This is a genomic window from Aliiroseovarius sp. (assembly GCF_965228805.1).
Lineage (GTDB): Bacteria > Pseudomonadota > Alphaproteobacteria > Rhodobacterales > Rhodobacteraceae > JASBTN01.
This window is the reverse complement of record NZ_CBDDIE010000003.1, coordinates 2,642,130-3,536,459: the sequence shown is the minus strand read 5'-3', so window position 1 is coordinate 3,536,459 and position 894,330 is coordinate 2,642,130. Positions and strand designations below refer to the sequence as shown.

Here is an 894,330-nt window from a genome sequence, read left to right as displayed (position 1 = left end):
GGCCACGTAGGGTTCGATGCCCATCCAGTGGTTTTCCACCCGCCAGCCGGGGGCGGGCAGGCGGCCCAGGCTCTGGTGGTTGGCGTCGCGCCGGGGCATCGCCCCGATGGTCTTCATCGCGATGTTTTCCGCATCCACCATGACCAGGTTCTGGCTGGGCGCGGTATACATGCTGCCGGCGGCGATGCCCTCGCGGATCGAATGGGCGCGCATCAGGGCAAGCCCGGCGCTCATCGACCGGTCCTCGCCGGTCAGAAGCGTCCAGCCCACCGCCGCGACATGGCCCCGCGGGGTCACCATGTCGAGGTCATAGAGGTGGCCGGGCAGGACCGGGCCGTTGGGGCTCCATTCCAGGGTAATGGTCACCGGCTGGGCGTCCTTGACCTGGATGATCGTGGGTCGACGAGTCAGTGGGGCCCAGCCGTCGGCGGTGCGGATCTTGGACGGGTCCGCCGGGTTCAGCTCTTCGATGAAGATGTCCTGATCATCTAGGTAGGAGCTGGTAATGCCCCAGCCGAAATCGGCGCTGCGCCCGGCCAGCACCAGCGGCATGCCCGGGATGGTGCCGCCGATCACCCCACCGGAGGACAGCTCAAGTCGGGCCAGATACCAGAACGAGGGAGCCGAGAGGCCCAGGTGCGGGTCATTGGCCAGAAGGGTGCCGCCAGCGGCGGAACGCACGGGCGCGGCGGCCCAGGCGTTTGAGGCGCCCGCCAGCCCGCGCGGCGCGACGGGGGACAGGAAGGGGCGGTCCCGGGGTGGCGTGTAGGCCGCGAAATCGCGGCTTGGGTCCACGCCCGGGAAGAGGCCGGCGAAATCTGGCAGGGCGGCCACGCCATTGCCGGGCGTGTCGGGCAGGATGTCCTGAAGGCGATCCGGCGACAGGGCCAGGCCCACGCGGGCGCGCAGCACCTCCTCCTGTAGATGGCCCGCCATCTGCACCCCCATCAGCTTCTGGATCGCGATACTGTCGGCGGGCTGCCAGGGGGCGATTTCCGGCGCGAACAGGAAGAACTCGGGCGCGCCGCGCCCCAGCGCCTCGTCATTCACGCGTTGCAGCCAGGCGTTCACGCCACGGGCATAGGCGCGCAGGGCGGCTTTGGTGTCCTCGTCCTGTACGCTGACGGACTGCTGCGCCAAGCGGTAGATGTCGAGGCGGCGCATCAGCTCGTCCACCTCCAGCGTGCGGGGGCCGAAGACTTCGGACAGGCGGCCTTGGGCGGTGCGGCGCATCATGGTCATCTGCCACAGCCGGTCCTGGGCATGGGCATAACCGAGGCCGAAGAAGACATCCTCGTCATTGGTGCCGAAGATATGGGGCACATTGGCGTTGTTGCGCACGATCTCGATCCGGTCGTGCAGCCCGCGTGCGGTGCGGGTGGTGTCATAGTCGGGCAGGGATTGCGCGGCGAGGTAATAGACCATGCCGATGCCCACCACCGACAGTGCGATGAGGGTCACGATGATCCTGACAAGCCAGCGAAACAGAAGCGCCATGAGTTCTATGTCCATCCCGGGAAAACGCCTCTTTCCATAGCCGCCTTCGCGGGGCGTTTCAATCGGTTGGACGCGAGGGCGGTGACTAGCGGCGAGGGGTTGCTGTGTGGTGGGAAAGGCTTTTCAGGACCGGCTCCCACCCTGGCTGGTGTCGCGCGGGCAGTGGGGCCTGTGGCTGCCCACCCCCCCGGTCCTGAAAAGCCTTGCTTGACCTTTGCGGCGGGCAGGCTAGGTAGGTCGGAAAGGTTTCACATGCTAAGGAGGGCATGATGGCGAAATGCGCGTTTCTGGGGCTGGGGGTCATGGGCTACCCGATGGCCGGGCACCTGGTGAAGGCGGGCCACGAGGTGGCGGTCTATAACCGCAGCTTTGCCAAGGCCGAGGCCTGGGCCAACGAGCATGGCGGCAGCGCGCATGCGACCCCGCGCGAGGCGGTCGAGGGCGCCGAGCTGATCATGATCTGCGTGGGCAATGCCGATGATCTGCGCTCGGTCTGCCAGGGGCAGGACGGCGCCTTTGCCGGTATGGGCCAGGGCGCGATCGTGGTCGACCATACTACGGTTTCCGCCGAGGTAACCAAGGAGCTGGCCGCCGAGGCCGCCGCCCTGGGAGGGCAGTTCGTGGATGCGCCCATTTCGGGCGGCCAGGCTGGGGCCGAAAATGGTGTTCTGGCGATCATGTGTGGCGGCGATCAGGCCGCCTATGACACGGCCGAGCCGGTGATGCAGGCCTATGGCCGGGTGATCAAGCGGCTGGGTGACAGTGGCGCCGGGCAGCTGACCAAGATGGTCAACCAGATCTGTATCGCGGGCATCGTTCAGGGCCTCTCCGAGGGGCTGAACTTTGCCGAGAAGGCGGGGCTGGACATCCGCGATGTGGTCGAGGTGATCCATGGCGGTGCAGCTGGCAGCTGGCAGATGGTGAACCGGCACGAGACCATGGCGGATGACCATTTCGACTACGGTTTCGCGGTGGACTGGATGCGCAAGGACCTGCGTATCTGCCTGGATGAGGCAGAACGCAATGGCGCGGCCCTGCCGCTGACCGCGCTGGTCGATCAGTTCTACAAGGACGTGCAGAAACTGGGCGGCGGGCGTTGGGACACCTCGTCCCTGATCAAGCGCCTGCGGGCTCTGGACTGAGGGGGTGGCCATGCGCGCAGATGGAGTCATTTTCGACAAGGACGGCACGCTGTTTCACTTCGGCGCCACATGGGCCAGCTGGGCCGAGGCGGTGTTGGTGCGGCTCTGTGGCGATGACGCAGCCTATGCGGATCGGGTGGCGAAGGTCATGGGGTATGACCGCGACACGGGCACATTCGCGCCGGACAGCCTGGTCATCGCCTATACGCCCGAGGAAATCGTCGTGGCGATGGGCGAACATATCGACATGCCACTGGACGAGCTGGAGGCCGCGTTGAACGACGAGGCCTCGAAAACGCCTCAGGCAGAGGCGGTGCCGCTGGGCCCCTTCCTTGACGGTCTCAAGGCGATGGGGCTGAAGCTGGGCGTCGCGACCAATGACGCCGAGGCCCCGGCACTGGCCCATCTGGGCGGGGCGGGCGTGCTAGAGAAGTTCGACTTCGTGGCAGGCTATGACAGCGGCCATGGGTTCAAGCCCGAACCCGGCCAGTGCCTGGGGTTTGCGACCGAGACAGGGCTGGACCCTGCGCGGGTGGTCATGGTGGGGGACAGCCTGCACGACCTGCACGCTGGTCGCGCGGCGGGGATGCAGACCGTGGGCGTGCTGACCGGGATCGCCGGGGAGGCGGAGCTCGCCCCGCATGCAGATGTGGTGCTGCCGAATATCGGCCATCTGGAGGCCTGGCTGCGCGGATGAGGCTGGTGGGCACGGTTCGTCAGAACCGTGCCATCGCCGCGCCACCGAAAATTATTTAATAATTTTGCTTTCACCTCTCGCGGTCCATTCGGACCGCTGCCGACCGATGGGGGGCCTCTCTGCGCTTGGTTTTTGCAAGCCCTGCACGGGCTTTCAGGCACCCTGATTTGTGGGATCGTCAAATCGACCAGCCCGCGCGCAGCCCTTCCAGCACCGCTTCCTCCGCCGTGCGGGGAGCCATGCAGTCGCCGATGCCAGTGACCGGCAGGCCCGCCGCTTCGCATTCTGCCAGCAGGCTGTCCTCGGAGCGGTGCCCCTGGGCCAGGATCAGCGTGTCCATCTCTTCGAGGATCATCGCCTCGCCGGTGGCGATGTTCTGGAAATAGCCGGTGGTGCCATCGGCGCCGTAGAGCCGCGCATAGGGAATGATCTCCACCCCGAGCGTGAGCGCCCGTTTCAGCATCGTGTCGCGCACGTAGCTCTGCAACAGCTCCCCCGCCGCGATCCCGTTGACGCAGAGCCGCACCCGGCGGCCCGCCGCCGCCATTGCCTCGGCCAGGCCAAGCCCGATCCAATCCGCGCGCCAGTCGGCGATCACCACGGATCCGCCCGGGTTGGCTTCGCCGCGCAGCACGTCCCAGGCAGTGACGACATGGGCCTCATCCGCCTCGAACCCATCCGGAATGCGCGGGGTAGCGCCGGTGGCCAGGATCACCGCCTCGGCCCCTTGCAGCATCTCGACCGAGGCCGGGCTGTTCAGGCGCACCTCCACCCCGGCCAGCTCCATCTCCCGTGCGAGGTTGGTGACGATCCCGCCGAACTCGGCCCGGCCGGGCAGGGCCTGGGCCAGAAGTGCCTGACCGCCCAGCTGCGCCGCGGCCTCGTGCAGCACCACCCGGTGCCCGCGCGCGGCGGCGACGGCAGCGGCTTTCATACCGGCGGGGCCTCCGCCCACCACGACAACATCCTTCACCGGCTCCGCCGGGGGCAGGGCGGCGTAAGACAGCTCTCGCCCTGTCTCCGGGTGTTGGATGCAGGAGATCGGCACGCCCTTGTGGAAATGCCCGATACAGGCCTGGTTGCAACCGATACAGGCGCGGATGTCGTCAAACCGATCCTCGGCGGCTTTCACCGGCATCCTCGGATCGCAGATCAGCGCGCGGGTCATGCCGCAGGCATCCGCCTGCCCGGCGGAGAGCACCGCCTCGGCCTCCTGTGGCTGGTTGATGCGTCCGGTAACGATCACCGGCACTTCCACGGCCTGTTTCACCCGTGCCGCAAAGGGCGCGGTATAGCCCGGGTCGAAGAACATCGGCGGGGCGATATGCACCGAGGCGCCCAGGGTGGCGGAGCTGCCTTCGGCGATTGAGACATAGTCCAGGAGGGGAGCAGCCCATTGTATTGCCTGAAGGACGTCCGAGCCTTCAACACCGAAATCGTCATGTTCCTCGCCGGTAATCCGCAACCCGACGGCGAAGCCCGGCCCGGTGGCGGCGCGGATGGTCGCCAGGGCTGAGAGTAGGAAGAGCGCGCGGTTCTCCAGCGTGCCGCCCCACTTATCCTCGCGCAGGTTCACATTCGGGTTCAGGAACTGCGCAGGAAGGTAGCCGTGCGAGGCGACCAGCTCGACCCCATCCACACCAGCGCGCTCCATCCGAGCGGCGGCCGCGCCGTAGCCTGCGATGATCTCGGCAATCATACCCGTGCTCAGGGCACGGGGGATGGTGTGGAACCGTTCCGAGGGCACGGCGGAGGGCGCATAGGCCACCGGCAGGGTGCCGTCCGACGTCTCCATGATTTCGCGACCGGGGTGAAACAGCTGCACCACCAGCTTGGCTCCTTCCGCCTGAACCGCCTTTGCCAACCGCGTGAAACCGGGGATGCAGCCGTCATCCACTCCCATCAGGACATGCGACGTATAGCGCGCAGTTTCATGCACCCCGGTGACCTGGGAAACGATCAGCCCCACGCCACCTGCCGCCCGCGCCCGGTGATAGGCGATCAGCGCGTCGTTCACGCGATCATCCACCGGCAGGGTTGTATCATGGCCGGTCGACACGATGCGGTTGCGGATCTCCATCGGCCCCAGGCGCAGGGGCGTGAAAAGGGTGGCTGTCATGGCTGTCCTCCTTCCCGCATATCTGGGGAGTTGAATGTGGCCGAGGCAAGAAGTTTTCCCGAAATCGACGCCCCCATGCGGCAGCCCTTCAGCTAAAAACGACATCCTTTGTCGGAAATCGAATTGGCGCATGCCTCCTAGCCCGCCATCGTGGGTGAAACGAACAGGAGAGCCGACCATGTGTGCAGACCGACCCAAACGCCGCCGCTCCGGTGGCCGCGCAGGCCACGCCCGCCCTGCAGGCGCGATCCAGCAGATGGATTGGCGCATCCCCGTCAACATGGACGCGCCCACCGAACCGCTGACGGATGAGGGCATCCAGGCGATCCACGAGGGGGCGATGACCATCCTCGAAGAGATCGGGATCGAGTTCTACAACCCCGAGGCCAAGGAGCTTCTGCGCGAGGCGGGTTGCATCGTGAACGGCGACAACGTGCGCATGGGGCGCGACTGGATCATGGAGATGGTCGCCAAGGCCCCCAGCCAGTTCGACATCACACCGCGCAACCCCGATCGCAAGATCACCATCGGTGGCCGGAACATGGTCTTCGGCAACGTGTCTTCTCCGCCCAACTACTGGGACATGGAGCTGGGTAAGAAGGTGCCCGGCAACCGCGAACAATGCGCCAACCTGCTGAAACTCACACAGTATTTCAACTGCATCCATTTCGCCGGTGGCTATCCGGTGGAACCCGTGGACGTTCATGCCAGTGTGCGCCACCTGGATGTGCTCTATGACAAGCTGACCCTGACCGACAAGGTGCCCCATGCCTATAGCCTGGGCAAGGAACGGGTCGAGGATGCGATGGAGATGGTGCGCATCGCCGGGGGCTGGAGCCACGAGGAGTTCGAGGCCTCGCCCAAGATGTACACGAACATCAACTCCACCTCGCCCTTGAAGCACGACTTCCCGATGATGGATGGTTGGCTGCGGCTGGCGCGGCGCGGGCAGGCCCTGGTGGTCACGCCCTTCACGCTGGCCGGTGCCATGGCCCCGGTGACCATGGCAGGTGCCGTCGCGCAATCTCTGGCCGAAGGGCTTTGCGCCATTGCGCTTGCGCAATATGTAAACCCCGGCGTGTCCTGCGTGATTGGCACCTTTACCTCCAACGTCGATATGAAGACCGGCGCGCCCGCCTTCGGTACGCCGGAATACATGCGGTCGACCCAGATGACCGGGCAGATGGCGCGGTTCTATGGCTTGCCGATGCGCTCGTCCGGGGTCTGTGCCGCGAATGTGCCGGATGGGCAGAGCGTGTGGGAGACCTCGAACAGTCTCTGGGCCTCGGTGCAGTCGGGCACCAACATGGTCTATCACGCCGCCGGGTGGCTCGAAGGCGGGCTGATCGCCAGCCCCGAGAAATTCGTCATGGATTGCGAGATCCTGCAACAGATCCAGCGCTATATGGAGCCGGTGACCTGGTCTACGTCGCCTGACGATATCGCGCTGGATGCAATCCGTGAGGTCGGGAACGACGGCCACTTCTTCGGCACACAGCATACGCAGGAGCGCTATACGACCGCCTTCTACCAGCCCTTCCTGTCGGACTGGGCCAACTATGAAGCTTGGGAGGTCAACGGCGGTACATGGACGGCCGAGCGGGCGCATCGCAAGTTCAAGGAAATCATCGCCGAGTTCGAGGCCCCGCCGATGGACGAGGCGAACCGCGAGGAGCTGGAAGCTTTCGTCGAACGGCGCAAGGTCGAAGGTGGCGCGCCCACGGATTTCTGACGCCATACCGGCAGTTGGATCCGCGCAAGGCCTTTCGTCATCGGAAGGTCTTGTTTTCTTTTTAGTCTGGCCCGGGCGTGGTTCGCTCACATATCCGTGATCGCGTATATCTCCTTTCGAATAGGAACGAACCGTTTCTTAACTCCTGCCACGTAACCTGCCTGAAACTAGCAGAGGGTGAGTTACATGCACGGTCTGATCAACAGGTCGTTGGAAAACTTCCTCCGCCGCACCTATGGCGACGGGCACTGGGCTGCGGTGATGGAGGAGATCGATTGCGGGTTCGACAGTTTCGAGCCCATGTATGTTTATGCGGATGAGCTGACCGACCGTGTGCTCGCCGTGGCCTCCGCGCGGCTGGAAAAGCCGCGCGAGGATTTGCTGGAAGACTTGGGCACCTTCATGGTGACCCACGAAAGCTCGGAACGGGTGCGGCGCCTGTTGCGGTTCGGCGGTGTGGATTACGAGGATTTCCTGCATTCGCTCGATGACCTGCCGGGCCGGGCTCGCCTTGCGGTGCAGGAACTGGAGCTGCCGGAGCTTGAACTGAACGAAGAAGGCAGTGGCGAATACACCCTGGCGGTGACCAGTAAGATGGCCGGTTTCGCCCATGTGTTCCTGGGCATGCTGCGCGCGCTGGCGGATGACTACGGTGCGCTGGCGCTGCTCGACTACGTGGGACGCACCGGGCAGGAGGAGACGATCTCGATCAGCCTTCTGGACACAGGGTTTCAGGAAGGGCGCGCCTTCGATCTGGCGGTGGGAGCAGGCGGATGAACAAACAGGTGACACGGGGACGCATGCAGGGTCTGACACCTGGTACGAGCATTGCCCTGAAGATGGCCAATCTGGATCAGATGATGCCGATGAATCTGCTGGTGGATGCCCGCGGCGTGATCCGCCACGTGGGGCCAACCCTGGCCAAGGTGCTGCCCTATCCGGACATGGAGGGGCAGAGCTTTCTGCGGGCCTTCGAGCTGCGCCGTCCGCGCCGCATCCAGTCGATTGCGGATGTCTGCGCCAATGAAGGGGTCAAGATCTACGTGCGCCTGCGGGATGCCCACGCGACGCAGTTGATCGGCACGGCGGTCTGCCTGCCGGGCAAGAACCAGGTGCTACTGAACCTCAGCTTCGGTGTCTCGGTGATCGATGCCGTGGCGCGTTACGGCCTGGCGGGTTCCGATTTTGCACCCACCGATCTGACCCTGGACATGCTCTATATCATGGAGTCGAAATCTCTGGCCCAGGCCGCCAGTGGACAACTGTCGACCAAGCTGCAAGGCGAAAAGGACGAGGCGATGGCCCGGGCTGGCTCCGACATGCTGACCGGCCTGTCCAACCGCCTGTCACTCAATGAGGTGTTGCACCGGCTGATCAGCCGTCGCATGCCCTTTACCCTGATGCATCTGGATCTGGATCACTTCAAGGCGGTCAATGACACGTTGGGCCATGCGGCGGGCGACCATGTGTTGCAAGAGGTGGCACGCATCCTGCTGGAAGAAACCCGCGAGGATGACACGGTCGCGCGGGTTGGTGGCGATGAGTTCGTGCTGATCTTCCCTGGCCTCACCGATCGTGATCGGTTGCAATCCGTTGCCGAGCGCATGATCACACGGCTTGAGGAACCGGTCGACTTTCGCGGCGACGTCTGTCGCATCTCGGCCAGCATCGGCATGGTGGAGTCGACCCTCTATGCAACGCCCGTGGCAGACCAGATGCTGGAGGATGCCGACATCGCCCTCTATGCCTCCAAGGACGGTGGGCGCGCCCAAGCCACTTTCTTTGAACAGGCCATGGCGGGGGGGGAAGGACATGCAGCCGGGCAGGAGAATGTGATTCTTTCCGATCTGCAGGACGGGGTCGAAGCCGCAGAATAGCAATTCCAATGATGGGGCGTCAGAGGATACATCCGGGGGTTGCCGGTCTTGTGTCCGGGGTCAGGCACCGGCCTGCCAGGAGAACTATCTGAAAAATAAGCGCAAAGCACGGCGACCCCTGGTACGGCACTTGCAGGTGTTGATGCTTTCCCTATTTTGCCCGTCTTTCACGCTGTGCTAGAACCTCATTGGAGCGGTAGGCCACAGGTATGACACCGGCAAGCCGCCCTATGCTGTGAAGAGCGATTGGTCCCGGGAGTATGTCTGGCCGGGACGGGGGAACAGGGTTCGACCCGTAAGAGGAGTAGGCGGCGCATGACCGTCAGGCCCGCAGCAGCTGCCGCAACGGGCTGGCCCTTTCGGCAGGACAAGAACGCAACCGGGACGCGAAGGGTGCTCGGCGCCTTTGGCGTGCCTGCGCAGATGCGGTGTGGGTTTTTGGCGCCGACCGCTCTTCAGGTTTTGACGGGTTTCCCCAACCAGACAGGGAGGCAGCTTGGCTCCACGCTCATGTCCTCGTGCCTGCTGTCCAGCGCGCTGGGCCTGGCATTGGGCTGCGTGGGACTGGGGGCCGGACCTGCATTGGCGGGCAGTTGCGCCGATCAGGGCAACGGGCAATGGCTGTGTAGCGGTGCTGCGCTGGGCGGTGAACCCGGGGCGTTTCTGGGTGGGGTGGCGGGTCATCCGGTCGTGGTGGATCTGGCGCCCGGTTTCGGCCTGACCACGTCGGACAGTACCGGGCTGGGAGCGATCGCGCTTTACCAGCGGCTGGGCGTGGTGGTGAACGGGTCGGGACTTGCCCTGCTCAGCGCCGAGGGCACAGCGCTTGGTGTCACCAACACGACCCCGGAGAGTGCGGTGGACGTGACCCTGGGCGGTACGGTGATTGGCGCGGGCGTCGGCGGGGTGGGGGTCGACCTGTCGAACTCGGCGGGTGGAGCGATCGTTCTGGACGGAACTGCGAACATTTCGGGCACCACAGGCGGTGGGGTGCTGCGCGGCGGCAGCCCTGGCCTGGGAGCTACGGGCGGTATCCTCGTGGATCTGACCGGCTCCATCGGTGCGATCAGCGGTACGGGGATCGAGGCCACAGGCCATGGTGGTGACATCAACCTGACCCTTACGGGTGCCGTGACCTCGGATCAGGCAGGCGCCATTGCCGTGGATCAGCAGGGCACCGGCCTGCTCAGCGTCACGACCGGCGCGGGAGGCGTCAGCGGCGGGTTGAGCGGAGGTGCTCTGGACGTAGCGGCAATCACCGTTGGCAATACCGCCGGGGCCACCGGAACGGTGTCGGTCACAACGGGCACCGGCGCGGTCATTGGCCAGGGCACGGGGATCGCGGCGGTGAATGCGGGACACGCCGGGGTTACGGTTGCGGTTGGCGGCGACGTGTCCGGGCTGAATGCCTATGGGCTCGACCTGTCGAATGGGGTGTTCGGTGCGGGCGGGTTGGAGCTGACATCGGTCTCCGGCAGTGTGATTGCCGGTGCCCTGGGCGGCGTCCTGGCCGAAAGCGCGGCGGGGCTGTTGCGCCTCGATCTCGATGGGGCGGTGGCCTCCAGCGGTGGCGTGGGCATAGAAGCCGTCGCCAGACCAGGCAGCACCGGGTTGGACGTTGCGGTCACGGATGTGTCCGGCGCCACCGGCGGGATCGACACGCGGCTCGAAGGCGTGGGCACGGCACGGATCACGTCCGGTGGCCAGGTTGCGGGCGGCTCAGGGTCGGGGATCGACCTGACCGTGCTGGGCTCTGGCGGGGCCGGAGGTGCCGAGATCACCGCCACTGGCGCGGTGACCGGCCAGCCATATGGCATTCGCCTGACCCAAGGGGGCTTGGGCAGCACGCGGGTCGAAACCGGCGCCGGTGCCATTCGCGCAACCGACCTGGTGAACGGGACCGGCATCCTGGTGGATGTGTCTGCGGGCAATGCCGCTGGCGTCACGGTGGTCACCGGATCGAGTGCGGTCAGCGGCGGCGAAGGGCTGGTGGTTTCGGCCCCCGATGGGTCTGTGGATGCGACAATCGGGGGCGCGGTGACCGGTCACGCCGATGATGCCGTTCGGGTGGAGGGAGGTAGCAGCGGCGCGACGCTTGATGTCGCCGTCGGAGTGGCCCTGACCGGTGCGCAGGACGGGCTGGATGTCGCGGTTGACGACGGCGGTGTAACGCTGATCGGCGCGGGTAACATGACCGGAACAACGGGGGTGGGCCTTCGGGTCGTGCAGAGCGGTGGTAGTGGGGATCTGGTCCTCTCGACCGGTGCGGTCACTGGTGGCATGCAAGGGGTTTTGCTGGAAAATCAGGGGGCTGGAGGCATCTCGGTGGTCTCTGCCGGGTTGGTGCAGGGGGGTAGCGGTTCGGCCGTTGAGGCAGCCACCCTTGGCGATGCTGGTTTGAGTGTCGATCTGCAGGGCGGCGCGCTCTCGTCGGCGGATGCCGGGGTCGTACTGACGGATTTCGGAACCGGCACATTGCGGTTGGTGACCGGCGTCGGCAGCCTGTTGCGGGGAGCCACGGATGGTGCGCATCTGGTCAATCACGGCGGCACGCTGGAGGTCGCGGCCGCCGGGACGATCGAGGGGATCACGGGGGCTGGGCTGATTGCCGAAAGCCGCAGCGGTGGCGGAGGGATGGATGTCCAGGTCACTTCGGTTTCGGGCGCAACCCATGGTGTTGTCCTGACCCAGGATGGTACGGGCGAGATGCGGCTGACTGCAACCGGCGCGATCTCGGGTAGCGCTGGTGACAGTATCTCGGCCCGGGTCGGCAACACGGGCAGTGGCGAGATGATCCTGGCCGTGGATGAGGTCACCGGCGCGCAGGGCGGCATTCGCGCCATACATGACGGCATGGCAGGCGGCCTCGACATCACCGCCGCGGGCGCCGTGGCGGGCCAGGCAGACGCCGGGATTACGGCAATCAATGCGGTCATGTTCCCGGGCACCCTAGGCGGTGTCTCTATCACAACGCAGGACACGGTCGACGGAGCAACGCGCGGGATCTATGCGGTGAACGGAGGCTCAGGCGATTTGGTCCTCGATGCGCATGGCACGATCACTGGCGCCGGGGGCGAAGGGGTTCGGGTCGAGAACGGTGCGACGGGTGGCCGGATGGACCTTTCCGTGGCCGGGGTCAGTGGTCAGGGAGATGCGATCTACGCCGAAAATCTGGGCAGTGGCGAGTCGCGCCTGACCGTCACATCTGGCGCGTTGGTCCAGGGGGCTGGCGGCAATGGCGTCGCGCTGTCCCATCAGGGGGCGGGAAACGTGACCTTGGCTGTGCATTCCAGCGCAACGGTGCGCGGGACCGGCGGACATGGCATGACCCTTGTGTCGACCGGCGGCAGCGTGGCCAGCACGCGAACGGCAACCGTCGGGCTGGGTGCTCTGGTCGAGGGCAGCGGCCACGGTATCGGGGCCAGCGTGAGCGGCGGGCGCCTGTCAGTGATCGGCACCGGCGCGGTACGCGGCTTGTCAGGCGACGGGCTGCGGGCCGAGATCTCGGGCACGGGCGGGGATGTCGGGATCAGCCTGCGGTCTGCCGAAGGCGCTGTGAATGGTATTTCCATTTTGAACCAGGGGCTTGGTGCAGTTCAGGTGTTATCGGACGGCACCCTGACCGGCGCGACGGGGCATGGGCTGTGGGTTGAACAGGGGGTGACCACGCAGGGTGGTGTGACCGTGGATGTTGCAGCGGTCAGCGGCCAGGCGGGGGGCATTCTGGTCGACCACAAGGGCCAGGCCGGGGTGATTCAGGTTACAACGCAGGGGCTGGTCGAGGCCACGGGAAGCACTGCGATCGGCCTCGTGGCGCGCAATTCCGATGGCGGGCCGGGGCTGGGTGGTATCCTGGTCGAAACCCGGGCGGTTTCCGGTGGGGCGGGCGGCATTGCGGTGGACAATATCGGCGCCGATGTGACCTCGGTCATTGCGCATGGGCTGATCGACGGTGGGTCGGGTGATGCTGTCGTGGTGCAGACCGGGGCGGTGGGCACGGACCTATCGGTGACGACACAGGGGCTGACAGGCGCTGGCGCCGGGTTGATGGCCCGTAATCTGGGCACCGGTGGCAGCACGCTTTCGGTTTTCGGCGACGTGGCGGCTGGCACGTTCGGCGTTGATGCAGCGCACGACGGGGCAGGGGCATTGAACCTGAGCGTTGGGGGCAATGTCACGGTGGGCGCGGCTGACGGGATCGGGGTGCGCGCTGTGGCAACCCGGGCGGTCAGCGGCGGGCTGACCGCGACCCTTCACAGCGGCACGGCGGTCGAGGGTGGTCAGCATGGCGTCGTGGTTGGTGCCCAGGGCGGCACTGTGCGCCTGACCGCTTCGGGTGTGATCCAGGGCGTGACGGGCACCGGGCTGGCCGTCGAACTGGGGGCCGGAGTGCATGGCGCGGTTCTGCAGGTGGGCGAGGTGTCCGGCGGCACCACCGGCATTGATCTTTCGGCCAGCGCGCAGGGGCTGGTGACCTTGACACTCGCAGGGCCAGTCAGTGGAGGTTCCGGCGCAGGGCTGGTGGTCGGCGGCACGGCGGATCAGCAGGGCGCGATATCGGTCGAGGCGGCTGGGGTGATCACCGGCGGTCTGGTCGGGGTGCAGGCGACACAGGCTGGCAGCGGCAGTCTGACGGTGGTGGCGCAGGAGATGGTGCGGGCCAGTACCGGCGCGGGCGTTGTGGCCGGATTGTCCGGTGCTGCGTCCGAACTGGAGGTTCGTCTGACCGGGGTCGAGGCGGCGACATCGGCCGTCAGCCTTTCAAACCTCGGTGCGGGGGAAACGGTTCTGGCGGCCAGCGGCCTCCTGCGCGGCGACGCGGGGCATGGTGCCTATGTCGAGGCGGGCGCGAACAGTGCAGGGGTTACGGTTGATCTGGCCGGGGTGCAGGCCAATGGCGACGGGGTCGTGCTGAACTCTGCCGGGGGTGGGGTGGTTCGCCTTGATCAGAGCGGGACGGTAACGGCGGGCACAAGCGGTGTCCGCGTCAACTCCACCGGCGCGGCGCAGGTGGATGTCGCCCTGGCTCAGGACATCACCGGGCAGGACGGTTATGGCGTGCAACTTGCCGGAGCCGGTGCGATTACCCTGACCCAAACCGGCGGGACGATTTCAGGCACTCTGGCGGGGCTGCACGTGACCGGTGAAGGCGGCCCGATCATCCTGTCGCTGGCGGGCAATGTCTCGGCCAGTGCTGGCACCGGGGTGAGTGTATTGAACAGCGGCGCGGGAGGTGTGCGCCTCACCGCCACTGGGTTGATTTCTGGACAGGGCGGCCACGGCGTCGTGGTGGAAACAACGGCTCCGGGTAGTGCTCCCGCCACGGTTTTGCCCGGGCTGGCCGTGGACCTTGCCCTGGCGGAGGTGACGGGCGACCAGACCGGGATCGGCGTCATTCACCGGGGCGCTGGGGACATGCGCCTGACCGCCAGCGGGGCGATCCAGGCGGGCAGTGGCGCAGGGGTGCAGGTCACGACCGGCGTTTCCTCTGGCGCGGTGACACTGGACCTGGATGGCACTGTCTCGGGCGGCAGCGCGGGGGTGTCGCTCCTGGCCGAGGGCACGGGCTCGGTCGACGTGGACCTGTCCGGCGCGGTCGACGTCAGCGCGGGGACTGGCGTGATGATCCAGACCGGGGGCGGGGCAGGCGATCTGACCCTGACAACGGCGGCGGTTTCCGCAAGCGACAATGGCGTGGTCGCGGTGCATGGCGGGACCGGGGACTTGATCTTCACCCCGACCGGGGACATTGCCGTCGATACGGGCGTGGGGCTGGATCTGATGCGCGAACAGGCGGGTCGGATTGACCTGACTCTGGGCGCGGGGCGTGAGGTTGTCGGCGGTGCAATCGGGTTGCGAACGGGAAATGTGACCGGCGGCGAGACGGTGTTGGATCTGTCCGGAACCGTGGCCGGCGACGTCGCCTTGGCGGTTCTTGGCGAAACGGGCAGCCTGTCGCGTGTCACCCTGCGCGACGGGGCCACCCTGCGCGGGCCGGTGGCGCTGACCTCGGATGCGGGCAACAGCGTGACAACGGTGGCCGCAGGCGCGGTGATCGACGGTGCGGTGATCCTGGGCGAAGGCGACGACAGCCTGTCGATCGCGGGTGCGGACCTGTCCCTGGTCACCCTTCTGGACGGGGGCGGCGACGCCTTCGGCGCGGATGGCTGGGATGTGCTGCTGTTGGCGGATGTGAGCCAGGGCTTCCTGGCCGAAGCCCTGATCGGTTGGGAGGAGATCACCCTGACCGGCGAAACCGTGCTGGGCATTGGCGCGGGGGCCTGGCAGGCGGGTCATGTCGATATCGGGGCCGAGGCGGCTCTGGTCCTGCTGGGCGGGCGGGTCGATCTGGCGGGCGGGCTGACCCTGTCCGGGCAGCTCGGGATGCAGAACGGCGTGGTCGGCGACGCCTTGACCGTGGGCGGGGATTTCAGCGGTGGCGGGGTCGTTTTCGTTGACGTGGATTTCTCTACCGCCACAGCGGACCGATTGACCATCGGCGGCGACGTGCTGCCGGGCGATACGCCCACAGTTCTGGCGGTCGAGGATGTCTCGGTGGGCGATGCCACTGGCGCGGCGGTCGTGCTGGTCGACGTGGACGGTGCCACAGGGGATGGCGATTTCGTCCTGGCGGGTGGACCGATCTACAAGGGGGCCTTCGGCTACGACCTGCGATTGACCAGCGCGGGCGAATGGGTGCTGGCCGAAGGGTTCTCGATCATGTCGTCCTCCGTCGAGGCCACGCCCTCGGTCCTGCGCGGCTTTGGCCTCATGCCGACCCTGGCCATGCGCCAGGATGCGCGGTTGCGCCTGTCGCCGGATGGGCGTTTCGCCGGTTGGCTTCGGTTCAGCGGCGATGTGCAGGACACCAGCCTGGTGACCCAGTCGGGCGCCGATGTCACCTCGCGCGAGGCGGCCGGGCTCGAGGCGGGGATCGAGCTGCGCTCCGAGGTTACAAGCGGTGCCGGGCACTGGGTTCTGGGTGGCTCGATCCATTCGGGCATTGTGCGGGGCACGGTGGCGTCCGAAACTGGCCAGGCAGCGATTGATGCCGAGGGCTGGGGGCTGGGCGCGTCGCTGAGTTGGCTGGGTGACGGCGGCAGCTGGGTGGACCTGCAGGGCCGCGTGAGCTGGCAGAAGACCGATCTGACCAGCAGCGCGACCGGCCCGTTGCTGACGGCACATGACAGCACGGTCTGGGCCCTGGGAGTTGACGCGGGGCAGCGCATTGTGCTGGGAGACCATGGTGCGCTGGTGCCCCAAGTGCAACTGAGCTTTGCCCGGGTTGAGGCCGGCGAAGGTGAGGACAGCCTCGGAAATGATATCGTCCTGGGTCGCAATGACAGCCTGACCGGGCGCGTGGCCTTGACCTATGAGTTCGGCCCGGCGGGCGAAACAGGTCGGCACGACGTCACCGGCAACGGCACGCGGCGACATCCGTTCCACGTGATGCTGGGGGTTAGCCATGACCTGTCCGGTGAGGATCAGGTTGAGGTCGCCGGAGCGGAACTGACCGCCGCCGCCCCGCGCACTTGGGGCGAGGTCGGGCTGGGCGGCCGTTGGACCTTTGCCAAGGGGCACGAATTCTATGCCGAGGGCAGCTACCGGCAGCCGCTTGGCGGTGGGGCGCCGGGGGATCGCGGCCTGGGCGTCTCATTGGGGCTGCGCCTGGCCTGGTAGGGTGGAAAGGGCTGGCCATGTGTCGGGAAATGCGGCAAGTCTTGTGGCGACGGATCAATATGTTGGCCGATGCTGTTTGAATGGGGCCCGTTGCGGGCAAGATAGGAGTTATGACTATGAACAATCGTATGACGCGGGTAGCGTCTCTTCTTGCCGCTCTTACTTTGGGATTTGCGCCTGCAGCTCAGGCCCAGCAGGCGGCGCCGAGCTCGTTGTCAGTGACCTACCAGGACTGGACCGTACGCTGCGCGTCGGTCGAAGGACAGGCGGGGCAGGTCTGTGAAATGGTGCAGGACCTCAACCAGGCGGATACCGGTCGGCGCGTTCTGTCGGTGCTGATCCGTCAGGCCGAAGGAGAGACCGGGCTGACCCTGGTCACACCCTTCGGGCTCAAGCTGAGTGAAGGTGTCAAACTGGGTGTCGACGGGACCGAACTGACGACATTGGACTACGAAACTTGCCTGCCGTCGGGCTGTATCGCGGCGCTTGTCCTGTCCGAGCCGCAGATCGAGAGCCTGCAGGCCGGGGCCGAGGCCCAGGTCACCCTGGTGGACACCGCGGGGCAGGACCTGTCGCTTACCTTGTCGCTTGCCGGTTTCAGCGGCGCGCTGACGCGGTTGGGGCAGGAATGCTGCGGCAGCTGACCCGCAGCTCTTGATTTCCGAACCCGGACGGGCCACGCATGATACCCATGCGTCGGCTGTCCCTGATCCTGATCCTGCTGGCGGCCCTCGCGGCCGCCTTTGGTCTGTTCCGCCTGTCCCATGGCTATTTCCGCTCCGAGGAACTCAGCCGCGCCGAGGGGCGGCTATCACTATACCGCTCGACGTTGACAGCGGAGCTTGAGCGGTTCTCGCACCTGACCCACGTTCTGGCCCGCGATCCCTTCGTGATTGCCACCGCCGAGGGCGGGGATACCGATGCGCTTAATCGTCGTCTGGCCGATTTCGCCCGCCGCGCGGGGCTTGATGCGATTTATCTCATGCGGCCGGACGGGTTGACCGTCGCGGCCTCGAACGCCGGGGAGGATGTCAGCTTCATCGGCCACAACTATGCGTTCCGCCCCTATTTTCAGCAGGCGTTGGCCGGGCAGAGTGGGCGGTTCTACGCCATCGGCGCGACCACCGGCCTGCCGGGCTATTTCATCGCCGACCCGGTGCGTGGCAGCGGTGACCAACTGGTTGGGGTGATCGCGATCAAGGTCGCTTTGGCGGGGTTGGAAGACAGCTGGCGGCGATCTGGTGAGCAGGTTTTGCTGGCCAATGAGGATGGTGTAGTGCTGATGAGTTCGGTGCCCGGCTGGCGCTACCGTGTGTTGAACCCACTGGCGCCAGAGACCCGCGCGCGGATCGAACAGGCGCGGCAGTTTCCTGACCAGCCCCTCGCGCCACTGGACTGGATCCCGCGTGACGGGCGGCGGGCCGAGATCGGTGGCGAGGCGCTGCTGCATCTGACCGGCGCGGCCCCGCCCCACGGTTGGGGGCTACACTATTTCGTGGCTGACGACCGCGCTGTCGTGCGCGCCTGGCTGGTGACCGGCGCGGCGCTGGCCCTGGCGGCGCTGTGGCTGATCCTGTGGCAGGTGCAGCGCGCGCGGCGCATGGGACGGGCGCTGGAACGGTCGGAACGGGAAGAGGCTGCGCTGCGTGCCGCCAACCAGCAGCTGGCTGTGGAAATCGGCGAGCGTCGCACCGCCGAACGTCGCCTGACCCGCACTCAGGGCGAGCTGGAACGCGCCTCGCGCCTGGCCGCCCTTGGACAGCTCGCCGCCTCGGTCACCCATGAGTTGGGCCAGCCGATTGCCGCCATGCGCAACCATCTGGTGGCGGCCGAGCTGTCGGGCAAGGCACCAGAGACCGTGACCAGCAAGTTGGGCGGGTTGGTCGACCGGATGGAGGGCATTACCCGCGAGCTGAAGTTCTTTGCCAGTCCTCGGCAGGAACCGTTCGAAACGCTGGATCTGCGGGAAGTGACTGGCGCGGCGGTTGGCCTGCTCGCGCCGAATATCGAGGCTGCCGAGGCCAAGATCGACGCTCCCGATCCCGGCTGCCCAATCCTGGTGCGTGGCAGCCGTTTTCGGTTGGAACAGGTGGTCACGAACCTGCTGCGTAATGCGGTGGATGCGGTCGAAGGGTCCGAAATCCGTCAGGTCACCCTGACTTTGGGAGGCGATGAGGCCACCCGTTGGATCGAAATCCGGGACACCGGTCACGGGCTGGGCAAATTGACCCTGGCTGAGCTGCAGGAACCTTTCACAACAACGCGCGAAAGCGGTCGGGGCATGGGGCTGGGCCTGGCAATCTCGGCCGGAATTCTACGCGACCACGGGGGCGAAATGGTGGCGCGCAACGGGAAGGGTGGCGGTGCGGTGTTTCGCGTGACCCTACCGGCCCCGGAGCAGAGCGAGGAACAGGAAACATGACTGACCACCCGCCGTTTTCGGCCCTGATCGTGGATGATGATGCCTCGATGCGGGCTTCTCTTCTGGAGCTTCTGGAGGCAGCGGGTTGGCAGGCCCGTGCCCTGTCGCGTGCCACCCAGGTGGGAGATGCGCTGACCCGTTGGCAGCCCGACGTGATCCTGTCCGACCTGCGTATGCCGGGCATGACCGGGTTGGACCTGCTGGCCAATCTGGACGCGGTCACGGCCCCGCCCTTGGTGCTTATCTCGGCCCACGGGGATATCCCGCTGGCGGTGCAGGCGATGCAGGACGGGGCCTATTCCTTCCTCGAAAAGCCTTACGAGCCGCGCCGGTTGCTGACGGTCCTGCGCAATGCAGCCGCCCAGGCGCGTATGCGGCGATCGAACGCCCGGCTGACCGCACGGCTGCGCCAGCTTTCGGGGCTCGACCGAGTGTTGCTGGGCCAAAGTGCCGAGGTCACCGCCTTGCGCGCCGATATCCTGGACCTGGCCAACACCGCTGTGCCGGTGATGATCCTGGGAGAGACCGGCACGGGCAAGGAACTTGTCGCCCGTGCGCTGCATGATCTGGGCGCCGCGCCGGATGGGCCTTTCCTGGCGCTGAACTGCGCTGCCCTTTCACCGGAAACCTTCGAAGCCGAGATGTTCGGCGTGGCGGGCGGGGCAGAGGGACGGCTGGTCGCGGCCTCGGGGGGCACGCTGTTCCTGGACGAGGTCTGCGCCTGTCCGCCCGCGGTGCAAGCAAAGCTCCTGCGCGTTCTTGAAGACAATCAGGTCCTGCCGGTCGGCGCCTCGACGCCGGTCTCTGTCGACCTGCGCGTCGTTTCGGCCACCAATGAGGACATCGACCAGGCCGTGGCAAATGATCGGCTGCGCCAGGATCTGCTGTTCCGCCTGAACACCATCGTGCTGACCCTGCCGCCCCTGCGCGCGCGTCCGGACGATATCAGCCTTTTGGCGGCGCATTTTCTGGGCGACATGGCGCGGGTCTACGAGGTCGCCTCGCCCGAACTGAGCGCTGAGGACTTGACCGTGCTGCTGGCCCATGACTGGCCCGGCAATGTGCGCGAGCTGCGCCATGTCTGCGAACGCCGGGTTTTGGCGGCGCGGCGGGGCGGGGGCACAATGGCGCAGGCGCTGGCCCGCGACGCCGGTGGTGAAGACTTGCCCGCCACGCTGCGTGAGGCCGTCGCCGCCTTTGAACGCGAGCTCATCGCCAAGGCGATCCAGACCCACGAGGGCCGCATGGACGCCGCCGCCGAGGCACTGGGGATCGGGCGGCGCACCTTGAACGAGAAGATCGTCAAACTGGGGCTGGACAAGGAGGCGCTGCTCTAACCCTTGCTTGGCATAAACCGCAACACACCGGCATTTCCCGATGCCCCGTCGGACGGATGATTGACCCCGTCATTGACCACGATCTCGGGGAAGTCGAAGGGGCTCACCCCCTCAAGGCAGGCCACGTTTACCCCGAACTCATTGGGGTTCGACCGCCGCTGGTGATGGGTATAGATGCCGCAATGCGAACAGAAGTAATGTTTCGCGACTCCGGTGTTGAACTGATAAAGCGTCAGCTGGTCCTTGCCGTCCAGAAACTCGATCCCGTCCAGATTGGCCGAGACCGCCACGCCGCCCCGCATCCTGCAGAAGGAACAGTCGCAGCGCCGGGCGGAGTTCAGCCCGTCGGGCAGCGTCACGCGGAACTTCACTGCGCCGCAATGACAGGCGGCATCGTGGGTGCTGGGGGCAGGGTGGTTGCTCATGGCGCGCTCCTCATACGATCTGCGCCGAGGGTGCACCGGCCCACGCGCCCTGTCCATCCCGCAGAAATACGCCCCTGCGGATATCCGCAGGGACGCTCGGGTATTGCGCGCGAATTCCCTCATTGCCACAGGGGCGGGGCTGGGTCCAACATGGGGCCATAACATCCGCATGAAATCGGGAGGAAAACCATGCGACGCATTCTGAACCGGACGGCTCTTGCCGCCCTGTCCCTTGCCTTTGCCACCGAAGCCATGGCCACCGAATGGAACGTGTCCCTGTGGGGCAAGCGCCGGGCCTTTACCGAGCATGTCGAGAAACTGGCCGAGCTGGTCTCGGAGAAGACCGGTGGCGAGTTCACCCTGAACATCTCCTACGGCGGGCTGTCGAAGAACCGCGAGAACCTGGACGGGATCTCGATCGGGGCCTTCGAGATGGCGCAGTTCTGTGCGGGCTATCACCGCGACAAGAACCCGTCGATCACCGTGCTGGAACTGCCATTCCTGGGCGTCGAAAGCCTGGAGCAGGAGATCGAACTGTCGATGGCCGTCTACAACCATCCGGCCACGCAAGCGGACCTGGCGCGGTGGAACGCGACGCTGCTGATGCCCTCGCCGCTGCCGCAATACAACCTGGTCGGCGTGGGCGACGCGCCCGCGACGCTCGCCGATTTTGAAGGTCTGTCGGTGCGTGCCACCGGCGGCATTGGCGCGGCGATGGAGACCGTCGGCGCCGTGCCGACCTCCATGTCCGCCACCGAAGTGCGCCAAGCAATGGACTCGGGCGTCGTCAAGGCGGTGAGCTTTGCGCCGCATGCGCACATGTCCTTCGGCACCATCGAAAACGCCGCATGGTGGACGACCAACCTGAACCCGGGCACGGTGAACTGCCCGGTGGTGGTGAACACCGATGCGCTGGCCGATCTGTCCGATGACCATCGCGCGGCGCTGCTGGAGTCGGTCGACGAGGCGCTGGACCATTACGTGGCCAATTACAACGGCAAGACCATGGATGCCTGGGGCCCGGCCCTGGACGAGCGCGGCATCACCCGCGTGACCTTCTCGGACGCCGAGATTGCCGCCTTCAAGGAGGCCGCCGCCGCCCCGGCTGCCGCCACTTGGATCGAGGAGAACACCGCGCGCGGCCTGCCGGCGCAGGAGCTTTACGACCTCGTGACCGGCATGATCGCCAAGGGCATGTAAACGCCGACACCCCCGCACCCGAATGGGCGCGGGGGTTCTTCGTTTCTCAACGATAACAACATCTTGCAGGAGGTTCGCCATGGCCGGATCCTCTCTTGTTCTGTCCGATGGCAGCCGCTTGTCGCGGCTCGACGGGCATCTTTATCGCGTGGAAAGCGTGCTGGCGTTGATCAGCGGGTTGGCGGTGTTTTCGCTGATGGTGCTGGCGGTTGTCTCGGTCTCGGGCCGCAATTTCTTCAGCCAGCCCCTGCCGGGTTATGTCGACTGGATTGAACAGGCCATGCCGCTCATTGCCTTCATGGGCATCGCCTTTGCCCAACGTGACGGCGGGCATATTCGCATGGACATGATCGTCGGCGCCCTGCGCGGGCGGGTGCTCTATCTGGTCGAGTTCATCTCCACCTTGGCGATCCTCGCGCTTATGGTGCTGCTGGTCTGGGGCACCTGGGCGCATTTCGCGCGCAGTTTCGATTTTGCCGCACCGATGTGGAGCCGCGACAGCTCGATGGACATCGCCCTGCCGCTCTGGCCCGCGAAACTTCTGGCGCCGGTGGCGTTCTCGGTGCTCTGCGCGCGGCTGGTGCTGCAGCTCTGGGCCTTCGCGCGGGCCTTCATTCGCAATGACGACACACCCGTCGCCGTGCCGCTGGTGGCCGATGCCGCCACCCAGGCCGCGATGGAGGCCGAGCATGTCTCGGGCCACGACAGGTAAGGGGCGGGCATATGGAACCGATTGAAATTGGCCTTGTCGTCTCGGGCGGGCTCTTGGTCCTGGTGCTTCTGGGCATGCGCGTGGCCTTTGCTGCCGGGCTTGCGGGGCTCATTGGGCTGATCTGGATCTTCTGGGCGAAATTCGGCTATGATCCTGGGCGGTTCGGCAAGGCGGTGACCGTAGCGGTCAAGACCGCCGGGCAGGTGCCGCATTCCAAGATCTCAAGCCAGGCGCTGAGCCTCATTCCGACCTTCATCCTGATCGGGTATCTCGCCTATTACGCCGGGTTGACAAAGGCCCTGTTCGAGGCGGCAAAACGCTGGCTTGCCTGGGTGCCGGGCGGGTTGGCGGTGTCCACGGTCTTCGCCACAGCAGGCTTTGCCGCGGTGTCGGGGGCCTCTGTCGCGACCTCGGCGGTGTTTGCCCGCATCGCCATCCCCGAGATGTTAAAAATCGGCTATGACAAGCGTTTCGCGGCAGGGGTCGTGGCGGCAGGCGGCACGCTCGCCAGCCTTATCCCGCCCTCGGCCATCCTGGTGATCTACGCCATCATCGTCGAACAGGACGTGGGCAAGCTGCTGCTGGCAGGTTTCATCCCCGGCGCGTTCTCTGCCGTGATCTACGGGCTGCTGATCATCGGCATGGCGGTCACGATCAAGGGGTTCGGCCCGGCCGTGTCCGGGTTCACCTGGAAGGAGCGGTTCGTCTCGCTTCCCCCGGCGCTGCCCATCGTCTTTGTCGTCGTGACGATCATCTTCTTCGTCTACAACCCCTTCGGTGGCGATGCTTGGGGGACCCCGACCGAGGGTGGGGCCATCGGCGCCTTCGTGGTCTTTCTCATGGCGCTCTTTCGTGGCATGCGGTGGGCGGAGTTGAAGGATGCTCTACTGGAGACCGCGAAGCTGTCGGTGATGATCTTCACCATCATCTGGGGCGTGCTGATCTATGTGCGTTTCCTGGGCTTTGCCGACCTGCCCGGCGCCTTCTCGGACTGGCTGACGTCGCTTCAGATGTCGCCGATGCTGATCCTGGTGATGATCCTTTTGGCCTATGCGGTCCTGGGCATGTTCATGGATGCGATCGGCATGTTGCTCCTGACCCTGCCGGTGGTCTATCCGGCGGTGATGGCGCTGAACGGGGGCGAGTTCGTCTCGGCCGCCGACAGCACCTTCGGCATGTCCGGACCCATGTGTGCAATCTGGTTCGGCATCCTGGTGGTGAAAATGGCCGAGTTCTGCCTGATCACCCCGCCGATTGGCCTCAACTGCTTCGTCGTCGCCGGGGTGCGTGAGGACCTTTCGGTGCAGGACGTGTTCAAGGGTGTTACCCCGTTCTTCATCGCCGATGCGATCACCATTGCGCTGCTGGTGAGCTTCCCCTGGATCGTGCTCTGGCTACCCAGTCAGGTGTGAGGAGCATGAAGCACAGCAGGGCCGTGGCACAAGCTGCGGCCCTTTTTATTTACAAACAAAGGGATAGTCACAGCAGAACACACCAGTTCCGTCTGGTTCAACACGTTTCGACCGGGGGGGGAGTGGCAGCCCGTAGGGGAATCGAACCCCTCTTTCCAGGTTGAAAACCTGGCGTCCTAACCGATAGACGAACGGGCCACGCTGTGGTGAAGCGGGTTCTAGGGAAAAGGCGCGAGGGGTGCAAGAGGGATTTTGCGCCTTCGCACGTTTTTTTCCGCATCGGAGGAAGGGGCGGGTTTTTGCCGTTCCACAGGTGTGGCGCCGACGATGTGCCGGTGGATTCGGGCAAGACGTCAGTGCGGCGCGTCATTTCCTTGCGCTGTGTCCTGGGATGCGAAACAAATCCCCAAAACGGATTTGAACGACCGGATTCTTTCTGGAAATTCGGCGGTTCGGGAGGATGTGATGGATCACTGGACGCGCGCGCTTGAGGCGCATTGGGGCATTGTGGCCAAGCTGCGTCGGCTGGACGGCGAATATGACCTGAATTTCATGGCGGAAACGCCGGATGGTGCGGGCTATGTGCTCAAGGCCATGCGGCCGGGATGCGCGCCCTGGCTGGTTGAGATGCAGGTTGCGGCGCTGGACCATATCGCCACCCGCGCGCCCGATCTGCCCAGCCCCGGGGTGGTTGCCAGCAAGGGAGGCGAGAAGTTCCTGCGCCTGGCCGATGAGGACGGTGCCGAGCGCCTGGTCTGGCTGATCGAACGCCTGCCTGGTCGCTGTTACGCCGACAGCGCGCCCAAATCCCTGGCGTTGATCGGTGAGGTTGGCGCGGTGCTGGCGGGCACGGCCAAGGCGCTGGAGGATTTCACCCATCCGCAGTTGGAACGTGATTTCAAATGGGACCTGATGCGCGCAGGGTGGATCGCTGAGGAGCTGGGCTGCATCACCGATCCGTTCCGTCGTGCGCTCCTGTTGGATATTCATGATGCCTTTGAGGCGATCCGCCCGGCGCTTTCCGAATTGCCCGTGCAGGCGATTCACAACGATGCAAACGATTACAACATCCTGGTCGACGGCGCGCCTTACGCGCCGCGCGTCTCGGGCCTGATCGACCTGGGCGACATGTGCGCCGCCCCGCGCATCTGTGACCTGGCCATCGCCGCGGCTTACCTGGTGCTGGGCCATGATGATCCCGAGGCCGCCTTGGCCACCCTGGTTTCGGGCTATCACGCGGTGTCGCCGCTGACACCGGCGGAGCTCGACATGCTCTGGCCGCTCTTGCGGGCGCGTTTGGCGGTGAGCGTGGTGAACTCCACCCTGATGGCGGCGGACAACCCGGATGATCCCTATGTGACGATCTCGCAGGCCCCGGCCTGGCGATTCCTGGAGGCCCATGACTTGAACCCCGGCCTGCTGTCTGCCCGGCTTCGCGCCGCCTGTGGTCTGCCGGCGGTCGAGGGGGCAGATCGCGTGCTGGCCTGGCTCGATGCCGAGCGCGGAAATTTCGCATTGCTGATGGGGGAAGATCTGTCGCAGGCGCCCATGGGGTCCCTGTCGGTCGAGCACTCCACCTGGCCGCAGAACCCGTTCCACATGCCTCTGGAAGAAGCCGCCCAGGTGGGCGAGGAGTTCGAGGATGGTGGCCGCATCTGGCTGGGCTACTACCACGAACCGCGCCTGATCTACGCCGAACCGGCCTTTCGCAAGGGCCCATGGAAAGCCAGCGACCGGCGCACGGTGCATTTGGCGGTCGATGCCTTTGCCACAGCCGGAACGCCGATGTATGCGCCCCTGCGCGGTGAGGTCGTGGTGGCCGAATATCGTGAGGGTCACCTGGACTACGGCGGTGTGATCATCCTGCGCCATGAAACGCCCGAGGGTGATCCCTTCTATACGCTTTATGGCCACCTGAACCCGGAGTTCCTGGAGCGTCTTACCCCCGGCGATGTGATTGAAAAGGGGCAGGAATTCTGCCGTCTGGGCGACCCCGGCCAAAACGGTGGATGGGCGCCGCATGTGCATTTCCAGCTGGCCCTGACCACCGAAGGGATCGAGGCCGACTGGCCCGGCGTCGGCGACCCGGATGAGATGTATCTGTGGCGCGCGATCTGCCCGAACCCGGCGGCTCTGCTGAACCTGCCCGATGGCAAGGTGCTCTATCAGCCCACGGACAAGGGCGCAGTGCTACAAGGCCGCCGCGACCATTTCGGCGGCAATCTGAGCCTCACCTACACCGATCCGGTCATGCTGGTGCGTGGCTGGAAACATCACCTGTTCGACGAATGGGGGCGGCCCTATCTGGACGCTTATAACAACGTGCCGCACGTCGGTCATGCCCATCCACGCATCCAGGCGGTGGCGGCGGATCAGCTGAAACGCATGAACTCCAACACCCGCTACCTGCACCCGGCGCAGACCGCCTTCGCCGACAAGGTTCTGTCGAAACTGCCCGAGAAGTTCGAGGTCTGTTTCTTCGTCAATTCCGGCACCGAGGCGAACGAGCTCGCCCTGCGCCTCGCGCGCGCCCATACGGGGGCGAAGGGCATGGTGACGCCGGATCATGGCTACCACGGGAATACCAATGCTGCTGTCGCGATCTCGGCCTACAAGTTCAACAAACCTGGCGGGGCGGGGCAGGCAGATTGGGTCGAGCTGGTCGAGGTGGCGGATGACTATCGGGGCAGGTTCAAACGCGATGACCCGGACCGCGCGCAGAATTTCGCGGACCTGGTGGATCCGGCCATTGCGGCGCTGCAGGCGCGCGGGCAGGGGGTGGCCGGTTTCATCGCCGAAACCTTCCCCTCGGTCGGAGGACAAATCATTCCGCCCAAGGGCTATCTGGCTGCGGTCTATGAGAAAATCCGCGCGGCGGGCGGCGTTTGCGTTGCTGACGAGGTGCAAACCGGGCTGGGGCGTCTGGGCGACTATTACTTCGGTTTTGAACACCAGGGCGCCGCGCCGGATATCGTCGTCATGGGCAAGCCCATCGGCAATGGTCATCCGCTGGGCGTGTTGGCGACGACGAAAGAAATCGCCGAAAGCTTCGACAATGGGATCGAGTTCTTTTCCACCTTCGGCGGCTCGACGCTGTCCTGTCGCATTGGCAAGGAGGTCCTGGACATCGTCGATGACGAGGGGCTGCAGGAGAATGCCCGTGCCATGGGCGACCGCCTGATCGCGGGCCTGCGCGACTTGGAAGGCAGATACGCCTGCGTCGGGGACGTGCGCGGCATGGGGTTGTTCCTGGGGTTGGAGCTGATCCGGTCGGATGGCTCGGAAGCCACGGAAATCTGTTCCCACGTCAAGAACCGCATGCGCGACCACCGCATCCTGATCGGCAGCGAGGGGCCAAAGGACAATATCCTGAAGATCCGCCCGCCCCTGACCATCGAGGCCGAGGATGTGGACATGATCGTCACCGTACTGGATCGTATCCTGGCCGAGGTGGAACCGCGCTGAGCTTACTCACGGCCCCGCATCGCCGTCGGGGTCGTGTCGAACCAGCGGTGGAAGGCGCGAAAAAACGCGCTGGGTTCGGCATAGCCCACGCGCACGGCGATTTCGGCCACCGGCAGGTCGGTCTTTTTCAGAAGCGAGACGGCGAGGTTGCGGCGGCGTTCCTCCTTGATTTCGCCGAAGCTCTGCCCTTCCTCTTTCAGCCTCCGGTGCAGGGTGGAAGGCGACAGGCCCAGTTTCGCGGCGATCTCGTCGAGGCTCGCCCAGGCTTCCGCGTCTCCGGTCGACAGCTCCGCCGCCACCCGCGCCTTGATCCCGTCATCATGGCGATAGCCGGACAGGAAGGCGGTGGGGGCGGTGCGCAGGAAGCTTTTCAACGCGCGTTCCGTGCGGTTCACCGGTTTGCGCAGGTATTTGCGTTCGAAACTCATGCGCCCGACCTTGGCGCCGAACTGAACGGGCACACCGAAAAAGTCGCCATAGTCATTGGTGCCCAGCGGTTCGGTGCAGCGAAACTGCATGCTTCGGATCGGAATGCGCTCGCCAATGAGCCAGCAATTCAGGCTGTGCAGGATGATGAAATAGACCCGGTAGGCGAAGGCCGATCGGGGCGGGCCGCTTTCCGTCAGCGTCACGTGGGCGAGCCGCCCGTCGATGGTCAGCCGACCCGAGGGTTCATCCAGCAGGATCGTCAAAAAGCGCAGGGCGCGGGCCAGGGCGACCTCCAGGTTGGCGGCCTGGCGGGTGGCGTGTCCCAGCAGGGTAAAGCTGCCTGGCCGCATGGGCCGCGCGCCGAGGCCGAAGAACTCGTCCTCCATGCGAAAGGACAGCTCCAGCCAGATGCGGCCGAACCCGTCCGCGTCCAGCTGCGCAAGCGCCGCGTCATCCAGGTCCAGATCGGCCAGCAGCGCCCTCATGTCCACGCCCGCCACGCGGCCACATTCGATGGCTTCGGCGATGAAGGCCGGCGGGATCAGGATGGGCGTGGCGGTTATATCAGGCATGGCATTTTCTGTCAGAATTCTGAAAGATACTGGCATCGTCTGCGATACAGTTCAATTCTATCATGACGCCAAAGCACATCCGCGCCGGATCACCGAAGGAGACCTCCATGCTGGACGAAACCCAAGCCGCCATTCGCGACATGGCCCGCCAATTTGCTCGTGACCGGCTGTGGCCGGGCGCCGAGGAGCGTGACCGCACCGGTGAGTTCCCCCGCGAAGTGCTGAACGAGATGGGCGAGCTGGGCTTTCTGGGCATGGTCGTGCCCGAAGACTACGACGGCATCGCGCTGGACACCGTGACCTACGCCAGCGTGATCGAGGAAATCGCGGCCGGCGACGGCGCCTGTTCGACCATCCTGTCGGTGCACAGCTCGGTCGGCTGCGGGCCGATCGTGAAATACGGCACCGAGGAACAGAAGAAGAAATACCTGCCGAAACTGGCTTCTGGCGAATGGATCGGCGGTTTTGCCCTGACCGAACCGCAGGCGGGTTCGGACGCCTCGCAGCTGCGCACTACGGCGGTACGCGATGGCGAATACTACGTGCTGAACGGGTCGAAACAGTTCATCACCTCGGGCAGCCAGGGCGGCATGATCATCGTCTTCGCCGTGACTGATAAGGCCGCCGGGTCCAAGGGCATCAGCGCCTTCATCGTCGAGACCGACACGCCCGGCTACGAGGTCGTGCGGGTCGAGGAGAAGCTGGGCATTCACTGCTCAGACACATGCCAGCTGTCGTTTGAGAACATGCGCGTACCGGCTGAGAACTTGCTGGGCGCGGAAGGCGAGGGCTACCGCATCGCGCTGGCGAACCTCGAAGCGGGGCGGATCGGCATCGCCTCCCAGGCCGTCGGCATGGCGCGCCGGGCGCTGGAATTGGCGATCGAATATGCGCAGGAGCGCAAGGCCTTCGGCGTCGAGATTTCCAAGCACCAGGCCGTCAGCTTCCGCCTGGCCGATATGGCGACCAAGGTCGAAGCGGCGCGCCAGATGGTGCTGCATGCGGCGCGGGTGAAGGATGCGGGCCAGCCCGCACTGCGCGCGGCGTCGATGGCCAAGTTGTTCGCGTCGGAAATCGCCGAGGAAGTGTGTTCGGCGGCGATCCAGACCTATGGCGGTTATGGCTACCTGCGTGACCACCCGGTCGAGCGCATCTACCGTGACGCGCGCATTACCCAGATCTATGAAGGCACCAGCGACATCCAGCGCCTGGTGATTGCGCGGGATATTCTGGCGAATCCGGACAGTCTCTGACCGATTTTTCAGGGGAATTACAGGGCCTTGTGGGGGAAACCTTGCAAGGCCCTTTTCACATCGGCATGCAGGAAAGCGCATCGCGTCTGTCTGCTGCACAAAGTCTCGACTTGGGGGGAAGTGGCAGCCCGTAGGGGAATCGAACCCCTCTTTCCAGGTTGAAAACCTGGCGTCCTAACCGATAGACGAACGGGCCACGCTGTGGTGAGCGGGTTCTAGGCAAAAGGCGCGAGGGGTGCAAGAGGGATTTTGCGCTTGGGCGCGAAAAACTCACGCCTCGGCGCGTGCGGCGTCCTCAAGGCGCAATTGCGGGCTGACGCGGCCTTGCCAGACGTTCAGCTCAAGGCGGCCTGCCAGGTGGAAACGGGCGCCGTCATGACCCACCAGCGCCGGGCCGAGGTCGGTGTCGAAGGCGCCGAAGGCGATGGCATCCAGGCGCGCGGACAGCCCGTCGCCGAAGGTGACTTTCAGGTGCCCGGTGCCGACCCTTTTGGTGAAATGGATCTTCACGTCCGGGAAGGCAAACCGCGGCCCGGGCGCGCCTGCGCCGAAGGGGCCGGCTGCCTCGATCTGTTCAATGAGTTCCGGCGTGACCGCGCCGGGCATGAGCAGGCTGTCGAGTTTCAGGTCGGCAGGTCCCGCGTCACCCGATCCCTGCTTTGCCAGCAGTTCCGACAGGCGCTCCATCGCCGGTTCCAACTGGTCGCGCGACAGGGATAGGCCCGCGGCCATCTTGTGCCCGCCGCCTTTCTGGATCAGCCCCTCGGCAGCCAGGCGCTGAATCGAGGCGCCCAGATCGACGCCGGAGATCGAGCGGCCCGAGCCCTTGCCGTCTTCGCCATCAAAGCCGATCACCACGGCCGGGCGGTTGGTGGCTTCCTTTAGGCGCGAGGCGACGATGCCGACCACGCCCGGGTGCCAGCCGTCGTCGGCGGCCCAAACCAGGGGGGCTTCGAGCCCGCGCGCTTCGGCCTGGGCCAGAGCGTTCTGGCGCACGGCGTCTTCGATCTCGCGCCGTTCCGTGTTCAGCTGGTCCAGTCGTTCGGCCAGCGCGGCGGCCTCGTGCGGGTCCTGTGTCACCAGCAGCCGCGCGCCCAGGTCCGCCTGGCCGATCCGTCCGCCTGCATTGATGCGTGGCCCCAGCAGGAAGCCCAGGTGATAGGGTTTCGGCGCCTCGTTCATGCGGCTGACATCCGCCAGCGCGACCAGCCCCACGCGCGCGCGGCGTGCCATGATCTTCAGCCCCTGGCGCACGAAGGCGCGGTTGGCCTCCACCAGCGGGGCCACATCCGCGACGGTGCCAAGCGCCACAAGGTCCAGCATGGACATGAGGTCTGGACCGGGTTTGCCCGCCTCGCGCAGCTGACGGCCCATTTCGACCAGCATCAGGAAGACCACCCCGGCGGCGCAGAGGTAGCCGGGCGCGTCCGCCTCGTCCTGGCGGTTGGGGTTCACGACCGCCAGCGCATCGGGCAGGGTCTCGCCGCCCAGGTGGTGGTCCAGCACGACCACATCTGCGCCCTTGGCGCGGGCGGCGGCAATGGGCTCGTGGCTGAGCGTGCCGCAGTCGACACAGATGATCAGGCTGTGGTTCGCTGCCAGTTCCTCCATCGCGGGCACATTGGGGCCGTAGCCCTCGTCGATCCGGTCGGGGATATAGAGCGTGACGCGCTGGCCTGCCTGGCGGAACCAGTCGATCAGCAGCGTAGCCGAGGTCGCGCCGTCCACGTCGTAATCGGCGAAAATGGCGATGCGCTCGCCTTTATCGAGGGCGGTCAGGGTGCGGGTGGCGGCTGCTTCCATGTCCTTCATCCCGCGCGGATCAGGCAGCAGATCGCGCAGGGTGGGTTCCAGGAAGCTCTGCGCTTCTTCGGCAGGCACGCCGCGCCGGGCCAGCACGGTGCAGACCGGGGCGGGCAGGGCGGTGGCCTGGGCCATCGCCTCGGCGGCGCGTTGGGTTTCGATGTCCAACCCGACCCAGCGGCGACCGGTCAGCGAGCTGGAAACGTTCAGGAAATCACTCATGGTGCGGTCCCGGGGTCAGCGCCTCTTCGGTGGAGATCACGCAGGCGAACTCGCCATGCAGCTGGTCAAGCGCGGCCTGGTGGATCAGCTCCGGGTCCAGATCCCCGCCGCTGCGCCAGGAGGCGTCGCCATTGGCGGCCACCGCCGCGCAGGCGTCATGCACAAGCTCGACCCGGAAACCCAGGTTGGCGGCCATGCGGGTGGTGGTGGAGACGCAATGCGGTGTGGTCAGGCCGCAAATCACCAGGTGGCTCACGCCCAGGCTGTGCAGGCGGGCTTCGAGCCCGGTGCCAATGAAGGCGGAGTTCACCTGTTTGCGCAGCACCAGCTCGCCGTCCAACGGCGCGACTTCGGGTTTGAAATCAACCGCCCCGCCGTCAGGGTTCAGCGGGCTGCCCGGCGTGGTCGAATGGTGCTGGATGTGAAAGACGGGCCACCCATGGGCCCGCCAATGGTTCAGAAGCCGCGCGGCGTTTGCCTCGGCCCCCGGGTTGTTGCGCGCGCCCCAGGCGGGGGCGTCGAACCCCTCTTGGATGTCCACCAGGATCAGCGCGCGCGGTTTCGCCATTACTGCGCGTTCACCGGGTTCTTGTAGATCATGCGGCGCACCGAGCCGGTTTTCGAGCGCATCAGCAGCGTCTCGGTGGTCAGCCAGCCGGGCTCGCGCTTGATGCCTTGAACGACCGAGCCGTCGGTCACGCCGGTGGCCGAGAAGATCACGTCGGCGGTGACCATTTCATCGCGGGCATAGATGCGGTCCAGATCGGTGATGCCAGCCTTGTGCGCGCGGCCACGTTCGTCATCGTTGCGGAAGGTCAGCTGGCCCCACATCTGCCCGCCCATGCATTTCAGGGCCGAGGCCGCCAGCACGCCTTCCGGCGCGCCGCCACGGCCCATGTACATGTCGATGCCGGTGATGTCGGCCTCGGCACAGTGGATGACACCGGCGACGTCGCCATCGGTGATCAGGCGGATCGCCGCGCCGGTCGAGCGGATGTCGGCGATCATTTCCTCATGGCGCGGACGTTCCAGCACGCAGACGGTGATGTCATTGGTCTTGCAGCCCTTGGCGGCGGCCAGCGCCTTGACGCGTTCGGCCGGCGACATGTCCAGGCTGACCACATCCTTCGGGTAGCCCGGGCCGATCGCCAGTTTCTCCATGTACACATCCGGGGCGTGCAGCAGGGTGCCGCGCGGGGCCATTGCAATGACGGTCAGCGCGTTGGGCATGTCCTTGGCGGTGAGGGTGGTGCCCTCCAGCGGATCGAGCGCGATGTCCACCTCGGGGCCTTCGCCGGTGCCGACCTCTTCACCGATATAGAGCATCGGCGCCTCGTCGCGTTCGCCTTCACCGATCACGACGGTGCCCTTGATGTCCAAGAGGTTCAGCTGGTCGCGCATGGCGTTGACGGCGGCCTGGTCGGCGGCTTTCTCGTCCCCATGGCCCACCAGGGTGGCCGAGGCGGTCGCGGCGGCTTCGGAAACACGGGCAAGACCGAGCGAGAGCATGCGGTCGGCAAAGACGACTTTGTCAGCCATGGGAGGACGTCCTTTCAAATAAGCGTTAAAGGCCGGTTTAGTGCGCGCGTGGCGCCGGGGCAAGCGGGAAGGGGCGTTTCGGGTGGTCGAATGCAGCCAAAGCGGCCTCGCCTGCGGCTCGGGCCCCAGCAAGGCGGGGCGCTCTGTCCCTGCGGGACCATCGCGGGGACGGCCTGGTGGGCGTTGCGACCTGCGTCATACCGGTGCGCCCGCAGCTGTAGCGTCATCAGGCTCATGCGTCAGCATGAGCCATGCCCAACGACCGCGGACGACGCGAGGCGGTCCAGGTGGGCGGGAGGGGTTGCGATGTGGAAGAGCCCGGTGAGCCACGCGGGGCGCCCGTTTCATTGGATTGTCGCTTTGACAGAGAGATGTCTGCAGAAGGCGCGGACCGGCTTTCGCAACCTCGGATCGCCTGGAAATAGCAATGGGTTGATCGAGGCGGTTTGGGTCGGCATTGTCCACAGGACCTTTTGGTGTTCGATGAGGGAAAGGAAGTTCTTTTGGTCCGTTTTGATGTCTCGTTATGGAAGTGGCTTCGAATGTCCGTCTTGGCCGTGGGGGGGCTGGCTTTCGGGCTTCAGGTTGCGTCTGCCGAAACAACGACAGGATGCGCACCGCTGGAGAGCCCTGTTCCTGTCCTGGAAATGCACAAGGCCGATTTTCTCAACGCACGCTACCGCGAGTTCTTTGACTTTGCGGAACGTCATGTTGCCCCATCGGTCGGCACGGATGAACCGATGCAAAACTCTGTGGAGAGGCTTGAGGATGCCATTCCAGAGGGGTTTTCTCATTGCGCAACGATCATGAGTCAGAGGATATCCGAGCGGTTCGTCTCGGAAATCATTACCTTTATCGGTGCGGAGGGGCAGTCCCTTTACCTCGCATGGGACGCAACCAGACCCGACGGGGATTGGCGGATCGACAGGTTCCTGATTTCGGACAGGTTCGACAAGATCAGGCAAGCCTGGGACTGAAGGGAAACCGTCGATCAATCCAGGAGTGTTCGGGGAAGGTCGAACGACAACACCCGCGCAACTCCTTGCGCGGGCGATTGTTTCTTTGGAATTGCGCTAAAGCGCGCGTTGCGCCCTCAGACCTCTTCGATCCGGATTGCCACCGGATGGCCTTCGACCACACCGGTCTCCTCGAGCCCCGTCAGTGCCACGTCCAGGCTGTCGCGGGTGGTCTTGTGGGTGACGATCAGCACAGGCGCTGTCTTGTCCTCGTGCCCGTATTGGCGCATGCGGTCGATGGACACGCCCGCGTCGCCCAGGACCGAGGCCACCTTGGCCATGGCACCCGGCTTGTCCAGAAGCGTCATGCGCAGGTAATAGGGCGCGGATTTGGTGGCCTTCACGCCGCGCACGGGGCGCAGGGTGTCGGCGGGCTGGCCGAAGGTCGACACGGCAAAGCCGCGCGCCAGGTCCATCACGTCGCCCATGACGGCCGAGGCGGTCGGTCCTTCGCCCGCACCGGGGCCGCGCAACACCACCTGTCCGATGCTGTCGCCTTCGATCACCACCATGTTGGTGCCGCCTTCCAGCTGGCCCAGGGGTGAGCTTGCCGGCACCAGGCAGGGCGACATGCGCTGTTCCAGCCCGCGGCCGGTCATCTGCGCCACGCCCAGGAGCTTGATGCGGTAGCCCATGTCGGCAGCGTGTTCGATATCGGCGATCTGGATGCGCTGGATGCCTTCCAGCTCCATCGCGTCGAAATTCACCTGGGTTCCGAAGGCGATCGAGGCCAGCAGGGCGAGCTTGTGGCCCGCGTCGATCCCGCCTACGTCCAGGTTCGGATCGGCCTCGAGATAGCCCAACTGGTTGGCCTCTTCGAACACCACGTCATAGGGCAGGTCGGCATCATACATCCGGGTCAGTATGTAGTTGCAGGTGCCGTTCATCACGCCCATGACGCGGTCGATTTCATTGCCCGCCAACCCTTCGGTCAGGGCCTTGATCACCGGGATGCCGCCCGCGACGGCGGCCTCAAACCGCAGGATCACGCCCTTGGCTTCGGCGGCGGCGGCCAGTTCCTGGCCGTGATGAGCAAGCAGGGCCTTGTTGGCGGTGACCACATGTTTGCCAGCGGCAATGGCGGCCTCGACCGAGGCCTTGGCAGGGCCGTCATGGCCGCCCATCAGCTCGACAAAGACGTCGACGTCCTCGCGGGTAGCAAGGGCTACCGGGTCGGCCTCCCATGCAAAGCCCGAGATGTCGATGTCGCGGTTCTTGTTCTTGGTGCGCGCAGATACCGCGCTGATCGTGACCGGACGCCCGGAACGCGCCTCCAGAAGGGCCGCGTGTTTCTTGACGATCTTGACCACGCCGATACCGACGGTGCCCAGTCCGGCAATGCCAAGGCGAAGGGGTTGGGTCATGTCGCTCTCCCGTGGGTTTGGCTGATTTGTTCGGAGGTCTGTTACCCAAAGCGGGCAGGGGGTGCAATGTATAGAGCGCCCTATCGGGCGTGCCGGGCGACGGCTGCGCGCATTCGGTCACGGGCAGGGGCGTCCACGACGTCGCCACGTAGGCGGGCGGCGCGGGCCCGCAGGGCGGCCGCGCGGGCGGTGAGCGTGCCGGTTCCGAAGTCGTCCTGTGCCGCCGAAAGCCCCGCAAGCAGCGGGCCCAGCGGCACCAGATCCGGATAAGCCGCATCGCGGGCGCGTGCGGACAGGGTTGGATCCAGCCGCGGCGCGTCCGAACAACCGACGGCCAGTCCCAGGCAGGCTATCACAATGATCTGGCGCACTGATTTCCGGCCTTCTGTCGAGGGTTGCATGTCGCCCGGACCATAACGCTGCGGCGCGGGCAGGGGCAAGCGGGATTCCGGCGATGTTCGGTTGGTGGCGGAGAAGGGCTTGGCCTCGCCTGCGGCTCGGGCCCCAGCTAGGCGGGGCGCTCGTCCTGCGGACGTCGCGGTGCACGGCATGGCAGGCCCGATGCTGCCGAATGTTCTGCCGCGCCCGCCGCCATGGTGCGCCCAGGCTCATGCGATAGCATGAGCCATGCCCAACGGCCGCGGATGCCGTCAGGCGGCCTCGGCGGGCGGGAGCGCCACCGGAAAAATACGCAACGGGTTGATTTGAACGGTCGTTCAGTTACCATGATCCCATGGCCAGAAAGACCGGATCCCACAGCGAAATCACCGGACCCAGGGTGCGCGACGCCGCCCTGCGCCTGTTCGCGCGCCACGGCTTCGCTGCCGTTTCCATGCGCCAGATCGCGAGCGAAGTGGGGGTGCAGGCCGGCGCCTTGTACCTCTACACCAAGGACAAGCAAAGCCTGCTCTTCGATTTGATGAAGAGTCATATGGAGGAGCTGCTGGAGGCCTGGGTCGCCGAACCCAAGGGCGGCAGCGCCACCGAACGGCTCGAAGCCTTTACCCGTTTCCACATCCGCTTCCATCTTGATCGCCCCGATGCGGTATTCATCGCCTACATGGAGCTGCGCAACCTGGAGCCGGACAATTTTGCTAAGATCGAACAGCTGCGCCGCCGCTACGAGGATGGGCTCGAAGACATCCTGCGTGCAGGAGCGGAGGCGGGCGCATTCACCGTGCCCGATACGAAGCTCGCCACCTGGGCGGTCATTGCCATGCTGACCGGGGTGAACACCTGGTACCGTGAAGGTGGCCGCCTGTCGCCCGACCGGATCGAGGCGATCTACTGGGACATGGTACGCCGCTCCGTCGGGGCATGAGGGGCTTGGTGCGGTTCGCAAAAATCGGAGCCTGAAGGTGACGGACCCATTGAAGCGCAGCGCTTAAAACCGACACATTTCGTCGCGAACCGGCATTCTCTGCACGAAGCCCCCGCTTGATAATCCGCTCAAGGCACGGTTCACTCGACCGTGACACGGGGCGCGACTCGGAGGGACGTGACATGCGATATTCTGCCTGGGCCGTGTTCAAACAGGGGCTCACCGGCAACAAAGGATGGGAGAAGGCCTGGCGCAGTCCGGAGCCGAGATCCGAGTACGATGTCATCATCATCGGTGGCGGCGGTCACGGGCTGGCGACGGCCTATTACCTGGCTGCCAAACACGGCATCACCAATGTCGCGGTGCTGGAGCGCGGCTATCTGGGCGGCGGCAATGTCGGGCGCAATACCACCATCGTGCGCGCCAATTACAACCTGCCGGGCAACTCCGAATTCTACTCGCACTCGCTGAGCCTCTGGGAAGGGCTCGAGCAGGAACTGAACTACAACGTCATGCACTCGCAGCGCGGGATCATCAACCTGTTCCACTCGGACGGGCAGCGCGACTATGCGGCGCGGCGCGGGAACTCCATGGTCAACCAGGGCGATGACGCGATCCTTCTGGACCGCGAAGGCGTGCGCAGGCATGTGCCCTTCCTGGATTTCGACAATGTGCGCTTTCCGGTCTATGGCGGGCTCTATCACAAACGTGGCGGCACCGCGCGCCACGACGCGGTGGCCTGGGGCTATGCGCGCGGCGCCGACCAGCGCGGCGTCGACCTGATCCAGCAATGCGAAGTGACCGGGATCGACGTGGAAAATGGCCGCGTCACCGGCGTGCAGACCACCCGCGGCCCGATCCGCGCGGGGAAGGTCGCGATGGTCGCGGCGGGCCGGTCGAGCCAGGTCGCGGCCATGGCGGGCATGCGCCTGCCGATTGAAAGCCACGTTTTGCAGGCCTTTGTCACCGAGGGGCTGAAACCCGCGCTCGACACGGTGGTCACCTTCGGCATGGGGCATTTCTATATCAGCCAGTCCGACAAGGGCGGGTTGGTCTTCGGCGGGGACCTCGATTTCTACCCCTCCTACGCGGCGCGCGGAAACCTTCCCATGGCCGAACATGTGATGGAGGCCGCCATGACCCTGATGCCCGCGATCGGAAAATCTCGTGTCTTGCGCTCCTGGGGTGGTATCATGGACATGTCGCCGGACGGATCCCCCATCATCGACACCTGTCACATCGAGGGGCTGATCGTGAACACCGGTTGGTGTTACGGCGGCTTCAAGGCGGTGCCTGGCTCTGGCTGGGCCACGGCCCATCTTCTTGCCACGGGCCAGCCGCATGACAGCGCCGCGAAACTCCGTCTCGACCGGTTCGATACCGGTCGTGGCCTCATGGACGAGGAGGGAACCGGTGCGCAACATAACCTACATTAAGGCGGCCCTGACTGGGGTTCTGATGGGGGCGCCTGCGTTTGCGGCGGACCTCGACGGCTGCTGGACCCGCGCCTATGACAAGGACCACCTGATGGGCCAACCGGGCCAGGTGGTGGAAAAGATCATGTTCGGGGCCTTCCCCGGTGCTGACGGAACCTCGGCCACGGCCGATATGGTGGTGGTGGCGGCCAACCAGGGCCACGCGGCCAGCCAAGGACTCGGCGGGCAGAAACTGGTGCAGTTCCTGCTCTGCTACGCCGACAAGACCGCCAAGGCGGGCTGGCGTTGCGCGGTGGAATGCGATGGCGGAAGTCTAGAAATCACCCGGCTCGACGAAGACATGCTGGAATTCCGCACTGACTATCTGTTGATCGGCAACACCGATGGCTGTGGTGGGGCGCTGGACATTGCCGAGGCGCCCGGTCAGTTCGTGACATATCGTCTTTACCGGCCTTCGGGGCCGCATTGCGGTTGGGAGTAGACCATGCGCCTGCATTGCCCCCTTTGCGGGGAACGTGATCATCGCGAGTTCACCTATAAGAGCGTCGCGCTCGACCGCCCCACGGATGAAGGGTGGAGCGACGCCTGGAACGATTACATCCACCTGCGCGAAAACCCTGCGGGCCCGCAGGAGGAACTCTGGTGGCATGGCGCCGGTTGTGGCGCATGGCTGGTGGTGACGCGGGACAACCGCGATCATGCGGTGCTGGGCAGCCGGTTGGCAAGCGAGCGGGGCGGGGAGAGCTGAGAATGCGCGTACAGGGCAAGGGCCTCATTGACCGCAGCAAACCGGTGCGGTTCAGCTTCGACGGACGCGGCATCGTCGGGTTCAAGGGCGACACGGTGGCCTCAGCGCTGCTGGCCAATGGCGTGCGCCTGATGGGGCGGTCGTTCAAGTACCACCGCCCGCGCGGCGTTATGACCACGGGCTCGGAAGAACCCAATGCGCTGGTGACCACCGGGCACGGTGCGGCACAGACCCCGAATGTGCGCGCCACGGTGCAAGAGATCCATGACGGGCTGGAGATACGCAGCCAGAACGCGTGGCCCTCGCTGGAATCCGATCTGCTGGGACTGAATGACCTGATGTCTCCGTTCTTTTCGGCTGGGTTCTACTACAAGACCTTCATGTGGCCCGCGAAGTTCTGGGAGCGGCTCTATGAGCCGATGATCCGCCGTGCCGCCGGTCTGGGCGCGCTGTCGATGGAACATGACACGGCGCCGATGGAAAAGGCCTTTGCCCATTGCGATCTGCTGGTCATCGGTTCCGGTCCGGCCGGGCTAATGGCGGCGCTGACCGCGGGGCGTGCGGGCGTGGACGTGATTCTCTGCGAAGAAGAAAAGCACTTCGGTGGCCGTCTGCAATCGGAGGCCGAGGAGGTGGGCGGCAAGCCTGGCCCGGTCTGGGTCGACGAGGTGATGACCGAGCTCAGTATGATGGACAATGTGCGCCTTATGAACCGGACCACGGTGACCGGCGCCTATGACGGTGGCACCTATGGGGCGTTGGAACGGGTGGGGCTGCATCTGGAAAACCCCGACCTTCTGCCTCTGGAATGCTTCTGGCGCATCACCGCGCGCCGCGCAATCCTGGCGGCGGGCGCCCTGGAGCGCCCCGTGGCGTTCGCCAATAACGACCGGCCGGGGGTGATGATGGCCAGCGCTGTGCGTGGGTATCTGCATCGTTACGGCGTGCTGGCGGGCAGTCGCGTCGCGGTCTTCGGCAACAATGACGACGCCCACCGAACCGCGCGCGATCTGGTGGCCGCCGGGGTCGAAGTGGCCGCGCTGGTGGACAGCCGCCCTGACGCGCAGGTCTCCGGATGGAATATGGGGGATTTCCCGGTCTACACCGGCGCGCAGGTCATCGACACCAAGGGACGCAAGGCGCTCTCTGGCGTGACCGTGCAAACGCAATCTGGTCGACAGAATCTGGAGGCGGATTGCCTTGCGATCTCAGGCGGTTGGAACCCGACCTTGCACCTGGCTTGCCACATGAATGGTCGCCCTGTCTGGGACGACGAGAAGCAGGCCTTCGTGCCGAAATCCAACATGGTCCCAGGGCTGGAGGCCGTTGGCGCGGCCTCGGGTGTCTTTACCACCTTCGGTGCGCTTGCCAGCGGTATAGAAGCTGCGAACGATGCGCTCTATGTGCTTGGGAAGAAGGAGGTTTCCGTCGAAATGCCGTCGGCGGAAGACAAGCCTTACGAGGTTGCGCCGCTCTGGCATTGCGCGGGCGGCAAGGGCCGCGCCTGGCTGGATTTCCAGAACGACGTGACCGTAAAGGACGTGAAGCTGGCCGCGATGGAAAACTTCTCCAGCGTCGAGCATATGAAACGCTACACCACCCAGGGCATGGCGCCGGACCAGGGCAAGAACTCGAACGTGAACGCGCTGGCGGTGCTGGCGGATGCGACCGGACGAGGTATTTCGGAAACAGGAACAACGACTTACAGGCCGCCCTTCACGCCGGTCTCCATTGCTGCCATGGGCGCGGGAGCACGCGGCAAGGGCTTTGCGCCAGAGCGGTTCATGACCTCGCACAAGGCCACGGTCGATGCCAAGGCGCCAATGATCGAGGCCGGGCTGTGGTATCGCCCCAGCTATTTCCCGGTGGAGGGCGAAAAGACCTGGCGCGAGAGCTGTGATCGCGAAGTGAACATGGTGCGCCATTTGGTCGGGATCTGCGATGTTTCCACCCTTGGCAAGATCGATATCCAGGGCAAGAACGCCGCGGAATTCCTTGATTTCGTTTATACAAACATGTTCTCGACCCTCAAGGTCGGGCGCGTGCGCTATGGGCTCATGCTGCGCGAGGATGGTCATGTCATGGATGATGGCACCACCGCGCGGTTCGGGGAAAACCACTTCGTCATGACCACCACCACGGCTGCGGCGGGCCAGGTCATGGCGCATCTGGAGTTCGTGGCGCAGGTGTTGAAGCCCGATTGGGACGTGCACCTGGTGTCGACCACCGAACAATGGGCGCAATTCGCCGTGGCCGGGCCGAAGTCCCGCGATCTGCTGGACGCGGTGCTGGATCAGCCGCTGGACCCGGAGGCCTGGCCCTTCATGGCCTGTGGCGAGGTCTCGGTCGCGGGCGTCAAAGGACGGCTCTTCCGCATCAGCTTCTCGGGCGAACATGCCTATGAGATTGCCGTGCCTGCGCGCTATGGCGAGGGGCTTTGGCGGCTCCTGCTGTCTCAGGCCGCAGCCTTTGGTGGTGGGCCTTACGGGATGGAGGCGCTGAACGTGCTGCGCATCGAAAAGGGATTCATCACCCACTCGGAAATCCACGGGCGGGTGACGGCGGATGATATCGGCATGGGCCGCATGGTGTCCGCCAAGAAGGACTGTATCGGCAAGGCGGCGGCCTCGCGACCGGGCCTGTCGGGGCCGGAGCGCGAACAGCTTGTCGGTCTGAAACCCGTGGGGGCGGTGAAACAGCTGACCGCCGGGGCGCATCTGTTCAATGAAGGCGACGAGGCTGTGCGGGTGAATGATCAGGGCTATGTGACCTCGGTGGGGTTCTCGCCGACCTTGGGCACCACCCTGGGGCTCGGGTTCCTGAAGAACGGGCGGGCACGCCACGGGGAGCGCCTGCGCCTGGTCGATCATGTCAGAAATGTCGAAGCGATCTGTGAGGTCTGCGACCCGGTCTTCTTCGACCCGGAGGGAGGGCGCGTGCGTGGCTAGCCTGGTGGAAATGACCCCTTGCCGGGGGATGGCGCCGAAGACGATCGGCGCGGTGACCCTGTCGGAGGTGCTGCCGGGGGCGATTACATCTCTTTCGCCGTTGAAGGGCGCGTCGCTGGAGGTGTTGAAACAGACCCACGGGATGGCGTTCCCCGCTCCGAACCGCGCAACTGGAAAGGCCACCGCACGGGCGGTTTGGACCGGGCGCGGACAGGCGATGCTGATCGGGCCCGACCCCGATGCGAAGCTGGCGCAGGCCTTCGCCATGACCGATCAGTCGGACGCCTGGGCGGTGCTCAGGCTCGACGGGGCAGGCTGGCGCGAGATTCTGGCGCGGTTGACGCCCTTGGACCTGCGCGAAGGTGTCTTCAAACGCGGCCATACGGCGCGCAGTCAGTTGGGGCATATGAACATGTCGCTGACCCGTACCGGTGCGGAAGTGGTTGAAATCATGGTGTTTCGTTCGATGGCGGAAACGGCGGTGCATGAGCTGACCCAGGCCATGACCGGCGTGGCCGCGCGCGGCTGACAAAATTCTTCGAAGAATTTTGCCAAGAAAATTCGAATTTTCTTGTCGGCGCTGGACTTCACCGGAGCGCTTGACGATATAGTGCCTTATGTCCCTGCCGCCCGGTTTCCTTGATGAGCTTCGCACCCGCACGAGCCTGTCTCAGGTCGTGGGGCGCAAGGTCATGTGGGATCAGCGCAAGTCGAACCAGGGCAAGGGCGACATGTGGGCACCATGCCCGTTCCACCAGGAAAAGACCGCCAGCTTCCACGTCGATGATCGCAAGGGATTTTACTACTGCTTCGGCTGCCACGCGAAGGGCGATGCGATCTCCTTCGTGAAGGAGACCGAGAATGTGTCCTTCATGGAAGCGATCGAAATCCTGGCGGGTGAGGCCGGGATGCAGATGCCCGCCCGCGATCCACAAGCCCAGCAGAAGGCCGACCGGCGCACCCAACTGGCGGATGTCATGGAACAGGCGGTTCAGTTCTTCCGCCTGCAGTTGAAGACCGGGGCGGGCGCTGCAGCGCGCGACTACCTTGCCGGGCGGGGCCTGTCGGAAGCCGCGCAGGAGCGGTGGGAGATCGGTTTCGCCCCTGACGCCTGGCAGGGGCTGTGGGATCACCTCAAAGGCAAATCCGTGCCCGAGGACCTGATCCTGGGTGCGGGGCTAGCGAAACCCAGTCGCAAGGGCGGCAACCCCTATGACACGTTCCGCGGCCGCATCATGTTCCCGATCCGCGACGCGCGCGGGCGCTGCATTGCCTTCGGTGGCCGGGCGATGGACCCGAATGACAACGCCAAGTATCTGAACTCGCCCGAGACCGAGCTGTTCGACAAGGGGCGCAGCCTCTACAACCACGGTCCCGCGCGCGAAGCGGCCGGCAAGGGGCAGCCCCTGCTGGTGGCGGAAGGCTACATGGACGTCATAGCCCTGTCCGAGGCCGGGTTCGGCGCCACCGTCGCGCCTCTGGGGACCGCGATCACCGAAGACCAGCTGCGCCTGATGTGGCGCTTTGCCGATGAGCCGATCATTGCTCTGGACGGCGATACGGCCGGTTTGCGCGCTGCGATGCGGGTAATCGACTTGGCGCTGCCCCTGCTGGAAGCGGGCAAGAGCGTGCGCTTTGCCATCATGCCCGAAGGCCTAGACCCTGACGACCTGATCAAGGCGCAGGGGGCGGGGGCCATGCAGGCGCTGATCGACGCGGCGATGCCGATGGTCAAGCTGCTCTGGCAGCGCGAGACCGAGGGCAAGGTGTTCGACAGCCCGGAACGCCGCGCGGCGCTGGACAAGCAGCTGAGACAGGTGATTTCGCGCATTCAGGACCCGTCGATTCGCGAACATTACGGGCTGGCCATCAAGGACCTGCGCTGGGAGCTGTTTCGCGGCAATCGGGGCGGTGGCTCCGGGCAGGGCGGACGCCCGGATGGGGGGCAGCGTCGACCCTGGCGCAAGGGGCCCGCACCGGTGCAGCAATCGACCAAGGGCTCGGCCCTGGCAGCGGGGGACAATGCGGACCTGCTGCGCGAGGGGGTGATCCTGGCGGTGCTGGTCACGCGGCCCGACATGTTGGGCGAGGTCGAAAGCGCCTTCGAACGCACCCATATGTCTACGCCCGACCACCAGGTCTTGCAGAACCTGATCCTGCGCCACGCCCAGGAAGGGGCAGAGGCGCTGCGCGAAAAAATCGATGAAATCGCCCCCGGAGCCCTTGAAAAACTCTTTGCGCCCAGCCACGTACGCATTGCACCCGCGATCCGACACCCGGACGATGCCGAAATGGTCCTGACCTGCCTGACCGAAGAGCTCGCCAAACTCGAAGCGATCCGGGGCGCCCGCGCCGAGACAGACGACGCGATGCACGATATCGAAGCGATGGCCGACGAGGGCCTGACCTGGCGCCTGACCCAGGCCGCCGAGGCACGCAATCGCGCGATCCGCTCGGAGGGCGAGGACAAGTCCGTCTTCGACGTGGGGGACAATGGCGCGCTGATGGATCGTGAGGAACGCCGCGAGCTCGACGCGCTGCTCAGCAAGCTCGATTTTTCCAAGCCCAAGCACCGGGGATAGGGCGCTTTGGTCACAGGAAAACAAGGGCTAAATCGAAATGGGGATTATCGACTTGGCGAATCAGTGAAAGACGGAAATGATTCGTCAATTCGAATCACTGATTCGTGCAGCCGACCGCACCCGCGACCGACATCTAGCCAAGGAGAGCCGCATGGCCGCCAAGGACACCGCCAACGACCGCAAGGACGACGACCAGGAAAACGAACCGATGGTCGACATGAGCCAGGCCGCGGTCAAGAAGATGATCGCGGAGGCCCGGGAAAAAGGCTACATCACCTACGACCAGCTGAACCAGGTTCTGCCGCCCGATCAGGTCTCGACCGACCAGATCGAGGATGTGATGTCGATGCTCAGCGAAATGGGCATCAACATCATCGAGGATGAAGAGGCCGAAGAGGCCGAAGAAGACCAGAAGACCACCGCCGTTGCCACCACCGCCCAGGGCGGGCGTGATGTGACGCTGGCGGGCGCCGAGACCGAGAAACTCGACCGCACCGATGACCCGGTGCGCATGTACCTGCGCGAGATGGGCTCGGTTGAACTGCTGTCCCGCGAGGGCGAGATTGCGATCGCCAAGCGCATCGAGGCCGGCCGCAACACGATGATCTCGGGCCTTTGCGAAAGCCCGCTGACCTTCCAGGCCATTACCATCTGGCGCGACGAACTTCTGTCCGAGGACATTCTTCTGCGCGACGTCATCGATCTGGACGCCACTTTCGGCAACCAGATGGAGGATGACGACGAGGAAGAGGAAAGCGTGCTGGACGGCGCCGCCAACACCAACGCCGCCGCTGGCAAGACCGAGAAGAAGGATGAGAGCCCTGAGCTCGACGCCGATGGCAACCCGATTGCCAAGGATGACGACGAGGATGACGAGGACGAACAGGCCAACATGTCGCTGGCCGCGATGGAAGCGGCGCTGAAGCCCAAGGTCCTGGAGACCCTGGAGTTGATCGCGCGCGACTATACCAAGCTGTCCGAAATGCAGGACCTGCGCATGTCCGCCACGCTGAACGAGGACGACAGTTTCTCGAAGCGCGAGGAAGACGAGTACCAGAAACTGCGGGCCGAGATCGTGCTGCTGGTCAACGAACTGCATCTGCACAACAACCGGATCGAAGCGCTGGTCGACCAGCTCTACGGTATCAACCGCCGCATCATGTCGATCGACAGCTCGATGGTGAAACTGGCCGACCAGGCCCGCATCAACCGTCGCGAATTCATCGAGGCCTATCGCGGCTACGAACTGGACCCGACCTGGCTGGACCGCATGTCCGAGAAACCGGGTCGTGGCTGGCAGGCGCTGATCGAACGTTCGACCGACAAGATCGAAGGTCTGCGCGGCGACATGGCCCAGGTCGGCCAATATGTCGGCGTCGACATCCCCGAATTCCGCCGCATCGTGCAGCAGGTCCAGAAGGGCGAGAAGGAAGCACGCCAGGCCAAGAAGGAAATGGTCGAGGCGAACCTGCGCCTGGTGATCTCGATCGCCAAGAAATACACCAACCGGGGCCTGCAATTCCTTGATCTTATTCAAGAAGGTAACATCGGCCTGATGAAGGCGGTCGACAAGTTCGAATACCGCCGCGGTTACAAGTTCTCGACCTACGCGACCTGGTGGATCCGCCAGGCGATCACCCGCTCGATCGCCGACCAGGCCCGCACGATCCGTATCCCGGTCCACATGATCGAGACGATCAACAAGCTGGTGCGCACCGGTCGCCAGATGCTGCACGAAATTGGCCGCGAGCCGACGCCGGAGGAACTGGCCGAAAAGCTGCAAATGCCGCTCGAGAAGGTGCGCAAGGTGATGAAGATCGCCAAGGAGCCGATCTCACTCGAAACGCCGATCGGCGACGAGGAAGACAGCCAGCTCGGCGATTTCATCGAGGACAAGAACGCGGTCCTGCCGCTGGACTCGGCCATTCAGGAGAACCTGAAGGAAACGACAACCCGCGTGCTGGCCTCCCTGACCCCGCGCGAAGAACGCGTGCTGCGCATGCGCTTCGGCATCGGCATGAACACCGACCACACGCTGGAAGAGGTGGGCCAACAGTTCTCGGTCACCCGCGAACGCATCCGTCAGATCGAGGCGAAGGCTCTGCGGAAGTTGAAACATCCGAGCCGCTCGCGCAAGCTGCGGAGTTTCCTGGATCAGTGATCAAAGCGCCCCCGCAAGGGGGCGTTTTTGTTTGAGGTATTTGTTAACTTGACTCTGGGTTGAGTGACCCCATCTCTGACTCGCATTAGCTGAGAGGAGATTGAGATGGCTTTTTCTTATAGAGAAACGCAAATCGTCAAAGGGATGCTGGCGCGAGGCGACAAGCAACATGACATCGCGTCTTTCTTTGGTGTCAATGGAGGCCGCGTGGCGGAGGTATCGACTGGAAACTGCGACTACCCGAGTGCCACCCCATTGGCAGAAGATAAACTTCCCCCTCCGGGCCCTTATGTTGGTGCAAAGACGGTATTCGAGGTCAAAGAGATACTGGAGGGCGCAAAGGCCCTAGTGAAAGAGGCAGGGGACGACTCGGAGGAGGCTGCCGTATGTATTGACGCAATCTCCGAAGCCATTTCAAAGCTCTAGTATGGGTACGTGAGTTAGGTCACTGGGGGCATGATTGTAGCCTGATGATCGTCCCGCCCGGCGGCACCGCCGGGCAGCGCCCGACCGCCCCGTTTTGCCGGAGGCAAACCTCCGGTTTGACGGGCGGGCGCTTCTCGCCCACCCGCGGTCGGGCGTTGCCCTCATTGGCTTATGCAACCGCAGTCCTTACCCCCTCAAATGCTCCTCGAAAAACGCCACCGTCCTTGACCAGGCGAGCTCCGCCGAGGCCTCGTCATAGCGCGGGGTGCTGTCGTTGTGGAACCCGTGGTTCACGCCCGGGTAGATATGGGCGGTGTAGGTCTTGCCGTGTTCGATCAGTGCGGCCTCATAGTCTGGCCAGCCCGCGTTGATACGCTCGTCCAGCTCGGCGAAGTGCAAAAGCAACGGCGCCTGGATGCGGGGGACATCTCCGGCAGAGGCCTGGCGGCCGTAGAAAGGCACGGAGGCCGCCAGTTCCGGATAGGCCACCGCCAGCGCGTTGCAGACCCCGCCGCCGTAGCAGAAGCCGACGCAGCCGACGCGGCCGGTGCTGTCGGGCCGGGTCATCAGGTGCTCGGCTGCGGCGAAGAAATCGTTCATCAGCATGTTGCGGTCCACGGTGCGTTGCAGATCGCGGCCCTCGGCGTCATTGCCCGGGTAGCCGCCGACCGATGTCAGCCCGTCCGGCGCCAGCGCCAGAAACCCGGCCTTGGCGACCCGCCGCGCCACGTCCTCGATATAGGGGTTCAGTCCGCGGTTCTCATGTACCACCAGCACGGCGGGCAGGGGGCCGGTGGCCTCGGCGGGCTTCACCTGATAGGCGCGCACGTCGCCATGGCCGTTGGGCGAGGGGTAGGTCACATATTCCGGCAGGATGTCGGGGTCGTTGAACGAGACCTGCTCGGCCAGCGCGTAATCCGGGCTGAGCATGTTCAGAAGCATCGCGGCGGTCACGCTCCCCACGGCAAAGCGCCCGGCCTTGTCGAGGAACTCGCGTTTCGTGATGATCCCGTGCGCGTAGTAGTCGTAAAGGTCCAGAAGTTCCTGGTCGAAATCCTTGGCTGTCATACGTGTCATGTCGATCCTCCCAATTGGGCGTGATTTTACCACGCGGGCGGGTGCGCCTTCGGTGACGATCCCGTGAGCATACCTCCACAGGCCGGGTTTCGCCGCTTGCGCCCCCGGGCCACGCCCGGCACATTGAAGAGGTCCAACAGATTGGGGAAAGACATGTCACTCTTTGGCAAACTCTTCGGGGGCAAGGGCGCGGGCGCCGGGAAAGAGGTCAAGCCGGAGCTCTACGAGGGGTTCCGCATCTACCCTGAACCGGTGCGCGAGGCTGGTGGTTACCGTGTGAATGCGCGAATCGAAAAGGATGTGGGTGGGATGCTGCGCAGCCATCAGATGGTGCGCGCCGATGTGGTCAGTTCCGAGGATGAGGCGCGCGAGATCACCCTGCGCAAGGCGCAGAGCTTCATCGACCAGATGGGCGAGCGGATCTTTTCGTGAAGGACAGCACCACAGAGGTTGCACGGCTCTGTCAGCATAACGCGGCCCCTGTTGTCGTCTTTGACGGCGATTGTGTGCTCTGTTCACGGTTCTTCCGTTTCGTGCTGCACCGGGACCGGGCGCAGCGGTTTCGTTTCGTCATTGCGCAGTCGCCGCTGGGACAGGCGCTCTATGACGAGTTGGGTTTGCCGCGCGATGATTTCGAAACCAATCTGGTGTTCGCCCGGGGGCGGCTGTTCACCCATGCGGATGCCTTCGCCGCCGCGATGCGGGAAATTGGCTGGCCCTGGCGGCTCTGCGCGGTGATCCTGTGGATGCGGCGCTGGCCGAAAACGCCACTTTACCTAACCATTGCACGCAACCGCTATCGCCTGTTCGGTCGGCACGACAGCTGTCTGGTGCCGGACGCAGCGCTGCGCGCGCGGTTCCTTGAGGGAGGGTATTGATGGACCCCTATCTGCGTGTGGTACGCGCCTGTGATCTGGATGTGGCCCCCGAAGTTGAGGCCTTTCATGATCTCACCGGTCCGTGCCGTTATATCGGACAGGCGCAGATTGATCGGGGGCGGCACCCGCTGGCCCGGCTGATCTGCATGCTGGCAGGCTACCCCAATGCCGGGGGTGCGGTGCCGGTCACGGTGACCCTGACGCCCACCGAACAGGGGGCGATCTGGACGCGGGAGTTCGGCAGCCATGTGACGCGATCAACCCTCTGGACGTCTCTGGACGAGCGCGTGCTGGTCGAGCGGCTGGGCCTTTTCACCCTGCGCATGACCCTTTCGGCTGAAGACGAGCAACTGTATGTCACGGTGGTGGGCATGTCCGTTCTGGGCCTGCCGGTGCCAAGTTTTCTGCTGCCACGAGGCGAGACCTATGAGTTTGCCAAGGACGGGCGGTTTCATTTCGATGTCTCGGGCGTGCTGCCCGGGATCGGGTTGATGATCCGCTATCGCGGTGCGCTGGAGCCGGAGGGCTAAATGACCACCTTCACGATCCAGACCCGGGGGCAGGGGCTTTATGAGTTCACCCGCGAGGTGAGCAGTTGGATAGAGGGGCAGGGATTGCGTGACGGTCTGCTGACGCTCTTCGTGCGCCACACGTCCTGCTCGCTGCTGATTCAGGAAAACGCCGACCCCGAGGTGCAGACCGACCTGCGTAACTTCTTTCACCGGCTGGTGCCGCCGACCACCGATCCGTCGATGTCCTATCTAACCCATACCTATGAGGGCCCCGATGACATGCCCGCCCATATCAAGGCGGCGATGATGCCGGTGTCTCTGAGCGTTCCGGTGCTGGACGGACGGCTGGCGCTGGGGACCTGGCAGGGGGTTTATCTGTTCGAACACCGTGACCGCCCGCACAGTCGCCAGGTGGCTGCCGTTCTGACCACTGTATGACCTTAGGGGACCGAATGCGCCCCTTTCCCACTGGACAGTCGGAAAATCTTCATCTGGGGGAGAGGATTACCCCCTACACAAGACCTAGGTTCCCTCCTATAGTGCCTGTGGATAACTCGGGCATCAGACCCGATATGAAGAGGCAATCGGTACAGAAAAGAGAGGGGGACGCCCATGCGCTGCCCGTTTTGCGGTAATATCGACACCCAGGTGAAGGATTCGCGTCCCGCCGAGGATCACGTGGCCATTCGCAGGCGGCGTTTCTGTCCGGCCTGTGGCGGGCGCTTCACCACCTATGAACGGGTGCAGCTGCGCGACCTGGTGGTGATCAAGTCGAATGGTCGGCGCGAGGATTTCGACCGCGAGAAGCTGGAACGCTCAATTCGCATTTCGTTGCAGAAACGGCCGGTGGAGCCGGAGCGCATTGACCAGATGATCTCGGGCATCGTGCGCAGGCTGGAAAGCATGGGCGAGACCGATATTCCCTCCAAGACCATTGGCGAGATCACGATGGAAAGCCTGGCTCGGATCGACACCGTGGCATATGTGCGCTTTGCAAGCGTCTACAAGAATTTCCAGGCGGCGGATGACTTCGACAAGTTCGTGTCGGAGCTGCGCCCGAACGTGAGCCACGAAGACGAGTGAGCCTTTCTGACACCCGCTACATGCGCCTCGCGCTGTCCCTTGGACGGCGCGGGCAGGGCAATTGCTGGCCCAACCCGGCGGTGGGCTGCGTTCTGGTACGTGATGGGCGCGTCATCGGGCGCGGCTGGACCCAGCCGGGCGGGCGGCCTCATGGTGAGGTCGTGGCGCTGACCCAGGCGCGTGAACGGGCGGGCGGCGCGCGTGGTGCGACGGCCTATGTCACGCTTGAGCCCTGCGCGCATTTCGGCAAGACCCCGCCCTGCGCCCAGGCGCTGATCGACGCCGGTGTGACCCGGGTCGTCGTGGCGCTGGAGGATCCCGATCCGCGGGTCAATGGCGGCGGGTTAACCATGCTGCGCGATGCCGACATCACGGTGGAAACGGGCATCTTGCGAGACGAGGCCGCATGCGATCATGCGGGGTTTCTCAGCCGCATCACCGAAGGGCGGCCCTTTGTCACCCTGAAACTCGCCAACTCCTTCGATGGGCGTATTGCCACCGCCACCGGCGAAAGCCAGTGGATTACGGGTCCGGAAGCGCGCCGGTATGTGCATGCCCTGCGCGCGCGCCATGACGCGGTCATGGTGGGCGGCGGCACGGCGCGCGACGACGATCCCTCGCTGACCGTGCGGGGGCTGGGGGTAGGCCGCCAACCGGTACGCGTGGTGCTCTCGCGTCATCTCGACCTGCCGCTGGACAGCCAGCTGGCGCGCACGGCGAAAGAGGTGCCCGTTTGGCTCTGCCACTCCGGCCGCGCCGATCCCGGGCTGGTGTCGGCCTGGCAGGGCATGGGGGCCGAAACGCTGGAAGTCGGCGTAGCCCAGGGGCAACTCGACCCCGTGTCGGTGCTGCAAGCGCTTGGCGCCAAGGGCCTGACGCGCGTTTTCTGCGAAGGGGGTGGAGCGCTGGCAGCCTCGCTCCTGAACGCCGGGCTTGTGGATGAGCTGATCGGCTTTACCGCCGGTGTGGCGCTGGGGGCCGAGGGGCGGCCCTCGCTCGCGGCGATGGGTGTGGACCGCCTGGCTGAGGCGCCACGGTTCACCCTGGTGGAAACGCGCGACTTGGGTGGAGATGTGCTGCACCGCTGGCGGCGGGCACCAAATTCCTTCTGAAGGAATTTGCCAAGAATTTTCTGAAAATTCTTATTCCTATCGCCATCGATGCGCCTGGCTGGCAAAGAGCCCCTGCAGTTTCGACAGCACACGGTTGAACCGCCCCGGATGCGGCAGGTCGCCCGCGGCCAGCCGCTCAACTATGACTTCGACCGGACAGGCTGTTCCCGTCACCGGATCGAAATAGCGCGGGTAGTCAACCAGGACAGCATGGGTCAGCTGCTCCAAGGTGACCCGTGCCTCGCGTCTGTCGGGAATGTCAGCCAAGTCCGTTGTCAGCCCCCAGCCTGCATAGAATGGCGTGCCAAGGCAGGTCACCGGTTTACCGCGCAGGAGCGCCTCGAACCCCATCAGCGAGGTCAGCGTCCAGACTTCGTCACAGGCTTCCACCAGCGCCATGGCGTCGGCCTCATCCGCCACCACATCCGCCAGTTCGGCAGCGCGTACCGGGTCCACGCGACCCGCGCGCAGGCCGGCTTCCACATCCGGATGGGGCTTGTAGATGATCACCGCATTAGGGTTCTCTGCGCGTGCGCGTTCCAGCAGCCCAAGGTTGGTCGCGACCTCCGAACAGCCCTGCCGGATCGAGGCGTCATCCTCCACTTGGCCGGGCACCAGAATGCGATGCCCCTCAGGCAGGTCGGGCATGGGGCGATCCAGATTGTATTTCGACAGGCCCGTTTCGGTGACCTTTCGGATCAAGTGCTCGGCCCGGCGGATCGCGGGGTCGGGCAGGGTGGGGGCAGCATTGATCAGCCGCTCCAAGCGGCTTTCGCGGGCGGGGTCGTAGTAAATCCCCAGGTCATCGCGCACGAGGCTGAGCGGCGGCACCAGTTCCGCCCCCAGCCCGCGTGAGCGTAGGAAGCCGTCCTCGACCCGGATCATGTTGCCTTCAGCCTTGCCCGCCCAGGCGATCTTCTGACGCCCGGTTTCCTGCGCCTTGGCAGCGGCGCGCGCCGGGTCATCTTCGAATACCAGCGGTTTTACCGAGCCGAAGACCCCATTGAGCGGCTTTCGTTTCCACAGCCGCATGCCGGAAGCGACATAGCCCTGCCGATCCTCCCGCCAGGCCCGTGCGCGTGCGTCCAGCGTGTCCAGCACCTCTTCGATCCGACAGAGCAGGTCACGGTAGGGATCGTACCAGCTCGGATAAAGCATCATGGCGCCCGCAAACAGTTGCGCGCGGGTCAATTTCCGTTCGCGCCGCGCCACCGGGTTCTCGTCCTGGGTGAGCCCCCAGCCGGCATAGAAGGGCTGGCCGAAGACGCGCGGCCGATGGCCCGCCAGGATTGCCTCGAACCCCATGCCGGAACTGACGGTATACACCGCCTGGGCACCGGCAAAGAGGTTCCAGGGGCTGACGGGATCAGTCAGCAGGTGCACATTCGAGGTCTCATCCTCCGGGCCATAGTGCCCTGCGCGATGGCCTGCCTCTGTCTCGGGGTGGGTCTTGATCAGTACATTCGCGCCGGGGTTTTCCTCCTGCGCAAAGACCAGCATCTCGCGAAAGGTGCTGGCCCGGGCGCCCGCGTGTTCGATCGAGGCATCGCCCCTAGTTTGGTCGATCACCACCACGTGGGGCACGTCCTGATGCGGGATCGGCAGGGTAGGGTCGAAGGCGTTGTACTTGGACAGGTGCGCGGATTGCATGCGGGCAATCGCATCGCGCGCGCGGTTCAACAGCGCGCCATCATCCAGTGGGTCCGTGGCCAGGATGCGTTCCAGCCGCGAGGGTGTGGAGCTATCGAAATGCACGCCCATATCATCAAGCAGAAGCCCCAGGGGCGGCTCGCCCCCACGGCCGGGCAGGACAGAGCGCAGCAGGGCGTCTTCCACCCGCAGCACCGGCGCATCGCGTTTTGCGGCCACCGCCTCACCACGGCCGGAGGTTGGGCTCTTGCCCCATGTGCCGACCCAGTCGTCTTCGCCTGGCAGGCCCAGAGAGATGTCCCAACAGGACAACTCCAGAATGCGCCGCACCCGGCCCTGGCTCAGAAAGCCGCCGTTGTAAACGCAAAGCCGCCGAGGGGTTTCCCCCCCGGCGGCCGGGTTGTTCGTATCGGGCGTCATGCCGTCAGTTCTGGCCCAGGCTGGACAGCGTGTCGGCCCCGCTGATGGTCGAGGTCACGGCGGTCAGCACCTTGGTCCACTGCACATAGGGCGCCTCGGTCACATAGACGGTGTCGCCGTCGCGAATGACGAAATCGCGGGCATTGAACATGCCGTTGGGCTCGGTCAGGTTCAGCACATAGACCATGCGCTGCGCGCCGATCAGGTCGCTGCGGCCCAGAACCTCGTTGGCGATTTCAGCCGGTTCGTTGCGGAAGACGAAGACACCAGTCGGGTCGGCGGTCTGGCTCTGCAGGCCGCCCACGGTGGCGATGGCTTCGATGGCCGAAAGGGTCTGGGTCTCGAACCCAACGCGGCTTTGCGAGCCGGTGGCGCCGAGCGCGGTAAAGGCGCGGGTGTCTTCCTCGACCAGGATGCGGTCGCCGCCGCGCAGGGCGATGTCGAATTCAGGATGTTCGAACAGGTCCTCGAACCAGATTTCGCCGGTCTGGTTGCCGCGGATGATCTTCACGCGGGCAATTTCAGGCTCGATCGACACACCGCCCGCGCGGGCCAGCATCGCGTTCAGCGTGCGGGTCGGGCGTTCGATGGCATAGACGCCCTGGCCGCCCACGGCCCCGGTGATTGACACGGTCGAACCATCGCCCGCCATGCGGCGCACCTGCACCTGCGGGTCAGGGGTCTGGCTTTCCAGTTTCTCGGTAATGATGCGGCGGATCGCTTCGGGGCTGTTGCCTGCGGCGCGGATGCGGCCGGCATAGGGGATGAAGATGTAACCGGCGCCGTCCACCTGTACTTCTTCCAGTCCGGCGGGGGCGCCTGCGGTGGCCAGGATGCCGTCCTCGACGTTCTCCCAGACCGTCACGCCCAACACGTCGCCCGCATGGATCGTGTCCGATCCCACCGAGCCTGCGTTCTTGAAGGCGTCCGAGAAGCCAAGCGCCGGGACCACGGCGGTGGCGCGCGCCACCCGGTCGTCAACCGACACAATGAAAGCGTCGCCTTGCTTCTGCACCGACCCTGCGAAGATTTCGGCTTTGTTCGGGCCGACCCGGGGCAGGCCACAGGCCGCCACACCGGCGACAAGCGCCGAAAGGACCACACCACGAGCCAGGTTGTGGGCCCAGATTTTGCCAGTACTGTTCACTGCTCGCTCCTTTGCTGGAGATCTGCCTGCTTTTGTTTTTTGTTAACCTACGCAGGTTTGCAGGGGAAATCCAGCACCGATTCGACCGCTCAGGTGACCACGCGCAACTGTTGCCGCGGCGCCGCGGTACCGCGCGCCAGAGCGTCATAGGGATCATCGGCGGCCAGCATCATGTCGACAACCTGTCTCAACAACTGGCGCCGTCCGCGGGAGGAGTAATAACCGCCCGCCACCTGGCTGGTTTCCAGCAGATAATGCCGATAGTCGCGATAGGCGCGGCTGTCGGGCCGGGTCGGATGCGCGAAGAATTCCGCAAGTGGTTGGGTCGAGACGAAGTCGGGCTTGGCATAGACCGCATCGCCGAAAACCTTGATCGGCTGGCCACGCCACAACACCTGCTGGCCTGCGGTGGAGTTCACGGTGACCGAGCTGCGTGCGTGATCCAGAAGCTGGGCGAGCTTGCCCCCACGTACGTAATGCACCCGACCGGAAACTTGAAATTCCTCCGCCAAGCGTATGATTTCATGCCGCAAATTTACCCGTCCATCCTCCAGTGGGTGGGCCTTGAACACCAAGTGATGATGCGGAGGAGCACCGTCACGAAACCCCTCCATCACCAGCGAGAGAAACTCGGTCATGGTGGAAAACGGGCTGTGTTCCTGAAAACTGGAATCATGTTCCAGCTGCAATAGCGCCAAGTGATAGGGAAAGCCGCCATGCTTGATACGCTGGGTCGCGGCGATGCGGTTGGCGGCCAGGGCGGGCATCAGCATCAGGCGTTTCAGGTACAGCAGGAACTCCTTTCCCACCGACAGGTCGCGGTGGGGGCGGAAGCCCGCGTAACGCTGGTTTCGGAACATGACAAACCAGTGGTAGAGCGCGCCGTAGAATACGTGCTGACGCATGTCGCCCCAATGGGCGGGCGCTTCGGGCACATCCAGCTCGGCATCGGCAAGAACATGCTGCATGTGCTCGACCGAGAACTCCATCAGGCGCGAATTGCCATTCGATCCGCCGCGCTCGTAGGTCACCCAGTAGGGGCGAAGATATCCTTCTTCGAACACGTGAATGCGGATGTCGTTTTTTTGCGCGATTTCAATGGCCTGGGCGTGGATCTTGCGTACGTCACCATAGAGCGCGATATCAGTGATGTTGTTGGTGTCCAGCAGGGCCCGGAAGCGGTCTGGCCAGACCTCCTGCGCTTCAGTGAAAGGGAGATAGCTTGCGTCATCAAACCAGAAAGCTTCATCGCCGCGATTGAAGCCGACGCGCCAAACCTCGGCACCTGCCGCGCGCAGAATCTTACCGAGCCGCCAGAAGAACGGCCCATGCGGCCCCTGCAGAAAAAGGAACCGCCGGTTCTGACCCGTAATCTGCTGCATCCCGATCGTCCCAAACTCCGCCAGTTCTACCCTCATCGTCTCCCTGTGGCGCGCGCCTTCTTTTGCGCGTAAATACACCTCATGTCACGTCAAACGTGGTTAAAACATGGGCAGAAGGCCATTTTGTGGCTCTTTGATGCCGGTTTGAGGTCTGTTCCGCCGACAGTCTGACGTCCGGGCCGTTAAGGAAGGGTTGCACGTGGGGCCGGGCAGGGGCATTTTCACCCGGATATCTGCCCGACCCTTGAAGGAGAGACCATGTTCACCGGGATCATCACCGACGTGGGCCGCATTGCGGCGCTGGAAAAGGCGGGCGACCTGCGCGCGCGTATCGAAACTGCTTATGACGTGGCGGGGATCGACCTGGGGGCGTCGATCGCCTCGGACGGGGTGTGCCTGACGGTCGTGACCCTGGGCGATGGCTGGTACGAGGTTGATATCTCGGCAGAAACCGTGTCCAAGACCAATCTGGGCGACTGGGAGGTCGGCCACGCGGTGAACCTGGAACGCGCGCTGAAAGTGGGCGACGAGTTGGGCGGTCACATCGTGTCCGGCCACGTGGATGGCGTGGCCGAGATCGTCGAGATGCACGGCGAGGGGGATTCGACCCGTGTGACTTTCAAGGCGCCCTCGGAACTGGCGAAGTTCATTGCGCCCAAGGGCTCGGTCGCGCTGAACGGCACTTCGCTGACGGTGAACGAAGTGAATGGCGACACGTTCGGGGTGAACCTGATCTCGCACACCAAAGACGTGACCAACTGGGGCGCGGCCAAGGTCGGTGACCGGATCAACCTGGAAATCGATACGCTCGCGCGCTACGTCGCGCGGCTGGCGGAGTATTCGTGAGCGGGATCGGCCATAACAACGGGCCGACCCTTGAGGGCGGCTCGGGCTGGCGGCGCTATGCCTGGCGCCGGGCGCGGCGTGAGCTACTGCCGCAGCTACCCATCGAAGTGGTGCGCCTGCGCATTCGCCGCGCCAAGGAGCTGGGGATCGATTACAAATCCTATGCCTCGATCCGGGCGGCGAATGGGCGCGATATCGTGGCGCTGCTGTTTTCCTCGAATGCGCTGAGGGTCGGGCCGCGGGTCGTGACCATCCCAGAGGGGCGGGCGCAAACGCTTGCCGAGATCAAGCGTTGCGGGCGTTTGGCGATGCTGCATGCGCCAGTGAATGTATCTGAATTCAATCGCTTGAATGGCGTTATTGATGCGGCTGAGCGTGCGCCGGACCTGCGTGACAGCTGGGGGAAGGTTCGCGCGAAAGTGCATGCTCTGACCGCGTCGCGGGGCCTGCCCGGGGACGGTGTCGTGGTGATCGGCGACACGGCGTTGGAGGCGGAGTGGGCCGAGGCCGGGCGGCTGGGCGGCTTCCTGCCCTCGGAGGCAATTTTCGGCCCATAGTCTGCGCGCTCTTGTCGCATTCTCGAATTCGCATATGATTGGCTCAACCGGATGAGGAGACCCCGATGAGCCTGCTGAAACCCACCCGCCGCGACCTCTTGCGCCTGGCCGCCGCCGCACCCGCCTTTGCCATGCCCGCCGCTGCGCGTGCCGCGGTGCTGACCCCGCCCGGCGGCGGCAATGCAACCCAGTTCCGTTTCACTCTGGGTGAGGCGCAGGTGACGATCGTGTCGGACGGCTATTTCTCGATCCCCATGTCGGGGCAGGCGATCAATGCGAGCGAGGAAGACCGCCTGGCCTTCCTGGCCGAGCATTATCTGGACCCGGAGGCGGGCTACAGCCACACCAACCACCTCTATGTCGAGTTGGGCGAGGCGAAGGTGCTGGTGGATGTTGGCTCGGGCACGCGCTGGATCGACACGGCGGGGCGGTTGATGGAGAATCTGGAGGCCGCCGGGATCGACCCGATGGGCATTACCCATGTGGTCATTACCCATGCGCACCCGGATCACATCTGGGGCATTCGCGACGACTTTGATGAGCCGATCTTCCCGGATGCCGAATACATCATCGGCACCCATGAATATGACTGGTGGATGCAGGACGGGTTGGTCGACCGGGTTGGACCCGCCGAGCAGCAGTTCGTGGTGGGGGCGGTGAACTCCCTGCAGGCGGATGGCCTGGAATGGACCCTGGCCCAGGACGGGCACGAGGTCGCGCCGGGGCTGCGGCTGGTGGCCACGCCCGGCCATACGCCGGGGCACATGTCCCTGGTCGTGGAGAGCGGCGGGCAGCAGCTGATGGCGCTGGGGGATGCGATGTCGAACCCCTGGATGAACTTCGCAAAGCCCGACTGGTACAACAGTTTCGACCATGACGGCGAGCGCACGGCGGCAACACGGCGCAAAATCTTGGACATGGCGTCAGCCGATCGGATTGCGGTGCTGGGCTATCACTTCCCCTTCCCGGGGGTGGGGCACGTGAAACCGCGCGGTGATGTGTTCGAGTTCATCCCCGCGACCTGGCAGTTCTAATTATTACCTAGAGGAGGGCGCGTTCCGCGCCCGCTTGATCTCTCGCGGGGCCATCCGGCCCCGCTCGGGCGCATTGATCCCCAGTGACCGTGCGTATCTGCACGCCAGCCTGTCGTTTTGGGCACTGGTATCAGGCGCGCGCCTGCGGTATCTGACAGTCTGCACCACCGCGCACCCCTCGTCTGGGGCCACAAGGGACAAATCATGGCTGACAGCACCACTTATGAAACGCCGGGTCCGGTCGAAGCCGGGCTTTCCGCCGCCATCGCCTCGGCGGAGGAAATCATCGAGGAGGCCCGCCAGGGCCGCATGTATATCCTGGTCGACCACGAGGACCGCGAGAACGAAGGCGATCTGGTCATCCCCGCCGATGCCGCGACGCCCGAGGTGATCAACTTCATGGCCACCCATGGCCGTGGCCTGATCTGCCTGCCGCTGACCGCCGACCGGGTGGCCGAGCTGGGTCTGCCGATGATGGCCGTGCACAACTCGTCCCGGCATGAGACTGCCTTTACCGTGTCGATCGAGGCGCGCGAGGGCGTGTCCACCGGCATCTCTGCCGCCGACCGTGCCCTGACCGTGGCCACTGCCATCGGCGACAACACCGGCCCCGCCGAGATCGCAACCCCAGGCCATGTCTTCCCGCTGCGCGCGCGCAACGGCGGCGTGCTGGTGCGTGCCGGCCATACCGAGGCTGCGGTGGACATTAGCCGACTGGCGGGCCGTCACCCCTCCGGCGTGATCTGCGAGATCATGAAGGACGACGGCACCATGGCGCGTCTGCCCGACCTGGTGGAGTTCGCCAAGACTCACGACATGAAGATCGGCACGATTTCCGATCTGATCGCCTACCGCCGTCGCCACGACAACCTGGTGCGCGAGACCTCGCGCGAGACGGTGACCAGCGAATTCGGCGGCGATTGGGAAATGCGCCTCTTTACCGATCAGATCCACGGCATCGAACATGTGGTGATGATCAAGGGCGACATCACCACGCCGGAACCGGTGCTGGTGCGCACCCACGCGCTGACCGCCGCCTCGGACCTGCTCGGCCTGGGCCCGAAACCGGCCGGTGAACTGTCCCACGCGATGGAGCTCATTGCCCGCGAAGGTCGCGGCGTGGTCTGCCTGTTCCGCGAGCCGCGCAAGACCCTGCATGACGACGAGGAAGAGGGACCCCGCACCATTCGCCACACCGGCCTGGGCGCGCAGATCCTGAGCTCGATGGGGCTGCATGACATGGTGCTGCTGACCGACAGCCCGGACACGCAATACGTGGGCCTTGACGCCTATGGGCTGAACATCACGGGCACCCGTCCGATTTACGGAGAATAACCATGGCCACCGCTGAACAGCATTACATTCTGGACCGCCCGAGCTTTGACAAGCCGGTCAAGATCCTGATCGTCGTCGCCCCTTACTACAAGGACATTGCCGACAACCTGGTCGCCGGTGCCAAGGCCGAAATCGAGGCCGTTGGCGGCACTTGGGACATTGTCGAAGTGCCCGGCGCGCTGGAAGTGCCTACTGCCATCGCCATGGCCGACCGCCTGTCGAACTTCGACGGCTATGTCGCCCTGGGCTGTGTCATCCGTGGCGAGACCACGCATTATGACACCGTCTGTAACGACAGCTCCCGCGCGATCCAGCTGATGGGGCTGCAGGGGCTGTGTATCGGCAACGGCATCCTGACCGTCGAAAATCGCCCCCAGGCCGAGGTCCGCGCCGACGTGAACGACCAGAACAAAGGGGGCGGCGCGGCCGCTGCGGCCTTGCATCTGGTCGCGCTTTCGCGCAAATGGGCCGGCGCCAGCAAGGGGATCGGTTTCAAGACCCTGCCCGAGACCTACAAGCTGGCGGGCGAGATGAAGGATACACCCAGCGCATGACCCTGTCCGGCAACCAGAAACGTCAGATGAAATCGGCCGCGCGGCTCTTTGCCGTGCAGGCGCTCTATCAGATGGAGCAGACCGGCCAGACCGTGGACCGGGTGCGGGTGGAGTTCGAAGATCACCGCTTTGGCGAGGAATTCGACACCCACACCATGGCCGAAGGCGACACGCCGCTGTTTCGCAAGCTGATCGAGGACGCGGTGAACCACCAGGCGGCCATCGACCAGGCGACCGACCGCGCGCTGGTGGCGAAATGGCCGATCGCCCGCATCGACCCGACCCTGCGCGCGCTCTTCCGCGCCGCCGGTGCCGAGCTGATGCAGAGCGCGACCCCGCCCAAGGTGGTGATCGTCGAGTTCGTCGACGTGGCCAAGGCCTTCTTCCCGGAAGGGGACGAGGCCAAGTTTGCCAATGCCGTTCTGGACCACATGGCGCGCGAAGCGAAGCCCGAGGCGTTCTGAGGCAAGTCACGGTGGGAGCTGCCACGAGCAACGCGTGCACAGTTCTTTCTGATTGCGCGTTGAAAACTCACTTCACGCTCCCATATTCTTCCCAAGAACCTGAAATCCTACACGTTTCGGAGTTCACCGGAATAGTCGGGGCTGGCCGCGAGCATCAGATGACTTGAAAACGACATCGCGGCAAGCTGGCCTGTTGCGTGGTGCCGCCTACTGTAAGGGACCCCCACGCAGGTGAGATAGGAGGACTGCGATGTCTGCATCCCTGCTTCTCGAAGCCAGTGGTCTTAAAGGCGGAAGCATCCGTATCAAGGTCTCGATCAACCTGTCCTGGTTGAGCTGGCTTTGGGGCAACTGATAGAAGCTTTGACCAGTAAAGGGGCGTCAATTGACGCCCCTTTTTCCTATGTGTTTATGGGCTAGCGCAGCCTCTAGTCCGAGGGCCTACTTGAACGTAAACTCATACGTCCGCCCCTCACCACGCTCCCGCACCATGCGCATGGTTTCCTCGTCGACCTTCTGCACCACCATGCAGTCCTCGGGCGTGACTTCGCCGCCCATGTCCAGCACGCGGCAGTAGAAGCCTTCGCGCCATGCCCAGGTGCCGGTGAACTTGCCGGGGCCGTAGACCTCGCCGGTGACGGTGCCGTCGGCGTGGATCACCTGGTCGCCGATGCCGAAGCCCATCGGGCGGTCGACGGCATAGGCGCGGAAGGCAGCTTCGTCGGTCAGGACCACGGGTTCGGCCAGGGCGGGGGCGGCGATCAGGGCAATCAGGGCGGTGAGGCGGGGCAGGGTCATGTCGGGCTCCGGGATCTGTGAGTCGCGCGCATCATGCGGCGGGCAGAGTGGGTCTTCCACGACATAGGTCAAGTCTGGGTCAAGTCGGTGGCATGTCCGCCCGCATACGCAGATGTGACATGGTGCCCCTTTCCTTCACCCGCATATGCGCTAGGCTGAATAGAGTGATTCCAAACCGGGAGTGTCCCATGCCCAAGCTTGTGCGCCTCTACATCCGTCAGGTTCTGATCGGCTTCGCCCTGTCGGCGGTCTTCGTGGCGCTGCTGCTCTGGGCCAATGTGGGCAACCTGTGGCACCTGATCTCGACCTCGGACATGGGAGTGGTGGCAGTGATCATGCTGTTCATGTTCAACGGCATCATCTTCTCGGGCGTGCAATTCGCGATCTCGATCATGCGGATGGAGGCGAAGGACGATACGCCCACGCGGGGTACGCGCGCGCCAGTAGCGACCGACATTCCGGTGCGGGTCGAGGCCACGGCCAAGGGGCATCCGCGTCAGGGTCCGGTGAGTCGGGGTCATCTGCACCGCCGCTGAGCCCGGTCCCATCCAACGAAAAACGCCCCGCCGGATCGGTGGGGCGTTTTCGGTTTAGCGGCTCACTCCAACACGGTCAGGATGTCGTCCAGCGGTTTCTTCAGCTTGGCAACGGCGGGCACCTTGGCATCTTCGGCGGGATGGCCCACGGCCAGGATCATTACCGGTTTCTCGGAGGCAGGCCGCCCCAGCGCCTCGTTCAGGAACTTCATCGGGTTCGGCGTATGGGTCAGGCTGACCAGCCCGGCCTGGTGCAGGGCGGCGATCAGAAACCCGGTCGCGATACCCACGCTTTCGGGCACATAGTAGTTCTTGAACCGCGTGCCATCGTCGAACTCACCCCAGCGTTGGGCGAAGATCACGATCAGCCAGGGGGCGATTTCCAGGTGCGGCTTGTCCTCGTTGGTGCCGATGGGTTCCAATGCCTTCAGCCATTCGTCGCCCGCGCCACCGGCGTAGAAGCGGCGCTCTTCCTCCTCGGCCTCTGCGCGGATGCGCGATTTCAAGGCCGGGTTGGCGATGGCAACAAAGCTCCAGGGCTGGTGATTGGCCCCCGAAGGCGCGGTGCCCGCAGTGCGAATGGCCGCCTCGATCACCTTGCGCGCCACTGGGCGGGACGAGAAATCGCGCACCGTATGGCGCCGCCGCATCTGGTCATAGAAACCCTGCACGGCTTCCAGCATCTCGGCATCCGTCAGATCGGCCCGGTCGGGCAGCGGCAGCGCCTCATAGCTCAACTGATCACGTGAAAACATCCGTCCCCTCCCAAAGACATGTGTGGATGTAAAAGTGGCGGAACCGCACGCAGCCGTCGAGGTCTGAATTCCCGAGGACCTGTATATACAGGTGGGTGCCGGGTAACGTGGCCACGGCCATGACAGAGCCAGCTCCCTCGGAATTGCTTAAGGCCACCGGAATTTTACCTCATGGTGACGAGAAGGGCAGAACCGCCAGAGCCGTAGATAGGCGGTCGGGGGGCTGGCTGCAAGGGGTAGCGGTTCGGGGCTCAATCCAGGATCGGCGTGCCGCCGCGTGCCTCGATCCGTGCGATATCCTCGGCAATGCGCGCGACCCGGGCCTCGGCCCCGTCGGGCGGCGCGGCCTCAGCGACGATCTGCTGCCACAGGGCGGTGGCGCGGGTTTCCGTGTCCAACCCGCCTGCCGCCGACCAGGTGCCGTGGTTGGACAGATCCGCCACCAGGGGCGGGTGGAAGGCGTCGCGAAAGCGCGCCATCGTGTGCTCGGTAGCAAAGAAATGCCCGCCGGGGGGCACATCCGCCAGGGCCTCCCAGGCCAGCACGTCGGTGCCGTCTTCGGGCGGCATGGCGAGAGATTGCAGGATCTGCAGGGCCTCCACGTCGATCAGGAATTTCTCGAACCCGAAGGTCAGCCCGCCTTCCAGCCACCCGGCGGCGTGGAAGGTCATGGTCGCGCCTGCCAAAAGCGTGGCCCAGAGCGCCATGTGAGTCTCGCCAGCGCCCTGGGCGTCGGCCAGGTTCGCTGCCGTGCCCGCGGCCGAGCGCCAGGGCAGTCCGATGTGGCGCGCGAGCTGGCCGGAGGCCAGGGTCATGCGGATCTGCTCCGGTGTGCCGAAGGCAGGCGCGCCGGACCTCATGTCCACATTCGACCCGAAGGCGCCGTAGATCACCGGCGCGCCGGGGCGGGCGAGCTGGGCGAGCGTAATGCCCATCAGCGCTTCGGCATGTTGCAGGACCAGCGCGCCTTCGATGGTGATCGGCGCCATCGCACCCGCCAGGCAGAAGGGGGTGATGATCGACAGCTGCCCCATGCGAGCGAAATCCAGGATGCCTTGCCCCATGGGCCGGTCCAGCAGGCGCGGCGAATTGGTGTTGATCACCGTCATGCAATGGGGCGTGGCGCGGAAGGTGGCGTCATCCAGCCCCAGCGCCTTGGCCTGCAGCTCCAGCGCCTCCATTACCTGTGCGCGTCCGCGCGCAAATAGGAACGGCGCCTTGTCTGAATGCTGAAGCTGCGCGCGCAGGAAGGCGAGGTGGCGTGTGGCGGCGGGCACATCCTGTGGCTCGCAACAGGGGCCGAGGAATTGGATCGCGTCGAAATGCTGACACAGGCGCAGGGCGTTTTCGAAATCCTTGAGCGTGCCGGGGCGGCGCCCACCCACCCGGTCGGTCACATTCGGGCAGCCCGCGCCGGGACCGTAGCCCAGGCGGCCAAGCTCAAGCGGCACGGAGCGGTCGGGGTTTGGCGCCGCCAGGGTGATCTTCTTCGGCGCGGTGGTCAGCGCTTCCGCCACGATGTCGCGACCCAGGAAGACCATGTCGCCCTCGACCCGGGCACCCGCCGCCTGGAACACGCCCCGCGCTTCATCATCCAATACGCTGATACCCAGCTCTTCCAGCACGCGCAGGGCGGTGTCGTGGATCTCGGCAATGCGGGCCTCGGACAGGGACGGCTGCGGCGCGAAGGGGGCACGGATCGGGCCAGTATGCGCGGTGGGGGCAGGGGGCGAAGGCAGTTTTCGGGCGGAGCGTCGGGTCATAGAGGCAGGCTCGCGCGATTCCCCGTGTCGCACTGTCTCGTTTGCGACATGATTTTCGGCAGGCCGCTTGACATTATGTTCACGTCTTGTTCATGTTTTCTCATGAGTGAAATCCCCCTCCAACCCGGCCAACTTCTGGCCCGTGGCGTCGCCCGCCACCTGCCAGCCCATGGCTTTGTCTCGATCGAGGAGTTCGTGCCCTCCCGCGGCCTGCGCGTCGATGTGATGGGGCTGGGGCCGAAGGGCGAGATCTGGGTGATCGAATGCAAATCCTCGCGGGCGGATTTTACCTCGGACAACAAGTGGCAGGGCTATCTGGAATGGTGCGACCGTTACTTCTGGGCGGTGGATGCGGAGTTTCCCACCGAATTGCTACCGGACGGCACCGGGCTGATCATCGCCGATGCCTATGATGCCGAGATCATTCGCATGGGGGCGGAGGACAAGCTGGCCCCCGCCCGGCGCAAGGTGCTGATCCAGAAATTCGCCCAACATGCGGCGCGACGGTTGCACGCCTTGCGCGACCCCGGCGTGGCGGCGCTGAGCGGGCCAACGTCCTAGAGGAGGGGCGGACGATGATGATCAAATACTACTATCCTGACGGCGACTGGTGCTACCGCGCGCTGCACACGGCCCACGCGGTATTTCACCTTGACGGCAAGCTGATTGCCCGGGCCGAGACATCGGACGGGTCGGAACTCTATGAATTCGAGATCACCGGATTCGAGCTGATCGGCCCCGGCGAGGTGCATCGCTGATCAGGCGCGGGGTTACTTCTTGCCCTTGGCCTGAAGGGCTTCCGCCTGCTGGGCGGCGGCGCGAATCTCTTCGGCGATTTCGATCGCTTCCTCGGGGTCGAAATCCATCGGCAGCTCGACCCCGCCACCGGCGACATAGATGCGCACCATGCCCTGGTCGGTCGGTCCGATCTGCAGGTCTGCGGCGATTTCGCTTTGCGAGTTGATGCCCATGATGGCCTCCTTCTGGGGTATGCGCAGGGCTTACGCGCGGGGTGAGATTTTTTCAACCCCACCCCTTGCAAACCCCGTTCGGGCCGGGTACATCCCCCGAGCGTGCCGACATAGCTCAGTAGGTTAGAGCGCTTGATTGTGGATCAAGAGGTCCCCCGTTCGAGCCGGGGTGTCGGTACCATCCCCCAAAATTGGAAGATAGGTGCGCAGGGGGTGCTCGAGCTATGTCCGATGATCAACCGGTCATGTTCCAGGCTCCGGCGCACAGCAGCGTGTCGCCATCGGTCAGGAAACGGCAGGTGAAATAGGCCTCGCCCGGCTCCGATGTGCCCGGATGAGGGAAATCCATCACGCCGCCACCGCCGTTCGGCCCGGCTTCGGCCCAATCCACCAGCCAGGTGGTGATCGGCCGCCCATCCGGCATGAGGAATTCGGACAGGTCCATGCCGCTGTCGGTCTGGCCGGAATGGTCGAAGACGATGATGTGGTTGCGGGTGACGGCGAAGGTGTGCAGCCCGGCACCCGCCAGGTCCAGCATGCCGTTTGATGGGTCGCCCATATGGGCCATCGCGGCCTCCATTCCCATGCTTTCGACCGCCGCGAAAGCCGCGTCGCGCACCCCGTCCACATCTGCCTTACTGGCAACGCTGGCGGCCTGAGCGGTCGTCGCGACAAGGCTGGCAAGCAGGCCGCCGGTCAGGATCGATTTGAATGTCATGTGTAACCTCCGTGAGTTCTGGGTGCGGGAAGGTTGCACGGCCTCTCCTAAAGGAGAATGAATCAGGTCCGGTCAATGCCGGGTTAGCGCATGGTGTCGACGGTGATTTCCTGGCGCAGCGCGCCGGTTTCGCTGTCATAGATCAGGATGCGGTCATCATCGGTCACCACCGCGTGCCAGTCGCGCCCTTTGGTGTAGCCGATGGCGGCGGCTCCGTTGGGCAGGGTCAGGTCTTCGAAGGTGACGGCCCCCGTTTGCGCATCCATCGCCTGAACCCGCATGACAATCACCGAAATCAGCACTATGAGACCCACAATGGTCGTCACGGTCAGCGTGGTGACAAGGATCTTCAGGAACCGAACCGTGCCGTCCAGACCGGGCGGCGGCGTGCCGGGATCCTCAATCGGAGTATCGTTCATGTCCAGAGAGCCCTCTGCCGTGGTTCAGATCGTGATCGGGGAAAACCCGCCCAAGCGCCTTGATAAGGCGATTGCCCGCGATGTGCCAGAGGAAGCGGCCCTGTCGCGCTCGCGCCTGGCCAAGCTCATCGCCGACGGGGCGGTGACACGGGGCGACGAGGTGATGGACGACCCACGCGGCCGCGTGACCGAGGGCGATGTGCTGGAGGTCACCGTGCCCCAGGCCGAGGAAAGCCATATCGGCCCCGAGGACATTCCGCTGGAGATCCTGTTCGAGGACGACGACCTGATCGTGGTGAACAAGCCTGCGGGCATGGTGGTGCACCCGGCACCCGGATCGCCCGGGGGCACGTTGGTGAATGCTCTGCTGCATCATTTCGGCGGCAATCTGTCGGGGGTAGGTGGCGTTGCGCGACCGGGCATCGTGCACCGGATCGACAAGGACACTTCGGGACTGTTGGTGGTGGCAAAGACCGATGCCGCGCATCAGGGCCTGGCAAGCCAATTCGAGAAACATACGGTCGAGCGCCATTACCATGCGGTGGTGCATGGTGTGCCCGACCACGCCGACCCGCGTTTGGCCGGGGTCAAGGGCGTGAGTTTTGAGCCGGGCAATATCCTCAAGATCACCACGCAGCTCGCGCGTCACAAGACCGACCGCCAGCGTCAGGCGGTGCTGTTCACCGGCGGGCGTCACGCGGTCACCCGCGCGCGGGTGGTGGATCGGTTCGGCAACCCGACCCAGGCCACCCTGGTCGAATGCTGGCTGGAAACCGGCCGCACCCACCAGATTCGTGTGCACATGGCCCACGCCGGCCACGGGCTCATTGGCGATCAGACCTATGGTGGACGGCGCAAGCTGAACGTGAAGGCGGTGGGCGAGGGCGGCGTGGAGGCTGCGCGCACCTTCCCCCGTCAGGCGCTGCATGCCGCCACGCTGGGCTTTATCCACCCGGTTACGGGCGAAGATCTGCGTTTCGCCGCCCCAATGCCCAATGACATGGCTGTGCTGATTGAAACCTTGCGCACAACGCCGTGAGGTCAGGCTTTCCGCCCTTTCGGCGCACCGAAGGAAGGTTCATAATGTGAAGGACTTTCGGCCCCGACCCCTTGAACACGGGAGTTGGGCCCCCATATGAATGTTAAGCCTCGAAACATTCGAGCGCACGACAGTGAGACCCTTGGAGAGTTCATGAGCAATTACAAGAACCTGCCGGCCCCAACACCCGAAGGCGGTCTGAACCGCTACCTTCAGGACATTCGGAAGTTCCCGATGCTGGAGCCGGAAGAGGAATACATGCTGGCCAAGCGCTGGGTTGACCATCAGGACCGCGACGCGGCGCATCAGATGGTGAATTCGCACCTGCGCCTGGCCGCCAAGATCGCGATGGGCTACCGCGGCTACGGCCTGCCCCAGGCCGAGGTGATATCCGAGGCCAATGTGGGCCTGATGCAGGCGGTGAAACGCTTCGACCCGGAAAAGGGCTTCCGCCTGGCGACCTATGCCATGTGGTGGATCCGCGCCTCGATCCAGGAGTATATTCTGCGGTCCTGGTCGCTGGTGAAACTGGGCACGACGAGCGCCCAGAAGAAGCTGTTCTTCAACCTGCGCAAGGCCAAGGCGCGTATCGGCGCGCTGGAGGATGGCGACCTGCGCCCCGAGAACGTCAAGCGCATTGCCAACGACCTCAATGTGACCGAGGACGAAGTCATTTCGATGAACCGCCGCATGTCGGGCGGGGACGCGTCGCTGAACGCGACCATCTCGGCCGATGGTGAGGGCGCGATGCAGTGGCAGGACTGGTTGGAGGATGAAGACGCCGACCAGGCCGGCGACTATGCCGAAAAGAACGAGTTGGACGTGCGCCGCGAGATGCTGGCAGCTGCCATGGATGTGCTGAACGAACGCGAGGCCGACATCCTGACCCGCCGCCGGTTGGAGGACAAGCCGGTCACGCTGGAGGACCTGTCCGAGGTCTATGGCGTGAGCCGCGAACGCATCCGTCAGATCGAGGTGCGCGCATTTGAGAAACTGCAGAAACGCATGCAGCAATTGGCCGCCGAACGGGGGCTGCTGGAAAGCGCCTGATCGGGTGCGCCGTTTGATTTGACCCCGCCCGTGGCTATGCTGCGGGCGGGTTTTCTGTCGGGAGGGGACAATGGCACATCTGACACGCTGGGGCATTCTGGGGGCGGGGAAGTTCGCGCTCCAGCACATGGGGCCCGCGATCCACGCAGCCCAAGGCGCGAAGCTGGTGGCGCTGGGAACATCGACCGAAGAGAAGGCCGACCCGTTCAAGGCGTTCTGTCCGGATCTTGAGGTCGAAACCGACTATGATGCGCTGCTCGCGCGCCCGGATATCGACGCGGTCTACATCCCGCTCCCGAACACCCTGCATGTCGAATGGACGCGCCGGGCGCTGAGGGCGGGGAAACATGTGCTCTGCGAGAAGCCGATCGCCATGCGCACGGCCGAGATCGACAGCCTGATTGCCCTGCGCGACGAGACCGGGCTGCTGGCGGCCGAAGCCTACATGATCCTGCATCACCCGCAATGGCGGAGGGCGCGAGAGATCTACCAGGCGGGTACTCTGGGCGATCTGGTGCATGTGCAGGGCCATTTCGCCTATAACAATGCCGCCGACCCGGGCAACATTCGTAACCGTCCGGAAACCGGCGGCGGTGCCATTCGTGATATCGGCGTCTATCCCTATGGTGCCACACGGTTCGTCACCGGGCAGGAGCCCTGGGCCGTGCGCGCGAAGATCGGGTGGGAAAACCGCGTCGATACCTACAGCCGTGTCAGCGCCGATTTCGACGGGTTCGGGGCCGAGTTCACCGTGTCCATGCGCATGTCGCTGTTCCAGGAAATGGTGTTTCACGGCAGCGATGCGGTCATGCGTCTGTCCGCGCCCTTCAACGCGGGCAGTTACGGTGAGGCCGAGGTGGAGCTGCGCACCAAGGAGGGTCGTTTCACCCGGGAGCGGTTCACCACCGCGCAGCAGTACGAGCTGCAGGTCGAGGCCTTCGGGCGAGCGATCCATGAGGGTGAGGCCTATCCATGTCCGCTGGAGTTCTCGCGCGGTACGCAGGAGATGATCGATCGGATTTTTGCGTCGGAAGTCGCAGGCGAGGTGGGGTAGGGCCTACCTCAATCGTTGTTGCGCGAAGGTGAAGATGACACCCCGCACCGCGCAGCGGGGCGGCGCCCGTTCGAAAGGGCTTTCACCGCCCCACTGGGGCGACGGTCCCTTTCTCATCCCCACGGGAGGGCGCTCTTGCAACAGATCAACCAGAACCATGGTGTCGGTTGAGGCGGTCCGTTCGCCCCACTTCGATCTTTGCGGGCGCCCACCCAGGTCGGGCGCCGCCCCGTCGCTTAACCTCGGCTCAAGTTGGCAGAGATGCTAGTTGGGCAGCCGCTCCCGCAACACCCGCATCATGTTGCCGCCCATGACCTTGGCGATCTGCGCCTCGGTCAGCCCTACCGCGATCAGCTCGTGGGTCAGGGCGGCCAGTTCGGAGGTGTCGAACCCGGTGGTGACCGACCCGTCATAATCCGACCCCAGGGACACCGCGTCCTCGCCCACAGCGGCAATCCCCGCCTTGATCGTCGCGGCCACGCCCGCCGGGCTGTCGTCGCAGGTCACATCGGCCCAGTATCCGATGCCGATCACCCCGCCCGAGGCCACCACCTCGCGCATCAAGGCGTCCGGCAGGTTGCGCTTGGTCTCGCAATGGCTGTGCACGCCGGTGTGGCTGACCACCAGCGGCACGTTGGTCATGTCGATCACATCGCGCACCACCTGCGGGCTGGAATGGGCCAGGTCGATGATCCAGCCCTCCGCCTCCAGCCGGGCGACAACGGTGCGGCCAAACTCGGTCAGCCCCAGGTTGCCCTGCCCATGCAGCGAGCCGCCGAGCTCGTTGTCGAAGAAATGTTGTAGGCCCATCAGGCGGTAGCCCTCGTCCCAGAGCCGGTCGAGGTTCGCCAAGTCACCTTCCAGCGGGTGACCGCCCTCCATGCCCAGGATGCCGCCGGTGATCCGGCTGCCCTCGGCCCGGGCGGCCAGCACCGCGTCCAGGTCGGTGACGGTTCGGATGATCTTCAGCTGGTCGGGCGCCTCGGCCTCGATCGCCTGAAGTTTTTGCGCCTGATAGGCCGCGCGTTCATAGATCGATTGCCAGGTGCGCATCGGCCAGAGCTGTCCGATGGCGAGCAGGGTGATATTGTCGCGCGCGTCCGTCGCGTTCGCTTCGTAATTCTGCCCCGCCGGGCTTTTGGTCACCGCCGTGAACACCTGCACCGCCACATTGCCCTCGCGCAGGCGCGGCAGGTCCACATGGCCACGATCCGCCCGGTCCAGGATCGAGCGTTTCCACAGCAGGCTGTCGGCATGCCAGTCGCCGATCACCAGCGCTGCGTGAACTGCGCGGGCCTCGTCCGAGACCTCAAACGGCGGATGCTCTGTCACCCCGTTGCGCCCATGTTCCACGATCCCCGGGGCGAAGATGAAAAAGCCCGCCAGGGCAAGAGCCATCAACAGTAGAAACCGTCCCAACCATTTTCCGAATGTGCGCATGAGATCCTCCCGTATCACGGGAAATTGATAACGGGTCTACACTTGTTTCCAACAGTCACGTCGCGTAATTAGGTCGGGTTTTCGACGATATGTTTGCGCATGACATGAGGTCTATGTGGTGAAGGGCGTTCTCAACTTCAGGGTCCTGCCGGTCCTGCGCTGGTTCCTGTTGCTGCTCACATTGCTGGGCGGGGGCTGGTTGATAGACCGGGCCGGGCGGGCGACGCCGGGCGATCATGTGGTGGTCGGCAGCCTGGCCTTGACCTGTTTCGTGCTGGCCCTGCTGGTGGGGCTCCATCCAGGCCTGCGGGCCCATCACGACCGGCGGCGTGACGTGTCGCGCCGGGTTCGTGTGTTCTTCTGGACCGCCGGCATACTGCTTTTGCCCTGGGCCACCCTGCAACAGCTGTTCGGGTCCTACAACTTCAGCGCCGTGCTGTTCACGGTGCAAGAGGGGATGGGCAGCCAGCTGGACACCTGGTTGATCCTGCCGGGCGTGGTCAGCTTCTTCCTGGTCATCGTGTTCCTGCATCTGGGGCAGAGCGGCCTGCGCAGGCTGCCGCAGCCCGCCTTGTCCCTTGTTGCGGCGGGGATCGGCATGTTGGCGATCAACCCCCTGCATGTCTTCCTGTTCCAGATTTCGGTCTGGGACCGGTTCTTTCCGGTCGATCCGATTCACCCGGCATTTTCCCCGGTCGAAATCACGGCGGAACCCGAACGCCCACTGAACCTGGTTCTGGTGTTCCTTGAGGGCACCGAGGCCACCTATGGCGCGCGTGGTCTGTTCGGTGACGCCTATGAACCGCTGCGCCGGATGGGCGAGGGGGGGCGTGTGTTTGAAGGGGTGGAGCAGATCGAGTCTATCGGTCATTCCATAGCCGGCATGGTGGCCGCGCAATGCGGTTTGCCGTTGGTGCCGCGTGGGCTGATGCCGACCAAGCGGGCGGCGCGGCGGGGCGGTGATTTCCTGCCTGGTCATTTTTGCCTGGGCGATGTGCTGTCCGACCGCGGCTACACGGCCGAATTCCTGGTGGGCGCCGCCGTGGATTACGGCGGGATCGAGCGGTTCTACGGATTGCACGGGTTCGACAGGATCATCGGGTTGCGCGACCTGCGTCCCCCGCCGCCGGGCGCCGGGCATCGACCTCCACCGCCTTCGCCGCCGCCGCCGCCGCCGGGTGCCGGACATCGACCTCCTCCGCCTCCGCCGCCGCCTGGTCCGGGCCGCAGGCATGCGGGGCCGCCCCATGAACTCATGCGCTGGGGGGTGCATGACAGCGTGGTCTACGAGGCCGCGCTGGATCGTGCTGCTGCGCTCAGCGCAGCGGGTGCCCCGTGGGCGCTGGTGATCGAGACGATCGGCCCGCATGGGCCGGATGCCTTCCTGTCGCCGCCCTGTCGCGGGCCGGGAGAGGGGCCGACCCACAAGGACATCCTGCGCGGCGTGCGCTGCCTGGCCGAGTTGACCGAGGATTTCGTCGCCCGCTTGTTCGCCATTTCACCGCCCGAAGATACGCTTGTGGTGCTGGTCAGCGACCACCTTGCCCACAAGATGGTTTCGGCCACGCCGCAGTTGAGCAAGCTGGAACGTCACAACACGGCGATCTTCCTGGGGGCCGGTCAGGCGCCGGGGCGGACCGGCACGCCGGGCAGCATGCTGGATATCTATCCGACGATCCTGGAAAGCCTGGGCTATGGTCTGGCGGGCAGCCAGGCCGGGATGGGTGTTTCCCTGCTCCAGCCCGGGCATGAGACATTGGTAGGCCAGCTTGGCACCGCCGAGATCGACCGGCGCTTGGCCCGGGATGCCGATCTGTCTGCCATCATCTGGCAGGGGCCGGATGCCCTTGCGACCGAATGATATCCCGGCGCAGTTCGGCTGTCTGGACAGCTTGACCGCGCGGGCCTAAGCTGATCTGCCACGCACCCCACGCGCAAGGAGGATCCCATGGCTGGCGGATGGAGCCGCGACGGCGCGGTTGGTGAACAGATCGAAGCCTCGATCAATGAAGAGCTGGAGCGCATGCGTGCCAAGGCCAGGCCCGTGGGCGAAAGTCTGACCCATTGCGCGGAATGTGAGGAACCAATCCCCGAAGCGCGACGTCAGGCCCTGCCCGGGGTCAAACTCTGCATCGACTGTGTGCGTGACCGCGACGCTGCTTTCAAGACGCGGCCGGGGATAAACCGGCGCGGCTCGAAGGATAGTCAATTGAAATGAGCCGCCGAGAGGGCGACGGCTCAGGTTTTTTCCGTCTGACGTGATCTCAGGTTACAAGGCGTGACCCGTAAATGGCGGGGGCAGATGACACGGTCGGCGCGTCAATGAACTTGCGGAGGTTCTTTGTGGCGCTTCTTCGTTCACTGAGATGGCTGTGTTTCGACGGTCAGATTCGATAAGCGCGGCGCGACCAAGAGATGCCCTTTTCGCCAATTGCTGCATTGGCGGGAACGCCGGTGCTCTTGCAATTGGCCACGGCACCGCCCAGCTCGCTGAGCTTTACGCGGTTCCAGTATTTCAACCCCTTCACGACCCGCTTGCCGTTGATTTTGTAGGCACTGTCGCGCAGAAACTGGTTGAAAGACGAACTTGGACCATGTTCAACCGCGTAGGCGCCACAGACTTCGATCATGCCATCCACATTGATCAGCTTGTAGACATAGGTCATGCGCGGCGCGGTTGCGGTCCAGCCGATCACCCCGTCGTGGAAACTGTCATCAACCTTGATCTGACGGGTCACGCCTTTGGGCAGGGCCAGGGCGGGCAGCGCTGCGACCAGGGTGGCGGCAAGGATGGTGGTGGAAATCGCTTTGGTGAATTTCATGAGGGGCTCCAATTACCTCGAATAGCATTGCTCATGGGCTACTCAACTCAAAGGGCGTTCAATGTCAAGTTGAAGGAATGACGCAGTGTGCCGAAGTCACAAAGCTGGACGCGGGCAGGTCACAGGCGGTTGTCAGACGCTTGGGTGAACCGCCCGCATGACGTGCAAATGAGCTTTCCCACGGGGGTGGTCGGTGCTAAGACACGGCGAGGGCTTGTCGGCGATGGCGTCGCCGCAGGGCATCCGCTCTTGCCCCATTCACGCTCCTGTACGCCGGGACTTTCAATCGGGAGATTGAAGGCCCCGCCTTGTCTCCCCTCAAAGGGAGGCACCCATGGCCTGGTCGCCGGACAAAACCGAAGTCAAAAGCTGGAATGAATGGGACACGCTGCGCCATGTGATCGTGGGCCGTGCCGATGATTGTCATATCCCGCCGGAAGAACCCGCGCTGGACGCCAAGGTGCCCGAGGACAGCGACATGCGCGGCCAGTGGGGCCGCCGCCCGCAGGAGACGATTGATCGCGCCAACGAGCTTCTGGACAACTTTGCCGACCAACTGCGTGGCCGTGGCATTCGCGTCGACCGCCCCGTGTCCATCGACCATTCGCAGCCGGTGACGACGCCCGACTTCCACACTGACAGCCAGTTCGGTTGCATGCCGCCCCGCGATGTGCTCCTGACCGTGGGGCACGAGATGCTGGAAGCGACCATGTCCTATCGCTGCCGCTGGTTCGAATATCTGAACTACCGGCCGCTATTGCAGAAGTATTGGGAAGAAGATCCGCGGTTCCGCCACGAAGCCGCGCCGAAGCCGCGCCTGACCGACGCGGACTATCACCCGGATTACCTGTCCGAGAAGATCGGTGTGGCAAAACGCCTGGAATGGGCCGCCGAGAAGTTCTTTGTCACCACCGAGGAGGAGCCGCTGTTCGACGCCGCAGACGTCTTGCGTTTCGGCCGTGACCTGGTGGTGCAGCACGGGTTTACCACCAACCTCAAGGGCATCGAATGGCTGCGTCGCCACTTCCCTGATCACCGCGTGCACACGGTGAACTTCCCGGGCGATCCGTACCCGATCCACATCGACGCCACCTTTACCCCGCTGCGCCCAGGCCTGATCGTCAACAATCCGCAACGTCGCCTGCCGGAGGAACAGCGCGAGATGTTCAGCAAAAACGGCTGGGAGATTGTCGACGCCGCCCAGCCCGCGCACAACACCCCGCCGCCCCTGTGCTATTCCTCGACCTGGCTCAGCATGAACGTGCTGGTGCTGGACCCGAAAACCGTCTGTGTCGAGAAATCCGAAGTCTACCAGGCCGAACAGATGGACAAGCTCGGCATGGAAGTGGTCGAGGTCGAGCTGCGCGACGCCTATGCCTTTGGCGGGGGCCTGCACTGCTGCACGGCGGATGTCTATCGCGACGGCGAGTGTGAGGATTACTTCCCGAACCTGTGAAAGCCCGGCCTTTGAAAACAGAAACCCCGCGTCAGGAACGGCGCGGGGTTTTCCGTTGGGGCAGGGGGCAGGGTTCGAGGCAGATCGACCCGCTTGCCCGGACCGCAGTTGCAGGTGGCAGGTGCGAAGTCCCATCCCTCGTGGGCCGGATACCTTCCAGATTGTCACTCCACCGCGCCATGGGCTAGCCTGAGCGCATGCGTGGTCGCGGTTTGTGTCTTGTCTTGGCGCTTCTGCTGGTCTGCCTCGGGTCCGGGCAGGGCCATGCGCAGGTGGTCGGACAGGTTGATGCCAATTGGCAGGGCGGGCTCAGATCCTGGCAGGTTGTCACGATCGAGCGGCAATCCGGGCCGGTTCACTCGGGCGAGTTCGATCCGGTGCGACTGGGCTATGAAATCGCCATTCAAGCGGTTGCCGATGCGGCACAGCCCAACCAGGATTCGATCAGTTTCGAGCTCCTATTGGTGCAACAGGAGGGTCAAGGCAGCTTCCTTCGGGCCGGGGACATGCTCTTTCTTCCGCAAGGGATGAGCGGCCCGTTTTGGAGCAGTCGTGGAAACCCGTTCACGCTAGAGGTCCTGTATTTCGATGTCTGGGGTGATGTTGGCAATCTTGAAGCTGTGTTTGACGGGACGCTCTGCCACCGCGCACGGCTCTCGGCCCCCGTTGACCGCGACAATTGCCGCGCAATCAACGGGTTCATCTCAACCAAATTGTACAGGCGGTAGGTTTACCCCCCATTGCCTTCAGCTCGTCAATGATACCGGAATCATCCTGCTTGTCCCGGAGACACCAGATCGAACCGCTTGCCCACCGCGCCCGGTTCCAGCCGGTAGGTGCGGAACCCCATGGCCTCGTAATAGCCGATGCCTTCCAGGTTGCCTGCCCCGATCAGCGCCTCGATGGAGGCCAAGCCGGCCTCCCCGGCGACCCTCAGGCTTTCCGTCCAAAGCGCCTTGCCCACCCCGCGCCGGGCGGCACCCGGGTGGATATGGGTGCCGATGATGCCCCAGCCCACGGGCGTGCCATAGACATTGCCTGGCGTGGCGCATTTCAGCGATTGAAAGCCCAGGACGGTGCCATCTGCCTCCACCGCGACGGTGCATTGCAGGCGCTCGGGGTCTTCGACGTAATGGGTCAGCACAAAGGCCTCATCCGCCGCTTTCGTGCGTTTGCCCGCTGCCACAATTGCCATCAGGACGCCGCTGATCCCGGCGGCGTCCTCTGGTGTTGCTGAGCGTAGGGTGTAGGTGCTCACCCCTCCATCGCCTCCAGCTCGTCAATGAAGCCCGAAATCATGCTGAGCCCCTTGTCCCAGAACGCGGGATCCGAGGCGTCCAGCCCGAAGGGGGCCAGCAGGTCTGAGTGGTGTTTCGAGCCACCGGCGCGCAGCATCTCGAAATACTTGGCCTGGAAGTCCGGGTCGCCCTCCGCATAGACCGCGTAGAGCGCGTTCACCAGCCCGTCGCCGAAGGCATAGGCGTAGACGTAGAAGGGCGAGTGCACGAAGTGGGGGATATAGGCCCAGAAGGTCTCGTACCCAGGCATGAATTCAAAGGCTTCGCCCAGGCTTTCCGCCTGCACCGACATCCACAGGGCGTTGATGTCGTCGGGGGTCAGTTCACCCTCGGCGCGGGCGGCGTGCAGTTTGCATTCGAAGTCATAGAAGGCGATCTGGCGCACGACCGTGTTGATCATGTCCTCGACCTTGCCGGCCAGAAGAACCTTCTTCTGTTCTGGTGTCTCGGCCGCGTCCAGCAGTTTGCGGAAGGTCAGCATCTCGCCAAACACGGACGCGGTTTCGGCCAGGGTCAGCGGGGTGGAGGACAAAAGCTCGCCCTGATCCGCCGCCAGCACCTGGTGCACGCCGTGGCCCAGCTCATGGGCCAGCGTCATGACGTCGCGCGGTTTGCCCAGGTAGTTCAGCATCACGTAAGGGTGCACGTTGGTGACGGTCGGGTGGGCGAAGGCACCGGGGGCCTTGCCCGGTTTCACGCCCGCGTCGATCCAGCCCTTGTCGAAGAAGGGCTCGGCCAGCTCGGCCATTTTCGGATCGAAGGCGCCATAGGCCTCCATAACGGTCGCACGCGCCTGGTCCCAGTTGACTACCGCGTCGTCCTCCATCGGCAGGGGCGCATTTCGGTCCCAGACCTGCATGACATCCAGCCCCAGCCACTTGCGTTTCAGCTCGTAATAGCGGTGCGAGAGTTTCGGATAGGCCGCGACCACGGCGTTGCGCAGCGCCTCGACCACCTCGGCCTCGACATGGTTCGACAGGTGGCGCCCGGTCTGCGGGGTCGGCATCTGGCGCCAGCGGTCCTCGATTTCTTTCTCCTTGGCCAGGGTATTGTGCACACGGGCGAAGGTCTTGACGTTCTCGCCGAAGACGCGGGCCAGTTCATGCGCGGCGGCCTCGCGTTTGGCGCGGTCCTGTTCGGTCAGCTGGTTCAGGCAGGCCTCAAGGTTGACCTCCTCGCCGTCGATTTCGAACAGAAGCCCTGCGATGGTCTCGTCAAACAGCTTGTTCCAGGCAGCGGCGCCAACGGTGGACTGGTCGTGCAGGAACTGTTCCAGCTCATCAGACAGCTGGTGCGGGCGCATGGCGCGCAGCCGGTCGAAGATCGGTTTGTAGCGGGCCAATGCGGCGTCGGCAGCGAACAGCGCATCCAGCGCCTCATCCTCGATCCGGTTGATCTCCAGCGTGAAGAAGACCAGCGCGGCGGAAGCATCGGTGATGCGCTCCTGGCAGTTCTGCAGGAACTGCGCGCGTTCGGCATCCGTGGTGTTCTGGTAATAGCGCAGCCCGGCATAGGACATGATCCGGCCGGAGGTCATGTCGATCTTTTCGTAAGCCGCGATACAGGCCAGCATGCCCGCCGCGTCCAGCTCGGCCAGCTTGCTCTGGTAGGTGGCGGCAAACTCGGGGCAGGCCTGGTCCAGCCAGTCCAGATCGCGCGCCAGTTCCGGCGCATCCGGCGCGGCGTAGAGGTCCGTCAGGTCCCATTCGGGCAGATCGCCCAGGGGCTGGCCCCCGGCAGTGGCATTTGCATCGTAAAGCGGCGAGGGAATGGCGCGGGTCATGTCGGCTCCGAAATTGTCTGTTCGCCAAGACATAGGATGGGGGCGGAGCGGTTGCAATCGCCCCGCACGCGGCTAGGGTCGGCGCAAAGAAGGAGACTGGTATGCGTTTTGTAAGATTTGGGGCAGAGGGGGCGGAAAAGCCCGGCGTGCTGGACGGGCAGGGGCGGCTGCGCGACCTGTCGGGCCTGGTGACGGACCTGTCGGGGTCGGTGCTTGCTGATCTGCCGGACGTGGACCCCGAAAGCCTGCCTCTGGTCGAGGGAACACCTCGTTTGGGCCCACCGGTGACCGGTGTGGGCAAGTTCCTCTGCATTGGTCTGAATTACTCGGACCACGCCGAAGAGGCGGGCATGGACGCGCCACCCGAGCCGATCCTGTTCCTGAAGGCGACATCGGCCATTTGCGGGCCGAACGATCCCATCCGCCTGCCGCGCGGCTCACAGAAAACCGATTGGGAGGTCGAGCTGGGCGTGGTGATCGGCAAGCCCGCGAAATATGTACCCGAAGCCGAGGCGCTGGACCATGTGGCGGGCTATGTGCTGGTCAATGACGTTTCGGAACGCGAATACCAGATCGAGCGTGCGGGGCAGTGGACCAAGGGCAAGAGCTGCGACACGTTCGGCCCGATTGGTCCGTGGCTGGTCACGCCGGATGAGGTTGGCGACCCGCAGGACCTGGACATGGCGCTGGAGGTGAACGGTCAGCGCATGCAGACGGGCAATACGTCGAAGATGATCTTTGGCGTGGCGCAGGTGATTTCCTATCTCAGCCAGCTGATGACCCTGCACCCGGGCGACGTGATCGCCACCGGCACCCCGCCGGGTGTGGGCATGGGCAGGACCCCGCCGACCTATCTGCGTGATGGGGATGAGATTAGCCTGACCATCGACGGGCTGGGTCGGCAGGCGGCCAGGGTGGTTGCGGACTGAGATCCTGGACAACGAGGAAATCACCGATAGGTCGAGGACACCGAGGCGGCGCTCACCCCATGTATCGCGCTAGCCAGATAGAATGCCCATGACACTCCGGATCTTCCGGGGTGAAGGAGATCGGCGCAAACCCGTTGTCCACCAACAGCTTGCGGTATTCTTCCGGGGCCAGTGACGCGTGATAGACCGGCTGGCCCTCGACCTCGCCGATCGCCTCGCCGGCGCTGGGGCCCGAAGTGAACATCAGAACCGCGCGGGGCGCGGCGTGGGCCGCGAAGGTCGCGAACATGCCGCGCTGATCGTCGGCCGACAGATGAAAGAACGAGTTCCAGGCCAGCACGACCTCGAACTTCTCGCCCAGATCCAGCCCGCGCATGTCATCCTCCACCCCCGTGGCACGCGGAAGGTTTCGGCGAAACAGCGCCACCATCGAGGCCGCACCATCCACGCCGGTCACCGCGCAGCCGCGATCCGACAGGTAGGCGGCAATCGGCAGGCCCGGGCCGCAGCCCAGGTCCAGCACACGGCGCGCGGGCAGGCGGGCCGGGGCGTGATTGAGCAGCCGGTCGAGCCACTTACGCTCGAACAGGCTGCGGTTGCGGGCGCGGGCGAACCCTTCGGCCACCGACTCATAGGTTTCCAGGATCATTTCGGGACTGCTCATGCCCCCTCGTGACAGGCAGCCCCGGCGTGGGCAAGAGGACCCTGAAAAGACGACACAAACCGGCGTGTCCCCGCCGAAAATTCACCTCAGGGGTTTTGACCCCCGTGCCGCCACCCGATATAGGGGGCAGACGTGGCACAAAAGGGGGCGCGCGTGGTCCGCTTCATTCTTGGTTTCTTCGGGTCCATTTTCACCTGGATCACCATGTCCATCTTCATGGGCGCGCTGCTGATCGGCGGCGTGTTCTATGCCTATTCGCTGGACCTGCCCAGCCACGAGCAGCTGTCCAACTACACGCCTGCCACGATCAGCCGGATCTATGACCGCGAAGGCCGCCTGATGGATGAGTTCGCCCGCGAGCGGCGCCTCTACACCCCGCCGGAACAGATCCCGGACCTGGTGAAATGGGCCTTCATTTCGGCCGAGGACAAGAATTTCTACAAGCACCAGGGCTTCGACATTCGCGGCATCGCCGCCGCCGCGCTGGAGGCTGCTCAGGGCGGCCGCATCCGCGGTGCGTCCACGATTGGCCAGCAGGTGGTGAAGAACTTCCTTCTGTCTTCCGACCGCCGCGCCGAGCGCAAGATCAAGGAGCTGATCCTGTCCGTGCGCCTGGAAAGCGTGTTGTCGAAGGACGAGATCCTGGCGCTCTACCTGAATGAGATCGACTTGGGCGTGCGCAGCTTCGGTGTCGCCGCCGCCGCGCAGAGCTATTTCAACAAGCTTCTGGAAGACCTGACGCCCGAAGAGGCCGCTTTCCTCGCCATCCACCCCAAGGCGCCCTACAGCTACAATCCGGCCAAGAACTATGACGAGGCGCTGAAGCGCCGCGACTACGTGCTCGAGGAAATGAAGGAAAACGGGTATCTGACCCAGGCGGAATACGAGACCGCCGTTGCGACCCCGATCCGCACGGTGCAGACCGGTGATATCCCGTCCTTCCGTTCGACCATGCCTGCGCGCGACTATTTCACCGATGAGATCCGCCGCCAGCTCAGCCGCAACTTCGGCGAGGACGAGTTCTTCAACGGCGGGCTGTCGATCCGCGCCACGGTCGATCCCGAGCTACAGCTGGAAGCCGCGGCCGCCCTGCGCGCCGGACTTGAGAAGTACGATCGCGACCGCGGCATCTGGCGTCCGACCGGCGTGACGCTGACGCCCGAGCAGATGGCGGATGAGGCCACTTGGCGCGCGGCTCTGGCCGAGACCGAGATGCCCCGCGACATTCCCGGCTGGCATGTCGCCGTCGTTTTGCGTGTTGGCAACAATGATGCGCGTATCGGCATCGAGGGTGTGGAAGAGGATGAGGATGGTCACTGGATCCCGGCCAAGGACGTGCAATGGGCGCGCCGCTGGGATGACGAGACCGAGAGTGCCGGATCACGCGCCCGGGTTGCCGGTGACCTGTTGCGCGAGGGCGAAGTGGTACTGGTACGTGCCATGACCAAGGACGCGGATGGCAGCTTCATCCGCTGGACCCTGCGCCAGGTGCCGCTGGTGCAAGGCGCTTTCATGGCGATGGACGTGAATACAGGGCGTGTGATCGCGATGCAGGGCGGGTTCAGCTACCAGCATTCGGTGTTCAACCGCGCCACCCAGGCCACGCGCCAGCCGGGGTCAAGCTTCAAGCCCTTCGTCTATGCCGCCGCGCTGGATAGCGGGTTTTCCCCGGCGACGGTGCTGATCGACGCACCGATCGAGGTGGATACCGGCGCAGGCATCTGGCGCCCGCAGAACGCCTCGCGCGAATTCTATGGCCCGACGCCCCTGCGCACGGGCATCGAACAGTCGCGCAACCTGATGACCGTGCGTCTGGCGCAGGAGATCGGCATGGACCTGGTCGCTGGCTATGCCGAGCGTTTCGGCGTCTATGACCGCATGAACCCGTTCCTGGCGAACTCGCTGGGGGCCGAGGAAACCACCCTGTTCCGCATGGTCGCGGCCTACGCGATGTTCGCCAACGGCGGCGAGCGGGTGGAGCCGACCCTGGTCGACCGGGTGCAGGACCGCTGGGGCCGCACGGTCTATCGTCATGATCAGCGCGCCTGCGTGGACTGCCGCACGGCGGCGCTGGATGTGGGGTATGGCCCGCGCATTACTTCGGACCGCGAACGGGTGATGGATGCGATCACCGCCTATCAGCTCACCTCGATGATGCGTGGCGTGGTGCAGCGCGGCACGGCCGCCGGGCGGGTCACCCTGCCGGTGCCCGTCGCGGGCAAGACCGGTACCACCAATGACGCCAAGGACGCGTGGTTCGTCGGCTTTACCTCGAACATCGTGGCGGGCTGCTACATCGGCTACGACCGCCCGCGCACCATGCCCGGTGCCTCCGGTGGCGGCATGTGTGGCCCGGTTTTCGACCAGTTCATGGACGAAGCGGTGGCAAAGTACGGCGGCGGACCCTTCGACGTGCCAGAGGGCGGCCATTTCATCAAGATCGACCGGTTCACAGGCGCGCGCCTACCCGATGAGGCCGGTGGCGACCACGTTGTGGCGGAGTATTTCCGCGATGGCGAAGAGCCGCTGTTCGGCGTCATGTTCGATGGTGGTTTCGCGATGGGGTCGAACCTGCCACTGTTCCTCAATACCGACGGGCAGGGCACCGGGGGAACCGTGCAGACCGACAGCGGCGAAGAGGTCGTGACCTCGGATGGCGAAGTGGTGGTGATCCCGGACAAGGCGGATTTTGGGTCGCTGTCCTCGGGCGGGCTTTACTGACCGTTGAGGCCGGGATGCTGACCGACCCGTATGGGCAGGTGAAAAATCGGCGTGGCAACAGGAAGTTATGCAATTGGCGCATTTTCGCCATTGTCTTTCCCGTGCCCCAGACCTTATGTTCAATCCAAGCGGTCTTGCACGTGTGAACGTGCCCGCTTGACAGTTTCGCTGGCCTTCCCGGTCGCAGGCGCAGATCGCCGCGCGGGGCAGGGCAGACCGAGAGGGTCGGAGACTACGGGCGAAAGAGGTCCGAGGGTCCGGCCAGAGGGTCGAAAGACCGAATGATTTGCTTGATCCGTGGCGCGGTGACGCGCGGCATGTATCAGGCTCCGAATGGGCGCACGGGCCGGGTTCGGGGGCAAGACCCCACGAAGACCGACCGGAACGCCGGAGAAGAAACGCGATGACGCGCGAGAGGTACGAGCACAACGAAGGAGCGGCCCCGGGGCCGGTCAACTTCGTCCCGTACGCCGCGCCGTCTCTCGCCCTGACAAGTCACCCCAAGTCCCCCGCCGCTCCTCCAGGAGGGGCAGGCCGATCTTCGGGTGCGATTGGACAACATGGCAAAGAAGATGCTTATCGATGCCACCCACGCGGAAGAAACCCGCGTTGTGGTGGTCGACGGGAACAAAGTCGAAGAGTTTGATTTTGAGTCCGAAAACAAACGCCAGCTGGCTGGCAACATCTACCTGGCAAAAGTAACCCGCGTCGAACCCTCGCTGCAGGCCGCTTTTGTCGATTACGGCGGGAACCGTCACGGCTTCCTGGCATTCTCGGAAATCCACCCGGATTATTACCAGATCCCAGTCGCGGACCGCGAAGCTCTGCTGGCCGAGGAACAGGCCTATGCGGAAGCCATGGCTGCCGAGGACGACAAGCCCAAGGCGCGTCGCACCCGCTCTCGCCGCTCGCGGTCGAAATCCAAGGCCGAGGAAAGCAAGAACACCGATGCGGTGGCGACCAAGGAATTGGACGCCGCACCCGCCGGCATGGACGTGATCGACCTCGACGAGGGCGGCGCGGATCCGGCCGAGGGTCATTCGCCGATGGACTTGGTCGAAGAGACCCCGGTGGCCGATCCCGATGAGGTGAAGGCCGAATCCAAGACGGATGCGCCTGCCGAGGCTGAGGTGGAACCCGCAACCGAGGCCGCCGCTGAGACCGACGCGCCTGCCGCCCCCGAAGGGGATGCGGCGGCCGAGGCCGATGCACCGGCGGAGAGCACAGAGGCGTCTGCTGAGGCCGAAGAGGCCAAGGAAGAAGCAGCCGAGGACAAGGCCGATGACAAGGCCGCCGAAAAGGCCGAAGCCTCTGGCGATGACAGCGACGACGACAGCGATGATGATGACGACGAGGATGACAGCCCCCTCGACGCCACCGAAAAGGACGACCAGATTGAATCGGTCGCCGAAGAAGACGTCGCCGAGGAAATCCGCACCCGTCGCAAGCCGCGTCCGAAGAAGTACAAGATCCAGGAAGTGATCAAGGTGCGCCAGATCCTTCTGGTGCAGGTCGTCAAGGAAGAGCGCGGCAATAAGGGCGCCGCCTTGACCACCTACCTGTCGCTGGCCGGCCGCTATTGCGTCCTGATGCCCAACACCGCACGTGGTGGCGGCATCTCGCGCAAGATCACCAATGCCTCGGACCGCAAGAAGCTCAAGGAGATCGCGACCGAGATCGACGTGCCCAAGGGCGCGGGCCTGATCATCCGCACCGCCGGTGCCAAGCGCACCAAGTCCGAGATCAAGCGCGACTATGAGTACCTGCAGCGCCTGTGGGAACAGATCCGCGAGCTGACGCTGAAATCCATCGCGCCCGCCAAGATCTATGAAGAAGGCAACCTGATCAAACGCTCGATCCGCGACCTCTATAATCGCGAGATCGACGAGGTTCTGGTCGAAGGCGAGGTGGGCTATCGCACCGCCAAGGACTTTATGAAGATGATCATGCCGTCCCACGCCAAGAACGTGAAGAACTACCAGGAGCCGATGCCGCTGTTCGCGCGCTACCAGGTGGAAAGCTACCTGTCGGGCATGTTCAACCCGACCGTGCAGCTGAAATCCGGCGGCTATATCGTGATCGGCGTGACCGAGGCCCTGGTGGCCATCGACGTGAACTCCGGCCGGGCCACCAAGGAAGGTTCGATCGAGGAAACCGCGCTGAAGACCAACCTTGAGGCGGCCGAGGAAGTCGCCCGCCAGCTGCGCCTGCGTGACCTTGCCGGTCTCATCGTGATCGATTTCATCGACATGGAAGAGCGCAAGAACAACAACGCCGTCGAAAAGCGCATGAAGGACAAGCTGAAGACGGATCGCGCGCGCATCCAGGTGGGCCGGATCTCCGGCTTCGGGTTGATGGAAATGTCCCGTCAGCGTCTGCGTCCCGGCATGATCGAGGCAACGACCCAGCCCTGCAACCATTGCCATGGCACTGGCCTGATCCGCTCGGACGACAACCTGGCCCTGAACATCCTGCGTCAGCTGGAAGAAGAGGGCGTGCGCCGTCGCTCGCGCGAGGTTCTGCTGAAGGCGCCGATCGGCATCATCAACTTCTTGATGAACAACAAGCGCGAGCATATCGCGCAGATCGAGGCGCGCTATGGCCTGTCCGTGCGTATCGAGGCCGATCCCTTCCTGATCTCGCCCGATTTCTCGATCGAGAAGTTCAAGACCGCCACGCGTATCGTGGCCGAGGCTCCGGTCGTGTCGGTCGATGCTTCGCTGATGAGCGATATCGACGCCGAGGTCGAAGAGGCCGAGGTGGTGAGCGTCGAGGAAGAGGGTGGCGAAGAGGCGCCCAAGCCCAAGAAGCGTCGCCGCCGTCGTCGTCGCCGCAAGTCCGGTGGGGCCGAGGGTGAAGCCCAGGCTGGTGCCGAGGATGCGACCGAAGAGGGCGCTGACGAGGCACAGGACGGTGCCGCGGAAGCCGAGGCTCCGGCTGAAGAGGCCGCTGAGGCCGCGCCGGAAGCGGAAGAAAAGCCCAAGCGTCGTCGCACCCGCCGCAAGAAGGCGGACGAGGCGCCTGCTGAGGTAGCGGAAGCTGCTGAAGGTGAAGCTTCCGAGGCGGAGGCCGACGCCCCCACCGAGGAAGAAAAGCCCAAGAAGCGTACGCGCAAGCGGACCACCAAGGCCAAGAAGGCCGAGGAGGCCGAGGCCACGGAAGAAGTCCCCGCCGAGGCTGCCGAAACGGACGCTGAAGCGCCTGCGGAGGAAGAAAAGCCCAAGCGCAAGCCGCGGACACGTCGCAAGAAGGCCGAACCCAAGGAGGAGGCGCCCGCAGCGGAAGCTCCTGCCGAGGAAGCGCCGGTTGAAGCGGTCGCTGAGGCTCCGGCCGAAGAAGCTTCTGAGGCGTTGGCTGAGCCGGTGAGCGAAGAAGCTCCGGCCGAGGTCGAAGCGGCCCCCGAGGCGGCCGAAGCGCCCGCCGAAGAGGCTGCCGAGGCGCCCGCGGAAGAGATCGTGGTGGACGCCACGCCCGAACCTGCTGCGGCCGAGGCCGAAGTTCCGGCTGAGGAAAGCAACGAACCGCCCAAGCCCAAGAAGAAGGGCTGGTGGTCGCTGGGCCGCTAAGCTGCTCTGAACCAAAAGAAAACGCCGGGCCCGAGGGTCCGGCGTTTTTCGTTTCTGGCGAAGCGTCGGGTGTTACTTGCGGCGGATGAAATAGAAGGTCGTCCCGTCGCCCTCCGCCAAGCCCAGGAACTCGTGCCCCTGTTCGGCGCAGAAATGCGGCACGTCGATCACCGCCGCGGGGTCGGTGGCCTGTAGGCGCAGGACCTGGCCGCTTTCCATCCCCTTCAACCGCTTGCGCGCCTTGAGCACGGGCAGGGGGCACAACAGGCCGATCGCGTCGAGGTCTTCGTCGTATTGCTTCGTCGGGGGTGTCAGGTCGGTCATGGCTCTGACATAGGTCAGCCGCCGCCTTCTGTCCATGGCGCAAGACCGGTCACGCTTTCGCGATGTCGCAGCTCTGTGACAGCTTGCCCCGTGACCTTGCCCCGCGAAGTCGCTATGTGAGGAACATGTTCGGAATCGACCTCTTTGACGCGAGCCTTATGCCCGCCATGTTCGTCGCCCTCGTCGCGGGCGGGATCTCTTTCCTCAGCCCCTGCGTGCTGCCGATCGTGCCACCCTATCTGGCCTATATGTCCGGCGTGTCGATGAGCGAGATGACCGAAGATCGCGGGGCTGCGCGCAAGGCCACGGTAACGGCGCTGTTCTTTGTCATGGGCCTATCGACCGTGTTCCTGTTCCTGGGTTTCACCGCCTCGGCCATGGGGCAGATATTTCTGCAAAATCAGAGCTATTTCAACATCTTCGCCGGTGCGCTGGTGATGATTTTCGGCGCGCATTTCGTCGGCGCCATCCGCATTCCCTTCCTCTTGCGCGAAGCACGCATCGACGCGGGTGACCGGGGCGGCAGCGCCTTTGGCGCCTACCTGCTGGGTCTGGCCTTCGCCTTTGGCTGGACGCCCTGTATCGGCCCGATCCTGGGTGCGGTCCTGTCCATGGCCGCCAGCGAGGGTGACGTTGCGCGCGGCACCATCCTTCTGGGCACCTATGCCATTGGCCTGGGGGTGCCCTTCCTGCTGGTCGCCGCCTTCATGTCGCGTCTGACGGGGCTGATGGGCTGGATGAAACGCCACATGGAGCAGATTGAACGCATCATGGGCCTGCTTCTGTGGACCATTGGTCTGCTGATGCTGACTGGCGGATTCTCGGCCTTCTCCTACTGGCTCTTGGAAACCTTCCCGGCGCTCGCCGCCATCGGTTGAGCCGCGTAAAGTCTTAATCCCGCCCGATTTTTCTGCTATGGCTGCACTCAGGCAAGGCAGGGTCTGCGGATGACAGGCAAACCACAGCAGGAAGTCACGCGCCGCCGGGTGTTCTACATCCCCGGCTATGACCCGATTCACCCACGCCGCTACCGGGAGCTCTACCGCAAGGAGGGGGCCGCCCAGGGCGCGATCTCCGGCTATACGCTCGATCTGATTGGCCGTCAGGGGACCGACAGCTACGGCTGGCTGGTCAACTCCACCCAGGACGGGGCCGAGGTCGAGGCGGAGTTTGACGTGCTGGTCTGGTCCGATATCGTGCGAGACAGTATGGAGCTGTCGATCCCCGCCACCTACCTGATGATGGCCCGCACCGCCTGGACCTATATCGGTTCCGGCGCGCTGCGGCGGCTCATGCGGCTCAGGAAAGGGCCGGTCATTGCCGCGCTTTACCCGGTGGGCATGTTGATCCTGCAGTTGATCCTGGCGCTGGTTGTCGGCGTGGTTCTAGCGGGGCTTGCCCGCTGGGGGGCGGGGACGCTGCACCCGTTGGCCGGATTGGCCGCCGGGTGGGCCGTCTTCCTGGCTGTGGTCGTCGCGCTGATGCGCTGGTTTCGCAAGATCGACAACAAGCTCTACGTCTACTACCTGATGCATGACTACAGCTATTCGGCGGCTACCAGGGGGGCGAATCCGCCCGAGTTGGAGGCCCGCATGGGTGAGTTTGCTGACCAAATTGCCCGTGCGTTGACCACGGATGTGGATGAGGTTCTGGTGGTCGGCCACAGCTCCGGCGCGCATCTGGGCGTGTCGATCCTGGCCGATTTGGTGCGCGACGGACGGCTGCCGGACAATGGGCCGACACTGGGGTTTCTGACCTTGGGTCAGGTGGTGCCGATGGTCAGTTTCCTGCCCGAGGCGCGACGCCTGCGCCGCGACCTGCATGACCTCAGCCGGGCAGGTGGGATCACCTGGGTCGACGTGACCGCGCCCGGGGACGGCTGCGCCTTTGCCCTCTGTGATCCGGTCACCGTGTCGGGGGCCGCGCCCCCCTCAGGTAAACGCTGGCCACTGGTGATATCCGCCGCCTTTACCCAGACGCTCAGCTCCGAACGTTGGGCTGAGCTGCGCTGGCGCTTCTTCCGTCTGCATTTCCAGTATCTCTGCGCTTTCGACCGGCCCGGGGACTATGATTATTTCCGCATCACCGCCGGACCCCAGACACTGGCCAACCGCTTCGCCGGTCGACGCCCGTCGAAAAGTCGCATTGACAGAACGGTGTCGAAATACACCGATATGGCCTCATGACGGACGCCCCCTTGTTGCCCCCCAAACCGCCCGCGCGCCCGGGCAAGGTCTCGCTCTGGCGCTACATGAAACTGTTTCGCCGCGATATCCTGTCGGCGCAGCCCGCGCATCTTTATCGCGCCTGGATGGCCGAGTTCCGCACGCCCTTCTTTCGCAGCTTCATGTGCAATGACCCGGAACTCGTCGACTTGGTTTTGAAGGGACGCCCCGACGATTTTCCCAAGTCCGACCGCGTGCGCGAGGGGCTGGCGCCCCTGCTGGGCAACTCGGTCTTCATCACCAATGGCGAGACCTGGAAGCGCCAGCGCCGCATTATCGACCCGGCCTTCGAGGGTGGGCGCGTGCGCGAGGTCTTTCCGGCAATGTGGGACGCGGGCGTGGCCTGTGTGAACCGCTTGGCGCCGCTGGCCGACGGGCAACCGGTCGAGATCGAAGCCCAGACCAGCCACGCCGCCGCCGATGTGATCTTTCGCACGCTGTTTTCGATCCCGATTGAGCATGAGGTTGCGGGCGCTGTCTTTGACCGGTTTAAGGACCACCAGCGCACCGCTCCGGTGGTGAACCTGGGAGCAATTCTTCCGCTGCCGCGCTGGTTTCCGCGCTTTCACCGGCGCGAGACGAAGGACACCGCCCGCGACATCCGCACCCTGATCACCCAGCTGACCGCCGAGCGGATGGAGGCGATCCGCGCAGGCACCGCGCCCGATGATCTGGCGACCAAGATCATGACCACGCCGGACCCGGAGACGGGGGCGTGTTTCGACACCGAAGAAATGGTCGACCAAGTCGCGATCTTCTTCCTGGCGGGGCATGAGACCAGCGCTTCGGCCCTGGCATGGGCGCTGTACCTGTTGGCGATGTATCCCAACTGGCAGGACCGCGTGGCCGAAGAGGCGCTGCAGTTCGATCCCGAGAAGATTTATTTCTCGACCATGTCCAAGCTGAAGCTGTCGCGCGACGTGTTTCGCGAGTCGATGCGGCTCTACCCGCCGGTGCCGATGATGGTGCGCGAGGCGGCCTGTCCCGAGGAGTTCCGCAAACGCGATGTGCCCAAGGGCAGCCAGGTGGTGCTGAGCCCCTGGCACCTGCATCGCCATGAACGGATCTGGGATCGGCCAGACGAATTCGACCCTGGGCGGTTCCAGACGCCCGAGGGCAAGCAGTGCATGCGGGACGCCTATATGCCGTTTTCTGCCGGGCAGAGGGTCTGTCCGGGGTCTGCCTTCGCGATGATCGAGGGGCCGTTGATCCTGTCGCTTCTGGTGCGGGAATATCGGTTCGAGTTGGTGGAGGACCGGCCTGCCATGCCGGTGGCCCATCTGACGGTGCGGGGCAAGGACGGGATCTGGTTGAAGATCACGCGGCGCGAGTGAGGCAGCAAGACTTTTCAGAAAAGTCTTGCCAAAAGTTTTCTGAAAACTTTTGGTCCGGCGGAGAGGTCAGACAACCTGTCTGATCGGAGCATTGTTGCAGAAGATGACAATCTGGCCGGAATTTTCGACGGCATGAAAGCCGCGTCGCCTCAGCTCAAACTCGAACCGTTCCCAACCAACGGTGCGTTCGATGTCACGCCGCTTGCGGCGCACAATTCCGCCTTCACGCGCGGCTTTGGCATCGAAGACCTGCTGCAGCCAGACATCGGCGGGGAGAAGGGCATGAAGTTCCGTCATCCCCCAATCCTGCCCCAGCATGGTTAATCAGCGGTTAACCCGCGATAGTGGCGCAGCACGTGCAATCGGATCGCCGAGGCCAGCCCCATGTCCACCCCGCGGGCCGCGTCGATCTCGGCGGCGAGCGCATTGATCGGCATACCGCGCTCGGCGGCAATCTCGCGAAACGCATCCCAGAACTCGCGTTCCAGCGAGACCGAGGTGCGGTGGCCATGCAGAGTCAGGGAGTGTTTTTCAGGTCTCATTGGGTCTCGTGCCCGTCCAGATCCCGGGCCGATTTCTCGGCCCGGGTCTTGTTCAGATTCTTCTCGGCTTTCGTCAGCCCGAACTTCACCGCGTTTTCATCGGCTTGCGCACGCTTCTTAACGCGATCCCGCGCCTTGCGGGCCTTGTTCAGGTTGACGACCTTAGCCATCTCAGTCCTTCGGACCAATCATCTGCTCGGGGCGCACAACTGCATCAAAGGTGGCCTCGTCCACGAAGCCGAGTGCAATCGCCTCTTCCTTCAGAGTGGTGCCGTTCTTGTGCGCGGTCTTGGCGACCTTGGTGGCATTGTCGTAACCGATGGTGGGCGCCAGGGCGGTGACCAACATCAGGCTTTCCTTCATCAGCTTGTCGATGCGCGGCTCGTTCGCCTGGATGCCGTTCAGCATACGCTCGGTAAAGCTGTCCGCGGCGTCGCCCAGCAGCTGGATCGATTGCAGCAGATTGTAGCTCATCATCGGGTTGTAGACGTTGAGCTCGAAGTGACCCTGCGAGCCCGCAAACTTCATCGCCGCGTCATTGCCCATCACATGGGCGGCCACCTGGGTCAGCGCTTCGGCCTGGGTCGGGTTGACCTTGCCCGGCATGATCGAGCTGCCCGGTTCGTTTTCCGGCAGGATCAGCTCGCCCAGACCCGAGCGCGGGCCGGAGCCCAGGAAGCGGATGTCGTTGGCGATCTTGTAGCAGCTGCCCGCGACGGTCGCGATGGCGCCAGACATGAAGACCATGGCGTCATGGGCCGACAGGGCCTCGAACTTGTTGGGGGCGGTGACGAAGGGCAGGTCGGTGATGCGCGCCATGTTGGCGGCGACTTCCTCGCCCCAGCCCTTGTTGGTGTTCAGCCCGGTGCCGACGGCGGTGCCGCCTTGGGCCAGTTCATAGATGCCGGGCAGGGCGGCCTTCACGCGCGCGATCCCCTGACGGATCATGTGGGCATAGCCCGAGAATTCCTGACCCAGGGTCAGCGGCGTGGCGTCCTGGGTGTGGGTGCGGCCGATCTTGATGATGTCCTTGAACTCTTCCTGCTTGGCCTCGAGGCCCGTCAGCAGTTTTTCCAGACCGGGCAGTAGCACGTCACGCACCGACATGGCGGTGGCGATATGCATGGCGGTCGGGAAGGTGTCGTTCGACGACTGGCCCATGTTGCAGTGATCGTTCGGGTGCACCGGGTCTTTCGAGCCGATCACGCCGCCCAGGATCTCAATCGCGCGGTTGGCGATGACCTCGTTGGCATTCATGTTCGACTGGGTGCCGGAACCGGTCTGCCAGACAACCAGCGGGAAGTTGTCGTCGAACTTGCCGGCCACCACTTCGGAGGCCGCCTGAACGACCGCGTCGCCGATGGTCTTGTCCATCGCGCCGGAGGCGGTGTTGGCCTCGGCGCAGGCTTGTTTGATCACGCCCAACGCGCGCACGATGGCAACGGGCTGCTTTTCCCAGCCGATCGGGAAGTTCATCAACGAGCGCTGCGTCTGCGCGCCCCAATATTTGTCGGTGGGAACTTCGAGCGGGCCAAAGCTGTCGGTTTCGGTGCGGGTCTGGGTCATGTATCAGCGCCTTTGCTAAAGTCTCGCTGACTTCATAGCCGATCCGGCACAAAGTTCAATCCTGTATACCGTTGGATACCGCTAACGCCTGCGCCCGGTCTTTCCCTAGTGGCGCGCGCGGCGAAACTCGAAGACATGGGCGGGCGGAAGGTTTCCCCAGATCATGCCGCGATGATGTGTGGACAGCCCCAGCTCGGCGCGCATGTCCGGTGCAATGGGCGCGCGGGGTGAATAGGTGATCTGGGTGAAGAACCCATCAGGGGCCATGACGTCGAAGGCACGCCCCACGACCTCGCGTTGGATCTGCGGTCGGGCCAGCACCGGCACGCCGGAGATTACCGCGCTGATGCCTTCGAGCCCGATCTCCTGGATCTCCTGTGCCGGGCGGTTGAGTACGGTTACACCCGGAAAGCGTGTGCGCAGGGCATCACAGAAATTCGCGTTCATTTCGAGCAACGTCAGCCGCTCCGGCGCAACGCCCCGATCCAGGATCGCTTTGGTGAATACCCCTGTGCCCGGACCGATTTCAACGATCGGGCCATCCACATCCTCGACCCCCGCCGTCATCTTGCGCGCGGTGGCCGCCGAGGAGGGGGCGATCGCCACGACCTCTTTCGGGCGGCGCAGGGTTTCCTTCAGAAAGAGCGTGATCGGGGCGGGCATCGGGGCCTCCTGCAAGATGCGTTTTCGTGCAGAATGCAGAGGTTACGAGCCCGGGCAAGAGCCACGCCGAAATCTTCACCGAAGCTTCATGAAGCCGCGACAGAGCCGTTACAGGGCGGGCGCGACGGGCAAAAAAACGGGCCTACCCCGCCTCGCATGCACGCATGGCGGTGGACATGATGCTGTCGATATCGTCGGCAAAGGTGGGGCTTGTCGGTTCCAGACGAAAGATCTGTTCGCTTGCCTGATCCGCACCCGTGCAGAAGAATGTGTCAAAGCCGTCAAACAGGCGCGCTTCTATCTCCGCCGCCGTTCCGCCACCCGCGGCGTGGGCCAGCGCGGTGATCAGATCGCGCTCTTCCTCGGTCGGGACCAGACACATGGCCAGTTCGAACCGAGCCCGGGCCTGGGCAATATGGGCGGCGGTTTGGTACTGGCTGTCGGTGAGGCCCGTGAACTGGCCGAAATACTCGGCCAGCGCCACCACGGCGGTGACGTATTTGTTGAAGGCAGTGGTGGTGGCGGGATCCAGGGTGGGGTCAACCTCGATCGGTGGGAGATCCGACCAAGCGTTCGGGGTGACCTCGACGAGTTTCGCCCATTGCGCCGTGCAGTGCCGTGCCGCGACTTCGGATCTGCTGACCGTCTCCGGTCCACCCGCCCAGGCGATCCCGCAGGCGGCAAGACACAGGGCGGAGGATGTGATCGAGCTACGGCCGAGTTTCATGGCTGATATCATTATGAAAAAAGTAGTTTTGGGATGGTTTGCCCTTCGCCAACAGAAAACCCCGGCGCGGGCCGGGGGGGCGGGGCATTCAGATCACTTGCGGAAGCTGTCCAGGCTGACGATCTCGGCGTCCTTGTGCTCTTCCTCTTCCGCGTCCTCCTCCTCGGAGGCCGCCGGGCTGTCTTCGGCAGGGGGCGCGAATTCCTCGAAATCGACCGGCGCTTCCTCTGCAGCGGCCAATTCGGCTTCTTCTTCGTCTTCCTGGGTTTCGAACCGCAGGCCGAACTCCACCGAAGGGTCCACGAAGGTGCGGATCGCGTCATAAGGGATCGACATGCGTTCGGGTTGGTCGCCGAAGTTCAGCGTGACGGAAAATCCGTTCTCGGTCACTTCAAGGTCGGCGAACCAGTGCTGCATGACGATGGTCATGTCCTCCGGAAATCGTTCGCGCAGCCAATCGGCCAGCTCGACCTCCGGGTGGGTGGTGTCGAAGCTGATGAAGAAATGATGCGCGCCGGGCAAGCCGCGGTCGGCGACCTCGTCCAGGACGGTACGGATCAGGCTCCGCATCGCGTCATGCATCAGGTTTCCATAATCGATCCGGTCGGACATGGGTGGGCCTTCCTGTTCACTATGCGTCCAGCATACGAGATTCGGGGGGGAAGGGAAGTCAGATGGTAAGGACCCCGGCGAGCCAACCGGCCCCACCCATCAGGGCGAGGGTCAGGAGCAGCGGGCGTTTGAACGGCACCAGAAGCACCGCGGCCAGGGCAGCCAGCACTAGGGCGGTCAGGTCTAGGCTGGCGGGTATGGGGAAGGCTGCGGCAAGGGGTGCGCGGGCCTTTGTGACCTCGGCAAAGAAGACGTGCAGCGCGAACCAGAGCGACAGGTTGGCGATCACCCCGACCACGGCGGCTGTGATGGCCGATAGTGCGCCTTTCAGACGCGGGCGGGTGGTCAGCCATTCCACGTGTGGCGCGGCGGCGAAGATCCATAGGAAACAGGGCACGAAGGTAACCCAGAGCGTCATTGCCGTGGCCGCAAGGGCCAGGCCGACGCCGCCCGCGCCGAAACCCGCCAGGAAGCCCACGAACTCGGTCACCAGGATCAGGGGGCCGGGCGTGGTTTCGGCCAGGCCCAGCCCGTCCATCATCTGTGCGGTGGTGAGCCAGCCGTGGCGGGTCACCACCTCCTGTGTCATATAGGCCAGCACCGCATAGGCGCCGCCGAAGGTGACCACGGCCAGCTTGGAAAAGAACAGGCCGATCTGGGTCAGGGTCTGTGCACCCGTGGCCCAGGCAGCAGCGATCGGCGCAGCCCAGAGTACGCCCCAGGTCAGCGTGGCGCGCAGGGTGGCGGCGGCCTTGGGGCGCGGCGCGGGCTCGGTGGTGCCGGAAGCGGTCAGTGCGCCATAGGCGGCGGCCAGACCGATCACTGCGGGGAAGGGGGCCGCAAAGCCGTAGAGCGCGATGAACGACAGGGTTGCAATGACCCAGCGATCCCTTTGATGTAGCGTCTTTTTCGCCAACTTGGCCAGGGCCTGCAATACCACGATCACTACCGTGGCCTTGATGCCCAGGAAGATGGCCTCGATCGTGGGCAGGGTGCCCCAGGTGGCATAGGCCAAGGCCAGGGCAAGCATCACGGCGGCGCCGGGCAGCACGAACAGCAGCCCGGCGATCAGCCCACCGGTCACGCCTTTCAGGCGCCAACCTGCATAGGTGCAGAGCTGCATCGCCTCAGGCCCCGGCAGCAGCATGCAGAAGGACAGGGCGCGCAGGAACTGGTCTTCGGTCAGCCAGGGGCGGTCCTCGACCAGCTCACGGTGCATGACGGCGATCTGTGCCGCCGGACCACCGAAGGACATCAGGCCAATGCGGGCGAAGATGCGGGTGATTTCGGCCAGCGTTGGGGCGTTCATGCCTTGCGCTCCGCGCCATGTTCATGGGTCTCGCCCACCCCGTCGCGCGCCCAACGGTAGAGCGCGTCATAGAGCGGCATGGCTGCCTTCAGTTGGGCCATATCGTCCTTGAACTGGCGCGACAGGCCGACGGACAGGGCCAGCAGACCGGCGGCCTCGGGGGCGAGGTCGTGGCGGTTCGTATCGGCGGCGCGCACCACCCGGGCGAGGCGTTCAAGCGCGGGGGTGGTCAGGCCGAATTCGGCGACCATTGTATCAAAGCTGCATCCGTCTCCGCGATGGGTCCAGAAAACGCCATTCACGTCGAACGGGGTGGCGCCGAAACGCTCGGCCACATCGGCGACCTGGGCGGGCGGGACGAAGAGGAACCGGGCGTCGGGGTCGACAAAACGGCGGATCAGCCAGGGGCAGGCAATGCGGTCGATCTTGGGCCGGTGCCGGGTGACCCAGAGCGTGGCGTCGTCGGCCTTCTCTGGCAGGACCCTTGCTGGCACGCGCGGCAGGCCTGCGGTCTTCCAGCCCAGGTTGCCGCCTTCAAGCGCTTCGGCATGGACGCCTTCGGCGCGCAGCCGCGCGGCGGCGCCATGGCTGAGTTTCAGACCTTTCTGGCAGACCACCACGACGCAACAGCCCTGCAAACCCAGCGCCAGGGTGATGATCTGGTCATGCGGGCAGCGCCGAGCTGTGGGGATGAGGTGCGGATCGGCGTCAAAGTCCGCGTCGAGGGTGACATCAATCACCACGGGGCCCTCAGGGGTGCCGATCAGGCGCATCAATTGCTGCGGAGAGATTTCGCTAAAGGCGGGCATGGGGGCATCCTTCATGTCAGTCGTGATGGATGCGCTCCTTCGACCTTGGTCTCACGGGGTGGATGCGCAACCCCATGAGCGCTAGGTGCCAGACCGGGCAGGGGGTGGTCAAGCCCCCGGCAGTCCCAGCCCCTCGCCGGACAGGCACAGGGCCAGCGTGTCGGGCGGCAGATATCCCAGCTGTTCAAAGAGGGCCAGAAAGTCGAACTGGTTATAGGCCTCGACGATGCGCCCTTCCTGCACCCGCACCATGATCTGGCCGGTGACGCGCACCGGTGCCTCGGTCGCGCGTGAGGTGGCGTGGGCCGACATCGAGGCCCAGACCCAGTCTCCCATCTCGACCACCTTGTCATAACGGATGTCCTGCAACGCCACATGGGCCAGGAAGGCGGGCACCAGCGCCTTGAAATCCTCGGGCCCGACGGCGAAATCCATCATGCCGCGGGCTTCGGTGTCCGGGGTGAAAAGTTCGTCGATCGCGTCCAGGTCGCCTTGCAACCAGACCCGATCATACCAGGTCTTGAGTGTGTCCAGAGCCGTCATCGGTTGCTCCATCTCGTATCTTGTCTGCTCGGAGGACAGCTTAGGCCCAAATGGTTAACGGCTTGTGACACGCGGCCGGGAAATCCGCATGACGCAGGGGAAATCGACCGTGACTGATGGGGGAGATAAGTGCAGGTTTCTGTTGCCAGGTACCTGCGAACCCCGCCTCACGCGGCTAGGCGAAAGGGCTTAAGTTTCGATCTTTCGGACTGCTTACGCAGCCAGAGCGACCGGAGCACGATTGTCGTTGGCAATTGTACTTTAGCGGGCCGATACGGTGGCACCCAGCCGAGACAAAGCTAACCCCTTTAGACGTCCGTCGATCCTGTTTCGGCCCCATGATCCCCAACGATGGGATGTTTGGTGGAGCCGCCGGGTACCGCCCCCGGGTCCGATCCGCTTATTACGAGCGCGTTTATGTCCATAGTCCCGAAGGACAGACCAGATATAAGCCCCCCGGGGCCGCAGCTCAACCCGCCTTGGTTGCGAAAAAGGCAAAAAGCGTCTTACCCTGTGCGTGGTTCTTTTCAGCCAGCATGTTTCAAGGGAGAGATAGAAGATGAAGAAGTTGAAAGCCTTGGTCCTGGGCGGGACCGCGTTGATGGCAGTGGGCGGAGGCGCGCAGGCGGCCGAGACCTGTGGGCGCTATCCGGTGGATCAGGACACCTATACCTGTGTCTGCACGGCGGATCAGAGCCGCGGCACGGTCTGGGGCAGCGGTCCCTATACGGCCGACAGCGATCTGTGCCAGGCGGCGCGCCATGCGGGCGCGATTGGTGTGAACGGTGGCAAGATCCTGGTCGCCCGCGCAGCAGGGCAGGCGCAGTATTCGGGATCTTCGCAAAACGGGGTAACGACACAGAGCTGGGGAAGCTATGACACTTCGGTCGAGATCCTGCGCGGCAAGGCCAGCGCGCCTGCCAATGTGGCAGCCTGCGGGGCCTTTGATGCGGCACGGTCGCCGATGACCTGTTCCTGCGCGCCGGGCGCGGGCAGCGGCACGGTCTGGGGCAGCGGACCCTTTACCGCTGACAGCGATATCTGCGCGGCGGCGATCTTCGAAGGGGTGATCGACGCACAGGGGGGCAATGTCACCGTTCTGGCGGTTGAGGGGTTGGACAGCTATTTCGGGCAGAGCCACAACGGGATCACCACGCAAAGCTGGGGCCAGTATCAGCAGAGCTTTACCTTCAACTGGAACTGACCCCGAAGGGTGGGTCAGTAGCCCGACGGCCCCTCGCGGGTGGGATCGTGGCTTTCCTGGCCCGTCAGCGGCGGGTTGAACACGCTGACCAGCACGAGGTCCGCTCCTGCATCGGCACGCAGAATGTGGTCGTCGTGCTGGTCCAGCGCATACATCACGCCGGGCCGCAGGGCGTGGGTGGGGCCGCCCACCTCTTCGACCTTGCCGGTGCCCGCGATGCAGTAACAGGCCTCCAGGTGGTTGTCGTACTTCAACCGCGTCTCGGTGCCCGCGCGTACGATGGTGTGGCACATCGTGAACCCCATACCATCCTCGGCCACCAGAAGGCGGTGGCTGGTGCCATTGCCCCAGTCGACGAAACGGCCGGTGGCTTCGATTGCGGTCAGTTCACGGACGATCATGGGGCGCTGATCCGTGCCGCGCGGGCGGCGCGTACCTGTTCGGCGAGTGTCAGCGTGTAGGCGGTCAGATCTGCCAACGCCTGATCGGCGGCCTCGCCATCGCCAGCCTCGATCGCGTCGGCAATGCGGGTGTGCAGCGCGACGATCTCCTCTCGTGACCGCGCGGTAAAGGTAATCATGTTCATCAGCGGTTGAGTCGCCTCGACCGCACCCGCCAGCTGGTAGGACAACACCGGGTTGCCCGCCCCATCTACCAGCGCCCGGTGAAAGGCCACGTCCGAGGCGCAGAAGCTTTCATCCGACAGGCCGGGTTGCGACTGGCGGTGGATCTCGGCGCGCATGGTGGCCAGTTGGTCGGGGGTGCGTCGTGCGGCTGACAGGGTGACACAGGCGCGTTCCATTGCGTAACGCGCCTCGCAGGCGGTTTCGAAATCGACCTTGTTCATCGACAGAAGCAGCGTCGAGGTGGTGATCTGCTGCCCGTAGGCTTCCTCGAAACTGATCCGGTTCACGAAGGCGCCACCGGAGGCGCCGCGCTGGGTGCGGATCAGGTTCTGCGCCGCCAGCCGTTTCAGCGCCTCGCGCACGGTGGGGCGCGAGACGCCGAACTTCTCGCACAGCTCCGCCTCGGACGGCAGGCGCTCATCCACCAACAATCCGCCCGACATGATCGCATCGCGAATGGCCTCGGCGATCTGGACGGACAGGTCGCGGTTCTGCTCAAGTTCGGTTTTCACGCGGCGTCACTCCGAATGTTATCAATTGTCAGACATTCAATTGTCAGACATTATATACACCGACTCAGGGATGGAGGAAAAATGCCCCTTTCGTCAAGGATTCGCGCCATGGCGGCGCCGCATTGGCTGACGCTGTTCGGCCTGATCCTTGCGGGGTGGGTGGCGCTCTATGCCATGGCCCTGCCGCCCGAGATGGTGGCGGCGGCCAACCTTTACGGTGTCGAATTCTGGCAATCGCTCTGCATCGTGACGCCGGACCAGGCGGGATACTGGGGCGTGGCGGCCATGTGGGCAGTGATGGCGGCGGCGATGATGGCGCCGACCTTCTTGCCGGCGCTGGCCACCTATGATGACCTGATCCATTCGGGCGCGGCCACGCGGCAGGGGTTCATGTTGTTGCTGACGGGCTATCTGCTGATCTGGCTGGGCTTTTCCACTGTCGCCGCCGGGCTGCAGATCGCGCTCTTCCGTGCGGGGCTGGTGTCACCCGTCGGCCAAAGCCTGACGCCGTGGCTGTCGGGGAGCTTGCTGATCGGGGCAGGGTCCTACCAGTTCTCGGCGCTCAAGGACAGCTGCCTGACCCAATGCCGCGAGCCCTTGACCTTCTTCATGCAATACTGGCGCCCCGGTCTGCGAAACCCGCTGGAGCTGGGCCTGCGCCTCGGCGCGCTCTGCCTTGGTTGCTGCTGGGCGCTGATGCTTCTGGGGTTTGTCGGCGGGGTCATGAACCTGGCCTTTATGGGCCTCGCCACGCTGGTGATGATTTTCGAAAAACTTCCCGACATTGGGCGGCTGCTGACGAGGCCGCTCGGGTGGGGGCTGATTGCCGCGGGTCTCGCGGTGATCACAAACGCGCTGATCTGAGGAGGACGCAATGGACGGTGCACAAGTTGGAACGGTCAACTGGACCATCAAGGGGGAGCTGATCCTCAACTGCAACTGCACGGTGTTCTGCCCCTGCGTGGTCAGCCTGGGCAACCACCCGCCGACCGAGGGCTACTGCATGGGCTGGGCCGGCATTCGCATTGACGAGGGCCAATATGGGGACGAGGACCTGTCGGGCCTGAACATCGGCCTGCTGCTGGAAATTCCCGGCAACATGGCGCGCGGGAACTGGAAGGCGGCGGCCTATATCGACGACCGTGCCTCGGATGCGGCGTTTGAGGGGCTTCTGAACATCTTTACCGGCAAGGCCAAGGGCACCACCGGGCTGTTTTCCATGCTGGTCAGCGATTTCCTGGGCGCCGAACGCGCGCCGATCACGTTTGAGACCGAGGGCAAGAAGCGCCGCCTGATGGTGGGCCGCGCCATCAAGGGCGAGATCGAGCCGGTGCCGGGCAAGAACGGCGAGGACCAGGTCATCACCAACACCGAATACTGGATGGGGCCGGACATCACCGTCGCCACCGCCAACCAGGGCCGCGTGCGTGCTTTTGGCCGGGTGTGGGATTTCGACGGCAAATCCGCCGAGATCTGCCAGATCGACTGGAAAGGGCCCGGGCGCTAAGCCCGGACCACCTGCTAGGGAGCGCGACCCATGGCAAAATCATCAGGGGCATCAATCTTCCCCTCCCGCCGCGTGCGCCGCACCCCGTTTTACGAGGGTGTGACCGCCGCTGGCATGTCCGTCTGCACGGTCTACAACCGCATGATCCTGCCCTCGGTCTTCGAGGGCGAGGTCTATGACTATCACCACCTGAAGAAACATGTTCAGGTCTGGGATGTCTCCTGCGAACGCCAGGTGGCGGTGCAGGGCCCGGATGCGCGGCGGCTGATGGACATGCTGTCCCCGCGTGACCTGGACCGCATGGCGGATGATCAGTGTTACTACATGCCCGCGATTGACCGGGATGGCGGGCTGCTGAATGACCCCGTGCTGGTGAAACTGGCCGAGGATCACTTCTGGATCTCGCTCGCCGACAGCGATTACCTGCAATATGTCCTGGGCATCCGGGACGCGTTGGGTCTGGACGTGCGGGTTTGGGAGCCGGATGTGTCTCCGCTCGCCGTGCAGGGGCCGAAATCCGACGACCTGATGGCGCGGGTTTTTGGCGATGCCGCACGCGACATTCGTTTCTTCCGCTACAAGAAACTGGCGTTCGAAGGGCAGGAGTTCGTCGTGGCGCGTTCCGGCTATTCGAAACAGGGCGGGTTTGAGATCTATGTCGAGGGCACGGAAAACGGCATGCCGCTGTGGGACGCGCTCTTTGCTGCCGGCGAGGACCTTGAGGTGCGCGCCGGGTGCCCATCCACCCGCGAACGCGTCGAGGGCGGGCTGCTGTCCTATGGCAACGACATGGACCGCAGCAATACGCCCTATGAGATCGGGCTGGGCAAGTTCGTGAACTCGCCCCGGGACTATATCGGCAAGGCCGGGTTGGCTTCGCGCTCCGAACCGGAGCGGCAAATCCGCGCGGTCGAGATTGCCGGCGACGAGCTGACCCCGATCGCCGGTATCTGGCCGCTGCTGGCAGACGGTCGCAAGGTCGGTCAGGTTACATCGGCCGGTTGGTCACCGGACTTCAACACCACCGTCTCCATCGCCATGGTCGACCGCTCCCACTGGGACGCGGGCACCCGGCTGGAGGTCGAAACCACGGACGGGATGCGCCCCGCGACCGTGCATGAGAAATTCTGGATCTGAGGAGAACCCCCATGAAAGCCCTGATCGTACGCAAGGAAGGCGACGAAAAACCCGTCGCCGCCGTCGAGGACATCAGCGAGGACATGCTGCCCGAGGCCGAGGTCACGGTGGCGGTCGATTATTCCACCGTGAACTACAAGGACGGGCTCTGCGTCGGGCCGGGTGGTGGGCTGGTGCGCAAGTATCCGCATATCCCTGGGATTGATTTCGCCGGGACCGTCGAGGCCTCGTCGGATGACCGCTACAAGCCTGGCGACAAGGTCGTGCTGACCGGTTGGCGCGTGGGCGAGGCGCATTGGGGCGGCTACGCCCAGAAGGCCCGCGTGCGCGCCGACTGGCTGGTGCCGCTGCCCGACGGGCTGGACACGCGCCAGGCGATGGCGGTGGGCACGGCGGGTCTGACCGCGATGCTGGCGGTCATGGCGCTGGAGGATCAGGGGATGGAGAAGGACCACGGTCCGGTTCTGGTCACCGGGGCTGCCGGCGGTGTGGGCTCAGTTGCGACGGCGATCCTGGCCAACCTGGGTTACGAGGTGGCGGCCGTGACCGGGCGTCCGGATCAGGCGGACTACCTCAAGTCGCTCGGCGCCAGCCGCATCGTGGCGCGCGAGGAACTGACCGAGGTCACCCGCAAGCCGCTGGAAAGCGAGGAATGGGCGGGCTGTGTCGATGCCGTTGCCGGCGCCATGCTGGGCCGGGTTCTGAAACAGATGAAATACGGCACCTCCGTCGCGGCCATCGGGCTTGCGGGCGGCGCCGCCATCGACGGTGCGCTGATCACCCCCTTCATCCTGCGCGGCGTGAACCTGTTGGGTATCGACTCGGTCATGCAGCCCTATGAGAACCGCCTGCGCGCCTGGCAGCGCATTGCCAGCGACCTGCCGATGGACAAGCTCGACGCCATGGTGCAGCCCGCGACGCTGGCCGACCTGCCGGGCTTGGGCAAGGATATCCTGAAGGGCCAGGTCAAGGGGCGTGTCGTGGTGGACGTGAACGCCTGATGATTTGCGCGGCGGGGCTTGACCGGCCCCGCCTCCGGGTTCGAAGTTGGAAAGGTTAGCATCGCCGCAACCAACGGTGTGGGAGAACACGCAGGATGCGAGGATTGAACTGACGTTTTGGGAAGCCTTTGACAGCCGCGATTGATTTCTCCTAAAGGTTGACCTGCATTCATTGAAATGCAGTTGAATCTCCTTCGTTCAGGAATCTGGAATCCATGCACAAAACAGTTTTCACATTCGTCGTCTCAGTGGGCCTCATGAGCTCATCTATTGCAACGGCACAGGGGTTGACCGGCCCGCAAAAGAACGCGGTCAGATCTGCAAAAAGCTACCTGAGCTTTTCGGGTTTCTCCAGAAAAGGACTGATTGAACAGCTCTCGTCCCCCTATGGTGATGCCTATGATCGGCACGATGCAACGGTCGCGGTGGATAGTCTGTCGGTTGATTGGAACATGCAGGCGGTGGCGTCCGCTGAACAATACTTGAGCATCATGGGGTTTTCGTGTCGTGGGCTGATCGAGCAACTGTCATCTGATGCAGGTGACGGGTATACGGTCGAACAGGCCACGTTCGGTGCGCACCAAGCGGGCGCGTGCTAAATCTCAGGAGCGCGGACTGCGTCCCCTGTTTGAGAATGTGCAGCGGGGCTTGACCGGCCCCGCCGCCTGCGCCACAAGGTGCCCATGATCAAACTGCCGCACAGCATCGCCTATTATCCCCTGTTCTCATAGAACGGGTGGCAAGCATGTGCAGATGAAAGACCGCCCCGAGGGCGGTCTTTTCTTTCTCAGAACCGGGTCTCGGGGCCTGAGAAAGGACAAGAACGATGGACAATCTGACAATCAGGCCGGTGGCCGCGCGGGATCTGCGGGCGCTGGCAGATTTGGTGAACAGCCTGGCACGTCACCATGGCGACACCGCGCGGGTGACCCAGGCGGGGCTGGCGCGGGACTGTCTGGGGCAGGCGCCCTGGCTGCAAGTGCTGGTGGCCGAACATCACGGCGGGCTGGTCGGCTATGCCGCGCTTTGCCCGCGCGCCCGCATGCAGTTCGGGCAAAGGGGCATGGAGCTGCACCACCTCTTTGTACACCGCCCGCTGCGCGGGCAGGGGGTGGGGCGGGCGCTGCTGGCGGAAGCTGTGGCCCTGTCGCGGCGGCTGGAGGCGGATTTCCTGACCGTGGTGGCCGAGGTCGACAATGCACAGGCGCAGGCCTTCTACGAAGGGGCGGGGTTCGTCGGGGCAGAGAGCAGCGCGGCGCGATTTCAGATGGCGCTCTGACCCTCAACCAGGCGGCGTGCCCGCCCTGCGGGCGGCCACCCATGATATCTCGCGGGCGGTACGCCCGCTCGGGTGGGCGCCCTGCGCATCCGCGTTCCCTGGCGGCAGGCCGTGACGCAAAAACCGACCTTCATTGTCGCTTTCGGTTGGCGTCTGGTCCAATTCAACGGGCCAGCCCCCGGATATCGCGTTCAGATACTGGCCCCACACAACAAGTGGGGAGACAGTCATGTCAGATACAGAACCGACCGAATACGAGGTCGGTCAGGACAACATCCAGGTCATGGGCCTGGATATTCACAACCCGGTCTTCGGCATCTCAGGCCTGACGATCGTGGCGTTTGTTTTCTTTGCGCTCGTGTTCCGCGAACAGGCGGGTGAGTTCTTTGGCTGGCTGCGCCCCGCACTGACCAGCCGGTTCGACTGGGTGTTCATGCTGTCGGGCAATATCTTCGTGCTGTTCAGCCTGGCCCTGATCGTCTCGCCCTATGGCAAGATCCGCCTGGGTGGGGACGATGCGAAACCCGATTACAGCTACATGGGTTGGTTCGCGATGCTCTTTGCCGCGGGCATGGGCATTGGCCTGGTGTTCTGGGGCGTGGCCGAGCCGATCTCGCATTATGGCGCCTCGCTGGGCGGCACCGCCGCTGAAGGTGGCGCGCGCACCGACTGGGCGCCGCTGGGTGCGGCCGCGGGCGACCCGGAAGCGGCCCGCAGCCTGGCCATGGCCGCGACCATCTTCCACTGGGGCCTGCACCCCTGGGCGGTCTATGCAGTCGTGGCGCTTGCGCTGGCCTTCTTCAGCTTCAACCGGGGGCTGCCCTTGACCATGCGCTCGGTGTTCCAGCCTCTGTTCGGCAAATACACTTGGGGTTTCCTGGGTCATGTGATCGACGTGCTCGCGGTGTTTGCGACCATTTTCGGCCTGGCGACCTCGCTGGGTCTGGGCGCAAGCCAGGCGCTGGCCGGTCTGAACTACCTGTTCGGCATTCCCGTCTCCGACGGCATGAAGGTTTTCCTGATCATTGCGATCACCGCATTCGCGCTGATCTCGGTCGTCGCGGGGCTGGAAAAGGGCGTGAAACGCCTGTCCGAGATCAACATGATCCTCGCCGCGATCCTGGTCGTGCTGGTGGTCATTGTTGGTCCGACCCTGGCGATCCTGACCGGTTTCTTCGACAACCTCTGGGCCTATGCGGTGAACCTGCCGGCTCTGTCCGGGGTGATCGGCCGCGAAGACACCAACTTCATGCAGGGCTGGACTGCCTTCTACTGGGCCTGGTGGATCAGCTGGTCGCCCTTCGTCGGCATGTTCATCGCGCGCATCTCGCGCGGGCGCACGGTGCGTGAATTCATCACCTGCGTCTTGATCATCCCCACCGTCGTCGGTGCGATCTGGATGAGCGTCTTTGGCGGCGCGGCCCTGGATCAGGTCATGACCGGCGAGGGCGCGGCCCTGTCCGAGGCGGCGCTGGAGCTGAAGATGTTCACCATGTTCGAGGCCTTCCCGATGACCGGCATCCTGTCCTTCATCGGCATCATCCTGGTGATCGTGTTCTTCGTGACCTCGTCGGACTCGGGTTCGCTGGTGATCGACCAGATCACCGCGGGCGGCAAGACCAACGCACCGACCGCACAGCGTGTGTTCTGGTGCTTGCTGGAAGGCGCCATCGCCATTGCGCTGCTTCTGGGCGGTGGGCTTGGCGCGCTGCAGGCGGCCTCGATCGCGACGGGCTTCCCGTTCGCCATCGTGCTGGTCCTGATGTGCGTGTCGATCTTCCTGGGTCTGCGCCAGGAGAAGCGGGGCAAGTAAGCTCTTGCGAAGAAGAGATTGAAAGGGGCCCTTCGGGGCCCCTTTTTTGTGGACCCCTCGCACCGCGCAGCGGGGCGGCGCCTGCATTGACCTGGCAGGCGAATTCGGAACGAACTCTGCCGGGAGGGGGCCCTCCCCACAGGAGGGCGCATAACGCCGTTTCATCCCTCACGTCGGTTCCGGTTGCGCGGACGGGTTGCCTTACACTCTCGTTGCGAAAGCGGCCACCCAGGGTCGGCCGCCGCCCCGCTGCTTTCACCAAGTTCAATCCCATTTCCCCCTTGACCCTTGCCTCCCCGATGCTACCCATAACCCGTCCCGCATTCACGGGGCTGCGGGCCGGGGAGACACCGGGCCTTGCTGGCTGGAAGACCTGCCGGACTGGTGTGCCAGATCCGACAGGGATTGGGCGGGCGCACCCCGAACATGAAAGGACGACGGATGTCGCAACTGGATATCGACTGGGTGCGGGCGCAGTTCCCCGCGTTTGCCGAACCGACCCTGCAGGGCCAAGCCTTTTTTGAGAATGCCGGCGGGTCCTATACCTGCCGCCAGGTGATCGACCGGCTGACCCGCTATTACACTCAGCGCAAGGTGCAGCCCTATGCGCCCTATGACGCCTCGCGCCTGGCGGGCGAGGAGATGGACGAGGCCCGCACGCGTTTGGCCGCGATGCTGGGCGTCGACACGGATGAGGTCAGCTTCGGCCCCTCGACCACGCAAAACACCTATGTGCTGGCCCAGGCCTTTCGCCAGTGGATGAACCCGGGTGACGCGATCATCGTCACCAACCAGGACCACGAGGCCAATACCGGCCCCTGGCGCCGTCTGGCTGACGAGGGCATCGAGGTGCGGGAATGGCGGCTGAACCCTGAGAAGGGCAGCCTTGATCCCGCCGACCTCGACAACCTGCTTGACGACAAGGTGCGCCTGGTCTGCTTCCCGCATTGCTCGAATGTTGTGGGCGAAGTGAACGACGTGGTCGCGATCACCGCGCGCGCCCATGCGGCTGGGGCTTTCGTCTGTGTGGACGGTGTCAGCTACGCCCCGCATGGTTTTGTGAACGTTGGGGAAATCGGCGCGGATATCTACCTGTTCTCGGCCTACAAGACCTATGGACCGCACCAGGGCGTCATGGTGATCCGACGCGATCTGGGCATGACGCTGCCCAACCAGGCACATTATTTCAATGCGGACAGCCTCTACAAGCGCTTTACCCCGGCCGGGCCGGATCATGCCCAAATCGCGGCCTCGGCGGGCATGGCGGATTACATCGATGCGCTGACGGCGCATCACGGGATCGAGGGCGACGCCGCCACGCGCTGCGCGGGCGCCCATGACCTGATGCGCGCCCACGAGGTCGCTCTGCTGCAACCTCTGCTGGATCACGTGTCGGCCAAGAACTCGGTACGTCTGCTGGGCCCGGACCGGGCCGAAAACCGTGCGCCTACCGTGGCGCTGGACCTGGGCCGCGCCGCCGATCCGGTGGCCGCCGAATTGGCAAGCCACGGTATCATGGCCGGGGGCGGCGATTTCTATGCGGTGCGTGCACTGGAGGCCCATGGCATCGACCCCGAGAAGGGCGTGCTGCGTCTGAGCTTTACCCACTACACCCATGCGGATGAGGTGGCGAAGCTCATGGATGCGCTCGACACGGTGTTGTGAGCGGGCCGACGCTCCTCTGGCTGCGCCGCGACCTCAGGCTCGGCGATCACCCCGCGCTGACCCATGCGGCGGCGCGGGGACCGGTGATTCCGGTCTTCATTCGTGACGACGAGGTGCGGGGCTTGCCCGCCGCGCCTGCGCTGCGGTTGGAGGCGGCGCTGGGGGCACTGTCCAAGCGGCTCGAAGGGCTTGGCAGCCGGTTGATCCTGCGCTCTGGCGAGCCGGTCGAGGTGCTGCGTGGGTTGATGGCCGAGACCGGCGCGGATCTGGTGGTCTGGACCCGGCGCTATGACCCTCAGGGCAAAGAGAGCGGTGCGGCGGTGAAGGCCGCCCATCCGGCGGAAAGCTATCCCGGCGCCCTGCTGGCCGAACCCTGGGAGGTCAAAACCAAGACAGGCGGTGACTTCAAGGTCTTTACCCCCTTCTGGCGTGCCCTTTCAGCGCGCGGCATTGCCCCGCCGCGTCCCGCCGTGTCGCCCCCGGCGCCGTCCCAGTGGCCCGCCTCCGAGGCATTGGCCGACTGGCACCTCTCTGCGCCAATGAACCGGGGCAGGGCGGTCATTTCCGCGCACATTCGAGCCGGAGAAGAGGCCGCTCTGGCCCAGCTCGACACATTCGCCGGGCAGCATCTGGCGGATTACGGCGACGCCCGCGACCAGCTGGGGCAGGCGGCATGCTCCGGCCTCTCTGCCGCCCTGGCCTGCGGGGAGGTCAGCCCGCGCCAGGTCTGGTGGGCGGCCTCCGGCCAATCCGGGGCGGAGGCGTTTCAGCGCCAATTGGCCTGGCGCGACTTCGCCTGGCACCTGACCTGGCACAGCCCGCATATGCTGAGCGACAACTGGCGCGAGGGCTGGGAGCATTTCCCTTGGAACCAGGACGCCACCCGCCCCGAGGTGCAGGCCTGGATGCAGGGGCGCACCGGGGTGGAGATCGTCGATGCCGCCATGCGCGAGCTGCATTTGACCGGCACCATGCACAACCGCGCGCGCATGTTGGTGGCGTCGTATCTGACCAAACACCTGATGACCCATTGGCGCATAGGCGCCGAGTTCTTTGCCGAGCACCTGGTCGATTGGGACCCGGCCAACAACGCCATGGGCTGGCAATGGGTGGCGGGCTGCGGCCCTGACGCCGCGCCCTTCTTTCGCATCTTCAACCCGGAGACACAGGCGCAGAAGTTCGACCCCACCGGCGCCTATCGTGCCCGCTGGCTGGCACCCGACAGCGGCTTCTTCGACGCGGTGCCCCGGCGCTGGGGCCTTACCCCGGACATGCCTGCCCCGACACCCGTGATCACCCTCAAACAGGGCCGCGAGCGCGCGCTTTCCGCCTATCACGACATGCGAAACGGGCGGCAAGTTTACTAGGAAATGGGGTTGTGGTTTACGAATTTGGTCAGTGGCGTTCGAAGGTTGGGGAGAAACCTTCGACTTTCCAAAAAAGTGTCTCTGGCGCGTTGACCACGACGTCAGCGATTGGAATGCCGCCGAACACGAAACGCTCTTCCGGGATCGCCCAACAGCTTTCCCAAGTGTCTCCACTGTTCACAATCTTTCCTGACCGAATTTTTCCGGTTGCAAGGGGATCACTGTAACCTGGATGTGTCGCAACGAGGCGGAACGACCAACTCTCGATGGTTTTCCCCGAGTGATTGGTTAAGGTTATCAGAACCGGGTGAGAGGGCTTGCATCTCTGAGGGTTGTATTCTGCTGAGAGAACAAAGGGTTGAGTGCTTCGAGTTGTGGAAAGCGTGTTTCCCGCCAAGTCCGCGAAAGTGAACAGTAGCGCGAGAAGCAAGGTTCCCATTCCCCATATCACCAGAGCAGCTTTGGGGTTGTTCTTGAGAGCCTGGTAGATACCCGCAAACACGCCGGAAATTAAAAGCCAGAGGCCTCCTTGAGCAACGACTGTGCCAGCACGGAATGACGGTTGTACCTCTTCAGGAATGTCTACAAGGCTTTTTAGATACGCATAAACGAAAGTGCCGAGGACAATCACAAGTATCCAAACTCGGTGGTTCATAGCAATCTCCTACAACTCTGAGGGTATCACTTCAGGGCTTTATGTCCAAAACTTGCCTGAAACGCCCGTTTTCGCTTAGCATTTCCCCATAAAGGGGGGAAATGGCATGATCCTGACCAAGACCGAAGGCCAGGAGGATCTGCCGCGCTATTTTGCGCAGGTGTTCGACCTGGCCGGTCGCCTTAAGAACGGACGACTTGATTTCGTACTGCCCGACGGGCGGCGCTTTCGCGCCCATGGGCAGAACCCGGGCTTCGTGGCGGAACTCCACGCCCATGACGACGATGTCTTCGCGCGCCTTGTGCGCGAGGGCGAACTGGGCTTTTGCGACAGCTATATCGAAGGTGGCTGGACCACGCCTGACCTGCAGGCCTTTCTGGACCTGATCCAGGACGACAATGAAGAGCTCTACAATGGCTTTCCCGGCATGGCACTGGTGCGCGCCTATGAACGGCTGCGCTTCTGGCTGCAGCGCAACACCAAGAAACAGGCGAAAAAGAACATCTCGGCCCATTACGACCTGGGCAATGATTTCTATGCGCTCTGGCTGGATGAAAGCATGACCTACAGCTCGGCCCGTTTCCGCACCGGGCAGGAAAGCACGGAAAAGGCGCAGGAACAGAAATACGCATCCATGGTGGATCAGATGGGGGTCAAACCCGGCGATCACGTGCTGGAGATCGGCTGCGGCTGGGGTGGCTTTGCCGAATATGCCGCGGGCAAACGCGGGCTGCGCGTGACTGCGCTGACGATCAGCCAGGAGCAGCATGACTATGCGGTCGACCGCATCGCCCGCGCGGGCCTGTCCGACCGGGTCGAGATCCGCATGCAGGATTACCGAGACGAGAAAGGGCATTATGACGGCGTCGCCTCGATCGAGATGTTCGAGGCAGTGGGCGAGAAATACTGGCCGGTCTATTTCGACACGGTGCGCCGGGTTCTGCGGCCCGGAAAACTTGCCACGCTGCAGATCATTACCCTGGCTGAGCATCGCTTTGAAAGCTACCGAAAGGGTGTTGATTTCATTCAGAAATACATCTTCCCGGGTGGCATGCTGCCGTCAAAGACCGCGCTGAGGCACGAGATCGACCGCGCGGGGCTTGCCCTGCGCAACCAGATCGCTTTCGGTGAAAGCTACTCGATCACGCTCAGGCGCTGGCATGATACGTTCAACACCCGCTGGGACCGGGTGCAGGCCATGGGGTTCGATGACCGGTTCCGGCGTATGTGGAATTTCTATCTGACCTCTTGCGCCGCGGCCTTTCACAGCGGAAACTGTGACGTGGTACAGGTAACCATGGAGAACCCGGCCTGAGACGTCACGCGGATCGGCGCCGGGCCGATGAGAGGGAGCAGTGACATGCCGACAGCGGCGAAACTCGTGGGGGCCATCTGCCTGGCAGTCCTTGGCTGGGTCGTGGCCGACCTGATCAAACCGCTTTTGCCCGAAGGCACACAGGTGGGGTTGTTTTCACCGATCTCGGCCGCCTGGGGGTTCATCGTTGGCTGGCGGTTCACCGGCAAGCGGCTGGGCGATGGCACCGGCAGTTCGGTGGGCATCGGCATGGGCAGCATCTTTCTGTTGGGCTTCTGGGTGCTTTTGAGCTTCTCCGGCTATGAAATGATCCGCCTGTCGATGCGCCTACGCTATGACGGGCCGGTTGAGGCGTTGCAGGACATGTTCCAGATCGGTGTCGACTACCTGTGGACGGCGGCGACGCCTGAAGTGATCGGCACACTGCTTGCAGGCGGGCTGATCACTGGCGTAGTTACCGGACTTGCCGCGCGGCGCTGGAACTGACTCTGGATATTGAGAGGCCCTGATGGATCTGTTCTTTTACGGAACTCTGCGGCATGCGCCGCTGTTGAAACTTGTCCTGGGCGGGGAAAGCCGGGCGCAGATGCAGCCCGCGTCGCTGGCCGGTCACAAGGTGTCCTGGGCCGACGGGCAGTGCTTTCCGATGATGCATGCCATGCCTGGAGCCACGGCGCATGGTGTTCTGGTCACCGGACTGAGCGATGAGGACATCGCGCGGCTGGATTATTACGAGGGCGGCTTTGCCTATGAGCTGCGCGATGTGGAGCTGTCCACCGATGCAGGCCCGGCCAGGGCCCAGGCTTGGTTCCCCGAGGAAGGTCATTGGACGCCGGGCGATCCCTGGCTGCTGGAAGACTGGGCCAAGATTTGGGGCGAAATGACCGTGCACGCGGCGCGTGAGGTCATGTCCTATTACCCCGAGGTGCCCGCCACCGAGGTGCAGAAACGTTTCACCATGATCCGCATGCGCGCCGACAGTCGCGTGCGCGCGGCGACCTCGGTGCCCAGCACCGTGCGCGGCCGTTTCGGGGCAGGGGACATCGACACGAAACGCGCCAGCCGCCCCTATTCCAACTTCTTTACGCTGGAAGAACATGACCTGTCCTTCCGTCGCTTTGATGGCTCGATGAGCGAGGTGGTGAACCGCGCGGGCTTCGTCGGCGGTGACGCGGTGACCGTGCTGCCCTATGACCCCGTGCGCGATGTGGTGATGGTGATCGAACAGTTCCGTTTCGGCCCGCATCTGCGCGGCGACGCGAACCCTTGGGTGTTGGAGCCCATTGCGGGCCGCATCGACCCGGGTGAAACGGCAGAGGCAACCGCGATCCGCGAGGCGCAGGAGGAAGCCGGGCTGGAGATCGGCACGTTGCACCACGTCGCTGACTATTACCCCAGCCCCGGTGCCGTCAGCGAGTTCCTGATGTCCTATATCGCCATTGCGGATCTGCCCGACACCGCGGCCGGTTTGGGCGGGGTGGACCACGAGGCCGAGGATATCCGGTCCCATGTCATCTCCTTTGACCAGCTGATGGAACTTGTACCCACGGGCGAGGCCGGATGCGGACCCTTGGTCCTTTCTGCGCTCTGGCTTGCGCAAAACCGTGATCGGCTGCGCGGCGGTGCTTGAAACCCCGATGGCGCGGCCTTATCCCTGTGGGGAAGGAATGAACACGCGCGGAAGGGTGAAAAGATGGACGTGAAACAGGACCTTGCGGCCTCGGTGGGCAATACGCCGCTGATCCGGCTGAATGCCGCCTCGGAAGCGACCGGCTGCGCGATCTACGGCAAGGCCGAATTCATGAACCCGGGCCAGTCCGTGAAGGACCGAGCGGCGCTCTATATCATTCGCGACGCATTGGCCCGTGGTGAGCTGCACCCGGGCGGCACCATTGTTGAGGGCACCGCAGGCAACACCGGCATTGGCCTGGCGCTGGTCGGCGCCTCGATGGGCTTCAAGACGGTGATCGTGATCCCGGAAACCCAGTCCGAGGAAAAGAAGGACATGATCCGCCTCGCGGGCGCTGAGCTGGTCCAGGTTCCCGCCGCGCCCTACAAGAACCCCAACAACTACGTGCGTTACTCCGAACGTCTGGCGAAAAAGTTGGCGGAAACCGAGCCGAACGGTGCCGTTTGGGCGAACCAGTTCGACAATATCGCCAACCGGCAGGCCCATGTGGAAACCACCGGGCCGGAGATCTGGGAACAGACCGGCGGGCGTGTGGATGGCTTTACCTGCGCGGTGGGCTCGGGCGGCACCCTGGCCGGTGTGGCCGAGGCCCTGCAGCCCAAGGGCGTGAAGGTCGCGCTGACCGATCCGATGGGCTCGGGCCTGTTCACCCTCTACCGTGACGGCGAAGCCAATGCAGAGGGCACTTCAATCACCGAAGGGATCGGTCAGGGCCGCATCACCAGGAACCTCGACGGGTTCAAGCCGGACATGCTTTATCAGGTCACCGATGAAGAGGCTTTGCCGATCGTCTTTGACCTTCTGGAACACGAAGGCCTGTGCCTGGGGGGCTCGTCCGCCATCAACATCGCCGGTGCCATGCGCATGGCGCGCGAGATGGGGCCGGGTCACACCATTGTCACCATGCTCTGCGATTATGGTTCGCGTTATCAGTCGAAATTGTTCAACCCGACATTCCTAAAAGAGAAAAATCTTCCGGTTCCGGCCTGGCTCGACAAGGCCCCGGCACTGTTGCCGGAAGTCTACGAGGATTGATGCCCCGCATTCTGCGCTTTCTGCTTCTCACCCTGTGCCTCTGGCTGCCCTTGGCGGCCGCCGCACAGGACACGGTCGCCCCGGCGGTCATTCCCAGCGACCCGGACCCGGTTGTCGTTGCCCTGAACGACGGCACCCCGGATTATGAGACCTGGGACAAGCTGGCCGGGCGGGTCGAGGATGCGTTGCAGGTCGGCCGGGCCTCGGATGTGGTCATGCAGGAACTGCGCAGCGACCTTACTGCCTGGCGTCAGGCCTTTTCCGAGGCGCAGGCGGCCAATGCGGTCAGGATCAATACGCTCAAGACACAGATTTCCACGCTGGGCCCGCCGCCGGCCGAAGGGCAGACGGAACCCGCCATCCTGACCCAGCGCCGCGATGAGCTGACCGCGATGCTGAACCAGGCGCGTGTGCCGGTGCAGAAGGCCGAAGAGGCCCACGGCCGTGCCGATGCCCTGGTGGGCGAGATCGATAGCCTGTTGCGCAGCCGCCAGACCGACCTGCTGTTCGAACTGGGACCAACCCCGGTGAACCCGGCGCTCTGGCCCGGGGCGATCGAGGATGTGGTCGATACGGTGCGTGCTGCAGGCAGCGAGGTGCGAAATGCCTGGGGGTCCGAAACCCAGCGCGCCGAGCTCAAACGCATCCTGCCGGTGGTGATCGGACTTGGCGTGATTGGCGCGCTTCTGGTTATGCGCGGCCGGGCCTGGGTCATGCGTGCGGGGCAACGGGTGCTCCGACGCTCAAAAGGGGCCACACAGGGCGTCTTGATATTCCTGACCTCGCTGGGGCAGGTGGTGGCGCCGTTCCTGGGGTTGGTCGCGCTGCTGGCGGCGCTGGAGGCCTCCGGGGTGATCGGCCTGCGCGGGCAGTATCTGGCGGATATGCTGGCGAACACCCTGCTGTTGTTCTTTGCGGCCCTTTGGCTGGGCACCCGCGTTTTTGGGTCGCCTAACGCTCCTTGGGCGGTGCTGAACCTGTCCAGCGGCGCCGAACGCGCCGAAGGCCGGTTCGATGCGGCCGTGCTGGGGGTGCTTTACGGGTTGTCGCGCGGGCTGGGCGAGCTGGCCGCCTATGAGGATTATTCCGCCGACACCATGGCGGTGTTGAGCTTCCCACTCCTCTTGGGCGCGGGCCTGTTGCTGGTGCGCATGGGGCGCCTGATCCGCCACAGCGCCGAACTGGAAGGGGAGGCGGACGAGGGGGCGCTGGGTTTCCGGGCGGGCACGATGAAGATGCTGGGCAGGCTGGTGGTCGCTGTCGGGTATCTGGGACCGGTTGCGGCTGCCATTGGCTATGTGCAGATGGCGCAGACCATCCTGTTCCCGACCGCACTGACGCTCTGGGTGCTGGGGCTGCTGCTGGTGCTGAACCAGTTCTACACGAACCTCTATGGCGTGGTGACCGGGTCCGACGAGGAGGCGGCAAACCAGGCGCTGACGCCGACACTGGCAAGCTTCGTGACCGGCCTTGCCGCGCTTCCGGTGCTGAGCCTTGTCTGGGGCGCCCGTTGGACCGACCTGACCGAGCTCTGGACCACGATCGGGCAGGGGGTCCGCCTGGGCGAGACGGTGCTGACTCCGCGCGCCCTTCTGACCTTCGTGATCGTCTTCGTCATCGGATATGCGTTGACGCGCGTGGTGCAGGGCATGCTGAAAAGCTCGATCCTGCCGCGCACCAAGCTCGACAAGGGCGGGCAGAATGCGATCACCTCGGGGCTTGGCTATGTCGGGATCTTTCTGGCGGCCCTGGTGGCGATCACCGCCGCCGGGATCAACCTGTCCTCGTTGGCAATTGTCGCCGGGGCCCTGTCCGTGGGCATCGGTTTCGGTCTGCAGAACATCGTGTCGAACTTCGTCTCGGGCATCATCCTGCTGATCGAACGACCGATTACCGAAGGGGACTGGATCGAGGTCGGCGGGCAAATGGGCTACGTGCGTGACATTTCAGTGCGTTCCACCCGGATCGAGACCTTCGACCGCCAGGACGTGATCCTGCCCAACAGCGACCTGATTTCCGGCGTGGTGACGAACTATACGCGCGGCAATTCCGTGGGTCGGGTGATCGTGCCCGTGGGTGTGGCCTATGGCACCGATACCCGGCTGGTCGAGAAGATCCTGATGGAGGTGGCCGAGGCGCATCCGATGGTCACCGTGAACCCGGCGCCCTCGGTGGTGTTCCAGGGCTTCGGCGCCGATGCGCTGGAGTTCGAGATCCGCGCGATCCTGCGCGACGTGAACTACGTGCTGTCGGTGAAAAGCGACATGAACCACGAAATCGCCCGCCGCTTTACAGAAGAAGGACTGGAGATCCCGTTTGCCCAGCGCGACATCTGGCTGCGCAATCCCGAAGTTCTGACCGGCGCGCGTACCGAAGAGGTGTCCGAGCCGTCAGACAAGCCGCCCTATTCGGAACCCGCCACCGTGCCCTCTCCCAACCTGGCTGCGTTGGACCCCTCTGACATTCACGGCAGCACCGACCCAGAAGGAGAAGCTGATGAGTGACCCGTTGTTTCGCGATGATGCCTACCTGACCGAGGCCGAGGGTGTTGTGCTCTCCCACACGGATCAGGGCGGCGTGGTGCTGGACGGATCGCTGTTCTACCCGACCGGCGGCGGGCAGCCCGGTGACCAGGGATCCCTGCGCTGGGACGGGGGCGAAATGGTGGTGGCGACCACGGTGAAGGGCGAGGGCGATGAGATCGTTCTGGTGCCCACCGAGGGTGCCACCCTGCCGCCTGCGGGCACCCAGGTCACGCAGGTCCTGGACTGGGACACCCGCAACCGCCATATGCGCGTGCACACGGCGCTGCACCTCTTGTCCGTCGTGGTGCCTCTGCCGGTGACCGGCGGGTCGATCGGCACGGAGAAGGGCCGACTGGACTTCGTCATGGAAGAGCCGCCCGAGGACAAACAGGCGCTGGAAGATGCGCTGAATGCGCTCATCACCCGCGACCTGGAGGTGACCGAGGACTGGATCACCGAGGCCGAGCTGGAAGCCAATCCAGGCCTGGTCAAGACCATGTCCGTGAAACCCCCGATGGGCGCCGGCCGCGTGCGACTGGTGCGTATCGGTACCGCGGATGAACAGGTCGATCTGCAACCCTGCGGCGGCACCCATGTGGCCCGCACTGGCGAGATCGGTCGCATCCGCTTGGGCAAGGTCGAAAAAAAGGGCCGCATGAACCGGCGCTTCAACGTGCATCTGGACGGCTGACCCGCGAGCCGGGGGGCTCCCGCCCCGGATCTGCGCATCCAAGATGCTTGTTCCGGGTTGGGCCTAGCACTTTTGGCGAAGCCAAAAGCGCGCGGGGGCTTTGCTCCCGTGACCTCCCCTGGATACTTTCGGGAAGATAAAGAGGTGGGTACTTCCGGGGCTTCCCTGGCCGTGTTTTTTCGAGCCCTTGAGCAGCGTGTTTAGGGCGTCGTGAAAACCACGTCGATTTTCATTTCAACCCTCTTGCGCTTCCCCCCCGGCTTGGCCTACATAGCGCGTTACGGAGAGGTGGCCGAGTGGTCGAAGGCGCACGCCTGGAAAGTGTGTAGGCGGGAAACCGTCTCCAGGGTTCGAATCCCTGTCTCTCCGCCACATTCCCTTCAGCATTGAAAGTCGGATCGCACCTGTTCTGCGGCATGTTGAGGTCGCGACCATGATGCGGCACATGGGTACCGTGGGGCTTTGCGGATGGGGCAGGGCGTCTTTGCGATGCGCTCGATATCTACCCCAATTTCGACCGCTGCAAATGCGGTGTGACCCCGAAAGCCGTGCGATACACCCGCGAGAAATGACCGGGGCTTTCGAAGCCGCAGGCAAGCGCCACATCGGTGATCGAGGCTTCGGTCTGCACCAGCAGGTTGCGGGCGCGTTCCAGGCGCATTTCCATGTAGTATTTCTTGGGTGAGCTGTTCAGGTACTTGCCGAAGAGCCGTTCGAGCTGCCGGGTGGAGATGCCGATCTCGCCCGCGATCAGGGCAGGGGAGACGGGGTGTTCCAGCGTGTCCTGCATCATCTGGATCGCCTTGGCCATATGCGGGTTGCGCATGCCGTTGCGCGATTGCAGCGACACGCGCTGTTCGGCGGTGGCATTGCGCACGGCGTTATAGACCATCTGATCGGCCACCGCGATGGCCAGGTCCGAGCCCTGCCAGCGGTCGATCAGGCTCAGCATCAGGTCGGCGGTTGCGGTGCCGCCCGAGGCGGTCATGTGTTTTTCATCCGCAACGAAGACCGAACGCACCAGGTTCACCTCGGGAAACTGCTCGGTAAAGGCGTCGTGGTATTCCCAGTGGATTGCCGCCTGCATGCCGTCCAGAAAACCGGCCTCTGCGAGCAGCCAGGCGCCGGAGCAAAGCGCCCCCACAGCTGTCCCGCGTGCCTTCTCCCGGCGCAGGGTTGCCAGCAGTGGCTTGGTCACGTGGTTGCGCATGTGGATGCCCGAGAGCGCAAAAAGCTGGTCGGATTTCGGCAGGGTGTCGAAGCCGTGATGCACCAGTGTGACGGAGCCGTTGGAACAGGTCGCCGTCTCGCCATTCTCGGATGCGAAGGACCAGCTGTACAGATCCTCGCCACTGACAAGATTGGCAATGCGCAGGGGCTCGACCGCGCAGGAAAAGGCGAGGTGCGAGAACTCTTCGATCAACAGGAAGGTGAAGTGGCGCGGGCGGTCCATGGCGGTGTCCTGTCAGAAAGCAAAAGGGGCTGCGCGAAGGGTGACCCCCGCGCAGCCCCGCTCCGGGAGGAGGAGATCAGTTTGCGGCCGCCGCGCGGGCCGCGTCAAGCCAGCCGTCATAGGTGGCGCGGTTGGCATCGATCCAGTCGGCGACGTGGCGGTCGATGTCTTCCGAGCTGTCCTCGCCATCGGCGACCAGCTTGTTCTGTGCCGAGACCGAGTTGATGTCGATCGAGGCAACTTCGAACAGTTTCGCGGCGGCCGGGTTGGCACCCAAGAACTCGTCGGTGGCGATGATGCGGATGCTGTCCACCGCAAAACCCAGGTCCTTGCCGTTGAAGGTGGTTTCGGCGGTCGCACCATCGGGCAGCGAGCTGTAGGGCACGGCCAGGAACTCCACGTCCTCGCCCGGGGCCAGCACGCCCGAGACCCAGTAGGGGGTCCAGGTGTAGTAGAGCACGTTTTCTCCGGCCGCGTTGCGGGCAATCGTGTCGGCGATGATGGCGTTGTATTCCCCTTGGTTGTGAGTGACCGTATCACGCAGGCCGAACTCATCCAGTTGGTGCTCGATCACGCGTTCGCAGCCCCAGCCGGGCACGCAGCCGGCCAGATCGGCCAGACCGTCGCCGTCGCTGTCGAACATGGCGGCCTTTTCGGGGTCGGCCAGGTCGCCCAGGTTCTGCACACCCGCGTCATAGGCGGCCTTGTTGACCAGGTAGCCCTGCAACGCGCCGTCGATCAGCGTGCCGACCTTTTCCAGCACCGCGTCGCCGCCGCTTTCCTCGAAGAAGTTGTGGTGCAGCTTGTTCCAAGAGGCAGTGGTGAAGTCCGCGTCGCCTGTGCCCAGGGCCAGGTGCATGGTTTGGGCCAGCACCTCTTCGGGTTCGGCCACATCATAGCCCAGGTCCTCAAGCGCCTGGAAAACGATGCGGGCTTGGAAGAATTCCTCGACCGTGGGCTGGATCACAGGGCGCACGGTCACGCCCTTGCCGGGCATGGCGTGATCGTCGGCAAAGGCGGCGCCCGCGAGGGTGGTGGAGGCCGCGAGCGCGGCGATGAGGGTCTTTCTGAACATGTGGTTTCCTCCCTTGGTGTTCAGTGCAGTGTTGGGTGAGCAGTGTTGGGTGAGTTCGGATGGATCAGGCCTTGCCGACCAGGCGCAGCACGGCGCCCACGGGGCCGCCCTGCCACCAGTGGCGATGGCCGCGATCCCGGCCCGATTGGCCCATGCCCTGGGTGATGCGGTCCAGCACGATGGCCAGGATGACGATACCCAGCCCGCCGACCAGCGCCTTGCCCGCGTCCAGACGACCCATGGCGCGCAGGACCTCGTTGCCCAGCCCCTTGACCGAGATCATCGAGGCGATGACGACCATCGACAGCGACAGCATGATGGTCTGGTTGACGCCCGCCAGGATCGTCGGCGTGGCCAGCGGCAGTTCGACCTTGAACAGGATCTGGCGCGGGTTGGCACCGAAGGCGCGGGCGGCCTCGACCACCGATGGGTTCACGCCGCGAATGCCCAGGCTGGTCAGGCGGATCAGCGGCGGCAGGGCGAAGATGATCGTTACGATCACGCCCGAGACATTGCCGATCCCGATCAGCATCACCACCGGCACCAGGTAGACGAAGGCGGGGATGGTCTGCATCGTGTCCAGGATGGGGCGAATGGCGGTCTCGAACCGGTCGTTCTTGCCCGCGAGGATGCCCAGCGGCAGGCCGATCACGAAACTCAGCAGCACCGCGGAGACCACGATGGCCAGCGTGGTCATGGCGAGGCCCCAGGCATTGGGCGCCAGAAACCCCAGACAGGTCATCGATACCGCGACCAGGATGGCGACCCGCCGCCCGGCCGCTTGCCATGCAACCAGGGTCAGGATCATCAGCATGACCAGCGGTGGCACCGCGTTCAGGGCAGTGTCGATGCCCACGATCATCTCGTTGAAGAATTTCTTGACCGGCTGGATCAGGGCGCGGTTGGCAATCGCCCAGCCCTTGACCCCATCCGCCATGTCCGCAATGCCCAGATCGACCGCGGAAAACGGGTCCAGGATGCTGAATTCTGTATCTGCCATGGTCTGTCCCCCTCAGTGCTTCACGGCGGTTTCGTCGTCGACGTCACCCTGGATCCCACGCAGCAGCGCGTTCTTGGTGACCACACCGATGGGCTTGCCATCGACCTTGACCATCACCGGGTGCTGAGTGGCGATCGACAGGTTCACCAGGTCATCCAGCGAGTGATCCGGATGCGCCTCGGGCCAGTGGTCGTGTTCGATCGGGCCGCGACGGGCTTCGAAGCTTTCGACCGGCTCCATGATCTTGCCCGCCGAGATCAGTTCGAGCTTGGAAATCCCCGCGACGAAATCCGCCACATAGTCATCGACCGGGTTGGTGACGATATCCTCGGGCGTGCCGACCTGGACCAGCGCGCCGTCCTTCATGATCGCGATGCGGTCGCCGATGCGGATCGCTTCATCGAGGTCATGGGTGATGAACAGGGTGGTCTTCTTCATCTCGGCCGAGAGCGACATGAACTTGTCCTGCAACTGGCGGCGAATGAGTGGGTCGAGCGCCGAGAAGGGCTCGTCCATCAACAGGATCGAGGGGTCGGCGGCGATGGCGCGGGCGAGGCCCACGCGCTGCTGCATGCCGCCCGACAGTTCATCGGGGTATTTCTGGTCCCAACCGTTCAGGTCCACGGCGTCGATCGCGCGCATGGCGTTTTCGTGCCGCTCGCGGGCGTCATGGCCGCGCACCTCCTGGCTGAAGGCGACATTGTCCAGCACCGTGCGATGCGGCATCAGTGCCATGTTCTGAAACACCATGCCGATCTTTTCCGCGCGCATCTCGCGCAGGTCGCGGGCATTCAGCCCGTTCACGTCCTGGCCTTCGATGAACAGCTGGCCCGAAGTGGGCTCGATCAACCGGTTCACGTGACGAATCAAGGTCGATTTGCCCGAGCCCGACAGGCCCATGATGCAGAAGATCTCGCCCCGTCCCACGGTAAAGGAGGCATCCTGCACGCCCACGACACAGTCGAACTGGTCGCGCACCTCCAGCTTGCCAAGCCCCTGTTCCTGAACGGCTTTCATGGCCTCATCTGCGCGTTTGCCAAAAATCTTCCAAAGATTTCGGCAATCGATAACTGCGTCTTCGCCGGTATTGGTCACGTACCCCTCCTGTCCGCAAACTTTCAGTGAATACTGCATGTTTTGATATTGTACACAACATGTATTTCTTGATAACACAGTTTGAGCAACCTGGTTGCGCTTGGAGGCGCAGGGCGGGCAAACTGCCCCGAAGGCACCCGAGGCAACCAATGGAGACAGGGATGAAAGACAGCTCTAAACACCGCAAAGCCGAGCTTTATGATCACCTCAAGACGGCGATCATGACTCTGGGGCTGCGCCCGGGGGAGGACCTGGACGAATCGACCCTGTCCGAGGAGTTCACCCTGTCGCGCACGCCGCTGCGCGAGGTGCTGCGCCAGCTGGCGGGCGAGGGCTATGTCGAGCTGCGCGAGAACCGTGGCGCGCGGGTCAGCGAGATGTCGCACACAACCCTGCGCGATTTCTTCCTGGCCGCGCCGATGATGTATGGCGCGGTGCTGCAACTGGCGGCCAAGAACGCCCGGCCGAAACAGATCGAGGCCCTCAAGGATGCGCAGATGAAGTTCAGGGCGGCGCTGCGATCCGGTTCCGGTGAAGACCGGGCCATGGCCAACAACCTGTTTCACGAGATCACCGGCGACATGGCGGACAATATCTATCTTCGGCCCAGCTTTCACCGGCTGCTGATTGATCACGCCCGCATCGGCATGACCTTCTACCGGCCGCGCGATCCGAAAATGGCCGAGAACCTGTCCGAGGCCAGCCAGCAACACGACGCCATCATCGCCGCGATCGAGGAGGGTGACGAGCCCGCCGCCGCGCAGTTGGCGATCGACCATTGGAACCTGTCACGCGACCAGATCGAGATGTTCGTCATGCCCACCGGGCTGGACATGCCGCTGGGCAGCGTGGCGCGCAAAACCCCAGCATGAGGACCAGATGACCCCCATATTCCGTTTCGAAGGGATCTATACCCCGGTGGTGACACCGTTCCACGCGGACGGTTCCGTCAATCGTGACGCCATGGCCGATGTGATCGAGAACCTGATCGACAAGGGCGTGCATGGCCTGATCTCGGGTGGCTCGACCGGCGAGAACTATGCCCAGGGCGTGGACGAACGCCTGGAGCTGGCGCGCTTCACCCACGAGGTCGCGAACGGGCGCCTGCCGGTGATCGTCGGAACGGGGGCGATGATGACGCCCGACAGCATCGCGCTTGCGACAGGCGCGCGTGAGATCGGCGCGGATGCAATCCTGCTGGCCACGCCGCCCTATTCGGTGCCCACGGAACGGGAAAACGCGCTAAATGCGCTGGCCATCGACAAGGCGGCCGACCTGCCGGTCATGCTCTACAACTACCCGGGCCGCATGGGCGTGCATATGGGCGAGGAGTTTCTGGACCGCGTTGGCCGGAGCCGCAATATCTGCGCGATCAAGGAAAGCTCGGGCGATATCAACCGGGTGCACCTGCTGGCCCGCGACTACCCGCATATCCAGATGTCCTGCGGCATGGATGACCAGGCGCTGGAATTCTTCGCCTGGGGCGCGCGCAGCTGGGTCTGTGCAGGCTCCAACTTCCTGCCGGAAGAGCATGTGGCGCTCTACCAGGCCTGTGCGGTCGAGGGCAATTTCGACAAGGGCCGCCGCATCATGTCCGCGATGATGCCGCTGATGCGCATCCTTGAACAGGGCGGCAAGTTCATTCAGTGCGTCAAGCACGGGGTCACGCTGAACGGCATCGACACCGGTGGCATGCGCCCGCCGCTCAAGGGGCTCAATAAAGACGACAAACGGGCGCTGGAGCAGGTTATCCGCGTGCTCAAACGCACCATCGCAGACATTCAGGCAGAGGGGTAATTGGACATGGACCTGCTGACACGGGAAGAATACGAAGCCATCGCCAAGGGCCTGACCCTGCCGACCAATGCCTTCATCGACGGTGCCTTTCGCCCGGCCGCGTCCGGCAACACGTTTGAAAGCGTGAACCCGGCCACTGGCGAGAAACTGGCGGACATTGCCGACTGTGGCTTGGAAGATGTTGATTTCGCCGTCGAAAAGGCGCGCGAGGCCTTCGAGGATGGGCGCTGGTCGCGCATCCATCCGTCCGAGCGCAAGGAGGTGCTGATCCGCCTCGCCAAGTTGATCAAACGCAATGCGCGGGAACTGGCGGTGATGGAGTCGATTGACTCAGGCAAGACCATCCTGGATTGCGAAACCGTCGATGTGCCCGAAACCATCCACTGCCTGACCTGGCACGCGGAGGCCATCGACAAGATCTATGACCAGGTGGCCCCGGCCTCGGACGATCACATCGCCATGGTCCTGCGCGAACCCATCGGCGTGGTCGGGTTGGTGCTGCCCTGGAACTTCCCGCTGCTGATGCTCGCGTGGAAGATTGGCCCGGCCCTGGCTGCGGGCTGTTCGCTGGTGGTGAAACCGGCGGCCGAAACCACCCTGACCGCCCTGCGTATCGCCGAACTGGCGATGGAGGCGGGTGTGCCGCGCGGTGTCTTCAACGTGCTGCCCGGCGGCGGCGCGGATGTGGGTGAACCCATCGGCCGTCACATGGATATCGACATGGTGTCCTTCACCGGCTCGACCGTGACCGGCAAGCGTTTCCTGTCCTATGCCGCTGAATCCAATGCAAAAGAAGTCGTTCTGGAGATGGGCGGCAAGAACCCCTGCGTGGTTCTGGACGATGCCGAGAACCTGGACCGTGTAGCCCAGCACGTCGTGAACGGTGCCTTTTGGAACATGGGCGAAAACTGCTCGGCCTCTTCGCGGCTGATCGTGCACAAGGACGTCAAGGCCGAGCTGCTGGAACGCATCGCGCATCACGCCCGGGAATGGAATGTCGGTGCCCCGCTGGACCCGGAGGTGCGCATGGGCGCGCTGGTCTCGAAGGCGCATTTCGACAAGGTGTGCAGCTACCTCGACAAGGCCGAGACCGTGGTGCTGGGCGGCAAGGCCCATGACGGCACCCATGTCGAAGCGACCGTTGTCGAAGTCGACGGCAACGACCACACCCTGGCCCGAGAAGAGATCTTCGGCCCGGTCCTGTCCGTCGTGACTGTCGCCAGTTTCGACGAGGCCATCGCGGTCGCGAACGATACCGACTATGGCCTGGCCGCCTCGATCTTTACCTCCAACGTCAAACGCGCCATTCGCGGCGCGCGTGCCATTCGCGCGGGTACGGTGACCGTGAACAGCTTTGGCGAGGGCGATATCTCGACCCCCTTCGGCGGTTACAAGCAATCCGGTTTCGGCGGGCGCGACAACTCGGTGCACGCACATGACCAATACACCCAGCTGAAAACGCTGTGGATCGACCTGGCCGATGACGAAGACGAGGCCGTCGCGTGAGCGCATACAAGGCCAAATACAGCGCCAAACGACTGCCTACCCATCTCGGCCCTGCCGCCTGGGCCGAGATCCTGGGCAAGGGGTCCGCGCCCCAACCCCTGGACGGGGACACCACCGCAGATGTGGTGGTGATCGGCGGTGGATTCGCCGGGCTGTCGGCGGCCCGGCGCCTGCGCCAGTTGGATGGCTCCCTGCGGGTGGTCCTGCTGGAGGCCGGGCGTCTTGCCGAAGGTGCGGCCGGGCGTAACTCAGGCTTCATGATCGACCTGCCGCATGAGCTGGCTTCGGACGATTATGCCGGCGCGGGCGATGACCGGGCGCTGATCGCGCTCAACCGTCAGGCTATCAACTTCGCCGGGAAAACGATTGAAGACTATGGCATTTCGCCTGATTTCTTTGACCGTGCGGGCAAGGTGAATGGCGCGGCGAGCGAGGCCGCGCACGCCCACAACCTCAGCTACGCCCAGCACCTGGAAAGCCTTGGCGAAGGCTCCGAGATGCTGGACGGCCCCGCGATGGAGGCGCTGACCGGGTCGAAACACTATGTCTCCGGCCTCTACACACCGGGTACGGTGATGTTGCAGCCGGCGGGTTATGTCCGGGGTCTGGGCGCGGGGCTCATGCGCGACGGGGTGCGGATCTGCGAAGACAGCGCGGTGACCGGGTTTGCCCGCGCGGGGGGTGACTGGAAGGTGCAGACACGCTGTGGCTCGGTAACCACGCCCAAGGTGATCCTGGCCAACAATGGTCACTTGGAGAGCTTCGGTGTGGCGCGCGGGAGGCTGATGCAGCTGTTTCTATTCGCGACAATGACACCGGAGTTGGGGGCGGATGCGCTGGCCCGACTGGGTGGGGCGCCGCGTTGGGGCATTACGCCCTCCGACCCGATGGGCACCACCATGCGGCGCATTGATACGGGGCAGGGCGGCAACCGCATCGTCACCCGCACCTGCGCGGTGCTGAAGCAGGACATGCGGCCGCGTGTGGGGCAGCTTGACCGCGCCGCGCGGGTCATGCAGCGCAAGTTCGACCAGCGCTTCCCGCAGCTTGCGGGGATGCGTATGCAATATGCTTGGGCCGGTCACCTTTGCTTGTCGCTGAACAGTGTGGCGGTGACCGGAGAGATCGACCGGGGCGTCTACGGGGCCTGCGTGCAGAACGGGCTGGGCACGGCACGGGGGACTTTGACGGGCATCTGCGCCGCCGAAGTGGCCCTTGGGGTGAGCTCCGATATCACCGCGCATTTTGGTGCCGAAGCACAGCCCAAACGCCTGCCGCCGCCGCCCTTTGCAGAAATCGGCGCCAATGTGGTGTTGCGTTGGAAGGAGTGGAAGGCCAAGGAAGATTAACGGGGGAAATGCAGCGAAAGGCCCGCCTTGTGGCGGGCGGAAAACATCGCTATTGCTCCTTTTCGTAAGGAGTATCGTGATGAAATTTATCGCTTTTCTGTGCTTTTCCTGCGTCCTGTCCGGACCCGCCTTGGCCTTGACAGACGAATACGCGCAAGCGGGTAGTGACCTGGGGTTGGCGGGAACCTGTGTGCAGTATTATGGGGACATGGCGCTTTATGATTACTACGAACGCCAGCTGCGTGAGCGCAATCGTCTAGAAGTGGCGCAAGGGATTGCAGGCGCGCCGGACCCTGCCGAGGTCAATGCCGTGCTGGCGGCGATGCGTCCCGCGCCCCCGGCACCCGGAGATCTTCCCGAAACGGTGCCAGAGGTGATCGCCGAATGGTGTGACGGGCTTCGGTCCAAAATGCGCCAATAGGCCTGCAGGGGTAAATCTGCTCAACCATTTTTGAACGGGCACGCGCGATCCCGCGTGGCGCTGGCCGGTCGTGTCACGGCAGGCTCAGCTGTGCCATGCGCCCGCCGTCCACGGTGTAGACCTGCCCGGTGATGAACCCCGCGTCCGGCGAGGCGAGGAAGGCGACCAGGGCGGCGACTTCGTCGGGCCTGCCGGTGCGCGCGACCGGGTGGATCTTGCCAATGTCGCGACGAAAGGCAGCCGGGTCGGGGGAGGCGTCGATAAAGGCCTCGTTCAGTTCGGTGTCGATCCAGCCCGGTGCTACGGCGTTCACGCGAATGTCCTCGGCCCCATGGTCCACCGCCACCGCGCGGGTCAGCCCGTGCAGCCCCGCTTTTGACGCGCAATAGGCGGCGTGGCCGGGGTTTGCCCCCAGCCCTTCGATGGAGCCCACGTTGACGATATTGCCCTGTGTTTCACGCAGATGGGGCAGGGCGGCCCGGATCATCAGGAAGGGTGCGGTCAGGTTGACCGTCAGATTGCGCTGCCAGTCCGCCAGTGACATATCTTCAACGCGTGCCTCCTGCATCATGCCGGCATTGTTGACCAGCAGATCCAGCCGACCGGCCCGCGCGATGACCTCACCCACCACCTGGGCGGGGCTGGAGGGATTGGTGAAATCCGCGGCGATCCCCTCGAAGTGCTTATCCGCACCGCGTTGCGCGGTAAAGACCCGTGCGCCTTCTGCCTCCAGCCGCGCGGCAATCGCCGCGCCAATGCCCGAGCGCCCGCCGGTGACCAGCGCGACCTTGCCCTCGAACCGGCTCATGCGACCGGTTTCCCGCCGTTCACCTCGACCAGCGCGCCGCACATGTAGCGCGCGGCGTCCGAGGCCAGGAACAGCACCACGTCGGCGATGTCTTCGGGTTCGGCGATCCGGCCGATGGGCACGGTTCTGCCCAGCTCTTCCACCGCTTTGTCCGGGTCGAAGCCCCGCTTGGCGAAGCCCGAGCGCAGCATCGGCGTATTGACCTCGTTCGGGCAGACGGCGTTCACGCGAATGCCCTGGTGGGCGTGGTCGAGCCCCATGCATTCGGTCAGCTGGGCAATCGCCGCCTTGGTCATGCAATATAGCGCGTGGTTTGGTCCCGGCGCCTTGCCGCCCCAGCAGGAGGCGGTGTTGACGATGGCCCCGCCGCCATTGGCTGCCATCAACGGTATCGCAGCGCGGCAGATGCGGAAGGGGGCCTCGACATTCACGCCCATGGACAGGGCCCAGTCGGCGTCGGAGGTTTCCGTGACCGAGCCGCGGGTAATGACGCCCGCGTTGTTGATGACGATATCGAGCCCGCCCAGAGCCTCGATGGTTGCTGTCGCCAGGCCATCGCAATAGGCCCCATCCAGCAGGTCGCCGGGCAGGTGTGCCTCGGCGTCTATCCCGTCGGTGATGCGGTCGGCCACCGCCACGCGGGCGCCTTGGGCGCGCAGTTTCGTCACGATGCAGGCGCCGATGCCCCCGGCCGCGCCGGTCACCAGCGCGCGTTTTCCTTCGAACATGTTAGTCCTCCCAGCTGGCGACAGGGGCGCCCAGCACGTCTTGGTTCACGGTGACGCCCAGCCCGGGCGCGTCTGGCGGGACAACGCCGCCATCCTGGATCGGCGCGTCGAAGGCACCGGTTTGAATGGTCACCATGTCACGCGGGTCGAGCACGCAGCGCAGCAGGCGTTCGGGCACGGTGGCGCCCATGTGAAAGATCGACGCCGCCGACAGGGTCGAGCCGACGGTGTCCTGCACGCTAATCGTGAGCCCCGCCGCGCGGCAGATGTCGCGGTGACGGCGCGCATGGGTCAGCCCGCCCGCCTTGGAGATCTTCAGCCCGATCCCGTCCGCCACGTCCAGTGCGACGAGCTTGGCAATGTCGCCATCCTCCTGCGCCAGTTCATCGAGGATGATCGGCACGTCGCAGCGTCGCCGTAGGGACATGGTCTCGCGCCAGGTGGCACAGGGGGCCTCCAGCACGAAATCCAGCCCATCCGGCAGGGCGCGCAGCATACGCAGGGCGGTTTCCGGGATCAGCCCGCCATTGGCGTCGACGATGAAGTATTCTCCTGGCTTCCGGTCGGCCAGCGAGGCCGCGATACGTTCCGCGTCCAGCTGCGGCCCGCCCTCGCTGTCCAGCGCGCCGACCTTGATCGAATGGCCCATGTAGCCCATCTCGCGATGGCGCGCGACGCGGGCGCGCATGTCCTCGGGCGTGCCTGCGTAGATCGAGCTGATCGCGGCCAGTCGCTTGCCGGTGGCGCCACCCAGCAGCTTGTAGACCGGCAGGCCCACGGATTTGCCAAACAGGTCCCAACAGGCCAGGTCGATGGCGGATTTGGCATGGTTGTGGCCCAGCAGGGCCTCGTCCATCGCGTCATTGATCCGGTCCACGTCGCGCGGATCGCGGCCGATCAGATAGGGGGCGATTTCCTCGATCCCGGCGCGCGCGCCCCGGGCGTGGGCCGCGATGTAGTTCGGCCCGAACGGCGTGCTTTCGCCCCAACCTTCGGTGCCATCATCGGCGGTCAGGCGCACCATGACACTGTCGAAACCGGTATAGATCCGCCCGCCCGACAGCTCGTATTCCCCGCCCGAATAGGGCAGGTGCAGTTCGAAAAGCTCGATCTTTGTGATTTTCATCGCGGGACCTCCGGCGGCAGAAGGACGATCTGTCCGGTGTGGGTCTTGGCCAGGAAATCCTCCTGCGCCTTCCCGATCTCGGCCAACGGGTAGGTGCCTGCGATCACCGGGCGGATCTCGCCTGCCTCGATGTATTTCACTAGGTTTTCGAAAACGATGTCCTCCTGGAAGGTGCAACCATAGAGCGTCAGGTCTTTCAGGTAGAGCGTGCGAATGTCGATCTGGCAGATCGGCCCGGCAATGGCGCCTGCGGTGGCATAACGCCCGCCCCGACGCAGCACGTCCAGCAGGGCGGGCCAGCCGTCTCCGGCCACCAGGTCCACGACCACGTCGATGGAGCCTTCGCCCAGCGCGGCGACGATATCGGCGCCTCGGTCCAGCACCTGATCGGCCCCCAGGGCGCGCACGGCCTCCGCCTTGGACGGCGAACAGAGCGCGATCACATGGGCGCCGCGTCGTTTTGCCAGTTGCACGGCGGCCGAGCCGACTCCGCCGGAAGCGCCGGTGATCAGCACCTTCTCGGTGCCCAGACCCGCGCGATGCAGCATGTTCTCGGCGGTTGAATAGGCGCAGGGGATCGCGGCCAGCTCCGCATCTGACCAGTCGCAGTCCACCGCATGGGTCTCACGCGCCGGCGCCACGCAGAACTGAGCGAAACCGCCGTCGCATTCGCTGCCGATGGTCCAGCATTCGTAGGGCCGGTAGTCGACGTAGCTCCGCAGCATGTTGCGCACGATGACCCGCTCGCCAATGCGCGAGGCGTGCACCCCGTCGCCCACCGCCACCACCTGGCCGCAGACATCTGCGCCCTGGATGCGCGGGAAGGTCAGCGGCGTCCCGGACCAGCTGGCGTCGGCGTCATCCACCGTGTCGAACCCCTCGGCCCCGCCGGTTTCGGTATCCGTGGTCACGGCTTTCGAATACCAGCCGATGCGGGTGTTGATATCGGTGTTGTTCACACCGGCGGCGGAGACGCGGATCAGTACTTCGCCCGGGCCTGGCTCAGGCGTTGGAACATCGGTGCGGTAGTCCAGCTTGTCGATGCCGCCGTGGCCGGTCAGAAGCACGGCTGTCATGGTTTCCGGGATCATGCGCTTACCCTCCGAAGGACGCCACGGGCGCGCCGAACAGCGTTTCATCCGGAGTTACACCCAGGCCGGGGCCGGTGGGGCGTTGAATGTGGCCGCCTTCGATGCGGATGCCGTTCTCCGGGTCGTAGTTGCCTTCGATATAGGGCGCAGCCAGCCAGATGCCTTCGCAAAGCTCGGGTTTGACGGTGGCGCCAATCTGGGTGCAGGCGGCGGCAATGATGTCTCCGCCCCAGCTGTCGTCGCAGGTATGCGGCAGATTGCGCGCCTCGCAGATATCGCGGAAGGCGCGCATCGGGGTGAGGCCGCCAATGCGTGTGACCTTCATGCCGAACCCGTCCACCAGCCCGGTGCCAGCGGCGGAAATCACCGTGTTCAGATCGACGCTGTTCTCATCCATGTAAAGGCCGTGGCTGACCTGCGGGCGGATCTTCTCAAGGTCCTGCACCGTGTTGCAGGGCTGTTCCATGATGAAGGGCACATGCGGCAGTTCGCGGCTGACGCGCAGGGCGTCGCGGGTGGTCCAGCCGCGGTTGCCGTCCACCGCCAGGCGCATGCCCGATCCGCCGATCTGTTCCCAGACCTTGGTGATGGTCTCGATGTCCAGCTCCACCTGGCGGCCACCGACCTTGACCTGCAGGCGGGGATAACCCTCGTCCAGTTTCACTTTCGCCAGCCGCGCAATGTCATCCGGCGCGCCCACGCCGGTGGCGTAATAGGAGGGCACGCGGTCGGTCACCGCCCCGCCCAGCAGGTCGGCCACGCTGAGGCCCAGCGCCTTGCCCATCAGGTCATGGGCGGCAATGTCCAGCGCCGCCTTGGCGTAATTGTGCCCGTTCAGAAGCGTATCCATCTTGCGGCGCAGAGTGCCCGGGGTGGCATCCGCGCCGATCAGCCCCTCGGCCATCAGTTTCAGCGCGGCGCGCGCGCCTTCCGCGTGAGCCTCGGCATAGGTCGGGCCGACCGGGCAGGTCTCGCCCCAACCGACATGACCGGTGTCCGACACCAGTTTGACAAGGGTGGTGTCCAGTGCCCAGACCTGCGCATTGGCCATGGTATAGGGCCCGTTCTTGACCGGCAGGTCATGGGCGTAGATGTGGATTTCCGTGATTTTCATGGCGGGGTCTTTCGGTTGCCGCGTCAAGTGATGTCGGCGGCGGCCAGGATCAGCCGGGCGCTGTGCAGGGTCTGTGTGCGGGCCTCGTCAGGGCCGATCAGGCGGGCGGCCTCGGTCAGGCCCTCGTGCAGGATGAAGAGCTGGTGGGCGATGGCGCCTGCGTCACAATCGGGGGCGACATGGGTCAAGCGGGCACGGAACTTGGTGCGCAGGCCGGATTTGTGCGCCTCGACCGCAGCGCGGACCGGTGTGCTGTCGGGATAGGCCGACAGGGCGTTGCGAAACAGGCAGCCCGAATTGGAGATACCGGAAAGCCAGTCGGCCAGGCGCACGAGGATATGCAGCACGTGGTCGGCACCGTGATCCGGACCCGCGCCGATCCAGTCGTCATAGGCCTGGTCGCGATGCTCCAACGCGCCGACCACCATGGCCTCGCGGCTGGGGAAGTACTTGTAGAGTGTGCGCAGGGACACATCGGCCCCCTCGCGCAGGGTCTCGACCCCCGGTGCGGCGAAGCCCATCTCGTCGAACTGGCCATGCAGGCGGGCGGCGATCTGGTGTTTCATGTCGATCATGAGGGAAGAGTAGAGCGATCACTCTACCTCGCTCTTGACGGAAACCGACATGGGTGGTGGGGGTGGGCGACATGGGGGAGTGGCGGGGACCGATTGAAGGTCGGCACAGCGAGAGCGGGGCCACGGCGCCCGACCCTGGGTGGGCGCTTTCGCTACGAGGAGGTTGTGCGACCGGTTTGCTCTGTCTGAAATGGTCGTTCTAGTTAAAACGTTGCAGAAGCGCCCTCCCGTGGGGAGGGTCGGGCACCGTGGGCCTGCGGCCCACGAGAGTGACATCTTCGCATATGCTCGAGGGGCGAGGCGGGCACAAAAAAGCCCGCCCCCAACAAAGGGGACGGGCCAGTCGGGGGAGTGTAACCCTCAGTAGTCCTGGTTCAGCTCGTCGGCGGCGGGGATTTCCCGCTCGCGCCGCGCGATATAGTCCAGCAGCTCTTCGTTCTTGGCCTCGTCCAGCTTCGGTTCCTGGTACTCCGACAAGAGCTTCCTGGCATGGTTCAGCGCGCGTTCGGTGATCTCGACCGAGCCTTCCGCCACCCATTGTTCGATCGAATTGTTGTCGAACATCTCAGGCATGAAGAAGGCGGTTTGGAAGTTCTCCTGTGTGTGCGGGTGACCCAGGTAATGCCCGCCCGGGCCCACGTCGGGCACCGCGCCGACTGCCTCGTCGAAATCGTCCCACTTGGGCCCCTCCGCCATGCGGTAGGCCATGGCGCATTGTTCGGCGTCGACGATGAACTTGGCGACGGAGCAGTGCATGCCCGCCTCGTTCCAGCCGGCCGAGTGCCAGATATAGTTGGCGCCTGCATGCACGACCGACGACAGGGTGGTCGCGCTTTCGTATCCGGCCTGGGCGTCGAAGGTCTTGGCGCCCCCGAGTGTGTTCGAGGTGCGCCAAGGCACGCCGTAGAACCGCGCCATCTGGCCGATCATGAAGTTCATCAGCGAAATCTCGGGCGTGCCCGCCATGGGTGCGCCGGATTTCATGCTGACGGTCGACAGGTAATGCCCGTAGATCGCGGGCGTGCCCTTGTTGCACAGCTGCGTATAGGCCAGCGCCGACAGCGCCTCGGCATTGAGCTGCGCGACGGACGCGGCGACCGAGGCGGGCGTGTTGGCGCCTCCCAGCACGAAGGGCGAGCAAAGCACCGGCTGGCGCCGCGCCCCGAAGGCACGCAGCGCACCCAGCATGGTTTCGTCCCAGACCAGCGGCGAGTTGCCATTGCAATTCCCCGTGGTGACGGGGTTGTTCATGATGAACTCTTCCCCGAACAGGATCGCGCACATGTCCATCACGTCCTCGGCGTTCTTGGGCGAGGTGGTCATGCCCATGAACATCTTGTCGGAGTGTTTCATCGACGAATAGGTGATGCGTAGGTGACGTTGGCTGATCGGGTGATCATAGGGCTCGACGATATGGTGCGCGGATGAATGCAGCGCGGGCGACATGTGGCTGAGCTTGTGGAACATCGCCAGGTCATCGAGCGTTGGGTTGCGGCGGACGTCGTCCAGATCACGCAGGAAGGGCGCGCCGGTCATCGGCACGAAGACCGAATGTTTGCCGCCCAGGCGCACATTGTTGGCCGGGTTGCGCGCGTGATAGGTGAAGTCGGACGGGATGGTCTTGATCAGCTCCATGACCAGGCCCCGGTCCAGGTAGACCAGCTCGCCCACCACCTTGGCGCCCGCGCGTTTCCAGTCCTCCAGTGCGATGGGATCGCGGAACTGTACGCCCACGTTTTCCAGGATCTCCATCGAGGCATTGTGGATGCGCTCGACCTGGCTGCCGTCCATCACCTCGCATTCGGGAATGTTGCGTCTCAGCCCCGGTAGCATGTCGACCTTGGGCGCGGTGCGGGCGGCGCGGCGGGCTGAACGGCCGCCTGAACGGGTGCGGGGGGCGGGTTTGGTGGCGGCGTCGGTGGCCATGGGCATCCTCCTTGGTGTCCGAGGATTGTCCCCGGACCAGAGGGGCGCCACCTGCCCAATCACGAAATCCCGTTGCAGAAACCGACACGCCGGCGACTGATCAGGGGCCGAAAACGGCCCTTTTGTCAGTCTGCGCCGCTGCGCCCAGCAGCAAATCGGTGCGGGGTCACGCCGAACATGTCGCGAAAGCGCCGGGCGAAATAGGTCGAGCTGTCAAAGCCCACCGCTGCCGCGATCTCGGCCACCGGCAGGTCGGTTTCCGCCAGAAGCGCGCGGGCCCGGCCCAGGCGCAGCTGGGCGAAATAGCGTTTCGGCGAAATGCCCAGGTGTTTGGTGAAGAGCCGCTCGATCTGACGGCGCGAGATGCCGAACTCATCCGCCACCTCATCGAGGTTCAGGGGCTGGTCGATATTTGCCTCGAAATGCTTGATCACACGCACCAGGTTCTCGTTGCGAATGCCGATGGAGGCAGACCGCGAGCTTTGCTGTGCCTCGATATCCGAGCGGTGCAGGCTGTGGATGCACATGTTCAACACGGCCTGGCTGAGCGTCAGGCCGAAGCGGTCGTTGATCAGGCGCAGGAACAGGTCGGTCGCCGCGGTGCCGCCGCTGGCGGTCATGATGCGGTCGTCGATCACGTAAAGCTGTTCACGCGGCTCCAGGTCCGGGTGCAGCTCGCGAAACGGCGGCAGGTTTTCCCAATGGAGCGTAAAGGCGCGGCCCTTCAGCATGCCCGCGCGTGCCAGCGTATAGGCACCGGTGCACAGCCCCCCGACCGTGCAGCCCCTGCGCCAATGGGCGCGGATCCAGTCGGCGGTCTTCTGCGAGCTGCTTTGTTCCGGCAGCACGCCTGAACAGACGAACACATGCGCGTTGCGGTCCAGGTCGCACAAAGCCCCGTCCACCCCCAGTTCCACCCCGTTCGATGCGCGCACGTTCTCGCCGTCCTCCGACAGGGTGCGCCATTTGAACAGCGGCTTGCCGGTCAACTGGTTGGCGATGCGCAGGGGTTCGATGGCGGCGGCGAAGGCCAGCATCGACAGGTTGGGCACCAGGACAAAGACGATCTCCTGCGGCGGCGGGGTGTCCTCGAGCGGCACGAAGGCGACGCCCTGCGGTACGAAAGTGTCCTGGGTCATGGCACCGGTCTCCGGGTTGGGGGTGGATCGGTTCTACAGGCTTGTTGCCCCGGGGGCAATCAGCCGTCGGGATCCGCGCGCACGACGCCATCCACCAGGTTCTCGCGCATCAGCCGCTCCATCAGCGTGCCGCGCGGGGAGGAGATGTCGGCGAGCCAGGCGGTGCGAGCGGCGGCATGGCTGCGGGCGATGGAGACGGCGTCGGCGGGAGAGATCGCCAGGAACCTCAGCGCATCGCGGGCGCGCAGCTGAGCAAGCCCGTCCTGGTCGGGGCCAATGATGGTGGCGATCTTCGGGTAGCCGCCGGTGCTTTGGTGGTCGGCCAGCAGCACCGTGGCCACCCCGTCGCCCGCCACCTGGATTGAGCCGCGCGCGACCGGTTCGGACGGGATCGACAGTGCCCCGCCGATGGACAGGCGTGGCCCGTCCAGGCGCACGCCCATGCGGTCGAAAGCGTCAGTCAGGTGGAAGGTATCGGTCGTCAGGGCCGCGCGGGCGGCCTCGTCGAACAGAGCGTCCTGCGGGCCCATGACCACCCGGGCGATGCCGTCGAATTGCGCAAATCCGGGCCGGGCAATCGGGCCTTCGCGGTCGGGGCTGGTGCGGGTGTTGGTAACCTCGACCTCCTGGCCTGCGGTCAGCGCACCGCCACCCAGACCCGAGGTCGAATGGGTCGCCGCATGACCCAGCCAGGTCTCGCATTGCAGATCCCCGGCGAAGGCGACATAGCACCAACTGCCCGCGCGGCCGGGGCGGATCGTCAGGGTCTGGCCCGCCTCGATGCTGGTGACGGTCCAGCCTTCGGGCTTCTGGCCTGCGATATCGACGTCGAACTCGCCGCCCGCCACAGCCAGGCTGACCGTGCCCTCGGTACAGGCCAGTACGATGCCGCCCATCGAGACCTCGATCACCGTGGCGCCCTCGGGTTGGCCCAGGGCGGCATTGGCGGCGGCGAAGGCCAGCCGGTCCATCGGGCCGGAGGCCGAGACGCCAAAGCGTTTGTGCCCGGGGCGTCCCGCATCCTGGAAGGTCACCAGAGGGCCCGCGAAACGAACGGTAAAACGTGCGCTGCTCATGTGGGTGCGCCTCCCATGGCTTCGAAGGCCGTGCGGTCGACGCGGGTGAAACGGATGTGGTCGCCCACGTTGAACAGGAAGGGGCGGGCCGGGTCGCCGGTCAGGATGCGCGCGGGCGAGGCGCCCAGGATCGACCAGCCGGTCGGCGCCTTCAGCGTGGTGACCAGGCATTGCGGCCCGGCAATGATGACGGACCCGGCGGGCACGTCGCGCACGGCGGTCTGTTTGCGCGGCACTTCAATCACCGGGTCCAGTCCGGTCAGATAGGCATAGCCCGGCGCGAACCCGTACATGCCGACGCGGTAGTCGCCCGCCAGATGGGCGGCGATCACCGCCTCTTCGCTCATGCCCTTGGCCTGCGCCACGGCGCTGAGGTCCGGGCCGAGATCGGCATCATAGCAGACCGCGACCTCGTGCGTGGTGACCTCGGGCGCGTGGTCCGTGGTGTGGTCCAGCAATGCGGTGATCGCGGCCTGCATCGCCTCGTGGTCGGTCTCCACCGGGTCGAACTCCACCAGTAGGTTCACCAGCGCCGGTACGACCTCGACCAGGCCCTCGGGCGGGTTGCCTGCCAGGGCGCGATCCAGAGACAGCACCGCGCGGGTGGTGTCGTCACCGATCTCCGCACCCAGCTCAATCAGCAGGGCGTGTTCGGCAACCGGGGTAAAGCGGGGCAGGGACCTCATGCGCAGAATGGGGCCAGAGTGACCCCGGCCGCTTCCAGACGGGCGCGAATGTCGCGCGCCATGGCCACCGCATGAGGGCTGTCGCCATGCACGCAGATCGAGTGGGCCGCCAGCGGAATCGCATCGCCGCCCACCACCGGCATCAATCCGGTGTCGAGCATCTTCAGAATGCGCGCGGCGGCTTCCTCCGGGTCGGTGATCATCGCACCGGGCTGGCCGCGTGGGACAAGCTGGCCGTTGGGCTGATAGCCCCGGTCGGCGAAGATCTCGGAATAAACGGTAAGGCCAATGTCCCGCGCCGCGTGCTCCAGCGCGGTGCCGGAGATGGCCAGCACCGTGAGGTCGGCCTTTAGCGCCTTGACTGCACCTGCGATGGCCCGCGCCACATCCGCGTCGGCAGCCGCCAGGTTGGCCAGCGCGCCATGAGGTTTCACGTAAGCCACCGGTACCGGCACCAGGTCCGCGACGGCCAGCAGAGCACCGATCTGTGCGGCCACCATGCGCGCGATTTCCTCGGGGGCCATGGGAATTACCCGGCGGCCAAAGCCCAGTCGGTCGGCATAGCCGGGGTGTGCGCCCACGACCACGCCGCGCTCCTTTGCGAGCGTGAGCGTGTGAAACATCGTATCCGGGTCGGACGCATGGCCGCCGCAGGCAATATTGGCGCTGGTCACCAGCGACAGAACCGCGGCGTCATCACCCATGGCCCAGGGGCCATAGCCCTCGCCCAGGTCGGAATTCAGGTCGATTTTCATGGAAGCCTCCCTTTGCATCCTGTTTCGCGCGAACGCGGGCAGGGCGCAAGGCCAAGCGGCCCTGTTGGGCTGTTGCAATTCCATTTGGGGGGGTGGGCGTTCAGTCCTCAGGGTGGGAGAAAGTGGAGGAGAAGGAGCAAGTGTTCTCAAACACCCTGTTTGAAGAATTGGATCAAGCTCCTCAGACCTCACCAATAAGACTTGTGAAGGCCACGCCCGTGACCTGGCAAACACGTCGAAACCACTGTGTCCTACACCGTTTTCATTGCGCCTGCCCGCAGAAGAACGACCGCGGCTTGAAACTCATGCTCGGGCGAGGCTGCTGGCTTTAAACATTTAATCCGTCGGTCTGGCTGATGAGGCTGCCAAATGCCGGAAGCCGCGTAGGCGGCCCGATTTTCTTACGACAGGGACGCCGAAAAGTGGATTGCATCAGGAAGCCTCCTGTCGTTGTTTAGGATCCGTATGTTATATTAACGAGGTCCGCTTGAAATGCATTTGAGCACACGCTTTCCGCTTGCAACTCTGTTTTTCAAACACTGGTCAGTTGAAGACACTGAAGACGGAATTGTCATTGCCAAAGCGTCTTTCGTACAAGATGAGACGATGCGATGGATTGCACAGCCCGCGCCGGAGCTTGTGCTTGAGGACCGGTATCTTGGCGATCCCGCTTTCTCACCGCTCATGCAGGAACAGGATACGGCGCCGGGCAAGTTGGGTACTGATCTGTTCCTGCAGGCGACGGCGCGCAGCCCAGATGGCAAATTGCTACCTGAGTGGCCTGTCAGCCTGACCGTTGTGGATCGTTTGCACTATGGGTTTCAAGTGCGTGGACCATCACATTGGACCTATCGTCGCCTGAAAGGCTGGTTTCGCACCTCCCCCGAACTTGTTTCCGAAGTGCCCATTTCCTACGACCTGGCTTTTGGCGGGGCATCTCCTGGTTCCGATGGCGGGATGGTTACATTTGAAAACAACCCGAGTGGTCTAGGCTTCGCGACACCCATGCGGCTTGAGGATGGATCGGACTTCGCTGCGCCGCAAATTGGACTATTGCCGGAATTCATGGGCACAGACCCTCTCGCTGAGATGGGGGTTCACGGGTTCGGCCCGATTGCGAAATCATGGTTGCCGAGGCGCAGTGACGCGGGAACCTTTGACGATCAGTGGAAAGAAACACGTCACCCACGTCTGCCAAAGGACTATTCCTTGGCCTTCTGGAACGCTGCGCCCAAGGCACTTCAGTTCAATCCGCCATTGATGGGCAATGAGCAATTGCATGTGCAAGGTATCGCACATGACGGCCCGGTCGCTTTGCAGCTCCCCTCTGTCACGTGTTCGCTGCGTCTGGGACAGGGGGACGCAGACATATGCCCCATGGTCTTGGATACCCTAGCGCTTGATCTTCGGTCCGGCAGCCAGGGGACATATCGCGTTGACATGATCTGGCGCGCAGTGGTTCAAAGCCCTGAGAGATTTGAGACTGCCGAAATCATTGGTCACAGGTTGGAGAATTGACATGCAACAGTCTGCCGCGCGTCACAGCGGAAAATCTGCCACCATTGTGTGCCTTGCACCGGATGTCTGCCTGACACCCGTCGGAAGTGCCATCGTGCCGATCCCTTACATGATCATTTCAAAGCTCGATTGGTCGGAAACCACGGTCAAAAGCACCATTCTCACCGGTGAAGAAGCATTTACCATGGCCAGCCGGACCAACAAGGTCACCGGGGACGAGCCGGGCACAAAAGGCGGCGTAAAGTCGGGCGTCAACAAGGGGTACTGCCGTCCAATCTCGAAAAAGACCAATGTGTTTGTCGAAGGCAGAGAGCTGATTCAAAACGACAATAGCTATGACATGAATTGCAACGGGCCTAACGGTCCGGGAAACACGGTGGGAAAGCTCGTGTATTTTGAATAGAGGCGCGCCTGGGAAAGAGCCGGGGGATCACAGCTGTTCATTGCTGACAAGGTAATGGAAGACCCAGGCCAAAGCGCAAAGCAGTGGGGCCACGACGAAGAATACCAACAGGTGAGCAGAAAACAGCGGTGGGGCAAGTTCTGCCACCACATACCACGCCGTCATCCAAATAGCGGCACGGGATCGCGCGGCCAAGGCAACCGCAAGAATACCCAGCAAAATCCGGTAAACGAGTTTGGGCCGGATAGCCTCATGGCGTTGAGATTGTGCCTTCATAACGTATCAGTCAAAGAATGCGGGCGCGTAAAACCAGTTATCCTGCAGCGAGCGCATGGAGAACTGATCGAGTATTGCCCGGCGTCGGGAACATCTCTACGTGCGGTAAGCGCCAGTATTGCTGCACCAGACCCGTTGCCAATCACTTGCCAACTCTGGATCGGACACAATAGCCCGACCAACCTGTTCCAGAATTTCCTTAGCTGCCTGGTTCGTTCAACTGTTCTTCCATCTCTGAAATTAACGCTGTCGTAGGTCTGGCAACCGTTCATCCGAGACCGTTTGCAGAGGCGATGCCACAGGCTGCCCTTGATCCCCCCTTCCCGTAATGTCTTGCCGCTGAATGCAAATCTCGCCCTCTACTCGAACAAGAGCCGGAGAGTTTCCGGCGCCGCGAGCGTGCCATTCGCATGCAGCTTCTGTATATGAAATAGCTCCTGCGCATCATCAATATCTTGGACGTAGTGAATCTCTGCCGATAGCCCCTTCGCATTCTGGGTCGCCAGAATACGCTGGGCTTCCTCCAGCCGCATTGCCTGCAGGGGGAGACGTATCTCTACGACGTCGCCACGGTCGCTTGGGAAGGCGACGGCAAGCAAGTTGGCGTCAATCTGGGCGAGTTCCGAAGTCAGATACCCTGGGTCTTCGGCGACATATTCCGGCACGGTTAGGAGCTGGTCCATGACCTCGGCAGGCGTCGCGCCGATGACTATGAAGCTGATCGTGTCATATTCATCGTCAATCGTTCCGAGGAGCGGCGCGATGATAGGCGCTCGGGAGGCGTCCAATATGACCCGCTCGCCGGTTTCATCCTCTGCAAATTCCTCAAATTCTTCATCCGCATCGAACAGATTTGGCCATGCCGACAAAAATACGGCCTCGGTTGCCAGAATCTCACTCGCACCGACCACAACCCCCGTATCGTGCCTTTCCATCTCAATGTCCTCGCCACTGGAAATGGCGATCATATGAAGAGCGCTACCCTCTGTCTCAGTTACAATCGCGCCTGATTCAGGATCGGTAGACCAGTCAAAATAGGAACGCAGAAATCTGTACAGCTCGGCGTCCGAACCTCCGGTCCAGATAATGGCGCTATCCCCAACCGCGCGTAGCGAGCCCGAAAAATATCGCAATGTGCCATCGTCCTCACGGCTTACATTATCATGCTCAGTGAGAAGGCCAAAGAAACCATCAAGAGTGTGGCTCGGCGCGATCACCAGCTCAATTCGATATTGCAATTCGCTGTCTCCCATAGGTTCATACAATCCAGTTTTCGCCGGTGGTTTTCCTTGCGCTGGATGTGCAGGCTTTAGCAATGCTCCTTGGAAGCCTTGCCAATTTGATGAGGTCTCGAAAGTAGTCGCGGCAGCTATCGCGGGAACAGATGTAGACCACAGACCAATAAGGAATATCGTGGTCAGCCATGGCCCCGAGATAAAGGCCCAATTGGCCCGCTTGAGCCCCACGGATACCCTCCCAATAAGCAATTCTAGCGGGGCGCGACAGGTTGCGAAGCTTCTTCGGCATCCACCCAGAATTCGTGCCCCGAAGAAAGTCTCGTCTTTCTTGATAGGGCGTGGTCTTTGGCGCTCCAACATATTTGGCCTCCAATATACAACAGGCTTCACCATACCCCGCCTTCGCGCGCGGCGGCTTGCTGGGCGCTAACCCGTCGGCAAGCGGGCGATGAGATTGCGCCGAGGCTTCAGAGTTTAGCGAGTATTCTGTCCGACCGCATTTGTTAACCTGGTATCGGTCATTTGCACGCTTTGGTGTCCCGCCCTTCGCTGTCCCATTGGCCGCTTTGCTCCAATATCCCGCAACTCGCCTTTGCGCCTTGCTTCGAAAGGCACGGGCTTCTGCTGGACGACAGGCCGGAAAAGCAAAGGGATTTCCGACGATAATTGTTCCGCCCTCGGAGGCTTGCTTGGCAATGTCGTCATCTTCATCCGGAATGCTATGTTTCGCCGTCAAGCGTCTAATCTCGTTCACAACATCAGAGGCGCTTACTTTAAAATCATCCCAGAGAGACGACATGAGGCCTTGCCCGGTATCCGTGAACAGCACATGGAGGCCCGGGCTTACATCTCGGTAGGTGAGACCGTGCAATTGAAGATAGTCACGCAAAAAAGCCAGGTGTCGGCTGCGCGCAAAGTCCTCAGCCCCAGGCATATCGCGTTCAACGACGTCGTCCACGATGGGGATATAAAGCTCTGAGATTGATCGCCCCTGAAACGCAAAGGAATGCGCATGCTGCCCGATCAACTGCGCCTCTGCAGAGTCGCATAGCGTGATGTTGTAATAACCCGCCATTTCCCTGGCCACGCGATAATATTTATCCTCGGTGGCCTCGTTCGCGAAAAGGGCGCCTAACTCGTAGTCATTTCTCCAGGAACGGCGAAATGGTGGTAGTTTATCTTCGCATTCCATTTTAGTTGATATCGACTTTCTTACCGTTGATCTTCACAAGTGTCGCCGCATTGATATTGATCTTGTCGCCGTTCAGTGTGAGTTCACCGTTTTCCTTCATCTCCACGAGCGTTTTTCCACAGCGTAAAACCAGCAATTGCCCCGCTGAAATCTTGATCTCCTTGCCAACGTTCAGCTTGGAGGTCCGGCCTACGAAAGTGCTTTCGGATATGCCAATAGTCCGCACCGAGGAAATGCCGACAGCCTCGAGGCTGTTCTTTTCCACGGTTACCGTCATGTTGCCCGCCGAGGGATCAAGCGCCCCCGGCAGTCCGAAAGTCTTGGAGAATGTGCCAAGCATTTCGGTCATGTTCCTAATGGACTGGCTCAGAAAGCGGCCAATATTCGTGGGGCCGACATGCAGAGTCATACTGCCACCGATAGCCTCTGAATGGTCCCTGTTTACTTCGATCACCTTGTTGTTTTGAACCAGTTCAGTGTCGTTGTTGCGAACAGCCTTGGTGTGGCTGTCCAACACGTCAATGTTCATATCCTTTTGTGCATGAACGTAGATTTCCTCCCGCCCGTTTTCATCCTCGAACCTGAGTTCGTTGAAGCCTTCGCCCTGGTGGGTGTCGGTTTTGAACGTGCTGCGGGTTTTGTGTTTCGGCAGCGGGTAGGGCGTATCGTTCTTGCCGTTGAAGACACAGCCGGTGACGATTGGCTTGTCGGGGTCGCCGCGCAGGTGTTCGACGATGACTTCCATGCCGATCCTCGGGATCACCATGCCGCCCCAGCCCTTGGACGCCCAGCTCTGTGACACCCGCACGCGCATCGTGTAGGCGCCGTCCAGATCCCAATGGAACTGGCACAGGATGCGGCCGTGTTCGTCGCAGTCGATCTCGCCCTCGCCGACCACGACGGCAGTCTCAGGCCCCTGGACCCGTGGGCCAATAGTGCGCTGCTCCGGGCGGAAGGGGGTGTCGTCGGGCATCAGCACATAGGCGCCCTGATAGGGGGTCTCGTCATTGCCGCTGTTGCCTGACCCGTAGCTTTGTGCGCGGAAGCGATGTTCGGCCTTGAGGCAGACAAAGCCGCGCCCGGTCGCCCCCGCCACGTCATCGCCGCGTAGCGTCACGCGCCAGCCTGCGCCCAAGGACACCACGTCGCCTTCGGCCTGATGGCGCGGGGCCTGGCCGCGTTCGGCGTCGAGCCGACGGCTGACCACGCCGCGGCCCTGACCCTGGTCGAGATAATCCCCCGGCCAGTCATAGCTTTCGATGTCGCCGCCGGGATGCGAGGCCCCGCCCGGCTGGTCCACCTCCTGCGCGGCCTGGGGCATCTTGAAGTTGTATTCGGTCAGGCGCACCGCGCCGGTGGTGATGCGTTCCGCCGGGGACCAGAGGCTGAAATGTTCCTCCTCGTGCCGGTGAAAGCCATCGACGGCATAGTAGGGACGCGATCCTCCCGGGACTTCCGGCAGGCTGAACACCGCATCCGAGAGCAGAAGCGTGTGATTGCCCGCCTCATGACGCCAGGACCAGCTGATGCCGTGGCGTTCCAACTGGCGACGCACGAACGCCGCGTCGCTTTCGCCATATTGCACCGTATACTCGAGGATCGGGTAGTCACCCGCCACCTGTACATCAAGATGAGGACTGCCAAAGCCAGAATAGGAGGCCAGCACCTCCTGAACGATGTCTATCACCGTTTTGTCGTGGAAAATCCGCATGTTGCGACGCAGGCTGGCGGCGTGAAGCCAGGGGCGAAGCACCAGATCATAGCGAAACCCGTTCTCGGAGGCACCCCGCTGTTGCGCTTCGCAGACAATGCCGTCAAAGGCGCGGGTGCCTTGGGTATGGTCGATCTCGACCGTCGCATGGGTGCCCAGTAGCCCGTGAAGGTCCAGCCCCGGCTGATCGGACAGAGCCTCGATGCGCCATTCAAAATCACCCGAAAGCTCCTCCACGCCATCCATGCGCAGCAGTACCAATACATCGGGGCCAAGCACCGTTGACAGGCGGCCCTGGCGGTCAGTTTGGGCGAAATGTGTATTCAAAACTCTACTCCAACAACACCCTTAACGAGAACGTGCTAACACACTCTCAATTCTAGGCAAAACAATTCTGATATCTATCAGGCGGTCAATTGCCGACATGTCAGTGGGACACAAAACGGGCAAAAAGTGGGACACAAAGCAGGTGATATTCGGATGGTTGTCTCAATGGGGCAATTTGTAGAGGGGAAAAAATTCATCGGCAAATCATCGTGGCGGATGAGCCGCAGTGAGACGGCGCCTTGCCTGGTTTTAGGCGCCAACTAGGCGCCAACAACGCCGATGGTCGCGTAAATGGCCCGATTCCGGAAGGAGTCCTTGGCGGATGAGGGGGCTCCGACGGCTGTTGGTCAAGCTACGGACGCCGATACAGATCAATTGACGAAGTTGTCCCGGTCTGGCTGAGACTGGCCCTCACGTGGCGCATCTCATACTCCCGCGAAACAGAATTTCGAGCACCCCAAACCACCTTGCCGTTCAAGGTGTTGGTGGGGGCGGTGGTCTGTAGGGAAAATGGCGGAGAGACAGGGATTCGAACCCTGGGTGGGCGTGAACCCACAACGGTTTTCGAGACCGCCCCGTTCGACCACTCCGGCACCTCTCCGCGGGGGGTGAGGCGGGGTTTAGTGCGTGTTGAAGGCGGGCGCAACCAGTTTTTTGGGGTAAATGCCCGCCTAGCGGAATTTTGTGATTTGCCCGACAGGGGGTTCTGTGCCTAGGCTTCATTCCAGTGTCTTAAAAACGGGGGAATTCATGGCTTTCTTGCGTAAAATCACCACGGCTCTGCTGCCGCTTGTTGTCCTGACATGGGGGGCGGCGGGGGCGGCGGCCCATGCGGCCGACCGCACGCAACTGCGTGAGTTCCTGGAGGTCACGGGATTCGACGTCGCGATTACCTCGATGCAGCAGGGCGCCATGGCCGGGCCCGCGTTGGCCGGTGCGGCGCCGGATGAATTCGGTTCCGACTGGACCCGGCTGGCCGAGGTGATGTTCGATCCCGACAACATGATCGACCGCGCACTTGACATGATGGAAGCGGTGATGCCCGACGAGCTGGTCGAGCACGGGATTGATTTCTATGGCTCCGAGCTTGGCAAACGTCTGGTCGCGGTCGAGAACATGAGCCACATGGAAGAAAGCGAAGTGAAGGTCGAGGGCGGTGACGCTCTGATCGCCATGCTGGCCGCCGATGATCCGGGTCGCCTGAAACAGCTCAGCGCGCTCAGCCTTGCCACCGGATCGACCGACAGCTCGATCCGCGCCATTATCGAAGTGCAGGTGCGTTACCTCATGGCGGCCTCTCACGCGGGCATCATCCGCCTGCGGGTGGACGAGACCGACCTGCGCCTGATGCTGCAATCCCAGATCGACCCGATGCGCGCCGAGGTCGAGAAAGGCGCCGTGCGCAGTGCTGCCTGGGCCTATCGCGATATTCCGACCGAGGACTTGAAAGCCTATACGGAGGCGCTGGAGGACCCGACCATGCGCGAGGTCTATCAGGTGCTGAACGCGGTCCAATTCGAGCTGATGGCGGAATGCTACGAACGGCTGGCGGCCGCCCTGTCCGATCTGCATCCGCAGCAGGACATCTGAGCCGAAAAGGCTTGACTTTGTAGGGCATTCCCCCGATAAGCCCGCATCTGCGCCGGGATGGTCCCGGCGTTGTGTGTTTGAAGTATGCCTAACAAGGCACGCCGTTCGAGGTAGGGGATGCCCCCGCAACGCCGGAAGCTCCGGGACCACAGGACGCGGAAAATGAAGGAAGATCATATGTTTGCGGTTCTGAAAACCGGCGGCAAACAATACAAGGTCCAGTCCGGCGACATGCTGCGCGTCGAAAAACTGGCTGCGACCGCGGGCGAAACCGTCCAGTTCAACGAGATTCTGATGGTCGGCGCGACCGTGGGTGCCCCCTTCGTCGAAGGTGCCGGCGTCCAGGCCGAGGTCGTTGACCAGATCAAGGGTGACAAGGTCATCCACTTCGTCAAGCGTCGTCGCAAGCACAGCTCGAAGCGCACCAAGGGCCACCGTCAGCAACTGACCCTGATCAAGATCACCGAGATCATGGAAAAGGGCGCTGACAAGTCGGGCGTGAAAGCTGCCATCGGTGCCGGTTCCGTCTCGGGTGCCGCTGTTGCCGCCGCCCCCAAGGCTGCGCCGAAAGCCGCCGCCAAGGCCGCTGCGCCCGCCGCTGAAGCTGCCGCGGACGACCTGACCCAGATCAACGGTGTCGGCCCCGCCGCCGCCAAGAAGCTGGCCGAAGCCGGCATCACCACTTTCGCTCAGCTGGCTGCTGTCGACGTCGACGCTTTCGACGCCGTCAAGGTCAAGGCCGACTGGGTCGAGCAGGCCAAAGAACTGGCCAAGTAATCAAGACGTAGGAGAGAGAGAATGGCACATAAAAAAGCTGGTGGTTCGTCTCGTAACGGTCGCGACTCCGCGGGTCGTCGTCTTGGCGTGAAGAAATTCGGTGGTCAGGTCGTGATCCCGGGCAACATCATCGTGCGTCAGCGCGGCACCAAGATGTGGCCGGGTGCGAACGTGGGCATGGGCAAGGATCACACCATCTTTGCAACCACCGAAGGCACCGTACAGTTCCACAAGGGCCTCAAGGGCCGCACCTTTATTTCGGTTCTCCCGGTGGCGGAGGCCGCAGAGTAAGCCGAACCTTAAAGGTTGAAAGAACACCAGGGGCCGGCTGAACAAGCCGGCCCCTTTTCCGTTTGAGTTTGGTCAAGAAGGGCCGCTCGCAAAATGTTTACGTACGTGTTGGATAGTGGGGATACGACCGGGCGGGAAAAATCCGCTCAGGCTTCCCATATGACCGACAGCGCCGCGCGTTGTGGGGCGCATTCGTGCTTTTCGGAGGAGGGAAAGCGAAATGATGTATGATGCGATTGTCAACCAGCCGGTGATAGAGGCTGAACGGTTCCGCCTGCGCCCGGTGCGCCGCTCGGATGCCGGGTTGATTGCGATGTATACCGGGGATGAACGGGTTGCGCGTGGCACGCGCTCGATCCCGCATCCGTTACCGCCCGGCATTACCGACAATTTCGTCGCCCGATCCATGGCGGAAGAGCGCAATGAAGACGTCTGGGTCATGGATGGTGCGCAGAACGGTGACCGCGAGGTGCTGGGCGTGATTTCCCTAACCCATCTGGAGCGCGAACAGTCGCAGCTGGGCTACTGGGTGGCCCCGGCCTTCTGGAACTCGGGCATCGCGTCCGAGGCCGTACAGGCGCTGGTCCAGGCCAATCCGCTGGCCAACCGCACGCTCTTTGCCGAGGTGTTTCAGGACAACCCCGCGTCTGCGCGGGTGCTGACCAACGCGGGGTTCGAATATATCGGTGATGCCGAGAGCCATTCGATCGCCCGTGACGCCAATGTGCCCACCTGGACCTATATCCGGAAGATGGGCTGACACCTGGAAACATGGGACCATGGCGCTTGAACTCAGGACAGAGCGGCTGGAGATCCGGCCGCTGACCGCCTCGGACGAGGCGGCGGTGGTCGCCCAGCTGGGCGACTACGAGGTCTCGCGTTGGCTGACCGTGGTGCCTTACCCCTATACGCCCAAGGATTTCAGGGACTTCCTGGACTTTCTTGAGGCTGAGCCGCGTGAAGGCCTGGCGATCCATGATGCCGAAGGATTGGTTGGTGTGATCGGCGCCACCGACCGGCTGGGCTACTGGCTGGGGCGGGCGCATCACGGCAAGGGCTACATGAGCGAGGCCGCCCAGGCTGTCGTCGCAGATCATTTTGCCCGGGGCGCAGAAGACATGCACTCGGGTTATTTCGAGGGCAACGGCGCCTCCGCCCGCGTGTTGGAAAAGCTGGGATTTGCGCATACCGGGCAGTCACGTCGCGTGAACTCGGTCGCGCAAGGTGCTGAGGCCACGTTGAAAGCCCTGATCCTGACTCGTGAGGCCTGGGAGGCACGCCATGGACACTGAGCTGCGTACCGACCGGCTGTTGTTGCGCCGCGCGCGTCCCTCGGATCTCGACGCTCTGCACGCCATGGTCAGCGACTATGACGTGGTCAGCCAGACCGCCTCCTGGCCCTGGCCCGCGGATCGCACGTTCACCGCCACACGATGCGAACCGATGGACCCGGCCCGCGGCCTTTCCGGCCCGGTGTTTCTGGGCGAGAAACTGGTCGGCATGATGGGCCTGCATGACGATGGCGAGCTGGGCTACATGTTTGCCCGCGCCCATTGGGGCAAGGGCTTCGCCACCGAAATGGGCCGTGCAGTCATAACCCATGGCTTCGCGAACTACGACTGGCCCGAACTCAAGGCTTGCGTCTTTACCGGCAATCCGGGGTCGGCCCGGGTGCTTGAAAAACTTGGCTTCGTCGAAACCGGCCCATGCGAAGGCGCCTGCAAGGCGCGCGGCGGGGTGTTTCCGACCCGCACTTTCACGCTGAAACGCCCGTGAGGCTTGAGCCTCCGCCCGTTTCCCTCTACGCAGAACCCGAAATCACGCGGTTAATCCGAAGGGCAAAACCATGAAATTCCTCGATCTTGCCAAGGTCTATATTCGCTCCGGCGGCGGTGGCGGCGGCTGCGTGTCCTTCCGGCGCGAGAAATACATCGAATATGGCGGCCCCGACGGCGGCGATGGCGGCAAGGGCGGCTCGGTCATTGCCGAGGCGGTCGAGGGGCTGAACACCCTGATCGACTTCCGCTACCAGCAGCATTTCTTTGCCAAAAGCGGCCAGCCCGGCATGGGCAAGCAGCGCACCGGCGCGGATGGCGCCGATATCATCCTGCGTGTTCCTGCGGGCACCGAAATCCTGGATGAGGACGAAGAAACTGTTCTCGCCGACCTGACTGACGTGGGCGACACCGTGGTGCTTGCCAAGGGCGGCAACGGCGGCTTCGGCAACCTACATTTCAAAAGCTCCACGAACCAGGCCCCGCGCCGCGCCAACCCCGGCCAGCCGGGCATCGAGCGCACGATCTGGCTGCGCCTGAAACTGATCGCCGACGTGGGCCTGCTGGGCCTGCCCAATGCGGGCAAGTCGACCTTTCTTGCCGCGACCTCGAACGCGCGGCCGAAGATCGCCGATTACCCGTTCACCACGCTGCACCCCAACCTGGGCGTGGTTGGCGTGGACCAGGTGGAATTCGTGGTTGCCGACATTCCGGGCCTGATCGAAGGCGCGTCCGAGGGCAGGGGGCTGGGCGACCTGTTCCTGGGCCATGTCGAACGCTGCTCGGTTCTGTTGCACCTGGTGGATGGCACGTCTGAAGACGTGGCGGGCGACTGGCAAACCATCATCACCGAGGTCGAGGCCTATGGCGACATCCTGGGCGACAAGCCCCGCGTGACCGTGCTGAACAAGATCGACGCGCTGGACGAGGAAGAGCTGGCCGAGAAGAAGGCCGAGCTGGAGGCCGTCGCAGGCCCCGTCCTGACAATGTCGGGGGTGGCGCAGCAGGGCACGGTTGACGTGCTGCGCGCGCTGCGCACCGAGATCGACGAGGACAAGCTGCGCCACAAACCCGCCGAGGAACCCGAGACATGGCAGCCCTGAAGGACGCCAAACGCATCGTGGTCAAGATCGGCTCGGCCCTGTTGGTCGATGCCGACACCGGCGCCTTGAAAGGCGACTGGCTGGCCTCGCTGGCCGCGGACGTGGCTGCCTTCAAGGCGAAGGGCGCGGATGTCGTGCTGGTCTCGTCAGGCTCCATCGCGCTGGGGCGCGGTGTTCTGGGCTTGCCCGCCGCCGAACTGCCTCTGGAGCAGAGCCAAGCCGCCGCCGCCGTCGGCCAGATCCGCCTGGCCCGTGCCTATGAGGAGGTGCTGGCGCCTTTGGGGCTGACCACCGCGCAGGTGCTGGTGACACTTGAGGACAGCGCGGATCGCCGCCGCTACCTGAACTCCCGCGCCACGCTGGAGACTCTCCTGGGCCTGGGCGTCGTGCCGATCGTGAATGAAAACGACACCGTGGCGACGGACGAAATCCGCTTCGGCGACAACGACCGCCTGGCTGCGCAGGTTGCGGTGACCATCGGCGCGGACCACCTGGTGCTGCTCTCGGACGTCGACGGGTTCTATTCCGGCAACCCGCGTGTGGACGCCACGGCCCGCCGCTATGACGTGGTCGATGCGATCACGCCCGAGATCGAGGCGATGGCGGGCGACGCGGGCACCGGCCTATCAAAGGGCGGGATGAAGACCAAGGTCATGGCGGCCAAGACCGCCACCGGCGCGGGCTGTGCCATGACGATTACCGAGGGCAGCCGCATGGCGCCGCTCACGGCTCTTCTGAACGGCGAACCCGCCACGCTTTTCACTGCGCGCACCACGCCGAAGGCGGCGCGCAAGCACTGGATTGCCTCGATGAAACCCAAGGGCGACATCGTGGTGGATGCGGGCGCGGCCAAGGCGCTGGCCTCGGGCAAGTCGCTTCTGCCCGCGGGGGTAACCGCCGTCTACGGCGCGTTCGAACGCGGCGATCCGGTGGATATCCACGGCCCCGACGGCACCCACCTGGGTGCAGGGCTTGCGCGCTATACCGGGCAGGAGGCGCGCGCGATTGCGGGCAAACGCTCTGACCAGATCGAACCAACCCTGGGCTATCCGGGCCGCGCCGCCCTGATCCATCGCGACGACATGGCGCTCTAAGGCAATTCCGACTATCTTCGACCCGACAAACACGAAGGCTCCGACATGAAAGATCAAGACAACATCCCCGCCCTGATGGAAGACATCGGCGCGCGTGCGAAAGCGGCCGCGTCGGAGCTGGCTTTTGCCCCGGCAGAGGCGAAACGCGCGGCCCTCGAGGCTGCCGCCGACGCGTGCTGGGCGCGCCGGGCCGAGATTATCGAGGCCAATGGCCGCGACATGGAATTCGGGCGCGACAAGGGGCTGAGCCCGGCGATGATGGATCGTCTGATGCTGGACGAGGACCGCATCCAGGGCATGTGCGAGGGCCTGCGCGCCGTGGCCGCGCAGGACGATCCGGTCGGCGCCGTAATGGAAGAATGGGACATGCCCTCGGGCCTCCACATCCAGCGCGTGCGCACGCCCCTGGGCGTGGTCGGCGTGATCTATGAAAGCCGCCCGAACGTGACGGCCGATGCGGGCGCGCTGTGTCTGAAGGCGGGCAATGCGGTGATCCTGCGCGGCGGATCGGAAAGTTTCCACTCGGCCGGTGTGATCCATGACTGCCTGCAGGACGGTCTGCGCGCCGCCGGTCTGCCCGAGGATGCGATCCAGCGCGTGCCGACCCGCGACCGGGCGGCGGTCAGCGAGATGCTGACCATGACCGACCATATCGACGTCATTGTCCCGCGCGGCGGCAAGGGCCTGGTGGGGCTGGTGCAGCGCGAGGCCCGGGTGCCGGTCTTTGCCCACCTGGAGGGCATCGTGCATGTCTTCATCGACAAGGCAGCGGATCCTGAAAAGACCCACGCGGTGGTGATGAACGCAAAGACCCGGCGCACCGGCATCTGTGGCGCGGCCGAATGCCTGCTGATTCACAAGGATGCAATCGAGCTGGGGCAGGGCGTGTTGAACGCGCTGATGGAGGCCGGGGTTACGGTCCATGCTGGGCCCGGGCTGACCGGCTCCAAGGCGGCCAGCGATGACGACTGGGGCAAGGAGTTCCTGGACAGCATTATCGCCGCGCGTATCGTCGACGATCTGGACGCGGCCATTCATCACATCCAGGAGTTCAGCTCCTCCCACACCGATGCGATCCTGACCGAGGATGACTTCGCCGCCGAACGCTTCTTTGCGCGCCTGGACAGCGCGATCCTGATGCGCAATGCCTCGACCCAGTTTGCCGATGGCGGTGAGTTCGGCATGGGCGCCGAGATCGGCATCGCCACTGGCAAGATGCATGCGCGCGGCCCGGTTGGGGCAACGCAGCTGACCTCGTTCAAATACCTGGTGACCGGGGACGGTACGACCCGCCCGTAAGCAGTCGGCCAACGACAGGGGCGAATCCCCGAGCGGAAAAGGCGCAATTCCGAAGGAAAACCCGCCTGCTGATCAGAACTCGACGCTGATCGAGTGCTCCGACACGGTTAGCCCCAGCTTGCGCCCCTGGCGCGCAAGTTCTGGGCCTACGAGGGCGAAATGTACCTGAGCGGCAGCCAGGTCGACCTCGGCCGCCGGGTTCGAGAGCAGTTCCCAGACCCCGTGTTCGACCTTCAGCCGCTCCGCTTCGCCAGCCACCTTCCAATGGTCGCCGTCAAAGCTGACCTTCACGCGCCCGCCCCAAGGCATGGCGGTTTCGAAACATTGCAGGATCAGGAAGATCACCTTGACCGCGGTGCGCGGCTGATCACCTTCCAAGGCCCAGTCGATCTCGATCTTGCGGCCGTCGGCGCCGGGGGCCAGCACCGTGGCAATCTCCCGCGCGCCGACCATCTGGCCGTCCGCGGCCGCCCCGAAGGCGATGCGGAAAAAGCGGATGCGCATGTTTGCGTTCTCGACACTCTCCGCAATCAGCGCCATTTCCGGCGAATCTGCCAATCCGGACAGTTGCAACAGCTCGACCCCATTGCCGATTGCGCCCAGAGGGCTGATAAGGTCATGGCAGATGCGCGAACCCAGCAGGGCGTTCAGATCGCGGGAAGGTGCGGACATGGGCGGCCTCGTCTTGGAAAGGAGTTTGGGATGAGCGGAATGGGAGCCATTTTGGAGCCGGGCATGTTGGTGCGCCACCCGGACAAGCCCGATTGGGGCCTGGGCCAGGTGCAAAGCAACATTGGCGGCAAGGTCACCGTGAATTTCGAACATGCCGGAAAGCGTGTGATCGAAATCTCCCGGGTCGAGCTCATTCCCGTCTTCGACTCCTGATGCAATTACAATTGGTTGTGGGGGACGCTAGCACAACCATCGGCTGTGTGAAAGCCTGCCGGTTGCAAATCCCCGCGTGCCCCCATAGAACCCCGAAAAGGTTACCGAAAGCTTAAGAAAAATGCCCGCCGTTAACCCTGAATTCGAGCTGCGCCTGGCCCGTGATGAGGCCGATCTGATCGCCGCCCAACACCTACGCTATGACGTCTTCGTGGACGAGCTGGGCGGGGACGGTGCGCTGGTCGATCACGACGCGCGTCTGGAGCGGGATGAGTTCGACCCGTTCTATGACCATCTGGTGCTGTTCGATCGCGCGCGGAACGGCGCGGCCGTGGGCGTCTATCGCCTGTTGCGCGACGATCAGGCGGCGAAGCTTGGGCGGTACTATTCCGAAGGCGAGTATGACCTGACGGCGCTGATGGGCTCGGGCCGCAAGCTGTTGGAACTGGGTCGCTCCTGTCTACACCCGGACTATCGCGGCGGTATGGCGATGATGCATCTGTGGAACGGGTTGGCGGAGTATGTGGCCGAGCACGGAATCGAGGTGCTGTTTGGCGTGGCGAGCTTCCACGGCACCGACATCGAGGCGCTCAAGGGGCCGTTGTCGCTGCTGCATCACCGCCACCTGGCCCCCGAAGCCCTGCGTGCGCGGGTGTTGCCGGAGCATTTCCAGTCCATGGACCTGATGCCAGAGGCCGAAATCGACCGCCCCGCCGCGATGAAGGCGACGCCTGCGCTGATCAAGGCCTACTTGCGTCTGGGCGGTTACGTGGGTGAGGGGGCCTTTGTCGATCATGCCTTCAACACCACCGATGTCTGCCTGATCTTAGACACGGCCGCGATGAGCGAGAAACATCGTGGACTTTACATGAAAGGCACCGGGGCATGAACCAGGTCTGGGGCGAAGGCACGGAATCCGAGCCCGAGCGCATTGGCCCGATGGGCTGGCTGCGCGCGGTGCTGCGCGGGCTGCCGTTGGCGGTGGTCGTGTTCGGCGGGCTGTTGATCCTTCTGACCATTCGCCTGGTCGAAAAGCCGATCTGGGGCGTGAAACGTCCGCTGACGCCGTGGATTACCCAGACAGTCTGTCGCACCGCCTTTGTCATCCTGGGCATTCGCTTTTCCGCCTCCGGCCAGCAGATGCGCAGGATCGGCGCGGTGGTGGCGAACCATTCCAGCTGGATGGACATCTTTGCGCTGAACGCCAAGAAACGCGTCTATTTCGTGTCCAAGGCCGAGGTGGCGAACTGGCCCGGCATCGGCTGGCTGGCCAAGGCGACCGGCACGGTCTTCATCAATCGCGACCGGCGCGAGGCGGCGGCGCAGGTCAAGATGTTCGAGGAGCGCTTGGATGCGGGCCACAAGCTCTTGTTCTTCCCGGAAGGCACCAGCACGGATTCGCGCCGGGTTCTGCCTTTCAAATCAACGCTCTTCGCGGCATTCTTTACGCCACACCTGCGCGAGGTCATGCATGTGCAGCCGGTCACGGTGATCTACCGCGCGCCCGAAGGGGAAGACAGCCGCTTCTATGGCTGGTGGGGCGGTATGGACTTTGGCCCGCACCTGCTGAAAGTGCTGGCGCAGGGCCGCCAGGGTTCGGTCGAGCTGGTCTATCATGAGCCCGTGAAAGTCAGCGAGTTCGACAGCCGCAAGGCGCTGGCCGCCTATTGCGAGACAACCGTGCGCGCGCCGCTGGCGCTGGCGGGGTTGGATTTCGCGCACGAAGAGAGCGCGGCGCAGGGCTGATTCCGGCGCCGCCTGGCCCTTATTCCATTGCCTTGATCAGTTCGCCCAGGGCCGCAGCGGGGTCCTCGGCGCGCCAGATCTCTTCTCCGATGGCGAAGAAGTCGGTCACCGGGGACAGCGCGCGCACGAGCTCCGCGTCCAATGCACCTTCGGCGACCACGGGCACTTCGATCATCTCGGACCACCAGGCGAAGAGGTCGCGTTCGGCACGGGTTCCATCGCCCAGCGGCGTGGCGCCGACCGGGCCGAAGCTCACATAGTCCGCGCCGCCTTCGCCCGCGCTCATGCCGTCGTGGCTGGAGGCATGGCAGAAGGCGCCGATGATCGCGTCCTGTCCCAGGTCCTTGCGCACCTTGCGCATGCGGCGCGCGCCGTCGGACAGGTGCACGCCGTCTAGGCCAAGGCGATCCACCAACATGGCGTGATCGTTGATCACCAGGGCGATATCGCGGGCATGGGCGACCTCGCGGCAGGCATCCGCCGCGCGCGCGATGCGGTCTTCATCCGCGGTGGCCAGGTTCAAGCGCAGGCAGGCGACCTCATGTGCGTCCAACACACGGGCGAGTTGGTCGGGGAAGGTCGACAACTCGAAATCCGGCGGGGTGAGGAGGTAGATCTGCGGCTGCTCGGTCTCGGCCATCGGGGCGTTCCTTCGTCTGCTTTGCCGCGTGCTATAGCGCGTCGTGGTGGGCTTGACTACTTAGAAGGTAAGGAGCCTACAAAATCCATCGCGAGGCGCAGCCATTCCGTGCGGGATGCGTCATCCGCCAGAGCCTCGACCGTGACATCCACCATGCCGCCCATCTTGCGGCCGGTGAAGGTCATCGGCCCGGCGCCCTCGATGGCCAGGGCGGCGGCTTCGTTCTCTTTTCCCACCCGAAACATCGCGCCTGGCCCGATCTTGTCGCCATGCACGCCGCAGAGCATGTTGCCGTTCAGAAGGAAGCAGAGCCCGCCGAACATGCGTTTTTCGGTAATCCCCGGCGTATCGGCCAGCGCGTCGCGCAGGATCTGGGCGAGGCCTTCGTCATGTGGCATGGGGCGGCTCCTTCGGTTGCTTGTTTTCCACCTCTGCCCAGATTAAACCGCGCGGCAACCACCGTGAAAGAGGCCTTGCCATGACTGCTGACAATCAGGGACCGGAACCCGCAATGGTGCTGGTGCGCCCGCAGATGGGCGAGAACATCGGGGCAGCGGCCCGGGCGATGCTGAACTTCGGCATGACGCGCATGCGCATCGTCGCGCCGCGTGATGGCTGGCCGAACCCCTCGGCGGTGGCCATGGCCTCGGGCGCGGGGCGGGTGCTGGATGCGGCGCAGGTGCATGACGACCTCGCCGAGGCGGTTGGGGATTGCGATTTCGTCTTCGCCACCACGGCGCGCGGGCGTGACCTGACCAAGCCGGTTTACAGCCCCGAACGGGCGATGGAGATGGCCGCCGAAATGCGCGCGCAGGGGCGCAAGGTGGCGGTGTTGTTCGGTCCCGAGCGCACTGGGCTCGAGAACGATGAGGTGGCCAAGGCCAACGCGATCATCTCGGTTCCGGTGAACCCGGAGTTCGCCTCGCTGAACCTGGCGCAATGTGTGCTGCTGACCTCTTATGAATGGCGCCGTCAGGCCACCGATGTCACCCATGAGGATGACGGCATGGCCGGGGCCGATTGGGCCAGCGCGATCGAGGTCGAGAAGCTGGCGGATCACTACGAGGCGCGGTTGGATGAGGCCGGGTTCTTCTTTCCGCCGGAAAAGGCGCCGGGCATGAAGGTGACCATGCGCAACATGTGGTCGCGCTTCTCCATGACGCGCCAGGACGTGCAGATCCTGCACGGGGCGCTCAGGCAGCTGTTGCGCAGTAAATCCTGACGGAGTGCGCGTTCCGCGCACGCTTTATGTCTCGCGGGGCCAGGCGGCCCCGCTCGGGCGTGACGCCTATTTCACGCGGGCGCTCGTGACCCAGATGCAGGCGAGCACCAGCGAGAAGACCGCGTTGAAATTCGCCATGGTCAGGTCGAGGATCTCCAGCGGAATCCAGTCGGACAGGCGCCACGGGATCTCGTCGCACATGACGACCGGTGTGGACAGGATGCTGTCCAACAGGTCCGTGGCAGACCCGCCCAGGTCCCCGCCGCCGGTGCAGGAGCTGGGGCCGGGCCACCATTTGCGTTCCACCCCGGAATGATAGCCCCCCAGACCCGCCGAGATCACCATGCCAAGCGCGCCCACCCAGCACAGCAGCCGGTTCTGCGTTGCCAGCGCGGCCAGGCCCAACACCGCGATGATGCCATGCGGCCAGCGCTGCCAGAAACACATGGCGCAGGGGGCATAGCCTGCGAATTGGAACAGGAAGGCTCCGCCCAGCAGGGCCGCGGAGCTGAAGGAGGCAAAGAGGATCAGGTGTGCACGGGACAGGGTCATGGTCTTACAGGAATTTCAGCACGTAGAAGCCGCCCAACAGAAGGGCGACGAAGAGGGTGAACATCAGCCCAAGGCGGTTTTCGATGAACTCGCGGATGGGGGCGCCGAACTTCCACAGAAGACCGGCGACGATGAAGAAGCGCAGGCCTCGGGCAATGACGCTGGCCACCATGAAGACGGCGAAGTTCAGGCCCGTGGAGCCCGACAGGATGGTGATGACCTTGTAGGGGAAGGGTGTCACACCGGCAATCAGCACCGCCCAGGCGCCGTAATCGTTGTAGGTGGTGGCGAATTCCTCGAACTTGCCGGTCTTGCCGTAAAATTCGAGCACCGGAAGGCCCACGGTCTCGTAAAGTCCCCAGCCGATGAAATACCCGAAGGCGCCGCCCAGCACGGAAGATACCAGCGCGATACCTGCGATCAGGAAGGCGCGGTGCGGCATGGCGATGATCATCGGGATCATCAGGATGTCGGGCGGGATCGGAAAGACCGAGCTTTCGGCGAAGGCCACCAGCGCCAACGCCCACAGCGCATAGGGGCTTTCGGCCAGGGACAGGGTCCAGTCGTAAAGGCGTTTCAACATAAGCTCGATGTCCTCACTTGCCGTTGTCAGACCACGGGCGCGCGGGCGGGTCAAGCACCTGTTGCTTGCTGGGCGGGCGCTTGGCAGTAAACTGGATGTGATCGTTGGGGAGTGGGTGATACGACGCGCCCCATCACAAACGGAGCGATTTGGGTATTGATTGTAGCCGTGTCACATCGGGCGGCGGCGTCCAGGGCGATTTCCGTGCAGGTCGAGCTGCGGGCGGCCGTTGGCGCCTCATGTCTGCTGCCATCAGGGGCGCGATTCGGCGCATTGGAAGCGGGTCACGGTGACGCGGCCTCGGCCATGACGAGGCAAGACAGAGGTGACGCGCGTTCGCAAAACATCGGATGCAGCCCCACGCAACATAGCTTGACCTGTAGCGCTGTGGGCAAGAGACTGCGTTGCTTTGCAAGGGGTTATCGGTCCAAACTGGTTTAGACCTGCGCCACATATGGCAGGGAACCTTCTTTTCAGTGAAGGAAATTGAGGATATTAACGTGTTAAATAGCTTGACAGGTCGGTTCGAATGCTGAACCGTTGCACATGAAACAACTTCTTGCAGCCGGGTGCGTAGGCCTGAGTTGCGTCAAAACCGACCGAGCGGTCGAATTTGTCTTGCGACAAGGCGCATAGCCTGTTCTTATGTGAGGAGGGGGGATTTGAATTTCGCATTCGGTCCCCGTGGAGGATAGCTTGAAACGACGTTTCGTATTTTGGGAGGAGAACGAAATGAAAATGACCCTCAACTCCGTGCTGGCCGGTGCCGTGGCCCTTGGCCTGTCGGCAACCGCCGGTTTCGCGCAGGACGTCACCCTGCGCTGTCAGCACTTCCTGTCGCCGAAAGGCTCGGTCCCGCGCTATTTCATGGAGCCCTGGGCACGCAAGATCGAGGAAGAGTCGAACGGCCGCATCAAGGTCGAACTCTACCCGGCGATGCAGCTGGGCGGCAAGCCGCCGGCGCTTTATGACCAGATCCGTGATGGCGTGATCGACTGCGGCTGGGCGCTGCCGGCCTATACCCCGGGTCGTTTCCCGGAATCGGAAGCCTTCGAACTGCCCTTCATGACCTCGATGAGCGCCGAAGCCTCGTCGCGGGCCGCCTGGGAGTTTTCGGAGAAATACCTGATGGAACGCATGGGTGACGTGCACCTGATGGCCGTGCATGTGCATGGTCCGGGCGTCATTCACACCAAGGGCGACCCACTGAAATCGACCGCCGATTTCTCGGGCCTGAAACTGCGCGGACCCTCGCGCCAGGCCAATGCCCTGTTGGAGACCTTGGGCGCGACCCCGGTCGGCATGCCGGTTCCGGCCTTCCCCGAAGCCCTGTCCAAGGGTGTCGTGGACGGTGGCGTGATCCCGTGGGAAATCGTTCCGCCGCTGAAGGTGCATGAACTGGCTGACAGCCACACCCAGATCGGTGGTGATCGCGCGCTTTACAACACCTTCTTCATCTGGGCGATGAACAAGAACACCTACAACAGCCTGCCCGACGACCTGAAGGCGATCATCGACGCCAACTCGGGCGCCGACACCTCGGCCTGGGCCGGTGCGGCGATGGATCAGGGTGATGCGGCCGGTGAAGAGCTGGTCGGTGGCACCGACAACATGATCCATACCCTGGACGACGGCGTCGTGGCCGAGCTGCGCGCCATCGGTGATGCGCAGACCGCCGCCTGGATCGAGGAAGTGACCTCGAAAGGCCTGGACGGCGCCGGCATGGTGGCCCTGGCCCAGGAGTTGGTCGCCAAGTATTCGGACAACTGATCCGACGGACATGAATGCTCCGGGCTGCGCCTGCCGTGGCCCGGAGTTTCTACACCCGGCTCCTGCTTGGACCTGCCGGGTGCGCAATTCAACGGGAGTGGGGACAGACCCGTGGCAGCAATCGCACCAAATGCAGAGGCCCGCGTGGGCCGTATCTTCGAGCGCATCGCGCGCTGGCTAGCCTACTTCGGAGGCACCATCCTGGCCGCGGTGGCCGGGGTCACGGTGGCCTCGATCATCGGCCGCGCGCTTCTGAGCTTCGGCCTGGGCCCGATCAAGGGCGACTTCGAGATTGTCGAGATGGGCTGCGCCGTCGCCGTGTTTTCCTTCCTGCCCTATACGCAGCTGAAACGCGGTCATGTGACGGTGGACCTGTTCATCGACCGCCTGCCGGATCGCGCCAAGGCCTTTCTGGGCTTCATCGGCGACGTCATGCTGACGCTGGCGGCCTACGTGATCCTGTGGCGCCTGTGGCTGGGCTTTGGCGAGAAGTTCCCCTATGGCTCGGACGCCTTCCGGGGTGCCCTGGGCATGGGCTACAAACCCTTCTTTGCCGAAACGACCTATGAGCTCGAACTGCCCATCTGGATTCCCTACGCGCTGTCGCTGATCGGCGCATTCTTCTTCTTCGTCGTGGCGGTCTACACCGTCTGGCGCTCGCTCAACTGGGTCCTGAAGGGCCGGGAGGAACACGTATGACCGGCCTCGAAATTGCAATGATCGCCTTCGGGCTGATGCTGCTGGCGATCTTTTTGCGCCTGCCCATCGGCCTGGCGATGGGGCTGACCGGCTTCTTCGGTGTCTGGTACGTGATGGGCACGCCGAACGCGCCGCTGGCCCAGCTGAAAACGCTGAGCTACGACACTTTCTCCAGCTACTCGCTGTCGATCGTGCCGCTGTTCCTGCTGATGGGGCAGTTCGCGACGAAATCCGGCATGTCCGGTGCGCTGTTCGAGGCGGCCTCGGACTGGCTCGGTCACCGCAAGGGTGGGGTGGCCATGGCCGCCGTCGGCGCCTGTGCTGGTTTCGGCGCGGTCTGTGGCTCGTCGCTGGCGACCGCCTCGACGATGGGGCAGGTGGCCCTGCCGGAAATGCGCAAGCGCGGCTATTCCGATGACCTGTCAACCGGCGTTCTGGCCGCGGGCGGCACGCTGGGCATCCTGATCCCGCCCTCGATCATCCTGGTGATCTACGCCATCCTGACGGAACAGAACATCGTCAAGATGTTCATCGCCGCTCTGGTGCCGGGTATTCTGGCGGCGCTCGGCTACATGCTGACCGTCGCGGTCTATGTGCGCTGGAAGCCGGGTTCGGCCACGACCGCCGAGCGTGTGCCCTACGGCCACCGGTTCATGACGCTGCTGAAGATCTGGCCCGTGGTGGTGATCTTCGGTCTGGTCATGGGCGGCATCGCGGCCGACTGGAACTGGGTCAAGCCTGGCGTACAAGCGCTGTTCACCCCGACCGAGGGTGCCGCCGTGGGGGCTGTTGCCACCGGCTTTTATGGCATCATGACCGGCGGTCTGACCTTCAAGACCTTCATGGACAGCGTGTTGAAAGCGGCGCAGTCAACGGCGATGATCTTCTTCATCGTGCTGGGCGCGCAGATGTTCAACAGCTTCCTGGCCTTTACCCAGGCGCCGCAGAACCTGGCCGCCTGGGTCGGCAACTCGGGCCTGGCGCCGCTGGTGGTGCTGACCGTCATGCTGATCGCCTACCTGATCTTTGGCTGTGTCATGGACAGCCTGTCGATGATCCTGCTGACCATCCCGATCTTCTATCCGATCGTCGAGACGCTGGATTTCGGCCTGACCCCGGAAGAGGCGGGCATCTGGTTCGGCATCCTCGCCCTGATCGTGGTCGAGGTCGGGCTGATCACGCCGCCGGTGGGCATGAACCTGTTCATCATCAACTCGATGGCGCGCGACATTCCGATGATCGCCACCTACCGCGGCGTTGCCCCCTTTGTCCTGTCGGACCTGGTGCGGGTGGTGATCCTGGTGGCCTTCCCGGGCATTACACTCTGGCTGGTCGGTGTGATGTTTTAGCGTCGGTTCATCCAGGGAACGACACGTGGAAACGGGCCGGATCAACCGGCCCGTTTTCTTTTGCGCATTCGCGTTGACGCCGCCCGGCAGCTTGCCTATTGAAAGGGCAGGCCCAAGTGGCGGAATGGTAGACGCAGGGGATTCAAAATCCCCCGATGGCAACATCGTGTGGGTTCGAGTCCCACCTTGGGCACCACCGCAAATCCCGATAGCTTCCGACACCCAGTTCAGCGGGGCGAGCCGGTGCGTGTTCCGCACGGTTGTCCCCGGCGTGGAAACATCGCCCGGCAGGTCCTTGTCTGGACGCTCACACTAAACTCGAAGACCTGCGGGATTTCGAAGGGGTTTAGGAAAATTGAGCTGGAATGATTCGCAGTTCCTTAACCCTGATCGTTTCCGAAACGGGCGAAGATGGCGCGGATTTGGGCGGATTGGGCGGTTTGGGCGAACGTTGCGGCCGGATCGGGAGGGGGAAAATCGCCCTAGGTTAACCCCTTGACGTTAAGGAATGCACTGCCGGGACTGTTTACCTGCGGGAAACGCCCAGGATTTTATCACCCGGTCAGAGAACCCTGCGCCACAAGGCGGAACTGCTTGTAAACATGGAAATGGTGAAATGTATTGTTGGGAGGGTCTGCATCCTCCGGTTGCAAATCCCTATCGCCCCGGAAACAATGTCTTTGCATCCTGCAACCTCTTGCACGAATTTTCCCTGTCGCATTAACCATTTGCGACGCAAGTTTGCCCCAATCTCTGCACATTTTCCTTTTTGCACACGTTCATTACGGGTAATTTGATCTTGCCCAACTGGGGGGCGATGTCTGTAGGCCACGGGGGCGGCCGCACGATGAACCTATGGTGTTTTCCACCGAGGGGAGACGTGTGTCCGTTGGTGTTTTGGCGAATGGGCGCACGTGGAGTGCGAAAGGGATGAGACCGGACGGGATGCCGGTGTCTCTCATTACGCGTTTCCGGGGGTTTTGACCCCATCTCCTCTCAAGAAAGGCACAGTTCGGTGATGTCGATGCGGCCAACGTCCGTGGCCAGCATCGTCCGTCACAGGGTAACCGGTAACGACACGACCTGAGAGGGGAAGTGAATGGACAAGGGATGGTTCAAAGTCGACACAGCACGTTTGCGTGCCGTGACGATGTCTCCCGTACCGGTTCAAGTAATCCGCGCCACCACGTGCACGGAGCATTCCGGGTCGCGCCTGCGTCGGCCCGGTTCGGAATGTTCATAGGAGACGGTCATGCCTATTTATACGGTCGATTTCGAGAACCTCGCCGCTGGCGACATCGTAAACAACCAATATGAAGGGCAGGGCGTTACCATTTCGTCCAGCTCCAACAACCCGGCGATGGTGTTCGATACGGACAACCCGACCGGTGGAGATTACGACCTCGCCACAAACAACCTGGGCAATGTGCTGATCGTGTCCGAGGATGGCGACAGCTCCGACCCCGATGACAATGCGGGCGGCGGCTCCATCTGCTTCACCTTCGACGAACCTACTGATGTCAAGAATCTGACCGTCCTTGACAACGAGGAAGGTGGCTTCGTCAAATTCTGGGATGTGGATGGCAACTACCTGGGCAAGGTCTACCTGCCCACGACCGGCAACAACGGCCAGGCGCTGGCCGAGCTGAACTGCGATAATGTCGGCTACATGCAGGTGACCCTGTGCGGCTCCGGCGCGATCGACAACATCACCTATGACAGCCCGATCCTGGCCGAGCCGGAAGGCGACGGCTATGTCGAGGGCACCGCGGGCGATGACCTGATCGACGCCTCCTATACCGGTGACCCCGAAGGCGACATGATCGACAACAACGATGCGATCCTGCCCGGCGAAGGGCCGCAGGACGACATCGTGCTGGCGGGCGCCGGCGATGACACCGTGATCGCGGGTGAGGGCGATGACGACGTCTACGCCGGGTCGGGCGACGATACCGTCGACGGCGGCGAAGGCAACGATACGATCTACGGCGACGGCAATCTGGGCAGCCAGACCGATCTGGTGCGCGAGAAATTCGAATGGGACGAGGCCCCGGGCTACGCCGACGAGGCAGATGCCGGCGGCTTTACCCAGGACACCGGCAATGTCGAGGTAACCTTCTCGATCGTCGATACGAATGAAAGCCCCGAGGTCGAGTTCGAGGATGCCTCGGGCAACATTGACGGGATCGACACCGGCGATCTGGGCGGGGCGGACAAGAACTCCGGCCTGGGCCTGGAAAGCAACAGCAAGGATGAGGGCGCGACCGTTGCGCTGGATTTCTCGGATGCGGTGCAGAATGTCGACTTCAACATCAACGACATCGACTATGACAGCGAAATCTGGGTGAAAGCCTATGATGCGGATGGTAACGAGATTACCGTGAACCTGTCCGGTGGCTCGAAGGTCACTGTGACCGGCAACCATGCGGAATCGAACGGCGGCGACGGTCAGCCCAGCTCGGACGACTACTCCGTGCAGGTTTCGATCCCCGGCCCGGTGGCGCGGATCGAGATCATCCACAACCAGGATGGCAGCGATGGCAGCCATGTTCAGGTGACCGATGTCTATTTCGACGCCATTGTCGAGGTCGTGGACGACGGTCCGGCCGGCAATGACACCCTGATGGGTGGCGAAGGCAATGACACGATCTATGGCGACACCGGTAATGGCTCCGGTGGCGGGTCCGGCGGCGGCAGCGCCGAAGGCCAGGCCAAGGCGCAGATCGTGATCGACAGCCAGGCGGGCCTGTATGACGGTGCTCTTTTGGTCGAGATCACCGACGGCACCACCGGCGAGGTCCGGGTCGAGACCCTGACGAACTCCTACGACAGCAACATCGGCGCGGTCTATGATGTGAACCTGAACGAAGGCGACACCATCCGTGTGGGCATTACCAGCCCGGAAGGCACTTTCTATTCCGACAGCGAAAACGCCAAGGCGAATGTGCTGACGTCGGACTCCACGCAGCTGAGCTTCGAGGACACCGCCGGGCTGGGGGACGCGGATTTCAAGGACGTGGTCGTGACCGTGAACCTGACCGGGGATGTGGAACTGGGCCTGCCCGGTGGTGGCAGCGCCTCGGGTACGCCGTTGAGCACGGGGCATGATGTGATCTCGGGCGGGGAAGGCGACGACACCATCTATGGTGAGGTCGGCAATGACACGCTGTCGGGCGACGGTGGCACCAACTACCTGTCCGGTGGCACCGGCGATGACACCTTCATTGGTGGCGATGGCGCGGATACGTTCAAGGGCGGCGCTGGCCAGGACAACTTGGACTATTCGGGCTCTGACGCGGCGGTGAACGTGGACTTGTCCACCAGCACCCTGTCGGGTGGGGACGCAGACAATGACACGATCCAGCAGGGCATCGACGGTGTCATCGGCTCGGAATATGACGACGTTCTGACCGGCTTCGATCAGCAGGGCACCAACCCGGCCGACACGTTCACCAATGAGTTCTGGGGCAACGGCGGCAACGACACGATCTCGGGCAAGGACGGCGATGACTTCATCGACGGCGGCGCCGATGATGACACGATCACCGGCGGCGGCGGGGCGGACACCCTGCTGGGCGGCGACGACCGTGACACGTTCATCGGTGGCACCGCGGGCGACTTTGTCGATGGCGGCGAAGGCGGCAATGACTGGGACGTGCTGGACCTGTCGGGCGAGGGCCCGCTGAGCGTCGAATATGACCCGGGCAACCCGGAGAACGGCACCGTCACCTTCTATGACGGCGACGGCAATGTCACCGGCACGATGGAGTTCGTGAACATCGAACGCGTGATCCTGCCGCCGGAGGACCCGGACGCCCAGGACGACACGGCCGAGACCGACGAGGATACCCCGGTCGATATCGATGTGCTGGCCAATGACAGCGATCCGAATGGTGATCCGCTGGAAGTGACCAGCGCCACCGCCGACAATGGCGATGTGACCATCAACCCCGATGGCACGATCACCTATACGCCGGACGAGAACTTCAACGGCACCGACACGATCACCTACGAGATCTCGGACGGCAATGGCGGCACCGATACGGCCACCGTGACTGTCACCGTGAACCCGGTGAACGATGATCCGGAGGCCAATGACGACACGGCCACCACGCCTTTCAACACTGCGGTGACCATTCCGGTTCTGGACAATGACACCGACGTGGATGGCGATCCGCTGGAGGTGATCGGCGCAAGCTCGCCCAATGGCGACGTGACCATCAATCCCGACGGCACGATCACATTCGACCCGACCCCGGGTTTCGAAGGCACCGCAATCATCACCTACGAAGTGTCCGACGGCAACGGCGGCACGGATACGGCCGAGGTCGAGGTCACGGTCGAGGAACAGCCGCTCGACGGGATCGTCGAGGGCACCGGCGGTGACGATCTGATCGACCTGGATTATACCGGCGACCCCGAAGGGGACATGGTCGACAACAACGACGAGATCCTGCCGGGCGAAGGCCCCAACGACGACATCATCGAAGCCTATGAAGGCGACGACACCGTCTTTGCCGGTGAAGGCAATGACGAGATCGACGGTGGCGAAGGTGACGATACGCTCCACGGCGAAGACGGCGATGACGAGATCATCGGCGGCGACGGTTCGGACACCGTGTTCGGCGGCGAGGGCAATGACATCATCGACACCTCGGGTTCGGACCCGCGCACCGATTATGGCTGGCCGGGGGTGATCCCGCCGGATGCGGATCCGTTTGACGACCGTGACACCGTGCATGGTGGGGCCGGCGATGACACCATCACCACCGGCGACGACCAGGATATCATCACCGGCGGCACCGGCGAGGATACGATCGACGGCGGTCTGGATGACGACACCATCGACGGCGGCGCGGATGATGACTTCATTATCGGTGGCCATGGTTCGGATACGATCCAGGGTGGTGACGGCAATGACGAGATCTGGGGTGGCCTGGGTGCCGGCACCGATCCGTTCAACGCGCCCGACGTGGATCAGCCCGGCGACAGCTTCCCGATTGACGATCCGGTGCCGAACAACGGCATCGACGTGATCCACGGCGGCGCTGGCAACGACACGATCTATGGTCAGGACGATGCCGACCAGCTCTTCGGCGACGAAGGCCAGGACTATATCGACGGCGGGATCGACAATGACGAGATCCACGGTGGCGATGATGCCGACACCCTGCTGGGGGGCCAGGGCGACGATACGATCTTCGGCGATGACGGCGCGGACACCATTGATGGCGGCACCGGCGACGACGTGGTCGATGGCGGTCGCGGCTCGGACATCATCTTCGGTGGCGAAGGCGATGACGTGCTGGACGGCGGCACCGGCGGCGACTTCATCGACGGCGGGGCTGGCGATGATACCGTGATTGGCACCACCGGCCGCGATGAGCTGCACGGTGGCGACGATAACGATACCATCACCGGTGGCCTGGGCGAGGATGAGATCTCGGGCGACGCGGGTGATGACGTGATCGACGCGGGCGGTGACGACGACGTGGTCGATGGCGGCGCGGGCAATGACCAGATCACTGGTGGCCTGGGCAATGACGACCTGTCGGGCGGCGATGATCGCGACACCTTTACCGGTCTGAACGCGGGCGACACCGTGGATGGTGGTGCCGGTGGTGACGACTGGGATGTTCTGGACCTGACCGGCTCGGCCCCCTCGGGCGGCAGCCTGAAGGTCACGATCACCGGGCCGGACAGCAACGGCAATGGCTCGGACGGCTATGTCACCTACTTCGACAGCGCTGGCAATGTGACCGGCACGCTGCAGTTCGAAGAGATCGAAGAGATCGTGCCCTGCTTTACTCCGGGCACCCTGATCGCCACGCCGAAGGGCGAGCGTCGGGTCGAGGAACTGCAGGAAGGCGACCGGGTCATTACTCGTGACAACGGCATCCAGGAGATCCGTTGGGTCGGCCACAAGCCGATGGACTGGCGCCAGCTGGAGGCCAACAAGCACCTGAAACCGGTGCTGATCCAGGCCGGTTCCCTGGGCAATGGCCTGCCGGAACGCGACATGCTGGTCAGCCCGAACCACCGGGTGCTGGTGGCCAATGATCGTACCGCTCTGTACTTCGAAGAGCGTGAGGTCCTGGTCAGCGCCAAGCATCTTGTGGACAACAAGGGTGTGCACCGGGTGGATACGATGGGCACGACCTATATCCACTTCATGTTCGACCATCACGAGGTGGTGCTGTCGGATGGCGCCTGGACCGAAAGCTTCCAGCCTGGCGACTATTCGCTGAAGGGCGTGGGCAATGCGCAGCGCACCGAGATCTTCGAGCTCTTCCCCGAACTGGAAACCAGCCAGGGGATCGAGGATTACACCGCCGCGCGCCGCACCCTGAAGGCGCATGAAGCGAAGATGCTCATCAAGTAATGCAGCGGGTCCGCCGGGAAACCGGCGGACCACGTCCCGTGTCGGGGGAGGGGCTGCCCCCGTCCTGGGCCACCGGGTCGCTAATGCGGGTCGGGCGCTGTTGGCGTGTCGACCCGAGTGTTTCGGTACTGTGAACAATCCCGCAGATCTCTGCGGGATTGTTTTCGTTGTGGGGTGTCGTTCCCCGGCCAGAGCGCGAACAGTTTACCCAACGTTAATCGCTACGGCGAATTTTCGGCGAATTCTCTGCTTTGCAGATGCAGAATTCCCGTTTCGGGCGTGAAGAATTCACAGTTTGGGCATGATTGGCCGTTAGCCTGGTGTCGAGGCTCGCGCAACAGGGCCAAGGTAAGTGTTGGGGCTGAGTATGTTGAACCTTCGCGACAATTGGGCGGAGCTGGACGCTGAACTCGATTTCTCGGGTGAACTGTCCTGCACCCGCGTGACACCCAGATACCGTGGCTGTGCTTTCGCGCCGTCGGGCCTGTCTCCGGATGCGATGATCCTGACCGAACAGGGTGAACGCCGGGCGCGTGATCTTGTGGCGGGTGATCTTGTTCAGACCCGTGACAATGGGCTGCAACCGGTGCTCTGGGCCGGGCGATCGCGTGATCCCCATGATGGACCCGCGCCGATACGGTTCAAGGCGCGCGGACAGGGCGAGGGTTCGATGCTGCTGGCGCCGGGTCACCTGGCCCTGCTGGACCACGCCAAGGCGGAGTATCTGTTCGGCGTGAACGAGGTTCTGGCCCATGCCCACGACCTGCTGGACCTTTCAGGGGTGAGCCCCGCGCCGCGCTCCGCACCGGCTTGGGTGCACCTGCTGTTGCCTTCACACGAACTGATCCGCGCCGCCGGAATCTGGGTCGAAAGCCTTGCGCCCGACATGCGGCAGATGGAGTGTTCGCACCCAGATCTTGCCGAAGACATCTACGCCGCCGTGCCGCGTCTGCGCTATGCTCAGGGTCGCGCGGCCTATCAGTTGCCGCGTGTCGTCATTGATCACAAGGAACTGTCGCTGCTTCTGTCGCTCTGAGCGGCGCGCCAGGCGGCCCAGGCCTCCGGTGTGTCCAGATCGGTTACGGCGTTCTGGCCGGGCAGGGGCACCAAGCTTACCTCCTCGCCTTTCAACACCTGCCGCGCGCCCTCGTCACCGGGCACATTCTTCAACGTGTCGAACAGGCGGCGGGGCAGCAGGACCGGGTGGCCGGGCCTCCCGTCTGCCGTGGCGCCGCGTCGAGGTGTGCCGTCAAATCCGGTCAAAACAGCGCCCAGATCGTGTGAGGTCAAGTCCGGCATATCCGCCAGCAGGACCAATACTCCGATGACGTCTCGGGGTAGGGCGGCAATGCCCGCTGAAAGAGAGGCGCCCATGGGGCCTTGCGCCACCTCGATCACGGTGACATCCAGCCCCTCAAGTGCTGCACGGCGGTCGGTATCGCCATGGGGCAGGGTGACGAAGACCGGCGCCGCGGTCTTCAAGGCGGCCAGCGCGCGGTCCCGGATCAGGGGCCGCCCGCGCACCGGTTCCAAAAGCTTGTCCCGTCCACCCATGCGGCGGGACGCGCCCGCCGCAAGGATCAGGATGGGGACGAGGGCGCCCATTACCGTTCAGGCACCAGCCCGCGGGGGCTGAACCTGAGCACCAGCAGCAGCACGATGCCCATGGTGAACAGACGCATGTGGGCTGCCGAGTTGATCAGGTGGGTCTTCAGGTCGCCATCGGCCATGCCGGAGGTGATTACCCCCATCAGCCAGTTGCCGATCGGCTCCACCTGGATCCACAGGAACCAGATCAGGAAACCACCCAGGATGGCGCCGAAGTTGTTGCCCGACCCCCCGACGATCACCATGACCCAGATGAGGAAGGTAAAGCGCAGGGGGTTGTAGGTGCCCGGCGTCAGCTGCCCGTCCAGCGTGGTCATCATCGCGCCTGCCATGCCACAGACGGCCGAGCCCAGGATGAAGATCTGCAGGTGGCGCTTGGTCACGTCCTTGCCCATCGCCTCGGCCGCGACCTCATTGTCGCGAATGGCGCGCATCATGCGGCCCCAGGGCGAGTTCAACGCGGCCTGGCTCATGATCAGAAGCAGCACCAGCACCAGGGTGAACAGGAGGCCGTAGTTCAGTTTTACCGCGATGGTCGAGGCGGTGGTCGTATCCAGCCCCCAGCTTGCAGCGCGTTCGGTAAAGCTTGCCGAGTTCTGCAGGTCGACCTCATAGGGCACCGGACGGGGCAGGCCGATCACGTTCTTCACGCCGCGCGACAGCCAGTCCTCGTTCTTCAGGACCGCGATGATGATCTCGGAAATGCCCAGTGTGGCAATCGCCAGGTAGTCCGAGCGCAGCCCGAGCGCGGTCTTGCCGACGACCCAGGCGGCGCCTGCGGCCAGCAACGCGCCCACCGGCCAGGCCAGCACGGCCATGTAACCATGGGCGCGGTAACCTTCCGGCCCGCCCGGGTTCAGACCGCCCAGGTAACCGGTCAGCGCCGGGTTGATCGCCTCAATCGCGGCGACGCCGCCGTCAAAGACGAAGCGGTAGAGGAAGAAGCCGCCGATCAGCACTGCCAGCGTCGCCAGCGCGCGCATGCGCCCCTTGGCCATGTTTTTCTGGACAAGGATGGCGGCAACGATGGTGGCCGCGCCCAGCAAAAGCCCCGCGATGACGCGAAAGCCCCCAGCGCTCCAGGCGCCCGGCGTCGCGGGCATGGAGATCACGACAGTGGCCAGGCCACCCAGCGCGACGAAGCCCATGATCCCAACGTTGAACAGGCCCGCGTAGCCCCATTGCAGGTTGACCCCCAGCGCCATGATCGCCGAGATCAGCGCCATGTTGAGGATGGTCAGCGAGCTGTTCCAGCTGCCCGAAAAAATCCACGCGTTGGTCGTGCCTTCGAGGATGAAGAGCGCCGCGACGGCGGCGAACAGAAGCGGTGTGCGAAGGGTCTGGCTCATACCGATTGCCCCTTGAAAAGCCCGGTGGGCTTGAACAGCAGAACGACGATCAGAATGACGAAGCTGACCGCGAATTTGTAGTCGGTGGACAGAAGCTGCACCAGGCCGGAGGGCTCAAGCGCCTCGGGCACCAGATAGGTGGCGACCTTCTTCCAGGCATAGGTGATGGTGACCTCGCTAAATGCGATCACGAAACCGCCCGCGATGGCCCCCAGCGGGTTGCCGAGCCCCCCGACAATGGCGGAGGCGAAGATCGGCAGAAGCAGCTGGAAATAGGTGAACGGCTTGAAGCTCTTGTCGAGCCCGTAGAGCACACCGGCAATGGTCACCAGACCCGCCACGATGATCCAGGTCACCATGACCACACGTTCCGGGTTGATGCCCGACAGCAGCGCCAGATCTTCGTTGTCTGAAAAGGCGCGCATCGACTTGCCGGTGCGGGTCTTGTTCAGGAACCAGAACAGAGCGGCCACGACCACGATAGCGGTGATGATGGTGATCCCTTGCGAGGTGCGGAAGGCCAGCCCTTCGTTCAAGCCGGACCAGTTCTTGAAATCCCGCGCCTTGATGATGAAACGCGCGCCGTCGCCGAAACGCTGTTCACCCGGGCCGATGATGAAACGCACGACACCGTTCATGATGAACATTACGCCCAGCGAGGCCATGACATAGACGATCGGCTTGGCCTTCACCCGCCGGTAGAAGCGATAGACCACCCGGTCCGTCGCCAACATCATCAGCGCGGTGGCGCCGATGCCGAAGGGCAGGGCCAGCAGCGCCGTGGGCAGCGGACCCAGGCTCAAGCCCATGCCTTGGAACCACCAGGTGAACAGGATCGTCACCATGGCGCCAAAGGCCATGCTGTCGCCGTGGGCGAAGTTCGAAAAGCGCAGGATGCCATAGATCAGTGTGACGCCCAGGGCGCCCAGGGCGAGCTGCGAGCCGTAGCTGATCGCGGGGATCAGCACGAAGTTCGACAGCGCGACAATGGCGTTCAGAAGGTCCATCATTCAACCTCTTTGCAAGTGCCAAGCAGCAGGGTGCGCAAGGGCGGCTCTAGCAGCCGCATCATCGCGCGCCCATCGTCATGCACGGTCAGAAACCGTGCGTTTTGCGGGTCCGAGAATTCGATCTGGGTGACGATGGCGTCGCCCGAGGTCTCGGTATTGCCCATCGCGGGGTGGTCGGTGTCACCACGTGTGACCTGACCGATGAAGCCGGGCGTGGCGCCGGTCGGGGTCAGGTGCAGGCGGGCGGTCTCGTCGTGAAAGACACAACGCCCCTCGATGCAGCGGAATTGAAAGTCGCAGCCCAGCTCCATCGCGCCGGGCAGGGCGGCGGCGGGGCTGGCAATCAGCGATATCAGAGCGGCGCGGATCATTCGCAGGCCCCCACGATCTTGTCCTGCCGTCCGTCGGCTTGCAGACGGGTCATCGCAACCTCGCCCCCCTCGCTGCCCGAGGCCAGCGCCATCAACAGCAGGTCCGTGCCATCCATCCCGTTCGCCATCACCGTACCGGACGGGGTCACGTCATAGGTAAAGCGCAGGGGCGCATCGGGCTGGGCGTTCCAGGTCAGTAAGGCCGAGCCATCCTCGAGCACCGCCAACCGCCCGCGCAGCGCTTCGACCACGGTGCAGCCGTCTTTATTGCAGATCTGCTCGAAGGAACAGGCGAATTGTGCCTCAAGACTTTCCGCATAAACGGGCAGGGCAAGCAGGGCCAAGGGGAGGGCAAAGCGCATCATTCGACCACCTCGCAGGTGCCGACGCTCATTGTTGCACTCACGGGCTCCACGCCCAGTCGAGACACGGCCAGTGCGCCACCGGTAGCAGCAAAGCTTATCATCCGCATGGCGTTGCCCTCTCCGGCCATCCAGGCGATGGCCTCTTTCGAGGGACTGACAACAGCAGTGAAATCCAACGCGCCATCCGGGCCGATCCAGAGACCACTTGCCCTGGGATACTCGTCGTACGCAGTGGTTTCGACGATCATGATGATCTCGGCCTGCTGCGACGTGTCAGTGCAGATTGTGTCATGACAGCTTCGCACCAGCTCGCATGAAAGCACAAAACCACCCTCCTGTGCGCGGGCTTCGGCGCGGGCCTCTTCCAGCACATCCAGCGCAAACGCAGGCGTGGCGGCCAAAAGAAGAGGTAGGGAAAAACGCAACACAATCAGCCCCCCAGGAAGCTCGCGCGGACGTCGGGGTCGGCCAGAAGCTCCTTGCCGGTGCCGGTATGGGCGTTGCGGCCCTGGACGAGGACATAACCTTTGTCCGCGATTTCAAGGGCTTGGCGGGCGTTCTGTTCGACCATCAGGATGGAGATGCCCGTCCGCGCAACCTCGATGATCCGGTCAAAAAGTTCATCCATCACGATGGGCGAGACACCGGCGGTGGGTTCGTCCAGCATCAGAACGGTCGGCTGGGTCATCAGCGCGCGGCCGACGGCGACCTGCTGGCGTTGACCGCCCGACAGTTCGCCCGCCGCCTGGTTGCGTTTGTCGCGCAGGATCGGGAACAGCTCATAGACCTGTTCCATCGTGTGTTTGATGTCATCGGTGCGGATGAAGGCACCCATCTCGAGGTTCTCTTCGACCGTCATCGAGGTAAAGATGTTGTGGGTCTGCGGTACGAAACCCATGCCCTTGTGCACCCGGGCCTGGGGGGAGAGCTTGGTGATATCCTCGCCATCCAGCTTCACCGCGCCCTCGCGCACGTTCAGCATGCCGAAGACCGCTTTCATCGCGGTGGACTTGCCGGCGCCGTTGGGGCCGACGATCACCGCGATCTCGCCCTTTTCCACGGCGATGGTGCATTCATGCAGGATGTTCGGACCCTTGCCATAGCCGCCGGTCATCGTGTCGCCGATCAGGAAGGGGCCACCCGGAGAGGGGACCGCCGGACCGGTATCTTCGATGGGCGTCATGGTGCCCTGGCCATGCGGGTTGGTGATCGAGGCATCCTTGTTGCCGTGATCGCCATAGGGATTGGTGCTCATCGTCGTCGTCCTATCGGCTGTTCAGCCGCTGGAAAGCGGGCCCGGAAGGGCTCAGGCGTTCTCCAGCTTGTCCTTGTTCTTCAGGCCGGTGCCCAGGTAAGCCTCGATCACCTGTTCGTTGGCCTTGATCTCGTCCAGCGTGCCTTCGGCCAGGACCTTGCCCTCGGCCATGCAGATGACCGGGTCGCAGAGGCGGCCGATGAAGTCCATGTCGTGTTCGATCACGACGAAGGTATAGCCGCGTTCCTTGTTGAGGCGGATGATCGCGTCGCCGATCGTGTTCAGAAGCGTGCGGTTCACGCCGGCGCCGACCTCGTCGAGGAAGACGATCTTGGCGTCCACCATCATGGTACGGCCCAGTTCCAGGAGTTTCTTCTGCCCGCCCGAAATCGCCCCGGCCGGATGGTCGGCCAGGTGGGAAATGGTCAGGAAATCAAGCACTTCATCCGCGCGGGCAGCGAGCGCGCGTTCCTCGTCGGCGATGCGCTTGCGGCCGAACCAGGTGTTCCACAGGCTTTCGCCCGACTGCCCGCCCGGCACCATCATCAGGTTCTCGCGACAGGTCATCGAGCCGAACTCATGCGCGATCTGGAAGGTGCGCAAGAGACCCTTGTGAAAGAGCTCATGCGGGGGCAGGCCGGTGATATCCTCGCCACCCATGGTCACACGCCCACTGGTCGGTTCAAGAACGCCCGCGATCACGTTGAAAAGAGTGGTTTTTCCGGCCCCGTTCGGGCCGATCATTCCAGTGATCGAGCCGTCATGGATGGTCATGGTCGCGCCATCCACCGCGTGGAAGCCGCCGAAATGCTTGTGAACGTCTTCGATGACGATCATGGTGTCCCCTTCCAACGCGAGGTTGGCCCGTTTTGACCAACCTTTGGTTGGTTCGTTCTGTTGCCACAACTTGAAGTTGGGGCGTCGTTTTTATGGAAACAGCCCGGGAATTCCCGGGCTGCCTCGAAATCGGTTGCGATCTCGGATCAGCGGTAGCCGACCGTCATCTGCTCGCCACCTTCGATCTTGATCTGACGGTAGGAGCCAGCGGCCTCGCCACCGTTGATCAGCTCGACCGCGGTCGCGCCGACATAGTCGATGTCTCCACCAGCCGCAAGGATTTCCAGACCCTTGGCCAGTTCGCCCGGATAGATCTTTTCACCCGGGGCGTTGGCGACCATTTCGATCTTCGACACGTAGTCGCCCGGCTCGGCGGAACCGGCGGCCTGCATGGCCAGCATCAGCAGCGCGGCCGCGTCATAGCTCTCGCCGGTGTAGGGCGAGGTGACGTCGAACTTGTCGCCCACCATCTCGGCGAAGGTGGCAGCACCCGGGCTGTCGGTGCCCGGCACCTGGCCGGTCGAGCCGTCGATGTCCGACCCGAAGTTGCCGGTCAGGTTGGCGCCGATCATGCCGTCCGGGAAGTGGAACGTGTCAAACGCACCGGTGTCCAGCGCGCCGCGCACGATGCCGGCACCGCCCTGGTCCACGTAGCCCGCAACAACCAGCACGTCGCCACCGGCCGAGGCCAGCGCGCCGACTTCGGCGGTGTAGTCCGCCTTGCCGTCTTCGTGGGCGGCGACGATGGTCACTTCACCACCGGCGGCTTCGAATTCGGCCTTGAAGGCGTCGGCCATGCCCTTGCCGTAGTCGTTGTTGGTGTAGGTCACGGCGACCGATTTCACGCCGCCTTCCATCAGGATCTGCGACATGACGGCCGACTGGCGGGCGTCCGACGGGGCGGTGCGGAAGAACAGCCCGTTGTCTTCGGCCGAGGTCAGGCCCGGCGAGGTCGCCGAGGGCGAGATCATGACCATGCCGTTGGGCACGGCAACGTTTGCCAGCACGGCACCGGTCACGCCCGAGCAGTCGGCGCCCATGATGCCCTTGACGCCTTCGGCGGTGATCAGTCGTTCGGCAGCGGCGGTGGCGGCGGCGGCGTCAACACAGGTCGAGTCGGCGCGCACGGAGGTCACGGAGGACCCACCCATGAACTTGCCCGAGGCGGTGACTTCTTCCATTGCCAGCTCGGCGCCCGCGGCCATGTGCGGGGTCAGCGATTCAATCGGGCCGGTAAAGCCCAGGATCACGCCCAGTTTCACGTCCTCGGCCTGGGCGGCGCCCGCGACCAGCGCTGTCGCGGCCGAAGCCAGAAGCAGCTTTTTCATTGTGTTCTCTCCCAATTGGAACAAATTTCCGGCCTTCACAGTAGTTGTGGATTGTTCGATTGAAAAGGGCGGAATCGGCGGAAATCGGAGCGCAATCGGACAATTGGCAGGTGAAATGCGACAGGGTGTATGGTGCCGGTTTCACATTCACTTTTGCGTATGGAATGTGGACCTTGGGGACGCTTGGCGTCAGGCTGGTGCAAACCACTCGAGGTGTCCCCATGTTTCGTCTGATCCTGCTTGTCCTGCTCTTCACGTCTCCGCTGAAGGCGCAGGTTATCGACACATCCCAGGGCCCGATCCGGGTCGAGGTCGTGGCTGATGGACTGGAGTTTCCCTGGGGCTTTGCCTTTCTGCCGGGCGGCGGTGTTCTGGTTACCGAACGAGACGGGATGCTGTGGCTTCTGCAGGGCGGCAGGCGGGAGAAGGTCTCGGGCGTGCCCGATGTGGTCGCGCGCGGGCAGGGCGGTCTGCTGGACGTGATGGTGCCGCGCGATTTCGCGACGAGTCGCGAGGTGTTCCTGAGCTTCTCCAAACGCCAGGGCGGCGGGCTGCGGGCGGATGCGGGCACGGCACTTGGAGTGGGGCGCCTGGAGGGTACTTCCCTAGTGGATTTCCGGGTGATCTTTGAGATGGCGCCGGGCAGCTCCGGCGGGCGACATTTCGGCTCGCGCATCGTTGAGGCACCGGACGGGCGGCTGTTTCTGACCGTGGGCGAACGCGGGGACCGCCCGGCGGCGCAGAATCTGGCGCGTCACGAGGGCAGCGTCATTCGCATCAATCGCGATGGCTCGGTGCCCGGGGACAACCCCTTCGTCGGCGCCGATGGCGCCCAGCCCGAGATCTGGTCCTACGGTCACCGCAACCCCCAGGGGGCGACTCTGGGGCTGGATGGGCGGCTCTGGGTCGTCGAACATGGTGCGCAGGGCGGCGACGAGGTGAACCGCGTGCAACGGGGGGCGAACTACGGCTGGCCGGTCATCGCCTATGGTCGGCATTATTCCGGCGCGAAGATCGGCGAGGGCACGCGAAAGGACGGCATGGAGCAGCCCGCCTTCTTCTGGGATCCTTCGATCGCGCCATCGGGCATGATGATCTATTCTGGCAAGCTCTGGCCGCAGTGGCGCGGTCATGTCTTCGTCGGCTCGCTGAAATTCGACTACCTGTCGCGCCTGAACCCGGCTGGCTGGGCCGAGGAGCGGCTGGCCTCGGACGACACCCTGCGCGTGCGTGATGTGCGGGAGGGGCCGGATGGGGCAATCTGGATCCTGTCTGTGGGTAATGGGACTTTGCTGAGGCTTGCGCCGGGGTGACCTGAATTGCGGCCCGCCGAAGGTGTCACGTACAGACGGGAGCGCCCCGTTTCAGCACGTAATAAGCGCTGTCACACCATTCTCCCCAGACTTTGATCGTTCTTTCTGCCCGGTGCGTTTCGACAAAGCCCAGCCGGGCCAGCAGACGGGCCGAACTGTCATTGCGCGGGTCGATCTCGGCGTTGATTTCCTGTAACTCCGGGTGCAGGGCCCAGGCCGCTTCCAGGACGGCCTCAAGCGCCTCCTGCGCCAGGCCTTGGCCCCAGTGGTCCGGATGAAGGATATATCCGATCTCGGCCATCCGCCACAAACCGGCCTTGCCGATCACATGGCCGTTCCTCTCGATCACAAGCTCCAACCCGGTTTGGGTGTGGCTTTCGACCATCCCGTTCAGGGTCTCTTGCGTGCGCGCAAGGTCCTCATGCGCCTCATGGCTCCAGAACCGCATTGCACGCGCATCTGAGAAAATTGCGTGAAGCGGGGCCAGATCGGCGGGGCAGGGTGGACGCAGGGTCAGGCGCGCGGTCTTGATCACACCGACAGACGCGTCGCCTGGCTGCCGCGTTCGCGGTAGGGCGTGGTGTTGTAATGTGCCCGGTAGCATTTCGAGAAATGCGAAGGGCTGGCAAAGCCGCAGGCCAGGGCCACGTTGATCACGCTCATGTCGGTCTGCATCAACAAGTTGCGCGCCTTCTGCAGGCGCAGCTCCATGTAATAGCGTTTCGGCGAGCGGTTCAGGTAGCGGCGGAACAACCGCTCCAGCTGGCGCGTCGACATGCCCACGTCCTTGGCCAGGATCGAAGGCGACACGGGCTCCTCGATATTGGCTTCCATCATCTGGATCACGGCCGAGAGTTTCGGGTGACGCACGCCGATGCGGGTCGGCACGGACAGGCGCTGTGTGTCCTGATCGGTGCGGATGGTGGTATAGATCTGCTGATCGGCCACCACATTGGCGACCTCTTCACCGTGATCATCGGCGATCAGTTTCAGCATCAGGTCGATCGAACTGGTGCCACCCGCCGTGGTCATGCGGTTGCCATCGACCACGAAGACCGACTTGGTCAGCTCGACCTCGTCGAACTCCTCGGCAAAACTGTCGTGGTTCTCCCAATGGATCGTCGCGCGCTTGCCGTCCAGCAGCCCGGCCCTTGCCATTACGTGGGCAGCGGTGCACAGCCCGCCGATCGCCACCCCCCGGCGCGCCTCGCGGCGCAGCCAGTTCAGCATGCGTTTCGTCGTGTTGCTCTGCACGTTCACGCCGGAACAGATCAGCACGGTATCGTCGCGCTTGAGCTCTTCCAGATCCATGTCCAGCTTGAACTCCGGCCCGGCCGAGCTGGTCACGCTTTCGCCGCCTTCGCCACAAAGCACCCATTCATAGCCCTCGCCGCCGAAATTCCGGTTGGCGATGCGCAGCGCATCCAGCGCGCCCGCGAAGCTGAGCAGCGTGAAATCGTTCAAGAGAACGAAGACAAAGCGCCGGGGTTTTTCCGGGGCTTCGAAGGCTGTGGTATTGGCGCGACTCATGGCTCTCCCTTTTCCGGGCGCGGGCTTAGACCACTCCAACAGGTTTGCACAGACCGATCAAGACAAGTTCGGTCGCTTTTTTGCGACACAACCATGTTTGCAGGCGCGGCAAGTTCGGCTATATGGGGCACCTGATGCCGTTAACGGTATCACGAAATGTATCTATCGGAGCAAAGATGATGACGGACTGGGTTAAAACTGCATGGCGCAACAAGCCGCGGGTGCAGATGCCGGAATATACCGACCCCGCCGCCCTGGCGGAGGTCGAGGATCAGCTCGCCAAATATCCGCCGCTCGTCTTTGCGGGCGAAGCGATGCGGCTGCGCGGCGAGCTGGCCAAGGCTGCGCGCGGCGAGGCGTTCCTGCTGCAGGGCGGCGACTGTGCCGAAAGCTTCGCCGAGTTCTCCGGCGACAATATTCGCGACACGTTCAAGGTCATGCTGCAGATGGCCATGGTGCTGACCTATGGTGCCAAGGTGCCGGTGGTGAAAGTGGGCCGCATGGCGGGCCAATTCGCCAAGCCGCGCTCGGCTCCGACCGAGACCCTGGATGGCGTGGAACTGCCCAGCTACCGTGGTGATATCATCAACGAACTGGATTTCACCGCCGACGCCCGCATCCCGGATCCGCGCAAGATGCTGAAAGCCTACACGCAGTCGGCGGCGACGGTGAACCTGTTGCGCGCCTTTTCGACCGGTGGTCTGGCGGATGTGCACCAGGTGCACCAGTGGACCCTTGGTTTCACCGAGAAGGAAGAGGCGCAGAAATACCGCGATATGGCCAACCGCCTGTCCGATACGCTGGACTTCATGAAGGCCGCGGGCATCACCGCCGACAAGCTGCACACGCTGCAGACGGTGGATTTCTACACCTCGCACGAGGCGCTGCTGCTGGAGTATGAAGAGGCGCTGACCCGTCTGGATGTGACCACCGGCAAGACCGTTGCGGGCTCGGGCCACATGATCTGGATCGGCGACCGAACCCGTCAGCCTGATGGCGCCCATGTCGAATTCTGCCGCGGCGTGATCAACCCGATCGGGTTGAAATGCGGCCCGACCACCACCGAGGAAGACCTCAAGGTGCTGATGGGCAAGCTGAACCCGGAGAACGAAGCCGGTCGCCTGACCCTGATCGCACGATTCGGCGCCGGCAAGGTGGCCGACCACCTGCCGCGTCTGATCAAGACCGTGCAGGAAGAGGGCGCGAATGTGGTTTGGTCCTGCGACCCGATGCACGGCAACACGATCAAATCGGCCAGCGGGTACAAGACCCGGCCCTTTGACAGCGTGCTGCGCGAGGTTCAGGAATTCTTCGCCGTGCACAAGGCCGAGGGCTCGATCCCCGGCGGCGTGCATTTCGAGATGACCGGCCAGGACGTGACCGAATGCACCGGTGGTGTGCGCGCGGTCAAGGACGAGGACCTGTCGGACCGCTACCACACCGCCTGCGACCCGCGTCTGAACGCGTCGCAGTCGCTGGAACTGGCCTTCCTGGTGGCCGAGGAACTGTCGGCCCTGCGCGAAGGCCCGGTCAAACAGGCCAAGGCAGGTTGATTGCCACCCATACGAATGCAGAGAACCCCGGTCCTGGCGACCGGGGTTTTTTTGTTGTCCGTTAAGACGTTGCGGGGCAGGGTGGGCACATTCGACGATGAGGTTTGCCATGCGCCTGCCCGTGATTGCCCCGCTTGTGCTCTGTGCCAGCCCCATTTTGGCAGGTGAGCCGATCGAAGAGCCCTTCACCTGTCCCGTTGGTGGTGAAGAGTTCACCATTACCGGAACGCTCAGCTGCTCCCAACTTGGGCGCACGATGCTTCTAAGACCCGTGACTTCCTGCGATTTCGTCACCCTGCTGCCGGTCTGCCCGGGCAATGGTCTGCCGGTGTATCGCGAGTTTGACGCGGCCGAGGTCGAGGGGCTTCAACAGATGATCGCCTCCGATGACTGGACCGCCATGCGCGCCCGTCCCCCCTGGGATCGGGCCCTGGCACTGGCGACCTGGTTCGAGGATAGGGAACACCAGTTCGGCCTGGCGTTGAACGGGTTGTGGCAGGACAGCGGGGCGGTCCTGGCCGATCCAGCGCGGCTTGATCGGGTGTTGCAGGAGTTCGAACGGCGGCTTGCCGAACAGCCCGACGAAGGGGTTCTGGCGGCGCTGGCTGGTTTCGCGCTTCTCGCGGCGGGACGCGACGCCGAGGCTGCGACCTGGCTGGACAGGGCCCGCACCATGGAGCTGGACGATTGGGGGCAGGCCTACCTCTCTGCGGTTGAAGCCTGCCGGGGCCAGATGGCAACCGAGCCCTGCGCGCCGGGTGCGCCGTTCCCGCCGCCCAACTGACCCCCCCGCGCCGGGATGGTGCGGGGGATCCTGTCAGACCGGCCTTCGGGCCGTTTATCAGTCGTTGTCGGCAACCAGGCGCAGATGCGATCCGCGCTTGGGCTTGTCCTCGGTTTTGGGCGCAATCGGCGCCCGGTCGAAACCACGGGCGTGTTCGGCAAAACCCGGAATGTTCAGCTCCGCCGCCTCGCGCGGGGTCAGCGGGGTGTCATCGACCAGCGCGTTGATTTCGCTCTCGCGCACGGTGAAACGGCGCGGGGCCCGGCCGATCTTGCCGTTGGCCTGCAGCGCGCCGAGGATGCGATTGGGCTGGCCATCCTCGCCCTTCAGCGGCGCGAGGTACAGCTGCGCCTCCAGCGCCGGGCGGGTCATGCCCTTGTCGCCCGACAGGGTCAGGCGCGCGGTCGAGGGGCGCTCGAACACCAGCTCAAGCGTGCGCTGGATCTGGCGGCGCGCCTCGGGCAGGAACATCGCGGTCAGCGGCATGCCACGCACCTCCATGCCCATAAGGTCGTTCAGGTGCATGCCGGCCAGACGGATGCGCGCCATGCCGGGTGCGATCTTTTCCAGCACGAAGGCGAACTCTAGAATGTCGGAAATGCCGCGCGGATCGACCTCCGAGCGGGTCGGCATCAAGCGGCCGTTGCGCAGCCCTTCCCAATAGGCCTCGACCTGCGAGATCGCCGGGAAATGCTGCTGCGTGCGCGCAGGCGCGATGGAAATCACGTTCGATCCCTTGAGATACTCGATCTTCATGTCCTAACCCCTTACGGCCCCAGCGCCTGTTGTTTCGCCGTTTACCGTCTGCTAACCCTTCAATCGATATTCGTTACCGATGTCTTAACATGACACGAAACCACGGCGAAGTGGTGCAAAAACTAAACAAATGGTTAACCCCGCTGGGGGCTTGGTGACAGGCAACCAGAAGCGGGCAGGGAAGGACCGAGGGGATGGCAATGGTCTATTCGATGACGGGTTTCGCGGCGCTCAAGGGGGCGTACGGTGACTTTGCCTGGAGTTGGGACATCCGTGCGGTGAACGCCAAGGGGCTGGATATCCGCCTGCGCGCGCCGGATTGGATCGAAGGGCTGGAGCCAGCCATTCGCAAGGCGGTGGGCGGAGCTGCGGCGCGGGGCAATGTCTCGGTCTCGCTGCGCGTTGCCCGGGCGGCGGAGGAAGGCGCGCTGGCGCTGAATGGCGCGGCGCTCGACCGCACCCTGAGCCTGCTCGCCGAAATCTCCCATGCCGCCGAGGCCAAGGGGCTGGCGCTCGCGCCGATGACCGCTGCCGACCTGGCTGGGATGCGCGGTGTGCTGGACGTGGCCGCAGCAGAGGAAGACACCGCGCCGCTTCTGAAGGCGCTCACCGCACAGCTGCCCGAGTTGCTGTCTTCGTTCAATGACATGCGCGCCCGGGAAGGCGCGGCCCTGGCCGAAGTGTTGGCGGGGCAGGTCGACCGGATCGAGGCGCTGACGGCCGAGGCTGCCGCGCTGGTCGATGCCCGTTCCGAGGCGCAGGCCGAGACCCTGCGCACCGCATTGGCCCGGGTGATGGAGAACACAGATGGTGCCGACGCAGACCGTGTGGCCCAGGAGCTGGCCCTGATCGCGGTCAAGACCGACGTGCGCGAGGAGCTTGACCGCCTGGTTGCTCATGTCGCGGCTGCGCGCGAGTTGCTGGGCGGCGATGCACCGCGCGGCCGCAAACTCGATTTCCTCATGCAGGAGTTCAACCGCGAGGCCAACACGCTCTGTTCCAAGGCGCAGTTCGCCGAGCTGACGCGGATCGGCCTTGACCTCAAGGCGGTGATCGACCAGATGCGCGAACAGGTGCAGAATGTGGAGTAAGACATGAGCGACCCCCTCGAGCAACGCCGCGGCCTTCTGATCATCCTCTCCTCGCCATCCGGTGCGGGGAAATCGACCCTGGCCAAGCGGCTGATGGAGTGGGATCCGACGCTGAGCTTCTCGGTCTCTGCCACCACCCGTGACCCGCGCCCCGGCGAGGTGGACGGCAAGGATTACCATTTCGTCACCGAGGCGAAGTTCAAGGAGATGGTGGCCCAGGGTGAAATGCTGGAACACGCCCATGTCTTCGGCAATTTCTATGGCTCGCCCGCCGGACCGGTGCGTGAAGCCATCGAAGGCGGGCGGGACGTTCTGTTCGACGTGGACTGGCAAGGTGAGGTGCAGATCCGCAACTCGGCCATGGCGTCCCATTCGCTGTCGATCTTCATTCTGCCGCCCTCGATCAAGGAGCTGAAATCGCGCCTGATCGGACGCGGCCAGGACAGCGATGAGGTGATCCAGCGCCGCATGCACAAGAGCTGGGACGAGATCAGCCACTGGGGCAGCTATGATTATGTGTTGGTGAATGACGACCTGGACAAGACCGCCGCACGGCTGATCACCATCGTCGAGGCGACGCGCCAGCGGCGCAACCAGCAGCCGGGGTTGCTGACCCATGTGCGCAAGTTGCAGGCGGAATTCGAGGAGGGAGATCAATGATTTACGAACTCGACGGGATTGTGCCCGACATTCATGAAACCGCCTGGGTGGCACCCGATGCCAATGTCATCGGCCTGGTGACGCTGGAGGCCGGGGCCAGCGTCTGGTTCGGCTGCACCATTCGCGCCGATAACGAGCCGATCGTGATCGGCGAGGGCACCAATGTGCAGGAAAACTGCGTCTTTCACACCGACCCCGGCTGCCCGCTGACCCTGGGTGCCAACGTGACCGTGGGGCACAAGGTGCTGCTGCATGGTTGCACAGTGGGTGAGGGCAGCCTGATCGGCATGAATGCCACCGTGATGAACGGTGCCCAGATCGGCAAGAATTGCCTGATCGGGGCGGGCGCCCTGGTGACCGAAGGGAAAGAGATCCCCGACGGCTCCATGGTGCTGGGCGCGCCGGGCAAGGTGGTGCGCCAGCTGGATCAGTCGGCGATTGCCGGGCTATACCGGTCCGCCGAACATTACCAGGCCAATGCGCGGCGCTTTGCCAAGGGGCTGAAACCTCTCGACTGAGCCAAATTCCTTTTGAAGGAATTTGCAAAACTCTTCTGAAGAGTTTTGGTGCCGCCAAGTCAAAACGAAAGGGCCGCCCCAACCGGGACGGCCCTTCATGTTCGCGCGTTTCTCACTTTGAAGGGGGCAGGGCTTAGGCCACCGCTTCCTTCTGTTCCTTCAGCCAGGCCAGCACGGTCTCCGGGGCGCTTTCGCCATAGGGGTCCGAGCCGAAGTTGTCGTCACGGCCGGGCTCTTCGAACCAGGCTTCGACCACACCGTCCTTGATGACGGCGGCATAGCGCCAGGAGCGGTCACCGAAGCCCAGGTTGTCCTTGGCGACCAGCATACCGATCTTGCGGGTGAACTCGCCGGAACCGTCCGGGATCACCTTCACGTTTTCCAGCTCCTGGGCCTGGGCCCATTTGTTCATCACGAAGCTGTCGTTGACCGACATGCAGTAGATCTCGTCGATGCCCTCGGCGGTGAAGTCGGCGTGGCCGTTCTCATAGCCGGGCAGCTGATAGGTCGAGCAGGTCGGGGTGAACGCGCCGGGCAGCGAGAACAGAACCACGCGCTTACCGGCAAAGTAGTCGGCGGTGGTCACGTCCTGCCAGCGGAACGGGTTCGGGCCCTCGATGCTGTCATCGCGGACACGGGTCTTGAAGGTTACGTCGGGGACGCGCACGCCTGCATGCATGGGATCTTCCTTTTTCAGTCGTATGGATAGGCCTTGCGTGGGAATCACGCTGGGTTCGTGAACGTGTTTAGAACCATTCCAAAATCCTGGCAACGGTGAATTCGCCAGCCTGCGACAATAGGGGCAAATCGTCCCGGCTCCGGCTATTGTATCCCGTTGCATATCGCCTTTGCAGGAAATGCAGGTTACAAAAAAGGTCAACATGTCTTATGTGACGCAAAGGCAATCGAAGGCGGACCCATGCGTGATCTGAAACTCCCCGACCAGCGCCATCCCGAAAAGGCGCATCGTCCCGACAATGCCCAGCCGAAGAAACCGAGCTGGATCCGCGTGCGGGCGCCGGGGGGCAAGGCCTATGCCGAGACGCACAAGATCATGCGCGAGCACAAGCTTGCCACGGTCTGCGAGGAGGCCGCCTGTCCGAACGCCGGCGAATGTTGGAGCGCCGGTCACGCCACCATGATGATCATGGGCGAGATCTGCACCCGCGGCTGCACCTTCTGCAATGTAGCTACCGGCAAGCCCGACGCGCTGGACGCGTTCGAACCGGGCCGGGTTGCCGATGCGGTGGCCAAGCTGAAGCTGAACCACGTGGTTATTACCTCCGTGGACCGGGATGACGTGGATGACGGCGGGGCCGAGCATTTCGCCCAGACCATTCGCGCCATTCGCCACCGTTCGCCCTCAACCACCATTGAAATTCTGACCCCGGACTTTCTGAAATGCGCCCCCGAGGCGCTGGAAGTCGTGGTCGCCGCCAAGCCGGACGTGTTCAACCACAACCTGGAAACCGTGCCGGGCCTCTATCCGACCGTGCGCCCCGGCGCGCGCTACTTCCACTCGCTGCGCCTGTTGCAACGGGTGAAGGAACTGGACCCGTCGATGTTCACCAAGTCGGGCATCATGGTCGGCCTGGGCGAGGACCGCCAGGGCGTGCTGCAGGTCATGGATGACATGCGTGCCGCTGACATCGACTTCCTGACCATCGGCCAGTATCTGCAGCCGACCCCGAAACACCATGCTGTTGCCCGTTTCGTGACGCCGGACGAGTTCAAGGACTACGAAAAGGCGGCCTATGGCAAGGGGTTCGGCATGGTCTCGGCCACACCGCTGACGCGCAGTTCCTACCACGCGGGCAATGATTTCGAGAAACTGCGCGCGGCGCGGATGGAGAAGCTCGGCCAGAGCTGATCCCGCAGCTTACTGACCCAACTTGCCCGGGCGCATACGCTCGGGCACCAGCCAGTCCGGGAAGCCGAACAGATATTCGAACCCGGCCAGGACCAGACAGATCACGATCACCCCGATCACCAGCTTGACCCGCTTCTCACCCGGCGGGTTCTTGGCCCATTTGGCCATGCGCAGAAGCTGACGGGGTTTCATCGCTCAGCCCTCGTCGGTGAATCGCACCTTACCGATATGGTCGAGGTTGCGATTACGTTGCGCGAAATCGATGCCGTAGCCCACGACAAATTCATCGGGGATCTCGAAGCCGGTCCAATCGGCACGAATATCGACCTCGCGTCGCGACGGCTTGTCCAGCAGCGCGATGGTCTTCAGTCGCGCGGGCCCTTTGGCCTTGAGCAGCTTGACCACCTGGGTCAGCGTATGGCCGGTGTCGACGATATCTTCGACAACCAGCACGTCCCGGTCATGAATTTCCCCGCGCAAGTCCTTGAGAATGCGGACTTCCCGGCTGCTTTCGGTGGAGTTTCCGTAGGAGGACGCCTCGAGGAAATCGACTTCCACGGGCAGGTCCAGCTCGCGCACCAGATCGGCAATGAAGACGAAAGATCCGCGTAACAACCCAACCACGACCAGCTTGTCAGTGCCTTCGAACTCGTCGTGAATTTCCTGTGCCAGGGCCTCGACCCGGGCGGCAATCGACTTGGCCGAGATGAGCTGATCGATGACATATGGACGCGTCGTCATGGGGACCTCTTGATTTTCCGGCCCGATCCTTACACATGTCGGCGCGGAAAGCCGACCGGAAAGTGAGCCAAAATGCCGACACATGGGGAAACGCGGATCCTGCCCTATACGCCCGACCAGATGTATGACCTGGTGTCGGATGTGCGGCGCTATCCGGAATTTCTGCCCTGGAACTCGGCAGCCCGGGTGCGCTCGCAAAGGGAACGCGCCGACGGGTCGATCGAGCTGGAAGCGGATATGGTGATCAGCTTCAAGGTCTTTCGCGAACGTTTCGGCAGCCGCGCCGTGTTGGTGCCGAAGACACGGCTGGACATGGAATACCTGGACGGGCCGTTCAAATACATGAAGTCACATTGGGAGTTCCGGGATCACCCCGAGGGCTGCGAGATCGAGTTCTTCGTCGATTTCGAATTCAAGAACGCGGTGTTGCAGAAGCTGATCGGCGTTGTTTTCTACGAGGCGATGAACCGGATCGTGAAGGCGTTCGAGGCGCGGGCGAAAGAGCTTTACGGCTGAGCGGGTCCAAGAGTTTTCAGAAAACTCTTGGCAAAACTTTTCTGAAAAGTTTTGGCGTCAGTCCTTCGACGCCAGCGGATGATGTTCCAGCACCAGTTCCTTCAACCGCTCATCCAGCACATGGGTATAGATCTCGGTGGTCGAGATATCCGCATGGCCCAACAGCGTCTGGATCGCGCGCAGGTCGGCGCCGTTGGCCAGCAAATGGGTGGCGAAGGCATGGCGCAGGCGATGGGGGGTGACCTCGTCCGGCGATACCCCGGCGGTGACTGCGATTTCCTTGATCAGCGCATAGAACCGATGTCGGGTCAGGTGGCCCTGGCCCGATCCGGTGGGAAAGAGGAACCGTGATGGTGCCTTGCCCTTGGCCTTCGCCGCATCCTCTGCCGCATCGCGTGCGCGCAGCCAGGCGGCCAAGGCGGTGCGGGCCGGGGGCGAAAGAGGCACCATACGTTCCTTGCCCCCCTTGCCGAGCACCAACAGCATCCGCGGATCGCCCCGGGCGGCGGAAACGGGCAGGGAGACCAGTTCGCTGACCCGCATGCCGGTGGCATAGAGCAGTTCCATAAGACAGGTGTTGCGCAACCGATCGTCCTCGCGGCGGCCCCTTTTGCGGGCGGCCTCCAGCAGCGCCTCCACCTGTTTCTCGCTCAGTGTCTTGGGCAGGGTCTTGGCGCGGCCCGGGCCCTTTACCTTGAGGCTCGGATTGTCCTCACGCCATCCTTCCTCATGAGCAAACCGATAAAGCTGCTTGATCGCCGACAGCCGCCGTGCGCGGGTGGAGGCGGCCAGGCCTTCGGCCTCGCAGTCGATCAGGAACCCCTCGATCCGGTCGCGGGTCACCTTGTCGAACCCGTCCGGGCCCAGAAACTCGGCAAAGGCCTTCAGGTCGCGCCCATAGGCCAGCAGCGTGTTCTGCGAGGCGTCCAGCTCGGCGGCCTGCGCCTCCAGAAAGGCCGAGATCCAGCGCGCCTGGTCCTGGGTCACACCATCCGTCATCCGCGACGGTCCAGAACCAGGTATTCGATGGCCGCCTGGCGCGCGGTGGCCTCCAGCCCGACGTGACGCAGCAGTGCCAGCGCGTCCGAGACCTCGTCCAGATCCCCCCGGCTGCCGGAGGTAAAGAGCGCCATGGCACGCAGGATCGCTTCGCCCAGCCGGTCCGCCTCCAACAGCGGCGCCAGACGCACCGGCACAGTGTCGGCGGTAAACCCGTCGATCACCGCCTGTGCCTCGGGCGAGGGGGCAGAGAGGCCATCGACCTGACCCCGGGCGAGGCCGACCAACAGCTGGTCCATCGGGCTGCCCGGCGCGGCGCTTTGGGCGATCTCCTCGGCATCAATCGACAAAAGCCCCATGCGCAGGGCCAGCGCGCCGACATCCCCGTCGAGCGTCATTCCGGCCAGGGCCTTGCCGTGGATATGCGAGAACGGCACTTCCAGTTCGGCTTGCTCCAGCGCTGCCCAGGCGTCGGGCAACACCTCGGCCACCCGGTCTGCATTGCGCGCGGCAATGGCGGCGTCCAGCGCCTGCAGGGCGGCGATGCGGTCCCAGACTCCACCGGAGGCGGCCGGGCGGCGTTCGCTGTAGAGGCCCCAGATCTGGTTGTCCCCTACGGCCCCGGTGCGCGCCAGGCGTTCACCGGCCTCGACACGGGCCTTCCAACCGATATTGGCGCGCAGGTCGGATTGCGCAAAGGCCAAGGGCAGGGTGGCGGTCGGGATCGGCTCTCCGATCGCTTCGAACATGCGGAAGGTCAGTGGGGTGGGCCGCGCGGGTCGCGTAAGCGGCGGCTCGCCCTCGAACAGGTGCGGGTCCAGGAAACGCGCCAAAAGCGCGTCTTCCTCTTCGCTGATGAAGCCGAGAGCCCGCCCGGTTTCCAGCGTCAGCACGGCGGCGTTCCAGTCGCCCCCCCGGGCCAGGCAGAAGATACGCGCGGGAAATGTTGGCGACAGTTCCGGCGTTGCGCGCAGCACCTCGCAAAGCTCGTGTTCCGTGCCCAAGAGCAGCGCGGTGTCGAACCAGCGGCGGAAAATCTCGGGGCTCGATGCCCCGGCGCGTGACAAGAGCGCCTCGGCCTGGTCCAGCGCGCCCATGGACAGCAGGCGGTCGACGCGGGCAAGGAAGACAGTGTCAGAGCCGGGTTCGGATCCGGCCGGCGCGTCCAGTTCCGCCAGCAGAAGTGTGTAAAGCAGCGCCTGGATTGCGGGCAGCATGTCCGGCTGGTTCTGCCGAAACCGCAGGGCCAGATCGTCGGGGCGGGAAGCCCCCCAAAGCCCGCGCGGCAAGCCGGTGACCGAGACGGGCAGCAACCCGACCGCATCGGGCATGGGCAGGCCCAGGGGCTGCACGGTCACATCCTCGACCGTGGCGCCGGTACTCACGTCAGGCTCAGAGGGCAGGGTGGGGGTGCGCGGTGTGGCCAGGCTGTCGGACAGCCAGTCGATGGCCGACATCGGTCCGGCGTCGGCATTGGTCTCAGGGGCTGCGCCCTCCTGAGCCCAGGCGGCCCCGCCCAGGCTCAGCACACAGGCAAGGGCCAGCGCCTCAGTTCGCATCCAGCGTCACCGTCACGCTTTTCGGTTCCACCTGCGGCGACAGATCGCCCAGAAAGGCATAGCCCACGAGGCCAATGCCCCCCAGGATCACCAGCACTCCGACAAATTTCAGCAATCGCCCCAGCATTTATTATGTTTCCTTGTCCCGGTCTGCTCTGCCTGCGTTTTATATATGGCCTTTTTGACAATATCACGCCATTCAGGGGAGAAACGTGAAAAATGGGCGAGGCGCCGCCAAAGTGGCTTTTCGGGTGAAGAAATCCATCGTCATGGTGGGCATGATGGGCGCGGGGAAAACCGCAGTGGGACAGGCCTTGGCCCGCCGTTTGGGCGTTGATTTCCTGGACAGCGACGAAGAGATCGTGAAGGCGGCGAACATGTCGATTGCCGAGATCTTCGCGCGCGATGGCGAGGATTTCTTTCGCGACCGCGAAAGCGAGGTCATTGGCCGCCTGTTGGAGACCGAACGCGCGGTCCTGTCCACCGGCGGTGGGGCCTTCCTGGCTGAGCGCAATCGTGACATGATCACCGACAAGGGCGTTTCGGTCTGGCTGCGCGCCGATCTGGAGCTGTTGTGGAACCGGGTCAAGCACAAGGACACACGGCCCTTGCTGCGCACGCCGGATCCCAAGGCGACCCTGACTGAGATCTACAATACCCGCGTGCCGGTTTACGCTCTGGCCGATCTGGCGGTGGATGCGCGGCCGGAATATTCCATCGAAGACATGTGCGAGGCGGTCGTCGCCGCGCTGAAGACCCGGCCCGACGTGCTGGAAGAGGACTAACTCATGGAAATCGTTCATGTTCCCCTGGAGGGGCGCGAATATGACGTGCGCATCGGCACCGGCCTGGTGGACCGCGCCGGGGCCGAGATTGCGCCGCTGCTGAACCGTCCGCGCGTCGCGGTCATCACCGACGAGACCGTGGCAGGCCTGCACCTTGAGGCGCTGCGCGCCGGTCTGGCGGCTGAGGGGGTCGAGATGGTTTCGCTGGCCCTGCCGGCGGGCGAGGCGACCAAGAGCTGGCCGCATTTCACCCGTGCCGTGGAATGGCTGTTGGAACAGAAGGTCGAGCGTAAGGACGTTGTGATCGCCCTGGGCGGCGGTGTGATCGGCGACCTGGTGGGCTTTGCCGCCGCCGTGCTGCGCCGGGGCGTGCGTTTCGTGCAGATCCCGACCACGCTGCTGGCGCAGGTCGACAGCTCGGTGGGCGGCAAGACCGGGATCAATTCACCTGCGGGCAAGAACCTGATCGGCGCCTTTCACCAGCCCTCGCTGGTGCTGGCGGATATCGGCGTGCTGGGCACGCTCAAGCCACGCGATTTTCTGGCGGGCTACGGCGAGGTGGTGAAATACGGTGGGCTGGGCGATGCCAGGTTCTTCGAATGGCTCGAGGATAACGGCCCCGCGCTCGCGGCTGGCGACGTTGCCAAACGCACCGAGGCCGTGCGCCATTCGGTGCAGATGAAGGCCGATATCGTGGTGCGGGACGAGACCGAACAGGGCGACCGCGCGCTTTTAAACCTGGGCCATACCTTCGGCCATGCGCTGGAGGCCGCGACAGGTTATTCGGACCGGCTGCTGCATGGTGAAGGCGTTGCCATCGGCTGTGCCTTGGCCTTTGAAACTTCCGCGCGGCTTGGGTTGATGAGCCAGGAAAGCCCTTCGCGCTTCCGCGAACACCTGGCGGCCATGGGCATGATGAAGGACATGGCGGACATTCCCGGTGATCTGCCCGATGCCGACGGGCTGATCGAGTTGATGGGCCAGGACAAGAAGGTTCTGGACGGCAAGCTGCGCTTCATCCTGGCACGCTCGATTGGCGAGGCTTTCGTGGCCACGGACGTGGACATGGGTGTCGTGCGGGACGTTCTGACCGAGGCTCTAGAGGCCCGTTAACGCCGCGTGTTGGCGATCACCATCAGCTCGCCCACGTTCTCGCGGGTGATATAGCCCAGCAGGTGCCGCTCGCGGTCCAGCACGGCCACCGCCGGGTTGGTGCCCAGCCGTTCCAGAACCGTCTCCAACCCGTCCCTCAGGGTTACCGCAGGCACGCTCTGCATCACATCACCAACGCGGGTGTCTGAACGATCTTCGGCCATAGCGTGAAACAGCGCCTCGCGGGTCAAGAACCCCGCCAGATGGCCGCCTGCGTCCAGCACCGGAAACTCGTGCTGCGTGGTGCGGATCAGCGTGGTGGCGGCCAGGCCGATGGCATCCTCCGGGCGCAACGCCTCATACTCCGTGATCATCGCATCGCGCGCCATCAGCTTGCGCGCCACGTCGCGCATGGCGACATCGGCGCTTTCGCCGCCCGCCGCGATGAAGATGAACCCCGCGATCAGCACCAGCATCAGATTGCCGGACATGAGCCCGGTCAGCGCCATCAGGAAGGCCACGACCTGACCCGCGCCCGCCGCAATGCGCGTCGCGGTGACCCGGTCGGTGAACAGCGCCACCACGGCGCGCAGCACGCGGCCGCCATCCATCGGGAAGGCCGGGATCATGTTGAAGATCGCCAGGATCAGGTTGAGTGTGGCCAGCTGTGCGGGCAGGGTCGAAGGTGCAACGGCAAGGCCGGTCAGTTGGTCAGGTTCGGTCGGTGCGCCGAACAGGAGCGTCAGAACTGCCCAGATCACGACATTCACCGCCGGGCCGGCAAGCGCCACAAGGATTTCCTGTCCGGGTTTTTCAGGCATCTTTTCCAGCCGCGCCAGCCCGCCGATGGGCAAAAGCGTCACGTCCGGGGTACGAATGCCGAACCGGCGCGCCATCAGGGCATGGCCGAACTCATGCGCCACGACGCAGGTGAACAGCAGGAGGATGAAGATCGTGGTCCAGAGCGCCGCCTCCGGCCCGCGTTCCGCCCAGGCCGAGGCGCCGATGAAGGCCAAGAGCAGCAGAAAGGTTACATGGACACGCAGCTGCGAGCCAAAGAGGCGCCCGATGGGGAAAGACCATGTCATCGCGCGCCTCCTGTCTGTTGGTTTGTCTTAGAACGGGATCTCGTCGTCGAACCCGCCGCCACCGCCGGCCGGGGCGGACCCGCCGCCGCCGCCACCGCCGAAGCCGCCGCCCTGGCCGCCGCCGTAGCTGCCGCCCGAGCCGCCGCCATAGCCGCCCTGGTCGCCGTAGCCGCCGCCGCCACCACCGTAGCCGCCGCCGTCACCACCGCCGGAACGGCCGTCCAGCATCACAAGCGTGCCGCCAAAGCCTTGCAGCACGACCTCGGTCGAGTACCGATCGTTGCCCGATTGGTCCTGCCATTTGCGGGTCTGCAGCTGGCCTTCGAGATACACTTTCGAGCCCTTGCGCAGATATTGCTCGGCCACGCGCACCAGACCTTCCTGGAAGATCGCAACCGAATGCCATTCGGTCTTCTCGCGACGCTCGCCGGTGTTGCGGTCCTTCCAGGTTTCCGAGGTGGCGATGCGCAGGTTGCACACCTTGCCGCCGTTCTGGAACGACCGCACCTCGGGATCGCGGCCCAGGTTGCCGATGAGAATGACCTTGTTGACCGAACCCGCCATGGGGACCCTCCGAATCTGAAAACGTTGGACAACGTTACACCAGACGGGGCGCATGAGGGAAAGAGGCAACTGCCCGGCGACAAACCGCCGCCCCTCTTTTCGCGTGGCAGGTTTACGCCTATATTGCGCCACAAGTTCGAGGGGTTTGTGATGAAAACAGTTCTGACCGTGGTTTTCGGCGCCGCCGTTCTGGCGGGGCAGCCTGCCGATGCGGGAGATATCTTCGCGACATCGAACGGTCGGTCGAGCTTTGATGCGATGACGCGGGTTTTGGACACGCGCGCGGCTCAGCAATATGCAAACTCGGTTCGCCTGACACCACGCGCGATCGCGCTGCCCGGGCAGGAGGGTATCCCGGCCTACGGTGGCAACTATCGTGGCGAATACCTGCAAATGGCCCGTGACGCGGCACGCAAACATGGCATTCCCGAGGACCTGTTCCTGCGTCTCGTGCAGCAGGAGAGCGGCTGGAAGGCCACGGCGGAAAGCAAGGCCGGTGCGCTTGGCCTGGCGCAGCTGATGCCTGAAACGGCACAGCTTCTGGGGGTCGATCCGCTGGATCCGCGCCAGAACCTGGAAGGCGGCGCGCGGTACCTGAAACGGCAGTATGAGCGTTTCGGCTCCTGGCGTCTTGCGCTGGCGGCTTACAATGCAGGGCCCGAGGCGGTTGTGAAATACGATGGCATCCCGCCGTACCGCGAAACGCAGGGCTATGTGAAAGCCATTTTGGGAAGCTGAAGAAAATGCGCCAAATTGCTGTTGCCGCAGGGGTTTTCCTGCTGAGCCTCGCACTGGTTCAGGCCGAGGAAATGACGCCTGCGACCCCGACGGTAGGGCAGTTAACCGAGGCGCTGATTGCAGGTGATGTGGCCGGGGCCCACGCCCTGACATCGAGCTACCTTGGGCGCAAGGTCTCGCTCTATGCCTTTCAGGGCATGATGGAGACGGGCGGGATCTTTGCGGTGCCCGGCGAGTTCGTGTTCACCGAAACGCTGGACGAGGGCGCGGAAGTGTCCCTGATCGGGCAGTTTCAACCGGCCGATGGCAGTGCTGCGCGACCGGTGCGGTTTTCCTGGCTGGAAGAGGATGGTGAATGGCGGCTGAACCGGTTCGGGTTCTGAGGTTGAAGTCGTTTAATTTCAGTAAATTGTTCGGGTAAGTTAAACCCGGCCTCAAAAGAGACCGGGTTTCCGAATTCGTCTGAGGTTGCGGGTTAAAGGCCCGACAGTTCCTTCTTGTGCAGCCAGTCGGCGTGTTTTGGAGCGCGTTTGGTCTCGGACCATTCGTTCAGCATGTCCCATTTCACCGCATCCATGCGCTTGAGCATCTCCTCTTCCTCCGGGTCCGGGCAGGCCAGCTCGACACGGTGGCCGTTGGGGTCGAAGAAATAGATCGAGTGGAAGATCGAGTGGTCGGTCACGCCCAGCACATCGACGCCGTTCGCCTCAAGGTGGTCCTTGAATTCAATCAGTTCCGCGCGGTCCTTCACCTTGAAGGCGATGTGCTGTACCCATTTCGGCGTGTTCGGGTCACGGCCCATTTCCGGCTTGGTCGGCAGTTCGAAGAAGGCCAGAACGTTGCCATTCCCCGCATCCATGAAAATGTGCATGTAAGGGTCCGGCTCGTGGGTCGAGGGCACGTGGTTCTCGGCAATGGCCAGCACGAAGTCCATGTTCAGCATCTTCTGATACCATTCGACCGTCTCTTTCGCGTCCTTGCAGCGATAGGCGACGTGGTGGATCTGTTCAATTTTCATGTGGGTCTCCTCCTCGGTTGGAAGGTATTTAACATGTGATCATTGTAAATGCAACGAAAATGAAAAGGCAAAATCGGCACTTTCACGCTGTTACCCAAGGGCGGCCAGATTTCCGCCATTTTGCCGGTGCAAATTGAAGGGGGATGGAAGAAGGACGCCGACAAAATGAGCCACGACAAGTTCGAAGCCAGATTGAATCGCATCAATGCGAGCGTACAGCCGAAGGGCGCGCGTCAGGGCGGGGGCTCCGGGTCTTGGAAGAACGGGCAAGGGGCCAATGGGCGTGCATCAAAGGTCGAGTTTGCCGAGAATGAGGAATTCGCCCATATCGACCCGCCGCGTGCAAACGGCTGGGAGGCGATCAAGCAGCAATTGGTGCGTCTGCTCGGCCGGTGATAGGCTGGACATGAAAAAAGGCGCCGGTCTCCTGCTGGACACCGGCGCCCCTGTGGATTTCAGCCCTTATTCCGCGGCGATCTTGATCACGGGGGTCATCGAGGCCAGGGCGTTCTCGGTCAGGTGACACTTGATCTGGTGTTTGCCCTCCATGGTGCGCACCGGCGGCACCTGGGTTTCACACAGACCGCCATCAACCTTGTCCTTCCAGCGGCAGCGCGTCTGGAACGGGCAGCCCGGGGGCGGGTTCATCGCCGATGGGATGTCGCCCTCCAGCACGATGTGCTCCTTCTCGACCGAGGTGTCGGCGATCGGCACGGCGGATAGCAGCGCCTCGGTATAGGGGTGATAGGGCGGGGCGAAGACTTGGTCGGTCGTGCCCAGTTCCACCACATGGCCCAGATACATCACCATGACGCGGTCGGACAGGTAGCGTACGATGCTGAGGTCGTGCGAGATGAAGAGCAGTGTCGTCTTGTTTTCGCGCTGGATTTCCATCAACAGGTCCGTAACCGCCGCCTGCACCGATACATCCAGTGCCGAGACGGGTTCGTCCGCCACCACGATGCGTGCATCACCGGCAAAGGCGCGGGCAATGCCGACACGCTGTTTCTGCCCGCCGGACAGCTGGCGCGGCATCCGGTCGGCAAAGGCACGCGGCAGTTTCACCAGGTCGAGCAGCTTCAGCATGCGCTGACGCCGGTCGGCATCGCTGTCCCCAACGCCGAAGACCTCCAGCGCGCGGATGATCTGGCGCCCGACCGTCATTGACGGGTTCAGCGTGTCGAACGGGTTCTGGAAAACCATCTGCACCGACGAGATTGTCTCGGTCGAGCGATCCTGGATCGGGATGTCGTGGATTTCCTCGTCGCCCATCATGATCTTGCCATCGGTGGCTGTTTCCAGCCCCATCAGCACCTTGGCGAAGGTGGACTTGCCGCAACCCGACTCGCCGACGATGGCCAGGGTTTCCGACTCGCGGGCCTCGAAGCTGAGCGTCTCGTTGGCCTTGACCACCCGTTTCTCGCCGCCGCCGAACAGCGCATTGGCTGCCACCTCGTAGTATTTCTTGAGGTGGTCCATCTTCAGAACAATTTCGCCGACGGGCGGCTTTTCCGCCTTGGCTTCGACCTCGGGCGGGGCATCCCAGTCGATCTCGTCCATGCGCAGACAGCGGCTGACGTGGCGCTCGTTGCCCTTGACCACCTCCATCGGGATGTAGCCCTGGTCGCAGCGCCCTTCCATGTAGTAGTTGCAGCGCGGACCGAAGTTGCAGCCTTCGGGGCGCTCGTGGGGCAGGGGGAAGTTGCCCGGGATCGCCACCAGCGGACGCGCGTTCTTGTCAGCACCCGGCAGCGGGATCGAACGGAACAATGCCTGCGTATAGGGATGGCGCATGTCGTCAAACACGTCCTCGATCGAGCCGCGTTCCACCGCCTCGCCGGAATACATCACGCAGAGCCGGTCGCAGGTTTCCAGCACCAGGCCCAGGTTGTGCGAGATGAACAGCATCGAGGTGCCGTATTTCTTGCCCAGGTCCTTGACCAGCTCGACCACCGCCGCCTCGACCGTCACGTCAAGCGCCGTGGTGGGCTCGTCGAGGATCAGCAGCGAGGGTTTGGTCATCAATGCCAGCGCAATGACGATGCGCTGCTGCTGCCCGCCTGACAGCTGGTGCGGGTAGCTGTCCAGCATGCGTTTCGGGTCGGGGAGTTTCACATCCGTGACCACTTCCAACGCGCGGGCATAGGCCTCTTCCTTGCTCACGCCCTCGTGGATCATCGGCACTTCCATCAGCTGCTTGCCGATCTTCATTGCCGGGTTCAGGGAGGCCATCGGCTCCTGATAGATCATCGCGATCTCATTGCCGCGAATGTCACGCAGCTCGTCGCGAGTCATCTCGGACATGTCGCGGCCCTTGAACTTGATCGAGCCACCGACGATGCGCCCGTTCACGCCCAGGTCCTGCATGACGCCCAGCGCCACGGTGGACTTGCCGCATCCGCTTTCGCCCACCAGGCCCACGGCCTCGCCGGGCTGCACCCGGACAGAGAAATCCATCACCGCCGGGATTTCGCGCAGCCGGGTAAAGAAGCTGATCGAGAGCTTGTCGATCTCGAGGACGGGGCCATCATAATCTGCCAATTTGCTCATGATCTGCTCCTCAGTCTTTCAGCGATTCTTCACGCAGGCCGTCGGCCAGCAGGTTCAGGCCCAGCACCAGGGACAGAAGCGCAAGGGCCGGGGCCAGCGCGGGGTGCGGGAAGATCGACAGAAGCTTGCGCCCGTCGTTGATCGTGGTGCCCCAGTCAGGGCTTTCCGGAGGCAGGCCAAGGCCAAAGAAGCCCAGGGTCCCCAGAAGGATTGTGGTGTAGCCGATGCGCAGACAGAAATCGACGATCAGCGGCCCGCGCGCGTTGGGCAGGATCTCCCACAGCATGATGTACCAGGGGCCTTCGCCACGGGTCTGGGCCGCAGCCACATAGTCGCGCGTCTTGATGTCCAGCGCGAGGCCGCGCACGATGCGGAACACCGTGGGCGAGTTCACGAAGACCACCGAGACGAAGACGACCAGGATGCCGCCCGGGATGTTGAAGAAGTCCAGGCCGTCGGGCAGCAGGCGGATCACCGAGCTCTGATCCGAGATCAGCGTCAGGTAGAGCCAGCCGCCGATCCCCAGCGCCAGCGCCAGGAAGATCGTGTTCTTCTGCGGCTGGGTGTGGAAGCGCGAGTTGATCAGCACGCCCAGGAAGATCAGCGGAAAGACGAACAGCACCACCGCCATGTAATTGGGCAGGCCGCTCTCACGGATCTCGGGTGTCACCAGCAGGTAGAACAACAGGATCACCGGGAAGGCCAGGATCAGGTTGGCCGAGAAGCTCAGCACCGTGTCCAGGCGACCGCCGTAGTAGCCGGCGGGCAGGCCGAGGGTAATACCGACCATGAAGGCAAAGATTGTTGCGAGCGGTGCGATCAGGATCACCGTGATCGAGCCGGTGACCATGCGCGAGAACACGTCGCGTGCCAGGTTGTCGCCGCCGAACAGGTACCAGGGGTAATCCCCCCCCTCGGCGCCGCTCATCGGCGTGCCGGGCAGCTTGTTCTTCATGCCCGACACCTGCTCCAGCGGGGCGTGGGTGTAGATCATGTCGAACAGGCCCGCGAAGACCGCGGTGAACACCCAGAACATGACCAGGCCGAAGCCCACCATGCCGATGGTCGAGTCGAAGAGCTTGCCGTAGAGCCCGAGTCGGCGCTTGTAGCGGATCGACAGAAAGAAGGTGACGACAAGGGCGATCCACACCGGCGTGAACTGGCGCGCTACGGCGCCCAGGATGCCCCCGGCGGTGCCCATCATCATGCCCAGCACCAGGTAGGCCAGGCAGAGCACCAGCACCAGGTAGAAGCTCCACAGCGTCAGCCGCGCGCTCCAGCCATGCAGGCCGGGTCCACCGGCCACGGTGCTGTCGTGATAGACGGTCGAGCCGTGTTGCGGCACGAAGCCCACAAGGATCTGCACCACGGCGAGGATGAAGAACAGAGTGGCGGCGGCCTGCAGCGGCAGGTTCAGAAAGGACAGGTTTCCGGTCCAGGTAAGCGGTTCCATGATCAACCCTCCCTCAGCTGATGCGAATGCGCGGGTTCAGGTAGACATAGCCGATATCCGAGATCAGCTGCGTCACCAGGACGACGAAGACCGACACGACCGACACGCCCAGAAGCATCTCGATGTCGTTGTTGCCGGCGGCTTCCACCAGGGTCCAGCCGAAGCCCTTGTAGTTGAACAGGGTCTCGACGATCACCACGCCGTTCAGAAGCCAGGGAAATTGCAGCATGATCACGGTAAAGGGCGCGATCAGCGCGTTGCGCAGGGCGTGTTTCATCACGATGTTCTGGAAGCTCACCCCCTTCAGTCGCGCGGTGCGGATATATTGCGCGGTCATCACCTCGGTCATCGAGGCGCGGGTCATGCGCGCGATATAGCCCATGCCGTAAAGCGCGATGGTCAGCACCGGCAGGGTGAAGTTGTTGAAGGTGATATCCTTCATCGCCGAGGTCGCGGTGCCCTTGAACAGCGACTTGGCCTCGATGATGCCCCATTCGTTCAGCAGCGGCGAGATGCCGTATTTGGTCGAGGCCAGAAGCGCGATGAAGATGACGCCCGAGACGTATTCCGGTGTTGCCGTGGTCAGGATCGACACGGTCGAAAGGCCGCGATCCAGGCGCGATCCTTCACGCATGCCAGCCAGCACGCCAATCACCAGCGCACCGGGCACCATCACGCACATCACCGCGAACATCAGCCAGCCGGTGGCGCCCAGGCGCTTGCCGATGATCGAGCCGACTTCCTCGCGGAAGCGCGTCGACCAGCCCCAGTCCCCCTGCATCACTCCGCAGAAGCGCGGCGCCTCGGCCGGGTCCATGCCCGGGCGGATGCACTTGCCGCGCAGCTCACCGTCGCTGCCTTCGATCACGTAGCCGGGCACGACACCCAACCACTGGCCGTATTTCATCAGGAGATTGTCCCGATAGCCGCGGTTCGACAGCCAGGTTTCGACCTGATCGTCGGTCATGCGCATGTTGCCTTGCGTCTTGGCCAGTTTCTCGAGGTTTGGCTCGAGGTTGGTCAAGGTGAAGACGATGAAAGTCAGGCAGATGGCCGTCAGTAGCATGACCGCTACCCGGCGTAAGATGAACAGTCCCATGGGGAGCCCCTGTGGTGGCTTGGCAGACGTGCTTGGCGTGTCTGTTCTTGTGGGTCACACCCCGGTGTCGTTGCAGCGGGGCGGTGGGAAGCGACGCGCCCGTGGGCGCGTCCCCGGTTCATTCGCGGGTCCGCGGCCGTCAGGCCGACAGCGCCCACTTGTAGTGGTGGTGTTCGAAGGCGATGTGCATGTCCGCACCTTCCACGCCTTCGCCCACGTGGCGGTAGAGCGAGCGCCAGTAGGGCTGGATCGTGACGCCTTCCTCCTGGATCAGCGCCTCCATCTTGGCCATCACCTCGCGGCGCTTGTCCGCGTCGGCGATCGACAGGGCGTCGGCCAGCATGGCGTCGAATTCCGGGTTGGCCCAGCCGAACTCGTTCCAAGCCTCGCCCGAACGATAGGCCAGCGCGTGGATCTGCACGCCCAGCGGACGGTGGTTCCAGTTGGTCGAGCTGAACGGGTAGTTGGCCCAGTCGTTCCAGAAGGTGTTGCCCGGCAGCACGGTGCGCTTCACCTTGAAGCCCGCGTCACGCATCTGCGCGGCGACGGCATCGGTGGTGTTGCGGCGCCAGTCGTCGTCGATCGACATCAGTTCGTGCTCGAAATCCATCATGCCGGCTTCTTCCATCAACGCGGCGGCGGCGGCCGGGTCGTGCTTGAGCGGCGGCAGTTCGGCATATTCCGGGTGCACCGGGCCGACGTGGTGGTTTTCGGCAACCGCGCCGCGGCCACCATATCCCAGTTCCAGGCAGACAGCGTTGTCGACGGCCATTTGGATCGCCTTGCGCACGCGCTTGTCGGCATAGGGTTTCTTGCCGTCGATCTCGGCCAGCTGGTTCGGACGGATGACCACGGTGGCCATGGTCACGACCTCGGATTTGGTCAGGCCCAGGCCGTCCAGCACGTCGATGAACTCACCGACCGACTCGTGCAGCATGTCGACCTCTTCCGCCTCGATCGCGGCCAGCCAGGACGACGGGTCGGTGCCGTAGTCGATATATTCGATCGTATCCAGGTACGGGCCGCCATAGACTTCGGTGCCCCACCAGGTGAAGTCGGCGATGCGTTCCAGCGTGCAGCCGACGCCAACTTCGAGGTTGGTGATGCGATAGGGGCCGGTGCCCACGGCGTTCTGCGTGTCCTCGGGGTCGTAGTCCTTGTGCACGATGGCAGCCGGGTAGTCGGCCATGCCCGGGATCAGCGAGATGTCCGGCGAGGGCAGCATCAGTTTCACCGTGTGGCTGTCGACCACCTGGATCGCGCCGTCGATGGCGACATTGGTGTTCGGGTCGATCAGGGTCGCCATGCGGCCGGCCATCGAGTTGCCTTCGACGTCCTTCTCGCACCAACGCATGATGTTGTTCGCCACGTCGTCCGCGGTGAAGTCGTCGCCGTTGTGCCACTTCACGCCCTTGCGCACGTTCAGGGTGTATTCGGTGGCGTCGTCATTGATCTCCCAGCTGTCCAGCAGCATGCCGCGGAAGGTCCCGTCGTTGTTGTATTCGACCAGGTATTCCAGCGTACCGCGGGTCTCGTTGCCGATCTCGGACCAGTCGTAGGTGCGGGTGTCTTTCAGTTCGCGCACGCTCATCTGGACGCGCAGGGTGCCGCCTTGCGGCTTGTGGCCGTCCGCCATGGCCGGTTGCGCCGCGCCGATAAGCCCGTAGGCGGCGGTGGCGGTCACGCCGAGCGCAGTTGCGCGGGCAAGGAACTCGCGGCGGTCCATTTGGCCCTCGCGGCATTCCTGCGCGTACATCTCCGCGGCCGGATGCATGGGTTTGCCGTTGATGGTCTGGTCGGTCATACGTGTTCTCCCTGTAGCACGTCTTGGTCTTTATGATCGGGGAATTTTATTGCGCAAACGCTGGGGTCAGCGAAACGACATTCTCCCTCCGAGACCATGGGGCATCTTTTTGGTGGCGGCGTCAACGGTTGGATTCGTCATTTTGGTGCCAGAAAACGACATCGTGATGTGTAAAAAACGACACCGGGCCGTCGCGACGGTTGTATGCGTGTCGTGTGATGCAAGCCTTTGGGAACGCCAGAGTTTGACAAAAACGTCAAAGTTTTTGCATCGCCCGCCTATTGCGCCTTGCGGAAATCGGACGGCGTGTGGCCGGTGTGGTGCTGAAAGGCGCGGGTGAAGTAGGCAGGGCTGGCAAAGCCCAGGCGCGCGGCGATGTCCTTGACCGGCAGATGGGTCTCGGCCAGCAGGCGACGCGCCTCGTAATGCACCCGATCGGCCAGAATCGCCGAGGCCGGGCGACCACAGGCCTTGTTGCAGACCCGGCTCAGATGGGTCGGCGTCACCCCAAGCTCGGCGGCGTAGTCGCGCACGGTCTTGGGTGTGTGAAACTCCTGTTCGACCAGCGCCGAATAGGCAGCGGCAAGGCGGCCCGAGGCATCGGGTCGCCCGTCTTCGGGTTCGTTGCGCTGCAGCTCACGTTCCATCCAGACCGCCAGCAGACCCGCGTGACACATCATCGCCTGCTGCGCGCGCGGCGAGCCGTTCTCCATCTCGCGCTGGAGATTGTCGATCATGCGGCTGAGCTCGCCCTGCTTGTCCGCCTCGCGCAGGCGCAGATGCACCGGTTCCTCTGGCAGGGACAGCAGGGTTTCGACACCAGCAGGGAAGACCACAATGGTGCCATGGGTCTGGTTCGACATCTCGAACCCATGCATGGTGCCGGCGGGCAGGAAGATTGCGTTGTGCGGCCCGTAGCCCGCAGTCACGCCACTGACCGTGATACGCCCCTGTCCGCGGGTGAACCAGATCAGCACCGGCGCGCCATAGCTGCGCATTGCCTCGGTCCGCCATCGTCCACCCTTGGCCAGGCGGGCCAGAGGCAGCACGCGAAACGGGGATTTCAGGGCGGTCGTCGAAGTGGCAGCAGCGCGGGTCATGTGATGTCGGTCTTATGCAAGAGGCTTGTCCTATTCCCTCATTTCCTAGCGGATTTGACCGAAAAAGTCGCCCCGGAATATTTGAAGAACAGTTTGTTTCCAAAGCTCTAGGGGGTGGCGCTAGATTTTGGGGATCGCGCGAGTCACGCCACAACGGAGGGCGGAGGCTCCGAGCACCAGCCTGTCACCCGGACGACGAAGGTAGCAAAAGACTGCGCGGGCAAATCGCCCGTACAAGCCGCAGGGGCAGAATCGATTCTCTCGGGCTGGACGTCAGCCTACCACCACCGTCCGCCAGGCCTTCATCCGTGACCGGAACCAGGTGCGCTGGCGCTTGGCATATTGCTGCGAGCTGATGATGGCGGCCTCGCGGGCCTGGTCGAGGGTCAGCTCGCCGCGCAGGTGGCCAATCAGTTCCGGTGCGCCGATCGCCTTGGCGCTGGGGGCCTTGGGGTTCCAACCGTCGAGGTTCTCGCGCGCTTCCTCCAGCGCGCCATCGGCCAGCATGGCGTCAAAGCGCCGGGCGATGCGGTCGCGCAGCCAGTCGCGGCCGGTCTCCAGCACCAGGGGCAGGGTGTTCGCCAGCGGCAACAGGGGCGGCGGCGTGTCGTCCTGCCAGGCGGCCAGTCCCCGCCCGGTGGTGCGCCAGACCTCCCAGGCGCGCGCAACACGGGCCGGGTTGAGCTGGTCGATCCGCGACAGGGTTTCCGGGTCCAGCTCGGCCAGCAGGGCTTCGCGGCCCTGGTCTGCCAGGATCACCTCGCCCTCGGCGCGCACCTCGGGCGGGGTGGGTGGAATTTCGGCCAGCCCTTCGGTCAGGGCCGTGAAATAGAGCCCGGTGCCACCGACGATGATCGGACGGTCAGGCCCGGACAGAATCGGTGCAAGATCGCGCAGCCAGTGACCGACCGAATACTCCTGGTCGCCTGCCACATGGCCGTAGAGCAAATGCGGTGCGACCTCCTCATCCGCCTCCGAAGGTCGCGCGGTCAGCACGCGCCAATTGGAAAACACCTGCAACGCATCGGCATTGACCACCACACCGCCGCCCTGGCGGGCAATCGACAGGGCCAGGGCGGATTTCCCGCTGGCGGTCGGCCCGGCGATCAGAACCGGGCGGTCGGCCGGCAGCGCGGCCAGCTGGCGTTTCACCTCTTGATCCATCGGTATCCACTTTTTGGCCGGGGTCACGCTTTCCCGCATTGAACCCGGCGCCGGTTTCGGCCATTTTGCGCGCCAGACAATCATGACATCGAGTGAGTGGCAACCATGAGCGATCAAGCGCCTGAGACCCCGCAACGGACCTTTGACCGGGTCATGCTGAAAATCTCGGGGGAGGCGTTGATGGGCGACCAGGGCTTCGGCCTGCATCCTCCCACCGTCGAGCGTATAGCGCGCGAGGTGAAGACGGTGCATGATCTCGGCGTCGAAATCTGCATGGTCATCGGCGGCGGCAACATTTTCCGCGGCCTGTCGGGCTCGGCGCAGGGGATGGAACGTACCACGGCCGATTACATGGGCATGCTGGCCACGGTGATGAACGCATTGGCGATGCAGTCGGCGCTGGAAGGGCTGGGGGTGTTCACCCGCGTCATTTCGGCCATTCGCATGGATGAGGTATGCGAGCCCTACATCCGCCGCCGCGCCGTGCGCCACCTGGAGAAAAAGCGCGTCTGCATCTTTGCCGCAGGCACCGGTAACCCCTATTTCACCACCGACACGGCCGCCACCCTGCGCGCCAATGAAATGGCCTGCCAGGCGATCTTCATGGGCAAGAACGGGGTTGACGGTGTCTATGACAAGGATCCCAAGGAACACGCCGACGCGGTGCGCTATGACCGGATCACCTATGATGAGGTGCTGGCCAAGCGGCTCAAGGTCATGGACGCCTCGGCCATCGCGCTTGCGCGGGACAACAACCTGCCACTGATTGTCTTCCCGCTGGATGAACCGGGCGGCTTCCGGGGCATCCTGGCGGGCGAGGGGACCTATACCCGCGTCGAGGGCTGAGCCCGCCCCCACGCGGAAGGGTGCACGCCCCTATACTTCCGCGCGAAGGACGGTCTATAAATCGGGGCAACGGACAACCTAAGGAACGGGCAGAGACATGTCTGACGAAGAATTCGAAATCGACCTGGACGATCTGGAGCGCCGCATGGACGGCGCCATGGGCGCGCTGCGCACGGAATTTGCGAGCTTGCGCACCGGTCGCGCCTCGGCCTCGATGCTGGACCCGATCATGGTGGACGCCTATGGCTCCAAGACGCCGCTGAACCAGGTCGGCACCGTGAACGTGCCCGAACCGCGCATGGTCACCGTGAACATCTGGGACAAGTCGCTGGTGCAGGCGGCCGAAAAGGCCATTCGTGAGTCGGGTCTGGGTATCAACCCGCAGCTCAACGGCACGATTATCATGCTGCCGATCCCCGAACTGAACGAGGAACGTCGCCGCGAGCTGACCCGCGTCGCCGCGCAATATGCCGAAAGCGCCCGTGTTGCGATCCGCAACGTGCGTCACCAGGGCATGGACCAGCTGAAAAAGGCGAAGAATGCCGGTGGCATGTCCGAAGATGATCAGAAGATCTGGCATGACGAGATCCAGGAGCTGACCGACAAGCACGTGGCGCTGGTCGACAAGGCGCTGGAGACCAAACAGGAAGAGATCATGCAGGTCTGAGCCCCGGCTCGGACCTCATCGGGATCAGTGGAGGGCGGCGTTTTGGCCCCATCGAACGGCCCAGAAAAGGGCAAGGGCGCGCCGCGTCACGTCGCCATCATCATGGATGGCAATGGCCGTTGGGCGCAGGCCCAGGGCAAGCCGCGCCTGTTCGGCCATCACGCCGGCGCCAAACGCGTGCGCGAGATCGTTGAGGCCTGTCCGGATCTGGGCGTGAAATACCTGACGATCTTCGCCTTCTCGACCGAGAACTGGAAACGCACCCAGACCGAGGTGGCGGGGCTGATGAGCCTGTTTCGCCGCTATATCACCAAGGAGGCGCGCGCGCTGCGTGACGAGGGGGTGCGGGTGCGCTTCATCGGCGACCGGGTACGGCTCGACAAGAAGCTGGTCAAGCTGATGGACGAGCTTGAAGCGCTGACCGAGGAAAACGACCGCGTGCACCTGACCATTGCCCTGAACTATGGCGGACGTGACGAGGTGGCCCGTGCCACCAAACGCCTGGCGCAGGACGTGGCCCTGGGCCGATTGGACCCGGATAGCGTGGATGAAGAAACCCTGCCAAAATACTTGGATACTTGCGTTTTACCTGATCCCGACCTGGTTATTCGCACCTCGGGTGAGGCGCGGATTTCGAATTTCCTGCTGTGGCAGTCGGCCTATGCGGAGTATGAGTTCATCGACACGCTCTGGCCCGATTTCACCGAATCCGTCTTTGCCGAGATCGTGGACGGATTTGCCGGGCGCGAACGCCGTTTCGGCGCGGTGTTGGCATGAGCGGTACGGCGTCGAAATGGGCCGATTTGGGGCCACGCATCGCGTCTGCCGTGGTCATGGCCGCGGTCGGTCTGGTTGGTATCTGGATGGGCGGGCTGGCCTTCGGCGCGCTGGTGGCCTTGTCCATCGGCCTCATTGGCTGGGAGCTGACCCGCATGATGGCGCCAGGTCGCGACGTGGTCGCAGTCGGTATCGGCATCGCCATGGGGGCGGGCGTCCTGCTGGCGGGTTTCATGCCGCTGCCGATGGCTTTGCTGACCATGTTCTTCATTGTCATGCTGGGCGCGGGCGGGCTGGGTCCGGAACCGGACCGCATCCGCTTCCTGATCTACGGGCTCTATATCATGATCGCCGGCTACACGCTGACCGGCGCGCGGGAAGAGGCCGGGCTGGTTGCGATCCTCTGGCTGGTGGCTCTGGTCGTGGCGACGGACGTGGCGGGTTACTTCGCCGGGCGCATCATTGGCGGGCCGAAGTTCTGGCCCGCGGTGAGCCCGAAAAAGACCTGGTCGGGCACCGCCGCGGGCTGGATTGCCGCGGCACTCGTGGGGCTGCTCTTCGCGCCCCATCTGCCCGGACCCACCGTTGTCCTGTCCGTGGCGCTGAGCTTTGCCAGCCAGATGGGCGATGCGGCCGAAAGTGCCCTGAAACGGCGCACCGGGGTCAAGGACAGCTCGAACCTGATCCCTGGCCATGGCGGTGTCTTCGACCGGTTCGACGCGCTGCTGGGCGCGGCCTTCACCCTTTTCGTGGCCCATCAGCTGGGTTTCTTCGGGGGCTGAGACCACATGAGTGGCGACACACGCAAGATCTCCATTTTCGGGGCCACCGGCTCCATTGGTGAAAGCACGCTGGACCTGATCGGCCGCGATCCGCAGGCCTATGAGGTGGTGGCGCTGACCGGCGGGCACAACATCGCGCGCCTGGCCGAACAGGCCCGTCAGTTCAACGCGCAGGTCGCCGTCACCGCCCATGAAAGCCGCCTGGACGAATTGCGCGACGCGCTCGCGGGCACCGGGATCGAAGCTGCGGCCGGGCAGGGTGCCCTGGACGAGGCCGCCTGCCGTCCGGTCGACTGGGCCATGTCCGCCATCGTCGGCGCGGCGGGGCTGGAGCCCGGCCTGCGGGTGCTGGAACATCACGGCACCCTGGCGCTTGCCAACAAGGAAAGCCTGGTTTGCGCAGGACCCTTGCTGATGGCCACTGCCCAGGCGCATCACGCGCGGGTTCTGCCGGTGGACAGCGAACACTCGGCGGTGTTTCAGGGGCTGGTGGGCGAGGATATCGACGCGGTCGAGCGTATCATCATCACCGCCTCTGGTGGCGCCTTTCGCGACTGGCCGCTGGATCAACTGGCCGATGCGACGTTGGATCAGGCCAGTTCCCATCCGAACTGGGACATGGGACAGCGCATCACCATCGACTCGGCGTCGATGTTCAACAAGGCGCTGGAACTCATTGAAACCAAGGAATACTTCGGCGTCGATCCGGCGAAGATCGAGGTGCTGGTGCATCCGCAGAGCCTGGTTCACGCCATTGTCGGTTTCAATGATGGGGGCATGATGGCCCATGTCGGCCCGCCGGATATGCGCCACGCGATCGGTTATGCGCTGCACTGGCCCGAACGCCGCGCGCTGCCGGTCGAGCGGCTGGATCTGGCCGCCATCGGCCAGCTCGAATTCCGCGCGCCAAGCGACATCCGCTACCCGGCGCTGCGCCTTGCGCGTGAGGTCATGGCGGCGGGTGGCATGTCCGGTGCGATCTTCAACGCGGCCAAGGAAATCGCCCTGGACGGGTTCATCGCGGGCACCATTGGCTTCATGGACATGGGTGCCGTGGTCGAGGAGGCACTGGACCGCCTGTCGGCGGATACGGGCCTTGTTCACGCCGCATTCACCCTTGATAACGTGCGCGCGGCGGACCAGATGGGACGTGTGACCGCACAAGAAATCATCGACGCCGGGCTGTGACCGGCGCAGCACAGAATACTGGCCCAGGGAGGCTCTTTTGGACCTGAACGGATTTCTTTCCTCCTTCGGCAATGCCGGCTTCATCGCGGTGGCCTTCGTCATTGCGCTGTCGATCATCGTGACCGTGCATGAATACGGCCATTACATCGTCGGGCGCTGGTCGGGCATCCGCGCGGATGTGTTCAGCCTGGGCTTCGGCCCGGTGCTGCTCAGCCGCACGGACAAGCGCGGCACGGTCTGGCAGGTCGCGGCGATCCCGTTGGGCGGCTATGTGAAATTCCACGGCGACTCGAACGCGGCTTCCGGCAAAGGTGACGAGGAAGAGCTGGCCGAGATGAGCCAGGAAGAGCTGCGCACCACGCTGCATGGCGCCCCCCTGTGGGCGCGGGCGGCGACGGTTCTGGCCGGCCCCGTGTTCAACTTCATTCTGTCGGCCATCGTCTTTGCGGGCTTCCTGCTGGTGCAGGGGGTGCCGACGAACTATGGCCTCGTGGCGGAGGTGGCCGAACTGCCCGGGGTCGAAACCACCCTGCAGCCGGGCGACCAGATCCTTGAAATCGCTGGGGTTCCTCTGCCGGAGGATGAAGAGTTCGGTGAGTTTCTGGAGAACCTTCCGGAACAGGCTTTCCTGCCTTACCTGGTGGAACGCAATGGGCAACAGGTTGAACTGACCGCTTACCATCCGCGCCCGGCATTGGTTGGCTTCCTCAGCCAGGATGGTGCCGCTGAGCGGGCAGGCATCCAGGTCGGCGACCTGATCACCAGGGCCAATGGCGAAGAGATGGCGACCTTTGGCAGCCTGCAGAAGGTCGTGGTTAATGGCGAGGGGGCGCCTGTCGCACTGGAGCTGCGTCGCGGCGCCGACACCGTGGCCCTGACCCTGACGCCGGAGGCGCGCGACGAGCCCAATCCCGAGGGCGGTTTTCACACCGTCTGGCGCATTGGCGTAGGGGGGGATCTATTGTTCGCCCCCGGTCCGCGCCCGGCTGGCATCGGCGAAAGCCTGAGCTATGGGGTGACCCAGACCGGTCAGATCATTACCACCTCGTTGTCGGGCCTCTGGGCCATGGTCTCGGGTCAGATCGACACCTGCAATATCTCGGGCCCGATCGGCATTGCCAAGGTGGCAGGGGGCGCGGCGGAGCGGGGCCTGTCGGATTTCATCTGGATGGTTGCCGTGATCTCGACCGCCATTGGCCTCTTGAATCTGTTTCCGATCCCGGTTCTGGATGGCGGCCATCTGGTGTTTCACGCTTTCGAGGCGATCACCGGCCGTCCGCCCAGCGATCGCGCGCTGAACATCCTGATGACCGGCGGGCTGTTCATCGTGTTGAGCCTGATGATCTTCGGGTTGACCAACGACATCTTCTGTTAGGGCAGGTTCAGTTCGGGCAGGGGCAAACCCCTTAGAATTGTTTCGAAATCTCGGCGCAAACTGGCAAATGCCACATTTGCGCCACATTTCGGGGCCGCTCGGGCCACATTCCTTGGCGACAAGGGACGGGAACTCGAGAGAAGGGGCTCGTCATGGAACATATTCAACAAGGCGCACGTGGCCTGTCGCTCCTGGTCGATCTGAACTGGGATCGCCTTTTCTATATCGGCACGATTGCCGCCGCTCTGGGCGCCGGTGCGGCCCTTGGGGCGTTTGTGGGGTAAAAGCCACACTCCCGGTTGGATAATCGGCAGAAAACCGCACAAATCGAACACGTTACATTCAACAAACCCGCCCCTGTCCGCCCGACCGCGACAGGGGCGGTTTCGTTCTTTGACAAGACCGCCTCAAGCCATTAATCCGAACGGAGTGTTAGCTGTGCCGTGACTCGGCGCGCAATAAGGCACGTTTGGTGTCGGGAGAGGCCCCCATAAGAAGTCCACTGCCAAGGGCTGGGTCGATTTCCGAGGATTGGGATGTCTGAGCGAAAGATTGCAAGATGCTGAAAAACCTGGGATTTAACGCCGGGATTGCTGGTGGGACAGTGAAAATCGCAAGCCGGAGCGCGCTCGCGTTGTTCCTGGCGACCACCTCCGTCACAAGCTTGCCGCCTCAGCAGGCCGTCGCGCAGGCCTATGTCTTCACCCAGGTCGAGATCGAAGGCAACCGCCGGATCGAAGCCGCCACCATCCTGAGTTATCTGGGCGTGGTGCGGGGAGAGACCGTGTCTGCCGCCGCGCTCAATGACGGATACCGTCGCCTCCAGGGCTCCGGCCTGTTCGAAAAAGTCGAAATCATTCCCCAGGGCAACAAGCTGGTCATTCGGGTGCAAGAATACCCGACGATCAACCGGGTCTCGATCGAAGGCAACCGCCGTCTGAAAGATGACGTCTTTGCCGAGCTGCTGCAATCCGCGCCGCGACGGGTCTATTCGCCGTCGACCGCCGAGGCGGACGCACGCACCATCATCGACGTCTACGAATCTCAAGGCCGCCTGGCCGCGACCGTTGACCCGGTGATCATCCGCCGCTCGAACAACCGCGTCGATCTGGTGTTCGAAGTCAACGAAGGCCGCACGGTTGAAATCGAACGTCTGTCCTTTACCGGCAACCGCAATTTCTCGGACCGTCGTTTGCGCCGGGTGCTGGAAACCAAACAAGCCGGTATCCTGCGCCAGGTCATCCGCGCCGATACCTATGTGCCGGACCGGATCGAGTTCGACAAACAGGTGCTGCGCGATTTCTACACTTCGCGCGGCTATATCGATTTCCAGGTCACGGCCGTGGCCAGCGAATTGTCGCGTGAACGTGACGCCTTCTTCGTGACCTTTCAGGTACGTGAAGGGCAGAGCTTCGATTTCGGTGAAATCACCACCACCAGCGATCTGAGCGAGGTTGACCCCGAGGAGTTCCACGCGGTCTCGCGCCTTCGCTCCGGCCAGACCTACAACCCTGCCGCGCTGGAAGAGACCATTGCGCGCATGGAGCGCCTGGCGATCCAGAAGGGCATGAACTTCATCCGGGTCGAACCGCGCATCACCCGCAATGATCGCAGCCAGACCCTGGACATTGAACTGGTCGTGACCCGCGGCCCGCGCATCATTGTCGAACGGATCGACATCGAGGGCAACGCGACAACGCTGGACCGTGTTGTGCGCAACCAGTTCCGCGTGGTGGAAGGCGACCCGTTCAACCCGCGTGAAATCCGCGAGGCGGCAGAGCGCATTCGCGCGCTTGGCTTCTTTGCGACCGCCGATGTGCAGGCCCGCGAGGGCAGCGCGCCGGGCACCGTCGTGATCGACGTGGATGTGGAAGAGCAACCGACCGGTTCGCTGTCCTTCGGGGGGGCCTATTCGTCGGAAGACGGCGTCGGTGTGAACCTGTCGTTCAGCGAACGCAACTTCCTGGGGCGCGGGCAACTCGTCTCTCTGAGCTTCAACACGGCCAGAAACAGCCGGGCCTTCAACTTCAACTTTGTCGAACCGAATGCACTGGGGCGGGACCTCGCCTTGGGGCTTTCCGGGGTCTATTCGACCTCGGATGATGATGACGAGAACTATGACACCACAATCGTGCGCCTGCGTCCCTCGCTGGAGTTCCCGGTTTCGGAAAATGGCCGCCTGCGCTTGAGCGTCTTTGCCGAAAGCACCGAGATGACCGGCGTGTCCGCGACCAATGTCGCTGTGTCGCAGTTGATCCGCGATGATGTGGCGGCCGGGCGCCAGACCGGGGCCGGTGTCGGCTTTGCCTATACCTGGGATACGCGCCGCACCGGGCTGAACCCCGAGGCAGGCGTGCGGGCGAACGTGGCCGTGGACCTTGGTGGCTTCGGTTCTGACTTTGAATATGCGCGGGCGACGGCGTCGTTGACCGGGCGTACTCTGGTGCTGAACGATCAGGTCACCCTGCGCGGCACCATCGAAGGTGGGGCCCTGTTCGGTTTGGGTGACGCCAACAGCCGGATCATTGATCGGTTCAGCCTTGGGTCCTCGAAGCTGCGGGGCTTTGAAGGAAATGGTGTCGGTCCGCGCGACATCACCACCTATGTCGACCCCGATGACGGGCTGACGAAAACCCGCGACGACGCCTTGGGTGGCAACTACTTCGCTGTGGCACGGCTGGAGGCCGAATTCCCGCTGGGTCTGCCTGAGGAGTACGGCATCTCCGGTGGCCTGTTCTTTGACGCTGGCACCATCTGGGGGCTGGACGATGATCTGGGCGGGTTGATTGACGATGATGCGCATCTGCGCGCCGTGGTCGGGGCGTCGATCTTCTGGACCACGGCCCTGGGGCCGCTGCGCTTCAACTTCACCCACGCCTTGGCGAAGGAAGACTATGACAAGGATACCAGCTTCGAGTTCACGATCCAGACCGAGTTCTGATCGGCGAGGGGCAAGCATGTCTTGGGGCACGGGGCAGGTGGTGCGGTGCTTTGCGCTTGCACTCTTGGCCGTGGTGTCTTTCGCAATGGCTCCTGTCACGGCCGGTTGGGCGCAGCAGACCCAGGCCGTGCCCTCGCAATTCGTGACGCTGGATCGGGACCGACTGTTTCAGAGCACGCTTTACGGACGCCGGGTGATCGAACAGTTGGCCGGTGAACGGCTGCGTCTGGCGGAAGAAACACAGGAGTTGGAACGCGCCCTGGAGGCGGAGGAACTGGCCCTGACCGAGGCGCGCAAGACCTTGCCGCCAGAGGAGTTTCGCGCCAAGGCAGATGCGTTTGATGAAAAGGTCGTGGCCCTGCGCGCCGAAGCGCAGGCGGCCGAAGGGCGGTTCGTGACGTTGTTGGAAACGGAACGGCTGCGGTTTTTCGAACGGGTTGCTCCGGTGCTCGCGCAGCTGATCCATGACCTGGGGGCCGTGGCGATCATTGATCGTTCCGCCATTCTGTTGACCACCCAAAATATTGATGTGACCGACCTGGCGATCGCCCGTGTCGATGCGGTGCTGAACGACGGGGCAGAGGGGCGCGAACCATCGACTGCGCCTGACGAGGGCACTGGGGCGGAAACCGGCACGGAATCAGGCTCCGACGAGGCCCCCACAGACGGCCCGACCGGTGCTCCCGCCACGGATCCTACACAAGACAACTGATTGCCGCCGCGGCGGATCACCATTGTTTCACCGCGCCCGGCTTGCTAGTCAGGGGCAACAGAAGAACAAGGGACACCCCGATGACCGACATGCCCACCAGCGCCGATATCCATCTGATCCAGAAGTGCATTCCGCACCGCTACCCGTTCCTGTTGGTAGATCGGGTCGAAGATATCGTGCCCTCGACCTCCTGCCGCGGCATCAAGATGGTTACGATGAACGAACCGCATTTCCAGGGCCATTTCCCGGGCACCCCGATCATGCCCGGTGTGACCATCATCGAAGCGATGGCCCAGGCTGCGGCCGTGATGGCCTCGATCAGCCTCGACATCGTGGAAAAGGACGCTCTGGTTTACTTCATGGGCATCGACAAGGCCAAGTTCCGCCGCAAGGTCGTGCCCGGCGATATGCTGGAGTTGTTCGTCACCGTGAACCGCTCGGGTTCGAAGATCTGGAAGTTCTCGGGTACGGCGAAGGTCGGCGATGAGGTGGCCTGCGAGGCTGATTTCACCGCGATGCTGGACCTGCAGGGGGCGTAATCCATGGGGATTGATCCCAGCGCCCAGGTGCATTCAAACGCCATCGTCGAGGATGGCGCCACCATCGGGCCCGACTGTATCGTCGGTCCGTTCTGTATGGTCGGCCCCAAGGTGCGCCTGGGGCAGGGGGTGGAGCTGAAGAGCCACGTTGTGGTGACCGGTGATACAGAGATCGGCGACGAGACGGTCATCTTTCCCTTCGCAGTGATTGGCGAGATCCCGCAGGACCTGAAATTCGCAGGCGAAGACACCAAGCTGGTGATCGGCAAGCGCAACCGCATCCGTGAACATGTCACCATGAACACCGGCACCGCCGGCGGCGGCTATGTCACCCGGGTGGGTGACGATGGCCTGTTCATGGCAGGCTGCCACGTGGCCCATGACGCGCAGATCGGCGATAAGGTGATCCTGGTCAACAACGTGGCCGTGGCCGGTCACGTGGTGATCGAGGATGAGGTGATCGTTGGCGGCCTCTCGGGCCTGCACCAATGGGTGCGGGTGGGGCGCGGCGCCATCATCGGGGCGCTGTCCATGGTCACCGCCGATGTGCTGCCCCATGCGCTGGTGCAGGGCCCGCGTGGGGAGCTCGATGGCTTGAACCTGGTCGGGCTGAAGCGTCGCGGTGTGGCCCGCGCCGATATCACCGCGCTGCGTGCCGCCTTCCTGATGCTGAAACAGGGTGAGGGCAGCTTCCAGGAGCGTGCCAAACGGCTCGAGGAAGAGGCCGACAGCGACTACGTGCGCGAGATGGTTGCCTTCATCCTGGGCGACAGCGACCGCGGCTTCCTGACACCCAGCTGATGGAACCGCGCCTGGCCATCCTTGCCGGTCACGGCCAGCTGCCGCGCGAGATCGCGGCGGCCGATGACACGGCGCTGTTCGTCACTTTCGATGGAGTCGATGTGGAGGTGCCCGAGGGGCAGTTGCACCTGCAGGCCAGTTTCGAAAAGCTTGGCGCGCTGTTCAAAGGGCTGCGCGAGCATTCGGTGAACGAGGTGGTCTTTGCAGGCTCCATGAGCCGCCCGAAGCTGAACCCTCTGCGGTTCGACATGAAAACCGCGCGGCTGATGCCCCGGGTCATGAAGGCGATGGGCGGGGGCGACGATGGGCTGTTGCGCGTGATCATCGAGATTTTCGAGGGTGAGGGCTTCATCGTTTCCGGTGCGCACGAAGTTGCGCCCGCGCTGAAGGTCCACGCTCATACGCTCTATGGTCGTCAGCCGACCAAGCAGGAAAAGGTCGACGCGATCCGCGCCGCCGATATCCTGATCGCGCTCAGCCCGATGGATGTCGGGCAGAGCTGCGTTGTCGCGGGCGGGCAGTGTTTGGGGATCGAGACGATCCAGGGCACGGATGCGCTGCTGCGCTATGTCGCCACAACGCCCGAGCACCTGAAACGCGGTGAGAAGGGCGTCTTGGTCAAGGCCGCGAAAGAAGGTCAGGATCTACGCGTCGACATGCCCACCATCGGTCCCGACACCATTCGCGGTGTGGCCGAGGCGGGGCTTGCCGGTCTGTTCATTGCCGCCGGGGGCGTGATTGTCTTGGAGCAGGAGGAGGTCGAACGCCTGGTGCGTGCGCATGACCTTTTCCTGATGGCGCGCTGATGCGGGTGTTCATCGTGGCAGGCGAGCCCTCGGGCGACCGGCTGGGCGGGGCGCTCATGGAGGGGCTGAAACAGCTCGCACCCGGTGTCGAATTCGCCGGCGTCGGCGGTGTGGCGATGGAAGGGCAGGGGCTGGCGAGCCAGTTCGACATGTCGGAACTGTCGATCATGGGCATTGTCGAGGTCGCGCCGAAATATTTCCACCTGAAACGCCGCATCCGTGAGGTGGCCGAGGCCGCGCTGGCCTTCAAGCCGGACGTGATTGTCACCATCGACAGCCCGGATTTCTGCCTGCGCGTGGCCAAGCTCGTGAAGGCGGTCGGCGACACTCCCACCGTGCATTACGTGGCCCCCTCGGTCTGGGCCTGGCGCGAGGGGCGGGCTGAGAAGATGGCGAAGGTGATCGACCATGTGCTGGCGCTCTTACCGTTTGAACCTCCTCTGATGCAGGCCGTCGGCATGGGCTGCGATTTCGTCGGCCACCCGGTTGTGGCGGAGCCGGTCGCGACAGAGGCCGAAGTGGCCGCCTTCCGTGTGGAACATGGCATCGGCGACGCTCCGCTGGTGCTGGCTCTACCCGGCTCGCGCAAGGGCGAGGTCGGGCGGCTGGGCGACATCTTCGGCGAGGTGCTGACCCGGGCCGTGGCAGAACGTCCCGATATTCGCGTGGTCGTTCCGGTGGCGCAGGGCGTTGAAGAACTGGTGGCGCAGGTCACTGCCAATTGGCCGGGGCAGGTGATCCTGATCCCGCCCGGCGAGGCAATCGCAAAGCGCGCGGCTTTCGCGGCGGCGGATGTGGCCCTGGCGGCGTCGGGCACCGTGTCGCTGGAACTGGCCGCCGCCGACACGCCCATGGTGATCGCCTATGACATGAACTGGCTCACCCGCCAGATCGTGAAACGCCTGATCAAGATCGACACGGTGACATTGGTCAATCTGGTGTCGGAGACCCGCGCGGTGCCGGAATACCTGGGCGAAAACTGCCTGCCGGAAAAGATTGCGCCTGCGATTCTGTCGGTTCTGGCTGATCCCGGCGATCAGCGGCTGGCAATGGCCCTGACCATGAAACGCCTGGGCAAGGGCGGTGAAGCACCCGGCCTGCGGGCCGCACGTTCGGTCCTTGGGGCAATTTCTGCGCAGTGAGCGTGGCTATGCATCGGACCGCTGGTGAGACGTCTGCAACAGCGGCACGACCAGAAAGGCCAGGAACAGGGCATTGCCCAACAGGTTCCACGGTGCGCCTGCAATGATCGACCCCAGCCCGTCCAGCAAGAACCAGCTGAGGTAGCCCATAAGAGCAGCCTTGCGAACGGAACGTGGTGCCAAATGGGCAGGCTCGCCGCTGAGGATCAGCAGGGTGACCGACCAGCCCATTGTGATCCCGCCAATGACGGCGGTCATCAGGCGTGGGGCGTCCCGATGGGGCTGTTGCTGCCCGTCCAGCGGCCAGAACACCAGGTCCACTGCCTGCATTAGCACCCCGTTCATAGGGGGCAGCAGCGATAGGCTCATCAATACGCCAAAGAACATCATGAAATAGGCGCCGAAACGGATACGGGTGCTGAGTGTCCAGGTTTTCACGAGCGGGCTCCTTCCATCGGGGTCAATTGCTGCCTGAAACTGGGTGCTGACCGGGTGCGCTTCAATTACCCGCGAGGTAAGTGAAATTGTGATCTGCAGCGGTTAGGTTGCCCAGATGACGCATTTTTCCCAATCCCTGCGCCACTGGCGCAAGCTGCGCCGGTTCAGCCAATTGTCCCTGGCAAGCGAGGCCGGTGTCTCGGCCCGCCACCTGTCCTTTCTGGAAAGCGAACGCGCGCGACCCAGCCGTGACATGGTCGTTACCCTGTGCGAGGCGCTGGACGTGCCCAATGTCTCGCGCAACCAGCTGCTGGAACAGGCGGGCTTTGCGCCGCTCTACCCGGTGTCACGATTCGACAGCGCGCATCTGGCCCCGGCGCGCGAGGGGCTGATCCGCATCCTCGACCGGCACGATCCCTATCCGGGCATTCTGCTGGATCGGGAATGGCGGATCGTCAGGCTGAACCGCATGGCCCGGATGCTTTTTTCGATGAGCGGGCTGGGCGAAGGCGACAGTACACTGCGGCTGCTGGAGAGCCCGGGCGTTATGGCTGCGATGATCGAAAACTGGCCGGAGGTCGGCCACCATATGATGCAGCGACTGCGGTCGGAAAGCCGGGCCGCCGGCGGCATCGCCGCGCTGGATCATGCGGTCCGTCTGCTGGAGCGTGACCCGGATGTCTCGGGATACGCGCCCGATGGGCCTCTGCCGCCGATGATTTCGACGATATATCGCGCAGGTGATCTGAGGCTGAACCTGTTTTCAACCTTCCTGCAAATCGGCGGGGCCGAGGATCTGGTCCTGACCGATCTGAAAATCGAACTGATGATGCCTGCGGATGACGCAAGCAAAGCCTGGTTGGACGTGGCTTTCGGCTGATCCGGCGGCCTCAGCCGCGCCAGATCCAGCCACCGCCGTAGATGCGCGGCCCTTCGGGGGCGTAGAAGACACAGGCCTGACCCGGGCTCACCCCTTCTTCGGGTGACAGCAGCTCGACCTCGGCTTCGCTCTCGGAAATCGGACGCACGATCGCCTCGCGCGGCGGGCGGGTGGATCGCACCTTGACCGCCAGCTCCCACTGATCGCGTGAGGTGAACGGTTCATCGCCCAGCCAGTTGATCTCACGCACCGGGATGATCCGGGTCGATAGCATCTCTTTCGGGCCGACCACGACCTGCTTGCTGTCCACGTCCAGCTTGACCACGTAGAGCGGTTCGGACAGCCCGCCGATGCCAAGCCCACGCCGCTGCCCGATCGTATAGTGAATCACCCCCTTGTGGGTGCCCAGCACACGGCCATCCGCATGCACGATCTCGCCCGGTTCAGCGGCGCCGGGGCGCAGTTTCTCGATCACCGAGGCATAGTCGCCATTGGGCACGAAACAGATGTCCTGGCTGTCGGGCTTGTCCGCCACTTCCAGCCCGTATTTGCGCGCCAAAGCCCGGGTCTCGTCCTTGGTCTTCAGATGGCCCAGCGGGAAGCGCAGGTAATCCAGCTGTTCTGGTGTGGTCGAGAACAGGAAATAGCTCTGGTCGCGGGTGGGGTCCGCCGCGCTGTGCAACTGGGCCCCATGCGCACCATCGGCGCGCTGGATATAGTGGCCGGTCGCCATGCAATCGGCCCCCAGGTCGCGCGCCGTCTCCATCATGTCCTTGAACTTGACGCGCTCGTTGCAGCGAATGCAGGGTACAGGCGTGGCGCCGGCCAGGTAGCTGTCGGCAAACTCGTCGATCACTGCGTCCTGGAAGATGTTCTCGTAATCCAGCACGTAATGGGGAAAGCCCATCGATTCGGCCACGCGCCGCGCGTCATGGATGTCGATCCCCGCGCAGCAGGCGCCCTTCTTGGCCAGGGCCGCGCCGTGGTCATAAAGCTGCAGGGTCACGCCGACCACATCATAGCCTTCCTCGGCCAGCATCGCAGCCACGACCGAGCTGTCCACGCCGCCCGACATGGCCACAACCACGCGGGTCTCGGCCGGTGGCTTGGCAAAGCCCAGCGAGTTCAGCTTCGTTTCGGTGTCCATCGTGCATCCCCCAAGGAAAGAGACCCGAAATATAGGAAAATTCGAAACAACAACAAGGGGGGGCTTCACTGCTTCTTAAACCTGTCCGGTCAGATTGGCCCCAAGTGACGTATCGGGAGCCGCAGATGTATCTCAAGAAAGTTGATGGACCGCGTGCCGTGACCCTGCCGGACGGGTCGATCATGACCCGCGCCGACCTGCCGCCGCACGACACCCGGCGCTGGGTGGCCAGTCGCAAGGCGGCGGTGGTCAAGGGGGTGACCTATGGTCTGATCACCCTGGCCGACGCGCTGAAACTCTATGGCCTGTCGGAAGAGGAGTATTCCGAATGGGCGGGAGCGGTCGAAAAACACGGTGAAGCAGCTTTGAAAGCCACCGCTCTTCAAAAGTATAGACAACCTTAGGATGTATTCGCTAAAAGTTCCTTGTGGGTAACGGGGCGTTAACCATTTCCGGTCTAACTGTTTACCAACGGAACGGAAGATTTAGCGGAGACTACAAAATGCGCATCCTGCTGGTGGAAGACGATCCCACGACGAGCCGCAGCATCGAACTCATGCTGACCCATGCCAACCTCAACGTCTATTCCACGGATCTGGGCGAGGAAGGCATCGACCTGGCCAAGCTTTATGACTACGACCTGATCCTGCTTGATCTGAACCTGCCCGACATGAATGGTCACGAGGTGCTGCGTCAGCTGCGCATGTCACGGATCGACACGCCGATCCTGATCCTAACCGGCGCCGATGACACGGAAAACAAGATCAAGGGGTTCGGTTTTGGCGCCGACGACTACATGACCAAACCCTTTCACCGCGAAGAACTGGTGGCGCGTATTCACGCGATCATCCGCCGCTCGAAGGGCCATTCGCAATCGGTCATTCGCACCGGCAAGATCTCGGTCAATCTTGACGCGAAGACGGTGGAGGCGGACGGGCGCACCGTTCATCTGACCGGCAAGGAATACCAGATGTTGGAGCTTCTGTCCCTGCGCAAGGGCACGACGCTGACCAAGGAAATGTTCCTCAACCACCTCTATGGCGGCATGGATGAGCCCGAACTGAAGATCATTGACGTCTTCATCTGCAAGTTGCGCAAGAAGCTCTCCAACGCCACTGGCGGCGACAATTACATCGAAACGGTTTGGGGGCGCGGCTATGTGCTGCGCGATCCGGAGCCGGCAGAGCTCGACGCGCAAATTGCGATGGGCGCCTGAAAGCGACAACCTGACGGGGTCCGACCAGAGGACTGACCCCAAGGTATATTCTGTTCCCTCCTGACCCGGTCCTGCCTGTGTTGCAGGGTCGGGTTTTCTTTCGAGGCCTCACGTTATCTCCCGGCTGGACGATACGTGCGCGCGGGCCTATCACTTGAAAAACAGCGCGCAGGAGTGGGGCATGGAAATTTCCGTCGAAGCATTGAGCAAAGAACAGGCAGAGGCGGAGCTTGCCCGGTTGGCGGAGCTGCTGACCCAGGCCAACCGCGCTTATCACGCGGAAGACGCGCCCGAGATCAGTGATGCCGATTACGACGCTGCCAAACGCCGCAATGCCGCGATCGAGGCGCGATTCCCCGACCTGAAACGGCCCGATAGCCCTACGGATCTGGTGGGCGCCGCTGCGGCCGAAGGCTTCGGCAAGGTTACACACGCGGTGCGTATGTTGTCCCTGGGCAATGCGTTTGACGACGCGGATGTGGCTGAATTCGACACCCGCATTCGCAGCTTCCTTGGGCTCGACGGGGCCACGCCGCTGGCCTATACGGCAGAGCCGAAGATCGATGGGCTTTCATTGTCCCTGCGCTATGAGAACGGGCGGCTGATCCAGGCCGCCACCCGGGGCGACGGCGCAGTTGGCGAGAACGTTACCGCCAATGCGCGTACCATCAAGGATATCCCGCAACAGATTGAAAACGCGCCGAAAGTTCTGGAGGTCCGTGGCGAAGTCTACATGTCCCATGAGGATTTCGAAGCGCTGAATGCCCGCCACGCCGAACGCGGCGGCAAGACCTTTGCCAACCCACGCAATGCGGCGGCCGGATCGCTGCGTCAACTGGATGCCTCCATCACCGCCGCCCGTCCGCTACGCTTCTTCGCCTATGCGTGGGGCGAGCTGTCTGCACCTCTGGCCGAGACCCAGATGGGCGCGATCGAACAGCTCGCAGTGTTCGGTTTTCAGACCAATCCGCTGACAAAACTGTGCCGAACCACGGCAGAGATGCTGACCCATTACCGCAGCATCGAAACCCAACGCGCCACGCTGGGCTATGACATCGACGGGGTGGTCTACAAGGTCGATGATCTGACGCTGCAGGGACGGCTGGGATTCCGCTCCACCACCCCCCGCTGGGCCATCGCGCACAAGTTCCCGGCTGAAACCGCTTGGACCCGGCTCGAGGCGATCGACATTCAGGTCGGCCGCACCGGCGCGCTCTCGCCCGTCGCCCGCCTGGCCCCGGTGACCGTCGGGGGCGTGGTCGTCTCCAACGCCACGCTGCACAACGAGGACTATATCGAAGGCCGTGACAGCAAGGGCGCCGAGATCCGCGAAGGCAAGGATATCCGGGTGGGCGACTGGGTTCAGGTTTATCGTGCCGGCGACGTGATCCCGAAGATCGCCGATGTGGACCTGTCGAAACGCCCCGACAACGCACAGCCTTTCGGCTTCCCAACCAGCTGCCCGGAATGCGGTTCCGATGCGGTGCGCGAGGAGGGAGATGCGGTTCGACGCTGCACCGGCGGCTTGATTTGTCCCGCGCAAGCCGTTGAAAAACTGAAGCATTTCGTCTCTCGCGGGGCCTTCGATATCGAGGGGCTCGGCGCCAAGCAGATCGAGATGTTCTTTGCCGACGAGGTCCTGCCGATCCGTGAGCCGGCCGATATCTTTACGCTCAAGGACCGAGATGCAGAAAACCTTACCCGGCTGAAGAATCGCGACGGATGGGGTGAGATCTCTGCCGAAAACCTGTTTGCTGCCATTGAAACGCGCCGAAATGGCATCGCTTTCGACCGGGTGCTGTTCGGCTTGGGCATTCGACATGCGGGTGAGGCGGCGGCTCGCGATCTGGCCAGGCATTTTGGCACCTGGGAGGCACTGGAAACGGCCTTTGATTATGCCCGGCCTGCCGCGGAGGCCTACCGGCGCGCGGACCTGGCCGAGGAAGCGGAACGCCGACAAGCGACCAAGGAGGGACGGCGTGCCCGGGTCAAACCAGTGCGCGATGCCGCCTTCGACGCGGGCACCGTGGCGCAGGCGGCCCTGGACAGTTGGGACGAGCTGATCGCGATCGACGGAATCGGCCCCTCGCTCGCCCTGTCCCTGTCGGATGCTTTCGCGAACCCGCGCGAACGGGCCTCAATCGACCGACTTATCAAGCAGCTGACCATCGAGGCCACCGAGGCTCCGTCGAACGATAGCCCTGTCGCCGGCAAGACCGTGGTCTTTACCGGTACGCTTGAAAAGATGACCCGGGCTGAGGCCAAGGCGCGTGCGGAAGCCCTGGGTGCGAAGGTTTCGGGCTCGGTTTCAGGCAAGACCGATCTTCTGGTGGCTGGACCGGGGGCGGGATCCAAGGCAAAAAAAGCTGCCGATCTGGGGGTGGAAACCCTTGACGAAGACGGCTGGATCGACCTGATCGGGGGGCTATGAGCACGCGGCCGGAAATCCTCTATCCGTTATTTGCGGACCTGGAGACCCTTGGTGGTGTTGGCCCCAAGACGGCCAAGGCCTTTGCCGCGCTTGGCATTGAAAAGCCGCGTGATCTGTTGTTTTCATTGCCTTATTCAGGTGTGAATCGACAATTCCGCGCCTCGATTCTTGAGGTCGACCCGCCTGCCACGGCCACTGTGGAGGTCACGGTAAACCGGCACATGCCCCCGCGTGGTCGCGGCGCGCCTTATCGGGTTGAGGTGACCGATGCGCTGACCACTTTCCACCTGGTGTTCTTCCACGCCAACGATCGTTGGCTTGATACAAACCTGCCGGTTGGTGAAAAACGGGTGGTTTCGGGCAAGGTTGAAAGCTTTGACGGTTACCTGCAAATGCCGCATCCGGACCACATCGTACGACCGGCTGAGGCCACCCGCATTCCGGATTTCGAACCGGTCTATCACCTGGCATCCGGCATAACACAACGGTTGACGTTGAAGGCCGTGGGCGAGGTTCTGACCCGCGTGCCGCCGCTGTCGGAATGGATCGATCCGGCGCTGAAGGCACGCGAGCACTGGCCCGATTGGCATGATGCGGTGCGCGAGGCGCACAGCCCCGCTGGGTTCGGAGAGCTGTCGCACAGCCACCCGCTGCGTCGGCGTCTGGCTTATGACGAGTTCTTTGCCCATCAACTCACCCTGGCCATCGCCCGGGCCGAAGTTCGCCGCGGCAAGGGGCGGGTCAGTCTGGCTACGGGCGACTTGCAGCAGAGGGTTCTGGACGGGCTGCCCTATGCGCCGACCGGGGCCCAGACCCGCGCCATTGCCGAGATTGCGGCAGACATGGGCTCGGGCCTGCGGATGAACCGGTTGTTGCAGGGAGATGTGGGCGCGGGAAAGACGCTGGTCGGCTTCATGGCGCTGCTGGTTGCGGTTGAGGCGGGCGGGCAGGGCGTCATGATGGCGCCCACCGGTATTCTGGCCCACCAGCATTTGGAGGGGCTTCGTCCCTTGGCTGAATTGGCCGGGGTTGTGGTCGAGATTCTGACGAGCCGAGACAAGGGTCGTGAACGGGCAGAGAAGTTGGAAGCACTTGCGCGCGGCGACATTCACATCCTTGTGGGCACCCATTCGGTATTCCAGAAAGACGTTCATTTCCAAGATCTTCGCCTGGCAATCATCGACGAGCAGCACCGCTTCGGTGTGACCCAGCGCATGGAGCTGGGCAAGAAGGGTGAAGCGTCGGACGTGCTGGTCATGACCGCGACACCAATCCCACGCTCGCTATCACTGGCGCAATATGGCGATATGGATGTGAGCGTGCTGGACGAGAAGCCTCCGGGGCGCAAGCCGATCACCACGGCGCTTGTGCAGACCGGGCGTCTGGAGCAGGTGGTTGACCGGTTGAGGGCGGCGCTGGACGAAGGACGCCAGGCCTATTGGGTCTGCCCGCTGGTCGAAGAAAGCGAGACCATGGATATGGTCGCGGCACAGGAGCGGTTCAAACAGCTGCGCGCGGCCTTGGGAGGCGACGTCGTCGGCCTGGTCCATGGACAAATGCCGCCCGCCGATAAGGATGCGGCGATGGGCGCGTTTCAGCGTGGCGAGACTGGGGTGCTGGTGGCAACCACGGTGATCGAAGTGGGCGTGGATGTGCCCAATGCCTCGATCATGGTGATCGAACGGGCGGAACATTTCGGCTTGGCGCAGCTGCACCAGCTGCGCGGTCGGGTCGGGCGGGGCGAGGCCGCCTCGACCTGTTTGCTGATGTATCAGCCGCCCCTGACCGAGACCGGGCAACGGCGGCTCGAGATCATGCGCGAGACCGAGGACGGGTTCCGCATTGCCGAGGAAGACCTGGAAATGCGGGGGGCGGGGGACCTGATCGGCACCGCGCAATCGGGCCTGCCACGATTCCAGGTGGCGGACATGGAACACCAGGCCGGGCTCATGGCCGTAGCTCAGAAGGACGCGCGGCTGCTGTTGGAACAGGACCCGGGACTGGAAACCGCTCGGGGCGCGGCCGCGCGCATTCTTCTGTGGTTGATGCGGCAGGACGAAGCGATCCGTTTGATTTCAGTGGGTTAACCTGCGCGTTCCAATTTGTTCTCAAATGTTCTCAAAAAGTTCTTTACAAGTTGAATTGAAAGTGAGAACAAATAAGCAACAAAGATGATCAACGAGAGCAGGAGAAAGTCGATGTTGAACGAGGTCAAAGCGGTGCTGTCCCGGTCCTCTGCCACGATCTGGCAGGATATCGCGGGGGGCTGTGCCCTGATGGTCGTTCTGATTGGCGGTCTTCACCTTCCAGGGGTCATCTGAGTTTCTGCCTGCGGACGTATCCGGATCCTCGCATCCTGTCCCCAATTCGATGCGCTGGTGGTCTACTGCACCACCACTGTCCTGACCCCGGGGTTTCTGCCTCATTCCGACCGGGGTCGCCGGAGCCTGAGAGCCGCAACTGCCACCGCATCCCACTGTCCCGGGATGCGGTGGTTTTTTCTATACAGGGGTAGGGGTGTCAGTTTCCAAAGCGATAGGCCAGGCGCAATCCGCCCCAATGGCGCCCGTTTACGCGGATCGGCGCTGAGAGGTCCTTCATCATGGCAAACTCGCCGCCGCCCATGTCTCGGCGATAGACCTGCAACAGGAAGGGCGCGGTGGAGCGCCCGGCCTTCAGCCCCACCCTGTCGTCGAAGATGCGCCGGTTGCGGCAATGGGCCGTGTTCCAGTCCGGATCCCGGCCCTGCGGGTGTGAGAACTTCACATTGTGGGTCGGCAGGTAGCCGTTCACATCTACTGCCGCGCAAAAAACGATATGCGGATCGAAATCCAGGGCCGCTTCCAGCAGCGGTGGTAGAAGGTGATCGCAGAGATCGGTGAACGGTGCGATGACCTGCTGCGGGTTGCTGCCCGGAATCTCTTCGTAGCGATGGGTGAACAGCGCCTCCATCCCGATGCGTCCCGTGGCGACGGCCTGTTCGAACAGGGTCGAGATCTGTTCTGCATCCGCCTGGACCCGGTCGATCATCGGTTGGTCCAGCGTCTTGCCGCCCAGGGCGACGATATCCTGCACAATGGTTTCTGTCAGGTCGATCAGCCCATTGGTCTGTTCCGTGGCCTGATGCACACCGGTCGCCGTTTCCCCGACGCTGTCGCCGATCTGGTCGAAGGTGGGTAGGAAGTTTTCAACTGCTTCGCGCACCGTTTCCGCCTCGACCCGAATCTGGTCCGTCTTTTTTGCGCTTTCGTTGGCGGCGGCGGCAATCTGCCCCATGGCCTCATCGGCCTTGTGGGATTCCTTCAGCACGTCGGTCGCGGTGGCCGATACCTCGTCGGTTTCCTTATTCAGCACGCCCACCTGCTCGGACAGGGCGGTCACGTTCTGCGAGATACTCTCGGCGGCGCTGGCGGTCTTACCTGACAGTTCGTTGATCGCCTCGGCGACGACGGCAAAGCCGCGACCTGCGTCGCCTGCACGTGCGGCTTCGATCTTGGCATTGATGGCAAGGATGTTCACCTGGCTGGCGATGGACGCAATTTCCTCGTTCGAGCGCAGCACGGTTTCCAGGGAGGCGGCCATGGCGGTCATCTGGTCGGACAGGGCCTGAACCCAGGTTGCGATGTCCTGTGCCTTGGCGCCGCCGTGACGCACCAGTTCTGCGGAGCTTTCGACCGTCGACACGGTGCTGCGGGAGCTTTCCATCAGCTCGTCCAGCGCCCCGCGCACCCGTTGGTTGGCGCCCAGAACATCCTTTGCCTGGCTCGACAACCCGACGATGGCTTGCAGCTGATTCGAGCTCTTCTCGTCCACCTCCTGCAGGAAACCTGCGACGTCGACGACGTCGTAGCCAAGCTGTGCAGCATTGCCAGACAGCTTTGACAGGCTGCTTGGCGCAGCCTCCGCCGGGGTGAACTTCTGGTTTTCTTGCACGGCTGGACCTCCGGTTGGTTGGTCCATCCATAGCTATCTCGGGTTGAGATATGCTTAATCCGCACGGGCCTCATCGAAGGCGGCCAGGGTCGCGTCCCAGGCCAGCAGTATAGACGCGTGCCGGTTCTTGAATTCCCGTGCCGGGCGCAACACTTCGAGCGCCTCGAATGGCGAGGGCGGCGTCGGCCCGTCTGCGGTCAGCATGGTGGCCAGGGCGTCACGGGCGTCCTGCAGGCTGGCACGGGTGGCGCCGGTCACATGCGCCCCCAGAATCGAGGCCGAGGCCTGGCCAAGCGCGCAGGCTTTCACGGTTTGCGCAAAGCTGCCCACACGGTCGCCATCAACGGTCAGGTCCACGCTGACGGTCGAACCACAGAGCGGCGCGCGTTTCTTGACGCGTGCATCCGGCGTGGGCAGGCTGCCCAGATGCGGAATATCTGCGGCCAGGGCCAGGATCTGTTTTGAATAGAGGTTGATGAGATCGCTATCGCTCATGTCGCTCCCCGGACGGTTTCCCGGCTTTTCCTTTGTGCCGGTTCGCCCTAGATAGGGCGGCGGGCGGGAAATGAAAAGGATATGCCATGCAATTCGATGTGACTTCGTTGAAATTCGACGAAAAAGGTCTGATTCCGGCGATTGCGCAGGATGCCACGAGCGGCGAGGTCCTGATGGTGGCCTGGATGAACGCCGAGGCGGTGGAGCGCACCATCGAGACGCGCCGTGTTACCTATTGGTCGCGGTCGCGCCAGTCGTTCTGGATCAAGGGCGAAAGCTCGGGGCACATACAGGAACTGGTGGATTTCCGCTTTGACTGTGACCGCGACTGCCTGCTGGTGACGGTAAACCAGACCGGGGCCGCCTGCCACACCCATCGCCGCAGCTGTTTCTACACCGCCGTTCGGGACGGAGAGGAAGTCGAGCTGATGAAGCCCATGAGCTAAGGGCGACTTTGGGGTGTAGCACCCTCAGCCCCCCTGCAAGGTATCTTTGCCAAGAAGAAGAGGTCAGAGCCCGACCATGCGCCGGATGTCTTCAGGCGTCGCGCCGTTCTCACGGTAGGTGCGGATCGCCTTGGCATCGTCGCGCTTGGCCAGGCGCTTGCCGGTCTCGTCGCGGACCAGGCGGTGATGGTGGTAGGTGGGCGTGGGCAGGTCCAGAAGGTTCTGAAGCAGAACCTGCAGGAAGGTGATCTGCCACAGGTCCTCGCCGCGCACGATATGGCTCATGCCCTGGCCCGCGTCGTCGATCACGGCGGCGAGCACGTAGGAGACGGTCTCGATCTCCTTGCGGCCCAGCACCGCATCACCGATTTCAGCCACCAGCCGGGCGGGGTCCAGGACATGGGTGCCCGCGTGTTTCGGGCCGGTCTCGGTGAACTCCATGTGTCCGACCTCGCCTATCGCCTTGACCATGTCCAGGCGCAGTGCATCGCCGGACCTGCGGTCTGACATGGGGCGATGACGGCATGTGCCCGGGTAGACATCGGGGGCGGGCACGCCTTCCTGGGGGGCGCTCATTGCTGCGCGGATGGCGCTGCGCGAGCAGGAACAGGGGTAGACCAGGCCACGGTCGGCCAGGCCCATAAGAACCGCATGGTAGCCTTCCAGGTGCTCGCTCTGGCGCAGGACGGGCTGTTCCCAGCTCAGTCCCAGCCACTTCATGTCCTCGAAGATCAGCGCCTCCCATTCCGGGCGGCAGCGGTCGATATCCGTGTCTTCGATACGCAGGTGAAACTGCCCCCCTGCATCGCGCGCCATGTCATGGGCCAGAAGTGCCGAATAGGCGTGGCCCAAGTGCAATGGCCCGGTGGGCGAGGGGGCGAAGCGGGTGATCATGCGAAGGCGGTCTGCCCGTCGAGCCAGCCCTGCCATTCCGCCTTGGCGCGGTCGGTATAGGCCTTGTAGCGGTCCTTGCGTCCGCGCCGCCCACCCTTCAGCCCGTCCACCGGGTGGAACAGGCCGAAGTTCACGTTCATCGGCTGGAAGGTCTTGGCCTCGGCGCCGCCGGTGATGTGGTGAATGAGCGCACCCATGGCAGAGTTCTTCGGCGCCGGGGGCAGGGGCTGGCCCAGGATCTCGGCGGCGGCAAAACGGCCCGCGAGCAGCCCCATCGCGGCGCTTTCGACGTAGCCTTCGACACCGGTGACCTGACCGGCAAAGCGCAGGTGGGGGCGGCTTTTCAGGCGCATCTGGTCATCGAGCAACGTGGGCGAGTTCATGAAGGTATTGCGGTGGATGCCGCCCAGCCGCGCGAAGCTTGCATTCTCCAACCCGGGGATCATGCGAAACACCTCGGTCTGGGCGCCGTATTTCATCTTGGTCTGGAAGCCAACGATGTTGAAGAGCGTGCCCAGCGCGTTGTCGCGGCGCAGCTGCACCACCGCATAGGCCTTTTCCTCGGGCTTGTGCGCGTTCGTGAGCCCAATGGGTTTCATCGGACCGAACCGCAGCGTCTCGCGGCCGCGTTCCGCCATCACCTCAATGGGCAGGCAGCCGTCGAAATAAGTCGCGGTCTCGCCCTCGTGAAACTCGGTCTTGTCGGCACCCAGCACGGCGTCGATGAAAGCCTCGTACTGGTCCTTGGTCATCGGGCAATTGAGGTAGGCCTTGCGCTCTTCTTCTGTGTCGCCCTTGTCGTAACGCGACTGCGCCCAGACCACGTCCATGTCGATGCTGTCGGCATGCACGATGGGGGCGATGGCGTCGAAGAATGCCAGACGTTCGGCGCCGGTCTCCGACTGGATCGCCTGGCCCAGGGCGGGGCTGGTCAGCGGGCCGGTGGCAAAGATCCAGTGGCCGTCGGTGGGCAACTCGGTCACTTCACCGTATTCCACCCGTACATTCGGAAGCGCGGTCAGCTCGGCGGTCACGCCCTGGGAAAACGCATCGCGATCCACGGCCAATGCGCCGCCGGCGGGCAGGCGGTGGGTGTCGGCCATGCGCATGATCAACCCGCCGGCCGCGCGCATCTCCCAATGCAAGAGCCCGACCGCGTTCTGTTCGTCATCATCCGAGCGGAAGGAGTTCGAACAGACCATCTCGGCCAGGTCGCCGGTTTGGTGGGCGAAGGTTTCGACCTTGGGGCGCATCTCGTGGATCACCACGTTCACGCCCATCTGCGCGGCCTGCCAGGCGGCCTCGGAGCCTGCAAGCCCGCCACCGACGATATGAAGTTCCTGTGTCATGCGCCGCATGTAGCCTGCCTGCGACGAAAGTCCAAGGGGGCGTCAGTAGGAGATCTGGCCGCTAGGCGTATAGGTGCGGAAGCCGAACCCGCCCTTGCGCGCGGTGGGGTAGAGCGTGACACCGAGGGTCAGAACCTCATCGGACCCGCTCCTTGCACGTTCGTCCCGGTGGTGCCGCAGCTCGCCGTGAAACTCCGCAAACTCATTGATTGCAAAGCTCGCACCCAGGTGCGCTTCCCGGAACGTTGAGCCAAACGCTCCGGGGATGCGCCACTGGTCCAGACCAGCGGACAGGGTCAGCCGGTCGTTGACTGCGAACCGTGCCTCGACACCGGCGATGTTGCTGTCGCGAACACGGGAGTAGTCGAGCCCTTTGGTCGAGAAATGCTCCTTGCCTAAATGCGCCTCAATCTCGAGTTTCCCCGCTTGCCACATGGCTTCGATCCCGTGGATATCGTAACGGTACAGCTGGTTGTCGACCTGACCCAGGAAGCCACCGATGGTCAGGCTTTCGGACAGTTTGAAGTTCGCGTGCAGATTCAAGGCAGAACTGGTGAGGTCGTACTCGGTCTTGATGCGCCCCAGGTCGACTTGCACCCCGAACCGATCCGCGAAACGCAACGCCAATTGACCCTCGATCTGCTCGCCGCCCATGTAAAACAGGTCGGAGCTGCCGAAGTGGCGCAAAGACAGGCTGAACTCTTCGACGGCAACGCCGAAACTGTTGATCTGGGAAGGCTCGGCACCGACCGGCAGCGGTACACTGGAAAGCGCGGTCAGACAGGCGATGGCAAAACGGTTCATGCTGAAATCCTCTAGGCTTTTAAGCTGCCTAGAAGGTTTCAACTCAACCTGCAATCGTCATTTTGCCTCCAACGCGCGGGCAAAGCTGCTGGCCATATCATCCGGGCTTTCGGCAAAGGCGGCGCGGCCCGTGGCATCGCAGGCGCCGGAGGGGTGCAGGTGGATGACCTCACCGCCATGGTGCACCAGGCGGGGGCGGCAATCAGGCTCTGTCGGATCCGTGGAGATGGGCCGCTTGACCGGCAGTTGGGTCAACAACAGCCCGGCCAGCAGTGCCACATCGCGCCAATAGGCCTGTGGTGTGACCGGTGCGCCCGAGATCTTGGACAGCACGGCTGCCCAAGCCACGATCAGGCTGAGATACAGCGCGGGCAGGCGCAGGTCGGGCCCCAGGCTCATCGCCCAGGCCAGGGCAAAGACCGTTGCATTGAAGCCGAAAAAGCCAAGGTCGCCGGGAAAGAGCAGCTGAGCCAGCACCTGACCCTGTGGCCAGGGCAGTGCCTGGGCCGTGACTCCGGTGAACCAGGCCAGCAGCACCAGCCGTAGCGCCCGGTGCCCTGCCGGGGTAATGCAGAAATGTTCTGCGCGTGTCATACCCTTGCCCTCCGCCCCGATCCTTGCATCCGCCGAGGCCTTCGATAGCGTTCATCTCGCGTTAAGCTAGAAGGCAGGATACGGGCAAATCGGGCGAAATTGGGTCAATGGCTGGGTTATTGTTGGGGCAACAGGTGCAATCGGCTGTTTTGTTCGGCTCTGTTTCCGGTACTGCAGGGGACATCCCCGCCGGACCTCGGGCGCGGCGGGGCCTGTATTTCCGCGACCCCCTCTGTCAGAACAGGCCGAACCTCCCTGGTCCGGTCACTTGGGTAAAGGCATCACGCGCCCGGAGTGTGCCAATCGGACCAACGGCATCACGCAGGTACATGTCGACGCGATCAAAGACACGGGCCCGGTCGCGGCCCAGTTCCCAAGTCAGGTTAATTCCGAAAAAATCGGTATTCCCGAAGCTGTTCCCGAACTCCGAAGCATAGAATGCGGACAGGGTGACATTGTCGATAAACCGATACCCGACGTCCAGGCTGTATATACCGTCGTCAAACAGGGCATCGTTGAAGGTCACGACATTGGCGCCGACACCGAGCTGCGGGGTGACATAGTAGTGCCCACCCAGTGCGGTAAAATCCTGAAACGAGTCGCTGGACAGCGCGGTGAAGCCGGTCAGGCGAAACCGCTCGTTTCGGTGGTCGGCCCCCAGGGTGAAAACCTCCTCATCCTCCAGGAACGAAACTGCGGCCAGGGCCGTGGTGCCCCCTTGCTGGAACTTCGGATTGAACCTGTAATAGCCCGTAAGGTGGAAGAAATCATTGTTGCGGAAGGACTGATACTGCAATCCGGCACCGAAGACCTCATTTTGATAATCGGCGCCGATGCCAAAAATGGTTTCATCAAAGCTGTTGAGCTCAAGATAGGTCGCCTGGAGGTATGCTGCGAACCCGTCTGCGAACCCATAGGCGGCCTTGGCGGTCAAGGCGTGGACGTCGTTGCCGCCGTCGAACGAATAGGTCTGACCGTCAATCGTGAACTGCAAAGGGCCTGCCCGAAAATCAGCCGCGCCGCCGAGGTTGAGAAGGTCGAAACTGCCCTGTTTGACATAGTTGAACCGAAGGTTTGCATAGTCCGGCAGACCGCCGGAACTGACACTTTCCGCCCCGGCCGATGTTGCAAAAACGGCGGCGGAAAGCAGGGCAATCAGGGAGATCCTGGTCTGCATGGCGTCCTCCTATCTGATAAGAATGGATGGACATAGCCTACATTCCCACCACTGGAAGCCCTAAGTTTCCGACTGTCTATGGCGTGAAAAACATGAACACCGCGGCGTAGAGGCTACGGAAATCGTGCTTGGGTGGATTATTTTGTTGTCTCATCAATCTGGGCGGGCTGGATCAGATCCCAAGGCGCGCCGTGCAGGTCTTCAAAGACCGCAACTGTGCCATAGGGTTCGTGGCGCGGGGCCTCGCGGAACTTGACGCCCGCGGCCTGCATCCGGGCCTGTTGCGCGGCGAAATCATCAGTAAACAGGAAATGGCCCACACGTCCGCCTGCCTGCCTTCCGATGACTTCCACCTGATCCCCCACAGCATGCGCGATCAGAAAAGCGGTTTCGGCATCCTTGTGAGGCGCCATGCGCACCCAGCGCTTGCCACCCCCCATGTCCGTGTCTTCCAGCAGGACAAACCCAAGCGCATCGCAAAACCAGGTAATCGCGCGGTCGTAGTCGTCGGTCAGATAGGTGACCAGGGCGAGTCTATTCGTCACCGCCCTGGCTTTCGTTTTCTTCGCCTTCATCGTCATTCTGCTCGGCAATGCGCGCGACCGACACGACGCTTTCGCCCTTGTCGGTGTTGAACACCTTGACGCCGCCAGCCCCGCGCGAACGGAACGAGATGCCGTCCACCGGACAGCGGATCGACTGACCCCTGGAGGTCGCCAGCATGATCTGATCGGCGATGTCGATCGGGAAGCAGGCCACGATCGGACCGCCGCGCATGGTTTTCTCCATTGCGGTGACGCCCTGGCCGCCACGTCCGCGCACCGGGTAGTCGTGGCTGGACGAGGTCTTGCCGACGCCGCCCTCGGTAATGGTCAGGATCAGCTCTTCGGCGGCCTGCATTTCCTCGAAACGTTCCTGGCTGATGTCGCCGTCGATCTCGTCCTCGGCACCTTCGTCATCCGCACCGGCCAGTTGGCGGCGCATCTTCAGATAGGCGGCACGTTCGGAGGGATCGGCCTCGAAATGGCGAATGACCGAGGCCGAGACGACCTCATCCCCGTCATTGACCAGGCGAATGCCACGCACACCGGTCGAGCTGCGCGAGTTGAACACGCGAACGTCAGTCACCGGGAAGCGGATCGCGCGACCCGAGGAGGTGACCAGCATCACATCGTCGCCCTCGTCGCAGATGCGGGCGTTGATCAGGCGGGTGCCCTCGTCGTCGCCCTCGAACTTCATCGCGATCTTGCCGTTCGATTTCACATTGGTGAAATCGGACAGGCGGTTGCGACGGACCGAGCCTTTCGACGTGGCAAAGATGATCTGCAGGTCGTCCCATTCCTTCTCGTCCCGGTCCACCGGCAGGATCGCGGCGATGGAGACGCCGGTCGGGATCGGCAGGATGTTGACCAGCGGCTTGCCCTTGGCGGTGCGGCCACCCTGGGGCAGGCGCCAGGTCTTCAGCTTGTAGGCCATGCCGTCATCGGTGAAGAACAGAAGCTGCGTGTGCGTATTGGCCACGAAGAGCGTGGTGATCGCGTCCTCGTCCTTGGTCTGCATACCCGACAGCCCCTTGCCACCGCGTTTCTGCGCACGGAAGTCGGCCAGCGGGGTGCGCTTGGCCCAACCGGAGGCGGTAATGGTCACGACCATATCCTCGCGCTCGATCAGGTCCTCGTCGTCCATGTCGCCGGACCAGTCGACGATCTCGGTGCGACGCGGCACGGCGAAGGCGTCGCGCACCTCGGTCAACTCACCCGAAATGATCGCCAGGATGCGTTCACGCGACCGCAGAATATCCAAGTAATCCCGGATCTTTGCGGCAAGCTCTTGAAGTTCGTCGGTGACTTCCTTGACCCCCATCGCGGTCAGACGCTGCAGACGCAGCTCCAGGATGGCACGCGCCTGGGTTTCGGACAGGTTATAGGTCCCGTCCTCGTTCATCTTGTGGGTCGGATCGTCAATCAGCTGGATATATTCGGCGATGTCATGGGCGGGCCAGCGGCGTTCCATCAGCTTCTGGCGTGCATCCGCCGGATCGGCAGAGCTGCGAATGGTCGCAACAACCTCATCCACATTCGATACGGCCACGGCCAGACCGCAGAGGATATGGCTGCGTTCACGCGCCTTGCGCAGTTCGAACGCGGTGCGGCGCGTGATAACTTCCTCGCGGAAGGTGATGAAATGGCTCAGGAAATCGCGCAAGGTCAGCTGCTCGGGCCGACCGCCGTTCAGCGCCAGCATGTTGCAGCCGAAGGAGGTCTGCATCTGCGTAAAACGGAACAGCTGGTTCAACACGACCTCGGCGGTCGCGTCGCGTTTCAGCTCGATCACCACGCGTACGCCGACGCGGTCGGATTCGTCAGCAATGCCGGAGATGCCTTCGAGCTTCTTCTCGCGTACCAGCTCGGCGATCTTTTCGATCATCGAGGCCTTGTTGACCTGATAAGGGATCTCATCCAGCACGATGGCATAGCGGTCCTTGCGGATCTCTTCCACACGGGTCTTGGCGCGGATGATGACGCTGCCGCGCCCTTCCAGATAGGCCTTGCGCGCACCGCCACGGCCCAGAATGATGCCGCCGGTGGGGAAATCGGGGGCCGGGATGATCTCCATCAACCGCTCGTCCGAGATATCTGGCTCCTCGATCATCGCCAGCGTCGCGTCCACGACTTCGCCCAGGTTGTGCGGCGGGATGTTGGTGGCCATGCCGACGGCAATACCGCCTGCGCCATTGACCAGCATGTTGGGGAATTTCGCAGGAAGAACAGTGGGTTCCTGTTCCTTGCCGTCATAGTTGTCCTGGAAGTCGACCGTGCCCTTGTCCAGGTCGGTCAGCAGCATCTGGCTGGCCTTGGCCAGGCGGCTTTCGGTGTATCGCATGGCCGCCGGGTTGTCGCCGTCCATCGAGCCGAAGTTGCCCTGACCGTCGATCAGCATCAGCGACATGGAGAAATCCTGCGCCATGCGCACCAGCGCGTCATAGATCGCGCTGTCCCCATGGGGGTGGAACGAACCCATCACGTCGCCGACCGATTTCGCCGATTTGCGGTAGGGTTTGTCATGGGTATAGCCACCCTGTTGCATTGCATAAAGAATGCGCCGATGCACCGGTTTCAGCCCGTCGCGCAGGTCGGGAATGGCCCGGGAGACGATGACGCTCATCGCATAGTCCAGGTAGGAGCTTTTCATCTCCTCCTCGATGGCGATATGCGGGCCGTCCCAAGTGGGGCGTTCCGGCATCATTTCGTCTTCATTTTCAGGGGTGTCGGGAGTGTCGCTCACAATGTCCGCCTCTGATCTGTCGCGCGTCTTCTTGTCATTCGGGACACTATATCATCCGCCTGTCGGCAGGGGCAACCACAAGAGGCTGAGGGAGGGCGATTTTCGGCGCCTTTTTGGCGGCAATTTTTGCACGCTAACGCAAATGCCGGATCGGGCGTTTCTTGGCTTGTCCCCCGGGGCCATCTGAACGATGATCTGCGCCGTACCGAAAGGCGCATCAGAAAGAGGCTCCCATGGCAGGAAACCGCAGCATTTTCGAGGAAGTCAGCGATGAGGCCGGCACACGGCTGGCCGCCGAAACCGGAGGCATCGCCCGGGGCGGAGGCGGCGGGCGCGGACGCGGGGCGATCCGGCTCTGGTTGATGGTGCTCTTTACACTGGTGGCCGCCATGGTCGTGGTGGGCGGGTTGACCCGGCTGACGGACTCGGGCCTGTCGATCACCGAATGGAACGTGATCTCCGGCGCGCTGCCGCCGATGGGGGAAGCCGCCTGGACGGCGGAGTTCGAGAAATACAAGGCGATCCCCGAATTCGAGCTGCAGAATAGTGACATGACGCTGGAAGGTTTCAAGACGATCTATTGGTGGGAATGGGGCCACCGGCAGCTGGGCCGCTTCGTGGGGCTGGTCTGGGCCCTGGGCTTCGTCGGCTTCCTGGTGACGAAACGCATTCCCTCCGGCTGGACCTCGCGCCTGTTGCTGTTGGGTGCGCTTGGCGGCGCGCAGGGGGCGATCGGCTGGTGGATGGTCTCCTCGGGCCTGACGGGCGAGATGGTGGATGTTGCCTCCTACCGGCTGGCCACGCATCTGGGGCTGGCCTTCCTGATCCTTGGTCTCATTACCTGGTATATTCTGCTACTGGGTCGCGATGAGCCAACTCTGATGACCGCGCGTCGGGCCCGTGAAAAGCGCCTCTTCGGCTTGTCAACCGGGCTTCTGCACCTGGTCGCGCTGCAAATCCTGCTGGGCGCGCTGGTGGCCGGGAACGACGCCGGGCGCAGCTATGCGGAATGGCCGCTGATGGGCGGGCAGTTCTTCCCGCCGCACGCCTTCGATTACGAACCGCTCTGGCGCAATTTCTTCGAGAACGCCGGGCTGGTGCAGTTCATCCACCGCATCGTCGGCTACCTGTGCGTGATCTTCGCCGTGGTGGTCTGGAACATCTCGCGCCGTTCGCCCCATGCGATGACCCGTCAGGCGATGGCGCTGGCGATGGTCATGTTGCTGACGCAGGTGGTGCTGGGCATCGCAACCCTGCTGACCGCCGCGCAACTGCATGCCGCCATCACCCACCAGGTCGGCGCGATCCTGGCGTTCGTGCTGGTGTTGCGCGCCCGTTTTCAGGCCGGTTACCCGGCCGAACAAAGTGTAAGAGGCTGATCTGATGAAAGATGTGTCCAACGCCTATGAGGCGCTGATTGCCCATGATCGCGAGACCCAGGCCCTGGCGCAGATCGCCGGGCGGCTGGGCTGGGACCAGGAAACCATGATGCCACGTGGCGCCGCGCCACAGCGGGCTGAGGAAATGGGCGCGCTGGAACATGTCATCCACGCCCGGCGCACCGATCCGCGGGTTGGCGAGTGGCTGGCGGCCATCGACGAATCCACGCTGGATCAGGTTGGACGGGCCCACCTGCGCCACATCCGCCGGTCGTTCGAGCGCAAGACCCGCATCCCTGCCGCCCTGGCCGGAGAGCTGGCCCGCGTGACCTCGGAAGCGCAAGGTCAATGGGCCGAGGCCCGCGCAGCGGATGATTTCCAGGCGTTCAAACCGGTGCTGGAGAACATCCTGAGTCTGAAACGCGAAGAGGCAGAGGCGCTGGCCGATGGCGGTGACCTCTATGACGCGCTCTTGGACGATTATGAACCCGGCGCCACCGGGGCCGAGCTGCAAGCCATGTTCGACGCCCTGCGCCCGCGCCTCGTGGCCCTGCGCGATGCCTGCATGGGGGCTGCACACCAGCCCGAAACCCTGACCGGCCAGTTCGACCCGCAGAAACAGATGCGGCTGGCGCGTGAGCTGGCCCGGGCCTTCGGCTATGACATGTCCCACGGGCGGCTCGACAAGGCGGTGCATCCGTTTTCCTCGGGCTCGGGCCTCGATGTGCGCATCACCACGCGCACCTCGGAAGACGACCCGTTCAACTGCTTCTATTCGACGATCCATGAGGTCGGCCACGCCTGTTACGAACAGAACATCGACCGCGCCTATCTGATGAGCCCGCTGGGGCAGGGCGTGTCGATGGGCGTGCATGAAAGCCAGAGCCGGATCTATGAGAACCAGCTTGGCCGCTCCGCCGCCTTTACCGGCTGGCTGCACGGGCGCATGACCGAGGTCTTTGGGCCGCTGTCGGTCGCCGACTCGCAGGATTTCTTCGGCGCGGTCAACAAGCTGCACCCGGGTTACATCCGCACCGAGGCGGACGAAGTGCAGTACAACCTGCATGTCATGCTGCGGTTTGACCTGGAGCGGCAGATGCTGTCAGGTGACCTGGCCGTGGCTGATCTGGAAGAGGCCTGGAACACCCGGTTTGAAGCCGATTTCGGTGTGGCAGTGGACAAGCCTTCGAACGGCTGCTTGCAGGACGTGCATTGGTCGGTGGGGCTGATCGGGTACTTCCCGACCTACAGCCTGGGCAATGTCTATGCCGGCTGTCTGAACGAGGCGCTGCGCGCGGACATGCCGGACCTGGACGACAAGCTCGTCGCGGGCGAGGCTGCTGCGGTCACCACCTGGCTCTCTGACAAGGTTCAGCGCCACGGTGGGCTTTATGAGCCCAAGCAGGTGATTGAACAGGCGACCGGCAAGCAGGTTTCAGTCGAACCGCTGCTGGACTACCTCGAAGCCAAGTTCGGTGCGATTTATCGCCTGTAAAACAGTGCCTTACAGCGGCAGCTTGATCTGAGATTTGTAGCGGGTCACGGCGATCTGATGGAACGCCTGACCCAACCTCTCCTCGGCCTGCAGCACGACCTGGGCCGCGGCGCGGGCGTCTTCGCCTGCGTCGTGGTGGCGGAACCTCAGCCCCAGCGCCTTCTTCAGGTGACCCAGTCCGTGGCCGCCGTTTCCCTTGAACTCGGGCCAGGCGCGTCGCGCAATCTTGACGCTGTCGGACCAGCTGAGTTCCGGCCGCTCCAGGCCATGGGCCCGGCACGCGGCCTCGATCGCCTTCTGGTCAAAGGCGCTGTGTTGCACCAGGTGGTGACGGTTGAGCAGGTCGAAGAGCGCTTCCCAGGCCTCCGGGAAAGTCGGGGCGCCTGCGACCGTGTCCGGGCCAATGCCGTGCAGCTCGATGTTGAAAGCGGCGAAAGGCTGTTCGGGATCCACATAGGTCGCGAATGTCTCGATTCCTCCATCCGGGCGCACGCAGCCCAGGCCGATCTGGCAGATGCTGCCCGCTGCGCGGCTGGCGGTCTCGACATCCAGCGCAATGAAGCGAAAGGGGCCTTCAGGCAGGTCCATCGTCAGCCCAGCCCCGCGACGAAAAGCCCGGCCAGGTAGGCGACCACGGCGCAGAGCCCGCCGACCAGAACGGTTTCCATCACCGCACGCAGGGCGCGCTCGCCGGTGGCTGCCGTGCGCAGAAGGCCTAGCAGAACAAGGGCCAACGTGGTCGCGGCGACCGACCAGCCGAACCGCCCGGACCCTTCGGCCAGCAACACGAATGGGGCCAGGGGAATGGCGCCGAAGACCACGAAGGCCAGGAAGGTCACGAAGGCACGGGCGCGCAGATTGTGGCAGTCCGGCGCCTCCATCCCGTAGTCATAGCGCAGCACCAGGTCGGCCATCAGGGTGGGGCTGGTGGCCAGGTGATCGGCGGTGTGGCGGGCATCTTCGCGGGCCAGGCCTTGGGTGACCAGATGCTCGGCCATACGTTCCGCAGCCGCCCCCGGATCCTGGGAGACCCGCTCGACCACCTGGGTATGACGGGCGCGAAACAGCTCGGTGGCCGACCGGCCCGACAGGAACTCCCCCATCCCCATGCTGACCGCATCGGCGGTGAGGTTGGCAAGGCCGAAGATCAGCACCGCCAGCGCGCCCAGACCGACGACGCCCTGCGCCTCGGCCCCCGCGAACCCAGCGACGATGGCAAAGGTGGTGACAATACCGTCATTGCCCCCATAGGTGATCTGTTTCAGGTAATCACGAAACCGCCCATCGAGCGTTCTCATCGCTGGCTGTCCTTTTCGCTGGCTGTCTCCAACCTAGGGGGCCGGGGCGCGCGGGCCAAGCCGGTATCAGGTCGCAGCGTGTTTGCTGAACCAGGCGTCAATCTGCGGACGCAGTGCCTCCCACACCTCAGGTGCGCCGCGCTTGACCTTGACGCCCACACGGGTTTCGAGCTGTTCGCGGGTCACACTGTATTCGATCCACGACCCGCCGCCATCGACCAGATTTGCCATCACCGGCTGCACCCGATCCAAAGACTTGGCAAACACCGCGTCGGGGCTCTCACCGGCTTCGAATTCCTCCCAAATCGCACGGAAATTATTGCGCTTTTCGCCGGGCAGTAGGCCGAATATCCGATCCGCTGCTACCTGTTCCTGCGCGGCAATGGCGGCGTGATCCACATTGCCATGCACGGGCACGTCACCTGCGTCGATCTCAACCAGATCATGGAGCAGCAGCATGATCATGACGCGGGTCACGTCCACGCCGGGCGCGGCCTGCTCCGCCAGCACCAGGGCAAACAGCATCAGGTGCCAGCTGTGCTCGGCCGAGTTTTCGCGCCGCCCACCCGACAGGATCGGTGTCGCGCGGATGACGGATTTCAGCCGGTCGGCTTCAGCGATGAATTGCAACTCGCCGGGGATTTCTTCCGGAGCGTCCAGAAGCCGCGTGGCAAGCCCATGCAGCTCCGGCCAGGTTTCCGCCATCGGCGCGGTGCGCCCGTTTTTCAGATTGTCGCGCGCCACGTCGAAATGCCAGTCCGGCGCGCCGGTGGACAAGAGCACCTGGAACACCGGCTGGATGAAATCCACGCGCTTGGCATAGGCGGCCTCGGGCGAGGCGACGGCCTCAAACTCCTCCCAGATTGCCCGCAGATGGGCACCCTGGTCGTCCGGCAGCATGCCGAACAGCCGGTCGGCGGCGCGCTGTTCATTGCGCGCAACCTCGTCGGCGTCGTGGTCCTCGTGAATGGGATGATCGCCCGCGTCAATCTCGACCAGATCATGCAGCAGGCACATGGTCAACACGCGGGTGATATCCACCTTGGGCGCGTGATCAGCCATGGTCAGGGCCATCAGCGCCAGGTGCCAGGAATGTTCCGCCGAGTTTTCGTGGCGCGACCCGTCCATCAGAACGTTGGAGCGGGTCACCTGTTTCAGCCGGTCGGCCTCGGTCAGGAAGGCAAGCTGGGCGGTGAGGCGGTCAGATGTCATGTGCGGGCTTTCCGGCATTAAGGGCGAGGCGAATGAGTTGCGTGAGCACGGCCAGGAAAGCCGCAAAAGGGATGGCACCAAGGATCAGAAACCCGGCGCTAGCGCCGTTTCTATCGCAGTGGTGCTGGCTGTCCACGGGCAGGAGCCCATTGAGCATGATTGCGACCATGGCGAGCGAAGTGATCAGATTCCACAACCGGGCTCTGTCGTTTCTGGCTAACAGGTGGATCAGCGCGAAGGGGAGCCAGGGAAGGGTGCAGAAGGCAAAGATGAACAGCTCTTCGGAGAGGACGAACGTGTCTGCACGCCCCGGGGAAAAACACGAAAGCCAGGACAGGTGGCCGAGCCGGAGAAGGCACGCGATTCCCAGGGCGGGCACGATCAGCATCAGCGCCGCGCCCAGCCCTCGATGCATGGGCTAGCCCTGTGCCTTTTCGGCGCGCACCCGCACCAGATCGTCCAGCAGGGCGCGGCCGCGGGCCTCGGCACGGCGAATGCGCACGGCGGTCATGAAGGCTTCTTCCAGCGTTGTGGAAGACGAGCCCACGGATTTCATCACCTGGGTGATGATGTCCTCATCCCCGGTCACGCGCACCGCTTCCAGCGCGTCTTGGGCCAGCTTGTCGGCGACTTGTTCCAGCAGGTCCATGGTTCGCCCCTCAGCGCGTGGTTTCGGTCAGGCGACGACGCACATATTCGTCCACGCTGGTGATCATCGTGTCCATGTGGTCGTTTTCAAAGAAGTGGCCAGCACCTTCGACCTCGGTATGGGTGATGGTGATGCCCTTCTGCTCATGCAGCTTGTCAACCAGCGCATGGGTGTCGGCGGGCGGGGCCACGCGGTCATTGGTGCCGTTGATGATCAGACCCGAGCTGGGGCAGGGCGCCAGGAACGAGAAGTCATACATGTTGGCCGGCGGTGACACGGAAATGAACCCGGTGATCTCCGGGCGACGCATCAGAAGCTGCATGCCGATCCAGGCCCCGAAGGAGAAACCCGCGACCCAGCAATGCTTGGCGTTCTGGTTCATCGACTGCAGGTAATCCAGTGCGGAGGCCGCATCGGACAGCTCGCCCACGCCCTGGTCATATTCGCCCTGGCTTCGGCCCACGCCGCGGAAATTGAACCTGAGCACGGTAAAGCCCATCTTGTGGAAGGCGTAATGCAGGTTGTAGACGACCTTGTTGTTCATCGTCCCGCCGAACTGCGGATGCGGGTGCAGGACGATGGCGATCGGGGCGTCTTTTTCCTTCTGCGGATGATAACGGCCTTCCAGCCGGCCCTCGGGGCCGGGAAAAATCACTTCGGGCATGTGTCCTCGATCTGTTCTGCGGTCTCTCTGTCGCACCCGGTTTTCTTGACGAAAACCCTTGGGCACCATAATAGGGTCGCGAATTCCGGGTTTGTGAACCGGGGCTTGCGCATCCCCTCTGAGGTAAATGCCGACGGGCCATTCGTCAACGTCTATGCAGGGAGATTTCACCATGAAGCTGTCGACAAAAGGGCGTTATGCCATGGTGGCGCTGGCCGATCTGGCGATGCAGCCCGCGGGCGAGCTGATGTCGCTGACAGAGCTGAGCAAGCGGCAGGACATTTCGCTGCCCTATCTGGAGCAGCTTTTCGTCAAGCTGCGCCGGGCCGAGCTGGTGGAATCGGTGAGGGGCCCGGGCGGCGGCTATCGCCTGGCCAAGCCCGCGTCCGACATTCGTGTGGCCGAGATCCTGGGCGCGGTGGATGAGACCGTCAGCGCGATGCACAAGGGGGCAGGGGCTTCGGGTGCCAGCTCCGGCTCGCGGGCGCAGAGCATGACCAACCGGCTTTGGGAGGGGCTGTCGGCCCATGTCTATGTCTTCCTGCACCAGACCCGCCTGTCGGATGTGGTGAAGAACGAGCTGACCCCGTGCCCGGCGGTGCCGACCCTGTTTCACGTGGTGGATGACGACTGAGTTTTCGAACGGCGCGGAGCGCCGTCCGACCGGCCGGGGGGCCAGCCCCCCGGACCCCCCGGGATATTTCTGGAAAGATGAAAGGGAAGAGCGCCTTGGGCCGCGTCTATCTTGATTGGAATGCCACCACGCCGCTGCGAGCAGAGGCGCGCGAGGCCATGGTCGCCGCCATGGACGTGGTGGGAAACCCCTCGTCGGTCCATGCCGAGGGGCGCGCGGCCCTGGGGCTGGTACAGAAAGCGCGCAAGCAGGTGGCAGCGGCATTTGGCGCGGATGGGGCGGATGTGGTCTTTACCTCCTCGGCCACGGAAGCGGCGGCGCTGGCTCTGGCCGGGCGGGGCATTGCCTGTTCGGACCTGGAGCATGATGCGGTGCTGTCCTGGTGCGAGGCTTCGCTGGGCGTTGCGCCCGATGGTGCGGTCGCGGTGGATGACCCCGCCCGTACCGCGCTGCAATCGGCCAATAGCGAGACGGGTATCCTGCAGGACCTGCCGGACGGGCTGTTCCTGGTCGACGCCACGCAGAGCTTCGGCAAGGTGCCCTTTGCTTTCAACTGGTCGGGCGCGACCATGGCGATGATCTCGGCCCATAAGCTGGGCGGGCCGAAGGGCGTGGGTGCCCTGGTGATGAAACGCGGCACCGATGTCGAGGCGCGCATCAAGGGCGGCGGGCAGGAGATGGGCCGCCGCTCCGGCACCGAGAACGTGATTGGCATCGCGGGCTTCGGCGCGGCAGCCGAGGCGGCGGCGCGCGCGGTGGACAATCGCGAATGCGAACGAGTTGCAGAACTTAGAAAGATTCTAGAAAAGACCATTGCCGAATCCTGCAAAGAGACTATTTTTGTCGGGAAAGACGCGAACAGGCTTCCCAACACCTCCTGTTTCATCACTCCGGGCTGGAAAGGTGAGACGCAGGTGATGGTGATGGATTTGGCGGGCTTTGCCATCTCGGCAGGGTCCGCCTGTTCCAGCGGCAAGGTGAAACCCTCGCGGGTGCTGCGGGCCATGGGGTTCGACGAGGTCGAGGCGGCGTCAGCCGTGCGCGTCTCGTTGGGCCCGACGACAACGGAAGATGAGGTGAAGCGCTTTAGCGAGGCGTGGATCCGGGAACATGACAAATTCCGCGCACGGGGCCGGTAAGGCCCGCGCGGTGAAAGGAAGAACATGGCCGGTTTGGATGAAGTGATCGTCAAGGAAGGCGTCGAGGAAGAGACCGTCGAAGCCGTCAAATCCCTGGCAGGCAAGTACAAATACGGTTGGGAAACCGAGATCGAGATGGAATACGCCCCCAAGGGCGTGAACGCTGATATCGTGCGCCTGATCTCGGACAAGAACGACGAACCTGAGTGGATGACCCAATGGCGTCTGGACGCCCTCGAGCGCTGGGAACAGAAGGAAGAGCCCACCTGGGCGATGCTGAACTACCCGGAAATCGACTTCCAGGATCAGTATTACTATGCCCGGCCCAAGAGCATGGAAGAAAAGCCCAAGTCGCTCGATGACGTGGATCCCAAGCTGCTGGAAACCTACCAGAAACTGGGCATTCCGCTGAAGGAACAGATGATCCTGGCCGGCGTCGAGGGCGCCGAGGATGCGCCCGCCGAAGGCCGCAAGGTCGCGGTGGACGCGGTGTTCGACTCTGTGTCCGTGGGCACCACCTTCCAGGCCGAGCTGAAAAAGGCCGGGGTGATCTTCTGCTCGATCTCCGAAGCGATCCGGGAACACCCGGAACTGGTGAAGAAATACCTGGGCTCTGTCGTGCCGGTCAGCGACAACTACTATGCCACGCTGAACTCGGCTGTGTTTTCGGACGGCTCTTTCGTCTATATCCCGCCGAACACCCGTTGCCCGATGGAACTGTCGACCTATTTCCGCATCAACGCGGAAAACACCGGCCAGTTCGAACGCACGCTGATCATTGCCGACAAGGGCTCGTACGTGTCCTACCTGGAAGGCTGCACCGCGCCCCAGCGCGACACTGCGCAGCTGCATGCCGCCGTGGTCGAGATCATCGTCGAGGAAGACGCCGAGGTGAAATACTCCACGGTGCAGAACTGGTACCCGGGTGACGAGAACGGCAAGGGTGGCATTTACAACTTCGTGACCAAACGCGCGGATTGCCGTGGCGACCGGTCCAAGGTGATGTGGACCCAGGTGGAGACCGGCTCCGCCGTGACCTGGAAATACCCGTCCTGCATCCTGCGCGGCGCGGAAAGCCAGGGCGAGTTCTACTCGATCGCCATCACCAACAATTTCCAGCAGGCCGATACCGGCACCAAGATGGTGCACCTGGGTGCGAATTCGAAATCGCGCATCGTGTCCAAGGGGATTTCGGCCGGCAAGTCGCAGAACGTCTATCGCGGGTTGGTGTCTATGCACCCGAAGGCGAAGAACTCGCGTAACTACACGCAGTGCGACAGCCTTCTGATCGGCGACACCTGCGGGGCGCATACGGTGCCTTACATCGAGGTCAAGAACAACTCGTCCCGGGTGGAGCATGAGGCGACGACCTCGAAGGTGGACGAGGACCAGATGTTCTACTGCCGCCAGCGCGGCATGGACGAGGAAGAGGCAGTGGCGCTGATCGTCAACGGCTTCGCCAAGGAGGTGCTGCAAGCGCTGCCTATGGAGTTCGCCATGGAAGCACAGCAGCTTGTGGCAATCTCGCTGGAAGGCTCGGTGGGGTAAAGATGCATACCGGGTACACCCCCTCCAACAATCGGTCTCCGGCGGTTCTGCAGATCGGGGTTGCGGCCTCGTTCCTTGCAGCGACCGCGGGGGCGGTTTGGGGAGTGTCGGTATTCTTCCCAAACCTGTCCGTGCTTTTGGCAATCCTGATTGGCGGAGTGTTGGGCATGGTCGTTTCCGGCCTTGTTGGTACGTCTTTGGCGCGCAAGATGGTCAGAAGGCAGGAAGAGATGGCGCGGGAAGCACGCAACGCCCGGGAAGCTGAGAAACAACGCCAGATGGAGGCGCTGCGACGCGCACCGTCCGGTCGTGAAACGTGAACGGATCGAGAGAGTAAGCATGGGAAAGACTGCCAGTATCCTCGACAAGATCGAAAGCGCGATCCCCTTCGTCATGCCGGCGATTGGCGGCGGCATTGCCGTGATCTGGGTCAACCTCAACCCGATGAAGCTCTACAACCCGATGATCTGGCTGCCTGCGGGCGCGATCCTGGGCTGGCTGGTCGGGCGTGGCATCCTGCGCCTGATGGATCGGTTTCGATAAAGGGCCGCGCGTATGAGTGACACTCCCCTCAAACTGTTCTGGTGGGCGGCCAAGCCCAATTTCGGCGATGCGCTGTCGCAGATCGTCACCCAACACGCCGCCGGGCGTCCGGTGGTGCACGCCGGGCCGCGTGAGGCGGAGATGTTCGCGCTTGGCTCGATCCTGCAAATCGCGCGGCGGGTCTATGGCAAGCCGGATCACCCGAAACACCGTCCGGTGATTTGGGGCTCGGGCATGATGTCGCCCATTCGCACCGCTTTCCTGGAGCATGTGGACGTGGCCATGGTGCGCGGGCCGATCACGGCGTCGCTGCTGGGGTTGGACACGGAGCTGTATGGCGATCCGGGTCTGCTGACGGCGGACGCGCTGGGACCGGTGGAACGCCATGACCGTACCGGGCTTCTGCTGCATCATTCGCAGCTGGGCCACCCCGAGATTGCCGCGCTGATCAACGACGAGCCGTCCATCGAATATATCGACGTGCGTAAGGGGCCCGAAGAGGTCTGCCGCGCCATCGGCGCCTGCCGTCATGTGATTTCCTCCAGCCTGCACGGGCTGATCGTTGCGGATGCCTACGGCGTTCAGAACACCTGGCTCGACCCGATGAGCCACGGGCGGCTGAAATACTACGATTACGCCGCCTCGATTGCCCGGCCCTTGGGCCTGCCGATGCGCCATGAGGACATCCGCAAGGCGCTGCCGAGCCTGCCGGACGGGCCGTTGGCCTACATGGACGGGATCGACAAGGCCAAGCACGACCTGATGACCCATTTCCCCGCCGCGCTGCGCCCATCCGTACCCGCGCAGTGATCCAGAGGAGAGACGACCGATGATCATTACCACCACACCCTCCGTCGAAGGGCAGTTGATCGCCCGGTACCACGGCATCGTCGTGGGCGAGGCGATCCTGGGCGCCAACGTTTTCCGCGACGTCTTCGCCGCGATCACCGATATCGTCGGCGGTCGGTCGGGCGCCTATGAACAGGAGCTGGGCAAGGCCCGCGAGGTGGCGCTGCAAGAGCTTGAAGAACGCGCGGCCGAAAAGGGCGCGAATGCGGTCGTCGGCGTCGATCTGGACTATGAGGTGATCAACAACATGCTGATGGTTTCGGCCTCCGGCACAGCGGTCACGGTGCGCTGACCCATGGGCGCCACCTGGACCGTCGCCCTGAAATCCGCGGTGTTGACCGGCCTCTTCTGCGCCGTCTTCGCCTTCACGATCAGCCGGGTCGCCCCGATGCTGAGCACACAACAAATCCTGGTGACAAGCTTTGTCTCCGGCAGTCTGGGCACCCTGTTTGCCCGTCTGGTACTGAAGAAATGAACCACCCTTCACCGGGTGATGAGAGGAAGTAAAATGCTGAAAATCAACAACCTGCAGGTCAAACTTGAAGAAGAGGACAAGCAGATCCTCAAAGGCGTCGACCTGGAAGTTCCCGCGGGCGCCGTGCATGCGATCATGGGGCCGAACGGCTCGGGCAAATCGACGCTGTCCTATGTGCTGTCGGGCCGCGACGGTTATGAGGTCATGGGTGGCGAAGCCTCCCTGGACGGCGAGGACCTGCTGGAGCTGGAACCGGAAGAGCGCGCCGCCGCCGGTCTGTTCCTGGCCTTCCAATACCCGGTCGAAATCCCCGGCGTGGGCAACATGACCTTCCTGCGCACCGCCGTGAACGCGCAGCGCAAGGCGCGTGGCGAGGAAGAAATGTCCGCCGCCGAATTCCTGAAATTCATCCGCGCCAAGGCGAAGGATCTGAAGATCGACGCCGACATGTTGAAACGCCCGGTGAACGTCGGCTTCTCGGGTGGCGAGAAAAAGCGCAACGAGATCCTGCAAATGGCCATGCTGGAGCCCAAGATGTGCATCCTGGACGAGACTGACTCCGGTCTCGACGTGGACGCGATGAAACTGGTGTCCGAGGGCGTGAATGCCCTGCGTGACGCGGGTCGCAGCTTCCTGGTCATCACACACTACCAGCGCCTGCTGGACCATATCAAACCGGACGTGGTGCATATCATGGCGAACGGCCGCATCGTGAAATCGGGCGGGCCCGAGCTGGCGCTGGAAGTCGAACACAACGGCTATGCCGATATCCTGGCGGAGCGGGCCTGATGGGACTGCCTGACACTGCCTCCACGACCCGTTCGCTGCCCGCCTCGGGCGCCTGGGCCAAGACCGCGCGCGAGGATGCGCGCGCGCGCCTTTCCGCCGCCGGCATGCCCGGCCGCCGCGACGAGTATTGGAAATACACCCGTCCGGACACGCTGATCGCCGATGAGGCCACGCCGGCCGCCATCTTTGATCACGGCGAGGAACTGCCGCTGTATGACGCCATCGACCGGCTGAAGATCGTCTTTGTCGACGGTGTCTTCGACGCCGAGGCCTCTGACCCGCTGGAGCTGGCGGGGGTCGAGATCGAGCGTCTGGCCGACGCCGGGCAGGCCGACATCCACTGGGCCAAGGACGTCTACGGCGTGCTGGAAACCCGTGGTCAGGATCCTGTGCTGCGCCAGCTGGCGACGCTGAACACCGCCTATGCCACCGACGGTGTGCTGATCCGGGTGACCGGTGAGGCGGCGAAACCCGTCTCGCTGATCTACCGCCACGAGGACACCGCGTCAGACGCGATCCTGCACCACGTCATCAAGCTGGAACCGGGTGCCGACCTGACCCTGCTCGAGAACGGCCCCGCTGCGGCGCGGTTCAACAAGGTGATGGAGGTCGAGGTCGGCGATGGCGCCGCCTTCCACCACGTGCGTGCGCAGGGCCGCGATCATGAACGCCGTGCCGTGACCCATTGCTTCGCGCGTTTGGGCAAGGAAAGCACGTTCAAGAGCTTTACCATGACCGTGAACGGGCGCCTGACCCGCAATGAATGCGTGATCGAGTTCACCGGCGACGATGCCCAGGCCCATGTGGCCGGTGCCGCCATGGGCGACGGTGATTTCCACCACGATGACACGGTTTTCATCACCCATGACGCGGTGAATTGCGAAAGCCGCCAGGTGTTCAAGAAAGTGCTGCGCAACGGTGCGACCGGCGTGTTCCAGGGCAAGATCCTGGTCAAGGCGGGTGCACAGAAGACCGATGGCTACCAGAAGTCGCAATCGCTTCTACTGGACGAGGACGCGCAGTTCTACGCCAAGCCGGAGCTTGAGATCTACGCCGATGACGTGGCCTGTTCGCACGGCTCCACCTCCGGTGCGATCGACGAAGAGGCGCTTTTCTACCTGCGGTCGCGCGGTGTGCCCGAGATCCTGGCGACCGACCTTCTGGTGCTGGCCTTCCTGGCCGACGCCATCGAAGAGATCGAGAACGAGGAGATCGCTGAGGACATCACGGCGCGACTGGATGCCTGGTTGCAGCGCCATCGCAGCTGATCCAAAAGGGGTCTCATGTCGATTGTCATGGATATCCTGGGCAGCTATCGCCGCCCGCGCGCCATGTTTCGTCGCCGTGTCGGCGGTGAAACGCGTGAGGACCGCGCCATCGCGGTGCTGATGGGCGCTTGCGTCATCATCTTTGTTGCGCAATGGCCGCGCCTCTCGCGTGAGGCGTTCCTGCAGGGCGAGGATGTGCAGATGCTGATCGGGGCCACGCTGCTGGCCTGGGTTTTCATCATGCCATTGGTGCTCTATGCGCTTGGCACGCTCAGCCATCTCATCGCGCGGGTCTTCGGCGGGCGTGGCAACGCCTATCGCGCGCGATTTGCGCTTTTCTGGGCACTGCTCTGCGCGGCGCCCCTGTGGCTGCTGAACGGGTTGGTCGCCGGGTTCATCGGCCCCGGTCCGGCACTGTCGGTGACGGGGCTGATTGCCCTGGCCGGTTTCCTGGCCTTCTGGTCGATCAACTGGCGCGAGGCGGAATACCCATGAGGTGGGAGGCCGGATACCTGCTGGGCCTCGCGCTGCAAAGCGTGCCCGAGCCGCGCAAGGTGGCGCGCGACCTATTCGCGGAAGACTTCTCGCGCCGGGCGCTGTGGCACATGCTGGCGCTGCTCCTGGTGCTGATGACGATGGTATCCATCGTGATGATCGGCACGACCCCGGTTGAGGAGGGCGCGCCCACGGCCCCCTCCAGCGCGGCCCTTGTTTTCGGTGGGATCAACGCGGTGGCCACGTTGATGTTCGTGTTCCTGATCGACCGCGTCGGGCGCGCCTTTGGCGGCACCGGCAGGTTCGAGGACACCCTGGTCACAATGGTCTGGGTCACCGCGCTGCAACTGCTGGTCAATGTCACGGCGGTGGTTCTGGGCCTGTTCGCCCCTGCCATGTCGGTCCTTCTGATGCTGGCAGGGGTCATCGGGATATTCTGGATCCTGGTCATGTTCGTGACCGAGCTGCATGGCTTCCGCTCTCCCGGCCTGGTGGCCCTGGGCATGATCGCCACGATCTTTGCCGCTTCCTTTGTGCTGACCGTAGTGGCCACAATCCTCCTGGCCCTGTTGGGCTTTGCCCCTGACCCCAACATGATTGGACCCGTTCAATGACCTATGATGTGGATGCCATCCGCGCCGATTTCCCGATCCTGTCGCGTGAGGTGAACGGGCAGCCGCTGTGCTACCTCGACAATGGGGCTTCGGCGCAGAAGCCGCAGGCGGTGATCGACGCGGTCAATCGTGGCTATGCCGAGGAATATGCCAATGTTCACAGGGGTTTGCATTTCCTCTCGAATCTGGCGACCGAAAAGTATGAAGCCGTGCGTGGCACCATTGCTAGGTTCCTGAACGCAGGGTCCGAGGACGAGATCATCCTGAACTCCGGCACCACCGAAGGGATCAACATGGTCTCCTACGCCTGGGCCGCTCCGCGCCTGCGGGCCGGGGATGAGATCGTGCTGTCCACCATGGAGCATCACGCCAACATCGTGCCATGGCATTTCCTGCGCGAACGCCAGGGCGTGGTGTTGAAATGGGTCGATCCCGAACTGGATGGTTCGCTGGACCCGCAGAAGGTTCTGGACGCCATTGGTCCCAATACAAAACTCGTCGCAATTACCCAGTGTTCCAATGTGTTGGGGACCGTTGTTGATGTGAAAGCCATTTGCGCGGGCGCGCGCGAAAAGGGTGTCGCGACGCTGGTCGATGGCTCGCAAGGTGCTGTGCACATGCCGGTGGATGTGCAGGACATTGGCTGCGATTTCTACGCCATTACGGGCCACAAGCTCTATGGCCCGTCCGGGTCGGGTGCGATCTATGTCCGGGCCGAGCGCGCGGCCGAGATGCAACCCTTCATCGGTGGCGGCGACATGATCCGCGAAGTCTCGAAGGACGTGATCACCTACAATGACGCGCCCCTGAAGTTCGAGGCGGGCACGCCGGGCATCGTGCAGACCATCGGCCTGGGTGCGGCGCTGGAGTACCTGATGGAGCTGGGCATGGAAAATGTCGCGGCGCATGAGGCAGGTCTGGCCGCCTATGCGACGGAAAGGTTCGCCGGGCTCAACTGGGTAAATGTCCAGGGGCAAGCCGCTGGAAAAGCTGCCATATTCTCGATCACCATGGATGGCGCAGCCCATGCGCATGACCTGTCCACGATTCTCGACAAGAAGGGCATCGCGGTGCGCGCCGGTCACCACTGCGCCCAGCCGTTGATGGAGCATCTGGGCGTCGCCGCCACCGCGCGGGCGAGCTTCGGCGTCTACAACACCAAGGCGGAAGTGGACAAGCTGGTCGAGGGGCTGGAGCTGTGCCACCGGCTACTGGCGTGACGGGTCCAAGAGTTTTCAGAAAACTCTTGGCAAAACTTTTCAAAAAAGTTTTGCGTGCCTCAGCTGTCGGGTTTGATCAGCCCCAACCCGCGCAAATAGACGCCGATGCCACTTTCCAGCAGATCCTCGGGCGGGAAGGGGCTTTTGGTGCCGGGTTCGCCGCGGGCGAAGAGTTCGACCACCCCGTGACTCATCGCCCAGATGTGCTCGGCCACCATCCGCGAGGGCGGGCGTTTTTCCGGCGGGATGTGCTCTGATAGATCTGCGGCGGCCCGCTCCAGTACCGCCATCGCGCGACCGGACACCTGGGCCAGCTCCGGCGAACGGTTCAGCGATATACCGCTTTCGAACATAGAAATGTAATGGCCCGGATATTTTCGGGCAAAGGCCAGGTAGGCACGGCCGACGCTTTCGAAACTGGCCAGGGCCGAGGGTTGGCCCTTGGCATGGGCGAATTCCATAAGATCGGCAAAGATTTCAAAGCCTTGGCGCGCGGCTTCGGCGATCAGGTCCTCGCGGCCCGCGAAGTGGCGATAGACGGCGGCCGGGGTCACGCCCGCCTGTTTTGCGGCCTCCGACAGGGTGAAACCGGACGGGCCCTTTGCTTCGATCAGGGCAAGGGCTGCGTCCACCAGCGCTTCGCGCAGGTTGCCGTGATGGTATCCGCGTTTCTTAGGCATTCCAGATGTCCGGCCCGCCACAGATGGAGGCATCGGGGCTTGCGACCACATTTTCGTCCCGGCCCGCGTAGCCTATGCCCGACAGAACGGCGCGCAGGGCAGCGATGCGGGCGCGCCGCTTGTCGTCCGAGCGTACCACGGTCCATGGCGTTCGGTCGCGATGGGTGCGCTCGAAGGTCTCGCCAATCGCGTCCGTATAGGCGTCCCATCGGTTCAGGCCTTCAACGTCAATCCAGCTGAGTTTCCATTGCTTTAGCGGGTCTTTTTCACGTGACAGAAAGCGGCGCAGCTGTTCGGCACGCCCGACGTTCAGCCAGAGTTTGACGACATGGATGCCCTCGTCGACCAGCATGTCCTCGAACTCGGGAAGCTGGCGAAAGAAGGCCTCGCGCTGGGGATCTTCGCAGAAGCCGAAGACCTTTTCGACAACGCCGCGATTGTACCAGGAGCGGTCGAACAGGGTGATTTCGCCCGCTGTCGGCAGGTGTTGAACATAGCGCTGGAAATACCATTCGCCCTGTTCACGCTCAGTCGGTTTCGACAGGGCCACGACCTTGGCCACACGTGGGTTCAAGTTCTCGCGAAAGCGTTTGATCGTGCCGCCCTTACCGGCGGCATCACGCCCTTCGAAGACCACCACGACGCGTTTGCCCGAGGCTTTCACATCCGCCTGCAGCTTGACAAGTTCGAGCTGCAGCGCCTCCATCGTCGCCTCATACTCGTCGCGATCCATACGGCTTCGGTAAGGGTAGGCGGGGTCGATCACGTCTTTCTTGCCAGCAGCCTCGATGCCCCGGCGTACATCTTCCGGCGCGGTTTCGGCAAAGAACTTCGAAATGGCGCCGTCAAAGGGTAGGGTCATGGTGATACTCCGCTATGCCCTTATCAATATGGTCATTTTTCAGCCGCGCGCAATGCGGCCCGGTCCACCGCAGCGACCACTTCGGGGATCGAGACATGGTGCGGCATGTGGCCAATGCCGGGAAGGGTGGTCAGGCGCGCCTTCGGGTGTTGGGCGGCCAACCGTTCCGAATGGATGCGGTGCGAAACGACTGGATCCGCGTCGCCATGCACCAACTCGATCGGCACGGCGATCTCGTCATAGCGTTCCGACAACGCCTCGATCTGCCACAGAAGTTGGCGCCGCTGCAGCGCGTTGCGACGCAGGGGCGCGCGGCGGATGGTGAAATCTGTGCCGAAGTGGTCGGCATAACCCTCAGGCGCGGGTTGTGGGCGAAAGGTCTTGTCGATCTCCGCATGGACGCGCGCCTCGGAGACATAGGCGGTGATCATCGGGATCACGGCCCATTGGCCCAGCGTGGTGGACAGGAGCGTGTAGTAAGCCCCAAGCCCGGTGTCCCAGGGGTGTGTGACGGCTGAGACGGGCACAACCGCGGACAGGCGATCCGGCATCAACGTGGCCCAGCAGAGTGCTACCGCACCGCCATAGCTTTGGCCCAGCACGATGGGTCTCTCGGCACCGAAATGCGCCGACACGGCCTGGATCAGACGGGCCTGCGTCTCCAACAGTTCGTTTTCCGGCGCGGCGTCGGACCAGCCCAGCCCGGGCCGGTCCACCACGATGACGCGGTAACGGTCTGCCAAAACAGGCGCAAGCCCGTGGGTGAAGTCACGCAGGTTGCCGGATGAACCGTGGATCAACACCACTGTCTGATCACCATCCCCCATGACCTGCGCATGCATGCGCAGCCCGTCTACCACCACGAATTGCCCGGTCGGCGGGTGGCTGTCGCGGGCGCGCGCCTCGCGGCGGGCGGCCAGCACATGGGTGGTCCCCGCCGCCAGCGCCAGGGCCGAGGCCGCCCAGAGCATCACCCGCGGCGGTCCTTTACGCTCTGTCCGATCATCTCGATGTCGAAGGGCGTGGTCAGGTACATCTCGCTGATCCAGTTCCCGTAGAGCAGATGCGCATGGCTGCGCCAGCGGTTCTCCGGCGGACGGGTCGGGTCGTTGTCCGGGTAGTAGTTCATCGGCACGTTGATGGGTGCGCCTTTCGCAACGTCGCGGTCATATTCGCCCTTTAGTGTGCCCGTGTCATATTCGAAATGGTTGAAGATATAGAGGGCCCGGTGCTCCGGATCCTCGACCAGGCAGGGACCGACCTCATCTGAGCCCAGCAGGGTGCGCAGGCCCGTGGCCGCGTCGATCTCATCCTGGCGCATCTCGGTCCAGCGGCTGACGGGCAGCACGCAAGTGTCCGAGAAACCACGAAGATAGGGCGAGGCCGGGGCCAGATTCTTTTGCGGGAAACAGCCGAAGGCCTTGGCGGGCAGGATGTGTTTTTCAACCCCGTGGAAATGGTTGATCATCGCCATGCCGCCCCAGCAGACGCCGAAGGTGGAATGCACATTGGTCTGGGTCCAGTCGAAGATCTGGGTGATCTCTTCCCAATAGGTGACCCGATCGAAATCCAGATGCTCGATCGGTGCGCCGGTGATGATCAGCCCGTCGAACTTCTGGTCCCGCACCTCTTCCCAGGGCTGGTAGAAGGCGCCGATATGGGCCTGGCTGGTGGTCTTCGACGTGTGCTCCGAAGGGCGCAGCAGCGTGAGTTCGATCTGCAACGGATGCGCGCCGATGAGCCGGGCGAACTGCGTCTCGGTCTCGATCTTCTTGGGCATCAGGTTCAGGATGGCGATCCGCATCGGGCGGATGTCCTGTTTCGCCGCCTGGGCCTCGGACATGACCATCACGCCCTCTCCCGCAAGCACGTCGATGGCTGGGAGGTTGGCGGGAACTTTGATGGGCATGGGATTGACCGTTTCTCTCATTGATTTGCAAGGAAATTTCCTGATGTCAGAAATGGTCGGCAAAGTCCAGATTTCAACCGTTTTTGCTGAAAGGGCGGGGCTGTGTTATCTTGGAGGCATTGAGAACAAGTTTATTGGGGGGATGAAATGCGTTTGAATGCATTGCTTATTGCCACCTGTCTGGTGGTGTCGGGGTGCAGCACTCCGGATGTCTCATCGGAACTGAAGGCTCTCTCTGGGGCACGTAAAGCGGCAATGGAGCCACTTGCAAAACCCGTTGAGGCGGCCGTGACCCGCGAGACTGCTGCCGCTCGCGATCAATATGCGCGTGACATCTATGCGGATGCCGACGCCGAGGTCTATCCATCCGCCGCGACTGTTCGTGCCTGTCTGTTGCTTGCCGGTGGGGCTGTGCCAGCGCGCGAGCAAGAGGAACTGCACGCCCGGCAGGCTGACTTGCCGGCGGAAGACCGGATTGCAATTCTACCGGATCCCAGCGCCTGCACGCATAATCCCGGGTTCAAGGTGCCTGATCATCGCGGAACTGCAACCTACACGGCGCTGGCCATGAAAGTTGTGAGCGACTATGTCGCGACGCTTGAAGCAATGGCGGGCTCCAAGGCGCCGGGTTCGATCTCGGCCAATGCACAAGGGTTCGTCAAGGCGGTCAATGCTTTCAAGGCGGCACGCGGGGAGCCCGAAGCGATCTCTGCGGACCAAATTGCCCCGTTGGGCGGCGTCGTGGGCGCCTTGGCCGAGGCAAGACGCGCGCGCATGATGCGGCGCTTCGTCGATGAGGCCCACGAGCCCCTGCGCGACGTTCTGCGGGAGCTAATCGCCTATTCCGAACGCAATTTGGATCGGTTGGATCGCGAGGTAAGCCGGTTGGACAAGGCGCATGTGGCCATGCTCGAAGCCAAATCCCGTGGCGGCGAAGCCTATGTGAGAAGCGTCGCAGCATATGATGCTGCGCTGACCCGTTTCCGCAGTCGCTACGCAAAGAGCAACAGCGCACGACTGGCTGCAATCTGGACGTACCATAACATTCTGCGTGAGTCCCTGGGCCACGATCCCGATCCGGAAGAGATCATAAAACTTCTGGAAGACATCAAGGCGCTGAGCTGAGGGGAGGAAAGACCATGACCAACGTTGTTGGATATGACACCTACTGGGACGTACTCTTTCAGGGATACACGGCCCTGACCTATTTGGATGAAGCCCACAAGAAGGCGCCTGCGAGTGAGAAACCGGCATTGCTTCAGGAACGCAACGCGATTTTCGCCCGTGTTCAGCAAATGCAAGCCGCCAAGGTGGCCGAACTGACCAGCGCAGCACCAAAGCCGGGGACAGATGCGGTTCACAGGTTGCGGGCAATCATTGTGGAAGGCCGCAAAGACCTCAAGAAGATGAAGGAGGTCGCAGAGGCTTTGGCTGCTGCAACTCGAATGATCGGCTGGCTGACCAGGTTCTTCAAGCTGACCTTGTGATCACGCCGCCTCGATCGCCCGTGCGACCAGTTGATCAAAATCGGCCGGGCTCTTCACCGTCGCGACTTCGTGCGCACAAAGCGCAATGCCGAAACGCGCCATGCTTTCGTAAAGCGGCTGGCGGTGGGCGAGCGCGCGGGCGTAGGTCCATCGGATGAAGGCGTCGGGATTAACATCGCCTTCCTGAAGTTTGTTTTCGCGCAGATATTCCGACCAGGCAGCTGCCAGGAATTCGGGCTGATAGGCCATCGGCTTCGGCGCGCGATCAAAGCGACGGATCAGCTCCTGGGTATGGGCCTCGTCGCCCTTGAGCCAGATCAGCAGGCACTCGTCGGACAGCGCCTTCAACAGCGGATCATCGAGCCCGGCCTCCGGGTCGATCCATTCACAGATCGAGCCGCCACTGTCGCAGATGAAATGCGGGTAGCCATAGATGCGTTCGGCCCGTTCGGCGAAATGGGCGGTGTCTTCCAGCGCGTGGATCTCGGCCTGTTTGAACTGTTCCTGGCGGCGGCGGTATTCGGCGATGGGCAGCCCGCCCTTGGCCTCATCCCCCGGTTTGCCCAGGTAGGTCGAGACCGGTGTCAGGTTCTCGAACGAGATGTTCGAGCCGATATGGATCGAGTCCGTCATCAGCAACTCGCGCAGGAAAGGCACCTGCATTGCGTGGGCCTTGAAGTTGTCGACGATATGCTCGCCCATGTAGCGCGTGCCGATGCGGTAATCGATCGAATAGTGAAACCAGTCCCCGTCCGCCCGCAGCATGTTGGACAGGTAGGTCTTGCCCAGCCCGGACATGCCGAAGAACAGGATCTTCTTGCGGGGGGCGTTCAGCCACTCATCTGCGCTCTGGTATTTCATGGCCCTTTGGTAAGGGCGGGGGCGCGGGGGGTCAAGCGGAGGAGCGCCGCCCCAAGAGCTTGAAAACGCGGCCGTCCAGCACGATCAGCCCCAGGGCCAGAAGGGCAAGCCCGGCGAAAGCGCTGGCGGGCAGGTTTTCACCACGCAGGCCCGTGCCCAGGGTGATGGCGACGGGCGGGATCAGAAGGGTGACCAGCATCAGGTTGCCCGAGCCCGCCATTGCCAGGATGCGATAGTAAAGCAGATAGGCGCCGGCGGTGGCGATCACGGCCATATAGCCGATCCCGGCCCATGTCGGGGCGCTCAAGGCCAGCGGAATCGGTCCCTCGATCAACCAGGCCGCGGGGATGATGAGCGCCGCAGAGGCGGTCAGCATGCCCATGGCCGCGACCTGCGGGGGCAGGTGGGCCAGGCGTTTGCGCGCCCAGACCCCGGCCAGTGCATAGGAGAGCGTAGCGGCAATGGCGGCGAGCTGCGCCAGTGAGCGGGGATCGAAGCTGGCCAGGTTACTGATGCCGATGGTGACCACGACCCCGGCAAAGCCCAGGCCAACCCCCAGCGACTTGCGCGCGGTCAGGCGCTCGTCGGCAAAGAAGATCGCGGCGACCAGCACGCCGAAGACCGCCGTGGTGGCGTTGAAGATCGAGGTAAGGCCGCTTTCGATGTAAAGCTGGCTCCAGTTCAGGAGCGAGAACGGGATGAGGTTGTTCAGAGCCCCCATGACGGCGAAAGCGGCCCAGGTGCGAGCGTCCAGAGGTACGGGGAGGCGGCGCAGCAGGACATAGGCCCAGAGGATCACTGCCGCCCAGCCAACCCGATGGGCCACCGAATGCAGCACCGTGATCTCGTCCAGCGCCACCCGTGTGGCCAGGAACACGCCGCCCCAAATGAGGCCCAGAAGGAAAAGCTCGGCCCAGGCGCGGGCGCTCATGTCTTGCTGTGTCATGCCCTCGGTCTAACGCGAGGCCCGGCCCCGGGCGACCCGAAACCTGCGCAAGAAAAAGCCCCGCCGGTTCGGGCGGGGCTTTCTGGTGGTGGCAGCGGGTCGTGTCAGAAGGTCTGCTGGACCGAGAACCCGACGGCAGTTGCGTGGTTGCCGCGGAAGGGAACGCCGCCCGTGGTGGTGATTGCATCGCCGACCAGAACATAGCGTACACCGGCCGAGAATTTGGTGTCGCCCATGGTGTAGCTGCCGCCCAGGCCAAGGCTCCAGTAGCCATCGGTCGGGCCGAGAGTCGAAACGGTCTGGTACTTGCGGCGCTCGTAGCCCACTGAGGCGGCCAGAGACAGCTCGTCGTTGATCCGGCGGCCGACACCCACATTCACGGTGTAGTCGTCATTGGTATAGCCGACATATTCAGGTGCTGAGTTGGGCGAAGTCACGTTGAATCCATCCCAATGCACCCAGCGGATCGAGCCGAACAGAAGCGTGTTCTCGGCAATGCCCGTCTGGAAGTCCAAGTTCACGCTCTCCGGCGCTGTAATGGTAAAGGTCGCATCGGCCAGCGGTGCAATCCCGCCGGAGCCGAGATTGGCGAAGCCCACGTCCTCGGTGCCGGTCACGCCATGGTCGATCGCGGTCGAATAGGTCAGGGCCACGCGCAGGGCGATTTCCGGCACTTCATAGGCCACACCGATCACGCCGCCAACGTCCCAGTCGGACTCGACGTCCAGAATGCCCGGCGAGGAGACAACATAGCCCTCGATTCGTTCCAGGCGCGCACCGCCGTGCACACTGAAGCCATTGCCGAACTCATATCGGCCCAGAATGGTGAAGGAGTCCGTGTTCACTTCGGCCTGACCGTTCAGCGGCAGCGGCCCGAGTGCCGAGAAGGGGCCGTCGGTGTATTCGATATCCGCGCCATAAGGCTGGTCGTACAGAATCGCCACGCTGATGTTCTCGGTAAACTGGTGCTTGTAACCGAAGGAAAGCGGCGCATAAGCTTTACCTGCATCGGAAATCCCGGCAACGGCGGCAGTCAAGTGCGGGTCGACATAGCCCAGCGACACCTCGGCCACATTGCCCTCTTCGAACAGAAGCGTCACGTCCTGACCGGAACGGTCGAGCCCGGCAGCGGACGCAGTCAGTGCGGTCGATCCCATCATCAGGGCGGCCAGCGCCCCGGTTTTCATCTTGCTCATTGTCCCTCCCAAATTCTTGCAAGTCCTGCTGGATTGGACCGACCCTATTTGGCCTGCGACATCAGGGTCAAACATTACCAAGCGTCACGGGTCTTGAACTTTGAAATCGCTGCACAAAAGAGACAGTCAGGCCCGGGTTTCACTTCGCAGGTTAATCAGATTGGCCGCGATGATGATGCTTGCCCCTAGGTAAACTTCCATCCCGACCGCCTCGCCATAGACGAGATAACCAACGACTGCAATCAGCGGCAGGCGGGTAAAGTCGATCGGGATCACCACGGTGGCCGGGGCAAGGCTCAGGGCACGGGTCATGCAGAAATGTGCCAGCAGCCCGGCGCAGCCGATCAGCACCAGCCAGGGCGCGGTGGTGGCGGAGGGCAGTGTGATCTCGCCGTCCCATCCCGCGCAGGCAAGGCCGAAGACGGCCTGCATCACGGTCAACCAGAAGAGGATGCAGGTGACGCTTTCCGTGCGCGTCAGGCGGCGGGTGAAGACTGCCGATCCGGCAAAGCCGATGGCGGCCAGCGCCGCGGCGATCAACCCGGGGCCGAGCGTGCCCGCCCAGGGCTGCGCAATGATCAGCACGCCGACGAACCCCATGCCAGCGGCCAGGGCTCGGGCAGCGGTCAGGCGTTCGCCCAGGATCAGCGGGGCCAGCACCACGACCCAGAGCGGCGAGGTGAACTCCAGCGCAAAGACCTGGGCAAGCGGGATCAGGGTCACCGCCAGGAACCACAGGTTCTGACCGGCGAAATGGCTGAGATTGCGGATGACATGCCAACCCATGTGGCGGGTGGTGACCTGGCGCAGACTGCCCGTGGCAAGGCCCAGACTCAGAACAATCACGATGCCGACCAGGCTGCGCCAGGTCATCAGCTCGAACGTGTCCAGCTCGAAACTGACCGCGCGACCCGCCACGGCCATGGCCGAGAAGCTGGCGATCGCGCCGATCATCCACAGGGCGGCGGTCACGGTCGGCGACGTGGACGCAGAGAGGCGGGCAGGGTGGGTCATCGCGCCACCCTAACGCACGCCGTGCCCCGTGCAAGCGTCGTTGCGTCACCCGTCACGCTGCCTCTTGCCAATCCCTTGGCGGGGCGGTTCACTCTGCGCCGGGAGGACATGGAATGATCGAGATCGACGGCAAAACCGTGGACCAGGCCTTTGCCGAGGCCGTTGGGCGCTGGCCCGACACCCCCTTCGTCATCGCGCCGGAGACGAAAGGTGCGCCGGTCCGCACACTCAGCTACGCTGAGATGGATCAGGCGGCAGAGGCCATGGCCGGGGCGCTGACCGCCGCAGGCTATGGGCGTGGTATGCGGGCAGCCGTTCTGGTTGGCGCAACCCCTGAACATTACATGATCAAGCTGGCGCTCGCGCGCATCGGCATGTCCTGCGTTCCGGTCAATCCGGATTATACCGCTGGTGAGCTGTCCTATCTATTGGAGGACAGTGGCGCGGTTCTGGCGATTGCTGCGGACCGTTTCGCCACGCAGATGCGGGACGGGATCGCGGCCGCCAAGGCCGATCCGCGTTTCGTGCTGGTCGATGACCTCCTGGAACGGCTGCCCCTGGCACCCCAGGGCGTGACGCCCAGCGCGGGGGCGGTCGAACCGTCGGACGAGGCCAGCCTGCTTTATACCTCGGGCACCACCGGCCGACCCAAGGGCTGCATCCTCAGCCACGAATACGAACTGATGGTGGGGGCAAGCTATGCGGGCGTTGGTGGCATGATCTCGCTGCGCGAGGGGCAGGAGCGCATCCTGAATCCGCTGCCCGCCTTTCACGTAAACGCGGGCATCCTGACCTTCTTCGCCGCGATGCTCGGCGGCAATGCTCTGATCCAGCCCGAACGGTTCTCGGCCCGGACCTGGTGGCGCGATATCGAGGATTGTGGTGCGACGGTGTTTCATTACCTGGGCGTGGTGATTTCGGTGCTGCTGGCCGAAGAGGGCACCGGCCCCGAGGTCACCGCCAACCTGCGCATGGGGCTCGGTGCCGGGGTGGATCCGTCGCTGCATGGCGTGTTCGAGGAGCGTTTCGGCCTGCCGCTGATCGAGGTCTGGGGCATGACCGAGATGTGCCGCATGCTGCATGTCTCGGAGGAGCCGCGCCTGATCGACACCCGCGCCATGGGTCGTCCACGGGCGGGGTTGGAGTGCCGTGTGGTGGATCAAGATGACCAGGATGTGGCGCCGGACACCCCCGGCCAGCTGATCATCCGCCACAGCGAAGCGACCCCGCGCAAGGGGTTCTTTTCGGGCTACCTGAACAAGCCGGAGGCCACGGAGGAGGTCTGGGCGGGTGGCTGGTTCCACACGGGCGACACGGTGACGATGAACGCGGATGGCATGATCTTCTTTGTCGATCGCGCCAAGAACATAATCCGCCGCGCGGGCGAGAACATCGCTGCGGCTGAGGTCGAGAATGTGCTGTTCGACGACCCGAACGTGGTCAATGTCGCCTGTATCGCCGTGCCCGACCCGGTGCGCGAGGAGGAGGTCATGGCCTGTATCGTGCCCGCCCCGGGTGCCGCGGCGGATGAGGCCACCGCACGGGCGATCTTCGACGCGGCCTTCGCGCAGATGGCCTATTACAAACCGCCCGGCTGGATACGGTTCATGGACGCGCTGCCGGTCACCGGCACGCAGAAGGTTGTGAAACACAAGATCTTCGGCGCCGACGATGACCCGTTTGCCGGGGCGTTTGACTTCCGCGAGCTGAAGAAACGGCGCAAGGGCTGAACTGGGGCACAGCCAAAATTCTTCGAAGAATTCTGCCAAGAAAACTCGAACTTTCTTGGGGCGTTACCCCTCGATCTCTTCGATCGTGTAATGTCGGGGAATGCCCGCCGTGACCTCGGCCCAGGGCGAGGTGCCCGCGCGGGCCTGATGGGCGTCAAAGGCAGCGCGGTCGATGAACCGCTCGGATACGGTGAACCGTCCGGGCTGGGCGTGATCCGGCGTGACCTCGAAACTCAAACACCCCGGCTCTGCCCGGGTCAGCGCAATATGCGCGGGCAGGGCGGCACTGACGGCCTCCAGCCGGTCGGCGGGCACGTGGATATATCCGGTCAGTGTGATCATCTCAAGTTGAGAGCTGCGCCCAGGCATCGGCACCGACGCGTTCGCGAAACTCTGCGAGAACCTTGCGGTACTTCTGCCCCCAGACGAACCGCCCGCCACGCAAAACCGGCTTGATCCAGGGCTTCGGCTTGGAGGTCATGTGCAGGATGGCGGGATCGGCTTGTGAGGCGGCAAACTTGGCTCGCAGCTCGGCCGGAATCGCCTTGTGGCTGGCCGACCGGTTCGCCCAGATCGCATTCCACTGCGGATCGAGCCGTTTGGTATGGGCGCCGAACACCGTGTTCAGATAGGACTGGTCGTGATAGAGCAGTCCGTTGTCGCTCCAGAACGTGGTGGCGCGGGTGATATTTGTGAAATCTTCGATCAGACCTTGTTCACGCAGGGCTGGGATATCCACGACCATCATGCCGGCGTTGAAATACCCCTCGGAGGGGGCAATCGCGTCAACCGCGCGCATTTCGACCAGTCGGCGATGCTTGAGTTTGGGGTTGCGCTTGGAACGCCACAGGAGTTTCAGGAAGGCGGCGTCTAGGCAGGCTCCCAGAACGCGGCCATCGAGGTTCTGGTCATAGAGCTCGCCGATGTCGTCACGCACCCAGGTGTCGCCGTCCAGATAGATTGTACGTTTGTCCAGATAGTCAGGCAAAAGAAGACGCGCAAAACCAGCCACCGGATAGCCTATGAAGTCACGCGACAGCGTGTCGGGCAGGGTCATCACTGTGGTCTTGATCTCGGCCCCGGGAAACAGTGCCTGCAGTTTTTCGACCGTGGCGCGCATTTTCGGCACGTCCTCGGTAACAAAGAACTGGACCTCGACATCCTTCGGGCGGTGCTGCAGCAGCGAAAAGACCGAGACCATGGTCGGCAGGGCGAACCCGCCATCAAAGACATAGCTGACGTGAGGCGTCGCGGATGTTTCGGTCATGGGCTGGCCTTTCTCTTAAGCGGATCAGGGGGTGTCGGGCAGGATGAATGTCCTGTCATTCCCACTCGATGGTGCCCGGGGGCTTCGAGGTAATGTCATAGGTGCAGCGGTTGATGCCCTTGACCTCGTTGATGATCCGGGTGGCGGTTTCGCCCAGGAACTCGTGGCTGAACGGGTAATAATCCGCGGTCATGCCATCGACCGAGGTGACCGCGCGCAGGGCACAGGCGTAGTCATAGGTGCGCCCGTCGCCCATCACGCCCACGGTGCGCACCGGCAGGATCGCGACAAAGGCCTGCCAGATATCGTCATAGAGCCCGTGTTTGCGGATCTGGTCGATGTAGACCGCATCGGCCTCGCGCAGGATCTCGAGCTTCTCGCGGGTGATCTCGCCGGGGCAGCGAATGGCCAGACCCGGTCCGGGGAAGGGGTGGCGACCGATGAACGACGCGGGCAGGCCCAGTTCGTGGCCCAGGGCGCGGACCTCGTCCTTGAACAGTTCGCGCAGCGGTTCGACCAGCTTCAGCCCCATCTTTTCGGGCAGACCGCCCACATTGTGGTGCGATTTGATGGTGACCGAGGGGCCGCCCGAGAAGGACACGGATTCGATCACGTCGGGATACAGAGTGCCCTGGGCCAGGAACTCGGCGCCCTCGATGGTGTCGGCGTGTTTCTGGAACACGTCGATGAACAGCTTGCCAATGATCTTGCGTTTGGTTTCCGGGTCCGACTGGCCTTCGAGTTCCCCCAGGAACAGCTCCGATTCATCGGCGTGGATGAGCGGCAGGTTGTAATGTTCGCGAAACATGCCGACGACTTCCTCGGCCTCGTTCTTGCGCAACAGCCCGTGGTCGACGAAGACGCAGGTCAGCTGCTCGCCAATGGCCTCGTGGATCAGGATCGCGGCGACCGAGCTGTCGACTCCGCCGGAGAGCGCACAGATGACCTTCTTGTCGCCGACCTGCTCGCGGATCTTGCGGATCATCTCCTCGCGATAGGCGCCCATGGTCCAGTCGCCCTTGAAACCTGCCAGCTTGACGAAGTTTTCGTAAAGCGTCTTGCCGTTCGGGGTGTGGTGCACTTCGGGGTGGAACTGCACCGCATAGAAATGGCGGTCCATGTCGGCGGTGATCGCGAAAGGCGCGTTGGGGGAGGTGCCATAGACCTCGAACCCCGGGGCGATTTCCGACACGTGGTCGCCGTGGGACATCCAGACCTGCTCGTCCCCATCCAGGAACCAGCCGCGCAGAAGGTCGATGTTGGCGTCCTTCGGCGTGACATAGGCGCGACCGAATTCGGCGGTGCCATGACCGCTTTCAACCTTACCGCCCAGCTGGGTCATCATGACCTGCTGGCCGTAGCAGATGCCCAGGATCGGCAGCCCCATGTCGAACAGCTCCTGCGGCGCGCGCGGGCTGCCCTCGCGGGTCACTGAATCGGGCCCGCCCGACAGGATCACGGCCTTCGGGCCCATCTCGCGGATGAACTCGGCGGTGACGTTCTGATAGGGGTGGATTTCGCAATAGACATTCAGCTCACGCAGGCGGCGCGCAATGAGCTGCGTGACCTGGCTGCCGAAGTCGATGATGAGAAGGCGGTCGTGCGATGTCTGGGTCATGACGGTCGTCTAGGGCAGGGGGCGGCCAAGGTCAATCCGGCGCTGTGTCGGAAATCTTCAAGACCGGATGTGGTGGGCCGTGCGAGGAGGGCGAAGATGCAAAAAAAGGAGAGCAGTGATGATCTTTCGCTACACCATTCTTTATGTTCAGGACGTGACCCGCAGCCTGTCATTTTATGAGCAGGCTCTGGGGCTCAAACGCGGGTTCCTGCATGACAGCGGCGATTACGGTGAACTTGTTACCGGCGGGACCAAGCTGGCCTTTTCCTCACGCACGCTGATGGAAAGCCTGGGCAAATCGCCTGCGCGGCCGGATGCGGCTGCGCCGGTGTTCGAGATTGCGTTTGAAACCGATGACGTGGCGGGAGCGTTTCAGGCTGCCCTGGCCGCCGGGGCCGCCCCGGTGCAGGAGCCGCGCGACGAACCCTGGGGGCAGGTGACGTCCTATGTGGCGGACCCGGATGGCTATCTGGTCGAGATTTGCTCGCCGGTGGCCAATCCGGGCTGAGCGAGCTGCGGGACAAGGCGCGGATCGTCCCGTAGCTGGCGCGGGGTGGCCCCGAAAAACCGGCGTAGGCTGCGGGTCATATGGGCCTGGTCGGCATAGCCGTGATCGGCGGCGGCTTCGGCCAGGTCCTGCCCAAGGCTCACCGCGTGCCCGGAGCGTCGGGCGCGGGCCAGTTGAGACCAGAAGACCGGGCTTGGCAGGTCATGCGCCCGCAACAGGCGTTGCAGGCTGCGTTCGGACAGGCCCAGGTCACGGGCCGCGCCAGCAGTGCCCTGCGACAACCGCGCCAACGCGTCGTACAGGCCGCCATCCTGCGCCGTGGCCTCGCAAATCAGCTCGCTCAGGTCTTCACAGGTGTCGCGACCCGCAAGCGCCTTGCGCAGTTCCCGCAGATTGACTTGGCTACCTGGCCGCAGGCGGTATCCGGTCATGCGCGTGCCTGCGGCAATGAAGGACATGTTCACGCTGATCTGTAGTGGGCTGAGAAACCAGAATGGCCGTGCGTCCGGTGGATCCATTAAAATCACATCCCGACACCCATCCGGCAGGATTGGGACCGGTGCGCCACCTCCGGCCTCATGAGTCCATCGTTCAAGGATCATGTCATGCATGGGGTTTTGTGCTCTGCCCTCAGGACCTTGTAAACCCATGTCCAATGGCTGCAGAGATGACGCTTTTGCTGGTAATGTCGTTTTTGCCCCTCAATGGCCGTTTGCGGCGGGATTTGAGCCCGTTGCCGGGCTATCACAATTGACGAACAGGAAAGTCCCGGAGGATCACGACATGGCCGAAGAACGCACCCGTCGCAGGGCTCGTGGGGGTGGGGGTGCCGCCCGCCGCGCAGAACGCACCGCCGTCAAGATCGAATGCGCCAAGTATATCGAGCGCAACATCCCCAATCTCGAGATCCTGAACCAGGAAGCGATCGAGATCATCGAATACAACGCCGAGACCGTTCTGGAAGAGGTCGGCGTGAACTTTGTCGACAACCCCAAGGCGCTGGAACGCTGGCGTGAGGCCGGGGCTGATGTCGAAGGCGAACGCGTGCGCATTCCGCGCGGCCTGGCCCGCGAGCTGTGCAAGACCGCGCCGAGCCAGTTCACCCAGCACGCGCGTAACCCCGACCGCAATGTTGTCATCGGCGGCAACAACCTGGTGCTGGCGCCGGTCTACGGCCCGCCCTTCGTACGCGACGCCGATGGCGGCCGCCGCTATGCGACGATGGAAGATTTCCGCAAGTTCGTGAAACTGGGCTACATGTCCAAATGGCTGCACCACTCGGGCGGCACCGTGTGCGAACCGACCGACGTGCCAGTGAACAAGCGTCACCTGGACATGCTGCATGCCCACATGACCCTGTCGGACAAGCCCTTCATGGGCTCGGTCACCGCGCCGGAACGCGCGCAGGATTCGGTCGAGATGTGTGAGATCCTGTTCGGCAAGGACTTCGTGCAGGAAAACACCGTGATGACCTCGCTCATCAACATCAACTCGCCGATGCAATATGACGATGTCATGATGGGTGCGCTGGAAGTGTTCGCCGAGAACAACCAGGCCGCCATCATCTCGCCCTTCATCGTTGGCGGCGCCATGGCGCCGGTGTCGGTCGCGGGCACGCTGACCCAGGTGCTGGCCGAGGTGCTGGCAGGCGTGGCCTACAGCCAGCTGATCCGCAAGGGCGCACCGGTGATCGCTGGAACTTTCGTCAGCTCGATCGACATGAACTCGGGTGCGCCGACCTTCGGCACGCCGGAAGCCTCACAGGTCACCTATGGCTGCGGCCAGCTGTTCCGCCGCCTGGGGCTGCCCTATCGTTCAGCGGGCTCGTTCAACGGGTCGAAACTGCCCGATGCGCAGGCCGCCTATGAGACCGCCAACTCCCTGAACGCGGGTCTGCTGTCGGGCGTCAACTTCATGCTGCACTCGGCCGGCTGGCTGGAAGGCGGCCTGGTGTCCTCGTTCGAGAAATTCGTGATGGACGCCGACCAGCTGGGCACGCTGCATCACCTGGCGAAAGGCATCACGGCCGACGAGAACGCCCAGGCGATGGATGCAATCCGCGAAGTGGGCCCGGGCGGCCACTACCTGGGCTGCGCCCATACGCAGGCGAACTTCAAACAGAGCTTCTGGCGCTCGGACCTGTTGGATTACAAGCCGTTTGAGACCTGGGAAGAGGAAGGCGGCCGCGACACCATGCAACTGGCCACCGAACGGGTTGCGAAACTGCTGGGCGACTACCAGCAACCGGCGATGGATCCGGGCATCGCCCAGGGCCTGGCCGACTATATCGCCGCCAAGAAGGAAAGCATGCCGGACGCCTTCTCGTAAGGCGCGTTACTCACGGAGCATGCGGGCAGGGGCCGTCGGAGCGATCCGACGGCCCCTCTGCATATCGGGGTCAGGCGGTGCGGTTCTGGCGCGGCAGCAAGCGCGCTTCGGCCATCAGGGCGATCAAAACCTCGACATGGCGCGCGACCGAATAGCTGGCGTCACCGGCCTTGCGGGTGGCTTCCATGCGGGCTTCTGTCTCGATCAACCCGTCTACCGCCTTGGCAGGCGAAGGCGCGCGGGTCACTTTCATCACGCGTTTCAGATCCCGGTCGCGATTGTAGTCGGTCAGCCCGAAGCGCGCGGCACGGATCAGCAGGCGGGGGCGGCGAAGGTTGGCGAGCAGGGTGGTGATGTCGGTCATGTCGGGCTCCTTTCGATGAGTCGCCCCGAGTATTTGCACAACCTAGAGGGGTGTTGCGTTTTGCAATAGGACCGTACGGTGCCTTTTACGATTGTTGAAGGTTTGGCAACAAAACTGAATTATCGCTGGAAACAATTAACTTTCCAGTAACCAATTCATGCGTAGGGTCAAAAGACCACCTGCAACCATGAGTTGTTCATATCGGAAAGCCTTGTTTCAAAGGGACAGCGAAACGGGGCCAACACGGGGGCAAACATGACGCGCGATGTGTCAAACGGAAAAGGCAACGGCGTTGATCCGTCTTGGTTGCCGGATTCGTTCCGGTTGTATCTGGAACATGTAGAGGGCGGGTTAACCATTCGCGCCCTGGCACGTCAGGAAGGTTGCGCACCGTCAACCGTGTCTCGACAGGTCCAAAAGACCGAAAAGCGCCGCGACGACCCGTTGGTGGACAGTATGCTGACCGACCTCGGGCGATTGCGCCGCAGTCATCCGACAGGGGTAAAATCCGGCAGTAAGGATGCCCGCCCGATGAATGACGAACAGCCTGACGAACAGACCTTGAGGCGCGAGGCGACTCGTGTTCTGCGCGCGCTTTTGGAAGCCGGGGCGGTGATGGCCGTGACCCCGAATGTGGACACCGCCGTCGTGGTGGTCGAGGCCGCCGATGGCCGCCCGGTGATCCGCGCCAAATGTGACCGCGCCGTGGCCCAGGCAATGGCGGTGAAGGAGTGGATCGCTGGCGAAGGCAGTGGCCGCGTTGCCCGCTATCGCATTGCGCCCGCCGGTCGCGTGGTTCTGAACCGTTTCATGGCGGAGGATGAAAGTGCCGCCCTGGGCTTTGCCGAGGCTCCGGCGGGCTTCGACCACGCCCGCCCGGCCCGCGCCGCCACCGGTTTCTTTGGCCGTGGCCACCAATCCAGCCTGGAGGTTCCACGCAAGCGGGGGCAGACCGTCGGCATGGAAAGCCCGCTGCGCGTGCTGGCCCGGCGCAAGGATCAGAAGACCGGGCGCATGTATCTCTCGTCCGATCTGGTTGCCGCAGGGGAGCGCCTGCAACGCGACTTCGAGATGGCTGGCGTCGATGTCTCCGGCGGGTTCGACTGGGACGGTTTGATGGGTGGACAGGGCGGGACAGCGCCGGGAGCTTCGCGCGCGGAGCGGCGCATGGACGCCAAGAGCCGGTTCGAGGCCGCGATGGCCGCCGTGCAGCCGGAACTGGGCGAGGTGCTCCTGCGCGTCTGCTGCCAGGAACATGGCATGGAGCAGGTTGAAAGCGACCTGCAGATGCCGCAGCGTTCGGGCAAATACATGCTGCGCATTGCGTTGCAGTATCTGAACCGCCACTACGGCGCGCAGCCCGGTGACGACCACGATCTGATCTGGTAACTCCTTGATGTGATTGAAAACTGAGCCGGTTCACCCGCCCTGGTGAGTGGCTCAGTTCAGCGTGACCTTGCGCGTGACATCAACGCTGACAAGGTCGAAATCCAGCCGTGGGCAGGTGGCCTTGACCTCGCGCCGGATCAGTTCGGGCTGGGGCACCTGACTGCTCATCGCACGGTAACGTCCGCGAAACCCCAGCGCTTCCAACACCTGCGCCAGGTCCAGGCAGTCGAAGCTGGAACACAGAAGCGGTGAGAGCACGATATCAGGCGTCAGGCTGTCCAGCAGCTCCGCCGTCAGTTCACGAAACTCCACAAAGGTAATGGCGCTGTCCAAGGGCAGCCCGGCACTGTTGCCACCCCATCCGGCCATTTCCCCGACCGCCAGAATCACTGGCTGCCCGTCGCCCCGGCCGTCTGAGGCGTCCTTCAAATCCGTCATCTTCCCCATGGGTGAACGCACCGACATCCCGTATCTCCGCTGTGTCCGGGTCAGGCCGAACCGGCCGAACTCATCCATGTATCACAAAGCAATCATACACAATTATAGGAAGAGTTATCCGGTTTGCAATTCCCCCTGTAGGTAAAATGCTCTGTGCGTGGCGGGGTTTACAGGGCCTATCGCCTGCAGGACACTGCGCCGGATTCGCCCTTGATCCCGTCTTATCCCGCGCAGGAGATCCCCCGATGACGCCCGCAGATTTCGTCCAGACGGTGCCCGTGCCGCTGGTGCATATTCGTCGCGACGCCCGGATCGGGGCGATGAACGCACGGGCTGCCCAGCTGTTCGGTGTGGGTCTGGTTGGCCGCCACTATATCACCGCGCTGCGCCAACCGGCCCTTTTGGAAGCAATCGAAAGCGCCCAGGGTCAATCCCCTGGCGAAACCGCCCCCACTTCGGCCCGCTATCTCGGGCAGGAGGCCGGGCGCGAGCTGGTCTTTACCGCGACGGTCACGCCACTGTCGGGTGACGAGGGGCTGCTGGTCGCCTTCGAGGATGTCACGCCCTATGAGGAGGCCGGGCAGATGCGCTCGGATTTCGTGGCCAATGTCAGCCACGAGCTGCGCACGCCGCTGACGGCCCTGTCAGGATTCATCGAAACGCTGCGTGGGCCCGCGCGCGACGATCCGGAAGCGCGCGACCGGTTTCTGGACATCATGGAACGGGAAGCGGCGCGCATGAACAGGCTGGTGCAGGACCTGCTCAGTCTCAGCCGGGTCGAGGATATCGAACGCATGCGCCCCACAGACCGAGTGGATGTGGCGCAGATCGTGACCTCGGTGGCAATCGGGCTCGGCCCTCTGGCCGAAGGACGCGGCGTGCGGCTGTTGACCGCCGGATGCGACGCCCCGGCCGAGTTGCCTGGAGATGCCGATCAGCTGACCCAGGTTTTCACCAACCTGATCGAGAACGGGATCAAATATGGCCGGGAAGGGGGGAGCGTGACCGTGACCCTGACCCGCCACGAAACCCTGGCCGCCCTGCGTGGTCCCGGCGTGACCATCGAAGTGGCGGATGAAGGCGAGGGGATCAGCCAGCATCACCTGGCACGTCTGACCGAACGGTTCTACCGCGTCGACAATCACCGCTCGCGCGGGATGGGCGGCACCGGGTTGGGGCTTGCCATCGTCAAACATATCGTCAATCGCCATCGCGGTCGTCTGCGCATTACCTCGGAACAAGGACAGGGCAGCCGATTCACTGTCTCCCTGCCCATGAACTCCGCCCGCGTCGCTTAGGCGCAGGTAAAATCATTGTTTTTTTAACGACCTCCATGCAAGGGTCCGGTATTCTTATCCGGGGTTTTTCCATGCACCTTCTGAACAGCCGATTGCTCGAGTTCACACGCAGCTCGCCGGATGCCGCCCTTGGGGCCAATGACCGCTTTGCCATTTTCGTGGCTACGACCGGTGCTCTTGTGATGTTCAGCTTTGCCTTGGGCCATGTCCTGTCGGGCAGAACGACATTGGCTCTGCTTTCTGCGCTGCCCGGGGTGATGCTGATCCTCAACATTCGGTCCCATCTACGCGCACGGCGTTGGCCCGCGCCGCCTTACATGATCATGACAAGCTTTGCGGTGCTGCACACGGTCGAGATATGGACCTTCGGGCTGGTGAACCTGCTTTGGGTCTTTCCGACCGTCATCGCAGGAGCGCTTCTGTCGCCCGGCTGGGCTGCTGGGATTTATGCCTTGGGCATGCTGATGTCCGGCTGCGCCTTGGCCTGGACGCTCGGTGACCTGTCGCTGATGTGGCAATTCGGCCTGGCGCTGATCCTGACCTGGTCTTTCATGCAGGCCGGTGTCGCCGTCGTCGCCAATCTGCGCCGAAAGCTCGAGGAGGCCAGCGCACGAGATGCGCTGACCGGGCTGTTCAACCGACGCAGTTTCGATACAGACCTCGAAACCGCACTGAACCGCACCGGAGGGGCAGCGCTGCTGCTGGTGGATATTGACCGATTCAAACATATCAATGACCGGTCCGGTCATGTTGGCGGGGATGAAACCTTGAAGGCGTTGGCTGGGTTGCTGACAAGCAACTGTCCAACGGGGGGACGGGTTTTCCGGCTGGGCGGTGATGAGTTTGCCATATTGCTGCCGGGACCGGATGCAGGCCAGGCGGGGGAGCTTGCACGCTCCCTCCCACCACGTATCTGCGGAGCGCTGGGGGTTACCGCCTCGATCGGTGCATTGCATGCGGGAGGCGGACGTGATGCCGACTCGGTCTATGCAGAGGCCGATGCGCTCCTGTATCAGGCAAAGGCCGAGGGGCGGGATCGCAGCGTCTTTCTCGCCTCTGCCTAGTTGCGAAGCCTGAATAGTCCCGCATAGGTAGATCGCTAGCTCAGCGAAACCCTGATTTCCCGCGATCCAACCCGCTTTGTCACACAGCTGTTACAAAACTTACACAAAAGCTTTGATCAACCGCCCTAGGACGCCTGCACAAGGTCGTCACGACGACGATCATGTCACCCAATCAGGAGATACCCATGTCCTTCGTGAAACTGACCGCCTCTGCCGTGGCGATCGCTGCCGTTTCCGCCACCGCCGCTACCGCCCGTGACCAGGTGCAGGTTGCCGGTTCCTCGACCGTTCTGCCCTACGCGTCGATCGTCGCCGAAGCCTTCGGTGAAAACTTCGACTTCCCGACCCCCGTTGTTGAATCGGGTGGCTCCTCGGCCGGCCTGAAGCGCTTCTGTGAAGGCGTCGGCGAGAACACCATCGACGTGGCCAACGCTTCGCGCGCCATCAAGGACAAGGAAATCGCCGCCTGTGCCGAAAACGGCGTGACCGACATCATCGAAGTGCGCATCGGCTACGATGGCATCGTCTTCGCCTCGGACATCGCCGGCGAGACCTTCGAATTCACCCCGACCGACTGGTTCCTGGCCCTGTCGGACAAGATCCTGGTTGACGGCAACCTGGTCGACAACCCGAACAAGACCTGGGCCGACGTGAACCCGGCCTTCCCGGCGCAGGCCCTGGCCGCTTTCGTTCCGGGCACCAAGCACGGCACCCGCGAAGTGTTCGAAGACAAGGTGATCCTGGCTGGCTGTGAAGCCACCGGCGCCTATGACGCCTTCCTGGCGATGGCCGAAGGCGACACCGACAAGGCCCGCGGCAAGGCCGCCGAGAAAGCCTGTATTGCCCTGCGCACCGACGGCGTGTCGGTCGACATCGACGGCGACTACACCGAGACCCTGGCCTCGATCGAAGCCAACAAGGACGGTATCGGCGTCTTCGGCCTGGCCTTCTACGAAAACAACACCGACAAGCTGCAGGTTGCCACCATGTCGGGCGTGACCCCCTCGACCGAGACCATCGCCACCGGCGAATACCCGGTCTCGCGTCCGCTGTTCTTCTACGTCAAGGCCGCCCACATCGGCGTCGTGCCGGGCCTGAAGGAATACGCCGAGTTCTTCGTCGCTGACGAGATCGCCGGCCCCGACGGTCCGCTGTCGGAATACGGCCTGGTGTCGGATCCGGAACTGGCTGCCACCCAGGCTGCCGTGGCCGCCGAAGAGACCAAATAAACCCTTTCGGATGGCGCGGGACCGCTCGCGCCATCCACCCCTTCTTCCCTTCGACCAAGCGAGCACCTCATGTCAGCTTCCTGGCTCCTGATCCTCCTCCTTGTCCTTGCCGGACTGGGGTTCTTCCTTGGCCGAAGTCGCGCCCTGGCCAGCGCCGACGGCGATGTGCGCAAGCTCCATTCGCTGCCCAATTACTACGGTTTCAACGTGTCCATGCTGGCCTTCGTGCCGGCCGTTCTGCTCTTGGGGATCTGGGTTGTGGCCCAGCCGATGGTGATCGACTCCCGGGCTTCGGGCGAGATCCCGGCGAGCATGTTTGCCGATGACGGCGAGCTGAACCTGATCATGTCCGACGTGCGCCGTGTCGCCGAAGGGCTGGACCTGGCCGTGGGGCAGGGGGCGCTGAGCGCCGCTGACGCCCGCGCCCTGGACACCACAACCACCGACTTGCGCGAACTTCTGGGCGGTGTCGGCGTGGCCCTGGGCAGCGAGGTCGCGCCCGAGGTGCTGGCCGCCGCGCAGAAGATGCGCACCATGACGGGCACTGGCAACTGGGTCATGACTGCGCTGGTGCTGGCCGCCGGTCTGGCTGGTTTCATCACCGCCGTGCGCATGACATCGGCCACGCTGCGGGCACGCAATCTGGTGGAAAGCGGCATCCTGACCCTGCTGATCGGGGCGGCGACCATCGCCATCCTGACCACGGTCGGTATCGTGCTGTCGCTGATCTTCAACACGGTGAACTTCTTCGGCCTGTTCCCGGCGGGCGATTTCCTGTTCGGTACGACCTGGAGCCCGGAAGGGCGCGGCGGCTCGGAACACCTGGGCATCCTGCCGCTGCTTTGGGGCACGATCTATATCTCGATCATCGCGCTCATGGTGGCGGTACCGATCGGCCTTTTTGCCGCCGTCTACCTGTCGGAATACGCCAGCCGCGCCACCCGGGCCTTCGCGAAACCGCTCTTGGAGGTGCTCGCGGGCATTCCCACCATCGTCTACGGCCTCTTTGCCCTGACCATTGTCGGCCCGATGCTGGTCGGTGTCTTCGGCGCCGATGGGCTGGGCTGGATGCAGGGCACGCGCTCGGTCATGACTGCCGGTCTGGTCATGGGCATCATGCTCATTCCCTTCGTTTCTTCGTTGTCTGACGACATCATCAACGCGGTGCCGCAGGCGATGCGCGACGGCTCCTACGGCCTCGGTGCGACGCAGTCCGAGACCGTGCGCCAGGTGGTGCTGCCCGCCGCCCTGCCGGGCATTGTCGGCGCGATCCTTCTGGCCGCCTCGCGTGCCATCGGCGAGACCATGATCGTCGTGCTGGGGGCAGGGGCCGCAGCGCGGCTTGACCTGAACCCCTTCGCCGCCATGACCACCGTCACCGCCAAGATCGTCAGCCAGCTGACCGGCGACAGCGACTTTGCCTCGCCCGAGGCGCTGGTGGCCTTTGCCCTGGGCATGACCCTGTTCACCCTGACCCTCGGCCTCAATGTCCTCGCGCTCTACATCGTGCGCAAATACCGGGAGCAATACGAATGAGCGACGCAAGCCTTCCCAACGCGGCGCCCGCGCCCGCGACCACGCCCAAGTCGTCCCTGCTGACGGTAGACGCGCGCACCAAGCGCCGCAATGCCGCCGAAGGCCGCTTTCGTGCCTATGGCATCATCGCCATCGCGACGGGCCTGGTGTTCCTGGTGCTGCTTCTGGGCTCGATCATCTTCAAGGGTGTCGGCGCCTTCCAACAGACTTTCATCACGCTCGACGTGGAGCTTCTGGAAGCCAAGCTCGACAAGAACGGCAACCGCGATCCCGAGGAAATGGCCAAGGTCACCACCTTCGGTTACAACCCGCTGCTGGACGCCGCGATCAAGCGTGCGGCCGAGGACGCCGGTGTCGAAAACCCGTTCACCAAGGGCAAGGACCTGCGCAAACTGTTGAGCGCCGGGGCCGCCAACCAGGTGCGCAGCTACGTCCTGGCAAACCCGGACATGATTGGCGAGACCGTGACCTTCCGCCTGCTGGCCTCGTCTCGTGTGGACGGCTATTTCAAGGACCGCGTAAGCCGCGAAAGCCTGGCCCGCGACAAGAACCTGACGCCGGTGCACCTGGACATGGTTGATGGTTTGCGCGATGCGGGCGTGGTCGCCAAGCGCTTCAACCTGGGTTTCATCACCGGCGCTGATGCCTCGGAAAGCCGTCCGGAACAGGCCGGGATCGGTGTGTCGATGCTGGGCTCGTTCTTCATGATGCTGGTGGTGCTGGCCCTGTCGCTGCCCATCGGTGTGGCGGCCTCGATCTACCTTGAAGAATTCGCCAAGCAGAACTGGTTCACCGACCTCATTGAAGTGAACATCTCGAACCTGGCCGCCGTGCCGTCGATCGTCTTCGGTATCCTGGGCCTGGCCGTGTTTATCCAGTTCGCCCACCTGCCGCAGTCGGCGCCGCTGGTCGGTGGCCTGGTGCTGACGCTGATGACCCTGCCGACCATCATCATCTCGACCCGTGCTTCGTTGAAATCGGTGCCGCCGTCGATCCGTGAGGCCGCCCTGGGCGTGGGCGCCTCGAAGATGCAAACCGTGTTCCACCACGTGCTGCCGCTGGCGATGCCCGGCATCCTGACTGGCACCATCATTGGCCTCGCGCAGGCCCTGGGCGAAACCGCGCCGCTTCTGCTGATCGGCATGGTCGGCTACATCGCATCGAACTATCCCGGCGGTATCATCGAGGGGTTCATGTCCCCGAACTCCGCCATGCCGGCACAGATCTACGAATGGGCCAAGCGGGCCGATCCCGCCTATTACGAACGCGCCTGGGGCGGTATCATCATCCTGCTGCTGTTCCTCATGACCATGAACATCATCGCCGTGATCCTGCGCCGCAGGTTCGAGCGCCGCTGGTAAGGAGCCGCCACCATGACGCATATGAGCAAAATCGAAAGGGCCGCCAACATGCACGATACCAAGATCCTGGCCAAGGACGTGCAGGTCTTCTACGGCGAGAACCACGCGATCAAGGACGTCAATGTCGAGATCGAGGACAAGACCGTGACCGCCTTCATCGGACCGTCGGGCTGCGGCAAGTCGACTTTCCTGCGCTGCCTGAACCGGATGAACGACACGATCGACATCTGCAAGGTCGAGGGCGATATCCTGCTGGATGGCGAGGATATCTATGACAAGCGCGTCGACCCGGTGCAGTTGCGCGCCAAGGTGGGCATGGTGTTCCAGAAACCGAATCCGTTCCCCAAGTCGATCTATGACAACGTGGCCTATGGGCCGCGTATCCACGGCCTTGCGAAGAACAAGGCGGAACTGGATGAAATCGTTGAGAAATCTCTTCGCCGTGGTGCGATCTGGGATGAGGTCAAGGACCGCCTGGACGCGCCGGGCACCGGCCTGTCGGGCGGTCAGCAGCAGCGCCTGTGCATCGCCCGCGCCGTGGCGACCGAGCCCGAGGTTCTGTTGATGGACGAGCCCTGTTCGGCGCTCGACCCGATCGCGACGGCGCAGGTCGAGGAGCTGATTGACGAATTGCGCCAGCGCTACTCGGTCGTGATCGTCACCCACTCGATGCAACAGGCCGCGCGGGTCAGCCAGAAGACCGCCTTCTTCCACCTGGGCAACCTGGTCGAATTCGGCGAGACCTCGCAGATCTTTACCAACCCGCAGGATCCGCGCACCGAAAGCTATATCACCGGCCGGATCGGCTGAGGCAGGAGAGCACAGAACAATGATGGACGAGCAACATATCGCATCCGCCTTCGACCGCGACCTGGAGGCAATCCAGGCCCATGTGATGAAGATGGGTGGCCTGGTCGAAGACGCGATCCGCAACGGGGCCAAGTCGCTGAAACGCCGCGACGAGGAGCTTGCTGAACAGGTGCGCGCCGCCGACAAGGCCATCGACGCGCTGGAAGAGCAGATCAATCAGGAAAGCGCGCTGCTGCTGGCCCTGCGCCAGCCCGCCGCCTCGGACCTGCGCACGGTGCTGACGGTGATGAAGATTGCCGGCAACCTGGAACGGGTCGGCGACTATGCCAAGAACATGGCGAAACGCACCACGGTGCTGGTGCACATGCAGCCCATCGACGGGGCCGGCGGCGCCATCCGCCGCATGGCCAAGGAAGTGCAGTTGATGCTGTCCGATGCGCTGGACGCCTATATGCGCCGAGACCTGGACATGGCCCATGACGTGCGTCAGCGCGACCTGGAAGTCGACCAGATGTACAACGCACTGTTCCGCGAATTCCTGACCTTCATGATGGAAGACCCGCGCAATATCACCGCCTGCATGCATCTGCATTTCATCGCCAAGAACATTGAACGCATGGGCGACCATGTGACGGCGATTGCCGATCAGGTGATCTACCTGGTGTCCGGCGAGCTGCCCGACGAGGCGCGCCCCAAGGCGACCGCGGCGAACTACGACCTCGCCGAGCTGGTCGATGTCGAGGATACGGACGACTGACATGAGTGCCGAAACGCCCACCGTTCTTCTGGTCGAGGATGAGCCTGCCCAACGAGAGATCCTGCGCTACAATCTGGCCTCGGAAGGCTATGAGGTGGCGATGGCCGAGAACGGCGATGACGCCCTGATCCTGGTCGAGGAGGTCATGCCCGACCTGATCTTGCTGGACTGGATGCTGCCTGGTGTCTCGGGGATCGAGATTTGCCGCCGCGTGAAGACCCGCAAGGAGACCCGCGCGATCCCGGTGATCATGCTTTCGGCACGCTCCGAGGAACTGGATCGCGTACGCGGCCTGGAAACCGGGGCGGATGACTATGTGGTCAAGCCGTTCTCGGTCAGCGAGCTGATGGCGCGAATCCGCACTCAACTGCGCCGCACCCGCCCGGCTGCGGTCGGCCAGCGCCTGGAGTTCGAAGACATCGTTCTGGACGGCGAAAGCCATCGGGTGACCCGTGGCGGCGAGGCGATCAAGTTGGGTCCGACCGAGTTCCGCTTGCTGACGACCCTGATGGAGAAACCCGGCCGCGTCTGGTCGCGAGAACAGCTTCTGGACCGGGTCTGGGGGCGCGACGTCTATGTCGACACGCGCACCGTGGACGTGCATGTGGGTCGCCTGCGCAAGGCGCTGTGCAAGCACGGCGGCGAAGACCCGCTACGCACCGTGCGTGGCACGGGCTACGCCCTGGGATAGGGCAAGGCTTCAGGGGCGACAGCTATGCGCTGCGCCCCATTTCGCACCCGTAACTTGCACGAAACACAAGAGGCAGGGGGCGGCGTTGTCTACTCGGGTACATAGCGCGGATAGGTCACCTTGCTGGCCCGGGCGAATGTCAGGTTGATCTCGACCGTGGCGAAGGGGCTGTCTTTGTCCGTCGTCGCCAGGACCTCCCCCTCGGGATCAACCACCCAGCCCAGTCCGCCAGCGTTGACCGCCTCGCCGGGGGGCGCCCACAGGTTCGACGACAGGCAATAGGCGCCCGAGCAAACTGCCGCGGCCTGCCCACCGGCCAGCCATTTCTGGACCGACCCATGCGGGGTCGCACGTGGAACGCACAGAAGATCGACCCGCGACGCCGCATAGTGACGCGCCCATTCAAAAAACCACATCTCCGTGCAGATCTGCACCCCGATCCGCGCCCCAAGCGCACGTGCCATGTCGAACTGTTTGGGACCGCGATCATACCAGCTGTGCTCCCAGTACCCCTCCTCATCAGGCAGGTAGTATTTCTGGTGCACCGGCGTGGGGGCGGGGGTCTCGCGGGTCCACAGAAATGCCTCGTTCCTGCGGCTGCCCTGGGCGGTGACAATCGGGCGGGTGCCCATCACGGCCTTGGCTCCCAGCTGATCCAGCGCGGCAATGTGACGGTCATGCGCCGCGACGGCCTTTTCCCAGGCTTCCTGCGAGGTGACCGGATTTGCCGCCAGCCACTCGGCAAAGCACATTTCGGGTAGGAGCACGAAATCGCTGCCCTCTGCAGCAGCATGCGCCTGCAGACCGGCAAGGCTGTCCTCCAGATGGCCCGCGCGCGGGTCCAACTGGCATACGGTGACTTTCATTGGCTTTCCTTTCACTCCTGTCGAAGGAAGGCTGGCACGGTTTAGGATTGACGAATAGGCTGGTTGATCACTCGATTTGCCAGAATTTACGCGATACGATCACGTTGACGGTGATAAGGGAGAATTCGATGGATGATACGGACCGCGAGCTGCTGCGCCTGTTGAATCGTGATGCCCGGAGCCCGGCGGCGGAACTGGCACGCAGCCTTGGCGTTTCGCGCTCCACCGTGCAGAACCGGATCGACCGGTTGCTGGCCGACGGGGTCATCGCGGGTTTCACCGTCGCGCCGGGGCAGGGGCACAGCCCCGCTCTGATCCAGGCGGTGGTCATGATCAAGCTTGCCACCGGCGACAGCCGTCAGGTGATTGCCAAGTTGAAGGCCATGGATGAGGTCGAAACCCTGACCGCCGTCAACGGCGATTTCGACTTTCACCTGGACATCCAGGTATCTTCCCTGCCGCGTCTGGACGAGGTGCTGGCCCGGATCAGACGCCTGCCGTCGGTTGCGGATACCAATACCAGTATCTGCCTGAACCGGTTCAAATAGCGGGGGCGCAGTGGCGAAGGTCGGGCGAGATGCGGATAACGTCCGCAATCCGGTTGGCGCTTGCAGGGGCAAGGGCAACGTCCAGCCCGATCAGTCGGCCCGGGAGTGTTGTGGCGGCGGCGAGGGCCTGGTCCAGGGGAATTCCGACCCGGTTCACAAGCACATTCAAAGCCTGCGTCAGGTCCAGGTCGGCCCCGGCAAGGGTGCCATCCTCCAAGGTCAGGCGACCTGCCTCGCGGCGGATCAGGCGCCCCTCAAGGTGAAACTCACCCAGTTCGGTGCCCGCCACGGCCATGGCGTCGCTGACCAGAAAGATCCCGCCGGGACCGATCTTCGCGGCGAAGGCCGCGCGCATGCTCTGCGGGTGGACATGGATGCCATCGGCGATCAGCCCGCAGGACAACTGCCCTGAGGACAAGGCCGCACCGACCAGCCCCGGCTCGCGGTTGCCCAGCTGGCTCATCGCGTTGAACAGATGGGTGGCGCAGCGGGCGCCAGCCGCGATATGGGCTGTGCAGATGTCAAAATCCGCATCCGTATGCCCCAGTGACACCGCGGCCCCGGCCTGTGTCAGCGTGTTGACCTGTTCTGGCGTGACGCTTTCCGGCGCGATGGTGACCATAAGCGCGGGAAGGGCCCGGGCGGCGTCACAGAGCGCTGTCAGATCCTCTGGTTCCATCGGGCGGATCAGGGTCGCGTCATGCGCGCCCTTGCGTGTCACCGACAGATGGGGGCCTTCGAGATGCAGCCCGGCGATGCCATCGACACCCTGTCGGATCGCGGTCTTTGCCGCCTCGATCGTGGTGCGGGTCTTGTCTGGCGTATCGGTGATCAATGTGGGCAGGATCCAGCGGCAGCCCAGCCGTCGATGGGCCTGAGCGATCCGGGTCAGTGTCGCGACATCCGGCGCATCGTTCAGCATCAGCCCGTCGCCACCATTGACCTGCAGGTCGACATAGCCCGGTGACAGGATGTCGCCTGCCAGATCCACGACCTCCTCTGCCTGCGGCGCCTCACGCTCGGGCACCAGCGCGGTAAGGCATCCGTCCCGGAAAGCGGCCACATGACCGTCCAGCAAACGGGTGCCGTCAAAGATGCGACCATTGCGAAAGAGGAGGCTGGGGCGGGTCATACCGTCTGGGTCACTTTCTTCAGATGGCGCGGGGCATCGGGATTGATCCCACGCCGCGCGGCGACGCTTTCCACCATGCCATAGAAAGACACGATCGAGGTGATCGGATCGGTTAGCCAGTGGTCTGTTGCCACATTCGGCAGGGCGGTCGCCCTGGTGACGCGATTGGTGGTTGCGAAGGCCGCCGCGCCTTTATCAGCCAGTGCGTCACAAACCTCCGCCACCGCGTCTTCGGCCGCATCACGCGCGGCGAAGGCGATGACCGGGAAGTCAGGCTCGACGATCGAGACAGGGCCGTGCAGCACCTCCGCCGCCGAATAGCTTTCGGCGTGAATCTGGCTGGTCTCCTTGAATTTCAGCGCGGCCTCGTTCGAGATCGCCCAACTGGGTCCGCGCCCGAGGGTAAAGAGGGACTGGCCGGTAATTGCCTCGGCGGCAGCGGACCAGTCACATTCGGTCGCCCGTGCCAGTTGCGGGGGCAGGGCGCGGATGGCGGCCAGAAGCTCGGTATCACCCTTCCACTCTGCCAGGAGCCACAGCCCGGCCACCAGGGAGGTCACAAAGGTCTTGGTCGCCGCCACGCTCAACTCCGGCCCCGCGTGGATCGGCAGGGTGGCGGTGGTCACCTTCGCCAGCGGCGAGTCGTCATGGTTGGTGATCGCCACCGTATAGGCACCGGTGCGGGTAAAGGCTTCGGTCAGGGCGACGATGTCTGGGCTTTTGCCCGACTGCGAGACCGACAGGCACAGCGCGCCAGCGCCGGACAGGTCCACGTCATAGATCGACTTGATCGACGGGCCGACCGAGGCCATGGGCAGGCCCAGCAGCAGCTCGCTCGCGTATTTCAGATAGGTCGCGGCATGGTCCGACGATCCGCGCGCCACCGACAATAGCAGGCGTGGATCGTGGGCGCGGATCTGGTCGGCCATATCGCGCACGGTGGCGGCGCCTTGGCTGAGCAGCCGCTCCACCGCATCGGGGATTTCGTCGATTTCGCGCCGCATGCGCGTTTGGGTCTCAGTGGTCATGTCGGGCAGCTTTCGGTTTGAGCAGATGTATCGGGTCAGTTGGGCAGGTCAATTGGACAGGCGCAATTCGGCGACGAAGTCATAGGCATCCCCGCGATAGATCGACCGGGTCAGTTCGGCCACCCGCCCGCTGTCCAGGTAGGAGGTGCGCTGGATGCGCAGCCCGGCGGTGCCTTCGGCCACGCCCAGCAGGTCAGCCTCGGTCGGTTCCAGATTGATTGCCGAGATCTTCTGCACCGCGCGCACCGGGCGGTTTCCACTACGTTCCAGCACTTCGTAAAGTGAGGTCGTGACCTCGATCGGGTTGGGCAGGATGTCGATCGGCAAGGAGGCACATTCCAGCGCCATCGGCTGCCCGCCCGCTTCGCGCAGGCGATAAATGCGCGAGACGCTGTCGCCCGCCGACAGGCCCAGAGCCATGACTTCCTCGGGCGAGGGCATGAAGACCCCGCGTTCGATCCATTTCGACGTGGTGTCCAGGCCCCGGCGCCGCATGTCCTCGGTGAACGAGGTCAGGTGCGACAATGACTGTTCGACCTTCGCGACCGGCGCACGTACAAATGTGCCCGAGCCTTGGCGCTGTTCAACCAGACCCAGCTTGACCAGTTCCTGGATCGCCTTGCGCACGGTGACACGCGACAGGCCGGTGATATCGGCCACTTCGCGTTCGGGGGGCAGCGAGCTGTCGGGCGGCAGGTCGCCGCTTTCGATCCCGCGTTCCAGGCGGCGGCGCAGCTGCACGTAGCGCGGTCCGGCGCTGTGGCCCAACCAGCCGTCGGGGTCCAGGTATTCAGCCACGTTCAAGGGTCACCTCCGTCGAAAACTCGCGTGCCAGCGACAGGGCGCCGGACAGGGGCTCGCCCAGGGGCGCTTTCAGGTCCATTTGCATCTGCGCGGGCAGGTGGGTGGCATATGAGGGCCCGATCCCACCTGTCAGGCAGATGGTCTTGCCAGGGGTCCAGCCCATCTTGGTCAGGAGGCGCACAAGCAGTCCGGCCGCGTCACCCATCAGGGCAATTGCCAGCGCATCACCTGCCTCGGCGTGGTCGGTGACCACCGGGGCTAGCGCACCGAAATCGGCCGGGCGGGCGCTTGCAGCAAAGGCGACGACCCCGGCGGTGCCGCCCAGGGTCGACAGGAAATGCTGCGCCATGCCGGTGTTGGGCGCCAACCCGTCAGCGGCGTCCAGCGTATAGCTCAGCGCATGCCGTCCGACCCATTGTGCCGAGGCCGGATCGCCCAGAACCGGCCCCCAGCCCCCGACAATGCGCCGCTGGCCGTCGATCTGCGCTGCGATAAAGGAGCCGGTGCCGCAATGGGCCACGAACCCGTCCTGCGCCCCCAAGGCACCGCGTAGGGCTGCGGGACGGTCATCCTCCACCACAACGCGGTCAAAGGGCAGAGCCTGGGTCAGACGTTCGGCAATCGCTGGACCGGTCACTCCGGCCAGGCCGACATAGGCGGGAATTGCCGTGAGGCGGGGCAGGGACATTGCACTGTGTTCGGCCAAGGCGTTCAGGCCTGCCTCAATCTCTGCAACCGCACCGTCGAAATTGCTGGTGACATTTGCGGATCCGGTCTCAACCACCGTGGTGTCCTGCCCGCGTTTCAGGGCAATCCGGCAACGCGTGCCACCGCCATCCACCGCGATGATTGGATATGTTTTCGCATTCGTCATGAAAATACCTATATAATACCTATTAAGAAAATGAAAGGCCAAATTGGCGATCTCCTACCCCAAATCGGAGGACCTCGCCGCTTCCATGAGTGCGAAATGACAAAATGGTAGACAAATGGTATCTAAAAGGTATCCTGATGTTCAAAGGGGGATTCGCGTGTCGACCAGAACCACGGAACAGTTGCATGAGGCGGCGATCGGACTGGATAACCGTCCGATCGAAGAGGTCGCTGCCATCCTGGCGCAGGGACAGGCCGCCGCCGCCGCCGCCGTGGCGGGCGCCCGTGACGCGATCTGCGCCGGGGCCACTCTCATGGCGCGCACCATCTCCGAAGGTGGGGTGTTGCACTACGCAGCGGCGGGGTCCTCGGGGCTGATGGCGGCTTCGGATGCATTGGAGCTGGGAGGGACCTTTTCGATCTCACCCGCGCAGATCCGCATCCATATGGCGGGCGGCATGCCGACCGGGGTCGTGATGCCCGGCGATACCGAAGATGACACGGCCGGCCTGCAGGCGGGGCTGGCAGGTCTTGGCCCGTGCGACACGGTGATTGCAGTTTCGGCCAGCGGCACGACGCCCTACACGCTTGAAGCGCTGCGCCTGGCGCAAAGGGCAGGGGCCCCGGTGATCGCCATTGCCAACAATGCGGGCGCGCCGCTGCTGGAGGGAGCCGATGTGGCGATCCTGCTTGAAACTCCGCCCGAGGTGATCTCGGGCTCGACCCGGATGGGGGCAGGCACGGCGCAGAAGATTGCGCTGAACATGCTGTCGACCCTGATGGCGGTGCGCCTGGGCCATGTGCATGACGGCATGATGGTCAACCTGACCGCCGACAATGCCAAGTTGCGCGAACGTGCGCGGGGGATCGTGACGCAGGTTGCAAGCGTGGATGCTGCGGCCGCCGAAGCGGCCCTGGCGCAGACCGATGGTCGCGTGAAGCCGGCCATCCTGCTGGCCGCGGGGGCACGTGATGCCCAAGCCGCCACAGAGCTCTTGGAGGAAACCGGCGGACACATCCGGCCCGCCCTTGCCCGCGTGGCAGAACAACAGACCGAAAACCAATAACCCTGGGAGGAAACCATGAAAACCAAACTGACGACCCTGGCCCTGGCCTGTACGGCGCTGACGGCCACCGGCGCGCTGGCGCAGGATGTTACGCTGACCATCGAAAGCTGGCGCAATGACGACCTGGCCCTGTGGCAGGAACAGATCATCCCGGCGTTCGAGGCCGAACATCCCGGCATCAAGGTGCGCTTCACCCCCTCGGCGCCCGCAGAATACAATGCGGTGCTGAACTCCAAGCTCGAAGCAGGGTCCGCCGGAGACCTGATCACCTGTCGGCCGTTCGATGCCTCTCTGGCGCTGTTCGAGGCCGGGCACCTGACCGACCTCGACGACATGGAAGCGATGGGCAATTTCTCGGACGTGGCGAAATCCGCCTGGCAGACCGATGACGGCTCGGCCAGCTTCTGTGTGCCCATGGCCTCGGTCATTCACGGCTTCATCTACAACAAGGACGCCTTCTCCGAGCTTGGCATCGAGGTGCCGACCACCGAAGCCGAGTTCTTCACCGCGCTGGAGACGATCCGCGAGGATGGCAGCTATATCCCCATGGCGATGGGCACCAACGACCAGTGGGAAGCGGCCACGATGGGCTACAACAACATCGGCCCGAACTACTGGAAGGGTGAAGAAGGACGCCTGGCGCTGATCGCCGGTGAGCAGAAGCTGACCGACGAACAATGGGTTGCGCCCTATGAGACCCTGGCGAAATGGGCTCCTTATCTGGGCGACGGGTATGAGGCGCAGACCTATCCCGACAGCCAGAACCTGTTCACCCTGGGCCGCGCGGCGATCTATCCCGCGGGCAGCTGGGAAATCTCGGGTTTCAACGCCCTGGCCGATTTCGAAATGGGCGCCTTCAAGCCGCCGGTACAGGCCGCGGGCGACACCTGCTATATTTCGGACCACACGGATATCGGCATCGGCATGAACGCGGCCACTACCAACCCCGAGGCTGCGCGCACCTTCCTGGCCTGGGTCGCCTCGCCGGAGTTCGCCTCGATTTTCGGCAATGCGCTGCCGGGTTTCTTCCCGCTGTCCAACACGCCGGTCGAGATGCAGGACCCGCTGGCCAAGGAATTCGTCAGTTGGCGCGGCGAGTGTGAGTCGACCATTCGTTCGACCTACCAGATCCTGTCGCGCGGCACGCCGAACCTGGAGAACGACACCTGGGGCGCCTCGGTCGCCGCGATCAAGGGCACGTCCTCACCGGCCGAGCTGGGCCAGAAGCTGCAGGATGGCCTGTCCAGCTGGTATGAGCCGCAGCAGTAAATCACTGGTGTAAAACGACTTTCCCCGGACGCCAAGGCGCCCGGGGAACCTGAGGAGCCCCCCATGTCCAAGCCCCGCATCCGCTGGCATATCGCCGTATTCCTCGCCCCTGCGGTGCTGGTCTACACGGCGGTGATGATCTTCCCCCTGTTCAACACGCTGCGCCTGGCGCTTTACAGCCGCATTGATCAGGAGCGTGTCTACGTGGGGTTGGAAAATTTCCGCACCCTGTTTGGCGACCCGATCTGGTCCGAACAGTTCTGGAACGCGCTGGGGAACAACTTCTGGTTTTTCCTGATCCACATGCTGGTGCAGAACCCGATCGGCATTGCGCTCGCCGCAATCCTGAGCCACCCGCGCCTGCGCTTCGCCGCGCTCTACCGGTCCGCCATCTTCATTCCGACTATCCTGAGCTTCGTCATCGTCGGTTTTGCGTGGAAACTGATCCTGTCGCCGATCTGGGGCATCGCGCCCGGGATGCTGGATGCGGTCGGTCTGAAGTCGCTCTTCGCCCCCTGGCTGGGCAAGGAGGAATACGCGCTGACCACGCTTGCGCTGATCTCGGTCTGGCAGTTCGTCGGCATCCCGATGATGCTGATCTATGCCGCCCTTCTGTCGATCCCCGAAGAGCTATTGGAAGCGGGCGAGATCGACGGGATCACTGGCATGTCCTCGTTCTGGAAGATCAAGCTGCCGCTGATCCTGCCGTCGATCGGCATCATCTCGATCCTGACATTTGTGGGAAACTTCAACGCCTTCGACCTGATCTATGCGGCCCAAGGTGCGCTGGCTGGCCCTGATTTCTCGACCGATATCCTGGGCACTTTCATGTACCGGACGTTCTTTGGTTTCCAGCTGCAACTGGGCGACCCGCATATGGGGTCGGCCATCGCCGGGGCCATGTTCGCAATCATCCTGTTGGGTGTCTGCATCTACCTCTTCGGCATCCAGACCCGGATGCGCCGGTACCAGCTGTGAGGGCGAACGGATGAACAAAGCACGTCAAAACCCGCTCAACACCGCCGCCATGCACGGCGCGCTGATCCTCTACACGCTGATTGCGCTGTTCCCGGTCTTCGTGATCCTGATCAACAGCTTCAAGAGCCGTAAGGCGATCTTCCGCGAGCCACTGTCTCTGCCCGATGCCGACAGTTTCTCGATGATCGGCTATCAGACGGTGATGAAACAGGGGGATTTCTTCCTCTACTTCCAGAACTCGCTGATCGTCACGGTCGCCTCGCTGACCTTCGTGCTGCTGTTCGGCGCCATGGCCGCATTTGCGCTCAGCGAATATCGCTTCAAGGGAAATACGCTGATGGGGCTTTACTTGGCGCTCGGGATCATGATCCCGATCCGCATCGGCACCGTTGCGATCCTTGAGATGATGGTGGCCACCGGGCTGGTCAATACGCTCTGGGCGCTGATCCTGGTCTATACGGCGCAGGGCCTGCCGCTGGCGGTGTTCATCCTGTCCGAATTCATGCGCCAGGTGTCCGATGACCTGAAGAACGCGGGCCGCATCGACGGGCTGAGTGAATACACGATCTTCTTCAAGCTGGTGCTGCCACTGGTGCGCCCGGCCATGGCGACGGTCGCAGTGTTCAACATGATCCCGATCTGGAACGACCTCTGGTTCCCGCTGATCCTGGCTCCGGCCGAGGAAACCAAGACCCTGACCCTGGGCAGCCAGGTCTTCATCGGCCAGTTCGTGACCGATTGGAACGCGGTCCTGTCGGCCCTGTCGATGGCGATCCTGCCGGTGCTGGTGCTCTACGTCATCTTCTCACGCCAGCTGATCCGCGGCATTACGTCAGGAGCCGTCAAATGACCCGTGTGCTGATTGCCGGTCTGGGCAACATGGGGCTGAGCCATGCGCTGGCCCACCATCACCATCCGGAGGCTCAGATCGTCGGGCTGGTGAACCGCTCGGGGCAGGTGGGTCATCCCGACTTGGCGACCTATCCCTGTTTCACCGATTTCCACGAGGCCCTGGACGCCACTCACCCCGACCTCGTGGTCATCGCCACCTATTCCGACAGCCACGCGGATTTCGCCGTGGCTGCGATGGAGGCAGGCGCGCATGTCTTTGTCGAAAAGCCTCTGGCGACGACTCTGGACGATGCACGCCGGGTGGTGGATGCGGCGACCCGGCTGGAACGCAAACTGGTCGTGGGTTACATCCTGCGCCACCACCCCAGCTGGGTGCGCCTGATCGAAGAGGCCCGCGCCCTGGGCGGCCCTTACGTGTTTCGCATGAACCTGAACCAGCAAAGCTCGGGCGCGGAATGGGAGACGCACAAGGCGCTGATGCAGACCACCGCGCCGATCGTCGATTGCGGCGTGCATTACGTCGATGTCTGGTGCCAGATCACTGACGCGCGCCCGGTCCGCGTGAACGGCATGGGCCTGCGCCTGTCGGACGAGATTGCGCCGGATATGTACAACTACGGCCAGTTCCAGGTTGTCTTTGATGATGGCTCGGTCGGTTGGTACGAAGCCGGCTGGGGGCCGATGATGTCCGAAACCGCCTTTTTCGTGAAAGACGTTGTGTCGCCCGCCGGATCCGTCTCGATCACCGAGGCGGACAAGGCCGGGTCATCCGACGTGGACGGCCACACCCGCGTGGGCGGGTTGCTGGTGCATCGCCCGGACGGCGACAAATTGATCCAGCTGCCGGATGAACCCGGCCACCAGGCGCTATGTGATGCCGAACAGGCCTACATGCTCAGCGCCATTCATGAAGATATCGACCTGACCCGGCACATGCGGGATGCGGTTCAATCGCTGGCCATTTGTCTGGCCGCCGATGAAAGCGTGCGCACCGGTCAACCCGTCAGTCTTGAGGAGACCACCCCATGACCGCCCTTCGCCTAGAAAACGTGAACAAGTCCTTCGGCAAGGTGCATGTTCTGAAGGATATCAATATCGAGGTGGAAGAGGGTGAGTTCGTCGTCTTCGTCGGCCCCTCCGGCTGCGGCAAGTCAACGCTTCTGCGGGTGATTGCCGGGCTGGAGGATGCCAGCTCCGGCGATATCTGGATCGACGGCGAACACGTGAACCAAACCCCGCCGTCAAAACGCGGCATCGCGATGGTGTTTCAAAGCTATGCGCTCTACCCGCATCTGAACGTGCGCGGGAACATGTCTCTGGCCCTGAAACAGGAGAAGCAGTCCAAGGAAATCATCGACCAGCGCGTGGCAGAGGCGAGCCGGATGCTGAACCTCGAGGAGTATCTGGACCGCTACCCGTCCGAACTGTCCGGCGGTCAGCGCCAGCGTGTTGCCATCGGCCGCGCCATCGTGCGCCACCCGAAACTGTTCCTGTTTGACGAGCCGCTGTCCAACCTGGACGCTGCCCTGCGCATGAACACACGGCTTGAGATCGCCAAGCTGCATGCGGATCTGGGCGCTTCGATGATCTACGTGACCCATGACCAGACCGAGGCGATGACGCTTGCCGACAAGATTGTCGTGTTGCGCGACGGGCGGGTCGAACAGGTTGGCAGCCCGATGGAGCTTTACAACAACCCCGCGAACCAGTTCGTCGCGGGCTTCCTGGGCTCACCGGCAATGAATTTTCTGCCCGCCGCCCTAATGCAGGAAAGCGACAGCCGGACCATGGGGGTTCGGCCCGAGGATCTAACGCTTGATCCCAAGGGTCCCCTGAGCGTTCAGGTGCGCCACGTGGAAAAGCTGGGCGGGGACACGAACGTGGTGGGCAGCATTGGCGACACACAGATGACACTGCGCCTCTTTGGCCAGCACGATATCACCCCAGGTGAGACGGTGACACTCAGCGTGACGCAGGACAGGGTGCTGTTTTTCAATGACACGGGAGAGCGGTTGCGCTCGTAACATGCGCAGCCTGCGTGCGTCAGGGCCTTGAACCTCTAGGCCCTGACACCCCCCACTTGGGTGCGCAGGTCTCTGACCAAAATGGGGCTCGTCGCTCCGCCGACAGGCTCAGGAAGACAAGGTGGGCTTGTTCCGGTCCGGCACCTGATCCAGCAGCCCTGGAGTTCGCGCGGCCACAAGGGCGATGCGTCCGCGCCGTACCGTGCTACCCGCGTCACCCGGTTGGTGCCACATGTAGGTCTTGACCTCGCCAAACCCCAGCCATTTCAGGATCCCCTTGAGCACCACGGGCCCGCTGGGCAGCGTGCCCAGCCCGTCAATGCCGGACAGGGGATGCGCGGTGTCGCGCTTTTGCAAAAGCAGCGTCGGCTCTTCCTTCATATCCAGATCGGTCGCAAGGCAGGGGGTGTTGACGACCAACAGCTCCCGCGTGCGATCTGCAGCAGCCTGAAGCCCGGCAACAGGGTCGGGCAGATGTTGGAACAGCCCGCTGAACCAGGTGATATCGTAGTCCTGATCGTGACCTTCCAACGCCTCCAGGGTCGCGACCTCGAACCGGATGTCCGCTCCGGTGTCGGTGCGGTTTTGCAGCGCGAAGCGGGCCTGGTCAACCCAATGCGCGCGGGCATCGAAACCATAGATCCGTCCGGCCCCAAGATCCTGTGCAGCAAAGCTTGCGCCCCCGGCATTGCATCCGCAGTCCAGGAACGAACGCCCCTGCAACCCGTCTGGAAAGATGCGCCCAAGGATGCGGTCGACGGCGCGTTTCGGCTCGTAGGACATGATGTTTTGCCCCGTCGCGGTCGTCTGCGACGCCGATTGCGTGACCACGCCGTCCTGCAGGGCGATCCGGTGGTGCCAGGGGCCCAGAGCCTCCAGCTGTTCGGTCAGAGGGGTCTGCTGGTTCATGATGTCAGCTCCGTTTGGTCGGGGAAACCGGGTTGGTTTCGGGTATGGGGCGGATGATGTCGCGCGCAATGGGGTTCATCCAGATCAGCTTTTCGCCGAGGGCCGGATCGGTCAGATACAGGTGATCCAGGCTGGTCAGACGCGCATAGAGCGCGGTTGCGCCGATCCCGGCACCGGTCACCACGGCCTGTTTCGGGATAGACAGGGGGCGCAGCTGCGCGGGTGAAAGCAGCTGCAACGTGTTGATGAATGTCACTCGTTTCGGGCGCGGGTTCGACAGAAAAGCGCTCAGGCGGGTCGCTCGGGCCGCATCGGTGTCCTCGGCAGGCTGGCAGAGGTGATAGCGAACCCCCAGCGCCCGCAGGGCCGCCACGACCTCATCGGCCTGTTCACCAAACCGCCCGTCGATCAGGGCGACCAGGCAGTCCTGATCCAGGTGCGCGAGCCCCATGGTTTGCAGCTGGGCCAGATCCTCCAGGCAACCGCGCATGGCGATCAGGTGGGGCTCCGGCGCAGATGGGGTCAGAACGGGCCACCCGCCGGGAGGAACGGATTTCGCGCTGTCCCGGATCACCTCGTAGACATCCGCACAATAGGAGGCATAGTCCCAGCTCTGCGCAATCTTCCGGCGCGCCGCGCGCCCCTGTTCGGCCAGAAGGTCGGGCGCGTCCAGGTAGCTTCGAATGGCCGCGACGGCCTCCGGCAGGTGACCCATTTCGATGATGGCGCCGCAATCGTCGCCAATCAGCTCCGGCGCGCCACCGCCGTTGCGGAAGGCCACCACTGGAAGGCCACAGGCCAGGGCTTCGTGAATGACGCAGGGAAACGGATCGGCCCGGGCGGTCAGCAGGAACAGATCCCCGCCCAGAAAGACCTGTTCGATCTGCGAGGTCGATGGCAGCAGCCTTACGCGATCTTCCAAACCGTGGCGGGCAATGAAGTCCTTGGCATAGTGAAAATGCACGTCCGGCGCGCCGTGCCAAATGAAATAGACCGGCCGTGAAGGCGCCTCGCCATCGAAGAAGAGCTTGGCGATATCCACGAACATGTCCGCGCCTTTGCGCATGTCTATGGTGCCGACATTGAGCACGACAAAGGCGTCCTCCTCGACCCCGAGCGCCTCGCGCAGGAGGCGGCGGCAGGCCTGTTGGTCGAGTGTCCCGAAGTCATCCGTCAGCAGCCCCTGACCCCGAACCATGGTCCGCGACATGTCGAGGTCACAGTGATGTTCGGCGGCACGGCTGACGAATTGAGAGGGGAAGACGGTCTTTTCGGAATAGCCCACGATCCCTGTGAACTCAAGTTAGGTTGCGACATTTCTTGTTATCCAAGTTTTCTCAGTTCTTCGGTGAATGCTTCTGTTGGCGTTCGCCACCCAAGACATTTCCTTGGTGTTCCGTTCAGGCGGTCACAAATCGCCTTCATGTCGCGATTTGAGAGCGCCGCGATCGGGGTATCGCGCGGCAAATACCTTCGAGCCCGTTTGTTCAGGTTCTCAACCGAGCCTTTTTGCCATGGGGCCTGCGGATCACAGAACCAGGCGCTCGTTCCAATTCCTGATTCCAGCTTTCGCCATCCCGAGAACTCAATTCCGCGATCAAAAGTAATAGACTGGCGCGCGATCTGGGGCAGGGGTTCCATTACGTTCATGAGTTTCGCCATGAAGTGTTTCGAACTGCGATCATTGTTGCGGAACAAGACTGCAAAGCGGGTCTTCCGTTCGACCAACGATGCGACGTTTGCTTTCCCGTGCTCTTGCCGGAAAATCATAAGATCACCTTCCCATTCCCCAAAAGTTGAACGTTCTTTTATGTACTCAGGCCTGTTGTGGATCGATCTTTCAAGCGGGAACATCATGCCGCGAGGTGTGCGAGAATAGCGCGGTTTTCGCTTCTTCCGCCGTTCTGGAAGGTAACGTGCCAACGCCTGTGATTGACCGTCTGGGCTGTAGACATAGGCGTAAATCGTCTCATGACTGACGGTCGTTGCATGACCTTCAAGCTTTAGACGACCTGCAATCTGTTCCGGTGACCAACCTTCTTGGAGCCGTCCTATCACAGCTTCCCGGAGTTCAGGAATACGCACCAGTTTGCGACGTCTTGCACGGCGATCAGCCGCCGATTTCTGGGCAAGCATCCCGTAGTAGCCATTGAGCTGAGGCAACTCTTCATCCTTGAAGAAATTGCGTTTGATCTCACGATAGACAGTCGCACGGTGGCGATTGATCTGGCGCGCAATCTCGGCGACTTTTACCTTCCTATGCAAAAGGTCCTCGATTTTGCGCCGTTCGGCTAGATTTAGCTCGGTTCGTTTCATAAACTGTTCTCCTGACTTTCCAGTAGGATAGAGGAAAAGTCGCTTCCCAGTTTAGAATGTGCCCGCTGAGCAGCCATTTGTCGCATAATCCATATTATGTGAACTAACGATGCCTCTAAAACGCGACAAGCTCTACTACCTTCCCCGACCTACAACCCATGTGCTTGCGGCGCCCGGCACCAAAAGCCAGCGGCTTTGCAACCCTATGCGATCATTTTCGCAACGCCATCGCCTTTTCCGTTTGTTTCCCGCTCGACAGTGCCACGGGTTCGAGGATAAAACCCTCTGGGGAACAAGGGACAATATTATGACGTCTTTGCTCATTCTCAATGGGCCGAACCTGAACCTTCTTGGTCAGCGGCAGCCCGAAGTATATGGCCACACCACTCTGGCCGAGATCGAGGACACCTGTCGTCAGGTGGCCGAGGATTTGGGTGCGCGGGTTGATTGTGTGCAGTCGAACCACGAAGGCGTTCTGATCGACGCCATCCACGCCGCACGTGGATTGCACGACGGGATCATCCTGAATGCCGGAGCCTATACGCATACGTCTATTGCGTTGATGGATGCGATCTCCTCAGCCGAGATCCCGATGATCGAGCTTCACCTGTCCAACATCCATGCCCGGGAAGAGTTCCGCCGCAAGAGCTATATTGCGCGGGTGGCCGTCGGCCAGATTTGTGGCTTCGGTCCCGAAGGCTATCCACTGGCCATGCGCGCCATGATGGTGCATCTTGCAAAAATCTCGGAAAATCAACATGATGCTTGATTTTCTTAAAGAGATTTATGAGAGCGACAATCTTGAAGAAGTCTGGGATCTTCATTGTCGCGCCATGGCGGAATACGGCTTTCCCCGGCTGATCTACGGCTATACGCGCTACACCACGCCAAACTCACCTACCGGTCCGCGTGAGGACAGCTTGTTTCTGACCAATCACGATCCGGGCTATTTCAAACGGTTCATCGAGGACGGACTGTATGTCAAAGCTCCGATGGTCCGCTGGGCGCGCGAATTCACCGGTTCGTGCAGCTGGAATTTCGTGAAAAGCGTGATGGACGATCTGACACCGGAAGAGCGTGAAGTCCTTGCCGTGAACAAGGAATTCGGCGTGACGGCTGGCTATACCATTTGCTTTGCCGAAGGCACCAGCCGCGCCAAGGGCGTCATTGCCATGGCCGGTGCGCCCGGTGCCTCTCAGGACGAGGTCGATGCGATCTGGGAGAAACACGGGCGTGAGATCGAGGCGATGAACAACGTGGTTCATCTCAAGATCATCTCCCTGCCCCATGACAAGGTCATGCCGCGCCTGTCAGATCGGCAGCGCGAGGTGCTGGAATGGGTCGGAGATGGTAAGACCAACCAGGACATTGCGGTGATCCTGGGCGTGAAGACGGCCACGGTCGAAAAGCACCTGCGTCTGGCGAGGGAAAAGCTCGGGGTCGAGACCACCGCCCAGGCGGTTCTGAAAGCATCCTTTCTGAACCAGATCTATACGTTCTGATGCGGCTCTGAACACCGCCCTGAACCGAGTTGAACAGGCCCCCAAGCGGGGCCTTTTCTGCATCTGCAACTCGCCTCTTAGCCCTTCGGATAGGGGTTTTGGTGGATTTCCACCACTTTCCAGTTTGTTGCGAAAATCCGAGGTAAGGTAATCCTGACTTCCAAAATTCGCCCAAAAAGCGCATGTTTCAACCGTTCCGTGAGTGGTGGCTTAGCCTGGGAACATGGGGTGGACGCCTTGAGATTACAGGGAATGTTCACCCTGCCGGGCAACCGGGTGCAGGCATGGAAGGAGTGTTTAGACCGGACATGCCCGCAAAAATCTCTCTGGTGACATGCATTGTCCCGCATGTTGCCGGAAAAACGGCGCTTCGCATCCCCGCTGGCGCCGTTTTGCTATGTGAATGTCGTGACAAGTATCAGGGCGCCCCTCCCCGCGGGCGCCCTTTTCCTTGTCCCCTGCCCCGTCCGCAGGATCCTTTTCGAGAGGCTACACAGCAAAACGGCGCCCCGAGGGGCGCCGTTCCGTTGGCAGGTTGCCCTGCCCGAATTTGAAGATTTCGGCTTACGAGCCGGCGACGGCCGCAGCCACTTCGGCAGCGAAGTCTTCTTCTTTCTTCTCGATGCCTTCGCCGACTTCCATGCGGATGAAGCCGGTGATCTCGGCGCCGGCTTCCTTGGCGGCGGCCTCGACGGTCAGGTCCGGGTTGATGACGAAGTTCTGGCCCAGCAGGGTCACTTCCGACAGGAACTTCTTCATCCGACCCTTGATCATGTTCTCGATGATGTTCTCGGGCTTGCCGCTTTCACGGGCCTGCTCGGTCAGGATGGTGCGTTCCTTCTCGACCACGGCCGGGTCCAGGTCGGCTTCGCCCAGCGAGGCCGGGTTCACGGCGGCGACGTGCATCGCGACCTGTTTGCCGAACTCTTCCGAACCACCGTTCAGGGCGACCAGAACACCGATCTTGCCCATGCCGGCGGTGGCGGCGTTGTGCACGTAGGTGACAACGGTTTCACCTTCCAGCGACGCCATGCGGCGCAGGGTCATGTTCTCGCCGATGGTGGCGATCTTGTCGGTCAGCACGGCTTCGACGGACTTGCCGCCCAGGTCGGCGCCCTTCAGGGCTTCGACGTCGGCCACGCCCAGGGCAGCGGTGGCGATGCCGCCGACCATGTCCTGGAATTCACCGTTCTTGGCGACGAAGTCGGTTTCCGAGTTCACCTCGACGGCGACGCCTTTGCCACCGGTCACGGCGACGGCGACCAGGCCCTCGGCGGCCACACGGCCCGATTTCTTGGCGGCCTTGGCCAGGCCCTTGGTGCGCAGCCAGTCCACGGCGGCTTCCATGTCGCCGTCGTTCTCGACCAGGGCTTTCTTGGCGTCCATCATGCCAACGCCGGTGGATTCACGCAGTTCTTTGACGAGTGCAGCGGTGATAGCCATCTCGTGTCTCCTTGAAATTCGAGTGTCCGGGAGCGGTGTGCCCGCCCCCGGTATCAGTTATGTGACGAAAGCCGATCAGGCTTCGGCCGGGGCCTCGGCGGCCTCTTCGGCGACGGCTTCCTCAACCGGGGCCTCGTCCAGGGCACCCAGGTCGATGCCGGCGGCGCCCATCTGGGCGCTCATGCCGTCAAGGGCAGCGCGCGAGGCCAGGTCACAGTACAGCGCGATGGCGCGGGCGGCGTCATCGTTGCCGGGGATGATGTAATCCACGCCCTCGGGCGAGCAGTTGGTGTCGACCACGGCCACGACCGGGATGCCCAGTTTCTTGGCTTCCTTGATCGCCAGCTCTTCTTTCTTCACGTCGATGACGAAGAGCAGGTCCGGGGTGCCGCCCATCTCGGCGATACCGCCCAGCGAGGCCTGCAGTTTGGCGTGCTCGCGCTCCATGCCCAGACGCTCTTTCTTGGTCAGGCCTTCGGCGCCGGAGGCCAGCTGCTCTTCATAGGCTTTCAGACGGTTGATCGACTGCGACACGGTCTGCCAGTTGGTCAGGGTGCCGCCCAGCCAGCGGTGGTTCATGAAGTACTGGGCCGATTTCTCGGCGGCGTCGGCGATCGGGCCCGAGGCCTGACGCTTGGTGCCGACGAACAGCACGCGGCCGCCCTTGGCGACGGTTTCGCGGATCACGTTCAGAGCAGCGTCCAGCATGGGCACGGTCTGGGTCAGGTCCATGATGTGGATCCCGTTGCGCGAGCCATAGATGAACTCGCCCATACGCGGGTTCCAGCGTTGGGTTTGGTGACCAAAGTGAACGCCAGCTTCCAGCAGCTGACGCAGAGTGAATTCGGGAAGCGCCATATCCATTTCCTTTCCGGTTTGGGCCTCGGTGGGGTGCTAGGACGGATGTCCAACCGGCGGACCTGTACGGGATTTCTCCCCGTAAGGCCCAAACCCCACCTGCGAAGTAGGCGCGCAATACAAGGGATCGGCGGGGTTTGCAACCCCTTTGAGGGAAGACAGATCGAGCGTCAGCGAAGATACCACTTCGCACCGCGCAGCGGGGCGGCGCCCGACCCTCCCCACGGGAGGGCGCACTGCAACGATGCAGCACGAACGGAGGTATCGGATTTGGCTGACCCCATGCAAGTCAGATCAGTTGCACAAGCGCCCACCCAGGGTCGGGCGCCGCCCCGCTGCTTCCACCCCCTTGCACCTGCCCCCTGCCCCTGCCACAAGACCGCATGGACAAGACACATGACATCCTGTGCATCGGTAGCGTCCTTTGGGACGTGATCGGACGCACGCCGCATTCCATGCGCGTGGGCTCGGACGAGCCGGGCCGCATTACCCGCCTGCCCGGCGGCGTGGCGATGAACATTGCCATGACCCTGCGCCGGTTTGACCTGACCCCGGCGCTCCTGACCGCCATTGGCGACGATCATGACGGGATCGACCTGTTGGCCCGCTGTGGGCGCCTGGGGCTCGTGACCGAGCACGTGCATGTCTCCTCGCAACCCACTGATGTCTATATGGCAATCGAAGGCCCCGAGGGGCTGATCGCCGCCGTCGCAGATGCCCATTCGCTGGAGGCCGCAGGCGACGCCATCCTGGAACCATTGGAGAACGGCACCCTGGGCAGCCCGCAAGCGCCTTATTCCGGTGTCATTGCGCTCGACGGCAACCTGACCGTGGATCTGCTGAGCGATATCGCGCAGCGCCCCAGCTTCGCCGCCGCCGACCTGCGCGTGGCGCCTGCCAGCCCCGGCAAGGCGCGCCGCCTGCGCCCGCTGATGGGCCACCCGGGTGCCACGCTCTACGTGAACCGCGAAGAGGCCGGGTATCTGACCGACACCACCCCCGCAAGTTCCGAAGACGCCGCCGCCGCCCTGCTGGCCGCAGGCGCCACCCGGGTGCTGGTCACCGACGGCGGTGGTCACGGCGCCGAAGGCCGCGAGGGCGATGTCATCGTTGCCCCCTGTCCCGCGGTTGAGGTGAAACGCATCACCGGCGCGGGCGACACCTTCATGGCCGCGCATATCGCGGCGGAAATCAGCGGCAAGTCCGCGCCAGAAGCCCTTGAATTCGCGCTGGAAACCGCCGCGCGCTATGTCTCCGGAGAAGACGCATGACCCCCCCGAATGTGCCAATGAAATTCGCCCCTGAAGTGATGGAGGCGAAGGCTGACAACCTGCCCATCGTGGCGCTGGAAAGCACCATCATCACCCATGGCATGCCCTTTCCGCAGAACGTCGAAACCGCCCGCCTGGTCGAAGCCACGGTGCGCGAGAACGGCGCGGTGCCTGCCACCATGGCGGTCATTGATGGCACACTGCACGTGGGCCTGACCGGCGCGGAACTGGACAGCCTGGGCCAGGCCACCGGCGTGGCCAAGCTCAGCCGCGCCGATTTCGCCGCCTGTATCGCCACGGGTGGCACCGGTGCCACCACCGTGGCCGCCACCATGATCGCCGCGCGGCTTGCGGGGATCGAGGTCTTTGCCACCGGCGGCATCGGCGGCGTACATCGCGGGGCCGAGAGCAGCTTCGACATCTCCGCCGACCTGTCGGAACTCGCCCAGACCGCCGTCACGGTCGTGGCCGCAGGCGCCAAGGCGATCCTGGACATCCCCAAGACGTTGGAAGTGCTGGAAACCTCCGGCGTGCCGGTGATTACCTTCCGCCAGGACGAGTTCCCGGCCTTCTGGTCGCAAAGCTCCGGCCTGCCCTCGCCCCTGCGCATGGACGAACCGCTTGAGATCGCCGCCGCCCACCGGATGCGCGCGGCCATGGGCCTGCCGGGCGGTCAGCTGGTGGCGAACCCAATCCCGGCCGAAGCCGAGATTTCGCGCGAGACCCTGGCCCCGGTCATCACCGCCGCCCTCGCCGCCGCCGAGGATCAGAACATCGCCGCCAAACAGGTCACGCCCTTCCTGCTGGATCACATTTTCCACGCCACCGACGGCGCCTCGCTGACCGCCAACATTGCCCTGGTCAGGAACAATGCGGCCCTGGCGGCACAAATTGCGGCACGGCTGATCGAAACGCCCTGATTTCACGCTATATTCATCCCAATCGCCCATTGCCGTGGGGGCATGGAGCCCCTACATTCGCGCGGACGATCATCAAAAAGAAGACCATGGACGAGCACGAACCGCACCACCGTCGCCGCTGGCGCCCTTTCTCTGGCCTCAGGAACAACTTCCTGGCCGGCCTCGTCGTCGTGGTTCCCATTGCGATCACCATGTGGATGATCTGGACCTTCGTAGGCTGGATCGACAGCTGGGTCCTTCCCTTCGTGCCCGGGGCCTATCACCCGGATGAGCTGATCAACCGCTTCTTCGGCGACAAGGAATGGTTCAAGTGGATCTTCGGCGAGGAAGAGGTCCATGTGAACGTGCGCGGCGTGGGCGTGGTTCTGTTCCTTCTGTTCACCGTGCTGGTGGGCTGGGTCACCAAAGGGCTCATCGGCCGCAGCTTCCTGCATTGGGCCGAGGGGCTGGTGGATCGCATGCCGGTCGTGCGGTCGCTCTACAACGGCATCAAGCAGATTGCCGAGACGGTCTTTGCCCAGACCGAAACCAAGTTCGACAAGGCCTGCCTGGTGGAATATCCGCGCAAGGGGATCTGGGCGATTGCCTTCGTCTCGACCAATGCCAAGGGCGAGATCGACCAGCGCATTCCGGTGGACGAGCCGGTGATCTCGGTCTTCCTGCCCACCACGCCGAACCCGACCTCCGGGTTCCTTCTGTTCGTGCCGCAGCATTCGGTCATCATGCTGGACATGTCCGTCGAGGATGCGGCGAAGCTGGTGATCTCGGCTGGCCTGGTCTATCCGAACCCGAAAGACCCCTCGCAACCCAATGGTATCATGGGGAAATAACGCGCGATGATCGGAGCTGGCCTGACCGGTTTCGCCACCGGGTTTTCCCTGATCCTGGCCATCGGCGCCCAGAATGCCTTTGTGCTGCGCCAGGGGCTTCTGCATCAGCACGTGTTCTGGCTTTGCCTGTTCTGCGCAACCTCCGATGCGCTTCTGATCGCCGCCGGGGTTGGAGGGTTTGCCGCGCTGGTCAACGCCCTGCCCGCCCTGCCGATGGTGATGAGCCTTGCCGGAGCCGCCTTCCTGATCGTCTACGGCCTGACCCGGTTTCGTGAGGCCTGGCTCGGCGAATACGCGATGCAGATCGAGGGGCAAGGCCGATCTTTGCAGAAGACCATCGCCATCGCCGCCGCCTTTACCTGGCTGAACCCGCATGTCTACCTGGACACGCTGGGACTGATCGGTGCGATCTCGACCGGCTTTGCGCAGGGCGCACTGAAATGGGCCTTTGGCATCGGCGCGGTCACAGCCTCCTTCACCTTCTTCTTCTCTCTTGGATACGGTGCACGGCTGCTTGCCCCGATCATGCAAAGCCCCCGCGCCTGGCGCGTTCTGGACGTGATCATCGGCCTTGTCATGTGGGCCATTGCGGCAAAATTGCTGCACCCCTACCTGCCCTGATCGGATTTTTTTCCCTAACAGTTCCTTTCCCTGTTAGCATTCCAGTTACGAGAAGGGGGAAGTGAGATGAAAAACATCATTGTTGGAACGGTTCTTGCGCTGACTGCGGCCTCTGCTGCACAGGCTGGGGCCTTGGTGGATCCAATCGTGGAGCCCGTCGTGATCGTTGAGGAGGCGACCACGTCCAGCTCCGCCGGGATTTTGATCCCGATCCTGTTGCTGATCCTGTTGGGCGTGGCCCTGACAAACGGCAGCAGCAGCAGCGGCAGCACGATGGATATGTGAACAGGCTAAGAGGAGGGACTAGCCATGAAGAAACTCGCACTTGCAACAGTGCTTGCAACCAGCGCAGCCACAGCCGCTCAGGCTGGCGCATTGGTTGACCCGATTGTGGAACCGGTGATTATCGTTGAAGAGGCGGCCACGACAAGCTCCGCCGGGATCCTGATCCCGATCCTGCTGATCCTGCTGTTGGGCGTGGCCCTGGTGGGTGGCGGCGAGAGCAGCCCGCCGCCGACTTGATTTAAAGAAGAGGACATAAGATGAAGAAACTGGTTATCGCAGCCACAGCTGCATCTGCCATCGCAAGCGCCGCACAAGCTGGTGCGCTGGTTGATCCGATTGTCGAGCCGGTCGTGATCGTCGAAGAGGCGACCACGTCTAGTTCTGCGGGGATCCTGATTCCGATCCTGCTGATCCTGTTGCTGGGCGTGGCCCTGGCAGGTGGCGGCGAGAGCAGCTCGTCCTCAGCGGGCTGATTGTAGCGTAGCAACATGACATGAAGAAACTTGTACTTGCGTACACTGGCGGGTGTCAGCGGCTCGGCCGCAATGGCGGGCGCGCTGGTTGATCCGATTGTCGAGCCGGTTGTGATCGTCGATGAGGCGGCCACGACAAGCTCTGCCGGGATCCTGATCCCGATCCTGTTGATCCTGCTGTTGGGCGTGGCCCTTTCAGGCGGCAGCGAGACGGTCATGGAGCGCTAAAGCGCACCGAATGAACGTGGAAACGCCCTGTCGAAAGACGGGGCGTTTTCCATTTCAACCATGACCACCGATTACAGAGCGGTCCAACCACCATCGACGCTGATCGTCGTCCCGGTGATCTGTGCGGCAGCGTCCGAGCATAGGAACACGCACGTGCCCCCCATCTGCTCGACCGTGGCGAATTCCTTGGACGGCTGACGCGCCAGCATGACCTTCTTCACCACTTCGTCGCGCTCCATGCCGTATTCCTTCATCGTGTCGGGGATCTGCGCCTCGACAAGCGGGGTCAGCACATAGCCCGGGCAGATCGCATTGGCAGTGATCGCCTCCTCGGCGGTCTCCAGCGCGGTGGTCTTGGTCAGCCCGACGACACCGTGTTTGGCCGCGATATAGGCGCTCTTGTAGGGGCTGGCGGTCAGCCCGTGGGCAGAGGCGATATTGACCACCCTGCCCCAGCCCGCCGCCCGCATCTTCGGCAGAGCGGCGGCGGTGGTGTGGAAGGCCGAGCTGAGGTTGATCGCAATGATCGCATCCCACTTGTCGCTCGGGAACTCGTCAATCGGCGCCACGTGCTGGATGCCCGCATTGTTGACCAGGATGTCACACGTGCCCGCCCGTTCGATCAGGGCGCGGCATTCCTCGCCCTTGGACATGTCCGCCTTGATGTACCGCGCGTTGACGCCATGGTCGGCGCCGATCTGCGCCGCCAGGGCGTGGTCTTCGTCGCGGTCGGTGAATGAGTTCAGCACAACATCCGCCCCGGCCTTGGCCAGCTCGATCGCGACCCCCAGACCGATGCCCGAATTCGACCCGGTGATAATGGCGGTTTTTCCCTTCAGCGACATGTCTTTTCCCCTGTGAATAGGCTGTGAAATCGGTTGAGCCCACCATAGCGGCCCGGTCGGGCTTGGCCAGTGCGATTGCGGGAAAATGGAACCTTGCACCTCAACCTTACCGCGATTATTGCTCTACCTGTGCGAGTTTTGAGCAAAGGACATGAATATGGACTATGAGTTCATCGAAGCCACGGCGACCCGGTTCCGCTTCGGCTATTACGACGAGAACGGGATTTTCCGCGGAACCACGATTTACGGCACTGATCTGACTTACGAAACGCTGGACCCGGAGGGGGCCGCTGTTTCCCCATACCCCACCGGCGGCACGGTTAAACGGATCGAGGAAAGCCACGATCCCACCCTGGGCACCGGTTATCCCACGTCGATCAAGGTGACCGCCCTGCCGGTCACGGATGTGGCCGCACTGAATGCCTTGGAGGTGGACTGGTTTGGTCAGTTTGCGATCTACCACCTTTCCGAGGCTCTGCCGGGCCTACGCCTGATCCTGGGCGGAGCGGATGATTACATGCAAGGATGGGGCGGCGGCGCGCTCGACGTGGTGGCGAAGGACGGAAATGACACGATCGTGGGCTCCGCCTTGGACGACCGCGTGGTCGGCGGCAAGGGCGAAGACATCCTGGTTGGAAATGACGGCGCCGATAACCTGCAAGGCGGGGCGGATCGCGACCAGCTCTATGGCGGAGCCGATGCGGATCGCCTCTCGGGCGGCACAGGTGACGATACGCTGGTCGGCGGCAGCGGCGATGACACGCTCAAGGGCGATGCGGGCGACGATATCCTCTGGGGCGACGACCAGGATGGCAGCTATCACGACGAGGTCAATCCGCAGGCCGGCAATGACCTTCTGAAAGGCGGAGCCGGCAATGACGTCCTGATCGGCGGCGGTGGCGACGACCGGCTGCGCGGGGACGAGGGCGATGACCTGCTGTACGGTGGTGACGGTGCGGACCGGCTGAACGGCGGCGATGGCAATGATCAGCTTTATGGCGGAGATGACAGCGGGCTTGATGACGCCGGAAATGTGCTTGATGGCGGCGCTGGCGACGACCTGCTGCTCGGCGGTTTGGGAAATGACAAGCTGATTGGCGGCGATGGCGCGGACCTTGTGGCTGGGTATCTCGGCAATGACCAGATGTACGGCGGGACCGGTGACGATATCCTCGTGACAGCCGGTGGCAGCGACCGGCTGGAGGGCGGCGCAGGCGCGGATACCTTCGTGTTCGCCCCCGAGGCGCCGGGCAAGGCCGTGGTCAGGGATTTCACCCTGGGTGAAGACATGCTCAGCATCGACTATGTCACCCCGACCACCGCCGAAGAGCAATATGACCTGTTCCTGGATCGCGCTGAACAGGTCGGCAACCATGTGGTGTGGACCTCTGAGGACGGGCTTTACACGATCCGGCTGGAGAACCTGCAACTGGACGCATTGGATGTCGAGCACTTCACGTCCTTCGGCACCATTCTGACCCATGGCGGCTAAGTGTTCCCCAGGCGGGGCCGGGAACGGCCCTGCCCTTTTCCCGACCCCAGAAACCCGGCGTGGGACAACCCGCGATTCTCGGGGAGGCAGCAGGGGCTTTTCCCCTGATGGGAAACCGCTCTGACAGCCATAAAAAAAACGCCCGCACAAGGCGGGCGTTAAGTCATTGAGGCAGGTTTCATACAGGCAAGAAACCTATCGAGCAGTGAATTCTTTATAATGCGTCCGCCCGCTCACGCCAAGCTAAAAGTTTGAAATCACACGGACGGCACTCTAGGCTCGGCCTCAAGAAAAACAGGGCAGACAGAGGATTGTTGCACAGATGAGATCAGAGTTTTTCGCGAAAATGCGCGGAGTTTTCGGCGCTGCGGCGATTCTTGGAATGTTGCCGGGGGCGATTCTCTCCGAGCCCGCCCATGGCATATCCATGTATGGCGACCCTGTGCTGCCACCGGATTTTGTGTCCTTCCCCCACGCCAACGCGGATGCTCCCAAGGGCGGACGGCTTGTTCTGGCCGAGGGGGGTGGCTTCGACAGCTTGCATCCCTTCATCCACAAGGGCCGCGCGCCCTGGCACCTGTCGGGCCTGGTCTTCGACACGTTGATGGCGCGCAACTGGGACGAGCCCTTCGCGCTTTATGGCCTTCTGGCCGAATCGATTGATGTCGGGCCGAATCGCGATTGGGTGGAATTCACCCTGCGCCCCGAGGCGCGTTTCTCGGACGGCAGCCCCGTCACCGTCGAGGATGTGATGTGGAGCTACGAGACCCTCGGCACCCAGGGCCACCCGCGCTATCACACCGCCTGGAACAAGGTCGAGGTGATGGAGCAGACCGGCCCGCGCTCGGTCAAATTCACCTTCAACACCGAAGATCGCGAACTGGCGCTTCTGATGGGCATGCGTCCGGTGCTGCAGAAGGCCCAGTGGGAGGGGCATGACTTCACCGCCTCCGGCTTCGATCTGATCCCGGTCGGCTCCGGCCCCTATACCGTCGGCGCCTATGAGGCGGGCCGGTATATTGAGTTCACCCGCAACCCGGATTACTGGGCCGCCGATCTGCCCGCCCGCCGGGGCCAGTTCAACTTCGACACCATCCGCGTGGATTACTACGCCGATGCCACGGTGATCTTCGAAGCCTTCCGCGCCGGGGAAAGCTCGGTCTTTCGCGAGGGTAACCCGGCGCGGTGGTCGACGAACTACAACTTTGCCCGCGTGACCGCCGGCGACGTGGTCATGAACGAGGTGCCGCACCAGCGCCCGACCGGCATTCGCGGCTTGGTCATGAACACCCGCCGCCCTGTCTTCGAAGATATCCGCGTGCGCGACGCGGTGATGCATCTGTTCAACTTCAGCTTCATCAACCAGACCGTGACCGGCGGGGGGGAGCCGCGCATCCGCTCGTATTTCGACAACTCCAGTCTGGGCATGAAGGTAGGTGACCCGGCCGAGGGCGCCGTGCGCGCGCTGCTGGCCCCCTTCGCGGGCCAGATCCCTGCAGACGCGCTCGACGGTTATGCCTTGCCCCAGGGTGACGGATCGCAACGCAACCGCCGCGACCTGCGCCGCGCGCTGGCGCTGTTCGAAGAGGCCGGATGGTCCCTTGAGGAAGGCAAGCTGCGCGACAGTGCGGGCGAGCCCTTCGCCTTCGAGATCCTGATCGCCACCGGATCGAATGAGACGCGCCAGATCGTCGATCTCTTCGTCGAGGCGCTGGAGACCGCCGGGGTGGATGTGACCGTGACCGCGATCGACAACGCCCAGTACAAGGAACGCACCCAGGCGTTCGATTTCGACATGACCTGGTATCGCCGGTCCCTGAGCCTGAGCCCGGGCAACGAGCAGAAGCTCTATTGGGGCAGCGCCATGCGCGACACCGAAGGCTCGCGCAACTGGATGGGGGTTGCCAGCCCCGCCATCGACGCCATGGTCGACGCGATGCTGCGCGCCGAGGATCAGGAGGGCTTTATCGCTGCCACCCGCGCGCTCGACCGGCTGCTCACTGCCGGGCGCTATGTCATCCCGGTTTGGTACACCGATCATTCGCGTCTGGCCCATGTGAAGGAGATCCATTTTCCCGAGCGTCTGCCGGTCTATGGCGACTGGGTTGGCTTCCTACCGGACACCTGGTGGTACGCCCCGTAGAATTGTAACAGAAACATGAATGTTGCCCCGCCTCGCCGGACTGCGTAAACGGCGGGGCAAAGGGGGATCACCATGGGCATTTTCGAACGGTTTCTATCTGTCTGGGTCGGGCTTGCGATCCTTGCGGGAGTGGTCCTGGGCAACCTCGCGCCGGGCATCTTTGCCGCGGTCGCTGCGCTGGAGATTGCGCGGGTGAACCTGGTGGTCGCCGTGCTGATCTGGGTCATGATCTACCCGATGATGGTGCAGATCGACTTTGCCTCGATCAAGGACATCGGCCGTCGCCCACGCGGGCTGGTGCTGACCCTGGTGGTGAACTGGCTGATCAAGCCTTTCACCATGGCTGCCCTGGGCTGGCTGTTCTTCCGCGTGATCTTTGCCCCCTTCGTCGATCCTGAGACGGCCGGAGAGTACATCGCCGGCATGATCCTTCTGGGTGTGGCACCCTGCACCGCCATGGTCTTCGTCTGGAGCCAGTTGACCAAGGGCGACGCGAATTACACCCTGGTCCAGGTCAGCGTGAATGACGTGATCATGGTCTTCGCCTTCGCGCCGATCGCTGCCTTCCTGCTGGGTGTCAGCGACGTGGCCGTGCCCTGGCAGACGCTGCTGCTGTCGGTCGTGCTCTATGTCGTTCTGCCGCTGGTCGCAGGCATCCTGACCCGCCGCGCGCTGGGCGATGCGGCACATGTGGGCACCTTCCTGGCCCGGGTGAAACCCTGGTCCGTGGTTGGGCTGCTGGCCACCGTCGTGCTGCTCTTCGGCTTCCAGGCGCAAACGATCCTGGCCAAGCCGCTGGCCATCGTGATGATCGCGGTGCCGCTGTTGATACAGACCTATGGCATCTTTGCCATTGCCTATGGCGCCGCCAAGGCCATGCGCCTGCCACACAACGTGGCGGCCCCGGCCTGCATGATTGGCACATCGAATTTCTTCGAACTGGCGGTGGCGGTGGCGATCTCGCTGTTCGGGCTGAACTCGGGCGCCGCGCTGGCCACGGTGGTCGGTGTGCTGGTCGAAGTGCCGGTGATGCTGTCGCTGGTGGCCTTCGCCAACCGTACCCGGCATTGGTTCCCGGCGCAGGAACAGGCCGAAGACCCCGCGCCTGTCACCGAATAGGCCGAATTCAGGTCAGAGAGGTCACCCAGAGAATCGTCGCATCCTCTTCGCTGATCGACACCACGTTATGCCCCATCGAGGCATCGTAATAGGCGCTGTCGCCCCGGCGCATCTCGACCGGTTCGTAGAATTCCGTGATCAGCCGCACCGCGCCGGTCAGCACATAAAGGAATTCCTCGCCATCATGGCGCACCCAGCCGTCGAACTCTTCGAATGACCGCGCGCGCACGCGGGCGCGATAGGGCAGCATCGCTTTCTTGGTCAGCGCGCCGCCCAGCAGTTCGTGCTCATAGGTCGCGGTCGCATGAGCCGCCCCGTCGCCCGATTTGGTCACCGCCATCCGGCCGGACACCTGCGCGGCCTTCGGCGCGGTAAACAGCTGCGGCACCGAGATTTCCAACCCCACAGCCAGCTTCTTCAGCGCCTCATATGTGGGCGACATCTGGCCGTTTTCGATCTTCGACAGGGTCGAACGCGCCAACCCTGCCTGCGAGGCGGCCTGTTCCAACGTCCATCCCCGCGATTTGCGCAGCTCGCGTACACGTTCGCCGAGGTTCAGGGGCTGCGGATCGGGAGCCTCTTCACCGCTTTCGCGGGCCAGGCGGATCAGGCTGGGTTCATGCGGTTTTTCCATGGACCCGGGTATACTTGCGCTCACCCCCCTATTGCAACCACATGGGGACGGAGGCAAAACATCCTCATGGAAGCGATCTTCGACCAGGGGGCATTCGCCCCGCCGCCCGCCGAGTTCAACATGGCCGCCCATGTGTTGGCCCATGCCCAGGACCTGGGTGACAAGATGGCCCTGTCGATCCTGGGACAGGGCGACGAGCACTGGACCTACAGCCAACTCGACCGGGCTGTGCGCGGCATCGCAGGCGGGCTCCTGGCGCGCGGGCTGACGCCTGGGTCTCACGTGCTCATGCGTCTGGGCAACAACGTGGATTTCCCACTGGCCTTCCTGGGCTGCATCGCCGCCGGGCTGGTGCCAGTGCCGACCTCGTCGCAGCTGACCACGCCCGAGATCACCAAGATGGCCGCGGTGCTGGATCCGGCCCTGGTGATCGCGGGCGAGCGCATTGCGGTGCCCGATCCCCTGCCCTGCGCCACGCTGACCTCGGCCGAGTTGCATGGCTTGGCTGACCACGCGCCCGCACCCTTCGATATGGGCGACCCGAACCGCCCGGCCTACGTCATTTTCACCTCCGGCACCTCTGGCGTGGCCCGCGCCGTGACCCATGCCCACCGCGCAATCTGGGCGCGGCAGATGATGCACCAGGGCTGGTACGGCATCAGCGCCGAGGACCGGCTGATGCACGCGGGCGCCTTCAACTGGACCTATACCTTGGGCACCGGGCTGATGGACCCGTGGAGCGTTGGCGCCACCGCCCTGATCCCGGCCCCGGGCACGCCTGCCAGCGCCCTGCCGGGGCTGATCGCCAACCATGGCGCGACCATCTTTGCCGCAGCCCCCGGCGTCTATCGCCAGATGATGAAAGCCGAGCTGCCCACCTTCCCAGCCCTGCGTCACGGGCTGTCGGCGGGTGAGAAACTGCCCGCAACCACCCGCAAGAACTGGGAAAAAACCACCGGGACCCCGATCCACGAGGCCTTCGGCATGTCGGAATGCTCCACCTTCGTCTCCGGCGCGCCGGGCCACCCGGCCCAAGAAGGCACGCTGGGCTATCCACAGGTGGGCCGCCGGGTTGCGGTAATCGGCGCGGATGGCCCCGTGGATTTCGACACGCCCGGCATCCTGGCGGTGTCGAACCGCGATCCCGGCTTGATGCTGGGCTATCACGGCGCCCCGGACGAAACCCGGGCCAAGTTCAACGGCGAATGGTTCCTGACCGGCGACACCGTGTCGATGACCGCCGATGGCGCGATCACCTACCTCGGGCGCGGTGACGACATGATGAACGCGGGCGGCTTTCGTGTTTCACCGATCGAAGTCGAGGCGGCGATGACCACCCATCCCGGCGTGCATGAAGCCGCCTGCGCCGAGGTCTCGGTCAAGGCGGATGCCAGCGTGATCGCCTGTTTCTACGTGCCCGAGGACGCGCCAGTGGACGAAGGGATGCTCGCCACCCACGCCCACGAACGCCTCGCCCATTACAAATGCCCGCGCATCTTCGTGCCCGTCGAGGCCCTGCCCCGTGGCGCGAACAACAAGATCCTGCGCCGGGAGCTGCGGGCCGAGTTCGAACGGGAATGACATCCCTACGCCACATATCCTTCGCCAAGGCCCTGCGCGGTGCAGCATGCCTGCTGATCGGTTTGACCGTGGCCGCCCCCGCCGTCCAGGCCGCATGTTTGGACCACGGTTCACCTTCCTTCGCGGCCTCCGCCCCCAAAGTCCGCCTGTGCATCGGCCAGGACTGCGAGCAGGCCCAGCTCCATCGCTCCTGCGGCAATGTCCACTACGCAGCGGAGGAGTACGAAACGGAAGCGCATATCTGGAATTTCCGCATTCGGGTCAACGAGGGAGTTGAAACCGAGTTCTCTGTCGAGCGCCGCCCGGCGAACCCCGAGGATGTTCCCCTTACGATCGTCGATGGACGCCCGACACGACTGCTGGAGGGCAAGCCCGTGGAACAAGGCATTCTGGAGCAACTGACCTGCGCGCCGCTCGGCGCCCAAGACGGATGCGATTTCGTTGAACGCGTTCTAGCCGGGGTAAACTGAGGGCTCGGCTGGGCGTTTGGCTTGCAAGGCGCACAGGCACCTGCGCGCCCATGCACATTGCGGGCCTTCCCCCGCCTCCCGATCCCGGATAGGACAGGGACAAAGGAGCGCTAACATGATCCCTCTGCACATCTTTTCCGACCCGATTTGCCCCTGGTGTTATATCGGCAAGGCCCGGCTGGATCGCGCGCTGGAGGCCCGTCCGCAGCATCCGCTGACGATCCAGTGGCACCCGTTCCAGCTTAACCCTGACATGCCCGCTGGCGGCATGGACCGGCGCGAATACCTGGAGGCCAAGTTCGGCGGCAAAGAGGGCGCCGTGCGGGCCTATATGCCGGTGGTCGAAGAGGCCGCGGCCTCCGGCCTGGAGATCGACTTCGAGGCCATCAAACGCACACCCAACACGCTGGACGCACACCGCCTGATCCATTGGGCCAGCATCGAGGGTCGCCAGACCGCCGCCGTGTCAAAGCTCTTCAAGGGTTATTTCAACGAGGGCCGCGACATTGGCGACCGCGCCACGCTGGCCACCATCGCCGGTGAAATCGGCATGGACGGTGACATGGTCACCCGCCTTCTGGCCAGCGACGCCGATGCCGATGACATCCGCGCCCGCGACGCGGATGCGCGCCACAAGGGGGTGAACTCGGTTCCGACCTTCGTCATCGCCAACCAGCATGTCGTGCCCGGCGCGCAGCCCACGGATCTGTGGACCCAGGTGATCGACGACATCTCCGCCCAGATTGAGGCGCAAAGCGGCGAGGAGCCATGATCACCGCCCACCTGCCCTCCGGCTATCTGCTTGGGCGTGGGATCAGGGCGCGGGGCTGGTTGATGGGCGCCGCCGTTCTGGGCGCGGTCTTTCCGGACTTTGACCTGATCTGGTTCTATGGCGTGGACGGTCGCGCCTTTCACCATCACCTTTATTGGGTGCATATGCCTGCCTTCTGGCTGGTGACCGGCGCGGCCCTCTTGACGGTCCTGCGCCTGGCCGCCCCGGGCGCCCTGCCCTTCGCGGCGGCCTTCCTGGCGGGCGTTGCCCTGCACCTGGTGCTGGACACATTCGCGGGCGGCATCGCCTGGGCCTGGCCGGTCAGCAATCACCTGACCACCCTGGTCGCAGTGCCCGCCACGCAAAGCCATTGGCTCCTGTCCTTCATCCTGCATTGGTCCTTCCTGCCGGAACTTGCCATCTGGGCCGCGGCCCTGTTTTTGTTTTTCAAGCGAAAGCTCTCGTAATGCGTATTCCCGCCCCCACCAAGCCCCTGGGCCTGGTCGAATTCGTCGCCCTCATGGCGATGATGTTCGCCACGCTCGCCTTTACCATCGACTCGATGCTGCCGGCGCTGCCGCAGATCGGCACCGAGCTCAGCCCGGATGACCTGAACCACGCCCAACTGGTGATCGGCGCCTTCGTGCTGGGCATGGGGGCGGGCCAGCTCTTCATGGGTCCGGCCTCGGACAGTTTCGGCCGCCGCCCTGTCGTGCTGGTGGGCATGGCGATGTATGTGCTGGCGGGCTGGGCCGCACTGGGGGCGGACAGCCTGACCGCACTGCTGGTCTGGCGCTTTGCGCAAGGGTTCGGCGCCTCGGCCCCGCGCACCGTGGGGGTGGCGATCACCCGCGACCTCTATTCCGGCCGCATGATGGCACGGGTCAGCTCGTTCACCTTCATGGTCTTCGTCATGGTGCCCGCCATCGCACCCTATGTCGGCCAGCTGGTGATCAACGCCTGGGACTGGCGGTCGATGTTCGTGGTCTACATGCTGGTGGGCGTGGCCGTCGGCGGTTGGTTCCTGTCGCGCCAGCCCGAGACCTTGTCGCCGGAGGCCAAGAAACCCTTTACCGTCGCCCGCTTTGCCCGCGGCGTGCGCGAGGTCTTCTCGATCCGTCGTGTGGTGATCCATATCGGCGTGCTAACCTTGGGCTTCGGGCTGCTCATGGCCTATATCTCGACCGCGCAACCGATCTTTGTCGACGCCCTGGGCGCAGGCGAGGACTTCCCGCTGTTCTTCGCCGCCATGACCCTGATCGCCTCTCCCGCGGCGCTTCTGAACGCGCGGCTGGTCATGCGCATGGGCATGTCACGGCTGGTCTCGATCACCTATGCGAGCCAGGCCGTGCTGGCCTCGGTGCTCTTCCTGGTCTGGTGGAGTGGCATGATCCCCGGCAGCTGGGAGATCTGGGTCTTCTTCGCCTGGAGCTGCACCGTCTTCCTGATGAACGGCTTCAACTTCGGCAATCTGAACGCGCTCGCGATGGAGCCCCTGGGCCATGTCGCTGGCACCGGCTCGGCGCTGATCGGCGCCACCTCGACCATGCTCGCCGTGGTGCTGGCGGTGCCCATTGGCCTGGCCTTCAACGGCACCCCCCTGCCGATGATCGGCGGGGCGGCAGTGCTGTCGGTGCTGGCCTGGTTGGGTATGAAAATGGCCGGGCCGGATCAGCCGGTGGATTAAGCCACAGCCGCCGCCCGTGCCTGCATGCGTGTTCGCAGCATGCCAGCCGAGCCAATCTGGATGAAATAGGCGACCATGACCGGCAGAATGAAGGTCGGCCCGTAAGTGTCGATCACGAAGACCGCCAGGATCAGCGCGAGCGTGATATAGCGCGTGGCGATGTGCCAGAAGACCGCGCGGCCCTCGGCGTCATTGGCGGTCAGGAAGCGCGCGGCAGTAAAGGCCACGGCGTAGAAGGCGCCGGTCGCAAGGATCGCGCGCAGAAGCGCCTCGATCGGCACTTCGAACAGCAGCTGCGAGGTGGTGAGGCTGAACAGGTAGAAGACAATGCCGAACATGGTCGCCTTCGAAATTGTCGGCATGTGTTTCTCCTTGAAGGCCACCAAGCCCGGCAGCCAGGCGCGGGCAATGCGCGACAGGATGAACGGGATCACGATCAGAATCACGAAGGGGCCAAAGGGCCTGACCTCGCGGCCGGTGGACAGGCCCTCGGCCGCGCCCAGGTCGGGGGCCGGGAAATAGCCGCTCATCAGCGGGTAATATTGCGCAAAGATCAGGGTGACGGGCAAAAGCAGTGCCAGGTTCAGCATGAAGAGGATGAACCCCAGCTTGGGGTTCGCGCCTGAGGTCTTGATCCACATCATCACCATGCCCCCGCCCGGCAGCAGGGCCAGCAGCATCAGCGCGCCAGCGATGCCGAGATCGCCGCTGGCAAGCCCTATGACCAGCGCGGCGGCGGGCATCAGCAGGTAGTTGATCCACAGGTTCGCACCTATTGCGCCCTTCTTTTGGGTCACCAACCGCATGTCCGAGACATTGAAGTTGAACAGCGACGGCGTGACCAGAAAGATCCCCGCCACCAGGCAGACCGCCGAGGAAAAGGCAAAGCCCCCTGTCAAATAGCCGGTGGCCAGGCCCAAGACGATGGCGGTGACGACAAGGATGATCTGTTGCATGGGCGCGCTCCGTGGTGTTGCGCCTCATATATTATATATTCCAAATATTGCAAGTTGGAACCGGAGGGCGTTATTTCTGCGCCTTGGCCTTTGCCTTCTCTTCCTTGACCTTCATCGCAAGATCCTGGGCGATGGCAAAAGCGCCCTTGATCTTGTCCGAGGTCTTCTTCCAATCCCGCCGCACCACGATCTTGTTGTCGCGCACCTTGGCAAGCCCGTTCTGCGCGTTGATGAAATCCACCAACCCGGCGGGCGAGGCGAACTTGTCGTTGTGGAACTGGATCGTCGCGCCCTTGGGCCCGCCGTCCAGCTTGGCGATCCCCGCCCGTTTGCACATCGCCTTGATGCGCACGACCAACAGCAGCGTGTTGACCTCCTTGGGCAGCTTGCCGAACCGGTCGATCAGCTCGGCGGCGAAACCTTCCAGCTCGACCTTGGTGGACAGGCCCGACAAGCGACGATACAGCCCCAGACGCACGTCCAGATCCGGCACGTAGTCATCCGGGATCAGCACCGGCACGCCCAGATTGATCTGCGGTGCCCAGGTGTCGTCGGCCTCCGACAAGCCTTCCATCTCGCCCGATTTGATCTTGGCAATCGCCTCCTCGAGCATCTGCTGGTAAAGCTCATAACCCACCTCACGCATCTGGCCGGACTGCTCCTCACCCAACAGGTTCCCTGCCCCGCGAATGTCCAGGTCCTGGCTGGCCAGCGTGAACCCGGCCCCCAGCGCATCCAGAGACCCCAGCACGCGCAGGCGCTTTTCGGCTGTCGCCGTCAGCGGCACGCGCGGTTTCGTCGTCAGATAGGCATAGGCGCGGGTTTTCGAACGGCCCACGCGGCCCCGGATCTGATAAAGCTGCGCCAAACCGAACATGTCGGCGCGGTGGATGATCATCGTATTGGCGGTCGGAATGTCGATACCGCTTTCGACGATGGTCGTCGCCAACAGCACGTCATACTTGCCGTCGTAAAAGGCGTTCATGCGGGTGTCGAGCTCACCCGCCGCCATCTGCCCATGGGCCACGACAAAGCTGACCTCCGGCACATGGTCGCGCAGGAATTCTTCGATTTCCGGCAGGTCCTTGATGCGCGGCACAACAAAGAAGCTCTGCCCGCCGCGGTAATGTTCGCGCAGCAGCGCCTCCCGCAGGGTCACGCTGTCGAATTCCGACACATAGGTGCGGATCGACAGCCGGTCGACCGGCGGCGTGCCGATGATCGACAGGTCGCGCACGCCGGACAGGCTCATCTGCAAGGTGCGCGGGATCGGCGTGGCGCTCAGCGTGAGCACATGCACGTCCGAACGCATTTCCTTCAGCCGTTCCTTGTGCCCCACCCCAAAGCGCTGTTCCTCGTCGACGATCAGCAGGCCCAGCTTGTCAAACCGCACACCCTTCGCCAGCAGCGCATGGGTGCCCACGACAATATCCATCGTGCCACGCGACATGCCCTCGCGGGTCAGGTTGGCTTCCTTCTGCGAGACGAAACGCGACAGCTGCCCAACTTGAATGGGAAAGCCCCGGAACCGTTCGGAAAAGCTCTTGTAATGTTGACGCGCCAGCAGCGTGGTGGGCGCGATCACCGCGACCTGCAGGCCCGCCATGGCCGCGACGAAGGCCGCGCGCATCGCCACTTCGGTCTTGCCGAACCCGACGTCGCCGCAGATCAGCCGGTCCATCGGCATGCCCGAGGCGATATCCTCAATCACATCGGAAATGGCTGACAGCTGGTCTTCGGTTTCCTGATACGGGAAACGTGCGCTGAACTCCTCCCAGGCGTGATGCGGCGCTTCCATGACGGGAGCCTTGCGCAGGGCGCGTTCGGCCGCGAGGCGGATCAGCTTGTCGGCCACCTCGCGAATGCGTTCCTTGAGCTTGGCCTTCTTTGCCTGCCAGGCTCCGCCACCGAGCTTGTCCAGAAGGCCGCTTTCATGGCCAAACTTCGACAGCAGCTCGATGTTCTCGACCGGCAGGTACAGCCGGTCCCCGCCCGCGTATTCCAGCAACAGACATTCATGCGGCGCGCCGGCGGCGGTGACGGTTTCCAGCCCGATGTAACGCCCGACGCCGTGGTCGACATGCACGACCAGGTCGCCTTGGCTGAGGCTCTGCGCCTCGGTCAGGAAATTCTCCGCCCGTCGCTTGCGTTTCGGCGCGCGGATCAGGCGGTCGCCCAGCACGTCCTGTTCGGAAATCACGGTCAGGCCCGCACCTTCGAACCCGTGTTCCAGCGGCCAGACCGCCAGATAGACGCCGCCCTGCGCATCCGGCACGTCGCGGAAGTCCTTGATCTGCGCGGTGGCGGTCAGGCCCTCGTCGGCCAGAAGCCCCTGCAGACGTTCCCGCGCCCCTTCGGAGTAGGAGGCGACAACCACCGGCCCCTCCCCACGCTTGGCCTTCACGTGATCCGCCAGCGCTTCGAACAGGTTGACCTTTTCCTGCTGCCGTTCCGGTGAGAAATTGCGCCCGATGCGCCCGCCGCCGTCCAGCACACCCGCGCCGGTCGATTGCGGCAGGGCCACGGTCTGCACCACACGGCGGCCCGCAAGCGCGGCCTCCCAGGCGGGATCGTCCAGGTACAGCAGTTCCGGCGGGCAGGGTTTATAGACCGTGTCCATGCGGTTCTTGGCGGACATGGCGATCTTGCGGGTCTCATACTGATCCGCGATGCCTTCCCAACGGGACAGCCGCGCGGGCGTCAGTTGATCATCCAGCAGGATCGGCGCGTCGGGCAGGTAGTCGAACAGGGTTTCCAGCTTTTCATGGAAGAAGGGCAGCCAGTGTTCCACGCCCTGATGCTTGCGCCCGGCCGACACCGCCTCATAGAGCGGATCGTCCGACCCCGCCGCGCCGAACTCGACGCGGTAGTTCTGGCGGAACCGGGTAATGGCTGCCTCGTCCAGGATGACCTCGGACACCGGGGCCAGTTCGACCACCGACAGGTTTTCGGTGGTCCTCTGTGTGACCGGATCAAACCGGCGCGCACCGTCCAGCACGTCGCCAAACATGTCCAGCCGCACCGGGCCCGTGTCGCCCGGCGGAAAGATGTCGATGATGCCGCCGCGAAAGGCAAAGTCCCCCGGCTCCATCACCGTGGGGCTTTGGGAAAACCCCATGCGCACCAGGAAGTTGCGCAGTGCCTTTTCGTCCACCTGGTAACCCACCTGCGCCACGAAACTGGCGCCGCGCAGCACCTCACGGGCGGGCAGGCGCTGGGTGGCGGCATTGAGCGTCGTCAGCAGCACGAAGGGCCCGGAGATGGCCCCTGAGACCAGCCCCGCCAGCGTCGCCATACGCGCGGCCGAGACATCGGCGTTCGGGGACACACGATCATAGGGCAGGCAATCCCAGCCCGGGAAACTCAGCACCGGCACATGGGGGGCAAAGAACGAAAGCGCGGCCTGCATCGCCGCGAGCCGCTTGTCGTCGCGCGCCACGTGAATGACCGGGCCGGTGCCGCGATCGAGTTCCTTGAGCAGAAGGCGGGCATCGAACCCCTCGGGCGCACCCGAGAGCGTGATATGGGTGGGGCCAGCCATGTCAGATTGCTCCCAGCGGGCCAGCCATCATGTTCTGGAACATGCCGAAAAGTGAAGTCACGAAGATCGCGATCATGCCAACCACCTGGGTCTGAATTCGGTGGCGTACCAACCGTTTGCGCAGAGCCTCGCCGATCAGTTGCTGGTCATGAATGATCCGCGCGGAGCTGAGCGACAACAGCCCGACGATGGTCATCGGGAAGGCCAGAAAGAACACCGCCTGGGCAAACTCGACCCAGTACCAGAACCCCAGAATCACCAGGGAGGTCAGGACGGCGCAGACAAATCCCAAGAGCCACAGCCCGGCCACCCCGGCGATATACAGAAGCCGGTTGCAGTTGATGCGCACCATGTCTTCCAGATCGCGTTCAGCCTCGCCGCCCTGACGCGCGGCGCGCTGGATCATGTCGTAGGGCACTCCCAGCACCCAATGGCTGGCCGAGGACCAGAGCACGGCCAGCGCGATCCAATACCACAGATTGGAAAAGGATCGCATGTCGATCAGCTCGAATACGGCGGAGTAGAAGTCCACGTGCCTGCCCTTGTTGTTCTTGGCGTCGTTTCGGCGCGACATTAACGCCCGGGCGCCGGGTTTGCCAGCCCTTGAGATACGCGCGCGCACATGGCAAGCACGTGGGGAAAACTCCGAGGAGCCAAGCATGAGCCGTACCGTCGCCCCCTTCCCCGCCACCCGCCTGCGGCGCAACCGGAAAAGCCCCGCGATCCGCGACCTGGTGCGGGAGAATACGTTGACGGTCGGCGACCTGATCTGGCCGGTCTTCGTGATGGATGGTGAGGACGATGAAACGCCCATCGCCTCCATGCCCGGCGTGTCGCGCCTGACCACCGACCGGGTGGTGAAGGCGGCGCGCGAGGCGGCTGACCTGGGCATTCCGGCGATCTGCCTCTTTCCCTATACGGACCCGGCGCTGAAGACGGTGGAATGCGAAGAGGCCTGGAATCCCGACAACCTGTCCAATCGCACCATTCGCGCGGTGAAGGACGCGGTGCCCGAGATCGCGATCATGACCGACGTGGCGCTGGACCCCTATAATGCAAACGGGCATGACGGGATCGTGCGCGATGGCGAGATCGTGAATGACGAAACCGTCGAGGCCCTGGTCAAGATGGCGCTGGCCCAGGCCGACTGCGGTGCCGACATCCTGGGCCCGTCCGACATGATGGACGGACGCATCGGTGCCATGCGCACGGCCTTGGAGGCCGCGGGGCACACGAACGTGGCGATCATGTCCTACACGGCGAAATATGCCTCGGCCTTCTATGGCCCGTTCCGCGATGCGGTCGGTGCCTCGGGCGCACTGAAGGGCGACAAGAAGACCTATCAGATGGATCCGGCCAATACCGACGAGGCGCTGCGCCTGGTCGAACGCGACCTCATGGAGGGCGCGGACATGGTCATGGTCAAGCCCGGCATGCCCTATCTGGACATCTGCCGACGGGTGAAGGATGGGTTCGGCGTGCCAACCTTCGCCTATCAGGTGTCGGGCGAATACGCGATGCTGATGGGCGCGGCGGAGCGCGGTTGGCTGGATGGCGACAAGGTGATGCTGGAGAGCCTGATGGCCTTCAAACGGGCGTGCTGCGACGGCATCCTGACCTATTTCGCGCCGCGCGTGGCGAAGATGCTGCAGGGCTGATCAGGGATTGCGCCCCGGCCCCTCACGCGGCTGCGCCGCTTGTGTCCGGGTCGCGAAGCCGGGGGGCCAGCCCCCCGGCCCCCCCAGGATATTTACGGAAAGATGAAAGGCTTAGGCCTTCTGGATGAAGTCAACCAGCTGAGCGGTTGAGCCGTCCTTGCCGTCTGTCGTTTCGGACCCCGCTACGATCGGCTCCAGCGCAAGAGCCAGTTCCTTGCCCAGCTCCACTCCCCATTGGTCATAGGAGTTGAGGCCCAATACCGCCCCTTCGACGAACACCCGATGTTCATAGAGCGCGATGATCTTGCCCAGGGTGGCCGGGTCGAGCCGTTCATAGATCAGCGTTGTCGACGGGCGGTTGCCCGGGAAAACACGGTGGCGCGCCTGGCGGTCAAGCTCGGCGCCTTCCAGCCCCTTCGCGGCCATCAACGCGCGGGCCTCGTCAAGGCTGCGCCCCTTCATCAGCGCCTCGGATTGCGCGAGGCAGTTGGACAGGAGAAGCCGGTGCTGATGCGCCAGGTCGGGTTCGTGCCCCTTGGCAGCCACCATGAACTCGCAGGGCACTACGGAGGTGCCCTGGTGAATGAGCTGATAGAAGGCGTGCTGACCGTTGGTGCCCGGTTCGCCCCAGACCACGGGGCCAGACGGCAGGGTCAGATCCCTGCCATCCATCGCCACGCGCTTGCCGTTACTCTCCATTTCAAGCTGCTGGAAATAGGCCGCCAGCCGCGACAGGCGCTGGTCATATGGCAGCACCGCACGGGTCGGGTAGCCGCAGACCTGGTGGTGCCAGAGCCCCACCAGCGCCAGCATCAGGGGCATGTTGTCAGCCCCTTCCGCCTCGCGGAAATGGCGGTCCATCTCATGGCCGCCCGCCAGGAAGGCGCGGAAGTTTTCCGGCCCCACGGCGAGCATGATCGACAGCCCGATCGGCCCCCAGAGCGAATAGCGCCCGCCGACCCAATCCTCGAAGCCAAAGACACGCGCGGAGGGAATGCCCCATTCGGCAGTCTTTTCTTCATTGGACGAGAGCGCCGCGAAATGATCGCCGGGCGTCTCCACAGCCGAGGCCAGCCAGTCGCGCGCGGTGGCGGCATTGGTCATGGTCTCGATCGTGGTAAAGGTCTTCGATGCCACGATCACCAGAGTCGTGGCCGGATCCAGCCCTTTCAACGTGTCATGAATATGTGCGCCGTCCACATTCGAAACGAAATGACAACGCGGCCCATCGTGATATGGGGCCAAAGCCAGACAGGCCATGGCAGGACCCAGGTCAGAACCGCCAATACCGATGTTCACCACATCGGTAAAACGCCCCTCCGCGCGGACCTGTCGGGCGAAGGCCTCCATCCGGTCAAGCGTCTCATGCACCTCGGGCAGCACGTCCTGACCGTCCACCAGAACCGGCTCCGGGCCCGGGTCGCGCAGGGCGGTGTGCAGCACCGCGCGTCCCTCGGTTTCGTTGATCTTTTCGCCGGAAAACATCGCCGTGCGCTTGATGGCGACTCCGGTCGCGTCCGCCAATTCGATAAGCAATTTCAATGCCTTGTCGTCGATATTTGTCTTGGACCAGTCAAACAGCATGCCACAGGCGCGGGTTGAGAACGCCCCGGCTCGACCGCCGTCAAACAACCCTGCGATGGAGCGGTCGGCCACAGCAGCCTGATGGGTCTTCAACCGGTCCCATATCTCAACAGCCATGAGGTCTCCTATGCGGCCCAATGCACGTCCATGTCAGACAACATGGCGGCAATTGGTGCCTCGTGCGGTTTCAGTTTTGCAGCGCGCTCCAGCGCCTCGCGCTTCTCGGCCCCAAAGATCAGGAGGTGTTTCGACAGCGCGCCATTCAACACCGGCGCGGTCAGGGTCATGCGGGGTTCCGGCGCACCCGGGGCGCGCATCGGTAAGAGCGGCGGCGCCTCGGGCGACAGTGCGTCCTCCAGCAGGTCCGCGCCCGGGAAAATCGACGCGGTGTGCATGTCTGCGCCCATGCCCAACAGCACGACGGTCAGCGGCGTCACCGCCTTGATCCCGGCGGTGAGCTTGTCGAGCCCACCCTCGGGCGTGCCGGTCTCGGCGTAGAGCGGCACCAGATTGGCGGCCGCAGCCCGGCCGGTCAGCAGGCGCGCGCGCAACAGGCGCGTATTGGAGCGATCGGATGCCTCCGGCACCCAGCGTTCATCCGTCAGCAGCACATCGACCCGATCCCAGTCGAGCTTGACCCCGGACAGCCCGTCGAAGACCGGCCCCGGCGTGGTGCCTCCGGGCACTGCCAGCGAGACCCGCTCCTGGTGCTGCAACCCCATGGTCAACTCGCTCGCCAGCCGGTCCACAAGGTTCAAAATCAAGAAATCCCGATCAGGATACTCTTTGAAATTCATTGTCTTAGCTCCCTCCAGCGCCGTCCGTCACGATGCAGAAGGATAAGCGCATCCTCAGGCCCCGTCGAGCCGGGTTCATAGGGGTGCGGCCTGTCGCCACGGGCCTGCCAGCCCTCGATGATCGGGTCAGTCCAGGCCCAGGCGGCCTCGACCTCGTCACCACGCATGAACAGGGTCTGGTTACCACGAATGACATCCATGATCAGTCGCTCATAGGCGTCGGGCACATCGGCGACCTCCTCGCCCAGGGCCTCGGCAAAGGTCATGTCCAGCGGCACGTCGATCAGACGCATGCCGCCCGGCCCCGGCTCCTTGATGGTCACGCGCAGGTCCATGCCCTCGTTGGGCTGCAGGCGAATGGCAAGCTCGTTCGCGCTCTGCCCGGTGTCGCTTTCAAAGATCGAATGCGGCGGTTCCTTGAAACGCACAACGATCTCGGAAACCCTTGTTTTCAAACGTTTTCCCGTGCGCAGATAGAAGGGCGTGCCGTTCCAGCGCCAGTTGGCGATATGCACGCGCATGGCAATGAAGCTTTCGGTGCGGCTGTCGGGATTCTCCGCCTCGTCCACATAGGAGGCCGTGTCGGCGCCAGCCTGGTACTGGCCGCGCACGATGTCCTCAGGGTCGACCGGATCCAGTGCACGGATCACCTTCAGCTTTTCGTCACGCACCGCGTCTGGATCGAATTTCGAGGGCGGCTCCATCGCGGTCAGGCAAAGCAGCTGCATCAGGTGGTTCTGCACCATGTCCCGCATAGCGCCAGACTTGTCGTAATAGCCGCCTCGCCCCTCGACGCCGACGCTTTCCGACACCGTTATCTGGATATGATCGACGTATTGCGCGTTCCACAGCGGTTCGAACAGCATATTGCCGAAACGCAGTGCCATGAGGTTCTGCACCGTCTCCTTGCCCAGGTAGTGGTCGATGCGATAAATCTGTGTTTCATCAAAGTGTTGCGCCAAAGTATCATTCAGGGCACGCGCTGTTTCCTGATCGTGACCGAAGGGTTTTTCCACCACGATCCGTGCGTCCGGGCCAGCACATTTGTTGGTGTGGAGCCGTTCCGCGATGGGGCCGAACAAGCTGGGCCCGACCGAGAAATAGAAGGCCTGCACCATGTCCTTGCGCATCTTGGATTTGAGCTCGGACCAGCCATCCGTACCGAGGGCGTCGAGTGTAACATACGACAAACGCTCAAGAAACTCGGCCAAGACCGCGGGATCGCATTTGCGTTCCGAGACGAACTCGCGCACCGCATCAGCCACAAAATCGCGAAAGCCCTGATCGTCCATCTCGCTGCGGGCGGCGCCGATGATGCGCGCCTCCTCCGGCATCTGCCCCGCCCAGAAGCGGCGATAGAGGCCAGGCAGGATCTTGCGGCGGGCCAGATCGCCCGTGCCGCCGAAGATAACGAGGTCGAACGGATCGACCGGGATGACGCGAGCAACCATGTGCCTCAGCTCCTGTTAGCGCTAACGCGGCCCTTCTAGCCGAGTGTTGTCACAAAGTCTAGCATCCTCATGTAACATCACAACCACGTCAGGCGGCGGGTTGGGGGTTTTCGATGGGAAAACACTCGGTTAGGTCTGGTTTCCACGAACAGGAGGCCCCATGGACCAGCGCATTGCCAACCCGAATGCCGGCAAATTCCTAGACCCGAAACGCACCGCGGACGGATCGCTGCGGGCCACAGTGACGTTGAGCAATCCGCAGACCTTGTGGTTCAATACGGGCACCCTGTGCAACATCACCTGCGTGAATTGCTACATCGAAAGTTCACCGTCGAACGATCGGCTGATTTACATCACCGCAGGCGAGGTCGAAGGCTATCTGGACCAGCTCGAGCGCCGGAAATGGGGCGTGGATGAGATCGGGTTTACCGGTGGCGAACCCTTCATGTATCCGGAAATCATCGCCATGTTGCGTGCCAGTTTATCGCGTGATTACAAAGTGTTGGTCCTGACAAACGCGATGCGGCCGATGCAGCGCAAGTCGGTGCGCGAAGGGCTTTTGTCGCTGCGTGAAGCCTTTGGCGACCAGTTGACCCTACGGGTGTCGCTGGACCATTGGAACCCCGCGAAACATGACGAGATCCGCGGCCAGGGTGCCTTTGCCAAGACGCTGGAGGGCATGTTCTGGCTGCGCGACAACGGGTTTCGCATGGCGGTGGCAGGGCGTGCGCTCTGGGGTGAGGACGAGGCGGAGGCGCGGGAGAAATATGCCGAGTTCTTTGCTCGTCACGACTTTAATATCGACGCACAAGATCCTGGGATGACAGTGATTTTCCCGGAAATGGACGAGATGGTTTCGGTGCCCGAAATCACCACCGCCTGCTGGGATATCCTGGGCAAATCGCCCGACAGCGTGATGTGTTCCAGCTCGCGCATGGTGGTGAAACGCAAGGGGGCGGCGCGCCCCGCCGTTTTGGCCTGCACGCTCTTGCCCTATGACCCAGAGTTCGAACTGGGTGAAACCCTCGAAGAAGCAGAACGCCCGGTCGCGCTGAACCACCCCCATTGCGCAAAATTCTGCGTGTTGGGCGGGGCGAGCTGTTCGGCGTAGATCTTAAAGATGTTAAACCCCACTGGCGGCAAAGTTTAACATCTTTAAAGGGCCCTAGGGGTCGATCTTAAAGTTCTTAAACCATCACGCAGAGCAGCTCGAACATGATCGACGCGCCCAGATAGGCGGTGGCACCCGCTGGGTCGAAGGGCGGCGAGACCTCGACCAGATCGGCGCCGATGATGTTCACCCCCTTCAGCTCGCGCACCACCTGGATCGCCTGGTAGGAATTCGGTCCACCGACCTCCGGCGTGCCGGTGCCCGGCGCGAAGGCGGGATCAACGAAGTCGATATCGTAGCTGACATAGGTGTCGCCCTGCCCGACGATATCGCGGGCCTCGGCCATGACGTCCTCGACCCCGCGGGCATGGAACTCCTCGATCGCGATGACACGGATGCCGACGCTTTCGGCAAAGTCGCGGTCCTCGTTGTCGTAGGCCGTGCCGCGAATGCCGATCTGCACCACGCGGGTGGGATCCAGCAACCCCTCTTCCACCGCGCGGCGAAAGGGCGTGCCATGGGTGAACATGGTGCCGTCGAAATAGCTGTGGAAGAGGTCCGTGTGGCTGTCGAAATGTACCATGCCGACGGGGCCGTCCTGGGCCAGGGCGCGCAGGATCGGCAGCGAGCAGAGGTGGTCCCCGCCGCCGGTCAGCGGTCGGACCCCCGCCCGTTTCACCCGGCCATAGAAGGCCTGCATGCGTTCCAGCGAATCGAGCACGTCCGCCGGGTTCGGGCCCACGTCGCCCAGGTCGGCGCAGTTGGCGGCCTCGAAGGGGCGCACGCCGGTGGCACCGTTCTGGGCGCGGATCATGGTGGACATGTCGCGCAGTTGACGCGGCCCGTGGCGCGGGCCGGGGCGGTTTGTGGTGCCGCCATCCCAGGGCGCGCCGATCAGGCCGATGTCGACGTCGCCGAAACGCTCGTGGTCGAAATCGACCAGCGGCAGGCGCATGAAGGTGGGCACGCCCGCGAAACGCGGCAGGTCGAAACCGGAGACGGGGGTGAAGAAGGCGTCGGACATATGGGGTTCCCTGTGGTGTTTCGCTCAGGTCAGGGGAATTTGGGGGGCGGGTCAAGGGGGAAGCCGCAGGGTGACATTTTTGGACAGAGATAGCATAGGAGTGGCGCCCGACCCTGGGTGGGCGCTTGGGAACGGTTTTGTGAGGCGGCCACGTGCCCAATCTGAAACAGCATTTCGGATTGAAACGTTGCAAAGGCGCCCTCCCGTGGGGAGGGCCCCCTCCCGGCAGAATTCGCTTGCGAATTCGCCTGCCGGGTCAATGCAGGCGCCGCCCCGCTGCGCGGTGCGTGTAGGACTTCGTCGCTGAAGTTCGAAGGGCGTGGTGCCTAGGCCTCCAGCTCGGCGTCCCAATAGAGGAAGTCCATCCAGCTGTCATGCAGGTGGCCCGGCGGGAATTTGCGGCCCATGTTGCGCAGCTCTTCCGCCGTGGGTTGGCGGGGTGGCTTGCGCAAGGACAGCCCGGTCAGGCGCAGGGGTTTCGAGCCCTTCTTGAGGTTGCAGGGCGAACAGGCCGCGACCACGTTCTCCCAGCTGGTCACGCCGCCCGCCGCGCGGGGCACGACGTGATCGAAGGTCAGATCACCGCGCGCGCCGCAGTATTGGCAGCAAAACTCGTCCCTGAGGAAAAGATTAAAGCGCGTGAAGGCCACGCGCTTTTGCGGTTTGACGTAATCTTTCAGGACGACGACAGAGGGAATTCTCATTTCAATTGAAGGACTTCGCACCACTTCGTCATATTCGGCGATGATATTGACCCGGTCCAGCACCGCCGCCTTGACCGCCTCCTGCCAGGGCCAGACGGACAGCGGATAATAGGACAATGGCCTGAAATCCGCGTTCAGCACCAGCGCGGGATGTTTGCGGATCCCGGCGGGGTTGCGTGTGAATTCGGTTCTGAAATCTCCGTCCATGGGTGACTCCGTCCTCGCCCTGCTCTTGCCGTCAGGGCGGGGAACCCGCCCCGTCTTGCCTCAACCTCAACTATATATGGCGTGAGGCGTCTGGCAACCCCCACGATCTGGGGGCGCTCGAAGATGTGATAGGGGCTCCGTGTGACGGGCATGTGACGCATGCGAAAAAGCCCGGCGGATGGGCCGGGCTTTCGGGGTCGGTTTGAGCGGGGTTTACTGGGCGCGCAGCAATCCCGGTTTACTGGGGCTGGGCCTCGAGAAGGCCCAGCTTATCCAACATGAAGCTCAGCGCCACCGACAGGCCGTCATTGGCGATGCCGTGGCCGGTGCCCTTCTGGATATGGCCGTAGACCTCGAAGCCCGCCGCCTGCAGCGCCTGGCCCGCCTCGTCGAAATGGGCGATCGGCACCATGTCGTCGGCATCGCCGTGGATCAGGATGATCGGCAGTTTCGACACCACGGTCTCGCCGAAGCTTTCCGGGTCCAACATGCGGCCCGAGAAGGCGACCAGGCCCGCCACGGGTTCGGCGCGTTTGGGCAGGGTGCGCAGGGCCATCATCGTGCCTTGCGAGAAGCCGAAGATGATCAGCTGGTCCGGGCTGATGCCTTCCACCTCAAGCACCATCTCGATGAAGCCGTTGATGTCCGCCTCGGCCATCTCGGCGCCGCGGGCGGCGTCTTCTTCCGACGAGCCGTCGAGCCAGGGGATCGGGAACCATTGGAAGCCCATCGGGTTGCCCAGGCATTTTTCCGGCGCGTCGGGGGCGTAGAAGGCGGTGTCGGGCATGTGCTCGCCCAGCGGATCGGCTAGGCCCAGCAGGTCGGCCCCGTCGGCGCCGTAGCCGTGCAGGAAGATGACCACCGATTTCGTCTCGCCCGATTGGGCGGCGCGGTGTTTGAAGTCGAGTGTACGCGTGGTCATCAGCGGATCCCTTCCCTGGCTGTGCTGACCCGGTAATAGGCCCAGAGCAGCCGGGCCGCAACGGCCCTTTCGGGGGCCCAGGTTTCGGCGAGGGTTCGCAGCGCCTTTTCGCCGGGGCGTTCGGGCAGATCGAAGAGCCTGCGTGCGCTTTCCTGGAGCGCCACGTCGCCGGCCGGGAAGACATCCGGGCGGCCCAGAGCCTGGAGCGCATAGACCTCGGCGGTCCAGAGGCCGATGCCGGTCACGGCGGTCAATATGGCGATCACCTGGGCGTCCGGGAGGCTCTGCAGGCCTGCGTAATCCAGCTGCGCCTCGGCCAGCGCGCGGGCGTAGCGCACCTTGGGACGCGAGAGCCCTGCCCCGCGCAGATCGTCTTCGGATGCGGCGCGCACAGCGGCCTCGTCACAGAGCCCCGCCGCCTGCAGGCGCGCCCAGATCGCCGCCGCGGAGGCGGTAGAGACCTGTTGGCTGACGATCGCATCCAGCAGGGTCACGAAACCCTGTGGCTTGCGACGCAGCGGCAAGGGGCTGGTCTGAGCAAGCGCCGGTGCAAAGCGCGGCTCCAGCCGGGCCAGGCGGGCGGCGGCGGCGTCCACGTCGGCCTGGGTGTCGAGGGTCGGACATTTCATGGGCGGACCCTAGCGGGGCATGGGAGCAAGGGAAAGCGCTTCCCCCCGCGCGCCTGTCGCGCCATAAGGGGCACATGACCAAGACTGCGACTTTCCCCCCGACCCTCTCCACTGGCGACTGGCCCGAAATGCAACCCGGCTGGGTCTGGCTCTGCGGCGCGGGGCCCGGTGATCCGGGCCTTCTTACCCTGCATGCGCTGAACGCGATGGCGCAGGCGGACGTGATCGTGCATGACGCGCTGGTGTCGGACGGCATTCTGGCGCTGGCCGGACCCGAGGCACGGCTGATCCATGCGGGCAAGCGGGGCGGCAAACCCTCCGCCAAGCAGAAGGATATCTCGCTGAAACTGGTGGAGCTCGCGCGCGAGGGCAAACGGGTGCTGCGGCTGAAGGGCGGCGATCCCTTCGTCTTCGGACGCGGCGGCGAGGAAGGCCAGACGCTGGTGCAGCACGGCGTGCCCATTCGCATCATCCCGGGCATTTCGGCGGGCATCGGCGGGCTGGCCTATGCGGGCATTCCGGTCACCCACCGTGACGTGAACCAGGCGGTGACCTTCGTCACCGGCCACGATCAGCGCGGCGAGACGCCTCCGGTCGATTGGGAGGCGATTGCCAAGGGCAGCCAGGTCATCGTGATCTACATGGGCATGAAACACCTGGCCAAGATCTCGGACGCGCTGATGGCAGCCGGACGCGATGCGGATGAGCCGGTGGCGCTGGTGACCAATGCCACCGCACCCGAACAGCAGGTGTTGGAGACCACGCTGGGTGCCTGCGTGGCGGATGTGGAGGCGTCCGGCATGCAGCCGCCCGCGATGATTTGCGTGGGCCGCGCGGCGCTGCTGCGCCAGGCGCTGGATTGGCAGTCGATGGCGGCGGGAGACCTGCCGCGCAACCCCGATCCGCTGGGGCGTGGGCGGCCTGCTGAGGAGAGGTAGCCCGGAATTTTCGAAAATTCCGGTCCGTTTTCTTCGAAGAAAACGGGCACAAGGGGGAAGCAATGGCCACCTATGACCGGATCGGCGTGAACTACGCCAGGCTGCGCCAGCCGGATCCGCGTATTGCGGCGCTGATAGACGCGGCCCTGGGAGATGCGAAATCCGTGCTGAACGTGGGCGCGGGCACCGGGTCTTATGAGCCCGTCGCGCGGATGGTGACCGCTCTGGAGCCATCGTCCGAGATGATTTCCCAGCGCCCCGAGGGTGCGGCGCCGGTGGTACAGGGCAGCGCTGAATCCCTGCCCTTTGACGATGACAGTTTCGACGCGGTGATGGCGGTGCTGACCATCCACCACTGGGCAGATCAGCCCAAGGGCCTCGCCGAAATGCGCCGCGTCTCACGCGGGCCGGTGGTGATCCTGACATTCGACCCGGCGTTTCGCGGCTTCTGGCTGACCGACTATTTTCCCGGGCTCATTGCGCTGGATGAGGAAAAGATGCCGCCAATGGGGCTCTATGGCGACCACTTGGGCCCGGTCGAGATCCTGCCCGTGCCGATCCCGCATGACTGCACCGACGGGTTCCTGGCCGCCTATTGGCGCAGGCCGGAGCTGTACCTCGACCCGCGCATTCGGGCGGCGATGTCGTCCTTCTGGGCGCTGGGCGAAGAAGCGGAGGCTGGCGTGGCCGCCTTGGCGGCGGACCTGGAGAGCGGGGCCTGGGCCGAGAAATACGGGGCGGTGATGGACAGGCCCGCGCTGGATTGCGGGTATCGGTTGGTGGTTGGATAAACCAAAGTTCTGACGTCGAGATTTCTGGAAGCAGTGGCGACGCGCCCGACCCTGGGTGGGCGCTTTCGAACCGGTAATTTGAGGCAACCGAACAGCCAAAGGAGCTTTCCCAGTTCATGTTGAACCGTTGGAAAGGCGCCCTCCCGTGGGGAGGGTCGGGCGCGTCATGCCAGAGGCATGCTTCCAGCATGACGCTGCTCGGCTCCCTGGCGACACTTCTTCATATGCGCTTGACGGACACCCGGCCCCCGACCCTTAACGCGGTAATTTGCCTCTTTCCAAGTGCCGCGCCCCGCGATACGCATTCGCCATGAGTGATATGACCCTGACCCCGGCTGCCGACCAGAAGGCGCGGCGCAATGTGACCATTCTGGTGCTGGCCCAAGCCATCCTGGGCAGCCAGATGCCGATGATCTTTACCATTGGCGGGCTGGCGGGGCAGTCGCTGGCCTCGAATGTCTGCTGGGCGACCCTGCCGATCTCGCTGATCGTGATGGGGTCGATGATCTGGGCGACCCCCATGAGCGCGGTGATGCAGCGCTTTGGTCGGCGGGTCGGGTTTTTCGTGGGCACCACGGGCGGCACGGTCGGCGCTGTGATCTGCGCCTATGCGCTAACACAGTCGAGCTTCGCGCTGTTCCTGCTGGGCAGTTTCTTTACCGGTATCTACATGTCGGCGCAGGGGTTTTACCGCTTTGCCGCGGCGGACACGGCCAGCGCCGCGTTCCGGCCCAAGGCGATTTCCTATGTGATGGCGGGGGGGCTGGCTTCGGCCGTGATTGGGCCTCAATTGGTCAATGCCACCAACGAGGCCACCGTCGTGCCCTTCCTGGGCGCCTATCTGACAGTGATCGTGATCAATGTGGTCGGCTCGACCCTGTTCCTGTTCCTGGACATCCCGAAACCCGAGGCGCCCAAGGCCGATGCCCCCAAGGGCCGCACGCGGATGGAGATGCTGCGCGATCCGGTGATCGCGGTGGCGATCATCTGCGCGATGGTGTCCTACGCGCTGATGAACCTGGTGATGACCTCGACACCCCTGGCGGTGGTGGGCTGCGGGTTTGAACAGGACATGGCGGGCAATATCGTCACCGCCCATGTGTTGGCGATGTTCGCGCCAAGTTTCTTTACCGGGCACCTGATCGCGCGGTTCGGAACCCGGGCCATCGTGGCCACCGGCCTGTCGATCCTGGCCGCCGCCGGGCTGGTGGCATTGCAAGGCGTGGATCTGGCGAATTTCTTCATTGCCCTGATCCTGCTGGGGCTGGGCTGGAACTTCGGGTTCATCGGCGCGACCACGATGCTGGCCTCGGCCCACAGCCCGGAAGAGCGCGGACGCATCCAGGGGCTCAACGACATGATCGTCTTTGGCTGCGTGACGGTGGCGTCGCTGGCCTCGGGCGGGTTGATGAACTGTTCGGGCGGCGATGCGGTGGAAGGCTGGAGCGCGGTAAACCTGGCCATGATCCCCTTCCTGGCGCTGGCCGGTGCCTCGCTGATCTGGCTGATGCTGCGTCCGAAGGAGGCGTTCTGAGGGCATTGACCCGCGCGCCCCGGACCCGCCCGCAGGGCGGGCCACGCCCAACGGGATGAGCCCCGTCAGGGGCGAAGACGGGCGGGAGCGCCACCGGTTGAGGGCGCAGGCCGCTGCGCGGCGATTTCCTGGCTTCGGCGAGGATATTTCCGGCTAGACAAAGCGGGGACGATGTCACATTTCGCGATGTGGCGCAGATCCTCGGCGCGTTCAGATACCCGTGCGCCCGGCACGGCCGCCGCGGCGTTTGCGCGGGGCGTCCTGTTCGGCCAGCCCCTCGCGCAGCAGTTCCGTCATCGGATGGTCGGGATGCAGCGGGCCGTAGTGGTCCAGAAGCGCCTGGAGGCGTTCCTTCTGCGTGAACTCCACCTCGTCAAACAGCGCCCAGTCGAGGAAGATCGACCGGCATTCGCCGGGGTGGATCGCTTCGATATTGAAGCTTTCGCGGATCAACCCGCGTGGATCGAAACGGTCGATCCCTTCCGGTGTGCCGAGCCCACGCGCCATGGGTTCCTCCCTCATCTCCCGACCCGTGCGGGTCGCCCGTTCAGACCGGCGGGCGGGCCAGCACCGCCTCGATCGCCGCTTGGGCCGCCTTGGCCCGGCGGCTGAGTTCCTCGACCAGGGCGGCCTCGCTTCCCTCCCCGGTTTCGCGCAGGACCAGTTCCAGCCCGCCGCGCCCGACCTCGTCCAGATCCAGCGGCCCGTCGGTCAACAGCTTGGCCGTGGCCTGCATACGCCACATCAAATCATGCGAGGCGGCCAAGGCTTCGGCGTCTGCGGCGTCGAACCAGCCAATAGCGACACCCTGGGCGATCTGATCGGCGGGCAGGCGCGGGGTTTCGGGGGCCAGGAGCGCGGCGGCCTGGGCCACCAGTTCCACGTCCTGCAGGTGGCCGGGGCCGAGTTTCGCCTCCAAGGCGCCCCCTGCCCCTTTGGCCTCGGCAATGCGCGCGCGCATGTCGATCACGTCCTGGACCACCTTGGCCGCATCATAGTTCTGGGACAAGAGGTCGAGGCGGAAGGCTTCCAGTTCGGCGCCCAGGTCGAGGTTGCCCGCCACGGGCCGCGCGCGGGTCAGCGCAAGGTGTTCCCAGGTCCAGGCCTCGTCACGCTGATAGGCGGTGAAACTGTCCACGCTGGTCGCCACCGGCCCCTGCCGACCCGAGGGGCGCAGACGCATGTCGACCTCATAAAGTCGGCCTTCGGACATGGGCGCGGTCAGGGCGGTGACGAAGGCCTGGGTCAGGCGGGCATAATAAGGCCGGGTCGCCAGCGGGCGGCGGCCCTCGGACATCTCTTCGCCCGCCGGGTCATAGACCACGATCAGATCGAGATCGGAGGTGGCGCTGAGCGTCCCCGCCCCCATCGAGCCCATGCCCAGCACCACCGCGCCACGGCCCGGTTGGGGCCCGTGTTTCTTGGCAAAGTTGGCCGCCACACAGGGCCAGAGCGCCGCTACGACGGCGCGGGCCAGGTCGCTGTATTGCGTGGAGGCCTCGCGCGCGTGGGTCAAGCCCCGCAGGAAATGCACGCCGACACGGAAGTGCCATTCCTTCATCCAGCGCCGTGTGGTGTCGAGCTGTGCCTCGTAGTCGCCTGCAGCCTCCAGCCGAGCCGTAAGTTCGGCATGCAGCGCGGGTTCGCCGGGCCAATCGGTAAAGAAACCGCCGCCGATCACCGCGTCCAGCACCTGCGAGTTGCGCCCCAGGTAGGTGGCCAATGCGGGCGCGGTGGCGGCGATATCGACGATCAGGTCAACCAATTGCGGGTTGGCGTCAAACAGCGAAAAGAGCTGCACGCCCGCAGGCAGCCCCTTGAGGAACCCGTCGAACTGAATCAGCGCGTCATGGGGCCGCGCGGCCTCGGACAGGCGGGTCAGCAGTTCGGGTTTCAGACGGTCGAAGATCTCGACCGCGCGGGCGGATCTGAGCGCCGGGTAGCTTTTCCAGCGGGTAATGATCTCATCCGCGTCGGCGCCCAGGCTGGGGGCCTGTTTTTCGCTGGCGTCAGGGGCGAAGAAGCCTTCGGTCACCTCATGCACCTCGGACAGGGCGTCGTGGATGCGGGTCTTCAACGCTTCCGGGTCGCCTTCGGCCATCATGCAGGCCAGGCGGCGGAATTCGTCGTCCGTGGTGGGCAACTTGTGGGTTTGCGCGTCGCGGAACTGCTGCACCCGGTGTTCGACCTCGCGGTGGAAGCGGTAGTGGCGGGTGAGGATCTCGGCGGCCTCGTTGGGGATCCAGCCCTTGGCGGCCAGTGCCGCCAGCCCCGGCACGGTCTGGTTCGATCTGAGCTCCGGGTCACGCCCGCCGGCGATGATCTGGCGGGTCTGGGTAAAGAACTCGATCTCGCGAATGCCGCCGCGGCCGAGCTTCATGTCGTGGCCCGGCAAGGTGATGTCGCCATGCAGCCCCTTGTGGCTGCGAATGCGCAGGCGCATGTCATGGGCGTCCTGGATCGCGGCAAAATCGAGGTGTTTGCGCCAGATGAAGGGGGACAGGCGTTTGAGGTACGCCTCCCCCGCCGCGATATCGCCACCGCAGGGGCGTGCCTTGATATGGGCGGCGCGTTCCCAGGTGCGGCCAAGGCTTTCATAATAGCGCTCGGCGGCCTCCATCGCGACGCAGACCGGGGTGACGGCGGGGTCCGGGCGTAGGCGCAGGTCGGTGCGGAAGACATAGCCGTCGGCGGTGAGTTCCGACAGCATGGAGGACATGCGACGCGTGGCGCGAATGTGGCTGGCGCGGGCCTCGTGATAGTCGTCGTCCGAGAAACGGCTGTCGTCAAACAGCATGATCAGGTCGATGTCGGAGCTGTAGTTCAGCTCATGCCCGCCCATCTTGCCCATGGCGAGCGCAACCATGCCGCCTGCGGTGGCGATGTCCTTTTCCGTCGCGCCGGGCAGTTTCTTGCGGCGGATCTCCTGCCCGACCTGGAACTTCATTGCCACGTCGGTGGCGTGGCCTGCGAAATCGGTCAGCGCGCCGGTGACCTTTTCCAGCTCCCAGACCCCGGCGACATCCGCCAGCCCGGTCAGAAGCGCAATTCGGCGCTTGGCGACGCGCAGGCTGGTGCGCAGGGCGCTGTCGGTGTCGCCCTCTACAAACATGGCGGATTTGAGCGCATCCTCGGGGCTGCCCGACAGCGCCGCGCGCAGCCAGTCGGGTTCCTTTTCCATGAGCCCCTTGAGATAGGGGCTGCATCCGGCGGTGCCTTCGAGCACGGCCACCAGTTCTGGGGAAAGGTCGGCGAAGGCCTCGGCGATCTCGGCGCCCTGGTCGGTGTCGTAGGGGATCGGCGTGCGGGTGATGCGGCTGGCGAAATTCATGGGCCGAAGATGCGGCGCTGCGGCATGGGGGTCAAGCGGGGAAATTGGGTGGGGTCCATGGAAGCTGCGGGGCGGCGGCCGACCCTGGGTGGGCGCTTGGGAACAGAGAAGTAAGGCGAACCGGTCGCCCCAGCCAAGACGGTAATTCGAGTTGATACGTTGCAAAAGCGCCCTCCCGTGGGGAGGGCCCCCTCTCGGCAGATTGCCAAAGGCAATCGCCTGCCGGGTCAACGCAGGCGCCGCCCCGCTGCGCGGTGCGAAGGGGCAGAAGGCTAATCAGGGTGCAATTCAAACCGGCGCGGGCGCGTCCGTGGAGCTGTCTTGGCTGAACGTGTTCAGCCACTGGCCGTCGCGTTCCTCCCAGATCGAAGACACATACATCGCCTCTGCCGCATGGGCGCCCTTGCGCAGGTAATCGGCACGATACGCCAGCAGGACGCGGCCCGGACCCAGTTCGATCAGCCGCGCCTCGGACAGAAGGAAGCGGGTCACGGTGGGGCCATCGGCCAGCTGCTGGGTATGGTCCGAACGCTTGGCGAAGCCGGTCGAATAGACGCCGAGGAAATCCGGCGCCAGAAGCGCGCGGTCGGCGGCGGCATCGCCCGCCACCAGCGCCTCCCACACCCGGGTTTCCAGCGCGGTAAAGAAAGTCAGATCAGCCATGGGGCGAGCTTGCACCGGGCGAACTCATGCGTAAAGTGCCTTTGATAGAAGACGTTACGGAACGGTGCGATGCTCTGCGCTCATTGCAAGGAACATGACTTTGGTCTCGCTGACAGGCTCGAGATGGAAAGCGCGCCTTCGACCTGTCCGAACTGTGGCGTGGAGGTGCGGCTGAACCCCTGGCTCCCGGCGATCATCCTGGGGTTCCTCTCGCCCTTCCTCGCAATTGGCCTGTTCCTTCTGTACAGCGGGCCGGAAAGTCTGATTTACATCGGCGTCCCGGCAATTGTCATTTACACCGTATTGTTCCCGGCCCTGAGCGGTTTGCGCTATAGAAAGCCCAAAACAAAGACACCGAAAGAGAAACCATGAGCAAATCCCTGAAACGCGTGCGCGCGGCGCTGGAGGCGGCGGGCGAGCCGGTGGAGATTCTGGAGATGGCCGAGGGCACGCGCACGGCGGCGGATGCGGCCCGTTCTGCGGGCTGCGAGATTGACCAGATCGTCAAGTCGATCATCTTCACAGGCGAAGACGACGGGCGCGTGGTGCTGTTTCTGACCGCGGGCGGCAACCAGGTGGATGCGGCGAAGGCCAGTGAGGTGGCGGGCGAGGCGCTGGGCAAGGCGGATGGGAAACTGATCCGCGCGCAGACCGGATTTGCCATTGGGGGCGTGGCGCCGATCGGCCATATCAGCCCGATCCGCGCCTTCATGGATCCGCGCCTGATGGCGTTCGACAGGGTCTGGGCCGCTGCAGGCACGCCGCGCCATGTCTTTGCCCTGCCGCCGGGCGAGATCCAGCGCCTGTCAGGTGCCACCCTCGCCGATTTCTGCCTCTGACCCTGCCCCGCGCGCGGCAACCAGCCGGGTCAGAAGACGCAGGAAACGCTCTTTTGCCGGGTCCGGCAGGGCGGCCAGGAAATCGGCATTGATCTGCGCCACGACCTTGAACAGTTGCGGCATCAGCGCGGCGCCCCGGTCGGTCAGAACCACATTCCAGGCACGCCGCGATGTGGCGTCGGGCAGGCGTTCCACCAAGCCGCGATCCGACAGGGCATCCACCGCGCGGGTGACGGTATATCCCTGCATGTTCAATCGCTTGGCAAGCGCGGTCTGGGTCGTGCCCGAGGTCTCGGCCAGCGACATCAGGATCGCGAACTGGTCGAGCCGCAGGTCATGCGCAGCCAATGCGGTGGTCATCTGACGGTTCAGGTCGCCGGCCAGGCGCTGGATCATCCACCCCGCGGACGTGCTGCGGGTGGCGCGGGCCTGATCGGCCAATATGACGGGGTCTTGGGGGGCGGTCTTGCTCATGTCGGAACCCTATCATGCAATATTTGCAATTGCAACTATTGCGCATGCAGCTTACCAAAGTTGCAAATGCAAGTATTCTGGTCGCAGCAAGGAGAACCGCCATGACCCGATACCATCCCCTTCTGGTCACCCTTCACTGGGTCATGGCCGTGATGATCATCATCGCCCTTCTGGCCGGCAATTTCGTGCTGGACCCGTTGGAGAACAGCGACCCGGACAAGATGTTCAGCTTCCGCGCCCATATGACGATCGGCGTGATCGTCGGCCTCTTGGTCATCTTGCGCCTGATCACCCGGCTGACCACCACCAAGCCGCCCCATGCGGATACCGGATCGCCTCTGCTGAACCTGGCGGGCCGGGCGGCGCATTGGGGGCTTTACCTGCTGATCCTCGTCATGGTGGCCAGCGGCGTGGGCCTGTCGCTGTCCTCGGGCCTCGCAGATGTCGTGTTCTTCGGCTCTGAAACGCCCCTGCCCGCGGATTTCAGCGCCTATCCGCCGCGCACGGTGCATGGGATCGCCTCGAAACTCTTGGGTCTGTTGATCCTGGCCCATGTGGCAGGCTGGGCCTTCCACCAATTCGTCAAGAAGGACGGGTTGATCAGCCGCATGTGGTTCGGCAAGCGGAGCGCGTGACATGTCGCGCCGCCTGGTCGAGTTTCTGAACGAGATCGCCGGCATTCTCTATGTCGGCGGGATCCTGTCGCATATCGTGATTGGCGCCGTCATAGGCGCGCCGGATGCGGGCACCGCCGCGATTGTCTATCAGTACAAGCTGATCAGCGCCTATGTGCTGATCCTGCCGGGGCTGGGGTTGAAGATCCTCTGCGACCTGTCGCTGTTCTGGATCTGGAACGAGCGCGCCTGGTGGATGCGCATCAAGCTCGCGCTGATCGCCTTCCTGGCCATCAATGCCTTCGTCTTCCTGGTGCCGATGATGCCGGAACTGCTGGCCCTGGCGCAGGCCAGCCCGCCCGACGCCCCGGTCAGCGCCGCCTTTCACGCGCTGGAGGCAAAGGAGGCCCTGGTCGGCATGTCGAATGCCCTGCCCCTGGCGCTGGAGATCATCCTGGGCGCCTTCAAGCCCGGGCTGTTTGGCGAAAGACGGTTGCAAACGGCCTGAGACAGCGCCGCCGTCCGAAAAATTCGGGCGGCGGTTTTCGTTTGTTTTCAAACGGTCACGCAAAAAATGTAAAAATCATTCACATCACCCCTTGTTCCCCGTCCCCCATACCCCATCTGTTGTAATGTGAAACGCATTCACATTGAAACAGACACACCAGACCGGAGACCAACATGAGCACCGTTGCCTATACCGAAACCTCCCCCCGTTCCGGCGGATGGTTCACCCGGGCCGAAGCGTGGCTGGATGAACGTGGCAAGGGCGCCTGGATCGCCGCCATGGTCATCGGCTTCATCTTCTTCTGGCCCGTTGGCCTGGCCCTTCTTGCCTACATGATCTGGAGCAAACGCATGTTTTCGAAATCCTGCCGTTCCCACCGCCACGGCGATGACGCCGCCCGCATGGGCCGCCGCCATGGCTTCCGCAGCTCGGGCAACTCGGCCTTTGACGCCTACAAGGCGGAAACGCTGAAGCGCCTGATGGACGAACAGGAGCAGTTCGAGGCCTTCCTGGAACGCCTGCGCGCCGCCAAGGACAAGTCGGAGTTCGACCAGTTCATGGACGATCGCGCCGAGGCCGCCCGCGCCGCGCGTGACGACGAGGACGATGACGAGGTCGAGCTGAAGGCCTGATCCCGGGTCTGTGCCCGGCACCTCACCCGGGCACCTCACCCCGGCACCTCACCCCAGCACCTGACCAAGGACGGCCCCCATTCCTTCCCGGGGCCGTCTGATTGCTTCCCTCCAGACCTGACACAGAGACGATGACCTACCAGCCGCATAACTCCGATCCGCACAGCGACGCCTTCTGGGGGCTGCCGGACCCGCATTACCAGGCGGAGTTCTACGAAGATGTGACGATGAAACGCGCCATGGCCTGGCTGGTCGACACGGCCGTCATCTTTGCCCTGACCTTTCTGGCGGTGGTCTTCACGGTCGGTATTGGCCTGTTCTTCGCGGCCTTTCTGTTCATGATCATCGGCTTTGCCTACCGGGTGGTCACTCTAACCAATTCGGGCGCCACCATCGGCATGCGCCTGGTGGCGATCGAGCTGCGCACCCACCGGGGCACCCGCCCGGAGCTGGGGACGGCGGTTCTGCACACGCTGGGCTATTCCATCGCCTTTTCAATGATCTTTGTGCAGGTCGCATCCATCATTCTGATGCTGACCACGCCGCGCGGCCAGGGTCTGCATGACATGGTTCTTGGCACGGCAATGGTGAACCGCATGGGGCGCTAGGGGCAAGCCGCGGCTTGTTCAGCAATGTCAAAGGGCCGCCCCTGCCGGGTGGCCCTTATCCTTATGGTCGTTTACCCTGTCCGCAACACGCCCTTGGCGGATGGTTTATCGCTTGTTAACCTGTGGGCCAACAGGAAGACCAAGACCCCGGACCCCTCATGCGCCACAGCCTGCCCCTTGCGCCGCAATTCTACGTGACGGCCCCGCAACCCTGCCCCTATCTGGACGGGCGGATGGAGCGCAAGCTGTTCACGGCGCTGCAGGGGGAACATGCGCACAAGCTGAATGACACCCTGTCGAAACAGGGGTTCCGCCGCTCGCAGAACGTGCTTTACCGCCCCAGCTGCGCCGATTGCTCGGCCTGCCTGTCGGCGCGCATCCGGGTGGCGGATTTCAAACCGACCAAGAGCCAGCGCCGCGCCATGAAGCGCAACGAGGACCTTGTGCGGCGCACCCGCGCCCCCTGGGCCACGGAAGAACAGTTCGACCTGTTCCGCGAGTATCTGGACACGCGCCATTCGGACGGCGGCATGGCGGATATGGACGTGTTCGAGTTCTCGGCGATGATTGAAGAGACCCCGATCCGCACCCGGGTGATCGAATATTCGCAGCCCACAGAGGACGGGCGCGGACGCGGTGACTTGGCGGCGGTCTGCCTGACGGATGTGCTCGAAGACGGGCTATCCATGGTCTACAGCTTCTACGCGCCGGAGCGGCAGGCGAGTTCGCTGGGCACTTATGTGATCCTTGACCATATCCGGCTGGCACGGGAGGCGGGGCTTCCTTACGTCTATCTGGGCTACTGGGTGCCGGGCTCGCCCAAGATGGACTACAAGGCGCGGTTTTCGGCCTTGGAGATCTACCGCGGCGGGGTCTGGCAGCCCTTGAACAAGGACGAGGATTTCAGCCCGGAAACCCATCCGCTGTCCACCGACCCGATCGCCGAGCAGGTCGCGCGCATCACCCTGCCTGACACGGCGAGTTGAGGGCTACGCCGCCCCGGCCAAAACCTTCTTGAGCATGGGGATGGTGCGGTCGCGCACCGGGTCGTCCGACTTGTCGGGCTTGTGGTGGTATTCCCCCGCATCGAAGGCAAAGAACACCTCGGCCCAGGGCTGGGCGTATGCCTGGGTATCCACCTCCACGCGGCCTGTATGCACCAAAAGCCAGAAATCGTTGATGATCCAGTCTGCCTGCTCGAAGGTAACCTCGCCTGACAGGAACTTGCGCGCCAGGATCAGGGCAACGGCATTCCAGGCGTCCTGCGCAAAGGTCTGGCCAGCCCAGGCCTGCCAGTCTTGCGGCGTGAAACACGGGGTCTGCCCCTGCTTTGTCCTCTCAAGCAGTGTGTTCAGAATATGCGAGGGGAGTATGGTCATGCCCATGTTCTGCCCCTTGTTCCGATGAACTGCAACCTCACCCGCACCCTCCCGGACCCGTGGCGCAGCCACGGGCCAGGCCCAACCGGCGCGGCTGCCGAAGGCAGCCCCGGCGGGCGGGAGCGCCACCGGTGTGGGGGCGGATTATTCGGTGCTTGAACCGAAGATCGCGTTCTCCTCGTCGGGCACGCAATCCGGCTGCAGGGTGTAATAGGCGATCGTGGTGTCCGGGCTGGGGCCAACCTTGACGGCGATCTCGACATAGGCATCAGGCGGGATGGGCTGGTACAGGGGCGGGCGCCCGCCTTGATAGGCACATTCCATGACCACCTGTTTCCAACCATCGTTGTTGATGCAAACGACCGGAACCGTCTTGCCCTGCCAGTTGATGATGGACACGCCGTTGCCCGCCGCCGGTGTAGCGTGCTGGCATCCGCCAGGGCCAAAGCTCAGCCGGAGCGACCCCTGGCTCGTGTTGATCTTGTACATGTGGATGTTGTAATCGCGTCCGGCCTCCTGTGCCGTCGCTGCCGACCCGCCCGAGGCCAGCCCGACCGCGAGCATCGCGATCACGTTCAAAGTCTTGCGCATAATGTCTCCTTGAAAATTGCTCACTTCCCGCACGATAGAGACGCTCAACTCATGATTGCAACATCTCTAATGTGTAAATGGGGCGCAACGCTCTTCGCTTAGAGCGGTCCACGCGCCCTTCCCCCGTGGCGCATCCCAACCTCGGGTGGCCGCATGGCAACATCCCCATGGCCTTGCCCCCGTACGCCTTGCCCTCCGCCCCTACCATCCTCATAACGTCCCCGATCCCCGTGTTGCCGCGGCTGCTGAGGCGACAACATGGAGTACGGGTCATGACCCAAATCAGAACGCGCGCCTGGCGGCGTGCGCAAATGCAACGCGCCCAAGCGCGCAAATCCAAGCAGAGCGACCTGCCCCACAGGTTTTTCATCAAGCACCGCAATGACCTGTGGCGGCGGCGTGACCGGATGTTTCATGACGCCCGTACAGGGGCGTTCGGCGTGGACCGGCAGCGCGACGAGCTGTTGGCCTGGGACGAAGGCGGTGAGGAGGACCAGACATGAACCTCTTGTTCATCTGTTCACGCAACCAGTGGCGCAGCCCCACCGGCGAGGCGGTCTGGCGTCGGGTCGAGGGCGTCGAGGCGCGCTCGGCCGGGACCAGCCGCAATGCGCGCAGGCGGGTCACACTGGGCGACATCCGCTGGGCCGATCTGGTGCTGGTGATGGAAGAAAAACACGCATCGCGCCTGAAGGCGGAATTCCGGCAGGATCTCGGCCACAGGCCGGTGCATGTGCTGGATATCCCGGATGACTACCGGTTCATGGACCCGGAGCTGGTGGAACTGCTGGAAAGCGCCGTGGCCCCGTTGATCAAGGCTGCGCAGTAAGGCCCGGGCAGTGTCACACTGCCCGGACCGCTTCCTTCACGCAATCAGCCGACCGGCTGGCCGTCCTCGCGCCAGACACTCACGACCGACGAGCGCGGCTTGCCTTCGCCGTCGGGCCAGGACCCGCCCGGGTGCTGCACACCGACGAAGGCCACCTTGCGATCCGCCGACCAGCACAGCCCGGTCACCTCGGCGCCGTAGGGCACGGTCATGAACCGCGCGATCTCGCCGGTTTCCGGGTTGCCCACCAGCATCTGGTTGTTGCCCTGACCGGCGAAGTCGCCTTCGTTCTTGTAGTTCCCGTCGGTCTGGATCCACAGGAGCCCCTGGCTGTCAAAGGCCATGCCGTCGGGCGAGTTGAACATGTTGCCCGGTGTGACATTGTCCGAGCCGCCATATTCATTGTCGTAAAGCTCGGGATTGCCGGCCATCACATAGAGATCCCAGGTAAAGCTGTCCGCGCCGTGATCGCCCGCTTCGGGGCGCCAGCGCACGATCTGACCGTAGTGGTTCGTGGCCCGCGGGTTGGGGCCGACAGCCGGGGTCTCGTCGCCGCCCGCATTGGGCTTGACGCCGCGGTTCTTGTTATTGGTCAGCGCGCAATAGGCCTCGGCGGCCAGCGGGTTCACGGCGATCCATTCCGGGCGGTCCATGGTGGTGGCACCGACTTTCGAGCCAGCCATGCGGGCAAAGACCAGGATTTCCTCGGCGCTCATGCCGGTGGTTTCCGGGGTCAGGGCCAGCCATTCGCCGGTCTGATCGTCGTTGAACCTCGCGACATAAAGCGTGCCATCCGACAGCAGACCGTCGGTCGCACCACCATCTTCATAAATGCCGTTCGAGACATAGCGATAGATGAACTCGCCGCGCTCATCATCGCCCATGTAGACCACAACGCGGTTGTCGCTGGTCAGGGTCATCTCGGCATTCTCATGCTTGAAACGTCCCAGGGCGGTGTGCTTGACCGGGGTCGAGAGCGGATCGGTCGGGTCGATCTCGACAATCCAGCCGTGACGGTGCGGTTCGTTCGGCTCCTGGGTGATGTCGAAACGGGTATCGAATTTCTCGTAGGCATAGCGGCCTTCGCCACCGATCCCGTAGCGGGTCTCGCCGGGGGTCGGTTCCTTCTCGACCGTGGCGCCGAAATAGCCGTTGAAGTTTTCTTCGCAGGTCAGGTAGGTGCCCCAGAGCGTCTTGCCCGAACCGCAGTTGTTCAGGGTGCCGCGCACGGTGGTGCCGGTGGGGTCTTCATTGGTACGAAGCAGAGCATGACCGGCGGCGGGCCCGTCCAGGACCATCGGGGTTTCATGGGTGATGCGGCGGGTGAAGGGGCTGTCCTTCACGATGCCATAGGCGCCATCTTGCATCGCCACTTCCATCACGGTCACGCCCTGGAAATTCTTCAGCATCGTGACTTCATCGGCGTCACGCGGCTTGCCTTCGGCCTCGGCGGGCAGGTTCACCTTGGTGTTCACATATTCCGAGTTCACCGCGATGACTTCCTTGCCCTCGACCTCGAAGAGCTCCATGCCGTCCGTGTTCTCACCGAAAACCTTGTCGGACATGTGCACGGGCACGCCGGTGGCCGGGTCATAGGCGCCATCGGCGGCGCCGAACAGCGCGTCGCCCCAGCGCACCAGGGTCTTCCACTGATACCCCTCGGGCACGTGGATGTCGAAATCGGTGGCAATGTCGATCGGGGCAAAGGCGAATTTCGGCAACGCGGCCTGAGCGGGCGTCGGTGTCAGCATGGTCGAGCCGAACACCGCCGCGCCCGAACCGAAGGCCAGCGCCCCGCCCAGGAATCCTCGGCGCGAAATGGCGCGATCAACCACGGCGTCGAAGTCATTGCTGTCGGGGCGCGGGTCGCGCAGCTCGTCATAGTCGTCCCAGGAGATTTCGGTCAGGTCGGTGGTATCTTTGATGCTCACGGGGTCTCTCCGTTGGCTGAATGTCAGGAAATGCCACCCGCGTCCCCGGGCGGTCGAGCGCTGAATACAAGCCTCCCGCGACAGCCCGGCAACAGTTTCGTGTCAAAGCTGTGACAAACATGCCCCCTCGCGCCCCTGCCGGTTTTCTGATGCAGAAAACGGACAGGTGGAGGGGTCGAATTTTTCGAAAATTCCGACCAGACCCGCTTCTGACGCAACAAGATTACAAAAATCGACCCCCTGCGACATTTTCTTCACCAAAAACATATGCTGCGGTTGCATTTTGACATTGACGCCCCCTGCCCTCGCTCATAAGGTCCCGCGCACTAGGATAGGAGCCCCAGGGATGCAGAGCATTCTCGTAGTAGTGGAAGATTGGCGCATGGGTCGGTAACGACATCCTGTTGGATACCCCCTGCGCCCCCGAAACTCGGGGGCTTTTTTTTGGACGAACGATGCACGTGGAACGGAGAGCAAGATGACACGTCAGATGACCGGAGCGAAAATGGTGGTTCAGGCCCTGAAGGATCAGGGTGTGGACACGGTATTCGGCTATCCGGGGGGCGCAGTCCTACCGATCTATGATGAGATTTTTCAGCAGAACGACATTCGCCACGTGCTGGTGCGCCACGAACAGGGCGCGGTGCATGCGGCGGAGGGCTATGCGCGGTCGACCGGCAAGCCCGGCGTTGTTCTGGTGACCTCGGGCCCCGGCGCGACCAATGCGGTCACCGGGCTGACCGATGCGCTGCTGGACTCGATCCCGCTGGTCGTTCTGTCGGGCCAGGTTCCGACCTTCATGATCGGCACTGACGGGTTCCAGGAGGCCGACACCGTTGGCATCACCCGCCCCTGCACCAAGCACAACTGGCTGGTCAAGGACACCGACAAACTGTCCGCCACCATCCACGAGGCCTTCCATATCGCGACCTCGGGCCGTCCGGGGCCGACCCTGATCGACATCCCGAAGGATGTGCAATTCGCCAATGGCACCTATACGCCGCCCGCGAAGATCGACGTCAGCCATTACCAGCCGCAGCTGAAGGGCGACATCGACGCGATCACCGATCTGGTCGAGCTGATGGAACAGGCCGAACGCCCTGTGTTCTATACCGGTGGCGGGGTGATCAACTCGGGCCCCGGCGCAAGCCAGCTGCTGCGTGAACTGGTGGGGGCGACGGGCTTCCCGATCACCTCGACCCTGATGGGTCTGGGCGCCTACCCGGCCTCGGGCAAGGAATGGATCGGCATGCTGGGCATGCATGGGCTTTACGAGGCCAACAAGGCGATGCATGGCTGTGACCTGATGATCTGCATCGGCGCGCGTTTTGACGACCGGATCACCGGGCGCACGGATGCGTTCAGCCCGAATTCCAAGAAAGTGCATATCGACATCGACGTGAGCTCGATCAACAAGATCATCCATGTCGACCTGCCGATCGTCGGCGATGTCGGCCATGTGCTGGAGGATCTGCTGCGCATCTGGAAATCGCGCGGTCGCAAGACCAACACCGAGGCCCTGGCCAAGTGGTGGGAGCAGATCGACGGCTGGCGCGCCAAGGAATGCCTCTATTACAACAACACCGATGACGTCATTCAGCCGCAATACGCGCTGGAGCGTCTGGAGGCGCTGACCAAGGACAAGGATCGCTATGTCGCGACCGAGGTCGGCCAGCACCAGATGTGGGCGGCGCAGTTCCTGGGCTTCGAGGATCCGAACCGCTGGATGACCTCGGGCGGTCTGGGCACCATGGGCTATGGCCTGCCGGCCTCGGTCGGGATCCAGATGGCCCACCCGGACGCCTGCGTGATCAACGTGGCAGGCGATGCGTCCTGGCTGATGAACATGCAGGAGATGGGCACGGCGGTGCAGTACCGCCTGCCGGTCAAGCAGTTCATCCTGAACAACGAACGCCTGGGCATGGTGCGCCAGTGGCAGGAGTTGCTGCACGGCGAGCGCTATTCGCACAGCTGGTCGGAAAGCCTGCCCGATTTCGTGAAACTGGCGGAGGCCTTCGGCTGCAAGGGCCGGGTCGTTTCGGACCCCGCCGAGCTGGACGACGCGATCCAGGAGATGCTGGATTACGACGGCCCCTTCATCCTGGACGTGCTGGTGGAGAAACACGCCAACTGCTTCCCGATGATCCCCTCGGGCAAGGCGCATGACGACATGATCATGGGCCCGGATGTGGACACCCGCGGCGTCATCGACGCCGAAGGTTCGAAACTTGTGTAAGGAGGGCTGAGAGATGTCTGCACTACGACTGAAAAAAGGCGCCTCGCGCAAATCCGCCTATGACCTGCGGGATCCGAACACCGATGTGATCGAAAGCCACACGCTGGCGGTTGTCGTGGACAACGAGGCGGGCGTTCTGGCCCGCGTCATCGGCTTGTTCTCGGGCCGGGGCTACAATATCGACAGCCTCACCGTGGCCGAGATCGACCATACCGGGCACCGGAGCCGCATCACCATCGTGACCACCGGCACGCCCGCCGTGATCGAACAGATCAAGGCGCAGCTGGGGCGGATCGTGCCGGTGCATGAGGTGCATGACCTGACTGTTGAGGGCACCTCGGTCGAACGCGAACTGGCGCTGTTCAAGGTCGCGGGCGACGGCGAGAAGCGCGTCGAGGCGCTGCGGCTCGCGGACATTTTCCGCGCCAATGTGGTCGACAGCACACTGACCAGCTTCATCTTCGAGATCACCGGCACGCCGGAGAAGATCGACGCCTTTGCCGAGCTGATGCGGCCCTTGGGCCTGGTCTCGCTCGCGCGGACCGGGGTTGCCGCCCTGTCGCGGGGCGATGCGCCGCTGACCTGACACACGCAGGGCTTTCAAACAGGCCGCCCCCCACGCATGTCGCGCGGGGGGCGGTTTCATTTTCGGGTCAGGCCCGGCATGGCGGCGGTGTTGACTGGGATGGGACCGCCCTGCCCGACCTGACCCAGGCAGGTCTTGGGTAAGTCTTGGGGCAGGTCTTAGCCTGCGGGTTTGACCAGACCGGCCTCAAGCGCGGCGGTGTGTTCCTCGACGCTGATCACACCGTCACCGTTGGCATCCATCGCCACCAGGGTCTCGTCGGTGATCTCCGGATAGGCCACCATCAGCTCGTCCTGCGACAGCACGCCATCCGCATTCGCATCCGCCGCATCCTCGGCAAAGACAGCGGTGGCGACAAAGGCAGCGGCGAGGGTCAGGTAAGTCAGTTTCATCTCAGGTCTCCTTGTTGAGTGGGAAGGCGTTTTGCCACCTTCATGAGACAGGAGGGCCAAAGAGCCGGGTTATTCCCCGGGTCATTCGCGCCTGACGAGAGCCCGCCCGAAACCCGCAACCTTCTGCCGATCCCCTACCCCCATTCCGGCAACCACCTGCCGAAAAAGCCGAAACGCCCCGATCGGCGGAAAATGCCGGGGTTCCGGAACGGCTTCCCTTGGGTCATGCAATAGGTGGAACGGGACAATACGGTCGACAGATGCCGGGACCGGAGGTGAGCATGAAGATGGACGTGAACATGGATAGGGAGATGGACCGCGAAGAACTCTGCACGCTGATGCCCGAGCTGATGCGGTTGGCGCGCATCCTGGCGCCGAACCGCACCGCGGCCGAGGACCTGGCGCAGGAAGCGTTGCTGAAGGTCTGGGCGCGGCTGGCGGATGGGGCGGATATTGACGCGCTCAAACCCTATCTGAACACGGTGATCCGGCGGTTGGCGCGTGAGGCGCCCGGGCTGGAAACGCAGGCGGAGGACTGGGATCTGCCCGATGAGTTGGGCAGCGGCGCGGGCTATCTGCGGCTGTGCTGGCGCGATGTGGACGAAGCGCTGGACCGCCTGCCCCCGCCCCAGGGCGACCTTCTGCGGGGCGTGGCCGCCGGCCGCAGCTATGCGCGGCTGGCCGAGGACTGCGGCGTGCCGCCGGGCACGGTGATGTCACGCATCGCGCGCGCCCGGGCGGGGCTCAGACGCGAGTTGGATCTGTCGGAGGGCGCGGCCTGCGCCGAGTTGCTGGGCTAGCCGCTGCCAGTGGTACGCATGTGAGAGCGTGTGCACGCCAGCGTCAAAAAAAAGCGCATCACTTGCGGATGCAGGTTCACGCGACGACGCGCAGCCCCTTGCCCGCGGCGTTCTCGTGGTAGGCTGCCAGAACCGCCTGCGGGTCGGCCATGGTGCGGCCATGTTCCACCCGTTCGATCGAGGTGACATAGCGCACCTTCTCGCGCACCTCATGCACGAAGGTAATCTGATCGCCACAGCCCAGAGGCTGGACCTGTTTGGGCACCACGACTTCCGGCCCGATATAGGCCAGAGGTCCTTGATCCTCGCACCACACCAGACCAACCTGCTTGTCGGTGTTGTACCAAAGCACGATTCCGATCACGTCACTGCTCCTTTGTTCAGGTTTGGAGTGTAGTCGAGGCAAACGATACAACCAAAGGCAAAATACCCCATTCTCTGGCGCTTCTTGGCGTCGTCAGACGGCAAATTGACGCTGGTTAGCGTCAGTTTCGACGCGTTTTGCTCAAAACATGGCTAAGCCATTGCGACTGCAATCAATTTGCAACTGGCGCTCGCACGGTTGATTCGCAGCAAGCGGGAAGATGGAAAAGAAAAGGGGCACCCGCAGGTGCCCCAGTTTCGCTGACAAGGCTCTTCGTTAGGTACCGCCCGTGTTTTTCTGCCTGCGGCCCTGTCCGCGTCAGGGGCGAGCGCACCCGCCCCGTGTGAGAGTGAGAGGGCCAGGAACCGCCCCACTCTTTCTTGTTTGGCTGCGCGAGTTGACCCGAAAACCGGTGCCCACTTTTCGGCTCGCGCACGCCGTCCCCCACGAAACTCGGGAGAAATCTTTTACGAGCAGCCCGTGGTCGAGCCGCAGGTGTTGCATTTCATGCAGGTGCCGTTGCGCACCAGCGTGTAGTTGCCGCATTCGCCGCAGGGGTCGCCTTCGTAGCCCTGCATCTTGGCCTTGGTGCGGGCGTCGATCGAAGTGGCCCCGGTCGAGATCGCGGTCTCTGAGACCACGGAGGTGGTGGCCGTGGTCTGGGTCGCGGTCTCCGGCACCAGCGTGTTCAGCGCGCCGACCGGGTCGGTGGTGCCCAGCGAGGTGGCGCCAGCGGCCCCGCCCTGCAGCACCATCAGCTCCTGCGGGACCCGCTTGCGCAGGTAGCCGGTCGAGCTGATCTGCTTGAGCACCTCGATCGACTTCGCGGTGGTGCTTTCCGAAGGCTCCTGCACGTTCGACACGCCTTCTTCCTGGCCATGGCCGAGGTCGTCGAAAGCGGCGCCGGCCGGTTTCACGTGGGCCAGGTCGGTGCGGTCCAGGTAGGACACCGCCAGTTCGCGGAAGATGTAGTCCAGTATGGAGGTGGCGTTCTTGATCGAGTCATTGCCCTGCACCATGCCCGCCGGTTCGAACTTGGTGAAGGTAAAGGCATCGACGAACTCCTCCAGCGGCACGCCATATTGCAGGCCGACCGAGACGGCGATGGCGAAGTTGTTCATCATCGCGCGGAAACCGGCACCTTCCTTGTGCATGTCGATGAAGATCTCGCCCAGGGCGCCGTCTTCGTATTCGCCGGTGCGCAGATAGACCTTGTGCCCGCCGACGATGGCCTTCTGGGTGTAACCCTTGCGGCGTTCCGGCAGTTTCTCGCGGCCACGGGCGACCTCCTTGATGACCACCTTTTCGATGATCTTCTCGGCCAGCACCTCGGCCTTTTCCTGCGGCGTACCCGTCGCCAGGATTTCTTCGGCCTCCTCGTCATCCTCGACCAGGGCGGCGGCCAGCGGCTGGCTGAGCTTGGAGCCGTCGCGGTAGAGCGCGTTGGCCTTGATGCCCTTCTGCCAGCTGCGTTCGTAAGCGGCTTGGCAATCCTCGATCGTGGCGTCGTTCGGCATGTTGATGGTTTTCGAGATCGCGCCGGAGATGAAGCTCTGCGCGGCGGCCATCATGTCGATATGCGCGTTCACGGACAGGAAGCGCTTGCCCTTCTTGCCGCAGGGGTTGGCGCAGTCGAAGACCACGTAGTGCTCTTCACGCAGGTGCGGCGCACCTTCCAGGGTCATGGTGCCCAACACGTGGTCGTTGGCGGCCTCGATATCCTGGCGGGTAAAGCCCAGGTGGCGCAGCAGGCTGAATTCCGGGTCGTTCAGTTTCTCGGCCGGGATGCCCAGCACGTTGGTGCAGAATTCCTCGCCCAGGGTCCACTGGTTGAAGACGAAGCGGATGTCGAAGGCGGAGGGCAGAGCGGCTTCGATCTTGGCAATCTCGTTTTCGCCAAAGCCGTGGCCGATCAGCGTGGTGTGGTTGATCGCGGGGGCATTGCCCATGGTGCCGTGACCAACCGCATAGGCGATGATTTCTTCAATCTGGGCGGAGTTGTAGCCCAGTTTCTCAAGCGCGGCGGGGACCGAGCGGTTGATGATCTTGAAGTAACCGCCACCGGCCAGTTTCTTGAACTTCACGAGCGCGAAGTCGGGCTCGATACCGGTGGTGTCGCAGTCCATGACCAGGCCGATGGTGCCGGTGGGCGCAATCACGGACACCTGCGCGTTGCGGTAGCCGTGGGTCTGGCCCAGCTCCAGCGCCTCGTCCCAGGCGGTCATGGCCAGGTCGATCAGGCGCGGATCGGGGCAGTTGGCGTGGTCGAGTTCCACCGGCTTGATCGCCAGGTCCTCGTAACCCTCGGTCGCGCCGTAGGCCGCCGTGCGGTGGTTGCGGATGACGCGCAGCATGTGGTCGGCGTTCTTGGCATAGCCCGGGAAGGCGCCGAGTTCCGCCGACATTTCGGCGGAGGTCGCATAGGCCACACCGGACATGATCGCGGTCAGCGCGCCGCCCAGGGCGCGGCCCTCGGCGCTGTCGTAGCCGTAACCCATGTTCATCAGCAGGCCGCCGATGTTGGCATAGCCCAGGCCCAGAGTGCGGAAGTCATAGCTCCGCTGCGCGATTTCCTTCGAGGGGAACTGCGCCATGGTGACCGAGATCTCCAGCGTAATGGTCCACAGACGGGTGGCGTGCATGTAATCCTCGGCCTGGAACACGCCGTCCTTGAGGAAGGTCAGCAGGTTCATCGAGGCCAGGTTGCAGGCGGTGTCGTCCAGGAACATGTACTCCGAGCACGGGTTCGAGCCGCGGATCTCGCCGTCTTCCGGGCAGGTGTGCCAGGCGTTGACCGTGTCGTGATACTGGATGCCCGGATCGGCGCAGGCCCAGGCGGCGTGGCCGATCTGTTCCCACAGGTCGCGCGCCTTGATGGTCTTGGCGACCGTGCCGTCGGTGCGGCGGATGAGTTCCCAGTCGCTGTCGGCTTCGACCGCCTTCAGGAAGCTGTCGGTCACGCGCACCGAGTTGTTGGAGTTCTGGCCCGACACGGTGGCATAGGCCTCAGAGTCCCAGTCGGTGTCATAGGTCGGGAATTCAATCGAGGCATAGCCCTGCTTGGCGTAGTCCAGCACGCGCTTGATGTAAGCCTCTGGAATGGAAACCTTTTTCGCGGCGCGCACGGCGTCCTTCAGGGTTTCGTTTTCCTTCGGATCGGTCGCGGCCTCTTCGACGCCGTCCCAGGCGCGGATGGCGGCGAAGATCGCGTTGAGGTGGGTCTCGTGCATCTTGGAGCCCGCCACCAGGGAGGCCACCTTCTGCTCTTCCTTCACCTTCCAGTTGATGTATTCTTCAATGTCGGGGTGGTCGGCATCGACGATGACCATCTTGGCCGCGCGGCGCGTGGTGCCGCCCGACTTGATCGCGCCAGCCGCGCGGTCGCCGATTTTCAGGAAGCCCATCAGGCCCGAGCTTTTGCCGCCGCCCGAGAGGCTTTCGTTCGCCGCACGCAGGGACGAGAAGTTGGTGCCGGTGCCGGAGCCGTATTTGAACAGCCGTGCCTCGCGCACCCACAGATCCATGATCCCGCCATCACCCACCAGGTCGTCGCCGACCGACTGGATGAAACAGGCATGGGGCTGCGGGTGCTCGTAAGCGCTGCTCGACCGTGTCAGCTTGCCGGTCTTGAAATCCACGTAATGGTGGCCCTGCGAGGGGCCGTCGATGCCATAGGCCCAATGAAGCCCGGTGTTGAACCACTGCGGCGAGTTGGGCGCGGCGCGTTGCGCGGCCAGCATGTGGCGCATCTCGTCGAAATAGGCCTGGGCGTCTTCCTCGGTGGTGAAATAACCACCCTTCCAACCCCAATAGGTCCAGGCGCCGGCCAGGCGGTCGAACACCTGCTTGGCCGAGGTTTCACCACCGAAACGCTCGTCCTCGGGCAGTTCGGCCAGGGCCTTTTCATCGGGGACCGAGCGCCACAGGAACTCGGGCACGTTCTTTTCGCGCACGCGTTTGGACACGGCGGGCACGCCGGCCTTGCGGAAGTATTTCTGCGCGATCACGTCCGAGGCGACCTGGCTCCACCCGCCGGGCACTTCGCATTCATCCAGCTTGAACACCACGGTGCCGTCCGGGTTGCGGATTTCCGACTGGGTCATGATGAAATCCAGGTCGGCATATGCGTCTTGGCCCTGGGTGGTGAATTTGCGTGCGATCTTCATGGGTGCCCCGTCCGGTTTTTTTCTGCGCCTTGGACGGGGCCGCGTTCCTGGCTTGGCTCCGCCCGTTCAAATTCGTGCTGATCGGAGGGCGCGCAGACAAAGGAGCATCGTTCGAAGGCTCGGCTTTCGCGGGCGCTTCGTGTCACCTGGCCTTGTGGGGCTGGGGCTTGATGTCTTTTCCTATCCCTACCGACCCGGCCACTATATCTTGTGGCAAATCCGATCAGCTTCCACAAACTGGCGTATGGACCCATAGACCGTCAACGGAAAATTCAGGATTATCCCCAGCTCTTTGCTGTTGACCCTACGGCGGTTCTCTGGTGACCCCCGATTAACCATTTGATTCATCCACAGGGGCAAAACGAGAATTATTCAGCCCCTCGGCGGGCTTAGCGCGGGGGGCTGCAAAACGGGGTGAACTGGCCTGTGGAGAACTTGCTGCATGTGCAGCATTGTTAACCTTTAGCGTGCAAGTAGAATCCGACAATCAGCCCTGACGTGTAGGCTCCTGCGGCAGAGAATCGTCTGCCTGATTCTTGTGCGGTGAGAGAGGTGGTCGGGGCGGCGAGATTCGAACTCACGACCTTCTGTACCCAAAACAGACGCGCTACCAGGCTGCGCCACGCCCCGAACCGGGCCTGAATAGCGGTGCCCGACAGCGATGAAAAGGATTAATTCGCCTCTGTGCAGGGCCAGGCGGCAATTTTCGCGTCGAAGCCGGGATGGCGCAGCTCGCTGCCCGGCTCCAGCCCCAGGATGCGCGCCATGCCGCCCTTGATCTCGAGCACGGCAATCACGCCCTCGCCCCCGCTGATCGGTGTTTCGTCATGGGGCACGGCGTTTTCGTGCACATGCTGCACCACGCCCTCGGGCGTGATGAAGATCATGTCGAGCGGGATCAGCGTATTGCGCATCCAGAAGGCCGGTTTGCCCGCGCGCGGATAGATGAACAGCATGCCCTCGGAGGCGCCCAGGCTTTCGCGAAACATCAGCCCGCGCGCCTGTTCGCGCGCGGTAAGCGCCAGTTCAATGGTGAACTGCGCCTGCCCCCAGTCGCCGCGAATATCAAGCCGATCCGGGGCGCAGTCATCGCCTGCCGCAAAAGCGCCCTGCCCCATCACCGCGACGCCCAGGGAAAGACTGAGCGCCAGGATGGGGTCAAGCCGCCTCACTGGTCGCCGTTCTCGTGAATGACCGTGTCCCATGCGGTGACGAGCGCGGCCATGCGGCCCCGTTTGCCGTCGATCACCCGCAGGCAGATCGCTTCACCCGGTTGCAGGTCGGCCAGACCTGAGCGGCGCAGCACCTCGACATGGATGAACACGTCCTCGGGCCGCCCGAACACATTGGCAAAGCCGAAGCCCTTGCCCTTGTCGAACCATTTCACCCGCGCGGGTTCCATCGGCCCCGCCTCGGAAAGGTCCGGAGCGGGCCCGTGTTCGCCGTCGTCCACCTCGCCCTCGGCGGGCGGGTCGATCGACAAAACCTCGGTGGCCTGCATGCCCCGCGTGGTTTCCTGCACGATGATTTCGATTCCGGCCCCGTCCGCCACCGAGCTTTGCCCGAAGTTCCTGAGCACGTTTGCATGCAACAGGATATCCGGGCCACCGCTCTCGGCAACCACAAACCCAAAACCCTTGGCTGGATCAAACCATTTGACCTGGCCCCGCAGGACGGAACCCGCCTGCGTGTTGTTTTCTTCCGTCATTCAAACACCCGTGTGTTCGCATCCCCACGTCAGTTGTGAGGCAGATCACCAGTAGGTGCAAGGTTTAAAAACCTATTCTTTCCGGCAGGTTGGAAATCGAGGTGAAGGAGGTCACGGGTTCAGGCGATCGACCTGCCAGGGGTCTTCAACGGAATCGCGGGTCCAGCGGAAACGGTCATGCAACCTAAAGGCGCCATCGGCCCAGAACTCTATCTCCAGAGGGCGAATTCGATAGCCGCCCCAGAATGGCGGACGGCCCGGATTGGGCCCGTGTTCGGCGGTCACCTTGGCCACCTTGGCCATCAGGGCGGCCCGCGACGACAGCGGCTGCGACTGGTCCGAGGCCCAGGCGCCCAACCGGCTTTTCAGCGAGCGCGAGGCGTAATAGTCATCCGCCTGCGGCCCCTCCTCGCGGCTGACCAGCCCCCGCACGCGGATCTGCCTGCGCAGGCTTTTCCAATGCATGACGAAAGCGGCCTTGCCCGCCTGATCAATCTCGGCGGCCTTGGCAGACCCGTAGTTGGTGTAGAAGACGAAAGCGTCGTCCTCGATTTCCTTCAGAAGCACCATGCGGCTGTTGGGCAGCCCGTCTGCATCCACCGTCGCAAGCGCAATGGCGTTGGGGTCGTTGGGCTCGGTCCCTTCGGCCTCGGCCAGCCAGGTGCGGGCGATCACGAATGGATCCTGGCCTGCAAATTTTCCGCTGCGGTCCGTCATGGCTCTGCTCCTGTTTCGGCATGCTCGTCTTCCGCGCGCCCTTGCCCACAAAGCCCGGCAAGGCTTGCGGGGTCAGGCGCAATCGCCTAAAGGGGCATAACGCAGATATACGGGACGGGGAACAACGAATGTCGACCGGTTTGATGAATGGAAAGCGCGGCCTGATCATGGGCCTCGCCAACGATAAGTCCATTGCCTGGGGCATCGCCCAGGCGCTGCATGGTGCGGGGGCGGAGCTGGCGCTGTCCTACCAGGGCGAAGCGATGAAGAAACGCGTGGGCCCGCTGGCCGAGAAGCTGGGCAGCGATTTCATCGTTGATTGCGACGTCAGCGACGAGGCCTCGGTTGATGCGCTTTTCACCCAGATCGAAGAGCGTTGGGGCAAGATTGACTTCATCGTGCATGCCATTGGTTTTTCGGACAAATCCGAGCTGCGCGGCCTCTATGCCGAGACCAGCCGCGACAACTTCCTGATGACCATGGATATCTCGGTCTACAGCTTCACCTCGGTGGCGCGCCGTGCGGCCCAGCTGATGCCGGAAGAGGGCGGCTCGATGCTGACCCTGACCTATTACGGCGCCGAACAGGTGATGCCGCATTACAATGTCATGGGCGTCGCGAAAGCCGCGCTGGAGGCCTCGGTGCGCTACCTGGCCGAGGACTACGGCAAGCGCAACATCCGGGTGAACTCGATCTCGGCCGGGCCGATCAAGACGCTGGCCGCCAGTGGCATCGGCGATTTCCGCTACATCCTGAAATGGAACGAACTGAACTCGCCCCTGCGCCGCAATGTGACGATCGACGACGTGGGCAAATCGGCGCTTTACCTCTTGTCGGATCTTGGCTCGGGCGTGACCGGCGAGACGCATCATGTCGATGCGGGCTATCACGTGGTGGGCATGAAAGCGGTGGATGCGCCGGATATCGACGTTGTGACCGGGAGGAAATCGTAATGAGCGGCCATCAGCTTCCCCATGAAAAGGGCTTTCACGTCAGCTGGGACCAGCTGCACCGCGATGCCCGCGCGCTGGCCTGGCGGCTGGACGGCAAGGGGCCGGATGCGGGCGCCTGGCGCGCCATCGTCGCCATCACCCGCGGCGGCATGGCGCCGGCTATGATCATTGCCCGCGAGTTGGACGTGCGCGTGGTCGATACGATCAGCGTGAAGAGCTATGACCACCAGAGCCAGTCGGACGCGGTGGTCCTGAAGGCCCCTGATCTGGCCATCGTCGGCGATGGTGAGGGCATCCTGGTGATCGACGACCTGGTCGACTCGGGCAAGACGCTGGAAGTGGTGCGCAAGCTCTACCCGAAAGCGCATTTCGCCACCGTCTACGCCAAGCCCAAGGGCGAGCCGATGGTGGATACGTTCATCACCGGTGTGAGCCAGGACACTTGGATCTTTTTCCCCTGGGACATGGCGCTGCAATATGTGGAGCCGTACCGCGGCAAGGACTGAGGTCGCACGCCGCGGTTTGCACCGCGCCGTTCGCGCGGGGTGAGCGTCCCCCAGACGCTCCCCTGATCCGCGCTCATCCCCTGGGACATGGCGCTGCAATACGTGGAGCCCTATCGCGGCAAGGACTGAGGTCGCGCGCCGCGGGTTGCACCGCACCGTTCGCGCGGGGTGAGCGTCCCCCAGACGCTCCCCTGATCCGCGCTCATCCCCTGGGACATGGCGCTGCAATATGTGGAGCCGTACCGCGGCAAGGATTAATTTCGATCCACAAATGGTTGAAAAGAAAAGGCCCCGTCCGATTGGCGGGGCCTTTTCCTTGTGCACTATCCGAGTGTTATTCGGCGGCTTCCGGCGCTTCGGGGCCGTCGGCGGGTTTCGCCTCCTCGGCCTTCGCATCAGCCTTTGCTTCGCCCTTGGGCACGCGCGGTTTGCGCGGGCGGGGCGCGCGTTTCTTGGGCTTGCTTTCCGGGGTTTCGACCAGACCGCTGTCGGCATCGTCGCCAGCGTCGATCACGTCGCCCCCCATGGCGGGCTGCGGCGCCTCGCCCAGGTCCATGCTGGACTGAGGGGCAGCCTGTGGCGCCGCTTGAGGCTGATCCCCCTCGCCTTCCGCACCGCCACCGGCGGCCTGTTCGGCCTTCTGGGCATCGCGCTTTTCGGCACGCTGCGCCTCGCGGGCCTCGCGTTCCTCGCGCTGCTGCTGCTGGCGCTGGCGGTTCTGTTCCTCGGCAGCCGCACGGCGGGCGTCCACCTCGCGCTGTGCCTCGCCCAACAGGCGGGTGTAGTGCTCCGCATGTTGCTGGAAGTTCTCCGCCGCCACCCGGTCATTGCCAAGCGCCGCATCGCGGGCCAGTTGCGAATATTTGTCGATAATCTGCTGCGGCGTACCGCGCACCTTGCCTTCCGGCCCGGAGCTGTCGAACACCCGGTTGATGATATTGCCGGGGTTGTTGTTGCGGTTGCGGTTCTGCTTACCGCGCGATCGTTTCGAAGATCTCATGAGCTTTGATGTCCAGCCTTCAGGGCTTGTCTTTTTCACGGACCCGGCGCAACAGGCGCCACAGTATCCGTCATTTTGGGCTTGAGAGCAGCGGGGGTCCGGAGGACCGACATCCGATGCCTGTACCTGAGAGTTGCCATGCCGGGTCGGGCAAGACAAGGGGTAAATGGGATTTTTCCACGCTTTCGGCGAAATTCACGCGATTTTGCAGGGTTTTGCGGATGTGGTCAGGGCGCATTGCCCATGACCACCCGGTCGCGCCCGTCCAGATCGGGCAAGAGGCGCACCTCGGCGAAGCCTGCGGCATCGAACATGGCGGCAACGGCTTCGCCCTGATCGAAGCCGATCTCCACCATCAGCCGCCCGCCCGGTTCCAGATGGGCGCGCGCGCCGGCGGTGATCACGCGATAGGCATCGAGCCCATCGCCGCCCGGGGTCAGGGCCAGGTGCGGCTCCCAATCGCGCACCTCGGGTTCCAGCGTGGCCATGGCGGCTTCGGCGATATAGGGCGGGTTGGAGACGATGAGGTCGAAGGGCCCGCCCTCGACCGCATCCCACCAGCTGCCCTCGCGCAGCACGGCGGGGCCGTCCAAACCAAGGGCTTCGCGATTGGCCTTGGCCACCTCCAGCGCCTTCGAGGACAGGTCCGTGCCGAGCCCCCAGGCGCCGGGCATCTCCTTCAACAGCGTCAGCAGGATGCAGCCCGAGCCGGTGCCCAGGTCAAGCACCCGTTCGAAGGGTTCGGCCAGGGCCGCCTCGATCAGGATTTCGGTGTCCGGGCGCGGGTCCAGCACCGCGGGGGTGACCTGGAAGCGGCGGCCATAGAATTCGCGATAACCGACGATCTGCGAGAGCGGCTGGCGTTTGCAGCGTTCCTGCACGTGGAGGAAAAAGGCAAACTCCTCCTGGTCGGTGATCTGGTCATGCAGATGCAAGGTCAGGCGCGAAGGATCGATCCCCATGACCATGGCCAAGAGGCGGCGCGCGTCGCGGGCGGGATCGTCCACCCCAGCGCCAGCCAGGTCGGTCACGGCCAGACGGATCGCCTCGGCACCGGTCATGGAACCAGCCTTTGCGTCGGCCATGGGCTCAGCCCTCCATCTCGGCCAGCTGCGCGGCTTGGGTTGCGGCGATCAGTGCGTCAATGGTTTCGTCCAGGTCGCCCTGCATGACCTTGTCGAGCGAATAGAGCGTCAGGTTGATCCGGTGGTCGGTCATGCGGCCCTGGGGGAAGTTGTAGGTGCGGATGCGTTCGGATCGGTCGCCCGAGCCCACCTGGCTGCGCCGGTCGGCGGCGCGTTCGTCATGCACCCGCTGGCGTTCGGCGTCGAACAGGCGGGCCTTGAGCACCTGCATGGCGATCTCGCGGTTGCGGTGCTGGGATTTCTCGGAGCTGGTCACGACGATGCCGGTCGGCAGGTGGGTGATGCGCACGGCTGAATCGGTCGTGTTCACATGCTGCCCACCGGCACCGGAGGCGCGCATGGTGTCGATGCGGATGTCATTTGCGTCGATGTGGATGTCGACGTCTTCGGCCTCTGGCAGTACGGCCACGGTCGCGGCCGAGGTGTGGATGCGCCCACCGCTTTCGGTCTCCGGCACACGCTGCACACGGTGCACGCCGCTTTCGTATTTCAGCCGCGCAAAGACGCCGTCGCCCTTCACATGCACGGTGGCCTCCTTGATGCCGCCCAGCTCGGTCTGGGCCGCGTCGATCACGTCGAAGCTCCAGCCCTGCCCTTCGGCATAGCGCTGGTACATGCGCAGCAGGTCGCCTGCGAACAGCGCCGCCTCGTCGCCACCGGTTCCCGGGCGGATTTCGATCATCGCCGGGCGCGCGTCGGCAGCATCCTTGGGCAGAAGAGCCAGGCGCATGGCCTGTTCGGCGTCCGGAAGGGCCTCGCGCAGGGCGGGCAGCTCTTCCTCGGCCAGGGCCTTCATTTCCGGGTCGTCGAGCATCGCTTCAGCCTCGGCAATGTCACCCAGCAGCTGGCGATAGGCGGCAATGCCGTCGACCACCGGTTTCAGCTCGGCATATTCGCGGCCAACGGCGGCGATTTCATCGCCCGACAGCCCCTCGGCCATGCGGGCTTCAAGGAACTGAAATCTCTGGGTGATCGCGTCGAGTTTGTCCAAGGGCACCATGGGCCCGGTTTGCCCGGCGGGGAGGATTTGGTCAAGAGCACGCGTGATGCTATGCTATGCCCATGTTCCGCGTGGCGATGATATTGACCCTTCTGGCCACCCCTGCCCTGGCCGATGTGACCGGCCCGGGTGGCAAGGTGATCGACTGCTACTGCACCGATACCCAGGGCAGCCGGGTCGAGCTGGGGCAGTCGATCTGCCTCTTCGTGGACGGGCGTGCCTTCATGGCGCGGTGCGAGATGGCGCTGAACGTGCCGATCTGGCGCGACACCGGGGAGGGCTGCGTCTCGTCACTCTTCGACCGTTTCAAGGCGCTGGAGCCAGTCGGCGACGCGGGCTGAGTTCACCCCCATATCGCCGCGACCGAAGCGCAGGCGGGCGTGGATCGCGATCTGGTCGTCCTGCAGCTGCAGCGTGGTGAAATCCGGGAATCCCCAGAGCTTCGAGCGGGTGATATAGGTCACATGACCCGTGGCGGGTGAGCCTGCAAAGAGCCGCGTGCGCGGGGTGGCGCGGGCGATGCGGTCAAGCGCCAGAAGGGTTTGGGCATCGCCCGGGATCACCTCGACCACCCCGCCCGTCATGCGTTTGGGCGTGGGGTCGACATCGGTGTGGAAACGGGCGGGATCGGTGGGGGACAGGCGGACATAGGCCATGAGCGCCAGGATGATCAGCGCCAGAATTCCCAGGAGTTTCAGCCCCATATCCCTGTCCCTTTTGCCTTCCGCATATGCGTGTTCGGGTCACGTAGGGGGCGACAAGGCAAATTGCGAGCCTTCCTTTGCGTCATTTCTCAAGCCGGTTTACGGGGATGTCGGCAAACAGGGCGCGCGGTCCGACGTATCATCTTCGCATGCGCCAGGTAGGATTGGGCCTCATTTCTCTGCAATCACCGCCGGGTCCAGCACCACAGGCACAGGATTTCCATCGCCACATGGGCCCCGGCAATGGCCGTGGCGCCGGTGGTGTCGAAGGGGGGCGAGACCTCGACAATATCGCCGCCGACCAGGTTGATACCGGCCAGATCGCGCAGAATGATCGACGCCTGCGCCGAGGTCAGCCCGCCCCAGACCGGCGTGCCGGTGCCCGGCGCAAAGGCCGGGTCCAGCGCGTCGATGTCGAAGGTCAGATAGGTCTTGTTGTCGCCGAGGATCGACTTGATTTTCTCGGCGGTGGCCTGCGTCCCGCGTTCGTGCACCTCGCGCGCGTCGATGATGTTGACGCCCAGCGTGTCGTCATTCTGGGTGCGGATGCCAACCTGGACCGAGCGGGACGGGTCCACGATGCCCTCCTTCACCGCCTTGTAGAACATGGTGCCGTGATCGACCCGGGTCAGGTCATCATCGGGCCAGGTGTCGGTATGGGCGTCGAATTGCAACAGGCTCAGGGGCCCGTGTTTCTTGGCATAGGCGCGCAGGATCGGGAAGGTGATGTAGTGGTCGCCGCCCAGCACGAGGGAGGCCGCGCCCTGGTCAAGGATGCCGGTGATATGCGCCTCAAGGGCCGCCGGAAACTCGTCCACATGGGCATAGTCGAAGGCCAGGTCGCCATAGTCGGCGATGGCGAATTCGGACAGCGGATCGAAGCCCCAGCCATAGGGCGCGTCGGGCGATTGCAGGGCGGATGCCTCGCGGATCGCACGCGGGCCCAGGCGGGTGCCGGGGCGGTTGGTCACCGCTTGGTCGAAGGGGATGCCGGTGACGGCCAGGTCGACGCCGGTCAGATCCTTGGTCAGGGTGCGGCGCAGGAAGGAGGTCACGCCACCGAAGGTGTTTTCGAACGACAGCCCCTTGTAGCCCTCGCGGGTGATCGCCGTGTCGACCTGTTTCTTTGCGTCTTCCAGTGCCATCAGACCCTCCAGATTCCCTGTTCAGGCTCCATGTTGCGAAATTTGATCAAATTTGCAAGAGGGAGGTGACTGCACCGCGCTGGGGGGCTGCGCCCACCCAGGGCCCCCTCCCGGCAGAATTCGTTCCGAATTCGCCTGCCGGGTCAGTGCAGCGGCCGCCCCGCTGCTTCCATGAGTTCGAGAGTTGTTACCCCACCGGCTGCGCGATCTCGACAAGCCGGGCGAAGAAGCTGGCGCCGACCGGCGAGGCCTCGTCGTTGAAATCGTATTTCGGATTGTGCAGCCCGGCCCCCTCGCCAATGCCAAGGAAGAAATAGGCCCCGGGGCGCTCTTCCAGCATATAGGCAAAATCCTCGGCGCCCATTTCGGGGCGGCGGCCTAGGTCGACGTCTCCGGCGACGTCGGTGGCGGCCTTGGCGGCAAGCGCCACGCCGGAGCTGTGGTTCACCGTGGCCGGGTAGCCGCGTTCATAGTCGATCTCGACCTCCACATCGAAACTGGCCGCCTGCCCTTCCAGCACCGCGCGGATACGGCGTTCGGCCATGTCGCGTACCTCCGGGTCGAACGACCGCACCGTGGCCTGGATCCAGGCGCTGTCGGCGATGACATTTTCCGCCGAGCCGCCGTGGATCTGCGTGACCGAAATGACCAGTTGATCGAGCGGGTGCACATTGCGGCTGACGATGGTCTGAAGCGCCATGGCCATGCCGGCCGCCGCAATCACCGGGTCGCGGGTTTCCTGCGGATAGGCGCCGTGGCCGCCCTGCCCCTTGATCGTCGCGGTCAGCGTATCGACAGCGGCCAACGCGGGCCCGTCACAGGCGAAGAAGGCGCCGAAATCCTGATCGGGCACATTGTGAATGCCATAGACCTGATCAATGCCGAACCGGTCCATCATGCCCTCGTCACACATGACCTTGGCCCCGCCGCCATGTTCCTCGGCCGGTTGGAAGATCAGCACGACCTTGCCCGCGAAGCGCCGCGTCTCGGTCAGGTATTTGGCAGCGCCCAGCAGCATCGTGGTGTGGCCGTCATGGCCGCAGGCATGCATGCGGCCTTCGACGGTGGAGGCGTAGTCCAACCCCGTCTCTTCCGGCATCGGCAGCGCATCCATATCGGCGCGCAGCCCGATGGTGCCGCCCTTCCCGTCCTTGGCGCCCTGCCCGTTGATCACCGCGACCACGCCCGAGACACCGATCTGTTCGTGGATCTCGTCCACGCCGAACTCCTTCAGGCGTTCGACCACGTAAGCCGCGGTTTCATGACACTCCAATCCCAGCTCCGGATGCATGTGCATCCAGCGGCGCCAGGTCTTCATCTCGTCGGCGTAATCGGCAATGCGGTTGATGATCGGCATGGGTTGCTCCTGTGCGCTCGCATGATATCCCGGAGAGAGTTTACCGAAACGAGGCCGAGCGCAATGACAGAATCTGACCAGTTGGTACACGACCCCAAGGGCGGCATGCCGCGGCTGTTGGAGATCATGCGGCGGTTGCGGGACCCGAAAAGCGGCTGCCCCTGGGATATCGAACAGGATTTCAGCACGATTGCGCCCTATACGATCGAAGAGGCCTATGAGGTCGCCGATGCGATCGAACGCAAGGCCTGGGGCGAGCTGAAGGGCGAGCTGGGGGACCTGCTGTTCCAATCGGTGTTTCACGCGCAGATGGCCGAGGAAGCGGGGCTGTTCAGTTTCGACGAGGTGGCCGATGGCATGTCCGACAAGATGGTCGCGCGCCATCCGCATGTCTTTGGCGACGAAAACCGCGACAAGTCGGCCGAACAGCAGACCCGCGATTGGGAGACGATCAAGGCCGCCGAACGCGCCGCCAAGGCGGAGACCGGCGTGCTAGACGGGGTCGCCATCGGCCTGCCCGCTCTGCTGCGCGCCGTGAAGCTGCAAAAGCGCGCGGCGCGGGTCGGGTTCGACTGGCCGGACACGGTGCAGGTGCTGGACAAGATCCAGGAAGAGGCGCGTGAACTGGTCGAAGCACGCGACAGGCTGACGCAGGAGGAGGTCCGCGAGGAGATGGGCGACCTTCTGTTCGTCATGGCCAATCTGGCGCGCCATCTGGATGTGGAACCGGAAGAGGCCCTGCGTCATTGCAATGCGAAATTCGAACGTCGATTCAAAGGGATAGAGGAGCGTCTTGCGGCGCAGGGACGGCGCCCGGAAGAGGCCACGCTGGACGAGATGGACGCGCTCTGGGACGCAGTGAAAGCCGAAGAGAAAGCCCAAAAAACCTGAGCCATCCGTATTCCGGAATGTTTTGCTCAGGTATTGACCTGAGAAAAAAACTCAGGCTTATGGCGCGCAGATACCGCAACCCGGAGACCGCGTGTCATGAAACAGACCCTCGCCGCCCTGCTGGCGCTCAGCACCACCGCCACCGCCCTGCCCGCCATGGCGCAGGAAGTGAACGTCTATTCCTACCGTCAGCCCGAGCTGATCCAGCCGCTGACCGACGCCTTTACCGAAGAGACTGGCATCAAGGTCAACGTCGCCTTCCTGAACAAGGGCATGAACGAGCGTCTGGCCGCCGAGGGCGCGCGTTCGCCCGCCGACCTGATCTTTACCGTCGACATCTCGCGCCTGGCCTCGGCGGTCGAAGCCGGGCTGACCCAGCCGGTGGAATCGGAGGTTCTGGAAGCCAACATTCCCGATATCTACCGCGATCCGGGCAAGCAGTGGTTCGGCCTGACCACCCGTGCGCGCATCGTCTATGCCTCCAAGGATCGCGTCGATCCGGCCGAAATCCCGACCTATGAAAGCCTGGCCGACCCGAAATGGGCGGGCCGCATCTGCACCCGCTCGGGCACCCATGCCTATACGCTGGCCCTGCTGGCCGCCTATATCCACCACAATGGTGAGGAAGAAGCCCGCACCTGGCTGGAAGGCGTGAAGGCGAACCTCGCGCGAAAGCCCCAGGGCAACGACCGCGCCCAGGTCAAGGCGATCTGGTCGGGCGAATGCGATATCTCGCTGGGCAACACCTATTACATGGGCAAGATGCTGGCCGACCCGGAACAGGTGGCCTGGGCCGACAGCGTGAACGTGGTCTTCCCGGTGTTCGAAGGCTCGGGCACCCATGTGAACGTCTCGGGCGTGGCGCTGACCAAACATGCGCCCCACCGCGAAGACGCGATCAAGCTGATGGAGTTCCTGTCCTCGCCCAAGGCGCAGGAGATCTATGCCGCGCAGAACTATGAATACCCGATTGCCCCGGGCAGCGAGGCTGTCGACGTGGTCAAGAGCTGGGGCAGCTTCACCGCCGACGGCGTGAACCTGATGGACGTCGCCGCGCAGCGTCCCGCCGCGCTGAAGCTGGTGGAAGAGGTCGATTTCGACGGTTGAACTCCACCACGCAAACAATTGAGAACGCCCGGCCTTTCGGTCGGGCGTTTTTCATTACGGATGGTCGTGCGGCGGATCGATCACCTTGATCCCGGACATCAGACGCAGCGTGTCCAGATCGTCATAATAGCGCGTGCGCAGGGTTTCTTTCTGGGCGCCGGTAAAGGCGGCATAGGGCGCGTCGACCTCGGTCTCGGCAAACTCGGCGCGCACCTGTTCGATCACGGCCCGGTCGGGCGCCTCCCCGGCCAGGTAGCGTTTCTGCAGCTCGAAGAGCCCGGCATCGGACAGGCTGGCATTGACCGGCAGCGTCGGCTCCTTCAGCTGCGACAGGTCCAGCTTCGGCATCAGGGCGCGGGCCAGGTCCAATTCATGACGCGGGCGTTTGTAGGGAATGACCACCAGCTTGCGCGGATTCAGCTCCTTGATCAGGGTCAGCGCCACTTCGGGCCAGCCGTCCCCCTCAAACACCGCCATGCGTTCACGCATCACGTTGAAATCGCCCATTTCATTGTCCTCGGACCGCTTGCGATAGGCCGAGACGAACAGGCTGTCATAGGGGCGCACCAGCAGCAGGATGCGCGCGACCCGGCGGCCATCCAGAACCCGCGCCATGAACCGCGCGCGTGCGTGCAGGAACGGGTAGAACTGGCCGTGGTAGAACGGGTCCATGCGGCCCAGGATGTTTTCTTCGGACAAGATCAGCGGGCGGGCGGGATCCGTGACCTGACGCGCCAGGTTGTGCTGCGCCTTCTTCATGCGCCAGTCGACGGTTTCGGCCGTGTGGCGGGGCGCGGGCAGGAACAGTTTCAGCCGCCCGCCCTTGGCCCCGTCGCGATCCGGATAGGCCAGATCAACCCCCTGCGCGCGCAACGCGGCAGCGTTGAGATCCAGAAACATCTGAAAAGCGCTCGACCCCGTGCGATGGGCGCCGACATGAATATGGACATTTGCCATGTGCTGCCTCGTGTTTGAGGATTTCTAGCGCGCGTGGGTAAAGAAATCCATCACGACGTGGCGGTGCGGAACCTGTGACCGGCGCGGCCCGCTGGTGCCCCTTCACGTAAACGGGCAGATCGACCTCCAGACGTGCTCACCGTGCTGCCAAAGCCTGTTTCAGAATGCGGTCTACATCCGGGCTCATGTATAAATCCCTTTGCAAAACAATATCCTGCGCGACCCACTTCGCGTCGGCCGCATCATCGGCGGCGACAGGTTCACCAGACTGGTATGCGCACAGCGTGGCCGCAAGGAAATAGTGATGCGTTACCGGGTCGCCGGGCCCGCCCCGCCCGTCCGCACCGCGCCGGATCACGTCCACATGACCGATGCAGGGCCCGGGCGTGGCCAGCACGCCGGTTTCCTCGCGCAGCTCGCGAATGGCGGCCTCTGCGACGCTTTCACCCCATTCGACACCGCCGCCCGGGTAGCCCCAGAGCCCCCGCCCAGGGTCCTTTCCACGCTGAACCAGAAGCACCTGATCACCGCGTAGAACCACGGCGATGGCGCCCAGCAGCGGGGTCATTCGGCAGCCGCCCGGCTCTGATTCAACATGTCCTTGAGGTAATGGCCGGTGTGGCTTTCTGCGACTTGGGCCACCTCTTCCGGTGTTCCCACGGCGACGATGCGTCCGCCGCCATCGCCACCCTCGGGGCCGATGTCGATGATATGATCGGCGGTCTTGATCACGTCCAGATTGTGTTCGATCACCACCACGGTGTTCCCCTGGTCGACCAATTCATGCAGCACTTCCAACAGCTTGCGCACATCTTCGAAGTGAAGCCCGGTGGTGGGTTCGTCGAGGATGTAGAGGGTTCGGCCAGTCGAGCGCTTGCTGAGCTCCTTCGACAGCTTGACCCGCTGCGCCTCGCCACCCGACAGCGTCGTCGCCTGCTGACCCACCTTGATATAGCCCAGCCCCACGCGCATCAGCGCATCCATCTTGTCGCGGATCGAGGGCACGGCCTGGAAGAACTCCTGCGCTTCTTCGACGGTCATGTCGAGCACATCGGCGATGGACTTGCCCTTGAACTGGATCTCCAGCGTCTCGCGGTTATAGCGCGCGCCCTTGCAGGTTTCGCATTCCACGTAAACATCTGGCAGGAAATGCATTTCGATCTTGATGACCCCGTCGCCCTGGCAGGCCTCGCAGCGGCCGCCCTTGACGTTGAAGCTGAAACGCCCCGGCTTGTAGCCGCGCGCCTTGGCCTCCGGCAGACCGGCGAACCAGTCGCGGATCGGGGTAAAGGCGCCGGTGTAGGTGGCCGGGTTCGACCGCGGCGTGCGGCCAATCGGCCGCTGGTCGATGTCGATCACCTTGTCGAGCTGTTCGAGCCCCTTGATCGTCTCGCAGGGCGCGGGCGTCTGGCGCGCACCGTTCAGACGCATCGAGGCGGTCTTGAACAGGGTTTCGATGGTCAGCGTCGACTTGCCGCCACCGGACACGCCGGAGACGCAGACGAATTTGCCCAGCGGAAAATCGGCAGAAACCTCTTTAAGATTGTTCCCTGTCGCTTTGATAACGCTGACCTTTTTGCCATTGCCATCACGACGCTCCAGCGGCACGGCGATCTCGCGCGCGCCGGTCAGGTATTGGCCGGTCACGCTGTCCGCATGGGCGGCAATGTCGGCGGGCGTGCCTTCGGCGATGATCTGACCGCCATGCACACCGGCGCCGGGACCGATGTCCAGCACGTGGTCGGCCTCGCGTATGGCCTCCTCGTCATGTTCGACGACGATCACCGTATTGCCCTGGTCGCGCAGGTTCTTCAGCGTCTCCAACAGCCGCCCATTGTCGCGCTGGTGCAAGCCGATGGAGGGTTCATCGAGCACATAGAGCACCCCGGTCAGGCCGGAACCGATCTGGCTGGCCAGACGGATGCGCTGGCTTTCGCCGCCCGACAGGGTGCCGGAGTTGCGGGACAGGGTCAGGTATTCCAACCCGACATTGTTCAGGAAACCCAGCCGTTCGCGGATTTCCTTGAGGATGGCGCGGGCGATCTCGTTCTTCTGTTTCGACAGGCTTTCGGGCACCTCATTGCACCAGTCAAACGCTTCCCTGATCGACATCTCGACCACCTGCCCCACATGCAGCCCGGCAATCTTGACCGCCAGCGCCTCGTCGCGCAGGCGATAGCCGCCACAGGCACCGCAGGGGCGATTGTTCTGGTAGCGTTCGAATTCTTCGCGGATCCAGTTCGAGTCGGTCTCGCGGTAACGGCGTTCCATGTTCGGAATGACCCCTTCGAAGGGGCGCGTGACCTCGTAAACGCGGCCGCCCTCGTCGAAGCGGAAGGCAATTTCTTCCTTGCCGGAACCGTAGAGGAAGACCTGCTGCACGTTTTCCGGCAGGTCCTTCCAGGGGGTCGACTTGTCGAACTCGTAATGGCGCGCAATCGACTCGATGGTCTGCAGGAAATAGGGCGACTTGCCCTTGCGCCAGGGGGCCAGCGCGCCGTCGTAGATCTGCAGGGTCGCGTCGGGCACGACGAGCCGTTCGTCAAAGAACAGCTCCTTGCCCAGCCCGTCACAGTCCGGGCAGGCCCCAAACGGCGCGTTGAAGCTGAACAGCCGCGGTTCGATTTCCGGAATGGTAAACCCGCTGACCGGACAGGCAAACCGTTCCGAGAAGGTAAAGACCTCCCCCTCGCCCTCCATCGGAGCGGTTTCGAGCAGCGCAATCCCGTCAGCCAGGTCCAACGCGGTGCGGAACGAATCCGCCAGACGCGTCTCCATCCCCTCGCGCACCACGATCCGGTCGACCACCACGTCGATATTGTGCCGGAATTTCTTGTCCAGCACCGGCGGCATGTCGAGGTCATACATCTCGCCATCCACCTTGACGCGCTGGAAGCCCTTCTTTTGCAGCTCCTGGAACTCCTTGCGGTATTCCCCCTTGCGGTCGCGCACGATCGGGGCGAGCAGATAGGCGCGCGTGCCCTCCTCCATCCCCATCACGCGGTCGACCATGTCCTGGACCTGCTGCGCCTCGATCGGCAGGCCCGTGGCTGGCGAATAGGGCGTGCCGGCGCGGGCGAAGAGCAGGCGCAGGTAGTCGTAGATCTCGGTCACCGTGCCGACGGTGGAACGCGGGTTCTTCGACGTCGTCTTTTGTTCGATGGAGATCGCCGGGCTCAGCCCCGAGATGTGATCCACATCCGGTTTCTCCATCATATCAAGGAATTGCCGGGCGTAGGCGGACAGGCTTTCGACATAGCGCCGCTGCCCCTCCGCATAGATCGTATCGAAGGCCAACGAGGACTTGCCCGAGCCCGACAGGCCGGTGATCACCACCAGCTGGTCGCGCGGGATATCCACATCCACGGACTTCAGATTGTGCTCGCGCGCACCGCGCACTTCGATATGTTTCAGATCGGGCATGGGACCACCAGTTAACAAGCCCCTAACAGATAGGGGATCATAAACGGATCGCCAATCGAAAAGTTAGAACAAAAGGGGAATATTTTGTAAAAGCGTTTCAACATCGCCCATGAACAACATGTGTCGTCAATGTCCCGAGAGCGCGCAGCGCGGCAGGGCATTGGTGACCCTTTGGGATGTTGAAACACTTCATCCACGTGAGATGCTTGAAATATTTGGAAAGTGTAATATTTTAAACGAACCACAACGCAGAGCAGGATCCGACCATGTTCAACTTTCTGACCGGTGGCCGCAACACCGGCCCCAAGCTGACCCCGCAGGAGATCGTCGAAAGGGCGCGCAGGGGTGAGTTGACGGTGATCGACATCCGTGACGCAGGCGAGGTGCACATGACCGGCAAGGCCGAGGGCGCGTTGACCATCCCGATGGTGGCGCTGAAGTTTCAGGCCGACCGCAACGGGCCCGATTACAACCCGAAGATCGACCCGGAAAAACCCATCGCGCTCTACTGCGCCTCGGGCGCGCGGTCGGGCATGGCGGCGCGCATGATGCGCTCGCTGGGCTATGGTGAGGTGCACAACCTCGGCGGCCTCGGCCATTGGCAGATGGGCGGCGGCAAGGTGGTGCCGGGCTGAGCCCCTGCCCGCGACAGCAAACGAGCCTCTTTCCGAAACACACCCACTCCCGGTCCGATGGATCGGGGGGTTTCCTTTGCCGAGCTCATCATTCACCTATTTGGTTGACTGATCGGGTTGAGGATGTTATTCACCCATATGGTTGAACGAAAGGATACCCATCTGCTGAGTGTGGTCCTCAAGGCCGCGTCGGACCCCACAAGACGCGCGATCCTGACGCTTCTGGCACAGGAAGGCCCGCTGCGGGTCACCGATATCGCGCGGCGCTTCGACATCAGCCTGAATTCGGTGTCGAAACACATCAAGGTCCTGGAGAACGCCTCGCTCGTCACGCGCCGCACGGAATGGCGCGAACATATGATCGAGGTGCAGATGGCGCCCCTTTCCGAAATAGATCAATGGTTTGCCGAATTGCGTTCAATCTGGGCGCTGCGGCTGGATGCCCTCGAAGCTGCCCTTGAGGAGGACAAAGATGACTGAATTATCCGTGGAAATCACCCGCCACATTCCCCACCCGCCCGAGCGGGTGTTCGATGCCTGGCTGGACCCTGCCATGCTGTCGCGCTTCATGATCCCCGGCGCCGGCGTGACCGTGCCGGAAGTGACGAACGACCCCACGGTTGGCGGCAGGTTCCGCATTATCATGCGGGTGCCCGACGCGGGCGATCTGCCCCATGAGGGCGAATACCGGGTCATCGACCGGGCCAATCGGCTGCAGTTTACCTGGGTCTCGCCCGCCAGCACATCCGAGAACTCGCTGGTCACCCTGGACCTGTCCCCGAACGGGACCGGCACCGACCTGCTGCTGCACCACCAGCGCTTCCCGTCGCAAGACAGCCGCGACAATCACGAAGCCGGATGGGGCGCGATCCTGGCCACGCTGGACGAGGTGCTGGCATGATCAACTGGCTGGCCTTCGGCAGCGGCATCCTTGCCGCCTTTCTGCTGGGTTTCGTGATCTACGGGCCGTTTCTGGGCCTACAACGCCGCTGGGCCGAGGGCACGCGGATCAGCCCGGAGCCACCCGCAAGTCCACCCCTGGGCGCGATGCTGGCGCAAATCATCTCGCTTGTCCTGCTGGCGCTGGTCATTGCCATCACCGAGACGACCGGCGCCCTGGGCGTGGCGGTGGTTGCCATTCTTGCGGTGGCCGCCCAGGCCGGATCGGTCGGCGCCTGGGCGCAGAAGTCCGGCTTCGCCATCGCCGTGGATGTCAGCTACGCGCTGCTCTGTGGTGTGGTGATGATCCTGGCGCAGGCGATTTTCTGAGCCCCTCTCCCTTAAAAAGAAAAGGCCGGAGCTTTCGCCCCGGCCCTTTCGATCCGTGAGTGGATTGGATCAGATGTGGATCGCGCGATCATAGGCGGCCAGTACCGCCTCGTGCATGCTTTCCGAGACCGTCGGGTGCGGGAAGACCGTGTGCATCAGGTCTTCTTCGGTGGTCTCCAGCTGGCGGCCGATGACGAAGCCCTGGATCATCTCGGTCACCTCGGCGCCGACCATGTGAGCGCCCAGCAGCTCGCCGGTCTTCTCTTCGAAGATGACCTTGACCATGCCCTCGGCGTCGCCCATGGCGATGGCCTTGCCGTTGCCGATGAAGGGGAAACGGCCGACCTTGATCTTGTAGCCCAGCTCCTTCGCCTTGGCTTCGGTATAGCCGACCGAGGCGACCTGCGGGTGGCAATAGGTGCAACCCGCGATGCTTTCGGGTTTCACCGGGTGGGCATGCAGCCCGGCGATCAGTTCGGCCACCATGACGCCTTCGTGGCTGGCCTTGTGCGCCAGCCAGGGCGCGCCGGCGATGTCGCCGATGGCATAGAGCCCGTCGACACCGGTGCGGCAGAATTCGTCGGTGATCACATGGGTGCGGTCGATCTTGACGCCCAGTTCCTCGAGGCCCAGCCCTTCGACATTGCCGACGATGCCGACGGCGGAGATCACCGTGTCGAACTTCTGTTTCTCGAGCTTGCCGCCGACCTCGATATGCGCGGTAACCTCGCCTTTCGCGCGGTCAAGCTGCTTGACCATGGCTTTTTCCATGATCTTCAGGCCCTGTTTGACGAAGGCCTTCTTGGCGAAGGCGGAGATCTCGGCGTCCTCGACGGGCAGCACGCGGTCCATCACTTCGACCACGGTCACGTCGGCGCCCAGGGTGTTGAAGAAGCTGGCAAATTCGATGCCGATAGCACCGGAGCCGATGACCAGAAGCTTCTTCGGCATGCGCGGCGGGTTCAGCGCGTGGCGGTAGGTCCAGACCAGGTCGCCGTCGGCCTCCAGACCCGGCAGTTCACGGGCACGGGCGCCGGTGGCGAGGATAATGTTCTTGGCCGTCAGATCCTCGGTGCCCTTGTCGCCTTCGACGCGCACCTTGCCCTTGGCGGGGATGGAGGCCGATCCCATGACCACGGTGATCTTGTTCTTCTTCATCAGGTGGGCGACGCCGGAGGACAGCTGTTTCGCCACCCCGCGCGAGCGTTTCACCACGGCGTCCAGGTCATAGCCGAGGTTGTCGGCTTTCAGGCCAAACTCAGCGGCGCGGTGCATCAGGTGGAAGACCTCGGCCGAGCGCAACAGCGCCTTGGTCGGGATACAGCCCCAGTTCAGGCAGATGCCACCCAGGTTCTCGCGTTCGACGATGGCGACCTTCTGGCCCAGCTGGGCGGCGCGGATCGCGGCAACGTAACCTCCGGGGCCCGCCCCGATGACGATGGTGTCGAAATTCTGTGCGGCCATTGGGTGTCTCCTCCGGGTTCTGACAGCGGTCGGCTTTAAGATAGTTTGGCCTTAAACTATTTTGTTCAACGCATCAATGACCCAGCGGAAACCCCGCCATGCGGCCTGCGAATGGCCGGAAGGATGCGTCAGGCCGCGCCTTTCTGGCCATGCTGCCGGGCAAAGCGTCGCGGGATCAAGGAAAATCCGACCGCTCGCTTGATCCGCGCCGGGCTTTGCGGGAAAGTTGCCGAACGATTGTTAGGAGAGCGGCATGACGAATTCGGATACGCAAGCGCATGTATTGATCGCCGGTGGCGGGATCGGCGGGCTTGCGCTGGCGTTGACGCTGGATCAGATCGGCGTGTCCTTTACCGTGCTGGAAAGCGTGCGCGCGCTGCGTCCGTTGGGGGTGGGGATCAACCTGCAGCCCAACGCGGTGCGCGAGCTTTATGCGCTGGGGATCGACCAGCGCGACCTGGACGGGGTCGGCGTGCCCGCCCGCGAATGGGCCCTGGTCGGGCGCAATGGCGCCGAGATCCATGCCGAGCCGCGCGGGCTGGAGGCGGGCTATGACTGGCCGCAATATGCGGTGCATCGCGGCGCGTTTCACATGCTGCTCTATCGCCGCCTGATGGAGCGTTGCGGGCCCGATGTTCTGAAGCTGAACGCGCGGGTGACCGGATACCGGCAGGAGGGCGGCACGGTCACCGCTTTCCTGGAGGAAGGCGCGCCGATCACCGGCACGATCCTGGTCGGCGCCGATGGCATTCATTCCAAGGTGCGCGCGCAGATGCACCCGGGTCAACCGCCGATCCACTGGGGTGGCGCGCTGATGTGGCGCGGCTGCACCCGTGCCAAGCCGGTGCGCACCGGATCGAGCTTCATTGGCCTCGGCGGCGCGCGCCAGCGCATGGTGATCTACCCGATCTCGCCTGTCGGCAAGGACGGCAAGGCCGATATCAACTGGATCGCCGAGGTCACCCATGATGACCCGGACGCGCGCGATGGCGCATGGTTCCGCGAGGCGCAGGTCAAGGAGGTGCTGCCGCATTTCATGGACTGGACCTATGACTGGCTGGACGTGCCGAAACTGATCCGCGAGACGCAGGTGCTGTATGAAAACCCGATGATCGACCGCGACCCGGTGCCGACCTGGCAGGACGGCGCGGTGGTTCTGATGGGGGATGCGGCCCATGCGATGTACCCGACCGGGTCAAACGGGGCGAGCCAGGCGATCATCGACGCGCGCACCATGGGGGCGCAGATGCTGAGCCATGGGGTAACGACCGGTGCGCTGGCCGCTTATGACGCGCAGCTCTGCGGGCCGGTGTCCGAACTGGTGCTGCGCAACCGCGGCTCCGGCCCCTTCGGCCTGTTGGACATCGTGGAAGAGCGTTGCCGGGGCCTCTTCCGCAATATCGACAGCATCATTCCGAAGGAGGAGCGCGAAGCCTTCATCGCGGGTTACAAATCGGCGGCAGGCTTTGCCGTCGCCGAGTTGAACGCCAGCCCGCCGATCATCGCCCCGGGCGCGCGGGTCACCGCATAACACCCGAAATTTTGCATGAACCTGTCGGGAGGGGCAGCCGGGGTAATCCGCGGCCCCTGCCCTGTCGTTCAAATGACAGCCCCTATCAGGCCGCCGAGATCTGCTGCAACACCGCGCCGTAGCCACCCTCGGCAACAAAGGCGGCCTCGGGCGGGGTCGTGGCCCGCGCCAGCGCCTCGTTGCGATAGGGGAACCGACCGAAGCGGCGGATCACCTCGCGATGCACCTTGGCATGCAGGAGGTTGCCGTCACCATTGTCGGTCATGCGCGCCTTCATCAGGCGCACGCAGCGTTCCTGGTCGCAAAGGTTCTCGCTGTGCATCATCGGCATGTAGAAGAACTGCCGTGCCGGTTCGTCAATGCGCAGATCCCACCCCTTGTCCACGGCACATTTGGCCGCTGCCAGCGCCGCCTTGTCGGAGGCAAAGGCCCGGGCGTTACCCCGGAACATGTTGCGCGGAAACTGGTCCATCAGGATCAGATAGGCCAGCGATCCGCTGGGATAGGTCAGCCAGAGGCTGAACGCCCCGTCGCAGGCCTTTTCCCAGGTGGTCAAGAACTTGTTTCTAATTTCCGCATCCAGCGCGTCGCCGCCGTTGTACCACCCTGACGGTCCGACCTCATCGAGCCAGAACGCCAGAATCTCCTCCGGCGTCGCGCAGCCTGCAATGCGCGTCTGTGGTTTAATCATGGGACCCTCCTTCCCATACACTGCCCTCAGGGAAAGCGTTACAAAAGTTTTACAGACCTGCAAGCACTATTGCGATTATTGCGTGGCAGATGTGGCCGTTTCGTCAGTCTCATCGCCCGAGGTCTCGATATAGACCTCCTGGGCCATGTCCACGGCCACCGGCGAGGCGGAGGGCGAAATGGCGACGTAATCGCCGGTTTCCTCGACCGAGGGCGCGGCGCGCTGGGTCGAGCGCCAGAGGCCATAGGCCAGAAGGCCGAACATCAGGATCCCCATGAAGACAAAGAAACCGTTCGGTCCCAGCGCCCCCATGGTCCAACCGGTCACGACAGGCCCGGCGATGGCACCGATCCCGTTGATGAAGATCAGACCGGAGGAGGCCGCGGCCATGTCGTCGAGTTCAAGGAAGTCGTTCACATAGGCGATCAGCAGCGCATAGAGCGGGTTCGACATGCCGCCGATCAGGAAGGCGGTGACCAGCAGGACTTCGAACCGGCCGGGCATGAGCACCGGCAGGGTCGCCGCCGCGGCGCCGATCCCGGTCACGATCAGGATCAGGAAACGCCGGTCCATACGGTCAGACATCCAGCCGATCGGGTATTGCAGCACCACGCCACCGATGTAGATCGACGAAACGAAGATCGAGATCTGCCCGACACTCAGCCCCGCCTCGGTGCCAAAGACCGCGGCCATGCCGAACTGAGCCGAGAACACGCCGCCCAAAATGAAGAGGCCGACGCAGCCCAGGGGCGAGATGTGGAAGAGCTCCTTCAGGCTCATGCCCTTGGTGCTTTCAAACGCCGGGGTCGGGTTCACTGACAGAAGGATCGGCGCGAAGGAGATCGACACAAGCACCGAGGGCACGATGAACAGGATGAAACCCGCCGGATCGGCCAGCACCAGAAGGCCCTGCGCGGCGATGATGCCCGTCATCTGCACGATCAGGTACAGCGACAGCGCCTTGCCACGGTTTTCATTGGTGGCGGCGTTGTTCAGCCAGCTTTCGGCGGTCACGTAGACGCCCGAGAAACAGAAACCGATGACGATACGTTCGGCCGTCCAGATCCAGGGATCGGCAAAGGCCGGAAACAGGATCAGAACGGCGGAGATGAAGCTGCCGAGCGCGGCAAAGACCCGCACATGCCCCACCCGCCGGATCATCAGGGGCGCCATGCGCGAGCCGCCCAGGAAGCCGATGAAATAGCCCGACATGACGATCGACATCTGGAAGGTCGAAAATCCCTCCAACCCGCCGCGAATGCCCAGCAGCGTGCCCTGCACGCCATTGCCGACCATCAGCAGCATCATGCCCAGGAGCAGAGCCCAGGAACCGGTGAGAACTTGAATCATGAGGGTCTCCGCGCGCGAGATGTTTTTCCCCTGATAACACGGGATTTACGCCGCTCGCGACCAAACACGACGCAGGAGAGTCGTGTTCCGGCCTTGTGGGGGTCCAGAGCAACATGCTTGGAAGATCGCGGAGTCCATGGCACGATCTGCATAACTGCATAAGCCAACCGAGGATTTCGCATGAAACACCTTCGCAAAGCCATTGCCGCCACTGTTCTGCTCCTGTCTGCGCCGGTCGGCGCCCAGGCGGAACCGTCGCCCGCCTATGAGGGGCAGCGGCTTTACGTGTCCTATTGCCAGCTGTGCCACGGCACCGATGGCAAGGGGGACGGTCCGCTGGCGAAATCGATGGGGCTGACACCGGCGGACCTGACCACCACGGTCCGGGCCCGCAGCGACGCGATCCTGACCCGGATCATTACCGGCGATGGGGCGCCCACGATCACCGGACGCGACCGCCACAATCTGATCAGCGATGCGATGCCGGAGTGGAAGGATATCTTCGACGCAGATGAAATCGCGTCATTGATTGCCTGGCTGCGCTTCATGAGCCGCGCCAAACACGATCTGGCGGGCGATCCGCAGGCGGGGTTCGAGCTGTTCGACAAATACTGCACCGTCTGCCATGGCGAGGATGGCTATGGCGACGGCGTCATGGGCAAGCTCTTGGCCCTGTCGCCGATGGACCTGACCAACCCGAACGAGACCGACCGTTTCACCAATGCCGAACTGGCCGAGGCGATCCTGGACGGAAGCGGCCGCTACATGCCCGCCTGGCGTGGCATCCTGACGGGCGAGGACGTGGACGCGCTGGTGAGTTATATTCGGTTGTTGGCGTTTTGAGAGGACCTTGGCTTTGCGGGACGTGAACTGCAGTTGAAGCAGGATGTCCTGCAGGACGTTGCCCTACGTGCTATCGCGCCGAAACTTGCCGAACCTTCGCAATAGAACGGCCAAGGACAGGGCCAGACAACCCGCTGCAGCCAAGACGTTGAGAACGGGCGCATCCGATCCAAACAGGAACATGTCGCATGCGGTCAGATGCTTGTGATGCAAGAAGTTGATGACACCACCGCCAAAATAGCCTGCGACGGTCAGGACCGTGACCAGGATCAGCATTCGCCTGCCTTGACCGAAGACGAGCGTCGTCGGGAGGGACAGCGAAAACAGCAGCGCGGAGGCATAGGCGATAGTCATGCCCGTCGACAAGAGTGTCCTCAACCGTCTGTCGAGAACCTGCCCGCAGCCGTCTCCGGGCAACAATGTCACCAATGCGTCATTCGCGATCAGGTGAACGCCGATCAGCGCGAATGCCAGCGCGTTGGCGAGCCCCAGAAAGGCGATCATCTGGCGAAAACTCATCTCAGCCTGCGTCTTTGCCTGCCTCCCCCGAGGGCAACAACAGCGAACTGTCACCATAGGAAAAGAACCTGTAGCGCTCGGCAATGGCGTGGGCATAGACCTCGCGCATGCGCTCGGTGCCCATGAGGGCCGAGACCAGCATCATCAGGGTGGATTTGGGCAGGTGGAAATTGGTCATTAGCCCATCGGCGATGTTGAAGTCGAAACCGGGGGTGATGAAAATGTCGGTCTCGCCCAGCCAGGGGGCGATCTGACCGGGCGCGGTGGCGGCGCTTTCGATCAGGCGCAGGGCGGTGGTGCCCACCGGGATGACGCGCCCGCCTGCGGCTTTGGTCGCGGTGATCTGGGCGGCGGCCTCGTCGCTGACCCGGCCCCATTCGGCGTGCATCTTGTGGTCCGAGACATCATCGACCTTGACCGGCAGGAAGGTGCCCGCGCCGACATGCAGCGTCACGCGGGTGAACGCCACGCCCCGGGCTGCGAGCGCATCCAGCAGCGGCTGGTCGAAATGCAAGGACGCGGTGGGGGCGGCGACGGCGCCGGTGTGTTCGGCCCAGACGGTCTGGTAATCGGTGCGGTCCTGGGCGTCGGCGGCACGTTTGGCGGCAATGTAAGGCGGCAGCGGCATCTGGCCTGCGGCGTCCAGCGCGGCGTCGAAGGCCTCGCCTTCCAGATTGAAGCGCAGCACGGCCTGGCCGTCTTCCTTGGACAGGAGCGTGGCGTTGAGATCGTCTGAGAAGACCACCACCTCCCCTTCGCGCAGTTTGCGCAGGGGTTTGACCAGGGCGGACCAGTCGCCGGTTGGCGTGGGGGAAAGCAGTGTGACCTCGATATTTGCCACACCCTCCCCTGGCGCGCCGCCCGTCTGTGTCATGGCGCGGGTGCGCGTGCCGAACAGGCGCGCAGGGATCACCTTGGTATCGTTCAGCACCAGACGGTCGCCGGGTTTCAGCCAATCAACCAGATCGGTGACCCTGCCGTCCGTCAGCCGGTCGGGCTCGGCCACCAGCAGGCGGGCGGAGCTGCGCGGGTTGGCCGGGCGGGTGGCGATCAGATCCTCGGGCAGGTCGAAATCGAACTCGGAGAGTTTCATGGGCGGCTCATAGGGTGCGTCAATCAGGTCAATTCGCCGGGCGTGACGGCGGCGAGCGGCGGAAAATCTCACGAAACATGCCCGGTGTGAAGAGCGAAAGCGGATTGACCGCGACATTGGGGTCATCCGGCCCGCCGCGCAGGCGGAAGGTAAAACCGACCAGCCCCTCACCCTTGCGCGAGAAGATGCGCCCGATCGCATTCACCGCGTAGAAGGGCGAGATCACGCCCTGCATGTCCATGCGGCTGTCGGCGAGGTGATAGAACCCGTCGAGCGAGATGCCCAGGCTTGGCCCCACGGCGGAGCTGCGGAACAGGGTGACCTTTTCCGGGTCAAGTCGGAAATGCGCCTCGACATCGTTGAACATCAGCCCCTCGCCGTCGAGCTGTTCCAACAGGCCGATGACCGAAACCGCCGACAAGAGCGCCGCCATGGCGGGGGCGTCGGCGACGCGCGCGTCGGTGATTTCCAGAAAGCCCTCATAAACGCCTTCGCCGGGGCGCGGGGCCAGGGTCAGGACCAGATCGCCGCCGCGCCCGTTCTCGAACACCCCTGCCCCGCGCAGAACAGCGCCCGCGTCGGCAGATGTGATGCGGAAGGCGGAGCCGTCCGGTTGCGGGGCCACGGTGCCGCGGATCGGCCCGCCGCCCTGCACCGCGGCGGTAAAGGTGCCCTGCAGACCACCGCGCCGGTTCAGATCGGCGGCAAATCCGGTCAGCACGATGCCTTCGGAGATGGTCAGCCAGTCAAACGCCAGGGTGATCGGCGTGTCCTGGGTCTCGACCGGCCCACCGCCGCCGCCATCGGCAAAGGTCGCGCGGCGCATGTCGGCCGACCCGCCGCGCACGGCAACGGCCACCGCCTGGCCCGGGCCGCGCGCGGTAAAACTCACGGGCGCGTCGAGCCAGCCGCCCAGCTGCACCCGGTCGAAGATTGCCGCCTGAAACTGCCCGGTCGCGCCGGTGGTGACCCGGCCCGTGGCGGTCAGGCCCGGGGCTTCCAGCTCCAACCGGTCGATGCGCGGGCTTTGCCCCAGCACGCCTTCGGCCAGCAGCCGCCCCGTGCGGTTCGCCGGTTTCCACCAGCCCACCGGCGGCGCTGCAAGCCCCAGGCGGTTGAGGTCCGAGGTCAAACGGATGCGCGGCGGCGCCCCGACCGGCAGGTCCAGCACATATTCGCCCACCCCTTCGCCCGAGACCGTGCCGGGCGGCAGGCCGATGTTGAATTCGTCAAGGAATGTCTGCGACAAGGCAACCCGCCCTTCGACGCGCGAGCCCTGCCCCTTGTCGGCGGGCCTGAGGGACATCGACCAGGTGCCAGAGGCGGGCACGGCGCCGACCTGGGCGTTGCCGGTAATCTCGATCCGCTCATGGGTGGCATGCAGACGCGCGCTGTCGGCGGTCAGCAGCTTGCCGGGCACGAGCGTGTCGGAGTTCAGCCCGGTCAGGTCAGCGGAAATGTCGAAACGCACATCCTCGAACGCGGCTTTCGGGGCCAGTTCGAGGTTCAGCGACCCACGCGCCACGGCCCGTCCACGCGCCAGGTCCGGCCCCAGGTTCTGCGCGTTCTTGAAGATGCGGAAGGGCTCCCCATCCAGCACCGACAGGATGCCCCGCACCTCGCCCGCGACGGCCAGCCGAACCTCGGCGGGCGTGGGTTTACGCGTGAGATCGGGCATGGTGAACGAGGTGCCCGCCACGGCGATGCGGTGGCCCGAGGGGGCTTCGATCTGGCCGCCCTCGGCCATGGCCACAAGGCGCTTGTCCTCGATCGAGAAATAGCCCGAGAGGTTCCGGATCGGCGCCATCTTCGGCACTGCGTGCACCGTGGCGCCGGTGACCCGTGTGCCCAGCGACAGGCGCAGGTCCTCGCCCGGGATGCTGCGCAGGGCGAAACGCGCATCGGAGGCGGTGCCCATCGTGATGTTCTTTTCCACCCACGCGCGTGGCTTGGGGGCAAGGCGCGGCGGCCAGAGGGCCAGCAGCTCATCCCGGCTGATCCGATCCGCATGGGCGTCCATTGCCACTGACCAACCGGCGCTGTCGGCACGGATGCGCCCCTTGGCGGTATAGGTATTGCCCGCCTGGGAGAGGACCAGCTGGCCGATCTCCAGGGTAAAGGGGTCGAGGCGCAAACGCATGTCCAGCGCACCGCTGTCGACCTTGACCGGTTCGGTGAACCAGCCCTGCGGGTTCAGGTCGGCCTCGGTAATCCGGTATTGACCGACCATGGCGGAGGGCCAACCGTTGACCCAATCCTGCAGATACGATCCCCCCTCGCCGCGAATGGTGCCCCATTCGGTGGTCAGCGACAGTTCGGTCAGGCCAACCCGCTGCTGGGCCGGGTCGTAATCCATATAGACGCGCCCGCCCTCGAAACGCACGGGCCGCGCGCCCGGGGTGGGCGACAGGGCGCCCGCGCCGAAGGAGAGCGTACCCGCGAGGTCGGAGGTCTTGCCATCCGCGTCGATCACCGCACGCAGGGCGCCCGAGATCGGCGCATCGACCACCGACAGGAAGGCAAGCGCGGGCGATTGCGCGGCAATATCGGCGGCGCGGGCGTTCGAGAAGGTCGCGCCCAGAGAGGCCTCGGAACTGCCCTTGGCCATGCGGAAACCAAGCACGGTCTCGGCCAGCTCCTCGGTCTGGTTGAACACGTCGAAGGAGACGGTGATATCCACCACCTTTTCGGTCTGCGTCAGTTTCAGCGCCCCGTCGGTGACCTGCCAGAGCCTGCCGGAGCGGGCGTCCTCAAGCGTAATGGTCAACTGGTCGGCCTCGATCAGCTCGGCGGTGGACATCGGCCCCGTGGTAAAGACGCCATCAATCGCGTCCAGAATGTCGCCCAGCCCGCCGGAGGCCCCGGCGGCTTGGCCAAAGCTCAGGTCGAACTCGCCATTGGCGCGCCTGCGCACGGTGACCTGCGCGCCCGAAAGCGCAAAGCCCGAGGGTTCCACCTTGCCCCGCAGAAGCGGCCAGAACTTGACCCCGCCCTCTACCGCGTTGAGCTGCGCAACCTCCAGCCCGGTCTGGTCCTTGACCCCGACATTGACCAGGCGCAGGCGCGGGCGGCCCTCAGGGGTTACGCCCAGTTCGACCCGGCCCAGCGAAATCCCGACCCCGTCGAGCCGGTCGTTGATGCGCGTGGAGATGCGGTCTGTCAGACCTTCGGGCAGGGTCACCACGCGACCGGTCAGCGACATCGAGGCCAAAACCATGAACAGACCGAACAGCAGCACCGACAGCACCATCCAGATGCCGAGATGCCAATGCAGCCGTCTGCGCCGCCTGGGTTTCTGGGGGCCGATCATGTCGCTCATGCAGCCGGTCGCCTGTGTCCTTCGGTCTTTGCCCGTCGCTCGGCTTCCATTCTCGTACGAACGGGCCTAGAACGAAAGCCCTAGGTGATAAATTGCGGAAATCCAACACGATGAGCACCCCCCTGCCCATGCCCGGCGAAATGGCGCCTGAATTTACCCTGCCCCAGGATGGCGGCGATGATGTCAGCCTGTCGGCGCTGCGCGGCCACCGTGTGGTCTTGTTCTTCTACCCCAAGGACAATACGCCCGGCTGCACCACCGAGGCGCTGGAGTTCACCGCCAATGCGGGTGCCTTTGGCGAGGCGGGCGTGAAGATCTTCGGCATCTCGAAAGACAGCCTGAAGAAACATGAAAACTTCCGCGCCAAACACGATCTGGGCGTGCCGCTTCTGTCCGATGCCGAAGGCGACGTCTGCGAGCGCTACGGCGTTTGGGGCGAGAAGAAGAACTATGGCCGCACCTATATGGGCATTACCCGCACCACCGTGCTGATCGACGCCGAGGGCGTGGTCGAACGGGTCTGGGAAAAGGTGCGCGTGAAGGGGCATGTGGACGAGGTCCTGGCGACGGTACAGGGCAAGGTCACGGGCGCATGACGACACTTGCCGAGCTGGCGGTCGAAGTTCTGACCTGCCCAGACGGGCGTGAGAAATGCGCGATCTCGCGGCGCAATGCCGCCACTTGGTTTGCCTCCCGCGAAGCCGGGGAACCGCTGGAGATCGGCCAAGCCAGCCCGCCGGATTTCCCCGCCCGCCCCGCCAAGCCCGACCTTCTGGACCCGCGCGACGTGCCGCGCCGCCGTCCGGGCAGCCCCGAGGGACGCCGCGCCCTGCTGCATGCGGTGGCACATATCGAACTGAATGCGGTGGACCTGCATTGGGACATTGTCGCGCGCTTCACGGACGTGAAGATGCCGCTGGGTTTCTATGACGACTGGGTGAAATCGGCGGATGAGGAATCCAAGCATTTCGGCCTGGTCTGCGACTCGCTGGAGGCGCATGGATCGTTCTACGGCGATCTGGCGGCACACGCGGGCATGTGGCGCGCGGCCGAGGATACGGCCACGGACCTTCTGGGCCGCCTCGCCGTGGTGCCGATGGTGCTGGAGGCGCGCGGGCTGGATGTGACGCCGGGCATGATCGAGGTCTTCAAGAAGGCGGGCGACAGCCAGACCGTGGAAGCGCTGGAGGTGATCTATGCCGAGGAGGTCGGCCATGTGGCCTATGGCTCCAAATGGTTCAACTTCCTCTGCGGACGGGGCGAGCTGGACCCGAAGGCGGAATTCCACCGCCTGGTGCGACACTATTTCCATGGGCGCCTAAAGCCGCCATTCAACGAGGAAAAACGCGCGGATGCTGGCCTTCCACCGGATTTCTACTGGCCCTTGGCGGACGGAATGCCGCCACCCTATGCGCGCTGAGCCTGAATGATCTTGCGTGGATTGCCCCTGCGGGCTAAGCACATGCAACGCTCCGGCCACAGGGGCAATTGGGGATGACCAAGGGACAACGGGTGGGGTTCGCGTGTTCGAACGGATGACCTACAGGATCAACCACGTGCTGGAACGCGCGTTCCCGGAACAGCGGCTGTTTCTGCGTTCTGAGGATGGCACGCGGTTCATCCGGCTGTCGCCGCTGACGCAGTTCCTGGGTTGGTTCGGCTCGGCCGGGTTCGTGGCCTGGGCCATCATCGCGACCGCCGTTCTCTTGATGGATTCGATCGGCTCCGGGTCGATCCGCGATCAGGCCAAACGCGAACAGCAGCTTTATGAAGAGCGCTTGCAGGTGCTATCTGCCCAACGTGACGCGCGCGCCGCCGAAGCGCTGGCCGCACAGGGCCGGTTCAACCTGGCGCTGGCACAGATTTCCGAGATGCAGAGCGAGCTCTTGGCCTCGGAAGATCGCCGCAAGGAGCTGGAAACCGGCATCGGCGTGATCCAGACCACCCTGCGCCGCACCATGGCCGAACGCGACGAGGCGCGCGCGAGCCTGGAAGGCATGCTGGCCGCCGCCCGCGAAGAGGCGGGCAGCCCCACAGTCGCTGCGGGCGAAGAGGCCGCCGACATGCTGACCTTCATGACTGCAGCACTGGAGCGCACGGCGGGCGAACGCGACCGTATGGCGCAGGAGGCGCTGGACGCCGAGCAATTCGCCCGCGAGATGATCTTTGAAGGCCGCCTGCGTGACGAGCGCAACGACCGGATCTTTGAGCAGCTGGAAGACGCGGTCAGCGTTTCGCTGGAACCGCTGGACGAGATGTTCCGTGCCTCTGGCATTCCGGTTGACACGATCCTGGACAGCATTCGCACCGGCTACAGCGGACAGGGGGGCCCCCTCGCCCCTTTGGTCCTGTCGACAATGGGGGGTGAGCCTGACGCGGATACGCTTCGGGCCAACCAGATCCTGGCGGCGATGGACCGCATCAGCCTCTATTCCACCGCGGCGCAGAAAATGCCCTTCGCCCTGCCCCATCGCGGCGGTCTGCGCTTTACCTCCGGCTTCGGCATGCGCTGGGGTCGGCTGCATGCGGGCGTCGATTACGCGGGCCCGATCGGCACGCCGATCTATGCCACCGCCGATGGCGTGGTGATCCACGCGAGCTGGCAATCGGGCTATGGGCGGCTGATCAAGATCCAGCATGAGTTCGGCATCGAGACCCGCTATGCGCATCTTTCGGCCATTCGCGTGCAAAAAGGCCAAAGGGTCTCGCGCGGGGACAGAATTGGTGATATGGGAAATTCCGGCCGCTCTACCGGGCCCCATCTTCACTATGAAGTGCGGGTAAATGGTACAGCCGTGAACCCGATGATCTATATCAAGGCAGCAAACAATGTTTTCTAAAAGCAGGATCAATGAGCCGGGCCCCAAGCAGGCCGGTGACACCGAAGCAAAACCGGCAGCGGCCCCCGCGCCCGCAGCGCCCAAACCCGCCGCAGGTGCGACGCCCCCGGCACCGGCTGCCAAGCCGAAGCCGCCCGCCTCGGCGCTGTCGAGCGATCTGGTGATCAAGGGCAATCTGAAATCCACCGGTGACATCCATGTCGAAGGCACTGTCGAAGGTGACATCCGCGCCCACCAGTTGGTGGTTGGCGAAGGCGCCACGGTGAAGGGCGAAGTGATCGCCGATGACGTGGTGATCAATGGCCGCATCATCGGCCGTCTGCGCGGGCTGAAAGTCCGCCTGACCTCGTCGGCCCGTGTCGAAGGCGACATCATCCACAAGACCATAGCGATCGAAAGCGGCGCGCATTTCGAAGGCTCGGTGCAGCGTCAGGATGACCCGCTGAACAGCGGCAAGCCGGCAGCAAAGCCCGCGCCCAAAGAATAAACCGCACTTGGTTTCTGAATGTGAAAGGCCGCCCTCGGGCGGCCTTTTCTTGTTTTCGGGTTTCGTATCTTAGCTCTCGAAGCTCATCGCATGGCGATAGAGATGCCAGGTTGCATGCCCCAGCACCGGCAGCACGATGAAAAGCCCCAGGAAAAACGGCAACATGCCCAACAGCATCAGGGCCGAGATCAGGATGCCCCAGCTGACCATCGGCACCAGGTTCGCCAGCACAAGCTGGAAGCTCGAGATCATCGCGGTGATGAAATCCAGCTCGCGATCCAGCAGAAGCGGCAGGCTCATCACCGTGAGCGAAAACAGCACGAAGGCGCAGGCCGCCCCCACGCCGGTGCCCACGGCCAGCATGGTCAGCCCCTTGCGGGACAGGATCGTGTGCTGCCAGTCACTGAGGATGTTGGTCATCGGCTCAAGCCCCAGGAACAGGGCAAAGATCAGATGGGCGATGAACAGCCAGAACAGGAAGATGATCACGATCACCGCAGCCATGGTCGGGAATTGCCGGTCCTTCTGGCGCAGCATGACGCCCAAGACCGCAGGCCAGTCCAGGTCGTCACCCTGTTCCAGCCGGTGGCTGACCTCGTAAAGCCCGACCGCAAAGAAAGGTGCCAGCAGCGGAAAGCCGGTCGCCAGCGGAATGATCCAGAAACTCTGCCCGATCACATCCAGCTGCAGGTAGATCAGGATCCCACCCAGCACGTAGAAGAAGGAAAAGAACAGCCCGAAAGCGGGGGCGCGGCGGAAATCCCGCCAGCCCGCTTTAAGCGCCTCTACCAGATCGTTGAAACCGACCGTGCCGATGATCGGCGGCGACGATGGGGCAAGCTCGGTTGCCTGTGTCATATATCCTCCCTGCACGTCTTTTCTTATCGTTCGCGCCATGGGAGTGTTGCGACAGAATGTCGCGCCGTCAAGCATCACGGAAGGGTCATATTCAAAACAGGAGGACAAAGCGATGAAATGGCACGAGTTGGCCGAACATCAGATCCGAAAAGCCCAGACCGAGGGGCAACTCGACGGGCTTGCGGGCGCGGGAAAGCCGCTGAAACACGAGGGCGGTAACGGCGTCGATGCGGCCGGGTTCCGCATCATGGCCGAAGCAGGTGTGCTGCCGCGCGAGATCGAGCTGAAAAAGGCGGTGGAGGCGCAGCAGAAGGTGCTGGCCGAGACGCAGGAGCCCGCCGCGCGCAAGCGCGAAATGGCAAAACTCGCCGATCTGCAGCTGCGTCTGTCGATCGAACAGGAAGCCCGGCAGAAGTATTACCGCACCCGCTGAGGCAGGCGCGTCCAAATTCCTTCAGAAGGAATTTGCAAAAAGTTTTCTGAAAACTTTTTTATTCGTCCGCGTTGGCGTCCGCGCGGCTCTTGCCCGCCACGTCCTGGGCCAGAACCGAGGCCATGAACCCATCCAGATCGCCGTCCAGGACGCCGCTGGTATCGGCGGTCTCGTGCCCGGTGCGCAGGTCCTTCACCATCTGGTAGGGCTGCAGCACGTACGACCGGATCTGCGTGCCCCAGGCGGCATCGCCCTTGGCCTCGTGCAGGGCGTTGACCTCGGCATTGCGTTTGTCCAGCTCCAATTGATACAGGCGCGATTTCAGCGCCTTCATGGCGATGTCGCGGTTCTGGTGCTGCGACTTCTCGGAGGAGGTCACGACGATCCCGGTCGGGTGGTGGGTGATCCGCACCGCCGAATCCGTGGTGTTCACGTGCTGGCCGCCCGCACCCGAGGACCGGTAGGTGTCGATGCGGATATCGGCCGGGTTCACTTCAATGACGATATTGTCGTCAATCACCGGATAGGCGCCAACGGCAGCAAAGGACGTCTCGCGCGTGCCTTTGCCGAAGGGCGAGATACGCACCAGCCGGTGGGTGCCGCTTTCCGACTTCAGCCAGCCAAAGGCATTGTGCCCCTTGATCTGGTAGGTGACCGATTTGATCCCGGCCTCGGTGCCCGGGGTCTCTTCCTGCAGCTCGACCGTATAGCCGCGTTTCTCGGCCCAACGCACATACATGCGGGCGAGCATACTGGCCCAGTCGCAGGCCTCGGTGCCACCGGCGCCGGACTTGATCTCCAGAAAGGCGTCATTGCCGTCGGTCTCGCCGGACAGGAGCGCTTCCAGCTCCGCCTTGGCGGCCCGTTCGACCAGGGCCTCAAGCGCCTCTTCCGCCTCGGCCACGACCTCTTCGTCCTCTTCCATTTCGCCCAGTTCGATCAGGTCAATGCTGTCCTGCTTCTCCTGGTCCATGGATTTGTAGGCGTTCATCGCATCGAGCAGTGACTGTCGCTCGCGCATGAGCTTCTGGGCGCGCTCCGGATCGTTCCACAGATCCGGGTCCTCGGTCATGGCGTTGAACTCTTCCATGCGGTGCTCGGCCGTCTCCCACCCCATGCGCTCGCGCAGCAGGGCCAGGGACTTGTCGATTGCGTCCACGTGTTTCTGGATCTCGGCGCGCATGGGGCACCCTTTCGTCAGCTCGAATTACCGTTCGGGACAAATACCCCGCCCGCCTCTGCTGCGCAAGGCAGCAGTCAGGCACGGGTCAGGCGTCTTCAGGGGCCGGGCCGGTGTGGCCGAACTCCTGCGCGCGCAGCTCGTCCAGGGCCACATCGCCGCAGTCGGACAGCGCATTGCTGAGCTGAACCAGCCCCTGCGCATCGGCGTAGGATTTGAGATTGCCCAGCACATCGAGCATCCACAGGTGGGTCGACATGCCCGCCGGGCGCGCCGGCGGGGTATCAAGGCCGCCGCCGCGATGGGTGGGGCGCAGGGGAAATGTTACCACGCCTCCCATCCCGGAAAGCGGTTTGTTCTTCTCGTCCATGACGGCCCTTTGGCTACGCTTGCGTTGCGGATCGCTTGGCCCCCGTTGCCGGGCGGAACCGGGGCCGGAGCGTAGAGCTAGCCTCCCATATGGGAGGGTTCAAGCGGTTTCCGCCCCCGGGTCGGGTTTCCCGGACTGCATCGTGGCGTCATTTCACTCGCAACGAGCGACCCTGGTGAAAAATTTGCACCTTCGACGGTTGTGTGCAGAGGCGGATGGACCTTCCGCGGACATCGGCGTGGATCCCTGGCAGCTTGGCGATCACCGGGTCCTGCCCTTCATCCGCTACGAAATACAGTAGCGTGACCTCGCCCAGAGCCTCGACGAAATCAACAATACCGTCGACCGCAGCCTCGCCGCTGGAGATTTCGAAATCCTCAGGCCGCACGCCGACATTGACCTCCAGCCCCAACTGCGCCTCGGTGGTGGCGACATCGGCGGTCGCGACGCCGCCGTTCGCCAGCGCAACCTTGGTCAGGGCGCCGGTTTCGACGATCTTGCCGGGCAGCAGGTTCATCGCGGGGGAACCGATGAACTGGGCGACGAATTCGTTATCGGGCCGTTCATAAAGCTCCAAGGGGCTGCCCACCTGGGCGATGCCCTTGTCGGCCAGCACGACGATCTTGTCGGCCAGGGTCATCGCCTCGACCTGGTCATGGGTGACGTAGATCATGGTGCTGTCGGGCATGGATTCCTTCAGTCGCGCGATCTCGATCCTTGTCGCCACACGCAGGGCGGCATCCAGGTTCGACAGCGGTTCATCGAACAGATAGACCTGCGGGTCGCGCACGATGGCGCGGCCGATGGCAACCCGCTGGCGCTGCCCGCCCGACAGGGCCTTGGGCAGGCGGTCCAAGTATTCGGTCAGTTGCAGAATATTCGCGGCCTTGTCGACCGCCGCGTCGATCTCGGCCTGGGGTTTCTTGGCGATCTTCAGCGCAAAGCTCATGTTGTCGCGCACGGTCATGTGCGGGTAGAGCGCATAGCTCTGGAACACCATGGCGATACCGCGCTGGCTGGGGGGCACGTCATTCATCACCGTGCCGCCGATTTCCAGCGTACCGTCGGTGATCTGTTCCAGCCCCGCGATCATGCGCAAAAGCGTGGACTTGCCGCAGCCCGAGGGACCGACGAAGACGATCAGCTCGCCGGTCTTGATGTCCAGGTCGATGTGTTTCAACACCTCGACCGCGCCCGCATAGGTCTTGCCGACCCCGGTGAGTTTCAGATCCGCCATGTCCCCTCCTATCCCTGCCGAACCAGGCAATGCTGCCAGGGCCCCAGGGTGATGTTGTCACCGGGTGCCACCCCGTCGATGCCCTCGCCCGCCATGTCGGCGACTTGCGCCGGTGTGTCGCCAAGGTTGATGGCAAAGCGCAGGCGGTCCCCGCCATGGGCGCGAGTAAAGCTCAGCACGTCGCCGTCCACGCCCATGTCTTCCAGCGTGCCCTTGGCCAGCGCAGGTTGCGCGCGGCGCAGGGCGATGGCGTGGCGGTAGTGGTGAACAAGCGCCTCAGGGTCTTCCTCGGCCAGCGCGGCGGCGTGGGCCAGGTGTTCCGGGAAGACCGGCAGCCAGGGCTTGTCCGCGCTGGTAAAGCCGCCGTTCTGGTTGGACTGTTCCCAGACCATCGGCGTGCGGCAGCCGTCGCGGCCCTTGAACTCCGGCCAGAACTCGATGCCATAGGGGTCCTGCAGGTCGTCAAAGGCGACATGTGCCTCGGGCAGGCCCAGTTCCTCGCCCTGATAGATACAGGCCGAGCCGCGTAGGCACATCATCAGCGTGGTAAAGGCGCGGGCGGAGGCGCCACCGAGCTCCCACCGCGAGGCATGGCGCTGCACGTCGTGGTTCGAATAGGCCCAGCAGGCCCAGCCATCGGCGGCGACCTCGGCGACCTTCGCCATGACCTGGGCAATGCGACCCGCGTCCGGCCGGTCGCCCGACAGAAGCTCGAAGGCATAACACATCTGCATCAGGTCATCGCCCGCGGTGTATTCGCCCATGATCTCGAGCCCGCGCTGTTCATCGCCGACTTCGCCCACGGCAGCGGCATTCCAGGGCTGCATCTGGGCACGCAGTTTTCGTAGGAAATCAAGCGTTTCCGGGCGGTTCTTGTCGTAAAGATGCCGCTGATAACCGTAAGGGTTCACATCCGGCGCGGTGGCGGAGGTGCGTTCCTCCGGCGCCAGCGCCGGGTTGTCGCGCAGCTGGGCGTCATGGGTGTAGAAGTTGATCGTATCCAGGCGGAACCCGTCCACGCCGCGTTCCAGCCAGAAGCGCGCGACATCCAGCAGCGCGTCCTGCACGGCGGGTTCGTGGAAGTTCAGGTCCGGCTGCGAGGTCAGGAAGTTGTGCAGGTAATACTGCCGCCGCCGACTGTCCCAATGCCAGGCGGAGCCGCCGAAGATCGACAGCCAGTTGTTGGGCGGGGTGCCATCGGGTTTCGCGTCGGCCCAGACGTACCAGTTCGCCCGCGCATTGTCGCGGCTGACACGGGCCTCAGTGAACCAGGGATGCTGGTCCGAAGTATGGCTCAGCACCAGGTCGATCATCACCTTCAGACCCAGCCGGTGCGCCGTCTCGACCACCGCGTCAAAATCGCCAATGGTGCCGAACATCGGGTCCACGTCGCAATAGTTCGACACGTCATAGCCGAAATCCTTCATCGGCGAGGTGAAGAAGGGCGAGATCCACACCGCGTCCACCCCCAGCGAGGCGATATGCGGCAGGCGCTGGACAATGCCTGCAAGGTCTCCGATCCCGTCGCCATTGCTGTCCTGGAAGCTGCGCGGATAGATCTGGTAGATCACCGCGCCGCGCCACCAATCGGGGTCCTTGGCCAGATGTGTGAGGGAGCTGTTCATGGCATTCTTCTGCGTTTCAGCGTTCATTCTTGTCTTTCGTGTGGGTTATTTCACGGAACCGGCCAGCAGGCCGCGCACCAGGTAGCGTTGCATCGAGAAGAAGACGAGCAGCGGCACGGCGATGGAGACGAAGGCGGCGGTCGCCAGGATCTCCCAATTGCCGCCCCGGGTGCCCAGAAGCTCGACGATCTGGTTGGTCATGACGGTGGTTTCGCCGGTGGCGTCGATCAGGAAGACCTTGGCGACCAGCAGATCATTCCAGGTCCAGAGGAACTGAAAGATCGCGAACGACGCCAGCGCCGGGAAGCTGAGCGGCAGGATGATCTTGGTGAAGATCTGGAAATCCGTGGCCCCGTCGACCTTGGCGTTCTCGATGATGTCGCGCGGCAGGCCGACCATGTAATTTCTGAGCAGGTAGATTGCCAATGGCAGGCCGAACCCCGTATGCGCCATCCAGACGCCCAGGTAGCCCTTGCCGATGCCGATGCCGTTGTGGAATTTCAACAGCGGGATCAGCGCCAATTGCAGGGGCACAACCAGCAAGCCGACGATGATGGCGATCAAAAGCGCCCTGCCCTTGAAGTCCATCCAGGCGAGCGCATAGGCGGCGAAGGCGGCAATGACGATCGGGATCACGGTCGCCGGGATCGTCACGGTCAGCGTGTTGAAGAAGGCCTTTGCCATCTTGTCATTGCCGGAGCCGGAAAAGAGCACGGTGCGGTAGTTGTCGAAGGTGAACTCCGGCGCGGTGGTGGCGGTGACGAAGATGCGCTGCCCGCGTGATCCCTCGAATGGCTCGGTGTGTTCCATGCGGTAGCGCCCGGCGGCGTCCACGGTGACGGTGCCGCCCTTTCTGAGCTCGGCCACTTCGCCGGGCACGAAAGCATCCACAGCGCGCGAGGAAATACCCCAGGCGGAAATCTCGCCCCCCTCGCCCGCAGCGAACAACTCGCCTTCGATCACGTAGAGGTCGCCCTGTTGCACCTGGGCGTCGGGCTTGGCGGCGCGTATGGTCAGGCTCTGTTCGCTGGGGAACATCGCCTTCCACCAACCGCTTGTGGCGATCTGGTCGGCGGTGCGAAACGAACTGACGAACAGCCCCAGGGTCGGAAACAGCCAAGCCAGCACCAGCGCGGCGACCGAGATATTGACGACCCAGGTGAGGGTGGATTTCTTGCCCGCGATGTTCTCCATCACTTCATCTCCTCACTTCATTTCCCGGCGCGCATTGCGCACGTTCCAGACCAGGATCGGTGTGACCAGCAGCATGATGACCATGGCGGCGGCCGAGCCCACGCCCCAGTCATTGGCGCGGAACAGCTTGTCGAACATGTAATTGGCCAGCACCTGTGTCTTCCATTGCCCGTTGGTCATGGCGAAGACGATGTCGAAGACCTTGAGCACGACGAGCGTGATGGTGGTCCAGACCACGACGATGGTGCCGGAGATCTGCGGCAGCTTGATCTTGAAGAAGATCTGGAACGGGCCCGCGCCATCGACAATGGCGGCCTCGATGGTTTCTTCGGGAATGCCTCGCAGGGCAGCCGACAGGATCACCATGGCAAAGCCGGTCTGGATCCAGATCAGCACCACCATGAGGAAGATATTGTTCCAGGGCAGCACGGTCAGCCAGGTCACCGGCTCGTCGCCACCGAACCACAAGTAGAGCGCGTTCATCACGCCGATCTGCTCCTGCCCCAGCGGGCGGGCGTCATAGACCAGCTTCCAGATCACCGCAGCCCCGACGAAGGAGATCGCCATGGGCATGAAGATCAGCGACTTGGCGATATTGCCCCAGCGGATACGGTCGGTCAGCTGGGCGGCCAGGAGGCCGAACCCGGTCGAGGCGGCGGGCACGATCAGGAGCCAGAAGAAGTTGTTTCTGAGCGCCTCCCAGAACTTGGGTTCGCCCAGCATCTGGGTGTAATTGTCCACACCCGCGAAAGCGTACCCCCCGCCGGGCACCCGGTCGGTAAAGGACAGGCGCAGGGTTTCGAACACCGGATAGGCCAGATAAAGGCCAAGCGCGGCCAACGCGGGAAAGAGGAACAGCCAGGGGCGCACCAGGTTGGCGCGGTTGATGTTGCGACCGATGTCCTTGCCGCGCGGCGGAAAGATCACCTTGTCGAGGATCTGGTTCGACAGCCAGAAGTATCCCAAGCAGCCCCCCACGCCCAAGGCGATGGTGATGAGGCCCTGCAAAGCCGGATGCATGATGGTTCCTCCCCCGTGGTTCGAAAAGCCCGGGCACGCGGCCCGGGCTTGTCCGTTCTTTCAGCCCGCGCTTACTTCAGCGCGTCCCAGCTCTGCTGGATTTCACCGGCCACTTCGCCCGCGTCCTTGCCGCCGGCATAATCGACCATGCCGGTCCAGAAGCTGCCCGCGCCGACGCCGCCGGGCATCAGGTCGGAGCCGTCGAAGCGGAAGGTGGTGGCATTGAGCAGGATGTCGTTCATCTTCTCGAGCGTCGGATCACCGAAGACGGAGGTATCGACGCCCTTGTGCGGAGTCAGGAAGCCCTTCAGCGCCATCCAGGCCTCATGCGCCTCGGCGGTCTGCAGATAGGCGATCAGGTCATGGGCGGCCTGGTTTTCGTTGGTAATGGCCCAGAGCGTGCCCGCGCCCAGCACCGGCTTGCCCAGGTCCTTGCCCTCATAGGCCGGGAAGTAGAAGAAATCCGCGTCCTCGCCCACCACGGTGCCTTCGGGGAAGAAGGCCGGGATGAAGCTCGCCTGGCGGTGCATGTAGCACTGCGGCGGGGCGGCGAACATGCCCTTGGGGCTGTCGCGGAAATCGGTCGAGGCCACGGCCCCCGCACCACCGGCGACATAGGCGTCATTGCGGGCAAAGGCGCCGAATTCTTCAATGGCCGCGACCACTTTCGGGTCGTCGAATTTCAGCTCGTTGGCAACCCAAGCGTCATAAACCTCGGGTGGCTGGGTACGCAGCATCATGTCCTCGACCCAGTCGGTCGCGGGCCAGCCGGTCGCGCCGCCGGAGCCCAGGCCGATGCACCAGGGCGTGCCGCCGTCGGCGACGATCTGATCGGTCAGCGCCTTCAGCTCTTCCATGGTCTCGGGGACCTCGTAACCCGCGTCCTCGAAGTTTTCCGGCACGTACCAGACCAGCGATTTCACGTCGATCTTGTAGAAGAACCCATAAAGGTTGTCGGCGCCATCGGGCCCCGAATAGGTGCCCAGGTCGACCCAGGACTGCCCGGCCGCATAGTTGTCGCGGATCCAGTCACCGGTACCATCCGCCAGCGGCGCAAGGAAGCCGCGCGAGGCCATGTCGGCGGCCAGGCCCGGCTGCGGGAAGATCGCGATGTTGGGGGCGGACCCAGCCTCCGCATCGACCACGATCTGCTGTTCGAAACTGTCCGAGCCCACGTAGCGCACATCGTGCCCCGAGGCGGCGGCGAAGCCCGCCAGCACCTTTTCGACGTTTTCCTGGTCCGGCCCCAGCCAGGGCCCGAACACGGTCACCTGTTCGGCCGACGCCGCACCGGCGGTGAGCGCCAGAGCCGCCGCACCTGTCATCAGCACTTGTTTCATAGTATCCTCCCAGATGCGCGTCGGAATTGACGCATGAAACAGTCCAGCCTTGGGAAATGCCCAACCGGCATCACCCAAAGCGCTTTGGATACCCCCAGAATGCCCAGCTGTTAGCGTCTGTCAATGATTCACAGGGACTCGGGGCAAAAAACATGAATAACATCACTAATTAACATGTTTATGTAGATTTTCTTTTGACGTCCCCCCGTCCCGCCGCTACCGTCCAAAAGCAACCAAACCGCTTTGAAATCGACCAGAGACCACAATGAACCTCAAACAGCTCTCGGAGATCCTGGGCCTCAGCCAGACCACCGTCAGCCGGGCGCTGAACGGTTATCCCGAGGTCAGCGAGGCGACTCGCAAACGCGTGCGCGCCGCGGCCCAAGCCCATGGCTATGCCCCCAACACACGGGCCCGCAGCCTGGCCACGGGGCGTGCACAAGCGATCGGCCATGTGATTCCGGTCAGTTCGAACCACGAGATGGTGAACCCGGTCTTCGCCGATTTCATCGCCGGCGCCGGAGAGGTCTATTCGAAGAACGGCTATGAGATGTTACTGTCCGTCGTCTCGGACGAGGGCGAGGCGGACGCCTACCGCCAGTTCAAGGTCAAAGGCAATGTGGACGGGATCATCGTGCACGCGCCCCGGATGGGCGACCCGCGTATCCACCTGCTGAACGAGCTCTCCCTGCCCTTCGTGGTGCATGGCCGCGCGTCAGAGGAGGTCGAGGATTACGCCTGGGTCGACGTGAACAACTTCCATGCCTTCGAACGGGCGACGAATTTCCTGTTGGACCTGGGCCACCGGCGCATTGCCCTGGTCAACGGGTACGAGACGATGGATTTTGCCATGCGGCGTCGTGCGGGTTTTACCAAGGCACATGAAGAACGCGGCTTAACCCCAGATCCAACAATGTGTTTTTCCGATGAGATGACCGAAGCCTATGGACATGACACCGCGCGCGCCCTGTTGGCCCGCACCGATGCGCCGACGGCCTTTTTGGTCAGTTCGATGATTACCGCCATCGGGGTGCGTCGGGCGATTGACGAGCTGGGGCTGAAACTGGGGCGCGATGTGTCCGTCATCACCCATGACGACGAGCTGTCCTACTTCCGCAATGGCGCCGATGTGCCGGTCTATACCGCCACACGCAGTTCCGTGCGCGAGGCGGGGCGGCGGGCGGCTGCGATGCTGCTGGATATCATTCGTGGCGGGGACGCACCGCGCCAGGTGCTGCTGGAGGCTGACCTGACCCTGGGCCAATCCACCGGCCCTGCCCCAGACATGGGGCGGGACGGATGAACTTCACGCGGCAGGACTTCCCCGAGGGCTTTCAGTTCGGGGTCGCGACCTCGGCCTATCAGATCGAGGGGCACGGGGTCGGCGGTGCGGGCCAGACCCATTGGGACAGCTTTGCCGCCACGCCAGGCAATGTTGCCAAGGGGGAGAACGGCGCCACGGCCTGCGACCATTACCACCGGATGGACGAGGATCTGGATCTGGTTGCGGGCGGCAATTTCGATGTCTACCGCTTTTCCACCAGCTGGGCGCGTATCATGCCCGAGGGGCGCGGGCCGGTAAACCAGCAGGGGCTCGATTTCTATGACCGCTTGGTGGACGGGCTGTTGGAGCGCGGGGTGAAACCTGCCCTGACGCTTTATCACTGGGAGCTGCCCAGCCCGCTGGCGGACGCGGGCGGATGGTGCAACCGAGCCATGGCCGACTGGTTTGCAGATTACGTGGATGTGGTGGCCGGTCGCCTTGGTGATCGCGTCTGGTCCGCTGCCCCGATCAACGAACCCTGGTGCGTGGCCTGGCTGTCCCATTTCGAGGGCCACCACGCCCCGGGCCTGCGCGACATTCGCGCCGCTGCGCGTGCGATGCACCATGTGCTTCTGTGCCACGGGCGCGCAATCGAGGTCATGCGCAGCCACGGCATGGGCAACCTCGGCGCCGTGTGCAATTTCGAATATGCCCAGCCGGTGGATGACAGCCCGGCGGCGCATAGGGCGGCCCGGACCTTCGACGCGATCTACAACCGCTTCTTTCTGGGTGGTCTGTTTCGCGGCGCCTACCCGCAGGCGGCGCTGGAGGGGCTCGCCCCGCATCTGCCAGACGGATGGGAGCGGGACTTTGCAACCATCGGCCAGCCGCTCGATTGGCTCGGGCTGAACTATTACACCCGCAAGGTCATCGGCCCCACGGGCGGCGCCTGGCCCGGTTATGCCTATCAGGACGGCCCACTGCCAAAGACCGACATGGGCTGGGAGATCTATCCGGACGGGCTGGGCCATTTTCTGCGCCTGGCCCATGAACACGCCCCCGACCTGCCGCTTTATGTCACCGAAAACGGCATGGCCGCGCCGGGGATCCGGGACGAGGACCGCATTGCATATGTCGACGCCCACCTGGCCCAGGTCCGCGCGGCGCTGGCCAAGGGGTTGCCGGTGGCGGGCTACTACCTCTGGTCGCTTCTGGACAATTACGAATGGGCGCTGGGCTATGACAAGCGCTTCGGCCTGGTACATGTGGATTTCGAAACGCTGGACCGCAGGCCGAAACTGTCTTATGAGAGGCTGAAGTTAGCGCTAACGAGACCATGACAGACGCCCCTGCAAACACCCTGAACCTGCTGGCCGACATCGGTGGCACCAACACCCGCGTGGCGCTTGCGCGCGGGGCCGAGCTGCTGCCCGACACGATCCGCCGCTTCCGCAACGCCGATCACGATAGCCTGGACAGCGTTCTGGGTGCATATCTGCAGAGCGAGGGCCGGCCAGACTGCGCCGGCGCCTGCGTGGCCGTGGCGGGACCGGTGCGGGATGGCGAGGCGCGGCTGACCAATCTCGACTGGACCATCTCCAAGACCAGCCTGGCGCGCGCCGCCCGGGCCGAGGTGGTGGCGGTGCTGAACGATCTCCAGGCGCAGGGATATGCCCTGGGCTACCTGCCCGACGAGGCGGTGATCCCGATCCACACCGGCACGCCCGCCCCCGGCGCACGCATGCTGGTGGTCGGCATCGGCACCGGCTTCAACTGCGCGCCGGTCCATACCGGCACGGACACGCGCCACGTCCCGCCCGCAGAGGCCGGCCATGTCAGCCTGCCCATCCGCACCGCCGAGGAACGGGACCTGGCCGATTACCTGGACCGCAGCTACGGTTTCGCCTCGGTCGAGGAGGTCCTGTCGGGCCGCGGCCTGGGCCAGTTGCAAAGCTGGCTGGCCAAACGTCAGGGCGATCCGCGCGATATGGACAGCGCCGCTGTGCTGGCCGGGGCCGAGGCCGGGGATGCCCATGCCCTGGAAGTTCTCACCATGTTCGTGCGTCTTCTGGGCCGCGTCACCGGCGACCTCGCGCTGATGCACCTGCCCTATGGCGGTATCTTTCTGGTGGGCGGCATGTCCAATGCCGTGGCCCCTTGGCTGCCCCGTCTGGGCTTTGCCGAAACGCTCGCCGACAAGGGTCGTTTTTCCAACCTTTCCAACAGCTTCCCCGTCTCTGTCGTGTCCGACGATTGCGCCGCCTTGATCGGCTGCGCCCACCACCTTTCCCCCCTGCTGCAAAAAAGCGGCACCGTTTAGGTCTATCTTAACCTCCCCTGCCCTACACCGGTGTGGACCGGATGAAAAAAAGGGCATTTGTGATGATTGGCACCTTTGGCAATTGGGGGGGAGTTGGATGAGCGACGCGACGCTGACCCTCGACCCGCGGCTTGATTTCAAGGCGGCCGCCGGACTGGCGGATTCCATTCTGTCCCACCAGGGCAAGGACCTGACGCTGAATGCGGCTCATGTGTCCCATTTCGGGGCCATGGGGGTGCAAGTGCTGCGTGCCGCCGCACGCAGCTGGGCCGAAAGCGGCCATCAGCTGAGCCTGATCAACGCCTCCGACGATTGTGCCGATCAGCTTTGCCTCCTGGGTTTCACGCCGCAAACGATTACCGAGTGGGAGGACGATCAATGAGTATCCAGGTTCTTGCTGTCGACGACAGCCGCACCATGCGCGACATGGTCCGACTGGCGCTTCTTGGCGCAGGCATAGACACCGAGGTGGCCGAAGACGGGGTACATGGGTTGGAAGTGCTCGACGACATGACCCCTCCGGATGCGATCATCACAGATATTAACATGCCGCGCATGGATGGGTTCCAGTTCATCGACGCCGTGCGCACCCGCGACGAGTATCGCGGCATTCCGATCCTGGTCCTGACCACCGAAAGCGCCGCAGAGATGAAGATGCGCGCCCGTGAGGCCGGCGCGACCGGTTGGATCGTGAAACCCTTTGACCCGGAAAAACTGGTCAAAGCAGTCAGAATGGTAGCGGGGTAAGACAGATGTCAGATCCTATGGCGGAAATTCGCGCCTCCTTCTTCATCGAATGTGAAGAACTGCTTGAGGCGCTGCAGGATGGCCTGCAGACAATGTATGACGGGGCCCAGGACGACGAGACGGTCAACGTCGTGTTCCGGGCCGTGCACTCGATCAAGGGGGGCGCCGGGGCCTTCGGTCTGGATGACCTGGTGGAGTTTGCCCACCGGTTCGAAACCGTGCTCGACGAAGTGCGCTCGCACACGCTCGCCGCCGATGCGGATGTGCTGAAACTGTTCTTTCAATGTGGCGACATTCTGGGTGACCTGGTACGCGACAGCCGCGACGGCCTTGACCATGACAGCGCGCGGATTGCACCGGTTATCACTCAGCTGGACGCGCTTCTTGGCAAGGATGGCGAGGCCGCCGAGCCCGAGGAAGAGGTTGAGTTCCAACCGATGACCCTGTCACTGGACCTTCCGGGCCTTGACGGCGAGGCGGCGATGCCCGCGCTTGACGAAGACCCCGGGGAACCCGGATGGCACATTCGCTTCACACCCGAAGCGGCGCTGTACAGTACCGGCAGCGAACCCCTGTTCCTGTTCCGCGCCCTGCGTGACCTGGGCGAGATCGAGGTCACCTGCGAGACCCCCGACCTGCCCAGCCTGGACACGCTGGATGCCGAACAGAGCTTCCTGAAATGGGACATCACGCTGAAAACCGGCGAGGGCGAAGCGGCCATTCGCGAGGTTTTCGAATTCGTTGACGGGCTGTGCGAGTTGGAGATCAGCGAACAGAGCGGTGCACCCGACTTCGCCGCCCTGCCGCCGCTGGCGGAAATGCCCGAGCTGCCGCCACTGGCGGAGGTGCCCGAACTGCCACCGCTGGAGCCGGACGTATCGGCGCCCGAGCCCGTGCAAAACACACCCGAGGCCGAAGCCCCGGCTGCGCCGACGCCTCCACCGGCTCCCGAGGCGAAACAGGCGGAACCGGCGAAAGCCAAGGCCCCCACCGTGGCCCCGCCCCGCGCCACCGTGCGCGTCGACCTCGACCGCATCGATCGCCTGGTCAACCTGGTGGGCGAGATCGTGATCAACCAGGCCATGCTGACCCAAAGCGTCGAGGAGGCAGGCCTGCCGCCCAACTCCGCGGTGCGTACCGGGCTGGAAGAGTTCCTGCAGCTCACCCGTGATATCCAGGAAAGCGTGATGATGATCCGCGCCCAGCCGGTCAAGTCGCTGTTCCAGCGCATGGCCCGGATTGTACGCGAGTCTTCCGCCGACGTCGGCAAGGACGTGCGCCTGCGCACTGACGGTGAGAACACCGAGGTCGACAAGACCGTCATCGAACGGCTGGCCGACCCGCTGACCCACATGATCCGTAACGCGGTCGACCACGGGCTGGAAAGCACTGAAGATCGCATCGCCGCTGGCAAACCGGTCGAAGGCAATGTCTTCCTCACCGCCATGCACCGTTCCGGCCGCGTGGTAATTGAGGTCGCAGACGATGGCGGCGGGATCAACCGCGAGAAGGTGCGCGCCATTGCCGAGAAGAAAGGCCTGATCGCGCCAGACCTGCAGTTGTCCGACAGCGAGATCGACAATCTTCTGTTCCTGCCCGGTTTCTCCACCGCCGACGAGGTTTCGAACCTGTCCGGTCGCGGGGTCGGCATGGACGTGGTCCGCAGCTCGATCCAGGCCCTTGGCGGGCGCATTTCGATCACCTCGGAACAGGGCAAGGGCACAACTTTCTCGATCTCCCTGCCGCTGACCCTCGCCGTGCTTGACGGCATGGTCGTGCGGGTGGCTGGCGAGACCCTGGTCGTGCCGCTGAATGCCATCCTCGAAACCCTGGCCCTGACCAAGGAGGAGATCCGCGAGTTCGGCCCGGAAACCCACGTCGTCAACATCCGCGACAGTTTCGTTCCGCTGCTCGATCTCGGCGCTGAACTGGGCTACCGCCAGCCGCTGGATGACTATGCGGGCGGTGTGGTTCTTTTGATCGCACAGGAAGACAGCAGCCGCGCCGCGGTGGTTGTCGATGCGATCGAAGATCAGCGCCAGGTTGTGATCAAGGGGCTGCAGGACAGCTACGGACGCGTGCCTGGCATCGCGGCGGCCACCATCCTGGGGGACGGTCAGATCGCCCTCATTCTCGACCCGGTCGACCTGATTACCCAGGCCAGCGGGCGGACCCGCACCACCCCTTCCATTGAAATGCAAGCAGGATGATCAAGATGACGGACGCTGGCAAACAGATTGACAAGCAGAAAGACGGCACGGAAACCGAACTCCTTTCCTTCCTGGTCGGCGGGCAAGATTACTCGGTCGACATCATGTCGGTGCGCGAGATCCGGGGCGGCGCCACGGCGACATCCCTGCCTCATTCACCGGACTACGTGCGCGGCGTGATCAACCTGCGTGGCACGGTTCTGCCGATCATGGATCTGTCCAAACGCCTGGGCATGAACACCGAGGTCGACAGTGATCGAAATGTGATCATCGTCGTCGCCGTCGAAGAGCGCACCGTCGGCCTCATGGTCGATGCGGTCTCGGACATCCTGGCCATCCCCGAAGAGGACATGCAGCCGCCGCCGGAAATGCCTGCCGACAACGAACGCAATTTCGTCTCGGCCCTGACCATCGTGGACGGGCGCATGATCCGTATTCTCGACCTGAATTCGGTCCTGCCGCCTGCAAACGAGGAAGCCGCGTGAACGACCTGTCCCCCTCCAGACCATCGGCGATTGCCGGCCCGCCGCTAGAGCAGGCCGCCTTCGACCGACTGGCCGCATTGGCACATCGCGAGGCCGGTCTGGCCATTGCGCCGTCCAAATCGGCCATGGTCCGGACCCGGCTGGCCCGCCGTTTGCGGGCGCTGAGGATCGGCAGCTATGACGAGTACACGGCGCTGGTCGAAAGCGACGCAGGTCAGGCCGAACGGCGCGAGATGATCTCGGCGCTGACTACGAATGTGTCGCATTTCTTTCGTGAGGATCACCACTTCACCCGCCTTCAGGAGGAAGTGTTTCCCGAGCTTCGCAAGCGTCTGGCCCAAGGCGACCGCGTACGCTTCTGGTCCGCCGGATGCTCGAACGGTCAGGAACCCTATTCCCTTGCCATGTCCTTCCTAGAGGCAGGCCCCTTGCCCGCGAATGCGGATTTTCGCATCCTTGCGACCGACATCGACCCGAAGGTCGTGGCCTTCGGGCGCGCGGGACGCTACCACGAACGCATGATGTCCGGCCTTGGCGACGCGCATCGTCAGGCGTATTTCACCCCCTGCCCCCAGGACCCAAGCCATCATGTCATTTCGCAGAAACTGAAATCCCTGGTGGTCTTTCGCGAACTCAACCTGCTGCACAAATGGCCGATGGGTGGCAAGTTCGACGTCATTTTCTGCCGCAATGTCGTGATCTATTTCGACGCGGATACTCAGACACGGCTCTGGCACCGTTTCGCAGGCGCGCTCCACCCTGATGCCTGGATGTTTCTGGGCCACTCGGAGCGCGTCTCGGAAACCTGCCTGAACCTGTTTCACAACCGTGGCGTCACCGCCTACCAGCGCAGCGACCACCCCGCTGCTGCATCCCCTTTGCCCTCCTGCACCTGAAAGGACTGCCCCATGGCACTTCGTGACCAACTCAGAACAATCGTTGTGGACGACATGTCCACCAGCCGTGGCCTGATCACTCAAGCGCTCGACGGTTTCGGGGTGCGCCAGGTGGAAAGCGCGGCTGACGGCCCCAGCGCGCTGCAAAAGATTGCCGCCTGGCCGGTCCACCTGGTCATTTCCGACATGAACATGCCGGGGATGAATGGCCTGCAACTGCTTCATGCCCTACGGTCCGCCCCTCAAACGCGCGGTGTCGGGTTCCTTTTGATCACGGGTAAGGCGGATCGGGAGATTATCGAGCATGGCAAGCAGCTCGGAATGAACAACTTTCTGAAAAAGCCCTTCCAGCCTGATGAGCTTCGCAAAGCGATCGAAGCCATTGTCGGGCGCCTGTGACTGGAGGGCGTTCCATGCGACCGCAATGCGACGACAGGGCAAAACCGGCTGAAATGACCATGGGCCACCTTCTCGGACGCAGTTCCGAGGAGTTGGCCAATTCAGTGCGCGCCTGCACGGAGCTCCAGTGGGTCATTTCACGGCTGCTCGAGAAAAGCGCGCATCCGGACCTGGTCACGGAAATGCATGTTCTGCAGGACATTGATCGGCTGCAGCAGACCCTTGCGGATCTTGCCTGTCTGCTGGAAACCGCCGCAGGAGAAGGACCCGAGCTTGTCTTCGACGCCTCTGCGGCACTGGGGGCCATGCGGCTGCCGTCCCTGCGCCAACGCATGTTCAACGCCGAGATTGATGAGCTGTCTCCAGACACCGGGCCAGAGGAACCAAACGACATCACCTGGTTGTAATCACAGGGCATTTTATGCCCTACGCAGTTCAGACCTGATTTTCGTCTCGCCTTTGAACCAGTGATTTGAGACGGCACGATTTCTATTCCCCCCCTGCGCGCCACAAGAGTACCACGCCTTCAATCCTCTAACGCCATCACCGGGCGCCGCGTGGGCGTCCCGATTGGCACCAAAGTGAAAACACCAACGCACTCCGCTTCCAGTACGCCCGGCGCAAGCGTGTGATGGCGTGATTCAAACGCATGATCGCGAGTGAGGCGCAGAAACCAGGAAAAGGCACACCGAAATGTCTCGTCATGAGCCGCTCACGCACCAAAGGAAAGAGCATAGAGTTCCAGGCGTGCGGCAAGCAGGCGTGCCATTCGCTCTATGCCGTGTTTGAGGGCAACAGGTCGCGCGACGATCATCGCCAGAGCCCTGGCACTGCACACCGGATCCCGGCTTTCCATTCGGACCACATGAGGAGGCATCAGCCCGTCGGGCGGCGTCCTGCTTAGAAGAGCTCGATGTCGTTGGTCTGCTCGACCTTCTGCTTTTCAACGCGCACCGGTTTGGCCACGAGTTTCATCCGTGCGCGTCCCGTGCCAGGCCAGAATTCCAGCCGCCGCGCCTTGGTCCCTCCTAGATCTCCGCCGACATGAGGGATGCCTTCACGGGTCAGAAAATCGATCACGAACTGCCCATTGCGCAGGCCGGCATCGGACAAGCCTTCTATCATGCGCGCGCCGCCAAAAACCTTGGCTTTCAGATTGAAACGATCAGCCCCCTGTTGGAGCAGACCGTTGATCAGCAACTCCATACCGTTGACACCATGACCGAACACCTGGGCCGCATTGGCCTTTTCATCAACGAACAGCACATGGTTCATCCCGCCGATCCCGGCCATCGGATCCCACAGGCAAGCCGAAACGCAGGATCCGAGCAAGGTGGCAATCACCTGGTCTGGGCCCGCGCAGATGGCGTGCTCGCCCTGGCTGATATAGGTGCGTTGGATGCGGTCGGGGGAGCCGCCCAGGGCATTCATGCGCCAACCTCCGTATTCAGAGCGATTTCCTTGAGGACCCGTGGCGCGATTTCGGACAAGGGCAAGGATATGTCCACTGCCCCCAGGTCACGGGCAACGCGCGGCATACCGTAGACGACGGAGCTCGCCTCATTTTGCGCGATGCAGAACGCGCCTGCCTTCTTCAACGCGAGCATGCCTTGTGCGCCATCCGACCCCATGCCGGTCAATAGGACCGAGACCACGCGTGGGGCTTGCGCGACAGCGGAGCGAAACAATGCATCAACAGAGGGGCGATGCCCGGTCATCTTCGGCCCCTTGCGAAGCTCGACCCTGCGACCATCCGCAGAGAGTTCCATATGGGTTTCCCCCCCCGGAGCGATCATGACCAGCCCTTGCCGGAGCTGCGCTCCATCGCGCGCGAGGCAGATTTCCGGCGCGCAGCAGCCATTCAATCGTGCGGCGAAATTCACCAGGAAATGTGCCGGCATGTGCTGCGTGATCAAGGTCGGAGGGCAATCGCGGGGAAAGGCAGACAGCATTTCCTCCAGCGCTTCCACACCGCCGGTCGACGCGCCGACGACGACCATTTTATCCTGCCACTCCTGGACCTTACGGATGCTCGGCATGGTTGGCAGACGACGGCGCCCTCCCCGCACTTGAGCCTTGGCGGCTACAACCAGCATCTCGGCAAGTTGCTTGTAGAGCTTGCCCGCTGAACCGAACCGCGGCTTTTCAAGACAGTCCACCGCACCAAGAGACAGGGCGCGCACCGCTTCTTCACTGCCCTTTCCGGTCAGGGAGGAGAGCATAAGCACCGGCATTGGGCGCGCCCGCATCAGGCGACGCAGAAATTCGAGCCCATCCATCTCCGGCATCATGATGTCCAGGGTCATGACATCGGGCTCATGCACCTTAACCGCTTCGCGAGCTTCGCGGGCTGAGCTGGCTTCGGCGATGACCTCGATCCGGGGATCGGTTTCGATGCCCAAACGGATCAGTCGGCGCATGCTGGCGCTGTCATCCACAATCAGAACCCGTGTCGTCTCTTGCATCTGTGCCTCATTGCCTGGCGTTCGAACTCACACCGTCAGAAGTCGTCCCATCCGTCGTCGGCGTCGTCTTCGATCTGGTCTTCGACCGGGGCCGAAGCGGCGGCGGCGGCGGCGGTGGCGGTGATTGCCTGGACCGGGGCCGGAGGTTGGGGCGCCGGGGCGGCCTCGGCCAGGTCGCGGCGGCTGGTGAAGGCGGCGGGCGTAACCACTTCGGCGCTGGCCTGTATGTCTTCGCCGGTGCGGAACCGCGCCATGGTCTGGGTCAGCGTTTCCGCCTCGCGGGTCAACGCATGGCTCGCGGCCGTGGTTTCCTCGAACATGGCCGCATTCTGCTGGGTCACCTGGTCCAGCTGGTTCACCGCCGCGTTGATCTCGGCCAGGCCGGAGCTCTGCTCGCGCGCCGACACGGCGATCTCCGACACGTTGCGGCTGATCTCGGTCACGCTGTCGACGATGCCCGCCAGGGCCGAACCGGCCTGGTCAACCAGCTCAACCCCGCGTTTCACATGGCCGCCGGAGGCCGAGATCAGCTCATTGATCTCGCGCGCCGCGTCCGAGCTGCGCTGCGCCAGCGCCCGCACCTCGGAGGCCACCACCGCAAAGCCGCGCCCGGCCTCGCCCGCGCGGGCCGCCTCGACGCCCGCGTTCAGCGCCAAGAGGTTGGTCTGGAAGGCAATGTCGTCGATCACGCCGGTGATCTTCGAGATCTGCTTGGACGAGCTTTCGATCTCGCCCATCGCGCCGACCGCCTCGCGCACCACCTCACCGGAAGCCTCGGCATTCTTGCGCGCCCCTTCCACCACCTCGTTGGCATGGGTCGCACCATCGGCCGCCGAGCGCACCGAACTGGTCAGCTCGTCCAGCGCCGAGGCGGTTTCCTCCAGCGTGGCGGCCTGTTTTTCGGTGCGGTGGGACAGGTCGTCGGCGGCGTTCGAGATCTCCGACGCCTCACCATTGATCAGGCCCGCGTTCTCGATCACCCCGCGCATCGCCCCCAGGAGCTTGTCGACCGCCTGGTTGAAATCGAGCCGCAGCTGTTCGTAATCGGCACTGAAGGCCGCATCGATCCGCGCGGTCAGATCACCATCCGACAGCTGCCCGAGCCCGACGCGCAGCGCGTCAACCACCTGGGTCTGCGCCGCCTCCATCTCCGCCCGCTGCGCCTCCGCCGCCTCAATCTCACGACGCGCATCCGTAACGTCATTGCCCAAAAGCACAATCCGCAAAGCCTTGCCGTTTACATCGACCACGGGCGAGAAGCCGCCATCAACAACGGCCATGGTTCCATCCGCACGGGGCAGGTCGAAACGCCCGTAGACGGATTCGCCCTCGCGCAACTGGTCGAACACCGCGCCACGTTCCTGCGCCAGTTTCGAGTTGAAGCGAAACACCTCGTCGCCCTTGAGGCCGACCAGCGCCGTTTCATCGCGTTCCATCATGTCACAGAACCGCGCATTGGCCGTAATGAGTTCGCCGGTCATCTGGAATTCCGCCTTGACCTGGTTGGCATCGATCGCGTTCAGGATCGCGCGATTCAGATAGGTCTCGGTCTCGTCGATCCATTCGACGACATAGCCCATTACGGTGCCATCTTCGTCCCGCACCATGTTGATATCCAAAGAGAAACGGCCTTCTCCAACGGCAATGGCCGCGTGATAGGGCAGGTTCGCAGGATCCTGCAGCATGGTGCGCACCCGTTCACGCATCGCCGGCGGGTGGTAGAAATCCATGTTCGAACCGACAATGTTGTCCGGCGAGAAGTCACTGGCGACCTTGCGAAACTCGGCCAGGTGGTCATCGAGCACCTTCTCCAGAGCCGGGTTGATCGAGGTGATCACCATATCCGCATCCGCCATCATGATACAGGCGGAGGAGCCTTCGAAGGCAGTGCCGCGGAACTTGTTTTCAAAGGCCGCCTTGGCGCCGTCATCCAGCTTGCGCGCGAATTTCTCGAGCGTGCGGGCGATCAGGCCAAACTCGTCACCGCGCGCGGTGCCCTGGACCGGGGTCTTGTAATCCTCGCCCATGATCCGCTGGATCGCCTCGGCCAGGCGGCCCAGGGGACGGGACACCATGAAACGGAAGATCACGACGATGGCCACCAGGGCGGTCAGGAACAACAGACCCGAGATCGCCAGGGCCTGCATCTGCTGACCCAGGGCGCGCTGATGCAGATGATCGGCGGTCCAGGCCAGGGCCAGCACGCCGAGCACCTTGTCAGTGCCCCGCGGATTGACGGGATGGGCCCGGTAGAGACCATCGGCAGAGGCTTGAACCGTACCGGTTTCCAGCGCCCGTTCCGCCAGGGCCTGCAAGGCCTCCAGGTCGGTCTTGTCCTCCTGCCCCATGGCAATCAGCTTCAACCCGTTCTTGGACAGCGCAAGCCCGTAGAGCGTTTCCGAATTTTCCCGTTCGACCAGATCTCCGATTCGCAGCTTGATCCCATTCGCATTGGACATCTGGAACGAGCCCACCAGCACCTCCGCTGTGAAGGCTGTCATCTCTTCCGCCTGATGGGCCATCGTGTCATCGACAATCTGGTTCGAGGAGCGGAAGGACAGGAAGGCCAGCGAGGCGGCGAAGAGCGCCGCGCCAATGGCGATCACCAGTGCATTCTTGACGAAAACCGTGTTCAGAGAGAAGCGGCGCTTCGCGGTTTCGGGGGCCGTGGTCTCGGGGGCCGTGGTCATGGTCAATGTGCCTCTTCTGTTTGCCGTCGGGCGGGTTGTGGGAAGGTGGATCGGATCACTTGCCTGCCGGTTGGGCAGCCGGTTGAACCGCGCGGTCACCGGGCGCCGGAACGGCCCATTGGTGAAGGCGGCAAACGGCCTTGGCTGACGCTGTGATCAAGATCTCCTCCTCGCCCGCAAACGGGCGCAATTCGGGTTGGCTCGGGCCACGATAGACCAGCAGGTATTGCGACCTCGTTAATGGCCGCAACAAAGCCCTTCCCGCCGCGGGAGGCCGAGTTTCTTGGAGTATTTACAGCTGCTTGGAAAGGGGAATTAGCCCCAATCCATCACCACCTTGCCCGCCATGCCCGACCGCATGGCGGCAAAGCCCTGGGCAAATTCGTCGATGCCGATACGGTGCGTAATCAGCCCCGACAGGTCCAACCCGGTCTGGATCAGCGCGATCATCTTGTACCAGGTTTCAAACATCTCACGCCCGTAGATGCCCTTGATCTGAAGCATCTTGAAGATCACCTGGTTCCAGTCGACGGCGAAATCGGTGGGCGCAATGCCAAGCAGAGCCAGTTTGCCACCGTTGTTCATGCGCGCGATCATCTGGCGCATGGCATCGGGCGCGCCGGACATTTCGAGACCCACGTCAAAGCCTTCGGTCATGCCGATATCGCTCATCACTTCGCGCAGGGTCACGGCGGAGACGTCGACCACGTGCTCGACGCCCATGCGCCGGGCCAGGTCCAGCCGGTAGGGCGCGATGTCGGTGATCACGACCTTGCGCGCGCCCACCTTCTGAGCGACCAGCGCGCCCATGATGCCGATGGGGCCGGCGCCGGTCACCAGCACATCCTCGCCCACCAGATCAAAACTCAAGGCCGTGTGCACCGCATTGCCGAAGGGATCCAGAATGGCTCCGATCTCATCCGGCACGTCATCAGGCAGCGCCACGACATTGCGCGCGGGCAGGCAGACATATTCGGCGAAACTGCCTGGTCGGTTCACGCCCACACCCAGGGTGTTGCGGCACAGGTGCCCCCTGCCCGCGCGGCAGTTGCGGCAATGGCCGCAGGTGACGTGGCCTTCACCGGACACGCGTTGACCGACGTGGTAATCGGTCACCGCCGCCCCCAGTTCGACGATCTCGCCCATGAACTCGTGGCCCACGACCATCGGCGTGGGCACAGTCTTTGCCGACCATTCGTCCCAGTTCCAGATATGCACGTCCGTGCCGCAGATGGCGCTCTTCTTGACCTTGATCAGCACTTCGGTCGGCCCGGGTTCCGGCACCGGCACGCGTTCCATCCACAGGCCTTCCTCGGGCTTGGCCTTCACCAGCGCCTTCATCATGTTGTCCATCAGCTGATCACTCCCAATTCGCGGCCCACGGCGGCGAAAGCGTTGATTGCATCGTCGAGTTGGTCGAGGTCATGCGCCGCGCTCATTTGCGTGCGGATGCGGTCCTGGCCCATCGGCACGACGGGGAAGGAGAAGGCGGTGACGAAGACGCCACGGTCATGCAGGGCGGCGGCCATGTCCTGGGCCAGTTGCGGATCGCGCAGCATGACCGGGATGATCGGGTGTTCGCCGGGCAGAAGGTCAAAGCCGAGCGCGCCCATGCGGTTGCGGAAATGCCCGGCATTGCGGAACAGCCGCGCGCGCAACTCGCCGCCCTGTTCGATCATGTCCAGCACGGTCAGTGTGGTCGCGGTAATGACCGGTGCCAGGGCGTTGGAGAACAGGTAGGGCCGCGAGCGTTGCCTCAGCCAATCGACCAACGGCGCAGGCCCGGCGGTGTAGCCACCCGAAGCCCCGCCAAGCGCCTTGCCCAGCGTGCCGGTGACAATGTCCACCCGCTCCATCACCCCACAATGTTCCGGCGTGCCGCGCCCGCCCTCGCCCATGAACCCCACCGCGTGGCTGTCATCGACCATGACCATAGCGTCGTATTTCTCGGCCAGGTCGCAGATCTCAGGCAGTTTGGCGATATATCCGTCCATGGAGAAGACGCCGTCGGTGGCGATCAGCCGGTAGCGCGCGCCCTGGGCGGCCTTCAGCTTGTCTTCCAGGTCGGCCATGTCCGAGTTCGCATAGCGCAGCCGCTGCGCCTTGCACAGGCGCACGCCGTCAATGATGGACGCATGGTTCAGCGCGTCCGAGATGATCGCGTCCTCGGGGCCCAGAAGGGTCTCGAACAGGCCGGCATTTGCGTCAAAGCAGGACGAATAGAGGATCGTATCCTCGGTGCCCAGGAAGCTGGACAGCCGCGCCTCCAGCGCCTTGTGATCCTCCTGCGTGCCGCAGATGAACCGCACCGAGGCCATGCCGTAGCCATAACGATCGAGCGCCGATTTGGCCGAACTGACAAGTTGCGGGTGGTCAGCCAACCCAAGGTAGTTGTTGGCGCAGAGGTTCACCGTCTGCCCCTCACCCACCAAGTCGACAACGCCGCCTTGCGGCCCGGCCAGGGGGCGTTCGGCCTTGTAAAGCCCCTCGCCCCGCAGCCCATCCAGCCGCTGATCCAGGTCCAAGGTAAATCTGTCCCGTGCGCGCATCATCTGTCTCCCTTGCAGGGTGAGCCTAACAACGGCGCGGGCTGGAAAGCGAGGAAAAACGACGGCAAATGTCGCAGGCGGATGGCTGGACCTTGCCGACGCCCAGGCATAGGGTGCGCGGGAGTTTCCCGAGCAAAGGAGTCGGACATGCTGGGCGGTTGGGGTGAGTTCGTTGCGGCCTTCGCGGTTTTCTTCCTGTCCCATTCGATTCCGACGCGTCCGGCGGTCAAGGGCGCGCTGGTGGCACGGCTGGGGTCGCGGGGGTTTACCCTGGCCTATTCGGTGCTGTCGACAGCGGTGCTGGCCTGGGTGATCTTTGCGGCCGCCCGCGCTCCGGTGGTGATGCTCTGGCCCTGGGATCTATGGCAGAACCACGTGCCGCTGACGGTGATGGCGCTGGCGGTGACCATTGCGGTGCTGGCGATCGGGCGGCCCAACCCACTGTCCTTTGGCGGGGCGCACAATGAGCGTTTCGATCCGGAGAACCCGGGGCTTGTCGGCTGGGTCCGCCACCCCCTGCTGGTGGCCCTGGCGCTCTGGGCGGGCTCGCACCTGGTGCCCAATGGCAATCTGGCCCATGTGATCCTGTTTGTCCTGTTCGGCGGCTTCGCCCTGATGGGCATGAAGCTGATCGACAGGCGCCAGAAACGCGTGCTGGGCGCGGAGGAATGGGCACGACTGTGCAATACCAAACGCAAGGTCACCCCCACACTGAACGGTGTGGTGCGGCTGGTGCTGGCCGGGGTGGTCTACATGGGGCTGCTCCATCTGCACGGGCCGGTGTTCGGCGTCTATCCCCTGCCCTGACGAACCGCATCCTCCCCTATCCCCTCCGGGGTTGCGCGGCCTCCTCACGCGCCTGCGGCGCGCTCCTCAACCTCGCGGCAGGGCGGGCGCCGGGCCGTGGGCCCGGCGCCCGCCCCCACCGATCCCAAGGAAGGTCTTGGCGCAGCCAAGGCCAGACGCAGCGGGTCGGAACCGTTTGATTTATCACAACATTGCCCCATGCCTGGCCGCGGGCACAGCCCGCGGCCCCGCCCCGACGCGAAGCCAGATCGCGTCAGCGATTGGCGGCGCGGCGGAACCCGGTACGGGATTTTTCATACAGGTAGAAAGGGCCTAGGAAACAGCAGGCGTTACCCCCGGAACCCGGTCGCCACCACGAATTTCTCGGAACTATCCGAGCGCGACGAGGGCGGTTTCATGTACATGACCTTGGTGAACTTCTGCTTAAGGATCTTCTGAAGCTCCCCCTCGGCCCCGCCAGCCAGGACCTTGGCGACGAACGTGCCGCCCTCCTCCAGCACGTCGAAGGCGAAATAGGCGGCCGCTTCACACAAGGCGATAATCCGCAGGTGGTCGGTCTGCTTGTGACCGGAACTGGCCGCAGCCATGTCCGACATGACCACATCGGCCTTGCCGCCGAGCCACTCCTTGACCACCACATCGGCGTCATCTTCCATGAAATCGAGCACTTCGAACCGCGCACCGGCCAGCGGTTCGACCTCCTGCAGGTCCACGCCCAGATAGGTGCCAACGGACTTGCCGGATTTTTCGCCCAGAGCATTGATGCGCGGCACGGTGACCTGCGCCCATCCGCCCGGTGCGCAGCCCAGGTCGACCACGCGGGCGCCGTTCAGCAGAAAGCGGTACTTGTCGTCCAGCTCCATGATCTTGTAGGCGGCGCGGCCGCGCATGCCCTCGGCCTTGGCACGGGCCACATAGGGATCATTGAGCTGCCGCTGCAACCAGCGGGTCGAACTGGACCGGCGTCCGCGCGCGGTCTTGACCTTGACCGTCAGGTCACGCAGCCCGCGCCCCGACGAGTTCTTCTTGCCGCCGCCCTTGCCGCCTTTTCCCTTGCCATAGACACCCGCCATGTCAGTACACCCCGTCTTCCAGCACACCATCGCTGGACATCTGTGAATAAAGTAGCCCCTCACGCAGCCCCCGGTCCGCGACCGACAGCCGGTCGGTGGGCCAGATGCGCAGAAGCGCCTGAAGAATGGCCGAGCCGGACATGATCAGCGCCTGCCGGTCCTTGCCGATGCGCGGATCGGCGCGCCGGCCCTTGGGGCCGAGGTCCAGATAGGAGCGGATCACCGCGTCGATCTGGTCCGACGACATGCGCAGCCCGTCGACCTTGTTGCGATCATAACGGCGCAGCCCCAGGTGGGTCGCCGCCACGGTCGTGACCGTGCCCGAGGTGCCGATGATCTGAAACCCCTCGCGGGCGTGGTCATTGTGGAACGGCAGGAAGGTTTCCAGCTGTTCCTCGAAGGCGCAGCTCATCAACGCGAAACGTGCCGCGTCTTCCTTCACATCGTCGAACTGCTCGCGCAGGGTCGCCACGCCCAGGGGAACGGAAATCCAGTCCACCACGCGGGCGGCCGGAAACGGGCCCGGGTCGGACATCAGCCCGGCCCGCATACGCATGATTGCGCGCGGGCGGTCTACGGGGGCGACCTTCGAAAGGTCCAGCCAGACCAGTTCGGTCGAGCCGCCGCCGATATCGACCACCAACAGCTGCTCGGTCTTGGTCGAGACCAGCGGCGCACAGGAAATCACCGCCAGGCGTGCCTCTTCCTCGGGCTTGATGATCTCCATGCGTAGGCCCGTTTCACGCCGCACCATGCGCATGAAATCACGCCCGTTCTTGGCCCGTCGGCAGGCTTCGGTCGCGACCAGGCGCATGTTTTTCACACGGTGTTTCTTGAGCTTGCGCTGGCAGATCTTCAGCGCATGGATCGTGCGCCCGATCGAGGCGCGCGACAGGCGACCCGAGCTTTCCAGTCCATGGCCCAGCTGAACGGACTTCGAGAAGCTGTCCACGACGTGAAACTGACTGCCCTTCGGTTGGGCAATCAGCATACGGCAGCTGTTCGTGCCGAGGTCCAGGGCCGCATAGAGCTCCACCGGATCCTTCTGGTCAGGCGCGGGTGGCTCGACCGGTTTCGGGAACGCGCCCGCACCTTTGGGACGCTTGGGCGCCATGATACACGCCCTCCATTTCGAGTTGCCCCCAAGGTATGCCGCTTTTCAGACAGGCGCAACTCCCCACAACCGATTGAGGCCTCAAGCGAGGGGATTATCGTAATGCCCTTCGAGGTAGTCATATTCCTTGGTCAGTCGCACCCTCAGAGCCTCCCGGGTCGTGGGTGTCAGATCGTCAAGCGTCAGCTTGACCCGGGTCTTGTTTTCGCGCGGAATGGTCACCTGCGCCCCGAGCCGCGCTGACAGGTCCTCCGCCAGACGCGGCATGTCCCTTTCGACCTTGTAGACATCCGTAAAGCGGCCAAGGCTGGGACCGGTAAACATCTGAATCGTAAACGTATGATGTTTGATCACCGAGGCCGCTTGATTGTACGCCTCCAGGTTCTGAAAGAAGAAATCGGGATCAGGGTCCATCGGCAGGTTCACCCTGCCCTTTTGCAGGTTGCGCGAGTTGTGCAGCTCCTTCTTCTCGACCACCCTGTTCACATAAGCCGACATCAACCGCTTGCTCGGATCACGCATCACGCAGAAGCGGAACCAATCCTCTCCCTGATAGGGTTTCCATTGCCATTTTCGCCAACGCTGGGTCGGATAAGCCGCATGGTAGATCGGGCCGGATCGCTCGTCCTCGGGCGGCAAGCTGATCGCCGGATCATGCTGCGCAAGAACCGCCTTGATCGAGGTGCAAGCCGCCTTGGGCACGGCGGCATAGGCAAGTTTGAAATGCGAGACAGCAACAACCATTACAATGCTCTTGTAAATTCACTTTCCAGTCGATGCTCCACTTATACGGGTACGCTCGAATTTGCCATTATCTTTATGAATAAGTTTCACGCCCCCAGCTGTGGCCCTAACGCGCCAAGACCGCTACCCAAGGGGCGGCGAGGGCGGCGCGTGTCGCTCAGCGCTTTTTCTGTGTCGAAATTCGCCCTCTTGGCCGCGAACGCGCAGCGTAGAAGGGAAAAACGAGGAGATGAGGAATCGCACATGCCCGACGTGACCATCGTATATTGGCGTGACATCCCGGCCCAGGTTATCGTGGGCAAGGGACGCCGCGGGGCCAAACGCCCCCTGCCCGAGCGCTTTGAACAGGCGATCGACCGGGCGGCCATGAAAGTGGGCGCGGCGGATACCGATGCCTACCTGGCGGAATGGCGCAAGGCCGAGCCGTTCACGGTGGAGGGCGATCAGGACGAGATCGCCCAGGCAGAGGCAGACCGCATCGACGCGGAATATGACCAGGAGCGCCTGAAAGCGCTGATCGCCAACGACGGCAGGGCATGAGCCACCGCCGCAGCATATGGGAGGCAGCAATGGCGCTGTTGAACTTCAAGAAAAAGGCGGCCGAGGCCGCGCCCACCACCGTCAATCCCGAGCTGGAAGCCTTCCTGAAGGGCTATTCGATCGAGATCATGCCGCGCACCGCGGGCAAGGTCGATGACTTCCGCGCCCTGCTGCCGGAAGGCACCCGCGTCTATATCGCCCATATCGACGGCACCCCGATCGAGGACATGGTCGCCACCGCCAAACGCGTGAAGGCAGAAGGCTTCGACGTGATGCCGCATTTCCCGGCGCGGATCATCAAGGACAAGGCGACCCTGGAAAACTGGATCGCCATGTACCAGGGCGAGGCGGACGTGAAACAGGGCCTGGTCCTGGCCGGCGGCATCCCGAAGGCGCATGGCGAGTTCACCGACTCGATGCAACTGCTGGACACCGGCCTCTTTGACAAGGCGGGCTTCACCCACCTGAACGTCGCCGGTCACCCGGAGCCGAACCTGGACATCGACCCCAAGGGCGGTCGTGCCAACACCTATGCGGCGCTGGACTGGAAACAGGAATACGCCAAGCGCACCGACGCCGAGATGGCCCTGGCCACCCAGTTCTGCTTTGAGGCCCAGCCGGTCATCGAATGGGCCAACGAGCTGGCCGAGCGCGGCATGAACCTGCCGATCCACATCGGCATCGCCGGTCCCGCCAAGCTGCAGACCATGATCAAGTTCGCCATCGCCTGCGGTGTCGGCCCCTCGCTGAAGGTGCTGCAGAAACGGGCCAAGGACGTGTCCAAGCTTCTGCTGCCGCATGAGCCGACCGAGATCCTGACCGATCTGGCCGCGCACAAGGCCGCGAACCCGGACTTCAACATCACCAAGGTCCATTTCTTCCCGCTCGGCGGCATCAAGACCAATGCCACCTGGGCGATCAACAACGGCGGCGCAAGCACCGTTCCCGTAAACCCCGCAGAGGACGTCTGATACATGACCCGTACCATCATCGAAAGCGCCACCAAGACCACCATCATGGGCTTTGATCAGCCCTTCACCGTGATCGGCGAGCGCATCAACCCCACGGGCCGCAAGATCCTGAACGCCGAGCTGGAAAACGGTGACTTCTCCCGCGTCGAAGCCGACGCCCTGGCCCAGGTTGCCGCCGGTGCCACCGTGCTGGACATCAACTCGGGTGCCGTCTTCTCGAACAAGATGGCCGAAGACGTGCGTTACGCGGACAACAACTTCGTTGAACCCGAGCTGATGCGTCAGCTGGTCGAGACCGTGCAGGCCGTCACCGACTGCCCGCTTTGCATCGACTCGTCCGTGCCGGGCGCGCTGGAAGCCGGTCTGGAAGCCGCCAAGGGCCGTCCGCTCTTGAACTCGGTCACCGGCGAAGAAGAGCGCCTGGAGCAGGTTCTGCCGCTGGTCAAGAAATACAACGTTCCGGTCGTGGCGATCTCGAACGATGACACCGGCATCTCGGAAGACCCCGAAGTGCGCTTTGCGGTCGCCAAGAAGATCGTGGAACGCGCCGCCGATTTCGGCATCCCGGCTCATGACATCGTGGTTGACCCGCTGGTCATGCCCGTCGGCGCCATGGGCACCGCGGGCCTGCAGGTGTTTGAACTGAACCGCCGTCTGCGCAACGAACTGGGCGTGAACACCACCTGCGGCGCGTCGAACATCTCGTTCGGCCTGCCCAACCGTCACGGTATCAACAACGCCTTCCTGCCGATGGCCATGGCCACCGGCATGACCTCAGCGATCATGAACCCGGTCGCGATCCCGCTGGGTCCGAAGAAATTCGCCGAGAAACGCGCCGAGATCGAAGCCAAGGGCATCATCATCCCGGCCGACATGGACGACGAGACCATCTGCCAGATCTTCAACCTGGGCTCGACCAAGCCGCGCGCCGGCAAGGAAATGGAGGCCATCCGCGCCGCCAACTTCCTGACCAACAACGACGAGGGCGGCGCAGAGTGGATCAAGTTCAACTCGGCCGACGCCGGGGCCGCAGGAGCCGCCGGAGGCCGCCGAGGTGGCCGCCGCCGCCGCTCGGCCTGATCCGAACATGATGAGATCAAGGGGCTCGCCAAGGCGGGCCCCTTTTTCGTCCCAACCTTCAGAAGGCGCCGTGACTTCATGCCGCGGCTTTCCACAATGGGTTGACGCCATCTTCCATTGCTCCATACGATCCCGCCAGTTTTGGAGGACCTAAAACGGGTCCGAAGCGATCAGATTTGACGACGCGAGCAGAACGATGTGGATCAAGGGCTACGAGGGATTTCATTTTTCGGCTTTCATCGGCGGAGGTGAGCATCGGCTCTTTTCATTCGATGCAATGAGCGGAACCCATGAGGAAGTCTTTGCGCCGGATGGTCAGGACTTCACACCCTATGGAGAAGCCTTCACAGCCTTCGGCAAGGTGCTGATCACAGGTCGCGCCACCGACGCCTCCAACCACAGCGCCGTGGGATACGAACTCTGGGAAATAACCGAGAACGGAACTCTGGAGTTATTCTCGGACATCCGCATTGGTGAGGGCTCTTCCTTCTTGCGGGCTTCGCAACATTTTAAGGTCCTGGGGCATCCGGACTTCTTCGTGGCAACTGCACGTTACGACAGCGATACCTATGAAATGGTGGCGGTCTTTGACGATGGCAGCGCGCGCACCTTGGGTGATATGATCGACGGCATAGACAATCTCAGGAGTCTTTCGGCGCCCGTGATCTACGAGGGCGAGACCGTGTTTCTGGGAAGTGTAGGGCACGGATCCCGCGTCCCTTGGGTAATCGACGATGCCTCCAACCAGATCAAAACGCTGACGGACTTCGCGACCAGTGTCAGCGGCTTTAGTTTCGACCACCTCTATGTCCTGGACGGTCAACTCTTCGCCAAGATCAACACCAGTGAACATGGTCGGGAACTCTGGGTACTTGACGCATTCGATCGGTGGAAACTGGTCGATGACGTATCGTCCGGTTCCAGGCATTCTTCCCCGTCCTGGGAGTTCGAACTGGACGGGGTCCACTACTTCACTGCGGTGAATGACGCCTACGGGCGCGAACTTTACCGGCTGGATGGCACGAACAACCTGGTTCGCGTGACCGATCTGGCCCCGGGTGCGGGCAATTCCTTCTATGGCGTTCGGGACTTCACCTATGACGGCCATGTTTATTTCCACGCCATCAACAGCCTGTCCGGGCTGCAATTCTACCGCATGGGCCCCGGCAGCGTGGTCGAACGCGTGGATGAGTTCATTGACGGACAGCCCGGCTCTTACCCGTCCGTGCTGGTCGACCTGGACAATGGCAAGGTGGTCACCGCCCCATCCGAGCATTTGGACGGCGGTCAAGCCTATTGGTTGATCGACGGACAGTTGTCGGAATTTGAACTGCCCGAGGGCGATCTGGCCGATATCGAGCTGCGCGGCGGGAACCTCATCGCGGTCACAAACGACGCGAACGGGGGCTTTTCCGTTTGGATCATGGCCCCAAATTCGGACTGGCACCTGGTCAGGAAAATCGACGATGCCGAGGGCACGCAACGGGTGGTGGACCTGTCTCTCGTGGACGAGATCGGTCCCGGGCGTGACGCCTACTTCGGAGACGAGGCCGACGAGGAAGTCACGAGCCCCACGGATGGCAGCATCGTTTTTGGCGCAGGCGGAAACGATACCATCCACGGTGGCAACGGAAAGGACGAGCTGTTCGGCGAAGAAGGTAATGACAGCCTGTTCGGAGGCGCGGGTGAAGATCTCCTGAGCGGAGGAAGCGGCCGGAACCTACTCACTGGAGGGGCAGGTTCGGACACATTCCTATTCAGGGACCTGGAGGGGCAGACCACCATTACCGATTTCGAATCGGGTACGGACGTGATTTCCTTGGGCGATATCCTTGACCAGGCAGCGACGTACCAGATTCACCTCGGTGACATGTGTCAAACCAAGCTCGCGTTCGGTGAGGAGTATGTTTACGACACCCTTCGCATCCACGTCGTCCAGAACGGTGGCAATGTCGAACTCCGCGTGACCGGGCCCCAGGCTCAACCGGGCCAACCGGGCGCACAGCAGGAGGCCCCGCTGGTGATTCTGGAAGGGGTTGACCTGGCTGGATTGAGCTGGGACGACTTCGTCATTTGAGGGCGCCCCGGCTCTCTTGAACAGGGGATTTCAAGGCAGATGTCCAAACGGGCAGCGACCGGCATTCCTGCCCTAGGGTCAACCGGCCATTCTTCGCCCTGCGACAGCCTTGTCGCTTGCTCTGTGTGTCCCTTCGTTGCTAGGGTCGTCCCATATGAAAAAACTGATGGAGGTCAGCATGTTGAAACTCAAAGCCGCCGGTCTGCTGGTCGTTGCCCTTATCCTGGCCGGTTGTGCCGCCAAGGAAGAGGTCGTGATCGTCGAACCGGTCGAGCCCGAAGTCACCTATGACAAGATGGGCAACCCGGTGATGTAATCCCCGGCTCCGGTCGGGCTTGGCCCTCCGGAGGCACACGAGAACACACGGGGGCCGCGCCTGTTTCGGGCGCGGCCCCCGTCGTTTTGAGCCTGGTCGGCGATTACTGCATCATCGCGCCCATCGCCATCGGGGCGTCGGTGGTGAAGATATAGTCATCCTCGGCCGAATGGCAGGCAATGCAGCCCTGTTCGGCGCCCTTGGCCACGCGGCCTGCCAGGCGCATGCCGCCCGCATTCATGTCGAGCGACCCATCCGGCAGGTACTTGACCCAAAACCAGTTCTGATTGTCGGCGTCATAGCCGTCCTCACGCTGGAACATCACCGTATAGGCAGCCAGGTGCGTGGCGGGATCGCCCAGAACCTGGTCGATCTCGACCCCCTCGGGTCCGAAATTGCGTTTCACGATCAGGGTGCCCTTGTGGCCGTTCACCTCGGCCTCGGTATAGAAGGTCTCCAACATCAGCCCGTGCGGCTCGATCCCTTCATAGGGAAAGCCGCGGATCATGCCGTCGCCAGCCAGGCGCATCGCCACCATCACCTCCCAGAGCGTGGCGGCATAGGCGGCATCATCGTCAGTGCCGAACTCCTGCGCGGAGGCGGATCCGGCCAGGATCAATGTCGCGGCGGCGAAAGTGGTCAGCTGTTTCATCGTCCTCTCCTCTTTCTTTCTCCTCATGTCATGGTCCAAGCCTAGCGCCGCGCGTGATCACCTGCGGGCAACTCTGATCACCTTGGCGCGACGGGTCGTGACTGGACGGGGCGCTGCCGCGCGCACAGGCTGGTCCCATGCGATACCTTTGGCTGTTCCTGATCCTGCCCCTGCCCGCCCTGGCCGACACGCTCTGCGTCACCAATGCCTCGGACACGCGCCACTTTTTCGCGGTCGCCTCCGACAGCGGCAAACGGGCCGCGGACTGGCTTGCCCCCGGCGCGCAGCTTTGTCTGGACACGAAGGCCCCCGGCACCGTATCGGTTTACGAAGAGGACGACGCTTTCGAAGGCTGCTCGCGCCGCCTGCCCCCGGGTGGGGCGGAACAGATGCACGCCTATGCGCCGTTTGATCGCTGTACCTGGGCCGTACACCTGAACTGAAACACGCCGCTTTTTGACCAAGTCACGACGCGAACCACCTTGCGCCCTGCCCCCTGCAAGTTAAAACGATTCCAAAGGGAGACGCGCGCACATGTCCAAAGATCCTCTGGTCATCTTTACCCCCTCCGGCAAACGGGGCCATTTTCCCGTCGGCACCCCGATCCTGACCGCCGCACGGCAGTTGGGCGTGGACCTGGATTCGGTCTGCGGCGGGCGGGGCATCTGTTCGAAATGCCAGATCACGCCAAGCTTCGGCGAGTTCCCCAAACACGGGGTCACCGTGTCGGAAACCGCCCTGTCCGAATGGAACTCGGTCGAAGAGCGTTACGACAACATCCGGGGCCTGCCCAAGGGCCGCCGACTGGGCTGCCAGGCCAAGGTCGAAGGTGACGTGGTCATCGACGTGCCGCCGGAAAGTCAGGTGCACCGCCAGGTGGTGCGCAAGCGGGCCGAAGCGCGCGACATTACCCTGAACCCGTCGATCCGCCTGCATTATGTCGAGGTCGAACAACCCGACATGCACAAGCCCTCGGGCGATCTGGAGCGGCTCTGCGAGGCGCTGCAACGCGAGATGGGGCTGGAAAAGCTGGACATCGACCCGCATCTGCTGCGCGAGCTGCAGCCCACGCTGCGCAAGGGCGACTGGACCGTGACCGCCGCCGTCTACATGGGCGACGGCAGCTCGACCCCATCGATCTGCGCGCTTTGGCCGGGCTATTACGACGGGCGTATCTACGGTCTGGCCGTGGACCTGGGCTCGACCACCATTGCGGCGCACCTCTGTGACCTCTTGACGGGCGAGGTTGTCGCCTCCTCTGGCATCATGAACCCGCAGATCCGCTTCGGCGAAGACCTGATGAGCCGGGTCAGCTATTCGATGATGAACGCGGGCGGCGACCTGGAAATGACCCAGGCGGTGCGCGAAGGGCTGAACGCGCTTTTCGTGCAGATCGCTGCCGAGGCGGAGATCGACAAGTCGCTGATCATGGACGCTGTGTTCGTGATGAACCCGGTCATGCACCACCTGTTCCTGGGCATCGACCCGTTCGAGCTGGGCCAGGCGCCCTTTGCCCTGGCCAGCTCGGACGCGCTGCGCCTGCGCGCGGCCGACCTGGACCTTGTGCTGAACCCCGGCACCCGCGCCTATATCCTGCCCTGTATCGCAGGCCACGTGGGGGCGGATGCCGCCGGTGTGGCCCTGTCCGAGGCACCGGACAAATCCGACGACCTCGTGCTGGTGGTGGACGTGGGCACCAACGCGGAAATCCTGCTGGGATCGAAGGACGGCGTGCTGGCCTGTTCGTCGCCCACCGGCCCTGCGTTCGAGGGCGCGCAGATTTCCAGCGGGCAGCGCGCCGCGCCGGGTGCGATCGAACGGGTGGAGATCGATCCGGTCACCAAGGAACCCCGCTTCCGCGTGATCGGCTGCGACATCTGGTCGGATGAAGAAGGCTTTGCCGAGGCCACCGCCGTCACGGGCGTGACCGGCATCTGCGGATCCGGCATCATCGAGGTGATTGCCGAGATGCGTCTGGCCGGCATCGTCGACGGGCCGGGCCTGATCGGCTCGGCGGAGCAAACGGGCTCCGCGCGCTGCTTCCTCGACGGGCGCACCAATTCCTACCTGATCCATGACGGCAGCGCCGATGGCGGGCCGAAGATCACCGTCACAAATGGCGACATCCGCGCAATCCAGATGGCCAAGGCGGCGCTTTATTCCGGTGCGCGTCTGCTGATGGACAAGCTGGAGGTGGACAAGGTCGACCGTATCGTTCTGGCGGGCGCTTTCGGCGCGCATATCAGCTCGAAACACGCGATGGTGCTGGGCATGATCCCGGATTGCGAGCTGGACAAGGTGACCTCGGCGGGCAACGCGGCGGGCACGGGCGCACGCATCGCGCTGCTGAACACCGAGGCGCGCCATGAGATCGAAGAGACCGTGCGCGCGATCCACAAGGTCGAGACCGCCGTCGAAGCCAGGTTCCAGGAGCATTTCGTCAATGCCTCCGCCATTCCGAACTCGGCCGATCCCTTCCCGATCCTGAAAGGCGTGGTGGACCTGCCCGAGCTCAACTTCAACACCGGCGCCGCCGAAGGTGGCACGGGCGGACGCCGCCGACGCCGTCGCGGCTGACCCGGAGTTTGCCCCCGTTTGCATTCATGATACCTTCAAGGCATTTGGAGGTATCATTTCATGTCACGCAAATTGATCATTTGCCTTGATGGCACCGGCAACGAGGTCGAGAAACGCGAAAGCAACGTTCTACGCCTGTATAAATGCCTGGAACATAACGAAAATCAGCTTGTGTATTACGAGCCGGGGGTGGGCACGCCCAGCACAAGATCCTTCAAGGGCAACCTGTTTGAAGCCCCGCGCAAGATATTTGGCCTGATTGCCGGCATCGGGTTGGAACGCAATGTCCTGCACGCCTACAGGTTCCTGTGCCAAAACTACCAAACAGGCGATTAACTGTACTTCTTCGGCTATTCACGCGGGGCCTATACCGCGCGCGTTCTGGCGGGCTTCATCAATGATTTCGGCCTTGTCGCGCCGCATGAGATGCACCTGATCGGCCCGGTCTATCGCACATGGCGCAAGATCCATCGGGACGCTGGACGACCAGCTCATTCCTCGATGCGCGTTTTCGAACAGTTCTTCCATGTGACACAGACCCCGATCCGATTTCTGGGCTTGTGGGACACCGTATCCTCGATGATCCAGATCCGCTTGCAATGGGGTACGATTGTCGACTTCGGCTCCCATTCCAGCGTCAACAAGAACCCCTCGGTGCAATCGGTGCGCCATGCTCTGTCGATCGACGAGCGGCGGCGTTTCTTTCGCCATCAGTTCTGGAAGGAAGGGCAGGAGTACATCGGCAAACGAAAGAAAGACGATGAAGACATCATCGTCCCCGCGCAGCAGGACGTCAAACAGGTCTGGTTCCCGGGCACGCATACGGACATTGCGGGCTCGGTCAAGGAAGACGAAGCCGGGCTAAGCAAAGTGTCCATGGTCTGGATGCGCGATGAACTGGATGCGCTCGGCGTGGCCAAGCTGGAGTTCTCCGAGCAGCACTACAATCGCTATGTGCGGGGCATTCCCGATGACGTGACTAAGGAAAACGATCTTGCGTTCTGCGCCCCGGACGCCACCGCCAACCTGCACAGCCAGATGCCTTACGGCTGGTTCCTGTTGGAGGGGCTTCCCCGCCTTGTGCGGCGCAGTGAGTGGCCGACCCAACCCGGGTTCCTGGGCTACTACCTTCCGCTGGCCCAACACCGCTTCATCCCCGATGGGGCAGAGATCCACCCCTCTGCCTTCGAGCGCCGCAAGAGCGACCCGGGTTACAATCCCCCCAACCTCGCCAAGTTCCCGCCAAAACCCGATTGACCCCGGTTGTCGGTCACGCTACCTAAAGCCTCAACGCGGGTGTAGCTCAATGGTAGAGCAGGAGCTTCCCAAGCTTAAGACGAGGGTTCGATTCCCTTCACCCGCTCCAATCTCCAGCCACTCACCCAACCCACCGCCGAAACCGGTGTCGCGCATGTGGCCGCCGAACTGCCGAAAGTGCCGCATTCACCGTTGATCCGCTCTGCATAATGTCCGACTAACGCGACAGGTCGTGCCCCCAGACGGGCCGAAGGGAGCCGAAATGCGATATAGAAGCGAAATTGACGGGCTCAGGGCGGTGGCCGTTCTGCCGGTCATCCTGTTTCACGCGGGCGTCACCCTGTTTTCGGGGGGTATGCCGGGGTGGACGTCTTCTTTGTCATCAGCGGGTTCCTGATCACAACGATCATCCTGGACGAGATCGAGGTCGGCACCTATTCGATCGCGCAATTTTACGAGCGTCGCGCGCGCCGCATTCTGCCCGCGCTGTTCGTGGTGCTGACCAGTACGCTGCCCTTTGCCTTCCTGTGGCTGTCTCCCGCGCAGTTTCTGGACTATGCCCGCAGCCTGGCCGCAACAGGGTTGTTCCTGTCGAATTTCCATTTCCTCGGTTCGGCCGACTATTTCGCCCCGGCGACAGATCAGCTGCCGCTGTTGCACACTTGGAGCCTGGCGGTCGAGGAGCAGTTCTACGTCGTCTTCCCGCTGGTCCTGGCGGGGCTGACCTGGCTGGGCCGCATGCCGCGCCTTGCCGGGCTGATCGCAATCGGTGCCGGTTCGATGGCCATTGCCCAATGGGGCTTGCGCAACGAGCCGGACGCGAATTTCTATTTCACCTTCTCGCGGTTCTGGGAGCTTGTCGTCGGCGCATTATGTGCAGTGGTTTTGACCAAGGGCGCGGCGCGGGCAAATCAACTGCTGTCCCTGATCGGGCTGGGGCTGATCCTCTTTGCCATGTTCGGCTTTGATGGCAATACGCCTTTTCCCAGCTTTTACACGCTGGTGCCGGTCGGGGGCACCGCAATGGTCATCCTGTTTGGCGCAGGTGACACCCTGGTCGGGCGCCTGTTGTCGCTGCGGCCTGTGGTCTGGGTCGGGCTGATCAGCTATTCCGCCTATCTGTGGCACCAGCCGCTTCTGGCCTTTGCCAGGGTCAAGACCCCTGGCAGCCCGCCTTCCTGGCTATTACTGGGGCTGGCGCTGGCCTCGCTGGGATTGGCGGCCCTGACCTGGCGGTTTGTCGAACAGCCGTTCCGCCGCCGTGACGGTGGGCTCAGGCTGACCCGCGCACGCATCTTCGTTGCCAGCGGGGTGGGCAGCGCATTGTTTATTGCAATCGGCCTGGCGGGTGAGCTGACTGATGGCCTGCCCGGACGGTTCGCCCCGTCAAGGGCTGCGACAGGTTTCTGGACGATGGCAAGGCGCAGGTGCTGTTCATTGGCGACAGCCACAGCAACTCGATCTCCTTCCAGGCCCAAAGCGCTCTGAAAGAGGTTGGCATATCCTCTTACGCCTACGCGCACAGCGGCTGCATCGCCTTTCGGGGCCTCACCTTTACTGATCCTCGACGGAACTCGGATTGCGACGGCTATATCCGTGAGATGCTGGCCCATGCCAAGGCAGAAGGCATTACCACGCTGGTCATTACCTCGCGCTTCACGCTCTATGTCGAAGGCACCGGGTTCGACAATGGCGAGGGGGCCCCGGACCATGGCGAAGGGAGCGGCGTTGACCGGATCGAGCTGATCCGAGAGCGCGCGCCCGACCCAGCCGCCGCACCGGCCTATGGGGAAACCCGGCGTGAACGGGTGTTGGCCACTTTCGCCAGTGAACTGGAGGACCTGACACGCGAGTTCAACGTGGTTCTGGTCTATCCAATCCCGGAAGCGGGCTGGGACGTGCCGCTTTTCGTGGCCCAGAACGGCAGACACCTTGACGCACCGCGCGAGTTCGGCACGCTTCACAGCCGGTTCCTGGACCGCAACCGGGCCGTCGAGGAGCTGTTTGACGGGCTCGACCTGCAACGGCTGTTCCGGGTGCGCCCGGCGGATCTGTTCTGCAACACGATCCTGCCGGACCGCTGCGCCTTCACCAGGGATGGGGTACCGCTCTACTACGACGACAATCATCTGGCGAATGGCACCGGGGCAAAGATGCTGGCCCCGTTGATCGTGGAACAGGTCGAAAAGGCCCTGTCGGCACCGGCGCTCTGACCTTGCGTCGCCGCCGCGGGTCGCCCCTTGCCCACGAGCGTTTGCGCTGGCATCCCTAGGCAAAGGAGACGCCGATGATCACATTTCCCGACCTGCCTTTCCTGACCCCGCTCAGCCCCGGTCAGCTTGCCGCTGCCGGTGTGCCCGAGGGCTGGCATTTCGGCATGGCCGATGTGGTGCGGTTCCATGAGCTCGACGCGCTGAACCATGTGAACAACGTGGCCTATTTCCGTTGGTTCGAAAGCCTGCGCATCCCCTATTTCGCGGCCTATCACCTGTCGACCTATTCGCCCGGGGATCCGACCCTTGTCGTCATGACCAACTCGGCCCGCTATCACGCGCCGATGTTCCTGGGGGAACGCTATGTCACGGTTGCGCGCACCACCGGCTTCCGCAACAGCTCCTTCGTCAAGGAATATGCGGTCTATGCCGAAGGCACCCTGCGCGCGACCGGCGAATGTATCGTGGTCTGCCTTGAGGAGGATGCGACCACCAAACGGCCCCTGCCCGAGGCCGCTGTCAAGGCCTTCATGACCCGCGATGGGGCCTGTCGCGGGTAGAGGCGAAAACCCGCCGCGCGTCCGCAAGATATGGTGACAAACCACACGCCCTGCCCTATTCTTGGCGCGAATACGGGCGAAAGACCCGTGCGGTGAAACGCCTCCGGCGGTCGCAGGACCAGAATGGCTTGGGGGCAAGGCAAGGATGGGCAGATGAGCACATATTCCAGACGTGGTTTCCTGATCGGTGCGGGCGGTGCGGCCCTGATGACTTCGGCCTGCGCCAATGGCGTTGGTTCGAATGGCGGGCAAGCAATCGACGCGCGGGTCGATGCGACGCTGAACTACCTCTACAACCGCTACCCGGGCACACAGGACCTGGCCGCCAAGTCGGTCGGCATGCTGGTCATGCCGCTGGTGACCGAGGCCGGGTTCGGCATCGGCGGCGCCTATGGGCGCGGCGCGCTGCGTGTGAATGATGTGACGGTGGATTACTATCTCCAGGCCGAAGCCAGCTTTGGTCTGCAGATTGGCGCCCAGCAATATGCCCATGTGCTGTTCTTCATGACAAACGAGGCGCTGCAAGGCTTCCGCACCTCGCCCGGCTGGTCGGCCGGCGGCGACATCAAATATGCAATCCAGAACGAAGGCGACCGGATTTCGGCGGACACGATCACCTCGCTCACACCGGTCGTGGCGGTGGTCTTCGGCCAGGCGGGCCTGATTGCCGGGGCAACGATTGAAGGCACGAAGTACACCCGGATCATTCCGTAAGCTTCAGAGAATATACGATGAAAAGGGCGTCCATTGGGCGCCTTTTTTTTGTTGTTCGTTCGGTAAGCGGCGGGGCGCGAAGTGCCCCAACTTCGCCTGCGTTCGACACGCCCGTGGGCTTCACTGCAAGTTTGCCAAACCCAGGTAGTTGACAACGCCAATCATTTTGATTGACAATGTCAACCATGAATACCCGTGCGCCCTACCGCCTCCACGACGCTATCGGCTACCAGCTGACCGTCACCGCCCGCCTTCAGGAACGCCGGTTCGAGGCCGCGTTGAAGACACTCGACCTGACCCGCATCACCTGGTGCGTATTGCTGGCCACCGGCGACGAGGGGCTTTGCCAGCCGTCCGATATCGCGGATTTCATCGGCATCGACCGCACCGCCACCTCCCGCGCGCTGAAACAGATGGAGGCGGCCGGCCTGATCACCCGCGACAATGGCACCGGCGACAAGCGCACCACCCGCGTGGGCCTGACCGATCTTGGCCGCGAGAAGCTCGACCAGGCCACCCCCATGGCCGTGGCCAACCGCACCCGCTCCGAAGACAGCCTGACCCCCGACGAACTGACCGAGCTGCGCCGCCTGCTCGCCAAACTACGTCAGGGCGACGACACCCCGCTGAAGAGGCTCTGAGATGAAACTGCGCAGCTACCGCAACCGCCCGCCCCACCTGGGTCCCTATCCGCTGGAAAGCCTCGCCCGCGCCGAGGCCGTAACCGGGCTCGACGCTCTTGCCCCGATGCCCGGCCTGAACTTCCGCCGCCCGGACGATCCCCTGTCCATCGTGAACGCGATGCAGGAATACCAGGCAATGCTGGACGCCACCCGCGAAGGGCTGGTGAAACGGGAACGCGGGGTGATCCCATCCGACCCAACCGAGCGGTCCAACCACCTGAAATCCTTCGGCTATTACTGTGACGCAGCGATGGTGGGGATTTGCGAGATCCCCGCCTCCGCCTGGTTGGACGCACCGCTGAAGAACCCCGACGTGGACCGGCTGGCCAAGAAGATCGAGACCATGCAGGTCAAGACCTATGCCGCCGGGGTGGACGTGATCATGGCCGGTCTTCGCGAAAGCCTGAAGGCCCCACCCGCCGACTGCCGCCACCATACCCATGCGGTGGTCTTCCTCTATGACATGCCGCGTGACCCGGAGGCCGACGAAGAGGGCACCGACTGGATCCGGGACGCCCAGGCGCATCGCGCCTGTCTGCGAGGGATGGAGACCTCGGTCACGCTCGCCAATTACATCCGCTCGCTGGGCTGGGAGGCGCGTGCGCATAGCGAGGCAGACTCGGACATCCACCTGGGTCAGTTGGCGGTGGCGGCGGGGCTTGCGACAGTAGAGGGCAGCACCGCAGTGAACCCGTTCCACGGGGGCCGCTTCGGCCTGTCGGTCATCACCACGACGCTGGAGCTGTCACCGGACAAGCCCCTGGCCGCAAACGCAAAACCGCCCACCACCTGGCGCAGCGGCCTGGGCACGCACGCCCGCACCACGCGCAATGTGGATCCCTACCAGACCCGCCGTTTCATGGACGGCGCCCACCCGTTCGAGCGGCTGAACCGCGTGGACGACCCGACCACCTATATCGACCGCGCCAATGTCGCGCGGGTGCCGAAACGCGCCAACATGTTTGCCCGCTCGCTGTTCGGAGACCTCGGCCCGATCGCGCAGGAAGGATCCAAGAACGGTAATTACGTGCGCAAATCGGCCGCCGCCTTCGCCTTCCGCCCATCCCTGGGCGCCTTCATCCTGTTGCAGGATGGCGATACACGTGAGGTGCATGCCTCCACTATGGACCCCGCCCGCAATGCGGCCAATATCAAGGGCGCGCTCTACTTCCTCGGCTGCGACGCTGTGGGCCTGTCCGAATGTCCCGACTGGGCCTACTATAGCCATGACGCCATCGGCGAACCCATTGATCCTTATCACAAAAACGCAATCTCGATCATCATCGACCAGGGGCATGAGACGATGGACGGCGCCAGTGGAGACGACTGGATCGCCTGCGCCCAATCAATGCGCGCCTATCTGCGGTTTTCCCTGCTGGGCGGTGTTCTGGCGGAACATCTGCGTCGCCTGGGTCACGGCGCGCGGGTGCATTCGGTGATGGACGACGAGGTGCTGCAACCGCCGCTTCTGCTGCTTGCCGGGCTGGGTGAAGTTTCGCGCATTGGCGAGGTGATCCTGAACCCCTACCTCGGCCCACGGCTGAAATCCGGCGTGGTCACCACGAACATGCCGATGACCCATGACAAGCCGATCGACTTCGGCCTGCAGGCGTTCTGCGAGGCCTGCAACAAATGCGCGCGCGAATGCCCCTCCGGCGCGATCACAGCTGGGCCGAAGCTGATGTTCAACGGCTACGAGATCTGGAAATCCGACAGCCAGAAATGCACCACCTACCGCGTCAGCCAGAAGAACGGCGCGATGTGCGGGCGTTGCATGAAGACCTGCCCCTGGAACCTGGAAGGTATTTTTGCCGAGGCGCCGTTCCGCTGGGCGGCGATGAAGGCGCCCACCCTGGCCCGACCGCTGGCAAAGCTCGACGACTGGCTCGGCAATGGCGAGGTGAACCCGGTCAAGACCTGGTGGTGGGACCTGGAGATGGTGAATGAGGGACCCTATGCCCCCTCGGAACACCCGGTGAACCGGCGCGAGTTGTCCACAGGGCTTAACCTTCTTTACGAAGATCAAACCCTCGCGGTCTACCCCGCCCAGCTGGCGCCGCCGCCCTACAACTGGCCCTTCCCGGCGGATCGCGAGGCCGGCATCCAGGCTTACAAGGACATGATCACGGCCGAGGAACATAAGCTGCGCCGAGCCGCGGGGGTGCCCCCCGAACATGTCTATACCGCCGATCAGGCGGAGGCGCCGGTGTTGAAAATGACCGTCTCGAAGGTCGAGGCGATGACGCCCGATGTGACCAAATACGAGTTCAGCGCGCCGGATGGTGCCCCCCTGCCTCCGGCCACGGCAGGCGCCCATATCGACGTCGTCGTCGCGCCAGAGTTCTTCCGGCAATATTCGCTGTCCGGCAACCCGGCGGACCCGTCTAAATACCAGATCGCGGTCCTGCGCGAGGACGAAGGCCGGGGCGGATCCAAACTGATGCATCGCATCTTCGAGGAAGGGCGGCGGGTCTTCGTCTCCCACCCGATCAACCATTTCCCGCTGGTTGAAGACGCCGCCTTCACCATGCTCATGGGCGGCGGTATCGGGGTCACACCGATGATCGCCATGGCGCACCGCCTACACGCGCTGGGACAAGACTTTGCACTGCATTACTCCTGTTCCGCACGCGCCTCGGCCGGGTTCCTGGAGGACCTCGCCGCCATGCCTTGGGCGGACAAGGTGCATTACCATTTCTCGGACGAAGGGTCTCGCGCGGATCTGGCCAAGATATTGCAATACAAGGAAGGTTTCCACGTCTACACCTGCGGTCCGGACCGTTACATGCAAGGCGTGATCGAGGCGGCAGAGGCCGGGGGTTATCCGGAGGAGGCGCGCCATCTGGAATACTTCAGCCCGCCGGAACAGCCGGAGTACGAGAACCACGACTTTATCTTGAAGCTCGTCAAATCTGGGCGTGAAATCCAGGTTGCGGCGGACCAGGCGGCAAGTGATGCGTTGCGCGACGCGGGGATCCACGTGGACGTCAAATGCTCTGACGGGATCTGCGGCGTGTGCAAATGCGGGGTCGTGTCCGGCGACGTCGAACACCGCGACTTCGTGCTGTCAAAGGCACAGCGCGCGGGCGAGATGATCCTGTGCCAGAGCCGCGCAGCGGCGCCCGATGGGGTGGTCGAGATCGACCTCTGAGCCCCAATCGCCCGGCGGATCAGGTCCAGTTCATCTGCGCCCCGCCGGGCAAAGCCATGCGTGCCTGCATCAAGGTTTCGTAAGGAAGCCCGGCCGAGTCGCAGAACGACATGACCCAGGCATCGTCCATCATCAGGAACTCCAGCACCGATGAGAGGAAATCCGCCTCCCCGGCCCGGGCGCGCAATTCACTTTCACTTACGCCCGTAGAGCCCAGAAAGACCGGGCATAATTCCTCATTGCCCACCAGCCAGGCCAGAGCCTGAAGTGCAATCGTCTCGGCGGTTTCCTGCTTCATTTTTTGACCTCGTTAACCCTTGGAAAGGTTTTCTTAACTAATCTGAGCAAAGAATTACCAGAACGAACCGCAAACGAAACCGATTGGCAGGACATTCATGGCAGGCCGCATCCTCATCGCTGATGACGTGACCACCAGCCGCATCGTGCTCAAGGGCACGATGAAGGCGGCGCGTCACACGATCCTGCAGGCCGACAGCGCCGCCCAGGTCATGCGCATGGCGCGCAACGAACGTCCCGACCTGATCATTCTGGGTGAAAGCTTGGCAGATGGCGGCGCGGTTCAGGTGTTGGGGCGGCTCAAGGCCGACCCGCTTCTGGCGCGCATTCCAGTGGTGGTCGTGGCATCGGTGCCCAACCGAAGCACCCGTTTGGCCGCACTGCGTGCGGGCGCTGAGGAGGTGGTGACCAAACCCTATGACGATGCCTCTCTGCAGGCTCTTGCACGCAACCTGATGCGCGCACGCGCCACGCAGGACGAGTTGGATCGCCGCCGCGACACCGCACGCGAGCTGGGCTTTGCCGAGATCGGCAACGGCTTTGCCCGCCAGACACGGCTGGCCCTGGTCGCACCCGACATGAAGACCGCGATCCATTGGCGCGCCGGGCTCGGCCGTGTGGTCAATGATCGTGTGGCGCTGATGACCCGGGAAGAGGCGATGGGGCAGATGCCCACCGGCAAGGCGCCCGACGCCTTCGTCATCGCCGCCTCGATCGAGTCGCTGGGCGATGGGTTGGCGCTGGTCAGCGAGCTGCGCTCGCGCATGGCCACGCGCCATGCGGTGATCATCGTGAAAGTGGCCGATGAGGATCCCGCCCACCTGACCTCCATGGCTCTGGACCTGGGGGCCAATGCGGTGCAATCGGGCTCCTTCGATGCCGAGGAGCTGGCAACCCGTCTGCGTCCGCTGATTTCCCGCAAGTTGGAGACGGACGCCCTGCGCGCCGATTTCGACAGCCACCTGAGCCTGGCGGTAACCGACCCGCTGACCGGGGTCTACAATCGCCGCTATGCGCAAAGCTACCTGGATCGCATCGCACGTGAAGCCCGCGACACCGGGCAGAGCTTCGCCCTGATGGCGCTGGATCTGGATCGGTTCAAATCGGTGAATGACACCTATGGCCACCTGGTCGGCGACGAGGTGCTGGTCGAGGTGGCCCGCCGGTTGCGCGAGAACGTGCGCGAAATCGACCTGCTGGCGCGCATCGGCGGCGAGGAATTCATCATCGCCCTGCCCGCCACCACCACGGCCCAAGCGGCCCATGCCGCCGAACGCCTGCGTCAGGTGATCGGCGAGACGCCGGTAAAGTCCCCTTCGCGCGGGATCGAGATCCCGGTGACCATGTCCATCGGCGTGGCCATTGGCGATCGTCTGGTGGGGGATGTGAACGCTCTGCTGGAGCGGGCCGACCGGGCGCTTTATGCCTCGAAGGCCGAGGGGCGAAATCAGGTCACCATGGTGCAGACCGCCGCTTGAGCCGCGCGGATCCCGAAACGGAAACAGGGCCGGTGCGGGCCCTGTTATTCCGCGTCCATACAGCCTGTGTCAGTGGCGGTCGCGATCCGAGCGGCGATCCTTCCAGTCCGAGCGGACGCGCTCCATCGAGTGACGCAACCCCTGTTCCAGCTTGTCGGCAAACCGCGCACGTTCGGCGGGTGTCATCTTGTCGATCTGCCCTACCAGGATCTCGCGGCCGATCTCGGCGCGTTCGCGGATCCGACTGCCCTGTGCTTCGAGCAGAACAGTGAGGGCAGCGGCGTCGAAGGGCTCGGCGCGCAAGGTGGCCAGAATGCCCTCCATCTCCTCGACCAGCGCCTGGCGATTGTCCAGGAAGGGGCCGGTGCGGTCACGCAGGGCCATGGCCATCTCGCGCCGATCCTCACGCGGGAAGGCGCCGATGAAGGGGCCAAAGCCCATGTCGCGCGCAATCGAACGGTCCGGCGGGCCGAAGCGACGGTCATCATGGCCATCGCGCACATGGGCGCCAACCACCAGGCCCAAAACCAGCAGGTTCAGCGTCAGCGAGATGGTCAGGATCACCTTGACCAAGCGACGGGTGCGCCGGGGCGGCTGCGCACCGGTTTCAGGGGTGCGCTGTTCGGGGGTATCGCTCATCTCAGCCCTCCTCGGTCAGCAGCCCATCGAAGCTGCCATAGCTGGGAACCAGGTCATCCACCTCATAGGCGGTCGCGGTGCTGCCGGGCAAGAGCGTGCCGCCAGACAGATTGCTCAACGTATCGGGTTGCGCAAAGCCGAGCCAGATCCCGGCCACGGTCGCGGTGGCCATGGTCGCCACCGACGGCCAACCGCCGACTGCGGCAAGCAGTCCGACCAGGAAGCCCCGGCGCGCGGGCGTCGCCGGTCGCGCGAGGGGCGCGGGCGCCGGCATGTTCGCCTGGGCATCCGCCAGGATGCGCGCCATCAGGTCCTGCGAGGGCACCGGCGCATCGGCGCGGCCTGCCTCGAAGAAGCTTTCGAGCATCTTGTCGTCGTCATCACGGTCAGTGTTCGTCATAACCCAACTCCTCGCGCTTGCCGACCAGGATGGCCTTCAGCGCTCTCTTGCCCCGGGCGGTCAAGCTTTCGACCGCCTCGACGCTGATGTCCAGAACTTCGGCAATCTCGGGGTTCGACGCCCCGTCGAGATGCCGAAGGGTGACCGCGATGCGTTGCCGTTCAGGCAGCTGGTTCAATGCGGCCTGAAGGGCGGCGGCCCGGTCGGCCTCGATCATCCCCGCGACCGCGCCGGGCGCGTCATCCGCCGGTTCCTCGATCGCATCGATATCGACCCCGCGCTTCTTGCGCAGCCGGTCCGTGCAGAGGTTCTTCACGACCCGGTAGAGCCATGTGGTCACCTTCGCCTCGCCCTGGCGCCATTCCGGCGCCACTTTCCAAAGCCTCAGCATGGCCTCCTGGGCCACGTCCTCGGCCTCGGCACGGTCGCCCCCCAGCATGCGGGCCGAAAAGCCCACGACCCGGGGGGTCAGACGCATGGTCAGCATTGCCGCCGCCTGCCGGTCGCCATTGCCATAGGCGACCAGAAGGGCCTCGTCCGTCACATCGGAATTTGCGTCGAATGCCATGTCCATTCCGTCTTGCGTACCCGCTCAACTTTACACACGCAACGGGAGTTCCGCGCCGGGGCCGGGACCTCGAATGTCACGAAGAGGTCCCGGTTGATCTTGGGGACGCCCGGCGCGGGCCCCGCCTGCTCAGTTGTGCTTGCCGTTACCCCAGAAGCCGCCCTGGCCCCCGTGACCGCCGCGCCCACCACGGCCCTTGCCGCGCATCCACATTTCCTTCTGTGCCTCGTCGAATTCGGCGGCGCTGATCGCGTTGTCGTCATCGGTGTCGAAGCGATCGATCATGCGGTCGAGCTTGGCCTGGTCCGGCACAACCTCGTCATAGGACAGGGTGCCCGAGCTGTCGGCATCGCGGCGTTCCAGCATTTCCTCGATCATCCAGCCCATGCGCTTTTCCATGGTCTCGGCATCCGGCGCGCCCCGGCGGGCAGTGCGCCCGGCCTCTTCGGCGGCTTTCATGCGCTCGTCCATGCGCGCCTTGGTCTGGGCTTTCATTTCGTCCACGTCCAGTTGGCCGTCCTTGTTGGCATCGGCCTCGTCGAACCGCGCCTTGGCATTGGCTTGCAGGTCCTCGACGGTGATCAGGCCGGAGGCGTCGGCGTCCAGATCGGCAAATTCCATCTGCATGAACTTGCCACCGCCGAAGCCGCCGCGGTCCATGCCGCCGCGCGGGCCACCGAGGGCCGAGGCACTCAGGGTGGTCGCGCCCACGGCGCTGGCGGCAATCAGGGCGATCAACGCGGTTTTGCCAGTGGATTTCATCATGCGTTTCATAGGGTCTCTCCTTTTGGTCCCGTATCTTTGTTTCTGCCCCCTCGGGCGGCCGGTTCGTTCCGGCCCGGTTATCATCCGTTGTGATCATGAAACGCGGCGGCGGCGGCTTTCCGTCGGCCTTTTTCGCTTTTTTTGGAAATGCCTGCGTCAGCAGGACGCTGGGTCGCAGCGCACCATGGTTTCCAATTGCTCGCCGCTTAGGGTATTGGAGAGGCAGCGCGACTCGAGAAACAGGATCCAGGACCATGACGGACAGACCGCCCGAGACAGGGACCGAGACAGGGACCGAGACAGGGGCCGAGATAGAGATCGACACCGTCGATACCGGAGCCGAACGCCCGTTGAAGCCTGCTCTTCTTAAGGGTTGGCAGCGGCGCTGCCCCTCCTGCGGGACCGGGCCGATGCTGAAGGGCTACCTGAAGGTGCGCGATACCTGCACGGTCTGCGGCGAGGAGCTGTATCACCAGCGCGCCGATGACGGGCCGGCCTATCTGACCATCATCGTGGTGGGCCACCTTCTGGCCCCGCTGATCCACATTGCTTATGTGCAGTTCCGGCCCGAGCCGATGACCCTGGCGACCGTGTTCACCGTGGGCACGGTGGCGCTGTCGCTTTACCTGCTGCCGCGGTTCAAGGGGGCCATGGTCGGTTTCCAATGGGCAAAGCGGATGCACGGGTTCGGCACGCGCCCCGGCGCGGAGCAACCGGCGGAGTAACGCAGCGGGCGCGTGTGAGGCGCCCGGATGGGAAGATGGGAGGTCCCTTGGACAAGTCGAAGATCATTCGCAACGCGGCCACGGTCATTCTGATTCGCGATGTCGAGACACGGCCGCGCGTGCTGATGGGCCAGCGCGGCGCCAAGGCCGCCTTCATGCCGAACAAGTTCGTCTTTCCGGGCGGCGCGGTGGACATAGCCGATGCCGATGTGCCGCTGGCCAGCGCCGGGGCCGAACCCTGCCTGACCCGGTTGGGCGAAGATGCCGATCCCGCCCTGGCGCCTGCCTGCCTGGCCGCTGCGATCCGCGAATTGTGGGAAGAGACCGGGCAAATTCTCGGCGAGCCGGGGAAATGGCCCAGTGAGGTCCCCGAGGACTGGAAAGGCTTTGCCGAGGCCGGTTACGTTCCTTCGCCCGACGGGCTGTCCTTCGTCTTTCGCGCCATCACGCCCCCGGGCCGCCCGCGCCGCTTCGACGCGCGGTTCTTCCTGGCCGACGCGGCGCGGCTCAAAACGGACCCGGACGATTTCTCTGGCGCCGAGGAAGAGCTGAGCCACTTGCAGTGGATCCCGCTGGACGACGTGCGCCGCTTCGACCTGCCCTTCATCACCGAGGTCGTGTTGTCCGAGATCCTCGGCAACCTGCCCGACCTCGGCGCGCCCTCTCAGGTGCCCTTCTTCAACAACACCGATGAAGAAAGCCTGTTCGAGCGGTTGGGCGGCAAGAGCCCGCTGGCGTAACAACGAGAAAGCGCAGCCGAAACCCTACCCCGCGCAATAACTCTGCGCCCGGGTCCAGGCGCGCATGTCCTCGCGTTTGCTGGTCGAATGGAATGGGCCCCAGTCGGCCGCCACCCCGCGCATGCCGCGGCTGACCACCCCGTCGCGCGGCACGGTGTGGGCCATGATCCGCACGGCACAGGACAGGTTGGCGGGTCCGTTCTTCAACGCCTCGCCCGAGCCCGCCCCGCAGCCGTAGCCCCGCGCGGTGGCGGGCGCGATCTGCACCAACCCGAACCACCGCCCGCCCCCGCCGACGGCACGCGGGTTCCAGGTGCTTTCGTGTTTGGCGAGCGCCGAGATCAGCCCGGCCCAGAAGGCGCTGCGCCCCTCCAGGTCCTGCTTCTCATACCCCGGGCACCATTCGGCGATATCGGCGGGCACCAGCGCGGGCAGCGCGGCGCCGTGGCTGGCCAGCGCGGCCATGGTCGCCTCGGTCCAGGCCTCGGAGCCTGCAACATGGTCCCAGCGCATGGTCGCCTCGACCGGCTGGCGGTTCGCACCAAACAGCCCACCGGTGCAGGCGGTCAAAACACAGGCGGCGGCCAAGGCGGCAAAAGGCTTCATCACATATACTCCCAACACAGGTTTCGCGCGCCAGTCTGCGCCGTAGGGCCGCCACTGTCCATTCCGATCCGTTCTTCCCTTGACCGCGCGCCTGATCCCGCCCATGGTCGCGGAAGTTCAACCACGGGTTCATTACCGAGCAATCAAATGCCTGCACTCATTGCCCTTGTCGGCCTGATCTCCGCCGCTGCCTTCTTCCTCCTGCGTGCCCGCAACGCGGCTGAAGCTGCCTCCGACCTCGTTGACATGGCCCAGGACGCCCGCGCCGCCGCCCGCCGCTTCGGCTTTCGCAGACGCACCAATGTGCACCCGGTGGAAAGCATCGAGGACCCGGCGCTGGCCGTCGCGACGCTGGCGGTGGCCTTCCTGGAACTGGATGCCCTGCCCGCACGCGAACAGCAGATGGCGATGGGACGCGGATTGCAACGCGAGTTGAACCTGTCGCTGACCGATGCCGAGGAACTGGTGGTGCTGGGCCGCTGGATGATGTCCGAATGCGGCGGCGCCGAGCCCGCCATCACCCGCGTCGCGCGCAAGCTCTACAAACTCGACGCAGGACGGTCCTTCCCGCCGCTGATGGGCGTGGTGAAGGAGATCACCGCCGAGGGCCAGGGGCTGTCCGACAAACAGAGCCGTGCGTTGGAAGACATCAAGAAGGCATTTCGTCTGAGCTGATTCCCCTGACAAAGAAGGGCTCCCGCCCGCCGGGGCCGCCTTACGGCGCCCACGACCGTTGGGCATGGCTCATGCTGTGCATGAGCCTGACGCCTCCGGCGGGGATATTTTGGGAAAGATGAAAGAGGCATAAACGCCCCACGCAGGCGGCGACGCATGTCGCGCCGAAGTCGCGATGTGGAGCCTTTGCGCCCGCAAAGGTGGAACGAGCGCCCCGCCGTCGCGCGGTCCCGAGCCGAAGGCGAGGACACCCTGCCCTCCGGCGTGGGATTTGCGAGGCGCTCAGAGGCAGGCGTTCGCCGCAGCGCAGCGCAAAAGTTGACCCAGCGTCACCCATCCGCCATAACCTCCCGAACGCGAAGGGGGATCCACCATGAAGAAATTCGTCACGGCCAAGCTGCATGGCATCCATGTCACCGAGGCCGATCTGGAGTATCACGGCTCGATCACCCTGGATCCGGATCATTGCGAGGCGGCTGGCATCCTGCCGATGGAATTCGTCGATATCTGGAACAAGCAGTCCGGCGCGCGGATCTCGACCTATGTGATCTACGGCACCCGCGGCAAGCGCCAGTGCATCCTGAACGGTGCCGCCGCGCGCACCTGCCAGGTGGGCGACCAGCTGATCATCTGCACCAACGAGCTGCGCCCCGCCGAGGATGTGACCGAGATCGCGCCCAAGGTCCTGACCTTTACCCGCAACAATGAGGTGGACGAGGTTCTGACCTACTCCGCCGACCGCGATGCGCAAGGGCGGCTGACCTTTTCGATCCTCAAGGATGAGACGCCGCAACAGATCCCTTACCGCGCAAAGGCGGTTTGAGCGGCTCCAGGTCTTGCCCCTCTCCGGCCCCTGCCCTAGAAGGCAAGGAACACGCCATTACGGGAAGACACCATGCTGGATCACCTCGCTTACGAAGCCCCCGCGCCCAAGGTCATTGTCGGCGCCAAGGAAGACTGGGAACTGGTCATCGGGATGGAGGTCCACGCGCAGGTGGCCTCGAAGGCGAAGCTGTTTTCGGGCGCCTCGACGCAGTTTGGCGCCGAACCCAACTCAAACGTCGCCTTCGTCGACGCGGCCATGCCCGGCATGCTGCCCGTGATCAACGAGTTTTGCGTCGAACAGGCGGTGCGCACCGGCCTGGGTCTGAAGGCCGAGATCAACCTGATGAGCGCCTTTGACCGCAAGAACTACTTCTACCCGGACCTGCCGCAGGGCTACCAGATTTCCCAGCTCTACCATCCGATCGTCGGTGAAGGCGAAATCATCGTCGACATGGGTCCGGGCGTGGCACGCAAGGTCCGTGTGGAACGCATCCACCTGGAACAGGACGCGGGCAAGTCGATCCACGACATGGATCCGAACATGTCGTTCGTCGACCTGAACCGCACCGGCGTCGCGCTGATGGAGATCGTCTCGCGCCCCGACATCCGTGGCCCGGAAGAGGCCGCGGCCTACGTGACCAAGCTGCGCCAGATCCTGCGCTATCTGGGCACCTGTGATGGCAACATGCAGGAAGGCTCGATGCGCGCGGATGTGAACGTCTCCGTCTGCCGCCCCGGCCAGTATGAGAAATACATGGAAACGCAGGATTTCTCGCATCTCGGCACCCGCTGCGAGATCAAGAACATGAACTCCATGCGTTTCATCCAAATGGCCATCGACGTCGAGGCCCGCCGCCAGATCGCCATCCTGGAAGACGGCGGCGAGATCGTGCAGGAAACCCGCCTGTACGATGCCGACAAGAACGAGACACGCTCGATGCGCTCGAAGGAAGAAGCACACGACTACCGCTACTTCCCCTGCCCGGACCTGCTGCCGTTGGAGATCGAACAGGGCTGGGTCGATGACATCGCTGCCTCGCTGCCGGAACTGCCGGACGAGAAAATGGCGCGTTTCGTGGGCGACTTCGGCCTGTCGGAATATGACGCGGGCGTGCTGACCGCCGAGGCGGAGAACGCCGCCTATTTCGAGGAGGTCGCCAAGGGGCGCGATGGCAAGCTGGCCGCCAACTGGGTGATCAACGAGCTGTTCGGTCGCCTGAAAAAGGACGACAAGGGCATCACCGACAGCCCGGTCAGCCCCGCGCAGCTGGGCGGCATCATCGAGCTGATCAGCGCCGACACCATTTCCGGCAAGATCGCCAAGGAGTTGTTCGAGATCGTCTATACCGAAGGCGGCGACCCCGCGCAGATCGTGGAAGAGCGCGGCATGAAGCAGGTGACGGACACCGGCGCCATCGAGGCCGCCGTCGATCAGATCATCGCCGACAACCCGGCCCAGGTCGAAAAGGCCCAGCAGAACCCGAAACTGGCAGGCTGGTTCGTCGGCCAGGTGATGAAGGCGACCGGCGGCAAGGCAAACCCGAAGGCGGTGAACCAGCTGGTGGCGCAGAAACTGGGGCTCTGAGCGGACAGCCAGCACCGGAACTTTCGAAAATTCCGGACCGTTTTATTCGAAGAAAACGGTGAGCCGCGAAAGACGTAACAGGACGCAGGCCGGGATCGCCCCCGGCCTGTATTCGTTTCTCCGCCCTAGATATCGCGGCACATCAGGTGCTCCGCGCAACCCATTGTGTTCACGGGTGAACTTACAACAACACGCGAGGAATTGCCCATCCTTGCCCCCTCCTTTTGGACAGTTGCGCCGCGAATCGTGTAAGGTCCCCTCCACTGCGTCAGAAGGACAGGATCATGAGCTACGAGTACAAGGTTGTGCCGGCACCGGTGAAAGGTGTGAAGGCGAAGGGTGTGAAAGGGGCCGAGGCCCAGTTTGCCCATGCGCTGTCGGAGCTGATGAACAGCCTCGCCGCAGATGGCTGGGAATACCAGCGCGCCGATACCCTGCCCAGCGAGGTCCGCTCGGGTCTGACCGGCAAGACCACGGTGTTTCGCAACATGCTGGTGTTTCGCCGCGCGGTGGTGACCGAAACCGCCACGGTGCCGGTCGAAGAGCCCGCGCCCCTCGCCGTCGAAAAGATTGCCGAGACGCACGCCCCCGCCCTGCCCTCGGCCCATGCGGCGCAGGAACTGCCCGAGGCGGTTACGCCGCTGGATGCCACGCCAGATACCCCAGAGAGCGAAAAGCGTGAGGTTGCGGCAGAGTAAGCCGTCCGAAATCTACTCGGAAATCTCCAGGGAAAGCGCGTGGATGGCCGCGGTCAGCTCGGCGCCCATGGCCTTGTGCACCATGCGGTGACGGGCCACGCGGGACTGGCCAGCGAAGGCCTCAGCCGCAATCACGACGCGAAAATGACTCTCGCCGGAGCCATCGTCGCCCGCATGCCCCTGGTGGCGGCTGCTTTCATTGATCACCTCCAGCACGCGGGGCTGAAATGCGGCTTCAAGTGCCGTGCGAATTTCCTCCGACCTGCTCATTTTTGCGTGCCCCCTCTTCTATCCGGCGTGAAATGGTCTAAACTCTCGGACCCGAGTCGAAAAGACCAGTTACAGGTGCGCGAATGAACAAAGACGATCCGTTTGGCTTTGATATGTCCGTGAAGACGGCCAAGAAGAAGAACCCGCGTGGCAAGCGCGGGATGTCGGGGGCGTTCGAGACCTCGACCCGGCTCTGCGAGCACCCGGGTTGCACCGAGCCCGGTCAATATCGCGCGCCGCGCAGCCCCGACCACCTGGACGAGTTCCTTTGGTTCTGCAAGGACCACGTGCGCGAATACAATCTGAAATGGAACTTCTTCAACGGTGCCACCGAGGAAGAGATCAACGAACAGGCGGACAAGGATCGCGTCTGGGAGCGCGAGACCAAGCCCTTCGGCAAACAGACCGACGAACAGCGCGCCTGGGCGCGGCTGGGGGTCGACGATCCGCACCAGGTGCTGGGCGAGAACGCGACCCAGAACCCGGGCAAGTCGATCACCGGCACCCGCAAGCTGCCGCCGAAGGAACGCCGCGCGGTGGAGATCCTGGAGGCCAAGGACCATTGGACCAAGGCGGAAATCCGCAAGGCCTACAAGAAGCTGATCAAGGTCTTGCACCCGGACATGAACGGCGGCGACCGCAGCCAGGAAGAGCAGCTGCAGGAGGTCGTCTGGGCCTGGGACCAGATCAAGGAAAGCCGCAGCTTCAAGTAAGCGCGGAGAGGATGATGAAGCGGGGCCCGAACGGCCCCGTTTTTTGTGACAGTGGGGCTCCCGCCCGCGCCCGGCGCCTTCGGCTTGTGCCCGGTTGGGCGTGGCTCATGCTGCGCATGAGCCTGAAGGGGTTTCACCCCTCGCGCTCACGCGCTCACCCCAGGATACTTGAGGAAAGATGAAAGAGGCATGGCGTTTCCACGAAGGCGGCGACGCAGGTCGCGCCGAAGTCGCGATGTGGGGCCTTTGCGTAGGCAAAGGGGCCACGAGCGCCCCGCCTTGCCGGGGCCTGAGCCGTAGGCGAAGCCAACCCACTGGCCTCACCGCCCGCCCGCCGTTACTGTGGCGTCGGATCAGTTGGATTGCGCCATGTTTCGGTTTCTCGTTTTTCTATTCCTCAGCATGTTTCCTGCGGCGGTTTTCGCGCAGCCCCTGGACATCAAATGGGAAATCACCAACCGCTTCGCCCCCTTCGAGGCCCATGAGGCCCCCGCGACGCTCTTTGCCACCTGGAAGCTGCACAATGCCCATGAAAGCTGGGAGGGCTGGCACGCCCGGCGTTGGGTCGAAAGCGGGCACCAGCTGACCTCGCCCTACGGCGCGGCGCTGATGGCCGGGCAACCCACCCATTGGGATCCCGAGACCCGCCAGCATCGCGACAGCGTACTGCGCTTCATCCGCCATGAAACCGCACCGGAGACCACGGTGCGGGTACGGCTCTGGGCGGGTCACACGGGGCCGTGCCAGTGGCATTTGGGCGGCGCTACGCTGCAGGCGTCCGATTGCGGCGACGCGGTTTCCGCGCGCCTGCCGCTCTCTGGCGCCGTGGTCACCCTGCGCCTGCCGGACGGGCGGGGCGCCAGCCGCTTCCTGGCCCCGGACCACCGGATCATCGTTGCCATCGGCGACAGCTATGGCTCGGGTCAGGGCAACCCGGACCTGCCAGCCCGGTGGCGCGGCGGGCTGACCCTGCGCGACGGTGCGGTCGGCTGGATGACCCGGCGCGGGAACCTGACACGGGGCGGCGTGGCGCGCTGGCTGGACGAGCCCTGCGCGCGCTCCTTCTTCTCGTTCCAGAGCCTCACCGCCCTGGGCATCGCATCGCGCGACCCGCATGTCTTCGTCAGCTTTCTACACCACGCCTGTTCCGGCGCCGAGATCTTCGACGGGCTTCTGTCCCCGCAGAAGAACCCGGGTGACAGCAAAGGCTACAACCGCCTGTCGCAGCTGAACGCCGTCATTCGCGAGCTCTGCCTCGCCCCGACCACCGACTACGCCCCGATTGCCGAGGCCGCGCGCGGTGGCGAGGAACCCCTGAGCTTTCGCCGTCGCAATGGCTCCTGGCTGTCCCCCGGCGACCGGCTGGACCGGGGCGAGCTGCGCCGCCAACGCACCGAGACACGCCTGCGCGAACCTCGTTCCGGCATCCTGACATGCCCGGGCGGGCGCCTGCGGGCGCCAGACATGGTGCTCCTGTCGATCGGTGGCAATGACGTGGGATTTGCGCAGCTGGTTCAGTATTTCGTGGCCCCGGTGATCCACTCCTCTCTGCTGGTCACCGACATCGCCCTGCCCGACCTCTGCCCCGCGCCCGCCTATCGCGTGGACGCGGCCGCGGCCCCGCTGGCGGACCGCTCCTGCCGCAAGCTGGATGACGACATCGGCCACAATGTCGGCGACCTGATTGGCACCGGCGCGCAGGTTGGCGGAATCGCCGCGAAATACCGGCTGCTGTTCGCCAGCCTTGAACATTACCTGCGCATCCCGCGCACGCGCATCGTCATGGCGCAATATCCCGACCCCCTGCGCCGCAGCGAGGCCAGCACCGACCCCTGCGGCCCCGTCTCTCCCATCGTGAATGTCTTCGGTCAGAAAGCCGGGCTGGACCGCGCGGGGCCATGGAACGGGCTCAAGACGTCAGTGCCCACAGAGCTTCTGCGCAGTTGGCAGTTCAACCTGCTGCCCGGCGAGGCCGCAAAACTTCTGGGCCAGTTCGACGCGCTCAGGATCGAGATCACCCGTGCTGCCAAGGCCGAGGGCATTACCTTCGCCTGCGAGACCCGCGATGCCTTCCTGGGCCATGGCTGGTGGCAGGGGCGCCAGCTGACCCTGCCCAATACGCTCGCCGCCCCCTGGTCGCCGCACCACTGGCGGCCTTACGTGTGGGAGCGGAACGGGCGTGCCATTCGCACCGGCAATGATAGCGCGCTCACACAGGCCAATGGCAGCGTGGCGATCTCGGGCGCGGTGCATCCGAACCTGACCGGCCACAGCCTTCTGGCCGATGTCCTGATGCGCCGCCTGGGCCTGGGCGCCCTGCCCCAACCGCCCCGTATCACGCCAGTTTCTGGACCACGATGAGACCACCCGCCACTTGCCTGCGATTTTCCCGCCACTCCCCTTGCGCTTGGACCAATTCTCAGGCACCAAACCGGGGTTGACCAAATGGACAGGATGCCCGAACGCGGGCAAGAATACGGCGGACACAGACATGGATCACACGCAGAAACCGACCGAGGAATTCTCGGTCCGCGAAATCTTCGGCATCGACACGGATATGGTCGTGAAGGGCTTTGAAGAGCGCGGCGACCGCGTGCCCGAGATCGACACCACCTACAAGTTCGATCCCGACACCACGCTGGCGATCCTCGCGGGCTTCTCGCATAACCGCCGCGTCATGGTGCAGGGTTACCACGGCACCGGCAAATCGACCCATATCGAACAGGTCGCCGCGCGGCTGAACTGGCCCTGTGTGCGGGTGAACCTGGACAGCCACATCAGCCGGATCGACCTGATCGGCAAGGACGCGATCAAGCTCAAGGACGGCAAGCAGATCACCGAGTTCCAGGAAGGCATCCTGCCCTGGGCCCTGCGCAACCCGACCGCCATCGTGTTTGACGAATATGACGCAGGCCGCGCCGACGTCATGTTCGTGATCCAGCGCGTTCTGGAACATGACGGCAAGCTGACCCTGCTGGACCAGAACGAGGTCATTACCCCGCACCCGTCCTTCCGCCTGTTTGCCACCGCCAACACGGTGGGCCTGGGTGACACCACCGGGCTGTATCACGGTGTTCAACAGATCAACCAGGCACAGATGGACCGTTGGAGCCTGGTCGCCACGCTGAACTACCTGTCCCACGACGCCGAAACCAACATCGTGCTGGCCAAGAACCCGGTCTACAACACCGAAGCCGGGCGCAAGACGATCAGCCAGATGGTGACCGTCGCCGACCTGACCCGCACCGCCTTCATGAACGGCGACCTGTCGACCGTCATGTCGCCCCGTACCGTGCTGAACTGGGCCGAGAACGCGGGCATCTTCCGCTCGATCGGCTATGCCTTCCGCCTGTCCTTCCTGAACAAATGCGACGAGCTGGAACGCCAGATCGTCGCCGAGTTCTACCAGCGCTGCTTTGACGAGGAACTGCCCGAGAGCGCTGCGAGCATGAGCATGGGGTGAGTACGGTTCTTGTCATAGCCTCCTGTTTGTTTGTTGCTGACGCGTTATGGTTGGCGAAGCGACTGGGCTGGAAAATGACAAACCCACAGGCCATGACCTCCAGCCAGCTTTTTCACTGGAAGCGTCTGTTGATTGAAACAGCAGTTCTGACTGCGATCTGGATCAGGAGTTAAAGGATGTCCAAACCCAGCGACAACCCCGCCGATCCGTTCAAGAAGGCCCTGGCCGAGGCGACCAAGGTCATGGCCGATGATGGCGACCTGTCGGTCACCTATTCGGTGGACCCGCCCGGCCTGACCGGCGATGCGGTGCGCCTGCCGCAGGTGACGCGGCGCATGACCCGCGAAGAGGTGCTGCTGGCCCGGGGCACGGCGGACGCATTGGCTCTGAAGCACAAGTTCCACGACGACGCCACCCATGCGCGCTATGCCCCCGCCGGGCAGATGGCGCGCGACATCTACGAGGCGATGGAGACCGCCCGCTGCGAGGCCATGGGCGCGCGGGAGATGCCCGGCACCGCCTCCAACATCGACCACAAGCTGGATGCCGAGGCCTTCCGCAAGGGGTTCGAGAACATCACCGCCGCCGCCGATGCGCCTCTGGCCGAGGCCGCCGGTTACCTTGTGCGCCATCTGGCGACCGGCCGCGATCTGCCCGCCGGTCCGACCAATGTGATGAACCTCTGGCGCGATTTCATCGAGGGTCAGGCGGGTGAAACGCTTGAAGACCTCGACGCAACCCTTTCGGATCAAAAGGCTTTCTCGAAGTTTGCCCGCCAGGTGATCGAGGATCTGGGTTACGGCGACCAGCTGGGCGACGACCCGGATCAGGAAGACGAGACCCAGGACGAGGCCGAACCGGAGGCCGATCCCGAAGATCAGGACGATCAGGACCAGCAGTCCGAGGACCAGTCGGAGGAGGCCGAGGCCAATCCCGAACAGTCCCAAGAGGAACAGCAGGACCAGACCGAGGCCCAGGTCACCATGGATGACCTCTCGGACGAGGAAATGTCGGACGAGGCAGAGATGCCAGAAGGCGACGCGCCACTGGAGCCGCCGCCCCCTGCCCCCGTGTCGGACGCCGACCCGGATTATCTGGTCTATCACAACGAGTTCGACGAGGAAATTCACGCCGAAGATCTGGCTGAACCCGCCGAGCTTGAGCGCCTGCGCGCTTACCTCGACCAGCAGCTGGAACCGCTGAAAGGCGCCGTGTCGCGGCTGGCCAACAAGTTGCAACGCCGCTTGCAGGCGCAGCAAAACCGATCCTGGCTCTTCGACCTCGAAGAGGGCATCCTGGACGCAGGCCGTCTGGCCCGTGTGGTGGCCAACCCGACCACACCGCTGAGCTTCAAGCAGGAAAAGGACACTGAATTCCGCGATACGGTGGTGACACTACTGCTGGACAACTCCGGCTCGATGCGCGGACGTCCGATCTCCATCGCCGCGATCTGCGCGGATGTTCTGGCGCGAACGCTGGAGCGTTGCCAGGTCAAAGTGGAGATTCTGGGTTTCACCACAAGGGCTTGGAAGGGTGGACAGGCACGCGAGAAATGGTTGGCCGAAGGCCGTCCGCAGCAGCCCGGGCGCCTGAACGACCTGCGCCACATCATCTATAAACAGGCCGACGCGCCGATGCGTCGGACCCGCCCGAACCTGGGACTGATGATGAAGGAAGGCCTTCTGAAGGAAAACATCGACGGCGAGGCTCTGGAATGGGCGCATCGGCGCATCACCGCCCGGCCCGAAGCGCGCAAGATCCTGATGGTGATCTCGGACGGGGCACCGGTGGATGACAGCACCCTCTCGGTCAACCCCGCGAATTACCTGGAAAAACACCTGCGCGACGTGATCGCCATGGTGGAGAAACGCAAGCAGGTCGAGCTGCTGGCAATCGGCATCGGCCATGACGTGACGCGCTATTACGACCGCGCGGTTACGATCACCGATGTGGAACAGTTGGCCGGTGCGATGACCGAACAGCTGGCTGCGCTCTTCGACAATGACCCGCGCGCGCGGGCCCGCGTGATGGGCATCAGGAAGGCCGTTTGAGCCGGTCCAGACGGGTCAGGATGGCGCTGAACATGTCAACCCCGATGGCGATCAGGTCGTCGGGGAAGTCGTAATCCGGGTTGTGCAAGGCGGGCGTGCTGCGCCCTGATCCGGGGAACAGCATCACCGTCGGGCAGATCTCGGCAAAGCGCCCGAAATCCTCGGACCAGCGCATCGGCAGCGGGGTGTCGGTCAGGGTCAGGCCTGTGTCGGACAGCGCATCACGGGCAAGCACCATCAGGTCAGCATCATTGACTGAAGCCGGAAAAACATCGTGATAGTCGATGGTTACACCCAACTCTTCAGCCGCGCGATGAACCAACCCCTCGGCGTCCCCCACAAGATCCGCCATGCCCTCATCCGTCAACGTGCGCAGGGTTGCCCAGATCTCCCCCGCCCCGGGGGCCACGCCGAAAGCCTGTTCCCCCATCGACATATGCGTCACGGTCGCCATGCGGAAATCGGCCTCGGCTGGCGTGCCGCGCAGCATGGCGGCCAGCCCTTGGGTGATCTCGGCCAGGGCCAGGCCCGGCGAGACACCGGTTTCCGGCTGCGACGCGTGGGCGGTCTTCCCCGCCAATCGCACCCGCATGCCGCGCGAGGCGCAGTTGACCGGCCCGGCGGCCAGGGAGACCTGCCCCAATGGTTCCCCCGGCACATTGTGCAACGATAGAGCGCAATCCGGCGCAAGCACGCAAAACCGTTCCTCGGCCAGCACGGCGGCGGCCCCGGCTCCGGTTTCTTCGGCGGGCTGGAACAGCAACAGCACGTCCAAGTGATCGAAGCGCTCTCGCGACAACAACCGCGCCAGCCCCATCAGCACGGCCATATGCCCATCATGGCCACAGAGGTGCCCCTTGCCCGGCACTTGGCTGCGGTGGGGCGCATCCGACAGTTCCTCGATCGGCAGCGCGTCCAGCTCGCAGCGGATCATAACCCGTTGTTTGGCATCACGACCGCGAAACAGCGCGGCCACGCCGTGCCCGCCCAAGCCGGTCTCGATCAGGTCGGGCCCCAAGGGCTCCAGCGCGGCCACGACACGCGCGGCGGTCTCCGCCTCCTCGCCCGAAATCTCGGGAAACATGTGCATCTTGCGCCGCCAGTGGGTCAGCTCGGTCAGGTCGGAGTTCGTCAGTCGCATCATGGCGCGCAGGATGCCCGCACCCGCCCGCACGTCAAGCGCAGAATCCGCTTTCCCTTGACGGCAATCACCGCCAAACTGCGCGCCACGACAGTGAGGAGAGACCCATGTTCCAGAGCTTCGACGTCACCGCCGACCCCACCCAGGGCCCTGCCCGTCTGGCCACCCTGCGCACGCGTATGGCGGATGAGCGGCTGGACGCTTTCCTGGTGCCCCGGGCGGATGCGCATCAGGGTGAATATGTGGCCGAATGCGACAAGCGGCTGGAATGGCTGACCGGGTTTACCGGCTCGGCCGGGTTCTGCATTGCGCTGGCAGATATCGCGGGGGTCTTTGTTGACGGGCGCTATCGCAACCAGGTGCGCCAGCAGGTCAGCCTGGACCACTTTACCCCCGTGCATTGGCCCGAGGTGCAGCCTGGCCCCTGGCTGCTCGAACAGCTGCCCGACGGAGGGCGCATCGGCTTCGACCCTTGGCTGCATACGGCCGCCGAGATGGAGAAACTGGCGAAAGCGCTCGGCGACGGTTTTGAACTGGTGGCAAGCGACAATCTGGTGGACCTGCTGTGGGAGGGGCGCCCGACCGCCCCGCATGGGCGGATCGTCCCACATGACATTGAATTTTCAGGTAAAAGCCATGCGGACAAACGCCAGGAACTGGCGGCTGAGCTGCGCAAGGCCGGGCAGAAGGTCGCGGTTCTGACCCTGTCGGACAGCATTGCCTGGCTGTTGAACATTCGCGGCGATGACATCCCGCATATCCCGGTGGTTCAGGGGTTTGCCCTGCTGCATGACGACGCGCGGGTCGATCTGTTCACCCACCCGGCGCGGGACAGGGACATCAGCGATCATCTTGGGCCAGAGGTGCGGTTGCTCCCGGATGCGGAGTTCGGCGCAGCACTGGCTGCACTTGATGGTCCGGTGCGGGTCGACAAGGCCAGCGCCCCGCTGGCGGTCGGCCGCATCCTTGAGGAGGCCGGGCTGGCCATCGTCTGGGGCGAGGACCCCTGTATCCTGCCCAAGGCCGCGAAGAACGCCGTAGAGGTCGAAGGCGCGCGTCAGGCTCATCTGCGCGATGCCGTGGCCATGGTCGAGTTCCTGACCTGGTTCGATGCCACGGTTCCAGCTACACGGATCACCGAGATCGACGTGGTCACGCAGTTGGAAACGCAGCGCCGGGCGGGCAATACACTGATGGACATCAGCTTCGAGACCATTGCGGGCTCGGGCCCAAACGGCGCGATCATGCATTACCGGGTCAGTGAAGAGACCTCGCGCCATCTGCAGGAGGGCGAGCTGATCGTGGTGGACAGCGGTGGGCAGTATCGTGACGGCACCACCGACATTACCCGCACCTTGCCCATTGGTGCGGTCGGCGAAGAGGAAAAGACCTGCTTTACCCGTGTGTTGCAGGGCATGATCGCAATCTCGCGCGCCCATTGGCCGAAAGGTCTGGCAGGCCGCGATCTGGACGCGCTGGCGCGCTTCCCGCTGTGGGTCGCGCATCAGGATTTCAACCACGGCACCGGGCATGGGGTGGGCAGTTACCTGTCTGTGCATGAGGGGCCGCAGCGGATTTCAAAGGTCTCCGAGGTGGCGCTGGTGCCCGGCATGATCCTGTCAAACGAGCCTGGATATTACCGCGACGGCGCCTTCGGCATTCGCCTGGAAAACCTGATCGTGGTGGAACCGGCCGAGGTGCCCGAAGGCGGCGACGCAGATCGCGAGATGCTGCGGTTCGAGACCCTGACCTGGGTGCCCATCGACCGCCGCCTGGTGGTGGTCGAGATGCTGTCACGCGATGAGCGCGCCTGGCTCAATGGCTACCATGCCACGGTACTGGATAAACTCGCGGACCAGGTCTCGCCTGCCGCAAAGGCATGGCTGACTGCCGCTTGCGCACCTGTTTGACGCGGCCCCATGGGCTAGAGTGACACAATCTGGAAACATTGCCCCGCCAAAAGGGGTGAGCTGGGCCCGAGGGCGGGCTCGGAAAGGTTACGCGACGCCACGTCGCGTGCCGGACAGGTTCATTTGGACCGTGTTTCCGGCTAGAACCCGCAGCACACGCACAAGACCGCGCGCCGGCAAGGAGAAACGACATGGCTGACCACATCAAGATCCGCAAGGCCCAGGGCACCTGGGTGGTGCGTGCCGGCGGTGCCGTTCTGGGCGAAAGCACCAACGCGCTGGAACTGACCGAGGGCGACTACCCGCCGGTGATCTATTTCCCGCGCGAAGACCTGGCGATGGCGATGCTGGAGGGCTCGGACACCAAGTCGCACTGCCCCTGGAAGGGCGACGCGACCTATTACGCGATCCATACAAAGAGCCAGATCATCTCGGACGCCGGTTGGAGCTATGAGGATCCCAAACCCGAGGTAGAGCGCATCAAGGACCACCTGGCCTTCTATCCACAGAAAGTGGCGGTCGAGCAGTTTTAGGGCGCGCCGACCGCGCAAAACTATTAAATAGTTTTCACCTGCGGGGCGGTGGCCGCGCTGCGCGCGGCATTCGCAAGGCCAGCACGGCCTTGCGGGCGCATACCGAAGACTATCGCCCAGCCCCCTCCGGTTCGCTCACCACGCCGCCACCGACGGCGGCCCGCACCCCGGTCGTGGTCGGACAGGAGGTCGCCAGCCCCCGCGCCACCCGCACGGCGAGATAGGCAAAGGCCTGCGCTTCCAGCATGTCGCCGTCCAGCCCGATTGCCTCGACCGGCTCCACTGGGCAGTCCAGCAGTACGGAAAGCCCCGCCATCATCACCTTGTTGTGCCGCCCACCGCCGGTCACGAAGAGCCGCTTGGGCGGTGCCGGGCAATGCTCCATGCCCCGCGCCACGGCGGCCACGGCGCAACCTGCCAATGTGGCTGCGGCATCGGCGTCGGACAGGTGGGCAACCGCCGCGCCCAACCCGGGAAAACTGTCCCGGTCCAGGGACTTGGGCGGCATCTTGAAGAAATAGCTGTCCTCCAGAAAGGCCTCGATCACCGAGGGATCGACATCGCCCTGAGCCGCCAAAGCCCCGCCTTCGTCCATCCCCTTGCCCCGGCGCTTGACCATGAGGTCATTGATCGGCGCATTGGCAGGCCCCGTATCGAAAGCCAACAAAGCCCCCTCCGCCGCGGGAGCGTCTTTCGACGGATCCACCCAGGTCACGTTGCCTACACCGCCCAGATTCAGAAAGGCGACCGGTTCCACCAGCCCCGCCCATTTCGCGCAGGCAAAGTGGAAGAACGGGGCCAGAGGCGCGCCTTCCCCGCCCAGTTCCACATCGGCGGAGCGGAAATCCCAGACCACCGGCCTGCCCAGCACCTCGGCCAGCACGCGCCCGTCGCCTGCCTGGTGGGTCCCCCGCCCGCGCGGCTCATGGGCCAGGGTCTGGCCGTGAAACCCGACCAGATCGGCGCCATTAATCCCGGCCAGCAGAACCGCATGCGCCGTTTCGACCACCTCCGCGGCGGCCTCAACCCCGTCCTCACCCGGCCAGGCACCAAGCGCGGCGCGGATCACCGCGCGTTCGTCGTCCGTGTAGGCGCGATACGCTGTCTCACCAAAGGAGAACACCCGTTCGCCATCGGTGCGCAGCAGCGCCGCATCCACCCCATCCAGCGAGGTGCCAGACATCGCCCCCAAGGCCCAGATCGCCCCATCTGCCAACATGCTCTTTCCCTTTCGCCGGACCCGTTCTATACGGAACATTCAACGCCCAAGATGGACCGAGACGACATGACCTACCACCCCAAATCAGACTTCATGCGCGTGATGATCGAACGTGGCTTCCTGGCCGACTGTACCGATTATCAGGGGCTGGACGAGGCTTTGGCAGAAGGTCCCAAACCCGCCTACATCGGCTTTGACGCGACGGCGAAGTCGCTGCATGTCGGCTCGCTCATTCAGATCATGATGCTCAGGTGGCTGCAAAAAACCGGCCACCAGCCGATTACCCTGATGGGCGGCGGCACCACCAAGGTGGGCGATCCCAGCTTCCGCGCCGATGAGCGCCCGCTGCTGACCGAGGCGCAGATCGACGACAATATCGCGGGCATCAAGAAGGTCTTCGCCAGCTACATTGACTATGACGTGGACGGGCCGACCACGGCCTTGATGCTGAACAATGCCGAATGGCTGGACGGGCTGAACTACCTGGAATTCCTGCGCGACATCGGGCGGCATTTCTCGGTCAACCGCATGCTGTCCTTTGAAAGCGTGAAGTCGCGGCTGGACCGCGAGCAGAGCCTGTCGTTCCTCGAATTCAACTACATGATCCTGCAGGCCTATGACTTCCTGGAACTCAACCGCCGCTATGGCTGCGTGTTGCAGATGGGCGGTTCGGACCAGTGGGGCAATATCGTCAACGGGATCGACCTGACCCGCCGGGTGCTGGACAACTCGATCTTCGGCCTGACCTCGCCGCTTCTGACCACCTCGGACGGCAAGAAGATGGGCAAGTCGCAGGATGGTGCGATCTGGCTGAATGCCGACATGCTGTCGCCCTACGAATTCTGGCAGTTCTGGCGCAATACCACCGATGCTGATGTGGGCCGTTTCCTGAAACTCTACACCGAGCTGCCGATCGAGGAATGCGACCGCCTGGGTGCGCTTCAGGGGCAGGAGATCAACGACGCCAAGATCGTGCTGGCCAACGAAGTCACCGCGCTGGCCCATGGCCGTGCTGCGGCTGAGGCTGCCGAAGCAACCGCGCGGGAAGTGTTCGAGAAGGGCGGCACAGGCGACGACCTGCCGACCATCGCGCTGACCGCCGAGGATATCGGCGACGGCATTTCCATCGTGCAGCTGATCGTGAAATCCGGCCTGGTGAAATCCGGCAAGGAGGCCAAGCGGCTGATCGCCGAAAACGGCGCCAAGGTGAATGACGAGGCGCTCTCCTCGCCCGGGCTGATGGTCTCGGCCGCCGATCTGGCCCAGCCGATGAAGCTCTCGGCCGGCAAGAAACGTCACGCCCTGGTGACCCTGGCGGACTGAAAGGGGCCACTCCTGCCTCTTTCATCTTTCTGAAAATATCCCGGGGGGTCTGGGGGGCTGGCCCCCCAGCTTTCCCGTGGTCTGGGGGGCTAGCCCCCCAGCTTTCCCGTGGTCTGGGGGGCTGGCCCCGCAGCCTCCGCCCTGTTAGCGTCACGCAAAACGCAAATACAGGACCACCCGCAATGCCCGTCTTCAACCCGAACATCCAGGCCACCACGCCCCCGCCCGTCATGGAAGCGCGGCGCTGGATCAAGGGCGTCACTTTCCCCGCCAACCGCCCGCTGATCAACGTCAGCCAGGCGGCCCCGGTGGACCCGCCGCACCCGGAGCTGCGCAAGGCCATTGCCGACGCTGCCCTGAACGAGGACAGCGCGCACCTCTACGGTCCCGTCCTGGGCCTACCCGACCTGCGCGCCGAGGTGGCGCATCAATGGGCGGCAGCCTATGGCGGCGAGATCGCCTTTGAAAACGTCGCGATCACCTCCGGCTGCAACCAGGCCTTTGCCGCCACCATGGCCACCATCGCTGCGCCCGGGGATGAGGTCATCCTGCCAACCCCTTGGTATTTCAATCATAAAATGTGGCTCGACATGGGTGGGATCAAAGCCGTGCCGCTGGCGACCGGCGATGACCTGCTGCCCGACCCGCAGGCGGCCGAGGCGCTGATCACCCCGCGCACCCGCGCCATTTCTCTGGTCACACCGAACAACCCGGGCGGGGTGGAATACCCGGCCAGCCTGGTGCGCGCGTTCTTCAGCCTCGCCCAGGCCCACGGGATCGTGCTGATCCTCGACGAGACCTACCGCGACTTCGACAGCCGCGAGCAGGCGCCGCATGACCTGTTCATGACGCCAGATTGGCAGGACAACCTTGTCCAGCTCTATTCCTTCTCGAAGGCCTATCGTCTGACCGGCCACCGGGTCGGCGCCATGGTGGCGAGCCCTGCCCGCCTGGCGGAGGTGGAAAAGTTTCTGGACACCGTCACCATCTGCCCCGCGCAGCTGGGCCAGCACGCAGCGCTTTGGGGCATGCGGCACTTGGCCGATTGGGTCGGCGGTGAGCGGCTGGAGATCCTCGACCGGCGTGCCGCAGTTGAGGAACATTTCGCCCCCCTGCCCGGCTGGCGCATCCTGGGCTGCGGCGCCTATTTCGCCTATGTGGAACACCCGTTCGACATGGCCTCAGAAGCACTGTGCCAGCGGCTGGTGACGGACGCGTCGGTCTTGGCCCTGCCCGGCTCCATGTTCATGCCCGAGGGCGATCCGGCGGGCGCGAAACAGCTGCGCATCGCCTTTGCCAATATCGACCGGGCGGGCATTGCCACCCTGGCGGAACGGCTGGCGCGTTTCACCGCAGAAAATACCCCCTGAAATCCCCCTCAGACGCTTGGCAATCCGGGGCCCGCAACGTAAAACCAGCAGGATCGCTAACGGAAAGGACGGATCATGGCCGCCAAACAGGTTTCGCGCACGCTGGGATGGATCCTCATGGGTCTTGTCATGGTGGGTCTGGTGGGCTTCGGCGCCACGAATTTCGGCAGCTCCCGCGGGACCATCGGGACGGTGGGCGACACCGAGGTTGACGCGAACCGTTACTTCCGCGAGCTGAACGCCGAGTTCCGCGCAATCGAGGCCGAGACCGGCCAGCGCTTCACCATGGAACAGGCACGGCTGTTCGGGCTGGACCAGCAGGTCCTGGGCCGCATCATCGCCACCGTCGCGCTGGAAAACGAGACCGCGCGCCTGGGCCTGTCGGTCGGCGACCAGGCCGTGCGCGACCAAGTGGTTCTGATCGATGCCTTCAAGGGCGTGGATGGCAACTTCGACCGCCAGAACTATGATTTCGCCCTGCAGCAGAGCGGGCTGACAGCCGCCGAATTCGAAGGCGAGCTGCGGGTCGAAACCGCGGTCTCCATCGTGCGCATGGCGGTGCAGCGCGGCGTGGTGCCGCAGCCCGCCTATACCGATGCGCTCTATGCCCATGCGCGGGAAGAGCGCAGTTTTACCTGGTCACCCCTGGGGCTGGACAAGCTGGAAACCCCGGCGGCTGAGCCCACCGAGGAGCAGCTGACCGCCTGGTACGAGGCCAACCCGGCCCCCTTCACCCTGCCCGAAACCAAACAGCTGACCTATGTCTGGCTGGACCCCGAGGCGGTGATCCCCACCATCGAGGTGGCCGAGGGCGAGCTGCGCGCGCTTTATGACGAACGCGCCGAGGAATATCAGGTGCCCGAGCGCCGCCTGGTCGAACGCCTGGTCTTCGGCACCGCCGAGGAAGCCCAGTCCGCCGCCGACCGCCTGACCGCCGGGGAAATCGACTTCCCCGCCCTGGTCGAGGAACGCGGGTTGGCGCTGGCCGACACCGACATGGGCGACGTGACCCAGGCCGCCCTTGGCGCCGCCGGAGAAGCCGTCTTTGCCCTGACCGAGCCCGGCAGCGTCGCGGGCCCCATCGACAGCGCGCTGGGTCCGGCGCTCTACCGCATGAACGCGGTGCTACCCGAACAGATCACCAGCTTCGAAGACGCCCGCGAAGAGCTTCAGGGCGAATACGCCGCCGATGCCGCCCGCCGTCAGATCGAAGCGCTGATCCCCGAGCTGGACGAGATCATGGCCGGTGGCGCAACACTGGAAGAGCTGGAGGCCGATTACGGCATGACCCTCGGCACGCTCGCCTGGACGCAGGGCAGCTCGGACGGAATCGCGGCCTATGACAGCTTCCGCGAGGCCGCGACCGGCGTCACCACCTCGGACTTCCCGCAGATCACCTTGATGTCCGATGGTGGCCTCTTCGCCCTGCGCGCCGATCAGATCGACGCGCCCCGCGTACAATCTCTGGACGAGGCGCGCCAAGTGGCCGTGGATGGCTGGACCGCAGGCGAAGAAATGCGCCTTTTGACCCTGCAGGCCGAGGCGCTGCTGGACGAGTTCGACGACACCACCGGCCCCAACGCCAAGGGCTTGACCGAAGTTGTGGAAACCGGCCTGACCCGGGGGGATGTCGTCTCGGAGGCCCCGCGCGACCTGCTGGCTGCGGTGTTCGAGATGGAGAGCGGCGACTGGCGTGTCGTGCCTGGCTTCGATGGGGTGATCCTGGTGCATCTGGATGCGATCACCGCCGCCGATCAGACCACCGAGGACGCTCTGCTGGTCAAGCAGGCCTTCAACGAGCGTCTGGCTCAGGAGCTGGGCACCGACATCGAAATCGCCTTTGCCAACGCGCTGCAGAGCGAGGCTGGCATCACCCTGAACCGCGCCGTGATCGACGCGGTGAACGCCCAGTTCCCCTAAGGAGTTTCCCATGGCCCTCACCCCCTCCTTCGACGCGTTCGAAGCCGGTTGGACTGCGGGAAAGAACCAGGTGGTCTATACCCGCCTGGCCGCGGATCTGGACACGCCCGTCAGCCTGATGATGAAGCTGACCGAGGCGCGCAAGGACAGCTTCATGCTGGAAAGCGTCACCGGCGGCGAGGTCCGCGGGCGCTATTCCATCGTCGGCATGAAACCCGATCTGATCTGGGAATGCCGGGGCGAGGAAAGCCGCATCAACCGCCAGGCGCGGTTCGACCCGGATGGGTTCCAGACAATGGACGGCCACCCTCTGGACACGCTGCGTCAGGTGATCGCCGAGAGCGAGATCGACCTGCCCGACGACCTGCCCGGCGCAGCCGCCGGTCTGTTCGGCTATCTGGGCTACGACATGATCCGGCTGGTCGAACACTTGCCCGATGTGAACCCCGATCCCCTGGGCCTGCCCGATGCGCTGATGCTGCGTCCGTCCGTGGTGGCGGTGTTGGATGGGGTCAAGGGCGAGGTGACGCTGGTGGCGCCTGCTTTCGTGGGCTCGGGCCTGTCGGCCAAGGCCGCCTATGCCCAGGCCGCCGAACGTGTCATGGACGCGCTGCGTGATCTGGAACGCGCCGCCACCGGCGAAAGCCGTGACCTGGGCGAGGCGATGGAGCTGGGCGAACCGGTCTCGAACTTCGCCAAGCCCGACTATCTGGCGGCGGTCGAGAAGGCCAAGGAATACATCCGCGCGGGCGACATCTTTCAGGTCGTGCCCAGCCAGCGCTGGACGCAGGATTTCCCCCTGCCCCCGTTTGCGCTCTACCGCAGCCTGCGGCGCACCAACCCCTCGCCCTTCATGTTCTATTTCAACTTCGGCGGCTTCCAGGTAATCGGTGCCAGCCCCGAGATCCTGGTGCGCGTGTTCGACCGCGAGGTCACCATCCGCCCGATCGCTGGCACCCGCCCACGCGGCGCCACGCCGGAAGAGGACAAGGCGCTGGAGGCCGATCTGCTCGCGGATCAGAAGGAACTGGCCGAACACCTGATGCTGCTGGACCTGGGCCGCAACGACACCGGAAAAGTGTCCAAGATCGGCACCGTGCGCCCGACCGAAGAGTTCATCATCGAACGCTATAGCCACGTGATGCATATCGTCTCGAACGTGGTGGGTGAACTCAGCGACGACCAGGACGCGCTGTCGGCCTTCTTTGCCGGCATGCCCGCGGGCACCGTGTCGGGCGCCCCGAAAGTGCGCGCGATGGAGATCATCGACGAGCTGGAACCGGAAAAACGCGGCGTCTATGGCGGCGGGGTCGGCTATTTCAGCGCGGGTGGCGACATGGACATGTGCATCGCGTTGCGCACGGCGGTGGTGCAGGATGAAAAGCTCTACATCCAGGCCGGCGGCGGCGTGGTCTTCGATAGCGACCCCGAAGCCGAGTTCGTGGAAACGGTGAACAAGTCCAAGGCGATCCGCCGCGCGGCCGAAACAGCCGCCATGTTCACCCACCGGCGCGGCAACTGAGCCTCCATCAAGACAAGACAGGGCGCCCTCAACCGGCGCCCTGTCTCTTTTTCTTGCCATAAATATCTCGGGGGGAGCGCGCAGCGCGATGGGGCAGCGCCCCCAATCCCAAAAATAGAGCGTGCCGAAGGCACTCAATTCGGTAACATCAACCGCCCAACATCCAGGTCCCGTCCGGGAAGAAGGCGTGGAAGGCGAAGGCGAACATGACGTCATGGGGCACATCCTTGCCTGACGCATCGCGCACCCGGATCGTACCGACGTCACGCCCCTTGGCAATCCGCCCGCTATCGAGCGCGGAGGCCTGACCGGCCCCCCATGAGATCACCAAACCGGCTTCACGCACCTCGCCCAGATCTGCCAGGCGGGTCAGCGGCCAGGCGCGATTGCCAACGCGCACCACACGTTCAAGCGCGGGAATATCGTGGGGCGGCAACTCGCCGCTATACAGGAACGGCCGGTGCGAGCTGTCATAGCTCACATAGGGATTGCGCCCGTAGCTGCGCGGGTAACTGGGCTGCTCCATCACCAGCCCGTCCGGATTGCGCTGGGTGAACTCGGCCCAGCTTTCCATCCAACTGGGCAGCTGCACCAGTTCACGCCCGGTGAAATGGCCGACAATGCCCATGCCGATGGCCTGCTGCCACCAGCTCTCGGTCTCACGGTCATACATGACCATGTCCGAGTTCCTAAGCTTTCCGGACACGCCGAAACTCAACACGCCTTCGTCCACGCGCCGGTCGAAGACAATGCCGGAGTTGCAGAGCGGGCAGAAGGTCACCGCGACCGGCACATCGCCTACCTCGTCATTCACGATCTCATGCCAGGTCAGATAGCGGATTGGATAGGCGCGCGGGGTCTGGCCGGGCAGCTCCAAGGTTATCACGGGCTCCCGCGGGGCGATGCGGTTTTCGCCAGAGGCGGCCACCATCTCGGGATCCTGGATCGACGGGATGCCATCCTTGGGCGGGCCACCTGACAGGATCTCTTTCCAATTGTCGATTGAGGTTCTGGTGAAATCCGTGTTGGGCCATTCATGGCGCCAGAAGCTCGGATCGGCCGCAGCAGGCACAACAGGCAGGACGAGGGCACCAATCAGGGCGGCGAGGCGCAGGACCCGCACCTCAGACGTCCCAAACCGGGTTGCAGTCCTTGTCCCGGCTCAGCAGATGCAGCGCAGCGGGGAGGATCATCGCCTTGTACGGAGTCGGCGCGGCACCCTCAGCTTCGGGCATACGCGCCTCGGCCATCAGGCCTGCGGCGATCAGAAGAGCGGTCAGGGCAATGCGCATGGAAACCTCCTGTGGAACGTCCGGCGACTGTTTCTCGGATCGAAACAGAAAAGGGGGCAGCAATGCCACCCCCTTTCACAGCTCTTTGATCGACCGTGTGGCGCCTATTCGGCGGGAGCCTCTTTCACGCGCACGGTCTTCATCACATCGGGCTGGCCAATGACCGCGCCATTGCCGCCGGTGCCGCGTTTGATTGCGTTCACCACATCCATGCCGTCAACCACCTTGCCGACAACGGTATAGTCGCCATTCAGGAAATGGCCCGCGTCGAACATGATGAAGAACTGGCTGTTGGCGCTGTCGGGGCTTTGCGACCGCGCCATGCCGACGATGCCCGCATCGAAGGGGATCTCGGAAAATTCGGCGGGCAGGTCCGCACGGTCGGAACCGCCCCGCCCCGCCATGCGCATGTCACCGCCCAGCTTGCCGAACTGCACATCACCGGTCTGCGCCATGAACCCGTCGATCACGCGGTGAAAGACCACGTTGTCATACTGACCCTCAGCGGCCAAAGCAGTGATCTGCTCGACATGTTTCGGCGCCACATCGGCGAAGAGTTCCAGCACCACGGCACCATTGGCGCCTTCGCCCTCGATCATGATCTCGATACGCGGGTTGGCCGCGTCCGAGGCCGGTGCGGCGTTGGCCGCCATGCTGTCAAAGCTCGCGGGCGTCGAAAAGAACGTCGCCCAGAGCATGTAACCCACCACCAGGCCCGCGCCCGACAGGAAGGTCACCAGGGCAATCAGACGATCCTTAGCCATCAGCGGCCACCTTGACCGACACCATCATGTCCGGGTTCGCGGGCGGCTCGCCACGCACGATCGCGTCCACGTGCTCCATGCCCGAGGTCACGCGGCCATAAACCGTGTACTGGCGGTTCAGGAAGTGGTTGTCCGAGAAGTTGATGAAGAACTGGCTGTTGGCCGAATCCGGGTTCTGCGAACGGGCAGCGCCCAGGGTGCCGCGGTCATGCGGAATGCCCGAGAACTCGGCAGGCAGGTTCGGCAGGTCCGAGCCGCCGGTGCCCGCCATGCGCAGGTTGCCCGCATCCTTGCCGTGCTGAACGTCGCCGGTCTGCGCCATGAACCCGTCGATCACACGGTGGAACACCACGCCATCATACTGACCCGAGCGTGCCAGCTCCTTCATGCGTTCGCAGTGCTTGGGGGCGATATCGGGCAGCAGCTCGATCACCACCGTGCCGTTCTTCAGCTCCATCAGGATGGTGTTTTCGGGGTCCTTGTAGTCGGCCATCTGGCTCTCCTTTGTCTGTCAGTTGGCGCCAACCTAAGCGTCAAGGTCACAAGATGAAAGAGCCTCCGTGAAGACAGATTGACCTGAGCCTGCTTTTGGTGTGTCTGGGGACCGAACGACACCTGGGAGACGACGGATGGCCTGGAAGACCCTCGACGACATGGAGCTGGACGGCAAGGTTGTGCTGTGCCGCGTGGATATCAACGTGCCGGTGAAGGACGGCCAGGTCACCGACGACACCCGCATCCAGCGCATCGTGCCGACGGTGAGGGACATCGTCGCGGCGGGCGGCAAGCCGGTGCTGCTGGCGCATTTCGGCCGACCCAAGGGCGAACGGGTGCCGGACATGTCGCTGGAGATCGTGCGCCCGGCGCTGGAGGCCGCCCTGGGTCTGCCCGTTTCCTTTGCCGAAGACTGCATTGGTGCCCCCGCCAAACAGGCGGTGTCGGCGCTGGAACAGGGCCAGGTTCTGCTCTTGGAAAACACCCGCTACCACGCCGAGGAAACCAAGAACGAACCGATGTTCGCCGCCTCGCTGGCCGCGCTTGGTGATGTCTACTGCAATGACGCCTTTTCGGCCGCCCACCGCGCCCATGGCTCGACCGAGGGCATCGCCCGCCTGCTGCCCTCCTGCGCTGGGCGCCTGATGCAGGCCGAGCTTTCGGCGCTGGAAGCCGCCCTTGGCGCGCCGGACCGTCCGGTTGTGGCCGTTGTCGGCGGGGCCAAGGTCTCGACCAAACTCGACCTCCTTGGCAACCTGGTCGCCAAGGTGAACCACCTGGTGATCGGCGGCGGCATGGCCAACACCTTCCTGGCCGCACAGGGCGTGGATGTGGGCACATCGCTGGCCGAACATGAGATGGCTGACACCGCGCGCGAGATCCTGGCCAAGGCCGCCGAAGCGGGGTGCGAAATCGTGCTGCCCCGCGACATCGTCGTGGCGCGCGAGTTTGCCGCAAATGCCGCCAATGAAACCGTCGCTGTGGATGCCTGCCCGTCTGATGCGATGATCCTCGACGCCGGCCCCGAGACCGTCGCCTATATCAAGGGCGTGATCGAAAACGCGCGCACCCTGATCATGAACGGCCCCCTGGGCGTGTTCGAGATGGAGCCGTTCCAGACCGGCACCTTCGCCATGCTCGACGTGGTCGCCGCGCAGACCGGGGCGGGCGCCCTGACCTCGGTCGCCGGTGGCGGCGACACGGTGGCCGCGATCAATGCCTCGGGCCATGGCGATGATTTCACCTATATTTCCACTGCCGGGGGCGCCTTCCTCGAATGGATGGAGGGCAAGACCCTGCCCGGAGTCGCGGCTCTGGCAGGCTGAACTGTCTGAAATCATTAACCTTTCGTGAAAGCTCTGCCTCTCCGGCAGGGCTTTTATTTTCCCGCTTGATTTATCTGACTGTTTTTGTCAGATTACGCCTGTCCAGCCGCCGCAAGACGTCATCACCCAACCCGATTCACCCTTTAGGAGGAGCAGGCCCATGTCTTTCATCGAAACCCTGCTGGACCTGATCGAAGGAGGCCGCAAATGACCGCCCCCGCCCGCACCGAAGACTTCCAGACCCGCCCGACCCATGACGCGCTTGAGCTGACCCAACAGGGCAAGAACGCGCATATCGTGCTCAATGACATGGTCTACACGCTGACCATTACCCGCGCCGGCAAGCTGATCCTGACCAAATGAAAAAGGGGCGGTTCCGGCCGCCCTTTCCCCCCTGCCGGGGCTTTCCGTTAGCGCCATCGGAATTGAAACCCGCGTCCCCGTGCGGTAGAGCCTGAGCAAAACCATACATCAGACCCGTGGGGACTTCAGATGCCGAACCAGGATCAACTGACCAAAATTCGTGACGGAAACGGCTTCATCGCCGCGCTGGACCAATCGGGCGGCTCGACCCCCAAGGCGCTGCGCCTCTATGGTGTCGAGGAAGACGCCTATGGTTCGGATGCCGAGATGTTCGACCTGATCCACGCCATGCGCTCGCGCATCGCCCAGGCCCCGGCCTTTACCGGTGACCAGGTGGTCGGCGCGATCCTGTTCGAGATGACCATGGACCGCGAGATCGACGGCAAGCCCACCGCCACCTACATGTGGAACGACCGCGGCGTGGTGCCCTTCCTGAAGGTCGACAAGGGCCTGGCGGACGAGGAAAACGGCGCCCAGGTGATGAAGCCGATGCCCGAGCTCGATGCGCTCTGCGAACGCGCCGTCGCCGCTGGAGTTTTCGGGACCAAGATGCGGTCCGTCATTTCCGCCGCCAACAAGGCTGGTGTGGATGCGGTGGTGAACCAGCAGTTCGAGGTGGGCAAACAGATCCTGGGCCACGGTCTGGTGCCGATCATCGAGCCCGAGGTCACCATTTCGATCGCCGACAAGGCCGAGACCGAAGACCTGCTGCTGGAGGCGTTGACCGCCCAGCTGGACGCGCTGGAGGAAGGTCAGGAGGTCATGCTGAAACTGACCCTGCCCGAGGCCGCCAACCTCTACAAACCCCTGGTCGACCACCCGCGCGTGCTGCGCGTCGTCGCCCTGTCCGGTGGCTACTCGCGTGACGAGGCCAACGCGCGCCTGTCGCAGAACACCGGCATGATCGCCAGCTTCTCGCGCGCCCTGACCGAGGGTCTGTCGGCCCAGCAGTCGGATGACGAGTTCAACGGCACCATCAAGGGCACGATCCAGTCGATCTATGACGCCTCGGTCGCGGGCTAAACCCAGCCGAAATCACATCGCGAAAGGCGGTCCCACCCGGGGCCGCCTTTTTTTGTGAGCCTTCCTTTCTGGCTCTCGTGATGCGTCGGCAAAGATGAGCCGCCCTCGCACCGCGCAGCGGGGCGGCGCCCGACCCTCCCCACGGGAGGGCGCCTTTGCAACGTTTCAAACCCAACTAACGGATCGGTCGGTGCAGGCCACTTGCATAAGGATAACGATGCGAAGCGCCCACCCAGGGTCGGGCGCCGCCCCGCCACTCCCCCGCGTTGGCCGCCTGATTTTCTCTGGAACGATTCGATTTGGGATTCACAGCACCCCGCCCCTGTGGCATAGTAAACAAAACCGCCCGACAGAGGCGAAGAACGAGGCAGACATGAGCGGACCCCGCAGACAGACCGGCTTTGGTGGCGTCATCTTTTTCGTGGTGGCGATTGGCCTTGGCCTGTATTTCACCTTCGCTTCCGTGCAGGGGGACTATGGCCTGTTCCGCCGCATTCAGATCGATGCCGAGGCCGAGGTGCTGCGCGGCGAACGCGACCGTCTGGTGGCCGAGATCAACGCGCTCTCGAACAAGACCCTGCGCCTGTCGGACGATTACCTGGACCTCGACCTGCTGGACCAACAGGCCCGCGAAGTGCTGGGCATGGTGCGCTCTGACGAGGTCGTGCTGCGCTGATCCGCGCCGCAAACCCCGAAAATCCCCTTTGAAATCAATGCTCGCCAAACGGTTGCGTCTGGCGCATGGCAGCGCTGCGTGACGCTGCGGAAATTTTCGGTGAAATTTCGGATCACCTCCTGTATAAGATTGTTTAACGCTAAACTATTGTCTGTCACACGCCAGACGCGAAGAGGAGGACGCTTCATGGCAGCCCGTAAAAGCGCCAAGAAACCAAACACTTCCAAGGAAGAGCTGCTCGGTTATTACCGCGAGATGTTGCTGATCCGGCGATTCGAGGAAAAGGCCGGCCAACTGTACGGTATGGGACTGATCGGCGGCTTCTGCCACCTTTACATCGGTCAGGAAGCGGTCGTCGTCGGGCTGGAAGCCGCGGCGAAGGAAGGCGACAAGCGCCTGACCTCCTACCGTGACCACGGCCACATGCTGGCCTGTGGCATGGACCCCAAGGGCGTCATGGCCGAGCTGACCGGGCGTGAAGGCGGCTTGTCCAAAGGCAAGGGCGGCTCGATGCACATGTTCTCGAAAGAGGCGCATTTCTACGGCGGCCACGGCATCGTCGGCGCCCAGGTGCCGATCGGCACCGGCCTGGCCTTCGCCGACAAGTATCTCGAAAACGGCGGCGTGACCTTTACCTATTTCGGGGACGGCGCGGCCAACCAGGGCCAGGTCTATGAAAGCTTCAACATGGCCGAGCTGTGGCAGCTGCCCGTCGTCTATGTGATCGAGAACAACCAATATGCCATGGGCACCGCGGTGAAACGCGCGAGCTCCGTGCCCGAGTTCTACAAGCGCGGCGTCAGCTTCGGCATCCCGGGCGAGGCCGTCGACGGCATGGACGTGCTGGCGGTGAAGGAAGCGGGCCAGAAGGCTGCTGACCACTGCCGCGCCGGCAAGGGGCCGTACATTCTGGAAATGAACACCTATCGCTACCGTGGCCATTCGATGTCGGACCCGGCGAAATACCGGACCCGCGAGGAAGTGCAGAAGATGCGCGAGGAGCATGACGCGATCGAACATGTGCGCTCGCTGCTCTTGAACGGCAAACACGCGACCGAAGACGACCTGAAGGCGATTGATAAAGAGATCAAGGCCATCGTCAACGAAAGCGCCGAGTTCGCCAAGGAAAGCCCCCTGCCTGCAGTCGAAGAACTGTGGACGGACATCTACGCCTGAGCGCCGGAACGAGGAGACACGAAAGATGGCAACCGAAATTCTCATGCCCGCCCTCTCCCCCACGATGGAGGAAGGCACCCTGGCCAAGTGGCTGGTCAAGGAAGGTGACACCGTCAGCTCCGGCGACGTGATCGCGGAAATCGAAACCGACAAGGCCACGATGGAGTTCGAGGCCGTGGACGAAGGCATCATGGGCAAGATCCTGGTGGCTGAAGGCACCGAAGGCGTCAAGGTCAACACGGCGATTGCCGTGCTGGTCGAGGAAGGCGAAAGCGCCGATGACGTGGCCGTCCCGGCCCCGGCCGCCACACCCGCTGCCGCCGAGGCTCCCGCCCCCGCCGCTGCGGCCGCCCCGGCGGCGCCGGTCGAAACCGTGGTGCCGGAAGATCCGGAAATCCCCGAAGGCACCGAGATGCGCAAGACCACCGTGCGCGAAGCCCTGCGCGACGCCATGGCCGAGGAAATGCGCTCGGATGACAGCGTGTTCCTGATGGGTGAAGAAGTCGCCGAATATCAGGGCGCCTACAAGGTCTCGCAAGGTCTGCTGGACGAGTTCGGCGCCAAGCGCGTGATTGACACGCCGATCACCGAACACGGGTTCGCGGGTCTGGCCGCCGGTGCCGCCATGGGCGGTCTGCGTCCGGTCGTCGAGTTCATGACCTTCAACTTCGCCATGCAGGCGATTGACCACATCATCAACACCGCCGCCAAGACGCGTTACATGTCCGGCGGCCAGATGACCTGCCCGATCGTCTTCCGTGGTCCGAACGGCGCCGCCGCCCGCGTGGCCGCTCAGCACAGCCAGGACTACGCCGCCTGGTACGCGCAGATCCCCGGTCTGCACGTGGCGATGCCCTATTCGGCCGCCGACGCCAAGGGTCTGATGAAGACCGCGATCCGCGAGGACAACCCGGTTGTCTTCCTGGAAAACGAGCTGCTCTATGGTCAAAGCTTCGACGTGCCGGTGATGGATGACTTCACCGTGCCCTTCGGCAAGGCCCGCATCTGGCGCGAAGGCTCGGATGTGACCATCGTGAGCTTCGGCATCGGCATGAAATACGCGCTGGAGGCCGCCGACAAGCTGGCCGAGGACGGGATTTCCGCCGAGGTCATCGACCTGCGCACCCTGCGTCCGCTGGACACGGATACGGTGATCCGCTCGGTCATGAAAACCAACCGCTGCGTGACGGTGGAAGAGGGCTGGCCGGTCGCCTCGATCGGCAACCACATCTCGGCTGTGCTGATGGAACAGGCGTTCGACTACCTCGACGCCCCGGTCCTGAACATGACCGGCAAGGACGTGCCCATGCCCTATGCCGCGAACCTGGAAAAACTGGCGCTGATCACCACCGAAGAGGTGATCGCCGCCGCCAAAGCCGTCACCTACCGGTAAGGAGACAGAGAAATGGCTACTGAAATCCTGATGCCCGCCCTGTCCCCCACGATGGAGGAAGGCACGCTTGCGAAATGGCTGGTCAAGGAGGGCGACACGGTCTCCTCCGGCGACCTGCTGGCCGAGATCGAGACCGACAAGGCGACGATGGAGTTCGAAGCGGTCGATGAGGGCGTGATCGGCAAGATCCTGGTGCCCGACGGGTCGGAAGGCGTGGCGGTGAACAGCCCGATCGCGATCCTGCTCGAAGAGGGCGAAAGCGCCGATGACATCGCGGCTCCGGCAGCGCCTGCTGCCGCGGCGGCGGAGGCGGCCTCCGCAGGAGGCTCCGACGCAGCCGCCCCTGCCGTTGCTACTGCCCCGGCGCCCGCCGCGCCCCAATCGGTCGACGGCAACCGCATCTTCGCCTCGCCGCTGGCCCGCCGTATCGCTGCCGACAAGGGTCTGGACTTGAGCCAGATCGACGGCACCGGCCCGAAAGGCCGCATCGTCAAGGCTGACGTGGAAGGCGCAACCGCCACTGCACCGGCTCCCGCCCCGGCGGCTCCCGCCCCTGCCCCGGCCGCCGCTACCGCCGCCCCCACTGGCCCCTCGGCCGTCATGGTGGCGCGCATGTACGAAGGACGTACCTTCGAGGAGGTCAGCCTGGACGGTATGCGCAAAACCATTGCCGCACGCCTCACGGAAGCCAAGCAGACCATCCCGCATTTCTACCTGCGCCGCGACATCCAACTGGACGCGCTGCTGGCTTTCCGCAGCCAGCTGAACAAGCAGTTGGAGGGCCGTGGGGTGAAGCTGTCGGTCAATGACTTCATCATCAAGGCCGTCGCCGTCGCACTGCAACAGTTCCCCGACGCCAATGCGGTCTGGGCCGGTGACCGGGTGTTGCAGATGAAAGCCTCGGACGTGGCTGTGGCCGTCGCCATCGAAGGCGGGCTGTTCACCCCGGTGCTGCAGGATGCTGACATGAAGTCGCTGTCCGCGCTGTCCGCCGAGATGAAGGACCTGGCGGGCCGTGCCCGCGACCGCAAGCTGGCCCCGCATGAATACCAGGGCGGCAGCTTCGCGATCTCGAACCTGGGCATGTATGGCATCGACAATTTCGACGCCATCGTGAACCCGCCCCATGCCGGCATCCTCGCCGTGGGCGCGGGTGTGAAGAAACCGGTGGTGAACGCCGAGGGCGAGCTGGCCGTGGCCACCGTCATGTCGGTCACCATGTCGGTCGACCACCGCGTGATCGACGGTGCGCTGGGTGCGGACCTGCTGAACGCGATCAAGGACAACCTGGAAAACCCGGTGGCGATGCTCGCCTGACCCGACCTCCAGACAGAAAGAAGGCCCCGGAAGTATCCGGGGCCTTTTTCGTTTCAGGTAGGTGGGTTACACCTGCTTCTTCAAGCAATCTTCCAGCGTCTGATCCATCTCGACCGACGGGGTGTCGCAGCCCGCTTCGCCGACGATCTTGGCAGGCACGCCCGCCACGGTCACATTCGGCGGCAGGTCCTTCAAGACCACGGAACCGGCAGCAATACGCGAGCAGTGGCCCACGCGGATATTGCCCAGCACCTTGGCGCCCGCGCCGATCAGCACGCCGTCCTCGATCTTCGGATGACGGTCCTCATCTTCCTTGCCGGTGCCGCCCAGGGTCACCGAATGCAGCATCGAGACATTGTCACCGACCACCGCGGTCTCGCCGATGACGATGGAATGGGCATGGTCGATCATGATCCCCTTGCCGATCCGCGCGCCGGGGTGAATGTCGATCCCATAGACTTCCGAGCAGCGCATCTGGATGAAATAGGCCAGATCCTTGCGGCCGTGGGTCCACAGGTAATGCGACAGGCGATAGGCCTGCATCGCCTGATATCCCTTGAAGTAAAGCACCGGCTGCAACATGCGATGGCAGGCCGGGTCACGTTCCAGGATGGCCGAGATATCCGCCCGAGCGGCTTCCGCCAGGTCCGGGCTGTCGGCATAGGCCTCATCCGCGATTTCCCGCAGCAGCACCATCGACATCTCGTTCGACGACAGTTTCGCGGCAATCCGGTAGGACAGCGCCTTTTCCAGCGTCTTATGATGCAGCACACAGGCACCGATCAGACCGCCCAGAAGCGGCTCATCGGCGATGACTTCCTTCGCCTCGCGGGTGATCCGGTCCCAGACCGGGTCCAGTTTTCTCAGCTCTGCGCGCGCTTCGGCCATGGGGGCCTCCTTCAGATGGCGGGGCATGTTGAATGGTGATTTTACACCAGATAGGCTTTCAAAACCAAATGGCAAAGGGTGATGCAAGGGATTTCCGGCTTGAATGACAGCGAATTGAAAGGCTTTCGCGCGCGGTTGGAGGACGAGCTGGCCGCACTGGATCACGAGGATGATCTGGGCGCCGAGGGGCAGAAGGTGGTGACGCTGGACCAGCAATCCGTCGGCCGCCTCAGCCGCATGGACGCGCTGCAGGGCCAAGCCATGGCCAAGGCCACCCAGGCCCGGCGCGAGGCCCACCGCATCCGCATCCACGCCGCCCTTGCCCGGATGGAGGACGGCGAGTTCGGCTATTGCACCGATTGCGGGGAAGAGATTGCGCCCAAACGGCTGGAGCTGGACCCGACCGTGCCCACCTGCATTTCCTGCGCGCAGGGTTAGCTTAGCGTGGACAGACCTTTCGCTGCGGCGGAAGCGTGACGCGCCCGACCCTGGGTTGGCGCTTGGGAACGGTTCTGTGGGGTGGTGCGCGTTCCACAACAGGAACGGCTGTAATGGTCGATAGGTCGGAAATGCGCCCGCCTGCGGGGAGGGGCCCCTCTCGGCAGAATTTGCTTGCAACTTCGCCTGCAGGGTCAATGCAGGCGCGTCGCGGCTGCACCGCTCCGGGTGACACTTTTCTGCATTTGCTCGACTAACCCATGCGCAAGCCTCACCCCGCCCGTTCCAGCACCGCATCAAAGATCATCGCCAGGCAGGCCGCATAGTCCGGATCGTCCAGGAAGGGCTCCCGCCTGCGCGGGCGCACCATGGCGACCGACATGAGCGACCCATTGCCCCAGAGCGGATGCACCCGCCCGGTGTCGCGCCGATAGGCATCGGCGGCCTCGGCCTCGGCCAACATACGGTGGAGCAGCTCCGCACGTGCCGCAGGGGCCACGCTCAACAGAGCGCAGCCCGCCGCGGATAGATCTCCGTGCCCCAAGGGGCGCATGATCAGGCGCCCACCGTGAGGCGCCGGAACAGGCCAGGGCCAAAGCGGTCCGACACCTGCGCCACGTCGATGTTGAACGTGGCCCCCACCGCATCCGCACTTTGCGCAGCAGCGGTGTAGGTCCAAGCGGGCGTGGCCACCGTTTCCTCTCGCAGCAGGCTTTCACCATCCAGCACCCGCACCAGGTAGCTTTCCACGCTTTCGCCCAAGGGCACCTCGGCATTCTGCCAGCTGTCGCCTTCGGATCGGGTGCGACGGATCCAACTGACATCCAAGTCGCCACCATTCGCCGCCGCCTCCAGATGAACCGGCGCATAGGGCCGCAAGCCGATGCCGTTGAAGGCCTCGATCCGGTGCTGGTAGACCGGGTCGTCATAGCTGCGCCCGGAGGGACCGACGCGATAGTGACGCGCCAGGCCACGTTCGTTGGCATTGAGCTGGATCTGCCCCACGGCATTGTTCAGGAGCACCACATAGCTGCCCTCCGGCCATTGATCCGGCATCACCGCGTCACTGCCCAGCTGCCCGCGCAAGCGGCCGGTGAGGTCATAGACGCCCTGCTCGACCAGGATCGCGTCGGTGAACTGGAATATCTCCCAGTTCTCAGACGTACCATCGCCGATGGCAGCCAGGTTGGCGCCATTCAGAACCTGCAGCAGAGAGGCGCTATCCAGCGTGCCGTTCGACATGCGCACGCGCAGGGCAGGCCCGTGATCCACCACCCCGTGACGTGCGGCAAAGAGCGTGGTTTCCGTCACCCCCATGGTCGCATTGGTGGTCAGGAGCGTATTGAGCTCATAACCAGCATCCTGCGCCGCCGAATAAAGCGCGATGGACCCTGGCCAGGGCTGTGAAACCACGCCCAGATGTGGCGCGTGTTCAACCTCGTCACCTGTGATCAGAGGCAGGTCCATGAACAGCGGGAAGGCAGGCACCGCAGGCACGAAGGGTTTCGGGCGCACCATCAATTCGATGGAATCGGACGGCTCGTAAAGCCCCGGTTCGATACGCACTGCGTTAACCATGGCCACGCCGGATTGCTCCACGTGATCCAGGCGGTAGATCTCGGTGCCGGCCTCGGTCTCGATCTCGACCACATCGCCGGCCATCATGCCGGTGGCGGAGGGTGGCAGCGCAAAGCTTGCACTGTCACGCGCCACGCGGGCCTCGGCCAGCCAACGCTCGGTGATCGCCTGGCCCTCGCTTTGCAAGAGCACCAAGGGGAACTCGGATTGCGACACCGCGCGGCTGACCTCATCAGGGAAGATCGCTTCGGCCGAACGCACCTCATAATCCCCTTCCGCCTCGACATAGTTCAGCCGCACGCGGCCCGCCATGTCGGCGGATGGGGCGCGGGTCAGAGACAGGGTCACGTCCTGATCGCCGGTGAGAGCCAGGGCCTCCGGATCCAACACGTGGGTGGTACGCCCGTCGCGAGAGGCGAAGATCAGCTTGCCTTCGCGCTCTGCCGCCTCGAATCCATAGGCCAGCATCAAGGGTTGCAGTGCCGCGCGTGCGCCGGAGATCGACGTGACCGAATAGCCCCGCACGACGCCGTGCAAGTCGGTGACATCATAGTCGGTGACGCCGGAACGTTCGCAGATCTCACCCACGACCGAGCCCAGCGACCGCGCAGAAGCACGCCCGTTCATCCAGTGACCGAACGGGTAGTTCACCCCATCGCTCCACAGGTCGATATTGCCCGGGAACCAGGGGAAGGGCCGCGCATCCCATGCCCAGACATGAGCGCGTGACATGTCGATCATCTGCACGCCGGTCTCAACATCGGTGATGTTATTGGCCGGGTCGCCCCAATACTCATACATCGCGCGCAGGTACTGGCGCTGGATATAGTCATCACGCCGCCCGTTCGAGAACTTGGGCAGGCTGCTCTCCGAGCTTTTCGGGTCGAGGAACTTGTTGGGTTGATTGGTGCCCTTGTCCACGGCGGCGCAGCCCAGTTCGTCGACCCAGGCCGCATCAAACTGCGGCCCGCGCAGGGCCTCGGGCTCATGGGCCGAGAACGCTTGGGCAGTGGCGCCGTTGGACCAGACGAGGCGTCGCTTGGACGCCTCCCACACCGGGCGACGATCAGGCGGCGAACAGGCCAGGATGCCGCTGTCGCCAAAGATCATCACATCGCGCACCTGATCGAAGGTCTCGCCCACCAGGGCCATGCGTTCTGCACGGCCGGCGGCCAAGGGGGAGCCCCCCTCGACCTCGGCACGGACCCATTCCGATCCGGCACGGGTCTTGCCCGCACCGCGCCCGCCCATGATCACCCAGGTGCGCCAGTCGCCGTCGGGCGGCAACTGGTGCGGCAGGGCCCAGAATTCGAACAGGTAAGGCAGCGCCATCAGCGCGCCGTCACTCAGGTCGTTCAGAAAGGCTTCCTGCTCGCTCTGCGGCTTGCAGGACAGCCAATCGGCGCCCGATCTCATCGCGTGCTGCGTCAAGGTCAAGCTCTCCTTCGGCACATGTGCCGGTTGCGTGTTTTCGGGCCTGGTCAACTCGTTTCCTTTCTTCAATCACACTCTGCATCGCCATGCGGGCTTCCTTGGTCGTTTTTGCAACGTCCTGTGGCCCGTCTTTTTCACCGTCCTTGAGCCTCAGCAGCGCCTCGTCCAACGCAGCCAAGGCACGCAGAAAGTGCCGTTCGATCAGCTCCAGAATTTCCTCCGGGGCCATCTCCTTCCCTGTGGGCGTATTCAAAGTCATGGGTGCTCTTGCCTCTCATGCTGACTCCCGCACGAGCGAAATGAAAAAGCGACCACCGGGAGGGGTCCCGGGGCCGCTTGCCCATCTCTTCTAGCATGCCACAAGTCCTACATCGGACCGGGCGCTCTGTCAAGTCGGGCACCCAGTGGAGCGCCCGACATGTTCATGATTTCTTTACACTTTCGCCATCGAGCAACGCCTATTGATTGGCCCGTTCCGCCTCGATCTCACGCCATTTGGCGACGTTGCGGTTGTGCTCATCCAGCGTTTCCGCAAAGGCGTGACCGCCGGTGCCATCCGCCACGAAGAACAGGTAGGGCGTGCCGTCCGGGTTCAACGCGGCCTCGATCGCCTCCAGCCCCGGGTTGGCAATCGGGGTCGGCGGCAGCCCGTCGATCACATAGGTGTTCCACGGCGTGTCCGAGCGCAGCTCGCTTTGCCTAAGACCTCGGCCCAAGGCGCCCTGCCCCTTGGTAATGCCATAGATCACTGTCGGGTCCGTCTGCAGCCGCATGCCGCGGTTCAGGCGGTTGACGAAGACGCTCGCCACCTGGCGGCGTTCCTCGGCCAGGCCGGTTTCCTTTTCGACGATGGAGGCCATGATCAGCGCTTCTTCGGCGTTGGCATAGGGCAGCCCCTCGGCACGCGCCTCCCAGGCCGCGGCCAGGCGTTCGGCCTGAGCGGCGGCCATACGCGCGATCACATCCGCGCGGTTGTCCCCCGGGCGCACCTCATAGCTGTCCGGCGCCAGGCTGCCTTCGGCGGGAAGTTCGGCGACCTCACCCTCAAGGAATTCCGCCCCGTTCAGAGCGTCCACAATCTGCCAGCTGGTCGCGCCTTCCGCCAAGGCAATGCGATAACGCGTATCGCCCTGATCCCTCACGCGGGTGTAATCCGCAGGCGCTTCGTCGCCCGGCGTGAACTCCGCCTTGGTCACAAAACGCTGCGTTGCCGGGTCCAACTCGCGCACCTGCACTTCGTGCGACAGGATGCCGATGCGATAGACCACTTCGGTCCCGCAGGTCGACGCGCCGCCGCGGGTGACGATGTCGACGATCTGTTCCATCGAGGCGCCTTCGGGCACCAGGAAAGACCCCGCCTTCAACTGGCTTGACTTGCCGCTGTATTCGACGCCAATGCGAAAGATCGCCCCGTTGGAAATCGCGCCCTCGTCCTCCAACTGGCGGCTCACACGGGCAAAGGTCGACCCGCCCGCAACCCGCAGGCAGATCGCCGCCTCAAGCGGTCCCTGGTTGCTGTATTGCTTCTTGCCCCAGGCCACGACGCCCCCCGCCGCGATCAGCATCACGACGAAAAGCGTCAGCGCGTTGGACGCGATATTGCGCCACATCAGTCGGTGACCTTGCCCAGTACCAGACAGGCGTTCGTGCCACCAAAGCCGAAGCTGTTGGAGAGGGCGACGTTGATCTCGCGCTCTTCCTTGGCATTGGCGGCCAGCGACAGTTTCGGCGCGATGGCCGGGTTGTCCAGGTTGATGGTCGGCGGCGCGACCTGGTCACGGATGGCGAGCGTACAGAACACGGCCTCGACCGCGCCAGCAGCGCCCAACAGGTGACCGATGGAGGATTTGGTCGAGGACATGGTGGCCTTTTCGGCCGCATCGCCCAGCAGACGCTCCACCGCGCCCAGCTCCACAGTGTCGGCCATGGTCGAGGTGCCGTGCGCGTTGATGTAATCCACCGCCGAGGGCTCAAGACCCGCGTGTTTCAGCGCCGCTTCCATCGCTCGGTAGCCGCCGTCACCATCCTCGGCCGGCGCCGTGATGTGATAGGCGTCGCCCGACAAGCCATAGCCCAGCACTTCGGCATAGATCTTCGCGCCACGCGCCTTGGCGTGTTCATATTCCTCCAGCACCACGATCCCGGCGCCTTCACCCATGACGAACCCGTCGCGGTCCTCGTCATAGGGACGGCTGGCGGCCTGCGGGTCATCGGCACGCTTGGTCGACAGCGCCTTGCAGGCGTTGAAACCCGCGATGCCGATCTCGCCAATCGCGGCCTCGGCGCCACCGGCGATCATCACGTCGGCGTCGCCATATTGGATCAGGCGGCTCGCATCACCAATGGCATGCGCGCCGGTCGAACAGGCGGTGACCACCGCGTGGTTCGGACCCTTGAACCCGTATTTGATCGACACCTGGCCCGAGATCAGGTTGATCAGCGAGCCGGGGATGAAGAAGGGCGAAACGCGACGCGGACCGCGTTCCTTGATCAGCACCGCGGTGTCGGCAATCGAGTTCAACCCGCCGATGCCCGACCCAATCATCACGCCGGTGCGCAGCTTGCCTTCCTCGTCTTCCGGAGCCCAGCCCGAGTCCTCAACGGCCATCTGCGCGGCGGCCATGCCGAACAGGATGAATTCATCGACCTTGCGCGCTTCCTTGGGGGCCATGAAATCGTCGGGGTTGAACGTCCCGTCCGACCCGTCGCCATAGGGCACTTCGCAGGCATATTTGGTGGTGACGTTCGACGCATCGAACTTGGTGATCGGGCCCGCGCCCGATTTGCCCGCCAGGATACGCTCCCAGGTTTCCTCGACCCCGCTTGCCAGCGGAGAGACCATGCCCAGACCCGTGATGACCACTCGACGCATACTGCTGCCCTTTCCAGGTTCATTTCGCTTCGCAGCTTGATACCCCGGCGCGCGGGGGTGGGGCAAGACGGAAAGACCACCCGGGCATGTCGCCGCCCAGCCAGCGCACAAACGAAAAACGGCGCCCCAAGGGACGCCGTTTTCCGTAAGTCGGTTCAGAAGCGCTCAGGAGGCTTCCGAGATGAACTTGACCGCATCGCCGAAGGTCTGGATGGTCTCGGCAGCGTCGTCCGGGATCTCGATGCCGAACTCTTCTTCAAAGGCCATCACCAGCTCGACGGTGTCGAGGCTGTCGGCGCCCAGGTCATCGATGAACGAGGCCGATTCCGTGACCTTGTCCTCTTCCACACCCAGGTGCTCAACAACGATTTTCTTCACGCGATCTGCGACGTCGCTCATGTTATTTCCTCACAGTTATCAGGCGCTTGGCCTCTTTTCGTCTGACCCTTCAGGGCCGCTCAGTTTCCCGCGCGTTAAGCCGAGATACCCCCGCGCCACAAACGCGCCTGGGCAAAACCTGCGCCGCCTATAGCATATCGTTGCATTTAGGCAAACGCTTTCAACCCGCAAGGGGTTGGTGGCAATCAGATCATCGCCATGCCGCCGTTCACATGCAGCGTCGTGCCGGTGGTATAGCCCGCCTGGTCGCTGGACAGATAGAGGACCGAGGCCGCGATTTCCTCGGCCGAGCCCATGCGGCCCGCCGGGATCTGCACGTTGATCTTGTCCTTCTGCTCATCAGTCAGCTTGTCGGTCATCGCGGTGGCGATGAAACCAGGGGCTACGCAGTTCACGGTGATGCCGCGGCTGGCGACCTCATAGGCGATGGATTTCGACATGCCGACCATGCCCGCCTTGGACGCCGCATAGTTCGCCTGGCCTGGGTTCCCGGTGGCGCCGACAATCGAGCTGATGTTGACGATGCGGCCCCAGCGCGACTTCATCATCCCGCGCATCACGCCGCGGCACAGGCGCATGGTCGAAGTCAGGTTGACCTCCAACACGCTCGCCCAGTCCTCGTCCGACATGCGCATGAAGATCTGGTCGCGGGTAATGCCCGCATTGTTGACCAGGATATCGACCGAGCCCATGGCCGCGGCGGCCTCTTTCGGCAGCGCGTCAACGGCGGCGCCATCCGACAGGTTGCAGGGCAGCACATGGGCGCGCTCGCCCAGCTCACCGGCCAACGCTTCCAGCGGCTCAACCCGGGTGCCCGACAGGGCTACGGTCGCGCCCGCGCCGTGCAGTGCCTTGGCAATGGCACCACCAATGCCGCCCGAGGCGCCGGTGATCAGCGCGTTCTTTCCAGTCAGATCAAACATTTATTGCTCCTTCCTCACATTTCGACGGAGACAATTTTCTTCGAAGAAAATTGCAAGAATTTTCGAAAATTCTTGGTCCCGCTCAGCCGTTCAGCCGTTCAGCGCTTCCACAGCGGCTTTGACATCCTCAGGCGTGCCCACCGCACGGCAGGTCACCTGTTTGGCGATGCGGCGGATCATGCCGGACAGGGCCTTGCCTGCACCGATCTCCCAGATCTCGTCCACACCCTGCTCGGCCATCCAGGCCACGCTCTCGCGCCAGCGCACCGAACCGGTGACCTGATCCACCAGCAGCGAACGCAGCAGCGTCGGGTCGTTCTCCGCATGGGCCAGCACGTTTGGCACCACCGGCACCTTCGGCGCGTTCATATCTACATGCGACAGGGCCTCGGCCATCACCTCTGCGGCGGGCTGCATCAGCGCGCAGTGGAACGGTGCGCTGACCGGCAGCAGCACTGCGCGGCGCGCGCCCTTGCCCTTGGCGATCTCGACCGCGCGTTCCACGGCCTCCTTGTGACCCGAGACGACCACTTGAGCGGGATCATTGTCATTGGCGGCCTGGCAGACCTGGTCGTGCGAGGCTTGAGAGGCCACTTCGGTGGCGGTTTCAAAGTCCAGCCCAAGCAGCGCGGCCATCGCGCCCACGCCCACCGGAACGGCTTTCTGCATCGCCTCGCCACGGGTGCGCAGCAAACGCGCGGTGTCGGCCACCGACAGGGCCCCGGCCGCGGCCAGAGCCGAGTATTCGCCCAGCGAATGGCCCGCTACATAGCTGGCCGCAGTGATCTCGACCCCCTCGGCCTCCAGCGCGCGCATGGCCGCCAGCGAGGTCGCCATCAGCGCCGGCTGCGCGTTCTGGGTCAGGGTCAATTCGTCCTGATCGCCCTCCCAGATCAGGGTCGAAAGCTTCTCGCCAAGGGCCTCATCCACCTCGTCGAAGACGGCCTTCGCCGTCGGATAGGCCTCGGCCAGGGCCTTGCCCATGCCGATCGATTGGGCGCCCTGCCCCGGGAATACGAATGCGCGGCTCATGGGGCCTCCTTTTCGCTCACTGTCTCGCTCTGTCGCACCGGGATAGCGCGCGGGCGGGTCGGGCGCAATTGCCGCTTGGGAAAACAGGCCGCAAAAACGACGAAACCGCACCCAAGAGTGCGGTTTCCAGTGCCATGTTCGCTGCAAGATCAGACGGCCTCGGCGTCCAGCACCTCCTGCGGCCCGCGACGCACCTCCCGCAGCCGCAGCTCGTCCCGCGCCGCCTTGGTGATGTCGCGCGCCAAACGCTCGCGCAGCGGCTCCAGGAAATCCGCCCGCCCCGTGGCCACTTCCAGCGCCTGGTCAGAATTGCCGATCCGCAGGAACAGACGCGCGGGCTCCCCACGTTTCTTCGAGCGCATCAGAAAGACCGAGCCGATATCTGCAAAGCCCACCTGCGCGCTCAGCCGGTAATCGCCCGAGATATTACGCTGCCCGACACGCAGCTCCTTGCGCACCAGATCGACCTGCATTTCGTCATTGAACCCGGCCTTGGCGCTCCATATCAACACCGCACCGGCCATCATCAACCCGACGGTCAACGCCAGCTTCATCACCACGATATCGGGGCCGGTCAGCGCTCCGGGCAGCAGCCAAAGCCCGGCGGCGGCCATCACACAGCCCAGGCCAAGCACCTTGCCGACCCGCTCGAAGGCCTTGCCGCGGCTCTGCGCCCGGTCGCCCTCGGTCACCACATATCCCCAATAGGTCTGATATACGCGCGGCCCGCGGGCCGCTTCACTCACACGCGTCACGCCCTGCTCGAAAGCTCCAAGCTGTGCGGTCATCGCGCCATCCTCTTTTTTCTTTTTCCCCTTGGGTTTAAGAGATCGTCAACGAAGGCGGCACGAATAAGGCAGGGCCGGGATCATTCCATGACCCCTTCCGCAGCGTCAATTCGCAGATGAAACAGCCCTCTGGCCCCTTGCAATCGCCCCCCTCGCGTGTATAAGGGCGCGTCCTTTCGCAAACCGTGATTTGCGTTGCCTCTCGTGGGTTGGCCGTGAAGGGACATGAACTGGCCACACCCTTTGAAGCGCGCTTGAAAACAGAAGTGGAGCACACATGCCGCTGTATGAGCATGTCTTCATCTCGCGCCAGGACCTGTCGAACACCCAGGCCGAGAACCTCATCGAACACTTTGGCACCGTGCTGTCGGACAACGGCGGCAAGCTCGTGGACAGCGAGTACTGGGGTGTCAAGACGATGGCCTACAAGATCAACAAGAACCGCAAGGGTCACTACGCCTTCCTGAAATCGGACGCCCCCTCGGGTGCCGTGCAGGAAATGGAACGCCTGATGCGCCTGCATGACGACGTCATGCGCGTTCTGACGATCAAGGTGGACGATCACGCCGAAGGCCCCTCGATCCAGATGCAGAAACGTGACGAACGCGGCGACCGCCGTGGTCGTGACCGCTAAGGTGAAGGAGACCTAACCAATGGCAAGCAAACCGTTTTTCCGCCGTCGCAAGGTCTGCCCGTTCTCTGGCGAGAACGCGCCCAAGATCGACTACAAGGACACCCGCCTGCTGCAGCGCTACATCTCTGAGCGTGGCAAGATCGTGCCCTCGCGCATCACCGCCGTGTCCGCCAAGAAACAGCGTGAACTGGCCCGCGCCATCAAGCGCGCCCGTTTCCTGGCGCTGCTGCCCTACGCCGTGAAGTAAGGAGAAAGCACAATGCAAGTTATCCTGCTCGAACGCGTGGCCAAGCTGGGCCAGATGGGTGACGTCGTGGACGTCAAGCCCGGTTACGCCCGCAACTTCCTGCTGCCGCAAGGCAAGGCCCTGACCGCGTCGTCCGCCAATGTGGCGTCCTTCGAGGCCCAGAAAGCCCAGCTGGAAGCCCGCAACCTGGAGACCAAGAAAGAAGCCGAGGCCCTGGCCGAAAAGCTCGACGGTCAACAGTTCATCGTGATTCGTTCGGCCTCGGATGCCGGCGCCCTCTACGGTTCGGTCACCCCGCGTGACGCCGCTGATGTCGCCACCGAAGCCGGCTTCTCGCTGGACAAGAAACAGGTTGTCCTGATCGCTCCGATCAAGGACCTGGGCCTGCATGACGTCGCCGTCAAGCTGCACCCGGAAGTCGAAGTGACCATCCAGCTGAACGTTGCCCGTTCGGACGAAGAAGCCGAGCTGCAAGCCTCGGGCAAATCGATCCAGGAACTGGCCGCCGAAGCAGAAGCAGAAGCCGAGTTCGAGATCGCTGAACTGTTCGACGACATCGGTTCGGCTGCCTCGGAAGACGACGACCTGGTCGTCGGCGACGAAGCCCCGGCCGAAGAGGCTGCAGACGAAGAGTAAGCTCTTCGAATTGCTGAAAGAACACACCGCGCCCCTCGGGGCGCGGTTTTTTTTGATTCTCCCTTTGTATAGCCCGGGGCCGCGTCTAGGCTTCCTGCAACAATAAGGAGGGAATCGATTATGACTATTCGTTCAGCGGTTTTGGGCATCGGGATGGCGATGATTGCTGGCGCTGCGGGCGCCTGCCCTAACTACAACCTGTACGGTGACACTTACGAACTTCACGGTAGTGATTTGTACAATCCGCAATCGGTGCGCCTGCAGGCCGGGGGAAATCGCTCGATCACCGGCTGCGGCATTCGCTTCGGCTCTGATCGTGGCCGTGGTTATGTGACCGAGGCGCCGGATTTCTCGATCCGCCTGTCGGGCATGCAGCGTTATTCGATCTCGTTTTCAGTGCGCAGCCAATGCGACAGCATCCTGCTGATCAACACCGGCGCGGCCAACTGGTACTACGACGATGATGACAACGGCAACTACGACGCCAAGATCACCCTGACGCGCCCGTCGAACGGCTGGATGGATATCTGGGTCGGCACCCATGACGGCTCGGTCTGCGACGCGACCCTGACGCTGGAAACCTTCTATCGCTAAGGCGATCCCGGGTGGGGCGTGCGCGCCCTACCCCTCTTCATCCGGGACATATTCCAGGATATCCCCCGGCTGACAGTCCAGATATTTGCAGATCGCGTCCAGCGAGGCAAAACGTACCCCTTTCACCTTGCCCGACTTCAAGAGCGACAGGTTTGTCTCGGACAGGCCGATCGCCTGCGCCAGCTCGCGCGACGTCACTTTGCGCTTTACCAGCATGAGGTCGAGGTTGATGTGGATGGCCATGGGTCAGCTCACAGAAAATGCCGGTTTTCGTCGTCGATCTCGGCCGCCCGTGCCAGGCTGCGCGCCAGGGCCCAGAAGACGATGCCCAAGACCAGAAAGATCAGGTCCAGGTCGATCAGGAACGGGTCGAACTCTTCCCACATCAGATCCGGGTGGTCCAGCAGCATCAGGACCGGCATGACCCGATCGGTTACCTGGAACGCCGCCCAGAACGCCACCAGAGCCGTGCCCGCCCCCTTGAGGTGGCAGGCCAGGCCGCCAAAATCATTCAGCCGCGCACAGCCCAGCACCCGGTGAAACCGCCAGAAGACCAGACCCAGAGTGGCCATCGTCACCAGGCTCGACAGCACCAACAGGACGACCACCCAAGTTGGTGCAGGCGGCAGATCCAAAGGCAGATCAAGGAAGTCGAACAGAGCTTCGGAGTCCACGAAAACCCCGACCCCAAGCAGGAAAAGCACAGCCAGGAACAGAGCGGTCCAACTGATAAGCATGGCAATGCGGGCAAAGCGGATCATTCAAAGGCTCCATCTGGTGTTACCTCACAAACCTAGGCAATTTTTTGCCCAAGTAAAGCATGTTTTTCGTAACGTCTTTTATGTTTTTCATAAATCTTTTTTCTTGAACCAACATGGCGGCACCCCTATCTCTGCCCCATCAACAGCCCGGGTGGTACGGGCAAAGACAAAAGGACATTGGAATGATTGTGATGAAGACCGGCAAACCCGTGCTGCTGATTGGCCTGATCCTGACGGCGGCAGCCTGCGCCAAGGCGCCTGTCGATCGACCGCTGACGCTGGACGGGCCGCAGGCGATCGGATTTCAGGATGACCTGGCCACTTGCCGCAGCCTGGCGCTGGGGTACGACGATCCCGAGCTGAACAAGGAAATCGCCGGAACCGCCGCCGTGGGCGCGGTGATTGGTGGGCTGGATGCCGATGATGGAGACGAGCTGGAAGGCGCCCTGATCGGTGCGGCAGTCGGCGGATTGGTCGGGGCCGCAGAAAAGAACGAAGCCATCAAGGAAGAACAGCGCGAGGTGCTGATCCGCTGCATGCAGGGTCGCGGTCACAGGGTCATCGGCTGACCCCTGCCCGCCCCAACAAAAAAGGCCGCCCAAACGGGCGGCCTTTCGTATTTCCATACAGAGGCGACTTATTCGTCGTCCAGCGCCTCGACGGCTTTCTGCAGGTCGTCTTTCGAGACCTCTTTTTCCGCCACTTCGGCCAGTTCGAACACGTAGTCGACGACCTTGTCCTCGAACAGCGGCGCCTGGATCTGCTGGCGCATCTGCGGGTTCTGCTGCACGAATTCAAAGAACTGGCGTTCCTGACCCGGGTACTGGCGGGCCTGGTTCATGATCGCCTGAGTGAATTCGGCGTCGGACACTTCGATCTCGTTCTTCTGACCCAACTCGGCCAGCAGCAGACCCAGACGCACGCGGCGTGCGGCCAGCGAGGTGTGCTCCTCGGTCGGCTCGATCTCCGGGTGGTCGTGACCTTCCACCTCGGGGTTTTCCTCGTGCCACAGCTGGTGGGCGATCTGCTTGGCCTCAGCGTCCAGCAGCGACGGCGGCAGATCGAAGGACACGGCCTTGTCCAGCTCGTCCAGCAGGGCGCGCTTCATCACGGCGCGGGCGGCGCCGGTGTATTCGGCTTCCAGACGCTCACCGATCTGGGTTTTCAGCGCGGCCAGGTCTTCGGCACCAAACTTGGTGGCCAGCTCGTCGTTGATCTCGGCAGCCTTCGGCGCCTTGACGGCCTTCACGGTGCATTCGAACACGGCTTCCTTACCGGCCAGGTTCTCGGCCTGGTAATCTTCGGGGAAGGACACCTTCACCTCGACCTCTTCATCGGCCTTGGCGCCGATCAGCTGATCTTCGAAACCGGGGATGAAGCTGCCCGAGCCCAGCACCAGCGGGAAGTCGTCCGCCGCGCCACCGTCGAAGGCTTCGCCGTCGATCTTGCCCAGGAAGTCGATCACGACCTGGTCGCCGTCCTTGGCTTTCGAGCCCTTGCGGCGATCGTCGAAGTCCTGCGCGGTTTCGGCCAGGTTGCCCAGGGCTTCGTCCACATCAGCTTCGGCGGCCTTCACCACCATCTTCTCCAGCTTGATACCTTTCAGGTCCACGTCCGGGATTTCCGGCAGGGCCTCATAGGACATCTCGACCTCAACATCGTCGCCTTCTTTCCAACCTTCCTGGTTGGTCATGGTGACGTTCGGCTGCAGGGCGGGACGATCACCCGAATCTTCGAAATGCTTGGCCATGGCGCCATCGACGGCTTCCTGCATGGCTTCGCCCATCAGGCGCGGGCCGAACTGCTTTTTCAGCAGGGCCATCGGCACCTTGCCCTTGCGGAAGCCCTTCATCTCGACTTCAGGCCGGGCCTCTTCCAGCTTTTCGTTGACCTTGGCGTCCAGATCGGCGGCCGGAACCACGATCTTGTAGCCACGCTTCAGGCCTTCATTCAGGGTCTCGGTGACCTGCATTGTTTCGTCCTTTTCTCTTCTCTGGTGCGGGTGAAGGGACTCGAACCCCCACGCCTCACGGCGCCAGAACCTAAATCTGGTGCGTCTACCAATTCCGCCACACCCGCGAAAACCAACAGGCAGCCCGTTCAGGGCCGCCTGAATTTCGCGCCCTTCTAACAAAGTCGGTGCGGGGATGCGAGAGGAAAAAGCGGCGAAAAGGCGTGACGCTTAACCCTATCTTCGGCTATGGTTGCGAAAAAAAGAGCAGTCAGAACGAACAGGCACCCATGGTACAGAAAAACCGGGGGCTGACAGGTGGGCAACAGACCCGCCCGCCCCGTCATATCTTTATGTCCGGCCTTGCGGCTGGCGCCCTTGTCACGACTCTGGACGGCGAGCTTCCGGTGGAGTTCCTGCATGCCGGTGACCGCATCGTCACCCTGGATCGGGGCATGGTAAAGCTGCGGGCGATCACGGCCCGGCCGGTTTATCGCAACGATCTGATCCGCGTCTCGCCCCGCAGCCTGGATCCGCGGACCGAGGCGCCGGATTTCTGGATCGCCGCCGAACAGCCCCTGCTGCTGCGCGACTGGCGCGCCAAGGCGATGTACGGACGTCCCCGCGTTCTTGTTCCCACCGCGCGCCTTCTGGACGGGGAGCATCTGCGGCGCGAGACCGGTGGCGGTCAAACAATGCTCTTCCAGCTGCATTTCGAGGACAAGCACGTGATCCGCGTGGGCGGGCTCGACCTGACCTCAACCCCGCTCAAGGGGCTCAAACGGCGCCCGAAGGTGGAGGCCCAGACGGTAACGGGTCGTTAACTTGTCCCATCCGCGCCTCATTCGCGCCACATTCCGCATTAACTTCTGTGTCGGGGACATAGGAGTGATGCTGCCATGAACATGATGACGCCCGAGATCCATTCGACCACGTTTGAAGCGACGGCCCGCACCGGCCTTGCGCCCGGCACGATCGTGCTGACCCTGCGCGGCGAGGTGCCTGTCGAACAGCTGCGCAGCGGCGACCGGGTGATCACCCGCGACCGTGGCGCCCAGACCCTGCGCGGCGTGACGCAACACTTCGCCCATGTCACCACCATCACCGCAGGCGCCTTTGGCGAGAACCGGCCCGAGCGCGACGTGTGTGTCAATGCCAACCAGCCGGTCATGACACGCGGTGAAGCCACCAGCCTGACCGCCGCCCGCAACCTCGTGGGCGCCCTGCGCGAAGCGGTGGAACAAACCCTGCTCTATCGCCTCTGCTTCGATGCCGAACACATCATCTATGCCGACGGGCTGGAGCTGACCACGGCTCGCGCGGACTGAGGCAACTCACATTTCTTTGGTGGCACCTCGGGGCTGACCCAGCCCACTCCACACCACTCCACCGGGTGCCATGACATCGCGCCGGGCTTGCCACGCAGGTCCGGCGCGAAACATATCTAGAGCCCGAGCTTGCGAAACACTTTCGGCAACTGCTCCGGCAGGTCTTCGGCGATCAGCCCAGGCCCGAACTCCAGAGCGCATTCCACATGCAGCCAGGCACCGCTTTCCGCCGCCTGCATCGGCGACAGCCCCCGCGCCAGAAGCCCGGTGATAAACCCGGCTAGCACATCGCCGGACCCGGCGGTCGCGAGCCAAGGCGCGGCACGCTCATAAGCCGCAGAGTTGACCGAACACCGCCCATCCGGCGCGGCAATCACCGTATCCGCGCCCTTGAACAGCACCACACAGCCCGCCCGCGCGGCGGCCTCCCGCGTTGCATCCACCTTGGAATAGGCCGGGCCTTTGGTGGGTTCCGCGTTAAGCTTTTGGGCAAGATCTGGGAACAGGCGGGCAAACTCCCCCGCATGGGGTGTGAGCACGCAGCCCTTGTGCAGCATGTCGAACAGGAACAGGGGGTCGTCCGCATAGGCGCTCAGCGCATCCGCATCCAGAACCGTCGCGCGTTTCGCCTCCAGTGCCCCCGGCACCAACTCCCGCGCGCGTTCAATCCCCAGCCCCGGTCCCAGGCAGAGCGCATTGATCCGCCCGTCCTGCAGCACCACGCCCAACGTGTCCGCGTCCTTCACCGGGGATAACATCACCGCATCCAACCGCGCCGCGTTTTCCTGCAACGCGCCCGGCGTCGGCCCCACGGTCACCAACCCCGCGCCAATGCGCAACGCCCCCCGCGCGGCCAACCGCCCTGCCCCGCCCTTGCCGGAGCCGCCGGACAGGATCAGCGCATGGCCGTGAGAGAATTTGTGATTGCGACCGACTTTTCCAAGAAACCCAGGTTCGGCCTTGAGGCGAATTGGCTCTGCAGATGACCGAAAGCGGGAATCAATGCCGATGTCTTTCACGACGACCTTGTTGCACCCCAATGCGCCGCCGTAATGTTCACAGCCATCAACCGCGTAATGTCCGAGTTTTGCACGGTGAAAGGTGACGGTCAGATGCGTCGGCAATGCGCCGAAGTCTTTACCACTGTCACTGCAAATCCCACTTGGGAAATCGACGGCGACAAATCTGTCGCCGCCTGGATCATGTGCAAACACCCCAAGAGCTGAAGACATGAAACCGTGCCACATCTCAGTTGTGTCCTCTGGCATCGCGCGAGTCAGCCCTGTCCCGAACAGGGCATCAACAATGACATACTGAGCACCACTTTCATCGTTTTCATAGGCGCTGCGGATCGCTTGATCGTTCCAAGGCATCACCTCCCCAATCCCAATCCACCGCTCATAATTCCTGCGCGCATCCGGGGGCAGTTTCTCGGCATCGCCATACAGAAACACCCCCACCTCCCAGCCCCACTCCTTCAGCAGCCGCGCGATGACGAACCCGTCGCCGCCATTGTTGCCCGGCCCGCACAGCACCACCGCGCGGTGTGAAGTCTGCGCCAGCTCCGGCCATTCCTCAAAGATGGCCTCGACCACACCCTTTCCAGCCCGTTCCATCAGCTCCAGCCCGGTCACCTCGCCGGAATCAATCGCCGCCTGTTCGATGGCGCGCATTTGGGCGGCGGTAAGGAGTTCGGCCATGGTTCTGCCTCCAAATTCGACAGGAAATTCACAAACTGCCCAGCATCAGGGCATTCTGCCTAAATTTTAGGCACAAGCCCGCAAAACCGGCCCTGCGTCAACTTGCGCTCAGCCTAGCCAATTGTGACGCCCGCGTGAAAGTGGTCTTTCACCTTTGACGCAGAATCCATCAAACCTTTTCGTGGGGGGAGACGACATGAAAAAGATCGAGGCCATCATCAAGCCGTTCAAGCTGGATGAAGTCAAAGAGGCGCTGCAGGACATTGGCGTGCAGGGCCTGTCAGTGATCGAGGTCAAGGGCTTTGGCCGCCAGAAGGGCCATACGGAGCTCTATCGCGGCGCCGAGTATGTCGTGGACTTCCTGCCCAAGGTGAAAATCGAGGTCGTGCTGCCCGCCGACCAGGCTGATGCGGCGATCGAAGCGATCGTGGACGCGGCCAAGACCGACAAGATCGGGGACGGCAAGATCTTTGTCTCGACCGTCGAACAAGCCATTCGCATCCGCACCGGTGAATCCGGTGAGGACGCCCTGTAACACCCAAATACCAACACCAAGGACGAGAGACAGATGAACAATCAAGACCTCCTCAAAATGATCAAGGATGAAGGCGTTGCCTATGTCGACATCCGCTTTACCGATGTGCGCGGCAAGCTGCAGCACGTGACCGTTGACGTGGACCTGGTCGACGAAGACTTCCTGGAAGAAGGCTTCATGTTCGACGGCTCGTCCATCGCCGGCTGGAAGTCGATCGAAGCCTCCGACATGAAACTGATGCCCGACGCGGCTTCGGCCTATGTTGACCCGTTCTACGCCGAAAAGACCCTCTGCGTGCACTGCTCTGTCGCCGAACCCGACACCGGCGAGCATTACGAGCGCGACCCGCGCGGCACTGCCCAGAAGGCCGAAGCCTACCTGAAATCCTCGGGCATCGGTGACGTCGCCTACATGGGTCCGGAAGCCGAGTTTTTCCTGTTCGACGACGTGCGTTTCTCGAACACCATGAACAAGGTGTCGTTTGAGGTGGACGCGGTCGACGCCTCCTGGAACTCGGACGCTGAATACGAGATGGGCAACACCGGCCACCGTCCGGGCGTCAAGGGCGGCTACTTCCCGGTGAACCCGATTGACGACGCGCAGGACCTGCGTTCGGAAATGCTGACCACCATGAAGCAGATCGGCATGAAGACCGACAAGCACCACCACGAGGTGGCGTCATGCCAGCACGAGCTGGGCCTGATCTTCGACAGCCTGACCAAGCAGGCCGACGAGCTGCAGAAGTACAAATACGTGATCCACAACGTGGCCCACGCCTATGGCAAATCGGCGACCTTCATGCCGAAGCCGATCGCGGGCGACAACGGCACCGGCATGCACGTGAACATGTCGATCTGGAAGGACGGCAAGCCGCTCTTCGCCGGTGACAAATACGCCGACCTGTCGCAGGAAGCCCTGTACTTCATCGGCGGTATCCTGAAGCACGCCAAGACCCTGAACGCCTTCACCAACCCGGCGACCAACTCCTACAAGCGTCTGATCCCGGGTTTCGAAGCCCCCGTTCTGCGCGCCTACTCGGCCCGCAACCGTTCGGGCTGCGTGCGTATTCCGTGGACCGAAAGCCCGAAGGCCAAGCGCGTCGAAGCCCGCTTCCCCGATCCGGCAGCGAACCCCTACCTGTGCTTCGCTGCCCTGCTGATGGCCGGCCTCGACGGTATCAAGAACAAGATCGACCCGGGCCCCGCGCAGGACAAGAACCTCTACGACCTGCCGGCCGAGGAGCTGGAAGGCATCCCGACCGTCTGCGCCTCGCTGCGTGAGGCCCTGGACGCCCTGGCCGAGGATCACGACTTCCTGCTGGCCGGTGACGTGTTCACCAAGGACCAGATCGACGGCTTCCTGGAGCTGAAGTGGGAAGAGGTCTACGCCTACGAACACACCCCGCACCCGGTGGAATACCAGCTGTACTACAGCTGCTGATCCCCGGACCACGGTCAAGATTTCGGAAAGGGCGTCCCTTGTGGGCGCCCTTTTTTGCTGGCCCGCGCATTGTTTCCTGACCCTGGAGAACGGGCGCCGGACCGCCCTACGCAGCAGGCTGAATGTGGCGAAACCACGCCGAAATTCGCCTCAAAAAGCCCTACTGTTTCCAAATCCGCACCGCAATGCCCTGCGATTGTTGCCAGTGCAAAACCAGAAAACATGTGAGGCAGTAACAATGAGCACCTATGCAAGCATTCAGCAGACCCCGATGTATCGCCTTCAGGCGCAGATGGCCGAGACGCGGCTGGTTAAATCCTTCCGTGCCGATGGGCTGTCGCAAAGCGCCCTGTCCCCGCGGGTCGCCGCCGGGCGGGTCAAGCGCATTCGTCACTGGCAGGACGGTCGTTTCGTCACGACCCCGCTGTACGCCTGAGTCTTCTGGCTCAGCGCCATGACCGCACTTGTCGTCACATATCTCTATCCCGCGCTGCCCAAGGCTCATATTGCGAAGCTTGAGGCCGGTTTGCGGGACGGGTGCCTGTCCACCGAGGACAGGCCAGGGCTGGACCTGCGACTTGACGCCGATGACAGCCCGCTGGGCGGCGAGGCCTTCGTTGGCACGATCCCACAGGACACCACTCCTGCCAATCGAGCGGCTCTGCTGGGCATTGTCAGTCGACACGGAGCGCGGATCGCATTGCATGTCAACCTGCCGGATCAGAGAGACGCAACCCACCGCCAAGCTCTGCGCCTGGCGCTTCGGGCCAGCCAGACCCTGGCCCGACGACATCCCCCTCAGGCCATGCTGTGGGGCCCGACCGGCCTGCTGATGCAACGCGCTGCACTGGATGCCCTCTCTCCCGACATCGAACCCCTGTCCCTGTTCGTAAGCGTCATGGACGAGGCGACCGGCCCGCGCCGCGTGCCCTCGCTCGCATTCGACGGTGCGCGGCTCTGGATCGGGCAGGATCTGCACGCCCGCTTGTGCGGCATGCCGCGTGATGTGGTAAGAAGGGCCGCCCTGGCGTTCCTGACCGCAGCGCGTCACAGCCCCGACCTGGTGCGAGGTCAGAGCTTTCACCACGCGGGCCAAAGCTACCGGATCGCCCACGCGCCCGAGGTCAATCGGATCGACCTGATCCCGGCAGCGCAGGCCCCGCTCGCCATCCGTCCCCAGCCCGGTACCGGCCCGCGCCCCACAGGTCCCTCGGCAGCCTAGGCTACCCGTTCAAGGTCTCCAGCATGCGCCGGTCCGCTGGGTCAAGCTGGGTCCAGGGCAACACATAGGTGTGAATGGAAAACACCACCGCCCGGGTGATAGGCAGGCGCAGCATGCATTGACGTTCCACCCGCATCCAACGCGGCCCATCCTCGTGCAGAGGGCGTTTGTCGGCCTCACACCGTGGCTGATGCAGCTCCGGATCGCCATAAGTCAGAAAGTTCGCCCGCCACATGGGCCGGTCTGGGTGAATGCCGTCAAACAGCCGCTGCACCCGCTTGGCAATATCGCCCGCATACTCCGGCACCGGCGTATGGATCAGGGTCAGCGGCTTGAGGTATTTCTCCGCCAACATCCAGCTGGCCGGAAAGGCCAGTAGTGCGGCAGTCATGACATGCTCGTCCTGGCCCTCCGGCCGTTCCAGCAGGATCAGATCCTCCTGCACGAGCGCTGAACAGGTTTCCAGGGGAAGGTCACGATCCAAGGCGACAATACGCCCGTCCGGGCAGGACACCTCTTGTACCCCAACCGAAAACCCGGGCAGGGCCACCAGCTCGTAAAGGATACGCTCCAGCAACTCCTCCGCCGCCGGGCGGGCGCTGTCTTCGATACGCAGCACCTTGTTGCCACGATCCGCAAGCAACCGCGCCTTGTGGGCCATTTGCGCCGAATAGGCGTCATCGACCATCAACCATTCTCCCGGCATCACCGGGCTGATCCCCGGCAAGCGGCGCGTACGATCCTCGCGCCACGGTTTGACCGGCAATTCCTTTTGACAAATTTCGACCATTCGCTTGCTATCCCCCGCTGGCCCGAAGCCGACATTGGTCTGCCGCAAACGGGAAAGCAAGACCCCGACCAATCCCTAGCGTCAAACCGACACAGGGAGGACCAGCCATGGATCAGCATTACCGCGACCGCCGCAAAATCGATCCGACCCGCGGAGACCACCTGGGCGACGGCTCGCCCAATGACAATGATCGGATCGAGATTGGCCCGACCCAACTGGCCTTTCGCGAATGGGACGCTGCGGGGCTGGCGCTGCCGAACCTCGAGCGCATGCGCGAACACCGCTGGAAAAGGCTGAGTCAGCACATCATTGATCGTGGCTATGGCGGGCTGTTGATGTTCGACCCGCTGAACATCCGATATGCGACCGACAGTACCAACATGCAGCTGTGGAACACGCACAATCCCTTCCGCGCCGTATTGCTCTGCGCTGATGGTTACATGGTGATCTGGGACTACAAGAACTCGCCCTTCCTCAGCACCTTCAACCCGCTGGTGCGCGAGCAACGCTCCGGCGCGGACCTGTTCTATTTCGACCGGGGCGACAAGGTGGATATCGCCGCCGATGTCTTCTCGAACGAAGTGCGCGTGCTGATCGAGGAACACGCAGGCGGCAACAAGCGCCTGGCGGTGGACAAGATCATGCTGCACGGGCTGCGCGCGCTGGAAGCGCAGGGGTTCGAGATCATGGAGGGGGAAGAGGTCACCGAGAAATCCCGCGCCGTGAAGGGGCCGGACGAGATCCTGGCGATGCGCTGCGCCAGCCATGCCTGCGAGCTGTCGGTGGCCGCCATGGAGGCCTTTGCTCGCGAGATGGTGCCGCAAGGCCAGACCTCGGAAGATGACATCTGGGCGGTTCTGCATGCCGAAAACATCAAGCGCGGCGGAGAATGGATCGAAACGCGGCTTCTGACCTCGGGCCAGCGCACCAATCCGTGGTTTCAGGAATGCGGCCCGCGCATCACCCGACCGAACGAGATCATAGCCTTCGACACCGATCTTATCGGCGCTTACGGCATCTGCGTAGACATCAGCCGAACCTGGTGGATCGGCGATGAAAAACCCACGAACTCAATGATCTACGCGATGCAACACGCCCATGAGCACATCCAGACCAATATGCAGATGCTGAAGCCCGGCGTGACCATTCCCGAGCTCGTGCAGAACTCCCACCGGCTGGATGATAAATTCTGGAACCAGAAATACGGCTGTCTGATGCACGGGGTCGGCCTATGCGATGAATGGCCGCTGGTGGCCTATCCGGACCACTATGTCGAAGGCTCCTACGACTATGCGCTGGAGCCAGGCATGGTGCTCTGTGTCGAGGCGCTGGTGGGCGAAGAGGGCGGCGCCTTCTCGATCAAGCTCGAAGATCAAGTGCTGGTGACGGAGGACGGGTTCGAGAACCTGACAACCTACCCGTTCGACCCGGTTCTGATGGGCGAGGCCTGATCCGCCCCTTCGGGTCACCTCCTTTCACAGGGGCGTGACACGGGCCTCCCTGCTCTTGTCTCGCCCCGCTTGTGTCCCCACCCTCGGGACCAAGCGAAAGGACCATCTATGAAAACCGAAAAGTTCACCTTCCCCGGCCATGACGGCGCCGATCTGGCGGCGCGGCTGGATCTGCCGGATGGGCCGCATCTGGCCACGGCGCTGTTTGCCCATTGCTTTACCTGCGGCAAGGATATCCTGGCCGCCCGCCGCATTGCCGCCCGCCTGACCGCTGCGGGCATCGCCGTGCTGCGCTTCGACTTTACCGGCCTTGGCCATTCGGGTGGCGAGTTTGAAAACACCTCCTTCACGTCGAATGTCACCGACCTGACCCGGGCCGCCCTGGCACTGACCGCGCGTGGCATGAAACCGAGCCTGTTGATCGGACACAGTCTGGGCGGGGCCGCGGTGCTGAAGGCCGCGCCCGAGATCGGGGTCGAGGCCGTTGTCACCATCGGCGCCCCGGCGGCGCCCGATCATGTGGCCCACAACTTCGGCGAAAAAGTCGAGGAAATCGCCCGCGAGGGCGTGGCCGAGGTCAATTTGGGCGGTCGTCCCTTGCGCATTGGCAAGGGGTTCCTGGACGATATCGCCGAGGCCAGCCTGCAACCGGCCATCCGTGGCCTGGGCGCGGCGCTTCTGGTATTGCACGCCCCGCGCGACGCCATCGTGGGCATCGAAAACGCGCAGGAGATCTTCGTCACCGCCAAACATCCAAAAAGCTTCGTCACCCTGGATGACGCCGACCACCTGCTGTCGCGTGGCGAGGATGCCGAATACGCCGCCGACGTGATCGCCGCCTGGGCGCAGCGTTACATGACCCTGACGCCCCCCGCACCGCCCATTGGTGCACCCGAAGGCGTGGTGCGTGTGGTCGAGGCGGACCCGGACGGTTTCCTGCAGGATGTGACCTCGGGCCCATCGCACCATGCGCTTGCGGATGAACCTTTGGCCTATGGCGGCACCAACAAGGGCATGTCGCCCTATGGTTTCCTAGCCTCGGGGCTGGGCGCCTGCACCTCGATGACCATCCGCATGTATGCGCGGCGCAAGGGCTGGCCGCTGGAAGGCGTGCGCGTGGACGTGACCCATGACAAGGTCCACGCCCAGGACGCAGGCAATGGCACCAGCGCCAAGATCGACACTTTCCGGCGCGAGATCCACCTTGAAGGACCGCTCGACGCGGAGCAACGGGCGAAGCTGTTGGAGATTGCCGACAAATGCCCCGTGCACAAGACCCTGGAGGCCTCCAGCCGGATCGAGACGACGCTGGCCTGACGGCGCCGGAATTCGATGCGAATTCCGATCCGTCTTCCGGGTCGGAAAACGCTTCCCCATCCGGGCTCGGCCTTTTCCCTTGACCTTGCGCGCGGGCCTGTCAAAAACCCCTGTCATGAGCACAGGACGTTTGACGATTGACCTTGATGCCATCGCCGCCAACTGGCGTGCGCTGGACGGTATGAGTGGCGAGACGGTACAAACCGCCGCCGTGGTAAAGGCAGATGCCTACGGGCTGGGTGTGGCCAAGGTCGGCCGGGCCCTGGCCGCGGCGGGCGCGCGCCGTTTCTTCGTGGCGGTGGCCGAAGAAGGCGCCACCCTGCGCGAGGCCTTGGGCCCGGGACCGGAGATCAGCGTCTTTTCCGGCCACATGTCCGGCGACACGGACATGATCCACGACCTGAACCTGGTGCCGATGCTGAACTCCATGGACCAGCTCACCCGCCATTTCGAGGCACTGCCTGGCCATGCCTTCGGCATCCAGCTCGATACCGGCATGAACCGTCTGGGCATGGAGCCGGGCGAATGGGCGGCCATCGCCCCCATTGCGCTTGCGCAGGGGCCAAGCCTTGTGATGAGCCACCTCGCCTGCGCCGACGAGCCAGACCACGCAATGAATGCCCGTCAGCTCGCGGCCTTCCACGAGATGACCGACGGGATCGACGTGCCTCGCTCACTGGCTGCCACCGGCGGCATCCTGCTGGGCCCGGACTATCATTTCGACCTGACCCGCCCGGGCATCGGCCTCTATGGCGGCCTGCCTTATGAAGAGGCCAAGCCGGTCGCCTTCCTCGACCTGCCCGTGATCCAGATTCGCGACCTCGCCCCCGGCGAAACGGTCGGCTACGCCAATGGTTGGGAGGCCGAGCGCCCCTCACGTATCGCAACCGTCTCGGGAGGCTATGCGGACGGGCTGCAGCGCCACATCTCGAACCAGGCAGTGCTGTTTCACGAGGACGAGCCTTGCCCGATCGTGGGTCGCGTCTCGATGGACCTGATCGGCGTAGACGTGACCCATCTGCGCGAAAAACCGAAATCCCTGTCCATGCTTGGCAACAATCAGAGCGTAGATGACCTGGCAGATGTGGCTGGCACCATCGGATACGAGATCCTGACCCAACTGGGCGCCCGCTACGCGCGTCGCTACGCCCGAGGCCGCCAGTGATCCTCACGGCACCTCTCGCGGCCCTCGGCCGCTGGGTTCTGGCCGCGCTCGCCTCGGTCGGACGGATCACCCTGTTTGCGCTCGAGGCATTGAGCCACATCCTGCGCCCGCCGTTCTACCCGCGTGAGTTTCTGAACGCGCTGATGAATGTCGGCTGGTTCTCGCTGCCCGTTGTCGGCCTCACTGCGATCTTTACCGGCGGCGCGCTGGCGCTTCAGATCTACGCCGGTGGTCAGCGTTTCTCGGCGGAAGCCGTGGTGCCCCAGATCGTCGCCATCGGCATGGTGCGCGAGCTGGGTCCGGTGCTGGTGGGCCTCATGGTCGCCGCCCGCGTGACCTCCTCCATCGCCGCCGAGATCGCCACGATGAAAGTGACCGAGCAGATCGACGCTCTGGTCACCCTGTCGACCCACCCGATGAAATACCTGACCGCACCGCGCGTGCTGGCGGGTTTGATCACCGTGCCGGTTCTGGTCGCCGTGGGCGATATCATCGGCATCTGGGGTGGCTTCCTGGTCGGCACCGGGCAGCTGGGTTTTGCACCCGGCACCTATATCAAGAACACCTGGGATTTCCTGGAAGCCGCCGATATCGTCTCGTCTCTGGTCAAGGGCGCGGCCTTCGGCGGCATTGCCACCGTGATGGGCTGCTACCACGGCATGCAATCGGGCCGCGGCGCCCAGGGCGTGGGCCGGGCCACCAAAACCTCGGTCGCTGCCGCCGCCGTGCTGATCCTTGCCGCCAACTTCCTGCTCACCAACCTGTTCTTTACCCAATGATCGAACTTCGCGACGTCCATAAGCACTTTGGCCCCAAACGGGTCTTGCAAGGGGTCAACCTGACCATCCCCAAGGGCGAAAGCATGGTGGTGATCGGCGGGTCGGGCACCGGCAAGTCCGTGCTGCTGAAATGTATCTTGGGCCTGATGACACCTGATGCGGGCACCATCCTGCTGGACGGACAGGACGTGGCCCGCGCAGAGCGTGACGCCTTCCTGGCCCGTTTCGGCATGCTCTTTCAAGGCGCGGCACTGTTCGATTCACTCCCGGTCTGGCAGAACGTCGCCTTCCGCCTGTTGCGCGGCTCCCTTGCCCGCCCCAAGACGGAAGCCCGCGAGATCGCGATCGAGAAACTGCGCCGTGTGGGCCTCAAACCGGACGTGGCCGACCTGCTGCCCGCCGAACTGTCCGGCGGCATGCAGAAACGCGTGGGCCTGGCCCGCGCCATCGCCGCCGAGCCCGAGATCATCTTCTTCGACGAACCCACCACCGGGCTCGACCCGATCATGGCTGGCGTGATCAACGAGCTGATCCGCGAGATCGTGGTTGAAATGGGCGCGACGGCCATGACGATCACCCACGACATGTCCTCGGTGCGCGCCATTGCCGACAAGGTCGCCATGCTGCACGAAGGCGTCATCCAATGGACCGGGCCTGTCGCCGAGATGGACGAAAGTCCCGACCCCTATGTCGAGCAATTCATCCACGGCCGCGCCGAAGGCCCGATTGAAGCAGTGCGATAGCCTCCAACCGACAATGCCCGCGCTAGGCGAGTATTGTCTCGCTCCACTCAACAGTCCGACAACCCACCCGTGCACTGGTTCCAAGAAACCGGATTATCGAAACCTTCCTTCTACGGTACACTTCTGACAGGCCGCCCACCCTTGAAAACAAGGGTTTTGCAAGGCGGCCCGTATGGGGAAGATTGGTGACGAGTTGTTCAGCAGGCCCCCAGGGCCAAGCCAAGTCATTGTGGAACTGAGTTGCTTGCAAAGGGTGGATCATTTCCCGCTCTGAACTCGCGACGACAGCCGGGGACGCGCGATTGCCATGCCCCGGCTGTTGTTTTGTCCGGATTTTTCCCCGTCACGGATTTCTGGACATACCCTACCTGCGACCTACATCCATGAGTGGAGTTGTTATTGGAGGTTCCGTGGGAGAGCTGGGAGTTGGTTTGATTTCGTTCATCGCAGAGCTGGTGTTTGAGGCGCTTCTGTACCTCCCCCTGCGCTTAGCCCGGTGGTCGGACCGAAGCCGCGAGAGACGGATCTTCCTGCGACTGATCGCGCTGGCTCTTCTGATCTGGTGGAACGCTCTGCCCCTTTGGGCATCAAGCCATCCCGCAGTCTTTTCACTCCCCGTTGCTGCCGCGGTGTTTCTTGCGTCCATCACGGCCTTGCCCACGATCCTGATCGCGGATTACATGCGTGGGAGTTGGGGCACGCTTGGCCTCACCCTTTGTCTGATTGTCCCGACCGCCCTCTCGGTCACCACGTATCTGTTTTCATAGGAAACCCATGCGTTACTTGAACCTCGCCCTGCTCATCGCCTTCCCCCTGTCCTGGTTCGCGCCGCTGATGCGGGCCGGGTGGAACCTGCCACTCTTTGGCCTCAAGGAGGTCAGCGTGGTCTCGGGCCTCCAGGCGCTCTGGGGCACGGATGTGCTGCTGGCCCTACTGGTCACTTTCTTCGCCATTTTCGCACCAATCCTGAAGGTGCTGGGCGTGGCCCTGATTCAGTTCGGGATGCTGCGCCGCAAGGTGCTGCCCGTGCTCAATTGGCTGGGCAAGCTGGCGATGGCGGATGTCTTCCTGATCGCGCTTTACATCGTCATCATCAAGGGCGTCGGCATGGCCAAGATCGAGACCGCCTGGGGCCTTTACGCCTTTACCGCCTGCATTCTCGCCTCGCTGGTCATCAGCCATTTGACCGCCAAGCGCGGGTAAGGCACAAAGCCCAGATGGCAAAGAGCAATTCCTTCACCTGCAGCGCCTGCGGCGCCTCCCATTCCAAGTGGTCCGGGCGCTGTGACGCCTGTGGCGAATGGAACTCCATCGTCGAAGAGGCACCGCTGTCGGCAGGCCCCTCGTCGAAGTCCCTGGGCAACAAGCGCGGGTCGCGATTGGCGCTGACGGACCTGGCCACCGAGGAAACCCCGCCGCCGCGCACCATGGCAGGCGTGGATGAACTCGACCGGGTGCTGGGCGGCGGGTTGGTGCCTTCCTCGGCCATCCTGGTGGGCGGCGATCCGGGCATCGGCAAATCGACGCTGCTCTTGCAGGCCGCCGCACAGTTTGCCCACAAGGGATTGAAAACCTTCTATATCTCGGGTGAGGAAGCCACCGCCCAGGTGCGCATGCGGGCGCAGCGGCTGGGGCTGCAACAGGCCCCCGTGCAACTGGCCTGCGAGACCAACCTGCGCGACATCTTGACCACGTTGGAGGCAGAAAACCCCGACCTGGTGATCATCGATTCGATCCAGACCATGTGGGCGGACAACGTGGATTCCGCCCCCGGGTCGGTCAGCCAGGTGCGGTCTGCCGCGCATGAGCTGACCACCTTCGCGAAACGCAAGGGGATCGCCGTGATCATGGTGGGCCACGTCACCAAGGATGGCCAGATCGCCGGGCCTCGCGTCGTCGAACACATGGTCGATACGGTGCTCTATTTCGAGGGCGAGCGCGGCCACCAGTTCCGCATCCTGCGCGCGGTCAAGAACCGCTTTGGCCCGGCGGATGAAATCGGTGTGTTCGAGATGACCGGACGGGGCCTGTCCGAGGTCGCCAACCCCTCGGCCCTGTTCCTGTCGGACCGCGAGGAACCGGCGCCCGGATCGGTCGTCTTCGCCGGGATCGAGGGCACGCGGCCCGTTCTGGTCGAACTCCAAGCCCTTGTCGCCCCCTCCCCGCATTCGCAACCGCGCCGCTCGGTGCTGGGCTGGGACAGCGGGCGCCTGGCGATGATCCTGGCGGTGCTGGAAGCGCGCTGCGGCATTCCCTTCGCCGGGCTCGATGTCTACCTGAACGTGGCGGGCGGGATGAAAATCTCGGAACCTGCCGCGGACCTGGCGGTTGCCGCCGCGCTTCTGTCGGCGCGCGAGGACGCGGCCCTGCCCAAGGATACGGTTGTTTTCGGCGAAATCAGCCTCTCCGGCGCCCTGCGTCCGGTGGGCCAGACCGAAAACCGCTTGAAAGAGGCGCAAAAACTTGGTTTTTCCTCTGCCATAGCGCCAGCGCGCAGCAAGATTGGGGACAAGCCGGGCCTGAGCGTCCAAAAAATGCCGGATTTGGCTGGTTTTGTCGGCGAGATTTTCGGGGCCGGGTGACCGGTCCGCAACGGGAAAGGCCCGAGAGGAAGATACATGGAAGCGTTCACGATCATCGACGGCGTCGTTGCCGGTGTCATCCTCATCTCGGCCATCCTGGCCTATTCGCGCGGCTTCGTGCGCGAGGGCATGTCGATCGCCGGCTGGATCGCCGCCGCCATCCTGGCCTATGTCTTTGCTCCGGCCGCCGCGCCGCTGGTCAAGGAAATCCCGGTGGTGAACGAGTTCTTTGCCGATAGCTGCGAGCTGACCCTGCTGGTGGCCTTCGCGGGCGTTCTGGCCCTGTCGCTGGTGGTCGTGTCGCTTTTCACGCCGTTGTTTTCCTCGGTCGTGCAACGCTCGGCCCTGGGCGGTCTGGACCAGGGTCTGGGCTTCCTCTTCGGCGTGCTGCGCGGCGTGCTTCTGGTGGCGATTGCCCTTGTGATCTATGACCGCGTGGTGACCGCCGACACGATCGACATGGTCGATAACAGCCGCACCGCCAAGGTCTTCTCGCGCATGCAGGACCGGATCAACGACCAGATCCCCAGCGACGCGCCGGGCTGGATCCTGGAGCGGTTCAACACTCTGGTTGCCCATTGCGAGGGCTGATTGCCCGTCAGGCTGAGTGACTCAGCGGGGCGGCAGGATCGCCCCGCGTAAACCCTGGGTGGATCGTTACCGCCCCAACTTCCCCAAAGCACGCAGCCGGGCGGCGACTCCTTGCCCCCAACGTCCCCCCGGACCGTCACAAAGCATTCACATTCGCACGGATGATTGGTGACAGCGGGTGCGCGACCCTCTAAGAGGGGGGCATCCACGACCACGGATTCGGAGCCGCTGCCCATGCTGCCTGCCATGCCCCCCGCTCACCCTTTCGATGATGATAAACTGAAAGAGGAGTGCGGCGTTTTCGGCGTGATCGGCTTGGCCGATGCGGCAAACTTCGTAGCCCTCGGGTTGCACGCGCTGCAACACCGCGGCCAAGAGGCCGGCGGCATCGTCGTGCATGACCCGGAACACGGGTTCAACTCCGCCCGCCGCTTCGGCTACGTGCGCGACAACTTCACCTCGGAAAGCCTGATGAAGACCCTGCCGGGGCCGCTGGCCATCGGCCATGTGCGCTACTCCACCGCCGGGTCCAAGGGCGCCGTCATCCGCGACGTGCAGCCCTTCTTTGGCGAGTTTTCCATGGGCGGCGCTGCGATTGCCCATAACGGCAACATCACCAACGCCGAAGCCCTGCGCAAGGAGTTGATCGAGCGCGGCTCGATCTTCCAGAGCTCGTCGGACAGCGAATGCATCATCCACCTGATGGCACGCTCGCTGCAACGCAACATCCCCGAACGCATGGAAGACGCCCTGCGCCGCGTCGAAGGCGCGTTTTCGGTCGTCGCCATGACCCGCACCAAGCTGATGGGCGTGCGCGACCCGCTGGGCGTGCGCCCGCTGGTGCTGGGCCAGCTGGGCGAAGGCTGGGTGCTGAGCTCGGAAACCTGTGCGCTGGACATCATCGGCGCCAAGTTCATCCGCGAGATCGAACCGGGTGAAATGGTCGTGATCACCGAAGATGGCGTCGAAAGCCATTACCCGTTCCGCCCGCAGCCCTCGCGCTTCTGCATCTTCGAACATGTCTATTTCTCGCGCCCCGACTCGATCATTGGCGGGCGGTCGGTCTATGAAACCCGCCGCCAGATCGGCGTGGAACTGGCCCGCGAAGCCCCGGTGGACGCCGACCTGGTCTGCCCCGTGCCGGACAGCGGCGTCGCCTCGGCGATCGGTTACAGCCAGGAAAGCGGCATCCCCTATGCGATGGGCATCATCCGCAACCAATACATGGGCCGCACCTTCATCGAACCGACCGAGCACATCCGCAACATGGGCGTTCGTCTGAAGCTGAACGTGAACCGGGCGCTGATCCAGGGCAAACGCGTGATCCTGGTCGATGATTCCGTGGTGCGCGGCACCACGAGCCGCAAGATCAAGGACATGATCTTGGACGCTGGCGCCAAGGAGGTGCATTTCCGCATTGCCTCCCCGCCCACAGCCTGGCCCTGTTTCTACGGTGTCGACACACCCCAGCGCGAGAAACTGCTGGCCGCCACCATGACGGAGGACGAGATGCGCGACCACCTGGCGGTGGACAGCCTCAAGTTCATCTCGCTCGACGGGCTCTACCGCGCCGTGGGCGAGGCCCAGGGCCGCGACAGCGAATGCCCGCAGTACTGCGACGCCTGTTTCTCGGGCGAATATCCGGTGGCGCCGGCGGACATGTTGAACAAGGGCTTCAAGATGGCGGCGGCGGAATAGTCTCACCTGATGAAGACGAGGCGGGTGGCGACGCCTGCCTCCTTCCGTTCTAGCGCTCCAGCCGTCCCTTTAGCGTTTCTAGTCGCGGAGGGGCCTGGCGCAGCGTTCGGTTGGGTTTCGAGCTGCGCCTCTTCGACGGCCGTGCCTCTAACTCGCGACACCCAAGGTCGGTGATGCGATAACCCAGATTTCCAGACCACGCGACAGTGCCGGCCACAATCAACTCCCAACCTTCGAGGTCTGAGAGTGTCTTTTCACCAATGTCTGGCGACAGCGTGTTGCGGCAGACATAATTCTCTCTGCTTAGGGTTCGAGAATCCTCATAGTCACATTCCTCGCGAAGCTTCTCGAGCGCATTGTAATGTCGCGTGGTAAGCGCATATCCCATTTCCGACCCCTTGTTAGTCGAGTTCTTATGCCATTCAGGCGGACAGTAGACGCCCCTAGACCTTCTGCCAACTGGCTGCAAAATGACGGCTCCAACCGAATTTATTAAACAAGCCGAACCCAAACCGGGTGTGCGGAAGCGAAAGCCCCACAAATATCAGCTTTCATTCCTCGACAAGCTGTGACACGGCGAGCCCCTTCGCCGCCCCTCGCGCCGTGATTGTCCAATAAAACAAGACCCGGCGAGGTCTTGCCAAAACAATGCTGCAATGCGGCAAAATCCCGCCGACACCCCGCACAGCGCCCGCGTCTGTCTTCCAATTCGCCCTACCCCTCCCCAGATGCCCGGTTCCAGCCACTGGAATGGAGAGCCCCATGGGCACGACCGACACGCCGCAGATCGTCAAGGATGAAGCCACGCAGAACGCCGCACTGAAACGGTCGCGCGCGATGCTGATCGGCACCGCCGGTGCCAATGGCGAGATGCGCGCGCTCGTGCGCATGGCCGGGGGCCGGGTGCAAAGCCTGGAAGTCGGCGACCGGCTGGAGGGCGGCAAGATCCAGGCGATCGAGGTCGGGCGGCTCCTGCTGGCCAAGGGCAGCCAGGTGCAGGAGATGATCCTTCCGGGCAGCTGACCTCTTGCCCCACCAAGCGCGACACCTTCACGCTTGACGCCCCAGCGCTTCTGGCCCAAACCGCCCCCATGACCGATGACACCCGCAAACCCGCCCTCATCACCGGCGCCTCGCGCGGCCTGGGCGCCGCCCTGGCGCTGGCACTTGCCCCAACCCATCACATCATCGCTGTGGGTCGCACCACCGGCGCGCTGGAAGAGCTGGATGACAAGATCCAGGCCGCGGGCGGACAGGCGACCTTGGCGCCGATGGATGTGACCGACAAGGGCGCGATGGCGCATCTGTGCCGATCGGTGCATGACCGCTGGGGCGGTGTGGACATCTGGGCCCATACGGCGATCTACGGCCCTGCGCTGATGCCGACCCCCTCGCTGGATGACAAGGGCTGGAACCGGGCCTGGACCACCAATGTCGAGGCCACGCGCAACCTGATCCTTATGGTCGACGCGCTGATGGATGATACCGGCACCGCACTGTTCTTTGCCGATGACCGTGCGGGACAGAAGTTCTTTGCAGGCTACGGCGCGACCAAGGCAGCGCAGGTGGCGATGGTGAAGAGCTGGGCCGCCGAAAACGCCAAGATCGGTCCGCGCGTGATCGTCGCCGAGCCCAAGCCGCTCGCCACCGTCATGCGCACCCGTTTCTTCCCGGGCGAGGACCGCAACCAGCTCGCCTCGGCCCAGGACGAGGCCAAACGCATCCTGGGCGACGCCGGGTTGATCTGAGGCCATCGCGCCACGCACGGCCCCCCAGGGCCGTGCCATCGCCGCGCCACCGAAAATTATTGCAATAATTTTGCCCGTCCAGCGGGCTCCCGCGCCGCGGCCTGCGCCTCTGCGAGGCTTGTCGCGCCTTGGGCGTGGCGCCTTTTGCCCGAGGGCAAAAGGCGGACCTCCCCCACCGGTTCCGACAGATGGGCGCGGGTGTCGCAGCCTGGCCGTCTCGCAACGCTTGCCGCCCGCCCCGCGCTCGCCTATTGAGGTAGGCGAGCAGAGACAGAACGGGGTCATCCCATGCGCATTCTCATCACCAATGACGACGGCATCAACGCCCCCGGGCTGAAGGTCGCCCAGGCCATCGCCGAAGAGATCGCGGGCCCCGATGGCGAGGTCTGGACCGTTGCCCCCGCCTTTGAGCAATCCGGCGTCGGCCATTGCATCAGCTATACGCATCCGTTCATGGTCGCCCAGCTGGGCGAGCGCCGCTTTGCCGCCGAGGGCAGCCCGGCCGATTGCGTGCTGACCGCGCTTTATGACGTGATGCCCGAACGCCCGGACCTGGTGATCTCGGGCGTGAACCGGGGCAACAACGCGGCCGAGAACACGCTTTACTCCGGCACCATCGGCGCGGCGATGGAAGCCGCACTCCAGGACATTCCCGCCGTGGCCCTGTCGCAATACTACGGTCCCGCCAACGTGGATGCCGACGACCCGTTCGAGGCCGCCGCCACCCATGGCGCCACCATCGTGCGCCGCCTACTCGATCAGGCCCCTTGGGACCACGGTGCCGATTACCGGCTGTTTTATAACGTGAACTTCCCGCCCCTGCCCGCCGCCGAGGTCAAGGGGACGCGCCTGGTCGCTCAAGGTCGGCGCGAAGGCACCTTCTTTTCGGTCGAACCACATAAATCCCCCTCGGGACGCAAGTTCCTGTGGATCAAGGGGGGGCCGCAGCATGGCGCCTGCACGCCCGGAACCGATGCAACAGCGAACCTGGAGGGCTATGCTTCGGTCACGCCGATGCGCGCGGATCTGACCGCCCATGACGTGGTGAGCAAGCTCGGAGGGCTGTTCGAATGATGAACCCTGGGGCGGATGCGGAACGCAAGATGCAGTTCCTTTTTGCCCTGCGCTCGCATGGGGTGACCGACCCGCGTGTCCTGACCGCGATGGAGGAAGTCGACCGCGCACCCTTCATCAAGGGGCTGTTTTCCGAACGCGCCTACGAGGACATGCCGCTGCCCATCGCCTGCGGCCAGACCATCAGCCAGCCTTCGGTCGTGGGCATCATGACCCAGGCGCTGAAGCTCCAGCCCCGCGACAAGGTGCTGGAGATCGGCACCGGCTCCGGCTACCAGGCCGCGATCCTCGCCAAGCTGGCACGCCGGGTTTACACGGTGGATCGCTACCGCCGCCTGGTGCGCGAGGCGCGGGTGCATTTCGAAGCGCTCGATCTGCACAATATCACCGCCATGACCTCGGACGGCACGCGCGGCCTGCCGGACCAGGCGCCGTTTGACAAGATCCTGGTCACCGCGGCGGCCGAAGACCCGCCCGGCCCCCTCTTGGCCCAGCTCGCCGTTGGCGGTATCATGGTGCTGCCGGTGGGCCAGTCGGACGCGGTGCAAAGCCTGATCAAGGTCACGCGCCACGACACGGGATACGACTACGAAGAACTGCTGCCGGTGCGGTTCGTGCCCCTTCTGGAAGGGTTGGGGCAGGAGTAACCGGCGAGAATACAAAGTATGAAAGCCCCGCATAAGACGGACAACAAGGGGCCTGATCATGAGGACCGAGCAATGGCATCGCTGCCGAAACCTTCCCTGAAAACCGTTCTGCTGGGCGGCGGCCTGATGCTGCTGACGGCCTGTGACACGAATTTCGACATGGACCTGCGCCGTTTCGGCGGCGGGTTCGACACCTCGGGCGCGGCCCGGGCGGCCACCGCGCCCCGGCCTGACCCGGATGCGCGGGGCATCATCTCCTATCCGAATTACCAGGTCGCCGTGGCGCGCCGTGGAGACACGGTCACAACACTGGCAAGCCGCATCGGCCTGCCCGCTGCTGAACTGGCACGGTTCAACGGCCTGCCCGCCGAGGCCCCTCTGCGGGACGGCGAGCTGGTCGCCCTGCCCCGCCGCGTGGCCGAACCGTCAACCGGGGTGATCCGCCCGTCAGACGACATCGACATCACCACCCTGGCTGGTGACGCAATCGACCGCGCCGATACCGGCGGCACAGCGGGCCGCAGCGATGCGCCAACAGGCGAAGAACCGGTGCGCCACCAGGTCGCCCGGGGCGAGACCGCCTATTCCATCGCACGTCTCTATGGCGTGTCTGTCCGTGCCCTTGCCGACTGGAACGGTCTGGGCGCAGCGCTGACCGTGCGCGAGGGCCAGTACCTGCTGATCCCGCCGGTGACCGAGGAACCGGTGCGCGAGGCCCGTGTGACCGACCCGGGCGAAGGCAGCCCGACGCCCACGCCGCCCTCGGCCGCGACCCCGCTGCCGGATGAAACCCCGTCGGCCACCACCGAGGCGCCGGACAGCCCGGACCTGGGCGAGGACCGCACGACAGCCTCGAGCGCCCGCATGGCCATGCCGGTGGACGGGCGCATCACCCGGCCGTTTGAAAAAGGGCGTACAGATGGGATCGACATCGCCGCCAGCGCGGGCAGCGCCGTGCGCGCCGCCGCCGACGGCACCGTGGCCGCGATCACCCGCGACACCGACCAGGTGCCGATCCTGGTCGTGCGCCACCCAAACAACGTACTGACCGTCTATGCAAATATCGACGGCATCGCGGTGGAAAAGGGCGACCGGGTCAAGCGCGGCGACAAGCTGGCCGAAGTGCGCGCAGGCTCGCCCGCCTTCCTGCATTTCCAGGTGCGCGAAGGCACGACCTCGGTCGACCCGTTGCCATATCTGAACTGACCCGGAGACACCCGGAAACGACGAAGGCCGCCCGGTGGGGCGGCCTTTTTCATGTCGTGATCATTTCTCGTCCGCGCGGCCCTTGCCCAGGTGCTTGCGCAGGCGCGAGGGCGTGGATTTCTTCTTGTTCTTGTAAGGGTTCTGATCCCCCTGCCCGCGCATGGTCAGGCGAATGGGCGTGCCCGGCATGTCGAAATCCTCGCGCAGTCCGTTGATCAGGTAGCGCGAATAGCTGTCCGGCAACTTGTCCGGGTGGGAACACATGACGACGAACCCGGGCGGGCGGGTCTTAACCTGGGTCATGTAGCGCAACTTGATCCGGCGGCCGCCCGGTGCGGGGGGCGGGTGCTGTTGCAACATTTCCGTCAGCCAGCGGTTCAAGCGCGCGGTGCTGACGCGGCGGTTCCAAGTCTCATGCGCACGCATCACGGCGGCCTGCAGCCGGTCCATACCCTTGCCAGTCTTGGCCGAGATCGTGACCAGCGGCGCCCCCCGCAGCTGCGGCAGCAGACGGTTGAACGCTTCCTTGAGCCCCTTGAGCTTGGCTTGTTTCTCGGGCTCCACGTCCCATTTGTTCACCGCGATCACCACCGCGCGGCCTTCGCGTTCGGCGAGATCGGCGATGCGCAGGTCCTGCTGTTCGAAGGGAATGGCCGCGTCCAGCAGCACCACCACGACCTCGGCAAATTTCACCGCGCGAAGACCGTCGGCAACCGAAAGCTTTTCAACCTTCTCCTGCACCTTGGCCTTCTTGCGCATGCCCGCAGTGTCGAAAATGCGCGTCGGCACACCGCCCCAGTCAAAGCGCAGGGAAATCGAATCGCGGGTGATCCCGGCCTCTGGCCCGGTCAGCAGGCGATCTTCGCCGATGAGCTTGTTGATCAGGGTGGACTTGCCCGCGTTCGGGCGACCAATCACCGCCACCTGCAGCGGTTTCGCCGCCGTCGGGGCGACATAGGCCGGGGCCTCATCGTCGTCTTCACCTTCGGGGATCTCTACATCGGTGACCGGGGCGGTTTCCTCGGCACGGGCCTCGAACTCTTCGGCGATGGGCTCCAGCGCGGTCATCAGCTCGCCCAGGCCCTCGCCATGTTCGGCGGACAGGCGAATGGGTTCGCCCAGGCCCAGCGAGAAGGCATCGTAATAGCCCGCGTCGCCCGCCTTGCCCTCGGATTTGTTGGCGGCCAGGATTACATGGGCGTTCTTGCGGCGCAGGATGTCAGCAAAGACCTCGTCGGCGGGCATCAGACCTGCGCGCGCGTCCATCATGAACAGGCAGGCATCGGCCATTTCCACCGCACGTTCGGTCAGGCGGCGCATGCGGCCCTGCAGGCTTTCGTCGGTGGCCTCTTCCAGCCCCGCCGTATCGATCACGGTAAAGCGCAGGTCGCCCAGCTTCGCCTCGCCCTCGCGCAGGTCACGCGTCACACCGGGCTGGTCGTCGACCAGCGCCAGGCGTTTGCCCACGAGGCGGTTGAACAGGGTGGATTTGCCCACATTCGGGCGCCCCACGATGGCGAGAGTAAAGCTCATGACAGGCTCCGGGTCACATCAAGCGCCCCGCATACACGGGAATTCGTCTTAACGCAAAGCCAGAAGTTGCCCCTTGCCGGAAAGCAGGTATGCAGTGCCGTTCACGACCAACAGACGCGAGGCCGCACCGCCAGGGATCGCCACCTGGGCCACTTCGCTGCCGTCCACCGGATCAAAGCCGCGCAGGGTGCCGTCCGAGGAGCCGACCCAGAGCCGACCACCGGCCAGAACCGGGCCATAGTTGGCGAAAATGCCCTTGCGACGGCGCTGTCGCTCCTTGGTGTAGTAAGGCAGCGGCACACCCCAGATGCGCTCGCCGGTTTCGGCGTCCAGACGCAGAAGCTCGGCCTGATCCGAGACGACAAAAACCGAACCGCCGGCCACGCTGACCGCATCCGCAGCGCCTTCACGCGCCGTCCAGATGCGCTCGCCACCGGTTGACATCGCCCCCAGGCGGCCCGAGGTCGTCCCTGCATAGATCACGCCGTCCGCCACCACCGGAACGCCCGAGAAGTCGCGCACACCGGTATAGGCGCGGCCGCTGCGTTCGCCGCTGACCACACCCGACCAGACCCGCACGCCGGACTTGCGCAGCGCCGCCATGACCTCGCCCGAGGCGAAGGGGAACAGGGCCAGCCGGTCGGTCAACGCCGGACTGCCGGAGCCCAGCACACCGGTGATTTCCGGATTGTTCGACAATTGCCATTTAACCCTGCCATTGGTGGCATCGACACCCCAGGCGCGGTTATCACGACCGCCAACATAAACGATGCCGTCAGCCACGGCAGGTGCACCGCTGACCGGAGCTTCAAGCTTCTGTTGCCACAGCACGTCTCCGGTTTCGGGGTCCAGGGCGCTGAGTTCGCCAAAACCCGTGGTCACGGCCAGGATACCGGAGCCGACGGCCAGACCGCCACCGGTGGCGTCATCCGATCCCTCGATCGACGGGGCAAGCCCCGCCTGCCACAGCACAGCACCGGTTTCGGCGGATACGGCGGCGACGGTCGAGCGGCTGTCGAGGGTAAAGATGCGCCCGTCCTGCACCACCGGTTCGGCAGTCAGGCGGTTGCGGCGGCTGTTGCCGGCACCGATCCCAGTGCTCCAAACCACCTGCGGCGTGGTCGAGAGGGCGGCATGCGCAACGCCATGGCTTGCATCACCGCCGGGGTGGGTCCAGTTCGCGTGGTTGACGGGCGCAGGCAGTTCTATGGGCAATGCCTGATTTGCGGCGGCTTGATCAAGCGCATCGCCGTCTTCGGTCACGTCGCCGTCTTCGGCTTCGCCCGCATCGACGGCCCCGTCCAGCAGAGCCTCAGGGTTCGGGCTGCGCAGGGCTTCGCGTTTGCCCGGCAAGATCTCTTCACGCTGGCTGCACCCCGCCGTCAACAGCCCCAGCAGGATAATCGTCGAAACCGTTTTGTTCAGCGCCACGGCCCGTGCCCCCCTATGTCTTTTTCTGCGCCGATCGACCGTCAGGCCGCGTCCGGCGTGCCCCCAAGGGCGATAATCAACTCATTTGCGCGACGGCGCAGGGCGGTCGTGCTTTGTTCATCCAGCCAAATCTGCTGCAACCTGTCCAGAGCTTCTTGCGTCTCGCCCTTGTCCAGATAGGCCAGTGCCAGCTGTTCTTCGGCCAGAAGGCGGTAAGGCGCACCTGCGGTGGCCAGCGGCTCCAGCACGGCAATGCGCGCATCCGCATCGCCCGCGCCGGGCATCAGCACCAGTTTCAGCGCCGCAAGGTCACGATAGAGACGCGACAGGGTGGTATCGGCGGCAACCGCTTCAAGCGTGGGCCGCCCGGCTTCGCCCTCGGCCTCGGCCGCCGACAGCAGGTTCAAAACCGCCGCCGTATCGCCATCTGCCGCAACAGCGGCAATCGCTTCGGCACGTGCCGCCGGGTCTTCGACCGAAATCGCCGCCAGGACCGAGTCGCCCAAAGCCTCGGCCGCAGTGCGCGACGTGGCTTTCTGCCATTCGTTATAGGCAGCCCCGCCAACGATACCGACCACGGCGACCACACCGATCCAGCCATAGCGGCGCATCGCCGCATAGAGCTTGTCGCGACGGACCTCTTCAGACACCTCGTCAATGAAACTTTCCGGATTGCTCACGCGGGCTTACTCCCAAATGGTTTGCCCCTCTCTACCCCGATTGAGCGGGGGTGCCAAGAGCCGGTGCAATCCTGTCACCCGCTGTCGGCACTTAAACGCACCCGCCTTGTGCTTGGCGTCCCAAGACCCTATCTCGGAAAACAAAAATATACCTCTTCAAGTTGCGCCCGGGAGGAACCATGCGCATTGTCCCCATTCTGACCGCCCTGGTCGTGGTCACCGTTCTGTTTTTCCTGGTATTCCAGCGCGAGCAACTTCTGAATTTCGCGGCCGGTGGAGATGCCACGTCACCCCCTGCCGAGATGGCTGAACCCGGTGAAACCGCGGCCAGCGATGCCACCGAAGCTTCTCCAACTGTCGAAACGGGCACTGGCGTGTCCGTGATTGCGTTCCGCTCCACCGCGCGCGAGATCGACAGTGCGGTCCTGTTGCGCGGGCGCACGGAAGCTGCGCGGCAGGTTGAACTGATGGCCGAAACCTCGGGCCTCGTCATTTCCGAACCGCTACGCAAGGGCATGTTCGTCGAAGCGGGCCAGATCATGTGTCGCCTTGACCCGGGCACGCGGGAGGCCACCTTGGCCGAAGCCCGCGCCCGTCTGGCAGAAGCCGAAGCCGCCGCCCCGCAGAGCGGCGCGCGCGTGGCCGAAGCCCAGGCGCGATTGGACGAAGCGCTGATCAACCTCAATGCCGCCGACAAGCTGTCGGAAGGCGGATTTGCCTCGGAAACTCGCGTGGCCAGCGCCAAGGCCGCCGTGGAAGCCGCCCGCGCCGGTCTGGTGGCCGCGGAAAGTGGCGAAGCAAGCTCCGCCGCCGCGATCCAATCGGCTCAGGCCGGTGTCGCCGCCGCAACCCGTGAAATCGAACGGCTGGAAATCACTGCCCCGTTTGCCGGACACCTGGAGAGCGATACCGCCGAGCTGGGCAGCCTGATGCAGCCCGGGGCGCTCTGCGCCACCATCGTGCAGCTTGATCCGCTGAAACTGGTCGGCTTCGTGTCGGAGCTGGACGTGGACAATGTCAATCTGGGTGTTCTGGCCGGGGGGCGTCTGGCCAATGGTCAGGAAGTCGCGGGCCGCGTGACCTTCCTGTCGCGTGCCGCCGATCCGGTCACTCGCACCTTCCGTGTGGAGGTCGAAGTGGCAAACCCGGATCTGACCCTGCGCGACGGGCAGACCGCCGAAATCGTGATCGCTGCCGAAGGCCGCCATGCCCACCTGATCCCGCAATCGGCTCTGACCCTGAACGACGAGGGGGCCTTGGGCGTGCGCATCGTCGGCGATGGCGACATCACTGCCTTCGCCGCCATCGAGCTGCTACGCGACACGGTGGACGGCGTCTGGGTCGGCGGGTTGCCCGACGAGGTCGGCGTGATCGTGCGCGGACAGGATTACGTCTCCGAAGGGGTGCCCCTGTCGGTGACCTGGCAGGAGCCTGACGCATGAGAGGGATCGTAGATTGGGCTGGCGACCGTGCCCGCATGGTCGTCGCCTTCATCATCCTGTCGGTAACCGCAGGGATCGTAGCCTATGTTGGCCTGCCGAAGGAGGGCGAGCCGGATATCGACATCCCGGCCCTCTTCGTCTCGGTGCAATTCCCCGGTATCTCCGCCCAGGACAGCGAACGCCTGCTGGTGCGCACGATGGAAACGGAGCTGGCGGACCTGGACGGGCTCGACGGCATGACCGGCACGGCGGCGGAAAACTACGCCGGTATCCTGCTGGAGTTCGACTTCGGCTGGGACAAGAGCGCCGTCATCGCCGACGTGCGCGATGCGATGAACACGGCCGAGGCGAATTTCCCAACCGGCGCGGAAGGCTACACGGTGACCGAGATCAACTTCTCGGAATTCCCCATCGTCATCGTCAACCTGACCGGCCCCGTGCCCGAACGCACCTTGGTGCGGCTGGCCAATGACCTGCAGGACCGGCTGGAAAGCATCGACGCGGTGCTGAAGGCCGAACTGGCGGGCCACCGGGACGAGATGCTCGAGGTGGTGATCGACCCGCTGAAGCTGGAGGCCTACAACGTCACGGCAGGCGAGCTGATCTCGGTGGTGCAGAACAACAACCAACTGATCGCAGCGGGCGAGGTGCGCACCGAACAGGGCGCCAATGCGGTGAAGATCCCGGCCTCTTTCGACGATGTCACCGACATCTACAACCTGCCGGTGAAGGTGAACGGCGACAGCGTGGTGACCCTGGGCGACCTGGCCCGCATCCGCCTGACCTTCGAGGATCGCGCGGGCACTGCCCGGTTTAACGGCGAAAACACCGTTGCCCTGCAGGTGGTCAAGCGCAAGGGGTTCAACCTGATTGACACCGCCGCCCTGGTGCGCGAGACCGTGGCCCAGGCGCGTGAAGAATGGCCTGACGAATTGAAACAGGCGGTGCGCGTCGGCACCTCGAACGACCAGAGCTATATCGTCGACAGCATGGTCAAGCAGCTCGAAGGCTCGGTCATTACCGCCATTGCGCTGGTGATGATCGTCGTGCTGGCCTCGCTCGGCATCCGGTCCGCCCTGCTGGTGGGGTTCGCGATCCCGACCTCCTTCCTGCTGACCTTCGCGCTCTTCGGTGCACTTGGCGTGACCGTGTCGAACATCGTCATGTTCGGGCTGATCCTCGCCGTCGGCATGTTGGTCGATGGCGCCATCGTCGTGGTCGAATATGCCGACAAGAAGATGAAGGAGGGCGTGGGTCCCATGCACGCCTTCGCCATGGCCGCCAAACGCATGTTCTGGCCGATCGTCAGCTCGACCGCCACCACGCTCTGCGCCTTCCTGCCGATGCTGTTCTGGCCGGGCATTCCGGGCGAGTTCATGGGTTGGCTGCCCAAGACGCTGATCTTCGTGCTGTCCTCGTCGCTGCTGGTGGCGTTGATCTACCTGCCCGTCATGGGCGGTGTCTCGGGCCGGATCAGCCGCATGTTCCACCATGTCAGCGACGTGCTGCGGCCCTGGCCCTGGATCATTCGCGCGGCACTGGTGCTGCCTGCGGGCTACCTGGTCTATGTCTCGGCCCTGCAGATGCTGAACCCGGGCTATCTGTTCGACATGCCCCTGCCCGGCGGTTGGGCAATCCTGCCCGGTGCCCTTCTGTTCCTGATCGGCTGCGTCACCCTGACGATCACGCTGGACGCAGCCAAGATCGAACGCCCGCCCAAGCGCATCCGCGCGGGCTACCGCCGGTCGCTGTTCGGTTGGGTGATCCACATCGTCTCGGGCAATCCGATCATGCCTCTGGTCACCATCGGCGGGGTGCTGTTCTTCGTCCTTTCGACCTTTGGCTACTACGGCGCCAACAACAAGGGTGTCGAGTTCTTCACCGACAGCGAGCCCGAACAGGCAATCATCTACGTGCTGGCCCGCGGCAACCTGAGCCTCGATGAAAAGGACGCGGTCCTGAAACAGGCCGAGGCGGTGGCTGACGGCATGCCCTCGATCCAGTCGGTCTTTGCCTTCGCGGGCGAAGGCGGGCTGAACCAGAACACCGGCGGCGCGAACGCCCCGCGTGACACGATCGGCCAGTTGCAGATCGAGCTTGTGCCCTGGCGCGACCGCCCGCGCGTGACCTATGACGCGCCGCTGCTGGGGATCATCCCGTTCCAGCGCACGCAGATCGACCCGGCCTATGGCGGCGATTACGTGCTGGAAGAGCTGAAACGCCGCCTGGCCGAAATCCCCGCCATGCGCTACGAGGTGTTGGCGCTGGAGGGGGGGCCTGCGTCGTCGAAACCGGTGCACCTGCGCCTGAAATCCGACGATTTCGGCCCCCTGCGCGAGGCCACCCGCCTGGCCGAGGCTCAGTTTCAGGCCACGCCGGGCCTGATCAATATCGAGGACACCCTGCCCCTGCCCGGCATCGACTGGGAGCTGGACGTGGATGTCGAAAAGGCCGGGCGCTATGGCACCGACGTCATGACCGTTGGCGGCATGGTGCAGCTGGTCACCACCGGGCTTCTGCTGGACACGATGCGGGTGGACAGTTCGGACGAGGAAATCGAGATCCGCGTGCGCCTACCGGAAGAGGATCGGGTGCTGTCCACGCTGGATACGCTGAAACTGCGCACGGCCGAGGGGCTGGTGCCCCTGTCCAACTTCGTCACCCGCAAGCCGGTGCCGTCGCTGGCGCAGATCGACCGCACCGACCAGACCCGCTATCACGACGTGAAGGCAGGCGTGGCGGATGGCATGGTCAAACTGGTGTCCACCGACGGGCAGGAGGAGTTCGTCTCCGCCGACGAAGCAGAAGGCCGTATTGCCGAGGATGACAGCCTGACCCAGGTGCCTGTCACCCCCAACGAGCGTATCGACGCGCTGGATGCCTGGCTAAAATCCGGCGTGCTTCCGGCCGGTGTCGAGTACGAGTGGACCGGCGACCGCGAGGAAGAGGCGGAAAGCATGGCCTTCCTGGGCCAGGCCTTCGCGGGTGCCCTGTTCCTGATGTTCATCATCCTGCTGGCGCAGTTCAACTCGCTCTACAACTCGGTGCTGGTGTTGTTGGCGGTGGTCCTGTCCACCACCGGGGTGCTGGTCGGCATGCTGGTCATGGGCCAGGCGTTCTCGATCATCATGACCGGGACCGGGATCGTCGCGCTGGCAGGGATCGTGGTGAACAACAATATCGTGCTGATCGACACCTATCAGGACTATTCGCGTTACATGCCTTCGCTGGAGGCGATCACCCGCACTGCCGAGGCACGCATCCGCCCCGTTCTTCTGACCACGATCACCACCATGGCGGGGCTTGCGCCGATGATGTTCGGCCTGTCGCTGGACTTCTTCAACGGCGGCTATTCGATCAACAGCCCGACCGCGCTGTGGTGGAAACAGCTGGCAACCGCGGTGGTCTTCGGTCTGGGCATCGCGACCGTACTGACCCTGGTCTTCACCCCCGCGATGCTGGCCCTGCGCGTGTGGATGGTACGCGGCGCCTATGGCACTGTGCTGGCCGTGCGCGCTGGCAGCTGGACCAAGGAGGGCAAACGCCTGCGCGCGGAACTGGCCCAAACCCGTCAGGCGCGCAAGATCAAGAACCCCGAGTTGATCTGGGACGAAGACGGCCTGCCCCTGCTGGGCCGCGACCCCGAGCCGCCCGCCCTGCCGGAGCCTGCGCCGCCCCCGGAAGAGCCAACCCCGGACAACACGGACAGCCAACCCACGAGAGACAAGGGCACGACGGATGCCGCTGAATAAGGAAAGGGCCGCATCCTGCGGCCCTTTTCCCTTGGTTGTTTGGAGACGGATCTACACCTTGCGGTAATGCACAAACGGCGTCTTTTCGGCGAGCGTATCGTAAAGCCCCCGCGCTGGCGCATTATCCTCTGCCGTCAGCCAGTAGGTGCTGACCGCACCCAGATCTTTCGCATGTGCACTCAACGCCTCGATCAGTGCGCGCCCGGCGCCGGAGCCGCGCACATCCGGGTCGACATAGAGGTCGTTCAGGTAACAGCGCGGTTCGATATCCCAGAAGCTTTTGTGCAGCAGGTAGTTGGCCAGGCCGATCACCCGCCCGTCCTGCTCTGCCAGAAGCGAAAACATCTCCTCCCCCGGGTCGAGGATGCGCGCCCAGGTGACATCATGCACCTCCGGCCCACGGGTCAGGCCGTAGAAAGCCAGGTAGGCATCCCAGAGCCGCGACCACTCTGCGCGGTCTTCGGGGGTGACGGGACGAATGGTCAGGCTCATGCCGCTTGCTCCTCTTCCGCTTCGGCGGCCTGACGCGCCCACATGGAGGCATAGCGCCCACCCATTTCCAGAAGCTCGTCATGGGTGCCGCGTTCGGAGATCACGCCCTGTTCGAGCACCACGATCTCATCCGCATCCGCCACGGTGGACAGGCGGTGGGCGATGGTGATCACCGTGCGCCCCTGCCCCATCGCGTTCAGGCTTTCCTGGATATCCCGTTCGGTCTCCGTATCCAGCGCCGAGGTGGCTTCGTCCAAAAGCAGGATCGGCGGATTTTTCAAGAGCGTGCGCGCAATGCCCACGCGCTGTTTCTCACCGCCCGACAGTTTCAAGCCACGCTCGCCGACCTGGGTCTGGTAGCCTTCCGGCAGGCTCATGACAAAGTCATGAATGCGCGCGGCCTTGGCAGCGGCTTCGACCTCGGCCCGGGTCGCCTCGGGGCGGCCATAGGCGATGTTGTAATAGATCGAGTCGTTGAACAACACCGTGTCCTGCGGCACCACGCCGATCGACTGGTGCAGGCTTTCCTGGCTGACGTCGCGCACGTCCTGCCCATCAATGCGCAAGGCACCGGCGTTTACATCATAGAACCGGAACATGAGCCGCCCGATGGTCGATTTTCCCGAACCGGACGGGCCGACAATGGCCACGGTGCGCCCAGCGGGCACGGTCAGGCTCACGCCTTTCAGGATCGGCCGCGCCGCGTCATAGCCAAACAGAATGTCGTCGAACTCCAGTTCGCCGCCATTGACCTTGATGTCCGGTGCTTGTGGCTTGTCCTGTACCTCGGCCGGTTGCTCCAACAGGTCAAACATCTCGCCCATATCCACCAACGCCTGGCGGATCTCGCGATAGACCGTACCGAGGAAGTTCAGCGGCATCGTGATCTGGATCATATAGGCGTTGACCATGACAAAATCGCCGACGGTTAGCGTGCCATTGCCCACGCCCACGGCGGCCATGACCATGACGACGACCAGCCCACAGGTGATCAGAAGGGCTTGGCCGAAGTTCAGGAAGGCCAGCGAATAAGAGGTTTTCAGCGCCGCAGCCTCATAGCCTGCCATGGAAAGGTCATAACGTTCCGCCTCGCGGCGTTCGGCGCCGAAGTATTTGACCGTCTCGAAATTCAGAAGACTATCAATGGCCTTCTGGTTGGCATCCGTGTCCTGGTCATTCATCTCCTTGCGGATACGCACGCGCCACTCGGTGACTTTGAAGGTAAACCAGACATAGATCGCAATCGTCCCCGCCACCACGGCCAGATACCAGGCGTCGAAGACCGCATAAAGCACCACCGCGATCATCAGAAGTTCCAGGATCAGCGGCCCGATGGAAAACAGCAGGAAGCGCAAAAGGAACTCGACACCCTTCACACCCCGTTCGATGATGCGACTAAGCCCACCCGTCTTGCGCGTGATGTGATAGCGCATGGACAGGTTGTGCATATGGGTAAAGGTTTCTAGCGCAAGCGCCCGCAGGGCCCGTTGTCCGACCTTGGCAAAGATCGCGTCACGCAGCTGCTGAAACCCGTTGGTCATCAGCCGCGCCATACCATAGGCAACGGTCAACCCGACTGCGCCCAGGCCCAGCATCCAGGCCGGATCCGCCGCACCTTCGCCCGACAGAACGTCCACCGCAGCCTTGTACAGAAACGGCGTGCCGACGCTGACCAATTTCGAGGCCAGCAGGAAGAGCATCGCAAAGACGACACGCCGTTTGACCCAGCTCTGCCCCTCTGGCCAGAGATAGGGTGCAACCTTGCGAATGGTGCGCCAACCACCTTCTGGCGCGTCTGTCGAAGTGATCCGGGAGGGGGGCATCGGTGTGGCTTTCTGCTCTGTTGCCTTCGCCAGAGAGATGGGCTAGACAGAAGATAATTCAACCATTCTTGAATAATTGAAAGATGGACAAAGGTAAAGCCCTCACCGCCCTCTCGGCCATGGCCCACGAAACCCGGTTGGAGATCGTGCGCCTGCTGGTCCCCTGCATGGCTGACGGCCGCCCCGCCGGGGCGATTGCCGAGGCGTTGGACGTGTCACCCTCGGCCCTGACCTTTCACCTGAATGCTCTGGAGCAGGCGGGCCTGATCGGGTCCGAGAAACAGGGTCGGCAGGTGATTTACCGCATCCAGAAGGACACGCTGGGGGGCACGATCGGCTACCTTCTGGCGGATTGCTGCGGCGCCGATCCCGACATCTGCGCCTGCGCACAGGAGGCGATGGGCAAGTAAGTCACCCGCCCCTCATGCAGATTTCGCCTACTGATCAGGCAGTTCGAAGACTTGGCCCGGGTAGATCAGATCGGGATTGCGAATGCGATCACGGTTGGCGTCGAAGACCTCGACATACATGATCCCCTCACCGTATTTCTCACGCGCAATCGCCCAGAGGGTCGATCCCGGCTGCACGGTGATACGTTCGATCGGCGGGCGGCCCGGGGCGTCGGAGCCACCCGAGACCGCAGCCGAGACCAGCGCATCAGGCTCTTCGCGCTTGAAGGGCGTCTCGCTGCGCGAGGTCACGGTGCCATCCTCGTCCACCTCATCCACCCGCAGGGTATAGACACCGGTCGCCACATCGGGCAGCGGTGCACGCCATTGACCACCCTCGCCCACACGCACGGTGCGAATGAGCGCATTGTTCAGATAGACCAGCACTTGGCGATCTTCGCGCCCGCGTCCGGCCAGTTCCACCGCGCCCTCTTCGTCATAGGCGATCGTGTCGAGCGAAATGACTTCCATCACTTCAAGCGGCGTGTCGCCGGCGTCCTGCAAGATCGTGATTCCGCTTTCATCGGCCAGCAGAACCTGCGGCGCAGCCGGGTCAACATCAGGCTGCGTGGCCTCGGCGGTTTCGACGGGGGTATCGGGGGCGCTGGCCTCCGGGGTGGTGGGCTCGGCTTCGGCGGTTTCGACCGGCTCGGCGGGAGTATCCTCCGCCGGGGCAGATGGAGCGGCCGGGGTCACGATCACGTTTTCGGCGGAGGCAACCACCTCCTCGCCCCCGGCGTTCAGTGTGACCACTTTCGGGTCGCCATCCCCCTGCATCGAGAACATGGCGACGAATTCGCCCGAGGCGTTGGCCTCGACGCTCGCGACCTCTTCGCCGTCGACCATGATGGTGACAGGCGCGCCCGGTTCGGCACGCCCGGCCACCAGCGCTTCGCCATTGGGATCTACGCGGACCACGTCAAACTCTGGGGCCACCGGCGCGGCGGGCTCCGACGCAGGCTCCGGCGCGGCCTCGGTCACTTCGGGCGCAGGCTCGGGCTCGGCAACAGGTGCAGGTTCCGCCACCGGCACCGGCGCGGGCTCATCCCCCTGCACAGCCTGAAAAATCAGATATCCTACAACAACAAGCGCCACCGCGCCTGCTGCACCACCCAGAACGGCCAGGCTACTACTCGCCCCTGAACCACCGTTTCCAACAGCCATGTCATCCCCCTTGCGCCAACGTCTTCGGGTCAGCGCTTGAGCGACCTTAACAACCGCTCTAACAAGGGTCAAAACAACATTCCTTGGGGGAAGCCATGTCGACGGCGAAATTTTCGGTCTGTGTCTATTGCGGCGCACGTGATGGGGGGCGATCCAGCTACCGCGCGGCTGCCGAGGCGTTCGGCATTGCCCTGGCACAGGAAAACTGGCGCCTGGTCTACGGCGCGGGGGATGTCGGGCTGATGGGGGCGGTCGCACGCAGCGCCCAGGCCGCGGGCGCCGAGACCTTCGGGGTGATTCCCGAACACCTTGTGAAACGCGAGGTCGGCAAGCGCGACCTGACCCGTTATGTGGTCACCGAGAACATGCACGAGCGCAAGAAGGTCATGTTCATGAACTCCGACGCCATCGTGGTGCTGCCAGGCGGGGCCGGGTCATTGGACGAGTTCTTTGAAGCGCTGACCTGGCGCCAGCTGGGGCTGCATGCCAAGCCGATCTTCCTGTTGAATGTGGACGGCTACTGGTCACCCTTGGTGGCGATGCTGGATCATATCGTGGCGGAAGGCTTCGCAGATGCCAGTGTAAAGGGCTTCCTGCAGGTGGTGGAGGACGTGGATCAGCTGCGCGCGGCCCTGCGCGACGCCCTGTCCTGACGGAACGCCTCGGCGGAATAGATCGCCAACGCCAGCCAGATCATCGGAAAGGCCAGCATGTGCCAGGGCGTGACCGCCTCGCCCAGGATCGCCACGGCGCAAAGGAATTGCAGGCTGGGGTTGATGTACTGGAGCAGCCCCACCGTCGACAGGTCCAACCGGCGGCTGGCGTAGCTGAACAGGATCAGCGGCCCCGCCGTGGTCAGGCCCGATCCGATCAACACCAGGCTGTCTTGCAGGTCATGGCCGAAGACGGCGGCGTTGTGGCCCGTCAGCCCCTCCCATCCGCCGAAATGCACTCCGGCCAGCCAGATCGCGGCCATGGGGGCCAGCACCAGGACTTCGCCGGTCACGGACACCACTGGGCCCGCCTCCAGCCCCTTCTTGATCACGCCGTACAGCCCGAAGGTAAAGGCCAGGATCAGGCTGATCCAGGGCGCCACACCCAGCCCGGCGGTCAGCACCACCACCGCCGTAGTGGCGATGGCGACCGACAGCCATTTCACCCGACTTAACCGCTCGCCATAGACCAAACGGCCCAGCACAACCGCCACCAGCGGGAAGATGAAATAGCCCAGGGAGCTTTCGACGACTTTTCCGATCTGCACCGACAGGATGAAGATGCCCCAGTTGGTCGACACCATCAGGCCAGCCACCGAGACCAACAAAAAACCCCGCCAGGTCAACAAGATACGCGGCAGCTCTCCCAACCGCCCCTGCACCGACAGCAGCACGCCGAATAGCACCAGCGACCAGAGCGTGCGGTGGCTGAGCACCTCCAACGGCGGCACATGCGACAGAAGCGCGTAATACAGCGGCACAAAGCCCCAGATCACGCAGGCGGCCACCATGGCCAGGATGCCTTTTGACGTCTCGCTCATGCGCCCTTTGGGCCTGACATTGACGGGCAGGTCAAGCCTTGAGCGACATCTTGACTGGGCCCCTGCCCCATGCCAGAAATCCCGCGCAACTTGTTGGGCGCTGAGCGCGGTCCTTTTGGGCAACCGTGGCGCTTGGGTCCCTTCGTGTTGAGAGTTGCCGCGAGCGTCCGGGGGCCCTGTTAGGAGCCCTTTGGATGAAAACCATCATCGAACCTTTCCGCATCAAATCGGTCGAACCGATCCGCATGACCACGCGCGAGGAACGCGCGGCGCTGATCCGCGCGGCCGATTACAACCTCTTCACGCTTGACGCCGATGACGTGCTGATCGACCTATTGACGGACTCAGGCACCGGCGCCATGTCCGCCGAACAATGGGCGGCGGTCATGCGCGGTGACGAAAGCTATGCCGGATCGCCCAGCTTTCACCGCTTCCGCGACGCGGTGCAGAACCTTGCGCCCTTCAAACATGTGATCCCCACCCACCAGGGCCGCGCGGCCGAGGCGATCCTGTTCGACATCTTCGGCGGACCAGGCCGCATGATCCCCTCGAACACCCATTTCGACACCACTCGTGGGAATATCGAAGCCTCGGGTGCCACGGCCACGGACCTGGTGATCGACGAGGGGCGCGATCCGGCCAGCTTGCACCCGTTCAAGGGCAACATGGATATCGCCAGGCTCGACGCCTACCTGGCCCAGCACGGCGAGGCGGTCCCCTGTGTCATGCTGACCATCACCAACAACGCGGGCGGCGGCCAGCCGGTAAGTCTGGAGAACATTCGCGCCGTCGCTGCAACCGCCCGTGCCCATGGCAAGCCCTTCTTCATCGACGGCTGCCGTTTTGCAGAAAACGCCTGGTTCATCAAGCAGCGCGAAGAGGGCCAGTCCGGGCGCCCCATCCCCGAGATCGTGCGCGACTGTTTCCGCGAGGGCGACGGCATGACCATGTCCGCCAAGAAGGATGCCTTCGGCAATATCGGCGGCTGGCTGGCCGTGAACGACGACGACCTGGCCGAAGAAGCCCGCGCTCACCTGATCCGCACCGAAGGCTTCCCGACATACGGCGGCTTGGCCGGGCGCGACCTGGACGCTCTTGCGCAAGGTTTGGTGGAGATCGTGGACGAGGATTACCTGCGCTACCGCATTCGCACCAATGAATACATCATCGAAAAGCTCGACGCGCTCGGCGTGCCGGTGGTGAAACCGGCCGGGGGCCACGCGGTCTTCATCGACGCGCGCGCCTGGCTGGATCACATCCCGCCCACCGAATATCCGGGCCAGGCCCTGGCCGTCGCTCTTTACGAACTTGCCGGGGTGCGGTCCTGCGAAATCGGCACGGTGATGTTCGGCCGCCAACCGGATGGCTCGGAATTGCCCGCCGCCATGGACCTCGTGCGCCTTGCCTTCCCGCGTCGCACCTATACGCAAAGCCATGCGGATTACATCATCGAAGCCTTCGAGGAACTGGCGGGGATGAAGGACAGCCTGACAGGCTTCCGCATCACCTGGGAGCCCAAGCTGATGCGGCATTTTACCTGCAAATTCGCGCGGCTCTAACCTCGCCAGATGCCCGCGAAGGACAGGGCGAAGAACAGCTCTGTCCCAACCGCAAGAAAAATGCCGGGGCCTGCCCGTCCGATAAGGAACTCCCAGGCCCCGAGCACCGCAAGCCCCGCCATCATGACGACCATGCCGATGGAGACCGCCCGTTGCGCGCTGCGCTCCAGCAGGACGCGGGCCTGGAAGGACAGGACTGCGAGGCCAGCAAACATCATGGCGGCGCGGCGCGCGATGAAATCGGCGCTTTCATGCGGGGCCAACTGAAACAGCCAATAGATCACCGCAGGCGTAAAGAACAACACGAGCGCGAGGGCGGCGCAAACCGCCGCAGCGAGGGTCGAAGTCAAACGAAAACTCATGAGCACTACTCGGCAGAAACAAAAACGGCCCCCCGTTGAGGGAGGCCGCAAGATCGGATCAAATCCGCATCACCCCCTGGATCACAGGCGCGAGGCAACGTTTTCCCAGTTCACCAGGTTGTCCAGGAAGTTGGACAGGTAGGCCGGGCGCTTGTTGCGGAAGTCGATGTAGTAGGAGTGTTCCCACACGTCACAACCCAGCAGGGCGGTCTGGCCGAAGCACAGCGGGTTCACGCCGTTTTCGGTCTTGGTCACGGCCAGCGAACCGTCGGCGTTCTTGACCAGCCAGCACCAGCCCGAGCCGAACTGTCCGGCACCAGCGGCAGAGAATTGCGACTTGAACTCGTCGACCGAACCGAAGCTTTCGGTGATGGCTTTTTCCAGCTCGCCCGGCATGGCGGTCTTGCCCGGGCCCATCATCTCCCAGAACTGGTTGTGGTTCCACAGCTGCGAGATGTTGTTGAAGATCCCGTTCTGGGCCACGGCCGACTTGTCGTAGGTGCCGGTGATGATCTCTTCCATCGACTTCGATTCCCACTCGGTGCCGGCGATCAGCTTGTTGCCGTTGTCGACATAGGCCTTGTGGTGCAGGTCGTGGTGGTATTCCAGCGTCTCGGCCGACATGCCGAATTTGGCCAGCGCGTCGTGGGCGTAGGGAAGATCGGGAAGTTCAAAAGCCATGGGTCAGCTCCCTGTTCATGCGTGTTAATGTCACAGCCTAGATGGGGCAGCCCGCCCCCAAAGGTCAAGGGGTTGAGGGGGCTGGATCCGAATTAAAACGGTTCTAAATCCCTTCATCCCAAACCTGGTCGCTCCCCTGTCGGCCCTCGGCCCTATTCGACCGTGCAGCGCCCTTCACCGTTGTCACGGTTCACATAGCCGATCGGGGTCGAAAACATCGAGGCCTTCAGCGACCCCTTCTGCACTGTCAGGGTAAAACGAAAACCCTTGACGAAGTTGCGCGAACCGCCGCCGGTCACCGTGATATCCTTCAACACCCATTTATAGGTGATGCGCTTGGCATTATCGGTCGAGACTTCGCCCTCGATCGGACGGTCTTTGAAATACTTGATGAGCTCGTCCAGCACGACCACATCCCCGGTCGCCTCGTCATGATCCAGCACAACGAATTCCGGGATCCAGGCACCGTTACCCGCAGGGGTTATGCTGCATTTGTAGGTCTTGGCTGTAGCGGAGGTTGCAAGGGCGCTCGCAAGGACCAGCGTGGTCAGGAAAGGTTTGAATTTCATGGTCTTCTTCCATCTCAAACAGGAAACGGGCGCAGAGTATGTGCTCTGCGCCCGTCGTCAACCGGAAATGGACAGCCTGCCCGCAAGCTTTATGCCAGGTAGCCGACCTCGCTGCCCGGCTTGGCCGCGTTTTCCAAAAGCCCGAAGACATAAGCGGCGACCGAGCGGAAGCAGACCAGTTCGATCATGCCGTCGTCGTCCATGTGGAAGGCGGCGGGAACCTGGGCCAGGCGCGAACGGCGCAGGGTGCCCGGCTCCAGCGCGGCAATGTCGGCCGGGCTGAGCTTGGCGACGACCTCGCGCGCGCCCTCCCCCGAGACATGGAACACCGCGCGGGCGTCCGAGACATTGACCGCCAGCGCATGTTCGCCGGACAGGGCCTGGGTCAGGTCCGACACCACCCCATCGGCGGCGCCGTGATCGACCATCAAGAGCAGCTCGTCAGGCGACATCCAGGCAACCTTGCCCTTGTCGCCCGCGTTGATGCCGCAGGTGTCAGGCATGCCGGCCCCGGTGGCGGCTTTCACCGCCTTCTCCAGGGTTTTCGACGCCAGGTCACCGCGCAGGGTGACCATGCCGACCAGACCGGCCTCTTCCACCTTGCAGAAGCCATCGGATTTCGCGCCCATCAGCGCCGAGACAACATCAGACATTCTGCTTTTCTCCTTCCGGATCATAGAAAACGGGGCTGACGATCTTGGCCTTCACCACCGTGTTCGAGCCATCGACCGTGGGGAAGCTCACCACCTCGCCCATGCGGTCCGGACCGTGTTTGATCAGGCCCATGGCGATGCCCTTCTTCAGGGTCGGCGAATAGTAGGTCGAGGTCACGCGGCCGATCACATTCTTCTGGCCGTTCGCGTTCACGCCCTCGCCCACCGCATAGGCGCCGTCGGGGATGACGGAGCCATCCAGGGTTTCGAGCCCGACGAGTTTCCAGCGGTCCGGATCGGTCATGTGCGAACGCTGTTGCGCGCGTTTGCCCATGAAGTCTTCCTTCTTCTTGGAAATCGCCCAGTTCAGGCCCAGGTCCTGCGGGATGATGGTGCCGTCGGTCTCGTCACCAATCATGATGAAGCCCTTCTCGGCCCGCATGATGTGCAGACATTCGGTGCCGTAGGGCATCACGCCGAACTCTTCGCCTGCTTCCAGCAGCGCGTCCCAGAAGGCGCGGCCCTGGCTGGCAGGGACGGCGATCTCATAGGACAGCTCGCCCGAGAACGAGATGCGATAGGCACGCGCGTCGAACTCACCGATCTTGCCGTCACGCCACTGCATGAAGGGCAGCGCTTCGGCGGACAGGTCCATGCCACCGCCGGCCTGATCGTTCAGCTTTTCCAACACCTTGCGGGCATTGGGGCCGACGACGGCGACCTGCGCCAGCTGCTCGGTCACATTGGCGACATAGACTTTCCAGTCCCACCACTCGCACTGCAGCCAGTCTTCCATCCAAGCGTGAATGCGGTCGGCACCGCCCGAGGTGGTGTGGCACAGCCAGGTGTCCTCGTCGATACGGGCAACCACGCCATCGTCCGACAGGAAGCCGTTTTCCGAGCACATCAGACCATAGCGGCATTTGCCCACGGCCAGGTTCGACATCATGTTGGTGTACATCATGTCCAGGAACTTGCCCGCATCCGGCCCCTTGACGATCAGCTTGCCCAGGGTCGAGGCGTCGAGCAGGCCCAGATTCTCGCGGGTGTTCAGAACCTCGCGATTGACCGCCTGTTCGTGGGTCTCACCCGCTTTCGGGTAGCAATAGGGGCGATACCAGTGTCCGACCGGTTCAAAGTACGCGCCCGCCTCGGCGTGCCAGCCGTGCATCGGGGTCTGACGTACCGGCTGGAACAGCTCGGCCCGCGCCTCGCCCGCGATCGCGCCGAAGCTGATCGGGTTGTAGGGCGGGCGGAAGGTCGTCGTGCCGGTCGCCGGGATCTCCTGGCTCAGCGCATCGGACAGGATCGCCAACCCGTTGATGTTGGACAGTTTGCCCTGGTCGTTGGCCATGCCCAGCGTGGTGTACCGCTTGGTATGTTCGACGCTCTCATACCCCTCGCGCGCAGCCAGCTGCACGTCCGAGACCTTGACGTCGTTCTGGAAATCCAGCCACATTTTCATGCGCTTGTCGGGACCGGCGCCTTGCGGCATGACCCAGACCGGTTCGATCGGCTGCATGGTTTCGGCGTCGACCGTCGGGGCGGTCTTGGACGAAGTCTTGCCACCCGCTGCCTTGCCCGCGACCTTGCCCGCCGCGTCCGCATCCGCCAGCACGTCAGCCAGCGACAGCGCCCCGGTGGCCGAGCCCGCGGTGACCACGAAAGCGGCCCCGTCATGGCTGGTCGGCGCACGGTCGGGATCGGGGCGGAAATGGGCCTGTTCGATATCCCAGATCAGCTTGCCACCGCAATGCGACCACAGGTGCACGACCGGGGACCAGCCGCCGGACATGGCAACCGCGTCGCACTTGATGTCCTCCAGCGAAGCCCCCTCGCCCGCCTGGGCGCAGATGGTCACGCCGGTGACCTTCTTGCCACCGTGCACCTTGGCGATGCCCTTGCCGGCCTCGACGCGAATGCCGGCCTCACGGGCGGCATCGGCCAGGGGGCCCTTGGCCTCGGCGCGGGCGTCCAGGATGATCGGCACCGACAGACCCGCCGCCTTCACTGCCAGCGCAGTGCGATAGGCGTCGTCATTGTTGGTCACGACCACCACGCGGTCGCCGACCGAGACACCCCAGTTGACGATATAGTCGCGCACGGCACCGGCCAGCATGACGCCGGGAATGTCGTTGCCCGCGAAGGACAGCGGACGTTCGATCGCCCCGGTGGCCGAGACAATCTGCTTGGCCCGGATCCGCCACAGACGGTGACGCGGACGGCCATCGCCCGGCGTATGGTCGGCCACACGCTCGTAACCCGTGGCATAGCCATGGTCATAGACACCAGCGCCCATGATACGGGTGCGAATGGTGACATTCGCCATGTTTTCAAGCTCTTCGACGGTCTTGTTGACCCAGTCCTCGACCGGCATGCCATCGACTTCGCCGCCATCCACGACGGCGCGGCCGCCCCAGTGGGCGGTCTGTTCAATGAGCAGAACCTTGGCACCTGTGGAAGCGGCAGACCGCGCGGCGGCCAGACCACCGACACCGCCGCCCACGACCAGAACGTCGACATGGGCGTAGAAGTGTTCGTAGCGGTCCGCGTCACGTTCCTTGGGCACATTGCCCAAGCCCGCCGACTGACGCACGATGGGTTCAAAGAGCTTCTCCCACGCCACACGCGGGAACATGAAGGTCTTGTAGTAGAAGCCAGCGGTCAGGAAGCGTGAGAACTTGTTGTTGATCGCGCCCACGTCAAACTCGAGGCTCGGCCAGTGGTTCTGCGAGGTGCAGGTCAGGCCATCGAACAGCTCGGTCGTGGTGACCCGCTGATCGGGCTCGAACCGCGCGCCCTCGCCCAGGTGCACCAGCGCGTTGGGCTCTTCGGAGCCCGAGGCGACGATGCCGCGCGGACGGTGGTATTTGAACGACCGACCCACCAGCGTCTGACCCGCGCCCAGAAGGGCGGCGGCCAGCGTATCCCCGGCATAGCCCGTCATGCGCTTGCCGTTGAAGGTGAATTCCATCGCTTTCGAGCGGTCGATCAGGCGACCGCCGGATGCCAGACGGGTGCTCATTTGTAGCCCTCCCAGTCGGGGTGTTTCGCCTTGATCGCGTCAATGACGTCCTGCGGCGGCTCAAGGGTTTGTGCGGGATAGGTCGCGTAGACCTCCAGCGTCAAGGTCGAGCGCGCGGCGTGGAAGAACTTCCCGCAGCCGCCGGTGTGACGCCAGCGTTCGAAGTGAACCCCTTTCGGGTTCTTGCGTTCGAACAGGTAGGTTTCGAAGTCCTCGTCACTCGACCCGGGGCCGAAACGCGTGATATGCGCCTCGCCTTCCGCGTGGAGTTCCGTCTCGTCGGCCATCACGCCGCAATAGGGGCACTGCAAAGTCAGCATGTCTGATCCTCCTAGTGGGCGACGCCAGCGGCGACGCTTTCGTCGATGAAGCGGCCTTCGCGGAAGCGGTCCAGGCCGAACTCGGCGGCCAGAGGCCCGGGTTCGCCCTTGGCGACCAGCTCGGCCATGGCCCAGCCGGAGCCGGGGATCGACTTGAAGCCGCCGGTGCCCCAGCCCGCGTTGATGAAGGTGTTGCCCAGCGGCGTTTTCGAGATGACGGGCGAGCGGTCGCCGGTCACGTCCACGATGCCGCCCCACTGGCGCATCATGCGCAGGCGCGAGATGATCGGGAAGGTCTCGACCAGGGCGCGCACGGTTTCCTCCACATGGTGGAACGAGCCGCGCTGGGTGTAGTTGTTGAATCCGTCGGTGCCGCCGCCGATGACCAGTTCGCCCTTGTCCGACTGCGACATGTAGCCATGCACGGTGTTGGCCATGACGACCACGTCGATGGTCGGCTTGATCGGCTCGGACACCAGCGCTTGCAGGGCGACCGATTCCATCGGCAGGCGGAAGCCGGCCTTGTTGGCCAGATCGCCCGAGTTGCCCGCGACCACGATGGCCAGCTTGTCGCAGCCGATCTCGCCCAGGGTGGTTTGCACGCCGGTGACCTTGCCGCCGGCCTGGTTCACACCGGTGACTTCGCATTTCTGGATGATGTCCATGCCCATGTCGGAACAGGCCCGGGCATAGCCCCAGGCCACGGCGTCGTGACGCGCGGTGCCGCCGCGCGGCTGCCACAGCGCGCCCAGCACCGGGTAGCGCGGCCCGTTGATGTCCATGATCGGCACCAGTTCCTTGACCCGCTGGGGGCTGATGAACTCGGTCGACACGCCTTGCAGGGCGTTGGCGTGCGCGGTGCGCTGGTAGCCGCGCACCTCGTGATGGGTCTGTGCCAACATCATGACACCACGGGGCGAGAACATGACGTTGTAGTTCAGGTCCTGCGACATTGTCTCGTAAAGGCTGCGCGCCTTTTCGTAGATCGCCGCCGAGGGGTCCTGCAGGTAGTTCGACCGGATGATCGTGGTGTTGCGGCCGGTGTTGCCGCCGCCCAGCCAGCCCTTTTCGATGATCGCCACATTGGTGATCCCGAAATTCTTGCCCAGGTAAAAGGCGGTGGCCAGCCCGTGCCCACCGGCACCGACGATGACCACGTCATATTTCTTTTTCGGCTGGGGGGAGCGCCAGGCCCTCTCCCAACCGGTATGATACCGCGCCCCTTCGCGCGCGATGGCGAATGCCGAATAACGCCGCATGGCGATTCCCCCCTGTTCGGGATTTCCTATCGTCTTCCGTTTTACGGGCCGGGGGGTGAAATCCAATGCTATCCCGCGCCGCTTGAGGGGAAAATCGCGACATGGTGAACGGCGCGCGCCCTGTCGGGTTGTCGCACTTGACCAATGGGGGTTTTTCCCGGGCCACGGGCGCTATACATGAGGGGGAACGAAACGCGCGGAGAGATATGATGAGCTTCTGGATCTTCACCGGGGCGCTGGCGCTGGTCGCCACGGGCGCCATGGTCGTGGCAATGCTGCGCCGTCGCGAGGGCGCGGCGGAGGCCTCGGCCAGCTTCGACGTGCAGGTCTATCGCGACCAGCTGAAGGAGCTGGACCGCGACATGGCCCGCGGCACGATCAACCAGACCGAAGGCGAACGCGCCCGGGTCGAGATCTCGCGCCGCCTGCTGGAGGCCGACCGCAAGGCCCAGGCCGGGTCGCAGGCCCATACCGCGCCTGCCGGGCTGACCTATGTGACGGCGGCAATTGCCGCGGCAATCGTGATCGGCGGCGGCTTTGCGCTCTATGACCAGATGGGGGCTGCAGGCTATCCCGACATGGGGCTGGAGGCGCGCAAGGACATTGCCCGCGAAGCACGCGAGAACCGTGAAAGCCAGGCCGAGCTGGAAGCGGCCCTGCCCGCATGGGGTGGCCCGCCGCCCGAAGCCCCCGCCGACTACGTCGCTCTTGTGGAACGGCTGCGCGAGGCCGTCTCGACCCGTCCCGACGAGTTGGAAGGCCACATGCTGCTGGCCGATCACGAGGAAGCGCTTGGCAACTACGTCGCCGCCTGGAAAGCGCAAGAACGCGTGGTCGAACTGAAGGGCGAGGAGGCCACCGCTGGTGACAACGCCCGCGTGGCCCACCTGATGATCCTGGCGGCTGAAGGCATGGTCTCGCCCCAGGCGGAAACCTACTTGGCCCGCGCAATGGAGATCGACCCGGGCAACGAGGCCGCGCGCTTCCTGACCGGCGTCATGTATGACCAGACCGGCCGCCCGGACATCGCCTTCCGCCTGTGGCGGCAGCTGCTGGAACAGCCGGGTGGCGGCAATGGCCCGTGGATTTCGATCATTCGCGGCAATATCGAAAGCCTGGCCGCCCGCGCCGGTCACGACTACTCCGCCCCCCCTGCTCCGGTCCCCCCCGCAATGACCGGGACCGACGGCCCCACCGCCGAGGACATCGAAGCCGCCCAGGCCCTGTCGCCGGAAGAACAGCAGGCGATGATCGAGGGCATGATCAACCAGCTTTCGGACCGGTTGGCGACCGAAGGCGGCCCGGCCACGGAATGGGCCCGTCTGATCAACGTCCTGGGTGTGGTGGGCGACACCGAACGGGCCAAACTGATCTTCGAAGAAGCCCTGGGCGTGTTTGAAGGCAGTGACGAGGATATCGCCCTGCTGACCCAGGCCGCGCAATCCGCCGGGGTGACAGAGTGATCTTTGAGGAGATCGAGAGTTTCGCCTCCGCCCTTGCACCGATGACGGCGCTGGCCGGGCTGGATCTGGGCGACCGCACCATTGGTGTGGCGGTGTCAGACAGTTTCCGTCAGGTGGCCACGCCATTGGAGACCATTCGCCGCAAGAAATTCGGCGTGGACGCGGCGCGTCTGATGGAGATCGCCAAGGACCGATCCCTGGGTGGCATCGTCTTGGGCCTGCCCCGCAACATGGACGGATCCGAAGGCCCGCGCTGCCAATCGACCCGGGCTTTCGCTCGCAATCTCAGCCGCCTGACCGACCTGCCGATCGGATTCTGGGACGAACGACTGTCCACCGTGGCCGCCGAACGGGCGCTGTTGGAGGCGGATACGTCACGAAAACGTCGCGCCGAGGTGATTGATCACGTCGCCGCAGGCTATATCTTGCAAGGTGTGTTGGACCGGATGAGGCATATGCAATGACGGATGACGTCTGGAAACGGGAAGAGCCCGAAAGCCCCTGCGTGAAGGTCTGTTCGATCCATCCGGAGGTCGGGCTCTGCGTGGGCTGCCTGCGCACGCGCGAAGAAATCGCCACCTGGGGCCGCATGACACCTGCCGAGCGGCGCGAGGTCATGGCCGAGCTGCCCGACCGCGCTCCGCGCATGCACAAACGCCGTGGCGGCCGCCAGGCCCGGGTGCAGCGCTAGGGCACCTCACGCACCTCTCACCGCATCGTGACGCGCATCAGGCGACTTCCCCGCTAGGGTGGCGAGAAAGGAGCCCACCCATGCCATGTCTCATGCGTCTTCTCGCGCCCCTCGCGTTCGCCGTCAGCCCTGCGCTGGCCCAGGAGGGTGAAAGCCCAATCCGCCCGGATGACCAGCCTATGGACCAAGCCGCGCTTTCGGCTGCCGTGACCGGTCAGACCCTGACCTTTTTCGACGGTGGCGAGTCGCGCTTCGAGACAGACGGCAAGTACAGCTGGACCTATGGCGAAGGCGGCACATGGCTCGGCCACTATGCGGTGGGCGAGGACAGCACGATCTGTATTACTTTCGTCACCGGCGTGGAACGCTGCGACCTCTACGTGCAAAACGGCGAGCGGCTGGTGCTGATCACACAGGACGGCATGCGATTTCCAGTTAAGGACATTCGCTAGAAGTACAAAATTATTACATAATTTTCACCTGCGCATTGGACGAGGGGGCTTTGCCCCCGGTTGGGCGGTGGCCGCGCTGCGCGCGGTTTTCGATCTCCCAGCACGGGAAATCGGCACGCTTCGCCGAATTCAGTGCATAGTTCCGAGCGCAGCTCGGCCACCGGCGTTAGCGAAAACTATTTAATAGTTTTTCACCGAATCTATGCAGCCTACTCCGCCGCCTCGGCCTCGATCTCGGCCTCGATCTCGGCAGCGCGCTGTTCGACCAGCTCGACGATGTGGTCGATCATGCCCGCATTGTCCTGCTTGTGGTCCTGCTTGCCCGCCACATAGACCATGCCGGAGCCCGCACCACCGCCGGTAAAGCCCACGTCCGTCATCAGCGCCTCGCCGGGGCCGTTCACCACGCAGCCGATGATCGACAGCGACAGAGGCGTGTGAACATGGGCCAGACGCTCTTCCAGTTCTGCCACGGTCTTGATCACGTCAAAGCCCTGGCGCGCGCAGCTGGGGCAGGAGATGATGTTCACGCCACGGTGCCGCAAGCCAAGGCTCTTCAGGATCTCGAACCCAACCTTGACCTCTTCAACCGGGTCCGCCGAGAGGCTCACCCGGATCGTATCGCCAATCCCGGCCCAGAGCAGGTTGCCCAGCCCAATGGCCGATTTGATCGTGCCGGAGACGAAACCGCCCGCCTCGGTGATGCCGAGGTGAATTGGTGCATCCGTGGCATCCGCGATGCCGTGATAGGCAGCGGCCGACAGGAACACGTCCGAAGCTTTCACGCTGATCTTGTATTCGCGGAAATCGTTGTCTTCGAGGATGCGGATGTGCTCAAGACCGCTTTCCACCATCGCCTCGGGGCAAGGTTCGCCATATTTTTCAAGCAGATGCTTCTCAAGCGAGCCCGCGTTCACACCGATACGGATCGAACAGCCGTGATCCTTCGCAGCCTTGATCACCTCGCGCACGCGGTCCTCGGACCCGATATTGCCCGGGTTGATGCGCAGACAGGCGGCACCGGCCTCGGCGGCCTCAATGGCGCGTTTGTAGTGGAAATGGATGTCGGCGACGATCGGCACCGGGCTTTCCTTGACGATCTCGCGCAGAGCCGTGGTGGACCCCTCGTCAGGACAGGAGATACGCACGATATCCGCCCCCGCTTCGGCGGCGGCCAGAACCTGGCCCAGAGTCGCCTTGACGTCGGACGAGTCCGTGTTGGTCATGGTCTGCACCGCAATCGGCGCGCCGCCGCCCACGGGCACCTTGCCCACCATGATCTGACGGGATTGGCGACGCTCGATGTCGCGCCAGGGACGGATCGGATTGTGGCTCATGTCGGCACCTTTATGGCAGGTCGGGACAGCTGTTTGCGCTCTAGGTAGCGTGCCGGGGACCGGACCACAAGCAAACGCACACCGGGCACGCGCACAATCGCGTGGCTGCGTCGGGACAGAATGTCACGGGGAAACCGCCGACGCTCAGCGCGCGCAGACCGAGGCGGGAATGAAATCCGGATCGTCCGGCGAAGGCGTCGCGATCAGGCGGGCCTCCGGCGAGCTGGCCTCGACCGGGTCATAGGCAGCGGCGAGTGTTTCGGCGCCCAGAGCCACGTTTTTCACAACGCTGGCCCCTTCGCCTGCCGGGCCGTAGACCGTGCCATTCACGGCAAAGAACACGGCGCCCGCATTGCCGGTGCGCAAAGTTGGCGGCTGTTCGGTGCGCGGCAGAACAAAGCGTTCGCAGGCGTCCAGCACCTTTTCCTTGATCACCGTGCCATCAGCGGCGCGCACGCGCACCCAAGCCGGGCGCACGGCGAACAGCACCACTTCCGGCGCTTCCTCGCCCAGCACCACCGGGGTGACGGCCGGGGCGGAGGTTTCCGGCGCGGCGGCGGCCAAGGTCGTCTCCCGCACCGGTGCGGGGGCCGGTTGTGCCATCACGCCGACCGAGCGTGGGTCAAGCGTGGCGATCGGGCCGTCCCGCGGCACCAGAACCGGCACATCCAGCACCGGCGGGCGTGACAGGCGGTCAAGCGCCTCGACAGTGGGGGGAGCGGGCGCAACATCCGTGGCATCGGGACCAGCGGAAGCGATGAGCTCTTCCGTCACCGGATCCGGCAGCGCCTCCATCGCGCTGGCGGTCTGTTCCACCGGAGCGAAATCGACACGCTGTATTTCTTTCAGAACGGACCAGCCGCCAAAACCGATCACGCCGACCAGAGCCAGCAGAACGGCAACCGATCCGACGGCGCCCGGTTCGACCCCGGCAAAGATGCTTTCCTGGCGCGGCACAAAGCTCGCATCCGGGTTGGCCAGCGGGTCGCCGGCGTACTCTTTACGGGTGGGTTTGGTGGTCGAGGCTTCCTCGGACAACCCATGCGCGGTTGCGAATCCCGCCTCGGTACAGAAGGTTTCGTAGGCCCATTCCGGGTTCATGCCGAGGTAGCGCGCATAAGAGCGTACATAGCCCGCGATGAAACCCTGGGTTTCGAAGGCAGAAGTATCGCAGTTTTCAATCGCAGCGATATAGGTCGCCTTGATCTTCAACTCACGCTGTACGTCCAGAAGGGATTTGCCAAGGGTGGCGCGTTCGCCACGCATCACGTCGCCAAGGCGGAGCTCGTAGCTGTCAAAGCCTGTCGGCTCTGCCTGCTCTTCGACCTTCGGTGAGATCCACCGCTTGATCATGCCCTGCCCCTGATCGCTTTACTACTGTCCCCAATCGGCCACGATTCGCGAAAATCGTCCGCCGTTGAGGTTTAATTACCACATACAAGGGGCAGTTGCACCTGCCGAACTGTCTCAGGCCGACAGCTCGGCGCGATTCAGCTCACATTGCGACCAGAGGTTGTCCAGCGCGTTCACCAGCCTGTCCATCTCGTCCGGCCCATGCACCGGCGAGGGGGTGAAGCGCAGACGTTCGGTGCCGCGCGGCACGGTTGGGAAGTTGATCGGCTGGACGTAGATGCCGAACTGGTCCAGCAGCATGTCCGACAGCGCCTTGCAATGCACCGGGTTGCCGACGATCACCGGAACGATGTGGCTGCCATGATCAATGACCGGCATGCCGAGCGCACGCAGGCGGGTCTTAAGCACCTTGGCCTGGGTCTGCTGGCTGTCGCGGCGCGCCTGATCGGTTTTGAGGTGTTTGACCGAGGCCGCGGCCCCCGCCGCTACCGCCGGCGGCAGCGACGTGGTGAAGATGAATCCCGGCGCGTAAGACCTTATAGCATCACACATTTTCGCGCTGGCAGCGATATATCCACCCATCACCCCATAGGCCTTGGCCAGGGTGCCGTTAATGATGTCGATCCGGCCCATCAGACCGTCGCGTTCGCAGACGCCTGCACCGCGCGGGCCGTACATGCCGACCGCGTGCACCTCGTCGATATAGGTCAGCGCGCCGAACTCGTCCGCAAGGTCGCAGATCGCTTCAATTGGGCCGAAATCGCCGTCCATGGAATAGATCGATTCGAAGGCGATCAGCTTGGGTGCCTCCGGGTCATCCGCCGCCAGCAGCTCGCGCAGGTGGTCGACGTCATTGTGCTTGAAGATACGCTTGGCCCCGCCGTTGCGGCGCACCCCTTCGATCATCGACGCGTGGTTGAGTTCATCCGAATAGATGATCAACCCGGGAAAGAGTTTCGGCAGGGTCGAAAGCGTCGCGTCATTGGCGATATAGGCCGAGGTGAACAGAAGCGCCGCTTCCTTGCGGTGCAGGTCGGCCAGTTCGGCCTCCAGACGCTTGTGATAGACCGTCGTGCCCGAGATGTTGCGCGTGCCGCCCGAACCCGCGCCGGTGGCCTCCAACGCCTCGTGCATCGCCTCCAGCACCACCGGGTGCTGGCCCATGCCCAGGTAATCATTGCCACACCAGACCGTTACCGGTTGCTGGGTTCCGTCCGGACGGGTCCAGACCGCGTGCGGGAAATTCCCCTTTTCGCGTTCAATGTCGATGAACGTGCGGTAGCGGCCTTCGTCATGCAGGCGCTGCAGCGCCGCGTCCAGTTTCGCGTCGTAGTTCAAAGTCCCCTCCAAGGGTCCGGTTTGATCCTGTTCGTTGCGACACCATACAAGGTCCGTAAGGTGAACACATTCAAAAAACCGATACAAAAAGACGCAGGAGCGGCCTTTGACCCGGGTCAACCCTGTGTTTTCCGGCTCAAATGTTTCCGAAAGGCGCCATCTCAGACGCCCTCAAAAGCCTACTGTTTTTCTCGGATTTCGTCTGATTCGGGCCGGTTATTCCTCGGCCACCACGATCTCGCAATCCGCCCCGCCCTGCTCGACCGCCTTGATATTGCAGCGCTCCAGCGCCGTCTCGGCCGCGCCTGGTCCCTTGGCGATCACCCAGGCCTCGGTGCCCAGAGAGATGGCCAGAGCCTTGGGTCCGTCCCCCTCCTTCCAGGTCTTGCGCAGGCGCTCGGTGGCCGGCTGGCTCAACATCAGCGGCTGAGGCTTCCAGCTTTTGGGCAGAAGCAGCGCGACCACCGCGCAGGCGCGACTGCCGGAGGTCTGCGCGCAGGTCTTGAGCGCATTGGCCTTCGCGGCCTCCGGGCTGTGCAGCTTGGCGACAAAAGCCAGATGCTCCATCTTCAACGGCTGGTCGGTCGGGACAGCCAGTGCGCCGTAGTAGCTGTAACCCGCTGCTTCCAGCGCTTTCAGACGTTTCCGGTCGGCGAATTGCGCCACCAGGCCGTCGATGCTGGCGGTCATGTCGTCTGACAGGCCCTCGACGGCGATAGGTTCCAGCATCATGCCCTTGGGGCTGAACAGCATCTTGCGCGCCGCGCGTTCCTCGACCGGTTCGGCCATCGCCGCGCCCGTCATCATCACCCCGGCCAGAACAGCCATCAAACCGCGTTTCATCCTGCACTCCCTCACTGGTTCGGGGGCAGCTTACCCCCTGCCCCAGCCGCGTGCCAGACCCTCTGGACAGCGCCCCGCGCGCTGATACGTTGACCGGCAAGATATCGCAAACATGCCGGAGCGCGCCCATGACACTCGACCCCGTCCTCAAGAAGATCGACGACGACCTGTCCGCCAGTATCGACCGCCTGCTGGAGCTTCTGCGCATCCAGTCCGTGTCAACCGACCCAGCCTATGCGGCGGAGTGCGACCGCGCCGCCGATTGGCTGGTGGAGGATCTGAAAGGCATCGGTTTCGATGCCTCGAAACGTCCCACCCCCGGCCATCCGATGGTGGTGGCCCATACGGGTGGGGATGGCCCGCATGTCATGTTCTACGGCCATTATGACGTGCAGCCGGTGGACCCGATCGAGCTCTGGGACAGCGCGCCCTTCGAACCTGCGCTGGAGGATACCCCAGCGGGCAAGGTCATTCGCGGGCGTGGCTCGTCCGATGACAAGGGCCAGCTGATGACCTTCGTCGAGGCCTGTCGCGCCTGGAAAGCGGTGCACGGATCCCTGCCCGCCAAGATCTCGATCTTCTTCGAGGGGGAAGAGGAATCAGGTTCGCCCTCTCTGGTGCCCTTCATGAAGGAGAACGCCGCTGAACTGACCGCCGACGTGGCGCTGATCTGCGACACCGGGCTGTTCGAATCGAAGACCCCCGCCATCGTCACCCAACTGCGTGGGCTGGTGGGCGAGGATTTCACCATTACCGGCCCTGACCGTGACCTGCATTCGGGCATGTATGGTGGCATCGCGATGAACCCGATCCGCGTGCTGACCCGCATCCTGGCCGACCTGCATGACGACACTGGCCGCATCACCCTGCCCGGCTTCTATGACGGGGTCGAGGAGCTGTCTGACGAAATTCGCAGCCAGTGGCAGGGGCTGGGCTTCGACCACGGCGCCTTCCTGGGCGATGTGGGCCTGCGGGTTCCGGCGGGCGAGCAGGACCGCACGCCGCTGGAAATGATCTGGTCGCGCCCGACCTGCGACGTGAACGGCATCTGGGGCGGCTATACCGGCGACGGGTTCAAGACGGTACTGCCCTCGCAGGCGTCGGCAAAGGTCAGCTTCCGCTTGGTCGGCAAACAGGATCCCTACGCGATCCAGAAGGCCTTCCGCGCCTATGTGGAAAGTCGCCTGCCGGAAGGGTTCTCGATCGAGTACCGCTCCAAGGACGTCTCGGCCGCCTCGCAGATGTCGACCGAGAACCCGGCGTTTGAGCAGGCCCGCAAGGCGCTGTCGGACGAATACGGCATTCCGGCGGCCTATGTGGGCTGTGGCGGCTCGATCCCGATTGCAGGCCACTTCAAGGATATCCTGGGCATGGACGCGATGCTGGTAGGCTTTGCCAAAGATGACGACAACATCCACTCGCCGAACGAGAAATACGACCTGGAGAGTTTCCACAAGGGTATTCGCTCCTGGGCGCGCATTCTGGCCGAAATGTCGAGCTGACAACGAAGACAATCGCGGGCGCCGTCACACAGGCGGCGCCCGGGTTACCCGGCTTCAGAACACCCCGAAGAATCGCTCCGGCAGCTCAAACTGCGCGTCGATGTCGGGCCGGTCAAATTCCCAGAACCCGGTGTTTCCCCGCGCCTTCCAGCTGTCATGCATTGCCTGGCGATAGGGTTTCATGTCGAAGCCATCATGCATCGGCAGGTCGGCAAAGGCTTCGAAGGTCGCACGATCTTCGCCCCGCGCCTCGGCAAACCAGTGGCGGCCTATGGCGGTGTCCTTGATCCCTGCCCCGATCTCCTGGGTCACCGCATTGCGTCGGTTCATCGCCGCGACATATTCCGGGAAGTCGCAGAATTTCAGGTGGAACAGATAAAGCTCGTCCGGCGTGTGTAGCTTGTCGAGCTTGGTGAAATGCCCGCCGCGGGCGATCTTCGTCCCGGCCGAAATCACGCAAGGTTTCGAATAATGCGGCGCCAGGCGCACGTGGCGGCGGGGGCCGAGGATGCGGTCGGTCACCGCCTCGGGCTCCTTGTCGATGCGATGCACCACCTCCAGCCCCAGGGGCGTCAGCGCGCGGCGCAGCGGCTTGCCGGAGAGGTATTCGAGCAGGTTCTGGCCCAGGTCCGGGTCGACCACCACCAGCTCGTCCACATCGCCCACGACCACGTGGTCGTAGTAGCAGCGCAGCCCCTCGACCAGGTTGTTCAGCAGCCGCCAGCGTTTCATGTCGAAATTCTTGTGCGGATCACCGGGGATGCCGATGATGTTGCAGCCTTCCGCCAGCTCCGCCACCGCCTCGCCGCGGCCATGGTTCACGATATAGCAGTTCTCGCGCCCTAGAACCTCGCCGTAATGATGCAGCCATGCACGCAGGAAGAACAGGTCATCCCGCACCATGGTCAAGGCTGCCACTTTTGATTGCATCTGCCCGCTCCGCCCCAGGGCCCCTTGCACGGGGCCGATTTCCGACTGATTTGTCCGATACATACAGGCTTTGGGGGCCGGTGAGAATCAAAATCCACCTAGGGTGGTCGCCAGTCAGGACTCAGAAGGTCGATGCCCCAGGGCCAGCCGCGCGCCCTTGACGGCCAGGAGCAACCAGGGCAGCCCGTGCAGTGCCAGGTCGAACATGTCGATAGGGCGGGTCAGATCGCCCGAGGTCAGCATCTTGAGCTTCTCCCAAAGATGCGGTTCGGGGGTGAAAGGCATGAGACCAAGGGTCAGGGCAGCGACCAAGAAAACGGTCAGGGACAGATCATCAATCAGCTTGAACATATACCATTTCCGGGTGGGGAAAGTGGCGCGGTTGACGGGGCTCGAACCCGCGACCCCCGGCGTGACAGGCCGGTACTCTAACCATCTGAGCTACAACCGCGCTTTGCCTTTCGGCTATGTCAGAAAGGGGTTTTGACCCTTCCCAGTTACCCTCTCCCGGGTCGGGTGGCAGCGGTGGCGCGGTTGACGGGGCTCGAACCCGCGACCCCCGGCGTGACAGGCCGGTACTCTAACCATCTGAGCTACAACCGCTCACTGCCGTCCCCTCTCGGGAACTGTCCGGGCGTTCTAGAAGCGCATGGCGGGGGCGTCAAGCGGTTTACGAAAGCTTCGTGAAAAAAAATTGGCACCCCCGGAAACCCACCCGTCGCAACGATTGCGAACGGCCCTTCGGACAGGTAGTTTTCCAGCGGATAGAGGAGGACCCGATGGACGTGACCCTAGACCAGCTGCAGATGATGAGCGAGGCCGAGCTGCAGATGGTCGCGCAGGATCTTCTGATGCAGCTCATGTTCGGCGGCGCCTCGCGCCTGTCCCCCGTCTTCATGGCCTCAATGATATTGATCGCCCTGGCCCTGTGGCTGGCGCGACGGCCGGGTGAGGGATTCTGGGCCTGGGTTTTCCCGCGCCGCGTCTATCGCACCAGCTCGTTCTGGGTGGATGTAAAGCTCTGGATCACCGGCGGCGTGCTGCGTGCGCTGGGGCTGTTTTCGCTCCTCGCCTTCGCACCTCTGCTGGCAGATCGGGTGCAGACGATCCTGGCGGGCGACAACGCCCCCACCAGCACCTGGCCGCCAATCCTCATCGGCCTGATCCTGTTCGCCACCAGCGATTTCACCGGCTATTGGGTGCACCGTATCTTTCACGAACGCCCGCGCCTCTGGCCCTTCCACGCGCTGCACCATTCGGCGGAAGAATTGAACCCGGTTACAGTGCTGCGCAAGCACCCGGTCTATGACGTGTTCTCGGCAGTTGCCCGCGCGATGCTCATCGGGCTGTTACAGGGGCTGCTTCTGGGGCTGGTCGTGGGCACGGTGGACGTGGTCATGATCATGGGGGCGAACTTGTTTTACTATGCCTTCAACCTGGCCGGCGCAAACCTGCGCCATACCCATATCTGGCTGAGCTGGGGCCCGGTCGTCGAACATGTGCTGGTCTCGCCTGCCCAACACCAGATTCACCATTCCATCAACCCCGCACACTTCAACAAGAACTACGGCGAGGTGCTGGCGATCTGGGACTGGATGTTCGGCACGCTCTATGTGCCCCACGGCGTGGAAAAGCTGGAGTTCGGCCTCGCGGATCTGAAAGGGCGGCGCATTGCGCAGCCCCACGGCACCCTCCGCGCGGCTTTGATCGAGCCTTTCGTTGCCTCGTTTGACCAAGCCAAGCGGCGCAAGCGGGCCGCGGCGGGACGGCTGGAGGCCGAAAGCGGCACGACGGGCGCACCGCCAGCCGGGGACTGATCCCCCTGCCCCGTGATCCGCAGAATTCCCCGAAATCTCGCGCGGCAGACAGGTCCAGCGTGCACAGGACAGACAGGCAGCAAGATGAGCAGCGTCAAGGAACAGTATGAAGCCTTTCCCTACCCCGAACGGGATCCGGCCGACGAGAAGCGTCGCCTGATCACCGGCTCGCCGTCTCATCCGCTGGAGATGGATCAGTTCCTGTGGAACGGCAAACGCGACTGGTCGAAGCCGCTGCACGCGCTGGTGGCCGGCGGCGGCACCGGGGACGGGCTGATCCAATTGGCCCAGGTGCTGACCAGCGCCCGGCGTCCCTATCAGATCACCTATGTCGATCTGTCCACCGCCTCGCGGGCCATTGCAGAAGAGCGGGCGCGGGTGCGTGGGTTGCAGAATATCACCTTCCTCACCGGCAGCCTGCTGGACGCGCCCGAACTGGGCGAATTCGACTATATCGACTGCTGCGGCGTGCTGCATCACTTGCCCGAGCCACAGGCTGGGTTCGACGCGCTTGGGCGTGCCCTGGCGCCCGACGGCGGGCTGGGCTTTATGGTCTACGCCCCCTATGGGCGCAGCGGCGTCTATCCGCTGCAGGACGCCTTCGCGCGACTCCTGGAGGGGCTCTCGCCCAAGGACCGTCTGCGCGAGGCGCGTAGAATTTTGGCGAACCTGCCGAAGAACCACCCCTTTGTGCAGAACCGCCTGGTTGGGGACCACAAGCGCAGCGATGCCGGGTTCTACGACCTTTTGCTGCACTCCACCGACCGACCGTATCGCATCGGCGAAGTGGTGGAGGCGCTGGATCACGCCGACCTGCGTCTGGCGGGGTTCACCAACCCGGCGCTCTACGATCCCTCCGACCTGACCAGGGACATGCCCCTGCCCGACGACCCCATCGCCCGCATGAGCCTCGCCGAGGAACTGCGCGGCACGATCCGCATGCACACGGGCTACGCCGTGCCTAAGCCCCGCGGCGCGACGGTGGCTGAGGGGCGCGACCTGTCCCTGGTGCCCCACCTCAAGGGCGTCGCCGCAGAGGCCCTGGCGCGCGAGATCGCCAAACGCGGGCGGATAACCGTAAAGGCTGAGGGGGAACAGGTCACCGTGACACTCGACAAATCCGTCGCCCCGCTGGTGGCCGGCATCAACGGCCGCACGCCCCTGTCGTGAGAGGCTCGAACTCCCGACATCTTCGGTGTAAACGAAGCGCTCTACCAACTGAGCTAACGACCCGCCGAGGCCTGCGTCATACATGGCGCATAGGGGGACTTGCAAGCCCTCAAATCTCAGAAAATTGACGCAATCCCGCCTTCCGCGCACCATCGGTCGTTCACGGACGCTCAACAGTAGGACGTGAAGACCTCACCCGAGGGGCTAGCTTTAGCAGTGCGCAGGGAGGAGATGGTGGGTGATGAGGGATTTGAACCCCCGACATCTTCGATGTGAACGAAGCGCTCTACCACTGAGCTAATCACCCGATGGCGCGCTTTCTAGCGTCACTCGGCAGCCTCCGCAAGGGGGTCCCCCCCACCTTTTTCCGACTTTTTTCGCCGCAGTTTGCAGACAAGCACATTGGCGTTGTCGGTCTCTTTCATGCGGGCCACGCGCATGACGCCAAGGGGTTGAAGTTTCAGAACTTCCTTGCGGGTCAGCGCTTCGCCCAGCTCGTCCAACATGGCGTCCACAATGGGGCGCGCCTGAGCTTTTCGCACGCCTGCACGGGCGGCCACGCGTTCGACCAGAGACCGTTTGTTCAGCGCAACGGAGGGTGTGGTCACGCCTTGAGGCGTGCTGGGCGATTGGGCGGCTTCCACAGGTGTGGAAACGGCGACCGGGGCCGATACCTCGGCGGATTGGGGCTTGGCCTTCTCGGCCACTGCTTTGGACACGGCGGTTCTTGCGGCGCTCGCGGCCTTGGCGGCCACCGCCTTGCATGATGCCGTGGTGGCGGTGGATTTGCTGCTGGTTGTCTTGGGCGTCGAGCTGGGTTTCGCCGCGGATTTCGTTGTGGGTTTCGCCGCGGACTTTGCCGTGCTGCTCCGGCTGCTCGTCTTGCGTGTGCTGGTCTTGCGTTTGCTCGCCATATCTATGCCCCTGCTCCGGTTCCGCCTGTGGCTGGATTGTTTCCAATTTGGAAAATGTTAACGCAAATTCGTGAATAAATCCAGCCTCATGCCGTCGTGCACCACAAGATGTAGCGGTTTCACCGCGCCTCACCACGAACCCCCTCGGCTCCGCGAAACCTTGATTGGTGCATTTCGACTCGATCAACTGTTTGGATTGATAGGCGAGAAATATGAAGAAAACTGCAATTTCAGCCGTACTGGCCCTTTCATTGGCCAGCTCCACCACCCTGGCGGGATCCCTGACGGACCCGATTGTCGTGCCTGACGTGATCGTCGAGGACTCGGCGGCCAGTTCACAAGGTGCCATCGCACCCTTGATCCTGCTTGGGCTTTTCCTCGCAGTGACCGCCACCGGGGGGGGGGCGGATCGGAGAGCGCAGGTAATGCCAGCGACATGCGCCTCAAGACGGGCATTGGGCCTGTCGGGATGACCGAGGGTGGGTTGACCCTGTACCAATTCCGCTATGTCGGCCTGCCGACCGTCTATGAAGGTGTCACGGCGCAGGAGGTTCTGGCACACCACCCCGATGCCGTCGCGCCGCTGCCTCTGGGTTTGATGACGGTCGACTATGCCAAACTTGGTCTTGAAATGCGGGTGGTCGACTGAGGTCGGCATGAGTCGGGGGCTGCACGGGTGCCCACGGTTCCCCAGAGCGCAAGCGTGCTCGCGTAGCCCCCTGCCAAAAAACAAGGCGCACCGTCTCCAGTGCGCCTTCTTCTTTCGTTCAGAGGATACCGAAAGGCAGCGGATCAATGAGCGGTTTGAGCCGCCCCACCGTCGCCACCACGCTTCAAGGCGGCCTCGGCTGCGGCGGCCTCTTCAGCCGCCTCATCCCATTCCACCGGCTCGGGTTCCTTCACCAAAGCCAGTTTCAGCACCTCGCGCACATGGGTCACGGGAATGATCTCCAGCCCATCCTTCACATTGTCCGGAATGTCGGCCAGGTCCTTCTCGTTCTCCTCGGGGATCAGCACGGTCTTGACCCCGCCACGCAGGGCGGCCAGCAGCTTCTCCTTCAACCCGCCAATAGGCATGGCATTGCCGCGCAGGGACACCTCGCCGGTCATGGCGATGTCCTTGCGCACCGGGATGCCGGTCAGCACCGACACAATCGAGGTCACCATGGCCAGGCCAGCAGACGGACCATCCTTGGGCGTCGCGCCATCGGGCACGTGCACGTGGATGTCCCATTTCTCGAACTGCGGCGGTTTCACCCCGATCCGGGGCGCGACAGAACGCACATAGGAACTGGCGGCGTCGATGCTTTCCTTCATCACATCGCCCAGCTTGCCGGTGGTCTTCATCCGCCCCTTGCCGGGCAGACGCAACGCTTCGATCGACAGAAGGTCGCCGCCCACGCTGGTCCAGGCCAAGCCGGTGACGACACCCACCTGATCCTCCTTCTCGGCCAGGCCATAGCGGAACTTCTTCACGCCCAGGTAATCGTCCAGGCTGTCCGGCGTGACCTCGACCTTGTCGGTCTGCTTGCGCACGATCTTGGTCACCGCCTTGCGGGCCAGCTTGGCGATCTCGCGCTCCAGGTTCCGCACACCCGCCTCGCGGGTGTAGTAGCGGATCACATCGGTCAGGGCGTCGTCCGTCAGCACGAACTCGTCCTTCTTCAACCCGTGGTTCTTGACCTGTTTCGAGATCAGGTGCTGCTTGGCGATCTCGGACTTCTCGTCCTCGGTGTAGCCGGCCAGCGGGATGATCTCCATCCGGTCCAAGAGCGGTCCGGGCATGTTGTAGCTGTTGGCCGTGGTCAGGAACATCACGTTCGAGAGGTCATATTCGACCTCCATATAGTGATCCACGAAGGTGGAGTTCTGTTCCGGATCAAGCACTTCCAGCATCGCCGAGGCCGGGTCACCGCGGAAATCCTGGCCCATCTTGTCGATCTCGTCGAGCAGGATCAGCGGGTTGGTGGTCTTGGCCTTTTTCAGCGCCTGAATGATCTTGCCGGGCATCGAGCCAATGTAGGTCCGGCGGTGACCGCGGATCTCGGACTCGTCACGCACCCCACCCAGCGAAATGCGGATGAACTCACGCCCGGTGGCACGCGCCACGGATTTCCCCAGCGAAGTTTTACCCACGCCGGGCGGGCCGACGAGGCACATGATCGGGCCCTTCAGCTTTTTCGAGCGCTGCTGCACGGCCAGGTATTCGACAATGCGTTCCTTGACCTTCTCCAGCCCGTAGTGGTCCTGGTCCAGCACCTTCTGGGCGTTGTTCAGGTCCTTCTTAACACGGGATTTCTTGCCCCACGGAATGGACAGCATCCAGTCGAGGTAGTTGCGCACCACGGTGGCCTCGGCCGACATGGGCGACATGTTCTTGAGCTTCTTCAGCTCGCCATCGACCTTCTCGCGCGCTTCCTTGGACAGCTGCGTGGCTTCGATCTTTTCTTCCAGCTCGGCGATTTCCGACTGGCCTTCGTCGCCATCGCCCAGCTCCTTCTGAATGGCCTTCATCTGCTCATTCAGGTAGTATTCGCGCTGGGTGCGCTCCATCTGGGATTTGACGCGGGTCTTGATCTTCTTCTCGACCTGCAGGACCGACATTTCGCCCTGCATCAGCCCATAGACCTTCTCCAGCCGCTCGGCCACGTCCAGGGTTTCCAGAAGTTCCTGCTTTTGGTCAACTTCCACGCCCAGGTGACCGGCGACGAGGTCGGCCAGCTTGTCGGGCGCGCGGGTTTCCGAAACGGCGGCCAGAGCCTCCTCGGGAATGTTCTTCTTGACCTTGGCGTAGCGTTCGAACTCCTCACCGACCGAGCGGAGCAGCGCCTCGACGCTTTCGGGATCCCCGGCGGTTTCCTCGAGCAGCACGGCGGAGGCTTCGAAGAAGGCCGGGTTTTCGTGGAATTCGGTAATGCGCACACGCGCCTGGCCCTCGACCAGAACCTTCACGGTACCATCAGGCAGTTTCAGCAGCTGCAGCACATTGGCCAGCACGCCGCTGCGATAGATGCCATCGGCATCGGGTTCGTCGATGGAGGGGTCGATCTGGCTCGAAAGCAGGATCTGCTTGTCGTCCTGCATGACCTCTTCCAACGCCTTCACACTCTTCTCGCGACCGACGAAGAGAGGCACGATCATGTGGGGGAAGACCACGATGTCGCGCAGAGGCAGGACGGGATAGGACGGGCTTAGTTGCTCGGTCATGGGTTATCCTTGTTCTTGGGCAGACGGCAAAGCCCCGATCATCGGCAGCATATCCCGTCTCCTGTTCTCGGCCAGTTAACATGGGGGCGAAAAGCCCGGGTTTCAACATCGATTGGGCGCGGGCCTGGCCGATGCGTCACAGGTATTGTGGCGGCCTGCCCCCTGAACCACAAGAGCACGGGGCGAGATATCCACAAGAATAAGGTTAAGATTGCCGCTTTTCACGATTGCGTGCGGCGGTTCGGGGCGAATCCCAACGTCATGAAGCGCGGGGCCGAAGCGACTCAGCGGCGCAGGGTAAAGCGCCGGGTTTCCGTTCGGCCTGTCCCCATCTGATGCACCGAAGCGACGCCCTGGATCAGGTCCTCGGCCTCGGTCACCTGCAGGATCGCGCCGAAGGCCAGCGTGCCGCCCGGGTCGCCGTGGCTGTCCAGCCCCACCAGGGTGGCGACCACGCCCGGCGGGCAGGGAATATCCGATCCTTCCAGGAACAGGCCCAGCGGATGCCCCTCCAACGCGGCCTCGTCAGCCATGCGCACCAGCCGCCCTTCGTGGCCGAAGAACGCCCCGCGCAGGCGTAGCGCGCGGCCGTCCTCCAAGGTGACGATTTCCGCCGTGACCGATGCGTCCTCCTGCTTCGGCAGTTCCGCCTCCGCACCCCCGTCGCTGATGGTGCCTTCCAAGGTGCTTAGCACCCAGTCGCCCTTCAGGCCCAGCGCCCGCAGTCCTTTCATCTTGCATCCCCTCCCAGTCCCGTTTTGCGCGAGCATGGCACAGATTGTCCGTCATTTCAGCAATTTCGATTCGAGAGCCCTTCCCCGGCCAACGGGGAGGCAATCCGCGATGTGCTATACTGTAAGATACCCCGCCCGAACGGGGGACATTTTCAGGGAGAAAAACAATGCCTGATCTGAAGTATACCACGATTACCCTTGCGTCCTGTGATCCCGATTACCTGGAAACCGCCTATACCCACTGCACCGACATTGCCGCGGGTCTGATCACCTCCGGCCACGCCGTGTCCGCTCGGTTCGGTCAGATCCTGACCGGCGACCATGTTGGCTGCATCATCTTCTTTGCCACCTACCCCGGGCTTGAGGCGATGGGCGCAGGCTGGGATCATGTCAGCCAGTCCGACGCGTTCAAGGCAATGGGCAGCTCCGGCAAGGCGCGGCTGATGCTGCGCAACGTTCTGAAGCTCGAAGACGTGTTCCTGACGGAACCGCCGGCGATGGAGCCAACCGTGGGGGTCGTGACCCGGTTCAGCTCGCCCACACCTTACGTCGAGGAGATGAAGAGCCTGCTGCCGATCTTCGCCGCCAATGGCGCGCTGATCACCCGCTATGGCACGCTGATGACCGGCTCGGCGGCCGGGCAGCGGCTGATGGCGGTGGCCTACCCGTCGATGGAGGCGGTCGAGGCCACCTATGACGCCCTGGCCGAAAGCGACGCCTATATCAACGCGGTCACCGGCGCCGAAGTCAGCTTCCGCAACTTCTTCCGCTTCGCGCCCTGAGTCGACGGATGATCAAAAAGGACCGTCAGCAGGTTCGACCATGTCATCCAGCGTCTGTTCGGCCCAATCATCGCCAAGAACATGAAGGCTCGCATTTGCCTGCGGATACGGGCGTGTGACCACCTTGTCATTTGGTTGATCCAAGGGGCCACGCTTGTTCACAACGCCGGTCTGTGCGGGCGTCAACTTGCCCTCAGCCGACACAGGGGCGGCCATGGCCGTAGTGCCCAGCGCGATCAGTACCCCGAGGACACTCAGGGAAGGTTTTACAGGCAAGAGGGGCATGGCTGGTCTCCGTTCTCAGCACCCCCCAAGCCTGCATGGGGAATGCGGCACAAAAGCGACAGACCAGACGGTTTCACTTGCCCTGGTTACCCGGCGATTAAAACGGATCAATATCCCCCAAGGCGCGGGTGGCGTGGAAATCGGCCTCCCAGTCGGCGAAGGTGCCCGAGGCGATGGCCTCACGCATGCCCTGCATGATCTCCTGGAAGTAATGCAGGTTGTGCCAGGTCAGAAGCATGCCCGAGATCATCTCGTTCGAGCGATAGACATGGTGCAGGTAGGCGCGGGAGTAGTCCCGGCAGGCCGGACAGGTGCACTGTTCGTCCAGTGGGCGCGGGTCGTCGGCGTGGCGGGCGTTCTTGATGTTCACCACGCCTCGGCGGGTAAACACCTGCCCGGTACGGCCCGAGCGCGACGGCAGCACGCAATCCATCATGTCGATGCCGCGTTTCACCGCGCCGACGATGTCGTCGGGCTTGCCCACCCCCATCAGGTAACGCGGCTTGTCCACCGGCAGGTAATCCGGCGCGTAGTCGAGGCAGTCGAACATCGCCGCCTGCCCCTCGCCCACGGCCAGACCACCGACCGCGTATCCGTCAAAGCCGATGTCCGTCAGCGCCTTCGCGCTTTCCTCGCGCAGGTCCTGTTCCAGCCCGCCCTGCATGATGCCGAAGAGCGCGTGGCCGGGGCGGTCGCCAAAGGCGTCCTTCGACCGTTCCGCCCAGCGCATCGACAGGCGCATGCTTTCGGCAATGCGTTTGCGATCGGCGGGCAGCGCGGGGCACTCGTCGAAACACATGACAATATCCGAGCCCAGTAGGCGCTGGATCTCCATCGAGCGTTCCGGGGTCAGTTCGTGGCGCGAGCCGTCGATATGCGATTTGAAGGTGACACCCTTCTCGGTCAGTTTGCGCAAATCCGCCAGCGACATGACCTGAAATCCGCCCGAGTCCGTCAGGATCGGCCGATCCCAGTTCATGAACTTGTGCAATCCCCCCAGCCGGTCGATGCGTTCGGCCGTGGGGCGCAGCATCAGGTGGTAGGTATTGCCCAGCAGGATATCGGCGCCGGTTTCACGCACGTTTTCGGGCAGCATCGCCTTGACGGTGCCAGCGGTGCCCACGGGCATGAAGGCAGGTGTGCGAATATCGCCACGCGGGGTGGAGATCACCCCGGTGCGGGCCTTGCCGTCGGTGGCATTCAGTTTGAACGAGAACTTGGTCGTGTGTGTCATGGGGCGCGTGATACGCCAGCTGTCCGCCAAAGCAAAGAGGGCAGCGCACCCAAGAGTTTTCTGAAAACTCTTGGCAAAATCCTTTAGAAGGATTTTGGCCCTACCCGCCCGCGCACATCCGGTCGAACTTCGCCGCACAGATGAAGTCGTTCTCGGTCAGCCCGCCTGCCTCATGGGTCGTGAAGATGACCTGACAGTACCCCCAGCCAAAGCTGATATCCGGGTGGTGGCCCAGCTTGTCGCCCAGGAAGGCCGCCAGGTTGGCGTGATAGGTCGCCTTGGCAAAGCCCTTGAACTCCAACCGCTTGACCAGGGTCACACCCTCGATGCGCCAACCGTCCAGCTGCGTCAGCAGCGCCTGGGCCTCGGCGGCCTCCAATGGCGCCACGCCGCCCCGACACGGCACGCAGTCCTTGTTGCTCAGATCACAGCTCTCGGTCATGTCCCTACCCCGCTTCCTCATATGCTGGCGCGAACAGGCCCCGCGCCTGGGCCGCTTTCACATCCGCCATCAGATCGCGATCCGCTGCGGCAAACAAGTCATCCAGATCCTCCAGCACGAAATAGAGCGGCTGGTGGATGTCGATCCGGTAGGGCGTGCGCAGGATGTCCATCACGTCGAAACCACGCAGGATGGGCCCGTGCGATACGCTCCAGGGCAGTTCCGTGGGGGAACTGGCCAGACCCGACCCCAGCGCCTTCACCTGGCCCCCTTCCCGGGTCAGGCCAAACTCGATGGTGAACCAGTAAAGCCGGATGAGCCAGCTATAGTCCTTGGGCTCTGCGCGCAGCCCCGCCTTGCCGATCGCCCGGCTGAACCCGGCAAAACGCGGATCGGTCAGCAGGGGCGTATGACCAAAGACCTCGTGGAAGATATCCGGCTCCTTGATATAGTCGAAATCCTTGCGCGAGCGGATGAAACTTGCCGCCGGGAAGGTGCGTTCCGCCAACATGCCGAAGAACTTGCCGAACCCGATCAGCGCGGGCACCGGGGCAATGCGCCAGCCGGTCAGCGCGCCCAGGGTGGCAGAGAGGTCGGTGCATTGTGGCACCCGGTCCAGCGGCAGGTCCATACGCGCAAGCCCGTCGCGATAGGGCCGTGCCATGTGACGGTCGACTGCGGGCAGTTGCCGGGCGACCAGGTCGTGCCAGACCGCGTTTTCCTCGTCGGTATAATGGATATGCCCGGTTTCATCCGGGATCTTGGCCTCATAGGCGGACTGTTTGCTCATCTCATCCTCCTCACCGAAAGAATATCACGTATTAAGGGAATGAATTTGCCGAATGCTTGACACGGACCCTCACTTTCGGGTGAGATTTTGCGAATATTTGCGTTCAGGAGGCAAATTTGACCCAGCTCGATCCGCAGGACCGCCGCCTGCTCTCCCTGTTGCAGCAGGATGCGAAACGCCCGACCCAGGAACTGGCCGAGGCGGCGGGCATGTCCACCTCCCCCGCCTGGCGACGTATCCGGCGGTTGGAGAAGGCCGGGGTAATCGACCGGGTCGTCGCCCTTCTGAACCCCAAGAAGCTGGGGCTGAACACCCGCGCCTATGTGCATGTCTCGCTGATCGATCACACCGAACCCACGATCCGCGCCTTTGACGATTTTGTCGCGCACGAAGATCAGATCGTGGAATGCTGTTCGATCACCGGTGCCGACGACTATCTGCTCAAGGTCATCGCCACCGACCCCGAGGCGCTGGAGCATTTCCTGATGCGCAAGGTGTTGGGCCTGGGCATCGTGCGCAGCTCGACCACCCATTTCGTGCTGCGACAAAAGAAACACGCAACCGCCCTGCCACTGGACCTTGGCTGAGCCTTTCCTTATATGAACAGTCAGGTTTTGCTGAGGACGCGCAATGAACACCGAAACGCCTGAACACCTGGAAGGGGAGCCGCTGATCAAGCCCTCGACCCATACCCACCCGCTCTATGACGCGGTGGTCGAGGCTTGCCGCACGGTTTATGACCCGGAAATCCCGGTAAACATCTTTGACCTGGGCCTGATCTATACGATCGAGATCAGCGATGAAAACGTGGTCAGCGTGATCATGACCCTGACCGCCCCGGGCTGCCCGGTCGCGGGCGACATGCCTGGCTGGATCCAGGAAGCGGTAGAGCCGGTCGCTGGTGTGCAACAGGTCACAGTCGACCTGACCTGGGAGCCGCCCTGGGGCATGGAAATGATGTCCGACGAAGCACGGCTGGAACTGGGCTTCATGTAATTAGGCTTCCACGCCTGTGAGAGACGCACCCGTTTTCGGGTGCGTTTTGCGTTTCGCACCCTAAAAAGGCTGCAAATCCAGAATAGCAACCAAAAAAGGTTGCATATTGCACTCCGCAACCTATATTGGTTGCACAATGAGCAAGACAGAGACCCATATCGCCGTCCTGACCGGGGACATCATCGGCTCCACCCAGATGGCCCCAGCCGACCTGGAACGCGCCTTCGACGCCCTATCCGCATCCGCCGAGACCCAGGCCGCGTGGCACGGCGAAGACCTGCACTTTACACGTCAACGCGGCGATGGCTGGCAGGTGCGGCTGGCGAAGCCGGAGCTGACGTTGAGGTCGGCTTTGGCCTTTCGGGCGGCGCTGCGCTGTGAGGGGAAAGAGTTTTCGACGTTTATTGCTGTGGCAGAAGGCCTAGCTGAACCAGCGAAGCTACAACACGACCTAAACGACGCCACCGATAGTGTTTTTGTCGAAAGTGGGCGACTTCTGGACTGGCTCAAACCATTCTCAAAGCCGGTCGAGTTTGCTCATCAAGAGCTTGGAGCAACAAGCGCGGCCTTTACTCTGGCTGACCATATTTCTCAAAGCTGGACGCCTGCTCAAGCTGCGGCGATTCTACCGTTGCTGAAACCAGACGGCAGGAAAACGTATACCGAAATTGCTGACGATCTTGGAAAGTCACGGCAAGCCGTCACTAAAGCCCTGGACGGCGCCGGCTTCCACGCAATTTGGATTGCATTAGAAAACATCGAAGGGAAGGAAGTGCCCAATGGCTGAAACCCTCACCGCCCTCATCTTCGCCCATATCCTCGCCGATTTCCTGTTTCAAACCGACTGGATGAGCGCCAACAAATCCAAACCCGGCGTGCTGCTGCTGCACACTGCCGTGGTACTGGCGACGGCGCAGGCCGCCACCGGCCATTGGGACGCGCCTGCCCTTCTGGTGCTGGCCGCCGTCCACCTGGTTATCGACGCCATCAAGGTCTGGGGCCGTTTCACCTCCCTCGTCGCCTTCCTGACCGATCAGATCGCACACCTGGCCACCGTCGTGGCCGTTGCCTGGGCCGCGCCCACCCTCTGGGCCACCGGTGCCTGGGGAGCGCTTGACTGGCCCCTGCCCCTGATGGCGATCCTGGCAGGCCTCATCGCCGCCACCCGTGCAGGCGGATTCGCCATTGGCCTTCTGATGAAACCCCATGCGTTGCGCATCCGATCACAAGGGCTGAAACGCGGTGGCTGGACCATTGGTCTGCTCGAACGCGGGCTCGTTTTCGTGTTGATCCTCGGGGGCCTGCCTCTGGGCGTGGGCTTCCTGGTCGCCGCCAAATCCGTGCTGCGCTTTGGCACTGCCACCCGCGACCAACGCTCTGCCGAATATGTAATCATCGGCACACTGGCCAGTTTCGGTTGGGCCATTCTGGCCGCCATGGCAACCGGTGCAGCCCTTGCCCTGTTGCCTCCGCTTGACCTCTCAACCTGACCGGATCGGCGAACAAACGCCTCCTCCCAGCCCCCTCACCGGGTTCCGCAATTCGGAATAACCGCAAAATGTGCTAAACTGCAGGGATAGAGAGGAGAAAATTGCATGAAAACAACGACAATAGTGGCACTTGGGACAGCTGTTTGCCTGGGCCTTGCGGCTTGCGGCCCACCGCCTCCGGAACCCACACCCATCTTCCCGCAACCGATCTACGACAAGCTCGGCGACAATCCGCAATGCGAGGACGGCCGTACACCGGCTTCGGTCGGGTCCAACTATCAGGACCTGCGCTGCGTGCCGGTGACCGAGACCTGCGAGGATCCGACCGGCGCGTCGAACTACCCGACGTGGTGCCTGCCCCCGACCGGGCAGCGTCAACCGGGCAGCGGAGAAGATGACCGCTACGAGGGCCGCCAACCGGGCTCGACCAATGGTGTGACGGGGCAATAGAAACCAATCCTGGCCGATCAGTTGAGGCAATGCACCGCCCCGGGCCTGACCGAGGGCGTGATGAAGTTTGACGAGTTTCATGCGAGGTATTGGGTTTCCCGGCAAGCTGCCCTAGATATGGGGTAAGCGAAAAGGATCACTCCCATGTTCTCCATCCCCGGCAAACAAGCCGTGACCATGACCGACAAGGCCGCCGCCCAGATCGCCAAGCTGATGGGCAAGGACGGCCATAAGGGCCTGCGCATCGGCGTCAAGAAAGGCGGCTGCGCGGGCATGGAATACACCATGGAATATGTCGATGACGTCGACCCGCATGACGAAGTCGTAGAACAGGACGGCGCGCGGGTGATGATCGCGCCGATGGCGCAGATGTTCCTGTTCGGCACGCAGATCGACTACGAGGTCGGCCTTCTGGAAAGCGGGTTCAAGTTCAACAACCCCAATGTGACCGAAGCCTGCGGCTGCGGCGAATCGATCAAGTTCGACGAAGACCTGGCGGCGAAGTGAGCATTTCGGACGCGGATATCGCCTTCGCGCTCGAACTCTTCGAAGATCTGGGGCCCCTGACCACCCGCAAGATGATGGGCGGGATGTGCCTCTATGCCGACGGCACGATCTTCGCGATCATCCATTCCGACGGTACGCTGCTTCTGAAAGGCGCAAACGGTTTCGACAAGGTGCTTGAGGCCGAAGGCTGGGCACGCTGGAGCTATACCCGCAAGGATGGCTCCCCCACCCACATGCCCTATTGGGAACTGCCCCCCGAAGTGCTGGATGATCCCGACGCGGCCTGCACCTGGGCGCGAAAGGCCCTGGCCGCGCTCACCTGACCCCTTTGCCCTGCCGGAGGTTTGCGCTATCCCTGCCCCAAACGACTTGGAGGCACGGATATGCGGCGCAAACTGGCAGCAGGCAATTGGAAGATGAACGGGACCGGGGATAACCTGGCCCAGATCGCGGCCTTGACAGCTGCGCACCCCGCCCCCGGCGTCGATATCCTGATCTGCCCGCCCGCCACGCTGCTCTCGCGCGTCTCGGATGCGGCCGGTAATGCCATTGCCACTGGCGGCCAGGACTGCCACGCGGCAGGTAGCGGCGCCCATACCGGTGATATCTCGGCGGCGATGCTGAAGGATGCAGGCGCCACCCATGTGATTCTGGGTCATAGCGAACGGCGCGAGGACCATGGGGAAAACGACCAGGACGTGCGCGACAAGGCCAATGCGGCCATCGACGCCGGGCTGACCGCCGTCATCTGTGTGGGCGAGAGCCTGGCCGAACGGGAGGCCGCCAATACGCTCGCCATCATCGGTGGGCAGCTGGCGGGCTCGATCCCCGATGGGGTCACCGCGCAGAACATGGTCATCGCCTATGAGCCGATCTGGGCCATCGGCACCGGCAAGATCCCCACGCTGGATCAGATCGGCGAGGTGCATGATTTCATCCGCACCGCGCTGGAAAAACGTTTCGGCCCCGGCGTTGGCCGCTCGACCCGCATCCTCTATGGCGGTTCGGTGAAACCCTCGAATGCCGAAGGGATCTTCGCGGTGTCCAACGTGGATGGCGCCCTGGTCGGTGGGGCCAGCCTGAAGGCCGAGGACTTCGGCCCGATCATCACCGCGCTGGAAAACGCCTGAGGGGCGCAGCCGCCCGATCCACACGCCAATCGGCACGGGGCCCACGGGCCCCGCGCCTCATCAAGCGTCGCGTCAGCGACACCGCTTTGCAACAGCTGCGCTTGACAGTTCTCCGCATATTTAACATGTTCAGCAAAATCCATCCGGGAGCCCCGACATGAATCACGACGAGCTGAACCACTGGTCCAAACGCGCCGCCGACTGGGCCCGCGACTACCACGCCACGCTGCGCGACAAGCCGGTGCGCCCGGACATTCAACCCGGGGAGTTCCGCGCGAAGATCGAAGGCCCGGCCCCAGAGACCCCCGAGCCCGTCGAACGCATCTTCGAGGATTTCACCACCCTCGTGCCCGACGCCATGACCCATTGGCAGCACCCGCGTTTCTTTGCCTATTTCCCGGGCAATGCGGCGCCCGTGTCGATGCTGGCCGAACAGCTGGCCAATGCCATGGCGGCCCAGGCGATGCTCTGGCAGACGGCCCCGGCGGCCAACGAGATGGAGGCGCTGACCGTCGACTGGCTGCGCGATGCATTGGGCCTGCCCGGCGACCTCACCGGCACGATCCACGACTCGGCCACCACTGCGACCCTGTCGGCCGTTCTGACCATGCGCGAACAGGCGTTGGGGCACGAAGGCCTGACCAAGGGCCTGCCCGGTATGCCCCCCCTGCGTATCTATGCCTCTGCCCAGACCCACAGCTCGGTCGACAAGGCGGTACGTCTGTCCGGGATCGGTCAGGACAACCTGGTGAAAGTGCCCGGGCTCGATGGGCATGAAACCTACTCGATGGATCCTGAGGCGCTGGACGCGCTCATCCGCCAGGACATCGAAAGCGGGCTAAAACCGACCGGCGTGGTGCTCTGCACCGGCGGCACCTCGATCGGCGCCTGCGACCTGATCGGCGCCTGTATCGCCGTCGCCCACGCCCACGGCCTGCCCGTGCATGTGGACGCCGCCTGGGCGGGATCCGCGATGATCTGTCCCGAGTTCCGCCCGCTTTGGGAGGGGATCGAGAAGGCCGACAGCATCGTCTTCAACCCGCATAAATGGTTGGGCGCGCAATTCGACTGCGCCGTGCAGTTCATCCGCGACCCGCGCCCGCAGATCGCCACCATGGGGCTGCGTCCGCATTACCTGCAAACCCAGGGCGCGGATGAGGTTGTCAATTACAACGAATGGACCGTGCCCCTGGGCCGCCGCTTCCGCGCGCTGAAGATCTGGTTCCTGATCCGCGCCGAGGGCCTGTCCGGCCTGCGCGCCCGCATCCGCAATCACGTCGCCTGGGCCGAAGAGGCGGCGCAAACCATCGCTGCCCTGCCCGGGTTCGAGGTGACCACCGACCCGATCCTGTCGCTCTTCACCTTCCGCTTCCAAGACGACGAACGCACCGCCGCGCTCTTGGAAAAGGTCAACAACGACGGGCGCATCTACCTGACCCAGACCACCCATGAGGGCGCCTTCGTCATCCGCGTCCAGGTCGGCCAATTTGACTGTACGCGCGAAGATGTCATGATGATCCCCACTGTTTTGGAGGAACTTTCAGGGGATCTTTGATGCTCCGTATTCTAACTTTTCTTTGTTTTGCCCTGCCCGGCCTGGCCGCCGCGCAGAGCTATCCCGAGCACGAAAACATCTACGTGAACGACTACGCCGAGGTGTTGGACGTGAGCACCGAGGCCGACCTGCGCGCAGAACTGACCAAGCTGCGTGAGGCAACCGGAGTGGAGATGACCGTGCTCACGCTCCACACCCGCGAGACCTGGGTGCCCGGCAGCCGGTTGGAGGATTTCGCCACCGGGCTGTTCAATGAATGGGGCATCGGGAACGCCACCCGCAATGACGGGATCCTGATCCTTGTCCTGACCCACGACCGCGACATGCGCATCGAACTGGGCAGCGGCTACGGGCGCGACTTCGATATCGCGGCCGAGTATATTGCCGGCCTCGACATGCTGCCGCATTTCAAACAGGGCGACTACGCCACCGGCATTGTGAACGGTACCGACCGGGTGATCGAATGGGTTGTCCAGCCCCATGTCGAAGGCCACCAACCGCCCAAAGAGGCGTTGGATCGCTCCGACTCCGGGAGCGGATCAATGACCCGGGTCATCTTGTTCCTGTTCAGCGGGTTCGCAGCCCTGATCATCGGGGGCGGGTTGTTCGGGCAGCGCATCAAGGACCGCTTTGCCACCTGCCCGCAATGTGGTCAACGCGGCATGCACACCCGCAAGGAGGTGCTGGACCGCGCCACGCGGCAGTCCACCGGGCGGGGCGAGCGCACCGTGACCTGCCGCCATTGCAACTATCACAATGCCACGATCTACACGATCCCGGTGATCTCGTCCTCCTCCAACTCCTCCTCGGGATCGGGGGGCGGTTTCGGCGGCGGCAGCAGCTCAGGCGGCGGGGCATCGGGCAGTTGGTAGACCGTATTGGTGATCACGGATCGTTCGCCGACTTGTGACCCGCCGTACGCCACGTCAACCTCGTCTTAACCGGTTTCCGGCCTAGACTGGGGACCGGAGGCATCATGAAGAAATACGGTCTGGATCATACGTTTGGCGAACACCTGGCTGATGGCATCGTGCACGGGCTGGGGGTGGCCGCCGCGCTGATCGGGGCAACGGCGCTGGTTGTCTGGGCCGCCCTGTCGGTGCCCGGCGGGCATATTCCGCCGCTGATCATCTACGCCATCGGCCTGATTGCCACCTTCGCCTTCTCCGCCGCCTATAACATGTGCCTGCACCCGGGCGCCCGCGCGGTACTTCGCCGGTTCGACCACGCGGCGATCTTCATCATGATCGCAGGCACCTATACGCCCATGGCGCTGATCGGCATTGGCGGGCCCATGGGTGTGATCCTGGCGACAACCACCTGGGGCATTGCCGTGGTGGGCGTGTTCCTGAAGCTCTTCTTCTTCCATCGCTTCTATCGGACCACCCACGCGCTTTACCTGATCCAGGGTTGGTTGGCGGTGCTTGCCATCGTACCGATGGTCAAAGCCCTACCGGTTGCAGCCTCGGTGCTGATCGTCGTGGGAGGGGTGACCTATACGCTGGGCACGTTGTTTCACCATCGCGACGACTGGCCGTTCAACCGGGCGATCTGGCACGGCATGGTGCTGGCGGCGGCCTCGATCCACTATGCTGCCATCGTGACCGTGGCGGCGGCCTGACCCCTCATTCATTTTTCTGTCGCAAACAGACACCCTGCCGCAAATAGACCAGACCTGTCGCTTTTCCGCCGCCACGCTGAAGGTCTGGAGGAGCGCATGGACAACATGTTGTGGAAAATCGCCCTGGTCGTCGTGACCATCGGGGCAGAACGGGGCCGCGCGGCACGCGGAAGGCCGGGCGTGGCGTGACGCCACCCTTCCCCAATTTCACACAGACGGATCCCTAGATGACCACCAAGACCTCCCGCCGCTCCGGCGGTCGTGCCGCCCGTAAAGCCCTGCGCGCAGCCCCCATCTCGAAAGACCAACGTCCCATTCGTGCAGGCCTCGAAGGCGGGCAGTACCAGCCCCTGACCCAGGCGGGCATGGAACGCATCCACCAGGCCGCCCTGGACGCGCTGGAACAGATCGGCCTCGCCGACGCGCCACCCAGCGGCGTTGACATCCTGACCAAGGCGGGCTGTGACTATCGCGACGGGCGGCTCTATTTCCCCCGCGCCATGGTTGAGGACATGCTGGCCAAGGCCGCCAAGGACATCACCCTGCACAGCCGCGACGGGCAGCACGACCTCGATCTGACCGGCTCGCGCGTACACTACGGCACCGCGGGCGCCGCCGTTCACATGGTCGACGTCCACGGCCGCGAATATCGCGACAGCACCGTGCAGGACCTGCATGATGCCGCGCGTATCGTGAACCAGTTGGACAACATCCACTTCCTGCAGCGCCCGATGGTGTGCCGCGATATTCCCGACAACCGCGAGATGGACCTGAACTCGATCTATGCCTCGGTCACCGGCACCACGAAACACGTGGGCGTTTCCTTCACCGAACCGGATTTCGTCGACGACGGGATCGAGCTTCTGCACATGATCGCGGGCGGCGAGGACAAGTGGCGCGAACGCCCCTTTGTGTCGAACTCCAACTGTTTCGTCGTGCCGCCGATGAAATTCGCCACCGAAAGCTGCGAGGTGATGGAAAAGGTCATCGCCGCGGGCATGCCGGTGCTGCTGCTGTCGGCCGGCATGGCCACGGCCACCGCCCCGCCGACCCTGGCGGGCGCGATCGTGCAGGCGGTGGCCGAATGCCTGGCTGGCGTTTGCTACGTGAACGCGATCAAACCGGGCCACCCGGCGATCTTCGGCACCTGGCCCTTTGTCGTCGACCTGCGCACCGGCGCCATGTCCGGCGGTTCGGGCGAACAGGCGCTGATGGCGGCAGGCTGCGCGCAGATGCACAAGTTCTACGGCTTGCCCGGCGGGGCCGCCTCGGGCTTCTCGGATTCGAAACTGCCCGACATGCAGGCCGGGTGGGAACAGATGTGTTCGAACGTCATGGCGGGTCTGTCCGGGCTCAACATGGTCTATGAGGCCGCAGGCATGCACGCGTCACTGCTGGGCTTCTGCCACGAAAGCCTGATCCTGGGTGACGATATCATCGGCCAGGCCCTGCGCTGTGTGCGCGGGATCGAGGTGACCGAGGACAGCGTTGACATCGACCTGATGAAATCGGTCTGCCTGGACGGGCCGGGCCATTACCTGGGCGCGGATAAGACCTTGGCGCTGATGGAGACCGAGTTCGCCTACCCCGCCTTGGGCAGCCGTACCTCACCCAAGGAATGGGCCGAGATGGACAAGCCGGACCTGCTGGATCTGGCCACCGCCCGCAAAGAGGCGATCCTGGCCGAACCCTCGGCGGCCCGGTTGGACCCGATGCTGGACGCCGAAATCCGCAAACGGTTCAACATTTACCTGCCCGGCTGATCCGGACGGGCATTCCCCTGCCCCCTGTGGCTGCATTTTGCCACAGGGGGAAAACCTTACTCACCACTCTCCGCGTAAGTGTGATATTCTACAACCATTGATCCCGTCCTTTATCCAAGGCAGCTTCCATGGCCGACACGTTTCGCATTGCGACTTACAATATCGAAAACCTATTCGATCGCTTCGATGACCCCTATTCGCGCGGCGACGATCCCTGGGGGCGCTTCGGAAGCTCCCCCAAACCGCGCAGCAAGCTTTATGACATGGCCTATCGCATCCGTCAGAGCCGCGCCGATGTGATCGGCCTGCAGGAGATCGAGAACTATGGCGCGCTGGTGGATTTCGTGCAGGGCTCCGTCGGGCCGGAGTTCAAGACCACCAAAGGCATCGTCAGCCAACAGTCGAACGACCCGCGCGGCATCGACCTGGGGCTGCTGTCATCCTTTCCGCTGGGCCGGGTGATCTCGCACCGGTTCAACGAGTTCAAGACGCCTGCTGGCAACAACTACCGGTTCGGGCGCGATTGCCTGCAGGTTGAGGTGCTGTCCAAGGATCGCAGCCAGATCCTGCTGACCGCCTTCGTCTGCCATTTCAAATCGAAATACTCGAAATACGATCCCGTAGACGAGCCCGCGCAATATGCCGCCGACCAGGCGCGCTCAGCAGACAAGCGTCAGGCCGAAGCTGAAGAGGTGGTGCGCATCATCCGGGGGCAGCTCAACCCCGCCACGGATCGCTTCGTGGTAATGGGCGACCTGAACGACACACCCGACAGCGCCGCGCTGGCCCCTCTGTGCTCGTCCTTGAACGCACTCGGGCTGATCAACGCAACCTCGCATATCCCGCAGGCGGATGAGAGTCCCGAAAGCGAAGACCGCCGCCCCCGCGATACCCACCTCTGGGCCCGCTACGACCGCGCGGAAGGCAGGCGCAAGAAAAGCTGGGCCCAGCTTGACCACCTGCTCTGCTCCCCCGCCCTCTGGGCGCTATCGACCGGCGAGGTGGAGGTGATCAATTCGCCGCAGACCCAGGGCTCGGATCACTACATCACCTGGGCGGAGTTCAACGCGCCAGATGGGGTGGGTGTGTGATCACCCCTCCTCCGGTTCCGGCTCCACCTCGGGGCCTGCCTTGATCCTTGGTGCAGGTTTGCGCCATTCCTGAAGGTCCTGGCCCACCTCCCGATAGAACTCCGGCACCACGGCTTCCAAATCGGTGATGAAATTCGCCAACTGAGTGAACCGCGCGCCGAGCCTGCGGGCAATGAAGACGTGGAAACTGTTGACCACCAAGTGACTGCGATCCTTGTCGATCAGCCCCGGATCAGCCCTGAGATCGGCCAGCGCATAAATCGTGGGTTGCGCGCTTCCGGGCCAGTTCATGCGAATGTGGAGGTCTTCCGCGTCAGCCTTGACCTGCCGCAGAAGCCAGTTCAACCGCGCCTTGGAGGATTTGCGATCCTCGGGCGCACGCAGGGTCATGCCCACATCAACGCAACGCCGCCCCAGGTCGGCAGTCACCTCAAGCGGGGCAGCCGCATCGGGGATGTTGAAATGCGCAAACAGGCATTTCCTTTCACGCAATTGAGCCAGCTCATCCTTCATGCGTTGCGCCGGATCATCACGGTGTCTGCGCATCAGGCGCTGGCCGACATGCGTTTCCGTCTGTCTGCTCAGGATGAGAGACAGGTCGCGTGTTTCCTGGTGCCAAGCCTCGATAACAGCCCGGGCTTCTTCGGAACGGGCTGGAATTGCCCCGCCCGCGCTGACCAGCTTGTTGAGCTCCCCCCATTCCGGCGGCATGCGCTCGAATCCCTTAACACCCGCGCTTTCGTGGCTCAGAAATCGGTGAAGTTCCTCAAGCAGAAGCAGTTGATCCGCATCTTCGACCCGCTCACTGCTCAGCAGCAGGTCGGCAACGGTCAGGATGTAGGTCCAAGACCAGTGATAGACCTGCACCTTTGATCGGCTCTTGCGCACCTCTTCCAGGGGGTGATGCACTGGATCCACCGTGAACTGGTTTGAGATCGTCAGAACCCCATCCAACCCGTGGGCACGTGCGATTTGGCGGTATTTCTCGACCTGTTCGGGCTTCAGGGGTGCGGCGCCGACCTTGGCCTCGACGAGCAGCGTCCATTCACGTCTGCCCACATGCAGGACGATCAGCCCGTCGGGCCGGTCATCCGGGCCTGTATCCTCAAAGGCGACTTCAGTGAAGCAGTCGAGTCGCGCACGGGCACCCAGGCGTTGACCAAGGGAGCCCAGAAGCACCTCGCGCAGCTCCTTTACCCGTTCCAGGCAAGCGAGAACGATGGAAGTCGTACGCCCCTCCTTCGACGTGGTGGACAGAACCGGAAACAGGCGGGCGTGCTCTCCGCGTTTGCAATAGGATGGCCGGTCTTTCGGCATGGCAATTCCTCCCTCAAAAAAAACCTTGAGGTTGAAATTCTGCGGGTCAAAAATCAAGGGGGCAGGTTGCCCTACCCCTCCGCCTTCTCCGCCAGCTCCAGCCATTCCTCTTCCGAGGCGGCCAGTTTCTGTTGCCGTTCCACCAACCCTTCGGAGGCTTTCTTGAACTTCACCGGCTCCTTGGTGAAAAGCTCGGGATCGGCGAGGAACTGTTCCAGCTTGGCGATTTCCGCCTCCAGACGTTCCATTTCGGTGGGCAGCGCCTCCAGGCGGTGCTGTTCGACATAGGATAGGCCCGGTTTCGAGGCCTTGGGCGTCTTGGCGGCGGCGGGTTTGGCCTCTTTCTTTGGCGCCTTGGCCTTGGCCGCCTTCTCAGGCGCATCCTCGCCCCGTTGGGCCTGATAGTCGGTCCAGCCGCCCGCGTAGATCGTTGCGCGGCCGTTGCCCTCCATCGCGATGGTCGTGGCCGCCACCCGGTCCAGGAAGTCACGGTCGTGGCTGACCAGGATCACCGTGCCGTCATAATCGCCCAACAGCTCTTGCAGCAGATCCAGCGTCTCCACATCCAGGTCGTTGGTTGGTTCATCGAGCACCAGCAGGTTCGAGCTGCGCGCCATGATCTTGGCGAGGATCAGCCGCGCCTTTTCGCCGCCCGAGAGGCTGCGCACCGGCGCGCGGGCCTGGGCCTCGTCGAACAGGAATTCCTTGAGGTAACCGACAACATGTTTCGGATTGCCGCGCACCATGACCTGGTCGGAACGGCCGGAAATGCGCATGGTCGGGTCGTGGGTCAGGTTCTCCCACAGCGACGCATTGTCATCCAGGGTGGACCGGTTCTGGTCAAAGACCGCCATCTCGATCCCGGTGCCCAGGGTGACGGTGCCCGTGTCCGGCGCTTCGTGGCCGATGAGCATCTTAAGCAGCGTCGTCTTGCCCGCGCCATTGGGGCCAACCAGCGCGACACGGTCGCCGCGCATGATGCGCAAGTCGAAGGGGCGAAGGATGAGCTTTTCGCCGTAAGTCTTTGAAATACCTTTCGCCTCAATCACGCGACGGCCAGATTTCGGCCCCGATTCCAGCGCCATTTCGGCGCTGCCCTGGCGCTTGATCTGCGCCGCCCGGTCGGCCTTCATCGCGTGCAGCGCGCGCAGGCGGCCCTGGTTGCGTTTGCGCCGGGCGGAAATGCCTTCGACTGCCCAGCGGGCCTCGGATTTGATCTTGCGGTCGAGCTTGTGGCGCTGCAGGTCTTCCTCTTCCCAGACCTTGTCGCGCCAGGCCTCGAAGGCTTCGAAACCTTTCTCCTGCCGCCGGACCTGTCCCCGGTCGACCCAGAGCGTGGCGCGGGTCAGCGCGCGCAGGAAAGCCCGGTCGTGGGAGATCAGGACAAAGCCCGCGCGGGTCGAAGACAGTTCGCGTTCCAGCCAGGTGATCGCTTCGATATCCAGGTGGTTGGTCGGCTCGTCCAGCAACATCAGCTCGGGCGCCTCGGCCAGCAGCTTGGCCAGCGCGGCGCGGCGCCGTTCCCCGCCCGAGGCGGTGGCGACATCGGTGTCCGGTTTGAACTTCAGCCCCTCGGCCACCCGTTCGACCAGGTATTCGCTGCCCGGCTCCAGATCGGAGGCGGCGAAATCGCCCAGCGTGGCAAAGCCCGACAGGTCCGGGTGTTGTTGCATGTATCCAGTGGTCACGCCCGGCGACAGGATGCGCTCGCCCCGGTCGGCCTCGACCATGCCCGCCATGACCTTCATCAGGGTGGACTTGCCCGATCCATTGCGCCCGACCAGCGCCACGCGGTCGCCGGGTTGCACGACCAGGTCGAGCCCGTCGAACACGGGATCGCCGCCGAAGGTCAGGGAAATGTCGGTGAGCTGCAGAAGGGGTATACGTGCCATGGGGGCGAGGTAGGCTGTTGCGGCCCGCGCGTCAACGCCTCAGGCCCGCCTAACCGGCCACCGCCCGCAACAGGCGCGCCCGAGACGGCGGCACGGCGGCGATTTCGAGCCCGGTGAAGACGTGTAGCGTGTTCAGGTCGGTATCCACAACGGCATGATCGCTGACCCAGCCGCCCATCATCAGATAGGTGCGCAGAAGCGGCGGCATGGTCAGCATGGCGCGTTTCGCATCCGGTTTGCGGCGCAGTTTCTGGGCAAAGCGGAAGACCCGCGGCGCCTTCACCCGCGGCAGCCAACGTTTCGGCGCCAGGTGGCGGTGCTTGAGCATGGCAAAGGCGTCCAGATAGGCCGCTTCATCCGTGCCCTTGAAGCTGGAGCAGCCGAACAGCATCTCGATGCGTTCCGCATCCACGAACCGGGTCATGGCACCCCAGGCCACGCGCAGGATGTCGGGGTCCTGGACCTCGGGCGCGATGCAGAAACGCCCCATCTCGACCATGCGGCCCGAAAAATCCCCCAGCGCGTCGAGGTCATAGAACTGCGCCGAATAGCTGTCACCAATGGCTGCGCCACTGTCGAGCGGCATCAGCCGGAAACAGCAGACCAGGGCGCCCGAGCGGGCCTCCTCGACCAGCACATGGGCGCAGGTCGCATCGAAGGGATCGGCGTCCAGACCACCGCCGGCCGGATCGACGAAACAGCGGAACCGCAGCGCCTGCGCGGCCTCGATATCCGCCCGGGTTTCGGCCAAGCGCGCCTGATAACGCCCCTTGCTCAATGTCGGCATCGTGATCTCCTGGCCCATGGCGCCCCCTTGGCGCTGTCAGGCCACCCGCCTAAATATGTCCTCGCGCCCTTGTGCACACAAGATGTGACAGGGGCATGTCATGCGAAACTACCGGAAAGGGAGAGCGAATGAACGAAAAGGTGACGAAAACCACGACCGAATGGCGCGAGCAGCTGGACGACCTGACCTACCGCGTGACCCGCGAGGCCGCGACCGAACGCCCGTTCTCGCACCCCGGTTTTGCCGAGGGACCAGGGGAATTTACCTGCACCTGCTGCGGGGCGCCCCTGTTCACCAAGGAGGAGAAGTTCGAAAGCGGTTGCGGCTGGCCGTCCTTCGTGGCGCCCGCCGAAGGCGCGGGCATCGACGAGCACATGGACACCAGCCACGGCATGGTGCGCACCGAGGTCACCTGTTCGCAATGTGACGCGCATCTGGGTCACGTTTTTCCGGATGGGCCGCCGGATCGCGGCGGCATGCGCTACTGCATCAACGGCGTGGCGCTGGATTTTACCCCTGAGGACGACAAGAAAGAGTGACCCGCCGGTCGCACCGGGGCGCTGACACGCGCCCCGCCCGCCCCTTACAGCAGGTCTTCGGCGTTCAGACGACCGATCGAGCCCAGCAGCTGGCGGATGAAGGTCACGCCCTTGATGTTGCTGTCGGTCACACGGCGCGACAGGACCACAACGCGCCCGTCCTCAAGCCCGAATCGCTCAATGTTCTCGACCACGCCATCCTCATCGAAACTGACAGCAAGGACTTCGCGCTCAACCTCTTCGGGTCTGCGCGGACCAGAGTGCTTGAACCGGCTCTGCACGTAATACCAGCCGCCTTCGGTCAACAGGCCCGAGGTGCCCGGCGTGCCGATGGCGCTGGCCACGGTGTCACGGGTATCCACGCCAACCGCCACGAAAGACAGCTCTTCTTCGTTGGGCACATAGCCGTGGTTGCGATAGGTGGCGGAACAGGCGGTCAGTGCCGCGACAACGGCCAATCCGGCCAGTCCTTTGACAATGCTGCGCTGAATGGACATGCCGCCCCCTTGCGAAGTAATCCCTGTATCCCTATCCGCTTACCCAAGGATCATGCAAGCCGCAAGGAACGAAAAACCAGATGAGCCACCCGATGCCGTCCCAATCCCCGCTGACCCACCCGATCCGCCCGGCCGATCTGCCCCAGGGCCGCGTGGTCGAGATCGAACTCCTGCCCGACGCCGCCACCCTTGCTGCCATTGCCGCCGAGATGGGGCTGGACGGGCTGCGCAAGATGCGCGTCACCGGCAAGCTCGCCCCGCTGGGCAAACGCGACTGGCGCTTCACCGGTCATATCGGCGCCACGGTCACGCAGCCCTGCGTGGTTACGCTGGAGCCGGTAAACACGCGGATCGAGGAAGACATCCAGCGCAGCTGGCGCGCGGGTCTGGAGCCCGAAACCGCATCGGAAGCGGAAATGCCCGAGGATGCCGATGAGGAACCGCTGGGCGCGGTGATCGACCTTGGCGCAGTGGCGCTGGAGGCGCTGGCGCTCGCGATCCCGCTCTACCCTCAAGCCGAAGGCGCGGCGCTGAAACAGAAGGATTTCACCGAACCGGGAAAACAGGCGATGAGCGATGACGACGCCAAGCCCTTTGCCGGGCTGGCCGCGCTGAAATCCGCACTGGATTCGGGCAGTGATTCCGGCGACGGGGGTGACGAAAACGGCTAAGTGCCCGGCAAAAGCGCCCGCGCCTGAACCTAGGCGGCGCCTTTGCCCCATAAATCACTTGCCAAACCGGCAATTCGCTGTATTTTCGCGGCCTTCATGAACAAACCGGGTTGCGGCGCGCCACAGGATGGGCGTATACGCGCCGGAAACCGACGAGACACCGGGCCAATGGGCCCCCGAACGAATGGGTTGAGACATGGCTGTCCAACAGAACAAAGTATCCAAGTCGCGCCGCAACAACCGTCGCTCGCATCACGCCCTGGAAGGCGCGAACCCGAACGAGTGTTCGAACTGCGGCGAGCTGAAGCGCCCCCACCACGTGTGCCCGTCCTGCGGCCACTATGACGACAAGGAAGTCGTTGCCATGGTGGACGAGGCCGAGTTCGACGACGAGGACGCGGCGTAAGCGCCCCCTTGTCGCGCCGGTCCCGGCGTGTCAGTACAGAACCTGAACTGGGGAACACCCCGCAGGCCAAGGTATGACCGTGACCGGCACGAGCAGCAAACGCACCATCATTTCGGTTGACGCCATGGGCGGCGACCGCGGACCGGCGGCAGTTGTCGCCGGTCTTGCCTTGTCGGCAGACAAGAACCCGGACATCGGGTTCATCCTGCATGGCGACAAACCCACCCTTGAAAAGCTTCTGGCCAAGCGCCGCGACCTCGCCGAGGTCTGCGAGATCCGTCACTGCGACGAGGTCGTTACGATGGACGCCAAGCCCAGCCAGGTGATGCGCAAGGGGCAGAAGACCTCGATGTGGTCCACCGTGGATGCGGTGAAACAGGGTGACGCAGACGTCGCGGTCTCCTGCGGCAACACCGGCGCGCTGATGGCCCTGTCCATGGTGCGCCTGCGCAAGCTGCCCGGGGTGAACCGACCGGCGATTGCCTGCCTCTGGCCCTCGCGCAATCCCGGCGGGTTCAACATCATGCTGGACGTGGGCGCCGATGTGCGCGCCGATGAAACCGACCTTCTGCAATATGCGCTGATGGGCGCCTCCTACGCGCGCAACGGGCTGGGTCTGGCCCGGCCGCGCATCGGCCTCTTGAATGTCGGCACCGAGGAACACAAGGGCCGCGCCGAGCTAAAGGCGGCGCATGAGATGATCACCGAGGCCGCGCCCGGGGCCAATTTCGACTTCGTCGGTTTCGTCGAAGGGGGCGACATTCCCGGCGCGACCTGCGACGTGATCGTTACCGACGGGTTTACCGGCAATATCGCGCTGAAGACCGGCGAAGGCACTGCCACCCTGGTGGGGGATTTCCTGCGCGAGGCCTTCAAGGCCACGCCTCTATCCCGAATCGCCGCCCTTCTGGCCATGACCTCACTCAGGCGCCTGTCCAAACGCATCGACCCGCGCAGGGTGAACGGCGGCGTCTTCCTGGGGCTCAATGGCACCGTTGTGAAAAGCCATGGCTCGGCCGATGCCACCGGAGTCTCGGCGGCGGTGAAACTGGCCTTCCGCCTCGCCGAAGGGGGCTTCACGCAGAAACTTGCTGCACGGGTTGCATCCGCCTCCGCTCCGCGTCAGGATGCCGTGACGCCGGGGCAAGAGACCCTGCGGGGACAACAAAGCCCAGAGGGCCAAGAGGGTAAGCAGGCGGAATGACACTACGCGCCGTTGTGACCGGGGTTGGGCACTACCTGCCCGAACGGGTGGTTCCGAATTCCCATTTCGAAAAGCTGGTGGACACGTCCGACGAATGGATCCGCACACGCTCCGGCATCGAACGGCGCCATTTCGCGGCGGAAGGCGAAACCACCTCGCACATGGGCACCTCGGCCGCCCGGGCCGCGCTGAAGGACGCAGGGCTGGAGCCTGACGACATCGACCTGGTGATCGTCGCCACGTCGACCCCGGACCTCACCTTCCCCTCGGTCGCGACGATGATCCAGAACCAGCTGGGCATGACCCGCGGTTTCGGTTTCGATGTTCAGGCGGTCTGCGCCGGGTTCGTCTTTGCCCTGACCAATGCCAATGCGCTGGTGACTTCCGGCCAGGCCAAACGCGCCCTGGTGATCGGGGCCGAGACCTTCTCGCGCATTCTCGACATGGAAGACCGCGCCACCTGCGTGCTGTTCGGTGACGGCGCCGGCGCCATCGTGATCGAGGCGCAGGACGGCAATGGCGACAACGCTGACCGCGGCATTCTGTCGGCCGACCTGAACTCGGACGGACGGTTGCGCGAGATGCTCTATGTCGACGGCGGTGTCTCGACCAACCAGAAATCGGGCTACCTGCGCATGCAGGGCAACCTGCTGTTCCGCCAGGCGGTAGGCAAACTGACCGAAACGGCCGAAACCGCGCTGGAAAAGGCCGGTCTGAGCGACGATGACGTCGACTGGATCGTGCCGCATCAGGCCAATATCCGCATCATCCAGGGCACCGCCAAGAAGATGGGCGTGCCGATGGAACGCGTCATCGTCACCCTGCAAGATCATGGCAACACCTCTGCCGCATCGATTCCCTTGGCCCTGTCCGTGGGCAAGGCCGAAGGCAAGATCAAACAAGGCGATTTGCTGGTCACCGAGGCCATTGGCGGCGGTCTGGCCTGGGGCGCGGTGGTTCTACGCTGGTAAATCAGGCTCAGAGCCGCTCAATCCGCGCATGAACCGGGTTTCCCAACCCGTTGATATTGACTCGGAAAACCGATCCCCGCATTCTTCCCTGCAACAAGCCAACAGGGATTTCCGGGGGATAGAATGACCAAAACATTGACACGCATGGATCTGAGCGAAGCCGTTTTCCGCGAAGTCGGCCTGTCGCGCAACGAAAGCGCACAGCTGGTCGAAAGCGTGCTGAACCACATGTCCGATGCGCTGGCGAATGGCCAAAGCGTCAAGATCAGCTCCTTCGGCACTTTCTCGGTGCGTGACAAGGCCGCCCGCGTGGGCCGCAACCCCAAGACCGGCCAGGAAGTACCGATCCTGCCGCGCCGGGTTCTGACCTTCCGTCCTTCGCACCTGATGAAGGACCGCGTAGCGGACGGCAACAAGGGCTGATGCGGCCCCGGGGGCCCGCCTGGCGCGCCCCAAACGCATCACGTGAAGAACGAGCAGCACCAACGATACGGTCAAGACCATGGACAAGAAGTCTCCTGACGCCTTTCGAACCATCAGCGAGGTGGCGGAATGGCTAGGCGTGCCCACCCATGTTCTGCGCTTCTGGGAAAGTCGTTTTGCCCAGGTGAAACCGGTGAAACGTGCCGGTGGGCGGCGCTACTACCGCCCGGCGGACATGGAGCTGTTGGGCGGCATTCGCAAGCTTCTGCATGATGACGGCATGACCATTCGCGGGGTGCAGAAATTGCTGCGCGAAGAAGGTGTGAAACATGTCGCCGCGATGTCGCCCGCGCTGGATGACTCCTCCATGATCGACGTGACCCCGTCGAATGTGGTCGAACTGCGTAGCCAGCCCGCCGCAGCGACCACGCCGCCCGCGTCGGCGAAGACGACAGTCGTCGAAGAGGCGGTTGAGGTGGCGGTCGATGATCCCGCTCCTGTCCCAGCCGAACCTGCCGCTGACCCGAAAGACCCAATCCCGGTTCCCCCGGCTCCAGCAAAGCCAATCTCGGCGCCGCCTACCGCGTCCGAACCGGTTTCGGAACCTGTCACAGAACCGCCGCTGACCACCTGGCCCGAGCCGACGCCTGAACCGGAGGTGCCCCCTCTGGCTCGTCCTGCCGCGCAGGCTAACCCTGAGGCCCAACCTGCCCCGATGACCGATGCGGAGCCGGAAGTCGCCACCGGTGGCGATGCCCTCATGCCGCCTGCCACGGACACACCGTCCGCGTCCCCGATGCAGACCGGGTTCGACTTTGGCGAGTCCGCCGCCACCGACGACCTGGCCCAGGAGGATGTGGTGGAAAGCCCCGAGGCGGTGGAGTTCCACGCCCATGGCGCAGATTTCACCCCGCCCCCCGTTGAAGAGGCGCAGTCAGTTGACCAGTTCGAAGATCCCTCGGAGCTGCCGCGCCTGGGGGCACAGGACCTGCCGCTGGCCACCGGCGACCTGGGCAAGGCTGATGCAGCCCCCGCCGCCGATCCCGTTCCGGCCGAGATCACCGTCCCGCCAAGCGAAGACCCGGCCACGGCACCCTCACGTGTTGCTGTCGACGTGGCCATAGAAGTCGCGGTGGAGCTTGATCCCCCCGCAGGCATCCTGGAAGGGGTGACCGCGACAGAAGCCGCCGGGCCACCGGAGACCGAAATCGAATCAGAACAGGTGCCGACGGCTGACGAAGGGCTCCCGGCCTCGGAACCGGCCCTCGACCCTGCGCAAGCGCTCCCCGAGGAAACGCTGGGCGCCGCGGTCGAAGAGGCGGAGGAACCGTCGACTGCAGAGAGCACCATCGAAGCCGCGCCCATCGAACCGGAGGTCGAGCCGCCGGTCGAGCCATTGCCTCCCGCCGAAGACCCGGCCACGGTTGCCGAAGACATGGCCGATGCGTCTGCGGACGCGTCGCCTGCCCCGGAACCTGAGCCCGTCTTGGAGGATCCGGTTCCAGAGACGACTTCCGCCCCGGCACCGATGGATATCTCGCATATTCCCAACGACCCCGAGGAAGACGACATCTCGCCCGCTGGCCCCTCGCTGGCCGCGCGCATGCGTCGTCTGACCGCCCGCACACCGCAGGGATCCCCCGCCCAGATGCGCGCGCTCGGCGACCGGTTGCAGGAGCTTTCGGGCCGTATGAAACGCGATGCGCCCCGCCGCGGCATGCAATAGGCGAAAAGGTGAAATTCATGCGTTTTGCCGCTTGCCCTGCCCGCGAAAAACGCTATGAAGAGCCTCACGTCGGGCTATGGCGCAGCCTGGTAGCGCGTCCGTCTGGGGGACGGAAGGTCGCAGGTTCGAGTCCTGCTAGCCCGACCAACAAAACCGCCCGCCGGGTTTTCCGGCGGGTGTTTTTGTATCTGGAGGAGAGAGCAAGATGAACAGCGCCATCAAGATCGGCGTGCTGGCCGATCACCAGATCCGCCAGATGATTACCGAAGGCGCGATTGCCGCCTCTTCCCCGATTCTGAACGAACAGATTCAACCTGCGAGCCTCGATCTGCGCCTGGGCGACAAGGCTTACCGCGTGCGCGCATCGTTCCTGCCCGGCAAGGGCTCGACCGTGACCGAACGGCTGGACGAGCTGACCATGCACGAGATTACCCTCACGGGCGGCGCTGTGCTGGAAAAGGGCTGCGTTTACGTGGTGCCGCTGATGGAACGGTTGCGCCTGCCCGAAGGCATGACGGCAGCGGCTTCGGCCAAGAGCTCCATCGGTCGCGTCGACCTGATGACCCGTGTGATCACCGACAATGGCATCGAGTTCGACCGGGTACAGGAGGGCTATGACGGGCCCTTGTATGCCGAGATCTGCCCGCAGAGCTTTTCCGTGGTGGCCCAGCCCGGGCAGCTCTTGAACCAGGTGATCTTCCGCCAGGGCAAGACCATCCTGACCGACGCCGAATTGCACGAGGTGCACGCGCGCAGCCCCATCGTTTCCGGCGATCCGGTGATCTCTGACGGTCTGGGATTCTCGGTCGATCTGCGCCCCGAAACCGGCGACCTGGTCGGCTATCGTGCCAAGCGCCACACCGGCGTCGTCGACCTGTCCAAACTGGCCCATTACGACCCGGCGGAGTACTGGGAAGAGGTGCGCACGAGCGACGGGCGCATCATCCTCGACCCCGGCGCCTTCTACATCCTCGTCTCGCGCGAGGCGATCGCCATCCCGCCCGACTGCGCCGCCGAAATGGCGCCCTATCTGGCCATGGTCGGCGAATTCCGCGTACATTACGCGGGCTTCTTCGACCCGGGCTTCGGCTATGACGCCGCCGGAGGCGCGGGCTCGCGCGGGGTGCTGGAAGTGCGCTGCCACGAGGCGCCTTTCGTGCTGGAACACGGCCAGGTCGTCGGCCGCCTGGTCTATGAACGCATGAGCGACGTGCCCGAGGCGCTTTATGGTCAGGACATCAAGTCGAACTACCAGGGCCAAGGGCTGAAACTGTCCAAACACTTCCGTATGTAGCGGCGGGCACTCGCCGCGCTTGACGGATGTCATTGACCCGGGTGGCTAGCATGCACATCTTTGTCGAAACGACCGACCCGCCTGGAGTGCGCCTTGATCCGTCTGACCACCCCCTTGGCTCTTGCCCTGCGCAGCCTGTTGGCTGCCTTGGCCCTGTGCCTTGTGCTGGTCGACCAGGCTCCGGCAGCCCCCGGCGGCCACTGCGCCGGTCCGGACTGCGAGATGGCGGGGCATTCCATGCCCGCACAGGCGGACAAGCCCTGCCCCTGTGAGATGGTCGGGGGATGCAGCCTTGCCGGCGTCGGCTTGCCCGCCGCGCTTGCGGATTTCCAACCCGGGCCATTGCCCCTGGTTCATCCGGACCAGGACATCGTCCTTGCAAATGGCCCCGGCGGCCTTGATCCACCACCCCCACGCCCCCCTGTCTGACCCATCCACCGCGCCTCCGGCGCAGGACATTCAGACAGGAGAAACCTCATGAAAATCAATAAATTGGAGACCTTCCCACGACGAACTAGGGAGGATATGCCATGAACCGCGCCCTGTTCACAGGGGCGGGTATAGCTGGCGTGGTCCTTGTCGGCGCCACCTTCTGGCCCCGCCAAGACGGCACCACGGACCTGCCCGACGCCGAGACCTTGGCCCTTGGCGCCGCGCTTTATGCCGAGACCTGCGCAAGCTGCCACGGCACCGAGCTGGAAGGCCAACCCAACTGGCGCCAGCCCGGTCCGGACGGCATCCTGTCCGCCCCACCGCATGACGCGACCGGCCACACCTGGCACCACGGGGACGATCTGCTCTTCGCCTATACGAAGTACGGCGGCGCAGAGACGCTCGCCGCGCGCGGTGTCAACGGCTTTGCCAGCGGCATACCCGGATTCGGAGATCAGCTGACGGATGGTCAGATAAGCGCCGTGCTCAGCTTCATCAAATCCACCTGGCCCGAAGACATCCGTTCCCAGCAGGCCGAACGCACACGTATGGAGCGCGCCGGTTCATGACGCGCCCAACCCACATCGACACAGGGGGCTGCGCGCCCCACACCCCGAAAGGACATGACATGATCAACCCGACCCGCCGCCAGATGTTGGCCGCCTTCGCCGCACTCGGCGCAACCGCCACCCTACCCGCCCGCGCGAGCAGCGCGCCCTTTATCGAGGTCACCAAGGACCCAAGCTGCGGCTGCTGCGGTGCTTGGGTGGAAATCCTGGGGCGCGAAGGCTTCGTGACCGAAACCGCCGAGGCCTCCTGGCAGGCACTGTCACAGCTGAAACGCGACAGCGGCATTTCCGAAGACATGGCCTCCTGCCACACCGCACGGATCGAAGGTTACGTGATCGAGGGCCACGTGCCGCCCGCCGACATCCGCCGCCTATTGCAGGAACGCCCCGACGCCATCGGCCTGGCCGTGCCCGGCATGCCCTGGGGCAGCCCCGGAATGGGTCCGGAAAGCGAACGCGAGGCTTATACGGTGTTCCTGATCGGCGGGGACGGGCAGGTTACGCCCTTCACCCACTACGACGCGGCTTAAGACCTGCGGACCACGGGGGAAATCTCCCGTGGTCTTTCCTCAGCGCATGCGCCGCGCCATGCGCGCCGCCCGCTTGGCTTTGCGCGCGGTCTCCTTGGCGGCCTGAGCACGCTTTCGTTCTTCGGGCGTCATCTCGTCTCGGCTGCGCCCGCCGCCCGCGGCCATGTCGATGCCCTTGTCGACACCCTTGTTGATCACCCGCCGCATGACACGGCGCAGAATCATGTTGATGATCTGATTGAGGTTCATGACACCTCTCCTCGCACTGCTCTGGATCTGGTTATAGCACGAAATGGGCATTTTGTGGGCGGGGTCCAGACCTGCCCCGTTGCGGGCAATTCTTTTGAAAAAGAATTCGGGGCGCTGGTGGCCTCGCTGCGCTCGGCATGGGGGCCTTTCCGTCAACGGCCTGACGGCCTATTTCAGGCAAGATGAAAGGGCGACATGGAGTAACCTGCGCGCGCAGCGCGCCATCGCCGCGCCACCGAAAATTATTTAATAATTTTGGTTAGTTGCGAGGCATCCCAGGATCAATCCTCGAACAGTTCCGACTGGCCCTCGGTGGCCTCGTCCTCTTCCTCGTCGCTCTCGGGCCCGGGCATCAGCCCTGGCGGTGGGCGACTTTCGAGCAGCCCGGCCGAGCGCAGCTCCTTCAGCCCCGGCAGGTCGCGCGCGCTTTCCAAGCCGAAGTGATCCAGGAAATCGGGCGTCACCACAAAGGTCACCGGGCGGCCCGGGGTCATGCGACGGCGGCCGAAGCGGATCCACTCCATCTCGATCAACTGGTCGATGGTGCCGCGTGAGACGGACACGCCGCGAATTTCTTCAATCTCCGCCCGCGTCACCGGCTGGTGATAGGCGATGATGGCGAGCGTCTCGATCGCCGCACGGCTAAGCTTGCGCGTCTCGACCGTTTCCTTCTGCATCAGATAGCCCAGGTCGGAGGCCGTGCGCATGGCCCAGGCGTCGCCCACCCGCACCAGGTTCACGCCGCGCCCCTCATAGCGCTTGCGCAGGTGCACCAGCGCCTCGGCGGGGTCGGACCCATGGGGCATGCGCGCCTCCATGTCGGACACACTGACCGGCTCGGCCGAGGCAAACAGGATCGCCTCCACCATACGCTCCTGCTCGCCCATTGGCGGGGCTTCGAACAGGCTTTCTTCCTGTTCCATTTCCAGATCCGTCTCGCTCATTCGGGTTTCCTGCGGATTTCAATGGGGGCGAAGGTCTCGCCCTGCCGGATTTCGATCGCGCCCGCCTTGACCAGTTCCAGCGAGGCGGCAAAGCTCGCCGCCGTGGCCGAGCGGCGCTTTTTCGGGTCCATTTCCCAGCCCTCGGGCAGGTAGGAGGTCAGGTCGGTCCAGTCGCCCGCATAACCGATCAGCCCGCGCATGCGTTCCAACGCCTGTTCCATGGTCAAGATCGCCTCGCGGTCCATGACGAAGGGGCGGAACTCGTCCTTGGTGCGGATACGCGCATAGCCCTGCATCAGGTCCAGAAGCGTCGCAGTATAGGTGACGCGACGCACGCGGGTGACGTCCTCCGGGATGCCACGGGCGAAGAAATCGCGCCCCAGCTGGTCGCGCGCCATCAGCTTGGCCGCTGAATCCCGCATCGCCTGTAGGCGCTCAAGCTGGAAGGCCAGGTGAGCGGCCAGTTCCTCACCCGAGGGCCCCTCTTCCGTGGGATCCGGGGGCAGCAACAGACGGGATTTCAGGAAGGCCAGCCAGGCCGCCATGACAAGGTAGTCAGCCGCCAGTTCCAGCCGAAGCTTGCGGGCGCGTTCGACGAATTGCAAATATTGCTCGGCCAGCTGCAGCACCGAGATCTTGCGCAGGTCAACCTTCTGGGTGCGCGAGAGCGTCAGAAGCAGGTCGAGCGGCCCCTCGAACCCGTCCACATCGACGATCAGCGCCTCGGCCGCCATGCGCTCCGATACGCTCATGACATCCGGTTCAAATGCGTCCAGTTGTTCTTCTGCCATTCAATGCCCGATCACCCGTGCATCCCGCCCAAAACTGCTGTTCGGGGTGTGCGGAACGCAGGAAACCCTCTTTTCGGTGCTATGCCCCGCCTCATCGCCGTATCGGCTGTCAGGCGGAACCCCCTGTCATCAGGCTCTGAAATTCGGCTTCCAGCGCGGCAATGTCAATGGGGTCGGGCTCTCGCCGCCAAGTCAGGGCCTTGTCAGCGCGCTCCAAGGCCGCCCCTTCGAGCCAGCCGGAGACGTCGGTGACTTCGGCCATCTGCTCCAACTCGCCATTGCAATGCAGCACCAGATCGCAGCCCGCACGCAGGGCGGACCGGGCGCGCAGGGACAGGGGACCATCCAGCGCCTGCATCGAGATATCGTCGGTCATCAGGCAGCCGGTAAAGCCGATCTGGGTGCGGATCACCTCATGCACCGCTGGAGAGACAGTGGCGCACTGGTCCCGGTCGATCGCATCAAAGACCACATGGGCGGTCATGCCAAGCGGCAGCCAATTCAGGGGTTCGAACGCCATGAAATCCGACCATTTCAACTCCCGCGCCGGGGTCTTGACGCGCGGCAGGTCCAGATGACTGTCGGTCACGGCGCGGCCATGGCCCGGAATGTGCTTCAGAACCGGCAGCACGCCGCCATCAACCAGGCCCTGAGCCACGGAACCGGCGATCTCGGCCACCTTAATCACATCCTCGCCATAGCAGCGGTTGCGCAGGACCGGGTGAGTGTCCGGGTTGGCGATATCCGCCAGCGGGGCGCAGTTGCCGTCGATCCCGACCGCACGCAGTTCCTCGGCAATGAGGCGATAGCGCAGATACATTGACCGGACAGCATGACGTTTGTTCTGAGCCACCTGATCCAGCGCAGGCAGCCATTCGCGCCAATAGGGCGCGCCCATGCGCGCCACGCGCCCGCCCTCCTGGTCGATGAAGATCGGCACATTGCGCCCGACCGCACCGCGCAGCTCGGCGGTCAGCGCCTTCAACTGGTCGGGATCGGCCACGTTGCGGGCAAAGAGGATGAAGCCCCAGGGCTGCACCCGTTCGAAGAAATCCCGCTCCTCGCGCGAAAGCTCCAGCCCTGCGCAGCCCAGGATATAGGCGCCGATACGCGACATGTTACCGGGTCACCACCGGGATGCAGGCGGCTTTTTCGGCCATCAGAGCCGAGCAGAAGCGGCGCGCATCCGACAGGTCGGCAAAGCCATGGGCCCGCAGGCGATAGAAGGTCTTGCCGCCCGATTGCGCCTCTTCGATGACGCGGGTCTTGCCGCCCATGTAATCGTCGAAGCGGCTTGCCAGTTTCGTCCATTCCGAACGCGCGACCTCGGGGCTGTCGAAGGCGCCCAGTTGCACCAAGCGCGTGCCCACGGGCAGGTTGGTCGGGTCGATCTCGTTCACCTCGGGCGCCGCAACCGCGGCAGTGGCCGGGCTGGCATCGGCGCGAGCCGAGACGGACACGGAGGCCGCGATGGCCAGTTCGGCCGGGCGGCGGAGCGGGCGCGGCGAACGTTTCACGCCGGGCACGTCGGCGGCGATGCGGTCGCTCTGGGTTTCAGGTTCCGGCGTCCGTGTAACCTCGGGGGCTACGGCGACGGCTTCGGTCGGCGCAGGCACGGTTTCAGATTCGGGCGCGGCTTCGCTCAGCGGTTCGACGCCTTCTGACACCGCATCCGCCAGGGCCAGGGCAGCAGCCACGGGATCGTCGACCTCCAGCGCGGCCAGCACGGCCAGGTCGCTGGCCTCGGCCAGGGCTTCGGGAGCGGTTTCCGGCGCGGGCATGGGGGCGGCAGCAACCGCAGCGGCGGCGGTTGGATCAGCAGGGCTGTCTTCGGCGGCAAGCTCGGTGGGTTGCGGGGCAAGCGTCAGCGTGTCGGCAGGGCGCGCGGCGCCCCCTTCGGCGGCCACGGCGTTGACCGCCAGCCCCTGATGTTCGGCCGACATTCCGCCGGGATCTTCGGGTTGGACCCGCATCGGGCCTTCCAGCGCGCGCACCACCGGCACACCGGTCACGTCGCGCATCGCCAGTTCATAGCCCCAGACACCGACACCGACCAGAAGCCCCAAGGACAGCGCCGCGCCCGCAAGCGAGGTGAGCGAGACGCCCCCTTGCCCTGCGGTCGTACCTGCATCCTGATGATACATCTGCTCGCCCGGGTGCATCTCACCCGGCTGCATCTGCGCGTTCCAATCGACCTGTGCCATGCCTGCCTCACATCCGGCGCTGGATGCATGCATCCCGCCGGTTCACTGCTTTGCCTCTGCTCTTCCCCGAGGCCGCAGCGCTTGTTTGGTCAGCGCATTTCTTCGGCCGGGGTTACGCCAAGAATACCAAGACCGGCGGAAATGACAACGGCAACGGCACGCGGCAGCGCGATTTTCGCCGCTGTTGCAACAGGATCACCCTCTTGCACGAACTTCAGCTCGGGCTGATCCTTGCCCTTGTGGTAGAGGCCGTGGAATTCCGACGCCAGGTCGTAGAGGTAGAAGGCAACGCGATGCGGCTCATGCGTGCGCGCAGCAATCTCGACCAGACGCGGCCATTCAGCCAGCTTCTTGGCCACCGAAAACTCAGCGTCATCCGCCAACACAGGCGTGTCGGTCAGCGCGATGTCACCGGCCTTGCGCAGCGCAGATTTCACCCGCGCGTGGGCGTATTGCACGTAGTAGACCGGGTTGTCGCGGCTTTGCTCCAGCACCTTGTCGAAGTCGAAATCCAGCGTGGCGTCATTCTTGCGCGTCAGCATGTGGAAGCGGGTCACATCCGACCCCACCTGTTCGACCACATCGCGCAGGGTGACGAAGTTGCCAGCCCGCTTGGACATTTTGAAGGGCTCGCCGTTCTTGAACAGCTTCACCAGCTGGGTCAGCTTGATGTCCAGCGGCGTCTTGCCGTCGGACAGCGCGGACACCGCCGCCTTCATGCGTTTGACATAGCCGCCGTGGTCGGCGCCGAAAATGTCGATCAGCGCATCAAAGCCGCGTTCCACCTTGTCGAAGTGATAGGCAATGTCCGGCGCGAAATAGGTCCAGGCGCCGTCCGATTTCTTGACGGGCCGATCCACGTCATCGCCATGTTCGGTGGATTTGAACAGGGTCTGCTCGCGCGGTTCCCAATCCTCGGGTTTCTTGCCCTTGGGCGGCTCCAGCACGCCTTCATAGATCAGCCCCTTGGCGTCCAGCGCTTCCAGGGCGGCCTCGATCCGGCCAGTGCCATAGAGCGACTTTTCGCTGAAGAACACGTCCATCTTCACGCCCAGCATGGCCAGATCCTCGCGGATCAGGTCCATCATCGCCGCCGTGGCGAATTCGCGGATCTCGACCAGCCATGTGTCCTCGCCCTTGCCGACATAGGCGTCGCCGACCTTGGCCTTCAGCGCCTCGCCCACCGGGACCAGGTAGTCGCCCGGATAGGTGCCTTCGGGGAATTCCACCGCCTCGCCATGGGCTTCGAGATACCGCAGGTAGACCGAGCGCGCCAGCACGTCGACCTGGGCGCCACCGTCGTTGATGTAGTATTCGCGGGTGACCTCGTGGCCTGCGTATTCCAACAGGCTCGCCAGAGCGTCGCCGAAGACTGCACCGCGAGTGTGACCCACATGCAGCGGGCCGGTCGGGTTGGCCGAGACATATTCGACATTGACCTTTTGCCCCTGCCCCATGGTCGAGCGGCCATAGCCCTCGTTGGTCAACACGGACGTGACAAGGCCGGTCCAGACCGACGGGTCCAGCGACAGGTTCAGAAAGCCCGGTCCCGCAACCTCGGCCCGGGTGATGCGCGCGTCCGCCGCCAGCTTGCCCGCCAGGGCCTCGGCAATGTCGCGCGGCTTCATCTTGGCCGGTTTCGCCAGCACCATGGCCGCATTGGTGGCCATGTCGCCATGGGCCGCATCGCGCGGCGGCTCAACCGCCACATTGTCCAGGCTCAGCCCCTCGGGCAGCACGCCCTCGGCAGCCATTTCGGCCAGGCTGTCCAGCACCAGCGCGCGAATATCGGTAAACAGGTTCATCTCGGGCATCCTCAATCGTTGCGCGCGGGTTTATCACGGGGGGCCGAGAGGTCAACGCCCGCGCGCTATCTGTTGCAATTCCGCCGCGCCTTCCAGAGGTCGGATTTGTACATTTGACTTGCTGCAGTGCAGCTCATAGCGTGCGCATCGCACCTCTTGCGAGGTTTCGAAGCACATGAAAAGCCAAGGATTGCTAAAATGAAGAAATTCGCCGCCGCGGCCCTGATCGCCGCCACCGCTGCCACCGCCGCCAACGCCGGCGCTCTGGTTGACCCGATCGTCGAGCCCGCTGTCATCGTCGAAGAGGCCGCTTCGTCCTCCTCCGCTGGCATCCTGATCCCGGTCCTGCTGATCCTGTTCCTGGGCGTGGCTCTGGCGAGTGGCGACAGCACGCCGTCGGTCTGATCGAACCGATCTGGTTGAAGCGATAGGCTCCGCGATGCGCCCGCATCGCGGAGCTTTCTTTTCAGCGCCCGTCCACCAGCCGCTTGTGTGTGTCCAGTGCAAACCGGTCGGTCATACCCGCGATATAGTCTGCCACCAACCGCGCCAGCGCCGTATCATCCCCCCGCGCCCGCTCCAGGTCGGTGTGCCAGTCGGCGGGCAGCAGTTCCGGCTGGGCCAGGAACAGCGGAAACAGCTCCTCGACCACCGCCGTCACCCGCTTGCGCATCTCGACCACCGAAGGCGCACGATACATGCGGGTGAAGAGGAACTTGCGGATCACCTTCAGATCCGTCCACAGCCCGTCCGAGAACCGAATGACCGGCCGCCCCAGCGCGCGGATATCCTCGACCGAGCCCGGGTTGGCCTCCTGGAGCAGGCGCTTGGAGGTCACCAGCACGTCCGACACCATCACACCAAACACCCGGCGCAGCGCCTCATGTCGGCGCCGTTTCGCATCTAGCCCGGGGTATTTGGCGTCAACCTCGGCAAAGGCATCCCCAATGATCGGCAACGCACAGATGTCTTCCACCGTGAACAGCCCGGCCCGCAGCCCGTCATCCAGGTCGTGGTTGTTATAGGCGATATCGTCCGCCAGTGCGGCCACCTGCGCCTCGGCGCCTGCGTGGCTGTCCAGTTCCAGCGAATGGCGCGCGTCATACTCGGCCAGGGCGTAGGGCAGATCCCCCGCCACCGGCCCGTTGTGTTTGGCAATGCCTTCAAGGGTTTCCCAGGACAGGTTCAACCCGTCCCATTCCGCATAATGGCGCTCCAGCGATGTCACGATCTTCAACGCCTGGGCGTTGTGATCAAAGCCGCCATAGGGGGCCATCAGCGCGTCCAGAGCGTCCTCGCCGGTATGGCCAAAGGGCGTGTGCCCCAGGTCATGCGCCAGCGCCACGGCCTCGGTCAGGTGCGAGTTCAGCCCCAGAGCGCCGGAGATCGTGCGCGCCACCTGCGCCACCTCGATCGAATGGGTCAACCGGGTGCGGAAATAATCACCCTCATGTTCGACAAAGACCTGCGTCTTATGCTTCAGCCGCCGAAACGCGCTGGAGTGAATGATCCGGTCGCGATCCCGTTGAAAGGGTTCACGAAAGGCGCTTTCGTCTTCGCCATACAGCCGCCCGCGCGTGCGCGTCGGATCACTGGCATACGTGGCAAGCATCTCTGCCTCATCTTGCTGACCTGTCCCAGCCCCCCTATATTCGGTTTTGCGAACAGAGCAAACAACTTGGACCCGACATGGAACTGACCCTGCCCCCCAAAGTCACCCCCCGCGCCTTCGAGCGCCTGGCCGAGATCGGCGCAGCTGACCAGGGCAAGGCCCTGCGCGTGGCCGTCGAAGGCGGCGGCTGTTCCGGGTTTCAATACGATATCGCACTGGATGATCCGGCCGAAGGTGACCTGGTGCTGGAAGGCGCGGGCGAAAAGGTGGTGGTGGACGAGGTCTCGCTGCCGTTCCTGGCCAATGCGGTCATCGACTTCTCCGAAGAGCTGATCGGCGCGCGTTTCGTGATCGACAACCCGAATGCCAGCGCCTCCTGCGGCTGCGGCACGTCCTTCTCGATCTGACCTCTTGCCCCCGGGCGCAATCTGATCCAGACCCACCCCATGGAAACCTGGGACACGATCATCATTGGCGCAGGCGCTGCGGGGCTGTTCTGTGCGGGGCAAGCCGCACAGACCGGCAAACGCACCCTGCTGATCGATCACGCCAAGCGCCCGGGTGAAAAGATCCGCATCGCCGGTGGCGGGCGCTGCAACTTCACCAACATGCATGCGGAACCGGGCAACTTCATCGGCCAGAACCCGCATTTCCACAAATCGGCACTCGCGCGCTATACCCAATGGGACTTCATCGCGCTGGTCGATGCCTATGGCATTGCCTGGCATGAAAAGACCCTGGGGCAGCTCTTCTGCGACCAGAAGGCCACACAGATCGTCGATATGTTGTTGACAGAGCTGGAAAAAACCGGCGCCGAGCTACGGCTGAACACCTCTGTGTCCGACATTTCTCATGGCCCCGACGGCTTTCGCCTGAGCCTGCCCACGGGCCCCGTTCAGGCCCGCAACCTGGTTATGGCCACGGGCGGCAAATCCATCCCCAAGATGGGCGCCACCGGCTTTGCCTACGACCTGGCACGCCAATTCGGGCATGAGATCACCGAAACCCGCCCGGCCCTGGTCCCCTTGACCTTCCCGGAGGCACGGTTTGCCCCGCTAGCCGGAGTCTCGGCCCCTGCGCGCGTCTCGAACGACCGCACCAGTTTCGACGAGGCGCTGCTGTTTACCCATCGCGGGTTATCCGGCCCCTCGATCCTGCAAATCTCCAGCTACTGGCGCGAGGGGGAGGCGATCCGGGTGAACCTTGACCCGGAGGCCACTCTGTTCGACACCCTGCGCAGCCAACGCCAGAGCGAGGGGCGGCGCAACCTGACCACGGAACTGGCCCGCCACCTGCCCGCCCGGCTGGTCGACTTCCTGGCGCCGGAGCTGGGCCTGACCGGCAACCTCGCCGACCAGTCCGACGCCCGCCTGCGTGAAATCGTGGATGCGCTCAGCGCGTGGGAGCTGACCCCGAACGGGTCCGAAGGCTACCGCACCGCCGAAGTCACCCTGGGCGGTGTCGATACCGATGGGCTCGACAGCAAGACGATGATGTCGAAACACCTGCCCGGGCTCTATTTCATTGGCGAATGTGTCGATGTCACCGGTTGGCTTGGCGGTTTCAACTTCCAATGGGCCTGGAGCAGCGCCCACGCGGCCGCCCGCCATATCGCCGCAAGCTGACTTGTGCCCGCCGCCATTTGCCCCTTACATGGGCGCAAATAAAACGCGGGGAGGCATCATGAAAATCGCCAGTTTCAACATCAACGGCATCAAGGCACGCCTGCCCGCCCTGACCGCCTGGCTGGAAGAGGCCAAGCCCGACGTCGCCATCCTGCAGGAGATCAAGTCGGTCGACGAGACCTTCCCGCGCGAACACTTCGAGGACATGGGGTACAGCGTTGAAACCCATGGGCAAAAGAGCTTCAACGGCGTCGCGCTCTTGTCGAAATACCCGCTCGAGGACGTGATGCGGGGCCTGCCCGGCGACGAGGAAGACGAACAGGCGCGCTATATCGAGGCCACCGTGGTGGGCGATCAGGCGGTGCGTATTTGCGGCCTCTACCTGCCCAATGGCAACCCGGTACCAGGGCCGAAATATGACTATAAGCTCGCCTGGATGGAGAGATTAAGAGAGCGCGCCAAAGAATTGCTTTTGCAGGAAGAAATCTTCTTCATGGCGGGCGATTACAACATCATTCCGCAGTCCGAAGATGCCGCCCGCCCGCAGGACTGGACCGAGGACGCGCTCTTTCGCATGGACAGCCGCGACGCCTATCGCCGCATCGTGAACCTGGGCCTGACCGACGCCTTCCGCGCCCGCAACCAGGCCGCCGAACAATACACGTTCTGGGATTTCCAACGGGGCTCCTGGCAGCGCAATGACGGCATTCGCATCGACCATTTCCTGCTGTCGCCGCAATGTGCGGACCTGCTGACCGATGTGGGCATCGACAAGGAGGTGCGCGGGCGCGAGAAGCCCTCGGATCACGTGCCGATCTGGATTGAACTCACCGCATAAAGGCATGACATGACACGAAAAATCATCATCGACACGGATCCTGGGCAGGACGATGCGGTGGCCATCCTGCTGGCCCTGGCCTCGCCGGAGCTCGACGTCCTGGGCATTACCGCCGTGGCCGGCAATGTGCCGCTGCCCCTAACTCAAAAGAACGCGCGTATCGTCTGCGAACTGGCGGGCAAACCCGAGGTCAAGGTCTTCGCCGGTTGCGACGCGCCCTTGGAACGCCCGCTGGTCACCGCCGAATATGTGCATGGCAAGACCGGGCTGGATGGGCCCGAATTGCCGGATCCGACCATGCCCTTGCAGGAGCAACATGCGGTCGATTTCATTATCGACACGCTGCGCGCAGAGGAGCCGGGCACGGTCACACTCTGCCCGCTGGGGCCGCTGACCAACATCGCCACCGCCTTCCAACGCGCGCCCGATATCGTCGACCGCGTCGCGCAGATCGTGCTGATGGGCGGCGCTTATTTCGAGGTGGGCAATGTCACCCCGGCGGCCGAATTCAACATCTATGTCGATCCGCAAGCCGCTGATATCGTGTTCAAATCCGGCTGTGATATCGTGGTCATGCCACTGGATGTCACCCACAAGGCCCTGGTCACCAAGCCGCGCAACGACGCCTTCCGCGCCTTGGGCACCAAGGTAGGCGTGGCGGTGGCCGAGATGACCGATTTCTTCGAGCGGTTCGACCGCGAGAAATACGGATCGGAAGGCGCCCCGCTGCATGACCCTTGTGTCACTGCCTACCTGCTGAGACCCGAGCTGTTCTCCGGCCGCCGAGTAAACGTCGAGGTCGAAACGCAGTCCGAGCTGACCATGGGCATGACCGTCGCCGACTGGTGGGGCGTGACCGACCGGGCACCCAATGCGCTGTTCATCGGCGATCTGGACGCGGATGGATTCTTTACCCTGCTGACGGAAAGGTTGGCCCGACTATGAGCGCGCTTCGACTGGCCTCCACCGACGATCTCGACCGGCTGGTCAGCCTCGTCGAACGCTATCACACCCACGAAGGGATCGCGCAGGATGACGAGACCCGGCGTGCGGCGCTCTATCCGCTGCTCGAAGGCTCCCCGCATGGGGCGATCTGGCTGATCGGCCCGCGATCCGCTCCGGTGGGCTATATCGCCGTCACTTTCGGCTGGTCGATCGAGCTGGGCGGCCTGGACGCCATCGTTAACGAGTTCTTCATCCGCGACAAGGTGCGCGGGCGCGGCATGGGGTCCGAGGCCTTGGCCGCCCTGGCCCGTGCGCTCGCCGATCAAGGGGTGCGCGCTTTGCATCTGGAGGTCGCCACGGAGAATGACGCGGCCAAGCGGCTCTACGGGCGTTTGGGCTTTGCCTCGCGCGATCGTTACCACCTGATGACGCGCGTGCTGTAAGCTTTCTCCATGCGCTTTGACAATTCATATGCCCGCCTGCCCGCGCGGATGTATACCCGTCTGAACCCGGAGCCGGTGTCGGATCCGCAGATCATCGCGGTGAACGCGCCGCTGGCGGCTGAGCTGGGCATCGACCCCGCCCAGCTGACCGCCGAGGTGCTGGCGGGCAATGCCCTGCCCGAGGGCGCCGAGCCTCTGGCCCAGGCCTATGCCGGGCATCAGTTCGGCGGCTGGGTGCCGCAGCTGGGCGACGGGCGCGCGATCCTTCTGGGCGAAGTGGTGGGTGAACACGGGCGGCGCGATATTCAGCTCAAGGGCTCCGGCCGCACGCCCTATTCCCGCCAAGGTGACGGGCGCGCCTGGCTGGGCCCGGTGCTGCGCGAATACATCCTGTCCGAAGCCATGCATGCGCTTGGCGTGCCGACCACGCGGGCGCTGGCCGTGGCCACGACCGGTGAGAGGGTGCAGCGCGAACAGGGCTTTCCGGGTGCGGTGTTGACCCGCGTGGCATCGAGCCACATCCGCGTCGGCACCTTTCAGTATTTCGCCGCCCGCAGCGACACCGAGGCCTTGCAAGCGCTGACCGACCACGTGATCGCGCGCCACTACCCGAATGCCGACGGCCCGATGGACATGCTGCGCGGCGTGGTTCAGGCGCAGGCCAGGCTGGTGGCGCAATGGATGAGCCTGGGCTTCATCCACGGGGTGATGAACACCGACAACACGGCACTGTCGGGCGAGACCATCGACTACGGCCCCTGCGCCTTCATGGATGGCTACCACCCCTCGACCGTGTTCAGCTCGATCGACCAATACGGGCGCTATGCCTATCAGAACCAGCCCAATATCGCCGCCTGGAACCTGGCGCAGCTGGCCACCGCGCTCCTGCCGCTGATGGCGGACCGCGAGGCCGCCATTGAGGAGGCGACCGAGGTGGTGAATGGGTTCGTGGAGCCCTTCCAGGCCGAGTGGATGCGGCTCTTCCGCGCCAAGATCGGGCTCGCCCGCGAAGAAGAGGGCGACGAGACGCTGATCACCGGGCTGCTGGGGCGCATGGCGACCTCGAACAGCGATTTCACCAACACGTTCCGCGCGCTCACCCGCGAGGATGCCAGCGCCCACATAACCGATCCGGGCGCCTGGGACAGCTGGTTGCCCGACTGGCAGGCACGGCTGGCGCGTGAACCGGGGGAGGCGGTCGATCACCAGGCGACGATGCGCGCGGCGAACCCGGTGCTGATCCCGCGCAACCACCGGGTGGAACAGGCGATCCAGGCCGGATTGACCGGCGATTTCGCCCCGTTCCACCGACTAAATGCCGCGCTGGCCGCGCCCCACGTGGACAATCCGGATTACACCGACCTGACCCACCCGCCCGAAGACCACGAGCGCGTCACCCGCACCTTCTGCGGCACCTGACCCGATAGCGGATATGCGGGAGGGCACCGCCCCGACGCGCCCCGCGAAGGGCACCTTGGTGCCTGCCAAGGGGCGCCCCCCTACTCTTTCGGCGCCTTGCGGAACATGGCACCGTTGCGGCGCACGAACTCGGCGATCATTCCCGAAAGCCCCCAACGCTCCTGCCCCTTCAGATAGGCAAATCCGGCCAGCGCGCCAATCGCCGCGCCGATTGTGTCAACGATCAGGTCGCCCATCGTATCCACCAACCCGCTTTTCTGCATGTTCATGCCGAAGACCGTGTCCATCGCGAACTCGAACACCTCCCACAGCGCGCCGATGGCCAGCGCGAAGGAGAAAGCGATGACCGAGATCGCCCAGGCGGGCGCCGCGTATTTGTCCCCCTCGAACAGGGTCAGAGCAAAGACCACACCCATCAGGCCGAAACCCATGGCGCTGGCGCCGTGCATGACCACGTCCCACCATCCGAAGCGTTCGTAGAAATCGAAGGCCTCGCCCAGGAACAGCGTGCCGAAGGTAAAGAGCACAATCCAGGCATAGAACCCAACCGGGATGCGGATGTGCAGACGGTCGGCAACAAAGGCGGGCACCACCGAGGCCACAAGCGTGCCCAGGGCGATGAACATCAGCGACCATTCGCCCTGGTAAAGCGCAAACCCGGCCGAGGCCAGAAGCACCGTCCAGACCGCATAGACCACGTAGCTTTGTCCATAAAAGACCATGGCAGATATGTAATCTGCGCGAGGCGGCGGTTCAATCTCTGCCCCCGCGCGCCTATATTGGGATCAGGATGAAGCTCCTCACCTACAATATCCGCAAGGCCATCGGCCTCGACCGGCGGCGCGACCCGCACCGGGTGCTGGAGGTGATAAACCACACCGGCGCCGATGTGGTGGTGCTGCAGGAGGCTGACCGGCGCCTGGGCAATCGCCCCGCCGCCCTGCCCGCCCGTCTGATCGTGGAAGACAGCGACTATACGCCCGTGCCTCTCGCGGCAAATGGCATCAGCCTGGGCAGCCACGGCAATGCGATCCTGGTCCGGAAGGGCACCGAGGTGGCCCTGCCCAGACGCATCGAACTGCCGGGGTTCGAACCGCGCGGCGCGGTTTCCGTCGAGGTGGCGGGCCAGTTGCGCGTGATCGGCACCCACCTGGGCCTGATGCGCCGCCACCGGGTGCGCCAGCTCTCGGCGCTCGCCGAGGTGCTGGACGACCACCCGATGCCCACCGCCATGCTGGGCGATTTCAACGAATGGTCCGCAGCCCAGGGGTTCGAAGCGCTGCATGACGATTTCACCCTGCATGCACCAGGTCGCAGCTTTCACGCCGCCCGACCCATGGCGGCGCTGGACCGGGTGGCCCTGTCCTCCGGGTTGGAACTGCGCGATGCAGGCGTGGTGGAAACACCGCTCAGCCGCATCGCCTCAGACCACCTGCCGGTCTGGGTCGAGGTGGCGGCGCGGTGACGCACAAATTTTCGAAGAAAATTTGCCACCGCCGCGCCACCGAAAATTATTTGAATAATTTTGCTGCCGGTGGCCGGGGCTGCGCCCCGGCGGGCAAGACGCAAGCGCCTCGCCTCTAACGCCGGTTGATCAGCACGATCCCGACAGCGACCAACCCCAAGGCGCCCAAGACCGGCACCGTCACCTGTTCCCCCAGCCAGGCCCAGCCCATGAAGACGCCGAAGATCGGCGACAGGAAGGCAAAGCTCGCCACCGAGGACGCCTTGTAGCTCTTCAGAAGCCAGAACCAGACCAGGAAGGCGCCAGCCGCCACCAGGGCAGCCTGGAAGGCAATCCCCGCCCAGTGCATCGGCTGCAGATCACGAATGAACGGGCCGAAGAAGATGGCGGCCACCAGCATCACAGGGACCGACACCGCCAGCTGCCACCACATCTGCATTTCGGGCGTGAGCTCGCGCAGGGGCGTCACCCGCGCACAGAGCGAGACACCCATCCAACCCCAGGCCGCGCCCAGTGCCGCCAGGTCGCCCCAGATCGAGACCTCTCCTCCGGGGCCGGAGCGGTCGAGAATGGCCCAGGTTACCCCCGCGAAGGCCAGGAGCAGCCCGATGATCTTGACCGGCGTCAGCCGCTCCCCGGGCAGGGCGAAATGCGCCACCACCGCCATCCAGACTGGCATGGAATAGAAAATCACGCTGACCCGCGTCACTGTGGTCAGGTCCAGCGCCCAGTAGAGGCAGATGAATTCAGCCGAGAACACCAGCCCGGCCAGTATGCCCGCACCGATGGTGCCCGCGCGGAACTCCAACGGAACCCGGCGCAGCAGCATCCAAAGGCTCAAGACAGCCACCCCGCCCAGCGACCGCAAGGCCGCGCCAAAGACCGGCTGGAACCCCTGGTTCGTCAGCTTGATCACCACCTGGTTCACCGCCAGCAGCACGAATACCCCGATCAGAATCGCCGCGCCCTTACCGTCCATGTCCCGTTTCATCTCCATCCGGCGACAGGACCCACCCGAGGTCAGGAAGTCAAGCCATTCCCGACCACCCGGTCACATGTTATGAGGGGCCAAATCACATTGACGAGGGCCCCATGAGTTTCCTGCAAATCGCGTCGCTTCTGATTGTCCTGGCCGGGGCCTTCGGCGCCATCAACTACCTGTTTTTGAAACTGCCCAGCGCGATCGGCATCCTGGTGGTGTCGCTGGCCGCTTCGATGGTCATCCTTGGCGTGGACCTGGTGGCGCCGGGCCTGGGCATAGCCGATGTGGTCCGGCAGGAGGTCACCGCCATCGACTTCTCGGACGCACTGCTGGAAGGCATGTTGGGGCTCTTGCTGTTCGCGGGTGCGCTGCACGTCAAGATCTCGGACCTGCGCGAACAATGGCGCGTGGTGCTTCTGATGGCGACCATGGGCGTGGGCCTGTCGACACTGATCGTCGGCACCGGGTTTTCCTGGCTGACCGGCATGCCCTTCATCATCGCGCTGGTGTTTGGTGCGCTGGTCTCGCCCACCGATCCGGTCGCGGTTCTGGGCGTGCTACGGCAGGCCAACCTGCAAAAGTCGCTGGAAACCAAGATTGCCGGGGAAAGCCTGTTCAACGATGGCGTGGGCTACGTGGTCTTCCTGGTGCTGGTCGGGATCGTCTTCCCCACAGGCCACGACACCCATGGCGGTGGCGGGTTGGCCGATGCCGGGATCCTGTTCGTGCAGGAGGCCGTCGGCGGCGCCGTGCTGGGCCTGGTGCTGGGCTGGCTGGTGTTCCGCGTCATGCGGCTGATCGACGACTATTCGCTGGAGGTGCTGATCACACTGGGCCTTGCCTTCGGTGGCTATGAACTGGCCGTGGCGCTGCATGTCTCGGCCCCGATCATGGCGGTCTGCGCGGGGCTGTTGATCGGCGATGTGGGCGCGAAACATGGCATGTCGGAACAGACGCGGGAATATGTGGACGCCTTCTGGAAACTCATCGACGAGATCCTGAACGCGGTTCTGTTCCTGATGATCGGGTTCGAGGTCTTCGCCGTCGCCTTTACCATGGACGCGGTCGTCGCGGGCGTTCTGGCCATCGCCTTGGCGCTGGCCGCCCGCCTCGCGGCCGTCTCGGTGCCGGTGCTGATCCTGCGTCCGTTCCGGTCGTTCAGCCCCGGGGTGATCCCAATCATGACCTGGGGCGGGCTGAAGGGCGGGATCTCGGTCGCCTTGGCGCTGTCCCTGCCCGACAGCGAATGGAAACCGCTGATCCTGACCGCGACCTATATCATCGTCGTCTTCTCGATCATCGTGCAGGGGCTGACTGTCGCCCCCCTGGCCAAGAAACTGGGTCGGGAGCCGGAACTGGTGTGACCTTGCCGCTTGCACCCGCGCGTGCTTTCAGTCAAACGGTTCCCCCCCGGGCGCCGATGCGCTAGGACAGGTTCAGACGAACGGAGTGACCATGGCCAAGACGATCCTTCAGAAATGCGAGCTCAAGGGGCTGCGCATGACCGAGCAACGCCGCGTGATTGCAGGGGTTCTGGAGGGCACCATGGATCACCCGGATGTCGAAGAGCTCTACACGCGGGTCAGCGCGGTCGATCCCGGCATCTCGATCGCCACGGTCTACCGCACGGTGAAACTGTTCGAAGAGGCGGGGATCCTGGTCAAGAACGAGTTCGGCGACGGGCGCGCGCGCTACGAACCCGCCGGGCGCGAGCACCACGACCACCTGATCGACCTGACCACCGGCGAGGTGATCGAATTCGTCGACGAGGAAATTGAAGCGCTGCAGGTCAAGATCGCCGAGAAACTGGGCTATGAGCTGCGCGACCACCGGTTGGAGCTCTACGGCGTAAAGAAACGCTGAGCCCGGGGCACCGCGCCCACAGGAGACGCCCCGCCCGCCGCAGGCGAAAATTATGGCACATAATTTTGCTTTCGGTGGCCGCGCTGCGCGCGGCTTTCGCGGGCCCAGCACGGGCCTGCGTGTGCGATACATCAGCCCCGGACGCCCACCCGAGCGCCTGTACAGGCGCGAGACATCAAGCGTGCGCGGCACGCGCACTCTACTTGACAACGCCAGCCACGCCCCCAGCATTTTCCATCTGGTCAAATCCGCCCGCCTCCCCCATGGTCGGCGCATTCGCCCAACGGAGCCCCAGATGACCCACCCACGCTCGGACAACCTGCGCGGCATTGCCCTGATGGTGCTGGCCATGGCGTTCTTTGCACTTGGCGACATGACGATCAAATGGGCCGCCGAAGCGATGCCCCTGGGCCAGGTGCTTCTGCTTCTGGGCTCCGGCGGCGGGCTGGTCTTCGCAATCATGACCCGCCTGCAAGGTCACCGGGTGATGACCCGCGAGTTCCTGCACCGGGGCGTGATCCTGCGTAATGCCGCCGAGATTGCCGGCACCTTCTGCATCTTCACCGCGCTTGCCAAGACCGACCTGTCGCTGACCGCCGCCATCCTGCAGGCCACGCCCCTGGCGGTGACCCTGGGCGCAGCCACCCTGCTCGGCGAGCGGGTCTGCTGGCGCCGCTGGACCGCAACGCTGGTGGGCTTTGTCGGCGTCTTGATCATCATGCGGCCGGGCTTCGCCGGGTTCGACCCGAACGCGCTCTGGGCCTTTGCCGCCATGGTCGGTCTGGCCCTGCGCGACCTGGCCACACGCCTGGTGCCCCCGGGCATGCCGACCATGCGCATTTCGACATATGGCATGTCGATGCTGGCGCCCACCGGCGCGGTTCTGCTGCTCTCAGGTCAGGACTGGGTGCCGATGAGCGGCGCCAACTGGGGCCTCATGGCGCTGATGGTCACTGTGGGCGTGCTGGGCTACCACGCGATCACCGCCGCGATGCGGGTGGGCGAGGTCTCGGCCGTATCGCCCTTCCGCTATTCGCGCATGGTCTTTGCCCTGGCCCTGGCGGTCTTCGTCTTTGGCGAACGCCCTGACGCTTGGACCCTGATCGGCACCGCCATTGCCGTTGGCGCCGGGCTCTATTCCTTCCTCAGAGAGCGGCAGGCGATGAGCCGGGATGCAAACCGGACAAAGGTCGCTTCCTGACCACGGGGTCGGAAACGGACAAGCCCCGCCCTGCCCCACCGCTCACATGGAGGCAGGATCAAGGAGACCCCATGAACAATACCCGCGCCATCATCCTCATGGTCGCCGCCATGATCGGCTTCACGATGGAGGATGTCTTCATCAAGTCGATGACCGAAGGGCTGCCGGTGGCGCAGGTGCTGATCTTCATCGGCATCGGCGGCTCGCTGGCCTTTGCCGCCCTGACGCTGGCGCAGCGCGGCACGCTCGCGCCCCTGGTGCATCGCGACATGCGCGGGCAGGCGATGCTGGCGCGCAATTTTTCCGAAGGGGCCTCGACCATCTTCTTCATCTCGGCCCTGGCGCTGGTGCCCCTGTCCACCGTAGCCGCCGTGTTCCAGGCCACGCCGCTGGCGGTGACCGCAGGCGCCGCGATCTTCCTGGGCGAACAGGTCGGCTGGCGCCGCTGGAGCGCCATTTTCGTGGGCTTCGTCGGTGTCATGATGATCATCCGCCCGGGTGGCGAAAGCTTTGACATGAACGCGCTTCTGCCCGCCATTACCGTCGTCGGCATCGCCGCGCGCGACCTGATCACCCGGCAGCTGAGGCCGGACATCCCCTCGACCTCGGTCGCCTTCTACGGCTTTGCCTCGGTGCTGGTGGCCGGGCTGGTGATCCTGCCGCTGTCACCCGAGCCCATGGCCTGGCCGACCCCGCGCGGCTGGGGCCTTGTCGCTGGCGCGGTGATCTTCGGCGTCTCGGGCTACTACGCCATCGTGCTGGCCATGCGCATGGGCGACGCAGGCGCAGTCATGCCGTTTCGCTACACTCGGCTGGTCTTCTCGCTGATCCTGGGCATGATCGTCTTTGCCGAACGGCCGGATGTCTGGACCCTGGCTGGCGCCGGGTTGATCATCTCGACCGGGCTTTACACCTTCCTGCGCGAAGCACGGCTGGCGCGAAAGGCGCGTGCGGCGGCCTGAACCCACCCGATTTTCACGGATCACGAAACGTGTGCGCTAACATCGGCGGCGCCCCTTTCCATGCGCCCGCCCCCCGGCTATAGCCCTGAACCAAGAAATACCTTTCTTCGCGGCCGTTGATCGCTTATCACGGCCACGAATTCAGTTAGCGCTAACACGAACCGTGAAAGGCCCCGCCATGAGCATCATCATCGACATTCTCGCCCGCGAAATCCTGGACAGCCGCGGCAACCCGACCGTCGAGGTCGACGTGATCCTGGAAGACGGCACCCTGGGCCGCGCCGCCGTGCCCTCGGGCGCCTCAACCGGCGCACACGAAGCCGTCGAGCGCCGCGATGGCGACAAGGGCCGTTACATGGGCAAGGGCGTTCTGGAGGCCGTCGCCGCCGTGAACGGCGAGATCGCCGAGGCCCTGGTTGGTTTCGACGCCACCGAACAGGAAGCCATCGACGCGGCCATGATCGAACTGGACGGCACGCCGAACAAGGGCCGCCTGGGCGCCAACGCCATCCTGGGCGTCTCGCTGGCCGTGGCGAAAGCCGCTGCCGACGCCTCGGCCCTGCCGCTCTACCGCTATGTCGGTGGTTCGGCCGCCCGCGTGCTGCCGGTGCCGATGATGAACATCATCAACGGCGGCGAGCACGCCGACAACCCGATCGACATCCAGGAATTCATGATCATGCCGGTGTCGGCCACCAACATCCGCGACGCGATCCGCATGGGCGCCGAGGTGTTCCACACGCTGAAGAAAGAGCTGACCGCCGCGGGCCTGTCCACCGGCATCGGCGACGAGGGCGGCTTTGCCCCCAACATCGCCTCGACCCGCGAAGCGCTGGATTTCGTGCTGAAATCGGTCGAAAAAGCGGGCTACAAACCCGGCGAGGACATCTACCTGGCACTCGATTGCGCCTCGACCGAGTATTACAAGGACGGCAAATACGTGCTGTCCGGTGAGGGCAAGACCCTGACGTCGGAAGAGAACGTGGCCTACCTTGAGGCACTGGTGAACGACTACCCGATCATCTCGATCGAAGACGGCATGGCCGAGGATGACTGGGACGGCTGGGCCGCCCTGACCGCCGCCATCGGTGACAAGGTGCAGCTGGTGGGCGATGACCTCTTCGTCACCAATCCGGCCCGCCTGGCCGACGGCATCGCCAAGAAATCGGCGAACTCCATGCTGGTGAAGGTGAACCAGATCGGCTCGCTGTCGGAGACCCTGAAAGCCGTCGACATGGCCCACCGCGCGGGTTTCACCAACGTGATGTCGCACCGCTCGGGCGAGACCGAGGACGCCACCATCGCCGATCTGGCCGTCGCCACCAACTGCGGCCAGATCAAGACCGGCTCGCTGGCGCGGTCCGACCGGTTGGCCAAGTACAACCAACTGATCCGCATCGAGGAAATGCTGGGTGAGACCGCCGAATACGCCGGTCGTTCGATCCTGAAGTGATTCAGTCTTCCCAAGCACTGGCCCGACAGCTTGTCGGACCAGTGCGCCACGTCACCAAACCGGCTCAATCGGTCGTGGCGGCTTTCGGTGCTCCTGTAGCATGAAGCGTTTTCTGCCCTGCTCGTCATAGTATCCCGTGATCCAGATGTTTGCATCGTGGCCGTACTGCTGGTGCAGAAATATTTCCATCATTGGTTCTCCTTTCAGCCTGCCGATTTCGCGGCTCCATTGCCGCGACGAAACAAGCTTATTGGACTCGAACCACCTACAGCGGCAAATATTTAAACGCCTCACCGCCGAACCCGATGAACGCGCCGCACGGGCGGCAATGCTCGCCTCGATCACCGAGCGCGGTTTCATCGACGACTATTCCGGCATCCGCATCTCGACCAAGGGCAGGCGGTTTTACATCGACCAGGCGGTGATCTGGACCCTGCGGGACACGGTGGGTCACAAACTCGGCCAGGCCGCGGCATTCGCCAAGACGCGCCCGGCCTGAGCCCAACTCCGGGGGCATCTCCTCTGACAAAAAGGTCGTTAGAAGTCCGCGACGCGCCTTGAAGTTTCGCGCAATCCATTGTTCGCTACGGTTGTTTTTTCATCGAGGCCACCCATGTCCCAAATCCTCACCCAAATTGCCCACAAGATGATAACCCGCGCCGAACGCCGCCTTGGTGTTGCGCTGGACTATGTGCATCAGATCGCGGATACGGATATCGGGCTCTTGACCCGCTACAACCGGCTATTTGGCTTTCTCGACCCGGTGAAACACGTGCCGAAAGAGGCCTACCATGTGGCCCGCCTGCGCGGCGCTCTGGCCGCCGATTGCGGAACCTGTGTCGAGGCCGAGGTGAACCTGGCACGCAAGGCCAAGCTGTCCGACGCGCTGATCCGCGACACGCTGCATGGCGTGTCCCTTCCCGCGCCGCTGTGCCACATCGCCACCCTGGCCGATGCGGTCACCCGCGACCGGGTGGACGCGCCCGACGCGCGCGCGGCGATCCTGGACACCTATGGCGAGAAAGGTCTGATTGAGCTCAGCTTCGCAATGAACGGCGCGGCCCTTCTGCCCGGCATCAAACGGGCCATGGGCCACGCCACCGCCTGCGATCTCTCCTTGATGAAACGTCTGGGCTAGGCTCAGCCGCCAACCGGCCTGTACGCCCCGCGCCCGGCCTTGGCCGCCGACATGGCGCCCATGGCCTCCTGGCTGGTCATCAGCTTGGTTGTCGCGCCGCCCGCCATGGTGCCCGAAGCCCCGACCACCAGCGCGCAGGCCGCCATGACCTCGTCACTGGGCGCCTCGATCAAGGCAACCACATCCTCGTCCCCGAAACAGAAAAACAGGTGATGCAGCTTGCCGCCCATCGCCGCGATCATCTCGCCCGCGACCTTCTCGCGGTCCTGGGGTTCATCGACCAGCGCGCGCAGGGCATCGGTGTTGTAACGTCCACGGAACAGATAAAACGGCATGTCTTGACCTCCCAAATATGTTGGACAGGCCCTGCCTTGTGAAACCCGACAATTCTGCGATTGTGCCCCCTGATCCTATCACGAAACCCTGTTCCGGTCAGCCATCCGCCCGGCGACCGGCGCAACCCTGCCGAGTGCCCCATGAACGACATGACCTCCGATCAAATCATCGAGGCCCTGAACCTCACCCCGCATCCCGAGGGCGGGCATTACCGCCAGACCTGGGTGGACGAGGACAGCTCGGGCCGCCCCACTGGTACCTGCATCTATTTCCTGCTGAAGGACGGCGAGGCCAGCCACTGGCACAAGGTCGACGCGACCGAGATCTGGCTCTACCACGCGGGCGCGCCCGTGGTGCTGTCCCTGTCCAAGACCGCCCAAGGTCCCAAGAGGGATCACCTGCTGACCCCGGACCTTACGAAAGGCCAGCCGCAGCTGATCGTTCCCGAACACCATTGGCAGGCGGCGCGCAGCACCGGGGACTACACCCTGGTCAGCTGCACCGTCTCGCCGGGGTTTCAGTTTGACGGCTTTACCCTCGCGCCGCCGGGCTTCGACATTCGCTGAGCCGGGCCCGTTTCATCTTTCCAAAAATATCCCGGGGGCGTGACAAGCCTCACGGGCTTGTCACTTGGGGGCAGCGCCCCCAGATCCGAAGCAAAGCCGAGGTATCGAGCGTGCCGAAGGCACTCCTATTGGCAACACTTAGCCGTCCAGCAAAACAGCGGATACCGGCGCCATCGCGACGGATTTGGCACGATTCCCCAAACCCCATTCAATCAGCGCCTGCAGCGTCTCCGCCCGTGCGTGGCCCAGCAGGATCACACCACGTTCCTGGCGCGCCTTGAAGGCAGCATTGTCCAGGAAGCGGCGTATCACGGCGGCCGATTGCCCGTCGTTGTCCAGCTCACGGAACACCAAACCGGCAGGCACGCCGACCTTCAGCGCACTCTTGTGGCCGGTGTTCAGCCCCTGTGGTAGCGACACCAGCCCATGGCCGCCCTCGACCAACACCTGGGCGACCTGAGTCGCCGTGGGGCCTGCAGTCTGAAAATCGGCAGCCATCTGCAGCCCGACCGCCTCGGCCAGCAGCCCCGCATGGGCCTGCAAGGTCACTTCGGCGTCCACCGCCGTCGCACCTTCGGGCAGGGCGACCGAGACCAGAACCTCCGCCCCGGCCGCGCGATAGAGGGCGATCGCCTCGGCCGCATCGGCCTGTTCGGCGGCGACGACGAAGGTGACGGGGAACGGCAGCCCGGCCAGGTCCCCAAGCCCGGCGCGCGCAGCCGGGTCATCGCGCAGGACGACAGACATCATCGGCAGGCCCTCGGCCCGCTCGAATGGGGCAGAGTTGCGCTCGATTGCCAGGGGCGAGGCGACGGCAACCTCAGGTTCCGCCTCAGCCTCCGCCGCCGCGCCTACGGTCGGCAGACGGTTTGTGGTCACGTTCGGGGCCAGATCGCCAATCGGTGCCACCGGATCACTTTTCAGCCGCGTCGGTGCGGGCGGTTCGCTCTCCTCCGGTGCGGCGGGCGGCTGGGCGGGATCTTCCAGCGCGGCCGGGGCCTCGGCGGGCATGTCTGCTGCGTCCACCGCGGGCAATGCTGCCCCCGTCTCCCCCTGTGGCGCGGGAGCTTCGGACAGGGCCGGATCCAGAGCGGCCTCGGTCTGCGGCAGCGGCGTCGGGACGGGGACGACCTCCCCCGCAGCGGGCACCGATTGCGGATCAGCCGCCGTCGGCGCGGCGGGAGTTTCGTCGATGCGGGCTTCGGTCCCCGCGCCTTCGGCCAACTCCGGTTGGGTGTCAGGTTCAGGCACCAGGCCGGTCACCTCACCCGCGCCCTGATCCACCTCCGGCTGCACATCGGTCATCTCGGGCTCCACCGGAGCTTCGGGCTCAGCAGCGGGTTCAGGCACAGCCTCTTCCCCGGGCGCGCTGCCGAGGTCGGTGTCGGCCATGACCTCAGGGTCAGAGGCGGCCTCGGCATCGGCTACCGCATCCGGTTCAGGCGCCACCTCTTGCGTCGCGAGCTCCTCGGGCTCCGCCTGCCCCCCCTCTTCGGGCTCAAGCTCCACGACCGGATCCGTCTCGGGCTCAGGTTCTGGCGCGGGTTCCGACACTGGTTCTGACACGGGCTCTGGTTCCTGCACAGGCTCCGGCGCGGGTTCTTCGGGCGTCTCGTCCATTTCGGTAGCCGCCGCAAGCTCCTCCGCGTCCATTTCTGGCGCGGTTATCGGCGCTTCAGTGATCTCATCGCTCAAGGGCGATACGGGCTCCACCGGCCCGTTCACCACCGACAATGTGGCCAGCCCCAGACCGCCGACCACTGCCCCGCTTATCATGCCTGCAAAAACGCCGCGTGCCACCCGCACCTCCATCACTTCCTGCTGCAATTCCTGCCGCCTGCTCTTGACCCTCGGCGGCGGCTCTGAGCATGTATAGCCCGACTGCCCGCAGAGGTAACCCCCATAGGCGAAAGGCCGCACGCATGATCCTGCTGATCGACAATTATGACAGCTTTACCTACAACCTCGTCCATTATCTGGGCGAATTGGGGGCGGATGTTCAGGTCCACCGCAATGACGCGCTGGATGTGCAGGAGGCCATGGCGCTGAAACCCGAGGGCATTCTGCTGTCCCCCGGCCCCTGCGACCCGGACCAGGCCGGCATCTGCCTCGCCCTGACCGAGGCGGCAGCCGAGACGAAAACCCCGCTTCTGGGTGTCTGCCTGGGTCACCAGACCATCGGGCAAGCCTTTGGCGGCAAGGTCGTGCGCGCGGGCGAGATCGTGCATGGCAAGATGGGCACGATCCACCACGGGGGCGGCGGCGTGTTCAAGGGCCTGCCCAGCCCCCTTGAAGGCACCCGCTACCACTCGCTGATCGTCGAACGTGAAAGCCTGCCCGACAGCCTGGAGGTCACGTCCTGGCTCGACGATGGCACGATCATGGGGCTTTCCCACAAGACCCTGCCGATCCACGGCGTGCAATTCCACCCTGAAAGCATTCGCTCCGAACACGGTCACGCGATGCTGCAGAACTTCCTGGATACCGTGAAGGAACCGGCATGAGCGACGCGATGAAACCCCTGATCTTTGCCGCCTCCGAAGGGCCGCTGAGCCGCGCCCAGGCCGAGGCCGCCTTCGAGGAACTGTTCGAAGGCCGCGCGACACCGGCCCAGATCGCGGGCCTTCTGATGGCGATGCGCGCGCGGGGCGAGGCCGTGGCTGAATATGCCGCCGCAGCCGCCGTGATGCGCGCCAAATGCACGCGCGTGAAGGCGCCCGAGGGCGCGATGGACATCGTCGGCACCGGTGGTGACGGCATGGGCACGCTGAACATCTCGACCGCCACCGCCTTTGTCGTCGCAGGCGCGGGCGTTCCGGTCGCCAAACACGGCAACCGCAACCTGTCATCGAAATCCGGCGCGGCGGATGCGCTGGGGCAGATGGGGGTCGACGTCATGGTCGGCGCGGAGGTGGTCGAAAAGGCCCTCGGTGAAGCCGGGATCGGCTTCATGATGGCGCCCATGCACCACCCGGCAATGAAACATGTCATGCCGGTGCGCCAGGAACTGGGTTGCAAGACCATCTTCAACATCCTGGGCCCGCTGACCAACCCGGCGGGCGCCAAGCGCCAGCTGACCGGCGCCTTTGCGCCCGACCTGATCTTCCCGATGGCCGAGACGCTGCAAACGCTCGGGTCCGAGAAAGCCTGGCTGGTCCATGGCTCCGACGGCACCGACGAGGTGACGATCACCGGCACCACCGCCGTGGCCGCCCTGGACGGCGACAAGATCGAAGCGCGTGAAATCCACCCGGAGGACGCGGGCCTGCCGGTGCATCCGCTGTCGGAGATCATGGGCGGCACGCCGGAGGAAAACGGCGTCGCCTTCCGCGCCCTGCTGGATGGCGAGAAATCCGCCTACCGCGATGCGGTTCTGCTGAACGCGGCTTGCGCGCTGGTGGTGGCCGACAAGGCGAGCAACTTGCCACAAGGTGTTGAAATGGCATCGGAAAGCATCGACAGCGGCGAAGCACTGAAGCGCATCCAGATCCTCGCCAAGGTGACCTCGGGCGCATGACACCACAAGGGATCGGCGCCTGGGGCGAGCTGCCCTTCTTTGCCTTCGACTGGCCCGCTGTATCGCAGGCGCTGGCGGCGGACACACGCCAGATCCTGCCCTCCGACGCCGACCGCTTCCGCGCGCTGGAACTGACCCCGCCGGAAAACACCCGCGTGGTGATCCTGGGCCAGGACCCTTACCCAACGCCCGGGGACGCCAACGGGCTGGCCTTTTCCGTTTCCCCCGGCACCGCCCTGCCCCGGTCGCTGAAAAACATCTTTGCCGAGATCGAAACCGATCTGGGTGTCGCGCGCATGGACGGCGACCTGTCCGACTGGGCGCGCCAGGGCGTGCTGCTCTTGAACACCTCGCTCTCGGTTCCCGCAGGCGAGGCGAACGCCCACAAGAAGCTCGGCTGGGACGCGCTGGTGCAACAGGTGCTGGAGCGCGTGTCCCAACGCCCCACCGCCTTCATCCTCTGGGGCAACAACGCCCAGAAACTGGCGAAACACATCAACCCCGGCGACCATCTGATGGTGGAAACCGCCCATCCCTCCCCCCTGTCGGCGCGACGCGGTTTTTTCGGCTCGCGCCCGTTTTCAAGGGTGAACGAATGGCTTACAAACCGCGGTGAAACACCGATTGAGTGGTAAAAACATGACCCAAACCGTTCTGGACAAGATCAAGGCCTACAAGCTGGAACATGTGGCCGCCTGCAAGGCCGCCCGGCCGCTGGCGCAGGTCGAAGAGGCCGCCCGCGCGGCCTCCCCCACCCGTGGCTTTGCAAGCGCCCTGCAAGAGGCCGCCAAGACCGGCTATGGGCTGATTGCCGAGGTCAAGAAAGCCAGCCCGTCGAAGGGCCTGATCCGCCCTGACTTCAACCCGCCCGAGATCGCCCGCGCCTATCAGGCGGGCGGCGCCACCTGCCTGTCGGTGCTGACCGACGGCCCCTCCTTCCAAGGCGCGGATGAGTTCCTGGTAGCCGCGCGCGAAGCGACCAGCCTGCCCGCCCTGCGCAAGGATTTCATGTATGACACCTACCAGGTCGCCGAGGCGCGTGCCCTGGGGGCGGACTGCATCCTGATCATCATGGCCTCCGTTGAAGACGCCCAAGCGCAAGAGCTTGAGGATGCAGCATTTTCCTGGGGCATGGACGTGCTGGTCGAGGTGCATGACGAGGAAGAATTGGAGCGCGCCCGCGCCCTGAAATCCCCTCTGCTCGGCGTGAACAACCGCAACCTCAAGACCTTCGAGACCACGCTCGACACCACCCGCCGCCTGTCGAAACTGGCCGATCCCAGCCGCACCCTGGTCTGCGAAAGCGGCCTTACGGGCGCGCAGGACCTGGCCGCCATGGCCGCCCATGACGCCCGCGTCTTCCTGATCGGCGAAAGCCTGATGCGCCAGGACGATGTCGAGGCCGCCACCCGCAACCTCCTGGCAAACCCGGTGCCCGCATGACCGACTCTCCACTTACCCATTTCGACGACCAGGGCCAGGCCCATATGGTCGATGTCTCCGACAAGCCGGTGACCTCCCGCGTGGCGGTGGCCGAGGGGTTCGTCAAGATGACGCCCGAGACATTGGCGCTTGTGACCTCGGGCTCAGCCAAGAAAGGCGATGTGCTGGGCATTGCGCGCATCGCCGGGATCATGGGCTGCAAGAAAACCGCCGAGCTGATCCCGCTCTGCCATCCGCTGCCGATCACCAAGGTCGCGCTGGAACTGGAACCGGTCGAAAGCCTGCCCGGCGTGCGCATCGTCGCGACCGTCAAGACCGGCGGCCAGACTGGCGTCGAGATGGAGGCGCTGACCGCCGTCTCCACCGCCGCTTTGACCGTCTATGACATGCTGAAAGCCGCTGAAAAGGGTATGGAGATCAAGGACATCCGCCTGATGCGCAAGGAAGGCGGCAAGTCGGGGGTCTATACGCGATGATCCCCGTCACCAAAGCGCTTGAAAACGTGCTGTCGCTGGTCCGCTCGCTGGGCACCGAAACGATCCCGTTGGCCGAGGCCGCCGGGCGCACCCTGGCTGCGCCGGTGACCGCGACGCGGATGCAGCCGCCCTTTGCGGCCTCTGCCATGGATGGCTATGCGCTGAACGGCGTCGAAGCGGATCCCGAAGCCCAGTTCATGGTGATCGGGGAAAGCGCTGCGGGCGACGGGTTCACGGGCCGCGTTGGCCCCGGCCAATGCGTGCGAATCTTTACCGGCGCGCCCCTGCCCGAGGGCACCGACCGCGTGATCATCCAGGAGGATGTGGAGCGTCAGGGCAACCTGATTACCCTTGGCCGCAAGCTCGACAAGGGCCCGCATGTGCGCCCCGCCGGCGACGATTTTTCCCCCGGCGACACGCTGGACGCGCCGCGTGTGCTGACGCCGACCGACCTGGCCCTGATCGCGTCGATGAATGTGCCCGAGGTCGAGGTGACCCGCAAACCCTCGGTCGCGCTGCTGGCCACCGGGGACGAGCTGGTCATGCCCGGCGAGGTGCCCGGACCGGACCAGATCATCGCCTCCAATTCCTTCGGGTTGAAAGCCATGGTCGAGGCGGTGGGTGCCGAAGGCCGCATGTTGCCGATCGCCCGCGACAATGAAGACAGCCTGCGCGCGGCGTTTGAACTGGCGCTGGACGCGGACCTGATCGTGACCATCGGTGGAGCCTCGGTGGGTGATCGCGACCTGGTCGGTCCGGTGGCCGCCGAGATGGGCATGGAGCAGAGCTTCTACAAGGTGCGCATGCGCCCGGGCAAGCCGCTGATGGCGGGCACGCTGGGCGGTGTTCCTATGCTGGGACTGCCGGGAAATCCCGTGTCTTCAATGGTTTGCGCCCATGTCTTCCTGCAACCGATGATCCGTGCCATGCTGGGCCAGGGAAGCGCCCCCGCGCCGCGTCGCACCGCCCGGCTGACCGCGCCCATCGCCCCCAACGGCCCGCGCGAACACTACATGCGCGCAGTGGTGGACGGCACTGGCATTCGCGCCTTGGAGCGACAGGATTCTGCCCTTCTGACCGTGCTGTCACAGGCCAATGCGTTGATGATCCGCCCGGTCGAAGACCCGGCGCGCGACGTGGGCGACGAGGTGGAATACCTCACCTTCTGATTGAGCCTTGCCAGGGGCGCCCAAGCCAAGCCCGTTGACACAAAACGAGAACGCGCGTAGAACAAGCCTTGAACACCCTCTTCAAACGGGTGACCTGTAAACGGTGCGCCGGGCCGGGTGGTTCGGTGATGCAAAGAGGTTTTGACGGCGACAGGGTTTGGAGGATCGAGCATGCTGACCCGCAAGCAATTGGATTTGCTGGAATTCATCCACAAACGTATCCAGCGCGACGGGGTGCCCCCGTCGTTCGACGAAATGAAGGATGCGCTGGATCTGCGCTCCAAATCAGGCATTCACCGGCTGATCACGGCGCTGGAAGAACGCGGCTTCATCCGTCGTCTGGCCCACCGGGCCCGCGCGATCGAAATCGTGAAACTGCCTGAGACGATCGACGTCTCTCCGCGCGGCGGGTTCGAGCCGAAGGTGATCCAGGGCGACCGCCCCGATGCCCCGCCCCCGTCCGGCGCCATGGCGCTGGAAGCCGTGGGGGTCAGCGAGCTGCCGCTGCTGGGCCGCATCGCCGCCGGTTCGCCCATCGAAGCAATTACCGACGGCGCCAGCCACGTGGCCGTGCCCGGCACCATGCTGGGCGGCGCGGGCAAGCATTATGCGCTTGAAGTCAAAGGCGATTCGATGATCGACGCCGGGATCAACAACGGCGACGTGGTGGTCATTCGCGAGACGAACTCAGCCGACAATGGCGATATCGTCGTGGCCCAGGTCGATGGCTACGAGGCGACGTTGAAACGCTTCCGCAAACAGGGCGACATGATCGCGCTGGAAGCCGCGAACCCGGCCTATGAGACGCGCCTTCTGCGCGAGGGTCAGGTCAAGGTGCAGGGCAAGCTGGTCGGGCTGATCCGCACCTATTGAGCCTTTGGGACATCACAAGATATTGGAACGGGACGCAGGGCGTCCCGTTTTTTCTTTGTTCTACCGGTTCCAAAGCCGATCACCGGAGATTTCGCGTGTCGCCACCACCTGCCAACCTGCGTCCGTGGCGTAGATCGCAACCGGCCCGGTGATGGCCAGCGCCTTGCGATCCCAGACGGTGCAGTCCCCCGGGGCCTCTGCCTCGCCTGCAAGGACCACAACCGCCCCATCCGCGCAGGCCTGATCGACCCGATCTGCCGCCCCCCGTCCACTCAGATGAGCAATCAACTGCCCCCCCAGATCAATGCGCAGATCACCCTTCTCCCCCGCGAACCCATCACGCGCGAAGGCTTCGGCCTGCTCAACCGGTGCACCGTCATTTTCCAGCCAACTGCGTGCGGCAAAGCCCTCTCCACGTGGTTTGTTCAGCACCCGGCCGTCCTCGGTCATGACCCCGATCAGCCCGGCACTATCCGAGATCAGCAGGTCGGGCCGGTCGGACAGATTCCACAGCACGAAGCCAACCGCCAAGGGTGCGAGCCCAATCAAGCGCCCCCGCCCTTGCCAGAGGATCAGCATCAACCCGCCAAGCGCGATCACCGGCACCACACCCACCATGGGTGTGACCACATGGCCGATGGCCCCCTCCATCGACGAGACATGGGTCGCAACGCCCAGGATCCAGCGGATTGCGGGCTCCATCGCGGCGAGCGACAACCAGGCCAGGCCGAACGGGGCCAGCAGCGCGGTGATCACCGCGAGCGGCATGACGAAGGCGCCCATCAGGGGCACCGAGAGCAGATTGGCGATCAGGCCGAAATGGCTGACCTGGTTGAAATGGGCCGCCGCGAAGGGCGCAGTGGCCGCCCCCGCCACGGCCGAGGAAATCACCACGGCCAGGACCGGCCGCGCCCAGCGGGGGGCTTGCCAGCCGTCCCAATCCCGCAAGACCCCAAAGACGGCGACCAGCGCGGTAGTGGCTGAAAAGGACATTTGGAAACCGGGTTCAACGAGGGCCTGGGGGTGCAGGATCAGCACGATCATGGCGGCCAGGGCCACCGACCGGATCGACAGGGCACGCCGGTCAAACAGAACGGCAGTGAACATGGCCGCAACCATGATGAAGGCACGTTCGGTGGCGACATTCCCCCCCGACAGTGCGAGGTAGAAAGCCCCTGCCCCCATGGCAACCACGGCGGCGATCTTCTTGGTCGGCCAGCGCAGGGCGACATGGGGGATTGCGGCCAGCCCCAAACGCAGCGCGGCAAAGACGAACCCGGTCAGCAGCCCCATATGCAGCCCGGAAATCGCCAAGAGGTGCGCAAGGTTCGAGCCGCGCAAGGCGGCCAGCGTCTCCTGCCCCATGCCGGAGCGGTCACCGGTCATGATCGCGGCGGCAAAGGCGCCCGGCTCGCCCGGCATGGTGGCGCGCACCCAGGTGGCGATGGACATGCGCAGCCGGTGCACGGCCAGCCCCGCGCGGCCTTCGGCGGCCGGGGCAAGGGTCAGGACCGGTGCGCGGGTGTAGCCGACCGCACCGATCTGGCGAAACCAGGCCATGCGCTGGAAATCGAACCCGCCCGGTTCGACCGGGCCTTGCGGGGCTGACAGATGCGCGGTCATGGCAACGCGCAGGCCCGGCTCGGGGGCGATCCAGCCCTGTTGACCATGCAGCGACACCCGCACGCGCTCCGGCGTCTCGGTGGGGCCGAGCCCGTCCAGCCGCACCTGGTCCAACGTCAGCCGCACAGCGTCCGATTGCGAGCGGTCGATGTTCACCACGCGACCCTCGACCGCGCCATAATACCGAAAATCGAGCTTGGGCGCCGAGAGGCCACCTGCCTTGGCTCCGGCCAGCACCAGCCCGCCCGAGATCAGTGCAAGCCCCAGGAACACCGGGCCAAGACCCTGCCAGAACCGCCAGGCCAGCGCGGCGCCGAGCACCGTGACCAAGCCCAACAAGATCCAGGCCCCGAAGGTGGGCTCGTTTCGCAGAAGGAAATACCAGCCCACGCCCGTGGCCAGGCAGACCGGTGCCCAGGGCAACAGCCGTCCACGGGCCCGATCAACCCGGGCCTGCACCATGAGCAGAGGCGCGCTTCGGGGCGTCACTCTTGTCCTCTCCGCCTTCACGTTCTAGACCACGGACAACGCTACGCGCAGCATGGTTTCCAAAAGGTTAACGCACATGAGCCCCACACAGGTCGTCACCCGTTTCGCCCCCTCGCCCACTGGCTATCTTCACATCGGCGGCGCGCGCACCGCGCTGTTCAACTGGCTTTATGCGCGCGGGCGTGGCGGCAAGTTCCTGCTGCGCATCGAGGACACCGACCGCGCGCGCTCGACCCCCGAGGCGACGGCGGCGATCCTGAAGGGCATGGACTGGCTGGGGCTGGACCATGACGGCGAGGTGGTCAGCCAGTTCGACCGCGCCGAACGCCACGCCGAGGTGGCCCGCGAAATGCTGTCAAATGGCCATGCCTACAAATGTTTCGCCACCCAGGAAGAGATCCAGGAGTTCCGTGACGCCGCCCGGGCCGAGGGCAAGTCGACGCTCTACCAGAGCCCCTGGCGCGACGCCGACCCCGCGACCCATCCGGATGCGCCCTATGTGATCCGCCTGAAGGCCCCGCGGGAGGGGGTGACCGAAATCAACGACGAGGTGCAGGGCAAGGTCACGATCCGCAATGACCAGCTGGACGACATGATTTGTTTACGCTCGGACGGTACGCCCACCTATATGCTGGCCGTTGTTGTTGATGACCATGACATGGGTGTGACCCATGTGATCCGGGGGGATGACCACCTGAACAATGCCGCGCGCCAGGCACTGGTCTATCTGGCGATGGGCTGGGAGATCCCGGTCTGGGCGCATATCCCGCTGATCCACGGGCCGGACGGCAAGAAACTGTCGAAACGCCACGGCGCGCTGGGGGTCGAGGAATACCAGGCCATGGGCTACCCGGCGCAGGCGATGCGCAATTACCTGGCCCGTCTGGGCTGGTCCCACGGCGATGATGAAGTCTTCACGGACGCCCAGGCACTGGAGTGGTTCGACCTGTCGGGAATCGGCAAATCGCCCGCCCGTTTCGACTTCAAGAAGCTCGACAATATCTCGGGTCAGCACCTGGGCATGATGGAAGACGCTGCCGTGCTGGCCGCCGTCGAGGATTTCCTTGCTGCGACCGATCAGCCCGTTTTGCAGGCGCAGCAACGCGAGAATTTGTCGAAGGCGATGTATTGCCTGAAAGGCGCGGCGAAAACCCTGCCGCAACTCATTGAAAAAGCGCGCTTTGCCCTGGCTTCCCGCCCCCTCGACCGGGACGAGAAGGCCGACAAGGCCCTGGATGATGTATCCCGTCGTATACTGAAAGAATTGACGCCGCAGCTGCAAAATGGTAGCTGGGATCGCGACACGCTGGAGGGGGTGCTGAATGGGCTCGCAGAGGCCCACGGAACCAAGTTCGGCAAGCTGGCCGCGCCGCTGCGCGCAGCCCTTGCGGGACGGGCCGTGACCCCCAGCGTTTTTGACATGATGCTGGTCCTTGGGCGCGAAGAAACCATCGCCCGCCTGGAGGACGCATCGAACTGAGACACGACCCCGCCCAGCCGGGCCAGGAACATGCACGAGAAGGGAACAGACATGGCAGAACAGACAGGAACCGCGAAGCTCACCGTTGGTGACAAGGAGATCGATCTGCCGATGTATTCCCCGACGCTGGGGCCGGACGTGATCGACATCACCAAGCTTTATGCTCAGGGCGGCGTCTTCACCTACGACCCCGGCTACACCTCGACCGCATCGTGCGATTCGACCATCACCTTCATTGATGGCAACAAGGGTGAACTGCTGCACCGCGGCTACCCGATCGACCAGTTGGCGGAAAAATCGCATTACCTCGAAGTCTGCTACCTGCTGCTCTACGGCAACCTGCCCTCGGCCGCCGAGCTGGAAGAGTTCGAACGCACCATCACCCGCCACACGATGATCCATGAGCAGATGCACATGTTCTTCCGTGGCTTCCGTCGGGATGCGCACCCGATGGCGACCATGGTGGGCGTGGTCGGTGCCATGTCGGCATTCTATCACGACTCGACCGACATCTCGGACCCGCGTCAGCGCGAGGTCGCCTCGCACCGCCTGATCGCCAAGATGCCGACCATCGCCGCGATGGCCTATAAATACTCGATCGGCCAGCCCTTCATCTATCCGAAGAACTCGCTGGATTACGCCTCGAACTTCCTGCACATGTGCTTCTCGGTCCCGGCCGAGGACTACGAGGTGAACCCGATCCTGGCCCGCGCCATGGACCGGATCTTTACCCTGCACGCCGATCACGAGCAGAACGCCTCGACCTCGACCGTGCGCCTGGCCTCCTCCTCGGGCGCCAACCCGTTCGCCTGTATCGCCGCCGGCATCGCCTGCCTCTGGGGTCCAGCCCACGGTGGCGCCAACCAGGCCTGCCTGGAGATGCTGAAGGAAATCGGCTCGGTTGACCGCATTCCGGAATTCATCGCCCGCGCCAAGGACAAGAACGACCCGTTCCGCCTGATGGGCTTCGGCCACCGCGTCTACAAGAACACCGACCCGCGCGCGACCGTGCTGAAACAGTCGGCCGACGAGGTGCTGGAACTGCTGGGCATCGAAGACAACCCGCTCTTGCAGGTCGCCAAGGAGCTGGAACAGACCGCCCTGAACGACCCGTATTTCATCGAGAAGAAGCTGTTCCCGAACGTCGACTTCTACTCGGGCATCATTCTGGAGGCGATGGGCTTCCCGACCTCGATGTTCACCCCGATCTTCGCGCTGAGCCGCACCGTGGGCTGGATCTCGCAGTGGAAGGAACAGCTGTCCGATCCCGCGCACAAGATCGGCCGCCCGCGCCAGCTGTACATGGGTGAAACCAACCGCGACTACACGGATGTGGAAGAGCGCTGAGCGCCCCTTCCCCGCGTCACACGAAAGGCCGCCCGATCGGGCGGCCTTTTTCGTTTACCCCATGTTATCGGCCCTGCAAATCACAGGCTGTCCCCAAGATTGGCGTGGTTGCCACCGGGACAAACTCGCGAGTTGAATACCACCAGATATCGGCCTGCCCTTCGTCCAAGCGATAGACTCTTGGGGAATGTTCACCGACCACCCAGCCAAATTCTGGACGCTCCCTTTCCTGTAAGCGGCGCAGCGATCCCGTGTCGTCGCCAACCTCGGCGTAACCGACCAGAAAACAGGTGTTCGAAAGATCGGTCGCCCCGATAATCTTGTGCAACGGGGCCAACAAGAAGACCTGCACAACGACCAAGGCAAGGGGCAGGCAGACAGCCAGCATGGGCCAGAACACCCGCGCCGAGCGCCCTAAAAGAACAAGGCATACCCCCACCCAGACCAATGCGACTTGGACCATCCGGTCCACGCCGCAGTTGCCGTATCTTTCATATCCTCCTGACAGCCCGCCCATGGCGCATTCCAGGAGGCCCACCACCGCCCCAACCGCCAAGAGGGAGAGGCAGACCAGGCCCGCACCTATCGCCCATCGTGATTTCACCTGTATGGACAGTGCCAACGCGGCCAGGCTCACCGCAACCGAAAGCCATGCAGCCAGAACAAGCACGCGATCTGCCCACGCATCGCCTCGGGTCGCCGCCAGAATCAGAATCAATCCTATCGCTCCACCGGCAATGATCGCGTTCAAGAACAGTCGAACAACCTGTGGGACAAGGGACATGGCGGGGTCTCGGCGTTGCAAATATCGTGCCTATATTCCCACGCCGAATGTCGAGATTTTCGTAAGGAGATGGGCAGATTTTCCTTACTCGACGCTTGAGATCGGCCCGTAAACCAAAAAAAGAGGCCGCTGAAATCAGCGGCCTCTGGAACCCGGTCGAGCGACGTTCAGCGCCCCTCGAACTTTGGCGCGCGTTTTTCCAGGAAGGACATGACCCCTTCCGAGAAATCCCGCGACTTGCCGCAGTCGCCCTGGGCGTGGGCTTCCAGCGCCAGTTGATCTTCCAGCGAGTTGTCCAGCGAGGCGCGGATCGCCTTGCGGATGTGGCGGAAGGCCAGGGTCGGGCCGTTGGCCAGGTATTCGCCACGGGCGCGCCAGTTGGCTTCGAAGTCTTCGTCTGCCACGGCCTCCCAGATCAGCCCCCAGTCGGCGGCCTGCCGGGCGGTGATCTTTTCTGCAAACATCGCCGCGCCCATCGCCTTGGCGAAACCCATGGTGCGGGGCATCCAATAGGTGCCGCCCGCGTCGGGGATCAGGCCGATCTTGGCAAAGGCCTGCATGAAATAGGCGCTTTCCTTGGCGATCACCACATCGGCGGCCAGGGCAATATTGGCGCCAGCCCCGGCGGCGGGACCGTTCACCGCGGCGATGATCGGGATCGGGCTTTCATAGATCGCGTCAAGGATCGGCTGATATTCGTCGCGCAGGGTGCGTTCCAGGTCGACATCCGCCGCATTGGCGCGGTCACCCAGATCCTGGCCCGAACAAAACGCCTTGCCTTCGCCGGTGATCACCAGGGCGCGCGCCCCCTCGCCCGCCGCCTTGACCGCATGGGCGATCTCGGCGCGCATCTGGGTGTTCAGCGCATTGTACTTGTCGGGGCGGTTGAAAGTCAGCACCGCCAGCCCCTCGGTGATCTCGAGGCGAATCGTTTCGTAGTCCATTGGGTCCTCCCACATTCCGCGCCAGTTTAACCGACCGCATGGACGGTTAAACCCGGACGCGGCGTCTTTGCGGGATATATTGGTCAGGCGGGGCGGAAAGGAAAGGGGCGGATTACCCGCCCCCGGTCCGACGCCGCGTCACTGCCGCGATCACCGCCTGGGCGGTGGCATCGGGCCGGGCAGGTTGGCGTTCGTAGCCTGTGCCGTCGCGATTGCGCTTGAGCCGTGCGTCCTCGACCAGAGAACGACGCACCTGAGCGGGGTCACGGAACGCCATCATCGGATCAATCAACGCCGAGATTTCGCGCTCGTCATAACGCCCGGGCGGCAGTTGCGCCCAGAGTGCCCAGAGGCACAGTTGGCGCACGGATCGTTTCGCAGGCCAGCCGGTCAGGCGCCCCTGGTCATCAAACCACCTCAGTGCGCGGCTCACGGCCGCACCATCCGCCGGGGCCACCGGCCCGTCTTGCGTCGCGCGAAGGTGCTGATAGTTGCGATAACCGCCCGCACGGGCCAACAGGTTCAACAGGCTCTGATGGCCGGGGGCATCCTCGCCCAGCTGCCCACGCAGGGTGCGGGCAAAGGCGCTGAGGTCCGGTAGGGTCAGGGAAATGGTATCTCGGGTCATGTCAGTCATCCCTCATGGCGCATCCGGATACATGGCGGGAGCTGCCCTTGCCGCACAGGGACGCGCGGGGAAACCAATCATGGGTTCTAGGCAGGTTCAGCATGTCCCGAAAGGGATGGCAGCGACTCGGTGAACTGCGGACCGTGGGGCGACGGTAACGCCCCACGGGGGATGCGCGCAAGTCAGTCCTTCATCAGCTCGTCAAGGCGGGCCTGTTCGTCGGCCGACAGGCCGCGGGCCGGCTCCGCCGCCTTCGAGCGGCGGCGCAGGTACATGAAACCGGTCAGGCCAGCCAGGAGGAACAGCACCGGGCCAGTGGCCCAAAGCAGCTTGTTCGCCCCGGCGGTGGTCGGCTTCATCAACACATATTCGCCATAGCGTTCGACGACGAAGTCCAGCACCTCTTCGTTGCTGTCGCCTTCCAGCAGCCGTTCACGGACCAGCAGGCGCAAGTCGCGGGCAATGGCGGCGTTGCTTTCGTCGATGTTTTCACCACGGCAGACGACGCAGCGCAGTTCCTGCCCCAGGTCGCGGGCGCGCTGTTCCAGGACGGGATCGTCCAGTACCTCATCCGGGTTCACCGCCAGCGCGGGGCTGGTCAGCAGGGTGAGGCTCACGGCCAGGGATGTCACAAGGCGTTTCATTCGGCGGGCACTCCCTGCATCGGGGCCTTGGCGGCGCCGGCGGCGACACGGTAGCGGCGGTCGGAGAGGCTGATCAGCCCGCCCAGCGACATGAGGATGCAGCCCGCCCAGATCCAGTTGGCCAGCGGCTTGATGAAGGTGCGCACGGCGAAACCACCGTTTGCCTGCGGGTCCCCGATCACCAGGTAGATGTCACGCCAAATCCCGTTCGAGATCGCGGCCTCGGTGGTCGGCATGGCCTGCACCGGATAGACGCGTTTTTCCGGCGTCAAGCGGGTCACTTCGACGCCGCTGCGGGTGACCAACATGTCGGCCTTGGTTGAGATATAGTTCGGCCCCTGCTCCTCATAGACCCGCTCCAGCGTGACGTCGTAACCGGCCACCTGGTAGGTGTCGCCCACGTTGGCGACGCGGATGTCCTCAACCTGCCAGGCCATCAGGCCCGAGATGCCGATGAAGGTAATACCCAGGCCCGCATGGGCGATGGTCTTGCCCCAATCAGCACGCGGCAGGCGGCTGAGGCGCGACAGGCGGCTGGCGATGGAGCCACGGCCGGTTCGGCTCATCTGGTCGATCAGGGCGCCGACCACCAGCCAGGTGCCAAGCGCCAGGCCAATGGGCGCCAGCGCGGACTTATGCGCCTGCATGGCCCAGACCAGCGCGCCAAGTGAGACCGCAAGGATCATCGCGGGCACCAGCGATTTGGCCACGCGGTTCAGCTTGGCCCGTTTCCACGACAGCATCGCCCCAAAGGGCAGGATCAAAGCCAGGACCACCATGAAGGGGGTAAAGGCGGCCTCGAAGAAGGGCGCGCCGACCGACAGTTTGCGGCCCCAGAAGGCCTCGGCCACCAGCGGCCAGATCGTGCCGACGAAGACCACGATCGAGCTGACGGCCAGAAGGACGTTGTTGAACACCAGCGCGCTTTCGCGGCTGACCATGCCGAAGACGCCCTTCGCCTCCATCGCATTGGCACGGGCGGCAAACAGGGTCAGCGAGCCGCCGGTAAAGACCGCCAGGATCGCCAGGATATAGACGCCGCGCTCCGGGTCGGTGGCGAAGGCGTGGACCGAGGTGATCACGCCCGAGCGCACCAGGAAGGTGCCGATCAGCGAGAAGCCGAAGGCCAGGATCGCCAGGAGGATGGTCCAGCTTTTCAGGCTCTCGCGTTTCTCGACCACGATGGCCGAATGCAGCAGCGCGGCGGCGAAGAGCCAGGGCATGAACGATGCGTTCTCGACCGGGTCCCAGAACCAGAAGCCACCCCAGCCAAGTTCGTAGTAGGCCCACCAGGATCCCAGGCCGATGCCGATGGTCAGGTTGATCCAGGCAGCCAGCGTCCAGGGGCGTACCCAGCGGCCCCAGGCGGCGTCAATGCGGCCCTCGATCAAGGCGGCGACGGCGAAGGAGAAGGCCATCGAAAGCCCCACGTAGCCCAGGTAGAGGAAGGGCGGGTGGAAGGCGAGGCCCGGGTCCTGCAACAGCGGGTTCAGGTCCTGCCCGTCAAAGGGCGGCGTGGCCAGGCGGATGAACGGGTTCGAGGTAAAGAGCACGAAACCCAGGAAGGCCACGGCGATGGCGCTCTGCACCGCCAGCACGCGGGCCTTCAGCCGCGGCGGCAGCCCCCCCCCAAACCAGGCCGCCATGGCGCCGAACAGCACCACGATCAGCACCCACAGAAGCATCGAGCCCTCGTGGTTGCCCCAGACGCCCGACACCTTGTAAAGCATCGGCTTTGCGCTGTGGGAGTTTAGAGTGACGACTTTCAGAGAGAAATCCGAGGTGACAAAGGCGTAGGTCAGCGCCCCGAAGGAAAAGGCGACCAGCAGGAACTGGACCGTCGCGGCGGGCACCGCCACCGCCATCCAGTTGGTCCATCCCTTCTGCGCCCCGACCAGGGGGACGATTGCCTGGACGATCGCCACGCCCAGGGCCAGAATCAGTGCAAAGTGGCCAAGTTCCGTAATCATGTTCGCGCTCATGTTCCGTATGTCTGTGCGCGAACATAGGGCAAGCGCGCCCCAAGGCCAATGGGGCGCGCTCTAATGTCACGGGATATTCAGACGATCAGATAGATCGCGGCCGACAGGGCCACCGCGCCCAGGATCGGCAGAAGGAAAGCGGATCCGTGCCAGCCAAAGGATCGGTGGATCACGCTGAAATGCAGCACCGCGCCGACGAAGTAAAAACTGAGGAAATTGAACAGGATGGGACTGTCCAATGCCCAGAGCGGCCGCCCCAGGATGGCATAGAGCCACCACCAGCCCATCACCAGGCCCGCGCCCGACCAGCTGTAGGCCATGCCCAGGGCCAGGGGCGTTGCGCGCTGCACATAGAGCCACAGGAAGGTGGCCGAGATCATCATGCTCATCATCGTGATCGCGCCATACCCGATCTGATAGACCGCATCGTATCCGGCGACCTGGTATCCCACTTGGAGCACCACGATCAGGACCACGGCGAGTGCGAATGCCTGTTTCATCTCTGCAAGACCTCCTTGACGGCGGCGTCCAATGCGGCGGCCGCTTCTTTGTTGCGTTCCAGCGCGGATTGCAGCTTGGCCCCACGGGCCTTGCGCCGGAACCATTTGAAAAACATCATGAAAACACTCATCTCAGCCTCCCCTGGTCGGCAGGCGTTCGCGGATGATCGTGGTGATCTCGATCAGGATCGAACTGTTCTTGTCCAGCACGGCCCGGGTCGCCTGGTCCTTCTGCAGATCGCGGTAGAGCAGGTAGAAGACCAGAAGGACCCAGGGACCGTGTTCGGCCACCAGTTTGAGGATAATGTCACTGCCCATCACGCGCGCTCCAATCGTCCAGCGCCGGGTTGCCTTCGCGCCCCGCCCCGGCCTCCAATGCCTCCAAGGCAGCCAGGTTCCGCGTCACTTGCCCTGCGCGGGCCATGGTTTCTGCCAGCGAGCGCTGGAATTCCTGTCCCTTCGCCTGATGACGCGCGCCGAAATAGAAACTGACGATCGCGCCCATCAGCCACCACAGCGGCTCCGGCACGAGGGCGATGCCCTGCATGCGGGCGGCAAACCAGATCGGGTCGACCATGGCGCTGACGAACAGGCCCAGGGTGCCCAGGGCCAGCGCCGGGCGCGGCACGCGGTTCAGCGCGTCCATGAAACGGTCGAACAGTCCCTGTCGCGGCAGCACGAATTCCTGCGCGAATTGTTCCAGTGCGGCGGCGCGATAGGTCGCCTCGCGTTCCCCCGCCGCCTCGCGGTTCTCTAGAAAGACCTCGGCGGTTTCGCGCACCACATTGCGCCCGCCGCCGAACAGCAGCGCCAGGATACCCTCGATCAACCCCATGCCGCGATCCGGGCGCGATGCTCGGCCTCCGTCAGATGGTATTTGGGCGAGATGAACTCTTCCGCGCGTTTGATCCAGCCGCCCTTGCCGCCATCGCGACGGCGCGCGTATTTGCGGCTCGACGGGCGGTTGTCCGCCAGGCGGTAATAGAAATTGCGCCGCTCGATCCCGTAGGCGTCGGCAATGTGATCCGGCGCTTCATCGTGGGCAATGCGGGTGGCGGCCAGAGTCTGCGGGCCGATCACGCCATCGACGGCGACCGGGTGCCCCATCTTGCGCAAGAGCTTTTGCAGAATGCGAATCCCCCCGCCGCCCGCGTTCACATACATGTCGAAGACCGAAGGCTGCAGCGCCTCGGGCAGTTCACCGATACGCGGACGTGCGAAGTAATGCTCGATGAAGATGTCGCGCGCCTGATCGCGGGTCAGGCGCTTCACATCCGCGGGCGTGACCTTGCCGTCGCCGGTCAGGTCCAGGCCAAGCCTGCGCATGGTGTGGATGGTAACGCCGAAGTTGGTGGCGCCGCCCGGATCATCCGGGTCATTCACATAGCCGCCTTCGCGGGCAATGATCTCGTCTGCAATGTCGGAAACGGATTTCATCAGGGCCTTCCCCCGTGTGTAAATTCACGGGGAAAGACTGATTAAAATCCGTTAAGAAAGCCGAAACCGGGCGTGCGCCCAGGGCGTTCGGTCAGCTTTCGGGCTCGACGTAGACGCCGGTTTCCTTCAGCGTGTCGATGACCTCTTTCGGCATGTAGCTTTCGTCGTGTTTGGCAAGGATTTCAGACGCTAAGAACGTACCATCCACGTATTTTCCGGTGCCGACCATGCCTTGGTTCTCTTCAAACAGATCCGGCAGCACACCGGTATAGGCCACCGGCACCGAGGCCACGCCATCGGTCACCGCGAAGGTTACCGTCTCGCCCTGACCACGCACCAGCGTGCCATCCTCGACCAACCCGCCGATGCGGAAGGTCTCGTTCGGTGTGGGCGGTTCTTCCATGACCTGGCTGGGCGAACGGTAGTAGTTGATGCCGTCCTTGAAAGCGAAGCCGATCAGCCCCGCCGAGACCGCCAATGCCACGAAGGCAAGGGCAATCACCTGGATGCGTCGTTTCTTCTTCAGACCTTTCATACCGGCCATCTGTCTGTCTCCTTACGGGAACACCGGGGCAAGCATCAGCCCGGTGGTTTCGTCTTCGCCCAGCATCAGGTTCGCATTCTGCATCGCCTGGCCGCTGGAGCCCTTGCACAGGTTGTCCAGCGCCGACACGACCAGAGCGCGCCCCGGCACCCGGTCGCCGACAACACCCAGCTGGCAGATGTTCGACCCGGTGACATGCCCCATGCCCGGCAGTTGGCCGAGGGGTAGCACCTCGACGAAGGGCTCGCCTTGATATTGCTCAACCAGCGCCGCGTGGATCGCCTCCGCCTCGCCCTGTACATAACAGTCGGCAAGGATGCCCCGGTTCACTGGCACCAGATGCGGAGTGAACATGATGCGCACGTCGCGCCCGGCGATCAAGCTGAACTCCTGGTCGAACTCGCCCAGGTGCCGGTGCTTGCCACCTTGGGCATAGCCCAGCACATCCGTGGAGCGTTCGGCAAAGAGCATATTTTCCTTCAGCGACCGACCCGCGCCCGAGACGCCGTTCTTCAGGTCGCAGATGATCGTATCCAAGTCGATCACGCCCTTGGCGATCAGCGGGCGCAGAGCGAACTGCACCGTGGCCGCGTTACAGCCGGTGCCGGCCACCAGCCGCGCGTTGCGGATTTCATCCCGATAAAACTCGGTCAGGCCGTAAACCGCCTCTTTCTGCAATTCGGTGGCCACATGGGGGGCGCCGTACCATTTCTCGTATTCCGCCGGGTCCCGCAGCCTGAAATCGGCGCCCAGGTCCACGACCTTCACATGCGCGGGCAGGTCGCGCACCAGCGCCTGGCTCAGCCCGTGGGGAAGTGCTGCAAAGCACAGATCCACACCATCGAAGTCGATTTCATCCATCTTGACCAGGGTCGGCAGGTCCAGGTAACGCAGGTGCGGGTAGACGTCGGACATCTGCATCCCCGCCTTGCGGTCGGCAGAAAGCGCGACGATTTCCATCGTCGGGTGGGTGGCAATGAGCCGGACAAGTTCGGCGCCGGTATAACCAGAGGCGCCCAGAATGGCGATCTTATGGGTCATGACAGACCTCTTTCGTAGGATTTCACGTGATGTAAGGGTTCCGCGGCGCGGACGCAATTAGGCAGGTTCGAAAGTGATCTTTCGTCGCAGGAACTGCGTGGCACGATCCGACACGCGCGCGGGGTCGCCGGTGGTCAGGAATTTCGACACCGCGCCATCGCCCCGCATGTTCGGGTGGCGCTCCAGGTAGTCGGCCAGGCTTTCGGCCACCAGGTTGGCCTGGCTGAACACACGCACCCCCTGCCCCAGTGCATCCTGGAAGGTCTCTTCCATCAGCGGATAATGGGTGCAGCCCAGGATCGCGGCCTCGGGATCGGGCATCTTGCGTTTCAGCGCATCGACGTGCGAGCGCACCAGCGCCTCGGCCAGGATCATGTCGCCATCTTCGATCGCATCCACCACGCCGCCACATGCCTGCGCCTCGACATCCACGCCGATGGCGCGGAAAGCCAGTTCGCGTTGGAACGCACGGCTGGACACGGTCGCGGGCGTGGCAAACAGCGCCACGTGCTTCACCTCGACCTCCCGCGGCGGGGAGTTATCGCCCCACTGCCGCTCGGTCAGTGCTTCAATGAGGGGCACGAAGACCCCCAGCACGCGTTTTTCGGCAGGGATCCAGCTTTCCTGCATGCGCCGCAGCGCAGCGGCCGAGGCGGTGTTACACGCCAGGATCACCAGGTCGCAGCCCTCGTCCCACAGCCGTTCGACGGCCTGGGTGGTCAGGTTGTAGACATCATCGGCGTCACGCACCCCGTAAGGCGCGTGTTCATTGTCGCCATAGTAGACGAAATCGACCTCCGGCAGGCGCTTGGACACGGCATCCAGCACGGTCAGACCACCCAGCCCCGAGTCGAAAATCCCTACTGCCATTGCCTTGCCCGCCCTACGCCTTGTGTTTGTCCTCGAACTCATAGCCGTATTCGACATTGTCGAGCGGCCTTGGGGACAAGGCATAGGTCCGTTCGCGCAGGAAATCCATCATGGATTTGGGATCAGTGGCATATTGGCTCAGCTCTGCGCGCGGGATGGGGTCACCGATGACAACCCGCACCGGTTCATCGACCCGCCGCTTGAATTCCTTGATCAGCAAAGCCATGCGCAGGGTGTAATGCAGATGGCTTGCCACCTGGAACAGCCGCGAGTTGTGGCCCTCGAAGAAGATCGGCACCACCGCGGCCTCGGATTTGGCGACCATCTTGGCGGTGAACCGGCGCCAGCCTGGGTCCATCGGGCGGGTGAACGGCTTGGCCGAGGTCGACACGGTGCCGCCCGGAAACACGCCCATCGCCCCGCCCTGGGACAGGTAGTCCAGGGCGATCTTGCGGGTCGCCAGGTTCTCGCGCATCGCCTCTTTCGTCTCGTCGAAGTTGACCGGCAGGATGACCTTGTTCAGGTCCGGCGCCTTGCGGAAGACGTGGTTGGCGAGGATGCGGAAATCACCTCGGGTGCGGGCCAGGATATGGCCCATCATCAGTCCGTCCAGGATACCGTAAGGGTGGTTTGCCACCGTGATCAGCGGGCCGGTCCTGGGGATATTGTCCAGGCTACCGCCAATGACCTCCAGGCTCAGCCCATAGCGTTCGACCATGACCTGCCAGAAGTCCCGCCCCTGCGCGACCTCGTAGTCATAGCCCTCGGCGCGCTTGATCAGGCGCAGTCGGCCGGTCGAGTTCTCGACTACCCGGATCAGCGTCCGCCCCCGGCGGGTCTGCGCGGAATGTGCATAGGAGATGTCGCGGGCGATGTGTTTCGTCATGTCTCTGTCCTGGCCGTCAAGCATGCCCTAAAGCCGTGACAGAAACATGACAATGCGTTACTCCGCCGCCTCCGCCAGGCTGTGGCCCGCACGATACGCCGCCAGCAGTTCCTCGCGCCGTTTCTCGGCCTTGGCGACGTTCTCGACCTTGACCGGGCCGAAGCCCCGGATGGAACGCGGCAGCTCGGCCAATTGGATGGCCACGTCCAGCGGGCCATCGCCCTTCAGCACCTCGGCCATGTCGCGTTCATACTGCGCGATCAGGGCGCGTTCGGTCTTGCGCTCCTCGCTGTAACGGAACGGGTCAAAGACGGTGCCGCGCAGGCGCTTCATCCGCGCAAGCAGCGGCATGGCGCGGCGAATGAACCCTTCGGAATAGGCGCGTTTCACCGGGCGGCCATTGGCCCCGATCTTTTCAAAGATCGGCGGGGCCATGTGATAGGTCAGCTTCAGCTCGCCATCGAACTCCGCCTCGGCTTTGGTGCGCGTGTCCATCAACATGCGCGCGACCTCGTATTCGTCCTTGTAGGCCAACAGCTTGTGATAGCCGACCGCGATGGCCTCGCGGAGCGCCGAGTCCTCGGCACGTTCCACCAGCTTGCGGTATCTTTTCGCTAGACGCTTGGACTGGTAGGTCACCAGGTGGTCGGCGCGGAATGCGATCTTTTCGTCGAGCGTCTTGGGCTTCTCGACCACCGTGCCCACGGTCAGGCGCGCGACCTCTTCGGGGTGCAGTACCGCCCAGCGGCCCAGCTCAAACGCACGCTTGTTGCGCTCCGGCGCCTGGCCGTTCAGGTCGATGGCCTGCATCAGCGCCGCGTGGCTCAGCGGCACCAGCCCGTTTTGCCATGACGCCCCCAGCACCATCATGTTGGAAAAGATACTGTCACCCAGCAGGACCCGCGCCAGCTCGGTCGCGTCAAACATCGCCAACCCATCGCGAATGCGCGCTTGAAGAGCGAGCTGCAACCTATCACCAGGAATACGGAATTCCGTGTCGCGGGTGAAATCGCCGGTGACGGTTTCGTGGCTGTCCACCACCGCCTTGGTGCGGCCGGTCGCGGTCAACCCCAGGGTCTTGGCCCCGGCGGACACCACCAGTTCCCCGCCGATCAGCGCATCCAGCTCGCCGGTGGCCACGCGGATCGCGCTGATATCCTCGGGCTTTTCCGCCAGACGCAGGTGCACGGTGACCGCGCCGCCCTTCTGGGCCAGCCCGGCCATCTCCATCATGCCCGCGCCCTTGCCGTCGATATGGGCCGCCTGGGCCATGATCGCCCCCACGGTCACCACGCCGGTGCCGCCGACGCCGGTCACCACCACATTGTGGGTCTTGTTGATTATCGGCAGGGTCGGGTCCGGTAGGTCCGGCAGGTCGATCTCGGTCGTGGCCGACTTCTTCAGCTGCGCGCCTTCGACGGTCACAAAGCTGGGGCAGAAGCCTTGAACACAGCTGAAATCCTTGTTGCACGAGCTCTGGTCGATCGCCCGCTTGCGGCCCAGTTCGGTCTCAACCGGCACGATCGAAACACAGTTCGACTGCACACCGCAATCGCCGCAACCCTCGCAGATATCGGTGTTGATGAAGACGCGCTTGTCCGGGTCCGGGAAAGTTCCACGCTTGCGTCGGCGGCGCTTTTCGGCGGCGCAGGTCTGGACATAAAGAATAACCGATACACCGCTGATTTCGCGGAATTTCCGCTCCACATCCAGCAGTTCTTCACGCGGGAATATCTGCGTGCCCGGCGGGAAGGCGGTGACGTCCACATCCTCTTTGTCGTCATAGACCAGGGCCAGGTGGTCGACCCCCATGGCCTTGACCTCCTGCGCGATGCGCAGCGCGGTCAGCCCGCCCTCGTTGGTCTGCCCGCCGGTCATGGCGACCGCGTCATTGAACAGGATCTTGTAGGTGATCGTCGTGCCCGCCGCGAGCGCGGCCCGTATGGCCTGCGCGCCGGAGTGGTTGTAGGTCCCGTCGCCCAGGTTCTGGAACACGTGCTTGGTGTTCGAAAACGGCGCCTCGCCGATCCAGTTCGCGCCCTCGCCACCCATCTGGGTAAAGCCGACCGTATCGCGATCCATCCATTGCACCATGTAGTGACAACCGATCCCGGCATAGGCGCGGCTGCCATCCGGCAGACGTGTGGAGGTATTGTGCGGACAGCCCGAACAGAAATAGGGCAGACGCGCTGCCAGTTCCTCGGCATTGTCGGCCTTGCGCGCCTCGGCCAGCTTTTCCAGCCCGGCCTTCACGGCCTCCGTGCCGCGCCCTTCTTCGATCAGAATGCCGCCCAGTTTTTCGGCGATCATGATCGGGTCCAGCGCGAAACGGGTCGGGAACAGCTCGGTGCGACGGCCGTTTTCCCACAGGTCGCCCTTGTGCCAGCCATAGACGCGCCGACCGCGGCGGTCGTCGAAGATGGCTTCCTTGATCTGCACCTCGATCAGCTTGCGTTTCTCTTCCACCACCACGATCAGGTCGAGCCCTTCGGCCCATTCATGAAAGCTGAGCATGTCCAGCGGCCAGGTCTGCGCGACCTTGTAGGTGGTCACGCCCAGGCGGTCGGCTTCTTCGCCATCGATGCCCAGAAGGGTCAGCGCGTGTTCAAGGTCCAGCCAGTTCTTGCCGGCGGCGACAAAGCCGATCTTGGCCCCGGCCCGCCCCCAGACCCGACGGTCGATTTTATTCGCCCGTGCAAAGGCTTCGGCGGCGAACCTCTTGTAGTCGATCATGCGCGCTTCCTGCGCGACCGGGGTGTCGGCGAGGCGGATGTTCAGCTCGCCCTCGGGCATCTCGAATTCCGGCAAAACCAATTGCATCCGGTCCGGGCGGCCGTCGACAACCGCTGTCGCCTCGACCGTGTCCTTCATCACCTTGAGCCCGGCCCAGACGCCCGCAAATCGGCTGAGCGCGAAGCCGTAGATGCCCAGGTCCAGGATCTCCTGCACCCCCGCCGGGCTAAGCACCGGCATATAGGCATCGACCATCGCCCAGTCGCTTTGGTGCAGCGTGGTGGAGCTTTCGCCGGTGTGGTCATCGCCCATCGCCATCAGCACGCCGCCATGGGTGGAGGAACCCGCCATGTTGGCGTGGCGCATCACGTCGCCGGTGCGATCCACCCCCGGCCCCTTGCCGTACCACAACCCGAAGACACCGTCGAACTTGCCTTCGCCGCGCAGCTCCGCCTGCTGGCTCCCCCAGAGCGCGGTCGCCGCAAGGTCCTCGTTCAAGCCGGGTTCGAACGTTACATCCGCCGCGTTCAGGATCTTTTGCGAGCGGCTCATCCACAGGTCGACGCCCCCGACCGGCGAGCCGCGATAGCCCGTCACATAGCCAGCCGTGTTCAGCCCGGCCGCCTTGTCGCGGGCCTTCTGCATCAGCATCAGGCGCACGAGCGCCTGTGTGCCATTCATCAGGACCGGGCTTTTTTCCAGGTCAAACCGGTCGTTCAGGCTGATCTTCTGGTCGCTCATCTTGCTCCTCCCCTGGCTGGATGCGCCCCTTCATATTAGGTCAAAAAACCTGACCTACCAACCCAAAACTTCGTGCCCCTTCCGTGATTGAACGGTTGGCTTTTCAAGGAAAATTTCCCATAAACGAATGAACAAAAAACGTGCCAACAGGGTAATGGTTGTATCGAAATGGACTGGGACAAGCTCAGAATCTTTCACGCTGTCGCCGATGCGGGGTCGCTGACCCATGCGGGCGATGCGCTGCATCTGTCGCAATCGGCGGTGTCGCGCCAGATACGGGCGCTCGAGGAAAGCCTGAACGCCACCCTGTTTCACCGGCATGCACGGGGACTGATTCTCACCGAACAGGGGGAGCTTCTGTTCGACGCGACCCGGGCGATGAGCCAACGGCTCGAAGCGGCCGTTGCGCGCATTCGGGATTCCAAGGAAGAGGTTTTCGGCGAGCTGCGCGTAACCACCACGACCGGCTTCGGCTCGCTCTGGCTGGCACCGCGCCTGCCCAAGCTTTATGAGAAGTACCCCGAGCTGAAGATCGACCTGATGCTGGAGGAACGCGTGCTGGACCTGCCCATGCGCGAGGCTGATGTGGCCATTCGCATGAAGGAACCCAGTCAGGCCGACCTGATCCGCAAGCGGCTGATGGATGTGCACATGCGGCTTTACGCCCTGCCCTCCTATCTTGAGGAACACGGCCGCCCGGAAACCATGGCCGACATGCACAATCACCGCCTGATCTGCCAGAACACCAGCTCGGCCCAGGTCAGCGCCGGTTCGTCGATGGTGCAGGAGATCCTGACCCATGACGTGCAATCCATGCTGACCGTGAACAACTACTTCGGCGTGCTCCAGGCAGTTTTGAACGGGCTGGGGATCGGCGTGCTGCCAGATTACGTGACGCTGGACTTCCCCGAGCTGGAACGCGTGCTGCCGGAATACGAAAGCCGCGACATCCCGGTCTTCCTGGCCTACCCTGAAGAGCTGCGCAGCTCGCAGCGTGTGGCGGCCTTCCGCGACTTCGTGACCGAAGAAATCTTCGCCCACCGGAGACGGGAACGCAGCGAGGCCTGACGCGTATCCGCGTCAGTTTCACGCCATACGGTCGCGAAAACCGCCCAAAACCCCTTAATCTGTTGCCCGAAAGTCGCTATGCGCAATATGCATAGCCGCATTGCAGCATTTAAGCTTGATCGAAAGGCGCCTGGCCCATATTTCAGGCTCAAAGCGAATGATCGACGCAAGTCTCATTCACTTTTACCTCCCTGTTGGACTTGGCCGGGCTTTGCCCGGCCTTTTTTTTGGCGTATCTGCCATACAGCTTCGAAGGGCAGCGACTGAAGCTTTTCCGGATGGTCAAGGATTGAGCACCGAGAATGCCCGCCGGTGCCCTGCTCGGCTCTGCTGGCCACCTCAGCTTTCCACCCAGGTGCCATTCTCGCAGCTTGCCAAACGGGGCTCACCGTCTACACCGCCGCGTCGGATCATCGCCCCGGACGGATAGTTGTGGTCCCCCTCGGCGCAGTAGCCGTCCGGGGGAAAGGCGCTCCAACTGACGCCGAAGGGGGCTGATCGCGAGCAGCGAAACAGCGTACCCGCCATGGTCTTGTGCGCGCCGACCGAATAGGCCTTGCCGTCAAAGTAACACAGCCGATCCGCCACCGGACGTTCCCCCGCCGCCAACAGGCGGTCCACGTCGCCCTCTGCATCCTGCGCCAGAGCGACACTGGCATACACGAACCCGCAGAACGCGAGCGCAACCACACGCTTCACTGTCATCCCTTTCCCTCCCATTGCAAACAGACCCCCATGCTACGCGCAACCGTACAATCCGCCAAATAGGACCAGCTCGTCAGGGTAGCTGTTGAAACGGCGTGCCGTCACGAGGCTTGGAAAACCAGCCCTCTAGGCCAAGCAACCTTCTCCTCTTTGCCCCATCGGATTAGAGCGTGTCGTCGTAAAAACAGATGCGATGATCGTTCTAGGCCTCCCATTTGCCCGGGTTCCCCGCCTACATTCGGCCAGAACATTACCCACCCACTCAGGCGCCCCTACGGAATAGGTCTAACCCATGTAAAGGCAGCCCGTATGGCCCGTAGCACCTGCAGCCTGTTCCTCGGCGGAGGCAACTTTCGCCGTTCCAACCAGAACAAGAATCGAATGAGGGGACCCATATTTGGTCACCATTTTACCATCCTCAAATTGGGCGTCCGCACAGTACCCCTCTCATGTAGGTCAATGTTGGAAGCGACACTCCGTTCAAAGATAGTGATTCTTCCCTTCCCCCGGCAGCGCCCTTGCCCTAAAAGGCCCGCAAATGCAGCCTTAGGGGGACACGGGCATGGACGATCCGAAGATCAATGACGAGCTGATTGCGGCGCATGGGCTCAAGCCCGAGGAATACGAGATGATCCTGGAGATCATCGGCCGCGAGCCCACCTTTACCGAGCTCGGCATTTTCTCGGCCATGTGGAACGAACACTGTTCCTACAAGTCCTCCAAGAAGTGGCTGCGCACCCTGCCGACCGAAGGCCCGCAGGTCATCTGCGGCCCGGGAGAGAACGCGGGCGTGATCGACATTGGGGACGGCCAGGCGGTCATCTTCAAGATGGAAAGCCACAACCACCCCTCCTACATCGAGCCCTACCAGGGCGCGGCCACCGGCGTGGGTGGCATCCTGCGCGACGTCTTCACCATGGGCGCGCGCCCCATCGCCGCAATGAACTCACTGAGCTTCGGCGAGACCTCGCATCCCAAGACCCGCCAACTGGTGAACGGCGTGGTCGAGGGCATCGGCGGCTACGGCAACTGTTTCGGCGTGCCGAACGTGGGCGGCGAGGTTCGTTTCCACCCCGCCTATAACGGCAACTGCCTGGTCAACGCCTTTGCCGCGGGCCTCGCAGATGCAGACAAGATCTTCTACTCCGCCGCCTCGGGTGTCGGAATGCCCGTCGTCTACCTGGGCGCCAAGACCGGCCGCGACGGCGTTGGCGGCGCGACCATGGCCTCGGCCGAGTTCGACGATACGATCGAAGAAAAGCGCCCCACGGTGCAGGTCGGTGACCCCTTCACCGAAAAGCGCCTGATGGAGGCCACCCTGGAACTGATGGCCACCGGCGCCGTCATTTCGATCCAGGACATGGGCGCGGCGGGTCTGACCTGTTCGGCCGTTGAAATGGGCGACAAGGGGGGCCTCGGCGTCAAGCTGCAGCTCAACGACGTGCCCCAGCGCGAAGAGAACATGACCGCATATGAGATGATGCTGTCCGAGAGCCAGGAACGCATGCTCATGGTGCTGAACCCGGAGCTGGAAGACGAAGCCCGCGCCGTGTTCGTGAAATGGGACCTGGATTTCGCCATCGTCGGTGAAACGATTGAGGAAGACCGTTTCCTGATCATGCACGGCAATGACATCAAGGCCGATCTGCCGCTGTCCAAGCTTGCCTCGACCGCGCCGGAATACGACCGCCCCTGGGTCGAAACCCCAGCCGCCGAAGAGCTGGCCGAAGTGCCCGCCGTCGACGCCATCGACGCCCTGCGCGCGCTGGTCACCTCGCCGAACTATGCGTCGAAACACTGGGTCTACGAGCAATACGACCACATGGTCATGGCCGACACCGTGCGTGCCCCCGGCCTGGGCGCCGGGATCGTGCGGGTGCATGGCACCGACAAGGCCGTGGCCTTCACCTCGGACGTGACCCCGCGCTACGTCAAGGCAAACCCGATCGAGGGCGGCAAACAGGCGGTGGCCGAGGCCTACCGCAACCTGACCGCCGTGGGCGCGAAGCCCCTTGCCACCACCGACAACCTGAACTTCGGCAACCCCGAAAAGCCCGAGATCATGGGCCAGTTCGTTGGCGCCATCAAGGGCATCGGCGCTGCCGTGGCCGCGCTGGACATGCCTATCGTCTCGGGCAACGTCTCGCTTTACAACGAGACCGACGGCCAGGCGATCCTGCCCACCCCGACCATCGGCGCGGTGGGCCTGCTGGACAGCCTCGACGATCTGATCGGCGGCGTGGCACGTGACGGCCACGTGGCCATGGTCGTGGGCGCGACCGAGGGCCACCTGGGCCAGTCGGCCCTGCTGGCCGAGGTGTTCAACCGCGAAGACGGCGATGCGCCGCACGTGGACCTCGATGTCGAAGCGAAGAACGGCGAGTTCATCCGCGCCAACCGCGCCCTGATCAAGGCCTGTTCCGACCTGTCCGATGGCGGCCTTGCCGTAGCGGCGTTCGAGATGGCCCAGGCGGGCGGCGTTGGCGTTACCCTGGACGCGACCGAAACCGCGACGCTCTTCGGTGAAGACCAGGCGCGCTACCTGGTGGCCTGCAACTTCGACGAGGCCGAAGCGCTGATGGTCGAAGCGGGCCGCGTGGGCGTGCATATCGAAACCGTTGGCCGCTTCACCGGTGATGCGGTGCGCATTGGTGGCTCCGAAGCGCCCCTGATCGAGCTGGAAGAGGCCTGGCGCACTGGCTTTGACAGTGCACATAGGTAATCGGGGCTGATGGATTACACCCCGCCCCGCAACCTGTCCGAACTAACGGCCGATTGTGCCGCTTGCAACGGGCTCTGCTGCGTGGCCCCGGCTTTTGACAGGGGAGATGACTTCGCCATCGCGAAGCTCCCCCTGACCCCCTGCATGCACCTTCAGGACAACAACCTGTGCAAGCTGCACGCAGATCTTGAAGACCACGGCTTTCCCGGTTGCGCACGCTTTGACTGCCTCGGCGCCGGGCAGCATGTGGTTCAGGGGCTTTATAACGGGGCCGACTGGCGCGGCGATCCGGAGCGTCTGGCCGAAATGGCCGAAAGCTACCGTCGCATGCAGCGCGTACACGAGGCATTGCAGATGCTGTTCCTGGCCGAACGCCTGGCTTTGGATGACGACCAGGAGGTCGCCCGCCTGACCCTGCTGCGCAAACTACGCCCAATCGATGGCTGGACAGTCGACAGCCTGGCCAAGGCCGAGGTTGCGGGTCTCTTTACCCAGGTGCGCGAGACCCTTGCGACTTTCCGCAGCGCCCTACGCGGCTGAGGCTTGCAGCCCCCTGCCCCGCCCCCTAGATTGAAACGGCAACAGCTACAAGGATCCCACGCGCATGGCCATGCAAGCCCAGCAAATCGAAGCCCTGATCCGCGCCGGGTTTCCCGACGCCCAGATCACCATCACGGACCTTGCCGGGGACGGCAATCACTGGGCCGCCGAGGTGATTGACGAGAGCTTTCGCGGCATGAATCGCGTGCAACAACAACGCGCCGTGAACGCCACCGTGAAGCCGCAGATCGACTCGGGCGAATTGCACGCGCTGGCACTGACCACCAAGGCCCCCGCTTAAATCGGTGGAGCTGCGCTGGATCATCCTTGCCATCGTGCTGCTGATCTGCGGCGCCGTGGCACTCGAGGCCTGGCTCAAACGTGGCAAACGTCGCGCCTCCTTCGCCGAGATGCAGCCCAGGGGCGGCTCCGGTGACCCGGAGGCCAAGACGGAACTGGGCATGGAAGCGACCGACACCGACCTCGTGGATGAGGCACATAAGAGAAACCAGATCGCCGAGGGTCGAAACGACGCGATCACCCGACGCAGACACTAGGCCCATACCCACTCGCCGGGCCGAAAAGGAGACCAAATCCGCCCACATGTGCACCAACTCGTAACTGGCAAACTGAACATGTAGGGCAAACCACGAAGGCACATCATGAACATCTGGCTGTTTTCCCTCCTTTTTGCCCTGCCCTTCATTGGGATCGTGGCAGTGTTTTGGGTGGTAGAGTGGCGAAAACAGATCAAGCATGGGAAACCTCGGCGCGGCACAGCCCCCGGTGAGGGCGACACGCTGGTGAACCATGGCATCGAATTAGGAGGTGGGTCCGGCGGCGGACATCCGACGGCCCATCGCGTAACCAAAGACCCGCAACACTATGCCAAGGCCTTCGTCCCCGAGAAGGCGAGAAAGGACAACTGAGATGACCGACGCGAAAACCCGCATCGACGAAACCGTGAAATCCGCCGACGTGGTGCTCTACATGAAGGGCACCAAGGAAATGCCGCAATGCGGTTTCTCCTCGCGCGTCGCTGGCGTGCTGAACTTCATGGGTGTCGAATACACCGATGTGAACGTGCTGGCGGACGAAGAGATCCGCGCAGGGATCAAGGAATACTCCGACTGGCCGACCATCCCGCAACTCTATGTCAAGGGCGAGTTCGTCGGCGGCTGCGATATTATCACCGAGATGACCCTGTCGGGCGAGCTGGACACGCTGTTTGACGACAACGGCGTCGGCTACAACAAGGAAGCCGCCGACCAGATCCGCGCCGCCAACGCCTGATCCGGCCCACATTTACTGAAAGCCCCGCCGCGCCCCTGGCCGGTGGGGATTTCTCGTGAAAAGGGGCCAAGAATCGTATCAAGCCGTTGAGGAACAACGTTTATTGGCGTCTTTCACAAGAATTGGGAGGTTCTTGGAGCGGGTAGCGGGAATCGAACCCGCACCTTAAGCTTGGAAGGCTCTTATGATACCATTTCACCATACCCGCTCGAAGTTTTGACTACCTAGAACAGCCTGAATCTGAGGTCAATAGCTCCATTTCCAGGCGCTTCCGATTTACCCATACATCAGCTGCCTAGACGAGATTTGTCAGACCTGACAAATCACCCCCATGTAGCCGGGAGTCGTAACTTCCGAGGCCGATGACCCGAGCAAACGCGGATGATCTCAAGTTTCTTCGACTACCGGCGGGGTGCCATGCGTGTGGAAACTTTCGATTGTCTTCAGTCCCCAGGCTTGGCCTTTCATCCGTTCGGCCTGGGTCCAGCAAACCGGTTCCCAGTCCGGCGCAAGGATCAGACGGGCCCCGGCATTGGCCAGCTCGACCCGGTTACCAGCCGGCTCCCAGACATAAAGGAAAAACGTGCCCTGCACCGCGTGCTTGTGCGGGCCAGTTTCGATATGCACGCCGTTTTCCAGGAAGATGTCGGCCGCGCGTAGGATGTCCTCGCGTTGATCGGTAGCATAGGTGACGTGATGCAACCGCCCTGCCCCGCCGCCGTGTTCTTTGGTGCAGGCCAGGTCATAGGTCTTGTTGTTGACGGTGAACCAACAGCCGCCCAGGCGACCATTGTCCAGCTCGATATACTCGGTGACCCGGCTGCCCAGGCAGGTTTCCATGAACCGCTTGAACTCGGTCACATCCTCACTGAGCAGGTTGAGGTGATCCAATCTGCGTGGCGCGGCGCCAGTAAAGCGGCTGGCGGTGTTCTTCAATGCGGGCGTGTCGCCCTCATCCGGTTCGGCCCGTCGGGTGTCATAATAGATCTCGAACACATGGCCAAAGGGATCCTCGAACCGGAATGCCCGGCCATGGCCCAGGTCGCCATCGGTCCAGCCATGGATCCTGTAGCCGCTCTGTTCGATTATCGCGACACGCCGGGCCAAGGCCTCGGGGCTGGCCGCACGATAAGCCACATGCCCGACCCCGGTACGGTCATGGCGCGTAAGCTTCAGCGAATGAAACTCGTAATCATCCCAAGCCCGTAGATAGGCGCTGTCGCCATCCAAGGCAGACAGCTTCAACCCGTAGACACGGGTAAAGAAGTCGAGACTTTCGGCAAATCTGTCGGTGTACATTTCAACATGGCCCAGATGCGCAATGTCGAAACCGGGATTGGTGGGGTGAGACATATCGTGCTCCACTTTGCCCGCAGCGCGGGTTTGCTTCATGTGTTTCGGCGGCAATGTCAGGCCTGCGCTCCATGGCTTGCACCAAGGTAGGCCGCCTGTACGGCCGGATCGCTCAACATCGCCTCGGCGCTGTTCTGGCCAATGATCTCGCCGTTCTCGATCAGATATCCCCGGTCGGCAATGGCCAGGCTCTGCTTGGCGTTCTGTTCGATCAACAGCACTCCCATGCCCGCCTCGCGGATATGGGCGAGGTTCTGGAACAGCTCCTGGCACAGCAGCGGGGACAGGCCCAGGGACGGTTCGTCCAGCATCAGCACTTCGGGGTCGGACATCATCGCCCGCCCGATCGCCACCATCTGCTGTTCGCCGCCTGACATGGTGCGGGCGATCTGGTCGCGCCGGTCATGGAGCTTTGGAAACAGCGACAGGACCGCTTCGAGATTCTGCTTCTCGCGCGCACGGGCTCGCGGCAGGAAAGCGCCCAGCAGCAGGTTCTCCCACACCGTGAGGTCGCCGAAAATCCCGCGCCCCTCGGGCACGAAGGTGATGCCCGCCTCGACAATCCGGTCGGATTTCAACGTGCGAAGATCGGTGCCCGACAGATCAACCTGCCCGCCGAGCTGCCCCTCGCTGATCCCCGCGATCGCGCGCAAAAGCGAGCTTTTCCCGGCCCCGTTGGCGCCCAGCATCACCACGATCTCGCCGCGCGAGACCGATAGGCTGACCCCGCGCAGGGCCTGGTGCAGCCCGTAGGAGACAGTCAGGTCTTTAACTTCCAGCATCAGGCGTCTCCCAGGTAAGCACGAATGACTTCGGGGTCCGATAGGGCCTCTTGCGGTGTGCCCTCAGCGATCTTTGCGCCCGAATTGATCACCACGCAGCGATCACAGAGCGAGCGGATCGCATCCATCACATGTTCGACCAGAATGACCGTGCGGCCTTCTGCGCGCAGGGAGGCGATCAGGTCGATACCGACGCGCAGCTCGGACGGGTTCAGCCCGGCCAGCCATTCGTCCAGCAGCAGGACTTCGGGTTGCCCCGCCAGGGCGCGGGCCAGTTCGACCCGTTTCTGGTCGATATAGGTCAAGCTATCCACGCCCTTGCCGATGGCGTGGCTCAACCCGACACGGTCCAGAAGGCTTTCGGCGAAGTCTTCCGCCTCCCGCCCCCAGCGCCGCTTGTGCCCGAAGACGCCGCCGGCAATCACGTTTTCGACCACGCTCAACTGCGGCAGGATGCGCACCAGCTGAAAGGTGCGCCCGACCCCGAAGCGGGCGTTCTCGAATATCTTGGCCCGGGTCAGGTCATGGCCTTGCAGCTCGATCGACCCGGAGGTCGCCTTCAGCGCGCCCGAAATCATGTTCATCGTGGTCGACTTGCCCGACCCGTTGGGGCCGATGATGCCCATGACCTCATGCTCGCGCACATCGAAGGACACGTCATTGACCGCAACCAACCCGCCAAAACGCTTGGTCACATTGCGCAGGAACAGGATCGGCGCGCCAGGTGTGTGCTCATGCATCATGTCGCACCTCGTCTCAGCAGTTTTTCGGCCAGCCCGACCACGCCGTTGGGCACGAAATAGACGATCACCAGGAAGGTCAGCCCCAGCACCATGGTGGTGGAGTTGGGGAAGGAGACCGTGACCACCTCCCACAGCAGGGTGAAGGGAATGACGCCCAATAAGGGGCCCCAGAGCCGGTGGATGCCGCCCAGAAGCGCCATGATCACCACAAGGAAGCTCAGCTCGGGCGAGAAGACCACGTTGGGTTCCACATAGTAGTAACGCGGCGCCACGACCGCCCCGACCAGGGCGGCAAAGAAGCCGGTGGTCATGAACAGAACCACCTTGGTGCGCGCGGTATCAATACCAACATGCTGGGCCACCTGTTCGTCATTGCCCAGGATGCGCAGGGCGAAGCCCAGGCGCGAACGCCCCAGCAGCCAGCCGAACAGGAACACCGTGGCGGTGATTGCCAACAACATCCAATAGATATGCACCTCGGTCAGGTCGGTCAGCACGTAAAGCCCACGCGAGCCCAGGAAGTTGTTCTGAACCCAACTGACGAGGTTGCGCACCAGCTCGGCCAGACCCAGGGTGAAGATCACGAAATAGACGCCCGACAGGCGCAGGGTGACCAGGCCGATCAGCGCGGCCAGCACCGTGGCGACCAGCGGGGCCAGGGTCAGCATGGTCCAGAAGCTCTGGTCATAATCGCTCATGCCGGAGCCGACCAGATAGCCACCGATGCCGAAGAAGGCGGCGGTGGACAGGGCGATGTAATGGGTCGGGCCGGAAAACAGCGCCCAGCTGGTGGCCAGGGCCGTGTACATCATCATGTTGACCGCAATCGACAGCCAGTATCCGTTGACCAGCATTGGCAGCCCGGCCAGGGCAATCAGCGCGGCGGCCGTCAGCGCAAGGGAAAGCACGGGTTTCGACATCATCACGCAGCCCCCCGTCCGAACAGCCCCTGCGGGCGGAACAACAGGATCAGAAGAAAGATCAGATAGGCCGCCACAAGGGTCAGGCCCGGGTCGATCAGGCTGGCAACGGCGGTTTCAACCAGTCCCAGAATCACGGCGGCGATGACTGCGCCGCGGATGTCCCCGACCCCACCCATGATCACGATGATCAGCGCCTTCATGGTAAAGATCACGCCGACCGATGCATCGAGCGTGATGAAGGTCGACACCAGCACCCCCGCCATGCCGGTGATCATGCCCCCGATGGCAAAGGCCAGGGCCGAGACCCGTTCGACATTGATACCGACCAGACCGGCGGCCTCGGTGCTGACGGATACGGCGCGGACAGCCATGCCGGCGCGGGTGTGGTTCAGCCACAGGTACAGGCCCAGGCCGATCACCACGGCAAAACAGAAGGCTACCAGCCGGTTCAGCGCCACGGTGGTGCCCAGGATCTCGAACGGGCGGGCCAGGAAGGAATAAGCAAAATACTCGGAATGGATCGACACCATGACACCGATGGCAAAGAAGCTCATCCCGAAGGTGGCGAGGATCGAGTTCACTTCAAGTTCTCCCTGGCTGCGGGCCCGGCGCACGAGCGCCAGCAGGAAGACCCGGTAAATCAGCCAGGAGCCGATGAAGGCGACGGGGGCCACGGCCAGGAGCGTCCAAAGCGGGCTCAACCCGGCGGTGGTAAAGCCCCAGAAACCCGCCAATGCGCCGATTGCAAGAAGCTCGCCATTGGCGAGGTTCATGATGCGCGCGACCCCGTATTGCAGGTTCAGCCCCATCGCGATCAACGCGTAGGAGCCGCCCAGCAAGAGGCCAGAAATCACGATGTCCATCGTGCGTATGTCCTTTTCACAGAAGGTGCAGGCCGATTGCGGTCAACCGACCTGCTGTCAGGCTGCGTTCAGTTCCAGCCATCCTTGGCGACCGGCGCAATGCTGTCCCCCATGCCGGTATCGGCCACGGCGCGGAACTGTCCGTCGCGCCATTGGCCCACCGACCAGTAGCGTTCCGAGTTGTTGTACTCGTCAAAGCGGATCGTGCCGATGACGGTGTCGAACTCGTTCGACTTGATGTAGTCGATCACCGCCGCACGGTCGATTTCCCCCACGCCTTCAATGGCTTGTTCGAGGATCTGCAACTGTGCGTAATAGGTGGCCGAGGCCCAGAAATCCGCATCCTTGCCGGTGACGTCCTTATGCGCGGCGCGATAGGCCTGCATGGTGGCGGTATCGGGGTTCACCCCACCGGCCCCCAGCACGCCTTCGATCTTCGAGCCGAACTTGCCTGCAAAGGCCGGAAAGGCCGTGGCCACAGCCGAGTAATAGGCACCGACCTGCAGGTCTTCGATGATCGCCTGTTCGGCCAGGGCAAAGGTGTCGGGCGGATAGGACCAGGCCACGAAAGCATCCGGAGTGCTGGCCGCCGCCCCCTTCATGATCGGCGACAGATCCGGCGTTCCCAGCGGGTAGGACTTGTCATAGACGATCTCGAACCCGGCTTCGGCGAATTTCTCGCGCGCAACATCGGCCAGTTCGATCCCGAAGCTGTCAGCCACATTCACCATCGCCACCCGGTTTCCGATCGCGCCCTGCTCGCGCAGGTCCGACAGTGCCGCAACCGCCCCTTCGACAAAGCCGGTGCTGCTGCCCAGGGTGAAGAACATGTTGGGGAACTTCTCGGTCAGTTCGTGGATTTCATCGGTGATTGAGGTGACCGAGATCAACGGATAGCCATGTTTGGCATAGATCGGCGCCGAGGCAATGTTGAAGCCGGTCCCATAGGGCGACAGCATGAAATCAACCTGGTCCTGCGTTGCCAGCCGCTGCACCGACTTGATGTGTTCTGCCGGATTGGTCTTGTCATCATAGGTGATGACCTCGATCAAGCGCCGTTCGCCGCCGACCATCAGCCCACCGCGCGCGTTCACTTGGTTGACCCAAAGCTCGATGTTCGGCGTATGCGTGACAGCCTCCCCCCCGGCCAGCGGGCCGGTCAGATGCGACACCACGCCGAACTTGATCGGATCGGCCGCCAGAGCCCCCGTCGCGATCAACGCGGCGGTCGCGGTCCCTGCGGCCAACTTGAAGAAATTCCGTCGCTTCATTGGTTCCTCCCCATTTGCGATCTGGATACGGATTCGAGATCCCCCATTGCCATTTATGGATACATTAATGGGTGCATCTGGCAAGTATTTTTAATTCTTTCACCATAATCGCTTGATTTAGCCCAATTATGGATACATAAATTCCTCAAGCCGAGAAGAAAGCAAACCTCCTATAAAGGGGCGCGACTCAGCCAAAACGGATACAAATCATGTTGAAAGACAGCTCAGACACCCCTTCCGATCAGCGCGTCCTGGCCGCGCTGCACACGATGATCATGGATGGCACGCTTCAGCCCGGCGAAAAGGTCAGCGAAGTTGGCGTGGCCGACATGTTCGGTGTCTCGCGCACCCCGGCACGCCTTGCCCTGCGCGCCCTCGAGGTGGAGGGGCTGATCAAGAAACGCCAGGGTCGCGGATTCACGGTGCAGGAGTTCAATCTGGGGGACATCAAGCACGCCTACGAGGTACGCGGCGTACTGGAAGGGTTGGGCGCGGCAACCCTGGCCAGGCTCGGTATTTCCGATGACATCAAAGACCTTCTGACCAGCGTCATACAAGACATGGACCACGCCCTGAACGATGAAATGGAGTTGGCCGACCGCATCACGCGATACCAGGACGGCAACATCGCCTTCCACGAAACCATCATGCGCCAATGCGGCAACCCCTATGTCAGCTATGCCTTCGACCGGATGGAGACCCTGCCACTGGTCAAGCTGGGCACGGTCGTCTTCAAGGATGAAAAACCCGAACAGGAGCTGATGCGCCTGCGGCTGGGCAACATGCAGCACACGCTGATCCTGGATGCGATCATCCGCCGCGACCCGCAACGGGCCGAAGCGATGATGCGCGAACATGCCAACCAGACACTGGTCTACTCCGCCCTGTTCAGCGGAGACGACCCCTAAGACCGGAGCAAACTTCATGACCGTGACAGAAATCGGGCTGTTGATCGACAATCAGGATGTCTCGGCCCAGTCCTCGGAATGTTTCAAACGCGAGAACCCGCTGACCGGGGCAGTCGCAACGACGGCCGCAGCGGCCGGGGCCAGGGATGTGGACCGCGCCGTCTCCTCCAGTGCGCGGGCCTTCACGACCTGGTCCCGAACCGCCCCCTCCGAGCGACGCGCCATCCTCAACCGAGCCGCCGACGCCCTTGAAGCACGCGTGGGTGACTTCATCGAGGTCGGGATGCAGGAGACCGGCGGCACCAAGGCCTGGATCGGGTTCAATGTGAAACTGGCCGCCAGCATCCTGCGCGACGCCGCCGGGATCGTTACCCAGATCAAGGGCGAGATCCTACCCTCCGACAAGCCCGGTAGTTTCTCCATGGCACAGCGCCGCCCGGTCGGCGTGCTGGTGGGCATGGCACCCTGGAACGCGCCCGTCATCCTGGCCGTGCGCAGCTTTGCCATGGCGGTGGCCTGCGGGAATACGGTGGTGATGAAAGCGTCGGAAAACTGCCCTGCCCTGCACCGCCTGATCGGCGATTGCATGATTGAAGGCGGATTTCCCGAGGGTGTCCTGAACATCCTGACCCATTCGGCCGACGATGCGCCCGAGGTGGTCAATGCCCTGATCGATCATCCGCAGACCCGACGTATCAACTTCACCGGCTCCACCCGCGTGGGCAAGATCATCGCCAAACGGGCCGCTGAGCACCTGAAGCCCTGCCTGTTGGAACTTGGCGGCAAGGCCCCGTTGATCGTGCTGGCTGACGCCGACATCCCTGCGGCCGTGAACGCCGCCATCTTCGGCGCTTTCGTGAACCAGGGGCAGATTTGCATGTCGACCGAGAAGGTGATCGTCGAAGACAGCGTCGCCGATGAATTCACCGCAGCCTTCACCGCCCGCGCCCAAGCGCTTGTTGCCGGCGCCCCGACCGGGGCGGTCGACCTTGGGGCGGTCGTGAACCACTCCACCGCAGAGCACCTGCGCACCCTGATCGAAGACGCCACCGCGAAGGGCGCCCAACTGCTTTGCGGGGGGGCTGAGGAGCCTGGCACGATCCTTGCGGCCAGCATCGTCGATCACGTCACGCCCGAAATGGAGATCTACGCCGCCGAGAGCTTCGGCCCCGTGACCGCAGTGATCCGTGCACGCGACGCCGACCATGCGATCGAGATTGCCAATGACAGCGACTATGGCCTGTCCTCAGCCATCTTCAGCCGCGATGTCGGGCGGGCAATGGCGCTGGCCGACCGGGTCGAAAGCGGCATCTGTCATATCAATGGCCCCACCGTGGGCGACGAGGCGCATATCCCGTTCGGCGGTGTGAAATCCTCCGGCTATGGCCGGTTCGGCGGCAGCTTCGGTCTGCACGAGTTTACCGAGGTCCGCTGGGTCACCATCGAGGATCCGCAGCAGCATTATCCGATCTGATCCGCCCCGGGATGGGCAGGCCCCTGGGTCAGCCAGGAGAAACGGGTGCGGAGGAACCACTCCGCGCCCGCTTTCAATGTCGCCGAAAGAGCTCAGAAATAAGCCTGATCCAGGATCGTCGGGTCGGCGCGCACGGTTTCAACCGCCCCCGAGAACCGTACATCTCCGGTGCGCATGACCGTGACCGTGTCGGCAATTCCCAGCGCGACCTCGGTGAACTGTTCGACCAGAAGCACACCGGTGCCCTGTGAAACCAGCGACGAGATCGCGCCCACCAGGCGCTTGACAATCAGCGGTGCGAGACCCAGCGACATCTCGTCGATCAGCAGGTAGCGCGGGCGCGCCATGATTGCGTGACCGATGGCCACCATCTGCTGTTGCCCACCGGACAAGGTCCCGGCCAGCTGCCGCCTGCGGTCGGCCAGTTCGGGAAACAGGTCAAAGGCTTCCTGCAGGGCCTCCTCGACCTCGCGTGCCTCCAGCACCGAGCCCGCGGCGCGCAAGTTGTCCTCGACGCTCAGCGAGCTCAGCACACGGTGCCCCTCGGGAACGGCGGCAATACCCGCGCGGCGCACCGCGTCCGGCGCATGGTTTTCGATACGGTGGCCATCCACCGTGACCCTGCCCGCCGTGCTGGGCAACATGCCTGCAAGCGCCAGGACCAGCTCCGATTTGCCAGCGCCATTGGCCCCCAGCACCGCAGCCACCTTTCCCGGTTCCACCGTAAGATCGGCACCTTTCACCACCTCCTTGCCTGCAACGGCGACGCGCAGGTTCTCGATCTTCAAAGCCATCAGGCGAGCTCCTCTTCGATGCCCAGATAGGCCGCTTTTACCTTCGGATCGTCCAGCACCTTGCGCGTCGGCCCGAAGGCAATGCGCTTGCCGAAATCCAGGACCAGGGTCTCGGCGCATATGCGTTCGATCAGGTCGACATCATGGTCGATCACCAGGGTGCTCGCTCCGGTCAACTCATGGACCTTGAGGATCAGATCCCCCAACCGGTTCGCCTCATCCCGCGACAAGCCGCCGCCGGGCTCGTCGAACATGACGATCTTGGGGCGGCCCACCAGGCAACGTGCCACGTCGGTCAGGCGGCGTTCGAACGTGTTCAACTGTGAGGCCAACACATCGCGACGATCGGTCAGCCCACAAACCTCCAAGGCCCTTTCGCGATCCGCACGCTTCACGGCGCGGCTACCAGGCACACCGTCCTGAATGACCTGGAGATTGGCCTCGACACTGAGGTCATCGGCAATCTGTTCGCGCTGGAACGAGCGGCGAAGCCCCCAGCGGCAGCGCTTGTGAGGGGGCATCTGGCCGACATCGACGCCATCGCCCCGGATGCGCCCGGTACAGCGCAGGAAACCCGATATCACGTTCATCGTGGTGGTCTTGCCGGCGCCATTGGGGCCTATGATGCCGGAAACGGGCGCCGTGAAAGTGGCAGAGATCGCATCCAGGGCAACCACGCCGCCGAAATTCACCGACAGGTTCTCAAGCTCGATCATGCGCGTTTGCCTCCGATACGGGACAGGAGCCCGATGAGTTGTCCGGAAATCCCATCGGGGGCTGTAATGACCGCATGCAGCAGCCCTGCCCCAAAGACGATCAGCGCCAGATCGGCGTCGAGCCCCCAGTCGTTGAACAAGGCTGGGAGCACGCGGTAAAGCACCCCTGCGACCACTGCACCCAGCCAGAAACGGGCTCCGCCGACCACCGCCAGGGCGAAAAGCAGGATGCTTTCGGGTGCGCGGAACGTGGCCGGGTCCAAAAGGCCCAGCGCCCCGGCCAGCAGCCCGCCCGACACACCGGCCATCAACCCGGCCAACCCGAAGGCCCAAGCCTTGTAGTAAACGACGTTCAGCCCCGAGGCCAAGGCCGCTGCCTCGGACCTGCGGATCATGGCCCAGGCCCGTCCGGGCGGAAGTTTTCGATGCCCCGCCAGCACCAGGAAGCCCAGGGTCACCACCGCGATGACATAGCGCAGATAGGCCGCATCGCTCTGCGCGATCGCGGGACGTCGGAACGGTGCGGCGGCCGAGGGCATCACGCCCCAGAACCCCTCTCCCCCATTGGGGAAACGCACGGTGGACAGGACCACTTCGATCCCGCCCGCCGCCATCAGGGTGATCAGCGCCAGGTAAAGCCCGCGCATCCTGAGCGCCGGCAAAGCCAGCAGCCAGCCGAACAACATCGTGACAGCGGCCGAGACCGCCAGGTTCACCTCGAACGGGAAAGTGGAGGCATGGTTCATGCGCAGCATGACCCAGCCGCCGACCGCCATCAGGCCCACCTGCCCCAACGAAACCATGCCCAACCGCGCATACATGAAGGCCACGCCGGCGGCCGCCATGATGAAACAGCTGGTGGAGGTAAAGATCTTGACCCATTGCCCGCCCGCCAGGGAAGGCAGAAGCAGGAACATCAGGGCCGCAAAGGCCAGGCCAGCCCAGCCATCCCGGGTAAGCTGAAAAGGCATGTTCAGTCCCTCGCAAAGACAAGTTTCTGGCCGCGCTGCATCCAGATCAGCACGATCGCGGCAATAAGAAAGGGCGCCATCGGGCGGAAGGATTTCAGCAGCGGTGACAAGGTCAACAGGCTTTCGACCACGCCGATCGACAGGCCGCCGACCAGGACCAGGATCAGGTTCTCCAGCCGACCACAGATCGCCGCTGCGATCGATGGGATGACCAGGAAGGTAATGACGAAGGGCTCCAGCCGGATCAGATCGCCGAACATCAGCCCGGTAAACCCGGCGATCAGGCCGGACAGGCCCCAGGCGATGGTTTCGACCCGCAGGATCCGCACGCCGATCAGCGCCGCCAGGTCGCGGTCATCGGCCAGGGCGCGCATCTGCAACCCGGTACGGGTGCGCGCCAGATAGAGCCAGATCCCCACCACGATTCCGACCGCGGCCAGCACGACGATCAACCGGGTCACCGTGACCCGCAGCCCCATCACCATGACGGCCTGCTTGTCCGTGGGCAGCACGAAGCGGCGCACGTCGTCCTCCCACAGGAAGGCGGTCAGCCCCAGTACGATCAGCGCAAACCCCAGCGTGGCCACCGCCTTGACCACCGTGTCCCTCCAGGCCAGCGCCGGGGCCAAATAGCGCCCATAGCCCAGCGACAGACTGGCCGCCGCGAGGATGCCCAGGGTCCAGGTCACCGGCCCGGGCCAGCCCCATTCGCCCAGCTGCCAGGCCAGCATGACCCCAAAAGCACCGATGGCCCCGTTGGCAAAGTTCAACACCCCGGTCGCGCGATAAAGCACCACCAGGCCGATCCCGCCAAGCGCATAGAGCGAACCGACGGCCAGGCCCGAGACCACGAACAGCCCGACGACCTTGGGGGGCTTGCCCCAGGCAAGAAGCAGGCAGATCACCGCCATGCCGAGACCGTAGAGGAAAAAAGTCAGTAACTTGGACATCTTGATCCAATCCAGAAAAGAAGGGGTCCACCCGTGAGGGCGGACCACCAGACGGGAGCTCAACGCAGACCAATGGCCTTTTCGGCTTCGATCAGTTCGGCGAAATAGGGACCTTCATATTCGAAACAGCCGCGCACCGTTTCAAAACCGCCATCCCGGACCACCACCATGATCCCAGCGTGGTTCGGCATATGCCGGTCAGCCTCGCCCACATAATAGGGGCCGCAGGCCAGGTCCGAGCTGTAGCCGGAAATCGCCTTGATTGCTTCGGTCACGGCGGCCCGGTCATCCAGCAGCGCGGGCTCCATGCCCATCAGCGTATCCACAAAGTACTTCGCCGCCAGGTATCCCGACTGACTGAACGTGTCGCGCGGATCCTCTGGGCGAGCAAAGGCCTGCATCACTGCCATCCAGTTCCGGTTGTCCGGGCCGGTCCCATCCAGCGTGGTCAGCTCGGCGCTGACGAACAGTCTGCCGTCCCAATAATCTCCCAGCGCGCCGGGCACTGAAGCGTCATAAAGGGGGGTCGAGCTGGTCCAGCTGTACAGATCGCCCAGGTCCTGTTCCTGCGCCGCCGCCATGAAGGCGATTGCCAAGCCGGCAGGCAGGTTCACCAGAACCGAGTCCGCCCCTGAGGCGATCGCCTCCAACAGGGCCGAGTTCACGTCCGGCGCCGCAGGGTTCAGGAGCACCGAGGATCCGGCCAACCCCTTGGACTGCATATAGCCTTCGACCGCACCACAGGACCAGTTGCCGACCGACGGGATCGCCAGGCCGATACAGCTGACATTGGTCGCGCCCAGCTCTTCTACTGCATACATCGCCGCCCCGACCGACGAGGGCAGCGGCCCCTGGTTGGTCGACACGATATTGGAGCTTTCAAAGCACTCGGACACCGCGCAGGCCGCCGCCATCGACATGATGTTGTTGTTCGCATAGAGCGGCGCGTTGACACTCATCTCGACAAAGGAGCCGTTTGAGACCAACGCGATCACGCCCTCGTCCTCGACCAGTTTCGACGCGGCCTGGGCGGCCAGTTCCGGGTTCCACTGATCGTTTTCGACCATGTATTCGATCGGCCGCCCATGCACGCCGCCATTGGCGTTCACACAGGCGAAATAGGCCGCTGCCGCGTCGGTTGCCGCCGAGAAATCACCCGGTGCCGCGTTGCCGTGAATGCCGCCAACCTTGATCGGCGCGCCAGTCGCCGCTTCGCCGGTATTGGCCCCGCAGTTGACATCGGCCAGTGCCAGGCCCGGGGCCATCAGCCCACCCATGGCCACAAGACCCGCATAGAGTTTCGTCTTCACGTCAATATCCTCCCTTGGATTGTGAAATATCAGGCCGTTTTCGGCAGATCGCCCGAGGTCAGCACCTCTTTTCCGGTGATGAAACGTGCCGCGCGCTCCGCGATCATCATTATGGGGGCGTTGGTATTGCCGGAGACCAGAGTGGGCATGACCGACGCATCCGCGACACGCAGCCCCTGCACGCCCCTGACCCGCAGCTCGCCATCGACCACCGCCAATCGGTCACTGGCCGGGCCCATCTTGGCGGTGCCAACCGGGTGGAACACGGTCTTGCAGCTTTGACGGATCCAGTCACGCAGCGCCTCGTCGTCATCCAGTTTCTCTGGCCCCGGCTTGGCAAAACCGGTGACCAGCTTCTGAAGTTCCGGCGCACGGAAGATCTCGATCGCCTTCCTGGTGCCGCGCAGCAGCACTTCCAGATCCTCCGGGTCCGAGAAACTGCCCGCATCGAACAGCGCCTTGTCCTTTGGATTTGCCGAACGCAGTTTGACCGACCCGCGCGAGCGCGGGCGTAGGAAACAGGGGTTGATCGACATGCCATGCGCCTCGATCGGCGGGCTATCAACCCAGCCGACCAAGAAGGGGATCACATGGAACTGGACATCCGGAATGCCCGCGTTCGACACGTCAACGAAGCCACCGCTTTCCACCACGTTCGAAGTCAGCAACCCCGACCTGAACAGCTTGTACTGCGCCATATGCCAGGCCGCCCGCAGCCCCTTGTCCTGCTTGTAGAATGAGATCGGGTCGCGGGTGTAGCACTGCACGTTGGCTTCCAGGTGATCCTGGAAGTTCTCACCCACACCGGGCAGGTCGGCGATGATCTCGATCCCGTGCCCAGCCAGCTCCGAGGCATTGCCCAGACCGGACAGTTGCATAAGGCGCGGGGTTTCGATGGCCCCGGCGCACAGCACCACCTCGCCCGCAGCCCCAATCCGGGTCCCGGTATCCAGTTCGACCCCGGTGGCGCGGGTCCCCTCGAACAAAAGGCGCGCGACGCGGGTTTCGGTCATGATCTTCAGATTCGCGCGGCCCTCGGCCTTGCGCAGAAAAGCCACTGCCGAGGAACAGCGCTTGCCGTCCCGCGTGGTGGTGGTCTGGTAAAACCCCACCCCTGCCTGATCCGCGCCGTTGAAATCGGGATTGTAGGGAATGCCGGTCTGTTGGGCGGCGCGGATGAAGGCGCGCGACAACGGGTGGTGAAATCCGGTCTCCGAGACCTGCAGTTCGCCATCATTGCCGTGAAACGCGTCGGCGATCTCCATGTTGCATTCCAGGTCGCGGAAGGTCGGCAGCACGTCCTTGTAAGCCCAGCCCGAATTGCCCAGTTGCGCCCAATGGTCATAATCCTGCGCCTGGCCGCGCACGTAGAGCATCGCGTTCACCGACGAGCCGCCGCCGATCACATGGCCCTGCAACACGACCGAGTCCCGCCCGTTCACACGGCTCGATTTCTCGCCCACGTAGGGGATCACATCGATGCCCTTTTCGACCACCTTGAAGAAGGTGGCAGGAATATGGATCCAGGGCGAGGCATCCCTGCGGCCGCTCTCGATCAACAGAACCTTGACACCGGGAGCCTCGGACAGGCGCGCGGCCATCACGCATCCGGATGAACCTCCGCCAACAACGATGTAATCGAATTGTTCCATGGTCTTGTCCTCAGCAGTGAATGACTTGAATGTCGGTGTATTCGGCCAGCCCCTCTTCGCCGAACTCGACGCCCAGGCCCGAGGATTTGCGCCCGCCGAACGGGGCAATCGGGTTCAGCCCGCCATGGCTGTTGATCCAGGCCGAGCCGCATTCCAGCCGGGCGGCGATCCGCTTTGCGTGCGCGATGTCCTTCGACCAGACCGAACCGCCCAGCCCGTTCTCCCCGGAATTGGCCTGGGCGATGGCATCTTCGACATCGCTGTACCGGATGATCGGCAGAGCCGGCCCGAACTGTTCCTCGGCAACCAGCGGGTCATCGGCCTCCAGGTCGGAAATCATGGTCGGCGGAAAAAACAATCCTTCGCCGGGCTCCCCACCCAGCAGGACGCGACCTTTGGCGCGGGAGGCATCCACCAGAGATCTGATCTTGTCGAATTGCATTTCGTTGGCCAAGGGGCCCAGCACGCTACCTTCGTCCCGTCCGTCCCCCACCACAATGTTGCGCGCAAACTCGGTCAGCGCAGAGCAGACCTCGTCGTAGACATCTTCATGCACATAGAGACGTTTCATCGCCGCACAGGTCTGGCCGTTGTTGATGAAGGCGCCCCAGAAAAGGCGCTCGGCAATCTCTTCGGGGTTCACGTCAGGCAGAACGATCCCGGCATCGTTGCCGCCCAGCTCCAGCGTCAGGCGTTTCATTGTCTCCGCAGCGTTGGCATAGACGCGCTTGCCGGTTGCGGTCGAGCCGGTAAAGACCATCTTGCGGATGCCTGGGTGCGCCGACATGGCCGCGCCGATGTTCTCCACCGCATCATCGCCACAAACCACGTTCACCACCCCGTTGGGCAGGACCTCATTCATCAGCTCGACCATGCGCAGCGTCGAAAGCGGCGTGAAGGGCGACGGCTTGACCACCACCGTGTTGCCGGTGCGGATGGCCGGCAGGATATGCCAGACCGCAATCATAAGAGGCCAGTTCCAGGGCGTGATCGACCCGACGACCCCAATCGGACGGCGGTGAAGTTCGACCCGGCCTTCGTTCGTGTCCTGCAGAACCTTCATCGGCAGGGAAAGCCCGGCCGTGACCGATGCCCAGGCCTGTGCGCCACCAAGTTCGAACCTTGAGCCGAGCCCGTTGAGCGGTTTGCCCTGTTCGCAGGTCAGAAGTTGGGCCAGCTCCTCGGCATGGGTGCCGATCTTCGCTGCGATGGCCGCGCAGGCCTCCGCCCGATCAGCGTCGCTGACGCGCGACCAGGCCTCAAAGGCGGTCTGGGCTGTTGCCACGGCCCGGTCCAAGTCGGACAGGGTCGCCTGTGGCGCCATGCCGACCAGTTCACCGGTTGACGGGTTTGTCACCGCAAAGGTGTGCTGGGCAGTCGCCTGTTCACCATCAATGAGCATTGCGAAGTTTGGCATGCGCTCTTCCTCAATCTTCCCCTAGATGACTTAACATGTTAAGTGAATTGAGATCGGTCGTCTTGGACTCAGGCGACCTCAGGCTTGGACAGGCGCGACAGCCGGATGAGATCCGGCGCGTCATGAGCTGCAAGCCAAGATGGGAGGAGTGTGGAAGTTGTTGACCAGCATGGCACCGACGGAAATGTCCGTCGAACGTTTCCAGCACAACCTGTTGGAGATCTGCGGCGCCTTCCAGGCCCAAGCGCCACATCAGAACGCGCGGATGAACGGCATCATCCACCTCGAAGACCGCGCCGGGTTCGAGATCGCCCATGTCGCCAAGGATTTGCATACGATCCGTCGCAGCAAGGCGGATATCAGCCGCGACAGCGGCGAGAATTTCTTTCTGATCGTGCAGGAGGAAGGCCGCGCACTGATGGCCCAGAATGAGACGGCGCAGCTGTTGCAACCCGGCGACATGATCCTCATCGACAGCGCCGAGCCGTCGGATTTCTCCTTCTTCGGCGCCTTCAGCCGCCAGATGTCGATCCACCTGCCTCGGACCGAGGTGCTGGAGCGTTTTGGCGCTTCGGCACAGGGCGGAATCTACTTGCCGCGCAGCGATTACATCACCATGGCCATGGGGGCGACCCTGGCCAAGGCTTTCGAACCAGAAGGCAATGCGGAACAGTCGGGTTATCTGCGCGAGGCGGTGTTCGGGCTGCTGGGGGCGCTTCTGTTCGAAGGGACCCAACGCGGCAACGCGCGGTCGATTGATGCGGATGTCAGCGGCGCTGACCTGCTGAAACGGGGACTGGCCTATCTTGATCGCATGTTCAAGACCAACGCGCTGACGATCCAGGACGTCGCAAACGACCTGGGCATCCCGCTGCGCCAGCTGCAACGCGCCTTTGCACTGATTGGCACCACGCCAACCGACTACCTTCTGCAAAAGCGCCTTTCCCACGCCTGTCAACTTCTTCGCGACCGCAGGAATAGCGATGCAAGAGTGCTGGTGTCGACGATCGCCTATTCGGCCGGTTTCAACGACGTGTCCTATTTCAACCGGCAGTTCCGCAAACATATGGGGTGTTCGCCTGGGCAATATGGGGGATGAGCGCCGCGCCACGCCCCGGAGCCTTCGCCGCCCGGGATCTGTCCCGGGACACATGGCGCTCATCTGTGCAGGTCCAGCGCCGCGATCAGGTCGATGACCCGATGCGCATTGTCCGCCGCAACCCTTCCGTCGCGATTCAGGCAGTTGTTCTCGAACCCCACGCGCATTTCGCCACCCAGGGCGTGGGCTTCGGCCAGACAATCCGTTTCGCTCTGCCCAAAGGCACAGACCATCCAGCGCACGTCGCGGCTCCCGGCCGCGACAAAGGCGGAAACGTTGCGCGGATCACTCGCCAGGCCATCCTCATAGCGACCTAGCACATAGAGGACCCTTTGGCGTAGCTGCGGAATGATCCCACGGTCCTGTAGCCTTTCAAGCCACTGGCGTTCCCTGGGCGAGTACAGGATGTGCTGGCTCTCCAGACCTGCCTCGGCCGCCCAGAAATAGAAGTCGCGGGCCTCGGCAGCCTCCCCATCCGGGTCTTGTTCGCGTAAGGCGACCGACACCTGGGTGGGTTGAACCGCCCTGACAAGCTGGCGCTGTTGCGCGGGCGAATACCTGCCCAGCGCTTCGGTCGTGATCTGGACCTGCATCCCGGGAACACATCGTGCGCACTCTGCCAAAAGCTCGCGATATAGCCCGGCGTCAAGCACATGTTGCCCGTCATTATCGCGCACATGCGCATGCAACGCCTGCGCCCCAGCCGCGTGGCAGACCCGTGCACTGTCCACCAACTCCGGGATCGAAATTGGCACCGCCGGATGCTCCGCCTTCGTCTTTCGCCCTCCGTTGGGAGCAACCATGATGAACCGATCCATTGGCATCACTTTCTTGTTCAAACGCATCTGCACCCGGTTTCGGGGAAGGTCAGCGCAAGTGAAAGCCGCCTGATCAGTCATTTCACCACATGAAACCAATCGACAACTACAGGTCCGCCCGCGACCGCGGGCGACAATGCGTCTCGATTGACATTCTCGGCGCCTCCGGCAAGATCGGCGGCGTTTCACTCCGCCACCACCCCCTATCCGGACTGCCTCCAATGCCCTCCTTCGACAAAATCCGGTCGGTTGAACGTACCATTGCGGTCCTGCGTGCGATGAACGGGCAAAACCTGTCGCGCATCAGCGATCTGCAGCAGAAAACCGGCCTGCCCGCTGCCACGGTGGTACGCATTGTCGAAACCCTGGTCAGCCTCGGCCTGGTGCAGAACCACGGCCGTCGGGTTGGCTATACCCTGACCGAAAAGGTGCTGGAACTGAGCGCGGGCTACCACGGGTTGCCGTTGTTTCTGGAGCACGCCAAGGAGGTGCTGCTGGAGCTGACTGGCGCCATCAAATGGCCCGCAGCACTTGCCACATTGGGGGACACGGCGATGGTCGTACGCCTGTCAACCATTCCCGAAAGCCCGCTCGCGCATACTCATTCGACCCTGCAGAAACGGCTGGACCTTCTGGTCCGCGCCCATGGCCGCGCCTTCCTGGCCCATTGTCCGCAAGAGGAACGGATGCAGCTCTACAAACGGCTGCGCGAGGAGGAAATGACCCTGTTGTCCCCCGACGAGCTGGACGCCCGCATGCGCCCGATCCTGGCTCAGGTGCATCACCTCGGTTACGCGGAACGCGACCACGAAATCGACCCGCAGACCACCACCGTGGCCATGCCGGTGTTCATCCACGGGCATCTCAACGCCACGATCGGCGTGACCTTCTTTCGCGGCGCCCGCGCCGACCGCAACGATATCCTGCACCAGATGCGCCAGGCGGTCGAACGCCTCGAAGCTTTGGCTTGAACGAGGTCGGCGCCCATTTAATTTCACATGATGAAATCATAAGAGTTCCGCGTTCATCCTTCGTTGGCCAGCCCATAGGGTTGCTACAAACAACCAACGAATGGTGTCCTCATGTCGATCCTAGAACCCAACCTCTCGATCCCCTTCAACATCACCCGCCTCAGCCACGTGGTCCTGACCAGCCGTGACCTGGACAAGACCCGGTACTTTTACGAGACCGGTCTGGGCTTCGAGGTCACCCAGCACGATGACAGCATGCTCTGCTTGCGGGCCATCGAGGAAACCGGCCACCATTCGCTTGTCTTCGAAAAGACCGAAGTCGTTGGCCCCGGCGTGGTGCGTCGGATCGGCTATCGCATGTTTTCCGACGACGACCTGAAACGCGCTCATGAGTTCTTCAATGCCCGTGGCGACAAGGCCGAGTTCGTCACCCGCCCCTATCAGGGGCTGACCCTGCAGCTGACCGATGGTGTCGGTGTGCCCATCGAGTTCTGCGCCACCATGGACCAGTCGGAAAACCGCATGCAGCGCTTTCACACCCACGCGGGCGGCAAGCTGGCCTTCCTCGATCACATCCAGATCGCCTGCCACGACGTGGCCGGCGCCTATCAGTGGTACAACGACCTGGGCTTTCGCCTGACCGAATACACCGCCAAGGACGGCACGAACGAGATGTGGGGCGTCTGGCTGAAGCGCAAGAACAATACGCAGGACGTGGTGTTCGGCAATGGCCCGGGGCCCCGACTGCACCATTTCGCCTATCACACGCCGGAAATCAGCTCGATCATTCACGCCGCCGACGTCATGGCGTCGCTGGGCTTGGCCGACACCATGGACCGCGCGCCGGGGCGTCACGGAATCGGAAATGCGTTCTTCATCTACTTCTGCGACCCAGATGGGCACAGGATCGAGATTTTTTCGAGCCATTACAATGTGATCGACATCGACCATGCACCAAAACGCTGGGAGCTGTCCGACACCCGCCGCTCGCAGCTCTGGGGTTTCCCGGCGCCGAAGAAGTGGTTCATGGAAGCCAGCGAATTCGAGGGCGTGCCGGTGCAGGCGCCGCTGATGGACGCCGCGCCCGTCACCCTTGAAGACTTCCTGGCCAGCTGGTGAGCGCGATGAAATTCGGAACCCTTCTTGAAGCAGGCCGCCGCGTGGCGGTCATGGCCGGAACCGACGGCGCCCCCCGCCGCCTGGTCGAAGTCTGCGCCGCCGCCGGGCTGTCCCCGATCCCCTCGGTACTGGAGCTGGTCGAGGCTGGCATCCCGGCGTCCCTGGCCCAAACGGTCGATCAAGTCACCCCGGTGGGCGGAGACCCCGACTGGGCCGCCCCGCTGCCCAACCCCTCCAAGATCCTGGGCGTGGCCTTCAACAACAAGGAGCTGATGAAGAAGGCACATCGCGACCCGGGCGTGCCGAATTTCTTCCTCAAACCGCCCTCGGCGCTGACCGGGCATGGCAAACCGATCATTGTCGATCCCGACTGGGGCGCGGTGATCCCGGAACCGGAGCTTTGCGCGGTGATCGGCAAACGCGCCAAACATATCGAGCCCGAGCAGGCGCTGGACCACGTCTTCGGCTACCTGATCCACAATGACGTGACCAGCCATGGGCTGAAGTTCCAGAAGGACAGTATCGCGGTAACGTACGATCGCGACATGGCGCGGCCGGAGTTCTACACTTGGCGCCACCTGAATGGGCCGGACGACACCGACGCCTATTACGTCTACCATACCCGTTCGAAGGGCACCGACACCTTCGGTCCAATGGGGCCCTGGATCACCACGGCAGATCAGGTCGCCGACCCCAATGACCTTGGTGTTGTCGCAACCCTGAATGACGAGATCTTTGCCCGCGACCACACCGGCAACTACCGTTTCTCGATCGAGGAATGCATCGCCGAGGCCAGCCGCTATTTCACGTTGGAACCGGGCGACCTGATCTCGTTCGGAACAACCGGCAAGGGCGCGGGACGGTTTCCGCGCGGCCACAAGAGCGTGCTCCTGGGCGAGGAACGCGGCGTGATCGGCATCGGGATCGATCCACTGGGCTGGCTGGAAAACCCGATCCGCCACCAGAAAGGCGGTGCCTGATGGTGCGCGCAATCCATACGCCCCGGGCGGCGCAACACGTGAACCCGGTCCCAAACGCAGCACGGCATCGTGGGGTTCTGATCACATCGGGCATTCTTGGCAAGCAGCTGGAGACCGGCACCTACCCGGCGGACAAGGCGCATCAGGTGGCGTTGGTCTTCGACTACCTCGACGCGATCCTGGAGGCAGGCGGCGCAACGCTGGATGACGTGGTCAAGCTGGATCTGTATTTCGCCGACAAGGCCGACCGCGCCCTGGTCAATCCCCATTGGGAACAGCTCTGGCCGGACCCGGACCACCGGCCAGCCCGCCAGGCCCACCAGGCCGTGCTGCCCGAGGGCTGCTGCCTGCAGGCCGTCGCCACGGCCGTTCTGGGCGATCCGGTATGACACCGCTGCGGATCGGCATGATCGGCATGGGAGAGATGGGTGCGGCCTTGGCCGGGGCATTCCGGACCGTCGGTCACCATGTCCATGCCCAGCTGGCAGGCCGATCGACCGAAAGTCGCAACCGCGCGGCCGAAGCGGGTGTGACGGAGGTGGGCAGTTTGCACGACCTCGTCACCAGCAGCGACATCCTGTTTTCAGTATTGCCCACGCAACACGCCAAACCGGTCGCGCAGGAGGTCGCGGTGATCCTGGCCAAGACAGGATGTCGGCCCCATTTCGTCGAAGCAAATGCGATTGCCCCGGGGCTGGTCAACGAGATTGCGGTCGAGTTCCTGCGACTGGGCGTGACATTTCTGGACGGCGGGTTGATCGGACCTCCTCCCTCTGCCGAGGGCCGACCCCGTCTCTATGCCTGCGGCCAGGACCTGGAGCTGCTGCACGGCCTGGATGGGTCCGGGTTCACACTTGTTGAGCTTGCGGGTCCGATCGGTCAGGCCTCCGCTTTCAAGACCAGCTATGCGGCCATGACCAAGGGCGTCAACGCCCTGCTGTGCAACGTGATGCTGGGAGCCCAGGCGCACGGGTTTCTTTCGCCCTTCCTGGACGAGATTGCAAACAGTCAGACCGCCCTAGCAGACCGCGCGCGTGCCAATATCCCGCGCCTGCCCTGCGATGCTGCGCGTTGGCAGGACGAGATGTTGCAGATTGCCCGGAGCTTCGCGGACATCGGCCTGCCCGGCGCATTCCACCAAGGCGCGGCTGAGGTCATGGCGCTTCTGGCCGCGTCGCCCTACGGAACGGAAACTCGGCGAACACGTGACCGGTCGCGCGACCTGAAATCAACCATTTCCGGGGTGACCAAGGCGCGGGTGTCAGGCGGCAAGCTCGCCTGACACCCCTGTCGCCGGGCATATCAAGCCCGGCCCAACATGCGGCGCAGGGTAACATCCCTATCGACCACATGGTGCTTCAGCGCACCGACCACGTGCAGAAGGATCACCGCGATCAGGACTTTACCAAACAGTCCATGCACAGCCGAGGCCGCATCAGACAGGGCGGCGTTGATCGCAACAGGTTGACCTGAGCCCCCCATGTTCGACGCAACAAGCTCGGCGCCGAAGACCGACAGCCCCCGCCCGGCCATGACTGCATCCATCATTCCGGACAAGGGCATGGCCAGGGTGCCGATGATCAGCACCCAATGCATGACGCGCGCCAGCTTGTGCTCCCACCGCTTGCCGGTGCTGATCGGGGACGGCCACCCCTTGCGCAGGCGGATCACCGCGCGCAACGCGATGACCACGAAGAGGATCACGCCGACCGACTTGTGTATCGGGTAAAGGCTGTAGACCTCGTTCCGGCTCATGTAGAGACCGACCCCGATCAGGGCGATCATACCCAGGCCGACCAGCCAGTGCAGGATGATTTCGGATTTGGCAAGTGTGTGAGTACTCATGGCTAAGGCTTTCATTCAGGGGTGATTTTATGGCTACGTCAGTTTGCTCGCAGCAGCGGTTAGCGGTGAAGACAGACCTGCACAGGAAAGGTCTCGGTGAATTTGTCCGGGTTCACGGTGAAGACATTCTGGTTCAGCACCAGAAGAACCGCAGATGTGCCGACCTCGATCGAACCGGCGGTATCTTCGATGCCCAGAACGCGCGCACCGTTTTGCGTGCAGAACATAAAGAGCTCTTCCGGCGTCGCCGCCTCGGCATGGGCCAGGGTCTCGCCCAGGCGTTCCCCAAAAGGGGGGCCGGCGGGTCACAAGCGCTTCGATCCCGTTCCAGGATTTCATGTCCTGCACAACCGGCCAATCGGACCCCGCGGTCGAGAGCGACCCATCTTCCATCACGGGCACTTGGGACAATGGCTGGCGACTGTCGCCAGTATAGATCCGACCATTGCTCAGCAGCGCCGTCTCTGCATATCCGGGCGCCGAATAAGCCGCCAGAAACGCGAGGCATGTCCCGAGCCGATGTATATGTTGCATTTGTCAGGCGTCCAGTCACACAACCTCAAACATCGGTTGTACGGACTACTGCCCATACTCCGTCGTCGGGTTGCGATACATTGTGTGGTAGTGGCCCTGCCCTGCCGCGCTGGCCCCTACGTTTCCACCGGTCGACAGAAGCTCGACGATCAGGGTCGGCCCCTGGATGCGCATGTAGGTTGGCGTGTTCACGGTGTCGTTGCCGGTCCACGCAAAGTGGACCTGGTCCAGGCCTGCCTCGATCTCGGCCATGCGCGGACCCGCATTTTCCTGAGGTTGAACCGCGACCCACTCGCGGATCGCGGCCAGCAGAAGCGCTCGTTGCGCGCCGGTCATCTGCGCCGCGGACAGACCAATTACCGGGGGGATGACACCATCCTTGCCCGGGCCGGTCAGCACGTCCTCGGGCACGGAGCCCGCATCGGCGGCAAGCTTCTGCCTTGCATCCAGCGCTGCATAAACCGCATGCCCAGCCAGGTGCATGTCGATCACCGCCTCGTAATCCACTCCGTTCAGGGAAAAAATCGCGGGTTCCGTGCCGATGAAGCTAGGCGACATGGTCTCGACCCGGTTGCCTTCGATGGACAGGTTCAGCCCGATATGATGCCCGCCGAACTGCCAACCCCAGGGAGCTTGTGCATCCGGGATGCCGTAGAACGAGACCCAGTAGTTCTCCGGCGCCCATTGCAGGCGCTCGGCACGAGCATCGGTGCTCAGGAACGCTTCGGCCGCCATGACCTCCATCACGCTTTGATAGCCTTCGGCACCCAGCGAGGCGGCCAGGAAGTCGAACAGCAAGCCGCGCTGGTGATCTGACATGTCACCCACCGAGACACCGGCCCGGCTGACGATGCCCGCCGGCAGGTTCGACCACATGGTGCGCGTTTGGGCGTCCAGATCAAACATGAACTCAGAGGTCTCGTGACCTTCGAAACTTGCCAGGAAGGCCTTGGCCGCCACCAGGGCCGCCGCCCCGCTGGCCCCACCTTCGGGCGGCGCATAGTCCGGGATCGGGACTAGCTGGGCGTGCGCATGCGCCGGGGCTTCGTGCGCAGACAGGGGCGCGGCAGCGTTCAAGGTCAGGGCGGACAGGGCCAGCACGGCCAGGGCGACGCGGTTCATCATGCGGTCTCCGTGTTGCGGGTCATGTCCTGGCCAGGCCAGGTGACCACCAGGTTCTCACGAAAAGAGAACCGCTCCAGATGCGACCCAAGGATCGATTGAACCTTCTCAAGCCCCGCGGCGGTCGATGCCTGCGCCCCCAGCTCCAGCCCACGATCGGTGATCCTGACCGTGGCCTGACCGGCGCCAAAATGGAAAATGGCTTGGGTCTCGGTCTGCTCGACCTCGATCTTGTGGCCGAAATGCTTGCACAACTGTGCCAGGTATTTCTCTCCGTTGCGGGTGATGACGTGGGTGGTTGTGTTCATGGTTCTCTCCGTTTGGTCAGAACCTAGGGGCCGGGGAATTCATGGATAACCCACCTTTTCCCGATGTCATTCTTCGATATGATGGAATAATGTACAAATACCTGCAAAGCATCGCGGCCTTTGTGGCCGTGGCGGAAACCGGTGGCTTCGGCAAGGCGGCCACGAAATGCGGCGTCTCGCCGTCGGTGATCAGCCATCACGTCTCCAGGTTGGAGGACCACCTGGGCGAAACCCTGCTCTATCGCACAACGCGCAAGCTGACCCTGTCCGAGCCGGGCCGCAAGCTACTCACCGCCGCCGGGGGCGGGCTCGCGGCCATCCAGCACGCGGTCGATGACATCCAGGACCAGCGCGAGCAGATCGTTGGCGCCCTGCACGTTGCCCTCCCCGCGTTCATTCCCGACCCAAAAATCGAGGCCAGGTTGATGGAATTTGCCGCCATCCACCAGAACGTCGCCCTGTCTCTGGCCTATTCCGACCAGGTCATCGACATGTTGGAAGACGGATTTGACCTTAGCATCCGCTTGGGAAAGCTGAAGGATTCCAGTTTTCTACAGCGCAAGTTGGCCGATATCCGGCATGTTCTGGTGGCGAGCCCTGCCTTCCTGCACCGCACCCAGCAGATCACCGCCCCTGAGGACCTGGGCGAGCTGCCCCATGTCGCCATGCAGGGCAGCTCGGACGAGGTCACTTTGACCCGGGACGCAACCACCTGCGTCATTCAGCAACAGAATTGCCGCATCCAGGTGCAAAGCATACACGCAGTAAAATCCGCCACCATTGCGGGGGTTGGGGTCGGCAACATGCCGATCGCACTTGTTGCGCAAGAGATCGAGGCCGGCACTCTGGTGCAAATCCTGCCGAGCTGGTCGCAACCCAGGCTCCCAATGCACGCAGTCTGGCCGGAAAAAGCGCGGCGCAGGAACCTGACCATGCGCCTTGTCGATTTCCTGGGGGCCAACACGATTTCGGAAAAATCCCACCTTACGGTGCAAGGGTGACAAATTTCCTCTGGTCATCGGATGGGTAAGCCGATGGACGAGGGCAATTCGACAAGCTCACGTCGCCAAACACACCGTGCGAAGCAGTTTTAGGTGAAAACGGTCTGCAGTACATTGCACCACACGAGCCACACTCTCGGAGCGCACGTGTTAGCAACCATCCCCAAGTTTGCCTTGCACGGGCGGAATCAGACTTTCGCTGCGGTAAGCGCCAAGAGCATCAATGTGGTTTTCCCGACCTGCGCAACAACTGCACGGTCGACATCCAAGAGGTGCGACCTTCGCGGGAAAACGGCGATTCACTCATTGGAAACCTGAGGCTGTTAAGCATCCGTACCCTTATTCAATAGGAGTATCGGATGGCTTTGTCCCGAACCCGGAAGAAGACTGTTAAGGCGGACCTGCGTGGATTGTTGCTTCTTGCCGCAATGCTGTTCGTGGTCCTGGGCGCTGCGATCGTCGGAAAGTTCGTGCTGGATCGGCGCACGGCGGCCGAAATGGCCGGAAATCAGTACCTCCTGCAATCAGTATCGAGGATCGAGGCCCTGTTTCTGCAGGTCCGGCGGGCCGAAAAGGACTTTCTGCTGCGCAAGGACCATAAGTACCTGACACGGCACGCCGACATTCAGATCGGTCTGGAACGCGAGATCGCGGCTCTGTTGACGGCGTTGGAGCAGCGCGGCCTGACCGATCAGGTCGCAACAGCCGAGCAGTTGAACCAGGCTTTCACGACCTATGGCGTGAACTTCGCGCAGCTTGCCGAGCTGAATGTCGCCCTGGGCCTGACCGCCGATGAGGGGCGTGAAGGCGAACTTCGTGCGGCGGTACATGCGATCGAAACCATCCTGAAAGAACTCGATCAGCCCGAAATGCAGGTCAAGATGCTGATGATGCGCCGACATGAGAAGGACTTCATCATGCGGGTGCAGGAGAAATACGTGGATCGCCTGGGCAAACGTGTGGAGGAGTTCAAGGCGTTTCCCGCGCGCTATTACCCGTCCGAGGCCAAATTCGACGAGGTGATGCGCCTGTTGGACGCCTATCATCAGAGCTTCCAGCACTATGCGCAGGCCACTTTCACGGAACGCGATACTCGGCAGGCAGTGTCGGCCAGCTTTGCCGACGCTGAACCGGTGTTCGAAACCCTTCGCAGCAACATCCTGAAGGCGATATCGGAGCATGAAGTGCAAGCCACACGCACGCAAACGGCTGCCGCTCTTCTGGCCGGGTTGGCAGGATTGGCCGTCGTGGCCCTGTTCCTGGCGCGTATTCGCTTGATTTCCCACCGCATCTCGACTCCGCTTTCCCAGACCGCGGATGTCATCAAGGAGCTGGCTGCGGGCAATCTGGACAAGGATCCGCCACAATCCCCCTATGACGAGATCTCAGCGATCGCCCGTGCCTGTGTAACGTTCCGCGAAACGATACAGGACAATCAGAACCGGGATGCCGAAGCGCGCAAGCGTGACGAGGCCGATCGTGCGGCGCGCGAGGCTGAAGAGCAACGGGCACGGGCCGAACAGCATGCCCGCCTGGAGGAAGAAGAGCGCAAGCGAAAGCGCGATCAGGACATCGCGCGCGAGATTAACGCAGCCCTCACTGCCTGCGCGGCTGGGAACTTTTCGCACCGTCTGGACACGTCGGACAAGGACGGCATCCTTGCCGAGGTCTGTGAAGGCGTGAACGAGATCTGCCGGGTCACCAACCGGGGCCTCGACGAGGTGCAGCGGGCTTTGGTGGAACTATCTGCCGGCAACACGGCCTACCGCATGGAGGGCGCATTCGGTGGCGTATTCGATACCATTCGTGAAAACGTCAACCGCACCGCGGAAAGCCTTGATGACGTGATTTCGAGGATCGCCGAGAGCAGCAGCTCGATCGGTGGCGCCACGGAAGAGATTGCCGATGCCGCCATGGATCTGGCCCGGCGAACCGAGAACAATGCCGCAACCCTGGAACAGACGGCCTCTGCCATCGACGAACTGTCCTCCTCCGTGCGCACGGCCTCGGATACGGTCAACGGGGTGAACGAGACGATCACCCGGATCCGGCAGGACGCGGAAAGCAACGCCGAAGTCGTCGACAGGACGGTTGCGGCCATGGATGCGATCCGGACCTCGTCCTCCGAGATCCGCAAGATTGTCGGTCTCATCGATGATATCGCCTTCCAGACCAACCTCCTGGCGCTGAACGCCGGGGTGGAGGCCGCACGAGCCGGGGAATCCGGCCGCGGTTTCGCTGTGGTCGCCTCCGAAGTGCGGGAGCTGGCGGCAAGGTCAGCAGCCGCCGCCAAAGAGGTTGGCAGCTTTGTTGATGATAGCTCCAAGCAGGTTGAAGACGGGGCTGAACTTGTAACCAGAACAGGAGAGGCCCTGAAGTCGATTGTCGCAGGGGTTGCCGAGATGGCGGACAGTTTCGCGGAGATCGCTAGTTCGACCAATCAGCAGTCCGTTACCATCTCGGAAATCAACAACGCGACCAATCAGCTGGACCAATCAACTCAGCAGAACGCCGCGATGTTCGAGGAGGCCACAGCCTCCACCCAGGTGCTCAAGTCCGAGACCGCCGCACTGGCCGAGGTCATTGAAGCATTCCACAACGGGCATGGCGACGTGGAAAGCGAGCAGCAGACGGATGGATCTCAATCCGCTGCGTGAGGCATGTGGCCTAGCGCACGACCACAACCGAACAGCTTGCCCTCCGGGTCAGGCGTGATGCAGTGGAGCCCAGTGCGTAGCCATCGCTGCCTGGACGGCTGGCGCAGGTGACGATCAGGTCCGCGTCAAGGCTGGCCGCATGGTCCGCCAGGACGACACCCGGCTTTCCGGTCAGGATCGCGCTCTCGATTTCCGGATAGGGTTTCAGGGCGGAGGCCACGGCGCGTTTCATTTCGCGGCGTACCTCCTGCGGGTCCAGGCGCACGATCATGTATTCGGCTGCGAAGGTCGGGATGTCCTCGATCACGGACGCCGCCAGCATCCGCCCGCCGGGCGCCAGCAGGCGGCGCGCGACCTCGACCTGTTTGGGGAACAGCTCAGCATGGTCGAGCGCGAGCGGGATCAGAATGGTCTTGAACATGGCTTGGTCTCCGAAAAGGCCGAGGCATCCCTGCCCCGGCCCGGTTTGCGTCACGTCGCGACGTGGCTGACATCCTTGTCGGGCGAATAGATATCAAGGATGTTCCAATGCCCGGTCGTGGGGGTCGGGTTGTTGATCATCGGGACGTCCAGGACGGTGGGCTTGCCGCCGGCAATCGCCGCCTCCAACGCAGGCAACAGCTCATCCGCCGCGCTCAGCCGGTGCCCCTCGGCGCCATAGGCCCGCGCGATGTCCGCGTAGCCCGGACCGTTCGTGGGCGCAGCGGCCGAGCCCGGAAAGGTCGTGCCATAGGTCAGGCCATAATGCGCCTTTTGCAGGCCCGCGATGGTGCCGAAAGCGTTGTTGTTCATCACCAGCCAGATGATGCCCAGGTCCAGCTCGACCGCGGTGGCCAGCATCGACGGGTTCTGACCGAAGCCGCCGTCGCCCACTAGGCTGACCACCACACGATCAGGTGCGGCTAGCTTGGCTCCGATGGCACCGGGCGGGCCGAAACCCATGGTGGCAAACCCGCCCGGCGTCAGGATCGAGCCCGGCGTCAGGATGTCGAACTGCTGCCCGACCCCGTTCTTGTTCCAGCCCACGTCGGTGGTGATAATCGCATCTTCCGGCAGCGCCTTGCGGATCAGCGGGTTGTGACGCCGGTGGTGCCCCACCAGAACGGGCACATCGGCCGCTTCGGCCTGATCCACCAGCAACTGCGCCGCCTCGGCCGAGGTGGCCAGGGGTTTTCGACCAGAACCGGGCAACCGCGCTGCACGCAGTCCAGCCCCTGCTCCACATGCAGAAGCGTCGGTGTCGCCAGGACAACCCCGTCCGGCGACTGCGCCGCAAAGAGCTCTCCCAGCGTATCACAACAGGGCACGCCGCGTTCCCTGGCAAAGGCACGCCCGGCGTCGCTGGGATCCACCACGCCGCAAAGCGTCACGTGTTTGAGGTGGTTGATGGCATCCGCATGGCGTCGGCCGACCAGCCCCACACCCGCGATTGCAATTTGAACATTCTGCACCGGGTCAGCCCCTCTGATCTGCGCAGTTCCTGCGCCTTCGTTTCCTGGGCAAACCGAGTCGCCTGCCGCGTTGCCTCACCCCAGGGCCAGGCAATGCGATTTGCAATAATATCTGATATTTTTTGTTTTAGCTGATTTATTGAGTTATTGTAGGCATTGAGGGGAGGTGTTGCTTAAGATGGCAATCCAGAAAAAAACGGACAAAGGCATGAACAAGCAGCTCACCACCGTCGGGTCCAGCACCTATCAGCGGATCAAGCACGACATCATCTTTGGTGAGCTGACCCCCGGCGCCAAGCTGAAGCTGGAAGCGTTGAAGCAACGCTATTCGGCCAGTTCGTCGACGTTGCGCGAGACCCTGAACCGGCTGGCCAGCGAAGGGTTCGTCGAGTCCCCCGAACAACGCGGCTTCTTCGTCACCCCCGTTTCGCGCGAAGATCTGATCGAGATCGCCGAACTGCGCGTCCTGCTGGAATGCCATGCCCTGGAGGAGTCGATCGAAAACGGCGACACCGACTGGGAAGGCAATCTGGTCGCCGCCCACCACAAGCTGCACCTGATGGAACAGCGCATGCTGGCGGGTGATCACTCCGAAAAGGAGCTGTGGAAGCGCTATGACTGGGAGTTCCACCTGGCCATGATCGAGGCGTGCAACTCCAGGAACCTTCTGTCGCTGCACTCGACCCTCTATGACAAATACCTGCGCTACCAGATGCTGGTGTTGACCTATCGCGGCGAAGATGCGGTTCTGGAACACAAGGCCATGTTTGACGCGGCGCTGGCCCGTGATGCGGCGAAGGCCAAGCAGCTCCTGGAAGACCATATCCGCAACGGGCTAACGCATACGCTGGACGCGATGTGATTTGCCCCAAAGGCTTCCCGCAGCCTGTTTGAACAAAAGGCTGACTACTTGTCCCGCATAGCCGCTGTAAAAGGCTTCAGATTGCTGCAAGGTCCTTCAATGCCCGCTTAGGGGAACGTTGCGACGCAGCGTCCGCCGCCGAAGCGAACAGCGGCTTTGGGTCGGGAGTAAACTTGGACACTCTGGGCGAAAGCAGCCATTCGCCGCACGCCTGACCAACGTCTGAAACCTGGCTACTCGTAAGTATGGGTCAAATCATAGCCCGCTTCAGAAGGAAGCAAGGCCAGGCCAAACCCTCCCTCTATTGTGGAATCAAAATCAGTTGAGGTGACCTGCGTCGCTGATGGGAGGCCGCGGCTGAAACCATTCTTCGCACATCCGTGGGGGAGTTGGCGAGCTTAAGCGGGTCGAACGGCGCAAAAGAACCGAAGAAGGCTTGTCACAGGCGGAATGATCCGCCTGACTGGGGGAAAGGCCTGGGACTTTACGGGGCACGGACAGGGAGGATGTGATGGAGAACCTTATTTTTACCACCGAAATGGCCGCGGTCATGCTGGTTCTGGGGTTTACCATCTTCCTTTTCGTCTCCGAGGTCATACGCATCGACCTGGCAGCGATCCTGATCCTGGTTCTGCTGGGCATGCTCAGCTACCTGCCCGGCCTGTCGTCCCTGGCCAATGTGAACGAGCTGTTCAACGGTTTCGCCTCGAACGCGGTCATCTCGATCATTGCGGTGATGATCGTGGGGGCGGGATTGGACAAGACCGGGATCATGAACAAGGTGGCGGCCTGGATCCTGAAATACGGCGGCAGCACCGAACAGCGGGTGCTGCCGATTGTGTCCGGCACTGTGGGAACGATTTCGAGCTTCCTGCAAAACGTCGGCGCCGCGGCGCTGTTCCTGCCGGTGGTCAGCCGGATCTCCGTGCGCACCGGCATTCCGCTGGCGCGCCTGCTGATGCCGATGGGATTCTGTGCGATCCTGGGCGGGACCATGACGATGGTCGGCTCCTCCCCTCTGATCCTGTTGAATGACCTGATCGCCACGGCGAATGAGGGGCTGCCGACGGATCGGCAGATGGCGAATTTCGAACTGTTTTCCGTCACGCCCATCGGCCTGGCCCTGGTGGCGACCGGGATAATATATTTCCTGGTGCTGGGGCGTCTGGTGCTGCCCGGCAACAACGGCAAGGAGGACGGCACCCGCGGCCAGGGCATGTCGGATTACCTCAAGCGCGTCTACGGGCTGCGCGCTTCCGTGTTCGAGATCGACGTGCCCGCCGACAGCCCGCTGGTCGGGCAGATCCTGGCCGATATCAACCTGGAAAATCACCTTTACATCATCTCGACCTTCTACAAGGGCAAGGTGTCGATGGTGCAGGTGCTGACCGCGCCGATTGCCGCGCCCTGCCGCATCGGCGTGATCGGCAAGCGCACGGTGGTGCAGGAATTCGCGCAGAAGTTCGGCCTGACCATTCGCGGCGAGCTGGACGTGTTTTCCGAGGAATTCGCCGCCACCAACGCCGGGGTGGCCGAGGTGGTGATCCCGCCCGACAGCCGCCTGATCGGCAAATGCCCGCGTGAGCTCTTGTTGCGCAAGACCTACGGGCTGAGCCTGCTTGCCATTCATCGCGGTGAAGAGACGCTCAGCCATGTCGAGACCGAGGATCACGAGGCCACCGCCATCGGCCTGGTCAAGTTCCAGGCCGGCGACATGCTGGTCGCGCACACCAAGTGGGACAACCTGACAAGGCTGAAGTCCGACCGCGACCTGGTGATCGTTACCAGCGATTTCCCGCAGGAGGAGGTGCGCCCGCACAAGGTTGGCTGGGCGCTGTTCTTCTTCGCCATCTCGCTGTCCCTGATCCTGTTCAGCGACGTGCGCCTGTCGCTCTGCCTGATGACCGGGGCTGTGGGCATGTTGCTCAGCCGCGTGCTGAGCATCGACGAGGCCTATCGCGCGGTCGGCTGGAACACGGTGTTCCTGTTGGCCTCTCTGATCCCGCTGGGGCAAGCGGTGCAGTCGACCGGCACGGCGGAATGGATTGCCGCGCAGGTGCTGGCGGTGACGGACGGGTTGCCGGTGGTGGTCTTGCAGGTGGCAATCGCGATCCTGGCGACCGGATTCTCGCTGGTCATGTCCAATGTCGGCGCCACTGTGCTGCTGGTGCCTCTGGCCGTGTCCATCGCCAGCGCGGCCGGGGCGGACCCGGCGCTGTTCGCGCTGACCGTGGCGATCTCGACCTCGAACTCCTTCATCGTGCCGACCCACCAGGTCAATGCGCTGATCATGGGCCCCGCAGGCTATCAGGTGAAGGATTTCGTGCGCGCGGGCGGGGTGATGACCGTGCTGTTCCTGGTGGTCTCGATCACCATGCTGAACCTGGTGTTCTGAAGCCGAAAACCGACGGGATGAGTTTATCAGTTGGACCCGGGTTCGACCGTCGGCTTCGGGTTTACCATCGCTTTTTGAAGCGAATGAGCCATGCGCTTTATGCGTCGGCATACGCTTTACTCACCCATAAGAACCCGCCGGTTTGTTAGGCACGCAGGCTTAAGTCGCAATTATCAAGGCTCCAGCTTACCGGTCCGACTGGCGAGGGCTTGCCCCAGTACCCCACCATATGCAGACTTGTAGGCGGAGGAGGGATGTCTGTCTCAGAGTGACGTCTGTTTGCAGACGGACCAGCGCGCTGCCATGTTCAGGGAGGAGTGTGTCATGACATCCAAGACGAAAGACTCCACGCCACCGGATGATCTTACGCCACCGCCGTCGGTCATGCCCGAGGTCAACACGGTGACCGCGGGGGATATCACCGCGTCGCTGAAAGCCGGGCTTTCCGATTTTCTTGCCCGTCCTTTGATGAGCGGCTTCTTCGGCCTATTTTATGCGGTTTTCGGGATCCTGCTTGTCTGGAGCCTGGTCTGGCTCGGCAAGATCTGGATGATCATCCCCGCCATTGTCGGCTTTCCGCTGGTTGCCCCCTTCGCCGCCGCAGGGCTTTATGAGATGTCCCGTCGCTTGCAGAAGGGTCAGAGCTTCGGCTGGTCGGACATCCTGACCGTCATGGCACACCAACGCAAGCGCGAGATGGGTTGGATGGCCTTTGTCACCCTGTTCATATTCTGGGTGTGGATGTACCAGGTGCGGCTTTGGCTGGCGATCACCCTGCAGGATGCCTCCTTCTCGGATCTCGACGGGTTCCTGAACGCCGTTTTCTTCACACCGGAGGGCTGGACCTTCCTGGCCATTGGCACCTGCGCGGGCGCGTTTCTGTCGGCGGTCCTGTTCACGGTGACCGTCGTTGCCATGCCCCTGTTGCTCGACCGGGAAATCGACTTCGTTTCCGCCATGCTCACATCCATTCGCGTTGTCACCGAGAACCCGGTGGTCATGCTCATCTGGGCGGCGATCATCTCGGTCACCGTTCTGGTGTCGATGGTTCCGGCGTTTCTGGGTCTGATCTTCAGCCTGCCGATCCTGGGCCACACCACGTGGCACCTCTATCAGCGGGCCGTGTCCCCGGCGGAAGAGTGATCCATCCAGCCGTCTCCGTTTTATCATCTACTGGATGGTAGGGCTCAGAACGTCGGCGGTGTGCAGGCGCTCACCACCTTGCAGGGGGTATCGCCAATGTTGCGGAAGCGGTGCGGCAGGCGGCTGTCGAAGTAATAGGCATCCCCCGGCCCCAGAACGGTGGTCTCCCCGTCCACCGTGACTTCGAGGTGACCCGACAGGACCACCGCGCATTCCTCGCCTTCGTGAGACAGGTCGGAACGCCCGGAATCCGTGCCCGGGTCGTATTCCTCCAAAAGCATCTGGATTTTCCGGTTCTGGCGGTCCCCGGCAATAAGCCAATAGGACACCCCGGCAGAGCCGAGGTCGCGATGTTCATCCGCGCGGAAGAACACCTTCTCGGTTTCCTGAAGATCGAAGCTGAAGAAATATCCCAGACTCACATCGGCACCGTGCAGGATGCGTTTGAGCAAGGCCACCGACGGCTGGGTCGTGCCGCTTTCGATCAACGAAATCGTGCCACTGCCCACGCCTGACAGCTTGGCCAGTTTCCTCTGGCTCAGCCCCTTGGCGGTGCGAATCACGCGCAGGCGTTTCGCAGTCTCCAGATCCGGCTTTGTGCTTCCCCGCTTCATATCTAAAGCGCTTTACCATGCGGCATACGTGTTTTCAATGAGTTAGCGTTTCCGGAGAATACGGACTGACCCGCCAGGCCTGCTCATGCCAGTGTTTGTCATCACAATTCATCCCGCTCGGAGGAGGAGCCGCGATGCTGCAGACACCCAATAATCAGACGTCGTTCTGGATGCCCTTCACGGCCAATCGTGACTTCCATCAAAGCCCGCGAATGATCCAATCGGCCGAGGGGATGTACTATACCAGCACCGATGGGCGCCAGATCATGGACGCCACCGCCGGGCTGTGGTGTGTCAACGCGGGCCACCGCGATCCCTTGATCACCGCCGCGATCCAGGCCCAGGCGCATGAGCTGGACTATGCCCCGAGCTTCCAGTTCTCGCACCCGCAAGCCTTTGAACTTTCTTCGAAATTGACAAGCATTATGCCGCGTGGCCTGGATCATGTCTTCTACACGAACTCGGGTTCGGAGTCGGTCGATACCGCGCTGAAGATCGCGCTGCATTACCACCGGATGCGCGGCGACGGCGCGCGGACCCGGCTGATCGGCCGCGAGCGTGGCTATCACGGCACCGGGTTTGGCGGCATCTCGGTCGGCGGGATCGTGGGCAACCGCAAGCACTTCGGCACCCTGCTGACCGGCGTGGACCACCTGCGCCACACCCATGATCCCGCACGCAATGCCTTTTCGAAGGGCTGCCCGGAGCATGGTGAAGAGTTCGCTTTGGATCTGGAGCGCATCGTCGCCCTGCATGACGCCTCGACCATCGCGGCGGTGATCGTCGAGCCGATGGCCGGATCGACCGGTGTGCTGCTGCCGCCGGTCGGCTATCTGAAGAAACTGCGTGAGATCTGCGACCAGCACGGGATCCTTCTTATTTTCGACGAGGTCATCACCGCCTTCGGTCGCCTGGGCGCCGCCACCGCCGCCGAATACTTCGGCGTGACCCCCGACATCATCACCACGGCCAAGGGTCTGACCAACGGCGTGATCCCGATGGGCGCGGTCTTTGTGCACAACCGCATCTATGACAGCGCGATGCAGAATGCCGATGCGCCGATCGAGCTGTTCCACGGCTACACCTACTCGGCCAATCCGATTGCCTGTGCCGCGGCCCTGGCGGCGATGGAAAGCTATGAAAGCAACGATCTGTTCGGCCGCGCGGCACGCCTGTCCCCGCAGTGGGAGAAGCGCCTGCATGGGCTCGCTGGCCTGCCCAATGTGGTCGATCTGCGCAACCTGGGCCTGGTCGGCGCCATCGAGCTGGCCCCGCGCGACGGCGCCCCGGGCGCGCGCGCCATGGAGGCGATGAAACAGGCCTGGGAGGCGGGTGTGATGATCCGCGTCACCGGTGACATCATCGCGCTTTCGCCGCCCCTGATCATCTCGGAACAAGAGATCGACACGCTGTTCGATACTCTGACCGACATCTTGAAAAACCTGGCCTGACGGCCCTCCCAACCGCAAGGAACAGTTCCGTGAAAGACAATGCCCCGATCGCTTCGATCGGCCACTATATCTGTGGCCAAATTTCCTCCCCGGCCGAGGAAAGAACCCAAGCTGTTTTCAACCCCGCCACTGGCGCCCGGACCGGCGAGGTGTCGCTGGCCACGGTCGAGACGGTGAACACCGCCGTTGCCGCCGCCAAGGCCGCCTTCCCGGCCTGGTCGAACACCCCGCCGATCCGCCGGGCGCGGCTGATGAACAACTTCCTGGCTCTGGTGCGCCAGCACAAGGACGCCCTGGCCCGCGCCATCACCATCGAGCACGGCAAGGTGTTCACCGACGCCCAGGGCGAGGTCGAGCGCGGCATCGACATCATCGAATTTGCCTGCGGCATCCCGCAGCTGCTGAAGGGGGATTACACCGAACAGGTCTCGACCGGGATGGACAACTGGACCACCCGTCAGGCGCTGGGGGTTGTTGCCGGGATTACGCCCTTCAACTTCCCGGTCATGGTGCCGATGTGGATGTTCCCCATCGCCATCGCGGCGGGCAACACCTTCATCCTGAAGCCGTCACCGACCGATCCCTCGGCCTCGCTGATGTATGCCGGCCTGATGAAACAGGCGGGCTTCCCCGATGGCGTGTTCAACGTGGTGCAGGGCGACAAGGTGGCAGTGGATGCGTTGTTGGAAAACGAAGACGTCAAGGCCGTGTCCTTTGTCGGATCGACCCCGATTGCCAATTACATCTACGAGGTCGGCGCGCGGCATGGCAAACGGGTGCAGGCTTTGGGCGGTGCCAAGAACCACATGCTGGTCATGCCCGACGCCGACATGAACAAGACCGCCGATGCGCTGATCGGGGCCGCCTATGGCTCAGCTGGGGAACGGTGCATGGCGATCTCGGTCGCGCTGCTGGTGGGGGACGCGGCCAACAAGCTGATGCCGGTGCTGAAGGAACGCGCCGAAGCGCTGAAGATCAAGAACGGTCTGGAGCTTGATGCGGAGATGGGCCCGATCGTCACCGCCGCCGCGCGGGACCGGATCAAGGGGTATATCGACAGCGGTGTCGAAGAAGGTGCCGACCTGCTGGTTGATGGGCGCGACTACACGGTCGAGGGTCACGAGGGGGGCTTCTTCCTGGGCGGCACCCTGTTCGACAATGTCACCCCCGACATGAAGATCTATCGCGAAGAAATCTTCGGCCCGGTTCTGGCCTGCGTGCGCGTGGCGAACTTTGCCGAAGGTCTGCAACTGATCAACGACCACGAGTTCGGCAACGGCGTGTCGCTGTTCACCCGTGACGGCAATGTCGCGCGCGAGTTTGGCAAGCAGGTCCAGGTCGGCATGGTCGGCGTGAACGTCCCGATCCCGGTGCCGATGGCCTGGCACGGCTTCGGCGGCTGGAAGAAGAGCCTGTTTGGCGACATGCATGCCTATGGCGAAGAGGGCGTGCGTTTCTACACCAAGCAGAAATCCATCATGCAGCGCTGGCCCGAGAGCATCTCGGAAGGTGCTGAATTCGTCATGCCCACGGCGAAATGATCCCCCTAACAGAGGAGTGAAGACCATGTTCATTGGGGTTCCCAAGGAAATCAAGAACCACGAATACCGCGTCGGGCTCACCCCCGAAAGCGTGGCGGAGCTGGTGGCAAACGGCCACAACGTCCTGGTCGAAACCGGTGCCGGTGCGGGGATCGGGGCGGAGGACGATGCCTATCGCGCCGCCGGTGCGGAAATCGCTGAAACGGCGGCCGACATCTTTGCCAACGCCGAAATGATCGTGAAGGTAAAGGAGCCGCAGGCGGTGGAACGCGCCATGCTGCGCGAAGGTCAGATCCTCTATACCTATCTGCATCTCGCCCCCGATCCGGAGCAGACCAAGGATCTGGTCAACTCGGGCGCGGTCTGCATCGCCTATGAGACCGTGACCGATGATGCCGGCGGGTTGCCGCTGCTCAAGCCGATGAGCCAGGTCGCAGGACGCATGGCGGTTCAGGCCGGTGCCGGTGCCCTGGAAAAGGCGAAGGGCGGGCGCGGTGTGCTGCTAGGCGGTGTGCCCGGCGTGAAACCCGGCAAGGTCGTGGTCATCGGCGGCGGTGTCGTCGGGTTCAACGCGGCGCAGATGGCCGTGGGGCTGCACGCGGATGTGACCATCCTGGATCGCAGCCCGGCTGTTCTGGAAAAGCTGGAAAACCACTTCGAAGCCTCGGCCAAGGTGGTCTATTCCACCAAGGCCGCGCTGGAAGAAGAGGTCAGCAATGCCGACCTGGTGATCGGCGCGGTGCTGATCCCCGGCGCAGCGGCGCCCAAGCTGGTGACCCGCGAGCTGATCGGCAAGATGAAACCCGGCGCGGTGGTCGTGGACGTGGCGATCGACCAGGGCGGCTGTTTCGCGACCTCGAAGGCCACCACCCATGCCGAACCGACCTATGTGGTGGATGACGTGGTGCATTACTGCGTCGCCAACATGCCCGGCGCGGTCGCGCGCACCTCGACCTATGCGCTGAACAACGTGACCCTGCCGCACGCCCTGGCCATTGCCAACCACGGCTGGAAACAGGCGCTGGCCGACAACCGTCACCTGATGAACGGTCTGAACGTCGCCCATGGCAAGGTGACCTACAAGGCCGTGGCCGACGATCTCGGGTACGAGTTCGTGGCCCCCGAACTTTGCTGATCTGAGCAAAGCCCAACCTGTCGGCGCAATGCCGGCAGGCACAACCCCTAGGAGGAGACCATCATGTTCACCAAACTCAGCCGACGTGCCTTTGGCGCGTTGGGTGGCGCCGCCTTGCTTGCGGCCACCGCCCTGTCGACCCCGACCCCGGCCCTGGCCAAGGAGCGGTTCATTCTCGCCCATGCCATGGCCACCGACCACATCTTCCACGCCATGTCCGAGAAGTTCCAGGACACGCTGGGCGCCGACAGCAACTTCGGCATCGCCTATCACCCCGGCGGGGACCTGGGCGACTGGACCTCGCTGTTCGAACAATCCATGCAAGGCGTCGTGCCCATGTCGCTGACCTGGGGCGCCTCGGAATTCGATCAGCGCCTGGACCTGTCCTGGCTGGGCTACGTGGTGTCGAACTGGGAAGATGCCCGCAAGGTCTATGGCCCCGGCGGCGAGATGCTGGAGATCTACAACGACATCCTGCACGACATGGATCTGCACGCCATCGGCATCATCCCGACCGACTTCGGCTCGGTCGTGATCCGCAAGGGCGTGGGCGCCAAGCCGCTGAACCTGCCCGGCGAGGGCGGCAACCTCAAGATCCGCGTTCCCCCGGTGTCGATCGCCGTCGACCGGTTCAACAACCTGGGCTTCGGCGCCGTGCCGATCCCGCTGGCCGAGGTCTATACTGCGCTGCAACTGGGCACGGTGGACGCGCGGGCCTTCTCGACCGCGGTCGAGACCTACAACCTGCGCGACGTGCTGGAAACCAACATCCTGACCAATGACTATTTCGAAACTGCCTTCTGGCTGGTGAACAAGTCCTGGTGGGTAGGCCTGTCGGACGAGGACCGCGCCACCCTTCAGGCCGCCGCGGACGAAACCGTCCTGTGGTCCTGGGATGAAGCCGAAAGCAAGTCCAACGAGTTCCTGCAGAAAGCGCGCGACGAGGGCATCGAGGTCATCGAACTGACCGACGAACAGATCGCCGCCGCCGCGAAGATCGTCCATGAAACCGAATGGCCGATGATGGAGGAGATCGTCGGCCCCGAGATCATGGCGAAGCTGAAAGCCGCTGCTGGCATCCAATGACACGACGACGTGGGCCCGCCTTGGCGGGCCCCGTTTGATTTGGGAGGAAACCATGGACCGACATTCTAAACAGCATCCACATGGCCCCGTAGAGCCGGGTGCGTCCTTCATCTACGACCCCGAAGTTACCGTCATCGAACCGCCCGAGCACATCACCGCCATCCCGGAAGGCGACGTGTCCGCAAGCTATGCCACCTTTCTGAAGCTCGAAAACGCCTATGCCTGGACCCTGTCGAACGGGCTCGCCCTCTTCAGCATCGCCCTGGCGGTCCTGATGTTCGTTCAGGTCATCCTGCGCTACGGCTTCAACTCGCCTTTCGTGGGGATCGAGGAAATGGCGCTTCTGTTCGGGGCCTGGGTCTATTTCCCGGCCATGGCCTATGTGACGCGCCAGGGGGAACATATCCACGGTGGCATCCTGACTCTGGTGGTCAAGAACCGCACCGCCGTGCAGACCGTGCGCCTGATCATGACGGTGCTGAGCATCCTGGCCTGCGCCGTCTTCGGCTATTTCGCGCTGAAATACGCCTTCTTCGAAATCGAGAAAGGGCGCCTGAGCTCCTACCTGCGCTGGCCCAAGGGCATCTGGTCCTTCTCGCTGGTCATCGGGTTTGGCGGCACCTTCCTGGCCCTGCTCATGCAGGCGCTAAACCAATACATCGACATTCAGAAACTGCGCAAAGGAGATACCCCGCAATGCTGATCTTTGCCTTTGCCATTGCCCTGATCGTGGTGCTTCTGCTGCTGGAAATGCCGATTGCCTTCGCCTTCGGCATCGGGGCGCTCGTCTTCGGGATCGGAACCGGGTCGAACATCTCGTTCCTGATCCCCTATGCCTATCAGACCACCACCAGCTTCGCCCTGCTGGCCCTGCCGCTGTTCGTGCTGGCGGGCACCATCATGGCCGAGGGCGGCATATCGAACCGCCTGCTCGACTTCGTCAACGCCTTCGTCGGGCGCATCAAGGGCGGCTTGGGGGCCGTGACCATCGTGACCTGCGCGCTCTTCGGCGCCATCTCGGGTTCGTCCTCGGCGGCAATTGCCGCGATCGGCCAGATCATGATCCCGCGCATGGTGCGCGAGGGCTATCCGGTCGGACATGCGACCGCGCTGGTGGCCTGTTCGTCGGTCCTGGCGCTGATGATCCCCCCGTCGATCCCGATGATCGTCTTTGCCGTCACCGGCGGACTTTCGGTCGGCGCGGCCTTCCTGTCGACCGTGATCCCCGGCGTTCTGCTGGCCGTGCTCTACGTGGTGCTGAACTTCGTCTTCCTGCGCAACAATCAGGACATCAAGGTCGAAGAGAAACTGCCGATGAAGGAGGTGACCCTGCGCATCGGCCGCTCCGGCCGCGAAGCCTTCTGGGCGTTGCTCATGCCGATCATCATCCTCGGCGCGATCTACGGCGGCATCGCCACCCCGACCGAGGCCGCCGCCATCGCCCTGGTCTACGCGACCGTCGTCGGCTTCTTCATCTACCGCAGCCTGAGCCTGCGCGCCTTCTGGAACGGCACCAAATGGGCGGCAGTGACCACCGGCTCGATCATCACCGTCCTGTTCTTCCTGTTCATGATGAGCCGCTCGATGGTGCTGCAACAGGTGCCCGGGCAGATCGCCGACCTGCTTCTGAACCTGTCCGAGAACCGCATCCTTCTGCTGCTGCTGATCAACCTCGTGCTGCTCTTGATGGGCATGATCGTCGACGACATCTCGGGCAGCGTGCTGGCAGCGGTCGTGCTGCTGCCGGTGGTGACCGAGCTGGGCGTGCACCCGATCCACTTTGCCGCCATCGTCGGCACCAACCTGGGGCTGGGCAACGTCTCGCCGCCCTGTGCACCGATGCTCTACATGGCCGCCGGGGTCAGCAAGATCACCTTGGAAAAGTACATCGGCATCACGCTGAAGTTCCTGTGCCTGGGACACCTGCCCATGGTGCTGATCGTCACTTTTCTGCCGGACCTGTCGCTTTTCCTCCCCAGGATGCTCATGGGCATTCAGTGACAACTGCGTCTGACAGCTGTGTCACGCCGGATCAATCCACGGACACCGGCGTGACACACACTTCAGCTCGAAACAGGTGCGCCACCCCGCGCTTGGGTGTCCCACACACGCCACGCCAGAAGTCACCGAACCGACCATTCGCCGCGTGTGTGAAACTGTCGGCCTGACAACCAACGGCTGCGCGGGACGAAGCGGGCTTTGCCCGCTAAGCAGATGCTGACCATAATGGGCGGATTGCATACCCCCAACGACCGAACCATTTCTTGTCAGGATGTCGGGCACCGGCGCGCACAGCCGCCACGAGGATCTGGTGATAACCGCGGCAATGGATGGAAATACGGCGCAAGCACACGCGCAAACCTAGAGTTACTGCCGAACGGCCCCAGATCAAACTGCCTGGCTGTGGCCGGACAGGCAAAGGCCTGAGGCTCACCCCTCTGCCAATTCGCGACTGCGTGCTGCGGCAGCCGCAACCGTCTGCGCCACCAAGGCTTCAATCCCCGCATCGCTGCGTATCAGTACCTCCAACCCCGCCGCCGTGGTGCCATTTGGCGAGGTCACCTGGGTACGCAACGCGGTCGGAGTAGCGCCGTCTTCTGCCATCAATCTCCCTGCCCCCGCAATCGTGGCAACGGCCAGCCGGCTGGCAATCTCATGGGACAAACCCAGTTCACGGCCTGCTGCAATCATCGCCTCGGCCATGGCGAAAACATAAGCCGGGCCCCGAGCCGGACAAGCCTGTGACCGCATGCATCTGGTCTTCGTCCTCCAACAGGACCGTGTCCCCAACAGCGCCCATCAGCGCTTGCACCTGAGCCAATTGACCGGCTGCCACCTGCGCGTTGGCGACCAGCGCGGTGATCCCCGCGCCAACCGCAGCGGGCGTGTTGGGCATGGCACGCACCACGGGGGTATTGGCCCCCAACATGGTTTCGAAGACTGAAATCGGCGTCCCCGCCGCGATGGACAGAAACAGCGTCGGGCCATTGCCATACTCCGCCATGTCGGGCAGCGCCTGTGCCATGATCTGCGGCTTTGTCGCGATGACGGCAATGTCGGGCGGGGTTTGCGGCAAGGCGTTCAGGCAGAGGCCCTGCCCGGTCAGTTCGATCAGCCACTCGGGCGGGCGTGGGTCCATCACGGTCACGCGATCGGCGGGCAGCCCTTCGGCCAACCACCCTCGCAACAGGGCACCCCCCATCTTGCCGCAGCCCAGCAGAAGAAGCTCCCCTGCCCCTGCGATCATCCCCGTGTCACCTTCTGATCCGCGACGTTCTGCGCCACGAGGTCCTTGTAGAGAGCCCGCAAGCGCAAGGTCATGGGGCCCGCGCCCTCATGGCGCCCGATCTTCTTGCCGTCGATCTCCGCAACGGGTGTCTGCGCTCCGAAGGTGCCGGTCAGGAAGGCCTCGTCGGCGCCGTAGGCCTCGTAGAGCGAATAATTCTTCTCGCGCACGGGGATATCGGTTGCGCGACATAGGTCGATCACCTTCTGCCGGGTGACCCCATTCATGCAGTAGTCACCTGTCGAGGTCCAAACCTCACCCCGGCGCACGATGAAGAAGTTGCAGGCATTGGTGGTGTTCACGAACCCGTTCGGGTCCAGCATCAAGGCCTCATCCGCCCCCGCCTGTTCGGCCTGCAAACAGCCTATGATGCAGTTCAGCTTGGAATGGCTGTTGTATTTCGCATCCTGACTCATCGGCAGACCGCGCACCTGGGGCACGGTGGCCAGGCGAATGCCCTGGGCCTGCAGGCTGTCGGCGGGCTTGGAATGCTCGATAATGGCGACAATGGTGGGCCCGAACCGCGACAAGCCCGGGTGCTGGAACGGCTTGGCTTTGCGCCCGCGGGTGATCATCAGCCGGCAATGAGCGTCACCGGTCATGCCATTGGCGGTCGCCGTGTCATCAAGGATCTTGCGGATGTCTTCCGGCCCCTTGTCGATGTCGATCGACACCGATTTCAGCGAGTTGAACAGCCGGTCCATGTGCTCGTCAAAGAAGGCCCATTCGCCATCGTAGAGCCGCAGCCCCTCCCACATGCCATCCCCCAGCATGAACCCGCTGTCAAAGACCGACACCACGGCCTCGTGCTTCGGCACCAGCTGTCCGTTCACATGGATCAGCACATTGTCATTGCGGTCGTCGGCCTGGGCGTCGTGGGTCGAGTGGCTGAGCTCGGTCATAGCTGTGTCTTTCATCTTTCGTGACCAATCACCTGATCGAGGAAGGCGCGCGTGCGCTCCTGCTGCGGGTTGTCGAAGAACTGCGTCGGCGGGGCCTGTTCGATGATCTCGCCATCGGCCATGAAAATGACCCGATCGGCGACCTGGCGGGCAAAGCCCATCTCATGGGTGACGCAGATCATTGTCATCCCCTCATTCGCAAGGCTGACCATCACGTCCAACACCTCCGAGATCATCTCGGGGTCCAGAGCAGAGGTCGGTTCGTCGAACAGCATGATTTCGGGGCGCATACACAGGGCCCGGGCGATGGCCACGCGCTGCTGCTGGCCGCCAGACAGCTGGCCGGGATACTTGTCCGCCTGCTCGGGGATCTTCACCTTGGTCAGATACTCCATCGCGATCGCCTCGGCCTCGGCGCGCGGCTGTTTGCGTACCAGGATCGGGGCCAGTGTGCAGTTTTCCAGGATCGTCATGTGCGGGAACAGGTTGAAATGCTGGAACACCATGCCGGTCTCGCGGCGGATCTCGTCGATGTGCTCCAGGTTGTCATCCAGTTCGGTGCCCAACACGTTGATCGAGCCGCCGTGGTAATCCTCGAGCTTGTTCATGCAGCGGATCAGGGTGGACTTGCCCGACCCGGACGGGCCGCAGATCACGATGCGTTCGCCCCGGGCAACGGTGAGGTTGATGTTCTTCAGCGCGTGGAACGCGCCATAGAACTTGTCCATGTCGGTGATGCGCACGGCGGTATCTTGGTCGGTCATCTCAGGTTCCTCAACGGGTGGCGACGCTCAGACGGCGTTCCAGGTAGGCGCCATAGCGCGACAGGGCGAAGACGAAGGTGAAATAGATCAGGGCAACGAAGCAGTAGACCTCGACATGGGCGAAGTTCCACTCGGCCGTGCCATAGGCCGCGTTGCCCGAGGCCAGAACTTCGAAAAAGCCGATGATCACGACCAACGAGGTCTCCTTGAAGGTGATCACGAACTGATTGATCGTCGGCGGCAGGGCGTTGCGGAAGGCCTGGGGCAACACGATATAGCCAATCCGGTGCCAGTAGTTCATGCCAAGCGCCTTGGCGGCTTCCTCCTGCCCGGATGGCAGCGCCTGCATGCCGCCACGGATGATCTCGGCCTGGTAGCAGGCAAAGAACAGGGCATAGCCGACGATCACGCGATACAGCTTGTCGCCCACCGCCCAATCCGGCAGCACGAAGGGCAGCACGATGGCGAAAGTGAACATGATCGACAGCAGCGGCAGCGAACGGATCGTATCGATCACCAATGCCATGGTGCCCGCGATCCAGGGTAGGTCTAATCGGCGCAACAGGGCAAAGACGATGGCCAAGGGCATGCCCAGCAGGATCACGGTGGCGAAGATGAAGATGGTCAGCGACAGCCCGCCCCAGTTCTGTTCCGAGATCTCGCTCAACCCGAAATAGCCGCCGCGCATCAGCACATAGAAAATGGTGAACCCCGCGACCCAAAGCATCGAGATGCGTTTGGCATTCCAGAACCAGGGCACACAGGACAGTGCGCCGGTCAGCACCATGAACAGGCAGGCGATGGCGGATCGCCATTGCTCTTCAAACGGGTAGAGGCCGAACAGGATCAGCCGCCAGCGCGCATCTATGACCGCCCAGCAGGCCCCACCGGTGCCATGGCCGCAGTGCTCGCGGTCCGCGGCTGAGAAGGTGCCGTTCAACAGCCCCCAGTCCACCAGCCCCCAGAGGATCCAGACCACCAGAGCGCCGAAACCGATGGTCATCGCCGCATCCAGCCGGGTCGAGAAAAAGCGGGCCCTCAGGGACTCGAGGAAGGTCGGTTGGTGATAGGTTTTTGCCATGGTCCCCTCCGTCACGTGCGCAGCTGCGTGCCCTTGAGCTTGATCGCGTCATTCACACGGTTCAGCACCCAGGCCATGGAGTAGTTGATGGCCAGGAACCCGCCCATCAGGATGGCGATCAGTTCCAGCGTCTGGCCCGATTGGTTGATCGCGGTGGAGATCACGAAGAAGAAGTCGACAAAACCGATGGCAATGCCGATCGTGGTGGATTTGAACAGCCAGACATACTGGTTGATCAGCGTGGGCAGCACCGCGCGAATGGCCAGCGGCAGGCGGATGCGGCTGAAGATCTGCCATTGCGTAAGGCCAAGCGCATAGCCGGCCTCGTACTGCCCCTTGCCGACCGCGTTGAACCCGGCCCGCACGATCTCGCCGATATAGGCCGCGCCGTAGATCGAGATGGCGACGATACAGGCCAGTAGCTCAGGCGAGATGCGAATGCCTTCGCGGAAGTTGAGCCCCTTGAGATAGGGAAGGTTGGTCAGCGGCGTCTCCGGGATGCGGCCGATCCACAGGCAAAGGATCACCAGCGCCAGAACCGCCAGCCAGAGGGCGCGCACCAGGCCGCGCTTGCGGTCCTCTCCGGTGCCCGCAAAGCGGCGGCCGGTCTTCAGCCACAGCCAGAGGCCAAGGGCCAGCAGGACAACGCAGGCGGCCACGAAGACCGACCCGCCGGTCACGTTCAGCCCGGGCAGGTAGATGCCCCGCCCCGTGATGAAGGCCACGCCCCCCAGGTCGATGGCCTGTTTCGGCTTGGGCAGCGAAGTCAGGATCGCGTACCAGAAGAACAGCTGCAAAAGCAGCGGGATATTGCGGAAAAGCTCGACAAAGGTCACGCCGATCAGGCCCGCCATCTCGTTGCCCGACACCCGCATGATCCCAATCACCGTGCCCAGCACGGTGGCAATTGTCAGCGAGATCGCGCCCAGGAACAGAGAGTTCAACAGGCCGACCCAGATCACCTTGAGATAGGTGTCCGTGGTGGAGAAGTCGATCAGCGAGAAGTTGACGTCCCAGCCCGTGGCCCGGTTCAGAAAGCCGAAGCCCGAGGTCAGACCCTGCGCGTCGAGATTGATGCGCGCCGTCACCGTGAACAGGATGACCAGGCCGACGAGGGTTCCGACAAACCCGGCCTGAAGGACCTTGTCACGGACCGTCTTTTTTCTGAGCAACGTCATCATCCAATCAACACCCCGCGTTTCTGGGTTGGGAAAAGGGGCCGGTTCCGGTCAGAATCCCGGCCCCGGTGGGGATCAGTCCACCATCAGCGGATAGAAGACGCCGCCATTGGTGTAGAGGTGGTTCATCGCCCGCGGCAGACCATAGGGCTCGCCCACGTTGCGGTCGAAGACCTCGGCGTAGTTGCCGATCTCCTTGATCAGGTTGTAGGCCCAGTCATCGGACAGGCCCAGACGCTCGCCATAGCCCGGGGTCACGCCCAGGAACTTTCCGATCTGCGCCGATGGCGGGTTGGCGCGGATCTCGTCGACATTGGCCTGGGTGATGCCGTTCAGCTCGGCAAACCACAGCGAGCTGACCATCCAGTTCTGTACATCCAGCCATTTCGGATCGCCCTCGGGCACAATGATCCCTTCGGGCTCCAGTGCGATCACATCGGGCAGGATCACGTGGGCTTCGGGGTTGCCGGACTTGGCCCGGGCCGCCGCCAGCGGCGGCGCCAGCAGGGTCAACCCGTCACACCGACCGTTGAAATAGGCGCTGCGCACCTCGTCACCGCTTTCGAACACGATCAACTCGGCCTCGATGCCCAGCTTCTCGATATAGGCGGCCAGGAAGCGCTCGGTCGAGGTGCCCGCCGAGACGCAGATCGAACCGCCGTCCAGGTCCGCAACGGATTCGGCGCCCAGGTCCGCATTCACCATGACGTGGAAGGAAGCCACGAAATAGGGGCGCGAATAGGCCAGGTTCAGCTCGGTGTCGCGGCTTTGGCTCCAGCCCGACAGCTTGATGATCACGTCCACGTCACCCGATTGCAGCGCGGGCCAGCGCTGTGCCCAGCTGATCGGCACGATTTCCAGGTTGCCGTCCGCCTGACCGAACAGCGAGGCCGCCAGCCCGCGGCACAGGTCGATGTCCAGGCCCTTCCAGTTGCCCTGATCATCCACCTCGGCAAACCCCAGGTAGCTGCCGTTATGGCCACTGCAAAGCAGCTTGCCGCGCTCCTTCACCGTGTCCAGTCTGCTTTCGGCAGAGGCCGACCCCGCTGTCAGCAAAGCGGCCATCGCAAGGCCAAGCATTTTGAGTTTCATGTCAGGTCTCCTCCGTGGTTCCCGAGTTCTCGCTCGGATTGGTCGACACTTTGTCGACGTGATAGGTGGCAGAAAATTAGTCGACAGTTCGTCGACAGGTCAGTATATTTCGAAGATGTCAGCCTTCGCATATGAAACTTTCGCGGGAGACGTCATGGCATCCGAGACAGCGACCACGGCAAAAAAGAAAAACAAACCAACGGCAAAGCCCGCTCGGGGTGGTGGCGGCAGACATGTCTACGAGACGTTGAAGCGAGAGATCCTGGAACTTGAACTGTCCCCGGGAACCCCCCTGGATGAAGCCGCCCTGGCCGACAGGTTCTCGATGTCACGCTCTCCGATTCGCGAGGCCCTGGTGCGATTGTCTGCGGAAAGCATGGTCGAAATGCTGTCCAACCGGACCACGATCGTGACGCCGATCAACCTGATGGAATTCCCCCGATACGTCGAAGCCCTGGACCTGCTGCAACGCTTCACGACCCGGCTCGCCGCCCGCCACCGAACCGATGACGATCTGCTTGTCATGCAAGACTGCGCCCGCGCCTACGACGAGGCCTGCGCGCGCGAGGCACATCTGGATATGTCCGCGACCAACAAAGCCTTCCACATGGCCGTCGCCAGAGCGGGACGGAACCCCTACCTGACAGAGTCCTACGGTCGCCTGCTGGATGAAGGGCGCCGGATTCTGCACATGCATTTCGAATTCACGAAGAACTCGATCCGCGGAAGGGCCCTGGGGCCAGAGCATTTCACAATGATCGAAGCCATCGAAAAACAGGATGTCGATGCCGCCGACCGGTTGGCGCATGAGCACTCGGCGCTATTTCATGATCGGTTCTTCGAGTTCCTGCAAGCGAGGTACGACTCCGACTTTCGCCTGGAGCTCAGCTAGCCGATACCCGTACGCCCACGCGGAGCCCGGTTCGATGTAATCAGCTTTCGCCCCCGCAGCGGCAATCCCGTCCCCGACGGCCAGTTCGAACACTCATCAAGCATTCTGACAGGATTTGCAGGCATTGGCCGAATAACTGGTGAGCCTCCACGATCGACTGATCCACAGTCACGTTTCGGAGGGGTATGACCCGCGAAGGAGCAACCGAGAGGGCGTCTCGGAGCCGAGGCAGTCGGACGTGCTGACGGGGCAAGCCCTGCCCCGTCAGGATGTGATCCGGTTAATCGGCAGATTCTGCGATGCTGAACCGGCCTGCCCATGCATAGGGTTCACCGGCCGCGCTAAGTGGCCTCACCGGCAATGGGAAGGCGCATCATCATGCTGGCCATCTCGTCCAGATCAGCATCCCCAACACTGCAGGCCGCATTCTGCGACATACCGTGATTGGCGGGGGTCTTCATTTCCGCCGCAAGCGCCGCAGCGGTCACACCGGTGCATTCGGCGGGCAGCTGCGCGGGAATTTGACAGGCGCGCATCAAGTTCGCGAACACCTCGGGCAGAGCCTCGGCCCGGGCAGGACCACCCAGGGCCTCGGCGGCGCGCGCATAGTTTTCGGCGCCTTCCGCGCGGCTGACCAACCAGGGCAAGCTCACCTCAAGGCCCAGCCCGGTGGCAAGACCATGATGCACCCGGGCCAATGATCCGAGCGCATGGCTGATATTATGCCCCATATGCGTGTTGCAGCTGTGTAGGGCCAGACCAGCAACCATGCTGCCCCAAAGCACCCGCCCGCGCAGCTCGATGTCGGCACCGTCCGCGACAACACGCGGCAAGGCGTCGGACAGGATGCGCAGCGCTTCCAGGCCATATAGCAGGCCCGCGGGGCTGGTCGTGGCTGCGGTTGACCCTTCCAGAGCATGGGCCACCGCATCGATCCCGGTCCAGGCGGTCAGGTGCGGCGGCAGGCTGAGCGTCAGCTCCGGGTCAAGCACGGCTTGCGCGAACATCAGTTCTTCGCCCCAGTACCAGGATTTCGAGCCTTCCGGCGTGGAGACCACCGAGGTGCGTGTGACCTCGGATCCGGTTCCGGCGGTTGTCGGGATGGCGATCGCGGGCAGGCCCTGCGCCGGAAGCGGCCGGGCAGCCAGCGCAAAGTCGCGCGCGGGTTGGTTACAGGTCGCAATCGCTGCGACCAGCTTGGCCGCGTCCATTGCAGCACCGCCGCCCAGGCCGATGATGCATTTGGCCCCGACAGACCGGGCGTGTGCACACAGGGCATCGACCAGCGTTTCCTTTGGCTCCCCCGCGACGTCGGCGGCGATGTCAAAGGGCACCCCTTCGGCGGCCAACTGGTCGGCAAGGCGTTGCGTGACGCCAAGTTCGGCCAAGATTGCATCTGCAATGATCAGCACCGGCCCACCGCCAAGCCCTGCGACAAGAGCAGGCACCTTCGCAATCCGACCGGCCCCGAAAGTCACCGGCGGAACGCGCCCCATGTTGAATGTCTGCACTGATTCCTCCTCAAGTTCCCGCAACAATGTGGAGCGCAGTTATCCCTGGCGCAACCTCAAGCTGCCGGACCGATATGCGGTGACGGATTTGCCTTTGCGTCCAGACATGCGCGGGGCGTCGATGACAACGTCTTATGCCGACCTCGGCATAATTTCTACTATGCCGATCTGCTGATTATGCCGATACACGACAGTAAGTACCTGCAGTACCTCAAAGTCATGGCAGAAACATCGGCATAATTCTTTACAATGGTCCATTGTCCTCTGGTTCAAAACCGATCGGAGGATACAATGACAATTGTACTGCAAGAGACAAAAGTCAGCGGGCCGTTGAAGGCGTATGCTGGCGGCTTTGCCAACCATGTTGCCTTACTTGGGTACAGCCTGTGTTATCGCGGCAAACAAAGGCGATTTTTCGGTGAGTTCGATCAGTGGCTTGCATCCAGGAGACGGACAGCGGACGAGCTTCGACAATCTGATATCGAAGATTTCTTGAATGATCGTGTGGCGGCTGGTCAAACAGATTTTGTCTCAATGCGTGCAATGAAGCCCGTGTTGGATTACTTCAGCAAAATCGGTATCGTGGTGCAGCAACCTGAAGGTCCGGCGCCTGGAGCCTTGACAAAGCTCATAGGACGATATCGCCGGTACCTTGTTGGTGAACGAGGAATCCTGGAGACGACAGCAACACGGTATATTGCCGAACTTGCTCCCTTGCTGGAAGCTCGTGCTTGTGGCTCCGAATGCACTCTTCAAAACCTAAAAAACCTTACAGAATCCGAAATTATAGCTTTCGCTGTCTCGATATGTCCAACATTGAACAGATCAGGCGCTGCTATGTTCGTTACGGCTCTACGTGCGTTTTTAACATTCCTCCAACTTGAGGGCATCATTGACCGGTCAATGACGGCATCTGTGCCCACTGTTCCTGGGCGCCGCCTGACTGGTCTGCCGAAGGGCATTGAAACCGATGTGCTTGAACGGCTTCTTGATTCTTGTGACCGAGATACCAAGCTTGGTTCCCGCCGCTACGCAATACTACTGATGCTGTCCCGCCTCGGCCTCAGAGCTGGCGAAGTTGCGAGCCTTTCTTTAGATGACATAAATTGGAGATCCGGCGAAATTGTCATCGTTCGCGGCAAGAGCAAGCGCATTGAGACACTGCCATTGCCTGAAGACGTTGGTAAGGCGCTTGCGGATTACATATCCCGTTGGCGACCGACCACGGCGGTGGACAGAACAGTATTTGTTCGGAATCAAGCCCCGCACGGTGCAATGACCTCTGCCGCGGTGACCCAACTTGTTGCACACGCCGCTAAACGGTGCGGGTTCGAACGGATATCCGCTCATCGTTTGCGTCACACAGCTGCCACCCAGATGTTGCGCAATGGCGCATCACTGCAGGAGATCGGCCAGATTTTGCGCCACAAACAGATGATCACCACGACAATATACGCAAAGGTTGATCGCGAAAGATTGCGCACTATTGCCCGCGTCTGGCCGGGAGAAGTCGCATGAATGTTCTTCGCCAGGCCGCAATCGACTACTTCGCCACACGCCGAGCGCTCGGCTTCAAGCTTGCCAGATCGGAGAAGCTTCTCGCGCAATTCATTACATATCTCGAACAACTCGGTGAAACGCATATCACAACGGAGAAGACGGTCGCTTGGGCCGTATTGCCCCAAGCCGGTCAGACATGGTCATATGCCAGGCTTTCTGTGGTTCGCCGTTTCGCCAACTACATGCGCAGCATTGATCCCGCTACAGAAATTCCGCCCACCCATGTTCTTGTCCAATAGAAGGGGCGTTCGACGCCGTTCGTCTTTTCAAAAGCAGATCTGACAGCGCTGCTTGATGCAACGAACGTGTTTCGATCTGAAGATTATAGCGTGACAATTCGAACACTGATTATGCTTCTTTATTCGACCCGGATGCGCATTGGCGAGGCGATCATGCTGGATGTTGAGGACTTTGACATCGCAAACGGTGTACTCATTGTTCGCAATACCAAGTTCGACAAGACGCGCGAAGTCCCGTTGCATAGAAGCTCGGTGGTGGCGTTGTCTGCCTATCTGGGGCGTGACGGTCAGCCCAAGAGACATCGTGGAACGCGTGCCCTGTTCTTGTCGACGGTCGGAACGCGGCTGGATTACAATTGCATGCAGAAGGCTTTTCGTCGACTTGCTGAAACCGCCAGGCTGATGCCTCGATCATCATCGTGTCGACCGCGCCTGCATGATCTTCGCCACACCTTCGCCGTCGAGACAATTCTTGACGGCTACCGGGATGGCAACGAACCCGGCAACCGCATTGCTCTTCTATCCACCTACCTGGGCCACGTCGATCCAGCATCTACATATTGGTATCTGTCGGCGGCGCCGGAACTTATGGCACTTGTCGGTCGCCGACTGGAACAAAGCCTGGGAGAAGCATCATGACCAAGCTTGCTCCGACGCTTCAGGCATTCTTCTCGGAAAGGCTGATCCGGCAGCGTCAGGTCAGCCCCCACACTATCGAGGCTTATCGCGATACCTTCCGGCTTCTATTGGTCTTTGTTCATAGAAGCAAATCGATCCCGCCGTCAAAACTCGATATCGATGATCTCGACGCATCGTTAATCAGTTCGTTCCTTGACCACCTGGAACGCGATCGAAAGAATGGCGCTCGCACCCGCAACGCGCGATTGGCAGCGATACGATCACTGTTCCGCTTCGCTGCGCTCTGCCACCCGGAACATGCGGCGACGATAGAACGCGTACTTGCAATACCGTCGAAACGGTTTGACCGCAGGCTGGTTACATACCTCCATGAGGAAGAATTGACGGCGCTGCTGGCCGCCCCGGATCCTCGCAGTTGGACCGGAAGGCGGGACAAGGTGTTGTTCACGCTCGCCGCTGAGACAGGAATGCGCGTTTCCGAGATCATCAACCTGCGGATCGGGGACATTCATCTTGGAACCGGTGCACATGTCAGTTGTACGGGCAAGGGCCGCAAGATGCGGATCACACCGATCACCGCGAAAATGAAGTCGCTGTTGAGGCAATGGCTAAGGGAGCGCGACGGTGACCCAACAGAAGCGCTCTTCGTGTCTCGAATGACAAGACCTCTGAGCCGCGATGCAATAGAGCATCGACTTGCGAAGTATGTCGATAGTGCCAGAAAATCTTGTGCATCGCTCCGCCAGAAGAGGGTCACGATGCACGTTTTACGGCACAGTGCGGCAATGCGACTGATGCGCGCCGGCATAGAGCAATCGGTCATCGCACTTTGGCTTGGGCATGAACAGGTTGGCACGACCGATATCTATCTGCATGCCGACATGGCTATCAAGGAACGTGCGTTGGCAAGAACGGCCCCGATATCCACCGGCGCTGGCCGTTTCAAACCCGGCGACGAGTTGCTTGGCTTCCTCGAAACACTGTAAAAAACCGATGGCATCCTTCACGAGATAGGTTGCCATCGCATAACTACCCGCACGCGAACATCTGAAGTCGATAGCGACCGAGCAAAATGACCTCTGAAGACTCCCGCCGTATTCCTGCCATTCGTGATCCGCGCTACGAAGGGGTCTGACGAGCCGATTTTACCAGCTTTATGCACTGCGGCTAAAGCCTGTTATTCTCGAGGAAGCCAGCTGTCCAACAACACTTGTCTTCTAAAACGGGCGGGAGGCCGTTTGCGGTGCGGCGAAATGTAGGCATGCCAGAAGGAACCTTTTTGCCAGAATGGTTTTGTTAAGGAGCTCTTTCAGACTGCCGTCGCGAATTGCGCAGCCAGAGTTTCTTGAGCGCACGAACGCTCCGAATGATACCTTTAACCAGCCTCAATCAACCCCTCGTGACCCGAGACCGGCAACCGTAAGTCCGCTGCGTCTTTCTGCGTCATCACGTCGAGATCAACGCGGTAGAGCGACGGGCAGGTTTCGATCCAGGTTCGCATCGTCAAATCGTAGGTTGGCGTGACTTGAGTGAGGTCGAGATGCAAACCGTCGATATGCAATCTTGCCCACACTTCGCGACCATCAGTAAAACTGAACCGTGCGACGGCGGCGATATCGGGGATCTGAAATGAGAACGCCGCGCCGTTCGGGCGAAAACCGGATGTTTCGACAGTCATGCCAGGCAGAATATAGCCGTTCAAAACCAAATCACTGGGAGCGACTTGATAATGGCGGTAGTCGAAGTCCGTGGGCAAACGGGGGTGCACATTGTCCTCCCATTCTTTGTCGTAAGTGCCCGCAAAACTCAGCCGACGCGCCCACCAAGGCGGCACAGCACCGAGCCCGACGACGCGGGGGCGGCTATTAATGTCGCCCGTAATAGGATCATTCGGATCATCGATCTGGGGCGCCACATATTCTCGTGATTTTGGTGTGTATTCGGGATGGACGACGCCCGCGCCAATCGGATTTTCGGGATCAACTTCACCATCGGGGTCGCCGATAATCCGCCCTCCGCTGGCCTTGGTGTAGCACACGTCCAGTGATTGGATCGGTTCCGGATCGCTTAGCCGCCAACGCGTGTCAAAGAACCATTTGCGCTCACCTACGCCGCGAATTGTCGTGGTTCTGTCACCGGCGCGCACCTGTCCCAGCAATGAAGTGGTGGGCTCTGCGGCTTGCAAGGTAGCTGCCAATGTGACGTCCGCAGACGGTTTGTAGGGGATCAGATCGTTGACCAACAGTAGCGGCGTTTTATGCGGATCGCCCGCGAATTTATCCGCTAGAACGAGCTCTACATCGGGGACATAAAACTGCGCCCCGTCCGGCGCGATCGTGATACGCGCGCGCGCCGAAACAACTGCCATGGTCGATCCGTTGGGGTGCCACTGATCGAAGGCTAAGGCAGCAAAGGGGGTGTTATTGTCGTGGAGCATTGGACTTCATCCATTTGGAGGCACAAAGCGTTCCCTAGTATCTTTTTGAAGGCGCAACAGGTCTTTTGATCGCAAAACCCAAAGAGCATCCTCATGCGTTGCAATCTTCCAAACGGGCGATGCGGGATAGTTTTGAGGCAAGTCTATGGGACGCAATGCTTCCGGCGCGGAAACAGGCGCGGCCCAAACGCCACCATCATTCATTCCATATTCACCGACCCAAATCGGTCCGCGTACAATTGCAACAGAGGCGAACACGGGTCGCTCACTTTGAGCATGAAACACACGTTTGATACCCATTGGCGGGTCGAGGCGAAACACCTGTGCGTCCGGGGAATGACCACAAAACCAAAACGCATTCGTAGCATTGTCCCATGTAACTCCGACCACGATCCGTGCGTTTGGATAGGTTTCCAGATTGCCACGGCTGCTCAACGTTTGCCCTTCCTGATCCGACGCAATCGCTAGAAGCCACGAGTCGTTCATCGCGACTTCAAACACGATTGTCTGGCTTTCATAGTAATCAGAGAAGGCCTCTGGGTCGGCTCCGAATTTTGGTCGTTCATATATAGGATCACTTGTTATCAGCCCGAAATCACGCCCACTCTGGGATCGGTAGTAGTAACCACCATGACCAGCTGCGACAATATTGGTTGCATTGGATGCTAACCCTGCGAACATCGTTCCTTGCGCATTAGTCTGACCGACTTGTTCCCCCGAACCTGTGTCAATGATTGCGCCCTCTTCGGACAAAGCTCGGCCTTGGATACCTTCGGGAGTGAAAAACCGTTCCAACGCGTTGATCTGCAAATCGTCCTGTTGATGAGACGCCCAGATACCCGAGGCAGCATCAAATTCCGTCAAGATCATCCGAGAAGAAGGCTCGCTTGGCCGCTCAAGCGCATCAACAAATGCTACAGCCACGAACCTGTCGGACGACAGGGCCGCACCTCGAAAGAATGTATGGTCGTCAGGGTTCATCAATCACCACCCCAATTGTCATCGTCTGGCTTCAGTGTCCAGTGGTCGTTCATAAATGGAACGGAACCTCGTACCGTTTCAAAACCGCCTCAGACTCAGGGTAATCCGGCCCGTCGATCCGAACGCTCGGCTTGTCCTCCGGCCCGAATTGTGCGACCTCTCCGTTGTAGCCATGCACGAACCCCGTCAGCAACAACCGTGATTGCACCAGATACTTAGCGCATGTGACACAGGCCCCCTTACTCGTGCCGTTTGGGATTCTGTGCAAGCTCGATTGCCGGCGTCGGCTTATCGACCTTCAAATCCTTTACATAGACCAGCTTTCCGACCGTGTTGCGGTTGTTCATATACCACTCGTCCGAATTGCGGATGGCGAATTGCCCGCGCACCTTGACGTTTGAGGAATGACTCTTGGGGTGGCAAACGCTCCCCACCGTGCCGGATTTCACCCCTGTCCCTGTTCCCGGTTGATCGCCCGTGCATTTCGTCACAAGCGAGGCCATGTTATGCGCTCTCTTTCCGGTCATTATTACGGTTGCGACCGTATTGGCGTCATCGCCCTGCTTGGCCGTGATCGAATAGGGCACAGGCACCATCGACGACCCTACAGGCGTTTTGCAGACGTCCGGGGCCAGGCAAACAATGATGCCGTCGCCAATGTCTCTACTGCCTTCTTTGGGGATACTCATGTCGTCGCCCTCTTTCTCGGTATCTTCAATCCGTTAGAAACATCGCCTTATCCGAGGCATTAGTATTCGTCTTCCTCAAAAGCAGGTAGTGACGAAGGGTCAATGCGAATTATCTCGTAGCCCCGCTCTGCCTTGATTTGCAGGAGATAGGGCACAAGGTCTGTGATTTCCGTAGCCATATTGCTAAATCGTTGAGGGGCGTCGTGATTGATCGGCAGCTTGAAACACTGGCCCGCACGCGGCTCGCCATGCTGCCGCGCGGCCTCAATGTGAAGGTCACCTCCGGTATCGGATGGCAGTGCGTCTTTAGCCTCGTCTGCGCGCCCGTCTATCAGAGACGCCAGATTAACCTCAAACCAAAGTGAATCTTCTCGTTCGCCCTCAAAAATGGTCACTTCCCCGACAATGGGATCAATGAAAATTTCATCGCCTTCTGTCGTAAGAACCGTAGTCTGACCAAACGACGTATGCACCAGCGTCAGCGCCAGTCCTTGCTCCGGCATTAAACCAAGAGCCGTCAGGACGGGGTCCATCAAAACAGGATCGGCCAATGCCATGCGCCCGCCTCGCGCGTAGCCAACTCCGCGATCCTTAACCATCTCTGCGTAGTGCTCAATTCCCGCCTGTGCCAGCCTCTCAAGCCCTGAGGGAGTAATCAGCTCTGAGGGGTTGGGTTGAGGCAATGACCGCAGCAACAGCGTGCGGGATACCGCGATTGCTTCTTCATTCGTCACATCGTCTTGCATGAATTGAATCTCCTATCAGTCTTAACATATCGCCAATGTGACTTGCACACTTCGACATCTGTTTGCGGCCTGTTGGCGCGCATGTTCTTCAAGCCTCGAGGAGCGAGACCTCGGATTGTTGCACCCCCCCCAACTGGAGCCAATCGAAGAGTTCACATTGCTAAGGCCAATCGAATTGGCTCTGCCGCCCGCCGCGACCCTTGCCGCATCCGACGGTGTGAAAATCACCGCAGACCCACCACCAGCGATCCGATCAGGATTGTGCAGTGCGGCCATCGTGCGGGCATTCCGATTAACCCGCACGGTACGGGTCAAAGCAAGCGCGGCCCTCGCCGCTCTCGGTGCCGCCCTATCCGCCATTTGAAGATACTGCCTGTATGCCCGTTTATAGGCCGTTTTCGCGACAGCTTGTGTGGGGCTGGCGGGGCGGGGCGGCGGAGTGGCACAATAGGCCGCACGGTTCGCAACGATGTCGCCCGGCGCCATCCTGTTTAGCCCCTCCTGCTGCAATCGAAGTTGGCGGTCATATTCACGTCGCAGCGGTTGTCGCCTATATTTGGCCTCCGGAGAAAAGCAAATCCGCAAAGGGCGGCAGCCGCCAGTAACTCGTACGTTACCGCTCGTAACAGTGCTTTCTACTGGCGGGATCAGTGTGGCCTCAGGGTTCGCAACCGCCTCATCAACGGCCGCCTGATATTGATCCCTTGCTGCCTGATCGCCCGACATCATATCTCGGAACGATCCAGGGTTCGCCCGTTCAGTATCAGCGATTGCCGCAAGCCCTGCAGATCTCTCGATCCCCGACGTCGGGATGTTATCCAGCGGGCTCAGGATCGTCCCACTCACGAAATTCATTCGGGCATAGGCATGAATGCTCGCGATATGTAGATCCAAGGGATCATTCCCACCGATGCCAAGCATATCGGCTGACTGCATGATCAAACGGTTCGATTGCATCTCCGTGAGAGCCTGCAAAGCCTGGCTTGCTTCCATCATGCGACCGACAGGCGTCGCCAACAGAATGCCGCGCACTCCCTCAACAGCCGACTCGGTTAGCCCGCCGCCTTCCATTGCCGAAGGTTCGCGCACGACACGATTTGGAGGATCGTCCTGAGCCACCGGTCCGCCCCTAGTTCAGATCAATAACTTTACCGTTCATCTGGAAATGTCCGGATGCGGAAAAGTTGAATTTGGTTCCGATGATCGTGACGTTGCCGTCGCTGTCCATAATGAATTTGGACTTGCCGCAGTTGATGATGAATTCTTTGCCCACATGCACCGTCATTGTGTGACCGACGGAGGTGTTTTTATAGGCCCCGATCTGCTCGGTGCGCGCCAGACCAATCGTGTCGCTCACAAACTTTTCGACGACCGTGTTTTTGATCCCTGATATCGGCATGGTCTTGGAAAGCAATTTGCCAAAATCCGTGCCTTCATTGATCTGATCCGCGCCTGCCACCTCTCGGTTTTGCCCCGCACGCTCGAACGAGCCTGCGGCGCGTCCGGTCATAGCCTCGACCGCCACGCCTGCTGCGGCCAACGTGCTCACGAATGTCGTTACGGCCTTGTTGCCAACCGCCGCTGATCCAGCCGCAGCGTCCTGGCCGCCCGCAGCAGCCACTGCCCCGATCGCGCCCATCAAGCCAAATCCACCAGTTCCGACAGACAAGTTCATCGATCCGCCGATGTTTTCCTGATGGTTCTTTCCTATATTGATGGCTTTGTTGTTGCCGACGCTTTCAACTTGATTGTTGTCGACGCGCTTCATGCGGTTGTTCAACACCTTGAGCGTTTGGTCTTTCTGGGCGTGAAGACTTATGTTTTCAGCTCCGGTCGCGTCCTCGAAGCTCAGCTCGTTAAAGCCGTCTGACTTGTGGCTATCGCTGCGAAAGACGCTTTTTGTCTTATGTTCCGGCAGTGGATAGGGCGGTTTGTTCGCACCATTATACACGCAGCCCGTCACGATGGGTTTGTCCGGATCACCGCGCAGATGTTCGACGATGACCTCCATGCCAATACGTGGGATGACCATGCCGCCCCAGCCTTTGGACGCCCAGTTTTGACTCACCCGCACCCGCATCGTGTGGGCAGCGTCAAGGTCCCAGTGGAACTTGCACAGGATACGGCCGTGCTCATCACAATCGATCTCGCCCTCGCCGACCACTACGGCGGTTTCAGGACCTTGTACACGCGGGCCGATGGTGCGCTGTTCGGGGCGCAGTGGAGCGTCGTCGGGCAGCAGCACGTAGCAGCCTTCATAGGGTGTTTCGTCTGCCCCGCTGTCGCCCGATCCGTAAGCCTGTGAGCGGAACCGGTGCTCTGCCTTCAGACAGATAAAGCCGCGCCCGGTTGCCCCCGGCACGTCGTCCCCCCCGAGGGTCACGCGGCAACCCGCGCCAAGCGTGACCACATCGCCTTTGGCGCGATGCCGAAGCGCCTGCCCGCGCTCGGCGTCAATCCGTTTTTGGACGATGCCTTGGCCCATCCCCCGATCCAGATAGTCGCCGGGCCAATCATAGCTTTCCACGTCGCCCCTGGTGTGGCTGGCAGTGCCGGTCTGATCTACTTCTTGCGCTGCGTTTGGCCTTTTGAAGTTGTATTCCGTCAGGCGCACGGCGCCCGTGGTGACGCGCTCGGCCCGGCTCCAGTCCTTGAAATGCTCTTCTTTGTGGCGGTGGTATTCGTCCACACCATAAAACGGCCGCATGCCGCCGGGCACCTCGGGCAGGGCAAAACCCGCGTCTGTCAGCACCATTGCGTGGGAGCCTTCGCTATGAACCCAGCTCCAGGTGATGCCATGGCGCTCCAGCTGCCGGCGCACGAAATCCGCGTCGCTTTCGCCGTACTGCACGGTGTATTCCAGCGTCGGGTAGTCGGCAGAGGTCTTGACCTCCAAGTGTGGATCGCCCAGATCGGCGTAGGCGTCCAGCACCTCCTCAACGATCTCGATCACGGTTTTGCAGTGAAATATCCGCATGTTGCGGCGCAAGCCGGCGACATGCAGCCAAGGGCGCAACACCAGATCATAACGCCAGCCATTCTCGAAATCGCCCCGATGGGCAGCCTCTACCACGATCCCATCAAAGGCGCGCGTGCCGGTGGCGTGGTCGATTTCAACGGTAGCATGCGTGCCCAAAAGGCCGTGCAGATCAACGGCCTTATCCGTCGACAACGCCTCAACCCGCCACTCGAAATCACCCGAAAGCTCTTCGCTTCCGTCGAGGCGCAACAGAACCAAAGCGTCCTTGCCCAATGACGTGCTCAGCCGCCCCTGACGATCCGACTGACTGAAATGTGTGTTCAAGATACAAAACCTAACATACTCGCGTTACGCGTGCATTCTGGAATAATTAAACAGGCTGCGCAAGGATGATCAAATACGTCGGAAACAATTCTTTTAAGCGTGTCGACATTAACTTGAGACATCGCCTGCAGCCGTGAAGTAGTTCCAACACTCGGTTGGGCGTAGACGTCGCAGATTGCTCCGATGGCCTCAAAGACGTCGGTGATTGTTCTGGCTCCCACCTTTCGGAGGTGAGCTTTCAACTTCGAGAACGCTTGTTCGATGGGGCTCAGGTCCGGCGAGTATGGTGGCAGGTGTCCTGCAGTGCGGATTATACCGATGTTTCTGCCATGACTTTGAGGTACTGCAGGTACTTACTGTCGTGTATCGGCATAATCAGCAGATCGGCATAGAACGTCTTGCACCGTTCTCGTTCCGCCGCTGGTGGCTGGCGCGCGGGCCAAACAGCATCACGGTTGCGGATGTTCAGAAAACACCGCACTAGGTGCTCCCCGCTCTTGGCGAACATGGGCGGCGCTGCGCCCTGCCCAGGTGCGAGATCTACACCGTAATCAGCTTGCCGTCCTGCAGGTCCAGCGCTTGCGGCGCCAACGCCGCCCGGAAGCTGGGCGAATGGCTGATCAGTAGGATCGCTTGCGGAAGGGACTGCAATATCTCAAGCAAACGCGCCTCGTTCTTCGTGTCCAGCGCATTGGTTGGCTCGTCCAGCAACAGGGCTTCGGGCTCCATCGCCAGAACGGTTGCCAGCGTGACCAGGCGCTTTTCGCCCCCCGACAGCTTGTGGGTGACGCGGTCACGCAGGTGCATGAGGTTCAAGTCGCCCAGCACCCGATCCACCGTAGCCAGGGCCTGTTCCCGCGTTTGACCAAGGTTCAGGGGGCCAAAGGCCACATCTTCAGCGACCGTAGGGCAGAACAGCTGATCATCCGGGTCTTGAAACACAAGGCCGATGCGCCGCCGCACGTCGTGGAAATCCGCCTCTTGCGAACGGATCTGCCCAAAGGCGGTCACGGTGCCCGCATCTGGTTTCTGAAGGCCCAGCGCGATGCGCAGCAGGGTGGATTTTCCCGCTCCGTTCGGTCCGGTCACGGACAGTCTTTGACCGGGTTCCAGCGACAGCGATGCCCCCGAAAGAACCGGAGCATAGCCAGGGTAGGCGAAGTGGATGTCCTCCAGCATCAGAAGCGTCATGCGACTTCTACCAAGAAAAGTGCCAGGCACAGCGCGACCATACACAACGCAAAATCCCGGTCCCGACGGGCAAAACGAAACTCGCGCAGCATCAGCATCTTGCCCGAAAAGCCACGGCATTTCATCGCTTCCAGAATCCGTTCGGACCGTTCGATGGCGCGGATCAGCATCATGCCGACCAGGTAGCCAAAGCTGCGATAGGTGTGCCAGTTGGTTCCCGGACGAAAGCCACGGATCTTCATCGCGCCACGCAGCCGCAGGTATTCCTCGCGCAGCACCTCGATATAGCGAATGGTGAACATGAGCAGATGGACCAGGGTTTCCGGGCAGCGCAGCCGGTACAGCGCATGGCCCAAGGTCACCGGTTCCATGGTGCCGACCAGAACCATCAGCGCAAGGATTACCGCGTTCGCGGTCAGCGCGATCTCAACCGCTCTCCACAAGCCCTGCCAACTGGCCGGAAAGCCGAAGACGGTAAAGATCACGTCTCCCGGCATCGAAAAGGGCATCAGCACAAGCATGAAGATGATGAACCCGTCCATCATCGCCATGCGCTTGAGCGTGCGGCGCAGCGGCAGGCGCGCCATCAGCAGCAACCCGATAGAGACGGCAAAGGCCGCCAGCAAGGCCGGAATGGTGCTGAGCGCCACGGTCACGATGGCAAACAGGCAGGTCGCCAGGATACGAACCCGCGGGTCCAGTCCCCCGATCGCCCCATGGCCGCCGCCCTGCCCTGACTCGGACAGCGTCTTTGCCGGGTTTTCAAGAACATGCGCCATCAGCTTGCCAGCTTGTGTCGCGCGGCAAGATAAAAGCCGACGCCGAACAGGCCGACGATATAACCGATACCGCCCAGAATGCTCTGCAGGTCGTTCTTCTCGCGATAGACTGCGATTTCCCGACGCAGGGGGCGGATTTCATCGCGAACAACCTCGGCAATGATCAGGCGTTCCTCGTCTGACAGCGAGGCGATGGTGACCCCTGCCCCGGTTGCAGCGGGCGCGATGATTTCGGCGACCTCGACCTCAACGGCGGCGACGCCCATGATCTTGGCGACCTCATCGGCGGGCATGGTGACGTCAGCCACGTGCCCTGCGCCCATGTCGGCGCGGAAGGTGTGGGCGACCGGCTGCGTCGGAGCATACAGGAAGAAACCGTCCTCATCCGTGACGGTCCGCCCGATCTCGGCCCCATCCGGGCCAAAGACGATGACCTCCTGCCCGACGGCCATATCGCCGTTGGAAAAACCCAACTCGCCTTCGATGACGTCGCCCGAGGGAAATACACTGGCGATGACCTTGTGCGCCAGGGCGGGCACAGGGGCGCAAATCACGGCACCGAACATGGCGCAGGCCAACGTGCAGATCAAAAGACGATGTTTCACGAGGACATCCTCCTTGCAAAGAGTTCGGGCTTGACCTTGCGCGCCAACAGAACCGCGAAACCGGTCAGCACGGCTTCAACCGCCATGACCGGGATATGCGCGAAGAACACCAGCTTGGCCGCTGGCAGGAATTCATCCCCCGACAGCGCCAGTGACACGGCCACCATACCGGTCGTGGCCGCAATGGCGAAGGCCCCGCCGACACTGCCCCAGATCGCACCCTGCACCTCGCTGCCGCGTCCGATCAACCTGCCGAAAAGCATTCCCGCCAGCACTGCGGGCAACGCGATGTTCAACGTGTTGACGCCAAGAACCGTCAGCCCGCCGAAGCCAAAGAACGCGGCCTGCAACAGCAGCCCCACGAACAGCGCTGGAAAGGCGGCCCAGCCGAGCAGAAGCCCGGCCAAGCCATTCATGATCAGATGCACCGATGAGGGCCCGACAGGCACGTGGATCAAGGATGCCACGAAGAAACTGGCGGACAGCACCCCTGCGGTGGGGATGCGGTCCAGGTCCAGAGATTTCAGCCCAAGCGCAATGCCACCAGCCGCGGCGACAGCGCCACCGATGACAACAGGATTGGACAGGGCCCCATCTACGATGTGCATGGAGTTATTCCAGATCCCAGGCGCGGATCCAGATCACGGCGTCCTGGCTCAGCTCCTTGCCTTCATGTTCGGTTGCGGGGCCCGAGCCCAGCGCGGCAAAGCCCCAATAGCCCGCCTTGGGCACACCGAAGCTGAAGTAGCCGTTGTCATCCGAGATCGCCACAACAGAGCCACCGGGGAGCGGCGAGGCGGTCGGCGCAGCGGCGCCGTTGCCGTCCATCTCGGGCGTTGCGGCCATGTATTCGATCTCGATCTCGGCGCCAGCCACCGGGTTGCCTTCGCTCAGAACGCGACCGGTAAAGGTCGAACCGGCGATGATGTTGTAAGGCTTGTTCAGCGGCAGGATTTCGGTTGCCAGACCCTGCGGCTGATCCCAGTCGGTCGGTAGCTCGTTGCGGTTCAGGTAGGTCTTGGTGATCTGCTGGATATAGATATCCTCGGATTCCTCATAATAGGGCGTGGGCACGGTCACGACCACGTAATCCCCCGACCGCTTGACCGGAACCGAACCGAGAAAGGCCGGGGCGGAGTTTTCCGGGCCCTCGAAAGTGGTTTCCTGCAGCGTGTCCATCAGGTCGATTTTCTCGCCATTGTGGATCACGTAGAACTCCTCGGGCTTCTCCAGCACCATCGCGTGACCCGCTTCGAACGGGTGCCAGAAGATCAGCTTGACCGGCACGTCGCCCGGGCGCTCGATCATCGTGTCTTCGGTGTATTCCAGCAGGAAATGCGCCTGTGCCATCATCGGCAGAGTCAGCGCGGCAGTTGCAGCCAAAAGCAACTTTTTCATGAACTTACGTCCCTCTATTGTCGTGCCAACCCCGGCACGCATTTCTGTGAGGCAACAGGACGAAGGAACAGCCCACATCCTTGGGCAGATGTTCCCGACGCACACCCCGTCGCCGATTGTCAGCACCCCTCCCAAGGGCGCATATCCGGCAGGTCTCCTGACTTGCGGGTCAAAGCGACGGTCTGGCCTTCCCGGGTTGACCCCAGTGGCGTGTTCAGCCGTGCTCACCGCTTACAGTTGCGGGGGCAGCTGCAGCCTAGGTGCGCAAGGCACCGCACTGCATTCCCTTTTGCTTTCGGGACGAATCCCGAAACCGGACTGCGAATCCAAATGGCAGAGTCTTGGAAACCGGTCAACGTTATTGTGTGCGCCCTTTGCACCACGAAAAGAAGACCCTTTGCAGCAAGCGGGGCTGCCGGACGCCCTGCCCAACGCCACGGGTCGATGGTCAGGTATCCATCGTGGCGGGCCGGAGGTGCTCCATGAACGGCCGGAGCGGCATCATCGCGCGGTATTCACGCGGGAAATTGGGGCGATGCCGGGGTTGCGCTCAAGTGATCTTCGAGCAGCGAAACCAATATTCCAGCCTTCAACGCCTCGGCAACATAGTCCCGAAACGTTTGGACCAGTCCCAGCCCCTGTTTGCCCAGATCGTTCGAGGCGGCAGCGTACTGGTTACAAGGCAGCCTTTGATATCCGCGGTGAACGCGCACTCTGCAGCCTCGAAGCTCCAGGGCGCGATGCGGTCGGATGATTGGAACCGGTATCGGATGCGGTTGTGCTCCAACAGGTCGCGCGGAGTCTGCGGCCTGCCCCTCAGCTTTACCGGGGGAAAGCGCAGGCAGCCCGCGCGACGTCGAAGATCCCACCATAAAGACCGCCGACATCCATGCCGCCGCCTTCCTGTCCGCTCTGGACGGGGTGGATGCCGTCCGCATCTCCGGCCTGGGCGTCTACGCACTCTCCGGCTACATGACCGCCGCGGTGGCGGATGACGCCGCCGACACCCTGCTTCCGGGGGCCAGCACGACGGATGAGAACAACATCAGGTATCAGGCGCCCTACTAGTCCGAGGTAGACCGGGGATTGATCGCGGCCCATGACAACAAGTTCTCGGTCGCCTCGTGGAAGCCCTGGCGATGGACGGCGTGAAGGCCGGGCAATAGGGCGGGGCACAGGGACCAACTTCTACCCACCTTGGTCCTGTCGGCCCAACCGGCTCCGATGGGCAACTTGGCCCGGCCACGGACGTCGAAAGTAAGGACAACGACGCGCTCAGCCATCTTGTGAGCGTCGTTCAACGGTAGCTGTTCTTGCTCCGAGGTCCAGGCGCCGGGCACCACCAAGGGGGCTGTTGGCTGCCGTCATGGCCCTCTGGCAGGTTAACCTTGCCCAATGGAGTGTCACCTTCGCATTCCAAACGCACGTTGCGAGTTTGGGTATCAACCCGCGGTGTTGCGGTCATCTGCACGGTGTCGATAGGCAGGGCTGTCAGGTACATGTCCCGCACCGAGGTTGGACCGTTTGGGTCGTGATGACGGCACTCGGCAGTTTTCTACGTGGCTCACAGATGCGTGCCCGGCCATTGTCCATACGGGTCCAGTGATCTTCGGCGGATGAGTTATGCGCAGACACACCGATCCAAGGCCAGCTGCCGCGCAGACCGAATGGTGCCACGCCCCATTTTCCCCGTACGCTTGATGGGCGCGCGGCGCGATGAGCAGGGCTTGCTTGACTTGTGGCCTCTTTCCCACGAGAATCGTTAAAAAAATTACGAACCTGTTCGAGCAGAGATCATGAGCACCAAGAATTCAGGGAACACCGGGGCAACGGTGTTCTCCGCGCAGCCGAAGACAGCATTCTGGCGCACCGGCGTGGCTGAACCCGGGGTGTACGGGTATGAAAACCTGTACAAATCCGGCTTCCAATTGCCCGCGAATGCGCGTTTTTCCACCTACGGGTCCTGTTTCGCACAGCATATCAGCCGCGCGCTTCAGGGGCGCGGGCAGCCCTGGGTGGACGCCGAGCCCGCCCCGTCCAACTTCCCCGAACATCTGGAAGCGCGGTTCAACTACAGCATCTTCTCGTCCCGGACTGCGAATATCTACACCGCGCGCGCCCTGGAATACTGGGTCTCTCTGGCCACCACGCCAGAGCTCGCCGATACGGTCGAACTGTGGGAAGAGGACGGCCGGTGGCGCGACAGCCTGCGTCCCATGATCGAACCGGACGGGTTCGACGACGCCGAGGAATGCCGCGCCATGCTGCGCGGGACTGCGCGCGCCTTTCGCCGGTCCATCATCGACACCGATGTATTCGTCTTCACCCTGGGCCTGACCGAGGGGTTCGAGAACGCCCAATCCGGCCAGCCCTACGCGATGTGCCCGGGCACCCTGGCCGGTTCCTTTGATGGCGACCTGCATCAGTTCCACAATTACAGCTATCCGCAGATCATGGCCTCCATGAAGGCTGCTATCGAAGGCATGCGCGCGTTGAACCCGGCGTTGAAGCTGATCCTCACCGTGTCGCCGGTGCCCCTGACCGCGACGGCGTCTCAGGACCACGTGCTTGTCGCGACGACCTATTCGAAATCGGTGTTGCGCGCGGTGGCCGGGGATCTGGCACAGGAGGACGCGGGCATCGACTATTTCCCCTCCTACGAGATCATCGCAAGCCCTCCGACGCGCGGCCAGTTCTTCCTGCCGAACATGCGCAGTGTTGCCCCCTATGGGGTGCAACTGGTGATGGAGCATTTCTTTGCCGGTCTCGACCTGAGCGGCGCGCGGCTGACCCACGCAGCCGACAAGGCGGCACAGGACCGCCAAGCCGTCCTGAAGGCCGAGGAACGTGCCCTGGAGCTGGCCTGCGAGGAACAGGTTCTGGAGGCTATGAATGCCCACTGACGTCATGATCGTCGGCGACAGCCACACCCGCGCGCTTCAGGCAGGTTGCCAGGCCGCCGGGCTGAACAGCGAAATCCTGACTTTCTCGGGCACCGCCTGGTTCGAGGCGGATGTGCAATACCGACCGCAAACCGGCCTACATTCCCCCCGGCGCAAATGGGTGGCGGATGCCTCCGGGAAACTTGGGGCACGGGTCGGCACCCCCAACCCGTTCAAAAGCGGTGTTCCGGTGCTTCTGAGCTGCATGAACCTTGGGCGCATGCTGGGCTCCTTTCGCTGGAAGGGGCACCAATATGCGCGTGATCTGACCCCAGGCGAGGCCGACCTGCCAGTCAGCCGCGCCGCGCTGGAGGCCTATGTCGAACACCAGGCCGAAAGCTCCCTGTCGCTGATCCGTGCGCTTACGGCGGATGGGGCGCATGTGGTCGTCGTCGCACCGCCCAACTTCACGGGATTGCACCAGGCCCAGCTCGCGACCGCGACCTTTGCACAGGCCGTTCGTGCGCTGGACGTGGCCTGTTTCAACCCGTGGGAGCATCAGGAACCCGGTGCAATGACCCTGCCCAAGGCATATGTTCATGAAGATCGGCGGCACGGGAACGACGCCTATGGCAGATGGGTGATCGACCTGCTGGTCGACACCGGCCTGCTGCCCGTGCGCCAGCCCAGTTGACGCAGACGCAAGCGGCTGCGGTCAGGTCCGTCGGATGGCCAGGCGACCAACCAACCGCCGCAGCCGCCTGCGGCCCCAGGCAAAGATATCCCGGAACGGGCGCAGATAGATGTCGACCAGGTCGGCCTCGTCCCCCGGCGCGTGATCGGTCAGGCCGAAGGTGATCTTGTCCTCGGGTTCCGACAGGTGCAGCGAGCCGAACATCCAGTCCCAGACTGCCAGCGCCGCGCCGAAGTTCTTGTCGTAATGTTCCTTGGCAACCGAATGATGCAGCTGGTGCTGGGCGGGTGAAATCAGCAGCCGTTCCAGCCAGGGCCAATAGTGGATCGAGATATGGCTGTGGCGCAGGTTCGAGCCGGTGATGTGAAAGGCAAAGACGATCACGTTGGCGCCCAGCACGGTGTAGAGGTTCACCTTGTCCCCACCGAACAGGAACAGGAAGGTGGCAATCGTCGTGCCCTGCGCCACGGCTCCGCGCAGGCCATAAAGGATGCCTTCAAGCGGGTGGGTGCGATAGACGGTGATCGGCGTCATCGTCGTGGCGGAATGGTGGGTCTGGTGAATGGCCCAGAGCAGTGGCCAGCGGTGCATCCAGCGGTGCACCAGGTATTTCGAGAAATCATCGACCACGAACATGGCGACGGAAAACAGCGCGACGACCAGGGCAGTTGGTGTATCCGCGAAGGCCCCGCGGCTCAGGAAATCAACCCCGTGCAGGTAGAGATAGACCGCCGTGGCAATGCCCAGGTGCGTGATCAGCATGGGCGACAGGCCCAAGGTTATCAGGCGATTGATGACGAAGATCTTGTAGTCTGCCTTGGCGGAGCCGGAGAACAGCACCTTGCGGTCGAAGACCTTGTGCAGGGCGGCGGCGAAGGACTGGCGACGCAGCACAAACAGCCAGGCCAGCGCCAGCACGACGGACAGCGCGAGGTAGCCGACGAAGATACGTTTGCGCGGGTCGGCAAAGTCCTCCACCACGGAGGAAAAGATCGACAGGATGTCCATTTAGCCCACCCTTTCGGAAAGTCGAGGGCGGCACAAGCCGCGCCGCCCCCGGGATGTCTGCAACGTGACGACCGATCAGTCGGTTTCGGCGTTGGTTTCGGCGTCCAGCATCTCGGTCAGCTTGCCCAGGTCGGCCATCTGGTCGTTGGCCTTGGCCAACAGGCCGAAGGTGTCGGCCAGCAGGGTCTGGGTCTTCAGCATGTTCAACTGGTAGTCGTTCCAGCTCATGCGGCGATCCATGATGAAGTTGCCCTCGGCGTCGATGCCGGTCACGTAGCTGTTGTTCAGGGTAACCGGACCGAAGCCGATCAGCTCGTTCAGCATGACGGCGGTTTCACCCAGGTTGTTCTTGCCGGTCTGCAGCGCCATGGCGAAGCCTTTCAGCTCGCCCCAGTGCTTGCCGTAGTTGGCATAGGCCTTGGCGCGGGCTTCGTCGTCGGCAGCTTCCTGGATCGCGGTGATGTCCTTGTAGACGGAACCGGCATATTTGAACGCGGCTTCGGCAAGGACCTTCTCCCAGGTGTCGGCGATGACGGCGGCGTGGCCCTGCAGGGTGGCCAGGTCCTCGGCGCTCAGGTTCTCGCCACCGGCGGCGGCGATCAGCTTGCGGCCTTCCAGGAAGGCGTTGAACATGGTCGGCAGGTATTCCGACGCACCGCCCTTGTCGGCACCGGCGGCGTAGTAAGCCGGGCCGAAGACCATTTCCGATTTCAGGTCGACCATACCGTCGCCGTTGGCGTCGGCCAGACCCAGGTCACGCAACTTGGCCACGGTGTAGTTGTCGCCAGCCGACAGTTCCAGGCTGTGCGCAGCCGCGCCCCAGTACCCGAAGGCCTCGTCCCAGGAATGCTCTTTACCGGTGTAATAGGCGCCTTCCTTGTAGGGCGCGCCGTTCGGCTTGTTGCCGGCTTCCATCTTCTCGTCGAGGTAGTTGTCGACAGCCTGGTGGTAGGACACGGCACCCATGGTGAATTTCGAGATCAACTGCGGCCAGTTGTAGCCGGTTTCCGGGTCAAAGCCGCCGTTCGACTTCGCCGCCTGGGCGATCATGTGGCGGATGACCTCCTTGCCGGTCATGTTGCCGGGCCAGGCCGACATGGCACCGTTGTAGAACTTGCCTTCCAGGTTGGCGCTGGCCGAAATGTCGCCCATGGTGGCCTGCTTGACATCAATACCGTCCTTGTCGGCGGGGGCAAGGATCGGCAGCTCGGCATTGTTGCCCATGAAATAGGCCAGCATCTGGGTTTCCAGATCAGCCGCGTTCATGCCGCCGTCGCCCTTGCCGGCGAGGCTCTTCAGGCTATCGTGCAACACGTGGCGGGCGATTTGGCCCGAATAGGAGACCGAGTTGGTCTTGTCGCCTTCATAGCCTTTCACGGTCACCGGGAAGGGACCATAAACCTCGGCCTGTGCGGCCGAGACACCCAGAACGAGAGCGGCCAGGCAGGTGCCGGTTTTGAGAGCAGATTTGAACATTGTGCGCGTTCCTCATTTGCTGATGCGAATTCATCTCGGCGCAGCTTCTATCCGATAAAAAAAGTCGGGTAAATGACGCTTGCGGTATTTTCTGACAATTTTACTATGACTATTCTGGCATATGCCTGACATCCCTTCCTACGGCTGGCCGGATGGACCGGCAGGTGCGGCGAATTGAAGCTGGCGTGACAAATGTCATGACCTCTGCCGCATTTGAATTCACATTGGCAGACAGTGAACTTCCAGCCCCGGCACGACGCGCCCAATGCAGCGGCGTCGGCCTGCCAGATACTTCCAAACACAGCCAGAGACGAACAAGACGCAGGATCCGGTCGGCCCCTGCCCCACGAAATCGTTTTCAGCCGCAAACACGAAACTGCTTGCTCCGCCGGACCCGAGAAGGTCGGCGACACGTGATGGGACGGGAAATGACACCTTCAAACACTGCTTCGATCCGACGCCTGGTGGCGTGCGGACTGCCCCTGATGGCGGCGCTCTGGACCACCAGCGCGTTGGCCCAATCCGCGCAACCCGGCGCTGTTTTGCTGCTGGATCCGATCGTGCTGGAAGACGGCACCCTTGCCGACGAACTGCGCGACAGCATTCGCCAGGCCCCAGGTGGCGCCGATGTGATCGGCGCCGAGGAAATCGCCACTGTCCCCGCGCCCACCTTCTCGGACGCGGTGGCTGGCGCACCCGGCGTGATCGTGCAGGAGTTCTTTGGCGGCAATGACCAGCCGCGTTTCCAGATCCGCGGCTCCGGCACACAGCAGAGCCCGACCGAACGTGGCCTCCTGATGCTGTGGAACGGCATGCCGGTCAATCGCGCGGACGGATCCTATATTGCCGGTTTCGGCGCACCGGGCCAGTCGGAGGCGATCGAGATCTGGCGCGGGGCCGCAGCCAACCGCCTGGGCGCAAGCGTGCTGGGGGGCGCGGTCAACTTCATCTCGCCCAGCGCCTCGGATATCGACGGCACCCGCCTGTCCTTTGGCGGTGGCAGCGATGAACGGTACTCCGCCTCTGGGGCGACCAGCCTGCAGATGGGCGCTGCGGACCTGGTCTTGCAGTTCTCCCACGATCAAAGCGACGGGTTCCGCGTTTTCAACAATGAAAGCGAGCGTACCGTCCTGTCCGCGAACATGGATTTCAGCCATGACGACGGCAGCTCGACCAAGCTGTTTGCCAGCTATACCGACCTGAGTTTCGGCATTCCCGGCCCGATCCTCAAGGATCAGATCGGCATCGACCCCAGCGCCGTGCACCCCGGGCCGACCATGACCCCGGGCGGGCCGGTCAATGTGGGGCCGAATGTGCAGCGCGACCAACCCGGGCGGGATGCGACCCAGTTCCTGGTCGGCACACGCCATACTCGCGACCTGGGCGATCATCGCCTGGACCTGGGGCTGAGCGTTGCGCGCACCGATGACAGTTTCATGTTCCCGATCTCGGCAGGCAACCGTGTGACCGACGGCACGGATACCAATGTCTCGCTGCGCTATGCCTATATGCCCGATCACGTGGCGGGCCTGCCCCTGCTGGAGGCAACGCTGAACTTCGCTTTCGGCCAGGCCGACCGCAGCTATTACCACAACATGGCTGGCGAACGCGGCGCACATTTCGGCGAGAATGACCTGGAAAGCACCACGTTCTCGGCCCATCTTGGCGCCAACATCCCGCTGTCGGACGTGCTGTTCCTGTCGCCCTCGATCTCCTACACTCATGCCACGCGCGACAATGACGACATGTGGGGCGATCCTACGCGACCGACCTGGGGCTACAGCCCGATGAACCCGACCATGCCGATGCCTGCAGGCACCACGGCGGCGGTCGACAACTCCTACGCGCAGAGCTACTCGGGCTGGAGCCCGAAGCTGGCCCTGACCTGGCAGCCGTCGGACAGCCAGACCGCCTGGGTGGCCCTGTCGCACAGTTTCGAACCGCCGACCCATGACGACCTGCTGGCCACCAACGGCGGCAACCCGTATTTCGGCCCGGGCTGGGGCGGTTCGGACAGTTTCGTGACCGCCGACCTGGACGCCCAGACGGCCAATACGCTGGAAATCGGCTGGCGCGGTACCACGGGCGATCTGTCCTGGGACCTGACCGCCTATCACAGTGAAGTCCACAACGAGATTCTGGCCCTGCGCGATGCCACAAGCGCGCCGCGCGCCTCGGTCAACGCGGATCGCACCACCCACACCGGCGTCGAGGCCGGGCTGAGCTTTGCCCTGTCCGACACGGTCACCGGGCGACTGGCCTGGACCTGGCAGGACTTCCGCTTCGACGATGACCCGACCCGCGGCAAGAACCGTCTGGGCGGGGTGCCGGAACATGTGATCACCGCCGCGATGGCCTGGCAGGCCACCGACGCGCTGACCCTGGCCGGGACGGTGAAATGGGTGCCCTCGTCCACCCCGGTCGACAATATGAACACGCTGTGGAACGATCCCTATTTCGTGGCCGACCTGCGCGCCATGTATGAGATCAACGACCGCGTGGCCATCGTTGCCGAGGTCTCGAACCTGTTTGACGAGAAATATGCAAGCTCGACCCTGGTCGTGGACCAGGCCCGCCCGGACCAGGCGGCCTTCATCCCCGGCACGGGCCGCAGCTTCTACATCGGGACGAAGTTCGACTTCTGAGCCGATCCCGTCTTGACCCGGCTCTTCCGCGCCCTGACGCGGGAGGGCTTCGCGTGGCGCGGGCTGCCATTTGTCGCAGGTCCCGCCCTTCACATTCCGACTAATTTGCTTAGGCTTTCCACAGCCGCTTGACCCAGGTCAAGTTGCCAAAGGCTTTGCGGCGCTATCTCCGCTCCTGTCCCTTGCTGCCAGCCAGATGCAAGCCACGCAGCCCCTGTTCACGGCCCCTCGGCCGCAACCGAAAAGGCTTGCACGCATGACCCTGACCCGACGTTCCACCCTGGCGCTTGGCGCTGCCGCGCTTGGCGGCCTTGCTGCCCCTGCCCGCCTGATGGCCGCACCAATGGCCGAGCTGAACCTCTGGGGCCCGCCTGCCGGACCCTCGGCGGTGCTGGCCCACGCCGCCGCCTCCGGCGCCCTGTCCGGCGTGGCAGACACCACCACCTTCCAGGCCTGGCGCAACCCGGATGAGCTGCGCGCTGGTCTAACCTCGAAGACGATCACCCTGTCGGTCGTGCCGGTCCAGGCCGCCACGAACCTTTATAACAAGGGCTTTCCGATCAAGCTGGTCAATGTGATGACCAAGGGGCTGCTTTATGTGATTTCCGAAGACGCCAGCCTGACCTCGATCGACAAGCTCGCGGGCAAGTCGCTGGTCGTGCCCTTCCGTGGCGACACGCCCGACATCATCCTCGAACGCCTGCTGGAGGATGCTGGCATCAAGGACCAGGTCACGATCCACAACGTGGGCACGCCGGTCGAGGCGATCCAGATGATGATGACCGGCCGCGCGGAGGCGGCCCTGCTGCCCGAACCTGCCATTTCGGCGGCGATCATGAAGGGCAAGCAGGCGGGCAAGACGCTGACACGGGTAATGGATATCCAGGCGCTCTGGGGCGCGCTGAACAACGCCGAACCGGTGGTGCCACAGGCCGGTCTGGCCGTCACCGGCCCCTTCCTGGCCGACCATGGCAACCTGGTGCCCGCGATCCACGCGGCCCTGACCAAGGCTGCCGAAAGCGCCCTGGCCGACCCGATGAGTGCGGCCAAAAACGCCACCGAAGCGCTGAAACTGCCGCCGCCGGTCCTGGCCCAGTCGATCCAGCACAGCCAGTTGGGCGTCTGGACGGCCTCCGAGATGCGCCCGGCCATCGAGCGCATGCTGTCGACCATGGCCGAGGTCGACCCCAAGAAGATCGGAGGTAAGCTACCCGATGACGGGTTCTATCTTCTCTGACCTCCTGATCGCGGCAGGGGACCGGCTGGGACGCGCTGGCCGGTTCCTCTGGGGCGGCTGGGCCGGGCTGGCTGCCCTGGCTCTGCTCGGCGCTGTCTGGCAGGCCGGGTTCGAGGCCTATGGCGCCTTCATCCTGCCCGCGCCGCTGGACGTGGTCATGAAGGGCGTTGAACTGGTTTCAGCCCCCGCCACCTGGGCGATTGCCCAGGCCACCGGCATTCGCGCGCTGGAGGGCTTTGCGCTGTCAGTGCTGGTCGGCTGCGGTGTGGGCATTGCGGCAGGCTATTCCCACGGAGTTCTGCGCCTGGTGCGCCCTCTGCTGACCATCATGCTGGGCGTGCCCCCCGTGGCCTGGATCGTGCTCACCATGATCTGGTTCGGCGCGGGCGATGGCACGGTGATTGTCACCGTCATCGTCGCTGCCACCCCGATCCTGATCGCAGGCACCGCCGAGGGCATCCTGACCCGCGACCGCGGCCTGGACGCGATGGCGCTGGCCTACGGCGCGGGGCCGTTCAGGCGCTTTGCCACCCTGGGCCTGCGTCACATGTCCGCCCACCTGTTCCCCGCCGTGGTCCTGGCCCTGGCCACCGGCTTCAAGGTCGCCGTCATGGCCGAGCTCTTGGCAAACGCGGGCGGCATCGGCGGCGCGCTGGCCGATGCGCGGGCGCTGTTTGACATCGAAGAGGCACTGGCCTGGGTCGCCATCTCCGTCTCACTGCTGATCGCGGTGGAATATGGCGTGGTGCAGCCGGTGCGCGGCGAGCTCGAGCGTTGGAAACAGGCAGCCCAGCCCTGGGGGGTGAAACGATGAGCGTGCTGGACCTGTCCCGCGTCGGCCATGCCTATCTGGGCCGTACCGTTCTGAGCAGCATCGACCTGACGATCGACAAGGGAGAGATCGTTGCCCTGGTCGGCCCGTCGGGCTGCGGCAAGTCCACGCTGGCCCATATCGCCGCCGGGTTGATCGACGCATCCGAGGGCCGCATCACGACCCACTACACCCGCCACGCGATGATCTTCCAGGAACCGCGCCTGATGCCCTGGGCCACGGCGCGCACCAACATTGCCTATCCGCTGAAACTCGCTCGCGTGCCCCGCCGCGACCGCGCGGCGATGGTCGAGGCGGCTGCACAAAAGGCCCACCTTCTGCCCGAGGATCTGGACAAATACCCGGTCGAGCTGTCGGGCGGCATGCGTCAGCGCACGGCCATCGCCCGCGCCCTGGTCGCTGGCCCTGATTTCATCTTCTATGATGAGCCCTTCACCGCGCTCGACGCTGCTCTGAAACGGCGCATGCAGGATCTGGTCATCGCCAATGCCGCCGAGGCGGGCATCGCCGGGCTGTTCATCACTCACGACCTGGCCGAGGCCGCGCGCATCGCGGACCGCATCGCCGTCATGCACACCCACGGGCGCGGCATCCTGGGCCAACGCCCCCTGCCCACCCGACCCGGAGACCGCACCGACGAAGAGGTCTTCGCCTGGGTGCAGAACGCCCTGACCTCCGACCCGCTTTTTGCCCATATCCACGACGTCGACGAACGAGCCATTGCATGAGCATAGCTGACACGCCCGCCACGCAGCCGCGCCTGCGCGCCCTGACCTACGAGGGCTTTCGCCTGTTCTTTGTCCTCTCGGCCGGGCACATGGCGCTGTGGCCGTTCCTGTGGGTGGTGATGGCGGGGCTTGACCTGCCGCTGTCAGGTGACACGCCGCCCCCGCTTTGGCACGCCCATGAGCTGATCGTCGGCAGTTTCGGCGCTGCGCTGGTCGGCTTTCTGACCACGGCCCTGCCGGAATGGACCGATACCGAGCCGCTGCGGGGCCGCCCTCTGGTCCTGCTGGCTGTCCCTTGGAGCATCGCGCGGATCATCGGTCTCCTGGGTTGGGACGGGGCCGCCTGGCTTGCCGGGTTCTGCGACCTTCTCTGGCTTGGGGCGCTGATCGCCTATGCTGCGTGGCTGAGCTGGCAGAAGTGGACCGACCGTTTTCTGGCCTTCCTGTTCTGGCTTGTGGTGCTGTCGGCAGCCGAAGTCACCGCGCGGATCGGTATGATCCTGGGCGATTATGACCTGACCCAGCTGGGCACCCATGGTACGGGCTTTGCCTTCCTGGGTCTGTTGGCCATCGCCTTGGGGCGCATCACTGTTCCGGTCACCAATCTGGTGCTGGACCCGACCGAGACGTCCTCGCCCTTCCGCCCCCACCCCGGCCGTCTGACCCTGGCCGCGGGGCTGGTCTTCGTGGCCATGGTTGGCGAAACCGCCGGTCTGTCGGAAAATGTGCGCGGCTTTCTTTGGATCGCCGCCGGAGCCGGGTTTCTGGACCGCGTGGGGGAGGCCTTCATCGGACGTGCATTTTTCCGTCTGGAAATCCTGGTGCTGGCCGGATCGGCTGCCCTTGCAGGGGCTGGGCTGCTCCTGCTGGGTGCGTCTCTTCTGGGCGCGCCCTTCGGGCCGCATGCCGGGCTGCACCTGGGTTTCATGGGGGGGCTCGGAATGGGCGTGCTTGCGGTCTTCGCCATTGCGGGGCTCATGCATACCGGACGCAGCCTGCAGTTTCCGCGGACGATGTGGATTGCCTTCGGCCTACTTGTCGCTGCGACCCTAACCCGCATCGGCCCGGACCTGGGGCTGATCGACCACCCGTTCGGCGCGCCCTATGTCCTGGCCTCGATGCTCTGGGCGGGCGCCGCACTGACCTGGCTTGTCACCTTCTGGCCCATGCTGTCCCGTATCGACGGTGGGCACAGCTGCGGCTAGACCAGCACAGTCACGCGATCTTCAACGCGATGCACGCGCGCGGGCGTGCCGAAGACGGCGTCCAGCAAACTGTCGGTGACGACCTCACCCGGTGCGCCCATCGGCCCGAGTTGTCCACCCCGCAGGGTCACCATGTGGTCGGCATAGGCGCAAGCATAGTTGATGTCATGCAGCACGGTTACGATGGTGCGCCCGTGGTCATGCGCCACCCGGCGCAGCAGCTGCATCAGCGATCGACTGGCGGCAATATCGAGGTTGTTCAGGGGTTCGTCCAGCAGCACGAACTCCGTGTCCTGAGCAAAGGTCATCGCCACATGAGCGCGCTGACGTTGCCCGCCGGAGAGGTTATCGAGCGGCCGGTCAGCCAGGTCTTCGAGATCGAAAGCGGCGATGGCCTCGGCGACCTTGGCGCGATCCTCCGGACCCGGACGGCCCTTGTGATGCGGGTAGCGGCCAAAGCTCACCAGCTCGGCCACAGTCAGGCGCGGGGCGACCTCGCTGGCCTGGGGCAGGATCGACAGGCGCCGCGCGAGTTGGTCGGTGGGCGTGGTCGTGACATCCAGCCCATCCACGGTGATCCGCCCGCATTGCAGCGGCATGAGCCGGGCGATCAGCCCCAGCAGGGTGGATTTCCCCGCCCCGTTCGGCCCGACCAGGGCCGTGACGCCGCCGCGCGGGATCTCCAGCGTCAGGTCGGTCAGGATCGGTGTTTGCCCATAAGCATGCGACACCTCGGATACGGAAATCATCTGCGCATTCCTTTCAGAAGAAGGGCCAGGAACAGCAGGCCGCCCAGCACATCCACCACCACCGACAGCGGCGTGGATAAGCCCAAGACGCGCTCCAGCACCGTCTGCCCGCCGACCAGCACGATGGCCGAGATCAGCGCGGCCGAGGGCAAGAGCACCGCGTGATGCGGGCTGGGGGTGATCAAGTGGGCAATCGACACGACCAACAGGCCCAGGAACGCGACGGGACCAACCAGCGCGGTCGAGACGGACACCAGCACCGCCACCAATACCAGTGCCTGGATCTGTCCGCGTTTCGGGTCCTCGCCCAGGTTCACCGCCGCCTCATGACCCAGCCCCAACACGTCCAGACGGTGGCGCATGGTCCAGGCGGCCACCACCGCGGCCAGGGTCAGGGCGCCAGCAATGGTCAGAAGCTCGGTCTCGATCTTGGAAAACCGCGCGTAGCTCGCGACCTGGATGACCGAGAACTCGTTCGGGTCGATCATGCGCTGCATCATGCCGGTGACGGACCGAAACAGTGTGCCGAAGATGATGCCCGTTAAGATCATACGCATGAGGTCATGGCGGGTCTGGAACAAAAGCGTGCCGAACAGCGCCAGTGCGGCGGCGATCAGCACCACCACGTTCACCGCGAAGATGCCCATCGGCGGCATCTGCACCACGAAACGCCCGCCCAGAAAGAACACCGCCCCGGTCAGGATCAGCACGTAAAGCGCGTCGAACCCCATGATCGAGGGCGTGAGGATGCGGTTGCGGGTAATGGTCTGGAACAGCACCGTGGCGGTGGAAACGGCCACGGCCACCATCAACAAGGCCGCCAGTTTCGCCCCGCGGAACGGCAGCACGAAATCCCAGCCCGCCCGTGCGCCCAGGGTCATGTAGCCCAGGCAGCACAGCGTCAGCGCAAGGGCCAGAAATCCGACCCTCTTAACGTGCATGGGCGGGCCTCGCATAGAGCAACCATAGGAAGACCACGGCACCGATCACACCAAAGACCGTGCCCACCGGGATCTCGAACGGGTAACGCAGCACGCGGCCAAGAATATCCGAGATCAGCACCAGCCCTGCCCCCATCATCGCCACCATCGGCAAGGTGGCGCGCAGGTTGTCACCGAAGCGGCGCGAGATGATGTTTGGCACGACCAGCCCCACGAAGGGGATCATGCCCACCGTGACCACGGTCAGGGCGGTGACAATGGAAATCGTCACCAGCCCGGCCAGCACCACCTGGCCATAGTTCAGCCCCAGGTTCACCGACACGGTGCGCCCCATGCCGACAATCGCGAACTGGTCGGCGATGAGATAGGACAGGCCCGCCACCAGGGCAGCAATCCACAGCAGCTCATAGCGGCCCTTCAAGACGCCCGAAAACTCGCCGGACATCCAGACCTCGATATATTGCAGCAGGTCACCCTGATAGGCAAAGAAGGTCACCGCCGCGCCGATGATGCCGCCGTAGACGAGGCCGACCAGAGGGACCAGCAGTGGCTCGGTCGGGGGCAGGCGGCGCACGATGGCCAGAAAGCCCAGGCTGGCAATCAGCGCGGTGGCGGCGGCCAGGGTCATGCGGGCGAACAGCGAGGCAGTGGGGATCAGCCAGGTCGCCAGCAGGATGCCCAACGCGGCGCCTTGCCCGGTGCCGGTGGTCATCGGCTCGACAAAGCGGTTGCGCACGATCTGCTGCATGATCGTGCCCGCCACCGCCAGGGCAGCACCGGTGATGATCACGGCGATGGTACGGGGAAAGCGGCTGAGCGCGACAAGGCGCAGCGCCTCGGGATCGCTCAGAAGGTCGCGGGGGCGCATGTCGATCACCCCCACGAACAGCGACAGCACGGCGAGAGCCAGAAGGGCGCAAAGCCCGCATATTCCCGCCGCGCGTCGCATCATCAGATCAGTTCGCGAAGGCCGCGGTGATCTGGTCCAGGGTGTGGTTCATCGACTGGATGCCACCGCCCGCGATGTAGAAGGGCGCGCTGTCCAGGTAGATCACACGGCCGTTCTTCCAGGCGGCGGTTTCATGCACCAGGGCGTTGTCCAGGGTGGCAGCGGCGGGTTCCCACTCCCCCCCGATGGCGGCCTGACGGTCCACCACGATCAGGATGTCCGGGTTGGCGTCACGGATGAACTCAAAGCTGATCGCTTCGCCATGGGTGGCCTGGTCCACACCCTCGACCGCCTCGGGAAGGTCCAGCGCGGTGTGCAGCCAGGCAAAGCGTCCACCGGCCCCATAGGCCGAAACCTTCGGCCCGTTGGTCATCACGATCAGGGCCTTGCCCTGCCCGGCCAGGGTGGCCTTGGTGGCGTCCAGCTTGGCCGCGAACCCGTCGGCCAGGGCAGCGGCCTCGGCTTCCTTGCCGAAGATCTTGCCGAAGGCCTCAAGACGGGCCAGCCCCTGGCCCACGGTGTCCTCCCAGATCGTCATGTCGACCGTGGGCGCGATCTTGGCCAGGTCCGGCGCCACTTTCGACGAGCGGCCACCGGCGACGATCAGGTCGGGGGCCAAGGCGGCGACGGCTTCAAAGTCGGGTTCGAACAGGTTGCCCAGCACCTCGGCACCCGCCCGGGCCTCGGCCAGGTAGGGCACGTAGACGTTCTCGACCGTGCCAGCCGGGGCAATGCCCAGCGCGTCCAGCGTGTCCAACGCGGCCACATCGAATACGGCGATCCTGGCCGGTGCGACGGGTGCCTCAACCGGGCCGGTGTAGGTGTCAACGGTAATGGTCTCGGCCAGAGCCGGGGAGGCCACCAAGGCGGCCATTAAGGCGAGCTTCTTCAGCATCGGAGTTCTCCTGTCCTGCTGCATGGCTCACCTGTCGGCTGGCTGTGCGATATGTGATCGGGGCTTGATTAGGGGCTGGAAATGGGCGAGTCCAGCAATAACAGATGATTTCACTCAGATAAGGAAACTCGCATGCATGTCCTGACCGGTTCCTATGCCACCCCGAACGGCTCCAAGTACCTGCAACAGCTGTGCAAACACTTTGCGCACAAGATCGAAGTCACCCACACCGAAACCGAGGGCAGTTGCGCTTTTTCGATGGGCAAGGCCTTTCTGACAGCAAATGAAGCAGGTCTGACCGTGCGGTTCGAGCTGGTCAGCAAAGAGATCGAAGCGGATGCGAAACACGTCATCGACAAGCATCTTGAACGGTTCGCCTTTCGCGAGGGTTTTACCCATATGGAGTGGTCCTGAACCCGGCCCGCGATCCAGCGGGTCCCCCGGATCCGGAACGTCCTATTGCCCGCAGTCGGGCCGGGTGTCGCGCGTCCCGGCCTGGGCGTGTAGCCGGTGAACATCTTCAGGCATCGGGCTGAAATCACGCCGCTTTCTCGCGACACGCAACTTGCTGTTCACACCCTCACGACGTAATCTGCGGCAAAAGCCAGTGACAAGGGCAGGCATGACGATCCCAACCCCGCAAGAGGCCCGCGACTTCTTTAGTGATGGCGACCCGCAAGTCGGGCTGAACCGGGCCTGGTTCAACCTGATGCGCCTGCACCGGAACCTTTACCCAAAGATCGCCAAGACGCTGCGCGCGCATGGGATCAACGATCCGATCTGGTATGAAATTCTGTTGGAGATCGACCGAGGCGGTCCTGGCGGGCGGTTGATGGGGCAAATTGAAGCGCAGCTCTACCTGCCGCAATACGCCCTGTCGCGCCATGTCGGACGGTTGGAAAAGGCGGGGTACATCCGGCGCGAGTTCATCGCCGATGGGCGACGCAAGCAACTGCTGTTTCTGACCCCGGAAGGCAAAAGAAAGCACTATGAACTCTGGCCGGTCTACCACGGCGCCATGCAGGACGTGCTGGGCCCGCTGACATCGGTCGACGAAGCCTATGTGCTATCGCGTCTGCTGGTGGGCATGTTGGCGAACGCCGAATAAGCAAAGGCCGCCCAACTCTTTCGAACCGGGCGGCCCAGTCGGCAAATGCCGAGGGAAAATCAGAACTCGAGGACAGCTGTCAGCGAAACCGCCCGACCGGGCTCGTACAGGGTCGCGTAGGAACCGCCTTCCGGGTAGTCCACGCCATATGTGGCACGGTCGGCGAACTTTTCGTCAAACAGGTTGTTCACTTCGGCGCGCACGGTCAGGTTCGGCATACTGGCCGGGCTGTATTCGGCAAAAACATCCAACACGGTGTAACCGGGGATCTTCTGAGTGCCCGCCGCGCCGCTGTCATAGTCCAGCGCCACGTCCAGGCTGCCGCCCACCATCAGGTCCCATTGCTGGATTTCCTGTTGGATTTCGAGCGCGATCACGTCGCCCAACGGCGCGCCATAGTCCAGCAGGTAATAAGAGCCGGGATGAGTGCCGTCCCGCGTGACTTCGCTGTGCGAGAAGGTCATGCGTGCGAAGCCACTGGCCCAGCCATAGGTGCCCGACAGGTTGAACCCTTCGCTTTCGAAGGTGAACCCGCCGTTCGGGACAAGGTCGTCGTGCAGACGCATATCGGTGATACGGGTCTTGAACACCTCCGCGCCCAGGGTCAGGCCACCGCTCGCCCAGTCGACGCCAACCACGAAGTTCTCGGACCGCGACGCCTCCAGCGCGTCATAGTCGAACGCGCTGTCATAGGTATAGTTGTCCTCGATCGCCAAGCCGCCGAAGACGTTCGAATAACCGCCGCGCAGCGACAGGTTATCGGTCACGTCAAAGGCCAGCGACAGGTTGCCGCTCAGCCCCGAGAAACTGCGGCTGTATTCGGTGCCGGACCCGGTGTTGCCGGTAAAGTCCTGCCAGTCGTAACGCAGACCGCCCGACAGGCTGAGCCGTTCGGTCGGCTCCAGGCGGGCCTGGGCGAACAGGCCGATGTTTTCCGACTGTTCCGTATAGGGGCCCGTGGGGTCACCGAAGTCGTCCACGCCGACATAGTGGCCGGTCTGGTCGCGGTAATCCAGGCCCGCGTCCACGGTGCCCAGCCCCGCCAGGTGGAACGTGTTCTTGAATGTGGCCGATTTCGTATCGGTTGTGCCTTCACTTTCATAGATGCTGTAAACGTCAATGGCGGTTTCCGAGAAACCGATATTGACCGAGGGATCCCACATCCCCTCGCCGACATTGGCGGCATAGTTGAAGGCCAGGATGGTGCGTTCAGTGTCATAGCGTTGCAGCCAGCCGGTCGGGCCGAAGTTGGCGCGGCCGTTGCGGATCTCGTCATCAATCATCCGCTGGGCGGAGAACTCGAAACGCGCTCCGTCCTGGGTTTCAAAGGCGACCTTGCCCAGACCCGCCCAGAGGTTCGCCCCGGTGCCGGTCATCACCGCCCCGTCGCCGCCAGCCTCGTAGTCGGTGCCTTCGGCGCGTTTCAGATAGCCCAGGTATTCGAAGCCATCAAAGCGCCCGGCCAGGGTCGTGGCGGTCTGCCAGGTCTCGCCGTTGTCGGTAAAGCTCAGGCGGGTATTGCCGCCGAAACTGTCGCCCGGGTCCAGTACATCGCCCGCATCCACAGTCTCCATCACCACCCCACCGGCGAGAGCAAAGGGGCCTGCGTCCGCCGCCGCCACGCCCGGATCGACGCGGACAAACTTCATCAGGCCGGGATCGAAGGCGTTGGCGCTGGCGTGGTGGAAGATGCGATTGTTCTGCGACACGCCATCAACGGTGACCGCCAGGTTCAGCATGTCCACGCCGTTGACAAAGATCTTCTGCGCCACCGGGATCGCACCGCCCACGGATACGTTGGCCAGACCGGCGAACAGGTCCTTCAGATCGCCCATCCGCGCGCGTTCCAGTTCCGCATCGGCCACATAGACCGAAGTGCCCCTGTCCGCCGCATTGCCATAGTCGTCGCGTGACTGCACCACGATCGGGTCCAGCAGCAAAACATCGTCGCCATAAGCATCTTCAACGGGTTGGGCCAACGCCGGGGTGGCCAGGCAGAGCGCCAGAGCGGTGCTGCTTTTCAAAGGGAGGGTCATGCGGGATTTGCCAGTCGCCATGTCGTGTCTCCGAGGATCGAATCTCTGGCTTGGTGCGAACACTGGCTGCCGGGGCGGATAGGTCAATCGACCCTGACATGCAAGTGCATGTTAACACTTTTCTCGTCCGGCGCGATCGGTGTGGCAGCAATCTGACACTTTTTGTCGGAATTTGACATTCATCAAGTCGGACGTTGCGGATTTGCGTCAGACTGCGCGCAACCGGCTCACCCCGGTCGATCCCCCAGCGTGCGCATGCGCTTCTGCCAGGTCTGATCGCCGTCCCCCTAAACGGTCAGAAGGACATGCGCATGAAGGATGGCGCCCCCGCACCCGCCCCGAAGCTGGAAAGCTTCTTTGCCCAGCTCTCTAACACGCCGCTGGCAGATGCCTTTCCCGGCAAGCGCGCTGTGCATCCGTTCGTCGGCATGGCGCCGGTGCCTGATGAAGACGTGCCCGGTCATTGGGACCGCATCCACGCCACCCCACGCCAGAACCGCGCCGTGGCCTATGTGCATGTGCCCTTCTGCGAAAACCACTGCCTGTTCTGTGGATTCTACCAGAATGCCTGGCGCCCTGACGCGGGCGCGCCCTATGTCGATGCGGTGGTGCGTCAGCTTGAACGCTTTGCCGATAGCCCCGCCCAGGAAGGCCCGCCGTTGCAGGCAATATACCTGGGCGGCGGCACGCCCACGGCCCTGTCCGCCCCCGACATTGCCCGTCTGGTCACCGCCCTGCGCCGCCACCTACCCCTGGCGCCCGACTGCGAGATCACGTTGGAAGGCCGTGTTTTCTCCTTCGACGAAGAAAAGGCCCGCGCCGGATTCGACGCGGGCGTAACCCGGGTTTCGCTGGGGATCCAGAGCTTCAATGACGCCATACGCAAACCACTGGGCCGCAAGACCGGGCGCGAGGGGATCCTCCAACTGCTCGAAACCCTGGTGGCGCTGGATCGGGGCGCCATCGTCGTGGATCTGATCTATGGTCTGCCCAAACAGACCCCCGAGGATGTGGCGGCCGACGTGCGCCTCTGCGCTGATCTGGGCCTCGATGGGCTCGACCTTTATTCGCTGAACCTGATCCCGGGCACGCCGCTGCTGACCGCGATCGAGAAGGGCAAGATGGAAAGCGCCCTGCCCACCCGGCTGGGTGATTTCTTTGACGCGGGCGAAGAGGCGGCCCTGTCCGAAGGCTGGCGCGCCATTTCCACCACCCATTGGCAGGGCAGCCTGCGCGAGCGCAATGTCTATAACGTCGCGGTCAAGACCGGGGCCGATTGCCTGGCCTTCGGCGCGGGCGCAGGCGGCTTTCTGGGCGGGGTGAACTACCGGATCAACTCCGACCTCAAGACATTCGCCGAGCTTGCTGGCACCGATGCTTGCCTCGCCCCTGGCATGATGCGCCAGGCCGCCACCGCACCGGTGCACAATGCAGTGAAATCCGGCATGGAGCGCGGATTGCTGGACCCACGCCATGTCGACCGCAGCATCGCGGCACTGATCCCCGACGCAACCTCGTTCAGCGCCCATGCCGCACCCTTGCTGAAGCAATGGACCCAAGCCGGTCTGCTTGAGGCACATCACCGTTTCCACCGCCTGACCCGTGCCGGCCGCTTTTGGCAGGTCGCCATGACCGGGCGTCTCCTTGGCTGGCTCGGCCAGCATCCCAACCTGAAGGACCTCTGACCATGACCACTGATGCTTTGAAAACGGCCCTGGCCGACAACCCCACCGCGGCCCTGGAAGACATTGCACGCAGCGCGGGTGTGACGCCGCTCGACGTGCTCGATGCCCTGCCCGAGGGCGAAGTGGCCACCCTGCCCGGCACCCATTTTGTCGACGTGATGGAGGACATCGCCACCTGGGGCGAGATCACCTTCATCGTCAACACCGGGCCGGTGATCCTGGAATGCAAGGCCCCTCTGGGCAAGGGCAAGGTCGGCCACGGCATGTACAACCTGAATGAAAAACCGATCTGCGGCCACCTGAACTTCGAAGCCTGCACCCGCGTCGCCTTCGTGCGCCGCAAACTCTTCTCGATGGAGACGCGCTCGGTCCAGTTCTATGCCAAGGACGGGGCCTGCATGTTCAAGATCTACCTGGGCCGCGACGAGACCCGCGCGCTGAAAGCGGATCAGGTCGAAGCCTTCGACAAGCTCGAAGCGCGGCTGACCGCGGTGCCCGCCTGATGGGGGCGTTTGACGGACGCCATGTGCTGGTGATTGGCCTGGGCTATTCAGCCCGGGCCTTTGCCGCGCGGGTCATCGCGGCGGGCGCGCGCGTGTCGGGCACCTCACGCAGCCCGATGGATGGGGTGACCATGGTTGCGCTTGACACCCTTCCCCGGGATATCACTGACCTTGTGGTCTCTGCCCCGCCGGGAGACGACGACTGCCCAGGTTTGGCGGCCTGCGAGGCGCAGGGGCTGCGCCCGGGCTGGATCGCCTACCTGTCCTCGACCGCGGTCTATGGCGACTGCGACGGGGCTTGGATCGACGAGGACCACCCCCCGGGGCCGCGCGGTGCAGATGCCAGGGCCCGGCTGGTGGCCGAGGACGGCTGGCGCGACTTCGCAACCGAAACCGGGGCCGCGCTGGACATCCTGCGGGTGGCGGGCATCTACGGCCCGGGCCGCGACGTGCGCGCACGGCTGCAAAGCGGCCAGGCGCGGGCGATCATCAAACCCGGCCAGGTGTTCAACCGCATCCACCGCGACGACATCGCGGGGGCGCTGATCGCCGCCATGGCGCACCCGGAGGGGCAGCGCCTGATCAACCTTGCCGATGGCGCCCCCTGCCCGGCCTCGGAGATCCTGATCGGGGTGGCCGACATGATGGGACTGCCACGTCCGGAAGAGGTGCCCCTAGCAGAGGCAGGCCTGCCGCCTGCTGCCGCCGGGTTCTATGCAGAAAACCGGCGTTTGAGGAATGACCGCCTGCTGGCCCTGCCGGGATTTACGCTGGCCCATCCAACCTGGCGCAGCGCCTATGAAAGCATGCTGTCAAAGGACAACTGACCCGTCCTGCGGGGCGCGGTTCAGACCGTGCCCCATGGGAATATCATTAGCCACGTTGCCTGACGTCATGCAGGTCAGGCCGCCCTCCCGACAAAGCCCTCCGGCACTGTGACCAAGCACTGCCCTTGACCAAAGACACTCTGCGCCCGTAGAGCTTTTGCAGGGGTTTCTGTTCACATCACTCATCGGAAGGCGGGATATGACGGCGCAAGACGTGTTTTGCAGCACCATTGACGAATTGAGCCAACACCACGGGGGCCGGATCGCACTGTCTGGCAGTGGCGGAGCCCTACACTTCGATGCGCTGCCGGATCTGATCGCAGCGAATGGCGCAGCGATTGCAGCGCATGGGATCGCCCCGGACCAGGTGGTCGCCTATGTGGCAGACACGCCCTGGTCTGCCGCCACGCTGTTTCTGACCCTGTCCGCCCATGCCACTGCGGCACCGATCCCTTCCCATGTGACCGAGACCGAGTTCCAGGCCCTGCTGCGGCTGCTGCGCCCAGCGGCAGTAGTGGTCTGCGACGCGACCTCGCCGCTGGCGACCACGGCCACCGCGATGGGTCTGCCGGTCCTCGCCGCACAGGAAGAGGCCCCCGGGCGATACGCCTTCACCGCGCTGAACGGCGCCGAGCCCCCCGCGGATGCGCGGCTCAACGAGGGCAAGGGGGTGATCCTCACCACCTCCGGCACCACCGGCACGCCAAAACTGGTCGCGCTGGACGCGGCCCGACTGGTCGCGGGCGCAGGCAACGTGGCTGCAACGCTGGGACTGGGCCCCGACGATATCGGCATTGAAATCATGCCCTTGCACCACATTCATGGGCTAATCGCCGGGTTACTGGCGCCGCTCTACAGCGGGGCCACGAATATCATCCAGCCCGACCGCGACCCACGCGCCATGCTGACCACCGCGCGCGAGGCCGGGGCCACCTGGTACACCGCCGTGCCCACCATGCACCGCGCCATCCTGGAAGCCGGACGCGCCGATCCTGAACTGGCCCGGACCTGCCGTTTCCGCCTGATCCGCTCGTCGTCGTCTTCGATGCCCGCCGATGTGCGCGACGGGCTGCAAAGCCTCTTCGCCTGCCCGGTGGTCGAGGCCTACGGCATGACCGAAGCGACCCACCAGATCAGCTCGCAAGCCCCAACCGACAACTGCCGCCACGGCAATATCGGCGTGCCCCGCCCGGGCACCCTGCGCATCGCCGATGCGGCAGGCAACGCCCTGCCCGACGGGACCGAGGGCGAGGTCCTGCTGCAAAGTCCAACGGTCATTACCGCCTATCTGGACAACCCCGACGCCAACGCTCGGGCCTTTACCGGCGGCTGGATGCGCACCGGGGACATCGGGCGGATCAACCCGGACGGCACCCTTTCCCTGGTCGGCCGCGAGAAAGAGATCATCAAACGTGGCGGCGCCCAGGTTGCCCCGGTCGAGGTCGAAGACGCTCTGCTGGCCCAACCGGGCGTCACCGACGCCATCGTCTTTGGCGTGGACCACGCGACCCTGGGCCAGGATGTCGGCGCGGCGGTGGTGATCGACCCGACCTCCGGCTGCGACCCGCGCCAACTGCGCGCGGCGCTTCTGGATGCGCTGTCGAGCTACAAGGTGCCCAGCAAGATCCTGCATGTGCCCGAAATTCCCAAAGGGCCGACCGGCAAACCCCGGCGGCTGGAAATGCAGGAGTTGCTGGCCTGCGAACTGACCGGCACTTATGTCGCCCCGGAAACGCCGATGGAGGAAATCCTCGCCGCCCTGTTCGAGGAGACCTTGAAAAGCGATCCCGTAGGGCGCAATGACGATTTCTTCCTGTCCGGCGGCGACAGCCTGTCGGGCACCGGGCTGATGGTCCATTTGAACGAAGTCTTCGACACCACGCTGTCGCCCGAGCTGCTGTTCCGCTATCCCACCCCCGCCGAACTGGCGCGCCATGTGGAAACGATCGAAGACGGGCGGGTTGCACGCATGGTGGCCGCGATGGTGGCAGACGATCAGGCCGAGCCCCGCGCTGAACTCCAGGCGGAAAACCTGGCCGTATGACCGCGCGAGGCAAAGACCTGCTGGCCCGAATGGCGCGGTCCCGACCCTCGGGCACGCAAACCCTCGCCCGGCTCTTCGCCGCATACGGGGTGCGGCGGGTCTATACCGTTCCCGGCGATCTGAGCTTTGGATTGCTGGCCGCTTTCCTTGCGGAAGGGATGCAGGTGACCTCCTGCCGGTCCCAGGCCACCGCCGTTTTCGCCGCCGCGGGCGATGTATACGCCTCAGGCAAGCTGCAAAGCCTGGTGCTGGCCCCGCGCGGCCCCGGAGTGCAGAATGCGATGGCGGCGATGGCCTCGACCATGGACAACGGGCTGCCGGTGCTTCTGGTGTCCCCAACCGAAGACCAGGGAACCGACCGCACCGGCGGATTCCAGGCGGGTACAACGGGATTGCAAAGCGGCGATGGATTTGCCGTTCTTCACGTCCACTCCCCTGAACGGGCCTGCGCCGAGGTCGCCGAGGTGCTGACCCAGTGCAGCGGCCCCTTGCGCAACTCCGCACTGATCGAGATCCCACGTAGCTTGCTGGATGCAGAGCTGGCTCCAGCCGAAGCCACACCTGCCCCCGAACAACCGATCAACACCGGCGATCTGCAACGCATGGCGGAAGTGCTGGCAGAAGCCAAACATCCGGTCATGGTCGTCGGGCATCAGGCACGCTGGTCTCTCGACCTTGGCGCCCTGGAGGCTCTCGCCAAGCGGCTGAATGCCCCGATCTGCCCAACCGGCCTGACCATTGGTTTTGCCGGGGAAGAGGTGGAGACGCTGGGCCAGGACGCTGTCCACGACGCTCTGGCCCAGGCTGATGCGGTTTTGCTTGTGGGGGCCGCGCTGGACTGGACCTTGCGGCTGGGCGCGGCCATCGCACCATCGGCAACCGTATTTCAACTGCGCGACCACCCTGACACACCTGCCGGGGCGCGACAGCCGGACCTCGTGGCACTGGGCGACCTGGGTGAAACGCTTCGGGCTCTGACACAGGCTATCCCACCGCGCGCGGCTTCACCTTTCGCAACTCCGATGGGCGCGCGGCCTCTTCCGCCAAAGCTGAGAGCACAGGTGCTCGACGCACTCGCCCGCGACTTCCCCGCCCGCACCGGTCTGGTGCTGGATGGCGGCACCGGGCTGATCCTCGCCGCTCGCAACATTCGCCCCGACGCGCCATGGGCGCGCCTCACCCCCGGCCTGACCGGCCACCTCGGGGGCGGCCTAGGCCACGCGATGGGCCTCATGGCCAGCGGGCGGTTCGATCAGGTTGTGCTGGTCTCGGGCGATTTCAGCCTAGGCCTGTCCCTGGCCGACCTTGAAACCGTGCAACGCCTTGGCCTTCCAGTGAAAATCCTTGTGGCGAACAACCTCGGTATGGCCGGGGGAAAGTTGCAGATGCGGCCCAAAACGCCCGGCCTGGTCGATTACCACGCGGCCACCGACTACGCCGCCATCATGCGTGGCTTTGGCGGAGAGGGGCATCTCCTGCGAAGCCTCGACGACTGGCCGCAGATCGCCACGCAACTCTTCGCCACCCGTGCCCCCTGCCTTGTCGACATGCGTGAAGAGGGCTGATCGGCAATGTGTTCAGACAGTTCGACCAAGCCTGCCCAGGCCACGCGCGGAAAACGCCTGCTGGAGACCCTGCGCCAAACCCGGCCGGACCCGGTGGAGGCGCAGGCCACGGGCGATATCCCACTGTCGCTTGCGCAGCAGACCTTGCTGGCCTCGCAGGAGCTGCATCAGGATCAGGCGGTCGGCAATATCACCCACGCCTGGGACCTGCACGGCCCGCTTGACGCCGCCGCGTTGGAGCGTGCCTTTGCCCGGCTGGTTCAGCGTCATGACGCGCTGCGAATGTCGATCACGCGCGACCACGGCCGACCGGTTGCGCATTTCACCGACCACCTGGACAGCCCCCTTCCCTGCGAGACACCCGCCGACGACGCCCCGGCCCAGCGCTTGCAGGAGGTTGATGCGCAGATCGAGCAGGCCAGTCTTTCCAGCTTGCCCCTGACCGGAGACCGCCTTTGGCAGGCCCGGCTGTTTCAAGTGGCCGAGGATCACCACATCTTTGCCATGGTGATGCATCACCTCATCTGCGACGACTGGTCCTGGCGCATCCTCCTTCGTGACCTCTTCGCCTTCTATCAAGGCGAAATCGGCCAGACCGAACCCGAGCTGCCCCGGGTCAGCAGCTTCAAATCCTACCTCGCGGGGCTTTACACCGAAAACGCCGTGGATGCGGGCACCGCCTGGCCAGAGATCGATTGGCCCACGACCAACCCCGGCCTGACCGAGCGCCAGGCTCTGTGCCCGGCAAGCGTGCAGGCTCAACTGCCTGCCGAGGCCTTCACCGCGCTCCAACAGGTGGCCCGGGTGCATGGCTGCACGCCCTTTACCTTCTTCCTGACCTCGTACCAGCTGCTTCTGAGCCTCTATTGCGACCAGGCGGAGCTGGGGATCTCCTCCTCCGTTGCGGATCGTTCCGCCAGTGGCGCGCGGCAAAGCCTCGGCGCGCTGGTTCGCGACATCCAGGTCGGCGCCTCGCTGTCCGGGCACAAGACCTTCGCCGACCTCCTGCACGCCTGCAACGCCTCGCTGCGGGTGGCGCAGAACAAGCCGGATGACCAGATCAACCTGGGCCGGGCAACGATCGGCTACTACAACGCGCCAGAACTGGAAATTGCGGCGGGCGGCATCGAAATCCGCGAACGCCCCGCGCCGGTGGGGGTGACGTCGATCAACCTGCACCTCGACCTCGAACCGGGGGCAGATGGCGTGCGCATCCTGCTCAAGGGGCAGGCCCGGCATTTCGACCGGACCCAGCTGGACAGTCTGATCACCTGCTACCAGCGCATCCTCGACCAGGTCATCCGCACTCCGGCCATGGCGCTGGACGAGATCGCGCTGATCACGCCCGAGGAGGTCGCTGCGCAGGCTGCACGGTCCATTGCTCCGGCCCCCCTGCCCGACAGCGACGCAGTGGACAGCTTCACTACGGTCGCGCAGACCCACCCCGACGCGATCGCGCTTGAAACCCCGACATGCGCGCAAAGCTACCGCGCGCTGGACGAAGAAACCAACGCCTGGGCTCATTGGTTGCGCGCGCAGGGCCTGGACGAGGGCAAGCGCATCGGCGTTTTCGCCCCGCGCGGCACCGTGGTGTTCAAGGCCTGGATGGCGGCGCTCAAGGCCGGGTTGGTCGTGGTGCCGATGGATTTCGACCTGACCGAGGCACGGCTGGGCGACATGCTGCGCGAGGCGGGCTGCGACTGGGTGATCGGCCCGGCCTCCGGCACGCGGGTCGGCAACCCGGGACAGGTCACCTTCCTCACACCACCAGGCGCGGCGGAGCTGGCGGGGCAGCCGACCACAGCAATCGCGCGACAAAACACCGACCCACGCCGTGACGCCTTCGTCATGTTCACCTCCGGCACCACTGGCACGCCCAAGAGCATCCCGATCTGCCACCAGGCGGTGATGCGCCTGGCACTCGACACGCCGCACCTGCCGGTCGGCCCCGGGGATCGCATGATTCAACTGGCCTCGCCCGGCTTCGACGGCAGTTTCATCGAGCTCTGGGGCGCCTGGCTGAACGGTGCCGCGCTGGTCCTGTGCGAAAAACCGATCCTGGCCGAGGGCGGCCTGGCGGTGGAGTTCCGCAAGCTCGCCCCAACCGCCAGCTTCATGACCACCAGCCTGTTCAACACGATGGTGGATGCTGGTCCTTGCCTGCTCGCCCCACTGAAATACCTGGCCATCGGCGGCGAGGCCGCCTCGCCGTCGCACTGCCGCCGGGCCCTGGAGGCACACCCCGACCTGGTGCTGTCGAATGCCTATGGCCCGACCGAGAATACCGGGTTGACCACCAGCTACCGCGTCCCCCCGGGCGATCCGGGTACTTCAGTACCGATCGGGCGCCCCCTGCCCAACAATGTCGCCCTTGTTCTGTCCCGTTTCCTGACCCCGGTACCGGATGGTTTCGCAGGCGAGCTGCTGGTCGGCGGCCCGGGCCTGGCGCGCGGCTATGAAAACCAGCCGGACCTGTCCAGGGAGCGGTTCCAACATCATCCGGCGGCGGCCTTCGGCCTGCCTATGGAAGGCCCGGTCACACTCTACCACACAGGTGACCGCACCCGCTGGCCCCCTGCGGGCGAGATCGAGTTCCTGGGCCGCCGCGACACGCAGTTCAAGCTGCATGGCTACCGGATTGAACCGACCGAGATCGAAGCCGCACTGATGGAGCACCCCACGGTCGGCCGTGCCGGTGTTATCCCGGATCACCTGCCGGGCCAGGACCGTGCCATCGGCATCCTCGCCTATGTCGAAACTGCCGCGGGCACGGCGCTGGACGAGACCGCATTGCGGTCTTTCCTTTCCACACGGCTGCCGCGCCCACATCGCCCCACACGGTACATTCAGCTGACGTCCATCCCCCTGACGCGGAACGGGAAAACCGATACACGCGCCTTGTCAGAGCTGTTGCAAAGGGCGGCCGATCACCAGACCACCCGCCCCGCCGCGCAGGACCGGCTGACCGCGATCTGGCAGAGGCTTCTGGGGCTCGGCGATATCCCCGAGGACGTGGATTTCTATGCGCTCGGCGGAACCTCTCTGTCGCTGGTGCGCATGGTTCTGGAGGTCGAAGAAACCTTCGAAACTGAAATTGACTTTGCCGAAATCTCCGAGGAGCCAACCCTGGCGCGGCTGCGTTTCCTGGTCTCGCTCAGCCCGGCCCCGAACCGGACGAACCTGCGCCACCTGCGCCTGCTGAAACAAGGCGACCCGGACCTTCCACCACTGATCCTGATGCCCAGCGTCAGCGGTGCGGCGGCCTGGGCGGTGGACCTTGTCGCGCAAATGGCCGCGCCGAACGAAGTGCTGGCGCTGTCCTTCGACCCCGGTGCGGGGGCGACGCCGGAAAGCGCGCGGTTCGGCGGCATGCTCACCGCCTTTCTGGACGACATCCGCACCCATGTGGGCGACCGGCCGGTGGTCCTGTCGGGCTATTCCTTCGGCGGGGCGTTGACGGCCTATCTGGCGGGCCTGGCCCGCACCCGGGGCGTCAATGTGGCGCGCATCATCAACCTGGACGGCGGCTGTCCGACAAGCTGGCTGACTCCGAAAGAGGACGGTCCCGAAGGGCCGGGCGGGCTGTTTGACGCCGAGTTCCGCCTGCACCCGGTCACCGCCCTTGACGTGCCCATGCACCTGGTGACGACCAAACGCGGCTTTCCCCTGTCGCGCCCCGGCCTATGCGCCAGTTGGGCGCGTCTGGCCACGCAGGACATCATCGAACACGCGGCTGACACCCATCACGCTCTGCTGCCGAAACCTCCGTTCGCACAGGTCCTGGCCGGGGTTCTGGATCGGATCCTGGCCGATGACATGCCCGCGACCCTGACCCATGGGGCGGCCTTTGACGCCGCAGAGGTCGCCCTGCTGAATGACATCAAGTCGCTGGCCCGTGATGGCAGGTTCGCCGAGGCACAGAAACGACTGACCGAGGAACGGGCGGCTAGGTCCGCCCAAGGCGCGCTACCCGAGTGGATGATCTTGGGCGAGATCCAGCTTGCGCGATTCACGGGCGACACCGACCGGCTTAAGCGGCTGCGCCGCACCCTGCCTGCTCAGGCCCCATCAACCGCGGTGCTGCATGCGTTGCTGAAGCAATCCGGCCCCGCCTGGCTGCCCTTGCTGACCCAGGCCTACACCGCTTCGGGACCGGACTTGAGCGGGGCGGTGCCATTGATCGGCCGCTACCTTGAAACGGGCCACCATGATGAGGCCGCGACACTCATTGTCCGGCTCGAGGCCTCGCCGCTGCACCATGTCGAAGCCGCCCTTGCCCGGGCGCTGCGCATCGCATTTTGTGACGGGTTCGCCCCAGCCATCCAACCGCTGACCGAAGCGCTCACCGGGGCTGAGGTTGATCACACTCACATCCGCTGGGGGGCCGAGTTCCTGGCCAAACACGGCTATCTGGAAGCTGGGCTGGACCTGTTGGAACTGGAGCGAAACCGCTTCCCCGGCCCGATGCAGAAAGCGCGCGCGCAGATCGAGCGCCGGTTCCGGTCGCGGGCGATAGCGCCAGAGGGCAGTCAAGTGCAACCCGTGGAACAGGCGCGCGCGCCATCACGCCCGCTGAAACGCCTGTGGAAGGCCCTGCGCCAGCGGTAAGGCCCGGATAAGACCGGACGCACGGGCCGGACTTCAACGTGCCGTGACCGGTAGATTGAAGCTGTGCTGAGAAATCCCCAGTTTCGCCGGGGCCTTGGGGAAACGGCCCGCCCGACGCACGGCGTCCAGCGCGGCCTGATCCAACTCGGCGTTGCCTGAGGACCGCACCAGGCTTACCCCCATAAGCTGCCCCGAGGCGCTGACGGTAATCTGCACCAAAGCCTGCCCTTTCCAGCGCCCCCGAGGGGCCCTGCGTGCCACCCGGGCACGGATCTTGGCGCCCCAGGTTTGCAACAAGGATTGCCTTTGCGCCTGCGATAGGGTTGCCACTTCGGCGTTTCCGCTGCTTCCCGCCGCTGCCCCTCCGCCTTGCCCGGCGGCACGTGTGGGCGCCACGGCCACGGAGGGCGCCGCGTTTCTGCGGGTCTCGCGCGGCGGCTCCGGCACCGGCTCGGGGGCTGGCGGCGGCGGTGCAGCCTCGGTCGGCTCCGGCCTAGACGGTGCCTCCGGTGCCGGGGTTGGCCGCGGCGACTCGGGACGGGTTGGCGATGGAGGGGTGTCCGGCGGCGCGGCCTGTTCCGGACGCGGCTGCGGGCGGGGCGAGCTTTCGACCGCCATCGCCTCGGGCGTCATCGGTTTCGGCGGTGCCTCGGCCATCGGCACAGGCTCCTCGCGCTGGATCATCGGCAAGGGCGGTGCATCATCCAACCGCGCCTTCAGGCTCAAGGCCTCGACCGGTTCAAATTCCGGCTGATCCGGCACCACGTCCGGCGGCGGCGCCTCGGCCATTTCAAGCTCGGGCGTTACCTCGGGCACTTCCTCCCATCGCTGCACCATCGCGGCAATCGACGCGGTCGATCCCTGGATCGACAGGAGCGCATCGCCCCCCACCCCGCCAGAGGTCACGCCCTCCAGCCGCCCAGGCAGAACCACGGCGATATGCAGCCCGGCCGCCAGGGCCAGGAAGACAGGCAGTTCAACATAGGCCCGCATCAGCGTCGCTCCGAAACGAGTTCGATCTTCGAGATGCCCAGAACCGCCAGGCGGCCCAGCAGCGCGGCGATCTTTTCGGCTGGCACCGCGCGATCCGCCCGCACCTTCAGCGTCTCGGCCTCGCCGAAGCCCTCCAGCGCGACAAAGACCGCTTCGTCCCGTGCCTCCAGATAGGCCATTTCGCCCATGGCCGAGACATGCAGCACCGCCTGCGCCTCGGCGGGTTCCTCGGCCGCGCTTTCGGGCGGCGAGACCTCGAAGGGCTCAGGCGGGGCGATCTGCGCCGTCATCAGGAAGAAGATCAGCAGCAGAAAGACCACGTTGATCATCGGCACGATGCTTTCACGCGGTTCGCGGCGGGGGGCTTGGCTCAGGTCCATGGGCTATTCCACCAGCACAAGGGTTTCGTATCCGGCGCCGGTCAGCAGTTCCATGACCTCGACCACGCGCTGCAGGTCGGCTTCATCCTTGGCGCGCAGGATGATCGCGTCGTCATGGGACAGCAGCATGGGAGCGAGCGCCGCCAGAAGCTCCTCGGCCTCCATCGCCACGCCGTTCAGCGCCAGGCCTTCCGGACGGATATCAATCAGGCGCGGCTGACCCTCATAGGGTTTGTCCGAGGCCGCCGCCAACGGCAGGTCGATCGCCACCTCGGCCCCGAAGCGCGAGGCGAGCATGAAGAAGACCAGCAGCAGAAAGACCACGTCGATCATCGGCGTGAGACTGGGTCTGCGGCGGGGGCGTGGCGGGGCAAGCTGCATCGCAGATCACTCGGCCGCTTGAAGCTCGGACCCGGCGACGGGCCTGGACTTGCCCCGGGTCAGAATGCGGGTGATCGCGTCCTCCATGTCGGTCTGCGACCGATCCACGACACTGTCGAACCAGGCCAGTGCGACACCGGCGGGGATGGCAACGGCCATGCCGGCGGCGGTGGTCAGAAGCGCCTCCCAGATGCCCCCGGCCAGGGCGGCAGGGTCGGCACGGGAGCCAGCCTCCTGCAGGGTCTGGAAGGCGGCGATCATACCCATGACGGTGCCCAACAGCCCAAGCAGAGGCGCGATGGTGGAAATCAGTTCCAACGCCCGGTTGCCGGTACGCGCGCGCGCCAGTTGCAGCTTGGCCACCCGCGCGATTTCCTCGCGTTTCTCGGTGTCATCAAGCGTTTCGTCCAGTCGCGCCTCGATGGCCGAGCGCGTGACGATGGCGCGGATCGAACGGCGCCCGGCCACGGCCGCCTGTGCAGCTTTCGGGTCACCGCCGATCCAGGCCTCGACCGCGCGGCGCGAGTTTGCCCCGGCCCAGGCGCCCATCAGCGACAGGCGCCAGACCTTCCACAGGATCAGCGCCACGGTCAGCACCGACAGGGCCGCAATCGCCCAAATCGCCAGGCCACCCTTGTCCAGGAAATCCTGCACCTCTGCCCATCTTGCCATGAGGTCCATCAGTTCGCTCCGTTCATCTGTTCGTATTCATCGGTGCTGAGCCCGAGTTTGATAAGGTTGCCGTGCGGGTCATGCAGGTAGGCTTCGGTCATGCCCCAGGGACGCGCCGTCAGCGGCGCAAAACGGGTGCCCTCGGGCAGATCCAGCCCGGCAAGGTGATCAGCCAGGGCCGGCACGCCACCCCCTCGGATGTAGCAGCTGGTCTCGTCGCAGACCTCGGGCCGGGAGGTGTGGCTGTAGTGCAGTTCAACCCCAAAGCCGCGCAGGATTGCGTAGCCAAATTCGTCAAGGCGTTCGACCGCGAAGCCAAGCGCCTCGGCCCAGCTTGCGGTGGCGGACATGTCAGGGGACAGAAGGATGGGAATGGCTTGCATGTCGGACATGGCTGGCGCGCTCCTTACTCGGCGGCCAGGCTGGCCGCGTGGGGCAACAGGAACACTCCCTGCCCCGGTTTCGTATTCACGCGAATGGCGCAGCGGTAGGCGGTGCTGAGTTGAGCGTCGCATAGGACGTCCTCGGGCGCGCCCTGGGCCATCAGACGGCCCTCGGCGATCAGCGCAACGCTGTCAGAGAACATTGCGGTCAGGTTCAGGTCATGCATCACGGCGACCACGCCGCCGCCCGCATCGGCAAAGTCGCGGGCGATCTGCATGACCTGTAGCTGGTGGCCGATATCAAGCGCCGAGACGGGCTCGTCCAAGAACAGCCAGCGCGGCTCGCCCTCGGCCACCGGATGCCAGACCTGGACCAGCACGCGCGCCAGTTGCACGCGCTGCTGTTCGCCGCCCGAAAGCTCCTGAAAGAAGCGGCCTTCGAACCCCGTCAGCCCAACCCGGGCCAACGCACGGGGCACCAGGTCATCATGTCCCGCGTCCAGCCCGTGGGTCAGGCCCAGGCGCACCACCTCAAAGACGGTGAACGGGAAGGACAGCGGCGTGGCTTGCGGCAAGACCCCTCGGATGGCGGCCAGTTGCCACGGTCGCGCGCGGGTAATGTCCTGATCGTTCAGCGTGACCTGCCCGCCAAATGCGGCCTCGCCGGTCACGGCGCGCAGAAGCGTGGTCTTTCCGGAGCCGTTCGGCCCGACAATGGACGTCAACTGTCCGGGTTCGGCACGGAAGTTGATGCCTTGCAGAATCTGCTTATGGCCCAGGTGCACGGTAATGTCGGTCGCATTCAGCATGGTCACATGTCCAAAACGCCGCGCGCGCGCAGCAGGATCCACAGGAAGATCGGCCCGCCCAGCACGGCGGTGACGATGCCGATCGGCAGCTCGGCCGGGGCGATGATCACGCGGGAGATCACGTCAGCCACTAGCAACAGCGCCGCGCCCAGCAGGGCCGCGTTCACCAGCAGGAACCGGTGGTCCGGCCCCACGGCGAGGCGCAGAAGGTGGGGCACGACGATACCAACGAAACCGATACCGCCACTGACAGCCACGGCCGCCCCGGTGGCGGCGGCCACGGTCAGGATCGCGACGTTCTTGGTGCGCTGCACCTCGATGCCCATGTGGGCGGCAGCGGCCTCGCCCAGGGCAAGCCCGTTCAACCCACGTGCAAGGAAGGGGGCGACCAGCAGGCCCAGCCCCATCAGAGGTGCGGCGGCCAGGAGTTTGAGCCAGGTCGCGCCCGCGAGGCTGCCCATGCCCCAGAAGGTCAGATCGCGCAGCTGCGCATCATCGGCGATATAGATCAAAATACCGGAGACCGCACCGGTCAGCGCACCCAGGGCAATGCCCGCCAGCAGCATGGTCGCGACCGAGGTGCGCCCCCTGCGGGTCGACACGCGGTAAAGCAGCAGGGTCGAGGCCCAGCCGCCGACAAAGGCAAAGACAGGCACGAGGTAGAACCCGGTCAGGTCGGTGATGACGACAGGCAGCATCCCGCCCAGCACGATGGCGATGATCGCACCCAGCCCGGCACCCGCGCTGATGCCGACGATGCCCGGATCGGCCAGCGGGTTGCGAAAGAGGCCCTGCATGACGGCGCCTGACACCGCCAGCGAGGCGCCGACCAGCGCCCCCATCAGGCTGCGCGGGGCGCGGATATCGAACAGAACGACCTTGTCGCGCAGCTCCAGCTCGGTGCCGGTGGACAGAGCGGCCAGCGCACGTGCCAGCGAAGTGCCTGAGGCGCCGACAGTCATCGACAACCACAGGGCCGCGCCCAGCAAGACCAGCAGAACCAGGCTCAGCGCGCGTGCCCGGTGACTGCGGTCCCCGGGGAGGCGGGTGACGCCGCTTCGATCCGCTTCAAATCCCGACACGGCCACCATCGCTCAGCCCGCCTCACGCAGGGCCTGGGCAAGCACCCGCACCGCTTCGGGCGTGCGCACCGAGAACCCGGTCAGCAACATGCCGTCGATCCGCACCACAGCCCGGGTGTCCGCCACCGGCGTGGCCGCCAGGGCGGGCATCGCCAGCAATTCCTCATCCGTGCCCGGGTTGATGCCTGCACGGTCCATCATCAGGATCACCTCGACCCCGGAGGTCGAGATCGCCTCGTCCGTCACCGGCTTGTAGCCTTCGAAATCCGCCATCACGTTCACACCTCCGGCCAGCGAGATAATGCCATCCGCCGCCGTATTGGTCCCCGCAGCCATGATGCGCCCGCCCTGGGTCGACAGCACGAAGAGCACCTTGCGCGGCGGTACGTCGGCGGCCTCCGTCATGGCGGCCTGCATGTCCTTGCCCACTTCGGCGGCCAGGGCCGCGCCTTTTTCCGGCACTTCCAACGCCTCGGCCACCGTGGTGATCTTGGCCTGCACCGCGGCAACGTCGTAGCCATGCGGGATTGTGACCATCGGCAGAGCCGCCTGTTTCAGAAGCTCAACCACTTCATGCGGCCCGGCGCCTTCTTCCGAGATGATCAGGTCCGGGTTCACCGCCAGGATGTTCTCGGGCGACAGGCGCCCGCGATAGCCCACATTGGGCAGTTCCAGCGCGGCGGGTGGGTGGTTCGAGGTCGTGTCGCGGGCGACCAACCGGTGATCCTCGCCCAGGGCGAAGACGATCTCGGTCACCGAGCCCCCAACGGACACCACGCGGGAGGCCGGGTCGGCCTCCACCGCCTGGGCCTTGCAGCCCAGTGTGATAGCGCCCGCAAGGGCGATCAGTCGAAAGGTGCTCATGCCAAGACCTCCTCGTTGGGCAGCGACGCCACCAGCGCGTTCCACGCTGCTCCTTTGTCCCCCTGGCGCAACACACCGAAAATCTGGGTGATCACCATGCCCTCGGCATCGAAGAGTTCGACCGAGACCGCCGGGCCCTCGCGGGTGGTCTTGGTCACCGCCCAGACTTCAGCCACAAGGTCGGCACGCAGGTGCAAGTCGAACCCCGGATCCAGCACGTTCAGCCAGGGCCCGGCCCACTTGATGTTCTTGATTGGGCCGGTGTGGATTTCGATGCAGCCCATGTTGCCGACAAAGAACATGACGGGGATGTCACCCTCGGCCGCGCGGTTGAAGATCTGTTCGACCACCGCTGGCGAGAGTTTGCGCGCATAGGGCTCACCGGCCAAGCGGTAGGCACCCAGGCGGTTCATCTTCAGTTTCCGTACCATTTGCAGGAACTGGTGCGTATCGGACATCCGGTCCCATTCGGCGCGCAGCTTGTCGGCCTTTTCGGGGTCGCCCATCGGACCCTGGGTGGGCACGCGCTTGCCGAACTCGATCTGGTCGCTTTGGGTGTCGAGCCGCAGCTCTTCAACCACACCCAGCCACTCCTCGTGCAGTGACCCCTCACGCAGATGCACCTTGAACACGGCGTCGCCCGCCCGATCAAAGAACTGCAGGCTGTGGCGTGGACCGGCGTTGGTCTCTTTCTCCACCGCAAACCCGTGCACCCAGTGTTTGGGGAACATGCGCAGGTCGATCTCTTCATTCACCACCAGGGCGGCGTGCGGGCCACCGCGATAGTTGGCAAAGCGCCCGACCTTCTCGATCACGCAAGCCTCGTTGCGGGTCAGCGCCATGACCTCACCCAGCCGTTCAAGAGCCGGAAAGACCAGATCGAAATCGCATGAGATGCGGGTCACACCGCCCTGCCCGCCGCCCTGCTCCAAGTCGGCCGCCACCAGGCGTGCCTCACTTATGCCCAGCTTGTCGGCCAAGTCCCGCGCCCGAAGGCGCGACTGCTCGTCCCGCGCTGCGCGTATCTGTGCGGAGGTCAATGGGGTGTCGATCGTCATCTCGGTCTCTTTCCACGTTTCTCATGAAACCCTGGCCAGAGACCTGTTGCCGGTCTGCATCGCTGGAGCTGCACACCCCTTTTTGGTGTACGAATTGTTGACTGATTTACTCGGATTATTTAAGGCGCGCAAGTCCGACCTGATCGGAGCGAGAGAAAAACAAGCCGCGCCAGCACCCCTCTGCCAGCACAGCCACTGTGACAAAGGAGGATGCGGGATGCTGTTCCCCACCAAGAGATGCGCGCTTTTGTCGAGCGCGGCTATGCTGATTGCCCTGCCCGTCGCGGCGCAGGACACAACCCAACTGGACGAAATCGTCCTGATCGAATCGAAACGTGACGTAGCGACGGACACCGCAACGCCAGTCACAACCGTGGATCAGGCTGAAATCGACGACCGCCAGGCGACCACGATTGCCGAACTGATCGATTCCGTACCCGGCGTTTCGCTTGTGAACGGCGCCACCCCGCGCGGCAGCGGCATCAACATCCGTGGCTTCGGCGCCAATGGCACCTATGGCACGGACCAGAAGGTGCTGATCCAGGTGGACGGGGCAAGCATGGGCGCCGAGGAGCTCTACCGGATCTCCTCGCAGCTCTTTACCGATCCGGCGCTTTATCGTGAAGTGTCGGTGATCCGTGGGGTCGTGGGATCCTTTGAGTACGGCACCGGCGCCTTTGGTGGTGTCGTCTTGGCGGAATCGAAAGACGCCAGCGATTTCACCGGCGGCGTGCCTGGCACCCGGGTTCGCCAAACCCTGCAGTTCGGCACCAACGGCGACACCACGGCCACCTCGACCATTCTGGCCTGGCAACCTTCGGAACAGTTCGAGCTGCTGGCCAACTACACGACCAACAAGGGCGATTTCTACACCGACGGCAGCGGCAATGTGGTCGAGAATACCGACTTCGACATGCCCTCCTGGCTGCTCAAGGGCTCGTTCCACTTCGGCGACGCCATGGAACACAGCTTGACCCTGTCCTTCTCGGACACATCCACGGATGACAAGGACGTGCCCTACGACGAGTTCGGCCTGGGTGGCGGCTCCTTCGGCAATGTGGACCGGGCCGTGCGCAGCCGTACAGCCATCCTGCGTTATGAATTCGATCCGGCCGACAATGACCTGATCGATGTCGAGGCGGTGTTGTCCTATGCCGACCAGGATATCGACCAGGAATACATCGCGGGAAGCTCCGCCTTCGAAGGGATGTTCCCCAGCATCGACGCCATGTGCGCCAGTTCGTTCTTCGGCATCGTCTGTACCGATCACCGCTATGAGACCACCAAGCTGACCGTGAAAAACACCGCACGCTTCGACACGGGTGCGGTCGGGCACAGCCTGATCACCGGGGTGGAATTGTCGCGCCGTGAGCGCATGGATGCCCCCGCCGCACCGGGCGGGACGGACGATCGCCTGGCGATCTTCGCGATCAACGAAATGACCTATGGCAACTGGACCATTACCCCGGCCTTGCGATTTGAAACACAGGAGGTGTCGGACCACCTCGACACGGTCAGCTACTCCAATGACGCGCTCGTTGGCGGGCTGTCACTGCGCTATGCGTTCGACAATGGTTTCGCGGTCTTCGCCTCGGCCGCATACACCGAAAGCATGCCGATCATCGACGACCTGGGCAACCCGACCTTCATGACGCAGAGCGAGAAGGCGCGCAGCTATGAGGTTGGTTTTTCCTATGACAATGCGGGCGTCTTCGGCGCAGGAGACGAGCTGACCTTCAAAGCCACCGCCTATCGCACGGATGTCTGGGACATTACCTCCTACTCCGGGATTTCCGAGGTGGAGATGGCGGGGATCGAGATCGAAGCCGCCTATTCCATGGCCGCGGGCTTCTATGTCGATCTGAACGCCAACTGGCAGAGCGGTGACATCGTCGATCCGGTCGGCGGCGGCTACTGGCGCGGACTGCCAGCCGACGAGCTGCGCCTGACCCTTGGACGCAAGTGGGGTGAGGAACTGGACCTGAGCTGGGAGATCGTAGCGAACGCAGCGATGAATCGGACCACCACCCCGTCGGACGGGTTTGCGGTACACAACCTGCGCGCCACCTACACACCCGACAGCGGCGTGTTGGCCGGGGCCGAGCTCCGCATGGGGATCGAGAACATCCTCGACAAGGACTACACGCCCCACCTTGCCACCCGTGCGGCGCCCGGGCGCACGGTGAAAGTCTCGGTCGCCAAGACGTTCTGAGCCGCTTCCTGTACACCGAAACGGGCGCCTTCGGGCGCCCTTTTCTTTATTGCGGCGCCTCTAGCCCCGCCGCCCAACGGGTGGACCAGCCCCCAAAAGGTTCAAGCATGTCAAACAGTTCCGCACCGGTGTCGGTGAGTTGATAGCCCCCCTCCCCACGCATGACCAACCCGCTGGCGGACAGCTCCTTGAGGCGCTTGTTCAGAACCGTGGGCGAGACCCCTTCGCAACGCGCCTGCAGCTCGCGGAATGTGCCCGGCCCCGATGACAGCTGCCAGATCACTCCCAGCGCCCAGCTGCGCCCCAACAGGTCGAAGAGCGCCATGATCGGCTTGCCGGATTTCGAGCCGCGCACGGGCTGGCCAGGTCGTGGGACATCTGTGGACATGCAGCCACTCCGCTTGCTACTTTTTTGATAGCGAATTATTGCTACCCATAACGTAGCACTCTGCAGGAGCCCCCGCCATGCCCCTTCTGCCCCTTATTGCCGCCGTCAGCGCCTCTTTCGGCTGGGCCAGTGGCAGCGTGCTGGCGCAGGCCCCAGCGCGGGCCTTGGGGGCATTCGAGTTCACCCGTATCCAGCTGATTGCCTGTGCGGCCCTAATCGCCGCTGCGGTCAGCGCTCTGGAGCTTTGGCACAGCGTTACGTGGAACCACTGGCCCGCCTTCCTGGCCAGCTCCGCCCTGGGCATCCTTCTGGGCAACCTAGCAATGATCGAATGCCTACGCCGGGGCGGGCCGCGTCGCACCGAGCTGATCCTGTCGCTGAAAGCCCCGCTGGTGGCCGCGATGGCCTTCGTCTGGCTGCACGAGGCCCCGTCCCCCGTGGACATATGCGGCGCGATGGTGACGCTGGCGGGCATAGGCCTCGCGGTCGCCTACGGCAGCAATGCCGCGTCAGACAGCGATACCCGGTCCGGATCCATGGCCCTGATCCTGCTACTGGGTGTGACGGCGACCGCCTTGCAGGGCTTCGGCTTTCTGGTTCTGAAACCGGCAATGCAGGCGGGCACGCACCCGCTGGCGGCCACCGCCATCCGGCTGCTAGGGGCCGCGCTGTTGATTTCCCTGATCGCCCTCTGGCCAGCACGCCCATTTCGCAACCCAGGCACGCAGAGCCCGCAGCTATTGGGCCGCACCCTTCTGCCCGGCGTCATCGGCTACTGCATCGCCTCGCCCTTGCTGCTTTTCGCGATGGCGAATATGGAGGCCGGGATTGCCGCCGTTCTTGGCGCGCTCTCGCCCGTGCTGGTGCTACCGATCCTCTGGATCAAGGAAGGGCTGGCGCCGCGCCCCTTGGCCATTCTGGGCGCCACCTTCGCCGTGGTCGGATCAGGGCTGATCCTCGCTGGATAAAAAGGCCCCGCCAACCAAAAGCACCCGTTGAAATCATGGAAGAGACGGATGCGCCGGTTGGCGGGGGCATGACAGAAACACGATCATGTCGGGACTGTCATGACGAGGGAGCTGTCACCCTCTCGGATGTCTGCGTGGCCCGGGCCATGCGCCGGGCGAGGATGTTCGTTGCCTCCAGGAAGGGCTGAACGTCATTGCCCTCGCACAGGATCAGTGCGTGGGTATGGGCGCGCGAGCGTTGACCGCGTCGGGCGGCGGCAAGCGCGCCCATCAGCTGGCGCTCGTCGCCGCTCATAACCTGACGGCACCCCGGACACTCTGGATTGGAAAAGCGAAACCCTTCACGCCGGGCGACCCGCATGGCCTGCACCATGTCAAGCGCCGCCAGGGCCAGGTTGGCGGACTGTTCTGCCGGAAAGTGACGTCCAGCCACCTGAAAGGCAGTCATCCAGGCTTGGCTGGCCGGATAGGTAAAGCTTTGCAGAAAATAACGCAGAACCGTCAGCACCTGAAGCTCAGAGCGATCCAAACCGGCGCCGGCAACCGGCAGATCGTTGCCATGATCAGGGGCGGAGCAAGGATGGTCAGTCATACAGCCGGGCCTCGGGTCGATCGTTTCCGGGAAGGCGGCGGTCGGCCGTCGGGTTCCGCATCCGCAGGCCCTCCCGAAACTGGTTTGTCTTGGGCGGCTGGCGCGGATGGCGCGGGCTGATGGCGCTTATCTGACAGAATAAGTCAGATTTTGCAATCCCCAATTCTGACAAAAAGAAAGCGCCCGAACTTTCGCTCGGACGCCCCTGAAATTACGGAAAATTCGCCGTTCACTCGGCCTCGTCATAGGTCGAGGCATTGAGCTGCATATAGGCCACCTCGCCCAGCTTGTTGTAGAGTTCCAACTGGGTTTCGAGGAAGTCGATATGCCCTTCTTCATCTGCCAGCAGGTCCTCGAACAGCGCCATCGACACATAATCATGCGCCTCCTGGCACAGCCCGCGGCTTTCACGATAGAGCTTGGCCGCGCTTTCTTCGCCCGCCAGGTCCGCTTCAAGCGTTTCCTTGACGTTCTGGCCGATGCGCAGCGGGTCGAGTTTCTGCAGATTGGGATGGCCGCCCAAGGTGATGATACGCGCGATCAGCTTGTCGGCGTGCTCCATCTCCTCAATGCTCTCTTCGCGGCTTTTCTTGGCCATCTTGCCCAGGCCCCAGTCTTCCTGGAGCCGGTAATGGAGCCAATATTGGCTGACTGCCGTAAGTTCGTGGCGAAGCGCTGCATTCAGCGCATCAATGACCTTGGGATCGCCCTTCATACCGTGTTCCTTTCTCTGGTGCCGGGCGCAGGGCCCGGAGTTCTGGAGGAACTTCAAGGTTCGGATTTCCGCGCATGGTTTGCAAGAACAAAGGCATACAGCCGCCGCAATCGGCCTTTTTCCCCAGCGCGTGGTAAATCTTGCCCGGGGTGATCAGGGTCTCGGGGTCGGCGGCGCGCATCCAGTCAATGGCGGCGTTGATATCTGTGTCGCAGATGGACTGGCAGGAGCAGATGATCATGTCCGGCTGGCCTCGTTCAGAGTGTCATTTCGTCAGGATCAGCTTGCCTGCACGGGTGATGCAGAGCGTATAGACCTTGTCGTCCAGCAGGATATGGGCCTGGCGCCCGCCTTCGGTCAGCACCCGGGCGTCGTGGGTGGGGCGGCCCATGATCTGGGGCGGTTGCATATCCTGGCTCATCTCGGTCATCGGTCTTGCCTTGTCATTTTCGCGCAGCCTGTCCTGCGCCCATTCCACGCGGGCACCATCGGGGATGTCCATATCGCCAACCATTGAACGCAGCTCGTCGGGATCGAGGCATCGCTCGCCGGTCCGCCCATCGTCCAGGTGCTTGATAACGCGGCCCATCAGGGTGCCCTTTCATGTCAGATCGCCTTTGCGATCCTGTCGCAAAGCTTTTCTGACTGATTCAGTCGGAATAATCAAGTCCGAGTTTTTTTATCGGACAAATTGCAGCAATGCCCCGCACTCGCCGGGGCATTGCCATTTGCGTCACTCGACAACCGCTTGGGAGGAGCGTGTGCACCACACGGTCGGGCTGGCCTCGGTGGCGGGGGTGCAGGCGTCACCGGCGGCAAGGGGCGTCACGGAATACGCCCCCTCCCCCGCGATCTTGACGCGGTACAGGTGGCTTTCCTCGGCGGCCGTGGCCCCGTGGTTGAACGGGGTCAGGGTCAGGTCGGTGGGGCCGCATTCCGCGGCCAACACAGTGTACCCGCCCGCTTCCAACACCGACGTCACCGCCAGCATCGCACCCTGGCAATCTTCCAGATCCTCAGCTTCGGAGAGCGTCAACCTGACCGCGCCATCGGCGGTCAGGGTCAGCATCATCAGGGCAATCTTCAGCATCTCGCCCCCCTCAGAACGTCGCGTTCAGGAAGACCGAGATATTGCGCCCGGCACCTTCGATTTGACCGCTCGACTGGTATTCACGATCCAGGATATTGCCGACCTCGAATGTCAGGTCCAGATTGTCGTTCAACTGAGCTGACCCACGCAGATTCAAGGTTGCGTAGCCGTGGAAGACGTCTTCATCAGCATCGAAAGAGCCGTCATCGCCACGCAGGATCGAGCCACTTTCCCCGGATAGGAACAGGTCCAACTCGCCGGACACATTGCCCAACGCATAGTCGCGGCGCACACCGATAGTGCCAGACAAGGAAGGCGTCCCGCTATCAAAGGTCGAAAAACCGGTCTGATAGGAGTATTCCCGCCGGATATAGGCCAGGTTTGCATAGGGGCGCAGCCCCCAGACACCGCTGTCGAACTCGGCGCCCAACTCGATCCCGAAACTCTTGACTTGATCGACGTTCCGGTACTCATAGACGTCCGACGACGTGCCCGGGTTGTCCACGACAAGGAAGGAATCGATGTAGTCTTCGGACTCCGTGTAGAACAGCGTGCCATCCAGAGTGATCGCGCCACGGTCCACCCGCGCCCCGATTTCATAGCTGGTTGACGTTTCCGGTCTCAGGTCCGGATTGCCATTCGTGGTCCCGGACCCGCCTGCAGTGGTCGTAAGGTACAACTGAGGCAGCGAGGGATAAGTGTAACCCTGGCTGATGGAGGCCCGATAGGTCACATCCGCAGACGGGCTATATGTCAGCCCAACGGAGCCAAGAAAACGGTCATCGCTGTCGGAGGAGGTGGGCTCTGCTGCACCATTCACCTCATAGAGATCAAGCTCGCTTCGCACGTCATAATACCGGCCACCAAACGTTGCCGTCAGCGTATCGGACAGGTCGATCTCATGCTGGGCGAAGAGCGACCAGGTCTTAATGGTCGCATCCGAATAGCGCGTTGTCACGGTCGGAAACGGCGGTCCAAAGGGCGTGGTGCTCGTCGTCACCTTGTCGGCAATCATCCGGTCGTCTTCATATTCGAAACCTACAATGCTGCGCGAGCCGGCTGAGAAGCTGAGCTCGGCATTCGCGGAAAACCCGGAGGTCGTCTGTTCATCGTCAGAGGTGGACAGGACTGTGACCGGCCCGAAGGGGGTGGCCGTCGCGATGTCGTTGGAGAACAGCCTATCCACCGTCTGGGAAAAGGCATCCACTTTCAGGCGGGTCATCCAGGGGGTCAGGTCCGTGCCCTCGTAAAAGAGCGCATATTTTCGCAGATCGCGTTCGGGCAGATCAATCACGAAGGCCGGATCCCCCGTATAGACATCCGCCGCCAGATCGAAATCCTGGGCGCGGAAGCCGAAATAGTGATTGCCCATCTCGTAGCCCAGGTGCAACGACAGGTCACGATCCTCAATGGCCGACGGGGTGAGCGTTCCGGACACGGCCCGGCGGTCGCCCAGATCCGATTGTGACATGGTCAGGCGGTAGTCGAAATCGCCCTGGCTGCCAGCCATGTTCACAGAGGCGCGCCAACCTTCGGTGGCGCTCATGTAGCCCACCGAGGAGCTGAGCTCGAACGGCACATCTGCCCCGCGCTTGGTAACGATGTTCACCACGCCGCCAATGGCGCGGTTGCCCGAGACGACCGACGACGGGCCGCGCACCACTTCGATGCGTTCAATGGCGGCGGGCGAAATCAGGATCGGCGTGCCATAGGTCGTGTGGTCGGAAATCCGCTGCCCATCGATCATGATCGCCACGCGCTGGCTGCTTTCGCCCCGAATACTGATCCGTTCGATCCCGCTTTCACTGACGCGCACGCCGGGAATGTCATTCAGAATACGCGCGACCGAGCTCGGCGGCACGCGCTTGATCTCCTCGGCCCCGACCACATTGACCGAGGCCGGGCTGTCCATCACTTCGGTCGGCAGGCCGGTGCCCACCAGGATGATTTCATCCAGATAGGTGGCGTCCTGAGCCAGTGCGGTCGTCGTGCCAATCGCGACCAGTACCAGGGCGGAAACCGTGCCCCGCAATCCCATACGCTTGTTCATCTTGCTTCCCCTTTGCGCCTCGCGCGCGAATGGCCCCGGCGGGCCGGGGCAGTGTCGTGTCTGTCGTACCTGGCGAGATGCTGGGCTCCCCTGGCTGGTCGCAGAATTGGGCGACTCGGCCGGGGGCGATTAACGGCTGCGCTTGTGTCATCGGGCGGCCGTCAATTCAATTCCGATATATTTACTAAGCTTCTCCTGTAGCGCCCTTGACACAGGTCAAGTCGCACTACGTTTTCAACGCCGCGTGCCTATTCGGAGGCGCGCTGTTTCGTGCGCAGGGAGTTGGGGGGCATGCCGAAGGCCTGGCGAAAGGCCTTGGACATTGAGGAGACGCTGGCAAAGCCGCAGGCCAGCGCCACGTCGATCATCGGCATCCGGGTTTCGGTCAGCAGCGACCGCGCGCGTTTCAACCGGATCATCTTGTAGGTCTTGGCCGGGCTGCTGCCCAGCTGGATGCGGAACAGACGTTCCAACTGGCGCGAGGAGACGCCGATGCGTTTCACCAATTCGGTGATCGGCAGAGGCTCCTCGATGGTTTCCTCCATCAGGTGGATCGCCCGTTTCACCGGTCCTTCCAGGAACGTATTGCCCTGCGCGTGCCCCTTGGGCTGATCACGGTGGAATCCGCGAATGCCGTCGAGGATCAACAGCGCTGCCATCTCGGCGCGTTCATGCGGCCCCAGCAGGTCGGAGACCAAGGTAAACACCGCCTCCATCGCATGCCCCCTGCCCGCGCAGGTCAGCGTGCCGTTGCCATATTCACCCAGATGGGTCGTCAGCGTGGTGAAATCACCGATCTCGTTCAGGATCGGAATGTCGCGCCAATGGGTGGTCGCGGGCTGCGAACCATTCCCGCCTGCCTTCACGAACTCGGTCGCCGCGTCCGAGAACAGCACCACCGGGCGATTGAGCCGCTGCATCGCCCGCACCCGTTTCATCCAAACCTGGGCGGCGCATTCCTCGCCGCCGATGATGATCATGCAGTCCTTGAGAAACTCCGCTTCGATGGCCGGTTCGGCGCGCACCATGAAGTTGCCGTTGGCCACCAGCCCCGGCATGTCCGACACGAAGCTCCATTCGAACCGAACCCGGTCCTGCACGTCATTTGCCACCTCCAGAACGGCGTTGACCGATGACAATTCAAGCTGCGAGAAACGTGGCTGCACGAAGATCTCGACACTCAGGGTCCGCGGCGCGTCGCCACGATCGGTCTCAGGGGGCTGGAAAAGGCGGAACTGTGCTGTGGCCAAGGTCTGAGGGGTCTCTTTGCGGTGATGTCTTCTCCCCGCCCAGTATCAACGACATGCACAGGGGCGCAATACCTCTGCTGTTTCAGTTCCGACAGATTTCCAGGCAGGCGCGCAGCCCGTGGCGCCCGCTTTCGAAATGCAGGCTACCGCCGTGCTGTTCGGCCACCGTCGCCACGATGGTCAGCCCCAGGCCGAACCCGTCGATGGCCTGCGTGTTTTCGCCCCGCTTGAACGGGGCCACCACAGCTTCAATGTCCTCCGCCGACATGCCCGAGCCCTCATCCTCAACTACGATGATGGCGTGATCGGGCGTCGCGGTCAGCTCGACCGAGGCGCGGCGACCGTATTTCAGCGCGTTTTCAATGAGGTTCGAAATGGCGCGTTTCAGCGATACGGGGCGCGCAGTAACCAGGATGCGCTGCGCCTCGGGCAGGGTTGCGTGCCCCTGGCTGGCGGCAAACACCGATCGCCCCCCTTCCACCATCACCCGTTCCGGCGCGCGGATCGACACCGGACGGTCCAGATCCTGGTAGTCCGCCACCAGCGCCTCGACCAGCGAGGTCAGCGACAGGCTGCGCGGGGTCTCTTCATTCAGCTCAGCCCGGGTGTAGGTCAGCACACTTTCGATCATCTCGGTCATGCTGTCGATATCGGCCTCCAGCTTCTCGCGCAGCTCAGCCTCCTTGATCAGCGCGGTGCGCAGACGCAGCCGGGTGGCGGGGGTGCCCAGATCGTGGCTGACACCGGAGAGAACCGTGGCGCGTTTCGACAGTTGCGCGCGCTCGTGTTCAAGGTAGCTGTTCACCGCCTGCACGATATCGCGCAGCTCTTCCGGACCCTGCGCCTCATAGCTCTGCGGCCCGCCCAAACGGCGGTGATTGTTCAGCGCCCTCGCAAACCTTTCGAAATGGGCCGAGTTGTCCCGCACAAGCGTGGCGAAGATGGCCAGCGCCACCAGCGCCACAAGCACCGCGGCCAGCCGCAGGTCCCGGGGCGCGACGCCACAGCCCCAGACCCCGCGCCCATCGACGCGCACCCAGGGCTGCGTGCCCATGCGGGCGAACATGATCGGTTCACTGCAGTAGGTGGCCAGCAGACGCGTGACATTGCCGAACTTCTGCGCAGCTGGCTGGCCTTCGTTCGACACGAGTTCGGACACCGCATATTGCAGATTGTTGGACACGATCCCCAGGGTCAGGCTTTCCCCGGACACGGGATCGCGCCCCGGCCCCTTGATCGAGACATTGGTGACGAAAGCGGGCGCGGGAATAGCCGGCAGGCGCACGAAAGCGCCCTGGCTGGCCAGACCCGCATTTTCGGCATTCAAGGCAGTCACGACGATCCCCTCCGGCGGTGCCGTGCCCAGGCGCAGGGTTTCATAGAGTGCCACCCCGGTCACGTAGCTGCGGGTCAGATGCGCCTGCCAGGCCCGGGTCGAGGAAAACCATAGCCAGGTCGTGCCCAGCGCCGTGGCGAAACAGGCGAGGATCAGGACCACGCCGAGGGTTTTCAGGCGCAACCCGCGGCTCATGTGCTCTCCTCGACCGCGACATCCACGGCCAACACATAGCCCACGCCGCGTTCGGTACGCAAAAGCTCCGGGTCCTTGGGGTCGGCCTCGATCTTGCCACGCAGACGGCCGACCAGCACGTCGATGGCGCGGCCCGATCCTTCGCCCGCCCCCCCGTGTCCCGCGCCGGTTACATCCAGCGCGGCGGCGATTTCCTCCCGTGTCAGCGGGATATGCGGGTTGGCCAGGAACACCTTCAAGAGCGCGGTTTCCTTGCGCGACAGAGCGACCTGGTAGCCCTGGGGCGAGGTCACCTCATCCCGCTTGGCGTCGTAATGCCAGCCCGCGAAACGAAATACCGAGACGCTGCGGCGATACACCAGAGACGAGCTGCGCTTGGCGCGGTGCAGAACCGCCCGCACCCGGGCCAGCAGCAGGTCCGGGTTGAACGGTTTGGCGATATAGTCATCCGCCCCCACCTCATATCCCGCCATGCGGTGGTGATCGGCCGAAAGGGCGGACACCAGGATCACCGGCACGTCTTGCTCACGGCGCAGCCGCTCGCAGATCTCGACCCCGTTCTCATCGCCCAGCATCACGTCCAGCAGGATGAGGTCCACCCGCCCACTGGTCAACTGCTCGCGGATTGTCGCCTCGCTGTCGCAGGGCAGCGCGATGAACCCGCTCTGGCGCAGGAACTGGGTCATCATGCCCCGTGTCTCGACGTCATCGTCAACCACCAGAAGCCGTGGAATCGTCATCTACCGTGTCTCCCTTTGGGCGCGGGCCCCTCTCCTCACAGTCGGTGTGTTTGTAACAGCGTGCAACAAAATCAAGTCTTGCGTAACATCACGTAACAAAACGACCAAAATTCCGACACCGGCCGTCGTGGCAACCCGTTTCAGCCATTGCGCAGCCCCGGTCCGGCTCGGCAGGTTTGGATCAGCGCCACTCGGACGGGTGGCGATCTATGGGAGGAAAATCTGATGAAGACATCCGTTTACGCGGCCGTTTCGGCCATTGCCATGACCTGCGCCATGCCGGTGCTGGCCGATCCGCAGGCCGAGGTTCTGCACTGGTGGACATCCGGCGGCGAAGCCAAATCCGTGGCCGTGCTGCAGCAGGAGTTCGCCGACAATGGCGGCACCTGGACCGACATGCCGGTGGCCGGTGGCGGCGGTGACGCGGCGATGACCGCGCTGCGTGCCCGCGTTCTGTCCGGTAACGCGCCGACCGCCGTTCAGCTGAAGGGCCCCGCGATCCAGGAATGGTATGAGGAAGGCGTTCTGGCCGACATTTCGGCCGTGGCCGAGGCCGAAGGCTGGGCCGATGTGCTGCCCGCCTCCATCGCCGGGCACATGAAATGCGAGGGCACCTGGTGTGCGGCACCGGTGAACGTGCACCGGATCGACTGGATCTGGGGCAATGCCGCCATCCTTGAGGCCAATGGCATCGCCATGCCCACCACCTGGGACGAGTTCAACGCCGCCGCCGACAAGCTGCAAGCCGCCGGTATCACGCCGCTGGCCCATGGCGGTCAGGCCTGGCAGGACGCCACCGTGTTCGAGGCCGTGGCTCTGGGCATCCTGGGCGCCGAGGGTTTCCAAAAGGCCTTTGTCGAACTGGACATGGACACGCTGAAATCCGACCAGATGGTCGCGGTGTTCGACCAGATGCGCAAGATGCGCGGCTATGTCGATGACAACTTCTCGGGCCGTGACTGGAACCTGGCCACGGCCATGGTGATGAATGGCGAGGCCGCCTTCCAGATCATGGGCGACTGGGCCAAGGGCGAATTCCTGGCCGCCGGCAAGGTGCCGGGCCAGGATTTCCTCTGTGCTTCGGTGCCGGGCGACGGGTTCCTCTATAACGTGGACAGCTTCGCCATGTTCACCGTTGACGGAGACGACAAGCAGGCCGGTCAGGCGCTGCTGGCCAAGCTGATCGTCGGGCAAAACTTCCAGAAGGTGTTCAACCTGAACAAGGGCTCGATCCCGGCCCGTGTCGACGTGGCGCTGGACGAGTTCGACAGCTGCGCCCACACCTCGGCCGCAGATATGGCGGCAAGCTCGGAAAACGGCTCGCTGCTGCCCAGCTATGCCCACGGCATGGCACTGCGCGGCGCGCAAGCCGGTGCGATCACCGATGTGGTGACGGCGCATTTCAACTCGGACATGTCCTCGGCTGACGCCGTGCAGATGCTGGCCGACGCTGTCGCCAATTCGCTCTGAGCTGACCATTACTCCCAGGCCTCGCGCTCGATCCGGGCGCGGGGCCACCTCATAAAAGGGCCGACGCCATGACCAAATGGCTTGAACGTCATATTCCCAAGATGGTGCTTGCACCCTCTTTCGCGGCAATCCTCGTCTTCGTCTACGGTTTCATCGCCTGGACCGCCTGGGTGTCGCTGACCCGCTCGCGCCTTCTGCCGAAATACGAGATCCACGGGCTGATCCAGTACGATCGCCTGTTCTCCTCCCCGCGCTGGGATACGGCGATGACCAACCTGTTCCTGTTCGGAACCCTGTTCATCGTGATTTCGATGGTGCTGGGGCTGCTGCTGGCGATCCTGCTGGACCAGAAGATCCGCACCGAGGGCGTGTTGCGCACGATCTACCTCTACCCGATGGCCCTGTCGATGATCGTCACCGGCACCGCCTGGAAATGGATCATGAACCCCGGCCTGGGGATCGAAAACATGGTGCGCGGTTGGGGCTTTGAAAGCTTCTCCTTCGACTGGGTGATTGACCCGAACATGGCAATCTATGCCGTGGTCATTGCTGGTGTCTGGCAGGCGTCCGGTTTCGTCATGGCCCTTTTCCTGGCCGGTCTGCGCAGCGTGGATGGCGAGATCATCAAGGCCGCGCAAGTCGACGGCATCCCGAATTATCGCATCTACTCGGCGATCATCATCCCATCGATGGCCCCGATCTTCCTGTCCGCCTTCATCGTGCTCGCGCACCTGGCGATCAAGAGCTTCGACCTTGTCATTGCGCTGACCGGTGGCGGCCCCGGCTACTCCACCGACCTGCCCGCAACCTACATGTACGCGATGGCCTTCTCGCGCGGTGATATCGGCCAGGCGGCCAGCTCGGCCATGGTCATGATGGCGGTCGTCTTTGCGATCATCGTTCCCTATCTCTACTCTGAACTGAGGGCGAAACATGACTGACATGACGCTGTCCCCCGCCCCCGCCCGCACCACCAGCCGCAACTGGGGCCGTATCGCCCTGCGCTGGATCCTGTTCACCCTGCTTGGCCTCTTTGCCCTCTTCTACCTTATGCCGCTCTTCGTGATGGTCACCACCTCGCTGAAAAGCCTGGAGGAGATCCGCACCGGATCGCTGGTGGCCTTCCCGCGCGAGGTGACCTTCGAAGCCTGGCGCACCGCTTGGTCGGGCGCCTGTACCGGCATTCAGTGCGAAGGGCTGCGACCTTACTTCTGGAACTCAGTAATCCTGGCCATCCCGGCTGTTGCGATCTCGACCATGTTGGGGGCCGTGAACGGCTATGTCATCGCCCAGTGGAAGTTCAAGGGCGCGAACCTGATCTTCTCGCTGATGCTGTTTGGCTGCTTCATCCCCTTCCAGGTCGTGCTGCTGCCTATGGCGCGCATGCTGGGCCTGATGGGTCTGGCGGGCACCATCCCCGGGCTGATCTTCGTGCACGTGATCTATGGCATCGGTTTCACCACGCTGTTCTTCCGCAACTACTATGTCACGATTCCGCAGGAACTGGTGAAGGCGGCCAAGGTGGATGGCGCGGGGTTCTTCCGGATCTTCTGGTCGATCTTCCTGCCGCTGTCGCTGCCGATCATCGTCGTCACCGTCATCTGGCAGTTCACCCAGATTTGGAATGACTTCCTGTTCGGCGTGTCATTCAGCCAGGCGGGCACGCAACCCGTGACCGTGGCGCTGAACAATATCGTCAACTCGACCACTGGCGTGAAGGAATACAACGTGGACATGGCCGCTGCGATCATCGCTGCCCTGCCCACCCTTCTTGTCTATGTCGTCGCCGGCAAATACTTCATCCGCGGGCTGACCGCGGGTTCCGTGAAAGGTTAATCCCATGGCCCCCATTCTGAACATCCAGAACCTCTTCAAGAACTATGGGTCGACCGAGATCCTGAAGGACATCAACGTCGCGATCGAACCCGGGGACTTCCTGGTGCTGGTCGGCCCCTCGGGCTGCGGCAAGTCCACCCTCTTGAACTGCATCGCCGGGCTGGAACCGATCACCAGCGGATCGGTCGAGATCGGCGGGCGCGACATGACCGAGGTCAGCCCAAAGGACCGCGATATTGCCATGGTGTTCCAGAGTTATGCGCTCTACCCCACCATGTCGGTGGCCAAGAACATCACCTTCGGCATGAAGGTTCGCGGCGTTGATCAGGCCACGCAGGAGCGCAAGCTGCAGGAAGTGGCGCAGCAGCTGCAGATCGAGCAGCTGTTGAACCGGCGCCCCGGCCAGCTGTCCGGCGGCCAGCGCCAGCGCGTCGCCATGGGCCGCGCCCTGGTGCGCGATCCTAAACTGTTCCTGTTCGACGAGCCGCTCTCCAACCTCGACGCCAAGCTGCGCGTGGAAATGCGGACCGAGATCAAGAAGCTGCACCAGAACCTGGGCGCCACCATGGTCTATGTGACCCACGACCAGATCGAGGCGATGACGCTGGCCACCAAGATCGTCGTGCTGAAGGGTGGGATCGTGCAGCAGATCGGTTCGCCTGCGGAGATCTATAACCGCCCCGCCAACCTCTTCGTGGCGGATTTCATGGGCAGCCCGGCGATGAACCTGATCCCGGCGCGGGCCAAGGCGAACGGCTCCGGCACCAAGATCGAGATCACCCGCGAGGGCGCCGCGCCGCTGGTTCTGACCGACACCCATGCGCGTGACCTGCCCGAGGACGTGATCCTGGGTCTGCGGCCCGAGGATATCGCCGAGGCGGGCTTCCGCGCCGGTGAGGACGTGCAGGAGGCCGAATGCCTGATCGAGATGGTGGAACCGGCGGGCGCCGACACCTTCGTCGTCTCGCACCTGGGCGGCAAACAGGTCACCGCGCGCCTGCACGCGGAAACCAGCGCCAAGTCGGGGGAAAGCCTGTCGCTGGCCTTCGACCTCAGCAAGGTGTCCTACTTTGCACCGGGCACCGGTGAGCGGCTGAACTGATCGGCAGAGCAGGAAGCAGAAGCCGCCGGGTCAATGCGCGATGCGCGGGCGCCCGGCGGCTTCGACATCCACCCGGGCGTCGATGAACATCTCGGCCCCTTCGATCAGGGTCATCTGCACATCGCGTTCAGCGTGTACGCGAATACCCTCGGCCCCGGCGGCGCGCGCCTCTGTCTCGGCAAGGGCGCGCAGCACCTCTTCCAGCCGGTCCAGCGCCGGATCCAGCGCCGGGAAATCCACCGGCCCCTCCTCCAGATGCACGCGGTACACCCCGTTCGAGGGGCTGGTGACAGAGCCCGAGTGCCGGATTGTGACCCGCCCGACCACGGCACCCACGGCATTGGCCACACCGGCATGTTCCGGCAGCTGCATCTCGCAATGCAACCGTTTGCCCACCGCCGGGTAATAGGTGGGCGCCGAGGCCCCCAGCCCGATCACCGGCAGGTTCAAACCGGCATCCATGCGCAGCATGCCGCGATGCCCGGCCAGCCCCTGCCAGGTCAGCACGTGGCGCGCCAGTTCTTCGGGCGGCAGATCGAACGTGCCTTCGGCCTCCTCGGCAAAGGCGGTTTCCAACAGGGCCACGGCGGTCTGGTCGGTCAACTCGTCAATGACCATCTGCGCCATCGCCTCCACGCCCTCGGCCATCAGCTGCCCTGCCCCAGTGCGTTGAAGGGCAAACAATTCCAACGCCTTGCGCCCCGCATCCGCATCCCAGCTGTCGCTGAGCCCCAAGGCGTGCGCAGCGTCCGACGGGGTCACACCCGACACCTGAACCAGCCCGCGATCCACAAGGCGGACCAGCGCCAGCCTGTCCAGTCGTGTCGTCAACACCGCGCCCAAGGGGCGCACATCATCGCCAATACGTTCGAGCAGTGCCAGGTCGCGCCCGCTGACCCCATGGCGGGCCAGACCAGGAACCGCCTGCACGAAACGGGCGTGGTTCTCGTCCCAAACGCCCGTGCGCAGCTGGTGATCCAGCACGTCATGCACCAGCTCGGGCGCTTGTGTCGCGACCAGGGACACGGGCAGAACCCGGCGCGGACCCAGGTGCAGCCCGCCCGCCAGCCCCGCCGCCTTGAAATGCAGCTCACTGTCGCCGCCCAGGCCAGTGGTGCGCATCGCGACCGCCTCGACCATGGTGCGGAAAGGACCGACGCGGGCGCCTTCCGGGTCAATCGCCGGACGCCCATCGCGCAGAACCGCCACGTCCGTGGTCGTACCGCCAATGTCACTGACCAGCGCGTCACTGGCCCCGGTCATCCAGCGCGCCCCGACGATCGAGGCGGCCGGGCCGCTCAGAATGGTTTCGATCGGGCGTTCCAGCGCGAAATCGGCCGAAATCAGCGCGCCATCACCACGCACCACCATCAGGGGGGCGTGCACGCCGAGTTCTCCCAGCCGGGTCTGGGCGCGGGTGATCAGTCGGTTGATCATGCCGATGAGCCGCGCGTTCAGGATCGCCGTGATCGCCCGTTTCGGCCCGTTCAGCTTGGCCGACAGATGATGCGAAGCACTGATCGGACGGCCGGTGGCCTGGTGAATGACCTCGGCCACGCGGCGTTCATGTGCGGCGTTGCGAGTGGCGAACTGCGCGGCGACGGCAAACCCGGAGACTTCGTCGCCATGTGCGTTCAGCCAGCTGCGCAAACTGTCCTCGTCCAGCGGATGTTTCTGCTGACCGGCGTGGTCATGGCCGCCCTCGATGCACAGCACCGGGTCGCCCGCCATCGCCTCGTCCAGCCCGTGTTTGGCCAGGTCCTTTTCCGAGAAGCCCACAAGCACCAGCGCAACCCGTTCGCCCTGCCCTTCGATCAGCGCATTGGTGGCCAGGGTGGTCGACAGCGAAGCCAAGGTCACCTCACCCGGGTCCACTTGAGCCTCGGTCAGCACCGCCTCGACCGCACGGCCGATGCCCAGCGCCAGATCTTGCCGCGTTGTCAGGGACTTGGCAGAGGCGATCACCACCTCCTCGTCGCGGATCAGCACCGCGTCCGTGTAGGTCCCGCCGGTGTCCACCCCAAGCGAAAGCGTCATCTTGTTCCCTCCTGTCGCGCCCGACAGGCGTAGCGATCCAGGCCGCCCGCCGCCCACCTGTTTTCGACCTCGCATGTCGCTTTCACGCAAATGTCACGCGCCGCCGCCCACGTCACCGGGCGCGATAGAGACCGTCTTGACGATGGCGTGGCAGGCAAGTCCGGGCCTCAGGCCCAACGCGGCGACAGAACGGCGCGTGACCCGGGCCAGCACCCGGCCCGCAGGCGTGGTCAGGGCGACCACCGCGCCCGGTCCGTCCCCCGCCCGCACCGCATCCACGGTCCCTGACAGCACGTTCAGGGCCGAGATCCGCCCCGGCGCATCCAGAGAAAGGGTCACGTCCTGGGCGGCAATACGCACCCGAATGGGATGGCCCGGTGGTTCCGCGATATGCGGCAGGAACAGCGGCACACCGCCCGCGTCCAGCTCGGTCAGCCCGTCGTCATGATGCGCCTTGACCCGCGCCTCCAGCACGGCGCCGATGGCACGCGGACCAGCGGGGCGAAAGCCGGGGTCGCTGAACAGTTCGCCCGGTGGGGCCATGCGGGACACCCGCCCGCGCTCCAGCGCCACAACGGTGGTGGCAAGCCGCGCAACCTCGGCGGGCGAATGGCTGACATAGAGGATCGGGATCCCCGCCTCATCCCGAAGCCGTTCGAAATAGGGCAGAATTTCCGCCTTGCGTGCCTCATCGAGGGCGGCAAGCGGTTCGTCTGCCAAGATCAGGCGCGGTTTGGCCAGAAGGGCGCGGCCAATGGCAACCCGCTGCTTTTCCCCCCCAGACAGCGCGCCGGGGCGACGGTCGAGCAGTGGGCCGATGCCCAGCATCTCGACCACCCGGGCCATGTCCTCGCCGGGGCCATGGCGGCGGGTGAACCAGGCGCCATAGCGCAGGTTTTGACGCACGGACAGGTGGGGGAACAGGCGCCCCTCCTGAAAGATATAGCCCAGGCGGCGCTTGTGCGGCGGCAGGTGATGGCGGCGCGCTGTATCACACAGCGTCCAGTCCCCCACCGCGATCCGCGCCTGGTCTGGGCGTGCGAGCCCCGCCACCGCATTCACGACCGAGGTCTTGCCGGTGCCCGAGGCCCCGAACAGCGCGGTCAGCCCGGCGGGCGCGTCGAAATCCACCTCCAGGTCGAAGCCCGCCAGACGCTGGCGTATGTGCACCGACAGGCTCATGCGCCGCCCACCCGTTTCGCCAGCCTACGCGCCAGCAGTTCAGAGGCCAGAAGCGCGCCCATCGCCACGGCGACCGAGATCAGGACAAGGCGCAGCGCGGCCCCCTCGCCACCCGGCACTTGCAGGAAAGCATAGATGGCGGAGGGCAGGGTCTGGGTCTGGCCCGGGATGTTCGAGACGAAGGTGATCGTCGCGCCGAACTCGCCCATGGCCTTGGCAAAGCCCAGGATCACCCCGGCCAGCACGCCAGGCAGGATCAGAGGCAGTGTCACGGTTAGGAAGACCCAGACGCGCGAGGCGCCAAGCGTTGCGGCGGCCTGCTCCAGCTTGGGGTCCACCGCCTCGATCGACAGGCGCATGGCGCGCACCATCAGGGGAAAGCCCATGACCCCTGCGGCCAGGGCCGCGCCGGTCCAGCGGAAAGCGAAGCTGATCCCGACGGCTTGCAAAGCACCACCAACGGGCGCGGTCGGGTTGAAGGTCAGCAGCAGGAGGTAGCCGGTGACCACCGGCGGCAGCACCAGCGGCAGGTGCACGAGCCCGTTCAGCACCTGCTTGCCCGGAAACTCCCACCGCGCCAGGGCATGGGCGACAAACAGGCCCAACGGCAATGCGGCCAGCGTCGCCCAGGTCGCGACCTTCAGCGACAGGGCCAGGGCCTGCCATTCGTCAGGGCCAAGCCAGCCGCTCATTCAGACACCTCGGTAAAGCCTTCTTCGGTTAGGATTTTCTGCGCATCAGAGGACTTAAGCCAGGCAAGGAACGCTGCCGTCTCGGGACGTGCGGTCACGGTGGCGGCAACCGGATAGGTGATCGGAGGATGGCTGTCCGCCCGGAAGGTTGCCACCACGGAGACCCGCGGGTCGGCGGTGGCATCAGTGGCATAGACCACGCCCAGCGGGGCGGCACCCACTGCAACCAGGGCCAGGGCGGTGCGGGCGTTGTCGCTTTGGGCGACTTGTCCGGCGATCTGATCCCAAAGACCAAGGTTTTCCAGCGCCGCCTTGCCGTAGATGCCGACCGGCACGGCCTCGACCAGGGCCATGGCGAGGCGCCCATCGCCCAGCTGGGCGATCAGGTCGAAACCGGCGGTGATTTCAACCGGCTCCGCCGCCTCGCGCCCCACCAGAACCAGGCGATTGCCGACCAGGTCAAAGCGGGTCTCTGCCGCGATCAGCCCGCCCTCTTCCAACGCATCCATCCAGCCCGGGTTGGCCGAGATGAAGACATCCGCCGGTGCGCCCAGCTGGATTTGCCGCGCAAGAGCCGAGCTGCCCGCGTGGGAGCGGGTCACGCGATGCCCCGTTGCGGCCTCGAACCCTTCCGAGATCCGATCCAGCGCGGTTTTCATCGAGGCGGCGGCAAAGACCGTGACCTCCCCCGCCCAGAGCGGCGTGGTGAACAGGATCAGCAGAAGGGCGAGCAGGTGACGCATGGCGGGTCCGTTATTTCCCTTCGGACATAACGAAAACGCAACACGAAAGGCAAGCGTTATTCCCCATCGGAAATATCGCCCAGCATCTGTTGCAGCCGCGCAATATGGTCGGCTCCGGCCTCCTGTGCGACCTCTTCCAGGGCGCGGAACTCGGCTAGCACCACCAGGCCTTCCTCGGTCACCACCGCGCCGCCACCCTTGGCCCCGCCGCGGCTCGATACCACCAAGGGCGCGCGGAACATCGCATTCATCGCCTCGACCAACTGCCAGGCACGCTTGTAGCTCATGCCCATCTCGCGTCCCGCCGCGGCGATCGAGCCGGTACGGTCGATCCGCTCCAACAGCTCGGCCTTGCCGGGGCCCATCCAGTCATCGGAGGTAAAGACCAGGCGCAGGCGGAAACGGGGATCGGGGGGCGTGCTCATGGGCCGACTGTGCACCGAGCCCCCGCCGACCACAATCCCCCCATCGCGCGCATTCACCTTGGGTTTACCAGCGCTTGCGATCCCCCATGCGCGCCACATTTCTGCCGGGAGGGCACCGCAATCCTCGCGCATGCTGAACGCTCTCCCCGCAAGAGGGGGACACAGGACGGCAGGGAAAACTCATCAGCCGGAAGCCCCGGCGCAACGAAAGGAACGACCCATGGCGTCCCAACACGATCCCCGCAAACCGGCCCCGCAGCCGCAAAACCCGCGTAAGCTGCACGCCGACAAGACCGCGCAGGACAAGGCCAAGACCCCTGCCCCGAAAAAGGACGTCCCCGTGGTGTTCCAGGACTGGGCGAGCATCTGAGCCTGGGCTAAACTCGGGCCATGAGCGCCCCAGTTTCCTCCATCCGCAACCTTGGGCCCGCCTCCGACGCGGCCTTTGCCCGCGCGGGCATCCACACGGCGGACGAACTGCGCGCCCTGGGTCCGGACAAGGCCTATGCCATGTTGCTGGAGACGGGCACGAAGCCGCATTTCATCGGCTATTACGTGCTGGTCATGGGGCTGCAAGGGCGACCCTGGAACGACTGCAAGGGCAAGGAGAAGGCCGCGCTGCGGGTCAAATTCGACGCGCTGAAGGCCGCGCACCAACCTGCGCAAAAGACTGATTTCGAACGCATTCTGGACGAAATCGGCATCCGCCCCGCAGAATAGGCGCAAGGCCCCCCTTCACATTTCCGCGATCATCCCCACATCAATGTTATGGACATTAACATTGAAGCTCGCCTGCAAAAGCTCGAAAAGCTGGCCTACCGGCTTGAGAACCTGTTGCCCATCCCGGGCACGGATCTGCGGTTCGGTGTGGATGCCGTGCTGGGCCTTGTCCCCGTGGTGGGCGACGTCGTGGCGGTGATCCCCGGCGCCTATATCATGGTCGAAGCCTACGACATGGGCGCCTCCCGCCGTCTGCTCATCCGCATGGGGCTGAACCTGGGCGTCGACGTGGTGATCGGCCTGGTGCCTGGGATCGGTGACCTCTTTGACGTGGCCTGGAATGCCAACACTCGCAACGTGGCGCTGTTGCGCCGCCACCTTGAAACGCAAACCGCCCACGCCGAATGGGCGCGGGCGGCTGTTGATGTCGATCCGGCCTCCGTTCAGGACGCCGAAGGGGCGATTTAGCCCACCAGCTCGAGACCGGAGAAGAAGAAGGCGATTTCCACGGCGGCGGTTTCCGGGGCGTCCGAACCGTGCACCGAGTTTTCGCCGATCGACAGGGCGAATTCCTTGCGGATGGTGCCTTCGGCGGCCTCGGCCGGGTTGGTGGCGCCCATGACTTCGCGGTTCTTCGCGATGGCGTCTTCACCTTCCAGAACCTGAACCACGATCGGCTCGGAGATCATGAACTCGCACAGCTCGTCGAAGAAGGGGCGTTCCTTGTGCACGCCGTAGAACTCCTGCGCCTGGGCCAGGGTCAGCTGGATGCGCTTGGAGGCGACGATGCGCAGGCCGGCTTCTTCGAATTTCGAAGCGATGACACCGGTCAGGTTGCGCTTGGTGGCGTCGGGTTTGATGATCGAGAAGGTGCGTTGAATGGCCATGATAGGCTCCTGTCGTTTGGGTGTTCGAATTTGGCGCGCGAATACCATGGGCAGACGCGTTTGAAAAGCGTGGATTACGCAGGCGCCGCGCGCGCCTCCATCCGCTGCACGGCGAGGGCTGCGATGAGCCCGACCGCGCTGATTGCCGACATCAGGATCAGCAGGACGACCGGGCCCAGCGCACCCCCGGACAGGGTGGCGGCCAACGACGTAAAGACCGCCCCACCCGCAATGGTCAGCGCGCCCGACAGGCCCGAGGCGCTGCCGGCAAGCTTCGGGTTCACGCTCATCACACCTGCATTGGCACCCGGCAGGGTCAGACCGTTGCCCAACCCCACGAAGATCGCGCCGCCGAACAGAACCAGCGGATGCATTGCGCCTGCCCAGAGCAGGGTTGCGCCCGCGAGCGGCCCCAGCGTTGCGACCCAACGGCCCAGTACCACGATACGCGTGCGCCCCAACCGGGTGGCATAGCGGCCGGTCAGGTAGTTGCCCAGCATGAAGCCACCGGAGATCGACCCCATGCCCAGCCCCAGCAGCGCCGAAGTCAGCCCAAACGCCCCTTCGCCCACCAGGGGGGCACCACCCATGAAGGCATAGAAACCACCGATCGAGCAGACCAGGCAGATGGTCCAGGCCCAGAAGACCGGCTCGCGCATCAGGGTCGGATAGGTGCGAAACTGTGCGGAGAAGGAGGCGGACGGTTCCACGAGTGTCTCGCCCCAGTCGCGCCAGGCGATACCCAGCATCACCGCGCCCATCACCGCATAGGCCACGAAATTGGCGCGCCAGCCGAAGAGCTGGTCCAGCACCCCGCCCAGCATCGGCCCCAACAGGGGCGCCAGCGCCATGGCCATGCCCATGATGCCCAACTGCCGTGCGGCCTCGTCCGGCTCATGCAGGTCCCGCACCACCGCGCGCGACAGGACCATGCCCGAGACAATCCCGCCTTGCGCCACACGAAAGCCGAGGAAAACCCAGACACTTGTCGCCAGCAGGCAGCCGACCGAGGCCAGCGTGAACATCACCAGCCCGGCCAGGATCACCGGCCGCCGCCCGATCAGGTCGGCAAGCGGCCCCATGATCAGCTGCAAGACCGCCGAAACCGCCAGGTAGCCGCCGATCGACAGCGACACCAGCGCATAGTCCGCCTCCAACCCCACGGCGATCTGGCGCAGGGAGGGCAGGAACATGTTCAGCGACAGCACCGACAGCCCGGTGAGCAGGACAAGCGTAGTCATGGTGGGTGGGGTTCTGGTCATCGAAATCTCCCGGACCCACAAGCGGTAGCGGCTGGGGGGTGGGATGGCAATGGGGTGGAAGGCGCAGCCGCGACGCGCCCGCCCCTGGGTGGGCGCTCCACCACAGGAGTTTGATGGCACTCGAACGCTGCGATCGATACGTTTCCGCAGAATGAAACGCTGCAAGGTGCCCTCCCCTGGGGAGGGTCGGGCGCGTCGCGGCTTCGCCGCTCCGGGGCGACACGTCTTCGCGGATGCCCATGAGACTTCCCCCTCTGGCGCCCCCCTGCCCCCTCTGCTAGACCGCGCCCCATGTTGCGCATTTCCGATATCACCTACGCGGTCGAGGGCCGCCCTCTGTTCGAGGGGGCAACCGCGACCATCCCGGACGGTCACAAGGTCGGCCTGGTCGGCCGCAACGGCACCGGCAAGACCACTCTGTTTCGCCTGATCCGAGGCGAGCTGAGCCTGGAATCGGGCGATATCTCGGTCCCCAAGGGCGCACGCATCGGCGGGGTGGCGCAGGAGGTTCCGGCCTCCGAGACCTCGCTCCTGGACACGGTGCTGGCCGCCGATACGGAACGCGCGAGCCTGATGGCCGAGGCGGATACGGCCACCGACCCCAGCCGCATTGCCGAGATCCAGACGCGGCTCGCCGATATCGACGCCTGGTCGGCAGAGGCGCGCGCCTCGTCAATCCTGAAGGGCCTGGGGTTCGACGATGAACAACACGCCATGCCCTGCAGCGCCTTCTCGGGCGGATGGCGCATGCGCGTGGCCCTGGCGGCGGTGCTGTTTGCACAGCCCGACCTGTTGCTGCTGGACGAGCCGACCAACTACCTCGATCTCGAAGGGGCGGTCTGGCTGGAGCAATACCTTGTGCGCTACCCGCACACGGTCATCATCATCTCGCACGACCGGGGGTTGCTGAACCGCTCGGTCGGCGCGATTCTGCACCTCGAGGACCGCAAGCTGACGCTCTATCAGGGGCCCTATGACACGTTCGCAGAAACCCGCGCTGCGCGGCTGGCGGTGGCCGAGGCCGAAAACAAGCGCATCGAGGCGCGCCGCGCCCATCTGCAAAGCTTCGTCGATCGCTTTCGTTACAAGGCCTCGAAGGCCGTACAGGCCCAGTCCCGCCTGAAGATGATTGAGCGGCTGAAGCCGATCACCACCCCGCAGGAAGCGGCCTTGCGGGCGTTCAGCTTTCCCTCACCCGAGGAGCTGTCGCCGCCGATCATCGCCATCGAAAGCGCTGCCACGGGCTATGGTGGCATGCCGGTCCTGTCGCGCCTGAACCTACGCATCGACCAAGACGACCGCATCGCGCTTCTGGGCAAAAACGGCCAGGGGAAATCCACTCTTTCCAAGATGTTGTCAGGTCGCCTTGAAGTGCTTTCGGGACGCTTGACCCAGGCCTCCAAGCTACGCATCGGCTATTTCGCGCAGCACCAGATGGACGAGCTTTACCCGGACGAGACGCCCATCGACCACCTGCGCCGGTTGCGCCCGGACGAAACACCCGCCCAACTGCGGTCGCGCCTGTCGGGCTTCGGGCTGAACGCGGACCAAGCGGAGACGCTGGTCGCGAAATTGTCCGGTGGGCAGAAGGCACGCCTCACGCTGCTGATCGCCACCATCGACGCGCCGCACCTGCTGATCCTCGACGAACCGACCAACCACCTGGACATGGAAAGCCGTGAGGCCCTGGTCGAGGCGCTGACCGCCTATTCCGGCGCGGTGGTGCTGGTCAGCCATGACATGCACCTGTTGAGCCTGGTGGCCGACCGGCTGTGGCTGGTGAACAAGGGGCGGGTCACGCCCTATGAGCAGGACTTGGAGGCCTACCGCGCCGAGCTGCTGGCCAAGGATCCGACGGACAAACCGGCCAAACCGGCCTCCGGCAAGCCCAAACGCCCCGACCGCGACAAGATCCTCGCCCTGCGCGCCGACCTGCGCAAATGCGAGGCCCGGATCGAGAAGCTGACCGAGATGCGCGAGAAGCTTGATGCGAAACTGGCCGACCCGGCGCTCTATGAACCCGGCAAGGCAGGCGAAATCGCCCAATGGCAGAAGAAACATGCCGAGGTGATGGAGGGTTTGGACCGCGCCGAAGCGCTGTGGATGGAGGCGCAGGAGAGGCTGGACGCGGCCGAGACCTAACAGCCCGCGTCGGAGCGCAGCGACGCCCGGCGCAGCCGGGCACCCCCGCCCCGCAGGTGAAAATTCTTCGAAGAATTTTGCTGCCGGTGGCGCGCGCTGCGCGCGCGATCATCGCGCCCGTCAACCGCGCGCCCTTGCCCTACACTCCGGTTACCGCTAACCAGCGCCCATGACCGACCTGCCCGCCCTCATCTCGGCCTTTGCCACGCTTTTCGTGATCATCGACCCCATCGGGTTGATGCCGATCTTCGTCGCCCTGACCAAGGGTGCCACACCCCGGCAACGCCGCACCATTGCGATCCGTTCGCTGGGCATTGCCGCCCTGTTGCTGACGCTCTTCGGCCTGCTGGGCGAAGCGGTGCTGGGATTCCTCGGCATCTCCATGGCCGCTTTCCGCATCGCAGGCGGGCTGCTGCTGTTCCTGACCGCACTGGACATGCTCTTTGAACGCCGCACCCAGCGCCGCAAGGACCAGTCCGAAACCGCCCTGGACCCGGCCGACGACCCGTCGGTCTTCCCGCTCTCGACCCCGCTGATCGCGGGCCCTGGCGCAATTGCTGCGATGATCCTGCTAACCGGTCAGGCCGACGGCGCGCTTGGGCTCGCGGCAGTGTTGGGCGTCATGCTGGCGGTTCTGGCCGTGGTCATGATCTTCTTTCTTGCCGCCGACGCACTGGAGCGCCTTCTGCGCGAGACCGGCATCAACGTGCTGACCCGCCTGCTGGGCATGCTGCTGGCCGCCCTGGCCGTGCAATTCGTGCTGGATGGGCTCGCGGACTTCGGGGTCATCGCCGGTTGAGACCGTGACATGCCACCGCATTGTGGCATTCTCTCCCACAAAGCCTATATCCTTGTCATGGCAAGGGAGTTTCCATGAGTGAGAATGAGTACGGACGGCTGATCTACCTGGGACTGCTCGGCGCGGCCATCGTGGCCTATTTCATCGCCGACAACCGGCAATCGCTGGGCAAGAATGTGCGTACGGCCATCGTCTGGGGACTTCTGTTCCTGGGGCTCGTCGCCGGGTATGGGCTGTGGGAGGGCGTCCGCTCTGACATCCTGCCGCGCCAGACCCTGACCTCATCCGGCCAGATCGAAGTCCCGCGCGGTTTTGGCGGCCATTTTCACCTGGTGCTGCAGTTGAACGGAGAGCCGGTCGAATTCATCGTCGACACCGGCGCCTCCGACGTGGTGCTCAGCCGCCAGGACGCCCAGCGCGTCGGCATCGACCTGGGCAGCCTCACCTACCTGGGTCGCGCCTCCACCGCCAATGGCGAGGTGCGCACGGCACCCACCCGTATCGAAACGGTTGAGCTCGGCAATATCACCGACCGAAACCTGCGCGTGGTGGTGAATGAGGGCGAGATGGAGGGCTCGCTTCTGGGCATGACCTACCTGCGCCGTTTCGAAAGCCTGGAAATCCGCGGCGACCGGTTGATCCTGACACGGTAGGAATTGGGGGCCAGCCCCCAAAACCCCCGGGATACTTTCGGAAAGATGAAAAGAGGGCCGCCCGAACTGAGGGCAGCACCTCGCCCGGCCTGGCCGTGTCCTCCGGCTTTCAGCTTTCCCAAAATTTCCCGGGGGAGTGCCACAAGACCCGCAAGGTCTTGTCGCCTGGGGCAGCGCCCCCACCCACAGAAATCAAGCGTCGCGCAGCGACACCGTTTGGCAACGCCGGACACGCGCTACTTGCTCTCGGCCTTCATTTCCCAGCGGCCGGTTTCCTGGCTCCAGTACTTGGCCTTGACCCCGGCTCCGGTCAGCGCCTTCCACTGGCCGCGCGCATGGTCCACTGCTTGCGGATCGTTTCCGTCGAACAGGATCATCGCCCGGGTCAGCCCTGTGAGTTCTTCAGACGTCACATCCGCTCCATCAATCGACACCAGCGCCGCCGCGCCATTGGGCAAGGCGTCATCGGTGGTCAGCAGGATCGGCTGATCCGCATCATGCGGCCCGCCCGCACGGCCATGTGGCAGGAACCCTTCCTCGGGCCCCAGCCACAGTTTCTCGTCCAACCAGGCGATGCGCCGTGCCTCCCGCCCCCGCACGACCACGCGCCATCCAGCCTCCAGCGACTTGCCCAGAAGAAAGGGCAAGGTCGCCTCCAGTGGCGCGTGGGTCATGTGGTAGAAGTAGACTTCGCTCATCGCCTTTTGCTCAGCCTTCCTGCAGATCGGCAATCAGACGGTTCAGCGCCAGGACGCCCCAACCGGTCGCGCCCTTGGGCGCCAGTGGCGTGCCTGAGGATGCGGTGGCCGTGCCCGCAATATCCAGGTGGATCCAGGGCGTGCCATCCTTGACGAAGCGCTGCAGGAACTGCGCCGCGGTGATCGAGCCCGCGGCCCGGCCACCAACATTCTTCATGTCCGCCTTGTCCGACTTCAGAAGCTTGTCATAGGCCGCGCCCAGGGGCATGCGCCAGGCGCCTTCGCCCTCGACCTCGGCGGCCTTCAGGAAGCTCTTGCACAGCGCGTCGTCGTTCGAGAAGACGCCGGTGTTCTCGTTGCCCAGACCGATGATGATCGCACCGGTGAGGGTGGCCAGGTCGATCATGCCGGCGGGATTATACTTCTCCTGCGCGTACCACATGATGTCGCACAGCACCAAGCGCCCCTCGGCATCGGTATTGATCACCTCGATCGTGTCGCCCTTCATCGAGGCGACAATGTCACCCGGGCGCTGCGCGCGGCCGTCGGGCATGTTTTCGACCAGGCCGACGATGCCAACCACATTGGCGTTCGCCTTGCGCAGGGCCAGCGCCTTCATCGCGCCCGCCACGGTGCCCGCGCCGCCCATGTCCATGGTCATGTCTTCCATGCCGCCCGCCGGTTTCAGGCTGATGCCGCCGGTGTCAAACACCACGCCCTTGCCGATCAGCGCGAAGGGTCGCGCGTCCTTGTCGCCGCCCTTCCATTCCATCACCACGACCTTGGACGGGCTTTCCGAGCCCTGCCCGACGCCCAGAAGCGCACGCATGCCCAGCTCTTCCAGCTCGGCTTCTTCCAGCACGGTGACCTCGAGGCCGATCGCCTCCATCTCCTTGAGGCGGCTGGCGAATTCAGTGGTGGTCAGCACATTCGACGGCTCGTTGACCAGATCACGGGTCATGAAGACGCCTTCAGCCAGGGCGGCCAGTGTGTCGGCCTTGCCAGTGGCTTCTTCGACCTTGTTGACGGTAAAGGTCAGGCTGCCCTCCTTCACCTCGCCCGCCTCGCCGGTGCGGTGCGGATTGAATTTGTAGGCGCGCAGCATGGCGCCCAGGGCCAGTTCCTCACCATGGCGGATTGTGTTTGCGACGACCAGGACCGGCTTGCCCGCGCCCGCCTTGCCGATCGCGCCGCCCGCCTTGCGCACGTCCAGCACCGGAGCACGGCGATCCAGGCGCACCACCTGCACCGCTTCGGCGGCCATGCCCGAGGGCCAGGGCAGCTCAACCGCGTCGCCGGCTTTCATCTTGGCAAAGCCTTCGCTGTCACGCACACGTTCCAGCGCGCCACGGGTCAGCCGGTTCACCCGGCGCGCGCCCTTGTCCAGCGGCCCGTCGCCCGACAGGAACACCACCACGCGGCCCGGGGCGGTGGCCAGCGCCTCCAGATCCAGTTCGACAAACTTGGCTTGGGTCACAGACGTCATGAATACTCTCCTGTCAGACGGGTTCGCCGCCATTGGTAGCGGTCACGGGCGGGTTTGACCAGACGCCCCGGCCACCGCGCCTGTCGGCAATTTGTCGCCCAGCCTGCGTCTCGCGCGCGTCCCTGTTTTGCAAGGCGTGCGACAGCTTCGGCAAAATGCCCCGCATATCACGGGAATTCCGGGCAAAAGCAGTTTTCCCCGCCCCGCCGATCCGTTAGAACCGAACCACTGCAAAAGCGCTTTGGGGGAAGCATTGGCAAGATTCGACAGATACCTGCTGTCACAGCTGACGGTGCTGTTCGGCTTCTTTGCCCTTGTGCTGGTGCTGATCTACTGGGTGAACCGCGCCGTGCGCCTGTTCGACCAGCTGGTGGCAAACGGCGAAAGCATCCTTGTTTTCCTGGAGTTCACGGCCCTGACCCTGCCGTCAATGATTGCCGCCGTGGTGCCCTTCGCAGCTCTTGCTGCGGCGATCTTCGTTACCAATCGGTTGAGTTCGGAAAGCGAGCTGGTGGTGGCCGAAGCTGCGGGCTATTCACCCTTCCGCCTGGCCCGACCCGTGCTGGCCTTCGGCCTCATCGCCGGGCTGTTCGTGGCGCTTCTGACCCATGTGCTGGTGCCCACCAGCCAGAAACGCCTGGCCGAACGTCAGGCCGAGATCGCCCAGAACATCACCGCGCGCTTCCTCGCCCAGGGCTCGTTTGAACACCCCGCCGACGGGATTACACTCTATATCCGCGAAATCACACCCGAGGGCGAGCTGCGCGACCTGTTCCTGACCGACACGCGCGAGGCCGCGCGCCACGTAACCTACACCGCTCAGCGCGCCTTGGTGGTGCGGGCCGAGGCTGGCCCGAAACTGGTCATGTTCGACGGGTTGGCGCAGATCCTCTCCACCCGCGACGGAGGGCTGTCCACCACCACCTTCGACGATTTCACCTATGACCTCGGCGCGTTGATCCAACAGGGCATGATCCCGGCGATCACCCTACGCACCCTCTCCACCGTCGAGCTCCTGACCGCGCCCGAGGCACTGCAACGCGTGTTGAACACCCCCCGCGCCGCCTTCCTGGCCGAAGGGCATGAGCGAACGGGCCGCGCGGTCATGACCCTGGTCGCCGCTCTGGTCGGGTTTTCGGTGCTGATGCTGGGCAGTTTCAGCCGGTTTGGCCTGTGGCGCCAGATGCTGGGCGCGGCGGTTCTGTTCATCCTGCTGTTGACGCTGGACAATTCCATGTCGGATGCAGCGCGCAGCGACGACATGGGCTGGATGCTGGTCTATCTGGCGCCGCTCGTTGGTCTGTTCGTCTGTGCCGCGGTCCTGTGGGTTTCGGCCCGCCCGGCCCTGTTCACGCGCCGTCCGAAGGCGCCCAAACCCGTCGGGGAGCTGCCCGCATGACGCTGCATTTCTACATCGCGCGGCGCTTCCTGCGGTCTTTCGTGATCACCGCGCTGATCCTGGCCTGCATCTTCATGCTGATGGACATGCTGGAGCAGGTCCGCAAATACGATGCAACCCAGGTCGGGTTCGGCGAGCTTCTGCAACTGGTGGCCACCAACATGCCCGAATGGATGTACCGCATCCTTCCCCTGGTGGTGATCCTGTCGACCCTGTCGATGTTCCTGGGCTTGGCGCGGAGCTCGGAAATGGTGGTGACACGCGCGGCGGGGCGATCAGCGCTGATCACCCTGGTCGCTCCGGTGCTGACCGTGCTGGCCATCGGCCTTGTGTCGCTGGCCGTGTTCAACCCCTTGGCCGCCGCGACCGCCAAGCAATATGACCTGCTGGCGGCGAAATATGCAGGCAACACAAGCCAGATCCTGTCGATCTCGACCGAAGGGCTGTGGCTGCGCCAGGGCAATGACACCGGCCAGACGGTGATCCACGCCCAGCGCTCGGGCGTAACGGGGACCCAGCTGTTTGACGTGACCTTCTTCGCCTTCGACACCGATGGCCGCCCCCTGACCCGGATTGTCGCAACCGAGGCAAGGCTGGACGTAGGCCGCTGGGCGCTGCGCGACGCCAAGGTCTGGGATCTGACCTCCAAGAACCCCGAAACCCGGGCAATCACCCATCGGGTCTATTGGGTGGCCTCGAACCTGACCCAGACCCAGATCGAGGACAGTTTCGGCAACCCGTCGACCATTTCCATCTGGGATCTTCCAAGCTTCGTCGCGCAGTTGGAGCAAGCCGGGTTTTCGGCCCGTGCGCATAAGGTCTGGTTGCAGATGGAGCTGGCCACACCGCTGTTCCTGATCGCCATGGTGCTGATCGGGGCGGGTTTCACCATGCGCCACACACGCTTCGGTCATACCGGGCTGATGGTGCTGATGGCGCTGATCTTCGGCTTTGGCATCTATTTCATCCGCAATTTCGCGCAGATCCTGGGTGAAAACGGGCAGATCCCCGTCATGATTGCCGCTTGGACCCCGCCGGTGGCGGCGATCCTGATGTCACTGGGCATCCTTCTGCATCTGGAGGACGGATGATGAAGAGCCGCAAGATGCGCCTGCGCAGCACTCTGGCCGCCCTGGCCCTGAGCGTCGCCCTGCCCTCGACCCCGCCCCCGGCGCTGGCTCAATCCGGCCCCGCCCAATCCGCCGCGACCACGCTGGTGGCCGATAGCGTGCGCACCACCGGTCCCGGCCAGATCGAGGCGACAGGCAATGTCGTCGTGCTGCATGACGGCGTGCGCCTCAGCGCCACGCGCCTCAGCTACGACCGCACCAATGACACGTTGGAGATCGAGGGGCCGATCACGCTGACCCAGAACAGCGGCGCGGTGATCGTGCTGGCCGATGCGGCCGAGCTGTCGACCGACCTGTCCGAAGGGATTATGCAAAGCGCCCGGGTTGTGCTGGACCAGCAGATGCAGATCGCCGCAGCGGAACTCAACCGCGTCGGCGGGCGTTATACCCAGGCAGCCAAGGTCGTTGCATCGTCCTGCGAGGTCTGCCTGGCCCGCCCGACTCCGCTGTGGGAGATCCGCGCCCAGGAAATGGTGCATGATGCCGAGGAACGGCAGCTCTATTTCTCCAATGCCCAGTTCCGGGTGATGGGCATGCCCGTGTTCTGGCTGCCCCGCCTGCGCATGCCCGACCCGACGCTTGACCGGGCCACCGGGTTCCTGGCGCCACGCCTGTCGACGTCGACCCGACTGGGCAAGGGGCTGCGTGTGCCCTATTTCTTCCGCCTCGGCGACCACGCCGACCTAACGGTTACGCCTTTCGTGACCTCGAACACCAACACGGTCGAGCTGCGCTATCGGCAGGCCTTCACCAAGGGACGCATTGCGTTCGATGGCGCGGTCAGCGACGACGACCTACTACCAGGGCGCGCCCGGTGGTATCTGTTCGGCGGCGGCCAGTTCGAGGTTGGACGCGATTTCCGGCTCGATTTCGGCATCGAACAGGTGTCGGATGAAAGCTATCTGACCGATTACGACTATAGCGATACTGACCGTCTGGAAAGCCACGTGGCCCTGTCCCGCACACGGCGGGACGAGTTCATCCTGGCCGGGCTGACCCAATATGAAACCCTGCGTGCGGACGAGATCGACAGCTCGGGCGAACTGCCCTTTGGTCAGGCCGAGTTCCTCTATGAAAGGCGCTATGACGGCACCATGGGTGGTGGTGGCTTCTGGCAGGTTTCGGGCGATACCTACTGGCGCGAGAGCGAAGATCCGGTCGGCGGCGCGGGCCGCGACGGCGCGCGGTTGAGTTTTGCCGGGGAATGGCGACGCGACTGGGTGCTTGCCGGTGGAATCGAGGCCGAGCTGCGCGGACGTGTCGATGCCGACAGCTACTGGGTTTGGCAGGATGACAGCGCCTTTACCACCAACTCCGCGCATATCACGCCCACTGCCGGGGTGACCCTGCGCTACCCGATGTCACGCACCACGGACTCCGGTGCGCTTGAGGTGCTCGAACCGGTGGCACATCTGGCCTGGACCGACCGTGTGGGCGCTGACGTGCCCAATGAGGACAGCACCCTTGTCGAGTTTGACGAGACAAACCTGTTCTCGCTCGACCGCTTCCCCGGCCAGGACGCGATCGAAACCGGCTCGCGCGCTGCCCTGGGTTTGACCTGGACCCGCTTCAACCCCACAGGCTGGACCTATTCCCTGGCCGCCGGACGGGTCTGGTACAATCAGGACCTGGATCAGTTCAGCACCGTATCGGGCCTGTCCGGCGATGCCTCTGACTGGCTGGTGGCCGGGCAGGTCCAGCTTGCCGACCGCTTCGCTCTGCAGGCCCGTACCCTGTTCAGCACCGAGGATTCGATCAACAAATCAGAAGTCCTGGCGATGTTTCAAAACGACCGTTTCGCCTTTGCCACCGGACATATCTGGGTCGATGCCGATCCCGCCGAGGGGCGCGATGCCCCGGTGCATGAATGGAGCTGGGATTCGACCCTCCAGATCAATGACAACTGGCGCGCCAGCGCGGACTGGCGCTATGACCTTGACCTCGACAACCTGACCAAGGCCGGGCTTGGGCTGGAATACAGTAATGAATGCGTCAGCGTGGACCTTTCCCTCTCGCGTCGCTTCACCTCATCGACTAGTGTGAAGCCGACCACGAATATCGGGCTCGGCATTTCGCTGAACGGTGTGGGTGGCCGCCGCGGGTCGCGAGGGGCGACATGTGCGCGATAGAAGACGGACTGACAACGTGGGTAGATTGAAGATGAAGGCCATTGTTACTTCGCTGACACGCCGGGCCGGGGCCCGGATTTCCGGATTGGTATCGGCCTTGGGCCTGGCCGTTGGGCTGGGGTTGAGCCTGGGGACGTCCCTTCCGGCCACGGTGCAGGCGCAGAACCTTTTCGCACCAGTGGTCAAGGTGAACGATCAGGTTGTCACCGCCTACGAACTGTCCCAACGCATTGCTTTCATGCGACTTTTGCGGGCACCAGGCGATCTGGAACAGATTTCACTGGACCGCCTGATCGAAGAACGTCTGCAACTGGATGCAGCCCGCCAGATGGGCATTCAACTGAACGAGGAAGCCCTGCAGGCGGCCATGACCGAATTTGCCGGTCGCGCCAATCTTGAGGTGGATGCCTTCCTCACCGCCATTGCCCAGGAAGGTGTCGCCGCCGAAACCTTCCGCGATTTCGTCGGCGTCGGTGTCTTGTGGCGCGAAGTGGTGCGCGCGCGTTTCGTCTCCCGTGTACAGATCACCGAGGCAGAGATCGACCGCGCCATTGCGCTGACCCAGCCGGGTGCCGGGGTCCGTGTGCTGCTGTCCGAAATCATCCTGCCTGCCGACACGCCTGAAAACCAGCGCGCCAGCCTGGCCCGGGCCGAGCGTCTGGCGCAAATCAACACCTTGCCCGCCTTCGCCCAGGCGGCGCGCAACTTCTCGGTTTCGCCCTCCAAGGCGCGCTCGGGGCGCATGGACTGGATCGATCTGGCCGACCTGCCGCCGCAGGTCGCCGCCAAGGTGCTGCCGCTGAGCCCCGGTCAGGTCTCCGAACCGATCCCGGTGCGTAACGCCATCGCCCTGTTCCAGATGCGTGACATCCTGGAAACCGACAGCGCCGCACCCGAAGATGTCTCGATCGAGTTTGCCAGCTATTTCCTGCCCGCAGGCGACCAGGCGCAGGCCGAAAAGGTGCGCCGCCAGGTCGACACCTGTGACGACCTCTACGGCGTCGCCAAGGGCCAGCCGGAAGAGCGCCTGGTGGTCGAAGTGCTGCCAGTTGCCGACATCCCGGCGGATTATGCGATGGAACTGGCCCAGCTGGACGAAGGCGAGGTGTCGACTGCCCTGACCACCGCCGACGGGCAGAACATGGTTTTCCTCATGCTCTGCGGCCGGACCCGTGTTCTGCCGGAAGAGGTCTCGCGCGAAGAGATCGTCTCCCAGCTACGCAACCAGCGCATCGTGGCCTATGCAGACAGTTTTCTGGAAGAACTGAAAGCAGACGCTCACATCGAGTATCTGGACGGCGAATGATCGCGCCCGCAAAGGCTGTGCCCATTGCGCTGACCATTGGCGAACCGGCCGGGATCGGTCCGGACCTCGTGCCTCAGGCCTGGGAAGCTCTGCGCGGGGAGCTGGATTTCGTCCTACTGGGCGACCCAAGCCACCTGCCTGCTGGCACGGCCTTCGAATGCGTGGACAGCGCGGCGGATGCCGCTCGTGTCATGCCCAATGCGGTACCGGTGCTGCGGATGGATTTCGACGCACCGCGCCATCCGGGCCAAGCCGTCGCCGCCCATGCCCCCCATGTGATCGAGGCAATCGCGCGCGCAGTAGCGCTCGTGCAAGCAGGAGAAGCATCGGCCATCTGCACCGCCCCCATTCACAAGAAGGCGCTGAAGGACGGCGCGGGCTTCGCCTTTCCCGGCCATACCGAATATCTGGCCCACCTGGCGGGCGCCTCGGACGTGGTGATGATGCTGGCCTGCGAGGAGCTGCGCGTGGTGCCCGCGACGATCCACATCCCGATCCATGACGTGCCCACCCGCCTGACCCGCGAGAGCCTGGAGCAGACCATCCGGATCACCCACGCCGACCTGCAAAGTCGCTTTGGCATCGCCGCCCCGCGCATTGCCGTGGCCGGGCTCAACCCACATGCGGGCGAAGGCGGCGCCATGGGTATGGAAGAGATCGAGATGATCGCCCCCCTGCTGGACGATCTGCGCGCGCAGGGCCTTGATATCCAAGGGCCGCTGCCCGCCGACACCATGTTCCACCCGGCCGCGCGCGCGCGTTATGACGTCGCGATCTGCATGTACCATGACCAGGCGCTGATCCCGATCAAGACACTGGATTTCGACCGCGGCGTGAACGTGACCCTGGGCCTGCCCTTCATCCGCACCTCGCCCGATCACGGCACCGCCTTCGACATTGCGGGCAGCGGCTGGGCCAACCCCTCTTCCCTCATCGCGGCCCTGCGCATGGCCGCCCAGATGGCAAAGGCCACCGCATGAGCACGATCGACAGCCTGCCCCCGCTTCGCCAGGTGATCGAGTCCCACGGGCTGGTCGCCAAGAAGTCGCTGGGGCAGAACTTCCTCCTTGATCTGAACCTGACGTCGAAGATTGCGCGCCAGGCGGGCGACCTGTCCGAATGCGACGTGTTGGAGGTCGGCCCCGGTCCCGGCGGGTTGACCCGCGGGCTGTTGGCCGAAGGGGCTCGCAAGGTGCTCGCGGTGGAAAAGGACAGCCGCGCCATGGGTGCGCTTGCCGAGATCGCCGAGGTCTACCCGGGCAAGCTCGAAACCATCAATGCCGACGCGCTCGATCTGAACCCGCTCGATCACCTGACCCCGCCGATCCGCATCGTCGCCAACCTACCCTATAACGTAGGCACCGAACTGCTGGTGCGCTGGCTGACCCCCAAGGATTGGCCACCCGCCTGGGAGAGCCTAACGCTCATGTTCCAGCGCGAAGTGGCGCAGCGCATCACCGCACAGCCCGGGTCCAAGGCCTACGGTCGCCTGGCGACCCTGGCCCAGTGGCGCACCCAGGCGACCATCACCATGGAACTGCCGCCCGAAGCCTTTTCCCCGCCGCCCAAGGTGCACAGCGCCGTAGTGCATCTGAAAGCGCTGCCCGAACCGCGTTTCCCCGCCGATGCAAACAAGCTGCAAAGCGTGGTCGCCACCGCCTTCAACCAGCGCCGCAAGATGCTGCGCGCCTCGCTCAAGGGGCTGCATCCGGAGATCGAGGAGGTGCTGACCTCTGTCGGCATCAAACCCACAGCGCGGGCCGAAACCATCGAGCTGGAAGCCTGGTGCGCCCTGTCGAGGGCTTTGCAAGGCTGAGGCAGATGCCCGCCCGAGCGGCGACACAGCTCGCTGCGAGATATCACGCGCGCCGCAGGCGCAGCGCTTGGCGGCACTCAGGAATGCTCCTCCGCCGCCGTGGCCGCCAGCGCGCGGTTGAACGCCTTCAAGGCATCGACCTGAAAGACCGACCCCCAGAGCTCCGGCGGATCCCCTTCCCCCCGCAGGGTCACCACCGGGATGAACAGCGCGCCGGAGCTTTCAAAGATCGGCATGACCGTCTCCAACGTTGCGTTGCCGTCAACATAGACCCCCTGCTCGATCAGCTCCCAACAGATCTCCTCCGGCGCACTGTTGGGGGCGTCGGCAGGGCGCATGATCTTGGCCACCCGCACCGTGGCCAGAAGGTAGGCCTGCGGCCCGGCGGCCAGGTGGATGTTGCGCCGCTCCAGTTGCGTAAGAAAGAAGGACCGGTCGACCAGGCGGCTTGCCAGCGCCGAGGACAAGCTGACCGCCGCCATCACCGCGATGCCGGTCTGCCAGTCACCGGTGAGTTCAAAGATGATCAGCGTGGTCGAGATCGGCGCGCCCAGCACCGCCGCCGCGACTGCGCCCATTCCGGCCAGCGCATAGATCGTCTCGGACCCCGACACATCCGGGAAGATCGCCGTGGCGATGATGCCGAAAGCCAGCCCGGTCAGGGCACCGATCATCAGCGCGGGCGAAAAGACCCCGCCCCCCATGCGCCCCGCCATGGTGATCGCCACAGCAATCACCTTCAGGACGGCGAAGATGACCGCGTTCCACAACACCAGTTCTCCGGTCAGCGCGAGCGAGGTCGTCTCGTAGCCGACGCCAATGATGTGCGGATACCAGATTGCCATGGCGCCCAGCATCAGTCCGGTCAGCGCGGGGCGCAGGATGCTCGGAAGACGCAGCCAGGACACCACCGTGGTGCCCAGATCATCGGCAAAGAAGATCGCCTTCATCAGCACGACCGCCACCGCCCCGCAGATCACCCCGAGGATCAGGAAGGCGGGCAGTTCGACATAGAAGGCCAGCGAGCCTTCGGCGGGCAAGATGAACTCGGTCACGTCGCCATATTCGATCCGGTTGATCACCGTGCCCGCAACGCTGGCAATGGCGATAGGCGCGAATGCATGGACCGCAAAGTGGCGCAACACGACCTCGAGCGCGAAAAGCGCGCCTGCGATTGGCGCATTGAAACTGGCCGACACGGCGGCGGCCACGGCGCAACCCAGCAGGTCGCGCCCGGTAATTCCGTTGGCGTTGATCCGGGCCGATACCCAGGCCGACATGACGGCCGCCATATGCACCACCGGTCCCTCCCGACCGGTCGAGCCTCCCGTGGACAGGGTGATGAAGGAGGCCAGTGCCGAGCCAACGCCCGCGCGCCGTTCCACGCGACCTTCCCACAGGGCTGCGCCCTCAATCACATCGGCGACGGATCGCACCCGTCCGTCATGGGTGAACCAGTTCAGAACCGCGCCCACGACAAGCCCGCCAATTGCGGGCAGCAGAAGCACCCAATACCAGGGCAAGGTGCCGGCCCAGCTATGCAGGTGCGCAATGTCATCGGTTCCGTAAAGAAACCCCTGCAACCCTTCGATTCCCTTGCGAAAAAACAGGGCAGCAAACCCGGCGGCCACACCGATCACAAGGGCGATCAGCCAGAACTGGACCTGGCTCGGCCCCCGCTCGCGCATGACCTCCCAGGCCTGCTTGACCTCGGCACGAAATTGTCGGGCCCACCGAGATAGAAACAATTTTAACGGCTCGCCCATGCCTACCCCGATTCAGTAGTCTTCCAACTGCCTCACAGTTGACTTAAATTTGCCCGGGTACCATGAGGAAATGGTGGCATGACCATCGACACCGCACTAGCCGCGCTAACACCATTGTTAGGCGATCGCCTGAGCCGCTCCAAGTCCGATCTGGAGAGCCATGGCCAATCCGAAAGCCATTTCCCCCCCAATCCTCCGGATGCCGTCGCCTGGCCCGTCTCGACCGAGGAGGTCAGCGAGATCCTGAAGACCTGCCAGGCCCATGGCTGCCCGGTGGTGCCCTTCGGTGCGGGCACCTCACTGGAAGGGCACACGAGCGCGATCCGCGGCGGGCTCAGCCTGGATTTCTCGCGCATGAACCGGGTGCTCATGGCCGACCCGGGCGACATGGTCGCCGTGGTGCAGCCGGGGCTGACCCGCGAGGAGCTGAACGAGGACCTGCGCTCCACCGGCATGTTCTTTTCCGTCGACCCCGGCGCCAATGCCACCATCGGCGGCATGGCCGCCACCCGCGCCAGCGGCACCACCGCCGTACGCTATGGCACCATGCGCGACAATGTCCTGGCGCTGGAGGTCGTGCTGGCTGACGGGCGGGTGATCCGCACCGGTTCGCGCGCCGCGAAGTCCTCGGCGGGCTATGACATGACCGGGCTCTTCGTCGGCTCCGAAGGCACGCTCGGGGTGATCACGGAACTCACCCTTCGGCTCCAGGGCCAACCCGAGGCGATCTCGGCAGGGGTCTGCGCCTTTGACCGGCTCGAAGACGCGGTGGGCGCGGTGCAGCATACGATCCAGATGGGCATTCCCATGGCGCGGATCGAGTTCGTCGACACGATGTCGGTGAAGGCGGTCAACGCTCACTCCGACACCCATATGCCCGAAATCCCGCACCTGCTGGTCGAGTTTCACGGCTCGGATAGCGCGGTGGAAGAACAGGCCGAGATGTTCGGCGAGATTGCCCGTGACTTCGGCGCGGTCGGGTTCGAAAGCGCAACGAAGACCGAGGAGCGCAACCGGCTCTGGCGCGTGCGTCACCAGGCCTATTACGCCTGCCTGGGGCTGCGTCCCGGTGCACGGGCGATTGTCACGGACATCTGCGTGCCGATCTCGAAACTCGCCCGCGCGGTGGGCGAGACCCGCGCGGATATCGACGCAAGCCACATCCCCGGCCCGATACTGGGCCATGTCGGTGACGGCAATTTCCACGCGATCCTGCTGGTCGATCCCACCAATGAGGTCGAGATGGCCGAGGCCAAGCGCCTGGCCGCGCGCATGAGCGAACGCGCGCTGGATCTGGGGGGCACGGTAACCGGCGAACATGGCGTCGGCATGGGCAAGCTGAGCTACATGGAGGCAGAACACGGGGCCGCCTGGGCGGTGATGGGCGACATCAAGACCGCGCTGGACCCCACCGGCATCCTCAATCCGGGCAAACTGGTCCGTGGCAACTGACCCCGGGCCGGATCGGGGCGGATTTCGCCGCAGCTATCGCCGCTTCCTGGCCTGGGTACGCCTGAACGTGCCACCGGGGCTTCGGCTTTTGCTGGGGATCGTGATCATGGTGGGCGGGGTATTTGGTTTCCTGCCCATCCTAGGCTTCTGGATGATCCCGCTGGGCCTGGCCATTGCCGCGCTGGATATCCGCCCGCTGTGGCGCAGGTTTCGCGGGCGGTGACCAAGAAAATTCGAATTTTCTTGCCAATTTTCTTCGAAGAAAATTGAGTTAGGCCAGCAGTTCCCGCGCCGCACCGCGCGCCGCGTCGGTGATCACGTCCCCGGACAGCATGCGCGCAACCTCGTCCACCCGGTCGGCCGCGCCCAAAGGCACCACGGTCGACAGTGTCGTGCCCTTGACCACATCCTTCTGCACCCGCCAGTGATGCGCCCCCAGGGCGGCCACCTGGGGTGAGTGGGTTACCACCAGCACCTGGCCTCCATCGGCGGCCAGGGCCGCCAGGCGACGCCCGACGGCATCCGCCGTGGCACCGCCGACACCGCGGTCGATCTCGTCAAAGATCATCGTCAGCCCCTGGGCGTCGCGGGTCAGGCAGACCTTCAGCGCCAGAAGGAAGCGGCTGAGTTCGCCGCCCGAGGCAATCTTGTTCAGGGGCCCCGAGGGCGCGCCCGGGTTGGTGGCAACGGTAAACGTCACCTCGTCGCGCCCGTCCGGGCCATCGCCCCCCCGCTCAATCTTCGTGGTAAAGACTGCGCGTTCCATTTTCAACGGGGCAAGCTCACCAGCCATGGCCTTGTCGAGCTTCGCCGCCGCGCGGTTGCGTTTCGCGGTCAGCGCCTCGGCGCAAGTCTCATAGCCCGCACGCGCCTCGCGCAAGGCGGTTGCCAGCGCCGCAATATCCTCGGCCCCGTGGTCGATGGCAGCAAGGCGCTGGCGCAGGTCCTCAGCAAAGCTGCCCAGATCGTCCGGCGCGACCCCGTGTTTGCGCGCCAGGCCCCGGATCGCGAACAGACGCTCTTCGACCATTTCCAGCTCGGCCGGGTTGAAATGCAGTGTATCCAGCGCGGCCTCGACGCCCGACACGGCCTCGCCCAGCTCGATCATCGCGCGCCCGAGCGCGTCCAGCGGCGCGGTCAACGCCTCGCCCGCGTCCCCCGCGACCCCTTCGAGCCAGCGCATGGCGTCGCCCATGCGCCCCTCGGCCCCGTCGCCATGGCCCAAGGCCTGGGCGGCCTTCTGAATATCCTCGCCGATACGTTCAGCCGCCTGCATCAGACGGCGGCGCGCGTCCAGTTCAGCGTCTTCGCCCGGCTCCGGCGACAGCGTGTCCAGCTCGCCAACCGCGTGGCGCAGGAACTCCTCGTCGGCCCGGGCGGCTTCCAGCTTGGCCTCGGCCTCGTCCAGCGCCTTCTGCGCCGCAGACAGCGCCCGCCAACGCTTGCGGCAGGTCTCGACCGCACCGTGCAGCCCACCGAATTCATCCAACAAAGCGCGGTGCACGCGCGGGTTCAGAAGGCCCCGGTCGTCCTGCTGACCGTGCAGCTCGATCAACGTATCGGACAGGGCGCGCAGCACTTCGCCCGAAGCGCGCCGGTCATTGACCCAAGCCGTCTTGCGCCCGTCGGCGCGGTTCACCCGACGCAGGATCAGCCCGTCGTCCGAGGGGATCCCCGCCTCTTCCAGCACCGCATGGGCGGGGTGGTCGGCAGATAGATCGAACTCGGCCACCACTTCGCCCTGATCGGCGCCCGCGCGTACCAGATCGGCGCGCCCGCGCCAGCCCAGCACGAAACCCAGACTGTCCAGCAGGATCGATTTGCCCGCCCCGGTTTCACCGGTCAGCACGTTCAGGCCCGGTTGGAATTCCAGCTCCAACCGGTCGATGATCAACATGTCGCGGATTTCAAGCGTGCGCAGCATCGGCGCTTACAGCCATTCGCCCCGGACCAGTTGGCGATAGAGCGTCGCCAGCCAGCTGTCGCCCGTGGCCTCGGGTTCCAACCCCTTGGCGGTCAGCAGGCGATAGCTGTCCTCGTACCACTCGGTCGACTGGAAGTTGTGGCCCAGGATCGCGCCCGCGGTCTGCGCCTCGGCATCCAGCCCCAGAGCCAGATAGGCCTCGACCAGACGGTGCAGCGCTTCGGGCGTATGGGTGGTGGTCTGGAACTGCTCGACCACCACACGGAAGCGGTTGATCGCCGCCGGGTAATGGTTGCGTTTCAGGTAGTACCGCCCGATCTCCATCTCTTTCGCAGCGAGGTGGTTGAAAGCCAGGTCGAATTTCAACACCGCCGAACGCGCATATTCCGTGTCAGGATAGCGTTCGATCACCACGCGCAACGCCTGGAGCGCCTGGAAGGTCAGCCCCTGATCGCGGCCGATCTCGTCGATCTGGTCATAATAGCTCAGCGCCAGCAGGTACTGCGCATAGGCCGCGTCCTCATCCGCCGGGTAGAAGTCCAGAAAGCGCTGCGCGGTGGCGCGCGACAGTTCATATTCGCGGTTCTTGTGGTGGGCGAAGGCCTGCATGATCAGCCCGCGCTTGGCCCATTCCGAATAGGGATACAGGCGTTCAACCTCGCCGAACCATTTGGCGGCGTCTTCGAACTCGTTGTTGTTCAGGTCATATTCGCCGCGCTTGTAAATTTCTTCGGCGGTATATTCCTCGATCGGTTTGCGTTCGACGCGGTTGCTGCGGAAGCTGCTGAAGAAGCCGCCACCGCCACCGGAATTGCCTGCCGAACTGGAGCCGCTGCCCAGCGAGCCGCTGCCAATCGATCCGAAACCGCCGCAGCCCGACAACAGGCCAATCACGGCAAGAGAAACAAAGGCTTTCGTAGCGAACCCGTTGCGCGTCATGTGGCGCCCACCCCGTCAATCCATTCCCGCACGGTCCAAGCCGCGCCTGATTGCAGACTCACTAGCACAGAAAAATTCCGGGCAAAATGGTCTATGGTCGATTTTGCAGCCGTTTCCTGCCGGTCGCCCTGAACCGCCGCAGATCAGACAAAGTCTCAGGCCGAAAGCGGCAGGTCATGCGCGCCCACGCCAACGCCCGGCAGGTGACGCGCGGTCTGCGCATCGCTGACATCCAGCGACCAGTTGGCGTCATCCTCGAACAGGGCGCGCAGGAGCGCATTGGTCATCGCGTGACCGGCCTTATGCCCCACATAGCGGCCCAGAATCGGCGCGCCTGCGGTGTAGAGGTCACCCAGAGCATCCAGCATCTTGTGGCGGACCGGCTCGTCCGCGCGGCGCAGACCACCGGGGCTCAGCACCGCATCCCCATCGACGACCACGGCGTTCTCCAGCGTGCCCCCCAGCGCCAGCCCGTTGGCGCGCATGGTGTCCACGTCAGCCTGGCGGCAGAAGGTGCGGCAGTCCGACAGTTCGCGCACGAAGCTGCCATTGGCCATGTTCAGGCTCAAATCCTGGGTGCCGATTGCCGCGTCGGTGAAATCGATGTGAAAGCGAATCTCGAACCCGTCAGCGGGTTCCAGGCGCGCCCAGGCGTCGCCATTGCGCACTTCGACCGGTTTCAGCACGCGCAGCACATGCACGGGGCGGTCCTGTTCGCGGCTGCCAGCCTCGATCAGGCGGGCAACAAACTTGCTGGAGGAACCGTCCAGGATCGGCACCTCGGCCCCGTCAATGTCGATCAGGGCGTTGTGGATGCCACAGCCCGCCAGAGCGGCCATGATATGTTCGATGGTTGACAGGGTGACCCCATCCGCGTTGATCAGACGGGTGCAAAGCGCGGTCTGTTCGACCTCGCGCCAATGTGCAGGCAGGATATTGTCGCGCCCATCGGTCACGTCCGTGCGCCGGAACCGAATCCCGTGGCCCGCCGGGGCCGGGTTCACGGTCATGCGCACAGGGCGGCCTGAATGCAGGCCGGTGCCAGAGAAGGTGACGGGGGTCGCAAGGGTTGTCTGCACGACGAATCCATGGGTTGCCTCCCGGACTCAGTTTGCCCGGTTGCGAATGAGGTACTGTCACGAAACTGTAACCTCAACTCAAAGTTTGTAACGGATTGAAACATCCTGGTAACCTTTGGGCAGAACCCCGCCCAAGCATAATTAATTCCCACTCAAGCTGCTGAAATACAAAAGAAAAGGGCCGGTTGGAACCGGCCCCTTCTGGATCAGATGTGACTGCGATTTTGCTGTCTTAGTTGGCCTGGCGGCGCAGGAATGCGGGGATTTCCACCTTTTCCTGCTCCGGGTCCATCGCAGGCTCCTGCTGCTGCGCCTGCACCGGCGGTTGCTGGCGGGCGGGTTGGCCCTGGGCCTCGGCGCCATGGCCGGTCATGCGGTTGATCAACGAGTTGATCCCGAAACGCGGCTTGTCGCCACCGGGCTGCGCGGGCTGCTGGGCCTGCGGTTGCGGGGCCATGCCCTGGGCGCGCGGCTGGTTCTGCACGGCCGCCTGCAGGCGGGCCAGAGCTTCCGGCGTCGGGGTGCCCGGCACCGGGGCCTTGGGGGCAACGAACTGGGCCACTTCGGCCTCGTCCTCGTAGCCACCGTCGTAGCCGCCACCATAGGCGGCCGGGGCGGCAGGCGCGGCCGGTTCCGGCTGAGCTTGCTGCGGCTGGTAGGCAGGCGGCGGCAGATCGCCACCGGCTTCCTCGGCCGGGAAGACGTTTTCAACCTGCTCTTCGGCGGCCGCCGCGGTGGCGTCCAGGCCCTCGTCGAACAGGGTGCGTTCGGCGGTGGTTTCCTCAACCGCGACAGGTTCCTCGACCGGAGCCGGTTCCTCGGCCACCGGCGCGGCAGCCAGCGGTTCGGCCAGGCGGCGACGCGGCACCGGGATGTCCTGCACCACTTCGGCGGCGTCGATGCCGGTCGCCACGACCGACACGCGCATGTTGCCGTCAATATCCGGGTCCAGCGTCGAGCCCACGATGATGTTGGCGTCCTGGTCCACCTCTTCGCGGATGCGGTTGGCGGCCTCGTCCAGTTCGAACAGGGTCAGGTCGTAGCCACCGGTGATGTTGATCAGCACACCCTTGGCGCCACGCAGGCTGATTTCGTCCAGCAGCGGGTTGGCGATGGCCTTCTCGGCGGCCTGGATCGCGCGATCCTCGCCCGCGGCCTCGCCGGTGCCCATCATCGCCTTGCCCATCTCGTCCATCACCGCGCGCACGTCGGCGAAGTCGAGGTTGATCAGGCCCGGGCGCACCATCAGGTCGGTCACGCCCTTGACGCCCTGGTACAGAACGTCATCGGCCAGGCTGAAGGCCTCTGTAAAGGTGGTCTTCTCGTTGGCCAGGCGGAACAGGTTCTGGTTCGGAATGATGATCAGCGTGTCGACCATCTTCTGCAGCTGCTCGACGCCATCCTCGGCCTGGCGCATGCGCTTGGCGCCTTCGAACTGGAACGGTTTGGTCACGACGCCGACCGTCAGCACGCCCAGCTCACGCGCGGCCTGCGCGATGATCGGGGCAGCACCGGTGCCGGTGCCCCCGCCCATGCCGGCGGTGATGAAGCACATGTGGGCGCCAGCCAGGTGGTCTACGATTTCCTCGATGGTCTCTTCGGCGGCGGCGGCTCCGACCGAGGCACGGGCGCCCGCGCCCAGACCTTCGGTGACCTTCACACCCATCTGGATGCGCGCGCCAGCCTTCGACTGCTGCAGCGCCTGGGCGTCGGTGTTCGCCACGACGAACTCGACCCCTTCCAGTTCCTTTTCGATCATGTTGTTGACCGCGTTGCCACCCGCGCCACCGACACCGAACACGGTGATCCGGGGTTTCAGCTCTTCCTGACCGGGCATGGTGAGGTTCAAGGTCATCGCTCTGTCCGCCTGTTACTGTCGCCGTTATGTGGTCCCGTCCCGAACCTTCGGCGCGTTTACCTGTGTGGCCCCGCGATATAGCGGGGCTCTGCCTATTACAGGGCATATTGGCTCATTTCCACGCTTTCGTCACGCGAAAAACGCCAACACACCGCAAAATGTTGGGTGTTTTCAAAAGGTTTTCAGCAGGATTTCGCTTGTCACACGAAATCTTGTGTCTGTGGACAAATCTGTGGAAAAGGCATCATTTCAGCCTATTCAACAGCTTACCAGTTGTCCTTAAACCACTTCAAGGCGCGCTTCAGCGACCGGGCCGGATAACTGTCTGCGGGAATGTCGAAATCCCACCATTCATCCTGCGGGTGTGCCGCGAACAGGCACAGACCGACCGAGGAGGCGAAGGCGGAGCCGGTGACGCTCTGCGGCAGGCCCTGCACGCGCAAGGGGCGGCCGATGCGCACCTGCTGGCCCAGGATACGCGGTGCAAGCCCGTCGAGACCGGGGATCTGGCTGGCCCCGCCGGTCAGCACGATCTGCTGGCTGGGCAGATGATCGAAACCTGCGGCGTCCAGGAGGCCCCGCGCCTCTTCCAGGATCTCCTCGACCCGTGGGCGCATGATAGCAATCAGGTCAGAGCGGCTGACCGTGCGACGGTCGTGTTCCCAATCGCCGGTCTCGCCACCGATCTCGATCATCTCGCGGTCGTCCATGCCGGTCGCATGCACCCCGCCGTAGAAGGTCTTGATCCGTTCGGCGGTGGCCATGGGCACTTGCAGCCCCTTCGAGATATCGGCGGTCACGTGATCGCCACCCAGGCGCACGCTATCGCCATAGATCATGTGTTTCTTCATGAAGATCGACAGGCCGGTCGAGCCGCCGCCAAAGTCGATGCAGGCCGCCCCCAGCTCCTGTTCATCCTCGACCAGTGCCGAGACCGATGAGACATAGGCAGAGCTGGCCAACCCCGCGACATCCAGGTCGCAGCGCTTGATGCAATAAAGCAGGTTGCGAATGACCGCGCTGTCGACGGTCAGCACATGCATGTCCACCGACAGGCGGTTGCCGATCTGCCCGCGCGGGTCCTTCAGGCCCGAGCGATGGTCCAGCGCAAAGTTCACCGGCTGAGCATGCAGCACCTCGCGGCCTTCGCCGATATCCGGCATGTCGCAGGAGGCCAGCACGCGGGCCACATCGTTTTCCGTCACGCTGCCGCCGTCCAGATCGACCGCCCCGGCCAGACCATAGGAGCGCGGCGCCCCGCCCGAGAAACAGGCAATGACGTGGTCGACGCGAATGTTCGCCATCTTCTGCGCCGCCTGCACCGCAGTACGGATGGCGCGCTCGGTCTCCTGCATCGCGTCGATCTCGCCAAAGCGCACCCCGCGCGAGCGGGTGGTGGCCGCACCGATCACCCGGAAGGCGGATTGTCCAGCCATGGTGCCGACTCCGTCGGCCTCGCGGAACCGATCCGGCCCGTCGAAGCGCAGAACCAGGCAACCGATTTTCGAGCTGCCGACGTCCAGGATGGCAATCACCCCGCGCTGCATCGCAGCAGTGCGGTGAGCGCGCATGGCGCGTTGTTGGGCGTAAAGATCGGTCATTGTGCGGGGCCTCCCAATTCCAGGCCTTTGATACGGCGCAATTCTTCGGTTGCGGATTGACTCATGCGCAGGGTCGGGCGCGACGGGTTGCGCATGTCGATCACGGTCAGGTCGCGGGCCAGAAGCTCCTGCGCCTGGTCCAGGGCGAGCACCTGCTCAAGCGCCTGAACGGGGTTGTCTTCGGGCAGAAGGATGCGCTGTTCGCCCTCCAGGACCACGTCCCAACGGCGTTCGCCCATGCGCACGAGCCCGCGCAGCTTGCCACGCAGCGGGCTGGCCGCGCGCAGGATCGCCATCGCCTCCGGCACCCGGTCCGAGGCCCCTGCTCCGGCCAACAGCGGCAGGTCGGCCCGTCCGGCGCGCGAGGAAATCGTCGCGACCCGGTGGCCGGTGCCATCCAGCATCTCCAAGGACGCAGAGGTGCGCCACAACACCACCGGTTCACGTTCACGCACCTTGACCTCCAACACGCCGCCGGGGCGCACCCGCAGGTCGACCTGTTCGATCACATCCAGCGCGGCGACCTCGGCCTGCATGGCTTCAAGGTCCAGGTCGAAACTGGAGATCGGAAACTCGATAGGCATCAGCTGGCGGATCGCATCGTCGACCACGGGGGTTGCACCTTCAATCACCATCAGCTTGACCATGAATTCGGGGCGTTCCTCGACCGCACGGCGCATTTCCTGCGCCTTTGTCATCAGCGCCTCGCGCCGGTCGCCATCCGCCAGGTAGACACCGGCGGCCAGGGTCACGACAAAGACCGGTAGGCCCACGCGGGTCAGCTGCCGCACGAAGGGGGTCAGCCACAAGCGATGCGCCTTATAGGCCACACGCGAGGGGGCTGGATCACGTTTCTGAGGGGCCGCAGCGGGGCGGGAAGCGCTCAGCGATTGCATGATGCGTCCTCCACCATCCAGCGGCAGATATCGCCAAAGCTCATGCCCATATGGGCTGCCTGTTCGGGCACCAGAGAGGTGGGCGTCATGCCGGGTTGGGTGTTGACCTCGAGGATGATCAGCCCGTCCAGGCCACGGGCCTCGTCCCAGCGGAAATCAGTGCGCGACACGCCGCGACAGCCCAGCGCGTCATGGGCGCGCAGGGCGTAGTCCAGGCAGGCCGCCTCGATCTCGGCAGGGATGTTGGCGGGCAGTTCGTGACGCGAACCGCCCTCCTTGTACTTGGCGTCATAGTCGTACCAGCCATCGGTAATGATGTCGGTCACGCCCATGGCCCTGTTGCCCATCACCGCGGTCGTCATCTCGCGCCCGGGCGCATAGGTTTCGACCATGACCGTGTCGGGCATGCTGTCAGACAGTTTCGGCGGGGAGTTGGCGCCTTCATTCACGATATAGATGCCGACCGAGCTGCCTTCGTTGTTGGGTTTGACCACATAGGGCGGTTCGATCACATGACGCGCCTGCACCTCGGCCTTGTCAGCCAGCACGCTGTGCACCACCGGCAGCCCCGCTTCGCGGAACACCTGTTTCGACCGTTCCTTGTCCATCGCCAGGGCTGAGGCCAGCACGCCGGAATGCGTATAGGGCAGGCCCAACCACTCCAGCACACCCTGCACGCAGCCATCCTCGCCCCAGCGACCGTGGAGCGCGTTGAAGACCACATCTGGCTGAACACTCTCAAGGCGCGCCACAAGGTCCGCGCCCGCGTCGATTTCGATGACCTCGAAACCTTCTTCCCGCAAAGCCGTGGCGCATTCGCGCCCGGAGCTCAGGGAGACCTCGCGTTCTGCCGAGGGGCCACCCATCAAGACCGCGACTTTCGGGGCTGTCCTGCTCGACTTGCCCACGTTAGTTGCCTCGTACCAAGGCCGTTTACCGGCCCTTTTGCCTCGTTAACGGACCGGTTTTTCCGACCCTTGATGATTATGTCGAACCGTTGTGGTCCGTTGTTCTGAGTATACTGCTGCGCCCTTCGTTGAGGGCAAGGTCGGAACGTTCGCGACGCCCCTAGTCAACCACAGGTTCACCGACCCGCTTGATTTCCCATTGTAGCGCTATGCCGCTGTTCTCGTAAACCTTTTTTCTGACCAATTCACCAAGGCCTTCCAGGTCGGCCGCCGTGGCCTCGCCTGTGTTGGTCAGAAAGTTCGAATGCATCCGGTTCATCTGCGCCCCACCCAGGGTTGCACCGCGCATCCCGGCGTCGTCGATCACCTTCCATGCTTTGAGGTCGTGGGTGTCATCCGCCTTGCCGGTCGAGCTGAAGCCCGCCGGGTTGCGGAAGGTGCTGCCCGCCGTACGGTCCTTGGTGGGCTGGGTTTCGTCCCGTTTGGCGAGCTGCGTGGCCATATGCGCCTCCAACTCGGCAGGGTCACCTGCCGGGCCTTCGAATGTGGCCTCAACCAGCACCCAGCCCTCGGGCAGGTCGGTCTGGCGGTAGGCGAAGTTCAGATCGTCGGTGGTCAGTGTCACCAACTCCCCTGCCCGCGTGACCGCCTTGGCCGAGACAAAAACATCCGCCACGTAATCGCCATAACAGCCTGCGTTCATCCGCACCGCGCCACCGATCGCACCAGGGATGGTGCGCAGAAAGGTCAGGTTCACACCCGCCGCTGCCGCCTTGCGCGCCACATGGGCATCCAGCGCGGCGACACCGGCGGTGACGCGGGTGCCTTCCACCTCGATCCCGTTGAAGCCGCGCCCCATGCGGATCACCACGCCACGAATGCCGCCGTCACGCACGATCAGGTTCGAGCCCACCCCCATTGGAAAGACCGGGATGGACGGGTCGAGCGCCGCCAGAAAATCTTGCAGATCCTCGACATCTGCAGGCTGAAACAGCCAATCCGCAGGCCCGCCCACGCGCAGCCAGGTCAGGTCGTTCAGAGGACGGTTCTCGGTCAAGGTGCCACGCACCGGGGGCAGATCAAAGCTCATGTTTGCGTCATAGCGGCGGGGGGGACGCGTGCCAAGGGGGCGCGAGAACTCCCTGTGCAGGACGTCCATCGAGCGTCAGCGAATAAGACAACCTTGGAGCGGCGCTACCGGCTCACCCGCGCGCGTACCCAGCGGGTCAGGTAGATCACCGGCCAGCGCAGGATCGACATGCCGGCCGCCGCCACGACAATGGCCACCAGCGGGCCGTTCTCATAGGTGACGAAGCCCAGGATCGGAATGCCCACGGCGATCAGTGCCCAGGCCGCCGGCCAATGCTGGCGGCGAGAGGGGAACATCGCGATCACATTGGCAAGCACCGCCCAGGCGCAGGCAAAGGTAAGAGACAGGGTCATTCCTGCGGCTCCGAATGGCGACCCAGCGCACGCCGGGCGAAATAGATCAATGGACGGCGGAACATGGACAGAAATGCCGCGAGCGCAAGGGCAAAAACAACCAGCCCGTGCTCTTTTGCAATGAAATACATCAGGATCGGGGCCATCACCAGCAGGAACAGCCCCGGCACGTACTGCGTGCGCATCGGCAGGAAGGCCACGCCGGTGGCGGCCAGCCCCCCAGAGACAGGCAAGGATCAGAAGGAGGGACATGGCGAGGCCTCTTGCCGGTCAATCACGCGCCACTTGCGCAGATGCACATTCATCTGCCTGAAAAAGTGGGTCATCCGCCGTCCTTCCGGGTCACAAACTCCTTCGCAGCCTTCGCCGTATCCACGATCTTCTTGCCACCGAACACGACCGCCCCGGCAATCAGCGCTTTGTCAGGCGCCACGCCAATCATCGGCGCCATGAAGGCACACCCTCCAACAAGCGCAGCACGGTAGCTGTTGTCCACAAGGTCAGACATATTGTCCGGGCAATCCCCCGGCGCGCGGCGAGGCCATTCCTTGAGGCGACGCAGGATCAGACGGCTCAGCTTCTCCGCCTCCTCTGCCTCGGATTGTGGCATCTGCTCCTCAGATGGCACCAGAACCTGCAACCGCGACACGGCGCTACGAATGGTCATCAAGCCGGCAATCTGCCGCTTTGCCTCTTCTGCGTCGTCCTCGTCACGATAATTGCGGTGTTGCAACCGTTCGATCTCAAGGTCGATATAGCCGAGAATGGTTTCAATGACCGGCGGCAAGTCGAGGCGGTTCTGCACCATGGCCGCAGCCGTTTTGCGAATTTGCGAGGGGCTCCCCGCTGGAAGGCTTTCCCATTCGGCAGTTCCACCAACCGGATCGGGATCCGGGGGCGTTGCGTTTTCCTTCTTACCCTTGAACTCCCGCTCAATCTTGGCAATCTCCGCCGCCACCGCGTCAGGGTCTTTCCAGGTCTCGTCCGCGATACGCTGAACGATGGCCAGAAGCATCTCGGGGTTCATCGGCTTGCCGTCTCGCTCGGACAGCCACCAACGGCGCCAGAAGTCCCAGCTGGAGGGGGGATCGGCGGCCCAGAAGTCGAGCATTTTCTTGTCAGTAATTGAGAACCAATCGGGCGAACTCGCACCCCACAAAGGGCCAAGTACCCTATTATTGGTTCGATCAAGAACCCAAACATCTCTACTCAACTCGAAAGTAGTTTCTGCTGAGTATCCCGTGTCTCTTTCGTAAAGGTGCTGAACCGCTTCAGTCGCGTAACTCATTGCCGAAAGAGCTGCGGAAAAGTCGCTGTCAGATATGGCATCTGCGATTGCAATGGCTGAATAAGCAGCGGAAGCACCCGATGGGTCTTCTTCAGAAATTAGGTTAGAAGCTAAGTCCGCTGCATCGGCAGCTATAGGGGCATATTCGACCATTCTTGGGAGTGCGTGCACTGCTACACGCCCAACAAGAATCGCCCTTAAAACTTGGAGTTCTGCAAAGCCCTTTGTTTCGGCCCCCTTACGCCTGACCGCAACAACCCAAAGAGGCAAGACCCTCAACGCGGCTCTCGAAACAATTGATACCACATCGCCAAACGAACGAGTTTTAAGCCAAGCTTCTAGGCCTTCTTTGTCACCAATTTCTTCAAGCTGAACCATGGCAGCAGCCTACCTGGATTTGCCCGGCGTTCAACCGGCGCCGTGCCGCAGATCAGCCCAGTCGCGCAGGCAAAGCGTTGGCCCAGGCGGAGATCGTGCCCGCCCCCAGGCAGACCACCATGTCGCCGGGTTTCGCCTGCTCCTTCACTAGGCGCATCAGGTCATCCTCGCTGTCGACATTGCGGGCGTGGCGGTGGCCGTGGGCGATGAGGCCCGCGACCAGGTCGTCGCGGGTGGCGCCTTCGATCGGGGCTTCGCCGGCGGCAAAGACCTCGGCGATGCCGACCACGTCGGCCTCGTTGAAGCAGGCGCAGAAATCGTCGAAGAGCGAGTGCAGGCGGGTGTAGCGGTGCGGTTGGTGCACGGCGATGACGCGGCCCTCACAGGCTTGGCGGGCGGCCTTCAGCACGGCGGCGATTTCCACCGGGTGGTGGGCGTAGTCGTCGATCACAGTGACGCCGTTCACTTCGCCCACCTTGGTGAAGCGGCGGTTCACGCCGCCGAAGTCGGCCAGCGCCTGGCGGATCTCTTCGCGTTTCATGCCCAGATGGCGCGACACCGCCACGGCGGCCAGCGCGTTCGACACGTTGTGGTCGCCGGGCATCGGCAGGGTGCAACCTTCGATGACGGTGCCGTCCTGGTGCAGCTCGATGTCGAAATGGGCCACGCCGCCCTTGTAGGTCAAGTTCACCGCGCGCACGTCGGCCTGGGCGTTGAAACCGAAGGTAATGACGCGGCGGTCGGTAATCTTGCCGACCAGGTTCTGCACCTCCGGATGGTCGGTGCAGCAGATCGCGACGCCGTAGAAGGGAATGTTCGACACGAACTCAAGAAAACCCTTTTTCAGCGTGTCAAAGTCGCCCCAGTGCTCCATATGCTCGGGGTCGATATTGGTCACGATGGCGATGGTGGCGGGCAGGCGGTTGAAGGTGCCGTCGCTTTCGTCGGCCTCCACCACCATCCATTCCCCCTGCCCCATACGCGCGTTCGAACCATAGGCGTGGATGATGCCACCGTTGATCACGGTCGGGTCGATCCCGCCCTTTTCCAGCAGCTCGGCGACCATGGTGGTGGTGGTCGTCTTGCCATGGGTGCCGGCGATGGCGACGTTGGACTTTAGGCGCATGAGTTCCGCCAGCATCTCGGCCCGGCGCACCACCGGCAACCCGCGTGCGCGGGCGGCGTCCAGTTCGGGGTTGCCCGGTTTGATCGCTGACGAGATCACGACAACCTCGGCCTCCTCCAGGTTGTCCGCCGCCTGGCCGATGAAAACCTTGGCGCCCAGCCCTTCCAGCCGCTTGGTGATCTTCGAGCTTTTCAGGTCCGAGCCCTGGACCCGGTAGCCGTGGTTCAATAGCACCTCGGCGATGCCCGACATACCGATGCCACCGATGCCGGTGAAGTGGATGATGCCCATTTCGGTGGGCAGTTTGGTGGCGGCGGCGTTCATTTACTCGGCTACTCCTGTCAGGTCGTGCACCATGTCCACAAGGCGCTGGGTGGCGTCGGGAATGCCCTGTGCGAGGGCAGCGTTCGCCATTTGCAAGGCGCCTTGCGGGTTGTCCAATACGGCAGCGATTTGAACTGAGAGCGTCGGAACGTCAAGCTGGCTTTCCGGGATCAGGATCGCGGCCTGGGCATCGACCAGCCCACGGGCGTTGGCGCTCTGGTGATCCTCGGTCGCATAAGGGTACGGGATCAGGATCGAGGGGCGGCCGATCACGCTGATATCGGCGACCGATCCGGCGCCTGCGCGAGAGATGACCAGCTGCGCCTCGGACAGGCGGGCGGGCACATCGGAAAAGAAGGGCTGAACGTCCGCGCGGATGCCATGGGCGTCGTAGAATTCCTTGACCCGCGCGCCATCCTCATCGCGCGCCTGGTGGCTGACCGAGACATGGCTCAGGATATGGTCGGGCAGCGCGGCAATGGCACCGGGCACATTGTCGGACAGCGCGCGTGCACCCTGGCTGCCGCCGATCACCAGGATCGACATCGGGTAGTCTCCGGGCGCGATGTAACCGGCACCCGCACGTTCCAACACCGCGCCGCGCACCGGGTTGCCGGTGTGCACGGCCTCGACGCCCTCGGGCACGGCGGTGGGCCAGGTGCCGCAGGCGAGCTTGTGCACGCGTTTGGCAAAGAGCTTGTTGACCCGCCCCAGAACACCGTTCTGCTCATGGATCATGCGCGGCAGGCCGAGCAGCGTGGCCGCGCCCAGCGCGGGAATGCTCGGGTAGCCACCGAAGCCGACCACGCAGGCGGGCCGGTCACGGCGCATGCGCGCGGTCATCGACAGGATACCGCCCAACACCTTGAAGGGCACGGCGAGCTTGGCCAGCACACCGCCCCGCGCGAAGGTCGCCGACGAGACCTGTTCGATCTCGACCACATGGGGAAAGCCGCCGGTGTAGCGCGCGCCGCGCGCGTCGGTGGACAGTTTCACCCGCCAGCCCTTGCGCAGCATGACCTCGGCCAGGGCCTGGGCCGGAAACATATGGCCGCCGGTCCCCCCGGCGGCGATGACAAGAAGCGGCGGATTTTGGGGGGTGCTCATCGAAGCCCTCGTTGCAACAGGATGTCGCCGATTTTCCCCTGCGGGCGGGTGCGGGTAAAGGCCAGAAGCATGCCCAGAGCCACGCCCCCCGCGATAAGCGACGATCCGCCGTAGGAGACGAAGGGAAGCGTCATCCCCTTGGCGGGAAGCAGCCGAACCGCGACCCCCATGTTGATCAGGGCTTGCACGCCGAACATGGCGGCCAGACCGGTGCCCGCAAGGCGGATGAACATGTCACGCTCCTGGATCAGACGCAGGAAGCTGCGCACAACGATGGTGGCGTAAAGCGCGATGATCACCAGGACCAGGATCAGCCCATATTCCTCGGCAGCCACCGCGATGATGAAGTCGGTATGGGCGTCCGGCAGGGACCATTTCACTTGACCCTCGCCCACGCCTACGCCGAAATAGCCGCCTTCGCGAATGGCGTTGGTGGCATAGCCCAGCTGGGTGGTCGGATCGACCTCGGGGTTCAGGAAGCCATCAATGCGGCGGGCGAAGTGTTCGGAGTTGTTATAGGCAAACATGCCGCCCATGATCACGACCAGGGCGATGGCGATCAGCAGGGTAAAAGGCGCGCCGGCCAGGAAGTACATCACGCCCCAGCCAAACAGGATCAGCGCCGATTGGCCGAAATCCGGCTGCATCGCCAGGAATCCCACCACGGTCGCCGCCAAGACCAGCGAGATGGTTTTGCCCGGCGGGCCGTTGATCTCGTGACTGGCGGCCATCAGCCAGGCGCAGACGATGACGAAGACGGGTTTCAGGAACTCGGACGGCTGGACGGAGGCAAAGCCCAGCGAATACCAGCGCACCGCGCCCTTGCCGAAATCCGTGCCCAGCACGGGCAGCAGCGCCAGCGCGGCGAAGGCGCCGATGAAACCCAGCACGCCCAGACGACGCACCAGCTGCGGCGGCATCATGGTGGTGGCGAACATGGCCACCAGGGCTGCGCCACCAAAGATCATCTGACGCTCGACATAGTGGAACGGATCCAGCCCGTTGCGCTCCGCCAGCGGCGGCGAGGCGGCAAGCCCCAGAAGCAACCCGATCCCGAACAGGATCATCACGCAAGACACCGACCATTTGTCGATCGTCCGCCACCAACGGGGAAGAATGGGCTCACCTGCTGCTTGCGGGAGCGCACCGTAAACCATCTCGGTCATGGGAAAACCGCCTGAAACTGCCTCATTTACACGCCCGGTTGTCCGGGTCTGGGGGTGATTCTATCCCGAAAAGCGAATCAGCGCCAGAGGGATTGTGTGGCAGGTCATCAGCTCTCCGCGTGCGCCTACTGTCCGCCCGGCCCCATCGCCTGACGCCCCTTGCCCCGCTCCAGCCCCAGCTGACGCTCGCGCCAGATGATCAGGATGCCCGCCGCAATCACCAGCGCGGCGCCTGCCAGCATCGGCACGGTCGGCACTTCGGCGAAGATGAAATAGCCGATCAGCAGGGACAGCAGCATCGAGGCATAGTCAAACGGCGCAATCAACGCAGCTTCGGCGTGGCGGAAAGCCGTGGTCAACAGCCCCTGCGACACGCCGCCGATTACGCCTGCGAGCACCAGGAAGGTCATCTCGACCGGGCTGGGCCAGGCCCAGCCGAAGGGGAAGGTCAGCGCCGACAGGCAGACCGCCGTCAGCGAGAAGTAAAAGACGATGGTCGCCGGGTGTTCGATCCCCACCAGCTTGCGCACGAAGATCTTGGCCAGAGCCGCAAAGGTTGCCGCCATCAGCGCCAGCACCGCACCGAGCGTCTGGACGGTGCTCACGTCCCCCTCGGAAAAAGCCGTCAGGCGCGGTGACAGGATGATCAAGACACCGACAAGCCCCAACCCCACGGCGGTCAGACGAAAGGCTCGCACCTGTTCGCCCAGAAACATGGCGGCAAAGATCACCGTCAGAATGGGCGCGGCAAAGAAGATCGCCGTCACTTCAGGCAGAGGCAAAAGCCCCAGCGCCGAGAAATTCAGCCCCATCGCCGTGGTGCCCAACAGCCCGCGCCATAGGTGCCCCAGAGGGTTCTTGGTCCGCAGCCCGCGCTTCAGGTTGCCGTCCAGATACAGCCAGACCAGGATCACCGGGATCGCGAACAAGGACCGAAAGAACACCGCCTGCCCCGGCGGCACCCCGTCGCTGGCGGCCTTGATCAGCGCCGCCATCGACACGAAGCCCGCCACCGAGGCGAGTTTCAACAGGATTGCCCGGGATGTGTTCATGCGCCCATGGGTAGCGCTTAACATGTGAAATGCAAGAGGGGATGCTCCATCACAGGCGCTTCGCCAACTCTGACAGCTCGCTCGCCACGCTAGCCCTTCGCTCCTCCAGCCCTTCCAAGGGCGTACCTTGTTCTTGACCGTTATGCCCGGGCTCCGGCCGTTCATCGAACCGCATATTCATCCAACACGTTAAACGACGCCCGGCAAGGAGTATCGCGACGAGCCCGAAGGCAGCAAGGAAAGCCCCGCTTTCAAGAAGGCAAACAAAAGGAACTGCAAAACCAGAATTGCCCATGGCAAGGACATATGCCGCATCAGCCGGGTTTCAACGCCGAGAAAACCCGCTTTACCCAAGCCCGTCTTTGGCGGATGCGGGTTGGTGGGCGGGCGGGGCAGCCGACAAAGACGGGCTTGGCCCGCGCCGCCCACCGCGTTAAGCCCATGGCATGACCCGTCTGATCCAGTTCAACAAACCCTTCGGCGTGCTGCCGCAGTTCACCGACCGCAAAAGCCCAACCGAGCGGCCTACCCTGTCGCTCTATATCGACCTGCCCGGTGTCTACCCAGCGGGGCGGCTGGATCGCGACAGCGAGGGGTTGATGTTGCTGACAGATGACGGCGGGTTGCAGGCCAAGATCGCCCATCCGAAGAACAAGATGGAAAAGACTTACTGGGTGCAGGTCGAAGGTGATCCGACGGGGCGGGACCTGGAGCCTCTGCGCAAGGGGTTGCAACTGAATGACGGGCCGACCCGCCCGGCCCAGGCCCGGCTGATCGAGGCGCCGAAGCTCTGGGAACGCGAGCCGCCGGTGCGGTTTCGCAAGTCCGTGCCGGACCGGTGGATTGAGGTCGTCATCTCCGAAGGTCGCAACCGCCAGGTGCGGCGCATGACGGCGGCCATCGGGTTGCCAACCCTGCGGCTGGTGCGGGTGGGGATCGGGCCCTGGCGGCTGGGCAACCTGCATCCGGGGGAATGGCAGGATGCACCGATGCACCGGGTACCACCTGCGGGCATTACGCCCAAGGTCCGCCCGGAACGCACCCCCGGCGAGAAACCTGGCCGTCCCCGCAAACCGCGAAAGCCGCGCACGCCCAAGAGCTGACAGGACACGGGTAAGGCTGGACGCCCGCCGGGGGCTTTGCCCCCGGCCACCGACAGCAAGATTATTTCAAATAATCTTCGCCAACGCTGGAGGCCGCGCTGCGCGCGGCCTGGTCAAAGCCCAGCACGGGCTTCGACCTCTACGCCTCGCAACCGCAAGGAAAAAGGGCGCCCCGTGGAGCGCCCTTTTCGAAGTCTGTATCATTGATCTCAACCGATCGTCACACCAAAGGTATGCTCAGTCGATCATCGTCAGCAGCGTGTCCAGCGACTGTTTGGCGTCGCCGTAGAACATGCGGGTGTTCTCCTTGAAGAACAGCGGGTTCTCGATGCCCGAGTAACCGGCGCCCTGACCGCGTTTCGACACGAAGACCTGCTTGGCCTTCCAGCATTCCAGCACCGGCATGCCGGCGATGGGGCTGTTCGGGTCGTCCTGCGCGGCCGGGTTCACGATGTCGTTCGAGCCGATGACGATGGCGACATCCGTCTCCGGGAAGTCCTCGTTGATTTCATCCATCTCCATCACGATGTCATAGGGCACCTTGGCCTCGGCCAGGAGCACGTTCATGTGCCCGGGCAGACGGCCCGCCACCGGGTGGATGGCAAAGCGCACATTCTTGCCCTTGGCGCGCAGGCGACGGGTCAGCTCCGCCACGTTCTGCTGCGCCTGGGCCACGGCCATGCCGTAGCCGGGGATGATGATGACACTGTCGGCGTCTTCCAGCGTGGCGGCCACGCCTTCGGCGTCGATGGCGATCTGTTCGCCCTCGATCTCCATCGCCGGGCCCGCGGTGCCGCCGAAGCCGCCCAGGATCACCGAGATGAACGACCGGTTCATCGCCTTGCACATGATGTAGGACAGGATCGCACCGGACGAACCCACCAGCGCACCGACCACGATCAGAAGGTCATTGCCCAGCGAGAAGCCGATCGCGGCCGCGGCCCAGCCCGAGTAGCTGTTCAGCATCGACACGACCACCGGCATGTCGGCGCCGCCGATACCCATGATCAGGTGATAGCCGATGAACAGCGCCGCGATGGTCAGGATCAGCAGCGGGAACATTGCGCCCGAGTTCAGGTACCAGATCAGGCAGATCAGCGACAGGATCGCCGCACCGGCGTTCAGCGCGTGACCACCGGGCAGCTTGGTTGCCGCCGAAGTGACCTTGCCCGACAGCTTGCCATAGGCAATCACCGAACCGGTGAAGGTCACAGCACCGATCCAGACGCCCAGCGACAGCTCGACATAGAGAATGCCGATCTCAACCGAGGTTTTCTTGGCGATGAGCTTGCCGAAAGCGCCCAGCTCCTTCACCGCATCGGGACCGGCGGCCAGAGCCTCGGCCGCGTTGATGATCTCGAAATGCGCATTGAAGCCGACGAAGACCGCCGCCAGACCGACCAGGGCGTGCATGCCCGCGACCAATTCCGGCATCTGGGTCATCTCGACCTTGGAGGCCAGTTGGTAGCCGATGACGCCGCCCGCCGCGATCAGCGGAATGGACAGCCACCACAGGCCGGCACCGGGGCCGATCAGCGTGGCGGCAACCGCCAGCGCCATGCCGGTGATGCCGTACCACACGGCACGTTTGGCGCTTTCCTGGCCCGACAGGCCGCCCAGCGACAGGATGAACAGAACAGCTGCAACCACATAGGCTGCCGTCGTGAAACCGAATTCCATTGCAGGGCCCCCCTTACGACTTCTGGAACATGGCGAGCATGCGCCGGGTGACAAGGAAACCGCCGAAGATGTTGATCCCGGCGAAGAACACCGAGATTGCGGCGAGCAGGATCACCAGGAAGCTCCCGGATCCGATCTGCAGAACGGCGCCCAGGATGATGATCGACGAAATGGCGTTGGTCACGGCCATCAGCGGGGTGTGCAGCGAATGCGAGACGTTCCAGATCACCTGGAAGCCCACAAACACCGCCAGCACGAAGACGATGAAGTGCTGCATGAAGCTGGCAGGCGCCACCAGGCCCACGCCCAGCAGCAGGATCGCGCCGACGCCCAGCAGGGTCACCTGCTGCTTGGTCTGCGCCTTGAACTCGGCCACTTCCTGCGCGCGTTTCTCTTCCGCCGTCAGCTCTTTCGGAGCTTCCTTCTGCGGCTGCGCGGCAATCGCCTGGATTTTCGGCGGCGGCGGCGGGAAGGTGATCTCACCCTCGTAGGTCACCGTGGCGCCGCGGATCACGTCGTCTTCCATGTCATGGTTGACCTGACCGTCCTTCTCGGGCGTCAGATCGGCCATCATGTGACGGATGTTGTTGGCGTAGAGGCTGGACGACTGGGCGGCCATGCGCGACGGGAAGTCGGTGTAGCCGACGATGGTCACGCCGTTCTTGGTCACGACCTTCTCGTCCTTGACGGTGCCCTCGACATTACCGCCACGTTCTGCCGCCAGGTCGACGATGACCGAGCCGGGCTTCATCGCCGCGACCATGTCCTCGGTCCACAGCTTGGGGGCCGGGCGGTTCGGGATCAGGGCGGTGGTGATGACGATGTCGACTTCCGGGGCCAGCTCGCGGAATTTGGCCAGCTGTGCGTTGCGGAATTCTTCCGACTGGACCGAGGCATAACCGCCGGTGGAGGCACCATCCTGCTGCTCTTCCTCAAAATCCAGATAGACGAACTCGGCGCCCATGCTTTCGACCTGTTCGGCCACTTCGGGGCGTACGTCGAAGGCCAGCGTAATGGCGCCCAGCGAGGTCGAGGTGCCGATCGCGGCCAGACCGGCCACACCGGCGCCGACCACCAGCACCTTGGCGGGGGGCACTTTACCGGCGGCAGTCACCTGACCGGTGAAGAACCGGCCGAAGTTGTTGCCCGCTTCGATCACGGCACGGTAGCCCGCGATGTTCGCCATCGAGGACAGCGCGTCCATCTTCTGGGCGCGCGAGATACGGGGCACCATTTCCATGGCGATCACGTTGGCACCGGAGGCCTTGGCCTTCTCCATGCCCGCTTCGTTGCCGCCCGGGTTGAAGAAGCTGATCAGGGTCTGGCCCTTGCGCAGACGCTTCATCTCCGTGTCATTGGGCTCGCGCACCTTGGCAACGATGTCGGCCGCTTTCCACAGCGCGGCGGCGGTCTTGACCACCTCGACACCGGCCTCCTTATAGAGCGCATCGGCGAAGCCGGCGTTTTCGCCCGCCTTCGTTTCGATCACGCACTCATAGCCAAGCTTCTGAAGCAACTTGGCCGAGTCCGGCGTCATCGCGACGCGGTTCTCGCCCTCGAAAACTTCCTTGGGTACACCGATTTTCACGTGTCTCTCCCTTTCTCCCGTTCAGCACAACCGGGGCGGGGAATCCCCTCCCTGGCCATGGTTTCAGATTTCCTATACGCGACGTGTGGTGTATTGCCACCCCATGACGCAACGTTGCGACCTTTTTTCGCGCGTTTTCGACATTTCCTTACCCAATCGGGACATTTTCTTGCGCCCTGTCACAGCCAACGCCGCACTTTGCTTGCCCATTCGATGAATTCGTCGCCGAATTGCGCGATCAGCCCGGCCTCTTCGCCCAGAATGAAGCGACGCGTGATGAGGGCCGCGAAGGCGGGCACCAGCGGCAGGGCCACCAAAACGTCCCAGTGCAGGATCAACCCGACCAGCACCATGGCATCCCCCAGGTAGATCGGGTTGCGCGTCAGCCGGTAGATGCCGCGTTTCAGAAACGCCGTGGGCACCTGGCGCGGAATGACGCTGGTGCGGGCGCGCAGGAACTCCCAAAACGCCAAGCCCATTGCCCCCAGGCCCAGCGCGATCAGCCCGTCGCCAACAAGGCGGCTCCAGCCCCAGCCAAAACCGAGGCCGGGGACGAGAGCATCCAGCCCCCAGGCCGCGCCCGCTGAAAGCGCAAGCCAGCCTGGCGGAATGTCAATCCAGCGTAGGAGTGTTTTCAACATGCTGTCCCTGTTTGCAGTTGCAGCATCATTACCATCGCCGGGACAAAGGCAAGATGTTTGCGCCAACCCGCCCCTTGCCCCCATGCGTCAGGCCGCTACCGTGGCCCGCGACATGGGGCCACTCTGCTTCCCGCCCCGCACAGTTGAAAGGATCCCGCATGGACTTCGCCGCCACCAAAGCGCTCTTCGATCTGCCCCCGGGCATGGTCTATCTGGACGGCAACTCGCTGGGTCCCCTCCCCCGATCCGCGGCGGCACGGGTGGCCCGGACCGTGACCGAGGAATGGGGCATGATGCTGATCACCGCCTGGAACCACGCTGGCTGGATGGCGCAGCCCACAGCGTTGGGGGATCGCATCGGGCGGCTGGTCGGGGCCGAACCCGGCGCCATCACCACCGGCGACACGCTGTCGGTCAAGGTCTACCAGGCGCTGGCCGCTGCCCTGTCGATGCGGCCAGATCGCCGCGTGATCCTGTCGGACAGGGGCAACTTCCCCTCGGACCTCTACATGGCGCAGGGGTTGGCGCGGTCGCTGGGCCATGGGCATGAGCTGGTAACGGTGTCCCCCGAGGACGTGGCCGGGCGCATCGGCCCGGATGTGGCGGTTCTGATGCTGACCGAAGTCGACTATCGCACCGGGCGCCGCCATGACATGCCCGCGTTGATCAAAGCCGCACACGACGCCGGCGCGCTGGTAATCTGGGACCTGGCCCATTCGGCCGGCGCCCTGCCGGTGGACCTGGCTGGCGCGGGCGCGGATTTCGCCTGCGGCTGCACCTACAAGTTCCTCAACGCAGGCCCCGGCGCGCCCGCCTTCATCTATGTCGCGCCCCGCCACCAGGGCGCGGTCGCCCCGGCCCTGTCGGGCTGGCTGGGCCACGAGGCACCATTTGCCTTCGACCGCGATTACCGCCCCGGCATGGGCATTGAACGCATGCGCGTGGGCACGCCACCGGTATTGCAGATGGCCGCGCTGGATGCGGCGCTGGAGATCTGGGACCAGGTCGACATGCAGGCGCTGCGGGCGCGGTCCATCGACCTGTCCGAGCGGTTCATCGCCGGGGTCGAAGCCACCTGCCCCGATCTGCGCATGGCCTCTCCGCGCGATCCCAACCAGCGCGGCAGCCAGGTCTCGTTCCACTTCGAGGAGGGCTATGCCGCCATGCAGGCCCTGATCGCACGGGGCGTGGTGGGCGATTTCCGCGCGCCGGACATCATGCGCTTTGGCATTACGCCGCTTTTCATCGACGAGGGCGACATCGACCGGGCGGTTGCGGTCATGGCCGAGGTCATGGGCGAGCGCCTGTGGGACCGGGCGGAGTACAAGACACGGTCGGCGGTGACCTGAGGCAGTGCAGGGCGCGTCCTGCGGCACCGAGCGAAGCGAGGCAACCGCCCCGCAGGTGCAAAATTATTTGAAATAATTTTCGGGGCGCTGGTGGCCCGGCTGCGCCGGGCAGGCGTGTCTGCGCGCAGACACGCGGCCTTCGGCGAAGGCATTTGAAGCAAGAAAAAGAGGTCAGAGCCAGTCCGAAACCCCGCCGGGCAGTTCCGGGCGGAAATAGGCGATCATGCGGCCTTCGGGGCCGGCGGTGAGCCCCTCTGCCCAGGGCGCCACCCCGTGCAGGGCGTGGCGGTGCAGCACATAGGCCTCGCCGGGCCTGGCCACCAGTTCGATGCGCGGGCAGGTTGCGAAGACCTCACGCCGGGCGGCCTGATAGGCGTCGGTCACGTCATGGGTCTTCATGTCCTCGAGCGCCACGCCTGCGAAAGCCTCACGAAAGGCTGCCCGCATGATCCGGTGGCTGCCTTCCCAGAGCACGAAGGGGCTGGCGGGCGTGTCGGTCAGGGGTACGCCCAGCAGCCAGGCATGCGCCTCGTCCACCTGGCGGCGGCGGTCGGGCCCGAAGGGTTTCAGCCCGTCCACATGGGCGCTGTCGCGCCGGGCACGGTAGCGGTGGGCAGCTTCGGTCTCCTCGGCGCCGCGACGCGGGTAGCCCGGGAACATGGTCGAAAGCTGCGCCTGGTCCAGCGGCAGGTCGGCGAGGCCGCGGGCGAAAGCCATCGCGGCGCCCTCCAGCACCGGGCCATCCGCAACGCGCCCCTGCCCGTCATTGTCGAGCGCATTGACCCCGACGAACCAGGTGTCATCGCAGCGCCACCAGCCCGCATGGGCCGGGTCCTTCTGCGCGGCGATGGCAAGGGGGCGCACGTGGTCCACCCAGGCCATGACCGCCGGATCGAAACCGAACTTCACCCAGCCCGTGGCATCAAAATCGCTTACCATCCCAGGGCCTTTCTAAGCATGTTCAGCGCGACCAGGGTCAGAAACACCGCAAAGACACGCCGCAGCGGTTTCGGGTCCATCGCATGGGCCAGCCGCGCGCCATAGGGCGTGGTGATCAGGGTCATGGCAATGGTCACGGCAAAGGCGGGCAGGTTCACGGCGCCAATGGACCAGGGCAGGCGGGCAGCATCTGCAATGGGCAGGATCAGAAAGCCGATGACCGAGGGCACGGCGATGATCACACCAAATCCTGCGGCCGTCGCCACGGCGCGGTGAATGGCTTGGCCGTAAAGGCTCATCAACGGTACGCCAAAGGACCCGCCGCCAATGCCCATCAGCACCGATAGAAACCCCAGAACCGGAGACAGAACGGCGCGGCGCAGCCCACCCGGCATCCCCTCTCCCAACCGCCAATCCTCGCGCCCGAGGCCCAGATATGCGCCGATCACCAGGCCCAACACACCGAACACGCCCTGCAACACGACCGAGCGCAACCCGGCCGCCACTGCCACACCGATCAACGCGCCCAGCGCGATGCCCGGCGCCCAGGCGCGCAGGATGGCCCAGTCGACCGCGCCCCTTCGGTTGTGGCTCTGCACCGAGCGCAGTGAGGTCACGATGATCGTCGCGAGCGAGGTGCCCAGGCAAATCTGCATCAGTTGATCGGAGCCATAGCCCAGCGCGGAAAAGGCATAGAAGAACGCGGGCACCAGGATAATGCCGCCGCCAACCCCCAACAGCCCGGCCATCACACCGGCGAATGCGCCGATCCCCATCAGCAGCGCCAGCATCGGCAAAAGGGTGGACATGTCAGGCATTTGCGGGCTCCCGGCTTTGCCCCTTCCTAGCGGATTTGCGACGAGGCGTCAGCCCTCAACGGGAACGGCCGAGGCGCTGGTCTCGGGCACCGCTGCCAGCGCCTCGTGCACCAACGGAATGCCCGCGCCGGGCTTCGTCGCGCCCTCGGACAGGATGCGCCGCCAGGCCCGTGCGCCGGGGCGCCCGGCGAACAGGCCCAGCATATGCCGGGTGATCGAATGCAAGCGAATGCCTTCGGCCAGGCGGGCCTCGACATAGGGCATCATTTCCTCGGCCACCTGATGGGCAGTCTTCGGCGCATGGGAGGCCCCATAGATACGCTGATCCGCCTCCAGCAGGATGTCGGCGGGCTGGTGATAGGCAGCGCGGCCGATCATCACCCCGTCCATGTGTTCCAGATGCGCCTGCGCCTCATCCAGCGAGTTAACGCCGCCGTTAATCGACAGGTGCAGATCCGGGAACTCCGCCTTCATGCGATGCACCAGAGGATAGTCCAGCGGCGGGATATCGCGGTTTTCCTTCGGGCTCAGCCCCTGCAACCAGGCTTTGCGGGCATGCACGGCGATCCGCGTCACCCCGGCGCCGCGCATCTTGTCCAAAAAGTCGGGCAGCACCTCCTCCGCCTCTTGGTCATCGACACCGATGCGGCACTTGACCGTGACCTCGACACCGTCCGCCGCCTCGCCCATGGCCGACACGCAATCCGCAACCAGCCCGGGCGTCTTCATCAGCACGGCACCAAAGGTGCCCGACTGCACCCGGTCCGAGGGGCAGCCGACATTCAGGTTGACCTCGTCATAGCCGCGTTCGACGCAAAGCCGCGTGGCCGCCGCCAGTTCCGCCGGGTCCGAGCCGCCCAGCTGCACCGCCACCGGATGTTCCTCGGCGTTGAAGTCGAGCAGATGCACCGCGCCGCCGCGCACCAGGGCGGGCGCCGTCACCATCTCGGTATAAAACAGCGTCTCGCGGGTCATCAGCCGGTGGAAATACCGGCAATGACGGTCGGTCCAGTCCATCATGGGCGCCACGGACAGGCGGGCGGCTTGGCGGATCTTGTCGGTCACCCGGGGGCTCCTTGGGCTGTGGTCACAGGGGTCGTGGTCCGCCCGCGCCGCCCAGACGGCGAATCGAGCGCGGGGTGGTTTAACATATCGGGGCGGAACACGCAGGGCATCGGTGAAATTCGCCATGGTGAGGCTGGATGTCGCGAGGGCCGTTGCTTGCAATATCCCCATGGGGGGGATAGGGATATTGCATGACCCATGATCATATCCATCAATCCCACCCACAGATCATCGCCCGGCTGAAACGGGCGCATGGACATCTGGCCAAGGTGCTGTCGATGCTTGAAGACGGCACGCCCTGTCCCGAGGTCGCTCAGCAGCTCTTTGCCGTGGAAAAGGCGATCACCAATGCCAAGCGGGTGCTGATCCACGACCATATCGACCATTGCCTGGACCCCGACGCCCCCGGCGGGGCCGATACCGACGGGTTCAAGCAGATCACCAAGTACCTGTGAGGCGCAATGATCGGCGTTCTTGGCAACCGCACCTATCGCCACCTGTTCGGCGCCCAAATGGTGGCGCTGACCGGTACGGGGCTGGCCACCGTCGCCCTGGGCCTTTTGGCCTATCACCTGGCCGGAGACCGCGCGGGCCTGGTGCTGGGCACCGCGCTGACCATCAAGATGGTGGCCTATGTGCTGGTGGCCCCCGTGGCCGCCGCCCTGGCCGAACGGCTCGACCGTCGGCGCATGCTGGTGGCGCTCGACCTGGTGCGGGCGGGCGTGGCGCTCTGCCTGCCCTTCGTGACCGAGGTCTGGCAGGTCTATGTACTGATCTTCCTGCTGCAATCGGCCTCGGCGGGGTTTACCCCGGCCTTTCAGGCCAGCATCCCGGACGTGCTGCCGGACGAAGATGACTATACAAGCGCCCTGTCGCTGTCGCGCCTGGCGATGGACATGGAAAGCCTGCTCAGCCCGATGCTGGCTGCAGCCCTGTTGACGCTGGTGAGTTTCGACAACCTGTTCTGGGGCACCGCCATGGGGTTCATGGCCTCTGCCGCGCTGGTCGTCTCGGTCGCCCTGCCCAGCCCGCGCCCAACCGCGCGGCGCGGCATCTATGACCGCACCACGCGTGGGCTGCGCCTTTATCTGGCCACACCGCGGCTGCGGGCCCTTCTGGCGCTGAACGGAGTGATTTCGTCCATCGGGGCGATGGTGATCGTGAACACGGTTGTGGTGGTGCGGGCCGATCTGGGTCTGGGCGAAAGCGCGGTGGCGCTGGCGCTGGCGGGGTTCGGCCTTGGCTCCATGTCGGCCGCCATGGGGCTGCCCCGGGTACTCAAGACGATCAGTGATCGACGGGTCATGCTGGCGGGCGGGGTCTTTGGCACCGCGACACTGGCCGGGATGGCGATGCTCTGGTCCGTCGGCCCCCTGCCTTTGGCAGGTCTGGCCCTTGGCTGGGCCGGGATCGGCATGGGCTATTCGGCCATGCTGACCCCCTCCGGGCGGCTCATCGCCCGGTCGGGCCCGCCCGAGGACCGCCCGGCCCTCTTCGCCGCACAGTTCACCCTGTCCCATGCCTGTTGGCTGGCCGCCTACCCGCTGGCGGGCGTGCTGATCACCGGGCTGGGCAGCGCCTGGGCAATGGGCACCCTGGCCCTGTCCGCGGCCCTCTGCCTGGCTGTTGCCTGGCGTATCTGGCCAAGAGGGGACACCTGACAGGCTTCCCCCCGCGCCCGGCCCGTGGCATGTTGCATCTGAAACGAACGGAGCGCGCATGCTGAAACTGCACAACTATTTCCGGTCCTCGACCTCGACCCGCCTGAGGGCGGCGCTGAAGGTCAAGGGGCTGGACTATGAATACCTGTCCTATGCCCTGTTGAAGGGGGAAAACCGGGGCGCGGATTACCTGGCCAAGAACCCTGCCGGGCTGGTCCCGTCCCTGGAGCTAGACGACGGCACCGTCCTGACCCAGTCCCTCGCCATCATCGAATGGCTGGAGGAGATGCATCCGCAGCCAGCCCTGCTGCCCGCCGATCCCATTGGCCGCGCCCGGGTGCGGTCGCTGTCCTACATGATCGCCTGCGAGGTGCATCCGCTGAACAACCTGCGGGTGTTGCAACATGTCGAAGGGCAGTTCGGCGGCGACAAGGCGGAATGGTTCCGCCACTGGGTCGGCGTCACCTTCGAGGCGCTGGAAGCGGCGCTGGCGGGCAGCTCGGACACCGGCGTCTACTGCCACGGCGACAGCCCGACCATGGCAGACCTCTGCCTCTACGCCCAGGTCTGGAACAACAAACGGTTCGAGGTCGACATGAGCCCCTACCCGACCGTGACCCGCATCTTCGAGGCACTGGACGCCCTGCCCGAGTTCGTCGCAGCCGCCCCGCCGAACCAGCCCGACGCTGTGTAAAAATCAAAAGGCCCGGGCATTGCCCGGGCCTCGTCATTTGGGGAAGGCTTTTGGCTCAGCGCGGCGCCATGCGGATCGCACCGTCCAAGCGGATCACCTCGCCGTTCAGCATCGAGTTCTCGACGATGTGGCGCGCCATGGCGGCGTATTCAGCGGGATCCCCCAGACGCGAGGGGAAAGGCACCTGCGCGCCCAGGCTGTCCTGAACCTCCTGCGGCAGTCCCTCAAGCAACGGGGTCTTGAACAGGCCCGGGGCGATGGTGACAACGCGCACGCCTTCGCGCGACAGGTCGCGGGCCATGGGCAGGGTCATGCCGACCACGCCGCCCTTCGACGCCGCATAGGCCAGCTGACCGATCTGACCGTCGAAGGCCGCGACCGAGGCAGTGTTCACGATCACGCCGCGTTCGCCATCGCTGGTCACCGGATCGGTCCCGACCATTCCCGCAGCCGCCTGGCTGGCACAGTTGAAGGTGCCGATCAGGTTCACACTGATCACCTTGGCAAACATCGCCGGATCATGCGGGCCATCGCGGGTGACAGTCTTGGAGGCCGGACCAATGCCCGCGCAGTTGACCATGACGCGCTCCTGCCCGTGCACGGCGCGCAGGGTCTTGAAGCCTTCCGCCACGCTGTCGGGGTTCGACACATCGACCTTGGCGAAAGCACCGCCCACTTCGGCGGCCATGGCCTGGCCTGCATCCTCGTTCAGGTCGAAAATGCCGACTTTGGCGCCCGCCGCCGCAAAGCCGCGCACGACCGCGCCGCCCAGGCCCGAGGCGCCGCCCGACACGACAACGGCGGTGTTTTCAGTGATCTGCATGGGTGTCCTCCCTCATCCGGTTGGGTTCGGACCTAGCAGGAATTGCACAAGCGTTCAATAAAACCCACTTCCTGTTACGCCACGTTCTCGCGCGTCTCTGGACAGCCATCCACCGGCCCCAGCGCGGCCTGGGCCATGTATTGGGTCAGGAAAACCTCGCCGGTCAACTCGGCCAGGAAATGGGTCCGCGACAGGCGGTCCATCACCGGGCCCTTGACCTCGGACAGGTGCAGGGTCACGCCCTCGTCGGCCAGCTGGCGGTTGATCTCCTCCAGCGCCTCCAACGCCGAGAGGTCAATTTCGTTCACCGCCGAACACATCAGCACGACATGGCGCACTCCGCCTTTTGCGACACGCTCCAGCAGGTAATCCTCGATAAAGCGGGAGTTCGCGAAATAAAGGTTCTCATCCAGCCGCAGCGTGACCAGCTCCGGGTGGGTCCAGACCTCATGCCGGTTGATATTGCGAAAATGCTGGGTGCCCGGGACCACGCCGACCTCGGCGATATGAGGCCGCGAGGTCTTGTAAAGGAACAGCGCAATGGACAGGATCACCCCTGCGGACACGCCGATTTCCACCCCAAACCCCAGCGTCAGCGCTATGGTTGCCGCTACGGCGATGAAATCCGCGCGGTGGTAGTCCCAGGTGCGTTTCAGGATACCCAGGTCCACCAGGCTCAGCACCGCAACGATGATCGTGGCGGCCAGTGTGGCCTTGGGCAGGAAATACAGAAGCGGTGTCAGGAACAGGGCCGCCAGTGCAATGCCGATTGCCGTGAAAGCGCCCGCCGCCGGGGTCTCGGCGCCCGCGTCGAAATTCACCACTGACCGGGCAAAGCCGCCGGTCACCGGATAACCACCCGAGATCGCCGCAGCCACGTTCGAGGCGCCCAGCCCCACCAGTTCCTGATCCGGCACGATGCGCTGACGCTTCTTCGCGGCCAGGGTCTGTGCCACCGACACGCTTTCGACGAAACCAATAATCGAAATCAGCAACGCCGAAGCAAAGAGCTGCCCCCAGAGCGCCATGTCGAAGCTGGGCAGGGTCAGGGGCGGCAGGCCCTTGGGCACCTCGCCGACAATGGCCACCCCCTTGCCCGCAAGGTCAAAGCCCCAGGACAGCAGCGTCGTGACCGCCACCGCCCCCACCGGCCCGGCCTTGGCCAGGTTGCCCGCCAGCCGCGGTGGCAGGCCTGCCGAGGTCAGCAAGGGTTTCAGCCCCTTGCGCACCCAGAACAGGAACGCTGCCGAGCCCGTTCCGATGGCGAGCGTGATCAGATTTGTCTGGCCGAGGTCGCCAATCAACCCGCCCAACATCGCCAGCAAGCTATGGCCGTTCGCCTCCACTCCCAGGATGTGTTTCAGCTGGCTTGCGGCAATCAGCAGGCCCGAAGCGGTGATGAACCCGGCAATCACCGGGTGGCTGAGGAAATTCGCCAGAAAACCCAGGCGAAACAGGCCCATGACCAGCAGGATCATCCCGGAAAGAAAAGCCAGCGTGATCGCCGCCAATGCGTAGTCCGCCGGGCTGTCCAACCCCAGCCCACCCACGGCCGCCGCCGTCATCAGGCTGACCACCGCCACCGGCCCGACCGCCAGAGCGCGCGAGGTGCCGAACAGCGCATAGGCCACCAGCGGCAGGATGGACGCATAAAGCCCCATTTGCGGCGGCAGACCGGCCAGCAGCGCATAGGCCAGGCTCTGCGGGATCAACATGATCGTCACGATCACCGCTGCCATCAGATCGGCCGAGGCCGCCTGCCCGTCATAACGGCGGCCCCAGTCAAGGATCGGGACATAGCGGCGCAGCGCCGTGGCGGAGATTTTCATCCAAGCGCCGCCTGATAGAGGATCTCACACCGTGCGCCGGAGCGGCAGAAGGCGAAGATCGGCCCGTCAACCTCGGAGAGCGCCATGCGAAACAGGTCCACCGCCTGCAGGGCCGAGGCCCGGTCGCTCATCGGGGCATAGCGCGCCTCGATCCCGGCGGCCTCACAGGCGGTGATGATCGCGCCCCAGTCGGGCTGGCCATATTCTTCATGTTCCGGCCGGTTCATCATCACGCAAGCAAACCCCGCCGCGGCAATTGCGGGCACATGGTCGGGCCTGATCTGCCCCGCCACGGTGACGCGGTCGTCCAGCGCCTTTACGTCCACATCTTCGAGCCCCGGGATCATAGCTTGTTCACCGGCACTTTCAGCATCGGATTGCCGTCGGGGTCCTCGGGCACATCGCCCGCGCGCATGTTGACCTGCAGGGACGGGATGATCAGGCGCGGCACGGCCAGCGTGGCATCGCGTTCGGTGCGAAAGCGCACGAACTCCTCGCGCGACTTGCCGCCGCCGACGTGGATGTTGCCTTCGCGTTCCTCGCCCACCGTCGTCTCCCAAGCAAAGTCGCGCTGGCCGTTCTGGCCGCCGTAATCGTGGCACATGAACAGCCGCGTCGCGTCTGGCAAGGTCAGCACCCGCTGGATCGAGTCGTAGAGCTGCCCGGCATCGCCCCCGGGGAAATCCGCCCGGGCCGAGCCTGAGTCGGGCATAAACAGCGTATCGCCAACAAAGGCCGCATCGCCCATGACATGCACCATGCAGGCGGGCGTGTGGCCGGGCGTGTGCATCGCCACGCAGGTCATCGTGCCGACCTGATAGGTGTCGCCATCGGTAAAGAGCGCGTCGAACTGGCTGCCATCGCGCTGGAATTCCGTGCCCTCGTTGAAGACCTTGCCGAAGGTCTCCTGCACCACGGTGATCTGGGCGCCGATGCCGATCCTGCCGCCCAGTTCCTGCTGAATATAGGGCGCCGCCGACAGGTGGTCCGCATGCACGTGGGTTTCGATCAACCATTCCAGCTGCAACCCATTTTCACGAATGTATTCAATGACCTTGTCGGCATTGTCATAAGTGATCCGCCCGGCGAAATAGTCGATGTCCATCACCGAATCCACCACCGCGCAGGCGTCGCTGCCCGGGTCCTTTACGACATAGGTGATCGTATTCGTCTCGGAGTCGAAAAAGGGCGTGACTTCGGGTTTGATCTCCAGGTTCGACGGATAGGACATGGGATGCCTCAGACGGTTGGGCCGGCGGTGCCGGGGTTGCGGGTGGCCGCGGATTGGATCAGCGCGCGGGCGATCAGCTGACCGGCGATCAGCGCAGCCATGAAGACCAGGACCGAAGGCGCGCCGGTCGATACGACCGGCAGCGCGCCGCCGGGGCAGAAACCGGTCACGCCCCAGCCGATGCCGAACACGGCCGAGCCGCCGATCAGCCGCGCGTCGATTACGCTGGACTTTGGCAGGTGAAAGCTGATGTCAAAAGCCGGTGCCGGGCGGCGCAGCACCAGGCGATAACCGATGAAGGTCACCACCAGAGCCCCGCCCATAACGAAGATCAGGCTGGGGTCCCAGGTTCCGGCAATGTCAAAGAAATTCAGCACCTTGGCCGGGTTGCCCATGCCGGACATGGAAATGCCGATGCCGAACATCAAACCAGCGGCGTAGAGGATCAGGTGTTTCATGCGCTTAGCCCCCCATACCATGGCGGATCACATAGACGGTGATCCCGGTGAACAGCATGAAGACCAGCGTGGCGGTGATCGACCGCGGTGACAGGCGCGCCATGCCACAGACCCCATGACCCGAGGTGCATCCGCTGCCGTATGTCACGCCCATGCCGACCACCAGCCCGCCGATGGCCATCACGCCCAGCCCCACGGTGGGCTGCACCACGGGCAAAGCGCCGGTGGCGAGTTTATAGACCCAGGGACCGCTGATCATGCCCGCCAGCAGGGTCAGCCGCCAGCCACGATCCGGGCCGGTGATGGCACCGGACAGGATGCCAGTCGCGCCAAAGACATTGCCGCGCGCCCACATCAGAAGGACGGCCGCCGCGCCGATCAGAAGGCCGCCGATCAGGGATGCATAGGGTGTAAATTCGGTTTCCATCGCTCTCCTTTCCGGGGCTGGAAGCGCCCCGCCTGTTCGCGCAAACAGTCTACCAGTCCGGGTGGGATGGGCCAAGGCGAATATTTGGAAGTCGTGATGATCGACTTCTAGCGTGGCGCCGCCCCGCAGCTACCCGCCGTACCACAGTAAAAAAAACCCGCGCGAGCCAGTCGCGCGGGTCAGTCAGGGAATGAAAACCATCAGGGTTTTCGCTCGGAAGAGCTCAGTTGTCTGATCAATTGTCGGAAGCTTCGCGGGCCAGTTGATCCAGCAGCGCCTGGACCTCCTGCATCTCGCCCTCGGGGTAGTTGCGGTAGCCGATCATCACCTTGCCCTCGCGCTCGGCGACGAAGATGCCATAGGGGCAATGGGCCAGGTTCATCGGGTTGGCTTCCATCACCTTGCGGCTCAACACGGCCGAGCAGAACAGGAAGATGTCGGCGGCCTCGAAGATCTTCACGTCCGAGCCGACATCCGCGCCAGTGCGGTTCAGCATCTCGCCGGTGTGGCTGACATAGTCGATCACCAAACCGGCGCCGACGATGGCGCTTTCCACGGCGAATGTGGCGTCCTCGAAGCTGCCGTCGAAGTCATAGGTGGTGGCCAGACCCGCGCCGTGGCCATCAGCGAAGGCCGGGGTGGTCAGGGCAGCAGCCGCAGCGGCCATCAGGAATTTACGCATCTTTTCAGATCCTTGTATGTGAGTAACGGGGCCTGCATGGCCCCGCCGATTTGCGGGTTCAGCCGAACATGTCCGAGGTGATGCCCTGGTACCAGCCAACGCTCTCCTCGAACGTGGCCTGGCGCAGCTCCGCATCCTCGCCGACCTGGCTGATGAAGCCGTCAACCTTGGCGATCTTCTCGTCCGTGGCCTCGTAGGAGGCGCCGACCTTGACCCCGTCACCCTCGTCAATCAGCGACCAGCAGGTGTTGGTGAACTTGGCCGGGAACAGTTTGGACCCGGTCAGGGCCGAGCGCACGGCCATCGCCGCGACCTTGGCCTGGCTGTTGGCCGCAAAGCCCGATTTCGGCATGTCGCCCTGGTTGGCAGCGTCGCCCAGCACGTGGATGTTCTCGTCCACGCGGGACTGCATCGTGTGGGGGATGACCGGGGCCCAGTTGCCTTCGGTAATGCCCGCCATGTCGCAGATGCGGCCCGCCTTCATCGCCGGGATCACGTTGCAGGCGTCGACCTTGGTCACCTCGCCGTCGATCGACACGGTCATTTCATCGGCGTTCACCTCGACATTGTTTCCGCCGAAATCCGGGCCGACCCATTCGATCATGCCGTCGTAATGGCGGCTCCAGCCGTCCTGGAACAGCGCCTGTTTCGAGAACTTCGGCTTCGGATCCGCGATCAGGATCTTCGCGGTCGGGTTCTTGTTCTTCAGGATATGCGCGATCATCGAGATACGTTCGTACGGCCCCGGCGGACAGCGAAACGGGTTCGGCGGCGCGACCATGGCGAAGGTGCCACCTTCGGGCATGGCTTCGACCTGGGCTTTCAGCAGCTCCGATTGCGAACCCGCCTTGTAGGCATGCGGCATCATGTTCTGCTTGGTCACGTCCCAGCCGGGCACGGCGCCGTCGACGAAGTCGATGCCGGGCGACAGGACCAGGCGGTCGTAGTTCAGCGTCGCGCCACCGGCGAGGCTCACGGTCTTCGCCTCGCGGTCGATGTTCACCGCCCAGTCATGCACCACGTTGATGCCGTACTCGGATGCAAGCTTGCCGTAGCTATGCGCGATCGACCCCAGCTCGCGGAAGCCCGCCATGTAGAGGTTAGAGAAGAAACAGGTGTAATAGGTGCGGGTGGGCTCGATCAGGGTGACGTCGATCTCGCCCTTCGAATCCTTGGCGATATAGCGCGCGCAGGTCGCCCCGCCTGCCCCACCGCCGATCACCACCACACGGGGTTTGCCCATGCCCGAGGCCTGTGCCATCGGCGCCGACAGGCTGGCTGCTGCTGCCGCGCCCGCCGTGGCGCCCAGAAATCCGCGTCTGTTCAGTTTCATGTCCCAAATCCTCCCGTGTTGGGCCTGCGGGCCGTGTTACGCTTGGTTATTCCACGGCCTCGAAATAAGCGGCCAGGGCCGCGATCTCTTCGTTTGAAAGACGCCCGGCCATCATCTGCATGACGGGATGCGGGCGGAATTTATCCTTGTAGGCATGCATGGCGATGACGAAATCCTCGGCGGGCCAGCCAATAATGCCGGGGATGCCGTCATTGTCGCCGCTGATCTGGTGGCAGCTGGTGCATTCCGAGCTCAGGTATTCGCCATATTCCGGGTCGCCCTGGATCGCCAGGATCTCCGGCGCGACGGAATGGTCGGTGCCGGTAATGGTGGGCGGCGCCTCGGGGATGTCGCCCGGGTTGTCCGAGTATTGGCGCAGGAAGGCCAGAAGGTCGGCGCGTTCCTGTTCGTCCTTCATGCCGCGATAGGCCATGCGCGTGTCCGAGGCGAAGGCCTTGGGGTTCTCGATATAGCGGTCCAGCAGGTCGAAATCCCAGACCAACCCCTTGCGCCCCATGCGGGCCAGACCGTTGGAGTATTTGAAATCCTCCTCGGCCCCCGCACGACGGCCGAAAACGCCGTTCAGATGCGGGCCGACACGATGCTTGGCCCCCTCGCCCACCGAGTGGCAGGACTTGCAGTCGTCGAACGCCTTTTGACCCCGTTCGGGGTCGCCGAATTCATTTGCACTGGCCGAGGTACACATGGCGGTTCCCATCAGAACCACCGCAACTGTCGCGCGAATCTTTCCCATGGGGAAAGTGTAGGGGTGCGACATTTTATCCGCAATAATATTCATATCTCGATCCGTGCATTCGACGCAATTTTCTTGCGGGGCCGCTGGGCGCGGCAGAGATGAAAAGGCCGGGAGGGGTCTCCCCCACCCGGCCTTGGTGTTACTGCGATACCGATTTCAGGTATTCGAGGATCGCCGCGATATCCGCTTCCTTGCGAAGCCCCGCGAAGGACATCTTGTTGCCCTTCAGATACTTGCGCGGATTTTCTAGGTATCCGGCCAAGGTCTCTTCGTTCCAGACCAGACCTTCGGCCCCGGCCCCGATCATGACGTTCGAATACTTGAACCCTTCGACCGTGCCCGCGGTGCGGCCCCAGATCCCGTTCAAGACCGGACCGGTGCCGTTCTTGGCCCCGTCACCGACCTTGTGGCAGGCCTTGCATTTCTTGAAGACCTTCGCGCCCTTCTCGACCAGAGCGGCGTCCAGCACCATCGCCTCGGCCACCGGTTCAGCGGGCGTTTCGACGGGCGCCTCTGCAGCCGCTTCGGTCACCGGCTCGGCGTCCTCTTCCATCGCCGCACCGCCCGCGGTGCCCATCACCGCCTGGCTGATCGGGGTCGCATCGGTGCCCGAGTTCGGGTCGCCCGGGAAGACCACGGTCGTCACGACCTCAACCGCGCCCGGTTTGCAGTCGGCCATGCATCGGGTGTTGAAGGACCCCAGTTCGGTCGCATCACGGTCATCAACGATGAACCCCGCCGCATTGGGCATGTCCACATCCAGGAACGTCTCTTTCGACAGGACGAAATCATCGTCAACCAGATCGTTCGAATAAAGGATATAGGCCACGATCGCATAGGTATCGTCATTCGACATGGACTGCGCATTGCCGAAGGGCATCGACCGGCGTACGTAGTCGAAGGTGGTCGAGAGATACGGCCAGTAGCTGCCCACGGTCTTCAGCGGGTCCTCGTGGTCCAGCGTGTCGGCGCCGCCTGCGAGTTTCGGCCAGTTGTCCACGCCCTCGGCAAAGTCGCCGTGGCAGGCGGCGCAATGTTCGGCAAAGACCTCTTCCCCGGTCCAGACATCGCCCTGCCCATCCGGCAGGCCGGTGCCATCGGGCAGAATGTCCAGATCCCAGGCCGCGATTTCATCGGGCGTGGCGGGACGGCCCAGACCCAGCTTTTCTGCCCAGACGGGGCTGGCGGTCAGGGCCAGGGCGGCTGCGAGCGCGAGTTTAGGAAACTTCGACATTGTTGGCCTCCCCTTTGGCGTTCACATGCCAGGTCTGAATGCAGTTGTTGTGGTAGATCGAGTTCAGCCCGCGCACCTCGCGCAGCTGCGCCTTGGTGGGCTGGACATAGCCGGTCTCGTCCATGGCGCGGGACTGGATGAACATCTCTTCACCCTGCCAGTCGATATCCAGGTAGAAACGGCTCAGCGCCATCGGCTTGCCGGGCTCGGCCAGGCGGGCCTCCTGCCAGGTGACGCCGCCATCCAGCGAGACGTCAACGGCGGTGATCGCGCCGCGGCCCGACCACGCCAGGCCGGTGATGACCAGCGGGCCCTTGCCATGGGCGATCGGCTTCTGCGGGCTGGGCGAGGTCACGATGGATTTCGCATCCATCACCCAGGTCCATTTGCGCGAGGTGCCGTCTTCCAGCGTGTCGGTGTATTTCGAGGTCTCTTCGCGGCTCTCCACCGGGGCGTCCATGACCTCGATCCGGCGCAGCCATTTGACCCACATGTTGCCTTCCCAGCCGGGCACCACCAGGCGCACCGGATAACCGTGTTCCTTGCGCAGGGCCTCACCATTGGCCTTGAAGGCGATCATGCAGTCGTCCAGCGCCTTTTCCAGCGGGATCGACCGGCCATTCGACGAGGCATCAGCCCCTTCGACATAGACCCATTTGTCGGCGAAATCACCGGCCGCATTCAGGCCTGCCTCTTCCAGCAGGGTGCGCAGGGAGACACCGATGTATTCCATATTGTGGATCATGCCGTGGGTGTACTGCGCGCCGTTGAGCTGCGAGCCCGCCCATTCCATGCCGGTGTTGGCCGCACACTCCAGGAAGAAGGTCTTCTGTTCACGCGGGAAACGCTCCAGGTCTTCGTAGGTAAAGACCAGCGGCGTGTCGACCAAGCCGTTGATCATCAAACGATAATCTTCCTTGCGCAGCTCGATCGCACCCGAATGGTGACGTTCAAACGCACAGCCCTGCGGGGTAATGGTCCCGTCCAGCGCGTGGATCGGGGTGAAGTTGATCGAGGAAATTGTGTCGGCGGTCAGCCATTCCACATTGCGGCGCACCACGTCGCTTTCATATTCGATCGGCAGGCCGTAGGGGCTGGCATCCACACCGTCGCCCAGACCGGCGGCCCAGTCCTGTACTTCGGTAATCAGCGGGTCGCCTGCGGCCTGCGCGGCCCCGGCGGCACCCATCGCGGCACCTGCCGCTGCGGCGCCGGTCAGGAAATTGCGGCGCGAGGTCTTCGCCCCTTCGAAATCATCTGACATCAGTCAAATCTCCTCAATGCGTCGTTCGGTCAGGCGCCGACCACCTGGACCGAGTTGTTCGGATCCAGTTGGATGGTGCCCTGTTTGCGAATGTGATTTTCCACCACGTCCCAGATCTGCGGCCCTTCGGTGCCCTCGTTGACCGAGGCCCAGCCGGCGACCACATAGGTCTTGGACGGGTCGATCTTTTCACCGGTCTTCAGAAGGGTCATGTCGCTGATGCGTTCGCCCTGCGGCTTGGTGATGTCGATGCGGTAGCCCATGCCACCAATACGCACCATGTCGCCGCCCTGCTGGTAATAGGGATCTTCGTTGAACAGGTTGTCGCCCACGTCCTCCAGGATGGTATGGATGAATTCCCCAGTCATTTCAGTCCGGTACGCCTCACCATAGGACATGGAGGTCACGTTCCAGATGTCCTCGCGGGTGATCTCCTGACCGGGCAGGATCGACGGCCCCCAGCGCACGCCAGGCGACATGGCGATATCGGCCTCGCGTTCGGAAATCAGTGCGTCGCAGATCAGGTCGTCCCACGACCCGTTGAAGTTGCCACGGCGGTAGAGCAGCGTATCGGTGCGGCCGATCACCTCGGACAGCTGATCCGCGTAGGGCGTGCGTTGTTCCTCGATCACCTTGGTGATCACCGGGTCCGGCGCAATCACGTCCGAGAAGATCGGAATGAGCTTGTGCTTGATCCCCATCATCTTGCCGTCGCGAATGTCCAGATCAACGCGAGATACGAACTTGCCGTTCGAACCCGAGGCGATGATGAAGGTCTGCTCGACCTGCACCGGTTCGGGCAGCGCGTCATGGGTGTGGCCCGACAGGATCACGTCAATGCCTTTCACACGGCCCGCCATCTTCTTGTCGACGTCGAAACCGTTGTGGGACAGGACCACGACGCATTCGGCCCCCATGGAGCGGACCTCATCCACCATGGCCTGCATGTTCTCATCACGAATGCCAAAGCTGTATTCCGGGAACATCCAGCGCGGGTTGGCGATGGGCATGTAGGGGAAGGCCTGGCCAATCACGGCAACCTTGACCCCACCGCGTTCAAAGAACTTGTAGGGTTTGAACAGCTCAGCCGGCTCGTCCCATTCAGCGTCAAAGATGTTCTGGCCAAGTGCTGCATAAGGCAGGCTTTCGACCAGCTCGTTCACACGGTCGGAGCCCAGGGTGAACTCCCAGTGGAAGGTCATCGCGTCGGGTTTCAGCGCGTTCATCACGTTGACCATGTCCTGCCCTTCCGTCTGGAAGCAGGTGTAGGAGCCGTGCCAGGTGTCGCCGCCATCCAGCAGCAGCGCATCAGGCCGGTCGGCGCGGATCGCATTGATCACGGTCGACACGCGGTCCAGCCCGCCGAGCTTGCCGTAGCCCTTGGCCAGCGCGGAAAAATCGTTGTAGGTCAGCGCATAAGCCGAGGGGGAGCCATCCTCGATCCCATAGGCGCGGCGGAAGTCGGCCCCGGTCACATGGGGCATCTGGCCCCGCGCGTCACCGACGCCCAGGTTGATCTCGGGCTCGCGGAAATAGATCGGCATCAGCTGGGCGTGGATGTCGGTCACGTGGATCAGGCTGACATTGCCAAAGGTGTCAAAGCCCAGCAGCTGGTCCTGGGTCAGGCTCTGCTGCGCGGCCAGGCGCGCCCAGTTGCCGAAGCCCGAGGCGCCGACCATGGCCGAGGCGGCCATGCCCACCTGCAGGAAATCGCGACGAGAGATCATGCGTCTTGTCCTTCTTGTCCGCTCACATGCGGATAATTGAATGCGTTCGGAGGAGAAAACCCCGCGCGCCGTCAAGCACGCGGGGTCAAAGCTTAGTTGCGGACCGAGGGGCCCTCGACCGACAGGCCGTTTCCGCGCGAGGCGACATACATTTCCAGCGCCACGAATTCGGGCGAACCGGGGCTGTAGGTCTGGGCACGGGTGTCACGAACACAGCCCTTGAAGCGCGAATGCACGCCGTTCAGCTTGGTGTTCTTCAGACGGTAGGTCGGGAAGCCGTTGATCTGACCCTGCGACAGGTGGTCAGCGCGGATCATGTTGCCGTAGTTGTCCTCGTGGCACGAGGCACAAGACAGGTCCAGCTGACCGGTGCGGGTATAGTAGAGCTCACGCCCCAGCTCCCAGGTCGACTGGCCGGGACCGTCGATGGCGACATTGACAGGCATCCCGCGCGAGACCGAGGCCAGCAACGCTTCCATCGGAATGCTGTCGCCCTTGTCGGTCTTCCAGGCTTCGGCGCCCATGCGTTCGGTGCGGCACTCGTTCATCTGCATCTGCAGCGTATAGACCTCACCGGCACCTTCGTTCCACTTCGGATAGACGGCCTTGACGCCCGCCATTTCCTCTGGTGCGCCGTGGCAATCCATGCAGGATTTGCCCTCGGTGCCTTCCGGCGTACCCCAGAGCTCGGCAGCGGTTTCGACCCAGATCATGCCCGGGTTGTCGAAATCGTCCATCTGCATTTCCTGCGTCAGGTCCGAACGGAAGCGCCAGCCCGACAGCACCTCGTCCAGCGCATCCGACAGGTGCGCGGGCGCGGCGGTCCGGGTGACCATTTCGATCTCGCCATTGACGATCAGCTCGGCCTCTTCATCGGCGAAGGCTGCCCCCGCCCCGAGGATCGAGGCGGTTGCGATGGCTGCAATGCTTTTGTGCATTTGGCTTTTCATGCGTTTCTCCTCCCTGCCGTCTGCGTCAGCTGACGGTGATCGATTTCGACGTCTCGTAGACATCGCCGTCGTCGTCGTACCAGGTGAACTTGAAGTCACCCGAGGCATCGACCACGGCTTCGAACTCGAAATAGGGGTTGGTCGAGATCGCAGGTTCCAGGGTCACGTCCAGGACCGACTTGCCGTTGAACTCACAAGTAAAGCGATTGATGATCGAACGCGGGATCACATTGCCGTCGCCGTCCTTGCGCTGGCCGCTTTCCATCTTGTGGCTGATCAGGGTTTTCAGGGTCACCGTATCGCCGGCAGCGGCGGTTTTCGGGACTTTCACGCGGGGTTTGACACCAGATGCCATGTTTCCGTTCTCCTAAACTTTAGTGGTCGCAATCCCGAACCGCGAAACCGGTTTCCACTTTCGCTGGGATTGCTCCGAACTCAGCCGCCGCAGCCGCCGATGGTGACCTTCACGGTCGACGAGGCCTGGATGAAGCTGCCATCGGCCATCTTGGCGATGGCGACAACGTCCTGGGTGCCGGCCAGACGGATACGGGTCGAGGCAGCTTGGCTGCCCGAGGCTTCACCGAAGTTGAACTGGGCCACGCCCGGGGTCGGGTTGCCCGCGGCCAGAACGATGATCGAGGCCGCACCAGGCGCGTCGACCGACACCGGCACGGTGTTGCCGTTTTCGGCAATCTCAGGGGCGGTCAGGGTAATGTCGCCCGCGCCCACTTCGGCCCCACCGGTAAAGGCGGCGATGGCCTCGTCGGCGGCAGCGCTGGCGCGCAGGGGCAGCATGGCAACGGCGGTGGCCCCCAGGCCGATCGCCAATGCATCACGTCGCGTGAGTTTCATCAGTTTCTCCTTGAAAGTAGTCAGGTGTCGCAGGCCGGATGCGCTTATTTCAGCGTCATCAGGTAAGCGACCACATCTTCGATCTGTTGGGCGGACAGCAGGGGTTCGACATCGCCTTCATGGGCCTTGCCGGTATAGGCCTTGCCCAGGCGGTTGAAGCCCTCGGTCTTGTAGAAGGACGGCATCACCGTGCCGTCGAAGATCATCTTGGCGTCGGCCAGAAGCCCGCGCAATTCGCCTTCGGTCCAGCGGTCACCCGCCCCGTCCAGCAGCGGCCCCACCTCACCATGGAACGGCACATCGGCCAGGTCCGTGATCTCGTGGCAGGCGATGCAATTGCCCAGAGATTTGGTCGAAACGACCTTGGCGCCCTCTTCGGCATTTCCCGGCACACCGGTCAGCGACTGTTCGATGCTCCCATCCTCGGTCCAGATGACATCGGTCGGCGCGACCGTTTCGGCCTGCGCGGTTCCCAGCCCGCATAGCATGATGGCTGCAAGTGTAATCCTTGTCGGCTTCATGTTTCCTCCCATGAACTTGTGCGACATAACGTAGCGAGGGCCCGACATATTCGCAACAACGAATTCGATTTTTTGAATTATTCGTGCGCAGCCGCGCAATATCCTTGCGATATCAGCCGAACATCACTCGCTGGCGGCACGGCGCTCACTGATCTTACGGGCATGATATTTCTGGAAGTTTTCCGCCCCCAGGTAGCCCTTTTCGACCACCCAGGTCAGCAGATCCCCAGTGGTGCCAACCCCGAAGGCGCCGGGCATCTGGACCACTGCGGCGTCCCCGCCATGCATACCGTCGTCGACCGTTTCCGGGAAGAACATCAGCGTCGGGGTAAACATGATTCCCCATTTCATCGCCATGTCCTTTTCCGAGCGCACATCGCCGTCGAAATCCGTCACCTCGACATCACCGAACAGGTTCATCTGCACGACGAAGAAATGCTCGTGCAGCAGCGCGTCGATCCGATCCACCGGGTAGATTTCTTCATGCATTTTCGTGCAGTAGATGCATCCGCGCTGTTCCCAGATGACCAGAAGGCGCTTGCCTTCGGCACTGGCTTCGGCCAGGTCCTCGCCCATGTCCTTGAACGTGTCGCGCATCCAGGCCGCCTTGTGCAGCCCGTCGTCACCCAGTTCAGCCCCGAAGGCCGGTAGCGCCAACAAAAGCGCGCCAATCAATGTTCCGAATTGTCGCATGCTGTCCTCCTCAGCGTGTAATCCGTCAAGTCACCCCATGTTCATGAAGCCCGGAAAGGCCTGGATCAGCCAGTTCGAGATCACGTTGACCGACCCGGTCGCAATCAGCACCGCAAACAGGATCAACATCGCGCCCATCGCCTTCTCGACCTTCGGCAGGTGGCGCCGGTTGCGCGCCATCCATCCCAGGAAGGGCCGGGCAAACAGCGCGGCCACAACGAAGGGCGCGGTCATCGCCAGGCCGTAAACCGCCAACAGCCCCGCCCCCTGCGCCAGGCTGCCCATGCCCGCCGCCATCATCAGGATCGCAGTCAGCGCCGGGCCCACGCAGGGTGTCCAGCCGAAACCGAAGGCAAGCCCCATCAGGTAGGCGCCGATCACCGTGGTGGGTTCCGCCGAGCTTTCCATCCGCGCCTCGCGATAGAGGATGCCAATCCGGATCACCCCCAGGAAATGCAGACCGAAGACAAACAGCAGCCCGGCGCCTGCATAGGCCAGCACCTGTTTCCACTGCGCAAAGGCTTGGCCCAGCGCGGTCGCGCCCATGCCCATCAGCATGAAGATGGTGGTCACGCCCAGGGCGAACATGATTGCCGACGTCACCAGGCGGCGCTGCGCCCCCGGGGCGATCTCGCCCTCCGTGGTCAGTTCGGACATGGACAGCCCCGCCATATAGCTCAAGTAGAACGGCACCATCGGCAGGATGCACGGGGTAAAGAAGCTCAGAAGCCCGGCCATGGCGGCCCCGGCAAGGGAGATGTCGAACATGGCCCGTCCTTGATCATTGCACATATTCAGTTATTATTGTTTGACACCGCCGGTCAACGGGTCGGCATGAAGGAATTGGAGCCAGGATGGCATTCTTGCGCAAACTCGCCGCTGCGGCGGCTCTGATCGTGGCGACAGTACCGGCCATGGCCGCCGAACTTGTCATGGTCGAGGAACCCGGCTGCATGTGGTGTGCCCGCTGGGAGGCCGAACTTGGCGACATCTACCCGAAGACGCCGGAAGGCCAGACCGCGCCGCTGCGCAAGGTCGAGATCGTGGACACCCGCAGCGACGTGACCGGCATAAGTTTCGCCCGACCGGTCCTGTTCACGCCGACCTTCGTGCTGGTCGAAGATGGCCGGGAACTGGCGCGGATCGAAGGCTATCCGGGCGAGGATTTCTTCTGGGGTCTGCTGGGCGGGCTGTTGGCCGACCACTTGGGGTTCGAACCGGTTCAGGGCTGAGGTCACCGCACGGTCACATGGGGGCCACACCCCGGTAACTGCGACCCGGCGTCCGGTTGCGCGCCCCACCTCCGTTGCTGTATGGGAGGTAAATCGTGATGCGAGTTGAAAGGACGACGATATGGCACTGCCGGTGATCCGCGAGGACATGGCACCCGAGGAGCTGGACAAGATGATGGCCAGCGCCTGTGACGCGTCGAATCTGCTTAAGGCGATCTCTCACGAAGGCCGCCTGATGATCCTGTGCCACCTCGTTACCGGCGAGAAATCGGTGACCGAGCTGGAACAGCTCCTGCACGCCCGCCAGGCCGCGGTGTCGCAACAACTGGCCCGCCTGCGACTGGAAGGTTTGGTGACGCCCCGTCGCGATGGCAAGGTCATCTACTACTCCTTGACCGACGACCGCCCCCGACGCATCCTCGAAACCATCTACGAGATGTTCTGCGCCGAGGAAGAGGACGCGCCACAGGCGAAAGCGGCCGAATAGGCCCGGCTCCCGGTGGCGTTCTGGGGCGCGCGGGAGGGAAAACATGTTCGATTGGATCAGTGACGCCAGCCTCGCGGCCCTTGTCGGGCTGTTCGGGGGGCTTTTGCTGGGGTTGGCCGCGCGGCTTGGCCTCTTCTGCACCCTAGGCGCGATCGAGGACATGCTCTATGCCGGATCCTCCCTGCGCATGCGCATGTGGGGCATTGCCATTGGCGTGGCGGTCATGGGCTCGTTTGCGCTGATCGGCCTGGGCTGGCTTGGCGCGGATGAGGCCGCCTATCTGCGTCAGCAATGGAACCCGCTTGCCTCGGTTCTGGGCGGGCTGCTGTTCGGCTACGGCATGGCCCTGTCGGGCAACTGCGGCTACGGTGCACTGGCCCGGCTGGGCGGTGGCGACCTGCGTGCCTTCGTCATCGTGCTGGTCATGGGCCTGTCGGCTTATGTCGCGATCTCCGGCCCCCTGTCCCCCCTGCGCGTGGCCATCTTCCCCGAGCTCGACGTGATCGACGCCCCCCTGCCTGGCATCGCCCACGGGATTTCATCCTGGACCGGCCTTCCAGTCGCCGGTCTGGGCATAGCCATCGGCGCGCTGATCTTCGCTGCCATGTTCACCTCCGCCGAGCTGCGCGCGGCCCACAAGGAGGTCTTCTGGGCCGCCATGGCAGGCATCGCCGTGATCACCGGCTGGGCCGGTACCTGGTACATCCTGCAAAACGGCTTTTCCGCCATCCCGGTGGAAAGCCACACATTTTCCGCCCCGCTGGGCGATACGATCATTTACCTGATGACCTCCTCGGGCAACAATCTGAACTTCGGCGTAGGCTCGGTGGCGGGCGTGCTGCTGGGCGCCTTCCTGGGCTCGCTGGTCAAGGGCCACTTCCGCTGGGAGGCCTGCGAAGACCCCCGCGAGCTGAAACGCCAGATCCTGGGCGCGGTGATCATGGGCCAGGGCGCGGTGCTGGCGGTGGGTTGTTCGATCGGCCAGGGCCTGTCCGCTTTCTCGCTGCTCGCCTGGTCGGCCCCGGTCACCTTCCTGGGCATCCTGGCGGGGGCGGCGATTGGACTCAGGCAGTTGATTTCGGGCTTTGCCCCAGCTGAGTAAGCCCCAAGATCTCTATATCACTCCAAGGGTTGCGTCTTTTTCGCAGCGCGCAGCGCGGCCACGCCCAACCAGAGGAGAGGCCGAAGGCCTTGACGATGGGCGGGAGGGACCCGCCCGCGAGCCAGGCGCTTCACCCCCGCATGCGTGCGCCGTCCGGGTCGAACAGAGGCACGCGTTGAGGGCGGGCCTCCAACAGCTCACCCAGCAGTTCGATCTGCCAGCCGGTCTCCTCCCCTGCCCGTTCGCGCGGGACATAGCCCATCGCAACCGAGACGCCGGAGGCATGGGCATAGCCGCCCGAGGTGACCCAGCCGACAACCTCGCCGTCCTTCCAGATCGGCTCGTCCCCGATCACGTCGGCATCCTTGGCCTCCACCACGAAACTCACCAGCCGCAGCTTGCCGCCCTCCGCGCGATGTTCGGCAGCCGCCGCCTTGCCGATGAAGTCAGCCTCCTTGCTCAGCGCGACAAACCGGTCCAGACCGCATTCATCCGCGGTGTAGATTGGGCGGAATTCCCGCGCCCAGGAGCCGAAGTTCTTCTCGAGCCGCAGCGCATTCAGCGCGCGCATGCCGACCGGGCGGATGTCGAACTCGGCCCCTGCCTCCATCAGCTGCATGTAGACGTAACGCTGATAGGCGGGCTCCATCCACAGCTCATAGCCCAGATCGCCGGTATAGCTGACCCGGCCCACCAGGCAGGGCGCCATGCCGACATCCATGCGGGCAATGTCCATGAAGCGGAAACTGTCCAGATCGCGATCCACCAGCTTGGCCAACAGGTTGCGCGCGTTCGGCCCGGCGACCGACAGGCCAACCATGTTCGCCCCATGGGCCTGCAGATGCACGGACCCATCCGCCGGCATATGCTGGTCGAACCAGCGCATATGATAATCCTCGGCCACGCCGGAACCCGCGATGAAGAACTCCCCCTTGCCCAGATTGGCCAGAGAGAAATCCCCGATCACCCGCCCGTCTTCTTTCAGCATCGGCGCAAGCGTCATGCGCCCCTCGGCGGGGATGCGACAGGCCAGCATCCGGTCGAGCCAGGACGCGGCCCCTGCCCCGGTCACCGTGTATTTGGCAAAGCCCGAGGTCTCGATCAGCCCGACGCTGTCGCGCACTGCGCGGGCCTCCGCCCCGACCGTGTCGAAATCCGTCGACCGGCGCCAGCTGAACTGGTCCACGACGCCTTCGGGGGCGAACCACAGCGGCACCTCCAGCCCATGGGCGGCCCCGAACTGCGCCCCCCTGGCCGCCAGCAGATCATAGATCGGCGTCGTCTTCAGCGGACGCGCGCCGGGCAGCTCTTCGTTCGGATAGCGGATCGAAAAACGGCGGGAGTAGTTTTCCTGCACCTTTTCATTGGTATAGGCCAGCGTCGCATAGTCCCCGAAGCGTGAGACATCCATCGCGAAGACATCAAACCCCGGATCGCCGTCGATCATCCAGTTGGCCAGCGCCAGCCCCACGCCGCCACCCTGACTGAACCCGGCCATCACGCCCAGGGCACACCAATACCCCGGCAGCCCCTTCACCGGACCGACCAGCGGGTTGCCGTCCGGGGCGAAGGTAAAGGGCCCGTTGATGATCTGCTTGATCCCCGCGTTCTGGAAGGCGGGGAAGTGCTCGAACCCGACCTCCAGCGAGGGCGCGATACGTTCGATATCCGGCTGCAACAGCTCGTGCCCGAAGTTCCACGGCGTCTGTTTTGGCGACCAGGGCACGCAGGCTTTCTCGTATGTGCCCATCAGCATCCCACCGCGTTCCTGACGCAGGTAGAGCTCGCCATCGAAGTCGACCGCATGCAGAACCTCGGTGCCGGTCTTTGCGTTGATCTCGGCCACTTCCGGCATGTCCTCGGTCAGCAGGTACATGTGCTCCATCGCCAGCACCGGCAGTTCCAGCCCGACCATGCGGCCGACCTCACGTGCCCAGAGCCCGCCCGCGTTGACCACATGTTCACAGATCACCTCACCCTTGTTGGTTGTCAGCTTCCAGCCGTCCGCGTGGCGGGCGATCGCCTCGACCTTGGTGTGGGTCTCAACGCTGGCCCCCAGCTTGCGCGCGGCTTTCGCGTAGGCGTAGGTCACGCCCGACGGGTCCAGGTGGCCGTCGACATAGGTGCGCACGGCGCCGACGAATTTCGACGGGTCCAGCAGGGGCATCGCCTCATAGGCTTCTTCGGGGGAAATGATATCGGCTTCAATGCCCAGATACCGCCCCTTGGCGACCAGTCCCTTCAACCAGTCCATGCGCGCTTGCGTAGCGGCCAGCATGACGCCGCCGGTCAGGTGCACGCCAGTGGCTTGGCCCGACAGCTCCTCGATCTCCTTGTAAAGGTCGATCGTATACTGCTGTAGCTTGGCCACGTTGGGATCACCATTGATCGTATGCATGCCCCCCGCCGCATGCCACGTCGAGCCCGAGGTCAGCTCCGAACGCTCCAGCAACAGCGCGTCGGTCCAGCCGCCCCGCGCCAGGTGATAGAGCACCGAACAACCGACGACACCCCCACCGATGACAACAACCTTTGCCTGGGTCTGCATGCCCCACACCTCCAGAATGACAGTCCTTCGGGTCAGAATAACGGCGGATTCTCATGCCCAGCGTCGCTTCCCGACATGAAATGCCGTTTTTGGATCACGGATCACCGGACCACACCGAACAACGGCCGCCCTCGGAACTGCGACAGAAGGACCCAATTCGCTCTTTTCCTTCGCGCACGGCGCCAGTAGTGTGCGCGCCTGAACCGCAACGCATCCGCGCGCAACAGGACGACCATGAACAGCTTCAATCCCGGCCCGGAACACGCGATCGAGCTTCGCGCCGCCCTTGGCAAGTTCGCCACCGGCGTGACCGTGGTGACCACCGGCACCCAGACCGGGCCGATCGGCATGACCGCGAACAGCTTCACGTCCGTTTCGCTGAACCCGCCCCTGGTGCTGTGGTGCCCGGCGGTTGTGTCCGAACGCCACGACACCTTTGCGCAGGCCAGCCATTTCGCGATCCATATCCTGACCGCCGATCAGCGCCCGCTGTCGGACGCCTTCGCGCGGGATGCGCAGCCGTTTCACCTGTGTGACTGGACCCCCGGCCCGCATGGGATGCCGCTGATCCACGGCGCGGCGGCGCGGCTGGAATGTGCGACGGAAACGGTGACCCTGGCCGGAGATCACTCCATCGTTCTGGGGCGCGTGACCCGCGTGACAACCGAAGATGCGGTTCCCCTCGCCTTCCTCGGCGGCACGTACGGCACGGTCAGGTAAGCACGCTTACCTCAGCTGGGCACTTCCAGCGTGTGGTTGCGCCCGCCCTTTTGATAGATCAGCTTGTTGGTCGAGATCGAGGTGACCCGACCACCATCCAGACGATCCCCCACGCTGACCTTGATGAACCGCCCGGACGGCAGCCGCACCAGCGCACGGCGTGCGTTCGAGGCCCCGTAGACCCCGATCAGGTTGATCCGGCGCAGGTTCAGCGCACCGTCGATCGTGGCCTGATCCGCCACCGAAGCGCTGGTCGGGATCGACGGCTGGACCGAAGCGGTGGTCGCCACGGCGACCGACCCATCGGAATTGTCCTCGGCCCTTGCAACGATCTCGTCGAAATCCGCCGGGCGGCGATCCGGCCGCGGGGAATTGGCCACGGCGGAAGAGGTCGCGCCCGCCAGGGCCTCTTCGCTCAGCCCTTCGATGGCCGCCTCCACGGCGGCGTCCACGGTTTCAGCGTCCGGCGTGGCGGCTGCGACGGCGGCCAGGGCCGCCGGGCGGCGGGTCGGGCGGATCGCCGACAGCTCGTCACGCGACAACCCGCCAAGCGTGGCGCGCTCGTTGTTTTCGACCAGCCCTTCGGGGCGGCGGGTCGGACGGATGCGCGGAAGCTCCGGCGCGCCATCATCGGTGACCTCGGGCACGGCCGTGCCGGGACGGCGACCGGTGGTGACCTCGGGCGTGCCGCTGAATACCAGGATGCCATCCGGCGACAGCGCCCCGTCGGGCGTCGCACGCACCAAGCCGCGCTCGTCGAAATCGAAGGTCGTGCCCGGCGGGGCGGGCGCGGCAGGTAAAGCTGGTCGGCCTTGGCGCTGCCCTTCGCCCAGACGCGGCAGGGCGACCGGGTCGCGGCCCCGGATTTCCGGATCGATCGAGGCGATATAGATGTCACTGATCCGACCGCCCAACGGCGCCTCGGCCCCGTCCGGCGCACGCTCCCAGATGCCCGTGGCCGCGTAACGCGCCTCAGCGGCTTCGCGGTCCAACAGCTCGGGCACGAGCGGCAGCTCGGGCTCCGGCTCGACGACCGCCTCAGCGGCGGGATCTACGGCCGGTTCCTCCGGCGCCAGTTCCGCCAGTTCCTCAGGCGTGGGCTCCGGTTCCGGCGCCAGTTCGGGTTCCGGGGCAACTGCGACGTCTTCGGCAGGCAGTTCGGGCTCGGGTTCCGGGGCAAGTTCCGGCTCCACCTCAGCGCTGAACTCGGTGTCGGGCTGGTCGAACCGCGCCTGCGGCCCGTCCGAAAACGAGAACATCGACCACACCGCCGCCACGGCCATGGCCAGCAGCAAAAGCAGGGTCAGCGCCAGACCCAGGTGGCGCGGCTTGCCGCCCACGGAACCGGTCTGACGCGCGCCGAAGACGGTCATCGCCTCCGCCTCGCTGCGCTTGGGCGGCGGGGCAATTGCGGTGTCGGATTTCGCAGCGGGCGGAGGCGTCACGGGCTGTGTCGCCGCCTCGTTGCCCACGCCTGCGTCCTCTTTCGTCCGGCTCGCCAGGAAGGCTGCGAGCGCCGAAGGCTTGCCGGTCTCATCGGTCTTGGCCGCCGAGGTCGACGCCACCGCCGGGCGCGTGTCTGGCTTTGCGTCCGGCTTGGCGGATTTGCGTTCCACCCGGGCTGCGGCAGCGGCCTTGCCCGCGCGACCTGCCGCGCCCGTGATGCCCGCGATGCCCTTGCCCAGCCCCTTGCGCGCCGAAGACAGCAGCGCCTGGCCGGATTTGCCAGCGTCCCGCGCAATGGCCGCCCCGCGCTCCTTGACCTCGTTGGTCCGGGCGTGTTTTGCGGGCGGCTCGTCGGGCAGGCGATCCGCCGTGACCGGCACATCGGGCGCAGGTTTCGGCGCTTTGCCCGCATGGCCGCCCTTGTCTTCCGGTGCTTTCGGTGCGGCGGCATCCCGCTTCAGACCGGACAGGCCCGGCGCGCCCTTGGGCACGGCCCCGCGATCCACGGCGCCCAGGGCCGGGCGCGCATTGGCGGGTTTCGCCGATGGGGCCTCGGCGGATTTCTCCTCGACCGGTTTCTCATCGGTCGGCACTTCCGTCCTTTTCTCGTCGGTCGAGACGTCCACCTTTTCGGTCGGTTTCGTCGCGGTCGGCGCCTCGGCTTTCTTGGCAGGTTTCGCCTCGACCTCCTGTGCGGCGGTCTCAACCGGTTTCGACACCTCCGGCGCCTTCTCCGCCGCAGCCGGAGCAGCCCCCTCAGGCTTACCCCGGCGCGACGCGAAGGCCGGTGCGGGTTCCTCAGGTGCCTCAGCGAGTACGGTCGACGGGACCGATGTGATCTCGGCCTCTTTGGGCGTATCTTTCGATGCTTTGTTTTCGGAGACGGGGGGCTCGCCCGCATCCCCGTCCATCGCGGCCTTGGCAGTTGGCGCCGCAGATGTTTCCGAGGCCTTCGCCGCCTTCGCTTGCTTGCCACGCTTGGCTTTCGCCTTGCCCTTGCCCGAAGCCCTCTTGCCCTTGGCCGGGGTCGCGTCCTCAGGCAGATCGCGGATCACCGGGGTGATCGGCGGCAGGGCGGGTTCGTCATCCCCTTCGGCGGGGGGCGGCGGGAAGGGCGCGAGCAGCGCGTCGTCTGCCTCCGGTTCCGGCTCTGGGTCGGGGACATCGGCCAGCCGGTTCTCGAACTCTTCCAGCTCCTGAGCAGGCGCGGGGTCTTCGACCTGCATGAACGGGTCGAGCGCAAGATCTGGTTCCGGCGCGGCAATGGGTTCGGGCACCGGGTCCGGTGCAGTTTCGGGCGCAGGGTCCGAGACCTCCCCCGGCAGGTCCGGGAAGGGCGCCAGATCGACCTGCGGTTCTTCCGTCGGCGGTTCCTCGGCGAGGATCGGATCCTCCAGGCGCACGGGTTCGTCCAACGCTACCTCGGGCAACGCCTCTTCGGGTGCGGGCTCGGATATGGGCTCCGGGGCGGGCGCAGGGGCCTCCGCCACAGGGGCTGCGCCTTTCATCAGCGGCACGGATTTCTTGTCCCGCTCCACCTGCTGTGCGGGACCCAGCAGGGTCGAAGCAGCCCCGGTGCGACCAAAGAAAGCCTCACCCTTGAAAGTGCCGCGCTTGCCGCGCGCCACGTAGCTGACCGGGTTCATACGGTGTTCGGTTGCAAAGGCCTCGGCCTCGGCCAGGGTCTCGCGCGCCAGCACCGCCACGTGCACCTCGTCGCCCTCGGCCTGCCAGTCGAAGACCAGTTCGCCCACCTCATAGGGCGTTAGCCCTTCGAGCCCGGCGCGGATCTGCACCTCGCGGGTGATGTCGTCAGGCCCCGGCGCGGTGAGCGTGGTGAACAGGATCTGGCTTTCCGGAATGATCAGCTTGGCGGTAAAGCCCCCGGGCGACAGGTCGGCCGCGGTCTTGCGCAGCATCTCGATCTTGCCGGTCAGCTCCGGGTCATCCAGCGCCACGTCGCCCACCAGGGTCCAACCGCCCTTGGCGCGGTGAAACAGGCCGATGCCCTCGTGGCTGAGGTCCAGAGCAAAATTCGGTTTCATAGAGTGCCTTGCCTGCAAAATTCCCCTACGGAGGCGCATCCGCCGCCACCGCGTTGAAACTATAGCAGGTTTTTGCCCATGGGAAGGGTTCAGTCCCGCCGGGGCTTGGCAAGGGCGGGAAACAGCGCATCCTATGGACAGGAATGGAGGCAGATATGAGAAAAATCATTATGGGGCTGGCACTTGCGGCCAGTTGTCTTGTCGGCGCAGGCGCGGCTTTGGCCGAGGATGCAGCCCGTCGCATCACGGTAACCGGTGAGGGCGTGGCCCGCGCGGCGCCCGATATGGCCGTCCTGACCCTGGGCGTGCGCCATCAGGCGGCAACGGCGGCGGAGGCGCTGACGGCGACCAATGCGGGCGCGGCGGCAGTGCTGGCACGGCTTTCCGAGGCGGGCATCGCCGCGCGGGACATGCAGACCAGCGGCCTGTCCCTGTCGCCGATCTGGGACCGCTCGAATGACCACAACGTCCCGCCGAAGGTGGTCGGGTTCGAAGCCTCGAACACAGTGACCATCCGCGCCCGCGACCTGTCCGCCCTGGGCGGGATCCTGGATGCGGTCGTGGCGGACGGTGCCAATGAATTCAGAGGCTTGCAATTCACTCTTCAGGAACCGGGGCCGCTTGAGGCCTCTGCGCGCAAACTGGCCGTGGCCGACGCCATAGCCCGCGCCGCGCTCTACGCCGAAGCCGCCGGGCTGCGCCTGGGCCCGGTGATGGCGATCCGCGAGCCCTCGACCCAGACCACCCCGATGCCGATGATGCGGGCCGAGATGGCGATGGGCGATGCGGGTGGCGTGCCGATTGCACAGGGCGAGCTGGAGCTGCGCGCGGAAGTGGTAATGGAGTTCAAAATTACCAATTGATACCAATGCTTTGCGGCACGAAATTTACAAACTGAATCAATAGAAAACCCCGCCTCCTCCGAGGCGGGGTTTTCTTTCTCATAGGTGATGCCGATCAGGCGGTGGCGGCGGCCAGGGCCTGGTCCAGATCGGCGATGATATCCGCCGCGTCCTCGATGCCGATCGACAGGCGCACCACATTGGGCGCGGCACCGGCGGCCACCTGTTGCTCCGGCGACAGCTGACGGTGCGTGGTCGAGGCTGAGTGGATGATCAGCGAGCGCGCGTCGCCCAGGTTGGCGACGTGGCTGAACAGTTTCAGGTTGTCGACCAGTTTCACGCAGGCCTCGTAACCGCCCTTGACGGCAACCGTGAACAGTGCGCCCGCACCTTTCGGGCTGATCTTGTCCGCGAGCGCCTTGTAAGGCGAGCTGTCCAGACCGGCGTAGTTGACCGCCTCGATCCGATCATCCGCCTCCAGCCACTCCGCGACCTTCTGCGCGTTGGCTAGATGTTTCTCCATCCGCAGGGACAGGGTCTCGATCCCCATCAGCGTGTAATGCGCCGCCTGCGGGTTCATCGTCATGCCCAGGTCACGCAGCCCGATGGCGATCGAATGGAAGGTAAAGGCCATCGGCCCCAGCGCCTCGCCGAAGCAGAGCCCGTGATAGGCCGGTTCAGGCTTGGACAGCGACGGGAACTTGTCGTTCTGCATCCAGTCGAACTTGCCACTGTCGACAATGGCGCCGCCGGTCACCGTGCCGTTGCCGGTCAGGTATTTGGTGGTCGAATGCACGACCAGGGTCGCACCGAGTTCGATCGGGCGCACCAGGTAGGGCGTGGCCGAGGTGTTGTCGACCACCAGCGGAATGCCCGACTTGTCACCGATGGCGGCGATGGTCGGAATATCGGTCGGCACGCCCGCCGGGTTCGCCAGCGTCTCGCAGAACAGCGCGCGGGTGTTCTCGTCGATGGCGGCCTCGACCGCGGCCGGATCGTCGAAATCGACAAGCTTGGCTTCCCAGCCGAAACGCTTGAAGGTCTGGGTGAACTGGGTGACCGTACCGCCGTAAAGCTTGTTCGAGGCCACGATGTTCAGCCCAGGCCCCATCAGCGGGAACAGCGCCATGATCTGCGCCGCGTGCCCGGACGAGCAGCAGACCGCCCCTGCCCCGCCTTCCAGCGCCGCGATCCGGTTCTGCAGCGCACCAACCGTGGGGTTGGTCAGGCGCGAGTAGATGTAACCGACCTCTTCCAGATTGAAGAGCCGCGCCGCATGGGCCGCGTCTTTGAAAACGTAAGCGGTGGTCTGATAGATCGGCACCTGCCGCGCACCGGTAGCCGGATCGGGCTCCGCGCCCGCGTGAATTTGCAGCGTATCAAAGCCCTGGGGGGTATCGGTCATGGTCATCTCCCTGAATTCATTCCGGCGCAGCGTATTGGCTTCATGCGCAGGCTTCAACGGGGGTTTCGCGGTTCGGGAGGATGATCGCCCCATATGCAAAAGGTGGATTTCCGTTCCGATTTGCAGCCAACTTGCAGAACACCCTTCGCGCCCCTCCCCCAGAAGACCAGTATTCAGGAATAATCGGCCTTCTTGGCGCAAGATGGCGTCAATTTTACTTTGGAGGATTTCATGCCCCTGTCCTATCTGATCTACCACAGCCGCGCACTGCTGCCCCCCGATCCCGGCTTTCACAACGACATCCTGGAGGCGTGCCAGCGTAACAACGCCCGGCTCGGCGTGACCGGTTTTCTGCACCGGGAAGAGGACTTCTTCGTGCAGTATCTGGAGGGCGAAGCGGAAGCGCTGGAGGCCATCCTGCCGCGCATCAAGTCCGATCCACGCCACAGCAACTTCACCGTCGTGGCCGAAGGCGCCCTGGTCTTGCGCCAGCTACCCGACTGGCAGATGGGCTTCGTTGATGGCGATCAGCTGTCGCTGGTCGAACTGGTCGGGGTCGAAGATGGTCAGATCCGCATCAAATCCGCCGATCCGATGGAGCTTGTCGATTTCGTCGTCTCCAACGCCGACCGCCTCTGTGGCGCGGTCATGGCGGCCTGAAACACCACCTGCACCCGCGACGCCTGCCTCTTTATCTTGCCTGAAATATCCCCGCCGGAGGCAAGAAGGTGGAGCGTGGCGACGCCGCGCGCCAGCGCGGCACCCCCGGTGATCGAAAAGGAGGGTCCGCGCAGCGGGCCCGACGTTCGGGCGCAAACCCGCGCATCTCTCACCGCATCCAGAACCCTTCACGCTTGATCTGGTTGCGGATCTGCTGTTCGCGCCTGGGCAGGTTCTCGCGGTCGAACATTGCGCGCACCTTCTGCCCGCGCCCCTGGTAGATCATGCGCAGCATCGGCTCGTATTCCTTCAGCACCTTCTTGATCTTGTTGGGGGCCGCGACTTCCTCCAACACCTCGATCACCCGGTCGCTTTCGCGGGCATACATCAGGGGCAGGATACGCCAGTGGCAGGTCACGTCGCCGTCCAGCCCGGCCAGCTCCGGCCCCGGACGTCCGCCGCCGAAACTGGCCACCACCAGCGGCAGTGCGATCTGGTCGAGCCAGGGGTAGAGCTGCTGGCAGACCAGCTCCTCGGGCCGGTCATCCTCGATGGCCCGGGCATAGTCCAGGAACCGTCGGCCGAACTCCCGCGGGCACGGGCCAAAGAACCAGCCCGCGTTGAAATACATGTAGCGCTGCCAGTATTCGTCAGGCTGGGACAGGTCCAGGGTGGGTTCGAACGCCAGATCGAACTTGTCATAGAGCGATTTCCAGATCGCGCCATAGCCCGGCCCGTAAAGCTCGATCGTCGGCCAGGTATTCTCGCGTTTCATCGAGGCCGAAGGGCGGTCGAAATCGAACGCCACCTCCGACAGCGGCCCCGTCACCAACGTATCGGTGTCGAAGAAGACGAAAGGCTCCCCTTCGGGCAGGGCCAGCAGCCCTTCGATCTTGTTGCCGTTGGGGTAAGGCCCGCCGAACACCGGCGTCTCGAAGGGCACGATTTCCGCACCCAGTGCCTCCAGGGCCTTGCGAATATGGTCCGGCAGGCGCGGATCCTGCTCCCAACGCGGGCCCGGCCGGGGTTCGCCGACCAGCAGACGGCCCTTGAAACCCGGGTCAGACTGCTTAAGTGAGGCCGCGAACAACAGGGCCTCGTAGCCTAGGCGCCCGGCCTGTGCCACGATGAAGATGTTGAACTCAGGACGCTTTTTCGCTGATCGTGCCATCGTCTTTTGCCTGCCCGGATTTTTTCTGCCACTATACGGCGGAACGGGCCGCATGGGAATGCGGCGCATGCGATTTGCCCCAAGGAGGGACTCGAATGAACTGGAAGACAGGCCTGATGGCCGCCGCCCTGCTCGCGGGTCCCGCCATGGCGCAGCAATTCACCTCGGCCGCCGAGGTCAAGCCGATGCTCGCGGCGACCAAGGACCGTTGGGTTGCGGTGCGCGAATATGACGGGCGCGACCTGCTCTATTTCACCAACCTCCTGGCCTGGCGCTGCGGCATGGATCGGATTTTCTATTCGGTGAACGGCGGGGCGGAAACCGCCCTGGATTCCGAGCCCTGCTATATGGACGAAGCGGTGCCCAATGCACAGAAGGCCGAGAACCATCTGCCCTTCCTCAGCTTCCCGCTCGGGTCCGTGAACGCCGTCTCCGTGCGCGTGCTTTACGATGATGGCAGCGAGGATGCGGGCAGCTACCAGCGCGGCGCGATCCTGATCCAGTAACCCGGTTCATCCAGACCTGACAAAAGCAAATGGGCGCCCGCTCTCCACGGACGCCCACCCGAGCGGGGCGCAGCCCCGTGAGTGATCGAGCCTGCGCGGGCACCGCGCAGACCGTTTGACTGCGCTTACTCCGCCGCGGTGCCTTTGGCTGCCGACAACTCGCCCTTCTCGATCTGCTCACGCTCGATCGACTCGAACAGCGCCTTGAAATTGCCTTCGCCGAACCCGTCATCCCCCTTGCGCTGGATGAACTCGAAGAAGATCGGCCCGATCACGGTTTTCGAGAAGATCTGAAGCAGGCATTTCGTCTCGCCCCCGCCGACGACGCCTTCGCCATCGATCAGGATGCCGTGTTTCATCATCGCCTCCTTGGGCTCATCATGCCCGGCGACACGCTCGTAGGACATGTCGTAATAAGCCTCATTCGGGCCCGGCATGAACTTCAGCCCACGTTCCGCAATCGCATCGACCGAGGCATAGATGTCATCCGTGCCCACCGCGATATGCTGGATGCCCTCACCCTTGTATTTCTTGAGGTAAGCGACGATCTGGCCTTCCTCGCCCCGGTCCTCGTTGATCGGAATGCGGATCTTGCCGCAGGGCGAGGTCAGCGCGCGGCTGAGCAGACCGGTGTACTTGCCCTGGATGTCGAAGAAACGGATTTCGGTGAAGTTGAACAGATCACCATAGAACTTGAACCAGACATCCATGTTGCCCTTGAACACATTGTGGGTCAGGTGATCGAGGTAATAGAAGCCCACGCCCTTGGGGTGCGCCTTGTCGACCCAATCGAATTCCTCGTTATAGGCACAGGTGTCGTAATACTGGTCAATGAAATAGATCAGGGAGCCACCGATGCCGTAGATCGCGGGCACATCCATCGCCTTGCCAGGGCCTTCATAGGGTTCCGCACCCATCTTGACCGCGTGGTCGAAGGCGTGCCGCGCGTCCACCACCCGCCAGCCCATCGAGGGCGCGCAGGGGCCGTGTTCGGCGATGAATTCCGCGGCATGGCTGCCCGGCTCCATGTTGATCAGGTAGGAGACATCGCCCTGCTGCCACAGCTCCACCGCCCGGGTCTTGTGGTTGGCGGCATGGACAAAGCCCATGCGGGTGAACAGGTCACGCAGCTCCTGCGGCTCCGGGTGGGCAAACTCGACAAACTCAAACCCATCGGTGCCGGCGGGGTTTTCATCCGAGATCGTGGCGCGCGGGGCATCATGCGGGAAGGGGCCCATGGGTATCTCCTGTAACATGTTAAGCGTCTCTCGGGTCATTTTGACGCAGGCCACGCGGGAATTCCGCGCGTTTACCCGTCAAAACCCCGTGAGTTTTGCGGCAATCCCGCATAGAATGCCCAAAACACGCGAGAGGCACGCATGCTCGACAATACCGACTCACGGCTTCTGGACGCGCTCCAGAAGGACGCCCACCTGACCGCCCAGGAATTGGGCGAGCGGCTGAACCTGTCCGCCTCCCAGGCCGGGCGGCGGCGCCAGCGGCTTGAGGACCAGGGCTATATCCTGGGTTATGCGGCGCGGCTGGACCCGACCCGGGTCGGGCTGCATGTGCAAAGCTTCGTTCAGGTGCAGATGGCCAGCCACGCGCCTGAAACCGCCCGCGCCTTTGCCCAACTCATTGAGGCGCGGCGCGAGGTAATCTCGGCCTGGACCCTGACCGGCGAGGCCGATTATCTCCTGCGCGTCTATTGCGAGGATCTGCCGGCGCTGAACCAGCTCATCCACCAGGTTTTATTGCCCCATCCAGCGGTTGCGCGGGTGCAAAGCCAGATCGTCATGGACCAGCTGAAACCGGACGCCCCCCTGCCGACATGAGAGGTCTTGGGCCTGCGCTTTACCTTGGGGAAGTTAACCTTCCGAAAAGCCTTATGCGTTAGAGATTCGGGGCAACAAATCTCAATGCGATTGGAACAGTCCCGTGTCTTTTGTCGACCGCCGCCTGCCGAACCGCCCCACCTCGGGCGAGGCACCGTTTACCCTGGATGAAACCTTCTTTTCCCGCACCGATGACCGCGGCGTTATCAAGGCCGGCAACTATATTTTCTACCGCGTCGCCGGGTTCGAATGGGAAGAGATGCTGGGCGCCCCCCACAAGATCATTCGCCACCCGGACATGCCGCGCGGCGTGTTCTGGCTGTTGTGGGACAGGTTGAAAAAGGGGCGCTCGGTCGGCGCCTATGTCAAGAACCGCGCCAAGGATGGGCTGTATTATTGGGTCTATGCGGTGATGGTCCCGTGGGGGGGCGGGTTCCTGTCGGCACGCCTCAAACCTTCCAGCCCGCTTTTTGATCAGATGCAGGGGGAATACGCCGATCTGCGCGCGGCGGAAGAGGCCGAGGGGCTCAGCCCCGAGGAAAGCGCGAACCGCCTGCTGGTCCGCCTGCAGGAGATCGGCTTCGAGGAATATCACCAATTCGCCACCCATGCGTTGAGCACCGAACTGACCGCGCGCCACCAGGGGCTCGGCCTCAGCCCGGATCCGCGCGTGCAGGAACTGATGCAGATGCTGGGCAATGCCAAAGACCTGTTCACCCAGACCGAAGGTTTGATCCGCGAATTCGATGCCATGCGCACGATCCCGCACAACCTGCGTGTGATCGCCTCACGGCTGGAACCGACCGGCGGGCCGGTGACCACCTTGTCCCAGAACTATGGCGCGATGTCGCGTGAGATGTCCGACTGGTTCTCGCATCACGTGCTGGGCAAGGACAGCAACTTCGCCACCATCAAGGGCAGCGTGACCCATTCGCTGTTCCTGGAATGCATGGCGCGCGTGCTGCAGGATTGCGACGGGCAGTTGAACAAGGAAAGGCGTGACCTCGGCGGCGTCGACATCGACAAGGAGCGGCAGATTCTTGCCAAGATGGTCAAGGAATACGCCGAAAAGTCGCGCCGCGGCCTGCGCGATGTGCATGACGAGGCGGACCGCATCCTGAAGGCCTGCGATATCATGCACCGCCATGTGTTGGGACTCAGCTCGACCCGGGTGATGTGCAAGATCGAAAGCGCGCGCCTGCCTGTCGCCGGCGAGGCATTGACCGATATCATCGCGCAGCTCGGTGTTTTTCAGGAACGCATCACCGGGCAGTTGGACCGCATCGCCGCCCTGTCCAACAGCATTCGCGGGCTGGAGGGAACCGCACCTGTCGCGGGTTGATCCCGCGCGCCTGCCCCCGGTCCTTACCTGGCCCTTGGACGGAGTTTGGATGGCACAGAGCCCGCCTGACGATCAGGATCGCCCGTTGATCGGCACTGGTTCTCGGCGTCCTCCGCCCGCCCGGGGGCTGTCCCTGCCCCCACTCCACCATTGCCAAGCCCGGCGCCCCTTGCGATATCGACCTCATGGAGAGCTTTCTTTTTCAAGCCACGATCTACCTGGGTGCCGCGGTCATCGCGGTGCCGCTGGCCTCGCGCCTGGGGTTGGGAAGCGTGTTGGGATACCTGCTGGCCGGGATCATGATCGGCCCGGTCCTGGGGCTGGTCGGCACCGAAACGCAGGACCTTCAGCATTTCGCCGAGTTCGGCGTCGTCATGATGCTGTTCCTGATCGGGCTGGAACTGGAACCCCGCGCGCTCTGGGACATGCGCCACCGGCTCCTCGGGCTGGGAGGCCTGCAGATCACCGTGACCATGGGGCTGATCACCACCGCGCTCTGGGCTGTGGGGCGTCCCCTGCCCGAGGCCATCGCGATCGGCATGATCCTGGCGCTCAGTTCGACCGCCATCGTGTTGCAGACCCTGACCGAAAAGGAGCTGATGCCCACCGGCGGCGGGCGGGCCAGCTTTTCGGTCCTGCTGACCCAGGACATCGCGGTCATTCCGATGCTGGCGGTGCTGCCCCTGCTGGCGCTGCACTCGGGGCTGCACGCGGGTGACGATCATGCCAGCCTGTCCCTGGTCGAAGGCCTGCCCGGTTGGGGCGTGACCCTGGTCACGCTGGGCGCGGTCGGCGCAATCATCCTGGGCGGCATCTACCTGATCCGCCCGCTGTTCCACTTCATCGACACCGCCCGTCTGCGGGAGATGCACACCGCCTTCGCGCTGTTGATCGTTGTCTCCATCGCCGTGGTGATGAACGCGGTTGGCCTGTCCCCCGCGCTTGGCACCTTCCTGGCTGGTGTGGTGCTGGCCAACTCCGAGTTTCGCCACGAGCTGGAAAGCGACATCCAGCCCTTCAAGGGGCTGCTTCTGGGCCTCTTCTTCATCACCGTCGGCGCCGGGATCAATGTCACGGCCTTCCTGGCTGCCCCAGGCCAACTTCTGTCGCTGGCCCTGACGCTAATGGCGCTGAAAGGCGCTGTGCTGTTTGCCCTGGGCAAGCTCTTCGGCCTCAAGGGGCGCGATGTCTGGCTGTTTACCCTGGGGTTGGCACAGGCCGGTGAATTCGGCTTCGTCCTGACCAGCTTCGGCCTGCAACAGGGGGTGGTTCAGGGGCCGATGGCCAACGGGCTCCTGATGGTCATCACCCTGTCGATGCTGCTCACCCCGCTCTTTTTCATCTTCCACGCCATCCTGTCGAAATACCTGGTTGAACACCGCAGCCAGGATCCCCATGACGAGATCGACGAAACCCACAGCGTGATCATCGTCGGCGCCGGGCGGTTCGGGCAGGTGGTCAACCGGCTGGTGCGCTCGGCCGGGTTCGACACCACGGTTCTGGACAATAACCTGAGCCGGATCAAACAGCTGCGCCGGTTGGGGGTTAAGGGCTTCTATGGCGACCCGACCCGTCCAGAGCTGCTCAATGCCGCCGGGCTTGCCACGGCCGAGGTGCTGGTGGTGACGGTGAACAACCCCGCGGCCGCCACCCGCATCGTGCGCCACGCCCGCCAGGCACGCCCCGATCTGCATATCGTCGTGCGCGCCGCCGGGCGGACCCATGTCTATGAGCTCTACAAGGCGGGCGCGAATGACATCGTGCGCGAGCTCTTCGACAGTTCCCTACGCGCCGGGCGCTATGTGTTGGAGAACATCGGCCTTTCCGATTTCGAGGCCAGCGAGGTCGAGCGCATGTTCTTCAAGCACGACCGTTACACGATCCGCGAGCTGGCGCATCTTTGGGACCCGAACACACCGATGGCCGAGAATGAGAGCTACGTTCAGCGTGCGATGGAGCTTGAGAAGGACATGGAAACCGCGCTGCTGACCCAGCTCTTCTCCGAGGATCCCGACAAGGGCGACAAATCCGGCGGGTGAACCCCGAGCCGCGCAGCGGCGAGGGCCACCCACTGACCGGCAGCGGTTCGAACGAACCGCGAGAGGTGGCGGCAAAATTATTGAATAATTTTCACCTGCGGGGCCGTGGCCGCGCTGCGCGCGGCTTCGTGGGGCCAGCACGGCCCCACGGGTGCTTCGTAGCAACCTGGCGTAGTGGCCTCAGCCGTCGCTGACCCCGGCCTCGGCAAAGGTCGCCATGCCCGAATGACAGGCCAGCGCGCCTTTCAGGATGCCAATGGCCAGTGCCCCGCCAGAGCCTTCGCCCAAGCGCATGCCCAGCCCCAGGATCGGGTCCTTGCCCAGCGCATAGAGCACCTTGCCATGGGCCGCCTCGGCCGACACATGCCCGGCCACGGCGTGGTCCAGAGCCCCGGGCACGGCGCGTTCCAGGCAGGAGGCCGCGGCGGTGCAGATGAACCCGTCCAGGATCACAGGAATACCCTCGACGCGAGCGCGGGCAATGGCACCGGCCATGCCTGCCAGTTCCCGCCCACCCAGGCAACGCAGCGCCTCAAGTCCGTTGTCGACCGCCTGCGGGTTGGCCGCGACACCTTCGGTCACAACCTGGGTTTTCAAGGTCAATCCGGCATCATCCACACCGGTCCCGCGCCCGGTCCAGTCACTGGCCGTTTCGCCAAACAGCGCGTGCGCAATCGCCGCTGCCGAGGTGGTATTGCCGATGCCCATTTCGCCCACGACCAGCAGGTCGGCCGCCGCATCCACCGCGTTCCATCCGGTGGCCAGGGCCGCGACGACCTCGTCTTCGCTCATCGCGGGGCCGGTCGTGAAATCCGCCGTCGGCGTGTCCAGCGACAGGGCGTGCACATCCATCGAGGCGCCAAAGGCCTTTGACAGCTGGTTGATCGCTGCGCCACCGTGTTGGAAGTTCAGCACCATCTGCTCGGTCACCTCGGCCGGGAAGGCCGAGACACCGCGCGCCGTGACGCCGTGGTTGCCGGCGAAGACGATGACTTGCGGGCGTTCCATCGTGGGACGGCCATTGCCGACCCAGCTCGCGTACCAGATCGCCAGCTCTTCCAGCCGACCCAGCGCGCCCGGGGGCTTGGTCAACTGGCCATTGCGCTCCTCGGCCGCGGCCTTCGCCGCAGTGTCCGGCCCCGGCGCGCCCTCGAGCTGCGCCTGAAATTCCGCCAAAGTCGCAAACGGTGCCATGCCCGCCTCCCCGATTGATTCCATCCCTCGCAGTGTTTACCGATGCGGGGACACAGCGACCAGCCCCGGGGGACATATCCATGACGGAACGCGACATGCGCCTGGCCACGCCCGGCGATATTCCGGCGGCCCTGGGGCTGTTGACCCGCCTGCCGATCACGGTGGATTTCGCCCGCGCCCAGGCGCGCGGCGCACAGGCCGCCTGGGCCTGGCCCCTGGCGGGCGCATTGGTGGGGCTGATCGCGGGGATGGTCGGCCTGGCCACGTGGTCCCTGGGCGTGCCACCGGGTTTCGCCGCCGGGCTTGCCCTGGTCACCCAGGCCATGCTGACAGGCGCCATGCACGAGGATGGGCTGGCGGATACCGCCGACGGGCTCTGGGGCGGATACACCCGCGAGCGACGGCTTGAGATCATGAAAGACAGCGCCATCGGCGCCTATGGCACGATTGCCCTGGTGCTCTCGCTGCTCCTGCGTTTCGCCGCGCTGTCTGCGCTCTTTGCCACGGGCCAGGCCGTCCTGGCGCTGATCGCCGCGGGCGCCCTCAGCCGCGCCGCCATGGGCGTCCTCATGTCCAGCCTGCCCAATGCGCGTGGAGAGGGCCTGTCCGACAGTGTCGGCCGCCCGCCTCGCACCACCGCCGCCCTTGGACTGGGCCTCGCCCTGACCCTAAGCGTGCTGCTGAGCGGCCCCGCCGCCTGGCTTGCCTCAACCCTGGCCGCAAGCCTTGCCGCCTTCGCCCTCGCGTCAATCGCCAAAGCAAAAATCGGCGGGCAGACCGGCGACATCCTGGGCGCGACCCAACAGGTGACCGAGATCGCCGCCCTGGCCGCCTTCGCCACCCTCGCAACCGGGTAACACGCCCAAGCGGGGCCGCACGGCCCCGCGAGCAAACATGCGTGCGCGGGCACCGCGCACTCCGCGTACCCGCGCAAAAGAAAACCGCCGCACCCGGTAGGGCACGGCGGCTTTCGAAATCGTCAGGGCGGATCTGGCCGGATCAGGCGGCGCGCGAGGTCAGCACGTCATCGACCTTCTTCTGCGCAGCGAGCTCGTCGCCACCGCCCACGGCGGCCACTTCGCGGGTCAGACGCTCCAACGCGGCTTCGTAAAGCTGACGTTCGGAATAGCTCTGCTCGCGCTGGTCATCGTTGCGGTGCAGATCGCGTACCACTTCGGCAATGGCGATCAGGTCGCCCGAGTTGATCTTCTGTTCGTATTCCTGGGCACGGCGCGACCACATGGCGCGTTTCACCCGGGCCTTGCCCTTCAGCGTGTCCATCGCCTTCGACACAACGTCGGGCGAAGACAGGCTGCGCATGCCCACTTCGGTGGCCTTGTTGGTCGGCACGCGCAGGGTCATCTTGTCCTTTTCAAAGGAAATCACGAAAAGCTCCAGCTGGAGGCCGGCGATTTCCTGTTCCTCGATCGAGATGATCTTGCCGACCCCGTGGGCCGGGTAGACGACGAACTCGTTGGGACGGAAATCAAGCTTCTTGGCTTTGCTCATGGATGGTCTTCCTCTTGCGACCCGCGTCTCCAGAGCGACAAAAACGCCCCGGGGATACGAACATACCCCCTGGCGTCCCTATCGATTTTTCCGGATCTGATCGGGCGGCTGGCCGCGCGCCCCATCTCAGGTCTTCGGTTTCATTTCACTTAACAACATACCACAAAAACCGACCTCTTTCAAATCGCCGCAGCGCAGAGAGGGCGGGTTTTGCCGCTTTTCCGGGCCATTCCCCGGTTTTTGTCATCTGTCCGTCACCGAATCCGCTCAGTCTTGGGCGAATCACCTCAGACAGCCGCGCTCAACCGCCAGGCGCTTCCGAGAAGTATTTCTCGCGCTTGCCCTCTTCGCCGTCGCGCTCCTCGGCCTCGGGCAGTGGGTCCTTGCGTTCGACGATCACCGGCCAGAGTTCCGAGTATTTCCGGTTGAACTCGACCCATTCCTCCATCCCGGCCTCGGTGTCCGGGCGGATCGCGTCGGCGGGGCATTCCGGCTCGCAGACGCCGCAGTCGATACACTCGTCGGGGTGGATCACCAGCATGTTCTCGCCCTCGTAGAAACAATCCACGGGGCAAACCTCGACACAGTCGGTGTATTTGCAGGCGATGCAGTTATCCAGGACGACGTAGGTCATAAAGGCACCTATTGAGAGCTTCGTTGCGCACGGGCTTATGCCAGAGCGCCGGATCAATCAAGCCGGGTCGGGTCGTAAAGACGTGCGTTGCGACGATCTTTCCCGCTCGGACGTCCCTTTCCCTCGAAACGCGGGGCTTGGGGACGTTTTTCCTCTTCCGGGGTCAGATCCTCGTACAACGTCTGCGCTTCCGGCACGGGACCGCGGCGGTCTGACAGAGACGTGATCCTGACCACGCGAATCCGGCGACCTTGCGGGAAGGTCAGAACATCGCCAGGCCCAACCCCATGGGCGGGCTTGGCGACCTTTTCGGAATTAACCCTCAGATGGCCCGCCGAGATCAGTTTCGTGGCCAGGCCGCGCGTCTTGAAGAACCGCGCGTGCCAGAGCCACTTGTCGGCGCGCATTGTGGGCTTGGGGTCCATTTAGGACTTGTCCTTCAACCCCATCAGCGCAGCGGCAAAGGGGTTGTCCGGGTCGATGGCCTTTTCCTTTTTCGGCGGGCGCGACTGGAAGGTTTTCGGCTTGTTGCCACCGCCACGATCATCACGACGGCCTTTCGGCTTGCCGCCCTTCGGACCACCCTTGCCACGCGGCTTGTCGCCCTGCTTTCGGTCGCCCTGCCCCTGCTGGCCCCGGCGCCCCTGCCCGCCCTGACGACGGCCGAAACCGCCCCAGGTGAAGGTGTAGAAGACTTCCATCACCGGCTCGGCAGGATCGGTGGCGGGATCAGCAGCGACCTCACCCTCGGCAACAGCGTCGCCCTCGGCGGGTTTTGCTTCCGGTTCAGCGGCTTGCGCCTCTTCAGCCGGTGCGGCTTCGGCTTCCGGCGCGGCCTCGGCGGGCGTTTCCTCGGCAGCCTCAGCCGGTTTGACCTCTTCCGCCACCGCATCTTTCGCGGGCGTCTCTGACGGACCTTTGACCTTCTCGCGTTCGCCCTTCTCGGCCTTGTAGCCCAGACCCTGCATCAGGTCGGCGAACTGTTCCAGCGTCATGCCGGTGATCGACAGCATGTCGGCCTTGGCCTCGAACCCACCGCGGCTGTCTTCGGCGCGCAGCTGGTCGGCCAGGCGTTCCAGCATGTCGATGCGGATCGCCCGTTCACCCGCGGCGCGGTAGCCGGCCCGGGTATAGGTCGCAGCTTCGATCGCGGGCAGCGCGGGAATGGTCACCAGGCCCGGCGGCGGCGCCTCCGGGAACTCGTCCAGCCCTTCGAACAGCGAGGTCAGCACCAGGCGCAGGCGCGTCGGCGCGGGCTTCAGCAGAAGCGGCATGAAGATGGTGAACTGGCCGAAGCGAATACCGTGTTTGCGCAGCGAACCGCGCGCATCCTGATCCAGCGCCTTCACGTCCTGGGCCACCTGGTCACGCGGGATAATGCCCAGCGCCTCGACCATCTGGAAGGCAAAGCCACGGGCCAGCCCCACCAGGGTCTCGTCCTTCTGCAGCGCTTCCAGCGGTTCGAACAGGGCCGAGACCTTGCGGTCGATGAAATGCTGCAACCGGCGGGTGACCTTTTCGGCCACGTCGGCACCGGCCTCGTCATCGACGAAAGCCTGCACGCGCGGTTTCAGCACGTCGTCGCCCTTCACCAGCTTGCCCACCGCATGTTCGCCCCACATGAGGCCACCCTGTTCGGTGAAATCCAGCTCGGTATCGGGCGCGTTGTAGAAACGGTCCGCACGCAGATGGAACTCCGGCGCCAGCGCCTGGAGCGACGCCGCCCGCAGGGTCTTTGCCTCTTCGGGGGTTGCAGCCTTATCCTGGCTGAACCGGAACCCTTCCAGACGGCCGACGAATTCGCCTTCCACCGTCACTTCACCCTTGTCGTTCACGTCGGCCACAAGGCCCTCCTTCTGCTTCAACCGGCGCAAAAGCACAGATGTGCGCCGGTCAACAAATCGTTTGGTCAGCGCCGTATGCAGCGCGTCTGACAGGCGATCTTCTACAGCACGAGTCTCGCCCCGCCAATGGGTTACATCGCCCAACCAGTCGCGACGCTGCGCTACATAGGTCCATGTGCGGATATATGCCAATCGTTTCGACAATGTGTCGATGTCGCCATCCGTGCGGTCGATGCGCTTGACCTGGCGCGCGAACCAATCCTCTCGCACCGCGCCGCCCTGATGCAAGTCGTTGAAAATGTTCCCCAAAAGTGAGGCATGTTCGGCATGCGAGATGCCGCGAAAGTCCGGCACCCGGCAGACATCCCAGAGCAGACGCACGGACTGACCGTCACTTGCGCGGGCCATGACTTCGGTCTCTTGCGACAGGGCTTTCAGCGCCAACAGATCATCTGCGTCACGAGCGCGCATCAGCCGATCATGGTCTGTGGAAGCTTCCAGCGACTGGATCAGCCGCTCGATAGAGCCGAACTCAAGCCGCGGATTGCGCCAGTTGAGTTTCTTCAGCGGGGTGAATCGGTGCTCGGTAATGGCCTCGACCACTTCGGGGTCCAGCTCACGCGCCTCCCCGGTCACGCCGAAGCTGCCGTGGTTCATGTGCCGCCCGGCCCGGCCAGCGATCTGAGCCAGTTCGTTGGGCGCCAAGGGGCGCATGCGGCGGCCGTCGAATTTCGTCGTGGCGGAAAAGGCCACATGGTTGATGTCCAGGTTCAGCCCCATGCCGATGGCATCGGTGGCGACCAGGTAATCGACGTCGCCGTTCTGATACATCGCCACCTGGGCATTGCGCGTGCGCGGGGACAGCGCGCCCATGACCACGGCCACGCCGCCCTTCTGGCGGCGCATGAGTTCCGCAATGGCATAGAGGTTTTCGACCGAGAACCCCACGATGGCAGACCGCGCGGGCATGCGGCTGATCTTCTTTGACCCACCGTAGGCCAGTTCGGAGAACCGTTCGCGGCGGGTGAATTGCGCCTCTGGCACAAGGGCGGCGATGGCGCCACGCATGGTGTCGGCCCCCATGAACAGCGTCTCATGGGTGCCGCGCGCACGCAGAAGCCGGTCGGTAAAGACATGGCCGCGTTCGGGATCGGCACAAAGCTGGATCTCGTCCACCGCCAGGAAATCCGTGCCCATGCCCTCGGGCATCGCCTCGACCGTGCAGACCCAATATTGGGCGCGCTCCGGCACGATGCGTTCCTCGCCGGTGACAAGAGCAACCACATTGGGCCCGCGCTTGGCGACGATCCGGTCATAGACCTCCCGCGCCAGCAGGCGCAGCGGCAACCCGATCACGCCAGTGCGATAGCCCAGCATGCGTTCGATCGCGTAATGGGTCTTGCCGGTGTTCGTCGGCCCCAGAATCGCGGTGATTCTGGATTGGGATGTGCCCATCATCCTGCCCTTTCCGGCCTGTCAGATTTCTTTCAGCAGCACCGCTTCCAGCCGCGCCACGGCCTCTTTTATGTCGGGGGCGTGGGGATGTATAGCAAGGGCGCGCCGATAGACCTGCAAAGCGCGACGGGGCTGGTCGGTTTCTTCGAGGATCACCGCCAAGCCCGAAATGGCGCGGTAATGGCGCGATTCCAAGGCCAGGGCGCGCTGCAGATCGGCCAAGGCCGGGCCGACCCGGCCCGTGAGGTAATAGGCTGTGGCACGGGCATACCAGCCCTCGGCAAACTCCGGCGCGTGATCCGTGAGCGCGGTCAGGTGTTCCACCGCGTCCCCGGGGCGGTCATCCTGCATCGCCAGGCGGCCACGCTCCAACAGCAGATCCATTGCCGGGGATCCCGATTGCGCCAGGAGCCGGTCCAGTTCGACCTCGATCACTTCCCAACTGTCCTCCTCCGCCTGGGCCAGTTGCGAGAACAGCTCATCCACCCGCTCAGGCGCCTGTTGCGCCAGGGCAGGAAGCGGCAAGAGAAATGCCAGGGAAATGACGGCCGCACGGATCATGGCATCAGCCTAGCGGGTTGGCCTGCCTCAGACCAGCGCTGCGTGTACACGGGGCGGTGAGCACGTGGCGGTGCACCGTTGCTCCGCTTTCGGCGAAATGCCGCCGGAACCTTTCACAAGGGTTTACGTTCGCGTAAACGCCGTTGCGTCACAACCCCATTTCCCATACGTCACCTGACAGGCGAGGCTCTTTGCGCTGTTACAACCCTGCGCTAGACTCAGCCCGAACAGGCCGACTTCCCGGCCCCTTAACGGAGGAATGCACGTGAGCGACGTGATCAACGCGGCGGTGGCCGCTCTGACCGAAAAACTGGCCGGTGGCTTCGACGGTTCCGCGAAATTCGTCATCGAAGGCGAAGGCGCGATCGTGGTGGATGCCGATGGCGTGCGCGCCTCGGACGAAGAGGCCGCCGTGACCCTGACCGCCGATGCCGACGCGTTCCAGGAAATGCTGGCGGGCGAGCTGAACCCGACCACCGCCTTCATGACCGGAAAACTGTCGGTCGATGGCGACATGGGCCAGGCCATGCAGCTGGGCAGCCTTCTGAGCTGACTTATGGAGCGCGCCCCGCTGTTTGACGACATCGCCGAAGGCCCGCCCGGCGGCGAGGCCTTCTGGCTGACCACTTCGGACGGGGTGCGCATCCGGGTCGGGCTCTGGCCCGGCCCCGCCGAGGCGGCCTGCAAGGGGACCGTTCTGCTGATCCCCGGTCGCACCGAATATATCGAAAAATACGGCCCCGCTGCCGACGATTTCGCCCAGCGCGGTTTTGCCACACTGGTGATCGACGTGCGCGGCCAGGGGCTGGCGGATCGCGCGGACAGCGACCGCAATCTGGGGCACGTGACCCATTTCGACGAATATCAGCTGGATATCACCGCCATGGTTACGGCGGCAGGTGAGCTGGGCCTTCCCGAACCCTATTACATGCTGGGCCACTCCATGGGCGGCTGCATTGCGCTGCGCGCGCTTTACGACGGCGTGCCGGTAAATGCAGCGGCCTTCTCGGCACCAATGTGGGGGATCCAGATCTTCCCCCCTGAACGCCCCATCGCCTGGGCCCTGTCCTGGCTGACCCACAAGACCCGCGCCGGCCGTTTCTATGCGCCGCACAGCCAGCAACAAACCTATGTGCTGGCCAATCCGTTCGACGGCAACAACCTGACGCGCAGCCGCGAGATGTACGAGTTCATGCAACGCCAGGCCCGCGCCCATCCCGAGCTCTGCCTGGGCGGCCCGTCGCTGGCCTGGCTCTATGCCGCGCTGCGCGAGATGGCGGCGCTTTCGCGGCGCCCTGCCCCCGCGCAGCCAGCAGTCACCTTCCTGGGCTCGGCAGAGAAAATCGTGACCCATAGCGCCATTCGGCAGCGCATGGCGGGTTGGACCAATGGCACGCTGGAGGTCTTCGAGGGCGCCGAGCACGAGGTGCTGATGGAAGGTCCCGAGCTGCGCGCACGTTGCTATGACGCCTGCGCAGCGCTGTTTTCGGCGCATCGCTAAACCAGGAAAATTCTTCGAAGAATTTTGATACAGGGGGGCCTCGCTTCGCTCGGCAGGGGGCTCTGCCCCAAGGCGCGTTCCGCGCCTTTCCCCGGGATATTTTCGGAAAGATGAAGGGCGTAAGGCGCTTTTGCCCCGGCGGGGTGGGAGGCCACGCGCCATCCGCATGCGTATGGCCAGCCAGGGTGGGCGCCGGGGCGAAAGCGCCTTCTTCAGCGGATGAAGCTGCCCTCGCGCAGGTCGCGCATCGCCTCGCGCAGCTCGTCCTTGGTATTCATCACAATCGGCCCGTGCCAGGCCACCGGCTCGCGGATCGGGGCACCGGCCACCAGCAGAAAACGCACCCCCTTTTCGCCCGCCTGCACGACGACCTCGTCCCCCGCGCCAAAGCGCACCACGGTGCGGTTGCCGGACATGTCGCGGATATGCACCTCCTGTCCGGCCACTTCCTTTTCAAGCAGCACGCCAGTGGGGACACCCGCATCGGCAAAGGTCCCGGCCCCTTCGAACACATAGGCGAAGGCCTGGCGCCGGGTGTCGATCGGGAACCGTTTCCTGACCCCGGCAGGCACGGAAATATCCAGGTAGAGCGGATCGGCCGCAATCCCGTCCACCGGGCCGCGCCTGCCCCAGAACTCGCCGACCACGACACGCACCACGGTGCCGTCATCCTCGTGGATCTCCGGAATCTCGACCGCGGGCACATCCTGATAATTCGGTGCGGTCATCTTCAGATCGCTGGGCAGGTTGGCCCAGAGCTGGAACCCGTGCATCTGGCCCTTGGCATTCGCCAGTGGCATTTCCTGGTGCATGATGCCCGACCCCGCGGTCATCCACTGGATGTCACCCGGTTTCAACAACCCGGTATTGCCCAGGCTGTCCTGGTGTTCGACCTCGCCGGCCAGGACATAGGTAATCGTCTCGATCCCGCGATGTGGATGCCAGGGGAAACCGGCATTGCTCTTCTCTGGATCGTCATTGCGGAAATCGTCGAACAGCAGGAACGGGTCATAGGCTTCGGGCTCGTGAAAGCCGAAGGCGCGGTGCAGGTGCACGCCTGCGCCCTCCATGGTGGGTTGGGCCAGGGCTTCGGACAGGACGGGACGGATGGACATGGGCATCTCCTTTCGGTCTCAAGGTAGTTTCGCGCGCGGATGCGCACAATGAGCCCCTCCGCGCAACATCACAGCAAAAACGCACAGGAAACTTTGTCGCAAACACGGGCGACCTGTCGCAAATGGCGCGCCAGCATCGAATGAGACTCACAGGGAGACAACACATATGAAAATCGGTTTCATCGGCTTGGGCAATGTCGGCGGCAAGCTCTCGGGCAGCCTTCTCAGGAATGGCGTGGACCTGACCGTGCATGACCTGGACGCAGGCCTGGTGCAGAGCTTCGTCAACAAGGGGGCCAAGGCGGCCGAGAGCCCCGCCCAGCTGATGCGCGACTGCGATGCGGTGATCACCTGCCTGCCCTCGCCCGCCGCCTCCGACGCGGTGATGGCCGAGATGCTGCCGGAGGTGACTCCAGGCAAGATCTGGATGGAGATGTCCACCACCGACGAGGCCGAGGCCCGGCGCCTTGGCGAAATGGTCATCGCACGTGGTGGCGCGGCGGTGGACTGTCCGGTTTCGGGCGGATGTCACCGGGCGGCAACCGGCAATATCTCGATCTTCGCGGGTTGCGACCGGGCGACCTTCGAACGCATCCTGCCGATCCTGACCACCATGGGGCGGCGCATCCTGCATACGGGCGAACTGGGCTCAGCCTCGATCCTGAAGGTGGTGACCAACTACCTGGCCACCGCGCATCTGATTGCGAATGCCGAGGCACTGGCGGTGTCCAAGGCCGCCGGCATGGACCTGAACGTCGCCTTCGAGGCGATCCGCATCAGCTCCGGCAACAGCTTCAGCCATGAGACCGAAAGCCAGGTGATCCTGAATGGCTCGCGCGACATTTCCTTCACCATGGACCTGGTGAAGAAGGATATCGGCCTGTTCCAGGCTGTCGCAGATCGAGCGGGCGTGCCGGTGGAGCTGAACCCGAAGATGATCGAGATCTTCGACGATGGCATTGCGCGTTATGGCGAGCGCGAGCTCAGCCCCAACATCATCAAGCGGCTGGAAGAGGCCACCGGTCTGGACATTCTCGCCCCGGGCTTCCCACCCGAGATGCTGGATGATGAACCGGAAGAAGCCGGGCATGAAGTTGTTCCGAAAAGGGGGTAAACCATGCAGTTGATCGACCTCGGCAAATACCCGATCGACCTGCCCGAAAGCCCGGCCTATGCGCGCATGTTGTCGGATGTGCAGGGGGATCTGGCGCAGGATGGCTGTGCCGTGCTGAAGGGGTTTCTGACCTCGGAGGGCGTGGCCGCCTGTGTGGCCGAGGCAGATGGGGTGGCGGATCGGGCGCATGCCTCGGGGTCGCGCACCAATGTCTATTTCAGCCAGCCCGATGACAGGCTTCCTGCGAGCCACCCGGTAAACCGGTTCTTCGACCGCTCGAACGGGTTCGTCGCGGCGGACAATTTCGCCAAGGACGGGCCGCTAAGGCAGGTGCATGATTTCCCGGGCTTCGACGATTTCATCCGCCAGGCCCTGAATGAGTCGGAGGCGCGGTTCTTTCGCTATGCCGACCCTTTGGCCGATGTGATCGTGAATACCGCAGGCGCGGGAAACGGGTTTCCCTGGCATTTCGACACGAACAACTTCACCGTGACGCTGGCGTTGCAGAATGCCGAGGCCGGGGGCGAGTTCGAGTATGCGCCCAACCTGCGATCGATCCAGGGGGGCGGCGAAGAATTCGCGGCGGTCCAGGCGGTTCTGGACGGGGAACGTGATCAGGTGCGCAGCCTGGTGCTGGAGCCGGGCGACTTGCAGCTGTTTCGTGGGCGTTACTCGTTGCACCGGGTGGCGCCGCTCAAGGGCAAGCGGGCGCGGCATGTGGCAATTTTCTCCTATGTCGAAATGCCGGACATGGTGGGCAGCCCGGAGCGCACGCGCCAGCTCTATGGCCGGGTGTTGCCGGTGCATCTGGAACGCGCCGGGCAGCGGGCGGATGAATACATGGACTGACCGGGCCGGGATCCGTGAGGATTATTGAACAGGCTTGATAAAGGGGGCCACGCGCGGGGCCCGGCGGGGTGGGAGGCCACAGCACCCGCCACGGGCGCTCCGCATGTTGGGCGGGAGCCGGGTCGCGCGTGTGGCCCCTTTCCCCCGTCTGCGCCACGGGCTACACAATGGCCATGACCGATACCGTCCTTGCCACGCTTTCCGCCGCGCCCGCCCGCCGCTGGGTCTCGACCACCTTGATCTTTGTCCTGGCCGTCATCTTCCTGGCGCTTGCCGCCACCTCGCCGGTGGCCGGTCCTGTGCAGCGACTGCTGCTTGCGGCTTTGGGCCTGGCGAGCCTTTGGGTTGCCACGCACTCCCTGCGTGGTCAGGGGCGCAGCCTGGTTCTGACCGAAAGCGTGCTGATGGACAGCCAGGGCGCGATCCTTGCCCATGTGGACGAGATGCGCGCGGTCGATCGCGGCGCCTTCGCCTTCACACCTTCCAACGGGTTCATGCTGCGCCTTACCCGCCCGCAGCCGCGCGCCTGGGTGCCAGGGCTTTACTGGCGCATCGGTGACCGGCTGGCCGTTGGCGGTGCCACCAACCCGGCCGAGACGCGCAACATGGCGGACCGGATCGGCCTTCTGCTTGCAGAGCGTGACACGCAGTGACGCAAGGCCCCACCTGACCGAAACGGCTACGCCCGGGGCGACGATCCGCTCACGCGTGGCCGATCACTCGTAATTGTCGCAGATCGGTTCGGTGTTCCAGCACAACTGGCTGGCGAAACGCGGGCGGGTCAAGACGATGTCACGCATGTCCCGAGGCCGGATCCCGGTCAGATAGACCGAAAAGGGCGGCTCATAGCCAGCCATGGTTTCGACCATGGTGACCCAATCGCCTTCGGCCAGCAGAGGGATGACATCGGCATAGGTCTCCTGGACCTGTTCATCCGTCAGCGCGGCCAGACCATCCGTTGCCTTCGACCACCCGACATCCAATGTCCGCACGGCCTCATCCGTACAATCTTCGGTACAGCGCACCACGGTCACGCGCACCCAGGCCGGATCCCCGCCTTGGGTGAGGTAGGTATAGATGTCCTCGATCCCCAACAGGTAATTCATGTCGATCGGCGTGTTTTCCCGGCTCAGAAGGTCCGAGATCGCGTAATTCGCCTTCAACGCCAGGTTCTTCGCGCGATAGACGTCGAAATAGGTAAAGGTCGCCAGGAAGGCCCAGAGCAGAAACGGCAGGATCATCACCGCCTCGACCGTCATGCTGCCGTCTTCGTCCCGGCAGAAGGCGCGGGTCCGGTTGCGGAGCGGGGTCAGGAAATCTCGCATGGTCATTCCCTCCTATGGCTCGTTCACAAAGGTTGATGCAGCGGTGATCACCACCCCGCCACTGTCGTCCAGCGGCATCTGCATGACCAGTTTCGACGCGCCGAAGAACGGGTTGAGCACCGCACAGGCGCGCACCAGCATGATCTGGTTCTCACCGCCGATGGTAAACTCGATCGCCGGATCGATTTCTTCGGACCGGTCGACGCATGTGGCGCCGCCGCTGGGCAGGCTCCAATTGTCGCGCGAGATCGGGATCAGTTCGATGATCACCGCATTCGGGCAATCCTTGAAGATCAGCGCATCCGAGCAGACGCGCCGTTTCAGCTCGTCATGGGTGGCCGGGTCCAGCGCGCCCAGGCGAAGCGCACGCACGTTCAGGTCCAGCGCGCGGTCCAGCATGACCATGCGCGTCATATGCACGCCCACCTCGATGGCCGAGAAGAACAGCCACATGATCGCGGGGAACAGCAGCACGAACTCGATCGTGGCGGTGCCGCTTTCCTCACGCAGGAACCGGCGGCCAAGGCGTTTTGTGCGGGTCAGAACAGCCATGTCAGTTCACCAGTCGCAGTTTCGAGATTTCGCGGGCAATCGCAGCGAAAGCGTCGGTCAGGTCGGTGCCTTCCACGTCGAAATGGTGGGCGGGCGAGCTGGCGCAGCTGGCCATGACCGCATTCGACCGTTCCGAGGTTTCGAACCCCACCGTGAAGATGGTGATGCCCGCGTTCTTGGCAGCCGTGCAAATGTCCTGCAGCCGGTCGTCCTTGGTTGTGGTATCATAGTAAGTGCCCGCGTCCAGCCAGCTGTATTGGTCGTAGCGCGCCCAGGTCCAATGCTCTTTCCAGAGTTCCTGATAGCTCAGCTGAACAGCCGTACCCGGATCGGGAGTCGTGGTCACGGTTTCGTACCAGCACCGGCGCCACCAGCGCCGACCGGTGCAAACGCGCACTGTCTCGGTCTCACCACCATTGTTGTTGCCATAAGCTTCATCCAGCCATTCGCCGGTATCGGTGCGATAGTATTTGCCCGTCGACGGTCGGAAGGCAGAATAAACATCTTCCTGTTCATTATACCAAATTTCGCTACCGCCTTCGCGATTGTCCGCATGCAGGTAATGCTGACGGGTGTTTTCCCCATCCGTCATCAGCACCACGACCTTCGAAATGCCACGCTCCGTGTAGCTGAAGGGGCGGTTGGCAAAGGTGGCATCGACTTCGCCCTCTGCAATCAACTCCACGGATGTGGTGCGCAGCGAGGGATCCAGCAGCAACGTGGCCCATTTCATGCCGATGTCGATCGAGGTGTTGCCGTCATTGCCCAGTTGCTCAATGCGGGCACGCAGGTCCGCATGTGAGGCGCCAAAGGGCATGATCTCACGCCAGGCGTCATCTTCAAGAATGCGGCAGGTCCAGTTTTCTTCCTCATCCGGAATGTCCCAGGTGCCGCTCCACGGGTCGAAATGCCCGGCCCGTTGCAGGGTCAGAAGCGGATCGGTCAGGTCCAGCCCGGTATCCTCGAAATCCTCTTCGGCCCAGTGAATGCAGCTCGACGACGTGTGTTCGGCCGTCACGGTCACATTGTCCGGCAGCGCCGCCAGCAGGGTTTCGCCTGCCACGACCTGTTCCGAATAGGGAATGAGGCTGATCGAGACCTTGCCGAATTCAACCGTGCAATCCTCGGTCTCTTCGCCGTCGGACGGGTCGCATTGCAGGATGTTGACGAACTGTTTGGCCGCCTGGCGCAGCTCGTAGTTTTTCGAGTTGCCCGAGGCCGAGCTCCAGCGCATCGACCCCGAGACGTCCAGAACCAGGCTGATTTCGGTCTGCGAGGCGCTCTCTTCCGCCGCGCCGACGCCCGGCGCGGTCAGGTGGTCAATGCCCATCAGGTTGATGAACGTGCCATCGACGATCATCTCCACATCCGCCGACACCCGGCGATAGGTCGTGAAATCCTCGACCGTGATGTCGTCTTCGGTGATGAGCCCGCCCAGGCCCGCACGTTGGAAATAGTCGATCACAACCTGTTTCGGGGGCACGGGCTGCGACATCGACGCGGCGGCCAGCACCGCCCGGTCCAGCGTTGCCTGCAGGCGCGCACGTTGCGCCTCATAGCGCATCAGGTCCACGGCCAGCCCGCCGATCATCAGCATCAGCACGAACAGGAAAAGGCCGAAGATGATGAACGATCCATCCTCCTCGCGCCAGAAACGTGCCATCAGCCCGTTTCGCTTGACCCGCCCCCCGGCGAAGCCCTTGTCAAAATTCCTCAAGCGGATACGTGCCATCTCTGACCTTTCCCTGCGCTGGGGCACAGTTCAATAAAACGCAACCGCCCACACCCATAACGATGCGAAGATGCGCGGGCAAAGTGGCGAAAATAGGGCGCCAGACAGGGAAAACAGGGCGTTTTCCGGGAGATTGCGCGGCAATCGACCCTACACAGGCGTATTGTTGTCCGGTCAGCGACAATCCATCGGGTTTCGTTAACCCTTTGCTCACGGAAAAATATGTCCGCATCGGAACTTTCTGGGTGTCCTGTTAACCAAACCGGCCTAGGGTCAGGTCAGAATGTCGCAGATGCGACTCAGTTATCGTGACCAACCAGGAGGGGCCCATGGCCGCCGTTCAGGAACCCAGTTTTCGTCAATCCGTGGACTTGATGTTCAATCGCGCCGTGGGGCTGATGGACCTGCCGCCGGGGCTGGAACAGAAGATCCGCGTCTGCAACGCGACCTATACCGTACGCTTCGGTGTGCGTCTTCGCGGCGAAATCCAGACATTTACCGGCTATCGCTCGGTGCATTCGGAACACATGGAACCGGTCAAGGGCGGGATCCGCTACGCGATCGGCGTGAACCAGGACGAGGTGGAGGCGCTGGCCGCCCTGATGACCTACAAATGCGCCCTGGTGGAAACGCCCTTCGGCGGCTCGAAGGGCGGCCTGTGCATCGACCCGCGCCAGTATGAGGAACATGAGCTGGAGCTGATCACCCGCCGTTTTGCCTATGAGCTGGCCAAACGCGACCTGATCAACCCCTCACAAAACGTCCCTGCCCCCGACATGGGCACCGGCGAACGCGAGATGGCCTGGATCGCCGACCAGTTCGCCCGCATGAACACGACCGACATCAACGCCAAGGCCTGTGTCACCGGCAAACCGCTGAATGCGGGCGGGATCTCGGGCCGGGTGGAGGCCACCGGGCGCGGCGTGCAATACGCCCTGCGCGAGTTCTTCCGCAACCCCGAGGACGTCAAGGCGGCCGGGATGGAAGGCAAGCTCGACGGCAAGCGCATCGTCGTGCAGGGGCTGGGCAATGTGGGCTTCCACGCGGCCAAGTTCCTGGCCTCGGAGGATGGTGCGAAGATCACCGGCATCATTGAACGCGACGGCGCGCTGGTGGATGACCGCGGGCTGGACGTCGAGGCGGTGCACCGCTGGATCGTCAACCACGGCGGGGTAAAGGACTATGCCGATGCGACCTATGTCGAAGACGGCGCCAAGGTGCTGGAGCAGGACTGCGACATCCTGATCCCCGCCGCGCTGGAGGGCGTGATCAACCTGACCAATGCGAACAACATCAAGGCCCCGCTTATCATCGAGGCGGCGAACGGACCGGTGACCGCCGGTGCCGACGAGATCCTGCGCAAGAAGGGCACGGTGATCATTCCCGACATGTATGCCAACGCAGGCGGTGTGACGGTCTCCTATTTCGAATGGGTCAAGAACCTCAGCCACATCCGCTTCGGCCGCATGCAACGCCGCCAGGAAGAGGCGCGCCACCAGCTGGTGGTGGACGAGCTGGAACGGCTCTCCGACCACCTGGGCGACGCCTGGTCGATGAAACCGGACTTCAAGCAGCGCTACCTGCGTGGTGCAGATGAGCTGGAACTGGTGCGCTCAGGGCTCGATGACACGATGCGCATCGCCTATCAGTCGATGCGCGAGGTCTGGCACGGGCGTGACGATGTCACCGACCTGCGCGTGGCGGCCTATATCGTGGCGATCGACCGCGTGGCCAAGAGCTACCGCGCCAAGGGGCTGTAAGCCCTGCCCGACGGGAATAGTGCCAGGGAAATTTATGGCACATAAATTTGATGCAGGGGGGCCGCGCTGACGCGCGGCATCGCCAGCCCGGCACGGGCTGGCGGGCGCGCCCCGTCATCTGCCCCATCAACCGCAAACCAGGCACCGCCCTAACCACACGCGGCGCCCCGAGCGCCACAAGGCGCAAGACATCATGGGTGCGCGGCACGCGCACGCCGCTTGGCAACGCCTCTGCACGCGGGGGACCACGAAAAAAGGCCGCCAGGTCACCCCGGCGGCCCAGCAGGCCCGATCGCAGCGGCCACTCACTCCGCTGCGGCGGGATTTCATTCACGGGACGGATCGTTCACCGGCACGAAGGCATGCCGCGCGCGCCCCTGCCCCGACAAAACGCTCAACACGTTCCCATTCATCCGGGCTGCACGACGCCACCCAATTCACACATTCATCTTTGCGAATTACTAATACTCCACCCACCCTCGCGTCAATGCACGCACTGTCGCAGGGGCACGGAGGTCTGGACCTTGACACCCCGGTCTGCTGTGATCCTTCCAGCCAGATACAGGAGCGCCCATGCCCAACCTGCCCAACCAACCCAACCTGCCCGACACCATGTTCGCCATCGTGACCACCGGTAATGGCGGCTATGACCGGTTGGAGCCGCGCCAGGTTCCCCTGCCCCGTCCCCGCCCCGGCGAGGTGCTTCTGCGCGTGCTCGCCGCCGGGGTAAACAATACCGAGATCAACACGCGCCTCGGCTGGTACTCCGCCTCGGTCACCGGCAGTACGGATGCGACCCAGGATGCACAGGCCCAGGCGGGCGAACAGAAAGCCGACGGCGGCTGGGCCGGGGCCACGCCCTTTCCGCTGATCCAGGGCACCGACTGCTGTGGCCGCGTAGTGGCTACGGGCGACGGGGTGGATCCCGCCCGGATCGGCACCCGCGTGATCGTGCGCGCCTGCATCCGGGTGAACGGGTTCGACAGGCCCGAGAATATCTGGATGGCCTCCGATTTCGACGGCGCCTTTGCGCAATTCGTCAAGGTTCCCGCCTCCGAGGTCTTCGCCGTCGACACGTCCTGGAGCGATGCAGAGCTTGCCACCATCCCCTGCGCCTATGGCACTGCCGAAACCATGCTGACCCGCGCCCGTGTCGGCCCTGGCGACCGGGTGCTGGTCACCGGCGCTTCAGGCGGGGTGGGGTCGGCGACGGTTCAGCTTGCCAAATGCCGGGGCGCCCAAGTGGTCGCGGTGGCCGGTGCCACCAAGCTCAACGCGCTGCGCGGGTTGGGCGCAGACACCCTGATCCCCCGCGACGCGGACCTGCTGGCAAACCTGGGCGAAGAGGCCGTGGACGTGGTCATCGACAACGTCGCCGGGCCCGGGTTCCCGGTACTCCTGAAGCTCCTGAAACGCGGTGGACGCTATGCCAGTTCCGGCGCGATTGCCGGGCCGATCGTGGCGCTGGACATGCGTGACATGTACCTCAAGGACATCACCCTTTACGGCTCGACGGCCTGGGACGAACCGGTCTTCCCGCGCCTCGTGTCACTGATTGAGGCCGGCCAACTCACACCCCTCGTCGCCGCGACCTACCCGTTGGAACGGATTGCCGAGGCGCAGGAGGAATTCCTGAAGAAGAAACACGTCGGGAACTTCGTGCTAATCCCGCCCGACACCTGACCGCTCTCCCGGAGCGCAGCTCGGACCACCGCCTCCGCAGGTGGAAATTATTTAATAATTTTTGACATATAGAACCAAAAGCTCATTCATCACATGAGCGCCATCAACCGCGCCTTGTCGCCCGAATCCTCAGGACGTGAAATCGCCTGGGCCAGCGCCGCCAGAGAGGCGATATTGTGCCCCGCACGGAAACTGTCCACATGGGGCAACATGGCGCGAATGCCCGCCGCTTTCGGGGCAAACCCGTCCCAGCGCAGCAGCGGATTCAGCCAGATCAGCTGGCGCGAGGACAGGTGCAGCCGCTCCATCTCACGCCCCAGCTGCTCCGCGTCATCCCGGTCCAACCCGTCGGTGATCAGAAGCACCACCGCGCCTTGCCCCAGCACCCGCCGCGACCAGTCGCGATTGAAAGCGTGCAGGCAGGCACCGATGCGCGTGCCGCCCTCCCAATCCTGCGCCTCGGCCCCGGCGGCGGCGAGGGCGGCGTCCACGTCCCGGGTCGCCAGGTGACGGGTAATGTTCGTCAACCGCGTGCCGAAGGTAAACCCATGCACCTTGGCCCAGCCCTGCCCCTGGCGGTTCGCCACCGCATGCAGGAAGTGCAGAACCGCCCGGCTATAGGCCGACATGGAGCCCGAAATATCGCAAAGCACCACCAGGTTCGGCCAGCGAACGCGGTTCTTGCGCGTTGCAATCTCGGCCAGGTCGCCCCCGGTGCGCAGCGAGGCGCGCAGCGTGCGCCGCCAGTCCGGTTTCGCCCCGCGCGGATGGGCCATGGTACGGCGCGAGGTCAGCGGCCTCACCGGCAGGTGCAGCCGGGCCAGCAGGCGTTTCGCCTCGGCCATTTCCTCGGCCGACATCTGTTCGAAATCCAGCCTGCGCAGCCGCTCTTCGCGCGACATGGTCAGGGTGGCGTCGACCTCGATCTCGGTCCCCTCACCCTCGGGCAGGTCCGGCGCATCGCGCTCGACCCCGTCCAGCAAAGCCTCTGCTGCGCGTTTCTCGGCGGGTTTGGGCGCGCGGTCCTCCTGCACCCCACGCACGGCGGGCAGCATCATCGCCATCATGTGTTCGACATAGCGCGGGTCGCGCCAGAACAGGCGAAAGATCTGGGCAAAGACCCGGCGCTGCTCGGGCCGGGTGACGAAAACCGCGTGCAGCGCCCAATAGAAATCGCGCTTGTCGGTAAAGCCCACCGCGGCCACCGCGCGCACCGCCTTGATCACCTTGCCGGGCCCGACCGGCAGCCCGGCAGCCCTGAGCGCGCGGGCGAAATGGGTAATGTTCGCCGCCAGCCGGGGATCGTCCGGCAGGTCCAGGGGGGGCAGTTCAGCCATGCGGCACCACCCGGAATTTTCGAAAATTCCGGCCCGTTTTCTTCGAAGAAAACGGAGACCGCCTCACGCCCCCACCTCCGCGCGCACTTCATCGAGCAGCCGCTTGGCCTCAGAGCCCTGCAGCCGTTGAATATCATCCTGGTATTTCAGGATCGCCCCCAGCGTGTCGGCAATCACCTCGGGCGACAGCTCGATCACATCCAGCGCCAGCAGGCACTTCGCCCAGTCGATCGTCTCCGCCACGCCGGGGCGTTTGAACAGGTCCTCGGTGCGCAGTTTCTGAACGAAGGCAATGACTTCGCGGCTCAACTTCTCACTCGCCTCCGGTGCGCGCGCGGCCAGGATCTCCATCTCACGGGCAAAATCCGGGTAGTCGACCCAATGGTACAGGCAGCGCCGTTTCAGCGCGTCATGCACCTCGCGGGTGCGGTTCGAGGTGAGGATGACAATCGGCGGCTCCGGCGCGCGGATCGTGCCCAGTTCGGGAATGGTGACTTGGAAATCCGACAGGGCCTCCAGCAGGAAGGCTTCAAACGGTTCATCCGTGCGGTCGAGCTCGTCGATCAAAAGCACCGGCGCGCCGCCGGGTTGCGGCGACATCGCCTCCAGCAGCGGACGCCGGATCAGGTAACGGTCCGAGAACAGATCCTCCACCAGCCCGTCGCGATCCGCCCCTTCGGCGGCGCGAATGGCGACCATCTGGGCTGCGAAATTCCATTCATGTACCGCGCTGGCCGCATCCAACCCCTCATAGCACTGCAGCCGGATCAGCCGCCGCCCCAGCCCCGCCGCCAGCGCCTTGGCAATCTCGGTCTTGCCGACGCCCGCCTCGCCTTCCAGAAACAGCGGCCGTCCCAGGGTCAGCGCCAGGAACACCACCGTGCCCAGCGCCCGGCCGCAGACATAGTCCTGATCGGCCAACATGGCCTGCATGCCGTCGATCGTGTCGGGAATGGCTGTCATCCTCTCCTCCGCAAGTTGAGGTCAGTGGGGCATGGGGCGGCGTGGCGGTCAAGCCCCTTGCGCGAAACGGTTTCGAGGCGCATTCTATTGGTATGCAACTGTACACCCACGCGCGCGCAATCACCCTTGGCGCCGCCTGCCTGGGCACCGGGGTGTTTCTGGTCCTGAACCTGCCCCTGCCCTTCCTGATGGGCCCGCTGACCGCCTGCCTGCTTTTTGCCGTGGCAGGCGCAAAGCTGGAGGGCATGGGGGTGATCGGCACCGCCATGCGCACCATCCTGGGCATCGCCATCAGCGCCTCGATAACGCCGAATACCCTGTCCGCCCTGCCGGGGTTCGCGCCGACGTTGGTGCTGGTGCCGCTCTTTGTCGGCGTGATCGGGTTGGTCGGCTTTCCCTTCTTTCACAAGCTGTTGGGCTTTGATCGCGCCACCTCCTTCTACGCCGCCATGCCCGGGGGCTTGCAGGACATGCTGGTCTTTGGCGAAGAAGCGGGCGGCGACGTGCGCGCGATGAGCCTCATTCACGCCACCCGCGTGCTGGCCATCGTTGCAACCGCCCCCTTCGTCATCGCCTGGATCTGGGACATCGACCTGACCGCCGCACCCGGTGCGCCCGCCAGCGCCGTGGGCTGGGGGCAAATCGCGATCATGGCGGCCAGCGGATTGGCCGGGTGGAAGATCGCCGAAAGGGTCGGCCTTTTTGGCGCGTCGATCCTGGGCCCGATGATCCTGACCGCCGCCCTGTCGCTCACCGGCGTGATCCAGAGCCGCCCGCCGGCCGAGATGATCTGGGCCGCGCAGTTCTTCATCGGCCTGTCCGTGGGGGCGAAATACGTCGGCATCACCCCGCGTGAAATCCGCGTCGATATCGGCGCGGGCCTGGGCTACGCGGTGCTCCTGACCCTGATTTCCCTGGGCTTCCTCTGGATCGCCGTGCAGATCAGCGGGGCCGACACGCTGGACATGGCCCTGTCCTTCCTGCCCGGCGGCCAGGGCGAAATGGTCGTGGTCGCGATCATCGCCGGGGCCGACCTGAGCTTTGTCGTCACCCACCACCTGATGCGGCTCTTTACCGTAATCCTGCTGGCGCCCATCCTGGGGGCGCGGCTGACCAAGGGTTGACTTCGCCGCCCGCGCGGGGCTGAGTTCGCCTGAAAGGAAATCCCATGCCGCTCGACCTCTGGCTCGCCTTCGTGGCTGCTTGCTTTGCCATCCTGATCATTCCCGGCCCGACCATCCTGCTGGTCCTGTCCTATGCACTGACCCAGGGCAAGCGGGTCGCCGTGGGCATGGCCCTGGGCGTGGCCTTGGGCGATCTCGTGGCGATGAGCGCATCGCTTCTGGGCCTTGGCGCGTTGGTGCTGGCCTCCGCCACGCTGTTTACCGCGCTGAAATGGGTGGGCGCTGTGTATCTGGTCTATCTCGGGGTCAAGCTCCTGCGCTCCCCGCCCGTGTCGATGGACATGGCGGCACCGGAAGAAAAACCGGTGGGCGAGATCTTTACCCACGCCGCCGCCGTGACCGCGTTGAACCCGAAAAGCATTGCTTTCTTCATCGCCTTCGTGCCGCAGTTCATCCGCCCAGAGGCGGCCCTGGCGCCGCAGTTCGTGGTGCTGGTCGCCACCTTCGTCACACTCGCCGCGCTGAACGCGCTGGCCTATGCGCTGCTGGCCGACCGGTTGCGCACCCGCATTCGCCGCCCCGGCGTGCTGAAATGGATGACCCGCGCGGGCGGTGGGGCGCTGATTTCCATGGGCGCGCTGACAGCCACCATGAGCCGCGTCTGACGTCATGTGCGGGCGAGTCCGTCCCGCAACACCAGACCGTTCAAATTTCAGCAAAAGTTGACGCGATTCCCGTGGTATGAGACACGTATTGGAAACAATGAACCAGTAGCCTGGCACAGAACCGGGCAGAGGCGGGATATGACGAGTTTCTTCAAATTGACGGGCATCGCCCGGCGAAAGCTGTGACCATGCGCATCACGGCGGTCACCTGTGTCAAGAACGAAGGCCCTTTCCTGATCGAATGGATCGCCTTCAACCGTGTGCTGGGCGTCACGGATTTCCTTTTCTATTCAAACGACTGCACCGATGCGACCGACCGGATGCTGGACGCTCTGGCGGCGCGCGGCGTGGTCCAGCACCTGCCCAACCCCGCCCAGGGCCGCAATTACCAGATGGAGGCGTTGAAGGACGCCAAGAAACAGGACCTGGTGCTGAATTCGGACTGGGTCTGGATTGCTGATGTGGATGAGTTCCTGAACATCCATGTGGGCGACGGCACGATCCCCGAGCTGATTGACGCCTGCGGTGACCCGCACGCGATCTCCGTCACCTTCCAGTTCTTCGCCAATGCCGATGTGGACGCTTACGAAGACCGCCCGGTGATCGAACAATTCACCCGCTCGCACAATCCGGACATCTGGTGCAACGAGACCGCACAAGAGGTCAAGACACTGATACGGCACGATTTTCCGGTGAAGTATTACGGCGCGCATCGCCCCTTCATGAAGGAAAACCTGCCCAAGGACCGCCGCCCGGTCTGGAAGGATGGCGGCGGGCGTGACGTGCCTTGGAAGTTCCGCACCGCCGCCAACAAGCGCCGCATTCGCAAGTTCCCTGCCAAGGGCGCACGCGACCTGGCAACGCTGAACCACTACGCCCTGCGCTCATTGGACAGCTATCTGGTCAAGAACGACCGCGGCGATGTGAACCGCGAGAACCGGGACTTTGACGACAGCTATTGGCGTGAACGCAATGATGACGCGTTCGAGGATAGATCCATCCAGCGCTACCTGCCCCGCTTGAAGGCAGAAATGGCACGGCTTCTGGACGATCCCGAGATCGCCGACCTCCATGCCGAGGCCGTCGCCGCCCATCGCGCAACGCTTGAGCGGCTGATGGCGGACCCGGACTATGTCGCCTTGCGCAAGCGCCTGAAATCCGTGCCGAAAATCAGCCCGGCCGAGATCGCGCTACTGGAGCTGATCGGCGAAGAGGTTCCGGTTTGAGCCTGCCCCGCATCATAAACCTCGGCTTCCCGAAATCGGGCACCACCACGCTCGCCCGCGCCCTGCGTGAAGCCGGGCTCACTGTCGCCGATTTCCGCCTGCGCCAGGGCCAGCGGCGCGGCTTCGTCGGTGGGCTGATGTATCGCGGCTATTTCGATCACGGCGATCCCCTGATGCATTTCGAGGGCACGGATGCGCTGACGGAAGTCAGCGTGGTGCGCAACAAGCGCAACTTCTGGCCTCAATGCGATTTCGGCCTGATCCAGGCCATTCGCGATCGCCATCCCGACACCAAATTCCTGCTCTCCATGCGCGACCCGGCGGCCCAAGCGGACAGCATGATGCGCTGGTCCGACATGGGCTCGCGCCGCCTGCGGGTGGCGGCAATCCCCGGCTTGCCGAAGGAATTTGGCGCCTCGGAAGACCATCTCATCCGCTGGATCGAAGGCCATTTTTCCTTTTGCCACAAGATCTTCGACGGCGCAGAAAACTTCCTTGCCTACCGGATCGAGGATACGGCAGCACCGGAGAAGATCAGCGATTTCCTGGGGTTGGATCTGCCCTGGTGGGGCGTGGAAAACGCAAATCCGGGCGCCAACCCGCCCAAAGATGACGAGTTGAAGAAAGGGGCCGCCTGATGCGGATCGACCTGCATATCGGTATGGAACACTGTGGTGCCACGCGCCTGCAAGAGGTGCTGGACGACAAGCGCGACCAGCTGATCGACAAGGGCGTTCTGTTTGCGCGCAGCCCCGGGCGCAAGAACCACACGCGTCTTTACATGGCGGTAACCGACGCCGACCGCGTCGACGTGCTGCGCGCCAATCGCGGTTTTGCCGACCCGGCGAAGCAGGAAAAATTGCGCCAGAACGTTGCCCGCGACCTCGGTGAGGAGGTCGAGAAACACAAGCCCGAGGTGCTGATCCTCTCTGCCAGCCAGCTCTGCACGCTCAGCCAGCCGTCCGAACTCGCGCGTCTGCGCGCGCTGCTGCTGCCGCTGTCCGAAGACATCCGTGTGATCGCCCATGTCGACGAACAAGCCCGCGTGCTGACCCGTCACTATGCCGATGCTGTCCTGTCCGGGCGCACCGCCTCGCTCGACCAGGACCTGGCGCTGGTGGACGCCGCCAGCTGGCGCGAGGCCGCGCTTGAGGACTGGACCGCAGACGATCCCGCGCGCCTCGCCCATCCCGATATTCAGGCCGCGCCCTTCTGGCTCGACTACCTGGCCCTGCAGGAGGAATGGGAGGCCGTCTTTGGCGAAGGATCGGTCACGTTCCGCGCCTATGACCCGGAACGCTTCGCCTCCGCCGATCTGACGCAGGAAATCCGCGCCTGTTTCGACATCAAACCGAACATCGGCCGCGCCCCCAAATCCGCGCCTCCCGCCCAGCCCTCGGCGGCCTGGGTCACCCGCGGGCGGCAGCTGAATGCGGTCTTCGTCAAACTGCTGGACACCGGCCGGGTGATCCCGCGCCAGCTCTGGCGCCGTTTCATGGGCGAGATTGCAGTGGGCGGCGACCCCATCGCTCCCGGCCAATTCTCGGACCTGTCCAAGAAGTTCGAAAAGGACAACAAGACCCTCGCCAAGACCCATGATCTGCCGGGTGAATGTCTGAAACGTGATCGCGCCCTGCCTGCCTGGGAGGAAGCCGATCCCACAAATGGCTACCGCGCCACGCAATATGTGGCCGCCTTCCTGCCGCGTATCGACATCGTCACCCGCCAGGCCCGCCGCGCCCAGCGCGAGGCAGAGAAGGCACAGGTGAAGCCCTCCCCCAAGGCAGACAAGCACGACGAGGTCACGCCCCGCAGCACCCTCACCCCCTCCGCCGAAAAGCTGATGACGCCCCGCGCGAAGGAAAACTTCTTCGAACTCAAGGACGGCCGTTTTGCCCCGCACAACCGCATCGGGCGCGTGAATGAAGAAGAGATCGCCGCGGCCTTCCCCGAACACCCCCTGCGCGACCTGCCCAAGGGCAATTCCGGTAATGTCATCGTTGGCTGCATGAAGAACGAAGCACCTTACATTCTGGAATGGGTCGCCTATCACCGCGCCATGGGCGTGGACAATTTCCTGATCTACACCAATGACTGTTCGGACGGGACCAGCGAAATTCTGGATCGCTTGCAGGAGCTTGGCGTGCTCCAGCACCGCAACAACGACAAGTGGAAGGGCAACTCGCCCCAGCAATACGCGCTGAACCAGTCACTGAAGGAAGACGTGATCAAACACGCCGAATGGGTCATCCATATCGACGTGGACGAATTCATCAACGTGCGCTGCGGCAATGGCCTGCTGTCGGATTTCTTCGACCGGGTGCCGGATGCCACCAATGTCGCCATGACCTGGCGCCTCTTCGGCCACAATGGCGTGACCGAGTTCCGCGACGAGCTGGTGATCGAGCAGTTTGACCAGGCCGCGCCGAAATACTGCCCGAAACCCCACACGGTCTGGGGGTTCAAGACGATGATGAAGAACATCGGCGCCTACGAGAAGATTTCCTGTCACCGCCCCAACAAGCTGCGCGATGCCCATCGCGACGGGGTGAAATGGGTCAATGGTTCGGGCCAGCCGATGACCGAAGGCTACAAGGACAAGGGCTGGCGCAGTGACATGCGCACCATCGGCTATGACCTTCTGCAACTGAACCACTACGCGCTTCGGTCTGCCGAAAGCTTCCTGATCAAGCGCCAGCGCGGCCGCGCCCTGCATGTGGATCGCTCGATCGGCATCAACTACTGGGTGCGCATGGATTGGGGCGGCAACAGGGACGTCACGATCAAGCGCAACGTACCGCGCACCCGGGCCGAACTGGCCCGCCTACTGCAGGACGACACGCTCTTGGCCCTGCACGAGGCCGGGGTCGCCTGGCACAAGGCCAAGGCCGCCGAGCTGCATGGGATGGCGGAATTCCAGGAGCTCTATGCCCAGGCGCTCGACACCAAACTGACCGAGATGGAGCGCGTGGCCTACGCCCTCGCGCTGGATATGGAGAGCTAGTTTCACCCACGGGGCAGGACGCACGGCCATCAGAGCCACCGACAAGCGCCGCCCCACAGACGAGGAAGAGCAGATGAGAGACCTTCACACCGAAGGCACGTTCGAGATCGTGCCGCCTGACAATGGCCCGCCCTTCATCAAGTCGCGCGGGATCCGCTTTCCCAATGACCGCCGGGTGATCCCGCCCCGCCGCCGCAAGGCGCTGCGCCTGGGACAATATGAGGATCGCGAGACCCAGGCTGTCACCGCCACCGTGAAACCCGACGACGTGGTGGTCGAGCTGGGCGCGGGCATGGGGTACATGTCCACGTTGATGGCCAAGAACCTCAATGTCGCCCAGGTCCATGCCTATGAGGCGAACCCCGATATGGTGCCCTATATCCAGGCGGTCTATGACGAGAACGGCGTCGAGAACGCCCAGGTGCACAATGCCATCCTGGGCCCGAAAAAAGGCAAGGTGAACTTCTACGTGCGCGGTAACTTCCTGGCGTCGTCCATGGAGGAAAACCCGCGTGGCCTGAAGGGCAAGCCGACCCGCGTCGAAAAGATCGAGATGCGCAACATCAACGCCGAGTTCAAGCGCCTGAAACCCACCGTGCTGGTCTGCGACATCGAGGGCGCCGAGGCCGATATCCTGCCCACCGCCGACCTCTCCTGCCTGCGCGCGGCCATCGTTGAACTGCACCCGCAATGGATCCGCCAGAAGGGCGTACAGGCAGTGTTCGACGCCATGCACAAGGCCGGGCTCACTTACTATCCCAAACGGTCCGACGCCAAGGTCGTGACCTTCCTGAAAGGCTGGTGACAATGCGCGCCCTCGCGGTCCTCTGTGTGCGAAACGAGGGCGCCTTCCTGCTCGAATGGCTGGCCCACCACAGGGGCGTGGGCTTTACCGAGTTCCTGGTGTTCTCGAACGATTGCGACGATGGCACCGATGCGATGCTGGACCGGCTCGACGCGATGGGCGAGCTGACACATATCCGCAATGACGGACCCCATGAGGGCGGCGTGCAATGGGCGGCGATGAAACGTGCCGACAAGCAGCCGCTGGTGAAAAACGCCGATTGGCTGATGACGCTCGACATCGACGAGTTCGTCAATATCCACACCGGCGACCATACGCTCTCGGCCCTGGTGGCCGCCCTGCCCGAGGCCGACGCCATCACCCTGACCTGGCGGCTCTTTGGTAATGCGGGCGTGGAACGTTTTACCGACGCGCCCATCACCGAACAATTCACCCGCGCCGCGCCCGAGGTCATGTACTGGCCCTGGCGCGCCTTCATGTTCAAGACGCTCTACCGCCAGTCTGGGGCCTATCGCAAACTCGGCGTGCACCGCCCACGCAGCCCGGTGGATGGCAAGGCGGATGCCACGCGCTGGTTCGATGGGCACGGGCGGGAACTGGAACCCCGGTTCCGCCGCCAGCAGATCTTTTCCCCCTTCGGACGGCCACATTATGGACTCGCACAACTCAACCATTACGCATTGGGCGCGATGGAAAGCTATATCTTGAAGCGAGATCGCGGGCGTGCCGTGCATGGCGCCGACAGCCTGGGGCTGGACTATTGGACCGAGCGCAACTGGTCCCAGGTCGAGGATACGTCCATTCGCGTCGCGTCCCCGCTCTCCCGTCCCCATCTGGAACGGCTGCGCGCCGATGAGACCCTCGCGCGCCTTCATGCCGAGGCGGTCGCCTGGCGACAGAATCGCTTTGAAACCTTGATGTTGCAGGAACCTTTTCGCGCACTCTACGGCCGCTTGCTGATGACGCCGCCTGCGCGGCCTATGCCCTTGGAACGAGCCCGCGAACTGTTCCGCTTTGCAAACAAATCCCGCGGGAATTCGGCGGATTGATGCCGTAACGTCAACCTGTTCAGCTTTCGTTAACCATAGATCATCTTTTCGCCCCATTGTGCCCGCAGTGCGGCCCCCTTTAAAATGGCATTACACCCTTGATGACCCGCCGATGGCTGGCGTGGCTCAGAGAAGTTGGAGAATTCAGATGCAGGATGACGTGCTGGAAGCCACCGCCACCGACGCCCCCGCGCAAGCCGACACCATCGACATGGCTGACCTGAGCCAGCAGGACTGGCTGGATCGGATCGAGGAACTGGGCGAGGAACGCGGCTATTTCGAACCGCTGGGCAAGCGTCATTCCGTCGTGCTGACCGATGAGGGGCCGACCCTGATCGTCACCTTCGAAACCGTCGAGACGATCCGCGAGGGGTCGGACAGCCAGGAACCGATGGGCTGGGAGCTGGTCGAGGGCCAGGGCTGGTCCAATCTGTCGCTGATCGCTCATGACGATACCTGGTTCCGCGACCCGGCCGTTTACGGCTATTTCGACCGTCTGGTGGATGACGGGTTCTTCGAGGATTTTGACCACGTGGTCTTCTACGGCGCCGGCATGTGCGCCTATGCGGCGGCGGCCTATTCGGTGGTGGCCCCCGGCGCGACGGTGATCGCGCTGCAACCGCAGGCAACGCTTGATCCCAAAGTTGCGCGCTGGGACCAAAGGTTCCCGCAGATGCGCCGGGTCAGCTTCTCGGACCGATACGGCTATGCGCCCGACATGGTGGAAGGGGCCGAACAGGTTTTCGTCATCCATGACCCCGAAGTGCAGCTCGACGCCATGCACGCGTCCCTGTTCACCCGCGCCAATGTCACCCAACTGACCTGCCCGCGTCTGGGCGACGACCTTGAGGCCAAGCTCTGGCGCATGGGCGTGCTGCCCGAGATGCTGGACTTGGCCGCGCGCGACGAACTCACCGCCACCGCCTTCCACCGGGCCTATCGCCAGGCACGGCGCGTGAACATGCCCTACCTGCGCAGCCTGCTGGATCGGCTGCAGGGGGAACAGCGCCATCGTATGGTGCAGATGCTCTGCAATTCGGTGGTCAAACGCATGAACGCGCCGCGGTTCCGCCGCGCCCGCGACGGCGCGGCGCAGATGCTGGACAAGACCCGCGAGGTCGAAGAGCTGTCGCTCTGACGCCACTGCGCGGCATTTGCCTCAAATGCCACGCATCCCTTTACCGATCCTAAACCCCCATACCCCTATCCTTTCGTAGGGGTAACAAGAGGGTGTGATCATGCAACACGACCGTGAATTGATGAATTATCAACGCCGCCAGCGCCTGGCCGAGGCGCGTCAGGAGGAACAGGAGAGCTTCCTCTGGCAGGCGTTGAAAAAGGCCTTCGGCGGCGATGCCCAGCGCATCGACAAAGGTCTGGAACACGAGCTGCCCTCGCGCAAACCGGGCCCCTGGCCGCTTTGAGAAACCGGTCGGCCAGTTAACGACCGGGTAACCGACCTGCCCCTAGTCTTGTCCTTACTGCAATGACATGACGCCTAGGGGGGCCAATATGCGCAACATTCACCCGGCCGAGGAACTGGCCCAGATCCGCACCGAAATCCGACTGTTGCAGGCGCGCGAAGCCGAACTGCGCGCAGGGTTCCTGTCCGGCAACACCCCCTGCGAGGGGCCGATGCATCGCGTCTGTGTCGAGGAACGCAGCACCCGCGTCTTCGACAAGAGCCGCCTGCCCGCCGCGATCCTGCAGAACCCGCGCTTCTACCGCGACCAGATCTCGGCCCGGCTGGTGCTGGAACTGGCCACCGACGAACCCGCCCTGCCCGGGTTTGCCCCGGTCTGGGAAGACAGCGGCGACCTCGTCGAACCCTGCCACTGACGAGGCCACCAAGCGGCCCAAGACTTTTCAGAAAAGTCTTGGCAAAAGTTTTCTGAAAACTTTTGCGCGCGCCGTAGGCGGTTCCCTCTGGCTCAAACGGCCCGGCTGCGCTATCCCTCAGCCGCCATGACACAGACCCTGACGATCCGCCGCCCCGACGACTGGCACCTGCACCTGCGCGATGGCGCCGTGCTGGCTGCCGTCCTGCCCGAAACCGCCCGCCACTTCGGTCGTGCCATCATCATGCCGAACCTGGTGCCCCCGGTGGTCACCGGCGCCCAGGCCGCCGCCTATCGCGACCGCATCCTGGCCGCCCTGCCCGAGGGCATGACGTTCGAGCCGCTGATGACCCTGTATCTCACCGAGGACACGGACCCGGCAGACGTCGAAGCCGCCGCTGCCTCGGGCCTCGTCAAGGCGCTGAAACTCTACCCTGCCGGCGCCACCACCAACTCCGCCTCCGGCGTGACCAACTTCGACAAGGTCCGCCCGGTGCTGGAGAAAATGGCCGAGATCGGGCTGCCGCTCTGCGTGCATGGCGAGGTCACGGACCATGACATCGACATCTTCGACCGCGAGGCCGTGTTCATTGACCGCGTGCTGGATCCGATCCGCCGCGCCACGCCGGGCCTGCGCGTGGTGATGGAACACATCACCACCTCCGACGGTGTCGACTACGTGAAATCCAACACCGAAAACCTCGGCGCGACCATTACAACGCACCACCTGATCATCAACCGCAACCACATCCTGGTGGGCGGGATCAAGCCGCATTACTACTGCCTGCCGGTGGCCAAGCGTGAAAGCCACCGCCAGGCCCTGCGCAAGGCCGCGACCTCGGGCGATACGCGCTTCTTCCTCGGCACGGATTCGGCGCCCCACACCGACGAGAACAAGGAAAGCGCCTGCGGCTGCGCCGGGTGCTTTACCGCCAGCAACACCATGTCCTGCCTGGCCCAGGTCTTCGAGGAAGACGGCGCGCTGGACAGGCTCGAAGGGTTCGCGTCCCTGAACGGCCCCGCCTTCTATCGCCTGCCCGCGAACGAGGCGACCATCACCCTGACCAAGGGCGACGCGGTCACCTATCCGGACAAGATCGAGACCGCCGACGGCCCCATTACCGTCTTCGACCCCGGCTTCCCGCTCCACTGGGCCGTGACCGAAGCATGAACGCGCCCGGGGCCCTGCAAGACTTGGCACAACAGGGTCCCCCGCTGGCCCTGGCCGAAGCCCTGTTGGCCCTGCCCCGGGGGGCCCCGATCGACCTGCCGCCCCACGCGGTGCAGGGCGCGCTGACCGCGCTGCTGTCTGCCGGGCGTCCGACCGAGGCCGCAGACCTCCACGCCCGCGCCCTCACCGCCGGGCTGGCCCTGCCGTTCCCCAACAAGCTGATCCTGGCCCTGGCCGAGGCACGCCAGCGCGACGCCGCCCATTGCCTGGCGTGTGAGACCACCTTCCCCGGCCCGCCCCTGCCCTGGCATTTCATCACCCGGATGAACCTCTTGGAATGGACCGGCGCACCGGAACTGGGGCTGAAATTCGCGACCGAGGGGGCCGCTCTCTTCCCCAAGAACGGGCCTCTGCTGGCCGCCCACGCCCGCCTGGCCTTTCTGACCGGCCAGCCCCCGGAAGAGGTCGCCCGCCTTTGCGACGCAGCCCTGCCCCATGCGCCCGCCGACACGCTGCCGCTCCTGCAGCAGCTCGCCAGCCTGTCGCGCCACGGCACGGCGGATCTCGCGGACCTGACCCTGTCCCTGCCCGCCCCGGCCGTCTCGCCCTTCGTCGCGCTGACCATCCTGTCGGGCCATTACGAAGCGGCCGAAATCGCCGCCATCACACAGGACATCACGCCCGATGACCGGTTGCTGGAGTTGGGCGCCGGTATCGGCCTTGTCGCCCTCAACGCCGCACGCGCCGCCCCCGGCCTGCAGATCCTGGCGGTCGAGGCGAACCCCGACCTCGCCCCGGCGATCCGCCGAAATTTCGAGCTGAACGCCTGCGACGCTCCCCTGATCAGCGCCATCGCCGCGCTCAAGGATGGTGAGGCCGCCTTCCACCTGGCCCCCGATTTCTGGGCCTCCTCGACCGAACCCGGGGTCGGCGACACCACCGTCACCCGCCCCACGGTCGACGTGAACCGTCTGATCGCCGAGTTCCGCCCCACCATCTTGAGCATGGATATCGAGGGCGGAGAGATCGCGTTGCTGCCCCATCTCGACCTGACCGACCTCAGACGTCTGGTCATCGAATTCCACCCCGAACACGGCCCCGCCGCCCCGATCAGCGCCTGTATCGCCGATCTTCTGGCCCAGGGCTTCGTGCTCGACATCGCCCAGGGCAGCCCCCAGGTGCTGGTCTTCGACCGCGCGCCCGCCGCCCCATCCCCCATGCCGACCGGAGAATGACATGATCCCCACCAGCTTCCCCCCGAAAGAGGAAATCGCCCGCCTGACCGCCCGCATGCTCTTGGAGATCGGCGCGGTGAACTTCAACACGGACGAGCCCTTTACCCTCGCCTCGGGCCTGCCCAGCCCGTCGTACATCGACTGCCGTAAGCTGATTTCCTTCCCGCGCATCCGTTCGACGCTGATGGATTTCATGGCCGTTCAGATCATGCGCGAGGCAGGCTTTGAGGCCTTCGACAACATCGCCGGTGGTGAAACGGCTGGCATCCCCTTCGCCGCGCTGGTGGCCGAACGCCTGGCCCTGCCGATGACCTATGTGCGCAAGAAGCCGAAAGGCTACGGCAAGAACGCCCGGATCGAGGGCGCGATGGACGATAGTCAGCGCGTGCTGCTGGTCGAGGACCTGACCACCGACGGCGGATCGAAGCTGTCTTTCGTCGATGCGATTCGCGACACCGGCGCCTCCTGCGGGGCCACCGCCGTGATCTTCTATTACGACATTTTCCCCGAGACCGAGAAAACCCTTGGCGATCATGGCGTTCAGCTCATTCACCTCTGCACCTGGTGGGATGTGCTGGCCGAAGCCAAGGCCCAAGGCGCCTTTTCCGACGCGACGCTCACCGAGGTCGAACGCTTCCTGAAAGCCCCGCGAGCGTGGCAGGAAGAACGCATGAAGGGCTGACCTAACTGCCCAGCAAACACAGCATCTGGGGTATCCTTTGCCGGATGCCCCGTGATGTGGTATGCAGTTTTATCCACAGGGCATCCACAGAAACATACCATTTGCCCCGCGCGCAGGCCGTGGTTTAAACCTTCGGCCTCAAGGGGACAGAGGCAGATATGAACGAGATCAGCGCAATTCCGCAGGACGCCGCCGCACCAGAAAACGAAGAGGGCACCCTGCCCCACCACACCGAGGCTGAGCAACAGCTCCTGGGCGCGATCCTGACCAACAACGACGTCTATGACCGCGTCGCGCAGATCATCAAGCCCGAGCATTTCTACGAGCCGGTGCACGCCCGCATCTTCGAAATCGCCGCCCAGCGCATCTCGAAAAACGCGCTCGCCTCACCGGTCACGCTGAAGGCCTTCATGGAGGATGACGAGGGGCTCAAGGAACTGGGCGGCCCGGCCTATCTGGCCCGTCTCGCCGGTGCGGCGATCTCCTCCTTCGCCGCGCGCGACTATGCGCAGATGATTTACGAAATGGCGGTGCGTCGCGAGCTGATCCAGCTGGGCGGCGACATCCAGGCGCGCGCCGCCAAGATGGAGGCAAATTCTGAGCCGACCGAGCAGATCGTCGCCGCCGAACAGGCGCTCTACAAACTGGCCGAACAGGGCCAGGCCACCTCCGGCTTTACCTCCTTCCTGTCGGCCGTCACCGAGGCCGTGCAATCGGCCAATGCCGCCTATATGCGCGACGGCGGGCTGGCCGGGGTCTCGACGGGGCTCATCGACCTCGACAAGAAGCTTGGTGGTCTGCACAAGTCCGACCTCATCATCCTCGCCGGGCGCCCCTCGATGGGGAAAACCTCTCTCGCCACCAACATCGCCTTCAACGTCGCCAAGGCCTACAAGAAGGGCACCCTGCCCGACGGCACCGAGGGCGCGGTCGAAGGCGGCGTTGTCGGCTTCTACAGCCTTGAAATGTCAGCCGAACAGCTGGCCGCGCGGATCCTGTCGGAAGCCTCCGAAGTGCCGTCCGAACAGATCCGCCGCGGCGACATGACCGAGGTCGAATTCCGCCGCTTTGTCGACGCCGCCAAGTCGCTGGAAAGCTGCCCGCTCTACATCGACGACACCGCCGCCATTCCGATCGCCCAACTGGCCGCCCGGGCCCGCCGCCTGAAACGCGAAAAGGGGCTCGATGTGCTGATGGTCGACTATTTGCAGCTGGTGCGCGGCACGGCGGAAAACCGGGTGCAGGAGATCGGCGAGATCTCGATGGGTCTGAAGGCCATCGCGAAAGAACTCAACATCCCCGTCATCGCCCTGTCCCAGCTGTCACGGACCGTGGAAAGCCGCGACGACAAACGCCCGCAGCTGTCGGACCTTCGTGAATCGGGCTCGATCGAGCAGGATGCCGACGTGGTCATGTTCGTCTATCGCGAGGAATATTACGCCGAACGCGAAAAACCCTCCGAGGACAACTTGGAGGCCATGGCCGCCTGGCAGGAACGCATGGAGCGTCTGCACGGCAAGGCCGAGGTCGTGATCGGCAAGCAGCGTCACGGGCCCATCGGCAACGTGGAGCTTTCCTTCGAAGGCCGCTTCACCCGTTTTGGCAACCTGGTGCAGCCCTGGCAACAGGGCGGCGGCGGCGACGGGTTCTGACGCCTGCGAGTCTTGTGGCTGTCAAGGATCGCGCAGCGACGGGCAAAGCCCGCTTGTCCTTTACAGCCACACGACTCGCAAAACCCTCGAAAAGGCGCCTTGAGGGGCACATGTGACCCTCAAGCGCTTCTCGGCAGCGGGAAATCCCTCTCAACCCGACCCCGGCCAGCGTTCGAAACACAACACCCGCCCCAGGCTCCAATCCCGAGCCGGGCCACGCCCCGGCGAGACATCAAGCGAAGGGCGGCCTGCCGCCCTTCTCCGCTTACCAACGCCTAGCGCAACCGCCCATCGGTCGTATGACCCTGCGAACTGATGAACCGCAGCACATCGCCATCGCGCGCCATGTCGTAGCAGTCCCAATGCTCGGACGGCGGCCACTGGCTGCAATACTGATCGCCCTCGACGCGCCAATATCCCCAGCTGTCCCCGCCCACGTGATACAGCGTGCGCCCCGAGGCGCGGAAATCCTGCCATCCCCGGTCATACTCCAACACCGCATCGGTCAGCGCCGCGCGAATCTCTTCCCCCGACAGGGGCTCAAACGCCCCATCCGCCACAGCCACCCCACCCGTGAGCGCGAACATCGCCGCCAATCGCCACATATCGGCCCCCTTCCCTTGTTCCCAAGCCCCTGCTTGTCTAAGAGACGCCCAACACAGCCGCAAATCACAAGGTCGTTCTCATGATCCCTCGCTATGCCCGCCCCGACATGGTCGCCATCTGGTCGCCCGAAACCAAGTTCAAGATCTGGTACGAGATCGAGGCGCACGCCTGCGACGCCATGGCCGACCTGGGCGTGATCCCGCGCGAAAACGCCGAGGCCGTGTGGAAGGCCAAGGACGTGGAATTCGACGTCGCCCGCATTGACGAGATCGAGGCCGTGACCAAACACGACGTCATCGCCTTCCTGACCCACCTGGCCGAACATGTGGGCTCGGAAGAGGCCCGTTTCGTGCATCAGGGCATGACCTCCTCGGACGTGCTCGACACCTGCCTGAACGTGCAGCTGGTGCGCGCCGCCGACCTGCTGCTGGTCGGCATGGACAAGGTGCTGGCAGCCCTCAAGAAACGCGCGCTGGAACACAAGGACACCGTGCGCGTCGGCCGCTCCCACGGCATCCACGCCGAACCCACCACGATGGGCCTCACCTTTGCGCGTTTCTACGCCGAAATGGACCGCAACAAGAACCGGCTGGAAAAGGCCCGTTGGGAAGTCGCCACCGGCGCGATCTCCGGCGCCGTCGGCACTTTCGCCAACATCGACCCGGCGGTCGAGGAACACGTGTGTGAGAAACTGGGCCTGCGCCCGGAACCGATTTCGACCCAGGTGATCCCGCGCGACCGCCACGCCATGTTCTTCGCCACCCTGGGTGTGATCGCCTCCTCGATCGAGAACATCGCCGTCGAGATCCGCCACATGCAGCGCACCGAGGTGCTGGAAGGCGCCGAGTTCTTCTCGATGGGCCAGAAGGGCTCGTCGGCCATGCCGCACAAGAAGAACCCGGTCCTGACCGAAAACCTGACCGGTCTGGCCCGCCTGGTGCGCATGACCGTGATCCCGGCGATGGAGAACGTGGCCCTCTGGCACGAGCGTGACATCTCGCACAGCTCGGTCGAACGCGGCATTGGCCCGGACGCCACCGTGACCCTTGATTTCGCCCTGCACCGCCTGGCGGGTGTCATCGACAAGATGCTGGTCTTCCCGGAAAACATGCTCGACAACATGAACAAGTTCCCGGGCCTGGTCATGTCGCAGCGCGTGCTGCTGGCCCTGACCCAGGCCGGTGTATCGCGTGAAGACGCCTATGCCATGGTGCAACGCAACGCGCTCAAGGTCTGGGAGGAACGCCTGGACTTCCGCGAGCTTCTTCTGGGCGACGAGGCCGTGGTCGAAGCCCTGGGCGTCGATGCGATCAACGAGAAATTCGACATGGGCTATCACACCAAACACGTCGATACGATCTTCAAGCGGGTCTTCGGGGAATAACCCGCGCCTACCCGAATTTCGTGAAAACCGCATTCCGTGCTATCATGGGGCCCTTCATATCGGAGGGCCCCATGTTCTTACGCGCTACCCTGGCCGGACTTCTGCTGGCCACCACCCTGTTTTCCGCCGCCTCAGCCTGCCCGGCCCATGACCGCCAGGCTCAAAGCTGTGCACCGGGCTATGCCTGGAGCGAGAACGAAGGCACCTGCGTGCCCGAAGTGACAGGCTGAACAACCTGCGAAAGCCGCATGTTTTCCATGGCTTGGTAGGGGGCTGTTAACGCGTCCCTGCCAAACTGTCCGAAACGGCAAAACTGCTGGAGTCGGAGTTTGGAAAACACGCTTGCCCCCATCGGTGATCTTGGCCTGCCTGCGCCCATTGGCGGGGATGAACCGCCCATGGCCATGCCGCCCCTTGGCGGCGCGGGCGCCAAGCCGCTCAGTCGCAAGCAGAAAGCGGCGATCATCGTGCGCCTATTGCTGGCCGAAGGGGTCGAAGTTCCCTTGACCACCTTGGATGAGGACCTGCAGGAGGAACTGACGATCCAGATGTCCTCCATGCGCTTCATCGACCGGGCCACCGTGAAGGCCGTGGTCGACGAATTCGTGTCCGAAATGGAAGACATCGGCCTCGCCTTTACCGGCGGGCTCGAAGGGGCGTTGAAGACGCTTGAAAAATCCATCAGCCCGGCCACCGCCGCACGCATCCGCAAACAGGGTGGCGTGCGTGCCACCGGCGACCCGTGGGAGACGATTACGGGTCTCGATCCCCTGCGCCTTTTGCCGGTTCTGGAGGAAGAAAGCGTCGAGATTGCCGCGGTGCTCCTGTCCAAGCTCAAGGTCTCCACCGCCGCCGAACTGCTGGGCAAACTGCCCGGGCCGCGCGCCCGTCGGGTGGCCTACGCGGTCTCGCTCACCGGGGCAATCGAGCCGGAGGTGGTGGACAAGATCGGCCGCTCGCTGGCCGAACAGCTCGACGCACAGCCGCTCAAGGCCTTTGCCGACGGCCCGGTCGAACGGGTCGGCGCGATCCTCAACTTCAGCCCGGCCGCCACCCGCGACGAGGTGCTGCAGGGGCTGGACGAGGATGACGCCACCTTCGCCGCCGAGGTGCGCAAGGCGATCTTTACCTTCTCGAACATCCCGCAACGCCTCGACCCGCGCGACATCCCCAAGGTCACCAAGGATCTGGACCAGGCGCAGCTCATCACCGCGCTGGCCGCGGCAACGGGCGAGTTGGAGAAGGTTACCGAATTCATCCTGGGCGCCATGTCGAAACGCCTTGCCGAACAGCTGCGCGAGGAAATGGCCAACCTGGGCGCGGTCAAACCCGCCGAAGGCGAAGCGGCAATGAACGCCGTGGTCGCCGCGATTCGCGAGCTGGAGGCGGCGGGCGAGGTATTGCTGATCGCCGAGGATGAATGACCGCACAGCGCAGACCGCATATGCCGGGCCTGCCCGGTCGCCTTGCCCATTTCCACGCACACCCTGCTGCGTCGCGACCACGCTGCCCCAGGCCCCTTCCCACCAGCCTCACGGCCATCCTCTTTAAGCTGCCCCAAACTCATGGGGGGAATACCAGAGCCCAGCAGGGCGCAGCGGCCTCGTCGCCAAAGCTGACGCCCGTGCAACACGGCACCGACCGCTGCCCCACGCCTCTCGGCCCATCACCATCTCACGCAGGGTAGAGCCTGCGGCACCCCTCGCTCAAACCACACGGCTTTCGGGGACCCGCCCCCGGCGCGGCCCTCCGCAAACCGCGCAGTTCTCACGGGCGTATCCCGCTGCCAACCTCCGCGCGTTTTGCCGTGCAAAACGCGCCAGGCCCAACGGGCGGCAAGCCCCGCAGGGGCGCGGCCGGGCGGCGGGAGCCCGCTGTTTCGGGGGATCACCGGCCCGACGGCCCTCCGCCACGCGCACCCTTCACGACGCTCCGGCATCGCTTGTGCTCGGCTGGCGCGGGATTTATGACTGCTGAACGGGTGGCGCCTCCTGCCGCCTGCGCGAAACAACCTTACGGGGCGCACCAATGCTCGAACCGAAACGCGGGATCGGGGCCTTTGCCAGCAACATCGCCCTGCGCGCGGTAATCGGACTGCCGATGGCGCTGCCCTACCGCTGGCGCGTTCCGTTGGTGGGGTGGCTCGCCGCCCATATGGTGGCCCCGCTTGCAGGCTACCGCCGCCGCATCCGCGCCAACCTCGCCTATGCCCGCCCCGACCTGTCCGAGGCCGAGGTCCGCCGCCTCTGCATCGCCGTGCCCGACAATGCAGGCCGCGTCCTGGCCGAGCTCTACTCGCCCCAGGACCGCATTTCCCGCCACGCCCAGCTGCCCCTGACCGGCCCCGGTGTCGAGGCGCTGGAACAGGCCAGGCTCCAGGGCCGCCCGATCATCGCCGTCTCGGGCCATTTCGGCAGCTACGACGCCCTGCGCCTGGCCTTTCACCAACGCGGCCACAAGGTCGGCGGGCTCTATCGCCCGATGCGCAACGCCTATTTCAACACCCATTACGTGCGCCGGTTGAAAGCCCTCGCCGAGCCCCTGTTCGAACAGGGCCGCCGGGGGCTGGGACAGATGATCAAGCACCTGCGCGGCGGCAATATGATCGCGCTTCTGACCGACCAGCGCGACCTGCCCGGCGGCGCGCCACTGACCTTCTTCGGCAAGACGGCCTTCACGCCGCTTTCCGCCGCCGAACTGGCGTTGAAACACGACGCGCTCATGTTCTGTTGCTATGGGATCCGGCAAGACAACGGGTTGGATTTCGACCTCGTGGTCGAGGCGCCGATCCCGCATACGGATGCCGAGACCATGATGCAGGCGGTGAATGACAGTCTGGAGGCACAGGTGCGTGCTCACATGGGCCAGTGGCTCTGGGTGCACAACCGCTTCAACATCTACGGGCGTGGTCACAAGGACAACCCGACCGCCGATTGATTGCGCGGCGCAGGGGGCTGTTCAGCCGCCCCTGCAGGTCAGCCATCGCCCAGCCGGTCATCCGTCAGCCCCTTTTGAGGCCCCGGCCCGTCAGCGCAGGCGCAGCGCGGCCAGGATCGGGCCGGACCCAGCAGTTTGCAGCAAAATCGCCGCAGGGGTGTCCCCGTCGACCGGCACGTCGAAGACCCAATTGGCCTGCCCATTCCAGGCGCCAACCACCTCCATGCCGGTGACGATATTGGCATAGTCCAACGTATGCCCGGCGTTTTCGCCCCGGGTAATGCGCACCGCCGCATGTTCGGTATAGCGCACCAGAACCGCCTCCATCTGTGCGGGCAGGGCCTCGCCCTCCAGCGGCACGGCCTGCAGATGCGCCACCCCATCTTCCAGAGCGCCGGTCAGCACCACGCGCGGCGCGGCCATGTGATGGGCGGCAATGGTTTCGGCCACCGCCATCGGCTTGTAGCCGATCACGTGATCGACCCCGCCAATGACCATTTGCGGCGTGTAGATCGACCGCATCCCGGCCGCATAGGCATAGGCCTTCTGCCGTTTGGTATGTTCGGGCCGGGCGAACTTGTCCTCCCAGCCGATGTAATCCCAGTAATCCACATGCAGTGCCAGGGGCAGCACATCCGGGTGCCCCGTCGCCAATTCGCGTATCAGCCCATCGGCCGGCGGACAGGAAGAACAGCCCTGCGAGGTGAAAAGCTCGACCACCACAAGCGGCCGATCCTCGGCCAAAGCCGGTCCGGTCAGTCCCGCCGTCATTCCAAGGCTCATCAAGATGGCCGCAACCACTGCTCGCATGCGGATGTATCCCCTTTTCTCGTACCCAACCTTGTTAGACCAGAGCCGCGCCCACCGCCAATCAAGGTTTTGAGAGGATTTGTTGCCGTGTCCTGACGGGCACGTGATCGCCCGCCTGCCCCTTGCCACACCGAAACGGATCGCCACAATAAGGGCAGCCAAGACCCTCACATCACGGAAGGGAGCCATGACATGACCGTATTCGTAGGTTTGGACAGCACCAAGGTGCGCCGGAGTTTGAGCGTTGGTGACACCAGCATTTCCTATTACTCGATTCCTGCGGCGGAGGCGGCGGGTCTTGGCAGTTTCTCGCGGCTTCCGGCGGCATTGAAGGTCGTATTGGAGAACATGCTGCGCTTTGAGGATGGCGGGCGCACGGTGTCGGTCGATGACATCCGCGCCTTTTCCGACTGGGCCGACAAGGGCGGCCAGAACCCGCGCGAGATCGCCTATCGCCCGGCCCGCGTGCTGATGCAGGATTTCACCGGCGTGCCCGCCGTGGTCGATCTGGCTGCGATGCGCGACGGGATCAAGGCCCTGGGCGGGAACGCGCAGAAGATCAACCCGCTCAATCCCGTCGATCTGGTGATTGATCACTCGGTCATGATCGACCATTTCGGCAATCCGCGTGCCTTCCAGATGAACGTGGACCGCGAATATGAACGCAATCTGGAACGCTATACCTTCCTGAAATGGGGCCAGTCGGCCTTTGACAATTTCCGCGTGGTGCCGCCGGGCACCGGCATCTGTCACCAGGTCAATGTCGAATACCTGGCCCAAACTGTCTGGACCGATACCGATCAGGACGGCGCGACCGTGGCCTACCCCGACACGCTGGTCGGCACCGACAGCCACACCACCATGGTCAACGCACTTGGCGTGTTGGGCTGGGGCGTCGGCGGGATCGAGGCCGAGGCCGCGATGCTGGGCCAACCGATTTCCATGCTGATCCCCGAGGTCGTGGGCTTCAAGCTGACCGGCGAGATGGTCGAGGGCACCACTGCCACCGACCTGGTGCTGAAAGTGGTCGAAATGCTGCGCGCCCACGGTGTGGTCAGCAAATTCGTCGAGTTCTACGGCGACGGGCTCGATCACCTGTCCCTGCCCGACCGCGCCACCATCGCCAACATGGCGCCGGAATATGGCGCCACCTGCGGCTTCTTCCCGGTCGATGGCGAGACCCTGCGCTATCTGCACCAGACCGGCCGCGACGAGGACCGCATCGCCCTGGTCGAGGCCTATGCGAAGGAGAACGGCTTTTGGCGCGGTGCCGATTACGCACCGATCTACAGCTCGACCCTGGAGCTCGACATGGGCACCGTCGTGCCCGCCATTTCCGGCCCCAAGCGCCCGCAGGATTTCCTGCCGCTCACCGACGCCAAACCCGCCTTTACCCGCGAGATGGAGGCAACTTTCAAACGCGCGATGGATGTCTCGGTGCCGGTCGCAGGCGAGGATTACGAAATCTCCTCGGGCAAGGTGGTGATCGCCTCGATCACCTCCTGCACCAACACCTCGAACCCCAGCGTGCTGATCGGCGCGGGCCTGGTCGCGCGCAAGGCGCGGTCGCTGGGGCTGACGTCGAAACCCTGGGTCAAGACCTCGCTCGCCCCCGGCTCGCAGGTGGTCACCGACTACCTCGACGCCGCCGGGTTGCAGGAGGATCTGGACGCATTGGGCTTCAACCTGGTGGGCTATGGCTGCACCACTTGCATCGGCAACTCGGGACCCTTGCAGCCGGAAATCTCGGCGGCGATCAGCGAAGGCGATCTTGTTGCCGTCTCGGTCCTCTCGGGCAACCGCAACTTCGAAGGGCGCATCTCTCCCGATGTACGCGCCAACTACCTGGCCTCCCCACCGCTGGTGGTGGCCTATGCAATTGCCGGAGACATGTCGATCGACCTGACCCGCGAACCGTTGGGCCAGGACAAGGCCGGCAATGACGTCTTCCTCAAGGATATCTGGCCCTCGAATGCCGAAATCCAGGAGCTGGTGGACAAGACCGTCACCCGCGCGGCCTTCGTCACGAAATACGCCGATGTGTTCAAGGGCGACGAGAAATGGCGCAGCGTGCAGACCACCGACAGCGAGACCTATGACTGGCCCGCCGCCTCGACTTATGTGCAAAACCCGCCCTATTTCCAGGGCATGGGGCCGGAGCCGGGCACGATATCGGACGTCAAGGACGCCAAGATTTTGCTGATCCTGGGCGACATGGTGACGACCGACCATATCTCGCCGGCCGGGTCCTTCGCGACGACCACGCCCGCCGGGCAATACCTGATCGACCGCCAGGTCGAACCGCGCGCCTTCAATTCCTACGGCTCGCGCCGCGGCAACCACGAGGTCATGATGCGCGGCACCTTCGCCAATATCCGCATTCGCAACGAGATGCTTGATGGGGTCGAAGGCGGCTATACCCGCGCCCCGGACGGCACCCAGACCTCGGTCTTCGAGGCCGCGATGGCGCATCAGGCCCAGGGCACCCCGCTGGTGGTCTTCGGCGGCGAACAATACGGCGCCGGATCGTCGCGCGACTGGGCGGCGAAGGGCACGGCTCTTCTGGGCGTGAAAGCGGTGATCGCAGAAAGATTCGAACGCATCCACCGGTCCAATCTGGTCGGCATGGGCGTCATCCCCTTCGAGTTCACCGGTGGCGACACCCGCAAGACGCTCGGCCTGACCGGCGCGGAAACCGTCACCATCACCGGGCTCGACACAATCGAACCGCTGCAAGAGGTGCCGTGTAAGATCGCCTGCGCCGACGGCAAAACCCGCACCATCACCCTGAAGTGCCGCATCGATACGGCGCCCGAAATCGAATACATCGAAAACGGCGGGGTGCTGCATTACGTGCTCAGGAATTTGGCGAAGGCGTAAGGTCGCAGTTGCGGCGGCGCCCCTCGGAGCTGGAGCACATCTCGGCAAACAGGGGGCTCCCGCCACCCGCCCGCGCCTGCGGCTTGGCGCCCGTTGGGCCAAGCCAGTTTCGCGTCGCGAAACTGGCGGGGAACCGAAAGCGGTGCTTGCCACCGCGAGAAGTGCTTAGCCCGCAGGGAGCGACAACAGACCCTATCGGCGAAAACTGGTCGCCCCAGCCCCTCACAACCGCAGCGGCGCTCCAGCCCTCCCGCACTTTCCTTCGCCGCTCACCTCCTCGCCCCTTCCCCTTCGGACCACACCCTTGCACCACGCGCCCATCCCGAGCGGGGCCACGCCCCCGCGAGACATCAAGCGTGCCGAAGGCACTCCTTCGAACAGCGCGGGCCCGGACAACGGCTCTTTCCCTCGCCGCGCAACCTGATACCCTGCCTCCGCGCACAGGAGGACCAGACATGAAAATCGCACTCGTGACCGGCGGCGGGCGGGGCATCGGCCGCGCGATTGCCGATGACCTGGCGCGCGACCACCGGGTCGCCATTACCTATTTCTCGGACAAACCGGCGGGCAAGGTTTTCACCATCAAGCACCCCGGTAGCCTGGCGGTGCGCAGCGACCTCACCGACCCCGAGGAACCGGCCGAGCTGGTCAAGCTGGTCATCTCGGCCTTCGGGCGCATCGACATCCTGGTGAACAATGCGGGCATCGTGCAGGAAACGCCCCATGACACGGTGGACGCCGCCCTGCACGCGCGCATCTACCAGGCCAATGTCACCGCGCCCGCGGCCCTTCTGGCCGCTGCACTGCCGCATATGGCGCCAGGATCGGCAGTCTTGAACATCGCGTCCATCAACGCGGCCTCCCCGCCCGAAAGCGCGGGTGTCTACGCCGCCTCCAAGGCCGCTCTGATCGCCATGACCAAATCCCAGGCCAAGGCGCTGGGGCCCCGGGGCATTCGCGTGAACGCCATCGCCCCGGGCGCGATCGAGCGGGACTATGCGCCGCGCGCGGACGAGGTTCAGCAGCAGATCCGCGAAGACACGGCGCTCGCGCGCAACGGTGAACCCGCAGACATCGCAGGCCCCGCCCGGTTTCTGCTGAGCGAAGCCGCCGGTTTCATCACAGGCGAGGTGCTGACGGTTTCCGGCGGCTACCGCCTCTGACCCATCGCCGCGCGCCCGCGCCGTCAGGGCGCCGACCGCTCAATGCCGCCGCATCCCCGCTTCCGGGGTGTTCTCCCGCGCTTCGCGATGCAGCATCGCCTCGAAGGCCGCAAAAATGCGCCGCATATGGTGGCTCTTGTAGGGAAAGATCGCCTGCGGATCCATGTCATGCACGATCAGCGCATTGTCCGCCTCGAAGACGACCAGATTGCCCTGAGCATCCTCGGCGCAATCGATGCCGAAGTAATCCAGTCCGATCCCCGAAGACAGGGCACGCAAGGCCCGGCGATGGCGGGTGGCAAAACCTGCGTCGAACCCGTCCATGAACGCCGCTTCCTCGCGCCGCTTCCCGGTCGATCCTTCCATACCCGCGTTCAGATACCAGACGTCCCAGCGATCCGCGATCGCCATGTGGCAGGGAAAGGCACGTCCGCCGACGAAGACCACCCGGTATTTGCGGAACTGCCCATCCGCGGGGCTGGCATAGTCGATGAACGCGCTGACGTGGAATTCGCTTTCGGCCCGACGCTCCAGATAGGCGGTCAGCTCCGCAGGGCTGTCGATCCGCTCCAGCCCCTTGCCCGCGTGCGACCCGACCGGACGGATGACCCAGGGCATCGGCCCGACCTCTGCCGCACCGACGCAGGCACGCGGCAGCCTTTCGGTCTTTGGGAAACGCAGGCCGGGCGCCGATCCCGGCACCGGCCCGACGCCCTGCCCCAGCGCATCGCGATCCAGGGAAACCGGCGCCTCCGGCAGGTTCAGCACCGGTCGCTCGCCCATCAGTTGCCGCACGCCTGCGTGAAAGGCCCAGGCCCCGGGAGCGTCCGCGGGCACCGCGCAGAAGGCCACATCATGGTCGGGCAACTGCGCCTTCTCCATCGCGGCCAGGTTCGGGTAATAGGTCAGGATTTCGAACCCGGAGCCGTCCAGCAGGAACTCGATCGGAGTATTGCCGCCCATGTCGCTGGGTTCGGCAAAGACCAACAGCCGTTTCTGCCCCTGACCGCGCCGGTTGGTGGAAAACACCCGTTCCCCTTCCAGCGCCCTGGCCTGCCATTTCAGCCCCTCTTCGCGCCGTCCCTGCAACTGGTCGATCACGGAAAGATCCATCAGGCAGCCATTGCCACCGTGCAGCAGGCTCTGCGCCAGAAGCTGGTTGCGCAAGGGGGTCAGGTCCACCCCGTCAAAGGCCCATTGGGTCAGCCGGGCCAGGCCGATTCTGTCTTGAGGTTCCATTCTGGTTCCCTTTGGTTTCACCCCTCAGGGATCGCGCATTTTTCTTAAAAAACCGTGCAAATCAGATGGAAAACGGGAGCCCGAAGGCCCCCGTCGTAGCGCAAGCCCGGCTCAATAGGCCGCGGTAAAGATCTGGCGCGGATGCGCGGGCGTCTCGACCTCGTCCAACAGCGCCACCGCGTAATCCTCGGCGGAAATCGCGCTGTTGCCCTCGGCATCGGTCAGCAGCGTGCGCCCCCCCAGACGGAAACTGCCGGTGCGTTCACCGGGCTGGATCATGCCCGCGGGTGCCAGCACGGTGTAGTCCAACACGCTCGCCGCGATCTTCTCGAAGGCGCCGCGCATGCCCTTGGCCTCGGCGCTATAGGGCTCGGGCACCACATCCGCCACCGGCGTGCCATCGGGCAGGTTCAAGGACCCCGCGCCGCCGACCAGCATCAGGCGGCCCTTCACGCCCGCAATCAGCGCGTCGGCATAGGCTGCCGCCTCCGCCACCGCATCGCCGGTCGTGCGCGGGCTGGCCGCCGCCACGGTTACATCCGCCGCCGCCGACAGCTCCGCCAGCCGTGCGCTGTCCGCAACGTCCAACACCTCGGCCGAAGCGCCCTCGACCGCCGTACCCTTGCGCGTGGCCGCGACCACCTCATGGCCGCGCGCCACGGCCTCCGCCACGATGCGCGAGCCGATCATGCCGCTCGCTCCGATTACAAGAAGCTTCATCTTGCTTCCCCTTCTTCATGTAGTTACTGATAGGAACCACATAGCGCCCCATCCCCGCGCCCGGAATACGCATCTTTGCGTCACATGGTTATGCGAAGGGAACCACCCGGCCCCGCCACAGGAGAGCATCATGAGCCGCCGTCTTGCCCAGGAATACGATTGCCCAATCCGCGATGTGCTGGACCGTATCGGCGATGCCTGGTCGGTGCTGACCATCCTCGAACTCGCCAAGGGTCCCTGCCGCTTCAACGCGCTCAGACGTGTGATCGGTGGGATTTCCCAGCGCATGCTGTCGGTGACGTTGAAACAGCTGGAACGCGACGGGCTGATCACCCGCACCGTGCTGGCGGACCTGTCTCCGCCCCAGGTCGAATACGCGCTGACGGACCGGGGTCGGTCGCTGCATGACGTGCTGGGCACGCTGGCCGACTGGGCGGCCACCCACCAGCCCGGCATTCGCGCCGACCGGACCCGCTATGACCAAGCGCATGCACCCGCCGCCTGACCACGACAGCAGAGCCAAGCACCAAACGCGAACGGGCGCCCGCAGGCGCCCGTGAGATATCAAGCGTGTGCGTTAGCACACTCATTTTAGTGGTCGCGCAGGTTGGCCCGAAAACCGGTTCCCACTTTTCGGCCTGCGCTCTCGCAGCTAGTTCGCCGCCGCTTCTTCCATCGCGGGGCGGATCACGTTCTCCAGGATCGAGGGGGTGATCGGCCCGGCAAAGCGCTTGATCACCGTGCCATTGCCGTCGATCACATAGGTCTCGGGCACACCGTACAGACCCCAGTCCAGCGCGGTGCGCCCGTCCGGGTCGGCGGCCAGCTCCGCATAAGGATCGCCCAGCTCGTCGAGGAAACGAAGCCCCTTCACCGGGTCGTCCTTGTAGTTGATGCCATAGATGGTCACGCCCTCGGCCTGCAACTCCATCAGCTGCGCGTGTTCGGCGCGGCAGGGCGCGCACCAACTGGCGAAGAAGTTGACCAGTTTCACACCGTCGGCCTTCAGCGCATCGCCGGTGAAAACCTCGCCCTCGCCCAGCTGGGTCAGGGTCAGCGTCGGAGCCGGGCCGCCTTCGCGGGTCGACGGCAAGATGCGGTCGTTTTCCTTACCGGTCATGCCCCACAGGAACAGCCCCGCCAGCAGCGCAAACAGCACCGGCGGCAGGATCATCAGGGGCGAGATGCCCTTCTTCTGCGTCTCATCAGCCATTGCGTGCTTTCCTCCGCTCCTCGGCGGCCTTCAGCCGCGCCTTGGCATTTACCGACTGGCGCCAGGTGATCACTCCCAGCAGCACCAGCAACAGGATCGTCACCGCCCAGGAGGTCACCACCGCCTCGGCATATTTTCCAAGATCAAGCATCGATCATCCTTTCCCGCGTCTCGAGCGCGTGCAGGCGGCGCAGCCGGACCTCGGTCCGGGTGCGGACCAGCAACAGCGTCACGAACAGCGCCACGAAGCCGATGAGGCATAGGACCAGCGGCTGCCAATAGACGTCCGAGACGTTCTCCTGCTTGTCCAGCGACAGCGAGGCGCCCTGGTGCAGGCCCTGGTTCCAGAAGTTCACCGCATAGCGGCTGAGCAGCGCAAAGACCGATCCCACGATACACAGGACCGATGTCAGGTCGGCGGCGGTATCCGGGTTCTCGATCGCACCCCACAGGGCCATGTAACCCAGATAGAACAGGAACAGGATCAGGAAGCTGGTCAGGCGCGGGTCCCAGGCCCAATAGGTGCCCCACATCGGTTCACCCCAGATCGCCCCGGTGAAAAGCGCGGCCAGCGTCATCACCACACCGATCAGCGCGGCGGCCTTCGCGGCCAGCGCCGAGACATGGTGACGCCGCACCAGCCAGATCAGCGAACCCACCAGCATCATGACCCAGATGTTGATCGCCATCATCGCGGTCGGCACGTGCACATAGATGATCTTGACCGAGGAGCCGAACTTGTCCGCCTCCGGCGTGAAGAAGAAGCCCCAGATGACCCCGGGCACCAAGGTAAGCGCCGCAATCGCGATCGCGAAGGGCAGCACCTTGCCGGACAGGGCCATGAACTTGACCGGGTTGGCCCATTCCCAGAGCCAGTTCCAGCGGTCGTCGGCCTGTTTGGTACGTTGAGCGTTTGTCATGGCTGTTTCCTATGGTCGGAAGTGGCGTCTCGCAAGGGGTCGGCGTTCACATTATCTCAGGTTGACACGAATGGCCGCAGCCGCTGCGAAGGGCAAAAGCGCGATCGAGGCCGCCGTGATCCCCGCCATCAGCGCCAGCGGCGTGGCATTGGCCATGCCTTCCGTGCCGCGCGTCGCGGCCTCGGCGCCGAAGATCAGCGTGGGGATATAAAGCGGCAGCACCAAGAGCGACATCAAGAGGCCCCCGCGTTTCAGCCCGACGGTCAGCGCGGCCCCGAATGCGCCAATCATCGACAGGGCGGGCGTGCCGATCAGAAGGGTGACGAAGACCCAGATATGGCCGGTGCCGGGCAGGTTCAGCAGCGTGGCAAACACCGGCGCGGACAGGGTCAGCGGCAGGCCGGTCACCAGCCAATGCGCCAGCGCCTTCACCGCCACCGAGCCTTCCATCGGCAAGGGTGCGGTCGCCAGCAGGTCCAGCGTGCCATCCTCGTAATCCAGCTGAAAGATCCGGTCGAGCGACAGCAGGCAGGCCAGCAGCGCGCCCACCCACAGGATGCCCGGCGCGATCTTGGCGAGCGTCGCGCTCTCCGGCCCCACCCCGAAGGGCACAAGCGCGGTGACGATCAGGAAAAACGCCAGCCCCAGGCCAAAGCCCCCGCCTGCGCGCATCGCCAGGCGCAGATCCCGGATCAGCAGCGCGATCATTCGAAGGCCTCCTCGAACTCGGTGTCAAAGGCGGTGGCCACTTTCGGCGCGCCATTCGGGTCAGCCCGAAAGGGCGAAACATCGAAGATCCCCGCCTCAAGCCCCATGTCGATATGGGTGGCGATCAGGGCTGATCCGCCACCCGCCACATGTTGCCGCACCGCGTCGGCGAAAAGCTCGACCGAAGCCACGTCCAGCGACACGGTCGGCTCGTCCAAAAGCCAGATCGGCCGCCCGGTCACCAACAGCCGCGCCAGGCCCAGCCGACGTTTCTGCCCCGCCGACAGGTTCTGCGAGGCGCGGTTCAGAAGGCCCTTCAGATTGAACGCCTCCACCGCGCGGGTGATGTCATGGGTGCCATAGACCGACGCCCAGAAATGCAGGTTCTCCTCCACCGACAGGGTCGCCTTCAACCCGTCCGCATGGGCGCCATAGGCAATCGCTTCCGGCTCCAGGTTGATCCCGCCTTCCAACGGCGGCTGCAGCCCCGCGAGCGTGCGCAACAGCGTGGTCTTGCCCGAGCCATTGGGCCCGCGCAGGATCAGCACCTCACCGGGGCGCAGGGTGAACTCCAACCCCTCCAGCACCGGCAAACCGCCCCGGGTCACGGTCAGGTTTTCGACGATTAGATCCATGTCTTGCGCGTTTCCTGTCTCACTGAGCCTCTTGTCCCCGATCCCGACGCGGCCCGCCTTGACATGGCTCAAGCCGGGCGCGGCAAAGCGCGGGCGCCGCCCGTGACTTACACCGGCAATGCGGCCAGCGCCACGCGGCGGCCCTCACTGACCAGGACATTGTAGGTGCGGCAGGCGGCGGGGCTGGCCATGGGCTCGATGCCCATGCCAGACCGTTCGACCGCCGCGCGGACCGCGGGCGGCACATGGGCGGTCTCGGCGCCGGTGCCCAGGAAGATCACGTCGACCTCGCCCGCCAGGGCCTCCAAGGCCGCCAGGTCGTCGTAGCCGCCCCAGCTGATCGCGCGGGTGCCGGTGACCAGCATCGGCCCCCGGATCACCTCGCCTGCGACGCGAAAGAACCCCGGCCCGTAGCCATCTATGGGAACGGCACTGTCATATGTCACTTCGGTCAGTTTCATCTCACCCTCAATCAAACAGCGGCAGGCCGGAGAGGGCCGAGATGGCAATCAGCCCATAGGCCACGGCGCGATAGGCACGCTCGTATCCCGGGCGAAACAGCCAGCCCCCCAGCAGGTTGCCCGCAAGATAGGGCACCGCCAGGGCAAAGCCCAGCAAAAGACTGGACAGCTCCATGCGGCCCATAACGGAAAGCACCCCGATCATCAGGATATCGACGCCGAAAAGGTACAGAAGCAGGTTTGCGCGAATGACCTTGGCGGGATGCGGCGAGGCCATGTAGGTCATGATCACCGGCGGGCCCGCCAGCCCCGTGGCCCCGCCAAGGAACCCGCCCAACATACCCACCAGATAGACCGCCGCGCGCCGCAGCTCGCCATGATACCGCCAGCCGCTGACCAGCAACACCAGCAGGCCCAAAGACAGCAGCGACACCGAGTAGCGAAACACCTCCGGCGCCACCAGGGTCAGCACCCAGACGCCAATCGGCATGGCCACCACCAACCCGGCACAAAGCCGCAGCGCATCGCGCCGGTGCCCGTCACGAAAGGCCCGCGGCAGGTTGGGCAGCGGGCCGATGACATCCATCGCAGTCAGGGTGATGAGCGCACCGAAGGGGGACAGGAACTGCCCCGCCACCGGCATATAGATCAGCGCCGTGCCAAAGCCGGTAAAGCCCCGCACGACACCGGCGATCAGGGCCACCGCCGCCAGCCAACCCAGTCCGGGCTGATCCAGGACGGCGGCCAGGATCTCAGGCATCAATGTTCGCGAACTGGTTGCCGGTGTTGGCGTCCGGCTTCGACCAGTCGCGTTTCACGCCCAGGCGCAACAGGATCGCGGAGGCGACGAAGATCGAGCTATACGTCCCGACGATCACGCCCCAGATCATCGCGAAGACAAAGCCGCGAATGACGTCCCCGCCCAGCACATACAAGGACACCAGCGCGATCAGCGTGGTGACCGAGGTCATGACCGTACGGCTCAGCGTCTCGTTGATCGACAGGTTCAGAACCTCTTTCAGGTCCATCTTCTTGTAGCGCCGCAGGTTCTCGCGCACCCGGTCAAAGACGACCACGGTGTCGTTCAGCGAATAACCGACGATGGTCAGAAGCGCCGCAATGATCGCCAGGTCGAACTTGATCTGGAGCACGCTGAAAATGCCGATGGTCAGAACCACGTCATGCACCAGTGCGGCCACGGCACCCAAGGAGAACTGCCACTCAAACCGCAGCCAGATATAGACCAGAACCGCGCCAATGGCCGCAAGGACCGCGTAGACCGCCGACAGCACCAGCTCGCCCGAGACCTTCGGCCCCACGCTTTCCACGCTGGGGAAGGTGATCGCGGGATCGACCGTTTGCAGCGCGCCCTCGATGGTCGCAAGGGTTTCGGGCGTGATCGCCTCCTGGCCCTCTTGCGCCTCGATACGGATCTGGCTGACGTGCTGATCCTCGCGGAAGTTCACGTCATTGACCGCGACGATCGAAATATCGCCCAGCCCCAGCGGCGCCAGCGCATCGCGATAGGCGCCCACATCGACCTCCTGCGTGCTTTCGGTGCGGATCGTGGTGCCGCCCTTGAAGTCGATGCCGAAGTTCAGCCCGATGACAAAGAAGGCCACGACCGAGGCGACCATCAACAGGGCCGAGAAGCCGAAGGTGATCGGCGTCTTGCCGAAGAAATCCCAGTTGGTCTCGGCGGGAACGAGTCTCAGACGCATGGCTCAGACCTCCAGGTTCTTGGGTTTGCGGCGTTCGAACCACATGACAATCATCAGGCGGGTCACGAAGATGGCGGTAAAGACCGAGGTAATGATGCCCAGCCCCAGCGTGACCGAGAAGCCGCGCACCGGACCCGAGCCCATGACGAACAGGATCACCGCCGTGATGAAGGTGGTGATGTTGGCGTCCAGAATGGCGCTCAGCGCCTTTTCATAGCCCAGCTCGATCGCCCGCGCGGGGCCGCGGCCAGATTTCAGCTCTTCCCGGATGCGCTCGAACACCAGCACATTGGCGTCCACCGCCATACCGATGGTCAGCACGATCCCCGCGATGCCCGGCAGGGTCAGCGTCGCGCCGATCATGCTGAGCAGGCCAAAGATCAGCCCGACGTTCAGAACCAGAGCCACATTGGCCAGCATGCCGAACCAGCCATAGCTCAGCGCCATGAAGACCAGAACGCCGATGAAAGCGACGATCGAGGCAATCTTGCCCGCATCAATGCTGTCCTGCCCCAGCTCCGGCCCCACGGTGCGTTCCTGCACATAGGTCAGCTCGGCAGGCAGGGCGCCTGCGCGCAGCAGGACCGCCAGCTCGGTCGAGCTTTCGATTGTGAAGTTGCCGGTAATGATGCCCGAGCCGCCACAGATCTGTTCGTTGATGCGCGGGGCCGAGATCACCTCCGCGTCCAGCACGATGGCAAAGGGCTGGCCGACATTGTCGCCCGTGTACTGGCAGAACTTGCGCGCGCCCGAGACGTCGAAGGTAAAGTTCACCGCGGGCAACCCGTTCTGGTCGAAACTCGGCTGCGCATTGCTCAGCTCCTCGCCGGTGACGACCGGGGTCTCCTCCAGCACGTAACGCACGCCCTCCTCGTCCTGCGACGGATAGACCAGCTGACGCGGCCCGGCCTGCGTGGTGGGGTCGGTGGTCCGGCTGACCACCGGGTGGAAGGTCAGCAGAGCGGTCTTGCCGATCAGGTCCTTCAACTCCTGCGCCGTGCCCAGACCGGGCACCTGGATCAGCACACGATCCGCGCCCTGGCGCTGAATGGTCGGCTCCCGCGTGCCTGCCTCGTCAACCCGGCGGCGAATGATCTCCAGCGTCTGCTGCATGGTGCGGTCGTCGGTCGCGATACGTTCAGCTTCCGACAGGGTGACGATGATGTCATTGCCCTCGCCCGCCACTTCGATATCGGTCGACCCAACCCCGGTCAGGCTGACCACCGGGCGGGCCAGAGCGCGCACCAGTTCCAGCGCACGGGGCATGGCCTCGGCGTTGCCGATGCTGACGCGCAGCTCATCGGGCGGGCTGTCCTGACGGCGAATGTTGCCCACCGTCGCGCGTTCCTCACGTAGGGCGGCCAGAACCTCCTGCCAGATCGAGTTCATGCGCGCGGCATAGACATCCTCGACCTGGACCTCGGCCAGCAGGTGTGCCCCGCCGCGCAGGTCCAGCCCCAGGTTCACCAGCGAGGACGGCATCCACGTCGGCCAGGCCCCCGCAATCGCCTCGCGCTCGGCCGTCGAGCCCAACGCCTCGATCTCAAGCACCGCGTCATTATGCCCTTCGACCCGCGTGTAGAACGCGTTGGGCAGGGCAAAGGCCAGCCCCAGAAGAACCAGGCCCCAGATAACGAGCCGTTTCCAAAGTGAAATCTGAAGCATCTGCCCCGCCTGCCCTTGTTATGTCAGCTTGCCGCCGGTTCGGTCTTGCTCATTACCTGAGCGATGGTGGTCTTGACCACGCGCACCTTCACACCCTCGGCCAGTTCCAGCTCGACCTCATTGTCGTCCTTGACCTTGACGACCTTGCCGATCAGCCCGCCCGCGGTGACCACCTGGTCGCCGCGACGCAGCGCTTCCAGCATGCCCTGATGCTCTTTCATCTTCTTCTGCTGCGGACGGATCATCAGGAAGTACATGATCGCAAAGACCAGAACCATCGGAACAATCATCGAGCCGAGGCCGCCCGCGGCACCCCCAGCAGCCTGCGCATAAGCCGGCGTCACAAACATTCGTTTTCCCCTCGTTTTGGGAGGCATCCGCCCCCGGAAAGCTGGCGCGCACCCTAAAGCGTTTCGCGCCAAACCTGAACCAGATTTTGCCCGGAACGCGGCGCAACATATCAGCGCCTCGCGCGTGTCGACAACAACCCGCAAAACGAGCCATTCCCGAAACGCTTTATATGGGGGGCCTGGGGTTGTCCAGCAACGGGAGAGGGTGTTTGGTGGGGGAAAATTTTGAGGATGTGATGCAGAGCTTTCTGGATTTCTACACCGAACTTGTGAATTCCCCGCTGTTTGTCGGGCTGGGAGGATTCGCCCTGGCGCTGCTGGCGGTTCTGGCGGTCCTGTCCCAAGTCAAACCCGGCCCCGTACGCGACCCGGTAGGCATGCTCAGAACCGCCATGAAATCCGAGCGCGTGCCCTATTTCTGGTTCGCCTTCTTCGCGGCACTGTGGTTGGTGGTTTTTCTGGTTTTGCTAGTAGGGTTGGTTGCTGAGATCGGGTTTCTATTTCTGACCGAAACACCGGGGGATCCCGCAACGGAGGCAGGTAAAACGGCCTTTACAGAACTGCGTTTCCACCTGACCAAGATTACGGCGCTAACTGCTGTGCTGGGGGCAGTTGTCGCCTTTCCGTTCACGCTGATCCGCATTCAATTAAGCGAACGCCAGACAGTTGCAACCGAAGACGGACTTATAACAGATCGTATAAACAAGGCAGTGGAAAACTTGGGGGCAACGCGAAGCATCTCACGCCACCGGCAGCGTACGAATGGCAGCTTAGTCTACGAAACAGGAGCCAACGGCGACCCCGACTACGACAGGCCAATCTACGAAGAGATCAGCGAACCAAACCTCGAAGTCCGCATTGGCGCCATCTATGCGCTGGAACGGATCGCCCGGCAGAACCTCAACTACCACATTCAAATCATGGAGATTCTGACCGCCTACCTGCGCGAGAACGCCCCGGCTAGGCATTCTGACACCAGCCCACGCGCAAGGTGGCATGCATACTGGGATCAACCTTACGCAGACGAAGCAGAATGGGAGGACATTGCTGCGTTGGCGGAAAGGGAAACGGGCCTTACCGAGGACAACACAGATTGGGAAGCGACTCAAAGGTGGCTAGGGGCGCTTGAAGCACCAAGGAATGACATTCAGTCAGCAGTTACAGTGATCGGACGTCGCTCACCCGCACAGGTTGCCATCGAAACAGCCCCGTCATTTGCTACTCCAAATGGATTTCGCATCGACTTGAGAAGAACCAACTTGCAGAAAGCAGACCTGCGCAACCTGAACTTCTCCCGAGGACTGTTTCAAGGCGCGCTCATGCAAAGAGCAAACCTAAAGTACGCCAGTTTTAAAGCCGCAGATTTTTCTGAAGCACACTTGGACGGCGCAGGCATTATAAACGCGGACCTGAGCGAAAGCTATTTTGAAGAGGCAATACTAGACTGTGCTCACTTTTCACGTGCCGAATTGGTGGCCACGACTTTTACCCGCACAAGCATAGAAGATGCGGTATTTGGGAACGCCAACCTACGGGATGCTTACATTAGTCACTGCTCTCTCAATCGAACGCGTTTTCTGCGCACAAACCTTGCCGGTGTCATACTCCACGGGTCTCCGATTCTCGGTGCTGGTTTCTCAGGGTGCCATCTGGGCGAAGCGAACTTGCGATGCTTGGAAACTAACCAATGGACAACGTTCCGCGGGGCGATCTTGGAATACGCAAGACTGCAAGACCTGACCCTGGATGCAAACACTATCTCACAACAACAGTTAAATCACACCTTCGGCGATGCCACAGTGACACTGACAGGCGGCCTCTCCCAACCACCTCATTGGTCCGACGACGAGCTCGAGAGGGGTGCGTTCGATGCAGAATACCAGAACTTCAAATCCGACCCCGACGCCTACATCCCCCCACAGGACCGCGAAGACGCCCCATCCGAGGATTAAACTCTTTAAACATCCCCCCTCCACGCCCCCCGAAACTTTAAACATCCCGGGGCAACACCCTTTAAAGACCTTAAACATTCCCGTTTCCCCTGCCGGATGAAATCGGGCATAACCCGCCCCAGATTCATACCGACGACTCGACCTCAGGAGCTCAGCCCATGCACGATATCCGTCTGATCCGTGACAACCCCGAAGCCTTCGATACGGGCATGGCCCGGCGGGGTCTGTCGGGCGTGTCGGGCGAGGTTCTGGCCCTTGACGAGGACCGCCGCGCGGCGATCCTGGCGGCCGAGACCGCTCAGGCCGAGGCCAACAAGGCGGCCAAGTCCGTGGGGGCTGCGAAGGCCTCCGGCGATGAAGACGAATTCAACCGCCTGCGCGCGCTTGTTGCTGAAAAGAAACAGGAAATTGCCGCTCTGAATGATCAGGCAAAAGCCAAGGATGCCGCTCTGACCGAGCTCTTGATGGGCCTGCCGAACCTCATGTATGACGATGTTCCGGATGGCGAGGACGAGGAAGACAACGTCGAAATCCGCCGCTGGGGCACCCCGCGTGAGTTCACCTTTGCGCCCAAGGAACACTACGACCTGCCCGCCACCCAGGACGGTCTGGATTTCGAGACCGCCGCCAAGCTGTCGGGCAGCCGTTTCGTCGTGCTGTCGGGCGCAATTGCCCGTCTTCACAGGGGGTTAGCCCAATTCATGCTCGACGTGCACACCACGGAAAACGGTCTGACCGAGACCTGGACTCCCGTGCTTGTGCGCGAGGAAATGATGTATGGCACCGGCCAGCTGCCGAAGTTCGGTGAAGACAGCTACAAGACCACGGACGGCTGGTGGATGATCCCCACCTCCGAGGTGACTTTGACCAATATTGTCAATGGGTTGACCGTCGAAGAGGGCTACCTGCCCCGCCGCTATGTCGCCCATTCGCAATGCTTCCGCTCCGAGGCCGGCAGCGCCGGTCGCGACACCGCCGGCATGCTGCGCCAGCACCAGTTCGAGAAGGTCGAGATGGTGTCCGTCACCAAGCCCGACGAAAGCGAAGCCGAACACGCCCGCATGACCCGCTGCGCCGAGGACATCCTCGAGCGCCTCGGCCTGCCCTACCGCACCGTCGTGCTCTGCGCCGGCGACATCGGTTTTGGCGCGCGCCGCACCCATGACATCGAGGTCTGGCTGCCCGGTCAGAACACCTATCGCGAGATCAGCTCGGTCTCGACCTGTGGTGATTTCCAGGCCCGCCGCATGAACGCACGCATGAAGCCCGCAGAGGGTGGCAAACCGCAGTTCCTGCACACGCTGAACGGCTCGGGCCTGGCGGTGGGCCGCACCCTGATCGCGGTGCTGGAGAACGGTCAGGAAGAGGACGGCTCGGTCACCCTGCCCGCCTGCCTGCACCCCTACCTGGGCGGCAAGACGCGCATCACGGCAGAGGGCCAACTGGTCTGAACCTGCTGAAATCGCACGCAGAAACGCCCGGGGC

886 protein-coding genes, 14 tRNA genes, 1 other RNA gene, 4 pseudogenes and 1 riboswitch (1 of these 906 cut by a window edge) are annotated in these 894,330 nt (G+C 63.8%); of the genes and pseudogenes, 472 read left to right on the top strand and 433 right to left on the bottom strand.

Going from position 1 to position 894,330, the window contains the following annotated elements; translation table 11 throughout:
* A protein-coding gene (locus ACO07D_RS18520) for a penicillin acylase family protein (protein ID WP_421705069.1) crosses the window boundary here: on the bottom strand, positions 1–1,497 show its 5' portion. It extends 978 nt beyond the left edge of the window; the window shows 1,497 of its 2,475 coding nt (coding positions 1–1,497); it begins with the start codon at positions 1,495–1,497; its stop codon lies beyond the left edge, outside the window.
* A gap of 269 nt (positions 1,498–1,766) precedes the next feature.
* Here ACO07D_RS18520 and ACO07D_RS18515 point away from each other — a divergent pair, with 269 nt between their 5' ends.
* Together ACO07D_RS18515 and ACO07D_RS18510 are read left to right on the top strand one after the other, a co-directional pair.
* The gene (locus ACO07D_RS18515) at positions 1,767–2,639 is read left to right on the top strand and encodes an NAD(P)-dependent oxidoreductase (RefSeq protein WP_421704406.1); all 873 of its coding nucleotides are present in this window, start codon (positions 1,767–1,769) and stop codon (positions 2,637–2,639) included.
* A 10-nt stretch (positions 2,640–2,649) separates the two neighbouring features.
* Entirely contained in the window at positions 2,650–3,336 is a 687-nt protein-coding gene (locus tag ACO07D_RS18510) for an HAD family hydrolase (protein WP_421704405.1), read from the top strand.
* 178 nt (positions 3,337–3,514) lie between these two features.
* Here the strand turns inward: ACO07D_RS18510 and ACO07D_RS18505 are convergent, their stop codons facing one another.
* Complete coding sequence (locus ACO07D_RS18505) at positions 3,515–5,455, bottom strand: FAD-dependent oxidoreductase (protein WP_421704404.1); 1,941 nt, start codon at positions 5,453–5,455, stop codon at positions 3,515–3,517.
* Between the two features lie 178 nt (positions 5,456–5,633).
* Between ACO07D_RS18505 and ACO07D_RS18500 the strand changes: the two genes are divergently transcribed.
* The 7 genes from ACO07D_RS18500 to ACO07D_RS18470 all read left to right on the top strand — a co-directional run bounded on the left by ACO07D_RS18500 (position 5,634) and on the right by ACO07D_RS18470 (position 20,503).
* Positions 5,634–7,187 (top strand): trimethylamine methyltransferase family protein, encoded by a 1,554-nt coding sequence (locus ACO07D_RS18500; protein WP_421704403.1) that lies wholly within the window; start codon positions 5,634–5,636, stop codon positions 7,185–7,187.
* 186 nt (positions 7,188–7,373) lie between these two features.
* Complete coding sequence (locus tag ACO07D_RS18495) at positions 7,374–7,964, top strand: heme NO-binding domain-containing protein (RefSeq protein ID WP_421704402.1); 591 nt, start codon at positions 7,374–7,376, stop codon at positions 7,962–7,964.
* 62 nt (positions 7,965–8,026) lie between these two features.
* Entirely contained in the window at positions 8,027–9,064 is a 1,038-nt protein-coding gene (locus ACO07D_RS18490; protein ID WP_421704401.1) for a diguanylate cyclase domain-containing protein, read from the top strand.
* Positions 9,065–9,574: 510 nt separating this feature from the next.
* Positions 9,575–16,744, top strand: a complete 7,170-nt coding sequence (locus ACO07D_RS18485; protein WP_421704400.1) for an autotransporter outer membrane beta-barrel domain-containing protein — start codon at positions 9,575–9,577, stop codon at positions 16,742–16,744.
* Positions 16,745–16,860: 116 nt separating this feature from the next.
* Positions 16,861–17,388 carry an invasion associated locus B family protein gene (locus ACO07D_RS18480; protein WP_421704399.1) on the top strand — a complete coding sequence of 176 codons (528 nt, stop codon included), beginning with the start codon at positions 16,861–16,863 and terminating at the stop codon, positions 17,386–17,388.
* Positions 17,389–17,435: 47 nt separating this feature from the next.
* Entirely contained in the window at positions 17,436–19,166 is a 1,731-nt protein-coding gene (locus tag ACO07D_RS18475) for a sensor histidine kinase (protein WP_421704398.1), read from the top strand.
* On the top strand, positions 19,163–20,503 hold the full coding sequence (locus ACO07D_RS18470) for a sigma-54-dependent transcriptional regulator (RefSeq protein ID WP_421704397.1): 1,341 nt from the start codon (positions 19,163–19,165) through the stop codon (positions 20,501–20,503). Before ACO07D_RS18475 ends, ACO07D_RS18470 begins: the two co-directional genes overlap by 4 nt.
* Here ACO07D_RS18470 and ACO07D_RS18465 read toward each other — a convergent pair.
* Entirely contained in the window at positions 20,500–20,928 is a 429-nt protein-coding gene (locus ACO07D_RS18465; RefSeq protein ID WP_421704396.1) for a GFA family protein, read from the bottom strand. The two genes, ACO07D_RS18470 and ACO07D_RS18465, sit on opposite strands and share 4 nt — an antisense overlap.
* Positions 20,929–21,117: 189 nt before the next feature.
* Between ACO07D_RS18465 and ACO07D_RS18460 the strand changes: the two genes are divergently transcribed.
* The 3 genes from ACO07D_RS18460 to ACO07D_RS18450 all read left to right on the top strand — a co-directional run bounded on the left by ACO07D_RS18460 (position 21,118) and on the right by ACO07D_RS18450 (position 24,252).
* Entirely contained in the window at positions 21,118–22,128 is a 1,011-nt protein-coding gene (locus ACO07D_RS18460) for a C4-dicarboxylate TRAP transporter substrate-binding protein (RefSeq protein WP_421704395.1), read from the top strand.
* Between the two features lie 79 nt (positions 22,129–22,207).
* Positions 22,208–22,840, top strand: coding sequence for a TRAP transporter small permease subunit (locus tag ACO07D_RS18455; protein WP_421704394.1), 633 nt, complete (start codon positions 22,208–22,210; stop codon positions 22,838–22,840).
* Positions 22,841–22,851: 11 nt separating this feature from the next.
* The gene (locus tag ACO07D_RS18450) at positions 22,852–24,252 is read left to right on the top strand and encodes a TRAP transporter large permease (RefSeq protein ID WP_421704393.1); all 1,401 of its coding nucleotides are present in this window, start codon (positions 22,852–22,854) and stop codon (positions 24,250–24,252) included.
* Between the two features lie 123 nt (positions 24,253–24,375).
* On the opposite strand, the gene ACO07D_RS18445 is transcribed toward ACO07D_RS18450, so the two are convergent.
* A tRNA-Glu gene (locus ACO07D_RS18445) sits at positions 24,376–24,450 on the bottom strand.
* Between the two features lie 267 nt (positions 24,451–24,717).
* On the opposite strand from ACO07D_RS18445, the gene ACO07D_RS18440 reads away from it, so the two are divergent.
* Entirely contained in the window at positions 24,718–27,717 is a 3,000-nt protein-coding gene (locus ACO07D_RS18440; RefSeq protein WP_421704392.1) for an aminotransferase class III-fold pyridoxal phosphate-dependent enzyme, read from the top strand.
* A gap of 2 nt (positions 27,718–27,719) precedes the next feature.
* On the opposite strand, the gene ACO07D_RS18435 is transcribed toward ACO07D_RS18440, so the two are convergent.
* Complete coding sequence (locus ACO07D_RS18435) at positions 27,720–28,718, bottom strand: AraC family transcriptional regulator ligand-binding domain-containing protein (protein WP_421704391.1); 999 nt, start codon at positions 28,716–28,718, stop codon at positions 27,720–27,722.
* A 107-nt stretch (positions 28,719–28,825) separates the two neighbouring features.
* Between ACO07D_RS18435 and ACO07D_RS18430 the strand changes: the two genes are divergently transcribed.
* On the top strand, positions 28,826–29,971 hold the full coding sequence (locus ACO07D_RS18430) for an acyl-CoA dehydrogenase family protein (RefSeq protein WP_421704390.1): 1,146 nt from the start codon (positions 28,826–28,828) through the stop codon (positions 29,969–29,971).
* Positions 29,972–30,092: 121 nt separating this feature from the next.
* Here the strand turns inward: ACO07D_RS18430 and ACO07D_RS18425 are convergent.
* The 4 genes from ACO07D_RS18425 to glpX all read right to left on the bottom strand — a co-directional run bounded on the left by ACO07D_RS18425 (position 30,093) and on the right by glpX (position 33,535).
* Positions 30,093–30,167, bottom strand: a tRNA-Glu gene (locus ACO07D_RS18425).
* A 74-nt stretch (positions 30,168–30,241) separates the two neighbouring features.
* Positions 30,242–31,996, bottom strand: a complete 1,755-nt coding sequence (gene recJ / locus ACO07D_RS18420; RefSeq protein ID WP_421704389.1) for a single-stranded-DNA-specific exonuclease RecJ — start codon at positions 31,994–31,996, stop codon at positions 30,242–30,244.
* Entirely contained in the window at positions 31,989–32,564 is a 576-nt protein-coding gene (locus ACO07D_RS18415) for a cysteine hydrolase family protein (RefSeq protein WP_421704388.1), read from the bottom strand. The genes recJ and ACO07D_RS18415 overlap by 8 nt, the downstream gene beginning before the upstream one ends.
* Positions 32,564–33,535 (bottom strand): class II fructose-bisphosphatase, encoded by a 972-nt coding sequence (gene glpX, locus ACO07D_RS18410; protein WP_421704387.1) that lies wholly within the window; start codon positions 33,533–33,535, stop codon positions 32,564–32,566. The genes ACO07D_RS18415 and glpX overlap by 1 nt, the downstream gene beginning before the upstream one ends.
* Before the next feature lie 476 nt (positions 33,536–34,011).
* Between glpX and ACO07D_RS18405 the strand changes: the two genes are divergently transcribed.
* Entirely contained in the window at positions 34,012–34,512 is a 501-nt protein-coding gene (locus ACO07D_RS18405) for a hypothetical protein (protein ID WP_421704386.1), read from the top strand.
* A 116-nt stretch (positions 34,513–34,628) separates the two neighbouring features.
* Here ACO07D_RS18405 and ACO07D_RS18400 read toward each other — a convergent pair whose 3' ends face one another.
* Both ACO07D_RS18400 and ACO07D_RS18395 read right to left on the bottom strand, forming a co-directional pair.
* On the bottom strand, positions 34,629–35,915 hold the full coding sequence (locus ACO07D_RS18400) for a homoserine dehydrogenase (protein WP_421704385.1): 1,287 nt from the start codon (positions 35,913–35,915) through the stop codon (positions 34,629–34,631).
* A gap of 80 nt (positions 35,916–35,995) precedes the next feature.
* Complete coding sequence (locus tag ACO07D_RS18395; RefSeq protein ID WP_421704384.1) at positions 35,996–36,286, bottom strand: hypothetical protein; 291 nt, start codon at positions 36,284–36,286, stop codon at positions 35,996–35,998.
* A gap of 362 nt (positions 36,287–36,648) precedes the next feature.
* Here ACO07D_RS18395 and ACO07D_RS18390 point away from each other — a divergent pair, with 362 nt between their 5' ends.
* The 9 genes from ACO07D_RS18390 to ACO07D_RS18350 all read left to right on the top strand — a co-directional run bounded on the left by ACO07D_RS18390 (position 36,649) and on the right by ACO07D_RS18350 (position 47,537).
* Positions 36,649–37,236, top strand: a complete 588-nt coding sequence (locus ACO07D_RS18390; protein ID WP_421704383.1) for a TetR/AcrR family transcriptional regulator — start codon at positions 36,649–36,651, stop codon at positions 37,234–37,236.
* A 182-nt stretch (positions 37,237–37,418) separates the two neighbouring features.
* Positions 37,419–38,672: a sarcosine oxidase subunit beta family protein gene (locus ACO07D_RS18385; RefSeq protein ID WP_421704382.1), complete on the top strand. Its 1,254-nt coding sequence runs from the start codon at positions 37,419–37,421 to the stop codon at positions 38,670–38,672.
* Positions 38,650–39,153, top strand: a complete 504-nt coding sequence (locus tag ACO07D_RS18380; RefSeq protein WP_421704381.1) for a hypothetical protein — start codon at positions 38,650–38,652, stop codon at positions 39,151–39,153. Before ACO07D_RS18385 ends, ACO07D_RS18380 begins: the two co-directional genes overlap by 23 nt.
* Before the next feature lie 3 nt (positions 39,154–39,156).
* On the top strand, positions 39,157–39,420 hold the full coding sequence (locus ACO07D_RS18375; RefSeq protein ID WP_421704380.1) for a sarcosine oxidase subunit delta: 264 nt from the start codon (positions 39,157–39,159) through the stop codon (positions 39,418–39,420).
* 2 nt (positions 39,421–39,422) lie between these two features.
* Entirely contained in the window at positions 39,423–42,368 is a 2,946-nt protein-coding gene (locus ACO07D_RS18370; RefSeq protein WP_421704379.1) for a sarcosine oxidase subunit alpha family protein, read from the top strand.
* A gap of 28 nt (positions 42,369–42,396) precedes the next feature.
* Positions 42,397–42,897 (top strand): sarcosine oxidase subunit gamma, encoded by a 501-nt coding sequence (locus ACO07D_RS18365; RefSeq protein WP_421704378.1) that lies wholly within the window; start codon positions 42,397–42,399, stop codon positions 42,895–42,897.
* Between the two features lie 88 nt (positions 42,898–42,985).
* Complete coding sequence (dnaG, locus tag ACO07D_RS18360; RefSeq protein WP_421704377.1) at positions 42,986–44,950, top strand: DNA primase; 1,965 nt, start codon at positions 42,986–42,988, stop codon at positions 44,948–44,950.
* Between the two features lie 151 nt (positions 44,951–45,101).
* The gene (gene rpoD, locus ACO07D_RS18355) at positions 45,102–47,111 is read left to right on the top strand and encodes an RNA polymerase sigma factor RpoD (protein WP_421704376.1); all 2,010 of its coding nucleotides are present in this window, start codon (positions 45,102–45,104) and stop codon (positions 47,109–47,111) included.
* Positions 47,112–47,216: 105 nt separating this feature from the next.
* Complete coding sequence (locus tag ACO07D_RS18350; RefSeq protein ID WP_421704375.1) at positions 47,217–47,537, top strand: hypothetical protein; 321 nt, start codon at positions 47,217–47,219, stop codon at positions 47,535–47,537.
* 186 nt (positions 47,538–47,723) lie between these two features.
* Here ACO07D_RS18350 and yghX read toward each other — a convergent pair whose 3' ends face one another.
* Positions 47,724–48,614, bottom strand: coding sequence for a YghX family hydrolase (gene yghX / locus ACO07D_RS18345; protein WP_421704374.1), 891 nt, complete (start codon positions 48,612–48,614; stop codon positions 47,724–47,726).
* A 153-nt stretch (positions 48,615–48,767) separates the two neighbouring features.
* Between yghX and ACO07D_RS18340 the strand changes: the two genes are divergently transcribed.
* From ACO07D_RS18340 to ribD, 6 genes are all read left to right on the top strand, one after another.
* Positions 48,768–49,046 carry an HlyU family transcriptional regulator gene (locus tag ACO07D_RS18340; RefSeq protein WP_421704373.1) on the top strand — a complete coding sequence of 93 codons (279 nt, stop codon included), beginning with the start codon at positions 48,768–48,770 and terminating at the stop codon, positions 49,044–49,046.
* Positions 49,043–49,492, top strand: coding sequence for a thiol-disulfide oxidoreductase DCC family protein (locus ACO07D_RS18335; RefSeq protein WP_421704372.1), 450 nt, complete (start codon positions 49,043–49,045; stop codon positions 49,490–49,492). Before ACO07D_RS18340 ends, ACO07D_RS18335 begins: the two co-directional genes overlap by 4 nt.
* Complete coding sequence (locus ACO07D_RS18330; RefSeq protein ID WP_421704371.1) at positions 49,492–50,022, top strand: DUF4166 domain-containing protein; 531 nt, start codon at positions 49,492–49,494, stop codon at positions 50,020–50,022. The genes ACO07D_RS18335 and ACO07D_RS18330 overlap by 1 nt, the downstream gene beginning before the upstream one ends.
* Positions 50,023–50,442, top strand: coding sequence for a secondary thiamine-phosphate synthase enzyme YjbQ (locus tag ACO07D_RS18325; protein ID WP_421704370.1), 420 nt, complete (start codon positions 50,023–50,025; stop codon positions 50,440–50,442). It abuts the gene before it with no gap.
* Between the two features lie 174 nt (positions 50,443–50,616).
* Positions 50,617–51,087, top strand: coding sequence for a transcriptional regulator NrdR (gene nrdR / locus ACO07D_RS18320; RefSeq protein ID WP_421704369.1), 471 nt, complete (start codon positions 50,617–50,619; stop codon positions 51,085–51,087).
* 20 nt (positions 51,088–51,107) lie between these two features.
* Positions 51,108–52,199 carry a bifunctional diaminohydroxyphosphoribosylaminopyrimidine deaminase/5-amino-6-(5-phosphoribosylamino)uracil reductase RibD gene (gene ribD, locus ACO07D_RS18315; RefSeq protein WP_421705068.1) on the top strand — a complete coding sequence of 364 codons (1,092 nt, stop codon included), beginning with the start codon at positions 51,108–51,110 and terminating at the stop codon, positions 52,197–52,199.
* 36 nt (positions 52,200–52,235) lie between these two features.
* On the opposite strand, the gene ACO07D_RS18310 is transcribed toward ribD, so the two are convergent.
* The 3 genes from ACO07D_RS18310 to ACO07D_RS18300 all read right to left on the bottom strand — a co-directional run bounded on the left by ACO07D_RS18310 (position 52,236) and on the right by ACO07D_RS18300 (position 56,798).
* Complete coding sequence (locus ACO07D_RS18310) at positions 52,236–54,269, bottom strand: capsular polysaccharide biosynthesis protein (RefSeq protein ID WP_421704368.1); 2,034 nt, start codon at positions 54,267–54,269, stop codon at positions 52,236–52,238.
* A gap of 4 nt (positions 54,270–54,273) precedes the next feature.
* On the bottom strand, positions 54,274–55,383 hold the full coding sequence (locus ACO07D_RS18305) for a polysaccharide biosynthesis/export family protein (protein ID WP_421705067.1): 1,110 nt from the start codon (positions 55,381–55,383) through the stop codon (positions 54,274–54,276).
* 122 nt (positions 55,384–55,505) lie between these two features.
* Positions 55,506–56,798 (bottom strand): capsule biosynthesis protein, encoded by a 1,293-nt coding sequence (locus tag ACO07D_RS18300; protein ID WP_421704367.1) that lies wholly within the window; start codon positions 56,796–56,798, stop codon positions 55,506–55,508.
* Positions 56,799–57,056: 258 nt separating this feature from the next.
* Between ACO07D_RS18300 and ACO07D_RS18295 the strand changes: the two genes are divergently transcribed.
* The 6 genes from ACO07D_RS18295 to nusB all read left to right on the top strand — a co-directional run bounded on the left by ACO07D_RS18295 (position 57,057) and on the right by nusB (position 61,588).
* Positions 57,057–57,644, top strand: a complete 588-nt coding sequence (locus ACO07D_RS18295) for a riboflavin synthase (protein WP_421704366.1) — start codon at positions 57,057–57,059, stop codon at positions 57,642–57,644.
* Complete coding sequence (locus ACO07D_RS18290) at positions 57,641–58,201, top strand: hypothetical protein (RefSeq protein ID WP_421704365.1); 561 nt, start codon at positions 57,641–57,643, stop codon at positions 58,199–58,201. Before ACO07D_RS18295 ends, ACO07D_RS18290 begins: the two co-directional genes overlap by 4 nt.
* A 65-nt stretch (positions 58,202–58,266) precedes the next feature.
* On the top strand, positions 58,267–59,235 hold the full coding sequence (locus ACO07D_RS18285) for an MBL fold metallo-hydrolase (protein WP_421704364.1): 969 nt from the start codon (positions 58,267–58,269) through the stop codon (positions 59,233–59,235).
* Positions 59,236–59,439: 204 nt separating this feature from the next.
* Entirely contained in the window at positions 59,440–60,570 is a 1,131-nt protein-coding gene (gene ribB, locus ACO07D_RS18280; protein ID WP_421704363.1) for a 3,4-dihydroxy-2-butanone-4-phosphate synthase, read from the top strand.
* Between the two features lie 2 nt (positions 60,571–60,572).
* A complete protein-coding gene (locus ACO07D_RS18275) occupies positions 60,573–61,124 on the top strand; it encodes a 6,7-dimethyl-8-ribityllumazine synthase (RefSeq protein ID WP_421704362.1) in 552 nt (183 codons plus the stop codon).
* Positions 61,121–61,588: a transcription antitermination factor NusB gene (gene nusB / locus ACO07D_RS18270; RefSeq protein ID WP_421704361.1), complete on the top strand. Its 468-nt coding sequence runs from the start codon at positions 61,121–61,123 to the stop codon at positions 61,586–61,588. Before ACO07D_RS18275 ends, nusB begins: the two co-directional genes overlap by 4 nt.
* A gap of 441 nt (positions 61,589–62,029) precedes the next feature.
* Here nusB and ACO07D_RS18265 read toward each other — a convergent pair whose 3' ends face one another.
* On the bottom strand, positions 62,030–62,458 hold the full coding sequence (locus tag ACO07D_RS18265) for a hypothetical protein (protein ID WP_421704360.1): 429 nt from the start codon (positions 62,456–62,458) through the stop codon (positions 62,030–62,032).
* Positions 62,459–62,574: 116 nt separating this feature from the next.
* On the opposite strand from ACO07D_RS18265, the gene ACO07D_RS18260 reads away from it, so the two are divergent.
* A complete protein-coding gene (locus ACO07D_RS18260) occupies positions 62,575–62,922 on the top strand; it encodes a hypothetical protein (RefSeq protein WP_421704359.1) in 348 nt (115 codons plus the stop codon).
* Between the two features lie 62 nt (positions 62,923–62,984).
* Here ACO07D_RS18260 and ACO07D_RS18255 read toward each other — a convergent pair whose 3' ends face one another.
* Both ACO07D_RS18255 and ACO07D_RS18250 read right to left on the bottom strand, forming a co-directional pair.
* The gene (locus ACO07D_RS18255) at positions 62,985–63,677 is read right to left on the bottom strand and encodes a nitroreductase family protein (RefSeq protein WP_421704358.1); all 693 of its coding nucleotides are present in this window, start codon (positions 63,675–63,677) and stop codon (positions 62,985–62,987) included.
* Between the two features lie 251 nt (positions 63,678–63,928).
* A complete protein-coding gene (locus ACO07D_RS18250; RefSeq protein ID WP_421704357.1) occupies positions 63,929–65,440 on the bottom strand; it encodes a trimethylamine methyltransferase family protein in 1,512 nt (503 codons plus the stop codon).
* 102 nt (positions 65,441–65,542) lie between these two features.
* Here ACO07D_RS18250 and ACO07D_RS18245 point away from each other — a divergent pair, with 102 nt between their 5' ends.
* Positions 65,543–66,001, top strand: a complete 459-nt coding sequence (locus tag ACO07D_RS18245) for an MmcB family DNA repair protein (protein ID WP_421704356.1) — start codon at positions 65,543–65,545, stop codon at positions 65,999–66,001.
* A 14-nt stretch (positions 66,002–66,015) separates the two neighbouring features.
* Positions 66,016–66,198, top strand: a complete 183-nt coding sequence (locus tag ACO07D_RS18240) for a hypothetical protein (RefSeq protein ID WP_421704355.1) — start codon at positions 66,016–66,018, stop codon at positions 66,196–66,198.
* Between the two features lie 12 nt (positions 66,199–66,210).
* Here the strand turns inward: ACO07D_RS18240 and ACO07D_RS18235 are convergent, their stop codons facing one another.
* Entirely contained in the window at positions 66,211–66,411 is a 201-nt protein-coding gene (locus ACO07D_RS18235; protein ID WP_421704354.1) for a DUF6324 family protein, read from the bottom strand.
* Positions 66,412–66,515: 104 nt separating this feature from the next.
* Here ACO07D_RS18235 and ACO07D_RS18230 point away from each other — a divergent pair.
* A tRNA-His gene (locus ACO07D_RS18230) sits at positions 66,516–66,592 on the top strand.
* 54 nt (positions 66,593–66,646) lie between these two features.
* On the opposite strand, the gene ACO07D_RS18225 is transcribed toward ACO07D_RS18230, so the two are convergent.
* Entirely contained in the window at positions 66,647–67,129 is a 483-nt protein-coding gene (locus tag ACO07D_RS18225; RefSeq protein WP_421704353.1) for a hypothetical protein, read from the bottom strand.
* Between the two features lie 83 nt (positions 67,130–67,212).
* Entirely contained in the window at positions 67,213–67,548 is a 336-nt protein-coding gene (locus ACO07D_RS18220; RefSeq protein ID WP_421704352.1) for a DUF6476 family protein, read from the bottom strand.
* On the opposite strand from ACO07D_RS18220, the gene ACO07D_RS18215 reads away from it, so the two are divergent.
* The 3 genes from ACO07D_RS18215 to ACO07D_RS18205 all read left to right on the top strand — a co-directional run bounded on the left by ACO07D_RS18215 (position 67,547) and on the right by ACO07D_RS18205 (position 70,691).
* Positions 67,547–68,587 carry an RluA family pseudouridine synthase gene (locus ACO07D_RS18215; protein WP_421704351.1) on the top strand — a complete coding sequence of 347 codons (1,041 nt, stop codon included), beginning with the start codon at positions 67,547–67,549 and terminating at the stop codon, positions 68,585–68,587. The genes ACO07D_RS18220 and ACO07D_RS18215 overlap by 2 nt on opposite strands.
* A 153-nt stretch (positions 68,588–68,740) precedes the next feature.
* A complete protein-coding gene (gene rpoH, locus ACO07D_RS18210; RefSeq protein WP_421704350.1) occupies positions 68,741–69,637 on the top strand; it encodes an RNA polymerase sigma factor RpoH in 897 nt (298 codons plus the stop codon).
* 70 nt (positions 69,638–69,707) lie between these two features.
* The gene (locus ACO07D_RS18205; protein WP_421704349.1) at positions 69,708–70,691 is read left to right on the top strand and encodes a Gfo/Idh/MocA family protein; all 984 of its coding nucleotides are present in this window, start codon (positions 69,708–69,710) and stop codon (positions 70,689–70,691) included.
* A gap of 264 nt (positions 70,692–70,955) precedes the next feature.
* On the opposite strand, the gene ACO07D_RS18200 is transcribed toward ACO07D_RS18205, so the two are convergent.
* Positions 70,956–72,131 carry a dipeptidase gene (locus tag ACO07D_RS18200; protein ID WP_421704348.1) on the bottom strand — a complete coding sequence of 392 codons (1,176 nt, stop codon included), beginning with the start codon at positions 72,129–72,131 and terminating at the stop codon, positions 70,956–70,958.
* Between the two features lie 118 nt (positions 72,132–72,249).
* Between ACO07D_RS18200 and ACO07D_RS18195 the strand changes: the two genes are divergently transcribed.
* Both ACO07D_RS18195 and ACO07D_RS18190 read left to right on the top strand, forming a co-directional pair.
* Entirely contained in the window at positions 72,250–73,992 is a 1,743-nt protein-coding gene (locus tag ACO07D_RS18195) for a sulfatase-like hydrolase/transferase (protein ID WP_421704347.1), read from the top strand.
* A gap of 87 nt (positions 73,993–74,079) precedes the next feature.
* Entirely contained in the window at positions 74,080–74,349 is a 270-nt protein-coding gene (locus ACO07D_RS18190) for a DksA/TraR family C4-type zinc finger protein (RefSeq protein WP_421704346.1), read from the top strand.
* Between the two features lie 166 nt (positions 74,350–74,515).
* Here the strand turns inward: ACO07D_RS18190 and ACO07D_RS18185 are convergent, their stop codons facing one another.
* Complete coding sequence (locus ACO07D_RS18185; protein ID WP_421704345.1) at positions 74,516–74,953, bottom strand: hypothetical protein; 438 nt, start codon at positions 74,951–74,953, stop codon at positions 74,516–74,518.
* Positions 74,954–75,287: 334 nt separating this feature from the next.
* Here ACO07D_RS18185 and ACO07D_RS18180 point away from each other — a divergent pair, with 334 nt between their 5' ends.
* Together ACO07D_RS18180 and ACO07D_RS18175 are read left to right on the top strand one after the other, a co-directional pair.
* Positions 75,288–76,409 carry a serine/threonine protein kinase gene (locus ACO07D_RS18180; RefSeq protein WP_421704344.1) on the top strand — a complete coding sequence of 374 codons (1,122 nt, stop codon included), beginning with the start codon at positions 75,288–75,290 and terminating at the stop codon, positions 76,407–76,409.
* Positions 76,410–76,606: 197 nt separating this feature from the next.
* Complete coding sequence (locus tag ACO07D_RS18175) at positions 76,607–77,137, top strand: hypothetical protein (protein WP_421704343.1); 531 nt, start codon at positions 76,607–76,609, stop codon at positions 77,135–77,137.
* 41 nt (positions 77,138–77,178) lie between these two features.
* Here ACO07D_RS18175 and ACO07D_RS18170 read toward each other — a convergent pair whose 3' ends face one another.
* The gene (locus tag ACO07D_RS18170; protein WP_421704342.1) at positions 77,179–77,667 is read right to left on the bottom strand and encodes a GNAT family N-acetyltransferase; all 489 of its coding nucleotides are present in this window, start codon (positions 77,665–77,667) and stop codon (positions 77,179–77,181) included.
* Positions 77,664–79,490 carry a M3 family oligoendopeptidase gene (locus ACO07D_RS18165; protein ID WP_421704341.1) on the bottom strand — a complete coding sequence of 609 codons (1,827 nt, stop codon included), beginning with the start codon at positions 79,488–79,490 and terminating at the stop codon, positions 77,664–77,666. Before ACO07D_RS18165 ends, ACO07D_RS18170 begins: the two co-directional genes overlap by 4 nt.
* A gap of 101 nt (positions 79,491–79,591) precedes the next feature.
* Here ACO07D_RS18165 and ACO07D_RS18160 point away from each other — a divergent pair, with 101 nt between their 5' ends.
* Positions 79,592–80,419: a fumarylacetoacetate hydrolase family protein gene (locus ACO07D_RS18160; protein ID WP_421704340.1), complete on the top strand. Its 828-nt coding sequence runs from the start codon at positions 79,592–79,594 to the stop codon at positions 80,417–80,419.
* A 52-nt stretch (positions 80,420–80,471) separates the two neighbouring features.
* Here ACO07D_RS18160 and ACO07D_RS18155 read toward each other — a convergent pair whose 3' ends face one another.
* Positions 80,472–81,083, bottom strand: a complete 612-nt coding sequence (locus ACO07D_RS18155) for a class I SAM-dependent methyltransferase (RefSeq protein ID WP_421704339.1) — start codon at positions 81,081–81,083, stop codon at positions 80,472–80,474.
* A 153-nt stretch (positions 81,084–81,236) separates the two neighbouring features.
* Here ACO07D_RS18155 and ACO07D_RS18150 point away from each other — a divergent pair, with 153 nt between their 5' ends.
* Together ACO07D_RS18150 and ACO07D_RS18145 are read left to right on the top strand one after the other, a co-directional pair.
* Entirely contained in the window at positions 81,237–83,804 is a 2,568-nt protein-coding gene (locus tag ACO07D_RS18150) for a penicillin-binding protein 1A (protein WP_421704338.1), read from the top strand.
* Positions 83,805–84,364: 560 nt separating this feature from the next.
* The gene (locus ACO07D_RS18145) at positions 84,365–87,370 is read left to right on the top strand and encodes an Rne/Rng family ribonuclease (RefSeq protein WP_421704337.1); all 3,006 of its coding nucleotides are present in this window, start codon (positions 84,365–84,367) and stop codon (positions 87,368–87,370) included.
* 72 nt (positions 87,371–87,442) lie between these two features.
* Here the strand turns inward: ACO07D_RS18145 and ACO07D_RS18140 are convergent, their stop codons facing one another.
* Positions 87,443–87,694, bottom strand: a complete 252-nt coding sequence (locus ACO07D_RS18140; protein ID WP_421704336.1) for a sulfurtransferase TusA family protein — start codon at positions 87,692–87,694, stop codon at positions 87,443–87,445.
* Positions 87,695–87,819: 125 nt separating this feature from the next.
* Between ACO07D_RS18140 and ACO07D_RS18135 the strand changes: the two genes are divergently transcribed.
* The 3 genes from ACO07D_RS18135 to ACO07D_RS18125 all read left to right on the top strand — a co-directional run bounded on the left by ACO07D_RS18135 (position 87,820) and on the right by ACO07D_RS18125 (position 91,253).
* Complete coding sequence (locus tag ACO07D_RS18135) at positions 87,820–88,572, top strand: cytochrome c biogenesis CcdA family protein (protein WP_421704335.1); 753 nt, start codon at positions 87,820–87,822, stop codon at positions 88,570–88,572.
* 69 nt (positions 88,573–88,641) lie between these two features.
* Entirely contained in the window at positions 88,642–89,880 is a 1,239-nt protein-coding gene (locus ACO07D_RS18130; RefSeq protein WP_421704334.1) for a hypothetical protein, read from the top strand.
* The gene (locus ACO07D_RS18125) at positions 89,877–91,253 is read left to right on the top strand and encodes a cytochrome P450 (protein ID WP_421704333.1); all 1,377 of its coding nucleotides are present in this window, start codon (positions 89,877–89,879) and stop codon (positions 91,251–91,253) included. The genes ACO07D_RS18130 and ACO07D_RS18125 overlap by 4 nt, the downstream gene beginning before the upstream one ends.
* A 66-nt stretch (positions 91,254–91,319) precedes the next feature.
* Here the strand turns inward: ACO07D_RS18125 and ACO07D_RS18120 are convergent, their stop codons facing one another.
* The 11 genes from ACO07D_RS18120 to ssrA all read right to left on the bottom strand — a co-directional run bounded on the left by ACO07D_RS18120 (position 91,320) and on the right by ssrA (position 98,501).
* Positions 91,320–91,571, bottom strand: coding sequence for an N-(5'-phosphoribosyl)anthranilate isomerase (locus tag ACO07D_RS18120; protein WP_421704332.1), 252 nt, complete (start codon positions 91,569–91,571; stop codon positions 91,320–91,322).
* Positions 91,572–91,573: 2 nt separating this feature from the next.
* Positions 91,574–91,795 carry a ribbon-helix-helix domain-containing protein gene (locus tag ACO07D_RS18115; RefSeq protein WP_421704331.1) on the bottom strand — a complete coding sequence of 74 codons (222 nt, stop codon included), beginning with the start codon at positions 91,793–91,795 and terminating at the stop codon, positions 91,574–91,576.
* The gene (locus ACO07D_RS18110; protein WP_421704330.1) at positions 91,792–91,965 is read right to left on the bottom strand and encodes a DUF4169 family protein; all 174 of its coding nucleotides are present in this window, start codon (positions 91,963–91,965) and stop codon (positions 91,792–91,794) included. The genes ACO07D_RS18115 and ACO07D_RS18110 overlap by 4 nt, the downstream gene beginning before the upstream one ends.
* A 1-nt stretch (position 91,966) precedes the next feature.
* The gene (gene fumC, locus ACO07D_RS18105; RefSeq protein ID WP_421704329.1) at positions 91,967–93,361 is read right to left on the bottom strand and encodes a class II fumarate hydratase; all 1,395 of its coding nucleotides are present in this window, start codon (positions 93,359–93,361) and stop codon (positions 91,967–91,969) included.
* A gap of 105 nt (positions 93,362–93,466) precedes the next feature.
* Positions 93,467–94,024, bottom strand: a complete 558-nt coding sequence (locus tag ACO07D_RS18100; RefSeq protein ID WP_421704328.1) for a class I SAM-dependent methyltransferase — start codon at positions 94,022–94,024, stop codon at positions 93,467–93,469.
* 142 nt (positions 94,025–94,166) lie between these two features.
* Positions 94,167–94,751: a hypothetical protein gene (locus ACO07D_RS18095; protein WP_421704327.1), complete on the bottom strand. Its 585-nt coding sequence runs from the start codon at positions 94,749–94,751 to the stop codon at positions 94,167–94,169.
* 93 nt (positions 94,752–94,844) lie between these two features.
* On the bottom strand, positions 94,845–95,363 hold the full coding sequence (locus tag ACO07D_RS18090; RefSeq protein ID WP_421704326.1) for an SspB family protein: 519 nt from the start codon (positions 95,361–95,363) through the stop codon (positions 94,845–94,847).
* A gap of 58 nt (positions 95,364–95,421) precedes the next feature.
* Positions 95,422–96,672: a chromate efflux transporter gene (gene chrA, locus ACO07D_RS18085; RefSeq protein WP_421704325.1), complete on the bottom strand. Its 1,251-nt coding sequence runs from the start codon at positions 96,670–96,672 to the stop codon at positions 95,422–95,424.
* Positions 96,669–97,481 carry a chromate resistance protein ChrB domain-containing protein gene (locus ACO07D_RS18080; protein WP_421704324.1) on the bottom strand — a complete coding sequence of 271 codons (813 nt, stop codon included), beginning with the start codon at positions 97,479–97,481 and terminating at the stop codon, positions 96,669–96,671. Before ACO07D_RS18080 ends, chrA begins: the two co-directional genes overlap by 4 nt.
* A gap of 108 nt (positions 97,482–97,589) precedes the next feature.
* A complete protein-coding gene (locus ACO07D_RS18075) occupies positions 97,590–98,024 on the bottom strand; it encodes an ester cyclase (RefSeq protein ID WP_421704323.1) in 435 nt (144 codons plus the stop codon).
* A gap of 128 nt (positions 98,025–98,152) precedes the next feature.
* Positions 98,153–98,501, bottom strand: a transfer-messenger RNA (tmRNA) gene (gene ssrA / locus ACO07D_RS18070).
* Between the two features lie 82 nt (positions 98,502–98,583).
* Between ssrA and ACO07D_RS18065 the strand changes: the two genes are divergently transcribed.
* Positions 98,584–99,228 (top strand): LCCL domain-containing protein, encoded by a 645-nt coding sequence (locus ACO07D_RS18065; RefSeq protein ID WP_421704322.1) that lies wholly within the window; start codon positions 98,584–98,586, stop codon positions 99,226–99,228.
* A 14-nt stretch (positions 99,229–99,242) separates the two neighbouring features.
* Here the strand turns inward: ACO07D_RS18065 and ACO07D_RS18060 are convergent, their stop codons facing one another.
* Both ACO07D_RS18060 and ACO07D_RS18055 read right to left on the bottom strand, forming a co-directional pair.
* Complete coding sequence (locus tag ACO07D_RS18060) at positions 99,243–99,629, bottom strand: ectoine synthase (protein ID WP_421704321.1); 387 nt, start codon at positions 99,627–99,629, stop codon at positions 99,243–99,245.
* Positions 99,626–100,366 (bottom strand): FadR/GntR family transcriptional regulator, encoded by a 741-nt coding sequence (locus ACO07D_RS18055; RefSeq protein WP_421704320.1) that lies wholly within the window; start codon positions 100,364–100,366, stop codon positions 99,626–99,628. Before ACO07D_RS18055 ends, ACO07D_RS18060 begins: the two co-directional genes overlap by 4 nt.
* Positions 100,367–100,447: 81 nt before the next feature.
* On the opposite strand from ACO07D_RS18055, the gene ACO07D_RS18050 reads away from it, so the two are divergent.
* The 9 genes from ACO07D_RS18050 (at position 100,448) to ACO07D_RS18010 (ending at position 110,135) form a co-directional block, all read left to right on the top strand.
* The gene (locus tag ACO07D_RS18050) at positions 100,448–101,230 is read left to right on the top strand and encodes a DUF2182 domain-containing protein (RefSeq protein WP_421704319.1); all 783 of its coding nucleotides are present in this window, start codon (positions 100,448–100,450) and stop codon (positions 101,228–101,230) included.
* Positions 101,231–101,240: 10 nt separating this feature from the next.
* Positions 101,241–101,873: a DUF1326 domain-containing protein gene (locus tag ACO07D_RS18045; protein WP_421704318.1), complete on the top strand. Its 633-nt coding sequence runs from the start codon at positions 101,241–101,243 to the stop codon at positions 101,871–101,873.
* A gap of 30 nt (positions 101,874–101,903) precedes the next feature.
* The gene (locus tag ACO07D_RS18040) at positions 101,904–103,010 is read left to right on the top strand and encodes a dimethylsulfoniopropionate demethylase (RefSeq protein WP_421704317.1); all 1,107 of its coding nucleotides are present in this window, start codon (positions 101,904–101,906) and stop codon (positions 103,008–103,010) included.
* 11 nt (positions 103,011–103,021) lie between these two features.
* The gene (locus ACO07D_RS18035) at positions 103,022–104,011 is read left to right on the top strand and encodes an MDR family oxidoreductase (RefSeq protein ID WP_421704316.1); all 990 of its coding nucleotides are present in this window, start codon (positions 103,022–103,024) and stop codon (positions 104,009–104,011) included.
* A gap of 215 nt (positions 104,012–104,226) precedes the next feature.
* The gene (locus ACO07D_RS18030) at positions 104,227–104,610 is read left to right on the top strand and encodes an Ltp family lipoprotein (protein WP_421704315.1); all 384 of its coding nucleotides are present in this window, start codon (positions 104,227–104,229) and stop codon (positions 104,608–104,610) included.
* A 227-nt stretch (positions 104,611–104,837) separates the two neighbouring features.
* The gene (locus ACO07D_RS18025; protein WP_421704314.1) at positions 104,838–105,290 is read left to right on the top strand and encodes a GNAT family N-acetyltransferase; all 453 of its coding nucleotides are present in this window, start codon (positions 104,838–104,840) and stop codon (positions 105,288–105,290) included.
* A gap of 229 nt (positions 105,291–105,519) precedes the next feature.
* Complete coding sequence (locus tag ACO07D_RS18020) at positions 105,520–107,103, top strand: BCCT family transporter (RefSeq protein ID WP_421704313.1); 1,584 nt, start codon at positions 105,520–105,522, stop codon at positions 107,101–107,103.
* A gap of 441 nt (positions 107,104–107,544) precedes the next feature.
* The gene (locus ACO07D_RS18015) at positions 107,545–108,768 is read left to right on the top strand and encodes an aminotransferase class V-fold PLP-dependent enzyme (RefSeq protein WP_421704312.1); all 1,224 of its coding nucleotides are present in this window, start codon (positions 107,545–107,547) and stop codon (positions 108,766–108,768) included.
* Positions 108,765–110,135: a cryptochrome/photolyase family protein gene (locus ACO07D_RS18010; protein WP_421704311.1), complete on the top strand. Its 1,371-nt coding sequence runs from the start codon at positions 108,765–108,767 to the stop codon at positions 110,133–110,135. Before ACO07D_RS18015 ends, ACO07D_RS18010 begins: the two co-directional genes overlap by 4 nt.
* Positions 110,136–110,163: 28 nt before the next feature.
* On the opposite strand, the gene ACO07D_RS18005 is transcribed toward ACO07D_RS18010, so the two are convergent.
* Positions 110,164–110,790 carry a hypothetical protein gene (locus ACO07D_RS18005; RefSeq protein ID WP_421704310.1) on the bottom strand — a complete coding sequence of 209 codons (627 nt, stop codon included), beginning with the start codon at positions 110,788–110,790 and terminating at the stop codon, positions 110,164–110,166.
* A 106-nt stretch (positions 110,791–110,896) separates the two neighbouring features.
* Here ACO07D_RS18005 and ACO07D_RS18000 point away from each other — a divergent pair, with 106 nt between their 5' ends.
* The 7 genes from ACO07D_RS18000 (at position 110,897) to ACO07D_RS17970 (ending at position 118,418) form a co-directional block, all read left to right on the top strand.
* Entirely contained in the window at positions 110,897–112,105 is a 1,209-nt protein-coding gene (locus ACO07D_RS18000; protein ID WP_421704309.1) for a class I SAM-dependent methyltransferase, read from the top strand.
* Positions 112,106–112,150: 45 nt separating this feature from the next.
* A complete protein-coding gene (locus ACO07D_RS17995) occupies positions 112,151–112,591 on the top strand; it encodes a TrgA family protein (RefSeq protein ID WP_421704308.1) in 441 nt (146 codons plus the stop codon).
* A 22-nt stretch (positions 112,592–112,613) separates the two neighbouring features.
* The gene (locus ACO07D_RS17990) at positions 112,614–113,735 is read left to right on the top strand and encodes an NUDIX domain-containing protein (protein WP_421704307.1); all 1,122 of its coding nucleotides are present in this window, start codon (positions 112,614–112,616) and stop codon (positions 113,733–113,735) included.
* 63 nt (positions 113,736–113,798) lie between these two features.
* On the top strand, positions 113,799–114,830 hold the full coding sequence (locus tag ACO07D_RS17985; RefSeq protein WP_421704306.1) for a cysteine synthase A: 1,032 nt from the start codon (positions 113,799–113,801) through the stop codon (positions 114,828–114,830).
* Complete coding sequence (locus ACO07D_RS17980) at positions 114,830–117,334, top strand: DUF3772 domain-containing protein (RefSeq protein ID WP_421704305.1); 2,505 nt, start codon at positions 114,830–114,832, stop codon at positions 117,332–117,334. The genes ACO07D_RS17985 and ACO07D_RS17980 overlap by 1 nt, the downstream gene beginning before the upstream one ends.
* Positions 117,327–118,046, top strand: a complete 720-nt coding sequence (locus ACO07D_RS17975) for an alanyl-tRNA editing protein (RefSeq protein WP_421704304.1) — start codon at positions 117,327–117,329, stop codon at positions 118,044–118,046. The genes ACO07D_RS17980 and ACO07D_RS17975 overlap by 8 nt, the downstream gene beginning before the upstream one ends.
* A gap of 282 nt (positions 118,047–118,328) precedes the next feature.
* Positions 118,329–118,418, top strand: a tRNA-Ser gene (locus tag ACO07D_RS17970).
* A gap of 130 nt (positions 118,419–118,548) precedes the next feature.
* Here ACO07D_RS17970 and ACO07D_RS17965 read toward each other — a convergent pair.
* From ACO07D_RS17965 to ACO07D_RS17950, 4 genes are all read right to left on the bottom strand, one after another.
* A complete protein-coding gene (locus ACO07D_RS17965) occupies positions 118,549–119,499 on the bottom strand; it encodes a GlxA family transcriptional regulator (protein WP_421704303.1) in 951 nt (316 codons plus the stop codon).
* Between the two features lie 76 nt (positions 119,500–119,575).
* Positions 119,576–120,574 (bottom strand): glycine betaine/L-proline ABC transporter substrate-binding protein ProX, encoded by a 999-nt coding sequence (gene proX / locus ACO07D_RS17960; protein WP_421704302.1) that lies wholly within the window; start codon positions 120,572–120,574, stop codon positions 119,576–119,578.
* A gap of 64 nt (positions 120,575–120,638) precedes the next feature.
* Positions 120,639–121,574: an ABC transporter permease gene (locus ACO07D_RS17955; protein WP_421704301.1), complete on the bottom strand. Its 936-nt coding sequence runs from the start codon at positions 121,572–121,574 to the stop codon at positions 120,639–120,641.
* 12 nt (positions 121,575–121,586) lie between these two features.
* Complete coding sequence (locus ACO07D_RS17950; protein ID WP_421704300.1) at positions 121,587–122,591, bottom strand: quaternary amine ABC transporter ATP-binding protein; 1,005 nt, start codon at positions 122,589–122,591, stop codon at positions 121,587–121,589.
* Between the two features lie 239 nt (positions 122,592–122,830).
* Here ACO07D_RS17950 and ACO07D_RS17945 point away from each other — a divergent pair, with 239 nt between their 5' ends.
* From ACO07D_RS17945 to ACO07D_RS17925, 5 genes are all read left to right on the top strand, one after another.
* Positions 122,831–123,541: a GntR family transcriptional regulator gene (locus ACO07D_RS17945; protein WP_421704299.1), complete on the top strand. Its 711-nt coding sequence runs from the start codon at positions 122,831–122,833 to the stop codon at positions 123,539–123,541.
* Positions 123,542–123,548: 7 nt separating this feature from the next.
* The gene (locus ACO07D_RS17940; protein ID WP_421704298.1) at positions 123,549–124,466 is read left to right on the top strand and encodes a dihydrodipicolinate synthase family protein; all 918 of its coding nucleotides are present in this window, start codon (positions 123,549–123,551) and stop codon (positions 124,464–124,466) included.
* 6 nt (positions 124,467–124,472) lie between these two features.
* Positions 124,473–125,972: an aldehyde dehydrogenase gene (locus tag ACO07D_RS17935; RefSeq protein ID WP_421704297.1), complete on the top strand. Its 1,500-nt coding sequence runs from the start codon at positions 124,473–124,475 to the stop codon at positions 125,970–125,972.
* The gene (locus ACO07D_RS17930) at positions 125,969–127,321 is read left to right on the top strand and encodes an NAD(P)/FAD-dependent oxidoreductase (protein WP_421704296.1); all 1,353 of its coding nucleotides are present in this window, start codon (positions 125,969–125,971) and stop codon (positions 127,319–127,321) included. Before ACO07D_RS17935 ends, ACO07D_RS17930 begins: the two co-directional genes overlap by 4 nt.
* A gap of 79 nt (positions 127,322–127,400) precedes the next feature.
* The gene (locus ACO07D_RS17925; protein ID WP_421704295.1) at positions 127,401–127,742 is read left to right on the top strand and encodes a hypothetical protein; all 342 of its coding nucleotides are present in this window, start codon (positions 127,401–127,403) and stop codon (positions 127,740–127,742) included.
* Between the two features lie 73 nt (positions 127,743–127,815).
* Here the strand turns inward: ACO07D_RS17925 and ACO07D_RS17920 are convergent, their stop codons facing one another.
* From ACO07D_RS17920 to ACO07D_RS17870, 11 genes are all read right to left on the bottom strand, one after another.
* Complete coding sequence (locus ACO07D_RS17920; RefSeq protein ID WP_421704294.1) at positions 127,816–128,550, bottom strand: SDR family NAD(P)-dependent oxidoreductase; 735 nt, start codon at positions 128,548–128,550, stop codon at positions 127,816–127,818.
* Positions 128,547–129,278, bottom strand: coding sequence for an SDR family NAD(P)-dependent oxidoreductase (locus tag ACO07D_RS17915; RefSeq protein WP_421704293.1), 732 nt, complete (start codon positions 129,276–129,278; stop codon positions 128,547–128,549). Before ACO07D_RS17915 ends, ACO07D_RS17920 begins: the two co-directional genes overlap by 4 nt.
* Position 129,279: 1 nt before the next feature.
* A complete protein-coding gene (locus ACO07D_RS17910; protein WP_421704292.1) occupies positions 129,280–130,404 on the bottom strand; it encodes a mandelate racemase/muconate lactonizing enzyme family protein in 1,125 nt (374 codons plus the stop codon).
* The gene (locus tag ACO07D_RS17905) at positions 130,401–131,495 is read right to left on the bottom strand and encodes an alcohol dehydrogenase family protein (protein ID WP_421704291.1); all 1,095 of its coding nucleotides are present in this window, start codon (positions 131,493–131,495) and stop codon (positions 130,401–130,403) included. Before ACO07D_RS17905 ends, ACO07D_RS17910 begins: the two co-directional genes overlap by 4 nt.
* A gap of 4 nt (positions 131,496–131,499) precedes the next feature.
* Positions 131,500–132,609, bottom strand: coding sequence for a mandelate racemase/muconate lactonizing enzyme family protein (locus tag ACO07D_RS17900; RefSeq protein ID WP_421704290.1), 1,110 nt, complete (start codon positions 132,607–132,609; stop codon positions 131,500–131,502).
* Positions 132,610–132,632: 23 nt separating this feature from the next.
* Positions 132,633–133,184: a TetR/AcrR family transcriptional regulator gene (locus tag ACO07D_RS17895; protein WP_421704289.1), complete on the bottom strand. Its 552-nt coding sequence runs from the start codon at positions 133,182–133,184 to the stop codon at positions 132,633–132,635.
* Between the two features lie 360 nt (positions 133,185–133,544).
* Complete coding sequence (locus tag ACO07D_RS17890) at positions 133,545–135,110, bottom strand: trimethylamine methyltransferase family protein (protein WP_421704288.1); 1,566 nt, start codon at positions 135,108–135,110, stop codon at positions 133,545–133,547.
* 125 nt (positions 135,111–135,235) lie between these two features.
* Positions 135,236–136,249 (bottom strand): GlxA family transcriptional regulator, encoded by a 1,014-nt coding sequence (locus tag ACO07D_RS17885; protein ID WP_421704287.1) that lies wholly within the window; start codon positions 136,247–136,249, stop codon positions 135,236–135,238.
* A 59-nt stretch (positions 136,250–136,308) separates the two neighbouring features.
* Complete coding sequence (locus ACO07D_RS17880; protein WP_421704286.1) at positions 136,309–137,325, bottom strand: biotin-dependent carboxyltransferase family protein; 1,017 nt, start codon at positions 137,323–137,325, stop codon at positions 136,309–136,311.
* A complete protein-coding gene (locus tag ACO07D_RS17875; RefSeq protein ID WP_421704285.1) occupies positions 137,322–138,011 on the bottom strand; it encodes a 5-oxoprolinase subunit B family protein in 690 nt (229 codons plus the stop codon). The genes ACO07D_RS17880 and ACO07D_RS17875 overlap by 4 nt, the downstream gene beginning before the upstream one ends.
* Positions 138,008–138,766: a LamB/YcsF family protein gene (locus ACO07D_RS17870; protein ID WP_421704284.1), complete on the bottom strand. Its 759-nt coding sequence runs from the start codon at positions 138,764–138,766 to the stop codon at positions 138,008–138,010. Before ACO07D_RS17870 ends, ACO07D_RS17875 begins: the two co-directional genes overlap by 4 nt.
* Positions 138,767–139,264: 498 nt before the next feature.
* Here ACO07D_RS17870 and ACO07D_RS17865 point away from each other — a divergent pair, with 498 nt between their 5' ends.
* Positions 139,265–140,284, top strand: coding sequence for a DUF2169 family type VI secretion system accessory protein (locus tag ACO07D_RS17865; protein WP_421704283.1), 1,020 nt, complete (start codon positions 139,265–139,267; stop codon positions 140,282–140,284).
* Position 140,285: 1 nt separating this feature from the next.
* Positions 140,286–140,687, top strand: coding sequence for a DUF4150 domain-containing protein (locus ACO07D_RS17860; protein WP_421704282.1), 402 nt, complete (start codon positions 140,286–140,288; stop codon positions 140,685–140,687).
* A gap of 27 nt (positions 140,688–140,714) precedes the next feature.
* Here the strand turns inward: ACO07D_RS17860 and ACO07D_RS17855 are convergent, their stop codons facing one another.
* The 5 genes from ACO07D_RS17855 to ACO07D_RS17835 form a co-directional block, all read right to left on the bottom strand.
* Positions 140,715–140,963, bottom strand: coding sequence for a hypothetical protein (locus ACO07D_RS17855; RefSeq protein WP_421704281.1), 249 nt, complete (start codon positions 140,961–140,963; stop codon positions 140,715–140,717).
* A 359-nt stretch (positions 140,964–141,322) separates the two neighbouring features.
* The gene (locus ACO07D_RS17850; RefSeq protein ID WP_421704280.1) at positions 141,323–142,216 is read right to left on the bottom strand and encodes a hypothetical protein; all 894 of its coding nucleotides are present in this window, start codon (positions 142,214–142,216) and stop codon (positions 141,323–141,325) included.
* Between the two features lie 4 nt (positions 142,217–142,220).
* Entirely contained in the window at positions 142,221–143,393 is a 1,173-nt protein-coding gene (locus ACO07D_RS17845) for a hypothetical protein (RefSeq protein WP_421704279.1), read from the bottom strand.
* Between the two features lies 1 nt (position 143,394).
* Entirely contained in the window at positions 143,395–145,431 is a 2,037-nt protein-coding gene (locus ACO07D_RS17840) for a type VI secretion system Vgr family protein (RefSeq protein ID WP_421704278.1), read from the bottom strand.
* A 511-nt stretch (positions 145,432–145,942) separates the two neighbouring features.
* Positions 145,943–146,032 (bottom strand) — tRNA-Ser (locus ACO07D_RS17835).
* 149 nt (positions 146,033–146,181) lie between these two features.
* Here ACO07D_RS17835 and ACO07D_RS17830 point away from each other — a divergent pair.
* From ACO07D_RS17830 to ACO07D_RS17790, 9 genes are all read left to right on the top strand, one after another.
* Positions 146,182–147,021, top strand: coding sequence for a hypothetical protein (locus ACO07D_RS17830; protein ID WP_421704277.1), 840 nt, complete (start codon positions 146,182–146,184; stop codon positions 147,019–147,021).
* A gap of 177 nt (positions 147,022–147,198) precedes the next feature.
* Positions 147,199–147,798: a 50S ribosomal protein L21 gene (locus ACO07D_RS17825; protein ID WP_421705066.1), complete on the top strand. Its 600-nt coding sequence runs from the start codon at positions 147,199–147,201 to the stop codon at positions 147,796–147,798.
* Positions 147,799–147,819: 21 nt separating this feature from the next.
* A complete protein-coding gene (gene rpmA / locus ACO07D_RS17820; RefSeq protein ID WP_421704276.1) occupies positions 147,820–148,089 on the top strand; it encodes a 50S ribosomal protein L27 in 270 nt (89 codons plus the stop codon).
* A gap of 220 nt (positions 148,090–148,309) precedes the next feature.
* Complete coding sequence (locus ACO07D_RS17815; protein WP_421704275.1) at positions 148,310–148,849, top strand: GNAT family N-acetyltransferase; 540 nt, start codon at positions 148,310–148,312, stop codon at positions 148,847–148,849.
* A 19-nt stretch (positions 148,850–148,868) separates the two neighbouring features.
* Positions 148,869–149,381, top strand: coding sequence for a GNAT family N-acetyltransferase (locus tag ACO07D_RS17810; RefSeq protein WP_421704274.1), 513 nt, complete (start codon positions 148,869–148,871; stop codon positions 149,379–149,381).
* Positions 149,371–149,865, top strand: coding sequence for a GNAT family N-acetyltransferase (locus ACO07D_RS17805; RefSeq protein WP_421704273.1), 495 nt, complete (start codon positions 149,371–149,373; stop codon positions 149,863–149,865). The genes ACO07D_RS17810 and ACO07D_RS17805 overlap by 11 nt, the downstream gene beginning before the upstream one ends.
* A 70-nt stretch (positions 149,866–149,935) precedes the next feature.
* Positions 149,936–150,967, top strand: coding sequence for a GTPase ObgE (gene obgE, locus ACO07D_RS17800; protein WP_421704272.1), 1,032 nt, complete (start codon positions 149,936–149,938; stop codon positions 150,965–150,967).
* Entirely contained in the window at positions 150,955–152,061 is a 1,107-nt protein-coding gene (gene proB / locus ACO07D_RS17795; RefSeq protein ID WP_421704271.1) for a glutamate 5-kinase, read from the top strand. Before obgE ends, proB begins: the two co-directional genes overlap by 13 nt.
* A gap of 45 nt (positions 152,062–152,106) precedes the next feature.
* Positions 152,107–153,360, top strand: coding sequence for a glutamate-5-semialdehyde dehydrogenase (locus ACO07D_RS17790; protein ID WP_421704270.1), 1,254 nt, complete (start codon positions 152,107–152,109; stop codon positions 153,358–153,360).
* Positions 153,361–153,432: 72 nt separating this feature from the next.
* Here ACO07D_RS17790 and ACO07D_RS17785 read toward each other — a convergent pair whose 3' ends face one another.
* The gene (locus ACO07D_RS17785; RefSeq protein ID WP_421704269.1) at positions 153,433–154,032 is read right to left on the bottom strand and encodes a histidine phosphotransferase family protein; all 600 of its coding nucleotides are present in this window, start codon (positions 154,030–154,032) and stop codon (positions 153,433–153,435) included.
* Positions 154,033–154,062: 30 nt separating this feature from the next.
* Between ACO07D_RS17785 and ACO07D_RS17780 the strand changes: the two genes are divergently transcribed.
* The 3 genes from ACO07D_RS17780 to ACO07D_RS17770 all read left to right on the top strand — a co-directional run bounded on the left by ACO07D_RS17780 (position 154,063) and on the right by ACO07D_RS17770 (position 155,991).
* The gene (locus tag ACO07D_RS17780; protein ID WP_421704268.1) at positions 154,063–154,245 is read left to right on the top strand and encodes a DUF3553 domain-containing protein; all 183 of its coding nucleotides are present in this window, start codon (positions 154,063–154,065) and stop codon (positions 154,243–154,245) included.
* A 121-nt stretch (positions 154,246–154,366) separates the two neighbouring features.
* Entirely contained in the window at positions 154,367–155,134 is a 768-nt protein-coding gene (locus tag ACO07D_RS17775; protein WP_421704267.1) for a GNAT family N-acetyltransferase, read from the top strand.
* Positions 155,131–155,991: a lysophospholipid acyltransferase family protein gene (locus tag ACO07D_RS17770; protein ID WP_421704266.1), complete on the top strand. Its 861-nt coding sequence runs from the start codon at positions 155,131–155,133 to the stop codon at positions 155,989–155,991. Before ACO07D_RS17775 ends, ACO07D_RS17770 begins: the two co-directional genes overlap by 4 nt.
* 19 nt (positions 155,992–156,010) lie before the next feature.
* On the opposite strand, the gene ACO07D_RS17765 is transcribed toward ACO07D_RS17770, so the two are convergent.
* Both ACO07D_RS17765 and ACO07D_RS17760 read right to left on the bottom strand, forming a co-directional pair.
* Complete coding sequence (locus tag ACO07D_RS17765; RefSeq protein WP_421704265.1) at positions 156,011–156,631, bottom strand: thiamine phosphate synthase; 621 nt, start codon at positions 156,629–156,631, stop codon at positions 156,011–156,013.
* Between the two features lie 56 nt (positions 156,632–156,687).
* Positions 156,688–157,029, bottom strand: coding sequence for a TfoX/Sxy family protein (locus ACO07D_RS17760; protein ID WP_421704264.1), 342 nt, complete (start codon positions 157,027–157,029; stop codon positions 156,688–156,690).
* A gap of 80 nt (positions 157,030–157,109) precedes the next feature.
* On the opposite strand from ACO07D_RS17760, the gene ACO07D_RS17755 reads away from it, so the two are divergent.
* On the top strand, positions 157,110–157,853 hold the full coding sequence (locus tag ACO07D_RS17755; RefSeq protein ID WP_421704263.1) for an RNA methyltransferase: 744 nt from the start codon (positions 157,110–157,112) through the stop codon (positions 157,851–157,853).
* 66 nt (positions 157,854–157,919) lie between these two features.
* Here ACO07D_RS17755 and ACO07D_RS17750 read toward each other — a convergent pair whose 3' ends face one another.
* On the bottom strand, positions 157,920–158,405 hold the full coding sequence (locus ACO07D_RS17750) for a disulfide bond formation protein B (RefSeq protein ID WP_421704262.1): 486 nt from the start codon (positions 158,403–158,405) through the stop codon (positions 157,920–157,922).
* A gap of 4 nt (positions 158,406–158,409) precedes the next feature.
* Entirely contained in the window at positions 158,410–158,988 is a 579-nt protein-coding gene (locus ACO07D_RS17745; RefSeq protein ID WP_421704261.1) for a YqaA family protein, read from the bottom strand.
* 732 nt (positions 158,989–159,720) lie between these two features.
* Here ACO07D_RS17745 and ACO07D_RS17740 point away from each other — a divergent pair.
* From ACO07D_RS17740 to ACO07D_RS17715, 6 genes are all read left to right on the top strand, one after another.
* A complete protein-coding gene (locus ACO07D_RS17740; protein ID WP_421704260.1) occupies positions 159,721–160,758 on the top strand; it encodes a TRAP transporter substrate-binding protein in 1,038 nt (345 codons plus the stop codon).
* 111 nt (positions 160,759–160,869) lie between these two features.
* Positions 160,870–161,457, top strand: a complete 588-nt coding sequence (locus ACO07D_RS17735) for a TRAP transporter small permease (RefSeq protein WP_421704259.1) — start codon at positions 160,870–160,872, stop codon at positions 161,455–161,457.
* Complete coding sequence (locus tag ACO07D_RS17730; RefSeq protein WP_421704258.1) at positions 161,454–162,806, top strand: TRAP transporter large permease; 1,353 nt, start codon at positions 161,454–161,456, stop codon at positions 162,804–162,806. Before ACO07D_RS17735 ends, ACO07D_RS17730 begins: the two co-directional genes overlap by 4 nt.
* A 110-nt stretch (positions 162,807–162,916) precedes the next feature.
* Positions 162,917–163,002 (top strand) — tRNA-Leu (locus tag ACO07D_RS17725).
* Between the two features lie 1,056 nt (positions 163,003–164,058).
* The gene (locus ACO07D_RS17720; RefSeq protein WP_421704257.1) at positions 164,059–169,188 is read left to right on the top strand and encodes a Hint domain-containing protein; all 5,130 of its coding nucleotides are present in this window, start codon (positions 164,059–164,061) and stop codon (positions 169,186–169,188) included.
* A 367-nt stretch (positions 169,189–169,555) separates the two neighbouring features.
* Entirely contained in the window at positions 169,556–170,224 is a 669-nt protein-coding gene (locus ACO07D_RS17715) for a Hint domain-containing protein (protein ID WP_421704256.1), read from the top strand.
* Here the strand turns inward: ACO07D_RS17715 and ACO07D_RS17710 are convergent.
* The 9 genes from ACO07D_RS17710 to ACO07D_RS17670 form a co-directional block, all read right to left on the bottom strand.
* A complete protein-coding gene (locus tag ACO07D_RS17710; protein ID WP_421704255.1) occupies positions 170,191–170,793 on the bottom strand; it encodes a nucleotidyltransferase family protein in 603 nt (200 codons plus the stop codon). The two genes, ACO07D_RS17715 and ACO07D_RS17710, sit on opposite strands and share 34 nt — an antisense overlap.
* Positions 170,793–172,145 carry a branched-chain amino acid ABC transporter permease gene (locus ACO07D_RS17705; protein WP_421704254.1) on the bottom strand — a complete coding sequence of 451 codons (1,353 nt, stop codon included), beginning with the start codon at positions 172,143–172,145 and terminating at the stop codon, positions 170,793–170,795. Before ACO07D_RS17705 ends, ACO07D_RS17710 begins: the two co-directional genes overlap by 1 nt.
* The gene (locus tag ACO07D_RS17700; protein WP_421705065.1) at positions 172,142–173,152 is read right to left on the bottom strand and encodes a branched-chain amino acid ABC transporter permease; all 1,011 of its coding nucleotides are present in this window, start codon (positions 173,150–173,152) and stop codon (positions 172,142–172,144) included. The genes ACO07D_RS17705 and ACO07D_RS17700 overlap by 4 nt, the downstream gene beginning before the upstream one ends.
* Positions 173,152–173,526 carry a hypothetical protein gene (locus ACO07D_RS17695; protein WP_421704253.1) on the bottom strand — a complete coding sequence of 125 codons (375 nt, stop codon included), beginning with the start codon at positions 173,524–173,526 and terminating at the stop codon, positions 173,152–173,154. Before ACO07D_RS17695 ends, ACO07D_RS17700 begins: the two co-directional genes overlap by 1 nt.
* Entirely contained in the window at positions 173,523–173,888 is a 366-nt protein-coding gene (locus ACO07D_RS17690; protein ID WP_421704252.1) for a hypothetical protein, read from the bottom strand. The genes ACO07D_RS17695 and ACO07D_RS17690 overlap by 4 nt, the downstream gene beginning before the upstream one ends.
* Positions 173,888–174,319: a hypothetical protein gene (locus tag ACO07D_RS17685; protein ID WP_421704251.1), complete on the bottom strand. Its 432-nt coding sequence runs from the start codon at positions 174,317–174,319 to the stop codon at positions 173,888–173,890. The genes ACO07D_RS17690 and ACO07D_RS17685 overlap by 1 nt, the downstream gene beginning before the upstream one ends.
* Before the next feature lie 2 nt (positions 174,320–174,321).
* Positions 174,322–175,146, bottom strand: a complete 825-nt coding sequence (locus tag ACO07D_RS17680; protein WP_421704250.1) for an ABC transporter ATP-binding protein — start codon at positions 175,144–175,146, stop codon at positions 174,322–174,324.
* A 51-nt stretch (positions 175,147–175,197) separates the two neighbouring features.
* Positions 175,198–175,983, bottom strand: a complete 786-nt coding sequence (locus ACO07D_RS17675) for an ABC transporter ATP-binding protein (RefSeq protein WP_421704249.1) — start codon at positions 175,981–175,983, stop codon at positions 175,198–175,200.
* 146 nt (positions 175,984–176,129) lie between these two features.
* On the bottom strand, positions 176,130–177,311 hold the full coding sequence (locus tag ACO07D_RS17670; RefSeq protein WP_421704248.1) for an ABC transporter substrate-binding protein: 1,182 nt from the start codon (positions 177,309–177,311) through the stop codon (positions 176,130–176,132).
* Positions 177,312–177,532: 221 nt separating this feature from the next.
* Here ACO07D_RS17670 and ACO07D_RS17665 point away from each other — a divergent pair, with 221 nt between their 5' ends.
* Positions 177,533–178,624 carry a PQQ-dependent sugar dehydrogenase gene (locus tag ACO07D_RS17665; protein ID WP_421704247.1) on the top strand — a complete coding sequence of 364 codons (1,092 nt, stop codon included), beginning with the start codon at positions 177,533–177,535 and terminating at the stop codon, positions 178,622–178,624.
* A gap of 25 nt (positions 178,625–178,649) precedes the next feature.
* On the opposite strand, the gene ACO07D_RS17660 is transcribed toward ACO07D_RS17665, so the two are convergent.
* Together ACO07D_RS17660 and ACO07D_RS17655 are read right to left on the bottom strand one after the other, a co-directional pair.
* Entirely contained in the window at positions 178,650–179,228 is a 579-nt protein-coding gene (locus ACO07D_RS17660) for a GNAT family N-acetyltransferase (RefSeq protein ID WP_421704246.1), read from the bottom strand.
* Positions 179,156–180,154 (bottom strand): GlxA family transcriptional regulator, encoded by a 999-nt coding sequence (locus tag ACO07D_RS17655; protein WP_421704245.1) that lies wholly within the window; start codon positions 180,152–180,154, stop codon positions 179,156–179,158. Before ACO07D_RS17655 ends, ACO07D_RS17660 begins: the two co-directional genes overlap by 73 nt.
* 179 nt (positions 180,155–180,333) lie before the next feature.
* On the opposite strand from ACO07D_RS17655, the gene ACO07D_RS17650 reads away from it, so the two are divergent.
* Together ACO07D_RS17650 and ACO07D_RS17645 are read left to right on the top strand one after the other, a co-directional pair.
* Positions 180,334–181,707, top strand: a complete 1,374-nt coding sequence (locus ACO07D_RS17650) for a class II 3-deoxy-7-phosphoheptulonate synthase (RefSeq protein ID WP_421704244.1) — start codon at positions 180,334–180,336, stop codon at positions 181,705–181,707.
* Between the two features lie 109 nt (positions 181,708–181,816).
* Complete coding sequence (locus tag ACO07D_RS17645; protein ID WP_421704243.1) at positions 181,817–182,491, top strand: hypothetical protein; 675 nt, start codon at positions 181,817–181,819, stop codon at positions 182,489–182,491.
* A 57-nt stretch (positions 182,492–182,548) separates the two neighbouring features.
* Here the strand turns inward: ACO07D_RS17645 and ACO07D_RS17640 are convergent, their stop codons facing one another.
* A complete protein-coding gene (locus tag ACO07D_RS17640; protein ID WP_421704242.1) occupies positions 182,549–183,247 on the bottom strand; it encodes a PAS domain-containing protein in 699 nt (232 codons plus the stop codon).
* A gap of 200 nt (positions 183,248–183,447) precedes the next feature.
* Between ACO07D_RS17640 and ACO07D_RS17635 the strand changes: the two genes are divergently transcribed.
* The 3 genes from ACO07D_RS17635 to ACO07D_RS17625 are packed head-to-tail and all read left to right on the top strand — an operon-like array spanning position 183,448 to position 185,516.
* Positions 183,448–184,338, top strand: coding sequence for a YicC/YloC family endoribonuclease (locus tag ACO07D_RS17635; RefSeq protein ID WP_421704241.1), 891 nt, complete (start codon positions 183,448–183,450; stop codon positions 184,336–184,338).
* 3 nt (positions 184,339–184,341) lie between these two features.
* Entirely contained in the window at positions 184,342–184,998 is a 657-nt protein-coding gene (gene gmk / locus ACO07D_RS17630) for a guanylate kinase (RefSeq protein ID WP_421704240.1), read from the top strand.
* On the top strand, positions 184,995–185,516 hold the full coding sequence (locus ACO07D_RS17625) for a gamma carbonic anhydrase family protein (protein ID WP_421704239.1): 522 nt from the start codon (positions 184,995–184,997) through the stop codon (positions 185,514–185,516). The genes gmk and ACO07D_RS17625 overlap by 4 nt, the downstream gene beginning before the upstream one ends.
* Before the next feature lie 133 nt (positions 185,517–185,649).
* On the opposite strand, the gene ACO07D_RS17620 is transcribed toward ACO07D_RS17625, so the two are convergent.
* Complete coding sequence (locus ACO07D_RS17620) at positions 185,650–186,195, bottom strand: peroxiredoxin (protein ID WP_421704238.1); 546 nt, start codon at positions 186,193–186,195, stop codon at positions 185,650–185,652.
* A gap of 240 nt (positions 186,196–186,435) precedes the next feature.
* On the opposite strand from ACO07D_RS17620, the gene lipA reads away from it, so the two are divergent.
* The gene (gene lipA, locus ACO07D_RS17615; RefSeq protein WP_421704237.1) at positions 186,436–187,386 is read left to right on the top strand and encodes a lipoyl synthase; all 951 of its coding nucleotides are present in this window, start codon (positions 186,436–186,438) and stop codon (positions 187,384–187,386) included.
* Between the two features lie 9 nt (positions 187,387–187,395).
* Here the strand turns inward: lipA and ACO07D_RS17610 are convergent, their stop codons facing one another.
* On the bottom strand, positions 187,396–187,578 hold the full coding sequence (locus ACO07D_RS17610; protein ID WP_421704236.1) for a hypothetical protein: 183 nt from the start codon (positions 187,576–187,578) through the stop codon (positions 187,396–187,398).
* Positions 187,579–187,581: 3 nt separating this feature from the next.
* On the bottom strand, positions 187,582–188,127 hold the full coding sequence (gene hpt, locus ACO07D_RS17605; protein ID WP_421704235.1) for a hypoxanthine phosphoribosyltransferase: 546 nt from the start codon (positions 188,125–188,127) through the stop codon (positions 187,582–187,584).
* Positions 188,128–188,199: 72 nt separating this feature from the next.
* Here hpt and ACO07D_RS17600 point away from each other — a divergent pair, with 72 nt between their 5' ends.
* The gene (locus ACO07D_RS17600) at positions 188,200–188,643 is read left to right on the top strand and encodes a type II toxin-antitoxin system RatA family toxin (RefSeq protein ID WP_421704234.1); all 444 of its coding nucleotides are present in this window, start codon (positions 188,200–188,202) and stop codon (positions 188,641–188,643) included.
* A gap of 57 nt (positions 188,644–188,700) precedes the next feature.
* Here the strand turns inward: ACO07D_RS17600 and ACO07D_RS17595 are convergent, their stop codons facing one another.
* From ACO07D_RS17595 to ACO07D_RS17585, 3 genes are read right to left on the bottom strand one after another with little or no spacing between them, the layout of a single operon-like run.
* Complete coding sequence (locus tag ACO07D_RS17595) at positions 188,701–189,642, bottom strand: site-specific tyrosine recombinase XerD (RefSeq protein WP_421704233.1); 942 nt, start codon at positions 189,640–189,642, stop codon at positions 188,701–188,703.
* Positions 189,639–191,201: a hypothetical protein gene (locus ACO07D_RS17590; protein WP_421704232.1), complete on the bottom strand. Its 1,563-nt coding sequence runs from the start codon at positions 191,199–191,201 to the stop codon at positions 189,639–189,641. The genes ACO07D_RS17595 and ACO07D_RS17590 overlap by 4 nt, the downstream gene beginning before the upstream one ends.
* The gene (locus ACO07D_RS17585; RefSeq protein ID WP_421704231.1) at positions 191,191–191,328 is read right to left on the bottom strand and encodes a hypothetical protein; all 138 of its coding nucleotides are present in this window, start codon (positions 191,326–191,328) and stop codon (positions 191,191–191,193) included. Before ACO07D_RS17585 ends, ACO07D_RS17590 begins: the two co-directional genes overlap by 11 nt.
* A gap of 85 nt (positions 191,329–191,413) precedes the next feature.
* Between ACO07D_RS17585 and ACO07D_RS17580 the strand changes: the two genes are divergently transcribed.
* The gene (locus ACO07D_RS17580; RefSeq protein WP_421704230.1) at positions 191,414–191,986 is read left to right on the top strand and encodes a shikimate kinase; all 573 of its coding nucleotides are present in this window, start codon (positions 191,414–191,416) and stop codon (positions 191,984–191,986) included.
* A 3-nt stretch (positions 191,987–191,989) separates the two neighbouring features.
* Positions 191,990–193,099: a 3-dehydroquinate synthase gene (gene aroB / locus ACO07D_RS17575; protein ID WP_421704229.1), complete on the top strand. Its 1,110-nt coding sequence runs from the start codon at positions 191,990–191,992 to the stop codon at positions 193,097–193,099.
* Here aroB and ACO07D_RS17570 read toward each other — a convergent pair.
* The gene (locus tag ACO07D_RS17570) at positions 193,096–194,166 is read right to left on the bottom strand and encodes a site-2 protease family protein (RefSeq protein WP_421704228.1); all 1,071 of its coding nucleotides are present in this window, start codon (positions 194,164–194,166) and stop codon (positions 193,096–193,098) included. The two genes, aroB and ACO07D_RS17570, sit on opposite strands and share 4 nt — an antisense overlap.
* Positions 194,167–194,193: 27 nt before the next feature.
* Positions 194,194–194,730 carry a single-stranded DNA-binding protein gene (ssb, locus tag ACO07D_RS17565; RefSeq protein WP_421704227.1) on the bottom strand — a complete coding sequence of 179 codons (537 nt, stop codon included), beginning with the start codon at positions 194,728–194,730 and terminating at the stop codon, positions 194,194–194,196.
* A 150-nt stretch (positions 194,731–194,880) separates the two neighbouring features.
* Here ssb and ACO07D_RS17560 point away from each other — a divergent pair, with 150 nt between their 5' ends.
* Positions 194,881–195,468 (top strand): lytic transglycosylase domain-containing protein, encoded by a 588-nt coding sequence (locus ACO07D_RS17560; RefSeq protein ID WP_421704226.1) that lies wholly within the window; start codon positions 194,881–194,883, stop codon positions 195,466–195,468.
* A 5-nt stretch (positions 195,469–195,473) separates the two neighbouring features.
* A complete protein-coding gene (locus tag ACO07D_RS17555; protein WP_421704225.1) occupies positions 195,474–195,851 on the top strand; it encodes a hypothetical protein in 378 nt (125 codons plus the stop codon).
* Between the two features lie 92 nt (positions 195,852–195,943).
* Here the strand turns inward: ACO07D_RS17555 and ACO07D_RS17550 are convergent, their stop codons facing one another.
* A complete protein-coding gene (locus tag ACO07D_RS17550; protein WP_421704224.1) occupies positions 195,944–196,486 on the bottom strand; it encodes a VOC family protein in 543 nt (180 codons plus the stop codon).
* 165 nt (positions 196,487–196,651) lie between these two features.
* Here ACO07D_RS17550 and ACO07D_RS17545 point away from each other — a divergent pair, with 165 nt between their 5' ends.
* Positions 196,652–196,882: a hypothetical protein gene (locus ACO07D_RS17545; protein WP_421704223.1), complete on the top strand. Its 231-nt coding sequence runs from the start codon at positions 196,652–196,654 to the stop codon at positions 196,880–196,882.
* 66 nt (positions 196,883–196,948) lie between these two features.
* Here the strand turns inward: ACO07D_RS17545 and ACO07D_RS17540 are convergent, their stop codons facing one another.
* From ACO07D_RS17540 to miaA, 6 genes are all read right to left on the bottom strand, one after another.
* On the bottom strand, positions 196,949–199,036 hold the full coding sequence (locus tag ACO07D_RS17540) for a dipeptide ABC transporter ATP-binding protein (RefSeq protein ID WP_421704222.1): 2,088 nt from the start codon (positions 199,034–199,036) through the stop codon (positions 196,949–196,951).
* Positions 199,037–199,046: 10 nt separating this feature from the next.
* Positions 199,047–200,489: an ABC transporter permease gene (locus ACO07D_RS17535; protein WP_421704221.1), complete on the bottom strand. Its 1,443-nt coding sequence runs from the start codon at positions 200,487–200,489 to the stop codon at positions 199,047–199,049.
* Positions 200,490–200,502: 13 nt separating this feature from the next.
* Entirely contained in the window at positions 200,503–201,588 is a 1,086-nt protein-coding gene (locus ACO07D_RS17530) for an ABC transporter permease (RefSeq protein WP_421704220.1), read from the bottom strand.
* A gap of 139 nt (positions 201,589–201,727) precedes the next feature.
* Complete coding sequence (locus ACO07D_RS17525) at positions 201,728–203,392, bottom strand: ABC transporter substrate-binding protein (RefSeq protein ID WP_421704219.1); 1,665 nt, start codon at positions 203,390–203,392, stop codon at positions 201,728–201,730.
* 278 nt (positions 203,393–203,670) lie between these two features.
* Positions 203,671–204,492 carry an AraC family transcriptional regulator gene (locus tag ACO07D_RS17520; RefSeq protein ID WP_421704218.1) on the bottom strand — a complete coding sequence of 274 codons (822 nt, stop codon included), beginning with the start codon at positions 204,490–204,492 and terminating at the stop codon, positions 203,671–203,673.
* Positions 204,493–204,765: 273 nt separating this feature from the next.
* Positions 204,766–205,656: a tRNA (adenosine(37)-N6)-dimethylallyltransferase MiaA gene (miaA, locus tag ACO07D_RS17515; RefSeq protein WP_421705064.1), complete on the bottom strand. Its 891-nt coding sequence runs from the start codon at positions 205,654–205,656 to the stop codon at positions 204,766–204,768.
* Positions 205,657–205,761: 105 nt separating this feature from the next.
* On the opposite strand from miaA, the gene pyrH reads away from it, so the two are divergent.
* The 13 genes from pyrH to lpxB all read left to right on the top strand — a co-directional run bounded on the left by pyrH (position 205,762) and on the right by lpxB (position 218,232).
* On the top strand, positions 205,762–206,502 hold the full coding sequence (gene pyrH / locus ACO07D_RS17510; protein WP_421704217.1) for a UMP kinase: 741 nt from the start codon (positions 205,762–205,764) through the stop codon (positions 206,500–206,502).
* A 97-nt stretch (positions 206,503–206,599) separates the two neighbouring features.
* Positions 206,600–207,169 carry a ribosome recycling factor gene (gene frr / locus ACO07D_RS17505; RefSeq protein ID WP_421704216.1) on the top strand — a complete coding sequence of 190 codons (570 nt, stop codon included), beginning with the start codon at positions 206,600–206,602 and terminating at the stop codon, positions 207,167–207,169.
* 42 nt (positions 207,170–207,211) lie between these two features.
* Positions 207,212–207,946: a polyprenyl diphosphate synthase gene (uppS, locus tag ACO07D_RS17500; protein WP_421704215.1), complete on the top strand. Its 735-nt coding sequence runs from the start codon at positions 207,212–207,214 to the stop codon at positions 207,944–207,946.
* Complete coding sequence (locus ACO07D_RS17495) at positions 207,943–208,728, top strand: phosphatidate cytidylyltransferase (RefSeq protein ID WP_421704214.1); 786 nt, start codon at positions 207,943–207,945, stop codon at positions 208,726–208,728. The genes uppS and ACO07D_RS17495 overlap by 4 nt, the downstream gene beginning before the upstream one ends.
* 6 nt (positions 208,729–208,734) lie before the next feature.
* A complete protein-coding gene (gene dxr / locus ACO07D_RS17490) occupies positions 208,735–209,916 on the top strand; it encodes a 1-deoxy-D-xylulose-5-phosphate reductoisomerase (protein WP_421704213.1) in 1,182 nt (393 codons plus the stop codon).
* Positions 209,917–209,953: 37 nt separating this feature from the next.
* Positions 209,954–211,291, top strand: a complete 1,338-nt coding sequence (rseP, locus tag ACO07D_RS17485) for an RIP metalloprotease RseP (protein WP_421704212.1) — start codon at positions 209,954–209,956, stop codon at positions 211,289–211,291.
* Between the two features lie 152 nt (positions 211,292–211,443).
* Positions 211,444–211,575 (top strand): hypothetical protein, encoded by a 132-nt coding sequence (locus ACO07D_RS17480; RefSeq protein ID WP_421704211.1) that lies wholly within the window; start codon positions 211,444–211,446, stop codon positions 211,573–211,575.
* 275 nt (positions 211,576–211,850) lie between these two features.
* Positions 211,851–214,232 carry an outer membrane protein assembly factor BamA gene (gene bamA / locus ACO07D_RS17475; RefSeq protein WP_421704210.1) on the top strand — a complete coding sequence of 794 codons (2,382 nt, stop codon included), beginning with the start codon at positions 211,851–211,853 and terminating at the stop codon, positions 214,230–214,232.
* An 85-nt stretch (positions 214,233–214,317) separates the two neighbouring features.
* The gene (locus tag ACO07D_RS17470; RefSeq protein WP_421704209.1) at positions 214,318–214,944 is read left to right on the top strand and encodes an OmpH family outer membrane protein; all 627 of its coding nucleotides are present in this window, start codon (positions 214,318–214,320) and stop codon (positions 214,942–214,944) included.
* 80 nt (positions 214,945–215,024) lie between these two features.
* Complete coding sequence (gene fabZ / locus ACO07D_RS17465; protein WP_421704208.1) at positions 215,025–215,483, top strand: 3-hydroxyacyl-ACP dehydratase FabZ; 459 nt, start codon at positions 215,025–215,027, stop codon at positions 215,481–215,483.
* A gap of 3 nt (positions 215,484–215,486) precedes the next feature.
* Positions 215,487–216,284 carry an acyl-ACP--UDP-N-acetylglucosamine O-acyltransferase gene (gene lpxA, locus ACO07D_RS17460; protein WP_421704207.1) on the top strand — a complete coding sequence of 266 codons (798 nt, stop codon included), beginning with the start codon at positions 215,487–215,489 and terminating at the stop codon, positions 216,282–216,284.
* A complete protein-coding gene (locus tag ACO07D_RS17455; RefSeq protein ID WP_421704206.1) occupies positions 216,284–217,090 on the top strand; it encodes an LpxI family protein in 807 nt (268 codons plus the stop codon). Before lpxA ends, ACO07D_RS17455 begins: the two co-directional genes overlap by 1 nt.
* On the top strand, positions 217,090–218,232 hold the full coding sequence (lpxB, locus tag ACO07D_RS17450) for a lipid-A-disaccharide synthase (RefSeq protein WP_421704205.1): 1,143 nt from the start codon (positions 217,090–217,092) through the stop codon (positions 218,230–218,232). Before ACO07D_RS17455 ends, lpxB begins: the two co-directional genes overlap by 1 nt.
* Positions 218,233–218,238: 6 nt before the next feature.
* On the opposite strand, the gene ACO07D_RS17445 is transcribed toward lpxB, so the two are convergent.
* Positions 218,239–218,670 (bottom strand): hypothetical protein, encoded by a 432-nt coding sequence (locus ACO07D_RS17445; RefSeq protein WP_421704204.1) that lies wholly within the window; start codon positions 218,668–218,670, stop codon positions 218,239–218,241.
* A gap of 115 nt (positions 218,671–218,785) precedes the next feature.
* Here ACO07D_RS17445 and ACO07D_RS17440 point away from each other — a divergent pair, with 115 nt between their 5' ends.
* Positions 218,786–219,550: a helix-turn-helix domain-containing protein gene (locus tag ACO07D_RS17440; protein ID WP_421704203.1), complete on the top strand. Its 765-nt coding sequence runs from the start codon at positions 218,786–218,788 to the stop codon at positions 219,548–219,550.
* A 10-nt stretch (positions 219,551–219,560) separates the two neighbouring features.
* On the opposite strand, the gene mnmA is transcribed toward ACO07D_RS17440, so the two are convergent.
* The gene (gene mnmA / locus ACO07D_RS17435) at positions 219,561–220,697 is read right to left on the bottom strand and encodes a tRNA 2-thiouridine(34) synthase MnmA (RefSeq protein ID WP_421704202.1); all 1,137 of its coding nucleotides are present in this window, start codon (positions 220,695–220,697) and stop codon (positions 219,561–219,563) included.
* Between the two features lie 125 nt (positions 220,698–220,822).
* Between mnmA and ACO07D_RS17430 the strand changes: the two genes are divergently transcribed.
* From ACO07D_RS17430 to ACO07D_RS17410, 5 genes are all read left to right on the top strand, one after another.
* The gene (locus ACO07D_RS17430) at positions 220,823–221,101 is read left to right on the top strand and encodes a DUF1153 domain-containing protein (protein ID WP_421704201.1); all 279 of its coding nucleotides are present in this window, start codon (positions 220,823–220,825) and stop codon (positions 221,099–221,101) included.
* A gap of 98 nt (positions 221,102–221,199) precedes the next feature.
* Entirely contained in the window at positions 221,200–221,913 is a 714-nt protein-coding gene (gene ctrA, locus ACO07D_RS17425) for a response regulator transcription factor CtrA (protein ID WP_421704200.1), read from the top strand.
* A gap of 181 nt (positions 221,914–222,094) precedes the next feature.
* Positions 222,095–224,344 carry an NAD-dependent DNA ligase LigA gene (ligA, locus tag ACO07D_RS17420; RefSeq protein WP_421704199.1) on the top strand — a complete coding sequence of 750 codons (2,250 nt, stop codon included), beginning with the start codon at positions 222,095–222,097 and terminating at the stop codon, positions 224,342–224,344.
* Positions 224,341–226,431 carry an ATP-dependent DNA helicase RecG gene (gene recG / locus ACO07D_RS17415; protein WP_421704198.1) on the top strand — a complete coding sequence of 697 codons (2,091 nt, stop codon included), beginning with the start codon at positions 224,341–224,343 and terminating at the stop codon, positions 226,429–226,431. The genes ligA and recG overlap by 4 nt, the downstream gene beginning before the upstream one ends.
* 111 nt (positions 226,432–226,542) lie before the next feature.
* The gene (locus ACO07D_RS17410; RefSeq protein ID WP_421704197.1) at positions 226,543–226,665 is read left to right on the top strand and encodes a hypothetical protein; all 123 of its coding nucleotides are present in this window, start codon (positions 226,543–226,545) and stop codon (positions 226,663–226,665) included.
* Between the two features lie 199 nt (positions 226,666–226,864).
* Here ACO07D_RS17410 and ACO07D_RS17405 read toward each other — a convergent pair whose 3' ends face one another.
* On the bottom strand, positions 226,865–228,277 hold the full coding sequence (locus ACO07D_RS17405) for a methyl-accepting chemotaxis protein (protein ID WP_421704196.1): 1,413 nt from the start codon (positions 228,275–228,277) through the stop codon (positions 226,865–226,867).
* A gap of 54 nt (positions 228,278–228,331) precedes the next feature.
* Complete coding sequence (locus ACO07D_RS17400) at positions 228,332–228,772, bottom strand: iron-sulfur cluster assembly scaffold protein (protein WP_421704195.1); 441 nt, start codon at positions 228,770–228,772, stop codon at positions 228,332–228,334.
* A gap of 86 nt (positions 228,773–228,858) precedes the next feature.
* Between ACO07D_RS17400 and hisI the strand changes: the two genes are divergently transcribed.
* A complete protein-coding gene (gene hisI / locus ACO07D_RS17395) occupies positions 228,859–229,218 on the top strand; it encodes a phosphoribosyl-AMP cyclohydrolase (RefSeq protein ID WP_421704194.1) in 360 nt (119 codons plus the stop codon).
* A 63-nt stretch (positions 229,219–229,281) separates the two neighbouring features.
* Here hisI and gluQRS read toward each other — a convergent pair whose 3' ends face one another.
* From gluQRS to gyrA, 7 genes are all read right to left on the bottom strand, one after another.
* Entirely contained in the window at positions 229,282–230,112 is an 831-nt protein-coding gene (gene gluQRS / locus ACO07D_RS17390; protein ID WP_421704193.1) for a tRNA glutamyl-Q(34) synthetase GluQRS, read from the bottom strand.
* A complete protein-coding gene (gene trmFO / locus ACO07D_RS17385) occupies positions 230,109–231,461 on the bottom strand; it encodes a methylenetetrahydrofolate--tRNA-(uracil(54)-C(5))-methyltransferase (FADH(2)-oxidizing) TrmFO (protein ID WP_421704192.1) in 1,353 nt (450 codons plus the stop codon). Before trmFO ends, gluQRS begins: the two co-directional genes overlap by 4 nt.
* A gap of 42 nt (positions 231,462–231,503) precedes the next feature.
* A complete protein-coding gene (locus tag ACO07D_RS17380; RefSeq protein ID WP_421704191.1) occupies positions 231,504–232,265 on the bottom strand; it encodes a hypothetical protein in 762 nt (253 codons plus the stop codon).
* Between the two features lie 57 nt (positions 232,266–232,322).
* Entirely contained in the window at positions 232,323–232,859 is a 537-nt protein-coding gene (locus ACO07D_RS17375; protein ID WP_421704190.1) for a hypothetical protein, read from the bottom strand.
* 235 nt (positions 232,860–233,094) lie between these two features.
* Positions 233,095–234,036, bottom strand: coding sequence for a hypothetical protein (locus tag ACO07D_RS17370; protein ID WP_421704189.1), 942 nt, complete (start codon positions 234,034–234,036; stop codon positions 233,095–233,097).
* A gap of 137 nt (positions 234,037–234,173) precedes the next feature.
* Positions 234,174–234,581, bottom strand: coding sequence for a VOC family protein (locus ACO07D_RS17365; protein ID WP_421704188.1), 408 nt, complete (start codon positions 234,579–234,581; stop codon positions 234,174–234,176).
* Positions 234,571–237,321, bottom strand: coding sequence for a DNA gyrase subunit A (gene gyrA / locus ACO07D_RS17360; protein ID WP_421704187.1), 2,751 nt, complete (start codon positions 237,319–237,321; stop codon positions 234,571–234,573). Before gyrA ends, ACO07D_RS17365 begins: the two co-directional genes overlap by 11 nt.
* 233 nt (positions 237,322–237,554) lie before the next feature.
* Between gyrA and ctaA the strand changes: the two genes are divergently transcribed.
* Positions 237,555–238,700 carry a heme A synthase gene (gene ctaA / locus ACO07D_RS17355; protein WP_421704186.1) on the top strand — a complete coding sequence of 382 codons (1,146 nt, stop codon included), beginning with the start codon at positions 237,555–237,557 and terminating at the stop codon, positions 238,698–238,700.
* A gap of 4 nt (positions 238,701–238,704) precedes the next feature.
* Complete coding sequence (locus ACO07D_RS17350; RefSeq protein ID WP_421704185.1) at positions 238,705–240,195, top strand: carboxypeptidase M32; 1,491 nt, start codon at positions 238,705–238,707, stop codon at positions 240,193–240,195.
* A 9-nt stretch (positions 240,196–240,204) separates the two neighbouring features.
* Here the strand turns inward: ACO07D_RS17350 and ACO07D_RS17345 are convergent, their stop codons facing one another.
* From ACO07D_RS17345 to ACO07D_RS17320, 6 genes are all read right to left on the bottom strand, one after another.
* Positions 240,205–240,783 carry an exonuclease domain-containing protein gene (locus ACO07D_RS17345; protein WP_421704184.1) on the bottom strand — a complete coding sequence of 193 codons (579 nt, stop codon included), beginning with the start codon at positions 240,781–240,783 and terminating at the stop codon, positions 240,205–240,207.
* 2 nt (positions 240,784–240,785) lie between these two features.
* Positions 240,786–241,493, bottom strand: a complete 708-nt coding sequence (locus ACO07D_RS17340; protein WP_421704183.1) for a VIT1/CCC1 transporter family protein — start codon at positions 241,491–241,493, stop codon at positions 240,786–240,788.
* Between the two features lie 66 nt (positions 241,494–241,559).
* The gene (locus tag ACO07D_RS17335; RefSeq protein WP_421704182.1) at positions 241,560–242,705 is read right to left on the bottom strand and encodes an HD domain-containing protein; all 1,146 of its coding nucleotides are present in this window, start codon (positions 242,703–242,705) and stop codon (positions 241,560–241,562) included.
* Positions 242,695–243,120, bottom strand: a complete 426-nt coding sequence (locus tag ACO07D_RS17330) for a hypothetical protein (protein WP_421704181.1) — start codon at positions 243,118–243,120, stop codon at positions 242,695–242,697. The genes ACO07D_RS17335 and ACO07D_RS17330 overlap by 11 nt, the downstream gene beginning before the upstream one ends.
* A 3-nt stretch (positions 243,121–243,123) precedes the next feature.
* Complete coding sequence (locus tag ACO07D_RS17325) at positions 243,124–243,354, bottom strand: hypothetical protein (RefSeq protein ID WP_421704180.1); 231 nt, start codon at positions 243,352–243,354, stop codon at positions 243,124–243,126.
* A gap of 10 nt (positions 243,355–243,364) precedes the next feature.
* Complete coding sequence (locus ACO07D_RS17320) at positions 243,365–244,018, bottom strand: alpha/beta hydrolase (RefSeq protein ID WP_421704179.1); 654 nt, start codon at positions 244,016–244,018, stop codon at positions 243,365–243,367.
* A 172-nt stretch (positions 244,019–244,190) separates the two neighbouring features.
* Here ACO07D_RS17320 and ACO07D_RS17315 point away from each other — a divergent pair, with 172 nt between their 5' ends.
* From ACO07D_RS17315 to ACO07D_RS17255, 13 genes are all read left to right on the top strand, one after another.
* The gene (locus ACO07D_RS17315) at positions 244,191–244,652 is read left to right on the top strand and encodes an Rrf2 family transcriptional regulator (protein ID WP_421704178.1); all 462 of its coding nucleotides are present in this window, start codon (positions 244,191–244,193) and stop codon (positions 244,650–244,652) included.
* A 95-nt stretch (positions 244,653–244,747) separates the two neighbouring features.
* Entirely contained in the window at positions 244,748–245,791 is a 1,044-nt protein-coding gene (locus ACO07D_RS17310) for a cysteine desulfurase family protein (protein WP_421705063.1), read from the top strand.
* Positions 245,792–245,815: 24 nt separating this feature from the next.
* Positions 245,816–247,339, top strand: coding sequence for a Fe-S cluster assembly protein SufB (gene sufB / locus ACO07D_RS17305; RefSeq protein WP_421704177.1), 1,524 nt, complete (start codon positions 245,816–245,818; stop codon positions 247,337–247,339).
* A 104-nt stretch (positions 247,340–247,443) separates the two neighbouring features.
* A complete protein-coding gene (locus tag ACO07D_RS17300; RefSeq protein WP_421704176.1) occupies positions 247,444–247,659 on the top strand; it encodes a hypothetical protein in 216 nt (71 codons plus the stop codon).
* 19 nt (positions 247,660–247,678) lie between these two features.
* Entirely contained in the window at positions 247,679–247,882 is a 204-nt protein-coding gene (locus ACO07D_RS17295; protein ID WP_421704175.1) for a hypothetical protein, read from the top strand.
* 12 nt (positions 247,883–247,894) lie between these two features.
* Positions 247,895–248,692, top strand: a complete 798-nt coding sequence (locus ACO07D_RS17290; RefSeq protein WP_421704174.1) for a polysaccharide pyruvyl transferase family protein — start codon at positions 247,895–247,897, stop codon at positions 248,690–248,692.
* Between the two features lie 19 nt (positions 248,693–248,711).
* On the top strand, positions 248,712–249,023 hold the full coding sequence (locus tag ACO07D_RS17285; protein ID WP_421704173.1) for a heavy metal-binding domain-containing protein: 312 nt from the start codon (positions 248,712–248,714) through the stop codon (positions 249,021–249,023).
* 3 nt (positions 249,024–249,026) lie between these two features.
* The gene (locus tag ACO07D_RS17280) at positions 249,027–249,206 is read left to right on the top strand and encodes a hypothetical protein (protein WP_421704172.1); all 180 of its coding nucleotides are present in this window, start codon (positions 249,027–249,029) and stop codon (positions 249,204–249,206) included.
* Between the two features lie 33 nt (positions 249,207–249,239).
* Positions 249,240–249,995, top strand: a complete 756-nt coding sequence (gene sufC / locus ACO07D_RS17275) for a Fe-S cluster assembly ATPase SufC (protein ID WP_421704171.1) — start codon at positions 249,240–249,242, stop codon at positions 249,993–249,995.
* Positions 249,995–251,263 carry a Fe-S cluster assembly protein SufD gene (sufD, locus tag ACO07D_RS17270; RefSeq protein WP_421704170.1) on the top strand — a complete coding sequence of 423 codons (1,269 nt, stop codon included), beginning with the start codon at positions 249,995–249,997 and terminating at the stop codon, positions 251,261–251,263. Before sufC ends, sufD begins: the two co-directional genes overlap by 1 nt.
* A gap of 15 nt (positions 251,264–251,278) precedes the next feature.
* Positions 251,279–251,758, top strand: coding sequence for a YIP1 family protein (locus tag ACO07D_RS17265; protein ID WP_421704169.1), 480 nt, complete (start codon positions 251,279–251,281; stop codon positions 251,756–251,758).
* Positions 251,755–252,372 (top strand): YIP1 family protein, encoded by a 618-nt coding sequence (locus ACO07D_RS17260; protein ID WP_421704168.1) that lies wholly within the window; start codon positions 251,755–251,757, stop codon positions 252,370–252,372. The genes ACO07D_RS17265 and ACO07D_RS17260 overlap by 4 nt, the downstream gene beginning before the upstream one ends.
* Entirely contained in the window at positions 252,369–253,592 is a 1,224-nt protein-coding gene (locus ACO07D_RS17255; RefSeq protein ID WP_421704167.1) for a cysteine desulfurase, read from the top strand. The genes ACO07D_RS17260 and ACO07D_RS17255 overlap by 4 nt, the downstream gene beginning before the upstream one ends.
* Positions 253,593–253,651: 59 nt before the next feature.
* On the opposite strand, the gene ACO07D_RS17250 is transcribed toward ACO07D_RS17255, so the two are convergent.
* Genes ACO07D_RS17250 through ACO07D_RS17235 form a run of 4 tightly spaced genes read right to left on the bottom strand, consistent with a single transcriptional unit; the run spans position 253,652 to position 257,043 of the window.
* Positions 253,652–254,272 (bottom strand): TetR/AcrR family transcriptional regulator, encoded by a 621-nt coding sequence (locus tag ACO07D_RS17250; RefSeq protein ID WP_421704166.1) that lies wholly within the window; start codon positions 254,270–254,272, stop codon positions 253,652–253,654.
* Positions 254,265–255,134: a polyphosphate kinase 2 gene (gene ppk2, locus ACO07D_RS17245; protein WP_421704165.1), complete on the bottom strand. Its 870-nt coding sequence runs from the start codon at positions 255,132–255,134 to the stop codon at positions 254,265–254,267. The genes ACO07D_RS17250 and ppk2 overlap by 8 nt, the downstream gene beginning before the upstream one ends.
* A 32-nt stretch (positions 255,135–255,166) precedes the next feature.
* A complete protein-coding gene (locus ACO07D_RS17240) occupies positions 255,167–256,105 on the bottom strand; it encodes an alpha/beta fold hydrolase (RefSeq protein ID WP_421705062.1) in 939 nt (312 codons plus the stop codon).
* Positions 256,105–257,043 carry a homoserine O-succinyltransferase gene (locus tag ACO07D_RS17235; protein WP_421704164.1) on the bottom strand — a complete coding sequence of 313 codons (939 nt, stop codon included), beginning with the start codon at positions 257,041–257,043 and terminating at the stop codon, positions 256,105–256,107. Before ACO07D_RS17235 ends, ACO07D_RS17240 begins: the two co-directional genes overlap by 1 nt.
* Between ACO07D_RS17235 and ACO07D_RS17230 the strand changes: the two genes are divergently transcribed.
* Genes ACO07D_RS17230 through ACO07D_RS17220 form a run of 3 tightly spaced genes read left to right on the top strand, consistent with a single transcriptional unit; the run spans position 257,042 to position 258,530 of the window.
* Positions 257,042–257,200, top strand: a complete 159-nt coding sequence (locus tag ACO07D_RS17230; RefSeq protein WP_421704163.1) for a hypothetical protein — start codon at positions 257,042–257,044, stop codon at positions 257,198–257,200. The genes ACO07D_RS17235 and ACO07D_RS17230 overlap by 2 nt on opposite strands.
* The gene (locus ACO07D_RS17225) at positions 257,191–258,168 is read left to right on the top strand and encodes a hypothetical protein (protein ID WP_421704162.1); all 978 of its coding nucleotides are present in this window, start codon (positions 257,191–257,193) and stop codon (positions 258,166–258,168) included. The genes ACO07D_RS17230 and ACO07D_RS17225 overlap by 10 nt, the downstream gene beginning before the upstream one ends.
* A gap of 14 nt (positions 258,169–258,182) precedes the next feature.
* Positions 258,183–258,530 (top strand): hypothetical protein, encoded by a 348-nt coding sequence (locus ACO07D_RS17220; protein ID WP_421704161.1) that lies wholly within the window; start codon positions 258,183–258,185, stop codon positions 258,528–258,530.
* Here ACO07D_RS17220 and ACO07D_RS17215 read toward each other — a convergent pair whose 3' ends face one another.
* The 4 genes from ACO07D_RS17215 to ACO07D_RS17200 all read right to left on the bottom strand — a co-directional run bounded on the left by ACO07D_RS17215 (position 258,531) and on the right by ACO07D_RS17200 (position 262,547).
* Positions 258,531–259,391, bottom strand: a complete 861-nt coding sequence (locus ACO07D_RS17215) for an ATPase (RefSeq protein WP_421704160.1) — start codon at positions 259,389–259,391, stop codon at positions 258,531–258,533.
* Between the two features lie 31 nt (positions 259,392–259,422).
* Entirely contained in the window at positions 259,423–260,337 is a 915-nt protein-coding gene (locus ACO07D_RS17210) for a DMT family transporter (protein WP_421704159.1), read from the bottom strand.
* Positions 260,338–260,441: 104 nt separating this feature from the next.
* Entirely contained in the window at positions 260,442–261,533 is a 1,092-nt protein-coding gene (locus tag ACO07D_RS17205; RefSeq protein WP_421704158.1) for an OmpP1/FadL family transporter, read from the bottom strand.
* Positions 261,534–261,659: 126 nt separating this feature from the next.
* On the bottom strand, positions 261,660–262,547 hold the full coding sequence (locus ACO07D_RS17200; RefSeq protein WP_421704157.1) for a DMT family transporter: 888 nt from the start codon (positions 262,545–262,547) through the stop codon (positions 261,660–261,662).
* Between the two features lie 113 nt (positions 262,548–262,660).
* Here ACO07D_RS17200 and ACO07D_RS17195 point away from each other — a divergent pair, with 113 nt between their 5' ends.
* Positions 262,661–264,277, top strand: a complete 1,617-nt coding sequence (locus ACO07D_RS17195) for an AMP-binding protein (protein ID WP_421704156.1) — start codon at positions 262,661–262,663, stop codon at positions 264,275–264,277.
* Between the two features lie 63 nt (positions 264,278–264,340).
* Here the strand turns inward: ACO07D_RS17195 and ACO07D_RS17190 are convergent, their stop codons facing one another.
* From ACO07D_RS17190 to guaA, 3 genes are read right to left on the bottom strand one after another with little or no spacing between them, the layout of a single operon-like run.
* Positions 264,341–264,619: a putative quinol monooxygenase gene (locus tag ACO07D_RS17190; RefSeq protein ID WP_421704155.1), complete on the bottom strand. Its 279-nt coding sequence runs from the start codon at positions 264,617–264,619 to the stop codon at positions 264,341–264,343.
* Position 264,620: 1 nt separating this feature from the next.
* A complete protein-coding gene (locus tag ACO07D_RS17185) occupies positions 264,621–265,544 on the bottom strand; it encodes a glycosyltransferase family 8 protein (RefSeq protein WP_421704154.1) in 924 nt (307 codons plus the stop codon).
* Positions 265,545–265,599: 55 nt separating this feature from the next.
* Positions 265,600–267,162, bottom strand: a complete 1,563-nt coding sequence (gene guaA, locus ACO07D_RS17180; RefSeq protein ID WP_421704153.1) for a glutamine-hydrolyzing GMP synthase — start codon at positions 267,160–267,162, stop codon at positions 265,600–265,602.
* Between the two features lie 118 nt (positions 267,163–267,280).
* Between guaA and ACO07D_RS17175 the strand changes: the two genes are divergently transcribed.
* Entirely contained in the window at positions 267,281–267,670 is a 390-nt protein-coding gene (locus ACO07D_RS17175; RefSeq protein WP_421704152.1) for a VOC family protein, read from the top strand.
* On the opposite strand, the gene ACO07D_RS17170 is transcribed toward ACO07D_RS17175, so the two are convergent.
* On the bottom strand, positions 267,628–268,128 hold the full coding sequence (locus ACO07D_RS17170; protein ID WP_421704151.1) for a helix-turn-helix domain-containing protein: 501 nt from the start codon (positions 268,126–268,128) through the stop codon (positions 267,628–267,630). The two genes, ACO07D_RS17175 and ACO07D_RS17170, sit on opposite strands and share 43 nt — an antisense overlap.
* A gap of 325 nt (positions 268,129–268,453) precedes the next feature.
* Here ACO07D_RS17170 and ACO07D_RS17165 point away from each other — a divergent pair, with 325 nt between their 5' ends.
* Positions 268,454–269,998 carry a trimethylamine methyltransferase family protein gene (locus ACO07D_RS17165; RefSeq protein WP_421704150.1) on the top strand — a complete coding sequence of 515 codons (1,545 nt, stop codon included), beginning with the start codon at positions 268,454–268,456 and terminating at the stop codon, positions 269,996–269,998.
* A 70-nt stretch (positions 269,999–270,068) separates the two neighbouring features.
* On the opposite strand, the gene ACO07D_RS17160 is transcribed toward ACO07D_RS17165, so the two are convergent.
* The gene (locus tag ACO07D_RS17160; protein ID WP_421704149.1) at positions 270,069–270,362 is read right to left on the bottom strand and encodes a DUF6477 family protein; all 294 of its coding nucleotides are present in this window, start codon (positions 270,360–270,362) and stop codon (positions 270,069–270,071) included.
* A 399-nt stretch (positions 270,363–270,761) separates the two neighbouring features.
* Between ACO07D_RS17160 and ACO07D_RS17155 the strand changes: the two genes are divergently transcribed.
* Positions 270,762–271,751 carry a DUF6456 domain-containing protein gene (locus tag ACO07D_RS17155; protein ID WP_421704148.1) on the top strand — a complete coding sequence of 330 codons (990 nt, stop codon included), beginning with the start codon at positions 270,762–270,764 and terminating at the stop codon, positions 271,749–271,751.
* 51 nt (positions 271,752–271,802) lie between these two features.
* Here ACO07D_RS17155 and ACO07D_RS17150 read toward each other — a convergent pair whose 3' ends face one another.
* Positions 271,803–272,189, bottom strand: a complete 387-nt coding sequence (locus tag ACO07D_RS17150; RefSeq protein WP_421704147.1) for a hypothetical protein — start codon at positions 272,187–272,189, stop codon at positions 271,803–271,805.
* Positions 272,190–272,434: 245 nt separating this feature from the next.
* Between ACO07D_RS17150 and ACO07D_RS17145 the strand changes: the two genes are divergently transcribed.
* The 8 genes from ACO07D_RS17145 (at position 272,435) to phoB (ending at position 280,935) form a co-directional block, all read left to right on the top strand.
* The gene (locus ACO07D_RS17145) at positions 272,435–273,487 is read left to right on the top strand and encodes a sensor histidine kinase (RefSeq protein ID WP_421704146.1); all 1,053 of its coding nucleotides are present in this window, start codon (positions 272,435–272,437) and stop codon (positions 273,485–273,487) included.
* 71 nt (positions 273,488–273,558) lie between these two features.
* Positions 273,559–274,551: a diguanylate cyclase domain-containing protein gene (locus ACO07D_RS17140; RefSeq protein WP_421704145.1), complete on the top strand. Its 993-nt coding sequence runs from the start codon at positions 273,559–273,561 to the stop codon at positions 274,549–274,551.
* Positions 274,552–274,736: 185 nt separating this feature from the next.
* Positions 274,737–275,780, top strand: a complete 1,044-nt coding sequence (locus ACO07D_RS17135) for a substrate-binding domain-containing protein (protein ID WP_421704144.1) — start codon at positions 274,737–274,739, stop codon at positions 275,778–275,780.
* 69 nt (positions 275,781–275,849) lie between these two features.
* The gene (gene pstC, locus ACO07D_RS17130) at positions 275,850–277,316 is read left to right on the top strand and encodes a phosphate ABC transporter permease subunit PstC (RefSeq protein ID WP_421704143.1); all 1,467 of its coding nucleotides are present in this window, start codon (positions 275,850–275,852) and stop codon (positions 277,314–277,316) included.
* Positions 277,313–278,677, top strand: a complete 1,365-nt coding sequence (gene pstA, locus ACO07D_RS17125; RefSeq protein ID WP_421704142.1) for a phosphate ABC transporter permease PstA — start codon at positions 277,313–277,315, stop codon at positions 278,675–278,677. Before pstC ends, pstA begins: the two co-directional genes overlap by 4 nt.
* Positions 278,678–278,698: 21 nt before the next feature.
* On the top strand, positions 278,699–279,487 hold the full coding sequence (gene pstB, locus ACO07D_RS17120) for a phosphate ABC transporter ATP-binding protein PstB (protein WP_421705061.1): 789 nt from the start codon (positions 278,699–278,701) through the stop codon (positions 279,485–279,487).
* Between the two features lie 22 nt (positions 279,488–279,509).
* Positions 279,510–280,244 (top strand): phosphate signaling complex protein PhoU, encoded by a 735-nt coding sequence (gene phoU, locus ACO07D_RS17115; protein ID WP_421705060.1) that lies wholly within the window; start codon positions 279,510–279,512, stop codon positions 280,242–280,244.
* Position 280,245: 1 nt separating this feature from the next.
* Positions 280,246–280,935: a phosphate regulon transcriptional regulator PhoB gene (phoB, locus tag ACO07D_RS17110; protein ID WP_421704141.1), complete on the top strand. Its 690-nt coding sequence runs from the start codon at positions 280,246–280,248 to the stop codon at positions 280,933–280,935.
* Between the two features lie 89 nt (positions 280,936–281,024).
* Here the strand turns inward: phoB and ACO07D_RS17105 are convergent, their stop codons facing one another.
* On the bottom strand, positions 281,025–281,801 hold the full coding sequence (locus ACO07D_RS17105; protein ID WP_421704140.1) for a carbon-nitrogen hydrolase family protein: 777 nt from the start codon (positions 281,799–281,801) through the stop codon (positions 281,025–281,027).
* Positions 281,802–281,929: 128 nt separating this feature from the next.
* Here ACO07D_RS17105 and ACO07D_RS17100 point away from each other — a divergent pair, with 128 nt between their 5' ends.
* Positions 281,930–282,349, top strand: a complete 420-nt coding sequence (locus ACO07D_RS17100) for an Lrp/AsnC family transcriptional regulator (RefSeq protein ID WP_421704139.1) — start codon at positions 281,930–281,932, stop codon at positions 282,347–282,349.
* Here the strand turns inward: ACO07D_RS17100 and nagA are convergent.
* The 4 genes from nagA to ACO07D_RS17080 are packed head-to-tail and all read right to left on the bottom strand — an operon-like array spanning position 282,342 to position 286,187.
* A complete protein-coding gene (gene nagA, locus ACO07D_RS17095; RefSeq protein WP_421704138.1) occupies positions 282,342–283,481 on the bottom strand; it encodes an N-acetylglucosamine-6-phosphate deacetylase in 1,140 nt (379 codons plus the stop codon). The genes ACO07D_RS17100 and nagA overlap by 8 nt on opposite strands.
* Positions 283,478–284,509 (bottom strand): SIS domain-containing protein, encoded by a 1,032-nt coding sequence (locus tag ACO07D_RS17090; RefSeq protein WP_421704137.1) that lies wholly within the window; start codon positions 284,507–284,509, stop codon positions 283,478–283,480. Before ACO07D_RS17090 ends, nagA begins: the two co-directional genes overlap by 4 nt.
* Positions 284,510–284,557: 48 nt before the next feature.
* The gene (locus tag ACO07D_RS17085) at positions 284,558–285,313 is read right to left on the bottom strand and encodes a GntR family transcriptional regulator (RefSeq protein ID WP_421704136.1); all 756 of its coding nucleotides are present in this window, start codon (positions 285,311–285,313) and stop codon (positions 284,558–284,560) included.
* Entirely contained in the window at positions 285,300–286,187 is an 888-nt protein-coding gene (locus ACO07D_RS17080) for a BadF/BadG/BcrA/BcrD ATPase family protein (RefSeq protein ID WP_421704135.1), read from the bottom strand. Before ACO07D_RS17080 ends, ACO07D_RS17085 begins: the two co-directional genes overlap by 14 nt.
* Positions 286,188–286,344: 157 nt before the next feature.
* Between ACO07D_RS17080 and ACO07D_RS17075 the strand changes: the two genes are divergently transcribed.
* From ACO07D_RS17075 to ACO07D_RS17050, 6 genes are all read left to right on the top strand, one after another.
* Positions 286,345–287,253 (top strand): N-acetylmuramic acid 6-phosphate etherase, encoded by a 909-nt coding sequence (locus tag ACO07D_RS17075; protein WP_421704134.1) that lies wholly within the window; start codon positions 286,345–286,347, stop codon positions 287,251–287,253.
* Positions 287,254–287,268: 15 nt separating this feature from the next.
* The gene (locus ACO07D_RS17070; protein ID WP_421704133.1) at positions 287,269–288,522 is read left to right on the top strand and encodes an ABC transporter substrate-binding protein; all 1,254 of its coding nucleotides are present in this window, start codon (positions 287,269–287,271) and stop codon (positions 288,520–288,522) included.
* A 63-nt stretch (positions 288,523–288,585) separates the two neighbouring features.
* A complete protein-coding gene (locus tag ACO07D_RS17065) occupies positions 288,586–289,500 on the top strand; it encodes a carbohydrate ABC transporter permease (protein ID WP_421704132.1) in 915 nt (304 codons plus the stop codon).
* A gap of 10 nt (positions 289,501–289,510) precedes the next feature.
* Positions 289,511–290,350 (top strand): carbohydrate ABC transporter permease, encoded by an 840-nt coding sequence (locus ACO07D_RS17060; RefSeq protein WP_421704131.1) that lies wholly within the window; start codon positions 289,511–289,513, stop codon positions 290,348–290,350.
* Positions 290,347–291,381 carry a Gfo/Idh/MocA family protein gene (locus ACO07D_RS17055; protein WP_421704130.1) on the top strand — a complete coding sequence of 345 codons (1,035 nt, stop codon included), beginning with the start codon at positions 290,347–290,349 and terminating at the stop codon, positions 291,379–291,381. Before ACO07D_RS17060 ends, ACO07D_RS17055 begins: the two co-directional genes overlap by 4 nt.
* On the top strand, positions 291,378–292,376 hold the full coding sequence (locus ACO07D_RS17050) for an ABC transporter ATP-binding protein (protein WP_421704129.1): 999 nt from the start codon (positions 291,378–291,380) through the stop codon (positions 292,374–292,376). Before ACO07D_RS17055 ends, ACO07D_RS17050 begins: the two co-directional genes overlap by 4 nt.
* Before the next feature lie 108 nt (positions 292,377–292,484).
* On the opposite strand, the gene ACO07D_RS17045 is transcribed toward ACO07D_RS17050, so the two are convergent.
* Genes ACO07D_RS17045 through ACO07D_RS17035 form a run of 3 tightly spaced genes read right to left on the bottom strand, consistent with a single transcriptional unit; the run spans position 292,485 to position 295,601 of the window.
* Positions 292,485–293,285: a class I SAM-dependent methyltransferase gene (locus ACO07D_RS17045; protein ID WP_421704128.1), complete on the bottom strand. Its 801-nt coding sequence runs from the start codon at positions 293,283–293,285 to the stop codon at positions 292,485–292,487.
* A gap of 4 nt (positions 293,286–293,289) precedes the next feature.
* Positions 293,290–294,570 (bottom strand): glycosyltransferase family 4 protein, encoded by a 1,281-nt coding sequence (locus ACO07D_RS17040; RefSeq protein WP_421704127.1) that lies wholly within the window; start codon positions 294,568–294,570, stop codon positions 293,290–293,292.
* 38 nt (positions 294,571–294,608) lie between these two features.
* Entirely contained in the window at positions 294,609–295,601 is a 993-nt protein-coding gene (locus ACO07D_RS17035) for an IS30 family transposase (protein ID WP_421701032.1), read from the bottom strand.
* Positions 295,602–295,908: 307 nt separating this feature from the next.
* Here ACO07D_RS17035 and aroQ point away from each other — a divergent pair, with 307 nt between their 5' ends.
* Both aroQ and ACO07D_RS17025 read left to right on the top strand, forming a co-directional pair.
* On the top strand, positions 295,909–296,370 hold the full coding sequence (aroQ, locus tag ACO07D_RS17030; RefSeq protein ID WP_421704126.1) for a type II 3-dehydroquinate dehydratase: 462 nt from the start codon (positions 295,909–295,911) through the stop codon (positions 296,368–296,370).
* Positions 296,360–297,103, top strand: coding sequence for a LuxR family transcriptional regulator (locus ACO07D_RS17025; protein WP_421704125.1), 744 nt, complete (start codon positions 296,360–296,362; stop codon positions 297,101–297,103). The genes aroQ and ACO07D_RS17025 overlap by 11 nt, the downstream gene beginning before the upstream one ends.
* 564 nt (positions 297,104–297,667) lie before the next feature.
* Here ACO07D_RS17025 and tsf read toward each other — a convergent pair.
* The gene (gene tsf, locus ACO07D_RS17020) at positions 297,668–298,546 is read right to left on the bottom strand and encodes a translation elongation factor Ts (protein WP_421704124.1); all 879 of its coding nucleotides are present in this window, start codon (positions 298,544–298,546) and stop codon (positions 297,668–297,670) included.
* Positions 298,547–298,621: 75 nt separating this feature from the next.
* Complete coding sequence (rpsB, locus tag ACO07D_RS17015; RefSeq protein WP_421704123.1) at positions 298,622–299,404, bottom strand: 30S ribosomal protein S2; 783 nt, start codon at positions 299,402–299,404, stop codon at positions 298,622–298,624.
* Between the two features lie 383 nt (positions 299,405–299,787).
* Between rpsB and ACO07D_RS17010 the strand changes: the two genes are divergently transcribed.
* The 8 genes from ACO07D_RS17010 (at position 299,788) to ACO07D_RS16975 (ending at position 304,032) form a co-directional block, all read left to right on the top strand.
* On the top strand, positions 299,788–300,675 hold the full coding sequence (locus ACO07D_RS17010; RefSeq protein WP_421704122.1) for a PfkB family carbohydrate kinase: 888 nt from the start codon (positions 299,788–299,790) through the stop codon (positions 300,673–300,675).
* 17 nt (positions 300,676–300,692) lie between these two features.
* On the top strand, positions 300,693–301,595 hold the full coding sequence (locus tag ACO07D_RS17005) for a pseudouridine-5'-phosphate glycosidase (RefSeq protein WP_421704121.1): 903 nt from the start codon (positions 300,693–300,695) through the stop codon (positions 301,593–301,595).
* A gap of 86 nt (positions 301,596–301,681) precedes the next feature.
* On the top strand, positions 301,682–302,425 hold the full coding sequence (locus ACO07D_RS17000) for a DUF502 domain-containing protein (RefSeq protein ID WP_421704120.1): 744 nt from the start codon (positions 301,682–301,684) through the stop codon (positions 302,423–302,425).
* A gap of 6 nt (positions 302,426–302,431) precedes the next feature.
* Complete coding sequence (locus ACO07D_RS16995; protein ID WP_421704119.1) at positions 302,432–303,046, top strand: LysE/ArgO family amino acid transporter; 615 nt, start codon at positions 302,432–302,434, stop codon at positions 303,044–303,046.
* Between the two features lie 66 nt (positions 303,047–303,112).
* The gene (locus tag ACO07D_RS16990; RefSeq protein ID WP_421704118.1) at positions 303,113–303,331 is read left to right on the top strand and encodes a hypothetical protein; all 219 of its coding nucleotides are present in this window, start codon (positions 303,113–303,115) and stop codon (positions 303,329–303,331) included.
* A 24-nt stretch (positions 303,332–303,355) separates the two neighbouring features.
* Entirely contained in the window at positions 303,356–303,568 is a 213-nt protein-coding gene (locus ACO07D_RS16985) for a hypothetical protein (protein ID WP_421704117.1), read from the top strand.
* Positions 303,569–303,588: 20 nt separating this feature from the next.
* Positions 303,589–303,804, top strand: coding sequence for a hypothetical protein (locus ACO07D_RS16980; RefSeq protein WP_421704116.1), 216 nt, complete (start codon positions 303,589–303,591; stop codon positions 303,802–303,804).
* Positions 303,805–303,840: 36 nt separating this feature from the next.
* Complete coding sequence (locus ACO07D_RS16975; RefSeq protein ID WP_421704115.1) at positions 303,841–304,032, top strand: hypothetical protein; 192 nt, start codon at positions 303,841–303,843, stop codon at positions 304,030–304,032.
* 71 nt (positions 304,033–304,103) lie between these two features.
* Here the strand turns inward: ACO07D_RS16975 and ACO07D_RS16970 are convergent, their stop codons facing one another.
* The gene (locus ACO07D_RS16970) at positions 304,104–304,877 is read right to left on the bottom strand and encodes a 3-hydroxybutyrate dehydrogenase (RefSeq protein ID WP_421704114.1); all 774 of its coding nucleotides are present in this window, start codon (positions 304,875–304,877) and stop codon (positions 304,104–304,106) included.
* A gap of 157 nt (positions 304,878–305,034) precedes the next feature.
* Between ACO07D_RS16970 and ACO07D_RS16965 the strand changes: the two genes are divergently transcribed.
* From ACO07D_RS16965 to arsB, 3 genes are all read left to right on the top strand, one after another.
* Positions 305,035–306,369: a calcium-binding protein gene (locus tag ACO07D_RS16965; protein ID WP_421704113.1), complete on the top strand. Its 1,335-nt coding sequence runs from the start codon at positions 305,035–305,037 to the stop codon at positions 306,367–306,369.
* A 346-nt stretch (positions 306,370–306,715) separates the two neighbouring features.
* Positions 306,716–308,512: an extracellular solute-binding protein gene (locus ACO07D_RS16960; RefSeq protein WP_421704112.1), complete on the top strand. Its 1,797-nt coding sequence runs from the start codon at positions 306,716–306,718 to the stop codon at positions 308,510–308,512.
* Positions 308,513–308,584: 72 nt separating this feature from the next.
* On the top strand, positions 308,585–309,631 hold the full coding sequence (gene arsB, locus ACO07D_RS16955) for an ACR3 family arsenite efflux transporter (protein ID WP_421704111.1): 1,047 nt from the start codon (positions 308,585–308,587) through the stop codon (positions 309,629–309,631).
* A gap of 7 nt (positions 309,632–309,638) precedes the next feature.
* On the opposite strand, the gene ACO07D_RS16950 is transcribed toward arsB, so the two are convergent.
* Positions 309,639–310,265: a helix-turn-helix domain-containing protein gene (locus ACO07D_RS16950; protein WP_421704110.1), complete on the bottom strand. Its 627-nt coding sequence runs from the start codon at positions 310,263–310,265 to the stop codon at positions 309,639–309,641.
* A gap of 66 nt (positions 310,266–310,331) precedes the next feature.
* Between ACO07D_RS16950 and ACO07D_RS16945 the strand changes: the two genes are divergently transcribed.
* From ACO07D_RS16945 to ACO07D_RS16925, 5 genes are all read left to right on the top strand, one after another.
* Positions 310,332–311,846: a class I adenylate-forming enzyme family protein gene (locus ACO07D_RS16945; protein WP_421704109.1), complete on the top strand. Its 1,515-nt coding sequence runs from the start codon at positions 310,332–310,334 to the stop codon at positions 311,844–311,846.
* Entirely contained in the window at positions 311,843–312,316 is a 474-nt protein-coding gene (locus ACO07D_RS16940) for a hypothetical protein (RefSeq protein WP_421704108.1), read from the top strand. Before ACO07D_RS16945 ends, ACO07D_RS16940 begins: the two co-directional genes overlap by 4 nt.
* A 115-nt stretch (positions 312,317–312,431) precedes the next feature.
* Positions 312,432–313,088, top strand: coding sequence for a DsbA family oxidoreductase (locus tag ACO07D_RS16935; RefSeq protein ID WP_421704107.1), 657 nt, complete (start codon positions 312,432–312,434; stop codon positions 313,086–313,088).
* Positions 313,085–313,555, top strand: a complete 471-nt coding sequence (locus tag ACO07D_RS16930) for a metal-dependent hydrolase (protein WP_421704106.1) — start codon at positions 313,085–313,087, stop codon at positions 313,553–313,555. Before ACO07D_RS16935 ends, ACO07D_RS16930 begins: the two co-directional genes overlap by 4 nt.
* On the top strand, positions 313,555–314,775 hold the full coding sequence (locus ACO07D_RS16925) for a multidrug effflux MFS transporter (RefSeq protein WP_421704105.1): 1,221 nt from the start codon (positions 313,555–313,557) through the stop codon (positions 314,773–314,775). Before ACO07D_RS16930 ends, ACO07D_RS16925 begins: the two co-directional genes overlap by 1 nt.
* On the opposite strand, the gene ACO07D_RS16920 is transcribed toward ACO07D_RS16925, so the two are convergent.
* The 3 genes from ACO07D_RS16920 to ACO07D_RS16910 all read right to left on the bottom strand — a co-directional run bounded on the left by ACO07D_RS16920 (position 314,772) and on the right by ACO07D_RS16910 (position 319,846).
* Positions 314,772–315,731, bottom strand: coding sequence for a hypothetical protein (locus ACO07D_RS16920; RefSeq protein ID WP_421704104.1), 960 nt, complete (start codon positions 315,729–315,731; stop codon positions 314,772–314,774). The two genes, ACO07D_RS16925 and ACO07D_RS16920, sit on opposite strands and share 4 nt — an antisense overlap.
* 70 nt (positions 315,732–315,801) lie before the next feature.
* The gene (mfd, locus tag ACO07D_RS16915) at positions 315,802–319,272 is read right to left on the bottom strand and encodes a transcription-repair coupling factor (protein WP_421704103.1); all 3,471 of its coding nucleotides are present in this window, start codon (positions 319,270–319,272) and stop codon (positions 315,802–315,804) included.
* A gap of 1 nt (position 319,273) precedes the next feature.
* The gene (locus tag ACO07D_RS16910) at positions 319,274–319,846 is read right to left on the bottom strand and encodes a component of SufBCD complex (protein ID WP_421704102.1); all 573 of its coding nucleotides are present in this window, start codon (positions 319,844–319,846) and stop codon (positions 319,274–319,276) included.
* Between the two features lie 85 nt (positions 319,847–319,931).
* Here ACO07D_RS16910 and hemB point away from each other — a divergent pair, with 85 nt between their 5' ends.
* Entirely contained in the window at positions 319,932–320,930 is a 999-nt protein-coding gene (gene hemB / locus ACO07D_RS16905; protein ID WP_421704101.1) for a porphobilinogen synthase, read from the top strand.
* 111 nt (positions 320,931–321,041) lie between these two features.
* Here the strand turns inward: hemB and pgi are convergent, their stop codons facing one another.
* From pgi to zwf, 3 genes are read right to left on the bottom strand one after another with little or no spacing between them, the layout of a single operon-like run.
* Complete coding sequence (pgi, locus tag ACO07D_RS16900) at positions 321,042–322,631, bottom strand: glucose-6-phosphate isomerase (RefSeq protein WP_421704100.1); 1,590 nt, start codon at positions 322,629–322,631, stop codon at positions 321,042–321,044.
* Between the two features lie 8 nt (positions 322,632–322,639).
* The gene (pgl, locus tag ACO07D_RS16895; RefSeq protein ID WP_421704099.1) at positions 322,640–323,311 is read right to left on the bottom strand and encodes a 6-phosphogluconolactonase; all 672 of its coding nucleotides are present in this window, start codon (positions 323,309–323,311) and stop codon (positions 322,640–322,642) included.
* Positions 323,308–324,762: a glucose-6-phosphate dehydrogenase gene (gene zwf / locus ACO07D_RS16890; RefSeq protein ID WP_421704098.1), complete on the bottom strand. Its 1,455-nt coding sequence runs from the start codon at positions 324,760–324,762 to the stop codon at positions 323,308–323,310. The genes pgl and zwf overlap by 4 nt, the downstream gene beginning before the upstream one ends.
* 160 nt (positions 324,763–324,922) lie before the next feature.
* Between zwf and ACO07D_RS16885 the strand changes: the two genes are divergently transcribed.
* On the top strand, positions 324,923–325,873 hold the full coding sequence (locus ACO07D_RS16885; RefSeq protein ID WP_421704097.1) for a radical SAM protein: 951 nt from the start codon (positions 324,923–324,925) through the stop codon (positions 325,871–325,873).
* A gap of 76 nt (positions 325,874–325,949) precedes the next feature.
* Here the strand turns inward: ACO07D_RS16885 and speB (ACO07D_RS16880) are convergent, their stop codons facing one another.
* The 4 genes from speB (ACO07D_RS16880) to ACO07D_RS16865 form a co-directional block, all read right to left on the bottom strand.
* Positions 325,950–326,897: an agmatinase gene (gene speB, locus ACO07D_RS16880; RefSeq protein WP_421704096.1), complete on the bottom strand. Its 948-nt coding sequence runs from the start codon at positions 326,895–326,897 to the stop codon at positions 325,950–325,952.
* Between the two features lie 326 nt (positions 326,898–327,223).
* Positions 327,224–327,808 carry an HNH endonuclease gene (locus ACO07D_RS16875; protein ID WP_421704095.1) on the bottom strand — a complete coding sequence of 195 codons (585 nt, stop codon included), beginning with the start codon at positions 327,806–327,808 and terminating at the stop codon, positions 327,224–327,226.
* A gap of 238 nt (positions 327,809–328,046) precedes the next feature.
* Complete coding sequence (locus ACO07D_RS16870) at positions 328,047–328,730, bottom strand: alpha/beta hydrolase (protein ID WP_421704094.1); 684 nt, start codon at positions 328,728–328,730, stop codon at positions 328,047–328,049.
* On the bottom strand, positions 328,730–329,359 hold the full coding sequence (locus ACO07D_RS16865; protein ID WP_421704093.1) for a DNA-3-methyladenine glycosylase family protein: 630 nt from the start codon (positions 329,357–329,359) through the stop codon (positions 328,730–328,732). The genes ACO07D_RS16870 and ACO07D_RS16865 overlap by 1 nt, the downstream gene beginning before the upstream one ends.
* A 74-nt stretch (positions 329,360–329,433) precedes the next feature.
* On the opposite strand from ACO07D_RS16865, the gene cobA reads away from it, so the two are divergent.
* The 3 genes from cobA to ACO07D_RS16850 all read left to right on the top strand — a co-directional run bounded on the left by cobA (position 329,434) and on the right by ACO07D_RS16850 (position 332,622).
* Positions 329,434–330,297, top strand: coding sequence for a uroporphyrinogen-III C-methyltransferase (gene cobA / locus ACO07D_RS16860; RefSeq protein ID WP_421704092.1), 864 nt, complete (start codon positions 329,434–329,436; stop codon positions 330,295–330,297).
* Positions 330,298–330,359: 62 nt separating this feature from the next.
* On the top strand, positions 330,360–331,088 hold the full coding sequence (locus ACO07D_RS16855) for a class I SAM-dependent methyltransferase (protein WP_421704091.1): 729 nt from the start codon (positions 330,360–330,362) through the stop codon (positions 331,086–331,088).
* A gap of 310 nt (positions 331,089–331,398) precedes the next feature.
* Positions 331,399–332,622, top strand: coding sequence for an MFS transporter (locus tag ACO07D_RS16850; RefSeq protein ID WP_421704090.1), 1,224 nt, complete (start codon positions 331,399–331,401; stop codon positions 332,620–332,622).
* 210 nt (positions 332,623–332,832) lie between these two features.
* Here ACO07D_RS16850 and ACO07D_RS16845 read toward each other — a convergent pair whose 3' ends face one another.
* The 3 genes from ACO07D_RS16845 to ACO07D_RS16835 all read right to left on the bottom strand — a co-directional run bounded on the left by ACO07D_RS16845 (position 332,833) and on the right by ACO07D_RS16835 (position 336,616).
* Positions 332,833–333,129, bottom strand: coding sequence for a hypothetical protein (locus ACO07D_RS16845; RefSeq protein ID WP_421704089.1), 297 nt, complete (start codon positions 333,127–333,129; stop codon positions 332,833–332,835).
* 40 nt (positions 333,130–333,169) lie between these two features.
* Positions 333,170–335,953, bottom strand: coding sequence for a glutamine-synthetase adenylyltransferase (locus ACO07D_RS16840; RefSeq protein ID WP_421704088.1), 2,784 nt, complete (start codon positions 335,951–335,953; stop codon positions 333,170–333,172).
* Positions 335,954–336,241: 288 nt separating this feature from the next.
* Positions 336,242–336,616 carry a DUF4440 domain-containing protein gene (locus ACO07D_RS16835; protein WP_421704087.1) on the bottom strand — a complete coding sequence of 125 codons (375 nt, stop codon included), beginning with the start codon at positions 336,614–336,616 and terminating at the stop codon, positions 336,242–336,244.
* A 159-nt stretch (positions 336,617–336,775) separates the two neighbouring features.
* Here ACO07D_RS16835 and ACO07D_RS16830 point away from each other — a divergent pair, with 159 nt between their 5' ends.
* The gene (locus ACO07D_RS16830; RefSeq protein WP_421704086.1) at positions 336,776–336,988 is read left to right on the top strand and encodes a hypothetical protein; all 213 of its coding nucleotides are present in this window, start codon (positions 336,776–336,778) and stop codon (positions 336,986–336,988) included.
* Positions 336,985–337,455 carry a YbaK/EbsC family protein gene (locus ACO07D_RS16825; protein ID WP_421704085.1) on the top strand — a complete coding sequence of 157 codons (471 nt, stop codon included), beginning with the start codon at positions 336,985–336,987 and terminating at the stop codon, positions 337,453–337,455. The genes ACO07D_RS16830 and ACO07D_RS16825 overlap by 4 nt, the downstream gene beginning before the upstream one ends.
* On the opposite strand, the gene ACO07D_RS16820 is transcribed toward ACO07D_RS16825, so the two are convergent.
* Complete coding sequence (locus tag ACO07D_RS16820) at positions 337,423–337,929, bottom strand: MarR family winged helix-turn-helix transcriptional regulator (protein WP_421704084.1); 507 nt, start codon at positions 337,927–337,929, stop codon at positions 337,423–337,425. The two genes, ACO07D_RS16825 and ACO07D_RS16820, sit on opposite strands and share 33 nt — an antisense overlap.
* A gap of 101 nt (positions 337,930–338,030) precedes the next feature.
* Here ACO07D_RS16820 and ACO07D_RS16815 point away from each other — a divergent pair, with 101 nt between their 5' ends.
* From ACO07D_RS16815 to ACO07D_RS16795, 5 genes are all read left to right on the top strand, one after another.
* Complete coding sequence (locus ACO07D_RS16815) at positions 338,031–338,564, top strand: cytochrome b (RefSeq protein ID WP_421704083.1); 534 nt, start codon at positions 338,031–338,033, stop codon at positions 338,562–338,564.
* A gap of 1 nt (position 338,565) precedes the next feature.
* The gene (locus tag ACO07D_RS16810; protein ID WP_421704082.1) at positions 338,566–339,051 is read left to right on the top strand and encodes an enoyl-CoA hydratase; all 486 of its coding nucleotides are present in this window, start codon (positions 338,566–338,568) and stop codon (positions 339,049–339,051) included.
* A 173-nt stretch (positions 339,052–339,224) separates the two neighbouring features.
* Positions 339,225–339,683: a DUF2852 domain-containing protein gene (locus ACO07D_RS16805; RefSeq protein ID WP_421704081.1), complete on the top strand. Its 459-nt coding sequence runs from the start codon at positions 339,225–339,227 to the stop codon at positions 339,681–339,683.
* Positions 339,684–339,814: 131 nt separating this feature from the next.
* A complete protein-coding gene (locus ACO07D_RS16800) occupies positions 339,815–340,291 on the top strand; it encodes an RDD family protein (protein WP_421704080.1) in 477 nt (158 codons plus the stop codon).
* Positions 340,292–340,449: 158 nt separating this feature from the next.
* Positions 340,450–341,277 carry an arginyltransferase gene (locus ACO07D_RS16795; RefSeq protein ID WP_421704079.1) on the top strand — a complete coding sequence of 276 codons (828 nt, stop codon included), beginning with the start codon at positions 340,450–340,452 and terminating at the stop codon, positions 341,275–341,277.
* Between the two features lie 3 nt (positions 341,278–341,280).
* On the opposite strand, the gene ACO07D_RS16790 is transcribed toward ACO07D_RS16795, so the two are convergent.
* Both ACO07D_RS16790 and ACO07D_RS16785 read right to left on the bottom strand, forming a co-directional pair.
* Entirely contained in the window at positions 341,281–341,670 is a 390-nt protein-coding gene (locus tag ACO07D_RS16790) for a hypothetical protein (protein WP_421704078.1), read from the bottom strand.
* A gap of 144 nt (positions 341,671–341,814) precedes the next feature.
* Entirely contained in the window at positions 341,815–342,261 is a 447-nt protein-coding gene (locus tag ACO07D_RS16785) for a hypothetical protein (protein ID WP_421704077.1), read from the bottom strand.
* A gap of 272 nt (positions 342,262–342,533) precedes the next feature.
* On the opposite strand from ACO07D_RS16785, the gene ACO07D_RS16780 reads away from it, so the two are divergent.
* Both ACO07D_RS16780 and ACO07D_RS16775 read left to right on the top strand, forming a co-directional pair.
* On the top strand, positions 342,534–342,764 hold the full coding sequence (locus tag ACO07D_RS16780) for a hypothetical protein (protein ID WP_421704076.1): 231 nt from the start codon (positions 342,534–342,536) through the stop codon (positions 342,762–342,764).
* Positions 342,761–343,090 carry a low molecular weight protein tyrosine phosphatase family protein gene (locus ACO07D_RS16775; protein ID WP_421704075.1) on the top strand — a complete coding sequence of 110 codons (330 nt, stop codon included), beginning with the start codon at positions 342,761–342,763 and terminating at the stop codon, positions 343,088–343,090. The genes ACO07D_RS16780 and ACO07D_RS16775 overlap by 4 nt, the downstream gene beginning before the upstream one ends.
* Before the next feature lie 44 nt (positions 343,091–343,134).
* On the opposite strand, the gene ACO07D_RS16770 is transcribed toward ACO07D_RS16775, so the two are convergent.
* The gene (locus tag ACO07D_RS16770; RefSeq protein ID WP_421705059.1) at positions 343,135–345,015 is read right to left on the bottom strand and encodes a PhoX family protein; all 1,881 of its coding nucleotides are present in this window, start codon (positions 345,013–345,015) and stop codon (positions 343,135–343,137) included.
* A gap of 484 nt (positions 345,016–345,499) precedes the next feature.
* On the opposite strand from ACO07D_RS16770, the gene ACO07D_RS16765 reads away from it, so the two are divergent.
* Positions 345,500–347,257 carry an acetolactate synthase 3 large subunit gene (locus ACO07D_RS16765; RefSeq protein ID WP_421704074.1) on the top strand — a complete coding sequence of 586 codons (1,758 nt, stop codon included), beginning with the start codon at positions 345,500–345,502 and terminating at the stop codon, positions 347,255–347,257.
* Positions 347,258–347,270: 13 nt separating this feature from the next.
* Positions 347,271–347,843, top strand: coding sequence for an acetolactate synthase small subunit (ilvN, locus tag ACO07D_RS16760; RefSeq protein ID WP_421704073.1), 573 nt, complete (start codon positions 347,271–347,273; stop codon positions 347,841–347,843).
* Between the two features lie 158 nt (positions 347,844–348,001).
* Here the strand turns inward: ilvN and ACO07D_RS16755 are convergent, their stop codons facing one another.
* On the bottom strand, positions 348,002–348,235 hold the full coding sequence (locus ACO07D_RS16755) for a hypothetical protein (protein WP_421704072.1): 234 nt from the start codon (positions 348,233–348,235) through the stop codon (positions 348,002–348,004).
* Positions 348,236–348,516: 281 nt separating this feature from the next.
* Here ACO07D_RS16755 and ACO07D_RS16750 point away from each other — a divergent pair, with 281 nt between their 5' ends.
* Complete coding sequence (locus tag ACO07D_RS16750) at positions 348,517–349,035, top strand: RNA polymerase sigma factor (RefSeq protein ID WP_421704071.1); 519 nt, start codon at positions 348,517–348,519, stop codon at positions 349,033–349,035.
* Between the two features lie 76 nt (positions 349,036–349,111).
* Here the strand turns inward: ACO07D_RS16750 and ACO07D_RS16745 are convergent, their stop codons facing one another.
* From ACO07D_RS16745 to pdxH, 6 genes are all read right to left on the bottom strand, one after another.
* Complete coding sequence (locus tag ACO07D_RS16745; RefSeq protein WP_421704070.1) at positions 349,112–349,399, bottom strand: hypothetical protein; 288 nt, start codon at positions 349,397–349,399, stop codon at positions 349,112–349,114.
* Positions 349,400–349,866: 467 nt separating this feature from the next.
* The gene (locus tag ACO07D_RS16740) at positions 349,867–353,565 is read right to left on the bottom strand and encodes a vitamin B12-dependent ribonucleotide reductase (protein WP_421704069.1); all 3,699 of its coding nucleotides are present in this window, start codon (positions 353,563–353,565) and stop codon (positions 349,867–349,869) included.
* 553 nt (positions 353,566–354,118) lie between these two features.
* Positions 354,119–354,195, bottom strand: a tRNA-Pro gene (locus ACO07D_RS16735).
* 41 nt (positions 354,196–354,236) lie between these two features.
* On the bottom strand, positions 354,237–354,683 hold the full coding sequence (locus tag ACO07D_RS16730; protein WP_421705058.1) for a DUF192 domain-containing protein: 447 nt from the start codon (positions 354,681–354,683) through the stop codon (positions 354,237–354,239).
* Between the two features lie 50 nt (positions 354,684–354,733).
* Entirely contained in the window at positions 354,734–355,273 is a 540-nt protein-coding gene (locus tag ACO07D_RS16725) for a cold-shock protein (RefSeq protein WP_421704068.1), read from the bottom strand.
* Between the two features lie 111 nt (positions 355,274–355,384).
* Entirely contained in the window at positions 355,385–355,990 is a 606-nt protein-coding gene (gene pdxH, locus ACO07D_RS16720) for a pyridoxamine 5'-phosphate oxidase (protein WP_421704067.1), read from the bottom strand.
* A 128-nt stretch (positions 355,991–356,118) separates the two neighbouring features.
* On the opposite strand from pdxH, the gene fabI reads away from it, so the two are divergent.
* Together fabI and gpt are read left to right on the top strand one after the other, a co-directional pair.
* Positions 356,119–356,943: an enoyl-ACP reductase FabI gene (gene fabI / locus ACO07D_RS16715; protein WP_421704066.1), complete on the top strand. Its 825-nt coding sequence runs from the start codon at positions 356,119–356,121 to the stop codon at positions 356,941–356,943.
* Positions 356,943–357,449 (top strand): xanthine phosphoribosyltransferase, encoded by a 507-nt coding sequence (gpt, locus tag ACO07D_RS16710; RefSeq protein ID WP_421704065.1) that lies wholly within the window; start codon positions 356,943–356,945, stop codon positions 357,447–357,449. The genes fabI and gpt overlap by 1 nt, the downstream gene beginning before the upstream one ends.
* Before the next feature lie 334 nt (positions 357,450–357,783).
* Here gpt and ACO07D_RS16705 read toward each other — a convergent pair whose 3' ends face one another.
* The 3 genes from ACO07D_RS16705 to prfA form a co-directional block, all read right to left on the bottom strand.
* Complete coding sequence (locus ACO07D_RS16705) at positions 357,784–358,449, bottom strand: DUF4167 domain-containing protein (protein ID WP_421704064.1); 666 nt, start codon at positions 358,447–358,449, stop codon at positions 357,784–357,786.
* A gap of 227 nt (positions 358,450–358,676) precedes the next feature.
* Positions 358,677–359,510: a peptide chain release factor N(5)-glutamine methyltransferase gene (gene prmC, locus ACO07D_RS16700; protein WP_421705057.1), complete on the bottom strand. Its 834-nt coding sequence runs from the start codon at positions 359,508–359,510 to the stop codon at positions 358,677–358,679.
* A 28-nt stretch (positions 359,511–359,538) separates the two neighbouring features.
* Positions 359,539–360,594, bottom strand: a complete 1,056-nt coding sequence (prfA, locus tag ACO07D_RS16695) for a peptide chain release factor 1 (RefSeq protein ID WP_421704063.1) — start codon at positions 360,592–360,594, stop codon at positions 359,539–359,541.
* Between the two features lie 62 nt (positions 360,595–360,656).
* Here prfA and ACO07D_RS16690 point away from each other — a divergent pair, with 62 nt between their 5' ends.
* Entirely contained in the window at positions 360,657–360,935 is a 279-nt protein-coding gene (locus ACO07D_RS16690) for a hypothetical protein (RefSeq protein ID WP_421705056.1), read from the top strand.
* Here the strand turns inward: ACO07D_RS16690 and ACO07D_RS16685 are convergent.
* From ACO07D_RS16685 to ACO07D_RS16675, 3 genes are all read right to left on the bottom strand, one after another.
* Complete coding sequence (locus ACO07D_RS16685; RefSeq protein ID WP_421704062.1) at positions 360,885–361,298, bottom strand: DUF1499 domain-containing protein; 414 nt, start codon at positions 361,296–361,298, stop codon at positions 360,885–360,887. The two genes, ACO07D_RS16690 and ACO07D_RS16685, sit on opposite strands and share 51 nt — an antisense overlap.
* 185 nt (positions 361,299–361,483) lie before the next feature.
* Complete coding sequence (speB, locus tag ACO07D_RS16680; RefSeq protein WP_421704061.1) at positions 361,484–362,443, bottom strand: agmatinase; 960 nt, start codon at positions 362,441–362,443, stop codon at positions 361,484–361,486.
* 187 nt (positions 362,444–362,630) lie between these two features.
* Positions 362,631–363,800, bottom strand: coding sequence for a M20 aminoacylase family protein (locus tag ACO07D_RS16675; protein ID WP_421704060.1), 1,170 nt, complete (start codon positions 363,798–363,800; stop codon positions 362,631–362,633).
* 63 nt (positions 363,801–363,863) lie between these two features.
* On the opposite strand from ACO07D_RS16675, the gene mazG reads away from it, so the two are divergent.
* Complete coding sequence (mazG, locus tag ACO07D_RS16670; RefSeq protein WP_421704059.1) at positions 363,864–364,691, top strand: nucleoside triphosphate pyrophosphohydrolase; 828 nt, start codon at positions 363,864–363,866, stop codon at positions 364,689–364,691.
* Positions 364,692–364,787: 96 nt separating this feature from the next.
* Complete coding sequence (locus ACO07D_RS16665; RefSeq protein ID WP_421704058.1) at positions 364,788–365,798, top strand: Fe(3+) ABC transporter substrate-binding protein; 1,011 nt, start codon at positions 364,788–364,790, stop codon at positions 365,796–365,798.
* 54 nt (positions 365,799–365,852) lie between these two features.
* Here the strand turns inward: ACO07D_RS16665 and ACO07D_RS16660 are convergent, their stop codons facing one another.
* The 3 genes from ACO07D_RS16660 to uvrA all read right to left on the bottom strand — a co-directional run bounded on the left by ACO07D_RS16660 (position 365,853) and on the right by uvrA (position 370,178).
* Positions 365,853–366,698: a hypothetical protein gene (locus ACO07D_RS16660; RefSeq protein WP_421704057.1), complete on the bottom strand. Its 846-nt coding sequence runs from the start codon at positions 366,696–366,698 to the stop codon at positions 365,853–365,855.
* Positions 366,699–366,891: 193 nt separating this feature from the next.
* Complete coding sequence (locus ACO07D_RS16655; RefSeq protein ID WP_421704056.1) at positions 366,892–367,323, bottom strand: NUDIX hydrolase; 432 nt, start codon at positions 367,321–367,323, stop codon at positions 366,892–366,894.
* Complete coding sequence (gene uvrA, locus ACO07D_RS16650; RefSeq protein ID WP_421704055.1) at positions 367,320–370,178, bottom strand: excinuclease ABC subunit UvrA; 2,859 nt, start codon at positions 370,176–370,178, stop codon at positions 367,320–367,322. Before uvrA ends, ACO07D_RS16655 begins: the two co-directional genes overlap by 4 nt.
* Before the next feature lie 266 nt (positions 370,179–370,444).
* Here uvrA and ACO07D_RS16645 point away from each other — a divergent pair, with 266 nt between their 5' ends.
* The 4 genes from ACO07D_RS16645 (at position 370,445) to ACO07D_RS16630 (ending at position 372,082) form a co-directional block, all read left to right on the top strand.
* Positions 370,445–370,813: a rhodanese-like domain-containing protein gene (locus tag ACO07D_RS16645; RefSeq protein WP_421704054.1), complete on the top strand. Its 369-nt coding sequence runs from the start codon at positions 370,445–370,447 to the stop codon at positions 370,811–370,813.
* Between the two features lie 171 nt (positions 370,814–370,984).
* Complete coding sequence (locus ACO07D_RS16640) at positions 370,985–371,293, top strand: ArsR/SmtB family transcription factor (RefSeq protein ID WP_421704053.1); 309 nt, start codon at positions 370,985–370,987, stop codon at positions 371,291–371,293.
* Positions 371,286–371,714 carry an SRPBCC family protein gene (locus ACO07D_RS16635; RefSeq protein ID WP_421704052.1) on the top strand — a complete coding sequence of 143 codons (429 nt, stop codon included), beginning with the start codon at positions 371,286–371,288 and terminating at the stop codon, positions 371,712–371,714. The genes ACO07D_RS16640 and ACO07D_RS16635 overlap by 8 nt, the downstream gene beginning before the upstream one ends.
* The gene (locus ACO07D_RS16630; protein ID WP_421704051.1) at positions 371,711–372,082 is read left to right on the top strand and encodes a DUF1761 family protein; all 372 of its coding nucleotides are present in this window, start codon (positions 371,711–371,713) and stop codon (positions 372,080–372,082) included. The genes ACO07D_RS16635 and ACO07D_RS16630 overlap by 4 nt, the downstream gene beginning before the upstream one ends.
* 69 nt (positions 372,083–372,151) lie before the next feature.
* Here the strand turns inward: ACO07D_RS16630 and lpdA are convergent, their stop codons facing one another.
* A complete protein-coding gene (lpdA, locus tag ACO07D_RS16625) occupies positions 372,152–373,546 on the bottom strand; it encodes a dihydrolipoyl dehydrogenase (RefSeq protein WP_421704050.1) in 1,395 nt (464 codons plus the stop codon).
* A gap of 253 nt (positions 373,547–373,799) precedes the next feature.
* On the opposite strand from lpdA, the gene ACO07D_RS16620 reads away from it, so the two are divergent.
* Positions 373,800–375,077 carry a flavin-dependent oxidoreductase gene (locus ACO07D_RS16620; RefSeq protein WP_421704049.1) on the top strand — a complete coding sequence of 426 codons (1,278 nt, stop codon included), beginning with the start codon at positions 373,800–373,802 and terminating at the stop codon, positions 375,075–375,077.
* A gap of 85 nt (positions 375,078–375,162) precedes the next feature.
* Here the strand turns inward: ACO07D_RS16620 and ACO07D_RS16615 are convergent, their stop codons facing one another.
* Together ACO07D_RS16615 and ACO07D_RS16610 are read right to left on the bottom strand one after the other, a co-directional pair.
* Complete coding sequence (locus ACO07D_RS16615; RefSeq protein WP_421704048.1) at positions 375,163–375,768, bottom strand: DUF924 family protein; 606 nt, start codon at positions 375,766–375,768, stop codon at positions 375,163–375,165.
* Positions 375,769–375,843: 75 nt separating this feature from the next.
* On the bottom strand, positions 375,844–377,118 hold the full coding sequence (locus tag ACO07D_RS16610) for an MFS transporter (RefSeq protein ID WP_421704047.1): 1,275 nt from the start codon (positions 377,116–377,118) through the stop codon (positions 375,844–375,846).
* Positions 377,119–377,298: 180 nt separating this feature from the next.
* Here ACO07D_RS16610 and ACO07D_RS16605 point away from each other — a divergent pair, with 180 nt between their 5' ends.
* Complete coding sequence (locus tag ACO07D_RS16605; RefSeq protein WP_421704046.1) at positions 377,299–377,961, top strand: c-type cytochrome; 663 nt, start codon at positions 377,299–377,301, stop codon at positions 377,959–377,961.
* Positions 377,962–378,024: 63 nt separating this feature from the next.
* On the opposite strand, the gene ACO07D_RS16600 is transcribed toward ACO07D_RS16605, so the two are convergent.
* From ACO07D_RS16600 to ACO07D_RS16590, 3 genes are read right to left on the bottom strand one after another with little or no spacing between them, the layout of a single operon-like run.
* The gene (locus ACO07D_RS16600; protein WP_421704045.1) at positions 378,025–378,465 is read right to left on the bottom strand and encodes a hypothetical protein; all 441 of its coding nucleotides are present in this window, start codon (positions 378,463–378,465) and stop codon (positions 378,025–378,027) included.
* Positions 378,466–378,481: 16 nt separating this feature from the next.
* Positions 378,482–379,573 (bottom strand): tRNA preQ1(34) S-adenosylmethionine ribosyltransferase-isomerase QueA, encoded by a 1,092-nt coding sequence (queA, locus tag ACO07D_RS16595; protein WP_421704044.1) that lies wholly within the window; start codon positions 379,571–379,573, stop codon positions 378,482–378,484.
* 28 nt (positions 379,574–379,601) lie between these two features.
* Positions 379,602–382,892: a hypothetical protein gene (locus tag ACO07D_RS16590; RefSeq protein ID WP_421704043.1), complete on the bottom strand. Its 3,291-nt coding sequence runs from the start codon at positions 382,890–382,892 to the stop codon at positions 379,602–379,604.
* Positions 382,893–383,002: 110 nt separating this feature from the next.
* Here ACO07D_RS16590 and bcp point away from each other — a divergent pair, with 110 nt between their 5' ends.
* From bcp to ACO07D_RS16570, 4 genes are all read left to right on the top strand, one after another.
* Positions 383,003–383,488 carry a thioredoxin-dependent thiol peroxidase gene (bcp, locus tag ACO07D_RS16585; RefSeq protein WP_421704042.1) on the top strand — a complete coding sequence of 162 codons (486 nt, stop codon included), beginning with the start codon at positions 383,003–383,005 and terminating at the stop codon, positions 383,486–383,488.
* Complete coding sequence (locus tag ACO07D_RS16580; RefSeq protein WP_421704041.1) at positions 383,485–384,312, top strand: ferritin-like domain-containing protein; 828 nt, start codon at positions 383,485–383,487, stop codon at positions 384,310–384,312. The genes bcp and ACO07D_RS16580 overlap by 4 nt, the downstream gene beginning before the upstream one ends.
* Before the next feature lie 115 nt (positions 384,313–384,427).
* Entirely contained in the window at positions 384,428–385,732 is a 1,305-nt protein-coding gene (locus ACO07D_RS16575) for a DUF5930 domain-containing protein (RefSeq protein WP_421704040.1), read from the top strand.
* Positions 385,722–386,219, top strand: a complete 498-nt coding sequence (locus ACO07D_RS16570) for a bactofilin family protein (RefSeq protein WP_421704039.1) — start codon at positions 385,722–385,724, stop codon at positions 386,217–386,219. Before ACO07D_RS16575 ends, ACO07D_RS16570 begins: the two co-directional genes overlap by 11 nt.
* A 69-nt stretch (positions 386,220–386,288) precedes the next feature.
* Here the strand turns inward: ACO07D_RS16570 and ACO07D_RS16565 are convergent, their stop codons facing one another.
* On the bottom strand, positions 386,289–387,077 hold the full coding sequence (locus ACO07D_RS16565; RefSeq protein WP_421704038.1) for a DUF2189 domain-containing protein: 789 nt from the start codon (positions 387,075–387,077) through the stop codon (positions 386,289–386,291).
* Between the two features lie 112 nt (positions 387,078–387,189).
* On the opposite strand from ACO07D_RS16565, the gene ACO07D_RS16560 reads away from it, so the two are divergent.
* The gene (locus ACO07D_RS16560) at positions 387,190–387,510 is read left to right on the top strand and encodes a DUF1992 domain-containing protein (protein WP_421704037.1); all 321 of its coding nucleotides are present in this window, start codon (positions 387,190–387,192) and stop codon (positions 387,508–387,510) included.
* A 58-nt stretch (positions 387,511–387,568) separates the two neighbouring features.
* Here ACO07D_RS16560 and prfB read toward each other — a convergent pair whose 3' ends face one another.
* The 7 genes from prfB to ACO07D_RS16525 form a co-directional block, all read right to left on the bottom strand.
* The gene (prfB, locus tag ACO07D_RS16555; protein ID WP_421704036.1) at positions 387,569–388,693 is read right to left on the bottom strand and encodes a peptide chain release factor 2; all 1,125 of its coding nucleotides are present in this window, start codon (positions 388,691–388,693) and stop codon (positions 387,569–387,571) included.
* 85 nt (positions 388,694–388,778) lie between these two features.
* Positions 388,779–389,021, bottom strand: a complete 243-nt coding sequence (locus ACO07D_RS16550; RefSeq protein WP_421704035.1) for a hypothetical protein — start codon at positions 389,019–389,021, stop codon at positions 388,779–388,781.
* Between the two features lie 187 nt (positions 389,022–389,208).
* Positions 389,209–390,297: an ABC transporter ATP-binding protein gene (locus ACO07D_RS16545; protein WP_421704034.1), complete on the bottom strand. Its 1,089-nt coding sequence runs from the start codon at positions 390,295–390,297 to the stop codon at positions 389,209–389,211.
* A gap of 8 nt (positions 390,298–390,305) precedes the next feature.
* Positions 390,306–391,949: an alpha-amylase family glycosyl hydrolase gene (locus ACO07D_RS16540; RefSeq protein WP_421704033.1), complete on the bottom strand. Its 1,644-nt coding sequence runs from the start codon at positions 391,947–391,949 to the stop codon at positions 390,306–390,308.
* 18 nt (positions 391,950–391,967) lie between these two features.
* Positions 391,968–393,116 carry a carbohydrate ABC transporter permease gene (locus ACO07D_RS16535; protein WP_421704032.1) on the bottom strand — a complete coding sequence of 383 codons (1,149 nt, stop codon included), beginning with the start codon at positions 393,114–393,116 and terminating at the stop codon, positions 391,968–391,970.
* Between the two features lie 12 nt (positions 393,117–393,128).
* Positions 393,129–394,136, bottom strand: coding sequence for a carbohydrate ABC transporter permease (locus ACO07D_RS16530; RefSeq protein WP_421704031.1), 1,008 nt, complete (start codon positions 394,134–394,136; stop codon positions 393,129–393,131).
* 71 nt (positions 394,137–394,207) lie between these two features.
* Complete coding sequence (locus ACO07D_RS16525; protein ID WP_421704030.1) at positions 394,208–395,476, bottom strand: ABC transporter substrate-binding protein; 1,269 nt, start codon at positions 395,474–395,476, stop codon at positions 394,208–394,210.
* 265 nt (positions 395,477–395,741) lie between these two features.
* Here ACO07D_RS16525 and ACO07D_RS16520 point away from each other — a divergent pair, with 265 nt between their 5' ends.
* The 10 genes from ACO07D_RS16520 to ACO07D_RS16475 all read left to right on the top strand — a co-directional run bounded on the left by ACO07D_RS16520 (position 395,742) and on the right by ACO07D_RS16475 (position 404,204).
* Positions 395,742–396,779 (top strand): LacI family DNA-binding transcriptional regulator, encoded by a 1,038-nt coding sequence (locus ACO07D_RS16520; protein ID WP_421704029.1) that lies wholly within the window; start codon positions 395,742–395,744, stop codon positions 396,777–396,779.
* Positions 396,776–398,080 carry a GH1 family beta-glucosidase gene (locus ACO07D_RS16515; protein ID WP_421704028.1) on the top strand — a complete coding sequence of 435 codons (1,305 nt, stop codon included), beginning with the start codon at positions 396,776–396,778 and terminating at the stop codon, positions 398,078–398,080. Before ACO07D_RS16520 ends, ACO07D_RS16515 begins: the two co-directional genes overlap by 4 nt.
* On the top strand, positions 398,077–399,060 hold the full coding sequence (locus tag ACO07D_RS16510; RefSeq protein ID WP_421704027.1) for a glucokinase: 984 nt from the start codon (positions 398,077–398,079) through the stop codon (positions 399,058–399,060). The genes ACO07D_RS16515 and ACO07D_RS16510 overlap by 4 nt, the downstream gene beginning before the upstream one ends.
* A gap of 97 nt (positions 399,061–399,157) precedes the next feature.
* The gene (locus ACO07D_RS16505) at positions 399,158–399,442 is read left to right on the top strand and encodes an STAS domain-containing protein (RefSeq protein ID WP_421704026.1); all 285 of its coding nucleotides are present in this window, start codon (positions 399,158–399,160) and stop codon (positions 399,440–399,442) included.
* Positions 399,439–399,807 carry a response regulator gene (locus ACO07D_RS16500; protein ID WP_421704025.1) on the top strand — a complete coding sequence of 123 codons (369 nt, stop codon included), beginning with the start codon at positions 399,439–399,441 and terminating at the stop codon, positions 399,805–399,807. Before ACO07D_RS16505 ends, ACO07D_RS16500 begins: the two co-directional genes overlap by 4 nt.
* A gap of 5 nt (positions 399,808–399,812) precedes the next feature.
* A complete protein-coding gene (locus ACO07D_RS16495; protein WP_421704024.1) occupies positions 399,813–402,017 on the top strand; it encodes a chemotaxis protein CheA in 2,205 nt (734 codons plus the stop codon).
* Positions 402,018–402,022: 5 nt separating this feature from the next.
* A complete protein-coding gene (locus tag ACO07D_RS16490) occupies positions 402,023–402,502 on the top strand; it encodes a chemotaxis protein CheW (protein WP_421704023.1) in 480 nt (159 codons plus the stop codon).
* Positions 402,499–403,398: a CheR family methyltransferase gene (locus tag ACO07D_RS16485; RefSeq protein WP_421704022.1), complete on the top strand. Its 900-nt coding sequence runs from the start codon at positions 402,499–402,501 to the stop codon at positions 403,396–403,398. Before ACO07D_RS16490 ends, ACO07D_RS16485 begins: the two co-directional genes overlap by 4 nt.
* A 12-nt stretch (positions 403,399–403,410) precedes the next feature.
* A complete protein-coding gene (locus ACO07D_RS16480) occupies positions 403,411–403,797 on the top strand; it encodes a response regulator (protein WP_421704021.1) in 387 nt (128 codons plus the stop codon).
* A 14-nt stretch (positions 403,798–403,811) separates the two neighbouring features.
* Complete coding sequence (locus ACO07D_RS16475; RefSeq protein WP_421704020.1) at positions 403,812–404,204, top strand: hypothetical protein; 393 nt, start codon at positions 403,812–403,814, stop codon at positions 404,202–404,204.
* A gap of 493 nt (positions 404,205–404,697) precedes the next feature.
* Here the strand turns inward: ACO07D_RS16475 and ACO07D_RS16470 are convergent, their stop codons facing one another.
* The 5 genes from ACO07D_RS16470 to ACO07D_RS16450 form a co-directional block, all read right to left on the bottom strand.
* Positions 404,698–405,228: a chemotaxis protein CheD gene (locus ACO07D_RS16470; RefSeq protein ID WP_421704019.1), complete on the bottom strand. Its 531-nt coding sequence runs from the start codon at positions 405,226–405,228 to the stop codon at positions 404,698–404,700.
* Positions 405,225–406,262, bottom strand: coding sequence for a protein-glutamate methylesterase/protein-glutamine glutaminase (locus ACO07D_RS16465; RefSeq protein WP_421704018.1), 1,038 nt, complete (start codon positions 406,260–406,262; stop codon positions 405,225–405,227). Before ACO07D_RS16465 ends, ACO07D_RS16470 begins: the two co-directional genes overlap by 4 nt.
* A 35-nt stretch (positions 406,263–406,297) precedes the next feature.
* Positions 406,298–408,952 (bottom strand): methyl-accepting chemotaxis protein, encoded by a 2,655-nt coding sequence (locus tag ACO07D_RS16460; protein ID WP_421704017.1) that lies wholly within the window; start codon positions 408,950–408,952, stop codon positions 406,298–406,300.
* Positions 408,953–409,267: 315 nt separating this feature from the next.
* Positions 409,268–410,293 (bottom strand): L-threonine 3-dehydrogenase, encoded by a 1,026-nt coding sequence (gene tdh / locus ACO07D_RS16455; RefSeq protein ID WP_421705055.1) that lies wholly within the window; start codon positions 410,291–410,293, stop codon positions 409,268–409,270.
* Positions 410,294–410,304: 11 nt separating this feature from the next.
* Positions 410,305–411,501 carry a glycine C-acetyltransferase gene (locus tag ACO07D_RS16450; RefSeq protein WP_421704016.1) on the bottom strand — a complete coding sequence of 399 codons (1,197 nt, stop codon included), beginning with the start codon at positions 411,499–411,501 and terminating at the stop codon, positions 410,305–410,307.
* A gap of 147 nt (positions 411,502–411,648) precedes the next feature.
* On the opposite strand from ACO07D_RS16450, the gene ACO07D_RS16445 reads away from it, so the two are divergent.
* Positions 411,649–412,308, top strand: a complete 660-nt coding sequence (locus tag ACO07D_RS16445) for an NnrU family protein (RefSeq protein WP_421704015.1) — start codon at positions 411,649–411,651, stop codon at positions 412,306–412,308.
* A gap of 329 nt (positions 412,309–412,637) precedes the next feature.
* On the opposite strand, the gene ACO07D_RS16440 is transcribed toward ACO07D_RS16445, so the two are convergent.
* From ACO07D_RS16440 to ACO07D_RS16430, 3 genes are all read right to left on the bottom strand, one after another.
* Positions 412,638–413,381 (bottom strand): RlmE family RNA methyltransferase, encoded by a 744-nt coding sequence (locus tag ACO07D_RS16440; protein ID WP_421704014.1) that lies wholly within the window; start codon positions 413,379–413,381, stop codon positions 412,638–412,640.
* Between the two features lies 1 nt (position 413,382).
* Positions 413,383–414,495 (bottom strand): Ppx/GppA phosphatase family protein, encoded by a 1,113-nt coding sequence (locus ACO07D_RS16435; protein ID WP_421704013.1) that lies wholly within the window; start codon positions 414,493–414,495, stop codon positions 413,383–413,385.
* An 81-nt stretch (positions 414,496–414,576) separates the two neighbouring features.
* A complete protein-coding gene (locus tag ACO07D_RS16430) occupies positions 414,577–415,239 on the bottom strand; it encodes a sulfotransferase family 2 domain-containing protein (protein ID WP_421704012.1) in 663 nt (220 codons plus the stop codon).
* Positions 415,240–415,482: 243 nt separating this feature from the next.
* Between ACO07D_RS16430 and ACO07D_RS16425 the strand changes: the two genes are divergently transcribed.
* From ACO07D_RS16425 to ACO07D_RS16405, 5 genes are all read left to right on the top strand, one after another.
* A complete protein-coding gene (locus tag ACO07D_RS16425; RefSeq protein ID WP_421704011.1) occupies positions 415,483–415,779 on the top strand; it encodes a virulence factor in 297 nt (98 codons plus the stop codon).
* 29 nt (positions 415,780–415,808) lie between these two features.
* A complete protein-coding gene (locus tag ACO07D_RS16420; protein ID WP_421704010.1) occupies positions 415,809–416,750 on the top strand; it encodes a methylenetetrahydrofolate reductase in 942 nt (313 codons plus the stop codon).
* Between the two features lie 3 nt (positions 416,751–416,753).
* Positions 416,754–417,830: a methyltetrahydrofolate cobalamin methyltransferase gene (locus ACO07D_RS16415; RefSeq protein WP_421704009.1), complete on the top strand. Its 1,077-nt coding sequence runs from the start codon at positions 416,754–416,756 to the stop codon at positions 417,828–417,830.
* Positions 417,831–418,026: 196 nt separating this feature from the next.
* Complete coding sequence (locus tag ACO07D_RS16410; RefSeq protein ID WP_421704008.1) at positions 418,027–419,907, top strand: hypothetical protein; 1,881 nt, start codon at positions 418,027–418,029, stop codon at positions 419,905–419,907.
* Between the two features lie 154 nt (positions 419,908–420,061).
* The gene (locus tag ACO07D_RS16405; protein WP_421704007.1) at positions 420,062–420,223 is read left to right on the top strand and encodes a hypothetical protein; all 162 of its coding nucleotides are present in this window, start codon (positions 420,062–420,064) and stop codon (positions 420,221–420,223) included.
* Positions 420,224–420,326: 103 nt separating this feature from the next.
* On the opposite strand, the gene ACO07D_RS16400 is transcribed toward ACO07D_RS16405, so the two are convergent.
* Positions 420,327–420,875, bottom strand: coding sequence for a hypothetical protein (locus ACO07D_RS16400; RefSeq protein ID WP_421704006.1), 549 nt, complete (start codon positions 420,873–420,875; stop codon positions 420,327–420,329).
* A 137-nt stretch (positions 420,876–421,012) separates the two neighbouring features.
* Here ACO07D_RS16400 and ACO07D_RS16395 point away from each other — a divergent pair, with 137 nt between their 5' ends.
* The 10 genes and pseudogenes from ACO07D_RS16395 to ACO07D_RS16350 all read left to right on the top strand — a co-directional run bounded on the left by ACO07D_RS16395 (position 421,013) and on the right by ACO07D_RS16350 (position 432,030).
* A complete protein-coding gene (locus ACO07D_RS16395; RefSeq protein ID WP_421704005.1) occupies positions 421,013–421,318 on the top strand; it encodes a hypothetical protein in 306 nt (101 codons plus the stop codon).
* 91 nt (positions 421,319–421,409) lie between these two features.
* Positions 421,410–423,452: an ASKHA domain-containing protein gene (locus tag ACO07D_RS16390; protein WP_421704004.1), complete on the top strand. Its 2,043-nt coding sequence runs from the start codon at positions 421,410–421,412 to the stop codon at positions 423,450–423,452.
* A 60-nt stretch (positions 423,453–423,512) separates the two neighbouring features.
* Positions 423,513–424,709 (top strand): annotated as a pseudogene (locus ACO07D_RS16385) (DUF2235 domain-containing protein).
* A 35-nt stretch (positions 424,710–424,744) separates the two neighbouring features.
* Positions 424,745–424,818: transfer RNA gene (locus tag ACO07D_RS16380), tRNA-Gly, on the top strand.
* Positions 424,819–425,066: 248 nt separating this feature from the next.
* Positions 425,067–426,197, top strand: a pseudogene (locus ACO07D_RS16375) (acyltransferase family protein); the annotation flags it as partial.
* On the top strand, positions 426,137–426,922 hold the full coding sequence (locus tag ACO07D_RS16370) for an SGNH hydrolase domain-containing protein (protein ID WP_421704003.1): 786 nt from the start codon (positions 426,137–426,139) through the stop codon (positions 426,920–426,922). The pseudogene ACO07D_RS16375 and the gene ACO07D_RS16370, both read left to right, overlap by 61 nt.
* 74 nt (positions 426,923–426,996) lie before the next feature.
* On the top strand, positions 426,997–427,482 hold the full coding sequence (locus ACO07D_RS16365) for an acyl-CoA thioesterase (RefSeq protein ID WP_421704002.1): 486 nt from the start codon (positions 426,997–426,999) through the stop codon (positions 427,480–427,482).
* Between the two features lie 153 nt (positions 427,483–427,635).
* The gene (locus tag ACO07D_RS16360; RefSeq protein ID WP_421704001.1) at positions 427,636–428,196 is read left to right on the top strand and encodes a YSC84-related protein; all 561 of its coding nucleotides are present in this window, start codon (positions 427,636–427,638) and stop codon (positions 428,194–428,196) included.
* A gap of 185 nt (positions 428,197–428,381) precedes the next feature.
* The gene (locus ACO07D_RS16355) at positions 428,382–428,837 is read left to right on the top strand and encodes a MarR family winged helix-turn-helix transcriptional regulator (RefSeq protein ID WP_421704000.1); all 456 of its coding nucleotides are present in this window, start codon (positions 428,382–428,384) and stop codon (positions 428,835–428,837) included.
* Position 428,838: 1 nt separating this feature from the next.
* Positions 428,839–432,030, top strand: a complete 3,192-nt coding sequence (locus ACO07D_RS16350) for a 2Fe-2S iron-sulfur cluster-binding protein (protein ID WP_421703999.1) — start codon at positions 428,839–428,841, stop codon at positions 432,028–432,030.
* 19 nt (positions 432,031–432,049) lie between these two features.
* Here the strand turns inward: ACO07D_RS16350 and ACO07D_RS16345 are convergent, their stop codons facing one another.
* On the bottom strand, positions 432,050–432,328 hold the full coding sequence (locus ACO07D_RS16345; protein ID WP_421703998.1) for a DUF3572 domain-containing protein: 279 nt from the start codon (positions 432,326–432,328) through the stop codon (positions 432,050–432,052).
* Positions 432,329–432,425: 97 nt separating this feature from the next.
* Here ACO07D_RS16345 and ACO07D_RS16340 point away from each other — a divergent pair, with 97 nt between their 5' ends.
* Positions 432,426–433,805 carry a diguanylate cyclase gene (locus tag ACO07D_RS16340; protein ID WP_421703997.1) on the top strand — a complete coding sequence of 460 codons (1,380 nt, stop codon included), beginning with the start codon at positions 432,426–432,428 and terminating at the stop codon, positions 433,803–433,805.
* 69 nt (positions 433,806–433,874) lie between these two features.
* Here the strand turns inward: ACO07D_RS16340 and ACO07D_RS16335 are convergent, their stop codons facing one another.
* The 4 genes from ACO07D_RS16335 to ACO07D_RS16320 all read right to left on the bottom strand — a co-directional run bounded on the left by ACO07D_RS16335 (position 433,875) and on the right by ACO07D_RS16320 (position 436,186).
* Positions 433,875–434,444 carry a periplasmic heavy metal sensor gene (locus tag ACO07D_RS16335; RefSeq protein ID WP_421703996.1) on the bottom strand — a complete coding sequence of 190 codons (570 nt, stop codon included), beginning with the start codon at positions 434,442–434,444 and terminating at the stop codon, positions 433,875–433,877.
* A 1-nt stretch (position 434,445) separates the two neighbouring features.
* Positions 434,446–434,844: a dihydroorotate dehydrogenase gene (locus ACO07D_RS16330; protein WP_421703995.1), complete on the bottom strand. Its 399-nt coding sequence runs from the start codon at positions 434,842–434,844 to the stop codon at positions 434,446–434,448.
* Positions 434,831–435,418: an RNA polymerase sigma factor gene (locus ACO07D_RS16325; RefSeq protein ID WP_421703994.1), complete on the bottom strand. Its 588-nt coding sequence runs from the start codon at positions 435,416–435,418 to the stop codon at positions 434,831–434,833. Before ACO07D_RS16325 ends, ACO07D_RS16330 begins: the two co-directional genes overlap by 14 nt.
* A gap of 123 nt (positions 435,419–435,541) precedes the next feature.
* On the bottom strand, positions 435,542–436,186 hold the full coding sequence (locus ACO07D_RS16320; RefSeq protein WP_421703993.1) for an EF-hand domain-containing protein: 645 nt from the start codon (positions 436,184–436,186) through the stop codon (positions 435,542–435,544).
* A gap of 245 nt (positions 436,187–436,431) precedes the next feature.
* On the opposite strand from ACO07D_RS16320, the gene ACO07D_RS16315 reads away from it, so the two are divergent.
* Positions 436,432–436,902, top strand: coding sequence for a DUF983 domain-containing protein (locus tag ACO07D_RS16315; RefSeq protein ID WP_421703992.1), 471 nt, complete (start codon positions 436,432–436,434; stop codon positions 436,900–436,902).
* Between the two features lie 35 nt (positions 436,903–436,937).
* Positions 436,938–437,642 carry an NUDIX hydrolase gene (locus ACO07D_RS16310; RefSeq protein ID WP_421703991.1) on the top strand — a complete coding sequence of 235 codons (705 nt, stop codon included), beginning with the start codon at positions 436,938–436,940 and terminating at the stop codon, positions 437,640–437,642.
* Between the two features lie 24 nt (positions 437,643–437,666).
* On the opposite strand, the gene ACO07D_RS16305 is transcribed toward ACO07D_RS16310, so the two are convergent.
* Positions 437,667–438,248, bottom strand: a complete 582-nt coding sequence (locus tag ACO07D_RS16305) for a transglycosylase SLT domain-containing protein (protein WP_421703990.1) — start codon at positions 438,246–438,248, stop codon at positions 437,667–437,669.
* 147 nt (positions 438,249–438,395) lie between these two features.
* Here ACO07D_RS16305 and ACO07D_RS16300 point away from each other — a divergent pair, with 147 nt between their 5' ends.
* The 4 genes from ACO07D_RS16300 (at position 438,396) to ACO07D_RS16285 (ending at position 442,031) form a co-directional block, all read left to right on the top strand.
* A complete protein-coding gene (locus tag ACO07D_RS16300; protein ID WP_421703989.1) occupies positions 438,396–438,923 on the top strand; it encodes a hypothetical protein in 528 nt (175 codons plus the stop codon).
* A 373-nt stretch (positions 438,924–439,296) separates the two neighbouring features.
* A complete protein-coding gene (gene panD / locus ACO07D_RS16295) occupies positions 439,297–439,746 on the top strand; it encodes an aspartate 1-decarboxylase (RefSeq protein ID WP_421703988.1) in 450 nt (149 codons plus the stop codon).
* A gap of 72 nt (positions 439,747–439,818) precedes the next feature.
* Entirely contained in the window at positions 439,819–441,333 is a 1,515-nt protein-coding gene (gatB, locus tag ACO07D_RS16290; protein WP_421703987.1) for an Asp-tRNA(Asn)/Glu-tRNA(Gln) amidotransferase subunit GatB, read from the top strand.
* A gap of 284 nt (positions 441,334–441,617) precedes the next feature.
* Positions 441,618–442,031 carry a DUF4177 domain-containing protein gene (locus ACO07D_RS16285; protein WP_421703986.1) on the top strand — a complete coding sequence of 138 codons (414 nt, stop codon included), beginning with the start codon at positions 441,618–441,620 and terminating at the stop codon, positions 442,029–442,031.
* A gap of 12 nt (positions 442,032–442,043) precedes the next feature.
* Here the strand turns inward: ACO07D_RS16285 and ACO07D_RS16280 are convergent, their stop codons facing one another.
* Entirely contained in the window at positions 442,044–442,301 is a 258-nt protein-coding gene (locus ACO07D_RS16280) for a BolA family protein (protein ID WP_421703985.1), read from the bottom strand.
* An 83-nt stretch (positions 442,302–442,384) separates the two neighbouring features.
* Here ACO07D_RS16280 and ACO07D_RS16275 point away from each other — a divergent pair, with 83 nt between their 5' ends.
* The 4 genes from ACO07D_RS16275 (at position 442,385) to cobT (ACO07D_RS16260) (ending at position 448,528) form a co-directional block, all read left to right on the top strand.
* Positions 442,385–443,014: a DnaJ domain-containing protein gene (locus tag ACO07D_RS16275; RefSeq protein WP_421703984.1), complete on the top strand. Its 630-nt coding sequence runs from the start codon at positions 442,385–442,387 to the stop codon at positions 443,012–443,014.
* Positions 443,015–443,383: 369 nt separating this feature from the next.
* The gene (locus ACO07D_RS16270; protein ID WP_421703983.1) at positions 443,384–445,375 is read left to right on the top strand and encodes a hypothetical protein; all 1,992 of its coding nucleotides are present in this window, start codon (positions 443,384–443,386) and stop codon (positions 445,373–445,375) included.
* A gap of 130 nt (positions 445,376–445,505) precedes the next feature.
* Positions 445,506–446,477: a cobaltochelatase subunit CobS gene (cobS, locus tag ACO07D_RS16265; RefSeq protein ID WP_421703982.1), complete on the top strand. Its 972-nt coding sequence runs from the start codon at positions 445,506–445,508 to the stop codon at positions 446,475–446,477.
* Between the two features lie 176 nt (positions 446,478–446,653).
* Complete coding sequence (gene cobT / locus ACO07D_RS16260; protein ID WP_421703981.1) at positions 446,654–448,528, top strand: cobaltochelatase subunit CobT; 1,875 nt, start codon at positions 446,654–446,656, stop codon at positions 448,526–448,528.
* Here the strand turns inward: cobT (ACO07D_RS16260) and ACO07D_RS16255 are convergent.
* Positions 448,512–449,672, bottom strand: coding sequence for an amidohydrolase (locus tag ACO07D_RS16255; RefSeq protein WP_421703980.1), 1,161 nt, complete (start codon positions 449,670–449,672; stop codon positions 448,512–448,514). The genes cobT (ACO07D_RS16260) and ACO07D_RS16255 overlap by 17 nt on opposite strands.
* Before the next feature lie 104 nt (positions 449,673–449,776).
* Here ACO07D_RS16255 and ACO07D_RS16250 point away from each other — a divergent pair, with 104 nt between their 5' ends.
* A complete protein-coding gene (locus ACO07D_RS16250) occupies positions 449,777–451,579 on the top strand; it encodes an aminopeptidase P family protein (protein ID WP_421703979.1) in 1,803 nt (600 codons plus the stop codon).
* Between the two features lie 191 nt (positions 451,580–451,770).
* The gene (locus tag ACO07D_RS16245; RefSeq protein WP_421703978.1) at positions 451,771–452,112 is read left to right on the top strand and encodes a DUF427 domain-containing protein; all 342 of its coding nucleotides are present in this window, start codon (positions 451,771–451,773) and stop codon (positions 452,110–452,112) included.
* 109 nt (positions 452,113–452,221) lie between these two features.
* On the opposite strand, the gene ACO07D_RS16240 is transcribed toward ACO07D_RS16245, so the two are convergent.
* A complete protein-coding gene (locus ACO07D_RS16240) occupies positions 452,222–453,331 on the bottom strand; it encodes an anhydro-N-acetylmuramic acid kinase (protein ID WP_421703977.1) in 1,110 nt (369 codons plus the stop codon).
* A 66-nt stretch (positions 453,332–453,397) separates the two neighbouring features.
* Between ACO07D_RS16240 and tyrS the strand changes: the two genes are divergently transcribed.
* The 4 genes from tyrS to trpE all read left to right on the top strand — a co-directional run bounded on the left by tyrS (position 453,398) and on the right by trpE (position 459,466).
* Positions 453,398–454,654: a tyrosine--tRNA ligase gene (tyrS, locus tag ACO07D_RS16235; RefSeq protein WP_421705054.1), complete on the top strand. Its 1,257-nt coding sequence runs from the start codon at positions 453,398–453,400 to the stop codon at positions 454,652–454,654.
* Between the two features lie 182 nt (positions 454,655–454,836).
* Complete coding sequence (locus tag ACO07D_RS16230; RefSeq protein WP_421703976.1) at positions 454,837–456,024, top strand: aminotransferase; 1,188 nt, start codon at positions 454,837–454,839, stop codon at positions 456,022–456,024.
* Between the two features lie 75 nt (positions 456,025–456,099).
* Positions 456,100–457,944: a peptidyl-prolyl cis-trans isomerase gene (locus tag ACO07D_RS16225; RefSeq protein ID WP_421703975.1), complete on the top strand. Its 1,845-nt coding sequence runs from the start codon at positions 456,100–456,102 to the stop codon at positions 457,942–457,944.
* A gap of 10 nt (positions 457,945–457,954) precedes the next feature.
* Positions 457,955–459,466 carry an anthranilate synthase component I gene (gene trpE / locus ACO07D_RS16220; RefSeq protein ID WP_421703974.1) on the top strand — a complete coding sequence of 504 codons (1,512 nt, stop codon included), beginning with the start codon at positions 457,955–457,957 and terminating at the stop codon, positions 459,464–459,466.
* Positions 459,467–459,614: 148 nt separating this feature from the next.
* Here the strand turns inward: trpE and ACO07D_RS16215 are convergent, their stop codons facing one another.
* The 4 genes from ACO07D_RS16215 to ACO07D_RS16200 form a co-directional block, all read right to left on the bottom strand.
* Positions 459,615–460,580 carry a DUF3179 domain-containing protein gene (locus tag ACO07D_RS16215; protein WP_421705053.1) on the bottom strand — a complete coding sequence of 322 codons (966 nt, stop codon included), beginning with the start codon at positions 460,578–460,580 and terminating at the stop codon, positions 459,615–459,617.
* 10 nt (positions 460,581–460,590) lie between these two features.
* Positions 460,591–460,758, bottom strand: a complete 168-nt coding sequence (locus ACO07D_RS16210; RefSeq protein WP_421703973.1) for a hypothetical protein — start codon at positions 460,756–460,758, stop codon at positions 460,591–460,593.
* A 104-nt stretch (positions 460,759–460,862) separates the two neighbouring features.
* Positions 460,863–461,411, bottom strand: coding sequence for a peptidylprolyl isomerase (locus ACO07D_RS16205; protein ID WP_421705052.1), 549 nt, complete (start codon positions 461,409–461,411; stop codon positions 460,863–460,865).
* 103 nt (positions 461,412–461,514) lie between these two features.
* A complete protein-coding gene (locus ACO07D_RS16200; protein ID WP_421703972.1) occupies positions 461,515–462,015 on the bottom strand; it encodes a peptidylprolyl isomerase in 501 nt (166 codons plus the stop codon).
* A 136-nt stretch (positions 462,016–462,151) separates the two neighbouring features.
* Here ACO07D_RS16200 and ACO07D_RS16195 point away from each other — a divergent pair, with 136 nt between their 5' ends.
* The 7 genes from ACO07D_RS16195 to ACO07D_RS16165 all read left to right on the top strand — a co-directional run bounded on the left by ACO07D_RS16195 (position 462,152) and on the right by ACO07D_RS16165 (position 469,290).
* Positions 462,152–463,342 carry a phosphoglycerate kinase gene (locus ACO07D_RS16195; protein ID WP_421703971.1) on the top strand — a complete coding sequence of 397 codons (1,191 nt, stop codon included), beginning with the start codon at positions 462,152–462,154 and terminating at the stop codon, positions 463,340–463,342.
* Between the two features lie 207 nt (positions 463,343–463,549).
* Positions 463,550–463,705, top strand: coding sequence for a hemin uptake protein HemP (gene hemP / locus ACO07D_RS16190; RefSeq protein ID WP_421703970.1), 156 nt, complete (start codon positions 463,550–463,552; stop codon positions 463,703–463,705).
* Between the two features lie 129 nt (positions 463,706–463,834).
* A complete protein-coding gene (locus ACO07D_RS16185; protein ID WP_421703969.1) occupies positions 463,835–464,728 on the top strand; it encodes a fructose bisphosphate aldolase in 894 nt (297 codons plus the stop codon).
* Positions 464,729–465,101: 373 nt separating this feature from the next.
* Entirely contained in the window at positions 465,102–465,404 is a 303-nt protein-coding gene (locus tag ACO07D_RS16180) for an FtsB family cell division protein (protein WP_421703968.1), read from the top strand.
* 186 nt (positions 465,405–465,590) lie between these two features.
* Complete coding sequence (gene pdhA / locus ACO07D_RS16175) at positions 465,591–466,580, top strand: pyruvate dehydrogenase (acetyl-transferring) E1 component subunit alpha (RefSeq protein ID WP_421703967.1); 990 nt, start codon at positions 465,591–465,593, stop codon at positions 466,578–466,580.
* Between the two features lie 25 nt (positions 466,581–466,605).
* Positions 466,606–467,973, top strand: a complete 1,368-nt coding sequence (locus tag ACO07D_RS16170; RefSeq protein WP_421703966.1) for a pyruvate dehydrogenase complex E1 component subunit beta — start codon at positions 466,606–466,608, stop codon at positions 467,971–467,973.
* 12 nt (positions 467,974–467,985) lie between these two features.
* The gene (locus tag ACO07D_RS16165; protein WP_421703965.1) at positions 467,986–469,290 is read left to right on the top strand and encodes a pyruvate dehydrogenase complex dihydrolipoamide acetyltransferase; all 1,305 of its coding nucleotides are present in this window, start codon (positions 467,986–467,988) and stop codon (positions 469,288–469,290) included.
* A gap of 66 nt (positions 469,291–469,356) precedes the next feature.
* Here the strand turns inward: ACO07D_RS16165 and cysE are convergent, their stop codons facing one another.
* Complete coding sequence (cysE, locus tag ACO07D_RS16160; RefSeq protein ID WP_421703964.1) at positions 469,357–470,178, bottom strand: serine O-acetyltransferase; 822 nt, start codon at positions 470,176–470,178, stop codon at positions 469,357–469,359.
* 99 nt (positions 470,179–470,277) lie between these two features.
* On the opposite strand from cysE, the gene ACO07D_RS16155 reads away from it, so the two are divergent.
* Positions 470,278–470,616, top strand: coding sequence for a TraR/DksA family transcriptional regulator (locus ACO07D_RS16155; protein ID WP_421703963.1), 339 nt, complete (start codon positions 470,278–470,280; stop codon positions 470,614–470,616).
* 271 nt (positions 470,617–470,887) lie between these two features.
* Here ACO07D_RS16155 and ACO07D_RS16150 read toward each other — a convergent pair whose 3' ends face one another.
* From ACO07D_RS16150 to ACO07D_RS16110, 9 genes are all read right to left on the bottom strand, one after another.
* On the bottom strand, positions 470,888–471,121 hold the full coding sequence (locus ACO07D_RS16150) for a hypothetical protein (protein ID WP_421703962.1): 234 nt from the start codon (positions 471,119–471,121) through the stop codon (positions 470,888–470,890).
* 50 nt (positions 471,122–471,171) lie between these two features.
* Entirely contained in the window at positions 471,172–473,610 is a 2,439-nt protein-coding gene (locus ACO07D_RS16145; RefSeq protein WP_421703961.1) for a phage tail protein, read from the bottom strand.
* Positions 473,537–473,887, bottom strand: coding sequence for a hypothetical protein (locus ACO07D_RS16140; protein WP_421703960.1), 351 nt, complete (start codon positions 473,885–473,887; stop codon positions 473,537–473,539). The genes ACO07D_RS16145 and ACO07D_RS16140 overlap by 74 nt, the downstream gene beginning before the upstream one ends.
* 199 nt (positions 473,888–474,086) lie before the next feature.
* Complete coding sequence (gene mltG, locus ACO07D_RS16135) at positions 474,087–475,238, bottom strand: endolytic transglycosylase MltG (protein WP_421703959.1); 1,152 nt, start codon at positions 475,236–475,238, stop codon at positions 474,087–474,089.
* Entirely contained in the window at positions 475,238–476,500 is a 1,263-nt protein-coding gene (fabF, locus tag ACO07D_RS16130) for a beta-ketoacyl-ACP synthase II (RefSeq protein ID WP_421703958.1), read from the bottom strand. Before fabF ends, mltG begins: the two co-directional genes overlap by 1 nt.
* Positions 476,501–476,665: 165 nt before the next feature.
* Positions 476,666–476,899 carry an acyl carrier protein gene (locus tag ACO07D_RS16125; RefSeq protein ID WP_005645147.1) on the bottom strand — a complete coding sequence of 78 codons (234 nt, stop codon included), beginning with the start codon at positions 476,897–476,899 and terminating at the stop codon, positions 476,666–476,668.
* A gap of 185 nt (positions 476,900–477,084) precedes the next feature.
* Positions 477,085–477,822: a 3-oxoacyl-[acyl-carrier-protein] reductase gene (gene fabG, locus ACO07D_RS16120; RefSeq protein ID WP_421703957.1), complete on the bottom strand. Its 738-nt coding sequence runs from the start codon at positions 477,820–477,822 to the stop codon at positions 477,085–477,087.
* A gap of 90 nt (positions 477,823–477,912) precedes the next feature.
* A complete protein-coding gene (gene fabD / locus ACO07D_RS16115; RefSeq protein ID WP_421703956.1) occupies positions 477,913–478,854 on the bottom strand; it encodes an ACP S-malonyltransferase in 942 nt (313 codons plus the stop codon).
* Between the two features lie 149 nt (positions 478,855–479,003).
* Positions 479,004–479,642 (bottom strand): hypothetical protein, encoded by a 639-nt coding sequence (locus tag ACO07D_RS16110; protein WP_421703955.1) that lies wholly within the window; start codon positions 479,640–479,642, stop codon positions 479,004–479,006.
* Between the two features lie 277 nt (positions 479,643–479,919).
* Here ACO07D_RS16110 and rpsF point away from each other — a divergent pair, with 277 nt between their 5' ends.
* The 4 genes from rpsF (at position 479,920) to ACO07D_RS16090 (ending at position 481,753) form a co-directional block, all read left to right on the top strand.
* Positions 479,920–480,276 (top strand): 30S ribosomal protein S6, encoded by a 357-nt coding sequence (gene rpsF, locus ACO07D_RS16105; RefSeq protein ID WP_300516730.1) that lies wholly within the window; start codon positions 479,920–479,922, stop codon positions 480,274–480,276.
* Between the two features lie 19 nt (positions 480,277–480,295).
* Positions 480,296–480,523: a 30S ribosomal protein S18 gene (gene rpsR, locus ACO07D_RS16100; protein ID WP_242106406.1), complete on the top strand. Its 228-nt coding sequence runs from the start codon at positions 480,296–480,298 to the stop codon at positions 480,521–480,523.
* Between the two features lie 12 nt (positions 480,524–480,535).
* Entirely contained in the window at positions 480,536–481,159 is a 624-nt protein-coding gene (gene rplI / locus ACO07D_RS16095; protein WP_421703954.1) for a 50S ribosomal protein L9, read from the top strand.
* 120 nt (positions 481,160–481,279) lie between these two features.
* Positions 481,280–481,753, top strand: coding sequence for a hypothetical protein (locus tag ACO07D_RS16090; RefSeq protein WP_421703953.1), 474 nt, complete (start codon positions 481,280–481,282; stop codon positions 481,751–481,753).
* A 27-nt stretch (positions 481,754–481,780) separates the two neighbouring features.
* Here the strand turns inward: ACO07D_RS16090 and ACO07D_RS16085 are convergent, their stop codons facing one another.
* Both ACO07D_RS16085 and ACO07D_RS16080 read right to left on the bottom strand, forming a co-directional pair.
* On the bottom strand, positions 481,781–481,996 hold the full coding sequence (locus ACO07D_RS16085) for a helix-turn-helix domain-containing protein (RefSeq protein WP_421703952.1): 216 nt from the start codon (positions 481,994–481,996) through the stop codon (positions 481,781–481,783).
* 8 nt (positions 481,997–482,004) lie between these two features.
* On the bottom strand, positions 482,005–482,514 hold the full coding sequence (locus ACO07D_RS16080; RefSeq protein ID WP_421703951.1) for a hypothetical protein: 510 nt from the start codon (positions 482,512–482,514) through the stop codon (positions 482,005–482,007).
* A gap of 182 nt (positions 482,515–482,696) precedes the next feature.
* Here ACO07D_RS16080 and ACO07D_RS16075 point away from each other — a divergent pair, with 182 nt between their 5' ends.
* Positions 482,697–483,083 carry a glycine zipper family protein gene (locus ACO07D_RS16075; protein ID WP_421703950.1) on the top strand — a complete coding sequence of 129 codons (387 nt, stop codon included), beginning with the start codon at positions 482,697–482,699 and terminating at the stop codon, positions 483,081–483,083.
* Positions 483,084–483,151: 68 nt separating this feature from the next.
* Here ACO07D_RS16075 and tig read toward each other — a convergent pair whose 3' ends face one another.
* Both tig and ACO07D_RS16065 read right to left on the bottom strand, forming a co-directional pair.
* A complete protein-coding gene (gene tig / locus ACO07D_RS16070) occupies positions 483,152–484,486 on the bottom strand; it encodes a trigger factor (RefSeq protein ID WP_421703949.1) in 1,335 nt (444 codons plus the stop codon).
* Between the two features lie 22 nt (positions 484,487–484,508).
* Positions 484,509–484,593: transfer RNA gene (locus ACO07D_RS16065), tRNA-Leu, on the bottom strand.
* A 162-nt stretch (positions 484,594–484,755) separates the two neighbouring features.
* On the opposite strand from ACO07D_RS16065, the gene ACO07D_RS16060 reads away from it, so the two are divergent.
* The gene (locus tag ACO07D_RS16060; protein WP_421703948.1) at positions 484,756–485,289 is read left to right on the top strand and encodes a Hint domain-containing protein; all 534 of its coding nucleotides are present in this window, start codon (positions 484,756–484,758) and stop codon (positions 485,287–485,289) included.
* Between the two features lie 75 nt (positions 485,290–485,364).
* The gene (locus ACO07D_RS16055) at positions 485,365–485,793 is read left to right on the top strand and encodes a Hint domain-containing protein (protein WP_421703947.1); all 429 of its coding nucleotides are present in this window, start codon (positions 485,365–485,367) and stop codon (positions 485,791–485,793) included.
* Between the two features lie 116 nt (positions 485,794–485,909).
* Here ACO07D_RS16055 and ACO07D_RS16050 read toward each other — a convergent pair whose 3' ends face one another.
* Positions 485,910–487,493, bottom strand: coding sequence for an NAD(P)H-hydrate dehydratase (locus ACO07D_RS16050; protein WP_421703946.1), 1,584 nt, complete (start codon positions 487,491–487,493; stop codon positions 485,910–485,912).
* A 196-nt stretch (positions 487,494–487,689) separates the two neighbouring features.
* Between ACO07D_RS16050 and ACO07D_RS16045 the strand changes: the two genes are divergently transcribed.
* The 4 genes from ACO07D_RS16045 to ACO07D_RS16030 all read left to right on the top strand — a co-directional run bounded on the left by ACO07D_RS16045 (position 487,690) and on the right by ACO07D_RS16030 (position 490,690).
* Complete coding sequence (locus ACO07D_RS16045) at positions 487,690–488,028, top strand: P-II family nitrogen regulator (protein WP_421703945.1); 339 nt, start codon at positions 487,690–487,692, stop codon at positions 488,026–488,028.
* A 33-nt stretch (positions 488,029–488,061) separates the two neighbouring features.
* Positions 488,062–489,468: a type I glutamate--ammonia ligase gene (gene glnA, locus ACO07D_RS16040; protein ID WP_421703944.1), complete on the top strand. Its 1,407-nt coding sequence runs from the start codon at positions 488,062–488,064 to the stop codon at positions 489,466–489,468.
* A gap of 238 nt (positions 489,469–489,706) precedes the next feature.
* Positions 489,707–489,904 carry a hypothetical protein gene (locus ACO07D_RS16035; RefSeq protein ID WP_421703943.1) on the top strand — a complete coding sequence of 66 codons (198 nt, stop codon included), beginning with the start codon at positions 489,707–489,709 and terminating at the stop codon, positions 489,902–489,904.
* An 18-nt stretch (positions 489,905–489,922) separates the two neighbouring features.
* Complete coding sequence (locus ACO07D_RS16030; protein ID WP_421703942.1) at positions 489,923–490,690, top strand: hypothetical protein; 768 nt, start codon at positions 489,923–489,925, stop codon at positions 490,688–490,690.
* 1 nt (position 490,691) lies between these two features.
* Here ACO07D_RS16030 and ACO07D_RS16025 read toward each other — a convergent pair whose 3' ends face one another.
* Complete coding sequence (locus tag ACO07D_RS16025; protein ID WP_421703941.1) at positions 490,692–491,480, bottom strand: heme-dependent oxidative N-demethylase family protein; 789 nt, start codon at positions 491,478–491,480, stop codon at positions 490,692–490,694.
* Between the two features lie 107 nt (positions 491,481–491,587).
* Between ACO07D_RS16025 and dddP the strand changes: the two genes are divergently transcribed.
* The 15 genes from dddP (at position 491,588) to ACO07D_RS15950 (ending at position 506,481) form a co-directional block, all read left to right on the top strand.
* On the top strand, positions 491,588–492,931 hold the full coding sequence (dddP, locus tag ACO07D_RS16020) for a dimethylsulfonioproprionate lyase DddP (protein WP_421703940.1): 1,344 nt from the start codon (positions 491,588–491,590) through the stop codon (positions 492,929–492,931).
* A gap of 108 nt (positions 492,932–493,039) precedes the next feature.
* On the top strand, positions 493,040–494,248 hold the full coding sequence (locus ACO07D_RS16015; RefSeq protein ID WP_421703939.1) for an alpha/beta fold hydrolase: 1,209 nt from the start codon (positions 493,040–493,042) through the stop codon (positions 494,246–494,248).
* A gap of 115 nt (positions 494,249–494,363) precedes the next feature.
* Positions 494,364–495,413: an alanine racemase gene (gene alr, locus ACO07D_RS16010; protein ID WP_421703938.1), complete on the top strand. Its 1,050-nt coding sequence runs from the start codon at positions 494,364–494,366 to the stop codon at positions 495,411–495,413.
* Complete coding sequence (locus ACO07D_RS16005; RefSeq protein WP_421703937.1) at positions 495,410–496,192, top strand: MlaE family ABC transporter permease; 783 nt, start codon at positions 495,410–495,412, stop codon at positions 496,190–496,192. The genes alr and ACO07D_RS16005 overlap by 4 nt, the downstream gene beginning before the upstream one ends.
* Positions 496,189–496,935 (top strand): ABC transporter ATP-binding protein, encoded by a 747-nt coding sequence (locus ACO07D_RS16000; protein WP_421703936.1) that lies wholly within the window; start codon positions 496,189–496,191, stop codon positions 496,933–496,935. Before ACO07D_RS16005 ends, ACO07D_RS16000 begins: the two co-directional genes overlap by 4 nt.
* A 410-nt stretch (positions 496,936–497,345) precedes the next feature.
* Entirely contained in the window at positions 497,346–497,702 is a 357-nt protein-coding gene (locus ACO07D_RS15995) for a hypothetical protein (RefSeq protein ID WP_421703935.1), read from the top strand.
* Positions 497,703–497,709: 7 nt separating this feature from the next.
* Positions 497,710–498,138: a paraquat-inducible protein A gene (locus ACO07D_RS15990; RefSeq protein ID WP_421703934.1), complete on the top strand. Its 429-nt coding sequence runs from the start codon at positions 497,710–497,712 to the stop codon at positions 498,136–498,138.
* Positions 498,139–498,152: 14 nt separating this feature from the next.
* On the top strand, positions 498,153–499,517 hold the full coding sequence (gene radA, locus ACO07D_RS15985; RefSeq protein ID WP_421703933.1) for a DNA repair protein RadA: 1,365 nt from the start codon (positions 498,153–498,155) through the stop codon (positions 499,515–499,517).
* Between the two features lie 36 nt (positions 499,518–499,553).
* Positions 499,554–500,108, top strand: coding sequence for a CvpA family protein (locus ACO07D_RS15980; protein ID WP_421703932.1), 555 nt, complete (start codon positions 499,554–499,556; stop codon positions 500,106–500,108).
* 246 nt (positions 500,109–500,354) lie between these two features.
* Positions 500,355–501,806, top strand: a complete 1,452-nt coding sequence (gene purF, locus ACO07D_RS15975) for an amidophosphoribosyltransferase (RefSeq protein WP_421705051.1) — start codon at positions 500,355–500,357, stop codon at positions 501,804–501,806.
* Between the two features lie 762 nt (positions 501,807–502,568).
* Positions 502,569–502,829: a hypothetical protein gene (locus tag ACO07D_RS15970; RefSeq protein WP_421703931.1), complete on the top strand. Its 261-nt coding sequence runs from the start codon at positions 502,569–502,571 to the stop codon at positions 502,827–502,829.
* Positions 502,830–502,897: 68 nt separating this feature from the next.
* Positions 502,898–503,554 (top strand): SDR family NAD(P)-dependent oxidoreductase, encoded by a 657-nt coding sequence (locus tag ACO07D_RS15965; RefSeq protein ID WP_421703930.1) that lies wholly within the window; start codon positions 502,898–502,900, stop codon positions 503,552–503,554.
* A 288-nt stretch (positions 503,555–503,842) separates the two neighbouring features.
* Complete coding sequence (gene surE / locus ACO07D_RS15960; protein ID WP_421703929.1) at positions 503,843–504,628, top strand: 5'/3'-nucleotidase SurE; 786 nt, start codon at positions 503,843–503,845, stop codon at positions 504,626–504,628.
* The gene (locus ACO07D_RS15955) at positions 504,628–505,275 is read left to right on the top strand and encodes a protein-L-isoaspartate(D-aspartate) O-methyltransferase (RefSeq protein ID WP_421705050.1); all 648 of its coding nucleotides are present in this window, start codon (positions 504,628–504,630) and stop codon (positions 505,273–505,275) included. The genes surE and ACO07D_RS15955 overlap by 1 nt, the downstream gene beginning before the upstream one ends.
* A gap of 72 nt (positions 505,276–505,347) precedes the next feature.
* Positions 505,348–506,481: a peptidoglycan DD-metalloendopeptidase family protein gene (locus ACO07D_RS15950; protein WP_421703928.1), complete on the top strand. Its 1,134-nt coding sequence runs from the start codon at positions 505,348–505,350 to the stop codon at positions 506,479–506,481.
* Between the two features lie 60 nt (positions 506,482–506,541).
* Here ACO07D_RS15950 and der read toward each other — a convergent pair whose 3' ends face one another.
* Genes der through ACO07D_RS15935 form a run of 3 tightly spaced genes read right to left on the bottom strand, consistent with a single transcriptional unit; the run spans position 506,542 to position 510,125 of the window.
* Entirely contained in the window at positions 506,542–508,014 is a 1,473-nt protein-coding gene (gene der / locus ACO07D_RS15945) for a ribosome biogenesis GTPase Der (protein WP_421703927.1), read from the bottom strand.
* Between the two features lie 48 nt (positions 508,015–508,062).
* Positions 508,063–509,445: a PQQ-binding-like beta-propeller repeat protein gene (locus ACO07D_RS15940; protein WP_421703926.1), complete on the bottom strand. Its 1,383-nt coding sequence runs from the start codon at positions 509,443–509,445 to the stop codon at positions 508,063–508,065.
* Positions 509,446–509,486: 41 nt separating this feature from the next.
* On the bottom strand, positions 509,487–510,125 hold the full coding sequence (locus tag ACO07D_RS15935; protein ID WP_421703925.1) for a hypothetical protein: 639 nt from the start codon (positions 510,123–510,125) through the stop codon (positions 509,487–509,489).
* Positions 510,126–510,304: 179 nt separating this feature from the next.
* Here ACO07D_RS15935 and ACO07D_RS15930 point away from each other — a divergent pair, with 179 nt between their 5' ends.
* Positions 510,305–511,567, top strand: coding sequence for an efflux RND transporter periplasmic adaptor subunit (locus ACO07D_RS15930; RefSeq protein ID WP_421703924.1), 1,263 nt, complete (start codon positions 510,305–510,307; stop codon positions 511,565–511,567).
* Complete coding sequence (locus ACO07D_RS15925; RefSeq protein ID WP_421703923.1) at positions 511,564–515,319, top strand: efflux RND transporter permease subunit; 3,756 nt, start codon at positions 511,564–511,566, stop codon at positions 515,317–515,319. The genes ACO07D_RS15930 and ACO07D_RS15925 overlap by 4 nt, the downstream gene beginning before the upstream one ends.
* A 51-nt stretch (positions 515,320–515,370) precedes the next feature.
* Here the strand turns inward: ACO07D_RS15925 and ACO07D_RS15920 are convergent, their stop codons facing one another.
* Both ACO07D_RS15920 and ACO07D_RS15915 read right to left on the bottom strand, forming a co-directional pair.
* Entirely contained in the window at positions 515,371–515,811 is a 441-nt protein-coding gene (locus ACO07D_RS15920; RefSeq protein ID WP_421703922.1) for a GNAT family N-acetyltransferase, read from the bottom strand.
* Positions 515,808–517,634 (bottom strand): ABCB family ABC transporter ATP-binding protein/permease, encoded by a 1,827-nt coding sequence (locus ACO07D_RS15915; protein ID WP_421703921.1) that lies wholly within the window; start codon positions 517,632–517,634, stop codon positions 515,808–515,810. The genes ACO07D_RS15920 and ACO07D_RS15915 overlap by 4 nt, the downstream gene beginning before the upstream one ends.
* Before the next feature lie 83 nt (positions 517,635–517,717).
* Between ACO07D_RS15915 and ACO07D_RS15910 the strand changes: the two genes are divergently transcribed.
* Positions 517,718–518,044: an ArsR/SmtB family transcription factor gene (locus tag ACO07D_RS15910; RefSeq protein WP_421703920.1), complete on the top strand. Its 327-nt coding sequence runs from the start codon at positions 517,718–517,720 to the stop codon at positions 518,042–518,044.
* A gap of 27 nt (positions 518,045–518,071) precedes the next feature.
* Here the strand turns inward: ACO07D_RS15910 and ACO07D_RS15905 are convergent, their stop codons facing one another.
* Positions 518,072–519,247: a LysM peptidoglycan-binding domain-containing protein gene (locus tag ACO07D_RS15905; protein ID WP_421703919.1), complete on the bottom strand. Its 1,176-nt coding sequence runs from the start codon at positions 519,245–519,247 to the stop codon at positions 518,072–518,074.
* A 95-nt stretch (positions 519,248–519,342) separates the two neighbouring features.
* Here ACO07D_RS15905 and ACO07D_RS15900 point away from each other — a divergent pair, with 95 nt between their 5' ends.
* On the top strand, positions 519,343–519,900 hold the full coding sequence (locus ACO07D_RS15900; protein ID WP_421703918.1) for a TIGR00730 family Rossman fold protein: 558 nt from the start codon (positions 519,343–519,345) through the stop codon (positions 519,898–519,900).
* Here ACO07D_RS15900 and rarD read toward each other — a convergent pair.
* Positions 519,864–520,781: an EamA family transporter RarD gene (gene rarD, locus ACO07D_RS15895; RefSeq protein WP_421703917.1), complete on the bottom strand. Its 918-nt coding sequence runs from the start codon at positions 520,779–520,781 to the stop codon at positions 519,864–519,866. The genes ACO07D_RS15900 and rarD overlap by 37 nt on opposite strands.
* Positions 520,782–520,975: 194 nt before the next feature.
* On the opposite strand from rarD, the gene ACO07D_RS15890 reads away from it, so the two are divergent.
* Positions 520,976–522,340: a tryptophanase gene (locus ACO07D_RS15890; RefSeq protein WP_421703916.1), complete on the top strand. Its 1,365-nt coding sequence runs from the start codon at positions 520,976–520,978 to the stop codon at positions 522,338–522,340.
* Here the strand turns inward: ACO07D_RS15890 and ACO07D_RS15885 are convergent.
* From ACO07D_RS15885 to ACO07D_RS15855, 7 genes are all read right to left on the bottom strand, one after another.
* A complete protein-coding gene (locus tag ACO07D_RS15885) occupies positions 522,337–522,702 on the bottom strand; it encodes a hypothetical protein (protein ID WP_421703915.1) in 366 nt (121 codons plus the stop codon). The two genes, ACO07D_RS15890 and ACO07D_RS15885, sit on opposite strands and share 4 nt — an antisense overlap.
* Positions 522,703–522,783: 81 nt before the next feature.
* Positions 522,784–523,383: a superoxide dismutase gene (locus ACO07D_RS15880; protein WP_421703914.1), complete on the bottom strand. Its 600-nt coding sequence runs from the start codon at positions 523,381–523,383 to the stop codon at positions 522,784–522,786.
* Between the two features lie 152 nt (positions 523,384–523,535).
* Positions 523,536–523,952, bottom strand: coding sequence for a hypothetical protein (locus tag ACO07D_RS15875; RefSeq protein ID WP_421703913.1), 417 nt, complete (start codon positions 523,950–523,952; stop codon positions 523,536–523,538).
* An 89-nt stretch (positions 523,953–524,041) separates the two neighbouring features.
* Positions 524,042–524,605, bottom strand: a complete 564-nt coding sequence (locus ACO07D_RS15870) for a sarcosine oxidase subunit gamma (protein WP_421703912.1) — start codon at positions 524,603–524,605, stop codon at positions 524,042–524,044.
* On the bottom strand, positions 524,598–527,630 hold the full coding sequence (locus ACO07D_RS15865; protein WP_421703911.1) for a sarcosine oxidase subunit alpha family protein: 3,033 nt from the start codon (positions 527,628–527,630) through the stop codon (positions 524,598–524,600). Before ACO07D_RS15865 ends, ACO07D_RS15870 begins: the two co-directional genes overlap by 8 nt.
* Positions 527,627–527,950 carry a sarcosine oxidase subunit delta gene (locus ACO07D_RS15860; protein ID WP_421703910.1) on the bottom strand — a complete coding sequence of 108 codons (324 nt, stop codon included), beginning with the start codon at positions 527,948–527,950 and terminating at the stop codon, positions 527,627–527,629. The genes ACO07D_RS15865 and ACO07D_RS15860 overlap by 4 nt, the downstream gene beginning before the upstream one ends.
* A gap of 11 nt (positions 527,951–527,961) precedes the next feature.
* Positions 527,962–529,209, bottom strand: coding sequence for a sarcosine oxidase subunit beta family protein (locus tag ACO07D_RS15855; RefSeq protein ID WP_421703909.1), 1,248 nt, complete (start codon positions 529,207–529,209; stop codon positions 527,962–527,964).
* Positions 529,210–529,418: 209 nt separating this feature from the next.
* Here ACO07D_RS15855 and ccmI point away from each other — a divergent pair, with 209 nt between their 5' ends.
* The 4 genes from ccmI (at position 529,419) to ACO07D_RS15835 (ending at position 531,815) form a co-directional block, all read left to right on the top strand.
* A complete protein-coding gene (gene ccmI / locus ACO07D_RS15850; protein ID WP_421703908.1) occupies positions 529,419–530,672 on the top strand; it encodes a c-type cytochrome biogenesis protein CcmI in 1,254 nt (417 codons plus the stop codon).
* Between the two features lie 41 nt (positions 530,673–530,713).
* A complete protein-coding gene (gene ruvX / locus ACO07D_RS15845) occupies positions 530,714–531,136 on the top strand; it encodes a Holliday junction resolvase RuvX (protein ID WP_421705049.1) in 423 nt (140 codons plus the stop codon).
* Positions 531,133–531,363 carry a DUF1289 domain-containing protein gene (locus ACO07D_RS15840; RefSeq protein ID WP_421703907.1) on the top strand — a complete coding sequence of 77 codons (231 nt, stop codon included), beginning with the start codon at positions 531,133–531,135 and terminating at the stop codon, positions 531,361–531,363. The genes ruvX and ACO07D_RS15840 overlap by 4 nt, the downstream gene beginning before the upstream one ends.
* Before the next feature lie 80 nt (positions 531,364–531,443).
* A complete protein-coding gene (locus tag ACO07D_RS15835) occupies positions 531,444–531,815 on the top strand; it encodes a hypothetical protein (protein WP_421703906.1) in 372 nt (123 codons plus the stop codon).
* Between the two features lie 209 nt (positions 531,816–532,024).
* Here the strand turns inward: ACO07D_RS15835 and ispG are convergent, their stop codons facing one another.
* From ispG to ACO07D_RS15810, 5 genes and pseudogenes are all read right to left on the bottom strand, one after another.
* Entirely contained in the window at positions 532,025–533,152 is a 1,128-nt protein-coding gene (ispG, locus tag ACO07D_RS15830) for a flavodoxin-dependent (E)-4-hydroxy-3-methylbut-2-enyl-diphosphate synthase (RefSeq protein WP_421703905.1), read from the bottom strand.
* Between the two features lie 144 nt (positions 533,153–533,296).
* Complete coding sequence (locus ACO07D_RS15825) at positions 533,297–534,253, bottom strand: RodZ domain-containing protein (protein WP_421705048.1); 957 nt, start codon at positions 534,251–534,253, stop codon at positions 533,297–533,299.
* A pseudogene (locus ACO07D_RS15820) lies at positions 534,254–534,418 on the bottom strand (helix-turn-helix domain-containing protein); the annotation flags it as partial.
* 201 nt (positions 534,419–534,619) lie between these two features.
* Positions 534,620–535,843, bottom strand: a complete 1,224-nt coding sequence (gene hemA, locus ACO07D_RS15815; protein ID WP_421703904.1) for a 5-aminolevulinate synthase — start codon at positions 535,841–535,843, stop codon at positions 534,620–534,622.
* Between the two features lie 216 nt (positions 535,844–536,059).
* Positions 536,060–536,686, bottom strand: a complete 627-nt coding sequence (locus tag ACO07D_RS15810) for a hypothetical protein (RefSeq protein WP_421703903.1) — start codon at positions 536,684–536,686, stop codon at positions 536,060–536,062.
* A 128-nt stretch (positions 536,687–536,814) separates the two neighbouring features.
* Between ACO07D_RS15810 and ACO07D_RS15805 the strand changes: the two genes are divergently transcribed.
* Positions 536,815–538,188, top strand: a complete 1,374-nt coding sequence (locus ACO07D_RS15805; protein ID WP_421703902.1) for a M20/M25/M40 family metallo-hydrolase — start codon at positions 536,815–536,817, stop codon at positions 538,186–538,188.
* 54 nt (positions 538,189–538,242) lie between these two features.
* Here the strand turns inward: ACO07D_RS15805 and ACO07D_RS15800 are convergent, their stop codons facing one another.
* From ACO07D_RS15800 to ACO07D_RS15785, 4 genes are all read right to left on the bottom strand, one after another.
* A complete protein-coding gene (locus ACO07D_RS15800) occupies positions 538,243–539,118 on the bottom strand; it encodes a glycosyltransferase family 2 protein (protein ID WP_421703901.1) in 876 nt (291 codons plus the stop codon).
* Between the two features lie 114 nt (positions 539,119–539,232).
* Positions 539,233–539,469 carry an RND transporter gene (locus ACO07D_RS15795; protein ID WP_421703900.1) on the bottom strand — a complete coding sequence of 79 codons (237 nt, stop codon included), beginning with the start codon at positions 539,467–539,469 and terminating at the stop codon, positions 539,233–539,235.
* Between the two features lie 23 nt (positions 539,470–539,492).
* A tRNA-Asp gene (locus ACO07D_RS15790) sits at positions 539,493–539,569 on the bottom strand.
* A gap of 75 nt (positions 539,570–539,644) precedes the next feature.
* A tRNA-Asp gene (locus ACO07D_RS15785) sits at positions 539,645–539,721 on the bottom strand.
* Positions 539,722–539,897: 176 nt separating this feature from the next.
* Between ACO07D_RS15785 and ACO07D_RS15780 the strand changes: the two genes are divergently transcribed.
* Both ACO07D_RS15780 and ACO07D_RS15775 read left to right on the top strand, forming a co-directional pair.
* Positions 539,898–540,935 (top strand): sterol desaturase family protein, encoded by a 1,038-nt coding sequence (locus ACO07D_RS15780; protein ID WP_421703899.1) that lies wholly within the window; start codon positions 539,898–539,900, stop codon positions 540,933–540,935.
* Between the two features lie 84 nt (positions 540,936–541,019).
* On the top strand, positions 541,020–542,105 hold the full coding sequence (locus ACO07D_RS15775; RefSeq protein ID WP_421703898.1) for a class I SAM-dependent methyltransferase: 1,086 nt from the start codon (positions 541,020–541,022) through the stop codon (positions 542,103–542,105).
* A gap of 232 nt (positions 542,106–542,337) precedes the next feature.
* On the opposite strand, the gene ACO07D_RS15770 is transcribed toward ACO07D_RS15775, so the two are convergent.
* A tRNA-Val gene (locus tag ACO07D_RS15770) sits at positions 542,338–542,412 on the bottom strand.
* 19 nt (positions 542,413–542,431) lie between these two features.
* The gene (locus tag ACO07D_RS15765) at positions 542,432–542,824 is read right to left on the bottom strand and encodes an HU family DNA-binding protein (protein ID WP_421703897.1); all 393 of its coding nucleotides are present in this window, start codon (positions 542,822–542,824) and stop codon (positions 542,432–542,434) included.
* Between ACO07D_RS15765 and ACO07D_RS15760 the strand changes: the two genes are divergently transcribed.
* Together ACO07D_RS15760 and ACO07D_RS15755 are read left to right on the top strand one after the other, a co-directional pair.
* Positions 542,817–543,080: a hypothetical protein gene (locus tag ACO07D_RS15760; RefSeq protein ID WP_421703896.1), complete on the top strand. Its 264-nt coding sequence runs from the start codon at positions 542,817–542,819 to the stop codon at positions 543,078–543,080. The two genes, ACO07D_RS15765 and ACO07D_RS15760, sit on opposite strands and share 8 nt — an antisense overlap.
* 375 nt (positions 543,081–543,455) lie before the next feature.
* Positions 543,456–543,668, top strand: a complete 213-nt coding sequence (locus ACO07D_RS15755; RefSeq protein ID WP_421703895.1) for a hypothetical protein — start codon at positions 543,456–543,458, stop codon at positions 543,666–543,668.
* 143 nt (positions 543,669–543,811) lie between these two features.
* On the opposite strand, the gene lon is transcribed toward ACO07D_RS15755, so the two are convergent.
* The gene (lon, locus tag ACO07D_RS15750) at positions 543,812–546,226 is read right to left on the bottom strand and encodes an endopeptidase La (RefSeq protein WP_421703894.1); all 2,415 of its coding nucleotides are present in this window, start codon (positions 546,224–546,226) and stop codon (positions 543,812–543,814) included.
* A 284-nt stretch (positions 546,227–546,510) separates the two neighbouring features.
* A complete protein-coding gene (locus ACO07D_RS15745) occupies positions 546,511–546,960 on the bottom strand; it encodes a hypothetical protein (protein WP_421703893.1) in 450 nt (149 codons plus the stop codon).
* 167 nt (positions 546,961–547,127) lie between these two features.
* Here ACO07D_RS15745 and ACO07D_RS15740 point away from each other — a divergent pair, with 167 nt between their 5' ends.
* A complete protein-coding gene (locus ACO07D_RS15740; RefSeq protein ID WP_421703892.1) occupies positions 547,128–547,742 on the top strand; it encodes a hypothetical protein in 615 nt (204 codons plus the stop codon).
* Between the two features lie 12 nt (positions 547,743–547,754).
* Here ACO07D_RS15740 and ACO07D_RS15735 read toward each other — a convergent pair whose 3' ends face one another.
* From ACO07D_RS15735 to phhA, 4 genes are all read right to left on the bottom strand, one after another.
* The gene (locus tag ACO07D_RS15735) at positions 547,755–548,027 is read right to left on the bottom strand and encodes a hypothetical protein (RefSeq protein WP_421703891.1); all 273 of its coding nucleotides are present in this window, start codon (positions 548,025–548,027) and stop codon (positions 547,755–547,757) included.
* A gap of 97 nt (positions 548,028–548,124) precedes the next feature.
* The gene (gene tgt, locus ACO07D_RS15730; protein ID WP_421703890.1) at positions 548,125–549,261 is read right to left on the bottom strand and encodes a tRNA guanosine(34) transglycosylase Tgt; all 1,137 of its coding nucleotides are present in this window, start codon (positions 549,259–549,261) and stop codon (positions 548,125–548,127) included.
* A 100-nt stretch (positions 549,262–549,361) separates the two neighbouring features.
* Positions 549,362–549,703, bottom strand: coding sequence for a 4a-hydroxytetrahydrobiopterin dehydratase (locus ACO07D_RS15725; protein ID WP_421703889.1), 342 nt, complete (start codon positions 549,701–549,703; stop codon positions 549,362–549,364).
* Between the two features lie 4 nt (positions 549,704–549,707).
* Complete coding sequence (gene phhA / locus ACO07D_RS15720; protein ID WP_421703888.1) at positions 549,708–550,493, bottom strand: phenylalanine 4-monooxygenase; 786 nt, start codon at positions 550,491–550,493, stop codon at positions 549,708–549,710.
* Between the two features lie 116 nt (positions 550,494–550,609).
* Here phhA and ACO07D_RS15715 point away from each other — a divergent pair, with 116 nt between their 5' ends.
* The 13 genes from ACO07D_RS15715 to ACO07D_RS15655 all read left to right on the top strand — a co-directional run bounded on the left by ACO07D_RS15715 (position 550,610) and on the right by ACO07D_RS15655 (position 561,096).
* The gene (locus ACO07D_RS15715; RefSeq protein ID WP_421703887.1) at positions 550,610–551,080 is read left to right on the top strand and encodes an Lrp/AsnC family transcriptional regulator; all 471 of its coding nucleotides are present in this window, start codon (positions 550,610–550,612) and stop codon (positions 551,078–551,080) included.
* Between the two features lie 43 nt (positions 551,081–551,123).
* Positions 551,124–551,489, top strand: coding sequence for an SUF system Fe-S cluster assembly protein (locus tag ACO07D_RS15710; RefSeq protein ID WP_421703886.1), 366 nt, complete (start codon positions 551,124–551,126; stop codon positions 551,487–551,489).
* 136 nt (positions 551,490–551,625) lie between these two features.
* Positions 551,626–552,276: a MarR family transcriptional regulator gene (locus ACO07D_RS15705; protein ID WP_421703885.1), complete on the top strand. Its 651-nt coding sequence runs from the start codon at positions 551,626–551,628 to the stop codon at positions 552,274–552,276.
* On the top strand, positions 552,269–552,979 hold the full coding sequence (locus tag ACO07D_RS15700; protein ID WP_421703884.1) for a DUF3307 domain-containing protein: 711 nt from the start codon (positions 552,269–552,271) through the stop codon (positions 552,977–552,979). The genes ACO07D_RS15705 and ACO07D_RS15700 overlap by 8 nt, the downstream gene beginning before the upstream one ends.
* Before the next feature lie 105 nt (positions 552,980–553,084).
* Positions 553,085–553,429, top strand: a complete 345-nt coding sequence (locus ACO07D_RS15695) for a hypothetical protein (RefSeq protein ID WP_421703883.1) — start codon at positions 553,085–553,087, stop codon at positions 553,427–553,429.
* Between the two features lie 144 nt (positions 553,430–553,573).
* Positions 553,574–553,936 carry a HesB/IscA family protein gene (locus ACO07D_RS15690; protein ID WP_421703882.1) on the top strand — a complete coding sequence of 121 codons (363 nt, stop codon included), beginning with the start codon at positions 553,574–553,576 and terminating at the stop codon, positions 553,934–553,936.
* A complete protein-coding gene (locus ACO07D_RS15685; protein WP_421703881.1) occupies positions 553,933–554,259 on the top strand; it encodes a TfoX/Sxy family protein in 327 nt (108 codons plus the stop codon). The genes ACO07D_RS15690 and ACO07D_RS15685 overlap by 4 nt, the downstream gene beginning before the upstream one ends.
* 60 nt (positions 554,260–554,319) lie before the next feature.
* Entirely contained in the window at positions 554,320–555,066 is a 747-nt protein-coding gene (tpiA, locus tag ACO07D_RS15680; protein ID WP_421703880.1) for a triose-phosphate isomerase, read from the top strand.
* A 157-nt stretch (positions 555,067–555,223) separates the two neighbouring features.
* Complete coding sequence (locus tag ACO07D_RS15675; protein ID WP_421703879.1) at positions 555,224–556,621, top strand: pyridoxal phosphate-dependent decarboxylase family protein; 1,398 nt, start codon at positions 555,224–555,226, stop codon at positions 556,619–556,621.
* On the top strand, positions 556,621–557,493 hold the full coding sequence (locus tag ACO07D_RS15670; protein ID WP_421703878.1) for a TPM domain-containing protein: 873 nt from the start codon (positions 556,621–556,623) through the stop codon (positions 557,491–557,493). The genes ACO07D_RS15675 and ACO07D_RS15670 overlap by 1 nt, the downstream gene beginning before the upstream one ends.
* 104 nt (positions 557,494–557,597) lie before the next feature.
* Entirely contained in the window at positions 557,598–558,242 is a 645-nt protein-coding gene (gene trhA, locus ACO07D_RS15665; RefSeq protein WP_421703877.1) for a PAQR family membrane homeostasis protein TrhA, read from the top strand.
* 227 nt (positions 558,243–558,469) lie between these two features.
* A complete protein-coding gene (locus ACO07D_RS15660; RefSeq protein WP_421703876.1) occupies positions 558,470–560,005 on the top strand; it encodes a trimethylamine methyltransferase family protein in 1,536 nt (511 codons plus the stop codon).
* A 128-nt stretch (positions 560,006–560,133) separates the two neighbouring features.
* A complete protein-coding gene (locus tag ACO07D_RS15655) occupies positions 560,134–561,096 on the top strand; it encodes an endonuclease/exonuclease/phosphatase family protein (RefSeq protein ID WP_421703875.1) in 963 nt (320 codons plus the stop codon).
* Here ACO07D_RS15655 and ACO07D_RS15650 read toward each other — a convergent pair whose 3' ends face one another.
* The 3 genes from ACO07D_RS15650 to ACO07D_RS15640 form a co-directional block, all read right to left on the bottom strand.
* Complete coding sequence (locus tag ACO07D_RS15650) at positions 561,097–562,413, bottom strand: hypothetical protein (RefSeq protein ID WP_421703874.1); 1,317 nt, start codon at positions 562,411–562,413, stop codon at positions 561,097–561,099. It abuts the gene before it with no gap.
* Positions 562,414–562,484: 71 nt separating this feature from the next.
* Positions 562,485–564,305 carry an ABC-F family ATP-binding cassette domain-containing protein gene (locus ACO07D_RS15645; RefSeq protein ID WP_421703873.1) on the bottom strand — a complete coding sequence of 607 codons (1,821 nt, stop codon included), beginning with the start codon at positions 564,303–564,305 and terminating at the stop codon, positions 562,485–562,487.
* Between the two features lie 49 nt (positions 564,306–564,354).
* Entirely contained in the window at positions 564,355–565,092 is a 738-nt protein-coding gene (locus ACO07D_RS15640; RefSeq protein WP_421703872.1) for a GNAT family N-acetyltransferase, read from the bottom strand.
* A 128-nt stretch (positions 565,093–565,220) separates the two neighbouring features.
* Here ACO07D_RS15640 and msrB point away from each other — a divergent pair, with 128 nt between their 5' ends.
* Positions 565,221–565,631, top strand: a complete 411-nt coding sequence (msrB, locus tag ACO07D_RS15635) for a peptide-methionine (R)-S-oxide reductase MsrB (RefSeq protein ID WP_421703871.1) — start codon at positions 565,221–565,223, stop codon at positions 565,629–565,631.
* Between the two features lie 44 nt (positions 565,632–565,675).
* Here msrB and ACO07D_RS15630 read toward each other — a convergent pair whose 3' ends face one another.
* On the bottom strand, positions 565,676–566,128 hold the full coding sequence (locus ACO07D_RS15630) for an outer membrane protein assembly factor BamE (protein WP_421703870.1): 453 nt from the start codon (positions 566,126–566,128) through the stop codon (positions 565,676–565,678).
* 80 nt (positions 566,129–566,208) lie between these two features.
* Here ACO07D_RS15630 and ACO07D_RS15625 point away from each other — a divergent pair, with 80 nt between their 5' ends.
* The 11 genes from ACO07D_RS15625 (at position 566,209) to ACO07D_RS15575 (ending at position 574,354) form a co-directional block, all read left to right on the top strand.
* Entirely contained in the window at positions 566,209–566,799 is a 591-nt protein-coding gene (locus tag ACO07D_RS15625; RefSeq protein ID WP_421703869.1) for a YceD family protein, read from the top strand.
* 196 nt (positions 566,800–566,995) lie between these two features.
* Positions 566,996–567,205 carry a 50S ribosomal protein L32 gene (gene rpmF / locus ACO07D_RS15620; RefSeq protein WP_300514806.1) on the top strand — a complete coding sequence of 70 codons (210 nt, stop codon included), beginning with the start codon at positions 566,996–566,998 and terminating at the stop codon, positions 567,203–567,205.
* A 73-nt stretch (positions 567,206–567,278) separates the two neighbouring features.
* The gene (gene plsX, locus ACO07D_RS15615; protein ID WP_421703868.1) at positions 567,279–568,409 is read left to right on the top strand and encodes a phosphate acyltransferase PlsX; all 1,131 of its coding nucleotides are present in this window, start codon (positions 567,279–567,281) and stop codon (positions 568,407–568,409) included.
* The gene (locus ACO07D_RS15610) at positions 568,406–569,380 is read left to right on the top strand and encodes a beta-ketoacyl-ACP synthase III (RefSeq protein WP_421703867.1); all 975 of its coding nucleotides are present in this window, start codon (positions 568,406–568,408) and stop codon (positions 569,378–569,380) included. The genes plsX and ACO07D_RS15610 overlap by 4 nt, the downstream gene beginning before the upstream one ends.
* Positions 569,381–569,503: 123 nt before the next feature.
* Positions 569,504–569,803: an integration host factor subunit alpha gene (ihfA, locus tag ACO07D_RS15605; protein WP_421703866.1), complete on the top strand. Its 300-nt coding sequence runs from the start codon at positions 569,504–569,506 to the stop codon at positions 569,801–569,803.
* Between the two features lie 79 nt (positions 569,804–569,882).
* On the top strand, positions 569,883–571,529 hold the full coding sequence (locus tag ACO07D_RS15600; RefSeq protein ID WP_421703865.1) for a MerR family transcriptional regulator: 1,647 nt from the start codon (positions 569,883–569,885) through the stop codon (positions 571,527–571,529).
* Positions 571,530–571,599: 70 nt separating this feature from the next.
* Positions 571,600–571,676: transfer RNA gene (locus ACO07D_RS15595), tRNA-Pro, on the top strand.
* Positions 571,677–571,734: 58 nt separating this feature from the next.
* A complete protein-coding gene (locus ACO07D_RS15590; RefSeq protein ID WP_421703864.1) occupies positions 571,735–572,823 on the top strand; it encodes a 2'-deoxycytidine 5'-triphosphate deaminase in 1,089 nt (362 codons plus the stop codon).
* Between the two features lie 93 nt (positions 572,824–572,916).
* The gene (locus tag ACO07D_RS15585) at positions 572,917–573,252 is read left to right on the top strand and encodes a hypothetical protein (protein ID WP_421703863.1); all 336 of its coding nucleotides are present in this window, start codon (positions 572,917–572,919) and stop codon (positions 573,250–573,252) included.
* Between the two features lie 101 nt (positions 573,253–573,353).
* Positions 573,354–573,824 carry a c-type cytochrome gene (locus ACO07D_RS15580; protein WP_421703862.1) on the top strand — a complete coding sequence of 157 codons (471 nt, stop codon included), beginning with the start codon at positions 573,354–573,356 and terminating at the stop codon, positions 573,822–573,824.
* A gap of 59 nt (positions 573,825–573,883) precedes the next feature.
* Entirely contained in the window at positions 573,884–574,354 is a 471-nt protein-coding gene (locus tag ACO07D_RS15575; protein WP_421703861.1) for a DUF411 domain-containing protein, read from the top strand.
* Between the two features lie 39 nt (positions 574,355–574,393).
* On the opposite strand, the gene ACO07D_RS15570 is transcribed toward ACO07D_RS15575, so the two are convergent.
* The 6 genes from ACO07D_RS15570 to argS all read right to left on the bottom strand — a co-directional run bounded on the left by ACO07D_RS15570 (position 574,394) and on the right by argS (position 580,347).
* The gene (locus tag ACO07D_RS15570; RefSeq protein WP_421703860.1) at positions 574,394–574,603 is read right to left on the bottom strand and encodes a hypothetical protein; all 210 of its coding nucleotides are present in this window, start codon (positions 574,601–574,603) and stop codon (positions 574,394–574,396) included.
* A 281-nt stretch (positions 574,604–574,884) separates the two neighbouring features.
* On the bottom strand, positions 574,885–575,547 hold the full coding sequence (gene scpB / locus ACO07D_RS15565) for an SMC-Scp complex subunit ScpB (protein WP_421703859.1): 663 nt from the start codon (positions 575,545–575,547) through the stop codon (positions 574,885–574,887).
* Entirely contained in the window at positions 575,544–576,338 is a 795-nt protein-coding gene (locus ACO07D_RS15560) for a segregation and condensation protein A (protein WP_421703858.1), read from the bottom strand. The genes scpB and ACO07D_RS15560 overlap by 4 nt, the downstream gene beginning before the upstream one ends.
* A 109-nt stretch (positions 576,339–576,447) precedes the next feature.
* Positions 576,448–577,455: a glycoside hydrolase family 3 N-terminal domain-containing protein gene (locus ACO07D_RS15555; RefSeq protein ID WP_421703857.1), complete on the bottom strand. Its 1,008-nt coding sequence runs from the start codon at positions 577,453–577,455 to the stop codon at positions 576,448–576,450.
* A 1-nt stretch (position 577,456) separates the two neighbouring features.
* Positions 577,457–578,542 carry an SPOR domain-containing protein gene (locus tag ACO07D_RS15550; RefSeq protein WP_421703856.1) on the bottom strand — a complete coding sequence of 362 codons (1,086 nt, stop codon included), beginning with the start codon at positions 578,540–578,542 and terminating at the stop codon, positions 577,457–577,459.
* An 89-nt stretch (positions 578,543–578,631) separates the two neighbouring features.
* Positions 578,632–580,347 carry an arginine--tRNA ligase gene (argS, locus tag ACO07D_RS15545; RefSeq protein WP_421703855.1) on the bottom strand — a complete coding sequence of 572 codons (1,716 nt, stop codon included), beginning with the start codon at positions 580,345–580,347 and terminating at the stop codon, positions 578,632–578,634.
* 198 nt (positions 580,348–580,545) lie between these two features.
* On the opposite strand from argS, the gene ACO07D_RS15540 reads away from it, so the two are divergent.
* The gene (locus ACO07D_RS15540; protein ID WP_421703854.1) at positions 580,546–580,752 is read left to right on the top strand and encodes a hypothetical protein; all 207 of its coding nucleotides are present in this window, start codon (positions 580,546–580,548) and stop codon (positions 580,750–580,752) included.
* 61 nt (positions 580,753–580,813) lie between these two features.
* Here the strand turns inward: ACO07D_RS15540 and ACO07D_RS15535 are convergent, their stop codons facing one another.
* Complete coding sequence (locus ACO07D_RS15535) at positions 580,814–581,959, bottom strand: deoxyguanosinetriphosphate triphosphohydrolase (RefSeq protein ID WP_421703853.1); 1,146 nt, start codon at positions 581,957–581,959, stop codon at positions 580,814–580,816.
* 83 nt (positions 581,960–582,042) lie between these two features.
* Between ACO07D_RS15535 and ACO07D_RS15530 the strand changes: the two genes are divergently transcribed.
* Genes ACO07D_RS15530 through ACO07D_RS15505 form a run of 6 tightly spaced genes read left to right on the top strand, consistent with a single transcriptional unit; the run spans position 582,043 to position 587,229 of the window.
* Entirely contained in the window at positions 582,043–582,366 is a 324-nt protein-coding gene (locus ACO07D_RS15530) for a HesB/IscA family protein (RefSeq protein ID WP_421705047.1), read from the top strand.
* A 39-nt stretch (positions 582,367–582,405) separates the two neighbouring features.
* Complete coding sequence (locus ACO07D_RS15525) at positions 582,406–583,584, top strand: NAD(P)/FAD-dependent oxidoreductase (protein WP_421703852.1); 1,179 nt, start codon at positions 582,406–582,408, stop codon at positions 583,582–583,584.
* 58 nt (positions 583,585–583,642) lie between these two features.
* On the top strand, positions 583,643–584,422 hold the full coding sequence (gene xth / locus ACO07D_RS15520) for an exodeoxyribonuclease III (protein WP_421703851.1): 780 nt from the start codon (positions 583,643–583,645) through the stop codon (positions 584,420–584,422).
* A 9-nt stretch (positions 584,423–584,431) separates the two neighbouring features.
* Positions 584,432–585,367 (top strand): nucleoside hydrolase, encoded by a 936-nt coding sequence (locus ACO07D_RS15515; protein WP_421703850.1) that lies wholly within the window; start codon positions 584,432–584,434, stop codon positions 585,365–585,367.
* Complete coding sequence (locus tag ACO07D_RS15510; protein WP_421703849.1) at positions 585,364–585,810, top strand: GNAT family N-acetyltransferase; 447 nt, start codon at positions 585,364–585,366, stop codon at positions 585,808–585,810. The genes ACO07D_RS15515 and ACO07D_RS15510 overlap by 4 nt, the downstream gene beginning before the upstream one ends.
* Before the next feature lie 9 nt (positions 585,811–585,819).
* Entirely contained in the window at positions 585,820–587,229 is a 1,410-nt protein-coding gene (locus tag ACO07D_RS15505; protein ID WP_421703848.1) for a protein adenylyltransferase SelO, read from the top strand.
* Between the two features lie 80 nt (positions 587,230–587,309).
* Here ACO07D_RS15505 and ACO07D_RS15500 read toward each other — a convergent pair whose 3' ends face one another.
* Positions 587,310–587,951 (bottom strand): hypothetical protein, encoded by a 642-nt coding sequence (locus tag ACO07D_RS15500; RefSeq protein WP_421703847.1) that lies wholly within the window; start codon positions 587,949–587,951, stop codon positions 587,310–587,312.
* Positions 587,952–588,019: 68 nt separating this feature from the next.
* Here ACO07D_RS15500 and ACO07D_RS15495 point away from each other — a divergent pair, with 68 nt between their 5' ends.
* A complete protein-coding gene (locus tag ACO07D_RS15495; RefSeq protein ID WP_421703846.1) occupies positions 588,020–588,694 on the top strand; it encodes an endonuclease/exonuclease/phosphatase family protein in 675 nt (224 codons plus the stop codon).
* Positions 588,695–588,809: 115 nt separating this feature from the next.
* Here ACO07D_RS15495 and ACO07D_RS15490 read toward each other — a convergent pair whose 3' ends face one another.
* Entirely contained in the window at positions 588,810–589,691 is an 882-nt protein-coding gene (locus ACO07D_RS15490; RefSeq protein WP_421703845.1) for a DMT family transporter, read from the bottom strand.
* A 95-nt stretch (positions 589,692–589,786) separates the two neighbouring features.
* Between ACO07D_RS15490 and ACO07D_RS15485 the strand changes: the two genes are divergently transcribed.
* The 7 genes from ACO07D_RS15485 to ACO07D_RS15455 all read left to right on the top strand — a co-directional run bounded on the left by ACO07D_RS15485 (position 589,787) and on the right by ACO07D_RS15455 (position 596,293).
* Entirely contained in the window at positions 589,787–591,040 is a 1,254-nt protein-coding gene (locus ACO07D_RS15485) for a cation:proton antiporter (RefSeq protein WP_421703844.1), read from the top strand.
* Between the two features lie 91 nt (positions 591,041–591,131).
* A complete protein-coding gene (locus ACO07D_RS15480) occupies positions 591,132–591,539 on the top strand; it encodes a Fur family transcriptional regulator (protein ID WP_421703843.1) in 408 nt (135 codons plus the stop codon).
* 295 nt (positions 591,540–591,834) lie between these two features.
* Complete coding sequence (locus ACO07D_RS15475) at positions 591,835–592,740, top strand: DMT family transporter (protein ID WP_421703842.1); 906 nt, start codon at positions 591,835–591,837, stop codon at positions 592,738–592,740.
* A 71-nt stretch (positions 592,741–592,811) separates the two neighbouring features.
* A complete protein-coding gene (locus tag ACO07D_RS15470) occupies positions 592,812–593,702 on the top strand; it encodes a DMT family transporter (protein ID WP_421703841.1) in 891 nt (296 codons plus the stop codon).
* Positions 593,703–593,880: 178 nt separating this feature from the next.
* On the top strand, positions 593,881–595,155 hold the full coding sequence (gene eno, locus ACO07D_RS15465) for a phosphopyruvate hydratase (RefSeq protein WP_421703840.1): 1,275 nt from the start codon (positions 593,881–593,883) through the stop codon (positions 595,153–595,155).
* A gap of 145 nt (positions 595,156–595,300) precedes the next feature.
* A complete protein-coding gene (locus ACO07D_RS15460; protein ID WP_421705046.1) occupies positions 595,301–595,654 on the top strand; it encodes an MEKHLA domain-containing protein in 354 nt (117 codons plus the stop codon).
* Positions 595,655–595,768: 114 nt separating this feature from the next.
* A complete protein-coding gene (locus ACO07D_RS15455; RefSeq protein ID WP_421703839.1) occupies positions 595,769–596,293 on the top strand; it encodes a hypothetical protein in 525 nt (174 codons plus the stop codon).
* A 2-nt stretch (positions 596,294–596,295) separates the two neighbouring features.
* Here the strand turns inward: ACO07D_RS15455 and ACO07D_RS15450 are convergent, their stop codons facing one another.
* Positions 596,296–596,628 (bottom strand): GYD domain-containing protein, encoded by a 333-nt coding sequence (locus ACO07D_RS15450; RefSeq protein ID WP_421703838.1) that lies wholly within the window; start codon positions 596,626–596,628, stop codon positions 596,296–596,298.
* Positions 596,629–596,778: 150 nt separating this feature from the next.
* Between ACO07D_RS15450 and ACO07D_RS15445 the strand changes: the two genes are divergently transcribed.
* Positions 596,779–597,195, top strand: coding sequence for a cupin domain-containing protein (locus tag ACO07D_RS15445; RefSeq protein WP_421705045.1), 417 nt, complete (start codon positions 596,779–596,781; stop codon positions 597,193–597,195).
* A gap of 138 nt (positions 597,196–597,333) precedes the next feature.
* Here ACO07D_RS15445 and ACO07D_RS15440 read toward each other — a convergent pair whose 3' ends face one another.
* Entirely contained in the window at positions 597,334–598,971 is a 1,638-nt protein-coding gene (locus tag ACO07D_RS15440; protein WP_421703837.1) for a divergent polysaccharide deacetylase family protein, read from the bottom strand.
* Positions 598,972–599,117: 146 nt separating this feature from the next.
* Between ACO07D_RS15440 and ACO07D_RS15435 the strand changes: the two genes are divergently transcribed.
* The 7 genes from ACO07D_RS15435 to lexA all read left to right on the top strand — a co-directional run bounded on the left by ACO07D_RS15435 (position 599,118) and on the right by lexA (position 604,673).
* Positions 599,118–599,699, top strand: a complete 582-nt coding sequence (locus ACO07D_RS15435; protein ID WP_421703836.1) for an anthranilate synthase component II — start codon at positions 599,118–599,120, stop codon at positions 599,697–599,699.
* On the top strand, positions 599,696–600,712 hold the full coding sequence (trpD, locus tag ACO07D_RS15430; RefSeq protein WP_421703835.1) for an anthranilate phosphoribosyltransferase: 1,017 nt from the start codon (positions 599,696–599,698) through the stop codon (positions 600,710–600,712). The genes ACO07D_RS15435 and trpD overlap by 4 nt, the downstream gene beginning before the upstream one ends.
* The gene (locus ACO07D_RS15425) at positions 600,709–601,347 is read left to right on the top strand and encodes a uracil-DNA glycosylase (protein ID WP_421703834.1); all 639 of its coding nucleotides are present in this window, start codon (positions 600,709–600,711) and stop codon (positions 601,345–601,347) included. The genes trpD and ACO07D_RS15425 overlap by 4 nt, the downstream gene beginning before the upstream one ends.
* A gap of 4 nt (positions 601,348–601,351) precedes the next feature.
* Positions 601,352–602,155, top strand: coding sequence for an indole-3-glycerol phosphate synthase TrpC (trpC, locus tag ACO07D_RS15420; RefSeq protein WP_421703833.1), 804 nt, complete (start codon positions 601,352–601,354; stop codon positions 602,153–602,155).
* A complete protein-coding gene (gene moaC / locus ACO07D_RS15415; protein WP_421703832.1) occupies positions 602,152–602,631 on the top strand; it encodes a cyclic pyranopterin monophosphate synthase MoaC in 480 nt (159 codons plus the stop codon). The genes trpC and moaC overlap by 4 nt, the downstream gene beginning before the upstream one ends.
* A complete protein-coding gene (gene glp, locus ACO07D_RS15410; protein WP_421703831.1) occupies positions 602,628–603,800 on the top strand; it encodes a gephyrin-like molybdotransferase Glp in 1,173 nt (390 codons plus the stop codon). The genes moaC and glp overlap by 4 nt, the downstream gene beginning before the upstream one ends.
* A gap of 171 nt (positions 603,801–603,971) precedes the next feature.
* Positions 603,972–604,673 (top strand): transcriptional repressor LexA, encoded by a 702-nt coding sequence (gene lexA, locus ACO07D_RS15405; protein WP_421703830.1) that lies wholly within the window; start codon positions 603,972–603,974, stop codon positions 604,671–604,673.
* A 60-nt stretch (positions 604,674–604,733) separates the two neighbouring features.
* Here lexA and ACO07D_RS15400 read toward each other — a convergent pair whose 3' ends face one another.
* Positions 604,734–606,785 (bottom strand): ComEC/Rec2 family competence protein, encoded by a 2,052-nt coding sequence (locus ACO07D_RS15400; RefSeq protein WP_421703829.1) that lies wholly within the window; start codon positions 606,783–606,785, stop codon positions 604,734–604,736.
* A gap of 76 nt (positions 606,786–606,861) precedes the next feature.
* Here ACO07D_RS15400 and gltX point away from each other — a divergent pair, with 76 nt between their 5' ends.
* Together gltX and gltA are read left to right on the top strand one after the other, a co-directional pair.
* Complete coding sequence (gltX, locus tag ACO07D_RS15395) at positions 606,862–608,265, top strand: glutamate--tRNA ligase (protein ID WP_421703828.1); 1,404 nt, start codon at positions 606,862–606,864, stop codon at positions 608,263–608,265.
* A gap of 51 nt (positions 608,266–608,316) precedes the next feature.
* Positions 608,317–609,612, top strand: a complete 1,296-nt coding sequence (gene gltA / locus ACO07D_RS15390) for a citrate synthase (RefSeq protein WP_421703827.1) — start codon at positions 608,317–608,319, stop codon at positions 609,610–609,612.
* A 64-nt stretch (positions 609,613–609,676) separates the two neighbouring features.
* Here the strand turns inward: gltA and ACO07D_RS15385 are convergent, their stop codons facing one another.
* The 15 genes from ACO07D_RS15385 to ACO07D_RS15315 form a co-directional block, all read right to left on the bottom strand.
* On the bottom strand, positions 609,677–610,363 hold the full coding sequence (locus ACO07D_RS15385; protein ID WP_421703826.1) for a hypothetical protein: 687 nt from the start codon (positions 610,361–610,363) through the stop codon (positions 609,677–609,679).
* Between the two features lie 200 nt (positions 610,364–610,563).
* Entirely contained in the window at positions 610,564–611,340 is a 777-nt protein-coding gene (locus tag ACO07D_RS15380; protein ID WP_421703825.1) for an enoyl-CoA hydratase-related protein, read from the bottom strand.
* Positions 611,341–611,452: 112 nt separating this feature from the next.
* Entirely contained in the window at positions 611,453–611,968 is a 516-nt protein-coding gene (locus tag ACO07D_RS15375) for a DUF2087 domain-containing protein (protein ID WP_421703824.1), read from the bottom strand.
* A 182-nt stretch (positions 611,969–612,150) separates the two neighbouring features.
* A complete protein-coding gene (locus tag ACO07D_RS15370) occupies positions 612,151–612,612 on the bottom strand; it encodes a cytochrome c-type biogenesis protein (protein ID WP_421703823.1) in 462 nt (153 codons plus the stop codon).
* Positions 612,609–614,582 carry a heme lyase CcmF/NrfE family subunit gene (locus tag ACO07D_RS15365; protein WP_421705044.1) on the bottom strand — a complete coding sequence of 658 codons (1,974 nt, stop codon included), beginning with the start codon at positions 614,580–614,582 and terminating at the stop codon, positions 612,609–612,611. The genes ACO07D_RS15370 and ACO07D_RS15365 overlap by 4 nt, the downstream gene beginning before the upstream one ends.
* 89 nt (positions 614,583–614,671) lie before the next feature.
* Positions 614,672–615,094 carry a hypothetical protein gene (locus ACO07D_RS15360; protein WP_421703822.1) on the bottom strand — a complete coding sequence of 141 codons (423 nt, stop codon included), beginning with the start codon at positions 615,092–615,094 and terminating at the stop codon, positions 614,672–614,674.
* The gene (locus ACO07D_RS15355) at positions 615,091–615,225 is read right to left on the bottom strand and encodes a hypothetical protein (RefSeq protein WP_421703821.1); all 135 of its coding nucleotides are present in this window, start codon (positions 615,223–615,225) and stop codon (positions 615,091–615,093) included. Before ACO07D_RS15355 ends, ACO07D_RS15360 begins: the two co-directional genes overlap by 4 nt.
* A gap of 1 nt (position 615,226) precedes the next feature.
* The gene (locus ACO07D_RS15350; RefSeq protein WP_421703820.1) at positions 615,227–615,412 is read right to left on the bottom strand and encodes a hypothetical protein; all 186 of its coding nucleotides are present in this window, start codon (positions 615,410–615,412) and stop codon (positions 615,227–615,229) included.
* Positions 615,402–615,929, bottom strand: a complete 528-nt coding sequence (locus ACO07D_RS15345; RefSeq protein ID WP_421703819.1) for a holin family protein — start codon at positions 615,927–615,929, stop codon at positions 615,402–615,404. Before ACO07D_RS15345 ends, ACO07D_RS15350 begins: the two co-directional genes overlap by 11 nt.
* Positions 615,920–616,531: a holin-associated N-acetylmuramidase gene (locus tag ACO07D_RS15340; RefSeq protein ID WP_421703818.1), complete on the bottom strand. Its 612-nt coding sequence runs from the start codon at positions 616,529–616,531 to the stop codon at positions 615,920–615,922. Before ACO07D_RS15340 ends, ACO07D_RS15345 begins: the two co-directional genes overlap by 10 nt.
* Positions 616,532–616,622: 91 nt before the next feature.
* The gene (gene ccmE / locus ACO07D_RS15335) at positions 616,623–617,066 is read right to left on the bottom strand and encodes a cytochrome c maturation protein CcmE (protein WP_421705043.1); all 444 of its coding nucleotides are present in this window, start codon (positions 617,064–617,066) and stop codon (positions 616,623–616,625) included.
* Between the two features lie 21 nt (positions 617,067–617,087).
* Positions 617,088–618,116 carry an N-acetyl-gamma-glutamyl-phosphate reductase gene (argC, locus tag ACO07D_RS15330; RefSeq protein ID WP_421703817.1) on the bottom strand — a complete coding sequence of 343 codons (1,029 nt, stop codon included), beginning with the start codon at positions 618,114–618,116 and terminating at the stop codon, positions 617,088–617,090.
* Between the two features lie 57 nt (positions 618,117–618,173).
* On the bottom strand, positions 618,174–618,986 hold the full coding sequence (murI, locus tag ACO07D_RS15325; protein WP_421703816.1) for a glutamate racemase: 813 nt from the start codon (positions 618,984–618,986) through the stop codon (positions 618,174–618,176).
* 13 nt (positions 618,987–618,999) lie between these two features.
* Positions 619,000–619,872 carry a lysophospholipid acyltransferase family protein gene (locus ACO07D_RS15320; RefSeq protein WP_421703815.1) on the bottom strand — a complete coding sequence of 291 codons (873 nt, stop codon included), beginning with the start codon at positions 619,870–619,872 and terminating at the stop codon, positions 619,000–619,002.
* A gap of 57 nt (positions 619,873–619,929) precedes the next feature.
* Positions 619,930–623,346: an indolepyruvate ferredoxin oxidoreductase family protein gene (locus tag ACO07D_RS15315; RefSeq protein ID WP_421703814.1), complete on the bottom strand. Its 3,417-nt coding sequence runs from the start codon at positions 623,344–623,346 to the stop codon at positions 619,930–619,932.
* A gap of 168 nt (positions 623,347–623,514) precedes the next feature.
* Between ACO07D_RS15315 and ACO07D_RS15310 the strand changes: the two genes are divergently transcribed.
* A complete protein-coding gene (locus ACO07D_RS15310; protein ID WP_421703812.1) occupies positions 623,515–624,414 on the top strand; it encodes a LysR family transcriptional regulator in 900 nt (299 codons plus the stop codon).
* A gap of 339 nt (positions 624,415–624,753) precedes the next feature.
* Here ACO07D_RS15310 and ACO07D_RS15305 read toward each other — a convergent pair whose 3' ends face one another.
* Positions 624,754–625,119 (bottom strand): DUF1496 domain-containing protein, encoded by a 366-nt coding sequence (locus ACO07D_RS15305; protein WP_421703811.1) that lies wholly within the window; start codon positions 625,117–625,119, stop codon positions 624,754–624,756.
* Between the two features lie 562 nt (positions 625,120–625,681).
* Here ACO07D_RS15305 and purL point away from each other — a divergent pair.
* From purL to grxD, 6 genes are all read left to right on the top strand, one after another.
* Positions 625,682–627,841 carry a phosphoribosylformylglycinamidine synthase subunit PurL gene (gene purL, locus ACO07D_RS15300; RefSeq protein WP_421703810.1) on the top strand — a complete coding sequence of 720 codons (2,160 nt, stop codon included), beginning with the start codon at positions 625,682–625,684 and terminating at the stop codon, positions 627,839–627,841.
* A gap of 9 nt (positions 627,842–627,850) precedes the next feature.
* Positions 627,851–628,381, top strand: a complete 531-nt coding sequence (locus ACO07D_RS15295; RefSeq protein WP_421703809.1) for a hypothetical protein — start codon at positions 627,851–627,853, stop codon at positions 628,379–628,381.
* A 64-nt stretch (positions 628,382–628,445) separates the two neighbouring features.
* Positions 628,446–628,682, top strand: coding sequence for a BolA family protein (locus ACO07D_RS15290; protein WP_421703808.1), 237 nt, complete (start codon positions 628,446–628,448; stop codon positions 628,680–628,682).
* Between the two features lie 4 nt (positions 628,683–628,686).
* Entirely contained in the window at positions 628,687–628,938 is a 252-nt protein-coding gene (locus ACO07D_RS15285) for a hypothetical protein (RefSeq protein ID WP_421703807.1), read from the top strand.
* 105 nt (positions 628,939–629,043) lie between these two features.
* Entirely contained in the window at positions 629,044–629,310 is a 267-nt protein-coding gene (locus tag ACO07D_RS15280; protein WP_421703806.1) for a hypothetical protein, read from the top strand.
* A 1-nt stretch (position 629,311) separates the two neighbouring features.
* Positions 629,312–629,674 carry a Grx4 family monothiol glutaredoxin gene (grxD, locus tag ACO07D_RS15275; protein WP_421703805.1) on the top strand — a complete coding sequence of 121 codons (363 nt, stop codon included), beginning with the start codon at positions 629,312–629,314 and terminating at the stop codon, positions 629,672–629,674.
* A 134-nt stretch (positions 629,675–629,808) separates the two neighbouring features.
* Here grxD and ACO07D_RS15270 read toward each other — a convergent pair.
* The 7 genes from ACO07D_RS15270 to ACO07D_RS15240 all read right to left on the bottom strand — a co-directional run bounded on the left by ACO07D_RS15270 (position 629,809) and on the right by ACO07D_RS15240 (position 635,609).
* A tRNA-Gly gene (locus tag ACO07D_RS15270) sits at positions 629,809–629,882 on the bottom strand.
* Between the two features lie 179 nt (positions 629,883–630,061).
* The gene (locus tag ACO07D_RS15265) at positions 630,062–631,027 is read right to left on the bottom strand and encodes a VOC family protein (protein ID WP_421703804.1); all 966 of its coding nucleotides are present in this window, start codon (positions 631,025–631,027) and stop codon (positions 630,062–630,064) included.
* Positions 631,028–631,083: 56 nt separating this feature from the next.
* Complete coding sequence (locus ACO07D_RS15260) at positions 631,084–631,809, bottom strand: ABC transporter ATP-binding protein (protein ID WP_421703803.1); 726 nt, start codon at positions 631,807–631,809, stop codon at positions 631,084–631,086.
* On the bottom strand, positions 631,809–632,552 hold the full coding sequence (locus ACO07D_RS15255) for an ABC transporter ATP-binding protein (RefSeq protein ID WP_421703802.1): 744 nt from the start codon (positions 632,550–632,552) through the stop codon (positions 631,809–631,811). Before ACO07D_RS15255 ends, ACO07D_RS15260 begins: the two co-directional genes overlap by 1 nt.
* Positions 632,549–633,475, bottom strand: coding sequence for a branched-chain amino acid ABC transporter permease (locus ACO07D_RS15250; protein ID WP_421703801.1), 927 nt, complete (start codon positions 633,473–633,475; stop codon positions 632,549–632,551). The genes ACO07D_RS15255 and ACO07D_RS15250 overlap by 4 nt, the downstream gene beginning before the upstream one ends.
* Positions 633,475–634,338 (bottom strand): branched-chain amino acid ABC transporter permease, encoded by an 864-nt coding sequence (locus ACO07D_RS15245; RefSeq protein WP_421703800.1) that lies wholly within the window; start codon positions 634,336–634,338, stop codon positions 633,475–633,477. Before ACO07D_RS15245 ends, ACO07D_RS15250 begins: the two co-directional genes overlap by 1 nt.
* Before the next feature lie 68 nt (positions 634,339–634,406).
* Positions 634,407–635,609: an amino acid ABC transporter substrate-binding protein gene (locus ACO07D_RS15240; RefSeq protein ID WP_421703799.1), complete on the bottom strand. Its 1,203-nt coding sequence runs from the start codon at positions 635,607–635,609 to the stop codon at positions 634,407–634,409.
* A gap of 209 nt (positions 635,610–635,818) precedes the next feature.
* Here ACO07D_RS15240 and ACO07D_RS15235 point away from each other — a divergent pair, with 209 nt between their 5' ends.
* Together ACO07D_RS15235 and ACO07D_RS15230 are read left to right on the top strand one after the other, a co-directional pair.
* Positions 635,819–636,517, top strand: coding sequence for a GntR family transcriptional regulator (locus ACO07D_RS15235; RefSeq protein WP_421703798.1), 699 nt, complete (start codon positions 635,819–635,821; stop codon positions 636,515–636,517).
* Between the two features lie 22 nt (positions 636,518–636,539).
* Positions 636,540–637,991 carry an aldehyde dehydrogenase gene (locus ACO07D_RS15230; RefSeq protein ID WP_421705042.1) on the top strand — a complete coding sequence of 484 codons (1,452 nt, stop codon included), beginning with the start codon at positions 636,540–636,542 and terminating at the stop codon, positions 637,989–637,991.
* Between the two features lie 92 nt (positions 637,992–638,083).
* On the opposite strand, the gene ACO07D_RS15225 is transcribed toward ACO07D_RS15230, so the two are convergent.
* From ACO07D_RS15225 to ACO07D_RS15195, 7 genes are read right to left on the bottom strand one after another with little or no spacing between them, the layout of a single operon-like run.
* Positions 638,084–638,785 carry an ABC transporter ATP-binding protein gene (locus tag ACO07D_RS15225; RefSeq protein WP_421703797.1) on the bottom strand — a complete coding sequence of 234 codons (702 nt, stop codon included), beginning with the start codon at positions 638,783–638,785 and terminating at the stop codon, positions 638,084–638,086.
* Complete coding sequence (locus tag ACO07D_RS15220; protein ID WP_421703796.1) at positions 638,785–639,501, bottom strand: ABC transporter ATP-binding protein; 717 nt, start codon at positions 639,499–639,501, stop codon at positions 638,785–638,787. Before ACO07D_RS15220 ends, ACO07D_RS15225 begins: the two co-directional genes overlap by 1 nt.
* Complete coding sequence (locus ACO07D_RS15215; RefSeq protein WP_421703795.1) at positions 639,498–640,472, bottom strand: branched-chain amino acid ABC transporter permease; 975 nt, start codon at positions 640,470–640,472, stop codon at positions 639,498–639,500. Before ACO07D_RS15215 ends, ACO07D_RS15220 begins: the two co-directional genes overlap by 4 nt.
* A gap of 2 nt (positions 640,473–640,474) precedes the next feature.
* Positions 640,475–641,422, bottom strand: coding sequence for a branched-chain amino acid ABC transporter permease (locus ACO07D_RS15210; protein ID WP_421703794.1), 948 nt, complete (start codon positions 641,420–641,422; stop codon positions 640,475–640,477).
* A gap of 59 nt (positions 641,423–641,481) precedes the next feature.
* A complete protein-coding gene (locus tag ACO07D_RS15205) occupies positions 641,482–642,732 on the bottom strand; it encodes an ABC transporter substrate-binding protein (protein WP_421703793.1) in 1,251 nt (416 codons plus the stop codon).
* Between the two features lie 29 nt (positions 642,733–642,761).
* Positions 642,762–644,384: a GMC family oxidoreductase gene (locus ACO07D_RS15200; protein WP_421703792.1), complete on the bottom strand. Its 1,623-nt coding sequence runs from the start codon at positions 644,382–644,384 to the stop codon at positions 642,762–642,764.
* Between the two features lie 10 nt (positions 644,385–644,394).
* Positions 644,395–645,801, bottom strand: a complete 1,407-nt coding sequence (locus ACO07D_RS15195) for an aldehyde dehydrogenase family protein (protein ID WP_421703791.1) — start codon at positions 645,799–645,801, stop codon at positions 644,395–644,397.
* A gap of 169 nt (positions 645,802–645,970) precedes the next feature.
* On the opposite strand from ACO07D_RS15195, the gene ACO07D_RS15190 reads away from it, so the two are divergent.
* Positions 645,971–646,900, top strand: coding sequence for a helix-turn-helix domain-containing protein (locus tag ACO07D_RS15190; RefSeq protein ID WP_421703790.1), 930 nt, complete (start codon positions 645,971–645,973; stop codon positions 646,898–646,900).
* Positions 646,901–646,959: 59 nt separating this feature from the next.
* Here the strand turns inward: ACO07D_RS15190 and ACO07D_RS15185 are convergent, their stop codons facing one another.
* Positions 646,960–647,703, bottom strand: coding sequence for a 3-keto-5-aminohexanoate cleavage protein (locus ACO07D_RS15185; RefSeq protein ID WP_421703789.1), 744 nt, complete (start codon positions 647,701–647,703; stop codon positions 646,960–646,962).
* 236 nt (positions 647,704–647,939) lie between these two features.
* Here ACO07D_RS15185 and ACO07D_RS15180 point away from each other — a divergent pair, with 236 nt between their 5' ends.
* From ACO07D_RS15180 to ACO07D_RS15160, 5 genes are all read left to right on the top strand, one after another.
* Complete coding sequence (locus tag ACO07D_RS15180) at positions 647,940–648,689, top strand: helix-turn-helix domain-containing protein (RefSeq protein ID WP_421703788.1); 750 nt, start codon at positions 647,940–647,942, stop codon at positions 648,687–648,689.
* Between the two features lie 111 nt (positions 648,690–648,800).
* Positions 648,801–649,808 carry a 3,4-dihydroxyphenylacetate 2,3-dioxygenase gene (gene hpaD, locus ACO07D_RS15175; protein ID WP_421703787.1) on the top strand — a complete coding sequence of 336 codons (1,008 nt, stop codon included), beginning with the start codon at positions 648,801–648,803 and terminating at the stop codon, positions 649,806–649,808.
* 5 nt (positions 649,809–649,813) lie between these two features.
* On the top strand, positions 649,814–650,788 hold the full coding sequence (locus ACO07D_RS15170; protein ID WP_421703786.1) for a fumarylacetoacetate hydrolase family protein: 975 nt from the start codon (positions 649,814–649,816) through the stop codon (positions 650,786–650,788).
* Positions 650,788–651,177 (top strand): RidA family protein, encoded by a 390-nt coding sequence (locus ACO07D_RS15165; RefSeq protein ID WP_421703785.1) that lies wholly within the window; start codon positions 650,788–650,790, stop codon positions 651,175–651,177. The genes ACO07D_RS15170 and ACO07D_RS15165 overlap by 1 nt, the downstream gene beginning before the upstream one ends.
* The gene (locus tag ACO07D_RS15160) at positions 651,174–652,070 is read left to right on the top strand and encodes a DUF1932 domain-containing protein (RefSeq protein ID WP_421703784.1); all 897 of its coding nucleotides are present in this window, start codon (positions 651,174–651,176) and stop codon (positions 652,068–652,070) included. The genes ACO07D_RS15165 and ACO07D_RS15160 overlap by 4 nt, the downstream gene beginning before the upstream one ends.
* A 20-nt stretch (positions 652,071–652,090) precedes the next feature.
* Here ACO07D_RS15160 and ACO07D_RS15155 read toward each other — a convergent pair whose 3' ends face one another.
* From ACO07D_RS15155 to ACO07D_RS15140, 4 genes are all read right to left on the bottom strand, one after another.
* Positions 652,091–652,633: a cytochrome b gene (locus tag ACO07D_RS15155; protein WP_421703783.1), complete on the bottom strand. Its 543-nt coding sequence runs from the start codon at positions 652,631–652,633 to the stop codon at positions 652,091–652,093.
* A gap of 59 nt (positions 652,634–652,692) precedes the next feature.
* Positions 652,693–652,899: an amidohydrolase family protein gene (locus tag ACO07D_RS15150; protein WP_421705041.1), complete on the bottom strand. Its 207-nt coding sequence runs from the start codon at positions 652,897–652,899 to the stop codon at positions 652,693–652,695.
* Between the two features lie 313 nt (positions 652,900–653,212).
* Positions 653,213–654,292 carry a DUF3500 domain-containing protein gene (locus ACO07D_RS15145; RefSeq protein WP_421703782.1) on the bottom strand — a complete coding sequence of 360 codons (1,080 nt, stop codon included), beginning with the start codon at positions 654,290–654,292 and terminating at the stop codon, positions 653,213–653,215.
* Entirely contained in the window at positions 654,289–654,597 is a 309-nt protein-coding gene (locus ACO07D_RS15140) for a DUF2218 domain-containing protein (protein ID WP_421703781.1), read from the bottom strand. Before ACO07D_RS15140 ends, ACO07D_RS15145 begins: the two co-directional genes overlap by 4 nt.
* 89 nt (positions 654,598–654,686) lie before the next feature.
* Here ACO07D_RS15140 and ACO07D_RS15135 point away from each other — a divergent pair, with 89 nt between their 5' ends.
* Positions 654,687–655,598 (top strand): LysR family transcriptional regulator, encoded by a 912-nt coding sequence (locus ACO07D_RS15135; protein ID WP_421703780.1) that lies wholly within the window; start codon positions 654,687–654,689, stop codon positions 655,596–655,598.
* Between the two features lie 359 nt (positions 655,599–655,957).
* Positions 655,958–658,255 carry a methyl-accepting chemotaxis protein gene (locus ACO07D_RS15130; protein WP_421703779.1) on the top strand — a complete coding sequence of 766 codons (2,298 nt, stop codon included), beginning with the start codon at positions 655,958–655,960 and terminating at the stop codon, positions 658,253–658,255.
* Between the two features lie 10 nt (positions 658,256–658,265).
* Here the strand turns inward: ACO07D_RS15130 and ACO07D_RS15125 are convergent, their stop codons facing one another.
* The 3 genes from ACO07D_RS15125 to ACO07D_RS15115 are packed head-to-tail and all read right to left on the bottom strand — an operon-like array spanning position 658,266 to position 659,706.
* On the bottom strand, positions 658,266–658,676 hold the full coding sequence (locus tag ACO07D_RS15125; RefSeq protein ID WP_421703778.1) for a universal stress protein: 411 nt from the start codon (positions 658,674–658,676) through the stop codon (positions 658,266–658,268).
* 50 nt (positions 658,677–658,726) lie between these two features.
* The gene (locus tag ACO07D_RS15120) at positions 658,727–659,389 is read right to left on the bottom strand and encodes a thiamine pyrophosphate-dependent enzyme (protein ID WP_421705040.1); all 663 of its coding nucleotides are present in this window, start codon (positions 659,387–659,389) and stop codon (positions 658,727–658,729) included.
* Entirely contained in the window at positions 659,323–659,706 is a 384-nt protein-coding gene (locus ACO07D_RS15115; RefSeq protein WP_421703777.1) for a Gfo/Idh/MocA family protein, read from the bottom strand. The genes ACO07D_RS15120 and ACO07D_RS15115 overlap by 67 nt, the downstream gene beginning before the upstream one ends.
* A 208-nt stretch (positions 659,707–659,914) precedes the next feature.
* Between ACO07D_RS15115 and ACO07D_RS15110 the strand changes: the two genes are divergently transcribed.
* From ACO07D_RS15110 to ACO07D_RS15100, 3 genes are all read left to right on the top strand, one after another.
* Positions 659,915–660,568 (top strand): GntR family transcriptional regulator, encoded by a 654-nt coding sequence (locus tag ACO07D_RS15110; protein ID WP_421703776.1) that lies wholly within the window; start codon positions 659,915–659,917, stop codon positions 660,566–660,568.
* A gap of 511 nt (positions 660,569–661,079) precedes the next feature.
* Positions 661,080–662,963 (top strand): SLC13 family permease, encoded by a 1,884-nt coding sequence (locus ACO07D_RS15105; RefSeq protein ID WP_421703775.1) that lies wholly within the window; start codon positions 661,080–661,082, stop codon positions 662,961–662,963.
* A 324-nt stretch (positions 662,964–663,287) separates the two neighbouring features.
* Positions 663,288–664,106 carry a DUF2189 domain-containing protein gene (locus tag ACO07D_RS15100; RefSeq protein ID WP_421703774.1) on the top strand — a complete coding sequence of 273 codons (819 nt, stop codon included), beginning with the start codon at positions 663,288–663,290 and terminating at the stop codon, positions 664,104–664,106.
* Between the two features lie 44 nt (positions 664,107–664,150).
* On the opposite strand, the gene ACO07D_RS15095 is transcribed toward ACO07D_RS15100, so the two are convergent.
* A complete protein-coding gene (locus ACO07D_RS15095; RefSeq protein ID WP_421703773.1) occupies positions 664,151–664,720 on the bottom strand; it encodes a cupin domain-containing protein in 570 nt (189 codons plus the stop codon).
* Positions 664,721–664,854: 134 nt separating this feature from the next.
* Between ACO07D_RS15095 and ACO07D_RS15090 the strand changes: the two genes are divergently transcribed.
* The 6 genes from ACO07D_RS15090 (at position 664,855) to ACO07D_RS15065 (ending at position 671,934) form a co-directional block, all read left to right on the top strand.
* Positions 664,855–666,171 (top strand): aspartate aminotransferase family protein, encoded by a 1,317-nt coding sequence (locus ACO07D_RS15090; RefSeq protein ID WP_421703772.1) that lies wholly within the window; start codon positions 664,855–664,857, stop codon positions 666,169–666,171.
* Between the two features lie 29 nt (positions 666,172–666,200).
* Positions 666,201–667,712 (top strand): CoA-acylating methylmalonate-semialdehyde dehydrogenase, encoded by a 1,512-nt coding sequence (locus ACO07D_RS15085; RefSeq protein WP_421703771.1) that lies wholly within the window; start codon positions 666,201–666,203, stop codon positions 667,710–667,712.
* A gap of 25 nt (positions 667,713–667,737) precedes the next feature.
* The gene (ald, locus tag ACO07D_RS15080; protein WP_421703770.1) at positions 667,738–668,847 is read left to right on the top strand and encodes an alanine dehydrogenase; all 1,110 of its coding nucleotides are present in this window, start codon (positions 667,738–667,740) and stop codon (positions 668,845–668,847) included.
* 63 nt (positions 668,848–668,910) lie between these two features.
* Positions 668,911–669,933, top strand: coding sequence for a TRAP transporter substrate-binding protein DctP (gene dctP, locus ACO07D_RS15075; protein ID WP_421703769.1), 1,023 nt, complete (start codon positions 668,911–668,913; stop codon positions 669,931–669,933).
* A gap of 52 nt (positions 669,934–669,985) precedes the next feature.
* Positions 669,986–670,636 carry a TRAP transporter small permease gene (locus tag ACO07D_RS15070; protein ID WP_421703768.1) on the top strand — a complete coding sequence of 217 codons (651 nt, stop codon included), beginning with the start codon at positions 669,986–669,988 and terminating at the stop codon, positions 670,634–670,636.
* Positions 670,630–671,934: a TRAP transporter large permease gene (locus tag ACO07D_RS15065; RefSeq protein WP_421703767.1), complete on the top strand. Its 1,305-nt coding sequence runs from the start codon at positions 670,630–670,632 to the stop codon at positions 671,932–671,934. Before ACO07D_RS15070 ends, ACO07D_RS15065 begins: the two co-directional genes overlap by 7 nt.
* A gap of 429 nt (positions 671,935–672,363) precedes the next feature.
* Here ACO07D_RS15065 and ACO07D_RS15060 read toward each other — a convergent pair whose 3' ends face one another.
* The 7 genes from ACO07D_RS15060 to ACO07D_RS15030 all read right to left on the bottom strand — a co-directional run bounded on the left by ACO07D_RS15060 (position 672,364) and on the right by ACO07D_RS15030 (position 678,236).
* Positions 672,364–672,636, bottom strand: a complete 273-nt coding sequence (locus ACO07D_RS15060) for a pyrroline-5-carboxylate reductase family protein (RefSeq protein ID WP_421703766.1) — start codon at positions 672,634–672,636, stop codon at positions 672,364–672,366.
* A complete protein-coding gene (locus ACO07D_RS15055) occupies positions 672,605–673,180 on the bottom strand; it encodes a pyrroline-5-carboxylate reductase family protein (RefSeq protein ID WP_421703765.1) in 576 nt (191 codons plus the stop codon). Before ACO07D_RS15055 ends, ACO07D_RS15060 begins: the two co-directional genes overlap by 32 nt.
* The gene (locus ACO07D_RS15050; RefSeq protein WP_421705039.1) at positions 673,177–674,121 is read right to left on the bottom strand and encodes an aminotransferase class IV; all 945 of its coding nucleotides are present in this window, start codon (positions 674,119–674,121) and stop codon (positions 673,177–673,179) included. Before ACO07D_RS15050 ends, ACO07D_RS15055 begins: the two co-directional genes overlap by 4 nt.
* Positions 674,122–674,132: 11 nt before the next feature.
* On the bottom strand, positions 674,133–674,885 hold the full coding sequence (locus ACO07D_RS15045) for an amino acid ABC transporter ATP-binding protein (RefSeq protein ID WP_421703764.1): 753 nt from the start codon (positions 674,883–674,885) through the stop codon (positions 674,133–674,135).
* 10 nt (positions 674,886–674,895) lie between these two features.
* Positions 674,896–675,966: an amino acid ABC transporter permease gene (locus tag ACO07D_RS15040; RefSeq protein WP_421703763.1), complete on the bottom strand. Its 1,071-nt coding sequence runs from the start codon at positions 675,964–675,966 to the stop codon at positions 674,896–674,898.
* Between the two features lie 11 nt (positions 675,967–675,977).
* A complete protein-coding gene (locus ACO07D_RS15035; protein ID WP_421703762.1) occupies positions 675,978–677,147 on the bottom strand; it encodes an amino acid ABC transporter permease in 1,170 nt (389 codons plus the stop codon).
* Positions 677,148–677,219: 72 nt separating this feature from the next.
* Positions 677,220–678,236, bottom strand: coding sequence for a transporter substrate-binding domain-containing protein (locus ACO07D_RS15030; protein WP_421703761.1), 1,017 nt, complete (start codon positions 678,234–678,236; stop codon positions 677,220–677,222).
* A gap of 154 nt (positions 678,237–678,390) precedes the next feature.
* Here ACO07D_RS15030 and ACO07D_RS15025 point away from each other — a divergent pair, with 154 nt between their 5' ends.
* The gene (locus ACO07D_RS15025; protein WP_421703760.1) at positions 678,391–679,128 is read left to right on the top strand and encodes a GntR family transcriptional regulator; all 738 of its coding nucleotides are present in this window, start codon (positions 678,391–678,393) and stop codon (positions 679,126–679,128) included.
* A gap of 341 nt (positions 679,129–679,469) precedes the next feature.
* Here the strand turns inward: ACO07D_RS15025 and ACO07D_RS15020 are convergent, their stop codons facing one another.
* Positions 679,470–680,639 (bottom strand): iron-containing alcohol dehydrogenase, encoded by a 1,170-nt coding sequence (locus ACO07D_RS15020; protein ID WP_421703759.1) that lies wholly within the window; start codon positions 680,637–680,639, stop codon positions 679,470–679,472.
* Between the two features lie 291 nt (positions 680,640–680,930).
* Here ACO07D_RS15020 and ACO07D_RS15015 point away from each other — a divergent pair, with 291 nt between their 5' ends.
* From ACO07D_RS15015 to ACO07D_RS15000, 4 genes are read left to right on the top strand one after another with little or no spacing between them, the layout of a single operon-like run.
* Positions 680,931–682,157, top strand: a complete 1,227-nt coding sequence (locus ACO07D_RS15015; RefSeq protein WP_421703758.1) for a site-specific integrase — start codon at positions 680,931–680,933, stop codon at positions 682,155–682,157.
* Positions 682,154–682,438 carry a hypothetical protein gene (locus ACO07D_RS15010; RefSeq protein WP_421703757.1) on the top strand — a complete coding sequence of 95 codons (285 nt, stop codon included), beginning with the start codon at positions 682,154–682,156 and terminating at the stop codon, positions 682,436–682,438. The genes ACO07D_RS15015 and ACO07D_RS15010 overlap by 4 nt, the downstream gene beginning before the upstream one ends.
* Before the next feature lie 39 nt (positions 682,439–682,477).
* Positions 682,478–683,077 (top strand): tyrosine-type recombinase/integrase, encoded by a 600-nt coding sequence (locus ACO07D_RS15005; RefSeq protein ID WP_421705038.1) that lies wholly within the window; start codon positions 682,478–682,480, stop codon positions 683,075–683,077.
* Positions 683,074–684,063 (top strand): tyrosine-type recombinase/integrase, encoded by a 990-nt coding sequence (locus ACO07D_RS15000; protein WP_421703756.1) that lies wholly within the window; start codon positions 683,074–683,076, stop codon positions 684,061–684,063. Before ACO07D_RS15005 ends, ACO07D_RS15000 begins: the two co-directional genes overlap by 4 nt.
* A gap of 389 nt (positions 684,064–684,452) precedes the next feature.
* Here ACO07D_RS15000 and ACO07D_RS14995 read toward each other — a convergent pair whose 3' ends face one another.
* The 12 genes and pseudogenes from ACO07D_RS14995 to ACO07D_RS14940 all read right to left on the bottom strand — a co-directional run bounded on the left by ACO07D_RS14995 (position 684,453) and on the right by ACO07D_RS14940 (position 695,207).
* Positions 684,453–685,514 carry a DUF2169 family type VI secretion system accessory protein gene (locus tag ACO07D_RS14995; protein ID WP_421703755.1) on the bottom strand — a complete coding sequence of 354 codons (1,062 nt, stop codon included), beginning with the start codon at positions 685,512–685,514 and terminating at the stop codon, positions 684,453–684,455.
* Positions 685,515–685,520: 6 nt separating this feature from the next.
* Positions 685,521–686,495 carry a hypothetical protein gene (locus ACO07D_RS14990; protein WP_421703754.1) on the bottom strand — a complete coding sequence of 325 codons (975 nt, stop codon included), beginning with the start codon at positions 686,493–686,495 and terminating at the stop codon, positions 685,521–685,523.
* A 239-nt stretch (positions 686,496–686,734) separates the two neighbouring features.
* On the bottom strand, positions 686,735–687,184 hold the full coding sequence (locus ACO07D_RS14985) for a DUF4150 domain-containing protein (RefSeq protein ID WP_421703753.1): 450 nt from the start codon (positions 687,182–687,184) through the stop codon (positions 686,735–686,737).
* 59 nt (positions 687,185–687,243) lie between these two features.
* Entirely contained in the window at positions 687,244–687,930 is a 687-nt protein-coding gene (locus tag ACO07D_RS14980) for a hypothetical protein (protein ID WP_421703752.1), read from the bottom strand.
* A 21-nt stretch (positions 687,931–687,951) separates the two neighbouring features.
* Positions 687,952–689,049 carry a polymorphic toxin type 15 domain-containing protein gene (locus ACO07D_RS14975; RefSeq protein WP_421703751.1) on the bottom strand — a complete coding sequence of 366 codons (1,098 nt, stop codon included), beginning with the start codon at positions 689,047–689,049 and terminating at the stop codon, positions 687,952–687,954.
* 10 nt (positions 689,050–689,059) lie between these two features.
* On the bottom strand, positions 689,060–691,234 hold the full coding sequence (locus ACO07D_RS14970; RefSeq protein WP_421703750.1) for a type VI secretion system Vgr family protein: 2,175 nt from the start codon (positions 691,232–691,234) through the stop codon (positions 689,060–689,062).
* Positions 691,235–691,342: 108 nt separating this feature from the next.
* Positions 691,343–691,530, bottom strand: a pseudogene (locus ACO07D_RS14965) (transposase); the annotation flags it as partial.
* A 244-nt stretch (positions 691,531–691,774) separates the two neighbouring features.
* A complete protein-coding gene (locus tag ACO07D_RS14960; protein ID WP_421703749.1) occupies positions 691,775–692,425 on the bottom strand; it encodes an energy-coupling factor ABC transporter ATP-binding protein in 651 nt (216 codons plus the stop codon).
* Positions 692,422–693,204 (bottom strand): cobalt ECF transporter T component CbiQ, encoded by a 783-nt coding sequence (cbiQ, locus tag ACO07D_RS14955; protein WP_421703748.1) that lies wholly within the window; start codon positions 693,202–693,204, stop codon positions 692,422–692,424. The genes ACO07D_RS14960 and cbiQ overlap by 4 nt, the downstream gene beginning before the upstream one ends.
* On the bottom strand, positions 693,204–693,809 hold the full coding sequence (locus ACO07D_RS14950; protein WP_421703747.1) for a cobalt ABC transporter permease: 606 nt from the start codon (positions 693,807–693,809) through the stop codon (positions 693,204–693,206). The genes cbiQ and ACO07D_RS14950 overlap by 1 nt, the downstream gene beginning before the upstream one ends.
* On the bottom strand, positions 693,806–694,417 hold the full coding sequence (gene cbiM / locus ACO07D_RS14945; protein ID WP_421703746.1) for a cobalt transporter CbiM: 612 nt from the start codon (positions 694,415–694,417) through the stop codon (positions 693,806–693,808). Before cbiM ends, ACO07D_RS14950 begins: the two co-directional genes overlap by 4 nt.
* Before the next feature lie 4 nt (positions 694,418–694,421).
* A complete protein-coding gene (locus tag ACO07D_RS14940) occupies positions 694,422–695,207 on the bottom strand; it encodes a DUF4198 domain-containing protein (RefSeq protein ID WP_421703745.1) in 786 nt (261 codons plus the stop codon).
* A 130-nt stretch (positions 695,208–695,337) separates the two neighbouring features.
* A riboswitch (cobalamin riboswitch) is annotated at positions 695,338–695,539 on the bottom strand.
* Positions 695,540–695,957: 418 nt separating this feature from the next.
* Here ACO07D_RS14940 and ACO07D_RS14935 point away from each other — a divergent pair.
* The 3 genes from ACO07D_RS14935 (at position 695,958) to ACO07D_RS14925 (ending at position 698,783) form a co-directional block, all read left to right on the top strand.
* Positions 695,958–696,275: a hypothetical protein gene (locus ACO07D_RS14935; RefSeq protein WP_421703744.1), complete on the top strand. Its 318-nt coding sequence runs from the start codon at positions 695,958–695,960 to the stop codon at positions 696,273–696,275.
* A gap of 728 nt (positions 696,276–697,003) precedes the next feature.
* Complete coding sequence (locus ACO07D_RS14930; RefSeq protein ID WP_421703743.1) at positions 697,004–698,110, top strand: GSCFA domain-containing protein; 1,107 nt, start codon at positions 697,004–697,006, stop codon at positions 698,108–698,110.
* Positions 698,100–698,783 (top strand): hypothetical protein, encoded by a 684-nt coding sequence (locus tag ACO07D_RS14925; protein ID WP_421703742.1) that lies wholly within the window; start codon positions 698,100–698,102, stop codon positions 698,781–698,783. The genes ACO07D_RS14930 and ACO07D_RS14925 overlap by 11 nt, the downstream gene beginning before the upstream one ends.
* Before the next feature lie 21 nt (positions 698,784–698,804).
* Here ACO07D_RS14925 and ACO07D_RS14920 read toward each other — a convergent pair whose 3' ends face one another.
* Both ACO07D_RS14920 and ACO07D_RS14915 read right to left on the bottom strand, forming a co-directional pair.
* Positions 698,805–699,791, bottom strand: a complete 987-nt coding sequence (locus ACO07D_RS14920) for a sterol desaturase family protein (protein ID WP_421703741.1) — start codon at positions 699,789–699,791, stop codon at positions 698,805–698,807.
* A gap of 75 nt (positions 699,792–699,866) precedes the next feature.
* Positions 699,867–701,267, bottom strand: a complete 1,401-nt coding sequence (locus ACO07D_RS14915; RefSeq protein WP_421703740.1) for a DUF4856 domain-containing protein — start codon at positions 701,265–701,267, stop codon at positions 699,867–699,869.
* Positions 701,268–701,695: 428 nt separating this feature from the next.
* On the opposite strand from ACO07D_RS14915, the gene ACO07D_RS14910 reads away from it, so the two are divergent.
* The 5 genes from ACO07D_RS14910 to ACO07D_RS14890 all read left to right on the top strand — a co-directional run bounded on the left by ACO07D_RS14910 (position 701,696) and on the right by ACO07D_RS14890 (position 707,914).
* The gene (locus ACO07D_RS14910) at positions 701,696–703,912 is read left to right on the top strand and encodes a TonB-dependent receptor family protein (RefSeq protein WP_421703739.1); all 2,217 of its coding nucleotides are present in this window, start codon (positions 701,696–701,698) and stop codon (positions 703,910–703,912) included.
* Positions 703,913–704,168: 256 nt separating this feature from the next.
* Positions 704,169–705,149 carry an ABC transporter substrate-binding protein gene (locus ACO07D_RS14905; protein ID WP_421703738.1) on the top strand — a complete coding sequence of 327 codons (981 nt, stop codon included), beginning with the start codon at positions 704,169–704,171 and terminating at the stop codon, positions 705,147–705,149.
* Complete coding sequence (locus tag ACO07D_RS14900; RefSeq protein ID WP_421703737.1) at positions 705,127–705,963, top strand: ABC transporter permease; 837 nt, start codon at positions 705,127–705,129, stop codon at positions 705,961–705,963. The genes ACO07D_RS14905 and ACO07D_RS14900 overlap by 23 nt, the downstream gene beginning before the upstream one ends.
* Entirely contained in the window at positions 705,960–706,709 is a 750-nt protein-coding gene (locus tag ACO07D_RS14895) for an ABC transporter ATP-binding protein (RefSeq protein ID WP_421703736.1), read from the top strand. The genes ACO07D_RS14900 and ACO07D_RS14895 overlap by 4 nt, the downstream gene beginning before the upstream one ends.
* On the top strand, positions 706,706–707,914 hold the full coding sequence (locus tag ACO07D_RS14890) for an NnrS family protein (protein WP_421703735.1): 1,209 nt from the start codon (positions 706,706–706,708) through the stop codon (positions 707,912–707,914). The genes ACO07D_RS14895 and ACO07D_RS14890 overlap by 4 nt, the downstream gene beginning before the upstream one ends.
* Here the strand turns inward: ACO07D_RS14890 and ACO07D_RS14885 are convergent.
* The 4 genes from ACO07D_RS14885 to ACO07D_RS14870 are packed head-to-tail and all read right to left on the bottom strand — an operon-like array spanning position 707,911 to position 711,448.
* Positions 707,911–708,663 (bottom strand): ABC transporter ATP-binding protein, encoded by a 753-nt coding sequence (locus ACO07D_RS14885; protein WP_421703734.1) that lies wholly within the window; start codon positions 708,661–708,663, stop codon positions 707,911–707,913. The genes ACO07D_RS14890 and ACO07D_RS14885 overlap by 4 nt on opposite strands.
* Positions 708,660–709,604, bottom strand: a complete 945-nt coding sequence (locus ACO07D_RS14880) for an iron chelate uptake ABC transporter family permease subunit (RefSeq protein WP_421703733.1) — start codon at positions 709,602–709,604, stop codon at positions 708,660–708,662. The genes ACO07D_RS14885 and ACO07D_RS14880 overlap by 4 nt, the downstream gene beginning before the upstream one ends.
* The gene (locus tag ACO07D_RS14875) at positions 709,594–710,556 is read right to left on the bottom strand and encodes an ABC transporter permease (protein ID WP_421703732.1); all 963 of its coding nucleotides are present in this window, start codon (positions 710,554–710,556) and stop codon (positions 709,594–709,596) included. The genes ACO07D_RS14880 and ACO07D_RS14875 overlap by 11 nt, the downstream gene beginning before the upstream one ends.
* Before the next feature lie 4 nt (positions 710,557–710,560).
* Positions 710,561–711,448, bottom strand: coding sequence for a siderophore ABC transporter substrate-binding protein (locus ACO07D_RS14870; protein ID WP_421703731.1), 888 nt, complete (start codon positions 711,446–711,448; stop codon positions 710,561–710,563).
* Between the two features lie 132 nt (positions 711,449–711,580).
* Between ACO07D_RS14870 and ACO07D_RS14865 the strand changes: the two genes are divergently transcribed.
* Together ACO07D_RS14865 and ACO07D_RS14860 are read left to right on the top strand one after the other, a co-directional pair.
* On the top strand, positions 711,581–711,862 hold the full coding sequence (locus tag ACO07D_RS14865) for a DUF2218 domain-containing protein (protein ID WP_421703730.1): 282 nt from the start codon (positions 711,581–711,583) through the stop codon (positions 711,860–711,862).
* Between the two features lie 208 nt (positions 711,863–712,070).
* Complete coding sequence (locus ACO07D_RS14860; RefSeq protein WP_421703729.1) at positions 712,071–712,556, top strand: MarR family winged helix-turn-helix transcriptional regulator; 486 nt, start codon at positions 712,071–712,073, stop codon at positions 712,554–712,556.
* A gap of 59 nt (positions 712,557–712,615) precedes the next feature.
* On the opposite strand, the gene ACO07D_RS14855 is transcribed toward ACO07D_RS14860, so the two are convergent.
* Positions 712,616–714,613 (bottom strand): TonB-dependent receptor domain-containing protein, encoded by a 1,998-nt coding sequence (locus ACO07D_RS14855; protein WP_421703728.1) that lies wholly within the window; start codon positions 714,611–714,613, stop codon positions 712,616–712,618.
* Between the two features lie 290 nt (positions 714,614–714,903).
* On the opposite strand from ACO07D_RS14855, the gene hutW reads away from it, so the two are divergent.
* From hutW to ACO07D_RS14825, 6 genes are all read left to right on the top strand, one after another.
* Entirely contained in the window at positions 714,904–716,277 is a 1,374-nt protein-coding gene (gene hutW / locus ACO07D_RS14850; protein ID WP_421703727.1) for a heme anaerobic degradation radical SAM methyltransferase ChuW/HutW, read from the top strand.
* A 2-nt stretch (positions 716,278–716,279) separates the two neighbouring features.
* Positions 716,280–716,780: a heme utilization cystosolic carrier protein HutX gene (hutX, locus tag ACO07D_RS14845; RefSeq protein WP_421703726.1), complete on the top strand. Its 501-nt coding sequence runs from the start codon at positions 716,280–716,282 to the stop codon at positions 716,778–716,780.
* A complete protein-coding gene (locus ACO07D_RS14840) occupies positions 716,780–717,607 on the top strand; it encodes an NAD-dependent epimerase/dehydratase family protein (protein ID WP_421703725.1) in 828 nt (275 codons plus the stop codon). Before hutX ends, ACO07D_RS14840 begins: the two co-directional genes overlap by 1 nt.
* A 199-nt stretch (positions 717,608–717,806) precedes the next feature.
* A complete protein-coding gene (locus ACO07D_RS14835; RefSeq protein ID WP_421703724.1) occupies positions 717,807–719,651 on the top strand; it encodes a non-ribosomal peptide synthetase in 1,845 nt (614 codons plus the stop codon).
* Between the two features lie 29 nt (positions 719,652–719,680).
* Positions 719,681–721,216 carry a thiamine pyrophosphate-binding protein gene (locus tag ACO07D_RS14830; protein WP_421703722.1) on the top strand — a complete coding sequence of 512 codons (1,536 nt, stop codon included), beginning with the start codon at positions 719,681–719,683 and terminating at the stop codon, positions 721,214–721,216.
* Between the two features lie 6 nt (positions 721,217–721,222).
* Entirely contained in the window at positions 721,223–725,824 is a 4,602-nt protein-coding gene (locus tag ACO07D_RS14825) for a non-ribosomal peptide synthetase (protein ID WP_421703721.1), read from the top strand.
* A 33-nt stretch (positions 725,825–725,857) separates the two neighbouring features.
* Here the strand turns inward: ACO07D_RS14825 and ACO07D_RS14820 are convergent, their stop codons facing one another.
* The 9 genes from ACO07D_RS14820 to ACO07D_RS14780 are packed head-to-tail and all read right to left on the bottom strand — an operon-like array spanning position 725,858 to position 732,446.
* Positions 725,858–726,817: a TonB family protein gene (locus ACO07D_RS14820; protein ID WP_421703720.1), complete on the bottom strand. Its 960-nt coding sequence runs from the start codon at positions 726,815–726,817 to the stop codon at positions 725,858–725,860.
* Positions 726,817–727,197: an ExbD/TolR family protein gene (locus ACO07D_RS14815; protein WP_421703719.1), complete on the bottom strand. Its 381-nt coding sequence runs from the start codon at positions 727,195–727,197 to the stop codon at positions 726,817–726,819. Before ACO07D_RS14815 ends, ACO07D_RS14820 begins: the two co-directional genes overlap by 1 nt.
* 3 nt (positions 727,198–727,200) lie before the next feature.
* Positions 727,201–727,578, bottom strand: coding sequence for an ExbD/TolR family protein (locus ACO07D_RS14810; RefSeq protein WP_421703718.1), 378 nt, complete (start codon positions 727,576–727,578; stop codon positions 727,201–727,203).
* Between the two features lie 6 nt (positions 727,579–727,584).
* Positions 727,585–728,259: a MotA/TolQ/ExbB proton channel family protein gene (locus tag ACO07D_RS14805; protein ID WP_421703717.1), complete on the bottom strand. Its 675-nt coding sequence runs from the start codon at positions 728,257–728,259 to the stop codon at positions 727,585–727,587.
* Positions 728,259–728,642, bottom strand: a complete 384-nt coding sequence (locus ACO07D_RS14800) for a hypothetical protein (protein ID WP_421703716.1) — start codon at positions 728,640–728,642, stop codon at positions 728,259–728,261. The genes ACO07D_RS14805 and ACO07D_RS14800 overlap by 1 nt, the downstream gene beginning before the upstream one ends.
* Before the next feature lie 14 nt (positions 728,643–728,656).
* Positions 728,657–729,442: a heme ABC transporter ATP-binding protein gene (locus ACO07D_RS14795; protein ID WP_421703715.1), complete on the bottom strand. Its 786-nt coding sequence runs from the start codon at positions 729,440–729,442 to the stop codon at positions 728,657–728,659.
* 2 nt (positions 729,443–729,444) lie between these two features.
* Positions 729,445–730,533, bottom strand: coding sequence for a FecCD family ABC transporter permease (locus ACO07D_RS14790; protein ID WP_421703714.1), 1,089 nt, complete (start codon positions 730,531–730,533; stop codon positions 729,445–729,447).
* Positions 730,534–730,536: 3 nt separating this feature from the next.
* On the bottom strand, positions 730,537–731,388 hold the full coding sequence (locus tag ACO07D_RS14785; RefSeq protein WP_421703713.1) for a heme/hemin ABC transporter substrate-binding protein: 852 nt from the start codon (positions 731,386–731,388) through the stop codon (positions 730,537–730,539).
* Positions 731,385–732,446, bottom strand: a complete 1,062-nt coding sequence (locus ACO07D_RS14780; protein WP_421703712.1) for a hemin-degrading factor — start codon at positions 732,444–732,446, stop codon at positions 731,385–731,387. The genes ACO07D_RS14785 and ACO07D_RS14780 overlap by 4 nt, the downstream gene beginning before the upstream one ends.
* 217 nt (positions 732,447–732,663) lie before the next feature.
* Between ACO07D_RS14780 and ACO07D_RS14775 the strand changes: the two genes are divergently transcribed.
* A complete protein-coding gene (locus ACO07D_RS14775) occupies positions 732,664–734,658 on the top strand; it encodes a TonB-dependent receptor domain-containing protein (protein WP_421703711.1) in 1,995 nt (664 codons plus the stop codon).
* A 46-nt stretch (positions 734,659–734,704) separates the two neighbouring features.
* On the opposite strand, the gene ACO07D_RS14770 is transcribed toward ACO07D_RS14775, so the two are convergent.
* On the bottom strand, positions 734,705–735,046 hold the full coding sequence (locus tag ACO07D_RS14770) for a winged helix-turn-helix transcriptional regulator (RefSeq protein ID WP_421703710.1): 342 nt from the start codon (positions 735,044–735,046) through the stop codon (positions 734,705–734,707).
* 77 nt (positions 735,047–735,123) lie between these two features.
* Between ACO07D_RS14770 and ACO07D_RS14765 the strand changes: the two genes are divergently transcribed.
* On the top strand, positions 735,124–736,014 hold the full coding sequence (locus tag ACO07D_RS14765; RefSeq protein ID WP_421703709.1) for an EamA family transporter: 891 nt from the start codon (positions 735,124–735,126) through the stop codon (positions 736,012–736,014).
* 97 nt (positions 736,015–736,111) lie between these two features.
* Here ACO07D_RS14765 and ACO07D_RS14760 read toward each other — a convergent pair whose 3' ends face one another.
* From ACO07D_RS14760 to ACO07D_RS14720, 9 genes are all read right to left on the bottom strand, one after another.
* On the bottom strand, positions 736,112–736,606 hold the full coding sequence (locus ACO07D_RS14760; RefSeq protein WP_421703708.1) for a hypothetical protein: 495 nt from the start codon (positions 736,604–736,606) through the stop codon (positions 736,112–736,114).
* Between the two features lie 229 nt (positions 736,607–736,835).
* On the bottom strand, positions 736,836–737,321 hold the full coding sequence (bfr, locus tag ACO07D_RS14755) for a bacterioferritin (RefSeq protein ID WP_421703707.1): 486 nt from the start codon (positions 737,319–737,321) through the stop codon (positions 736,836–736,838).
* On the bottom strand, positions 737,296–737,562 hold the full coding sequence (locus ACO07D_RS14750; protein ID WP_421703706.1) for a (2Fe-2S)-binding protein: 267 nt from the start codon (positions 737,560–737,562) through the stop codon (positions 737,296–737,298). The genes bfr and ACO07D_RS14750 overlap by 26 nt, the downstream gene beginning before the upstream one ends.
* A gap of 24 nt (positions 737,563–737,586) precedes the next feature.
* Positions 737,587–737,742, bottom strand: coding sequence for a hemin uptake protein HemP (gene hemP, locus ACO07D_RS14745; protein ID WP_421705037.1), 156 nt, complete (start codon positions 737,740–737,742; stop codon positions 737,587–737,589).
* Positions 737,743–738,054: 312 nt separating this feature from the next.
* On the bottom strand, positions 738,055–738,411 hold the full coding sequence (locus ACO07D_RS14740; RefSeq protein WP_421703705.1) for a hypothetical protein: 357 nt from the start codon (positions 738,409–738,411) through the stop codon (positions 738,055–738,057).
* A 10-nt stretch (positions 738,412–738,421) separates the two neighbouring features.
* A complete protein-coding gene (locus ACO07D_RS14735; protein WP_421703704.1) occupies positions 738,422–740,461 on the bottom strand; it encodes a TonB-dependent receptor in 2,040 nt (679 codons plus the stop codon).
* A gap of 248 nt (positions 740,462–740,709) precedes the next feature.
* Positions 740,710–741,711 carry a GlxA family transcriptional regulator gene (locus ACO07D_RS14730; protein ID WP_421703703.1) on the bottom strand — a complete coding sequence of 334 codons (1,002 nt, stop codon included), beginning with the start codon at positions 741,709–741,711 and terminating at the stop codon, positions 740,710–740,712.
* 82 nt (positions 741,712–741,793) lie between these two features.
* The gene (locus tag ACO07D_RS14725) at positions 741,794–743,242 is read right to left on the bottom strand and encodes a sensor histidine kinase (protein ID WP_421703702.1); all 1,449 of its coding nucleotides are present in this window, start codon (positions 743,240–743,242) and stop codon (positions 741,794–741,796) included.
* The gene (locus tag ACO07D_RS14720) at positions 743,239–743,982 is read right to left on the bottom strand and encodes a response regulator transcription factor (protein WP_421703701.1); all 744 of its coding nucleotides are present in this window, start codon (positions 743,980–743,982) and stop codon (positions 743,239–743,241) included. The genes ACO07D_RS14725 and ACO07D_RS14720 overlap by 4 nt, the downstream gene beginning before the upstream one ends.
* Positions 743,983–744,207: 225 nt before the next feature.
* On the opposite strand from ACO07D_RS14720, the gene ACO07D_RS14715 reads away from it, so the two are divergent.
* The 4 genes from ACO07D_RS14715 (at position 744,208) to ACO07D_RS14700 (ending at position 748,390) form a co-directional block, all read left to right on the top strand.
* On the top strand, positions 744,208–745,452 hold the full coding sequence (locus ACO07D_RS14715) for an ABC transporter substrate-binding protein (protein ID WP_421703700.1): 1,245 nt from the start codon (positions 744,208–744,210) through the stop codon (positions 745,450–745,452).
* Positions 745,453–745,520: 68 nt separating this feature from the next.
* Positions 745,521–746,393, top strand: coding sequence for a carbohydrate ABC transporter permease (locus ACO07D_RS14710; RefSeq protein WP_421703699.1), 873 nt, complete (start codon positions 745,521–745,523; stop codon positions 746,391–746,393).
* Positions 746,386–747,288, top strand: a complete 903-nt coding sequence (locus ACO07D_RS14705; RefSeq protein WP_421703698.1) for a carbohydrate ABC transporter permease — start codon at positions 746,386–746,388, stop codon at positions 747,286–747,288. Before ACO07D_RS14710 ends, ACO07D_RS14705 begins: the two co-directional genes overlap by 8 nt.
* 4 nt (positions 747,289–747,292) lie before the next feature.
* A complete protein-coding gene (locus tag ACO07D_RS14700; RefSeq protein WP_421703697.1) occupies positions 747,293–748,390 on the top strand; it encodes an ABC transporter ATP-binding protein in 1,098 nt (365 codons plus the stop codon).
* 30 nt (positions 748,391–748,420) lie between these two features.
* Here ACO07D_RS14700 and ACO07D_RS14695 read toward each other — a convergent pair whose 3' ends face one another.
* The 5 genes from ACO07D_RS14695 to ACO07D_RS14675 all read right to left on the bottom strand — a co-directional run bounded on the left by ACO07D_RS14695 (position 748,421) and on the right by ACO07D_RS14675 (position 753,469).
* Entirely contained in the window at positions 748,421–750,427 is a 2,007-nt protein-coding gene (locus tag ACO07D_RS14695; RefSeq protein WP_421703696.1) for a hydantoinase/oxoprolinase N-terminal domain-containing protein, read from the bottom strand.
* 93 nt (positions 750,428–750,520) lie between these two features.
* Positions 750,521–751,609: a molybdenum ABC transporter ATP-binding protein gene (gene modC / locus ACO07D_RS14690; RefSeq protein ID WP_421703695.1), complete on the bottom strand. Its 1,089-nt coding sequence runs from the start codon at positions 751,607–751,609 to the stop codon at positions 750,521–750,523.
* Entirely contained in the window at positions 751,606–752,301 is a 696-nt protein-coding gene (gene modB, locus ACO07D_RS14685; protein ID WP_421703694.1) for a molybdate ABC transporter permease subunit, read from the bottom strand. Before modB ends, modC begins: the two co-directional genes overlap by 4 nt.
* Positions 752,298–753,044: a molybdate ABC transporter substrate-binding protein gene (gene modA, locus ACO07D_RS14680; protein ID WP_421703693.1), complete on the bottom strand. Its 747-nt coding sequence runs from the start codon at positions 753,042–753,044 to the stop codon at positions 752,298–752,300. Before modA ends, modB begins: the two co-directional genes overlap by 4 nt.
* Before the next feature lie 56 nt (positions 753,045–753,100).
* The gene (locus tag ACO07D_RS14675; protein WP_421703692.1) at positions 753,101–753,469 is read right to left on the bottom strand and encodes a winged helix-turn-helix domain-containing protein; all 369 of its coding nucleotides are present in this window, start codon (positions 753,467–753,469) and stop codon (positions 753,101–753,103) included.
* A 220-nt stretch (positions 753,470–753,689) separates the two neighbouring features.
* Between ACO07D_RS14675 and ACO07D_RS14670 the strand changes: the two genes are divergently transcribed.
* Genes ACO07D_RS14670 through ACO07D_RS14660 form a run of 3 tightly spaced genes read left to right on the top strand, consistent with a single transcriptional unit; the run spans position 753,690 to position 754,657 of the window.
* Positions 753,690–753,839, top strand: coding sequence for a hypothetical protein (locus tag ACO07D_RS14670; protein WP_421703691.1), 150 nt, complete (start codon positions 753,690–753,692; stop codon positions 753,837–753,839).
* Between the two features lie 20 nt (positions 753,840–753,859).
* Positions 753,860–754,189, top strand: a complete 330-nt coding sequence (locus ACO07D_RS14665; protein WP_421703690.1) for a TfoX/Sxy family DNA transformation protein — start codon at positions 753,860–753,862, stop codon at positions 754,187–754,189.
* Between the two features lie 48 nt (positions 754,190–754,237).
* A complete protein-coding gene (locus ACO07D_RS14660) occupies positions 754,238–754,657 on the top strand; it encodes a DUF4112 domain-containing protein (RefSeq protein WP_421703689.1) in 420 nt (139 codons plus the stop codon).
* Here the strand turns inward: ACO07D_RS14660 and ndk are convergent.
* Together ndk and ACO07D_RS14650 are read right to left on the bottom strand one after the other, a co-directional pair.
* On the bottom strand, positions 754,654–755,076 hold the full coding sequence (ndk, locus tag ACO07D_RS14655; RefSeq protein WP_300514345.1) for a nucleoside-diphosphate kinase: 423 nt from the start codon (positions 755,074–755,076) through the stop codon (positions 754,654–754,656). The two genes, ACO07D_RS14660 and ndk, sit on opposite strands and share 4 nt — an antisense overlap.
* Before the next feature lie 74 nt (positions 755,077–755,150).
* Positions 755,151–756,317 (bottom strand): multidrug effflux MFS transporter, encoded by a 1,167-nt coding sequence (locus ACO07D_RS14650; RefSeq protein ID WP_421703688.1) that lies wholly within the window; start codon positions 756,315–756,317, stop codon positions 755,151–755,153.
* Between the two features lie 312 nt (positions 756,318–756,629).
* Between ACO07D_RS14650 and ACO07D_RS14645 the strand changes: the two genes are divergently transcribed.
* From ACO07D_RS14645 to ACO07D_RS14635, 3 genes are all read left to right on the top strand, one after another.
* The gene (locus tag ACO07D_RS14645) at positions 756,630–758,480 is read left to right on the top strand and encodes an ABC-F family ATP-binding cassette domain-containing protein (protein WP_421703687.1); all 1,851 of its coding nucleotides are present in this window, start codon (positions 756,630–756,632) and stop codon (positions 758,478–758,480) included.
* A gap of 169 nt (positions 758,481–758,649) precedes the next feature.
* Positions 758,650–759,279: a MarC family protein gene (locus tag ACO07D_RS14640; RefSeq protein WP_421703686.1), complete on the top strand. Its 630-nt coding sequence runs from the start codon at positions 758,650–758,652 to the stop codon at positions 759,277–759,279.
* A 74-nt stretch (positions 759,280–759,353) separates the two neighbouring features.
* Entirely contained in the window at positions 759,354–759,932 is a 579-nt protein-coding gene (locus ACO07D_RS14635) for a retropepsin-like aspartic protease family protein (RefSeq protein ID WP_421703685.1), read from the top strand.
* Between the two features lie 236 nt (positions 759,933–760,168).
* Here the strand turns inward: ACO07D_RS14635 and ACO07D_RS14630 are convergent, their stop codons facing one another.
* Positions 760,169–760,630: a DNA polymerase III subunit chi gene (locus ACO07D_RS14630; RefSeq protein ID WP_421703684.1), complete on the bottom strand. Its 462-nt coding sequence runs from the start codon at positions 760,628–760,630 to the stop codon at positions 760,169–760,171.
* 10 nt (positions 760,631–760,640) lie between these two features.
* A complete protein-coding gene (locus ACO07D_RS14625; protein ID WP_421703683.1) occupies positions 760,641–762,116 on the bottom strand; it encodes a leucyl aminopeptidase in 1,476 nt (491 codons plus the stop codon).
* A gap of 253 nt (positions 762,117–762,369) precedes the next feature.
* Between ACO07D_RS14625 and lptF the strand changes: the two genes are divergently transcribed.
* From lptF to rsmA, 6 genes are read left to right on the top strand one after another with little or no spacing between them, the layout of a single operon-like run.
* Positions 762,370–763,515: an LPS export ABC transporter permease LptF gene (gene lptF / locus ACO07D_RS14620; RefSeq protein ID WP_421703682.1), complete on the top strand. Its 1,146-nt coding sequence runs from the start codon at positions 762,370–762,372 to the stop codon at positions 763,513–763,515.
* Entirely contained in the window at positions 763,512–764,606 is a 1,095-nt protein-coding gene (gene lptG, locus ACO07D_RS14615) for an LPS export ABC transporter permease LptG (protein WP_421703681.1), read from the top strand. The genes lptF and lptG overlap by 4 nt, the downstream gene beginning before the upstream one ends.
* The gene (locus ACO07D_RS14610) at positions 764,603–766,774 is read left to right on the top strand and encodes an LPS-assembly protein LptD (protein WP_421703680.1); all 2,172 of its coding nucleotides are present in this window, start codon (positions 764,603–764,605) and stop codon (positions 766,772–766,774) included. The genes lptG and ACO07D_RS14610 overlap by 4 nt, the downstream gene beginning before the upstream one ends.
* A 31-nt stretch (positions 766,775–766,805) precedes the next feature.
* Entirely contained in the window at positions 766,806–768,080 is a 1,275-nt protein-coding gene (locus ACO07D_RS14605) for a peptidylprolyl isomerase (protein ID WP_421703679.1), read from the top strand.
* Entirely contained in the window at positions 768,077–769,060 is a 984-nt protein-coding gene (gene pdxA / locus ACO07D_RS14600) for a 4-hydroxythreonine-4-phosphate dehydrogenase PdxA (protein WP_421703678.1), read from the top strand. The genes ACO07D_RS14605 and pdxA overlap by 4 nt, the downstream gene beginning before the upstream one ends.
* Entirely contained in the window at positions 769,057–769,896 is an 840-nt protein-coding gene (gene rsmA / locus ACO07D_RS14595; protein ID WP_421703677.1) for a 16S rRNA (adenine(1518)-N(6)/adenine(1519)-N(6))-dimethyltransferase RsmA, read from the top strand. Before pdxA ends, rsmA begins: the two co-directional genes overlap by 4 nt.
* Before the next feature lie 77 nt (positions 769,897–769,973).
* On the opposite strand, the gene ACO07D_RS14590 is transcribed toward rsmA, so the two are convergent.
* A complete protein-coding gene (locus ACO07D_RS14590) occupies positions 769,974–771,584 on the bottom strand; it encodes a chloride channel protein (protein ID WP_421703676.1) in 1,611 nt (536 codons plus the stop codon).
* A 156-nt stretch (positions 771,585–771,740) separates the two neighbouring features.
* On the opposite strand from ACO07D_RS14590, the gene ACO07D_RS14585 reads away from it, so the two are divergent.
* Both ACO07D_RS14585 and ACO07D_RS14580 read left to right on the top strand, forming a co-directional pair.
* Positions 771,741–773,114 (top strand): FAD-binding oxidoreductase, encoded by a 1,374-nt coding sequence (locus tag ACO07D_RS14585; RefSeq protein ID WP_421703675.1) that lies wholly within the window; start codon positions 771,741–771,743, stop codon positions 773,112–773,114.
* Positions 773,104–773,337, top strand: coding sequence for a hypothetical protein (locus tag ACO07D_RS14580; protein ID WP_421703674.1), 234 nt, complete (start codon positions 773,104–773,106; stop codon positions 773,335–773,337). Before ACO07D_RS14585 ends, ACO07D_RS14580 begins: the two co-directional genes overlap by 11 nt.
* A 48-nt stretch (positions 773,338–773,385) precedes the next feature.
* Here the strand turns inward: ACO07D_RS14580 and recN are convergent, their stop codons facing one another.
* The 15 genes from recN to ACO07D_RS14505 all read right to left on the bottom strand — a co-directional run bounded on the left by recN (position 773,386) and on the right by ACO07D_RS14505 (position 790,203).
* Positions 773,386–775,038: a DNA repair protein RecN gene (gene recN, locus ACO07D_RS14575; protein ID WP_421703673.1), complete on the bottom strand. Its 1,653-nt coding sequence runs from the start codon at positions 775,036–775,038 to the stop codon at positions 773,386–773,388.
* 6 nt (positions 775,039–775,044) lie between these two features.
* Complete coding sequence (locus tag ACO07D_RS14570; protein WP_421703672.1) at positions 775,045–775,977, bottom strand: outer membrane protein assembly factor BamD; 933 nt, start codon at positions 775,975–775,977, stop codon at positions 775,045–775,047.
* Between the two features lie 155 nt (positions 775,978–776,132).
* Positions 776,133–777,056, bottom strand: coding sequence for a UDP-3-O-acyl-N-acetylglucosamine deacetylase (gene lpxC / locus ACO07D_RS14565; RefSeq protein ID WP_421703671.1), 924 nt, complete (start codon positions 777,054–777,056; stop codon positions 776,133–776,135).
* A gap of 232 nt (positions 777,057–777,288) precedes the next feature.
* Positions 777,289–778,911, bottom strand: a complete 1,623-nt coding sequence (gene ftsZ, locus ACO07D_RS14560; RefSeq protein ID WP_421703670.1) for a cell division protein FtsZ — start codon at positions 778,909–778,911, stop codon at positions 777,289–777,291.
* A gap of 269 nt (positions 778,912–779,180) precedes the next feature.
* Entirely contained in the window at positions 779,181–780,515 is a 1,335-nt protein-coding gene (gene ftsA, locus ACO07D_RS14555; RefSeq protein ID WP_421703669.1) for a cell division protein FtsA, read from the bottom strand.
* Positions 780,512–781,411, bottom strand: a complete 900-nt coding sequence (locus ACO07D_RS14550; RefSeq protein ID WP_421703668.1) for a cell division protein FtsQ/DivIB — start codon at positions 781,409–781,411, stop codon at positions 780,512–780,514. Before ACO07D_RS14550 ends, ftsA begins: the two co-directional genes overlap by 4 nt.
* The gene (locus tag ACO07D_RS14545; protein ID WP_421703667.1) at positions 781,399–782,319 is read right to left on the bottom strand and encodes a D-alanine--D-alanine ligase; all 921 of its coding nucleotides are present in this window, start codon (positions 782,317–782,319) and stop codon (positions 781,399–781,401) included. Before ACO07D_RS14545 ends, ACO07D_RS14550 begins: the two co-directional genes overlap by 13 nt.
* Before the next feature lie 160 nt (positions 782,320–782,479).
* Complete coding sequence (gene murB, locus ACO07D_RS14540; protein WP_421703666.1) at positions 782,480–783,409, bottom strand: UDP-N-acetylmuramate dehydrogenase; 930 nt, start codon at positions 783,407–783,409, stop codon at positions 782,480–782,482.
* A 104-nt stretch (positions 783,410–783,513) separates the two neighbouring features.
* Complete coding sequence (locus ACO07D_RS14535) at positions 783,514–783,762, bottom strand: DUF2484 family protein (RefSeq protein WP_421703665.1); 249 nt, start codon at positions 783,760–783,762, stop codon at positions 783,514–783,516.
* A complete protein-coding gene (locus ACO07D_RS14530) occupies positions 783,759–783,995 on the bottom strand; it encodes a DUF2484 family protein (protein WP_421703664.1) in 237 nt (78 codons plus the stop codon). The genes ACO07D_RS14535 and ACO07D_RS14530 overlap by 4 nt, the downstream gene beginning before the upstream one ends.
* Before the next feature lie 89 nt (positions 783,996–784,084).
* Entirely contained in the window at positions 784,085–785,428 is a 1,344-nt protein-coding gene (locus ACO07D_RS14525) for a hypothetical protein (protein ID WP_421703663.1), read from the bottom strand.
* Between the two features lie 52 nt (positions 785,429–785,480).
* Positions 785,481–786,878, bottom strand: a complete 1,398-nt coding sequence (gene murC / locus ACO07D_RS14520; RefSeq protein ID WP_421703662.1) for a UDP-N-acetylmuramate--L-alanine ligase — start codon at positions 786,876–786,878, stop codon at positions 785,481–785,483.
* Positions 786,879–787,985, bottom strand: a complete 1,107-nt coding sequence (locus ACO07D_RS14515) for a UDP-N-acetylglucosamine--N-acetylmuramyl-(pentapeptide) pyrophosphoryl-undecaprenol N-acetylglucosamine transferase (protein ID WP_421703661.1) — start codon at positions 787,983–787,985, stop codon at positions 786,879–786,881. It abuts the gene before it with no gap.
* Positions 787,982–789,151: a putative lipid II flippase FtsW gene (gene ftsW, locus ACO07D_RS14510; protein ID WP_421703660.1), complete on the bottom strand. Its 1,170-nt coding sequence runs from the start codon at positions 789,149–789,151 to the stop codon at positions 787,982–787,984. The genes ACO07D_RS14515 and ftsW overlap by 4 nt, the downstream gene beginning before the upstream one ends.
* A gap of 125 nt (positions 789,152–789,276) precedes the next feature.
* Entirely contained in the window at positions 789,277–790,203 is a 927-nt protein-coding gene (locus tag ACO07D_RS14505; protein WP_421703659.1) for a DMT family transporter, read from the bottom strand.
* Positions 790,204–790,649: 446 nt separating this feature from the next.
* Here ACO07D_RS14505 and ACO07D_RS14500 point away from each other — a divergent pair, with 446 nt between their 5' ends.
* Complete coding sequence (locus ACO07D_RS14500; RefSeq protein WP_421703658.1) at positions 790,650–791,306, top strand: pseudouridine synthase; 657 nt, start codon at positions 790,650–790,652, stop codon at positions 791,304–791,306.
* A gap of 237 nt (positions 791,307–791,543) precedes the next feature.
* On the opposite strand, the gene ACO07D_RS14495 is transcribed toward ACO07D_RS14500, so the two are convergent.
* The 3 genes from ACO07D_RS14495 to ACO07D_RS14485 form a co-directional block, all read right to left on the bottom strand.
* Positions 791,544–792,986, bottom strand: a complete 1,443-nt coding sequence (locus ACO07D_RS14495; RefSeq protein WP_421703657.1) for an NAD(P)(+) transhydrogenase (Re/Si-specific) subunit beta — start codon at positions 792,984–792,986, stop codon at positions 791,544–791,546.
* Positions 792,987–792,999: 13 nt separating this feature from the next.
* Positions 793,000–794,574, bottom strand: coding sequence for a Re/Si-specific NAD(P)(+) transhydrogenase subunit alpha (locus tag ACO07D_RS14490; protein WP_421703656.1), 1,575 nt, complete (start codon positions 794,572–794,574; stop codon positions 793,000–793,002).
* A gap of 179 nt (positions 794,575–794,753) precedes the next feature.
* Positions 794,754–795,215: a methyltransferase family protein gene (locus ACO07D_RS14485; RefSeq protein ID WP_421703655.1), complete on the bottom strand. Its 462-nt coding sequence runs from the start codon at positions 795,213–795,215 to the stop codon at positions 794,754–794,756.
* 158 nt (positions 795,216–795,373) lie between these two features.
* Here ACO07D_RS14485 and kynU point away from each other — a divergent pair, with 158 nt between their 5' ends.
* Positions 795,374–796,564, top strand: coding sequence for a kynureninase (kynU, locus tag ACO07D_RS14480; RefSeq protein ID WP_421703654.1), 1,191 nt, complete (start codon positions 795,374–795,376; stop codon positions 796,562–796,564).
* 171 nt (positions 796,565–796,735) lie between these two features.
* On the opposite strand, the gene ACO07D_RS14475 is transcribed toward kynU, so the two are convergent.
* Genes ACO07D_RS14475 through dusA form a run of 3 tightly spaced genes read right to left on the bottom strand, consistent with a single transcriptional unit; the run spans position 796,736 to position 799,341 of the window.
* On the bottom strand, positions 796,736–797,503 hold the full coding sequence (locus tag ACO07D_RS14475) for a hypothetical protein (protein ID WP_421703653.1): 768 nt from the start codon (positions 797,501–797,503) through the stop codon (positions 796,736–796,738).
* Positions 797,497–798,321, bottom strand: a complete 825-nt coding sequence (locus ACO07D_RS14470; RefSeq protein ID WP_421703652.1) for a sulfite exporter TauE/SafE family protein — start codon at positions 798,319–798,321, stop codon at positions 797,497–797,499. Before ACO07D_RS14470 ends, ACO07D_RS14475 begins: the two co-directional genes overlap by 7 nt.
* 48 nt (positions 798,322–798,369) lie before the next feature.
* Complete coding sequence (gene dusA, locus ACO07D_RS14465; RefSeq protein ID WP_421705036.1) at positions 798,370–799,341, bottom strand: tRNA dihydrouridine(20/20a) synthase DusA; 972 nt, start codon at positions 799,339–799,341, stop codon at positions 798,370–798,372.
* A 236-nt stretch (positions 799,342–799,577) separates the two neighbouring features.
* Here dusA and ACO07D_RS14460 point away from each other — a divergent pair, with 236 nt between their 5' ends.
* The 3 genes from ACO07D_RS14460 to maiA are packed head-to-tail and all read left to right on the top strand — an operon-like array spanning position 799,578 to position 801,741.
* Complete coding sequence (locus tag ACO07D_RS14460; RefSeq protein ID WP_421703651.1) at positions 799,578–799,841, top strand: metal-sensing transcriptional repressor; 264 nt, start codon at positions 799,578–799,580, stop codon at positions 799,839–799,841.
* 6 nt (positions 799,842–799,847) lie between these two features.
* Positions 799,848–801,047, top strand: coding sequence for an MFS transporter (locus ACO07D_RS14455; protein ID WP_421703650.1), 1,200 nt, complete (start codon positions 799,848–799,850; stop codon positions 801,045–801,047).
* Positions 801,048–801,105: 58 nt separating this feature from the next.
* Positions 801,106–801,741: a maleylacetoacetate isomerase gene (gene maiA, locus ACO07D_RS14450; protein WP_421703649.1), complete on the top strand. Its 636-nt coding sequence runs from the start codon at positions 801,106–801,108 to the stop codon at positions 801,739–801,741.
* A 55-nt stretch (positions 801,742–801,796) separates the two neighbouring features.
* On the opposite strand, the gene ACO07D_RS14445 is transcribed toward maiA, so the two are convergent.
* The 18 genes from ACO07D_RS14445 to ACO07D_RS14360 all read right to left on the bottom strand — a co-directional run bounded on the left by ACO07D_RS14445 (position 801,797) and on the right by ACO07D_RS14360 (position 817,290).
* The gene (locus ACO07D_RS14445) at positions 801,797–802,564 is read right to left on the bottom strand and encodes an SDR family NAD(P)-dependent oxidoreductase (protein ID WP_421703648.1); all 768 of its coding nucleotides are present in this window, start codon (positions 802,562–802,564) and stop codon (positions 801,797–801,799) included.
* Between the two features lie 74 nt (positions 802,565–802,638).
* Positions 802,639–804,393, bottom strand: a complete 1,755-nt coding sequence (locus ACO07D_RS14440; RefSeq protein ID WP_421703647.1) for a SulP family inorganic anion transporter — start codon at positions 804,391–804,393, stop codon at positions 802,639–802,641.
* A complete protein-coding gene (locus ACO07D_RS14435) occupies positions 804,390–804,740 on the bottom strand; it encodes a beta-lactamase hydrolase domain-containing protein (RefSeq protein WP_421703646.1) in 351 nt (116 codons plus the stop codon). The genes ACO07D_RS14440 and ACO07D_RS14435 overlap by 4 nt, the downstream gene beginning before the upstream one ends.
* Positions 804,737–805,624, bottom strand: a complete 888-nt coding sequence (locus ACO07D_RS14430) for an MBL fold metallo-hydrolase (protein ID WP_421703645.1) — start codon at positions 805,622–805,624, stop codon at positions 804,737–804,739. The genes ACO07D_RS14435 and ACO07D_RS14430 overlap by 4 nt, the downstream gene beginning before the upstream one ends.
* Before the next feature lie 8 nt (positions 805,625–805,632).
* On the bottom strand, positions 805,633–806,082 hold the full coding sequence (locus tag ACO07D_RS14425; protein ID WP_421703644.1) for a DUF6691 family protein: 450 nt from the start codon (positions 806,080–806,082) through the stop codon (positions 805,633–805,635).
* Between the two features lie 4 nt (positions 806,083–806,086).
* Entirely contained in the window at positions 806,087–806,509 is a 423-nt protein-coding gene (locus ACO07D_RS14420) for a YeeE/YedE family protein (RefSeq protein ID WP_421703643.1), read from the bottom strand.
* A gap of 235 nt (positions 806,510–806,744) precedes the next feature.
* Positions 806,745–807,191: a DUF302 domain-containing protein gene (locus ACO07D_RS14415; RefSeq protein ID WP_421703642.1), complete on the bottom strand. Its 447-nt coding sequence runs from the start codon at positions 807,189–807,191 to the stop codon at positions 806,745–806,747.
* A 58-nt stretch (positions 807,192–807,249) separates the two neighbouring features.
* The gene (locus tag ACO07D_RS14410; RefSeq protein ID WP_421703641.1) at positions 807,250–808,524 is read right to left on the bottom strand and encodes an FCSD flavin-binding domain-containing protein; all 1,275 of its coding nucleotides are present in this window, start codon (positions 808,522–808,524) and stop codon (positions 807,250–807,252) included.
* Positions 808,525–808,570: 46 nt separating this feature from the next.
* Positions 808,571–809,278 (bottom strand): c-type cytochrome, encoded by a 708-nt coding sequence (locus tag ACO07D_RS14405; RefSeq protein WP_421703640.1) that lies wholly within the window; start codon positions 809,276–809,278, stop codon positions 808,571–808,573.
* A 142-nt stretch (positions 809,279–809,420) separates the two neighbouring features.
* Positions 809,421–810,515 (bottom strand): c-type cytochrome, encoded by a 1,095-nt coding sequence (locus ACO07D_RS14400; RefSeq protein ID WP_421703639.1) that lies wholly within the window; start codon positions 810,513–810,515, stop codon positions 809,421–809,423.
* Entirely contained in the window at positions 810,499–811,779 is a 1,281-nt protein-coding gene (soxC, locus tag ACO07D_RS14395) for a sulfite dehydrogenase (RefSeq protein WP_421703638.1), read from the bottom strand. The genes ACO07D_RS14400 and soxC overlap by 17 nt, the downstream gene beginning before the upstream one ends.
* A 29-nt stretch (positions 811,780–811,808) precedes the next feature.
* Positions 811,809–813,506, bottom strand: coding sequence for a thiosulfohydrolase SoxB (gene soxB, locus ACO07D_RS14390; protein ID WP_421703637.1), 1,698 nt, complete (start codon positions 813,504–813,506; stop codon positions 811,809–811,811).
* 92 nt (positions 813,507–813,598) lie between these two features.
* A complete protein-coding gene (gene soxA, locus ACO07D_RS14385; RefSeq protein ID WP_421703636.1) occupies positions 813,599–814,456 on the bottom strand; it encodes a sulfur oxidation c-type cytochrome SoxA in 858 nt (285 codons plus the stop codon).
* A gap of 25 nt (positions 814,457–814,481) precedes the next feature.
* Positions 814,482–814,811 (bottom strand): thiosulfate oxidation carrier complex protein SoxZ, encoded by a 330-nt coding sequence (gene soxZ / locus ACO07D_RS14380; RefSeq protein WP_421703635.1) that lies wholly within the window; start codon positions 814,809–814,811, stop codon positions 814,482–814,484.
* Positions 814,812–814,891: 80 nt separating this feature from the next.
* A complete protein-coding gene (soxY, locus tag ACO07D_RS14375; protein WP_421703634.1) occupies positions 814,892–815,308 on the bottom strand; it encodes a thiosulfate oxidation carrier protein SoxY in 417 nt (138 codons plus the stop codon).
* 44 nt (positions 815,309–815,352) lie between these two features.
* The gene (gene soxX / locus ACO07D_RS14370; protein ID WP_421703633.1) at positions 815,353–815,829 is read right to left on the bottom strand and encodes a sulfur oxidation c-type cytochrome SoxX; all 477 of its coding nucleotides are present in this window, start codon (positions 815,827–815,829) and stop codon (positions 815,353–815,355) included.
* A gap of 123 nt (positions 815,830–815,952) precedes the next feature.
* Complete coding sequence (locus ACO07D_RS14365) at positions 815,953–816,522, bottom strand: thioredoxin family protein (RefSeq protein WP_421703632.1); 570 nt, start codon at positions 816,520–816,522, stop codon at positions 815,953–815,955.
* Between the two features lie 30 nt (positions 816,523–816,552).
* Positions 816,553–817,290 carry a cytochrome c biogenesis CcdA family protein gene (locus ACO07D_RS14360; protein ID WP_421703631.1) on the bottom strand — a complete coding sequence of 246 codons (738 nt, stop codon included), beginning with the start codon at positions 817,288–817,290 and terminating at the stop codon, positions 816,553–816,555.
* 86 nt (positions 817,291–817,376) lie between these two features.
* Here ACO07D_RS14360 and ACO07D_RS14355 point away from each other — a divergent pair, with 86 nt between their 5' ends.
* The 3 genes from ACO07D_RS14355 to ACO07D_RS14345 all read left to right on the top strand — a co-directional run bounded on the left by ACO07D_RS14355 (position 817,377) and on the right by ACO07D_RS14345 (position 819,343).
* Positions 817,377–817,754 (top strand): thioredoxin family protein, encoded by a 378-nt coding sequence (locus tag ACO07D_RS14355; protein WP_421703630.1) that lies wholly within the window; start codon positions 817,377–817,379, stop codon positions 817,752–817,754.
* A 121-nt stretch (positions 817,755–817,875) separates the two neighbouring features.
* On the top strand, positions 817,876–818,241 hold the full coding sequence (locus tag ACO07D_RS14350) for an ArsR/SmtB family transcription factor (RefSeq protein WP_421703629.1): 366 nt from the start codon (positions 817,876–817,878) through the stop codon (positions 818,239–818,241).
* A gap of 43 nt (positions 818,242–818,284) precedes the next feature.
* On the top strand, positions 818,285–819,343 hold the full coding sequence (locus tag ACO07D_RS14345) for a YeeE/YedE family protein (RefSeq protein ID WP_421703628.1): 1,059 nt from the start codon (positions 818,285–818,287) through the stop codon (positions 819,341–819,343).
* Positions 819,344–819,473: 130 nt separating this feature from the next.
* Here ACO07D_RS14345 and ACO07D_RS14340 read toward each other — a convergent pair whose 3' ends face one another.
* Positions 819,474–821,891: a GcvT family protein gene (locus ACO07D_RS14340; protein WP_421703627.1), complete on the bottom strand. Its 2,418-nt coding sequence runs from the start codon at positions 821,889–821,891 to the stop codon at positions 819,474–819,476.
* 234 nt (positions 821,892–822,125) lie between these two features.
* Here ACO07D_RS14340 and ACO07D_RS14335 point away from each other — a divergent pair, with 234 nt between their 5' ends.
* Positions 822,126–822,611, top strand: coding sequence for a flavin reductase family protein (locus tag ACO07D_RS14335; RefSeq protein ID WP_421703626.1), 486 nt, complete (start codon positions 822,126–822,128; stop codon positions 822,609–822,611).
* 11 nt (positions 822,612–822,622) lie between these two features.
* Here the strand turns inward: ACO07D_RS14335 and ACO07D_RS14330 are convergent, their stop codons facing one another.
* Positions 822,623–826,102 carry a hypothetical protein gene (locus ACO07D_RS14330; RefSeq protein WP_421703625.1) on the bottom strand — a complete coding sequence of 1,160 codons (3,480 nt, stop codon included), beginning with the start codon at positions 826,100–826,102 and terminating at the stop codon, positions 822,623–822,625.
* A 155-nt stretch (positions 826,103–826,257) separates the two neighbouring features.
* On the opposite strand from ACO07D_RS14330, the gene ACO07D_RS14325 reads away from it, so the two are divergent.
* Positions 826,258–826,965 carry an SIMPL domain-containing protein gene (locus ACO07D_RS14325; RefSeq protein ID WP_421703624.1) on the top strand — a complete coding sequence of 236 codons (708 nt, stop codon included), beginning with the start codon at positions 826,258–826,260 and terminating at the stop codon, positions 826,963–826,965.
* Positions 826,966–827,059: 94 nt separating this feature from the next.
* Here the strand turns inward: ACO07D_RS14325 and ACO07D_RS14320 are convergent, their stop codons facing one another.
* On the bottom strand, positions 827,060–828,349 hold the full coding sequence (locus ACO07D_RS14320) for an O-acetylhomoserine aminocarboxypropyltransferase/cysteine synthase family protein (RefSeq protein ID WP_421703623.1): 1,290 nt from the start codon (positions 828,347–828,349) through the stop codon (positions 827,060–827,062).
* 231 nt (positions 828,350–828,580) lie between these two features.
* Between ACO07D_RS14320 and ACO07D_RS14315 the strand changes: the two genes are divergently transcribed.
* Positions 828,581–829,009, top strand: coding sequence for a BLUF domain-containing protein (locus tag ACO07D_RS14315; protein ID WP_421703622.1), 429 nt, complete (start codon positions 828,581–828,583; stop codon positions 829,007–829,009).
* Between the two features lie 169 nt (positions 829,010–829,178).
* Here ACO07D_RS14315 and ACO07D_RS14310 read toward each other — a convergent pair whose 3' ends face one another.
* Positions 829,179–830,180, bottom strand: a complete 1,002-nt coding sequence (locus ACO07D_RS14310; RefSeq protein WP_421703621.1) for a hypothetical protein — start codon at positions 830,178–830,180, stop codon at positions 829,179–829,181.
* 95 nt (positions 830,181–830,275) lie between these two features.
* Between ACO07D_RS14310 and ACO07D_RS14305 the strand changes: the two genes are divergently transcribed.
* Positions 830,276–830,686, top strand: a complete 411-nt coding sequence (locus tag ACO07D_RS14305) for a hypothetical protein (RefSeq protein WP_421703620.1) — start codon at positions 830,276–830,278, stop codon at positions 830,684–830,686.
* Positions 830,687–830,811: 125 nt separating this feature from the next.
* Here the strand turns inward: ACO07D_RS14305 and hppD are convergent, their stop codons facing one another.
* Complete coding sequence (hppD, locus tag ACO07D_RS14300; RefSeq protein WP_421703619.1) at positions 830,812–831,924, bottom strand: 4-hydroxyphenylpyruvate dioxygenase; 1,113 nt, start codon at positions 831,922–831,924, stop codon at positions 830,812–830,814.
* Between the two features lie 141 nt (positions 831,925–832,065).
* On the opposite strand from hppD, the gene ACO07D_RS14295 reads away from it, so the two are divergent.
* The 3 genes from ACO07D_RS14295 to ACO07D_RS14285 all read left to right on the top strand — a co-directional run bounded on the left by ACO07D_RS14295 (position 832,066) and on the right by ACO07D_RS14285 (position 835,902).
* On the top strand, positions 832,066–832,521 hold the full coding sequence (locus ACO07D_RS14295) for an Lrp/AsnC family transcriptional regulator (protein ID WP_421703618.1): 456 nt from the start codon (positions 832,066–832,068) through the stop codon (positions 832,519–832,521).
* A gap of 103 nt (positions 832,522–832,624) precedes the next feature.
* Entirely contained in the window at positions 832,625–833,863 is a 1,239-nt protein-coding gene (locus ACO07D_RS14290; protein WP_421703617.1) for a PAS domain-containing protein, read from the top strand.
* Positions 833,864–834,048: 185 nt separating this feature from the next.
* On the top strand, positions 834,049–835,902 hold the full coding sequence (locus tag ACO07D_RS14285; RefSeq protein ID WP_421703616.1) for a cation:proton antiporter: 1,854 nt from the start codon (positions 834,049–834,051) through the stop codon (positions 835,900–835,902).
* Positions 835,903–836,082: 180 nt separating this feature from the next.
* Here the strand turns inward: ACO07D_RS14285 and cobT (ACO07D_RS14280) are convergent, their stop codons facing one another.
* Entirely contained in the window at positions 836,083–837,096 is a 1,014-nt protein-coding gene (cobT, locus tag ACO07D_RS14280; protein WP_421703615.1) for a nicotinate-nucleotide--dimethylbenzimidazole phosphoribosyltransferase, read from the bottom strand.
* A gap of 80 nt (positions 837,097–837,176) precedes the next feature.
* Here cobT (ACO07D_RS14280) and cobS (ACO07D_RS14275) point away from each other — a divergent pair, with 80 nt between their 5' ends.
* Complete coding sequence (gene cobS / locus ACO07D_RS14275) at positions 837,177–837,953, top strand: adenosylcobinamide-GDP ribazoletransferase (RefSeq protein WP_421703614.1); 777 nt, start codon at positions 837,177–837,179, stop codon at positions 837,951–837,953.
* Between the two features lie 142 nt (positions 837,954–838,095).
* Here cobS (ACO07D_RS14275) and ACO07D_RS14270 read toward each other — a convergent pair whose 3' ends face one another.
* The 5 genes from ACO07D_RS14270 to ACO07D_RS14250 form a co-directional block, all read right to left on the bottom strand.
* A complete protein-coding gene (locus tag ACO07D_RS14270) occupies positions 838,096–838,605 on the bottom strand; it encodes a CarD family transcriptional regulator (protein ID WP_421703613.1) in 510 nt (169 codons plus the stop codon).
* Between the two features lie 301 nt (positions 838,606–838,906).
* Positions 838,907–839,239, bottom strand: coding sequence for a ferredoxin FdxA (fdxA, locus tag ACO07D_RS14265; RefSeq protein ID WP_421703612.1), 333 nt, complete (start codon positions 839,237–839,239; stop codon positions 838,907–838,909).
* 53 nt (positions 839,240–839,292) lie between these two features.
* A complete protein-coding gene (locus ACO07D_RS14260) occupies positions 839,293–839,664 on the bottom strand; it encodes an RNA-binding S4 domain-containing protein (protein ID WP_421703611.1) in 372 nt (123 codons plus the stop codon).
* Positions 839,665–842,541, bottom strand: coding sequence for a helicase-related protein (locus ACO07D_RS14255; RefSeq protein ID WP_421703610.1), 2,877 nt, complete (start codon positions 842,539–842,541; stop codon positions 839,665–839,667).
* A gap of 18 nt (positions 842,542–842,559) precedes the next feature.
* Entirely contained in the window at positions 842,560–843,099 is a 540-nt protein-coding gene (locus tag ACO07D_RS14250; protein WP_421703609.1) for a tetratricopeptide repeat protein, read from the bottom strand.
* A gap of 265 nt (positions 843,100–843,364) precedes the next feature.
* On the opposite strand from ACO07D_RS14250, the gene ACO07D_RS14245 reads away from it, so the two are divergent.
* Both ACO07D_RS14245 and ACO07D_RS14240 read left to right on the top strand, forming a co-directional pair.
* Positions 843,365–843,652 (top strand): SCP2 sterol-binding domain-containing protein, encoded by a 288-nt coding sequence (locus ACO07D_RS14245; RefSeq protein ID WP_421703608.1) that lies wholly within the window; start codon positions 843,365–843,367, stop codon positions 843,650–843,652.
* A 3-nt stretch (positions 843,653–843,655) separates the two neighbouring features.
* Entirely contained in the window at positions 843,656–844,600 is a 945-nt protein-coding gene (locus ACO07D_RS14240) for an alpha/beta fold hydrolase (RefSeq protein WP_421703607.1), read from the top strand.
* A gap of 212 nt (positions 844,601–844,812) precedes the next feature.
* Here the strand turns inward: ACO07D_RS14240 and ACO07D_RS14235 are convergent, their stop codons facing one another.
* Positions 844,813–845,715: a pirin family protein gene (locus ACO07D_RS14235; protein WP_421703606.1), complete on the bottom strand. Its 903-nt coding sequence runs from the start codon at positions 845,713–845,715 to the stop codon at positions 844,813–844,815.
* A gap of 67 nt (positions 845,716–845,782) precedes the next feature.
* Here ACO07D_RS14235 and ACO07D_RS14230 point away from each other — a divergent pair, with 67 nt between their 5' ends.
* The 3 genes from ACO07D_RS14230 (at position 845,783) to ACO07D_RS14220 (ending at position 848,331) form a co-directional block, all read left to right on the top strand.
* On the top strand, positions 845,783–846,829 hold the full coding sequence (locus ACO07D_RS14230; protein ID WP_421705035.1) for an NAD(P)-dependent oxidoreductase: 1,047 nt from the start codon (positions 845,783–845,785) through the stop codon (positions 846,827–846,829).
* Between the two features lie 3 nt (positions 846,830–846,832).
* The gene (locus tag ACO07D_RS14225) at positions 846,833–847,678 is read left to right on the top strand and encodes a HalD/BesD family halogenase (RefSeq protein ID WP_421703605.1); all 846 of its coding nucleotides are present in this window, start codon (positions 846,833–846,835) and stop codon (positions 847,676–847,678) included.
* Between the two features lie 173 nt (positions 847,679–847,851).
* On the top strand, positions 847,852–848,331 hold the full coding sequence (locus ACO07D_RS14220) for a hypothetical protein (RefSeq protein ID WP_421703604.1): 480 nt from the start codon (positions 847,852–847,854) through the stop codon (positions 848,329–848,331).
* A gap of 63 nt (positions 848,332–848,394) precedes the next feature.
* On the opposite strand, the gene ACO07D_RS14215 is transcribed toward ACO07D_RS14220, so the two are convergent.
* From ACO07D_RS14215 to ACO07D_RS14205, 3 genes are read right to left on the bottom strand one after another with little or no spacing between them, the layout of a single operon-like run.
* Positions 848,395–849,003 (bottom strand): TadE/TadG family type IV pilus assembly protein, encoded by a 609-nt coding sequence (locus tag ACO07D_RS14215; protein WP_421703603.1) that lies wholly within the window; start codon positions 849,001–849,003, stop codon positions 848,395–848,397.
* Positions 849,004–849,015: 12 nt separating this feature from the next.
* Entirely contained in the window at positions 849,016–849,555 is a 540-nt protein-coding gene (locus tag ACO07D_RS14210) for a TadE/TadG family type IV pilus assembly protein (RefSeq protein WP_421703602.1), read from the bottom strand.
* A gap of 1 nt (position 849,556) precedes the next feature.
* Complete coding sequence (locus tag ACO07D_RS14205; RefSeq protein ID WP_421703601.1) at positions 849,557–851,287, bottom strand: Tad domain-containing protein; 1,731 nt, start codon at positions 851,285–851,287, stop codon at positions 849,557–849,559.
* Between the two features lie 329 nt (positions 851,288–851,616).
* Between ACO07D_RS14205 and ACO07D_RS14200 the strand changes: the two genes are divergently transcribed.
* Both ACO07D_RS14200 and ACO07D_RS14195 read left to right on the top strand, forming a co-directional pair.
* Complete coding sequence (locus ACO07D_RS14200; RefSeq protein ID WP_421703600.1) at positions 851,617–853,047, top strand: Glu/Leu/Phe/Val family dehydrogenase; 1,431 nt, start codon at positions 851,617–851,619, stop codon at positions 853,045–853,047.
* Positions 853,048–853,620: 573 nt separating this feature from the next.
* Positions 853,621–854,730 (top strand): alcohol dehydrogenase family protein, encoded by a 1,110-nt coding sequence (locus ACO07D_RS14195; RefSeq protein WP_421703599.1) that lies wholly within the window; start codon positions 853,621–853,623, stop codon positions 854,728–854,730.
* A gap of 89 nt (positions 854,731–854,819) precedes the next feature.
* Here ACO07D_RS14195 and ACO07D_RS14190 read toward each other — a convergent pair whose 3' ends face one another.
* Positions 854,820–856,067: a vWA domain-containing protein gene (locus ACO07D_RS14190; RefSeq protein WP_421703598.1), complete on the bottom strand. Its 1,248-nt coding sequence runs from the start codon at positions 856,065–856,067 to the stop codon at positions 854,820–854,822.
* Positions 856,068–856,130: 63 nt separating this feature from the next.
* On the bottom strand, positions 856,131–857,030 hold the full coding sequence (locus ACO07D_RS14185; RefSeq protein WP_421703597.1) for an AAA family ATPase: 900 nt from the start codon (positions 857,028–857,030) through the stop codon (positions 856,131–856,133).
* Between the two features lie 92 nt (positions 857,031–857,122).
* Here ACO07D_RS14185 and ACO07D_RS14180 point away from each other — a divergent pair, with 92 nt between their 5' ends.
* From ACO07D_RS14180 to ACO07D_RS14115, 14 genes are all read left to right on the top strand, one after another.
* The gene (locus tag ACO07D_RS14180; RefSeq protein WP_421703596.1) at positions 857,123–858,154 is read left to right on the top strand and encodes an AbrB family transcriptional regulator; all 1,032 of its coding nucleotides are present in this window, start codon (positions 857,123–857,125) and stop codon (positions 858,152–858,154) included.
* Between the two features lie 44 nt (positions 858,155–858,198).
* Entirely contained in the window at positions 858,199–858,819 is a 621-nt protein-coding gene (locus ACO07D_RS14175) for a LysE family translocator (RefSeq protein ID WP_421703595.1), read from the top strand.
* 188 nt (positions 858,820–859,007) lie between these two features.
* Positions 859,008–860,045: a glycosyltransferase family 2 protein gene (locus ACO07D_RS14170; RefSeq protein WP_421703594.1), complete on the top strand. Its 1,038-nt coding sequence runs from the start codon at positions 859,008–859,010 to the stop codon at positions 860,043–860,045.
* Positions 860,042–860,683, top strand: coding sequence for a sulfotransferase (locus ACO07D_RS14165; protein ID WP_421703593.1), 642 nt, complete (start codon positions 860,042–860,044; stop codon positions 860,681–860,683). The genes ACO07D_RS14170 and ACO07D_RS14165 overlap by 4 nt, the downstream gene beginning before the upstream one ends.
* Positions 860,683–863,049 carry a glycosyltransferase family 2 protein gene (locus ACO07D_RS14160; protein WP_421703592.1) on the top strand — a complete coding sequence of 789 codons (2,367 nt, stop codon included), beginning with the start codon at positions 860,683–860,685 and terminating at the stop codon, positions 863,047–863,049. The genes ACO07D_RS14165 and ACO07D_RS14160 overlap by 1 nt, the downstream gene beginning before the upstream one ends.
* A 73-nt stretch (positions 863,050–863,122) precedes the next feature.
* Positions 863,123–863,854, top strand: a complete 732-nt coding sequence (locus ACO07D_RS14155) for an FkbM family methyltransferase (protein ID WP_421703591.1) — start codon at positions 863,123–863,125, stop codon at positions 863,852–863,854.
* Positions 863,855–863,856: 2 nt separating this feature from the next.
* Positions 863,857–864,903, top strand: a complete 1,047-nt coding sequence (locus ACO07D_RS14150; RefSeq protein ID WP_421703590.1) for a glycosyltransferase family 2 protein — start codon at positions 863,857–863,859, stop codon at positions 864,901–864,903.
* A 148-nt stretch (positions 864,904–865,051) separates the two neighbouring features.
* Positions 865,052–866,041, top strand: a complete 990-nt coding sequence (locus ACO07D_RS14145; protein WP_421703589.1) for a phosphoadenosine phosphosulfate reductase — start codon at positions 865,052–865,054, stop codon at positions 866,039–866,041.
* Positions 866,042–866,141: 100 nt separating this feature from the next.
* The gene (locus ACO07D_RS14140) at positions 866,142–866,327 is read left to right on the top strand and encodes a hypothetical protein (RefSeq protein ID WP_421703588.1); all 186 of its coding nucleotides are present in this window, start codon (positions 866,142–866,144) and stop codon (positions 866,325–866,327) included.
* Between the two features lie 88 nt (positions 866,328–866,415).
* Positions 866,416–866,742 (top strand): hypothetical protein, encoded by a 327-nt coding sequence (locus ACO07D_RS14135; RefSeq protein WP_421703587.1) that lies wholly within the window; start codon positions 866,416–866,418, stop codon positions 866,740–866,742.
* Positions 866,743–866,868: 126 nt separating this feature from the next.
* Complete coding sequence (gene pyrC / locus ACO07D_RS14130) at positions 866,869–867,912, top strand: dihydroorotase (RefSeq protein ID WP_421703586.1); 1,044 nt, start codon at positions 866,869–866,871, stop codon at positions 867,910–867,912.
* Positions 867,909–869,147, top strand: a complete 1,239-nt coding sequence (locus ACO07D_RS14125) for an FkbM family methyltransferase (protein WP_421703585.1) — start codon at positions 867,909–867,911, stop codon at positions 869,145–869,147. Before pyrC ends, ACO07D_RS14125 begins: the two co-directional genes overlap by 4 nt.
* Position 869,148: 1 nt before the next feature.
* Positions 869,149–869,829: an orotate phosphoribosyltransferase gene (locus ACO07D_RS14120; protein ID WP_421703584.1), complete on the top strand. Its 681-nt coding sequence runs from the start codon at positions 869,149–869,151 to the stop codon at positions 869,827–869,829.
* 158 nt (positions 869,830–869,987) lie between these two features.
* On the top strand, positions 869,988–871,481 hold the full coding sequence (locus tag ACO07D_RS14115; protein ID WP_421703583.1) for a replicative DNA helicase: 1,494 nt from the start codon (positions 869,988–869,990) through the stop codon (positions 871,479–871,481).
* Positions 871,482–871,756: 275 nt separating this feature from the next.
* Here ACO07D_RS14115 and ACO07D_RS14110 read toward each other — a convergent pair whose 3' ends face one another.
* Complete coding sequence (locus ACO07D_RS14110; protein ID WP_421703582.1) at positions 871,757–872,086, bottom strand: hypothetical protein; 330 nt, start codon at positions 872,084–872,086, stop codon at positions 871,757–871,759.
* Between the two features lie 80 nt (positions 872,087–872,166).
* Between ACO07D_RS14110 and purB the strand changes: the two genes are divergently transcribed.
* The 4 genes from purB (at position 872,167) to ACO07D_RS14090 (ending at position 876,408) form a co-directional block, all read left to right on the top strand.
* Entirely contained in the window at positions 872,167–873,471 is a 1,305-nt protein-coding gene (gene purB / locus ACO07D_RS14105; protein WP_421703581.1) for an adenylosuccinate lyase, read from the top strand.
* 71 nt (positions 873,472–873,542) lie between these two features.
* Positions 873,543–873,701 carry a hypothetical protein gene (locus tag ACO07D_RS14100; protein WP_421703580.1) on the top strand — a complete coding sequence of 53 codons (159 nt, stop codon included), beginning with the start codon at positions 873,543–873,545 and terminating at the stop codon, positions 873,699–873,701.
* Positions 873,702–873,869: 168 nt separating this feature from the next.
* On the top strand, positions 873,870–874,895 hold the full coding sequence (locus tag ACO07D_RS14095) for a flagellar motor switch protein FliG (RefSeq protein ID WP_421705034.1): 1,026 nt from the start codon (positions 873,870–873,872) through the stop codon (positions 874,893–874,895).
* A 604-nt stretch (positions 874,896–875,499) separates the two neighbouring features.
* Entirely contained in the window at positions 875,500–876,408 is a 909-nt protein-coding gene (locus tag ACO07D_RS14090) for a lysophospholipid acyltransferase family protein (RefSeq protein WP_421703579.1), read from the top strand.
* A 90-nt stretch (positions 876,409–876,498) separates the two neighbouring features.
* On the opposite strand, the gene ACO07D_RS14085 is transcribed toward ACO07D_RS14090, so the two are convergent.
* Positions 876,499–877,218, bottom strand: a complete 720-nt coding sequence (locus ACO07D_RS14085) for a DUF1223 domain-containing protein (RefSeq protein ID WP_421703578.1) — start codon at positions 877,216–877,218, stop codon at positions 876,499–876,501.
* Positions 877,219–877,410: 192 nt separating this feature from the next.
* Between ACO07D_RS14085 and acnA the strand changes: the two genes are divergently transcribed.
* The gene (acnA, locus tag ACO07D_RS14080; RefSeq protein ID WP_421703577.1) at positions 877,411–880,098 is read left to right on the top strand and encodes an aconitate hydratase AcnA; all 2,688 of its coding nucleotides are present in this window, start codon (positions 877,411–877,413) and stop codon (positions 880,096–880,098) included.
* 455 nt (positions 880,099–880,553) lie between these two features.
* The gene (locus ACO07D_RS14075) at positions 880,554–881,261 is read left to right on the top strand and encodes an SDR family NAD(P)-dependent oxidoreductase (protein ID WP_421703576.1); all 708 of its coding nucleotides are present in this window, start codon (positions 880,554–880,556) and stop codon (positions 881,259–881,261) included.
* A gap of 39 nt (positions 881,262–881,300) precedes the next feature.
* On the opposite strand, the gene ACO07D_RS14070 is transcribed toward ACO07D_RS14075, so the two are convergent.
* Both ACO07D_RS14070 and ACO07D_RS14065 read right to left on the bottom strand, forming a co-directional pair.
* Positions 881,301–882,500, bottom strand: a complete 1,200-nt coding sequence (locus ACO07D_RS14070) for an ATP-grasp domain-containing protein (protein WP_421703575.1) — start codon at positions 882,498–882,500, stop codon at positions 881,301–881,303.
* 111 nt (positions 882,501–882,611) lie between these two features.
* Complete coding sequence (locus ACO07D_RS14065) at positions 882,612–883,220, bottom strand: NAD(P)-dependent oxidoreductase (RefSeq protein ID WP_421703574.1); 609 nt, start codon at positions 883,218–883,220, stop codon at positions 882,612–882,614.
* A gap of 130 nt (positions 883,221–883,350) precedes the next feature.
* Here ACO07D_RS14065 and ACO07D_RS14060 point away from each other — a divergent pair, with 130 nt between their 5' ends.
* On the top strand, positions 883,351–883,725 hold the full coding sequence (locus tag ACO07D_RS14060; RefSeq protein ID WP_421703573.1) for a winged helix-turn-helix transcriptional regulator: 375 nt from the start codon (positions 883,351–883,353) through the stop codon (positions 883,723–883,725).
* A 147-nt stretch (positions 883,726–883,872) separates the two neighbouring features.
* On the opposite strand, the gene ACO07D_RS14055 is transcribed toward ACO07D_RS14060, so the two are convergent.
* From ACO07D_RS14055 to yajC, 10 genes are all read right to left on the bottom strand, one after another.
* Positions 883,873–884,433 carry a DsbE family thiol:disulfide interchange protein gene (locus ACO07D_RS14055; protein ID WP_421703572.1) on the bottom strand — a complete coding sequence of 187 codons (561 nt, stop codon included), beginning with the start codon at positions 884,431–884,433 and terminating at the stop codon, positions 883,873–883,875.
* Positions 884,426–884,584, bottom strand: coding sequence for a heme exporter protein CcmD (ccmD, locus tag ACO07D_RS14050; protein WP_421703571.1), 159 nt, complete (start codon positions 884,582–884,584; stop codon positions 884,426–884,428). Before ccmD ends, ACO07D_RS14055 begins: the two co-directional genes overlap by 8 nt.
* Positions 884,577–885,353 carry a heme ABC transporter permease gene (locus tag ACO07D_RS14045; RefSeq protein ID WP_421703570.1) on the bottom strand — a complete coding sequence of 259 codons (777 nt, stop codon included), beginning with the start codon at positions 885,351–885,353 and terminating at the stop codon, positions 884,577–884,579. The genes ccmD and ACO07D_RS14045 overlap by 8 nt, the downstream gene beginning before the upstream one ends.
* Before the next feature lie 51 nt (positions 885,354–885,404).
* Positions 885,405–886,061, bottom strand: a complete 657-nt coding sequence (gene ccmB, locus ACO07D_RS14040) for a heme exporter protein CcmB (RefSeq protein ID WP_421703569.1) — start codon at positions 886,059–886,061, stop codon at positions 885,405–885,407.
* Positions 886,058–886,696: a heme ABC exporter ATP-binding protein CcmA gene (gene ccmA, locus ACO07D_RS14035; protein WP_421703568.1), complete on the bottom strand. Its 639-nt coding sequence runs from the start codon at positions 886,694–886,696 to the stop codon at positions 886,058–886,060. Before ccmA ends, ccmB begins: the two co-directional genes overlap by 4 nt.
* A 107-nt stretch (positions 886,697–886,803) precedes the next feature.
* Positions 886,804–887,157 carry an Mth938-like domain-containing protein gene (locus ACO07D_RS14030; RefSeq protein WP_421703567.1) on the bottom strand — a complete coding sequence of 118 codons (354 nt, stop codon included), beginning with the start codon at positions 887,155–887,157 and terminating at the stop codon, positions 886,804–886,806.
* Positions 887,158–887,164: 7 nt separating this feature from the next.
* Entirely contained in the window at positions 887,165–887,917 is a 753-nt protein-coding gene (locus ACO07D_RS14025) for a sulfite exporter TauE/SafE family protein (protein WP_421703566.1), read from the bottom strand.
* Positions 887,910–888,878, bottom strand: coding sequence for a protein translocase subunit SecF (gene secF / locus ACO07D_RS14020; protein ID WP_421703565.1), 969 nt, complete (start codon positions 888,876–888,878; stop codon positions 887,910–887,912). Before secF ends, ACO07D_RS14025 begins: the two co-directional genes overlap by 8 nt.
* Positions 888,879–888,881: 3 nt before the next feature.
* Positions 888,882–890,543 carry a protein translocase subunit SecD gene (gene secD, locus ACO07D_RS14015; protein WP_421703564.1) on the bottom strand — a complete coding sequence of 554 codons (1,662 nt, stop codon included), beginning with the start codon at positions 890,541–890,543 and terminating at the stop codon, positions 888,882–888,884.
* Between the two features lie 23 nt (positions 890,544–890,566).
* Positions 890,567–890,893 carry a preprotein translocase subunit YajC gene (gene yajC, locus ACO07D_RS14010; RefSeq protein ID WP_421703563.1) on the bottom strand — a complete coding sequence of 109 codons (327 nt, stop codon included), beginning with the start codon at positions 890,891–890,893 and terminating at the stop codon, positions 890,567–890,569.
* Positions 890,894–891,129: 236 nt separating this feature from the next.
* Here yajC and ACO07D_RS14005 point away from each other — a divergent pair, with 236 nt between their 5' ends.
* Both ACO07D_RS14005 and serS read left to right on the top strand, forming a co-directional pair.
* Positions 891,130–892,845: a pentapeptide repeat-containing protein gene (locus ACO07D_RS14005; RefSeq protein ID WP_421703562.1), complete on the top strand. Its 1,716-nt coding sequence runs from the start codon at positions 891,130–891,132 to the stop codon at positions 892,843–892,845.
* A gap of 158 nt (positions 892,846–893,003) precedes the next feature.
* Entirely contained in the window at positions 893,004–894,296 is a 1,293-nt protein-coding gene (gene serS, locus ACO07D_RS14000; RefSeq protein ID WP_421703561.1) for a serine--tRNA ligase, read from the top strand.
* Positions 894,297–894,330 lie beyond the last annotated feature (34 nt).

What these genes read in the sequence shown, in the direction of transcription:
- ACO07D_RS16660 (WP_421704057.1), bottom strand. Translation starts at nt 366,698, where the DNA reads ATGTTTCTGGATCTCAACGCTGCCGCGTTGCGCGCGCAGGGGGTTGAT.
- modB (WP_421703694.1), bottom strand. Translation starts at nt 752,301, where the DNA reads ATGAGCGGCTGGCTTGGCCCTGACGAATGGCAGGCCCTGGCCCTGTCG.
- ACO07D_RS17200 (WP_421704157.1), bottom strand. Translation starts at nt 262,547, where the DNA reads ATGACCCACCCTGCCCGCCTCTCTGCGTCCACGTCGCCGACCGTGACC.
- fabI (WP_421704066.1), top strand. Translation starts at nt 356,119, where the DNA reads ATGTCGACCGGTTTGATGAATGGAAAGCGCGGCCTGATCATGGGCCTC.
- ACO07D_RS18505 (WP_421704404.1), bottom strand. Translation starts at nt 5,455, where the DNA reads ATGACAGCCACCCTTTTCACGCCCCTGCGCCTGGGGCCGATGGAGATC.
- ppk2 (WP_421704165.1), bottom strand. Translation starts at nt 255,134, where the DNA reads ATGACCCTACCCTTTGACGGCGCCATTTCGAAGTTCTTTGCCGAAACC.
- tyrS (WP_421705054.1), top strand. Translation starts at nt 453,398, where the DNA reads ATGACCTACCACCCCAAATCAGACTTCATGCGCGTGATGATCGAACGT.
- ACO07D_RS14425 (WP_421703644.1), bottom strand. Translation starts at nt 806,082, where the DNA reads ATGAAACACCTGATCCTCTACGCCGCTGGTTTGATGTTCGGCATCGGC.
- ACO07D_RS15650 (WP_421703874.1), bottom strand. Translation starts at nt 562,413, where the DNA reads ATGCCGAAAGACCGGCCATCCTATTGCAAACGCGGAGAGCACGCCCGC.
- purL (WP_421703810.1), top strand. Translation starts at nt 625,682, where the DNA reads ATGGACGATCCGAAGATCAATGACGAGCTGATTGCGGCGCATGGGCTC.
- recJ (WP_421704389.1), bottom strand. Translation starts at nt 31,996, where the DNA reads ATGAGTGATTTCCTGAACGTTTCCAGCTCGCTGACCGGTCGCCGCTGG.
- ACO07D_RS14795 (WP_421703715.1), bottom strand. Translation starts at nt 729,442, where the DNA reads ATGCTGAATGCGACCGACATTACCGTGCACCTGGGCCATAAGCAGATT.
- ACO07D_RS14930 (WP_421703743.1), top strand. Translation starts at nt 697,004, where the DNA reads ATGAGCACCAAGAATTCAGGGAACACCGGGGCAACGGTGTTCTCCGCG.
- ACO07D_RS15930 (WP_421703924.1), top strand. Translation starts at nt 510,305, where the DNA reads ATGCGCATTGTCCCCATTCTGACCGCCCTGGTCGTGGTCACCGTTCTG.
- ftsZ (WP_421703670.1), bottom strand. Translation starts at nt 778,911, where the DNA reads ATGACCTTGAACCTCACCATGCCCGGTCAGGAAGAGCTGAAACCCCGG.
- ACO07D_RS15655 (WP_421703875.1), top strand. Translation starts at nt 560,134, where the DNA reads ATGGCCGACACGTTTCGCATTGCGACTTACAATATCGAAAACCTATTC.
- ACO07D_RS17855 (WP_421704281.1), bottom strand. Translation starts at nt 140,963, where the DNA reads ATGAAGGCACAATCTCAACGCCATGAGGCTATCCGGCCCAAACTCGTT.
- ACO07D_RS15110 (WP_421703776.1), top strand. Translation starts at nt 659,915, where the DNA reads ATGAACAAGCAGCTCACCACCGTCGGGTCCAGCACCTATCAGCGGATC.
- ACO07D_RS14980 (WP_421703752.1), bottom strand. Translation starts at nt 687,930, where the DNA reads ATGCAAGACGATGTGACGAATGAAGAAGCAATCGCGGTATCCCGCACG.
- ACO07D_RS16210 (WP_421703973.1), bottom strand. Translation starts at nt 460,758, where the DNA reads ATGCGCATTGCCCTGACCGCTCTTCTGATCGCCGCAGGCCTGATGGCC.
- speB (WP_421704096.1), bottom strand. Translation starts at nt 326,897, where the DNA reads ATGTCCGACGCCTTCTTCACCCCCGTCTCCGGTTTCGACCTGCCGCGT.
- ACO07D_RS16810 (WP_421704082.1), top strand. Translation starts at nt 338,566, where the DNA reads ATGTCGCGCCGCCTGGTCGAGTTTCTGAACGAGATCGCCGGCATTCTC.
- ACO07D_RS17055 (WP_421704130.1), top strand. Translation starts at nt 290,347, where the DNA reads ATGACCCGTGTGCTGATTGCCGGTCTGGGCAACATGGGGCTGAGCCAT.
- ACO07D_RS17550 (WP_421704224.1), bottom strand. Translation starts at nt 196,486, where the DNA reads ATGAAAATTGAACAGATCCACCACGTCGCCTATCGCTGCAAGGACGCG.
- ccmE (WP_421705043.1), bottom strand. Translation starts at nt 617,066, where the DNA reads ATGAAAGGTCTGAAGAAGAAACGACGCATCCAGGTGATTGCCCTTGCC.
- ccmA (WP_421703568.1), bottom strand. Translation starts at nt 886,696, where the DNA reads ATGGATCTAATCGTCGAAAACCTGACCGTGACCCGGGGCGGTTTGCCG.
- prmC (WP_421705057.1), bottom strand. Translation starts at nt 359,510, where the DNA reads ATGACCGGTGCCGAGGCGATCCGTCTGGCCGTGACCGACCTGGCTGGC.
- ACO07D_RS18430 (WP_421704390.1), top strand. Translation starts at nt 28,826, where the DNA reads ATGCTGGACGAAACCCAAGCCGCCATTCGCGACATGGCCCGCCAATTT.
- ACO07D_RS18190 (WP_421704346.1), top strand. Translation starts at nt 74,080, where the DNA reads ATGGCTGGCGGATGGAGCCGCGACGGCGCGGTTGGTGAACAGATCGAA.
- ACO07D_RS15510 (WP_421703849.1), top strand. Translation starts at nt 585,364, where the DNA reads ATGAGCGCGCTTCGACTGGCCTCCACCGACGATCTCGACCGGCTGGTC.
- hemP (WP_421705037.1), bottom strand. Translation starts at nt 737,742, where the DNA reads ATGAGCCAGGATATGCAACCGCCCCAGATCATGGGCCGCCCCACCCAC.
- surE (WP_421703929.1), top strand. Translation starts at nt 503,843, where the DNA reads ATGCGCATTCTCATCACCAATGACGACGGCATCAACGCCCCCGGGCTG.
- ACO07D_RS18090 (WP_421704326.1), bottom strand. Translation starts at nt 95,363, where the DNA reads ATGTCCGACCGGATCGATTATGGAAACCTGATGCATGACGCGATGCGG.
- ACO07D_RS17950 (WP_421704300.1), bottom strand. Translation starts at nt 122,591, where the DNA reads ATGAAAGCCGTTCAGGAACAGGGGCTTGGCAAGCTGGAGGTGCGCGAC.
- rpsF (WP_300516730.1), top strand. Translation starts at nt 479,920, where the DNA reads ATGCCGCTGTATGAGCATGTCTTCATCTCGCGCCAGGACCTGTCGAAC.
- ACO07D_RS15195 (WP_421703791.1), bottom strand. Translation starts at nt 645,801, where the DNA reads ATGCCAAACTTCGCAATGCTCATTGATGGTGAACAGGCGACTGCCCAG.
- ACO07D_RS16280 (WP_421703985.1), bottom strand. Translation starts at nt 442,301, where the DNA reads ATGAGCAGGTCGGAGGAAATTCGCACGGCACTTGAAGCCGCATTTCAG.
- ACO07D_RS17525 (WP_421704219.1), bottom strand. Translation starts at nt 203,392, where the DNA reads ATGACCGACCAGACCATCAACGGCAAACCCATGCATCCGGCCGCGGAG.
- ACO07D_RS14880 (WP_421703733.1), bottom strand. Translation starts at nt 709,604, where the DNA reads ATGCACGTTAAGAGGGTCGGATTTCTGGCCCTTGCGCTGACGCTGTGC.
- ACO07D_RS18435 (WP_421704391.1), bottom strand. Translation starts at nt 28,718, where the DNA reads ATGCCTGATATAACCGCCACGCCCATCCTGATCCCGCCGGCCTTCATC.
- glpX (WP_421704387.1), bottom strand. Translation starts at nt 33,535, where the DNA reads ATGGCTGACAAAGTCGTCTTTGCCGACCGCATGCTCTCGCTCGGTCTT.
- modA (WP_421703693.1), bottom strand. Translation starts at nt 753,044, where the DNA reads ATGCGTCACCTGCTCGCCCTTCTGCTGATCCTGTTCACCACGCCGCTC.
- ACO07D_RS15660 (WP_421703876.1), top strand. Translation starts at nt 558,470, where the DNA reads ATGACCACCAAGACCTCCCGCCGCTCCGGCGGTCGTGCCGCCCGTAAA.
- ACO07D_RS16725 (WP_421704068.1), bottom strand. Translation starts at nt 355,273, where the DNA reads ATGACGGAAGAAAACAACACGCAGGCGGGTTCCGTCCTGCGGGGCCAG.
- ACO07D_RS17540 (WP_421704222.1), bottom strand. Translation starts at nt 199,036, where the DNA reads ATGAGCAAATTGGCAGATTATGATGGCCCCGTCCTCGAGATCGACAAG.
- ACO07D_RS18340 (WP_421704373.1), top strand. Translation starts at nt 48,768, where the DNA reads ATGTCACTCTTTGGCAAACTCTTCGGGGGCAAGGGCGCGGGCGCCGGG.
- ACO07D_RS14895 (WP_421703736.1), top strand. Translation starts at nt 705,960, where the DNA reads ATGAGCGTGCTGGACCTGTCCCGCGTCGGCCATGCCTATCTGGGCCGT.
- ACO07D_RS17785 (WP_421704269.1), bottom strand. Translation starts at nt 154,032, where the DNA reads ATGTCCGCACCTTCCCGCGATCTGAACGCCCTGCTGGGTTCGCGCATC.
- grxD (WP_421703805.1), top strand. Translation starts at nt 629,312, where the DNA reads ATGACCGACGCGAAAACCCGCATCGACGAAACCGTGAAATCCGCCGAC.
- cobT (WP_421703981.1), top strand. Translation starts at nt 446,654, where the DNA reads ATGTCCAAACCCAGCGACAACCCCGCCGATCCGTTCAAGAAGGCCCTG.
- ACO07D_RS15670 (WP_421703878.1), top strand. Translation starts at nt 556,621, where the DNA reads ATGCTCCGTATTCTAACTTTTCTTTGTTTTGCCCTGCCCGGCCTGGCC.
- ACO07D_RS17240 (WP_421705062.1), bottom strand. Translation starts at nt 256,105, where the DNA reads ATGCTCTGGGCGGCCTCGGCCCTGGCGCTGGCGGCGGGGACCACCCAT.
- hppD (WP_421703619.1), bottom strand. Translation starts at nt 831,924, where the DNA reads ATGGGCCCCTTCCCGCATGATGCCCCGCGCGCCACGATCTCGGATGAA.
- ACO07D_RS15130 (WP_421703779.1), top strand. Translation starts at nt 655,958, where the DNA reads ATGGCTTTGTCCCGAACCCGGAAGAAGACTGTTAAGGCGGACCTGCGT.
- ccmB (WP_421703569.1), bottom strand. Translation starts at nt 886,061, where the DNA reads ATGATCGCGCTGCTGATCCGGGATCTGCGCCTGGCGATGCGCGCAGGC.
- ACO07D_RS15710 (WP_421703886.1), top strand. Translation starts at nt 551,124, where the DNA reads ATGAACACCGAAACGCCTGAACACCTGGAAGGGGAGCCGCTGATCAAG.
- ACO07D_RS16195 (WP_421703971.1), top strand. Translation starts at nt 462,152, where the DNA reads ATGGCCTGGAAGACCCTCGACGACATGGAGCTGGACGGCAAGGTTGTG.
- ACO07D_RS15840 (WP_421703907.1), top strand. Translation starts at nt 531,133, where the DNA reads ATGACGGATGACGTCTGGAAACGGGAAGAGCCCGAAAGCCCCTGCGTG.
- ACO07D_RS15555 (WP_421703857.1), bottom strand. Translation starts at nt 577,455, where the DNA reads ATGTCGCGTATCGGCGCCTATATCCTGGGCTGCGCAGGGCTGGAGCTT.
- ACO07D_RS18060 (WP_421704321.1), bottom strand. Translation starts at nt 99,629, where the DNA reads ATGATCGTCCGTGAACTGACCGCAATCGAAGCCACCGGCCGTTTCGTC.
- ACO07D_RS15580 (WP_421703862.1), top strand. Translation starts at nt 573,354, where the DNA reads ATGAACCGCGCCCTGTTCACAGGGGCGGGTATAGCTGGCGTGGTCCTT.
- ACO07D_RS15445 (WP_421705045.1), top strand. Translation starts at nt 596,779, where the DNA reads ATGACCTCCGATCAAATCATCGAGGCCCTGAACCTCACCCCGCATCCC.
- ACO07D_RS17265 (WP_421704169.1), top strand. Translation starts at nt 251,279, where the DNA reads ATGTCGATTGTCATGGATATCCTGGGCAGCTATCGCCGCCCGCGCGCC.
- ACO07D_RS15050 (WP_421705039.1), bottom strand. Translation starts at nt 674,121, where the DNA reads ATGACCGAGCTCAGCCACTCGACCCACGACGCCCAGGCCGACGACCGC.
- ACO07D_RS16635 (WP_421704052.1), top strand. Translation starts at nt 371,286, where the DNA reads ATGACTGAATTATCCGTGGAAATCACCCGCCACATTCCCCACCCGCCC.
- ACO07D_RS15535 (WP_421703853.1), bottom strand. Translation starts at nt 581,959, where the DNA reads ATGCTTGCCACGTATGCCAGTGATCCGACGCGCACGCGCGGGCGGCTG.
- msrB (WP_421703871.1), top strand. Translation starts at nt 565,221, where the DNA reads ATGAACGAAAAGGTGACGAAAACCACGACCGAATGGCGCGAGCAGCTG.
- argS (WP_421703855.1), bottom strand. Translation starts at nt 580,347, where the DNA reads ATGAACCTGTTTACCGATATTCGCGCGCTGGTGCTGGACAGCCTGGCC.
- ACO07D_RS16645 (WP_421704054.1), top strand. Translation starts at nt 370,445, where the DNA reads ATGTTCAACTTTCTGACCGGTGGCCGCAACACCGGCCCCAAGCTGACC.
- ACO07D_RS18500 (WP_421704403.1), top strand. Translation starts at nt 5,634, where the DNA reads ATGTGTGCAGACCGACCCAAACGCCGCCGCTCCGGTGGCCGCGCAGGC.
- ACO07D_RS18035 (WP_421704316.1), top strand. Translation starts at nt 103,022, where the DNA reads ATGAAAGCCCTGATCGTACGCAAGGAAGGCGACGAAAAACCCGTCGCC.
- ACO07D_RS16750 (WP_421704071.1), top strand. Translation starts at nt 348,517, where the DNA reads ATGAAGATGGACGTGAACATGGATAGGGAGATGGACCGCGAAGAACTC.
- recG (WP_421704198.1), top strand. Translation starts at nt 224,341, where the DNA reads ATGAGCACGCGGCCGGAAATCCTCTATCCGTTATTTGCGGACCTGGAG.
- ACO07D_RS17955 (WP_421704301.1), bottom strand. Translation starts at nt 121,574, where the DNA reads ATGGCAGATACAGAATTCAGCATCCTGGACCCGTTTTCCGCGGTCGAT.
- ACO07D_RS16145 (WP_421703961.1), bottom strand. Translation starts at nt 473,610, where the DNA reads ATGAGATCGGGCGCCGATTGGCTGTCCTGCAAGCCGCAGAGCGAGCAG.
- ACO07D_RS14285 (WP_421703616.1), top strand. Translation starts at nt 834,049, where the DNA reads ATGGAGAGCTTTCTTTTTCAAGCCACGATCTACCTGGGTGCCGCGGTC.
- ACO07D_RS16410 (WP_421704008.1), top strand. Translation starts at nt 418,027, where the DNA reads ATGTGGATCAAGGGCTACGAGGGATTTCATTTTTCGGCTTTCATCGGC.
- ACO07D_RS16325 (WP_421703994.1), bottom strand. Translation starts at nt 435,418, where the DNA reads ATGGACATGGCATTCGACGCAAATTCCGATGTGACGGACGAGGCCCTT.
- ACO07D_RS16935 (WP_421704107.1), top strand. Translation starts at nt 312,432, where the DNA reads ATGATCCCTCTGCACATCTTTTCCGACCCGATTTGCCCCTGGTGTTAT.
- ccmI (WP_421703908.1), top strand. Translation starts at nt 529,419, where the DNA reads ATGAGCTTCTGGATCTTCACCGGGGCGCTGGCGCTGGTCGCCACGGGC.
- ACO07D_RS16580 (WP_421704041.1), top strand. Translation starts at nt 383,485, where the DNA reads ATGACGACACTTGCCGAGCTGGCGGTCGAAGTTCTGACCTGCCCAGAC.
- ACO07D_RS17875 (WP_421704285.1), bottom strand. Translation starts at nt 138,011, where the DNA reads ATGAGGTCCCTGCCCCGCTTTACCCCGGTTGCCGAACACGCCCTGCTG.
- ACO07D_RS17455 (WP_421704206.1), top strand. Translation starts at nt 216,284, where the DNA reads ATGGAACCGCGCCTGGCCATCCTTGCCGGTCACGGCCAGCTGCCGCGC.
- ACO07D_RS16450 (WP_421704016.1), bottom strand. Translation starts at nt 411,501, where the DNA reads ATGCGCGCACGGGACAGATTTACCTTGGACCTGGATCAGCGGCTGGAT.
- ACO07D_RS14205 (WP_421703601.1), bottom strand. Translation starts at nt 851,287, where the DNA reads ATGGCACGTATCCGCTTGAGGAATTTTGACAAGGGCTTCGCCGGGGGG.
- arsB (WP_421704111.1), top strand. Translation starts at nt 308,585, where the DNA reads ATGGGCATTTTCGAACGGTTTCTATCTGTCTGGGTCGGGCTTGCGATC.
- ACO07D_RS15885 (WP_421703915.1), bottom strand. Translation starts at nt 522,702, where the DNA reads ATGAGTTTTCGTTTGACTTCGACCCTCGCTGCGGCGGTTTGCGCCGCC.
- ACO07D_RS17595 (WP_421704233.1), bottom strand. Translation starts at nt 189,642, where the DNA reads ATGACGGATGGTGTGACCCAGGACCAGGCGCGCTGGATCTCGGCCTTT.
- ACO07D_RS18095 (WP_421704327.1), bottom strand. Translation starts at nt 94,751, where the DNA reads ATGAAACTCGGCCGTAGCTCGATCACATCCTCCGCCCTGTGTCTTGCC.
- trpD (WP_421703835.1), top strand. Translation starts at nt 599,696, where the DNA reads ATGAGCGACGCGATGAAACCCCTGATCTTTGCCGCCTCCGAAGGGCCG.
- ACO07D_RS16790 (WP_421704078.1), bottom strand. Translation starts at nt 341,670, where the DNA reads ATGACCATACTCCCCTCGCATATTCTGAACACACTGCTTGAGAGGACA.
- ACO07D_RS17235 (WP_421704164.1), bottom strand. Translation starts at nt 257,043, where the DNA reads ATGCCCATCAAAGTTCCCGCCAACCTCCCAGCCATCGACGTGCTTGCG.
- ACO07D_RS17330 (WP_421704181.1), bottom strand. Translation starts at nt 243,120, where the DNA reads ATGCATCGAGGGCTGGGCGCGGCGCTGATGCTGATCGTGCCCGCCCTG.
- ACO07D_RS15185 (WP_421703789.1), bottom strand. Translation starts at nt 647,703, where the DNA reads ATGGTTGCTCCCAACGGAGGGCGAAAGACGAAGGCGGAGCATCCGGCG.
- ACO07D_RS16785 (WP_421704077.1), bottom strand. Translation starts at nt 342,261, where the DNA reads ATGCGCAAGACTTTGAACGTGATCGCGATGCTCGCGGTCGGGCTGGCC.
- ACO07D_RS15040 (WP_421703763.1), bottom strand. Translation starts at nt 675,966, where the DNA reads ATGGCAAAAACCTATCACCAACCGACCTTCCTCGAGTCCCTGAGGGCC.
- ACO07D_RS17260 (WP_421704168.1), top strand. Translation starts at nt 251,755, where the DNA reads ATGAGGTGGGAGGCCGGATACCTGCTGGGCCTCGCGCTGCAAAGCGTG.
- ACO07D_RS15025 (WP_421703760.1), top strand. Translation starts at nt 678,391, where the DNA reads ATGGCATCCGAGACAGCGACCACGGCAAAAAAGAAAAACAAACCAACG.
- ACO07D_RS14990 (WP_421703754.1), bottom strand. Translation starts at nt 686,495, where the DNA reads ATGAACCCTGACGACCATACATTCTTTCGAGGTGCGGCCCTGTCGTCC.
- ACO07D_RS16480 (WP_421704021.1), top strand. Translation starts at nt 403,411, where the DNA reads ATGGCACTTCGTGACCAACTCAGAACAATCGTTGTGGACGACATGTCC.
- ACO07D_RS14335 (WP_421703626.1), top strand. Translation starts at nt 822,126, where the DNA reads ATGAACAGCTTCAATCCCGGCCCGGAACACGCGATCGAGCTTCGCGCC.
- ACO07D_RS14345 (WP_421703628.1), top strand. Translation starts at nt 818,285, where the DNA reads ATGTTCGATTGGATCAGTGACGCCAGCCTCGCGGCCCTTGTCGGGCTG.
- ACO07D_RS16250 (WP_421703979.1), top strand. Translation starts at nt 449,777, where the DNA reads ATGTTCCAGAGCTTCGACGTCACCGCCGACCCCACCCAGGGCCCTGCC.
- ACO07D_RS14045 (WP_421703570.1), bottom strand. Translation starts at nt 885,353, where the DNA reads ATGACAAACGCTCAACGTACCAAACAGGCCGACGACCGCTGGAACTGG.
- ACO07D_RS14160 (WP_421703592.1), top strand. Translation starts at nt 860,683, where the DNA reads ATGCGGATCGACCTGCATATCGGTATGGAACACTGTGGTGCCACGCGC.
- ACO07D_RS16425 (WP_421704011.1), top strand. Translation starts at nt 415,483, where the DNA reads ATGCCCGACGTGACCATCGTATATTGGCGTGACATCCCGGCCCAGGTT.
- ACO07D_RS18045 (WP_421704318.1), top strand. Translation starts at nt 101,241, where the DNA reads ATGGACGGTGCACAAGTTGGAACGGTCAACTGGACCATCAAGGGGGAG.
- ACO07D_RS17350 (WP_421704185.1), top strand. Translation starts at nt 238,705, where the DNA reads ATGAAAGATGTGTCCAACGCCTATGAGGCGCTGATTGCCCATGATCGC.
- aroB (WP_421704229.1), top strand. Translation starts at nt 191,990, where the DNA reads ATGGAAATCGTTCATGTTCCCCTGGAGGGGCGCGAATATGACGTGCGC.
- ACO07D_RS15570 (WP_421703860.1), bottom strand. Translation starts at nt 574,603, where the DNA reads ATGAACCTCAATCAGATCATCAACATGATTCTGCGCCGTGTCATGCGG.
- ACO07D_RS14330 (WP_421703625.1), bottom strand. Translation starts at nt 826,102, where the DNA reads ATGAAACCGAATTTTGCTCTGGACCTCAGCCACGAGGGCATCGGCCTG.
- gltA (WP_421703827.1), top strand. Translation starts at nt 608,317, where the DNA reads ATGGCAGAACAGACAGGAACCGCGAAGCTCACCGTTGGTGACAAGGAG.
- fumC (WP_421704329.1), bottom strand. Translation starts at nt 93,361, where the DNA reads ATGACCCAGACCCGCACCGAAACCGACAGCTTTGGCCCGCTCGAAGTT.
- ACO07D_RS15245 (WP_421703800.1), bottom strand. Translation starts at nt 634,338, where the DNA reads ATGGACATCGTGATTTCTGGCCTCTTGCTGGGCGGCTCCTACGCGTTG.
- ACO07D_RS15495 (WP_421703846.1), top strand. Translation starts at nt 588,020, where the DNA reads ATGAAGCTCCTCACCTACAATATCCGCAAGGCCATCGGCCTCGACCGG.
- ACO07D_RS18160 (WP_421704340.1), top strand. Translation starts at nt 79,592, where the DNA reads ATGCGTTTTGTAAGATTTGGGGCAGAGGGGGCGGAAAAGCCCGGCGTG.
- ACO07D_RS18495 (WP_421704402.1), top strand. Translation starts at nt 7,374, where the DNA reads ATGCACGGTCTGATCAACAGGTCGTTGGAAAACTTCCTCCGCCGCACC.
- ACO07D_RS14790 (WP_421703714.1), bottom strand. Translation starts at nt 730,533, where the DNA reads ATGGTGGCCGTGTCGGGATTTGAAGCGGATCGAAGCGGCGTCACCCGC.
- ACO07D_RS18235 (WP_421704354.1), bottom strand. Translation starts at nt 66,411, where the DNA reads ATGGGCATCAACTCGCAAAGCGAAATCGCCGCAGACCTGCAGATCGGA.
- soxC (WP_421703638.1), bottom strand. Translation starts at nt 811,779, where the DNA reads ATGTCAGATGATTTCGAAGGGGCGAAGACCTCGCGCCGCAATTTCCTG.
- ACO07D_RS16305 (WP_421703990.1), bottom strand. Translation starts at nt 438,248, where the DNA reads ATGAAGCCTTTTGCCGCCTTGGCCGCCGCCTGTGTTTTGACCGCCTGC.
- prfB (WP_421704036.1), bottom strand. Translation starts at nt 388,693, where the DNA reads ATGCGCGCCGAGATCCAGAAACACGTGGACGCAATCGACAAGTCCCTG.
- ACO07D_RS16255 (WP_421703980.1), bottom strand. Translation starts at nt 449,672, where the DNA reads ATGATGCGACTGACGAACTCCGACCTGACCGAGCTGACCCACTGGCGG.
- ACO07D_RS16390 (WP_421704004.1), top strand. Translation starts at nt 421,410, where the DNA reads ATGTCCAAAGATCCTCTGGTCATCTTTACCCCCTCCGGCAAACGGGGC.
- ACO07D_RS14360 (WP_421703631.1), bottom strand. Translation starts at nt 817,290, where the DNA reads ATGTTCGACATCTCCCTTGCCGGGGCCGCCATGGCCGGGCTTCTGAGC.
- ACO07D_RS16765 (WP_421704074.1), top strand. Translation starts at nt 345,500, where the DNA reads ATGACACGTCAGATGACCGGAGCGAAAATGGTGGTTCAGGCCCTGAAG.
- ACO07D_RS17815 (WP_421704275.1), top strand. Translation starts at nt 148,310, where the DNA reads ATGATGTATGATGCGATTGTCAACCAGCCGGTGATAGAGGCTGAACGG.
- queA (WP_421704044.1), bottom strand. Translation starts at nt 379,573, where the DNA reads ATGAAACTCTCCGAGTTCGATTTCGACCTGCCCGAGGATCTGATCGCC.
- ACO07D_RS15355 (WP_421703821.1), bottom strand. Translation starts at nt 615,225, where the DNA reads ATGAGTGTTTTCATGATGTTTTTCAAATGGTTCCGGCGCAAGGCCCGT.
- ACO07D_RS18250 (WP_421704357.1), bottom strand. Translation starts at nt 65,440, where the DNA reads ATGACCCGACGCTCCGCCCGAAAACTGCCTTCGCCCCCTGCCCCCACC.
- ACO07D_RS18455 (WP_421704394.1), top strand. Translation starts at nt 22,208, where the DNA reads ATGGCCGGATCCTCTCTTGTTCTGTCCGATGGCAGCCGCTTGTCGCGG.
- ACO07D_RS15265 (WP_421703804.1), bottom strand. Translation starts at nt 631,027, where the DNA reads ATGTCTCACCCCACCAATCCCGGTTTCGACATTGCGCATCTGGGCCAT.
- lpxB (WP_421704205.1), top strand. Translation starts at nt 217,090, where the DNA reads ATGCGGGTGTTCATCGTGGCAGGCGAGCCCTCGGGCGACCGGCTGGGC.
- ACO07D_RS14775 (WP_421703711.1), top strand. Translation starts at nt 732,664, where the DNA reads ATGCTGTTCCCCACCAAGAGATGCGCGCTTTTGTCGAGCGCGGCTATG.
- gmk (WP_421704240.1), top strand. Translation starts at nt 184,342, where the DNA reads ATGAGCGACCCCCTCGAGCAACGCCGCGGCCTTCTGATCATCCTCTCC.
- ACO07D_RS15745 (WP_421703893.1), bottom strand. Translation starts at nt 546,960, where the DNA reads ATGAAAGGACTGCGGGCGCTGGGCCTGAAGGGCGACTGGGTGCTAAGC.
- ACO07D_RS17545 (WP_421704223.1), top strand. Translation starts at nt 196,652, where the DNA reads ATGAGCCACGACAAGTTCGAAGCCAGATTGAATCGCATCAATGCGAGC.
- ACO07D_RS15015 (WP_421703758.1), top strand. Translation starts at nt 680,931, where the DNA reads ATGACAATTGTACTGCAAGAGACAAAAGTCAGCGGGCCGTTGAAGGCG.
- ACO07D_RS15920 (WP_421703922.1), bottom strand. Translation starts at nt 515,811, where the DNA reads ATGAGCCTGACCATTCGTCCCGTCACCCCCGAAGACCGCGCAGAGTGG.
- ACO07D_RS17045 (WP_421704128.1), bottom strand. Translation starts at nt 293,285, where the DNA reads ATGAACCAGCAGACCCCTCTGACCGAACAGCTGGAGGCTCTGGGCCCC.
- ACO07D_RS15485 (WP_421703844.1), top strand. Translation starts at nt 589,787, where the DNA reads ATGAGTTTCCTGCAAATCGCGTCGCTTCTGATTGTCCTGGCCGGGGCC.
- ACO07D_RS15550 (WP_421703856.1), bottom strand. Translation starts at nt 578,542, where the DNA reads ATGGCACAGGTCGATTGGAACGCGCAGATGCAGCCGGGTGAGATGCAC.
- ACO07D_RS15155 (WP_421703783.1), bottom strand. Translation starts at nt 652,633, where the DNA reads ATGAGTACTCACACACTTGCCAAATCCGAAATCATCCTGCACTGGCTG.
- ACO07D_RS16440 (WP_421704014.1), bottom strand. Translation starts at nt 413,381, where the DNA reads ATGGCGGGTGTCTATGGCAAGGGAAAAGGCGGCAAGGGCGGCGGCAAG.
- ACO07D_RS18205 (WP_421704349.1), top strand. Translation starts at nt 69,708, where the DNA reads ATGGCACATCTGACACGCTGGGGCATTCTGGGGGCGGGGAAGTTCGCG.
- mfd (WP_421704103.1), bottom strand. Translation starts at nt 319,272, where the DNA reads ATGGCTGGCCCCACCCATATCACGCTCTCGGGTGCGCCCGAGGGGTTC.
- ACO07D_RS15800 (WP_421703901.1), bottom strand. Translation starts at nt 539,118, where the DNA reads ATGCAATCAAAAGTGGCAGCCTTGACCATGGTGCGGGATGACCTGTTC.
- ACO07D_RS17805 (WP_421704273.1), top strand. Translation starts at nt 149,371, where the DNA reads ATGGACACTGAGCTGCGTACCGACCGGCTGTTGTTGCGCCGCGCGCGT.
- ACO07D_RS17215 (WP_421704160.1), bottom strand. Translation starts at nt 259,391, where the DNA reads ATGAAATACCAGAGCGCAGATGAGTGGCTGAACGCCCCCCGCAAGAAG.
- ACO07D_RS15350 (WP_421703820.1), bottom strand. Translation starts at nt 615,412, where the DNA reads ATGGGCAGTGACATTATCCTCAAACTGGTGGCCGAACACGGTCCCTGG.
- ACO07D_RS16690 (WP_421705056.1), top strand. Translation starts at nt 360,657, where the DNA reads ATGTTCCGCGTGGCGATGATATTGACCCTTCTGGCCACCCCTGCCCTG.
- ACO07D_RS15880 (WP_421703914.1), bottom strand. Translation starts at nt 523,383, where the DNA reads ATGGCTTTTGAACTTCCCGATCTTCCCTACGCCCACGACGCGCTGGCC.
- ACO07D_RS15775 (WP_421703898.1), top strand. Translation starts at nt 541,020, where the DNA reads ATGAGCAGCGTCAAGGAACAGTATGAAGCCTTTCCCTACCCCGAACGG.
- ACO07D_RS16315 (WP_421703992.1), top strand. Translation starts at nt 436,432, where the DNA reads ATGACGGACAGACCGCCCGAGACAGGGACCGAGACAGGGACCGAGACA.
- ACO07D_RS14430 (WP_421703645.1), bottom strand. Translation starts at nt 805,624, where the DNA reads ATGTCCTATCCGTCGAACCTGGAGATCAAACCCGAAGTCACGCCCTTT.
- ACO07D_RS17100 (WP_421704139.1), top strand. Translation starts at nt 281,930, where the DNA reads ATGGATGATACGGACCGCGAGCTGCTGCGCCTGTTGAATCGTGATGCC.
- cobT (WP_421703615.1), bottom strand. Translation starts at nt 837,096, where the DNA reads ATGGCACCGTTTGCGACTTTGGCGGAATTTCAGGCGCAGCTCGAGGGC.
- hisI (WP_421704194.1), top strand. Translation starts at nt 228,859, where the DNA reads ATGCAATTCGATGTGACTTCGTTGAAATTCGACGAAAAAGGTCTGATT.
- ACO07D_RS18115 (WP_421704331.1), bottom strand. Translation starts at nt 91,795, where the DNA reads ATGAGACCTGAAAAACACTCCCTGACTCTGCATGGCCACCGCACCTCG.
- ACO07D_RS14070 (WP_421703575.1), bottom strand. Translation starts at nt 882,500, where the DNA reads ATGGAACCTCAAGACAGAATCGGCCTGGCCCGGCTGACCCAATGGGCC.
- ACO07D_RS17555 (WP_421704225.1), top strand. Translation starts at nt 195,474, where the DNA reads ATGCGCCAAATTGCTGTTGCCGCAGGGGTTTTCCTGCTGAGCCTCGCA.
- tsf (WP_421704124.1), bottom strand. Translation starts at nt 298,546, where the DNA reads ATGGCTATCACCGCTGCACTCGTCAAAGAACTGCGTGAATCCACCGGC.
- ACO07D_RS16170 (WP_421703966.1), top strand. Translation starts at nt 466,606, where the DNA reads ATGGCAACCGAAATTCTCATGCCCGCCCTCTCCCCCACGATGGAGGAA.
- ACO07D_RS14200 (WP_421703600.1), top strand. Translation starts at nt 851,617, where the DNA reads ATGGCCGCCGTTCAGGAACCCAGTTTTCGTCAATCCGTGGACTTGATG.
- ACO07D_RS16345 (WP_421703998.1), bottom strand. Translation starts at nt 432,328, where the DNA reads ATGAAGCAGGAAACCGCCGAGACGATTGCACTTCAGGCTCTGGCCTGG.
- ACO07D_RS14310 (WP_421703621.1), bottom strand. Translation starts at nt 830,180, where the DNA reads ATGGCACGATCAGCGAAAAAGCGTCCTGAGTTCAACATCTTCATCGTG.
- ACO07D_RS15835 (WP_421703906.1), top strand. Translation starts at nt 531,444, where the DNA reads ATGCCATGTCTCATGCGTCTTCTCGCGCCCCTCGCGTTCGCCGTCAGC.
- ACO07D_RS16125 (WP_005645147.1), bottom strand. Translation starts at nt 476,899, where the DNA reads ATGAGCGACGTCGCAGATCGCGTGAAGAAAATCGTTGTTGAGCACCTG.
- ACO07D_RS18245 (WP_421704356.1), top strand. Translation starts at nt 65,543, where the DNA reads ATGAGTGAAATCCCCCTCCAACCCGGCCAACTTCTGGCCCGTGGCGTC.
- hutX (WP_421703726.1), top strand. Translation starts at nt 716,280, where the DNA reads ATGACCACTGATGCTTTGAAAACGGCCCTGGCCGACAACCCCACCGCG.
- ACO07D_RS17695 (WP_421704253.1), bottom strand. Translation starts at nt 173,526, where the DNA reads ATGATCCGCGCCGCTCTGATATCGCTGATTGCCAGCCCCGCCGCCGCC.
- gatB (WP_421703987.1), top strand. Translation starts at nt 439,819, where the DNA reads ATGCTGGATCACCTCGCTTACGAAGCCCCCGCGCCCAAGGTCATTGTC.
- ACO07D_RS17670 (WP_421704248.1), bottom strand. Translation starts at nt 177,311, where the DNA reads ATGAAAAAGCTGCTTCTGGCTTCGGCCGCGACAGCGCTGGTCGCGGGC.
- ACO07D_RS14740 (WP_421703705.1), bottom strand. Translation starts at nt 738,411, where the DNA reads ATGCTGAAGATTGCCCTGATGATGCTGACCCTGACCGCCGATGGCGCG.
- ACO07D_RS16610 (WP_421704047.1), bottom strand. Translation starts at nt 377,118, where the DNA reads ATGATTCAAGTTCTCACCGGTTCCTGGGCTCTGCTCCTGGGCATGATG.
- ACO07D_RS17585 (WP_421704231.1), bottom strand. Translation starts at nt 191,328, where the DNA reads ATGCTGGGGCGATTGCTGAAATTTGTCGGAGTGCTGGTGATCCTGGGG.
- ACO07D_RS17635 (WP_421704241.1), top strand. Translation starts at nt 183,448, where the DNA reads ATGGTCTATTCGATGACGGGTTTCGCGGCGCTCAAGGGGGCGTACGGT.
- ACO07D_RS15705 (WP_421703885.1), top strand. Translation starts at nt 551,626, where the DNA reads ATGAGCAAGACAGAGACCCATATCGCCGTCCTGACCGGGGACATCATC.
- ACO07D_RS18000 (WP_421704309.1), top strand. Translation starts at nt 110,897, where the DNA reads ATGATCCTGACCAAGACCGAAGGCCAGGAGGATCTGCCGCGCTATTTT.
- ACO07D_RS14305 (WP_421703620.1), top strand. Translation starts at nt 830,276, where the DNA reads ATGAACTGGAAGACAGGCCTGATGGCCGCCGCCCTGCTCGCGGGTCCC.
- miaA (WP_421705064.1), bottom strand. Translation starts at nt 205,656, where the DNA reads ATGGATCAAGAGGTGAAACGCCAGCTGGCCGCGCTGCCGGCCGACCGC.
- ACO07D_RS14350 (WP_421703629.1), top strand. Translation starts at nt 817,876, where the DNA reads ATGGCACTGCCGGTGATCCGCGAGGACATGGCACCCGAGGAGCTGGAC.
- ACO07D_RS17600 (WP_421704234.1), top strand. Translation starts at nt 188,200, where the DNA reads ATGCCGACACATGGGGAAACGCGGATCCTGCCCTATACGCCCGACCAG.
- ACO07D_RS16560 (WP_421704037.1), top strand. Translation starts at nt 387,190, where the DNA reads ATGAAATGGCACGAGTTGGCCGAACATCAGATCCGAAAAGCCCAGACC.
- ACO07D_RS14255 (WP_421703610.1), bottom strand. Translation starts at nt 842,541, where the DNA reads ATGATGGGCACATCCCAATCCAGAATCACCGCGATTCTGGGGCCGACG.
- ACO07D_RS18400 (WP_421704385.1), bottom strand. Translation starts at nt 35,915, where the DNA reads ATGACCCAACCCCTTCGCCTTGGCATTGCCGGACTGGGCACCGTCGGT.
- gltX (WP_421703828.1), top strand. Translation starts at nt 606,862, where the DNA reads ATGAGCCCCACACAGGTCGTCACCCGTTTCGCCCCCTCGCCCACTGGC.
- ACO07D_RS14470 (WP_421703652.1), bottom strand. Translation starts at nt 798,321, where the DNA reads ATGCCTGACATGTCCACCCTTTTGCCGATGCTGGCGCTGCTGATGGGG.
- ACO07D_RS18440 (WP_421704392.1), top strand. Translation starts at nt 24,718, where the DNA reads ATGGATCACTGGACGCGCGCGCTTGAGGCGCATTGGGGCATTGTGGCC.
- ACO07D_RS15375 (WP_421703824.1), bottom strand. Translation starts at nt 611,968, where the DNA reads ATGACCCGAGATACCATTTCCCTGACCCTACCGGACCTCAGCGCCTTT.
- ACO07D_RS14325 (WP_421703624.1), top strand. Translation starts at nt 826,258, where the DNA reads ATGAGAAAAATCATTATGGGGCTGGCACTTGCGGCCAGTTGTCTTGTC.
- ACO07D_RS18005 (WP_421704310.1), bottom strand. Translation starts at nt 110,790, where the DNA reads ATGAACCACCGAGTTTGGATACTTGTGATTGTCCTCGGCACTTTCGTT.
- ACO07D_RS17220 (WP_421704161.1), top strand. Translation starts at nt 258,183, where the DNA reads ATGACCAACGTTGTTGGATATGACACCTACTGGGACGTACTCTTTCAG.
- ACO07D_RS16525 (WP_421704030.1), bottom strand. Translation starts at nt 395,476, where the DNA reads ATGAAACAAGTGCTGATGACAGGTGCGGCGGCTCTGGCGCTCACCGCC.
- ACO07D_RS18200 (WP_421704348.1), bottom strand. Translation starts at nt 72,131, where the DNA reads ATGCGCACATTCGGAAAATGGTTGGGACGGTTTCTACTGTTGATGGCT.
- hutW (WP_421703727.1), top strand. Translation starts at nt 714,904, where the DNA reads ATGAAGGATGGCGCCCCCGCACCCGCCCCGAAGCTGGAAAGCTTCTTT.
- eno (WP_421703840.1), top strand. Translation starts at nt 593,881, where the DNA reads ATGAGCATCATCATCGACATTCTCGCCCGCGAAATCCTGGACAGCCGC.
- ACO07D_RS18480 (WP_421704399.1), top strand. Translation starts at nt 16,861, where the DNA reads ATGAACAATCGTATGACGCGGGTAGCGTCTCTTCTTGCCGCTCTTACT.
- ACO07D_RS16780 (WP_421704076.1), top strand. Translation starts at nt 342,534, where the DNA reads ATGACCCAAATCAGAACGCGCGCCTGGCGGCGTGCGCAAATGCAACGC.
- ACO07D_RS17705 (WP_421704254.1), bottom strand. Translation starts at nt 172,145, where the DNA reads ATGAGCCAGACCCTTCGCACACCGCTTCTGTTCGCCGCCGTCGCGGCG.
- ACO07D_RS16835 (WP_421704087.1), bottom strand. Translation starts at nt 336,616, where the DNA reads ATGGCTGATCTGACTTTCTTTACCGCGCTGGAAACCCGGGTGTGGGAG.
- ACO07D_RS14235 (WP_421703606.1), bottom strand. Translation starts at nt 845,715, where the DNA reads ATGTCCATCCGTCCCGTCCTGTCCGAAGCCCTGGCCCAACCCACCATG.
- cobS (WP_421703614.1), top strand. Translation starts at nt 837,177, where the DNA reads ATGACGGAACGCGACATGCGCCTGGCCACGCCCGGCGATATTCCGGCG.
- glp (WP_421703831.1), top strand. Translation starts at nt 602,628, where the DNA reads ATGATCCCCGTCACCAAAGCGCTTGAAAACGTGCTGTCGCTGGTCCGC.
- ACO07D_RS15625 (WP_421703869.1), top strand. Translation starts at nt 566,209, where the DNA reads ATGAGCCACCCGATGCCGTCCCAATCCCCGCTGACCCACCCGATCCGC.
- ACO07D_RS16850 (WP_421704090.1), top strand. Translation starts at nt 331,399, where the DNA reads ATGAGTGATATGACCCTGACCCCGGCTGCCGACCAGAAGGCGCGGCGC.
- ACO07D_RS15035 (WP_421703762.1), bottom strand. Translation starts at nt 677,147, where the DNA reads ATGATGACGTTGCTCAGAAAAAAGACGGTCCGTGACAAGGTCCTTCAG.
- ACO07D_RS18075 (WP_421704323.1), bottom strand. Translation starts at nt 98,024, where the DNA reads ATGACGGCTCTGGACACACTCAAGACCTGGTATGATCGGGTCTGGTTG.
- ACO07D_RS16205 (WP_421705052.1), bottom strand. Translation starts at nt 461,411, where the DNA reads ATGGCGGCCAACGCCGCACCGGCCTCGGACGCGGCCAACCCGCGTATC.
- dnaG (WP_421704377.1), top strand. Translation starts at nt 42,986, where the DNA reads ATGTCCCTGCCGCCCGGTTTCCTTGATGAGCTTCGCACCCGCACGAGC.
- ACO07D_RS17610 (WP_421704236.1), bottom strand. Translation starts at nt 187,578, where the DNA reads ATGAAACCCCGTCAGCTTCTGCGCATGGCCAAATGGGCCAAGAACCCG.
- modC (WP_421703695.1), bottom strand. Translation starts at nt 751,609, where the DNA reads ATGAGCCTGTCGGTGCACATACGCCAGCGTCTGGCGGGCTTCGACCTG.
- ACO07D_RS14170 (WP_421703594.1), top strand. Translation starts at nt 859,008, where the DNA reads ATGCGCATCACGGCGGTCACCTGTGTCAAGAACGAAGGCCCTTTCCTG.
- ACO07D_RS18475 (WP_421704398.1), top strand. Translation starts at nt 17,436, where the DNA reads ATGCGTCGGCTGTCCCTGATCCTGATCCTGCTGGCGGCCCTCGCGGCC.
- pdxH (WP_421704067.1), bottom strand. Translation starts at nt 355,990, where the DNA reads ATGACGGACCGCAGCGGAAAATTTGCAGGCCAGGATCCATTCGTGATC.
- serS (WP_421703561.1), top strand. Translation starts at nt 893,004, where the DNA reads ATGCACGATATCCGTCTGATCCGTGACAACCCCGAAGCCTTCGATACG.
- ACO07D_RS14120 (WP_421703584.1), top strand. Translation starts at nt 869,149, where the DNA reads ATGATCCCCACCAGCTTCCCCCCGAAAGAGGAAATCGCCCGCCTGACC.
- ACO07D_RS17825 (WP_421705066.1), top strand. Translation starts at nt 147,199, where the DNA reads ATGTTTGCGGTTCTGAAAACCGGCGGCAAACAATACAAGGTCCAGTCC.
- ACO07D_RS15905 (WP_421703919.1), bottom strand. Translation starts at nt 519,247, where the DNA reads ATGGCTGTTGGAAACGGTGGTTCAGGGGCGAGTAGTAGCCTGGCCGTT.
- ACO07D_RS17105 (WP_421704140.1), bottom strand. Translation starts at nt 281,801, where the DNA reads ATGAAAGTCACCGTATGCCAGTTGGACCCGCGCGCGGGCCATCTGGAG.
- ACO07D_RS18295 (WP_421704366.1), top strand. Translation starts at nt 57,057, where the DNA reads ATGTTCACCGGGATCATCACCGACGTGGGCCGCATTGCGGCGCTGGAA.
- ACO07D_RS17810 (WP_421704274.1), top strand. Translation starts at nt 148,869, where the DNA reads ATGGCGCTTGAACTCAGGACAGAGCGGCTGGAGATCCGGCCGCTGACC.
- ACO07D_RS14735 (WP_421703704.1), bottom strand. Translation starts at nt 740,461, where the DNA reads ATGAACAAGCGTATGGGATTGCGGGGCACGGTTTCCGCCCTGGTACTG.
- ACO07D_RS17765 (WP_421704265.1), bottom strand. Translation starts at nt 156,631, where the DNA reads ATGGCCGAGACCGAGCAGCCGCAGATCTACCTCCTCACCCCGCCGGAT.
- ACO07D_RS17755 (WP_421704263.1), top strand. Translation starts at nt 157,110, where the DNA reads ATGACTGCTGACAATCAGGGACCGGAACCCGCAATGGTGCTGGTGCGC.
- rpsR (WP_242106406.1), top strand. Translation starts at nt 480,296, where the DNA reads ATGGCAAGCAAACCGTTTTTCCGCCGTCGCAAGGTCTGCCCGTTCTCT.
- ACO07D_RS15490 (WP_421703845.1), bottom strand. Translation starts at nt 589,691, where the DNA reads ATGGAGATGAAACGGGACATGGACGGTAAGGGCGCGGCGATTCTGATC.
- ACO07D_RS18180 (WP_421704344.1), top strand. Translation starts at nt 75,288, where the DNA reads ATGGCCTGGTCGCCGGACAAAACCGAAGTCAAAAGCTGGAATGAATGG.
- ACO07D_RS15250 (WP_421703801.1), bottom strand. Translation starts at nt 633,475, where the DNA reads ATGATGTCGAAACCCGTGCTTTCCCTTGCGCTGACGGCCGCCGCGCTG.
- ACO07D_RS14915 (WP_421703740.1), bottom strand. Translation starts at nt 701,267, where the DNA reads ATGTTCAAATCTGCTCTCAAAACCGGCACCTGCCTGGCCGCTCTCGTT.
- prfA (WP_421704063.1), bottom strand. Translation starts at nt 360,594, where the DNA reads ATGGTGCCCTTGGACAAACTCGACGCGATCACCCAGAGATTTCAGTTC.
- ACO07D_RS15070 (WP_421703768.1), top strand. Translation starts at nt 669,986, where the DNA reads ATGGACCGACATTCTAAACAGCATCCACATGGCCCCGTAGAGCCGGGT.
- ACO07D_RS17480 (WP_421704211.1), top strand. Translation starts at nt 211,444, where the DNA reads ATGGAACATATTCAACAAGGCGCACGTGGCCTGTCGCTCCTGGTCGAT.
- sufD (WP_421704170.1), top strand. Translation starts at nt 249,995, where the DNA reads ATGGGACTGCCTGACACTGCCTCCACGACCCGTTCGCTGCCCGCCTCG.
- ACO07D_RS15045 (WP_421703764.1), bottom strand. Translation starts at nt 674,885, where the DNA reads ATGACCGACCAAGATACCGCCGTGCGCATCACCGACATGGACAAGTTC.
- ACO07D_RS18375 (WP_421704380.1), top strand. Translation starts at nt 39,157, where the DNA reads ATGCGCCTGCATTGCCCCCTTTGCGGGGAACGTGATCATCGCGAGTTC.
- ACO07D_RS17325 (WP_421704180.1), bottom strand. Translation starts at nt 243,354, where the DNA reads ATGGACCTGCTGGAACAAGTCGCCGACAAGCTGGCCCAAGACGCGCTG.
- ACO07D_RS15560 (WP_421703858.1), bottom strand. Translation starts at nt 576,338, where the DNA reads ATGGCAGAAGAACAACTGGACGCATTTGAACCGGATGTCATGAGCGTA.
- ACO07D_RS15450 (WP_421703838.1), bottom strand. Translation starts at nt 596,628, where the DNA reads ATGCCGTTTTATCTGTTCCGTGGACGTTACAACACCGATGCCCTGCGC.
- mazG (WP_421704059.1), top strand. Translation starts at nt 363,864, where the DNA reads ATGACAGAATCTGACCAGTTGGTACACGACCCCAAGGGCGGCATGCCG.
- ACO07D_RS17890 (WP_421704288.1), bottom strand. Translation starts at nt 135,110, where the DNA reads ATGGCCACCGACGCCGCCACCAAACCCGCCCCCCGCACCCGTTCAGGC.
- lpdA (WP_421704050.1), bottom strand. Translation starts at nt 373,546, where the DNA reads ATGGCCGCACAGAATTTCGACACCATCGTCATCGGGGCGGGCCCCGGA.
- ACO07D_RS17340 (WP_421704183.1), bottom strand. Translation starts at nt 241,493, where the DNA reads ATGAGAACGCTCGATGGGCGGTTTCGTGATTACCTGAAACAGATCACC.
- murI (WP_421703816.1), bottom strand. Translation starts at nt 618,986, where the DNA reads ATGGCAGTAGGGATTTTCGACTCGGGGCTGGGTGGTCTGACCGTGCTG.
- ACO07D_RS16330 (WP_421703995.1), bottom strand. Translation starts at nt 434,844, where the DNA reads ATGACGAACACTGACCGTGATGACGACGACAAGATGCTCGAAAGCTTC.
- ACO07D_RS16590 (WP_421704043.1), bottom strand. Translation starts at nt 382,892, where the DNA reads ATGAGCGACATGATCGGCCCCCAGAAACCCAGGCGGCGCAGACGGCTG.
- ACO07D_RS15470 (WP_421703841.1), top strand. Translation starts at nt 592,812, where the DNA reads ATGAACAATACCCGCGCCATCATCCTCATGGTCGCCGCCATGATCGGC.
- ACO07D_RS14995 (WP_421703755.1), bottom strand. Translation starts at nt 685,514, where the DNA reads ATGCTCCACGACAATAACACCCCCTTTGCTGCCTTAGCCTTCGATCAG.
- trpC (WP_421703833.1), top strand. Translation starts at nt 601,352, where the DNA reads ATGACCCAAACCGTTCTGGACAAGATCAAGGCCTACAAGCTGGAACAT.
- ACO07D_RS18300 (WP_421704367.1), bottom strand. Translation starts at nt 56,798, where the DNA reads ATGCAGCAGATTACGGGTCAGAACCGGCGGTTCCTTTTTCTGCAGGGG.
- ACO07D_RS14060 (WP_421703573.1), top strand. Translation starts at nt 883,351, where the DNA reads ATGAGCCGCCGTCTTGCCCAGGAATACGATTGCCCAATCCGCGATGTG.
- ACO07D_RS16060 (WP_421703948.1), top strand. Translation starts at nt 484,756, where the DNA reads ATGGTACAGAAAAACCGGGGGCTGACAGGTGGGCAACAGACCCGCCCG.
- soxX (WP_421703633.1), bottom strand. Translation starts at nt 815,829, where the DNA reads ATGAAGCCGACAAGGATTACACTTGCAGCCATCATGCTATGCGGGCTG.
- ftsA (WP_421703669.1), bottom strand. Translation starts at nt 780,515, where the DNA reads ATGACCGATCTTTACGCCCAACAACGCGCCATGCGCGCTCACCGCACT.
- ACO07D_RS16705 (WP_421704064.1), bottom strand. Translation starts at nt 358,449, where the DNA reads ATGAGATCTTCGAAACGATCGCGCGGTAAGCAGAACCGCAACCGCAAC.
- ACO07D_RS16980 (WP_421704116.1), top strand. Translation starts at nt 303,589, where the DNA reads ATGAAGAAACTGGTTATCGCAGCCACAGCTGCATCTGCCATCGCAAGC.
- uvrA (WP_421704055.1), bottom strand. Translation starts at nt 370,178, where the DNA reads ATGCCCGATCTGAAACATATCGAAGTGCGCGGTGCGCGCGAGCACAAT.
- ACO07D_RS16615 (WP_421704048.1), bottom strand. Translation starts at nt 375,768, where the DNA reads ATGATTAAACCACAGACGCGCATTGCAGGCTGCGCGACGCCGGAGGAG.
- ACO07D_RS14640 (WP_421703686.1), top strand. Translation starts at nt 758,650, where the DNA reads ATGACCGACCTGCCCGCCCTCATCTCGGCCTTTGCCACGCTTTTCGTG.
- ACO07D_RS16180 (WP_421703968.1), top strand. Translation starts at nt 465,102, where the DNA reads ATGAGCGGACCCCGCAGACAGACCGGCTTTGGTGGCGTCATCTTTTTC.
- ACO07D_RS15700 (WP_421703884.1), top strand. Translation starts at nt 552,269, where the DNA reads ATGGCTGAAACCCTCACCGCCCTCATCTTCGCCCATATCCTCGCCGAT.
- ACO07D_RS15225 (WP_421703797.1), bottom strand. Translation starts at nt 638,785, where the DNA reads ATGGCTTTGAAGATCGAGAACCTGCGCGTCGCCGTTGCAGGCAAGGAG.
- ACO07D_RS16605 (WP_421704046.1), top strand. Translation starts at nt 377,299, where the DNA reads ATGAAACACCTTCGCAAAGCCATTGCCGCCACTGTTCTGCTCCTGTCT.
- ACO07D_RS17965 (WP_421704303.1), bottom strand. Translation starts at nt 119,499, where the DNA reads ATGGACCGCCCGCGCCACTTCACCTTCCTGTTGATCGAAGAGTTCTCG.
- ACO07D_RS18255 (WP_421704358.1), bottom strand. Translation starts at nt 63,677, where the DNA reads ATGTTTTCACGTGATCAGTTGAGCTATGAGGCGCTGCCGCTGCCCGAC.
- phoB (WP_421704141.1), top strand. Translation starts at nt 280,246, where the DNA reads ATGAGTGCCGAAACGCCCACCGTTCTTCTGGTCGAGGATGAGCCTGCC.
- obgE (WP_421704272.1), top strand. Translation starts at nt 149,936, where the DNA reads ATGAAATTCCTCGATCTTGCCAAGGTCTATATTCGCTCCGGCGGCGGT.
- ACO07D_RS16530 (WP_421704031.1), bottom strand. Translation starts at nt 394,136, where the DNA reads ATGCATCCGGCTTTGCAGGGCCTCATCACCATCGCCTTGGGCGTGGGG.
- ACO07D_RS14585 (WP_421703675.1), top strand. Translation starts at nt 771,741, where the DNA reads ATGACCATCGACACCGCACTAGCCGCGCTAACACCATTGTTAGGCGAT.
- ACO07D_RS16565 (WP_421704038.1), bottom strand. Translation starts at nt 387,077, where the DNA reads ATGACACAGGCAACCGAGCTTGCCCCATCGTCGCCGCCGATCATCGGC.
- frr (WP_421704216.1), top strand. Translation starts at nt 206,600, where the DNA reads ATGTCTGACGAAGAATTCGAAATCGACCTGGACGATCTGGAGCGCCGC.
- ACO07D_RS14815 (WP_421703719.1), bottom strand. Translation starts at nt 727,197, where the DNA reads ATGGACCTGAGCCAAGCCCCCCGCCGCGAACCGCGTGAAAGCATCGTG.
- ACO07D_RS17335 (WP_421704182.1), bottom strand. Translation starts at nt 242,705, where the DNA reads ATGACATCTGACCGCCTCACCGCCCAGCTTGCCTTCCTGACCGAGGCC.
- pgi (WP_421704100.1), bottom strand. Translation starts at nt 322,631, where the DNA reads ATGGCTGTTGAGATATGGGACCGGTTGAAGACCCATCAGGCTGCTGTG.
- ACO07D_RS18165 (WP_421704341.1), bottom strand. Translation starts at nt 79,490, where the DNA reads ATGACCCGCGCCATTCCCTCGCCGCTTTACGATGCAAATGCCACTGCC.
- ACO07D_RS14140 (WP_421703588.1), top strand. Translation starts at nt 866,142, where the DNA reads ATGCAACACGACCGTGAATTGATGAATTATCAACGCCGCCAGCGCCTG.
- ACO07D_RS14935 (WP_421703744.1), top strand. Translation starts at nt 695,958, where the DNA reads ATGATTGGAACCGGTATCGGATGCGGTTGTGCTCCAACAGGTCGCGCG.
- ACO07D_RS15345 (WP_421703819.1), bottom strand. Translation starts at nt 615,929, where the DNA reads ATGGGGTTGATCGAGGGTATCCTGGCGCTGCTGTTCGGCGGCGGGCGC.
- cbiM (WP_421703746.1), bottom strand. Translation starts at nt 694,417, where the DNA reads ATGCACATCGTAGATGGGGCCCTGTCCAATCCTGTTGTCATCGGTGGC.
- soxY (WP_421703634.1), bottom strand. Translation starts at nt 815,308, where the DNA reads ATGAAACTCACGCGACGTGATGCATTGGCGATCGGCCTGGGGGCCACC.
- ACO07D_RS15170 (WP_421703786.1), top strand. Translation starts at nt 649,814, where the DNA reads ATGAAATTCGGAACCCTTCTTGAAGCAGGCCGCCGCGTGGCGGTCATG.
- ACO07D_RS16495 (WP_421704024.1), top strand. Translation starts at nt 399,813, where the DNA reads ATGTCAGATCCTATGGCGGAAATTCGCGCCTCCTTCTTCATCGAATGT.
- ACO07D_RS17675 (WP_421704249.1), bottom strand. Translation starts at nt 175,983, where the DNA reads ATGATCGTCATCGAAGACGTTCACAAGCATTTCGGCGGCTTCCACGCG.
- ACO07D_RS17995 (WP_421704308.1), top strand. Translation starts at nt 112,151, where the DNA reads ATGCCGACAGCGGCGAAACTCGTGGGGGCCATCTGCCTGGCAGTCCTT.
- ACO07D_RS17255 (WP_421704167.1), top strand. Translation starts at nt 252,369, where the DNA reads ATGACCTATGATGTGGATGCCATCCGCGCCGATTTCCCGATCCTGTCG.
- ACO07D_RS18130 (WP_421704334.1), top strand. Translation starts at nt 88,642, where the DNA reads ATGACAGGCAAACCACAGCAGGAAGTCACGCGCCGCCGGGTGTTCTAC.
- ACO07D_RS16675 (WP_421704060.1), bottom strand. Translation starts at nt 363,800, where the DNA reads ATGCCGATCATCAACCGCATTGCCGATTACGCCGACGAGATGAAGACC.
- ACO07D_RS15575 (WP_421703861.1), top strand. Translation starts at nt 573,884, where the DNA reads ATGATCAACCCGACCCGCCGCCAGATGTTGGCCGCCTTCGCCGCACTC.
- ACO07D_RS15295 (WP_421703809.1), top strand. Translation starts at nt 627,851, where the DNA reads ATGGATTACACCCCGCCCCGCAACCTGTCCGAACTAACGGCCGATTGT.
- ACO07D_RS18175 (WP_421704343.1), top strand. Translation starts at nt 76,607, where the DNA reads ATGCGTGGTCGCGGTTTGTGTCTTGTCTTGGCGCTTCTGCTGGTCTGC.
- ACO07D_RS16090 (WP_421703953.1), top strand. Translation starts at nt 481,280, where the DNA reads ATGACTATTCGTTCAGCGGTTTTGGGCATCGGGATGGCGATGATTGCT.
- ACO07D_RS18330 (WP_421704371.1), top strand. Translation starts at nt 49,492, where the DNA reads ATGGACCCCTATCTGCGTGTGGTACGCGCCTGTGATCTGGATGTGGCC.
- ACO07D_RS17210 (WP_421704159.1), bottom strand. Translation starts at nt 260,337, where the DNA reads ATGACACAGCAAGACATGAGCGCCCGCGCCTGGGCCGAGCTTTTCCTT.
- ACO07D_RS17230 (WP_421704163.1), top strand. Translation starts at nt 257,042, where the DNA reads ATGGGATTGACCGTTTCTCTCATTGATTTGCAAGGAAATTTCCTGATG.
- ACO07D_RS16030 (WP_421703942.1), top strand. Translation starts at nt 489,923, where the DNA reads ATGACCGCACTTGTCGTCACATATCTCTATCCCGCGCTGCCCAAGGCT.
- ACO07D_RS15805 (WP_421703902.1), top strand. Translation starts at nt 536,815, where the DNA reads ATGACACTCGACCCCGTCCTCAAGAAGATCGACGACGACCTGTCCGCC.
- ACO07D_RS16475 (WP_421704020.1), top strand. Translation starts at nt 403,812, where the DNA reads ATGCGACCGCAATGCGACGACAGGGCAAAACCGGCTGAAATGACCATG.
- sufB (WP_421704177.1), top strand. Translation starts at nt 245,816, where the DNA reads ATGGCCGGTTTGGATGAAGTGATCGTCAAGGAAGGCGTCGAGGAAGAG.
- rpoD (WP_421704376.1), top strand. Translation starts at nt 45,102, where the DNA reads ATGGCCGCCAAGGACACCGCCAACGACCGCAAGGACGACGACCAGGAA.
- ACO07D_RS18310 (WP_421704368.1), bottom strand. Translation starts at nt 54,269, where the DNA reads ATGACGCCCGATACGAACAACCCGGCCGCCGGGGGGGAAACCCCTCGG.
- plsX (WP_421703868.1), top strand. Translation starts at nt 567,279, where the DNA reads ATGACCGTGACCGGCACGAGCAGCAAACGCACCATCATTTCGGTTGAC.
- ispG (WP_421703905.1), bottom strand. Translation starts at nt 533,152, where the DNA reads ATGAGCCACAATCCGATCCGTCCCTGGCGCGACATCGAGCGTCGCCAA.
- ACO07D_RS14075 (WP_421703576.1), top strand. Translation starts at nt 880,554, where the DNA reads ATGAAAATCGCACTCGTGACCGGCGGCGGGCGGGGCATCGGCCGCGCG.
- ACO07D_RS14910 (WP_421703739.1), top strand. Translation starts at nt 701,696, where the DNA reads ATGACACCTTCAAACACTGCTTCGATCCGACGCCTGGTGGCGTGCGGA.
- ligA (WP_421704199.1), top strand. Translation starts at nt 222,095, where the DNA reads ATGGAAATTTCCGTCGAAGCATTGAGCAAAGAACAGGCAGAGGCGGAG.
- ACO07D_RS18465 (WP_421704396.1), bottom strand. Translation starts at nt 20,928, where the DNA reads ATGAGCAACCACCCTGCCCCCAGCACCCACGATGCCGCCTGTCATTGC.
- ACO07D_RS17370 (WP_421704189.1), bottom strand. Translation starts at nt 234,036, where the DNA reads ATGCAGACCAGGATCTCCCTGATTGCCCTGCTTTCCGCCGCCGTTTTT.
- ACO07D_RS15900 (WP_421703918.1), top strand. Translation starts at nt 519,343, where the DNA reads ATGTCGACGGCGAAATTTTCGGTCTGTGTCTATTGCGGCGCACGTGAT.
- ACO07D_RS18365 (WP_421704378.1), top strand. Translation starts at nt 42,397, where the DNA reads ATGGCGCCGAAGACGATCGGCGCGGTGACCCTGTCGGAGGTGCTGCCG.
- ACO07D_RS15065 (WP_421703767.1), top strand. Translation starts at nt 670,630, where the DNA reads ATGCTGATCTTTGCCTTTGCCATTGCCCTGATCGTGGTGCTTCTGCTG.
- ACO07D_RS15675 (WP_421703879.1), top strand. Translation starts at nt 555,224, where the DNA reads ATGAATCACGACGAGCTGAACCACTGGTCCAAACGCGCCGCCGACTGG.
- ACO07D_RS15365 (WP_421705044.1), bottom strand. Translation starts at nt 614,582, where the DNA reads ATGATTACGGAACTTGGCCACTTTGCACTGATTCTGGCCCTGGGCGTG.
- ACO07D_RS18510 (WP_421704405.1), top strand. Translation starts at nt 2,650, where the DNA reads ATGCGCGCAGATGGAGTCATTTTCGACAAGGACGGCACGCTGTTTCAC.
- ACO07D_RS18155 (WP_421704339.1), bottom strand. Translation starts at nt 81,083, where the DNA reads ATGAGCAGTCCCGAAATGATCCTGGAAACCTATGAGTCGGTGGCCGAA.
- hemB (WP_421704101.1), top strand. Translation starts at nt 319,932, where the DNA reads ATGAGCCGTACCGTCGCCCCCTTCCCCGCCACCCGCCTGCGGCGCAAC.
- ACO07D_RS17940 (WP_421704298.1), top strand. Translation starts at nt 123,549, where the DNA reads ATGACCCCCATATTCCGTTTCGAAGGGATCTATACCCCGGTGGTGACA.
- ACO07D_RS14570 (WP_421703672.1), bottom strand. Translation starts at nt 775,977, where the DNA reads ATGACGCGCAACGGGTTCGCTACGAAAGCCTTTGTTTCTCTTGCCGTG.
- dxr (WP_421704213.1), top strand. Translation starts at nt 208,735, where the DNA reads ATGAGTGGCGACACACGCAAGATCTCCATTTTCGGGGCCACCGGCTCC.
- hpt (WP_421704235.1), bottom strand. Translation starts at nt 188,127, where the DNA reads ATGACGACGCGTCCATATGTCATCGATCAGCTCATCTCGGCCAAGTCG.
- ACO07D_RS17665 (WP_421704247.1), top strand. Translation starts at nt 177,533, where the DNA reads ATGTTTCGTCTGATCCTGCTTGTCCTGCTCTTCACGTCTCCGCTGAAG.
- ACO07D_RS14605 (WP_421703679.1), top strand. Translation starts at nt 766,806, where the DNA reads ATGAAGGCCATTGTTACTTCGCTGACACGCCGGGCCGGGGCCCGGATT.
- ACO07D_RS16665 (WP_421704058.1), top strand. Translation starts at nt 364,788, where the DNA reads ATGAAACAGACCCTCGCCGCCCTGCTGGCGCTCAGCACCACCGCCACC.
- ACO07D_RS14315 (WP_421703622.1), top strand. Translation starts at nt 828,581, where the DNA reads ATGCCCCTGTCCTATCTGATCTACCACAGCCGCGCACTGCTGCCCCCC.
- ruvX (WP_421705049.1), top strand. Translation starts at nt 530,714, where the DNA reads ATGACGGCGCTGGCCGGGCTGGATCTGGGCGACCGCACCATTGGTGTG.
- ACO07D_RS16620 (WP_421704049.1), top strand. Translation starts at nt 373,800, where the DNA reads ATGACGAATTCGGATACGCAAGCGCATGTATTGATCGCCGGTGGCGGG.
- ACO07D_RS14765 (WP_421703709.1), top strand. Translation starts at nt 735,124, where the DNA reads ATGCCCCTTCTGCCCCTTATTGCCGCCGTCAGCGCCTCTTTCGGCTGG.
- ACO07D_RS17660 (WP_421704246.1), bottom strand. Translation starts at nt 179,228, where the DNA reads ATGCTACCGGGCACATTACAACACCACGCCCTACCGCGAACGCGGCAG.
- phhA (WP_421703888.1), bottom strand. Translation starts at nt 550,493, where the DNA reads ATGAGCAAACAGTCCGCCTATGAGGCCAAGATCCCGGATGAAACCGGG.
- bfr (WP_421703707.1), bottom strand. Translation starts at nt 737,321, where the DNA reads ATGAAGGGCGATCCCAAGGTCATTGATGCGCTGAATGCAGCGCTTCGC.
- ACO07D_RS17440 (WP_421704203.1), top strand. Translation starts at nt 218,786, where the DNA reads ATGACGCATTTTTCCCAATCCCTGCGCCACTGGCGCAAGCTGCGCCGG.
- ACO07D_RS14195 (WP_421703599.1), top strand. Translation starts at nt 853,621, where the DNA reads ATGCCCAACCTGCCCAACCAACCCAACCTGCCCGACACCATGTTCGCC.
- ACO07D_RS16630 (WP_421704051.1), top strand. Translation starts at nt 371,711, where the DNA reads ATGATCAACTGGCTGGCCTTCGGCAGCGGCATCCTTGCCGCCTTTCTG.
- ACO07D_RS18120 (WP_421704332.1), bottom strand. Translation starts at nt 91,571, where the DNA reads ATGCTGGGGCAGGATTGGGGGATGACGGAACTTCATGCCCTTCTCCCC.
- ACO07D_RS17530 (WP_421704220.1), bottom strand. Translation starts at nt 201,588, where the DNA reads ATGGGACTGTTCATCTTACGCCGGGTAGCGGTCATGCTACTGACGGCC.
- cbiQ (WP_421703748.1), bottom strand. Translation starts at nt 693,204, where the DNA reads ATGGCGCATGTTCTTGAAAACCCGGCAAAGACGCTGTCCGAGTCAGGG.
- rpmA (WP_421704276.1), top strand. Translation starts at nt 147,820, where the DNA reads ATGGCACATAAAAAAGCTGGTGGTTCGTCTCGTAACGGTCGCGACTCC.
- ACO07D_RS15455 (WP_421703839.1), top strand. Translation starts at nt 595,769, where the DNA reads ATGTCCCAAATCCTCACCCAAATTGCCCACAAGATGATAACCCGCGCC.
- ACO07D_RS15810 (WP_421703903.1), bottom strand. Translation starts at nt 536,686, where the DNA reads ATGAAACGCGGTTTGATGGCTGTTCTGGCCGGGGTGATGATGACGGGC.
- ACO07D_RS15915 (WP_421703921.1), bottom strand. Translation starts at nt 517,634, where the DNA reads ATGCCCCCCTCCCGGATCACTTCGACAGACGCGCCAGAAGGTGGTTGG.
- ACO07D_RS17625 (WP_421704239.1), top strand. Translation starts at nt 184,995, where the DNA reads ATGATTTACGAACTCGACGGGATTGTGCCCGACATTCATGAAACCGCC.
- ACO07D_RS16840 (WP_421704088.1), bottom strand. Translation starts at nt 335,953, where the DNA reads ATGAATTTCGCCAGCCGCATCACCCGCACGCCGATCCCCTACGACACC.
- ACO07D_RS16350 (WP_421703999.1), top strand. Translation starts at nt 428,839, where the DNA reads ATGAAACTGCGCAGCTACCGCAACCGCCCGCCCCACCTGGGTCCCTAT.
- ilvN (WP_421704073.1), top strand. Translation starts at nt 347,271, where the DNA reads ATGTCTGCACTACGACTGAAAAAAGGCGCCTCGCGCAAATCCGCCTAT.
- ACO07D_RS15290 (WP_421703808.1), top strand. Translation starts at nt 628,446, where the DNA reads ATGGCCATGCAAGCCCAGCAAATCGAAGCCCTGATCCGCGCCGGGTTT.
- ACO07D_RS17205 (WP_421704158.1), bottom strand. Translation starts at nt 261,533, where the DNA reads ATGAGCAAGATGAAAACCGGGGCGCTGGCCGCCCTGATGATGGGATCG.
- ACO07D_RS18350 (WP_421704375.1), top strand. Translation starts at nt 47,217, where the DNA reads ATGGCTTTTTCTTATAGAGAAACGCAAATCGTCAAAGGGATGCTGGCG.
- ACO07D_RS16540 (WP_421704033.1), bottom strand. Translation starts at nt 391,949, where the DNA reads ATGAACGCTGAAACGCAGAAGAATGCCATGAACAGCTCCCTCACACAT.
- ACO07D_RS17410 (WP_421704197.1), top strand. Translation starts at nt 226,543, where the DNA reads ATGTTGAACGAGGTCAAAGCGGTGCTGTCCCGGTCCTCTGCCACGATC.
- ACO07D_RS16465 (WP_421704018.1), bottom strand. Translation starts at nt 406,262, where the DNA reads ATGCAAGAGACGACACGGGTTCTGATTGTGGATGACAGCGCCAGCATG.
- ACO07D_RS14535 (WP_421703665.1), bottom strand. Translation starts at nt 783,762, where the DNA reads ATGACCCTGTCTCTTACCTTTGCCTGCGCCTGGGCGGTGCTTGCCAAT.
- ACO07D_RS17730 (WP_421704258.1), top strand. Translation starts at nt 161,454, where the DNA reads ATGACCGGCCTCGAAATTGCAATGATCGCCTTCGGGCTGATGCTGCTG.
- ACO07D_RS17135 (WP_421704144.1), top strand. Translation starts at nt 274,737, where the DNA reads ATGTCCTTCGTGAAACTGACCGCCTCTGCCGTGGCGATCGCTGCCGTT.
- ACO07D_RS16415 (WP_421704009.1), top strand. Translation starts at nt 416,754, where the DNA reads ATGACCCGTACCATCATCGAAAGCGCCACCAAGACCACCATCATGGGC.
- ACO07D_RS16960 (WP_421704112.1), top strand. Translation starts at nt 306,716, where the DNA reads ATGCGCGGAGTTTTCGGCGCTGCGGCGATTCTTGGAATGTTGCCGGGG.
- ACO07D_RS17645 (WP_421704243.1), top strand. Translation starts at nt 181,817, where the DNA reads ATGCGCCTGCCCGTGATTGCCCCGCTTGTGCTCTGTGCCAGCCCCATT.
- mnmA (WP_421704202.1), bottom strand. Translation starts at nt 220,697, where the DNA reads ATGGACACCGAAACGAAGCTGAACTCGCTGGGCTTTGCCAAGCCACCG.
- rplI (WP_421703954.1), top strand. Translation starts at nt 480,536, where the DNA reads ATGCAAGTTATCCTGCTCGAACGCGTGGCCAAGCTGGGCCAGATGGGT.
- ACO07D_RS14985 (WP_421703753.1), bottom strand. Translation starts at nt 687,184, where the DNA reads ATGAGTATCCCCAAAGAAGGCAGTAGAGACATTGGCGACGGCATCATT.
- lon (WP_421703894.1), bottom strand. Translation starts at nt 546,226, where the DNA reads ATGACCGAGCAACTAAGCCCGTCCTATCCCGTCCTGCCTCTGCGCGAC.
- ACO07D_RS16140 (WP_421703960.1), bottom strand. Translation starts at nt 473,887, where the DNA reads ATGACTTTGAATACGCCCACAGGGAAGGAGATGGCCCCGGAGGAAATT.
- ACO07D_RS15235 (WP_421703798.1), top strand. Translation starts at nt 635,819, where the DNA reads ATGTTGAAAGACAGCTCAGACACCCCTTCCGATCAGCGCGTCCTGGCC.
- lptG (WP_421703681.1), top strand. Translation starts at nt 763,512, where the DNA reads ATGACGCTGCATTTCTACATCGCGCGGCGCTTCCTGCGGTCTTTCGTG.
- ACO07D_RS14475 (WP_421703653.1), bottom strand. Translation starts at nt 797,503, where the DNA reads ATGGTAAGCGATTTTGATGCCACGGGCTGGGTGAAGTTCGGTTTCGAT.
- soxA (WP_421703636.1), bottom strand. Translation starts at nt 814,456, where the DNA reads ATGAAAAGCCAAATGCACAAAAGCATTGCAGCCATCGCAACCGCCTCG.
- ACO07D_RS17770 (WP_421704266.1), top strand. Translation starts at nt 155,131, where the DNA reads ATGAACCAGGTCTGGGGCGAAGGCACGGAATCCGAGCCCGAGCGCATT.
- ACO07D_RS17005 (WP_421704121.1), top strand. Translation starts at nt 300,693, where the DNA reads ATGAAATTCGCCCCTGAAGTGATGGAGGCGAAGGCTGACAACCTGCCC.
- ACO07D_RS14175 (WP_421703595.1), top strand. Translation starts at nt 858,199, where the DNA reads ATGCCGCTCGACCTCTGGCTCGCCTTCGTGGCTGCTTGCTTTGCCATC.
- ftsW (WP_421703660.1), bottom strand. Translation starts at nt 789,151, where the DNA reads ATGACCGAGATGGTTTACGGTGCGCTCCCGCAAGCAGCAGGTGAGCCC.
- ACO07D_RS18385 (WP_421704382.1), top strand. Translation starts at nt 37,419, where the DNA reads ATGCGATATTCTGCCTGGGCCGTGTTCAAACAGGGGCTCACCGGCAAC.
- fdxA (WP_421703612.1), bottom strand. Translation starts at nt 839,239, where the DNA reads ATGACCTACGTCGTCCTGGATAACTGCATCGCCTGCAAATACACCGAC.
- ACO07D_RS17760 (WP_421704264.1), bottom strand. Translation starts at nt 157,029, where the DNA reads ATGCCACATGACGAAGGCCTCGCCCAGATCCTGCGCGACGCGCTGGCC.
- ACO07D_RS18515 (WP_421704406.1), top strand. Translation starts at nt 1,767, where the DNA reads ATGGCGAAATGCGCGTTTCTGGGGCTGGGGGTCATGGGCTACCCGATG.
- ACO07D_RS14840 (WP_421703725.1), top strand. Translation starts at nt 716,780, where the DNA reads ATGGGGGCGTTTGACGGACGCCATGTGCTGGTGATTGGCCTGGGCTAT.
- sufC (WP_421704171.1), top strand. Translation starts at nt 249,240, where the DNA reads ATGCTGAAAATCAACAACCTGCAGGTCAAACTTGAAGAAGAGGACAAG.
- soxZ (WP_421703635.1), bottom strand. Translation starts at nt 814,811, where the DNA reads ATGGCATCTGGTGTCAAACCCCGCGTGAAAGTCCCGAAAACCGCCGCT.
- ACO07D_RS16985 (WP_421704117.1), top strand. Translation starts at nt 303,356, where the DNA reads ATGAAGAAACTCGCACTTGCAACAGTGCTTGCAACCAGCGCAGCCACA.
- ACO07D_RS14810 (WP_421703718.1), bottom strand. Translation starts at nt 727,578, where the DNA reads ATGCAGCTTGCCCCGCCACGCCCCCGCCGCAGACCCAGTCTCACGCCG.
- ACO07D_RS16875 (WP_421704095.1), bottom strand. Translation starts at nt 327,808, where the DNA reads ATGGACGGAGATTTCAGAACCGAATTCACACGCAACCCCGCCGGGATC.
- ACO07D_RS17225 (WP_421704162.1), top strand. Translation starts at nt 257,191, where the DNA reads ATGCGTTTGAATGCATTGCTTATTGCCACCTGTCTGGTGGTGTCGGGG.
- ACO07D_RS14495 (WP_421703657.1), bottom strand. Translation starts at nt 792,986, where the DNA reads ATGGAATTCGGTTTCACGACGGCAGCCTATGTGGTTGCAGCTGTTCTG.
- ACO07D_RS15180 (WP_421703788.1), top strand. Translation starts at nt 647,940, where the DNA reads ATGCCCTCCTTCGACAAAATCCGGTCGGTTGAACGTACCATTGCGGTC.
- ACO07D_RS16085 (WP_421703952.1), bottom strand. Translation starts at nt 481,996, where the DNA reads ATGGCCATCCACATCAACCTCGACCTCATGCTGGTAAAGCGCAAAGTG.
- ACO07D_RS14645 (WP_421703687.1), top strand. Translation starts at nt 756,630, where the DNA reads ATGTTGCGCATTTCCGATATCACCTACGCGGTCGAGGGCCGCCCTCTG.
- radA (WP_421703933.1), top strand. Translation starts at nt 498,153, where the DNA reads ATGGCAAAGAGCAATTCCTTCACCTGCAGCGCCTGCGGCGCCTCCCAT.
- ACO07D_RS14800 (WP_421703716.1), bottom strand. Translation starts at nt 728,642, where the DNA reads ATGTCCGACATGCAAGCCATTCCCATCCTTCTGTCCCCTGACATGTCC.
- ACO07D_RS16045 (WP_421703945.1), top strand. Translation starts at nt 487,690, where the DNA reads ATGAAAAAGATCGAGGCCATCATCAAGCCGTTCAAGCTGGATGAAGTC.
- ACO07D_RS17195 (WP_421704156.1), top strand. Translation starts at nt 262,661, where the DNA reads ATGATCGAGATCGACGGCAAAACCGTGGACCAGGCCTTTGCCGAGGCC.
- ACO07D_RS15980 (WP_421703932.1), top strand. Translation starts at nt 499,554, where the DNA reads ATGGAAGCGTTCACGATCATCGACGGCGTCGTTGCCGGTGTCATCCTC.
- ACO07D_RS15340 (WP_421703818.1), bottom strand. Translation starts at nt 616,531, where the DNA reads ATGAAATCCGTTTCCGACATTGCAGACGAGATCATTGCCCGCGAAGGC.
- fabD (WP_421703956.1), bottom strand. Translation starts at nt 478,854, where the DNA reads ATGAGCCGCGCATTCGTATTCCCGGGGCAGGGCGCCCAATCGATCGGC.
- ACO07D_RS14515 (WP_421703661.1), bottom strand. Translation starts at nt 787,985, where the DNA reads ATGAGCACCCCCCAAAATCCGCCGCTTCTTGTCATCGCCGCCGGGGGG.
- ndk (WP_300514345.1), bottom strand. Translation starts at nt 755,076, where the DNA reads ATGGCCATTCAACGCACCTTCTCGATCATCAAACCCGACGCCACCAAG.
- ACO07D_RS16990 (WP_421704118.1), top strand. Translation starts at nt 303,113, where the DNA reads ATGAAAAACATCATTGTTGGAACGGTTCTTGCGCTGACTGCGGCCTCT.
- murB (WP_421703666.1), bottom strand. Translation starts at nt 783,409, where the DNA reads ATGAGCTTTGATCTGCCCCCGGTGCGTGGCACCTTGACCGAGAACCGT.
- ACO07D_RS14675 (WP_421703692.1), bottom strand. Translation starts at nt 753,469, where the DNA reads ATGAGCACGCCCCCCGATCCCCGTTTCCGCCTGCGCCTGGTCTTTACC.
- ACO07D_RS15735 (WP_421703891.1), bottom strand. Translation starts at nt 548,027, where the DNA reads ATGCCCCTCTTGCCTGTAAAACCTTCCCTGAGTGTCCTCGGGGTACTG.
- ACO07D_RS15125 (WP_421703778.1), bottom strand. Translation starts at nt 658,676, where the DNA reads ATGTTCAAGACCATTCTGATCCCGCTCGCGCTCGACCATGCTGAGCTG.
- ACO07D_RS18460 (WP_421704395.1), top strand. Translation starts at nt 21,118, where the DNA reads ATGCGACGCATTCTGAACCGGACGGCTCTTGCCGCCCTGTCCCTTGCC.
- ACO07D_RS18145 (WP_421704337.1), top strand. Translation starts at nt 84,365, where the DNA reads ATGGCAAAGAAGATGCTTATCGATGCCACCCACGCGGAAGAAACCCGC.
- ACO07D_RS15105 (WP_421703775.1), top strand. Translation starts at nt 661,080, where the DNA reads ATGGAGAACCTTATTTTTACCACCGAAATGGCCGCGGTCATGCTGGTT.
- ACO07D_RS14005 (WP_421703562.1), top strand. Translation starts at nt 891,130, where the DNA reads ATGCAGAGCTTTCTGGATTTCTACACCGAACTTGTGAATTCCCCGCTG.
- ACO07D_RS16740 (WP_421704069.1), bottom strand. Translation starts at nt 353,565, where the DNA reads ATGAAGATCGCACGCAAATTCACCACCCAGGGCCAAGACGCATATGCC.
- ACO07D_RS14420 (WP_421703643.1), bottom strand. Translation starts at nt 806,509, where the DNA reads ATGGAAACCGAATTTACACCCTATGCATCCCTGATCGGCGGCCTTCTG.
- ctrA (WP_421704200.1), top strand. Translation starts at nt 221,200, where the DNA reads ATGCGCATCCTGCTGGTGGAAGACGATCCCACGACGAGCCGCAGCATC.
- ACO07D_RS14825 (WP_421703721.1), top strand. Translation starts at nt 721,223, where the DNA reads ATGTGTTCAGACAGTTCGACCAAGCCTGCCCAGGCCACGCGCGGAAAA.
- ACO07D_RS16825 (WP_421704085.1), top strand. Translation starts at nt 336,985, where the DNA reads ATGAGCAAATCCCTGAAACGCGTGCGCGCGGCGCTGGAGGCGGCGGGC.
- cysE (WP_421703964.1), bottom strand. Translation starts at nt 470,178, where the DNA reads ATGGCCGAAGCGCGCGCAGAGCTGAGAAAACTGGACCCGGTCTGGGAC.
- pgl (WP_421704099.1), bottom strand. Translation starts at nt 323,311, where the DNA reads ATGAATTTCAAAGAGTATCCTGATCGGGATTTCTTGATTTTGAACCTT.
- ACO07D_RS16535 (WP_421704032.1), bottom strand. Translation starts at nt 393,116, where the DNA reads ATGGAGAACATCGCGGGCAAGAAATCCACCCTCACCTGGGTCGTCAAT.
- ACO07D_RS14665 (WP_421703690.1), top strand. Translation starts at nt 753,860, where the DNA reads ATGAGCGCCCCAGTTTCCTCCATCCGCAACCTTGGGCCCGCCTCCGAC.
- cobS (WP_421703982.1), top strand. Translation starts at nt 445,506, where the DNA reads ATGGATCACACGCAGAAACCGACCGAGGAATTCTCGGTCCGCGAAATC.
- ACO07D_RS16435 (WP_421704013.1), bottom strand. Translation starts at nt 414,495, where the DNA reads ATGGCGCCCAAGCGTCCCAAAGGTGCGGGCGCGTTCCCGAAACCGGTC.
- ACO07D_RS14220 (WP_421703604.1), top strand. Translation starts at nt 847,852, where the DNA reads ATGACCGATACCGTCCTTGCCACGCTTTCCGCCGCGCCCGCCCGCCGC.
- ACO07D_RS16520 (WP_421704029.1), top strand. Translation starts at nt 395,742, where the DNA reads ATGAACCTCAAACAGCTCTCGGAGATCCTGGGCCTCAGCCAGACCACC.
- ACO07D_RS17985 (WP_421704306.1), top strand. Translation starts at nt 113,799, where the DNA reads ATGGACGTGAAACAGGACCTTGCGGCCTCGGTGGGCAATACGCCGCTG.
- ACO07D_RS17990 (WP_421704307.1), top strand. Translation starts at nt 112,614, where the DNA reads ATGGATCTGTTCTTTTACGGAACTCTGCGGCATGCGCCGCTGTTGAAA.
- ACO07D_RS16855 (WP_421704091.1), top strand. Translation starts at nt 330,360, where the DNA reads ATGGCCACCTATGACCGGATCGGCGTGAACTACGCCAGGCTGCGCCAG.
- ACO07D_RS15140 (WP_421703781.1), bottom strand. Translation starts at nt 654,597, where the DNA reads ATGAACACAACCACCCACGTCATCACCCGCAACGGAGAGAAATACCTG.
- ACO07D_RS14190 (WP_421703598.1), bottom strand. Translation starts at nt 856,067, where the DNA reads ATGGCTGAACTGCCCCCCCTGGACCTGCCGGACGATCCCCGGCTGGCG.
- ACO07D_RS17140 (WP_421704145.1), top strand. Translation starts at nt 273,559, where the DNA reads ATGCACCTTCTGAACAGCCGATTGCTCGAGTTCACACGCAGCTCGCCG.
- ACO07D_RS16165 (WP_421703965.1), top strand. Translation starts at nt 467,986, where the DNA reads ATGGCTACTGAAATCCTGATGCCCGCCCTGTCCCCCACGATGGAGGAA.
- ACO07D_RS16430 (WP_421704012.1), bottom strand. Translation starts at nt 415,239, where the DNA reads ATGGTTGTTGCTGTCTCGCATTTCAAACTTGCCTATGCCGCCGTGCCC.
- ACO07D_RS15755 (WP_421703895.1), top strand. Translation starts at nt 543,456, where the DNA reads ATGCGCCTCAAGACGGGCATTGGGCCTGTCGGGATGACCGAGGGTGGG.
- ACO07D_RS15240 (WP_421703799.1), bottom strand. Translation starts at nt 635,609, where the DNA reads ATGAAGCGACGGAATTTCTTCAAGTTGGCCGCAGGGACCGCGACCGCC.
- ACO07D_RS14710 (WP_421703699.1), top strand. Translation starts at nt 745,521, where the DNA reads ATGACCAAATGGCTTGAACGTCATATTCCCAAGATGGTGCTTGCACCC.
- phoU (WP_421705060.1), top strand. Translation starts at nt 279,510, where the DNA reads ATGGACGAGCAACATATCGCATCCGCCTTCGACCGCGACCTGGAGGCA.
- rpmF (WP_300514806.1), top strand. Translation starts at nt 566,996, where the DNA reads ATGGCTGTCCAACAGAACAAAGTATCCAAGTCGCGCCGCAACAACCGT.
- ald (WP_421703770.1), top strand. Translation starts at nt 667,738, where the DNA reads ATGTTCATTGGGGTTCCCAAGGAAATCAAGAACCACGAATACCGCGTC.
- ACO07D_RS14100 (WP_421703580.1), top strand. Translation starts at nt 873,543, where the DNA reads ATGTTCTTACGCGCTACCCTGGCCGGACTTCTGCTGGCCACCACCCTG.
- ACO07D_RS17165 (WP_421704150.1), top strand. Translation starts at nt 268,454, where the DNA reads ATGGCCGAAGAACGCACCCGTCGCAGGGCTCGTGGGGGTGGGGGTGCC.
- ACO07D_RS18215 (WP_421704351.1), top strand. Translation starts at nt 67,547, where the DNA reads ATGTCCAGAGAGCCCTCTGCCGTGGTTCAGATCGTGATCGGGGAAAAC.
- ACO07D_RS17145 (WP_421704146.1), top strand. Translation starts at nt 272,435, where the DNA reads ATGACGCCCGCAGATTTCGTCCAGACGGTGCCCGTGCCGCTGGTGCAT.
- ACO07D_RS16075 (WP_421703950.1), top strand. Translation starts at nt 482,697, where the DNA reads ATGATTGTGATGAAGACCGGCAAACCCGTGCTGCTGATTGGCCTGATC.
- ACO07D_RS16275 (WP_421703984.1), top strand. Translation starts at nt 442,385, where the DNA reads ATGAACAAAGACGATCCGTTTGGCTTTGATATGTCCGTGAAGACGGCC.
- ACO07D_RS14410 (WP_421703641.1), bottom strand. Translation starts at nt 808,524, where the DNA reads ATGAAACTGAACAGACGCGGATTTCTGGGCGCCACGGCGGGCGCGGCA.
- ACO07D_RS15135 (WP_421703780.1), top strand. Translation starts at nt 654,687, where the DNA reads ATGTACAAATACCTGCAAAGCATCGCGGCCTTTGTGGCCGTGGCGGAA.
- hemP (WP_421703970.1), top strand. Translation starts at nt 463,550, where the DNA reads ATGACCGCCCCCGCCCGCACCGAAGACTTCCAGACCCGCCCGACCCAT.
- proX (WP_421704302.1), bottom strand. Translation starts at nt 120,574, where the DNA reads ATGTTCAGAAAGACCCTCATCGCCGCGCTCGCGGCCTCCACCACCCTC.
- ACO07D_RS16970 (WP_421704114.1), bottom strand. Translation starts at nt 304,877, where the DNA reads ATGTCGCTGAAGGGAAAAACCGCCATTATCACCGGGTCGAATTCGGGC.
- ACO07D_RS14780 (WP_421703712.1), bottom strand. Translation starts at nt 732,446, where the DNA reads ATGACGATCGACACCCCATTGACCTCCGCACAGATACGCGCAGCGCGG.
- ACO07D_RS18260 (WP_421704359.1), top strand. Translation starts at nt 62,575, where the DNA reads ATGCCCAAGCTTGTGCGCCTCTACATCCGTCAGGTTCTGATCGGCTTC.
- ACO07D_RS16035 (WP_421703943.1), top strand. Translation starts at nt 489,707, where the DNA reads ATGAGCACCTATGCAAGCATTCAGCAGACCCCGATGTATCGCCTTCAG.
- tdh (WP_421705055.1), bottom strand. Translation starts at nt 410,293, where the DNA reads ATGAAGGCGCTGGTGAAGGCCAAGCCCGAGGAAGGCCTGTGGATGGAA.
- ACO07D_RS14065 (WP_421703574.1), bottom strand. Translation starts at nt 883,220, where the DNA reads ATGAAGCTTCTTGTAATCGGAGCGAGCGGCATGATCGGCTCGCGCATC.
- ACO07D_RS15200 (WP_421703792.1), bottom strand. Translation starts at nt 644,384, where the DNA reads ATGGAACAATTCGATTACATCGTTGTTGGCGGAGGTTCATCCGGATGC.
- ACO07D_RS16805 (WP_421704081.1), top strand. Translation starts at nt 339,225, where the DNA reads ATGAGCACCGTTGCCTATACCGAAACCTCCCCCCGTTCCGGCGGATGG.
- rpoH (WP_421704350.1), top strand. Translation starts at nt 68,741, where the DNA reads ATGAGCAATTACAAGAACCTGCCGGCCCCAACACCCGAAGGCGGTCTG.
- nagA (WP_421704138.1), bottom strand. Translation starts at nt 283,481, where the DNA reads ATGACCCGCCCCAGCCTCCTCTTTCGCAATGGTCGCATCTTTGACGGC.
- ACO07D_RS14155 (WP_421703591.1), top strand. Translation starts at nt 863,123, where the DNA reads ATGAGAGACCTTCACACCGAAGGCACGTTCGAGATCGTGCCGCCTGAC.
- ACO07D_RS15100 (WP_421703774.1), top strand. Translation starts at nt 663,288, where the DNA reads ATGACATCCAAGACGAAAGACTCCACGCCACCGGATGATCTTACGCCA.
- der (WP_421703927.1), bottom strand. Translation starts at nt 508,014, where the DNA reads ATGAGCTTTACTCTCGCCATCGTGGGGCGCCCGAATGTGGGCAAATCC.
- kynU (WP_421703654.1), top strand. Translation starts at nt 795,374, where the DNA reads ATGGACTTCGCCGCCACCAAAGCGCTCTTCGATCTGCCCCCGGGCATG.
- ACO07D_RS15515 (WP_421703850.1), top strand. Translation starts at nt 584,432, where the DNA reads ATGACACGAAAAATCATCATCGACACGGATCCTGGGCAGGACGATGCG.
- ACO07D_RS18065 (WP_421704322.1), top strand. Translation starts at nt 98,584, where the DNA reads ATGAAGAAGTTGAAAGCCTTGGTCCTGGGCGGGACCGCGTTGATGGCA.
- ACO07D_RS17650 (WP_421704244.1), top strand. Translation starts at nt 180,334, where the DNA reads ATGACGGACTGGGTTAAAACTGCATGGCGCAACAAGCCGCGGGTGCAG.
- ACO07D_RS17185 (WP_421704154.1), bottom strand. Translation starts at nt 265,544, where the DNA reads ATGACCGAAACATCCGCGACGCCTCACGTCAGCTATGTCTTTGATGGC.
- ACO07D_RS16865 (WP_421704093.1), bottom strand. Translation starts at nt 329,359, where the DNA reads ATGAAATGTCCGACCCTCGACACCCAGGCCGACGTGGACGCCGCCGCC.
- ACO07D_RS16545 (WP_421704034.1), bottom strand. Translation starts at nt 390,297, where the DNA reads ATGGCGGATCTGAAACTCACCGGGGTCGGCAAGACCTATGCGGGCGCG.
- ACO07D_RS15500 (WP_421703847.1), bottom strand. Translation starts at nt 587,951, where the DNA reads ATGGTCTTTTATGGACAAAGCTACGTGGTCTATGCGGTCTGGACGGTG.
- ACO07D_RS17680 (WP_421704250.1), bottom strand. Translation starts at nt 175,146, where the DNA reads ATGAGCACCAATCCCTATGGCGATCACGGCAACAAGGATGCCTCGATC.
- ACO07D_RS14185 (WP_421703597.1), bottom strand. Translation starts at nt 857,030, where the DNA reads ATGACAGCCATTCCCGACACGATCGACGGCATGCAGGCCATGTTGGCC.
- bcp (WP_421704042.1), top strand. Translation starts at nt 383,003, where the DNA reads ATGAGCACCCCCCTGCCCATGCCCGGCGAAATGGCGCCTGAATTTACC.
- ACO07D_RS15690 (WP_421703882.1), top strand. Translation starts at nt 553,574, where the DNA reads ATGTTCTCCATCCCCGGCAAACAAGCCGTGACCATGACCGACAAGGCC.
- ACO07D_RS15425 (WP_421703834.1), top strand. Translation starts at nt 600,709, where the DNA reads ATGACACCACAAGGGATCGGCGCCTGGGGCGAGCTGCCCTTCTTTGCC.
- ACO07D_RS15630 (WP_421703870.1), bottom strand. Translation starts at nt 566,128, where the DNA reads ATGTCCATTCAGCGCAGCATTGTCAAAGGACTGGCCGGATTGGCCGTT.
- ACO07D_RS15910 (WP_421703920.1), top strand. Translation starts at nt 517,718, where the DNA reads ATGGACAAAGGTAAAGCCCTCACCGCCCTCTCGGCCATGGCCCACGAA.
- ACO07D_RS15600 (WP_421703865.1), top strand. Translation starts at nt 569,883, where the DNA reads ATGGACAAGAAGTCTCCTGACGCCTTTCGAACCATCAGCGAGGTGGCG.
- ACO07D_RS16405 (WP_421704007.1), top strand. Translation starts at nt 420,062, where the DNA reads ATGAAAAAACTGATGGAGGTCAGCATGTTGAAACTCAAAGCCGCCGGT.
- ACO07D_RS17745 (WP_421704261.1), bottom strand. Translation starts at nt 158,988, where the DNA reads ATGTTGAAACGCCTTTACGACTGGACCCTGTCCCTGGCCGAAAGCCCC.
- ACO07D_RS14550 (WP_421703668.1), bottom strand. Translation starts at nt 781,411, where the DNA reads ATGCAATCGCTGAGCGCTTCCCGCCCCGCTGCGGCCCCTCAGAAACGT.
- ACO07D_RS14650 (WP_421703688.1), bottom strand. Translation starts at nt 756,317, where the DNA reads ATGACTACGCTTGTCCTGCTCACCGGGCTGTCGGTGCTGTCGCTGAAC.
- ACO07D_RS17700 (WP_421705065.1), bottom strand. Translation starts at nt 173,152, where the DNA reads ATGGACCTTCTGAACGCCATTGTCGCGCTGTCGAACTTCGTGCTGATC.
- mltG (WP_421703959.1), bottom strand. Translation starts at nt 475,238, where the DNA reads ATGTGGCGCAATATCGCGTCCAACGCGCTGACGCTTTTCGTCGTGATG.
- ACO07D_RS14030 (WP_421703567.1), bottom strand. Translation starts at nt 887,157, where the DNA reads ATGAAACTGACCGAAGTGACATATGACAGTGCCGTTCCCATAGATGGC.
- ACO07D_RS14240 (WP_421703607.1), top strand. Translation starts at nt 843,656, where the DNA reads ATGGAGCGCGCCCCGCTGTTTGACGACATCGCCGAAGGCCCGCCCGGC.
- ACO07D_RS17740 (WP_421704260.1), top strand. Translation starts at nt 159,721, where the DNA reads ATGAAAATGACCCTCAACTCCGTGCTGGCCGGTGCCGTGGCCCTTGGC.
- pdxA (WP_421703678.1), top strand. Translation starts at nt 768,077, where the DNA reads ATGATCGCGCCCGCAAAGGCTGTGCCCATTGCGCTGACCATTGGCGAA.
- xth (WP_421703851.1), top strand. Translation starts at nt 583,643, where the DNA reads ATGAAAATCGCCAGTTTCAACATCAACGGCATCAAGGCACGCCTGCCC.
- ACO07D_RS16995 (WP_421704119.1), top strand. Translation starts at nt 302,432, where the DNA reads ATGATCGGAGCTGGCCTGACCGGTTTCGCCACCGGGTTTTCCCTGATC.
- ACO07D_RS18450 (WP_421704393.1), top strand. Translation starts at nt 22,852, where the DNA reads ATGGAACCGATTGAAATTGGCCTTGTCGTCTCGGGCGGGCTCTTGGTC.
- ACO07D_RS14355 (WP_421703630.1), top strand. Translation starts at nt 817,377, where the DNA reads ATGGCATTCTTGCGCAAACTCGCCGCTGCGGCGGCTCTGATCGTGGCG.
- ACO07D_RS16925 (WP_421704105.1), top strand. Translation starts at nt 313,555, where the DNA reads ATGCGTATTCCCGCCCCCACCAAGCCCCTGGGCCTGGTCGAATTCGTC.
- ACO07D_RS18470 (WP_421704397.1), top strand. Translation starts at nt 19,163, where the DNA reads ATGACTGACCACCCGCCGTTTTCGGCCCTGATCGTGGATGATGATGCC.
- ACO07D_RS16730 (WP_421705058.1), bottom strand. Translation starts at nt 354,683, where the DNA reads ATGGGGCAGGGCGCTTTTGCGGCAGGCGATGACTGCGCCCCGGATCGG.
- ACO07D_RS16185 (WP_421703969.1), top strand. Translation starts at nt 463,835, where the DNA reads ATGCCGAACCAGGATCAACTGACCAAAATTCGTGACGGAAACGGCTTC.
- aroQ (WP_421704126.1), top strand. Translation starts at nt 295,909, where the DNA reads ATGACGTCTTTGCTCATTCTCAATGGGCCGAACCTGAACCTTCTTGGT.
- ACO07D_RS15315 (WP_421703814.1), bottom strand. Translation starts at nt 623,346, where the DNA reads ATGAGCGACCAGAAGATCAGCCTGAACGACCGGTTTGACCTGGAAAAA.
- ACO07D_RS16570 (WP_421704039.1), top strand. Translation starts at nt 385,722, where the DNA reads ATGTTTTCTAAAAGCAGGATCAATGAGCCGGGCCCCAAGCAGGCCGGT.
- ACO07D_RS15260 (WP_421703803.1), bottom strand. Translation starts at nt 631,809, where the DNA reads ATGCTGGAAGTTAAAGACCTGACTGTCTCCTACGGGCTGCACCAGGCC.
- ACO07D_RS16055 (WP_421703947.1), top strand. Translation starts at nt 485,365, where the DNA reads ATGAACATGATGACGCCCGAGATCCATTCGACCACGTTTGAAGCGACG.
- rpsB (WP_421704123.1), bottom strand. Translation starts at nt 299,404, where the DNA reads ATGGCGCTTCCCGAATTCACTCTGCGTCAGCTGCTGGAAGCTGGCGTT.
- ACO07D_RS14905 (WP_421703738.1), top strand. Translation starts at nt 704,169, where the DNA reads ATGACCCTGACCCGACGTTCCACCCTGGCGCTTGGCGCTGCCGCGCTT.
- ACO07D_RS16885 (WP_421704097.1), top strand. Translation starts at nt 324,923, where the DNA reads ATGGACCAGCGCATTGCCAACCCGAATGCCGGCAAATTCCTAGACCCG.
- ACO07D_RS17775 (WP_421704267.1), top strand. Translation starts at nt 154,367, where the DNA reads ATGCCCGCCGTTAACCCTGAATTCGAGCTGCGCCTGGCCCGTGATGAG.
- ACO07D_RS14400 (WP_421703639.1), bottom strand. Translation starts at nt 810,515, where the DNA reads ATGTCGAAGTTTCCTAAACTCGCGCTCGCAGCCGCCCTGGCCCTGACC.
- ACO07D_RS16420 (WP_421704010.1), top strand. Translation starts at nt 415,809, where the DNA reads ATGGCGCTGTTGAACTTCAAGAAAAAGGCGGCCGAGGCCGCGCCCACC.
- ACO07D_RS16920 (WP_421704104.1), bottom strand. Translation starts at nt 315,731, where the DNA reads ATGCAACAGATCATCCTTGTCGTCACCGCCATCGTCTTGGGCCTGGCC.
- ACO07D_RS15890 (WP_421703916.1), top strand. Translation starts at nt 520,976, where the DNA reads ATGAAAACCATCATCGAACCTTTCCGCATCAAATCGGTCGAACCGATC.
- ACO07D_RS18040 (WP_421704317.1), top strand. Translation starts at nt 101,904, where the DNA reads ATGGCAAAATCATCAGGGGCATCAATCTTCCCCTCCCGCCGCGTGCGC.
- ACO07D_RS17535 (WP_421704221.1), bottom strand. Translation starts at nt 200,489, where the DNA reads ATGGAACCGCTTACCTGGACCGGAAACCTGTCCTTTCTGAACCTGCCG.
- ACO07D_RS18025 (WP_421704314.1), top strand. Translation starts at nt 104,838, where the DNA reads ATGGACAATCTGACAATCAGGCCGGTGGCCGCGCGGGATCTGCGGGCG.
- ACO07D_RS18020 (WP_421704313.1), top strand. Translation starts at nt 105,520, where the DNA reads ATGTCAGATACAGAACCGACCGAATACGAGGTCGGTCAGGACAACATC.
- ACO07D_RS15950 (WP_421703928.1), top strand. Translation starts at nt 505,348, where the DNA reads ATGGCATCGCTGCCGAAACCTTCCCTGAAAACCGTTCTGCTGGGCGGC.
- ACO07D_RS16575 (WP_421704040.1), top strand. Translation starts at nt 384,428, where the DNA reads ATGACCTACAGGATCAACCACGTGCTGGAACGCGCGTTCCCGGAACAG.
- ACO07D_RS15030 (WP_421703761.1), bottom strand. Translation starts at nt 678,236, where the DNA reads ATGAAACTCAAAATGCTTGGCCTTGCGATGGCCGCTTTGCTGACAGCG.
- ACO07D_RS15725 (WP_421703889.1), bottom strand. Translation starts at nt 549,703, where the DNA reads ATGACCGAGAGCTGTGATCTGAGCAACAAGGACTGCGTGCCGTGTCGG.
- ACO07D_RS16815 (WP_421704083.1), top strand. Translation starts at nt 338,031, where the DNA reads ATGACCCGATACCATCCCCTTCTGGTCACCCTTCACTGGGTCATGGCC.
- ACO07D_RS18390 (WP_421704383.1), top strand. Translation starts at nt 36,649, where the DNA reads ATGGCCAGAAAGACCGGATCCCACAGCGAAATCACCGGACCCAGGGTG.
- yajC (WP_421703563.1), bottom strand. Translation starts at nt 890,893, where the DNA reads ATGTTTGTGACGCCGGCTTATGCGCAGGCTGCTGGGGGTGCCGCGGGC.
- ACO07D_RS15870 (WP_421703912.1), bottom strand. Translation starts at nt 524,605, where the DNA reads ATGTCTGATGTTGTCTCGGCGCTGATGGGCGCGAAATCCGATGGCTTC.
- ACO07D_RS17750 (WP_421704262.1), bottom strand. Translation starts at nt 158,405, where the DNA reads ATGACCCTGTCCCGTGCACACCTGATCCTCTTTGCCTCCTTCAGCTCC.
- ACO07D_RS17905 (WP_421704291.1), bottom strand. Translation starts at nt 131,495, where the DNA reads ATGATCCCGGAAACCATGACAGCCGTGCTTCTGACCGGCCACGGCGGC.
- ACO07D_RS14440 (WP_421703647.1), bottom strand. Translation starts at nt 804,393, where the DNA reads ATGAAAATCTCCGCCACGGCGCTGCGCCGCTATGTCCCGATCCTTGAC.
- ACO07D_RS15825 (WP_421705048.1), bottom strand. Translation starts at nt 534,253, where the DNA reads ATGAACCCGGAATGGGCCTACGAAACCTTCTGTACCGAGGCGGGATTC.
- ACO07D_RS17620 (WP_421704238.1), bottom strand. Translation starts at nt 186,195, where the DNA reads ATGCATGCAGGCGTGCGCGTCCCCGACGTAACCTTCAAGACCCGTGTC.
- purF (WP_421705051.1), top strand. Translation starts at nt 500,355, where the DNA reads ATGCCCCCCGCTCACCCTTTCGATGATGATAAACTGAAAGAGGAGTGC.
- ACO07D_RS14725 (WP_421703702.1), bottom strand. Translation starts at nt 743,242, where the DNA reads ATGAGCCGCGGGTTGCGCCTGAAAACCCTCGGCGTGGTCCTGATCCTC.
- ACO07D_RS18110 (WP_421704330.1), bottom strand. Translation starts at nt 91,965, where the DNA reads ATGGCTAAGGTCGTCAACCTGAACAAGGCCCGCAAGGCGCGGGATCGC.
- dusA (WP_421705036.1), bottom strand. Translation starts at nt 799,341, where the DNA reads ATGATGGACTGGACCGACCGTCATTGCCGGTATTTCCACCGGCTGATG.
- ACO07D_RS18015 (WP_421704312.1), top strand. Translation starts at nt 107,545, where the DNA reads ATGTCGCAACTGGATATCGACTGGGTGCGGGCGCAGTTCCCCGCGTTT.
- ACO07D_RS15955 (WP_421705050.1), top strand. Translation starts at nt 504,628, where the DNA reads ATGAACCCTGGGGCGGATGCGGAACGCAAGATGCAGTTCCTTTTTGCC.
- ACO07D_RS15645 (WP_421703873.1), bottom strand. Translation starts at nt 564,305, where the DNA reads ATGGCACGTATACCCCTTCTGCAGCTCACCGACATTTCCCTGACCTTC.
- ACO07D_RS18135 (WP_421704335.1), top strand. Translation starts at nt 87,820, where the DNA reads ATGTTCGGAATCGACCTCTTTGACGCGAGCCTTATGCCCGCCATGTTC.
- rsmA (WP_421703677.1), top strand. Translation starts at nt 769,057, where the DNA reads ATGAGCACGATCGACAGCCTGCCCCCGCTTCGCCAGGTGATCGAGTCC.
- ribD (WP_421705068.1), top strand. Translation starts at nt 51,108, where the DNA reads ATGCGCCTCGCGCTGTCCCTTGGACGGCGCGGGCAGGGCAATTGCTGG.
- ACO07D_RS17190 (WP_421704155.1), bottom strand. Translation starts at nt 264,619, where the DNA reads ATGATCACACTGACCGGATATATCCACGTGCCCGCCGACCGGCTGGAG.
- ACO07D_RS17910 (WP_421704292.1), bottom strand. Translation starts at nt 130,404, where the DNA reads ATGAAAATCACAAAGATCGAGCTTTTCGAACTGCACCTGCCCTATTCG.
- ACO07D_RS14865 (WP_421703730.1), top strand. Translation starts at nt 711,581, where the DNA reads ATGCATGTCCTGACCGGTTCCTATGCCACCCCGAACGGCTCCAAGTAC.
- ACO07D_RS14460 (WP_421703651.1), top strand. Translation starts at nt 799,578, where the DNA reads ATGACCCATGATCATATCCATCAATCCCACCCACAGATCATCGCCCGG.
- ACO07D_RS15505 (WP_421703848.1), top strand. Translation starts at nt 585,820, where the DNA reads ATGCGCTTTGACAATTCATATGCCCGCCTGCCCGCGCGGATGTATACC.
- ACO07D_RS16355 (WP_421704000.1), top strand. Translation starts at nt 428,382, where the DNA reads ATGAATACCCGTGCGCCCTACCGCCTCCACGACGCTATCGGCTACCAG.
- nrdR (WP_421704369.1), top strand. Translation starts at nt 50,617, where the DNA reads ATGCGCTGCCCGTTTTGCGGTAATATCGACACCCAGGTGAAGGATTCG.
- pstC (WP_421704143.1), top strand. Translation starts at nt 275,850, where the DNA reads ATGTCAGCTTCCTGGCTCCTGATCCTCCTCCTTGTCCTTGCCGGACTG.
- scpB (WP_421703859.1), bottom strand. Translation starts at nt 575,547, where the DNA reads ATGAGCGAGACGGATCTGGAAATGGAACAGGAAGAAAGCCTGTTCGAA.
- ACO07D_RS16685 (WP_421704062.1), bottom strand. Translation starts at nt 361,298, where the DNA reads ATGGGGCTGAAACTCCTGGGAATTCTGGCGCTGATCATCCTGGCGCTC.
- ACO07D_RS16320 (WP_421703993.1), bottom strand. Translation starts at nt 436,186, where the DNA reads ATGAAACGCATGATGAAATCCACTGGCAAAACCGCGTTGATCGCCCTG.
- ACO07D_RS14630 (WP_421703684.1), bottom strand. Translation starts at nt 760,630, where the DNA reads ATGAGCGAAGTCTACTTCTACCACATGACCCACGCGCCACTGGAGGCG.
- ACO07D_RS17975 (WP_421704304.1), top strand. Translation starts at nt 117,327, where the DNA reads ATGAGTGACCCGTTGTTTCGCGATGATGCCTACCTGACCGAGGCCGAG.
- ACO07D_RS16930 (WP_421704106.1), top strand. Translation starts at nt 313,085, where the DNA reads ATGATCACCGCCCACCTGCCCTCCGGCTATCTGCTTGGGCGTGGGATC.
- ACO07D_RS18225 (WP_421704353.1), bottom strand. Translation starts at nt 67,129, where the DNA reads ATGACATTCAAATCGATCCTGACCGGCGGCCTGCTTGCCAGCCTTGTC.
- ACO07D_RS15090 (WP_421703772.1), top strand. Translation starts at nt 664,855, where the DNA reads ATGCTGCAGACACCCAATAATCAGACGTCGTTCTGGATGCCCTTCACG.
- ACO07D_RS14260 (WP_421703611.1), bottom strand. Translation starts at nt 839,664, where the DNA reads ATGGACCCCAAGCCCACAATGCGCGCCGACAAGTGGCTCTGGCACGCG.
- ACO07D_RS16655 (WP_421704056.1), bottom strand. Translation starts at nt 367,323, where the DNA reads ATGACCCCGCTGCTGGGCGCCATCGCCGTGGTTCTACGCGGTGATCAG.
- ACO07D_RS18285 (WP_421704364.1), top strand. Translation starts at nt 58,267, where the DNA reads ATGAGCCTGCTGAAACCCACCCGCCGCGACCTCTTGCGCCTGGCCGCC.
- ACO07D_RS14505 (WP_421703659.1), bottom strand. Translation starts at nt 790,203, where the DNA reads ATGAACACATCCCGGGCAATCCTGTTGAAACTCGCCTCGGTGGCGGGC.
- ACO07D_RS14960 (WP_421703749.1), bottom strand. Translation starts at nt 692,425, where the DNA reads ATGACGCTTCTGATGCTGGAGGACATCCACTTCGCCTACCCTGGCTAT.
- ACO07D_RS16515 (WP_421704028.1), top strand. Translation starts at nt 396,776, where the DNA reads ATGAACTTCACGCGGCAGGACTTCCCCGAGGGCTTTCAGTTCGGGGTC.
- ACO07D_RS14770 (WP_421703710.1), bottom strand. Translation starts at nt 735,046, where the DNA reads ATGTCCACAGATGTCCCACGACCTGGCCAGCCCGTGCGCGGCTCGAAA.
- panD (WP_421703988.1), top strand. Translation starts at nt 439,297, where the DNA reads ATGAAGAAATTCGTCACGGCCAAGCTGCATGGCATCCATGTCACCGAG.
- ACO07D_RS16445 (WP_421704015.1), top strand. Translation starts at nt 411,649, where the DNA reads ATGCTGGGCGGTTGGGGTGAGTTCGTTGCGGCCTTCGCGGTTTTCTTC.
- ACO07D_RS14135 (WP_421703587.1), top strand. Translation starts at nt 866,416, where the DNA reads ATGCGCAACATTCACCCGGCCGAGGAACTGGCCCAGATCCGCACCGAA.
- ccmD (WP_421703571.1), bottom strand. Translation starts at nt 884,584, where the DNA reads ATGCTTGATCTTGGAAAATATGCCGAGGCGGTGGTGACCTCCTGGGCG.
- ACO07D_RS14455 (WP_421703650.1), top strand. Translation starts at nt 799,848, where the DNA reads ATGATCGGCGTTCTTGGCAACCGCACCTATCGCCACCTGTTCGGCGCC.
- ACO07D_RS16600 (WP_421704045.1), bottom strand. Translation starts at nt 378,465, where the DNA reads ATGATCGCCTTTCTGGGGCTCGCCAACGCGCTGGCATTCGCGCTGATC.
- ACO07D_RS14805 (WP_421703717.1), bottom strand. Translation starts at nt 728,259, where the DNA reads ATGGACCTCATGGCAAGATGGGCAGAGGTGCAGGATTTCCTGGACAAG.
- ACO07D_RS14820 (WP_421703720.1), bottom strand. Translation starts at nt 726,817, where the DNA reads ATGCGGGCCTATGTTGAACTGCCTGTCTTCCTGGCCCTGGCGGCCGGG.
- ACO07D_RS14025 (WP_421703566.1), bottom strand. Translation starts at nt 887,917, where the DNA reads ATGCCTGAGATCCTGGCCGCCGTCCTGGATCAGCCCGGACTGGGTTGG.
- ACO07D_RS17285 (WP_421704173.1), top strand. Translation starts at nt 248,712, where the DNA reads ATGATCATTACCACCACACCCTCCGTCGAAGGGCAGTTGATCGCCCGG.
- ACO07D_RS17715 (WP_421704256.1), top strand. Translation starts at nt 169,556, where the DNA reads ATGTTGAACCTTCGCGACAATTGGGCGGAGCTGGACGCTGAACTCGAT.
- ACO07D_RS15990 (WP_421703934.1), top strand. Translation starts at nt 497,710, where the DNA reads ATGCGTTACTTGAACCTCGCCCTGCTCATCGCCTTCCCCCTGTCCTGG.
- chrA (WP_421704325.1), bottom strand. Translation starts at nt 96,672, where the DNA reads ATGAACGCCCCAACGCTGGCCGAAATCACCCGCATCTTCGCCCGCATT.
- lexA (WP_421703830.1), top strand. Translation starts at nt 603,972, where the DNA reads ATGCTGACCCGCAAGCAATTGGATTTGCTGGAATTCATCCACAAACGT.
- purB (WP_421703581.1), top strand. Translation starts at nt 872,167, where the DNA reads ATGATCCCTCGCTATGCCCGCCCCGACATGGTCGCCATCTGGTCGCCC.
- ACO07D_RS17025 (WP_421704125.1), top strand. Translation starts at nt 296,360, where the DNA reads ATGATGCTTGATTTTCTTAAAGAGATTTATGAGAGCGACAATCTTGAA.
- ACO07D_RS15925 (WP_421703923.1), top strand. Translation starts at nt 511,564, where the DNA reads ATGAGAGGGATCGTAGATTGGGCTGGCGACCGTGCCCGCATGGTCGTC.
- ACO07D_RS17010 (WP_421704122.1), top strand. Translation starts at nt 299,788, where the DNA reads ATGGACAAGACACATGACATCCTGTGCATCGGTAGCGTCCTTTGGGAC.
- pyrH (WP_421704217.1), top strand. Translation starts at nt 205,762, where the DNA reads ATGAGCGATCAAGCGCCTGAGACCCCGCAACGGACCTTTGACCGGGTC.
- ACO07D_RS17925 (WP_421704295.1), top strand. Translation starts at nt 127,401, where the DNA reads ATGAAATTTATCGCTTTTCTGTGCTTTTCCTGCGTCCTGTCCGGACCC.
- ACO07D_RS17920 (WP_421704294.1), bottom strand. Translation starts at nt 128,550, where the DNA reads ATGAGCCGGTTCGAGGGCAAGGTCGCGCTGGTCACCGGCGGGCGCTCG.
- pyrC (WP_421703586.1), top strand. Translation starts at nt 866,869, where the DNA reads ATGACACAGACCCTGACGATCCGCCGCCCCGACGACTGGCACCTGCAC.
- ACO07D_RS16940 (WP_421704108.1), top strand. Translation starts at nt 311,843, where the DNA reads ATGACATCCCTACGCCACATATCCTTCGCCAAGGCCCTGCGCGGTGCA.
- ACO07D_RS14250 (WP_421703609.1), bottom strand. Translation starts at nt 843,099, where the DNA reads ATGATCCGTGCGGCCGTCATTTCCCTGGCATTTCTCTTGCCGCTTCCT.
- ACO07D_RS16200 (WP_421703972.1), bottom strand. Translation starts at nt 462,015, where the DNA reads ATGGCCGACTACAAGGACCCCGAAAACACCATCCTGATGGAGCTGAAG.
- ACO07D_RS14750 (WP_421703706.1), bottom strand. Translation starts at nt 737,562, where the DNA reads ATGATCATCTGCTCCTGCCAGTCCATCTGCGACACAGATATCAACGCC.
- ACO07D_RS17710 (WP_421704255.1), bottom strand. Translation starts at nt 170,793, where the DNA reads ATGGGCGCCCTCGTCCCCATCCTGATCCTTGCGGCGGGCGCGTCCCGC.
- ACO07D_RS15160 (WP_421703784.1), top strand. Translation starts at nt 651,174, where the DNA reads ATGACACCGCTGCGGATCGGCATGATCGGCATGGGAGAGATGGGTGCG.
- ACO07D_RS14875 (WP_421703732.1), bottom strand. Translation starts at nt 710,556, where the DNA reads ATGATGCGACGCGCGGCGGGAATATGCGGGCTTTGCGCCCTTCTGGCT.
- ACO07D_RS15475 (WP_421703842.1), top strand. Translation starts at nt 591,835, where the DNA reads ATGACCCACCCACGCTCGGACAACCTGCGCGGCATTGCCCTGATGGTG.
- ACO07D_RS17280 (WP_421704172.1), top strand. Translation starts at nt 249,027, where the DNA reads ATGGGCGCCACCTGGACCGTCGCCCTGAAATCCGCGGTGTTGACCGGC.
- ACO07D_RS14500 (WP_421703658.1), top strand. Translation starts at nt 790,650, where the DNA reads ATGACCCGTCTGATCCAGTTCAACAAACCCTTCGGCGTGCTGCCGCAG.
- rarD (WP_421703917.1), bottom strand. Translation starts at nt 520,781, where the DNA reads ATGAGCGAGACGTCAAAAGGCATCCTGGCCATGGTGGCCGCCTGCGTG.
- ACO07D_RS15740 (WP_421703892.1), top strand. Translation starts at nt 547,128, where the DNA reads ATGCCTGATCTGAAGTATACCACGATTACCCTTGCGTCCTGTGATCCC.
- ACO07D_RS14320 (WP_421703623.1), bottom strand. Translation starts at nt 828,349, where the DNA reads ATGACCGATACCCCCCAGGGCTTTGATACGCTGCAAATTCACGCGGGC.
- ACO07D_RS17870 (WP_421704284.1), bottom strand. Translation starts at nt 138,766, where the DNA reads ATGAAAATCGACCTGAATTCCGACCTGGGCGAGGGCTATGGCCCCTGG.
- ACO07D_RS15875 (WP_421703913.1), bottom strand. Translation starts at nt 523,952, where the DNA reads ATGAAATTCAAACCTTTCCTGACCACGCTGGTCCTTGCGAGCGCCCTT.
- ACO07D_RS17070 (WP_421704133.1), top strand. Translation starts at nt 287,269, where the DNA reads ATGAAAACCAAACTGACGACCCTGGCCCTGGCCTGTACGGCGCTGACG.
- ACO07D_RS18490 (WP_421704401.1), top strand. Translation starts at nt 8,027, where the DNA reads ATGGCCAATCTGGATCAGATGATGCCGATGAATCTGCTGGTGGATGCC.
- ACO07D_RS15145 (WP_421703782.1), bottom strand. Translation starts at nt 654,292, where the DNA reads ATGATGAACCGCGTCGCCCTGGCCGTGCTGGCCCTGTCCGCCCTGACC.
- ACO07D_RS14180 (WP_421703596.1), top strand. Translation starts at nt 857,123, where the DNA reads ATGCAACTGTACACCCACGCGCGCGCAATCACCCTTGGCGCCGCCTGC.
- ACO07D_RS17470 (WP_421704209.1), top strand. Translation starts at nt 214,318, where the DNA reads ATGGCTCCTGTCACGGCCGGTTGGGCGCAGCAGACCCAGGCCGTGCCC.
- ACO07D_RS14365 (WP_421703632.1), bottom strand. Translation starts at nt 816,522, where the DNA reads ATGCGACAATTCGGAACATTGATTGGCGCGCTTTTGTTGGCGCTACCG.
- ACO07D_RS14055 (WP_421703572.1), bottom strand. Translation starts at nt 884,433, where the DNA reads ATGGCTGATGAGACGCAGAAGAAGGGCATCTCGCCCCTGATGATCCTG.
- ACO07D_RS15855 (WP_421703909.1), bottom strand. Translation starts at nt 529,209, where the DNA reads ATGCGGCGTTATTCGGCATTCGCCATCGCGCGCGAAGGGGCGCGGTAT.
- ACO07D_RS16820 (WP_421704084.1), bottom strand. Translation starts at nt 337,929, where the DNA reads ATGAGCAAGACCGCCCCCCAAGACCCCGTCATATTGGCCGATCAGGCC.
- ACO07D_RS14785 (WP_421703713.1), bottom strand. Translation starts at nt 731,388, where the DNA reads ATGAGCACCTTTCGACTGATCGCCCTTGCGGGCGCTATCACACTGGGC.
- trhA (WP_421703877.1), top strand. Translation starts at nt 557,598, where the DNA reads ATGAAGAAATACGGTCTGGATCATACGTTTGGCGAACACCTGGCTGAT.
- ACO07D_RS14700 (WP_421703697.1), top strand. Translation starts at nt 747,293, where the DNA reads ATGGCCCCCATTCTGAACATCCAGAACCTCTTCAAGAACTATGGGTCG.
- ACO07D_RS17290 (WP_421704174.1), top strand. Translation starts at nt 247,895, where the DNA reads ATGAGTGACACTCCCCTCAAACTGTTCTGGTGGGCGGCCAAGCCCAAT.
- maiA (WP_421703649.1), top strand. Translation starts at nt 801,106, where the DNA reads ATGCTGAAACTGCACAACTATTTCCGGTCCTCGACCTCGACCCGCCTG.
- ACO07D_RS16500 (WP_421704025.1), top strand. Translation starts at nt 399,439, where the DNA reads ATGAGTATCCAGGTTCTTGCTGTCGACGACAGCCGCACCATGCGCGAC.
- ACO07D_RS17080 (WP_421704135.1), bottom strand. Translation starts at nt 286,187, where the DNA reads ATGACGAATGCGAAAACATATCCAATCATCGCGGTGGATGGCGGTGGC.
- acnA (WP_421703577.1), top strand. Translation starts at nt 877,411, where the DNA reads ATGACCGTATTCGTAGGTTTGGACAGCACCAAGGTGCGCCGGAGTTTG.
- ACO07D_RS14270 (WP_421703613.1), bottom strand. Translation starts at nt 838,605, where the DNA reads ATGAGCAAAGCCAAGAAGCTTGATTTCCGTCCCAACGAGTTCGTCGTC.
- ACO07D_RS14435 (WP_421703646.1), bottom strand. Translation starts at nt 804,740, where the DNA reads ATGATCCCGGGGCTCGAAGATGTGGACGTAAAGGCGCTGGACGACCGC.
- nusB (WP_421704361.1), top strand. Translation starts at nt 61,121, where the DNA reads ATGACCCTGTCCGGCAACCAGAAACGTCAGATGAAATCGGCCGCGCGG.
- soxB (WP_421703637.1), bottom strand. Translation starts at nt 813,506, where the DNA reads ATGATCTCTCGTCGCGATTTCCTGCAGGTGGGCATGGCCGCCTCGGCC.
- ACO07D_RS14705 (WP_421703698.1), top strand. Translation starts at nt 746,386, where the DNA reads ATGACTGACATGACGCTGTCCCCCGCCCCCGCCCGCACCACCAGCCGC.
- ACO07D_RS17915 (WP_421704293.1), bottom strand. Translation starts at nt 129,278, where the DNA reads ATGTTCGAAGGAAAACGCGCGCTGGTGACCGGCGCGGCCGGGGGCATC.
- ACO07D_RS15255 (WP_421703802.1), bottom strand. Translation starts at nt 632,552, where the DNA reads ATGATGCATGAGCACACACCTGGCGCGCCGATCCTGTTCCTGCGCAAT.
- tgt (WP_421703890.1), bottom strand. Translation starts at nt 549,261, where the DNA reads ATGACACACACGACCAAGTTCTCGTTCAAACTGAATGCCACCGACGGC.
- ACO07D_RS15060 (WP_421703766.1), bottom strand. Translation starts at nt 672,636, where the DNA reads ATGGCCGAGGCGATGATTGCAGCAGGCCGTGAACTGGGTTTGTCCCAT.
- ACO07D_RS16050 (WP_421703946.1), bottom strand. Translation starts at nt 487,493, where the DNA reads ATGGCCGAACTCCTTACCGCCGCCCAAATGCGCGCCATCGAACAGGCG.
- murC (WP_421703662.1), bottom strand. Translation starts at nt 786,878, where the DNA reads ATGAACGCCGCCGCCACCAAACTGCCCACCGAAATGGGCATCATCCAC.
- ACO07D_RS14695 (WP_421703696.1), bottom strand. Translation starts at nt 750,427, where the DNA reads ATGACGCTTTCGCTTGGGGTGGACACCGGCGGGACCTACACGGACGCG.
- ACO07D_RS17850 (WP_421704280.1), bottom strand. Translation starts at nt 142,216, where the DNA reads ATGGGAGACAGCGAATTGCAATATCGAATTGAGCTGGTGATCGCGCCG.
- ACO07D_RS14085 (WP_421703578.1), bottom strand. Translation starts at nt 877,218, where the DNA reads ATGCGAGCAGTGGTTGCGGCCATCTTGATGAGCCTTGGAATGACGGCG.
- ACO07D_RS16910 (WP_421704102.1), bottom strand. Translation starts at nt 319,846, where the DNA reads ATGTCGCGCCGAAACGACGCCAAGAACAACAAGGGCAGGCACGTGGAC.
- ACO07D_RS15610 (WP_421703867.1), top strand. Translation starts at nt 568,406, where the DNA reads ATGACACTACGCGCCGTTGTGACCGGGGTTGGGCACTACCTGCCCGAA.
- ACO07D_RS16335 (WP_421703996.1), bottom strand. Translation starts at nt 434,444, where the DNA reads ATGAGCGATACCCCCGAACAGCGCACCCCTGAAACCGGTGCGCAGCCG.
- ACO07D_RS14940 (WP_421703745.1), bottom strand. Translation starts at nt 695,207, where the DNA reads ATGAAAAAGTTGCTTTTGGCTGCAACTGCCGCGCTGACTCTGCCGATG.
- ACO07D_RS16225 (WP_421703975.1), top strand. Translation starts at nt 456,100, where the DNA reads ATGGCCGCCAAACAGGTTTCGCGCACGCTGGGATGGATCCTCATGGGT.
- ACO07D_RS18240 (WP_421704355.1), top strand. Translation starts at nt 66,016, where the DNA reads ATGATGATCAAATACTACTATCCTGACGGCGACTGGTGCTACCGCGCG.
- ACO07D_RS17885 (WP_421704287.1), bottom strand. Translation starts at nt 136,249, where the DNA reads ATGACCCAGGACACTTTCGTACCGCAGGGCGTCGCCTTCGTGCCGCTC.
- trmFO (WP_421704192.1), bottom strand. Translation starts at nt 231,461, where the DNA reads ATGACACAGGAACTTCATATCGTCGGTGGCGGGCTTGCAGGCTCCGAG.
- ACO07D_RS17830 (WP_421704277.1), top strand. Translation starts at nt 146,182, where the DNA reads ATGGCTTTCTTGCGTAAAATCACCACGGCTCTGCTGCCGCTTGTTGTC.
- ACO07D_RS15640 (WP_421703872.1), bottom strand. Translation starts at nt 565,092, where the DNA reads ATGCCGACATTGAGCAAGGGGCGTTATCAGGCGCGCTTGGCCGAAACC.
- ACO07D_RS17250 (WP_421704166.1), bottom strand. Translation starts at nt 254,272, where the DNA reads ATGCCTAAGAAACGCGGATACCATCACGGCAACCTGCGCGAAGCGCTG.
- ACO07D_RS14920 (WP_421703741.1), bottom strand. Translation starts at nt 699,791, where the DNA reads ATGGACATCCTGTCGATCTTTTCCTCCGTGGTGGAGGACTTTGCCGAC.
- ACO07D_RS14210 (WP_421703602.1), bottom strand. Translation starts at nt 849,555, where the DNA reads ATGGCTGTTCTGACCCGCACAAAACGCCTTGGCCGCCGGTTCCTGCGT.
- ACO07D_RS18275 (WP_421704362.1), top strand. Translation starts at nt 60,573, where the DNA reads ATGGCCACCGCTGAACAGCATTACATTCTGGACCGCCCGAGCTTTGAC.
- ACO07D_RS18100 (WP_421704328.1), bottom strand. Translation starts at nt 94,024, where the DNA reads ATGCCCGCCCCGATCACGCTCTTTCTGAAGGAAACCCTGCGCCGCCCG.
- lpxA (WP_421704207.1), top strand. Translation starts at nt 215,487, where the DNA reads ATGGGGATTGATCCCAGCGCCCAGGTGCATTCAAACGCCATCGTCGAG.
- ACO07D_RS17945 (WP_421704299.1), top strand. Translation starts at nt 122,831, where the DNA reads ATGAAAGACAGCTCTAAACACCGCAAAGCCGAGCTTTATGATCACCTC.
- ihfA (WP_421703866.1), top strand. Translation starts at nt 569,504, where the DNA reads ATGACCAAAACATTGACACGCATGGATCTGAGCGAAGCCGTTTTCCGC.
- ACO07D_RS17000 (WP_421704120.1), top strand. Translation starts at nt 301,682, where the DNA reads ATGGACGAGCACGAACCGCACCACCGTCGCCGCTGGCGCCCTTTCTCT.
- ACO07D_RS16945 (WP_421704109.1), top strand. Translation starts at nt 310,332, where the DNA reads ATGGAAGCGATCTTCGACCAGGGGGCATTCGCCCCGCCGCCCGCCGAG.
- ACO07D_RS18140 (WP_421704336.1), bottom strand. Translation starts at nt 87,694, where the DNA reads ATGACCGACCTGACACCCCCGACGAAGCAATACGACGAAGACCTCGAC.
- ctaA (WP_421704186.1), top strand. Translation starts at nt 237,555, where the DNA reads ATGGCAGGAAACCGCAGCATTTTCGAGGAAGTCAGCGATGAGGCCGGC.
- ACO07D_RS15525 (WP_421703852.1), top strand. Translation starts at nt 582,406, where the DNA reads ATGGAAACCTGGGACACGATCATCATTGGCGCAGGCGCTGCGGGGCTG.
- ACO07D_RS14150 (WP_421703590.1), top strand. Translation starts at nt 863,857, where the DNA reads ATGCGCGCCCTCGCGGTCCTCTGTGTGCGAAACGAGGGCGCCTTCCTG.
- ACO07D_RS17690 (WP_421704252.1), bottom strand. Translation starts at nt 173,888, where the DNA reads ATGCGCTTTGCCCTCCCCTTGGCCCTGCTTGCCCTGCCCGTTTATGCG.
- ACO07D_RS16270 (WP_421703983.1), top strand. Translation starts at nt 443,384, where the DNA reads ATGTTTCGGTTTCTCGTTTTTCTATTCCTCAGCATGTTTCCTGCGGCG.
- ACO07D_RS17640 (WP_421704242.1), bottom strand. Translation starts at nt 183,247, where the DNA reads ATGAAGATCGAGTATCTCAAGGGATCGAACGTGATTTCCATCGCGCCT.
- ACO07D_RS17430 (WP_421704201.1), top strand. Translation starts at nt 220,823, where the DNA reads ATGTATCTCAAGAAAGTTGATGGACCGCGTGCCGTGACCCTGCCGGAC.
- ACO07D_RS17375 (WP_421704190.1), bottom strand. Translation starts at nt 232,859, where the DNA reads ATGACACGCGCAGAACATTTCTGCATTACCCCGGCAGGGCACCGGGCG.
- ACO07D_RS16395 (WP_421704005.1), top strand. Translation starts at nt 421,013, where the DNA reads ATGCGATACCTTTGGCTGTTCCTGATCCTGCCCCTGCCCGCCCTGGCC.
- ACO07D_RS18220 (WP_421704352.1), bottom strand. Translation starts at nt 67,548, where the DNA reads ATGAACGATACTCCGATTGAGGATCCCGGCACGCCGCCGCCCGGTCTG.
- ACO07D_RS14890 (WP_421703735.1), top strand. Translation starts at nt 706,706, where the DNA reads ATGAGCATAGCTGACACGCCCGCCACGCAGCCGCGCCTGCGCGCCCTG.
- ACO07D_RS16015 (WP_421703939.1), top strand. Translation starts at nt 493,040, where the DNA reads ATGAAAACCGAAAAGTTCACCTTCCCCGGCCATGACGGCGCCGATCTG.
- pstA (WP_421704142.1), top strand. Translation starts at nt 277,313, where the DNA reads ATGAGCGACGCAAGCCTTCCCAACGCGGCGCCCGCGCCCGCGACCACG.
- proB (WP_421704271.1), top strand. Translation starts at nt 150,955, where the DNA reads ATGGCAGCCCTGAAGGACGCCAAACGCATCGTGGTCAAGATCGGCTCG.
- ACO07D_RS16000 (WP_421703936.1), top strand. Translation starts at nt 496,189, where the DNA reads ATGATCGAACTTCGCGACGTCCATAAGCACTTTGGCCCCAAACGGGTC.
- ACO07D_RS15695 (WP_421703883.1), top strand. Translation starts at nt 553,085, where the DNA reads ATGAAAACAACGACAATAGTGGCACTTGGGACAGCTGTTTGCCTGGGC.
- ACO07D_RS17895 (WP_421704289.1), bottom strand. Translation starts at nt 133,184, where the DNA reads ATGATCGACATGAAACACCAGATCGCCGCCCGCCTGCATGGCCAGTTC.
- secF (WP_421703565.1), bottom strand. Translation starts at nt 888,878, where the DNA reads ATGCGTCTGAGACTCGTTCCCGCCGAGACCAACTGGGATTTCTTCGGC.
- ACO07D_RS14635 (WP_421703685.1), top strand. Translation starts at nt 759,354, where the DNA reads ATGAGTGAGAATGAGTACGGACGGCTGATCTACCTGGGACTGCTCGGC.
- ACO07D_RS14900 (WP_421703737.1), top strand. Translation starts at nt 705,127, where the DNA reads ATGACGGGTTCTATCTTCTCTGACCTCCTGATCGCGGCAGGGGACCGG.
- ACO07D_RS18080 (WP_421704324.1), bottom strand. Translation starts at nt 97,481, where the DNA reads ATGCCCGCCTTTAGCGAAATCTCTCCGCAGCAATTGATGCGCCTGATC.
- ACO07D_RS17150 (WP_421704147.1), bottom strand. Translation starts at nt 272,189, where the DNA reads ATGACGGATTTGAAGGACGCCTCAGACGGCCGGGGCGACGGGCAGCCA.
- ACO07D_RS15305 (WP_421703811.1), bottom strand. Translation starts at nt 625,119, where the DNA reads ATGACAGTGAAGCGTGTGGTTGCGCTCGCGTTCTGCGGGTTCGTGTAT.
- pstB (WP_421705061.1), top strand. Translation starts at nt 278,699, where the DNA reads ATGAGCAAAATCGAAAGGGCCGCCAACATGCACGATACCAAGATCCTG.
- tpiA (WP_421703880.1), top strand. Translation starts at nt 554,320, where the DNA reads ATGCGGCGCAAACTGGCAGCAGGCAATTGGAAGATGAACGGGACCGGG.
- ACO07D_RS15965 (WP_421703930.1), top strand. Translation starts at nt 502,898, where the DNA reads ATGACCGATGACACCCGCAAACCCGCCCTCATCACCGGCGCCTCGCGC.
- ACO07D_RS17980 (WP_421704305.1), top strand. Translation starts at nt 114,830, where the DNA reads ATGCCCCGCATTCTGCGCTTTCTGCTTCTCACCCTGTGCCTCTGGCTG.
- ACO07D_RS17520 (WP_421704218.1), bottom strand. Translation starts at nt 204,492, where the DNA reads ATGACCCGCGCTGCTGCCACTTCGACGACCGCCCTGAAATCCCCGTTT.
- alr (WP_421703938.1), top strand. Translation starts at nt 494,364, where the DNA reads ATGAGCACAGGACGTTTGACGATTGACCTTGATGCCATCGCCGCCAAC.
- ACO07D_RS16755 (WP_421704072.1), bottom strand. Translation starts at nt 348,235, where the DNA reads ATGAAACTGACTTACCTGACCCTCGCCGCTGCCTTTGTCGCCACCGCT.
- ACO07D_RS15795 (WP_421703900.1), bottom strand. Translation starts at nt 539,469, where the DNA reads ATGTTCAAGCTGATTGATGATCTGTCCCTGACCGTTTTCTTGGTCGCT.
- ACO07D_RS18325 (WP_421704370.1), top strand. Translation starts at nt 50,023, where the DNA reads ATGACCACCTTCACGATCCAGACCCGGGGGCAGGGGCTTTATGAGTTC.
- ACO07D_RS16795 (WP_421704079.1), top strand. Translation starts at nt 340,450, where the DNA reads ATGCGCCACAGCCTGCCCCTTGCGCCGCAATTCTACGTGACGGCCCCG.
- ACO07D_RS17590 (WP_421704232.1), bottom strand. Translation starts at nt 191,201, where the DNA reads ATGCGAACTGAGGCGCTGGCCCTTGCCTGTGTGCTGAGCCTGGGCGGG.
- ACO07D_RS15210 (WP_421703794.1), bottom strand. Translation starts at nt 641,422, where the DNA reads ATGTCCAAGTTACTGACTTTTTTCCTCTACGGTCTCGGCATGGCGGTG.
- ACO07D_RS15460 (WP_421705046.1), top strand. Translation starts at nt 595,301, where the DNA reads ATGTTTGCATCGTGGCCGTACTGCTGGTGCAGAAATATTTCCATCATT.
- ssb (WP_421704227.1), bottom strand. Translation starts at nt 194,730, where the DNA reads ATGGCGGGTTCGGTCAACAAGGTCATTCTCATCGGCAACCTGGGCCGC.
- ACO07D_RS18185 (WP_421704345.1), bottom strand. Translation starts at nt 74,953, where the DNA reads ATGAAATTCACCAAAGCGATTTCCACCACCATCCTTGCCGCCACCCTG.
- ACO07D_RS14590 (WP_421703676.1), bottom strand. Translation starts at nt 771,584, where the DNA reads ATGCGCGAGCGGGGGCCGAGCCAGGTCCAGTTCTGGCTGATCGCCCTT.
- ACO07D_RS15865 (WP_421703911.1), bottom strand. Translation starts at nt 527,630, where the DNA reads ATGAGCACCCGTCTGGCATCCGGCGGTCGCCTGATCGACCGCTCGAAA.
- ACO07D_RS17860 (WP_421704282.1), top strand. Translation starts at nt 140,286, where the DNA reads ATGCAACAGTCTGCCGCGCGTCACAGCGGAAAATCTGCCACCATTGTG.
- ACO07D_RS17090 (WP_421704137.1), bottom strand. Translation starts at nt 284,509, where the DNA reads ATGACCACTGAGACCCAAACGCGCATGCGGCGCGAAATCGACGAAATC.
- moaC (WP_421703832.1), top strand. Translation starts at nt 602,152, where the DNA reads ATGACCGACTCTCCACTTACCCATTTCGACGACCAGGGCCAGGCCCAT.
- trpE (WP_421703974.1), top strand. Translation starts at nt 457,955, where the DNA reads ATGGCCCTCACCCCCTCCTTCGACGCGTTCGAAGCCGGTTGGACTGCG.
- bamA (WP_421704210.1), top strand. Translation starts at nt 211,851, where the DNA reads ATGCTGAAAAACCTGGGATTTAACGCCGGGATTGCTGGTGGGACAGTG.
- ACO07D_RS17560 (WP_421704226.1), top strand. Translation starts at nt 194,881, where the DNA reads ATGAAAACAGTTCTGACCGTGGTTTTCGGCGCCGCCGTTCTGGCGGGG.
- ACO07D_RS15165 (WP_421703785.1), top strand. Translation starts at nt 650,788, where the DNA reads ATGGTGCGCGCAATCCATACGCCCCGGGCGGCGCAACACGTGAACCCG.
- secD (WP_421703564.1), bottom strand. Translation starts at nt 890,543, where the DNA reads ATGCTTCAGATTTCACTTTGGAAACGGCTCGTTATCTGGGGCCTGGTT.
- ACO07D_RS15320 (WP_421703815.1), bottom strand. Translation starts at nt 619,872, where the DNA reads ATGACGAAACACATCGCCCGCGACATCTCCTATGCACATTCCGCGCAG.
- ACO07D_RS14445 (WP_421703648.1), bottom strand. Translation starts at nt 802,564, where the DNA reads ATGCAGATCACTGAAAACACCGCCGTTGTCGTGTCGGGCGGCGCCTCG.
- ACO07D_RS14295 (WP_421703618.1), top strand. Translation starts at nt 832,066, where the DNA reads ATGCTCGACAATACCGACTCACGGCTTCTGGACGCGCTCCAGAAGGAC.
- dctP (WP_421703769.1), top strand. Translation starts at nt 668,911, where the DNA reads ATGTTCACCAAACTCAGCCGACGTGCCTTTGGCGCGTTGGGTGGCGCC.
- yghX (WP_421704374.1), bottom strand. Translation starts at nt 48,614, where the DNA reads ATGACACGTATGACAGCCAAGGATTTCGACCAGGAACTTCTGGACCTT.
- ACO07D_RS18370 (WP_421704379.1), top strand. Translation starts at nt 39,423, where the DNA reads ATGCGCGTACAGGGCAAGGGCCTCATTGACCGCAGCAAACCGGTGCGG.
- guaA (WP_421704153.1), bottom strand. Translation starts at nt 267,162, where the DNA reads ATGACCCAGACATCGCACGACCGCCTTCTCATCATCGACTTCGGCAGC.
- ACO07D_RS15190 (WP_421703790.1), top strand. Translation starts at nt 645,971, where the DNA reads ATGGCACCGACGGAAATGTCCGTCGAACGTTTCCAGCACAACCTGTTG.
- ACO07D_RS15010 (WP_421703757.1), top strand. Translation starts at nt 682,154, where the DNA reads ATGAATGTTCTTCGCCAGGCCGCAATCGACTACTTCGCCACACGCCGA.
- recN (WP_421703673.1), bottom strand. Translation starts at nt 775,038, where the DNA reads ATGCTGCGCACGCTTGAAATCCGCGACATGTTGATCATCGACCGGTTG.
- ACO07D_RS14125 (WP_421703585.1), top strand. Translation starts at nt 867,909, where the DNA reads ATGAACGCGCCCGGGGCCCTGCAAGACTTGGCACAACAGGGTCCCCCG.
- tig (WP_421703949.1), bottom strand. Translation starts at nt 484,486, where the DNA reads ATGCAGGTCACCGAGACCCTGAATGAAGGCCTGAAGCGTGGCTACAAG.
- ACO07D_RS17655 (WP_421704245.1), bottom strand. Translation starts at nt 180,154, where the DNA reads ATGAGTCGCGCCAATACCACAGCCTTCGAAGCCCCGGAAAAACCCCGG.
- ACO07D_RS17060 (WP_421704131.1), top strand. Translation starts at nt 289,511, where the DNA reads ATGAACAAAGCACGTCAAAACCCGCTCAACACCGCCGCCATGCACGGC.
- ACO07D_RS17570 (WP_421704228.1), bottom strand. Translation starts at nt 194,166, where the DNA reads ATGACATGGTCTTTCCCCATCGGGCGCCTCTTTGGCTCGCAGCTGCGT.
- ACO07D_RS14860 (WP_421703729.1), top strand. Translation starts at nt 712,071, where the DNA reads ATGACGATCCCAACCCCGCAAGAGGCCCGCGACTTCTTTAGTGATGGC.
- fabF (WP_421703958.1), bottom strand. Translation starts at nt 476,500, where the DNA reads ATGCGTCGAGTGGTCATCACGGGTCTGGGCATGGTCTCTCCGCTGGCA.
- gpt (WP_421704065.1), top strand. Translation starts at nt 356,943, where the DNA reads ATGAGCGGCCATCAGCTTCCCCATGAAAAGGGCTTTCACGTCAGCTGG.
- ACO07D_RS15440 (WP_421703837.1), bottom strand. Translation starts at nt 598,971, where the DNA reads ATGATAAGCGGGGCAGTGGTCGGCGGTCTGGGGCTGGCCACATTGTCG.
- ACO07D_RS14090 (WP_421703579.1), top strand. Translation starts at nt 875,500, where the DNA reads ATGCTCGAACCGAAACGCGGGATCGGGGCCTTTGCCAGCAACATCGCC.
- ACO07D_RS16365 (WP_421704002.1), top strand. Translation starts at nt 426,997, where the DNA reads ATGATCACATTTCCCGACCTGCCTTTCCTGACCCCGCTCAGCCCCGGT.
- ACO07D_RS18030 (WP_421704315.1), top strand. Translation starts at nt 104,227, where the DNA reads ATGCACAAAACAGTTTTCACATTCGTCGTCTCAGTGGGCCTCATGAGC.
- ACO07D_RS14720 (WP_421703701.1), bottom strand. Translation starts at nt 743,982, where the DNA reads ATGACGATTCCACGGCTTCTGGTGGTTGACGATGACGTCGAGACACGG.
- ACO07D_RS17315 (WP_421704178.1), top strand. Translation starts at nt 244,191, where the DNA reads ATGAAGCTGTCGACAAAAGGGCGTTATGCCATGGTGGCGCTGGCCGAT.
- ACO07D_RS14610 (WP_421703680.1), top strand. Translation starts at nt 764,603, where the DNA reads ATGATGAAGAGCCGCAAGATGCGCCTGCGCAGCACTCTGGCCGCCCTG.
- ACO07D_RS15360 (WP_421703822.1), bottom strand. Translation starts at nt 615,094, where the DNA reads ATGAAACAGGCATTCGCACTCGCCGTGGTCCTGATCGTGGTGCTCCAA.
- ACO07D_RS16505 (WP_421704026.1), top strand. Translation starts at nt 399,158, where the DNA reads ATGAGCGACGCGACGCTGACCCTCGACCCGCGGCTTGATTTCAAGGCG.
- ACO07D_RS15590 (WP_421703864.1), top strand. Translation starts at nt 571,735, where the DNA reads ATGAACAGCGCCATCAAGATCGGCGTGCTGGCCGATCACCAGATCCGC.
- ACO07D_RS16245 (WP_421703978.1), top strand. Translation starts at nt 451,771, where the DNA reads ATGGCTGACCACATCAAGATCCGCAAGGCCCAGGGCACCTGGGTGGTG.
- ACO07D_RS16110 (WP_421703955.1), bottom strand. Translation starts at nt 479,642, where the DNA reads ATGACCGCACAGCTTGGAGCTTTCGAGCAGGGCGTGACGCGTGTGAGT.
- ACO07D_RS15000 (WP_421703756.1), top strand. Translation starts at nt 683,074, where the DNA reads ATGACCAAGCTTGCTCCGACGCTTCAGGCATTCTTCTCGGAAAGGCTG.
- ACO07D_RS16025 (WP_421703941.1), bottom strand. Translation starts at nt 491,480, where the DNA reads ATGGTCGAAATTTGTCAAAAGGAATTGCCGGTCAAACCGTGGCGCGAG.
- ACO07D_RS14145 (WP_421703589.1), top strand. Translation starts at nt 865,052, where the DNA reads ATGCAGGATGACGTGCTGGAAGCCACCGCCACCGACGCCCCCGCGCAA.
- ACO07D_RS17935 (WP_421704297.1), top strand. Translation starts at nt 124,473, where the DNA reads ATGGACCTGCTGACACGGGAAGAATACGAAGCCATCGCCAAGGGCCTG.
- glnA (WP_421703944.1), top strand. Translation starts at nt 488,062, where the DNA reads ATGAACAATCAAGACCTCCTCAAAATGATCAAGGATGAAGGCGTTGCC.
- ACO07D_RS17720 (WP_421704257.1), top strand. Translation starts at nt 164,059, where the DNA reads ATGCCTATTTATACGGTCGATTTCGAGAACCTCGCCGCTGGCGACATC.
- ACO07D_RS15280 (WP_421703806.1), top strand. Translation starts at nt 629,044, where the DNA reads ATGAACATCTGGCTGTTTTCCCTCCTTTTTGCCCTGCCCTTCATTGGG.
- ACO07D_RS16300 (WP_421703989.1), top strand. Translation starts at nt 438,396, where the DNA reads ATGCCTGCACTCATTGCCCTTGTCGGCCTGATCTCCGCCGCTGCCTTC.
- ACO07D_RS17050 (WP_421704129.1), top strand. Translation starts at nt 291,378, where the DNA reads ATGACCGCCCTTCGCCTAGAAAACGTGAACAAGTCCTTCGGCAAGGTG.
- ACO07D_RS15310 (WP_421703812.1), top strand. Translation starts at nt 623,515, where the DNA reads ATGGACTGGGACAAGCTCAGAATCTTTCACGCTGTCGCCGATGCGGGG.
- ACO07D_RS14885 (WP_421703734.1), bottom strand. Translation starts at nt 708,663, where the DNA reads ATGATTTCCGTATCCGAGGTGTCGCATGCTTATGGGCAAACACCGATC.
- ACO07D_RS18485 (WP_421704400.1), top strand. Translation starts at nt 9,575, where the DNA reads ATGTCCTCGTGCCTGCTGTCCAGCGCGCTGGGCCTGGCATTGGGCTGC.
- argC (WP_421703817.1), bottom strand. Translation starts at nt 618,116, where the DNA reads ATGACCCATAAGATCGCCATTCTGGGCGCCTCTGGTTATACCGGCGCC.
- ACO07D_RS14870 (WP_421703731.1), bottom strand. Translation starts at nt 711,448, where the DNA reads ATGCTGAAGAAGCTCGCCTTAATGGCCGCCTTGGTGGCCTCCCCGGCT.
- ACO07D_RS14625 (WP_421703683.1), bottom strand. Translation starts at nt 762,116, where the DNA reads ATGACGTCTGTGACCCAAGCCAAGTTTGTCGAACTGGATCTGGAGGCG.
- ACO07D_RS17175 (WP_421704152.1), top strand. Translation starts at nt 267,281, where the DNA reads ATGATCTTTCGCTACACCATTCTTTATGTTCAGGACGTGACCCGCAGC.
- ACO07D_RS14225 (WP_421703605.1), top strand. Translation starts at nt 846,833, where the DNA reads ATGCAGTTGATCGACCTCGGCAAATACCCGATCGACCTGCCCGAAAGC.
- fabZ (WP_421704208.1), top strand. Translation starts at nt 215,025, where the DNA reads ATGACCGACATGCCCACCAGCGCCGATATCCATCTGATCCAGAAGTGC.
- ACO07D_RS14215 (WP_421703603.1), bottom strand. Translation starts at nt 849,003, where the DNA reads ATGCGAGATTTCCTGACCCCGCTCCGCAACCGGACCCGCGCCTTCTGC.
- ACO07D_RS14660 (WP_421703689.1), top strand. Translation starts at nt 754,238, where the DNA reads ATGGACATTAACATTGAAGCTCGCCTGCAAAAGCTCGAAAAGCTGGCC.
- ACO07D_RS15480 (WP_421703843.1), top strand. Translation starts at nt 591,132, where the DNA reads ATGGCCAAGACGATCCTTCAGAAATGCGAGCTCAAGGGGCTGCGCATG.
- ACO07D_RS14415 (WP_421703642.1), bottom strand. Translation starts at nt 807,191, where the DNA reads ATGCGTAAATTCCTGATGGCCGCTGCGGCTGCTGCCCTGACCACCCCG.
- ACO07D_RS15860 (WP_421703910.1), bottom strand. Translation starts at nt 527,950, where the DNA reads ATGCTGACTTTGCAGTGCCCCTATTGCGGCGTGATGGCCGACGAGACG.
- ACO07D_RS16360 (WP_421704001.1), top strand. Translation starts at nt 427,636, where the DNA reads ATGAGCACATATTCCAGACGTGGTTTCCTGATCGGTGCGGGCGGTGCG.
- ACO07D_RS17320 (WP_421704179.1), bottom strand. Translation starts at nt 244,018, where the DNA reads ATGCCCGAAGTGATTTTTCCCGGCCCCGAGGGCCGGCTGGAAGGCCGT.
- ACO07D_RS17345 (WP_421704184.1), bottom strand. Translation starts at nt 240,783, where the DNA reads ATGGACCTGCCTGAAGGCCCCTTTCGCTTCATTGCGCTGGATGTCGAG.
- ACO07D_RS14115 (WP_421703583.1), top strand. Translation starts at nt 869,988, where the DNA reads ATGAACGAGATCAGCGCAATTCCGCAGGACGCCGCCGCACCAGAAAAC.
- ACO07D_RS16230 (WP_421703976.1), top strand. Translation starts at nt 454,837, where the DNA reads ATGCCCGTCTTCAACCCGAACATCCAGGCCACCACGCCCCCGCCCGTC.
- ACO07D_RS16460 (WP_421704017.1), bottom strand. Translation starts at nt 408,952, where the DNA reads ATGACCACGGCCCCCGAGACCACGGCCCCCGAAACCGCGAAGCGCCGC.
- pdhA (WP_421703967.1), top strand. Translation starts at nt 465,591, where the DNA reads ATGGCAGCCCGTAAAAGCGCCAAGAAACCAAACACTTCCAAGGAAGAG.
- lipA (WP_421704237.1), top strand. Translation starts at nt 186,436, where the DNA reads ATGCGTGATCTGAAACTCCCCGACCAGCGCCATCCCGAAAAGGCGCAT.
- ACO07D_RS16340 (WP_421703997.1), top strand. Translation starts at nt 432,426, where the DNA reads ATGGCAGGCCGCATCCTCATCGCTGATGACGTGACCACCAGCCGCATC.
- ACO07D_RS15095 (WP_421703773.1), bottom strand. Translation starts at nt 664,720, where the DNA reads ATGAAGCGGGGAAGCACAAAGCCGGATCTGGAGACTGCGAAACGCCTG.
- ACO07D_RS15780 (WP_421703899.1), top strand. Translation starts at nt 539,898, where the DNA reads ATGGACGTGACCCTAGACCAGCTGCAGATGATGAGCGAGGCCGAGCTG.
- speB (WP_421704061.1), bottom strand. Translation starts at nt 362,443, where the DNA reads ATGGCACTGGAAGACGCAAAGAAACAGGTCGACACGGCGATCACCCGC.
- ACO07D_RS16845 (WP_421704089.1), bottom strand. Translation starts at nt 333,129, where the DNA reads ATGGCGCGTGGGCTCGGCACACCGGAAGGGATCGACCGTTTCGATCCA.
- ACO07D_RS16240 (WP_421703977.1), bottom strand. Translation starts at nt 453,331, where the DNA reads ATGTTGGCAGATGGGGCGATCTGGGCCTTGGGGGCGATGTCTGGCACC.
- ACO07D_RS18050 (WP_421704319.1), top strand. Translation starts at nt 100,448, where the DNA reads ATGCCCCTTTCGTCAAGGATTCGCGCCATGGCGGCGCCGCATTGGCTG.
- ACO07D_RS15380 (WP_421703825.1), bottom strand. Translation starts at nt 611,340, where the DNA reads ATGGACTACGAAACGATTCGCCTCGAGATCACCGAGGGGCTGGCGGTG.
- ACO07D_RS17170 (WP_421704151.1), bottom strand. Translation starts at nt 268,128, where the DNA reads ATGTCCTTCATTGCCGCAGGCACGCGCATGACCGGATACCGCCTGCGG.
- ACO07D_RS14830 (WP_421703722.1), top strand. Translation starts at nt 719,681, where the DNA reads ATGGCGCGGTCCCGACCCTCGGGCACGCAAACCCTCGCCCGGCTCTTC.
- ACO07D_RS17295 (WP_421704175.1), top strand. Translation starts at nt 247,679, where the DNA reads ATGGGAAAGACTGCCAGTATCCTCGACAAGATCGAAAGCGCGATCCCC.
- ACO07D_RS14855 (WP_421703728.1), bottom strand. Translation starts at nt 714,613, where the DNA reads ATGGCGACTGGCAAATCCCGCATGACCCTCCCTTTGAAAAGCAGCACC.
- ACO07D_RS16965 (WP_421704113.1), top strand. Translation starts at nt 305,035, where the DNA reads ATGGACTATGAGTTCATCGAAGCCACGGCGACCCGGTTCCGCTTCGGC.
- cobA (WP_421704092.1), top strand. Translation starts at nt 329,434, where the DNA reads ATGACCAAGACTGCGACTTTCCCCCCGACCCTCTCCACTGGCGACTGG.
- ACO07D_RS16870 (WP_421704094.1), bottom strand. Translation starts at nt 328,730, where the DNA reads ATGACCACGCGTACACTCGACTTCAAACACCGCGCCGCCCAATCGGGC.
- ACO07D_RS18415 (WP_421704388.1), bottom strand. Translation starts at nt 32,564, where the DNA reads ATGGCGAAACCGCGCGCGCTGATCCTGGTGGACATCCAAGAGGGGTTC.
- ACO07D_RS14715 (WP_421703700.1), top strand. Translation starts at nt 744,208, where the DNA reads ATGAAGACATCCGTTTACGCGGCCGTTTCGGCCATTGCCATGACCTGC.
- ACO07D_RS17880 (WP_421704286.1), bottom strand. Translation starts at nt 137,325, where the DNA reads ATGAGCAGCGCACGTTTTACCGTTCGTTTCGCGGGCCCTCTGGTGACC.
- ACO07D_RS17035 (WP_421701032.1), bottom strand. Translation starts at nt 295,601, where the DNA reads ATGAAACGAACCGAGCTAAATCTAGCCGAACGGCGCAAAATCGAGGAC.
- ACO07D_RS18125 (WP_421704333.1), top strand. Translation starts at nt 89,877, where the DNA reads ATGACGGACGCCCCCTTGTTGCCCCCCAAACCGCCCGCGCGCCCGGGC.
- ACO07D_RS16400 (WP_421704006.1), bottom strand. Translation starts at nt 420,875, where the DNA reads ATGAAACAGCTGACCACTTTCGCCGCCGCGACATTGATCCTGGCCGGA.
- ACO07D_RS14485 (WP_421703655.1), bottom strand. Translation starts at nt 795,215, where the DNA reads ATGTTGAAAACACTCCTACGCTGGATTGACATTCCGCCAGGCTGGCTT.
- ACO07D_RS16285 (WP_421703986.1), top strand. Translation starts at nt 441,618, where the DNA reads ATGAGCTACGAGTACAAGGTTGTGCCGGCACCGGTGAAAGGTGTGAAG.
- ACO07D_RS15435 (WP_421703836.1), top strand. Translation starts at nt 599,118, where the DNA reads ATGATCCTGCTGATCGACAATTATGACAGCTTTACCTACAACCTCGTC.
- ACO07D_RS17400 (WP_421704195.1), bottom strand. Translation starts at nt 228,772, where the DNA reads ATGAGCGATAGCGATCTCATCAACCTCTATTCAAAACAGATCCTGGCC.
- ACO07D_RS14110 (WP_421703582.1), bottom strand. Translation starts at nt 872,086, where the DNA reads ATGTGGCGATTGGCGGCGATGTTCGCGCTCACGGGTGGGGTGGCTGTG.
- ACO07D_RS15055 (WP_421703765.1), bottom strand. Translation starts at nt 673,180, where the DNA reads ATGATCGCAGGGGCAGGGGAGCTTCTTCTGCTGGGCTGCGGCAAGATG.
- ACO07D_RS14835 (WP_421703724.1), top strand. Translation starts at nt 717,807, where the DNA reads ATGACGGCGCAAGACGTGTTTTGCAGCACCATTGACGAATTGAGCCAA.
- ACO07D_RS15370 (WP_421703823.1), bottom strand. Translation starts at nt 612,612, where the DNA reads ATGAAACGCCTTGTGACATCCCTGGCCGTGAGCCTCACCCTGCTGACC.
- ACO07D_RS14925 (WP_421703742.1), top strand. Translation starts at nt 698,100, where the DNA reads ATGCCCACTGACGTCATGATCGTCGGCGACAGCCACACCCGCGCGCTT.
- ACO07D_RS15215 (WP_421703795.1), bottom strand. Translation starts at nt 640,472, where the DNA reads ATGCCTTTTCAGCTTACCCGGGATGGCTGGGCTGGCCTGGCCTTTGCG.
- ACO07D_RS16490 (WP_421704023.1), top strand. Translation starts at nt 402,023, where the DNA reads ATGACGGACGCTGGCAAACAGATTGACAAGCAGAAAGACGGCACGGAA.
- ACO07D_RS14760 (WP_421703708.1), bottom strand. Translation starts at nt 736,606, where the DNA reads ATGACTGACCATCCTTGCTCCGCCCCTGATCATGGCAACGATCTGCCG.
- ACO07D_RS17780 (WP_421704268.1), top strand. Translation starts at nt 154,063, where the DNA reads ATGAGCGGAATGGGAGCCATTTTGGAGCCGGGCATGTTGGTGCGCCAC.
- ACO07D_RS17495 (WP_421704214.1), top strand. Translation starts at nt 207,943, where the DNA reads ATGAGCGGTACGGCGTCGAAATGGGCCGATTTGGGGCCACGCATCGCG.
- dddP (WP_421703940.1), top strand. Translation starts at nt 491,588, where the DNA reads ATGGATCAGCATTACCGCGACCGCCGCAAAATCGATCCGACCCGCGGA.
- ACO07D_RS17790 (WP_421704270.1), top strand. Translation starts at nt 152,107, where the DNA reads ATGAAAGATCAAGACAACATCCCCGCCCTGATGGAAGACATCGGCGCG.
- ACO07D_RS15220 (WP_421703796.1), bottom strand. Translation starts at nt 639,501, where the DNA reads ATGATCGAGCTTGAGAACCTGTCGGTGAATTTCGGCGGCGTGGTTGCC.
- ACO07D_RS14095 (WP_421705034.1), top strand. Translation starts at nt 873,870, where the DNA reads ATGGCCATGCCGCCCCTTGGCGGCGCGGGCGCCAAGCCGCTCAGTCGC.
- zwf (WP_421704098.1), bottom strand. Translation starts at nt 324,762, where the DNA reads ATGGTTGCTCGCGTCATCCCGGTCGATCCGTTCGACCTCGTTATCTTC.
- ACO07D_RS17065 (WP_421704132.1), top strand. Translation starts at nt 288,586, where the DNA reads ATGTCCAAGCCCCGCATCCGCTGGCATATCGCCGTATTCCTCGCCCCT.
- ACO07D_RS15970 (WP_421703931.1), top strand. Translation starts at nt 502,569, where the DNA reads ATGGGCACGACCGACACGCCGCAGATCGTCAAGGATGAAGCCACGCAG.
- ACO07D_RS14340 (WP_421703627.1), bottom strand. Translation starts at nt 821,891, where the DNA reads ATGCAGACCCAGGCAAAGGTTGTTGTCATCGGTGGGGGTGTCGTCGGT.
- hpaD (WP_421703787.1), top strand. Translation starts at nt 648,801, where the DNA reads ATGTCGATCCTAGAACCCAACCTCTCGATCCCCTTCAACATCACCCGC.
- ribB (WP_421704363.1), top strand. Translation starts at nt 59,440, where the DNA reads ATGGCTGACAGCACCACTTATGAAACGCCGGGTCCGGTCGAAGCCGGG.
- ACO07D_RS17160 (WP_421704149.1), bottom strand. Translation starts at nt 270,362, where the DNA reads ATGACCGACATCACCACCCTGCTCGCCAACCTTCGCCGCCCCCGCCTG.
- ACO07D_RS16950 (WP_421704110.1), bottom strand. Translation starts at nt 310,265, where the DNA reads ATGGAAAAACCGCATGAACCCAGCCTGATCCGCCTGGCCCGCGAAAGC.
- ACO07D_RS14525 (WP_421703663.1), bottom strand. Translation starts at nt 785,428, where the DNA reads ATGGTTCAGCTTGAAGAAATTGGTGACAAAGAAGGCCTAGAAGCTTGG.
- ACO07D_RS17380 (WP_421704191.1), bottom strand. Translation starts at nt 232,265, where the DNA reads ATGAACCGTTTTGCCATCGCCTGTCTGACCGCGCTTTCCAGTGTACCG.
- gluQRS (WP_421704193.1), bottom strand. Translation starts at nt 230,112, where the DNA reads ATGATCACCCGCTTCGCCCCCTCGCCCACCGGGCCATTGCACTTGGGC.
- ACO07D_RS16310 (WP_421703991.1), top strand. Translation starts at nt 436,938, where the DNA reads ATGGGAGGTCCCTTGGACAAGTCGAAGATCATTCGCAACGCGGCCACG.
- ACO07D_RS16775 (WP_421704075.1), top strand. Translation starts at nt 342,761, where the DNA reads ATGAACCTCTTGTTCATCTGTTCACGCAACCAGTGGCGCAGCCCCACC.
- fabG (WP_421703957.1), bottom strand. Translation starts at nt 477,822, where the DNA reads ATGTTTGATCTGACTGGAAAGAACGCGCTGATCACCGGCGCCTCGGGC.
- ACO07D_RS16510 (WP_421704027.1), top strand. Translation starts at nt 398,077, where the DNA reads ATGACAGACGCCCCTGCAAACACCCTGAACCTGCTGGCCGACATCGGT.
- ACO07D_RS16800 (WP_421704080.1), top strand. Translation starts at nt 339,815, where the DNA reads ATGACCTACCAGCCGCATAACTCCGATCCGCACAGCGACGCCTTCTGG.
- ACO07D_RS16080 (WP_421703951.1), bottom strand. Translation starts at nt 482,514, where the DNA reads ATGATCCGCTTTGCCCGCATTGCCATGCTTATCAGTTGGACCGCTCTG.
- ACO07D_RS17845 (WP_421704279.1), bottom strand. Translation starts at nt 143,393, where the DNA reads ATGGAATGCGAAGATAAACTACCACCATTTCGCCGTTCCTGGAGAAAT.
- ACO07D_RS16470 (WP_421704019.1), bottom strand. Translation starts at nt 405,228, where the DNA reads ATGAATGCCCTGGGCGGCTCCCCCGACCGCATCCAACGCACCTATATC.
- ACO07D_RS14670 (WP_421703691.1), top strand. Translation starts at nt 753,690, where the DNA reads ATGGCGTCCCAACACGATCCCCGCAAACCGGCCCCGCAGCCGCAAAAC.
- ACO07D_RS14405 (WP_421703640.1), bottom strand. Translation starts at nt 809,278, where the DNA reads ATGGGAAAGATTCGCGCGACAGTTGCGGTGGTTCTGATGGGAACCGCC.
- ACO07D_RS17900 (WP_421704290.1), bottom strand. Translation starts at nt 132,609, where the DNA reads ATGAAAATCACGGAAATCCACATCTACGCCCATGACCTGCCGGTCAAG.
- ACO07D_RS15540 (WP_421703854.1), top strand. Translation starts at nt 580,546, where the DNA reads ATGAAGAAATTCGCCGCCGCGGCCCTGATCGCCGCCACCGCTGCCACC.